Genomic DNA, 922,746 nt, shown 5'->3' with positions numbered 1-922,746 from the left:
AGTAGAGGGTGGCATCGGTGCCGGAGGCCAGCGGCGCGGTGAGGACGTCGCCGGCGGCGACGGCGGTGCCGCCGGCCGACCCGGTGGTCAGGACGGGGGTGCCGGCGGCCGAGGCGGGGACGGCCGCGGGGATCGAGAGGGCGGCGACGGCTCCGACGAGGGTGAGGAGGGTGCGAGTACGCATGCGGGGGTTCTTCCTTCCGGAATGGGGAGGCCGGCCGCTCTGGACGCGGAGCCGGTTCCTCCGGGATGTGGGGGCTGGAAGTGGCGCGGGGGGACGCGGGACCGCGTCCGCCATTGCCGGTCCGTGACGCCTTCTCCGTACGTGACGGACCGGCAACGACGACCGGCCGGCGATCGGCCGAGGACCCGTGGGAAGGGCCGCCTGCCGCGGCCGGGCGGGAGAGGCGGCCCGCACGAACCATGGGGGAAGTGCCCGTGCGGACCGTCGGGAGGTGTGGGGGTGCGGTTTCCGGGAAGCGGGCGATGCCGCGTGACGGGGATCCGGCGCCACGGATCCTGGGGGAAGCCAGGGGCAGTTGTAGACCCGGGTCGCAGTCGACGTCAAGGCCCTGCGCTGTAGTCAACGTCGATGTCCTGCAAGGTATTTGACGATCGTTCAGGAACTGCTCCGGGCCTCCGATCAGCCATGGAGACACAGGTGGGGCACAACCCCCACCCTTTTTCCACAACTCCCTTGACCCTCAAATGTAACCACCGGTAACTTCCTCGTCGGCTACTGCGGAGTACGCGTAAGCCCTTGCACCCGCCGGGAGTTGCGAGGAGGCGTGCGCCGCAGCCCGCTGTCCGCGCCAGGACAACGTGCCGCTGATGCCCAACCCGCACTGACTATGCACACGGGAGCAGAAATGGCCTCGTCCTCGGACGTCACCCCGTCCGCCGAGAACACCTCCGGAACGCCGGAAAGCGGTTCCGCGTCCGAACCCGCCAGACACGGGCGGGTCCGGCTGCGCCGGGCCGCCGTCATGGCGGTGCCCGCCGTCGCGGTCGCCGCCGGCCTGGCGATCATGACCGCCGAGGGAGCGCTGGGCGTGTCGTTCTCGATCTCCGGCATGCCCTTCACCGTCACCGCCAAGTCGCTCGACGGCACCGGCTTCGAGCAGTTCGGCGCGCTCGACAACATGATCGAGAACAGCCCGAACCAGGGCGACACCGGCGGTCAGGTGCTGGTCGTCACCTCCGCCATCAAGAACGCGACGCTGGACAGCCTGTGCCAGAGCGTCGACCTGGGCGGCACCAACCTGCTCATCACCGCGGGCAGCGGTTCGTCCAAGGTGCGTGCGACCGACCTGACCACCGACTCGACCGAACTGTCCGGCGACGCCGCGTTCGGCAACATCGAGATCGGCAACGACGCGAGCACGCTCACCAAGGCCGGCGTCAAGGGCCCGCAGGGCGTCTTCAGCCAGCAGGCGGACACGGTGCACATCAACCACCTGCGGCAGACCAACTACGCGACGACCGCGGGCGTGTTCAAGCTCCCCGGCCTGAAGCTGCGGTTCAGCAGCTCGGGGTGCTGATGCCGCGCCGTCCGGAACAAGGCGTGCGGCCCGCCTTCCGTCAGTGGCGAGCCCGTCGTCCGTTCTGGGGCGGGCTGCTGCTCGCCCTGGGCGGCGCGGAGATCCTGCTCACCGAGAAGGCCTCGCTGAAGGTCGTCATGCACATCGGCATGCAGGGCCTGGCCGGGTACCTCCTGCCCGTGGTCATGCTCCTGTGCGGCCTGCTCACGCTCTTCAGCCCCTCCCAGCGCGTCTTCTACTCGCTCATCGGAATCCTGACCTCCCTCGGCACCTGGATCACCTCGAACCTGGGCGGCTTCTTCATCGGCCTGCTCCTGGGAGCCGTCGGCAGCTGCCTCACCTTCGGCTGGCTCCCGGACCAGGAGCCACGCCGCAGCCGCCGGCAGCGCGGAAAGGACGCCAGGTCGGCGGAGGACGCGGCGAAGGGAGACGCGGAGAAGGGGAACGTGGAGAGGGGGCTCGCAGAGAAGCGGGACCCGGAGAAGGACGTGCAGAAGGACCCGCATGCGGCGGAGGCCGCGCGGGAGGAGGACCCGCAGGGCGCTGAGGAAGCCGTCCAGTTGTAGACCCCTGCCGGTCGCCGCTCCGCCGCAGCCGCTCCCGCGCCCCTCCCCGGCACGCCGCTCACCCGCGCCCCTCCCCGGCGGGGCGCGGGTGAGCGGCGTGCCGGCGTCCGGGGCCGCGCACGGGGCGCGGTCCGGGGACCGTGGACGCGTATGCGCGTAGACACCGTCCCGCCGGCCGGACGGCATCATCACGATGCGGCAGCGACAACTCACTCCATGTCGCTGATCACTTGACTACCGGCGGTCACACACGATTGGCTCCGGCCAGCGAGAGTCACCCCTGCGGCGCACGACGTCGGACGCCGGACGGGCACCTGCTCCCGCCGTTCCACTTGCTCGGCCGCACAGCGAGGTGCCGCACCCTCATGAACACTCCTCCCCCGCCTCCCGTCCCGCACAGATCCGTCCGCGTGATCGCCGCGGCGGCGGCCGTCTGCCTGCTCGCGGCCGGCTGTTCCGGATCCGGCGGCACGCCGGACTCCGCGCCGGGCGCCGCCGGCGGGGCGGGCGCCGCCCGCTTCAAGGTCGCCCTGGTCACGCACGCCTCGGAGGGCGACACGTTCTGGGACCTGGTCAGGAAGGGGGCCGAGGCCGCCGCGGCGAAGGACGGCGTCGACCTCACGTACGCCAACGACCCGGACGCGGCGGGCCAGGCCGCGCTGGTGCGGGACGCGGTCCGCCAGAAGGTCGACGGCATCGCGCTGACGCTCGCCAAGCCGCAGGCGATGAAGGGCCCGGTGGCCGCGGCCAGGTCGGCGGACATCCCCGTGGTCGGCCTCAACTCCGGCATCGACTCCTGGCAGTCCGAGGGGATCCTGGAGTTCTTCGGGCAGGACGAGAGCCTGGCCGGCCGGGCCGTCGGGGACAAGCTGGACGAACTCAGGGCCAAGCACGCGCTGTGTGTGATCCACGAGCGCGGCAACGTCGCCCTGGAGGCCCGCTGCGCCGGTGTGAAGAAGACCTTCGGCGGCCGGACCGACATCGTCTACGTCGAGGGCACCGACACCACCGCGACCGACGCCGCGATCACCGCCCGGCTGCGGCAGGACCCGACGATCGACGAAGTGGTCACCCTGGGCGCCCAGTTCGCCCTCAACGCGGTGAAGTCGGTGAAACAGTCCGGCAGCAAGGCGCACGTCGCCACGTTCGACCTCAACCAGGACCTGGTGAAGGCCGTCAGGAGCGGGGACGTGCAGTTCGCGGTGGACCAGCAGCCGTATCTGCAGGGCTATCTCGCGGTGGACTCGCTGTGGCTGTACAAGACCAACGGAAACGTCAGCGGCGGCGGGGTCTCACCCGTCCTCACCGGTCCGGCGTTCGTCACCAAGGCCAACGTGGCCTCGGTCGCCGCCTTCGCGGACCACGGGACGCGCTGAACGGCACGCCGGACCGCGCCGGACGACACTTCGGACGTCAATGTCTCGAAAGATTGGCAGACCCGGGGCACGTGCGGTCACTTGTACGGATAGCATCCTGTGCACCCCTTCTCTCCCCGCTCACGGTCACCCCCGTGTTTCCCCCTCCGCTCCGCTGAACGCCTAGGACGACGATGTCTCCACGGACAGGTGCAGGTACCGGGCGCCGTCTCGGCTCCATACGTCTCTCCCTGATCCTGCTGGCCCTGGTGCCCACCGTCACCCTGGCCGCCATGTGGGGTCTGACGACGACGCAGATGTTCAGCGAGGGCCTGCGGCTGCGGGGGCAGACGGAGCTGAGCCGCTCCACCGGCGCCATGGGGACGGAGGCCACGCTCGCGCTGCAGCGGGAGCGCAGCCTGTCGGCGGCCTGGCTGGCCGATCCGCACGGCTCCCGGGCCGCGCTGGAGGCGCAGCGCAGGGCGACGGACAGGGCGGTCGCCAAGCTGGTCGGCCAGACCGACGCGATCAACAACGCGCCGGCGCGCGTCTCGGACCGGCTGTACTCGGTCCTCGGCTCGGTGAGCAGCCTGGAGTACTACCGCGGCCAGCTCGACGACCCCACCGACATCACCGCGGCGCAGGCGCTGGACCAGTACGGCTCGATCATCGACGACCAGATCCACGCCTTCCAGGAGCTCTCCCAGGTCGACGACGGCGACCTCACCTCGCAGGCCGGCCCGCTGGTCGCCCTGGAGCACGCGGCCGAGCTGGTCTCCGAGGAGGACGCCCGGCTCACCGTGGCCTGGCCCTCGGGGCAGCTGAGCCGGAAGGAGTGGGCGGACTTCGCGGAGCTGGTCGACACCCGCCGCTGGCTGGTCCAGGACCAGATCGTGCCCTCGCTGCGCGGCAGCGCGAAGACACAGACCGAGCGGATCCTGCAGAGCCGCGAGTGGCAGACCATGAAGGACGTCGAGGACCGGGTGCTCGCCTCCCGGCCGTCCGCCGGCACCGGGAAGGCCGCGCTGCCCGCCGCGCGGAAGGAGTGGGCGGCGGCGTTCAAGAAGGTCGGCGACCAGTACGCGCAACTGATCGGCGGCCAGACGTCCGGGCTGCTCGACCGCAGTGCCGACAAGGCGGACAGCCTGCTGTTCAAGGCGGCCATGCTCAGCGCGGGAGGGCTGATCGCCCTGCTGCTGTGCGTGGGCATGTCCTGGCGGATCACCCGCTCCCTGTCCCGGCGGCTGCGCGGCCTGCGGGAGGCCACGCTCAGCCTGGCCGAGGAGCGGCTGCCGGACGTGGTGGCCCGGCTGGACCGCGGCGAGAAGGTCGACGCCGACGGGGCGACCCCGCCGCTGGACTACGGCAGCGACGAACTCGGTCAGGTGGCACGGGCGTTCAACAAGGCGCAGCGCACGGCGGTGCACACCGCGGTGGAACTGGCCGACACCCGGCGCGGCTTCCAGAAGGTCATCCTCGGCATCGCCCGGCAGAGCCAGAACCTGGTCAACCTCCAGCTCACCAGGCTCGACGCGCTGGAACGCAGCCACACCGACCCCGACGTCCTCAAGGGCCTGTACGAACTGGACTCCACGGCGAGCCAGTTGCGCCGCTACGAGGAGAACCTGGTCATCATCAGCGGCGAGCAGCCGCGGCGCAGCTGGCTGGAGCCGGTCGCGCTGATCGACATCCTGCGCGGCGCCGTCGGCGAGGTCGCCGAGTACCAGCGGGTCGAGGTGCACACCGACGAGGAGGTGTGCCTGTCGCCGCCCGCGGTGGCCGACGTGATCCACCTGCTGGCCGAGCTCATCGACAACGCGACCGTCTACTCCCCGGCCCCGGCCCCGGTCGCGGTGCGGGCCGCGACGGTGGCCAAGGGCCTGGCCGTCGAGGTGGAGGACCGGGGCCTGGGCATGTCGGAGGAGGACTACGACTCCTTCAACGCGCAGCTCGCCGTGGAACCGCAGTTCGACGTGGTGGCGCTGGCCGACGACCTCCGCCTCGGCATGTTCGTGATCGCCCGGCTCGCCACCCGCCACGGCATCACGGTCACGCTGCGCCCGTCGCCGTACGGCGGGACGACGGCGATCGTGCTGCTGCCGCACGAGATCGTCGTACGGGAGGAGGCGCCGGACGCGCCCGGCGACGTCCGGGTCCCGCGGGAGCCGGCCGCGCAGGACGGGCCGGCCTCGCAGGAGCCGGCCGCTCAGGACGGGCCGGTGGCGCCCGCCCCGGCCTCGGCCGGCCCCGTCCCCTCCGCACGGCGCGACGGCGTCGCCCCGCTGCCCCGCCGTGTCCCCCAGACCAGTCTGGCCGCCGAGCTGCGCGAGGAGTCCGCGGGCGGCGAGCAGGACGGCCACGCGGACGACTTCGGCGCGGAGCAGGCCGCCGCCTCCCTCGCCGGTTTCCAGCGCGGCACGCTGCGCGCCCGTGACGACTCCGCCGGGACGCGCGACGACCAGCAGGACGCGCCCGGTGCCGGGGACCCGGACGCGCCGCTGCCCGCCGCAGGCCCGGCATCCCCCGCTCCCGGCCGCGCCCGGGCGGGGGCACCCGCATCCTCGACTCCGCCCGCCGACCGCTGACGAAGGAACACCGCCATGACACGCCCCGTACCAGCCACCCATACCCAGCTCGACCAGTTGCTGACCGGACTCGTGGAGCGGGTCGCCGAGGTGAACCACGCCGTCGTCCTCTCCGAGGACGGGCTGGTCGTCAGCAAGTCCACCGGGTTCCTGCGCGACGACGCCGAGCGGCTGGCGGCCACCGCGTCCGGGCTGATGAGCCTGAGCAAGGGCGTGAGCATGGACTTCCGCGGCGGCCCGGTGCGCCAGGCGCTCATCGAGATGGCGCACAGCTACCTGATACTCACCTCGGCCGGTCCGGGCGCCCACCTGGTCGTCCTCACCAGCCAGGGCGCGGACGTGGGCGTGGTGGCGTACCAGATGAACATGCTGGTGAAGAAGATCGGCGAGCACCTCAGCGCGGCACCACGGGCGGGCCTCGGGCCGGCCGCCGAATCCGGCGTGTGAGGTGGGCGGTGGCGACACGGCGGGCCGTCTGGTCCGGCCGTTCGCACTGACCGGCGGACGCACCAGGCCCAGCCGCGCCGACTTCACGCTCATCACCACGGTGACCGCGGTGGACCCGCCGCCGGCCTGGGCCACCCGGCCGCAGCCGGAGCACCAGCGCATCCTGCGCCGCTGCGCCGAACCGGTCGCCGTCGCGGAGCTCGCCGCGCTGCTCGACCTGCCGGTGAGCGTCGTCGTGATCATGCTCTGCGACCTGCTGGAGGCGGGCCGCATCACCGCCCGCCCGCCGCGCCCCGTCACCCGCAATCCGGACCTGGACCTGCTGCAGAAAGTGAGGGACGGCCTTGGCCGGCTCTGACACCGCCGCCCCGGCGGCGCCCGACACGGTGAAGATCCTGATCGCCGGCGGCTTCGGCGTCGGCAAGACCACCATGGTCGGCTCGGTCAGCGAGATCACCCCGCTGCGCACGGAGGAACGGCTGACCGGCGCGGGCGCGGACGTCGACGACCTCACCGGCATCGAGGAGAAGAACGCCACCACCGTGGCCCTGGACTTCGGCCGCATCACCATCGGCCAGGACCTCGTGCTCTACCTCTTCGGCACCCCCGGCCAGCAGCGCTTCTGGTTCATGTGGAACGACCTCGCCGTGGGCGCCCTCGGCGCCGTCGTCCTGGTCGACGTGCGCCGCCCGGAGACCAGCTTCGCCGCGATCGACTTCTTCGAACGCCGCAAGATCCCCTTCGTCGTCGGCGTCAACGGCTTCTACGGCGACCACCCCTACCCGCCCGACGAGATCCGTGACGCGCTCGCCCTGCCGGAGCATGTGCGGGTGCTGCTGTGCGACGCCCGCGAGCGGGACTCCTCCCGGGACGTACTGATCGCGCTGATGGACCAGTTGATCGCGTCGGCGGCCGGGGGGAGCGGCTCCGGGCGGCTCACCGGTCCGGGCCGCTGAGGGGTTCGGCGCAGGGTGGCACGATGCGGGCGGTGAGGTCGGGGTCGGCCATCTCGGCGTCGAAGGGGAACATGGGCCGGCGGATGCGGTGGTGGCCGAGGCGGACGAGGTCCTGGTCGACGCCGCCGGGCGTCAGGGCCATCTTCCAGCCGGCGGCCATGGCGAAGAGCTCGGGTTCGAGGTAGCCGATCTTGACGATCACGATGTCGGCCGTGCGCGGGTCAAGGCCGAGGCCGGTGAAGTCGTGTTCGTGGTGGTACGGCTTGCGCCGGCGGGTCAGGATCACGTGCACGCCGCCGACGCGCAGGACCACCTCCGTCCCGGCGTCCCGGTCGCCGTGCCGGATCGCGTGGACCGCCCCGGTCAGGGTGAGCGGGCCGGCGTGCCGGTCGTCGACCTCGGCGCCCGCGGTGACGGTGACCGTCGCTCCGACGCCGGCCCGCTCGGCGGTGGCGACCGCGGACGGGCCGGGCAGCGAGGCGTACAGCACGCTCGGGCCGGTGGGGTCCTTGAACTCCGGCCGGTCGAGCACCTGGCGCAGGCCCCAGGTGACGTCGCCCGCGCCGCCGGCGGTCGGGTTGTCGCCGGTGTCGCTGATGAAGTACGGCCGGGCTCGCGACGCCAGCGCCTCGTCGAGGCACTCGTCCAGCGTGCCGGTCGGGGCGACGAAGCCGAAGTCGTGGCGGGCCTCCCAGAAGCCGCGGGCCAGCCGCTCGGCGCCCGCCGACACCGCGTCGCTGTCCGGGCCGGTGACCACGACCGCGGCCCGGTTGCGCGGTTCGTCGGCCCACGCGTAGCCCACCCAGACCGCCGCGTCCGTGACGCCCTCGGCCGCCTCCACGTCCGCGACCGCGGCGTACACGCTCTTCGCGGGCTCGATCCGGGTCGAGGTCTGCTCACCGGCGAGCAGTACCGGTACCGGGATCCAGGCCTTGACCGGGCGGGGCGCGCCGCTCGCCAGCAGGTCCACGAGGTTCCGGGCCGCACGCTCCTTGGTCTCCATGGCGTCCTCGTGCGGGGCCATGCGGTAGCAGGTGATCAGGTCACTGCGGTGGACGAGTTCGCGCGAGACGTTGCCGTGCAGGTCCATGGAGGCCGACACCAGGACGTCCGGGCCGATCACGGCGCGGACGCGGGTCAGCAGGTCCGTCTCGGCGTCGTCCAGGCCCTCGACGGTCATCGCGCCGTGGATGTCGAACCAGAGGCCGTCGAGACGGCCCAGCCCGGCCAGGCGCTCGATGAGTTCGGCGGAGAGCGCGGCGTACGCCCCGGCCGTGACCGTGCCGCCGGGCAGCGCCTTGCCGACCAGGGCGCCGCGCCAGTCGGCGGCGGCGCGCAGGGGGCTGCCGGTGGCCAGGAAGGGGTAGCCGTCCAGGACCTCCGCCCCGCGCCGCGGGTGGAAGGCGGGGGCCTCGGTGCGGGCCGGGGAGAACGTCGAGGACTCGATGCCGAGACCGGCGACGGCGATCACGGGACGCGTGTGCGGCATGGCTCCTCCGGGAGGGTCAGGGGTGGTGGTTGCCGGTCACGGTGTGCAGGGCGTGCGCCAGCGCCCGCTGGAGCGCGAACTGCCCGGCGCCGACCAGGCCGGCGTCCGCGCCGAGGCTGGCCCGCTCGATCACCAGGTGCTCGGTGACCAGCGGGTGGCAGCCCTCGTACAGCTGGCTGCGCACGGCGGCGACGAAGGGCTCCAGCGTGGAGAGGATGCCGCCGAGGTACACGGCGTCGGGGTTGAAGAAGTTGACGTTCGCGGCGAGTACCTGGCCGAGGTAGCGGCCGGCCTGCCGGACCGCGCGGGTCGCCTCGGGGTCGGCGTCGGAGGCGAGGCGCACGACGTCCTCGGTGGACGCCACCCGCAGGCCGCGCTCGCGCAGGATGCGCACGAGGGCCGCTCCCGAGGCGACCGTCTCCAGGCAGCCCGTGTTCCCGCAGGAGCAGGGCGTGTCGTGGGCGGCCTCGACCCGGACGTGGGTGATCTCGCCGGCGGCTCCGGTGCCGCCCCGGTAGAGACGGCCGTCGGCGATGACGCCGGCCCCGATCGCCGTCCCGGTCTTCACCATGATCGACTGGCGGCGCCCGGCGGGCTGCACGGTGTGCTCGCCGACGGCCATGCAGTTGGCGTCGTTCTCGATGGCCGCGGGCACGCCGAAGCGGTCCTCCAGCCAGGCGCGGACGGGAAAGCGGTTCCAGCCCGGCATCCGGGAGGGGAGCGTGACCACGCCGGAGGCGACGTCGACCGGGCCGGGCAGGGAGAGGCCGACGCCGCGCAGCATGTCCCGCCCGTGCCGGCCGGCCAGGCCCGCGAGGGTCTCGGCCAGTCCGGGCAGGGCGGCTTCGGGTCCGTCCGCCGTCGGGAACGGCACGGTCGAGACGTCGGTGAGCCCGCCGCCCGGCAGCACCACGCCCACGTGCGCGTGCCGTCCGCCGAGTTCCGCCGCCACCGCGAACCCGTCGCTGCCGCCCAGCCGCAGCACCTTGCGCGGCCGGCCGCCGGCCGAGGAGACCGTGCCCTCCTCCGCGACCAGGCCGAGCTGAAGCAGCTGGCTCACGGTGAAGGAGATGGTCGAGGGTGCGGCGCCGAGCAGTCCGGCGATCTCCGTGCGCGTGGTGGCCTGCCCGGAGGCGAGCAGTTCGAGGACACGCTCGGCCAGCGAGGAGACACCGGCGTGCAGCTTCCGCCTCGGCGGACTTTTTTCAGTCATGGACGAAACAACTTCCGTCTTCGGCGGTCGGAGCGACGAGCGTAGGCCAACTCGCCCCTCCCCGCGCTTTTTTCAGAACAGCAGAAACAGACTTTTTACAGCGGCGCGTCTGTTTCTTCGGAGGTACGGGCCGTTGACTGTCCTCACTCCGCTCGACCCCCTTCCCCGAGGAGAGCCATGTCCCCTGCCCGCACGAGACTCCTGGCCGGTGTCACCCTCTCCGCGGGCGCGCTGCTGCTCGCGGGCTGCTCCGGGTCGGCCGGTTCCCCGTCCGCGTCGAAGGACTCGATCAACTACGCGCTGCCCGCGAACTTCACGCCGAACTGGATCCTGCCGATCGGCACGGCGGCGCACCTGAACACCAACAACAGCTCCATCGCGCACGCGCTGTGGGAGCCGCTGATCGCCTACGACGGCTCGACCGGCACGATCGGCTGGAACAAGGCCGGCTCGATCGCGACGGCCGCCGACTTCGCCCCCGACAACAAGAGCGTGAGGATCACCCTCGGCGACCGCCACTGGAGCGACGGCAAGCCGATCACCTCGAAGGACGTGCAGTTCTGGTTCGGCCTCATCAAGGCGGACAAGAAGCAGTGGGCGGGCTACACGCCCGGCCAGGCGCCCGACAACTGGACCTCCTTCAGGGCCGACGACGACCGCCACTTCACGATCACCTTCGACAAGGCGTACAACCCGCAGTGGATGCTGGCGAACGAGCTGCAGCTCATCACGCCGCTGCCCGAGCACGCCTGGGACAAGGGCGGCAGTCCGGCGGCGACGTGGAAATACCTCAACGACGCGGCCAGGAACATCGGGGGGTACGCCTCCGACCCCCTGTGGAAGACCGTCAGCGGCCCGTACACCGTGAAGTCCTTCTCGACGGCCGGCAAGGTCGTCCTCGCGGCCAGCAAGACGTACGACGGCGGGGAGAAGCCGGGGATCTCCACCGTGAACCTGCTGCCGTTCACCACGGCGGACGCCGAGAAGAACGCCCTGCGCTCCGGGAGCGTCGACTACGGCTACATCGAGGCGACCGACCTCGACCAGAAGGAGAGCTTCACCTCACGCGGCTACACCGTGAAGCCGTGGTCGGGCTGGGCGATCACCTACATGCCGTACAACTTCCACAACCCGTCCATGGGGCCGGTGTTCCGGCAGCTCTACGCCCGCCAGGCGATCCAGCGGTCGATCGACCAGACGACCCTCGCGAAGGTCGTCTTCAGCGGCACGGCGGTACCCGGATACGGCCCCGTCCCCACGGCCCAGGCCTCCGCGTTCGTCTCGCGGACACAGCGGGACAACCCGTACCCGTTCTCCACGAGCGCGGCCAGAGCCCTTCTCACCGGCCACGGTTGGACCGAGCAGGGCGGGGTGATGACGTGCACGAGCCCGGGCAGCGGGGCGGGCAGGTGCGGTGACGGGGTCGCCGAGGGGACGAAGTTCCGGATGCAGGTGCTGTCGCAGTCCGGGTCGGCCGTGACCGACAACATGATGAGCGCGATCCAGTCCTCGCTCGCGAAGACCGGCATCAAGCTCTCCATCAGGACCGCACCGGTCAACTCGGTGCTCTCACAGACCCCGCAGTGCACGGCGGGCCAGTCGGTCTGCAGGTGGCAGCTGTCCTTCTTCGGTACGGCCGGCAGCTGGTACTTCCCCGCCTTCCCGACCGGCGACTCCCTCTTCCAGTCCGCGGGCGGCTCGAACTTCGGCGGCTACTCGAACGCGCAGGCCGACCGGCTCATCAGCGCCTCCACGACGTCGGGCTCGAACCGGGCGATCCAGGACTACAGCGCGGCCCTCGCCAAGGACCTGCCGGTGATCTGGCTGCCGGAACCCGACTACCAGATCTCCGTGATGCGCGACGGCCTGGGCGGCTTCGCCCAGGACTCCCTCGCCAACTTCCACCCCGCGCAGTGGAAGTGGACCGGCTGAGGCATGCAGACGCTCCTCTACCTGGCCCGGCGGCTGCTCCAGGCCCTCGTGGTGATCCTCATCGTCACGGTCGTGGTCTTCTGCCTGCTGCACGCGCTGCCCGGGGGCCCCGCACGCGGAATCCTCGGACCGCAGGCGACGGCGCAGCAGATCGCCGCCTTCAACCACGAGCAGGGCCTGGACCGGCCGCTGCCGGTCCAGTACGTCTACTACCTGCGCACGCTGCTCCACGGCGACCTGGGCACGTCGTACACCCTCAACGAGGGCGTCGCCCAGCTCATCGGGCAGCGGCTGCCCAAGACGCTGGTGCTGACGGTGCTCTCCGCGCTGGCCGGTCTGCTGCTGGCGATCCCGCTCGGCATGTGGCAGGCCGTGCGGCGCAACAGGCCCGCCGACTACGTGATCACCACGCTGAGCTTCGTGGCGTACTCGACGCCCGTGTACTTCCTGGGCCTGATCCTGGTGCTGGTCTTCACCCAGACGCTGCACTGGTTCCCCTCGCAGGCGCCCCAGGGCGACACCCTGGCACAGGTGTTCGCGGACCCGGCGGCGCTCGTGCTGCCGGTGGTCACGGGGGCCGCCTCCATGGTGGCGGTCTTCAGCCGGTACATGCGCGCCTCGACCCTGGAGAACCTCTCCGAGGACTACGTCCGCACCGCGCGGGCGGGCGGCTCGCGGCAGGGGGCGATCCTCTTCCGGCACGTGCTGCGCAACTCGCTGACCCCCGTGATCGCGATGCTCGGCTACTACGTGCCCGTCCTGTTCGGCGGCGCGCTCGTCGTCGAGCAGCTCTTCAACTACCCCGGCATGGGGCTGCTGTTCTGGAGCGCCGCGCAGTCTGCCGACTATCCGGTGCTGCTCGGCTGCGTCCTCGTCATCTCCGTCGCGACGGTCACCGGAACGCTGCTCGCCGACGTCGTGCAGCGGATCGTCGATCCCCGTGTGAAGGACGGCCGCGCATGAGCCGGCCGGCCCGCGACCGGGCGGCGGCCGACCCGGATCCGAAGGAGGACCGCGTATGAGTGCCGTGCTGCAGACCGGCGCACCGACGGCGGAGCCCGTCGCCGGCCACCGCCTGTCCCTGCGCAGGTTCGCGCGCGACAGGCTCGCCGTCGCCGGCCTCGTGGTGGTCGTGCTCTTCCTGCTCCTCTGCTTCGTGGGGCCGCTGCTGTACTCCACCGACCAGACCCACACGGACCTGCACCAGGTCAACCTGGCGCCGGGCGGCGCGCACTGGCTGGGTACGGACGCCGTGGGGCACGACGAGCTCGGGCGGCTCATGTACGGCGGGCGCGTCTCGCTCGTCGTCGGGCTCGCCGCCGGGCTCCTCGCCACCGTCATCGGGACGCTCTGGGGCGCGGCGGCGGGCTACGCGGGCGGCTGGGTGGACGCGGTGATGATGCGCGTGGTGGACGCCGGGATCGCGATTCCCGCGCTGTTCATCCTGCTGGTGGTCTCCGCGATCACGACGCCGGACACCCTCGGGCTGATCGTGGTCCTCGGCCTGGTGTCGTGGCTGGTGCCGTCCCGGCTGGTACGGGCGGAGACGCTCACGCTCAAGAGCCGTGACTACGTGCTGACGCTGCGCGCGACCGGCGGCACCCACGTCCGGGCCGTCACCCGGCACATCCTGCCGAACTCGGTGTCGACGATCGTCGTGGCGGCGACGTTCCAGGTCGCGGACGCGATCCTGCTCGTCGCCTACGTCTCCTATCTGGGGCTCGGCGTGCAACCGCCGAAGACCGACTGGGGCGGGATGCTGTCGGCCGGCCTGACGGCGGCGTACTCGGGACGCTGGTGGCTGATCGTCCCACCCGGGCTGGCGATCATCCTCGTCGTGTGCGCGTTCAACGCGATCGGCGACGGGCTGCGGGACGCGTTCGACGTGAGGGGGCGGGGATGAGCGCCGCGGAGACGGAGCGGGTACTGGACGTCGAGGGGCTCGGGGTCACGTTCACCACGGACACCGGTGACGTGCCCGCGGTGCGCGGCGTCGCACTGCACGTGCGGCCCGGCGAGACGCTCGCCCTCGTCGGCGAGTCCGGCTCCGGGAAGTCGACGGTCGCGCTGGCCGCGCTGGGCCTGCTGCCCGGCAGCGCGCGGGTGTCGGGCCGGGTGCGGGTCGGCGGTACGCAGGTCGTCGGCGCCGGCGAGGCCGAACTCGCCCGGCTGCGCGGCCGTACCGCCTCGATGGTGTTCCAGGAACCGGCCACGGCTCTGGACCCGCTCACCCGGGTGGGCGCGCAGATCGCCGAGGTCATCCGCAACCACCGGCCGCTCTCGCGGGCCGAAGCCGCCCGGGAGGCGGTCGGGTTGCTGCGCCGGGTCGGCATTCCCGAGCCGGAGCGGCGGGCGTCCGCGTTCCCGTTCCAGCTCTCGGGCGGGCAGCGCCAGCGGGTCGTCATCGCGATGGCGATCGCCAACTCGCCGGGCCTGCTGATCGCGGACGAGCCGACGACGGCCCTGGACGTGACGGTGCAGGCGGAGATCCTCGACCTGCTGCGGGGGCTGGCGTCGGACTCCGGCACCGGTGTCCTGCTGGTCACCCACAACATGGGCGTGGTCGCCGACTTCGCCGACCGGGTCGCCGTGATGCTGCGCGGCGAGATCGTGGAGACCGGCCCGGTGGAGGAGGTGCTGCTGCGGCCGCGGCACGAGTACACCCGGCGGCTGCTGGCGGCGGTCCCGCGGCTGGCGCTCAGCGGGGAGGACGCCCCCGCGCGGGAGGGCACGGAGGTGGTCGCGCTCCGGGACGTCCGCGTGCGGTTCGGGCGGGGCCCGCGAGCCGTGCGGGCCCTCGACGGCGTGACGCTGGACGTCCGGCCCGGTGAGACCGTCGGGCTCGTGGGCGAGTCGGGCTCCGGCAAGTCGACGGCGGCCCGGGTCGCCCTGGGCCTGATCCCGCCGGACTCCGGAACGGTGTCGCTCTTCGGCACCGACCTCGGCCGTTCGCGGGGCCGGAAGCGGCGTGCGCTGCTGTCCGGGGTGGGCGTGGTGTTCCAGGACCCGGTGGCCTCGCTGGACGCGCGGATGAGCGTGGCCGAGTGCGTCGCCGAGCCGCTGCGGACACACCGCCGGGACATGTCGGCCGCCGACCGCCGGGCGCGGGTCGCGGAGGTGCTCGAACTGGTCCGTCTGCCGCGGGAGTCGGCCGCGCGGGGACCGCGCGAGCTGTCCGGGGGCCAGCGCCAGCGGGTCAGCCTGGCCCGCTCCCTGGTCCTCGGGCCCCGGCTCCTGGTCGCGGACGAGCCGACGAGCGCGCTCGACGTCAGCGTGCAGCGGACGGTGCTCGAAGTGATCGCCGAGTTGCAGCGCGAGCTCGGCTTCGCCTGCCTGTTCGTCTCCCACGACCTGGCGGTCGTCCAGGAGTTCGCCCAGCGGGTCGTCGTGATGCGGTCCGGGCGGGTGGAGGAGCAGGGGCCCACCATGGCCACGCTGCTGCGGCCCGGCACCGAGTACACCCGCCGGCTCATCGCGGCGGTCCCCGTACCGGATCCGGTGGTGCAGCGGCGCCGGCGGGCGCGGCAGCGGACGGAGGCCACCGCGTGACGTGGGGACCCGCCCGCCCGGGCGGAGCGGCCGGCGGGAAAGCTCCCGAGGTGATCGCCGGCGTCGACATCGGCGGCACGACCACCCGGGTGATCCTGTGCGCGACGGACCTCGCCCTCCTCGGCCGTCTGGAGGTGCCGACCCCGGCGGCCGAGGGCGGGGCGGCCATGCTGGGCGCCGCCCTGGACTGCGTACGGCGGCTGCTCGGCCGGATGCCCGCCCGGCTGCTCGCCGTCGGGATCGGCGCGGCCGGGGTGGTGGACGCGCGGGCCGGACGGATTCTGGTGGCGAGCGACTCCTTCCGCGACTGGGCCGGCTTCGAGGTGACGGCGGAGGCCGAACGGGCGCTGGGCGTACCGGCGTTCCTCGACAACGACGTCAACGCGTTCCTGCGCGGCGAGGCGGCCGCCGGTGCCGCCGCGGGCGTGCCGCACGTGCTCGGCATGACGCTGGGCACGGGGGTGGGCGGCGCGCTGTGGCTGGAAGGCGGCCTGTACGACGGCCCGCACGGCGCGGCCGGCGAGATCGGGCACGTGCCCGGCTTCGGCGAGCTGCCGTGCACCTGCGGCGGTCGCGGCCATCTGGAGACCCTCGCCTCCGGCCGCTCCATCGCCGCCCGGTACGGCGAGCGCACCGGCCGGTCCCTGGACGCCCGCCGGGTGGCCGAGGCCGCGGCACGCGGCGACGCGGACGCGCTCGCCGTGTACCGGGCCGCGGGCGCGGGCGTGGCCCGGGCCATCCTGGTCACGGCGGGGCTGCTGGACGTCACCACCTTCGTGATCGGCGGGGGTGTCAGCCGCTCCTGGTCGCTGCTGGAGCCGTCGGTGCGCCGGGCGCTGGCCGCCGAGCCGCCGGTCAGCGGGCGCCCGCTGAGGGTGCTGGCGGCGGGTCTGGGCGGCGACGCGGTGGCGATCGGGGCGGCGGCGCGGGCGCGGGCCGAGCCGGGAGTGGGCGAGATCCGGCCAACCACGGCCGTGTGATTGACGCGCACGTGTCACATCCCTACGTTCTGATCGGCTTACCGAACCATGTTCGAAATACCGGCACGATCGCCAGGCTCCCCCGCATGCCCCTGGAGACCAGATGGACGCGCTCCCCCACGCACTCCCCCACCCCTCCCGCCGCCGTTTCCTCGGCATGGCGGCGGGCGTTCCGCTCGCCGCCACCGGCGCCCCCGCCCTCGGCGCGGGAACCGCGCGGGCGGCCACCGACACGGCCTACGCCATGTGCTACTTCACGGAGTCGCCGGACATGCTGGCCGCCGACTACGGCCTGCACCTGGCCGTCAGCCCCGACGGCCTGGAGTGGACCCCGCTGAACCAGAACAACCCGGTCGCCACGCCCACCGCGGGCTCCGGCGGGCTGCGCGACCCCTTCGTCCTGCGCAAGCGGGACGGCACGTTCGTGGTGCTCGCCACCGACCTCAAGGGCACCGACTGGAGCTACGTCAGCCAGTACGTCCACGTCTGGGACTCCACCGACCTGCGCTCCTTCACCGGCTACCGGCGGATGAAGCTGCACGACATGAACACCCACAGCTGGGCGCCGGAGGCCTACTGGGACCCGGGCCGCGGGCAGTACGGCGTGATCTACTCGGCCGTCGACGGCAGCGGCCACAACGTGATCATGGTGAACTACACGAGCGACTTCGTGACCGCGAGCAGCCCCCAGGTCTTCTTCGACCCCGGCTACGACGTCATCGACGGCGACCTGGCGGTCGACGTGAACGGCGTCAACTACCTCTACTTCAAGAAGAACTCGACGCTCGCCGGCGCGCGCTCCGGCTCCCTGGAGCCGGGCAGCTTCACCGAGTTCGGCACCGCGGTCTCGCACGGCGGAACGGAGGCCCCGACGCTGGTGGAGTCGCTGACGTCGAGCGGCACCTGGTACCTCTGGGGCGACACCTGGAGCCCGAACGGCGTCTTCTACGCCTGGCGGAGCACCGGACTGGCCTCCGGCACCTGGACGGCGCTGGACCAGCGGACCTACACCCAGCCGCTCAACTCCAAGCACTGCGGCATCCAGCCGATCACCGCGGCCGAGTACGCCGGCCTGCTCACCCGGTGGGGCACCCCCGCCTGGAACCGGCTGAAGTCGTACAACTACCCGGCCCGCTACGTGCGGCACTCCGACTTCGCCGGCCGGATCGACGCGTACGCCTTCGACCCGTACACCGACGGCATGTGGCACCTGGTGCCGGGGCTCGCCGACGGCTCGGGGGTGTCGCTGCGGTCGGTCAACTACCCGACCCGGTACCTGCGGCACTACGACTACAAGCTCCGGCTGGACGTGAACGACGGCACCCCGGCGTTCGCCGCGGACGCCACGTTCCACCGGACCGCCGGGCTGGCGGACGCCTCCTGGGCGTCGTTCCGCTCGTACAACCACCCGGACCGGTACATCCGCCACTCGGACTTCGTCCTGCGCATCGACCCGGTCTCGACCACGACGGACGAGCAGGACGCGACCTTCCGCGTCGGGTACTGACGCACGAGGGTGCCCCCCTCACGGCGGAGGGGGGCACCCCTGCGGGTCCGTCCGCAAGCACCGGACGGCCGGACGGTCAGCCGATGCCGGCCGACTTCAGCCAGGTCTTGGCGACGTCCAGCGGGTCCTTGCCCTCCTGCACCTGGGTGTCCAGGTCCAGCAGGGCCTTGGTGTCGAGCTTGGCGGAGACGGCGTTGAGGGCGGACACACCGTCCGAGGACAGTCCGCTCTTGTAGACCAGCGGCTGCACGTTCTCGAACCCGAAGAGGTTCTTCGGGTCCTGCAGGACGACGTGCTTCTCCTTGGTGATGGTCGGGTCGGTGGTGAAGATGTCGGCGGCCTGCACGGTGTTCTTCTTCAGCGCCGCCTGGGTCAGCGGGCCGCCCGCGTCGAGCGCCTTGAAGCCCTTGAACTCCAGGCCGTAGACCGACTTCAGGCCCACCAGGCCCTGCTGCCGGGTCTGGAACTCCGGCGAGCCGCCGATGACCAGGTCCTTCGCGATGTCCTTCAGGTCCGCGATGCTGGACTGGGACGTCAGCTTGTACTTGTCGGCGGTGACCTTGTTGAGCGTGACCGAGTCCTTGTCCTGCGCGGACGCGGGGTCGAGCAGCACCAGCTTGGAGTCCAGCTTGGCCTCGATCGCGGCCGTCGTGGCCGCGACCGTCTTCGGCGTGGCCTTGGGGTCGAGGTAGGCCAGCAGCGCGCCGTTGTACTCGGGCAGCACGGTGATGGAGCCGTTCTTCAGCAGACCGTAGGTCGTCTCGCGGCTGCCGATGTTCGGCTTGTAGGTGACCTTGATGCCCTTGGCCTTCAGAGCCTCGCCGTAGATGTCGGCGAGGAGGATGCTCTCGGCGAAGTTGTTCGATCCGACGACGACCGTCTTGCCGTCGGACTTGCCGTTCTGGAGCGGATCGGAGGACTTGTTGTCGTTGGAGGAGCCACATCCCGCCAGCAGGGCCGTGGTCGCGGCGAGCGCGACGGCCGCCGCGGGGTAGCTCCTGAGGTACCTGCTGCGTGGGGCGTTGGAAGTCACGATTCCCGTTCCGGACTCGGGGGATTGATGAGAAGGAAACTCTGCGACTGATCCAATCCAGCCCGTTCTCACTCAGTCAAGCCCAGTCGGGTCACCAATTGGCCTCAATGCGTGATCGGTTGTGAATGCAGAGTGAACGGACCGGCAGGGAAGCGGGGGCTCTTTGTAACGGATTCTTGACGTAGCGCGACGCACTTGATCGATTGAAGAGACGGTAGTCTCACGGCAGTTGGCATCCGTCACAGCAGTCACGGGGGTCGCTGCGGTGCCGTCCTGTCCCTTTTCTCAACGATCAGAATAAGTCATCATCGGCGTGCTCGCGCGATGGGACTTATGAAGGAGGCCCGGTGTCCACGACAGAGGTGGACGCGCCGGCCCGGCCGGCCCCGAAGCCGCTCAGGGGTGGCATACGAGGCTTCGCCGACCGCTGGCCCTTCCGGCGCAAGCTCAACCTCCTGGTCGGCGTCCCCCTGGCCGTGGTGGCCGCCCTGCTCGCCTATCTGATCGCCGGCCAGGTGGGCCAGGCGCGGAACGCGGCGTCCGCGGCGGACCTGGTGCGCAACAGCGAGCAGGTGTCCTCACTGGTCAACAAGATCGAGGCCGAGCACCAGCTGGCGATCCTGCTCTCCGTGCGCTACGAGGCCGGCGGCCGCGGCGCGAAGTCCACGCTCTCCGACTACCGCACGGCCCAGCACGCGGTCGACGCGCAGGTCACGAAGGTGCGCGACACCTTCGGCGACGCGCTGACCGACGGCGAGGCGCAGGCGCTGAAGGAGGTCGAGGGCCTGACCAGCCTGCGCGACACCGTCGAGCAGAGCTATCTGCCCGCGAGCAACATCGACCCGGCCTACGACAACGCCGCCAGGACCGTGATCGCCGGTCTGGGACTGGACCGCAACGCCGAGCTCGCGGCCACCTTCACCGGCAACCTGCTGGACTCCCTGCTGCGCGCCGACGCCGCGCACGGCACCTTCGAGACCGGCGTGTTCTCGGCGACCACCGGTGACACGAACGCCCAGATCGAGTTCACGACCGCCGTGGGCGCCTACCAGCTCTACACCAACCAGGTCGAGCGCTTCGCCCGGTTCGCCACCGAGCGGCAGGCCGACCAGCTCAGCGGCATCGAGCACACCGCCGCCCACCAGGACATCGCCGAGGCCTACGCCGAGCTCCAGGTCGCCCCGAGCACCCTGCAGGCCAGCACGCCGGCCGACATCCGGGACGCGTTCCAGGAGGCCCTGAAGGAGTACCCCGCCTACCCGCGGCAGGCGGAGAGCCGGCTGAAGATCACCTCCTCGCTCATCGGCCAGATCGCCGACGGCGCCGACAGCGCCTCCCGGGACTCCTGGTGGCGCGCGGGCCTGCTGCTGGCCGGCGCCCTGCTCGGCTTCGTCCTCTGGCTCGCCTTCTCGGTCCTGGTCCGCCGCTCGGTGGTCCGGCCGGTGCAGGCACTCACCGGCGCCGCGCAGGAGGTCGCCGACGTGGCCGGGCGTGAGCTGGCCCGGGTGGCCGACGACGACACCGGGGACGACAGCCCGCCGCGGCTGCGCGAGATGCCGGTGACCGCGCGCGACGAGATCGGCGAGCTGGCCGAGGTGTTCAACCGCGTGCAGACCACCGCGATCGCGCTGCTGGAGCGGCAGGTGCTCAGCCGCCGCAACGTCGCCGAGATGTTCGGCAACGTCGGCCGCCGTGTCAGCAACCTGACGACCCGTCAACTTGCCCTGATCGACGCGGTGGAGCGCGGCGAGACCGATCCCGCGCTGCTCGAACGCCTCTACTCCATCGACCACATCGCGGTCCGTCTGCGCCGCAACGCCGACAGCCTGATGCTGCTCGCCGGCATCCGCGAGACGGTCCTCGACTCCGGTCCCACCGCGCTCACCAACGTCGTGCGCGCCGCGCTCGGCCAGATCGAGGGCTTCCAGCGGGTGCGGCTGCACGCGCACACCGAGGTCATGGTGGAGCCCGACATCATCGGCGACCTGACCCTGATGGTGGCCGAGCTGCTGGAGAACGCCGTGTCGTTCTCGCCCGCGGGCAGCCCGGTCGAGGTGTACGTGCGCGACGCCTACGGCGTGGACGCCGCGCGCTCCGGGGGCGCCACCATCGTGATCTCCGACCACGGCCTGGGCATGAGCGCCGAGCGGCTCGCCGAGGAGAACGGCCGCCTGATCCGCCGCGAGCGGCTGGACCTGGTGCCGACGAAGGTGCTCGGCCTGTTCGTGGTCGGCACCCTGGCCCGCCGCTGGGACGTCTCGGTCGAGCTGTCCCGCACACCGGGCGGCGGCCTGACGGCGGAGGTGGCGGTGCCGTCGTCGCTGCTGCTGGCGATGAGCCCGGTGGGCGCCGGGACCGCCGGCCCGCCGGCCGGCGACCAGCGCCTGGTGAGCGCGCACGGTGCGCCGGAACGGCCGGCCGCGGCGCTCTCCGCCCGGCCGGGGACGGCGGACCGGAGCGCCGGTACGGGGCTCACGGAACCGGCCGGTGCCGGGACCCCCGGCTCACCGGCCGACGCGGCCGGTACCGGCGCCGGGCGGGCCGGTTCCCCGCCGCCGGACGGGGCTCCGTCCGGGCCGCGGCCGGCGGCCGCCGTCGGTGCGGATGCCGGTGCGGACGGCCCCCGGCCGCTGCCCCGCCGGGTGCCTCGCCGCGAGACGGAGGCCGGCTCGGACGCCGGGTCCGCGAGCCGTGCCGAGGCGGGCGGCGGCGTGACCCACAGCCGGTCCGATGATCCAACGCCCGCACGGCCGGGCGGGCTCGCCCAACCGGTATCCTCCTCCGAGGTACGGCCGGGTGGGACAGCGTGGTCCGCCCGGGCCGACGACGGCTCGCCCCGCCCGCTGCGCCGCCGGGTCCGCGGTGCCACCCTCCGCACCACCACCGACACCGCCGCCCAGCAGGCGGCACGGCAGGCCCCGAGGCCCGCGGACGCGGACGCGGTGCGGGCCTCGCTCGAGGAGTTCGAGGCGGCCGTGGAGCGGGCGCACCGCGACAGCGACGCCGGCGACCGGCCCGCGACCACCGACCCCCGCGACCAGAACCACCTCCAGGAAGGAGCCGAGCAGTGAGCACGTCGACAGGTGACACCCCCGACGCGGGAGCCACCACGCCGGCCGAACTGCAGGCCGCCGCAGCCGACTTCACGTGGCTGCTCAACCGTTTCGCCACGGAGACCGCGGGTGTCGTGGACGCCATCGCGGTGTCCTCGGACGGACTGCTGATCGCCGTGTCCGAACTGCGCGAGCACGCCGACTCCGAGCGGCTGGCCGCGATCGTCTCCGGCATCACCAGCCTGGCCGCCGGCGCGTCCGGCAACTACGGCCTCGGCGGTCTCAACAAGGTCATCATCGACCTGGAGGGCGGCCATGTCCTGGTCTCCGCGATCGGCAGCGGCGCCGTGCTCGGCGTCGTCACCGACAAGGAGGCGAAGCTGGGCAACATCGCCTACGAGATGACCCTGTTCGCCAACCGGGCCGGCAGCGCGCTGAGCCCGCAACTGGTGCTCGCGCTGAAGAACAGCGTCGGCTCCCCGACAGCCCTCTGACCGAGGGACGGACGACGACCTCATGGCGGACGGCTCCCCACCTCCGGGTCCGGACCCGGTCGGCCCCGCCCCGGCCGTACGACCGTTCCTGGTCACCGCGGGCCGCGTCGCGCCGACGGCGGCCGGCCGGCCGGTACCGGTCGAGACCCAGGTGGTGGCCACCACCGAGGGTCTCGCCGTGCTCGACGAACTCTCCTTCGAGCAGTACGACATCATCGCCGCCTGCCGGCTGCCGCAGTCCATCGCGGAGCTCGCGGCCCGGCTGCGGCTGCACCTGAACGTGGTCCGGGTGCTCGCCGAGGACCTGCGCGCCGCCGGGCTGCTGACGGTGCACGTCCCCGACTCCGGCGTCACGCACGACGCCACCGTCCTGCGCAGGGTGATCGACGCCCTGCGTGCCATCCCCGACTCCCGAGGGGTAATCCGTGACTCGGACTGAACCGGCCGCCCCCGTGGCGGCCGCCGAGGTGACCGCCGCCAGACCGCCACTGCCGGTCAAGCTGGTGATCGCGGGCGGTTTCGGCGTGGGCAAGACCACCGCCGTCGGCGCCATCTCCGAGATCGAGCCGCTGACGACCGAGGCCGCCATCACCGAGGTCGCGGCGGGCGTGGACGACCTCAGCCACACCCCGCGCAAGACCACGACCACCGTGGCGATGGACTTCGGCTGCATCACCATCGACCCGACGCTGAAGCTGTACCTGTTCGGCACGCCCGGCCAGGAGCGGTTCGGCTTCATGTGGGACGACATCGTCGAGGGCGCGGTCGGCGGCCTGGTCATCGTGGACACCCGCCGCCTCGACGACTGCTACGCCGCCGTCGACTACTTCGAGCACCGCCAGATCCCCTTCGCCGTCGCCGTCAACGCCTTCGACGGGAAGGTGGAGCACACCCTGGACGAGGTGCGCTGGGCGCTCGACGTCGCCGAGCGCGTCCCGGTGCTCGTGTTCGACGCCCGCGAGCGGGGCTCGGTGCGCGACGCCCTGCTGGTGGTACTGGAACTCGCCCTGGCGCGCACCGGGAACTGACGCCCGGCCCGCACCGGCCTGTGCACGGCCGGTGGGGCCGGTGCAGGCCGGTGCAGGCCGGTGCGGGCCGGTGAGGGCCGGTGCAGGCCGAGCGCGTGGTTTCCCGCGCGTCCCTTACGCGGCGCCCCTGCGTACGCCCGGCGACACCGTGAACCGCGCCACCAGCCAGAAGAAGCCCAGCGTCACCAGTGCCAGCACGGCCACCAGGGTCGCACCGCCCACCACCTTCTCGTAGTTGCGCTGGTAGAGGCCGTCGACGATGTACCGCCCCAGGCCGCCGAGCGAGACGTACGCGGCGATGGTGGCCGTCGAGACGATCTGGATGGCCGCCGAACGCAGTCCGCTGAGGATCAGCGGGAGCGCCACCGGGAGTTCGACGTGGAACAGGATGCGTGGCTCGGCCATGCCCATGCCCCGTGCCGCGTCCACCGGGGAGGGGTCGACGGAGCGCACCGCCTCGTAGGTGGTGACCAGGATCGGCGGGACGGCGAGCACCACCAGCGGGATCATCACCGGGGTCTGGCCGAGGCCGAGCAGCACGAACATCAGCACCAGCAGGCCGAAGCTGGGCAGGGCGCGGCCGGCGGTGGCGACGAGGGCGACGCTGTTGCCGCCGCGTCCGGTGTGCCCGGTGATCAGGCCGGCCGGCAGGCCGATGGCCGCGGCGATGGCGAGGGCGATGACCGAGTACTGGATGTGCTCGCGCATCCGGGTCGGGATGCCGTCGTAGCCGTGCCAGTGGGCGCTGTCGCTGAAGAAGGCGTTGATGAAGTGGAGGACGTTCATCGGACGGCGTCCTCCAGTGCGGCGGCGGCCGGCGCGGGCCGGGTCTCGGGCTCGGGTTCGTCGACGGGGCGGGGTTTGCGGTTGCCGCGCGGCATCCAGGGCGTCACCAGGATCCGTACGAGGACCAGGACGGCGTCCGCCAGGATGGCGAGGACGGCCGTGCCGATCACGGACAGCCAGACCAGGCGCGGCTGGTGGTAGATCATGCCGTCGTTGAGCAGGTTGCCCAGGCCGCCCTGGTTGCCGATCAGCATGCCGACGCTGACCAGGGAGATGCTGGAGACCGTCGCCACCCGCAGCCCGGCGATGATCGCGGGCGCGGCGATGGGCAGCTGCACCTGGAGGTAGCGGCGTACCGGCCCCAGGCCCATCGCGGTGGCGGCGTCGAGCGTCTCCTGCGGCACGGACCGCACGCCGTCCACGATAGCCGGGACGAACACCACCAGGCTGTAGACACCCAGCGGGATCATCACGGTCAGCTCGCTCTGCCCGGTGTAGTCGATGAGGACGACGAAGAAGGCCAGCGACGGGATGGCGTACAGGATGGTCGTCACCCACAGCACGGGCGGGTAGAGCCAGCGCATCAGCACGCACACCTGGGAGATCGGCAGCGCCACCAGCAGCCCGGCCACGACCGGGACCAGGGCCAGGCGCAGGTGCATGGCGACCAGACCCCAGTACGTGTTCTGCAGGTCGCTCGGTATGTCGAACAGGCCGGCGCTCATCCCGCGACCTTCTCGTCACCGCGGACCTCGGCGTGGGCGGTGCGGATCGCCTCGCCGATGGCCTGCTGCGAGACGACGCCGGTGACCCGGCCGTCGGCGCCGACCGCGACGGCCCACCCGGTGGGCGAGAGCACGGCGCCGTCCAGCGCGGCGCGCAGCGACTCCTCGCCGTGCACGAAGGGCCGCCCGTACGGCAGCAGCCGCGCGGGGTCGACGGCGCCCGCGGTCAGCGTCCCCGGCTCGCTCCAGCCGAGCGGTCTGCCCTCGACGTCGGTGACGAGCAGGTAGGGCACGTCGTGCGTGCCGCGCTCGGCGATCTGCTCGGCGGTGGAGTCGACCGCGACGATCGGGCGGGTGAGCAGGTCCAGGCCGGCGGTGGAGAAGAAGGAGAGCCGGCGGATGCCGCGGTCCGCGCCGAGGAAGTCCTCGACGAAGCCGTCCGCGGGATTCGACAGCAGTTCGGAGGGCGGCGCGAACTGGGCCAGGTGACCGCCGGTGCGCATCACCGCGACCATGGTGCCGATCTTGACGGCCTCGTCGATGTCATGGGTGACGAAGACGATGGTCTTGCCCAACTCGTCCTGGATCCGCAGCAGTTCGTCCTGGAGCCCCTTGCGCACCACCGGGTCGACGGCCGAGAACGGCTCGTCCATCAGCAGGACCGGGGGGTCCGCGGCGAGCGCCCGCGCGACCCCGACGCGCTGCTGCTGCCCGCCGGAGAGCTGGTACGGGTACCGCTTGGCGAGGGCGCCGTCGAGCCCGACGCGCTCCATCAGCTCCCGCGCCCGGCCGCGCGCCTTGTCCTTGCTCCAGCCGAGGAGCCGGGGCACCGTGGCGATGTTGTCCACGATCGTGCGGTGCTGGAACAGCCCCGCGTTCTGGATGACGTATCCCATGGACCGGCGCAGCGTGTTGACGGGCTGCTGCGTGACGTCCTTGCCGTCGAGCAGGATCCTGCCCTCGCTCGGCTCGATCATGCGGTTGATCATCCGCAGGGTCGTCGTCTTGCCGCAGCCGGACGGACCGACGAGGACGGTGATGGACCGGTCGGGGATCTCCAGCGAGAGGTTGTCGACCGCGACCGTCCCGTCGGGGTACCGCTTGGTGACTGAATCTATTCGTATCAAAGCGCCGAATGCCCTTCGGGTCTGGCAGAGGCCGTCCGCACGGTGGCCTCGGTCGCGCGGGCCGTTGAGGGGAGAGTCTAGACCGATCGCGTCACAGGGCCCCGTCGGGAGTCTGGCGGGATCGCGCCCGGCGGACGGCGCCGCGACGCCGCCCGGCGGGGGCCGGGAGGCGCCGGTGGACCACGCGGAGTCCGTGCGGCACGCCCGGTGCGCGTGGCATTCGGAGTACATGTGGCATGCGGAGTACGGACGGCATCGCCCCGAGGGTCTTACGGACCGGTGACATGACGGGCGCGGCCCGCCTCCCCGGCCGCTCACGGCCCTAGCGTGGCCGTATGCGCGTACTGGTCACCGGCGGTGCCGGGTTCATCGGGTCCCAGGTCGTGGCGGCACTCAGGGACCACGGGCACGAGCCCGTCGTCCTCGACGTGCGCACCGACCCGGCGTCGGACGTCCGCAGCCCCGCCGTCGTCCGGCAGGCGCTGACCGGCGTGGACGCCGTGTGCCACCAGGCGGCGATGGTCGGGCTGGGCACGGGTTTCGCGGACGCGGCCGAATACGTCTCGCGCAACGACCTCGGCACCGCCGTCCTGCTGACCGCCATGGCGGAGGCGGGCGTACGGCGGCTGGTGCTCGCCGGTTCGATGGTGGTCTACGGCGAGGGCCGCTACACCTGTGCCCGGCACGGGGCGGTACGGCCGGGCCCGCGCGCCGTCGCCGACCTGGACGCGGGGCGCTTCGAGCCGCCCTGCCCGCTGTGCGGGGCGGCCCTTCGGCCCGGCCTGGTCGCGGAGGACGCCCCCGTCGACCCGCGCAACGTGTACGCGACGACCAAACTCGCCCAGGAGCACCTGGCGGCGGCGTGGGCGCGGGCCACGGGCGGCTCCGCGGTGTCGCTGCGCTACCACAACGTGTACGGGCCGGGCATGCCCCGCGACACCCCGTACGCCGGGGTCGCGTCCTTCTTCCGTTCGGCGCTGGCGCGGGGCGAGGCGCCGCGTGTCTACGAGGACGGCCGCCAGCGGCGGGACTTCGTGCACGTACGGGACGTGGCCGCGGCCAACGTGGCGGCGCTGGCGGCGAGCCCGCACGAGGGCGCGCTGAGCGCCTACAACACCGGCAGCGGCGAGCCGCACACCGTCGGGGAGATGGCCCGCGCGCTGGCCGCGGCGTACGGCGGCCCGGAGCCGGTCGTCACCGGCGAGTACCGCCTGGGCGACGTACGGCACATCACGGCGGACTCGGCGCGGTTGCGGCAGGAGCTGGGGTGGAAGCCCGAGGTCGGCTTCGCGGAGGGGATGCGGGAGTTCGCGCGGGCCGGGCTGCGCGGGGCGTAGGCCCCTCGGACCGGTGGTGCTGCCCGCACTTCACGAAGCGGCGGCGGGCAGCACCACCTCGGAATCACCGACCCGCGCGGCGTCACGCCTCGGCCGTCGGGAGCGTCACCTCGAAGCGGCAGCCGCCGGGGATGTTGCGGACGGTGGTCCGGCCCTGGTGGGCCTCCACGATGCCGCGCACGATGGCCAGGCCGAGACCCGCCCCTGCGGGCGGTGTCCTGGCGTGGGTGCCCCGCCAGCCGGTGTCGAAGACGCGGGGCAGGTCCTCCTCGGGAATGCCCCCGCAGCCGTCCGTGACGGACAGCACGACGCCGTCGGGCGAGCGCTCGGCGGCCACGGCGACCGTGCCGTCGGCCGGGGTCCGCCGGATCGCGTTGACGAGCAGGTTGCCGAGCACGCGGCTCATCTCCTTGCCGTCCACCTCGACCGGCACGGGCTCGACGCTGCCGCCGACCAGCCGTACGCCGTGCTCGCGGGCGAGCGGGTCGGCGCCCGCGAGCGCGTCGCCGACGAGGTCGTACAGGGACATCCTGCTCGGGCTCAGCGCCAGCGCTCCCGCGTGGATGCGGGACAGTTCGAAGAGGTCGCCGACCATGCCGTTGAGGCGCTCGACCTCGGTGCGGATCTGCTTGAGGTAGCGGTCGGGGTCGGTGGCGAGGCCGTCCTCCAGCGCCTCGGACATGGCGCGCAGCCCGGCGAGGGGGGTGCGCAGGTCGTGGGAGATCCAGGCGACGAGTTCGCGGCGGGAGGCCTCCAGGGCGCGCTCACGCTCCCTGGACTCGGCGAGCTTGACGCTGGTGGCCTCCAACTCGCGGCTCAGGGCGGCGAGTTCGGCGGTGGCGGGACCGTCCGGCGAGGTGAAGTCGCCGCCTTCGCCGAAGGAGCGGGCGGCGAGCGCGAGGTCGCGGCCGCGTGCGGCGACCCAGCGGCCGAGGAGCAGGGCGGTGACGAAGGAGACCACGGCGGCCATCGCGACGACGGTCGTGACCACCTTCAGGTCGTGCGCGGACAGGAACATGGCCTGTGCGACCGCGAGGGTGCCCGCGAGCATGGCGGTGACGGCGACGGCGGCGACCACGCCGAGGTGCAGGGCGAGCGAGCGGCGCCGGATCAGCAGCAGCACACAGGCGCCGAGCAGCCCGGCCGCGGCGGCGCCGAGGAAGGCGAAGAGGGCGATGAGGAGGTTGTCGCGCATGCTCACGCCTCCGCGTGCGAGCCGTCGAAGCGGTAGCCGACGCCCCAGACGGTCTGGATCAGGCGGGGCCGGCCCGGGTCGTCCTCCACCTTGCCCCGCAGGCGGCGGACATGGACGGTGACCGTGGACAGGTCACCGAAGTCCCACCCCCACACCTCGCGCATCAGGTCCTCCCGGCTGAAGACCCGGCCGGGGTGCCCGAGGAAGAAGGCGAGGAGGTCGAACTCCCTTATGGTGAGGGCCAGTTCGGCCTCCCCCTTCAGTGCGCGGCGGGCCGCCGGGTCCAGCGAGAGGCCGGCGGCGCTCAGCAGGCGCGCCGGCCGGGCCGGGCGGGTGCGGCGCAGGACGGACTCGACGCGCAGGACGAGTTCCCGGGGGCTGAAGGGCTTGGTGACGTAGTCGTCGGCGCCGACCTCGAGCCCGAGGATGCGGTCGTCCTCGTCGCCGCGGGCGGTGAGCATGATGACCGGGACGGGCCCGCGCCCCCGCATCCGCCGGCACACCTCCAGACCGTCCATGCCGGGCAGCATCAGGTCCAGGACGACGAGGTCCGGCCAGTGCGCGGCGGCCCGGGCGAGCGCGTCGGGGCCGTCGCCGGCCCGGTCGACGACGTATCCGGCCCGGTCCAGGTACCCCGTGACCACTTCGGCGACCGTGGGATCGTCGTCGACGACGAGCACCCGGGCCCCGGTGTGTGCGTCCTGCTGCTGCTCCATGGAGCCAGCCTCGCACCGCGCACGCGCGTGCGCCGCCGCCCGCGTCCGACGTCCGCGTTTCGTAAGGAGCGCTCGCCCGGAATGTCCGCTTCCCATCCGTAGGGTGAGAGGCGTGACGACCCCATCCGACGAAGACGAGAGAGTCCCGGTGGCCGCGGCGTCCGTGGACGTCGTGCTGCCCTGCCTCGACGAGGCCGCGGCCCTGCCCCGGGTACTGGAACGGATCCCGCCCGGCTGGCGCGCGCTCGTCGTGGACAACGGCTCCACCGACGGCTCGGCGGACATCGCCCGCGACCTCGGCGCGCGGGTGGTGCACGAGGCGCGGCGCGGCTTCGGCGCCGCCTGCCACGCCGGCCTGACCGCCGCCACCGCGGACATCGTCTGCTTCTGCGACTGCGACGCCTCGCTCGACCCGGCCGACCTGGTGCCCTTCGTGCGCCGGATCGTGGACGGCGAGAGCGATCTGGTGCTCGGCCGCCGCCGCCCGCAGTCGTTCGGCGCCTGGCCCGCGCACGCCCGGGCCGGCAACCTCGCCCTGGCCCGCCTGCTGCGCCGCCGCACCGGACTGCGCCTGCACGACCTCGGCCCCCTGCGGGCGGCCCGCCGCGAGCCGCTGCTCGCCCTCGGTCTCACGGACCGCCGCAGCGGCTACCCCCTGCAGATGGTCGTGCGCGCCGCAGACGAGGGCTGGCGCGTCGCCGAGTACGACGTCCCCTACCGCCCGCGCACGGGTGCCTCCAAGGTGACCGGCACCTGGCGCGGCACCTGGCAGGCGGTGCGGGACATGAGCCGGGTGCTGGCCGAGCCGCCGATACCGCGCACCGGGCTGCCGGCACTCGAGGGAGCCGGCCGGTGACCACACTCCTGGTCATCGCGAAGGAACCCCGGCCCGGGCGGGTGAAGACCCGGCTCACCCCGCCCTTCACCCCGCGGGAGGCGGCCGAGCTCGCGGAGGCGGCCCTCGCGGACACGCTCGACGTCGTGGCGCGCACGCCGGCCCGCCGCCGGGTCCTGGTCCTCCAGGGCACGCCGGGCCCGTGGCTTCCGTCCGGCTTCGAGGTCGTACCGCAGTGCGGGGGCGGCCTGGACGAGCGGCTGGCCGCCGCCTTCGCGCACTGCACGGGCCCTTCCCTGCTCATCGGCATGGACACGCCCCAGGTGACGCCGGAACTGCTGGCGGTGGACTTCGCCGGCTGCGACGCGTACTTCGGCCCCGCCGAGGACGGCGGCTTCTGGGCCCTGGGCCTGGCCGACCCGGACCCCGCCCTGCTGCGGGGCGTGCCGATGTCGACGCCCGGCACGGGTGCCGCCCAGCGGGCCCGGCTGGCGGGACTGCGCGTGCGGGACCTGCCGCGGCTGCGGGACGTGGACACGGCGGACGACGCGCACCTGGTCGCCGGTGAGGCGCCCGGCAGCCGGTTCGCGGCGCGGCTGACGCGTCTCGCGGCGGCGGGCCGATGAGCGGCGCGCGGCGGGCCACGACGACCCGCCTCGCCCCGCAGCCGGCCGCGCCACCGGACGGCGGCACCTGGTCGGCGGACCCCTACGCCCACGCCCTGCGCACCGGCCGGGGACCGCTGTTCCTGCGCCGTGCCGACGGCTGGCTGCTGCTGCTCGAGGTGGAGCGCTGGTGCGCCGACGCGGACGCGGTGGACCTGGAGGTCGTACGGCGCTGCGAGGGAGCGGTCCTGGACGTCGGCTGCGGACCGGGCCGCCTGGTCGCGGCGCTGGCCGCACGCGGCTGGCCGGTGCTCGGCGTCGACGTGAGCGAGGCGGCGGTGACGCGGACGCTCGGCCTCGGCGGCCAGGCCCTGCACCGCTCGGTCTTCGACCAGCTGCCCGCGGAGGGCCGCTGGGGCACCGCGCTGCTCATGGACGGCAACGTGGGCATCGGCGGCGACCCCCGGGCGCTGCTCGCCCGGATGTCCCAACTGCTGCGTCCCGGCGGCCTGTTGATCGTCGAGACGGACGCCGACCCGGCCGTCGACGAACGGGTCCGGGTGCACGTCACCGACACCCGCGGAGCCACCGGCAGCCCTTTCCCGTGGGCCCGCCTCGGCACCCCGGCCCTGCTCCGGCACGCACGCCGCGCGGGCTGGCGCGCCACGGACCAGTGGACGACGGGAAGCCGCTCCTTCGCGGCCCTGCGCAACCGCACCCCCCGCACCCACACCCGCCCCGAGCAGCCACACCACCACTGACCACCCCCGACCCCCACCCCACCCCGCCACACCAGGCCACCGCACCGCAGGCCACCGCACCGGCAGGCCGCCGCACCGCCGAGACCGCGAACGACCGGAAACGGCCTCCACCGCGGCCCGCGCGGCCACGGCGCGAGCGGTGAGGCCGAGCCGCACCACCGCCCACCGCCCACCGGTCCCGGCTCCCGGCTCCCGGCTCCCGGCTTGCGGCTTCCGGCTCCCGGCTCCCGGCTCCCGGCTCCCGGCTTGCGGCTCCCGGCTTCCGGCTTCCGGCTCCCGGCTCCCGGCTCCCGGCTCAGTACGCCCACCGGCCCGGCGCGGGCGCCGCGCGCCGGGTCGGTGAGGGCCTCGGTCAACGTACCTGCGCCGCCCGCTCCTTCGTGTCCCTCCGGCCCGTCTCCCTCCGGTTGGTGTCCCTCCGAAGCCGCAGGACGAACAGCAGCGCCGAACCCCCGAAGAGCACCGCCGTGACCAGCAGCCACCGCGTCAGGAACCGGTCCGCGGGCAGGCCGGTGACGGCGCCGTAGCGGTCCGCCACCTGCCCGGTGATCAGCGGGAACCAGACCAGCAGGAGCAGCAGGGAGAGGGCGGCCGGTACCCGGACGTACCCCACCCACCGGCGCCGTGGGCCGGCCGCGCGGACGAGGGCCCGGTCCGCCGCCGCGTACAGCGGCAGCAGGACCAGGTCGTGCAGGAGTGCCGCCCCGGTGAACCACAGGGCGACGCCGAACCAGTCCCCCGCCAGCAGCCGTATCCCGGCGTACCCGGACAGCGCGAACGAACAGACCAGCAGCAGGAGTTGGAGGGGGCTGCCGAGCGGCAGCGCGAGGCGGGGGCGGGTCATGGCAGGTCTCCGAAGGTCAGCCGGGCCACCCACTTGGTGTTGAGGACACCGGGTGCCGCGGGCACGATGACGCGTGCCGGGTGGCCGTGGTCGGGGGTCAGGTCCTCGCCGTTGACGAACAGGGCGAGCAGGGAGCGCGGGTCGGCGACCTGGTTGGCGCGCAGGGCGGCCCGGCGGAAGGCGCCGTGCCGTTGCAGCGACTCCACGAACACGTCCGGTGGATCGCCGTCGTACCCGACGAGCGCCGCGAGATCCCGCAGCCGCACGCCGCGCCACCACTGGTCGGAGGTCGACCAGCCCTCCACGCAGGCGATGGGCAACGACGAACTGTGCAGGGGCAGTCGCAGGAGCCGGGCACGGCTGAGCCGGACCGTTCCGGTGCGCCCCGTCACCACCAGGCGCCACCCCTCCTCGCTCCGGTCGGCCGCGCTGACGCCCGCGTACGCCGCGGTCTTGTTGATCTGGAAGCCGCCGGGCCCGCCGCCCGGGTCGGCGCCGTGCGGCGCGAGCACCGCGCTCCAGCGCAGCCCGTCGACGTCCTGCCCCACCGTCGTGCCGAACAGCAGCAGCGAGCCGCCCCCGACCAGCCCGAGGGCGCCGCGCCGGGAGACCGTGGGCGGGGTGGGGTCCGCGGACACCAGCTCGCTCGGCTCCTCCCGCCGCATCCGGCGCAGATTGCGCCACGCGAGCGGCGTCTTCAGCACGGCGTGCGCGACGAACGCGCCGAAGAAGACCCAGGCGCCGTAGAAGTGCAGGGGGTAGAAGGAGCCGGGGAAGAGATAGTCGAGCTGGACGTTGAGCACGCCGGTGACGAACTCGAACAGGCCGCCGCCGACCAGCAGCAGCAGCGAGACGCGCTCCAGCGCGTGCGCGAGGGAACGCGCCGGCGGCAGGGTGAACAGCTTGGGCACCACCGACCACAGCTTGGCCAGCAGCACGGGGATCAGCGTGATCCCCAGGGTGACGTGGACGCCCTGGGTGAGCCGGTACAGCCAGTGCGGATCGGTCGGCCAGGCGAAGAGGTAGAAGCCGAGGATCCCCTTGTCCGGCGTCTTGTCGTTCACCGGCGACAGGCCCGGGTTGTAGGCGGCGTACGAGAGCAGTCCCGTCACGAACAGCACGGTGATCCCGCCGAGCAGGACGACGCCGAGCACCGAGGTGAACCAGGGGCCGCGCAGAGGGCTGCGCCAGAAGGAGGGTGAGAAGGGAGTGCGTCTCATGTCCCGACCGTAGGCCCGCACCGCCCCGCGAACGCCTCCGCGAACCATGACGAAACGCTGACGTCCACGCACGTCAGCCGTCCGGGCCCGGCCCCGGGGCCTAGCGTTCGGACCGTGAACCGGACCGTGAACCGCGACCTCCGCCGAGACCTGTACGCCGCCGCGGCCGCCGCGCTGCTCGTCGTGACGGCCGCCGTCGTCGGCACCGGCATCCAGCACCGCGACGGCTCACTGCGCGTCGCCTGGCCCCCGCTGCTGGCGACCTGGGATCCGCACGTCGGCCCCGGCACCCCGGCGGCGATCGCCGTCGCGGTGGCCGTCGTGGCCTACGGCCCCTCCCTCGCCGTCCGGCTGCCCTGGCGCCCGCTGCTGCTCGCGGCCTGGGCAGCGGCCATGGCCTGGACCTGGTCCCTCGCCCTCGTCGACGGCTGGCACCTCGGCGTCGCCGGACGGCTGACGACCCGCAACGAGTACCTCCAGGTCATCGGCCGCTTCCACGACATCCCCGGCACCCTGCGGGACTTCACCCACCACATCCTCCTGCACTCCCCCGGCAACTGGCCCGCCCATGTCGCGGGACATCCGGCGGGAGCCACCGTCACCTTCGTCCTCCTCGACCGGATCGGGCTGGGCGGGGGCGCCTGGGCGGGCGCCTTCGTCATCACGGTCGGCACGACCGCGGCGGCCGCGGTCCTGGTCGCCGTACGCGCCCTGGCCGACGAACGGCTCGCCCGCCGCGCCGCGCCCTTCCTCGCCCTGGCCCCCGGCGCGGTGTGGATGGGCGCGTCGGCCGACGCCTACTTCACCGCGGTCGCCGCCTGGGCGCTGGCCCTGCTCGCCCTCGCGGTGACGGGACACCACCCACGCGCCATCGGCCTCGCCTCAGGGCTCCTCTTCGGCCTCACCCTCTACCTCTCCTACGGCCTCACGCTCATCGCCGTGCCCGCGGCCGCCGTCCTCCTGCTGGGCTCGCACCGCACGCGTCCCCTCCCCTACCTGCTGGCCGGACTCGCCGTCGTACCGGCCGTGTTCACCGCACTGGGCTTCAACTGGTGGGAGGCGTACCGCCTGCTGGTCACCCGCTACTACCAGGGGGCGGGCGGCGTGCGGCCGTACGGCTACTGGGTGTGGGCGAACCTGGCCTGCACGGTGTTCATCGTGGGCCCGGCGACGGCGGCGGGGCTGCGCCGCACCCGTGCGCCCCGCACCGACCCGGCCCCGTTCCGCCTGGCCGTCGTGGTGGCCGCCGCCCTGCTCGCGCTCCTGGTCGCCGACCTGTCCGGCATGAGCAAGGCGGAGACGGAACGCATCTGGCTGCCGTTCGCGATGTGGCTGCTGCCCAGCTGCGCCTTCCTGCCGGGACCGCGCGCCTGGCTGGCCGCCCAGGCCGTGCTCGCACTGCTGGTCAACCACCTGCTGCTGACGTACTGGTGAGCCCTGCCGCCTGCGTGCCGGTGAGCGCTGCCGTGGGTGAGCCTGTGAGCCCTGCCGTGGGTGAGCCGGTGATCTCGCGGCGGCCCGGCCGGGAGCGGCGTCAGCCGGCCGTGCGCCGGATCCGCCCCGCGTACCGCTTCTCCAGTTCGAGGTTGCCCTCGAAGCCGCCGGGGACGTTGGCGGAGACGTAGACGGGTGGGCGTTCGCCGGCCTCGAGGAGAAGGCGCGCGGCTTCGGCGACGGTCATCTGGACCAGCATCACGCCGGTGAGCGTGGACAGGGCGCAGACGGCACCGCCGCCCGGGAGGCCCAGGAGGGCGTCGCCGCGCGGGGCCCTGTTGTCGAGGACGACGTCGGCGATGTCGGCGAGCTTCCGGCCGCTCGGGTGACCGGCCGGGACGGCGCGGGTGTGCGCGAGGGAGGTGATGGCGAGGAGACGGTGGCCCCGCTCCCTGGCGTGCAGCGCCATCTCCACCACGACGTTGTTGACGCCGGAGTTGGAGATGATCACGAAGAGGTCCTGGGGCCGCGGCCCCGCGAGGTCGTAGAGCCGCTCGGCCACGCCCTGGCCGCGCTCCAGGAGCGGGTCGTCGAGGACGCTCGGGTCGTCGCCGCCGTGCAGGACGAGGTCGGCGATGGCGAGCCGGTTGGTGGGGACCAGGCCGCCCGCCCGGCCCGCGAGTTCGAGGACGAGTGCCTGGGAGTGGCCGGTGCCGAAGGCCTGGATCACGCCGTCCGCGCGGACGCAGTCGGCGACGAGTCCGGCGGCGGCCGCCACCTCCTCGCGCGCCGACCCGGCGATGTCCCGCAGGGCGGCCAGGCCCTCCTGTGCGAAGCCCTCGGCGCTGACGGACCCGACGCTCACGCGATCCTCCCCACTGATGGATTGAACCATCCCGAACAAGCACCAACGACTGAATCAATGAACCACAATCAATAAACCACACGCTCCGCACGCCGGGCAACGCGGGAGCCTGCCGGTCCTGGTGGCCGATCCGCGCCCCGAACGGTGGCTGCTACCTTCGTCGCATGCCCTCGACGGACGTCACCGCACTGATCCGCGCCGAGCTCCCCCGGCTGGCCGGGTCGCTGCGGAAGGTCGGTGAGCTGATCCTGGACGACCCCGCCGCCGTCACCCACTGCTCGGCCGCCGAACTGGGCCGCCGCACGGGCACCTCGCAGGCGACGGTGACCCGTTTCTGCCGCGCCGTCGGCCTCGACTCCTACCAGCACCTGCTGATCGAACTGGCGCAGGAACGCGGCCGCGGCGAGGTCTCCGACTGGGGTTCCGCCGAGATCGACACCGACATCTCACCCGACGACAGCCTGGAGCACGTCGTCCGGGTCGTGGGCGCGGCGGACCTGCGGGCGATCCAGCGGACCATCGACCGCGTCGACCTCGACGCCCTCGAACGCGCCGCCCAGGCCCTCGCCAAGGCCCGGCGCATCGACGTCTACGGCGTCGGCGGCAGCGGCGCCGTGGCACAGGAGACCGAGACGCGGCTGTTCCGCATCGGCTGCCAGGTGCGCGGCTGGACCGAGGTGCACGCGGCGGCCACCTCCGCGGCCCTGCTCACCCCGGCCGACGTGGCCGTCGGCATCTCGCACTCCGGCACGACGCGCGAGACCCTCGAGCCGATCGAGACGGCCAACGAGCGGGGCGCCACCACGATCGCCCTGACCACGGACCCGCGCTCACCGCTCGCCAGGGCCGCCGGCATCCGCCTCATCTCGTCCGCCTCGGAGACCAGCTTCCGCACGGGCAGCATCGGCGGCCGCCACTCGGTCCTGATGCTCGTCGACTGCCTCTACGTCCGGGTCGCCCAGCTCTCCTACCAGCGTGCGAGCGCCTCACTGGCACTCACCGACCACATCAGGCCCAGGCACGCGGTGAGGTCGCGCCGGAAGGGGTGACGGGGACGGGGACGGGTGACCAGTACGGGCCACCAGGACGGGTGACCGGGACGAGTGACCGGGACGAGTGAGGCGGCCCGGGTGACCGGGACCAGTGAGGCGGCCCGGGTGACCGGGACCAGTGAGGCGGCCCGGGTGACCGGGACCAGTGAGACGGCCCGGGCCGGCGGTCAGCCGAGGCGCCGGCGCGCGGAGCGCTCGTACTCGATCCGGGCCAGCGCCACGGCGCCGCGGCAGCCGTCCGCCACCCACTCCAGGGTCAGGCCGAGGCCGCGCAGGCGGGTGGTCAGGCCCGCGGTCAGGGGTCCGTCGGGGCCGAGCAGGCCGCCGGTGGCGACCACCCGCTCACCCGCCCGCGGTTCCAGCGCCTCGACGGTGGCGGCCAGCCGGCCGACGGCTTCGTCGAGGATCGCCCGCGCGACGGGATCCCCGTCCCGGGCCGCCGCGGCCGCCACCGGCGCGAGGCGGGCCAGCCGGACCGGGGGCTCGGCCATCACCACGGGGAGCAGGCGCGTGCGGTAGCTCTCCCGGCCGTCGCGCGACCAGCCGGAAGCCCCCTGGGGCAGGACCTGCGCGGGCAGGCCGAGGACCCGTCCGACCGCTGCCGCGAGGGCGGTCGCCGGCCCCCTGCCGTCCGCCATCCGCAGGGCGGCCCGTACCGCCCGGCGGCCGATCCAGAAGCCGCTGCCGTCGTCCCCGAGGAGCCAGCCGTCGCCGTCGACGGTGGCCGCGCAGCGGCGCCCGGCGATGCGGGCGGCGACGGCGCCCGTGCCGGCGACGAGGGCGAGGCCGTCGGCCGGGGCGCCTGGGGCGGAGGCGAAGGCGGCCTCGATGTCGCTGCCGACGGCGATCGGGCAGGCGGGGACGCCGGTCTGCCGCAGCGCGCCCCGGAGCGCGGCCAGGGCGTTGAGACGTCCCGGTTCGTCCGCCGCGACGCCGGTGGCGCCCGCGAAACCGCCCGCCACGGCGGCGACCCGGCCGCGCGCCGCCTCGGGCACCGCGCGCGCGACGGCCTCGGCGAGGTGCGCGGTGAGCCGCGGCAGCGGGGCGGTGAGGGCGTTGCCGGGACCGGCGGCGCCCGCACCGAGGACGCGGCCGTCCGCCGCGGCGGCCAGGACCGCGCGGGTACGGGTGCCGCCGGCGTCGAGGCCGACGACCAGGGCCGCGCCCGCATCGGCGCGCTCGGAGCTCACTGGGCGATGGTGCTGGCTCGGTCATCCGAAAGTCAACACATCACTGGATGAGTGATTCATCGGGTGTCCGATGGTCCAGCGCAAGGTGCTGTGAGCACGCCCGCGGGGCCCGACGGTGCCGGGGGCGCGCCCGCACGGCCCCGGCGGGACGCGCCGACCGCCCTCAGCCCTCGTCCTCCGTCAGTCTCGTCCTCCGTCAGTCTCTTTCTCCGTCAGTCTCTTCCTCTGTCAGCCCTCGTTCTCCGTCAGCCCTCGTTCTCCGTCAGCCGCAGCGAGATGCTGTTGATGCAGTACCGCTGGTCGGTGGGCGTGGCGTACCCCTCGCCCTCGAAGACGTGCCCGAGGTGCGAGCCGCAGCGGGCGCACCGCACCTCGGTCCGCACCATCCCGTGCGAGCGGTCCTCGATGAGTTCCACCGCGTCGGTGTCCTTGGGGTCGAAGAAGGACGGCCAGCCGCAGTGGGAGTCGAACTTCGTCTCCGAGGTGAACAGTTCGGCGCCGCAGGCGCGGCAGGAGTAGACGCCCTCGGTCTTGGTGTTGGTGTACTCACCGGTGAAGGCGGGCTCCGTGGCGGCCTGGCGCAGCACGGCGTACTCGGAGGGGGTCAGCTCCGCGCGCCACTGCTCGTCCGGCTTTTCGACGTCGTACGACATGAGCTTCAGCCCCTTACTGCGAGAGACGGTCCAGGATGCGCGGTCCGAGGTCGGTGACGTCGCCCGCGCCCATGGTGAGAACGAGATCACGGGGCCTGGCCATTCCCGCGATCACCGACGGCACCTGCGCCCTGTCGTGGACCGGCGTCACGTCCGCGCCCGCGGCCCGCGCCGCCTCGATGATCAGGTCGCTCGTCACACCGGGGATCGGGTCCTCGCGGGCCGGGTAGACGTCGAGGACGACCGAGGCGTCCGCGAGCGCGAGCGCCCGGCCCATCTCTCCGCCGAGCTCCTGGGTGCGGGAGAACAGGTGCGGCTGGAAGACGACCAGGATCCGGCCCCCGCCCGCCGCCGCGCGCATCGCCTCCAGGTCGGCCGTCATCTCGGTCGGGTGGTGGGCGTAGGAGTCGATCACCTGGACGCCGGCCGCCTCGCCCTTCAGCTGCAGCCGGCGCTTCACCCCGGTGTACGCCGCGAGGGCCGGGGCCAGCTCCGCCGCGGGCACGCCCAGCGCGACGCCCGCGGCCAGCGCGGCCACCGCGTTGTGCGCGTAGTGGCGGCCGGGGACCGAGACCGTGAAGGTGAGCTCCCGGCCCTGGAGCAGGACGGTCACCTCGCTCCTCAGGCCCTGGGGCACGACGGACAGGACCCGCACGTCGGCGTCCTCCGCGTCCCCGTACGTCACCGTCCGCACCGACCCCGCCAGCCGCCGGGTCAGCTCGCGGGCCCCCTCGTGGTCGGCGTTGACCACCAGTGTGCCGCCGGGCACGATCCGGCCCGCGAACGTCTCGAAGGACTCGTAGATCTCCTCCATCGAGGCGTAGTTGGCGTGGTGGTCGAGCTCGACGTTGAGGACGATCGCGACCTCGGGGGCGTACTTGTGGAAGCTGCGGTCCGATTCATCAGCCTCGGCGACGAAGATCTCGCCCCCGCCGTGCAGGGCGTTGGAACCGGGCGCGTCCAGGTCGCCGCCGATCGCGTACGACGGGTCCAGGCCGAGCTCGCCCAGCGACACCGCCAGCATCGAGGTCGTCGTGGTCTTGCCGTGGGTGCCTGCCACCGCGATCGGGCGCAGGCCCGCCATGAGCGCGGCCAGCGCGTCGGAGCGGTGCACCACCGGGATGCCCAGCTCGGCCGCGCGGGCCAGCTCGGGGTTGTCCTGGCGGATCGCCGACGACACGACCACGCAGCTCGCGTCGTCGGCGAGGTGCTCCGCCGCGTGCCCGATGTGCACCGTCACGCCCAGGGCCCGCAGCGCCTCGGCGGTCGCCGACTCCTTCGCGTCGCTGCCCGCCACCTTGGCCCCGCGCTGCGCGAGGATCTTCGCGATGCCCGACATCCCGGCGCCGCCGATGCCGATGAAGTGCGGTCGGTCCATGGCGGGTGGGAGGCCGGGTGCCATGCGTTTCTCCTGTGCGTGGTGCGTACGGCGGACGTTCGGCCGCCCAGCCTATGCGGTCCGGGAGCCCGCGATGCCCTTCCGGGGTCCGCGACCCCCCTGTGCGCTGGCCCGGGACGCCCGCGCGGCGGGGCCGCCTCGAGACGCGGCCATGCCGCGCGGGCGCGCCCCGGCGACGACGGGCGCCCCGCCACGACGCGCCCGCGGCCGGGCGCCGCACCGCGGGCCCCACGGGCGCGCGGCCGGGCCCCGGACGGCAGCGGCTACGCCTTGCTGTGCGAGAAGAGCTTCAGCACCGGCACCCCCACCTTGTGCCGGGCCCGCGAGGCCCAGTCCCGGTGGAAGAACTCCTCCACGTAGTGGGGATCGGTCAGCACGATCACCTCGTCCGCGCCGACCTCGTCGACCAGCGCCTTGAGGGCGTCCAGCGGATGGTCCTCGATCAGCCTGCCCTCGGCCTCGCCGCCGGCGGCCTTCAGCGCCTGCAGGGACACCGCCAGGGCCCGCGCCCCGAAGTCCTTCGCGGCCTCCCCCTCGGGTACCTCGTTCTCCTTCGCCGCCTCGTCCAGCTCGCCGAGCGCCACGTCGTCGATGGCCCGCAGCAGGCGGTCCGCCTGATCCCCGCGGGGCTGGAGCAGCACGTGGAAGAAGACACTCTCGTCCCCGTGCAGACCGCTGACGAACTCCACGTCTGCGGAGGTCAGGGCCTTCTCGATCATCAGTACGCTTGTGAACACCGGGCGCCCCTTCTGCGGAAACCATCCTGCCCCGTGGTGCCACGGGGACTGCGAAATCCAGTGTGCCCGCCGGAAGCCAAGCGGAACGGGTCATTCCGCCGTTTTCGGGACCGCGGGTACCGCTGACCGAATATCAGGCCCGCTGGTAGCGGGTGAACAGAAACCCCTCCTCCTCGAGGACCGACGCGAGTACGAAGCGCTGCGGAACCGCGACCGAGGGTCCGCCCGCGATCCGCTGCGCGTCACCGGCGGTGAGCGTCGGGGAGACGGCGAGGCACAGCTCGTCCAGCACCCCTGCGGCCACCAGCTGGCCCAGCAGCCGGGGACCGCCCTCGGTCAGCAGCCGGGTGTGCCCCAGCTCGCCCAGCGCCTGCACGAGACGGGCGGGTTCGACGCCCACGCCGTCACCGGCGACCACCACCCCGGCGCCGGCCTTCTCGGCGGCGGCGACGCGGTCGGGGGGCGCGGCGGCGCCGGTGAGCACCAGGGTGGGCACCAGGGGCGAGGCGAACAGGGGGAGGGAGAAGTCCAGGTCGAGACTGGCGCTGACCACCGCGATCGCCGGCGCGGGCCCCTGTCCCGCGGCCCGGCGGGCCGCCGCGAACTCCGCACGGGCGCGTGCGGGCCGGTAACCCTCCTGCCGTACCGTTTCGGCACCCACGATCACGACATCCGCGAGCTGACGCAGGGTGCCGAAGATCCGCATGTCGGTCGCGCTGGAGATCGGCTGTGAGTGCCCGTCGTGCTGCGCGGCGCCGTCGAGGGTGGACACCATGTTCGCCCGCAGCCAGGGCACGCGGCGGCCGCCCGCGGTCGGCTCGGGATAGGCGTAGGCGGCGGCGACCTCGGCGAGGCTCCACTCGCGGCCGGAAGGGCCCGCGGGGACACCGGCGGCGCCTGCGCCGGGCCCCGCTCCGGTTCCGCCCTCCTCACCGTGGGTGTCCGGCGCTGTCTCTTCGGTCACAGGGAACAGGCGTCGCATGTCGTGCAGTGTGGCACGACGCTTAGCATGGTGAACCGTGTCGTCCTCCCCTTCCGCCACCGACCGCGGCGCGATAGCAGACGCGGCGCCGCTGTCGCTGTGCGCCCGTGTGCCGCATGTGCCCGCCGACCGGCTGGTCGCCGAGATGGTGCCGCCGCCGCGCTTCGACGCGGTGCGCTTCAGCACCTACATACCCGACCCGGACCGGCCCAGCCAGACCGAGGCCGTCCAGGCCCTGGAGGGCTTCGCGGCCGGGCTCGGCGGGGCGCACGCCGTCGGCGGCGGAAAGCGCGGCTTCCTCGGGTTCGGCAGGGCCAGGGCGGCCAAGGCCCCGGCCGGCCCCCGCGGCGTCTACCTCGACGGCGGCTACGGCGTCGGCAAGACCCACCTGCTCGCCTCGCTCTGGCACGCCACGCCGGCGGAGCCCGCGCTGAAGGCGTTCGGCACGTTCGTCGAACTCACCAACCTGGTCGGCGCCCTGGGTTTCCAGCAGACCGTCCAGACGCTCTCCGGCCACCGTCTGCTGTGCATCGACGAGTTCGAGCTCGACGACCCCGGCGACACGGTCCTCGTGTCGACCCTGCTCGGCAAGCTCGTCGACGCCGGTGTGGCACTGGCCGCCACCTCCAACACCCTGCCCGGCAAACTCGGCGAGGGCCGTTTCGCGGCGGCCGACTTCCTGCGCGAGATCCAGGGCCTGGCCGCCCGCTTCCGCACCCTGCGCATCGACGGCGAGGACTACCGCCACCGCGGCCTGCCCGCGGCACCGGCACCCTTCTCCGAGGAGCGGGTGACCAGGGCCGCGCACGCCACCGCGGGCGCCTCGCTCGACGGCTTCCCGGAACTCCTCGACCACCTCTCCACGGTCCACCCCAGCCGGTACGGCGCCCTGACCGACGGCCTGAGGGCGGTCTGCCTCACCGGCGTGCGGCCCGTCCCGGACCAGGCGACGGCCCTGCGGCTCGTCGTGCTCGCCGACCGGCTCTACGACCGTGAGGTACCGGTCCTGGCCTCCGGGGTGCCCTTCGACCGGCTCTTCGGCGAGGAGATGCTGAACGGCGGCTACCGCAAGAAGTACTTCCGGGCCATCTCCCGGCTCACCGCGCTGGCGCGCGACGCCGAACGGCTCACCGGGAGCGACTGAGTCCCGCCACCCCAGCAGCGCATTCCAGGCTCTCTTCGCCCGGGCACGTAGAGTTGATCCCGCAAACGGCCTCGCAGGGCCGGCCTGCCCTCTGCCGTGTCACACCTCTGCCCTGCCCACACCGACGCGCCGCGGCGCGCCAGGAGGAGTCATCCGTCATGCAGCCCCTCATCGACAACGCCCGTCTGTTCGGACAGCGCCCTGAGGAGTTCGCCGAACTCGCCGAAGGCCAGTCCCCGCAGGTGCTGTTCATCACCTGCTCCGATTCCCGGGTCGTCCCGGCCCTGATCACCGGTGCCCGCCCGGGCGAGCTCTTCGAGCTGCGCACCGCGGGCAACATCGTGCCGCCGTACGCCTCCGCGCACCCGACCGGCGAGGCGTGCACCATCGAGTACGCGGTGGAGGTGCTGGGCGTGCGCGACATCGTGGTCTGCGGGCACTCGCACTGCGGCGCCGTCGGCGCCCTGGTGCGCGGCGACGACCTGACCGCCGTACCGGCCGTGCGCGACTGGCTGACGCGCGCCACCCCGCGCCCGTCCGGCACGGTGGAGGACCCGGCGGTCACCGAGGGCGTGCAGAGCCACATCCTGACGCAGCTGCTGCGGCTGCGCTCGTACCCGTACATCGAGAAGCGGCTCGGGGAGCGCCGGCTGTCCCTGCACGCCTGGTTCTACGAGGTCCACACCGGCGCCGTGCTGGCGCACGATGCGCGCACCGACACCTTCGAGGCCCTGTGAGCACCACCAGCCGGACCGCGCCTGCCGTACGGCCCGGCCTCCCGTAGCACCCTGCGGCCGGGAGCCGGCCCGGGCCCCCCGGTCCCCCTCCAGGTCGCGCGGCCCCTGGTGGCCCCTCGTGGCCCGGGACCGGCAACCGGGCATATCGTTACAGACGCAGACATCCAAGACCTCTGGGCAGAGGGGGTCGCCATGGTCCCTGAACTGGTGACTGCGGTCGTGGCCGCCGGTTCCGCCGGGCTCGTCTACTTCGTGGCGGCGGCACGGGTCGTCAAGCAGTACGAGCGCGGGGTGGTGTTCCGGCTCGGGCGGCTGGCCGGTGAGGTGCGGCCACCCGGCTTCACCATGATCGTCCCGTTCGCGGACCGCATGAGCAAGGTCAACATGCAGATCGTGACGCTGCCGGTCCCGGCCCAGGAGGGCATCACCCGCGACAACGTGACCGTGCGCGTGGACGCCGTCGTCTACTTCAAGGTCATCGACGCGGCGGCCGCCCTGGTCAACGTCGAGGACTACAAGTTCGCGGTCTCCCAGATGGCGCAGACCTCCCTGCGCTCGATCATCGGCAAGAGCGACCTCGACGATCTGCTCTCCAACCGCGAGAAGCTCAACCAGGGCCTGGAGCTGATGATCGACAGCCCGGCCGTGGACTGGGGCGTCACCATCGACCGCGTCGAGATCAAGGACGTCTCGCTGCCGGAGACGATGAAGCGCTCCATGGCCCGGCAGGCCGAGGCCGACCGCGATCGCCGGGCCCGCATCATCAACGCGGACGCCGAGCTGCAGGCCTCGAAGAAGCTGGCGGAGGCCGCCGAGCAGATGGCGGACACCCCCGCCGCACTCCAGCTGCGGCTGCTGCAGACGGTGACGGCGGTCGCCGCCGAGAAGAACTCCACCCTGGTCCTGCCCTTCCCCGTGGAGCTGCTCCGCTTCCTGGAGAAGGCGCAGGAGCACCCGCAGGACCGCCCGCCGCCCCGCGAACTCGGGACGTGACCCGCACCCGCTCCGTGCGTACCGCCGCTGCCCGCCGTCGGCCCCTCGCGCCCCGAGGCACGAGGGGGGCGACGGGCAAGGCGCGAGGGGCGGGTAGCGGCCCCGCGGGGGCGCGGCTAGCGTTCCGTCCATGCGGTGCAGGCTCGTGATCGCCGCCGCGGCGGCGGCGGCAGTGGGACTCGTATCGGGCTGCGGGGACGGCGGCGACAGCGCCGCGCCCGCCCCGTCCGCCGCGCGGCGGATCACCGTCTCCAGTACGGCGTTCGCCGACGGCGGCACCATCCCGCGCCGCTACACCTGCGACGGCGAGGACGTCTCGCCCCCGCTGGCCTTCTCCGGCCTGCCGTCGGGCACGGCGGGACTCGCCGTCCTGGCCGAGGACCCCGACGCCCCGCACGGCACCTTCACCCACTGGGTGGTGTGGAACGCGCCCGCCTCGCATCCCCGCTGGGCGGCCGGTCAGGTCCCGCCGGGTGCGGCACAGGGCCGCAACGGCTTCAGGAAGGACGGCTACGCGGGCCCCTGCCCGCCCAAGGGCCGGCGGCACCACTACGTCTTCTCCGCCTACGCCGCCGACCGCGCCCTGCACCTGCCGGCCGGCGCCTCGGCCGACGACCTCGAGCGCGCGCTCGACGGCCACACCCTCGCCACCGGACGCCTGACCGGGTTCTACGGCCGCTGAGGCGGCCGACGGCGGCGGCACCGGCGGGCGACCGCCCGGTGAGTGAGTGAGCGCGCCGGTCCGCCGTCCGCCCACTCTGTCCCGTTATGTTCGTACGGTGATCATTCACGTACGACAAGTGGCCGCCACCTGTGCGCTCGTCTGTGCGGCCGGTGCCCTGCTCACCGCCTGCGGCGCCCCCCGGACGCCCCGTGCCGCCCGCCCGGCTCCCTCCGCCACCTCCGCCGCGCCGTCCCGGCCGCCGACCCTCGCCCCCGGGCCCGCCGGGCTCGCCCGCGTCTTCACCAACGGCCCGCGCACGCGGGGCAGGACCGTCGCGCTCACCTTCGACGCCGACATGACCGCCGACGAGGGGGCGCGGGCCGCGGCCGGTGAACGCTTCGACAACCCGCGGCTGATCGCGACACTGCGGAGGCTGAAGGTGCCGGCGACCCTGTTCATGACCGGGCGCTGGGCCGACGAGTACCCGCGGCAGGCCCGCTCCATCGGCCGCGACCCGCTGTTCGAGGTGGCCAACCACTCCTACAGCCACTACGCCTTCACCCGGGACTGCTACGGCCTGCCGACCATGTCCGTGGACCGCATGCGCTCGGACGTGGAGCGGGCCTACGGTGCCTTCCGCAGGGCGGGGGTGCCGGACCCGATGCCGTACTTCCGCTTCCCGGGCGGGTGTTACGACCGGCGGGCGCTGAAGGCACTGGCCGCGACCGGTGTCACCGCCGTGCAGTGGGACGTGGTGAGCGGGGACGCCTTCGCGACGGACGCCGACGCGGTCGCGCGGCAGGTGCTGGACGGGGTGCGGCCGGGTTCGGTCGTCGTCATGCACTGCACCCGCAGCGCCGCGCCCGTCACCGAACGAGCCGTCCGCACGATCGTGCCCGAGCTGCGCGCGAAGGGCTACCGGTTCGTGAAGGTGTCCCGGCTGATCGGGGCCGCCGGCGGCCACCGGTGACCGTGGGCGCCTTCCCGCGCCCCCCTTAGAGTTGGCCGGTGTGAGCCATGAAGTGACGTCCTCCGCGGACAGCCCGTTCCGGTCCGAGCCCGGCGAGCGCGACCGGGCACCGCAGTTCGTGCTGCCTCTCGTCGTGCGCATCGAGAAGGCGTCGCCGCCCGCCCGTACCGACGCGCTGGAGACCGCCGCCCGCGCCGTGCTGGTGCTGCTCAGCGACGAGCGGTCCCTGGGTGACGGCGAGTGGGCCGGGGCCGTGCGGGACTGGCAGGACGCCCGGATCCGCAAGGTGGTGCGGCGTGCCCGCGGCGCCGAGTGGCGGCGGGCCGTGGCCCTGCCCGGTGTCACGGTGACCGGGAAGACGGCCGAGGTGCGCGTGTTCCCGCCCGTGCCGCTCGACGGCTGGCCCAAGGACCTGGCCAGGCTCCAGGTGTCCGGCACCGATCTCGACGACCCGGAGCCGCCGGTCCGGGCGGACCCCGCGCTGCCCGTCCTGTGGCTCAACCCCGGCCTCGGCATGTCCGCGGGCAAGGCGATGGCCCAGGCGGGCCACGCCGCCCAACTGGCCTGGTGGGAGCTGTCCGCCGGGCAGCGGGCGGCCTGGCGGGACGGGGGGTTCGCCCTCGCCGTACGCACCGCCGACCCGGCCCGCTGGGAGGAACTGACCTCCGGCGGCCTGCCGTTGGTGCGCGACGCGGGCTTCACGGAGATCGCGCCCGGCTCCTGCACGGTGGTGGCCGACCACCCGGCGCTCCGCTGACCCGGCCCACCCGTTTCCCGCGGCGGGCCGGGAAGCTCAAATCTTGCTCTGAAGGTGTGCGGGGAGGGATTCGGGTCCCGGCGGTGGGGCCATACCTCCGTCACGTCGAGGGGGACGTGACGGAGGAGACGTGGCACCGCCGGCGTACGGACCGGGATGCGGCCGAGGAGGGGGACGGACATGGAGCGTCTGGGAACGGGCATCGGGTGGCGGCCGGAGATCGCCGACGCCGTGGAGCGGATGCCGGGCATCGACTGGGTCGAGGCCGTGTCCGAGAACGTGTGCCCCGGTCACCTTCCGGAGTCGCTGCGGCGGCTGCGCGCCCGCGGCGTCACCGTGGTCCCGCACGGCGTCTCGCTCGGTCTCGGCGGCGCCGACCGGCCGGACGCCGGACGGCTGAGCGCGCTCGCCGAGCGGGCCGAGGCACTGGGATCGCCGCTGGTCACCGAGCACATCGCGTTCGTACGGGCGGGCGGCCCGCTGACCGCCTCGCCGCCGCTGGAGGCCGGGCACCTGCTGCCCGTGCCGCGCACCCGGGACGCCCTCGACGTGCTGTGCGAGAACGTCCGCATCGCGCAGGACGCGCTGCCGGTGCCGCTCGCCGTGGAGAACATCGCCGCGCTGATCTCCTGGCCGGGCGAGGAGATGACCGAGGGGCAGTTCCTGTACGAACTCGCCGACCGGACGGGCGTACGGCTGCTGATCGACGTGGCCAACCTGCACACCAACCACGTCAACCGCGGCGAGGACCCGGCCAGGGCGCTCGCCGAACTCCCGCTGGAGGCCATCGCCTACGTCCACGTCGCGGGCGGCTTCGCACGCGACGGCGTCTGGCACGACAGCCACGCCCACCCGGTCCCGCGGCCGGTCCTCGACGTCCTGACCGACCTGGCCTCCCGGGTCTCACCCCCCGGGGTACTGCTGGAGAGGGACGAGAACTTCCCCGGGGCGGCGCAGCTGGAGGGGGAGCTGGCGGCGATCAGGGCCGCCGTGGGGAAGGGGCGGGCCCTGCGGGCGGAGGCCGCGGAGGGCGGGCGCGCGGGGCGCGCCGAGGCCGCCGGCGGCGGCTGCGCGGCGGTCCCGCCCCCGTGCGGCGACGCCGTCCGTCAGCGGCTCGCGCTCGCCCAGACCGCGCTGCTGTCCGCGCTGGTCGCCGGGACGCCCGTGCCGGAGGGGTTCGACCGGGTGCGGCTGGGGGTGCAGGCGCGGGCGCTCGCCGGGAAGCGGGCGGACGTCGTGGCCAAGGTCGCGCCCGAACTGCCGGAGATCCTCGGCGGGAGCTACCGGTCCGCGTTCCTCGCGTACGCCCACGGCCACCCGATGGCGGGCGGCTACCGCAGGGACGCCCTGGACTTCGCCGGGTACCTGCTGCTCGGCGGGCACGTCGGGGACGACCGCGTGCGCCGGGAGGTCAGGGCCTGGTGGCTGGAGCGGTCGGGACCCGCGCCGCGCTCACGGCGGCCGGCGACCAGGGCCGTCCCGCTCCGGCGGGGCCGGGAGTGGGGCAGGGCGGCGCGGGGGGCGGCCCGGCGGGTGCTGCCGCACCGGTGAGGGGCCGGCCGGACCCCGCAGTAATATGCGGTGCCGTACAGGAGGCACCATGCGACCGCGACCACCCGTCAAGGGCCGAGGCATATTCAGCGGCACGGGAATCATCGTCATCGGCCTGATGGCCACGCTGCTGGCACTGATCTTCCCGATCTGGTCGTACGCCGACCGGTCGGGCACCGCCGCCAGCACCGCCGGCACGCTCAGCGCCCATACCGTGCCGACGCGGTACGGGCCGCTGTCCGCTCTCGACCGCGACTTCATCACCAAGGTCCGGCTGGCCGGGCTGTGGGAGCTGCCCGCCGGGGAGGAGGCCGAGCAGAAGGGCACCACCCGGTCCGTACGCACGGCGGGGCAGCACCTCGTCCAGGGGCACACCTTCCTGGACGAGCGGGTACGCGACGTCGCCACCCGGCTCGGGCTGCAGCTGCCCAATGAACCCGACGCCCGGCAGCGGCAGTGGCTCGCGACCCTGAACGCGGCCCAGGGCACGGACTACGACCGCCGGTTCGTGAACATCACGCGGCTGGCGCACGGCAAGGTGTTCTCGCTCGTCGCCGAGGTGCGCGCGAGCACCCGCAACGCACTGGTGCGGTCGCTCGCCGACGACGCCAACACGACCGTGCTGGACCACATCAAGGTCCTGGAGGCGACGGGGTACGTGAACTGGGACGCACTCGCCCAGGACATGGCCTCCGCGAGCGCTTCCGCGCCGGACGGCTCCGCGGTCCCGCCCGGCCCGACCGCCGACCCGAGCCCGGTCACGCCGGTCGCCGCACCGCCCTCCCCGACCTACCCGCTGCCGCCGCCCGCCTCCAGCCCGCCGCCGCAATAGCGGTCATCCACCGCCATTTCAAGTGGAACGTCACATACCGGCAACGCTCCGTCCCGGATCGTGAACAGGGCATGGCGTTCCACCGAGCATCTGGCATAGAAACGCGGCATGTTCTGGGTCCTTCTCCTGCTGCTGGCCTGGGCCGCGGCCGGTGCCGCGTGCACCCGCCTGTGCCTGGCCGCCGTCCGGGCGGCCACCGGCGACGCGGACGCCCCCGGGAACACCGGGTGTCATGAGCTGACCCTCTACGAGGCCGCCTTCCTGTCCGGCGGGCCCCGCCGGGTCGCCGACCTCACCATGGTCTCCATGGCCAGGCAGCGGCGGCTGCTGCTCGCCCACACCGGCTGGGCGACGGTGGTCGACCCGCGCGGCCGGGACGACATGGAGCGGTCCGTCATAGGGGCCATCGGGCCCGAGGGACAGAACCGCATCGCACCGGTGCGGGCCGCCGCGGCCTCCGCGGCGGCCGTCGCCGGTCTCGCCGACCGGCTCGTCGACGCGGGTCTGGCCGTGCCCGCCGGCGCCCGGACCACCGTCGCGGCGGGAGTGCGCCAGGTCCGGCACGCCGCGCTCGCGGTGCTCGCGCTGGGGGCGACCGCGTTGCTGGCGCCCGCCCAGCCGGGCGGCATGCCCCGAACGCTGGTCGCCCTGTGGTTCGCGCTGCCGCTCGCGCTGACGCTGAGCTGCCTGGCCATCGCCCGGGTCGAGGTCCACCCGTACTCGCGCTGGGCCTCCCCGGCCGGGCAGCGGCTGCTCGGGGCCCTCACCCGGCGCGCCACGAGCGGCGACGACCGCACGTACCTCACCGCCGTCGCCGTACGGGGCGTCCGCGCGCTCGGCGAGCCGGACCTGCGGGCGGCCTTCGCGCACCGCGACCAGCCCTGGCGCGAACCGCACGCCGGGGGCGCATAGGGGGCATTGGAGCCGACACCGCCGGGTCGGTGCTTGCCTTCTCCATACACCGAACGAAACATCCCTTTTGTCGCTGCCATGCACCGAAGGGATACGTCATGAGAGCTGCCGCCCTCCACTCGGCCGCCGGGGCCTTGCTCCTGACCGCCCTGGCCCTCGTCCCGGCGGGCAGCGCACCGGCCGCGCCGGGCGCGCCGGCCGTCCACGGCACGGCCGAGCAGCGGGGCACGGCGGTGGCGGCGGCGCGAGCCCGGGAGGCCGGCATCGACTTCGGCAAGTGCTCGGACGTCAAGGAGGCGCCGGGCGCCATGCAGTGCGGCACGGTGTCCGTGCCGCTGGACTACGCCCGCCCCGGCGGCAAGCAGATCGAGCTGACCGTCACCCGGGTGCGGGCCACCCACAAGGACCCGCACAACAGCAAGCGGCGGGTGCGGCGGCAGGGCGCGCTGGTCTACAACCCCGGTGGGCCGGGCGGCGACGGCCGGTACTTCCCGCTCGTCGGCCTGCTCCCGGAGTGGAAGCGCATCGCGTCGGCCTACGACCTGGTCGGCTACTCCCCGCGCGGTGTCGGCCGGTCCGCGCCGCTGTCCTGCGAGGACCCGGGGCACTTCTTCAAGGCGCCCTCGCAGGCGCCGACGCACCCCTCGGAGTCGTACAAGCAGGAGCGCATCGCGCAGGCCAAGGCGTACGCGCAGGGCTGCGCCAAGCGGTCGGGCAGCGGGCTGAAGCAGTTCAACTCCCTCAACAACGCCCGTGACCTGGACGTGCTGAGGGCGGCGCTGGGCGAGCCGAAGCTGACGTTCATGGGAGCGTCGTACGGCACCTACTTCGGGGCCCTGTACGCGACGATGTTCCCCTCGCACGTGCGGCGGATGGTGTTCGACTCGGCGGTGAACCCGGCGCCGGAGCAGATCTGGTACCGCAACAACCTCGACCAGTCGGCGGCGTTCGAGAGCCGCTGGACGGACTTCCGGCAGTGGATCGCCCGGCACGACGACGTGTACGGGCTGGGCAAGACGGTGGCCACGGTCCAGCACAGCTACGCCAGGGCCAGCGCCCAGCTCGCGGCCGAGCCGGCGGGCGGGAAGGTGGGCCCCGCGGAGCTCCAGGCGGCGTTCCTGTCGGCCGGGTACTACGACGACTACTGGCCCAAGCGGGCGCAGGCGCTGTCGGCGTACCTGAAGGGCGACCCCAAGCCGCTCATCGAGCAGGCGGGGCCGGCCACCGAGGCGGCGGCCGAGGCGGAGAACTCCAACGCGGTGTACACGGCCGTCGAGTGCAACGACGCGGCCTGGCCGACCGACTTCAAGGTCTGGGACCGCGACAACACGCGGCTCGCGCGGGTGGCGCCGTTCGAGACCTGGGACAACGCCTGGATGAACCTGCCGTGCGCCTACTGGCCGGCGTCCCGGCAGCGGCCGCTCGACGTGCGGACCGGTCCGGGTGAGCTGCCGCCGACGCTGATCCTGGCGGCCGAGCGGGACGCGGCGACGCCGTACGACGGCGCCCTGGAGATGCAGCGGCGGCTGTCCGGCTCGGTGCTGGTGACCGAGCGGGACGCGGGCACGCACGGCATCGCCGGCGGCCCGAACAAGTGCGTCAACGGCTACCTCGACGCCTACCTGCTGGAGGGCCGCACACCGGACCGGCGCGCGTCGTGCGCCCCGCACGCGGAGCCGAAGCCGTCGTCCGGTGACCGTGCCCACCGCACGCCCCTGAAGGAGCCGCTGAAGGGCAAGGCCGCCAGGGGCTGACGCCCCGGCCGGGCCCGGACGCGACCGTGCGTCCGGGCCTCCCCGCTCAGGCCGGACCGCCACCGGCTCCGCGACGTCCTCACGCCGCCCGGTACCGCATCCCCCGGGGCACACCCCCGGACCCCCGGCCGGGCACCGGGCACCGCCCGCGGCCACACGAAACCGCCGGCCCCGATCAGGCCGACCCCGATCGGGCCGGCCCCGATCAGGCCAGACCCGCCACCAGCTCCGCGACGTCCTTGCGGCGGCCGGTGAAGAAGGGGATCTCCTCGCGGACGTGGCGGCGGGCCTCGGAGCCGCGCAGGTGGCGCATGAGGTCGACGATGCGGTGCAGTTCGTCGGCCTCGAAGGCCAGGATCCACTCGTAGTCGCCGAGGGAGAACGAGGCGACCGTGTTGGCGCGCACGTCCGGGAAGCCGCGGGCCATCTTGCCGTGGTCGGCGAGCATCCGGCGGCGGTCCTCGTCGGGCAGCAGGTACCAGTCGTAGGAGCGCACGAACGGGTAGACGCTGACGTAGTTGCGCGGCGTCTCGTCGGCGAGGAACGCGGGGATGTGCGAGCGGTTGAACTCGGCGGGGCGGTGCAGCGCCATGTTCGACCACACCGGCTCGAGCGCGCGGCCCAGCCTGGTGCGGCGGAAGAGGTTGTACGCCTCCTGCAGCTGGTCCGCGGTCTCCGCGTGCCACCAGATCATGAGGTCGGCGTCGGCGCGCAGGCCGGAGAGGTCGTAGGTGCCGCGGATCGTCACGTCCTTGGCGGCGAGCTGGTCGAACAGCTCCTGGACCTCCTCGGCGTAGCCCGCGCGGTCCTCGGGCAGCGCGTCCTTCAGCCTGAAGACGGACCACAGCGTGTAGCGGATGACCTCGTTGAGGTCCTTGGCCAGCTTGCCCTTGTTCGGGATGCGGCCGGCCTCGGTGGTAGGGGCGTCGTCACTCATGCGGCTATTCTCCCGCTCCGCCGTGCAGGCTCTGCACCGGGTGGGCGGTGAGTTCCTGCACAGCGCCCGGGTCGCCGCCGAGCTGGTCCACCGCCGCGTACGCACTCGCGATGCAGGCCGGGATGCCGACGCCGTCGAACTGCGCGCCGCACAGGGCGAGGCCCGGCAGCTTGGCGACATGCTCGCGGACGCGGGCCACCCGCGCGTGGTGGCCGACGGGGTACTGCGGCAGGCCGTCGGTCCAGCGCGTGACGCGCGCTTCGACGGGGGCGGCGTCGAGGCCGGTGGCCTCGCGCAGGTCCTGGCGGGAGAGGTCCACCAGCTCCGCGTCGTCGCGCCGCAGGATCTCCGTCTCGCCGTACCGCCCGACCGAGGTGCGCAGGACCAGCAGGCCGGGGTTGTCGCCGGCGATCCAGTCCCACTTCTGGGAGGCGAAGGTCGACGCCTTGATGGTGTGGCCGTCGACGGGCGGCACGAGGAAGCCGCTGCCCTCGGGCAGGGCGGTCTCCGTGCGCCGGTAGGCGAGCGTGACCAGGGCCATGGAGGCGTACTCCACGGCGGCGAGTTCGGCCGCGGCGGCCGGGGCCTCGGCGCGCAGCAGCACGGCGGCCGCCGGGGCCGGCACGGCGACGATCACGGCGTCCGCACGCAGTACGCGGTCACCGGCGACGACGCGCCAGGTGCCGCCGCCCTCGCGGCGCAGCTCCGTCACCGGCGCACCGGTGACGATCTCACCGCCCCGCGCCCGCACCGACTCGGCGACCGCGAGCGGCAGGGTGCCCACGCCGCCCTCGATGCCCATGAACACCGGACCGGTCTGCCGGGCCGCGGCGGCCCGGGCCTGGATGTCGCGGACCGCACCGGTGAGCGAGGCGTGCGTCTTCGCGGCCTGGTAGAGCTGCGGGACCGCCGAGCGCATCGAGATGCGGTACGCGTCGCCCGCGTAGACGCCGCCGAGCAGGGGCTCCACCAGGCGGTCGACGACCTCGCGTCCCAGCCGCGCCGCCACGTACTCCCCGACCGCCACGTCCTCGCCGAGCTCCGTGCGGGGCAGGCCGGCCTCGCGCCCGATGCGGGCCAGGCCCTCTTCGGACAGGACGCCGGCCAGGGCGGCGGCGGTGCCGGGCACGCCCATGACGTGGCCCTTGGGCATGGGGCGCAGGGCGCCGCGGGTCCAGATCGAGGCGGTGGCGGTGGCCGGAGGCCGGAGGCGGTCGCCGAGGCCCGCCTCGCGCGCCAGGTCCACCGCCTCCGGCCTGCGGGCCAGCAGGGACTCGGCACCGAGGTCCACGCGCGTGCCCGCGATCTCGCCCGGCAGCAGCTTGCCGCCGACCCGGTCCGACGCCTCCAGCACGGTCACCCGCGCACCCCGCCCGAGCAGCCGGTGGGCCGCGGCCAGCCCGGCGATCCCGGCTCCGACGACCACGGCCCGCCCGGCGCCCGTACGGCCTGCTTCTTCGCGCATGTCCCCAGCTTCTCAGACCCCGCTGACAGGCCGTCCGCGGCCCCGGTTTCCCGCGCGAGTCCCGACCGTGACCGCATCGGAACCGTCCGCGTCCAACGTCCGGGCCCCTCCGGGCGTCGAAGAAGCATCAGTCGTCACAACCCCCGGGGGTCAAGCTCATGCGCTCACGCCATCCCGTACGCCCCGTCCCGGCCCTGGCCGCGGTCCTGCTCGCCGCCGCGCTCGCGCTGACCGGGTGCAGCGCGGGTTCCGGCTCCTCGAGCAGCTCCGGCGACAAGGCCGCCGCGCGGAGCGACGCCAAGGGGTCCGCCCCGGGCGGTGAGAAGAGCGGTGCGAAGGGGGCGAGCGGTGCCGAGCCGGCCCGGGCGCCCAGGCTCACCAGCAGCATCATCCGCACCGCCTCGCTGACCGTGCAGGTCAAGGCCGTGCCGAAGGCGCTCGACGAGGCCCGCACCACCACCGAGAACGCGGGCGGCTACGTCGGCGACGAGAGCACCACCCGCGACGACAGGGGCCGGGAGCGCACGCGTGTCGTCCTGCGCGTGCCGGTCGCGAAGTACGACGAGGTCCTCGCCGACCTCCAGGGCGCGGGCAGGCTGCTCGACCGCACGGCGAAGGCCGAGGACGTCACGGACCAGGTCGTCGACGTCGACAGCCGCGTCAAGTCGCAGCGGGCGAGCGTGGCCCGGGTCCGTGCGCTGATGGACCGGGCCACCAAGCTGAGCGACGTGGTGGAGCTTGAGGGCGAGTTGAGCAGCCGGGAGGCCGACCTGGAGGCGCTGCTCGCCCAGCAGGCGTCGCTGCAGGACCGCACGAGCCTGGCCACGATCACCCTCTCCCTGTCGGAGGCCCCGGTGAAGGCGGCCGCCGCCAAGGACGACAGCCCCGGGTTCCTGGACGCGCTGGCGGGCGGCTGGGACGCGTTCGTGACGATGCTGCGCTGGCTCGCGGTGGTGATCGGCGCGGTGCTGCCGTTCGCCGCGGTGGCCGCCCTGCTCGGGTGGGCGTGGCTGCGGCTGGTCCGGCCCCGGCTGCCGCGCCGCCCGGCCGCTGCCCCCGCGACGAGCGCGCTCGGCCCGCTGCCGTCGGCCCGTCCGGTACCGGGGACCCGGCAGCGGCCGGACGGCGACGAGGACTGAAATGACCCGCGCCCGTAGCGTGTTCGCATGGACATGAGCGCTGCGCGGGAACGACTGGTCGTGATCGGCGGTGACGCCGCGGGGATGTCCGCGGCGTCGCAGGCACGCCGGCTGAAGGGCCCCGGGGAACTGGAGATCGTCGCCTTCGAGCGCGGCCACTTCACCTCCTACTCGGCGTGCGGCATCCCGTACTGGGTGGGCGGGGACGTCGGCGAGCGGGACGAGCTGATCGCCCGTTCGCCCGAGGAGCACCGCGCGCGGGAGATCGATCTGCGCATGCGGACGGAGGTCACGGAGATCGACCTGGCGGGCGGCCGGGTACGCGCGCGTGACATGGAGTCGGGGGCCGAGTCCTGGACGTCGTACGACAAGCTCGTGATAGCGACCGGTGCCCGCCCGATCCGCCCGGACATGCCGGGTGCCGACGCCCCGGGCGTGCACGGGGTGCAGACGCTGGACGACGGCCAGGCCCTGCTCGACTCGCTGGCACGCACGCGCGGCCGCCGTGCGGTGGTCGTCGGGGCGGGCTACATCGGCGTGGAGATGGCCGAGGCGCTGATCAACCGCGGCTACGAGGTGACGGTCGTCAACCGCGGCAGCGAGCCGATGTCCACACTCGACCCGGACATGGGCCGCCTGGTGCACGCGGCCATGGAGGGGCTGGGCATCACCATGGTCAACGACGCCGAGGTGACCAAGGTGCGCACCGGCGCGGACGGCCGGGTGCGGGCGGTGGCGACGGAGCACGCCGAGTACCCCGCGGACGTGGTGGTCCTGGGCATCGGCGTACGTCCGGAGACGGCGCTGGCCGAGGCGGCCGGACTCCCTCTCGGCGCCCACGGCGGCCTGCTCACCGACCTGGCCATGCGGGTGCGCGGGCACGAGAACGTCTGGGCCGGCGGCGACTGCGTCGAGGTCCTCGACCTGGTCTCCGGCCAGGAGCGCCACGTCCCCCTGGGCACCCACGCCAACAAGCACGGCCAGATCATCGGCACCAACGTCGGCGGCGGCTACGCCACCTTCCCCGGCGTCGTCGGCACCGCGGTCTCCAAGGTCTGCGACCTGGAGATCGCCCGCACCGGCCTGCGCGAGAGGGACGCGCGCAGGGCGGGCCTGCGGTTCGAGACGGTCACCATCGAGTCGACGAACCGGGCGGGCTACTACCCCGACGCCTCCCCCATGACGGTCAAGATGCTCGCCGAACGCCGGACGGGTCGCCTGCTCGGCGTGCAGATCGTCGGCCGCGAGGGAGCGGGCAAGCGGGTCGACATCGCGGCGGTGGCCCTCACGGCCGGCCTGACGGTGGAACAGATGACCGCCCTCGACCTGGGCTACGCGCCGCCCTTCAGCCCCGTCTGGGACCCGGTACTGGTGGCCGCCCGCAAGGCGTCGAAGGCGGTGGCGCAAGGCTTCTAGAGGCGCGGGGCTCTCAGGGGCGCGGGGAACCGCGCGACGAGCCACGACGCGTCCGCGGCCGCCGTCGCGCCCGCACCCCCGCGGGGGACCGCTACGCGCTGCCGTTGATCCGCTCGATCGCCTGCCGCGCCTGCTCCGCCGGCGGCCGCGGCGGCAGCGAGGACACCGAAGCGGTGGAGGTCACCGGCGCCGGCTGCTCCCCGGCGGGCTTCGCGTGCGCGGCGCTCCGTACGGACCGCAGCCGGTGACTCACCGCCTCGTCGAGGGTCACCGGCCGCTGCATCTGCGAGGCGAGCCGCCCCGCCTCCTGGCCGAGCCGGGCGACGTCCTCCCACGGCAGCTTCACCACCAGGGAGAGCTCCGCCTCGCCGTCGGGCGTGGCGTGCATCGGAGGAGTAACTCGGTCGTTCATCGCCTGTTCCTCACGTCGTCCCCGCGGCCCGCCTTCCCCGTGCCACGGGCGGTTGACGAGTCATACGCACGCGCGCGTGCGTATGTTCACCGGCCCGCCCGGCGCGGGGGGAGACGGCGGGAGCAGCGGGAGGCACTATTCCGGTCCGGCGGGGGCACTAATCCCTTGTGGTCATCCCCGTCCATGACGTGAACCCGGTGCGGCGCACCCCCTGGGTGACGTACGCGCTGATCGCCGTGAACTTCTTCGTCTTCCTGTCCACGCCGGGCCTGGCCGGTTCCGTGGCGGGAGACAGCAGCCTGGCGCAGCTGTGCCATCTCCAGGCCTTCCTGGACCACTACGCCGCCGTGCCGCGGGAGTTGATCCACCATCAGACGCCGCGGCTGGTGCCGACCGGCGACGTCGGCGTGGGGGCGCACGGGGCGGGCTGCGTGGTGGCCCCGCCGTCCTACGACAAGTCCCCCGCGCTGTCCGTCCTCACCGCGATGTTCCTGCACGGCGGCTGGCTTCACCTGCTCGGCAACATGCTCTTCCTGCTGATCTTCGGCAACAACGTCGAGGACCGCATGGGCCACGTCAGGTACGCGCTCTTCTACCTCGTCTGCGGCTACGCGGCGGGGTACGGCTTCGCCCTGTTCAACGCCGATTCCAGTGACCCGCTGATCGGCGCCTCCGGGGCGATCGCCGGTGTCCTGGGCGCCTATCTGGTGCTGTATCCGAAGGCCAGGGTCTGGGTCCTCGTGCCGTTCCTGATCTTCCTGCCGCTGAGACTGCCGGCCTGGCTGGTGCTGGGCTTCTGGTTCGTGCTCCAGGCCGTCTACTCCTCCGGCGAGGGCGTCTCCTCCGCGGGCACGGTGGCGTACGCCGCGCACGTCGTCGGCTTCCTGGCCGGCATGGCGCTGGCCTGGCCGCTCAAACCGGGCACGCCCCCGCCGCCGGAGCCGCGCGGCCTGCTGTTCGGGAGGCAGGCGCGGCCGCGGCACACCTGGTGAGTCAGCGGGCGGAGTGCGTGTGCACGTACTCCACCAGCCGCGTCAGCGCGTCCGGTTCGGTGGACGGCATGACGCCGTGGCCGAGGTTGAAGACGTGGCCCTCCAGGCCGGCGGCCGTGTCGAGGACCTCGCGGGTCTTGGCCTCGACGGCTTCCCGCGGGGCGAACAGGACCGTCGGGTCGAGGTTGCCCTGGAGCGCCTTGCCGGGGCCGACCCGGCGGGCGGCCTCGTCCAGCGGGACGCGCCAGTCGACGCCGACGACGTCCGCGCCGGCCTCGCCCATCGGGCCGAGCAGTTCGCCGGTGCCGACACCGAAGTGGATGCGCGGGACGCCGTACCCGGCGACGGCCTCGAAGACCTTGGCCGAGGCGGGCAGCACCGAGCGGCGGTAGTCGGCCGGGGCGAGCGCGCCGGCCCACGAGTCGAAGAGCTGGACGGCCGAGGCGCCCGCCTCGATCTGCGTCCTCAGGAACGCGGCCGTGATGCCCGCGAGGCGGTCGAGCAGGTCGGCCCAGAGCCCCGGGTCGCCGTACATCATCGCCTTGGCGTTCTCGTACGTGCGCGACGGACCGCCCTCGACCAGGTAACTCGCGAGGGTGAAAGGCGCGCCGGCGAAACCGATCAGCGGGGTGGCGCCGAGTTCGCGGGTGAGCAGGCCGATCGCCTCGGTGACGTACGGGACGTCCTCGGGCGTGAGGTCCCTGAGCCGGGCCAGGTCGGCGCGGGCACGGATCGGCTGCGCGACGACCGGGCCGACGCCCGGCTTGATGTCGAGGTCGACGCCGATGGCCTTGAGCGGGACGACGATGTCGCTGTAGTAGATCGCCGCGTCCACGCCGTGCCGGCGCACCGGCTGCAGGGTGATCTCGGTGACCAGCTCGGGCCGGGTGCAGGACTCGAGCATCGGGATGCCCTCGCGGACCTTGCGGTACTCGGGCAGCGAGCGCCCGGCCTGGCGCATGAACCACACCGGCGTGTGCGGCACGGGCTCGCGCCTGCAGGCCTTCAGGAAGGCGGATTCCCGGACAGCGTCGGGCGTGGCTGTCGGCGGCGTCTGGGCCTGGCCCGCGGGGCTCTCGTTCGCACTCACGACGGCAAGTCTCGCACGGCGGCGACGCGCCGACGGCCGGGGCCGGTGGGACACGATCCGGACAGGCGGCGCTCGCACGGGTGTCCCTCCCTGCGCGAAGGCTCCGTTCCCCTTAATCTTCCCCGCATGGCTGCGGCTCAGGGACGACTGTCGGACGGCGCTGACGGAATGGACGACACCACGGAGGGGGACCGGAATGCGGGCGGTACGGCTCCACTGCCCTTCAGGGCCGCGGTCGACGCGCTGAGATCCGCGCGGCTGCGGCCGCAGATCGAGGTGGAGGCGACCCGTGCGCCGCGGCGGCTCGCCGCGTTCGCGTACGCGCTGGAGGCGACGGTCGTCGACGGCGAGCAGGACCTGGCCGACGGCCGGCTGGTGCTGCTGCACGAGCCGGAGGGGCACGACGCCTGGCGGGGCACCTTCCGCCTGGTGACGCTGGTGCGCGCGGAACTGGAGCCGGAGATGGCCGCCGACCCGCTGTTGCCCGACGTGTGCTGGGCGTGGCTGACCGGCGCGCTGCAGGGCCGCGGCCTGTCGTGCGGCGAGCCCAGCGGCACCGTCACGCGCGCGAGTTCGCACTACTTCGGCGGGCTGGCGGAGCGTCCGGCCGCCTCGCAGATCGAGATCCGCGCCTCCTGGACGCCCCGCGAGGGCCTGGGCGGCATCCCGGACACGGCGGCCCACCTCGCCGCCTGGTGCGATCTGCTGGCCCAGGTGGCGGGTCTGCCGCCGGCCGGTCCGGGCGACGCGTCGATCGTGACGCTGCCGCAGCGGCGGGACCCGCAGGCGCGTTGACCCCCGGCTCATGGAGCGCCACCTCCTTGACCGTCACTTTGTCGATTCGGCCACTTTCAATCAGGACCGGCTTCTCGGACGAGCTGATTCGCTCAACAAGTGATCGATCGCTTGTCCGAATTGCACAGATTGTTACTCACTAAATCGTGATCTTTCCCTAAAGGACTCCGGGTCCGGTGCCGAAGACGACTGTGACCTTGAAAGCCGTCCCGCACCCCAGGAGGCCTGGTGTCCGTTCTCCTCGAGCAGCCCGCAAGCCTGGTCGCCTACCGTCCGAACAAGCCGACCGCCATGGTGGTCGTGGCCGACCCGCGCGTCCGCTCCACCGTCACCCGCCACCTGTGGGCCCTCGGTGTGCGCGACGTCATCGAAGCCTCGTCCATCGCGGAGGCCCGTCCCCGCATCGGCAACCCCCGCGACATCTGCGTCGCCGACGTCCACCTGCCCGACGGCTCCGGCCTGACGATCCTGTCGGAGACCCGCGCGGCGGGCTGGCCCAACGGCCTCGCCCTGTCCGCCGCCGACGACATCGGCGCCGTGCGCAACGCCCTCGCGGGCGGCGTCAAGGGCTACGTCGTCACCGGCACCCGCACCAACGTCGGGCTCCCCACCCGGCCCGGTGCCGCCCCCATCGGCGCGGCCGCCGCCCGCATGCACCGCCGCCCCCCGGGTGCCCCGAGCCACCCGGGCGGCTACCGCGAGCTGTCCGGCCGCGAGGTGGAGGTGCTGCGGCTGGTCGCGGAGGGCCAGTCGAACAAGGCGATCGGCGTCTCGATGGGCCTGTCCGCCCTGACCGTCAAGAGCCACCTCGCCCGCATCGCCCGCAAGCTCGGCACGGGCGACCGCGCCGGCATGGTCGCGGTGGCCCTGCGCACCGGCATCATCCACTGACCCGCACGCTCCACCCCACCCCCCGCCCCGGCAGCACTCCCTCCGCCCCTTCCCCCGGTGCCTCTCCCCACCCTTCGTCCCTCACCCTCCATCCCCGTACGTCTCCCCCATTCACGGACGTGAACCGGATCGGCCGCTGATTCCCCCCGCCCGTGTCCCACCCGTCGTGAACCGGACCTTTCACCGACCTGACTGGTTTACGACCCCCAGGCGCCCGTCGACGGAACGTTACGTCGGCGGGCGCTGTCCATACACAGATACTCTTGACAGGTGACCGACGCCCAAGAGACCGCAGCAGACAGCTCACTGCGAACCACCGGAGGCGCCCCTCCGGAAGACGGCGGAACATCTGTTACGGGGGCGCCGAAACCAGAGCCGGTCCCTTTGCTGGAGCCGCGCGAGGGGATTCCGCCCGTGATCGCCGACGCGGACGCGCTGGCCGACGTGGTCGCCGCCTTCGCGGCCGGCTCCGGCCCGGTCGCCGTCGACGCCGAGCGCGCGTCCGGCTACCGCTACGGCCAGCGCGCCTACCTCGTGCAGCTGCGCCGCGGCGGCGCGGGGACCGCGTTGATCGATCCGGTGGCCTGTCCTGATCTGTCCGCGCTCGGCGAGGCGCTCGCCGACGTCGAGTGGGACCTGCACGCCGCCACGCAGGATCTGCCGTGTCTGCGCGAGATAGGCATGGTGCCCACCCGGCTGTTCGACACCGAGCTGGCCGGCCGCCTCGCCGGGTTCCCCCGGGTGGGCCTCGGCGCCATGGTCGAGAACGTCCTCGGTTACGTACTGGAGAAGGGCCACTCCGCCGTCGACTGGTCGACCCGCCCGCTGCCCGAACCGTGGCTGCGGTACGCGGCGCTGGACGTCGAGCTCCTCGTCGACCTGCGTGACGCGCTGGAGAAGGAACTGGACCGGCAGGGCAAGCTCGACTGGGCCCACCAGGAGTTCGACGCGATCGCCTCGGCCCCGCCGCCGGAGCCCCGCAAGGACCCCTGGCGGCGTACGTCCGGTATGCACAAGGTGCGGCGGCGCCGGCAGCTCGCCGTGGTGCGGGAGCTGTGGCAGACGCGGGACCGGATCGCCCAGCGGCGGGACGTGTCGCCGGGGAAGGTGCTCGGTGACGCCGCCATCGTGGAGGCGGCGCTCGCGCTGCCGGCCGGCGTCCCCGCCCTGGCCGCGCTGAACGGCTTCGGCAATCGGATGGGGCGGCGGCAGCTGGAGCAGTGGCAGGCCGCCGTGGACCGCGCGAAGGCACTGCCGGAGGCGCAGCTGCCGGCGCCGGGGCAGCCGGTGACCGGGCCCCCGCCGCCGCGGGCCTGGGCGGACAAGGATCCGGCGGCGGCGGCTCGCCTTTCGGCGGCTCGGGCCGCGGTGTCGGCGATGGCCGAGCGGCTGAACATGCCCCAGGAGAACCTGATCACCCCGGACACCGTGCGGCGGGTCTGCTGGGAGCCGCCGAAGGTCGTCGACACGGAGGCCGTCGCGGCGGCGCTGGCGGGACACGGGGCCCGGCCCTGGCAGGTCGAGCAGGTGACGCCGGCCCTGGTCGCCGCGTTGTCCGCCTGAGCGCCGTAGGAACTCGTCCCGCGCGCGGGGCTCGTCCAGTTCGCCACCGCGTCGGGTGCCGAAGGGGCCCTCGAAGCGGAACCGTGACGTCGAGATCACGCCAAGGTCGCTCGACGGCTCCTCCACCGGTGTGACCTTCGCCGCTTGGACCGCCGGGACTGTGCAGCTACGTTACTCATAAGTAGCATGGTCCTGAGCGCGCGCTCAGCTTGCGCCACGCAGCAGTGCCGATCCCGCACCTCTGGAGGAGAGCCATCGTGCCTCGTACCGTCAGGGACGTCGTCTTCGTCGACGGCGTCCGCACCCCGTTCGGCAAGGCGGGCCCGAAGGGCATCTACCACGAGACCCGTGCCGACGACCTCGTCGTGAAGGCGATCCGGGAGCTGCTGCGCCGCAACCCCGGCCTCGACCCCGCGCAGATCGACGAGGTCGCCGTCGCCGCGACCACGCAGATCGGCGACCAGGGCCTCACCATCGGCCGCACGGCCGGCATCCTCGCGGGTCTCCCGAAGTCGGTGCCCGGCTACTCGATCGACCGCATGTGCGCCGGCGCGCTCACGGCCGTCACCACCACCGCGGGCTCCATCGCCTTCGGCGCCTACGACGCCGTGATCGCGGGCGGTGTCGAGCACATGGGCCGCCACCCGATGGGCGAGGGCGTGGACCCCAACCCGCGCTTCGTGAGCGAGAAGCTGGTCGACGAGTCCGCCCTCTTCATGGGCATGACGGCGGAGAACCTGCACGACCGCTACCCGCACATCACCAAGCAGCGCGCCGACGAGTACGCCGTGCGCTCGCAGGAGAAGGCCGCCAAGGCGTACGCCAACGGCAGGATCCAGGCCGACCTGGTGCCGATCTCGGTGCGCCGCACCAACCCCGAGGCCGGTGAGACCGGCTGGGGCCTGGTCACCGCCGACGAGCCGATGCGCCCGGGCACCACGATGGAGAGCCTGGCCGGCCTGAAGACGCCGTTCCGGGTGCACGGCCGGGTCACCGCGGGCAACGCGGCCGGTCTGAACGACGGTGCGACCGCCTCGATCATCGCCTCCGAGGACTTCGCCCGCGAGCACGACCTGCCGGTCAAGATGCGCCTGGTCTCCTACGCCTTCGCGGGCGTCGAGCCGGAGGTCATGGGCTACGGCCCGATCCCGGCCACGGAGAAGGCCCTCGCCAAGGCGGGCCTGTCCATCTCGGACATCGGCCTGTTCGAGATCAACGAGGCCTTCGCCGTCCAGGTCCTGGCCTTCCTCGACCACTACGGCATCGCCGACGACGACGAGCGCGTCAACCAGTACGGCGGCGCCATCGCCTTCGGCCACCCGCTGGCCTCCTCCGGCGTCCGGCTGATGACGCAGCTGGCCCGCCAGTTCGAGGAGCAGCGACACGTCCGCTACGGCGTGACCACCATGTGCGTCGGCTTCGGCATGGGCGCGACGGTCATCTGGGAGAACCCGCACTTCGAGGGGGACAAGTGAGCACCACCGCTGAGCTTCTGAAGGGTGCGGCCGAGCTGTTCCCCGACGAGGTCGTGACGTCGGCGCACGTACGCCACCTCGACCTGCCCTCCGGCGCCGGGCGCTTCGCGCTCATCACGCTGGACAACGGCCTCGACCACACCAAGCCGACCACCTTCGGCCCGGCCTCGCTGGCGAACCTCAACGCCGCGATCGACCAGGTCGAGAAGGAGGCCGCGGCCGGCGAGATCGTCGGCGTCGGCATCACCGGCAAGCCGTTCATCTTCGCCGTCGGCGCCGACCTCAAGGGCGTCGAGCTGCTGAAGGAGCACAAGGACGCGCTGGCCATCGGCAAGGGCGGCCACGAGGTCTTCAAGCGCCTCGCGGGCCTCGCGGTGCCGACCTTCGCGTACTACAACGGCGCGGCGATGGGCGGTGGCGTCGAGGTCGGTCTGCACTGCGCGTACCGGACCGTCTCCGCGTCCCTGCCGGCCTTCTCGCTGCCCGAGGTCTTCCTCGGCCTGGTCCCCGGCTGGGGCGGCTGCACGCTGCTGCCGAACCTGATCGGCGCCGAACGGGCCGTCCAGGTCGTCATCGAGAACAGCCTCAACCAGAACAAGCAGCTCAAGGGCGAGCAGGTCTACGAACTCGGCATCGCCGACGCGATCTTCGAGGGCGCCGACTTCCTGGAGCAGTCGCTGGTCTGGACGGCGTCCGTGCTGAAGGGCGAGATCGAGGTGGAGCGCCCGGTCATCGACCGCGGTGAGGCCTGGGACCAGGCCGTCGCCAAGGGCCGCTTCATCGCGGACTCCAAGGTGCACGGCGCCGCCCCGGCGGCCTACCGCGCCCTCGACATCATCGCCGCCGCCAGGAACGGCGACCTGCAGCAGGGCTTCGACGCCGAGGACAAGGCGCTCGCCGACCTGATCATGGGCGGCGAGCTGCGGGCCGGCATCTACGCCTTCAACCTGGTGCAGAAGCGCGGCAAGCGCCCGGCCGGCGCCCCGGACAAGAACCTGGCGCGCCCGGTCACCAAGGTCGGCGTGGTCGGCGCGGGCCTGATGGCCTCGCAGCTGGCCCTGCTCTTCCTGCGCCGCCTCGAGGTCCCGGTCGTCCTCACCGACATCGACCAGGAGCGCGTCGACAAGGGCGTGGGCTACGTGCACGCCGAGATCGACAAGCTGCTCGGCAAGGGCCGTATCAACCAGGACAAGGCCAACCGCCTCAAGGCGCTGGTCACCGGCGTGCTGGACAAGGCCGAGGGCTTCGCGGACGCGGACTTCGTCATCGAGGCCGTCTTCGAGGAGATCGGTGTCAAGCAGCAGGTGTTCGCGGAGGTCGAGGCCGTCGCCCCGGCGCACGCGATCCTGGCCACCAACACCTCCTCGCTCTCGGTGTCGGAGATGGCGTCGAAGCTGAAGCACCCCGAGCGGGTCGTCGGCTTCCACTTCTTCAACCCGGTCGCGGTCCTGCCGCTGCTGGAGATCGTCCGCGGGGAGCGGACCGACGACGCCTCGCTGGCCACGGCCTTCGCCGTCGCCAAGAAGCTGAAGAAGACCGCGGTCCTCACCAAGGACGCCCCGGCGTTCGTCGTGAACCGCATCCTCACCCGCTTCATGGGCGAGATCCAGAACGTCATCGACGAGGGCACCCCGGTCGACGTCGCCGAGAAGGCGATCGAGCCGCTGGGCCTGCCGATGTCCCCGCTGGTCCTGCTGGAGCTGGTCGGTCCCGCGATCGGCCTGCACGTCTCGGAGACCCTCAACCGGGCCTTCCCGGACCGCTTCAAGGTCTCCCCCAACCTCAAGGCGGTCGTCGAGGCGGGCAAGCGCGGCTTCTACGTCTACGACAGCGGCAAGCCCGAGCTGGACCCGGAGGTCGCCGCGCTGCTGAAGCAGGGCGACTCGGTCCTCACCGAGGAGCAGGTCCGCGACCGCGTCCTCGACGCCGTCGCCCAGGAGATCGGGCTCATGCTCGACGAGGGCGTCGTCGCCGAGGCCCAGGACATCGACCTGTGCCTGATCACGGGCGCCGGCTGGCCCTTCCATCTGGGCGGCATCACGCCGTACCTGGACCGCGAGGGCGTCTCGGAGCGGGTGAACGGCAGGAAGTTCCTGGCTCCGGGCGTGGCGTCGGTTCCGGCGTAGCACTCCTGCGTGCGTGAAGAGGGCCTCCGCCTTTCCGGCGGAGGCCCTCTCCGCGTGCCGTGGTGGCCGCCTGCCCGCTACGGACGCCAGGGCCCGAGCGGGCTGCCGGTGGTCGGGGACAGCTGGCGGCGGGTGTGCAGGCGGCCGCCGGTGCCGATGACCGCGACGGTGAGCGCGCCCGCCGCGTCGTACGCCAGCGCCGGGGCGTGCGCGACCATCTCGCCGGACTCCTGCCAGTGGGTGCCCGAGACCTTCTTGTCCCGGTCGGGCACGGACGTGACGAGGCGGCCGCGGCTGCCCCGGTGGGCCAGGAAGGCCTCGCGGGCGCCGCGTTCGGGGGCCCACAGCGCGGCCACGGGGCCGGTGCCGCCGTGGCCGCCGAGGCCCGCGCCGGAGCCGGGCCAGCGGCCGTCGGCGTGCCGGCGGTAGGCCATGACCTGCTGGGTGCCGGCCTCGCGGAAGTAGAGGCAGGTGCGGCCGCCGCCGGAGTCGACGGCGGTGACGCCGCCGGTGGCCGGGCGGCCCGTGCGCAAGGTGTCGTCGAGGAGGAAGGGGCCGCCGGGCTCGGCCTGGTGCCAGCGCCGGACGGTGTTCTTGCCCGGTACGTACAGCTCGACGGTGCCGCGCTCGGTGGCGAGGGCGCAGCCCGCGTCCTGCACGAAGCTGCCGCCGAGGTCCTCCCACGGCAGCCAGGTGCCGTCGGCCTCCCGGCGGCGGCAGGCGACGCCCTGGTCGAAGGTGCGGACGAACACGTAGAGCCGGCCGGCCGCGTCCACCGCGGCCGAGGGGACGCCCGCCTCGCGCTGCCTGCGGCCGTCGGCCCGCGCCCAGTCGGGGTTCTCCAGGGTCTGCCAGCCGCTGAAGCCGTTGCCGCCCGGGTCCTGCACGGTGTGCACGACGTCGACGGTGACCCCGCCGCCGACGACGTTCTGGCGGCGCAGGCCGACCAGTTCGGCCGGGCCGCCGGGCAGGCCGGCGACGGCGAGCGTGGGCGCGATCCAGCCGTCGCCGAGCGCGAAGGGCCCTTTCCACTCGCCGCTCGCCGGTCCGGTCTCCGTCCAGAAGGCCAGCCGCCCGGCCAGCACGCCGAAGGCGTTGAGCCGCCCGCCCGGACCGAGCCGCAGCCAGTCCGTGGCCGGCGAGTAGCGGTACGCGGCGCTGTTCATGTGCGTGCTGCGGAACGGGTTGCGCCCCAGCTGGCGGTCGCCGCAGGTCAGGCAGGTGCCGTGCGGGCAGCGCGCGGGGGCGTCGAGTCCGCTGTAGGTCGCCAGGTACTCGGCCTTCTCCGTGATCGCGGCGGAGTCGAGGTTGTAGCCCCAGAAGCGGTTGGCGTAGCCGCGGAAGTGCTCGACGACCGGGTTGTGGCCGGCCTCCCGGTGGCGCGCCAGGGCGTCGAGCGCGAACTGGGCGACGCTCGTGTGGTCGACGTGGTCGGAGCAGACGAACTCCTCGCGTCCGCCGTCGTGTTCGGGGTCCGGGTCCAGGGTGCGCACCGTGCTGGGGCGGATCCGGCCGAGGAGGGCGGTCAGGGCGGCGATCAGCTGCTCGCGGGTGACGTGCTGGACCCCGCCGACGGTGCAGCCGTGCACGGGCAGCGTCGCCTGGGTGCGCAGGGCGCCCTCCCACAGGTCGTGCAGCCGGGTGCGGGTGCCGCGGTCGGTGGGGGCGTCCTCGTGCAGCTGGAGGAAGTAGAGGGACACCTGGTCGTGGCCGGCGAGGGTGAACCGCTCCGCGGCGAACCCGGGGGCCAGTTCGACAGGTTCGCGCCGCCAGGGGCGGTCGCGGTCGCCGGTGGCCATACGGGCGTACGCGGAGCGCAGTCCGCAGCCGCGCTCGGTGCTGTAGCGGGCGAAGTCCGGTGGTACGGCGACGCGTTGGGGATCGTCGGTGTCGACGTTGATGCCGTCGCCCTCGCCCGCGGTGACGATCACCGTGGTGATCCGGTCGCCGTCCTGCAGGGAGCGCACCAGGTCGGGGTTCATGAAGTACAGGTCGTCGTCCTGGTGGGCGACGATGTGCAGGATGGAGCGGGTGGGTTCGGTCATCGGCCCTCCTCGACCGTCGGCTTCGGCGGGCTCACCGGTCCACCACGTTCATGGCCATGGCGCCCGAGGCGGAGCAGTAGGGCCGCACCCACACCGGGCGGGCCGGGTGCACCACGGCGTACCCGGACGTCTCGTCGCCGACCAGCGGGACGGACGGGTAGACGTAGGCGCCCTTGACGTCGGGGAAGTCCTCCAGCAGATGGCAGACGCGCACCTTGCGCCGGTGGTACGGGTCGGGCTGCAGCCACCAGTCCCAGTCCTCCCAGCGCTCCAGCCGGTGGTCGACGACCTCGCGCAGCGGTGCCCGGGCGCGGAACGCCTGGCGGCCGAGGATCTCGACGGGCACGGTGAAGGTGCGGCCGTGGCGGCCGCGGCGGCTGACGACGAACAGCGCGCCGGGTTCGATCCGGCGCCCGCCGGTCAGCACGCCCCGCACGGTGACGGCGCCGTCGGCCGACTCGACGTGGGTGCACTCGGCGTGTTCCTCGCGTACGACGGTGCGCAGCATCAGCCTGCCGTTGGGCTGGGCGTAGGGCAGGTTCCAGCCGATCGGGCCGGCCGGGGGCCGGGCGATCAGCCGGGCGCGGGCGTCGATCAGGGCCCGGGTGTCGCGGACGCCCGCCTTCATGTGGACGGGCGAGGACTTGGGGGCGCTCATCGTCACCTGCCAGCGTCCGTCACCGAGGTCGTCGAGGGCGGAGGGGGTGAGGACGGCGGTGTAGCGGGTGCCGCCGTTGTCCAGTTCCCTGCGGGAGGTGCGCAGCGGCAGGTCCGGGCGGGGTTCGCCGTCCGAGGGCTTGTGCCGCAGCACGAACCGCCAGCGGCGGCGCCCCTCGTCGGGCCCGTCGGCCGAGAACCGCAGCCAGCCCGCGTCGTCCGCGGTGACGTCCACGGTGGCCGCGCCGAGGGAGACGGGCGGCACGGTGAGCTGGTCGGCGCCGGCCGTGCGGGGTCCTGCCGGGGCGCGGTAACCGCGGTTCGCGGCGGCGCGGCGGCGGGCGGCGTCCTCGAAGAGCTCGACGTAGCGGTCGGCCACGGCAGCGGGGTCGAAACGGGCGGCGTTGCGCAGGGCGGCGGCGCCCATGGCGCGGCGCGTCGGCTCGTCGGCCATCAGGCGGCGCAGGCCCCAGACGATGCCCTCGACCTCGCCGTTGGGTACGAGGAATCCGTCCTCGCCGTCGCGCAGGATCTCGCGGGGGCCGACGGGGCAGTCGGTGGAGACGACGGGCAGGCCGCAGCGCATCGCCTCGACCAGGGTCATGCCGAAGGACTCGGCGCTGGAGGTGACCGCGGCGACGGAGCCCTTGGCCCACTCGGACTCGATGGGTGAGAAGCCGCCCATGAGCAGCACCCGTCCGGTCAGGCCGAGTTCGGTGACGAGCGCGCGCAGCTTGCCGGCCTCGCCGCCGTCGCCGTAGATGCGCAGCTGCCAGTCGGGGAAGTCGTGGGCCAGCCGGCCGAAGGCGCGGATGAGCAGGTCGTAGCGTTTGATCTGGTGCATGCGGCCGGCGCTGACGACGACCTTGCGTGAGCAGTCGGAGGGGGCGACGGCCGGTTCGGGCACGCTGTTGGGGATGCCGACGACGGGGATGCCGGGGATCGGCGTGTTCTCCATGAAGGAGCGGGCGTCGGCGTCGGTGACCGTCGTGATGGCGTCCAGCCGGGGGTAGACCCGGGCCATCTCCGCGCGCACCGCGGGCGGGATCGCCAGGTGCGTCATGTGCTCCTGGGCCACCCGCAGGGCGCCGTCGCGGGTGTGGGCGGCGACGAAGAGGTTGAGGCTGGGGCGGGTGCCGACGACGACGTCGGCGGAGGTCTTCTGCAGGTCCCGGATGATGCGCGCGTCGGTGAACCGGCTGTACTGCGCGTAGAACTCCTCCTGGCGCGGCACGACCTCGCTCGGCTCGCCGCTGCCGGCGGCGCCCTTGTCGGCGGAGCCGGGGCGCAGGTCGACCAGGGCGCGGACGGTGACGCGCGGGGAGATCTCGAACTTGGTCGCGGTGGTGCGCCGGAACACGGAGACGATCTCCACGTCGTGGTGGACGGAGAGCGCCTCGGCGAGGTTGATGACCGTGCGGTTGGTGCCGCCGATGCCGTAGATGTTGTTGATCAGGAAGGAGATCTTCACCGGACCTGGGGTTCTTTCTTCTCGTGACTCTCCTTCTTCTCGAAGGGCGACGGCACCGGGTAGTAGGTCCGCAGGAAGCGGCTGAGCATCGCCGTCTGGCGCTCGACGTCGTGGCCGTCGGAGAGGGTGTCGTTGATGCAGAACGCCTGCCGGTCGCGGCGGGCGAGCAGGATGCCGAGCCGGCGCTGGATCTCCGGCTTGGCGAGGTCGAGGTAGGCGAAGGTGATGTTCGAGGGCACGGCGCGGCCGGTGAAGTAGGCGTAGTAGTGGTACAGCGAGGACGGGATGGAGATGTCGCCGGCACTGCGGAAGCGGCTGTGCGAGGTGCGCCGGTGGTCCTCGGCGAACTCCCGCTCGATCTCGGCCAGCACACTGCACCGCAGCGCGTAGGGCGCGTGCCGGAGCTTCTGCACGATGGCGCTGCCGAAGTGGCCCTGCAGCAGGCGGCGGTTGTTCTTGCCGGCCGCGTCGACCGGCCGGTCCACCGGGGAGGGGTCCCAACGGGGCACCTGGGACGGGGAGAAGAAGGTGCGCGTCATGCCGTTGGACAGGAAGAAGTCCTGCGGGGTGACGGGGCTGCCCAGGAACATGTCGTCGTTGAAGTAGAGGAAGTGCTCGGACAGGCCCTTGATGTGGTGCAGACGGCTCTCGATGGCGTGCGAGTTGAAGGTGGGCAGCGCGGCCGGGTCGTCGAAGATCTCCGAGTGGTCGACGACCGTGAGGCGGTGGTGGCCGTCGTTGAGCCAGGCCGGGCGCTGACGGTCCGTCACGAGGTAGACGTGGCGTACCCAGGGGGCGTTCTGCTCCAGCGCCCGCAGGGAGTAGCGCAGTTCGTCGCGGCTGATGTAGCGGGCCGCGTTGGCCGACTCGCTGTGGTAGCCGTGGTCGCCGTACGCGCCGCGCCGCCGCTGCCACTCGGGGTCGCTGCCGTCGACCCAGGTGTAGACGACGTCGATCGGGAAGCGCACGTCCTCGGGCAGCGGGTCGGCACAGGGGCGGATGGTGCGCACCGAGCGGGTGCGGCGGGTGTGCAGGGCGGCGAAGCCGGTGAGCCGGCTGACCGGGACGGTGACACGTGGCTCGTCGAGGGCCACGTCCTCGGTGACCCGGTTGGGGCGCGGCGCGTGCAGCCGCCCGTCCTCGGGCCGCCAGAACTCGATGTCGCAGCCGTGCTCCAGGCCGAGGATCAGGGCGCCGGCCGGGTCGCTCCACACCATGCCGACGCGCAGCACGGACGCCTGGCGGGTCAGTTGGCGACCGGCCCGGGAGCCGGCCAGCACGATGCGGCCCTGCGCGGCCTCGCCCCGGCAGGCCCGCAGGTAGACGGGGCCGCGCTCGGCGCACCGCCGGAGCACCCGGCCGACCCGCTCGCGGTCCGCCTCGGCGACCGCGAGGCAGGAGCGGAAGTCGGAACTGCCGCGTACCGCGAAGTAGTCGACGCCGATCTCCTCCAGGGCGGTGACGACGAGTTCGAGGTTGGCCTCGCGCAGGCCGAGCGGCGACACGGTCGGGCGGACCAGCGCGATCCGCGCCCCGTGCCCGGCGAGGGCGGCCAGCCGCTCCCCCGCGCCGAACAGGTGCGGCCAGCGGCGCCGGGCCCGGGCGCCGCGGACGACCCGGGAGAACAGGTTCACGGTGTGCAGCCGGCGCAGCAGATGCTTGAGCACCGCGCGCAGGCGCAGCGGCACCCGGCGCGCGATACGTCGTCTGAGACCTGCCGGGACCAGGGTGCGGTACGCGCCGACCGCCGCGGAGGCCTCGGGGTTGCCCATGCTCACGGCTGGTCGACCGCCTCGTCGTGTGTGTCGGTGCTCCGGCCGCCCTCGAAGACGCTCGGGACGGGGAAGTAGCGCTGCAGGAAGCTCTGGACGGCCTGGGTGCCGCCGCGGTCACGCGCCTCGTCGGTGCCCAGGCCGACGAGCTGGATCTGCTGGCTGTCCCGGCGGACCAGCAGCCGCTGGAGGTGGTTGCCGATGCCGGGCAGCGCGGCGTGCAGCGCCACGGTGGCCTCGCCGGAGGGGTCGGCCAGGCCGGTGGTGTGGCCGAAGTGGTGGACCACTCCGTCCAGCGGATGCGTGCCGGGGACGGCGGGCAGCCACTGCGCGTCGTCGAGCGGCAGCGGCGCGGTCCCGGTCTCCGCGAGCCGGGCGAGCGTCTCGACGCGGTGCGGCTGGGGTCCGTGCGCATAGCCGTGGGCGGCGACCCGGCCGGTGGCCGAGTACGCGGTGCGGGTCCACGGGGCGAACGACTCCTGGGCGTTCCAGGGGCCGCGCCGGGGACGGGTCGCGCCGTTCGGGGTGAAGTAGTCGAAGGGGCGGACCGGCCGGCCGAGCAGGGCCCCGGGACGCAGCAGCAGGAAGTGGTCGGCGAGGTCGGGCAGCAGGTGCAGGTGCCACTCGGAGCCGGGCCGTGCGCGCACCACGACGAGCCGGTCGTCGGCCTGCAGCCAGGCCGGCGGCTCCGCCTCGGCGACCACGTGCACGACGTCGGTCCAGGGCGCGTACTGGTGCAGGGAGCGCAGCGCGGCCCGCAGCAGCTCCTCGCCCCACGGCGTGGGGTGCTGCCACAGCAGGACGGCGTCGACGGGGAAGGTGATCTCCTCCAGCCGCAGGACGTCGAAGTTCTCCAGCGTGATCGTCGGCTCCAGGTCGCCGTCGATGTCGCAGTAGCCGGAGAGCCGGTCCAGGCCGATCTCGACGCCGGGCGCGTCACTGGGGACGGCGCGCTGCACGCGGTTGGGGCGCGGGCCGATCAGCCGCTCGGCGGCCAGGTCGGTGTTGGCGGTCCAGAACTCGATCTCGACGCCCTGGTCCTCGCCCACCCAGAGGTTCTCGGTGGGCTCGGTGCGCAGCCAGGTCAGCCGGATCACCTTGGCCTTGCCGTAGTGCTTCCACGCCTTCACATGGCTGCCCGGGACCTCGCGGGTGTCGTTCTGGGCGGGCGAGACCGAGACGACGTAGCCGGTGTGCTCCTCCAGCAACGCGCGTAGTACGCGGCGGACGGCCCTCCTGTCCTTGTGGTCGACGGCCAGGCTGATCCGCCGGTCGTCGAGTGCGGGCACCGCGAACCAGGGGATCTCGGCGGCGTCCAGGGCCTGGGTGACCAGGTCGTGGTCGAGCCGCCGGGCCAGGTCGGTGGTGAGGCCGGCGTGCACGTGGGCGACTCTGCCGTCGGGTGCCTGGGTGCGGCGCTCGGACTGGCCGAGCCCCGCCTTGCGCACCCGGCGCAGGGCGCGCCGGTGCAGCCGGGCCTCGCGCCGGCTCAGGGTGCGCGCGAGGCGCCGCTTGACCTTGCGCCGTACGCCCACCGGGACGGTGGTGGCGGCGGCGGAGCGCACGGGCTGGGGGACGAGGCGTTTGTAGACGTGGGCCGCGGAGCTCATGGACGTCGGGTCCGACACGCTCATGAACTCCGTTTCATCTCTCGTGGGGGCTCGGTGTGGGGAAGTAGGCGTTGAGGAAGCCGTCCAGCAGCTCCTGCTGTGCCTCGGTGTCCTCGGGTGTGGAGAACGCGTCGTTGAGGCAGAAGGAGTCCTGGTCGCGGCCGTCGAGCAGGCGTTGCAGCCGGTCCGCGAGGTCCGGCACCGCCAGCTGGAGGTAGGTGAAGGGCATCGACGACGGTTGCGCGCGGCCGGTCAGGGCCGCGTAGTACAGCGCGAAGGACGACGTGGGCGACAGGTCGGTCATCGCCCGGAAGCGGCTGGCGGCGGTGCGCGCCCAGGCCTCGGGGAAGTCCCGTTCCGCCTCCTCCATCGCGGAGCGGCGCAGGGCGTAGGGGATGTGCTCCATCGGCTGGGTGATCACCCGGCCGAAACGTTCCATCAGCAAAGCCCGGTTGTTCTTGCAGGCCGCGTCGACCGGGGTGTCGGTCTCCACGACCGGGCCCTGCGGGATGCGGTTGCGCGAGGGGAAGTAGCGGGCCGTGCCGCTGGGTGTGAAGAAGGCGTGCGGGGCCACCGGGCGGCCCATGAACATGTCGTCGTTGAAGTACAGGAAGTGCTCGGCCAGGCCCTCGATGTGGTGCAGCTGCGACTCGATGGCGTGCGAGTTGAACACCGGCAGCACGGACCGGTCGCGGAAGATCTCGCGGTGGGTGGCGACGCGCACCCCGGGCACGTCCTCGCGCAGCCAGACCGGGACCTGGTCGTCGGTGACGATGTAGACGTTGCGGATCCAGGGCACGAACAGGTGCAGCGAGCGCACCGAGTAGCGCAGTTCGTCGCGGCTGATGAAGCGGGCGTCGCTCGCCGACTCGGCGTGGTAGACCTCGCCCTTCGCCTGCGCCTTGCGCTGCTTCCAGGCCGGGTCGTTGCCGTCGACCCAGGTGTAGACCGCGTCCACCGGGAAGGCGATGTCGTCCGCGCAGTTCACCAGGAACTCGGAGCGGGTGGCCAGCGGCGGCGCCAGGTGCCGCGGGGTCCAGTCCGAGACGAAGCGGCTGAACAGCCGGGCGGCGCCGAGGACGTTCGGGCCGTCGGCCGCCACGGCCCAGGTGACCCGGTTGGCACGCGGTGCGACGAGGTGGGTGCCGTTGCGCTGCCAGAACTCGATCGCGCAGCCGTACTCGTGCCCCAGCAGCAGATGCCGGCCCGGGTCGGTGCGGTACCAGCTGATCTGCAGGACGCGGGCGGCGGTGACCTCGCGCCAGGCCTTGGGGTCCCGGGAGGAGACGGGCCTGGGCGGGCGGGGCGCGTCGGGGTCGATCACGCTCAGGTGCCCCGGGTACTGGCCCAGTCCGCGGAAGACCACGCCCAGCACCCGCTCCCGGTCCTCCTCCGCCACGGCCACGACCGTGCCGTGGTCGGCGGTGCCGCGGACGGCGAAGTGGTGGACGCCGGCCGAGTCGAGCAGGGCGGTGAGGGCGCGCCGGTTGGCCTCACGGGCCGACAACGGTGTCAGCCCGGGCTCCACGTAGACGTCGCCGTGCTCCGCGGTGACCGTGGTGGGAACGGCCCGGTCCGCGGGCCCCGGTGCGGCGCCGCCTCGGGCCGCATGGCCCCCGCCCGGCACCCGACCGACGGCATGATCGGAAACGGTCGTCACGCCGCTCGCCCCCCACGGGCCGACGCACGCACCAGCACAGCCACCCCTCCCTCTCCTCACCCGGCGGGGCCGGACGAGTACTGGTGGCCGCTCGCCTTCGTGCCCCCCGGCTCGATCTGACGACCACGTAAGGCGACGACTAGAAGCCGTCGCTGGTTCACACCGAAAACTAACGTTCACAGGACCGGCACATCATGAGCAAGCGCATACTCGCCTGTCAACACCAGTCAGAAATGACGCGAAACACATACAACCCTTAACCAACTCTGAACGTCTGATGACTGGTGGACGACCGTCCGCCACCGCAGACGGGCCCGGCCTCTCCCCCCACTCGTGCCCCGAGCCACCTGGTCGAGTGAGGAAGGACCGACGCACATGACGCACGCCCAGACGGAGGAGACGGGCACCCGGGAATCGCCGAGCGCGCCGTCGCGCCGTCGCGCCAAGCCACCGCGGAGACGCCGGGTCTGGCGCTGGATCGCCCTCAGCCTGGCCCTGCTGGTGCTGGCCGCGGGAGGCGTCGGGTACTGGCTGTACAGCGACCTGAACGGCAACATCAAAGGCGTCGACCTGAACAAGGCGATCGGCGACAACCGTCCCGAGAAGCTGCCCACCTCGGGACAGAACCTCCTGGTCCTGGGCTCGGACTCACGCTCCGGGGCCAACGCGTCGCTGGGCACGGGCGACGTCGCCGGGGCACGGTCCGACACCGCGCTGGTGATCCACGTGCCGGAGGGCCGGCGCAAGGCGGTCGCCGTGAGCATTCCGCGCGACACGCTGGTGACGCGCCCCGAGTGCACGGCGAAGGACGGCTCGGCCCTGCCGTCCGCGAAGCGCGTGATGTTCAACTCGGTCTACTCGGTGGCCGGTCCGGCCTGCGTCGTGAAGACGGTCGAGCAGATGTCGGGGGTCCGGATGGACCACTTCGTGGAGATCGACTTCGCGGGCTTCAAGGGGCTGGTCGACGCGATAGGCGGGGTCGACATCACCGTCGACCAGGAGATCCACGACAAGTCCAGTGGCCTGAACCTGACGGCCGGCGCGCACCGGCTCGACGGCACGCAGGCACTGCAGTTCGTGCGCACGCGGCACGGCATCGGAGACGGCAGCGACCTCGGGCGCATCGGCCTCCAGCAGCAGTTCCTGATCGCCCTGCTGAGCGAGATCAAGAAGCAGGACCTGCTCGGCAGCCCCACCAAGACCTTCAAGATCGCCGACAGCCTCACCCAGTCCCTCACCACCGACTCGGGGCTCGCCTCCCTCACCAAGCTCGCCAGGTTCGCCCGCAGCATGAACGGCATCGACCCCTCCACGATGGAGACGATCATGCTCCCGGTGAAGTACGACACCCAGGACCCCAACCGCGTGGTCGCCGCCCAGCCGCAGGCGGGCCGGCTGTGGCAGGCCCTGCGCAAGGACACGGAGATCCCCGAGTCGGCCAAGAAGTCACCGGCACGGGGCGGGGGCACGGGCTCCAGCTCCTGAGGCCCGGGCCGCGCTGCCGATACGGGTGCCCGTCCGGCCACGCACGGCACGGGCACCGGGCGCGGCGGGGCGGTGTGGCCCGGCGCCCACGGCTCGCCGGCCGGCACACCGGCCGACGGAGAGCCACGCACGACCCGGCACACCGGCCGGCACGGCGGAACACCGCCCCGTCCGCCGGCCGGGTCGGGCACCGGCCGCCCCGACCCGGCCGGCGCCACGACCGGACCGCAGGGGCGGGCGGCCGGATGGGCGAGCGGGCAGGCGTCCGGGCAGGCAGGCGAGCGTCCGGGCGAGCGGGCACACAGGCGGCGAGCGTCCAAGCGGAGGGCACACAGGCAGGCGAGCGTCCAAGCGAACGGGCACACAGGCAGACAGGCGGCCTTCCGGGCAGGCAGGCGCACGGCCGGAGAGCCACGCATCGCCCGGCGCCACGGATCGCCGCGGCACGCTCGACGCGGCCGCCGACGCGACCGCCGAGCGGCTCGGGCGCCCACGGGCGCCACGGACCGCCCCGGCGCACCCGGCCCGTCCACCGACGAACCGGGCTCGGAGAGGCCGGAAACCGACCGGCACCACGGGACGACACGACGCGCTCGATCCGCCCGCCGACAGGCTGAAACCGCCGACACGCTCAGGCCGCCGACCGGCTCAGGCCGCCGACCGGCACCACGGGACGACACGACGCGCTCGATCCGCCCGCCGACAGGCTGAAACCGCCGACACGCTCAGGCCGCCGACCGGCTCAGGTCGCCGACCGGTACCGCGGGACGACACGGCGCGCTCGCGCCCGTCGTCGGGGGCAGGGCGTCAGCCGGCGCTGGGGGCCGGCGGTCGTCGGCCGGTGCTCAGATCCGCGCCGACGGCGACAGGGCCAGTCCGGGGCCGTCGGACTGGCGGGCGATGTGCAAGGCGCCGTCCTGGCCGATCGTGGCCAGGACCACGCGGCCGTGGGCGTCCAGGGACAGCGCGGGGGGCGTGGCGGAGTGTTCTCCCGTGGGGGACCACCACAGGCCCGCCTGCTCGTTCTCGGTGCCGCAGGCGGCCAGCACGACCTGGCCGTCGGGTCCGCGGTGGGCCAGCACGGTGCAGTCGTAGCCGTCGAGTGCCGCCCGCAGCGGTGCGAGGGGCTCGGCGGCCGGGGCGGCTCCGAGCGGGATCAGCCAGCCGCCCGGGCGGTGGGCGATCAGCTGGCCCGTGTCCTGGTCGGTCCAGTAGTACGTCGCCCGGTCCGGCGCCGTCTCCAGCGCGGCCGCCGTGCCCGGCGTGACCCGTATCGCGATGTTCGGCTCCTGCCGGAAGTCCCCGTCGGCCTCGGCCTGCCGCCACCACATGGCGTCCCGCGCGCCGCCCGCCAGCAGTTCGACGCGCCCCGACGCGTGCGCGGTCACGGCCAGTCCGTCCTGCACCCCGCTGCCCTTGAGGTCCTGCCAGGGCTGCCACTTCCCGGTCGGCCCCTCGCGGCGCAGCATCAGCCCGCGCCCCGCGTTGCGCACGAAGACGTGCACCCGCCCCGACCCGCTCACCGCGCCCACGGGTATGCCGAACCGCGCGGCCTTCTCCGGGTTCTTGTGCGGATTGCCCAGCGAACGCCACTCGGTGACCGGACGGCCCGTCTGGTACTGGATGGCGTGCACGATGTCCACGGCCGGCGGCCCGCCGTCCCGGCGCACCTCGCGCCGGCCCAGGAAGTGGACGTAGGTGTCGGCGCCCTGGACCACCGACAGCTGGCTCAGGCCCGCCACCGGGAAGAACTCCGGGCCCGTCCACCGCGGACCGCCCGGCCGGGTCTCGGTCCACCGCAGCAGCCCGTCGCGGGTACGGCCGTAGGCGGTCAGCCGCCCGTCCTTGCCGAGCACCAGCCAGCGGCCGTCCACGGTCGCCTCCGCCGCGTACCGCCCGGCCTCCTCGTGCGCTACGACGCCGTCGGCAGCTCTTCGTCGGGCGGCGCCGCGCCCGGATCCGGTCCGCATGACGTGGCCCGCCCCTTCCTTTCCGCCCGGCGCGGCCCGCGTGCCGATCCTCTTCCCCGAACACCTGTCGCAGGGGAAGCCGAGCGCGCCCCATCATAGGTCGAACATCCGACGAACACGGTGTGACCGGGACGTGCACGACCGTCACACGTCGCGGGGACCCGTCACACCTCCCGCCACGCCTCCAGGGCCAGACCCGGCTCGTCCTTGCGGCGGGTGAGCAGCAGCTGGCCGGTCGACGCGGACAACGTTGCCGCCACCACCCGCTCCTCCTCGTCCGCCGCCAGCGACACGTCCGCGTCCGAGGGCAGTTGGGGCCCCGACTCCGTCCACCACGCCCCCGCCGACTCCTGCTCGGTGGGATACGCCGCGAAGGCGACGCGGCCGCTCGCCGAACGCTGGGCCAGCAACGTGCAGTCGTGGCCGTCGAGTTCGCAGCGGATCGCGGCGACCGGGCCCGGTCCGGCGGACGGCAGCAGGACGACCGGCTTGCCGCCGGGGCGCCAGGCGCACAGGTCGCCCGCGTCGTCGGTGTAGTAGAGGGTGGTGCTCTCCGGTGAGGTGGCGAGGGCACGCAGGGTGCCCGGGCGGACCGGGGCCTCCATCGCCTCCTCCAGCGCCGGTTGCGCCCCCGGCTCCGTCTGCCGCCAGTGCAGGATGCCGCCGGGGACGGCCGCGTACAGCTCGACGCGCCCGGACTCCCCCGTCACGGCCGCCAGATCCTCCCGCACCTCACGGCCCTTGAGGTCGCGCCAGGGCTCCCAGCCGCCCTTCTCCTTCTGCGCGATCATGCTCACCCCGCCGCCCTTGTTGCGGACGAAGACATGGGCGCGGCCCTCGGCGTCCACCGCGACGGCCGGGGTGCCGGTCCTCTCGCCCTTCTTGTTGGGGTGCCCGACCGGGCTCCAGTCCAGGGCGGCGAGCCGGGGCCGGAAGTGGGTGCAGTGGACGAGGCCGGACTCGCCGGGGACGGTGGGACGCCAGGAGACCAGGTGGGCGTACGCGTTGGGGCCGTGGCCGACGGCCTGTGAGGGGAGCAGTTCCTGGTCGCCGCCGATCCTGCGCGCGGGCGCCCACGGGCCGCCGGGTCCGCGTTCCGCGCGGCACAGGACGGCGTCGTCCGTCGGCAGGTAGACACTGAGCCGGCCGTCGCGGCCGCGTATGAGCCAGTCGCCGTTCACCGGTTCACCTTAAGCGGGCGGGTGCGCGGACCGCGTCCCGGCCCCCCGGGTGACGCGCCGCCGCGGACGGGTCACGCGCGCACGGCGGGGCACCCGGCGGGCAGGCTGTACCCAGCAACCACCGTACGAGCGCACCCCGCACGAGTAAGGAAACCGACCTCATGACCGACCAGCTCACCGTGAGCGTCCTGGGCACGGGCATCATGGGCGCCGCGATGGCCCGCAACATCGCCCGCGCCGGGCACACCGTCCGCGTATGGAACCGCACCGTCGCCAAGGCCGAACCGCTCGCCGCCGACGGCGCGCAGGTCTGCGGCTCCCCCGCCGAGGCGGTGCGGGACGCCGACGTGATCCTGACCATGCTCTACGACGGCCCGGCCGCCCTCGCCGTCCTGCGCGAGGCCGCTCCCGCCCTGCGCCCCGGCACCGTATGGATGCAGTCGACCACCGCGGGGATCGAGGCGACCGGCGACCTCGCCGCCTTCGCCCGGGAGCACGGGCTCGTCTTCTACGACGCCCCCGTGCTCGGCACCCGCCAGCCCGCGGAGGCCGGCCGGCTGACCGTGCTGGCCGCCGGGCCCGCCGAGGGCCGTGAGCGGGTGGAGCCGGTGTTCGACGCGGTCGGCGCCCGCACCGTGTGGACCGGCGAGGACGGCGCGGCGGCCGGTGCCACCCGGCTGAAGCTGGTGGCCAACAGCTGGGTGCTCGCCGCCACCGCGGCGGCCGGCGAGGTGCTGGCGCTGGCGAAGGCCCTCGACGTCGACCCGGACGCGTTCTTCGACCTCATCGCCGACGGCCCGCTCGACATGGGCTATCTGAGGGCCAAGGCGGCGCTGGTGCTGGAGGACAAGCTCTCCCCGGCCAGCTTCGCGGTGGAGACCGCGGCCAAGGACGCCCGCCTGATCGTCGAGGCGGGCCGGCACGGTGGCGTCCGCCTGGACGTGGCCGCCGCGAGCGCCGAGCGCATGGAGCGGGCCGCCGCGCAGGGCCACGCCGGCGAGGACATGGCCGCCGCGTACTTCGCGAGCTTCGACGAGGACGGCGAGCGGGACGGCTGAACGATGGGACCCGATGACGGGGACGGCTGCCCGCTGCTGGTGATCGTCGACGCCGCGAACGTCGTCGGGTCGGTCCCCGACGGCTGGTGGCGGGACCGGCGCGGGGCCGCGGAGCGCCTGCGCGACCGGCTGGCCGCCGGCGGTCTCCCGGGCCGCGCCGGTGCCGTGGAGATCGTCCTGGTGGTGGAGGGAGCGGCGCGCGGTGTGGCGTCCGTGCCCGGCGTACGCGTGGAGTCGGCGCCGGGCAGCGGGGACGACCACGTGGCCGGCCTGGTGGCGGCCGCCGGCCGACGGCCCGTCCTGGTGGTGACGGCGGACCGGGAGCTGCGCCGGCGCGTGCGGGACCTGGGCGCGGAGGTGGCGGGTCCGCGGACCGTCAGGCCCGCCTGACGGCCGGCGTGGCCGCGGACCGGTCCCGCCGCCCCCTGCCGGGGAGGGCGGCGCACGGCCGGGCACGCCTGACCGGGGCCTGGCCGCGGGCCCGCGTGAGGCCGTCGGTCGCGTGCGGCGCCATGGTGGCCGGCCGCGCGACCGCCCGCGGCCGGCTGTGCGCCGCCGGCTGACGGGGAGGGCGGCGGGACCGCTGGGACGCGGCCCCCGGCTACCGGTCGGCCGTCGCGGCCTGCGTCCGGGCCTGGGCGAGCCGGCTGTGGTTGCGGCTGTAGAAGAAGTACACGACGAGGCCGATCGCCATCCAGATGGCGAACCGCAGCCAGGTCTCGGCGGGCAGGTTCAGCATCAGCCACAGAGAGGCCAGCACCGACAGGATCGGCAGGAACGGCACCCACGGAGTGCGGAAGGAGCGCTCGAGGTCGGGGCGGCTGCGGCGCAGGATGATCACGCTGATCGCGACGACGACGAAGGCGAAGAGCGTGCCGATGTTCACCAGTTCGGCGAGCGCGCTGAGGCTGGTGAAGCCGGCGACGATCGCGATGACCACGCCGAGCAGGATCGTCGGCCGGTACGGGGTGCGGAACGTCGGGTGGGTGTGGGAGAAGAACCGCGGCAGCAGGCCGTCCCGGCTCATCGCGAAGAACACCCGGGACTGGCCCAGCAGCAGGATCATGCAGACCGTGGTCAGGCCGACGGCGGCGCCGAAGCTGATCAGGCCCGCGAACCAGGGGTGCCCGGTGGCCTTGAACGCGTCGGCGAGCGGCGCGTCCACCGAGAGCCTGCTGTACTTCTGCATGCCGGTCACCACGATCGACACGGCGACGTAGAGCGCGGTGCAGATGATCAGGGAGCCGATGATGCCGCGCGGCACGTCCCGCTGCGGGTTGCGGGTCTCCTCGGCCGCGGTGGCCACGACGTCGAAGCCGATGAAGGCGAAGAAGACGACGGACGCGGCGGTGAAGATGCCCATGACGCCGAAGTTGGACGGCGCCCAGCCGACCATCAGCTGGATCAGTGGCGCCTTGAGGTTGCCGCCCGCCTCCACGGCCTGCTGCGGGGGGACGAACGGGTCGTAGTTGCCGCTCTTGATGAAGAAGGCGCCCGCGATGATGACGACCAGGACGACGGCCACCTTGATGGCGACGACGACCGAGGTGACCCGCGCGGAGAGCTTCATGCCGAGCACGAGGATGGCGGTCAGCACGAGCACCAGCGCGGCGGCGAGGATGTCGAAGCCGAACCCGGAGGCGCCGTCCCGGCCGCTCAGCGCCTCGGGGAGGTGCCACCCGGCGTTGTCCAGCAGCGAGTGGATGTAGCCGGACCAGCCGACGGCCACCACCGCCGTGCCGAGCGCCAGTTCCAGCACCAGGTCCCAGCCGATGATCCACGCGGGGAACTCACCGAGGGAGGCGTACGAGAAGGTGTACGCGGAGCCCGCCACCGGAACCGTGGAGGCGAACTCGGCGTAGCACAGGGCGGCGAGTGCGCAGACGACGCCGGCGACGACGAAGGACAGGGACACGGCGGGGCCCGCGGTGTTCTTCGCGGCCGTGCCGGTCAGGACGAAGATGCCGGTGCCGATGATGACACCGACGCCGAACACCGTCAGGTCGAGGGCCGACAGTGACTTCCTGAGCGCGTGTTCCGGTTCTTCGGTGTCCTGGATGGACTGTTCGATGTTCTTCGTCCTGAAGAGGGTGCTGCCCACGTGCCTACCTCCCACGCTTGTCGTCCTCGACATGATCGAGAGGGCCGGGAGTGCGTATGCCCCGGCAAGGGCAGGTTCACGCAGACGGGCCGGTTCCGCCACCTGTGCGAGTGGCGGAACCGGCCCACGGGGCACGCTTCTCTAGTCGCGGGCCGGCTCCACCGAGTCCACCCCGGTCGCCGTACGGCTGAAGCGGCCGTCCAGCCGGGAGACGAGGCCGGTGACCTGGCGGGCGATGTCCGGGGCGGTGAGGCCGATCTCCGCCATGACCTCGGCGCGGGCGGCGTGGTCGAGGAAGCGCGGCGGGATGCCGAAGTCGCGCAGCGGGATGTCGACGCCCGCGTCGCGCAGGGCCTGCGCGATCGCCGAACCGACACCGCCGACGCGCGAGTTGTCCTCGACGGTCACGACGACGCGGTGCCGCTCCGCCAGGGGCGCCATGGCCTCGTCGACGGGCTTGACCCAGCGCGGGTCGACGACGGTGGTGGAGATGCCGTGCCGGTCCAGCAGGGAGGCGATCTCCAGGCACATCGGGGCCAGCGCGCCCACGGAGACGAGCAGCACGTCGGGCGCCTGGGTCCCCGGCTCGCGCAGGACGTCCATGCCGCCCACCCGTCCCACGGCGGGTACGGCGGGGCCGACGGCGCCCTTGGAGAAGCGCACGACGGTCGGCGCGTCCTCGACCTGGACGGCCTCGCGCAGCTGGGCGCGGACCTGGTCGGCGTCGCGCGGCGCGGCGAGCCGCAGACCGGGGACGACCTGGAGGACGGACATGTCCCACATGCCGTTGTGGGAGGCGCCGTCGGTACCGGTGATGCCGGCCCGGTCCAGGACGAAGGTGACCCCGCACCTGTGCAGCGCGACGTCCATCAGCACCTGGTCGAAGGCGCGGTTGAGGAAGGTGGCGTACACGGCGAAGACCGGGTGCAGCCCGCCGTGCGCCAGGCCCGCGGCCGACACGGCGCCGTGCTGTTCGGCGATGCCGACGTCGTAGGTCCGCTCCGGGAAGGTGTCGGCGAACTTCTTCAGGCCCACCGGCTGGAGCATCGCGGCGGTGATGGCCACGATGTCCTCGCGCTCCTTGCCGAGCTTGACCATCTCGTCGCCGAAGACGGAGGTCCAGTCGGCGCCGGAGGCCTTGACGGGCAGGCCGGTGTCGGGGTGGATGGGGCCGATGCCGTGGAAGCGGTCGGCCTCGTCCTGCAGGGCGGGCTGGTAGCCGCGGCCCTTCTCGGTGAGGCAGTGCACGATGACGGGCCCGCCGAACCGCTTGGCGCGGGTGAGGGCCGACTCCAGGGCCTCGATGTCGTGGCCGTCGATGGGGCCGACGTACTTCAGGCCGAGGTCCTCGAACATGCCCTGCGGCGCGATGAAGTCCTTCAGGCCCTTCTTGGCCCCGTGCAGGGTCTCGTAGAGGGGCCTGCCGACGACGGGGGTTCGCTCCAGGAGGTCCTTGCCCCGGGCCAGGAAGCGCTCGTAGCCGTCCGTGGTGCGCAGCGTCGCGAGGTGGTTGGCGAGGCCGCCGATCGTCGGCGCGTAGGACCGCTCGTTGTCGTTGACGACGATGACGAGGGGCCGGTCCTTGGCGTCGGCGATGTTGTTGAGCGCCTCCCAGGCCATGCCTCCGGTCAGGGCCCCGTCACCGATCACGGCGACCACGTGGTCGTCGCGCCCGAGGACCTGGTTGGCCTTGGCGAGCCCGTCGGCCCAGCCCAGCACCGTCGAGGCGTGGCTGTTCTCGATGACGTCGTGCTCGGACTCGGCCTGCGAGGGGTAGCCGGACAGACCGCCCTTCATCTTCAGGCGGGAGAAGTCCTGGCGGCCGGTGAGCAGCTTGTGCACGTAGGACTGGTGGCCCGTGTCCCACAGCACTCTGTCCTTCGGGGACTCGAAGACCCGGTGCAGGGCGATGGTCAGCTCCACGACGCCGAGGTTCGGGCCGAGGTGGCCGCCGGTCTTGGAGACCGCGTCGACGAGGAAGCTCCGGATCTCCTCCGCCAGCCGGTCCAGCTCCTCCAGGCTGAGCCGGTCCAGATCGCGCGGTCCCCTGATGCGGGTCAGCAGCGGCACCCGTGCCTCCTTGCAGTAGAGCTGATCGAGCTGTTGCCGGGACTTGACGAGTCTAATGTTCCGCCTTTGCGCGGGGCGCCCGGGCGGTGCGTGATGCGTCACGCGACGGCAGTACCCCGGATCGGCGGTGGCTATGACATGGCTGTGCCCGGTACCGCCGTTGGTACCGGGCACAGGGTCGGTGGGTGGGGGCTAGGCGCGGCCCGCCGTCCGCTGCGTCTTGCGGGTGACGGCGTCGATGACGACGGTCGCCAGCAGAACGCCACCGGTGATCATGTACTGGACCGGGGAGGCGATGCCCTCCAGCGCCAGGCCGTACTGGATCGAGACGATGACCAGCACACCGAGGAGCGCGTTCCAGGTGCGGCCGCGGCCGCCGAACAGGGAGGTACCGCCGATGACGGCCGCCGCGATGGCGTTCATCAGCAGGTCACCGGCGCCGGCGCCCTGGTTGGCGGAGGCGATCTTCGAGGCGATGAACAGACCGCCGATCGCGGCGAAGGTGCCGGAGATCGCGAAGACCGAGATCCGGATCAGCTCCACGTTGATACCGGCACGCCGGGAGGCCTCGACGCTGCCGCCGAGGGCGAAGATCTTGCGGCCGTAGGACGTGCGGCGCAGCACGAAGTCCGTGAACAGCAGGACGCCGATGAAGATCACGACGGCCAGCGGCAGGCCCTTGTACTGGTTGAAGACGATGGCCACGGCGAACGAGAGGACCGCCAGCAGCACGGTGCGCAGGATGGTTTCGCTCAGCGGCCGCGACGGCACCCCCGCGGCCTCGCGGCGGCGGTTGCCGAGGTAGGAGCTGACGAAGTACAGCGCGGTCACCGCGATGGCGAGTCCGTAGGCGGCGGCCACGTCGCTGAAGTAGTACGTGGTCAGCTTGGCGACCATGCCGTTGCTGTGGAGGTTGATCGTGCCGTTGGCGCCCAGGATCTGGAGCATGAAGCCGTTCCAGAACAGCAGGCCGGCCAGGGTGACCGCGAACGCGGGCACACCGATCTTCGCGAAGAAGAAGCCGTGGATCGCGCCGGCGGCGGTGCCGGTCAGGATGGCCAGCACGAAGGCCAGCCACTCGTTCATGCCGTGGTTGATGTTCAGCACGGCGAACGAGGCGCCCGCGACACCGGAGACCGAGCCGACCGACAGGTCGATCTCGCCGAGCAGCAGCACGAAGACGATGCCGACGGCGATCATGCCCGTGCCGACCATCGCGATGGAGATGTCGGAGAGGTTGTTCGCGGTGAGGAAGTTGGAGTTCAGGCTCTGGAAGATGATCCAGATGATCGCCAGGCCGATGACGACCGGGATGGAACCCAGGTCGCCGGCCTTCATCTTGCGCTTGAACTCGGTGATGTAGCCCGCGAAGCCCTGTTCGCGCACCAGCAGCCGCGGGTCGACGGCGACGTCGGAGCCGCGCGCCGCGTCGGGGTTCTCCACGACGTGGTCGTCGGGAGCCCCCGGAGCCGCGGAGGTCTTGTCGATGCTCACTTCTTGATCTCCCCAGTGGTGCGCGCCGCACGACGGGTCACGGCGTTGTCCGTGGCGCCGGTGATGGCGGAGATGATTTCTTCCTGCGAGGTCGACTTGACCTCGAAGACGCCGTTGTTGCGACCCAGGCGCAGCACCGCCACCTTGTCGGCGACGGCCTTCACGTCAGCCATGTTGTGGCTGATCAGGATCACGGCGTGGTTGCGCTCGCGCAGCCGCTCGACCAGGTCGAGGACCTGGGCGGTCTGCTCGACGCCCAGAGCGGCGGTGGGCTCGTCGAGGATGACCAGCTTGGGCTCGCCGAGCATCGAGCGGGCGATGGCCACGGTCTGGCGCTGACCGCCGGAGAGGGAGGCGATCGGGATACGGACGCTGGGGATGCGGATGGACAGCTGGTCCAGCAGCTCGCGGGAGCGGCGCTCCATCTCGACCTCGTCCAGCACCCCGAACTTGCGGACCTCACGGCCCAGGTACAGGTTGCCGACGACGTCGATGTTGTCGCACAGTGCGAGGTCCTGGTACACCGTGGCGATGCCCAGGTGCTGGGCGTCGTGCGGCCGGTTGATGTTGACCGACTTCCCCTCCCACTCGATGACGCCCTCATCGATGGGGTGAACGCCGGCGATCGTCTTGACCAGCGTGGACTTTCCGGCGCCGTTGTCGCCGACCAGGGCGACCACCTCACCGGCGTGGACCTCAAGCTCTACGTCGGTGAGCGCCTGAACGGCACCGAACCGCTTGGAGACCCCGCGCAACGCCAGCACGGGCGTAGCGGACACGTGAACCATCTCCTTCGCCGCCTGACCCGGCGGGAGGTTGTGCAGGAATGCTGGGCGGGTGGGCTGGGAGCAACCCGTGGGGGTTGATCCGTCCGGCGCCCCGCGACGAGCTTGCGGGGCTGTTTGATGCGCGGGGCGCCGGAGGAGCCTTCGGGGCGGGCGTCCCGTAGGGGAATTCAAGAGCGAATTCCCCTACGTGGAAAGGGACGTGCCGCTGCTTACTTCAGACCGATCTTGTCGCAGGCGGCCTTGTACTGCGGGGTGCAGATGTCGGCGACCGTGTAGATGCCGTCCTTGATGACGGTGTCCTTGATGTTGTCCTTGGTCAGCGACTGGACCGGGACCAGCTTCGAGGGGATCTGCTTGGTCGTCGGGCTGTCGACCTTGTCGGGGGCGACGGAGCTGAGCGACTTGCCCTGGGCGAGGTCGACGGCCATCTCGGCCGCGACGTTCGCCTCCTGCGGGTAGGGCTTGTAGACGCTCATGTACTGCGTGCCGGCGACGATGCGCTGGACACCCGCGAGCTCCGCGTCCTGGCCGGTGACCGGGATGTTGGAGATGCCGGCGGCCTTGAGGGCGGTGATGATACCGCCGGCCATGCCGTCGTTGGCGGAGTAGACGCCGATCAGGTTCTTCTTACCGATCGCCGAGATCGCGCCCTCCATGTTGGCGTTGGCGTTCTCCGGCTTCCAGTCCTTGGTGTCGTAGGACTTGCCGATGTTCACCTTGCCCTGGAGGACCGAGAGGGCGCCCTTCTTGAACTGGGCGGCGTTCGGGTCGGTGGAGGACCCGTTCATCATGACGATCTTGCCGGACTTGGCCTTGGAGCCGAGGGCCTTGAGGAGGGCCTCGCCCTGGGTCTTGCCGACGGTCACGTTGTCGAACGAGGTGTACGCGTCGATGGGGCCCTGCGCGAGACGGTCGTAGGCGACGACGGGGATGCCGGCGTCCTTGGCCTTCTGCACCGAGTTCTTGATCGCGGCGGAGTCGACCGCGTCCACGATGAGGACGTCCACCTTGTTGGTGATCATCGTGTCGACCTGCTGGTTCTGCGTGCTGGCGTCCTGCTTGGCGTTGGCGTAGACCAGCGTCGCCTTGTTGTTCGTGAGCTCCTTGATCTTCTTCTCGATCAGGGGCTTGTCGAACTTCTCGTAGCGGGCGGTCTGGTTCTCCGGGAGGAGCAGACCGACCTTGATGTTGTCGCCCTTCTTCTTGGCGGACGACGACGAGGAAGAGCCACCGCCGGACTCCTTCGCGCTTCCACAAGCGGCGAGGGAAACGGCCATCGCACCCGCGGCAACGGCAAACGCGGCACGACGCATACGCGTGTTCACTTCAGAAACCTCCCTGACGAGGCCGCGACACTGCGGCCGAGGTGGCTGGAAGTCAACTCGGCCACGCGTGCGACGTCAAGAAGTAAATCCTTAACGAGATGGCAACGGTGCCATCCGTTCTCTAAGTGAAGGCAGGGGTCGCTGCGGGCAGCGTGCCGTCCAAAAGGGTCGAATCACCCATCTCGCTGAGCGCGAGAGCGAGCGCTCCGAGCACCTCCGCACGGCCCCCAAGTGCCCCGGGGAGAACGGACAGTTGGCGCGCCGCACTGGGGATGGCATAGCGGCCGACGGACTCCCTGATCGGCCCGAGCACCAGCTCACCGGCCTCGGCGAGATCACCGCCGAGGACCACCCGGCTCGGGTTCAGCAGATTGCAGAGATTGGCGACTCCACTGCCGATGTGGCGGCCGACGTCGGCGATCACCCGACGGCAGCCCGGGTCTCCGTCCCTGGCCAGCCGGACGACGCCTTCCATGGTCAGGTCGGTGCCGTGGCTCGGCTGGAGCAACGGGAGCACGTAGCGCGCCGCGGCGAAGGTCTCCAGGCATCCACGGTTCCCGCAGCGACAGACCGGGCCGGATTCGTCGAGTGTAATATGTCCTATTTCACCTGCGGTGCCACCGGGACCGCGGTAAATCTTCCCGTTGATCACCAGACCCGCGCCGACACCGCTGGCGACCTTGATGTACGCCAGGTCCCTGACCCCCCGGCCGCTGCCCCAGACCAGCTCTCCGAGGGCGCCGAGGTTGGCGTCGTTGTCCACGTGCACCGGCACGCCGAGCCGCCCCCGCAGCTCCTCGGCGGGCCGGGTGCCGGTCCATCCGGGCAGGATGGCGGTGGAGCCCAGGGTGCCGGACTCCACGTCGATCGGGCCGGGTACGCCGAGGCCCACTCCGGCGATCTTGGACGGGTCGACGCCCGTCGCCGCGAGCAGCCGGTTGACCAGCTCCTCCGCCCGGTCGAAGCCCTGCGCGGAGGAGGCGTCCACATCCAGCGGCTCGGACTCCTCGGCCAGCACCTGGTGGGCGAGGTTGCCGACCGCGACGCGCAGATGCGTATGCCCGAAGTCGACCCCGATGACGATGCCGGCGTCCCCGCTCAGCGAGACGCTGCGGGCCCTGCGGCCGCCCGCCGAGGTGGGTGTGACCTCGACCGTTCCGCCGTCCTTGAGCTCGCGGACGATGTTGGAGACCGTCGCCGCCGACAGTCCCGTGGTCCTCGCGATCTCCGCCTGCGTGAGCGACCCGGCCAGCCGGACGGCACGTACGACCCGCTCCAGGTTGGCTCGGTGCAGCGACGACTGCGACCCCGGAGTCTCCACGACGACCTCCTGCGCGCGGGACCGCTTCGATGAGGCCCCGACTATGTCCAACTAGTGAACTCTAAGCTGAGCCGTTCGGGTCCCCTCCCGTCAAGAGGTTGAACCGCATCCGGGTTCTTGCACACACGAAGGCGCGCCGCCCCCGAGGTCGTGGACGGCGCGCACGCGAACCGTGGAGCCCCTACTTCAGCGCCCCCGCGGTCAGTCCCTGGACCACCTGCCGCTGGAAGATGATGTAGGCCGCCAGCACCGGCAGCATGGCCATCACCAGACCGGCGAACAGGCCGGACCAGTCGCCCTTGTACCCCTGGCTGGCCGCGAGCTGCACCAGGCCCTGGGTGAGCACCCGTTTGTCCGGGTCGGTGTTGAGCACCGTCGGCAGCATGTACTGGTTCCACTGCCCGAGGAAGTTGAAGATCCCCACGCTGATCAGGCCGGGTTTCGCCATCGGCAGCATGATCTGGAAGAACGTCCGGCTGTGCGAGGCCCCGTCGACGAAGGCCGCCTCCGCGACCGAGGTCGGCAGGGTCCGGAAGAACGCGTGCAGGAAGAACACCGTGAACGGCAGCGAGTAGGCGATGTAGACCAGGATCAGCCCGTGGATGGTGTTCAGCAGGCCCATGTTGTTCACCACGTAGAACAACGGGACCAGCGCCAGCATGATCGGGAAGCTCATGCCGCCGATGAAGAGGAAGTAGATGAAGCGGTTGCCCGGGAAGTCGAACCGGGCCAGCACGTACGCCGCCATCGAGCCGAGCACCAGGGTGCCGATGAGCGAACCGCCCACCACCAGGATGGTGTTGAGGAAGTAGTCGCTCATGTTGGCGTCGGTCCAGGCCCGCGCCCAGTTGTCGAAGTGCAGCTTGTCCGGCAGCGCCCAGGGCGAGGAGAAGATGGAGCTGTCGTCCTTGAAGGACGTCATCACGGCCCACAGCAGCGGCATGACGACCATGAACGCCCAGAGGATCAGGAAGCCGTGGGAGAAGACGTTGAGGACGCCACCCTCCTTCTTCGGCTTGTACCGCCGGGCGGTCGGGACGTCGGTCTTGCTGACGGTGGTGCCGGACTCGGCCGGCACGGGGGCGGGGGTCTCGGTCGTCTTCATCTGATCAGTACTCCAGCCGCTCGCGCCGGCCAAAACGCATCACGATCGCCGCGAAGGCCAGCGTGACGACGAGCAGGGCGACGCCGATGGTGGTCGCGTAGGCGGCCTGTCCGTCACGGAACGCCTTCTGGTACACGTACAGAACCATGACGGTGGTCGAGTAGTCGGGACCGCCGGGTCCGGTCGTCATGATCTGTACGACCGCGAACGACTCGGCACCGAGGGCGAGAATGCCCATGTACACCCAGCCGGACTGCACGGTGTCCCACAGCAGCGGCAGGGTGATCCGGAAGAACGTGGAGATGCGGTTCGCGCCGTCCAGCAGCGCCGCCTCGTACAGGTCCGCCGGGATGGAGGCCATCCCGGCGGAGAAGAGGACCACGAAGAATCCGACCGTGGACCAGACGAGCACCGCCATCACACACCACAGGGCCAGGTTCGGGTCCCCCAGCCACAGCGGCTGGATGCTGTCGAGCCCGATCCCCCGCAGCAGCGCGTTGATCGCGCCGCTGTCCGGGTTGTACGCGAAAGCGAACAGCAGGGCGACGATCGCGATCGAGAGCACCTGCGGGAAGAAATAGACGATCTTGTAGAACGAGGAACCCCGGACGCCGGAGATCACCGGCCCGCCCCGCCTTCTGCGTCCGCCCACATTGATCATGAAGGCGAAGAACAGCGCCAGACTGATCGTCACCAGCGGCAGCACCAGAGCGAACAGCAGGCTGTGCCACAGCGACTTCCAGAAGATGTCGTCGTGGAACATTCTTCGGTAGTTGTCGAAGCCCACCATCTTGAATTCGGGGCTCAGGCCCGTCCAGTCCGTGAACGAGTAGTAGATGGACTGGATGAAAGGCCAGACGACGAAAAGCGCGTACAGCCCGAGGGGAACCGCCAGGAACCCCACGATGAACCGGTACTTGCCGTGCTGCATTACTACCTACCCCGTTCTCTGGGCGGGTGCTGCCGCCAAGGGTCTGTCCGGCGGATCATGCCGGACAGACCCTGGTGACGGGCTGTCACTGGTGCTTGTAGTGCTTGATCGAGCTGTCCTTGGCGGCCGCGTCGGCGAAGCCCTGGATCTTCTTGATGGTCTCGGCGGGAGTGGCCCGGCCGGCCATCATCTCGCCGAGGCCCGCCACACCGATCTGCTCCTTCTCCAGCTGTACGTACCAGTCCTGGATCCGCGGGTTCAGGACGTTGTCCTTGGCCAGGTCGAGCGCCGCGACGCCGGACTTCAGGCCGGGTGTCAGGGTGATGCCGGTGGTGCCGCCGTTGTACGCGGTCAGCGACTTCACCTTGCTGGTGAAGTTCTTCGAGGACGCCTCGCTGAGCATGATGCGCAGCTGCTCCATGCCGCCCAGAGGGTTCTTCGCCTTGGCCGGGACGATGAAGGGCTCACCGCCGGAGGCCCAGATGGTGCCGAACGGCAGCTTGTCGGAGCTGTCGATGCCGGACGGCGCGGAGACGGCGAGGTTGAAGTCGGACGGGATGACGTTCGCCGACTCGTTCTCGACCCAGGAGCCGTTCGGGATGAACAGCGCCTTGCCCTTGGCCCACGCGGTCTGCGACTGGATGTGGTCCAGGCCGGGCGTGCCCTTGAGGATGTAGCCCTTCTTGTACAGCTCGTAGTAGGCCTCGAAGCAGGCCTTGACGGCCGGGTGCTTCCAGGCGTTCGGCTCGAGGTTGTCGATGGCGTCCAGAACCTCGCGGCCGCCGACCTTGCCGATCATCGGGTAGAGCGAGAAGGGGATGTAGTACGGGTACTTGCCCGCGTACGTCCAGCCGGCCATGCCCTTCTTCTTGGCCTTCTCGCACACCGCGAGCATCTCGTCCCAGGTCTTCGGGTACTCCGCGTCGAGCGAGTCCAGAGCCTTCTGCGAGTACCAGACGCCGTAGACCGTGTAGGCGTAGTACATGATCCACACGGGCTTGCCGTCGAACTGGCCCATCTCGACGATGCCGGGGCGCAGCGTGTCGCGGACCTTCTTGTTCGGATCGTCGTACGACGCCGCGTCCAGCAGCGGGGTGAGGTCGGCGAGCTGGTTCTTGCCGACCAGGACACCCATGTCCATCTGCTCGGCGCCGGAGTTGTCGATCAGGTCCGGCGGGTTGCCCTGGTTGAAGCGGGGCTGGAGCGTGGACTGGATCTTCTGGGTGGCGGAGAACTTCACCTTCACCTTGGGGAAGTTCTTCTCGTAGATCTTGACGGCGTCCTGGGCGTACTCCTTGCCGAAGCCGCCGTCGAAGAGGACGAACTCCATCCCCGCCGTCTCGTTCACGCCGAGCGGGTTCTTGGCGGTCTTCTTGCCCGCCTTCGCCTTGTCGCCGCTGTCGCTGCCGCCACCGCTCGCACAGGCCGACAGGAAGCTCATCGTGGGTACGGAGATCAGGCCGAGCGCGGCGGACCGCTTGATCAGATCGCGGCGGCCCACGCCGGTCGTGCCGGTGGTCGCAGCGCCGTTGTTCTCGGCGGAAGTGGATCCCATGCTCAAGTCCTCGCCTTCTCCAGGACTCAGGCGGTGAACCGGATCCTTCCCGGCACCGCGGTCAGGTCAAGCAGGGTCGTGCAGGAAGTGCGGGTCGTGCAGTACGGATCGGGTGAATCGCCGACAGGTATAGTCCACTTCCCGCCAGCGGAGCAAGATCGAATGCAAAGTTGGCCGATGGTCTTATCCGAGTTGAGACCTCGCGGAAATATGAGCCCCCTGTGGCCGCCTTGCCGGAAAAATCCACGACATAAACCTCGAATGCCACAGGCAACACCCTTGACATCACTGACCACTTGACCCACTACTGGTCTCTGCGTGGCTCAGTTGACAACGTTGTCCACAGCCCAGGGAGGGTGCTGGCGAATGGGGCACAGAACTCGGCACAGATGGGGACCGGCGGTCGTGCTGACGGCCGCCTTTGCTTTGGCGGTGGGCACGCAGGGCGCGGCGACCGCGCTGCCCGCGAAGGCGCCGGCCGCCGACCGGGAATTCGCCTCCTCGTTCGAGGCGGGCGATCCGGCGCCGGACTGGCTGAACACGGTCGACACCGGCGCGGACGGGAGCAAGCGGGCCTCCGGGGTGGACGGCGGGTACAGCAGCGGCATTCCCGGAAACGTCAACGACCATGTCACCGACGTCCGGGCGAGCGGTGAGAACACCGGCGGCGGGGAGGTGAAGGAGAACCTCGTCGACGGCGAGTCCGGCACCAAGTGGCTGACCTTCGACCCGACCGGCTGGGTCGAGTTCGACCTCGACAAGCCGTTCAGGATCACCAATTACGCGCTCACCTCGGCCAACGACTTCGCCGAGCGCGACCCGAAGGACTGGACCCTGCAGGGCTCCACCGACGGCAAGGACTGGAAGACCCTCGACTCCCGCTCCGGACAGACCTTCTCCGAGCGGTTCCAGACGAAGTCCTACGACCTGGCCGAGCCGGCCGAGTACCAGCACTTCCGGCTCGACGTCACGAAGAACAACGGCGCCTCCGACATCCTGCAGCTCGCCGACCTGCAGCTGTCCACCGGCGACAGCGGCGGCCCGGTCCCGCAGGACATGCTCTCGCTCGTCGACCACGGCCCGAGCGGCTCCCCGACCGCGAAGGCGGCCGCCGGTTTCACCGGAAAGAGGGCCCTGCGTTACGCCGGACGGCACACCGCCGACGGCCGGGCGTACTCGTACAACAAGGTCTTCGACGTGAACGTGGCCGTCGGCCGCGACACCGAGCTGTCGTACCGGATCTTCCCGCAGATGGCGGACAAGATCCGCGACTACGACGCCACGAACGTCTCCGTCGACCTCGCCTTCACCGACGGCACCTACCTCAGCGACCTGGGCGCGATGGACCAGCACGGCTTCGGGCTGTCGCCGCGGGCGCAGGGCGCGGCCAAGATCCTCTACGTCAACCAGTGGAACAACGTGGTCTCCCGGATCGGCTCGGTCGCGGCCGGCAAGACCGTCGACCGGATCCTGGTGGCGTACGACTCGCCCAAGGGGCCGGCGAAGTTCCGCGGCTGGCTGGACGACATCGTCCTCAAGCGCGCGAGGCCCGAGAGGCCGAAGGCGCATCTGGCCGACTACGCGCTGACCACCCGCGGCACCAACTCCAGCGGCAGCTTCTCGCGCGGCAACAACTTCCCCGCGACTGCCATGCCGCACGGCTTCAACTTCTGGACGCCCGTCACCAACGCGTCCTCGCTGAGCTGGCTGTACGACTACGCGCGGGCGAACAACGACGACAACCTGCCGACGATCCAGGCCTTCAGCGCCAGCCACGAGCCGAGCCCGTGGATGGGTGACCGGCAGACTTTCCAGCTGATGCCGTCCGCCGCGCCGGGGACCCCGGACACCGGCCGGGAGGCCCGTGAGCTGGCCTTCCGGCACGAGAACGAGACCGCGCGGCCGTACTACTACGGGGTGCGGTTCGAGAACGGGCTGAAGGCGGAGATGGCGCCGACCGACCACGCCGCGTCGCTGCGCTTCACCTACCCGGGCGACGACGCGAGCGTGGTCTTCGACAACGTCACCGAGCAGGCCGGGCTCACGCTCGACCAGGAGCACGGCATCGTCACCGGCTACTCGGACGTGAAGTCCGGACTGTCGACGGGCGCCACCCGCCTCTTCGTCTACGGTGTCTTCGACAAGCCCGTCACGGACAGCTCCGCGAGCGGGGTCAAGGGCTTCATGCGCTTCGACGCGGGACGCGACCACACGGTCACGCTGCGCCTGGCCACCTCGCTCATCAGCGTCGACCAGGCCAAGGACAACCTGCGCCAGGAGATCCCGGCGGGCATGTCGTTCGGCGCGGTCAAGGCGCACGCCCGGCACGTCTGGGACAAGCTGCTCGGCAAGGTCGAGGTCGAGGGCGCGACCCCGGACCAGCTGACCACGCTGTACTCCAGCATGTACCGGCTGTACCTCTACCCCAACTCGGGCTTCGAGAAGGTGGGTTCGACGTACCAGTACGCCTCGCCGTTCTCGCCGATGCAGTCCCAGGACACCCCGACGCACACCGGCGCGAAGATCGTCGACGGCAAGGTGTACGTCAACAACGGATTCTGGGACACCTACCGGACCACCTGGCCGGCGTACTCCCTCCTCACCCCCTCCAAGGCGGGTGAGATGGTCGACGGATTCGTGCAGCAGTACAAGGACGGCGGCTGGACCTCGCGCTGGTCCTCCCCCGGCTACGCCGACCTGATGACCGGCACCTCCTCGGACGTGGCCTTCGCCGACGCCTACGTCAAGGGCGTGAAGTTCGACGCGAAGGCGGCGTACGACGCGGCCGTGAAGAACGCGACGGTCGTCCCGCCGTCCTCCGGCGTGGGCCGCAAGGGCATGGACACCTCGCCCTTCCTCGGCTACACGACCACCGCCACCCACGAGGGCTTCTCGTGGGCGATGGAGGGCTACGTCAACGACTACGGCATCGCCAGGATGGGCGCGGCCCTCTACAAGAAGACGCACGAGAGGCGCTACAAGGAGGAGTCGCAGTACTTCCTCAACCGCGCCCAGGACTACGTGAAGCTGTTCGACTCCAAGGCCGGCTTCTTCCAGGGCAAGGACGCCCGGGGCAACTGGCGGGTGGACTCGGCCACGTACGACCCGCGCGTGTGGGGCTACGACTACACGGAGACCAACGGCTGGGGCTACGCCTTCACCGCCCCGCAGGACAGCCGCGGTCTCGCCAACCTCTACGGTGGCCGGGGGGCCCTCGGCGACAAGCTCGACGAGTACTTCGCGACGCCCGAGACGGCGTCCCCGGAGTTCGTCGGCTCCTACGGCGGCGTCATCCACGAGATGACCGAGGCCCGGGACGTCCGGATGGGCATGTACGGGCACTCCAACCAGGTCGCCCACCACGTCATCTACATGTACGACGCGGCCGGCGAGCCCTGGAAGGCGCAGGCGAACGTCCGCGAGGTGCTCTCCCGCCTCTACACCGGCAGCGAGATCGGGCAGGGTTACCACGGCGACGAGGACAACGGCGAGCAGTCGGCCTGGTACCTCTTCTCCGCGCTCGGCTTCTACCCGCTGGTGATGGGCAGCGGCGAGTACGCCATCGGCTCCCCGCTGTTCAAGAAGGCGACCGTCCACCTGGAGAACGGCCACGACCTGGTCGTGCGGGCGCCGAGGAACAGCGCGAAGAACGTCTACGTGCAGGGGCTGCGGGTCGACGGCCGCACCTGGTCGAAGACCTCGCTGCCCGACAGCCTGCTCCGCCGGGGCGGGGTGCTCGACTTCCGCATGGGGCCGAAGCCCTCCTCCTGGGGCACCGGCAAGGACGCGGCGCCCGTGTCGATCACCCAGGACGACAAGGTGCCGACGCCGCGCGCGGACGTACTGAAGGGCGACGGGGCGCTGTTCGACAACACCTCGTCGACCGACGCGACCGTGACCTCCGTGGATCTGCCGGTCTCCGGTCCGGTCAAGGGCCTGCAGTACACGGTGACCTCCTCCGGCGACCACACCAAGGCGCCGACCGGCTGGACGCTGCAGGGTTCCGACGACGGGAGCACCTGGAAGACGCTGGACAAACGGTCCGGGGAATCCTTCCGGTGGGACCGGCAGACCCGCGCGTTCACGGTGAGCTCCCCGGGCACGTACGGCAAGTACCGTCTGGTGTTCGACGGCGAGGCGGTGATCGCGGAGGTCGAACTGCTCGCGTGAGCGGGCGGGCCGGCCAGGATCTCCGGACGGCTCGGGGGCCGCGTCGCACGACGCGGCCCCCTTGCCGTTCCTCCGCGGCTTCGGCGACGTCAGCCGGTCGCGAGCGTGCACACGTGCAGGTCCGTGTTCTGCGGCAAGGTCACCTTCGCGATGGTCCTCCCCTCGGGCGCCACGAACGGCTTGGTGGCGAAGACGTACGTGGCCACCGGGTCCTTGTCCGCGCCCGCGACGTTGCGGTACGCGGTCTTCGCGACGACCTCGTTGCCGTACTGCACACTCCCGCCGCCTCCGCCGACGGTCCAGTCGGTGAAGGAGAGGTCGATCGTGTCGGTGCCGCCGTCGGAGTAGGTGACGGTGGCCCTGGTCTGCTGGTTGCCGTTGACCGCGCTGCCGATGAACGACAACTTCGCCGCCGGGTCGGCGAGTTCGATGCTCTGCCCGGACGCCGAGACGTTGTCCGGGCGGGCGGACGGCGAGTCCGGCCAGCGGAAGGCCAGTCCGTCGACGGTGCCCTGCCCGCCCGGGGTGAGACCGGCGGCGGCGAGGGCCTGACGGGAGTAGCTCCAGCCGCCGCCGTCGTAGTCGGCCTCGGCGTGGTCGCCCTCGTCGTCCGAGACACCGGTGTTGTCGTAGGCGGCGAGGAGCGTGCCGGGGGCGGCCACCGTCAGGGCCACGGGCTGCTGGTAGGAGGTGTCACCCGAGGTCACCGTGACCTTGGCGTCGTAGAAGCCCTGCGCGGCGTCCCCGGCGGCCGAGAGGGTGATCTCCTGTGAGCCGCCGGAGACGGTTCCCTCGGCCGGGGTCGCGGTGACCCCGTCGGGCACCTCGACCTTGAACCGGACCTCGGGCCCGCTGCCGCCGCTCATCGACAGGGCGCGGATGCCGACCTTCGTGCTCTCGCCCGGCGCGATCGTCGCCGTGGTCGGACCGACGCCGATCTGGTACGGCTGCTCCCCCGCGCGGAAGGAGGGCGGCGCGTCGGACGGGTCGCTGCCCCACTGCTGGTCGGGCGTCGAGGAGAGCGTGTAGTCGAGCCGGCCGCCGTGGCGCACGAGCGAGGACGGCAGCCAGGGGCGCTCGCTGGTGCGGCCGCCGACCTTCAGGGAGTGGATGTACGGGGCGTCCGCGGCGGCGCCCTCCGCCCGGATGGAGATGTCGCCTCCGCGCGGCCGGTCGATCTCGATGCGCGGGAACAGCGGTGAGGCGAGGACGAGTTCGGCGCGCGAGGGCACCTGGGGGTACATGCCGAGCGCGGAGAAGACGTACCAGGACGACATCGCGCCGAGGTCGTCGTTGCCGGGGATGCCCTCCGGCCGGGCCGACCACAGCTGCCGCATCGCCGCCCGGACGGTCTCCTGCGTCTTGTACGGGGCGCCCGCGTAGTCGTACAGATAGGGCACGTTGATCGACGGTTCGTTGTCCAGCTCGGACTTGTCGCCGCCGCTGCCGGTGAGGGCCCAGTTGCCGTCACTGTCGTGGAAGAAGGCGTCGAGCCTGGCCAGCGCCTTGTCCCTGCCGCCCATCGCGGCGAACAGACCGGCCGGGTTGTGCTGCACCATCCAGGTGTACTGGGCGGCGGTGCCCTCGACGAAGCCGTTGCCCGTGGCCGGGGTGAAGCCGGTGACCCAGCTGCCGTCGGCCTTGCGGTTGGCGATGTAGCCGCCGGTGGGGTCGGCGGCGAGGTTGAAGTTGTTCTGCCACCACTGGGAGCGCTTGGCGAAGGCCGTGGCCGTGTCCTTCTCCCCGGCGGCGGTGGCGAGTTGGGACAGGGAGAAGTCCGCACCGGACATCTCCAGGGTCTCGGCCGCGCCGCCCCAGGCGTTCGACACGGACGGCATGTAGTGGAGTTTCAGGTACTTGTCGAGGGAGGGCCGCTGGCCGACCGAGAGCACCGGCTTCCCGGCGGACGACAGGTCGCCCTCGGTGGGGACCGTGGCCGCCCTGACCAGGGAGTCCAGCGCTCCGCGCAGGTCGAAGCGGGTGCCGCCGAACGCGCGGATGCCGGCCAGGGCGGTGGGCGAGGGGTCTCCGTTCATGACGTGCGTGCCGCTCGCGCCGTGCAGCCAGCGGTCCCAGACGCCGCCGTTCTGCCGGGCAAGCTCGTACAGCGACTGCGCCACGTCGGAGCCCGTGCGCGGGCTGAGGAGCGTCAGCAGCTGCACCTGGTCGCGGTAGACGTCCCAGCCGGAGAAGGTGCCGTACTGGGCCCCGTGTCCGCGCGCGACCCGGTGCACCTCGCCGTCGCTGCCGCGGTACCTGCGGTCGACGTCGCTGATGACGTTCGGGTGCATCATCGCGTGGTACAGCGCGGTGTAGAAGGTGGTGCGCTCGGCGTCGGTACCGCCGCCGACCCGGATCGCGCCGAGGCGTGCGCGCCAGGCGCGGCGGGCGGCGTCCCGCACCGCGTCGAAGGAGCGGTGCGGCGGGTTCTCGGCCGCGAGGTTGGCGGCGGCGCCGGCCTGGCTGACGTAGGAGATGCCGACCTTGACGTTCACGGGACCGGAGCCGGGCGCGAACTCGACGTAGCCGCCGGCGCCCTTGCCCGCGACGGGCCGCCCGCCGTGCGAGAAGCCTCCCGTGCCGCCGCTCGCCGAGGTCGAGCCCGGGCTGAGCCTGTCGTCCTGCCAGGTGCCGGTCGCCTTGAAGGCGCGGTCGAAGCGGGCGGTGAAGTAGAGCGTGTAGTAGGGGCGCCGGCCCTCGGGGTCCAGGTAGCCGCAGAAGTTCCCGGAGGTCACGGAGCCGGACACCGTGCGGGTCGCCGGGTCGATGCGGACCGAGGAATCGGTGGAGCCCACCTCGGAGTTGGCGGTGCGGATGAGCAGGGAGGCGGGCTTGCCGGAGGGGAAGGTGAAGCGGCCGGAGCCCGTACGGGCCGTCGCCGTGAGGTCGGCGGTGACTCCGGACGCGAGCCCCACCTTGTAGTGGCCCGGCTCCGCGGTCTCGTCGGAATGGCTGAAGTCGGACGCGTACACGGCGTCCTCGGTGTCGCTCGCGGGCGAGGAGGTCACCTCCCCGGCGTACGGGAAGAACGGGATGTCACCGCTGCCGCCCGCGCAGCCGGTGCCCGACATGTGGGTGAGGCTGAAGCCGCGGACGCGGGTGGCGTCGTACTGGTAACCACCGGGCGCGGCGGTTCTGGTCGCGTCGCCTCTGGTGTTCTCCGGGCTCCAGGAGAGCATGCCGAACGGCGTCACGGCGCCCGGGAAGACGTTGCCGCCGTTCCGGGTGCCGATGAGCGGATCGACGTACGCGGCCGGGTCCTTGACCAGGTCCGGCGGTGCGGTCGCCGCCGCGAGGGCGGGAGTGGCTCCGCCGACCGCGAGCACCGCGGCCAGCAGCATTGACGTGGGACGGAAACGCATGGAGCGGCCCCTCCTCCTTGGGACGGGTCGCGCACCACAGGTCGCACAAGCCGCAGGGACAGTAACCCGCGCCGCGCTCACCACGGAAGAGTGCGTGCGGACGCGCGGGGGCGCGCGGGACGCCGCCCGCATCGACCGGGTGATCCAACTGGCTTGACATCGTTGTCCGTTGACGGGGTAAAGTTGTCCGCGGACCATCAGACAACGTTGTCGCACCGCAGCGTCGCCACAAGCCAGCTCCATCCGGAACAGGTGAATCCCCCGGCCTGCCCGGCTCGCGGACCCGGTGGCCCGACACACCCCACCGGGTCCGCCCTGAGCAGTCCGCGCGCCGGGTGCGGCACGCGTGTCTAGCCGACCCGGCAGTCCGGGCCGGTCGCCGTGTCACCGCCGTCGCCCTTGACCACGTATCCGAAGGTCGTGCTCTCCCCCGGAGCCAGCGAACCGTTCCAGTCGGCGTTGTGGACCATCACGTCCTGGCCGGTGTAGGTCGCGTCGCCGTTCCAGAGGCTGTCGACCCGCTGGCCGTCCGGCAGCGACCAGCCGACCATCCAGCCCAGCATCGGGACGTCACCGGTGTTGGTGACGGTCACCCGGGACTGGTAGCCGCCACTCCAGCTGCCGGTGGTCTCGCGGGTGGCGGTGCACCGGCCCGGCACCGGACCGGTCGGGTCGCCCGGGTCGTGGACACCCGTCACCTCGCCGTTGCCGCCGTCGAAGACCACGTCGGAACAGGAGTAGAAGGTCTCGGCGCTGTCCGAGCGCTGCCAGACCATGTAGATGATGTGACGCCCCGTCTTGTTCTCCGGCAGCTTGCCGCTCCAGGAGTAGTTGGCCTCGACCGTGCCCGGGGTGCCGTTGAGCGGCGGGTGGTCGACCGTGAGGAAGGGGGTGTCCTCCATGTCGTCCCAGGTGAGCGTCTTGGTCGGGTCGAAGCCGTCCTTGGTGATGTAGACGTAGAACGAACCCGGGTGCGCCGCCCAGGCGTTGTAGGAGAAGTCGACGGTGGCACCCGAGGTCAGGTGGGTGAGCGGCCAGTCGTCGCGGGGGAGGTCGAAGCCCGCGAAGCTGGGGTTGCCGCCGCTGCACAGCTCCCCGTCCGGCACGAAGCCGCGGGTGCGGCCGGCGCCGTCGGAGCGCAGCACGGAGAACCAGTTGTAGAAGGGCGTGGTACCGCCGACCTGCTGCGCCGCCTTGCAGGCCGGGTTGACGGGCTTGATCTCCCCGGTGTCGGTGAGTGCGTCCTGCCAGCACAGGAAGGTACGGCTGCCGGGTTTCATGGGTGTGCCGTGCGCTTCCGCCCTGCCGCCCACGCTGACGACGAGCGCGAAGGCCGGGAGGGTGGCGAGGAGGCAGACGAGGGCGAGGAAGAGGGCGCGGGTGCCTGGCCGGCGCGGGGAGCGCCGCACAGGCGTTGTTGTCAGGATCATGACATCTCGCTCCTTGGAGTACGGCTGCGGGGCGGTGTGCCAGGAGAGCGGGGCGGGCGCGATCTCGGGGGCGGCGGGTTCCGGTCCGCCGCCCCGGATATATGGGAGCGCTCCCACCCCGCTCGTGGGTGGAAGGTAGCGCCGCGCGGGCCGGTTGTAAACGGCGGGCGCACCGGCCGCGCGGTTCGGGACAGGAATCCGGCCGCGCGGTTCAGGAGGGGGAACCGGCCGCGTGGTTCAGGACGGGAAACCGGCCGCCCGGGAGTGCCGCCTGAACGCGGAGAGACCGCCGTACCGCGGCGCGGCTCAGCGCGGACACTCATTCCGCCGTACCGGTCGGCGGATCAGCGCGGACACCCGTTCCGCCTCACCCGGGCGGCGGCCCAGCTCGGACACCCGTTCCCCCGTACCCCCAGGGCAGCTCAGCCCGGACACCCGTTCCGCCTCACCCGGGCGGCGGCCCAGCCCGGACACCCGTTCCGCCTCACCCGGGCGGCGGCCCAGCCCGGACACCCGTTCCGCCTCACCCGGGCGGCGGCCCAGCCCGGACACTCATACCGCCGTACCCTCAGGGCCGCTCAGCCCGGACACCCGTTCCTGCGGCCCGGCCGCCTGCACCCGGTCCGTCACGGCGGACTCGTCACCGAGGTGCCGTGTCCGATCGCGCTCGGCCTCGACGGGCCCGTCGCGGGCCGGCCTCCCGTCGCGTCCTGGGCGTGCGCCGTCGTGTTCCGTGCCCGCGGCAGCAGGATCGTGAACTCCGTGCGTCCCGGCGCGCTGTCCACGTCGATGTGTCCTCCGTGCGCCTCCACGATCGCCTTCGCGAGGGCGAGTCCCAGGCCCGGGCCGCCCGCGCCGCCGGGTGTGCGTGAGCGGGAGGCGTCGGCGCGGGTGAAGCGTTCGAACACCCGCGCCAGGAGTTCCGGTGGGATGCCCGGGCCGTCGTCGCGGACGCGGACCGCGCAGTGCTCCGCCGTCGTCCCCGCCTCGGCCACCACCGTCGTGCCCGCGGGCGTGTGCGTGCAGGCATTGGTCAGCAGGTTCGTCACTGCCCGGCGGAGGTGCGTCTCCTCACCGAGGGTGACGGCGGGCCCGTGGAGGGGGAGTCCCAGCCGCCAGTGGTGGCCGGGGGCCGCCGGTCTCGCCTGCCGCACCGCCTCCGCCACCACCGCCGCGAGGTCGACCCGCGTGGCCTGGAGCGGACGCCCCTCCTCCAGGCGGGCCAGCGACAGCAGGTCCTCCACCAGAGCCGTCAGGCGGGCCGACTCGATCGATACGCGGCGCCAGGCCAGTACCGGCTCGACGGGTGCCGTGCCCCGGTTCATCAGCTCCGCGTACCCGGCGATCGAGGCGAGCGGGGTGCGCAGTTCGTGGCTCGCGTCGGACAGGAAGCGGCGCATCCGTGTCTCGCTGCGCCGCGCCCGCTCCTCGCTGCTGCGCCGTTCGGCGAGGGAGGTCTCGAGCCGGTCGATCATCCGGTTGAGGGCGGCGCCCACCTGTCCGGCCTCGGTGCCGGGATCGGTGTCGCGGACGGGGACGCGGGTGAGGGCGGTGGCCCCGTCGCGGTCCAGCGGGGCCAGGGAGACCTCGGCGGCGGTGGCGGCGACCCGGCGCAGGGGGCGCAGCTGACGTCGTATCACCACCGCGCAGACCAGGCCCGCGGCCGTCAGACCGGCCGTGGCCACCACCGCCTCCGCCTCGGCGAGTTCGCCGGTCATGTGCCGTACGCCGTCCATCGGGAGCCCGGCGACGACACGGACCCCGTCCGAGTCGAGCGCGGTGATCCGGTAGGTGCCGAGGTCCGGGACGCTGACGGTGTGTGCGGAGCCGTCGGCCGCCGTGCCCCGCAGGGCCGTGCGCTGGGCCGTGGTCAGGCTCCGCGGCGGGGTGTCCTGGCCGACGACCGCCGCGGAGAGGACCGTGCCGTCGTCGCCGAGCCGGCCGGCGAGCAGGCCGGGCGGGTGGCCGTTCCCGGCCAGGAAGGACAGATCCGTCCGGCTGTCGGGCCGGCGGCCGGCACCTTCCAGGCCGTGCTCCGCGGCGGCGGAGACCCGGGCGTCCAGGTCGCGCATCAGGTAGGTGCGTTGGACGAACGCGCTGCTGAGTGCCATCGCGGCGCACACGACGACGAGCACGGCGCCGGTGAACAGGAGCAGGCGGGCGCGCAGGGAGCGCCCGGGCAGGGGCCTTCCGCGCAGGGGGCCGGTCCGCTGCCGCCTCCCTGCCGGTCCGGTCGAGCGCCCCGGTGACGCGGAGATGCCTGGCATGTCTCGATCCTGTCCCGGCCGGCTGGGGGAAGGCTGTGTTCCACCTGAGGCTGGGTGATGACCCGGGGCGTTCCGGCGCGGACGCGGCGAGGGCCGCGTTCCCGGCCGACCGGGAACGCGGCCCTCAACGGCCCTGCGGCGCCGCTTACTTGCGGATCAGCGAGCGCAGCACGTACTGCATGATGCCGCCGTTGCGGTAGTAGTCGGCCTCTCCGGGGGTGTCGATGCGGACGACCGCGTCGAACTCGACACCGGTGTCGGTGGTGACCTTCACCGTGCGCGGCGTGGTGCCGTTGTTGAGTTCCTCCACGCCCGCGAAGGAGAAGGTCTCCTCGCCGGTCAGGCCGAGGGACTCGGCGGTCCGCCCCTCCGGGAACTGCAGCGGCAGGACGCCCATGCCGATGAGGTTCGAGCGGTGGATGCGCTCGTAGGACTCGGCGATGACGGCCTTGACGCCCAGGAGCGCGGTGCCCTTGGCCGCCCAGTCGCGGGAGGAACCGGAGCCGTACTCCTTGCCGGCCAGGACGACCAGCGGGATGCCCTGCTCGATGTAGTTGCGCGAGGCGTCGTAGATGAAGGAGACGGGGGCGTCCGCCTTCGTGAAGTCGCGGGTGTAGCCGCCCTCGGTGCCCGGCGCGATCTGGTTGCGCAGGCGGATGTTGGCGAACGTGCCGCGGATCATGACCTCGTGGTTGCCGCGGCGGGAGCCGTAGCTGTTGAAGTCGCGGCGCTGGACGCCGTGCTCGGTGAGGTACTGGCCGGCCGGGGTGTCGGCCTTGATGGCGCCGGCGGGCGAGATGTGGTCCGTCGTCACCGAGTCGCCCAGCTTGGCCAGGACGCGGGCGCCGGAGATGTCGGAGACCGGCTCCGGGTCCGGGCCCATGCCCTCGAAGTACGGGGGCTTGCGGACGTAGGTCGACTCGGCGTCCCACTCGAAGGTGTTGCCGGTCGGGATCGGCAGCGCCTGCCACTGGGCGTCGCCCGCGAAGACGTCGGAGTAGGACTTGTTGAACATGTCCTCGCCGATGGCGTTCGCCACGACGTCGTTGACCTCGGCCTCGGAGGGCCAGATGTCCTTCAGGTACACCGGGTTGCCGTCGGTGTCGGTGCCGAGGGCGTCCCGGGTGATGTCCACCTTCATGGAGCCCGCGATGGCGTAGGCGACGACCAGCGGCGGGGAGGCCAGGTAGTTCATCTTGACGTCGGGGTTGATACGGCCCTCGAAGTTCCGGTTGCCGGAGAGGACCGAGGTGACGGCGAGGTCGTGGTCGTTGACGGCCTTGGAGACCTCCTCCGGCAACGGGCCGGAGTTGCCGATGCAGGTGGTGCAGCCGTAGCCGACGAGGTTGAAGCCGACCTTGTCGAGGTAGGGGGTCAGGCCCGCCTTGTCGAAGTAGTCGGTGACGACCTTGGAGCCCGGGGCGAGGGTGGTCTTGACCCACGGCTTGCGGGTCAGGCCCTTCTCGACCGCCTTCTTCGCCACGAGCGCGGCGGCGACCATGACGTAGGGGTTGGAGGTGTTGGTGCAGGAGGTGATGGCCGCGACCGTCACCGCGCCGTGGTCGATCTCGTAGGTGGAGCCGTCGGGGGCGGTCACGGTGACCGGGTTCGAGGGGGCGCCGTTCGGGATCGTGGACGGGGCGTCGGAGCCGGGGAAGGACTCCTTGCTGGCCTCGTACTCGTCGTTGACGTAGTTGCGGACGTCCTGCTTGAACTGCTCGGCGGCGTTCGCGAGGACGATGCGGTCCTGCGGGCGCTTCGGGCCGGCGATGGACGGGACGACCGTGGAGAGGTCCAGCTCGAGCTTCTCGGAGAAGTCGGGCTCGGCCTTCGGGTCCAGCCAGAGGCCCTGCTCCTTGGCGTACGCCTCGACGAGCGCGACCTGCTGGTCGCTGCGGCCGGTCAGGCGCATGTAGTTCAGGGTCTCGTCGTCGATCGGGAAGATCGCGGCGGTGGAGCCGAACTCCGGGGACATGTTGCCGATGGTGGCGCGGTTGGCGAGGCTCGTGGCCGCGACGCCCTCGCCGTAGAACTCGACGAACTTGCCGACGACGCCGTGCTTGCGGAGCATCTCGGTGATGGTGAGCACCAGGTCGGTGGCGGTGGTGCCCGGCTTGAGCTCACCCGTCAGCTTGAAGCCGACGACGCGCGGGATGAGCATCGACACGGGCTGGCCGAGCATCGCGGCCTCGGCCTCGATGCCGCCGACGCCCCAGCCGAGGACGCCCAGGCCGTTGACCATCGTGGTGTGCGAGTCGGTGCCGACCAGGGTGTCGGGGTAGGCCTTGCCGTCACGGACCATGACGACGCGGGCCAGCTTCTCGATGTTGACCTGGTGGACGATGCCGGTGCCGGGCGGGACGACCTTGAACTCGTCGAAGGCGGTCTGGCCCCAGCGCAGGAACTGGTAGCGCTCCTTGTTGCGGCCGTACTCCAGCTCGACGTTCTGCTTGAAGGCGTCGCTGGTGCCGAACTTGTCGGCGATGACGGAGTGGTCGATGACCAGCTCGGCCGGGGCGAGCGGGTTGATCTTCGCCGGGTCGCCGCCGAGCTCCTTGACGGCCTCGCGCATGGTGGCGAGGTCCACGACGCAGGGCACGCCGGTGAAGTCCTGCATGATCACGCGGGCCGGCGTGAACTGGATCTCCTGGGACGGCTGGGCCTGGGAGTCCCAGCCGCCGAGGGCGCGGATGTGGTCGGCGGTGATGTTCGCGCCGTCCTCGGTGCGGAGCAGGTTCTCCAGCAGGACCTTGAGGCTGTACGGAAGGCGGGCCGAGCCTTCCACCTTGTCCAGCCGGAAGATCTCGTACGACTCGTCGCCCACCTGCAGCGTGCTGCGGGCGTCGAAGCTGTTCGCCGACACGACAGTCTCCTTCATTGATGTGCGCGTACTCACCACGATCCTGCCGCCACGGCAACGGGGCCGATCCGCTAAGGTAAGGCTAACTTAGGTCACCCTTACCGGGTTGGCGGCTGCGGTGCTCCTGGGCAGATATCTCGATGTCGAGATAACTCTAGTACATGGGGCCGGGATGGTCATGCCCGCCCTCCGTCCGGACGCGCCCCGGCGGCCCCGCCTGCCATGCGCGCACAGCCGGGCCCGATAGGTGATTATCCGGCCGAACGGGGCATTCGGCACGGGCGGGCGGGCGCACCCTCGGCGCGGTCACCGGCACCCGGGTCCGGGGTGCGCGAGGGGTGAGCGGCCATCAGGTCCGGCGGCGAAGGAGGCAGCCGTGAGGCCACGGGGCGGCGTTGACGGCCTGTCATCCGAACGGACCCCCCGGCGGGCATCATCTCATATCTGAGATAACCTCAGCCTCATGGCAGACGACTACCTCGTACGCATCGGCAGGCTCATCCGTGACGCCCGGCAACACCGCGGCTGGACTCAGGCGCAGCTCGCGGAGGCGCTCGGTACCAGCCAGAGCGCGGTGAACCGCATCGAGCGCGGCAACCAGAACATCAGCCTTGAGATGATCGCCCGCATCGGTGAGGCCCTGGACAGCGAGATCGTCTCGCTGGGCTACGCGGGCCCGATGCATCTGCGGGTGGTCGGCGGCCGCCGGCTCTCCGGTGCCATCGACGTCAAGACGAGCAAGAACGCGTGTGTCGCGCTGCTGTGCGCGTCCCTGCTCAACAAGGGACGCACGGTGCTGCGCCGGGTCGCGCGGATCGAGGAGGTGTACCGCCTGCTCGAGGTCCTGGGCTCCATCGGTGTGCGCACGCGCTGGATCAACGACGGCGTGGACCTGGAGATCGTGCCGCCCGCGGAGCTGAACATGGCGGCGATCGACGCCGACGCGGCCGTGCGGACGCGGTCCATCATCATGTTCTTCGGGCCGCTGCTGCACCGTATGGACCGCTTCAAGCTGCCGTACGCGGGCGGCTGCGACCTGGGCACGCGGACCATCGAGCCGCACATGATCGCGCTGCGCCGGTTCGGGCTGGACATCACCGCCACCGAGGGGCAGTACCACGCCCTGGTGGACCAGTCGGTGCGGCCCGACCGGCCGATCGTGCTGACCGAGCGCGGGGACACCGTCACGGAGAACGCGCTGCTCGCCGCGGCCCGTTCCGACGGAGTCACCGTCATCCGCAACGCCTCCTCCAACTACATGGTCCAGGACCTGTGCTTCTTCCTGGAGACGCTCGGCGTCCGGGTCGAGGGCATCGGCACCACGACGCTCACCGTGCACGGAGTGCCCGACATCGACGTCGACGTCGACTACTCCCCCTCCGAGGACCCGGTGGAGGCGATGAGCCTGCTGGCCGCCGCCGTGGTGACGGAGTCGGAGCTGACGGTGCGCCGGGTGCCCATCGAGTTCCTGGAGATCGAGCTGGCGGTCCTGGAGGAGATGGGGCTCGACCACGACCGCTCCGCGGAGTACTACGCGGACAACGGCCGCACCCGGCTGGTGGACCTGACCGTCCGGCCGTCCAAGCTCGAGGCCCCGATCGACAAGATCCACCCGATGCCCTTCCCGGGCCTGAACATCGACAACGTGCCGTTCTTCGCGGCCATCGCCGCCGTCGCGCAGGGCCAGACGCTGATCCACGACTGGGTCTACGACAACCGGGCCATCTACCTGACGGACCTCAACCGCCTCGGCGGCCGCCTCCAGCTCCTCGACCCGCACCGCGTCCTGGTGGAGGGCCCGACCCGCTGGCGCGCCGCCGAGATGATGTGCCCGCCGGCCCTGCGGCCCGCCGTGGTCGTCCTGCTGGCGATGATGGCGGCCGACGGCACGTCCGTACTGCGCAACGTGTACGTCATCAACCGCGGCTACGAGGACCTCGCCGAGCGCCTGAACTCCGTGGGGGCGCAGATCGAGATCTTCCGGGACATCTGAGCCCCGCGCACCGCCTCTGCGGCACCGGGCGCCGCCGGCCTCTCGGTCCGGCGGCGCGACGGGTGACGGGTGACGGGCGACGGGTGACGGGCGACGGGCGGAGACCGGTCCTCGGTACGTCAGTCGTCGGTACGTCAGTCTCGGCGTCAGTCCTCGGTACGTCAGTCGTCGGTACGTCAGTCTCGGCGTCAGTCCTCGGTACGTCAGTCCCCGGCGTCAGTCCTTGGTCAGGGTGACGTCGTGCCGCGCCATGGCGTGGAAGGTGGGCAGGGGCAGGATGCCGTGGAAGCTGAGCTCCGTGACCGTGGCCTCGACGCTGACCTTGCCCGGCGCGACCTCCATGGACGGCACGCTGCTGTTCTCCCAGCGGTGCTTCGCGCCGTCGCAGACGGCCATCGTGCCGCCGATGCCCTGGATCACGGTCGTGGTGCCCCCGGCGGAGGTCGTGGAGCTTTTCCGTACGTTGGAACTGACGAAGGCCGGTCCGTTGCTCCCGACGCAGCGGTAGGTGCCGGAGAGCGTGACGGTACCGTCCTCGGCGATGTGGCCCGTCGGGTCGACGGTCACCGTCTCCTGCTGATCCGCGGCCCGGTGCGGGGCCGCGCTCGCCGGGGCGGCCGGAGCGGCGAGCAGGAACAGCGCGGCACCGGCGGCGAGGGCCAGGGCGGGACGCTTGGTCATCGGAAACCTCCTGTAGGTGGGGCTTCCACTGGTACCCGGCCGGAACGCCCACGGCCGTGACCGTCACCCCTTCGGTGGCGAGTCCGCACCGAGCGTCGTGGAACGGTCCGGGGGTTGTCCGCGTGTTGTCACGCTTCCCGGTGGGCCGTTCCGGTGACGCCACGACGGGAGCATGGTCTACCCATGGGGACCGGACGGACGGCCCCGAGCGACATGGAGGTGCGCCATGTGTTCCCACCAGCCCTCGTGCCCTTCCTCCGGCGGCAGCGCGGCGCACGTCGTCGCCGCCCGCCCCGAGCAGGGCTGGAGCCTGCTGTGCGACGGGGCGATCGTCTTCGACGACACCGGTGAACTGACGCCCGACGGCCGGGCCGTCGCGCCGCACCGGGTGCCCGTCGGGCGGCTGGCCGTCGCGGCCTGAGCACACGGCCGCCGTGGGCCGCCGCCTACGGCAGCACGGCGAACCCGTCGAGCTCCACCATCGCCTGCTCGTCCCAGAGGCGCACCACCTCGACGACGGCCATCGCCGGATAGTCGCGGCCTGCCAACTCCCGCCACATCCGCCCCAGTTCGGGAGCGTGGCGGCGATAGGAGGCGACGTCGGTGGCGTAGACGGTGACCCGGGCGAGGTCGGCCGGGGTGCCACCCGCCGCACGCAGGGCCGCGAGCAGATTGGCCAGCGCCCGCCCGAACTGCTCGGGCAGAGCGTCGCCGACGATCTTTCCGTCGGTGTCGAGAGCGGTCTGGCCGGCCAGGAACACCACGCGGGTGCCGGTGGCGACGACGGCGTGGGAGAAGCCGGTCGCCGGGGAGAGTTCGGGCGGGTTGACGCGCTCGGTGCTCACCGGGATGCCTCCATGTCGGCGTACAACTCCTTGGCGATGATGCCGCGTTGCACCTCGCTCGCCCCCTCGTAGATGCGCGGGGCGCGCACCTCCCGGTAGAGGTGCTCGAGGAGGTGGCCGCGGCGCAGGGCGCGGGCGCCGTGCAACTGGACGGCCCTGTCGACGACGTACTGCGCGGTCTCGGTGGCGAGCAGCTTCGCCATCGCCGCGCGCTTGGGGACACCGGGAGCGCCCTCGTCGTACGCCGTCGCCGCCGCGTGGACCATGAGGCGGGCGGCGTCGGTGCGCAGCGCCATCTCGGCGACCTGGTGGGCGACGGCCTGCAGGTCCTTCAACTTGGCGCCGAAGGCGTCCCGTCGGGCGGTGTGCGCGAGGGTCGCGTCGAGTGCCGCCTGCGCCATGCCGACCGCGAACGCGCCCACGCTGGGGCGGAACTGGTTGAGGGTTCCCATCGCGACCCGGAAACCGCGGTCCACCTCGCCGAGCACGTCGTCCGCCGTGACGGGTACGCCGTCGAAGCCGAGGGCGCCGATGGGGTGCGGCGAGAGCATGTCGAGGGGCGTGCCGGTGAGCCCGGGCCGGTCGGCCGGCACCAGGAAGGCGGTCACGCCCCGCGCGCCCGCGCCTGGGGTGGTCCGGGCGAAGACGGTGTAGAAGTCGGCGCCGGGCGCGTTGGAGATCCAGCACTTCTCGCCGGTGAGCCGCCAGCCGGCACGGCCGTCGGACTCGGCGGCGAGGGACCCGGCGGAGACGGCGGAGACGGCGGCGGAGGACTCGGCAGCGGAGGGAACACCACCCGGACCACCCAGACCACCCAGACCACCCGGACCACCCGACCCGGCACCGGAGAAGCCGGCAGACCCGGACCCGCCGGACCCGGCACCGCGAAGGCCGGCCCGCTGCGGTTCTCCGGACCCGGCACCGCGAAGGCCGGCGGGCTGTCGGCCTGCGGTCTCGCCGGTGGTGGGTGTTCCGGGTTCGCCGGGCTCCGCGCGCCGGATGTCCGCTCCGCGCGCGTCCGCGTCCGGGCGCGCGGGCTCCGGCTCCGCGCGCAGTTCCAGCGCCGCCGCGTCCGAGCCGGCCCCCGGCTCCGTCAGCGCGAACGCCGCCACCGCCGTGCCGTCGGCGACCCTCGGCAGCCAGCGGTCGCGCTGGGCCGGGGTGCCGCAGGCGTGCACCGGGTGCGCGCCGAGGCCCTGCAGGGCGAGGGCGGTCTCCGCCTCCGTGCAGGCGTACGCCAGGGACTCCCGCATCAGGCAGAGGTCCAGGGCGCCCGCGGTGAACAGCCGCCTCAGGAGCCCGAGCCGGCCCAGTTCCGCGACCAGGGCGCGGTTGACGTGGCCGGGCTCGCCCTTCTCGGCGAGCGGGCGCAGCCGCTCCGCGGCGAGGGTGCGCAGCTCGCCGCACCAGGCGATCTGTTCCGGTTCGAGCGAGAATGCGGGCATTGCCGGTCCCCTCTCCTGCGCGCTTCCCTCCGACCGTATCGCGTACCGTTGACTGTCGTCACCAACACGATACGCTCGAAGCGCGAGCCCACCACGACGGCCAGAACGGCAAGGGGGCGCACCGCCATGAACGTCTCGGCCCATGTCGACACCTTCGCGCGCGACCACCTCCCGCCGCGCGAGGACTGGCCCGAACTCCGCTTCGACCTGCCGGAGCTGCGTTACCCCGATCGGCTGAACTGTGCGGCCGAGCTCCTGGACCACGCCGACCCCGCCCGCCCGGCGTTCCACACCCCCGCCGGCCCGTCGTGGACGTACGGCGACCTCCGCGCCCGCGTCGACCGCGTCGCGCACGTCCTCACCCGCGACCTCGGTGTCGTCCCCGGCAACCGCGTGCTGCTGCGCGGCCCGACCACGCCCTGGCTCGCGGCCTGCTGGCTGGCGGTGCTGAAGGCGGGCGCGGTCGCGGTCACGGTGCTGGCCCAGCAGCGCCCGCACGAGCTGAGCACGATGTGCGAGATCGCCGAGGTGCGGCACGCGCTGTGCGACGTACGGGCCGTCGACGACCTGGCGAAGGCCGAGATACCCGGGCTGCGCATCACGACGTACGGCGGTGACGCCCCCGACGACCTGCTGCGCCGGCCGGCGCCCGACACCCCCTACCCGGCCGTCGACACCGCGGCCGACGACGTCGCGCTGATCGCGTTCACCTCCGGCACGACCGGCCGGCCGAAAGGCTGCATGCACTTCCACCGGGACGTGCTCGCGATCGCCGACACCTTCTCCCGGCACGTGCTCAAGCCCCGCGCGGACGACGTCTTCGCGGGCAGCCCGCCGCTCGGCTTCACCTTCGGGCTCGGCGGTCTCGTCGTCTTCCCCCTGCGGGCCGGCGCGAGCGCGCTGCTGCTCGAAGAGGCCCACCCCGGGCAGTTGTTGGCGGCGATCTCCGAGCACCGGGTCTCCGTGGTGTTCACCGCGCCGACGGCCTACCGCGCGATGCTCGACGGACTCGACGCCCGTGCCGTCTCCTCACTGCGGCGCTGCGTCTCGGCCGGCGAGAACCTGCCCGCCGCCACCTGGCGGGCCTGGTACGACCGGACCGGGCTGCGCATCATCAACGGCATAGGCGCCACCGAGCTGTTGCACATCTTCATCTCCGCCGCCGACGAGCACATCAGACCCGGGACGACGGGCAGGGCCGTACCGGGCTGGCAGGCGCGGGTGCAGGACGGGGAGGGCAATCCCGTGCCCGACGGCGAGCCGGGACTGCTCGCCGTGCGCGGCCCCGTCGGCTGCCGCTACCTCGCCGACCCGCGCCAGCGGGCCTATGTGCGCGACGGCTGGAACCTCACCGGTGACACGTATGTCCGCGACACCGACGGCTACTTCCGCTACGTCGCCCGCGCCGACGACATGATCATCTCCGCCGGGTACAACATCGCGGGACCCGAGGTCGAGGACGCCCTGCTGCGCCACCCGGACGTGGTCGAGGCGGCCGTCGTGGGACGGCCCGACGAGGCGCGCGGGCAGGTGGTGGTGGCGTACGCCGTGCTCAAGGAGGGCGCCGAGCGGGACGTCGAATCGCTGCGCGCCTTCGTCAAGTCCGAGCTGGCGCCGTACAAGTGCCCCCGCGAGATCGTCTTCCTGGACGCCCTGCCGCGCACCGCGACCGGCAAGCTCCAGCGCTTCCGGCTGCGCGCCGAGCCGGACGTCGACGGTGACACCGATGGTGACCAGCACTGATGCCGACGACCTAAGATGATCAACGTGTCCGACCAGCATGCACCACGGTCTCTCATCGTCACGCTCTACGGCGCCTACGGCCGCTTCGCCGACGGCCCCGTGCCCGTCGCCGAACTGATCCGGCTGCTGGCCGCGGTCGGCGTGGACGCCCCCTCGGTCCGTTCGTCGGTCTCGCGGCTCAAACGCCGCGGGCTGCTGCTGCCTGCCCGCACGGCACAGAACGCGGCCGGGTACGAACTCTCGCCGGACGCACGCCAGTTGCTCGACGACGGCGACCGGCGCATCTACGCCGCCACGCCACCCGGGGACGAGGGCTGGGTGCTCGCCGTGTTCTCCGTCCCGGAGTCGGAGCGGCAGAAGCGCCATGTGCTGCGGTCCCGGCTGGCCGGTCTCGGCTTCGGCACGGCGACACCGGGGGTGTGGATCGCTCCCGCGCGGCTGTACGAGGAGACCCGGCACACGCTGCGGCGGCTGCGCCTCGACCCCTACGTCGACCTCTTCCGCGGCGAGCACCTCGGGTTCGCGGCGACCGCGGAGGCGGTGGCCCGCTGGTGGGACCTGGCCGCCATCGCCAAGGAGCACGAGGCGTTCCTCGACCGCCACGCGCCCGTGCTCACGGCGTGGGAGCACCGGCCGGACACCCCGCCGGAGGACGCCTACCGCGACTACCTCCTCGCCCTGGACTCCTGGCGCCATCTCCCCTACGTCGACCCGGGCCTGCCCGCCCGGCTGCTGCCCGAGGACTGGCCCGGGGTCCGCTCGGCCGCCGTCTTCCGGAGCCTGCACACCCGACTCCGGGACGCGGGGGCCGAGTTCGCGGGCGTGTGATCCCAGCCACACCTCGGGTCACTCACGCAACCCTCAGCCGTTTCTATCGCTCTTCTCAAGTTTCTTACCTAGGGTGCCTCGGAGCCCCCAAGGTAAGAAAAGAGGAAGCACCACATGATCACCACGGCACGGGCTCAGGGAGCCACCGTCTGGCTCACCGGACTGCCGAGCGCGGGCAAGACGACCATCGCCCGGCTGCTCGGCGAACGCCTCGAGGCCGAGGGGCACCGTGTGGAAGTCCTGGACGGCGACGAGATACGCCGTTTCCTCTCGGCGGGGCTGGGCTTCTCGCGGGAGGACCGCAACACCAACGTGCAGCGCATCGGGCTCGTCTCCGAGGTCCTCGCGCGCAACGGGGTGCTGTCCGTCGTGCCGGTCATCGCACCGTACGCAGACAGCCGGGAGGCCGTGCGCAAACGGCACGAGGCGACCTCGACGCCGTACCTCGAGGTGCATGTGGCCACGCCGGTGGAGGTGTGCAGCGAGCGGGACGTGAAGGGGCTCTACGCCCGCCAGGCGGCCGGTCAGCTGGTAGGGCTGACCGGCGTCGACGATCCCTACGAGCCGCCGGTCGACCCGGATCTCGTGCTGCCGACGCAGAACCAGACGCCGCGGGAGTCGGCGGACGCCGTGCACGCGGTGCTGGCGGAGCGGGGGCTGGTGTGAGCGCGGCGACGCGGGGCTTCACGCTCTGCCATCTGGACGCCCTGGAGTCGGAGGCGGTGCACATCTTCCGCGAGGTGGCCGGTGAGTTCGAGCGGCCGGTGATCCTCTTCTCCGGCGGCAAGGACTCCATCCTCATGCTGCACCTGGCACTGAAGGCCTTCGCCCCCGCCCCCGTGCCCTTCGCCCTGCTGCACGTGGACACCGGACACAACTTCCCCGAAGTCCTCGCCTACCGCGACCGCGTCGTCCAACGCCACGGCCTGCGCCTGCACATCGCCTCCGTCCAGGACTACATCGACCGGGGAATACTGCGCGAACGCCCCGACGGCACCCGCAACCCCCTGCAGACCCTGCCCCTGACCGAGAAGATCCAGAACGAGAAGTTCGACGCCGTCTTCGGCGGCGGACGACGCGACGAGGAAAAAGCCCGCGCCAAGGAACGCGTCTTCTCCCTGCGCGACGAGTTCTCCCAGTGGGACCCCCGCCGCCAGCGCCCCGAACTGTGGAACCTCTACAACGGCCGGCACGCCCCCGGCGAACACGTCCGGGTCTTCCCCCTCTCCAACTGGACCGAACTCGACGTCTGGCAGTACATCGCCCGCGAGGACATCGAACTCCCCCCGATCTACTACGCCCATCACCGCGAGGTCTTCCAGCGGGGCGGGATGTGGCTGACGGCCGGCGAGTGGGGCGGCCCCAAGGACGGCGAGAGCGTCGAGAAGCGGCAGGTGCGCTACCGCACCGTCGGCGACATGTCCTGCACTGGCGCCGTCGACTCCGACGCCGACACCATCGACAAGGTGATCGCCGAGATCGCCGCCTCCCGGCTGACCGAGCGCGGCGCGACACGCGCCGACGACAAGCTCTCCGAGGCCGCCATGGAAGACCGCAAGCGCGAGGGGTACTTCTGAGCATGACTGTGGACACGCTGCGCTTCGCCACCGCGGGCTCCGTCGACGACGGCAAGTCGACCCTGGTGGGCCGGCTGCTGCACGACTCCAAGTCGGTCCTCGCCGACCAGCTGGAAGCCGTCGAACACGCCTCCCGCAACCGCGGCCAGGAGACCCCCGACCTGGCACTGCTGACCGACGGCCTGCGCGCCGAGCGCGAGCAGGGCATCACCATCGACGTCGCCTACCGCTACTTCGCCACCCCCAGACGGCGCTTCATCCTCGCCGACACCCCCGGCCACGTGCAGTACACCCGCAACATGGTCACCGGCGCCTCCACCGCCGAACTGACCGTGATCCTCGTCGACGCCCGCAACGGCGTGGTCGAACAGACCCGCCGCCACGCCGCGATCGCGGCCCTGCTGCGCGTGCCGCACGTCGTCCTGGCCGTCAACAAGATGGACCTGGTCGGCTACCGGGAGCCCGTCTTCGCCGCGATCGCCGAGGAGTTCGCGGGACACGCGGCGGAGCTGGACCTGCCCGGTTTCACCCCGGTCCCGGTCTCCGCGCTGGTCGGCGACAACGTCGTGGAACGCTCGGCGCACATGGACTGGTACCGGGGCCCGGCGCTCCTGGAGCACCTGGAGACCGTCCCCGTCGGCGCCGAGGCCGCGGACGCGCCCGCGCGCTTCCCCGTGCAGTACGTCATCAGGGACGGCGAGGACCGCCACTACGCGGGCCGGTTGGTGTCCGGCTCGCTGCGGGTCGGCGACCGGATCACGGTGCACCCCTCCGGCGAGACCTCCGAGATCACCGGCATCGACGTGCTCGGGGCCGCCCAGGAGGCGGCCCGCGCCCCGCAGTCGATCAGCGTACGGCTCGCGGACCAGCGGGACGTCTCACGCGGCGACATGATCACAGCGGGGGCCGACGCACCGACCCTCACCCGAGAGGTGACCGCGCACGTCTGCCACCTGGCCGACCGTCCCCTGCGCGTCGGCGACCGCGTCCTGCTCCGGCACACCACGCGCACGGTCAAGGCGGTCGTCAAGGACCTGGCGGGGGCGGCGGAGCTGGCCGTGAACGACCTCGGCCGCCTCACCCTGCGCACCGCCGACCCGCTCCCCCTCGACGACTACGCCGTCTCCCGCGGCACCGGCGCGTTCATCCTGATCGACCCGGCGGACGGCGCGACCCTGACCGCGGGGATGGCGAGCGTGCGCTCACGAGGGTGAGCGCGGGCCGCGCCCGCCCCCTACCGGGCCGTCAGCTCCCCAGGGTGAGCCGTGGCTTCGGGGTGTCCGCGCGGCCCGTCCGGGGGCGGCGGCTGCCCGCCCGGTAGGGGGCGGGCCAGACGGCGCCCGGGCCGTCGTAGCCCTGTTCGGCGGCCGCGTGCAGGGTCCAGTGCGGGTCGTAGAGGTGGGGGCGGGCCAGGGCGCAGAGGTCGGTGCGGCCCGCCAGGATCAGGGAGTTGACGTCGTCCCAGGAGGAGATCGCGCCGACCGCGATCACGGGGACGCCGACGCGGTGGCGGATGCGGTCGGCGTACGGGGTCTGGTAGGAGCGGCCGAAGTCGGGGCGCTCGTCCGAGACGACCTGTCCGGTCGACACGTCGATCGCGTCGGCGCCGTGGGCGGCGAAGGCGCGGGCGATCTCGACGGCGTCCTCGGCGGTCGTGCCGCCCGCCGCCCAGTCGGTGGCGGAGATGCGGACGGTCATGGGTTTCTCGGCGGGCCAGACCTCCCGTACGGCGTCGAAGACCTCCAGCGGGAAGCGGAGACGGTTCGCCGGCGAGCCGCCGTAGGCGTCGGTGCGGCGGTTGGTCAGCGGGGAGAGGAAGCCGGAGAGCAGGTAGCCGTGGGCGCAGTGCAGTTCCAGGAGGTCGAAGCCGGCGTGGGCGGCGCGCCGGGCCGCGGCCGTGAACTGCTCGCGCACGTCGGTGAGTTGGGAGCGGGTCAGCTCGCGCGGGATCTGCCCGCCGGGCCGGTACGGCAGCGCGGAGGCGGCCGTCAGCGGCCAGTTGCCGTCGTCGAGCGGCTCGTCCATGCCCTCCCACATCAGCTTGGTGGAGCCCTTGCGGCCGGAGTGGCCGAGCTGCACGCCGATCGCGGTACCCGGGGAGCGTTCGTGCACGAAGTCGGTGATCCGCTTCCAGGAGTCGGCCTGCTGTCCGGTGTAGAGGCCGGTGCAGCCGGGTGTGATCCGGCCCTCCTCGCTGACGCACACCATCTCGGTCATCACCAGGCCGGCGCCGCCCAGGGCCCGCGCGCCCAGGTGGACGAGGTGGAAGTCGCCGGGAACGCCGTCGACGGCGGAGTACATGTCCATGGGCGAGACCACGACCCGGTTGCGCAGGGTCAGCCCGCGCAGCCGGAACGGCGTGAACATCGGCGGCGTACCGGGCGGGCAGCCGAACTCGCGCTCCACCGCACCGGTGAAGCGGGCGTCGCGCAGGCGGAGGTTGTCGTGGGTGACCCGGCGGCTGCGGGTGAGCAGGTTGAAGGCGAACTGGCGGGGCGGCTGGCCGAGATAGAGGTCCAGGTTCTCGAACCACTCCAGGCTCGCGCGGGCGGCACGCTGCGTGGAGGCGACGACGGGCTTGCGTTCCTCCTCGTAGGCGGCGAGCGCCTTGTCCAGGGAGGGCTGCTCCCGGAGACAGGCGGCGAGGGCGAGTGCGTCCTCGACGGCGAGCTTGGTGCCGGAGCCGATGGAGAAGTGGGCGGTATGGGCGGCGTCGCCGAGGAGCACGACGGCGCCGTGCGACCAGTGCTCGTTGGTGACCGTGCGGAAGGTGGTCCACGCCGACTTGTTGGAGCGCAGCGGCCGTCCGCGCAGCGCCTCCGCGAAGATCTTGGCGCAGCGCTCGACGGACCCGGCCTCGTCCAGTTCGGCGAACCCGGCGGCCCGCCACACCTCCTCGCGCATCTCGACGATGACGGTGGAGGCGCCGGATCGGTTCTGCGGCCCCGAGGGCCTCGTTGCGGGGTGGTGGCCGGGCGACGACGGGCGGGCGTAGGGGTAGCCGTGCAGCTGCATCACGCCGTGTTCGGTCTCGGCGATGTCGAAGCGGAAGGCGTCGAAGGCGAAGTCGGCGGCGAGCCAGATGTAGCGGCAGCTGTGGGTGGTCACGCGGGGGCGGAAGACGTCGGCGTAGGTCTCGCGGGTGGCGCTGTTGACGCCGTCGGCGGCGATGACGAGGTCGTGCGTCCGCGCCAGCTCGTCGGGGTGCGGGGCCTCGGAGCGGAAGCGGAGCTCGACGCCCAGGTCGCGGCAGCGGGTGTGCAGGATCTCCAGCAGGCGTTTCCTGCCGAGGGCGGCGAAGCCGTGGCCCGAGGAGGTGTGCCGTACCCCCCGGCGCACGATGTCGATGTCGTCCCAGCGGACGAACTCCTCGCACATCGCCGCGTAGACCACGGGATCGGCGTGCTCGATGCCGCCGAGCGTCTCGTCGGACAGCACGACGCCGAACCCGAAGGTGTCGTCGGGGGCGTTGCGTTCCCACACGGTGATCTCGCGGGTGGGGTCCAGGCGTTTGAGCAGGGCCGCGGCGTAGAGGCCGCCGGGACCGCCACCGATGATCGCGACACGCATCGCGGCCTCACCTCCCCTGCCACTTGGGGGGCCGCTTCTCCGTGAACGCCGCGTGGAACTCGGCGTAGTCGTCGCCGTTCATCAGCAACGCCTGGGTGGCGGCGTCCAGTTCGACCGATGCCGCCAGCGGCATGTCCAGCTCGGCCGTCAGCAGGGCCTTGGTCTGGGCGTACGCCAGGGCCGGGCCCTCGGCCAGGCGGTGGGCCAGTGCCCGGGCGGCCTCGTCGGCCCGGCCCTCCTCGGTCAGTTCGCTGATCAGGCCGATGCGCTCGGCCTCGGGTGCGCGGACGGGTTCGCCCAGCATGAGCAGGCGGGTGGCGTGGCCGAGTCCGACCACCCGGGGCAGCAGATAGGCGGCTCCCATGTCGCCGCCGGACAGGCCGACGCGGGTGAACAGGAACGCGAAGCGGGCCGTCGGGTCGGCCACCCGGAAGTCCGCCGCCAGGGCGAGGACGGCTCCGGCGCCCGCCGCCGCCCCGTGCACGGCCGCGATCACCGGGAACGGGCACTCCCGGATCGCCCGCACCGTCTGCCCGGTCATCCGGTTGAAGTCGAGGAGCTGGGCGGTGTCCATGGACAGGGTGGCACCGATGATCTCGTCCACGTCGCCGCCGGAGCAGAAGCCGCGGCCCTCGCCGGCCAGCACCAGGGCCCGTACCGCGCGCTCCCGGGACAGCTCGGCGAGCAGGTCGCGCAGGTCGGCGTAGGCACCGAAGGTGAGCGCGTTGAGCTTGTCGGGACGGGCGAGCGTGACCGTGGCGACCCCGTCCGCGACCTCGACGCGCAGGTGCTCCCAGCGCGGGGTGCGGGCGGCGGAGCCGGTGAAGGGACTCATGACGCGCGGCCTCCTCGGGGGCGGGCACTGCCGTACTGAGTTCTGCCCCTCGAAGTTATCACCCTTCCGTGACCGTCGTCAGGAGCGCGCGATAAGGTCGGCCGGATCCGACCCGGCCGGGTCACATCCGTCACGGCTCGTCGACAGACCGGCAACGGCCGGAGAAACCGTGCGAGGCGCGCCGTTGACCTGGGTAAGCCGCTCGTCGACGGGGCCGAAGGTCCCGTACGGGCCCTACCGGACGCCTCTGCCGGGCGGCGCCGTACCATTCATACGGTTGAAAGCAGGACAGCCTGCTATGAACGGACCCGCCTTGTACGAACGCCCCTCAGCCTCCGCCTCCTGGCGCATCGCGCTGCCGCACTCCACCGCGGCCGTGCCGGTGGCCCGTGCGCTCGTGCGCAGCGCGCTGGCCGAGCTGGACCACGGGGCCGACCGCGACACCGCGGAACTGCTCACGGCCGAGCTGGTGGCGAACGCCGTGGAGCACACCGTCGGCGACACCCCGATAGAACTCGTGGTGGAGGTGCTGCCGGGCGGCTGCCAGGTCGAGGTGCACGACCCGGACCCGATGCCGCCGTACGAACTGACCTGGCCCGGCGACAAGGAGCCCGACGTCTGGGACGAGAGCGGGCGCGGGCTGCTGCTGATCCGCACGCTCAGCTCGTCCTGCGGGCACCGGCCGACCGCCGCGGGCAAGGCCGTGTGGTTCCGGCTGCCGGCGGTGCCGCGGCGGCACCCCGTCTGAGCGCCGCCGCCCGCCGGATCAGGCCAGGGTCGCGACCAGGACCGCCTTGATCGTGTGCAGACGGTTCTCCGCCTCGTCGAAGACGACCGAGTACGGAGACTCGAAGACCTCGTCCGTCACTTCCAGCGAGTCGAGACCGTGGGTGTCGTGTATCTCCCGGCCGACCTTCGTGCCCAGGTCGTGGAAGGCCGGCAGGCAGTGCAGGAACCTGACGTCCGGGTTGCCGGTGGCCTTCAGGACGTCCATGGTCACCGCGTACGGGACGAGCGCGGCGATCCGCTCGGCCCAGACCTCCTTGGGCTCGCCCATGGAGACCCAGACGTCGGTGGCGACGAAGTCGGCGCCCCGGACGCCCTCGTCGACCTGCTCGGTGAGGCTGACGCGGGCCCCGCTCACCCGGGCCAGCTCGCGCGCCCGGTCGACGATCTCCTGGGCCGGCCAGTAGGCCCGGGGAGCGACGATCCGTACGTCCATGCCGAGCAGGGCGCCGGTGACCAGGTAGGAGTTGCCCATGTTGAAGCGGGCGTCGCCGAGGTAGGCGAAGGCGACCTGCTTGAGGGGCTTGCTCGTGTGCTCGGTCATGGTGAGCACGTCGGCCAGCATCTGGGTCGGGTGCCAGTCGTCGGTGAGGCCGTTGAAGACGGGCACGCCCGCGTGGGCGGCGAGTTCCTCCACCTTCCGCTGGCTGTCGCCGCGGTACTCGATCCCGTCGTACATCCGCCCCAGCACGCGCGCGGTGTCCTTCACGGACTCCTTGTGCCCGATCTGCGAGCCCGACGGGTCGAGGTAGGTCGTCGAGGCCCCCTGGTCGGCGGCGGCGACCTCGAACGCGCAGCGCGTGCGCGTCGAGGTCTTCTCGAAGATCAGCGCGATGTTCCGGCCGCGCAGGTACCGCGTCTCGGTCCCGGCCTTCTTGGCGGCCTTCAGCTCGGCGGCCAGCTCGACCAGGCCGAGGAACTCCTGCTCGGAGAAGTCGAGCTCCTTGAGGAAGTGGCGGCCTGCGAGGGCGGTCGGGACTGTCGCCATGGGGCACTCCAGAATGCGGGAACGTCTACGCTTGGAAGTCTATACGAAGAATCGCATGCCTATACAGTCTCCTCCCGCACCCGTCTCGCCCGCCCGTACGGCCTCGCGTACCTATACGGCCTCTCGCTCCACCGGGCAGCTCATGCACCGCGGACCGCCCCTGCCCCGGCCCAGCTCGCTGCCGGGGATCTCGACGACCTCGATGCCCTGCTTGCGCAGGTGGGTGTTGGTGGTGGAGTTGCGCTCGTAGGCGACGACGACGCCCGGCTCGACGGCCAGGACGTTGCAGCCGTCGTCCCACTGCTCGCGCTCGGCCGCGTGCACGTCCTGCGTCGCGGTCAGCACGCGGATCTCGCTCAGCCCGAGAGCGGCGGCGATCGCGCGGTGCATGTGCTCCGGCGGATGGTCGGTGACCTTGAGCTCCTTGTCCGCCGCACCCGGCTCGATGGTGTACGAGCGGAGCATGCCGAGGCCCGCGTACTGGGTGAAGGTGTCGCCGTCGACCATCGTCATCACGGTGTCCAGATGCATGAAGGCCCGCCGCTTCGGCATGTCCAGGGCCACGATCGTCTCGGCCGAACCCGCCTCGAAGAGCTTGTGCGCGAGCATCTCGACCGCCTGGGGGGTGGTGCGCTCGCTCATGCCGATCAGGACGGCGCCGTTGCCGATGACCAGGACGTCCCCGCCCTCGATGGTGGAGGGGTAGTCGGCCTGGCCCTCGGACCAGACCCGGAACGTCTCCTCGCGGAAGACGGGGTGGTGGCGGTAGATCGCCTCGAAGTGGACCGTCTCGCGCTGCCGGGCCGGCCAGCGCATGGCGTTGACGCAGACGCCGTCGTAGATCCAGGCGGAGGTGTCGCGGGTGAAGAGGTGGTTGGGCAGCGGCGCGAGGAGGAAGTCGTCCAGGTCCATGACGTGGAAGCGCACGGAGGTCGGCTCGGTGTGCGCCTCGAGGAACTCGCGCTTGGTCATCCCGCCGACCAGGGCCTCGGCCAGCTCCGGCGCGGGCAGGTTCTCGAAGGCGGCCCTGAGGTGGTCGGTGGCGAGGACGCCGTACTCCTTCTCGTCGAAGACCCGGTCCAGGACGAGGGTGCGGGCCGCCGGGATCTCCAGGGCCTCGGTGAGCAGGTCGCCGAAGAGGTGGACGGCGACCCCGCGGTCGCGCAGGACGTCGGCGAATCCGTCGTGCTCGGCGCGCGCCCGGCGCACCCAGAGCACGTCGTCGAAGAGGAGCGCGTCCTTGTTGCTGGGCGTGAGCCTTTTGAGCTCGAGGTCCGGCCGGTGCAGTATGACGCGGCGCAGCCGCCCGGCCTCGGAGTCGACGTGGAGTGCCATGCCTCCATCCTGACCATCGCCGGGCGTCTTGACCCGTCGCCGCGGGCTTTCCGCGATTTCCTGTTTTCGTCCCCTTGACGACAAACGCCCTTCCGACGCGCCGTCAAGGGGACCGGAAGCAGGACTCCGACGGCCGACATCGCCGGCGCCCAAACCGGCGCGGCGGGCACGGCGGCTGGTGCGGCGCCCCCGTCACGCTCATGTCGCGCTTACCGTCGCGGCGCCTCTCGTACGGCTCAGAGCCGCGGGTCCACCGGCTCCGACTCCAGCGCCAGCACCCCGAACACGGCCTCGTGCACCCGCCACAGCGGCTCGCCCTCCGCCAGCCGGTCCAGGGCCTCAAGACCCAGGGCGTACTCGCGGGCCGCCAGCGACCGCTTGTGGCCCAGGAAGCGGGCCCGCAGCCGGGTCAGGTTGTCGGGGCGCGTGTACTCCGGGCCGTAGATGATCCGCAGGTACTCGCGGCCCCGGCACTTGACGCCCGGCTGCACCAGCCGTCCCTGCGGACCGCGCACCAGCGCGCCCAGCGGCTTGACGACCATGCCCTCGCCGCCCCGGCCGGTCATCTCCAGCCACCAGTCGACGCCCGCCCGCACCGACTCCGGGTCCCCGGTGTCGACGTAGAGCCGCCGGGTGGTGCGCAGCAGACCGCTGCCGTCGTGCTCCACCAGCCGGTCGAGCAGGACGAGCTGCTCGTCGTGCGGCAGCCCGGCGAGGCTGCGGCCCTGGACGGCGAGGATCTGGAACGGCGCCAGGCGTACGCCGTCCAGGCCCTCGGTCGTCCAGCAGTAGCGGCGGTAGGCGGCCGTGAACGCCGCCGCGTCCGAGGCGCGTTCGCGCTGCCGGTCCAGCAGGTCGCGCACCTCGACACCCCGTGCGGCGGCACCCTCCAGCGCGGCGAGCGCGCCCGGGAACACCGCGCCGGACGCGGCACCGACGGCCGCGTACTGCGACCGCAGCAGACCGGCGGCCTTCAGCGACCAGGGCATCAGCTCGGCGTCCAGCAGGAGCCAGTCCGTGTCGAGCCCGTCCCACAGGCCGGCCTCGCCGATCGCCGTGCGGACGCGTCCGAGGACCTCCTCCGTCACCGCCCCGTCGTCGAAGAACGGCCGTCCGGTACGGGTGTACAGCGAGCCGGTCACGCCGTCGACGCCGAACCGCCTGCGCGCCGCCTCCTCGTCCCGGCACACCAGCGCCACCGCCCGCGAGCCCATGTGCTTCTCCTCGCACACCACCCGCGGCACGCCGTCCGCCGCGTACTGCGCGAACGCCTCCACCGGGTGCTCCAGGTAGCCCTCCACTGCGGACGTGGCCGTCGGAGCCATGGTCGGCGGCAGATACGGCAGCAGCCGCGGATCGACCGCGAAACGGCTCATGACCTCCAGGGCCGCGGCCGCGTTCTCCTCGCGGACGGCCACCCGGCCCTGGTGCCGGGTCTCCACGATCCGGCGGCCCCGCACGTCCCCCAGGTCGAGCGGCCGGCCGTCGTGCCCGCCGGGCGCCTCGGTGCGCAGCGGGCGGGCCGGCTCGTACCAGACCCGCTCGGCCGGTACGTCGACCAGTTCCCGCTCCGGCCAGCGCAGCGCGGTGAGCCTGCCGCCGAAGACGGCGCCCGTGTCCAGGCAGATGGTGTTGTTCAGCCAGGTGGCCTCGGGCACGGGCGTGTGGCCGTAGACGACCGCCGCGCGGCCGCGGTAGTCCTCCGCCCACGGGTAGCGCACCGGCAGCCCGAACTCGTCGGTCTCCCCGGTGGTGTCGCCGTACAGCGCGTGCGAGCGGACCCGGCCGGAGGTGCGGCCGTGGTACTTCTCGGGCAGACCGGCGTGGCAGACCACGAGCCGGCCGCCGTCGAGGACGTAGTGGCTGACGAGCCCGTCGATGAACTCCCGTACCCGCCGTGTGAACTCCTCGCTCTCGCCCTCCATCTGCGCGATCGTCTCGGCGAGTCCGTGCGTGCGCTGGACGTTGCGGCCCTTGAGGTGACGGCCGTACTTGTTCTCGTGGTTGCCGGGCACGCACAGCGCGTCACCCGACTCCACCATCGACATCACCCGGCGCAGGACACCCGGGCTGTCGGGTCCGCGGTCGACGAGGTCGCCGACGAAGACGGCGGTGCGGCCCTGCGGGTGCACGCCGTCGACGTAGCCCAGCTTGCCCAGCAGCGCCTCCAGTTCGGACGCGCAGCCGTGGACGTCGCCGACGATGTCGAAGGGGCCGGTGAGGTGGGTCAGGTCGTTGAAGCGCTTCTCGGTCACGACCGTGGCGTTCTCCACGTCGTCCACACCGCGCAGGACATGCACCTTGCGGAAACCCTCGCGCTCCAGGTGCCGCAGCGAGCGCCGCAGTTCGCGGACGTGCCGCTGGATGACCCGGCGCGGCATCCCGGCCCGGTCGGCGCGGGCCGCGTTGCGCGCCGCGCACACCTCCTCCGGGACGTCCAGCACGATGGCGATGGGCAGCACGTCGTACTGCCTGGCCAGCCCGACCAACTGGCGGCGCGCGTCGGACTGCACGCTGGTCGCGTCCACCACGGTACGGCGGCCTGCGGCCAGGCGCTTGCCCGCTATGTAGTGCAGGACGTCGAAGGCGTCCCTGGTCGCGCTCTGGTCGTTCTCGTCGTCGGAGACCAGGCCGCGGCAGAAGTCGCTGGAGATCACCTCGGTCGGCTTGAAGTGCCGGCGGGCGAAGGTCGACTTGCCGCAGCCGGAGGCGCCGACGAGCACGACGAGGGAGAGGTCGGTGACGGGCAGGGTCCGTGTGGCGCGCTCCGCTGTCTCGGTCATGCCGCCTTCGCCTCCTTCTCGGTCTTCTCGGTCTTGCCGGTCTTGCCGGTCTTGCCGGTCGTCTCGGCCTTCTCTGTCTTTTCGGTCTTGCCGGTCGTCTCGGCCTTGCCGGTCGTCTCGGTCGCCATCCGGAACACGGCCATCTGGGTGGGCGGTCCGACCTCCGGGTCGTCCGGCCCGACCGGCACGAACTCCACGCCGTAGCCGTGCCGTTCGGCCACGGCCTCCGCCCAGGCGCGGAACTCCTCGCGGGTCCACTCGAAACGGTGGTCGCCGTGCCGGGTGTGACCGGCCGGGAGGGACTCCCAGCGGACGTTGTACTCGACGTTCGGAGTGGTCACGAGGACCGTGCGCGGGCGGGCCGCGCCGAACACCGCGTACTCCAGGGCGGGCAGCCGCGGCAGGTCGAGGTGCTCGATCACCTCGCTGAGCACGGCGGCGTCGTAGCCCTTGAGACGCTTGTCGGTGTAGGCGAGCGAGCCCTGGAAGAGCCTGACGCGCGAGGCCTGGCGCTCGCCCATGCGGTCCAGCTTCAGCCGCCGGGACGCGATGGCCAGGGCGCGCACCGACACGTCGACCCCGACGATCTCGGTGAACCGCGGGTCCTTGAGCAGCGCCTGCACCAACTGGCCCTGTCCGCAGCCGAGATCGAGGACGCGGGCCGCGCCGGACGCGTGCAGGGACTCGATGATCGCCTCCCGCCGCAGCACCGCGAGCGGGGGCGGCTTCTCCTCGTCCTCGGTCTCCGCGCCGACCGCGTTGTCGAGTTCCTCCACCTCGCTGTCGTCGGTCTCCGCCAGCCGCACCAGCTCCAGCCGCTCCCTCGCCTGCCGGGTCAGCGACCAGCGGCGCGAGAGATAGCGGCTGGTGATCAGCTTCTGCTCCGGATGCGCCGGCAGCCAGCCCGCGCCGGCGCGCAGCAGCTTGTCGACCTCGTCGGGGGCGACCCAGTAGTGCTTGGCGTCGTCGAGGACGGGGAGCAGGACGTAGAGGTGGCGCAGCGCCTCGGCGAGGGTCAGTGCCCGCGACTCGAGGACCAGGCGCACGTACCGCGACTCGCCCCACTCCGGGAACTCACTGTCCAGGGCGACCGGTTCGACGGCAGCCGACCAGCCCAGCGGCTCGAACAGCCGCCGCACCAGTTCCGGGCCGCCGCGGGCGGGCAGCGCGGGCACCTCGATACGCAGCGGGCGCGGCTGCGCCGGCAGCTCCGGCCTGGCCCGGCACGTGCCCTTGATCGCGCTGGAGAACACGCTGCTCAGCGCCACGGCGAGCAGCGAGGAGGCCGCGTACGGGCGGTCGTTGACGTACTGCGCGAGTGCCGCGTCGGGCGCGCCGCCGCGCCCCTTGCCCTTCCCCCGCCGCACCAGCGCCACCGCGTCGACCTCCAGCAGCAGCGCCGCCGTGCAGCGCCGATCCTCCGCCTCGGGGTAGAAGACGTGCGCCGTCCCGTAGGAAGTGGAGAACGTCCCCGCGTTGTCGGGATGCTTGTGCAGCAGGTGACCGAGGTCGGTGGCGGGGCGTTCCGGCGTGCCGGTGGTGGTGATGGTCAGAAACATGGGCGGGGCCTCTCCGGCCGGTGGACGTTTCTCCGTGCCGTGCGCGCGAAAGCCCCCAGGGACGGTGATCCTGGGGGCCCGGCAGGACGACCGCCCCACCTTCGCATACGGCTGCCGACCGGCGCCTTCGTTTATTCCCGCCCCGCGGCGTCCGGGGCCGCCCGCTGCTACGCCAGCTGCGACTGGACGTGGGAGGAGATCTGCTCCAGGTGATCGAGGTCGGAGAGGTCGAGGACCTGGAGGTAGACGCGGCCGGCGCCGATCTCCGCGTAGCGGCCGATCTTGTCGACGACCTCGGACGGAGTGCCCGCGAGGCCGTTGGCCTTCAGCTCGTCGACCTCGCGGCCGATGGCGGCGGCGCGGCGGGCGACCTCCTGGTCGTCCTTGCCGACGCAGACGACGAGGGCGTTGGAGAGGACGAGGTCGTCCGGTCCCCGGCCGACCGCCTCGGCGGCCTCGCGGACGCGCGCGAACTGGCGTCGGCTGTCCTCGACGCCGGCGAACGGCATGTTGAACTCGTCCGCGAAACGTGCCGCGAGGCGCGGGGTGCGGCTCGCGCCGTGGCCGCCGATCAGCACCGGGATCCGGTCCTGGGCGGGCTTGGGCAGCGCGGGCGAGTCGGTGAGGTCGTAGTAGGTGCCGTGGAAGTCGAAGGTCTCGCCGAGCTTCGTCCGCCACAGGCCCGTGACGATCTCCAGCTGCTCCTCCAGGCGGCCGAACTTCTCCTGCGGGAAGGGGATGCCGTAGGCCTTGTGCTCCTCCTCGAACCAGCCCGCGCCCAGGCCGAGTTCGACGCGGCCGCCGGACATCCGGTCGACCTGCGCGACCTGGATGGCGAGCACGCCGGGCAGCCGGAAGGTGGCGGCCGTCATCAGCGTGCCGAGGCGGATGCGCTTGGTCTCGCGGGCCAGGCCGGCGAGCGTGATCCAGGCGTCGGTGGGGCCTGGCAGGCCGTCCGCGGAGCCCATGCTCAGATAGTGGTCGGAACGGAAGAATGCCCCAAAACCGAGTTCCTCGGTCGCCTTCGCCACGGTGAGCAGCGTGTCGTAGGAGGCCCCCTGCTGGGGCTCAGTCAAGCCCTGCTCATGCACTAATAACTTCGCTGGTCAGGGGGTTGAATGATGCCGTTCCGTACATCCCGGCCTCGTCCGTGCCATGCATCGAACTGTCAGGGTCGTGTTCGGTTGCGGCTCGCTTGTAGTAAGCGGGACGATGCTCCGAAGGAGGCAGAATGGTGACTGATCTTGAGTTCACTGCGTCTCATCGAACGCCCGACGCACAACGTCGCGAACGGGTTCGACAGCATCTGCGCCAACTTGGCCCAGGTCCTCTCGCGTTGTTCGAGGACATCTGCACGTTAGTAGACAGCGATGTGCAGCTGGCTGCCAAGTCGATGCTGATCTCCCACCTGCTGCGAGAACTGGAGAGCGCAATCCGAGCCGTGCTTGTGCCGGCCGAGGCACGACGCCCGCGAGAGCCCTCACAGGGGAGCAGCCACGGGGACGAGGTGAAGGCAATCCTCGATGCCCTGGGCATTAAATGGGACAGCGTAGTGGGACGCGCCTGGCTAGCTGAGGTGGGCAGGCAGCATGGGTATGCGCACCGTCATGGACTAGAGCACCCCAGCCCGGTCGATGAAAAACTGCTCACACGAGTTGAGCGACTGGAGGTAGCGTTCGACGCTGTCCTGGACCGATTCGATGCGCGCTACTGTGCGATGGCCGATCGGCTTGAGGCGCTTGCGGCAACCCGTGAGCCGACCAAAGAGCACGCGAGGCAGCTCCGGCAGGAGTTCCCGCAGGACTATCTAACTCTTGAACTTTTCTTCGACCGACTTGAGGGGGCAGCATGGTTGCGCCCGCTCCAGCAGAAGAAGTTCTTCACCGCACCTCCTGGTCCAGTCGTCGACAGCGATGCTGGCACAATCACCTTTCCGCCATGGCCAGCTTCAGCCTATCTGGTAAGAGTTGCAGCAGTAGATCCCATAGCAGTTCTAGATATCGCATCTAATATTCCAGGCAGCGATAATCCGCGGGTCAACCTCGACTTGGTGGAGGTTGCCCTACTTGTGCCAGCATCCAAGTTCCAACGGCTGGTCCCCCGTGCTGTGGAAGCGCTACGCAGACCTTACGTAATCGGGGAAGAACGCTACGCTCAGCTCGCAAGGCGTTGTGCTGATCATGGACAGGCCGACGATGCTATTGAGTTGATGACCGCATTGTTGGACGTGGATCCTCAGACGCACGAGGCAAGCATCGATGACTACGCTTATGCCGAGATCCTGCAAGAGCACAATGTTGCTTTCACTAGAAGCTTAGGTGTGGGCTGGCTGGAGATGCTCGCGAGTCTGCTAGATCGGTCGCTTGGTCGTGATGGTCTGCAAGCCGGCAGACCCGGAGGCGAAGATCTTTCGCGGACCTGGTTTGCGGCTCTTGAAAATCGTCCCGGGTCGCCACACGCAGATCTACCCGCACTGTTGACCGCAGCCGTGCGTGATAGCGCTGAGCAGCTTGCCGAGGATGGTGAGGTCGGTCTTGATGCCGTACTGGTTCTGCTTGGCGCGTACCCGTGGCTCGTCTTTCGCAGGCTGCGCTTGTACCTACTTGAGCGACACGGCTCCCAGCTACCTGACGTGGTCCAAAACCTACTGACCGACCCATCCTGCATTCAGGATCGCTACCTTGCACGCGAATGGATGCGACTGGCTCGGGCGCATGCTGGCAACTTGCCCCCCGTTGCACGCGGTGCGCTGCTTTCTGCTATCTCAGCAGGGCCAGATGATGCATGGAAAATGCGATACCTAACACCAGGTGAGAATGAGGATCTATCAGCCGATCGCCTCGAGATCTGGACTGGACTGTGGCGTCGTGACCGTTATGCCGCCGCAGAGTCCATCCTCACGGACGAAATGCGTCAACAGTACGAGGAGTTGTGTGAGCGATTCGGATCCGCAACATCGTTGGATGATGTGCCCGAGAACTTCCGTTTCTATGGTCCTCCTAGTAGTTCAGTCACAGCAGGGGAGCTGAGTGCCCTAAATCCCGTCGATCTAGTGGCCCGCGTCTCCGCATGGACCCCTTCGGAAACATGGTCTGGAACCGATGCTGAGTCATTTGCCGCAGAATTTCGCAGTGCCGTGGCGTCGCAAGCACTAACGTTCTCTGCCCAAGCTGACCTCTTCGGTATCCTCAGCGATGAACACTTGGCAACCGTCTTGGGAGGCTTCTTTGATGCTGCTCAAAACGGTGTCCCGGTCGATTGGCCGCCGCTATGCCGCCTAGCCAATGCAGCCGTCGTTCGGACAGGGCGTGAACATAGTAACGAGGTTCACCGCCAAGCCGCACTCATGCTGCTATCAGGTCTGTCGCATCTCGGGAACCCGATCCCGGCGGAGTTGAGTGACTCGGTGTGGCAATCTATCTCCAGTCTCGTCGAGACGCCCTCACCCGCTGTTCCACGCAGCCTCGTTGATGACGATCAGCAGCGCCTCTGGAGCGAGGCCCGGGAAGCTGCCCTGCGAGCCGCTGTGGCCTGGGCATGCTGGCGGTATCGCCAAGGTATGGACTACTCACGTTTCTTCAACTCTCTTGACATCATTCTGTCGGAGGTCCTGCCTGCACCACAACGGGGTGGGATGACGGTCGCCACAGTAATCGGCTCACTGATTAACCAGCTTCACACTCTCGATCCTATCTGGGTCAGGAGCCATCTCACCCTGCTGTCAAATACCGACCCGTTTGGAAAAATCGCTTGGAAAGCCTACCTCTCTTCTGCTCAGCCGACTCAGTCGGTGGCGCCGCTACTCTTGGACACTTATCGCGCTGCTGCACGAACTCCCATTAGCGCCGATAGCGACTATCACCGAGCAGCGCTGCAACGCCGTCTCGGTGAGCACTTGCTCAGCCTCTATCTAAGAAGCCAGGTGGAACTTCACGACGAACAGAGCCCACTGGCTGAGTATTACAGCGTCTCATCTGCTGAAATTGCACAAGAACTTGCTGGCAGCCTAGGCGCAGCTATTCAAAACAATGATCTTTCCGAAGATACAATCCTCCGACTCCAACAGTGGTGGGATTGGCGTGTCGCTAACGCAGCTGACATGCTGAAACGTGATCAAAAATCTCCGTTCCGCGAAGAGCTGCTCACATTCATCGGTCCATTGGTAAGCAGTGGTTCGTTTTCCCGGCAATGGCGACTAGGGCAGCTCGAGAAAGTGTTCTGCACAGTCGGCACATTTGGCCGCGACCCCCGCATCTTCAAATTCCTTGCCGCTGCTTGCGAGACGATCGCCGGCCCTGTTATGGAATTCCTGAAGGACTGGGTGCTCACCTTGGATTCCTCCGACTGGACACCGCGGCTACAAGAAGCCTATCTACGCACCGTCCTTCTAACGGGCCTAGGAACGCCGGACCTTCGCGATCTGGCGGAAGACATTATCAATCGCGCAGCCGCGCGTGGCCATCGTCAGTTCCGACCCCTCTTGGTCACGTAGCCGCTGCACTCCAGGACTGCCTCATTCCCGGGCTCAGTTATACACGTAACGCGATCGGACCACCGGCTGGACGGCAAGAGCCATGGCCGTATTACCCGCGGCGTATTCGACCATGAGGACAACACAATTACTCCCATTGAATGTAAAATCGCTCCACGAGATCCATTATGAGGTCTGCCGGATCTTCACCACGCTCTTTCATGTACAACATCTCATTGAGGTGCTCTACATTTAGAAATAGGATGACCTTTTCATCTTCGGCGTACACGGTGTTTCGTTTTACGTGGGCAGCTTCGTTGGGCTCTTTTGTCGATACGATCAGTGCCAGACGCCCCATCGGCCTGGTTAGATAGTTGCGCGTCTGATTCACCTCGTCCTTGCCAACCTCCTCACTGTCATAGTTCTTGAACTCAACCAGAATCATACGGGCGCTTAGCTCGCGTAAGAGCCTTCCCCAGTGATTAGAATCGCCGTGGTTACGGTTCGGAAATATCGCATCGCGGCGATCGATTCCAGAGTGTGACCTAGGCTGGATAAAAGGGTTCGAAAGTTGTGGTACGAATAGATGAATCAGTATGGCGATTGCGACATCCTCAAACTGTTTCCAGCCGGAGGCTCCGCGCGGAACAGCCCTGAGCTGGGTTCTGAGTATCTCCTCAGGAGTGGCCATCGCGCCCCACCTCTGTCGAAGTGCCGAAGTGTCGGGATACGATCTGTGGGCGCTGCCGGAGAAGATTCTTGAGTTCAATTCCGTCGAGAACTCGCATGATAATATTAGATCTTTGCGCTAACTCCCTGACATAGTCTCGGGCTACGGAAGTCACCTGGGCATTCGTGACAAGCAATCCATGCGTTCCGCCAGGAGCCGTAGCGAGAGCGCCTGCGAAGTTCCTAATTGCTTGAATTGATACGCGTTGATGTGAGTACAGTTTTGTCTCTACGAGCCACACATCTGTTTCAGGTAACCCGAACGGATCTGTGCGGTTGTACGAGGCGCGTATGTCAGCGCCCACATCTCCATGGCTATGCACTCTCTCCAGATGAAACCCAACGGATTCCAGTAGATCGGCGATCAAACCCTCAAACTTCATGGAGTCTAGCTCGTCAAAGTCTATGAGGGACGTGATATCGATCTGTTCTACAAGATGTTGCAGCCCTAATGTGATATCGCTCGCAAGATCGATCACCGGACGGTTGAGTAGCGCGGTGGGCAGTTCCGTTGGCGCAATGAGCGCTGGGATGAGTTGGGCGCCGCGGCGGTCGATGTCGGGCGATAGAGCGTATTCGATTTCCTTGTTAACCCACTTACTTGTCACGGATGCAGGCGACAAGAGGGCGACCACGATATCGCTTGCTCGAATGTCGTCGCGAAATGATTTAGTCCAGTTTTCTCCAGGACGCACCACTCGTTTCGGATAGACAACATCGAACCGTCGACCCAGCCCATCCGTGACAATTCGCGCTAGTGCACTGTCCTCGTGAGCGTAACTAATAAAAACTCGTGTGCGACGGATTTCTAACTCCCGAGCTGCTCGTTATTGAACACTTAGCGACATTCAAATCTTCTTCGTGATGGCCATTCGATGGTCAACGCGGTTCAAAATGGCAGCTCGGGCGTGGTTGAGCCCCGCTTGATGGTCATGATCTGTTCGTGAAATTCACGGGTGGCGCTCTCGCGCGGGTAGCGGGCGCGGAGTTCCTTGTCCAACTCGGCAGCGACCAAAAGTAGGGATGGGAGGGACTTGCGGTCGGTTTCCAGGGCCGTGGTGCCCATGCCGATGGCTTCTTCTATCTCGCCGGTGCGGGCGGCGGCGACTCCGAGTGTGAGGCGGGCTTCGGCGGCGCGCATGGGGGAGATCTCGGTTCCGTCGGGGCCGGTGCTGATGTTGATCACTGAGCGGGCGTGGGTGGCGGCGCGCTCGTCGTGTCCGAGGAGGCGGTAGGCGTCCATCTCGTAGAAGTCCCACTTGTCCGGGTCGATGATGAAGTGATGTTCGGGGTGGTCGGGCCGGGGAAGCCGGTCCAACCTTGCGCGGCCGGCGTCGAGGGAGTCACGGACCAGGCGGGCGTCTCCCATGCGTGCGGCGGCGCGGGCCTTGTGGGCGTAGAGCTGCACGCCGACGGAGTGTGTTTGGTCGGCCACGTGTCCGGCTTCGACGGCGGTGAGCATGTCTTGCCAGCGGCTCTGGGTGAGGGCGAACCATGCCTCGATCTCCCACGCCCACGCCTTGATCTCGCCGTGCCCGGCCTCTTCACCGATGCGGAGTGCGGCGGCCTTGCTGAGGTTGGCGGCCTCGCGCTGGCCCCGGTCGTATTGGACGCACGCGTTGAGCAGGAACAGCCATCCGGCGTCGACGAGTAGTTCGCGGTGCTGGCGGAGGGTCATCCGGCTTTCGAGCTGTTTGGTGACGTAGTGCAGGCCGTTCTTGGTGCGCTCGTGCAAGTAGTCAGCGTTGGCGTACGGGTAGGCGCGGGCCAGTTGATCGATGCCCTGCTCGATCGATTCCAGAGCCGCGCCGTTGATGCTGGACATCTCCGTGCGACGCAGCATCTCTGCGATGTCCCATATCCCTGCACCACCTTTGGCAATCAGGGTGCTGGGGTCTTCCGGCTTGGTGGCTCTGGCCGGTCGTTCCAGCTCCCACGGGCGCGGGGCGAGTCCTGCGAGGTAACCAGGAATGCGTAGGCCGTCCACCACTTCGAGGATCTTGTGGAACTGGATGATCCGTGGGCGGACGCCGTTGCCGTTGGTCTCGGGGCGGGCCATCTTGCCGATGTGCTCCGGCTTGTACCCGGTTGCCTCGGCGATCTTGGCGTAGCTGATGTTTCCGTGGATCTTGGCGAGTCTGAAGACCTCTCCGAAGTCGTGGTTGGAGATCGCCGACCGCACGTCCGCGCGTTCCAGAACGTGAGGCGGGAGAGCTGCCGGTGTCGGTGCCGCTGCGGTCATCTCACTTCCCCATCGTGATTGACCAAACGTCTCTTCTGGGTCGATCTTCTCTTTCGATCTTCGCGTCCTGTCCGTCTGGCGAGTCTACCCAGGGGGTTTCCCAAGCGGAGGGGGCCGAGTGGGGTCAGGGGTAGCCCAAGGGGCCTTGGGGGTCCCCAAGTGGGGGATCCCCCAGTGGGGGGAGCGACGGCCGGGCATGGGGTGGACTCTGGGGCACCCTGCCGGGAGGGTCTCGGCAGGCGTGGCCAGAGACGGAACTGTGTGATGGACGCGAGGAAAGATCGGCACGAGCGAGTGGTGCAGGAATTAGATGCGTTCGCTCACTGGTTCGCGGCGCCCGACCCCTCTTCTTCCGGGAACTTCCTGACGCTGACCCTCTTCGCCGAGTGCCGCGATTCGGCGCGAGTGGCGCGTGACATGACGGCCGTGTTCCTTGAGCGCGGAGGTACGAACGAAATCGTGGATGATGCCCGACTGATCGTGTCGGAACTCGTGGGCAACGTCGTGAACCACGCGGTCCCGGAACTCTGCCTGGCGCAACCCGGCGGCGCTCGGCGCATCGATGTGACCTTCAAGCTGTGGCCGAAGTGGCTCTTCATCGGCGTCACGGACGAAGACTCGACTCCTCCCCTGCTGCCGATGGAGGACACGTTCTCGCCGGGTCTGATGGGAGAGCTGTCGGAGGCGATCTTGCCCGACAGCGGGCGGGGACTGCTCATCGTTCAACGGCTGGCAGCGGCGACCTGGTGGACGCCTGAGGACAAGGGCGGCAAGACCGTGTGGTGTCGCCTCGACCTCGGCGGCGGAGTCTCTGACGACCCGTCTTGATGATCTCCGAGCTGTCGCCTCCGCGTAGCTCCCTTGGGAGTGGGCGGCAGTCCGGGGCCGGAGGGTGCGCTCTCCGGTGATCGGGGCGTGGCTCCTCGGGACTGTCCGCCGAGTTCCCCACTCGGACCCGGGAGTCACGCTCCACAACCTCATACCGAGACCGGACCACCCCCGCGCCTGGCAGCAACCGGGGTGGTCCGGGAGGGGACACAGCGATCCCCGGTGCCTGATGGTACCGGGGTCGTTGTGCTGCACATCTGCCCTAGTCCAAAGAGAGTTGACGATCTGTTACCAGAGTGGGAGTGGCGGGATGACTGGCACGGGTGATGAGTGGCTCGGTGATGGGCTCGACGTGGCGGGCGGGGAGTTCGGTCTGTGGGTGTCCGGCGTGGACTACATCGCGGGGTGGCGTGAGGCGCGCACCGCTGCCGACCGGCTGAACCGTGCGTTTCTGGGTGAGGGTTTCGAGTTGTCGGAGTTACGGGCTGTGGCCTCGACGTACGACGACGGGCGCGGGGTCGTACGCCTCGTGGGCTGGCCCGATGCCGTGGTGCGACTCGCCTGGCTCCTGGAGGCGCGCGCGGATGGCAGCGGTGGTGCAGCGTGAGGAGTCTTTTCGCTGGTGAGCGGTGCGCGTGGGCACGTCGCCGGCTGGAGAGACTTTGGGCGGTAGCTGCCATGGGGCGAGTGAACAGGGGGCCTTACGCTCGCCAGCGGATCGGGCAGTCCTTGGACCTGCCCGCAATAGCCCGATCGGCCCCCTGTTCTTCGAGGCTCGCCCCATGGGAGCTGCCTAAAGTCTCGGAGGCCGTCGACCCCCAGCCCACCACGCCCCAGCCCGCTACGGCCGGTGGTCGCCTCGCCTCCTTGGGCGTGCTGCGGGCGGGGGCGCCCGGCGACCGGACGGGACCGGCGGCCACGCCGCACGCCCGGCCGGGGCGGCCGGGCGCCCCGGCGCGCCGCAGGCGCGCCCTTGAGGAAGTGAAGGCTGTTTCGACCGATTGCCGTGGCCGGTCAGGTGCGGGCGCGTCGCGCGGGCTGCTTGTCGGCGGTGATCCGGTAGGCGAGTTCGGCACGGTCTGCGCCGAAGCGGAGTTCTTCGAGGAACAGCGGCCGGTCGTCGGCGTCGTGCGTGACGCGGGCAAGGTGCAGGAGCGGGGTCGCGTCCGGGAGCTGGAGCGCGGTCCGCTCGTCGGGCAGCGGCATGCGGGCACGGACCGTCTCGGTCCACGTCAGCTTGTGTCCGGCCTGGGTGAGTACCCAGTAGATCGCTGCCGCAGGCTTGCACGGTTCCTTGCCGAGCAGCGGCACGGCTTCGGCGACTTCGAACGGGATCAGTGTGCGGTGCATGGCGCGCGTCCCCGTGCTGGGGTCGACGAGAAGGCGGTCGCAGCCGAACAGGGCCTCTTCCTCGTCGAGTTGGAGGAGGCGGCCGGTGTCCTTCGTGGTGTGGGTGCGGTAGGTGCTCGGTTCCTCGGCCTCCTGCCAGGTGTCGCCGTTAGGCATCACGAACTTGCCTTCGGTGGTGCGGCTGATACGGCGCTCGATGGTGAGGTGGGGCTGTCCGCTGGCGCGGACGAAGCTGCCTTTGCCGTGGCGGACGTCGATGAGTCCTTCCGCGCGCAGGGCCGCGACCGCGTTGCGGACGGTCGGCCGCGAGACGCCGTAGCGCGTCATGAGCTGGGCCTCGGAGGGCAGCAGGGAGCCGGGCGCGAACTCGCCGGACAGGATCGCTTCCCGGATCGCGGCGGCCACCTGCTGGTAGAGGGCTCCGGGGCGCTGGATCTCCGACATCTGGGCATCTCCGACGGGTCGGGGTCGTAGGCACGTCGCACGCGCGACGTCACTCGTCAGCATAAGTAGTTGCACTCGTCCCGTACAGACCTCCATAGTCGTAACTCGTAAGGACAAGTGACGTCAGCATCAGAGTTGGCGTCGTGACTGGCCAAGGAGGCCAACGAAATGCAGTCCATACCCGTGGACACGGCACGACTGGGCGTACTGCGGTGCGCAGGCGCGCCTGAGGTGAAGTTCAGCAACTCCGAGACGCAGGAGGTGAAGAAGGACCGGGACGGCAACCCGGTCTACAGCGTGGCCGTCACCGTGCGGCCGGACGGACGGCGCATCTCCGTCATCGAGATCGCGGTCAGTGGTGAGCCCAAGGGCCTCGACGCGGGCCAGATCGTCAAGGTCACCGGTCTGACGGCGTTCGTGTGGGCGATGGGCGACCGGCACGGCGTCAGCTTCCGCGCCGACGCCATCACCCCCGCCCACGGCGGCCCGGCGCACGGCAAGGGCGGTGACGCGTGATGGGACCGCTCCTGCTCGCCCTCGCCCTGGCCGTGCTGGCCTGGGTGCTCGTGGTCGGGGACCTGGTGCGCCGGCATCGTCCGGTCTGGCACTGGTACCTGACCGGCTACCCGGTCACCGCCTGCCGGGTGCTGGCCACCTGGCGCAAGGTCACCATGCTCAATGACCTCGCCGTCTCCAAGCGTCCGCCCCGCGGGCTGCTCGGGGATCTGATGGTCAAGGGTGATCCGCTGAGGCCGATCGCTCCGCGGCTGTCGTTCCCGCGGGCCACCCGGCTGGGGCTCACCGTGATGGTGCGGCTGCACGCGGGCCAGACCCCGGCCACGTACATGAAGGCGGCGGACGCCCTGGTGCACGCGTGGAAGGTCCATGCGGTGCGGGTCACCTCGCCGGAACGCGGGCTCGTCCTGCTGACGGCGACGGCCACCGATCCGCTCCAGCGGCCCGGCTTAGCCACCGCTCCGGCCGCACTCCTGTCCGCCCTCGTCGGCGTCCTGGAGAGCGGTGGGGCGTGGGTGATGGACCTGCGGCTCGTGCCGCACTGGCTCATCGCCGGGGCCACCCGCTCGGGCAAGTCCACCCTGCTGGCCCGGTTGATCACCCAGCTTGCCCCGCAGCCGGTCGCCCTGGTCGGTATCGACTGCAAGGGCGGCATGGAACTCGGCCTGTTCGCCGGACGGCTCAGCGCACTGGCCACGTGCAGGCGGGAAGCGGTCACCGTGCTGTCCGCCCTGGCGGTCGACATGCGCGACCGCATGCAGGCGTGCCGGTCGGCCGGTGTCCGCTCGATCTGGGAGCTCCCCGATCGACTGCGGCCGGTGCCGGTCGTCGTGATCGTCGACGAGATCGCGGAACTGTACCTCTCCGACGGCACCCGCGAGGGCAAGGCGGAGGCGGAGCAGTGCTCCACGCTGCTGCTCCGCCTCGCCCAACTCGGGGCCGCGCTCGGCCTGCACCTGGTCGTCGCCGGACAGCGGGTCGGCTCCGACCTCGGCCCCGGCGTCACCGCCCTGCGGGCACAGCTCGGCGGCCGCATCTGCCACCGGGTCAACGACCCCGGCACGGCGGAGATGACCCTGGGCGACCTCAACAAGGACGCGGTGGCCGTCGCGCAGTCGATCACGGCGGAGGAACGCGGCGTGGCCGTGTGCACGGGCCAGGAGGGCGGCTGGAGCCGTGCCCGCTCCCACCTCACGCCCACCGAACAGGCCGTAACGATCACGCAGAAGTACGCGGCCACCACGCCCACGCTGCCTGCCCTGCACGGCGTCGTTGAGGTGCTGGAAGGAGACGACCGGTGATCAGCGAAGGAACGGCGTTCACGTTCGCGGTGATCTTCGGGATCATCACCGTCCTCCTCGTCCGCTCCCGCGACGTCCGGGCCTGGGAAGCGGTCTGCGTCGGCCTGTTCGGCGTCTACCTCGGCCAGACCCCCGTGGTCTTCACCATCCACGGCCTCGTCACCTGGCTCATCAGCGGCTTCTCCCACACCTGACCCCAGAAGGGAACGCACGCCATGCCCATGCCCCGCGTGAGGTGCCCGAACTGCAAGGGCGACGGAGCCCGTAAGACCTGGACCGGACGGCTGCGGCGCTGCCGCATCTGCCGGGGCACCGGAACCATCCGCTGACCAACAACCCCACCCACCGGACCACCGAGAGGACAACCCCATGGACGACGGCGCACCACCCATCCACCGAGCCGCTACGGCGGCCCACCCCGGAAGGTCACCACCATCACCCCGGAGTTCACCCCGGCTGACAGGCGCGCCGTGCTCGACCGCGCGGCGCGCCTGCGTCAGCTGTCCGAAGCAGACCGCGACGCCATCCGCCTCGCCCAAGATCCGAAGTTCCCGCGCTGGCTGGAGCAGATCACCGCAACCGGCGGCTGTGCTCACCCCGTCCACCTCTCCGGCTCCACCACCACCCTGGAGGGGGCAACCGGCGAGATCCTGAGCCACTACGACACCCGCCATGAGCCCGGCGAACGCCTCCTCGTCCGCTGCCGCAACCGACGCGCCACCGTCTGCCCCGCCTGCTCCCGCCTCCACGCAGGCGACACCTACCACCTCGTCCGCGCGGGCCTGCTCGGCGGCAAGAACGTCCCCGCGGCCGTCCGCCACCGCCCCCGGCTCTTCGTCACCCTCACCGCCCCGTCCTTCGGCGCCGTGCACCGGACCGGGGAGACGTGCCGTCCCCGCCGCGACGGCGGAACCTGCGAACACGGCCGTTCCCTCGGCTGCGGCGCCGTCCACGCCCCGGACGTACCCCTCGTGGGCCAACCGTTGTGCGCCGACTGCTACGACTACACGGCCCACGTGCTGTGGCACGCGCACGCCTCAAAGCTGTGGGATCGGTTCGTGATCAACGTCAGGCGGCGCCTGGCCTCCTCGGTCGGCCTCGTACAATCCCGCTTTGCTCGGCACGCGCGGCTGTCCTTCGCGAGGGTTGCTGAGTACCAGAAGCGGGCGGCCGTCCACGTGCATGCCGTGGTTCGCCTCGACGGCCCCAACGGACCCGGCGACGAACCCCCGGCCTGGGGCACTGCCGAACTGCTCGCCGATGCCGTGTGCGCGTCCGCCCAGCGGGTTCTGGTCCACACTCCCTACAGCCCGGCCGTAGGTGAACTGGCCTTGCGCTGGGGCACCCAGGTCGATGCCCGGCCGTTGCGCGCCGACGACGACGGACCCGATGACGATGCCGTGGCTGCGTACGTCGCGAAGTACGTCACCAAAGGCGCGAGCGAGACGGGCGCCGGCACCGACCACCCGCTCACCACCTGGGCCGACATCGACGCCGCACGGGTCAGCAAGCACGTGCGGACTCTCATGCGGGCCTGCTGGCGTCTCGGCGGACTGCCGGAGTTCGAGCACCTGCGCCTGCGCTCCTGGACACACACGCTCGGCTACCGGGGCCACATCCTCACCAAATCCCGCGCCTACTCGACCACCTACGCAGCACTCCGCGCCGAACGCGCCCACCACATGGGCCACGACGACATGCCCGACGCGGTCACCGAACGGCACTGGCGCTACGTCGGCTCCGGCCACACCCCCGGTGCCGCGCTCATCGCAGCCGGAGTCGCTGATGACATAGCCGTCCTCCGAGAGATCGTTCGAGAAGAAATGGACCGGTCCGGGGGTAGCGGCCTTTGAACCCTCGTGAGGAAGAGCGGGCCCGATGGGTGAAGAAGCAGACTGCCAAATTCCCGACCCGCTTGGGACCGAAGAGCGCAGAGCGCCTTGCTCGGCTCCTCAGTCCCAAACCGGAACGCTAGTCCCACAAGGGGGCAGGCTCGATCTCGATGCGGCCCAGGTCGAGCCCCCTCCCCATTTTCTTGGCCGGATGGATGATTACCGCCGAGAATAGAAAGCGGTAAATGGCATTCATGCGCGCATAGTTTCTTTCATTCTCAAGCTCTGCCCATGCTTTGCGGGCGTCGGGTCCTGCGATTCCTTGTAGCACAGCCACCGGTCGTTGCACGGTACGGCGCTGGCGCTCTTTTATCCGGTCTTCGATTGCCCGGCGCATCGTCCGGTATTCAGGAGTGGGAACTTCCTTCGCAAGCCACATCTGGTTGAGTTCCTGAAGCTGCCGGGCGTCGTCCTCGTCGGCCTTGACATCGGTTTCCGGCCGGGAAGTGGTTGCGGGCTTGTGCCCGGTGACGTCTAGCTTTTCCAGGACTTCAAGTGCCACGTCCTTAACTGCCGCCTCAAGCGGGTCGGCGGCGATCACTCGCTGGCACTTTCCCTCACCGTTGAAAGCCATTCGCGTACAACGATAGTTCGCCTTGGCCTTGGTCTTGCTCCCGGCCATGCGTTGCCCACACGTACAGGTGGCAACCCCACGGAGCAGGTAGTAACGCTGAGGACGCTTTCCCTCCGTGTGCTGCGCGGCGCGGTAGGAACGTACTTCCTGCACTTCCTGCCACTGCCCAAGGTCAATGATCGCGGGCCAGTTCCCGGTCCCGATTTGTTCACCTCGGTAGACCTGTATGCCCGCAAGGAAAGGCTGCGAAAGAAGATTGCGAATGTTGGTGCCTTGCCAGGTCTTACCTTGGGCCGTTGTGATCCCTCGCTCATGCAGATCCCTTGCCAGAGCTTCCGGTGATTCGCCGTCCAGGTAGCGGCGGAAAATATCCCGGATGACCTCCGCTTCCTCCTCCACGATTGCACGCCGGTCCGGCGTGTAACCGTAAGGGCGCTTGCTCATGTGAGGATCGCCCGCACGCGCCTTTTCCTCCAACGCAGAGACTATCCGCCGGGACGTGTCGTCCGAAGAGCGGCAAGCGTGCGCAACCTCGATGCGCAGAATGAAGCGATCATCGGGGTCGGAAAGATCCCTGCGGTTGGCCTGACCGTGCAGCGTGATGTGCTGGTCATCGGCAACCGCGAGCAGTTGTTCCAGGTCCTTGGGCTGCCGCATTAAGCGGTCGGGGTGGTACACGAGAACGTGCCGGTATTTCCCCGTCGCCATGTTCTCCAGTAACTCGTCCCACCCCGGACGCTCGCGATTCCGACGCCACGCGGATCGGTTGTTGTCCACGAACACGTCAGCAACGTGCACGCCGAGACGATCCGCCGTCTCCCGGCAGATGCGCTCCTGCCGGTCCACCCCTGTCTGGTCCTCGTCGCCGGCCTGGGAGATCCGGCAGTAGATCGCCGCGTCTCCGCCGTCGGGCTTCGCCTGCTTGCCGTTCCTCGATTGCCTCATGAGAAAGAGTGTATGAAAGGGCCATGACATCGGTGAAGATGCGAAGATCCATGCGTCCATCCTGCACGCTCCCGGGCGGGCCGGCCCCACCGGTGTCCTATGGCGCCCGCTTCCCCCCGGCCGGTGCAACGCCCGCCTCCACGGTCGGGTGAAATCCGTCAACGCCGCGCCCGGGGCAGGCACCCGCCAGTGACCGGGCCTTATGGCGATCGTTGGGCGAGCGGAGCCGGACCGCCCGGCGCCCGCGCCGGCCGGTCTTCGCCGGTGTGTCACCCGCGTGGGCCTGTCTCGGGGCCCGGGGTCGAGGAGGCCGTCATGTCCGAAGAGTCCGTTCCGCAGCAGGGCGGAGGCACCGGCCGGCCCAAGGGGCTGCTGGAGCAGATGGAGGAACTGATGGCGGCGCTGAACGCGGATCTGTCGGCACTGGACGCCGACCTGCAGTCCGCGGGGCGGGGGGCGGAGGAGGAGTCCGGCTGACACCGGCCGCACCCGGCGGAGGCCCGCGGACATCCGGTGCCGGTGCCTGCGCCGACCGCCACCGATGCCTGCGCCCGCCACTGCACCGGCGCCGGTCCGGGTGCCGGCGCCGTGGCGGGTGCCTGCGCCGGTGCGGACGCGGGTGCCGGTGTCATGGCGGGTGCCTGCGCCGGTGCGGACGCGGGTGCCGGTGTCATGGCGGGTGCCTGCGCCGGTGCGGGTGCCGTGGTAATTGCTTGCGGCGCGGGTGCCGGCGCCATGACGGTCACTTGCGCCGGTGCGGACGCGGGCGCGGGTGCCAGTGCGAGCGCGGGCGCGGGCGCACGTGTTCGTCGCCGGTCTCGGTGGGCGCGCCAGTGCCGTTGCCCGTGCCGGTGCGGGCGCGGGCACCCCGGTGGCGGACCCTAGCCCGCCTCCCTCTGCGGCAACGCCTCTTCCCGATCCGCCAGCCTGCGCAGCATCTCCCGCACCCGGTCCCTGGACTCGTCCGCCGCGTCGATGGCCTCCATGCACTGCCAGTAGGTGCCCTCGTCGTCCGCGGCGCACGCGACGCCCACCAGGGCGATGCTCACCTCGCCGAGCAGGCCGTCGAGGAAGAGGAGCGCCTGACGGGCGTCACCCAACTCGGTGAGCTGGGCCGCACGCAGGTCTTCGGTGGCGAGGCGCGGTGCGTCCAGGACACCGCAGCCACGGCCCGCCAGCTCCGTCAACCCCAGCGCCTCACCGCGTAGTTCAGGTGGACCGGCCACCGCGAGGCGGGTTCCTATCGCCTGCGCCAGGGCCTGCGCCTGCCACACCTCCTCCATGGTCTCCGGCGCAGCCCCGCTCCCTGTCAGGGCGCGTCTGCTCGTCACGATGAGCCGCACAGCGTCCATGCGCTGCCCCCGTCCGTCCCGACGCGCTGCCCACGCGTCTGCCCGAACTCCGTTGTCCACTACCCAGAGTGAGGGCGTGTGGGACGAAAAGCCAGAGGAAGACCGAAATCTGTGGACAACAAACCGAATTCAGGCCGGATTACGACTGCGGAGAGTGAAAGCGGACTCAACCACTCCTCACTGTCGGCTCAGGGCGCGGGGAACCTTCGCTCGTTGCGGTCGATCTTCGCGCTCAGCGCCGCGAGCGGATCGATGCCCAGCACCTCGCACAGCTGCAGCAAGTAGGCGAGGACGTCGGCGACTTCGTCCGTCACACGGTGGGCGGTGTCCGGGTCCTCCATGACCCGGGCCGACTCCTCCGGCGTCAGCCACTGGAAGATCTCGACCAGTTCGGACGCCTCCACGCTGAGGGCGGCGACGAGGTTCTTGGGGGTGTGGTACGGCTGCCAGCGGCGGGCGGCCGCGAAGTCGGCCAGCCTGCGCTGCAACCCCGCCACGTCGAGGGGTTGGTGCGGGGTTCCGGCCCGGGGGCCCTGGGGATCGCTCACGGGTCCAGGTGTACCACCGTGACTCCGTCCGTCCCCGCGCCCGCCGTGCCGTCCGCCCCCGTGATCCACGACGTGTCGCTCACCGCCGCCACCATGCGGATGTGGCCGCGCAGGCCCGTCCGCGCGGCGAGCCGCAGCAGCTCCCGCCGCTGCCGCGGGTCGAGCGAGCGGTCGAAGCCGTCGGCGAGGACGGTGAGCGTCTGCATCGCCGCGGGCACCTCGCCGGCGGGGTCCACCTCCAGCACCCCCGGGCCGGTCAGCAGGACCAGGGCGAGCGCCAGGTACCTCAACTCGCCGTCACCGAGGCGGCGCAGAGCCGTACGGAAGCCGTCGCCGCGGTCGAGCACCGCCCGCACGGTGCCGTCGCCCAGCGGTTCGGCGAGTACATCGACCACCGGACCCGGGCATCCGGCGCGCACCGCGTCGACGAGCAGGGCGTGCCGGCGTCCGCACTCGGCGCGGGTGCGCCACAGCACGTCCGCGAGGTTGTCACAGCCGCCGAGGAGCCGGCCGGAGCCCATCGGCACGGGGGACCGCATCCGCCGGGGGCGCGGATCGCAGGCGAAGGCCGACCGCAGGGCGACCACCATCTGCTCGGCGGCGGCCAGCACCCGGCGCTGCCCATCGGTCTTGCCGGCCACACGCAGGGGCAGCAGCGCGGTGCCGAGCCGGTCGTCGGGCAGCGGGGCGCGGGTCACCGGGGCCGAGCCGGCGGTGTGCCAGGCGGCCTGCACGGTGCGGCGGGAGGGGTCGCGCAGGGCGGTCTCCAGCAGCACCACCCCGTCGGCGGTCAACCGCTCGCCCACGACGCGCAGTTCCGGCTCGGCCTGCACGGCGACGTCGAGCCGGACCGGCCCCTCGGGCCCGTCGGCGGTGCACCCGATGCGGAATCCCCGCCGCCGCTGCGCGTCGGGCCGTGCCCGGTCCGGCACACACGCCCCCGGGTCCGGGAACACCTCCCCGACCTCGGCGCCACCGCCGAGCCGCGCGAGCGCCTCGTAGGCCCGCAGGGCGGTCGTCTTGCCCCGCCCGCTGCCGCCGGCGAGCACGGTGACCGGCCCGAGCCCGAACCCGGCCCCCCGGTGCCCCGCGAAGGCGGACAGCCGCAGCTCGGTGAGACAGGGGCGGACGAGGTGTGGGCGGTCCGCAACGCCGCGCTCCGCCTCGGCGCGGTCCACCTCGGCACGCTCCGCCGGGGCTCGGTCCACCTCGGCACGCTCCGCCGAGGCGCGCTCCACTCCGGCTCGATCCACCCCGGCGCAGTCCGCGGACCGCGCTCCCGCCGCGGACGCGCGGGCGCCCTCGCCGGGCCCCTCATACGGCTTGGCCTCGTACGGCTTCGCCTCGTACAGCTTCGCCCCGGACGGCTTCGCCCCCGACGGCACAGGTGACACGGTCATGTCCGGACCGTAGATCCAGGTGTGCCAGGTGAACCGTTCCGTCGTCGGGAGCTTCCTACGATCGGGGGACCGGGGTCAGACTCCGGGCATCCCGGCGCCCTCCATCACGCCGGTGACCTCGGTGTCCGCCGGGGTGAGCAGGAAGACGTTGCGGTCGACGCGGTGCATGCCGCTCGCCAGGCCGAAGACCACGCCGGTGCTGAAGTCCAGCACACGCTTGGCGACTTCGGACTCCGCGCCGGTGAGGTCCAGGAGGACGGGGACGCCTGCCATCAGGGTCTCGGCGACGTCCCGGGCGTCGGCGAAGACGTTCACCCGGAGCACCACGAAGCGGCGGCGCGTCTCCGTCTCCGCCTCGGGCAGCGAGCGGTGGTCGACCGCTGACGGCCAGGCGTCGCGTCCCCGCAGCGGCACGACCTGCGCAAGTCCCGCCCACTGCTCATCGGTGACGTCGTGGCTGTTCACCGGTTCCCCCAACTGATCCGCGCTCCATGCCTGCACCAGCCAATTCTTACGGCATGTCACCCGTTCAGCCGAACAGCGACACGGTCCGCGACCGCCGTGACCGTTGCGGGGCAGCCGGACGGAACCGTCCGGAACGACCGGATTCCTGCCCGGTCGGGGCTTCTTACCGGGCTCACACCCGGCTCTTCACCCCCGGCCATGTCCCGGTCACCGGGCGTGGCTAGCGTCCCCTGACGTGCACGTGGCAGAAGCGCAGCTGGTGGCACCCGGTCGGCGGTCGCCCTCGGTGGTGTCCTCCCCCCTCCCGGAACCGCCCGCCCAATGGCACCGCGTCCTGACCCTGCTGGCGGACGTCAGCCTCTTCATCGGCACCCGCTCGGTGTGGACCCAGGCGGCCGGCCACCGGCTGCCGGTGGCCGCGGCGATCTCGGTCTGCTACGCCTCGATCCTGGTCTGCGGGGTGCTGACGCCGGTGGTGCGCCGGGCCCGTTCGCTGGCGCGGCTCGACGGCTGCGTCCTGGTCACCGCGGTCACGCTCGCCCTGTGCGCCTGGGTGATGAACCACGGCGGCTCCGACGAGGCGATCCTGACCACCCAGGCCGCCCACGAACTCGTCGCGGGCCACCCCGTCTACGGGCAGCCCTGGCCCTGGCTCTTCCAGCACGGCGTCGCGCTCACCACCACCGTGAGCGGCGGCTACGACTACACCTACGGCTATCCGCCCCTGGCCCCATTGCTCACCGTGCCGCTGCTGTGGCTGGGCCACGGCGGCGCCCCGGCGACGGCGGTGAGCACCGGCGCCCTCGTCGTGGGCACCGTGGTGCTGTGGCGGATGCTCCCCACGCCGTGGCGGTCGGCGGCCACCATGGCCTGCCTCGGCTTCGGCTTCCTTCCCTCCTACGCCCGGCTCGGCTACCCGGCGATCACGGCCCTGGCCCTGCTGATGCCGGTGGTCGTGCACTGGCCGCGGATCGGGCGCGGCGGCCGCCTGGGGCCGGCCGGCGTGGCCCGGGCCATGTGCCTGGGTGCCGCGTGCGCGGCGCAGCAACTGCCCTGGTTCCTGGCGCCGTTCCTGCTGGCCGGGATCTACGCGGTGCGCCGGGGAGAGCTGGGCCGGCGTGCCGCGGCCCTGGTGATCGCGCGGATCCTCGGCATCGCCGCCGCGGTATGGCTGCTGATCAACACGTACTTCGCCGTCAGCGAGCCGGGGACCTGGATCACCGGCATCGCGCTGCCGCTGACCCAGGGGGCGACCCTGCACGGGCAGGGCCTCGGGGACATCTCCCTGTACTTCACCGACGGCAGCGACCGGCTCGACTGGTACGCGCACGCGAGCGTGCTGCTGGCCGCGGCCCTGCTGGCGCTGCTGGTGCTCTTCATGCGCCGTCTGGGGCCCGCGGCGACCGTCCTGCCCTGGTGCGCCTTCTACCTGGCGACCCGCTCGCAGGACGGCTACTACCTGATGATGACGCCGCTGTGGCTGGCGGCGGCGGTCACCGCTCCCCTGCCGGAGTTCGCCCGCGCCTGGCAGCCGCGCCCGCGTCCGCTGCGCGGCCCGCACCGCCGTACGGCGCTGATCGCCGCGTCCGTGCTCCTGATCGCCCCGGCGCTGGTGAGCGCGGCCGTGGCGGCCACCGGGGCGCCGCCGCTGCGGATGCGCGTCGTCGCGGTGCGGCGCCCGTCGGCGAACGTGGTCTCCCGGCTGACACTCCAGGTCACGAATGTGGACGACACCGCTCTGACGCCGCATTTCATGCTCACGAGGAACCAGGGCTCCGGCGCGTACTGGTCGCTGGTGCGGGGCCCGGCCACGGTGCCGGCCCACAGCACCGTCCAGGTGGAGATCCGCCCGGCCTCCGGGACGTACGTCCTGCCCGCCAAGCCGAGCACCCACGTGCGCCTGCGGGCCTTCACGGCGACGCCGCAGACGCTGTCGAGCAGCTACGTCCGGCTCACCTCCGGCTGACGGAACGCGCCGGCTCCCCCACATCCGCCGCCTCCACAGCCTTCGCCACCTCCGCCGCCTCCGCAACCTTCGCCGCCTCCGCAACCTTCGCCGCCTCCGCCGCCCCGCCACCTCCGCCGCCTCCGCAACCTTCGCCGCCTCCGCCGCCCCGCAACCTCCGCCACCTCCGCCGCCCCGCGAAGCTTCGCCACCTTCGCCTCCGCCGTCACAGGGCCTCTTCCGCTCCACCGTCACACGGCCCTCTCCCGCGGCGTGGGCCCGGACCGGCCGGAGACGGTGCCCGGTCGCTGCCGTGACGCGCCGGGAGGCCGGGGACGCGATGGCCGGCGGAACGGATGGCCCGGCCGCGCCTGGGTACCCGGCCGTCCCGTTCATCTCTTGCCGTACGGCGACCGAAGGAGGGCCTACATGGGCGCATCGGACCTGCCCGCACCCGTCGTCCGCAGGGCGGCCGAGCCCCCTGTCGACACCGCGCGGCTCGAGGCCGCGCTGCGTGAACGGGTCGACGGCGAGATCCGTTTCGACGCCGGCAGCCGGGCCGCCTACTCCACCGACGCCTCCAACTTCCGGCAGACCCCGATCGGCGTGGTCGTGCCCCGCACCCCCGAGGCGGCCGCCGAGGCGGTGGCCGTCGCGCGCGAGCACGACGCCCCCGTGCTCTCGCGCGGCGGCGGGACCAGTCTGGCCGGGCAGTGCACCAACGCGGCGGTGGTGATCGACTTCTCCAAGTACTGCCACCGGCTGGAGTCCGTGGACGAGGAGGCCCGCACCTGCGTCGTCCAGCCCGGCATCGTCCTCGACGAGCTCAACCGGCAACTCGCCCCCCTCGGGCTGCGCTACGGCCCCGAGCCCGCCACGCACGCCAACTGCTGCATCGGCGGCATGATCGGCAACAACTCGTGCGGCGCCACCGCCCAGGCGTACGGCAAGGTCGTCGACAACATCGCCCGCCTGGAGGTACTGCTCTACGACGGCACCCGCTTCTGGTGCGGCGAGACCAGTGACGAGGAGTACGCCGAGATCGAGCGGCAGGGCGACCTGCGGGCCTCGGTCTACCGCAGGTTGCGCGCCCTGCGGGACCGCTACGGCGACGAGGTGCGCCGCCGCTACCCGGACATCCCGCGCCGGGTCTCCGGCTACAACCTGGACTCGCTGCTGCCTGAGCACGGCTTCGACGTCGCCGGGCTGCTCGTGGGCAGCGAGTCGACCCTGGTCACCGTGTTGCGGGCGGAGCTGGAACTGGTGCCCGTGGTGCGGGAACGGACGCTGGTCGTCCTGGGCTTCCCGGAGATCGCCGCCGCCGCCGACGCCGTACCGGCGATCCTGCCGTACGAGCCGATCGCGCTGGAGGGCATCGACGCGCGGCTGCTCAGGGACGAGCGGATCAAGGGGCTCAACCCCAAGGCGCGGGAGCAGATGCCCGACGGGAACGCCTTCTTGATGGTGCAGTTCGGCGCGGACACCGTCGAGGAGTCCGACGAGCGGGCCCACCGGATGCTCCGGGGGCTGCACGAGTCCGAGCACGAAGCCGAGGTCGCCTTCCTCGACGACCCGTCCGACGAGGACGCGTTGTGGCAGGTGCGGGAGGCGGGACTCGGGGCCACCGCGCACGTCCCGGGGCACGCCGACACCTTCGAGGGCTGGGAGGACTCGGCGGTGGCCCCGGAGAAGCTGGGCGACTACCTGCGCCGTCTGACGAGCCTCTACGAGGAGTTCGGCTACCTCAGCGACACCGGGCCCAGCCTCTACGGCCACTTCGGGCACGGCTGTGTGCACACCCGTATCCCCTTCGACCTGTACACGGCCGACGGGGTGGCGGCCTACCGGCGGTTCATGGAGCGGGCGGCGGACCTGGTCGCCGAGTTCGGCGGGTCCTTCTCCGGGGAGCACGGGGACGGGCAGAGCCGGGGCGAGCTGCTGCCGCGGATGTTCGGGGACGAACTGATCGGCGCCTTCGGCCGGTTGAAGGCCGTGTTCGACCCGCACGACCGGATGAACCCCGGGAAGGTCGTGGCCCCCTACCGGCTGGACGAGAACCTCCGCCTCGGCGGCGACTGGGCCCCGTACGCGCCCCGCGACCTGCACTTCCGGTTCCCGGACGACGGCGGGTCGTTCGCGCAGGCCGCCAACCGGTGCGTGGGCGTGGGCAAGTGCCGGCAGCAGACCACCGACGGCGGCTCGGTGATGTGCCCCTCGTACCAGGTGACGCGGGAGGAGGAGCACTCCACCCGAGGGCGGGCCCGGCTGCTGTTCGAGATGCTCGACGGGCACGGCGACAGCGCCGTCAAGGACGGCTGGCGCTCGCAGGAGGTGCGCGACGCGCTCGATCTGTGCCTGGCCTGCAAGGGGTGCAAGAAGGACTGCCCGGCCGATGTCGACATGGCCACCTACAAGGCGGAGTTCCTCTCCCACCACTACGAGGGGCGGCCCTGGCGCAGGCCCCGTTCCGACCTGTCCATGGGCTGGCTGCCGCTCGCGGCCCAGGCCGTCGACCGCCTCCGGCTCGGCCCGCTCGTCAACGCCCTCACCCACACCCCGCCGCTGGCCAGGGCGGCCCGCGCGATCGCGGGGGTGGAGGACCGGGAGGTGCCGCTGTTCGCGCGGCAGTCGCTTCAGCAGTGGTTCGCCGCACGCCGTGAGACCCGCGGCGACGGATCCCGCGGCAGCGTCCTGCTGTGGCCGGACACCTTCACCAACTTCTTCCACCCGCACATCGGGCGCGCGGCGGTGGAGGTGCTGGAGCACGCGGGGTGGCGGGTCGAACTGCCGCAGGAGCCGCTGTGCTGCGGGCTGACCTGGATCTCCACCGGCCAACTCGACGTCGCGGAACGGGTGCTGACCCGCACCGTGCGGCAACTCGCCGGACACGTCCGGGCCGGTGGGCTCGTGGTGGGGCTCGAGCCGAGCTGCACCACCGTGTTCCGTTCGGACCTGAGCGAGCTCTTCCCCGGCGACCACGACGCCCGCAGGCTGTGCGAGCAGACGGTGACGCTCGCCGAACTGCTCACCGAGCACTCTCCCGGCTACGAGCCGCCGCGGGTGCCGGACCGTTCGGCGCGCGCGCTGGCCCAGGTGCACTGCCACCAGCACGCGGTGCTCGGCTGGAACGCCGACCGGGAACTGCTGGCACGGGCAGGCGTCGACGCCGAGCGGCTGGACTCCGGCTGCTGCGGGCTGGCCGGGAACTTCGGCTTCGAACGCGGCCACCTCGAGGTCAGCGAGGCATGTGCGGAACGGGTCCTGCTGCCCCGGCTGCGCGAGGAGGACGAGGGGACCGTCCTCCTCGCGGACGGCTTCAGCTGCCGTACCCAGGTCCACGAGTTCGACAGCGGCGGCCACGAGGGGGTGCACCTCGCGGAGCTGCTGGCCTCGGGCCTGCCCAGGGGCGCGCACGGCAGCGCCTACGCCACGGGTCCGGGCGTGCGGCCCGCCCCGCCGGGACGACGCGCCAAGGCCCTGACGCTGGCCGGGGCAGGGCTGGGCGCGGCGCTCACCGCCGCGGGGATCACCCGCGGGCTGCGGCGGTAGCGCCCCTCAGGGGGCCTTGCCGGAGCGGCCACGCACCGGGACGAACGCGCCCGCCGCCGGCCCGGCACGCCTGCGGCCGGCCCCGGCGCACCCGCCACCGGTCCGGCGACCGCGAACCCGGCCGGCGGAGTCGCCGCTGCCGGAGGAGGCGGACGCGGCCCCACAGCCGCCCGGCGGCTTCGGCAACGGAGCCGCCGGGCGCCTTCGGTACCGCCGCCCCGAGGCACCCAACCGCTGTCCGCTCCCCCGCCGCCCCCGCCGCCGCTGTCGGCGGGCAGCGCGCACGGCGCGGCGGACACCGCCACGCCCGGGAACGGCCGTGCCGCCCGTCTGCCGACGCGCACCGGTGCACACTGAGACCCCACCGAGCGACCCCACCGACCGAGCGGCCAGGACGGTGACGGAATGCGTGTCCGGATCGACGGCGTGGGCTGACCGGACGCGCCTGCGCGGGCCCGACGACGGCATCCGGCCGTACAGGGTCCCGCACGCCCCGTACACGGTCCCGCACGTGTCACACGGTCCCGTACGTGTCGTAAACGAACCCGCACGTGTCGTAAACAGACCCCGCACGTGTCGTAAACAGACCCCGCACGTGTCGTAAACGGACTCCGCACGGACGGACCCGCACCTGGCCGTGCCGCGCCGGGCCGGCCGGACCGCTCGGCCCGCGGCCCGGCGCCCCCGTGCGGGAAGGGCTGCTGGTGGGGCGCCCGGGCGGGCCGACGAGCGCGGTCGCCCCCGGTGCGCGCGGGCAGGATCGGCGGAGTGGCAAAACTTGGCGGGTTCATTTTCTTGAACTATTCGTGTTTGTGCGGCTAGGTTGATGCCATGACCGCGTCCCAGACCCCGAACACCGCCGCTGAGCTGCGCGGTGCCGGCCTGCGGGTCACGGCTGCCCGCGTAGCGCTGCTCGAGACCGTCCGCGAGGGCGACCACCTCGGTGTGGAAGCGATCGCGTCGGGAGTGCGCGACCGCGTGGGCCACATATCCCTCCAGGCCGTGTACGAGGCTCTCCACGCGCTCACCACGGCAGGACTCGTCCGCCGCCTCGAGCCGCCCGGCAGCCCGGTCCGGTTCGAGGGGCGGGTCGGTGACAACCATCACCACCTCGTGTGCCGATCGTGCGGAACCGTCGTCGACGTCGACTGCGCGGTGGGCCACGCCCCCTGTCTGACCGCCTCCGACGACCGCGGCTTCGCGGTCGACGAGGCCGAGGTCATCTACTGGGGCCTGTGCCCCGACTGTTCCACCGAAGCCCCCACTTCAGCACCGTGATCCACCCAGTTCGGAAGGACTGTCATGTCTGAGAACCCCGATGCAATCGTGACCGATCCCAAGGCGGAGGGCACCGGCGGCTGCCCGGTCGCGCACCAGCGTGCCGCGCACCCGACTCAGGGCGGTGGCAACCGTCAGTGGTGGCCGGAGCGGCTGAACCTGAAGGTGCTCGCCAAGAACCCCGACGTGGCGAACCCGCTCGGCAAGGACTTCGACTACGCCGCGGCGTTCCAGGCCCTCGACCTCGCGGCCGTGAAACGGGACATCGCCGAGCTGCTCACCACCTCGCAGGACTGGTGGCCCGCCGACTTCGGCAACTACGGCCCGCTGATGATCCGTATGGCCTGGCACAGCGCGGGCACCTACCGCATCAGCGACGGCCGCGGCGGCGCCGGCGCCGGTCAGCAGCGCTTCGCCCCGCTCAACAGCTGGCCGGACAACGTCAGCCTCGACAAGGCGCGCCGTCTGCTGTGGCCGGTCAAGAAGAAGTACGGCCAGTCCATCTCCTGGGCCGACCTGCTGGTCCTCACCGGCAACGTCGCGCTGGAGCAGATGGGCTTCGAGACCTTCGGCTTCGGCGGTGGCCGCGAGGACGTGTGGGAGGCCGACGAGGACGTCTACTGGGGTCCCGAGACCACCTGGCTGGACGACCAGCGCTACACCGGTGACCGCGAGCTGGAGAACCCGCTCGCCGCCGTGCAGATGGGCCTGATCTACGTCAACCCGGAGGGCCCCAACGGCAACCCGGACCCGATCGCCGCGGCCCGCGACATCCGCGAGACCTTCCGCCGGATGGCGATGAACGACGAGGAGACCGTCGCCCTCATCGCCGGTGGCCACACCTTCGGCAAGACCCACGGCGCGGGCCCCGCGGACAACGTCGGCGACGACCCCGAGGCCGCCCCGATGGAGCAGATGGGCCTCGGCTGGAAGAGCACCTACGGCACGGGCGTGGGCAAGGACGCCATCACGTCCGGCCTCGAGGTCACCTGGACCAACACCCCGACCCAGTGGAGCAACGGGTTCTTCAAGAACCTCTTCGAGTACGAGTACGAGCTGGTCCAGAGCCCGGCCGGTGCCAACCAGTGGGAGGCGAAGGACGCCCCGGAGACCGTTCCGGACGCCTTCGACCCGGAGAAGAAGCACCGCCCGACGATGCTCACCACCGACCTGGCGCTGCGCTTCGACCCGATCTACGAGCCCATCTCCCGCCGGTTCTACGAGAACCCCGAGGAGTTCCGGGACGCGTTCGCCCGTGCCTGGTACAAGCTCACCCACCGTGACATGGGCCCGAAGTCCCTGTACCTCGGCCCGGAGGTCCCGGCGGAGACGCTGCTGTGGCAGGACCCGCTGCCCGGGGCCGAGGGCGAGGCCATCGACGCCGCGGACGTCGCGGCGCTCAAGGCCAGGATCCTCGACTCCGGCCTGACCGTCCCGCAGCTGGTCGGCGCCGCCTGGGCGTCGGCGTCGACGTTCCGCGGCAGCGACAAGCGCGGTGGCGCCAACGGCGGCCGCATCCGCCTCGAGCCGCAGCGCGGCTGGGAGGTCAACAACCCGGACGAGCTCGCGCAGGTCCTGCGCACCCTGGAGAACATCCAGGCCGAGTTCAACACCGGCGCCAAGAAGGTCTCCATGGCCGACCTGATCGTCCTCGGCGGCACCGCGGCCGTGGAGAAGGCCGCCAAGGACGCCGGTGTCGAGGTCGAGGTGCCGTTCGCGGCCGGCCGAGTCGACGCGACCGACGAGCACACCGACGTCGACTCCTTCGCCGCGCTGGAGCCGCAGTACGACGGCTTCCGCAACTACGTCGGCAAGGGCAACCGCCTGCCGGCCGAGTACCTGCTGCTCGACCGCGCGAACCTGCTCGACCTGAGCGCCCCCGAGATGACCGTCCTGGTCGGTGGCCTGCGTGTGCTGGGCACGAACTACGACGGGTCGAAGCACGGCGTCCTCACCGAGACGCCCGGCAGGCTGACCAACGACTTCTTCGTCAACCTGCTCGATCTGGACACGACCTGGAAGTCCACCTCCGAGGACCAGACCATGTTCGAGGCGCGTGACGCCTCCGGCGCGGTTCGGTGGACCGGCACCCGTGCCGACCTCGTCTTCGGCTCCAACTCCGAGCTGCGCGCCCTCTCGGAGGTCTACGCGAGCGACGACGCGAAGGAGAAGTTCGTGACGGACTTCGTCAAGGCGTGGGTCAAGGTCATGAACCTGGACCGGTTCGACCTGGTCTGATCCCACCGCACCACCCACCAGGGCCGGCCCGCCTCGGGCCGGCCCTGGCTGTCCGCACGGGGCATCAGCGGGGGCGCGGCCTCAGCGGGGGACAGCGGGCACACCTCCCCACAGGTCACGGTCTCTCTCGCCACCGCCGCCGTCGCCGCTGTCGTCGCCGTCGCGGATGACGGCGGTGGAACCCGGCCGCCGGCAGGGCTGCCGTCAACTCAGCGGATCGTGACCCCAGTTCATCAGCGAGTACCGCCACCGCGTGTCCCGCACGTCCCCCGACGGCCGCTGGGCGAGATGGCGGCGGACGTAGCCGACGACCTTGCGCATGTGCCGGTAGTCGTCGTCCGTCAGATCCGCCTTCTTCGTCCGCAGGATCCGCGTGATACGGCGTCCTGAGGCGTGCCCGGTGGATTCGCCGCCGCCCTTGTGCCGGCCGGCGTCGCGCGACTCCTCGGACTCCAGCCACCTGTCGAGTTCGGCCGGCGTCATGTTCACCAGCTCACCGAACTCCGCACGGGTCTCGTCCCGCTCCTTGTCGTCCACGGCCCCTCACTTCTTCTTCAGCGCGGACGGCTTGTGCACCGCGGTCCCGCCGGACTTGTCGCTGCGGACCTTGTACTGCGGGTCGTCCGGCGACGCGTCCACCGTCCGGCCGGCCTCCTCGGTGCGCTCGGTGATCTTCTTCTCCACCTCGCCCTCGGCCTCGGCTCCATGGCTCTTCCAGGCGACCTTGTCGCCCTTCCTCAGCTGCTTTCCCTCACCGTGGCTCCTGCTCATACGGCCACTCCTTCTGGGACTCGGGGTTGATGCCGCCCTCCCCGGGACGCCTGCCGCCCGTCCGGGACCAGCCCGTGGCCTGGCCGGGTAGCCCTTCCCCGCCCGCGCGAAACGACCGAGGCGGCTACCGGGACCGCTCGCCCCGCCCTCCCGCGCCCGTGCCGGCCGCGGCGGTGTCCGGTCCGGAGCCGTCCCGGCCGTCGACCGCACCCAGCGGCAGCCGTACGGCGACCACGGCGCCGGCCGCGCTCAGCACGCCGACGAGGCCGAAGCTCAGCAACCACCCGCCGGAGCCGCCGCCGACCAGGACCAGCACGGCGGCGCCGACCTGGCTGCCGATGCCGCCGCCCACGCGGCGCACGGTGCTGTTGAAGGACGTCGCCACGGCCGCGTGCTCCTGGTCCGCGCCCAGCGAGGCGAGGGCGCCGCTGGCTCCGACGGCCAGGCCCACCCCGCACCCCAGGACGAACCCCGACGCGAGGAGGACGGTCACCGAACCGCTCACGGAGGCGGCGAATCCGGCGGCGCCCGCCGCCATCGCGGCCAGGCCGATCGCGAGCGGCCGTCTGGGGGTGCCGTTCGCCTGCACCCGTTTCAGGGCGGGCGCCGTGAGCAGCTGACCGATCGCGGTGGGCAGCAGGCACAGCCCGATCACGGTGGTCCGCGAGCTCAGCCCGTCATGGCCCTCCTGCACGAACCGCGGCAGCAGGTAGTAGGCGCCGAACAGCGCGAAGCCGGTGCACAGGGTGGCCGCGTTGGTCCACAGCTCGGTGGGCGAGCGCAGCGTGCGCGCGTCCACCAGCGGCGAGGGGGCCGCGTCCTCGTGCCGTACCCACCAGGCGCCCGCGCCGCCGGCGGCGGCGAGCAGCCCCGCCGGGATCAGCCACCCGGCCCCGTGCTGCCGCGGCGCCAGGGTCAGCGCCACCAGCAGGAGGGCCAGCGCCGTCCCGAGCCCGGCCGCACCGCCCGCGTCGAGCGGACCGGGAGACGGTCCGGGCCGCCCCGGCACCCCGCGCAGCACCGGGGGGACCGCCAGGGCGACGACCACCGCTCCGAGGACGAACACCGCACGCCAGGAGAAGGCCTCCGTCAGCAGCCCGGACAGGGCGAAGCCCAGGGCCGTGCCCAGCCCGAACCCCGCGGTGAGCACACTCGTCGCCGCCGCCACCCGCTCGGACGGCAGCTCCTCCCGCGCTATCGACAGCGACAGCGGATAGACCGCGCCGCCCAGGCCCTGCAGCGCGCGGAACCCGATGAGCACCGCCCCGGTCGGGGCACACGCGGCGCCGACGCTCCCGAGCAGGAAGACACCCAGCGCCGCGAGCAGCACCGCCCGCCGCCCCCACCGGTCCCCGAGCCGCCCGAGGACCGGTCCCGCGACCGTGGCCACCAGCAGGTAGCCGCTCAGCAGCCAGGCACCCCACGGGACCGCGATCCCGAGGTCCTTCTCGACGACCGGGATGACGGGCACGACGGCCGTCTGCTGGTAGGCGAAGGCCACCACCGCGACGACCAGGGGAACGAGCACCGAGTACCCGCCGTCACGTCCCCTCCACGGGAGCTGCAGGCGTGTCACCCGCCGCCGGGTACCCGGATGCAGACACCACGCACCTACCGGCCGGCACCCCTTGTCCGCCCGCTCGGGGAGACGGAGGCCCGGTTCAGCGCTGCAGGGTGAGGACGCCCGGCCGCCAGGGCAGCTGGTCGTAGGGGCCGCTCGCGGAGGGTGACTTGCCCTGGTAGAGGAACTGCAGGTGGCAGGGGTCGATGGTCATGGTCTGATCGGGGTTGTCGCGGACCAGGTCGCCGTGGCTGATGTCGTCGGTCCAGCCGGCACCGCTGTTGGCCTTGCCCGCGAAGGGGTTGCTCTCGGTGGCGGCCTGCGGGGTCCACGAGCCGCTCAGGCCGGAGGCCGTGAAGGAGCGGAAGTAGCGCTGCTCGCTCGCGCCCCGGGCCTCCACGATCATCAGGTACTGGTTCCGGTCCTTGACCTTGTAGACCTGCGGCGCCTCGAACAGGTTCTTCGTCGAGTCGCTCATGACCGTGGTGTACGACGAGCCGAAGTTGCCCGGGAAGTTCCCGATCGGCATGCTCGCCCGGTAGATCTTGCCGTTGTCACCGGCGAAGAACAGGTACATGTTCTGGCCGTCACCGATCAGCGTCTGGTCGATCGGTCCGGTGCCGGAGCCGGGGATGCTGCCGGTGAACAGCGGCTGCGGCGAGGACCAGCCGTTGGGGTTGGTGGGGTCGCTCGAGGTGCGGTAGACGAAGGGCCACGCGCCCCATTGGTACGCCAGCACCCAGATGTTCTTGGGCGCGAAGTAGAACAGCGTGGGAGCCACCGCGGCCTGGCTCATCCCGGTCTGGCCGGCCGACGCCATGTCCGACCAGTTCGTGAAGGGGCCGAACATCATCGAGCCGTACGACGAGCCCGAGACGTTCGACGCGTAGACCAGGTGCTTGCCGTTGTACACCACGTCGGTGAAGTCCTTCAGCGAGACCCACCCGTTCGCCGGCTGCGCCAACGCGCCCGTGGACGTCCACCGGTAGGCCGACGGGAGAGAACACGTGCCGCCCGGCGGGGCCGGGGTCCCGGACAGGCCGGTCCACTTCTGGTTGCTGCCGCCGTTGCAGGTCCAGATCTGCACCGCCGTGCCGTTGGCCGTACCGGCGCCCGCCGCCTCCAGGCACAGCCCGGACTCGACGCCGACGACCGTGCCGTCGGAGTTCACCCGCCACTGCTGGTTCGCCCCGCCGGAACAGGTCCAGATCTGCACCCGGGTACCGGCCGTGGTGGCGTGACCCGGAACGTCCAGGCACTTGTTGCCGTACACGGTGAGCTGGTTGCTGTCCGTCAGCGTCCACTGCTGGTTGGTCCCGCCCCAGCAGTCGTAGATCTGCAGATACGTGCCGTCGGTCCGGTCGGCGCCCGGCACGTCGAGACACCGGCCGGACCCCACACCGCGCAGGGCGCCGCTGGAAGCCGCCTGAGCCGGGGCGGCCACGAGCATCGCCGCCAACGCGGCCAGGGCCGCAACCGCGGCGGCGAGTACCGCAGACGGATGCCTGCGGCTGAGAATTCCTCTGCGCATGGAGACGTCCTCACCTTTGAGTGGGCGGTTCCGGTGGGCCTCGCCGGAGGCCGGCCGGACTGTCGGTGTGGTGCGGTGTGGTGCGGTGGTGCGATGTGGCGCGGTGTGCAGCAGTCCGTGAGCGCCGTCCCGGACGAGCAGGATTGACGAGGGCATGACATTCACGGAGACGCATGACCCCTGCGACTCCGACTCCGGGCGGCGCCACCCGGAATAGCCTCGCCGCGCGATGGAGCGGCTCGAAATGTTCGACATATCGAATAAAGGTCGAAACATCGAGCAACCTGCATGATAGGGAACCGACGAATGACGTCAACACCCCCCGCATCTATCGCCGCGGGTTCCGAAATATTTCGCTCTTTCACCGCCGAACTCCGCGCGCCACCCCGCCAAACAGCTGGCTTGTACGCCACTTGACGCCAGAGCGGAGCGTTGGGCGGACGACGCAGACACCCGGTCGACCTGCCTTCTCCATCCACCGGCAGCGACACCGGGAGGATCACCATCCACCCAACGCAGCTTCGAAACTTTCGTACAGCAATCGGAAATTTCTTGCGCGGGGAGTATTGACGGTCCACGGTCACCACCTCAATCATCCCTGTCTGAGCAACCGGGCCTGAGAAACCGGCCGTGGTTCGAGATTCCGGTGAGGTCCGTACCAGCAGTCCCCTGCGCTTCAGTCCATCCGTGATGTCTACCTCGGAGGCACAGTCATGGGCTCGTACGCCCTTCCCAGATCCGTTGTCCGCCGGAAGATCCGCGGCCTGCTGCTCGCGCTGACCGTCGGTGTCCTCGGTGCGGTCACCGCGCTGGTCGCGCCGCCGACCGCACACGCCGCCGAGAACACGCTCGGCGCCGCGGCGGCACAGAGCGGCCGCTACTTCGGCACCGCCATCGCCTCGGGCAGGCTGGGCGACTCGGCGTACACCTCGATCGCGAGCCGTGAGTTCAACATGGTGACGGCCGAGAACGAGATGAAGATCGACGCCACCGAACCGCAGCGCGGCCGGTTCGACTTCACCGCCGGCGACCGCGTCTACAACTGGGCGGTGCAGAACGGCAAGCAGGTGCGGGGCCACACCCTGGCCTGGCACTCCCAGCAGCCCGGCTGGATGCAGAGCCTCAGCGGCAGCTCTCTGCGCCAGGCGATGATCGACCACATCAACGGCGTGATGGGCCACTACAAGGGCAAGATCGCCCAGTGGGACGTCGTGAACGAGGCCTTCGCCGACGACGGTTCCGGCGGACGGCGCGACTCCAACCTGCAGCGCACGGGCAACGACTGGATCGAGGTCGCCTTCCGCACCGCGCGCGCCGCCGACCCGGCGGCCAAGCTCTGCTACAACGACTACAACATCGAGAACTGGACCTGGGCGAAGACCCAGGGCGTGTACAACATGGTCCGGGACTTCAAGCAGCGCGGGGTGCCGATCGACTGCGTCGGGTTCCAGTCGCACTTCAACAGCGGCAGCCCGTACAACAGCAACTTCCGCACCACCCTGCAGAATTTCGCCGCCCTCGGCGTCGACGTGGCCATCACCGAACTCGACATCCAGGGCGCCTCGCCCACGACCTACGCCAACGTGACCAACGACTGCCTGGCCGTCTCGCGCTGCCTCGGCATCACGGTCTGGGGTGTGCGCGACTCCGACTCCTGGCGCTCGGGGGACACACCGCTGCTGTTCAACGGCGACGGCAGCAAGAAGCCCGCCTACACCGCCGTCCTCGACGCGCTCAACGGCGGCGGCTCCACGACGCCGCCCCCCGCGGACGGCGGACAGATCAAGGGCGTCGGTTCGGGCCGCTGCCTCGACGTGCCCAACGCCGTCACCACCGACGGCACACAGCTCCAGCTCTGGGACTGCCACAGCGGCACCAACCAGCAGTGGACGTACACCGACGCCGGCGAGCTCAGGGTCTACGGCAACAAGTGCCTCGACGCCGCCGGTACGGGCAACGGCTCCAAAGTCCAGATCTACAGCTGCTGGGGCGGCGACAACCAGAAATGGCGCCTCAACTCCGACGGATCCATCGTCGGCGTCCAGTCCGGACTCTGCCTCGACGCCGTCGGAGGCGGCACCGCCAACGGCACCCTGATCCAGCTCTACTCCTGCTCGAACGGCAGCAACCAACGCTGGACCCGCACCTGAGGAGGGCCTGCCACCGACGGAAGGGGGAAGCCGCGACGGCCCGCCGTGCGGCTTCCCCCGCCCAAGGCTGCGAAAGCTCCTCCCGGCGCACTCGCCCGACTGCCCCGCTACGGTCGCCCCCATGCACACCCAGGGTGACACTCGTCACACCGAGAGTCACCCACGCCCGAGTCGGGACACCCCGCGGCCGCCGCTGACGGCCGGTGCGGCGCTTCCTCCTCGCGGCATCCAACGGGTCAGGAGGAGTCACCATGGGCCACGTCGCCCCGAGAGTCCGGGCTGCGCTGACGTGCGCGATACTGCTCGCCGCCGCCGGGTGCGGCCAGCAGCGGTCCGGCACAGGGTCGGGCACGTCCGGCGACCCGATCAAGGCGGGACTGGTCGCGAACCTGCGCAAGAGCGGGTTCGACGTCAGTCCCGGATACGCGCGGCTGTACACCCAGCAGGACTGCAAGGACCACACGTACCCGAAGCTGAAGAACTGCCAGGCGAACAACCCCGCGGCCCCCTACGTGGTGCCCGTCGTGAAGACCTGGCCGGGCGAGTACGTCGACCCGGCGATGACGAACGCCTTCGGGGCGACGCGTCCCGGCTACACGTCGAGCTACCGGCTCGAGGCCGGGGACGCGCTCGTGATGTACGGCAGGATGCCCCCGCCGGGCCGCTACATGGGCCTGCAGACCTTCGAACTCGGCCAGCAGGGGCGCTGGAAGGCCGGCGACTACCTCAAGTGGCAGCGCAAGACCGACGTCGTCCCGATGCAGTACCTGTTCGACACCATCCCGCCCGACGGCCGGAAGTCGGACCGGACCCAGAGCTTCTCCTCGCTCGGGGACATCGTCAACAACGTCGGCATGAAGCGGCAGTCCGGTTACTCCTTCGACAAGGACCGGTACTTCATCGTCACCCCCAGCGCCACCACCGACCGCGCCGTACGCCGCGCCCTGCAGGCCCAGGGCGTCCCCGCCGATGACATCTTCACCGAGCAGATCCCCGACCGCGACAGCCACGGAGAGATCGGGCCGCTCGGCATGGGCAGGAACGCCATCGACTTCTTCACCGCGTTCCGGTACGCCCTTCCCGACCCCGGCCAGGAGCAGGCCGCGGAGAAGTGGCGGAGCAACCCCCCGATGACGGTGATGCGCGTACGCGCCCCCTCCTCGGCCGGGCCCGTCCACCGTTACGGACCGCTCACCTACGCCAAGCGGACGGCCGACAGCGAGACCCGTCTGGCGGGCGACATGGCGAACCTGATCAGCGCGGTGTGCGACCGCGTCCGCGGCACGGCGCACCTGCGGGCCGAGGACTGCACGCGCCCGCTGCCGGAGTCCACCAAGCTGGCCGACCCGGTGCGCGACTACGGCTGGACCGGGCCGTACTGCCGCGGGATCAACATGAACTGCCTGGGCGACCAGCAGGACGCCGCCTACTTCCTGGCCCCACCGCTGCCGCTCGACTCCGGACAGGTCTACGCGGTCGTCGACACCCTCGCCACCGAGACCGGCAACGCGACCTACAGCGCGCTGTCCGTCAACGACGCCTCGTTGCTGGCGGGCGTGGCGAACGTGCTGGACACCACGCTCAAGGGCTCCGCCGACGGATACGCGAAGTCGGTCCGCAACAGCGGCAAGTTCTTCGTGCACTACTTCACCCGGGACTGCGCGGTGCTCCGGGGCCTGCCCGGCTGGCCGAAGAACTGCACCTCGATCAGCACCCAGTTGCTGCCGTCGCACCTGGACACCACCGCCCAGGGCGATCCCGCTCTGCACGGCAAGTTCATGGCCGCCCTGCGTGACTACGTCAAGCCGGGCACCGAGCACGGCCCGGACTCCTCGAAGCTGCTGTACCCGAGGATCCTGACGTTCACCCAGCCCGGAAAGTAGCGCCCGCCCACCGGCCTCCGCCGTACCGGTGGACCCGATCCGGCTCACCCGCGGGGGGAGCCGGATCGCGGCCGGACGGGGCCGGCGGTCCACCAGGACCCGAAGCGGGCCGACGAACCCGGCCTCACGCGACGCCGTGGGGGGCGAGCATCAACGATGTCGCCGTCGTCGAGGGCAATCGACGTATCCACGGGCCCCGGTCTGTGGACGGCCACGGGGTCGGCCTCCCGATCCGGTGGCGCTCGCCATCACGCCCCTCGAGCCGGTGGTCCCGGGCGGCGCAGCCCTCGTCGAGGCCGCCGCGCTCATGCAGGACACCGCGCCCGCTGCCTCCTGCCGGCTCCCGCTGCCGCACGCCGCCGACGGAGCGCGGCCCGGGTGCGGCCGCCCCCTACCGAGGCGCCCTGCGGCGTGGCAGCGGCACGAGAGCCAGTCCCGCCACAATGAGCGGCAGGAAGCTGACCAGCAGCATGGTGAGTTGCAGCGCCTGGGTGAAGTCCAGCCCGAGGTGGAGTCCGGAAGCCTGACGGAGCAGGTTCGGATCGTAGACGCTGCCGCCGACGTTCTGTGCCATCGCACTGCGTACGGCGTCCACGGCCTGCTGAGCTTCGTTCACGGACAGATCGCGTGACTGCGCGTCCGCCAGCCAGCGCCGCTGGAAGAAGAAGTTGAAGAGCAGGAGGTAGACGGTGGGCCCGAGTGCCGAGCCGGTCATCCCGAAGGCCATCTGCACGGAGGCCACAGTGCCGGACCGCCCCGGCGGTGCCTGGGCGAGGACCGTCTCGGACACCGCTGTGGAGGTGACCAGCGCCCCCAGGTTGGTCAGCCATGTGGCCAGTACCAGCAGCCACAGCGCTATCGTGGGGCTGACGGTGCCGACCAGCAGCAGACCGCCCGCCGCCATCGCGAGCAGACCGGTGACCATCACCGGCCGGGGACTGTACTTCCCGACCAGGTGCCCGGCCAGGATCACGGCGCCGGCGACGAGAAGCGTGCCGGGCAGGTACAACAGGCCGATCTTCTCGGGAGACAGCCTCAGCACCACGCTGCCGAACTGCCCCAGAACCAGGCTGAGCCCGCCCCCCAGGAAGTTCAGTGTGAGAGCCGCCGCCAGGGCCACACTGAACGGTGCGCTGCGGAACAGCGTCAGATCCAGCGCGGGCTGGACGGTGCGGCGGGCATGCAGCACGTAGAGCACGACGGCGACCGCACTGATCACCAGCGGTACCCAGGTCTGGGGCCGGGAGACGCCGTTCTGCGCCGCGGCGAGACCGACGACCAAGGTCAGCAGGGCCGTTCCGATCAGGCTGACACCGGTCACGTCCACGGGGCGCCCCTGCTGAGCGGGGGTCGGCGGCACATACCGGGCCGTCAGCCACAGCGAGACCAGGGCGAGCGCAGGAGCGATCAGGAACAGGAACCGCCAGCCGACGGCCACCACCGCCCAGCCCGTGAACGCGGGGATCACCCCGCACAGGACCATCTCGACGCCCATCAGGACACCGATGGCCGCCGGCCGTTGCTCCGCGGTCACCGACACTTTCAGCAGGGCCAGCGACACCCCCAGCAGCATGGTCATCCCCAGCCCGTCCAGGAACCGCATCGCCAGCAGGAATCCGTAGCCGGGGGAGAACACGGAGAGCACGTTGACGACCGTCACGACCACCAGTCCCCGTATCAGCAGCCGCTTGAGTCCCACGGTGTCCGCGAGGCTGCCCACGGCGAGGACGGAAGCGGCCATCACCAGCGTCGCGGCGCCGCTCAGCAGCCCGACGGCCTGGGGCGGCACCCGCAGGGCCCGGTCCACCTGGGCCAGGTTCAGGCTGAGGACCAACGGGTCGACCACCGTGACGGTGAAGGCGAGGGAGAGCCCGAGGACGATCGCCAGAGGCAATCCCCCGGCAGGGGACCCGACCGCCGACACGGCACCTCCGCTGCTTCCACGTCCCATGCCGGTCGACGCTAGCCCGGTGGCGGCGGACCGTCCGACGTGCCCGGTCCAACACGCACGGAAGCCAGACGATCGGGTCAGCGGGGAAACCGGCCCGGCCGCCCGGCCCCGGGCTCCGGGACTGCACCGTGAGCGTCCGCGCGCAGGGCGTCAGAGATCGACTTGGCGCCGCCGTGCGCGGTGAGTCCGCCGTCGACCGGTATCTCGGCCCCCGTGATGAAGGACGCCTCGTCGGAGAGAAGGAAGACGACGAGCGGGGTGATCTCGTCGACGGTTCCGGTCCGGCCGAGCGGTGTCTCGCGGACGTTCGCCTCTCGGAAGCCGGGCGCCGCGGAGGCGGTCATGTCCGTTTCGATGAAGCCGGGGTGGACGATGTTCACGCGGATGCCGACGGGCCCCAGTTCCATGGCGGCGGTCCGCGACAGGCCGCGCAGCGCCCACTTGCTGGCCGTGTAGGCGACCGGGTAATGGCCGGTGAGCGCCGCGGACGAGCCGATGTTCACGATCGAGGAGCCGGGTGGCATCAGCGGGGCAAGGTGCTGGATGCCCAGCAGCGGGCCGCTGACGTTGACCGCGTGGACCCGGGCCATGTCCTCGGGGCCCACGTCGTCGATCCGGGCCCGCCACGTGATGCCCGCGTTGTTGACCAGGCCGTGCACCTGCCCGTACGCCTCACGCAGGTCGGCGGCGAGTTCCGCCCAGTCCTTCTCGCTGGTGACGTCGAGACGGCGGCAACCGGGTGTCTCCGTCACGTCGGTGGCGATCACCCGGGCACCTTCTCGGGTCAGTGCCTCGGCCTCGGCGGCGCCCTGGCCGCGGGCGGCGCCGGTGACCACGACGACCTTGCCGAGCAGCCTCCCCCAGCCTTCGGCCGGGAGGTGCCCCCGGGGGCAGAGGTCGGTCACGGCCGCTCCCGGGAGCGGCGTCGGGCGACGGGAACGGTCATGGGGTCCGGGCCGGCCACCACGGTGTTGGAGACGGAGCCGATGCCCTCGACGGTGAGGGTGACCGTGTCGCCGGGCTTCAGGGCAGGCGGGGACTGCTCGCCCCGTACACCCCACAGCTCGGCGAGGCAGCCGCCGTTTCCGCAGGTCCCGGAACCGAGGACGTCGCCGGGGCGGACGACGGTGCCGCGTGAGGCGTAGGCGGCCATCTCCTCGAAGGTCCAGCTCATGTTGGACAGCAGATCCCTGCCCACGACCTCGCCATTGATCTCGGCGGTCAGCGCCAGGCGCAGGAAGCCGTCCGCGTCGCGGTACTTCCCCAGCTCGTCGGCGGTGACCAGGTAAGGACCCAGCGTGGTGGCGGTGTCCTTGCCCTTGCAGGGGCCGAGGCCGACCTTCATCTCGGCGGACTGCAGGTCCCGTGCCGACCAGTCGTTGAAGACGGTGTAGCCGAGGATGTGGTCGCGGGCCTGCTCGGGCGTGAGGTCGCGGCCCTCCTTTCCGATCACGGCGGCGACCTCCAGCTCGAAGTCGAGCACGCTCGACCCCGGCGGCACGGGGATGTCGTCGTGCGGCCCGTACATCGCGTAGGGGTTGCCGAAGTAGAACGTCGGGGCCGCGTACCACCGCTCCGGTACCCCGGCAGTCCCGTCCACGGACCGCCGTACGCCCTCGACGTGTTCCTCGAAGGTGACGAAGTCCCGCACGGTGGGCGGCTGGAGCGGCGCCAGCAGTCGTACGTCGCAGATGTGGGGGCCGGCCGGGACGTCCAGGATCGCGGAGCCCGCGTCGAGCAGTTCGGGCAGGCCACCGCCCTCGGCGAGCAGGCCGGTCAGTGAGCTGACGCCGGGCAGGGGGTGGAGCGTGCCGTCCTCTGAGACGACGGCCACGTGGCGTCGGTTGCGGTACTCGTACGCGGCGAAACGCATGGCGGTTTCCTGTCGGCTGTCGACGTGAGGGGTGGCGCGAAGGCCGGGGATGCGGCATGGGAGTCAGGGCAGTCGACAGGGCAGCCGCGCCCCGGGGACTGAAGGCTCCGCCGATCAGACCGGCGGGGCGACGAAGCAGCCGTGGTCGACGTCGTTGAAGGACTCCTTGGTGACCAGTTCGTTCATGGGGTTGGCGGTGCCCCACTGGTCGGTGACCTCGGGCTTCGAGAAGTCGTAGACGTGCGGGTGCCAGGTGTCCTCGTCCAGCAGCTCCAACTCCGTGGTGTACTCCACCGTGTTGCCGTGCGGGTCGAGGAAGTAGGTGAAGGTGTTGTCGCCCGCCATGTGCCGGCCCGGCCCCCAGATCTTGCGGGCGCCGGAACGCATGACACGGCCGGAGCCGCGCATGTACTCGTCGATTCCGCGCATCTCGAAGGAAATGTGGTGCAGCGAGGTGTGCGGGCCCTTGGCGATGGCCATGGAGTGGTGCTGGTTGCTGATCCGCATGAAGTGCATGACGTCGCCGATGTGCGGATGGCCGAGCGTGTCGGACAGCCGGAAGCCGAGGTGCTCCTCGTACCACGCCCTGGTCTTGTCCAGATCCGGCGAGTTGAGGACGACGTGCGACAGCTTGACCGGGATCGACTCCTTCTCCTCGATCTTGCGGTGCTGCCGCACCTCGACGTCGGCCGAGACCTCGACGGTACGCCCGTCGACGTCGAAGAAGCGGAAGCCATAACCGCCGCCGGGTGTTTCCACTGTGCCCGGCTGGGAGATCAGCGGCACGCCCCTGGTGAGGAGCTGCTCGGCGAGCGTGTCCACGTCAGCCGGGCTCGCGGCACCGTAGGACACGAGGTCGAGACGCTTCTCCTCGGCCTTGCGCAGCCGGACGACGTACTGCTCCGGGCTGCCCTCGGCGGCCAGGAAGGAGATGCCGGAGTCCTCGGCGACCTTGGTCAGGCCCCACACTCCGGCGTAGAAGTCGAGTTGCTTGTCGTAGTCCGGCACGGCGACGTCGACGTGGCGGAGGTGGGTGAGCAGGCGGTTGTCCATGGAGGGCTCCTCAGACGAGGTCGAGCAGAGCGGCGGCGTTTCCGCCGCGGACGGAGTGGAAGTCGGTGTCGGGCAGGTCCGCGGCGCGCAGCGCGCCGAGCGGGTCGTCGGTGCCCATGTCGAAGGGGAAGTCGGAGCCGAGCAGGACCCGCTCCGGGCCGACCGCCCGCACCAACTCCCGCAGCACCTGGGGGTCGTGGACCAGGGAGTCGAAGTACAGCTGCTTCAGATAGCTGCTCGGTTCCCGCTCACAGCCCCGGGCGTCGGGACGGGCCCGCCAGGCGTGGTCGGAGCGGCCGATGTGGGTGGGCAGGTAGCCGCCGCCGTGCGCCGCGATCAGCTTCAGGCCCGGATGACGGTCCAGGACACCGGAGAAGATCAGGTGGGAGAGGGCGACCGCGTTCTCGGTGGGCTGGCCGACGGTGTTGGACAGGTACCACTGGTCCAGGCGCTCCTCGAGGGAGCAGCCGAACGGGTGCAGGAGGACCAGGGCGCCTGTCTCCTCCGCACGGGACCAGAAGGCTTCGTACGCCGGGTCCGACAGTTCGCGGCCGGGCGCGTGCGAGGAGATCTCCACGCCCCTCAGCCCCTGGTCCAGGGCGTGGTCGAGCAGGCCTACCACGAGGTCGGAATGCTGGAGCGGGACCAGGCCCAGGCCGTGCAGACGGTCGGGAGCCTTCGCACAGTGCGCGGCGGTGCCCTCGTTGGCCAGTCGGCAGACCTTCTCGGCCAGTCGGGGCTCGGCCCAGTAGTGGTAGTGGGAGGGCGAGGGGCTGACCAGCTGGATGTCCACGCCCTGCGCGTCCATGGCCGTCAGGCGCACCGCGGCGTCCGTCAGCTTCGGCACGCGCGCGCCGACCATCGGACCGTTCACTGCCAGGGCCGCCGGGCCGTTGCGGCGTGCGTCGAGGGCGCGGGCTCCGGCGAGTCCGGGATGACCGGCGACGGCCTCCTCGACCTCCGGGAGCAGGAGGTGGGCGTGGACGTCGATGGTCGGCGCGGAGGATGCGGTGGTGGTCACGGGCGCTCCTTGAGGAGGTTCATGGTGCGGCCGACCAGCCCGGCCATGTCGGCGTCGCGCACACCGTCCAGCTGCCACTGGCCGATCTGCATGGACGCCTCGACGACGGTGCGCACCCGGGGCATGCGGCGGTCGTGGTAGGTCCGGAGCAGCTCGTCGTCCCAGTCCCGGCCGTCGGCCACGGCTGCGCTGAGCAGCTCGGCGAGGACGAGGGCGTCCTCCAGGGACATGGCCGCGCCCTGGGCCATGGTGGGCGGGCAGCAGTGGGCGGCGTCGCCGATGAGCACGACCCGGCCCCGGTGCCAGGAGTCCTCGACCAGCAGGCGGTCGAACCAGGTGTAGTTGACCTTCTTCGGGTCGGTGATGTGCTCGGTGATCTCCGGCCAGACCCCGCCGTAGCTCTGCGCCAGGCGGCGCATCTCGTCGGCGTAGGTGGCCGGGTCGATGGAGGCGCGGTCGCGGCACCCTTCGACGACGTACGCGTAGATGGTGTTCTCGCTGGTGGGGCAGTAGCCGGCGATGTAGGCGGGGCCGCCGTAGGCGAGGTCGGTGCGCGTCACGCTCTCGGGCCGCGGGGCGACGACGCGCCAGATGGCCATGCCGGTCGGCTCGGGTTTGTCCGTGATGCCGATCGCGGCGCGGGTGGCGGAGTTGACTCCGTCGGCGCCGATCACCAGGTCGTAGCGGCGCTCGCTGCCGTCGCTGAAGCGCACCGACACGCCGTCGGCGTCCTGCTCCAGCGCTTCGGCGGTGATGCCGAGGCGAACACCGGCGCCGGAGGCGCGGACCGTGTCGATGAGGATCCGCTGCAGCTGGGGGCGCTGCATGCCGAGGGTGGCGGGCAGGTCCTCGCCGCCGGTCTGGATGTCCTCGGCGACGAACAGGACGGTGCCGTCGGGGGTGGTCACTCCCAGCGAGCCGAAGGCGTATCCGGAGGCTTTCACCCGTTCCCACACGCCCAGTTCGCGCAGGACCCGCAGGGCGTTGCCCTGGAGGGTGATGCCGGAGCCGGTGGTGGCGTTCCAGTCCGGCTTGGCCTCGATCAGGTCGACGGCGATGCCGGCGCGGCGCAGCAGGATGGTGACGGCGTTGCCTGAGGCGCCCCCGCCGATGACCAGGACGCTGGGTGTGCCCCCGGCCGGAGGCTGGGAGAGAGTGCGGCTGTCAGCCATGTCGGGGATTCCTCCCGGGGTTGGGCCGCGCGACTTCGGGCGGCGGGGCTGCGGCTCGCCCGCTGCGAGTGCGGGCCGGAGGTGGGGACGGGTCACCCGCCGAAGCGGGCGTGGGCGGTGGGGGCCGGATGCGCCGCTGCTGTCCGGGGAACGGCGCATCCGGCAGTGGTGCGGGCTACTTGACGGCGATCGGGTTGACCGGGGAGCCGACGGCTCCGGTGATGGCGAGGGGAGCGGCGGTGAGCCAGAACTCGTACACGCCGTCGTCGGCGCAGTCGGCGGCGAGTGTGTCGAGGTCCCACATCTCGCCGATCAGCAGGCCCATGTTGGGGATGACGACCTGGTGCAGCGGCTGGAAGGCGCCCTCGAACTCGTTGGGGCGGACCTCGAAACCCCAGGTGTCGGTGGCGATGGCGGCGATCTCGGTGCCGTGCAGCCAGCCGGCGGTGGTGAACGACAGGCCGGGCGCGGGGCCGCCCGCGTAGTCGCCCCAGCCGTCGCGGCGGGCGCGGGCGAGACGTCCGGTACGGACGAGGACGATGTCGCCGGGGCCGACGGTCACCCCGTGGGCCTCGGCGGTCTGCTCGAGGTGCTCCTCGGTGATGGCGAACCCGTCGGGCAGCTCTCCCCCGCTCCCGGCTCCGCTCGAGCGGGAGGTGCCCCCACCCGCGCCGACGACCAGGCCCACGTCCAGCAGCACGCCGCGTCCCGCGACGTACGGCGCCATGTGCTCGATGCCGGTGACGAGGTCTCCCTCGGAGGTGACCACCTGCTCGGCGGCCCGTCCGTTCCACGCCTTGCCGTGGTCGAAGATGTGCCCGAGGCCGTCCCACTGGGTGGAACACTGCAACGGCATCGCGATCACGTCGTCCGCGCCGCCGATGCCGTGCGGGAAACCCTGGTTGCCCAGCGCCGCGTCGGTCCCCGTGTCGAGCATGGTGTGCACCGGGTTGGTCCGCCGGCGCCAGCCCTTCTGCGGCCCGTTCATGTCGAACCGCTGCGACAGCGAGAAGCTCACGCCGCGGCGCACGAGTGCCGCACCCTCGCGCCGCTTGGCCTCGTCGAGGAAGTTCAGCGTGCCGAGCACGTCGTCCTCACCCCAACGCCCCCAGTTGGAGTACGCCTTGGCGGCCTCGGCTATCGCGCCCTCCGGGTCGCGGCGGTCCAGGCTCATGCCGTTCCCTCCGCGACACAGCGGGTGCGCTGCACGCCCAGACCGGTGATGGACCCCTCCATGACGTCGCCGTCGCGCAGCAGGCGTCCCCAGTGGATGCCGTTGCCGGCCGGGCTGCCGGTCAGCACCAGGTCACCGGGCAGGAGTTGAGCCGTCTGCGAGGCGTACGACACCAACCGGGCGACGCCGAAGAGCATGTCCTTGGTGGACTCGTCCTGCATGGTCTCGCCGTTCAGCTTGAGCGTGACCCGCAGGTCACCGGGGTCCGCGATCGACTCCGCGGGTACGAGCCACGGGCCGAGTGGCGTGAAACCGGGAGCGTTCTTGCAGCGCAGCCAGTCGGTGCCGATGGCCTTCATGTCCCGGCGGAACACGGTGGCGCGGTCGGTGAGGTCGTTGGCGATGGTGTACCCGGCGACGTACTCCAGGGCCTCCTCGACCGTCACCCGGTAGGCGGGCTTGGCGACGACGGCCGCCAACTCCAGCTCCCAGTCCGGCTTTTCGGCCCAGGCGGGCAGGACCACGTCGTCGTAGGGGCCCGTGATCGCGCTGGGCAGGCCGATGAACACGTAGGGCAGGTCCTCGGCGGCACGGCGGTCCATGACCGCGGCGATCTCCGCTCGTGCCTCCTCGACGGTGCGGGGGTCGTCGGGGGAACGGTGGGCGACCTCCAGATCGATCACGTGCCGGCGGTAGTTGGCGCCGGACTGAAAGATCTGCCGCGGCTCGATGGGGGCGTGCACCCGCAGGCCCTCGAGTGGCAGCCGGCCGAGGGAGTCGTCCTCCGCCAGGGTGCGCAGGACGGGGAGGGTCTCCTCCCACCGCTCCAGGACTGCGCGCAGATCCGGCGGCGCCCAGTCCAGGGCGCTGCGCAGATCGAGTACCCGGTCCTCGGCCAGGAGGCCGGGAAACGACTCCCCGTCCCGAGCGGAGAACGTGCCGAGCGCGAACGGGCCGGCTGATTGCGCGAGCGTTGCCATCAGATTTCCTCCTGCGGGGTCGGCGTCTACTCTGGCCCCGATCGGGCAATCACGGAAATTGATCCTGTGGATATGCCGAATCCATGTCATGGATGACTCTCGTTGCTAGGCGGTTGCCGGTGAACCTCTCCCGACTCGACCTCAATCTGGTCCTCGCCCTTCGCGCGCTGCTGGAGGAGCGCAATGTCACCCGGGCCGGAGAGCGCATCGGCCTCAGCCAGCCGGCCATGAGCGCCGCGCTGTCCCGGCTGCGCCGCCATTTCGACGACGAATTGCTCGCCCGCACCGGCAACACCTACGAGCTGACTCCGTTCGGCGCCGCCCTGCGCGACCGCAGCGCCACCGCGTGCGACCTGCTGGAGCGGGTCTTCTCCAGCCAGGCGGACTTCGACCCGGTGGCGGAGTCACGTGAGTTCACCCTGCTCGCCTCCGACTACGGGGCGGCCGTGTTCGGTGCCGCACTCGCCCGCACCCTGCACGAGGAGGCGCCCGGCATCCGGCTCACCTTCCAGCACCCGGCACCGTCCGTCGTGGAGAACACCGCCGCGGTGCTGAGCACCGTCGACGGACTGCTGATGCCGCACGGCGTCATCGACGGCTTGCCCGCCGTCGACCTCCACCAGGACCGCTGGCTGTTCCTGGTCCCCGACGATCACCCCGAGATCGGTGACGAACTCTCCCTGGACCAGCTGGGCCGTCTGCCCTGGGCCGTCTACCAGCGTCCCTACGACGCCCCGGCCGCCCGCCAGCTCAGCATGATAGGGATCAGTCCCCAGGTGGAAGTGTCCGTGCAGACCTTCCAGCTGCTGCCCCTCATGGTCGAGGGCACCCGCCGGATCGCGATGATCCAGGAGCGCCTGGCGCGCAGGGCGGTCCGATCGGCCGCGGTGCGCGTCCTGCCCTGCCCCTTCGAGGCGGTACCGGTGCGGGAGGCGATGTGGTGGCACCCGGTGCACGCTCGGGACGCGGGCCACATCTGGCTGCGGCAGAAGGCCGCGGAAGTGGGCGCGACGCTGGCGGGCGACGGCTACGGCCATGGCAAGGGCCCCGGGAAGGCCGTGCCCGTCGACCAGGGCGCCGGGCTGCCGCCGGGCCCGGCTCCGACCGGGCCCGGCGGCAGCCCGTGATCGACGCGCTCTCAGTGGTCCTCCCGCACGCCCTCAGGCCAACTGCTCCGGCAACGGCCGGGGATCGACGGCGCCCACCCGGCGGCGGGCCGCCCACAGCCCCGCCGCGACGAAGGCGGCGGCCAGCCCCAGCACGCCCACCGCACCGGCGAGACTGCCGGCCGCGGACTCCCCGGCGAGCAGCACCAGCGGGCAGACGAACTCACCGCCGAAGAAGGCCGCCGTCCACAGCCCCGTCCCGCGGCCGCGGTCCTCGAACGCCAGGCGGGACATGGCACTGGTGAGAAGGGCGGGCAGCAGCATGCCGGTACCCACACAGTTGACGACCGCCCCGATGACCAGCAGCGGGGCGTTGCCCGCGAGGAACATCACCCCGAAACCGACCGCGCAGACCGCGAAGACGGCGGGCAGCATCGGGGCGGGAGAACGCCGGAGCCGGGCGAAGGTGACCGCTCCGCCCACGGTCGCGGCACTGGCGACCGCGGTGGCCAGTCCGATCACGCCGGTGTTCTCCACCCCGAGGTCGTCGAGCAGGTACGACATCTCCACCGGGACGGTGTAGAACACCATCGCCCCGAAGAAGGTGAGGGCACAGACGCCGCCCAACTGCCGCCAGGGGAACGAGCGGCGGGCCTCCGCCGCGGCCAACGGCGCGTCGCCGTCCGCACGGGCCGCCGGGCGGGGCAGGACGGTTGCCATCAGCGGGGCGAGCGCCAGGCTCACGGCGTAGACCCAGAAGGGCACACGCCAGCCCGCCGATCCGGCGGCGCCGCCGAGCACGAAGAAGACGGTGGCCGACGCGGAGGCGCACATGGTCTGCAGGGCGAGGTACTTCACCCGCCGGTGACCGCTGTAGTAGTCGCCGATCAGAGTCGTGCAGCAGGTCATGATCGCGGCCTCGGCGACGCCGACCAGGGCGCGGCTGGCGATGATTCCGCCCAGCGAGTCCAGCCACAGCGGTGCCGTGCCGAACAGCGCGTACAGGACGGTCGCCACGACCAGCAGGCGCTTGCGGCCCACCCGATCCACGATCACCCCGGCGAACGGGGCCAGCAGCGCCAGCGCCGGGACGGTCAGCGCGAGGGGCACCAGCGCCTCGGCCCCCGGGACCGACGCGAAGTGGTCCTGCATCTTCGGCAGTACCGGGGCGATCAGCACCGCCCCCAGGATCGGCAGACAGCTGCCCGCCATCAGAAGGGTCACCCGCAGCAGATGGGCCGGGCCCGAGACGGCGACGGCTGACGGAGCGGTGGCATCGACCGCCGCGTGAGGCGGCGGGGGCACGGAACCGGGCATGGCGACTCCACGGGGCGGTGTGAGGGAGTGGGCATGCCTCACGGGCGCCGACGGCGCACGGCATGCTGGGGGAGCTCGCACGCCGGCGCCATCCGGACAGCGGCGTGCGGTAGCGACGACTATGGGGGCGCCGAAGCGCCGGTGCCATCCCCTGGGCGATCCGAATCCCGTATCCGGGTCATCCACGCTGTGGATGGGATGGCCACCCGAGGGCCGCGTACTGCTGGTCGCCGCGTACGGGCGGACTGACCTGACCCTGCACCAGCTGGCACCGCTGTTCGCGGTGTCCAGGTCCGCAGCCGACCGCGCATCGCTGTCCATGAGCTCGGCCAGGACGTCATCGACCTTCAGCTCGGCCCGGTCCTGGGCGTCAGACCTTCAGCTCGGCCCGGTCCTGGGCGTCACGGATGGCCTCCATGGCAGGGTCGAGCAACCCGCCGGGGCGACGAAACCGCAGTCAGGCACCCTTGTCCGCCGGCTCCAGAATCGCCACGCACTCCAGGTGGTGCGTCATCGGAAAGATGTCGACCGGAGCCTCATCAGGGAAACTGCAGGTCAGGCAAGGTTTCCCGCCCAACCAGGGAGTCCGTGAGGGCCGCGAGCGTCACGACCGACGGAATCCGATGCCCCCTCCCAGCAGAGCGGCGCTCCGCCAGACCGCCAAGGGCATCAGCGTGTCGAGGGCGCGCAGCGCCTCCTTGCCTGCGTCGGGCCGGCCATCGAGGACCGCGCCCATGTCGAGCAGCAGATCCACGGGCACCTCCGGACCAGTCCGGGCCAGCAGGCTCCGGACGTCATCCCCGAGGTGGTCGTCCCACTCGCCCGTGACCCGTACCCGGACCCCCAGTCCGCGCAGACAGCGCCGGGCCGTCTCCACAGCCGCTGTCTCCTGCGCCTCGGTCCGCTCCGGTCCGGTGACCGGTCGCAGTCGCCCCAACTCGCAGTAGGCGGACAGCGCTTCGGCAAGGGCAGCGGTTTGGGCATCCTCGCCGAAGGGAGCGTCGATCCATCCTCCGTGACGGCTCACCGCACTCACCGGATCAACGTACCTGCCGACCGGCGTGGCCAGCGTCTCCGGGGGCGCTCCGGGCAATGGTGGCAGGTTCCACAGCGGCCTGATCGCTGCACGGACGTCAGGCCACAATCGTCGGCACGCCCCGGCCGCGTGCGGCCGTGTCGGTAGAACGGGAACATAGAGCGGTCCGGACATCGCGGCTCCCCCTCGGCACCGTCCCTGCGCATCCCTTCCCACCAGGGTCCGTTCGCCTCGAAACACTTGAAAAGAGAGCAATTTCGGCCTGCATGGCCGATGTGTTCAAGTACCTGGTGACGGTGTGGCGCACAGAGTGCGCTTCGTGATGGACCTCATCGATGCGCTCTCCCTGGGAGACGTCGTACAGCCACCGCCCGCAGGGTCAGCCCGGGGCACGGGGACCTGCGGCCGCGCTTGCGGAGGTGGTCACCGCGATCCTCGCTCTCACCGTCGATTGCGTCCCGTCCCACGCCGCAGGCGCCGAAAGCGCGGAGCAGACGGAGAGCGGGCACCGCAGGAGGTGGTCCGGGCTCAGGGACGGCCGGGCTGGAGAACCACCGGCAGCGCGGTCAGGCGCCACTGTCCGGGCAGTTGCATGCGCTCGCGCCGTTCCAGTTCAGCCGGTTCCAGGGCGAGGCCGACGTCCGGGTAGCGGTCGAACAGTGAGCCGAAGGCGATCTCGGCTTCGAGTCTGGCGAGGGAGGCGCCCAGGCAGTAGTGGATCCCGTGGCCGAAGCCGAGGTGGTTCTCGGCTTGGCCGGAGGGGTGTCGGCGCAGGTCGAGGCGGTCCGGATCGGTGTAGCGGCGCGGATCGAAGTTGGCCGAGACGAAGACGAGGAGCACGGCGTCGCCCCGCGGGATCCGGGTGCCGGCGATCTCCAGGTCTTCAGCGGCGTAACGCAGCCTGCTCGTCTGGACCGGACCGCACCATCGCATCAGCTCGTGCACCGCGCCCGGCATCCCTTCGGGGTCGGAGCGCAGGTGGGCGAGCTGGTCGAGGTGGGAGAGCAGCGCTGCGGTGCCGTTGCTGATGAGGTGTGCCGTCGTCTCGTGGCCGGCGAGGACCAGGGTCACCACGAAGGTGACCAGCTCCATGTCGCTGATGCCGCCCTCCGCCGCGTCCTGGCCCCGTATGAGTCCGCTGAGCAGGTCGTCGCTCAGGTCGGCACGGCGTTTCCCGATCAGCCGGTGGGTGTGCTCGATCATCGCTGGGAATGAGGTGGCGAGACGTTCCGGCCGCATGGCGATCAGATCCTCGCCCCACTGCTGCCACTTGTCGCTGTCCGCCTCCGGGACGCCCACCAGCTTGCAGATGACCTGGATCGACAGTGGATAGGCGTAGTGCGCGAGCAGGTCCGTGACCCCATCGACGGTTTGCTGCGGCAGGGCGTCCAGCAGCCGGCCGGCGATCTCTTCGATCCGGGGCCGCATGTCCATCACCCGGCGGGCCGTGAACTCCCGCAGCACCCGCTTGCGCAGCCGGGTGTGCTCCGGCGGGTCGGTGTCGAGCATTGAACCGAGCAGGTAGGGACGCAGCTCCTCCGGGATGGCGAGCATGTCCATCATCTTCAGCCGCGGGTCGTCGCCCGACGCACCGGGTACCGAGGCCGGGGTGTTGACCAGGCGGCGGTCGTGCAGCAGCGCGCGGACGTCGTCGTGGCGCGTGACGAACCAGGCCGGCGTGCCGTCGAGGTACCGTCCGTGCACGACCGGGGCCCGCTCCCGCAGGCGTCCGTAGCCGCCGAACGGATCGGCCATCAGGTCCGGGTGCCGCGCGTGCGGTTCGGCGTCGAGGCCGCTGTCCGGAACGGGGGGAGACGTGGACATGCGCTTCGGCTTCTCCTCGTGACGTCAGTCCTCGGCGATGGTGATGGCCCGCACGGGGCAGGCCAGTTCGGCCTCACGGACCGATGGGTCGTCCGTGCCGTCCGTGCCGTCGGGCAGCACGTAGACGATTCCCATGTCGTCCTGGGCGAACAGGGCGGGAGCGGTCAGCGTGCATTGGCCGCTCCCGATACAGCCGTCTCGATCGATGCTGATGCGCACGGGTGCGGCTCCTCTGATTCTCTGGAGGGCAGGGACACAAAATTCTGCCGTGTCATCGATATCGGCACCGTGAGGTCGACGCTAGTGCAGTGAGTTTCGATCGGGCAAGCTGGTCCGCGACTCCCCCGGGCCAATCCGGCTTGTCCCGCCAGCGGGACAAGCCGCCGAAAATTCATGCCCGCCGGCGCTGATTGAGAGGCTGCAATTCATGAGTTCCGGTGAAAGTGCCGTCAGCATCGACTCCACGCTAGCCGCCGTCGACTCGTGGCTGACCGAATACATTTCGGCCCGCCATCCGGATATCGGTCGCATCGGACCCATCTGCCCGTTCGTTGCGCCCTCGCGCAAGAACCGGACGATGGAGATACGGGTGCGGTTCGTCGGTCACTCGCCCACGGCCGAACTCATCGAGGAGATCGCCCGCAGCAGTCTGCGCGAGTACGGGCTGATCTCCTGGCAGGGCCGCAACCCCATGCTGCGGGCGATGGTCGTAGCCCTGCCCGACCTGCGCTCCGAGGACACGAAGCTGCTCGACGAGGCGCAGCTGCGCGTGAAGGACGAGTTCGTCGCGCAGGGCCTCATGGTGGGACAGTTCCACGAGAACTGTGAGGTTCCGGCGGCCCGGAACCCGGACTTCGCGGTGAGCAAGGCGCCGGTCCCGGTCCTGGCGATCCGCGCGATCGCCCTGCACGACATCTTTTTCCTCGCCGAGCACCGGCACTGGTTCGAGAAGTACCGGGAGAAGTTCGGGCAGTTCTACACCCCGCAGGCGATGGAGACCGAGGACCGGTTCCGGGTGGAGCACTACCGGCGGGCGGCCCAGACGTACGGCTACCCGGCATAGCGTGCGGCCGGCAAACGCGGCCAACGCCGAGGCGGCGGGCCCGGTTGGGGGCCCGCCGCCTCGTGTGCCCGCGACCGCGGGCGCCGGTCACCGCCGGTGGGAGCTGTGCGCCCCGGTCAGGAGGGGGCAGTGCCGGCCGCTACGCGCTCCAGGGCGGTGCGGGCCAGCCGGTGGATCCCGGCCGGGTCGGGAAGGCGCACGTTGACGAACGAGAGGATGTCGCCACTGGCGGCGACCGCCCAGGAGCCCTCGATCCTGTAACCGTCGGAGGTCGTCACCCACCGGGTGACGACGCCCTCGCCGACGCTGTCCTCAAGCGGTTCGACGGCGGCCTTGGTCACGTCGAACTGCATGCCGTCGTTCAGCTGCATGCGGTAGCTGTCGCACTTGTTCAGGGCCTCCACGAACTCCTGGAGGATCCGCTGGGCGGCGTCACCGCGGAACCGCGCGACGTGGTGGAAGACCACCGAGCCGACGACGTTGGTGTAGAGCCCGGCCGCGTGGTCCACCGCCTCCGGATGGGAGCCGTGCGTGAGCGTGTTGATCAGTTCGATGAGGACACGGCCGGACTCGTCACCGGAGACGAAGACGGGGTCGTACGCGACGCTGGGCTCCTCGCCGAAGAACGACTCCTCGAGATCGTCCTCGGTCAACAGGAACGGCTCCACGGTGTCGCCCATCAGGCTTCTCCCATCTGGCGTACGAGGCTGAGCGGACGCATATCGGTCCAGTTCTCCTCGACATAATCCAGGCACGATTGCCGGTCGGTCTCCTTGAGGGCCACGGTCCAGCCCGCCGGCACCTCGGCGAAGGCCGGCCACAGCGAATGCTGGCCTTCCTCATTGACGAGCACGAGGAACGTGCCATCGGGGTCGTCGAAAGGATTGGACATTCTCTGCTCCCTCAGTAGGGCAACGGACACACGCATTTCTCTCGCGGAATACCGCGGCGACGGAAATGACGCTCGCAGGGCGCCAGTCATTCCCTGATCGGCGCCTTCTGGGAATTCACATTATCCGGCTCCGGGCCGGTGAGGAAGGTCTCTTGTCCGCCACCCGTCCGTCCCGCCGGCGGGACAGCCGGGCCGGTGCCCGGGGGCACCGACCGTAGGGGGTAGATCAGCTGGAGCAGGGGGCCTGCCATCGCCGTGGTGACGAGAGCCATCACGACCATGACGGAGTACAGCTTGCCGTCGAGTGCCCCGAGTTGAAGACCGACGGTGAGGATGATGAGTTCCGTCAGGCCCCGTGTGTTGATCAGCACGGCGAGCGCGGACGCCGGACGGTTCTGCATACCGGCGGCGCGTGCCACGACGAAGGCGCCGACGAACTTGCCGCCCACCGCGACGGTCAGGATGAGGCCGAGCTGCAGCAGGTCCGTGCCGTTCATGCCGGACAGGTCCACCTTCAGGCCCGCGACGATGAAGAACATCGGCAGCAGCAGGAAGTCGTTGAGGGAGGAGATGCGGTCGCGCACCTGGACGGTGACCTCCGACGGTTCGCGTGGTGCGCCGCGGCATGACCGCGCCGAGGACGAAGGCGCCGAAGATGAAGTGCAGGCCGATCCACTCGGTGAAGGCGGCCGACAGCAGCAGAGTGCTGAGGGTGAGGACCATCGCGGCCGGGTTGCCGGGTCCGCTGAACCGCCGGTGCTCCAGGAGACGGCGCAGCACGGGCCGCACGACGGTGAACATCAGCACGACGTACGGCACGAACAGCAGCAGGAGCCACTGCGAGCCGGTGCCCGCCCCGATCATCGCCACCACCACCGCCAGCAGGGTCCAGGCCAGGACGTCGTCGATCGCCGCACAGGCAAGCGCGACCGTTCCGAGCCAGGTGCGCTGCATGCGCGGTCGGCGAGGATCCGGGCCAGCACCGGGAACGCGGTCACGGACATCGCCGCTCCCATGAACAGGACGAAGCCCGTCCGGTCGCCGGTCGGGTGGCTGTCGAACAGGTACAGGGCGAGCAGCGCACCGAGCAGGAACGGCAGGATGATGGAGCCGACCGCGACGGTGCCCGCCACGAACCGGCGTCCGCGCATCAGACCCGCGTCCAGCTCCGCGCCGACGGAGAACATGAACAGGGCCACGCCGATGTTGGCGAGGGCGGTGAGGAAGGGCCGGATGTCCTCGGGGAACAACGCGTCGGAGACGGCGCCGTTCAGCACTGTCGGCCCCAGCAGCACGCCGAGGAACACCTCGCCGATGACGGGAGGCTGCCGTAACCGCCGGGTCACGGCGCCGGCGGCGTAGGCCATGAGTGAGATCGCGGCCAGGGCGAGGAAGAGCGTGGTCACCTGATGGGTACTCATGCCGTACGCTCCCGATGACGCGGTTCGGTGATCTGCGGTCGTCAGTCGTCGTGCCTGTGGTCGGGCTTCGGACGCGGCGTCAGGTGATGCGTGCCTTCTCACGTGGCAGCCGGGTGTGCCGGCCGCTCTCCACCAGACGCCTGGTGCGGTCCAGGGCGTCCCACACGTCGGTGAAACGGGTGTATGCGGGGGACGGTCCGATGCGCAACCGGTCCGGTTCCCGGTAGTCGCAGACGACGCCCTCGTCGTCCGCGAGGGCGCGGCAAATCCGCCAGGCGTCCGGGTGCCACAGGGTGACGTGAGAGCCACGCCGGTCCGGGTCCTCGGGTGATGCCAGGCGGAAGCCGAGCGGTGAGAGCCAGCGGGCCGCGAGGTCCACGGCCAGTTCGCCGAGCAGCCGCCCCTTGGCCCGCAGCCGGTCGACCCCCGCCTCCTCGACCAGGGCGAGCGCGGGCACGAGCGCGGCGGTGGAGAGCATCGGCGGCGTGCCCGTCAGGAACCGGTCGACCGTCTCGACGGGGTCGTAGTCGGCCGCCATGGCGAACTGGTCGCGCTGTCCGAACCAGCCCTGGATCGGCTGCCGCAGCCGCCGCTGGAGCGAGCGGCGGACATAGAGGAAGGCGGGCGAGCCGGGGCCGCCGTTGAGGTACTTGTAGGTGCAGCCGACGGCGAGGTCCGCGCCGTCCTCGGTGAGCCGGACCGGGACCGCCCCGGCGGCGTGCGACAGGTCCCACAGCACCAGCGCCCCGGCCTCGCGGGCCAGGGCATTGACCGCGGCCATGTCGGCCAGCGCACCGCTGCGGTAGGCCACGTGCGACAGGACGACCAGCGCCACCTGGTCGTCGAGTGCGGCCCGCAGTCGCTCCGGGTCCAGGCCCCGGTCCGGGTCGGAGTGCACGAGGCGCAGGTCGAGGCCGCGCTGGCGGGCCAGCCCCTGGGCGACGTACCGGTTGGTGGGGAAGTCGTCGGCGTCCACGACGAGGGAGCGCCGGCCGGGGGCGTGATCGAGCGCCGCCCAGGCCAGCTTGTACAGGTTGACGGTGGTCGAGTCGGAGAGCACCACCTCGCCGGGGCCGACGCCGAGGACGTGCTCCGCGAGCCGGTCGCCGATCCGCCGATTCCAGTCGATCCAGTCGTTCCAGGAGCGGATCAGGCCGCGGCCCCAGCCGCCCCGGATCACGTCGGCGACGAAGTCCGGGGTGTCGGCGGGCAGCTTCCCGAGCGAGTTGCCGTCCAGGTAGAGCAGGCCGGGCTCGGCGTGTACGAATCGGTCGCGCAGATGGCCGAGCGGGTCCTCCCGGTCGTACCGTTCGGCTTCCTCGCGGGTGCCGTCGAAGCGACTCACCGGCGAGGGGAGGATGTCGGTCGTCATGCGGTCACCTCTGCAGATGGGTCGTCGCGGTCGTCCCGGTCGTCGGGGAGCCGCAGCTGGGCCAGGACCGCGCGGCCGAGCGGCGTCGCCGGGTCGGCGAGGTCGTACGGCAGGTCGAAGTGGTTGCGATGCGCTTCCACGACGTCTGCCGCGAGCGCGCCGCGGCCTCGCAGGGCCTGGGCCATCAGGTCGTGCTGGCGCACGTACTCCTCGGTCTCGACGCCGCCACGGGCCAGGACGACCGGAGGGAGCTCGTCCGGCAGCAGTTCGGGCGGGCTGCTGCGGCGGACGGCGTCGGCGTCCAGCCGCAGCGCCTCGTTGACGTAGGAGCGGCTGACCGGTTCGAGGTCGTAGATCCCGCTGAGCAGGGTGACGCCGGCGAGCAGCTCGGCCGCCACGGGTTCGCCCGGTCCGGCCGGGACGAGGGCCATCGCGGCGAGGTGGGCGCCGGCCGAGGTGCCGCTGAGGTGTATCCGGCGCGGGTCGACGCCGAGGTCGTCGGCGTTCTCGTGGATCCAGCGGACGCACCGGCGCACGCCGGCCACGATCTCGTCCAGCGGGGTGACCGGGGCGAGCCCGTAGCCGACGGCGGCGAACGCGGCGCCGGCGCGGCGGAAGGCGAGCGCCGCGAACGCCGAGCTGCGCTCGGTGAGTTCCTGCCAGTTGCCGCCGTGCACGAAGACATGGACCGGAGCGGGTGCCGGTCCCGCGGGCCAGAAGTCGAGCTTCTCGGCGGATCCCGGGCCGTAGCGCAGTCCGGTGCGGACGCCGGGGGCGCGGCGGGCCCGCGCGCTGAGGGCGGCGTACTCGTCGAGGTAGTGCCGCAGGCTCGGCACCAGGTGGCTCGGCGAGTACGCGCGGTCCAGCCGGGCCCCGGTCAGGTGGGAGGGCGCGGTCATGTGAGGTCCGTTTCGCGCAGGACCGCGGACAGGAGGGCTCCGACCTGGGTGAGCGAGCCCAGGCGGGACAGCAGGGTGCCGTGCTCGCCGGGGACGACGTGGGTGCGGACCTCTCCGGTGAGGTACGGCCGCCAGGCGGCGGCGGTGGCCTCGGGCTTCTGCTGGTCGGTGGCGGCGAGGAGCAGGATGTCCCCGTCGAACACCGCGGGCCGGTAGTCGATCATCAGGTGGTTGTTGTTGGCGGAGATCGCCGTGATCGCGCGCAGCCGTTCCTCGTCCAGGGCTCCCAGGGCGCTGCCGCGCTCGCGCAGCAGTTTCATGACCTCGTCGAAGACGAACACCTCCGCGTCGAACAGGTCGGGGTCGAGACCGACGAGCCGCATCAGGTACTCCAGGTGGGGGCGCATGTTTCGGTCGTCCAGCGGTGGCACGTCGTCGTGGGTCAGGCCCAGCCAGCCGGGGTGGACGTCGACGACGATCAGTGACTGCACGGTCCGCCCGCGCCGTTGCAGCTCGGTGGCGAGGGCGTGCGCCGCCAGTCCGCCGAACGACCAGCCCAGGAGGCGGTACGGCCCCTCGGGGAAGGCGGCCTCCAGGTGGTCGGCGTAGTCGGCGGCCATCTCCGCCATGTCGGCCGGGAGTTCGTCCTCCGGCCGGGCCAGGCCCCGGGCCTGCACCGCGTAGACGGGGACGTCCGGATCGACATGGCGGATCAGGCCCATGTACGACCAGCCGATGCCGCCGCCGGGATGCACGCAGAACAGCGGCGGTTCGTTGCCGGTGGCGCGCAGCGGCAGGATGACGTCGTAGCCGCTGTCGGCGTCGTCCAGATCCATCCGGGCGGCGATCCCGGCCGGGGTCGGCGACTCGAACAGGGTGCGCAGGCCGACGTCCACGCCGAAGGCCGACTTGATCCGGGCGATGAGCCGGGTGGCGAGCAGGGAGTGCCCGCCGAGGTCGAAGAAGTTGTCGTCGAGCCCGACGGAGGGCACGCCGAGGAGTTCGGCGAAGAGTTCGCACACCACCTGCTCGTGCGGGGTGCGCGGGGCGCGGGCGGCGGCGCCGATGCGCGGGTCGTGCCGGGGCAGGGCGGCCCGGTCGAGCTTCCCGTTCGGCGTCAGCGGCAGAGCCTCCAGGGGGACGAACACCGAGGGCACCATGAAGGCGGGCAGCCGCTCCTGCGCGAACTCGCGCAGCGACGTCACCAGGGCGGCGTCGCCGCGTGCCGCGGTCGGGTCGTTGGTGAAGCGCGCCACCGGCTCCGCTGCGCCGGACGCGGGCGGTGCGGAGCCGAGCACGGTCGGCAGGGGGTCCGGTGCGCAGGGCAGGGCGGCAGCGTCGGCGAAGACCACGTCGACCCGGTCGCGAGCGCTGTCCGACCAGGTGACGGCGACCCGGTAGGACAGCCGCTCCCCCAGCTCGTACCAGTCGTCGACCCCGGCGTCGGCGTCCGGGGCGGGTGACAGCTCGCCGGTGCGCAGGGCAGCCGCGAGGGCCACGTCGGCGGTGACCCGGGGGTTGGGCACGTCCTTGACGACCAGGGCCGCGGGCCGCTTCGACGCGAGCCGCTCGGCCACCGCGGACCGCCCGGCGACAGACGTCCACTCCACGGTCTCGGGGGCGAGGTCCGGGCCGGGGCGGCCGTCCCGCTTGCGCAGGACCACGTCGTAGCGGAAGCGAGTGAGTTCGGTGTCGTGCCGGCCGCGCTTGAGGCGTACGGACACCGCGCCCAGGTCCGGCAGCCGGTCCCGCAGGGCCGTGAAGTAGCCGGGGTCGATGAGGAGTTCGTTTTCCAGCCGGGTGGTCTGGGTGACGGCGTCGCGCAGCGCGGAGAGGTCGTGGGTGCCTGTCCGGGCGGCCTGGACCCCGGCGGCGAAGGCGTCCAGCAGCCGCAGGTTGCGCACGTCGCCGACGAAGACGGAGCCGCCGGGGGCGAGCAGTCGCAGGGCTGTGGCGAGGACGTCGGTCAGGTAGTCGGCGTTCGGGAAGTACTGCACGACCGAGTTGACGACGACCGTGTCGAAGTGCCCTTCGGGCAGGCCGGCGAGTTCGTGCGCGGCCTGGGCCCGCAGGTGGACGCGGCCGGCCAGGGCGGGGTCGGCCGCCACCCGGCGCCGCAACGCCTCCACGACGGTGGGCGAGAAGTCGGTGGCCACGTACTCCTGGGTGCCGGGCGCCAGGCGGGCGAGCAGCAGACCGGTGCCGACACCGATCTCCAGAACCCGGCCGGGGTTCAGCTCGCGGATGCGCTCGACGGTGCGCTCGCGCCACTCCCGCATGGCGTGGCCGGCGATGGGCTGTCCGTCGTAGCTGCTGACCCAGCCGGTGAAGTCCTCGCCGAGGGCCGCGTCCGACTCGTCCCGCTCGGCTCCGTACAGGGAGTCGTGGACCTGAAGCCACTCGCCGACCTGTTCGGCCTCCGCCTGCCGGTCTCGTTCGGCGACGCCGGGTACGACGTATGCGACCAGCTGCGCCTCCTCGGCGAGGTCGCGGCGCAGCACCGCCGCGGCCTGGGTGACGCCGGGGTGGTCGAGCAGGACGGCCTCGACCTCACCGGGCTCGATGCGGAAGCCGCGGAGCTTGACCTGCTGGTCGACGCGGCCGGCGTACTCCAGGACGTGGTCGGGGGTCCAGCGGGCGAGGTCGCCGGTGCGGTACATGCGCAGGCCGGGCGGCCCGAAGGGACAGGCGACGAACCGTTCGGCGGTCAGCGCGGGACGCTCCAGGTAGCCGCGGGCGACGCCGGTCCCGGCCAGGTACAGCTCGCCGACCACGCCCGGCGGGACGGGCCGCAGCGCGGCGTCGAGCACATAGGTGTCCATGTTCGCCATCGGCCGTCCGATCGGCACCGACGTGCCGAGCGCGGGGGCGTCGGCGGCGGGCACGGGGTGGTAGCTGGCGAAGGTGGTCGCTTCGGTGGGGCCGTAGCCGTCGACCACCAGCAGCCGCGGATGGGCCGCCAGCAGGCGCCGCACAGAGGCCACGGGCACCGGCTCGCCGCCGGCCCACACCTGCTCGACGCCGGCGAAGCAGCCCGGCTCGAGGTCGGCCATCAGGTTGAACAGGGAGCTGGTCAGCCACAGCGAGGTGATCCGCCGCCGCGTGATGACATCGGCGAGCGTGTGGGCGTCGAGTTCGCCGGGCGGCGCCAGCTCGATGCGGCCGCCGCTCAGCAGCGGCACCCACAGTTCGTACGTCGACAGGTCGAAGGCGAGCGGTGAGTGCAGCAGCACCCGGCGCTGGGCGCCGCCGTGCCAGCAGGGGTCGGCGGCGAAGTCGGCGATGTTGCGGTGGGTGACGACCACGCCCTTCGGACGGCCCGTCGATCCGGAGGTGTACATGATGTACGCCGCGTCGTCGCCCTCGGTTTCCACGAGGGGCGGTGCGGGCGGCGTGCGGTGGTCCGGCCGGGGGTCGAGCACCAGCAGCGGCGTCCCGAAGTCGTCCAGGCCCGCCCGGGAGGCGGGGTCCGTCAGGAGCAGCACGCTGCCGGTCTCCGCCAGGACGAGGCGCTGGTGGGAGGCGGGGTAGCGTGAGTCGAGCGGGACGTAGGCCGCCCCCGCGCGCAGCACCGCGAGGATGGCGGCGACCAGGGCGGGCGAGCGCTGCATGAGCAGGGCGACCGCGCTGCCCCGGGTGACGCCCCGTTCGGCCAGGACGGCGGCCAGTCGCGCGGACCAGGCGTCGAGCTCGGCGTAGGTGAGGGTGGTGTCGTCGTCGACCACCGCGACGGCGTCCGGGGTGGCCGCGGCCCGGGCGGCGAAGAGGCCGGGCAGTCCGGCCGAGCGCAGGGGCAGGGCGGGCCCGGAAGCGGCGGCGAGCATCTCGTGCCGTTCGTGCGCGGCCAGCAGGTCCAGTCCGCTGACCGGCCGGCTCGGCCCGGCCACCGCCGACTCCAGCAGCCGCACCCAGCGGGCGAAGAGGTCGCGTACGGTCGCGGCGTCGTAGAGGTCGCTGGCGAATTCGACGACACCGGCGATCCCGTCGGCCGCGCCCTGCGCGCCACGCTGCTCTGCGAGGCTGAAGAACAGGTCGAACTTGGCTGTGCCGGTGCGTCCGTGGGCGATCTCCACGTCCAGGCCGGGGAGCTGGAAGGTGCCCTCGGAAGCGTTCTGGAGGGCGAACATCACGCCGAAGAACGGATGCCGGCCCAGTGAGCGCGGCGGGTTCAGCTTCTCCACCAGGTACTCGAACGGCACGTCCTGGTGCGCGTAGGCGGCCAGCGCGGTCTCCCGGACCCGGGCCACCAGCTCCTCGAAGGTGGGGTCGTCGGACAGATCGGTGCGCAGCACCAGCGTGTTGACGAAGAAGCCGATCAGCTGGTCCAGGGTCTGGTCGGTGCGTCCGGCGATCGGGCTGCCGGTGACGATGTCGGTGCCCGCGCCGAGCCGGTGCAGCAGGGCGGACAGGCCTGCCTGGAGCACCATGAACAGGGTCGCGCCGGTCTGCCGGGCCAGGTCGGCCAGCCGCTCGTGGAGCGCGGCCGGGATCCGTAGGGTGACGTAGTCGCCCCGGTAGGAGGCCACCGGCGGGCGGGGGCGGTCCGTGGGCAGCTCCAGTGCCGCCGGGGCACCGGCCAGCTGGCGTGTCCAGTAGGCGAGCTGGCGGGCCAGCAGGCTGTCGGCGTCGTCGTGGTCGCCGAGCAGCTCGTTCTGCCACAGCGTGTAGTCGGCGTACTGGACCCGAAGTTCGTCCCAGTCGGGCGCCGCCCCGGCGGTGCGGGCGGCGTAGGCGCGGGCCAGGTCGCCGGCGAGCGGGCCGAGGGACCAGCCGTCTCCGGCGATGTGGTGCACCACCAGCAGCAGGACGTGCTCGTCGGGGGCGAGCCGGAACAGGTCGGCGCGCACCGGGGGCTCCGTCGCGAGGTCGAACGGGTAGCGCGCGGCCGGCTCCAGCGCGGTCGGCAGCTCCTGCTCGGTGACCGCCCGCTCGTGCAGGACCAGCTTCGCCGACTCGGGGGCGAGGATCATCTGACGGGGCACTCCCCCGTCGTCCGGGAATACCGTGCGCAGGCTCTCGTGACGGGCGACGACGTCGGTCAGCGCGGCTTGGAGGGCCTGGCGGTCGAGCGAGCCGGTCAGCCTGAGGCCGAGGGGGATGTTGTACATCCCGCCCAGGCCTTCCATCTGGTGGAGGAACCACAGGCGGCGCTGGGCGTACGACAGCGGCAGCACCTCCGGGCGCGGCCGGCGTTCGAGGGCCGGGCGGGCCGCGCCGCCCTCCTCGAGCCGGGCGGCCACCCCGGCCGGGGTGGAGGCCTCGAACAGCGTCCGCAGCGGCAGTTCGACGCCGAACATGGCGCGCAGCCGGGCGATGAGCTGGGTGGCGAGCAGCGAGTGGCCGCCGAGGTCGAAGAAGCCGTCGTTCACCCCGACCCGCGCGAGACCGAGCACCTGGGCGAAAAGGTCGCACACGATGTCCTCCTGCGGGGTGCGCGCCTCGCGGGAGGAGCCGCTGACGACGATGTCCGGTGCGGGCAGCGCCGTGCGGTCCAGCTTGCGGTTCGGGGTCAGCGGCAGGGCGTTCAGGGGGACGAACGCTGACGGCACCATGTAGTCAGGGAGCCGTTCGCGCAGGTGCTCGCGCAGCCGGGCGATGAGGGCGCCGGTGTCGCGTGCCGTCAGCGGGCTGTTGGTGAACGACGACAGGCCGGCCCGGGAGGACGGGGAGACGGCCGGCCGGTAGAGACCGGCCGGCGGCCCGGACGCCGGGTGCGAAGCCGGGATGGCCGCGGAGTGGGCGAAGACGGCCTCCAGGGCGTTCGGGTCGGACGCCGACCAGGTGACCCACACCCGGTAGCCATGGGCGGCCGCGAGCTCGTACAGATCCTCCGGTTCGACGCCGTCGCCGGCCGGTGCGGCGGGCGGCCGGGTGCCGTCCCGCACCGCCTGTGCGAGGGCCGCCTCCGCGGCGATACGTCCGTTCGGGATGCCGGTGACGCGCACGGCCGCGGGGCGTTCGCCGGTGAGCAGCGCGGCCAGCCCGGCCGCGCCGTCGGCGGGCCAGGGCCGCTGTGCGGTCTCGGTGATCCGGTGGACCGGGGCGCCCTGCTTGCGCAGGACGACGTCGTACCGGTAGCGGGTCATCTCGTTGTGCGCCCGGCCCCGCTTGACCTGGACGGTGTGCGCGGTCAGTGCGGGCGTCCGCTGCTGGAGCGCGGGGAAGAAGTCGGGGTCGACCAGCAGTTCCTTCTCCAGGATCACAGCGTGCTCGACGGCCCGGCGCAGTTCGCCGGGGTCGTCGCCGGTGCGCCCCCGGGCGGCCTGCACACCGGTGGCGAAGGTCCGTTGCAGGCGCAGGTCGCGTACGTCGCCGAGGAAGACGGCGCCGCCCGGGGCGAGTAGCCGCAGGGCACCGCTGATCACCCGTTCGAGATAGTCGGCGTGCGGGAAGTACTGGATCACCGAGTTGAGGACGACGACGTCGAAGTGCTCCTCGGGGAGGTTCTCGGTGTCGTGCGCCGGGCGCACCAGCAGGCGGACCCGCTCGGCGAGTTCCGGGTCGGCGGCCACATGGCCGCGCAGGGTCTCGATCACCGACGGGGAGATGTCCGTGCCCCAGTAGGCCTCGCAGTCGGCGGCGAGCCGGGACAGCAGCAGTCCGGTGCCGACGCCGATCTCCAGCATGCGCCGGGGCCGCAGTTCGCGGATGCGGTCCACCGTGTGGTCGCGCCACTCGCGCATCTCGTCGAGCGGCAGGGGCCGGCCGTCGTAGCTGCTGTTCCAGCTGGCGAAGTCCTCGCCGAAGGGCACCGGGCCGGAGGCTGCGTAGACCGTGTCGTAGAGGTCCCGCCAGGCGTCGAGCTGGTCGTGCTCCCGGTCGCGGCCGCTGTCCGGCGAGGCGCCGGCGGCGTCCGGCACGACGTAGGCCACCAGGCGCCGGTCGCCCGGCCGGTCCTCGCGGACGACGGCCGCCGCCTGGGCGACCTCCGGGTGGGCGGCGAGCACCGACTCGATTTCGCCCAGTTCGATGCGGAAGCCACGGAGCTTGACCTGGTGGTCGATCCGGCCCGCGAACTCCAGGTGGCCGTCGGCGGTCCAGCGGACCAGGTCGCCGGTGCGGTACATGCGGGTCCCGGCGGGGCCGTGGGGATCCGCGGTGAAGCGTCCGGCGGTCAGGGACGGCCTGCCGAGGTAGCCGCGGGCCAGTCCGTCGCCGGCGAGGTACAGCTCGCCGAGCGTGCCGGGCGGCACCGGGCGCAGTGACGCGTCCAGCACGTAGACCCGGGTGTTGCGGATCGGGCGGCCGATGACGGTGTCGGTGCGGCCGGACAGGGCGGCGGCGGTGGACCAGATCGTCGTCTCGGTCGGGCCGTAGACGTTGAGCACCTCACGGCCGGTCTCGCGCAGGCGGGCGGCCAGCGGCGCCGGCAGCGCCTCGCCGCCGACCAGCATGCACAGTCCGCGCAGCGCGTCGAGGTCGTGGGCGGCGACCATCTGCCACCAGGACGGGGTCGCCTGGACGACGGTCACACCGGTCCGCCGGATCAGCTCGACGAGGGCGGCGGGCCGGGCGACCGTCTCCTCGGCCGCGAGCACCACCCGTGCCCCGCAGGCAAGCGGCAGGAAGATCTCCAGCGCGGCGATGTCGAAGGCGATCGTCGTCACCGCGAGCAGCGCGTCCTCGGGGCCCGTCGGCACCAGCTCGCGCATGCCGAGCAGGAGGTTGGTCAGCGCGCCGTGCTCCACGACGACGCCCTTGGGGCGGCCGGTGGATCCGGAGGTGAAGATCACGTACGCCGCGTCCCGGGGTCCGGGGCGTACGTCCGGGGCCTCGGGTCCCTCGGCGACGGCGGCCCGCACCCGCGGGTCGTCGAGAGCCAGCGAAGTCCCGCAACCGTCTGGCAGCTCCGCCAGCGTCGCCTTGGTACCCACGACCAGCGCGGGATGCGCCTCCCGCAGGATCAGCCCGGTCCGCGCGACCGGATGGGCCGGGTCGAGCGGGACGTGGGCGGCGCCGGTCTTGGCGATCGCCAGCAGCGCGACGACCAGGTCGGCCGAGCGCGGCAGCGCGACGGCGACCAGCCGGCCCGGTCCGGCGCCGTGCCGGGCGAGCACCCGGGCCAGCCGGTTCGACCGCTCGTGCAGCGCGCCGTAGGTCAGTTCCGCGTCGTCGGCGACGACCGCCATGGCGTGCGGCGTCCGTTCGGCCTGCCGGGCGAACAGCTCGGTGTACGGCACCTGTTCGCCCTCGGCGCGGGTCGCGTTGCGGTCGTGAAGCAGCGTGCGCCGCTCGGCCGCGTCCAGCACGTCGATCTCGCCGAGCCGCTGCGAGGGGTCGGCGGTGACCTGGGTGAGGAGCCGGGTCCACCGGCGGAACAGGCCGCGCACGGTATCCGGGTCGTACAGGTCGGTGGCGTACTCGACGGCGCCCTCGATGCCCGACGGCGCGCCGGTGGCGTCCCGGTGCTCGGCCATGCTGAAGAACAGGTCGAACTTGGCGGTGCCGGTCCGGCCGGACGACACCTCGACCTCCAGACCGGGCAGCCGGAAGCGGGCCTCGGGCGCGTTCTGGAGGGCGAACATCACCTGGAACAGCGGGTGGCGGCCCAGAGAGCGGGGCGGGTTCAGCACTTCCACCAGGTATTCGAACGGCACGTCCTGGTGGGCGTAGGCGTCCAGGGCGGTGTCGCGGACCCGGCGGACCAGTTCCTCGAAGGTCGGCTCGCCGGAGGTGTCGGTGCGCAGCACCAGGGTGTTGACGAAGAAGCCCGCCAGGTCGTCGAGCGCCTGGTCGGCGCGGCCGGCGATCGGGCTGCCGATCGGGATGTCGTGGCCCGCGCCGAGCCGGGACAGCAGGGCCGCCAGGCCCGCCTGGAGCACCATGAAGAGGGTGGCGCCGCAGCGCCGGGCCAGGGCGTCGAGCGCGCGGTGCAGGTCGGCCTCCCACTCCACGGTCAGGTAGTCGCCCCGGTATGAGGCGACCTCGGGGCGCGGCCGGTCGGTGGGCAGTGCCAGCTCGTCGGGCAGCCCGGCCAGCCTGCCGGTCCAGTGGGAGACCTGCTGGGCGAGGAGGCTGCCGGGGTCGTGCTGCTCGCCGAGGATCTCGTTCTGCCACAGCGTGTAGTCGGCGTACTGGACCGGCAGTTCGTCCCAGTCGGGCGCCGCCCCGGCGGTGCGGGCGGCGTAGGCGCGGGCCAGGTCGGTGGCGACCGGGGCGAGTGACCAGCCGTCCCCGGCGATGTGGTGGACCACCAGCTGCAGCACGTGGTCACGCGGCCCGGTCCGGAACAGGTGGGCCCGCAGTGGCGGATCGGTCATCAGGTCGATGGCGCAGCGGGCGCCGCGACGCAGCGCCTCCGGCAGTTCGTCCTCGCCGACGGCCGTCGTGACCAGCCGGGGTGCCGCCTCGTGCGGCGGGAGGACCCGCTGGCAGGGGACGCCGCCCGCTTCCGGGAAGACGGTCCGCAGGCTCTCGTGCCGCGCCACCAGGTCGCCGAGGGCCTGCTCCAGCGCCGCCCGGTCGAGCTCCCCGGTCAGGCGCAGTTGCATCGGGATGTTGTAGGTGGGGCTGGGGCCCTCCATCTTGTGCAGGAACCACAGCCGGCGCTGGGCGTAGGACAGTGGCAGCACCTCGGGGCGCGGGCGGCGCGCCAGAGCGGGCCGGGCCGGGCCCGCCGTGCCGAGCAGGGCTGCGACCGCCTCTGGGGTGAACGCCTCGAACAGGTCGCGCAGGCTCAGTTCGACACCGAAGGTGTGGCGCAGGCGGGCGGCCAGCCGGGTGGCGGTCAGCGAGTGCCCGCCGAGGTCGAAGAAGCTCTCGGTCACGCCGACCCTGGGCAGTCCGAGGACCTGGGCGAACAGCTCGCAGACGATCTGCTCCTGCGGTGTGCGCCCGGATCGCGCCAGGGCGGCGGTCCGCTCGGGTGCGGGCAGGGCGGCGCGGTCGAGCTTGCCGTTCGGGGTCAGCGGCAGCGCGTCCAGCAGCACGAACGCCGACGGCACCATGAACTTCGCGAGCTGGTCCTGCGCGAGGCGGCGCAGCTCCTCCACCAGCACGGTGGTGCCGGGAGCCGGTACGACATAGCCGACGAGGCGCTGGTGGCCGCCGTCCGTGCGGGGTACGACGGCCACGCCGCCGACGCCGGGATGGCGGGCGAGCACCGCCTCGATCTCACCCGGCTCGACCCGGAAGCCGCGGATCTTGACCTGGTGGTCCGCGCGGCCCAGGTACTCCAGCTCGCCCTGCCCGGTCCACCGGGCGAGGTCACCCGTGCGGTACATGCGCGCGCCGGGTTCTGCGAACGGGTCGGCGACGAACCGCCCGGCCGTCATGCCCGGTCGGCGCAGATACCCGCGGGCCGGGGCCACGCCGCCGAGGTACAGCTCGCCCGCTACGCCGGGCGGGGCCGGGCGCAGGTCGGCGGTGAGGACGTAGCACCGTGTGTGCGTGACCGGGCGGCCGAGCGAGGGTGTCGTCGGCCAGTCGGCGGGCTCAGCGGGCAGCGTCGTGCCGGTGACGACGTGGGTCTCGGTGGGCCCGTAGTGGTTGTGCAGGCGGCGGCCGGGGACGCGGGCGAAGAAGGTCCGCAGGGCGCTCGACGGGGTCAGCGCCTCACCGGCCTGGGCCACGTGGCGCAGCGACGGCAGGTCGAGGCCCTGCTCCAGTGCGGCTTGGGCGACCGCGTCGAGAACGAGGTTCGGCGCGTAGAGCTCGCTGATCTCCATGGCGTCGAGCCAAGTGGCCAGGCGCGCGGCGTCCTGCCGTGTCGCGTCGTCCGGCAGCACCAGCGTCTTCCCGGAGAGCAGCGCCGACAGGATCTCCTGGGCGGACACGTCGAAGCCGATCGCCGTGAACTGCGCGACTCGGGTGCCCACTCCTCCCCCGATACGGCGGTGGTGCCAGCGCATCAGGTTCATCAGGGGCGTCCCGGGCATGACGACGGCCTTCGGCGTCCCTGTGGAGCCCGAGGTGTACATGACGTAGACCGGGTGGTCTGCGGTCAGCGGAGCGGTGCGGTCGCCGGCGGACAGGTCGCCGGGCGCGCGGCCGGCGACGCGTGCGCGGGTGTCAGGGGCGTCGAGGACGAGCTGGGGCAGGCCCGCGGGAAGGCCGGCGGCGAGGCCGCTGTGGGTGAGCACCAGGTGCGGAGCGGCGTCGCTCAGGAGGAACTCCCGGCGGGCGTCGGGCAGTTCGGGGTCGACCGGCAGGTAGGCGGCGCCCGCCTTGAGCACGGCCAGCACCGCGGTCAGCAGTTCTGGCGAGCGGGGCAGGACGAGCGCGACGACGGTCTCCGGACCGACGCCGTGCGTGACGAGTTCGCGGGCCAGACGGTTGGCCGAAGCGTTCAGCCCGGCGTAGCTGAGCTGTTGCCCGTCGCCCCTCACCGCGACGGCGTCCGGGTGCATGGCGGCTTGCCGCTCGAACAGTTCGGGGAGGGTGCGCGCGGAGCCCTCCGGCTCACCGGTGCCGTCCGGTGCGCCCGCCTCCGCCTCGTCCGGCGCGTTCCACCGGTCGAGGACGAGCCGCCGTTCGGAACCGAGCAGCCCGTCGACCGCGCGGACCTGGCGGTCGGGGTGGTCGGCGAAGGTGCCCAGCACCTGGTGCAGCCGGTCCATCAGGGTCTGCGCGGCCGCCCGGTCGACCGCGTCGGCGCGGTGGTCGAGACGCAGGTACAGCCGTTCGCCCGGCGCGGCGAGCAGGGTGAGCGGGTAGTGGGTGGCGTCACGGCTCGCGCCGAGGACCAGCCGGAACCGGACGTCGCCCGCGTCGACGGCCCGGTCGGCGAAGGGGTAGTTCTCGAACACCAAGGCGGTGTCGAAGAGGTCGGCGACCGGTGCCTCCTGCTGGATGCCGGTCAGCCCGAGGTGGTGGTGGTCGGCGAGCGCGGACTGTTCGGCCTGCAACCGGGTCAGCAGGTCGCGCAGCGACTCGGCCGGGGCCCACCGCACCCGTACGGGGAGCATCGTGATGAACAGGCCGACCATCGACTCGACCCCGGGCAGATGCGCGGGCCGACCAGAGGCGATCGCGCCGAAGACGACGTCCTGACGGCCGGTCGCCCGGGCCAGCACCAGGCCCCAGGCAGCCTGAACGACGGTGTTGAGGGTGACGCCGAGGCCACGGGCTGTGTCCTCCAGGGCCGTGGTGAGCCGGGCGTCGGCGGGCTGGACGATGCGGTCGGGGAGCAGCAGGGAGCGGGGGGCGGCCGCGGAGAGCCGGGTCGCCGTGTCGATCCCGGCGAGCGCCGCCCGCCACGCCCGCCCGGCGGCACGCCGGTCCTGGCATCCCAGCCAGTCGAGGTACTCCTTGTACGGCGTGACGGGCGGCAGAGTGCGTGGGTCGCCGCCGGCGCCGTACAGCGTGAACAGCTCGCGCAGCAGAACTGGGGTGGACCAGCCGTCGAGGACGGTGTGATGGCTGGTCACGACGAGGCGGTGGCGCGCGGGGCCGTGTCGCAGCAGGCGGAAGCGGATCAGCGGCGGCTTCGACAGGTCGAACCGCTCGGCGAAGTCCGCCGCCGCCAGGCGCTCGCCCTCCGCCTCCGCCCGCGCGGCCGGCAGGCCGCCGAGGTCGGACTCGGTCCACGGCAGAGGCACGGTACGCGCCACGACCTGGAGCGAGCGGCCCGAGCGGGCCCGACGGAAACCGGTGCGCAGGACGGCGTGCCGGTCGATCAGGGCCCCGGCACAACCGCGCAGCAGGAAGGCGTCGAGGGGGCCCTCGACCTCGATCGTGTGCTGCACGGCGTACACGTCCGGGCCGGACCGGTCGTACTCGGTCTGGAACAGCAGCCCTTCCTGCATCGGGCTGAGCGGCAGGATGTCTTCCAGGCGGGACGGCTTCACCATGGTCACCACGCGGCTTCGACGTCGTCGATATCGTTCTGGGTCAAGTCGGCCAGCGAGAAGTCGGACGGGCTGTGGCCGCCCGCATCCGGGGAGAGGGCGTGCCGGACGATGCCTTGGAGGGCCGCCGTCCACCGCCGGCCGAGGTCGATGAGGTCGGCGTCGGACCACAGCCGCCGTGCCCCGCTCCAGGTGACCGTCAGCCGGGGGCCGGTGGCGGCGTCGTGCACGACGGCGTGCACCTCGAGGCCGTGTGCGACGGGCAGGCCGGGGTCGGTGGTCGTCACCATGACCGCCTCGGGGGCTATGCCCCAGCCCGGTTCGCCGCCCAGCGGGGCGCCGGGGGCGGCGAACCGCCCCAGGTAGTTGAAGCCGATCTGCGGAGTGCCGAGGCGGGCGAGCACCTCGCGGCAGCCGGGGGCGAGGTGGCGCAGCAGCCCGAAGCCGATGCCCCCGTCCGGCGCCGCGCACGCCTGCTCCTTGACCCGCTTGACGGCGTCGCCCAGGCGCGGCGCGCCCGAGGTCACGTCGGCCCAGGCGATCCGGCCGGGGTCGATCCTGACCGGGTGCAGAGTGGTGAACCAGCCGAGCGTCCGCGACACGTCGGCGCCCGGGACCACGTCCTCGCGGCCGTGGCCCTCGACGTCGACGAGCACGCCGTCGGCCGTGTCGTCCCCGCGGTCGCGGCGCCACGCGGCCACGGCCAGTGCGAGCGCCGTCAGCAGCACGTCCTCGGCGCCGCAGTGGAAGGCGGCCGGCACGGTCGTCAGCAGGGGGCCGACAACGTCCTCCGGGAGAGTGGTGACGGTGTCGACGGTGTCGGCGGCGAGGTCGAGCCGGGGGTCGGCGAGCTTCGGCGTCAGCAGCGGGTCGGGGACGCCGAGGACGTCCATCCAGCGGGGCAGTTCGGCGAGCCGGTCGGGCTGAGTGGCCTGCGCGGTGAGGCGGCGCGCCCAGTGGCGCAGCGAGGTGCCGACCGGCGGCAGGTCCGGTGTGCGGCCGGCCGCCGCCTGGGTGTACGCCTGGATCAGGTCGTCGGTCAGGATGCGCCAGGAGACTCCGTCGACGGCCAGGTGGTGGACGACGAGGAGGAGCCGGCCGGACGCGTGCGGCCCTCGGTCGAACCAGACGAGCCGCGCGATCCGCCCGGTGTACGGGTCGAGCCGGTCGGCCGCGGCCGTGACATCGGCACGGGCCCGGTCGGCGAGAACGCCGTCGCTCAGGCCGGTCGCGTCGACGCGGCGCACCAGGTCGGTGTCGGGAGTCGGTCCGGGCGGCTGGATCTCCAGGGCCCAAGAGTCGTCCTGGTCGACCAGTTTCAGGCGGAGCGCGTCGTGGGTGTCGGTCACTGCGCGGACGGCGGCCCGGAGTGCTTCCGGGGACAGGCCGGGTGGGCAGGACAGCAGGAGGGACTGGGCGAAGCGGTGCACCGGGGCGCCGCGTTCACGCATCCACTCGACGATGGGGGTGGCCGGGACCGGGCCGGTGCCGGTGTCACCGGGTGCGCCGTCTTCGGGGTCGTCCGTTGTGGCGGCGCTACGGCTCAGCTCCTGCGCGGTCCGGTGCGCGAAGACGTCCCGCACGGCGAACGTGAGCCCTTCGGCGCGGGCGGCGCTCACCAGCCGGATGGCGCAGATGCTGTCACCGCCGAGACCGAAGAAGTCGTCGTCGGCACCGACCGTGTCCCGCCCGAGCACCCGGGCCATGAGCGTGCACAGCAGGTGCTCGGCCTGGCCGGCGGGGGCGCGTCCGCTCGGCCGGGCGGCGGTCGCGGGCAGGGCCGCGCGGTCCAGCTTGCCGTGCGCGGTCACCGGCAGGGCGTCGAGGACGACGATCTCGTGTGGCACCAGGTACTGCGGCACGCGGCGCCCGGCGAAGGCGCGCAGCACGTCACGGGTGGGCCGGCCGCCCTCCGCCGGGACGACGTAGGCGACCAGCCGCGCCTCCCCGCTGTCCTCGCAGCGGACCTCGGCCACGGCCTGGGCGACCGCCGGGTGCTCCCGCAGGACCGCCTCGACCTGGCCGGGTTCGACGCGGAAGCCGCGGAGCTTGACCTGCCGGTCGGTGCGCCCCCGGTACTCCAGGACGCCGTCCGGGGTCCAGCGGGCGAGGTCACCGGTGCGGTACATGCGCTCCCCCACCGGACCGAACGGGTCGGCGACGAACCGCTCCGCGGTGTGCGCGGGCCGACCCAGGTAGCCGCGGGCGACCCCGGCGCCGGCCAGGTACAGCTCGCCCGTGGCGCCCGGGGGCAGCGGTTGCAGACCGGCGTCCAGGACGTAGGCGCGCATACCGGTGAGCGGGCGGCCGATGGGCACGACGCGGGCCTCGGGTGCGAGGTCGCGTACGGCGTGGCTGGTGGCGAAGGTGGTGGTCTCCGTCGGGCCGTAGCCGTTGACCACGACGGTGTCCGGGCAGGCGGCCAGCACCCGCCGGACCATCGACGGCGCGATCTCCTCGCCGCCCGCCCACACCTGGCGGACGCCCGCGAAGCAGTCGGGCCGGTACTCGGCGACGACGGCGAACAGCGCGGCGGTGAGCCACAGCGCGCTGGGCCGGTGACGGACGATCAGGTCCGCGTACTCCTCGGCGTCCAGTTCGTGCGCGGGGGCGAGGATGAGCCGGCCCCCCTGGAGCAGCGGCGCCCAGATCTCGAACGTCGACGCGTCGAAGGCGGCGGGCGAGTGCACGAGGACGTCGGCGCAGACACCGTCGCCGAAGCGCGGGTCGGTGGCCAGGGCGGCGATGTCGCGGTGGGTCACCACGATGCCCTTGGGCTGCCCCGTCGAGCCGGACGTGTACATGACGTAGGCGGCAGAGAGCGGGTGCGGCGGGACCGCGTCCCGTGCCGCCGGTGCCGGCGCCGCGTCCAGGTCGTCCAGCACCAGGCGTGGCGCCACCGTGTCCGGCAGCCGGCCGACGTCGGTGTCGCGGGAGATGAGCACGACTTTCGGCCGGGTCTCGCCGAGCATCGCCGCGACCTGGGCGGCCGGATAGCGGGGGTCGATCGGTACGTAGGCGGCGCCGGCCTTGAGTACGGCGAGCAGCGCGACCACGAACTCCGGTGAGCGCGGCAGCGCCACGGCGACCGTGTCCCCGGCGCGGACGCCGTGCCTGGCCAGGGCGCGGGACCACCGGTCGGCGCGTGCGTCCAGGTCGGCATAGGTGAGGTCGCGGCCGTCCGCCGAGACCGCGATCGCGGCCGGGGTGGCGGCGGCCTGCCGGGCGAAGAGGCCGGTGACGGTCGCCTCGGGCAGGTCCGCCGCGCCGGGGGTTCCCGCGGTCAGCAGGCGGGCGCGCTCCTCGGCCGTGAGCAGGTCGATCCGGTCGACGGAGCGGCCGGGGTCGGAGGCGGCCCCGGTGAGCAGCCGCGCGAACCGGTCGAACAGGGCCCGCACGGTCTCCCGTTCGAACAGGTCGGAGGCGTACTCGAGGTAGCCGTCGAGGCCGGCCGGCGCGCCGTCGGGCGTGTGCCGTTCGACCAGGCTGAGGAAGAGGTCGAACTTGACGGACCCGGTGCGGCCGAGCTCGGTGGAGACGGTGAGGCCAGGCAGGGTGAACTCCCCGGCGGGAGCCGTGTCCTGGAGACCCAGCATCACCTGGAACAGGGGGTGGCGGGCCAGCGACCGTTCGGGCGCGAGGGCGTCCGTGAGGTACTCGAAGGGCACGTCCTGGTGGGCGTAGGCAGCCAGCGCCGTCTCGCGGACCCGCTGGAGCAGCTCGGTGAAGGCCGGGCGGCCGGACACGTCGGTGCGCAGCACGAGGGTGTTCACGAAGGCGCCGACCACGTCGTCCAGCGCCTGGTCGAGCCGGCCCGCGACGGGGCTGCCGACGGCGATGTCGTCACCGGCACCGAGGCGGGAGAGCAGAGCCGCGAGGCCGGCGTGCAGGACCATGAACAGGCTGGCGCCCGAGGCCCGGCCCAGGTCAACGAGGCGGCGGTGCAGTTCGGCGTCGAGAGAGACGCTGATGTGGTCGCCGATGTAGGAGGCGGCGGCGGGCCGCGGCCGGTCCGTGGGCAGCTCGATCTGCTCGGGCAGTCCGGCCAGCTGCTCGCGCCAGTACGCCACCTGCGTCTCCAGCAGGCCGCCGCCGGGGCCGTCCGCCGCGAGCAGTTCTTTCTGCCAGAGCGTGTAGTCGCTGTAGCGCACCGGTGGCGGATCGAGCCGGGGGGCGCGGCCGGCGGTGCGGGCGGCGTAGGCACGGTCGAGGTCGCGGGCGATCAGCCGCATGGACAGCGCGTCGCAGGCGCAGTGGTGCAGGACGAGCAGCAGGACGTGCGCGTCTGCGCCGGTACGGAACAGTTCGGCGCGCAGCGGTGGTTCGACGGCGAGGTCGAAGGGGCGGCGGGCGGCCGCGGCGAGGCGTTCGTCGAGTTCGGCCTCGGTGACGGGGGTCGCGGCCAGGGCGGGCGCGGCGGGCGGCAGCACCTGCTGGAGGAGGCGGCCGTCGACATACGGAAGGACGGTGCGCAGGCTCTCGTGGCGCGCGAGGACGTCCCCGACGGCGGCGCTGAGAGCGGGCACATCCAGGGGGCCGTCGATGCGCAGCACCGAGGGGATGTGGTAGGCGCCGCCGGGGCCGTCCATCTGCTGGAGGAACCACATCCGGCGCTGCGCGTAGGAGGCTTCCAGCTCGGTGGGCCGCTCCCGCCGCACCAGGGGCGGGCGGGCCAGTCCGGCGTCGTCCAGGGCGGCGGTCACCGCGCGCGGGGTGGGGTCGTCGAACAGGACGCGCAGGTCCACCTCGACGGAGAACGTCGACCGGATGCGGGTGATCAGCGCGGTGGCGAGCACGGAGTGGCCGCCGAGGTCGAAGAAGTCGTCGTCGGGGCCCACCTCGGGTTCGTCGAGCACGAGCCCGAAGAGCGTGCGCATGATGTCGAGCCGGGAGGAGAGCCCGCCACCGGCGGGAGTGTGCCCGGGTTCAGTGGCCGTGGTCAGGGCGGCGCGGTCGAGCTTGCCGTTGGCGGTGAGCGGCAGCGCGTCGGTGCGGACGATCCGGCCGGGCACCATGTACTCGGGCAGCCGAGCGCGGACCGCCTCCTTGACCTGCTCGGGCGCGGGGTCGGCGCCGTCCTCGGCGACGACGAAGGCGACCAGGCGCCGGGCGTCCTCCCGCTCCTCGGTCAGCGCGACCGCGGCGAGCGCCACGCCGGAGCACTCGGCGAGCGCGGCCTCGATCTCGCCGGGCTCGATCCGGAAGCCGCGGACCTTCAGCTGGTCGTCCGAGCGCCCGACGAAGGTGAGCCGGCCGGCCGGGTCGCGGCGGGCCAGGTCGCCGGTGCGGTACATGCGCTCGCCGGGTCGCCCGTGCGGGTCGGTGACGAACCGCTGCGCGGTGAGGCCCGGGCGGCCCAGGTAGCCGCGGGCCAGGCCGGGTCCGCAGACGTACATCTCACCGATCGCGCCGACCGGCACGGGCCGCAGGCCTTCGTCGAGCAGATGGACCGTCAGGTCGGCGAGAGGGAAGCCGATCACGCTGTCCGGGCCCTGCTCGGGACCCAGCTCGACGTGGGTGACGTGGACCGTGGTCTCGGTGATGCCGTACATGTTCACCAGCGCCGGCCCGGTGCCGCCGTGGCGGCGGCGCCAGTCGGCGAGACGGGCGGGTTGGAGCGCCTCGCCGCCGAAGACCACGGTGCGCAGCCTCAGTCGGCGGCTCACCTCGGGCAGTTCCTGGTCGGCGGTCATGAGCTGGTAGAACGCCGAGGGCGTCTGGCTGAGCACGGTCACCCGCTCGTCGGCGAGCAGCCGCAGGAACCGCTGCGGCGCGCGGCTCACCTCGAAGGGCACGACGACCAGCCGGCCGCCGTGCAGCAGGGCGCCCCAGATCTCCCAGACGGAGAAGTCGAAGGCCGCCGAGTGGAACAGCGTCCACACGTCGCCCGGACCGTAGCCGAGTGGGTCGCGGGTGGTGGTGAAGAGGCGGACGACGTTCTCGTGGGTGGTGACGACGCCCTTCGGGCGGCCCGTGGATCCGGAGGTGTAGGTCAGGTAGGCGAGGCAGCCGGCCCGCAGCGGCCGGACCCGTTCCTCCGCGGCCACCGGCCGGGAGTCGCGGTCGTCGGCGTCGGCGCGGAACTCTGGGGCGTCGACGAGCAGGTGGTCCCGGTCGGTGGCGATCCGGGCCGCCGAGGAGGTGATCAACAGCTCGGGCGCCGAATCCTGGAGCATGTACGCGATACGGGCGGGTGGGTAGTCGGGGTCGACGGCGACATAGGCCGCGCCGGACTTGCACACGCCGAGCAGGGCGAGGATGAGGTCCGCGGAGCGGGGCAGCGCGACGGCGACGACGTCCTCCGGGCCGATGCCGCGGGCGATGAGGGCGCGGGCCAGCCGGTTCGACCGCTCGTCGAGTTCCCGGTACGACCAGGTGGTGCCGTCCGCCGTGAGGGCAGGGGCCTCCGGGGTGGCGGCGGCCTGCGCGGAGAACAGTTCGGGAAGGGTGGCCGCACCGGGGAGGGCGCCGGCCGCCGCGGTCGGGGGAGCCGGGTTCGCGGGCGCCGGAGCCTGGCCGCCGACGCTGCTCACCGGCTGGAAGGGATCCGTGGCGGTGAGCGCCTCCAGCGTCGCGGTGAACGCGTCGCGGTGGTCGGCCAGTTCCAGGTCCTCACGGCCGTTGACGTCGACCTGGAGGCCCTGCCCGTCCTGGCGGTCCCAGATCATGAACAGCAGGCTGCCCACCAGCCCGGAGGACAGGTTGCGCATCGTGCCGCGCGCCGCGCCGAACCGCAGGTCGTACGGGTGCGAGATGACGTTGACGACCGGCAGCAGGGACGTGGCATGTGCCATGCCGAGGTCCCGCTGGAGGTCCACGCCCCGGTAGCGCTGGTGTGCCACGGCCGCGGCCATCCGCTCGGCCACGTGCTCCAGCAGGGCCGCGACGGTCATGTCCGGGCGGACGGTGAGCGGCAACGGCAGGACGTTGGCGAGGTTCGCCGGGGTCTGCCGGGCGAGCTGACTGGCACGGGCGGAGAGCGGGAAGGCGAGGATGACGTTCTCGTCCCCGGTCCGCCGCTGGACGTGCAGCGCCACGGCGGCCGTGGCGACCACCGGCCAGGGTACCCGGATGCTGCGGGCGGTCGCCCGCACGGCGTCGAACCGCTCCTCGGACAGCCAGCGCGTCACGCCCCGGAACCCGACGGCCGCCCCACGGGACCGGCTGACGAGCGGGGAGGGCGACGGCCGTCCGCCCAGCTGCCCGAGCCAGAAGTCCCGGTCCTGCCGGAAGTCCGGCGCCGAGCGGTACGCGGCGTCCTCGTCGGCGAGTTCACGCAGCGAGCCGAACGGGTTCGGGCCGGGGTCACGCTCCTCGGTGAGCGCCGTGTAGACCTCGGCGACCCGGCGGGACACCAGGGAGGAGCCGTAGGCGTCCATGGCGATGTGGTGGTAGTTCTGGTACCACAGATGCCGCTCAGGGCCGAGGCGGAGCACCGCGTAACGGAACAGCGGACCGTCGGCGAGGTCGGTCGGCCGGGACAGCGCCCGGCGCATCCACGCGTCGGCCTCGGCCTCCGGGTCGTCGGCACCGGACAGGTCGACGGCGCTGAGCTCCCACGGCCGGTCCGGTTCGATGGACTGCGTGACCCGGCCGCGGTCCTGACGGAAGCGGCTGTGCACGGTGTCCAGGCCGGCGACGACCGCCCGCAATGCGCGCTCGAAGATCTCCGTGTCGAACTCGCCCTGCACATCGACGTACTCGCCGACCTGGTACACCGAATTGCCGTCGCTCAGCCGCTGTTCGGCAAACCAGATCTCACGCTGCGCTGCCAGCAGGGGCAGCATTGTGTCGGCGTTCAACAAGATCGACGACCTCCGAGATTTCCTACTGGAAGCGCGGAACACCCGGGAACCGAATCAGCCGGCATGTAAAGCCGGAACGGGCGGGCCGGGGAATGAACAATCGATACAGCGAATTCGCTCCGGCCGAACGTAACGGCGCCCCGGGCCCGGTACAAGGGCGGCGATCGCGCGGAGAAATGCGCGGCAGCCGGCCGCACCAGACCGCGACGGGCAGGTCATACGCGGTGCACGAGACTGCTGCGGTGTCCCGCCGGCGGGACATCACGATCGCTTTGCCGGGTCGGCGGGCGCGTCGACAACGACTCGGTTACTCGGCTAGGTTCCCATCACGCCGAAACACCGAGCGCACCCGGGACGTCGAAACTCCTGCACCCCTCCGCCACGGCTTTTACCGACGCGTCCCGTAAATCGTCCGCCAGAAATTTGAGGACGCACCCGGAGAGAATCCAGCATGACACTTGACACCCAGCAGTGGCAGCTATCGGAAACCGAGCTCGAGTTCTTCCGGGAGAACGGATACATCGGGCCGCTGACGATTTACACCCCGGAGGAGATGGACGCGCTGTGGCGCCGGGCCCGTCGTGAGGTCCTGGACCGTTCACACGCCGCCTACCCGGTCGACGAGGCGATGTCGGGCGCGACCAACATCGCGAACTACGACCGCCACCTCGACGTCGACCTGCTCATGAAACACGTGTGCAACCGGAAGATCACCGAGCGGGTCGCGTCCATCCTCGGACCCAACGTCCTGTGCTGGCGCACGGAGTTCTTCCCGAAGTACCCGGGCGACGAGGGCACCGACTGGCATCAGGCGGACACCTTCGCCAACGCCAGCGGCAAACCGCAGATCCTGTGGCCCGGCGAGACCGAAACCGAGTTCGGCAAGGGCACCATCACGGTGTGGACGGCGTTCACCGACGCCACCCGTGACAACGGCTGTCTGCAGGTCATCCCCGGCTCCCACCACCGGATGAACTACGACGAGACCAAGCGGATGACCTATGACACCGCCCAGATCAACTCCAAGGCCAAGGACGGCGTTCCGCGCGGCTTCTTCGGCTACGACTACCGCGAGCTCCAGATCGACCCGGACTGGAGGCCGTCCGAGGAGGACTCCTTCGACCTGGTGATGCGGCGTGGCCAGTGTGTGATCTTCTGGTCCACCCTGATGCACGCCTCGCTGCCCAACATCACGACGAAGAGCCACCGGATGGGCTTCGCCACCCGCTATGTCCCGACCAGCGTGCGGGTCTACCCGGACACCGACCGGGTCGACGAGTACGGCGGGAGCATCCCGCTCGACAAGTGGGGCGCGGTCCTCGTCAGCGGTGAGGACGACACCGCCCACAACAAGATCCTGCGCGAGTCACTGCGCGGCACCCCGATCTCCGAGTTCCTGAGCTGAGTCGGACCCCGCACCCCCGGCCGACTGGAGGAGTGCCCCCGCGTCGGGGCCCCTCCAGCCGGCCTGTGCCGCGCACCCCTGCCTGGAGGAGGGCACCCGCATGACCGTCACCCCAAGCTCCGTCACCCTGCCGATCGTCATGGGGGGTGCGGAGTTCGCCGCCGATCCGGCCGCCCACTACAGCTGGCTGCGGGAGAACGCCCCGCTGGGGCAGGTCCGGCTGGACTTCGGCGCGTTCTCCCAGGACGTCTGGGTGGTCTCGCGCTACGCGGACAGCAAGGCGATGCTCACCGATCCCCGCCTGCTGCGGTCCCCCTACGGAGCTCCGCCGGGCGTCGAGATCCCCGAGCACATCCGCCTGGTGAGCTCCACCCTGGACATGAAGGACGGGGACGAGCACCGCAGGCTGCGCTCCCTGGTGGCCGCTCCCTTCACGCCGAAACGCATCGAGCGTCTCGGCGAGCAGGTCCGGGTACTCGCCGAACGCCGACTGGACGCGCTCGGTGGCGGCGACGACCCGATCGACCTGCGCCAGGACTTCGCGCTCCCCGTGACCTACACCGTCATCGCCGACCTCGTCGGAGTCGGGGAACAGGACCGCGTCCGCTTCCAGCAGGGCGTCACGGCGCTGATGAGCGGGTTCAGCGGCTCCCGGGAGGACTGGGAGGCGCACGTGCGCGACCTCGTCGACGTCACCCGCGACCTGGTCGCCCGCAAGCGGGCCGAGCCCGCGGACGACCTCGTCAGCAGCCTGATCGAGGCCGAGGAGGCGGGCGACCGGCTGGACGACACCGAGCTGGTGGCCATGGTGTTCAGCCTGGTGACGGCGGGCTACGAGACGACGTACAACCTGATCACGAACGCGGTGGCCGCCCTACTGGACCACCCGGACCAGCTCGGCCTGCTCCTCGCGGCGTCGGACGACGAGGCGCTGTGGCGGTCGGCGGTCGACGAGGTGGCGCGGTATCTGCCGCCGATCACCGGCACCCGGCCGGCCACCGCGATCGAGGACATCGAATGGCACGGGCAGACGGTGGCCGCGGGGGCGTCGGTGCTGCCGCTGCTCGCGGCCGCCAACCGGGACCCGGAGGTGTTCGAGGAGCCGGAGCGCTTCGACATCACCCGCTCCCCCAACCCGCACCTCGGTTTCGGCCACGGTGTGCACTTCTGTCTCGGGGCCAACCTGGCCCGGATGGAGGCCCGGGTGGCGCTCCAGGTGCTGTTCGAGCGGCACCCCGGCGTGTCGCTGGCCGTCGGCCGTGACGAACTGGCCCTGGAGCCGATGCCGCTGTGGACACGCTTCCGCGAACTGCCGGTCGTCCTCGGATGACCGGGGCGCATCCGTACGCCCGACTGTCCGCCGATGCGCCGAGGAGACGGTGAGAGGACCATGCCGAACCGCACCGCTGTCGTCACCGGAGGAACCAAGGGAATCGGGGTCGCGCTGAGCCGGCGGCTGGCCCGGCTCGGCTACCACGTCGTCGCTGTCTACCGCGCCGACAAAGCCGCCGCGGACCTGCTGACCGAGGAACTCGGCCACCGGGTCGAGACGGTCCGGCTGGACGTCGCCGACCCGGAGGCGGTGACCGCCTTCGCCGAACGGGTGCTCTCCGCGCACGGCGCGCCCCAGGTGCTGGTCAACAACGCCGGCCGCAACATCGACGGGCCGTTCCTGGAGATGGCCGACGACGACTGGCGGCAGGTGCTGGACGCCAACCTGTCCGGGCCGTTCTATCTGACCAAGGCGTTCGCCCCGGCCATGCTCGGCCTGGGGGGCGGCGCCAGTGTCGTCAACGTCGGGGCGACGACCGCGATCCGGCCCCGGCTGAACGGCGTCAACTACTGCGCGAGCAAGGCGGGACTGCTGCATCTGACGAAGTGCCTCGCGCTGGAGCTGGCCCCCGCCGTCCGGGTCAACTGCCTGATTCCCGGAATGATCGACACCGAGGAGATGCGCACCCGGTACCGGGTCGCTGATCCGACGGCCCGCGCCGAGCTGCTCGCCGAGATCCCGCAGGGGCGGATCGGCTCCCCCGAGGAGATGGCGGACGCCCTGGAGTTCCTGGTCGGCGACGGGGCCCGCTACATCACCGGCCAGAAACTCATCGTCGACGGTGGCCAGTTCATGTGGTAGCGGTCACCGCCCTGTTCGAGAGAGAAGAGCCTTTCATGTTCGCACGCCTCGACCGGTATGCCGATTTCCTCAAGATCAGGTACCGCTCCGACTTTCTCAAGTCCGGCGAGTACTCCCTCGCCGAGGTCACTCCCGAACTGCGCCGGCGCATCGAGAGCGGGCAGTTCCACCGCATCGTCTTCTCCGGGATGGGCTGCTCCGCCATTGTTTCCGATGTGATCGGCACGTTCCTCAACGCCTCGGGCGCGGGAGTGGACGTCCTGGTCTTCAACGACTACGACTTCCCCTACCTCGTCCCGCGGTCGGTGGTCGACGACGAGGGGACGCTGTTCGTCATCAGCTCCTACAGCGGCCACTCCGAGGAGCCGGTCCGGGTCTTCCACCAGCTCGCGGGCCGCTACCACCGAACGCTGCTGCTGACCTCGGGCGGCCGACTGGCCGAGCTGGGCAGGCAGGCCGGGGTGTCGGTGGCCCGGTGGGAACTGAGTGAGCCGGACCGGGAGTACCCGCTCTTCCACGTCGGCCAGTACTTCGCGATCCTGCTCGACATGTTCCCGAGGCTGGGGCTGATCAAGGACGACCACCGGGCGGAGGTCGCCGCGCTGGCGGGCCAACTGGCCACCGACTTCACCCCCGCGCTGGAGGAGCTGGCCCGCGCCACCGCGCTGCGCTCGAGGGACGCGAACATCGTCATGCTGGCGTCGCCGAAGTGGTACACGAGCCTGCTGAAGCTGGCCAAGATGCACTTCAACGAGATGGCGATGGCACCGGCGACCCGGAACTTCTTCCACGAGTTCTGCCACAGCGAGGTCGCCACGCTCTCCGACCCGGCCCGCCGGCACAGCGTCCTGCTGTTCCGGGACAGCGATGACGACGCCTACACGCAGCAGAAGATGGACAACCTCGTCCGCCTGCTCACCCGCGACATCCCGCAGAACCGGAACATCGTAGTGACCGAGTTCGCGCTCGACCAGCCGACGTTCATGCGCAAGTACTTCACCGCGCTGGAGTTCGTCCAGCACACGGCGCTGCATCTGGGCCGCCTCTACGACACCAAGTCCCGCGACCTGATCTCCGAGTCCGCCGGCAACCCGTGGTACCACACGACCTCCATCCTGGCCGAGGCCGGAATGGCGAAGACGTCGGGCTGACCCCCCGAAGAACGCGGAGCCCCGGGCCCGGTGCGCCGGCGGATGCCGGACGGCGGACCCTACGCGCCCTCCGGCATCCGCGCGCCCCGCGCGTCCGGCACGTCCTGCCCGCTGCGGCGGACGATGGCCTCGATCCCGTCCAGCAGGACCGCCAGTCCGGCGTCGAAGGTCTCGGTCGCCTCCCGTTCCAGATACGGCTGTTCCGGGTCGGGCGGGGCCATGGCGGCCTCCGCGGCGAGCCGGACGACCGTGGGGAAGCGCTCGGCGAAGTCGGGCACGACCTCCTCGAAGGCCGCAGAGCGGGCGGCCCACCAGTCCTCGTCGGAGACACCTGTCGCGGCGGCGGCCTGCCGGGAGTCGACCACCGTCTGCGCCGCGCCCCGGACGTGGTTGATCAGCGTGCCGACGACCCGCCGCAGCACCTGCGCGCTCAGCCCGGTCGCGAAGAGGATGCGCAGGACGGTCTCCAGCATGGCGTTCTCGTTCGGCCCGAGCACGGGGCGCGCCTGGGAGACCTGGAGGGTCCAGGGATGGCGCAGGCAGAACGCCCAGTAGTCGTGCGTCCAGGCCGAGAGCGCGGCGCGCCAGCCGTCCGTGAGGTCGTAGTCGGTGGGCAGTTCGGCGAGGGCGCGGTCGTACATGAGGTCGACCAGCTCGTCCTTGCTGGGCACATACGTGTACAGCGCCATTCCGGTCCGCCCGACGCGCTTGCCCACCTCGCGCATGGAGACCGCGGAGATCCCCGAGGCGTCGGCGACGGCGATCCCGGCGTCCACGATCGCGTCCACGGTCAGTCCGGGCCGGGGTCCCGGACCGCTCCGGGTAACCGGCTCGCCAGGGGTGCGCCACAGCAAGGCCAAGGAACGACGGAAATCCCCCTGGCCGGCGAAAACGACCACCGCATCCCCTTGACTGGTGCCGGACTCGACGGTCATTACCTTACCCGGCCGTTCTTCGTGCGGGCCGCCGAAGCGTGTGACGGCCCTGCGACGGCTTTCATTGCATGGCTGCCTTCCGGCGCTCTTCGACGGCCGAGCCGGATTCCTTGCGCGCCATTCGGCGCAGTACCACGGGCGCCAGCAATAGACCGAGAGCGGCCCATGCGCCGAGTGTGCAGAATGTTTCGACATACCGCCAGGAATGGCCGATCTCCACGGCCGCGAACCGGCCCGGCAGCAAGGCGGCACGCATTCCCAGACCGAGCCAGTAGACGGGGAAGACCTGGGCGATCCACTGGAGCCATTCCGGCTCCTCGGTGACCGGGAAGAAAATGCCCGAAATACCGAAGAGCGCCAGCAGCGGGAACATGACGACACCGATGTTGCGCGGGTTGGTGAGCACCGACCCCAGGACGGCGCCGATCGGCATCGTCGCGAGCATCCCGAGCACCAGCACCCACGCCAGCGTGAACCAGGCGCCGACGCTGTCCAGGCGCACCCCGTCGAAGAGGAGGACACCTGGCACCAGCAGCAGGAGGGTGGTGATCAGGGTCGTCGCCGCAGAGTGGATGATCTTGCCGATCAGATGGGCGAGCATGCCGTTGGGGGCCGCCTTCGCGCGCAGCAGCGTGCCGTCCTCGCGTTCCATCAGCAGATTGAAGGCCACGGCCTGGAAGCCGTTGAAGGCGAGGGTCAGGCCCAGCAGGCCGGCCAGTGTGGTGGAGCCGAGAGAGAAACCGGTACCGCCGATGTGGGAGCCGCGCCGCAGCAGGGCGACGACGAGCAGGACGACCGGGATGAACAGCATGCCGAGGACGTCCTGGACGCTGGCGAGCGACTGGCGGGTCTCGATCCGGCCCGCCGCCAGTCCGCTGCGGACGGCGGTTGCGGTCGCGGTCACACTCACGACGACACCTCCACCGCCCGCTCGGCGGCCACCCGGGGTGCGCCCAGCGCCGGGAGTACGGCGTCGTCCCGGCCGGACTCGGCGGCGTGCACCATGGCCAGGTAGGTGTCCTCCAGGGTGGCCCGGCGGACCTCCAGCTTGTCGACGGCCTCCCCGTGCTCTGCGAACAGCTCACGGACGAACCGGGTCGGGGTCTTGGTCGAGGAAGTGAACCGTTCGCCGTCGCGGACCCAGCGCACCTCGGCGCCGGACTCCACCTGCCGGGCCAGTTCCTCCGGGGTGGCGTCGGCCACGATTCGCCCCCGGGCCAGGATCACGATGCGGTCGGCCAGCCTCTCGGCCTCGTCCAGATCGTGGGTGGTCAACAGGATCGTGGTGTCCTCGACCTCGGCGAGCCGGCGCACCAGCGCGTGGAACTCCTGACGGGCCTCCGGGTCGAAGCCCACGGTCGGCTCGTCGAGGAAGAGCACCTCGGGGCGGCCGACGATGCCGATCGCCACGTCGAGCCGGCGCCGCTGGCCGCCGGAGAGTTGTCCGACGCGTCGGCCGGCCTGCTCGGTGAGCCCGACGGCCTCCAGGAGTTCGTCCACGTCACGCGGGCGGGTGATCCGCTCGGTGGAGTAGGGCGCGTACAGGGAGCCGTAGTTTGCAAGGAACTCGCGGACGGGCCACTTCGCGTGGTCCCGCCAGGACTGGAGGACCACGCCGAGACGGGCCCGCCAGCGTTCGTCGCCGTGCGCCGGATCGGTGCCGAGCACCCGCACCTCACCGGCGGAGCGCAGCCGGAAGCCCTCGAGGATCTCGATCGTCGTCGTCTTCCCGGCGCCGTTGGGGCCGAGCAGCGCGACGACCTCGCCCCGGGCGACCCGGAAGGTCACACCGTGCAGGACCGCCGTGGATCCGTAGTCCATGCGCAGGTCGGCGACCTCGATGGCGGGCGCCGCCGTGTCCGCACTCACGTCACTCCCCCTCCTTCCGCTATCTCATTACAGCGTAAAACGTTAGCACGGGTCCCTCCCCGGCATCGGCGGCACGCCGGGAGACGGGAGGGAGAGGAGGGGAGCGGCCGGCAGCCTCAGCCGGCCGCCTGTCCGGGGAAGCGGTCGAGCAGGTACGCGTGGATGTCGTTGACCGAGTTCAGCGTCTGGAGCTCTTCGAACCGGGGGTCGACACGGATGCCGTACCGGTCCTCCAGGGAGGCCTGGAGGGTGACCATGGTGAAGGAGTCCATGACGAACTCCGCGTCGTCGCCGACGTCGGCGGACAGCGCCAACGAGCGGCTTTGGGAGAGGATCTCCCTGATCTCTTCCTTGCTGATCACTAGCGTTTCCCTCCGGGTGGGTCACAGGCCGGCTCGGATCGCGTTCCGGTCGCGGACGAGCTTTCCGGTCTTGTTGCGGGGCAGCGCGCGGGCGACGAAGAACCGCTTGGGGATCTTGACGGCGCTCAGCCGCTGCTGGCACCAGGCGATCAGTGCGCCCGCCTCCGGTGCCGCCTCACCCCCGACGTACGCCTCGATCACCTCATGGTGGAGGACCACCGCCTCCGCGACCGCGGGGTGCGCCTGCAGCACCGCCTCGACCTCGGCGAGGTCCACCTTGAGGCCGCCGATGGTGACGAGCGAGTCCAGCCGGCCGAGGATGCTCAGCTCGCCGGTGGCGTCGTCCGCGGCGAAGCGGTCGAAGGTGCGCAGCCACCCGTCGACGTAGCGGTCCGGCTGGTCGTCGAGCGGATACGGCGACCGGTCCAGGCGTACGTACAACTCCTGGCCGACGATCTTCGTCTCGACCCCGGGCACCGTGCTGCCCAGCACCGGCGGCCGCGGCCCGTGCAGCCCGGCCGCGAGCAGGCCGGTCTCGGTCACGCCGTACACCTGGCTCACCCGGACTCCGTACCTGCGGTGGAACTCCTCGTACACCTCTACGGGCAGCCGTTCGCCGCCGGTGACGGCCAGCCGCAGCGCGGGCAGCGGAGGCACCTCCCCGGTCTTCGTCAGCAGTTCGAAGTGGGCCGGTACCCCGTAGATCGCCATCGCCCCGGTCTCCCGGGCCGCCCGCAGCACCTCGGCCGGCGTCGGCAGGGGCGGCAGCACCACGGTCGCGCCCTGCCGCAGGGCGTGCAGCACACCGGTGACCAGGCCCATGGTGTGCACGAGGGAGTTGAGCAGCACCAGGCGGTCACCGGCGCCGGGCAGTTCCGGCAGGGCGGCGTGACGGTCGAGTTCGGCGAGGAGCGACGAGGGGGTGCGGCCGATCACCTTGGGCCGGCCGGTCGAGCCGGAGCTGAACTGGACCAGGCAGGCGTCGGACGCGGCGGGTCGCCCGGAAGGTCGGGTGCCGACGCGGAAGGCGACCTCCTCCTCGAAGCCGGTCGCCGGTCCCGAGTGCCCGTCGGAGTCGATCACGTACTGGGGCCGGAGCAGTTCGGCCAGTGGCTCGTACTCGGCGGGTGTCGCCCGAAAGTCGACCAGGAGGACCTGCGCGCCCCGGCTCCACAGGGCGAGCAGCACCCGCACGTAGGTGAGGCTCGGCCTCATACGGAGCAGAACGGTACTGTTCTCTCCTATTCCCTGTTCGCGGAAGGCGCGACCGAGTTCCGCCACGGCGGACCGCAGTTCGGTTCTGGATTCCGTGGTGCGTGAAATTACCCAGGGCTGCCGGCCCGCACCGGCGTCCATCAATGACTCACCCCACCAGGACGCGATTGCCATGCCTCTCCCTCACCGGCTGGAATAATCGGGAAGTTAGCAGGGTGATCATGGGCGCACCAGACGGAAATTCGCTGTCCCGCCGGCGGGACACCCGACGCTGTCCGCGGGCCTGCTCACGACATTGACTCCCCGAACCACCGTGTTAGGTTCGGGCGGTGCCCGGACAACGGGAAACCGGCTCGCAGAACAACCGTTTGCATTCTTCCCGCCGATGTATCGAAATCAGGCGGCGCTACGCAACCGGAGGCTGAAGATTGTCTGGTCGTGAGCCCGAGGGTGCGATTCTGCCCCTGTCGGCCGCACAGCGTGAGATCTGGTTCGCCGAACAGCGCCTGGAATCGGCGAACAGCGTCTACCGGGTCGGGGAGTACGCGCGGATCGACGGCCCGATCGACCCCGCGCTGTTCGAACGGGCGCTGCGGCAGACGGTCGCTGAGGCCGACGCGCTGCACGTCAGGTTCACCGAGTCCGGCGACGACGCCCGGCAGTCCGTACGGCAGGTGACCGACTGGCCGCTGCCGTACGTGGACGTCGGCGGCCGTCCGGACCCGTCGGCGGCGGCAGCGGCGTGGATGGAGCAGGACATCCGCAGGCCGATGGACCTCACCCGCGGGCCGTTGTTCCGGCACGCGCTGATCGACCTCGGGAACCACTGCCACATCTGGTACCACAGTTACCACCACATCGTCATGGACGCGTTCGGCGCCCAGCTCATCGCCCGGCGGGTGGCTGCGGTCTACACCGCGCTCGCCGAGGGACGGCCGTGCGAGGCGTCGCCGTTCGGCTCCCTGCGCCGGCTGGTGCAGAGCGACACCGTCTACCGCTCCTCCGAACAGTTCGCCGGGGACCGGGCGTTCTGGACCGGCCTGTTCGCCGACCGGCCGCCGACGCCCCGGCTCGTGGTGCCGTCGCGGAGCACGCCGGCGGAGCTGCTGCGCAGTACCACCCGGCTCGGCCAGGACCGTCTGGAGCGCATGCGCGAGATCACCCGTCGCGCCCGGGTGCCCTGGTCACAGCTGGCGATCGCGGCAGCGACGGCGTACGTGCACCGGATGACGGGCGCCGATGACGTGGTGGTCGGCCTGCCCGTCGCGGCGCGCACGGACGTCGTGGTGCGCCAGACCCCGGGCATGACCTCCAACGTGCTGCCGCTGCGGGTGCCGGTGCGGCCGGGCCTGAGCGTCGCCGGGCTGCTGCGCGAGGTGAGCGACCGGGTCCGTGACGTGGTGGCCCACCAGCGGTACCGGGGTGAGGACCTGCACCGGGACATCGCGCTGCCGGACACGGCCGCCGCCCGGTACGCGCCGCTGGTCAACGTCATGTCGTTCGACTACGACCTGCGGTTCGGCGAGCAGCCCGCGACCGTACACAACCTCTCCTCCGGCCTGGTCGGCGACCTGGCGATCGCCGTGTGGGACCGGCGGGACGGCTCCGGCCTCCAGATCGACCTCACCGCCCACCCCGAGGTCTGCGACCGGCAGACCCTGACGGAACATCAGGACCGGTTCCTGAGCCTGCTGAACGCCGTCACCGAAGTCGACCCGGACTCCCCGATCGGCCGGATCGACCTGCTGACCGCGGCGGAACGCCGCCGGCTCTTGCCGCCCCCGGCCGCCCCGGCCCCCGTGCGCCGAGCCACCCTGCCGGAGCTGTTCCAGGCGCGGGCGCAGGCCGCCCCGGCCGCGCCCGCCGTCTCCCTCGACGGCACCCGGTTGACCTACGCGGAGCTGAACACCCGGGCCAACCGGCTCGCTCGCCTGCTGATAGCCCGCGGCGCCGGGCCGGAGAAGATCGTCGCGGTGGCCCTGCCCCGGTGCGTCGAACTGATCGTCGCCCTGCTCGCCGTCACCAAGACGGGGGCGGCCTATCTGCCGCTGGACCCGGCCTATCCGCCCTCCCGGCTGGCCTTCATGCTGGCGGACGCCGCCCCGGTGCTGGTGGTCACCGATCGGGGCACCGCGCCGTCGCTGCCGTCCGGCGCGCCCGCGCTCGTCCTGGACGAGAGCGCCACCACCGGCCTGCTCGACGCGCAGCCGGCGACCGACCCCGTCGACGGCGACCGGGCCCGTGCGCTCTCACCGGAGCATCCCGCATACGTCATCTACACTTCCGGCTCCACCGGCCGGCCCAAGGGCGTCCTCGTCACCCACCGCAACGTGGTCCGCCTGTTCGACGCCACCCAGGAGCGGTTCGGCTTCGACGAGCGGGACGTGTGGACCCTGTTCCACTCCGCCGCGTTCGACTTCTCCACATGGGAGATCTGGGGTGCACTGCTGCACGGGGGCCGCCTGGTCGTCGTGCCGTACGACGTGAGCCGTACGCCATCGCAGTTGCTGCGGCTGCTGGCCGACGAGGGCGTGACCGTGCTCAACCAGACGCCGTCCGCCTTCTACCAGCTGATGCAGGCCGACCGCGAGGAGCCCGCGCACGGCGACCGCCTCGCGCTGCGCACGGTCGTCTTCGGCGGTGAGGCGCTGCGCCCGGACCGGCTGCGCCCCTGGTACGAGCGGCACCCGGACACCGCGCCTGCCCTGGTCAACATGTACGGCATCACCGAGACGACCGTGCACGTCACCCGGCTCGACCTGGACCGCAACCAGGTGGCCGCCGCCGAGACCAGCGTGATCGGCACCGGCCTGAGCGACCTGCGCACCTATGTCCTGGACCCGGGCCTGCGACCCGTGCCGCCCGGCGTCCCCGGCGAACTCCACGTCGCCGGCGCCGGACTGGCCCGCGGTTATCTGGGACGTCCGGAGCTGACCGCGCAGCGGTTCGTCGCCGACCCCTACGGACCGCCGGGCACGCGGATGTACCGCACCGGGGACGTGGCCCGCTGGACCGCTGACGGGCTGCTCGAGTATCTGGGCCGGTCCGACGACCAGGTGAAGATCCGCGGGTTCCGCATCGAACCCGGTGAGATCGAGGCCGCCCTTGCCGAGCACACGGGCGTCGCCCAGGTCGCCGTCCTGATCCGGCAGGACCGGCTCGACGACGACCGGCTGGTCGCCTACGTGGTGCCGGCCGCCGAAGCCGGGGTGCGTCCGCAGGAGCTGCGCGCGTTCGCCCGTGACCGGTTGCCGGAGCACATGGTGCCGGCCGCGGTGGTCCTCCTCGACCGGCTCCCCCTGACCCCCAACGGCAAGCTGGACCGGGCCGCGCTGCCCGCCCCGGACCAGACGTCGGCACACGGCCCGCACCGGCCTGCCCGGACGCCGCGTGAGCAGGTCGTGTGCGATCTGTTCGCCGAGGTCCTCGGCGTCGACCGGGTCGGCGCCGACGACAACTTCTTCGACCTCGGCGGTCACTCGGTAGTGGCGACCCGGCTGACCGCGCGGCTGCGCGCGGCGTACGGCGTCGAACTGAGCCTGCGCGCCCTGTTCGAGGCGGCGACCCCGGCCGCGCTGGCCCGGCTGCTGGACGACGCGGCGCCGGCCCGCCCGGCGCTGACCCGGCAGGAGCGTCCGCAGGTGCTGCCGCTGTCGTTCGCGCAGCAGCGGCTGTGGTTCCTGCACCGGCTGGACGGGCCGGACGCCACCTACAACACCCCGTTCGTGCTGCGGCTGTCCGGCCCGGTGGACCGGGCCGCCCTGCGCGCCGCCCTCGGTGACGTCGTGGCCCGGCACGAGAGCCTGCGCACCGTGATCCGCGAGCAGGACGGCGTCCCGTACCAGGTCGTGCTGCCGGATGTGGAGACGCCGTTCACCGCGCGGGACGGCGATCCGGCGGAGCTGTCGGACCACATGGCCGAGGCGGCTCGGCGCCGGTTCGACCTCGCCGCCGAGCCGCCGCTGCGGGCCGAGCTGATCAGCCTCTCGGCCGACGAGCACGTCCTGCTGCTCGTCCTGCACCACATCGCCGCGGACGGCTGGTCGATCGGGCCGCTCTCCCGCGACCTGGCGACCGCCTACGGCGCCCGCAGCCGGGGTGAGCGGCCCGAACTGCCCGACCTGCCGGTGCAGTACGCCGACTACACCCTGTGGCAGCGCGACCTGCTCGGCGACCCGGAGGACGCCGACAGCCTGTTCGCCACTCAGGTCGCCTACTGGCGCGGGCAGTTGGCGGGACTGCCGGAGTGCCTGGACCTGCCCACCGACCGCCCCCGGCCCGCCGTCGCCTCGCACCGCGGCGACCATCTCACCGCCGGGATCGACGCGGACCTGCACCGCCGGCTGCTGGAGACGGCACGGGCCGCGAACGCCAGCCTGTTCATGGTGCTCATGGCGGGCCTCGCGGCCCTGCTGACCCGGCTCGGCGCCGGCACCGACATCCCCGTCGGCACGCCGATCGCCGGGCGCACCGACCAGGCGCTCGACGACCTGGTGGGCCTCTTCGTCAACACCCAGGTGATCCGCACCGACACCTCCGGCGCGCCGTCGTTCACCGAACTGGTGGCCAAGGTGCGGGAGACGGCGCTGGCCGCCCACGGCCACCAGGACGTGCCGTTCGAGCATCTGGTCGACGTTCTCAGCCCGTCGCGCTCCCTGGCACACCATCCGCTCTTCCAGGTCGTGCTGGCCCTCCAGAACGCCACGGACGCCTCCTTCGACCTGCCCGGCCTCCAGGTGCGCTCGGAGCTGGGCCGCACCGGCACCGCCAAGTTCGACCTGTTCCTCAGCCTCACCGAGGAGTACGACGGCGACGGGCGGCCCGCCGGAATCCACGGGCTCGTCGAGTACGCCGACGACCTGTTCGACCCGGAGTCGGTGCTGACGCTGTGGGACCGCTGGGTGCGGCTGCTCGACGCCGCGGTCACCGACCCCGGCGCCCCCATCACCGGTATCGACCTGCTCATCCCGGCGCAGCGGGAGCGCATCCTCCGCCACGGCACCGGCCCCGACCAGCCACTCCCGGCCCTCCCCCTGTCCGCGCTGTTCGAGGCACGGGCCGCGGCCGATCCGGACGCGGTGGCCCTGGTCGCAGGGGACACCCGGCAGACCCGCTCCGATGTGAACGGCCGGGCCAACCGGCTCGCCCACGTGCTGCGGGCCCACGGTGTCCGGCGGGGCGACGCGGTCCTCCTGCGCCTGGAGCGGTCCGTCGACGCGGTCCTGGCGATCCTTGCGGTTCTGAAGGCGGGCGGCACCTATGTGCCCCTCGACCCCAGGCAGCCCGCGGCGCGGACCGAGCTGATGATGCGCGACACCCGGCCCGCCCTGCTGCTCACCACGCGCGGCACGCCCCGGCTCGACGGCGTCCCCCGCATCGACATCGACGACCCGGCCACCGCCGCCGAGCTGGCGGCCGCACCGGCGGCGGACCTCCGCCTCCCGGCGTCGCCCGCCGATGCCGCCTACGTCATGTACACCTCGGGTTCGACGGGCCGGCCCAAGGGGATCGCCGTCACCCACGCGAACATCGCCGCGCTCGCCTCGGATCCCTGCTGGTCGGACGCCGCGCACGACCGGGTGCTGCTCCACTCGCCGCTCGCGTTCGACGCGTCCACCTACGAACTGTGGGTGCCGCTGCTGCGCGGCGGCCAGGTGGTGGTGGCGCCGCCCGGCGACCTGGACGTGCCCACCCTGGCCGGGCTGATCACGGAGTCGGGGATCACCGGTCTGTGGCTGACCGCCGCGCTCTTCGACGTGATGGCCGAGCACGACCCCGGCTGCTTCGCCGCCGTACGGCAGGTGTGGGCGGGCGGCGAGGCGCTCTCCCCGGCCGCGGTCGGCCGGGTGCTGGCCGCCTGCCCCGGGACGGTGGTGGTCAACGGCTACGGCCCCACGGAGACCACCACCTTCGCCACCAGTCACGCCATGCGCGAGCTCGCGCCCGACGCCCCGGCCGTGCCGATCGGCCGGCCGTTGGCCGGAACCCGTACCTACGTGCTGGACGCAGGACTGCGCCTGGTGCCCGAGGGAGTCGTCGGCGAGCTGTACATCGCCGGTTCGGGGCCGGCACGTGGCTATGTCGGGCAGCCCGCGCTGACCGCCCAGCGGTTCGTCGCGGACCCGTTCGGCCCGCCCGGCGCCCGTATGTACCGCACCGGTGACCTGGTGCGCTGGAGCGGCGCGGGGGTGCTGGAGTTCGCGGGGCGCTCGGACGACCAGGTCAAGATCCGCGGGTTCCGGATCGAGCCCGGCGAGATCGAGGCGGTGCTCAGCGGGCATCCGGACGTGGCCAGCGCCACCGTGCTCGCCCGCCCGGACCACACGGGCGGTGCGCGGCTGGTCGCCTACCTGGTGACGGCAGCCGACCCCGCCGCGCTGCGGGCGTACGCCGCCGAGCGGCTGCCCGACTACATGGTCCCCGCCGCCTTGGTCCCGCTGCCCGCGCTGCCCCTGACCTCCAACGGCAAGGTCGACCGGGCCGCCCTTTCGGAACCCGCCCTGCCCGTGACGGACCATCGGGAGCCCCGCACACCCCGGGAGAAGCTGCTGTGCGAGCTGTTCTCCCAGGTGCTCGGCCAGGACCCGGTCGGTGCCGAAGACGACTTCTTCGCGCTCGGCGGCGACAGCATCCTCTCGATCCGGCTGGTCTCCCAGGCCCGCGCCGCCGGCCTGGACGCCGGCGTGCGGGACGTCTTCGAGCACCGTACGGCCGCGCGTCTGGCGGAGGCCGTCGGCGACCTGACGGCGCCGGCCCCGGCCGAGGACTCCGGATCCGGCGAGGGACTCGTCCCGCCCAGTCCGATCATGTGCTGGCTCCAGGACCGCGGCGGCCCGATCGACCGGTTCTCCCAGTCCCTGCTGCTCCGGGCACCCCACCGGCTGGACCGGGACCGGCTCACCGCCGCCGTGGCCTTTCTGACAGACCGTCACGCCGCCCTGCGCGCCCGTCTGACCCGGGAACGGGACGGGGGCCGCTGGGCCCTGGAGATCGGGCCCCCGGGCGGCGTCGACCCGGCAGATCTCGTCCAGGTGGCCCAGCTGCCGTCCACCGGACCGGGCCACGCGGGCGACGAGCCGGAGCGGTCCGCGGACGTCGTGCGGGCGGCCGTGGAGCGGGAGGCCGAGGCCGCGATGGACAGGCTCTCCCCCCGGGACGGGCGGATGGCCCAGTTCGTCTGGCTGGATGCGGGGCCCGGCCGGGAGGGCCGGCTGCTGATGGTGATCCACCACCTCGCGGTCGACGGGGTCTCCTGGCGCGTCCTGGTGCCCGATCTGCTGGCCGCGCTGGACGGGGCCCCGCCGCCCCCCGCCGGCACCTCCGTGCGCACCTGGTCGCGCGCCCTGCACGAGCGGGCCCGGCAGCCGGAGACGGTCGGCGAACTGACCTGGTGGACGCGGATGGTGCGGGAGCCGGAACCGCTGCTGACCACACGTGCCCTGGACCGGGCACGTGACCTCACCGGCACCGCAGCCCAGTTCACCGCCACCCTCTCGCCCGACGTCACCGAACCCCTGCTCACCAGCGTGCCGACCGCGTTCCACGCCGGGGTCCAGGACGTCCTGCTGGCCGCGCTGTCCCTGGCGCTCGGCCATTTCCGCCGGGAGCAGCGACGCGGCGAGGGCAGCGCCGTCCTGATCGACGTGGAGGGGCACGGCCGCGACGACGACGGCAGCGGGATCGATCTCTCCCGCACCGTGGGCTGGTTCACCAGCCTGTACCCGGTCCGGCTGGATCCCGGCGCGCACGCGTGGGAGGACGTGACCGCCGGTGTGCCCGGCACGGCGGCCGCGGTCAAACGGGTCAAGGAGCAGATGCGCGCCGTCCCCGCGCACGGCCGAGGTTTCGGCCTGCTGCGCTACCTCAATCCCGGCACGGCGGCCGAGCTGGCCACGGCGGCCGTCCCGCAGGTCGGCTTCAACTACGTGGGCCGGTTCCCGGCACCCGGCACCGCGATCGTCCCGGAGCACCCCGACTGGCGGGTGGCGGACGAGATCGGGCTGGTCGGCGGCAGCGACGCCGCCCTTCCCCTGGCGCACGGCCTGGAGGTCGACGCGGCGGTGCGCGACCACCCGGACGGGCCGCGTCTGACGGCCACATGGCGGTGGGCGTCCGGGATGTGGCCCGAGCCGGACGCACGGACCGTCGCGGAGTACTGGTTCCAGGCCCTGCGGGGACTGGCCCGCCACGGCTGCGCACCGGGGGGCGGCGGTTTCACCCCGTCCGACTTCCCGCTCGTCGGACTCGCTCAGCACGATGTCGAACAGCTCGAGGACATGTGGAGGACTCGGTAATGACCCGCGGCAATCTGGTCGACATCCTCCCGCTGACACCGATGCAGGAGGGCATGCTCTTCCACGCGTTGTACGACGTGGACGGCCCCGATGTGTACATGGTGCAGCAGGTCTTCGACCTCACGGGTCCGCTGGACCCGGGGCGGCTGCGCGCCGCGGCGCAGGCGCTGGTGGCCCGGCATCCCAATCTGCGCGCGGCCTTCCCGCAGGTGACGGACGGTCAGCCGGTGCAGGTGATCCAGGCCGAGGTGACCGTGCCGTGGACCGAGGTGGACCTGAGCGGGCTGCCGGAGGCGGAGGCGGGCGAGGAGCTGGACCGGCTGGGCCGGGAGGACCACCGGCGCCGCTTCGACCTGGCGCAGCCCCCGCTGCTGCGGTTCACGCTTGTCCGGCTCGCGGCGGAGCGGCACTGCCTGCTGCTGACCAGCCACCACATCCTGCTGGACGGCTGGTCGACGCCGATCGTGATGCGGGAGCTGTTCACCCTGTACGCCCGTGACGGGGACGCCGGCGCCCTGCCGAGGGTGACGCCGTTCCGGGACTATCTGGCCTGGCTGGGCCGGCAGGACCGGGCGGCGGCCGAGGAGGCGTGGCGGCGGGAGCTGGCCGGGGTGGACCAGGCGACCCGGCTGGCCCCAGCCGATCCGGCGCGCGTTCCCCGGCTGCCCGAGCGGGTGGTGACCGAGGCGCCGGAGGAGCTGACCGCGGCGCTGCGGGGCCGGGCGCAGGGGCTCGGGGTGACGGTGAACACCCTGCTCCAGGCCGCGTGGGGGCTGGTGCTGAGCCGCACGACCGGGCATCGGGACGTGGTGTTCGGCGCCATCGTCTCCGGCCGTACCCCGCAGTTGCCCGGCGTCGAGTCGATGGTGGGCCTGTTCATCAACATCGTCCCGGTGCGGGTGCGGATCGCGCCGGAGCGGTCACTGTCGGAGCTGATCGGCGAGGTGCAGCGTGGCCAGTCCGCGCTGACCGCGCACCACCATCTGGGGCTGTCGGACATCCAGCGGGCGGCGGGTGTGCCGGAGCTGTTCGACACGATGATGGTGTTCGAGAACTACCCGTGGGACGAGCCCGCCCAGGACGTCGCCGCAGGTCTGGGCACCGAGCTGCAGGTGGCTTCGGCCCTGGAGCGGGGCCGGGACGCCACCCACTATCCGCTGACTCTCGTCGCCGCCCCGGGCCGACGGCTGTACCTGCGACTGGACTACCGCGACGACCTCTTCGACCGGGCGACCGCGCAGGCTCTGCTGGATCGGCTGCTCCTGGTCCTCACCGCCGTGGCCGAGGACCCCGGCACGCTCACCGGGCGGGTCGACGTGGCCGGCGCCGAGGAGCGCCGTCTGCTGCTGCAGACCTGGAACGACACCCGGCGCGAAGGGGAACTGCCGCTGCTGCCGGACTGGTTCCAGGCGCAGGTCGCCGCCACTCCGGACGCGCCCGCCGTCCTCTTCGGCGACGAGACCCTGTCGTACGCGGAGCTGAACCGGCGCGCCAACCGGCTCGCGCACGCCCTGATCCGGCGCGGGGTCGGACCGGAGAGCATCGTCGCGCTCGCCCTGCCCCGCTCGTCCGCGCACATCGTCGCCCTGCTGGCCGTCGTCAAGGCCGGCGCGGCGCATCTGCCGCTCGACCCTCACCATCCGGCCGCGCGGATCCGGTACATGCTCGCGGACGCCCGCCCGGCCGTCCTGCTCACCGGCGTCGGGACCCGGGCCGCGATACCGGGCGACGACCCGACTCCCCTGCTGGTCCTGGACGATCCTCGCACCGCCGCCCGGATCGGAGGCTGCCCGGACACCGACCCCTCCCCCGCCGAGCGGCCGCGGACGCTGACGCTCGCGAGCCCGGCGTACGTCATCTACACCTCCGGGTCGACGGGCCGGCCGAAGGCGGTGCAGATGACCGGGCTGGGCGTGGCGAACATGCTGCGCTGGCACCACGACCAGCTCGGCGGCGGCCCCGGCACCCGCACCGCGCAGTTCACCGCGATCAGTTTCGACGTGTCCGTGCAGGAGGTGCTCTCGGCGCTGCTGTTCGGCAAGACGCTGGTGGTGCCCGACGAGGACACCCGCCGCGATCCGCGGCGCTTCGCCGCCTGGCTCACCGAGCACCGGGTGGACGAGATCTTCGCCCCCAGCACCGTCCTGGAGTCCCTCGCCGAGGCGGCCACCGAGGCGGGCCTGCGCGTCCCGTCACTGGGGCAGATCGCCCAGGCCGGTGAGGCGCTCACGCTCAGCCGGCAGCTGCGTGCCTTCCACGAGCACACTCCACGCCGCCTGCACAACCACTACGGGCCCACCGAGGCCCAGGTCCTCACCGCCCACACCCTGCCCGCCGACCCGGCCGGATGGCCCGCCGTCGCGCCCCTGGGCCGGCCCATCGACAACGTACGCGTCTACCTCCTGGACGACGCCCTGCGCCCGGTGCCGCCCGGCGCGACCGGCGAGCTGTACACCAACACAGTCGGCCTGGCCCGCGGTTACCTCCACCGGCCGGCGCTGACGGCCGAGCGGTTCGTCGCCGACCCCCACGGCCGGCCCGGCGACCGGATGTACCGCACCGGCGACCTCGCCCGCTGGACGCCGGACGGACAACTGGAGTTCCTGGGCCGCGCCGACGACCAGCTCAAGGTCCGCGGCTTCCGCATCGAGCCCGGCGAGATCGAGGCGGCGCTGACCGAGCATGCCGACGTGGCTCAGGCCACCGTTCTCGTACGCCAGGACCAGCCCGGCGACCAGCGGCTGGTCGCCTACGTGGTGCCCGTCGCCGACCGTGCCCCGGACCCGCACGTCCTGCGCGGCTTCCTGCGGGACCGGCTGCCCGACTACATGGTCCCCGCGGCCGTCGTGCCCCTACCCGCCCTTCCCCTCACCCCCAACGGCAAGCTCGACCGCGCCGCCCTGCCCACGCCCGACCTCACCCGGGGCGCCGGCGGCCGGGACCCGCACACCCCGCAGGAGCAGATCCTGTGCGATCTGTTCGCGCAGGTCCTGGGCCTGCCCCAGGTCGGTGCCGACGACGACTTCTTCGACCTGGGCGGCCACTCCCTGCTCGCCACCCGGCTCGCCGCCCGGATCCGCGCCACCTTCGGCGCCGAGACCGGGGTGCGCGCCGTCTTCGAGGCCCGCACCCCGGCCGCGCTGGCGCAGCGGCTGGACGACGGCGGCCCGGCCCGCCCGGCGCTGATCCGGCGGGCCCGCCCGGAGGTGCTGCCGCTGTCGTTCGCCCAGCGGAGGCTGTGGTTCCTGCACCAGTTGGAGGGGCCGAGCGCGACGTACAACATCCCGCTCGCGCTGCGCTTCACCGGCGCTCTCGACCACGCGGCTCTCCGGGCCGCCCTCGGCGACGTCGTCGTCCGCCACGAGAGCCTGCGCACCGTCTTCCCGCAGACCGGCGGCGCCCCCACCCAGCGCGTCCTGGACCCCGAGCGGGCCGTCCCGCCACTGCCCGTCACCCAGGCCACCGCGCAGACCCTGCCGGACCTCCTCACCGCGGCAGCCCGGCACGCGTTCCTGCTGGACTCCGAATGCCCGGTGCGCGCCGAGCTGTTCGCGCTCGCGCCCGACGAGCACGTCCTGCTGCTGGTCCTGCACCACGTCGCCGGCGACGGCTGGTCGCTGAGCCCGCTGGCGGCCGACCTCACCCGCGCCTACGCCGCGCGTGCCCAGGGAACCGAACCGGCCTGGCCGCCCCTGCCCGTCCAGTACGCCGACTACACGCTGTGGCAGAACGAGCTGCTCGGCGAGCACGACAACGACGACAGCCTGCTCGCCCGGCAGGTTGCCTACTGGCGGGCCACGCTGGAGGGCCTGCCCGAGCAGGTGACGCTGCCGGGCGACCGGCCGCGCCCGGCGGCAGCCTCGTACGCCGGCGACTATGTCGAGGTGGGGCTGGACGCGGACCTGCACCGCGCCCTCGCGGGGTTGGCCCGGCGCAACGGCACCACGGTGTTCATGGTGCTCCAGGCCGGTCTGGCCGCGCTGATGACGCGGATGGGCTGCGGCACGGACATCCCGATCGGCAGTCCGATCGCCGGGCGCACCGACCAGGCCATGGAAGAACTGATCGGGTTCTTCGTCAACACCCTGGTGCTGCGCACCGACACCTCCGGCAACCCGACGTTCACCCAGTTGCTGCGGCGGGTGCGGGACACGGCGCTGAACGCGTACGCCCATCAGGACGTGCCGTTCGAGTATCTGGTGGAGGTGCTCAATCCGGCCCGTTCGCTGGCCCATCACCCGCTGTTCCAGGTGATGCTGGCGTTGCAGAACGCGCCGGAGGGCCGGTTCGAGCTGCCCGGTCTGGAGGTCGCCGTCTCCCAGGCGCGCACCGGCACCGCCAAGTTCGACCTGTTCTTCAGCCTGGTGGAGCGCAAGACGGACGACGGGGCGCCGGACGGCATCGAGGGCGCGGTGGAGTACTCCGGCGACCTGTACGAACCGGCCACGGTCCGCGCCCTGTTCGCCCGCTGGCAGCGGCTGCTCGCCGCCGTCGCGGACGCCCCGGACCGGCCGATCGCGGACGTCGACGTGCTGACGGCCGCCGAGCGCGAGCAGGTCCTGCGCACATGGAACGACACCTCGGCGCCGGTCGCGCCGCAGCCGCTGCCGACGCTGCTGGCGGAGCGGACGGCGGCGACGCCCGACGCCGTCGCCGTGGTGGCCGACGGCGCCACGCTGACGTACCGCGAGCTGGATGAGCGGGCGAACCGGCTGGCCGCGGAGATCCTGGCGCGTGGCGGCGGGCCGGGCACGGTGGTCGCCCTGGCGCTGCCGCGCACGGAGGTGCTGCCCGTCGCACTGCTGGCGGTGCTGCGCACCGGCGCGGCCTATCTGCCGCTCGACACCGAGTACCCTGCCTCCCGGCTGGACTTCATGCTGCGTGACGCCCGGCCCACGGTGCTGCTGACCACCCAGGCCGCCGGCAAGCTGGTGCCCGACGCCGAGGAACTGGCCCGGATCACGCTGGACGACCCGGGGACGGCAAAGGCCCTGCAGGCCCACCCGGACACCCCGCCACAGGTCCTGATCGCGCCGCGGCAGCCGGCGTACGTCCTCTACACCTCGGGGTCGACCGGCACCCCCAAGGGTGTGGTCGTACCGCACGAGGCGCTGGCGAACTTCCTGCACGCGATGGGGCGGCTGGTGCCGCTCACCCCGCAGGACCGGCTGCTGGCCGTCACCACCGTCTCGTTCGACATCGCCGCCCTGGAGATCTGGCTGCCGCTGCTGCGGGGCGCCCGGGTCGTCCTCGCACCCCGGAACGTGGTGCGGCAGCCGTCGGCGCTGCTGGAGTGGGTGTCCGCACAGGGGGTCACCGTCATGCAGGCGACCCCGTCGCTGTGGCAAACGCTGGTGGCGCACGACCCGGCGCCGCTGCGCGGGTTGCGGGTGCTGACCGGCGGCGAGGCGCTGCCCGAGCGGCTGGCGGCGGGCCTGGCCGGACTGGGCGAGGTACTGAACCTGTACGGGCCGACCGAGACGACGATCTGGTCGACCGCGAGCCGGGAGACGGGGACGCGGCCCCCGCTGATCGGCACGCCGATCGACAACACCCGGGCGTATGTGCTCGACGCGCGCCTGCGGCCGGTGCCGCCCGGTGTCGTCGGGGACCTGTATCTCGCCGGGACAGGAGTGGCCCTGGGCTATCTGCGTCGGGCGGGCCTGACGGCCTCCCGTTTCGTCGCCTGCCGGCACGGGGGGCCCGGTGAGCGGATGTACCGCACCGGCGACCTGGCCCGCTGGACCGGCGACGGGCAGCTGGAGTTCGCCGGCCGCGCCGACGACCAGGTCAAACTGCGCGGCTTCCGGATCGAGCCCGGCGAGATCGAACGGGTCCTCGACGGGCAGCCCGGGGTGCGGCAGGCCGCCGTCACGGTGCGCGAGGACCGGCCCGGTGACCAGCGGCTGGTGGCGTACGTCGTGCCCGGCGCCACGCCGGACGCGCGGGAGGAGGGCGCGGAGCGGCACCATCTGGAGGACTGGCGGCTGCTGTACGACTCGGTGTACGCGGGAGCCGCCGAGGCACCGTTCGGCGAGGACTTCGCCAGCTGGAACAGCAGCTACACCGGCGAGCCCATCCCGCTCCCCGAGATGCGGGAGTGGCGGGCGCACACGGTGCGGCGGATCCTGGACCTGCGGCCTCGCCGCGTCCTGGAACTCGGGGTGGGCACGGGCCTGTTGCTGTCCCGGGTCGCGCCGCACTGCGCGGAGTACTGGGGCACCGACTTCTCCGAGCACGTCATCGGGGAACTGGGCCGGCATGTGGCGGCCGACGCGGCGCTGCGGGAGCGGGTCACGCTGCGGGTGCAGGCGGCGCACGACCCGAGCGGGCTGCCCGCCGGGCACTTCGACACGATCGTGCTGAACTCCGTCGTCCAGTACTTCCCCGGCGCCGACTACCTGACCGAGGTCCTCGCCGCCGCGACCCGCCTGCTGGCACCCGGCGGCACGCTGTTCGTCGGCGACGTGCGCAACGTGCGGCTGCTGCGGGCGCTGAAGGCGGGTGTCCACGCGCACCGGCTGTCCGGGCCGCCGGACCTCGCCGTGCTGCGCCGGGAGGTCGAGCACGAGCTGATGACGGAGAAGGAACTCCTCGTCGACCCGGACTTCTTCACCGCGCTCGCCGAGCGCCTGCCGGACATCGGCGCGGTGGGCGTGTCACTGAAGGAGGGTTCCTACGACAACGAGCTGAGCCGCTACCGCTACGACGTGACGCTCCACCACCGGGGCGCGCGCACGACGGACGTGCGGGACGCTCCCGCGGTGCCCTGGGACGACCTCGGGGACCTGGCGGCCGTGCGCACCCATCTGGCCGAGCGACGCCCGGAGCGGCTGCGGCTGACCGGCGTCCCGAACGACCGGGTCGCGGCCGAACTGGCGCTCGCCGAGGTGATCCGCACCGGGGACGGCCCGGTGGTGCCCGCGCCCACCGTGGACCTGGCGGACCTGCACCGGCTGGGTGCGGAGCTGGGCTACCGCACGGCGGCGGCCTGGTCGCCGCATCCCCGCCTGGTCGACTTCGTGCTGGCCCGCGGGGACGCCCCGCTCACCGGCACCTGCCCGCCGGTGTCCGCCCCCGGTGCGCGCACCGCGCTGTCGGCCCTCACCAGCGACCCGATGGTGCCGCGCACCAGCGGCACGCTGATGGCACGGTTGCGCCGGCACGTGGAGCGGACCCTGCCAGCCCCCATGGTGCCCAGCGCCTTCGTGCCGATCAGCGCACTGCCGCTGACCGCCAACGGCAAGCTGAACCGGGCCGCGCTGCCCGCACCGACACTGACCGCGGGCGGTACCGGACGCGATCCGCGCACCCCCCAGGAGCAGATCGTGTGCGATCTGTTCGCGCAGGTCCTGGGGCTGCCCCGGGTGGGTGCCGACGACGGCTTCTTCGAGCTGGGCGGGCACTCGCTGCTGGCCACCCGGCTGATCGCCGCGATCCGCGCCACGTTCGGCGTCGAGCTGGCGCTGCGGGCGCTGTTCGAAAACGCCACCCCGGCGGCGGTGGCGGCGAGACTCGACACGGCCGCGCCGAGCCGGCTGCGGCTCGCCCGCCGGGACCGGCCCGAACGGCTTCCGTTGTCGTACGCCCAGCGCAGGCTGTGGTTCATCCACAAACTGGAGGGACCCAGCCCGACGTACAACATCCCGCTCGCTCTGCGCCTGACCGGGTCCTTGGACCAGGAGGCGCTGCGGGCGGCCCTCGCCGACGTGGTGACGCGCCACGAGAGCCTGCGCACGGTCTTCCCGGAGAGCGGCGGGGTGCCGTGGCAGCGGGTGCTGGATCCTGCGCAGGCGACCCCGGCGGTGGAGGTGGTGGCCACGGACCAGGAGGGCCTGTCCGCGAAGCTGGACGTCGCCGCCCGCCAGGGCTTCGACCTGGCCACCGAACCGCCGCTGCGGATAAGGCTGTTCGCGCTGTCCGCCGAGGAGCACGTGCTGTTGCTGGTGGTGCACCACATCGCCGGTGACGGCTGGTCGCTGAGCCCGCTGGCCCGCGACCTGGCCGGGGCGTACGAGGCACGGTGCCGGGGTGAGGCCCCGTCCTGGTCGGCACTGCCGGTGCAGTACGCCGACTACACGCTGTGGCAGAACGACCTGCTGGGCGACCAGGGCGACGCGGACAGCCTCTTCGCCACGCAACTCGACTACTGGGTGCGGCGGCTGCGCGCCCTGCCGGAGGAACTGCGGCTGCCCACCGACCGTCCGAGGCCAGCCGTGGCCTCCTACCGGGGCGACTACGTCAGGGTCGGCATTGACGCGGAGCTGCACCGGCGTATCGCGGAGCTGGCCCGGGAGTCGGGCGCCACGGTGTTCATGGTGCTCCAGGCCGGACTGGCGGCGCTGCTGTCCCGGCTGAGCGGGAGCTCGGACATCCCCGTCGGCAGCCCGATCGCCGGGCGCACCGACCAGGAACTCGACGACCTGGTGGGCTTCTTCGTCAACACGCTGGTGCTGCGCACCGACACCTCGGGGCGGCCCAGCTTCCGGGAGCTGATCGCCCGGGTGCGTGACACCGCGCTGGGGGCGTACGCCCATCAGGACGTGCCGTTCGAGTACCTGGTGGAAAGGCTCAACCCGCCGCGTTCGCTCGGCCGGCACCCGCTGTTCCAGACAATGCTGGCCCTCCAGAACGCGCCGGCCGGCTCCTTCCAACTGCCTGGGCTGCGCGTCGACATCGAGCCGGGGCGCACCGGCTCGGCCAAGTTCGACCTGTTCTTCAGCCTGTCGGAGCACCTCGACGACACAGGCGGCGCGCAGGGCATCACCGGTGTGGTCGAGTACGCGAGCGACCTGTACGACGCGGGCACGGTCACCGAGCTGTTCGACCGCTGGGTGCGGCTGCTGACGTCCCTGGTGGCGGCGCCGCACCGGGCGATCGGTTCGGCCGATCTGCTCACCGCACGGGAGAGCCTGCTGCTGGAGCGGCAGAACGAAACCGACCGGCCCGCGGTCGAGGCCGGGCTGCCGGAGCTGTTCGACGCCCAGGTGGCCGAGCGTCCCGACGCACCGGCCCTGGTGCACGGCGACCGCGAGATCGGCTACCGGGAGCTGCGCGACGCCGCCGAGGAGGTGGCGGCCGTGCTGGCACTCCGCGGTGTGCGGCGGGGGGGCGCGGTGGCGCTGCTCATGCCGCGCTCCCCCGGCATGGTCGCCGCGGTCCTCGGCATCCTCCAGGCGGGCGCCGCCTATGTGCCGCTCGACGCACGCCACCCGGCGGCCCGGACGCGGACGGTGCTGGCCGAGACGGGGGCCCACGTCCTGATCACCGACCGGGCACCGGCGCCGGAGTCGCTCCCGGCGGGCACCACGGTCGTCCTCCTCGGCACCGACCTCGGTGACGGTTTCCTCTCGGAGGACGGCGTACCCGTCCCCGCCCCGGCCGAGCGGCCGGGTCCGGACGACCTGGCGTACATCATGTACACCTCCGGCTCCACCGGCAGCCCCAAGGGCATCGGGGTCACCCACCGCAACGTGGCCGAGCTGGCGGCGGACCCGCGCTGGCACACCGACGCCCAGCGGCGGGTACTGCTGCACTCGTCACCGGCGTTCGACGCGTCCACTTACGAGCTGTGGGTGCCGCTGCTCACCGGTGGCACCCTGGTGATCGGCCCGGACGGAGATCTCGACCTGCACGCGCTCGCCGACACCATCGTGCGGCAGCGGGTCACCGGCCTGTGGCTGACCAGTTCGCTGTTCACCCTGGTCGCCGAGAGCGTGCCGGCGTGCCTGGCCGGGGTCCGGCAGGTGTGGACGGGCGGTGAGGCGGTGTCACCGCACGCCGTACGCACGGTGCTGGCGGCCTGCCCCGGCCTGGTCGTCGTCAACGGGTACGGGCCGACCGAGACGACCACCTTCGCCGCGAGCTGGCCGGTCGACGCGCTGCCCGCCGACGCCACGTCGGTGCCGATCGGACGCCCGATGGCCAACACCTGGCTGTACGTGCTGGATCCGGACCTGCGCCCGGTCCCGCCCGGGGTGGTCGGCGAGCTGTACATCGCCGGCACCGGTCTCGCCCACGGCTATCTGGGCCGGGCGGCCCTGACCGCGCAGCGGTTCGTCGCCGACCCGTTCGGCAAGCCGGGCGCACGCATGTACCGGACCGGCGACCTGGTGCGGTGGACGGCGGACGGCGCGCTGGACTACGTCGGGCGCGGCGACGACCAGGTCAAGCTGCGCGGCTTCCGGATCGAGCCGGGAGAGGTGGAGAGCGTGCTGCTGCGTCACCCGGCCGTGGGGCAGGCGGCGGTGTTGGTCCGCGAGGACCGGCCGGGCGATCCGCGCCTGGTGGCGTACGTGGTCACCGACCCGGAGGCCGCGGACGAGGACGAGACGGCCGAGCAGGAGCAGGTGCAGGCTTGGCAGGGGATCTACGAGTCGTTGTACGCCGCGCCGACGGCCGCGTTCGGCGAGGACTTCTCCGGCTGGAACAGCAGCTACGACTCCGCGCCCATCCCCTTGGAGGAGATGCGCGAGTGGCGCCGCGAGACGGTGGCGCGCGTCCGGCGACTGCGGCCGCGCCGGGTGCTGGAGATCGGCGCTGGTACGGGTCTGCTGCTGTCGCGGCTCGCCCGGGATGCGCAGGAGTACTGGGCCACTGACTTCTCCCCGGCGGTTGTCGAGACGCTGCGCGGTCACGTGGCCGGCGATCCGCAGCTGCGCGAGCGGGTGCGGCTGCGGGTCCTGGCCGCTCACGAGACCGGGGATCTGCCGGAGGGCCACTTCGACACCGTGGTGCTCAACTCGATCGTGCAGTACTTCCCGAGCGCCGAGTATCTGCTGCGGGTGATCAGGGCGGCCCTGCGGCTGCTGGCTCCGGGCGGTGCCTTGTTCCTCGGCGACGTACGCGATCTGCGTCTGCACCGCATGCTCACCTCCGCGGCGTTGGCCCGCAAGGTGCACGACCGGCACGACCGCGCGAGCCTGCGGCGGGCCGTCGAACGCGCCCTGGTGATGGAGAAGGAACTGCTGGTCGCGCCAGAGCTGTTCACCGTGCTGGGCGAGCACGTCGACGGTCTCGCGGGCGCCCGGGTCGAGGTGAAGCGGGGCACCTTCGCCAACGAGCTGACGCGGTACCGCTACGACGTCACGCTCTTCAAGGACGGCGGTGGGCCGCTCACCTCGGCGCGCGAGATGCCCGTCGTCGCGTGGGACGACGCAACCGGGCTGGCAGGGCTGGAGGCGGCGCTCTGCCGAGTGCGGTCGCCACTGCGGGTGACTGGGGTGCCGAACCAGCGCCTGGCCGAGGACGCGGCCGTCGAGGCAGCGATCCACGAACACGACCCGGAGGTTCCGGGGGGCGCTCCGCCGCTCGCGGCGGTGGACGAGCTGGCCGCTCGGCTCGGCCTCACCGCGCACGTGACCTGGTCGGCCGACCCCTGCCGCCTGGACGTGGTGTTCACTGAGCCGGATGCTGCGTTCGCGGTGGTCGACCTGTACCGCCCGCGGTCCCCGCTGGGCACCGGCACGTCGCTGACCCGCTGGGTGCGGGCGCCGCTGACCGCGCGGGCGGCGAGCGCGTTGTTGGGCAGCGTGCTCGAGCACGCCCGGCGGCAGTTGCCGGGGTACATGGTGCCCAGCGCAGTGGTGCCGGTCAGCCGGCTGCCGCTGACCCGCAACGGCAAGCTGGACCGGTCGGCGCTGCCCGCCCCCGATCTCGACTCCGGTCTGGACGGCCGTGCTCCGCGGCTGCCGCAGGAAGAGCTGATGTGCGAGCTGTTCGCCGAGGTGCTCGGCCTGCCCAGGGTCCAGGTCGACGACGACTTCTTCCAGTTGGGCGGCCACTCCCTGCTGGCGGCCCGGCTCAAGGCCCGGATCCGCGCGGCCTTCGGAGTGGACGTGGGACTGCGCGCGCTGTTCGAGACGCCGACCCCGTCCGGCATGGCCGGACGCCTCCGGACCGCCGATACGGGCGACGGCTACGAGGTGATGCTGCCGCTGCGCCCGCGGGGTGAGCGCGAGGCGCTGTTCTGTGTGCATCCCGGCGGCGGCATCAGCTGGTCGTACGCGGGTCTGCTGAAGCATCTCGACCCCGAACGGCCGGTGTACGGGCTCCAGGCACGCGGTCTGGGCGCGCCGGAACCCCGCCCGGACACGCTGGAGGCGATGGCGGCCGACTACGCCGACGAGATCGAGCGGGTCCAGCCCATGGGCCCCTATCACCTGCTCGGCTGGTCGTTCGGCGGGGTCGCGGCCTACGCGGTGGCCGTGGAGCTGCGGCGCCGCGGGAAGCGGGTGGGAGTGCTCGCAGTCCTGGACGCCTGCCCGGGCTGGAAGGGACTGACCCATGACGACGTCCCGGAACTGGACGAGGAGGATCTGCACGAACATCTCACCTACCTCGTGGGGCTGGTCGACGAGTCGTTCGCACTGGGCGAGGGGGAGCGGCTGACGTTCGAGCGCACCAGGGAGATCCTGCGACAGCGGGGCAGCGCGCTGGCGAGCCTCGGGGAGGAGCAACTGCGGGCGATCATGGAGATCTCCGCCAACAACACCCGGCTGCTCATCGACTACCGCCCTGAGCGCCTGGCCGCCGACCTGCTGCTGCTGACGGCGGACGACCAGCAGGAGCCGTCGCGGACGCACCGCGCGTGGACTCCGTACGTGGAGGGGCGCATCGAGCGGCACGCCCTGCCGGGCGAGCACGGCACTCTGCTGAACCGGGAGGCCTCGCTCGAGGCCATCGGCCGGCTGGTCGGGGAGAAACTCGCGGCGTACACCGACGGCCAGGGATAGCCGGTGCCGCCTCGCAGACCTGCACCCCAGCTCCTTATGCCGTAAAGTATTCCGGGCAAAAGAGTCACGGGAGACGTCACGGCCGGCGCGGCAGCATCGGCCCGGCGGCGCCCCTCGCCATCCGCCCCGATCGCGCGAAGGAATCCATGAACAGCTTGCCGATCTGGCTCCTGCACGTCAGCCGGACAGAGCAGATCACCCCACACATGGCACGCATCACTCTCACCGGCGACGACGTCCGGGGCTTTGCCCTCACCGAACCCGACCAACAGGTCAAGCTCTACTTTCCGCGCCCCGGGCAGCCCCGGCCGCTCCTGCCGGAGGTCACCGAGACCACCGACCTCACGACCTGGTATCAGGCGTTCAGCGCCATCCCGGAGGACGAGCGGCCGTGGATGCGCAGTTACACGATCCGCGCGCACGACCCGGCCACCAACTCCCTCACCTTCGACTTCGTCCTGCACCGGCATGCCGGGCCGGCCACTCGATGGGCGATGGACGCCAAGGAGGGCGACTGCCTGGGCGTGTTCGGGCCCAGCGACTATTTCGCGCGCCCCAAGCCGCTGTCCGCGTCGCTCGCGGAGGCCGACTGGGTACTGCTGGCCGGTGACGACGCCGCCGTCCCCGGGATGGCGACGATCGCCGAGAGCCTGCCGTCCGGCACGCGTGCACTGGCGTTCATCGAGGTCCAGGACGCGGCCGACGAACAGCCGCTGCACACCGAGGCCGACCTGACCACGACCTGGCTGCACCGTGGCGCGACCCAGCCGGGCTACAGCGAGGCGCTCGCCGACGCACTGCGGGAGGCCGCGCTGCCCGACGGCGAGGGGTTCGCCTGGCTCGCCGGCGAGGCAGGCCTGGTGCGCCGGATGCGGCGGCACCTGGTGGACGACCGCGGCATGCCGAAGAGCCGGATCGAGTTCTCCGGCTACTGGCGCCTGAAGCTCACCCAGGACGACGCCCCCACCGCGGAGGATCTCGCGGAGGCGCAGGAGCGCCTCGCCGAGGCACAGGCCCAGGCCTCCTGACTCGCCGTTCACCGGCCGGGACGCGCCGCCCGCCGCCGCGTCCCGGCCATTCGATCTCCGCGCCGCCAAGACCGAAATCAACCCGACCGGTCGTTTCAAGCCGACCGATCATCGACCCTGCGGAAGATCGGAATTTCTTGCTACGCTCACACCCATGATCGGAACTGATCCGATAATATGTGCGTGGCATAGCCAGTCGACCATCGCCGGACGGCGAGGAGGTTTCTCGGCTTTTTGCCTGGCCACTATATGAACGGGGGTTTTGATATGACGTTGATCATTTCGGGCAATCAGACCCGTCCCAGATATCGCGCCCTTTAGCGCGTATTTTCACAGCGGGCGGGCCTTCGAATCTCCCAGCGCTCGGCCGCTCCAGCGCACGGCCGCGGTCGGCATACCGTGCCCACCGGCGCTTCGCCGCGTCCGTCGCCCGAATCACCTCAACCACGCGGCCTCTGCACGCCCAGAGGCATGACCAGCGCCGGGAAGAGAGGTTCGTATGCAGCACCCCGTGGACCGCACTCAACGGAGCCGCCCGCGTACCAGCGCACCCCTTCGGAGGAACCGCACCGATGGAGGGCGGCAAGGCAATGACATCCTCACGACACGCGTGGGACTGAGAATCCCCGCCGCCCTCACATTCGAACGATGGCAAAACGTAGGTTCGCAGATCTCACGCATCGTCGACTCCTCGGCCTGGTGCCTCGGCGACTGGCTGGTGTACGGGCAGGAGGAGTTCTCGGACCGCTATCTGCGGGCGATCGAGGCCTGCGGCCTCGACTACCAGACGCTGCGCAACTACGCGTGGGTCGCCCGCAAGTTCGCACTGAACCGGCGGCGTGAGACGCTGAGCTTCCAGCACCACGCCGAGGTGAGTTCGCTGCCGCCGTGCGAGCAGGACAAGTGGCTGGACCTGGCCGACGAGTTCAACTGGTCACGCAACGAACTGCGCCGCAACATCCGCTCCCATCGGCAGAGCGACGGCAAGGGCGAACCGCCGAAAGACTATCTGCCCAAGCTCAGCGCCCCGGCTGACCGGGTGCAGCGGTGGCGCAAGGCCGCCGAACTCTCCGGTGACAAGTTCGAGCAGTGGGTGCTCCGGGCCCTCGACGAGGCGGCGTTGGCCAGCCTTCCGGGGTGACACCCGCCAGGGCGGGGGAGGCGGGTGCCCGCCTCCCCCGCCCTGCGTCTGCCCTACTTCCAGGCGCGCAGCACCCCGTGCGGTGTCCACGTCTCGCCCGGCAGCCGTTCGACCCGCTGGAACCCGGCGCTGCGCAGCCACTCCTCGTACTGCCCCCAGTGGTAGAGGGTGCTGTCGGGCGCCGGCAGCGTGGCGAAGTAGACGTTGTCGAGCGCGGCATACAGCGGCCCGTCCCCGGTGTCGTCGGAGAACGCGTTGAAGATGAGTACCTGCCCTCCCGGTGGCAGGCAATCGAACGCCTTGCGCAGCAGGGCCGCGTTCTGTTCGGGAGACCAGATGACGAGCTGGTTGGCGAACAGCACACAGTCGTGGCCAGACGGGAACTCGTCGGCGAAGATGTCCCCCGCCCGTACAAAGATACGGCCGTCCAGTCCGCGCTCGGCGATCCTGCGGGTCGCGATGTCGAGCGCGCCGGGCATGTCGACCACCGTGAAGGACGTCCCCGGGTTCGCCTCCGCCAGCGCGATCGCGTTCACCCCGTCACCGCCGCCTACGTCCAGCACCCGGGACACCCCGCTCAGATCGGCCCGGTCCACCAGGACCGGGTTCGACAGCCGCGACCATGAGCGCATGCACCGGTAGAACAACGCCTCCAGTTCCGGATGAGACGCCAGCCGGTGGTACAGGTCGCCGCCCTCGCCCGGGATGCGGCGCAGGCCGACGTTGGTGTTCTGCCGCAGCGCCTCCACCAGGTCGGCGGCGGCCGGCATCGCGATCCGCTCCTCGAACCGCACGATGTCCTCGATGATGCTCCAGGTGCCGTCGGAGAGCATCGAGTCGATCAGCTCGGCGTTGAGGTAACGGCGGCTGTGGCGAACGGTCAGACCAAGCGAGGTCGTGCCCAGCAGCAGGATCTGCGCCGCCCGCGGTTCCAGCTTCAAACCGGCGCACACCTGCTCCGCAGTCAGCGGCCCATCCTGATGCAACCGAGTGAACAGGCCGAGTTCGCAGCCGGCGTGCAGCAGGTGGAAGGCGGAGGCGCCGAAGAGGATCCGGGTCAGGTCTTCTTGGTCGACGGGACGGGCCTTGGCCATATGCGCTCCCTCGTGGGGTCGGTGATCGATGGGGTGACAGCAGGGCCGGGGGGCAGCAGGGGCGGCCCGCTCTACAGGAGCGACCTCACGGACCACAGCTCCGGGAAGAACCGGTGCCCGCTGATCCTCTCCAGCCACGACACGCCGTCGGTGCCGCCCGTGCCGGGTTTGCCCCCGAGTACGCGCTGCACCACCGTCAGATGGGTGTAGCGCCATCGGGCGAAGGAGTCGGCGGCATCGGTCAGCGCCTCTCCGAGGAGGAACAGCGGGTGGTGCGCGGCGCTGTTCTCGTACACCTCGCGCCAGGCCCGCTCGACACTGTCGTCGGGTTCGTACGGCGCATCGCGCGGGCGCGCGAGTACGGCATCCGCGACCGGAAGACCGCGGCGGTGCAGCAGGACCAGCACGGCGTCGTAGAGGCTTGGCTCGTGCAGCTGCCGGGACACCGCCTCATGGCTCGACGCTTCCCGGTGCGGCAGCACCATCCGCGGATTCTTGTTCCCGAGCAGGAATTCCAGCCGTCGGTACGAGGCGGACTGGAAACCCGAGGCGGTGCCCAGCACCTCGCGGAACTCGGCGAATTCCGTGGGCGTCATCGCACTGAAGAAGTCCCACGACGACAACGCCACCTGCTGCACCCGAGCAGCCCGGCGCAACGCCCACAACGCGGCGTCCACGTCGTCGTCGGCCAGCCGGTCGCGGGCCGTCGTAAATTCGATGTGCAGCAGTTTGAAGAGGAGTTCCATGACCTGGCTCATGATGATGAAGCCGGGCTCGGTGGCCGCTGCGGTGCGCGGATGCTGCAACGCGAGGAGGGCGTCCATCTCCGCGTACTCGGCGTACGCCGTCGGGGACGCGTCCGCCGCCCCGCCGTAGGGGCAGCGCCTCACCACCGCGTCGTCCCGCCCGTCAGCCGGTCGCGCGGCGGTCATCCGGTGTCCCTCCGGGTCCGTGCAGGGTCAGGGCCTTGTGGTACATCGTCGTCAGCAGGGGGCCGATGCCGTCCGGCCTGGAGCGGTACCGCTCGCCGAAGCGGCGGTGGTACTCGGTGAACCAGTCCGCCCGTTCACCGAGGAAGAGGATGTCGTGCACCGCCATCGCCCGCACCGCGACCAGCGGAACCGGTGACAGGCTGACCTTGAAGGCGGGGTTGCGGGCCGCCGGCTCGTCACACTCCGGATGGAACTGGCCGATCATCAGGCCGCGTTCCACGCTCTCGGTCTTGACCTGCGCGTGAGCCTCGTCGAGCAGCGCGAACGCCTCGGGCGACAGATCCGGCAGCACGATGATCAGCGACCGCAAAGCCGGGTTCGACGTCGGCCGGCCCAACTGCTCGAACTCGTCCAGACCACAGCGGATGACCTCTTTGATCAACGACAGACTGGCGGCGGGACCCACCAGGCGCACCGCCGTCTCGACCGCGTGGACCCGCCGGGCCGGCGCCACGAAGGGACAGACCGCACCGGACCGGCCGAGCTGCTCATGGGGCTGGGTGACATAGGAATTCAGCCATTCGTCGACGCTGTCGAGGGCTTTCACCACGTCGACTGCCAACACATCGATTGACATTACTGTCGATTTCCCCTCCGACGGCACCATCAAGAAATGAGCGCACGCGTTCGCCGACATGTCCCGCACCGATTGGCTCGCGAAACCATATCGGCGGCCGGAAAGACGTACCAAGGAAAGCTCTACCGGGACGCCCCCGCACTGGCGAGCGGGAATGCGTTGGGTGTCCCGCCGGCGGGACACGGTATGCCCCGCCCGCAATCATGGAAATGCGGTGTCCACCATCACCCGAAACACCTCGGAGAAAACGTGCTCTTCCCGGTCGATCCCTGGATCCGCGGCTTCGGTCTCGCGCCTGCCGCGCCCTCGCGGCTCCTGTGCTTCCCCCACGCCGGCGGCACCGCGGCCTATTACCGTCCGCTGGCGGCGGCGCTCGCTCCGGACGTCGACGTGCTCGCCGTGCAGTACCCGGGCCGGCAAGAACGCTTCCAGGAGCGGCTTGTCGACACTGTCGGCGAGCTGGCCGACCACGTGGCCGACGCGGTGCGTCCGCTCCTGCACCACCAGCCCCTGTCCTTCTTCGGGCACAGCATGGGAGCCGCTGTGGCCTACGAGGTGGCGCTCCGGCTCCAGGCTCGCGGCCACCCGCTGCGGACCTTCTTCGGCTCCGGCCAGAGCACTCCCTCGGCCCGCCGCGACCGCGGAGTCCACTCCCTGCCCGACGACCTGCTGGCCGCGGAACTGGAGCGCCTGGGCGCGACGGACCCGGCCATCCTCGCCAACCGTGAACTGCTCGGCGTCCTGCTGCCCGCCATCCGGTCCGACTACCGGGCCATCGAGACATACCGCCGGAGCGACGAGCCGACCCTCGACTGCCCGATCGTGATCCTCACCGGTACCGCCGACCCGTACGTGCGGCCCTCGGAGGCGGCCGCCTGGTCCGGCCTCACCCGCCACGACTTCGCATTCCACGAACTGCCCGGCGACCACTTCTTCCTGGACGCCCAGCGCGACCGCGTGTGCGAGATCCTGCGCAGGCACCTCATCCTCTCCCCCACGGCGGACCGCCGCTGACGCCGACGGCGGCACGCACAGGGGGCGAATCAAGCGCCGACGTAGGCGGCCAGATGCTCGCCGGTCAGGGTGGAGCGGGCGGCGACGAGGTCGGCAGGGGTGCCCTCGAAGACGATGCGGCCGCCGTCGTGGCCGGCGCCCGGGCCGAGGTCGATGATCCAGTCCGCGTGCGCCATCACCGCCTGGTGGTGCTCGATGACGACGACCGACTTACCGGAGTCGACCAGCCGGTCCAGCAGCCCGAGCAACTGCTCGACGTCGGCGAGGTGCAGACCCGTCGTCGGCTCGTCCAGGACGTAGATCCCTCCCTTGCCGGCCATGTGCGTAGCCAGCTTCAGCCGCTGCCGCTCACCGCCGGAGAGCGTGGTCAGCGGCTGCCCGAGGGTCAGATAGCCGAGCCCGACGTCCGCGAGCCGGCCGAGGATGGCATGAGCGGCGGGAACACGCGCCTCACCGGCACGGAAGAACTCCTCCGCTTCTGTCACCGGCATCGCCAGCACCTCACTGATGTCCCGCTCGCCGAGCCGGTACTCCAGCACCGCGGCCTGGAACCGCTTGCCCCGGCACTCCTCGCACGTGGTGGCGACTCCGGCCATCATCGCCAGGTCGGTGTAGATCACCCCGGCGCCGTTGCAGGTGGGGCAGGCACCCTCGGAGTTGGCACTGAACAGGGCAGGCTTGACGTCGTTGGCCTTGGCGAAGGCCTTGCGGATCGGCTCCAGCAGACCGGTGTAGGTGGCGGGGTTGCTGCGCCGCGAACCGCGGATGGGCGCCTGGTCGACCGACACCACACCCGCGCCCGCCGGGATCGACCCGTGCAGCAGCGAACTCTTGCCGGACCCGGCGACCCCGGTCACCACGGTCAGGACCCCGAGCGGGACGTCGACGTCGACTCCCTGGAGGTTGTTCGCTGTCGCCCCGCGGATCTGCAGCGCGCCGTCCGGCTTGCGCACCGACTTCTTCAGCGACGCCCGGTCGTCGAAGTGACGGCCGGTCAGCGTGCCGCTGGTCCGTAGCCCTTCAACGCTGCCCTGGAAGCAGACGGTGCCACCGGCCGTCCCGGAACCGGGTCCCAGATCGATCACATGGTCGGCGATGGCGACGACTTCCGGCTTGTGCTCCACCACGAGCACGGTGTTGCCCTTGTCCCTCAGCCGCTGCAGCAGGCCGTTCATCCGCTGGATGTCATGGGGGTGCAGACCCGTGCTCGGCTCGTCGAAGACATAGGTGACGTCGGTGAGCGAGGAACCGAGATGGCGCACCATCTTCACGCGCTGCGCCTCACCGCCCGACAGCGTGCCCGCGGGCCGCTCCAGCGACAGATAGCCGAGTCCGATCTCGACGAACGAGTCGAGCGTCTGCTGCAGTGTCGCCAGCAGGGGTGCGACCGACGGCTCGTCCAGTCCGCGCACCCACGCGGCCAGGTCCCGGACCTCCATCGCGCACGCGTCGGCGATGTTGATCCCCTTGATCCTGGACGCCCGGGTCGCCTCGCCCAGCCGGGTCCCGTCGCAGTCGGGACAGGTGACGAAGGTGACCGCCCGCTCCACGAACGCCCGGACGTGCGGCTGCAGCCCGTCCTTGTCCTTGGCCAGCATCGACCTGCGCACCTTTGGGATCAGTCCCTCGTACGTGACGTTGATGCCGTCGACCTTCACCTTGGTCGGCTCGCGGTGCAGGAAGTCGTGCCGTTCCGTCTCGGTGTAGTCGCGGACCGGCTTGTCGGGGTCGACGAAACCCGACGCGGCGAAGATCCGCACGAACCAGCTGCCCGCCTTGTAGCCGGGGACGGTGATCGCGCCCTCGTTGAGCGACTTGCTCTCGTCATAGAACTGGGTCAGATCGAGGTCGGTCACATGGCCCATGCCCTCGCACCGGGGGCACGCACCGGCAGGCTGGTTGAAGCTGTAGTGGAACGGAGGCCCGGCGCTCGGTTCGCCGAGCCGGCTGAAGACGATCCGCAGCATGGCGTTGGCATCGGTCGCGGTGCCGACGGTGGAGCGTATGTTGGCGCCCATCCGCTCCTGGTCGACGATGATCGCCATGGTCAGCCCCTCCAACACGTCGGCCTCAGGACGCGCCAGCGTCGGCATGAAGGTCTGCACGAAGGCGCTGTACGTCTCGTTGATCAGACGCTGCGACTCCGCGGCGATCGTGTCGAACACCAGCGAACTCTTGCCGGACCCGGAGACGCCGGTCAGCACCGTCAGCCGCCGCTTTGGGATTTCGATGCTTACGTCCTTGAGGTTGTTCACCCGCGCGCCTTGCACGCGGATCATGCCGTGGCTGTCGGCGATGCAACGCGGCGCGCTCGACGTCGTGTCCGTCCTCGCGGCCATGCTCATTCTTGTCTCCCTCTGTCCCGCCCGGGCCAACGTCACGTCCTCATCCCCCGCCGTCCGAACCGATCTAACCAGTCACAGAAGCGCGCGCCGAGAGGAGAGTTGACGATGCACCGGGGCCGCCTGCGGGAGGTGAACCCACAACGGCCAGGTGGGCCGGAATCAGCCATGACAGTCTTCATGAACCTGTCATCTCGCGACGGCCACCGTCGGTTGCGGCCAAGATCTCGAGACCTTCAGGAACCCATCGGCCACAGCCCGCCCCTTCCCTTGCGACACCGCCCCCGCGCCAACGAACTCCTCTACCGGCGGCCCGCCCGCTGCCGAGCCACTCTCGACGTCGGAGCCGACCCGGTCATCGTCACCCAGTGGATCAACGAGGCGCAGAGAGCCAAGGAAGGGGCACGCAAGAAAGTGAGCGGCCACGGTGCTCCCGGGCGACCTCGATGCCTTTGACGGTCAGCCGACGGCTACATCCGGAGTACGAGACGGTGACGAACCCGGCCAGGTCACCGGCGGCCCCAAGGGCGACGAAGGCGCGGGAATCCCCGTCATCGCCCTCATCACCGTCATCCGTCCGATTCGTCGTCGGGGTCCCCGGGGCACGGGTCACGTCTCGGGCTCTTGGTGGGCCGGTCGTGGATCGCTAAAGGATGTTGCAAAGGCCGTGTTCGGGCAGGCCAGGGACTGTGGTTGGGGGACGACCGTCAGTTGCGCCGCCCACGTGAGGCGCGGGCCAGTTGGGCTCGTACTTCGGCTTCGCGGCGCCGATCGCCAGTCTCTCGAAAGAGGGCAGCAGCGGTGGAAAGAGCCTCGACGGCTTCGTCGAACCTGTGTACCTGGCACAGGCTGAGCCCGACATTCTACCAAGCGATGCCTTCGCCGTAGCGGTCACCCAGCTCCCGGGAAAGCGACGCATCCTGGGTGCCGACGTCAGCAGCCTCGTCGAATCTGCCTTGTTCGGCGAGGGTTTGGCCGAGCAAATCCAGCGTGGAGGCGGCACTGTGGCGGTCGCCGGTTTCCCTGAAGAGGCGGGCAGCGGTGGTGAGCGGAGTGACGGCCTTGTCGAAGCTCCTCTTCTGAAGCAGCAGTTGCCTTCCCAGTACCCTGGCCCGGCCCAGACTGTCTCCTACCTCTTCGAAAAGAGCTGCAGCGTCGGTGAGGACGTTGACGGCATCCACGATTTTCTCCATGAATGCCAGAGCCTGTCCGAGATTAGTCAACGTTATGGCTTCAATGTGGCGGTCTCCGGTCTCGCGGCACAGATCGAGAACCGCTGTGCGGGTCGATGGCGACGTTCGGCAGGTCGCCGCCCGCCGCAGAGCCTTGGTCGAGTCGGTAGGGGCGTTGGGGTCGACCTCGGCGGCGGCCGTGTCCTTGGCAATGGTGACCGGCTTGCTCCAAGTGCGGCCCTGGTCGGTCGACTTGACGACGGCGAAGTGCAGGTCGGTGGGCGTGAAGGTGCCGGAGGTGTAGTCGATGCCGTACGTCTGCCAGTCGAAGACGTCGCAGAGGGGGTCGGTGCGCGGGTCGACGACGATGACGTTCCCGCGAAGTGGTGTAGGAATCCGGACCGTTGCGCTCCGACGACCGGCTCCGTGGCGGACGCCGTCAGGAGTTCGCCGGCCACTTCCGCGCCGCCCGCAGCGGCGGAAGCGGTGCTCCGCCGGCCCGGCGATCCCAGCGCAGGCGTGACCTGTGAAGTCGCCCCCCGCGTCGCTACACCACTTCGCGGGACGCGACCCAAATCACGGCGCTCGCTGATCTCTTCCGGAACATCTGATCAGCACGACTCAGTAGGCTGCGTTCGGCGTCGCCTGCCCTCGGCGCCCCAGCGATGCTCGCCACGTCGGCAGGGTCCGGCCTGCCCGACAAGGCGCCTGACATCCCATCAGAACGAGCGTCAAATGAGCGTCACGAGCGTCATTTCGGCGTCAAGATATCGCCCGTAACGCCCACACCGCACATAATGCGCACGAGCAAAACCGCAGGTCAGGATCCCTTGGCCACCGGCTCAAGGATGGCAACGCACTCCAGATGATGCGTCATCGGGAACAGATCGAACGCCCGCAGCGTCCGCACCCGGTAGCCGCCGTCGCGGAAGTACGCCAGGTCCCGGGCCAGCGCGGCCGGGTCGCAGGCGACGTAGGCGATGCGGCGCGCGCCGAGCGACGCCAGGTGCGCCACGGTGTTGCGGCCCGCTCCGGCCCGCGGCGGGTCCAGGACGATCAGGTCGACCTCGGTGATTCCGGTGCGCGGCAGGACGGACTCGACCTTGCCGTGCTCGACGCGCACGCGGTCGAAGTTCTCGAGGTTGTGCCGGGCGTCCTCCACCGCGCGCTTGCCGGACTCGATGCCGAGCACCGCGCCCCGTTCGCCGAGCCGGTCGGCCAGCGCGCCCGCGAACAGCCCCACGCCGCAGTACAGGTCGAGCGCCGTCTCGCCCTTGCGCGGGAGCAGTCCCTGCATGACGGCCGTCACCAGGGTGTCCGCCGCCCTGGGGTGGACCTGCCAGAAGCCGCCGTTGCCGACCCGGTAGGTGCGGCCGTCCGCGCGCTCACGGACGAAGGGGCGGCCGTGCACCCGGTGCACCCCGCCGTCCTTCTCGCCGACCCGAAGCACCGACACCGGCCGGTCCAGCTCCACGATCGGCAGGCGGGCGCCCGGCCGCGGTGTGAGGACGACCTGACGGTCCTGCGAACCCGTCGCGGCGATCGCGTCGATGGCGGCCATGCCGCTCCAGTCGCGCTTCTCGATGCCCAGCTCGCTCACTCCGGCAGCGGCGATCATGCAGTGGTCGATCGGTTCCACCTCGTGCGAACGGTGGCGGCGCAGTCCGGCGTGGCCGTCCGCGTCCACCGCGTACTGCACGCGCGTGCGCCAGGCGGGCACCTCGCCCGCGGGCAGCTTGTCACCCTCGGCCGGCATCACGGTGCCGTCCCAGCCGGCCTCCTCGGGCGTGAGGCCGGCGAGCCGCCGCAGCTGCTCGGCCAGCACCTCGCCCTTGAGCCGGCGCTGGGCGCCCGGCTTCGCGTGCTGCCAGTCGCAGCCGCCGCAGCGGCCGGGACCGGCGTAGGGGCAGGGCGCCTCGATGCGGTCCTTGGCGGCGGTGAGGATCTCGACCGCGTCCGCGCGCAGGTACCGGGCGCCTTCCTCGCCCTCGGTGACCCGTGCCACGACCAGTTCGCCGGGCAGCGCGTGCCGGACGAACAGCACCTGCCCCTCGGACGTACGGGCGATGCAGTGCCCGCCGTGGGCGACGGGGCCGACCTCGACCTCGTACTCCTCCCCCACCAGCGACTTCTTCGGTTCTGCCTGCATGGCGGGGTGACTCCACTACGTCGGATGCGAATACGCCGGGTGCGAAACGGCCGGACAACAGCCCACCAGTCTACGTGTGGGGGTCGTCCGGCCGCCCACCGGCGAGCGTCAGCCCTGGCCGCCGGTGGGCTCCTTCGGGCGGCCCGACTGGGCCGGACCGCGCCGCACCGAACCCGGCGCGCTCCAGTCCTGCCGCCTGCGGGCCCGCAGCTTCGCGGCCTCCGAGGACTCCAGCTGGTAGGGCACGGAGGTGACCATGACGCCCGGCGTGAACAGCAGCCGGCCCTTCAGCCGGAGCGCGCTCTGGTTGTGCAGCAGGTGCTCGTACCAGTGGCCGACCACGTACTCGGGGATGATCACGGACACCGCGTCCCGCGGCGACTCGGTGCGCAGGCCCTTGACGTATTCGATGATCGGCCGCGTGATCTCGCGGTACGGCGAGTCCAGCACCTTCAGCGGTACGTCGATGCCGCGCCGCTCCCACTCCTGCTTCAGCGCCTTCGTCTCCGCGGGGTCGACGTTGACGGTCAGTGCCTCCAGGGAGTCGGAGCGCATGAGCTTGGCGTAGGCGAGGGCGCGCAGCGTGGGGCGGTGGATCTTGGAGATCAGCACCACCGAGTGCACGCGGGAGGGCCGCACGCTGTCGTCGCTCGGGCCCTCGGGGGCCGCGATCTCGGACGAGACCCGGTCGTAGTGCTTGCGGATGGCCGTCATCGTCGCGTAGAAGACGCACATGCCCATCAGCGCCACCCAGGCGCCGTGCGTGAACTTGGTGACCAGCACCACCACCAGCACCAGACCGGTGAAGAAGGCGCCGAAGGTGTTGATGGCCCGCGAGCGGATCATGTGGCTGCGCCTTGCGGGGTCCTTCTCGGTCGCCAGGTGGCGGTTCCAGTGCCGGACCATGCCGGTCTGGCTGAGCGTGAAGGACACGAACACGCCGACGATGTAGAGCTGGATCAGCCGGGTCGAGTCGGCGCCGTAGATGACGACGAGCAGGGTCGCCGCGCCGGCCAGCAGCACGATGCCGTTGGAGAAGGCGAGCCGGTCGCCGCGGGTGTGCAGCTGGCGGGGCAGGTAGCGGTCCTGGGCGAGGATCGAGCCGAGCACCGGGAAGCCGTTGTAGGCGGTGTTGGCGGCCAGGAACAGCACCAGCGCGGTGGCCGCGGCCAGCACCACGAAGAAGAAGCTGCCCTTGCCGAACACGGCCTCGGCGACCTGGGTGATCACCGGGTTCTGGACGTAGCCCGAGCCGACGCCGACACCGTGCTTGAGCAGGTCGGTGGCCGGGTTCTCGACCATCCGGACCTTGGTCGTCAGGGCCAGGGCGATGATGCCGCAGAACATGGTGACGGCGAGCAGGCCCATCATCGCGAGCGTGGTCGCGGCGTTCTTCGACTTGGGCTTCCGGAAGGCGGGCACGCCGTTGGAGATCGCCTCGACACCGGTGAGCGCGGCACAGCCGGAGGAGAAGGCCCGCAGCATCAGGAAGATCAGCGCGAACCCGGCCAGCCCCTGGTGCTCGGCCTTGATGGTGTACGCCGCCGTCGGCGCCCGCATGGTGTCGCCGAGCACCAGACCGCGGAACGCGCCCCACGCGATCATGATGAACACGCCGCCGACGAACACGTACGTCGGGATCGCGAAGAGCTTGCCGGACTCCTTGACGCCGCGCAGGTTCATCAGCGTCAGCAGCACGATCACCGCGACCGCGCAGAAGACCTTGTGCTGGACCACGAAGGGGATGGCCGAGCCGAGGTTCTCGATGCCGGAGGCGATCGAGACGGCGACGGTGAGGACGTAGTCGACCAGCAGGGCGCTGGCCACGGTCAGGCCCGCCTTGGCGCCCAGGTTGGTGGTCGCGACCTCGTAGTCGCCGCCGCCGCTGGGGTAGGCGTGCACGTTCTGCCGGTAGGAGGCGACGACCGTGAACATCAGCACCACGACCGCGAGCGCGATCCAGGGGCTGAAGTGGTACGCCGACACGCCCGCGACCGAGAGGACCAGCAGGACCTCACCGGGGGCGTACGCCACCGAGGACAGCGGGTCGGAAGCGAAGACGGGGAGGGCGATGCGCTTCGGCAGGAGCGTTTCGCCGAGCCGGTCGCTGCGCAGTGCGCGCCCGATCAGAATCCGTTTGGGCACGTCGGTCAGTTTGGACACAACAGGTAATCGTAGGCGTTCGAACGCGCGCCGAACCACCTGCCCCGCCCTCGGCCGTCCCCGAGCGGGGGGCGGCCGCCGCGGATCTGCCCTCCGGGTGAAAACACGGAGGCCACGGCTGCGGATTCGGCGGCCCGCCGCCGCGTCATGTCTATATGACAAGCACCGCGCTACTCCCCGCTGTCTTCGCCCCGTTGCCGTTACCCGGAGGTTCCATGCATGCCACCGCAGAGTTGATCGGCGCCGCGGCGGCCCTCGTCGGCCTCGGAATCCTGACGCTCGCCAGTGTCCGCAGCATCAGCCGGCGCTGACGTCCGTGCCGCGCGGCAACCGTGCACAGGGGTGCCTGCGCCCTGCCGCCGGTGTGTAGCTTTGGGCGTCGGTCTGAGACCCTGATCGGGCCGAGCAGTGATTCTTGACACCGGAAGGACGGTCGTGCACATCGTCATCATGGGCTGCGGGAGAGTGGGTTCCGCTCTCGCCCAGACCCTGGAGCAGCAGGGGCACACGGTCGCCGTGATCGACCGGGACCCCACGGCCTTCCGCCGTCTCGGACCCGGCTTCGGCGGCCGCCGGGTCACCGGCATCGGCTTCGACCAGGACACCCTGCGCGAGGCCGGCATCGAGGAGGCCGGTGCCTTCGCCGCCGTCTCCAGCGGCGACAACTCCAACATCATCTCCGCGCGCGTGGCGCGCGAGATGTTCGGTGTGGAGAACGTCGCCGCCCGCATCTACGACCCGCGCCGCGCCGAGGTCTACCAGCGCCTGGGCATCCCCACCGTCGCGACGGTCCGCTGGACGGCGGACCAGATGCTGCGCCGGCTGCTCCCCTCGGGCGCCGAGCCGCTGTGGCGCGACCCCACCGGCGGTGTCCAGCTCGCCGAGGTGCACGCCTCCGCCGCCTGGGTCGGTCACAAGATCAGCAGACTCCAGGAGGAGACGGGTGTCCGGGTGGCGTTCGTGACCCGGCTCGGCGAGGCCATCCTGCCCACCTCCCAGACGGTGCTGCAGGACGGCGACCTGGTGCATGTGATGATGCGCACCGACGAGGTCGACAAGGTCGAGGCGTCCTTCGCCAAGGGTCCGGACGAGGAGGGCGGTCACTGATGCGAGTCGCCATTGCCGGTGCCGGCGCGGTCGGCCGCTCGATCGCGGGCGAACTGCTGGAGAACGGCCACGAGGTCCTGCTCGTCGACAAGACGCCGACCGCCATCTCGGTCGAGCGCGTCCCGCAGGCGGAGTGGCTGCTCGCCGACGCCTGCGAGATCACGTCCCTGGACGAGGCGGCGCTGCAGCGCTGCAACGTCGTGATCGCCGCGACGGGCGACGACAAGGTGAACCTGGTCGTCTCGCTCCTCGCCAAGACGGAGTACGGCGTTCCGCGCGTCGTGGCCCGCGTCAACAACCCCAAGAACGAGTGGCTCTTCAACGAGTCCTGGGGCGTCGACGTCGCCGTCTCCACACCCCGTCTGATGTCCGCGCTGGTCGAGGAGGCGGTGAGCGTCGGCGATCTGGTCCGCCTGCTCCGCTTCAGCCACGGCGACGCGAACCTGGTGGAGCTGACGCTCCCGGAGGAGTCGGCGCTGGCCGGCACCCAGGTCGGCGACGTGCAGTGGCCCGAGGACACGTCCCTGGTCACGATCATCCGCGGCACCCGCGTCCTCACGCCCTCGCGCGACGACTCCCTCGAACCGGGCGACGAACTCCTCTTCGTGGCCGCCCAGGCCAGGGAGGAGCAGCTGGAGGACCTGCTGTCGGTGCGCCGGGAGGACACGGCGGGCTGATCACCGCGTCCCACTGGTCTCCGCCGGGGCCCGGCGGGAGACGGCCGCGTTCACGACGACGAGGGGCGCCCCGCGAGTCGCGGGGCGCCCCTCGTCGTCGTGGGCGAGCAGATGTTCGCAGGGGGAGCCGCGGCTACCGGCGGTGCCGCCCGCCGCTCGGCTCGGCGTCCGCGGCGGCGGCCCGCTCCTTCTCGGCCCGCTCCTGCGCCTCCATCTCGGCGAACACGTCGATCGGCGCGGGCGCCTTCGCCAGGAAGACCCACGTCAGCCACACGGCCAGCAGGAACGGCGGGATCTTCAGGGCGACCAGGACCCAGCCCAGCTGAGCGGTGTTCGCCCACCAGTACAGCGGGAAGAGGATGGCGCACTTGCCGAGCAGGATCAGCCCCCAGGCCCAGCTGGCCTTGGCATACGCCTTCTTGCGGCCCGGGTTGCGGGTGCGCCAGGAGAGGTTCTCCTTGAAGACGGGCCCGAGGATCAGCCCGAGGAGCGGGACCCCGCACAGCGTCGTGACGATGTACGCCAGCGCCAGGCCCAGCGTGTAGAGCATGCCGGGCAGGTAGAAGTCCTTGGCGTTGCCCGTCATCATCGCGAAGACGACGCCGAAGGCGACGCCGAAGACCCCGCTGAAGGCGTGCTTGACGGTGTCCCGCATGGCCAGGCGGACCACCACGAGCGCCAGGGACACCACGAGGGCGGCGATGGCCGACCAGTGCAGGTCCTTGTTGATCGTGTAGATGGTGACGAAGAGGAGGCCGGGCAGCACCGTCTCGACCATGCCCCGCACTCCGCCGAACGCCTCGAACAGGGCGGCCTCCGTCACCGTCCGCGTGTCGTCGGCTTGAGTGTCTTCGGTCGGCTTGTCGAGCGACGTCACCGGCTACTCCCGTCCGAGGGGTCTCAGTTCGTATTTCGGATTGAACAGCACCCGGCGGCCCCGGCTCATCGAGATCCGGCCCGATGCGATCAGTCTGCGCCCCGGCTCTATCCCGACGATGGAGCGCCGCCCGAGCCACACCACGTCGAGCGCGGCGGAGCCGTCGAACAGCTCGGCCTCCAGGGCCGGGACGCCCGCGCGCGGCCGCAGGGTGACCGTGCGCAAGGTACCAGTAACCGTGACGACCTGTCGGTCGTGGCAGTCACCGATCCGGGTGCATCCGGCGGTCTCGGTGTCCTCCCGCAGCTCCTCCGACTCCAGGTCCTCCTGCGAAGAGGAGAGCCGGTCGAGCATGCGCCGGAACCGGCCCACCGGCTTTTCGGAACGAGGAACAGCACTCATGTCTTGAAGCGTACCGGGGTGCACTGACGGCTACGTACCCGCGACCCTAGCGCTCGAACCGGTAGCCCATGCCCGGCTCGGTGATGAAGTGCTCCGGGTGCGAGGGGTCAGCCTCGAGTTTCCTGCGCAGCTGCGCCATGTACACCCTGAGGTAGTTCGTCTCGGTTCCGTAGGACGGACCCCACACCTCCTGCAGGAGCTGTCTCTGGCTCACCAGCCGCCCCGTGTTGCGCACCAGCACCTCCAGCAGGTGCCACTCGGTCGGTGTCAGCCGTACGTCCCTGCCGCCCCGGTTGACCTTCTTCGCGGCCAGGTCGACGGTGAACTCCCCGGTCTCCACGGTCGTCACGTCGCTGTCGCCGGTGCCGACCGGCTCGGCCCGGCGGACCGCGGCGCGCAGCCGGGCCAGCAGCTCGTCCATGCCGAAGGGCTTGGTGACGTAGTCGTCGGCGCCGGCGTCCAGCGCCTCGACCTTCTCGTCGGAGGTGTGCCGCGCGGACAGCACCAGGATCGGCACGCGGGTCCAGCCGCGCAGTCCCTTGATCACCTCGACGCCGTCCATGTCGGGCAGGCCCAGGTCGAGGACGACCACGTCGGGGTGGCGGGCGGCGGCGAGCCGGAGGGCGGTGGTGCCGTCGTGGGCGGCGTCGACCTCGTACTTGCGTGCCCTGAGGTTGATCACCAGGGCACGGACGATCTGCGGCTCGTCGTCGATCACGAGCACCCTGGTGGGGGCCTGGGAGGCACCCCCGGCCGGGCTCACCATGTGGTCTGCCTTTCGGGTTCCGCCGGGTGGACGGGCTGCCGCGCGTGCGACGCCGCCGCGCGCAGGGTCAGCACCATGGTGAGGCCGCCGCCGGGTGTGTCCTCGGCGTCGAGGGTGCCGCCCATGGCCTCGGCGAAGCCGCGCGCCACGGCGAGGCCGAGGCCCACTCCGGCCCCGCGCGGCGCGTCGCCGTAGCGCTGGAAGGGCTCGAAGATGCGCTCCTTGGCCTCGTCGGGGACGCCGGGGCCGCGGTCGACGATCCGCACCTCCACCCGGTCGGCGATGGCGCTCGCGGCGACCAGGACCGTCTCGTCCGGGGGGCTGTACTTGACCGCGTTCTCGACCAGGTTGGCCACCGCCCGCTCCAGCAGCCCCGGGTCGACGGCGACCATGGGCAGGGTCTCCGGCACGTCGAGCACGACGCCGCCCTCGACCACCCCGACCAGCGCCATCGGTACCACCTCGTCCAGGTCGGCCTCGCGGATCAGCGGGGTGACCGTGCCGGTCCGCAGCCGGGACATGTCCAGGAGGTTGCCCACGAGGTGGTCGAGCCGGTCGGCGCCCTCCTCGATGCCCTCCAGCAGCTCCGCCCGGTCCTCCTCGGACCACGCCACGTCGTCCGAGCGCAGGGAGGACACCGCCGCCTTGATCCCGGCGAGCGGGGTGCGCAGGTCGTGGCTGACGGCGGCCAGCAGTGCCGTACGGATGCGGTTGCCCTCGGCCAGCGCACGGGCCCGGTGGGCCTCCTGCTGCAGGCGCCTGCGGTCCAGTACGACGGCGGCCTGGGCGGCGAACGCGGCCAGCACCCGGCGGTCCTCGGCGGGCAGCACCCGGCCGGTGAGCGCGAGCGCGAGGTGGTCCCCGACCGGAACGTCCACGTCCGCGTCCTCCGGCCGCGCCACCGCCGTCCCGGTTCCCGCGCGGCCCGCGCAGGTCCACGGGTCGCGGTCGCCGGCCCGTTCCAGGAGGGCCGCCGACGACATGCCGAAGGTCTCGCGGACCCGTTCGAGCAGGTCCTCCAGACCGGTCTCGCCGCGCAGCACGTTGCCCGCGAGGAAGGAGAGGATCTCCGACTCGGCGCGCAGCCGGGCCGCCTGATGGGTGCGGCGGGCCGCGAGGTCGACGACCGAGGCGACCGAGACGCCGACACCGACGAAGATGGCGATCGCGACGATGTTCCTGGGGTCGGCGATGGTGAAGCGGTGCAGGGGCGTCGTGTAGAAGTAGTTCAGCAGCAGGGAGCCCACCGCGGCCGAGGCCAGCGCGGGCAGCAGCCCGCCGAGCAGCGCCGCCGCGACCGTCACCGACAGGAACAGCAGCATGTCGTTGGCGAGCCCCAGGTGGACGGTGTTGAGCAGCACCGCCAGGACGGCCGGCAGGACGACGCCGACCACCCACCCGGCGATGATCCGGGACCGGCCGAGGCGTGCGCCGCGGGCCACCGGCAGCCCGCGTCCCTTGCCCGCCTGGCCGTGGCTGATCAGGTGGACGTCGAGGTCGGGGCCGGAGTCCCGGGCGACCGTCGCGCCGACGCCGGGCCCGAAGACGTACTGCCAGCTCTTGCGCCGGGAGACCCCGAGCACGATCTGCGTCGCGTTGGTCCCGCGCGCGAAGGCGAGCAGCGCCGCCGGTATGTCGTCGCCGACGACGTGGTGGAAGGTACCGCCCAGGTCCTCCACGAGGGTGCGCTGCACGGCCAGTTCCTTCGGCGAGGCGGCCGTGAGCCCGTCGCTGCTGGCTATGTAGACCGCCAGCACCTCACCGCCGGCCCCCTTCTCGGCCAGGCGCGCGGCCCGCCGGATGAGGGTGCGGCCCTCCGGTCCGCCGGTCAGGCCGACCACGATCCGCTCGCGCGAGCCCCAGATCCGCGACACCCGGTGTTCGCTGCGGTACTGCTTCAGGTACTCGTCGACCCGGTCGGCCACCCACAGCAGTGCCAGCTCCCGCAGGGCGGTCAGGTTGCCCGGCCGGAAGTAGTTCGACAGGGCCGCGTCGACCTTGTCCGGCCGGTAGATGTTGCCGTGCGCCATGCGCCGGCGCAGCGCCTCGGGCGACATGTCGACCAGCTCGATCTGGTCCGCCCGCCGCACCGTCTCGTCCGGCAGCGTCTCCCGCTGCCGCACCCCGGTGATCGACTCGACGACGTCGCCGAGCGACTCCAGGTGCTGGATGTTCACGGTGGAGACGACGTCGATGCCGGCGGCGAGCAGCTCCTCGACGTCCTGCCAGCGCTTGACGTTGCGGGAGCCGGGGACGTTGGTGTGGGCCAGCTCGTCGACCAGGGCCACCTGCGGGCGGCGGGCCAGCACGGCGTCGACGTCCATCTCGGTGAAGACGGCGCCGCGGTACTCCAGGTCCTTGCGGGCCACCTGCTCCAGGCCGCGCAGCATCACCTCGGTGCGCGGCCGGCCGTGGTCCTCCACGAAGGCGACGACGCAGTCGGTGCCCCGCTCCACGCGCCGGTGCGCCTCGGAGAGCATGGCGTAGGTCTTGCCGACGCCCGGTGCCGCACCGAGGTAGATCCGTAGCTTGCCGCGTCCCATGGCCCCTATTGTCTTTCGTTCCCTGCCGCGCACGCAGCGTCGACCTTACGGCCACTGTTCTGGACAAACAGGACGGAAACGGGGGCGAGTGACGTCTTTGACACATCCCTGACGCAGAGCCGACTCCGACGCGCCTTCGAAGGCCCGGCGGTTCAGTGCTCGACGATCTCCCCGTCGCCCAGCTCCAGGACCCGGTCGGCCAGGTCCAGCAGGGTCGCGTCGTGGGTGGCGACGAGAGCGGTGACACGTTCGCTGTCGACGACGGCCCGCAGCAGCTCCATGACGGCGTGACCGGTCTCCGCGTCCAGCTGGCCGGTCGGCTCGTCGGCTATCAGGAGCGAGGGGCTGTTCGCCAGGGCACGGGCGACGGCGACGCGCTGCTGCTGGCCGCCGGACAGCTCACCGGGCCGCTGCGCCGCGTGGTCGGCGAGGCCCACCAGGGCGAGCAGCAGCTCCACGCGCTCCTCGCGCTCGCGGACCTCCGTGCGGCGCAGCCGCATCGGCACGCCCACGTTCTCGGCCGCCGTGAGGATCGGGATGAGCCCGAAGGACTGGAAGACGAAGCCGACGCGGTCGCGGCGCAGGGCGAGAAGCCCGTCCTCGCCGAGCGCCGACAGATCGAGGCCGTCGACGGTGACCCGTCCCTCGTCGGGTGCGTCGAGCCCGCCGACGATGTTCAGCAGCGTGGTCTTGCCCGACCCCGAGCGTCCCTTGAGGGCCACGAGTTCGCCGCGCGGCACCTCGAAGGAGACGCCGCGCAGGGCGTGCACGGCGGCCGCTCCTCGGCCGTGCGACTTGTGGACGTTCTCGACCCGCACCATGGTCTCGGTGACCACCTGGCTCATGCGCCCTCCCCCGTGCACCCGTCGGCCGGGCGCCAGTATCGCCACCCGGCGCCCGGTCCTTCAACGGCCGGTCGGCCCGGATCGTGCCGGCCGGCGCCCGCACGGCGAAGCGCCGCGCCCTCGGGTGTGCGGCTCACGGGGCGGAGGGGTCGTGCGGGCGGGGGCCTGTCCACCGGGGTCCGGCGGCCTCCCGCCGGGGCGCGGCCGACCGGGACGGCGCCGCGGCCGGTCGCGCGGCCCGCCGCGGCACTTCCCGCGGAGCGCTCAGCGGACCTCGGTGATCTCCGGTCCGCGCTGGAGCTGTCCCATGCCGCCGGCGAAGCGGGAGGACTCCTCCTGCTGGACGCCCTCGGGGACCATCTGCGCGTCGTTCGGCAGCTTGAGGACGATCGGGTCGCGGGGCGCCATCGGGCCGTCGCCGCGGACCACGACCGTGTCCCGGAAGATCTGCTCGAGCAGACCGGCCGCCTGCGGCTGCACCGCGCCCTGGCCCGAGATCACGCCGCGCAGGAACCAGCGCGGGCCGTCCACGCCGACGAACCGCACGACCTGGAAACCACCCGTGCCGTCGGGCAGTTGCACCGGCACTTGGGCCCGCAGCTCCCAGCCCAGCGGGCCCTCGACCTCGTCGATGATCCCACCCTGCTGGGTGATGCCCGAACCGATCTCCTCACGCACCTCGGCCCAGATGCCCTCGCGCTTGGGAGCGGCGAAGGCCTGCAACTGGATGGCGCTGTCGCGCAGCACGACGGTCGCCGCGACGATCGCGTCGCCCGCGACCTCGACCCGCAGCTCCATGCCGTCGACCCCGGGCACGAAGATGCCGCCCAGGTCCACCCGGCCCTCGGCCGGGTCGCGCACCTCGGACTCGTCCCAGGGCCCGTCGGGCCGCGGCCCGGGTTCGAGCCGCACGCGCACGCGCTCTTCGTCGTCCGCCTCAGTGTCGACGCTGTCGACGACCTGCTCGGCCTCGCCGGCCGCGTCCTCGGCGGCACCCTTCTTATTGCGACGTCCGAACACGTCACTGTCCTTCCCGGTCGGATACGACCGAAGCGTATCGATTCCCACCCGCCCGGCCGCCCTCGGCGGCCCGGCCGTTCGTGCTGTTGGTCCCGGCCACCGAGGCATGGCCCCCGGTGGACCCGAAGCCCCCTTCGGCCCGCGCCGAATCGGGAAGCTCCGCGACCTCCTGGAAGCGGACCCTCTCGACCTGCTGGACGACCAGTTGGGCAATCCGGTCGAAGCGCTCGAACCGCACGGCCTCGCGCGGATCGAGATTCACCACGATCACCTTGATCTCCCCACGGTACCCGGCATCAACCGTCCCCGGGGCATTCACGAGGGCGACACCGCAGCGGGCGGCCAGACCGGATCGGGGGTGCACGAAGGCCGCGTACCCCTCGGGGAGGGCGATCGACACCCCGGTGGGCAGCACCGTCCGCTCACCGGGCCTCAGTTCGCACGCCTCGGTGGTGCGCAGATCGGCTCCCGCGTCGCCCGGGTGTGCGTACGTCGGAAGCGGTACGTCCGGATCGACGCGGCGGACCTGCACGTCGAGTTCCTGACGCGGGGCACGGCTCACGGGTTCACCTCGAAGGCGCGGGCGCGCCGTCGCTGATCGGGGTCGCTCATCGCGGCGCGGATCTCCTCCGGGCGGCCGTGGTCGGTGAAGTGGTCGACCTTCACCTCGATGAACAGGGCGTCCGCGCGGACGGCGACGGGCCCCTCGGGGCCGCCGACGCGCCCCGTGGCGGTCGAGTAGATCTTGCGGCCCGCGACCGCCGTGACCTCGGCCGCCAGGTGCAGCGTGGTGCCCACCGGCACCGGCCGGACGAAGTCGGTCTCCAGCCGCCCGGTCACGGCGATCGTGCGCAGCAGCCAGTTCAGCGAGCCGAGGGTCTCGTCGAGCGCGGTCGCGAGCACGCCGCCGTGCGCGAGGCCGGGAGCGCCCTGGTGGGCGGGCTGCACGGTGAACTCGGCGGTGATCGTGACGCCTTCGCCGGCCCGCGCCTCCAGGTGCAGTCCGTGGGGCTGGCCGCCACCACACCCGAAACACTGTTCGTAGTGGGCACCGAGAGGCTCACCCGGCGCGGGAGCGTCGGGATGCCGTACGGGCCGCACCGCGTCGGCGGGGGGCTGAAGAGCTGGGGAAGTACCACTCACAGCCGCAGACCTTACCCGCGCGTCGGCACGTTCCGGACACCGTGCCAAGCTTGGATCCATGCAGCTCTCCACGGCCCCGTACGAAGAACGCCTCACGGCCCCCCGCTCCTGGTGGCTGATCTCCTTCCTGGTGGGCGTCTCCTTCGCCCTGATCCTGCTGCCCTTCGGCCCGCTGCCGCTGCTCGGCGGCCTGGTCGGGGGCACCGCGGTGGCGGCCGTCGTGGCGAGTTCGTACGGCTCGGTCCGCATCCGTGTGGTGGGCGGCTCGCTGATCGCGGGCGAGGCCCGGATCCCGGTCACGGCGCTGGGCGAGGCGGAGGTCCTGGACCCGGAGCAGGCGCGCGCCTGGCGCACGCACAAGGCCGACACCCGCGCGTTCCTGCTGCTGCGCGCCTACATTCCCAGGGCCCTGCGCGTGGAGGTCACCGACCCCGAGGACCCGACGCCGTACCTGTACCTGTCGACGCGGGAGCCCGAGCGGCTCGCGCAGGCCCTGAAGGCGGCGCGGGAGGCCGCGGCGTAGGGGCTCAGCCCGTGGCCTCGCCGTCCAGGTCCAGCGGATCGGCGGGGGCCTCCAGGGGAGGCAGCGCGGGCAGCGCGTCCCAGGGCACCTGAACCTTGCGCAGGTCCTTGCGGACGCGCCCGGCGAGCCTCCTGGTGTCCCGCCGGTTCATGACCGCGCCCACCGCGGCGCCCACCATGAAGGGCATCAGGTTCGGCAGGTCGCGCACCGTGCGCTTCATGATCTGCTGGCGCAGCCGCTGCTTGGCATGGCTGTTGAGCGCCGTGGTCACGGTCGACGGCCTGGTCATGTCGACCCGGCGCTCTCCCGACCAGGAGTTCAGATAGGCGGTGCTGCGCTCCCTGAGGTTGCCGGGCGGGCGTACGCCGTAGACCTCGTGGAGTTCGGCGATCAGCTTGAGCTCGATCGCGGCGACGCCGGTGATCTCGGCGGCGATCTCCGTCGGCATCGCGGGCGGTACGGGCAGCATCGCCGCCGCTCCGATGCCCGCTCCCACGGTGGAGGTGCCGGCCGCGGCGCCGGCCACGAGCTTGTCCGCGAGCTGCTCGGGGCCGAGGCCCGGGAACTGTCTGCGGAGCGTGGCCAGGTCCCGTACCGGGACCCGCGGGGCGATGTCGATGATCCGGTCGGCGACGTACGCCAGACCGGCTCTCGCGGCGGTGCCGCTCCTGCGGACACCCTGTGCGGCCCTGTCGCGGAGGACCGCGGCCCTCCCCCGCTGCCGGCTTCGCCCGGGCGGGGACTGTCCCGCCCCCGCGGCGGGCGCGGGGGTCTGTGACGGAGCCGGGAGGTCACCCCGGCCGGCCGCCGGTTCGAGCGAGGCCGATCCCGTACGCCCGTCCGTGCCGGGTGTCGCACCGGATGGGCCCCGCTCGTCGTCACGTGCGCCGAGAGAGGCGCCGTAGCGCCCTTCGTCCGCTCCCGTCTTCGGGAAGCGGCGCTTCCGAGGTGGGGTCGAGCCGGTCACGGCCGACCCGGCCTCAGTCGCAGTCGCGGCAGATCGGCTGGCCGTTCTTCTCCCGGGCCAGCTGGCTGCGGTGGTGCACCAGGAAGCAGCTCATGCAGGTGAACTCGTCCTGCTGCTTCGGCAGCACCCGGACGGCCAGCTCCTCGTTGGAGAGGTCCGCTCCGGGCAGCTCCAGGCCCTCGGCGGCCTCGAACTCGTCGACGTCGACGGCGGACGTCGACTTGTCGTTCCGCCGGGCCTTCAGTTCTTCAAGGCTGTCCGAGTCGACGTCGTCGTCGGTCTTGCGTGGAGTGTCGTAATCCGTTGCCATGTCGCTCTCCCCCTCTGGGTGTCTGCGGTGTCTCCAGCGCACGTAACGCGTGAGAGGCCGGACTTGTGCCCGACCCGAGGCGGAGATTTTGCCTCACATCAAGGTCTGTTACTCAATCGACACCCAACCGCACCCCTCAAGAGTGATCGGCTTGGATGGCGAACGGGACCGTACACGGTCCCCATGCCGCTGTTCAAAGGCATCTCACCCTGTACTTCCCGTGATCAGGTGACCCGAAAACCCGCATTTTCCCGGCTTTCCGGAAGTCGCCATGATCACGGAGAGTAGATGGCCGGAAAATCGCCCATGTGATCGATCACACACGGCGTAGGCCATCCGGCGGCCAGGAAATTCCGCCCAAAGCGAACATCCCCGTGTGTCGGCGACATGGTCTCAGATCGGCAGGGTGACCCGCATCACGAGTCCACCCCCCTCGCGCGGCTGGGCCGAGATGTGGCCGCCGTGCGCCCGGGCCACGGACCGGACGATGGACAGCCCCAGCCCCACACCCTTGTCGCTGCCCGTGCGCTCGGTGCGCAGCCGCCGGAAGGGCTCGAAGAGGTTGTCGAGCTCGTACGCCGGTACGACGGGTCCGGTGTTCGTCACGACCAGGACCGCCTGGCCGTGCTGGACGTCCGTGGTGACCTCGACCCAGCCGCCCTCCCGTCTCCCGCCACCGCCCTTGTTCGGAGGCGCTTCGCGCTGCGCCTCCTCACTCGGCACGTTGTAGCGCACGGCGTTCTGCACGAGGTTCAGGGCGATCCGCTCCAGCAGCACGCCGTTGCCCTGGACGACGGCGGGCTTCTGCTCGCCGCGGATCTCCACGCCCTTGGCGTCCGCCTCCGCGCGCACCTGGTCGACGGCCTGCTCGGCGACCTCGGCGAGGTCCACCGGCTTGCGCTCGACGATCTGGTTCTCGCTGCGCGCGAGCAGCAGCAGGCCCTCGACCAGCTGCTCGCTGCGCTCGTTGGTCGCCAGCAGCGTCCTGCCGAGCTGCTGGAGCTCCACGGGCGCGTTCGGATCGGAGAGGTGGACCTCCAGCAGGGTGCGGTTGATCGCGAGCGGCGTGCGCAGCTCGTGCGAGGCGTTGCCGACGAAACGCTGCTGGGCGGTGAAGGCCCGCTGCAGGCGCTCCAGCATGTCGTCGAAGGTGTCGGCGAGTTCCTTGATCTCGTCGTCCGGACCGTCCAGCTCGATCCGCCGGGACAGGTCCGAGCCCGCCACCGCGCGCGCAGTGCGCAGGATCCTGCCGAGCGGCGACAGGACCCGGCCCGCCATCGCGTAGCCGAAGGCGAAGGCGATCACGGCGAGGCCCAGCAGGGCCAGCAGCGAACGGCTGAGGAGGTCGTCGAGCGCGTGCTGGCGCTGGACGGCGTCGCACTGCTTCAGGATCGAGTTGAGCTCGCTCGGCGGCGCGGAGTTCAGGGCGGGGCAGGTGGTGCTGGTGATGTCGAGGTTGGAGCCGCTCACCTGGAAGGACTGGCCGCTGCCCTCGTGCAGGGCCTGGGCCGCCAGCAGATAGATGATCGACAGCAGCAGGATGCCGGCGATGAGGAACATGCCGCCGTACAGCAGGGTGAGCCGTATGCGGATGGTCGGGCGCAGCCACGGGAACGGCGGTTCGGGTTTTCTGGGGTCCCAGGTGGGCTTGGGCGGCGCGGTGGGGACAGCGGGTGTTGCGGCCATTGCGTATCAGATCCGGTAGCCGGAGCCGGGCACGGTGACGATCACGGGGGGCTCGCCCAGCTTGCGGCGCAGTGTCATGACGGTCACGCGCACGACGTTCGTGAACGGGTCGGTGTTCTCGTCCCAGGCCTTCTCCAGGAGCTGCTCCGCGGAGACGACGGCGCCCTCGGAGCGCATCAGCACCTCCAGGACGGCGAACTCCTTGGGCGCGAGCTGGACCTCCTTGCCGTCGCGGAAGACCTCGCGGCGGTTGGGATCGAGCTTGATGCCCGAACGCTCCAGGACCGGCGGCAGCGGCACACTGGTGCGCCGGCCGAGGGCACGCACGCGTGCGATCAGCTCGCTGAAGGCGAACGGCTTGGGCAGATAGTCGTCGGCGCCGATCTCCAGGCCCTCGACCCGGTCGCTGACGTCACCCGAGGCCGTCAGCATCAGCACGCGCGTGGGCATGCCCAGCTCGACGATCTTGCGGCACACGTCGTCGCCGTGCACGAGGGGGAGGTCGCGGTCGAGGACGACCACGTCGTAGTCGTTGACGCCGATACGCTCCAGGGCGGCCGCGCCGTCGTACACGACGTCGACGGCCATGGCCTCCCGGCGCAGTCCGGTGGCCACCGCATCGGCGAGCAGTTGCTCGTCCTCGACGACGAGTACGCGCACGTCGCAAGTCCTTCCTGTGTCCGCCCGCACGGCCCCGAGGGCGCGCTCGGGCGAGGGTTCGTCCCGGGTGTGTGTCTCCATCCTGCCCTTTTCGGTCATAAGTCGGCAGTAAGACGGGTGGGCGGCGGATGAGCGCCGGATGAAGGGCGGGTGTGAGACCCGGGAATCAAAGATTTTGTCGCCGGGTTGAGGTTTCCACGGAAGGGAGCGGGGGGAGGACGGTTCATACCCCGCGATCACGCTCTGCTAGTGCCGCAGCACCATGCGGCACGGCGCAATCCGCTTACCCCGGAGTGGCGTGGGTGTCCGGCACCGTCGCCTCCCGGCGCGGTGCGCCGGGCACTCGCAGGAGACGTGATCGGCCCTTCCGAACGGCACACCCCCGTGCCACCGACCCACGACCCAGGACGAGGGGGCGCAGCATGGACGCATTCACCGCAGGACTTCTGCAGCGCATAAAGGCGACCGAGTCCGACCTGACGCGGGCTCGCGACGAAGGCGACGACTTCCTCGTCGAGGTGGAGCAGGGCGAGCTCGACGACCTGCGCCGTCTCGCCGCCGAACACGGTGTGGAGGTCGGCGCCTAGCGTCCGATCAGCTCGTCAGCGCCGCAGCGGGCCCCCGGCGAATCCAGCGCCGGGGGCCCGCTGTGTCGTCCTGCGTTCGCGTTCACCTGCTGTTCGCCGCCGGGCGGCCCGGCGGACACGTTCAGTCGTGCCAGGCGCCGAAGTCCTCCAGGAGGCGCTGGAGGGGCTCGAAGACGCCCGGGGTGGCGGCGATCGCCAGATCGCGTCCGGGGCGCTCTCCGGGCCGTCCACCGGTCACGGCGCCCGCCTCCCGGGCGATGAGGTCGCCCGCGGCGAAGTCCCAGGCGTTCAGTCCCCGCTCGAAGTAGCCGTCGAGGCGGCCGGACGCCAGGTCGCACAGGTCGACGGCGGCCGAGCCGCCGCGCCGGATGTCGCGCAGCAGCGGGATCAGCCTCCGGGCGACCTCGGCCTGGTGGGTGCGGACCTCGGTGACGTAGTTGAAGCCCGTCGAGACCAGTGCCTGCTCCAGGGGCGGCGCGGGGCGGCAGGCCAGCTCGCGCTCGCCTTCCCAGGCGCCCGTGGCACGGGCCCCGCCGCCGCGGACGGCGTGGTACGTCTCGCCCCGCATGGGGGCCGCGACCACGCCGACGACGGCGTCGCCGTCCTGCTCGGCGGCGATGGAGACGGCCCACGTGGGCAGTCCGTACAGGTAGTTGACGGTGCCGTCGAGCGGGTCGATCACCCAGCGGATGCCGCTCGTGCCCTCGGTGGAGGCGCCCTCCTCGCCGAGGAAGCCGTCGTCGGGGCGGCGCTCGGAGATCAGGTCCGTGATCAGCTTCTCCGCGGCGATGTCCATCTCGGTGACCACGTCGATCGGGCTGGACTTGGTCGCGGCGACCGCGAGGTCGGCCGGTCGGCCGTCCCGCAGCAGCTCCCCGGCGCGGCGGGCGGCCTCCCGGGCGAGGCCGAGCAGTTCCTGGTGCAGGGGGTCGGTCACGGCGCTCCTCACGCGTACGGGCTGTCGGCGCCGGCGGCGGCCGGACGGGGGGTGCGGGCCGGGCAGCAGCCGGCCGGGCAGAGGTGGTGGCTCGGGCCGAGTGCGCCCAGGGCGCAGGGCGTGACCTCCTCGCCGCGCGCCACGGAGGCGCGCTCCAGGACGAGGTCGCGGACGGCGGCGGCGAAGCGCGGGTCGTCGCCGACCGTGGCCGAGCGGCGCATCGGCAGTCCCAGTTCCCCGGCCGTGGCCCTGGCCTCGGTGTCGAGGTCGTAGAGGACCTCCATGTGGTCGGAGACGAAGCCGATGGGGGCGATCACGACCGCCGGGACGCCGGCCCCGTGCCGCTCCCGGAGGTGGTCGCAGATGTCGGGCTCGAGCCATGGGACGTGCGGGGCGCCGGAGCGCGACTGGTAGACGAGCCGCCAGGGGTGGTCCACACCGGTGCGCTCGCGCACGGCGCCGGCGATCAGCCGCGCCACCTCCAGGTGCTGCTCGACGTAGGCCCCGCCCTCGCCGTGGGCCTCCACCGGGCCGGAGGTGTCCGCCGACGCGGTCGGGATCGAGTGCGTGGAGAACGCGATGTGCGCGCCGTCGCGGACCTCCTCGGGGAGGTCGGCCAGGGCCTCGAGCACACCGTCGGTCATGGGCCGCACGAAGCCCTCGTGGTTGAAGTAGTGCCGGATCTTGTCGATCTCCGGCAGGTCGAGCCCCTCGGACTCCAGGGCGGCCAGCGAGTCGGCGAGGTTCTCGCGGTACTGGCGGCAGCCGGAGTACGACGCGTAGGCGCTGGTGGCCAGGACCAGGACGCGGCGGCGGCCGTCGGCGACCATCTCGCGCAGGGTGTCGGTCAGATAGGGCGCCCAGTTGCGGTTGCCCCAGTAGACCGGCAGGTCCAGGCCGTGCTCCGCGAAGTCCTTGCGCAGGGCGTCCAGCAGGGCGCGGTTCTGGGCGTTGATCGGGCTGACCCCGCCGAAGAGGAAGTAGTGCTGCCCGACTTCCTTCAGGCGTTCCTTGGGGATGCCCCGCCCCCGCGTCACGTTCTCCAGGAACGGCACCACGTCGTCCGGGCCCTCCGGGCCGCCGAACGAGAGCAGGAGAAGGGCGTCGTAGGGGCTGGCATCGAGCGCATCTGGCATGGCTCGATCCTCCCACCCGGCACCGGCGGCCGGGAATCGGCGGGTGACGGGCGGGGCCCGGACCCGGTCGGGCGCGTTCAGCGGCGCATGACGGGTGCGTCGGGGCCGCCCGGCTCGTAAGCTGTATCAGCCGCAGTGGCACCTTACTGAACCCTGCCACCCCGCTGTCCGGCTACCGGTCCGCACCCATCGGAGACCCCGTGCCCAGCCCCTACCGCGCCCTGTTCGCCGTCCCCGGCACCAAGGGCTTCTCCGCCGCGGGCCTCCTCGGCCGGATGCCGCTGTCGATGATGGGCATCGGCGTGGTGACGATGGTCTCCGAGCTGACCGGGCGCTACGGGCTGGCCGGTGCCCTGTCGGCCACCATCGCGCTCGCGGCCGCGGCGATCGGACCGCAGATCTCCCGGCTGGTGGACCGGCACGGACAGCGCAGGGTGCTGCGGCCCGCGACGCTCGTCGCGCTCTCGGCGGCGGCCGGGCTGCTGCTCGCCGCGCACCTCGGGTGGCCGGACCGGGTGCTGTTCGCCTGCGCCGCGGGCATCGGCTCGGTGCCGAGCCTCGGCGCGATGGTCCGCGCCCGCTGGGCGGCCCTGTACGCGGGCACCCCGCGGCTGCACACCGCCTACTCCTTCGAGTCCGTGGTCGACGAGGTGTGCTTCATCCTCGGGCCGATCATCTCCATCGGGCTGTCCACGGCCTGGTTCCCGGAGGCGGGCCCCCTGCTGGCCGCCTGTTTCCTGGCGGCCGGCGTCTTCTGGCTGACCGCCCAGCGCGCCACGGAACCGCGGCCGCACCCGCGCGCGAAGCACGGCGGCGGCACGGCCCTGAGCTCCCCCGGGCTGCAGGTCCTGGTGGCCACCTTCGCGGCGACCGGGGCGGTCTTCGGGGCGGTCGACGTGGTCACCGTGGCCTTCGCCGACGAGCGGGGGCACAAGGCCGCCGCGAGTCTGGTGCTCGCGCTGTACGCGGGGGGCTCGTGCGTGGCGGGGGTCGTGTTCGGGCTGCTGCACCTCGCCGGGGCGCCCGCCCGCCGCTGGCTGCTGGGCGTGTGTGCGATGGGCGTGAGTATGATCCCCCTCCTACTGGTCGGAAACCTGCCGCTTCTGGCCGTGGCGCTGTTCGTTGCGGGTCTGACCATCGCTCCCACGATGATCACGACGATGTCCCTCATCGAAGAGCACGTACCGCGCACGCAGTTGACCGAGGGAATGACCTGGGTGAGTACCGGGCTCGCGGTCGGTGTCGCGCTCGGCTCCTCGGTGGCCGGCTGGGTCATCGACGCGGCCGGCGCGCGTGCCGGGTACGGGGTCCCGGCGGTGTCCGGGGCCGTCGCGGTCGCGGTCGGTTTTCTGGGGTACCGCCGGCTCAGCAGGCCGGCTACGCAACGGGGAGGCACCGTTGAGCAGCACAGCGAGCGTGAAGAACGGCACGTGGCGTAACTGGGGCGGCAACGTCGCGTCCCGTCCGGCGCGCGAGGTCTCGCCGGCCTCCGTGGAGGAGCTGTCCGCGGCGGTACGCGCGGCCGCGGAGGACGGCCTGACCGTGAAGGCCGTCGGCAGCGGGCACTCCTTCACGTCCATCGCCGCCACCGACGGTGTATTGATCCACCCTCAACTGTTGACCGGTATCCGGGCGATCGACCGTGACGCCATGACGGTCACGGTCGAGGCGGGCACCCCGCTCAAGAGACTCAACATGGCCCTGGCCCGCGAGGGCCTGTCGCTGACCAACATGGGCGACATCATGGAGCAGACGGTCTCCGGCGCCACCAGCACCGGCACGCACGGCACGGGCCGCGAGTCCGCGTCGATCGCCGCCCAGATCAGGGGGCTGGAGCTGGTCACCGCGGACGGATCGGTGCTCACCTGTTCCGAGAAGGAGAATCCCGAGGTCTTCGCGGCCGCCCGGATCGGCCTCGGCGCGCTCGGCGTCGTCACCGCGATCACCTTCGCCGTGGAGCCGATCTTCCTGCTCACCGCGCGCGAGGAGCCGATGCCGCTGGAGAAGGTCCTCGCGGAGTTCGACGAGCTGCGGACCGAGAACGAGCACTTCGAGTTCTACTGGTTCCCGCACACCGGCAACACCAACACCAAGCGCAACAACCGCAGCGCCGGGCCGGAGAAGCCGGTGTCCCCGGTCGCGGGCTGGATCGAGGACGAGTTCCTCTCCAACGGCGTCTTCCAGGTGGCCCAGTGGCTCGGCCGCGCGGTGCCCGCCACCGTCCCGGCGATCGCCCGGATCGCCAGCACCGCCCTGTCCGCGCGCGGTTACACCGACATTCCGTACAAGGTCTTCACGTCCCCGCGCCGGGTGCGGTTCGTGGAGATGGAGTACGCCGTCCCGCGCGAGGCCCTGACCGAGACGCTGCGCGAGATCAAGGCGATGGTCGACCGCTCCGGCCTGCGGATCAGTTTCCCGGTCGAGGTGCGCACCGCCCCGGCCGACGACATCACGCTGTCCACGGCGTCGGGCCGGGAGAGCGCGTACATCGCCGTCCACATGTTCAGGGGCACCCCCTACCAGGCGTACTTCACCGCCGCGGAACGCATCTTCACCGCCCACGAGGGCCGGCCGCACTGGGGCAAGGTGCACACCGGGGACGCCGACTACTTCTCCCGGGTCTACCCCCGCTTCGGCGAGTTCACCGCGCTGCGCGACCGGCTCGACCCCGACCGGCGCTTCCAGAACGACTACCTGCGGCGGGTGCTGGGGCCGTAGCCACGGACGCCGGGTTCGCAACCACTGGTTCCGTTTCTGGCGATTCCGTGAAGTACGCCACTTCCAAGATCCTGGAAACCCCTCAACGGGCGGCCGGGGACCGCCCCTTGCCGGAAGTTGAGCGGCGCGCCGATCCACGTACGTGGCCCGAATGGAGTACTGTTGCGAGCCCTGGGTCCGATCTCCCGCCAGGGCGTCCGTGACCGTCAAGGACCGCCGTGAGGGGGCTAGTTGCACAGGGTGACGGAGTTGGTCACTTAGCGTTGCGAATAGGTAACCGTGCCATAACGGCGGCTCAGGGCCCGTGCCCGACACGCCGGGCAACTCGGCAAGGTTGTGGCAGGCTGCACCCGGGCAGGCCACACTCGACTAGCGGAAGCAGCGACGCACGTGACGTCGGCAGGCACCACCCGGGAGGTCCCCATGCCCGAACTGCGTGTCGTGGCCGTCTCGAATGACGGCACACGGCTGGTGCTGAAGGCTGCCGACTCAACGGAGTACACGCTTCCGATCGACGAGCGCCTGCGCGCGGCGGTGCGCGGCGACCGGCCCCGCCTCGGCCAGATCGAGATCGAGGTGGAGAGCCATCTCCGCCCCCGCGACATCCAGGCACGTATACGCGCCGGCGCGTCCGCCGAAGAGGTGGCCCAGCTCGCCGGCATCCCCGTCGACCGCGTACGCCGCTTCGAGGGCCCGGTGCTCGCGGAGCGCGCGTTCATGGCCGAGCGGGCCCGCAAGACGCCCGTCCGCCGCCCCGGCGAGAACACCGGCCCGCAGCTCGGCGAGGCCGTCCAGGAGCGGCTGCTGCTGCGCGGCGCCGAGAAGGACACCGTGCAGTGGGACTCGTGGCGCCGCGACGACGGCACCTGGGAGGTCCTGCTGGTCTACCGGGTCGCCGGCGAACCGCACTCGGCGAGCTGGACGTACGACCCGCCCCGGCGGCTCGTCCAGGCCGTCGACGAGGAGGCGCGCTCGCTCATCGGCGAGTCCGAGGACCTCGCGGCCGCGGAGCCCAGTTTCCCGTTCGTACCGCGCATCGCCCGGCTGCCGCGCGACCGCCCGCTGGACCGCACCCTCGACCGGGAGCGGCCGAGCCTGCCCGCGTCGTCGTCCGAGCCCGCCGAGGAGGGCGGGGGCGAGCGGGACTCGCTGACCAGCCTGCTGGAGGCCGTACCCAGCTTCCGCGGCGATCTGGTGGTACCGGAGCGCCCGGTTCCGGACACCCCTCCGCCGGCGCCGCCGGCGGAGGAGCCGCCCACCGAGGCCGAGGCGGAGGAGCCTCCGGCTCCCGCGGCCTCGGCCGGTTCCGCCTACGCGGATGTCCTCATGCCGCGCTCGGTCGGCAGCCACCGCGACCGCCTCGTCGGCGCCACCGACCGGCAGGCCGAGGCCGACGGTGTCCGTCCCGGCCGCCGCGCGGCGGTGCCCAGCTGGGACGAGATCGTGTTCGGGACCCGGCGCAAGAAGCAGGAGTAACCGCCCGGCGCAGGGGGAGGGGCCGCACCCGACGGGTGCGGCCCCTCCCCCTGCGCGGCGGCCGCGGGTGTCACCGGGGGTCGGGCCCGACGGCCACCGGACGCGACGGATCGGAGGACCACTCCGACCACGAGCCCACGTACAGCGCGGCGTCGATGCCCGCGACCGCCAGCGCGAGCACCTCGTGCGCCGCGGAGACGCCCGAGCCGCAGTAGACACCGACCGGCGAACCGTCGGCCGCCCCAAGGGCCTTGAAGCGCCCGGCCAGCTCCTCCGCGGGCAGGAACCGCCCGTCGGCGGCCACGTTCTCGTTCGTGGGCGCCGACACCGCGCCCGGGATGTGCCCGCCGACCCGGTCGATCGGCTCCACCTCCCCGCGGTAGCGCTCCCCCGCCCGCGCGTCGAACAGCACGCCGGTGCGCGCCAGTGCCGCCGCGCCGTCGGCGTCCAGCAACCCCGCGGCACCCGGCACCGGTTCGAAGTCACCCTCGCCGGGCGCCGGCACGGACGTCTCCAACGGGCCCCGCCAGGACGGCAACCCGCCGTCGAGGACCCGCACGTCCGGGTGACCCGTCCAGCGCAGCAGCCACCACGCGCGGGCCGCCGCCCAGCCGAGGCCGCCGTCGTGGACGACCACCGGCCGCGCGGCCGACACCCCGGCCCGCCGCATCGCGGCGCCGAAGACCTCCAGGTCCGGCAGCGGATGGCGGCCGTGCCCGCCGGGTTCGGAGGCGAGCTCGGTGTCCAGGTCGACGTAGACGGCACCGGGGATGTGCCCGGCCGCGTACTCCGCGCGGCCGTCGAAGGGCGGTGCACCGGCCGCCCTGGCCAGGCTGAGCTGCCAGCGGACGTCGAGCAGGACCGGCGGGTGCGGTCCCGCCAGCCGGGCGGCGAGTTCGGAAGCGGAGATGATGGCGTTCATGGTCGCCATCCTCGCGCACGGGGTGGCCGCGCCGTCCAGGTCCGGCTACTCTGCTCGGCCGGACAGGGTGGTCACGAGGCGTGCGGGTTCGAGCACATGCCGTACAGCTGATCGACATTCGTCGGTAATCGTACAGAAACGGATGAGAATCCGTACACCGGGCATCCTCCGGGCAAGGCGGCGCGCCCGGAGCGCGCGGAGGCACCGGTGGTGCGAGCATCGGCACAGAGATCCGGAGTGCGGAGCGACAAGGCCACCGTGAGGGGTCTGGGAGAGAGCGACGATGACCGAGGCACGGGGATCGGCCGGCCCGAACGGCGGGACGCACACTCGGCACGCACCCGGCACGCCCTGCTGGGTGAGCCTGATGGTGCACGGTTTGGCCACCACCCAGGAGTTCTACGGCTCCCTGTTCGGGTGGGAGTTCCAGCCGGGCCCGCAGCAGCTCGGCCCGTACGTGCGGGCCCTGCTCGACGGCCACGAGGTGGCCGGCATCGGCCGGCTGCCGCCGGACCGCCGGCTGCCCGTCGCCTGGACGCCCTACCTCGCCTCGGACGACGTGGACGTGACCGCCGAGACGGTACGGCTGTGCGGCGGCACCATCGGCGTGGGGCCGCTCGACGCCGCCGAGGCGGGCCGGCTCGCGATCGGCTCCGACCCCTCCGGCGCCGTCTTCGGCATCTGGCAGGCGGCCGGACACCAGGGCACGGCCCTGACGGGCGTCCCCGGCACCCCCGCCTGGAACGAGCTGCTCACCTACGAGTCGGTCAGCGTGGCCAAGTTCTACGAGGCGGTCTTCGGCTACGAGGAGGAGGCGGTCGTCTCCGCCGACTTCGACTACCTGACCCTCCACATCGACGGGCGCCCCGTCGCCGGCATCCACGGCGTGGGCCACGCCCTCCCCCGCGACCGGGGCCCGCACTGGATCACGTACTTCGAGGTCGCCGACGCGGACGACACGGTGGAACGCCTGGTGGATCTCGGCGGCCACGTCCTGACGCCGCCCAGGGACAGCGCCCACGGGCGCGTGGCCACGGTGGCCGACCCGGAGGGCGCCCGCTTCTGCCTGATCGAGAGCCCGCGCTGAGCCGCGGCCCCCGTTGGTCCCGGGCAGCCGGACGGGCCTCGGACCGGCCTACTGGCTCCGCACACGATCCAAGGAACAGAACCTAGACCTGCGAGGTCGGCAGCACGTCCGGGGACAGCGCCGCCGCGCCGGACGTCGCCGCCGTCATACGGCGGCGGTGGTGACGCCGGCACAGGACCTCGTAGCCGATGTCCTCCGGCTGGTTGACGTCGCCCACGACCACCTGTGCGCCCTCGACGACCATGGCACCGCCTATGGTGCGGGCGTTGTGCGTGGCGCGGGCGCCGCACCAGCACAGGGCCTCGACCTGGAGGACCTCGACACGGTCGGCCAGCTCGATCAGGCGCTGCGAGCCGGGGAAGAGCTTGGTGCGGAAGTCGGTCGTGATGCCGAAGGCGTAGACGTCCAGGCCCAGGTCGTCGACCACGCGCGCGAGCTGGTCGATCTGCTCGGGCGCCAGGAACTGCGCCTCGTCCGCGATGACGTAGTCCGCGCGGCCGCGCTGCGAGAGGTGGTCGACGATGTGGGCGTACAGGTCCTGCCCGTCCTCGACCTCCACCGCGTCCGTGACCAGGCCGAGGCGGGAGGAGAGCTTGCCCTCGCCCGCGCGGTCGTCGCGGGTGAAGATCATGCCCGACAGGCCGCGCGCCGAGCGGTTGTGCTCGATCTGCAGAGCCAGCGTCGACTTCCCGCAGTCCATGGTTCCGGAGAAGAAGACCAGCTCGGGCATGGCGAGTCGAGCACCTTTCGGCGGCGGGATCGGGGGTCGGGCTTCAGGAGCGTACTTCGAGCAGCGGGATCAGCTGTTCGGCAGGGGTCATGGAACCGTGGTTGCCGACCATCGCCGACTCCTTCGGCTCCCGCTCGGAGGCGACGATCAGGACGTCGTCGCGCGCGGCCGCGACGACGTCGCCGATGCGCGCGCGCACCCGCTCGTCCACGCGCGGGCCGAACCAGCCGGCCGCGATCGCCTCGTCCCGCGAGGCCACCCAGAACTGCTCGCCGAGCACCTCGCGCCAGACCGCCAGCACGTCGTCGCCGGCGCCGGGGACCGCGTACACGTGCCGGGCCCGGCCCTCGCCGCCCAGCAGGGCGACACCGGCCCTCAGCTCCCAGTCCGCGTCGAAGTCGATGCGGTGCTCCTCGTCGAAGGGGACGTCGACCATGCCGTGATCGGCGGTGACGTACAGCGCGGTGCGCTCCGGCAGCTGCTCGGCGAGGCGCTGGACGAGCCGGTCGACGTGCATGAGCTGGCCGCGCCAGGTGTCCGACTCGACGCCGTAGCGGTGGCCTGCGCCGTCGAGCTCGGCGTAGTACGTGTAGACCAGAGAGCGGTCACCGGCGGCCAGTTGCCCGGCGGCGAGGTCCATGCGGTCCTCGCCGGAGAGCCGTCCGTGGAACGTTCCGCCGCTGAGCGCGACCTTGGTCAGCGGGGTGGTCTCGAAGGTGGGCGAGGACACCTGGGCCGCGTGCACGCCCGCGTCGTGGGCGAGCCGGAAGACGGTGGGGTACGGCTGCCACGCGCGCGGTTCGGTCCACGGCTGCCAGCGCAGCTGGTTCATCAGCTCACCGGTGGCGGGGTTGCGCACGGTGTAGCCGGGCAGGCCGTGCGCGCCCGGCGGCAGGCCGGTGCCGACGGAGGCCAGGGAGGTCGCGGTGGTCGCCGGGTAGCCGGTGGTCAGGGGGCGCCCGGTGCCGCCGCGCGAGGTGCCGAGGAGCGAGGTCATGAAGGGGGCCTCGTCCGGGTGGGCCTCCAGCTGCTGCCAGCCGAGGCCGTCGATCAGGAAGACGCAGGCGCGGTCGGCGGGGGTCAGCTCGGTGATCGCGGCCGTCATGCCCGGTACGCCCATGCCGGCGGCCAGCGTGGGCAGCAGGTCGGCGAGCGAGCCGCTGCCGTACTCCGGGAGCGGCGCGGAGTCGACGGCCAGGGGTTCGGGGTGGGCGTCCCAGGGAGAGCCGGCGGGGGTGGGCGCGAAGGGCCCTCGGTCGTGGGCGGCGGGGGGCGGCGGGTGGGCCATCAGCGGCTGGTGTCCGCGGTCGCCTCGGAGAGGGACTGGGCGAAGGCGAGGGCCTGGCGCACCGTCTCCGGGCCGTCCCCGGCCTCGCTGACGCGCAGACTGAGGTCGTCCGCGGTCGAGTTGCCCGTGTAGCCGTGGTCCGCCTCGCAGTTGGGGTCGCCGCAGGCGGCCGGCTCGAGGTCGATGCGGGAGACGGCGCCCCAGCCGATGGTCAGGACGACCTCGCGGGGCAGCGTGCCCGGCTGGTACTGCTCCGGGTTGGCGACCACGCGGCTGACCACGACCGACGAGATCCGTCCGAGCTTCACCGACTCCGTCGAGGTGGTGGCGTACGGCGTCGGGGACGTGTCGTCCGCCGCCTGCTCGTCGGTGTGGCTGACGATGAAGCGGTTGCCGGTGAGGACGAGCACGGTCACGTGCCGCCGCACCTCGTTCTGGTCGAACGTCGTCTCCTGGTGGACCAGGTACGACCGCATGGGCTCGCCGCCCACGGCGGCCTCCACCGCCTCGGCCACGAGGGCCGGGTAGTAGCCGCTGCGCTCGATCGCCGCACGCAGCCCCTGGGTCGTCGTACTGGTCTTGGCCATGACGTCCATCCTAAGGGGGCGCACCGACTGCGAGGCACCGGTCATGCGGTGTCCGTGCGCACGTCCCGGTGGACTCTTCCCCCGGTGGAGGGGAAGCGTACGCGGGTCTCGGCGGAGGGAACCACCGGCGCGGGTCTCAGTAGAGGGGAAGCGTGCGCGGGCCGAGGTCGTCGCGGGCCGGTGGCGGTGCGATGCGGACCGAGGCGCCGAGCACGGTCAGGCCACGCGGTGCGACCACGACCGGCTCCAGGGTCACCGCCACGACCTCCGGGTGGTCGTCGACCAGCCGGGAGACCCGCAGCAGCAGCTCCTCCAGCGCGGGCGTGTCCACCGGTGTGGAGCCGCGCCAGCCGAACAGCAGCGGCGCCGTGCGGATCGAGCGGACCAGCGAGGCCGCCTCCCGGTCGGTGACCGGAACCAGCCGGTGTGCCATGTCGCCGAGCAGCTGGGAGGCGGCGCCGGCCAGCCCGAAGGACAGGACCGCCCCGGCCGCGGGATCGATGACGGCCCGTACGACGGTGTCCACGCCGCGTGGCGCCATCTGCTGCACCACGGGCCGCAGCTCCTCCGGCTTCCCGAACAGCTCGGTCAGCTCGGCGTACGCCCGCCGGAGCTGCCCCTCGTCGGCGAGGTCCAGCCGTACGCCGCCCAGGTCGGCGCGGTGGCGCAGGTGCGGGGCGGTGGCCTTGAGGGCGACCGGGTAGCCGACCGCGGCGGCGGCCCGGGCGGCGTCGTCCGGGGTGAACGCGGGGACCGCCCTGCGCACGGTGATGCCGTAGCGCGCGAGCAGCTCGTGCGTCTCCTCAGTGCCGAGCGTGAGCCCCTGGCCGCGGGCGAGCATGCCGTCGATGAGCCGGGCCGCGCCCTTCTCGTCGATGTCCTCGTACTCGGGCACCCTGCCGGGCTCGGCCGCGTCGCGCCGCCACTGGGCGTAGTGCACGGCCTCCGCGAGGGCGCGGACGGCACGCTCGGCCGCGGGGTAGGCGGGGATGAGGCGGGGACCGGCGTCGGGGGCGGCGGGCTCCCGGGTGCGCACCGGCGGCGGCAGCTGCTGCGACGGGCGGAGCCGGCGGGTGCCGGTGGCCCTGGCGTCCGGCCGGGGCGCGGTGCTGGTCGCCGCCGACAGGGCCTCGGCGAGGCCGCCGAGTTCCACGTGCACCACGAGCACCGGCTTGCCCGGGACCCGTTCGGCCGCCGAGCGCAGCGCGTCGGCGAGCTGTGCGTCCCCCGGCGAGCCCTCGCCGATCGCCGGGATCGCGGTGACCACGACCGCGTCGCACGCCTCGTCCGCGAGCGCCCGCGACAGCGCCGCGTGGAAGTCGACCGCCGAGGCCTGCGTCGTCAGGTCGAGCGGCCTCAGCGGCCGGAGTCCCTCGGACAGGCACGCGTCGTAGGTGAGCAGCCCCAGTGACTCCGAGTTGCCCAGGATCGCCACGCGGGGCCCCGCCGGCAGCGGCTGGCGCGCGAGCAGCAGGCCCGCGTCGACCAGCTCGGTGATGGTGTCCACGCGGATCACCCCGGCCTGCCGGAGCAGCGCCGAGACCGTCGCGTGCGGCAGCCGCGTGGCGCGTACGGCGTGGCCCTGCGGCGCGGAGCCGGAGCCCTGGACCACGACCAGCGGCTTCGCGGCCGCGGTCCGCCGGGCGAGGCGGGTGAACTTGCGCGGGTTGCCGATGGACTCCAGGTACATGAGGACGACGTCGGTGTCCGGGTCGTCGTACCAGAACTGGATCACGTCGTTGCCCGACACGTCCGCGCGGTTGCCGGACGACACGAAGGTCGAGACGCCCGTGACACCGGTGACTCCGCCGCCGCGGCGCTCGAGACGGGACAGCAGCGCGATGCCGATGGCGCCGGACTGGGCGAAGAGGCCGATCCGGCCGGGGCGGGGCATCTCGGGGGCGAGGGAGGCGTTCAGCCGTATCCCGGGGGAGGTGTTGATGACGCCGAAGGCGTTCGGCCCGATGATCCGCATGCCGTACGTGCGCGCGTGCCGCACGAGTTCGCGCTGGCGCTCGCGCCCCTCGGGCCCGCTCTCGGCGTAGCCGGCGGAGACGACGACGAGTCCCTGCACGCCGTGCTCGCCGCACTCGGTGACGACCTCGGGCACGTGGTCGGCCGGGACGGCGACCACGGCGAGGTCGACGGGTCCGTCGATGTCCCGCACCGAGCGGTACGCCGGAACCCCATCGAACTCCTTGAGCCCTTCGGGGAGCGCTTTGTTCACGGCGTGCAGCGACCCGGTGAAGCCGGCGTCCCGGATGTTGTCGAGGATGCTGCGGCCCACACCCCCGGGCGCGCGGCCGGTGCCGACGACGGCGACGGAGCCGGGCCGCAGCAGCCGTCGCACCGAGCGCCCCTCGGCGCGCTGCTCCCGCGCGCGCTGCACGGCGAGCGACCGGTCGGTGGGTTCGATGTCGAACTGCAGGCGTACGACGCCGTCCTCGAAGCTGCGCTTCTGGGTGTACCCGGCGTCCGTGAACACCTTGATCATTTTCACGTTGGCGGGCAGCACCTCGGCGGTGAAGCGGCGGATGCCCCGCTCGCGGGCCACCGCGGCGATGTGCTCGAGGAGGGCGGAGGCGACACCGCGCCCCTGGTGGGCGTCCTGGACCAGGAAGGCGACCTCGGCCTCGTCGGCCGGCGCCCGGGCGGGCATTCCGTCGGCACCGACGCGGTCATAGCGTACGGTGGCGATGAACTCGCCGCCGATCGTGGCCGCGAGTCCCACCCGGTCCACAAAGTCGTGGTGCGTGAAGCGGTGGACGTCCTTGGCGGACAGGCGGGGGTACGGCGCGAAGAAGCGGTAGTACTTCGACTCGTCCGACACCTGCTCGTAGAAGCTGACCAGGCGCTCGGCGTCATCAACGGTGATGGGGCGGATGCGCGCGGTGCCGCCGTCGCGCAGCACCACGTCGGCTTCCCAGTGGGCGGGGTACTCGTGCCGGTCCGACGAGGTCTGCATGGGCCCCAGAGTACGGCTCGCGTCCGACAACGGCGCGAGGCAGTCTGTGGGGAGCACGGCAGTCGCCGTGGACGGAACAAGGACGCACGTCGGGCCGAGGCCGCGGTCCGACGGCCCACCTCCGGACGGGACGAAGGACCGTTCCGGGCAGGTTTCACGTGTGGGAAACTGGTCTAGACAACCCTGAACACCGAAGGGCAGCATCACATGGCTGAGCGCCGCGTCAACGTCGGCTGGGCCGAGGGCCTCCACGCCCGCCCCGCTTCCATCTTCGTCCGGGCCGCCACGGCCGCAGGTGTCCCCGTGACGATCGCCAAGGCCGACGGCAACCCCGTCAACGCGGCCTCCATGCTGGCCGTCCTGGGCCTCGGCGCCCAGGGTGGCGAGGAGATCGTCCTCGCCTCCGACGCCGAGGGCGCCGACGCCGCCCTCGACCGGCTGGCGAAGCTGGTCTCCGAGGGTCTCGAAGAACTCCCCGAGACCGTCTGACCGCAGCACCGCAGAAGGGCTCGTCCGGATTGCCGGGCGGGCCCTTCGCATTTCCCGTGCCGGGGCGGCAGGAATCCCGGTCGGCGTCGGCGGAATTCCCGGACGCGGGCAGCAGAAACAACCCCCGGCCAATTCCACTCCCTTTGTATACGGCGTGCGTGTTAATGCCGCGGGCCCGTCACGTTTACGGCGTGTTGCGAGGTCCTCACACGGTCGGCGCGACCGCCGCCGGGGCCGAACCGCAGCCGGTGCCCCGCACCAGAGCGCTCGGCGTGCAGGGCCGTGACCGCACGCGCGCGCTCGCTGTCGCCCCGGGCCACGGCGTCGACGATCGCCCCGTGCTCCGCCCAGGACTCCACGGGGCCGGCGGGCGCCTCCACGGCGTACATCCAGGCGATCTTGTGCCGCAGCTGGGTCAGCATCGAGGTCAGCGCGGGGCTGCCGGAGGCCTGGGCGAGCGTCTCGTGGAACCAGGACTCCAGAGAGCGCAGATCCTCGCCGTTGCCGCGCCTGGCCCGCTCCTGACCCAGCCTGACCAGGCCGCGCAGCACCTTGAGATGGGCCTCGGTGCGGCGCTGGGCGGCCCGGGAGGCGGCGAGCGGTTCGAGGAGCACCCGCATCTCCAGCAGGTCGGCCGCCTCCTGCTCGTCCGGCTCCGCCACGCACGCGCCCGCGTGCCGCCGGGTCACCACGAAGCCCTCCGCCTCCAGGGTGCGCAGCGCCTCGCGCACGGGGACGCGCGAGACGCCGTAGCGGCGGGCGAGGAGTTCCTCGGTGAGCCGGCCGCCGCGCTCGTAGACACCCGCGACGATGTCGTCCCGGATCGCCGTGCACACCGAGTGCGCCGGAATACGCATGACCGACCTCCGACTTAATCCCCGCGAAACGTCGATGATTGACGCGTGTTCCGGTGACTCTATTGCACCGGGCCAGAATTTCCGACGGCGGGCCGGAATCCATGGATATTTTTTGGACAGCGGGGCCGGTGAAACGCCGAAAGGCCCCGGCTCGGGAGCCGGGGCCTCGGGGGGATCGCCGGGGCGGGTCGTCAGACGTCGACGCCGTGCGAGCGCAGGTAGGCGACGGGATCGATGTCCGAGCCGTACTCGGCAGTCGTGCGGGCCTCGAAGTGCAGGTGCGGGCCGGTGGTGTTGCCGGTCGAACCGGAGAGGCCTATGTGCTGGCCCGGGGTGACCGTCTGGCCCACCGAGACACCGATGGACGACAGATGGCCGTACTGGGTGTACGTGCCGTCGTGCATCCTGATGACGATCTGGTTGCCGTAGGCGCCGCCCCAGCCGGTCTGGACGACGGTGCCGGCGCCGACGGCGTGGACGACCGTGCCGCTCGCGGCGTGGAAGTCGATGCCCGTGTGGCTGCCGGAGGACCACAGGGAGCCGCCGGTCTTGTAGCCCGTCGAGACGTACGAGTTCGCTATCGGGGCGACGAAGCTGTTCAAGCGCCTGCGCTCGGCCGCGCGCGCGGCGCGCTCCTTGGCCGCGCGCGCGGCCTTGGCCTTCGCGGCGGCCTTCAGGCGCGCGGCCTCCTCGGCGGCCTGCTTGCGGGCGGCCTCCTCGGCGGCGTTCTTCTGCGCCTCGGCCTGGGCGTCGATCTTGTCGGCGATGGTGTCGCCGATGGTGATGACGGGGTTGAGCCCGGTCTGCTCGACGGAGTTCTCCGCGGCGAACGCCGGGGCGGCGAGGCCACCGGCGACGCCGGTGGCGGCGAGGGCCGCCACGCCGGCCGCCTGGGCGGTACCGCGCTTGATCCTGCTGGGACGACGGTGCTTCCCGGTGGCGCAGATGAACGCCATGAACTGGCTGGTCCTTTCCTTCCCTCTCGCCTACCGGGTTAGCGGTGGGGGTCCCCCCAGGCCGTTCAGGCACTGGGGGAGGGTTCGGAGCAGGAAGGTCTCCTACGGGCCCCCTCGCCTGCGCGCGGGCGTCCGATTCACCCCGGGGGACTGCGCCTCCGCGGCCGCGGAGGCGGCGACAGGAGGTGCGGACGGGTCCCCGGCTCCCCTGGCTCGCGCCGTACGGGGACTCGGCGATGACTGTCCGGTGCCGCGGGCGCGGCGCACTGCCTGACGGACAGCCCGGACGACGCTAGGCAGAACGGCCTTCGATTCCCAAACGGATCGCGGCTTTTGTAGCGCATCCCACAGGCCAGACAGGCAACTCTCCCTCAATTCAGGCATAAAGGGGCCCTGGTGGCGTATCCGTCACCAGGGCCCCACGCGCGCGTGCCCCTACTCCGCGGTCACCACGGTGACTTCACCGATGCCCAGTGCCTCGACGGGCTCCTTGATCTGGGCCGCGTCACCGACGAGCACCGTCACCAGGCGGTCCACCGGGAAGGCGTTCACGGCGGCCGCGGTGGCCTCCACGGTGCCGGTGGCGGCGAGCTGCCGGTACAGCGTCGCCTGGTAGTCGTCCGGCAGGTGCTGCTCGACCTGGTCGGCCAGCGTGCTCGCCACGGCCGCGGCGGTCTCGTACTTGAGCGGCGCCACGCCGACCAGGTTCTGCACGGCGACGTCCCGCTCGGCGTCGGTCAGGCCGCCTTCGGCGAGGGTGCGCAGCACCGTCCACAGGTCCTGCAGCGCCGGGCCCGTGTTGGGCGTGTCGACGGAGCCGCTGATCGCGAGCATCGCGGCACCGGTACCGTCCGGCGCGGACCTGAGGACCTGGCCGAACGCCCGCACACCGTAGGTGTAGCCCTTCTCCTCGCGCAGGACGCGGTCCAGGCGGGAGGTGAGCGTTCCGCCCAGGCAGTACGTGCCGAGGACCTGCGCGGGCCAGACGCGGTCGTGCCGGTCGGCGCCGACCCGGCCGATGAGCAGCTGCGTCTGGACGGCCCCGGGACGGTCCACGATGACCACGCGCCCGGTGTCGTCGGCGGTCACCGGCGGCACCGGACGCGGCTCGGCCGGGGAGCCCGTCCAGGCGCCCAGGGTCTCGCCGAGCAGCGCGTCGAGGTCGACACCGGTGAGGTCGCCGACGACGACCGCGGTGGCCGTGGCGGGCCGGACGTGGCGGGCGTAGAAGGCGCGTACGGCCGCGGCGTCGATCTTCTCGACCGTCTCCTCGGTGCCCTGGCGCGGGCGCGACATGCGCGAGGTCGCCGGGAACAGCTCCTTGGAGAGCTCCTTGGCGGCGCGGCGGGAAGGGTTGGCCAGCTCGTGCGGGATCTCGTCCAGGCGGTTGCGGACCAGCCGCTCGACCTCGCCGTCGGCGAACGCCGGCGCCCTGAGGGCGTCGGACAGCAGACCGAGCGCCTTGGCCAGGCGGGAGGCCGGGACCTCCAGGCTCAGCCGCACGCCCGGGTGGTCGGCGTGCGAGTCGAGGGTGGCTCCGCAGCGCTCCAGCTCGGCGGCGAACTCCTCGGCGGAGTGCTTGTCGGTGCCCTCGGAGAAGGCCCGTGCCATGATCGTGGCGACGCCCTCGACGGTGGCCGGCTCGGCCTCCAGGGGCGCGTCCAGAAGCACCTCCACGGCGACCACCTGCTGGCCGGGGCGGTGACAGCGCAGGACGGTCATCCCGTTGCCGAGCACTCCGCGCTCCGGGGCGGGGAACGCCCAGGGCCTGGCCTCGCCGGCCTGGGGCTGCGGGTGGAACTCCATCGTGGCGAGCTCGGTCACTTGGCCGCCTCCTCGTTGTCGTCGCCGGCTTCGACCGTGGCCTCGGCCTCGGGGTCTTCGGGGGGATTGCCGTCCTCGGTGGCCTCGGGCGAGAGGGGCTCGTAGACGAGCACCGCGCGGTTGTCGGGACGCAGGCGGGCCTTGGCGACCTCCTGGACCTCCTCGGGCGTCACCTCCAGCACGCGCCGCACGGCGGTGAGGGCGAGCTGCGGGTCGCCGAACAGGACGGCGAAGCGGCACAGTTCGTCGGCGCGGCCCGCGACCGTGCCGAGCCGGTCCAGCCACTCGCGCTCCAACTGCGCCTGGGCCCGCTCCATTTCCTCCGCCGTGGGGCCCTCCTCGGCGAACCGGGCGAGCTCCTCGTCGATGGCGGTCTCGATGACCGGCACCTCGACGTCGCCGGAGGTCTTCACGTCCAGCCAGCCGAGGGAGGGCGCTCCGGCGAGGCGCAGCAGGCCGAACCCGGCCGCCACGGCCGTACGGTCGCGCCGTACGAGCCGGTTGTAGAGCCGGGAGGACTCGCCACCGCCGAGGACGGTGAGCGCCAGGTCGGCCGCGTCGCACGCGCGCGTGCCGTCGTGCGGCAGCCGGTAGGCCGCCATCAGGGCGCGCGCCGGGACCTCCTCCTCGACGACCTCGCGCAGCTGCTCGCCGATGACGTCGGGCAGCGAGCCGTCGCGCGGCGCGGGCTTGCCGTCGTGCGAGGCGATGGAGCCGAAGTACTTCTCGACCCAGGCGAGCGTCTGCTCGGGGTCGATGTCGCCGACGACGGACAGCACGGCGTTGCCCGGCGCGTAGTACGTGCGGAAGAACGCGCGCGCGTCCTCCAGGGTCGCCGCGTCCAGGTCGGCCATCGAACCGATCGGCGTGTGGTGGTAGGGGTGGCCCTCCGGGTAGGCGAGGGCGGTCAGCTTCTCGAACGCCGTGCCGTACGGCACGTTGTCGTAGCGCTGCCGGCGCTCGTTCTTGACGACGTCCCGCTGGTTCTCCATGGACTCGTCGTCCAGGGCCGCCAGCAGGGAGCCCATGCGGTCGGCCTCCAGCCAGAGGGCGAGCTCCAGCTGGTGGGCGGGCATGGTCTCGAAGTAGTTGGTGCGCTCGAAGCTGGTGGTGCCGTTGAGCGAACCGCCGGCGCCCTGGACCAGCTCGAAGTGCCCGTTGCCCTCGACCTGCCCGGAGCCCTGGAACATCAGGTGCTCGAAAAGGTGAGCCAGGCCGGTACGCCCCTTGACTTCGTGCCTCGAGCCCACGTCGTACCAGAGGCACACCGCCGCGACCGGGGTCAGGTGGTCCTCGGAGAGCACCACGCGCAGGCCGTTGGCCAGGCGGTGCTCCGTCGCTGTCAGGCCCCCGGTGCCTGCCTGGTCTGTGGCCGTGTGACCCATGGTCATGTACGTCCCTTCGATCGCCGAGGCGGTGGTTCGAACCGCGGTTTCACCGCCGGTCCTGCCACTGTATGCAAGCGCGCGGAGCGCGGGCGAAGTTCCCGGACGACGTACGCCCACAGCGGATCGCGTACCCTGCGGGCAGCCGCGGCGAGGGTGATCCCCGAGCGCCGGGCCGGGCCGCCCGCACCGGGTCCTGGTCCGCGTTGTCAGTGCCGCGGTCCACAATGGTCCGCGTCAGATCTCGTTCACGCTTCAGGCAAGAGTGAGCCGAAAGGGCGCGACCCGAAGGCGAGCGACCAGAAAAGAGGAGCCGGCAGCGATGGCCCGCCGCAGCACGAAGACCCCGCCGCCCGACGACTCGTACGAGGAGAAGATCCTCGACATCGACGTCGTCGACGAGATGCAGGGCTCCTTCCTCGAGTACGCGTACTCGGTCATCTACTCGCGAGCCCTGCCCGACGCCCGCGACGGCCTCAAGCCGGTGCACCGCCGCATCGTCTACCAGATGAACGAGATGGGGCTGCGCCCCGACCGCGGCTACGTGAAGTGCGCGCGCGTGGTCGGCGAGGTCATGGGCAAGCTGCACCCGCACGGCGACGCGTCGATCTACGACGCCCTGGTGCGCATGGCCCAGCCCTTCTCCATGCGCGTGCCGCTCGTCGACGGCCACGGCAACTTCGGCTCGCTGGGCAACGACGACCCGCCGGCCGCCATGCGGTACACCGAGTGCCGCCAGGCCGCGGCGACCAGCCTGATGACGGAGTCGATCGACGAGGACACGGTCGACTTCGCGCCCAACTACGACGGCCAGGAGCAGGAGCCGGCCGCCCTGCCGGCGGCCTTCCCGAACCTGCTGGTCAACGGCGCGTCGGGCATCGCGGTCGGTATGGCGACCAACATGCCGCCGCACAACCTCGGCGAGGTCGTCGCGGCCGCCCGGCACCTGATCCGGTACCCGAACGCGGACCTGGACACGCTGATGAAGCACGTCCCGGGCCCCGACCTGCCCACCGGCGGCCGCATCGTCGGCCTCTCCGGCATCCGGGACGCCTACGAGAGCGGCCGCGGCACCTTCAAGATCCGCGCCACGGTCGAGGTCGAGACCGTCACCGCCCGCCGCAAGGGCCTGGTCGTCACGGAGCTGCCCTTCACGGTCGGCCCGGAGAAGGTGATCGCCAAGATCAAGGACCTGGTCGGCGCGAAGAAGATCCAGGGCATCGCCGACGTCAAGGACCTCACCGACCGCGAGCACGGCCTGCGCCTGGTCATCGAGATCAAGAACGGCTTCGTCCCGGAGGCCGTCCTGGAGCAGCTCTACAAGCTGACGCCGATGGAGGAGTCCTTCGGCATCAACAACGTCGCCCTGGTGGACGGCCAGCCGCTCACGCTGGGCCTCAAGGAGCTCCTGGAGGTCTACCTCGACCACCGCTTCGAGGTCGTGCGCCGCCGCAGCGAGTTCCGCCGCACCAAGAGGCGCGACCGCCTGCACCTGGTGGAGGGCCTGCTGACGGCCCTCGTCGACATCGACGAGGTCATCCGCCTGATCCGCTCCAGCGAGAACAGCGCGCAGGCCAAGGAACGCCTGATGGAGCGCTTCTCGCTGTCGGACGTGCAGACCCAGTACATCCTCGACACGCCGCTGCGCCGTCTCACCAAGTTCGACCGCATCGAGCTGGAGTCCGAGAAGGACCGGCTCAACTCCGAGATCGCGGAGCTGACCCGCATCCTCGAGTCGGACACGGAACTGCGCAAGCTGGTCTCCTCCGAACTGGCCCAGGTGGCCAAGAAGTTCGGCACCGAGCGGCGCACGATCCTGCTGGAGGCGTCCGGCGCCCCGGCCGCCGCCGTGCCGCTGCAGGTCGCGGACGACCCCTGCCGGGTGCTGCTCTCCTCCACGGGCCTGCTGGCCCGTACGGCGAACGGCGAGCCCTTCCCGGAGGACAAGGCCGCCAAGCGCGTCAAGCACGACGTGATCGTCTCCGCCGTACCGGCGACGGCGCGCGGCGAGATCGGCGCCGTGACCTCGCTCGGCCGCCTGCTGCGCATCAACGTCGTCGACCTCCCGCAGCTCCCGGAGACGGCGTCGGCACCGAACCTCTCGGGCGGGGCCCCCCTCACGGAGTTCGTCCCGCTGGACGGCGACGAGACGGTGGTCTGCCTGACCACCCTCGACGAGTCCTCCCCCGGCCTCGCCCTCGGCACGGAGCAGGGCGTCGTCAAGCGCGTGGTCCCCGACTACCCGACCAACAAGGAGGAGTTGGAGGTCGTCACGCTGAAGGAGGGCGACCGCATCGTCGGCGCCGTCGAACTGCGCACCGGCGACGAGGACCTGGTCTTCATCACCGACGACGCACAGCTCCTGCGTTACCAGGCCTCACAGGTCCGCCCGCAGGGCCGTCCCGCGGGCGGCATGACGGGCATCAAGCTGACGGACGGCGCGAAGGTCATCTCCTTCACGGCGGTGGACCCGGCGGCCGACGCGGTGGTCTTCACGGTCGCGGGCTCCCGCGGCACCCTGGACGACTCGGTCCAGACCACGGCCAAGCTGACCCCGTTCGACCAGTACCCGCGCAAGGGCCGCGCCACCGGCGGCGTCCGCTGCCAGCGCTTCCTCAAGGGTGAGGACTGCCTCTCCCTGGCCTGGGCGGGCGCCGCCCCGGCCAAGGCCGCCCAGAAGAACGGCACCCCGGCCGACCTCCCGGACATCGACCCGCGGCGCGACGGCTCGGGGGTGTCACTGGCGAAGACGGTGGCGGTGGTGGCGGGGCCGGTCTAGAGCGGCGGCTCCGCCGAAGCCGCCTCGTCCGGATCCTGTACATAGCGGAGAACGCCCCACATACCGGCCTCGTCGGCGGTGTGCGGGGCGTCGCTCCTGCACGCGTCGAGTTCCTTTCCGAGGGCGGGCGCATCGATCCCGGAGCCGATGAGGACGAGCTGTGTGGCGCGGACGGCGCCGGGGGCGCAGGAGTCACCTGCGCCGCCGGAGCCGCCGGGCCAGGGCTCGGGGTAGAACCGCAGGAAGCGCCCCACGGCGTGCACGGCGTACCGGTTCCGGACGTCGTACGGCCCGAAGTCGACGTATCCCTTGATCCGGTAGAGCCCCTCCGGCCGGCTGTCCAGGAATTCCATCAACCGCCGCGGATCCATGGGCACTTCGGAGGCGAAGGAGAGGGTGTCGTAGGCGGCGTGCAGATGGCCGGCGTACTGGCGACCGCCGGTCCCGTCGTCGTTCGGCAGATGCACGTCGTCGAAGGACAGCTGCCCGATGCGCTCCTCGCCGGGCCGGCAGTCGAAGAGGAACTCGGGGTCGACGCGGCCGTGGGAGGCGGGAACGACGGCGGCACGGTCGACCAGCGACCGTACGAGAGCGAGCACGCGTCCGGCGTCGGGCGTGCGGTCGAGTTTGTTGACGACGACGAGATCGGCGAGGCCGAGATGCCGGTCGATCTCGGGGTGCCTGGCGCGGGTGTCGTCGAACTCCGCGGCGTCGACGACCTCGACGAGGCCGCCGTAGACGACCCCCGGATGCTCGCTCGCAAGCACCATGCGCACGAGCTCCTGCGGCTCGGCGAGCCCGCTGGCCTCGATGACGATGACGTCGATGCCGGCGGAGGGCCGGGCGAGCCGCCCGAGATAGTCGTCGAGCTCGCCGGTGTCGACGGCACAGCACAGGCATCCGTTGCCGAGGGAGACGGTGGAGTCCCCGAGTGCGCCCGCCACGGCCATGGCGTCGATCTCGATGGCACCGAAGTCGTTGACGATGGCGCCGATGCGGCTGCCACCGCTGCGGTGCAGGAGGTGGTTGAGGAGAGTGGTTTTGCCGGAACCCAGGAATCCGGCCAGCACGACGACCGGGATCTGCCGGCTGCTGCGGCTCGGCTGACTCAACGTGCGACCTCTTCCACGCTTCCTTGTGCGCCGGATCGCGGCCGGGGCGCACGTGCGAGATGTGAATGCCGCACCAGGATACGAGCCGGGACAATCACTGCTGAGTGAACGATTGTTAGCAGCTCCTACGGGGCAGACGTTGGGCAAGGCGCCGGAGTGTGCGACCCTCGCTTCCCTCCGTGCGCCGCCTCTCCGCCTCCCTGCCGATCAGAGCCGCTCGGCATCCTGGGAGACGGCAAGCGCCGCCCACCGCTCGCCGGTCCCCCTCAGTCGACCCGCACCCCGACGACCGGCGGACGGCCGCCTGATTCGGGGGTTGACATGGCCACACAGAGTTTTGGATTTCGGAGGCTGGGCGCCATCGCCTCGGCAGGCCTTGGACTCGCTGCAGGAGTGGCCGCCGCCCTGGCCGCACAGCGACCGGCCTACCAGGCCCTGCGCACACGAATCGAACATCTGGAACAGGCCGCACAGACGCAACGCCAGGCCAATTTCGCCCACCAGCAGCGTTTGCATTGGGAGCTGCTGAGCAAGGCCATGGACGACCCGGACCTGGCCGAGGTATTGGACGCCTACGACGGCACCGTCCCACCGCGCAAGCAGCGCCAATTCCTCTTCGCCAACGCGCTGTACACCAACGCGCTCTGCTATTACCGCATGGGCAACATCACTCGTGAGGAGTTCTTTGGGTTCGCCCGGAGCATCCTCCAGATTCCGATCTTCCGTGAATATTGGTACGCGACCCGTCCACATCGGGCAACGCTGGTCGACACCTCTGACGAGGCCACGCTCGGACGCATGGTCGACGACCTACTGGCACAACTGGAGGAAACGGACATCGACGAGTGGTGGGTGGTGGGTGAGCCGCCGTCCGAGTGACCACCGGGCTCCGGCCTCTGCGCGGAGCGGACCTCGTGAGCCACCCTTCCGAGCACACCACACGATTGGGCCATAACAAACCCGTAAACCGCGACGTTTCCCCAAGTGCCAACAAGGTTGACTACTGCACATCCTGCGGAACGGGTCAGACCCCCCTCCGTACTCACATGCATGCCGCCGGCTGTCGAGGCCGCGACCCCACCGGGCCGCATCGCACCGCGCTGCACCAATGCACAGCCTCGGAAACAAAGGAACATCAGAACAGTGAGCCAGATCATCCGTCGGATTGGTACGCCACCGAGCGCAAGAGGAAGCGTGTCGGGTACTAATTGCCCCGATATCTTCGAGTTGTCTGACGGAAGGTTCGCTGTCATCGGTACAGACCTCACCGACGAGCTCGACACCCAGTTGCCTGCAGATGCCTCCAGAGCCGACTACGAACGTATTGTCGTAGTCACCCGTGAGACCCTCATCCACGCGAAGGCTGACATCCCTGACGCATAGGGCCCGGGGAATCATTCGCTCGGCCCAGCCCAACGTCCTGTCAGCCTGTCTTCGTTCTCATTCCGACTGCCCCGGTGCCCTGCGGTCTCCTACGCAGGGCACTCGCGGGCGGCAGCGCCATGGCCAGTAGGTCACAGTCGAAAGGTCGAGACATTGGCAATCGCACGGCGGATCGGCTCCTCCCCCACAGCGCGAGGGTGCCAAACCGGCCAAACCTGCCCTGCCATCTTCGAACTGACCGACGGGAATTTCGCGATCATCGGTACAGACGCCACCGCGGAGCTCGACCCTGAGCTGCCAGCAGGCGCCGGGCGAGCCAACTGCGAACGCATCGTCATCATCAACAGGGAGGTCCTGATCCAGGCGAAGGAGGACATCCCTGACGCCTGATCCAGGCCGCTGAGACGGCCTGCACCCACCAAGGGGGCAGGCCGCCGTCGATTCAGGCCGCCGCCGGCACCGCCACCGGCGCCCCCGGCCCCACATACCGCGCAACCGGCCGGATGATCTTCCGGTCCTCCGCCTGCTCCAGGATGTTCGCGCTCCAGCCCACCACCCGGGCCGCCGCGAAGGTCGGCGTGAACATCTCGCGGGGCAGCCGGCACAGCTCCATGACCACGCCCGCGTAGAACTCGACGTTCGTGTGCAGTTCCCGCCCCGGCTTCAGCTCGGCCAGGATCGCCTCGACCTGGCGCTCGACCCCCACGGCGAACTCCACACGCGGCCCCCCGAAGCTCTGCGCCACCTCGCGGAGCATGCGGGAGCGGGGGTCCTCGGTGCGGTAGACGGCGTGGCCGAAGCCCATGATGCGGTCGCCGGCGAGGACCCGTTCGCGGATCCAGGGGTCGATGCGGTCAGGGGTGCCGATCGCGTCCAGGGTGTCCAGCGCTCGGCTTGGCGCACCGCCGTGCAGCGGGCCCGACAGCGCCCCCACGGCCCCGACGAGACACGCAGCCACGTCCGCCCCGGTCGACGCGATCACCCGCGCCGTGAAGGTTGACGCATTGAAGCCGTGATCAATGGTTGAGATCAGGTACCGCTCGATCGCCCGCGCCCGCGCGGCATCCGGCTCCGAACCGGTCAGCATATAGAGGTAGTTGGCCGCGAAGGGCAGATCCCCGCGCGGCTCCACCGGCTCGAGTCCGCGCTCCAGCCGGTACAGGGCCGTAAGCAGCGTCGGTACGGCGGCAGTCGCCACGAGCGCGTCCCGGCGGCGCGCGCCCGCGTCGATGTCGTACAGCGGACGGAACCCCTTCGCCGATCCGAGCAGCGACAGAGCCGTCCGCATCCCGGCCAGTGGCCCGGACCCGCCGCTCGCCGCCGCGACGGCGGGCAGTGCCGCCCGCACCTCGTCCGGAAGACTCCGCAAGGCCGTCGTCTCGTCGGTGAACGCCGCCCGCTGCGCCGCGTCCGGCAGTTCGCCGTGGACGAGGAGATACCAGACGTCCTCGAAGCCGCGGGTCTGCGCGAGTTCGACGGCCGAGTACTGGCGGTAGTGGTAGAAGCCCTCGAGCCCCCGGACGTCCCCGACCTCCGTGTCGGTGACCACGACGCCGGCGAGCCCGCGCGGCACATCGATGGTGACGGCGGCTGAGCTGTTGACGGACATGATTCCTCCCTGGACTTGATTCGACTGTTCATGCTTGACTATCTTCCTGTCAACATTGATTGAATCAACTCTCGTCAACGCATCGAGTCCATGCATCGTCATGCCTATACGGTGACCCCCATGCGCGATCAAGAGCCCTCCCCCGGCCTCCCCGAACAGCGGCTGACCACCAAAGAAGCCGCCGAACTGCTGGGCGTGAAACCCGAGACCGTGTACGCGTACGTCAGCCGCGGCCAGCTCAGCAGCCGACGCGTGCCCGGCGGCCGGGGCAGCACCTTCGACGCTCAGGAGGTGGAGTCGCTCGCGAGACGCAACAGGCGGGAGAGCGGAGGTGGTTCGGCGTCGGGAGGCGAGTTGTCCGTCCGGACCCGGATCACTCTTATCAAGCCGAACGCGTACTACTTCCGTGGCGTGGACGCGACCGAACTGGCCACGCACCACACCTACGAAGAGGTGGCCGAGTGGCTGTGGACCGGCCACCTGCGCCCCGGCATCACGTTCACCGCGCCCGAGGACTCCGTCACCGCGACCCGGCGGGCCGTCGACGCGCTGCCCGAGCACACCGGCCCGACCGACCGCCTGCGGGTCGCGGCGATCGCCGCCGCCGTGGCCGACCCGCTGCGCTTCGACCTCTCCGAGGACGCCGTGCTCGGCACGGCGCGCACGCTCATCCCCACTCTGGTCGCCGCCCTGCCGCCGACGTCCAGGCGCCGCCGTCATGACGACGAGGGTCCACTGGCCCGCCGCCTGTGGACATGTCTGAGCGGAAAGGACGCCGACGACGCCTCACTGCGCGTGATGGACACCGCGCTCGCCCTCCTCGTCGACCACGACCTCGCCGCTTCGACCCTCGCGGTGCGCGTCGCCGCCTCGGCCCGCGCCCACGCCTACGCGGCCGTCTCCGCCGGGCTCGGCGTGCTCGAAGGACCCCTCCACGGAGCGGCCAGCGGGCTCGCCCACCGCCTGCTGCTGGACGTGCTCGACGAGGGCGACGCGGGCCCCGTGATCGCCGAGGAGCTGCGCGCGGGCCGCCGCATCCCGGGGCTCGGTCACCGGCTGTACCCCGGCGAGGACCCGCGCGCGCGTGTGCTGTTCGGCCTCCTGGAGCGGATCCCGCACGCCGCCCCCGCCCTCGCCGCGGCCCGCGACATCGTCGCCACGACCGCCCGCCACACTCCGCTGCACGCCAACGTCGACCTGGCCCTGGCCGTGTTCACCGCGTCCAGCGGCATGCCCTCCACCGCTGGCGAGACGATCTTCGCCGTGGCGCGTACGGCGGGCTGGATCGCCCACGCGCTGGAGGAGTACGGGGAGCGCCCCCTGCGCATGCGGCTCAGCGGGCACTACGTCGGCCCGAGGCCGCCCCAGCCACTGCCCCGGCCAATGCCCCGGCCGCTGCCCGCACAGGACACGACGGCCGCCGAGACGCCACGGAGGGCCAAGTCAGGTTAGGCTCACCTCTGTGAGTACGTGCTCGACCGCCTCCCAGGAGCTCGACGAACCGATCGCGGGCACCGCGGCGACCGCGAGGACCTGGCTGCTGCTGGAGCAGCCGGGTCCCTGGGGCGCCAAGGCGCTCACGTCGAGCCACCTCGATCCGGCAGTCGGCCGGGCGCTGGAGGCGGCCGCCCAGGGCACGGGCGTACGCATCGCACTGATCCGGCGCCCGGGGCGCCACGCGGACTGCGGCACGCCGACCATCCGGCAGGTGTACGCGGCTCACACCGTGCCCGGCAACGCCTGGTTGCGCTCCGCCGCGCTCGACGATCCCCGCGCGCTGCTCGGCCTCGACTTCGCCGCGCTCGGCAGGGGCGAGCACCGCACCTTCGACGGGGCGCTCGGGGCCCGGGCCCACACCGGTGATCCGCTGGCCCTCGTCTGCACCAACGGCAAGCGCGACCGCTGCTGCGCCCTGCTGGGCCGCCCGCTCGCGGCAGAGCTCGCCGCCTCAGGGGTGGAGGGCGTCTGGGAGGTCACTCATCTGGGTGGCCATCGCTTCTCACCCACACTGCTCGTGCTGCCCTACGGATACGCCTACGGCCGCACGCGGGCCCACGCGGTCGAGGAGATCCTGAGCGGAGTGCGGGAGGGGCGCATCGCCGTCGAGGGGTGCCGCGGCAGCAGCGCCTGGGAACGGCCCGGTCAGGCGGCCGAGCTGGCCGTGCGCACGGCCGTGCACGAGGACGCGGCGGACGCCCTGCGGGTCGTGGCGACGCGCGGGGCCGCGCCGCGCTGGCGCGTCACCGTCGCGCACGCCGACGGGCGCCGGTGGTGCGTCGAGGTGGCCAAGGGCGCGTCGCTGCCGCCCCGTCCGGAGAGCTGCGGGACGTCGGTCCTGGGCTCGCCCGCACGCATGGAGGTCGTGGCGGTACGTGAACTGACGGTCGCCGCACTCGCCAGTTGATGCGGCCGATCAAGGCTTCGGCCCGCTCTGTTCAGCGTTGATCAAGAGATCCATGCCACACCCGTACGGCTGTTCCGGCCGGCCCACGTACCGTCGTGGCCATGAGTCCGCATCCGCCCGCCCGCCGTCTGCGTCTCGGTCTGCCGAAACGGGTGTTCTCGCAGGTACTGCTGATGCAGTTGGTGATCGCCGCGGGGGTCGCGGTGCTCGCGACGGGCCTGTTCCTCGCCCCTTTGAGCAAGCAGCTGGATCAGGAGGCGATGCACCGCGCCCTGGCCATCGCGGAGACCACGGCCCAGGACCCGCAGATCGCCCAGGGCGTGCTGACCACGCCGCCGACCCGGAACGGTCCGGTGCAGAAAGAGGCCGAGCGGATCCGACGGGCCACGCACGCCGAGTACATCGTGGTGCTGGACCAGCACTGGATCCGCTGGTCGCATCCCACCCTGAAGGAGATCGGCCGGCAGGTCTCCACCGACCCCAGCGTCGCCCTGGGGGGCGAGGAGGTCATGGAGATCGACCGGGGCACCCTGGGCCGCTCGGCCCGCGGCAAGGTGCCCCTCAGGGACGCCCAGGGCAGGATCATCGGGGCGGTCTCGGTCGGCATCAAGTACGACAGCGTGCGGGCCGAACTCATCGGCGCGATCCCCGAGCTGCTCGCCTACGCCGGCGGTGCCCTGGCCGCCGGCGCGCTGGCCGCCTGGCTGATCTCGCGACGTGTCCAGCGCCAGACCCGCGACCTGGCCTTCTCGGACATCTCGGCGCTGCTCGCGGAGCGCGAGGCGATGCTGCACGGCATCCGCGAGGGCGTCGTCGCACTCGACCGCTCCGGCCGCATCCGCCTCCTCAACGACGAGGCGCACCGCCTGCTGGGCATCGACGACGAGGCCGTCGGGCGGCTCCCGGAAGAGGCGCTCGGCGAAGGACGTACGGCCGACATCCTGGGCGGCCGGGTGACGGGCACCGACCTGCTCACCGTCCGCGGCCAGCGCGTGCTGGTCGCCAACCGCATGCCCACCGACGACGACGGCGCGGTGGCCACCCTGCGCGACCGCACCGAGCTGGAGCAGCTCGGCCGGGAACTCGACTCCACACGCGGTCTGATCGACGCCCTGCGCGCCCAGGACCACGAACATGCCAACCGCATGCACACGCTCCTCGGGCTGCTCGAACTGGAGATGTACGACGACGCCGTGGACTTCGTCGGAGAGGTCGTCGGGGACCACCGCGCCACGGCGGAGCAGGTCACGGAGAAGATCCACGACCCGCTGCTCGCCGCTCTGCTGGTGGGCAAGGCGACGGTCGCCGCCGAGCGCGGCGTCGCCCTGTGGATCTCGGACCGGACCTGGCTCCCGAACCGGCTGATCGATCCCCGCGGGCTCGTCACGGTCGTCGGGAACCTGGTGGACAACGCGCTCGACGCGGTCGCGGGCACCCTCCACGCGCGCGTGGAGATCGAGTTGCGCGCCGAAGGGCGTACGGCCGTCCTCCGGGTGCGCGACACGGGGCCCGGGATCCCGGAGGAACAGCGCGAGTTGGTCTTCACCGACGGGTGGTCCACGAAGGAGCAGCCGGTCCATCGCAAGCGCGGCATCGGGCTCTCGCTGGTGCGCAGGCTCGCCGAACGGCAAGGGGGCAGCGCCTCGGTCGGCGAGGCGCACGGCGGTGGCGCGGAGTTCACGGTGATCCTGCCGGAGGCGTTCACCGCCCCGGCGCCGAAGCCGGCCCTGACCGCGCCCGTGGAGACGTCCGTCGAGGAGGAGTCGCGATGATCGGGGTCCTGGTCGTGGACGACGACACCAGGGTGGCGGCGGTCAACGCCGCCTACGTCGAGAAGGTGGCGGGCTTCCACGTCGTCGGCGAGGCGCACAGCGCGGCGGAGGCGCTGCGTCGGCTGGAGTCGCCGCCCCGTCCCGATCTGGTCCTCCTGGACCACCATCTACCGGACGAGACCGGTCTGGCGGTGGTCCGGGAGATGCGGCGGCGCGGCCACCAGACCGACGTGATCATGGTGACGGCGGCCCGGGACGTGGCGACCGTGCAGGCCGCGATGCGGCACGGCGCTCTGCAGTACCTGGTCAAGCCGTTCGCCTTCGCGGGGCTGCGCACCAAGCTGGAGGCATACGCGAGGCTGCGGCGCACGCTCGACGGCGGGGGCGAGGCGGAGCAGGCCGAGGTGGACCGTATCTTCGCCGCGCTGTCCGTCCCCCCGGAGCCGGGGCTGCCCAAGGGGCACTCCCCCGGCACCGCGGAGCTGGTGCGCCGGTCCCTGATGAACGCCGAGGGGCCGCTGTCGGCACAGGAGGTCGCCGCGCGGACGGGAGTGAGCCGGCAGACGGCCCAGCGCTATCTGAAGCTCCTGGAGCGCACCGGACGGGCCCGGCTGACCCTGAAGTACGGCGACGCGGGCCGCCCTGAGCACCGTTACGTGTGGGCGGCCCGCGCCTGAGGGCACGGCCTGTGGGGGCGGGGGAAGGGGCCGTACCCCTTCATGGATACGGATTCAGCCCTTGGTCTTCTCCACGAACTCGGTGGTGAACGTCTTGCTCAAGTCGACCTTGGCGTTCTTGATGTTGGGGTTGAACGCCTTGAGGACCTTCTCAACGGTCTCCGGACCGTTGTCGGGCATGACGCCGTCCTTGGTGAACATCGGCAGCGTGCTCTCGATGGCCGCCGCGTAGAGGAGCTTGTTGCCCTGCGAGTAGTCCGCGGGCATCTTGGCGGCGATCTGCGAAGAGCTGTGGGTGGACATCCACTTGAGCGTCTTGACGAATGCATTGGCCAACTTCTGGACGGTGTCCTTGTGGCTGTTGACCCAGTCGGTCTGCATGTACAGGCTCGACGACGGGTAGGGACCGCCGAGCGCCTCCTGCGACCCCTGCGGGGTCCGCATGTCGAGCAGGACCTTGCCCGCCTTCTTGTCCAGGATCGTGGCGACGGTCGGGTCGGTGGTCATACCGCCGTCGATGGAGCCCTTCTGCAGCGCCGAGATGAAGGTCGGTCCCGCTCCGACGGCGACCGGGGTGAACTCGTCGACGTTCACGCCGTTCTTGACGGCGAGGTACTTGGTCAGGAAGTCGGTCGACGACCCCAGACCGGTGATGCCGAGCTTCTTGCCCTTGAAGTCCTTGGGCGACTTGATGTCGCCGGCCGCCTTGTCGGAGACGATCTCCACCTCACCGGGCGCATGCGAGAACTGCACGACGGACTCGACGGACTTGCCCTTGGTCTGCAGGTCGAGGGTGTGGTCGTAGAAGCCGACGGCTCCCTGGACCTGCCCGGAGACGAGCGCGGTCTCGGCCTGGACACCGGCCGGCTCGCTCAGCAGCTCCACATCCAGGCCCTCGTCGTCGAAGTAACCGAGCCGCTGGGTGAGCATCGCCGGCATGTAGATGACCTTGTCCAGGCCGCCGACCATGATCTTGACCTTCGTGCCCTTGCCGTCCCCCTTGCTGCCGGAGCCGCTGGAGGCGGTGCCGGCCGCGTCGTTTGCGCAGGCGGTGAGGGAGGAGACGGCGAGCAGGGCGGCGGCGGCCAGGGTGGAGTATCTGACGGACTTGCGCATGGCGGTTCACGTCCTTGTGAGAGGGCGGTACGGGGAGAAGTGGGGGGCGGTGGGGCGGATCAGCTGTCGGAACCCGCCGGCTTCCAGCGGAAGATGCGGCGCTCGGCGAAGGTCAGCAGCCCCTCGGCGGCGAGCGCCACGACGGCGAGGATGACCATCGCCGCGTACACACCGGCCGTGTTGAAGGTGCCCTGCGACTGCGCGATGAGCAGGCCGACACCCTTGGTGGCGCCGATGTACTCGCCGACGATGGCGCCGATGAGGGCGAAGCCGAAGCTGACGTGAAGGCTGGTGAAGATCCACGAGGTGGCGGAGGGAACGACCACCTGGAGCGTCACACGGCGGTTGCCGGCGCCGAGGATCCTGGCGTTGGCGACAAGGTTGCGGTCGACCTCCCGGGCGCCCTGGAAGGCGTTGAAGAAGACCGGGAAGAAGACCAGGACGACGGCCGACGCGACCTTGGAGGCCGGGCCGAGTCCGAACCAGATCACGAAGATCGGCGCAAGGACGATCCTCGGTATCGAGTTGAGCACCTTGATGTATGGACCAAGGACATCGGCGAGGAAGGTGATCCGCCCGAGGACGATGCCGAACACGACACCGGCGATCACACCGAGCACCCAGCCGAGCAGCGCCTCGTAGAGCGTGTACCAGATCTGCTCGCCCAGGGAGCCGATGGCGGTTCCGTGCGCCACCCACGTGTAGACCTGGTCCCAGATCTTGGAGGGCATCGAGAAGTTGAAGGGGTCGATCACCTCGGCCCGGGAGAGCATCTCCCACAGTCCGAGGACGGCGACCAGGAGCAGGACACGGGCTGCCGTGACGACGATCTTGCGCTTACGGGCGGCACGCGCGCGGGTCTGCGACCGATCCGGCGCCTTGGCCGTGTCGACGACCGGCGTGCTGAGGACCTCAGGCGACATGCGCGGCACCCCTCTCACGGGTGATCCGGACCTCTTCGCCCAGGGACTCCCAGATCTCGCGGTAGATCTCGATGAAGCGCGGCTCCAGGCGCACGGACTCGACCTTGCGCGGCCGCGGCAGGTCGATGTCGAAGACCTGCTTGACGGTGGCGGGACCGGCGGTCATCACCACGACCTTGTCGGCCAGCGCGATCGACTCCTCGAGGTCGTGCGTGACGAACACGACGGAGGCGCCGGTGCCCGACCACAGCTCCAGCAGCTCGTCCGACATCAGGGCCCTGGTCTGCACGTCGAGCGCCGAGAAGGGCTCGTCCATCAGCAGGATCTCGGGATCGTTGACGAAGGTCGCGGCGAGCGCGACGCGCTTGCGCTGACCGCCGGAGAGCTGGTGCGGGTAGCGGTCCTCGAACGCGGCGAGCCCGACCCGGGCCAGCCACTCGCGCGCCTTCTCCTTCGCCTCGGCCTTCGGCACACCGCGGAAACGCGGGCCCGCCATGACGTTGGACAGGACCGTGCGCCAAGGGAAGGTGGCGTCCTGCTGGAAGACGAAACCGACCTTGTCGCCGACTCCGTCGACCGGTTCCCCGGCGACCAGAACCTCGCCCTCGGTGGGCTCCTCCAAGCCGCTGACCAGGGTCAGCGTGGTCGACTTGCCGCATCCCGTGGGGCCGACGACCGCTACGAACTCGCCGCGCCCGACCGTGAGGTCCAGCTCCCTGACGGCCGTGTGCAGACCCCCCGACGGGGTCTTGAAGATCTTGCTCGCGCCCCGTAGCTGGATGGCGGGGCTGATGTCTGCGCTCATGGCCGGGGACGGTAGATGTGGTCCGGGCCACAGCAGCAGCCTTGTGGGCGCATGCAGTTCTTTTGCTTGCAACAGCCTGTTGTGCTCTTTTTGCTCGCGCTAGAACTGCGGAGCCGAAACACGGGCGAAACGTTCGCCAGGCCTTGACGGAAAGAGGCCCGATGATTGACGTCCTGGTCGTGGACGACGACTTCCGCGTCGCTGAGATCAACGCCAAGTACGTGGGAAAGGTTCCCGGTTTCCGGGTGGCCGACCGCGCGCACAGTGCTGCTCAGGCGCTGGACAGCGTGCAGCGCGGAGGTATCGACCTCGTTCTGCTCGACCACTACCTGCCCGACCGGACAGGCCTCGAACTCGTCCACCGCATGCGGGACCAGGGGCACGGCACGGACGTCATCATGATCACGGCGGCCGGCGACGTGGGCACCGTGCAGGCCGCGATGCGTCTCGGCGCACTGCACTATCTGGTCAAGCCCTTCACCTTCGCCGCCCTGCGCACCCGTCTCGACTCCTACGCCGCCCTGCGCCGCACCGTCGACCGGGTCGGGGGCCGCGGAATCTCCGGCCAGGACCAGGTGGACCGGATCTTCGGCGCGCTGCGCACCGCTCCGGCCGCCTCGTCACCGGGCCTGCCCAGCGGCCACTCGGAGCCGACGAGCGACCTCATATGCCGCGTCCTGCACCACGCCGACCATCCGCTCTCGGCGCACGAGGTGGCCGCGGAGACGGGTCTGAGCCGTTCCACGGCCCAGCGCTACCTGCGCCACCTCGAACAGGCCGGCCGTCTCCGCCTCTCCCTGAAGTACGGCGACACGGGCAGACCGGAGCACCTGTACGCATGGGTGGCGCCGTAGCCGGGCGCACCCGCAGCCGTGCGCACCGCGCCGCCGCGCCGTGTGCCGTACGAAAGCGGGAGGCCGCGTGCCGTACGAGGGCGGACACGCGGCGCCCCACCCACGATCGACGTGTCGTGGCGCGGCGGAAGGCGGCCCTTCCTACACGGCCCCCGCCCCCGTCAGCGACCGCACCTCCGTCTCCGCGTGCTTGGCCTCGTCCGGGGTCTCGGAGGAGGTGACCGTGCCGAGCCAGCCCGCGAGGAAGCCCATCGGGATCGACACGAGGCCGGGGTTGCGCAGCGGGAAGTACTGGAAGTCGAGGCCGGGGAACAGCGATTCGGGGCTGCCCGAGACCACCGGCGACAGCGCGACGAGGACCAGCGCGGGAACCAGCCCGCCGTAGACGGCCCATACCGCGCCGCGGGTGGTGAAGCCGCGCCAGAACAGCGAGTACAGCAGCGCGGGGAGGTTCGCCGACGCGGCGACCGCGAAGGCGAGGCCGACCAGGAAGGCGACGTTGAGGTCACGGGCCAGCAGGCCGAGGGCGATGGCGGCCGCACCGATGCCGACCGAGGCCACGCGCGCCACGGCCACCTCGCTGTGCCGCCTCGCGCGGCCGCGCCGCAGGGACGCGTACAGGTCGTGGGCCACGGCCGCCGAGGAGGCGAGTGTGATGCCGGCGACCACCGCGAGGATCGTGGCGAAGGCGACGGCGGCGAGGACCGCGAAGAAAACCGTTCCTCCGGTGGAGTCCGCACCGCCTCCCAGGTCGAGGGCGAGAAGCGGGATCGCCGTGTTGCCTGCCGCGTTCGACCCACGGATCGCCTGCGGACCGACGATCGCCGCCGCGCCGAAACCGAGGACGATTGTCATCAGGTAGAAGCCGCCGATGAGCCCGATCGACCAGAGCGCCGAGCGCCGTGCCGCACGGGCGGTGGGCACGGTGTAGAAGCGGGACAGGATGTGCGGCAGCCCGGCCGTGCCCAGCACCAGGGCGAGGCCGAGACTGAAGAAGTCGAAGCGGGCGGTCCAGTCCCGGCCGTACTTCAGCCCCGGCGCCAGGAACGCGTCGCCGTGGCCGCTGCGTTCGGCGGCCGTCAGCAGCAGCCGGTCGAAGTCGCCGTGGAACCGCACCAGGACGAGCACGGTCAGGGCGACCGTACCGGCGAGCAGCAGGACCGCCTTGACGATCTGGATCCAGGTGGTGGCCCGCATCCCGCCCATCGACACATAGATCACCATGAGCGCGCCGACGCCGATGACCGTCCAGACCCGCGCCGCCGCGCTCGTCCCCCCGAGCAGCAGCGCGACCAGGCTCCCCGCCCCCACCATCTGTGCCACCAGGTAGAGAACGCAGACGGTGACCGACGAAGTTCCCGCCGCGATCCGGACGGGCCGCTCACGCATCCGCGCCGCGACCACGTCGGCCAGCGTGAACCGCCCGCAGTTGCGCACCAGTTCGGCGACCAGGAAGAGCACCACCAGCCAGGCGACGAGGAAGCCGACCACGTACAGCAGCCCGTCGTATCCGAAGAGCGCGATGAGTCCGGGCACCCCCAGGAAGGAGGCTGCCGACACGTAGTCGCCCGCGATGGCAAAACCATTCTCCATGGGCGAGAAGAGACGCCCGCCCGCGTAGAACTCCTCCGCGGAACCCTGCCGGTTGCGCCCCACCCACGTGGTGATCGCCAGGGTGACGGCGACGAACGTGCTGAACAGGCACAGTGCCAGCGCTTGGTGATGGCCCGTCACGACACCCCGCCCCGAACGCCTCGTGTCAGCTCCTGCGTGTCCCAGCGCAGTTCCAGGGCGGCCCGGTCCCTGCGCAGCCGTGCGTGCCGGGCGTAGGCCCAGGCGAACAGGAACGTCGTGAGGAACTGCCCGAGCCCCGCGAACATCGCCACATTCACGGAGCCGGCCACGGGACGCGCCATCAGTCCGGGGGCGGTCGTGGCCGTCACGACGTAACCCACGTACCAGACGAGGAACACGGCCGCTCCGGGCACCACGAACCTCCGGTAGGTGCCGCGCACCTCCTGGAACGCCGCGCTGCGCTGCACCTCGAGGTAGATGTCGGCCGCGGTCTCGTCCTCGCTCACGCGGCGCGCGGGGACGGCTTCCGGCGCGAGGACCCGTCCGCCCGGGCTGTCCGATTCGCCCCACCCGGAAGCGAGGGCGTCGTACCAGGGGTCGTCGTACCTCACGCCCTCCGACGCCTCGGCGGGCGACGGGCCGTGCCCCTCGGGGCGCGCGGCCCAACCATCGATGCCACCCCCGCCTGCGCGGGGTCGGCCGTTGCCTGACTGCATGCCCAAGGATGGACAGAACGGGAAGATCCCCGACTCTTCTTCTCCGTGCTCTTCACCCCATCAGGTGACTCACCCCGCGGGCGGCCGCGCCAGCCCCTTCGCATAGGCATAACGCACCGCCTGCGCACGGTCCTTGAGGCCCGTCTTGGCGAAGAGGTTGTTGATGTGGGTCTTCACCGTCGCGGTCGAGACATGCAGCCTGCGGGCGATCTCCTGGTTGCTGAGCCCCTCGGCGATCAGCAGCAGCACCTCGGTCTCGCGTGTGGTGAGGCCGTCCGGCGCCTCGGGCACGGCCGCCGGCGCGGGCTGCGGTCCCGGATCCGACAGCCGCTCCAGCAGCCGCCGCTGGATGCTCGGCGACAGCCCCGCGTCGCCGCACAGCACGCTCTGCACGGCCCGTACGATCTCGTCCCCGCCCGCGTCCTTGGTCAGATAGCCCCGTGCCCCCGCCCGCAGCGCCGGGAACAGGGAGTCGTCGTCCGCGTACGTGGTGAGCACCACGACCTGCGTTCCGGGGTGCTCGGCGCGAATGCGACGGGTCGCCTCCACCCCGTCGCAGCGAGGCATGCGCAGGTCCATCAGCACCACGTCCGGGGCGAGTTCGGCCACGAGCCGCACCGCTTCGTCCCCGTCCCCCGCCGCGCCGACCACCTCGATACCGGGCAGCAGACCCAGCAGCATCACGATGCCCTCACGCACCACCGTCTGGTCGTCCGCGACCACCACCCGCGCAGGCCGTTCCCCGGCCCCTTCCGTCATACGGGCACCTTCAACGTCACCACGAACCCCTCCTCGTCCGGCCCTGCCCGCAGCGAGCCGCCCAGCAGCTCGGCCCGCTCCCGCATGCCGAGCAGACCGTACCCGGCGCCGGCCCCGGTGAGCTCGCCGGGCGAGCCGCCGGAGTCCCGCACGTCCAGCGTGACGTGCTGGTCGCCGTAGTCCAGCCGCACCTGCACCTTGGCCCCCGGTGCGTGCTTGCGGACGTTCGTCAGGGCTTCCTGCGCGACCCTCCGCACGGCCTGCGAGGCCTCGGCCGGCAGTTGCAGGCGCTCACCCGTAATGGTGACCTCGGCACCCGCCGTCGTACCGGCGAGCTGGGCGAGGAACTCCTCCAGCGGAGTCATCTCGCCGCGCAGCGCGGACAGTGCCTGCCGTGTCTCGTCCAGGCCGTCACGCGCCATGCCCCGTGCCGCCACCACCCGCTCCAGGATCCGCTCGCGGTCGGCGCCCCGCTCGATCAGCAGCCGGGCCGCCTCCAGGTGCACGAGCTGCGCGGAGAGGCTGTGCGCCAGCACGTCGTGGATCTCGCGTGCGATCCGGGCCCGCTCCGCCAGCGCCGCCGACTCCGCCTCGGCGGTCCGCGCGGCCCGCTCCTGGGCGAGCAGTCTCTGGGCGTTGCCGCGTGCTTCGGCGTCGAGCCGGAGCGTGTAGCCGGCGAGGGCGAGGCCTCCCGTGGTGGCCGCCGTGGTCAGCCATACGTCGTTGTTCACCGCGGCGTACGACGACAGGGCGACGGAAGCCACCGGCAGGGCGGCCGCCAGTGGCAGCCGCTCGAGAGCGGTGACGGCACAGCCGCACCACAGGACGAGAGCGGGTCCCTGGAATCCTCCGGTGTGCGCCGCCACGGCGAGTGCCAGCAACAGGAGCATGCAGGCCAGCGACGGCACCAGCCTGTGCCGCAGGGTGGTGCGGTAGAAGGCCCAGGCGAGGAGGGCGGCCACGACCACACCGGCTCCGCCGGCGATCGCCACCCAGCCGTGGACCCGGCTGCTGTGGAAGGCGGCCCACAGCAGGAAGCCGACAGCGGCCCCCCTCACTGCCCAGGCGATCATTCGCCGGGCCTGTGACGTCCCCGCGCGGCCCAGCGCCTCCCTCGAGGGCCAGCGCGTCCAGGCGTTCTCCGTCACACACGCTCCTTCCGCGCGGGGCGGACCATGCTGTCACCGTACGCCGTGGTGGAACCCGCGGACGGAGCGACGGTCCGGGCCCGCCATATGAGGATTCCCGAGCGGACCAGGAGGGTGGCGGCGAGGGCGAGGAGCAGGGCCGCACTGTCCTGGTGCACACCGACGGCGGCACCGAGGGCGTAGAGGCCGGCCCGCAGGGCGATGCCGACGCCCCAGACGGTCACGCTCGCCTTGGTGCTCTTGCTCCACACCGAGCCGTCGGGCCCTGTCCATACGCGGGTGGTCCAGGCCCAGCCCGCGCCGGTCGCGAGGCCGATCAGCAGCTCGGCGCCGAGCAGGACGACCGATTCGATGCGGTGATGGACGTCCAGGATGCCGGGCTCGCGCACCGCGACGACGGCGAGGATCAGGGGGGCGAGCCACCAGCGCCTCCCGGCGCCTATCCGCTGCGCGCGGAACTGTCGGACGACCACCAGGACGACCACGGCCGCGATCATCAGCGCGTTGACGAGCCCGGGCATCAATGCCTCCGTGAGCGAAGAAGGGAGCGCCGCAGCGAGTGCTGCCGACGCCTTCGACGTTACGGAGATCCGCAGGTCAGCAGATCGGAGCCGGGGTGGATCGTGGGTGGAACCGCAGACCCTCGCCGGCTCCACCCACGGGTGGAGCCGGCGTGCGACACCGCTGGTGCCGGCCGGGCGGCCCGGCAGCGGACGCGCGGCGGCTACGCGTCGATGCGCGACCGGTCCAGCGTCGCCGCCGAACTGGAGATGAACTCCTTGCGCGGTGCCACGTCGTTGCCCATCAGCAGATCGAAGACCTGCTCGGCGGAGTCCAGGTCCGAGAGGTTGATCCGGCGCAGGGTGCGGTGGCGCGGGTCCATCGTCGTCTCGGCGAGTTGGTCGGCGTCCATCTCACCGAGGCCCTTGTAGCGCTGGATGGAGTCCTTGTACCGGATGCCCTTGCTCTGGAACTCCAGCAGCTTGTCGCGCAGCTCCCGGTCCGAGTACGTGTAGACGTACTTGTCCTGGCCCTTCTTCGGCTGGACGATCTCGACGCGGTGCAGCGGCGGTACCGCGGCGAACACCCGGCCCGCCTCGACCATGGGCCGCATGTAGCGGTGGAACAGCGTCAGCAGCAGGGTGCGGATGTGGGAACCGTCCACGTCGGCGTCGGTCATCATGATGATCTTGCCGTAGCGGGCCGCGTCGATGTCGAACGTCCGGCCCGAGCCGGCTCCTATGACCTGGATGATCGCGCCGCACTCGGCGTTCTTGAGCATGTCGGTCACGGACGACTTCTGGACGTTGAGGATCTTGCCGCGGATCGGCAGCAGCGCCTGGAACTCGGAGTTCCGGGCGAGCTTGGCCGTGCCCAGCGCGGAGTCTCCCTCCACGATGAACAGCTCGCTGCGGTCCACGTCGTCGCTGCGGCAGTCCGCGAGCTTGGCCGGCAGCGACGAGGACTCCAGGGCCGTCTTCCGGCGCTGCGCGTCCTTGTGCTGGCGCGCCGCGATCCGCGTACGGGCGGCGGCGACGGCCTTCTCCATGACCACCCGGGCCTGCGCGGCGGCGTCCCGCTTGGTGGAGGTCAGGAACGCCTTGAGCTCCTTGGAGATCACGGTGTTCACGATGCGGCGGGCCGCCGAGGTGCCGAGGACCTCCTTGGTCTGGCCCTCGAACTGGGGCTCGGCCAGACGGACGGTGACGACCGCGGTGAGGCCCTCCAGGGCGTCGTCCTTGACGATGTCGTCCTCGGCGACGCGCAGCAGCTTCTTGGCGCGCAGCACCTCGTTGAGCGTGCTGGTGACGGCCGTCTCGAAGCCCGCGACGTGCGTGCCGCCCTTGGGGGTGGCGATGATGTTCACGAACGACCGCAGGGTCGTGTCGTACCCCGTGCCCCAGCGCAGCGCGACGTCGACGTCGAGTTCCCGGGTGACCTGGGTGGGCGTCATCTGCCCGTGCTCGTCCAGGACCGGGACCGTCTCCCTGAAGGTGCCCTGTCCGGAGAGGCGCAGGACGTCGCAGACCGGCTTGTCGGTCGCCAGGTACTCGCAGAACTCGCTGATGCCCCCGTCGAAGCGGAAGGACTCCTCACCCTTGCTGCCGCCCTCGCCGAGGCCGAGCTCGTCACGGACGACGATGGTGAGGCCGGGCACGAGGAACGCCGTCTGGCGGGCGCGCTGGTGCAGCGTCTGCAGGGAGAGCCTGGCGTCCTTGAGGAAGATCTGGCGGTCGGCCCAGTACCGCGTACGCGTGCCGGAGCGGGACTTGGGGATCTTCTTGACCTTGCGCAGGCCGCTCTTCGCCTCGAACCGGGCGTTCGCGCCGTTCCCCGCGAAGGCGCCGGGGACGCCACGCCGGAAGCTGACCGCGTGGGTGTGCCCGTCCCGGTCGACCTCCATGTCCAGGCGGGCCGACAGGGCGTTGACCACGGAGGCGCCGACGCCGTGCAGACCGCCGGAGGCGGCGTACGAGCCGCCGCCGAACTTGCCGCCTGCGTGCAGTTTGGTCATGACGACCTCGACGCCGGACAGACCGGTCTTGGGCTCGACGTCGACCGGGATCCCCCGGCCGTTGTCCCGCACCTCCACCGAGCCGTCGTCGTGCAGGATCACGTCGATGTGGTCGCAGTGGCCCCCGAGGGCTTCGTCCACGGAGTTGTCGATGATCTCCCACAGGCAGTGCATCAGGCCACGGCTGTCGGTGGATCCGATGTACATGCCCGGACGCTTGCGCACGGCCTCGAGCCCCTCGAGGACGAGCAGGTGCCGCGCGGTGTAGTTGGAACCGTCCCGGTCTGCTCCTGCCAGCAGCGCTGTGGACGGCACGGACGTCTCGGCGGTCACGCGGTTCGCTCCTCGCTGAATTTCAGGTGGGGCCCTCATGGGTAAGGGCGCGGCTTCGGTAGCCGTCAAGAGGGTACCGAGGCCTGGTAGAGCCGTTGTAACGCCACCCTCGGGCTGAAGTTAAGAGTAGTCCAGTGTCGCATACGTGTTCGATCCCTCGATGGGGTGAAGTGCATATCACGTTCCCTTCCAGGCATGAACCATTTAGGCTCCGGGCACGTCCTCATGAACAACCGGCAAGCCAGCCGGGAGGACGAGACCATGGCAGACCGCGCGAACCCGTAAGACACGACAGACACGCAATACGGCACATTCGCCGCCAACCGCCAGCAGACAACCGTCCTCGAAGATTTTTTTCGAGGAGAGGCCCGGGGCGGGAACGTTTTGGGGCTGGTTGGATGTTGACCCTGGTACGACAGCTCGTCGAGCTAGAGAAGAGGCGACGTGACTACTGTTCTGACCCCCGCGAGCCCGCTGACGGCCGCTGATCGGTGCGACCGCTGCGGCGCGCAGGCCTACGTGCGCGTCGTCCTGCTCAGCGGCGGAGAGCTGCTCTTCTGCGCCCACCACGGTCGCAAGTTCGAGCCGGAACTCAAGAAGATCGCCGCTGAGATACAGGACGAGACGGAGCGGCTCACGACCGTTCCGGCAACCGCTTCCGAAGAAGAGCGCTGACACCTCGCGTCCACGACGAGCCAGATCCGGCACAGGCCGGCACACGGGCGGCGCAGCCCCTGCCACCAGGGACCGCGCCGCCCGCGCTCGTGTCCGGGACGCCGCCCGGACCCTCTCAGCGGGCGTCTCGGGGCACAGCAGCCCCGGCACTCCGCTCCCGCGCCCGCACGACCTCGGAGACGCGCGTGTAGACACCGGGGTTCTGCGCACGGCCGCAGCCGCTCCCCCAGGACACGAGCCCGATCAGCTTGCCCTGGGCGACCAGGGGCCCACCGCTGTCCCCCTGGCAGGCGTCGTGACCACCCGCCGGCTCTCCGGCGCACAGCATGCTCCTGGCCAGGTAGGCGCCTTCGGCGCCGTTCGGATACGCCTTCTCGCAGCGGGCGTCGGACAGCACATGCAGGCGTGTCGCCCGCAGACTGCGCGCGTAGTCGCCACCGCCCGTGAGGTCCCCCCACCCGGAGACCATGGCGCCGGTGCCCGGTCTGTAGGCGGGATCGCCCGCGGCCGCCATCTCGATGACCGAGCTCTGCGGCAGCGGTTCGGCCAGGGTGAGCAGGGCGTAGTCCTCCGCGTTGGTGCGGCTGTCGTAGTCCGGGCTCACCCGGACCGCGCGTACCGGGATCTCCTGGCCGCCGCGCGAGAGCAGGTCCGTACGGTTCGCGATGACCTTGAGGTCGCCGACGCGTTGCGGCGACACCCCCAGGACGTCCTCACCCATGCAGTGGGCGGCCGTGAGCACGGTCGTACGGCCGATGACCACGCCCCCGCAGAACTGCCCGGCCCGCGTTCCTCCGAACCGGTCACGGCTGGACAGCGCGACCGTCCACGGGCTCGCGGACACATCGATGGGAAAGCTCCCTATGACGACACTGTCGGCGGCCACGGGAGTGGCGTACAGCAAAGGTATGCCGGTCGCCGCGGCCGCAAGGGCCAGCGGCCGGACGAGCGCCCGGACGAAGAATCGACGCATGCAGGCTCCTCACTCTGGGTCGGTCCTGGGACACCCAGAGTCATCCAGCCCGCCGCACCCCGCACCCGCGCGACAGCACGAAAGGCCCGGTCCTCCAGGGGAGGAGCGGGCCTTCGGCGTCGTACGAGCGGGACTCAGTCGAGGTAGTCGCGCAGCACCTGCGAGCGCGACGGGTGGCGCAGCTTCGACATGGTCTTGGACTCGATCTGGCGGATGCGCTCGCGCGTCACGCCGTACACCTTGCCGATCTCGTCGAGGGTCTTCGGCTGACCGTCGGTGAGACCGAACCGCATGGAGACGACGCCGGCCTCGCGCTCGGACAGGGTGTCCAGGACGGAGTGCAGCTGCTCCTGCAGAAGCGTGAAGCTGACCGCGTCAGCCGGGACGACGGCCTCGGAGTCCTCGATGAGGTCACCGAACTCGCTGTCGCCGTCCTCGCCGAGCGGCGTGTGCAGGGAGATGGGCTCACGGCCGTACTTCTGGACCTCGATGACCTTCTCCGGGGTCATGTCGAGTTCCTTGGCCAGCTCCTCCGGGGTGGGCTCGCGGCCCAGGTCCTGGAGCATCTGGCGCTGCACGCGCGCGAGCTTGTTGATGACCTCGACCATGTGCACCGGGATACGGATGGTGCGGGCCTGGTCGGCCATGGCGCGGGTGATCGCCTGACGGATCCACCAGGTGGCGTACGTGGAGAACTTGTAGCCCTTGGTGTAGTCGAACTTCTCGACCGCGCGGATCAGACCGAGGTTGCCCTCCTGGATGAGGTCCAGGAAGAGCATGCCGCGGCCGGTGTAGCGCTTGGCCAGGGAGACCACCAGCCGGAGGTTGGCCTCCAGGAGGTGGTTCTTGGCGCGGCGGCCGTCCTCGGCGATGATCTCCAGCTCGCGCTTGAGCTTCGGCGCCAGCTTGTCGGCGTTGGCCAGCTTGTCCTCGGCGAACAGGCCCGCCTCGATGCGCTTGGCGAGCTCGACCTCCTGCTCGGCGTTGAGCAGGGGGACCTTGCCGATCTGCTTGAGGTAGTCCTTGACCGGGTCGGCCGTGGCGCCCGCCGCGGCGACCTGCTGGGCCGGGGCGTCGTCCTCGTCCTCGTCGGAGAGCACGAAGCCGGCGCTCTCGGCGCCCTCGGGCTCGTCCGCGCCCTTGGGGGTCTCCTCGAGCACCTCTTCCTCGACGCCCTCGGCGTCGTCCTTCTTCGCGCTGGTCTTCTTGGCCGCCGCCTTCTTGGCTACGGTCTTCTTCGCGGCCGCCGGCTTCTTGGCGGCGACCGCCTTCTTCGCAACGGCCTTCTTGGCGTCGTCCTCGACCGGCGCGTCGGCGACGGGCGGCGTCTCCGGGGCGGCGGTGGCAGTGGCCTTCTTGGCCGTCGCCGTCTTCGCCGCCACCGTCTTCGTCGCGGTGCGCTTGGCCGGACTCTTCGCTGCGACGCTCTTTCGGGTGCGCTTGGGCTCCGCGGCACTGACCATCAGCGTCACACCCTCTTCCTCGAGGATCTGGTTGAGGCTGCGCAGTACGTTCTTCCACTGAGTGGCCGGAATCTGGTCAGCTTCGAAGGCCCGACGCACATCGTCGCCGGCGATCTGCCCCTCAGCCTTTCCCCGCTCAATGAGAGCCATGACAGAGACGGACTCGGCGATCTCCGGCGGGAGCGTACGGGATGTGCTGGCCGACACGAACAACCTCTCGGAACGTTGGAAAACGGCTTCCGGCCCCGTCCACGGCGGACAGGAGCCGACCGCCGGCTTGGGGATCGGGCCGACGGCGCGGGCGGGGGCCGGGAAGATGCACAGCGCCGCGAACGGCGTCCGTATTCCCTCCTCGGCTGTCACCTCTTAGGTCATCGCGCTGTTTCCGCGAGTGTTACGCCCAATCTACGTGGCCCGAGTCACAACCCGTAAGCGCCCAAAAACGAGCAAAAACGGATGAAAGACGTCATCTCGGGGCCGGATCGTTGCGCAATCAGAGGCTCGCTGCCCGTCACGCCGTCGGACCCCGCAGGATCTCCCGGATCCTGCGGGGTCCGACGGAGGCGGTTCGGCGGCCGCGCGACGCCGCGGGAGGAGGAAGGCGCTCGCCGGCCGCACCGCCCGCGGTGCGGTCAGTGTTCGCGCGGCGCGGGGACCACGCGCTCCACCTCGGGGTGGACGGTGAGCAATTGCCGCATGGCCGACTCGGCCCCCGCGCCGTCCCCGGTGGCGAGGGCGTCGACGATCCGGCCGTGGTGCCCGAGCGACGCCTCGTTCGGCCGGTCACAGCCGGTGACCGGTCCGCCGGACACCTGAAGGGCGGCCGAGACGATTCCCGAGAGGTGTTCCAGCATCCGGTTGCCCGCGACCTGGATCAGCAGGGAGTGGAACTCGCTGTCGGCGCGGGAGAAGGTGATCGCGTCCCCCTGCCCCATGGCGTGCCCCATGATCTCCACCATGTCGGCGAGCCGCTGCTGGACGTCCTCGCGCCCGTGCCCCGCGGCGAGACGCGCGGCGAGCGGCTCGATCGTCCAGCGCAGCTCGCTCAGCTCGCGGCGCTGGTCGTCACGCTGCGGCCCGAAGGCGCGCCATTCGATGATGTCCGGGTCGAGGAGGTTCCAGTCGCTGACGGGGCGCACGCGCGTGCCGACGTTCGGGCGGGCACTGACCAGACCCTTGGCCTCGAGAACGCGCAGCGATTCGCGGACGACGGTGCGGGAGACCTCGAAACGCTGACCGATCTCCTCGGGTACCAGCGGACGGTCGGCGCCCAGGTCACCGGAGACGATCATCTGGCCGAGCTGCTGTACGAGTTGGCCGTGGAGCCCGCGTCCGCGGCTGCCTGCGGCACGTCGGCCCACGCGGCCCAGCTCGGGGTCCGCGCCCTCCCAGGCAGGAGCTCCGACACGGTCGACCAAGGGGGTCTCCGCGTAGGGATAGCGGTCGAGTTCGCCCGGGCCGGCGAGACCGGAGTCTGCGGAGCGGGCGGCGGTCATCATGGTGTGCGCAAGGGTACTCACGGAACCTTTGTCGGCGCCCTCCTCAACTCCCTTGAGGGCTTTGGTGAAAAGCACACGAAAGGGTGATCGCTCACTTCGCCTCAATTGACGCCTTATCGGAAAGAAACGGGCTTCCCTCCGGGAGTTGCGCACAGGGTGGGCGCGAAAGTGTGCGGACGGTCGTCATTGGACCCGGCCGCGCAGCGTGGTGAGCAGATACGCGCAGAGCAGAGCGGTGAGCGACAACGTCAGGGCACCTCCCACGGGTTGGGCGATCACTCGCGCCACGGCGGACAGATAGCGCTCACCTCCGAACGGCCACTGCACCATGAGCACCTCGCGAAGCCGCAGCGGGAATCCGGCCGCCGTACGAACGGACGATCCCACCAAGGCCTTTTGTACGAGCGGAACGACGACGACCGGTACGGCCAGCACGGCCGCGAGTCCCGCCGTGGTGGACCGGAAGACGCCCGCGGCCAGGACGCCGGCCCACGCACATCCGACGACCAGCCCGAGCCAACTCGCGCTCAGCGACAACCACTCCGCGGGAACTTGCGTGAGCTCCCGTCCGTAGACGACGTAGAGGATCTCGGCGTCGCAACCGAGCGTGGTGAACGCCAGCATCAGCGCGGTGGCCGTGGCGACGAGGAGTTTCGCCGCGAGCAGCCCCAGCCTGCGGGGCACGGTGCCGCGGTCCGCCGCCAGCGCGGGATGGCGGAACTCGTCGCCGAAGGCCAGCGCACCGAGCAGCCCCGCACCGAGCGCGGCGGGCGGCAGCGGCAGCTCTCGCGGCCATGCGGCGAGCAGTCGCTCCTGCGGGGCGTGCCCGGTCCGCGCCAGGAGGACGGCCGTGAGGACGGATACGGCGAGCACGGCCGCCGCGGTGAGAAATCCGGTGCTGATGCCGGTGGCGCGACGGAGTTCGTAGCGCAGGGGGCGGAGGGGGGAGGGAGCGGGGCGGGGGGAGATCGGCGGAGGCAGGACGCACGCGTCGTCGTTCCGGGCCGGCGGGATCCGGCCGGGACGCCGATGACGCCAGGCACCGGCCGACGTCGTGGAAGACGGTTCCGCGCCTGCCGGAGGGAGCTCGTCGACCGGGTCCGAGCTGAGCGGCGCCGCCTTCGCGTCGGGCTCAGGTGCCGCGTCGATGTCGTGCACCCCGTCAGCGCCATGAAGCCCGTCAGCGTCATGAAGCCCGTCAGCGTCGTGAACCCCGTCAGCATCGTGAACGGCGTGGGCGTGGGGAACCGCCCGGGCTTGCTGGACAGGGTCGGCTTCGTGCGCCGTGTACGCCGCGTATGCCGCATGCGCTGCATGGGGCGCATGGGTTGTGTGGGGCCTGTGAGTTGTGTGGGGCGAAGGGATTGTGTGGGGCGCAGAGACTGTGTGGGGCGCATGGGTCGTCTGGGTCTCGTGGGCTGCGTAGGCCCTTTGGGTCGCATGGGCTGCGTGGGCCGTGTGGGTTGCCTCGGCCGCGTGCGGGGTGTCGGCCGCGTGCGGGGTGCCGCCGCCTGACTGCGGCTGGCGGTCCGTTGCCGGGCGCCGGGTGAGGGTGTCCGTCGCTCCGGGCCCCATGTCTGCGACCTCGTCGGCGAGTTGATGCACGAGGACCCCGTGGCGGAACGCGGTCTCGCCGACGTCCGCGCAGCTACTGCCGTACACGGAGAGGCGGTTGCCGCCCTCACGCACGACCTCCACCGAGCGCTGCGCGCCGCGGGCCTCCTTGGTGAGCAGGTCGGCGAGGCGCGGGGCGTGCGGGGTGCGGACGGCGACGCGAGGGCGCAGCCGGGTGCGGGCGAAGTCGCCGGCTTCCTGGTCGGCGACGAGTCTGCCCTGCTCCAGGGTGACGACCCGGTCGGCGTTGCGGGCGGCCTCCTTGGGGTCGGCCGTGGTGAGCAGGACGGTGCCGCCCTGGGCCGCGTGCGCGTGCAGCATGCCGTACATCCAGCGGGCCTCGCGGGCGGAGAGTCCGTCGGCGGGCTCGTCGAGTACGAGGGTGTGCGGACCGGGCAGCAGCGCGCAGGCCAGCCCGAGGCGGCGGTCCATGCCGCGCGAGAGGGCGCCGAGGCGCTCGTCGCGCAGTGCGGCGAGGCCCACCGCCTCGAGCACCTCGTCGGCGCGGCGGACGGTGACTCCGGCGGCGGCGCAGAGCATGCGGAGATGACCGCGGACGCTGCGGGACGGGTGACCCGGGACGTCACCGAGGACCACACCGACTTCGCGCGACGGATGCGGGATGCGGCGCAGGGGGCGGCCCCTGAAGTAGGTGATGCCACGGCCTTGTTGAAGTTCGAGCATGAGTCTGAGGGCCGTCGTCTTGCCTGCCCCCGGCGCACCGAGCAGCGCGGTCACGCGGCCCGAGTGCGCGTCGAAGGAGACGTCGTCGACGGCGCACGGAAACCCCTTGCGGGGAATGCTGGTCAACCCGAAGACCTGGATCACGGCAGCAAGATAGCGCGCTATGTCCGGTTTTGCGGGGATCGCGCGCCCGAGCCTCTGTCCGTGACCGACTCGCTCCGACGCCGCTACGCGCTCTCTGCCGGGTCCACGGCGCCGAGTTCGGGCTCCGCCGTCACACTTCGGGGCGCAGCATCGGGGGGTTGAGCAGCGTGGCGCCGCCCGCCCGGAACAACTGTGCCGGGCGTCCACCCTGACGCGTGGTGGTCCCGCCGGTCGGGACGAGGAAGCCCGGGGTGCCCGTCACCTTGCGGTGGAAGTTGCGAGGGTCGAGGGCCACGCCCCACACCGCCTCGTAGACCCGGCGCAACTCTCCGACGGTGAACTCGGTGGGGCAGAACGCCGTGGCGAGGGAGGAGTACTCGATCTTGGACCGGGCGCGCTCCACGCCGTCGGAGAGGATCTGGGCGTGGTCGAAGGCGAGCGGCACCACCGGTTCGCCGTCCCGGCCGTAACCACCCTGCTGCAGCAACTCCTCGACCGGCGCCCAGCGTGCGTTGCTGGCGTCCCCGCCCGCCCGGGGCGCGGGCAGGTCGGGCGCGAGCGCCAGGTGGGCGACGCTGACGACGCGCATACGCGGGTCCCGCTTCGGATCGCCGTAGGTGGCGAGCTGCTCCAGATGCGCGCCGTTGTCCTGGGTGGGGACGGACGGCTCATGGGCGCGCAGCCCGGTCTCCTCGGCGAGCTCGCGGGCGGCGGCCTGCGACAGATCTTCGTCGGCCCGTACGAAGCCGCCTGGTAGCGCCCAGCGCCCCTGGAACGGTGGCTCGCCCCTGCGCACCGCCAACGCACACAGGGCATGACGGCGCACGGTCAGCACGACCAGGTCCACGGTGACGGCGAAGGGGGGAAACGCTGACGGGTCGTAGGGCATGCGGCGATCATAGTCGTCTGCCTGACGATAAACACTCCCTTCGCCGGTTGCTTCGCCGGCTGATCCACATCGGTCCGTTTCACACCTCACCACGGTGTTCCGGCGGCTGCGCCGTGGTGCGCCGGCTGTGGTCACGCCCCCAGCTGCAGCCCGTCGGCGGCCTCCTCGACCATGGCGAGGCCGAGACGGCTGACCCGCACGGAGAAAGGGGCGCCGGCTACCCGGAGGCCGGTCAGGACGATCTCCCCGAGGGGAGCGCTGCGCACCGGGCGCAGCGTTACCGTCCGGGCGGGGGCGTCGGGGCGGATTCCCGCGAGCGTGAGGGGCAGCAGAACGCCGGCGGCCGCGGCGGTGGCTGCGGGGCGGCAGGCCGCCGGATGCGGGAGGGGAGCGCTGCCGTCGGTGCGCTGTTCCCCCGCGTGCATCTCGGGCAGCCGGTACCCGAAGGTCCCGGCCGCGGCCAGGGCTCCTCTCAGCAGCGAGCTCGCCTCCTTCTCGTAGCCTGCGGTGGCGAGACCTGAGACGGCGACGGCGGTCTCGTGGACCCGCACGGCTCCGGTGCGGTGGCCGAACGGGTTGTAGCCGGCTTCCTTCGCCGCCAGCCCGCGCAGTCCCCAGCCCGAGTCCATGGACGGGCCGCCGAGCAGCCGTGCCAGTTGTTCGGTCTGCACCCTGTCGAGCAGTCCGGGTGCCGGTTCGCCCCCGCCGAGCAGGCCGGTGTCAAGAAGATGGACGGCGGCCGCGCCCAGGTGCGGTACGGCGGTGCCGTCGGGGGTGAGGGCGGCCGCCGGCCGGCCGCCACCCGGGTCGTCGACCCAGAATCCCTCCCGGAACGCCGTCCGCAGCTCCTGGGCCCATTCCCGCAGCTCGGCGGCGCCGGGTCTGCCGCAGGCGTCGAGCAGATCGGCACCCAGCAGAGCGGCACGGTGAGCATGGGCCTGGGTTTCGCAGCGAACGGGCCCGCCGGGCTGCGGGTCGCACAGATAGGTGCCGTCGCCGACGGTCGTCCTCAGCCAGGTCAGGCAGCGCTCGGCCGCCGGCAGCAGCGCCTCCGTCTCGGGATCGGCCAGTCCCCAGCGGCGGGCCTCCGCCAGAAGCGCCGGGAAGAGCAGGGTGGCTTCCGTACCGGTGCAGGCCGGTGGCAGGTGGGTGCCCGCGTCCCGCCGCGACCCCGGGATCATGCCCGACTGCGGCCCCGCGCCCCGGAGTTGGATCCGGGCCAGGGCGCGCAACGTGCCCGCGGCCAGCCGGGTACCGAGGGCCAGCGTCATCCTCGCCGCGGCCAGCGCGTCGGCCGGGGCCGGGCCACAGCGCCAAGGGGCTCCTGCCGCGAGGTGCATGTCGGCCGGGTGAGCCGGATCGCGCAACAACAGGGCGTTCAGGTCTTCGACGCTTGTCCGCAGCAGCGGCTGGACCCGGGGATCGTCGCCGGACGCCTCAGCGGCGGCGAGAGGGCTCATGACCGAGCGGCCCACCGCCCGGCCCGGGCCGGCGCCGTCCGGCCGTACCCTCAGCTCCACACTTCTGCTGCCGCCGGGAGGGAGCTCGAACTCCCAGCGCAGCAGTCCCGCGGAGGCCAGCGCGTCCATGGGCGGTGGATCCGCCGTGACCGAGGAGCTTCCCGTGGGGCAGGACCAGCGCAGGCCCGAGTCGCGGACGCTGGCGGGCAGTTCGGGCCCCGCGGTGCCGGAGGCGATGGCTCCCAGCTCGGCCAAATCGGTGCCGAGTGCGACCTCGACCGGCACCCGCAGGGGGCGAAGTGCCGCGCTGAGCAGCGTGATGCGCTCCGTCCCGTCCGCGTGGCGGATGCGTTCGACGACGACGTCCGGGTCCGGACCCGAGTGGGGGGAGGCGCGCAGAGCGCCCACGAAGCGGGCGCGGTCGGCCGCAGTCATGCGGGCTTGCACCGCCAGCGGTTCGCGCCCGGACACCCGGAGCCGGCAACGGGAGAGCAGCCGCCGGCCCGCGCGGTAGAACCCCTCCAGCCCCTGGCCCGTCATCTGCCCCTGGTCCGTCGAGACGGCGAGGGCCGGCAGAGCGACACAGATCATGGTGGTGTGCGTGGGCGGCAGATCGACGGGGCGGCGAGCTGGTGGGGGCAGGAGCCCGCTCCGGCCCGTCGAGGACGACAGGGGCGACGGGGACGACAGGGGCGACGGGGACGACGGGGACGACGGAAGCGGAGGGTCCGTGCGTGTCTCCGGGTGGCGCGCCGGGCTCACCGATCCGGCCGTGTGCCGGTCGGGGCACGCCGACGTGGACGCAGGTGCGTTCCGGGGCCGGTCTGTCACTGCGGGCATGGGCCCCTCCTGGCCGATGGGTGAGAGGGCGCGCGGGGCGTCGGTCGTGAACCGGGGCTCGGGCCGGCCGACGCCCTCCGTACGGGTCGGCAGGTCGGCTCTCACTCCGGTAGGCGTGCCGGACCGGTCGAGCGAACTCTCGCCGGCGGCGGAAGGCGGAGTCAGCTGATGCATGGCGTGGCTTCCTCTGCGCTGGGTGCGCCTCGGTCGTGTGCCGCGCCGGATGGGGGCTCCGGACGGACGTGGCTGGGTGGCGGCACGGGCATCGCGGTGCTCGGCCACACAGGTGAACGGAAGGACAGTGCTCCGGGTCACGCTCACGCGGGACGCGGCTGAACTCGGTCCGGTGGCGCCGACCAGCGCTTCCCCGGAACGCATTCAGGCCTCGTCCTCGATGCCGTGGCTTCCGGCGCGGGGGCTGCCAGGACCGGAGTGCGAGTCTTCAGAGCGGCTGCCGCGGCGGCGTGCAGCGTTCTTCCCGGACGGACGCGGCCGCGTGTGTTCAGCCCGTGCGGGGCCGGGACGGGTGCCGCCCGCCGCGGATGTGCGCGGGCGAGGAACCTTCGTTCCGCTCCCCCGCGCCTCCGCCTTCGCCGGGCGGGCACGGCCGCCCGCCGCGCCGCGCTGGCGGCCGCCGCGTCGTGAGCGGGGAGTCGGCCCGTCCGTTCCGGTCACTCGTCCCGGCTCGACGGCTGAGGCGGACACCGGCTCGCTGAGGCCGCCGCTGTTGCTGCTGAGATCCTTGTCCCGGCTGAGATCCTCGGCCCGGCTGAGATCCTTGTCCCGGCTGAGATCCTCGGCCCGGCTGAAGCCCTCCTCCCGGCTGAGACCCTCGTTATCGCCGAGCCTCTCTCCCGCACCGAGCCGTCCCTGGGCTGCCATCTGTCCGCGGTTGCGGTCCTCCCGCTCCGTCCGCAGGCAGCGCCGGATCGACTCAGGATCCAGTCCCTCGTTGCACGCCTGGTGCAGCAAGCGTGCGAAGAGGTAGCCCGGATCGGCACCCAGCGCCATGGCCAGTGCCTCGCGGGCCTCCAGGTCGTCACCGGTGGACCAGGCGACCCAACCGGCCAGAGTCAGCGGTGCCGCCGCATGTTCGCCGTAGGTACCGACGCACCTGCGGGCCAGGGCTCGCCAGAGCCGGAGCGCGGGAGCGGCCTCCTCCCCTTCCATCCATTCGGCCGCTCGGTCCCGGGTCACTCGGTCCTGGAGGCCGAGAATCAGTGTCGCTGCCTCGTCGTGCGCCAGCAGTTCGTCATCGCGCAGATCCGACATGAGCACGCTGGACACGGGTGAGGCGTTCGTGAGGCGACGCATGATCCGTTCGGCCAGGTCCAGTGTCTCCTCGGCCACGCCCGCGCGGCCGACGTCGTCGAGGATCCTTGGCACCAGCGCCATGCTCACGGCATCGAGGGCGCTCTCCTGCTCGAGGGCGGCGGCGGTCTCCCAGGGTTGCAGTCTGGCCCGCAGCTCGCGCAGAGTGCCGCGCACCTGCAGGCCGGCGTAGGTGGCGGCCGCGGCCAGGACAGAGGTGCCGGGCAGCCCCATCGGCATGCCTTCGGGAGGGCAGCATGCCTCGTTCACGCAGCAGTACGACCAGAAGCGGCCGTCGGCGATGCACAACGCCTCGATCACCGGCACGTCGAGGAGACCGCATTCCACGCGCAGCTTCTGGGCGAGCGGGCGCAACCGCTCCATGACGTCCCGCCCCGTCTCGCCCTTCTCCGGTTCCTGGCAGAGGTAGGCGACCATCTGCTCGGGCCGCGCTCCCCTGCGCTCGCTTCCCCTCACCAGCCCCTGAGCCAACTGACGTGCCACGGACCCCCAGTCGTCCGGGCCGGCGGGAATGCCGAGCCGGGCGCGCCCGCCGAACCGGCCACGTACGTCCTGGTTGTGCAGGGCGACCAGGACGATGCTGTCCTCGGGTCGGTAACCGAGCAGATACGGCAGCGCGTCAGCCAGTTCTGCCGGGGTGCGGAGCGTCACCTGGTCCGCGGGACCGTGGCTGTCGTAGGCGGTGCAGTCGACTTGCGCCGGGCGGGGGTCCGGGCGGTGGGCGGTGCGGTCGACCTCCTCCGGGCGGGGGTTCGGGCGATCCGCGTACGCGTCGTCGAGGCGCCCCGGCCGTACATCACCGAAGGCTGCCGGACGCTCGCCGCCGGAGGGCCCCGGGTTCCCGTCGTCGAAGCGCCCCAGCCCCTCCCCGTCGAGGTCGAAGTCGTAGCCGCCCCGCTCCGCGTCCTTGCCGTTTTCGGAGGATCCAGTGCTTTCGCCGTGATTCGTCATGCCCTGACGATCTCGCGAAATCCCGAACTCCGCTTTGCCCTGTGGATAAGTCGGGCCAGGGACACGCCAATACGCAGCTCCACGTACTCCCGACACAGCCGACCGGCTCCTCACCGCCCGGGGCGCGCGTTCACACGCGTGCTCAGCCCGTCGCGGCAAGAACCAGCGGAAGCACCCGCCCGCTGCCCGCCCGGCGGAGCAGCCGTGCGGCAACCGCGAGGGTCCATCCGGAGTCTGTGTAGTCGTCCACCAGCAGAACGGGCCCAGGAGCCCCGGCCAGCGCACCGGCCAGCTCCTCCGAGACGGTGAACGCGTCCGACAGCGCCCGCAGCCGCTGAGCCGAGTTGCTGCGCCGTACCGCGTGCCCGCCCCCCGATCCGCTGTACGTCAAGGCACCGAGCAGCGGGAGGCGGCCGACGGCCGCGATTCCCTCGGCGAGCGAACGCACCAACTGCGGACGGGCCAGGGACGGTACGGCGACGACACCCACCGGCCGGTCGGTGGCGTCCGCGACGTCCGGCGCCCAACCGCCCGCGGAGCGCGCCCAGTCAGCGAGAACCGCCACGGCGGCCTGCAGGACGTCCGCGGGGACCGGACCGTCTGGCGCGTGCTCCGCCAGCAAGGGCCGCAGCCGGTTGCCCCAGCCGATGTCCGACAGCCGTCCCAGAGCCCGCCCGGTGGAGCACTGCTCCCCTGCCGGGATACGGCCCTTGAGTTCGACTCCGAGGGCGGGCATCCCCGTAGGCCACATCCGGCGTGGTTCGATCTCCACCCCGGGGCGGTCCAGTTCCTTCGTCGCCGCGGTGAGCGTCTCCGCCGAAACCGAGGGATCCGCCCAGGGGCCCGCGCAGTTGTCGCAGCGGCCGCAGGGACGCGCCCCCTCGTCGTCCAGTTGCCGGCGCAGGAACTCCATGCGGCATCCGGTCGTGCTCACGTAGTCGCGCATGGCCTGCTGTTCGGCGCTCCGCTGCCGGGCCACCCAGGTGTAGCGCTCGGTGTCGTAGACCCAGTCGGCGCCTGTGGTCGTCCAGCCGCCCTTCACCCGCCTGACCGCGCCGTCCACGTCGAGCACCTTCAGCATGGTCTCCAGCCGGCTGCGCCGCAGATCGACCGCCGCCTCCAGGGCGGGCACGGAGAGCGGGCGGCCCGCGTCGGCGAGGGTCGCGAGGGTCTGCCGCACCTGGGCCTCGGGCGGGAACGCCGTATCGGCGAAGTAGCGCCAGATGGCCTCGTCCTCCTTGCCCGGCAGGAGCAGTACGTCGGCGTGCTCGACGCCGCGGCCGGCACGGCCCACCTGCTGGTAGTAGGCGATCGGGGAGGACGGTGAGCCGAGGTGGAGCACGAAGCCCAGGTCCGGCTTGTCGAAACCCATGCCCAGCGCCGAGGTCGCGACGAGTGCCTTGACCCGGTTGCCGAGGAGGTCGTCCTCGGCCTGCAGCCGGTCGGCGTTCTCCGTGCGGCCCGTGTAGGAGGCCACCGGGAAGCCACGCTGGCGCAGATACGCGCTGGTCTCCTCGGCCGCGGCGACCGTCAGCGTGTAGATGATGCCGGACCCCGGCAGCTCGTCCAGGTGCTCGGCGAGCCACGCCAGGCGGTGCGCGGCGTCCGGCAGGTGCACCACGCCCAGCCGCAGGCTCTCCCGGTCGAGCGGGCCGCGCAGCACCAGGGCTTCGCCGGAGCCGGTGCCCAGTTGCTCGGCCACGTCCGCCGTGACGCGCGCGTTGGCGGTCGCGGTGGTGGCCAGCACCGGCACGCCGGGGGCGAGGTCGGCCAGCATCGCCCGCAGCCGGCGGTAGTCCGGGCGGAAGTCGTGGCCCCAGTCGGAGATGCAGTGTGCCTCGTCCACCACCAGCAGGCCGGTCGTGGCGGCGAGCTTGGGAAGCAGCTGGTCGCGGAAATCCACGGAATTCAGGCGCTCCGGACTGACGAGGAGGACATCGGTCCCGCCACGCTCCACCTCCTCGTGGATGGTGTCCCACTCCTCCGGGTTGGCCGAGTTGATGGTGCGCGCGCGGATGCCGGCCCGCTCCGCCGCCTCGACCTGGTTGCGCATGAGCGCCAGCAGCGGCGAGACGATCACCGTGGGGCCGGAGCCGCGTCGGCGCAGCAGAGCGGTGGCGACGAAGTACACGGCCGACTTGCCCCAGCCGGTGCGCTGGACGACAAGGGCACGCCGGTGGTCCCGCACCAGGGCCTCGACCGCCTGCCACTGGTCCTCCCGCAGCCGTGCCGGCCCTCCGGCATCGCCCACCAGCTGAGCGAGGATGGCGTCTGCTTCGGTGCGGAGCTGAGGTTCGTCCATGCCTCCATGCAACCCGACGGCACTGACAATCAGCCACTTCACGCTGTGTGACGACCGCGCGGCGAACGGTTCGGGAAACGAACGCACCGGCCGGGAGACCGTCCCGCCCTCTGGCCCACCGCCGCCCCAACGGTGTACGAACGTGAGGTGAACGGCCGCCCCACGCGTCGCGGCAGGACACCTTGGGTAGGGATATAAACCACACACCGCCAGATTCTGGTCAGCGCGCTCAATTGCTCGTTGCCGCAGCCAAGTTAGACCGCAAGAATTGAAGTCCGCTCCCCGCACGGCTCGTCCGTGGGCCCGGCAGGGCTCTGTTTGCGGTGCGCGCTCCCCCGTACAAGACCTCCGCCCGTAGTGCGGGCGTGTAGCCGAAGGGAGGACCGTGACCTTCGGATTCGCTCCGTCCTCGGCGGCCGCGTCGGCGTCGGCCGACCTGTCCGCCGCGTCCGCCAACCCCCTCGCCCGCATGCTCGAACCCGCGGAGTGGGCCGCAGCCGGGATTCCCCTGCTGCGCAACCCCCGGGAAGTCGTCAGCGGTCTGCACGCCCGGCACCATCCCCGGCCGGCGACCGCCGTCGTGGCCGTGCTGGATCCGGAGGAACGGCTGTGCGCGAGCGCCTCGTTCGTCCGCCGCCCGGCCCCGGCCGACGGCTGGATGTTCCGCAACACCCTGCTCGCCCAGCTGCGCCGGGTCATCCCGCACGACCTGCGACGCCGCACACCGGTACGCACCGCCGTGCTGCTCTACTGCCGGGAGGGGGACGCGCGCTGGACCGAGGAGGACGGCGCGTGGATGTGGGGCCTGCGTGACGCGTGCACCCTGCACGGGCTGCGCTGCGGCGCGTACATCACCCTGACGCGGGACGGCTGGCAGGTCCTCGGCGAGGGCCGCGGCGGCCGCCGTCCCCACGCGGGGTCGACGCCGGAACCCCTCGGCTCGTCCGAGGCACCGCCCCCGCTGCCGCGGACCGGCGGTGCCGCCTCGGAGGTCCTGCGCCGGGCGGCGGCCCGCTGAGAGCCCCGGCGGGCGCCACCGGAACCTCGCCCGTCGGGCGGCACCGAGCCCGCCGTGCCACCACGTGCCACCACCGGCGGACGCACACGTTCGCCGGGCCGTGCCGAGGTCGTCCGCGCATGCCGGAATGCCCGCTGTGCCCATACGGCCGCCGCGGCGTCCGAGCCGTTCCGGCGCCCTCGCGGAGGGACCGGAGAAGACTCAGACGCCCGCGCCCAGAACCGAGTTGATCTGCTGCGGATCGCCGCAGACGATCAGCAGGGCGCCGGCCCTGGAGAGGGCCAGCGGCAGCGCGGTGGCCGCGGCCGCGTCGGAACCGCCGTTGACGGCGACCACGACCACGGGTCGGGACGCGGCGCGACCGGCGGCAGCGGCGTCCGTGTAGAAGACGTCGTCGCCTGCGTCGTGCTGCGCCCAGTAGGAGGTCTCACCGAAGGACAGCTCGTGGGCGGCCCACGGGTGCTGTTCGCCGGTGGTGATCACCAGTACTTCTCCGGGGGCACGCCCGGAGTCCAGAAGCAGGTCCACGGCCTCTTCGGCGGCGTCGAGCGCGCCGCCCGCCGGGGCCGGGACCAGCTGGATCTGCGGAGTGGCCGCCGAAGCGGCCGGGGCCGAAGGCACGGGCTTCGCCGTGGCAGCGTCACGGCGCTGCGCCGGCGGCGCGGGCCGAAGCGGACCGGGACGGCCGGGGCGCGGCGGAGCCGCGGGACGCGGACCGGGTACGGGACGGGGGGTCGGCGCGGTGCGGCCGCTGGCCGGCGTGGCGCGGGGACCCTGGGCACTCTCGTGAATCTGAGGCTCCTCGGGAATGAGAGGCATGAGCTGATATTTATCAAACGTTGGTGCGGCTCGCGTCGGCGGGTGGCACAACGAGTGCGAGCGGATGCGTCAGAAGTCGAAGCCGAGCTGGCCCTCGATCTCCCGAACGCCTCCTTCCGCCCAACTGCGGACCTTCTTGAGATGCTGCCACTGGGGCAGCGCATCAAGATACGCCCATGACAACCGGTGGTACGGGGTGGGGCCCCGCTCCGCCAGTGCGGCCTTGTGCACGGGTGACGGATACCCGGCGTTGTCCGCAAAACCGAAGTCTGCATGGTCGACACCCAGTTCGGCCATCATTTTGTCGCGCTGAACCTTGGCGATCACGGAGGCCGCGGCAACCGCCACGCACGACTGGTCGCCCTTGATCACCGTACGGACCCGCCAGGGAGAGCCGAGGTAGTCGTGCTTCCCGTCGAGGATCACCGCGTCGGGACGGACCGGCAGGGCTTCCAGGGCACGCCCGGCCGCCAGACGCAGAGCGGCGGTCATGCCCAGATCGTCGATCTCCTCCGGAGAGGCGTGCCCCAGCGCGTACGACGTCACCCACTTCTCCAGCTCCACGGCAAGGGCGGTACGCCGCTTGACGGTGAGCAGCTTGGAGTCGGTGAGGCCTTCGGGGGGCCGACGCAGACCCGTGACCGCGGCACAGACGGTGACGGGGCCGGCCCAGGCGCCGCGCCCCACCTCGTCGACACCGGCAATGATCTTCGCTCCGGTCGTGGCGCGGAGTGAGCGCTCGACGGTGTGAGTAGGGGGTTCGTACGGCATGGCGCCCTCAGCCTACGCCTCGTGGATCACCCGGCGACACCCCGGTTTCCGCCGACCGGCTCCCGGCCGCCGCGAGGCGCCGTCAGCCGGCCCCGGGCCGCAGCAGCGGAAGCATCAACTGGTCGACCATTTCCTCGAGATCGCGATCACCCCATTCGCTCCCGCGCATCTTGTTGCGGTACATCATGATGGCCGGGATGGCGTCGAAGACGTAGTCGTTCGCCGCGTCGGAGCGGACCTCGTTGCGCTCTATCCCACGGACGACGATCTCGCGGAGCAGCTTGAGCAAGGGCTCCACGATGCCGTCGAAGATCACCGCGTGGAAGCGCTCCGCCTGAACCGGATCGCATTCGTGAATCACTGCGCGAACCGCGAAACCCGGACGGGAGAACATCGCGTCCCTGGCCCCACGGCACAGAGCGAGCAGGTCCTCCCGGACGCTGCCCGTGTCGGGAGCCTGCTCGAGGCGCGGCAGTCCGGCCTGGAGCGCGTCCGCGACGAGGTCCTCCTTGGACGGCCAGCGGCGGTAGACCGCGGCCTTGCCGGTCTGGGCGCCGGCCGCGACACCCTCCATGGTCAGGCCGTTCCAGCCGACCGTACTGAGCTGCTCCAGGGCGGCTTCGAGGATCGCCCGTTCGAGCACGGGGCCGCGCCGACGGAGGGAGGCCGCCTGAGCGGGGGCGGCCGTCCAGCGCGAGGTAACCATCTGAGTCTCCAGCTGGCATGAGGAGCGGATATTCGGGGATGGAGCGGCGTCACGCGGCGACGTCGGGGGATTCGCCACGCCACACCGATTTAAGTGAACGCTTGCGTTCTCTATCGGGGACTCACTACCGTTGGCGGAACAGTGAACGCGAGCGTTCACTAACGTATCCGTGGGGGACCCATAGTGACAACCTCTCAATTGATCAAGGCCCAGAGGCCGGGCGCGGCTCGCCGGGAGGGGCATCCCGGCATCGCCCTCGCAGTCATCGCCGCCTGTCAACTCATGGTCGTACTCGACGCGACGATTGTGAACATCGCGCTTCCGCACATCCAGAAAGCGCTGGAATTCAGCACCACCGACCTCACCTGGGTCGTCAGCGCCTACACACTCACGTTCGGCGGCCTGCTGCTGCTGGGCGGCCGGGCCGGTGACATCCTCGGCCGCCGCCGGGTCTTCATGACCGGCATCCTGCTGTTCACTCTCGCCTCCCTGCTCGGCGGACTCGCCCAGGAACCCTGGCAGTTGCTGGCCGCGCGCGTCCTGCAGGGCATGGGTGGCGCGATCGCGTCGCCCACCTCTCTGGCGCTCATCACCACGACGTTCCCCGAGGGGCCGGAACGCAATCGGGCCTTCGCCGTCTTCGCCGCCGTCTCCGCGGGCGGCGGCGCGATCGGCCTGCTCGCGGGCGGCATGCTCACCGAGTGGCTCGACTGGCGCTGGGTCCTCTTCGTCAACGTGCCCATCGGGGTACTGATCGCCGTGCTCGCGCCGATGTACATCAGCGAGTCGGAACGGCACACGGGCCGATTCGACATCACGGGCGCCGTGACGTCGACGGCCGGCATGGCCTCCCTCGTCTACGGCTTCATCCGCGCGGCGGACGAGGGCTGGCGGGACGGTCTGACCCTCGGCTCCTTCGGTGCCGCCCTGGTCCTGCTGGTGTCCTTCGCGCTCATCGAGTCCCGCGCCAAGGAACCGATCACACCACTGCGGATGTTCGCCGACCGCAACCGCTCGGGCACGTACGTGATCATGCTGACCCTGGCCGCGGCGATGTTCGGCATGTTCTTCTACATCGTGCTCTTCGTGCAGAACGTGCTGGGGTACAGCCCGATCCAGGCCGGCCTGGCCTTCCTGCCGGTGACGGTCGTGATCGCGATCGGCGCGGGTCTGTCGCAGCGGTTCCTGCCGGTGCTCGGACCCAAGCCGTTCATGCTCACCGGCTCGGCTCTCGCGGTGATCGGTCTGGCCTGGCAGACCCTCATCAGCTCCGACAGCTCCTATGTCGGCGGGGTGCTCGGTCCGATGCTGGTGTTCGGCTTCGGCATGGGCCTGAACTTCGTCACGCTGACCGTCACGGCGGTTTCCGGGGTCGCCCAGCACGAGGCCGGCGCGGCCTCCGGACTGCTCAACGCCATGCAGCAGGTGGGCGGCTCGCTCGGCCTGTCCATCCTGACCACGGTATTCGGCTCGGCCAGCAGGAACGAGGCGGAGAAGCAGCTGCCGAAGTTCCTCACCGACGGTTCGCCGGAGCAGAAGGCGGAGTTCGCCAAGACGCACCAGCTGCCCGGCACCTGGGGACACCAGGTGCTCGCCCAGGGCATCTCCATGGGCTTCGTGGCCGCCGCGGCCATGGCCGTGCTCGCCTTCGGTACGGCGTGGTTCGTCATCCGGGTGCGCAAAAGCGATCTGGAGGCGCTCTCCGGCGCGGCCGCGGCGCCGGCCGGCTGACCCGGGCGCCACGCCCGCAGCGAGCCGCGGATGGCCGGACCGGGTCCAGGGGACCGGCGGCGAGGACGCCGGTCCGGCCATCCGCACACGCACCGGCAGACAGCCTCCGGTCAGGACCGCCATCACTGCCCACACCACCACGTACCGCATGACCACCCCCGCGCCCCTCGGCTGTCTCCCGCCCGCACCGACGCGTGGATCACACGGTCGATGCCGGGACAACGGACGGGCGGTCACACAGAGTTCCCGTTCGTCACAGAAAGTTTTGATCCGGCTCCGGGCCGCCGCTCGACCAGCCGCCGATGCGCTGCCTCAGGTCACCGACGTCGGACGACGGCCCCGGCGCTCCAGCCCACCGCCGTCTCAGCGCCGTCAGGCGGCCGCCCGGGCCCACTGCGGCAGGTCCTCGGTCCGCTCCATCCACTCGGCGGGCGGTGTCCCCGCCTTTCCCGCGCCGAGCACGCCGCCCACGATGGCGCAGGTCGTGTCCACGTCGCCGCCCGCCCCTGCGGTCGTCCAGAACGCCTGCTCGTAGTCGCCGAGGGATCGCGCGGCCGACCAGAGCGCGAAGGGCACCGTGTCATGGGCCGACGTACGTCGCCCGCAACCCAGTACGGCGGCGACGGTGCCGGCGTCGTCGTAGTCGAGCATGTCCCGCGCGCGCCGCAGGCCCGCGCCGACGGCGCTCTTGGGGATGAGCGCGACGACGCCGTCGAGGAGCGCCTCGGGGGCCGGCGGTCCGCCGGGAGCCGCTGCCAGCGCGGCGGCCGCCGCGACCGCCATGGAACCGGCGACGGCTTCGCGGTGCTGGTGGGTCGGATAGGCGGAGATCTCCGCCTGGTGCGTCGCCTGTTCGGGGTCGTCCGCGTACCAGGCGCCGAGGGGGGCGATCCGCATCGCCGCGCCGTTGCCCCACGACCCCTGCCCCTGGAAGAGCGCCGCGGCCAGTTCGCGCCAGTCGCCGCCCTCCCGCACCAGCCGCAGCAGGCGGTTGACCGCGGGTCCGTAACCCCGGTCGAAGTCGTGGTGGGCGGCGAAGGAGTGCGCCAGGGCGTCCTGGTCGATGCGGTGGTGGGCGGTCAGGACGGCGACCACGGAACAGGCCATCTCGGTGTCGTCCGTCCACTGCCAGGGACCGGGCGGCAGCTCGCGCCGCCTCAGCAGCGGGAGGTTCGCCGGAACGAAGAACTGCGAGCCCAGCGCATCCCCCACCGCGAGTCCACGCAGGCTGGCCAGGGCGCGGTCCATGCGCCCCCCGGGAGAGGAATCAGGGGTCATCGCTGTGCCACTCTATCCGGTGATCCCGTACGGTTCCGGCTCCCGCCAGCGTTCGAAGGGCCGGTCCAGCGTGTACTTGCCGTCCTCCCCGAGAACGAGCATCCGCATCTCCGCGTTCCCGGGATTCGACAGCGACTCGAATTCCGCGACCGTCCAGTGGAACCAGCGCATGCAGAACAGCCGCATGGCCAGGCCATGGGTCACCAGAAGTACGTTCGAGGGGTGGTCGGCGGCCTCGAAGCTGCGGAACAGGCTCTCCAGGAAGCCGCCCACCCGGTCGTACACGTCGGCCCCGGACTCCCCCTGGGCGAAGCGGTAGAAGAAGTGGCCGTAGGCGTCCCGGTAGGCCTTCTGGAGCCGTACGTCGTCGCGGTCCTGCCAGTTGCCCCAGTCCTGCTCGCGCAGCCGCGGCTCCTCGCGCACCCGTATCAGCTCGGGGTCGAGATGGAAGGCGCGCAGGGTCTCGTGCGTACGGCGGTAGGGGGACACGTACACGCTGACGCGCTCGCGGCCGAAGGCGTCGCGCAGCCGCTTGCCGGTCTCCTCGGCCTGTCGGCGGCCGCGCTCGGTCAGTGCCAGTGCGTGATCGGGCTCGCGTTCGTAGACGGTGTCATCAACATTGCCCGTTGACTCTCCGTGCCGGACAAGGACGATGCGCCGTGGTCTTGCCATGCCGAAACCCTAGATCGGGTGGGGGCTGATCGAGCACTCGTGCGGGCTCCATACGGCGTAGGTCACACATTTCCCGCAGCACAGGTCACACCGGGGCTTCCGCGATCGACGCGTTCGTGCGTCCAGTCGTCAGACTGTCCAGGTCGGTTCGAGTTCGACGATGTCGCCGGCGAGCGCCGCGACGTCCGCCTCCGTCTGGGCCCGCAGGGCCAGCCGTTCCACGCGCTCCGCGCGGTACTTGCCGTGTTCGGCGGCGGAGCGCCACATGGACAGGACGAGGAACTCGTGTCCGGGCGCCTCGCCGAACAGCCCGCGGATCATGCCGGGCGAGCCCGCCATGGCGGGATTCCAGACCTTCTCCTGCATCAGCGTGAAGTGCTCCGCGCGGTCCTCATGGACCCGGCAGTGGGCGACCCGCACCAGGTCGGCGTCCGTGAAGCGCGGTTCGAAACCGGTCTTCACGTCGAAGCGGTAGTCGAAGAGCTTGACCTGGGCGTCCTTGAACGTGCCCGCCTGGGCCGCCGCCAGCCGGTCGTGGGAACGGGCCATGAAGGAGTCGTAGAAGGCACGGCTCTCCCAGAAGGCGAAAACGTGCGCCACACCTGTCCGTCCCCGGCTCCAGCCACCGCCCTGTCCCCGAAACCCCGGCTCCCCCAGAAGCCCCGCCCACTTTCGCTGCCCCCGCTCGAAGCCGCGGCGGTCCACCACGGTGCAGCGAATCCACTTGACCAGCACCGCGCCATGGTAAGGCCACGGAGCGTGGCGCAGGTCACGCTACGGCGCACACTCCCCCGGCGCAGGCCCGCGCACGCGTGGCAGGATGGACAACCGGCTTTGTCCGCCCCGGAGTTCAGAGCGGACGCAGTGCATCGGGAACGGGGAAGGGGAAGTCTGGTGAACGGCCTCAACAAGGCGATCCGCAAGGCGGAAGTCGCACTGAGATGGGACCCGAGTCCGACGGGAGAACCGCCCACCGATCTCGACATCGTCGCCGCCACCTACCTGGCGAGCGATCCCTACGGTGAGCCCGTCTACGCGGTGCACTTCGACAGCCGCTCCCCCGACGGCACCATCTACCTCAACCGGGACAGCAAGGACGGCAAGGGCTTCGGCTGGGACGAGGTCATGACCCTCGAGCTCGACCGGCTGGACGTCCGGTACGCGCGCGTGGTGGTCGGTGTCATCATCCAGCAGCGTGCGGCGCAGCGGACCTTCGCCGGGGTGCGCAACCCGGGCGTGCGGATCCGTGAGGGCTATACGGTCCTGGCCGAGGACGACTTCGGGGGCGTCCTCGGGGCGACCGCGGCCACGGTCGGTGAGTTCGTGCGCGACGGGTCCGGCGGATGGCGGTTCAGCCCCGGCCTCCACGGCTTCGAGGACGATCCAGCGACGTTCACCAGGGTCATGGGCCGGGCGCACCAGCCCTGAGGGCCGCAGTACGGGCAGGAGGGGCGCCGGCACACGGCCGGCGCCCCTCCTGTCTCAGGGACTGCCTGTCGGGCGGGGCGTCACCCGCCCGCCGTCAGCTGCAGCCGCTCGTCGAGCCGCAGCCCTCGCAGATGTAGCAGGAACCGGCCCGCTGCATCTTCGTGCCGCAGGAGAAGCAGAGCGGGGCGTCGGCCTGGATGCCCAGCTGCATCTCCACCAGCTCGGCGCTGGTGTGCGCCTGCTGCGGGGCGGGCTTGCCCGCCTCGACCTCGGCACGCGGCGTGGCGACGGCCTTCAGCTCCTGGGCGCGGGGCGCCGACTGCGCCAGGCCCTCGACGTCCACCTCGTCGTCGGCCGGCTCGTACGAACCGGTCTCCAGGTGGCGCTGGCGCTCCTCGGCGGAGTGGATGCCGAGCGCGGAGCGCGTCTCGAAGGGCAGGAAGTCCAGCGCCAGGCGGCGGAAGATGTAGTCCACGATCGACTGTGCCATCCGCACGTCCGGGTCGTCGGTCATGCCGGCCGGCTCGAAGCGCATGTTGGTGAACTTCGAGACGTACGTCTCCAGGGGCACGCCGTACTGCAGGCCGACGGAGACCGCGATGGAGAAGGCGTCCATCATGCCCGCGAGAGTCGAGCCCTGCTTGGACATCTTCAGGAAGACCTCGCCGAGACCGTCGTCCGGGTAGGAGTTGGCGGTCATGTAGCCCTCGGCGCCGCCGACCGTGAAGGACGTCGTGATGCCGGGGCGGCCCTTGGGGAGGCGCTTGCGGACCGGGCGGTACTCGATGACCTTCTCGACCGTCTCGCGGATGGCCGCCTCGGTCTTCTCCGTGATCTCGGCCTTCTCCTTCTCCTTGGTCTTGGCGGAGAGGGGCTGGCCGACCTTGCAGTTGTCGCGGTAGATGGCAAGGGCCTTCACGCCCAGCTTCCAGGCCTCGAAGTAGATCTCCTCGACCTCCTCGACGGTCGCCGACTCCGGCATGTTGACCGTCTTGGAAATGGCGCCGGAGATCCACGGCTGGATCGCGGCCATCATGCGGACGTGGCCCATCGGGGAGATGGCGCGCTCGCCCATGGCGCAGTCGAAGACCTCGTAGTGCTCGTGCCGGAGGCCGGGGGCGTCGATCACATTGCCGTGCTCGGCGATGTGGGCGACGATCGCCTCGATCTGCTCCTCCTGGTAGCCCAGGCGGCGCAGGGCCTGCGGGACGGTGCCGTTGACGATCTGCATCGAGCCGCCGCCGACCAGCTTCTTGAACTTGACCAGGGCGAGGTCGGGCTCGACACCGGTGGTGTCGCAGGACATCGCGAGACCGATGGTGCCGGTCGGGGCGAGTACGGACGCCTGGGAGTTGCGGAAGCCGTTCTTCTCGCCCAGGCGCAGCACGTCCTGCCAGGCCTCCGTGGCGGCGGCCCAGACCGGCGTGTCCAGGTCGTCCATGCGCACGGCCACGCCGTTGGCGTCGGAGTGCTGCTTCATGACCCGGTTGTGGGCGCCGGCGTTGCGCGCGTAGCCGTCGTACGGGCCGACGACCGCGGCGAGTTCGGCGGAGCGCTTGTACGCGGTGCCGGTCATCAGGGAGGTGATGGCACCGGCCAGGGCACGGCCGCCGTCGGAGTCGTAGGCGTGGCCGGTCGCCATCAGCAGGGCGCCGAGGTTGGCGTAGCCGATGCCGAGCTGGCGGAACGCGCGCGTGTTCTCGCCGATCTTCCGGGTCGGGAAGTCCGCGAAGCAGATGGAGATGTCCATCGCGGTGATGACGAGCTCGACGACCTTCGCGAACCGCTCGACGTCGAAGGACTGACGGCCCAGGCCGTCGTCCTTCAGGAACTTCATCAGGTTCAGCGAGGCGAGGTTGCAGGACGTGTTGTCCAGGTGCATGTACTCGCTGCAGGGGTTCGAGCCGTTGATGCGGCCGGACTCCGGGCAGGTGTGCCAGTGGTTGATGACGTTGTCGTACTGGATGCCGGGGTCGGCGCAGGCCCAGGCGGCCTCGGCCATCTTGCGGAACAGTGCCTTGGCGTCGACCTCTTCGATGACCTCGCCGGTCATCCGCGCGCGGAGGGCGAACCTGCCGCCCTGCTCGACCGCGTTCATGAACTCGTCGTTGACACGGACCGAGTTGTTGGCGTTCTGGTACTGGACGGAGGTGATGTCATCGCCGCCCAGGTCCATGTCGAAGCCCGCGTCGCGCAGGGCGCGGATCTTCTCCTCCTCCTTCACCTTGGTCTCGATGAAGCCCTCGATGTCGGGGTGGTCGACGTCGAGGATGACCATCTTGGCGGCGCGGCGGGTGGCGCCACCGGACTTGATGGTGCCGGCGGAGGCGTCGGCGCCGCGCATGAAGGAGACGGGGCCGGAGGCGTTGCCACCGGAGGACAGCAGCTCCCGGGAGGAGCGGATGCGGGAGAGGTTCAGACCGGCGCCGGAGCCGCCCTTGAAGATCATCCCCTCTTCCTTGTACCAGTCGAGGATCGACTCCATGGAGTCGTCGACGGACAGGATGAAGCAGGCGGAGACCTGCTGGGGCTGCTGGGTGCCGACGTTGAACCAGACGGGGCTGTTGAAGCTGAAGATCTGGTGCAGGAGGGCGTAGGCCAGCTCGTGCTCGAAGATCTCGGCGTCGGCGGGCGAGGCGAAGTACTTGTTGTCCTCGCCGGCCTTCCGGTACGTCTTCACGATGCGGTCGATCAGCTGCTTGAGGCTGGTCTCGCGCTGCGGGGTGCCGACGGCGCCCCGGAAGTACTTGCTGGTGACGATGTTGACCGCGTTCACCGACCAGAAGTCGGGGAACTCGACGCCGCGCTGCTCGAAGTTGACCGAGCCGTCGCGCCAGTTGGTCATGACGACGTCACGGCTCTCCCAGGCCACCTCGTCGTACGGGTGCACGCCGGGGGTGGTGTGGACGCGCTCGATACGCAGTCCCTTGGCCGCCTTGCTGCCCCTGGCGCGGGAACTCCGTGCCGGACCGCTCGCCGTCTCTGTCATGCCGCCTCCCTGTAAGGGCTGAAACGCCCTGAAGTGCCACGATGTTCCCGGGGCACGGTGTTGTGTCTGGTGTTGCGGGCAGCTCGCGCCGCCCTCCGCAACAGGTCTTCGGTCGCCGCCTGACGGCCGGTACCGGGGCTCCGCCCCGTTCCGGCCCGTCCGTCAGTCGGCGGCGTGGGCGGGCTCGGGGACCGCGACAGTCCCTCCGCGCCCGCCATCGTCTTTCTGGCTCCCCGCGACGGCGTTGTCGCGGTCGCCGTCGTCCGCGGCGGCGGGTCGCGTCCCCTCCCTGAGCTCCGCGATGGCCGCCTCGAAGTCCTCGAGCGAGTCGAACGCCCGGTAGACGGAGGCGAATCGCAGGTACGCGACGAGGTCGAGCTCCTGCAACGGGCCGAGTATGGCCAGCCCCACGTCGTGGGTGGTCAGCTCGGCGCTTCCGGTGGCGCGCACCGCCTCCTCGACCCGCTGGCCGAGCTGGGCGAGTGCGTCCTCGGTGACAGGCCGTCCCTGGCATGCCTTGCGCACGCCGTTGATGACCTTCGTACGGCTGAACGGCTCGGTGACCCCGGACCGCTTGACCACCATGAGCGAGCAGGTCTCCACGGTCGTGAAACGACGGGAGCAGTCCGGACACTGGCGGCGCCTGCGGATCGATGTGCCGTCGTCGGTCGTACGGCTGTCGACGACGCGGCTGTCGGGGTGCCTGCAGAAGGGGCAGTGCATGACGTCCAACCCTCCTCACAGCAGACTCAATAGCCTCGCCGGGCCTCACGAGCCCCTCGAAGCAGCCCCAAGCATAGGCGATCCCTCAGAGCCCGAAGACCCGGGGGAACACAACTTCTGGGCTACAGGTGGAATCCAACCACTAGATGTGGGGTTGGGCCAGACATGCACGCCACGCGCGCGTGTCGCACGCGACTGGGCATGTGCCCCGTGTCCGCGGCGGCACACCGGATCCGCGGGTGCACAGGCGTACCGTTCCGGCACATGCGGAGATACCGTGGGCGCCGCAGGGAGAGGGCGTGGGGCTCCCGCAGAGATGAGAGTCCACCTCCTGCCGGCGGAAAGCCGAATGGCAGACTGGGCAGGAACCCGCGAGGTCAGCACCTCGACGGTGAAGAGTACGACAATGGGCTCTTTTGCCCGCCAGGTGCGGCGTTAGCCATACACCCAGACACATGATCAAGTCAGGCTATCCACGGTTTTTCACTCGAACGTGTGTTTGGCGCAACCTTTCGAAACCAACTACCGTTGTCCAGCAGGGAGACCATCGAGAGGGGCCGACGTGACCACCACCGCAGACAGTGCCACCATCACTGCCCAGGACCGCTCCCAGGGCCGACTCGAGCCGGTGCATGCGATGAACGAAGCCGTGAACCCCGAGGGGCACAAGCGCTCCCTGCCGGGCCGACCGCCAGGCATCCGGGCGGACAGCTCCGGGCTCACCGACCGCCAGCGCCGGGTGATCGAGGTCATCAGGGACTCCGTGCAGCGGCGCGGCTACCCGCCGTCCATGCGGGAGATCGGCCAGGCGGTGGGGCTCTCCAGCACCTCCTCGGTCGCGCACCAGCTCATGGCACTGGAGCGGAAGGGTTTCCTGCGGCGCGACCCGCACCGGCCACGCGCCTACGAGGTCCGCGGCTCCGACCAGGGCACCTCGGTGCAGCCCACCGACACCGCCGGCAAGCCCGCCGCGTCGTACGTCCCGCTGGTCGGCCGTATCGCCGCCGGTGGCCCCATCCTCGCCGAGGAATCGGTCGAGGACGTCTTCCCTCTGCCCCGGCAGCTGGTCGGTGACGGCGAGCTGTTCGTGCTGAAGGTCGTCGGCGACTCCATGATCGAGGCCGCGATCTGCGACGGCGACTGGGTCACGGTCCGCCGCCAGCCCGTCGCCGAGAACGGCGACATCGTCGCGGCCATGCTGGACGGCGAAGCCACCGTCAAGCGCTTCAAGCGCGAGGACGGCCATGTCTGGCTCCTCCCGCACAACGCCGCGTACGAGCCGATCCCCGGCGACGACGCGACCATCCTGGGCAAGGTGGTGGCAGTGCTGCGCCGTGTATGACGGCTGCGGCGGGCAGTGCCTGCGGGCCGCCCCTCTGACCGGGCCCCGGAACCCCTGCGCCGGTTCCGGGGCCCTGCGCTGTCCGGAGCCCGCTGGCAGGTGAACGGCCCGGCTCCGTGACAGCTGGCTCGTGGCCCGGGGGTGGCGCGGCCCCGTGACGTCCGGCTCATGACCGGGCGGGGTGGCCCGACGCGGCGGAGCGTCGGGCCACGCCCCGTTCACTCCACCTCTGTCTGTGCCTCCGTCTCTGCCTCCGTCTTCTTCGCCGCCGCGTCGATCGCGGCCAGCGATCTGCGGGCCTGGTTACGGTCCGTCGTGTACCAGAAGTCCGGCAGTGACGCCTTCAGATAGCTGCCGTACCTGGCGGTGGCCAGACGCTGATCCAGTACGGCGACCACGCCGCGGTCCCCCGACGCCCGCACGAGGCGGCCGGCGCCCTGGGCCATGAGCAGCGCGGCGTGCGTGGCGGCGACCGCCATGAAGCCGTTGCCTCCCGCGTCCTCCACCGCCTTCTGGCGGGCACTCATCAGAGGGTCGTCCGGACGAGGGAACGGGATCTTGTCCATGACGACCAACTGGCAGCTGGCCCCGGGAACGTCGACGCCCTGCCAGAGGGAGAGCGTGCCGAAGAGACAGGTCTTCGGATCGGCGGCGAAGTTCTTGATCAGTTCGCCGAGGGTCTCCTCCCCCTGGAGGAGGATGGGGAACTCCGGAATGCGGGAGCGCAGTTCCTCGGCGGCGAGCTGCGCGCCCCGCATGGAGGAGAAGAGCCCGAGCGTGCGGCCACCGGCCGCCTGGATCAGTTCCGACAGCTCCTCCAGCATGTCCGTCCGATCGCCGTCACGCGCGGGGCGCGACAGATGCTTGGCGACGTAGAGGATGCCCTGCCTGGGGTAGTCGAAGGGCGAGCCCACGTCGATGCCCTTCCACTGCGGGAGGTCCTCACCCTCCGTGCCTTCCGGTGCGAGTCCGAGCGAGGCACCGACGCCGTTGAAATCCCCGCCGAGCTTCAGCGTCGCGGAGGTCAGCACGACGGAGCGGTCCGCGAAGAGCTTCTCCCTCAGCAGTCCCGACACGGACATGGGGGCGACGCGCAGGGAGGCGCCGAAGCGGTCATGGCGCTCGTACCAGACCACGTCCCACTCGGAGCCGTTGGTGATCCGCTCCGCCACGTCGTGCACCGTCTCCACGGAGGCGAGCGCCTGCTTGCGCACCGCGTCCTCGTCCTGGACGGACTTGTCGCGGGTCGCGCCGATCCCGGAGATCACCGTGCGGCAGGCGTCGCGCAGGGCCATGAGCGCGTACCCGAGGTCTTCCGGGATCTCCTCCAGCCGGCCCGGCAGGGCCAGCTCCATCAGCCGCTCGAAGCCCTCGGCGGCGGTCTGGAGCTGGTCGGCCGCCTTCTCGTTGACCAGCTTCGCCGCGCGCCGCACCGCGCGGTTGACCTGGCCGGGCGTGAGCTCGCCCGTGGCCACGCCTGTGACGCGCGAGACCAGTTCGTGCGCCTCGTCGACGATCAGTACCTCGTGCTGCGGAAGGACGGGCGCGCCTTCGATGGCGTCGATCGCGAGAAGGGCGTGGTTGGTGACGACGACGTCGGCGAGCTTGGCGCGCTCGCGGGCCATCTCGGCGAAGCACTCGGCACCGTACGCGCACTTCGTGGCGCCCAGGCACTCTCGGGAGGAGACCGACACCTGGGCCCAGGCCCGGTCGGACACTCCTGGCGTCAGATTGTCGCGGTCCCCGGTCTCGGTCTCGTCCGACCAGTCACGCAGCCGCAGCAGGTCCTGACCCAGCTTGCTGGTGGGCGCGGCCGCCTCGAACTGGTCGAAGAGCCCCTCCTCCTCGTCCTGGGGCACTCCCTCGTGCAGCCGGTGCAGGCAGAGGTAGTTCGACCTGCCCTTCAGCATCGCGAACTCCGGGCGGCGGCGCAGCAGGGGGTGCAGCGCATCGACAGTGCGCGGGAGGTCCCGCTCGACCAGTTGGCGCTGCAGGGCGAGGGTGGCTGTCGCCACGACGACACGCTCGCCGTGTGCGAGCGCGGGCACGAGATAGCCCAGCGACTTTCCGGTGCCGGTGCCGGCCTGGACCAGCAGATGCGAGCCGTCGTCGATCGCCTCCGCGACGGCTTCGGCCATGGTCACCTGGCCGGGGCGCTCCGTCCCGCCGACGGCAGTGACGGCAGCATGCAGGAGTTCGGGGAGTGAGGGCTTCGTCATAGCTCGACCACCCTACGGCCCGGCACTGACAGAGGGGCGATCAAGGCGGGGACGAGGGACGGGATCAAGACCGATTGCTCCTGGGTGGGAAGGCGGGGCGGACCGCTCGGGACGGTCGCCTGCCAGGACGTGAATGCGGTGGGACGGGCCCGTTGCCGAGAGGCGCGAAGGTGATGGGAACCGGATCGGCGTGGTCGGTGTACCAAGAGTGACGACGCCGCGGCACGGTGTCACAGCAGATTGCGCAGGGGCCGGTCCCGGATCATGAGTGCGGCCCGCTTGGCGGGCAGGTCGACCTCGGCGGCGAACCGGAAGCCGGCGCTCAGGAAGGCAGCGACGGAGGGAGTGTTACGGAGGTCGGGTTCCGCGATGACGCGTGCGCAGGCGGGACGTTTGTCGAGCACGAGGTCGGCCACTGACCTGAGGAGAGTGCTGCCGAGCTTGCGACCACGGTCGGCGACTTCACCGATGAGGAGGTGAATTCCGGTGTCATGAGGCTGGAGGGGGACGTACCGCGCCAAGGGGTCGAGGTCCGCCCGGTAGATCTCCCAGTAGCTCATCGGCGTGCCCTCCAGCACCCCGAGGCACGGAACGCTGCGTCCGTCCCCGGACAGCTGGGCCCGCAGGTGGTTCTCGGTCACCGCCCGAGGGCCACTCAGCTCCCAGAACTCCGCGACGACCGGGTCGTTCATCCAGCGGGTGACGAGCGGCAGGTCCCGCTCGACCTGCACGGGGACGAGCTGGAACACGCCCACGGGGGTGACGGTCGGCCTCCATTCGGCCACATGGCCGAGGAGGTCGTCGTCGACGGCGGTGATGAAGGCGGGCGCCGTCACGGGCGTGCGGCCGCGCGCCCCACCGGTGCCGGCTTCCGCCGCGAAGAGCGCGATCAGCTCGTCCGGCAGACGCAGATCCAGTGTGTCCTCGCTGTCCGTGTCCTCGCTGTCCGTGTCCTCGCTGTCCGAACTCGCGGTGGCACTGCTGTCGGCCGTACCGGGGCTCGTATCAGCGCCGGTGTCGGTGGCGTCGGCTGCATGGGCGGTGGCGTCGGTGGGAGGCACGGCGACGCTCCTCTCAGAAGTCGGGGTGGGGCATGTTCCTCAGAGCGGAAGGGAGTCGGTGGTGGTCGGCTGGAGTCGGCGACGGCGGCGGAGGGCCGCCGTCAGCAGTGGAGGGGATTGGCGATGGTGACGTAGACGGACTGTGTGTCGACCGGGCCGACGAGTTCGTCCATGCCGTGGAGTCTGGTCAGCAGATTGGCCTTGCACCGCAGCACGGGTGAGTCGAGCAGGTGGACCGGGAGCGAGGTGCGCAGCCGGGCAGGGCCAGAGGCGACGTCACCGAGGAAACGGCGGAAGGCGGCGAGCAGCAGCCGTTCGTCGGCGAGGTGTTGAGAGCCGAAGGCACCGATGAGGCCGAGAACGTTGTTGATGGCGAGGTAGTAGACGAAGCGCTCGTCGGTGACCTCGCCGGAGACGAAGGTGTCGCTGTGCTCTCCGATACCCGGCAGCCGGGCGTCGAGTTCCGCACGCCGCGACTCTCGGAAGTAGTAGCCCTGGTTGTCCCGGTAGCGGCCGCCCGTCGGCCATCCGTCGGGGTCCAGCAGGAGCAGGGTGTTCTGCTGGTGGGCCTCCAGGGCGATCCCCGCTTCCGCGTCCAGCCACAGCAGGGGGCGGACGACCTGCTCGAGGTAGCGCAGAAACCACTCCGCGGCGACGGCTCCACAAGGCCGGCCCGTGCGGCTGGCGAGACGGGTGATGACCGTGGCCAGGCGGGATCGCAGGACCGGCGGTTCCGCCTCCGGGCACGGCGCCGGCCCGGGGCGGGTCGGCGAGCCTGCTCGGCTGCCCGGTTCGGTCTGCGGGCGGGGCGTGACGAGCCCGGCGACGCAGGAGACGTCGTCGAAGGAGCTGAAGGGGTTGTGCCGGATCACCACGTCGAGGCCGGGCACGGGAGTTCCGTCGGGTGCGTCGACCGCGAGCCAGGCCGGGTCCCGGACGATGTCGAACCCCGGATGCGCGGCCTGCCACTGCCCGAAGAGACCGCTGCGCAGCAGGCGGTGGACCTCGACGCCGCGGTGCAGCTCCTTGCGGAGGTTCTCGCGGCGGGAGTTGGTGATCCGCAGGCCCAGCGACAGTTTGAGCATGGCGGGAGCGCCGGTCCGGTGGACGGTGCGCACGGAGGAGGTGGGATGCCACGGGGAGCCGAACGATCCGAGGTCACACAGCAGGCCGGCGTCGAACAACGCCGCGATCTCCGCCCGTTGCCGCGCCTCACGGAGCTGCCAGGGGTGCATGGGGAGCGCCGCGTAGCCGTCCGGCAGAGGAAGTTCCGTCCCAGCTAGCCGGCCGGTGAGCCCGGGTGCCGGTACGACACGGCCGCGCTCGGTCCAGGCGGAATCGGTGGCGAGAAGGGAGGGCGCGACGGCCAACCAGTGGAGGGGGAAGGAGCCGCGCAACTCCGGCGAGTAAAGGGCTGCTTCGACCTCGGAGAGGCCCTCACGGCTCTTCGCCGTCGGGTGCAGCGGGTGTCCGAGCAGTAGTGCCTGCTCGGCGGAGAGGAAGAGGTCGGGCCCGTCGGCCGGGTGTGCGCGGCGCTCGCGGATGAAGACGGCGGTACGACGAAGGGAGTCGGCGACACGGGCGACCAGGTCGGGAGCGGTCGCGGCGTCGATGCCGGCCGACTCGCGGGCGAGCAGTGCGGCGATGGTGACCGCGTCGGCCGGCGGGGACGGTTCGGCGGTGCCGGCGAAGGACGGGCGGCCGAAGCGGTGCCATCCCGTGGGGGACCAGTGGAGAACCGGGACCAGCAGTGTTGCGCCGCTGGCGGGGAGGGGGATGCGGAGCGTGTCGTCGGCGGGGGCCGGGAGGTCGTTTTCTCGCGCCCAGCAGCGCAGCAGGTTCTCGGCGGTCGCGGCGTCGGCCGCAGTCGTTGGGTCGGGGTGCTCCAGAGGGTCGGAAGCGGTGGGTCGGGAACGGTCGGTGACCGAAGGCTTTCGCTGTTCGTGGATCCGGTCCTGTTCGTGGACCCGGTCCTGTCCGAGGATCCGGTCCTGTCCGGGCACCCGGTCCCGGTGCGGGATGCGGTCCTGTCCGGGCACCCGGTCCCGCTGCGGGATCCGCTCCTGTCCGGGCACCCGGTCCCGCTGCGGGATCCGCTCCTGTCCGGGCACCCGGTCCCGCTGCGGGATGCGCTCCTGTCCGGGAGCCCCGGCATGCTCCGGTGGACCGGGGAGCAGTTCGTGCGGCCTCCCGTTCGGAGAGCGTTCCGTGGAGGAGTCGGCTTCCCGACGGTGGGCGCCGGGGGCAGGTGTGGGGGTGGTGTTCACAGCGGTCCTCATGGGTGGTTCCGGGTCATGGGCGGTGGCGAGCCTGGGGCAGCGCACGGACGACGACGCGAGCTGGGGGTGCGACCGGGCGCATACCTCAACCGCCGCGCAGCGCCGCCGTCTCGGTGCGCTCGCCCGGCCGCCGGTGCCGGCAGCGGGCTTCCTGTGGTCGGTGGGATCCAGCGGGGCTGCCGCTGTGGGCGCGGGCCACCGTCCGGATGGCGTCCGCCAGGCGGTCGAGTACCGCGGTCGCCTGTTCGTCGCTGATCGTCAGCGGTGGGAGCAGCCGTACGACACTCATGTGCGGCCCGCCGAGATCCACGAGCAGGCCACGGCGCAGGCACTCCCGCCGGACGGCGGCCGCGATACCGGGAGCGGGCGGCGGAGGTGAACCGGCAGCGGTCCGGCGACGGAGGCCGTCAGCGGTCGTATGCGCGGCCGGACGCGGTCCGCCGTAGGCTGCGGCGTCCGTTCCGGCCTCAGAACTCTCCATGGGCTGCATGGGTTGCATGGGCTGCATGGACATCCCGGGCTCCACGAACTCCACACCGATCATCAGTCCCCGCCCGCGTACGTCTCCCACGAGGACGAACTCCTCTTGCAGCGCGCGGAGTTGGTCGAGCATGCGGGTGCCCAGGGTGGCGGCTCGGGCGGCGAGACCATTCTCGCGGACGTAGGTCAGCGTGGCCGTACCCGCTGCCATGGCGAGTTGGTTGCCGCGGAAGGTGTGCGCGGGGGCGTCGGACGGCCGGACGTCGAGGTCGTCGCGGTGGACCAGCACGGCAAGGGGGAGGCTGCCGCCGATGGCTCTGGAGAGCACCATGAGGTCGGGGACGACGCCGCTGTGCTCCACCGCCCAGAAGGCGCCGGTGCGTCCGACACCCGTCTGCACCTCGTCGGCGATCAGCGGAACGGCACGGGCGGTGGTGGCCTCCCGCATCCGCCGCATCCAGGCATCCGGTGCGGGGATGGCGCCGTTCTCGCCCTGGACCGCCTCGAGAATCATCCCGGCCGGCGGTGGCCCGCCCAACCCGTGCGCGTCGAGGGCGGACTCGGCCCGGCGGGCGGCGAGTTCGGCGCCGCGGGGGCCGCCGACGCCGAAGGGGCAGCGGTAGTCCTGCGGATAGGGCAGCCCGGCCACGTGCGTGTCGCCGGCCTCACCGGACAGCGCCGCGGCTTCGTCGCTCATGCCGTGGCGGGCGCCGGAGAAGGCCAGTACGGCGGCGCGGCCGGTCGCGGCCCGTACGAGCCTGAACGCGGCCTCCACCGCGTCGTTCTCCCCCGGCCCGCAGAATCGCACGCGCGCGTGATCGGCCAGTCCGGGCGGCAGGGTGCGGAGCAACTCGGCGACGAAGGCATCCTGGATGGGCGTCGCGAGGTCGAGGGCGTGCAGCGGTGCTCCCGAGTCCAGGACCCCGCGGATCGCCTCCAGTACGACGGGGTGGTTGTGGCCGAGGGCGAGCGCTCCGGCGCCGGAGAGGCAGTCGAGGTAACGGCGGCCGTCGGCGCCTTCGATGGTCATACCCCGAGCGCGTACAGGCACGATCGGCAGGGCGCGGGCATAGGTGCGCGCCGCGGTTTCGCGCGCCGGCTGACGCCGCAGTACGGCCTCGTGCGCGGCCCGGACCGGCACGGACATCCCGCCGCCGGGCCCGCCCCTGGCGACCACTCCGACCACTCCTGCCACACGGGCCCCGCGGGACCCCTCCGACGAACTCCCCTCACACGCAGGCTCGGCCACGGTTCCCAGTCCTCCCGCCCACACAGGCACAGGGGACCGCCCACGGACAGCAGACCCCCCACCGCTACCAACCCCCCGTGGCCGACCGGGTTACGGGCCATTTCGAGGTCATTGGCGCACACCGCGCGCTCGCGACCCTCACCTCACTCCTCAACGCCTGCCGCGCGCCCCTGTTTCCCACCCCGCTGTCTCCCACCGAAATACCTGATCAGGCAGTCCGTAGCGAAACCGTTGCCGTTCCGTCGGCGCCCACCCACAGCGAACGCATAGTGTGTGGTGCCGTTGTCAGACAGCCGCGCCGGCCGGACACGCCGGATGGCCGGACACGCCCAGTTCGTTCATTCCAGGGGGAGTTCAGAAATGCGATCCATACGGCCGTCGTCCCACGTCCGGCGAGACAGGAGTACGCGCCGCAGGAGCTTCCCCGTTCTCGCCGCCGTGGCCCTCACGTCGGCGGTGGCGCTCACCGCCACCGCCTGCAACTCGGGCGGTGACAAGGCCGGCGGTCAGGCGGCCGCGTCCGCGTCCGCCGCCGACACGTCGGGCGCCGGCGACGGCAAGATCAAGATTCCGGACGACATCAGGAACAAGCTGAAAGAGCACGGGATCGACATCGACAAGTGGAAGAACGGGGCCTGGAAGAACTGGGACAAGGAAGACTGGCTGCGCGAGGCCGACGACTTCATCAACCCGATCATCAAGGGTCTGTGGAACCCGGACCGGATGCGGCGGGCCAACGACCCGGACAAGAGCGTCGACAACAACGACCTCTCCGGTGACCAGGGAGTGACCGACCCCACGCCGGCGCCGGTGGCCGCGAAGGCGGTCGCGCCCACGTACCACGCCAACGCGGCGACGGCCGGCAAGGTGTTCTTCGACTCCCCCGAGGGCACGATGGTCTGCTCGGCGACGGTCGTGGAGGACCCGGCCCATCCCGGCAAGTCGAACCTTGTCTGGACGGCGGGCCACTGCGTGCACGCGGGCAAGAAGGGCGGCTGGTACCGCAACATCGCGTTCGTGCCGTCGTACAACGACTCGGGCAAGGGCGCGGCCCAGCTGCAGAACGCCAGCAGGAAGGAGGTCGCTCCCTACGGCGTCTACTGGGCCGACTGGGCGCAGACCTCGCAGCAGTGGATCGAGCAGGGCGGCGAGACGGGCGGTGACGGCGCGCCGTACGACTACGCCGTCATCCATGTGACGCCGGAGAAGGGCGGCAACGGCAAGTCGCTGGAGGAGACGGTGGGTTCGGCGCTTCCTGTGGACTTCAACGCGCCGGCGGTGCCGAAGGTTCCCGGCATCACCGCGACCGGTTACCCGGCCGCCGCGCCGTACGACGGCCAGAAGCTCTACCGGTGCACGGACAAGCCGGGCCGGCTGTCGATCAGCGCCTCGGCCCCGACGATGTACCGCATCGGCTGCACCATGACCGGCGGTTCGTCCGGCGGCGGCTGGGTCGCGACCGGCTCGGACGGCAGGCCGGCGCTGGTGTCCAACACCTCGATCGGCCCGGTGACCTCGGGCTGGTTGGCCGGGCCGCGACTGGGCGACGTGGCCAAGGGTGTGTACGACTCCGTGAGCAAGAAGTTCGCCGGGCAGTGACCGGCCGGCAGGCGCGGGCGGGGTCGGGACCCTCACGGAAACCTTCACCGTCCCGTCCCCGTTCGCCCGCGACTCCACGGGCATAGTGGGGTGTCGCTTTCCAGGGACAGGCTCCGCGCAGGGCTGGCGAGCACGCGACAGGACTGGCGAGCACGTGACAGGTCTGGCGCGCACACGACAGGACTGACGGGCACGCGACATACATACATACATTCCGACGGGGGTTTTCCGCACCATGCGTTCCATTCGTACGCCCGCGACGCCACCGCGCGGCCCGCGGAGCCATCGCACCGCTCTCGCCGCCGCCGGTCTTGTCGCCGCGCTCGCGCTGACCGCGACCGCGTGCAACGGCTCGGGCGGCAGCGCGAGCGACAGGCCCGACGCCACCGCCACCGTCACCGCCTCGGCGAACAGCGGCAATGGCAAGCTCAGGGTTCCGTCCGGCATCGCCAGCAAGCTGAAGGACCACGGCATCGACATCGACCAGTGGGCCAAGGGCGGCTGGAAGAACTGGGACAAGGACAAGTGGCTCAGCGCGGCCAAGGACTTCGCCAACCCGGTGATCGAGGGTCTGTGGAAGCCGGAGCGGATGCGGTCCGCGAAGGAGGCCGACAAGACGCTCTCGACCAAGGACGCCTCCGCCGACCAGGGCATCAGCGACCCTGAGCCCGCGCCCGTCCAGGCCGTCGCCGAGCGGACGCCGTACCACCGGCACGCGGCCCCGGTCGGCAAGGTCTTCTTCGACAGCCCCGAGGGCTCGATGGTCTGCTCGGGCACGGTGATCAAGGACGTCAACCACCCGGGCAGGTCGAACCTGGTGTGGACGGCCGGCCACTGCGTGCACGCCGGCGCCCACGGCGGCTGGTACCGCAACATCGCCTTCGTGCCCGCGTACAACGACCTCGGCAAGTCGGAGTCGCAGCTGCGCAGCGCCGACGCCTCCCAGGTCGCCCCGTACGGCCAGTGGTGGGCGGACTGGGCCTCGACCTCCCACCAGTGGATCCAGGGCGGCTCGGAGACGGGCGGCGCGGGTGCTCCGTACGACTACGCCGTGCTGCACGTGAAGCCGGAGCGGGGCTCCAAGTCGCTGGAGGAGACGGTCGGCGCGGCCCTCGACGTCGACTTCTCCGGACCGGCGCCGCAGACGGTGTCGCGCGTGGGAGCCTGGGGCTACCCGGCGGCTCCACCGTTCAACGGCCTGAAGATGTTCCGGTGCGTCGACCGGCCCGGCCGGCTCTCGCTGAGCCCCTCGCTGCCGACGATGTACCGCATCGGCTGCACCATGACCGGCGGTTCGTCCGGCGGCGGCTGGTTCCGCGTGGTGAACGGCAGGACCGAGCTGGTGTCCAACACCTCGATCGGTCCCACCGGCAACACCTGGCTCGCGGGCCCGCGGCTCGGCAAGGACGCCCAGGCGCTCTACGAGAACATGAGCGAGACCTACGGCGGTCGGTGACGCCGAACGCGGAAGGCCCGCCTCCTGTCGCAGGGGGCGGGCCTTCGCGCTGTGGCTCAGACGGCCGGAACGGGCAGTACTGTCAGACGGCCGGAACGGGCACGTACTGCTGGAGCTCCGCGGCCAGTTCCTCGTGCACGCGCACCTTGAGCAGGGTGCCCTCCGCGGTGTGCTCCTCGGAGATCACCTCGCCCTCGTCGTGGGCGCGGGCCACCAGCTTGCCGTGGGTGTACGGCACCAGGGCCTCGATCTCGACCGACGGCCTGGGCAGCTCGTTGTCGATCATCGCGCGCAGCTCGGCGATGCCCCGGCCGGTGCGGGCCGAGACGGCGATGGAGCGCTTCTCGATCCGCAGCAGCCGCTGAAGGGTCAGCGGGTCGGCCGCGTCCGCCTTGTTGATCACGACGATCTCGGGTACGCCGGTGGCGCCGACATCCCTGACCACCTCGCGCACGGCGGCCAGCTGCTCCTCCGGGTCCGGGTGCGAACCGTCCACCACGTGCAGGATCAGGTCGGACTCGCCGACCTCCTCCATGGTGGAGCGGAACGCCTCGACCAGGTGGTGCGGCAGGTGCCGGACGAAGCCGACCGTGTCCGCCAGCGTGTACAGGCGGCCGCCGGGCGTCTCCGCGCGGCGGACGGTCGGGTCCAGGGTCGCGAACAGCGCGTTCTCGACCAGGACGCCCGCGCCGGTGAGGCGGTTGAGCAGCGAGGACTTGCCGGCGTTGGTGTAGCCCGCGATGGCGACCGACGGCACCTTGTGGCGCTTGCGCTCCTGGCGCTTGATCTCGCGACCGGTCTTCATCTCCGCGATCTCCCGGCGCATCTTCGCCATCTTCTCGCGGATCCGCCGCCGGTCCGTCTCGATCTTGGTCTCACCGGGACCACGGGTGGCGAGGCCGCCGCCCTTGCCGCCGCCCATCTGACGGGACAGCGACTGACCCCAGCCCCGCAGCCTCGGCAGCATGTACTGCATCTGCGCGAGCGCGACCTGTGCCTTGCCCTCACGGGACTTGGCGTGCTGGGCGAAGATGTCGAGGATCAGCGCCGTACGGTCGATGACCTTGACCTTGACGACGTCCTCGAGGTGGATGAGCTGGCCCGGACTGAGTTCACCATCGCAGATGACGGTGTCCGCGCCCGACTCCAGGACGATGTCGCGCAGCTCCTCGGCCTTGCCGGAACCGATGTACGTGGCGGCGTCCGGCTTGTCACGGCGCTGGATGACGCCGTCGAGCACGAGCGCGCCCGCGGTCTCCGCGAGGGCGGCGAGCTCCGCGAGCGAGTTCTCCGCGTCCCGCACCGTCCCCGAGGTCCACACGCCGACGAGCACGACGCGCTCAAGGCGGAGCTGCCGGTACTCGACCTCGGTGACGTCCTCGAGCTCGGTGGACAGACCCACCACGCGGCGCAGGGCCGCCCGCTCGGAGCGGTCGAACTGTTCGCCGTCCCGCTCTCCGTCGATCTCGTGGCTCCAGGCGACGTCCTCTTCCATCAGGGCATCGGCCCGAAGACCTTCGGCGTAGGTGTGCGCGAGGCGCTCAGTGTCCTGGGAAGGGGATGAAGAGGAGGTCATTGGATCCTTACGTCGATTGGCTCTGCGTCACTACTCACAACGCGGGAGTACCCCGGGAGATTCCCGGGACCCCTCGTCGCGGACTCGAAGATGGTCGCACGGTACGGCCCGTCTCGTCATCGCCTTATTGCGCGGCCTTGCCGGGCCGCCCCGCGCCGGACTTCGCGTCGGGCGCGTCCGACTTCCAGTCCGGGTGGCCGGGCATCGGCGGGGTCTTCTCGCCGTAGAGCCACGCCTTGAAGAAGCCGCTCAGGTCGCGTCCGGAGATCCGGGAGGCGAGGTGCTCGTAGTCGGCGGTCGTGGCGGTGCCGTCGCGGTGCAGGCTCACCCAGTTCCGTTCCAGCCGTTCGAAGGCGGGGCGGCCGATCTTCTGGCGCAGGGCGTAGAGGGCCAGCGCGGCGCCGTCGTAGACGTTCGGCCGGAAGATGCTGATCTTCTGGCCGGGCTCGGGGCCCTTGGGCGCGGCCGGCGGGCCTCCGGCAGCGCGCCAGCCGTCGGAGGCGGCGTAGGCGGCCTTCATGCGCTTCTCCATGGGCTTGCCGGCCTTCTCCTCCGCGTACAGGGCCTCGTACCACGTGGCGTGCCCCTCGTTGAGCCACAGGTCGGACCAGGAAGCGGGGCTGACGCTGTCGCCGAACCACTGGTGGGACAGCTCGTGCACCATGATCGACTCGACGTACCAGTCGGGGTAGGTGTTCCCGGCGAAGAGGTCCTTCTCGAAGAGGGAGAGCGTCTGGGTCTCGAGCTCGAAGCCGGTGGAGGCGTCCGCCATGAGGATGCCGTACGTCTCGAAGGGGTAGCGGCCGACCTTGCTCTCCATCCAGGCGATCTGGCCGGGCGTCTTGGCGAGCCACGGTTCGAGTTCCTTGCGGTCCTCGGTGCGCACCACGTCGCGTACGGGCAGGCCGTGCGGTCCGGTGCGGTGCAGCACGCTGGAGCGGCCGATGGACACCTGGGCGAGCTCGGTGGCCATGGGGTGCCGGGTGCGATACGTCCAGGTGGTGGCCTTGCCGGCCCGCTCACGGTCGGCCGGCAGGCCGTTGGCCACGGCCGTGTAGCCGTTGGGGGCGGTGATCCGGAAGGTGAACAGTGCCTTGTCGGAGGGGTGGTCGTTGCACGGGAACACCAGGTGCGCCGCGTCGGCCTGGTTGGCCATGGCGAGCCCGTCCGAGGTCTGCACCCAGCCGCCGTCCTGGCCCTTGGCGGGCACCGGGTCGCTGGTGTGCCGCACGGTGATCCGCGTCCAGCTGCCCGCGGGCAGCGGCTTGTCCGGCGTGACGACGAGGTCCTCGCCCGCGCCGGTGAAGGCGGCCGGCTCGCCGTCGACCCGGACCGACTCGACCGTGCCGTGGGCGAAGTCGAGGTTGAAGTGGTCCAGGGCGGAGGTCGTCCTGGCGTTGATCGTGGTGACCGCCTGGAGCGGCTTGCTGTTGCTGCCGGAATAGGTGAACGAGAGGTCGTACGACTGCACGTCGTAACCGGGGTTGCCGAGGTACGGGAAGAGGCGGTCGCCGATGCCGGCGGGGGTGGCGGGCGTGCCGGCGGCGAGGAGGCAGACGGAGACGGCGGAGGCGAGCAGCGCGGTCGCCCTCAGACGGCGACGGCCGCGGAGCCGGCGGCGCACGCGGGAGGTGGCGTCGGGCCGGCGGCCCTGAGGGGTGGTGTGCGGAGCCTGGGAGTGAGGGGTGAGCAGCATGGATCACCGCTATCAGCGTGCGCGCCCCGAACGGCGACGACGCGCGTCCGGCCCACCCGAACGGGTAGGTCCGGCAACGGCGTGCGGCTCTGCTGACGGCGAGCGACTCGGGCGCCGTTGAGCGGCGCGGGCGCCGTCGAACGGCGCGGCTGCGGCGACGCGGGCGTCAGGCCGGCGGCTCGGGCACCAGGCCGGCGGCTCGGGCACCAGGCCGACGGCTCGGGCACCAGGCCGACGGCTCGGGCACCAGGCCGACGGCTCGGGCACCAGGCCGACGGCTCGGGCGCCGTCGAACGCCGCGACTCCGGCGACGCAAGGCGCGCCGCTCAGGGGACACGGGACTCCGGAGACGCGGGACTGTCGAGACTCCGGAGACGCCGGACTCTGAGGACTCCGGGGACGCGGGACTCTGAGGACTCCGGTCAGCGCGGAATGCGGAAGTCCGGCAGCGGGGAACGCGGAACTCCGGCGGCGCGGCACACGGAACTCCGGCAGCGCGGCACACGGAACTCCGGCAGCGGGGACTCCGGCGGCGCGGACACGGGACTCCGGTGACGCGGGGCGCGTCGTAGCACTCCCGGCCGCCGCGCGCGCTACGGCCGCCCGCTCACGCCCTGGGCGTCCGCGCCCGGTTCACGTCGTACACACCCGCCACGTCCCGCATGGCCCGCATCAGCGCGGGCAGGTGCGCGGCGTCCGGGAGCTGGACGGTGTAGGTGTGCCGGACGCGCTGCTGGGTCGGGGGCTCGACCGTCGCGGAGACGATCTCGGCGCCCTCGAGGGCCATGGCCTCGGTCAGGTCGGCCAGCAGGTGGGGGCGGACGAACGATTCGGCGAGCAGCGTGACCCGGCACTCGGTGGTGTCTCCCCAGCGCACGCCGACCTCCGCGCGCCCCGCGCTCTTCATCCGCTCCACTGCGGCACACCCGACGCGGTGGACGGTGACCACCCCGCCGCGCACGGCGAAGCCGGTCACCTCGTCGGGCGGCACCGGCGTACAGCACCCGGCCAGGCGGACCGTCGCACCCTGCTGGTCGACGACGATGTCGGCCGTGGTGGGGCGGGGGGCCGAGCCCTCGGCGGTGGGCCGGAGCGCGGCCACGGGCGGCACCTGCCGTTCCTGCTGGGCGTCGTCCTCGGCCGGATGGGCCGTGAGCCACCGCTGGATGGCGATGCGGGCGGTGGGTGTCCGAGCGTGCTCCAGCCACTCCCTGGACGGCTCGGAGGCCGGGTCCTGGCCCATGAGGAGCTGGACCGTGTCGCCGTCGCGCAGCACCGTGCTCAGGGTCGCCAGGCGGCCGTTGACGCGGGCGCCGATGCACGCGTGCGCGTCCTCGCCGTACTGGGCGTACGCGGCGTCGACGCAGCTGGCGCCCTCGGGCAGCCCGAGCGTGCCGCCGTCGGGCCGGAAGACGGTGATCTCGCGGTCCTGGGCCAGGTCCTCGCGCAGCGTGGACCAGAACGTGTCGGGGTCGGGCGCGCCCTCCTGCCAGTCGAGGAGGCGGGAGAGCCAGCCGGGGCGGGTGGGGTCGACGCGTTCGCCGTCGGCGGGGTCGTCGGGTTCGGGCGCGTACGGGTTGCCGAGCGCGATGACACCGGCCTCCGCCACCTTGTGCATCTGGTGGGTGCGGATGAGGACCTCGGCGACCTGCCCGTCGGGGTGGGCGACCGCCGTGTGCAGCGACTGGTACAGGTTGAACTTGGGGACGGCGATGAAGTCCTTGAACTCCGAGACCACGGGCGTCATGCATGTGTGCAGTTCGCCGAGGACTCCGTAGCAGTCCGCGTCCTCGTTCACCAGCACCAGCAGACGGCCGAAGTCGGAGCCGCGCAGCCGGCCGCGTTTGCGGGCGACCCGGTGGACGGAGACGAAGTGCCGGGGCCGGATGAGGACCTCGGCCGCGATGTCGGCCTCGCGCAGGTGGCCGCGCACCTCGTCGGCGATCTCGGCGAGCGGATCGTCGGCGCGGGAGGCGTTGTCGACGATCAGCTCCCGCGTGTGCTCGTACTCTTCCGGATGCAGGATCGCGAAGACGAGGTCTTCCAGTTCGGTCTTGAGCGCCTGGACGCCGAGCCGTTCGGCGAGCGGGATGAGGACGTCCCGGGTGACCTTGGCGATGCGCGCCTGCTTCTCGGGGCGCATGACGCCGAGGGTGCGCATGTTGTGCAGCCGGTCGGCGAGTTTGATCGACATCACGCGGACGTCGTTGCCGGTGGCGACGAGCATCTTGCGGAAGGTCTCGGGCTCGGCGGCGGCGCCGTAGTCGACCTTCTCCAGCTTCGTCACGCCGTCGACGAGATAGCGGACGTCCGCGCCGAACTCCTCGCCCACCTGATCGAGGGTCACGTCCGTGTCCTCGACCGTGTCGTGGAGCAGAGAGGCCGTCAGAGTCGTGGTCTCCGCGCCGAGTTCGGCGAGGATCAGGGTCACCGCGAGGGGGTGGGTGATGTACGGCTCACCGCTCTTGCGCATCTGGCCGCGGTGCGAGGACTCGGCCAGCACGTAGGCGCGGCGCAGGGGTTCGAGATCGGCCCCGGGGTGGTGGGCGCGGTGGGCGTCGACGACATGGCTGATGGCGCTGGGCAGCCGGTCACGTGCGGTGGGGCCGAGCAGCGCGGCACGGCCGAGGCGGCGCAGGTCGATGCGCGCCCGCCAGCGCGCCGAGGAGCCTGCTGCCGGACCTGGGGTCGCGGGGTTCGTCGCCTCCGCACTCATGGGCACCTCCGGCTGCGTGGACCGGCGGACGGGGTGCCCCAGGACGGACACGGCTCAGGGGATGGCAACGGTCCCCCGCCCGGGCCGGTGCTTGATGCTACCGAGCCCATCACGTGCGACCGACCGCCTCTCGCCGAGCGTGAAACGGATCACCCCTTCGAGCGAAGGGGTGGAGGTTTACGGTTTCGCGCCATGTGACAGGCATCCGGCCATGGTTTCGAACACCCAGTAGCCGCAACGGTAGTTGACACATGCACCACCTGGCACACACACCTGCGATCTCAAGCCGCGTCGACGTTCAGCGGACGAACGTTTCCAGCCAGTCGGCATCGATCTCGCCTTCGGCGACGATCACCGCTGGACCGGTCATCTCGATCTCGCCGTCGGGCCGCTCGGTGATCACCAGGGTGCCGCCGGGCACGTCGACGGTGTACGTGACCGGGCTCCCGGTGACGGCCGGGTCGGCGCCGTCCCGCCGTGCGGCGGCCACTGCGACGGCGCACGCGCCCGTGCCGCAGGAGCGGGTCTCGCCGGAGCCGCGCTCGTGCACGCGCAGGGCGACGTGCCGGGGGCCGCGGTCGGCCACGAACTCCACGTTCACCCCGTCCGGGTAGGCGGAGGCCGGGCTGAACGGTGGCGGCGCGTACAGGTTGCCGGCGTGCGCGAGGTCCTCGACGAACGCGACCGCGTGCGGGTTGCCCATGTTCACGTTCCGCGCCGGCCAGCTGCGCTCGCCGACACTGACCGTGACGTCCCCCTCGGGCAGCCGCGCCCTGCCCATGCCGACGGTGATGTCACCGTCCTTGGCGATGTGCACGCTCTTCACGCCCGCGCGCGTGGCGACCAGGACGTCCCCCTCGTCCGCGTACCCGGCGCGCTGGAGGTGGCGGGCGAACACGCGCACGCCGTTGCCGCACATCTCCGCGACCGAGCCGTCGCCGTTGCGGTAGTCCATGAACCACTCGGCCTCGGCCGCCATGCCCCGTGCCTCGGGGTGCGCGGCCGACCGCACCACGTGCAGCAGGCCGTCACCGCCGATGCCCGCGCGGCGGTCGCACAGGGCCGCGACGGCGGCCGGGGGCAGGTCGACGGCGTTCTCGGGGTCCGGGACGATCACGAAGTCGTTCTCCGTGCCGTGACCCTTGAGGAAGGCGATCCGCGTGCGCGTGCTCATGCCTCGATCGTACGGGGTGGCTGCGACAGCCCGGCGCGCGTGGCCGTCAGCAGCCCGGCGCGCGGGCCGTCAGCGCAGCCGGGCCACGCGCCATACGGCGAGCACCGCGACCGCGGCGACGAGCACGGCGTAGGCCAGTACGACCCGCCAGTCCGGTCTGCGCCCGGAACCGCGCTGCGGGAGCCCGGGCCACGTGTAACCCACGCGGCGGGCGGCCATCATGCCCCAGCCGGCCGCGCAGGAGCAGATCAGCAGCCCCAGCATGGCGATCACGGCACCGCTGTCGCCGAAGTCGAAGGCGAGCGGGAAGGCGAACATCAGGGAACCGACCGCGGCCAGGGCGACGATGGGGGCGAGCTGCCAGATGCGCAGCCGGCGCTGCGGGCGCAGCTCGACCTCGACCTCGGGCCCCCCGGCGAACATCTCGTCGGGCTCGGGGCCGTCCGCCGTCACTCCGCCCTGCGTGTCCTCGGGGCCGTCGGAACTCAGACGGTCCTCGTCCCGCTCCTGCTCACCGTCGTCGACGGTGAGGGGCTCGGTGCCTTGTGCTGTGTCGCGAGGGCCGGCCTCCATCGCCACGCGCCCTCCCAACTAGGACTCCACTTGGTCGATCGAAGCTCGATGATGGCACGGTCCCGCAGGCCCGGACGGCGGCCGGAGCGTCCCGATGCCATCACGTGATCAGGCTGTAACCGGTCGTTCGACCAACGCCAGTGCGAGCCGGGGAAGTTCCTCGACGTCCGCCGCGGCCCCACTGAGCCAGTGCACCCGCGGGTCGCGCCTGAACCAGGAATCCTGACGGCGGGCGAAGCGCTTGGTGGCGCGTACGGTCTCGGCCCGCGCCTCCTGGAGCGTGCACTCCCCCGCGAGCGCCGCGAGCACCTGCTGGTAGCCCAGCGCCCGGGCGGCCGTACGCCCCTGCCGCAGGCCGTGCGCCTCCAGCGCGCGCACCTCCTCCACGAGCCCCGCGTCCCACATCCGGTCGACCCGGCGGGCGATGCGTTCGTCGAGCTCGGGACGGGCCACGTCGACGCCGATCTGGACGGTGTCGTAGACCGAGTCGTGTCCGGGGAGATTGGCGGTGAAGGGCTGGCCGGTGATCTCGATCACTTCGAGCGCCCGGACGATACGGCGGCCGTTGCTGGGCAGGATCGCCTGCGCCGCCTCGGGGTCGGCGGCGGCCAGCCGGGCGTGCAGCGCGCCCGAGCCACGCAGCGTGAGCTCCTCCTCCAGGCGCGCCCTCACCGCGGGGTCGGTACCGGGGAACTCCAGGTTGTCGACGGCCCCGCGGACGTACAGGCCGGAGCCGCCGACCAGGATCGGCCAGCGGCCGCGGGCGAGCAGGGTGTCGATCCTGTTGCGGGCCAGCCTCTGGTACTCGGCGACGGACGCCGTGACCGTGACGTCCCAGATGTCCAGCAGGTGGTGCGGGATGCCGCCGCGCTCCTCGGGCGTCAGCTTGGCGGTTCCGATGTCCATCCCCCGGTAGAGCTGCATGGAGTCGGCGTTGACGACCTCCCCGCCCAGGCGCTGGGCGAGGAACACGCCCAGATCGGACTTTCCGGCCGCCGTGGGGCCGACGACGGCGATGACTCGGGGGCTGGGGGGTGCGCTGCTCACCGCACCAGTCTCGCAAACACCGAAGGCGCTCCTCGAACGAGTTACGTGACGGAGCAGGAGTGGGGTCGTTGCCCGTTGCGAGGTCCTCGCCGCCGGTTCCGGGAGGCGGCGACCCGGGCGACGCAAACGGGCGCACCGGACGACGCGGGATTTCGCCCGCACGAGTAACGTATGGAGCGGATATGGGTGTTTTTGCACGACTTCTCCGGAGGTCGAAGGCTACGGAGGAGACGTCGACCGGCGGGGCGCAGGCCGGCACACCGACGGCCGAGCCCGAAGCCGCGGAAGCCGTGGCGGAGGCGGCGGATGGGGCAAGGCCGGCCCGGGCGGCTGAACGGGCCGGGAGCGAGCCGGTGGAATCCGGCACCGTCGCGGACTCCTCGGGCGAGGAGGGCGCCTCCGGTGCGGACGACGACGCGTCCGCCGAGAGTGTCGAGATCCCCAAGCAGCAGTCCGGCGGGCAGGCGGCCGACATCGAGGCCGGAGAGGACGCCCGCACCTGATCGCTCCCCACGCGAGTGAGCCGGCAACGGCGCGGCGGAGGGCCCCGCGGCGAACGCGACCGGAAGACCGGGCGAGCGGGAGAAACGGCGGACGCCGGGAGCCCCCGGAACCCTCTTCCGGTCATCCGGCCTTCCGGCCTTCCGGCCTTCCGGCCTTCCGGTGCGGCTACGACCAGGCCGCGACCAGGTACCCCACGCCGTAAGGCGCGTCCTCGTACAGCAGGGCACCGCTCAGGCCCGCGTCCTCGGCCGCGCCCGCGAGGATCTGCCAGGGAGCCCGGCCCGATGCCTTCAGCTCATGCGCCAGCTCGGGGTCCAGCTCCTTGAGAGCCGCCACGTCCGCCGCCCCCAGCGCACGCGCGACCTGCGCGTCGAAGGGGGCCGCCCGCTCGTCGAGGTAGCCGGGGGCCTTGAGCGTGCGGCAGGCACTGGCGTCGCCCATCACGAGCAGGGCCACCCGTTCGGCCCGAACGGCGATGTCCCTTCCGGCATGGATACACCGCTCGGGCGCGAGAGGTTCCCCCACCCCGAGCCCCTCGATCGGGGCGTCGCACCATCCGGTTCGCTCCAGCAGCCACGCGGCGACGGCGAGGGAGGGCGGCAGAACGCGCTCGCTCGCCCCGTCCTGACGTGCGCCCAGCCGTACGTCCACGTCCACACCGAAGCCGCGGAAGGACCCCCGCGTGCCCTCCGGGTACGTGCCGCGGCCGCTCTGCTCGGCGGGTCCGAGGACCACCAGCAGGTCGGGCCGGGACGCGGCGAGCACGCCGAGCGCGTCCGCGCACGCGGTCCGGGCGGCGTCCAGTTCGGAAGCCGCGCCCGCGGCGACCTCGGGCACGAGAAGGGGCGGACACGGGCAGACCGCGGCGGCGACAAGCATGATCGTCAGCCTACGCCGTCAGTACGTGATCGGTGGCGCCGCGCATCCGCTGCGGGCATGGCGGACGCCAGGCCGGTCAGTCGCAGCCGCAGCCGCTTCCCGTGGCGACCGGCAGCGGTGCCGGCGCCCCGACCTTCGGCAGGCCCAGCATCACGCCCGCCGGCTTCGCCGCCCCGGCCGCGTCGCGCTTCTCCCAGGCGTCACCCGCGCGCGTGCGGCGCACGCCGAGGACGGCGCCCTCGGCGAGGAGGTGGTGCGGGGCGGCGTAGGTGATCTCGACGGTGACCACGTCGCCGGGGCGTACCTCCTGCTCGGGCTTGGTGAAGTGGACCAGGCGGTTGTCGGGGGCGCGGCCGGAGAGGCGGTGGGTGGCGCCGTCCTTGCGGCCCTCGCCCTCGGCGACCATCAGCTCCAGGGTGCGGCCGATCTGCTTCTTGTTCTCCTGCCAGGAGATCTCCTCCTGGAGGGCGACGAGACGCTCGTAGCGCGCCTGGACGACCTGCTTGGGGATCTGGTCCGCCATGGTCGCGGCCGGGGTGCCGGGGCGCTTGGAGTACTGGAAGGTGAAGGCCTGGGCGAAGCGCGCCTCGCGGACGACGTGCAGCGTCTGCTCGAAGTCCTCCTCCGTCTCTCCCGGGAAGCCGACGATGATGTCCGTCGTGATCGCCGCGTGCGGGATGGCGGCCCGCACCTTCTCGATGATCCCGAGGTAGCGCTCCTGCCGGTAGGAGCGGCGCATCGCCTTCAGCACCGTGTCCGAACCGGACTGCAGCGGCATGTGCAGCTGCGGCATCACGTTCGGGGTCTCCGCCATGGCCGCGATCACGTCGTCGGTGAAGTCGCGCGGATGCGGTGAGGTGAAGCGGACGCGCTCCAGGCCGTCGATCCGACCGCAGGCGCGCAGCAGCTTGCTGAAGGCCTCGCGGTCGCCGATGTCGGAGCCGTAGGCGTTGACGTTCTGCCCGAGCAGTGTGATCTCCGAGACGCCCTCGGCGACCAGGGCCTCCACCTCGGCGAGGATGTCGCCGGGACGGCGGTCCTTCTCCTTGCCGCGCAGGGCCGGGACGATGCAGAAGGTGCAGGTGTTGTTGCAGCCGACGGAGATCGACACCCACGCCGCGTAGGCGCTCTCGCGCCGGGTCGGCAGCGTGGACGGGAACGCCTCCAGGGACTCGGCGATCTCGACCTGCGCCTCCTCCTGCACCCGCGCGCGCTCCAGCAGGACGGGCAGCTTGCCGATGTTGTGCGTGCCGAAGACGACGTCCACCCAGGGCGCCCTCTTCACGATGGTGTCGCGGTCCTTCTGCGCGAGGCAGCCGCCGACCGCGATCTGCATGCCGGGGCGGGATGCCTTCTTCGGGGCGAGGTGGCCGAGGTTGCCGTACAGCTTGTTGTCGGCGTTCTCCCGCACCGCGCAGGTGTTGAAGACGACGACGTCCGCGTCACCGTCCGAGCCCTCCGGCGCGCGTACGTAACCGGCGTCTTCGAGCAGGCCCGACAATCGCTCGGAATCGTGGACGTTCATCTGGCACCCGTAGGTGCGCACTTCGTAGGTCTTCACGCCCACGGCCGGGCTCCGGTCGATGCTGCTCATGCGACAAGGGTAGGCGGTGCCGGGGTCGCCCCCCGCCGCCCTGTGGACAACCGGGGACTCAGGGGCCGGCCGGGCCCGCGCGGCCCGCGTACCGGCACGGCGCACCACCCGCACGGACGCCCGGTGGCGGGCGCGGACACCGGCCCGCTCACTCGCCGCCCGGTACCCACCCCTGGCGTCGCAGCACCGCCGCCACGTCCGGGGCCTCGTAGTGATCGCCCTTGAGGATCTTCCCGTCGGCTCGGCGGCGGATCCGGCCGTCGGGGCCCAGCTTGGTCATGTTGGAACGGTGGATCTCGGCGATCACGGCGTCGAGGTCGATGCCGTGGACCAGGGCCGTGCCGTAGGCGACGTAGACGACATCGGCCAGTTCGTGCGCCAGCTTGTCGAGCGGGCCCGTGACCGAGACCTCGGCGACCTCCGCCGCCTCCTCCGCGAGCAGCCTCCCGCGCTGGGCGGCCAGCGGGGCCGGGACCTCGGTGGGCGTGGTGCGGGCGTCCAGCCCGACGGCGTGGTGGAACCGGCGGACCAGGTCGGCGGGCGATGCACTCATACGGCGACTGTAGCGACCGGCACCGACGACGCCCTCCGTGGTCGGGGTGCCGCCCCGTTGTGACTCCCGCCCTGGTCGGCACCGCGCACCGGCTGGCAGGATCCCACCCATGTCCAAGACGTCCCGCAGGATCGGCCGGCGCCGCGCCCTGGAGGGCACGGCCGCCGGCGTCGTCGCCCTCGGGCTGCTGCTGTGGTGGCTGCTGCCCCTGGGCGAGGCGGCTCCGAGCGGGGCGATCACCATCAGCACCGGCACGCAGTCCGGCGTCTACCAGCAGTACGCCAAGCTCCTGCGCACCGCGCTCGACAGGGACATGCCCGACCTGAAGGTGACGCTGCAGCCCAGCGACGGCTCGCAGGAGAACGTCACGCGCGTGGCCACCGGCGAAGCGGACTTCACCATCGCCGCGGCCGACGCCGTGGAGACGTACAAGCTCCAGCACCGGCCGAACGCCGGCCGTCTGCGCGGCGTCGCCCGTCTCTACGACGACTACGTGCAGCTGATCGTGAAGCGCGGCTCGGACATCGGCTCCGTCGCGGACCTGAGGGGCAAGCGGGTGGCCGTGGGCCCGCCCGGCTCGGGCGTGCGGCTGATCGCCGACCGCGTGCTCAAGGCGGCCGGCATCGACCCGGTGAAGGACATCACGCCGTTCGCCGACGGCATCAACACCGGTCCGGACCGGCTGCGGCAGGGCAAAATCGACGCGTTCTTCTGGTCGGGCGGGGCACCGACGCTGGGTCTGCAGCAGCTCGCCGACCGCTTCACCTTCCGGTTCGTACCGATCCGGGCCGGCCTCGTCGCCCGGTTGCACGCACAGGGCGGCGCCACCCGCTACTACCGCGCCACCACCATGCCGGAGTCGGCCTACCCCAGCGTCCAGAACGGGGTCGCCGTGCCGACGATCGCGGTCGCCAACCTGCTGGTGACGCGCACGGACGTGAACCCCCGGCTCACCGAGTGGGTCACCCGTACCGTGATCAAGAGCCGCGACCGGATCGGCACCCGCGTCCACTCCGCCCAGCTCGTCGACCTGCGCACCGCCATCTACACCGACCCGCTGGCGCTGCACGAGGGCGCCCGGCGCTACTACCGCTCGGTCAAGCCGTAGGGCGGTCCGCCCAGGCTTCGGGGCAGCCGGTCGACCCATAGGGCGGACCGGCCGGACCGCGAGGCGGGCCGGTGCAGGGGCGGAGCGGCCCGGTGCGGTCGTGGAGCGGCCCGGCCGGACCGGCAGGGCCGTCCGTCACGGGGACACGCGTCAGGCCGCGGGGCCGTGCCTGGGCACGGACACCGTCACCGTCAGGCCGTGCGGCTCGTGGTGGCCGTAGGAGACGGAGCCGCCGCCCGCCGCGAGCAGGGTGCGTGAGATGGACAGCCCGAGCCCGGAGCCCTTGACGTTCTGGTGGCGGCCGCTGCGCCAGAAGCGGTCGCCGATGCGGCTGAGCTCCTCGTCGGTCAGGCCCGGGCCGTGGTCGCTGACCACGATGGTCGAGGTCGCGCCATCGGCCGCGACGGTCACCTCGACACGCTCGCCCCCGGGCGTGAACTTCACCGCGTTGTCGATCACCGCGTCCAGGGCGCTGGAGAGCGTGACCGGGTCGGCCCAGGCGGTGGTCGCCGGGCAGCTGGCCACCAGGCGTACGCCCTTGGCCTCGGCGCTCGGCGTCCAGGCCGCGACGCGCTCGGCGGTCAGCGCGCCGATGTCGGTGACCCGCAGATCGGCCTCGGTGTGCTCTGCCAGGGCCAGATCGAGCAGGTCGTCGAGGACCTCCGCGAGGCGCTTGCCCTCGGTGCGCACCGACGCCACCTCCTCGTTGCCCTCCGGCAGTTCGAGCGCGAGCAGCTCGATGCGCAGCAGCAGCGCGGCGAGCGGGTTGCGCAGCTGGTGCGAGGCGTCGGCGACGAAGGCGCGCTGCTGCTCCAGTACGTCCTCGACGTTGTCCGCCATCTCGTTGAACGACCGTGCCAGACGTTGCAGTTCCGGCGGCCCGCCCGCGGCCGCCACCCGGGACTTCAGCCGGCCGCTCGCGATCGCGTGCGTGGTCGCGTCCAGCACGCGTACGGGCCTGAGCACCCAGCCGGTCAGCCGGAGCGCGGCACCGACGGCGAGCAGCATCGCGGCGATCTCGCCCACCCCGATGACCAGCCAGCCGTGCAGGATCCGCGAGCGCAGCTGTCCGGTGGGCGAATCGGTGACGACGACCGCGACCACGTCGCCGTCCCGGATCACCGGTGAGGCGACGACCAGCCGGCCGCGCTGCCAGGGCCACACCTGCTTGGGGTCGTGGCTGCGGCGGCTGAGCAGTGCCTCGGCGAACGCCGCGCGCACCTCTCCCGTCCTGGGCAGGAAGAACGTCCGCGGTGCCTGCGCCATGGGGACGTCGGTGCGGCAGAAGACGCCGGCCCTGATGCCGTAGACGCCGTAGTAGCTGGTCAGCTCGGTGGTCAGGGTGGCGAGGCGCTCGTCCGTCGAGGTGCGCGTGGAGCTGCAGGCGTCGGTGACGAACTGCGCGAGGGACGCGAAGCGTGCCGTGTCGTCGATCCGGTCGACGACGACCTTCTGCTGCTGGGCCGCTGCCACGCTCACGGCGAGCGGGACACCGAGAGCGAGCAGTACGGCCGCCATCAGGACGATGAGCAGCGGAAGCAGACGTGTACGCACGCGTGCAGGCTACGGAGCCGGGACGACGAGCCGGTAGCCGACGCCGCGCACGGTCTCGATCAGGGCCGGCAGGCGCAGTTTGGCGCGCAGGGAGGCGACGTGCACCTCCAGGGTGCGTCCGGTCCCCTCCCAGCTGGTGCGCCACACTTCGCTGATGATCTGCTCCCGGCGGAAGACGACCCCGGGTCGCTGCGCGAGCAGGGCCAGCAGATCGAACTCCTTGCGGGTCAGTTGGACGACCGAACCGTCCACGCTGACCTGCCGGGTGGGCAGCTCGATGAGCACCGGGCCGAGCCGCAGTTCGTTCTCCCCGCCGCCCGCCGGGTCCTCGTGGGCGGTGCGCCGGCTGACGGCGTGGATCCGCGCGAGCAGCTCACCGGTGTCGTAGGGCTTCACCACGTAGTCGTCGGCACCGAGGTTGAGGCCATGGATGCGGGAGCGCACGTCGGAGCGGGCGGTGACCATGATCACCGGGGTGCCGGTGCGCTTGCGGATCTTGCCGCAGACCTCGTATCCGTCCTGGTCGGGCAGGCCCAGGTCGAGCAGGACGACGCCGAAGCAGTCACTGTCCGGGACCAGCGCCTGAAGGGCCTCCTCGCCGCTGCGCGCGTGGGTGACGTCGAAACCGTGCCGTGCCAGAACCGCGGAAAGAGCGGCGGCCACATGGTTGTCGTCCTCGACGAGGAGCAGCCTCATCCGGTCCTCCTTCGGTTCGTCGATTCGTCGGCCCTGCGACCGGCATGGATGCACACCGCCGCGCGCGCGTGCGTCAACGCAGTCACGCTGATGGACGACGACAGCGTCAAGCGGGTTCCGGTCGCGCGCCGCTTCCGTTATCCGCCCGATACGCACCCGCCGGGTACTGCTACGTCACGTGTCCGATTGCTATCGGATCGTGATGCTCAGATTCCCCTCAGATGTAATGACGCTGGTCGTCGCGCATTACTACTGTCCTCCGAAACCGAGGAGGACGGAGCCTGAGAGCGATGACCGAAGTATCGGTGGCCAAGAAGGACCTGGCCAATGCAGGCGAGCTTGTCGTCCTGAAGACCGTCAACAAGCACTTCGGCGCGTTGCACGTGCTGCAGGACATCGATCTGACGATCGCCCGGGGCGAGGTCGTCGTGGTCATCGGGCCCTCCGGGTCCGGCAAGTCCACGCTGTGCCGCACCATCAACCGGCTCGAGACCGTCGACTCGGGCTCGATCGCGATCGACGGCAAGCCGCTGCCCCGGGAGGGCAAGGAGCTCGCCCGGCTGCGCGCCGACGTCGGCATGGTCTTCCAGTCCTTCAACCTCTTCGCGCACAAGACGGTGCTCGAGAACGTGATGCTGGGCCAGATCAAGGTCCGCAAGGCCGACAGGAAGACGGCCGAGGAGAAGGCCCGGGCCCTGCTGGACCGGGTCGGCGTGGCCACACAGGCGGACAAGTACCCCGCGCAGCTCTCCGGCGGCCAGCAGCAGCGTGTCGCCATCGCGCGCGCCCTGGCCATGGACCCGAAGGTCATGCTCTTCGACGAGCCGACGTCGGCGCTCGACCCGGAGATGATCAACGAGGTGCTCGAGGTCATGCAGCAGCTCGCCCGGGACGGCATGACCATGATCGTCGTCACCCATGAGATGGGCTTCGCACGATCGGCCGCGAACCGCGTGGTCTTCATGGCGGACGGCCGGATCGTCGAGGAGGCCGCGCCCGACCAGTTCTTCAGCAATCCGCGCAGCGACCGCGCCAAGGACTTCCTGTCGAAGATCCTTCACCACTGACAGCCGGTCGCGCTCCGCTCGGCCGCCGCCGGCCCTCGTCTCCGCTCCGGCTCTCGCCTCTTCACCACATAAAGGATGTTCACCATGAAGCTCCGCAAGGTCACCGCCGCCTCGGCCGCCGTCCTCGCCCTCGCCGTGGCCGCCACGGCGTGCGGCTCCAGCGACAACAAGGACAGCGGGTCCTCCTCCGGTGGCGGCAAGAAGATCAAGATCGGCATCAAGTACGACCAGCCCGGCCTCGGCCTGAAGGAGCCGGACGGCACCTTCTCCGGATTCGACGTGGACGTGGCCACGTACGTCGCCGGCAAGCTCGGCTACAAGCCCTCCCAGATCGAGTGGGTCGAGACCAAGAGCGCCGACCGTGAGAACGCCCTGGCGCGCGGCGACGTGAAGTTCATCGCGGCCACGTACTCGATCACCGACGAGCGCAAGCAGAAGGTCGACTTCGCGGGCCCCTACCTGCTGGCCCACCAGGACCTGCTGGTGAAGAAGGACTCCGACATCACCAAGGGCACGGACCTCAACGGCAAGAACCTGTGCTCCGTGACCGGCTCGACCTCGGCGCAGAACGTCCAGAAGTCCATCGCCCCCAAGGCCAACCTCAAGGAGAACAGCGGCTACTCGGAGTGCATCGCCAGCCTCCAGAGCGGTGCCGTGGACGCGCTGACGACCGACGACTCGATCCTCGCGGGCTACGCCGCGCAGGACAAGTACAAGGGCCAGTTCAAGCTCGCCGGGCTCAAGCTCAGCAACGAGAACTACGGCATCGGCGTGAAGAAGGGTGACACCGCGACCCTCAACAAGATCAACGACGCCCTGACGAGCATGGTCCAGGACGGCACCTGGAAGAAGGACGTCGAGAAGAACTTCGCCCCGGCCAACTACAAGTACGAGCCCGCGCCGAAGATCGGCCAGATCGTCAAGTAGCCGACTGGGACAAGGGCTCCGTCCCAGGCCACCGCAGGGTTCACAGGGGCGCGCCGCCGCCCGCCGCGATCAGGGCGGCGGCGCGCCACGCCCTCCTCGTACGCCACCCACCCGGAAGCGCGGGAGATCGTGTTCGACTTTCTTCAAGGTTATGACGTCCTGGGGGCGTTCTGGATGACGGTGAAACTCACCGTCCTCTCCGCCCTCGGCTCCCTGGTCTGGGGCACCCTGCTGGCCGCGATGCGGGTCAGCCCGGTCCCGCTGATGCGCGGGTTCGGCACCGCCTACGTCAACATCGTCCGGAACATCCCCCTGACGGTGATCATCGTCTTCACCTCGCTCGGCCTCGCCGACATCTTCGGCGTGACGCTGGGAGCCTCCGACTTCAAGATCCAGGGCTTCCGGCTGGCGGTGCTCGGCCTCATCGCCTACCACGCGGCCTTCGTCTGCGAGGCGCTGCGCTCGGGCATCAACACCGTGCCCCTGGGCCAGGCGGAAGCGGCCCGGGCCATCGGGCTGAACTTCAGTCAGACACTGCGGCTCATCGTGCTGCCGCAGGCGTTCCGCGCGGTGATCGGCCCGCTGGCCAACGTGCTGATCGCACTGACCAAGAACACCACCGTGGCCTCCGCGATCGGCGTGGCCGAGGCCGCGTACCTGATGAAGAAGATGATCGAGAACGAGGCACAGACGCTGCTCATCGGCGCGGTCTTCGCCTTCGGCTTCGTGGTGCTGACCCTACCGACCGGCCTGTTCCTCGGCTGGCTCGGCAAGCGACTGGCGGTGAAGCGATGAGCTCCGTCCTCTACGACACCCCCGGCCCCCGGGCCAGGCGGCGCAACGCCCTCCTCTCGGTGGTCTTCGTGCTCCTGCTCGCCCTCCTGGTGTGGTGGGTGTGGCGGACCATGGACGACAAGGGCCAGCTGCAGTGGTCCCTGTGGAAGCCGTTCACGACGTCCGACGCGTGGACGACCTATCTGCTGCCCGGCCTCGGCGACACCCTGAAGGCCGCCGCGCTCTCCATGGCCATCGCGCTCCCGCTGGGTGCCTTCTTCGGCATCGCGCGCATGTCCGACCACCGGTGGGTCCGCGTCCCGGCCGGTGTCGTGGTCGAGTTCTTCCGCTCGATCCCGGTCCTGCTGCTGATGCTGTTCGCCAACGAGTTCTACGCCCGCTCCACCGGCGTCGGCACCGAGGACCGGCCGCTGTACGCGGTCGTCACCGGCCTGGTCCTCTACAACGCCTCGGTGCTCGCCGAGATCGTCCGGGCCGGCATCCTCGCCCTCCCCAAGGGACAGACGGAAGCGGCGTACGCGATCGGTCTGCGCAAGGGCCAGACGATGAAGAGCATCCTGCTCCCGCAGGCCGTCACCGCCATGCTGCCGGCCATCGTCAGCCAGCTCGTGGTGATCGTGAAGGACACGGCACTCGGCGGTGTGATGATCGGCTACACGGAGCTGCTCAACACCCGCAGCACGCTGGCGGCCAACTACGCCAACGTGGTCCAGAGCTTCGTCGTGGTGGCGATCATCTACATCGTCGTCAACTTCCTCCTCACCAGCTTCGCTAGCTGGCTGGAAGGCCGCCTGCGGCGCAACAAGCGCAGCACCGGCGCGGTCCTCTCGGCCGAGGACACGGTCGAGCTCAATCCTGCCGAGGTGGGAGGCTCCTACGGGACCGGGGCCGCTACCTGATCATCAGTCAAGTCGCATGAAAGGCGCACGGAGGCAGTGGCATGATCGCCACCGCCTCCGTCGCTTGACGCAAACCCCGCCAATGGGTTGCATACGTTCTGTGATCGTGCACCCTGCCCCACCCTCCTGTTCACCTACGTCCGTCAGGACACCGCCGCGGGCAGGGGGCGCCACGCCGTGGACCCGGTGATCATCGTCGGAGCGGGGCCGGTCGGGCTCGCGCTCGCCCTGGCACTGGCCCGCCAGGACGTACCCGCCGTCGTACTGGACGAGGGCCCGGGCAAGGAGGAACAGCGCCCCGCGCGCACCGTGGTCCTGCGCGAGGACACCACCGCGCTGGTGGAGCGTCTGACGGGCGTGCCGCTCGCGCGGGAGGGGGCTCACTGGGCCGCATGGCGGTCCGTGCGGCGCAAGCAGGTGATGCGCGAGATCACGTTCGGCGACATCGAGACCTCCCCCCTGCACATCGCCCAGCACGTCCTCACCGGCGCCCTGCGCGAGGCCGTCGCCGCCGAGCGCCTCGTCCAGCTCGTCGTGGACAGCCGCCTCGACGGCGTCGAGCAGGAGGCCTCGGGGGTCACCGCCCACACCCGCGGCCCCTCGGGGACGTACTGGCGCGGCAGCTTCCTGGTCGGCTGCGACGGCCCGCGCTCCACCGTGCGCAAGCTCCAGGACATCCGCTTCCCGGGCCGTACGGCGGTGGAACGACACGCCGTGGCCACGCTGCGCACGGAACTTCCCTGGCCCGGCCAGGCGCTGCTTCATCGGATGCCGCCGTGGCGGACGTCCAGTCCCTCGGCCGGGGAGATCACCGCCCGCCCCCTCCCGGACGACGTGTGGCGCCTGGACTGGCTGCTGCCGCCGGGCAAGGACCTGGTCACGCCCGAGCTGCTGCTGGGCCGTGTCCGCGAGACGCTCGCCGGCTGGTCGGGCGGCTCGGCACCGGCGTACGAACTCCTCGACACCGGCGTGCACACCGTCCACCACCGGCTGGCCCGCCGGTGGCGCGTCGGCCGGGTCTTCCTCGCCGGGGACGCCGCGCACCTGCTCGGCGCGCTGGGCACCCAGGGGCTCGACGAAGGGCTCAGGGACGCCGACAACCTGGCCTGGAAGCTGGCGCTGGCCTGGCATCACGGGCCGCACGAGGCGCTGCTCGACAGCTATCAGGCCGAGCGGCGCGGCATCGTCGCCGCCCGGCTGCGCGCCGCCGACCAGGTGCTGCCGCTTTTGCGCGGCGGCGGAGGGCTGCGCGCGTACGTGCCGGGCTCGGGGCGCGGCCACGACGCGCTGCTCACGGACGGTCACCTGGGGCGCGGTGCGCTCGGTGCGCCGGGGGCGTACGACCATTCGCCGCTGGCTCCCCGGCACCTCGAGGCGGAGGTCCCGGTGGGCACGGCGCCCGGTGCCGCGGTGGCCGATGTGCGCGTCACCGCGGAGGACGGTTCCTTCGTGCGGCTGCGGGAACGGCTCGGGCGCGGTGCCCTGCTCGTGGTCCTGATCGCGCCCGGCACCGGGGTGTGGGAACGCAAGCACTGGGTGACCGCCGGGATCATGCCGCGGCTGGCGGCCGCGGTGGCCGCGCTTCCGCACCGCGCCGAGCTGCTGGTCGCCGAGAGCTATCCGGGGGCAGCCCCGCACACGGTGCTGCTGGTGCGCCCCGACGGTCACCTGGTCACGGCGCTGGGCGGCGTACGCCCGGCCGACCTGTACGCCGCGGCGGAGGCCACGCTCGGTGGGCCGGCGAAGGAGGAGGCCACGGCCGGGTCGGCCGCGACATGACGGTGGCGGAGGGGCGTGGGGGTTTCGTCCGCCGTGCCGGCCGCGGTGCCGCCGGGACTGCCGAAGGCGCGTCTTTTTCGAGGCGCATCCTTCCCGGCCGACCGGGGTACCCGCCGCTGCCACAGATCCACCACTACCGTCACGGAGGCCATGTGCCGCGGTCGGAGCAGGTCGAACGCCCGGAGGGCCCGCAGTGAGCGAGACGACGAACGGGGCGGGCGAGGGGCCCGTCGGCATCGACGAACTGCTGGAGCGGGTGCGCCGGGGCTACGAGCGGATCGGACCCGGCGAGGCGTACGCCGCCGCCGAGGCCGGCGAGGCGCTCCTGGTCGACATCCGTTATGCCGCGCTGCGCGAGCGGGACGGCGAAATCCCGGGCGCCCTCGTCGTGGAGCGCAACGAACTGGAGTGGCGCCTCGACCCCCGGGGCAGCCACCGCGTGCCCGAGGCCACCGGTCATGAGGTGCGGGTCGTGGTGATCTGCAACGAGGGGTACGCGTCGAGCCTCGCGGCAGCGTCCCTGCACCAGCTGGGGCTCGCCCGGGCGACCGATCTGGTCGGCGGGTTCCAGGCGTGGCGGGCGGCGGGGCTGCCGGTGGCGTCGTAGGCGGGCCTTGACCGGTCGCGCCCGCCGTGCCCCGGCGCGCGCAGGCCCACGGCCGGGCAGGAACCCCTGTCAGAACCCCTCGTCCGTGAGGAACTCCGTGTCCTCGCCCTCTTCCTCCAGTGCCTGCCGTACCACGCGCAGGGCCATGCCCTGGGGGTAGCCCTTGCGGGCGAGCATCCCCGCGAGACGGCGCAGCCGCTTCTCGCGGTCGAGGCCGCGCGTGGCCCGCAGCTTGCGCGCCACGAGGTCGCGCGCGGTCGCCTCTTCCTGCTCGGAGTCGAGCTGCGAGACGGCCTCCTCGATGAGCGTGGACTCGACGCCCTTGGTCCGCAGCTCCTGGGCGAGCGCACGCCGGGCCAGGCCTCGGCCGTGGTGCCGGGACTCCACCCAGGCGTCCGCGAACGCGCCGTCGTCGATCAGCCCGACCTCCTCGAACCGCGACAGGACCTCCTGCGCGGCGTCGTCGGGGATCTCCCGCTTGCGCAGGGCGTCCGCGAGTTGCTTGCGCGTGCGCGGGGTCCCGGTGAGCAGGCGCAGACAGATCGCCCGTGCCCGCTCCACCGGGTCCCCTGAGGACTCCTCCTGCTCGGCCCTCGACGAGAAGGAGGATCCCCCGTCCTGGTCGGACGGCTCGTCGCGGTGTCGCCGCCGGCGTCCCCGGGAGCCACCCGCGCCACGTGCCCCGTCACGGGCCGCGCCGCCCCGGCGTGAGCGGCCACGGGACGAGCCGAAACCCTCCCGCGCTCCGTCACCCTTCGACCACCCTTCGCCCTCCGGCCCGTCGCCGTCCGCGCGGTCGCCGAACGAGCCGTCGTCGCCGGACGGCCCACCGGCGCCGTGAGACCCGTGGGCGCCGTAGTACCCATGGGCGCGGTTCGGCCCACCGGCGCCGTACGAGCCGCCCGCGCCGCCGCCCGGGGCCACGCGGCCGTGTCCCCCGTCCGCGCCGCGCCCCGCGTCATCCCCGTACGCATCGCGGCCCGGCCCGGCGGACCCCCCGTCGTCCCCGCCGGTCCACTCACGCCCGGCGTCCTGGTAGGCGTACTCGGCCCAGTCGGTTCGCCGTGTCATGCGTCAGCTCTTGGCGGCCGGAGCCTTGGCCGCCTTGGCCGCCTTGGTCACCGGGGCGGGCACCGGCTTCACGGCGTCGTCCGCGGTGGCGGAGACCACGGCGTCCGTGCCCGGCTCCGCGGCCGGTTCCTCCGGACGTACGCCGACGCCCAGCTTCTCCTTGATCTTCTTCTCGATCTCGTTGGCCAGGTCGGGGTTGTCCTTGAGGAAGTTGCGCGCGTTCTCCTTGCCCTGGCCGAGCTGGTCGCCCTCGTACGTGTACCAGGCGCCGGCCTTGCGCACGAAGCCGTGCTCCACGCCCATGTCGATCAGGCCACCCTCACGGCTGATGCCCTGGCCGTAGAGGATGTCGAACTCGGCCTGCTTGAAGGGCGGCGCGACCTTGTTCTTGACGACCTTGCAGCGGGTGCGGTTGCCGACCGCCTCCGTGCCGTCCTTCAGGGTCTCGATGCGGCGGATGTCGATGCGCACCGAGGCGTAGAACTTCAGCGCCCGGCCACCGGTCGTGGTCTCCGGGGAGCCGAACATCACGCCGATCTTCTCGCGGAGCTGGTTGATGAAGATCGCGGTGGTCTTGGACTGGTTGAGCGCGCTGGTGATCTTCCGCAGGGCCTGGCTCATCAGACGCGCCTGCAGACCGACGTGGCTGTCGCCCATCTCGCCCTCGATCTCCGCGCGCGGAACGAGCGCGGCGACGGAGTCGATGACGATGAGGTCGAGGGCACCGGAGCGGACCAGCATGTCCACGATCTCCAGGGCCTGCTCGCCGTTGTCCGGCTGGGACAGGATCAGGTTGTCGATGTCGACGCCGAGCTTCTTCGCGTACTCGGGGTCGAGGGCGTGCTCGGCGTCCACGAAGGCGACCTGGCCGCCGGCCTTCTGCGCGTTCGCCACCGCGTGCAGGGTCAGGGTCGTCTTGCCGGAGGACTCCGGGCCGTAGATCTCGACGACGCGGCCGCGCGGCAGACCGCCGACGCCGAGGGCCACGTCGAGCGCGGTCGACCCGGTCGGGATGACCTCGATGGGCTCCTTCGACCGCTCGCCCATGCGCATGACCGCGCCCTTGCCGAATTGCCGTTCAATCTGTGCGAGAGCGGCATCAAGGGCCTTCTCGCGGTCGGTTCCTGCCATGGGTTCCACCCGATTTGCTTGAGTCGATCGCTTCACGTCAAAGACGCTAACGCCTGCCACTGACAATGCGCCCCGACGCCCGTCCGGCCTGTGGACAACTCGGGCACTTCTCCGCTCCAACCGGGATGAAACACCCGCCGAGAGCCTCACCGGAGCCTCCATAAGAATAGATGTTCGATTTTTGTGTCAAGCGCACCACGCGGCACACGCGGACTGTGACGGCGCGGAGTTGCTACTTCCCTCGGCGTAGGGCGGGTGTCTTCGGCCGGACGACGACGGGGCGGAGTGCTCTCGCGAGGCTGAGGGCATGCAGACCACGACGCAGACCCGGCCGCCGGCCACGCCGGCGGGGCGGTCCGAAGCACGTCCGGTGGAGCGCCTCGCCTACGCCGTGAGCCTCTTGCTGATCCTCTCCGGCCTCGTCCACCTGGCGGTGTTCGCCGTCGACGGCGGCCCCTGGTACGGGCCCGTCTCCTGGCGCAAGCCCGTCACGTTCGGGCTGTCCTTCGGGGCGACACTGATCGCGGTCACCTGGGTGACGTCCTATCTGCGCGTCGGCTCACGGCTCCGTGCCCTGCTGCTCGGCGTGTTCACCGCCGACTGCGTCGTGGAGGTCGGCGGCATCACCCTCCAGGCCTGGCGCCGGGTGCCCTCGCACCTCGACATGGAGACGCCCTTCGACACCGCGGTGTCCATGTCGCTCGCCGTGGGCGGCGGCGTCCTCGTGGTGCTGCTCACCCTGTTCGCCGTCGCCGCGTTCCGCCGGCGCCCGACGGGCCCCGCGGGGATGGCGCTCGCGGTCCGTTCCGGCTTCGCGATCCTGCTGGTGGGGCTCGCCTCGGGCGCCGCGATGATCGCACGAGGTGCCGTACTCGCCCGCACCGGCCACCAGGAGGCGGCCTACCACTCGACGGCTCCCCTCAAGCCGCTGCACGGGGTCAGCCTGCACGCGGTCCTGGTGCTGCCGGTACTCGCCCGGTCGCTGTCCCGCACCTCCTGGAGCGAGCCGGTCCGTCGCCGGATCGTCATGACGGCCACCGGCTGCTACGTGGTGGCCGTCCTCGGCGCCGGGGTGTGGGCCGTCCTCACGTACTGAACGGCCTCCGTCCTCACGTCCCGAGCGGCCCGGCGGGGGTGCGCGTCCGGCGGCGGCGTGCGTCCGTCGAGGGCGCGCCTCCGCCGAGGGCGCGCGTCCCGCCGCCTCAGCGCCTCGATGCGGGGTCGACGCCTCGATGCCTCGACACGGTCAGGAGGAACCCTCCCCCGTCTCCTCCCGCGCCGCCACCGGCCGCCGCCCCCACAGCAGCCTCACCCGCGTGAGCGCACCGTTCCCGGGCCTTCCCCGCCGGTGGCCGTGGACCCGGGGATCGTCCGTGACCGCGTACCGCTTCACGTAAGCCCCCAGGAACGCCTGCAGCGTGGCGATCGCCGGAATGGCGATCAGCGCGCCGACGGCACCGAGGAGGGCGGTGCCGGCGATGACCGAGCCGAAGGCGACGGCGGGGTGGATGTCGACGGTCTTCGAGGTCAGCTTGGGCTGCAGCATGTAGTTCTCGAACTGCTGATAGACCACGACGAAGATCAGCACCCACAGCGCGTACCAGGGACCGACCGTGAAGGCGATCAGCATGGGCAGGGCGCCCGCCAGATAGGTGCCGATGGTCGGGATGAACTGCGAGACCAGGCCCACCCAGACGCCGAGCACGGGCGCGTAGGGCACGCCCAGGATCTGCAGCAGTATGTAGTGCGCCATGCCGGAGATCAGGGCCATCAGGCCGCGGGAGTAGATGTAGCCGCCGGTCTTGTTGACGGCGATCTCCCACGCACGCAGCACCTCGGCCTGCCGCGCGGGCGGCAGCACGGAGCAGATCGCACGCCGCAGCCGGGGGCCGTCGGCGGCGAAGTAGAACGAGAACAGGGCGATCGTCAGCAGCTGGAAGAGACCGCCGAGGACCTGGGCGGACACGTCCAGCACACCGGTGGCGCTGTGCTGCACGTAGTTGCGCAGCCAGTCGGAGCGGAGCAGGCCCTCCTGGACGTCCACCCGCTTCAGATCGGTGTGAAAGTGCGTGTTGATCCAGTTGATGACGGAGTCGAGGTAGTTCGGGAAATCCTCGACGATCTTGATGATCTGGCCCGCCAGCATGGAGCCGAGCAGGGTGACGAACCCGGCGGACACGATCAGCACGACGACGAAGACGATGCCCGCGGCCAGCCCTCTGCGCAGCCCGCGGGAAGCCATCCAGCTCACCGCGGGCTCGATGGCGAGGGCCAGGAAGAACGCGATGACGATGTTGATCAGCAGGCCGGTGAGCTGGTGGAAGGCCCAGGTGCCGAGCTGGAGGACGGCGTACAGGCCGAGCACGAGCACCACGGCGCGCGGCAGCCAGCGCGGCATGCCGACGCCCGGCCCGGCGGCGGGGTCCTCCGGGGGCCGGCCGGGCGGCGTCGTGCCGAGCGGGGGTGCCTGCCGGGAGGTCTGCCCGGTCTCGTCGGTGGGGGCCACGGATCCAGTCTCGCCCACCGGTCCGACAATCAACTGCCGCCCTGCGATCTTCGTGACCGATCAGTGCCTCTCCCGCGGCACGTCCATGACCGCGCAGACCACTCGCCACACGTCCTTGGCGTCCCAGCCGGCGTCCAGCGCCTCGTGCACGGTGCGACCGCCGAGCTCCGCCATCACGTGGTCGCGCGCGAAGGTGTCGGCGTACCCCGAACCGAAGTGATCCGCCATCCGCTGCCAGAAGACCGTCAACCGCATGACTCCAGTATCCCGCTCCAGGGGGTGGGCCTGAGCCGGTACCCGTTGCCGAGACCGCTTTCCGCCCTACGGTCTGTCGCATGCCCGAAACAGGAGCCTCCCCACTCCCCGTCACACCCTCGGCGCGCTCTCCGCTCCTCCGCGCCGAGCACTTCGTCTGGCTCACCGCGCGCGTGCTGGAACAGCGCCTTTTCGCGCACCACTTCCTGAACGGGAGCGCGGACCACGTGGAGAGCGCGCTGGACGCGTACCGCAACGAGGACGGCGGCTACGGCCACGCGCTGGAGCCGGATCTGCGCGGCCCGGTCAGCCAGCCGCTGCACGCCGGGCACGCGTTGCGCGTCCTGGACGCCATCGGGCGCTGCGGCGGGCAGCGGGTGGAACGCCTGTGCCGGTACCTGACCGCCGTCTCCACGGCGGACGGCGCGCTGCCCGCGGTGCGTCCCGGCCGGCGCGGTCATCCCGCGGCCCCCTGCCTCCCGGTCGCGGACGATCCGCCGAGCGCACTCCTGACCACGGGACCGGTGGTGGGCCTGTTGCACCGCAACGCGGTGTGGCACGCCTGGCTGTTCAGGGCGACGGACTTCTGCTGGCAGGCGGTCGAGTCGCTGGACACGTCCCACCCCTACGAGATCCAGGCCGCCGTGGCCTTCCTGGACTGCGTTCCCGACCGCCCGCGCGCGGAGACGGCCGCCGCCCGCCTCGGCCGCCTGGTGCGCGAACAGCGGCTCGCCGCGCTGGAGCCCGGCCGCCTCGACACGTATCCCGTCGCCCCCGGTTACGAACCCGGCGAGCGGCACTTCCCGCACGACTACGCGAAGACGCCGGGCTCCCTCGCGCGCGCATGGTTCACCGACGCGGAGATGGAGCGCTCCCTCGACCACCTGGCGGACGCGCAGCAGGAGGACGGCGGCTGGCCGATCCTGCCGCACTCCTGCGCCCACGGATGGTCTCCCCGGCGCGCGTGGGCACCGGGCATCGCCCTGGAGGCGCGCCCCATGGTGACCATCGAGGCACTGCGCACGCTCAGGGCGCACGGGCGCTCCGTCGGCTGACCCGGGCGTCAGCCGCCCATGGCCCGCACCCCGGCGGTCACCAGCACGGCCGCCGCCACGACGAGCAGGAACGGCGCCCGCAGGATCAGCGTCACAGCGGCCGCGCCGAGGCCCGCGGCCCGTGCGTCGAGCACCAGGGTGCGGCCGTCGGCGAAGGCCTGCTGGGCCGTGAGCGCGGCCAGGAGCGCCACCGGGAGCAGCGCGGCCAGCCGCCTCACGAGCGGCTTCTCGAGCGCGCCCGCGGGCACGAGCAGCCCGGCGAGCTTGACGGCGTAGCAGGCGAGGGCGGTCGCGCCGATCGCGATCCAGGTGTTCACCCGTTCTCCTCCGGTGCGTCGTTCCGGCGTGCGCGGCCGGGCGAGGCGGCCTTGCGGCGGCCCTCCAGGAAAAGAACGGCGGGAGCCGCGAGGGCGGCCGTCAGGACGGGCACCCCCGCGGGCAGTACGGGCAGCAGACCGAGCCCCAGGAGGACGGCCAGGCCGGCGACGGCGCGTTCGGTGCCGGTCCTGAGCATCGGAGCGAGCAGGGCCAGGAAGACGGCGGGCCCGGCCGCGTCCAGGCCCCAGGCGTCGGTGTCCCCGATGGCCCGGGCGCCCAGGGCGCCGAGCAGCGTGGTGAGGTTCCACAGCACGTACAGGCTGAGCCCGGTGACGGTGAACCCGATCCGCGTGGCCCGCCGTGTGGGCTGCGCCAGCGCGACCGCGGTGGTCTCGTCGATCACCCACTGGGCGGCGAACGGACGCACCGCGCGCGGGAGGGCCAGCAGCTGCGACAGCCGGAGTCCGTAGAAGGCGTTGCGGACGCCCAGGAAGAAGGCGCCCGCCGCTGCCGTGAGCGGGTTGCCCCCGGCCGCCAGTGCGCCCACCAGGGCGAACTGGGACGCTCCGGTGAATACCAGGAGGCTCAGCGCGCAGGTCTGCGGCAGTGTGAGCCCGCTGCCGGCCGAGGTCACCCCGAAGGCGAAGCCGGACAGGCCCACGGCGACGCCTACGCCGAGGGCGTCCCGGACGACGGCGGCGTCGGCTTTCTCTCCGTCCCCGGGGCGTATGTCTGCGAGAGCTGTCTGTTCTGCCACGCGTCGGACGGTAGAAGCAGGCGCCCCCGCGCGTCTTGTACGTTCTTGCGCTCCCGCCGGTAGGCGCCCGGGGGTACGCCGACGATGCGGGTGAAGTGCCGGTTCAGGTGCGGCTGATCGGTGAACCCCACGGCCACGGCCGCCTCCGCGGGCGTCGAACCGGCGTCCAGCAGCCGACGTGCCCGCCGTACCCGGGCGTCGGTGAGCCAGGTGTGGGGCGGCATCCCGTAGGCGTCCCGGAAGGCCCTCAGCAGCGCGAACGGGCTGGTGGCGAGATCGGCCGCGAGCTCGTGCAGGGTCGGCGGCCCGGCCATCCGCTCCTCGAGCACGGCACGCGCGCGTGCGGCGACGCGGGCCCCCGCGGTCCGCACCTCCCGCTGCGGCAGCGGCCCGCCGTTCAGCCGGAGCAACCTGGTCACGGCGACGCGCAGCAGCGTGTCCGCGGCCAGCGGGTTGCCGTCCTCCGTGGCCCGCAGCACCTGGTGCACGAGCCGCACGGTGTACGGATCGTCGAGCACCGGGCTGACGAAGCCCGGCGTCCCGCGGATGAGAGTGGTCTCCGCCGCGATCCCCGCCACCACCTCCGGCGACGGGTACACGGCGCCGTACCGCCATCCCTCGGGCACTCCGGCCCGTCCGGTGTGCGGGGTGTCGGGGTTGACCAGCGCGAGCGCCCCGGCACCGGCGTACTGATCGGCGCCGCGGTGATGGAAGACCTCGACCCCGTCCGCGATGGCGGCGATGACGAAGTTCTCGTGCGTGTGCCGCACGAACGTCTTGCGGATGTACCGGGCGCGCAGCAGATCGACCCCCGGCAGCTCGGCGTACTGCCAGTGCCGCGCCGCCTCCCTTCCCGAACCTGCCATGTTCCCATTCTCCGCGAGGCCTCTCCGCCCCCGAACAGCGCCGCGTCACCGCAGGTCAGGGCCGTTGTCAGTGGACGGGTGCAGGATGGACGCATGGTCAGCTCCGCACACCGGGCCCTCGACGGCTTCTCCCCCGCGACCCGCGGCTGGTTCACGGGGGCCTTCTCCGCGCCCACCGCGGCCCAGGCGGGCGCGTGGCGGGCCATCGGTGCGGGATCGGACGTGCTGGTGGTCGCCCCGACCGGCTCCGGCAAGACCCTGGCGGCGTTCCTCGCCGCACTGGACCAGCTGGCCTCGGCACCCCCGCCGGCCGACCCGAGGAAGCGCTGCCGCGTCCTGTACGTGTCACCGCTGAAGGCTCTCGCGGTCGACGTGGAACGCAACCTCCGCAGCCCGCTCACCGGCATCCGCCAGGAATCCGTGCGCCTGGGCCTTCCCGAGCCCGAGGTGAAGGTGGGCATCCGCTCCGGCGACACCCCGGCCGCCGAGCGCCGCGCCCTGTCCACCCGCCCCCCGGACATCCTGATCACCACCCCGGAATCCCTGTTCCTGATGCTGACGTCGGCCACGCGCGAGGCGCTGACCGGGGTCGATACCGTGATCCTCGACGAGGTGCACGCCGTGGCGGGCACCAAGCGCGGCGCCCACCTCGCGCTCTCCCTGGAGCGCCTGGACGAGCTGCTGCCGAGGCCGGCCCGCCGCATCGGCCTCTCCGCGACGGTCCGCCCGGTGGACGAGATCGCGCGCTACCTCTCGCCGCGCCGCAAGGTGGAGATCGTCCAGCCGACGTCGGGCAAGGAGTTCGACCTCTCGGTGGTCGTCCCGGTCGAGGACCTCGGCGAGCTGGGCGGCTCCCCGGTCGCCGACGGCTCCGAGGGCACGGAGCGCCCGTCGATCTGGCCGCACGTCGAGGAGCGGATCACCGACCTGGTCCAGGCCCACCGTTCCACGATCGTCTTCGCCAACTCCCGCCGCCTCGCGGAGCGCCTGTGCAACAGGCTCAACGAGATCGCGTACGAACGTGCCACCGGCGAACCCCTGGACGAACAGCACGCTCCCGCCGAGCTCATGGGGGGCTCCGGAGCCGCCCAGGGCGCACCGCCCGTCATCGCGCGCGCCCACCACGGCTCGGTCTCCAAGGAGCAGCGCGCGCTCGTGGAGGAGGACCTCAAGGCCGGCCGGCTGCCCGCGGTGGTCGCCACCTCCAGTCTCGAGCTGGGCATCGACATGGGCGCGGTCGACCTCGTCGTCCAGGTGGAGTCGCCGCCGTCCGTCGCCTCCGGCCTGCAGCGTGTCGGGCGCGCGGGGCACCAGGTGGGCGCGGTCTCCACGGGAGTGGTCTTCCCGAAGTACCGTGGCGACCTCGTCCAGGCAGCGGTGGTCACCGAGCGCATGCGCACCGGCTCCATCGAGTCCCTGAGGGTTCCCGCCAACCCCTTGGACGTCCTGGCCCAGCAGCTCGTGGCCATGACGGCGCTGGACACCTGGCAGGTCGACGACCTGCTCGCCACGGTCCGCCGTGCCGCCCCCTTCGCCTCCCTCCCCGAGTCGGCGTTCACGGCGGTGCTCGACATGCTCGCGGGCCGCTACCCCTCCGACGCGTTCGCCGAGCTGCGCCCGCGCGTGGTGTGGGACCGCGTCGCCGGCACGGTCACCGGCCGGCCCGGGGCCCAGCGGCTGGCCGTCACCTCCGGCGGCACCATCCCGGACCGCGGGCTCTTCGGGGTCTTCCTCGCCGGCTCCGACCCCAAGAAGGGCGGCGGCCGGGTCGGTGAGCTCGACGAGGAGATGGTCTACGAGTCGCGCGTGGGCGACGTCTTCACGCTCGGCACCAGCTCCTGGCGCATCGAGGACATCACGCGCGACCGGGTCCTGGTCTCCCCCGCGCCGGGCGTACCGGGGCGGCTCCCCTTCTGGAAGGGCGACCAGCTGGGCCGCCCGCTCGAACTGGGCCGCGCGGTGGGGCGGTTCCTGCGCGAGGTCGGCTCGCTGCCGAGGGAGGACGCCCGGACGCGCCTGCTCGCGGCGGGCCTGGACGCCTGGGCCGCGGACAACGTGCTGTCCTACCTGGACGAGCAGCGCGAGGCCTGCGGGCACATCCCCGACGACCGCACCATCGTCGTCGAGCGCTTCCGCGACGAACTCGGCGACTGGCGGGTCGTCGTCCACTCGCCCTTCGGCGCGCAGGTGCACGCCCCGTGGGCGCTCGCCCTCGGGGCCCGGCTCTCCGAGCGGTACGGCATGGACGCCCAGGTCATGCACGCCGACGACGGCATCGTGCTGCGCCTGCCGGACACCGACCTCATGGGCCTGGACCTGCTCGACCAGGAGCCGGCGAAGGCGGGCGCCGACTTCCACCCGGCGGTCGGCGCGGAGCAGGCGCCCGTCGGCGCGGCGGACGTCGTCTTCGACAAGGGCGAGGTCGACCAGGTCGTCACCGACCAGGTCGGCGGCTCGGCGCTGTTCGCCTCCCGCTTCCGCGAGTGCGCCGCCCGCGCGCTGCTGCTGCCCCGGCGCAGCCCCGGCAAGCGCACGCCGCTGTGGCAGCAGCGCCAGCGCGCCGCCCAGCTCCTGCAGGTGGCCAGCGAGTTCGGTTCGTTCCCGATCGTCCTGGAGGCGGTCCGCGAGTGCCTCCAGGACGTCTTCGACGTCCCCGGGCTCGCCGAGCTGATGGGTGACCTGGAGTCCCGCAAGGTGCGCCTGGTGGAGGTCACCACTCCGGAGCCGTCCCCCTTCGCCCGCTCCCTCCTCTTCGGGTACGTCGCCCAGTTCCTGTACGAGGGGGACTCCCCGCTCGCCGAGCGCCGGGCGGCCGCGCTCTCCCTGGACTCGCGGCTGCTGGCCGAGCTGCTGGGGCAGGCGGAGCTGCGCGAGCTGCTCGACGCGGAGGTGCTGACCGAGCTGGAGCGGGAGCTGCAGTGGCTCACCGAGGACCGGCGCGTGAAGGACGCCGAGGGCGTGGCGGACGTCCTGCGCCTGCTCGGCCCCCTCACGGACGCCGACCTGGCCGAGCGGGGTGCCGAACCCCAGTGGGCGCCGGAGCTGGCCGGCGCCCGCCGGGCGATCAGGGTCCGCATCGGCGGCGCCGACCACTGGGCGGCGATCGAGGACGCGGGCCGCCTGCGCGACGCGCTCGGCACCGCCCTGCCGGTCGGCGTCCCGGAAGCCTTCATGGAGCCGGTCAAGGACCCCCTCGGCGACCTCCTCGCCCGCTACGCGCGCACCCACGGCCCGTTCACCTCGACGACGGCGGCCGCGCGCTTCGGTCTCGGCGTGGCGGTCACGGAGGGCGCGCTGCAGCGTCTCGCCGCGAACGGCCGTGTCGTGCAGGGGGAGTTCCACCCCGCGGGCATCGGCCAGGAGTGGTGTGACGCCGCCGTGCTGCGGCGGCTGCGCCGCCGCTCCCTGGCCGCCCTGCGACAGGAGCTGGAACCGGTGGCGCCGGCCGCCCTCGCCCAGTTCCTCCCCCAGTGGCAGCACATCGGCAAGGGGCACGGCCTGCGCGGTCTGGACGGACTGGTGCGTGCCGTCGAGCAGCTGCAGGGCGCGTCCGTGCCCGCCTCCGCCCTGGAGAAGCTGGTCCTGCCGTCCCGCGTCGCCAACTACACGCCCGCGATGCTCGACGAGCTCACCTCCGCCGGAGAGCTCCTCTGGGCCGGCGCGGGCGCACTCCCCGGCAAGGACGGCTGGGTCTCGCTGTATCACGCGGACGCGGCACCTCTGCTGCTGCCCCCGCCGCACCCCCTGGAGCTGACGGCGCTGCACCAGTCCGTCCTCGACGCCCTCTCCGGGGGCTACGGCCTGTTCTTCCGCCAGATCGCCGACCAGGTCCGCGCGACCGCCCACCCGGACGTCACCGATCCGCAACTGGCCGACGCCGTCTGGGACCTGGCCTGGTCCGGCCTGCTCACCAACGACACACTGACCCCCATGCGCTCCCTGCTGGGCTCGGGCCGCACCGCGGGCTCCACGGCCCACCGCGCCAAACGCAACGTCCCACGCGGGCGCTACGGCTCCCTGACCGCGGCCGCCCGCACCGCCTCGCGCAACGGACCGCCGACCGTCGCCGGCCGCTGGTCCCTGCTCCCGGCGCGCGAGGCCGACCCCACGGTGCGCGCCCACGCCCTCGCCCGTACGCTCCTGGACCGGCACGGCGTGGTCACCCGGGGAGCCGTCGCCGCGGAGGGCGTCGAGGGCGGCTTCTCCGCGACGTACCGCATCCTGTCCGCCTTCGAGGAGAGCGGTCAGGCGCGGCGCGGCTACGTGGTGGAGGGGCTCGGCGCGGCGCAGTTCGCCATGGACGGCGCGGTGGACCGCCTGCGCGCGGTCTCGAACGCCCGCGACCGCGGTGAAGCCCTGCCGCCGCGGCCCTCGCCCGACGGCGCGCCCGCGCCCGGCGTCCTCGCACCGGGCGGCTTCGGCTCCGCCGGCGGCCGGTGGCCGGACCCCGGCCGAGGAGTCACCGACGGCCGAGTCACCGGCGGGGGCCCGTTCTCCGACGGAACCGACGCGCCGTTCACCACGGAGTCCGGCACCGAGGCGGGCAACGGGTTCGTCTCCGGGTCCGGCGGCGACCTCGACAGCCCGTTCGGCACCGGATTCGAGGGATCCGCCACCGACGACTTCGGTTTCGCCCCTCCCCGCACCGCCGCCCACGAGTACGTCTCGCCCCGCGACTTCCCCGCGGCCGGCTCCCGCGGCGCGCAGACCGGACCCGGCCCGGCGCACGGCTCCTCCTTCCCCGGCCGCCGTGCCCCTTCCCCCGGCTCCCGGGCCGTGGTCCTGGCCGCCGCCGACCCCGCGAACGCCTACGGCGCCGCCCTGCCCTGGCCGGAGCCCCCGACCGGAGCGGGGCACAAGCCCGGCCGGAAGGCCGGCTCCCTGGTGGTCCTCGTCGACGGGGAGCTGACGCTCTACATGGAGCGCGGCGGCAAGACCCTGCTGGCCTGGCCCGCCGACCCGGACGGCAGGGCGAGCGACGACCCCCGCCTGCAGGCAGCGGCGCAGGCCCTGGCGGCGGCAGCCCGGGCGGGTTCCCTCGGCACGGTCACCGTGGAACGGGTGAACGGCGCCTCGGCCCTGACGTCCCCGATCGGCGCCCTCCTGGAAGGAGCGGGCTTCGTCGCCACCCCGCGCGGCCTGCGGCTTCGCGCGTGAGCCAGTGGCGTCCGCACCGCCCGCCGCGCGGGCGCGGACCGTGCGACCCTTGACCCGTGCCCGAAGGAGACACGGTCTGGCAGGCCGCGAGGCGGTTGCACGCCGCCCTCGCGGGCAAGGTGCTGACCCGCAGCGACCTCCGGGTGCCGAGGTTCGCCACGGCCGACCTCACGGGCCGTGCCGTCCTGGACGTCACCCCGCGCGGCAAGCACCTCCTGGCCCGTATCGAGGGCGGCCTGACGCTCCACTCACACCTGAGGATGGACGGCTCCTGGAAGGTGTTCGCGAACGGCCGGCGCTGGACCGGCGGCCCCTCCCACCAGATCCGGGCCATCCTGGGCAACACCGAGCACACGGCGGTCGGCTACCGCCTCCCGGTCCTCGAGCTCCTGCGCACCACCGACGAACAGCGCGTCGTCGGCCACCTCGGCCCCGATCTCCTCGGCCCGGACTGGGATCCGCAGCAGGCGCTCGCCAACCTCCGCGCCGACCCCGCACGCGCGCTCGGCGAAGCCCTGCTCGACCAGCGCAATCTCGCCGGGATCGGCAACGTCTACAAGAGCGAGCTCTGCTTCCTCCTCGGCGTCACCCCGTGGCTCCCCGTCGGCGCGCTGCCCGCCGACCGCGCCGCGAAGCTGCCCGAGCTGGCCAGGAGGCTCCTGGAGGCCAACCGCGAACGCCCGGTCCGCACCACGACGGGCCGCCGCGGTCAGGACCTGTTCGTCTACGGCCGCGCGCCCCGCCCCTGCCTGCGCTGCCACACGTCGATCCAGGTGGCCGAGCAGGGCGACGGCTCCCGCGAACGCCCCACCTACTGGTGCCCGAACTGCCAGACAGGACCGGTCCCGAGCGCTTCCCGGGGCTTCGGAACTCCACGCCGTACCACTAATTGACGACCCGTCAGAATTTCTCGTACCGTCCCTGCATGCCCGTCAAGGCGTACGACCTCACCGGACGCACCGCATTCGTCACCGGGGCCGCCGGCGGCATCGGCCGCGCCTCGGCCGTCCTGCTCGCCGAAGCCGGCGCCACCGTCCACTGCGCCGACCGCGATGCGGAGGGCCTGCACGAGACGGCGGGGCTCATCGAGGACCGCGGCGGCACCGCCCGTATCCACCGGCTCGACGTCACCGACCGGGCTCGGCTCAGGCAGGCCGTCGAGTCCTGCGGACGCCTGGACGTGATGGCCGCGATCGCCGGGATCATGCACACCAGCCCGGTCCTGGAGACCCGGGACGAGGACCTCGACAAGGTGCTGAGCGTCAACTTCAAGGGAGTGCTGTACGCCTGCCAGGAGGCCGCGCGCCGCATGCTCGCGGGGAAGGACGGCGGCAGCATCGTCACCATGGCCTCGGGCGCCGTGGACACCGGCCGGCCCGGCCTGCTCTGCTACGGCGTGGCCAAGGCGGCGGTCGTCCAGCTGACGAAGACGCTGGCGAACGAGGTCGGCCGGCACGGGATCCGGGTCAACGCCGTCGCACCGGGCTGGATCCGCACCCCCATGACCGATCGCCACGAGGCCGGGGCTCAGGCGCAGACCGAGGCGATGATGGCGCGCATGGCGCCGCTGGGCCGGGTCGGTGAGCCGGAGGACGTGGCCCACACCGTGCTGTATCTGGCCTCCGACGCGTCGTCCTTCACCACGGGCCAGATCCTGCGCCCGAACGGCGGGGTGGCGATGCCGTGGTAGCCCGGGCCGCCCGCCAGGCTCCCCGCCAGCGCTCCGGGCCCACGGCCCCGGCCGCGCGTGCCTTCGGAACGCAGTGCACCGGCAGCAGGCTCAGCCCCCATCCCCCGGCGGCGACCGCGCCTTCCACCACCCCGGCACCGGGCGCGAACGCGAGCCGCAGCACGGCCCACCACCACAGCATCCCGAGCCCCAGAGCCGCCCCCCGGCGCACTATCGGCCGTGCCATGAACGCCACCTCCAGCCCCGCAGCCAGACCGCGGCGGCCTTCACCCTCAGAGGGGACGCACCGACGGCATATGGGCGCAACGCACCGCAGGCATCCACCATGACCGCCCGCGGCCGCCCCGGCAAACGGGCCGGAACAGCCGCGGGAGATCTCCCGGGACGCGAAAACCCCGACCGCCTCTCTCCAGTTCCCCCTGGAGAGACCCCGGCCGGGGCCTTGCACGTGCACGTCGGTTCACGCAGTCACGCGCGTGATCGTCACGCGGCGACCACGTCCACCGCCTCGGCGGGCGCCTTGATGGTCACCCGTTCCGGTGGCACACCGGTCACCGACACGGAACCCAGCATCGGGCGAACCGGCGCGGGCACAGACTCGGTGGCCGCAGCAGACTGGGCCAGCTCGGCGAGGGCGAGCTCGTCGCTCACTTCCCGCATGAGCTCGGACATCCGTACGTCCAGCGCGTCGCAGATGGCGGAGAGCAGTTCGGAGGAAGCCTCCTTCTGCCCCCGCTCCACCTCGGAGAGATAGCCGAGTGAGACTCGGGCGGACGAGGAGACTTCGCGCAGAGTACGGCCCTGGCGCTGGCGCTGCCGACGCAGCACGTCACCCAGCAGGCGACGGAGCAGAATCATCGGTGGCTCCCTCCTCGGACCGCGTAACCGCATCCTTCACGCCCCACCGTACCGCCTCGCGCTGCGGCCGTGCGGGGAGCGATGTCGTGTTCACTCAGGGCTGCAAACATCAAAACCCCCCGTTCTGTTCCGTATCCTGTGCCAGCTCATTTCCGGTCTGTTCGCCCGCAAGCTCTCTCAGAAGCAGTGCGAGTACGCTCCGTACACTCTCCATACGAATTTCCGCACGGTCGCCGTTCAACCGCAGGGCCACTACTTTTCCGCCACCGGCGGAATCGGAATCGCTCCCGGTGGGGCCGGCCACGGCCACGAACACCGTCCCGACGGGCTTGCCGTCCTGCGGTTCCGGGCCTGCCACACCCGTGGTCGCCAGGCCCCAGTCGGCGCCGAGCGCCTTGCGCACGCCGGCCGCCATCTGGTCCGCGACCTGCGCGTCCACCGCCCCGCGCTGTGCGAGCAGAGCGGCGTCGACACCCAGCAGCCGGTGCTTCAGCTCGGTGGCGTAGGCGGTCACCGAACCGCGGAAGGCCTTGGAGGCCCCGGGCACCGTCGTGATCTCCGCCGCGACCAGCCCGCCGGTGAGCGACTCCGCGACCGCGAGGGTCTCGCCCCTCACCGTCAGTAGTCGCACCACGTCGGCAGCCGGAGAACTCACCCTTCCTTCTCCTCCAACGCCGCCTCGCGCTCCGCGATTCCCCGCCTGCGCAGCACGATGGCCTGTCTCACATAGTCGAGTCCGGTCACCACGGTCAGGACGACCGCGGCCGCCATCACCCACCATCTCAGGGTGGCCAGCCAGCCGGTCAGCGCCAGGACGTACATCCCGACGGCCACGCCCTGGGTGAGCGTCTTCAGCTTGCCGCCGCGGCTGGCCGGGATGACGCCGTACCGGATGACGAGGAAACGCAGCAGCGTGATGCCGAGTTCCCGGCCGAGAATGACGATCGTCACCCACCACGGCAGGTCGCCCAGCGCGGAGAGGCAGATCAGCGCCGCCCCCATGATCGCCTTGTCGGCGATGGGGTCGGCGATCTTGCCGAAGTCGGTGACGAGGTCGTAGGCGCGCGCCAGATGACCGTCGAACAGGTCGGTGATCATGGCGACGGCGAAGGCGGCCCAGGCGAACGAGCGCCATGCCGGGTCGTACCCGCCGTCGGCCAGCATCAGCGCGACGAAGCCGGGCACGAGAAGCAGCCGGAGCATGGTGAGCAGGTTGGCGACGTTCCAGACGCTGGCCTGGTTCACGGCGGCGGCCGCCAGCTTCCCGCTCCTCGGGGACTTGTCCGTCTGCCGGTCCGGGGCAGGGGGGCCGGGCGACGACGACTCCGCCTTGGAGGAGCCGTTCGCCGCCGATGCCGGTACTCCGGTCATCTGCCCGCCTCCTCACCACGCTCGAGCGGGCCCGTCAGCGGCTCGGCCACCAGGTCGACACCCTCCGTGCCGACCACCTTCGCCTCGACCATACGGCCGACCCCGAGACCTTCGCCGCTCGTGAGCAGCACCTGGCCGTCCGTCTCCGGCGCCTGGTGCGCCCCGCGTCCGTACACACCGTCCTCGTCCACGGCCTCCACGAGCACGTGCACGCTCTCGCCCACGCGCTCCTCGGAACGCTGGGAGACGAGTTCCTCGGCCAGCCGGGAGACATGTGCCAGCCGCTCGGCCACGACGTCCTCGTCCAGCTTGTTCCCGTACGTCGCCGCCTCCGTGCCCTCCTCGTCGGAGTAGCCGAAGACGCCGATGGCGTCCAGCCGCGCGCCGGTCAGGAACCGCTCCAGCTCCGCCAGGTCGGCCTCGCTCTCGCCGGGGAAGCCGACGATGAAGTTGGAGCGGACGCCCGCCTGGGGCGCCTTGCCGCGGATGGTGTCGAGCAGTTCCAGGAAGCGGTCGGTGTCGCCGAAGCGGCGCATGGCGCGCAGGACGCCGGGCGCGGAGTGCTGGAAGGAGAGGTCGAAGTAGGGGGCGACCTTCGGCGTGGAGGTCAGCACGTCGATCAGCCCCGGGCGCATCTCGGCCGGCTGCAGGTAGCTCACGCGCACCCGCTGGATGCCGTCGACGTCCGCCAGCTCCGGCAGGAGCGACTCCAGCAGGCGGATGTCGCCGAGGTCCTTGCCGTAGGAGGTGTTGTTCTCGGAGACCAGCATGATCTCCTTCACGCCCTGCTCGGCCAGCCACCGCGTCTCGTTCAGCACGTCGCTCGGGCGGCGGGAGATGAAGGAGCCGCGGAAGGAGGGGATCGCGCAGAAGGAGCAGCGGCGGTCGCAGCCGGAGGCGAGCTTCACCGAGGCGACCGGCGAGCCGTCCAGCCGGCGGCGCAGGGGCGCGCGGGGTCCGGAGGCGGGCGCCAGCCCCTCCGGCAGGTCCGCCGGGCCGTGCCCGGGCAGCGCGACCTCGGCCGCGGACTCCTGGCGCTCGGCGGGGCTGATCGGCAGCAGCTTGCGCCGGTCGCGGGGGGTGTGGGAGGCGTGGACGCCGCCGCCGAGGATGGTCCGCAGGCGGTCGGAGATGTCGGCGTAGTCGTCGAAGCCGAGCACGCCGTCGGCTTCGGGGAGGGCCTCGGCGAGTTCCTTGCCGTACCGCTCGGCCATGCAGCCCACCGCCACGACGGCCTGGGTTCTGCCCTGTCCCTTGAGGTCGCCCGCCTCCAGGAGGGCGTCGACGGAGTCCTTCTTGGCGGCTTCCACGAAGCCGCAGGTGTTGACGACCGCGACGTCCGCTTGCGCGGCGTCCTCCACGAGGTCCCAGCCGTCCGCCTCCAAGCGGCCTGCGAGCTCCTCCGAGTCCACCTCGTTACGGGCGCAGCCAAGGGTGACGAGTGCGACGGTACGGCGTTCAGGCATGCGCTCAAGACTACTTTGTCTCTCCGACAGCCCACGTCGACGGGGCTGGCGATGTTCGCCAGCCCCGCGGTACCGCCTCAGGCCCTAGCCGACCTGCGGGTCGCCCTTCGTGTACGTCAGCCGCTCCACCGCACCGGGCTGGAAGCTGTCCTCGATCTTCTTGCCGTTGACGTAGAGCTGGATCGCGCCGGCGTCGCCGAGGACCAGGTTGATCTTCTGGCTGTCCTGGAAGGTCTTGGAGTCGCCCTGCTTGAGGAGCCCGTCGAACAGCAGCCGGCCGTTGTGGTCCTTGGCCGAGATCCAGCTGCGGCCGTCAGGAGCACTGACCTGGACGGTCACCTTGTCCTGGGGCGCGGCCGCGATGGCGCTGTCCGAGGGTGCCGCCTTCGGGGTGTCGGACGTGCTCGTCCGGGGCGTGGGCGAGGCGGACTTGCTGGTCGCCGGCGTCGATCCCTCGGCGACCTGGGTCTTGCCGCCTCCGCCGTCGTCGCCGCCCTTGAACGCGGTGAACCCGACGAAGCCGACCACGGCCACGATCGCGGCGACCATGGCCGCGGTCCAGTTGGGCCCGCGCCGCTCGGGGCGGATGCGTTCCGCCTCGAACAGGGGGGCCGCCGGGGTCGGCGCCGGACGGCCGCCGTGCTCGGCGTCGTACTGCGCGATCAGCGGGGCCGGATCGAGGTGGACGGCCTTGGCCAGGGTCCGGATGTGGCCGCGGGCGTACACGTCCCCGCCGCAGGGGGCGAAGTCGTCCGCCTCGATGGCGTGCACGATCGAGATCCGGACCCGGGTGGCGTTGGTGACGTCGTCGACGGTCAGCCCGGCTGCGATACGGGCCTGCCGGAGGGCATGGCCGATGGAGAGGCGGGCTTCCTCGCGATCGTCTTCGAACGGACGCTCGTCTTCAGGAGAGTTGCCGATGGACACGGGGGCGCCTTTCGAGCGTTAAGCCACCTGTGCTGGAGGTTCAGTCTATGGGGGGTACAAATGGGTGGGGCAACCGGACGGTGGAGCTTGTTAGCCCATCGGTATGGCCGGACACGCCGATGGTGGTGTACACGCTTGTCGCTTCCCTCAACTTGACGTACGCCGAAGGGAAACGGTTGCTCAATGATCCCTTACGGGTGAGTCACGATCCGACATCGCCCACCCCTCCGTTCGGGCCTCTCTCTCAAGCCTCCCCGCGGATGACCGCGAGCACGCCGTCCAGTTCATCAGGCTTCACAAGAACATCACGCGCCTTCGAGCCCTCGCTGGGTCCGACGATGTTCCGCGACTCCATGAGGTCCATGAGCCGCCCGGCCTTGGCGAAGCCGACGCGCAACTTGCGCTGGAGCATGGACGTCGAGCCGAACTGCGTGGAGACCACCAGCTCGGCCGCCTGGCACAGCAGGTCGAGGTCGTCGCCGATCTCCTCGTCGATCTCCTTCTTCTGCTTGGTGCCCACGGTGACGTCGTCGCGGAAGACCGGCGCCATCTGCTCCTTGCAGTGCCGGACGACGGCCGAGACCTCCTCCTCGGTCACGAAGGCGCCCTGCATACGGGTCGGCTTGTTCGCACCCATCGGCAGGAAGAGCCCGTCGCCCTTGCCGATCAGCTTCTCGGCACCGGGCTGGTCGAGGATGACCCGGCTGTCGGCGAGCGAGGAGGTGGCGAAGGCGAGCCGCGAGGGCACGTTCGCCTTGATCAGACCGGTGACGACGTCGACCGAAGGCCGCTGCGTGGCCAGCACCAGGTGGATGCCGGCCGCGCGCGCGAGCTGCGTGATGCGCACGATCGCGTCCTCGACGTCGCGCGGGGCGACCATCATCAGGTCGGCGAGCTCGTCGACGATCACCAGCAGATACGGGTACGGCTGAAGCTCGCGCTCACTGCCCTCCGGCGGCTTCACCTTGCCGCCCCGCACGGCCTCGTTGAAGTCGTCGATGTGCCGGAAGCCGTACGCCGCCAGGTCGTCGTACCGGAGGTCCATCTCCCGGACGACCCACTGCAGCGCCTCGGCGGCCCGCTTCGGGTTGGTGATGATCGGCGTGATCAGGTGCGGAATGCCCTCGTAGGCGGTGAGTTCGACGCGCTTGGGGTCGACGAGGACCATGCGGACGTCCTCCGGGGTCGCCCGCATCATGACCGAGGTGATCAGGCAGTTGATGCAGGACGACTTGCCGGAACCGGTCGCGCCGGCGACCAGCACGTGCGGCATCTTCGCGATGTTGGCCATCACGTAGCCGCCCTCGACGTCCTTGCCGAGCGCGACCAGCATCGGGTGCTCGTCCTCGGCGGCCGCCGCGAGGCGCAGCACGTCGCCGAGGTTGACCATCTCCCGGTCGGTGTTGGGGATTTCGATGCCGACCGCGGACTTGCCCGGGATCGGGCTGATGATCCGCACGTCCGGACTGGCGACCGCGTAGGCGATGTTCTTCGTCAGCGCGGTGATCCGTTCGACCTTCACGGCGGGGCCGAGTTCGACCTCGTAGCGCGTGACCGTCGGCCCGCGGGTGAAGCCGGTGACCGAGGCGTCGACCTTGAACTCGGAGAAGACGTTGGTCAGCGAGGCGACCACCGCGTCGTTGGCGGCGCTGCGCGCCTTGCCGGGGCCGCCGCGCTCGAGCAGGTCGAGCGAGGGCAGGGAGTAGGTGATGTCCCCGGACAGCTGGAGCTGCTCGGCGCGCGGCGGCAGGCGGCCCGGCTCCTCGGGCGCGGGCTTGGTGAGGTCGGCGACCTCGGCCTTCAGCTTCTCCTGCTTGGGTCGCGCCGCCGGGACGGCCTTCGGCGCCGGCGTCGGGGTGCTCTCCTCGCGGTCCCCGGCGCTCACGCCCTGGGTGAGATCGGCGACGATCGGCGAGGGCGGCATGCCGTGCATGACCGCGCCGTCGAGCGCGGCGGCCGCGGCGGCGGCGACGTCCACGGCGTCCATGGGGCGCGCCATGTCGGGCTGCGGCACCGCGGAGCGCCTGGGCCGGCCGCGGCGCTTGGAGAGCGCCTCCTGCTCCGCCTGGTCGGGGTCGTAGGACTCCGGCGCCCGGCCGCGCCTGCGCGGGCGCGCGGCCAGTCCCTCGCGCCACTGGTCGTCGTAGCGGTGGTCGTCCTCGGTGAACTCGTCGTCCTCGGGATCGTGCAGGACACCGAGCTTCACACCGAGCAGGCGCAGCCGCTGCGGAATGGCGTTGACCGGGGTGGCCGTGACGACGAGCAGACCGAAGATCGTCAGCAGCGCCAGCAGCGGTACGGCGAGGACCTCGCCCATCGTGTACGTCAGCGGGGTGGCCGCGCCCCAGCCGATGAGCCCGCCGGCGTCCCTTATGGCCTGCATGCCCTCGCTGCGGGCGGGCGCCCCGCAGGCGATGTGGACCTGGCCGAGCACGCCGATGACGAGCGCGGACAGGCCGATCACGATGCGGCCATTGGCCTCGGGCTGCTCGGGATGCCGGACGAAGCGCACGGCGATGGCCGCGAGCAGTATCGGCACCAGCAGATCCAGGCGGCCGAAGGCGCCCGTCACCAGGATCTCGACGAGATCGCCGACGGGGCCGCGCAGATCGGCCCAGGTGCCCGCGGCGACGATCAGCGCGATGGCGAACAGCAGCAGCGCCACACCGTCCTTGCGGTGCGCCGGGTCGAGGTTCTTCGCGCCGTTCCCTATGCCGCGGAACACGGCGCCGACGGCGTGCGCGAGGCCCAGCCAGAGGGCGCGCACGAGCCGGTAGATGCCGCCGGTCGGACTCGGTGCCGGCTTCGGGGGCGCCGCCTTCTTCGCGGCGGCCTTCCTGGCGGGCGCCTTCTTCGCCGGAGCCTTCTTCGCAGCGGCCTTCTTCGCCGGTGCCGCCGCCTTCTTCGCGGGCTGCTTCTTGGCAGCGGAGGGACGTGAGGCCATAGGTGTGAGGTTACCGGTGGAGACGGCGACGGACACGTGTGCCCACTGCTTCACCCGTTCGTGTCGCCCTGGAACGGGCGCGGAACTGACGCGCGCTCATCCGCAACGGCTCCGCGTCGGTACGCCAGTTCCGCGAGGACGCTGACATCGGTGCCGTGAGGACACCGATGTCAGTTCTGCGAGGACACCGAGGAGGCGCTGCCCGCACCCGGTTCCAGGGCGTCCAGCGCCCGCCGCAAACCGGTGAGTTTGCGTTCGAGATGGGCCGCCGTCGCCACCGCCGCCGCATCCGCCGACTCGTCGTCGAGCTGCTTGGACAGCGCCTCGGCCTGCTCCTCGACCGCCGCGAGACGGGCCGACAGCTCGGCGAGCAGACCGGCCGGCTCCTTGGCCTCCCCGACCGCGGCCTTGCCACCGCCGCCCTCCAACTGGAGCCGCAGCAGCGCCGCCTGCTCCCGCAGCTGGCAGTTCTTCATGTACAGCTCGACGAAGACGGAGACCTTGGCGCGCAGCACCCAGGGGTCGAACGGCTTCGAGATGTAGTCCACCGCGCCGGCCGCGTACCCCCGGAAGGTGTGGTGGGGGCCGTGGTTGATCGCGGTCAGGAAGATGATCGGGATGTCCCGGGTCCGTTCTCGCCGCTTGATGTGCGCGGCCGTTTCGAAGCCGTCCATGCCCGGCATCTGGACGTCCAGCAGAATGACCGCGAAGTCGTCCGTGAGCAGTGCTTTGAGCGCTTCCTCCCCGGACGATGCCCGCACCAGCGTCTGATCGAGCGCCGAGAGGATGGCCTCCAGCGCCAGCAGATTCTCCGGCCGGTCATCGACCAGGAGGATCTTGGCCTTCTGCACCATGGCCCGCCCTCCTCGCCCCGGCTGTGCACCGGGCGCCGCCCCTGGGGACGACTCCCTTTCGCCGCCCGTCCTTGTGCCGGTCATCGTAGCCGTACCCCGCTCGTCGCCACACCCTGTCACCGCGATGTCACTGTGCACGTAGCACAAACGTAGCGGGAGACCAGAACGTTCCCCGAATCCCGTACTTCTACACGGCCCCGGGCACACTCAGTCAGCAACTCCGAGTGAACATCGATGGTTCCCGTCACTCCTCTCGCATCCACTGTTCCATCACCGACAGCAGGTGATCGGGATCGACCGGTTTGGTCACGTAGTCGGAGGCGCCCGACTCGATCGCCTTCTCCCGGTCGCCCTTCATCGCCTTCGCCGTCAGCGCGATGATCGGCAGGCCCGCGAACTGCGGCATCCTGCGGATCGCCGTGGTCGTCGCATATCCGTCCATCTCGGGCATCATGATGTCCATCAGGACGACCGCGACATCGTCGTGCTGCTCCAGGACCTCGATGCCCTCACGGCCGTTCTCGGCGTAGAGCACCGAGAGGCCGTGCTGCTCCAGGACGCTGGTCAACGCGAACACATTACGGATGTCGTCGTCGACGATCAGCACCTTCTGGCCGCCGAAGCGGACCCCGTGGTGCGGCTGCGGCGCGGCGGCCTGCTGGTCGCCGGACCACTGTTCCGGGGCGCCGGTGGCCCGGTCGGTGTCGAGTCCGTTCCTGCGGCGGCGCCTGAAGAGCGCGGCGGCGCCGTTCTGCGTCTCGCGGTACGACTTCACCTCGGCCGGCGTCTCGATCTCCGCCTGGGCGAGCTGGGCCAGGTCCGAGGCGGCCACCAGGTCGCCCGCCTCCAGGGCCGGCAGCGCCTGCTGATAGCCCTGCGGCGGCAGTTCGCTGGGATGCAGAGGCAAATACAGCGTGAACGTCGAGCCGCGTCCCGGTTCGCTCTGCGCGTGGATCTCACCGCCGAGCAGCTGGGCGATCTCCCGGGAGATCGACAGGCCCAGCCCGGTGCCGCCGTACTTGCGGCTCGTCGTGCCGTCCGCCTGCTTGAACGCCTCGAAGATCACCCGCATCTTGCTGGCGGCGATGCCGATCCCGGTGTCGGTCACCGAGAACGCGATCAGGCCCGCGTCCGGATCGCTCAGCGACCCCGCCTCGAGCAGCTGCTCCTTGATCCGCACCGGGACGTCCCGCCCGGCCGGCCGGATCACCAGCTCGACGGAGCCGGAGTCGGTGAACTTCACCGCGTTCGACAACAGGTTCCGCAGCACCTGCAGCAGCCGCTGCTCGTCGGTGTGCAGCGTGGCGGGCAGCTCCGGGGAGACCCGTACGGACAGGTCCAGGCCCTTCTCCGCGGTCAGCGGCCGGAACGTGGCCTCCACGTAGTCGACGAGCTGGACGAGCGCGATACGCGTCGGGGAGACGTCCATCTTGCCCGCCTCGACCTTCGACAGGTCGAGGATGTCGTTGATCAGCTGCAGCAGATCGGATCCCGCGCCGTGGATGGTCTCGGCGAACTCGACCTGCTTCGGCGTCAGGTTGGCGTCCGCGTTGTCGGCGAGCAACTTGGCCAGAATCAGCAGGGAGTTGAGCGGCGTACGCAGCTCGTGCGACATGTTGGCGAGGAACTCGCTCTTGTAGCGCATGGAGACCGCGAGCTGCTCGGCGCGCTCCTCCAGGACCTGCCGCGCCTCCTCGATCTCGGTGTTCTTCACCTCGATGTCGCGGTTCTGCTGGGCCAGCAGCTCCGCCTTCTCCTCCAGCTCGGCGTTGGACGCCTGGAGGGCCTTCTGCCGGTTCTCCAGTTCGGCGGAGCGCTCACGCAGCTGCTCGGTCAGCTCCTGCGACTGCTTCAGCAGCTGCTCCGTCTTGGTGTTGACCGAGATGGTGTTGACGCTGGTCGCGATCATCTCGGCGATCTGGTTGAGGAAGTCCTTCTGGATCTGCGTGAAGGGCGTGAACGAGGCCAGCTCGATGATGCCGAGCACCTTGCCCTCGAACAGCACCGGAAGGACGATCACCTGCGCGGGAGGCGCCTCGCCGAGACCGGAGGAGATCTTCAGATAGCCGCTGGGAGCGTTTTCCACCAGGATCGTGCGCTTCTCCTCGGCGGCCGTCCCGATCAGCGCCTCGCCCGGCCGGAACGATGTCGGCATGGAGCCCATCGAGTAGCCGTACGACCCCAGCATGCGCAGTTCGTAGGCGTCCTCGCTCTCGGCGCTGAGGTCCTTGCCGTCGACCAGCGGCATCGCCACGAAGAACGCGCCGTGCTGCGCGGAGACCACCGGCGTCAGCTCGCTCATGATCAGCGAGGCCACGTCCTGCAGGTCGCGCCGGCCCTGCATCAGCGCGGAGATACGGGCCAGGTTGCCCTTGAGCCAGTCCTGCTCCTTGTTGGCGATGGTGGTGTCGCGCAGGTTGGCGATCATCTTGTTGATGTAGTCCTGCAGCTCCTGGATCTCGCCGGACGCGTCGACGTCGATCTTCAGGTTCAGGTCACCGCGGGTCACCGCGGTCGCCACGCGCGCGATGGCGCGCACCTGCCGGGTGAGGTTCCCCGCCATCTCGTTCACGGACTCGGTGAGGTCGCGCCAGGTGCCGTCGACGTCGCGCACGCGTGCCTGACCGCCGAGCTGCCCTTCCGTGCCCACCTCGCGGGCGACCCGGGTGACCTCCTCGGCGAAGCTGGAGAGCTGGTCGACCATCGTGTTGATCGTCGTCTTGAGCTCGAGGATCTCCCCGCGGGCGTCGATGTCGATCTTCTTGGTCAGGTCACCCTTGGCGATGGCCGTGGTGACCATGGCGATGTTGCGCACCTGGCCGGTCAGGTTGGACGCCATCTGGTTCACGGACTCGGTGAGGTCCTTCCACGTACCGGCCACCCCGGGTACGTGCGCCTGACCGCCCAGGATGCCGTCCGTGCCCACCTCGCGCGCCACCTTGGTGACCTGGTCGGCGAACGAGCTCAGCGTCTTCACCATCGTGTTGAAGGTGTCGGCGAGCTGCGCGACCTCGCCGCGCGCCTCGATCGTCACCGTCCGCGTCAGATCGCCGTTGGCGACCGCCGCGGCCACCTGGGAGATGTTGCGCACCTGCACGGTCAGGTTCTTGGCCATGAGGTTGACGTTGTCGCTGAGGTCCTTCCAGATGCCGACGACGCCGGGTACGTGCGCCTGGCCGCCGAGAATGCCCTCGGTGCCCACCTCACGGGCCACCCGGGTCACCTGCTCGGCGAAGCTGGACAGCTGATCAACCATCGTGTTGACCGTCGTGACGAGCTCAAGAATCTCGCCCTTCGCGTCAACAGTGATCTTCTTCGACAGGTCGCCCTTGGCGACCGCGGTCGTGACCTCGGCGATGTTGCGCACCTGGATGGTCAGGTTGTTCGCCATGAAGTTCACGGACTGCGTGAGGTCCTTCCAGGTGCCGGAGACGCCCTGGACCTCGGCCTGACCGCCGAGGATGCCCTCGGTGCCCACCTCGCGGGCGACCCTGGTGACCTCCTCCGCGAACGACGACAGCTGGTCCACCATCGTGTTCAGGGTGTTCTTCAGCTCCAGGATCTCCCCGCGCGCGTCCACGGTGATCTTCTGCGACAGGTCACCGCGGGCCACCGCGGTGGCGACCTGGGCGATGTTGCGCACCTGCGCGGTCAGGTTCCCCGCCATGCCGTTGACGGAATCCGTCAGGTCCCGCCACACACCGGCGACGCCGGGCACCTGCGCCTGGCCGCCGAGGCGGCCCTCCGTGCCCACCTCGCGGGCCACCCGGGTCACCTGGTCGGCGAACCCGGAGAGCTGGTCGACCATCGTGTTGATGGTGTTCTTCAGCTCCAGGATCTCCCCGCGCGCGTCCACGTCGATCTTCTGCGACAGGTCACCGCGGGCCACCGCGGTCGTGACCTGGGCGATGTTGCGCACCTGCGCGGTCAGGTTCCCCGCCATGCCGTTGACGGAGTCGGTGAGCTCCTTCCACGTGCCGGCGACGCCCGGCACGACCGCCTGACCGCCGAGACGGCCCTCCGTGCCCACGTCCCGCGCCATCCGCGTCACCTGGTCGGCGAAGGACGACAGCTGGTCCACCATCGTGTTCACGGTGTTCTTCAGCTGGAGCATCTCGCCGGAGACGTCCACGGTGACCTTCTGCGACAGATCGCCGTTGGCCACGGCCGTCGTCACCTGGGCGATGTTGCGGACCTGTCCGGTGAGGTTGCGGAATGCAGTGTTGACGGAGTCGGTCAAGTCTTTCCATGTACCGGCCGCGCCCGGCACCTGCGCCTGCCCGCCCAGCTCGCCCTCGACGCCGACCTCGCGCGCCACGCGCGTCACCTCGGAACCGAAGGAGGACAGCTGGTCCACCATCCCGTTGACGGTGTTCTTCAGCTCCAGCATCTCGCCGGCCACGTCCACGGTGACCTTCTGGGAGAGATCACCGTTGGCCACGGCGGTCGTCACCGCGGCGATGTCCCGTACCTGGATCGTGAGGTTGCGGAAGACGGTGTTGACGGAGTCCGTCAGGTCCTTCCAGGTGCCGGCGGCGCCGGGCACGTTCGCCTGACCGCCCAGCTGGCCCGCGGCACCGACCTCGTTCGCGACGCGCGTGACCTCGTCCGCGAAGATCCGCAGCGTCTCGGTCATCTGGTTGATCGTGTCCGCGAGCTGCGCGACCTCACCACGTGCCGACACGGTCACCTTCTGCGACAGGTCGCCGTTGGCGACCGCCGTCGTGACCTGTGAGATCCCTCGCACCTGGGCCGTGAGGTTGCCGGCCATGAGGTTCACCGAGTCGGTGAGGTCCTTCCACACACCGGCCACGCCCGGCACCTGCGCCTGGCCGCCGAGCTCACCCTCGGTGCCCACCTCGCGCGCGACCCGCGTCACCTCGGAGGAGAACGACGACAGCTGGTCGACCATCGTGTTGACGGTGTTCTTCAGCTCCAGCATCTCGCCGGCGACATGGACGGTGACCTTGCGCGACAGGTCGCCCTTGGCCACCGCGGTCGTCACCAGGGCGATGTCCCGCACCTGGGCCGTCAGCCGGTACGCCATGGTGTTGACGGAGTCCGTGAGGTCCTTCCACGAACCCGACATGCCGCGCACCCGCGCCTGCCCGCCCAGCTTGCCCTCGGTGCCCACCTCGCTGGCCACGCGGGTGACCTCGTCGGTGAACGTCGACAGCTGGTCGACGAGGTTGTTGACCGTGCGCCCCACCTTGAGGAACTCCCCGCGCAGGGGGTGCCCGGTCCCGTCCGGCGCCTGCGTCCGCAGCTCCATCCGCGGCGACAGGTCACCCTCGGCCACCGCGGTCAGCACCCGTCCCACCTCGGAGACGGGCCGTACGAGGTCGTCCACGAGGGCGTTGGACGCCTCGATGGCGGCGGCCCAGGAACCCTCGTAGGCGCCCGTCTCCAGCCGCTCCGTGAGCTTGCCCTCGCGGCCCACCATGCGGCGCACCCGCGACAGCTCACCGGTCAGGTGCAGATTGCGGTCGGCCACCTCGTTGAAGACCGCGGCGATCTCCGACATCACGCCGTCCCCGGACACCGTGAGCCGCTTGCGGAAGTTCCCGTCGCGCATCGCCACGAGAGCCGCCAGGAGCCGGTTCAGGGACGCCGTGTCCACCGAAGTGGTACCCCCTCGCGGGGTGCGTTGTTTGCTCAGGGACTGTCCGCCTTTCGCGCGCGTCTTAGTGCCCCGCGCCGCTGCGCCAGACTCCACTGTGTCCCTCCCGCAGGGGTCGACCGTTACTGCTGTGCTCCGGTACTTCCGTTCGACGTACCAGTTACTTCTGCGTATTCCTGCCGGATACACCGGGCCACACCACGGGCTGCTGCCCGCTGCATGCGGAAGTCACTCGGCCTGCCCGGACCTTCTCAAGAAGCTTGCCCAGTGTTTCACCCTGCTTGAACCCGGCCATAACAGTTCGGCAGCTTCGCACATCGTCCGCACACCCTCTGGGCGGAAACACTGCAGACCGGCATCCGCTCGGACGGCGAAGGTAAGTAACCTTGCATGCGGCTGTCCAGCCGCGCCGGTCCGTCCGGCCTGGGCGGTGGCAGGAGCACGAGCGGGCATCGGAGGGGCGGCCGCAACAACATGACCACCGGACTGATCCCGGGGGGACAGCCCCCGGACCCCCGGCCGACGGGCGGTCTGCCGCATCAGCGGCACGAGCCGGTCGGCCGGCCAGCCCTGCCCGTCGACAACCGGACGAGGAGTTCTGTGATCACCGCGCGCGCGGCCGCCAGCTTCGAGCCCGTCGGGCGATCGGTCGCGACCGCCCGCTCGTTCGTCCGCGACACCCTCCAGGGCTGGGGCTTCGCCGACATCGTCGACGACGCCGTCGTCCTGACCAGCGAACTCGTCACCAACGCCGTCGTCCACGCGGGCACCTCCGCCGACGTTCTGTGCCTGCGCAGTGACGACGGGGTACGGATCGAGGTCGCCGACCGCTACCCGGAGCGAGAGATCCCCCTCCAGGGCTCGCCCGTCAACATGGGCAGCCCCGACCGCGAGGGCGGCCGCGGCCTGCAGCTCTGCGCGGCGCTGGCCGGCCGCTGGGGTGTCGAGTACACGCCCACCCACAAGCAGGTCTGGTTCCAGCTCAGCCTCCCCGAGCGCCCGGTCGGCACCCGTGCAGCGGGCCCCTCCCTGCCCTCCGAGCTCCTGCCGATCGCCGACGGCCGCGTTCGCGTCGCCGTCGTCCAGATCGACCGCACGGGCTCCATCACGGCCTGGAACGAGGACGCGGAGGAGCTCTTCGGCTACCCCGCCGAACAGGTCACCGGCAAGCCCCTCACCGACCTCGCCGCCTGGCCGCACACCCCGGGAACGAGCACGGGCATCGCGGAGGCGCTCCAGCTCTCCCGCTGGGAGGGCAGCTACGGCATAAGGGGCGCCAGCGGCCGCGTCACACCGGTCTACGCCTCACACCTGCGCGTCCGCGACACCGGCGGCGAGCCGTCCACGGTCTGCCTCCTCGTCCGCGACCACGAACGGGCCGTCCTGCAGACCCCGGTGCGCCTGCCGCCCTCGGACGCCGCCACCGGCGGCGAGGGGCAGAGCAACGACCCCTTCGAGGTGTTCATCGGCTCGCCCGCTCCCGACGACCTCGACGGCCTCCTGCAGCGCACGGTGGAGCGCGCCCGCGACATGCTCGACGGCGACTCCGCCTTCCTGCTCCTCGCCACCGACGACGAGACGGAGCTGGAGGTCCGCGCCTCCACCGGCCTGCCCTCCGCCCGCCAGCGCTTCGCACGCGTGCCCGTCGAGGCGGGCCCCGGCCGCTACGGCTCGGCCCGCATGCCGGCCGTCCACGACGACCTCGCGGCCGTTCCCGGCGCCGTGCCGCTCCTCAGCGGCACCGGCATGCGCTCGGTCGTCACGGTCCCGCTGAAGGTCGAGGGACGGCTCACGGGCTCCCTGGGCGTGGCCGCCGAGGGAGCGGGCAGATTCTCCAACGAGGAGGCCCTGCGGCTGCAATTTGCCGCCGACCGCATCGCGCTGGCCGTCGAGTCGGCCCGCCTCGGGGAACTGGAACGCCTGCGCCGAGGCTCCCTGAGCTTCCTCGTGGAGGCCTCCGACCTCCTCGCCGGCACCCTGGACCGCGACCAGACACTCGCCCTGATGGCCCAGATGACGGTCCCCACCCTCGCCACCTGGTGCGCCGTCTACACGATCGCCGACCAGGCCTCCGAGCCCTACCTGTCGTACGTCCTGCACGAGGACGAGGAACTCATCGACGGCATCAAGTCGTTGCTCTCCAAGGTCCCGCCGCCGGACCCGGTGCCGACCCCCGGCGCCCGCGTCTGGACGGCCCCCGGCGAGGTCGCCCACCAGGCGGCTCTGCGCAGCTCCATGCGCAGCCTGGGCCTCAGCGGCGGCCCGACCCACCAGATCGCCTCCGGCATCGGCCCCACGCTCGCCACAGCGTCCGCCGTGGGCGGTGAGACGGTCGTCCTGCCCCTGGTGGCCCGCAACCGCGTCATCGGCATGCTGACGCTCGGCAAGCCCACCGACGAGCACTTCCGCCAGGAAATCCTGGAACTGGCCGAGGACTTGAGCCGCCGAGCGGCTCTGGCGCTGGACAACGCCCGCCTGTACTCGGAACGCACGGCGATCAGCCAGTCCCTCCAGCGCAGCCTCCTGCCGCCCGAGCTCCCCGAGATCGGCGGCGTCGAGGTGGAGGTCATCTACCGAGCGGCCGGCGAGGGCAACGAGGTCGGCGGCGACTTCTACGACCTCTTCCCGATCAGCGACGGCGCCTACGGCTTCGCCATCGGCGACGTCTGCGGCACGGGCCCCAACGCGGCCGCCGTCACCGGCCTCGCCCGGCACGCCCTGCGCCTGCTGGCCCGCGAGGGCCTCAGCGGCCCCGCGGTCCTGGAACGGCTGAACTCGGCCATTCTCGACGAGGGCGCCCGCAGCCGCTTCCTGACGCTCCTCTACGGCGAGTTGAGGCCGCAGGAGGACGGCAGCGCACAACTCAAGGTGGTCTGCGCCGGCCATCCGCTCCCCCTGCGCCTGCGCCAGGACGGCACGGTCGAACCGGCCGCCGAACCCCAGCCGCTCCTCGGCGTCATGGACGACCTCGAGCTCTACGAGCAGACGGTCACCCTCGACGCGGGCGACGTCCTCCTCTGCGTCACGGACGGCGTCACCGAGCGCCGCGAGGGCACCCGCATGCTGGGCGACGACGGCCTCGCCGACGTCCTCACCGCCTGCACGGGCCTGACGGCGGGCGCGGTCGCGGCCCGCATCATGCGCGCCGTGGAGCGCTTCGCCTCCGACGCCCCGTCCGACGACATGGCGATCCTCGCGATGCGAGTCCCGGGCCCGCACAAGGACTGAGCGGCCCCGAACGACACGACCCGAACAACACGAAAGGCACCACCCGACCGGGTGGTGCCTTTCGAATGGAGCCCCCAAACGGAATCGAACCGTTGACCTTCTCCTTACCATGGAGACGCTCTACCGACTGAGCTATAGGGGCCTGTCGCCTTTTCAGAACATTCCCGCGCGGCGACGGAATAGATCATACCCCGTGCGGCCGAGTGCTCCCAACCACGCCGTCCCGTGACGAACGGCCACTCAGAAAGCGGGCTGGAGCAGTCCGCCCAGCGCATTGCACGCGCCGACGACCCGCTGCAAGTCCCGCTTCGTCAACGCGGCGTCCACCGGCAGCGCAAGGGTCTCGTCGGCGGCCCGCTCGGTCTCCGGCAGCGACACACACCGACGGAATTCCGGCATCCGGTGCACAGGCGTCTTCACCGGCACCCACGCCTCAACTCCCCTGGCCCGCACGGCCCGGGCGAAGGCGTCCCGGTCCGGCCGTCCGTTGCCCGGCACCCGCACGACGTACTGCTGATAGGTGTGCCCGTCACCACCGTCGGGCGTGCGCACACCCCTCAACCTGCCGTCGAGATAAGCGGCCCGCTCCCGGCGCTGAGCCACTTCGCCGTACGGCACCTCAGGCTCCGCCTCTTCCAGCACCAGGAGGCCGTGGCGCCGCCCGACCCCGTGCAACCGCGCGACATCGGCCGGCCGGCCGAAGCGGTGGACGACAACGACAGCCGCCGTCCTCGGAGTTACGGCCGCCTCGACGGCGACCGGATCGAGGCAGTACGTCACGGGATCTATGTCGGCGAACACCGGCAGCGCTCCGGCCATGGCGACGGCCTGAGCGACCTCGACGTTTCCGAAGGCCGACACGACGACCTCGTCACCGAGCCCTACACCGGCGGCCCTGAGCATCGCAGCAGTACCCATACCGCGGATGGTTGTTGCGCAACGTGAACTTCAAGTGACGCACAACAAAAAAGGGTTGGGCCCCGAACCGAAGTTCAGGATCCAACCCTTTGAATAATTGTTCGGCGGCGTCCTACTCTCCCACAGGGTCCCCCCTGCAGTACCATCGGCGCTGTAAGGCTTAGCTTCCGGGTTCGGAATGTAACCGGGCGTTTCCCTCACGCTATAACCACCGAAACACTATGAAGTTACAACCGGACACCACACGGTCGTTGCCTCAGAACAAACACAGTGGACGCGAGCAACTGAGGACAAGCCCTCGGCCTATTAGTACCGGTCACCTCCACCAGTCACCTGGCTTCCAGATCCGGCCTATCAACCCAGTCGTCTACTGGGAGCCTTACCCTCTTATAGAGGTGGGAGTCCTCATCTCGAAGCAGGCTTCCCGCTTAGATGCTTTCAGCGGTTATCCCTCCCGAACGTAGCCAACCAGCCATGCCCTTGGCAGAACAACTGGCACACCAGAGGTTCGTCCGTCCCGGTCCTCTCGTACTAGGGACAGCCCTTCTCAAGACTCCTACGCGCACAGCGGATAGGGACCGAACTGTCTCACGACGTTCTAAACCCAGCTCGCGTACCGCTTTAATGGGCGAACAGCCCAACCCTTGGGACCGACTCCAGCCCCAGGATGCGACGAGCCGACATCGAGGTGCCAAACCATCCCGTCGATATGGACTCTTGGGGAAGATCAGCCTGTTATCCCCGGGGTACCTTTTATCCGTTGAGCGACGGCGCTTCCACAAGCCACCGCCGGATCACTAGTCCCGACTTTCGTCCCTGCTCGACCCGTCGGTCTCACAGTCAAGCTCCCTTGTGCACTTACACTCAACACCTGATTGCCAACCAGGCTGAGGGAACCTTTGGGCGCCTCCGTTACCCTTTAGGAGGCAACCGCCCCAGTTAAACTACCCATCAGACACTGTCCCTGATCCGGATCACGGACCCAGGTTAGACATCCAGCACGACCAGACTGGTATTTCAACGACGACTCCACACGAACTGGCGTCCGCGTCTCAAAGTCTCCCAGCTATCCTACACAAGCCGAACCGAACACCAATATCAAACTGTAGTAAAGGTCCCGGGGTCTTTCCGTCCTGCTGCGCGAAACGAGCATCTTTACTCGTAGTGCAATTTCACCGGGCCTATGGTTGAGACAGTCGAGAAGTCGTTACGCCATTCGTGCAGGTCGGAACTTACCCGACAAGGAATTTCGCTACCTTAGGATGGTTATAGTTACCACCGCCGTTTACTGGCGCTTAAGTTCTCAGCTTCGCCCGACCGAAATCGGACTAACCGGTCCCCTTAACGTTCCAGCACCGGGCAGGCGTCAGTCCGTATACATCGCCTTACGGCTTCGCACGGACCTGTGTTTTTAGTAAACAGTCGCTTCTCGCTGGTCTCTGCGGCCACCCCCAGCTCGGAGTGCAAGACTCGTCACCAGGTGTGGCCCCCCTTCTCCCGAAGTTACGGGGGCATTTTGCCGAGTTCCTTAACCATAGTTCACCCGAACGCCTCGGTATTCTCTACCAGACCACCTGAGTCGGTTTAGGGTACGGGCCGCCATGAAACTCGCTAGAGGCTTTTCTCGACAGCATAGGATCATCCACTTCACCACAATCGGCTCGGCATCAGGTCTCAGCCGTATGCAAGGCGGATTTACCTACCTTGCGGCCTACACCCTTACCCCGGGACAACCACCGCCCGGGCTGGACTACCTTCCTGCGTCACCCCATCACTCACCTACTAACCGCTTGGTCCGGCGGCTCCACCACTCCCCTTCGCCCGAAGGCTCCGGGGCGGCTTCACGGCCTTAGCATCACGATGCTCGATGTTTGACGCTTCACAGCGGGTACCGGAATATCAACCGGTTATCCATCGACTACGCCTGTCGGCCTCGCCTTAGGTCCCGACTTACCCTGGGCAGATCAGCTTGACCCAGGAACCCTTAGTCAATCGGCGCACACGTTTCTCACGTGTGAATCGCTACTCATGCCTGCATTCTCACTCGTGAACCGTCCACAACTACCTTCCGGTGCTGCTTCACCCGGCACACGACGCTCCCCTACCCATCACAGCGGGCGTTGACCCTCATGCTGCAATGACACGACTTCGGCGGTACGCTTGAGCCCCGCTACATTGTCGGCGCGGAATCACTAGACCAGTGAGCTATTACGCACTCTTTCAAGGGTGGCTGCTTCTAAGCCAACCTCCTGGTTGTCTCTGCGACTCCACATCCTTTCCCACTTAGCGTACGCTTAGGGGCCTTAGTCGATGCTCTGGGCTGTTTCCCTCTCGACCATGGAGCTTATCCCCCACAGTCTCACTGCCGCGCTCTCACTTACCGGCATTCGGAGTTTGGCTAAGGTCAGTAACCCGGTAGGGCCCATCGCCTATCCAGTGCTCTACCTCCGGCAAGAAACACACGACGCTGCACCTAAATGCATTTCGGGGAGAACCAGCTATCACGGAGTTTGATTGGCCTTTCACCCCTAACCACAGGTCATCCCCCAGGTTTTCAACCCTGGTGGGTTCGGTCCTCCACGACCTCTTACAGCCGCTTCAACCTGCCCATGGCTAGATCACTCCGCTTCGGGTCTTGAGCATGCTACTAAAACGCCCTCTTCGGACTCGCTTTCGCTACGGCTACCCCACCCGGGTTAACCTCGCAACACACCGCAAACTCGCAGGCTCATTCTTCAAAAGGCACGCAGTCACGAGATGGAAGCAAGCTCCCATCCGACGCTCCCACGGCTTGTAGGCACACGGTTTCAGGTACTATTTCACTCCCCTCCCGGGGTACTTTTCACCATTCCCTCACGGTACTATCCGCTATCGGTCACCAGGGAATATTTAGGCTTAGCGGGTGGTCCCGCCAGATTCACACGGGATTTCTCGGGCCCCGTGCTACTTGGGTGTCTCTCAAACGAGCCGCTGACGTTTCGACTACGGGGGTCTTACCCTCTACGCCGGACCTTTCGCATGTCCTTCGCCTACATCAACGGTTTCTGACTCGTCCTGTCGCCGGCAGACAACAGAAGAGAGATCCCACAACCCCGCACACGCAACCCCTGCCGGGTCTCACACGTATACGGTTTGGCCTCATCCGGTTTCGCTCGCCACTACTCCCGGAATCACGGTTGTTTTCTCTTCCTGCGGGTACTGAGATGTTTCACTTCCCCGCGTTCCCTCCACACTGCCTATGTGTTCAGCAGCGGGTGACAGCCCATGACGACTGCCGGGTTTCCCCATTCGGACACCCCCGGATCAAAGCCTGGTTGACGACTCCCCGGGGCCTATCGCGGCCTCCCACGTCCTTCATCGGTTCCTGGTGCCAAGGCATCCACCGTGCGCCCTTAAAAACTTGGCCACAGATGCTCGCGTCCACTGTGCAGTTCTCAAACAACGACCAGCCACCCACCACCCCGAACCACCCGGTTCGAGTTCACTGGGGCCGGCACCTGAAGGCGACCTCACGGCCGTACCCTCAGACACCCAACAGCGTGCCCGGCCAGGTCCCGTCCGGAGATCATGCGTTCCACGCTCTTGCGAGCAGTACTAGCAGCCTCCGACCCGAGGTCCCGGCCGAGTAGTCAACGTTCCACCCATGAGCTGACCACCGCCGGACGTTTGCCGGCGTAGTGGCTCTGGCTGCTCTGCGGCAGCAAGATGCTCCTTAGAAAGGAGGTGATCCAGCCGCACCTTCCGGTACGGCTACCTTGTTACGACTTCGTCCCAATCGCCAGTCCCACCTTCGACAGCTCCCTCCCACAAGGGGTTGGGCCACCGGCTTCGGGTGTTACCGACTTTCGTGACGTGACGGGCGGTGTGTACAAGGCCCGGGAACGTATTCACCGCAGCACTGCTGATCTGCGATTACTAGCGACTCCGACTTCATGGGGTCGAGTTGCAGACCCCAATCCGAACTGAGACCGGCTTTTTGAGATTCGCTCCACCTCACGGTATCGCAGCTCATTGTACCGGCCATTGTAGCACGTGTGCAGCCCAAGACATAAGGGGCATGATGACTTGACGTCGTCCCCACCTTCCTCCGAGTTGACCCCGGCGGTCTCCCGTGAGTCCCCAGCACCACAAGGGCCTGCTGGCAACACGGGACAAGGGTTGCGCTCGTTGCGGGACTTAACCCAACATCTCACGACACGAGCTGACGACAGCCATGCACCACCTGTACACCGACCACAAGGGGGCGACCGTCTCCGGCCGTTTCCGGTGTATGTCAAGCCTTGGTAAGGTTCTTCGCGTTGCGTCGAATTAAGCCACATGCTCCGCCGCTTGTGCGGGCCCCCGTCAATTCCTTTGAGTTTTAGCCTTGCGGCCGTACTCCCCAGGCGGGGCACTTAATGCGTTAGCTGCGGCACGGACGACGTGGAATGCCGCCCACACCTAGTGCCCACCGTTTACGGCGTGGACTACCAGGGTATCTAATCCTGTTCGCTCCCCACGCTTTCGCTCCTCAGCGTCAGTATCGGCCCAGAGATCCGCCTTCGCCACCGGTGTTCCTCCTGATATCTGCGCATTTCACCGCTACACCAGGAATTCCGATCTCCCCTACCGAACTCTAGCCTGCCCGTATCGACTGCAGACCCGGGGTTAAGCCCCGGGCTTTCACAACCGACGCGACAAGCCGCCTACGAGCTCTTTACGCCCAATAATTCCGGACAACGCTTGCGCCCTACGTATTACCGCGGCTGCTGGCACGTAGTTAGCCGGCGCTTCTTCTGCAGGTACCGTCACTTGCGCTTCTTCCCTGCTGAAAGAGGTTTACAACCCGAAGGCCGTCATCCCTCACGCGGCGTCGCTGCATCAGGCTTGCGCCCATTGTGCAATATTCCCCACTGCTGCCTCCCGTAGGAGTCTGGGCCGTGTCTCAGTCCCAGTGTGGCCGGTCGCCCTCTCAGGCCGGCTACCCGTCGTCGCCTTGGTGAGCCATTACCTCACCAACAAGCTGATAGGCCGCGGGCTCATCCTGCACCGCCGGAGCTTTCCACCACCCGACCATGCGGTCAGCGGTTGTATCCGGTATTAGACCCCGTTTCCAGGGCTTGTCCCAGAGTGCAGGGCAGATTGCCCACGTGTTACTCACCCGTTCGCCACTCTTCCCCACCGAAGTGGTTCATCGTTCGACTTGCATGTGTTAAGCACGCCGCCAGCGTTCGTCCTGAGCCAGGATCAAACTCTCCGTGAATGCTTCCCCGTCATCGGGGCGACACACACGAGAGCGGTGCGAGAGGAGGAATAATCCCCCCGCACACAGCGTCCTCGCTGTGTATTTTTTCAAAGGAACCTCGCCCCGACCGTATGGCCGGAGACGGGGTATCAACATATCTGGCGTTGACTTTTGGCACGCTGTTGAGTTCTCAAGGAACGGACGCTTCCTTCGTACTCACCCTCTCGGGCTTTCCTCCGGGCGCTTCCCTTCGGTCTTGCGTTCCCGACTCTATCAGATCTTTTTCCGATCCGATTTCCTCGGTGCTTTCCAGGTTCCCGCTTCCGCGTTTCCCTTTCCGGCGGACCCGACTTTATCAGAGTTTCTGAGTCGGATTTACCGCCCCTTCTCGGGGACTCGTTCCGGTGCACGAAGCGTCCGGGTTCCCGATCGGGCGGAGCCGTAAACGTACTGGAGCGGGGCGCCTCGATGCAAATCGAGGCGCCCCGCCGCCAGTTGACGCGTCCGTGGCGTCGTTGTCCGTCAGACCTCCACGACGACCGGCAGGATCATCGGCCTGCGGCGATACGTGTCGGAGACCCACTTGCCGAGTGTGCGGCGGACGAGTTGCTGGAGCTGGTGCGGCTCCACCACGCCGTCCTGGGCTGAGCGTTCGAGGGACTCGGTGATCTTCGGGATCACGTCGGCGAAGGCGGAGTCGTCGATGCCCGAGCCGCGGGCCTGGACGTGCGGACCGCCCGTGATCTTGCCGGTGGACGAGTCCATGACGACGAAGACCGAGATGATGCCCTCGTCACCGAGGATCTTGCGGTCCTTCAGGGCCGGCTCGCCGACGTCGCCCACGGACAGGCCGTCGACGTAGACGTAGCCCGCCTGGACCTTGCCCGAGATCTTCGCCTTGCCCTCGACGAGGTCGACGACCACGCCGTCCTCGGCGATGACGATGCGGTCGTGCGGGACGCCGGTGAGAGCGCCCAGTTCGGCGTTGGAGCGCAGATGGCGCCATTCGCCGTGAACCGGCATCAGGTTCTTCGGCCGGCAGATGTTGTAGAAGTACAGCAGCTCGCCGGCCGACGCGTGGCCCGAGACGTGGACCTTGGCGTTGCCCTTGTGGACGACGTTGGCGCCCCAGCGGGTCAGGCCGTTGATCACGCGGTAGACGGCGTTCTCGTTGCCCGGGATGAGCGACGACGCCAGGATGACCGTGTCGCCGTCGACGATGCGGATCTGGTGGTCGCGGTTGGCCATGCGGGACAGGGCCGCCATCGGCTCGCCCTGGGAGCCCGTGCAGACCAGGACCACCTCGTGGTCGGGGAGGTCGTCGAGGGTCTTGACGTCGACCACCAGGCCCGGCGGGACCTTCAGATAGCCCAGGTCCCGGGCGATGCCCATGTTGCGGACCATCGAGCGGCCGACGAAGGCGACCCGGCGGCCGTACTCGTGGGCCGCGTCCATGATCTGCTGGATGCGGTGGACGTGGCTGGCGAAGCTCGCCACGATGATCCGCTTGCGGGCGCCCGCGAAGACCTGGCGCAGGACGTTGGAGATGTCGCGCTCGGGCGGGACGAAGCCCGGGACCTCGGCGTTCGTCGAGTCGGCGAGGAGCAGGTCGATGCCCTCCTCACTCAGGCGCGCGAACGCGTGCAGGTCCGTGAGGCGGTTGTCCAGCGGGAGCTGGTCCATCTTGAAGTCGCCGGTGTGCACCGCCATGCCGGCCGGGGTGCGGATGGCCACGGCGAGGGCGTCCGGGATCGAGTGGTTGACCGCGACGAACTCGCAGTCGAAGGGACCCACGCGCTCGCGGTGTCCCTCGGCCACCTCGAGGGTGTACGGGCGGATGCGGTGCTCCTGGAGCTTCGCCTCGATGAGCGCGAGGGTCAGCTTGGAACCGATCAGCGGGATGTCCGGCTTCTCCCGCAGGAGGAAGGGGACGCCGCCGATGTGGTCCTCGTGGCCGTGCGTGAGGACGATGCCGTCGATGTCGTCGAGACGGTCCCGGATCGATGAGAAGTCCGGCAGGATCAGGTCGATTCCGGGCTGCTCCTCCTCGGGGAAGAGCACTCCGCAGTCGACGATCAGTAGACGGCCGCCGTACTCGAAGACCGTCATGTTCCGGCCGATCTCGCCGAGGCCGCCGAGTGGGGTGACCCGCAGGCCGCCTTCGGGGAGCGGCGGCGGCGGGCCGAGTTCGGGATGCGGATGACTCAAAAGACTCTCCTCACCACACGCGCCACGTACCGGTGGGCACGTGGCGCGCATGACGTTCGTGCATGAGCAGTTGTCGTTGTGGGGTGCGGGCACCGGTGGCCCGCCTATTCAGTTGTGAAGCCTGTGGTGCCAAGTCCGTTGTCAGAGCTGTACCCCGCCGGCGGCAAGATCGATCTTGAGCTGGGCGATCTCCTCGGGCGTGCACTCGACCATGGGCGCGCGCAGAGGTCCCGCGGGCAGGCCCTGGAGGGCGAGGGCGGCCTTGGTCGTCATGACGCCCTGGGTGCGGAACATGCCCGTGTAGACCGGCAGCAGTTTCTGGTGGATCTCGGTGGCCTTCTGTACGTCGCCCGAGACGAACGCGTCGACCAGGGCGCGCAGATCGGGTGTGACGAGGTGGCCGACGACCGAGACGAAGCCGACGGCGCCCACGGACAGCAGCGGCAGGTTCAGCATGTCGTCGCCGGAGTACCAGGCGAGGCCGGAGCGGGCGATGGCCCAGCTGGAGCGGCCGAGGTCGCCCTTGGCGTCCTTGTTGGCCACGATGCGCGGGTGCTCGGCGAGCCGGACCAGCGTCTCGGTGTTGATCGGGACGCCGCTGCGGCCGGGGATGTCGTAGAGCATGACCGGCAGCTCGGCGGCGTCGGCGACGGCCTTGAAGTGCCGGTACAGGCCCTCCTGCGGGGGCTTGTTGTAGTACGGCGTGACGACGAGGAGGCCGTGCGCGCCGGTCTTCTCGGCGGCCCGGGCCAGCTCGACGCTGTGGTGGGTGTCATTGGTCCCGACGCCGGCGACCACGTGGGCCCGGTCGCCGACGGCCTCGAGCACCGCCCGTACGAGATCCGCTTTCTCCGCGTCGCTGGTGGTGGGCGACTCACCGGTGGTGCCGTTGATGATCAGGCCGTCGTTGCCTGCGTCCACCAGGTGGGTGGCGAGCCGCTGTGCGCCGTCGAGGTCGAGAGCGCCGTCCGCCGTGAAGGGCGTGACCATGGCGGTGAGGACCCTCCCGAAGGGGGTCTGCGGAGTCGAGGTCGGAGCCATGGGTAACACGCTACTCGCTGCTCCGTGCGCGGTCTGCCCTAGGGGTGCGGGATAAGTCAGGACAAATGCGGAGCCCGGTACTGCCTGCTCGGGGGTTCAAGCAGTACCGGGTCCGTTTGATCAGGCTAGATGAACTTCTCCAAATGCCGCAATACGGACACTTCGCGAGACTGACCCGTACGTCTGTGCCCCGGGTGCGGGAGAAGATTCACTACGGCGCCACTCGGCCGTTCGCGTTGAAGGCGGCGTACGTGAGCGGCATCAGCCTGGCCCACTCGGCCTCCATCTTCTCGCCGACCATCTCGATCTCCCGCTGCGGGAAGGAGGGGACCTTCGCCAGTTCGTGCTGGGTGCGCAGGCCGAGGAAGTGCATCAGCGAACGGGCGTTGCAGGTGGCGTACATCGAGGAGAACAGGCCGACCGGCAGGACCGCGCGGGCCACCTCGCGGGCGACGCCGGCGGCGAGCATCTCCTGGTAGCGCTCGTACGCCTGGATGTACGACTCCTGCATCGAGTGTTCCACGAGCTGCTGCTGGGCGTCGGTGCCGGGCACGAACTCGTACTTGCCGGGACGCCCCTGCTGGACCAGCTTGCGCTCCTCGCCGGGGACGTAGAAGACCGGCTGCAGTTCCCGGTAGCGGCCCGACTCCTCGTTGTACGAGTTGTGCACCACGAAACCGTTGGCGAGGAAGTTGTGCCAGGGGCCTTCCACGGAGAGGTCGTACGTCATCTCCTCGCCGTCGGCCTCGATGGCGGTGATCCGGTCCGGCACCGCCTTTGCGGTCCCGCCACCGCGCCGGGCGACGGCCTGCTCTCCGGCGCTCTTGGTGGCGTGGCACGGCTCGCAGGCAGGCGCGAGGTTCTTCTCGTCGAGGGCCCGCAGCAGATCGCCTGCGACCGGGACGACGTGGTCCAGGGCGAGTTGGTCCCGCGGGAAGTCCCGGCCGCACAGGTGGCAGGTGTCGACCTCCTTGATCAGCCTCTCGCGCTGCATCGAGGTCCACACGCCGATGCCGCGCCGCAGACCCGGCGGAACCAGCGCCTGTGACGGGTCCGGTGCCGTGTCGCCCACCAGCACGTCTTCCCCGACGGTGAGCTCACCCGCCTTGCGCCAGCCCTCCGGGGTGAACACGGCGTGGTCGACCGTGCAGCGGAGGGTCCTGCCCGAAGCGGTGGTGATCCTGACGAGCGGCTTCACCCCGGACTCGATCACATCGACGATCCTCGCCCGCTGGGCGAGCAGCGTCTCCTCGTCGTAGCAGCGTACGTGGCTGCGGCGCACCGGTTCGAGTGCGCGGATGCGTGTGCCGGGGTGCTGCTCCCGGAACTCGGCGACGGCGGACTCGGCCGCCTCACGGTTGTCGTAGAGGCCGAGGTAGTGGTCGGTGTCACCGCCCCGCACCCGAGCCGTCCACTTGCCCGCCCGGGTGTGCCAGGTGACACCGCCGGCCGAGTGCGGGAGGCGGTCCTCGTCGCCGAGATGCCAGTGGCGGTACAGCTCGGCGATGCTGCGCCGCCGCAGCTGACCGGCCTCGCTCTCCAGCGTGATCTCCGTGTCCCCCGCGATGCACCAGCCCACCCGGTGTCGCATGAACTCGCGGAAGACGAAGATCGGGGCGCTGACGAAGAACGTCATCGAGTTGTGCTCGAACGGGCTGCCGTGCCGATCGCGCATCAGGTAGTTGATCAGGCCCTTGGAGCGCTCGGGGTCCTTGCCCAGCTCGTCCAGGGACTGCTCGCCGATGGTCGAGACGCGGGCGGCGAAGAGCACGTCGGCGTCTGACGCGTTGTGCTTGACCAGCTCGACGGTGACGTCGCTGCGGAAGCTGGGCTTGGGGTCGTCGGCGGTGTCGGTCACGAGTCGGGGAGTCCCTTCCATCACTTCTCTCGGGCGGCGCCCACTCTACGGCCCGGCACTGACAACAGGGCGTTCAGTACCGGGTCGCGACATACGTCAGCGAATTTCTGTGAATTCGGCGAAACCGGGCACCTTTTGGGGCACTCGACCGTCTGTGTAGATGGCAGCCACTCGTTCGATCCCCGAAGGGAGACGTACCGGCCATGTTCAGTCGGCGTGAGCCCGTCCCGTTCGCCTTCGTCGCCGAGGCCGACCGGTTCCGCGGCAATGTCACCCCGCCGCCCCGTGAGCGGGCGTCCTTCGGGCAGATAGCCGGGCGCTGGCTGCTGGGGCTGACCATCCTCGCCGGGCTCGTGGGCTCGCTGGTCCTCGGCATGCCGGCGCTGTCCACCGACACCCATGCGCCGGCCCAGCAGTCACAGGCCTCCCAGGGGCGCTGACTCCATCGGACCCCCGAGGCTGGTGAGCCGGGACACCGCCGGATAGCCTCACCGGGCACAGCCCACGTATGGAACGAGTGAGGACCAGCCGTGCCCCTGCCCTTCCTGACGGCCGACCGAGCTTTCGACACCGCCGACGACCTCGCGCTGCCCCACCACGACCGCGACCGCTGGCGGCGTCCCTACCGCCCCGGCCCGTGGCGCGTGGGCGCGGCGGCCCTGTTGCTGCTGTTCGCCTCGTTCGTGCTGTTCGCCGCCGTCATCCTCGCGTTCACCGCCACGGCCGGCGAGGCGGGCGTGGTCTTCGGCGTCGCGCTGGCCGTCATCGTGGGCGCCCTGCGGCTGCTGCGCGTGGGCGCGTGGGTGAGTACGCGCGGAGTGCGCCAGGTCGGGTTCTTCAGCACGCGCACGACGCCCTGGGACCGGGTCGTCGCCGTGCGGACGGTGCAGCGGCCGGTGCGCTGGCTCGGGCTGCCGCGCACGGTGCAGGGGCAGGCGCTGATCCTGGTCCGCCAGGGCCGCGCGGAGCAGGAACCGCCGGTGCTGATGACCACGCACAACGCCGACTTCCTGGCGCGGCACGGCTCGTTCGACCGGGCGGCGGACATGATCGAGGCGTGGGCGGCGGAGAACGGGCGGCGCTGATCCCGCGCCCACCGCCGTCACGCCGGAGGGGCCGGCCCGCGACAGCACGGGCCGGCCCCTCCGGCGTACCCGGTCGGGTGTGCACGCGGCGCAGGGGAAGCTACGTCCCGGCCGTCCTGCCGTCGTGCAGTGCGATGGCCCGCTGCATCGCCTTGCGGGCGCGCGGGGTGTCGCGGGCGTCGTGGTAGGCGACCGCGAGCCGGAACCAGCTGCGCCAGTCGTCCGGCGCCGACTCCGTCTCGGCCTTGCGCCTGGCGAAGACCTCGTCGGCCGAGTCGCGGTCGATCCGGCCCGAGGGCGTGCGCCTCAGCTCGTCGACGGGCAGGCCGCCCTCGGCGTCGAGTTCGGCGGCGAGGGCGTTGGCCCTGCGGACGAACTGGGTGTTCTTCCACAGGAACCACAGGCCGATCAACGGCAGGATCAGCACCGCCGCGCCGAAGGTGACCGTGAGGGGGGTGCCGGACTGGATGAGCATGACGCCGCGGCTGCCGACCAGGACGAAGTAGAAGACCAGGACGGCGGCCGTGATGACGTAGGAGATCTTCGCGCGCATGACGGTCGGTCGCTCAGCCCAGGTCCAGGAAGTGTTCCAGGCCGAAGGTCAGGCCCGGGGCCGTCACCACGCGGCGGGCGCCGAGCAGGATGCCCGGCATGAAGCTGCTGTGGTGCAGGGAGTCGTGACGGATCGTCAGCGTCTCGCCCTCGCCGCCGAGCAGGACCTCCTGGTGGGCGAGCAGGCCGCGCAGGCGGACGGCGTGCACCGGAACGCCGTCGACGTCCGCGCCGCGCGCGCCCGCCAGAGCCGTCTCCGTGGCGTCCGGCGCGGGCGCCGAGCCGGCCTTCCTGCGGGCCTCGGCGATCAGCTGGGCGGTGCGCGTGGCGGTGCCGGAGGGGGCGTCCACCTTCTTCGGGTGGTGCAGCTCGACGACCTCGACGGACTCGAAGTACGGCGCGGCGATCTGCGCGAACCTCATGGTCAGGACGGCGCCGATGGAGAAGTTGGGCGCGATGAGCACACCGGTCCCTGGAGCGGCCGCCAGCCAGTCCCCGAGCTGCGCGAGGCGCTCGTCGGTCCAGCCGGTCGTACCGACGACCGCGTGGATGCCGTGGCCCACGCAGTACTCGAGGTTGGCCATCACCGAGTCCGGGGTGGTCAGTTCGACGGCGACCTGGGCGCCGCTCTCCGCGAGCGTCTCCAGCCTGTCGCCCCGGCCGAGGGCGGCCACCAGCTCCATGTCCCCGGCCGCCTCGACGGCCCGTACGGCCTCGGAGCCGATGCGCCCCTTCGCGCCGAGGACCGCCACGCGCAGCTTGCTCATGTCTGTTGCTTCCTTCGGGAGTTGCCGACGGCGGGTGTCAGGCGACCGCGTCGTGCAGACGGGCCGCCTGCTTGTCCTTGAGCGGGCCGATGACCGACAGGGAGGGCCGCTGTCCCAGGATGTCGCCGGCGACCGCGCGGACGTCGTCCGGGGTGACCGACGCGATCCGGGTCAGCATGTCGTCGACGGACATCTGCTCACCCCAGCACAGTTCGCTCTTGCCGATACGGTTCATCAGCGCGCCGGTGTCCTCCAGGCCCAGGACCGTGGAGCCCCTCAGCTGGCCGATGGCGCGGCCGATCTCCTCGTCGGTCAGGCCGTGCTCGGCGACGTGGTCGAGCTCGTCGCGGCAGATCTTCAGCACGTCGTGGACCTGCGAGGGCCGGCAGCCGGCGTAGACGCCGAAGAGGCCGCAGTCGGCGAAGCCGGAGGTGTAGGAGTACACGCTGTAGGCCAGGCCGCGCTTCTCGCGGACCTCCTGGAACAGGCGGGAGGACATGCCGCCGCCGAGGGCGGTGTTGAGCACGCCGAGGGCCCAGCGGCGGTCGTCGGTGCGGGCCAGGCCGGGCATGCCGAGGACGACGTGCGCCTGTTCCGTCCTGCGGCCGAGCAGTTCGACGCGGCCCGCGGCGCGCACCGAGCGGCGGCCGTCGCGCGGGGCGACGGGGGCGGCCCCGGTGTCGCCCAGGGCGCCCGCCTTCTCGAAGGCGGCGCGGACCTGCCGTACGACCTTGTTGTGGTCGACGTTGCCCGCGGCGGCCACGATCAGGTGGGTCGGGTCGTAGTGCTTCTTGTAGAAGCGGCGGATGCGGTCGGCGGTGAGGGCGTTGACCGTGTCGACCGTGCCGAGGACCGGGCGGCCGAGGGGGTTGTCGCCGAACATGGTGTGCGCGAAGAGGTCGTGCACGCAGTCGCCCGGGTCGTCCTCGGTCATGGCGATCTCCTCGAGGATCGCGCCCCGCTCGACGTCGACGTCCTCCTCGCGGATGAGCGAGCCCGTCAGCATGTCGCAGACGACGTCTATGGCCAGCGGCAGGTCGGTGTCGAGCACGCGCGCGTAGTAGCACGTGTACTCCTTCGCCGTGAACGCGTTCATCTCGCCGCCCACCGCGTCGACGGCGGCGGAGATGTCGAGTGCGGACCTGCGCCCGGTGCCCTTGAAGAGCAGGTGCTCCAGGTAGTGCGTGGCGCCGTTCAGGGCGGGCGTCTCGTCGCGGGAGCCGACGTGCGCCCAGATGCCGAAGGTCGCGGAACGGACCGAGGGCAGGGTCTCGGTGACGATGCGCAGGCCGCCCGGGAGGGTGGTCTTGCGGACCGTGCCGATGCCGTTGTGGCCCTTGATGAGGGTTTGGGTACGGGCGACGGCCCGCGCCTCCGAGGAGGTGCGGGCCGTCGCCTCGAAGCCACGGGACGTCACTTGTCGCCGTCGTCCTTCTTCTCGTCGCCTTCTTCGCCCTCGATGACCGGGATCAGGGAGAGCTTGCCGCGGGAGTCGATCTCGGCGATCTCGACCTGGACCTTCTGGCCCACCCCGAGGACGTCCTCGACGTTCTCCACGCGCTTGCCGCCGGCGAGCTTGCGGATCTGCGAGATGTGCAGCAGACCGTCCTTGCCCGGGAGCAGCGACACGAACGCGCCGAAGGTGGTCGTCTTCACGACCGTGCCCAGGTAGCGCTCGCCGACCTCCGGCATGGTCGGGTTGGCGATGCCGTTGATCGTCGTACGGGCGGCCTCGGCGGCCGGGCCGTCGGCGGCACCGATGTAGATGGTGCCGTCGTCCTCGATCGTGATCTCGGCGCCGGTGTCCTCCTGGATCTGGTTGATCATCTTGCCCTTGGGGCCGATGACCTCGCCGATCTTGTCGACCGGGATCTTGACCGTGATGATCCGCGGCGCGTTCGGGGACATCTCGTCCGGCGTGTCGATCGCTTCCATCATCACGTCGAGGATGTGGAGGCGGGCGTCACGGGCCTGCTTCAGGGCGGCGGCCAGGACGGAGGCCGGGATGCCGTCCAGCTTGGTGTCGAGCTGGAGGGCGGTGACGAACTCCTTGGTGCCGGCGACCTTGAAGTCCATGTCGCCGAAGGCGTCCTCCGCACCGAGGATGTCGGTGAGGGTGACGTAGTGCGTCTCGCCCTCGATCTCCTGGGAGATCAGGCCCATGGCGATGCCGGCGACGGGGGCCTTCAGCGGCACACCGGCGTTCAGCAGCGACATGGTGGAGGCGCAGACCGAGCCCATGGACGTCGAGCCGTTGGAGCCGAGGGCCTCGGACACCTGGCGGATCGCGTACGGGAACTCCTCGCGCGAGGGCAGCACCGGCACCAGCGCGCGCTCGGCGAGGGCGCCGTGGCCGATCTCGCGGCGCTTGGGGGAGCCGACGCGGCCGGTCTCACCGGTGGAGTACGGCGGGAAGTTGTAGTTGTGCATGTAGCGCTTGCGGGTCACCGGGGAGAGGGTGTCCAGCTGCTGCTCCATGCGGAGCATGTTGAGGGTGGTGACGCCCAGGATCTGGGTCTCGCCACGCTCGAACAGCGCGGAGCCGTGCACCCGCGGGATGGCCTCGACCTCGGCGGCCAGGGTGCGGATGTCGGTGACACCGCGGCCGTCGATGCGCTTCTTCTCCTTGATGACGCGCTCCCGGACCAGGGTCTTGGTCAGCGAGCGGTACGCGGCGGAGATCTCCTTCTCGCGGCCCTCGAACTCCGGCAGGAGCTTCTCGGCGGCGAGCGCCTTGACGCGGTCCAGCTCGGCCTCGCGCTCCTGCTTGCCGGCGATGGTCAGCGCCTGGGCGAGCTCGGGCTTGACGGCGGCGGTGAGCGCCTCCAGGACGTCGTCCTGGTAGTCGAGGAAGATCGGGAACTCGCCGGTGGGCTTGGCGGCCTTGGCGGCGAGGTCCGACTGGGCCTTGCAGAGCACCTTGATGAAGGGCTTCGCGGCCTCCAGACCGGCGGCGACGACCTCCTCGGTGGGGGCCTCGGCGCCGCCCTGGACGAGCTGGATGGTCTTGTCGGTGGCCTCGGCCTCGACCATCATGATCGCGACGTCGCCGTCCTCCAGGACGCGACCGGCGACCACCATGTCGAAGACGGCGTCCTCGAGCTCGGTGTGCGTCGGGAACGCGACCCACTGGCCGTTGATCAGCGCGACACGGGTGCCGCCGATCGGGCCGGAGAAGGGCAGGCCGGCCAGCTGCGTGGACGCGGACGCGGCGTTGATCGCCACGACGTCGTACAGGTGGTCGGGGTTGAGGGCCATGATCGTCTCGACGACCTGGATCTCGTTGCGCAGGCCCTTCTTGAAGGACGGGCGCAGCGGGCGGTCGATCAGGCGGCAGGTGAGGATCGCGTCCTCGGAGGGGCGGCCCTCCCGGCGGAAGAAGCTGCCGGGGATCTTGCCGGCGGCGTACATCCGCTCCTCGACGTCCACCGTCAGCGGGAAGAAGTCGAGCTGGTCCTTGGGGTTCTTGGAGGCGGTGGTGGCCGACAGCACCATGGTGTCGTCGTCCAGGTACGCCACGGCGGAGCCGGCGGCCTGCTTGGCCAGGCGGCCCGTCTCGAAGCGGATGGTGCGGGTGCCGAAGGAGCCGTTGTCGATGACGGCCTCGGCATAGTGGGTCTCGTTCTCCACCAGCGTTTTCTCCGATACTTGTCGTCTTTCGCCCCTCCCCGCCCGTGTGGCGAGGGGGACGGTTGCGGAGAAGCGCTCCGTCTGGTGCGGGCCGGTCTTCGATCGAAGCACCCGGGGTTCGCATTCCCCGGGGGCCACTACCGAGGACCGGCGGCGGCGAGGCAGCGCTTCTCCTCGTTCCTGGCGTGGTGCCTGCCCCTGCGGGCACGGCGCATCACGCTGTGTCGTGCGTATTGCGTTGTGCTACCACACTACAAAGCGCGGGTGACACTCCGCACGTTTCCGCACGTACGGCAAAGGGAGCGGTCCCCACGTTCGCGGGAACCGCTCCCTTCACGGCGTCTTACTTGGCGCCCGCCGCACCGCGGCGGATGCCCAGGCGGTCGACCAGCGCACGGAAGCGCTGGATGTCCTTCTTGGCCAGGTACTGCAGCAGGCGGCGGCGCTGACCGACCAGGATCAGCAGACCACGGCGGGAGTGGTGGTCGTGCTTGTGGGTCTTGAGGTGCTCGGTCAGGTCGGAGATCCGACGGGACAGCAGAGCGACCTGGACCTCGGGGGAGCCGGTGTCACCGTCCTTGGTACCGAACTCGGACATGATCTGCTTCTTCACTGCGGCGTCGAGCGACACTCGTACTCCTCGTAGTCTGTGAGTGGCCACCGAGTGCCCCCGGTCTTTGTCTCGGGGGAGCTTTCGTGACTCGGAAGGCGGGGATCCGCTGGGCGCGGCCTCCAGAACCCGCAGGTGTCCTGCGACGGCTCCGGAGGTGCGTACACGAACGGCCGTCAGCCAGGGTACCAGGCGGCCGGGGGCACCTTTGCCCAGGTCCGGAAAGCCGCAGGGCGGCACGGGGCGGCCACTAATGTGAGCGCACAGATCGTTTGCGTACGCCGGGAAGGCGTACGCGGGGAAGGGGTCGCTGGGGCATGGCGGAGACGGAAGAGCAGATCAAGGCCCGCAAGGAGCGGGAGCGGGACGAGCTGTACGCCCTGGACATCTCCGGCGTGGAGTGGCAGAGCGCGCCCGGAACGGAGCAGGACGAGGAGCGGGTCGAGATCGCCTACCTCCCCGCCGGGGCCGTGGCCATGCGGTCCTCGCTCGACCCGGACACCGTCCTGCGCTACACGGAGGCCGAGTGGCGGGCCTTCGTCCTCGGCGCGCGGGACGGCGAGTTCGACCTGGAGCCGGCGCCGGGCGACGGGAGCCGGCCGGCCGACGCGTGACGCCCGTCGTACGGCGGGCCGAGGGCACGCGAGCCCCGCACCGTCCCGCCGTACGCCGCGGTCGCCGGCCACTCGGGGCCGCGGCTGCTTCGCCGCGTTGCTCTCGATACCGGCTACCGAGGACGAGGTGCACCCACCGCGGCCGGCCTTTGGCGGGGCCGGAGGCGAACTTCCCGGTGGTCCTCGCGGACGGGATGTTCAGGCCCCGGATGCCCTGCGCCGCGGAGTGGGCCGACAGGATCCGGCCCGTCCGGGAGTCCACCTTGCGCGCCTTTGTAGGTGACGGCGCCGGAGTCACGCCCGGGGTGTCCTGGTCGTCGCCGCCCGTCAGGAACGGTGTGCGGCACGGCAGTTCGGGGGATCGCGGGCGACCGCTTCCGTTCGAGTCTGTGCGGGGAGTTCACAGGAAACGCCCGGTTTGTTCACCAATACGTAGGCTGTGCGGGCGACTTCTGCGCCGCTTGTGACACGACGGCCGGTCGCTCGTCGGTGGGCGGGCCTGCCGGGATGAGGCTTGTGGTGATTAGGCTGGGACAGTGCGCGTCGCCGGACCCGTGGACCAGGTGGCGGCGGCTCAGGGGGAAAGCCGGTGGAATTCGGACGACCTCAGAACGACACAGGACGACAGGCAAGGGTCGCCCCGGCACGGCATGAGGGTGCTCGAGCACACCAGGAGGAATTGTGAGCAGCGATCGGGACGGGATCCGCGGGGGCTGGGCCACACCCGGCGATGACCAGCCCGACGCGGAGTCCGCCGTCGAGACGACGGGCGAGTTCACCATCGACTACGCGCCGCCCGCTTGGTACACGCAGAACGCGTCCGAGGGCGCGGGTGGTGCGGGCGGCAGCGGTAACGGCGCGGGGGCCGGTGCGGGTGCGGGTGGCGAGGCCGGTGGCGCCGGTGCCGTCGGGGCCGGTACGGCTGGATCCGGTACGGCTGGGTCCCGAAGTGCGGGGTCCGGGGCCGGGGCGGTGCCGGGGGGTCCGGCCGCTTCGGGTGCCCCCTCCGACTTCTCGCTCTCCTCGCTGCCGGGTCTGACACCGCCGGCCCACTCGATGCCGAAGTCGGCCGCCACGCCCGACGGTGCGGCCGCGGCTCCCGCGCCGGCTCCCGGGGTGCCCTTCACACCACCTCCGCCTCCGCCCGCGACCGCGCCTGCGCCTGCGCCTGGGGCTCCGTTCGCACCTCCTGCGGCACCCGCACCGGGGGCACCTTTCACGCCGCCTGCGCCGCCCGCTCCGCCCGCTCCGCCTGCACCCCCCGCGCCGTCGAGCGATGGGCCGGGTGCGGTGCCCAGGCTTCCGGTGGGCAGCGGGTTCGAGCCCCAGCCGCCGGGGGACGCCTCGTCGCCTTCGGCCGTGCCGGACCTTCCCGCGGGTGGGTTCCGGTCGCAGTGGGGGGCTCCGGCCTCCGCGGAAGCCGCGCAGTCCGCAGGCCCCGCCGCCGCCGAGGAGGAGGCCGGCAACGGTGACCTGGAGAGCGGCGCCACCATGCGGTTCTCCTCCGTCGCACTGAAGCGGGAGATCGCGGAACGCGCCGCCGCCGCGGAGGCCGAGGCAGAGCAGGTGCCGGCGGGCGACAGCGACGCGGCGAGCACGGTTTCCGAAGCGGCCGAGGCTGACGGCGTCGACATCGACGCCGACGTCACGGAGCCGGCCGCGCAGACCGACGCCGAGGACGAGGCGGTCAAGACCGACGAAGGTGATGAAGCCGACGCGTCGGACTCGGCCGCCGTGGTCCGACTTCCGGAGCCCTCCGATGCGCCGGCGGGGGGTGAGGACGGTCCCTCCGAAGAGGTGACCGCCGAGGAGGCAGCCACCGAGGGTGCGGCAGGCCCACCTGAGGACGAGGACGCCGGTCGGCAGGAGCAGGAACAAGAGCAGGAAGCGCCGGAGACAGATACAGAGGCAGAGGCAGAGGCAGAGGCAGCTCCGTCGAAGGTCGAGGCGGAGGCCGGGACCGGCGCCGAGACCGCCGGCCCGGAGGCCGGCACGGAGGCCGAGCCGGCCGATGCGGTGGGCGAGGACGCGGTGCCCGGGGGCACCGGGCTCTCCGATCCCGTACCCGCTGAGGCGGCTTCCGGGAACGCCGAGCCGCAGGACGCGCATCCTCAGGACGACGAGCCCCGGGACGCCGTCCCGGGCGCCGACGCCCCGCAGGACGCTCCGCCCGCCTGGACGCCCCCGCCCGCGCCGCAGGGCGGGCTCCCGCCGTTGCCGCCGTCGTACCAGCCGGCCGCGCCCGCTCCGGCGGCCCAGTGGCCCGCGCAGCCGCAGCAGCCGCCGCAGCAGCCACCGGCCGCCGCACAGGACCTGCCGCCCGCGCCGCCGCAGCAGCCGCACTTCCAGCCGCACGCTCCGCAGCCGGCCCCCACGGCGTGGAACCAGCCGCCCGCCCCGGCCGCACCGCAGCCGCCCGCCCCCGCGCCCAACCCGCAGAGCGGCTACGGCTTCCCGCAGCCCGGTGACGCCCCGGCCCCCGCGCCGAACGCACCCGGCGGTTACGGCCCGCCGACCCCGGGCGCCCCCGCGCCCGGACCCGCACCCGCACCCGCACCCGCGGCCCAGCCGGCCCCCAACTCCCCGGCCCAGCAAGGTGGCTACGGCTTCCCGCAGCCACCGGCGCCGCAGGGACAGCCGCAGCCCGGTGTTCCCCCGCAGCAGCAGCCCCAGCCCCACGCGCAGGCGCCCCAGCCGAACCCGCAGGCGCCCCAAGCCGCCCCGCCCGCCGCCAACACCCCTGGCGGATACGGCTTCCCGCAGCCTCCGGCCCATCCCGGCACGCCCCCGCAGGCCCAGCCGCAGTCGCACCCGCATCCGCAACCCCAGGCGCAGCAAACGCCGCAGGCCCCTCAGGCCCCGCAGCCGCCCGTGGATCCGCGTGCCGGGGCCGCCTGGCCGCAGCCCGTGCAGCACGACCAGCGGCAGATGACCAACCCCGGTGCCGCGCCGCTGGGTTACACCGCTGCCGTGGAGCTGTCCTCGGACCGGCTGCTCAACAACAAGAGGCAGAAGGCGAAGAGCGGACGGCCCGCCGCCTCACCGAGCCGTTTCAAGATCGGCGGGAAGAAGGAGGAGGCCGAGCGGAACCGCAAGCTGGAACTGATCCGGACGCCCGTGCTGTCCTGCTACCGGATCGCGGTCATCAGCCTCAAGGGCGGCGTGGGCAAGACCACGACCACCACGGCACTCGGCTCGACGCTCGCCACCGAGCGGCAGGACAAGATCCTCGCGATCGACGCCAACCCGGACGCCGGTACGCTCGGCCGCCGGGTGCGCCGTGAGACCGGGGCCACCATCCGCGACCTCGTCCAGGCGATCCCGTACCTCAACTCGTACATGGACATCCGGCGGTTCACCTCGCAGGCGTCGTCCGGGCTCGAGATCATCGCCAACGACGTCGACCCGGCCGTCTCCACGACGTTCAACGACGAGGACTACCGGCGCGCCATCGACGTGCTCGGCAAGCAGTACCCGATCATCCTCACCGACTCCGGCACCGGCCTGCTGTACAGCGCCATGCGCGGTGTGCTCGACCTCGCCGACCAGCTCATCATCATCTCGACGCCGTCGGTGGACGGCGCGAGCAGTGCCAGTACGACGCTGGACTGGCTGTCCGCGCACGGGTACGCCGACCTGGTGTCGAGGTCCCTCACCGTGATCTCGGGTGTGCGGGAGACCGGCAAGATGATCAAGGTCGAGGACATCGTGTCGCACTTCGAGACGCGGTGCCGCGGTGTCGTGGTCGTGCCCTTCGACGAGCATCTCGCCGCCGGTGCCGAGGTCGACCTCGACATGATGCGGCCCAAGGTGCGGGAGGCGTACTTCAACCTCGCGGCGATGGTCGCCGAGGACTTCGTACGGCACCAGCAGATGCACGGCCTGTGGACCAGCGACGGCAACCCGCCGCCGGTCGCCGCGCCGCCGATGCCGGGCCAGCCCTACGCCCCCGGTCAGCCGGTTCCCGGGCCGCAGGCCCCGGGCGGGCCGCCGGTTCCGGGCCCGTACCCGCAGGCACCCCAGCCGGGGCAGCCCGGCGGGCAGCCGTATCCGCAGCAGGGTCAGCAGCCCTACCCGCAGCCGGGGCAGCCCTACGCCCAGCCGGGACAGCCGCCGGTCCAGCCCCCGCCCGCCCAGCCGGGGCAGCCGTACCCGCAGCCCGGAGCGCCTGAGCAGCCGCCCGGTTACGGCTACCCGCAGGCCCCTCCCCCGCCGCCGCAGCAGTAGCCCGTACGGCACGAAGGGCGGCCGGTGCCCACAGGCACCGGCCGCCCTTCGTCGACGTAGGGGGAACTACCCGGCGGCCGCCACCAGCTCCCGGCACCGCTTGACGTCCTCGCCCATCTGCTCCAGCAGGGCCTCCAGCGACTCGAACCTGGCCTGGCCGCGGACGAAGGAGAGGAAGTCGACGGCCACGTGCAGGCCGTAGAGGTCGAGGCCCACGCGGTCGATGGCGTACGCCTCCACCGTGCGCTCGGTGCCGTCGAACTGCGGGTTGGTGCCGACGGAGATGGCGGCCGGCATCGACTCGCCCTGGGCCTGCAGCCAGCCGGCGTACACGCCGTCGGCGGGGATCGCGGTGTGGGGCAGCGTCTCGACGTTGGCCGTCGGGAAGCCCAGTTCGCGGCCGCGCTGGGCCCCTCGGACCACCACGCCCTCCACACGGTGCGGGCGGCCCAGGATCTCCGCCGCGCCCCGGACGTCGCCCTCGGCGACCAGGCGCCGGGTCAGGGTGGAGGAGAAGGGTTCGCCGCCGCCCGCCTCGCCGCTCACGTACAGGTCGACGACCTCGACCTCGAAGTCGTAGACCTTGCCCTGCTCGGCGAGGAACTCGACGTTGCCCGCGGCCTTGTGGCCGAAGCGGAAGTTGGGGCCCTCGACGACCGCCCTGGCGTGCAGCTTGTCGACCAGGACCTTGACGACGAAGTCCGCGGGAGAGAGCTTCGAGAACTCCGTGGTGAAGGGAAGGATCAGGACCGCGTCCACGCCCAGGTCCGCCATGAGTTCGGCGCGGCGGTGGTGCGGGGCGAGCAGCGGCGGGTGGCTGCCGGGCCGGACGACCTCGCTGGGGTGCGGGTCGAAGGTGACGACCACGCAGGGAACGCCCAGCTCACGCGCGCGGTCCACGGCGTGCCGGATGATCAGCTGGTGGCCGCGGTGGACCCCGTCGTAGGAACCGATGGTGACGACGCTGCGCCCCCAGTCCTCGGGGATGTCCTCCAAGCCACGCCAGCGCTGCACTGTGACCGCTCCTCGAACCCGATGTGTGTCTTTCGACCTCTTACGCAGGTCCAAGGGTGCCATGCCGGGCGCGGACCGCCCGCATCGGCATGGTGGCTGTGACCCGGCGCACGCGGGAGGGCAGCTCAGGCGGGCACACGGACGCCGGCGAGGTTCTCGATCGTCCGGCGGGCGCTGGGGCCGACCACCGCGGCCCAGTCCTGCGGGGCGTCGGCCAGCCAGCCCGTCACGCGGGCGGCGAAGCCGGGGACGTGCCGGGCCAGGTCGACCAGGCCGCGGTCGAAACGGGCGGCGCCGTCCGGGGTGCGGACGAGGAGCAGACCGGTGCGGTGCACCAGTTCGCGCGTGTCGTCCCCGGCGCGCCGTCCCGTGGCGTGCAGCAGGGCGTCCAGGACGGCGGGGGCCTGTTCGTGCGTCAGGAGGACGTCGAGGAGTTCGCGGCGCATCGGGCGGGAGGCGGGCGCGCCGGGGGCGGCGAGGACGGCGGCGAGCGCGGCCCGCACCTCCTCCGGGCCGCCGTCGAGCAGACCGGTGACCAGGGGCAGGAGCACGGCCCGGGCCGTCGGTCCCTGGTCGAGCCGCCGGTCGACGTATGCGGCCACGTCCGCGGCGGTCTCCGGTCGTCCCCGTACCGCCTCGCGCACCAGCGCGGCGGCCCTTCGCGCGAGGGTGGGCGTGGTGATGTCGGCGAGCGTGCGCAGTACCCGCCCGGCGTCCGGCCCGCGCAGCCGCTCGCGGAAGGCGTCCAGGACCGGCTCCGGGTGGGTGGCCAGCGCGGGGACCAGCGCGCTCGGCGGGAAGCGCGGGTCGTCGGCCACGAAGTGCCGCAGCGCCCGCGGGAGATGGCGGGCACGGGTGCGGGGGTCCCGCACGAGCAGGGCCAGTGCGCCGCCGTGCAGGGGGGCGTCGGCGGGGCGGGCGAGCAGGGCGAGGGCGGCGTAGCGCAGCAGTTCGCGGTCGGCCCCGGAACGGACGTGCGGCGCGGCACACAGGCCGTACGTCACGGCCGCCACCCGCCGTGCGGGCCGCTCGTCGTGCGCCCACCGGTCGACGGCCCGGCACATGGCCGAGGGCTCGTCCTCCGCCAGTACGGCGAGCAGTTCGTCGGCCCGCCGGTGCGCGCTGTCGAGGAGCACCTCGGTCAGTCCGTCCAGGGCGAGGTGCCGGTGGGTGTGCAGCAGCGCCTGCGCCGCCTCGGCGACGGTCGCGTGCGGGGTGGCGGGGAGCGGCCGGTCGTCGTCGAACCAGTGCGTGAGCAGCGGCTGTACGCCGGCGGGGTCCGCGGCGAGGAGATGGGAAACGGCGTCCAGGAAACGGAGGCCGGGCTCCTGCGGCGGCCCGTCCGCGAGGAGGAGACGGCGCAGGAGGTCGATTCGGTCGGCCTGCGGGAGGGCCAGGGCAATCCAGAACCCGGGGCCGAAGGCAGTCAGGAGTTCGGCAGCGGGGCGCCGATCGCCTTCCTCCCGGAAAACCGACCCGGGCCCGCCGCCCTCCTCCGGGAACACGGCCCTCTGCCCGCCGACCTCCTCCGGGTAAGCCTCCGCGGGCCCATCGCTTTCCTCCCGAAGCACCGCCCCGTGCCCATCGCCCTCCTGCCGGAACACGGCCCCCGGCCCGTCGCCCTCCTCCCGGTGAGCCTCCGCGGGCCCGTCGCCGTCCTCCAGGGAGACCACTGCGGACCCGTACCGCCCGGAAGCCACCGCGAATCGGTCGTCGTCCTCCTGGGAAGCCGCTCCGAACCGGCCGCCGTTCCCCCGAAAGGCCACCCCGAACCGGCCGCCGTCCTCCTGGGAAGCCGCTCCGAACCGGCCGCCGTCCCCCCGGTAAGACGCCCCGAACCGGCCGCCGTCCCCCCAGGAAGCCACCCCATCGCGGCCACCGTCCTGCCCCCGCGCCGCCACCAGCCGGTCCACGAGCAGGCTCAGGACCGGCTCGTACGGCCTGGCGTCCGGTACGCGCAGCAAGGTCTCCGTGAGGAGGCGGGCGGGCCACCAGGACCGCGGGCCGGTGTCCAGGGCGTGCGCCAGCTCCCGCAGGCGGTCGGCGAGTCGGTGGGGGCCGTGCTGGCGGGCGAGCAGGAGCAGGGCCTGTACGACGGGGCCGATGCGGTGGTGCGGCACGGCCGGGACGGGGCCGCCGTCCGGGGCAGGGCGGTGGACCAGGGCCTCGAGGGCCTCGTCGAGGTCGAGGTGCATGCCCTGGATCCAGTCGGCGAGTTCCTCGTGGGCGAAGCGGTAGCCGCTGCCCGCGGGGACCAGGAGGCCCTCGGTGAGGACGGCGGACGCCCAGCCGGCGCCGCCGCCAAGCCGTGCGGGCGCGGGGCCCCACGGGAACAACGCCTCGAACGTCCCGCGGTCCAGCTCGCCCTGCCCGGAGCCGAGGCTGCGGCGGGCGGCCTCGTGGACCTGTCCGGCGACCTTCGCGGCGAGGCGCCGTACCGCGGTGCCGCGCAGCCCGTTCCCGGCGGCCAGCCGGACGGCGACGCGCAGGCACATCAGGTCGAGGTGGGCGGAGAAGACGTCGTCGCGGTCCACGCGCGCGTGAGGGGCGCCGGGGAGAGCGGCACCGACCTCCGAGAGCAGGCGGAGGGTGAGCGGATGGCGGGCGTCGGCGTCCTCCAGCACGCCCTCGGGGATGCCGTAGCGCGCGCGGGCCGTGCGGGCCTCGTCCGGTAGCAGGTCGCCCAGGCGCAGGCACGGCGGCAGCCCTCCGGGGGCGGGTCCCGCGTACAGCGACCCTTCCGGGAACTGCGCTCCCGCCCGCTCCCAGTACTCCGCCCGGCACGCCACCGCCAGCCGCGCCCCCGTCTCCCCCAGCCAGCTCGCCGTCCCCCGCGCCCACTGCCGCAGGTGGTGGGCAGGCGCGGGCGGCATCTCCTCGGGGCCGTCCAGCAGGAGCAGCAGCGGGCGTCCCGCGGCGCGTGCCGCGCCGGCCAGGCGCTCCGGGGTGATGTCGCCGAGGCCGCCGCCCGGCCCGGACGCCGCGACGATACGGGCGGCACGGGTCAGCGCCCGGCGGGCCGCGTCCGCGACCGAGGTGTCGTCGTCCTTCAGGTCGGCGCCGCGCAGCCACAGCGTGGGGGCCGGCGCGGCACCGCGAGCGCGGCGCGCGGCGAGCGAGGCGAGCTCCGTCGTACGGCCGCTGCCCGGAGCGCCGACGAGGCCGAGGACGGTGGCCGGGCCACCCATGAACGCGGCGAACTCCCGTGCCACGGCGTCCCGTTCGACCGGCTCGACCGCATCGCCCGCCCGGCCGGCCGGAGCGGGCCCGTCCTGCCCCACGGACGTCGCCGTCAGTGCCAGCACGCCCGCGAGGTTGAGGTCCGGCCCGTAGGCGGGGACGGTCGCGGCGTTGCGGGCGAGCAGGTCGGCCAGCGGGCCGTCCGGTGCGGGCAGGAGCGGGACGGCGAACCCGACGTCGCGGTGTCCGGAGTGCAGCGCGGTGCCGAGGACACCCACCACGGCGCCGGTCCCGGCGTCCAGCACCGGTCCCCCGGCCGCGCCTCCGCCGAGCCGCAGCGCGTCGCGGCCGTCGGTGCCGATCGCCAGTTCCAGCGCCTCCTCGAGGAGATGGAAGCGGTCCGTCGCCGCGTAGGTCACGGAGGTCGCGTGGAGCACCCGTGCCTCGCGCCAGCATCCGGCGGCCACCCGCACGTACGTGCCCGACTCGACCCGCTCCCGCGCCGTGACCGGCAGCGGGTCCACGTCCAGGCCCTCGGTGCGTACGAGGGCCAGGTCCAGGGCGGGCAGCGGGGTCACCGCGTCGGCGGTCACGAGGCAGGTGCGGTCGCCGGCGGCGTGCAGGACCAGCCGGGCGAGACCGTCGACGGCCTCGTGGCTGGTGATCACGGTGCCGTGGTGGTCCGCCACGAAGCCGGTGCCGCGGGGGCGGCCGGCCAGGTCGCGGATGCGGACCACGGCGGCGTCGGGAGCCGCGGGGTCCGCGGCACGCGCGCGTCCGCCGCGCGCGCCGTCCGCCTGCCGGTGTCCGCCCCCGGTCCGCGGGCCCCGTGCCGCCATGACCGAACCTCCCCGCCGTACACCTGTGCCCACCCTTCGACGGTAGGCGCGCGATGATCAGCGGGACAGATCGCGGGACGAACGCGCCCCCTTCCGCTCCCTCGGTTCACTCCGAGCGCCTGCCCGCACGGGTGAACAGGCGGGGGCCGTTGGATACACCCTATGGGTGGGGGAACCGAGGGGGGACCGTGGAGCGGCGGCGCGACCCCGTGATCGCCGCTCCACGGGCACACGGCCCCGGTGTCCCCCGCTGCGGGCCTCAGCCGAAGACGGCCAGGCTCTTCGCCCGGCCCTGGTGCTCCTCGACGAGCGCGAGCAGGCGCCCGTCGGGGTCGAAGACGGCGACGGGGCCGCCGCCCGCGTACATCTCCGGCATGTCGAGCCGCACGCCGTTGGTCAGCAGCCGGGCCCTGCGGGCGTCCACGTCCCAGCGCGGGAACGCGGCCGCGGCCGCCTCGGCGACCGGCAGCACGGTCAGCTCCTGCTGGAGCTGGTCCAGGGTCCGGGCGGCGTCCAGCCGGTACGGGCCGACGCGGGTGCGGCGCAGCGCGGTGAGGTGGCCCCCGACGCCCAGGGCGGCGCCCAGGTCCCGGGCCAGGGCCCGGATATAGGTACCTGAGGAGCAGACGACGGAGACCACGAGGTCCAGCACCGGGGTGCCGTCCTCGGCGACGGCCTCCCGCGTGTCGTACACCGCGAAGGAGGAGACGGTGACCGGCCGGGCCGGGATCTCGAAGTCCTCGCCCTCCCGGGCCCGCTTGTAGGAGCGCACGCCGTCGATCTTGATGGCGCTCACCTTCGACGGCACCTGCATGATGTCGCCGGTCAGTGCGGCGATCCCGGCGTCGACGGCCTCGCGGGTGACCTTCGAGGCGTCGTGCGACCCCGTGATCTCGCCCTCCGCGTCGTCCGTGACCGTCGTCTGCCCCAGCCGGATCGTGCCCAGGTACTCCTTCTCCGTCAGCGCGAGGTGACCGAGCAGCTTGGTGGCCCGCTCGACGCCGAGGACGAGCACGCCCGTCGCCATGGGGTCGAGGGTGCCGGCGTGGCCGACGCGCCGGGTGCGGGCGATGCCGCGCATCTTGGCGACCACGTCGTGCGAGGTGAAGCCCGACGGCTTGTCGACGACGACAAGCCCGTCGGGCGTCCGGTTGTGCTGGGTCATTCGGCGGCGTCGTCCTCGTCCTCGCCCGGCTTCTTGTACGGGTCGGCCTCACCGGCGTAGGCGGCGCCGGCGGAGACCTCGCGCACCTTCGCGTCGGACTGCCGCGCCTTGTCGAGGAGGTCCTCGATGGTCCGGGCGTTGTCCGGCAGGGCGTCCGCCACGAAGGTCAGCGTCGGCGTGAACTTCACGCCCGCCGCCGCGCCGACCGCGGAGCGCAGCACGCCCTTGGCGCTCTCCAGACCGGCGGCCGCGGCCTTGCGCTCCTCGTCGTCCCCGTACACCGTGTAGAAGACGGTCGCCTCCCGCAGGTCCCCGGTGACCCGGGTGTCCGTGATGGTGACGTGCGAGCCGAGCCGCGGGTCCTTGATCCCGCGCTGCAGCTTCTGGGCCACCACCTCTCGGATGAGGTCCGCCAGCCTCTTGGCACGCGCGTTGTCGGCCACTGGTCCGTCTCCTTAAGTGCTTACTTCTTGCTTCAGTCTTCGTCGCTGTGGAGCCTGCGTCGAACCGAGAGCAGTTCCACCTCGGGCCGCCCGGCGACCAGCCGCTCGCAGCGGTCCAGTACGTCGGTGAGGTGTCCCCATTCCCCCGAGACCACCGCGAGCCCGATCTCGGCCCTGCGGTGGAGGTGCTGGTGGTCCGTCTCCGCCGCGCTCACCGCGTACTTCCGCTGGAGCTCGGCCACGATCGGACGGACGACAGAGCGTTTCTCCTTGAGCGAGTGGACGTCGCCGAGGAGCAGGTCGAAGGACAGAGTCCCCACATACATGTGTGTATCCGGATGTCCCGCCGGTTCGGGGTACGGGCGCCGCTGCGGCGCCGATACCGGAACCGTACACGCAACGGCCGGGGCCGATCGACGGAAATTCGCTCCCGCCGATCGGCCCCGATCGCGTGCCGTGCCGGTCAGACGCGCGGCTTCTCCCGCATCTCGTACGTCGCGATGACGTCGTCGACCTTGATGTCGTTGAAGTTGCCGAGGTTGATACCGCCCTCGAACCCTTCGCGGATCTCGGTGACGTCGTCCTTGAAGCGACGCAGGCCCTCGATGTTGAGGTTCTCCGCGATGACCTTGCCGTCGCGGATGAGGCGCGCCTTGGTGTTGCGGCGGACCTCGCCGGAGCGGATGAGCACACCCGCGATGTTGCCCAGCTTGGACGAACGGAAGACCTCGCGGATCTCCGCCGTGCCGAGCTCGACCTCCTCGAACTCCGGCTTGAGCATGCCCTTGAGGGCCGCCTCGATCTCCTCGATCGCCTGGTAGATGACCGAGTAGTACCGGACGTCCACGCCCTCGCGCTCGGCCATCTGCGCCGCGCGGCCCGCCGCGCGGACGTTGAAGCCGATCACGATGGCGTCGGAGCCCATCGCCAGGTCGATGTCCGACTCCGTGACCGCACCGACGCCGCGGTGCAGGACGCGGATGTCGACCTCTTCGCCGACGTCCAGCTGGAGCAGCGACGACTCGAGCGCCTCGACGGAACCGGAAGCGTCACCCTTGATGATGAGGTTGAGCTGCTGGACCTCGCCGGCCTTGAGCACCTTGTCCAGGTCCTCGAGGGAGACGCGGCGCGTGCGCTTGGCGAACGCGGCGTTGCGCTCGCGGGCGGCGCGCTTCTCCGCGATCTGACGGGCCGTACGGTCCTCGTCCACCACGATGAAGTTGTCGCCCGCACCCGGGACGTTGGTCAGGCCCAGGACCTGGACCGGCGTCGACGGGCCGGCCTCGGCGACGTTGTTGCCGTTGTCGTCGAGCATGGCGCGCACCCGGCCGTAGGCGTCGCCCACGACCATCGTCTCGCCGACCCGCAGGGTGCCTCGCTGGACGAGGACCGTCGCCACGGCACCGCGGCCGCGGTCGAGACGGGACTCGATCGAGATGCCCTGCGCGTCCTGGTCCGGGTTGGCCCGCAGGTCGAGCGAGGCGTCGGCCGTGAGGATCACGGCCTCGAGCAGCGAGTCGATGTGCAGACCCTGCTTGGCGGAGATGTCGACGAACATCGTGTCGCCGCCGTACTCCTCGGCGACCAGGCCGTACTCGGTCAGCTGACCGCGCACCTTGGTCGGGTCCGCGCCCTCGACGTCGATCTTGTTGACCGCGACGACGATCGGGACCTCGGCCGCCTTGGCGTGGTTGAGCGCCTCGACCGTCTGCGGCATGACGCCGTCGTTGGCCGCGACGACCAGGATCGCGATGTCGGTCGACTTCGCACCGCGGGCACGCATGGCGGTGAACGCCTCGTGACCCGGGGTGTCGATGAAGGTGATCTTGCGCTCTTCGTTGTTGACCTCGGTCGCGACCTGGTAGGCACCGATGTGCTGGGTGATGCCGCCGGCCTCGCCCGCGATGACGTTCGTCTTGCGGATGGCGTCGAGCAGCCGGGTCTTACCGTGGTCGACGTGACCCATGACGGTCACCACCGGCGGACGGACGACCAGGTCCTCCTCGGTGCCCTCGTCCTCGCCGAACTCCAGGTCGAAGGACTCGAGAAGCTCGCGGTCCTCCTCCTCGGGGCTGACGATCTGGACCGTGTAGTTCATCTCGTCGGCGAGCAGCTGCAGCGTCTCGTCGGAGACGGACTGCGTGGCCGTGACCATCTCGCCCAGGTTCATCATGACCGCGACGAGCGACGCCGGGTTGGCGTTGATCTTCTCCGCGAAGTCGGTGAGGGAGGCACCGCGCGACAGGCGAATGGACTCGCCGTTGCCGCGGGGCAGCATCACGCCGCCGACCGACGGGGCCTGCATGGCCTCGTACTCCTGGCGCCTCTGCCGCTTCGACTTGCGGCCGCGGCGCGCGGGACCGCCGGGACGGCCGAAGGCGCCCTGCGTGCCGCCACGACCGCCCGGACCACCGGGACGACCGCCGAAGCCGGGACGGCCACCGCCGCCACCGGGACCGCCGGGACGGCCGGCGAAGCCGCCACCGCCGCCACCGGGACGGCCGGCGAAGCCGCCGCCACCGCCACCGGGACGGCCGGCGAAGCCGCCGCCGCCCGGACGACCGCCGCCACCGGGACGACCGCCGCCACCGGGACCGCGGCCACCGGGGCCACCGCCGCCGGGACGCGGGCCGGCAGCGGGCCGCTGCGGCATCATGCCGGGGTTGGGACGCGGGCCGCCGCCGGGACGGGGACCGCCGCCCTGCGGGCGGGGCATGCCACCGGGGGTCGGACGCGAGCCGCCCGGAGCCTGCGGACGGGGACCGCCCGAGGCACCCTGCGGGCGCGGGCCCTGGCCGGAGCCCTGCGGACGCGGAGCGCCGCCGGGGGCACCCGGGCCGCCGGGACGCGGGGCGCCGCCCGGACGGGGCGCCTGCGGGCGCGCCATGCCGGTGGAGCCGCCGGAGGTGAAGGGGTTGTTGCCCGGACGCGGACCGGCCGGACGGGCACCGGGACGCGGGCCCTGGCCACCCGGACGCGCGCCGCCGGAGCGCTCGCCGCCACGGCCCTGGCCGCCCTGGCCGCCGCCCGGACGGGCGCCCGGACGAGGAGCCTGGCCGCCCGGACGCGGGGCGCCGGGACGGGGGCCGGAGGCGGGTGCGGCGGGAGCCGCCGGAGGCGCCGTGAACTCGGGCGCGGTCGGAGCCGGGGACGCCGGGGCGGGCCGCGGCGCGGGCTTCGGGCCCGGGGTGGGACGGGGGCCGGGAGCAGCTGGCGCGGCGGGAGCCGCGGGCTTCTCGGCGGCGGCCGGCTTGGGGGCCGGCGGGCGCGGGGCGGCCGGGCGGGCGGCCTGCGCCGGAGAGGGGGCTGCCGGCTTCGCCGGGGCAGCCTTGCGGGCGGGGGCGGGCTTGCCGCCTCCGTTGCCCTGCTGGAGGGCGTCCGTCAGTTTGCGGACCACTGGCGCTTCGATGGTCGAAGACGCCGAACGGACGAATTCACCGAGTTCTTGGAGCTTGGCCATGACGACCTTGCTCTCCACGCCGAACTCCTTGGCGAGTTCGTATACCCGGACCTTAGCCACTTCGCTCCTTTTAGGTCCGGGTTGCGGCCGGACCGTCGCTACTTCATGGGCGTACTCATCGCGTACTCATCGAGTGCTCATCGCAATCTCGACCTACTTCCGACTCGCGAGGTACCTGGGCCGCACGGCGGTTCCGCACGACGCTTCTTACGGTGTTGCCTGCTCGACATAGAGGCGCAACGCCTGTGTGTCGAGCGTTCCCCGGACGCGCAGCGCCCGTGTGAACGCCCGGCGGCGTACCGCCAGGTCCAGACAGACCGGGGCGGGGTGCACATAGGCTCCCCGGCCGGGCAGCGTACCGCGATCATCGGGGACGCACGCGCCCTCGATCGCCACGGTCCGCAGCAGATCCTTCTTGGCCGCTCGCTGCCTGCACCCCACACAGGTGCGCTCAGGGCATGCGCGGGCACGCGTCCGGCCAGACACTGCTAAGTCTACCTCCCCCGAGCGACCTCACCCCTTTGGGGCAAGAATCGAACAGTTCCGCGCATACAACTGTCGTGATCCCAACCATCGGCGGCTCGGATCTATTCCCCGTGCCGCTCCGCGGGCTGCTCGGTGTCCGGGCGGATGTCGATCCGCCAGCCGGTGAGCCGGGCCGCGAGCCGGGCGTTCTGCCCTTCCTTGCCGATCGCGAGCGACAGCTGGTAGTCCGGGACCGTCACGCGCGCGGAGCGGGCGGCGAGATCGACGACCTCGACCTTCGAGACCCGCGCCGGGGACAGGGCGTTCGCCACCATCTCGGCCGGGTCGTCGGACCAGTCGACGATGTCGATCTTCTCGCCGTTCAGCTCGCCCATCACGTTGCGCACCCGGCCGCCCATGGGCCCGATGCAGGCGCCCTTGGCGTTCAGGCCCGAACGGGTGGAGCGGACGGCGATCTTGGTGCGGTGGCCGGCCTCGCGGGCGATCGCGGCGATCTCCACGGAGCCGTCGGCGATCTCCGGCACCTCCAGGGCGAAGAGCTTCTTCACCAGATTGGGGTGGGTGCGCGAGAGGGTGACGGACGGGCCGCGGACGCCCTTCGCCACCCGTACGACGTACGAGCGCAGCCGCATCCCGTGCGGATACGTCTCGCCCGGCACCTGCTCCTGGACCGGCAGGATGGCCTCGAGCCTGCCGATGTCCACGAGCACGTTCTTCGGGTCGCGGCCCTGCTGGACCACGCCGGTGACGATGTCGCCCTCGCGGCCGGCGTACTCACCGAGCGTCGCGTCGTCCTCGGCGTCGCGCAGCCGCTGCAGGATGACCTGTTTGGCGGTGGTGGCGGCGATACGGCCGAAGCCGGACGGGGTGTCGTCGAACTCGCGGGCCTCCTGGCCCTCTTCGAGGTCCTCGGGGTCCTCCTTCGCCCACACGGTCACATGCCCGGTCTCCCGGTTGAGCTCCACGCGCGCGTGCCGGCGGCTTCCCTCGGTGCGGTGGTAGGCGATGAGGAGGGCCGACTCGATCGCCTCGACCAGCAGGTCGAAGGAGATCTCCTTCTCCCGTACCAAGCCCCGCAGGGCACTCATGTCGATGTCCACGGCTACGCCTCCTCTTCCTTCTGGTTGGGCTTCTCGTCGTCCTTGCGACCGAACTCGACCTGCACGCGGGCCCTGTCGATGTCCGAGAAGGCGAGTCTGCGCCCGGTGGGCCTGCGGCCCTTGACCCCGGGGACCTCGAGATCGAGGCCGTCGTCGTCGGCCTTCAGGATCCTGGCCACCAGCTCTCCGCCCCCGGCCAGCTGGAACTTCACCAGGCGGCCCACGGCACGCACGTAGTGCCGGTGCTCCGTGAGGGGACGCTCCGCGCCCGGGGTGCCGACCTCGAGCGTGTACTCGCCCGCGCCCATCGCGTCCGTCTCGTCGAGCCTCGCCGAGAGCGCGCGGCTCACATCGGCGATCTGGTCCAGGTCCGCCCCGGTGCCGGAGTCGACGACGACGCGCAGCACACGCTTGCGTCCGACGGAGTCCACTGCGATCTCTTCGAGATCCAGGCCCTGGGCGGTGACGAGCGGTTCCAGGAGCTCTCGCAGCCTCTCGCTCTGGGTGGTGCTCATCCGGGTGACTCCTCGGCCGCGTGTGCTGTTGTGGGAAGGTCGCGTGTCTGGTCAAAGCGTATCCGGTCGCGAGGTGTGTTGTGTCCTGCCACCGCCTCCGGCGGCGGGATCGGGCGTCCATGGGCACGGAACCGGTCGCCCGCCTCCGGCTGCGGGCCGCCCACGGCCGGTCGCGCGGTTCGCCGCGCTCCTGGGGGCGGGCGGTGGAGCCGGTGATATGAGGTGGGCCACTTCGCGGGTAACGTGATCACGGCGGGCGGGTTCCCGCCCATGTGTTCGTACGCACCCCCCGAGGACGTCAGCCGTGTCGTACCCCCCACCCCCGCGGACCCCCTCGGGGCCGCGCAGGAGATCTCTGTTCGCTTCGGCCGCCGGTGCCGCCCTGCTGACGGGCTGTACCGACGGGGCCCGGAAGGCCGAGGAGAGCGCCTCGGGGAGTCAGTCGGTGACGCGCAGGGCGCGGGCGCGGGCGGCGCGGGACAGCGCGGGGATGGTCGGGCGCTACGACGCCGTGATCGCCGCGCATCCGCAGGTGGCCGCGCGGCTGGGGCCGCTGCGGGCGGAGGTCGTGCGGCACGCGGAGGCGTTCGGGGGGACGGGCGCGCAGGGGGGCTCGGCGTCACCGTCGGCGTCGGCCTCACCATCCGCGTCCGGGGCGGTCTCCACCACGCCGGCGAGCGAGAAGGACGCGCTGGCCGAGCTGGCCGCCGCCGAGCGGGCCCTGTCCGACCGGCGCGTGGCCGCGCTCCCGGACGTGCCGGGCGAGCTGGCCCGGCTGCTGGCCTCGGTGGCGGCGGCCGGCGCGGCGCACGCGTATCTGCTGACGGAGGGTGCCCGATGAGCGGCGGGACGGACCAGAAGGAGCTGAAGGCACTGCAGGCGGCGCTGGCCGCCGAGCACGCGGCCGTCTACGGCTACGGCGTCGTCGGCGGGCGGATCCGCGAGGCTCGGCGGGCCGAGGCGCGGTCGGCCTACGACGCGCACCGGGCCCGGCGGGACGCGCTGACCCGCAGGATCCGGGACCTGGGCGGCACCCCGGTGGCCGCGGCGCCCGGGTACGCGCTGCCGTTCCCGGTGCCGGACTCGGCCGCGGCCGTACGGTTCGCCGCGCAGCTGGAGGAACGGATCGCCGGGGTGTACTCCGACCTCGTGCGGGCGGCCCGGGGCGGACAGCGGCGTTCGGCCGCCGAGGCGCTGCGGGAGGCGGCGGTGCGGGCGGTGCGCTGGAGCGGCGAGAGCGTAGCCTTCCCTGGGCTCGCCGAGCGGGCGGCCACGGCCCCGCCCCCGTCGGCACCCACGGCGTAACGCGTACTGGAAGGGAACGACTCGCGTATGGCTTTCGAACCGCCGCAGCGTCTGGTCAGGGCGCTCGGCGAGACGGCACCCGACGGCGACGACTGGCTGGAGAAGCTGCCCGAAGCGGCGCAGCAGGCCGTCGCGCTACGCGAGTTGACCGTGGAGCGGGTGCAGGTGCCCGGCGGGCGCAGCAGCCTGGTGGTGCTGGTGCACGGGCCGGACGGCGCTCCCGCGGTGCTCAAGCTGGCGCCGCCCCGGGCGCGGCCGGAGAGCGAGCGGGCCGCTCTCGCGCACTGGGGCGGTGTGGGCGCCGTACAGCTCCTTGAGCCCTTCACCGTGGCGGGTGTGCTGTTGCTGGAGCGGCTGCACCCGGAGGTGTCGGTGCGGTCGCTGCCGGAGGCGAAGGCCCTGCTGGAGGCCGCGGGCACGCTGCGGCGGCTGTGGGTGGAGCCCCCCGCCGGGCACCCCTTCGAGACGGTCACCGAACGGACCGGGCGGCAGGCCGACGCGATGCGGAGCGCCGCGGCAGATGTCGGCGACGTGGCGGCGCTGGTCGACGCGGCGGTGGCCGCGCGCGAGTCGTTGCTGGCGGCTCCGCCCGAGTACCGGCTGCTGCACGGGACGTTCCGGCAGAGCAAGGTGCTGGCCGGTGAGCGGATGCCCTGGCTGGCGGTCGGGCCCGATCCGGTCGTCGGTGAGTGCGCCTTCGACCTGGCGCGGCTGGTGCGCGACCGGGTGGAGGACCTGATCGCCTCGCCGTCGGGGGCGTCGACCACCCGGCGCAGGGTGAAGCGGCTCGCGGAATCGCTGGACGTGGACCAGGAGCGGCTGCGGGGGTGGACGCTGTTCCGGGCCGTGGAGTCCGGTGTGCGGGCGCTCCGGGTGGGGCGCTCGAAGGACGCGGAGCTGTTGCTGGAGTTCGCCGGCTGGCTCTAGGACGACGCGACGCGCCCGGGCCGCGGCGCCGTCATGAGCGTTCCCCTCCCGCCGGGGCGCGCCGAAGCGTCCCCGGCGGGAGGGGAGCGGTCCCCCGGTCTTCCCGGGGGGCCGCTCAGGCGGTCAGGCGGGCGATCGCCTCGTCCACCGTCAGCTCCTCGCGCTCACCGCTCCTGCGGTCCTTCAGCTCCAGCACCCCGTCGGCGGCGCGGCGGCCGGCGACCAGGATCTTCGGTACGCCGATCAGCTCGGAGTCGGTGAACTTCACGCCCGGGGAGACCCCGGCGCGGTCGTCGACCAGCACGCGCAGGCCGGCCGCCCGCAGCTTCTCGGAGACCTCCAGGGCCAACTCGGTCTGCAGGGCCTTGCCCGCGGCCACCACGTGCACGTCGGCCGGGGCGACCTCGGCCGGCCAGCACAGGCCCTGCTCGTCGGCGCTCTGCTCGGCGAGGGCCGCGACCGCGCGGGAGACGCCGATGCCGTAGGAGCCCATCGTGACGCGGACGGGCTTGCCGTTCTGGCCGAGGACGTCGAGCTTGAGGGCGTCGGCGTACTTGCGGCCGAGCTGGAAGATGTGGCCGATCTCGATGGCGCGGTCCAGCTTGAGGCCGGTGCCGCACTTCGGGCAGGGGTCGCCGTCCTGGACGACCACGACGTCGACGTACTCCCCGACCTCGAAGTCACGGCCGGCGAGGACGTTCCTGGCGTGGACGCCCGGCTTGTTGGCACCGGTGGTCCAGGCGGTGCCCGGCGCCACGCGCGGGTCGGCGATGTACTTCACCTTCTCGCCCAATCCCTGCGGGCCGACGTAGCCGCGGACCAGGTCCGGGCGGCCCGCGAAGTCCGCCTCGGTGACCATCTCGACGAGCGCCGGGGCGAAGTGCGCCTCGACCTTGCCCAGGTCGACCTCGCGGTCGCCCGGCACGCCGATGGCGACGATCTCGCCGTCGACCTTCACCAGGAGGTTCTTCAGCGTGGCGGAGGCCGGGACGCCGAGGAAGGCGGCGAGCGTCTCGATGGTCGGGGTGTCCGGGGTGTCGAGCTCCTCGACGGCCGGCACGCCGGAGCCGTCCACCGGCCTCAGCTCGTACGTGATCGCCTCGGTGTTGGCCGCGAAGTCGCAGTTCGGGCAGTCCGCGAAGGTGTCCTCGCCGGCCTCGGCCGGGGCGAGGAACTCCTCCGACTTGGAGCCGCCCATGGCGCCCGCGGTCGCGGCGCAGATGCGGTAGTCGAGGCCGAGGCGCTCGAAGATCCGCTGGTACGCCTCGCGGTGCAGGGCGTAGGACCGGGCCAGGCCCTCGTCCTCGGTGTCGAAGGAGTAGGAGTCCTTCATCAGGAACTCGCGGCCGCGCAGGATGCCGGCCCGCGGACGGGCCTCGTCGCGGTACTTGTGCTGGATCTGGTAGAGGATGACCGGCAGGTCCTTGTAGGAGGACGCCTGGTCCTTCACCAGCAGGGTGAAGATCTCCTCGTGGGTCGGGCCGAGGAGGTAGTCGCCGCCCTTGCGGTCCTTCAGGCGGAACAGCTCGGCGCCGTACTCCTCCCAGCGGCCGGTCGCCTCGTACGGCTCCCTGGGCAGCAGGGCGGGCAGCAGCACCTCCTGGGCGCCGATCGCGTCCATCTCCTCGCGGACGATCCGCTCGATGTTGCCGAGGACCTTCCTGCCGAGCGGCAGCCAGCTCCAGATGCCGGCCGCGGTGCGGCGCACGTAACCGGCCCGGACGAGCAGCTTGTGGCTGAGGACCTCGGCGTCCGCCGGGTCGTCACGCAGCGTCTTGGCCATCAACTGGGACATCCGCTGGACCGGTGCGTTCGCCATGGTTCTCGTACTCCTGCTGCTGGGGGTTCCCCCGCTCGAGCGAGGCCGGGAGCGGGGGAAGGTGATGGCAGGAGGTTAGCCGGGGGGCCGGTTGCGGTGGAAATCGGTTATGGGCGCCGCAGCGGCAGCGGAGCGCCCATCACCGCGTACGGCTTCGGGGCGCTGGGGAAGAGGACCTGGCGGGCCAGGTCCTGGTAGCCGAGGGAGTGGTAGAGCCCGCGGGCCGGGCTGTCCACGTCGATCGCCGAGAGGATCGAGCGGGGCTCGGCCGCGCCGTCGGTGATGGCCGTGATCAGACGGCGGCCGATGCCGCGGTTCTGGTGGCCGGGGTGGACGTGCAGCTCGGTGATCACGAAGGAGTCGTCGAGCCAGTCGTCGTGACCCTGCGCGCGCAGGTACGGCTCCACGACCGTGGACCACCAGTGCGTGCGGTCGTTCGGCATCCCGTAGACGAACCCGACGAGGCGCCCGCCGGCGGTGGCGCCGAGGGCGCGCGCGCCGGGGTAGGTCATGTGGCGCAGGACGATCTGACGGCGTACGGCGACCTCGTCCGCGCCCAGGCCGAAGGCCACGGCCTGGACCGCGAGGGCCTCGTCGACGTGCGACGACAGGTCGAGAGGACCGATCACGACGTCGTCGGTCCTGCGGCGGTGTCCGTGACCGGGAAGACGCATGGGGGGAGAGTACAGGGGAGCGCCGGCCGTCGTCGGACCGTGGGTACGGTGCTCGGCACGCGGTTCCGCGCGCTGCCGGAGGGCGCCCGTCCTTGTCGTCCCTCAGAACAGAACGCTCATGAAGGCGCCGACCTCCTGGAACCCCACCCGCAGGTAGGCCTTCCGCGCCGGGGTGTTGAAGTCGTTGACGTAGAGGCTGGCGATCGGGGCCACGTCGGCGAGCGCGTAGCGGAGCACGGCCGCCATGCCGGGCGCGGCGATCCCCTGCCCCCGGTACTCGGGTGCCACCCACACGCCCTGGATCTGGCAGGCCTGGGCGGTCGCCGCGCCGATCTCGGCCTTGAAGACGACCCTGCCCCGCTCGTCGAGGCGGGCGAAGGAGCGTCCGGCGCCGACGAGTTCGGCGACGCGCGCCTGGTACAGCAGCCCGCCGTCCCCGGCGAGCGGCGAGACGCCGACCTCCTCGGTGAACATCGCCACGCACGCCGGCATGATCGTGTCCATCTCGTCCTTGCGGATACGGCGGACGTAGGGGTCCGGGGCGATGTCGTCGGGCATGCGGTCGGTGACCATCAGGGGCTGGTGGGCGCGGACCTCGCGGGCCGGTCCCCAGCCGGGTTCCAGCAGGCGCCACAGCTCGGCGGTGGGCCCGGCGGGGCCGACGATCGAGGAACAGCGGCGGCCGGCCCTGCGGGCGCGGTCGGCGAAGGCGCGCACGGCGCGCGGGGTGGCGCAGATCGGGACCAGGTTGGCGCCGGCGTAGCAGAGGGAGGTCAGCATGCCCTCCTCGTAGTAGCCCCACATCTCGCCGCCCAGGCGCCACGGGTCGAGGCCCGCGACCCGGACCCGCGACGTCACGAAGGCGTTCGCGACCGGCTCGCGGTCGAGGACGGCGAGCGCGGCGTCCAGGTCGCTCGGTTCGAGCACCCGGGAGGTGGTCTGGGTCAACACGCGGGGGCCTCACGCTGCGGGTTCTGCTGATCTCCGCACTGTACCTGCGGAAGCTTCGGCGTGCCGCCCCCGTCCGTTGTCAAGTGCGCCTTGGCTGCCGTGCTGTCCGGGGGCGGCTGCCCCCGGGCCCCGCTTCGGCCCTGAACGGGCCTCGTCCTCGAGCGCCGGACGGGCTGGGATCGCCGGAACCGGCTTGAAAGCGCGGCCCGGCAGGCGCCCTCGGTCAGACGTCCCTCAGCCCGTCACCGAGACCGACGGCTCTCCGGACTCCGTGCCGTCCTCCTGCATCTGCTCGGCGATCTTCATCGCCTCCTCGATGAGTGTCTCGACGATCTTGGACTCGGGGACGGTCTTGATGACCTCGCCCTTGACGAAGATCTGGCCCTTGCCGTTGCCGGAGGCGACGCCGAGGTCGGCCTCGCGGGCCTCGCCCGGGCCGTTCACCACGCAGCCCATGACGGCGACGCGCAGCGGGACCTCCATGCCGGTCAGGCCCGCGGTGACCTCCTCGGCCAGCTTGTAGACGTCGACCTGGGCGCGGCCGCAGGACGGGCAGGAGACGATCTCCAGGCCGCGCTGCCTGAGGTTGAGGGACTCCAGGATCTGGTTGCCGACCTTGACCTCCTCGACCGGCGGAGCGCTCAGAGAGACGCGGATGGTGTCGCCGATGCCCTGGGAGAGCAGGGCGCCGAAGGCGACGGCCGACTTGATCGTGCCCTGGAAGGCGGGCCCGGCCTCCGTCACGCCCAGGTGCAGCGGATAGTCGCACTGCGCGGCGAGCTGCCGGTAGGCCTCGATCATCACGACCGGGTCGTTGTGCTTGACCGAGATCTTGATGTCGCGGAAGTCGTGCTCCTCGAACAACGACGCCTCCCACAGCGCCGATTCGACGAGCGCCTCCGGCGTCGCGCGGCCGTACTTCTGCAGCAGCCGCTTGTCGAGGGAGCCCGCGTTCACGCCGATGCGGATGGGGGTGCCGTGGTCCTTGGCCGCCCGCGCGATCTCCTTGACCTTGTCGTCGAACTGCTTGATGTTGCCGGGGTTCACGCGGACCGCCGCGCAGCCCGCCTCGATCGCGGCGAACACGTACTTCGGCTGGAAGTGGATGTCGGCGATGACCGGGATCTGCGACTTCCTGGCGATGGTCGCGAGCGCGTCAGCGTCGTCCTGCGTGGGACAGGCCACCCGCACGATCTGGCAGCCGGAGGCGGTGAGTTCCGCGATCTGCTGCAGGGTGGCGCCGACGTCCGACGTACGGGTCGTGGTCATCGACTGCACGGACACGGGGGCGTCCCCGCCCACGGCCACGGATCCGACCTGGATCCGCCGGCTCTTGCGCCGTTCGGCGAGCTTGGTCGGAACGGACGGCATGCCGAGAGAAATCGCAGTCATCTGCTGTGCAACCCCAAGTCGTGGATCAAGGTCCGGCCCCGTCAGCAGCGGGCTCCAGACTTCGAGATTACGGCACGGGCGCGGGCCCGAACACGCCCCCACCTCGAATACGCCCGGCGGGGGGACCCCGTCGCCCGGTAAACCCCCTCAACGGAAGACGGCCTGGAACAGAGGGTTCCAGGCCGTCGTGAACTCCGGGTGTCTAGGTGATTTTCACGGGGTTGACGACGTCCGCCACCAGGACCAGGAGGGTGAAGCAGACGAACACCCCGGCCACCACGTACGCCACCGGCATGAGCTTCGCCACGTCGAACGGGCCCGGGTCGGGGCGGCGCAGGACGCGGGCGAGGTTGCGGCGCAGGGACTCCCACAGGGCGCCGGCGATGTGGCCGCCGTCCAGGGGCAGCAGCGGGAGCATGTTGAACAGGAACAAGGACAGGTTGAAGCCGGCGATCAGCATCAGGGCCGTGGCCAGCTGCTGCGTGGGCGGGATGTCGAGCGTGAAGATCTCGCCGCCGACGCGGGCCGCGCCGACCACGCCCATCGGGGAGTCGGGCTGACGCGGGGCGCCGTCGAAGGCCGCGTTCCACAGGGCCGGGATCTTGCCGGGCAGGGCTGTGAGGGAGTCGACGGTCTCGCTGATCCGGTCGCCCATCCAGGTCACGGACTCGCCGAAGTCCTGGCGGACCACGCCGTTGGCCGCGCTGAAGCCGAGGAAGCCGGCGGTGACGTACTTGCCGGGGACCACCTGGCCGCTGGAGTCCTTCTTGGCGACCTGGTTGGTGGCGATCTTCGCGTGCAGGGTGACGTCGTGGCCCTTGCGGTCGACGACGATCGCCACGTTCTTGCCCGGGGCGGCGCGGATGAGGTCGGAGAGCTTGCCCCAGTCGTGCGTCCGCACCCCGTCGAAGGAGACGATCTTGTCGCCGGCCTTGAGGCCCGCCGCCGCGGCCGGGGAGGCCGGGTCGCCCTTCCTGCAGGTGTCGCGGTTCTGGCTCTGGGCGATGACGCACTTCGAGACCGAGCTGACCGTGGTGGTCTGCTGGGCGATGCCGAAGCCCATCAGGACCGTGAGGAACAGCGCCACGGCCAGGACCAGGTTCATGAAGGGGCCCGCGAACATCACGATGACCCGCTTCCAGGGGGAGCGGGTGTAGAACAGGCGGCCCTCGTCCCCGGGCTTGAGCTCCTCGAAGGCGGCCGAGCGGGCGTCCTCGATCATGCCGCGCCAGGGGGACGAGGAGCGCGCGGCGATCCGGCCGTCGTCGCCGGGCGGGAACATGCCGATCATGCGGATGTAGCCGCCGAACGGGACGGCCTTGATGCCGTACTCCGTGTCGCCCTTCTTGCGGGACCACATGGTCGGGCCGAAGCCCACCATGTACTGCGGCACCCGGATGCCGAAGAGCTTGGCGGTGGACAGGTGCCCGAGCTCGTGCCACGCGATCGAGACCAGCAGGCCGACCACGAAGATCACTATGCCGAGGACCATCATCAGGGATGTCATGCACGCGCCTCCGCGGTGGCCGAAGCCGTCTGCGCCGTCAGTTCCCGGGCCCGGGTCCGTGCCCAGGTCTCCGCTTCGAGGACGTCCGACACGGTGAGGGAAGTTCCCGTGGGCGGGGTGCCGTGCTCCTCCACCACCCGGGTCACGGTCTCCATGATCCCGTTGAAGGGCAGCGCTCCGCCGCGGAACGCCTCCACGCATTCCTCGTTGGCCGCATTGAACACCGCCGGGGCGGTGCCCGCGAGCTCACCCACGTGCCGGGCGAGGTTCACCGACGGGAAGGCGTCGTTGTCGAGCGGGAAGAACTCCCACGTCGACGCCTTGCTCCAGTCGAAGGCCGGGGCCGCGTCGGGGATCCGCTCGGGCCAGCCGAGGCCGACGGCGATCGGCCCGCGCATGTCGGGGGGCGTCGCCTGGGCGATCGTCGATCCGTCCGTGAACTCAATCATCGAGTGGACATACGACTGGGGATGCACGACCACCTCAATCCGGCTGAAGGGAATGTCGTAGAGGAGGTGCGCCTCGATCACCTCCAGGCCCTTGTTCACCAGGGTCGCGGAGTTGATCGTGATCACCGGGCCCATGGCCCAGGTGGGGTGGGCCAGGGCGTCCTCGACGGTGACGTCCGCCAGCTGCTCCTTGGTACGGCCGCGGAAGGGGCCGCCGGAGGCCGTCACGACGATCTTCCGTACGTCCGCGCGCGTGCCGGCCGCCAGCGCCTGGAACAGCGCCGCGTGCTCGGAGTCGACCGGGATGATCTGCCCGGGCTTGGCGAGGGCCTTGACCAGCGGGCCGCCGACGATGAGCGATTCCTTGTTGGCGAGCGCGAGGGTGCGGCCCGCCTCCAGGGCGGCGAGGGTCGGGGCGAGGCCGATGGAGCCGGTGATGCCGTTGAGCACGGTGTGGCAGTCGGAGGCGGCGAGGTGCGTGGCCGCCTCCGGCCCGGCGAGGACCTCCGGCAGCGGCTCCCCCGCGCCGTACCGCTCGGCGAGCGCCTCGCGCAGCCCGGGCACGGCGTCCTCGCGGGCGACCGCGACGGTCCGCACCCGGAGCCGGTGCGCCTGCTCGGCGAGGAGGGCGACCCGGCCGCCGTTGGCCGAGAGCCCGGTGACCCGGAAGCGGTCGGGGTTGCGCAGTACGAGGTCGATGGCCTGGGTGCCGATCGACCCGGTGGAGCCGAGGATCACCACGTCCTTGGGGCCGCTGCCCGCCACGGGGTCGTAGACGAGATGCGGGTCGGCGAGTGGGGCTGGACTGTCGCTCATCCCTCCATTGTTGCCGAGGCGCGCCGCCGGGAGCACAGTGCGTCGCTCGGGTGGGTGGCTTGTCTGGCTCCGCCGGGTTGCGGCGGGATCCCCCCTTGTGAGGACGGCATGAAGATCATGCCTCGGGGGGACCCCTCGGGACGTGCGGCGGGTCAGCCGATGCGGCGGTGGACGTTGTCCTTCTGTGAGGGTCCGGGGTCGGACACGGCGATCCAGGGTCCCTCGCCCGAGGGATCGACGATGCCGTCCTCCAGCCACTCGTAGGTGCCCGAGAGCACGCCCTTGACCACCTTGCGGTCGAGGTCGTCGGTGTTGTTCCACAGCCGGCCGAAGAGTTCCTCGACGCGGATGCGGGACTGGCGGCAGAAGGCGTCGGCGAGCTGGTAGGCCTCGCGGCCGTGGTCGCCCTGGCCGCGCAGCAGCTCGGCCCGTACGCAGGCCGCGCTCATCGCGAACAGTTCGGCACCGATGTCCACGACACGGCCCAGGAAGCCCTGCTTGGTCTCCATCCTGCCCTGCCAGCGGGACATGGCGTAGAAGGTGGCGCGGGCCAGCTTGCGGGCGTGCCGTTCGACGTAGCGCAGGTGCGCGGAGAGGTCGACCTCGCGCTTGAACTCGCCGTAGGAGACCGGGAGCTGCCCGGGTCCGGCGACCAGTTTCGGAAGCCACCTGGCGTAGAAGACGCCCGCGTTGGCGCCCGCCTTCGCCTTGTCCTGGAGGGACTTCTCGGGGTCGATGAGGTCGCCGGCGACGCTGAGGTGGGCGTCGACCGCCTCGCGGGCGATGAGGAGGTGCATGATCTCCGTCGAGCCCTCGAAGATGCGGTTGATCCGCAGGTCGCGCAGGACCTGCTCGGCGGGGACGGCGCGTTCGCCGCGGGCCTTGAGGGACTCCGCCGTCTCGAAGCCGCGGCCGCCGCGGATCTGGACGAGTTCGTCGGCGATGCGCCAGCCCATCTCGGAGGCGTAGAGCTTGGCGAGCGCGCCCTCGATCCGGATGTCGTTGCGGTCCTCGTCGGCCATCTGGCTGGAGAGGTCGAGCACGGCCTCCAGGGCGAAGGTCGTCGCCGCGATGAAGGAGATCTTGGCGCCCACGGCCTCGTGGTGGGCGATGGGCTTGCCCCACTGCTCGCGGGCCGCCGACCACTCGCGGGCGATCTTCAGGCACCACTTGCCGGCCGCCACGCAGGAGGCGGGCAGCGACAGGCGGCCGGTGTTCAGCGTGGTCAGCGCGATCTTCAGGCCGGCGCCCTCGGGGCCGACGCGGTTGGCGGCGGGGACGCGGACCTGGTGGAAGCGGGTGACGCCGTTCTCGATGCCGCGCAGGCCCATGAAGGCGTTGCGGTTCTCCACGGTGATGCCGGGCGAGTTGGTCTCCACGACGAAGGCGGTGATGCCGCCCTTGCGGCCCTCGCCCTTCGGCACCCGCGCCATCACCACGAGCAGGTCGGCGACGACGCCGTTGGTGGTCCACAGCTTCACGCCGTCGAGGACGTAGTCGTCGCCGTCGGGCACCGCGGTGGTCGCCAGGCGCGCCGGGTCGGAGCCGACGTCCGGCTCGGTGAGCAGGAAGGCGCTGATGTCGGTGCGCGCGCACCGGGGCAGGAACCGCTCCTTCTGCTCCTGCGTGCCGAACAGCTTCAGCGGCTGCGGTACGCCGATCGACTGGTGCGCCGACAGCAGCACGCCGACGGCGGGGCTGGCGGAGCCCGCCAGGGTCAGTGCCTTGTTGTAGTACACCTGGGTGAGGCCGAGGCCGCCGTACCGGGTGTCGATCTTCATGCCGAGGGCGCCGATCTCCTTGAGGCCGCTGATGACCTCGTCGGGGATCCGGCCCTCGCGCTCGATCAGGGCGCCGTCGACCTTCGTCTCGCAGAAGTCGCGCAGTTTGGCGAGGAACTCCTCGCCGCGCTGGGCGGCCTCGTCGGTCGGCATGGGGTGGGGGTGGATGAGGTCGAGCCGGAAGCGGCCGAGGAACAGTTCCTTGGCGAAGCTGGGCTTGCGCCACTCCTGTTCCCGGGCCGCCTCCGCCACCTGGCGGGCCTCACGTTCGGAGACGGTGGGTTTGCTGGATGGTGCGGACATGAGGCTCACCTCGCCGCGAATCGGGATCTCGGGCCTATCGGTTACCGATGGGTTCTACCCGATCGTATGTACCCGATCCGGGGCGGCCCCACCACCCCTGGGACACGCTCGTTGGGCCGAATTGACGCACTGCCACCCGCCGGGGGGAATCCTCGCCCTTGCACGCGGGGGCCCTTCGGGGGACGGTTCGGGAAGGGCCACGCCCGGGAAAGAAGTCTGTCGAAGCGCTTCGACAGACTATGGACACTCACGGCTGCTGGGGCTAGGGTCGAGCCACCCCCACCCGCCCTTGTTCGCACTGCGCGCTGTCGAAGCGCTTCACACCGCTGGGAGAGCTGGATGGTCACCCTCGCCGAGGTCGCCCAGCACGCCGGAGTCTCGGCGAGCACGGTGAGCTATGTCCTCAGCGGCAAGCGGTCCATCTCCACAGACACCCGGCAGCGGGTCGAGCAGAGCATCCGCGAGCTCGGCTACCACCCGAACGCCGGCGCGCGGGCCCTGGCCAGCAGCAGGTCCAACATCATCGCCCTGATGGTCCCGCTGCGCACCGACATGTACGTGCCGGTGATGATGGAGATCGCCATCGCGGTGGCCACCACGGCCCGCACGCACGGATACGACGTCCTGCTGCTGACCGGCGAGGAGGGCCCCGACGCGGTGCGCCGGGTCACCGGCAGCGGGCTCGCCGACGCGATGATCCTCATGGACGTCGAGCTGGACGACGAGCGGCTGCCGCTGCTGCGGGGGACCGAGCAGCCGTCCGTGCTCATCGGCCTGCCCGCCGAGACCACCGGACTGACCTGCGTCGACCTGGACTTCAGGGCGACGGGCGCGCTGTGCGTCGAGCACCTGGCGATGCTCGGCCACCGTGACATCGCTGTCATCGGCGAGGCGCCCGCGGTCTACGAGCGGCACACCGGCTTCGCGGAGCGCACGCTCGACGGACTGCGCTCCCGGGCCCGGGAATTGGGCGTACGGCTGCTGCACCGGCCGTGCGAGGGCGGGTACGACGCCATGGCCGTCACCCTCGCCCGCATCCTCGACGAGCGCCCGGGCACCACGGGCATCGTCGTGCAGAACGAGTCGGCGGTCGAGCCGCTGCTCGCCCTGCTGCGCCAGCAGGGCCGCGCCGTGCCCGAGGACGTCTCGGTCGTCGCGGTCTGCCCGGAGCAGGTCGCCGTGCAGGCCTCGGTGCGGCTGACCTCCGTCGCCATCCCCGCGCAGGAGATGGGCCGGCACGCCGTGGAGCGGCTGGTCGCCAAGCTCGACGGCCGTGGTGCCGACGAAGTCGTGCTGATCTCCCCCGAGCTGACGGTACGGGCGAGCACGGGCCCGGCCCCGTCGGCGCCCTGACGGCCCACGCCACCCGCGCCGGTCCGCACGCCCCTCCGCACGCACACCACCTCTGTACGCACGCCCCGTCTGCCTTCCTGTCTGCTGTCCTCCAGGAGCACGCCTCGTGTATCAGCCTGCCGAAAACCAGCCCAAGGTCAGTCTCGCGCAGTCGTCCCCCACCGTCGGCACGTTCCGCGAACGGGACGGCGCGCTGGAGTGGAGCGGCCGTCAGGAGACCGTTCGCGTCGAACCGTGGGGACCGGACGCGGTCCGCGTGCGGGCCCGGCTCGGCGGACCGATCCTCGACGGACTGCCGGGTGCTCTGCTCGAGGGGCCCCCGGCCACCGAGAGCTCGGTCAAGATCGGTGACGGGGAGGCGCGGCTGACGGTGGGCGCCCTGACCGTCCACGTCGGTGCCGAGGGCCTGGTCCGCTTCCTGCGCACCGACGGCCTCTCCGAGATCCTGGCCGAGGAACGCGCCCACTTCTGGTGGCCCGGCTCGCGCCTCTACACCGCCGTCGGGAGCGGTCACCACCGCCTGGAGCAGCGCTTCGCCGCCTATGACGACGAGAAGCTCTACGGCCTCGGCCAGCACCAGCACGGCCGCCTCGACCAGAAGGGCCTGGTCGTCGACCTGGTCCAGCGCAACGCCGAGGTCTCCGTCCCGGTGCTGTGCTCCAGCCGCGGCTACACCCTGCTGTGGAACAACCCGGCGATCGGCCGCGTGGAGCTGGCGTACAACGGCACCCGCTGGGTCGCCGACTCGGCGCGCCAGATCGACTACTGGATCACCGCGGGCGGCCCGGCCGACGGCCAGCGCCGCTACAGCGCGGTCACCGGCCGCACGCCGATGCTGCCGGAGTGGGCGGCGGGCTTCTGGCAGTGCAAGCTGCGCTACCGCACCCAGGACGAACTCCTCGCGGTGGCACGGGAGTACAAGCGGCGCGGCCTGCCGATCTCCGCGATCGTCTGCGACTTCTTCCACTGGACGCACCTCGGCGAGTGGAAGTTCGACCCGGCCGAGTGGCCGGACCCGGCGGCGATGGTCCGCGAACTGGACGAGCTGGGCATCAAGCTGGTGGTGAGCGTCTGGCCGTCGGTGTCGCCGCTGAGCGAGAACCACCCGGTGATGGAGCAGCGGGGCTACTTCATCGGCACCCAGTACGGCCCGACGGCACACGCCGACTGGCCGGACAAGGAGGTCGCCTCCACCGTCCAGGTCGCCTTCTACGACGCCACGAACCCCGACGCCCGCGCGTTCGTGTGGTCGCGGGTGAGGGAGAACTACCTGGAGCCGTACGGCATCACGGCCTTCTGGCTGGACGCCTGCGAGCCCGAGCTCAAGCCCGGCTTCCAGGAGAACCTGCGCTACTGGACCGGCCCCGGCCTGGAGGTCGGCAACAGCTACCCGGCCGAGAACTCCCGGACCTTCTACGAGGGCCTGCACGCGTCCGGAGAGAGCGAGGTGCTCACGCTGAACCGCTCGGCCTGGGCGGGCAGCCAGCGCTACGGCGCCGCCCTGTGGTCCGGCGACATCGGCACCGACTTCCCGACCCTGCGCCGCCAGATCGCGGCCGGCCTCAACACCGCGCTGTCCGGCATCCCCTGGTGGAACACGGACATCGGCGGCTTCCACGGCGGAGACCCGGACGACCCGGCGTACCGCGAGGTCATGGTCCGCTGGTTCCAGTTCGGCGCGCTGTCCCCGCTGATGCGCCTGCACGGTTTCCGCGACCCGGGCATGCCGCTCGGCCCGGAGATGACCGGCGGCCCGAACGAGGTCTGGTCCTACGGCGAGGAGGCCGGCGCCATCATGGAGCGGTACCTGCGGCTGCGTGAGCGCCTGAAGCCGTACGTCCTGCGGGTCATGCGGGAGGCGCACGAGGAGGGGCTGCCGGTGATGCGGCCGCTGTTCCTGGAGTTCCCGGGGGACCCGGCGGCGTGGTCCGTGGACGACGCCTATCTCCTCGGCCGGGACCTGCTGGTCGCCCCGGTGCTGACACCGGGCGCGACGGCCCGCACCGTGCGCCTGCCGGCGGGTGCGACGTGGACGGACGCGTGGACCGGCGAGGCGTACCAGGGCGGTGCCACCGTGACGGTCGACGCACCGCTGGAGAGGATCCCCTTGTTCCTGCGGGACGGGGCGCGGCTGCCGGTCGCGCCGCGGGAGGCGCCGTGACAGGCCGCGCGGGCGGTTCCCCGCGCCCTGCCGGGGCGCGGGGAACCGCGGTGCTCAACTGCTGGTGACGCTCTCGCCGTTGACCGTGAAGTTCAGGCCGCCGGACGAGGACGTGATCTCGAAGCCCAGCTGGAGGTCTCCGACGGTGACGTCGCCGAACCAGCCCTTGGTGTCCTTGATCCACTTCAGGATCGACAGGACGTCGACGGTACCGGAGGAGGAGTTGGACGTGCGGACGAACGAGAACACCTCGTTGGAGCCGTTGTTGCCCTTGTAGACGGTCCAGCTGTGGCCGCCGAGGGTGACGTTGCCCTGCGGGGTGCCGAGCGGGCCGACGGCTCCCGTCCTGTTCATCCAGAGCATGATCTCGTACTTGTGGCCGGTGTCCCAGATGTCGTACGCCGTCTCATAGGCGCCGGACGACGGGACGGAGACGTTGTAGCTGCCGGTGAGCGAGCGGAGCGAGGTGATCGACTTGTTGATCACCTTCTTGGCGTTGGGGTAGGACTTGATGCCGCCGGTGTTCGGATGGTCGGCCCAGACGCCCCAGTTGGTGCCGGAGTTGGCCCAGATGCACTGGCTGCCGGCGCCGGAGCCCCAGATGTCGTTGTAGAGCGTGTAGCCGTTCAGCGTGGTGCTGCCCCACTGGTCGCAGGAGTTCCAGACGGCGGCGGAGGCGGGGGCGGAGGCGAGGCCCGCGGTGGCGCCGAGGGCGAGGGCGGGGGCGATCAGCGCCATGGTGATCCGGCGGCCGCGTGTGCGTATTGCCATGGTGTCCCTTCCATGGGTGGGGGGAATGGGGCGGATCACCACGACCTCAGGGTGAGGACGTGGTCTTCTCCGGCGACCAGGTCGAGCGTTCGGGCACCGGAGGAAGTCCGGAGTTCGACGCGGCGGGTACGGCCGGGGCGGATCACCGCGGTCGCTTCGTGCGGGCTCCAGGTGAGGTCGAGCGCGGCCCCGAACCGGGTGCGCACGCCCAGGAGCCGGCCCCGCGGGTACGCGGCCGGGAGCGCGGGCAGCAGCACCAGGCGGTCGGGGGTGGACTGCACGAGCATCTCGATGAGCACGGCGGGCAGGGTGTGTGCGGCGTCCGCGTTGTAGACCTCGCGGTGCGGGTAGTGCGCGCTCATCAGGGAGGCATGGAAGAAGTCGCCCCGAAGCACCCGGCCGAGCGCGTGCGCGACCCGTTCGCCGTCGCGCAGGCGGGCGGCGACGAGGGCGTGGTGCAGATGGCCGTGCGCGGAGTCGTTCTCGGCGCCGCGCAGTTCGAGGGCGCGGTGCGCGGCGGCGGCGAGGTCCGGGGTGTCGTAGGGGTTGATCTCCTCCAGCGGCCAGACGCCGTAGAGGTGGCTGAGGTGGCGGTGGTCGTAGGTGTCCTGGAGGCCGGGCCTGGCCCATTCGGCGAGGGCGCCGTCGGCGTTGACCCGGTGCGGGGGCAGCCGCCCGGCGAGGGTGCGCCAGCGGTCGGCCTCCGGGGTGCCCGGGTGGTGGTTCGCGGCGGTCAGCAAGGCATGCCGGGCCGCCGAGAGGTCCATGGCGGCGTTGACCGCTCCCCAGCCGGCGTTGGCGGGCCGGTTCTCGGGCGAGTAGGAGGGCACGACGACCGGTCGGCCGTCCTCGTCGGCCCGGCTGAGGAAGTCCTCGTAGAACAGCGCCACCTGGGCGAGCGCGTGGGCGGTGCGCGGGTCCCTGGTGCCGCTGGTCTCCTCGTGGTCGACGAGCGGCTTGAGCAGCCAGTCGGCGCCCGCGGTCCACAGGTGCAGCGGGTATTCGCGGCTGAAGTGGTACGACAGCCCGGACTCGCCGTCGGTGTGGGCGGGGGCGACCACGCCCCGGGCGCCGAAGACCGTACGGGCGTTCTCGGCCCAGTCGCCGAGCTGCCGGCCGATCAGCGTGGCGTGTGCCTCGGTGACCTCGGGCAGGGCGGCGGCCGCCGCGGACGCCGTCTGGAGGTTGAGGTTGGCGTCGTTGGTGAACGCGCCGGACCAGGCCGTGTCCCAGTCACCGGTCCACAGGCCGGTCAGCCGGGGCGGGAAGAGGCCGCTCGCGCTGAGCAGGTGGTAGCGGCCCGCCGCGAAGAGGCGCTCCAGGAGGGCGGGGCTCTCCGGCCGGGCCAGCAGCCGCGAGCCGGGCAGGGCGCGTTCGGCGGGGTCGGCGTCCAGGTCGAGGGTGACCCGCTCGTAGGCGGTGCGGTGCACGGCGGTGTGCCGGTCGAGCAGCGCGGTGTACGGGTCCTCGCCCTCCGGCACCAGGCCGTGCAGGTCGCGGGCGTGCGGTGCGGTGTCGAGTTCGCCCGTGTGACGCAGCACCCGGGTCAGCAGCAGGACCGACTCAGCGCCGGTGACCCGCAGTCCGGGAGGGGTGAGCGTGGTACGGCCGCCGGTGACCACGACCCGGGTGAGCCCGGTGTAGCCGGTGTCGCTGCCCGGATACCCGACCCGCAGCGTGAGCAGGGCACCCTCCGCGGTGAGCAGAGCGCCGTCGCCCACCGCGAGGCGCGCGGGGGCGCCCGGGAGGCGGTGGTCCAGCGCGATGTCCAGGTCCGGTGCCGCGACCTGCTGGACGATCACGTCGTCCGCCCGCGAGACGAAGACCCGGGCGCGCCGGCCCGCGCAGACCGTCTCGGTGACGCCGGTGGTGTAGTCGACGGTCCGGCGGTAGTGGCGCGGTTCCTCGGCGGGTGTCCCGCGCAGCCGTATCGAGAAGGCGGGGTGGAAGGGCTGCACCCATTGCAGGTCGCGTCCGTCGGTGAAGTCCTCGGCGGCGTGGAGCTCACCGGCGAGCAGCTTGTCCTGGACGGCGGCGAGCCGGGGGGCGAGCTCCGGCGGGCGGGCGCTCTCACCGCCGTTGGGGCGGACCAGGGTGTGATGCGTGACGACGACCCGTTCGTCGTGCGGGTCACCGAACACGAGGGCGCCGTGACGGCCGTTGCCGCTCAGGAAACCGTCCTCCCAGCGGGCGGCGGGGAGGGGCTCCCAGGTGCCGTGGGCGAGGGTCATGACCGCTGCACCGCCACCCCGTTCCTCCCGCGCCCCGTCATCCCTTGACCGCCCCGGTGAGCATGCCCTTCTTGAAGTGCCGCTGTACGAAGGGCGACAGCACGGCCACCGGCAGCAGCGCCATCACCATGACGGCCATCTGCACGGCGAGCCCGGACAGCTGGCCGGTCCTGATCGCCTGTCCCAGCCCCACCGGCGCCTGCTGCTTCTGCACCAGCTGGATCATGACGTTCTGCAGCGGCATCATGTCCTGGTCGTTGAGGTACAAGGACGCGTTGAACCAGGCGCTCCAGTACCCGACGGCGTAGAACAGCGTGATCACCGCGAGCACGGCACGGGACAGCGGCATCACGATCCGCCACAGGATCCGGAAGTCGCCGGCACCGTCGATCCGCGCGCTGTCGATCAGTTCCTGGGAGATGCCCATGAAGAACCCGCGCAGCACCAGGATGTTGAAGACGCTGATCGCGCTGGGCAGGATCAGCGCGAGATACGAGTCCGTCAGGCCCAGCGACTGCACCAGCAGGTACGTCGGGATGAGACCGGCGCTGAAGAACATCGTCGCCAGCAGCGCCATCAGGATCCAGCGGTGCCCCAGCGAGCCGAGCCGGGAGAGACCGTAGGCGCACAGCACCGACACCGTCATCGAGAACGCCGTGCCGACGAGGGTGACGAGGACGCTGATGACCGCCGCGCGGGTCACCTGGCCGCCGCCGAGCAGTTCCCGGTAGGCGATGAAGGTGATGCCGTGGGGCACCATCACCAGACCGCCGGCCCCGGTGATCGTCTTCCTGGACGACAGGCTGGTGACGATCACGATCCACAGCGGGAAGAGGACACCCAGGCAGGCGAGGCCCAGCACGAGCCCCTTGCCCGCCAGGCCCGTCCTGGAGGGCTCCTCCTCCCAGGTCGGCCGGGGAGGGGCGGCCCACCGGTACGTCCTGTTCGCCGGTCGTTCGATGACGGCGGTCATTTCCTGTACACCCCCTGCTCGCCCATGAGATGGGCCACCTTGTTCGCGGCGAGGACCAGGCCGATGCTGACCACGCCCTTGACGAGTCCGGCGGCGGCGGCATAGCCGAAGTCCTGGTTGCGGACGCCGTTCCACCACACGAAGGTGTCGAGGACCTCCGCGGCGCCCGGTCCCACGGCATCGCGCTGCAGCAGGATCTGCTCGAAGCCGACCGTCAGCGCGTCTCCGACCCGCAGGACGAGCAGGAGCGCGACGACCGGGCGCAGCGCGGGCAGGGTGACGTGCCACATGCGGCGCCAGCGGCCGGCGCCGTCCATCGCGGCGGCCTCGTACAGGTCCGGGGAGACCGAGGCCAGCGCCGCGAGGAAGACGATGATCCCCCAGCCGGCGTCCTTCCAGACACTCTGCGCGGTGACCAGGAACTTGAAGGTGGCCGCGTTGGTCATGAGGTCGATGCCGCCGTGTCCGTGCTCCCGCAGCAGCTGGGAGAGCATCCCGGCGCCGCCGAACATCTGCTGGAAGACGGCGACGACCAGCACCCAGGAGAAGAAGTGCGGCAGATACAGCACCGCCTGTGCGACCGCCCGCACCCGGGGCCTGACCACGCTGTTGATGAGCAGCGCGAGCAGGATCGGGATCGGGAAGAACAGCACCAGCTGGAGGAAGAACAGCAGCAGGGTGTTCTGGACGGCGCTCCAGAAGGCGGAGTCCTGGAAGATCTGCTGGAAGTTGGCCAGGCCGACCCAGGGGCTGTGCAGCATCGAGACGATGCCGTTGTCGCTGACGTAGGGGTCGTAGTCCTGGAAGGCGACGATGTTGCCGAGGATCGGCACGTAGTTGAAGACCAGGATCAGCAGCAGCGCGGGCAGCGTCATCAGCAGCAGCACGCGGTCGCGTCTGAACCTGAGCCGGAAGCCGGGCTCTGCGGCCCGTGTGCCGGGGCCGGTGGCGCCGCCGGAGGCCACCGGGGTCTTCGTCGGTTGCGTCTGCGCCTCGGCCCTGGTGCGAGGCACCGTGCTGTGGGACACGGCCGTTCTCCTTGCCTCGGTACCGGGTCAGTTCGCCGAGCCGTTCTCGTCGAGCAGCTTCTTGTACCAGTCGCGCAGCCTGTCTCCGCCCTGCTTCTTCCAGTCGGAGACGGCCTGCTGCATGTCGCTGATCTTCTTGTGACCGCGGACGACGTCGTCCTCGAGCTGCTCGAAGTCGTCGGAGAGGTTGGTGTAGCGGGCGGGCTCGGTGATCTGCAGGCCCCAGAAGGACGACTTCCTGGTGAAGGCACCCATCCGCTGCTGCCACCCGACGCTGGCCCTGGTGATGTCCGGGTAGTCGGGGTGGGCGATGGTCGGGGCGGGGCTCGCGACCATGACGTAGGCGTTGAGCACCTCGTTGTTGCCCCTGTCGTTCTTGACCGGCACGCCGTTCTTCAGCGTGTAGTGGGTGCCCTCGACCCCGTAGTTGGTCATCATCCACTCCTTGGTGCCGTACGGCGCCGCGGTGACGTTGGCGACGGCCAGCACGTCCCGGATGACGGACTCGGGGGCCTTCTTGTTGACGAAGGCGAAGATACCGGCCGGCTGCTCGGCCCACAGCGTGGGGTGGCCGCCGTCGTGGCCGAAGAGATCCATGCCCCAGACCTTGAAGTCCGGGTTCTGGATCGCCTGGGCCGACTGCTGTCCCCACCAGTTGCTGATGTTGTTGTTCCAGATCAGGAACTCGCCGGAGCCGAACTTGCTGCCCGGGTCGGTGGCCGCCTGGCTCTTGCCCAGCCTGAAGTCGGGGTGGACGTACCCGGCGGCGAACAGCTTGCGGGTCCACTCCAGCGCTTCGAGGTACTCCGGGGTCTCGACGCGGTAGATCATCTTGCCGTCGGCGAGGTTCCAGCCGAGCGGCTTCTCCGAGCCCGAGAGCACGCCGAAGATCTCGAACGCGGTCCACTTCATGTCGCCGCAGGCCCAGCGCTTGGCCCTGGCGTTGGTGATCTCCTTGCACAGCGCCGTGAACTCGGCGGCGGACGTGGGGAGTCCGTAGCCCTCCTTGTCGAAGATGTCCTTGCGGTAGAGCGGGATGATGCCCGTGACGTACGGGCTCGGCTGGGGCAGGCCGCGCAGCTTGCCGCCGAAGATCGACCGCTGCCAGGCGTCCGTCGGGATCGCCGCCAGGTTCGGGTACTCCTCGGCCCTGTCCCCGGACAGGTAGGGGGACAGGTCGGCGAACTTGCCGGTGATGGCGCTGGGAATCTTGCCGCCCATGTTCCAGCCCGGGATGACCACCACGTCGGGGACGCTGCTGGAGGCGAGGACCGCGCCGAGTTTCTGGTCGTAGGTGTTGCCGTCCTGGTTCTGCCACTGGACGTCGACGCCGATCAGGCTGTTCATCGCCGTGTAGTACGGGTTGTTCTGCTTCGGCGGCGAGCCCCAGAACGGCGACATGATGGTCACCTTGCCGCCCTTGCCGAGCTTCTTCGGGACGGAGGTCTTGAGGTCGGCCGCCGCCAGCTCACGGGTGAAGCCCATCGCCGAGCCGTTCCTGGCCGGGATGTCGGGCTTCACCACGTTGCTCGCGACGTAGGTCGGCAGCAGCTTCTTCGCGTCCTTGCCCGAGGTGGTTCCTCCCCGCGACCCGCTGTCCGACGCCCCGCAGGCGGCAAGCAGCGGCATCCCGCCCGCGACCGCCGCGGTGGCGACCGCGGTGGAGGCGAGGAAACTTCTCCGGCTCGGACCGGAGGAAACAGAAGCGGCGTTCGGCGTCATTGCGTCAACCCTTCGTGGCGCACCAGGACACCCGGCGGTGGCCGTCGGCTGCGGTGTCTCGAGTGGAACTGGCCGAACCGAAGCGGTTCTCCGACCCGCACGGGTCCTCTGCACACGACCCGTGCACGCGAATTCGATAGTCGAAGCGCTTCGATGTCGGTGGTGAGGTTAAGTGAACACCAGGGGGTGCACAAGGGTCGCTCCCAAGATTCCTCGGAGCCTTCGGGAGCGACCAATTCACTTGTGCGGCTTGAAGAGGCAGTGAGCGTCCCTTGACACTCGATGGTTCCTCGAACCAGCATCGAAGCGCTTCGAAAGCGCCATGCCGCTCCAGCACAAGGGGATCCCCACGTGACCGCACAGACGCCGCCCACGCCGCCGTTCCGCGATCCGCGCCTGCCGTTCACCCAGCGCGTCGACGACCTGCTCCAGCGGCTCACCCGCGAGGAGAAGATCTCCTTCCTGCACCAGTTCGCACCGGCGGTGGAACGCCTGGGCGTGGGCGCCTTCCGCACCGGGCAGGAGGCACTGCACGGGGTCGCCTGGATGGGCCCGGCCACCGTCTTCCCGCAGGCCGTCGGCCTCGGCGCCACCTGGAACACCGATCTCGTACGCCGGATCGGCGAGGCGGTCTCCAAAGAGGCCCGTGCGATGCGCGCCCGCGACGACCGGGTGGGCCTCAACGTCTGGTCGCCCACGGTCAATCTCCTGCGCCACCCCCTGTGGGGCCGCAACGAGGAGGGCTACTCCGAGGACCCGAAGCTGACGTCGGCCATCGCCACCGCGTACACCCGGGGCCTGCGCGGCGAGCACCCGGTGTACTGGCGCACGGCGCCCGTCCTCAAGCACTGGCTGGCCCACAACAACGAGACGGACCGGGCCACCTCGTCCAGCTCGGTGCGCCCGCGCGTGCTGCACGAGTACGACCTGCGCGCCTTCCGCGAGACGGTCGAGGCGGGCGCGGTGGCCGGGGTGATGCCGGCGTACAACCTGGTCAACGGCCGCCCCAACCACCTCTCCCCGTATCTGCGCGAGCAGCTGCGCACCTGGACCGAGGAGGACCTGCTGGTCTGCTCGGACGCGGGCGCGCCCTCCAACCTGGTCGACTCCGAGCACTACTTCGCCACGCACGAGGAGGCGACGGCGGCGGCGCTGCGCGCGGGCGTCGACAGCTTCACCGACCACGGCACGGACGGCACCCCGATCGTCGGACGGATCACCCGGGCCCACGAGCGGGGGCTGCTGAGCGAGGCCGACATCGACACGGCCGTCCGCCGGCAGCTCTCCGTCCGTTTCCGGCTCGGCGAGTTCGACCCGCGCGAGGACCCGCACGCCGGCAGCGGGGAGTTCGACACCCCGGCGCACCGCGCGCTCGCCCTGGAGGCGGCCGAGCAGGCGATCGTGCTGCTGAAGAACGACGGGCTGCTGCCGCTGGCCGCCGGCGCCCGCGTCGCCGTGGTGGGGCTCCTCGCCGACGAGTGCAAGCTCGACTGGTACAGCGGCACGCTCATCCACCGCTGCACCCCGCTGGAGGGCCTGTACGAGCGGTTCGGCGCCGAGCGCGTGCGGTTCGCGGAGGGCGTGGACCGGGTGCGGCTGAAGACCTCCTCGGGTGCGTTCCTGCACGTGGTGCCGGCCGACGCGGCCGACGCGGCGCGTGGCGCCGAGGGCGCCCTGGACCCGGCCCTGCTCGCCGGCCGCACCGACCTGCCCCCGCTGACCACGGACCCCGTGGGCACCGAGTTCGCGCTGGCCGACTGGGGCGAGGGCGTGCTGACCCTGCGCGCCCCCGACGGCCGCTACCTTTCGGTCGCCGGCGACGGCCGGGTGCGCGCCTCCGCGGACCAGCCGGGCGGCTGGGTGGTACAGGAGACGTTCCGCCTGGAACCCCACGGGAACGGGCACCTCCTCAGGCACGTCGGTACGGGTGGCCACGTCTGTGTCGCCGCCGACGGGGTGAAGGTTGCCGACGCCGGCGCCGAGACGTTCGAGCTCGTCGTGACCGAGCGCGGCGAGGACGCGGTGGCGCGGGCCGCCGCGCAGGCCGACGTGGTGCTGGTGGTCGCGGGCAACGACCCGCACATCAACGGCCGCGAGACCGAGGACCGTACGACACTGCGGCTGCCCGCCCACCAGGAACGCGTCCTGCGCGCCGCCCGCGCCGCGAACCCGCGGACGGTGCTGGCGCTGACCTGCGCGTATCCGTACGCCGTCGAGACCGCCGCCCTCCCGGCGGTGCTGTGGACCGCGCACGGCGGCCAGGCCGCGGGCACCGCCCTGGCCCGTGTGCTGGCCGGCGACGTCTCCCCCGCGGGCCGCCTCCCGCAGACCTGGTACGCGTCGGACGCCGACCTGCCCGGCCTGCTGGACTACGACGTGATCGGCGGCCGGCAGACGTATCTGTACTTCGAGGGGACGCCGCTGTTCCCGTTCGGGCACGGCCTGTCCTACGCGTCGTTCTCCTACGGCGGCCTGTCGGCCCGGGTCCACGACGCGGCGGTGCACGTCGCCTTCACCGTCACCAACACCGGCGACGTCACCGCCGACGAGGTCGCGCAGCTCTACACGCGCGCCGTCGAACCGTCGGTGCCGCGCCCGCGCCGCGAGCTGGTCGCGCACCGCCGGATCACCCTGGCACCCGGCGCGCGGGCGGAACTGTCCTTCCGGGTCCCCCTGACCGCGTTCGAGTTCTGGGACGTGGCGCGCGGCGGACGGCGCCTGGAGCCGGGACCGTACGAACTCCTCGCGGGCGCCTCCAGCGAGGACGTCCGCCTGCGCACGACGGTGCGCCTGGAGGGCGAGCCCGGCGCCCCGCGCCCGGTCCTGCGCCGCGGCCTGGCCGCGGCCGACTTCGACGAGCAGCGCGGGGCCGCGATCGTCGACCGGACGAAGACGGCGGGGGACGCGGTGGCGGCGGCCGACGGCCGCGGCGCCGAACTGCTCTACCGCGCCTGCGACTTCGGGGGCGGCGTCAGCGAGGTGCGGGTGTCGGTGGCGGGCGAGGGAGTCGTCGAGCTCGGCCTGGACGGGGGCGCGCCGCTCGCCTCGCTGTCGTCCGAGGGCGTCGCCTCCGACGACCCGTACGCCTACACGACCCTCACCGCCGGCCTCGTCGCCGAGGGCGTGCGCGACCTGCGTCTCGGGCTGCGCGGCCCGCTGCGGCTCGCGCATGTCGGCTTCTGCGGTTGAGGGCCCGGAACAGGCCGGCACGGCAGGGGCCCGGCACCGCGGGACGCCGGTGCCGGGCCCCTGCCGGGATCCGTCAGAGGTCCAGCCCGGTGAGGACCAGCACGCGCTCGTACGTGTAGTCGTCCATCGCGAACTTCACGCCCTCGCGGCCCACGCCTGACTGCTTGGCGCCGCCGTAGGGCATCTGGTCGGCGCGGTAGGAGGGGACGTCGCCGATGACGACGCCGCCGACCTCCAGCGCGCGGTGGGCACGGAAGGCGGCCTGCAGGTCGTGCGTGAACACGCCTGCCTGGAGGCCGTACCTGGAGTCGTTGACCGCGGCGAAGGCCTCGGCCTCGCCGTCCACCTTCTGCACGGTGAGGACGGGTCCGAAGACCTCCTCGCAGGAGATGGTGGCCTCGGCCGGTACGTCGGTGAGGACGGTCGGCGCGTAGGCGGCGCCGTCGCGGTCGCCGCCGGTCAGGAGCGTGGCGCCGGCCTCGACGGCCTCCTTCACCCAGGACTCGACGCGCCGCGCCGCCTCCTCGCTGACCAGCGGGCCGACGTCGGTGCTGTCGTCGCTCGGGTCACCGGTGGCCTGGGCCTCGACGGCAGCGACGATGCGCGGCAGCAGCCGGTCGTGGACCGAGGCGTCGGCGATGACGCGCTGCACCGAGATGCAGGACTGGCCGCCCTGGTAGTTGGAGAAGGTGGCGATGCGGGTGGCGGCCCGGTCGAGGTCGGCGTCGGAGGCGTAGTCGCCGAGGACGACGGCCGCGCCGTTGCCGCCGAGTTCCAGGGTGCAGTGCTTGCGCGGCACCGAGTCCATGATCGCGTAGCCGACCTTCTCGGAGCCGGTGAAGGAGATGACCGGCAGGCGCTCGTCCTGGACCAGCGCGGGCATCCTGTCGTTGGTGACCGGGAGGATGCTCCAGGAGCCGGCCGGGAGGTCGGTCTCGGCGAGCAGGTCACCGATGATCAGGCCGGAGAGCGGGGTGGCCGGTGCGGGCTTCAGGATGATCGGCGCGCCGGCCGCGATCGCCGGAGCGATCTTGTGGGCGCAGAGGTTGAGCGGGAAGTTGAAGGGCGCGATGCCGAGGACGACGCCCTTCGGGAAGCGGCGGGTGAGGGCGAGGCGGCCCTGGCCGCCGGCGTCGGTGTCGAGGCGCTGGGCCTCGCCGCCGTTGAAGCGGCGGGCCTCCTCCGCGGCGAACCGGAAGACGGAGACGGCGCGGCCGACCTCGCCGCGGGCCCACTTGATCGGCTTTCCGTTCTCGGCGGAGATCAGCCGGGCGATCTCCTCGGTGCGCTCGGCGAGCCTGCGGCTCACCTGGTCGAGGGCGGCGGCGCGGACATGGGCGGGGGTCGCGGCGAAGTCCCCGAGGACGGCGTGGGCGGCGGCGACGGCCTCCTCGACCTGGGCGTCCGTCGGCACGCTGACCCTGCCGACGAGCCGGCCGTCCCAGGGGGAGGTGACGTCGAAGGTGTCGTCGCCCGTGGCCTGGCGGCCGGCGAGCCAGAAGGCGGTGGTGGAAGTCATGAGGTTCCCGGCCCTTCCGCGGTAGGGGGTGTGCAGGGTGGTCCGGGTCCACGGTAGGGGGGCCGGGACGGCGGTGTGTTTGGCCGGGGTGTACTGGTCGGGGGCGGTGGCGCGCCGGTTCGGCGAAGTCGCCTCCCGTGCTTGGCGGCCACCCGCCGACGTCGGCTCATGGGCCGGGCCGCCCGTCGACGTCAGTTCATGCGACGGGCCACCCGTCGCCGTCGCCTCCCCCGCCCGGCCACCCGCCGACACCGGCTCATGGGCCCGGCCACCCGCCGACATCGCCTCATGGCCCCGGCGGCTGCTCCGTCGACGTCGCCTTCAGCGCCAGCCACAGCTCCATCCGGGCGTCCGGGTCGTCCAGGGACCGCCCCAGGATCTCCTCCACCCGCCGCATCCGGTAGCGCAGCGTGTGCCGGTGCACGCCCAGGTCCGCCGCCGCGGCGTCCCACTGGCCGTGCCGGGAGAGCCAGGCGCGCAGCGAGGCCACCAGGTCGCCGCGGCCGGTGGCGTCGTGTTCGTACAGCGGGCGCAGCAGGCCGTCCGCGAACGCCTTCACCGCGTCGTCCGCCAGCAACGGCAGCACCGACCCGGCCGCCAGCTGCTCGTGCGCCACGCACACCCGCCCGCGCCGCCGGGCCACCGACAGCGCCTGCTCGGCCTGCTTGTACGCCGCCGCGGCCGCTATCGGCCCCACGGGCGCCGACAGCCCCACCACGAGCTCGTCCTCGCCGGCGGGCTCCCGCGCCACCGCCGCGTCGGAACGCGCGGCCTCCACCGCCGCCGCGTACTCCCCGCACGCGGCGACCGCCGCGCCCCCGTCCGCGGCCAGCACGATCAGCTGCTCGCCCTCGGGCACGACCAGCACGGCCTCCCCCGCCCGGGCGGCCGCCGACTCCACGATCTCGGCGAGCGCGGCCGGCGGACCGGCGGCGTCGGCCCCGGCGCGTGCGCTCGACGCCGACTCGGCGACGACCATCCGGAAGGGCGCGTCCAGCAGGCCGCCGTACAGGTGGCCCGCCACGGCGCGCGCGTGGTCCGGCTCCCCCGAGAGCAGCATGCGCAGCACCGCCGCGCCGAGGCGCTGCTGCGCCGCGTGCAGCGACCTCGACCGTTCCGTGGTGAGGGTGAGCAGCGCGATCGCCGAGTGCAGCGCGTACCGCTCGGCCGTGCCGAGGGCCGCCGCCGTGCCCACGGCGAGCGCGGCCCGCGCCCGCCGCTCCGTGCCCAGCGAGTGCAGTTCGACGCGGTCCTCGTGGTCGGGCGGGCCGACCACCGAGGACGCCGGCGCCGGCCGCTCCCGCAGCCGCTCCACCTCCGCCGTCAGCCGCGCGGCCCGCCGCCCCGCCCATTCGGGGGCGGTGGCGACGACGGTGCCCGAGACGTCGTAGAGCGCCGCCCAGCCGTCGACCTGCGAGGCGAGCACGGAGAGCACCCCCTCCGGACCGGCCGTCAGCGCCTGCCTGGTCAGTTCCCGCTGGGCGGCGAAGCCCGCCGTCACCGCCCGGTACTGGTCGGCCGCGATCGCCGCCGAGACGGCCTTGCTGATCGCGAGGAAGGGCGTGCGGCGCGGCACTTCGAGCAGCGGCAGCCCCTCTTCCCGCGCCGCGTCGACGAGCGCCTTGGGGATCTCCTCGTAGGTGACCCCGACGGCGAAGCCCAGCCCCACCACTCCGGCGCCGACCAGCCGCTTCACGTACCGCAGCATCGCCTCCGGGTCCTCCGCGTCCAGCTTCAGCGCGGTGACCAGCAGCAGCTCGCCGCCCTCCATGTACGGCACCGGATCGGCGAGTTCGCTGACGTGCGCCCAGCGCACGGGCACGTCCAGGCGGTCCTCACCCGCGCGCACGGTGAGCTTCAGCGCGGAGTGGTGGACGAGCGAGGCAAGGGTCGGAGGCATGAGACCTTCAGGTCAGGTGTGCGGGGACCGGGCGAACCCTGTGATCTTTTGGCCGCCGGGTATGAACGGCGTGTGCCGATTCTGCCTCACTGTACGGTCACCCGGCGCCCGGAAGCCCGTGCCTACTGCCTCAGATCCACCAGCAGCGGAGGCGCGTGCTCCCCGCGCACCGTCGTCAGGGACAGCACCGCGTGGCCCGGCGGCACCCCGTGCGCCAGCTCGGAGGCCGACCACCGCTCACGCTCGACCTGCCGCACGGTCACCGCCCGCGCGGTCGGCGCCTTGCCGGTGATCACCCGGCGCAGCATGTGCACGGCCTTGCCGGCCGGGGTCTCGGCGATGATCTGCCGGTCGGTGACGTCCCGTGTCTCCGTCCACTCCTTGCCCCAGACCTCGGCGAAGTCCTGCCCGTCCCACGGCGTGAGCCCGGACAGCGCCATCCGGCAGCCGGCGGCGCCGAGCAGCGGGCCGCGCAGCGGCCTCGGCACGTCGTCCAGGGTGCGCAGGGTGAGCACGGCACCGGCGTTCGCCGAGCGCAGCCGCTGGATCCCGCGCACCGCCTCCGGCGTCACGACACCGCTCGCGTCGTCCAGCACCAGGCAGGCGAACAGCGACCGGTCCTCGCGCACCGCGACGCTGGCGGTGAACTGCGCGAGCACCAGCCGCGCCAGCATCCGCGAGGCGTCCGCGTGCCCGCGCTCGGGCAGGTCGACACGGACCCGCACCGGATGGTCGAGGGCCTTGAGCGAGAACGGCTTGGACTGCCCCGAGGTGTCGAAGAACCCCGCGAAGGCGGGCCGGTCGAGCAGCGCCACCCGGTCCGCGAGCACCGCCGCCACGTCGCCCGGCTGCCCCGACTGCCGCTGCCGTGCGTCCAGTTCCCGCAGCAGCGAGTCCTGTCCCGACCCGTGCAGGGCCGTGCGCAGCTCCTCCAGGGGGCCGGGAGCACCGTCCAGCAGCTGCCGCAGCTCCGGCACCGAGGGGAAGCGGCCGTGGACCGCCCGGAACGGTCCCAGCAGCTGGGCGAGAACGGTCGTGGAGCGGCGGCTGTCACTGCCCGGATGCGGGTCGGCGAGATCCCCGGCCAGCGCCTCGGCGAGCACGGCCGCGGCCTCGTCGGGGTCACCGCTGCCGCCGTAGAGATCGAGGTCGTACACCGACTCCGGGTGCCCGATCCGTACGACGACGTCGTAGGCGTCGTGCGCGCCGAGCGCGGCGCCCGCCGTGCCGACGACCACGACGGCGGCCCGGCCCACCAGCGCCTGCAGGCAGAGGGACTCCGCCAGCGGACGCACCACCGAGCCCGTCTTGCCGGAGCCGGCGGGCCCGACGGCGATGAGCGACGTGCCCAGCAGCTCGGGGCCGAGGGCGAGTCCCGTGCCGCGGTAGCCGTAGGGGTTGCGCGGGTCGTCCGTCGTGCTGCCCAGCCGCACCTGGCCGGTGATCAGGTCGTGCCGGGCCTGCCGGACGGGCAGGTCCCGCTCGCCGGAGGGATGCAGGCAGGCGGCGGCGCCGTCCTTGAGGACGGCACCCCGGAACGCCCCGAGGTCGTGCCGGCCGCTGCGGACGCCCTGCCAGGCGCGGACGATGCGGGCGTGGTCGACGTCGCTCATCTCCCCGGTCAGCGCCGCCGCGGCGAGCCGGTCGGCGGCGTCGTGGGCGCCGGCGGCCCGCAGCTCGTTCCAGTGGGCGGGGTCCTCCTCGGGGGCGGGGGGAGGCGTCTGCCCGGGCCCCGAACGCCTCAGCAGGGGCGCCCCGAAGCGCCTCCAGACCTCGTCCCAGCGGCCGAGCCTGCCCACGGCCACCATGATGATCAGGGCGATCAGCAGCTGGTACCCGCCGTACAGGAGGTAGTTGCCGACCTCGCTCCCGCCGCCGCGCCAGGAATCGGGGACGAGGAGCTTGAACGGCAGCAGCCACCAGGCGCCCAGATAGCCGTTCTGCAGCAGCGACCACACCAGCCAGCCGACCAGGAACGCGATCAGCGCCCCGCTCACCAGCTGCCTGGTCGGGATCTGCTCGGGCTCCTCGGCCTGCCGGGGGCGGTGGCCGAAGCGCCAGATCCCGGGGGCCGCCTCCGGCCGGGGGGCGCGCAGCCAGCCCAGGAACGCGGACCCGGCCGGCGGCGGAGGCATCGGCGGGGCCCCGGCCGGCTTCGGCGGAAATGCGGAGCGCGCCCGTGGCACGGGGTTCGCATGCGTGCCCCGCGCGTCCTGCGTCCCGTCGCTGTCCATCGCCCTCGCCCCTCGAGCAGCCGCTCCGTCCACCGTCAGCGGTCAATCTAACGCCCCGTCCGGACAGTTCACCGCCTCACACGGCCGGGCCCGCGACCGGCACCCTGTCCACGGTGGACAATCGCGCCGTCCGACAACGCCCACATGGAGCATGCCCACCTTCCGTCCCCGGTCCTAGCCTGCGAGAAAAGAAGGCGAGAGTCCGAAAAACGCCGTCCTGTTCCACCCCGCACAACCCCAGGAGCCCGTCATGAGCGCACTTCCGCAGGAGCGCCGGATCGTCACCGCCATCCCCGGCCCGAAGTCGCAGGAACTGCAGGCGCGCCGCAGTGCCGCGGTCGCGCAGGGCGTGGGCTCCGTGCTGCCGGTGTTCACCGCCCGCGCGGGCGGCGGGATCATCGAGGACGTCGACGGCAACCGGCTCATCGACTTCGGTTCCGGCATCGCCGTGACGTCCGTCGGCGCGTCCGCCGAGGCCGTCGTGCGCCGGGCCTCCGCACAGCTCGCCGACTTCACCCACACCTGTTTCATGGTGACCCCCTACGAGGGCTACGTGGCGGTCGCCGAGGCCCTCGCCGAGCTCACCCCGGGCGAGCACGCCAAGAAGTCCGCGCTGTTCAACTCCGGCGCCGAGGCCGTCGAGAACGCCGTCAAGATCGCCCGCGCGTACACCAGGCGGCAGGCCGTCGTCGTCTTCGACCACGGCTACCACGGCCGCACCAACCTCACGATGGCGCTGACCGCGAAGAACATGCCGTACAAGCACGGCTTCGGCCCGTTCGCGCCCGAGGTCTACCGCGTCCCCGTGGCGTACGGCTACCGCTGGCCCACCGGCCCGGAGAACGCCGGTCCGGAGGCCGCCGCGCAGGCCGTCGACCAGATCACCAAGCAGGTCGGCCCGGAGAACGTGGCCGCGATCATCATCGAGCCGGTGCTCGGCGAGGGCGGCTTCATCGAGCCCGCCAAGGGCTTCCTGCCGGCGATCCGCGAGTTCGCCTCGGACAACGGCATCGTCTTCGTCGCCGACGAGATCCAGTCCGGCTTCTGCCGCACCGGCCAGTGGTTCGCGTGCGAGGACGAGGGCATCGTCCCGGACCTGATCACGACCGCGAAGGGCATCGCCGGCGGCCTGCCGCTGGCCGCCGTGACCGGGCGCGCCGAGATCATGGACGCCGCCCACGCCGGCGGCCTCGGCGGCACGTACGGCGGCAACCCCGTCGCCTGCGCGGGCGCGCTCGGCGCCATCGAGACCATGAAGGAGCTCGACCTCAACGCCAGGGCGCGGAACATCGAGGCGGTCATGAAGGGCCGCCTGACGGCCATGGCCGAGAAGTTCGAGGTCATCGGCGACGTGCGCGGGCGCGGCGCCATGATCGCCGTCGAGCTGGTCAAGGACCGTGCGACCAAGGAACCGAACCCGGAGGCGACCGCCGCGCTCGCCAGGGCCTGCCACCAGGAGGGCCTGCTGGTCCTGACCTGTGGCACCTACGGCAACGTGCTCCGCTTCCTGCCCCCGCTGGTGATCGGCGAGGACCTGCTGACCGAGGGCCTCGACATCATCGAGCAGGCCTTCGGCCGCGTCTGAGGCACCGAGGACCCCCAGCTCACCCACAGGGTGACCGCCCCTTCCGCACCAGCCGCCCCGGCCCTTGGGAGCCCCGGGGTTCCGGGGCCGGGGCGGACGGCGTCAGGCCGTGTGAAGAACGTGTGCGAGGTGGATGGCGGGACGCGATTCCGCCTGTCTTCAGCCCATCTGCTGCCGTAGGTTCTACCCAGATGAGAGATACACCCCGCCCACAGGGGACTGTGGGCGATTTCAGGCCGTGGCCTCCCCAGCTGCGACCTGGTCGTGCCCTCGCGCACACACCCGGAGCCTCCGGCTTCGGTTCTCCTCACCGATCGGACAGTCGCCCGCCCCAAACCCCCCGGGGTGGGCGTCGATCCGGTCAGCTCGGCCGCCCCGGAACCACCCCCCCTGTTCCGGGGCGGCCGACCTCCTTCCTTCCGCTTCTCGGGCTTCTGGGGCTTCCCGCCCTGCTCTTCGCACTGATCACCTGGCAGGTCGTCGCCGACGGCCCGCTCGCCGGTGTGGACAGGCGCGTCAGCCACGCCCTCGTGGACCCGCTGCGCGTCTACGGGGCCCTCGCCGACCTGGGCGACGTCTTCGTCGCGGTGCCGGTGCTCGCCGTCGTCATCGGCCACGTCGCCCGGCGCGGCCGCGCCGCGGGCACGTACCGCTGGTGGCTGCCGCCCCTGGCGGCGGCCGTGGCGATGGCGCTGGTGCCGGTCCTGGTGGTCCCGCTCAAGGCCCTGATCGACCGGCCGGGCCCGCCGATCATGGGCCCGGGCACCGGCTACTACCCCTCCGGCCACACCGCCACGGCCACCGTCGCGTACGGCGCCGCGACCCTGCTCCTGCTGCCCCGGCTCAGCCGCGCCCGCGTGCGGCGCGCGCTGGTCGCCGCCTGCGTCGCCGTCGACCTCGGCGTCGGCTACGGCCTGGTCCGGCGCGGCTACCACTGGCCACTGGACGTCGTGGCCAGCTGGTGCCTGTGCGCGGTGCTGCTCACGGGGCTGTGGATGTTCCTCGGCCGAAGCAGCCGTCGAACGTCCGCTGCACCCCCCGGTTCGAGCAGCGGTCCCGGTTGACCGACCACGTCACCGGTCGGCGCGGGGCGGGCCGGGCGCCGCGGGCGGCCCACGAGCCGCGGCCGGTCTTCTGGTCCTCCCGCCTCATCGGCCCGGACCTCCGCCCGCCTCACCGGCCGGCCCCGCCGCCGCCTCGTGCATGGCCAGTTCCAGCAGGGCGGGATCGGTGAGGGTGCCCGAGCCGTCCGGTGGGACCAGCCAGCGCAGCCCCCCGGTGGTGCGGCCCGGGTACGGCACCACGATCCAGGTGCCGCGCCCCACCGTGCGGATGCCGGTGCCGAGCCAGCGGGCCGCGGTGCCCGCGGGCACGAAGAAGCCCATGCGGGCGTCCCCGAAGTCGGCCAGGACCGGGCCGGGCCGGTCGAGGATACGGGTGAGGACGTCGAGCGTGGGATGGCCGAGCCCGCTCGGCAGGACGAGCACGTCCCAGGCCTTGCCGGCCGGCAGCAGCGCGACCCCCTGGGGGTCGCGTTCCCACCGCCGGCGGCAGGCCTCGGGATCCGGAGCAACGGATGCCAGCCACTCGGCCGCCGTCTTCGCCCCAGTCATGGGGGACCTCCTTCTCTCACGGACGCCGGTCGCGTCACGGAAGGGAGAGGGAGGTCTCCTGGCCGGCATTACGCGGGTTCCCGCCCCTCTTCCGGGTGAGCTGCGTCACAGCCGGAGGAGAGCCCGCGCGCCTCAGCTGTCGAAGCCGAGGCCCAGCCGGTCCATCGTCCGCAGCCAGAGGTTGCGGCGGCCGGCGTGCGCGTCGGCCCGCGCGAGGGACCACCTGGTGAGGGAGATACCGGCCCAGGCGAAGGGCTCCGGCGGGAAGGGCAGGGGCTTGCCGCGGACCATCTCCAGCGACGTCCGCTCCGTCGCCTCCCCCGCCAGCAGGTCCAGCATCACCTCGGCGCCGAAGCGGGTGGCGCCCACGCCGAGGCCCGTGTAGCCCGCCGCGTAGGCGACGGCGCCGCGGTGCGCGGTGCCGAAGAACGCCGAGAAGCGCGAGCAGGTGTCGATCGCGCCGCCCCACGCATGCGTGAAGCGCACGCCCTCCAGCTGCGGGAAGCAGGTGAAGAAGTGGCCGGCGAGCTTGGCGTAGGTCTCCGGGCGGTCGTCGTACTCGGCGCGCACCCGGCCGCCGTAGGGGTAGATCGCGTCGTAGCCGCCCCACAGGACGCGGTTGTCGGCGGACAGACGGAAGTAGTGGAACCGGTTGGCGCTGTCCCCGAGTCCCTGGCGGCCCCGCCAGCCGACGGAGGCCAGCTGGGCGTCGCTCAGCGGTTCGGTCATCAGCGCGTAGTCGTAGACCGGGATCGTGTACGGGCGCACGCGCCTGACCAGGTTCGGGAAGACGTTGGTGCCGAGCGCGACCTGGCGGGCGCGGACCGAGCCGTAGGGCGTGCGCACCGCCATTCCGGCGCCGTGCCGCCGCAGGGTGAGGGCGGGGGTGTGCTCGTGGACGCGGACGCCCAGGCGCAGGCAGGCGCGCTTGAGGCCCCAGGCGAGCTTCGCCGGGTGGAGCATGGCCACCCCCCGGCGGTCCCACAGACCCGCCAGGAAGGTCGGTGAGTCGACCTGTTCCCGCACCGCCGCGGCGTCCAGGAACTCGACGCCGTCGGCGAGGCCCTCGCGCTCCGTCCGCTCGTACCAGTCGCGCAGTTCCGGCACCTGGTACGGCTCCGTCGCCACGTCGATCTCGCCCGTGCGCTCGAAGTCGCAGTCGAGGCCGTGCCGGGCGACCGCCTTCTCGATCTCGTCGAGGTTGCGGGCGCCCAGCTCCTGGAGCCGGTGGATCTCGTCCGGCCAGCGGGCCAGGCCGTTGGGCAGGCCGTGGGTGAGCGAGGCGGCGCAGAAGCCGCCGTTGCGGCCGGAGGCGGCCCAGCCCACCTCGCGGCCTTCCAGCAGGACGACATCCCGTCCCGGATCCCGCTCCTTGGCGATCAGCGCGGTCCACAGTCCGCTGTAGCCGCCGCCGACGACCAGCAGGTCGCAGGTCTCGGCGCCGGTGAGGGCGGGCTCCGGGCGGGGTCTGCCCGGGTCCTGGAGCCAGTACGGGACGGGCTGTGCGTCGGAGAGAGATCTCGTCCAGCGATTCATGGCGCCTGGGGCCATGATGTCAACTCCCTACAGGGACTTTGCCGTTACGCCTTCTGCCGGTTGCGGCGATTGCCGATCAGCATGGACGCCAGCACGAACAGGACGGCGACCAGGAACATCGCCGTGCCGATGACGTTGATCTGAACGGGCGTGCCGCGCTGTGCCGAGCCCCAGACGAACATGGGGAAGGTGACGGTCGAGCCCGCGTTGAAATTGGTGATGATGAAGTCGTCGAAGGAGAGCGCGAAGGACAGCAGCGCGCCGGCCGCGATCCCTGGCGCCGCGATGGGCAGCGTCACGCGCAGGAAGGTCTGCGCCGGACCGGCGTACAGGTCCTGTGCCGCCTGCTCCAGGCGCGGGTCCATCGACATCACGCGCGCCTTGACGGCGACGACGACGAAGCTGAGGCAGAACATGATGTGGGCGATCAGGATCGTCCAGAAGCCCAGCCGGGCGCCGAGATTGAGGAACAGGGTGAGCAGCGAGGCCGCCATGACGACCTCGGGCATCGCCATCGGCAGGAAGATCAGCGAGTTCACCGTGCCCCGGGCGCGGAACCGGTAGCGGACCAGCGCGAAGGCGATCATCGTGCCCAGCAGGGTGGCGCCGATCGTCGCCCACAGGGCGATCTGCAGGCTGATCGACAGCGATCCGCACAGGCCGGCGACGCCGCACGGGTCCTTCCAGGCGTCCGTGGAGAACTGCTGCCACTGGTAGTTGAAGCGGCCCTTCGGTTTGTTGAAGGAGAACACCGTGACGACGACGTTCGGCAGCAGCAGATATCCGAGGGTCAGCAGCCCCGCGATGACCACGAGACGGCGCTTGAGCCAGTTGACGAGAGACATTTAGACCAGATCCTCCGTCCCGGCCCTGCGGATGTAGATCGTGACCATGAACAGGATCGCGGCCATGAGGATGAAGGAGAGGGCCGCGGCCGTCGGGTAGTCCAGGATCCGCAGGAACTGGGTCTGGATGACGTTCCCGATCATGCGGGTGTCGGTCGAGCCGAGGAGCTCGGAGTTGACGTAGTCGCCGGCCGCCGGGATGAAGGTCAGCAGCGTGCCGGAGACCACGCCCGGCATCGACAGCGGGAAGGTGACCTTGCGGAAGGTGGTCCAGGGCTGGGCGTACAGGTCGCCGGCCGCCTCGTGCAGCCGTCCGTCGATGCGCTCCAGCGAGGTGTAGAGCGGCAGGATCATGAACGGCAGGAAGTTGTACGTCAGACCGCAGACCACGGCGAGCGGTGTGGCCAGCACGCGGTCGCCCGCGGTCCAGCCGAGGAAGTTGGTGAGGTCCAGGATGTGCAGCGAGTTCAGGACGTGCACGACCGGGCCGTTGTCGGCGAGGATCGTCTTCCAGGCGAGGGTGCGGATCAGGAAGCTGGTGAAGAACGGCGCGATCACCAGGACCATGATCAGGTTCCGCCAGCGGCCCGCCCGGAAGGCGATCAGGTACGCCAGCGGGTAGCCCAGCAGCAGGCACAGGACGGTGGCGGCGGCCGCGTAGAGCACCGAGCGCAGGAACTGCGGCCAGTACTCGGACAGCGCGTCCCAGTAGGTGGCGAAGTGCCAGGTGACCTTGTAGCCCTGCTCCAGTGAGCCCGTCTGCACGGACGTGGAGGCCTGGTAGATCATCGGCAGCGCGAAGAAGACGATCAGCCAGAGGAGGCCGGGGAGCAGCAGCAGGTACGGCGTCCAGCGGCCCCGCCTGCGCGGGGGCTTCTTCTCGGGGGCGGGCGCCAGGGGTGGCGGCGCCTCGGTGACCGTGGCCATCAGGCGGCCTCCTCCTCGACGCTCTCCACGCCCGCGTCGATGTCCTGGGCCGCGTCGAGGCCGAAGGTGTGGGCCGGGTTCCAGTGCAGGACGACCTCGGCGCCGGGCACCAGCCGGGCGTCGCGGTCGACGTTCTGTGCGTAGACCTCGAACTCCGGGCAGACGGGGCTGTCGATGACGTACTGGGTGGAGACGCCGATGAAGCTGGAGTCGGCGATCTTCCCGGTAATGCGGTTGCGGCCCTCGGCGATCTCGCCCGCGTCGTCGGCGTGCGTGAGGGTGATCTTCTCCGGGCGGACACCGACCAGCACCCTGCCGCCGGTCGTCGCCGGGGCGCCGCAGCGCGACCCGGGCAGCACCAGCTTGCCGCCGCCCGCCCTGAGCACGATGTCGTCGCCGCTCTTGGTGTCGACCTCGGCCTCGATCAGGTTCGACGTGCCGAGGAAGTTGGCGACGAACGTCGTCTGCGGGTTCTCGTAGAGGTCGGTGGGCGAGCCGAGCTGCTCCACCCGGCCCGCGTTCATCACGGCGACCGTGTCGGCCATGGTCATGGCCTCCTCCTGGTCGTGCGTGACGTGGATGAAGGTGATGCCGACCTCGGTCTGGATGCGCTTGAGCTCCAGCTGCATCTGGCGGCGCAGCTTGAGGTCGAGGGCGCCGAGGGGCTCGTCGAGGAGGAGCACCTTCGGATGGTTGATCAGCGCGCGGGCCACCGCGACGCGCTGCTGCTGGCCGCCGGAGAGCTGGTGCGGCTTCTTGCGCGCCTGCTCGCCGAGCTGGACCAGCTCCAGCATGTCCTCGACCTGCTTCCTGACGCTCTTGATGCCGCGCCGGCGCAGGCCGAAGGCGACGTTCTCGAAGATGTCCAGGTGCGGGAAGAGGGCGTAGGACTGGAAGACCGTGTTCACCGGCCGCTTGTAGGGCGGCAGGTGGGTGACCTCCTGGTCGCCGAGGTGGACGGTGCCGCCGGTGGGCTCCTCCAGCCCCGCGATCATGCGCAGGGTGGTGGTCTTGCCGCAGCCGGACGCGCCGAGCAGGGCGAAGAAGGAGCCCTGGGGCACGGTCAGCTCCAGCGGGTGCACGGCGGTGAAGGAGCCGTAGGTCTTGCTGATGCCGGAGAGGCGGACGTCGCCGCTGCTGTCTTTCGTCATCTTCGTCACGCCCCTGTGAGCTTCGCGAACTTCTGCTGGTAGGCCGTCTCTTCCTTCGAGCTCAGCGCACGGAAGGCGACGGACTTCGCCTGCATGGCCTTGTCGGGAAGGATCAGCGGGTTGTCCGCCGCCGACTTGTCGATCTTGGCGAGGTACGGCTTCACGTCCGCGACCGGACTGACGTAGTTGATGTAGGCGGCGAGTTCGGCGGCCGGTTCGGGCTCGTAGTAGTAGTCGATGAGCCGCTCGGCGTTCGTCTTGTGGCGTGCCTTGTTGGGGATCATCAGGTTGTCGGTGGACGTCATGTAGCCGCTGGCGGGGATGATGTAGCCGACGTCGGGGTTGTCCGCCTGCAGCTGGACGATGTCGCCGCCCCAGGCGATGCACGCGGCCAGGTCGCCCTTGCTGAGGTCCGAGGTGTAGTCGTTGCCGGTGAAGCGGCGGATCTGGCCCTTGTCGACGGACCTCTGGAGCCGGGCGATCACCGCGTCGTAGTCGTCGTCGGTGAACTTCGCCGGGTTCTTGCCCATGTCGAGCATGGTCATGCCGACGGTGTCCCGCATCTCGGTCAGCAGGCCGACCCGGCCCTTGAGCTTGGGGTTGTCCAGCAGGTCGGAGACCGTCCTGACCTCGACGCCGTCGAGTGCCTTCTTGTTGAAGGCGACGACGGTCGAGATGCCCTGCCACACGTACGAGTAGGCGCGGCCCGGGTCCCAGTCGGGCTCGCGGAACTGCTCGGAGAGGTTGGCGAAGGCGTGCGGCAGGTGGGAGGCGTCCAGCTTCTGCACGTAGCCGAGGCGGATCATGCGGGCGGCCAGCCAGTCGGTGAGCACGATGAGGTCGCGGCCGGTGTCCTGGCCCGCGGCGAGCTGCGGCTGGATCTTGCCGAAGAACTCGTCGTTGTCGTTGATGTCCTCGGTGTACTTCACCGTGATGCCGGTCCGCTTGCGGAACGCCGCCAGCGTCGGATGGTGCTTGCCGCTGTCGTCCACGTCGATGTACTCGGGCCAGTTGGAGAAGTTGATCTCCTTCTCCTCGGCCGAGTGGTCGTCGGCGGACTGGCCGCCTTCCGTCTTGCCCGCCGCGGGGATACCGCAGCCGCTCAGCGCCGCCATGCCGCCGGCGGCGAGTGCGCCGCCCGCGGAGGCGCGCAGCAGCGAACGGCGGGTCATGGCGGCCCGTCCGTTGCGGTAACTGCGCCGCACGGCGGCCGCTACGGCCGGTGACAGGCGGTCGGGCTCGTACTGCTCCATGCGCGTGCTGCCCTTTCGAGGGGTGCGGCCGCGGGTCGGGCGGCCTGTTCTTCACCCGGCCGCAGCCGGATACTGACTACGGTCGGTCCCCGAAGACGGTGCGGTGCCAGTCCTTCCTGGCCACCGCGGTGTTGTCGAACATGACGTGCTTGATCTGGGTGTACTCCTCGAAGGAGTAGGCGGACATGTCCTTGCCGAAGCCGGACGCCTTGTAGCCTCCGTGCGGCATCTCGCTGATGATCGGGATGTGATCGTTGATCCACACGCAGCCCGCCCTGATGTCGCGGGTGGCGCGGTTGGCCCGGTAGACGTCGCGGCTCCAGGCGGAGGCGGCGAGGCCGTACGGGGTGTCGTTGGCGAGCCCGATCCCATCGTCGTCGCTGTCGAACGGCAGGACCACCAGGACCGGGCCGAAGATCTCGGACTGGACGATCTCGCTGTCCTGGGCGGCGTCCGCGATCAGGGTGGGGCGGTAGTACGCGCCCTTGCCGAGGTCTCCCCCGGGGGCCTCGCCGCCGGTCACCACGCGCGCGTGGGAGCGCGCCCGCTCGACGAAGCCGGCGACGCGGTCCCGCTGGGCGTGCGAGATCAGCGGGCCGAGGTCGGTGCCGGCGGCGAAGGGGTCGCCGAGCCGGACGGTCTCCATGAGGGCTGCCGTCCGCTCGACGAAGGCCTCGTAGAGGGGACGCTGCACGTACGCGCGCGTGGCGGCCGTGCAGTCCTGGCCGGTGTTGATGAGCGCGCCCGCGACGGCGCCCTCGACCGCGGCGTCCAGGTCCGCGTCGTCGAAGACCACGAAGGGCGCCTTGCCGCCGAGTTCCAGGTGGATGCGCTTGACGGTCGCGGTGGCGACCTCGGCGACGCGCCTGCCGACGGCGGTGGAGCCGGTGAAGGAGGTCATGACCACGTCGGGGTGGCCCACCAGGTGCTCGCCGGCTTCCTTCCCGGTGCCGCTGACGATGTTGACGACACCGTCCGGGATACCGGCGTCGGTCGCGGCCCGCGCGAACATCAGTGAGGTGAGCGGGGTGAGCTCGGCGGGCTTGAGCACGATGGTGTTGCCCGCGGCGATCGCCGGGAGGATCTTCCAGGCGGCCATCTGGAGGGGGTAGTTCCAGGGCGCGACGGAGCCGACGACGCCGATCGGCTCGCGGCGGACGTAGGAGGTGTGGTCGCCGGAGTACTCGCCGGCCGACTGCCCCTGCAGATGCCGGGCGGCGCCCGCGAAGAAGGCGGTGTTGTCGATGGTGCCCGGCACGTCGAACTCGCGGGTCAGCTTCAGCGGCTTGCCGCACTGCAGGGACTCGGCGCGGGCGAGGTCCTCGGCGCGGTCGGCGAGCACGGCGGCGAAGCGGTGCAGCGCGTCCGAGCGCTCGCCGGGGGTGGCGCCGGACCAGCCGGGGAAGGCGGCGCGGGCGGCGGCCACGGCCGCTTCCACGTCGTCGGGGCCTGCCGTCTCGTAGCGGTACACCTCCTCGCCGGTCGCCGGGTCGACGACCGCGTGCGTACGGCCGGACGTGCCCTTGGCCGGACGGCCCGCGATGAACTGCGCACCGTCCGCGAAGCGGTCCTGCGCCGGGAGTCGCTCCGGGGTGTCACTGCCCGGGATCTGCATGTCGCTCTCCTCCGCCTTCGCCCCGCGGATCGGGGGGCGGGTGGCGTAGCTCCAGCTCGATTTGAGTGCCGATCCTGACAGAGCAGCAGCGGTCCTACAAGGGATTCCGTTGTTGCCTTTCGGTTACGCGACGGAATCTGTCGACCAGGTGTCGAGTGAGCTCGGAAAAGGAGGGACGGAGTGTCAGTGGTGCCTGCCAGACTCGCGTGCATGGAGAGGACCACGGGGAAGACGGGGAAGATCGACTCCAGGGACGCCCTGATCAGGGAGGTCCGCGCCGGGACTCGGATCAGGTATCTGCACTTCTGGGGAGACCGGGCGCGGGCCGGCGGGCGGGTGGGCCCGGGCTGCCTGAGTCAGTGGTGGCCGTCGCCGTTCACCGTGGACGGGGTGACGTACGGGACGGCCGAGCACTGGATGATGGCGGCCAAGGCCCGCCTCTTCGGCGACGCGGAGGCGGAGCGCCGGGCCCTCGCCGCGGAGCACCCCTCCCTCGCCAAGAAGGCGGGGCGCCTGGTGCGCGGCTTCGACGAGCGGACATGGGAGCGCGAGCGCTTCGGGGTCGTCGTCGAGGGCAGCGTCCACAAGTTCACCGCCCACGCGGACCTGCGGGAATTCCTGCTGAACACGGGCGAACGCGTCCTGGTCGAGGCGAGCCCGGTGGACCGGGTCTGGGGCATCGGCCGCGCGGCGGACGACGAGGCGGCCACGGATCCGGAGCGGTGGCGGGGGCCGAACCTGCTGGGATTCGCGTTGATGGAGGCACGCAGGCGGCTGCGCGAGGGGGTCTGAGGGGTCCGGTGCGGTTGCGCGAGGGGGCCCGGCCGGGTGGCGGCCCTGGGGCGGTGGGCGATCGGGCGGGCCGGTCGCGGAGGTGAACCGGAAAGAGGGCCCGGCGGAGGCACGGGTGAGGTGCGGAAGGGGCCGGCCCGGCTGTCGTCAGGGGTTGGCTATCAGCAGGGCGATCATGACCAGGCCGAGGACGATGCCCGCGGCGCCGCAGATGATGCCCGCCAGGGCCTGACCCGGGTTGGTGGCCTCGCCCCGGCGGGCCCTGGCGCGGCCGATCGAACCGAAGATCACCGCGAGCGCGCCCAGCAGGACGGCGATCGGCCACAGGCAGAAGACGACGGCCGCGATGATGCCGATCACCAGGGCGGCGGTTCCCATGCCGTTTCTGGGGACCGGCGTCATGCCGGGCCAGCCGTAGTAGCCCGGTACGCCGGTGGCCTGCTGCGGGTAGCCGTAGCCGTAGGGGACCTGGCCGGGGCCGTCGGGGGCTATGGGGGGCGGGGGGACGGGCTCGCCGTGCCGGTGGACGGCAGGGGCGTAGGGGCTCGCCGGGGGCGGGGACACCGGCGGGGTGAAGGGGTTGGCCCAGGGCTGGGACGGGTGCGGCGCCGTGTCACCGGCGCCGGGCAGGGAGGTGACCGTCTGCTGGTCGTGGACGGCGGGGCGCGCCGGACCGGCCGGACCGCTCCCCGGGTCCGCCGCCGGCACGTCGTTCCCGGCGATCGTGTATCCGGACCCCGCCCGGCCGTCGTCCGCCGGCGGGACCCAGGGGGCCGGTTCCGCAGCGGAGCGGTCGGGCTTGGCCAGGGGCACCCCGGGGGCCGCGTCAGGCGCGTCGGTCTCCGACGGCGCGGCCCACGGGTCGCGGGCGGCCGGCGTCTGCGCGTCGTCGGACATGCGCGGGGTCCCCTCTGTCGAACGTCCCGTCATGCTACGGCCCGAGCTCCGTGCCGGGGAGCGGGGTCCGCGGGGCGGGGCCCCGGCCTACGATGATCCGCGAGTCACCGATCAGCCGATCACCCGCGTCCCGCCCGGCCGAACCCGCCGCGGGACGCCGCCTCCGGGGAGGAACCCTTGACCGAGCACCTCGACGCGCCCGCCGCACCACTGCGCGACCTGCACGCCTTCATCGCCGGACTGCCCAAGGCGGAACTGCACGTCCACCACGTCGGCTCCGCCTCCCCGCGGATCGTCTCCGAACTCGCCGCCCGGCACCCCGACTCCAAGGTGCCCTCCGACCCCGAGGCGCTGGTCGACTACTTCACGTTCACGGACTTCGCCCACTTCATCGAGGTGTACCTGTCCGTCGTCGACCTGATCCGCACGCCGGAGGACGTGCGCCTGCTGACGTACGAGATCGCCCGCGACCTGGCCCGGCAGCAGGTGCGCTACGCCGAGTTGACCATCACGCCGTGGTCCTCGACCCGCCGCAACATCGACGAGCGCGCCTTCATGGACGCCGTCGAGGACGCCCGCAAGGCCGCCGAGGCCGAGTTCGGGACCGTGCTGCGCTGGTGCTTCGACATCCCCGGGGAGGCCGGCCTGGAGGCCGCCGAGGAGACGACGCGGCTCGCGACCGACGACCGGCTGCGGCCGGAGGGGCTGGTGTCGTTCGGGCTCGGCGGACCCGAGGTCGGCGTGCCGCGGCCGCAGTTCAAGCCGTACTTCGACCGTGCCGTCGCAGCCGGTCTGCGCTCGGTGCCGCACGCGGGCGAGACCACGGGACCGGAGACGGTGTGGGACGCGCTCACCCACCTCCACGCCGAGCGCATCGGGCACGGCACCAACTCCGTCAAGGACCCGAAGCTCCTCGCGCACCTCGCCGAGCACCGTATCCCGCTGGAGGTCTGCCCGACCTCCAACATCGCCACGCGCGCGGTCCGCACCCTCCAGGAGCACCCGATCAAGGAGTTCGCGCGGGCCGGGATCGTGATCACCGTCAACTCCGACGACCCGCCGATGTTCGGCACCGACCTCAACAACGAGTACGCGGTCGCCGCCCGTCTGCTGAACCTGCACGAGCGGGGCCTGGCCGAGCTGGCGAAGACCGCGGTCGACGTCTCCTTCCTGGACGAACCGGGCAAGGCCCGCATCCGGGACGAGATCGACGCCTACACCTCGGCCTGGCTCGCGCCCTGACGCCGGTCCGCCCGCCGCCGCGCGGCGCGGAACCGTCAGAATGGGGGCCATGCAGAACGTGACCGCCGTGGCCCACCGCGGCGACCCCTACCGTGTCCGCGAGAACACGCTCGACTCGCTGCGTTCCGCGCTCGCCCAGGGCGCGGACGCGGTCGAGATCGACGTACGGCTCACCAAGGACGGCGTCCCCGTGCTGCTGCACGACGACACGCTCAAACGGCTGTGGGAGCACGAGCGGCCCCTGCGCTCGCTGTCGGCGGACGAGCTGCGCGGCCTGACGGGGGGCGGGGTGCCGACCCTGGTGGAGGCGCTCGCCGCGGTCGGGGACAGCCGGGTCATGCTCGACCTGCCCGGGACGCGCGAGGCGCGGACGGCCCGCCGGATCGTGGACGCCGTGCGCGAGGCCGGTGCGCAGGACCGCGTGTACTACTGCGCGGACGCCCGGGCCATGCTCGCCGTCCGGGCGGCCGATCCGTCCGCCGAGATCGCGCTGACCTGGCAGACGCTGGCCCCGCCGCGGCCCGCGCTGCTGGACGCCGTGCGCCCGCGCTGGCTCAACTACCGCTTCGCGCTGGCCGGCAAGGACCTCGCCGCCCGGGTCCACCGGGACGGCTACCTGCTGTCCGTGTGGACCCCCGACACCCGGCGCTCCATGCGCCGGCTGATCGACGTCGGCGTCGACTCGATCACGACGAACCGCGTCGACGTGCTGTGCGCGCTGCGGGACCACGCCGCGGAGAGCTGAGGCGGCTCGGGGGTGAGCCGCTCCGGCCGCTCGATCCTCCCGCGCGTCGGCCGCGGCGACCGTGGTGACCGCGGTGACGAGGCGGGCGACGGCGCGCCGGTCCGTGCCGTGGCGGAGGCAGGGCCGGCCGGCGTCGGCGGTGTCCGGCCCGCGCCGGGTCACCGGGAAGCGGCGGTCGGCGTCGGGCCGGTGCGGGCGCGGGTCGCCGACGGCGCCACCGCCGGCGCTCGGGTGGGGGTACGCCCGGCGGAGGCGGACGGGCTGACGCGGTCGTTCGCGGACGGGCGGGACGCGGGCGAACGGGGCGAACGGGTGGTGGGTACGGCGGTCGGCGCGGTGCTCGGTACGTCCTGGGCCGGGCGCGGGCGTCCCGGGACGGGCGACGCGGACGGGTGCGGCGCCGTCGAGGGGCTGCTCGCGGGCGGCGGGGCGAGCGGCACCGCCGGCGAACCGGCGCCGCCGGACGCGGCCAGCCGCAGGGGCAGGATCGCCAGGGCGGCGACACCGCAGGTCACGGCCGCGCCGACGGCCGCGCGCAGCAGGCGGCGGCGGGCGGCGCCGCGGCGGATCGCCTCGTAGCGGCCGGGGGGTGCGCCGAGGTACTCGCCGGGAGGCCGCAGGATGACGGCGAGCGGGTCGCCGGGGTCGTGGTCCGGGCCCTCGTCAGGATGTGTGGTCAAGGCTTCTCCTCAGGTGGGCACGGAGCAGTTCGCGGGCCGTGTGGAGGTCGGCCTTGACGGTTCCTTCCTTGCGTCCGGTGAGCACGGACACCTCCCGGATGGGCATGTCAGCGTAGTAGTGCAGGAGGATCGGGACACGCAGCCGTTCCGGGAGGGACTGCACGAGCAACCGCACCGAGGGGTCGGCCTGTTCGGGGGGCGGGGTCACCGCGGCCTCCGTGGTCGCCCGGCGGACGGCTCTGCGCTCGCGCTCCAGCTTGCGCCAGTGGTCCCGGACCAGGTTGGCCGCGGTGACGTAGAGGAACCCGCGCGGCTCGGCCACCGCCGTCCAGCGGGCCCAGAGCCGGGTGAAGGCCTCCGAGGCGATCTCGTGAGCCGTCTCGTCGTCGTCGACCAGCCGGCGGACCCAGCCGGCGAGACGCGGGTAGAGGGCGGCGAACAGTTCGGACGCGGCCTTCTCGCGGGATCGTTTCAACGTTCTCCCGGGGTGGTGGGCGCTTGTGGGGGGCTCGTGGGTCTCGTGGAGGCTCACGGGGGAAGAGCCCGGGCCGACGGCGTACGTTCCATCGACCCGGGTCCGGGCTTCGCGGCGGGCCGGGCTGCCGCTCAGTGGCTCGCGGAGCTCAGCCTCGCGAAGACGATGACGTTGTCGCGGTAGCCGTCACCGGTCCGTTCGCCGCCGCAGGTGATGAGCCGCAGCTCCGGCCGGTCCACGTCGCCGTAGACCTGGTCCGTCGGGAAGTGGTCCTTCGCCACCGTCCGTACCTCCGTCACGGTGAACCGCGCAGCCGTGCCGTTCTCCAGGCGCGCCACGATCCTCTCGCCGCGGCGCAGGTCCTTCAGGTGCCGGAAGACGCCGTCCCCGTAGGCGCCGACCGTGACATGGCCGAGGATCACCGACGGTCCGGTCTGGCCCGGTGTCGGGGAGTGCTCGTACCAGCCCGCCCTGTCGTGCGCCGTGATCGGCGGCACCTGCACGGTGCCGTCCGCGGCCAGGCCCAGCTTCATGACCGGGGTGTCCACCCCGATGGCCGGTATCCGGAGCCTGACCGGGACCGATCGCCCCACCGCGGACACCGACCTGGCGGCGGGCGGCGCCGAGGACGCCGGTGAACTCGCCCGGCTCCCGTGCGCCGGGCCGCCGGAGGTGTCGCCGGGGCCGCCGCAGCCGGCGAGCAGGGCGGCCAGCGCCGCGACGGCGAGGGCGGGCCTGGAGAACGGCCTCATGCCCCGTTCGCCCGCCGGCGGCGGACGAGGAGGACCGCGCCGCCGCCCAGGACGACGGCCGCGGCGGCGCCCCCGCCGACCAGCGCGCCCGCCCCGGTGGAGTCCGAACCCGTGGGCGCCACACCGGTGTTGGGCGCTCCGCTCGGCACGACGGAGATCTGGCCCGTCCGCGGCACCCGGGTCGGCACGGCGCTCGGGACGGCGGTCGGGGCGGTGCTCGCACGCGCCGAGGAGGGGACGGGGCTGGGGGCGCGGGTGTCGCTGGGTGCGGCACTCCGGGCCGGACGCGGGGTCGCGGTCGACCCGTCGGCGAAGGCGGGCACCGCGCCCGCCAGGACGGCGGTGCAGGCAAGTGCCATGGCACTGAGGCCCGTTCGGCGCATGAATCGCTCTCTTTCGTCGGCCCGCCCGGCGCTCGGCCGGCGGGCTGTGTGACTGATCGAGCGGAGAGACGAGGCAGCCCCGGGGCGGGTTGTAAAGAGCGGGCAAAGTCGTCGGGGCTCCTGCAACGCCAGTGACTCGGGGGCTATTTGGTGACGACCGTGTGCGCGGGTGTTGAAGGTGCCTTGCGGCCGTTCCCGCCATGACGTAGGTACGTGAATCATGAACCTGTTCACCCGAGCTGCGTCCCTGCGCCGCCCGGCTCCCCCCACCGCCCCCGCCCCCCGACTCGCCCCGGAGCCACCGGCGTTCGCCCCCCAAGCCGCTGCGCCTGATCCCGCCCTCGCGGGGTTGACCGGCGAGTGGATGATCGACCCGGCGCACAGCCGCATCGGCTTCTCCGTGCGCCACGCCATGGTGACGACCGTCCGCGGGGCGTTCACGGAGTACGAGAGCCGGCTCCATTTCGACGGCCGGGATCCGTCCCGTTCACGGGCCGAGATCGTCATGTCCACCGCGTCGGTCGACACCGGTGTCGAGCAGCGCGACGCCCATCTGGTCGGCCGCGACTTCCTGGACGCCAGGAACTACCCGCAGATGCGCTTCGTCAGCACCACGGTGCGGCTGCTGGGCAGCGACGTCTACCGCATGACCGGCGACCTCACCATCAAGCGCACCACCCGGCCCGTGGAACTGGACCTCACCTACATCGGGCACGTCACCGACCCGTTCGGCATGCAGCGGGTGGGGTTCGACGGCACGACCACCATCAACCGCACCGAATGGGGCCTGACCTACAGCCAGAAGCTGGCGGAGGGCGGCGCCATGGTGAGCGAGAAGGTCCGCCTCCAGTTCGACATCGCCGCGATCCGCGCTGACCCGGCCTGACCGGCCCGCCCCCTCCGTGACCAGGTCGCCGGTCGGCATCAGGCAACGTTCGTGACGTGCGCTGCCGTTCGCCCGCGGGCACGTTCGCCCGGTGCGTCCTGGTGGCCCCGCGTCTTCTGCGCGTCGCTCCGGTCTATGCGGCCCAGGCACGCTCGAGCAGGGCTCCGAAGGTGGCGGGCTCTCGCCCGATCAGTTCGGCGAGCGTCGGGTCGACGGTGGTGAACTCGCCATGCCGTGCCGCCGCGAAGATGCTCAGCATCAGGTCGGCGATCGCGGCCGGGGCGCCGTGCGCCAGTGCCTGCTCACGGAAGGCGTCGTCGGGGACGACGGTGCGGGTGAAGGGCCGCCCGGTGGCCTGGGACGCGATCTCGGCGACGGTGCCGAAGTCGAGCGCCGCCGCGCCGGTGAGCGGCGGGGTCGGCCCCTCGAAGCGGCTCTCCCCGGCGAGGATGGCGGCGGTGGCCTCGGCGAGGTCGTCGTGGCCGGTCCAGGCGACGGGGCCGTCGGCGGGCAGGGCGATGTCGCCGGTGTGCCGGGCGGACTCCAGGAACTGCAAGGCACTGGACGCGTAGAAGCCGTTGCGCAGCGCGGTCCAGGGCAGGCCGGTGGCGCGCAGCAGGTCCTCGGTCCGGGCGTGGTCGCGGCACGCCTGGAAGCGGGAGTCGTGGGCGGCACCCATCTGGCTGGTGTAGAGGATGCGGCCGACGCCGGCCTTCACGGCGGCGTCGATGGCGGTGCGATGGCCGGTGACGCACGCCTCGCCTGTGCGGTCGAGGGAGACGAGGAGCAACTGCTCGGCCCCCTCGAAGGCATGCACGAGCGAGGCGGGGTCGTCGAAGCTGCCCTGCCGGACACGAACACCGCGGTCGGCGAGGTCCTCGGCCTTGCGGAGGTCGCGGACGCTGACGCCGACGCGGTCGGCGGGAACGCGCTCCAGGAGGCGTTCGACGGTGCGACGGCCGAGCTTTCCGGTGGCTCCGGTCACGATGATCATGGATTCTCCCGACGCTGTTTCCAGTGGAATCATTCTGACGTTAACACTGGAATACCACTGGAAACAAATCGTCGATATCATCGATTCATGACCATGCGCGACACCACCGGCAGCCCTCGTCACCGCATCGTCGAGGCAGCGGTCGAGCTGTTGGAGAAGGGCGGCCCGGACGCGGTGAGCACCCGGGCGGTCGCCGCCGCGGCCGGGATGCAGCCGCCGGCGATCTACCGCCTCTTCGGCGACAAGGAGGGTCTCCTCGAGGCCGTCGCCGAGCACGGCTACGCGCAGTTCCTGGAGAGCAAGCGCGCGCAGCTCGATCCCGAACCACAGGACGCGGTGGAGGATCTGCGCCGCGGCTGGGACATGGTGGTGGAGTTCGGGATCTCCCGCCCCGAGCTGTTCGCGGTGATGAGCAGGGCCACCAGCCGGGGGGCGGACATGGCACACCGCGCGGGCCTGGAGATCCTCCACGGCCGGGTGCGCCGGCTGGCGGCCGGGGGGTGGCTGCGGGTCGACGAGGAGCTGGCTGCCCAGATCATCCAGGCCACCGGCCGAGGCGCGGTCACCACCTGGCATTCCACCCCGGCGGACCGCCGCGATCCGGCGCTGCTGCCCGTCCTCCGCGAGGCCATGGTCGCCGCCGTCACCTGCGCCCGACCGACGTTCCCCGCCGCCGAGACCGGCCCCGCCGCGGCGGCCCGCGCGCTGCGCGCCGCTCTCCCCGACGATGCAGATGTCCTGAGCGACGCCGAACAGCACCTGCTGCGCGAGTGGCTCACCCGCCTCGCAGCGGACCGTGGCACTCCGCATGCCTGAAGGAGTCCGGCTTCGTGCCGTGCGTCGGCGTCAGGCCGGGCACATCGTCCGCGCTGACGCCGTCTCCGCGCATCGGGATGATGTCGGCTTCGGTCCGGCTCGGGGGCATTGCCGCAGCATGCCGCCCGCGCCGGCGCCCGGCGCGAACAGCGCGGCCCCGGACGGGAGTTCCCGTCCGGGGCCGCGCCTCACACCGTACGGACCCTGTGGTCCGGCGGCGTACCGACTACACGTCCAGCGACGTCATCACGTGCTTGATCCGCGTGTAGTCGTCGAACCCGTACGCCGACAAGTCCTTGCCGTAGCCGGACTTCTTGAAGCCGCCGTGCGGCATCTCCGCGACCAGCGGGATGTGGGTGTTGATCCACACGCAGCCGAAGTCGAGCTTCTTCGACATCCGCATCGCGCGGCCGTGGTCCCGGGTCCACACCGAGGAGGCCAGGGCGTACTCGACGCCGTTGGCCCACTCCACCGCCTGGTCCTCGTCCGTGAAGGACTGGACGGTGATGACCGGCCCGAAGACCTCCTTCTGGATGATCTCGTCGTCCTGCTTCAGCCCGGAGACGACGGTCGGGGCGTAGAAGTAGCCCTTCTCGCCCACCTGGTGGCCGCCGGTCTCGACCTTGGCGTGGGCGGGCAGACGCTCGATGAAGCCGGAGACCTGCTTGAGCTGGTTGGGGTTGTTGAGGGGACCGAACAGCACGTCCTCGTCGTCCGGCTGACCCGTCTTGGTCTCGGCGGCCGCCTTCGCGAGCGCCGCGACGAACTCGTCGTGGATGCCCTCCTGGACGAGGACGCGGGTGGCCGCCGTGCAGTCCTGGCCGGCGTTGAAGAAGCCCGCCACCGAGATGTCCTCGACGGCCTTGGCGATGTCGGTGTCGTCGAAGACGACGACCGGCGCCTTTCCGCCGAGCTCCAGGTGGACGCGCTTGAGGTCCCTGGAGGCGGACTCGGCGACCGACATGCCGGCCCGTACGGAGCCGGTGATGGAGGCCATCGCCGGGGTCGGGTGCTCGACCATCAGACGGCCGGTGTCGCGGTCGCCGCAGATGACGTTGAAGACGCCCTTGGGCACGATCGAGCCGATGATCTCGGCGATCAGGACGGTGGAGGCCGGGGTGGTGTCCGACGGCTTCAGCACGACCGTGTTGCCGGCCGCGAGGGCCGGGGCGAACTTCCACACGGCCATCATCATCGGGTAGTTCCACGGCGCGACCTGCGCGCAGACGCCGACCGGCTCGCGGCGGACGATGGAGGTCAGGCCCTCCATGTACTCGCCGGCCGAGCGCCCCTCCAGCATCCGGGCCGCGCCCGCGAAGAAGCGGATCTGGTCGACCATGGGCGGGATCTCCTCGGACCGGGTGAGCCCGATCGGCTTGCCCGTGTTCTCCACCTCGGCCGCGACGAGCTCCTCGGCCCGCTCCTCGAACGCGTCCGCGATCTTCAGCAGGGCCTTCTGGCGCTCGGCGGGCGTGGTGTCGCGCCAGGCCGGGAAGGCCGCCGCGGCGGCCGCCATGGCGGCGTCCACGTCCGCCCGGCCGGACAGCGGCGCGGTCGCGTACGCCTCGCCCGTCGCGGGGTTGACCACCTCGGTGGTCCGTCCGTCGGCGGCGTCCCGGAACTCGCCGTTGATGTAGTTGCGCAGACGACGCAGCTCGGTGCTCACTGCCGGCCTCCTGTCAGGTCGAGCTGTCCAATCACTGAGACACCCACCCTAATCCGCACGCCGACGTTTTCAACACCCCCACTTGGCCCGTTTCTGCGAAATCCGCAGGTCTCAGTCTCGTAAACAACGAATTTCATCGCTTCGCCCTTGCGGAACTGTCAAGACGTCGTGCACAGTGAGCTCGTGGCCAGTCGAAGCGCAGAGCAGCGGGACTCCCGCGAGTCCAGGAACGGCACTCCTCATCCGGATGCCGTCTCCCTCGCCATCATCGAACAGCTCCAGGAGGACGGCCGCAGGCCGTACGCCGCCATCGGCAAGGCCGTCGGCCTCTCCGAGGCCGCCGTGCGCCAGCGCGTGCAGAAGCTGCTCGACCAGGGCGTGATGCAGATCGTGGCCGTCACGGACCCGCTCACCGTGGGTTTCCGCCGCCAGGCGATGGTGGGCGTCAACGTCGAGGGCGACCTGGACCCGGTGGCCGACGCGCTGACCACGATGGCGGAGGTGGAGTACGTGGTGATGACCGCGGGCTCGTTCGACATCCTCGCCGAGATCGTGTGCGAGGACGACGACCATCTGCTGGACGTCATCAACAAGCGCATCCGCGCGCTGCCCGGCGTGCGCTCCACCGAGAGCTTCGTCTACCTGAAGCTCAAGAAGCAGACCTACATGTGGGGAACCCGATAACCGTGAGGACCCGATAACCGTGAGCACCAAGGACCTCAGCCGCACCGCGTACGACCACCTGTGGATGCACTTCACCCGCATGTCCTCGTACGAGAACGCCCCGGTCCCGACCATCGTCCGGGGCGAGGGCACCTACATCTACGACGACAGGGGCAAGCGCTACCTCGACGGTCTCGCGGGCCTGTTCGTGGTCCAGGCCGGCCACGGCCGCACGGAACTGGCCGAGACCGCCTTCAAGCAGGCGCAGGAGCTGGCGTTCTTCCCGGTGTGGTCCTACGCCCACCCGAAGGCCGTCGAGCTGGCCGAGCGGCTGGCCGACCACGCGCCGGGCGACCTCAACAAGGTCTTCTTCACCACCGGTGGCGGCGAGGCGGTCGAGACCGCCTGGAAGCTCGCCAAGCAGTACTTCAAGCTGACCGGCAAGCCCACCAAGCACAAGGTGATCTCCCGCGCGGTCGCCTACCACGGCACCCCGCAGGGCGCCCTGTCCATCACCGGCCTGCCGGCCCTGAAGGCCCCCTTCGAGCCGCTGGTCCCGGGCGCGCACAAGGTCCCGAACACCAACATCTACCGCGCCCCGGTCTTCGGCGACGACCCCGAGGCCTTCGGCCGCTGGGCCGCCGACCAGATCGAGCAGCAGATCCTCTTCGAGGGCCCGGACACCGTCGCCGCGGTCTTCCTGGAGCCCGTGCAGAACGCCGGCGGCTGCTTCCCGCCCCCGCCCGGCTACTTCCAGCGCGTGCGCGAGATCTGCGACCAGTACGACGTGCTGCTCGTCTCGGACGAGGTCATCTGCGCCTTCGGCCGCCTCGGCACGATGTTCGCCTGCGACAAGTTCGACTACGTCCCGGACATGATCACCTGTGCCAAGGGCATGACCTCGGGCTACTCCCCGATCGGCGCCTGCATCATCTCCGACCGCCTGGCCGAGCCGTTCTACAAGGGCGACAACACCTTCCTGCACGGCTACACCTTCGGCGGCCACCCGGTCTCCGCGGCCGTCGGCCTGGCCAACCTCGACCTCTTCGAGCGCGAGAACCTCACCCAGCACGTGCTCGACAACGAGGGCGCCTTCCTCAGCACCCTGCAGAAGCTGCACGACCTGCCGATCGTCGGCGACGTCCGCGGCAACGGCTTCTTCTACGGCATCGAGCTGGTGAAGGACAAGCACACCAAGGAGTCCTTCGACGAGGAGGAGACCGAGCGCGTCCTGTACGGCTTCCTGTCCAAGGCGCTCTACGACAACGGCCTGTACTGCCGCGCCGACGACCGCGGCGACCCGGTCGTCCAGCTCGCCCCGCCGCTCATCTCCGACCAGTCGACCTTCGACGAGATCGAGCAGATCCTGCGCGCGACGCTGACGGAGGCGTGGACGAAGCTCTAGGCTCCGCCGCCTCCGCCCGGTCATACGGCCCGGGGTGCACCCGTACGAGTGAGAAGGGTGCCCCCGGGCCGCGTGCTGTCCGGCGCAGCGGCGTCGGCTCCTTAGCGTGCCTGGTAACCGATCGGCCCAGCCTTCGTTCCCCCGCCTGGGGGAAAGGCACGGGAACTACGGATCTGAACGAGGTGTACGCCCATGGAGGCCCCGCCGGACAACGACGTGCTCTGGGCACGCGCCCTGCACTTCCAGCACAGCGACGGCTCGCCCGGGCTCAGCGGTGTCTCGCTCGGCGTCCGGGAGGGCGAGATCGTCGCCGTCAGCGGCCCGCGGGGCTGCGGCAAGACGACGCTGCTGCGCTGTCTGTCCGGCCTGGTGCCGGTCCGGCGCGGCGAGGTCTGGTTCAACAGCGTGCCGGTGCACACCATGGGCCCGATGACCCGTGAGCGGCTGCGCCGGGACCGCTTCGGCTGGATCGACCCGGCCCCGGTGCTCGTGCCCGAGCTCAACGCCTGGGAGAACGCCGCCCTGCCGCTGATGCTCCGCGGCACCAGCCGGCGGCGGGCGAAGACGGCCGCCCTGGAGTGGCTGGAGCGCCTCGACATCGGCGACAAGTCCCGGCTGCGCCCGCACGCGCTGCAGCAGGCCGAGCGGCAGCGCGTCTCCATCGCCAGGGCCCTCGCCCCGGCCCCCACCGTCCTGTTCGCCGACGAGCCCACCGCCCCGCTGCACCGCGCCGACCGCGCCCATGTGCTGCGCACGCTCACCACGGCGGCCCGCTCGCACGGCATCACGGTCGTCCTGGCCACCCACGACGCGGAGACCGCGGCCCTCGCCGACCGCACGGTGTCGCTGCTGGACGGCCGCCGCGTGCACACGGTCCACCTGCCCCCGGTCACCGAGACGGAAGGCCGGGCCGCGTGCTCGCTCTCCGTCTGACCCGCGGCGCCCACCCGGCCGTACACCTGCGCCGTGCCCTGGTGGCGCTGGCGGCGGCCGGGACCGGCTTCCTCCTGCTGTGCGTCCTCGGCTACGCGATGAGCCATGCCGAGAGCCCCGCCTCCTCGGTGCTGCGGCTCGCCTGGTGCCTGACCCCGCTGGCCGCCACCGTCCACCTCTCGGTGGCGGTGGCCCGCACCGACCCGGCCACGCGGCCCCGTCCCGGCCTGTCGGCCATCGGCCTGGGCCCGGCCCGCCTGATGACCATCTCGGCGACCACCACGGCCCTGTCCTGCACGCTGGGCTCCCTGCTGGCGCTGCTGGTCTTCCTCCAGCTGCGCGGCGACTTCTCGGCCGGCCCCGTCGGCGGGACGGCCGCCGAGTTCCTCGCCGCCGACCAGCCGCTGCCCTTCCCGGCGGCCCTGACCCTGCTGGCGCTGGTGCCGGCGACCGCCTCGACGACCGTGGCCCTGGTGCTGCGTCCGCGCGACGCACGGCCGGCCGCGGCACCGCGCGGATACGGCCGCTTCGGCGCCTACGGCAGGTCGGTGGCGCGGGAGACCTTCGGAGCCTACGGCCGCTTCGGCGCGCGCTCCGGCAGCACCGGGCACCGCTCCGCCGACGCCGTACTGCCCGCGGCGGTCGTCTCCGTGCCCGCCGAGACCCCGCTCTGCCCCGCGACCGGCCCCGACCCCGATCCCACCCGGCCGCCCGTTCCGCGCGAGGCGCCCGCGGGACTGCCCTGGGGGGTGGCCGTCCTGGCCGCGGGTCTCGCCGTGGAGGCCTACGCCGGGGGCACGACGGACGGCTCCCGCCTCGCCCTGCCCGGCGGCCTCGCCGCCGGCGCGCCCGGCATCCTCATCGGCTGGGCCCTCACCGCCCTCGGCCTGGCGCTCGCCGGCCCCGGTCTGACCCATCTGTGCGGCCGCCTCCTGCAGTCGGCCGCGCCCGGCGCGCTCAGGCTGCTCGCCGGCCGTGTCCTGATGGAGGAGGCCACCCGCATCGGCCGCCCGCTCGGGATCGTCTGCGCGGTCGCCTCCGGGGTGGTCGCCATGGCGGCGCTGTTCGACGCCGACCGGCCCGGCTTCGGCCCCCTCACCACCCTCGGCACGCTCCTCGTCGCCGGCTGCGCCCTCGCCACGCTGCTGACCGCCGCCGTGGAGGCCCGGCAGGCGCGGGCCGACACCACGGCCGCGCTGCTGCGGCTCGGCGCGCCCGCGACCATGCTGCGCGGCGCCGCCGCCCTCCGGGCCGGCGCGCTGCTCGCCCTGTTCGGCCCGCTGACGCTGGTCGTGGCCGAGCTGGCGGCGCTCCCCCTGTCCGGCTGAGCGGGGACGGAAAGAGTTCCCCCGGGAACCGATGAGTTCCACGCCGCCCGGCGGTCCACCCCCGCGAACGGCCCTTGCCCGCCGGGAGGGACCCGATGGGCGAGACGATGGGAGAGACCCGCATGTACCAGCAGATGATCTTCGTGAACCTGGCCACCGCCGACGTCGACGCGTCGAAGAAGTTCTTCACGGAGCTCGGCTACACGATCAACCCGCAGTTCAGCACCGACGACTGTGCCTGTGTCGTGATCAGCGACACCATCGTCGCGATGCTGCTCGGCAAGGAGCGGTACGCGGACTTCACCGAGAAGGAGATCGCGGACTCCACGAAGACCAGCGAGGTGCTGATCTGCCTGAGCGCGGAGAGCCGCGAGAAGGTCGACGAGCTGGTGGACCGGGCGGTCGCGGCCGGCGGCACCGCCAACGCCGACGTCCAGGACCACGGCCACATGTACGGCCGCTCCTTCGACGACCTCGACGGCCACTCCTGGGAGGTCGTGTGGATGGACCCGGCGGCGGTCCAGGGCTGAGGACCGCCGGCGCACAGTGCCTAGCATGGGCCGGGTGCACACCAGCCCGGCCCATGCGGCCCACCACGACGAACGCGAGATCGAGACGCTCGAGGACTTCGACGCGACCGTCTCGGCACGCGGCACTCTCGCCGGACACCGCGTCCAGTCCGTCGATCTGACGGACCGTACGCGGGAGTTGCTCACCACCGACACCGCCCGGGCCGTCTTCCTCGGCTGCGCGATGCGCGAGGAGGCGGCGGTGAAGGTCCGCGCCGACGGCGCCCTGGTCTTCCCGCCCGTCCCCGAGCTGCCCTTCGACCCCTACCGCGGCCACCTCTACACGCCGGCCGAGCTGTTCGCCTCGCTGGAGGAGGGCTACGAGCGGACGCCGGACGCGCTCGCCTACGCCTGGTTCCAGCGCACCAAGGCGGACGGCGACATATACGCCTCGATGCTGCGCGCCGTGCACGACGACTCCGTCACCGACGCCCTGGACGAACTCCTGCGCGACGCACGGGTGGTGGGCGTCATGGGCGGTCACGCGATGAAGCGCGGCACGGAGGCCTACGCCGGCGCCGCGCGGCTCGGCCGGGACCTGAGCCGCGCCGGGCTCACCGTCGCGACCGGCGGCGGTCCGGGCGCGATGGAGGCCGCGAACCTGGGCGCGTTCGCGGCGCCGTACGACGACGCGATGCTGGAGGATGCCTGCCGGCTCCTCGCCAAGGCCCCCTCCTTCACGCCCTCGATCACCGAGTGGGCGCAGGCCGCCTTCGAGGTACGCACCCGCTGGCCGAAAGGCAACCACTCGGTGGGCATCCCCACCTGGTTCTACGGCCACGAGCCGCCGAACCCCTTCGCCTCGCACATCGCCAAGTACTTCGCCAACGCCACCCGGGAGGACGGCCTGCTGGCCCGCTCGAACGCGGGCGTGGTCTTCCTGCCGGGCGCCGCCGGGACGGTACAGGAGATCTTCGACAACGCGACGCCCAACTACTACGAGTCACGCGGCGAGCCGACGCCCATGGTGCTCGTCGACCGCGAGCACTGGACGCAGCGGCTGCCCACTTGGCCCCTCTTGCAGGCGCTCGCCCGGGAACGGTCGATGGAGTCCCGAATCGCCCTCGTTGACCGTATCGAGGAGGCTCCGGAGGCGTTGAAACGTCTCTGCGGTTAATAAGAACGCAAAGCCAACGGCCGGGCGGCGTCTGCGCATTGACACTTCTTATGGAACGCTTATAGACCTGTGAGTCTCTTGGGGAGAGTGAGGCTGCGCCTCCACAGATGATTCGCTTCCCATGTCAGCCCCCCGCAGTTGTACATCCCGTGAAGGGCAACCGTGTCCATAACCCGTCGTTCCGTGCAGATTCTGGGCGTTGCCGCCGCTTCGTCGGCCCTCGCCCTGAGCGCCGCGGGCAGCGCGCTCGCCTGCAACATCAGCGAGTTCTCCGCCGAAGCCAAGTGCGATGCCGGCAAGGGCAGCATCGTCGTCACCGACAAGGACGGCTCCGGCACCCCGGCCACGATCACCGTGTTCCTGAAGAGCTCGGCCGGTGTCGAGACTCCGGTCGGCCAGCCGCAGGAGGTCACCGGTACCCGTGAGGGTGTCACCGTCACCTTCAACGAGGACTGGAAGCCGAACGCCGTATACCGCGTCCACGTCACGGCCGGGAGGAACAAGGACCACCCGATCGTCGACAAGGACATCAGCCCCGACGTGACCACCCCGGCCGAAGGCTGCTCGAAGCCCAAGCCGACCCCGTCGGCGTCGGAGAGCAGCACGCCTCCGGCCAAGGAGTCCGCGAGCCCGACTCCGTCCGCCTCGGAGAGCAGCTCCGCCCCGGCCGGCACCCCGAGCAACGCGCCGTCTCCTGCGGCCGGTGACTCGAACCTGGCCGAGACCGGTGCGAACTCCAACACCGGCCTGATCGCCGGTATCGCGGGCGCCCTGGTCGTCGTCGGCGGCGGCGCCGTCTTCTTCGGCATGCGCCGTCGTGGTGCGAACAGCAAGAGCTGACGCCTCACCCGCAGTATCGCTGTGGCCCGTCCCCGTATCCCCGGGGGACGGGCCACGGTCGTTCTCCCCGGACCGGGCGTCAGCCGGACGGAGTGGTCAACGGCCGGTCCAGTACGACGACTTCGGCCGCGTCGAACTCCACGCCGACCGTCTCCCCGGTCTCCGGCGCCGCCCGGAGCGGGCACGCCGCCTCCAGGCGGGGCGCCTCCTCCGGCTGGAGCTGCACGGCGACGTGGGTGCCCTTGAAGGTGCGTGCGGCGACCGTGCAGGGCAGGCCCTGGTCGGCGGCGACGAGCCGGACGCCGGCGGGCCGCACGAGGAGCGTGCGCGGCCCCTGGGGGGCGTTCTCGGGCACCGGCAGCTTGCCCCAGGGGGTGTCCGCAGCCTGACCGGCCACCGTGGCCTCCACGACGTTGTCGAAGCCGAGGAACCGGGCGACGAACGCGTCCGCGGGCCGCTGCCAGACCTCCAGCGGCGTACCGGACTGGGCGATCCGCCCGTCGCGCATCACCACGACCCGGTCGGCGAGCGCGAAGGCCTCGCCCTGGTCGTGCGTGACGGCGAGGACCGTGGTGCCCAGCCGGCCGAAGAGTTCCCTGAGTTCGACGACCAGCCGCTCGCGCAGCGAGCGGTCGAGCTGTCCGAGCGGCTCGTCCAGCATCAGCAGCCGGGGCCGGGGGGCGAGGGCGCGGGCGAGGGCGACGCGCTGCTGCTCGCCGCCGGAGAGCGACGCGACGGCCCGGCGGGCGGCGCCCGGAAGACCGACGAGATCCAGCAACTCCCCGACCTGCTCCTGCCGGCGCGGGCGCGAAACCCCGCGCATCCGCAGCCCGAAGGCGACGTTGCCGCCCACGTCCCGCTGCGGGAAGAGCTGATGGTCCTGGAACATCAGGCCCACCCCCCGGCGGTGCGCGGGCACGCCCGTCTGGTCCCGCCCGCCCAGCAGCACCCGGCCCCGGTCCAGCGGCTGCAGCCCCGCCACCGTGCGCAGCAGCGTCGACTTGCCGCTGCCGCTGGGCCCGAGCACGCACACGATCTCGTGCTCGGCGACGTCGAGGCCGACGGCGTCGAGCACGGCCCGACCGCCGAAGCGGACGGTGGCGTCCTGAAGGCTCAGCAGCATCTAGAACTCCCCTGTCCGGTCGGTACGCAGCCGCTCCAGCACCAGCAGCGCCACCGCGCACACCACCATCAGAATCGTCGAGAGAGCCATCGCCTGGCCGTAGTTGAGGTCGCCGGGCCGGGCGAGCAGCCGCGCCACCGCGACCGGCAGCGTGGGGTTGTCGGGGCGCGCGATGAACACGGTCGCGCCGAACTCCCCCAGCGACACCGCGAACGCGAAGCCGGCGGCGACCAGCAACGCCCGCCGCACCAGGGGCAGATCGACCTCCCGCCACACCCGCCACGGCGACGCCCCGAGCACGGCCGCCGCCTCCCGCAGGCGCGCGTCCACGGCCCGCAGCACCGGCAGCATGGTCCGTACGACGAAGGGGACGCCCACCAGCGCCTGCGCGAGCGGCACAAGGATCCAGGAGGAGCGCAGATCCAGCGGCGGCCGGTCGAGGGCGATCAGGAAGCCGAAGCCGACCGTCACCGCGGAGACGCCCAAGGGCAGCATCAGCAGCGCGTCGAAGCCGCGCACCAGCCGGCCCGCGTCGCGGCGGGCGAGGGCCGCGGCGGCGAGAGCGCCGATCAGCACCGCGATGGCGGTGGCGGCGACGGCGTAGCGCAGGGAGTTGCCGATCGACTCGATCGGCGGGACGAGGAAGGTGCCGCCGTCCTCGTGGGTCAGGGACCGGTAGTAGCGGAAGCCCGGGGCGTCCAGCGACCGCCGCACCAGCACGGCGAGCGGGAGCACGAGCAGCACGGCGACGGTGGCGAGGACGCCGGCGAGCAGGCCCCGCTCCCGGGCCCCGCGCGGCCGCCGCGCCGTCACGGAGGCGTCGACCAGCCTGAGAGCCGTCTCCCGCCGCCGTACGGTCCAGGCGTGCACCGCGAGGACCGCGCCCACCGCCGCGAACTGGACGAGGGTGAGCACCGCGGCGGTGGAGAGGTCGAAGATCTCGGACGTCTGCCGGTAGATCTCCACCTCGAGCGTGGCGAAGGTGGGCCCGCCGAGGATCTGCACCACGCCGAAGGAGGTGAAGGTGAACAGGAAGACCATGAGTGCCGCCGCGGCGACGGCGGGCGCGAGCGCGGGCAGCGTCACCTTCCGCCAGGCCCTCAGCGGGGACGCGCCGAGCATCCGCGCCGCCTCCTCCTGCCGCGGGTCGAGCTGGCCCCACAGTCCGCCGACGGTCCGTACGACGACGGCGTAGTTGAAGAAGACGTGCGCGAGCAGGATGGCCCAGACCGTGGTGTCCAGCCGCAGCCCCCACCACTCGTCCAGGAGCCCGCCGCGCCCGACGAGCGCCAGGAACGCCGTGCCGACGACGACCGTCGGCAGCACGAACGGCACCGTGACGACGGCCCGCAGCGCCTGCTTGCCGGGGAAGTCGAAGCGTGCGAAGACATAGGCGCCGGGGAGCGCGATCAGCAGCGTGAGCGCGGTGGAGGCGAGCGCCTGCCAGGTGGTGAACCACAGGACGTGCCGGATGCCGGGCTGGGTGACGACGTCCGCGATCCGGCCGAGCCGCCAGGCCCCGTCGGCCTTGAGCCCGCGCGCCACGATCGCGGCCACGGGCCAGGCGAAGAACAGCGCGAAGAACGCGACGGGCAGGGCCATGAGCCCGAGCCGCGCCGCGCTCCCCGCGCGACGGCCGCGGACGGCTACTTCAGTACGAGGGACGTCCACGACTTGACCCACTGGTCACGGTTCTCGGCGATCCTGGCCGGCGCCATCCTCTCCGGGTTCCTGGCCGGCTGCCCGTACTTCTGGAACTCCGCCGGGGTCCGGGCGCCCTTCCGCACCGGGTAGACGAACATGTTCAGCGGCATGTCCTCCTGGAACTCCTTGGTGAGCAGGAAGTCGATGAGCGCCTTGCCGCCCTTGGTGTTCCTGGCGTTGCTGAGCAGTCCCGCGTACTCGATCTGCCGGAAGCAGGTGCCGTACGACGTCCCGGTCGGCGCCGTCTTCGGCTTCGGGTCGGCGTAGATGACCTCGGCGGGCGGCGAGGAGGCGTAGGAGACGACGAGCGGCCGGTCGCCCTTGGCCTTCTTGCCGCCCGCGGAGCCGGAGAACTCCTCGTTGTAGGCCTGCTCCCAGCCGTCGACGACCTTCACGCCGTTGGCCTTGAGCTTCTTCCAGTAGCCCTGCCAGCCGGCGTCCCCGTACCGGGCGGCCGTGCCGAGCAGGAAGCCGAGGCCGGGCGAGGAGGTCGCGGCGTTCTCGGTGACGAGGAGGTTCTTGTACGCGGGCTTGACGAGATCGTCGAAGGAGGTGGGCGGGGCCAGCTTGTGCTTGCTGAAATAGGCCTTGTCGTAGTTGACGCAGATGTCGCCGGAGTCGATGGGCGTGACCCGGTGCCTGGCCTGGTCGACCCGGTACTCCGGCAGGATCTGGTCGCTGCCCTTCGCCTCGTAGGGCTGGAAGAGGCCGTTGTCCAGCGCCCGCGAGAGCAGGGTGTTGTCGACGCCGAAGAAGACGTCGCCCTGCGGGTTGTCCTTGGTGAGGATGGCCTTGTTGACGGCCTGCCCGGCGTCGCCGTCCTTGAGGACGTGGACCTTGTAGCCGGAACGCTTCTCGAAGTCGGCGAGGACGCTCTTCGAGACGGCCCACGAGTCGTGGCTGACGAGGGTGACGCTCCTGGAGTCACCTGATCCACCGGATCCGCCGCTGCCGGACGAGGACCCGCACGCGGACAGCGTGACGAGTCCCAGCCCGACGACCACGGCCACGAGCTTCCTGTCGTTGTTCACCGAATTCCTCCTGGCTGACCAGGAAGAGACGCGGCCCTGCCCGGGGGCGCCGGACATGACCGGCGCCCCCGGGCAGGGCGCAACAGCTTGAGTGATGACCGAACTTCCTACCCAGAATGACCTGGGCAAGGTTCAGAGGGTCTGCGGCCCGGTTGCCGCACTCTCAGCGCTGTGGCGCTCCCCTGTCGGAATATGCAGATGTGTGTACGGGTGTTCGTACCGGGTCAGGTTACCGCTCGGTGGCCGCGAGCTGACCGCAGGCCCCGTCGATCTCCTGCCCACGGGTGTCCCGGACAGTCACGGGTACACCATGCGCGGCGATGGCCTCGACGAAGGCCTTCTCGTCCTCGGGCCGGGAGGCCGTCCACTTCGACCCCGGCGTCGGGTTGAGCGGGATGAGGTTGACGTGCACGGGCTTGCCCCTGAGCAGCCGCCCGAGCCGGTCGCCGCGCCATGCCTGGTCGTTGATGTCGCGGATGAGCGCGTACTCGATCGACAGCCGCCGCCCGGACCTCTCGGCGTACTCGAATCCGGCGTCGAGGACCTCACGCACCTTCCACCGCGTGTTCACGGGGACGAGGGTGTCGCGCAGCTCGTCGTCGGGGGCGTGCAGCGAGATCGCGAGCCGGCACTTCAGGCCCTCGTCGGCGAACCGGTGGATGGCCGGCACGAGCCCCACGGTCGAGACGGTGATCCCGCGCTGCGACAGCCCGAGCCCGTCCGGCGCGGGGTCGGTCAGCGCCCGGATGGCCGTGACGACCCGCTTGTAGTTGGCGAGCGGCTCCCCCATCCCCATGAAGACGATGTTGGACAGCCGCGCGGGCCCGCCGGGCACCTCCCCGTCCCTGAGCGCCCGCATCCCGTCCACGATCTGGTGCACGATCTCCGCGGCGGACAGGTTCCGGTCCAGCCCGGCCTGCCCGGTGGCGCAGAAGGGACAGTTCATCCCGCATCCCGCCTGCGAGCTGATGCACATGGTGACCCGGTCCGGGTAACGCATCAGCACGGACTCGACGAGCGTCCCGTCGAACAGCCGCCACAGCGTCTTGCGGGTGGTGCCCTGGTCGGTCGACAGATGCCGTACGACCGTCATCAGATCCGGCAGCAGCGCCTCCCGCAGCCGGCCGCGCGAGCCCGCGGGGATGTCGGTCCACTCCGCCGGATCGTGCGCGAACCGCGCGAAGTAGTGCTGCGAGAGCTGCTTGGCACGAAACGGCTTCTCCCCGACCTCGGCCACCGCCTCCTTGCGCTCGGCAGGCGTGAGATCGGCAAGATGCCGCGGCGGCTTCTTGGCTCCGCGGGGGGCGACGAAAGTGAGTTCTCCGGGCTTAGGCATGGCGGTACCAGTGTCGCAGATCCTCGCCCGGGGCCCAGGCCGGAGCGGGGTGGGGGCGGTCACCCGTGGGTGCCGACTGTCGGCGTTGGTCGGCTTCGGACGGCCCAGGGACGGCCCAGAGGGCGATGGCAGGAGTTCCTCCGAGCAACCACCGAACCCATGCCTCTTAGGGCAAAATGACGTGAGGCCAGCCCTGACAACACCACTTCACTTGAAGATCCGAGCACATCGAATACATGAACGCCACTCTTGAGAAGAGCTTCGAACTTTTCACTCAACGCATCAGTCTGACCGGACAGGAGATTGAGGAGGCATTGGAACGCGCCGACGAAATCTGCAATTTTCTTTCGATGGCAACTCCGGTTAAAGAATGCAAGGTTACTGGCTCCATGGCCCGGTCAACGGCGATTCGGAAATTCTCCGATGTAGACGTTGTGGCTGTACTACGTCCCCACTCCCTCACGACGACCACCCCTCAATCCATCACAGAGAAACTCCTAAAAATCCTTAAGCCTGAATACCGCAACGCTCAAATTTCCGAAAATACAGTTCACATCAACTTCACCAAAGGTCCCGATGTTGATGTAATTCCAGCTGTTCCTGTCACTGTCAACCCTAAAAATGGAACGACATACAGAATTCCTTCGCCCGACCGAGGTAAATGGAATGCATACGACCCAGAGGGGCGAAATAAGGAGATCACCCAAAAGGGCATACTGCTGGGAGATAGATTCGTTGCGCTAATCAAGGTAATCAAGTGGTGGAGCAAGCAGAACGGCCAGCCTATCGCGTCTTACGAGATTGAGAACATCGCAAGCGCGTCATTCACATCTCGAATGCCATCAGTCACGTGCGCAATAGTTAAATTCTTCGACAGCCTGGAATCGCAAATTGAAGGACGCAGAGAAGATAACGTCGCTGCAATTTCAGCCGCACGAGCCATTGCGAAAAACGCCCTTCGGAGTGAACAGCAAGGGGACGCGCGAGAGGCTCTCAACTACTGGGGGAGTCTGCTAGGTGACCAGTTCTCAAGCGTCGCCCCATGAAATTATCGCACTGGCCAATGCGCAGCTTGAGAAGGCTGCAAAGGGTTACAGGAGAAGCAGGTGGCTCCAGGTAGTGACCTTTGCCCTTAGTATCGGTTCAATCTTCGTCACAAGTCCACTGGCCTACATCCCTGCTCTTATCGCGCTCGGCGTCCAGATTTCATCTTGGGTAGCCCGCAACAAGGCGGCGAAATGCCACTCGGCTGGCGAGGAGGGAAGGATTCGCGGACTCTTGCTTGATGCTCTCGGAGCAGTTGACGAGAGGGTAGACCTTAGTAACTGGTTTGATCGTGTAACTCCACCCGCGGGAGAAACGCTGCCCGCTCCTGTCGCGCCAGACTATTTCGCCAGCGACGCTGCTCTTGGGATGAAGCGGCTTTGCGAACACCTCCAAGAGAACGCCTTTTGGGGGAAACATCTATACAAATCAGCCGCCGCGTATTACGGGCGCATGCTATGGACATTCGCAATTGTCTCTATCGGCGTCATCCTCATCGCCATCCCAATGACCTCTGACGAGAACAACATTATCCTAGCCCGCGTGATCGTAGTCGCCTTGACTTCGGGAGCGGCCTTCACGCAACTCGCAGAAGTGATGGCTTGGCGATCGGCTGAGATGAAGAGCGAGATTCTTGACCGACGTCTTGATTCGCTGGCAGCTCTAGCAGAGGAAGAACTTGCCTCCTCTCGTATCGGCACAGTTTTTTCCGCCTACGGCGACTACTGCATAGCCACCTCGGGAGCTCCTCCGGTACCGACCTGGATCTATACGCGTCAGAGGGACCGCATTAATTCTCTCTGGTCTAGGAGGGCGAACAGCTAGCGGTCGGCATCACGACTACGGGACCGGTTTACCTAGAGACGATCGGGCAGCGACGGACAAGCGCAGGTCAGTCAACGACCGCATGCCATCAGGGAAGCCGAAAGTACTGGGCAGGCAGCCTCAACAGGTGTCTCGTTGCAACTCTTGGACGCTGAGGCAATGTCGTTGCCACAAAGGTGGAAGTCTACTTAAGTCCGGAGTCGAAGTTAATCCCTCCGTGCTTCTGGAGCATTTGGATGAATTTCCACATCGACGTGGAAGGGTTCCTATTCTGTACTTGCTCTTCGGGGTCAAAATTTTTCTCTAGCTCTAGAGCTCGTTTCACGGCGACTCCGATATACGGTTCAAAGTCCTCGAATTTGAAGCTTTTTCTTGCGTAGGAAGACAGCTCCCTTTCGGCGAGTTTGACTATTCCGCTCGTCGTCATGTGTCGGTTGTGAGAGATGACATGAAGAAGTAGCCATAGCTCGAAGCAGGGGTTTGATACCGCACAGTTGATGTCATTCTTCGCGGCGAGCGCAAGGGCTGAGTCCAAGCTTCCATGTGGAGGCGTTTCGACGTCAAACAAACACCAGACTTCATCATAGGAATCCCTCGAACGAACGTCTTTTGCGCGCCTAATAGCGCTTCGCACCAACCCCAATGGCTCCCCGTGTGAGTTCCCTGGGTCAAGGTGAATGGGGTGCCCTCGCAGCAGCCGTCTAAGGCCGTTGACGTAGAGGCGCTCGGTCACCTCTCCTTCAAAGAAAACGAGGACCTTTTTGTTTGCTGGCTTCGATTGAGTTCTTCGCCTTAGTGGCCTCCCTTGCCGGCTCATGATCCTACCGCCTCCACTTCGGAGACTACGACTTCTAGGATTTCTTCGTCGAAGAACGGAAGTCCACCATACCTGCCACCGAGGTAGCGTTTTTCTACGTTCTCAATTGATCGAACTTTGTAATCCGTCAATGGATACAAAGATGTAGCACCGTCCACTTTCTCGGTGAGCCATACCTGGTCGCGCCGCAGCGTTGCCACGGCATCAGGCCCCAGCAATGCGGCATCATGCGTGTTGAACAACAGTTGAGCGCCATGTGGATTTGTTCGCGGATCCTGAAACAGTCTGATGAACTGCGCTGAAAGATGGTGATGCAGCCGGGCGTCCAGTTCATCGATCACCAGTACGCAACCGTGCATGAGCGTGGAAATGATGGGGCCGACGATCCCGAGCCATGTTCGCGTTCCGCTCGATTCGAGTTCCAGCGGCAGTTTGAACTCGCGGCCTTCGATCACATGAGACAGTTCCACATCCATGCCAGCAGAAATCTCGTCCGGAGAGACGTCAACAGCATCTGAATCCAATTGCTGGATTAGTTCAGCAATCCTAGCTGCTTGCTCTGGAGGAAGCTTTACGTCCGAGAATGAGACGTCGGAAACACCCAAGTCTGCATACTTGAGCAGGGCGAGGATTGCCTTGGACTCGTGCCGTTCCAGATAGTGACGCGTTTCCCTGAGGCGGGCCTCAAAGTTGCTTTCCCAGGCGATACGCAGATCGTCAGAGAACCAATCAAAGACAGGGAGTAGTTGCTTGTGATTGTTGGCCGCTGCAGCCGACAGGAATAGACTGTTAGGTCGGACCATTCGCTCAACCTGGGCCTTCTGGCCGAGCAGAGTCGGGCCGAAGTCGATGGGAGACCCTGATTTCCGATCGTAGATTTTACGCGGACGCCCCTCCGGGTATGCGTAAAGCCACTCGCTGAGAAACTCCTTGGAATTACATGTAAAGCCGAATTCGTAACGAACTCCTTCCGCCACGAACTCTACGGTGAACTCGCTCGGCTCCTTCGCCTTCCCGGGGTCTAGGAGGAACGGTCGCCGAGGGATGTCCGCCCTTGGCCGCCAGCGCTGGTGAGAGTTGAGGACCGCTCCTCGCACGAATGCAAGGGCGTGGATGAAGTTGCTCTTTCCTGCGGCGTTCGGCCCGAAGATCCCCGCCACGGGCAGGGCCCATTGCGGTGAGCGCGGGACTCGTTGAACTGCAAGGCCCTCGTGACGCTTTTCGGCAATGATTGTCAGTTCTGTCTCATCGCGGAATGACGCGAAGTTGGCGACGGCGAAGCGCAACAGCATGGTGACTCCTAACGTGGGGCGACTCATCATCTTGGCGCTCCTCAGGTCAAGAGTTGCCCTGAGAGCCCTTCCGATGCAACACCTAGAGTCGATTGACACCCGATTGAGAGGCCTGAAGCTTGATGACGCGCCGAGCATGCACCTAGCTGATGAGACGTGAAGACACAGCATGTGGTCTGGGCGGTACTCGCACGCATGCCGTTGCGGCCCTGCGGGTGCATGAGGGCGGCGGAGCGGCTTTGGGCTGGAGCTGCTTTGGGGCGAGTGATGACTCTGGTGCGCAATTTCTGATGCGTCATCGGTTCGGTGGGGGATGATCGGCTCGGCGGTCGTTTCCTCTCCGTGCGTCCGTCGGGGAGGATGCAGATGTCGATGCAGTCCAAGGGGTTGCCGCCGGTTCCTGAGCAGACCGCGGCGGTGGCCCGCGCCGCGTTCCCGCACGGCAGCCTGGCGATACGGGTGCGGGACCAGCTCGCTGAGGTCTTCGCGGATGCGCCGTTCGCGGAGGCGTTCGGGGTGCGCGGGGCACCCGGGACCTCGCCGGGGGCCTTGGCGCTGGTGACGGTGCTGCAGTTCGCCGAGAACCTGACCGACCGGCAGGCCGCGGCGATGGCGGTCCGCGCCATCGACTGGAAATACGGCCTCGGGATGGAGCTCGGCGACACCGGATTCGACCACACCGTGCTGTCCCGCTTCCGCGCGCGCCTGAGCGAGCACGGCCTGGAACGCACCGTCTTCGACCGGCTGCTGGAGCACTGCCGCCAGGCCGGACTGGTCGCGGCCGGCGGCAAGCAGCGGACCGACGCAACCCATGTCATCAGCGCGGTGCGCGACCTGAACCGCACCGAGCTGGCCGGGGAGAGCGTCCGCGCGGCCCTGGAAGCCCTGGCCGTCGCCGCACCCACCTGGCTGGCCCGGAGTGTGAACGTGGCCGAGTTCGCCCACCGCTACGGCGAACGCGTCAACGGATGGACGATGCCTTCGTCCAAGACCAAACGCGACCGGCTCGCGCTGGTCTTCGGCCAGGACGCGCTCGCCCTGTGCCGGGCCGCCTGGGCGGATGACGCCCCGCCGTGGATCCGCGAGATCGAGGCGGTGGCGCTGCTGCGGCAGGTCCTGGTGCAAACGTTCTACGTGCACACCACCAGTCGCGGGAAGGAGGTGGTCAGCAAGCGGGAGGCCGAGACGGACGGCGTCCCGCCCGGCAGTATCCGCCTGGCCTCCCCCTACGACGCGGACGCCCGCTGGGCAGCCAAGGGCGAGGACCTGTTCTGGCTGGGGTACAAGGTCCACCTGACGGAGACCTGCCATGCTCCAGCCGAAGCCGAAGCCGTGGACACGGCGGCGGACGCAGTGATGCCGAACCTGATCACGGATGTGATGACCACGCACGCCGCGGTGCCGGACGTGAAGGCCACCGCCCCCATCCAGAAACGGCTGGCAGACCGCCGGGTCAAGCCCGGCGAGCACTACCTGGACTCCGGCTACCCCTCCGCCGACCTGATCCACGAGGCCGCCGGGCAGGGCATCACCATGGTCACTCCCGCCCTGCTCGATCACTCGCCGCAGGCCAAGGCGAAGGCCGGCTTCGCCAAGAGCGCCTTCACCGTCGACTGGAACATGCGGCAGGTCCGCTGCCCGACCGGGCAGACGAGCGACGGCTGGTTCCCGGTCACCCAGCATGGCAAGGACGCCATCGTCGTCCAGTTCTCCCGCGCCTGCTGCCACGCCTGCCCGGTCCAGCAGCAGTGCACCGCCTCCCGGCGCGGCGTCCGCATGCTCACCCTGCGCCCCCGCGAACTGCACGAGACCCTCGAGACAGCCCGCACCGCACAGAAGAGCGACGACTTCAAGGAGCGGTACAAGCTACGGGCCGGGGTGGAAGCCACGATCAATCAGGCCCTTGATGTCACCGGGATCCGCCGCGCCCGCTACCGCGGCCTGCCCAAGGTCCGCCTCCAGCACGCCTTCTCCGCCACCGCGATCAACATCGTCCGGCTCGACGCCTACTGGAGCGGGCACCCGCTCGACCGCACCCGCAGCAGCCGCCTCACCCAGCTCAACTACCAACTCGCAGGCTGACAACCGAATTACGCACCAGAGTCGAGCTGCTTTGGCGCGAGTGATCATGGCCCCGTAAGCTTCCGGCGCGTCGGGCAGTCTGTGGACCTGCCCGTTAAAGCACGACGTTGGGGCCATGATCTTCGAGGCTCGCCCCAAAGTGGCTGCCTAAAGCCGTGGAGCCGACCGCCCAGCCACAGAGGGTGTCTCCCACTTCATGCCCGCAGCCGCCGAGCGCGCCGCCGGGCGCGGCCAGCCGGGGCGCAGACAGGAGGCAGGCCGCGCCGCAGAGGCGGCGCGCGCCCGCGCCGTGCGCGGGCCTTGATGATGTAGAGAAATTCCCACCGCAGGGGCGCTCTTGTCCGGGGGTGTGACGGCTGCTCCCATGGCTATAGGGGCGGCGGACACCGAGGGCGGAGCCAATGAGTGATCTCACGGTCAACCCATGGAGGCGGCATGGACGGGATCGGCTCTACGTCAACCTGCCCGACGGGACGGCCGTCGCATGGGCAGACAGGGCCACAAAGGTCATCACGATCAAAGTCCAGAAGTACCGCGCTGAGGCCGTAGCTCTCCTCAAGCAACACCTCGGGGAGGGGGCCACGATTGACCAGGGCGCGCCGCGACCAACCGCGCCCGGTGAGCCCGAAGCGCCATCGCGACAGCGGCCCGTGTCCTCTCCCACGCCTCCGAATCGCCGGGTGGAGAAGCTGCCTCCGTTGACCGTGGCCGATGATCTTGCCCAGAATCGCCCCGGCGCCGGGCTGCTTGAGGCCATGGCTGCCCGTGGGCCTTCGGCGATACGACGGCTCTGGGGCAAGGCGCGGGGGCGCTCCTCAGACTGGGATTCCTACTACAGCGGTCTTGCCGGTGAGCGGCGCGTAGGTCGTGAGTTAGAGCGGCTCGCGGCGCATGGCTGGCGGGTGCTTCACGGTGTCCCGAACGGCAGGGGTGGCGACATCGATCATCTCCTGATCGGCTCGGGCGGAGTCTTCAGCGTCAACACCAAGCGACACCCGGGGGCGTCGGTCTGGATCGGCGACACGATGGCCAAGATCAACGGTGGCTCACCGCATCCGTACGCGGCGGCCAGCAAGGCAGAAGCCTCCTACGTCCAAAAGATCTTGGAACGGCATTGCGGGTTCGCGGTTCCGGTGGAACCCGTGCTCGTCTTTGTTGACATCGACTCCTTGGACCGAGCCGCCACGCAGTACGCCGTACACATCTACGAGGAACGGCAGGTGTCCGCCCTCGGGCCCCTCTCCGGGAAGCTCGATGCGACCCAAGTTGATCAGGTTTACGCGGTTGCCCGACATCGCCGGGCATGGATGCGTACCTGACCAGCTCCGGTGTGATCGTCCCTGTTGGCTGCGCGGGCCGACGGCTACGCTGGTGCGTGCCAGTCGATGACCTCAGGGAGTGTGCTCGGGGAATGGGACCGAAGTCGGAGCGGGTGTACCGCACGATTCGTGAGTGGATCGCGGCAGGCAGGTACGCGCCAGGTTCCAAGCTCCCCTCTGAGCGGACCCTGTCCGAAGAGCTGAGCATTGGCCGTACGGCGCTCCGTCAAGTGCTGGCCAAGCTCGTCAACGAGCGTGTCATCGAGGTGCACGGCCGAAGTTCTTATCGAGTGCCGGACCGGTCGGCCATCATCCAAGCTCCGACGGACCTGGAGCCGTGGCAGATTCACGGTGAGCGGACGGTGTACGACAACCGGTGGGTGAAGCTGAGCCTCGTCGACGTTGAGCCGCCGGGTGTCGAGCGGTTCGAGCATCACCTCGTTCGGCTCCATCACGTCGCAATCGCCGCGGTCCTCGATGACAAAGACCGCGTGCTCATGCTCTGGCGCTACCGCTTCGTCCCGGGGTCCTTCGGCTGGGAGCTCCCGGGCGGCATCGTGGATGACGGCGAAGACCCCGCTGACACGGCACTGCGCGAGGTTGAGGAAGAGACAGGCTGGCGGCCGGATGCACTTAAGCACGTCATCACCTACCAGCCGATGGTGGGCATGGTCGATTCACCGCACGAGATCTTCGTAGGCCGCGGCGCTGAGCACGTCGGCGACCCGACCGACATTGAAGAGTCTGGCTACGTGGCCTGGGTGCCGCTCGCTGACATCCCCGCACTCATGGAACGTGACCAGCTGATGGGGTCCGGAACGCTCGTTGCACTCCTGCACGTACTGGCATCGCGGACCGCTGGGCCCTCGCCTACAACCGCTGCGTGAGCTGCTCAACGCGCCGCCGGTGACGCACTGAGCCGGTCTGGTTGGCCAGCAACCGGGCCTGTCGTAGATGTTCGTGCGCCTGGTCGTATTCGCCGCGCGCGAGATGGGCTTGCGCGAGGTCGCATCGCAGTCCGGCCGTAGCTCGAACGAAGGTCGGATCTGCGGAATCCAGTGCGACGTACAGGTTGTCGACAGCGTCGTCGTCCCCGAGCAGGGCGAGCGCGTTGCCACGCCACCGGGCTAGGTGCCCCTGGTTGAGGAAGATACTCAACATGTCTGGGTCCCGGGCTTCCTCACCGTGCGGAAGCAGACGCACGGCCTTGTCGAGCGCCCGCCGGCACTCTTCAGGCATCCGGGCCTTGGCGCAGATCTCCGCCTCGGCTGCGTACAACCAAGCCTGGAGCCGTGGGGACATCATCGTTCCGCCGACGCGCTGCGCATCGCGAACGAGCTCGACCGCGGTTGCAGGACGGCCAGCGTCGCAGAGCACGTACGCCTGCTCGGCCATGGCGTGCGCGAGGTACATCGGCTCCTCGGCTTCCTTCGCTGCCCGCTTGCCCAACTCGTAGTTGCGCCAGGCACGTTCGACGGCACCGACATCGAGGGCCTGCCAGGCTGCGAGTGTCGCTGCTCCAGCAAGAGCGCGAGCGACAGGGCGCCGGGTCTCGGGGAGTACTGCAAAGGTCAGCGCGTCTTCCAGGGTGGAGAGGTGGCCAGTCATCTGGTCGATAAGGCTTGCTGCCCCCATCTGGCGGTCGACTGTTCGCAGCAGCTCGGTCTGATCCATGAATGTCTTGACCATGGTGAGACTGACGTTTCGTGCGGCATCGATCCGGGTCACCAGCTCGTCGTATCCATCGGCTTCGATCGCTGGGGCTGGAGCCATGTGCCTGCCGTACAACTCGTCGTCCGTAACGCCGAGTAGAGCCCGAAGGATCTTCGCGTAGTGATTGCTGATCCGCCTCTTGCCGTTCTCCCACTCCGAGACGTACACGCGCAGGCTCGCCGTCGACGCGATGGAGAGCCTGTGCTGACGCGCGTACTTCTCGATCTCGCGGACTAAGCGCTCTTGCGACCACTCGCGCGCGTTCCGCACCGTTCGGAGTCCGCTACTCACCTGCACCGCCCTGCATGTGATTCCTGATCCGTAACTCCAGCATGCCTCACATCGACGCAGGTCGGGAGGGGTTAACAGAGGTCTTAACTGTGCTGTCGTGAACCTCTGTTGGCTACCGGAGAGTTGAGCTGCGCGGTTCCCTGGAAGTGTCGCAAGAAGGCGAGTTGAGAACGCCGGAACGCGACACAGCTTGACATCTGGTGCGCACCAGATGCAGCCTGTTGGTGCGCACCAGTTAGGAACGCAACGCCCGCGCGTTCGTCGCCGGGCCCAACGTCAGCACAGGAGCGGCGACCCACCGCCAAGCAAGTACGCCGCTCCCGTCCCTCTGAAGGGAAGTTCCATCATGCGTCAGATCCCCGTCGACACTTCCACCGCGACTGTGATGGTCGCCAAGAACCCGCAGCCCAAGGTCAAGGACCGCCGTACCGGCGAGATCGCCACCGACGCCGAGACCGGCGCGACGCTGATGACGGTCGATGTGATGTTCGCGGCGAACGACGAGGTCGAGATCCTGTCCATCACCGTCCCCGAGCCGGGCATCTCCGGCGAGCTGGCCATGGGCACCCCGGTCGCCCTCACGGGCCTGATTGCCCGGCCGTGGGAGAACGAGTTCAACGGCCAGAAGCGGCACGGGATCGCCTTCCGCGCGGTCGCGGTCACCTCGCTGGTCGAGACGGCCGCGCAGTCGAAGGCGGCCTGAGCCATGACCTGGTTCATGGTCGCGCTGGTGCTGGTCGCCGCTGCTGCGGGTCTTCTGCGGTGGCGGCGCCCGGCCTGGTACTGGCTCGCCTTCGGCGCGCTGCTGGCGATGCTGCGGGTGGTGGTCCGCTACGGCTCGGTCATGGACGCCTGCGGGCTCACCGTTCCGCCCTCGCGCTGGCGTCTGGCCCTGGCCCGTGCCGCCAACCGGCCCGTCCCCGGCCCGCGTGCCCCGCGCGTCCTGCGGATACGGCCGACCCGGACCGGCCTGGTGCTGCGGCTGGGGCTGCGGCCCGGTCAGGACGCCTTCGACGTGGCCGCCTCGTGTGACCGGCTGCGGCACTCGTTCGCGATGTACGGCGTCACCTCCCGTGAGCTGCGCTCCGGCGTGGTCGAGGTGCGGATGACCGGCTACGACGTGCTCAAGCGGGTGCAGATGCCCGTCCGCACCACCACCGGGCCGATGCGGGTGCCGGTCGCGCTGCGGGAGGACGGTGCCGTGCACTACCGCGACTACCGGGCCGTGCCGCACGCCCTCACCCTCGGCGCGACGGAGTCGGGTAAGTCGGTGTATCAGCGCAACCTGGTCGCCGGGCTGGCCCCGCTGGAGGTCGCCCTGGTCGGCATCGACTGCAAACAGGGGGTGGAGCTGTTCCCGCTGGCGCGCCGGTTCTCCGCGCTGGCCGACAGCCCGGACACGGCCGCCGACCTCCTGGACGCGCTCGTGGCGCACATGGAGGGCGTGTATCAGCTGATCCGCGCTGAGCAGCGGATCACCGCGGACGTGCCGGATGCGGAGATCGCCGCCGACATCTGGAGCCTGCCCGCCCATCTGCGGCCGGTGCCGGTCGTGGTCCTGGTGGACGAGGTCGCCGAACTCGCCCTGTATGCCAACCGGGAGGAGGAGAAGCGCCGGGACCGGATCATCACCGCGCTCGCCCGGCTCGCCCAGCTCGGTCGCGCCGCCGGGATCTATCTGGAGATCTGCGGGCAGCGCTTCGGCTCCGAACTCGGCAAGGGCATCACCATGCTCCGCGCCCAGCTCACCGGCCGTACCGCGCACCGCGTCAATGACGAATCGTCGGCGAACATGGCCTTCGGCGACATCGCCCCGGATGCCGTGCTGGCCGCCATCCAGATCCCCACCGACATGCCCGGCGTCGCCGTGACCGGCGACTCGACCGGCGGCTGGGCCCGCATCCGCGCCCCGCACACCTCGCTGCGCCAAGCCGTCAACACCTGCAACCGGCACGCCGACCGCACCCCCGACCTGCCCGCCCTGGCCCCCTTCCGCCCCGTGCTCGGCATCCCCGCACCTGCCGAGGTGGCCCCGGCCGTGGAGTCCCTCCCGGCCACCACCTGACCCACCCCGTTTCCCGGTCGGCGCGACCGCCTCGTGCCAGGTCCCTACCACAGCCATGCCCGAAAGGAGATCACCCGTCATGTGCCCTGACTGCGAGGACTTCGCCTGCACCGTGGTGATGCTCGGCCAACTCGCCCTCTACGCCTACACCTTCGGCGCTGATCAGAAATTCGCCGACGTGGTGGGCGGCGCCCTGGCCGCGTCCCTGCCGGAGCTGCCCGGCTCCAACCCCATCGAAGGGCCGGAGTACCCGGGTGAGGGGTGGACGCCGTGACCGCTGCGAAGAAGCCCGCCACCCGCCGTACGCCCCGGCCCAGGAAGTGCCCGGACTGCAAGGGCGCTGGTGAGATCACCGAAACCGTCCGCGTCGGTGCCCGCAAGGGCCGCGCCACCGAGGACCAGCAGGCCGCGCTGTGCCTGGCCTGCTGGGGCACCGGCAGCGCCCCGGCTGTGTGAGGGAGGCTCCCGGATGCGGTTCTACCTGACCACCCACAAAAGGCACTGGATCAAGCTCACCGACCATCCGCTGTTTTTGAAGGCGGAGCACTTCGCCGCGGCCCGCACGCTGTATGAAGCTCGCGGCCCATACGGGGTGGACTCCGGCGGCTTCACCGAACTCCAGCGCCACGGCCGGTGGACGCGCAGCCCGCGCCGGTACGTGGAGGACCTGCGCCGCATCTGGGAGCACGTCGGCCCCTACGACTGGGCCGCCCCACAAGACTGGATGTGCGAGGACCTCATCATCCACGGCGGCACGGCCGGGCCGCTGCACTTCGTCGGCACCCACCTGAGCGTGCTGGAGCATCAGCGCCGCACCGTCGCCAACTTCCTCGACCTGCGCGCCCTCGCCCCGGACCTGCGCATCATCCCCGTCCTTCAGGGCCGCACCATCCCCGAGTACGAACGCTGCCTGGAGCTGTACGAGCGGGCCGGGGTCGACCTGCGCCGTGAGCCCACGGTGGGGCTGGGCTCGGTGTGCCGGTTGCAGTCCACCCACCAGGGCGCCGCCATCGTCACCGCCATGGCCGCACATGGGCTGCGCCTGCACGGCTTCGGCTTCAAGACCCTCGGCCTGGCCAAGGTCGGTCACCTGCTGGCCTCCGCGGACTCCGCCGCCTGGAGCTCCCACGCCCGCCACCGCCCTGCCCTGCCCGGCCACCCGCACAAGAACTGCGCCAACTGCCTCGACTACGCGATGCGCTGGCGCTCCCGGGTCCTCGACGCCACCCGGACCGCCCCGGCTACAAGCCCCGCCGCCTCACACGCGCAACTGCCCCTGTTCTGAACCGAAGGAGGTGACGTCATGTCCCGCACGATCCGCCCGGACGCCGTCCTCGTACAGGCCGTGATCGCCGGAGCCCTGTCCTTTGCCCACCTGCACGACCTCGCCGCCGCGGCCGGACAGGACGGGTGGAAAGCCTGGGCCTATCCGATCAGCGTGGACCTGCTGATGGTCGCCGCCTGGCGACGGCTGCGCGCGGACGGCCCCTCCCTGCTGGCCTGGTGCTGGTTCCTGGTCGCGCTGGTGGCCTCGCTCGGCGCCAACATCGCCACCGCCGGATTCCTCGACCTCGCGGCACCGCCCGCCCTGCTCCGCCTCGGCGTCGCCGGATGGCCCGCGCTGGCCTTCCTCGGCGGCACCCTACTTGCCCACTCACCCTCACCAGCCGGGGACCGGGTGCCGGTTCCGCCGGCGCCCGCAGCCCCCACCCCCGCACCCGCCCCCGAGCCGAACCCCGCTCCCGTCCCGGAGCCGGTCCCGGCCGCCGATGACACCCCGGCCCTGCCCGCCGCCGACGCTCCGCCCGCGGTGCCGGTCCCGGCCGCACTGGTCGCCCACGCCCGCAAGGTCGCCGCCGACCACCACACCCGCACCGGCACCCCAATCGACACCGACACCCTGCGCGCCCGCCTCGGCGTCCCGCCCCACCTCGCCGACGCCATCGCCGCCCAACTCACCTGAACGGAGGAGACAGAGATGACCCGCGATCCCGCCGACCTGACGGCCGCCGACTACCTCGACGGAGCACGGGAGATGGCCGCCGCCGGGCGCCCCCACCTCGCCTACCTGCTCGCCGAAGAAGCCGCGCGCCGTACCGACGACCCGGCCGCCGCCCTGAGCATCCGCGCCCGGTTCCCCGACCCCACCCGGAAGGACTGATCAGCCATGCCCGCCCGCGACTTCTTCCACTCCGTGATGAGCATCGGCCCCGTCCAGATCGGCACCCACCGCGACCGCCGCGGCCAGACCCGGCACGCGGCCGTGTGCACCGCCGACAACTGCGGCTGGTCCGCCGACTACACCACCCAGTCCGCCGCCCAGCTCGCCGCCCGCACCCACCGCTGCCGCGTCCGCTGAAAGGAGAGCACACCGCCATGCAGGTTCCGCTCTGGCTCGCCCTGCTCGTCGTCGGCTACCTCGGCGTCAAGCTCATCCGCCCGCCCGCCTGGCTCATCGCCGTGCTCCTGCTCGGCGGGTTCCTCCTCGCTGACAGCGTCCTCGCCCCCGCCATCAACAGCTTCGTCAAGTAGCCCACCCCAGAAGGGAGTTCACCCATGCTTCGCCCGAAGATCCCGACCATGCCCGCGCCGACCGGCGTCACCACGCCGCCCACCGTCATCGAACCGACCACCGTCGTCCCCGGCACACCGGCCCCGCCTCCGCCGCCCGCCCCGGTGCCTGTGGCGCCGTCCCGGCCGGTCGTCCAGCTCACCCCCGGCACCGTGCTCGCCCTCGTCGGCGGCGGCACCGCCGTCGTCCTCATCGTCGGCGCCGTCCTGGTCTCGCTGCTCCTGGCGGTCGCCATCACCGGCATGTCCGTCGCCGTGGTCGCCGTCGTCCTGCGCTCCCTGCTCGCCTCCGAGACCAAGCACCGCTGACCGGCCCCCGGGCGGCCCTGAAACCGCCAAGTCTCCGCCGCCCGGGCGCCGACTCCACTCCGAACCAACGATCCGGAAGGAACCACCATCATGACCGGCCCGACCCCGGCCACCACCCCGACCCCGCGGATCTGCCCGAACTGCGACGGCTTCGCCTCCGCCGCGATAGCCTCCGGCGGCCGTGACACGCAAGGTCACCTGCACACGCTCACTGTCGACTGCCCGGTCTGCGACGGTCACGGCACCATCCTCACCCCCGCCGTTCAGCTCGCCGGGGGCCGCGCATGACCGACACCGCGACCTTCGCGGGCCTGGACCCGATCACCCTCGGCGACGCGCTGCGGGTGGCCGGGTCCGACGGCTTCGACCGCTGGCAAGACCAGATCCGCCGCACCGGCGGCTGCGCCGACCCCATCCACCTCACCGGCTGGGTCACCCACAAGGACAAGACCACCGGCGCACTCCTGCACCACTACTCCACCGAACGCGAGCCGGGCGGACGGATCCGGGTCGCCTGCGGCAACCGGCGCGCCTCCCGCTGCCCGTCCTGCGCCTGGACATACGCCGGAGACACCTACCACCTGATGCGCGCGGGCCTGGCCGGAGATGAGAACAAGGACGTCCCGGCCACGGTCCGGGATCACCCCCGGGTGTTCGCCACCCTCACCGCCCCCTCGTTCGGCCCGGTCCACAACCGGCCCGACCAAGGCGCCTGCCGCTGCGGCATCCGGCATGCCGCCGACGATCCCGCCCTCGGCAGCGCCCTCGACCCGGCTACCTACGACTACGCGGGCGCCGTGCTCTTCAACAACCATGCGGGCGAGCTGTGGGTGCGCCTGGCCAACCGGCTGCGCCGCGAGATCGCCGCCCGCGCCGGACTGACCCAACGCGAACTCAAGGAGGTCTGTCGGGTCTCCTACGGCAAGGTGGCCGAGTTCCAAAAGCGCGGCGCCGTCCACTTCCATGCCGTGATCCGCCTCGACGGACCGGACGGACCCGACTCCGCGCCGCCCGCCTGGGCCAGCACCGACCTGCTCACCGACGCCATCCGCGCCGCCGCCGCACACTCCTACACCAGCGTCAGCGTCCCCGCGGCCGGGGAGCAGCCCGCCCGCACCTTCCGCTGGGGACGGCAACTCGACATCCGCCCGGTGAAAGCGTTCGGGGACAGCTCCGACCTCACCGAGCAGGCCGTCGCCTCCTACGTCGCCAAGTACGCCACCAAAGCCGCCGAGAACACCGGCACCCTGGACCGCCGCATCGGCGAACTCGCCGAACTCGACCGGCACGGCGTCCCCGACCACGCCCGCCGCCTGATCACCGCCTGCCGCGACCTCGACCCGCTGTATCCCGACCGGCGGTTGTGGGCCTGGGCGCACATGCTCGGCTTCCGCGGCCACTTCTCCTCCAAGTCGCGCCGCTACTCCACCACGCTCGGCGCTCTCCGCCAGGTACGGGCCGACTTCCGCGCCGCGCAGGAACGCGCCGCCCTCAGCCTGGACGACATCGAGCCTGACACCGTCCTCATCCTGGCCGACTGGCAGTACGCCGGACACGGCCATACCCCCGGCGAATCCGCCCTCGCCGCCACCATCGCCCGCAACCTCCAGCTCAACCGCGAAACCGCCCGCGAGGAACTCCGCACGCTGGCCGACGAAAGGGAGTGGTGACCATGGCATCGGCGCTCCCGAACCGCTTCCTGACCCCTGACGACCTGGTGGAGATGTTCGAGCTGCCCAGCGTCGAGACGGTCTACCAGTGGCGCCGCAAGCGCACCGGTCCCCGCGGCTTCCGCGTCGGCCGGCATCTCCGCTTCGACCCGGACGACGTGCGCGCCTGGGTCGACTCCCAGCTGAGGGGAGCCGCCGCCTGATGGCCGGACACATCCAAGACCGCTGGTACAGGACCGAGGCGAGCACGAACGGCAAGCCGGTCAAGGTCAAAACCGAGCGTCACGGCACAGGCCTGCGCTACCGCGCCCGTTACATCGGCCCGGACGGCACCGAGAAGTCCAAGAGCTTCCCAGACCGACAGAAGCGTCTCGCGGAACAGTGGCTCATCGACATCGCGTCGGACATGTCGCGCGGTCAGTACATCGACCCTCGCGCTGCTCGAATCACCTTCAAGAGCTACGCCGAGAAATGGCTCAAGACTCACGGCATCGACCCCGCCAGTCAGGTCGTGATCGAACAGAGGCTGCGCCTGCACGCGTTTCGGTTGATCGGCTCGCGGCCCCTGGACTCATTCCGTCCCGAGCACATCCGCGGCCTCGTGGGCGCGCTGGAGCAGGATCCTGCCGTGAGCAGCGGGTACGCGCGAAACATCTATGGCGACGTACGAGCCGTGCTCAGTGCTGCCGTTGACGACGGGCTGTTGCCTCGGAACCCATGCTCCGCGAAGTCGGTCCGTCCGCCAGCGTCTCAGCCGCGCCGAGTTGTGCCCTGGCTGCCCGGTCAGGTTCAGGCGGTCCGCGCCGCGCTCCCCGAACGGTACCGGTCCATGGTCGACATGGGTGCAGGGTGTGGGCTTCGACAAGGTGAGATCGTCGGTCTCGCTGAGGACGCGATCGACTTCGAGGGCGGCGTGGTGCGCGTCGTCCGCCAAGTGAAGCTCATCCGAGGGAAGGCCGTGTTCGCCCCGCCCAAGTGCAACAAGGAACGGGACGTGCCGCTGCCCCCATCGGTGGCCGAAGCCCTTCGCGCCCACATGGACGCGTGCAAGCCGGTCGAGATCACGTTGCCGTGGCGCAAGCCGGACGGCCCGAAGGTATCGGCTCGCCTCCTCTTCACGAACACCGCGAGCGGGCTCGTGTGGCGCAGCAACTTCAACATCCAGGAGTGGAAGCCCGCCCTTGCGACGGCCGGACTGATCGCGCAAGCAGGGGAAGACGGCAAGTACGAGTCAGCCCGTGAGCACGGCATGCACGCGCTGAGGCACTTCTACGCGTCGGTGTTGCTGGACGCCGGGGAGAGCATCAAGGCCGTGAGTGAGTACCTGGGGCACTCCGACCCCGGGCTGACGCTCCGGGTGTACGCGCACCTGATGCCGTCGAGTCAGGAGCGTACGAGGAAGGCCGTGGATCGGGTGCTTCTCCCGGCCCCGCGCGAGCCTGACGGCCCAGAGACGGCCCAGTGACCCGAACCAGGCCCCCTATCCGCGTCGAACGCGCTGGTAGGGGGCTTTTCGCTGCCCGCTCGCTGCCAGTTCTCCGGGCTTTGGCATGGCTGTACCAGTGTCGCAGATCGAATGGGGTGGCCTGGGGCTGTGTGTCGGGGCAGCGTGATTGCTCCGGAGCAGGACGTGATTGCTCCGGAGCAGGAGGGGAATACCCGTGTCTCTCGGGGCCTTGTCGGTGATCATGCGTATCTTCCGTACCTACGCCCGCGCCTACGCCGACGACCTGGACGCGGTGCTGGCACCGCTCGCCACGGTGACGGGTGAGCCGGTCGGCAGCCGCTTCGCGATGCCGAACGGCTTGGAGTTGGCCACCGTCGGCCGCGTTCTGGTGGTGGCGGGCGACGAGCGGGTGCTGGAGCCCTACAGGGCGACGGTCGCCACGCTCGTCATCGATGACCTCGACGCGTGCCGGGCGCTGCTCGAGCGGACCGGAGCGCGGATCGTGCGCGGTCCGCAGGCCGTTCCCACGGGCAGGAACCTGACTGCCGAGCTGCCGGGTGGCGTCCGGATCGAGTACGTGGAATGGGACGAGGCCCAGTGGGAACGTGCGGGAGGCCGACCGGTCTAGGGACTTTCTCCTCCCGCTCGGAACGACTGCGCGGCGGCTTCCTTCCTCCGCGGCGGCTTCCTTCCTCCGGCCCGGCTCAGTCGCTCCCTCTCCGCGGAGGCGCCGGGTCAGGGCGGTGTGCGAGATACCGGTCGAAGATCTCTCGGCTGTCGGGAGTGAACGTCCACCGCTGCAGATTCCGCCGCAGTTCGGACCGGGTCAGCCAGCCGTGCCAGGCCACCTCTTCCGGGTCGGGGACGACGGTCTCCGGGAGCACGGCGTCGCACACCCCGAGCCAGTGAGGGCTGAGCCCCACCCGGTTGAGGAACGTGAACCGAGGACGCACTGCCGCCCGCACCCCCAGCTCCTCACCGAGCTCGCGGGCAGCGGCCTGCTCATAGGACTCGCCGACCCCCGCAGCGCCCCCGACGCCGAGTTCGTGGTGGCCTGGGAAACGGGACAGCCGCTCGGCACGCCGATGGACGAGAAAGCGACCCTGCCGGTCGCGGCACACCACCACGCCGACCCGGTGCAGCCAGCCCGCTCGGACGGCCTCCTTCCGGCTGACCACTCCCAGCACCCGGTCCTGAGCATCGACACGTTCGACGAGTTCATCCACGACGTACACGGTCCCAGACGCCACTGACATCCGGCCGGAACGCGCAGCGGTCCTGCGAGATCGTCCGCCCGGCGGGCGGCGGCGCCGTCGAGCGGGCGGGACCTCCCGTGCCGTCAGCCGGATCCCACGAAGAGCACCATCAGCAGCCACACCACGGGCGCCGTCGGCAGCAGCGAGTCCAGCCGGTCCATGATGCCGCCGTGCCCGGGCAGCAGCGTGCCCATGTCCTTGATGCCCAGGTCGCGTTTGATCATCGACTCGCCGAGGTCGCCCAGCGTGGCACTGGCGGCGACCGCGAGGCCCAGGAGCAGGCCCTGCCACCAGGCGCCGTCGTCGATCAGGAACTGCATGCACAGCGCGCCCGCCGCCATCGCGAAACTGACCGCACCGAGCAGTCCCTCCCGGGTCTTGCCGGGGCTGATGCGCGGGGCGAGCTTGTGCTTGCCGAAACGCCAGCCGACGGCGTACGCGCCGGTGTCGCTGACCACCGTCAGCAGCAGGAAGGTCAGCACCCGCCAGGGGCCGTCCCCGGCCGTCAGCATCAGGGCCACGAACGTGGCCAGGAACGGTACGTAGAACGCGGCGAAGACGCCGGCCGTCACGTCCCTGAGGTAGCCCTCCGGCGGTTCCGTCATTCGCCAGACGAGTACCGCCAGCGCCGTGAGCGCCATCGCCACCCAGGCGCCCTCGGCGCCCCGGACGTATCCGGCGACCACCATCGCCGCGCCACCGAGCGCCAGCGGGACCAGGGGCGCCTTGATGCCCTTGCGCTCCTGGAGCCGGCTGGTCAGCTCCCACAGGCCCACCACGACGGCGACGGCGATGACCCCGACGAAGAGGGCCTTGACCACGAACAGGGACGCGATGATCACCACGCCGAGCCCGACGCCGACCCCTATGGCCGCGCTCAGGTCGCGACCCGCGCTCTTCTTCTGCGGCGGGGGCGACGGCTGCGGGGCGTCGGGCATGGGCTCCGGATTCTGCCGCACCGCCCCGTAGGGCGGGGACTGCGGCGTCTCGTCGCGGAACAAGGGGCCGCTCAGCCGAGCGGCCCCCCGGTCGTCATCCTGGTCACCGCCGTACGCGGGTCCCTCGGGCACGATGGGCATGGGGCGAGTCTGCTGCGCCTCAGGCGCATCGTACGCGGGACCCGCCGGGGCAGCCCCCTGGACAGGCCCCTGGTCCGACGGCCCCCAGTACCCGGCCTGTGAACCGGTGTGCGGCGGCGTTCCCCAGGAAGAGTCGTTCATCAGACCTCGAGCAGCTCCGCTTCCTTGTGCTTCAGGAGTTCGTCGACCTGGGCCACGTACTTGTGCGTGGTGTCGTCGAGTTCCTTCTCCGCACGGCGGCCCTCGTCCTCGCCGGTCTCGCCGTCCTTGATCAGCTTGTCGATCGCGTCCTTGGCCTTGCGGCGGACCGAACGGATGGACACGCGCGCGTCCTCCGCCTTGCCCTTGGCGACCTTGATGTACTCGCGGCGGCGCTCCTCGGTGAGCTCCGGGAACACCACTCGGATGATGTTGCCGTCGTTGCTCGGGTTGACGCCGAGGTCGGAGTCGCGGATCGCCTGTTCGATGTTGCGCAGGGCCGACTTGTCGAACGGGGTGACGACCGCCATGCGCGGCTCCGGCACGGAGAACGAAGCCAGCTGGTTGATCGGCGTCGGCGCGCCGTAGTAGTCGGCCACGATCTTGTTGAACATCGCCGGGTGCGCACGACCGGTGCGGATCGCGGCGAAGTCCTCCTTGGCGACCACGACGGCCTTCTCCATCTTCTCCTCGGCCTCGAGGAGGGTCTCTTCGATCACCACTTGCTCCTGCGTGTCTTGAGTAAGGCCCGGCTGCGGTTCCTTGGTGGGGCGGCGGCCGGCTGCGTCGCGTCTTCTTCCTGAACGGTTCCCGACCTGCGGGACATTGTCCATCCCCCGGTCAGGGTCCGTCCGTGTTGCCTGTCAGTCCCGGCCGCCGCGGTCACCCACAAGCGTGCCGATCTTCTCACCCTTGACGGCACGCGCGATATTGCCCTCCGCCAGGAGCTCGAAGACGAGGATCGGGAGCTTGTTGTCGCGGCACAGCGTGATGGCCGTGGCGTCGGCGACCTTGAGGTCGCGGGTGATGACCTCGCCGTAGCCGAGGGAGTCGAACTTGACCGCGTCCGGGTTGCGCTTGGGGTCGGAGTCGTAGACCCCGTCCACGCCGTTCTTGCCCATCAGCAGCGCCTCGGCGTCGATCTCCAGGGCGCGCTGGGCGGCGGTGGTGTCGGTGGAGAAGTACGGCATGCCCATCCCGGCGCCGAAGATGACCACACGGCCCTTCTCCAGGTGCCGCACGGCACGCAGCGGGATGTAGGGCTCGGCGACCTGGCCCATGGTGATGGCGGTCTGCACCCGGGACTGGATGCCTTCCTTCTCCAGGAAGTCCTGCAGGGCGAGGCAGTTCATGACGGTGCCGAGCATGCCCATGTAGTCGGAGCGGGCCCGGTCCATGCCGCGTTGCTGGAGCTCGGCGCCGCGGAAGAAGTTGCCGCCGCCGATGACGACCGCGATCTGCGCGCCGTCGCGTACCACGGACGCGATCTCACGGGCGATCTTGTGCACCACGTCGGGGTCGACGCCCAGGCCCCCGCCGCCGGAGAAGGCCTCACCGGACAGCTTCAGCAGAAACCGACCGGGTACTTTGCCGTCGTCGCTCTTCTGGGCCTTGGTGGTCATCGAGATCCCGCCTCTTTCATGTGGTGCACATACGAAGAAGGCCATTGCCGCCGGGGTGTCGTGCGCAACCCATGCTCGGCAATGGCCTCCTCGTCAGATCTGCTGTCGCCCGTCACGCGCGCGTGCCGGCGTACCGGACGATGCTCCCGACCCTATCGGGCCGGGGCGCCGCTCGCGGCACGGACTCAGATGCCGACCTTGATGCGCGTGAAACGCTTCAGGGTGACACCGGCCTCGTCCAGAACCTTCTGGACCGACTTCTTGTTGTCGAGCGCGTACGGCTGGCCGAGCAGCGTGGCGTCCTTGAAGAAGCCGTTCAGACGACCCTCGACGATCTTCGGCAGGGCGGCCTCGGGCTTGCCCTCGGCGCGGGTGGTCTCCTCGGCGATACGGCGCTCGGACTCGACGACCTCGGCCGGCACGTCCTCCTTGGAGAGGTACTTCGGCGCGAAGGCGGCGATGTGCTGGGCGACGCCCTTGGCGATCTCGGCGTTGGGCTTGTCGAGCTCGACCAGGACACCGATCTGCGGGGGCAGGTCGGGCATCGTGCGGTGCATGTACGCGAGGACGAAGCCGTCGGCGTACTGCGCGAAGCGGTCCAGGACGATCTTCTCGCCGAGGTTGGCGTTGGCCTCGTCCACGAACGCCTGGACGGTCTTGCCGGCCTCGATCTCGGAGGCGAGCAGGGCCTCGAGGTCGGCCGGGGAGGTCTTGGCGACGTGCTCGGCGATCGCGGTGGCGACGGCCTGGAACTTCTCGCCCTTGGCGACGAAGTCCGTCTCGCACTTCAGCTCGACGAGGACGCCGGCGGAGTTGTCCTCGGCGATGACGGAGACGACGGCGCCGTTCTCGGCGGAGCGGCCCTCGCGCTTGGCGACGCCCTTCTGGCCCTTGATCCGGAGCGCCTCGACGGCCTTGTCGACGTTGCCCTCGGCCTCGTCCAGCGCCTTCTTGCAGTCCATCATGCCGGCGCCGGTGAGCTCACGAAGCTTCTTGACGTCGGCGGCGGTGTAGTTCGCCATGAGTCTTTGAGTCTTTCTCGAAGTCTGGAAGATCGAAGATCTACGGGGTCCACGGACCCATGCAGTCGGGGCCGCTGGCTCTCCGCCGACCTACGGGTGAACGGCGGGAGCGGCTTTCACACCGCGCCGAAGGCGCCGGATGCGGTACCGCTCCCGCCGTCAACTTCAGGACGCTGACGGTCAGGCCTGCTCGGCGTCCGCGGCCGGAGCCTCGGTGGCGGGGGCCTCGGTGGCCGGAGCCTCGGCAGCCGGGGCCTCGGCGGCGGGGGCCTCGGCGGCGGGAGTCTCGGCAGGAGCCGGAGCCTCGGCGGGCTTCTCCGCCTCGTCGGCCTTCTTCTCACCCTCGAGCAGGTCGCGCTCCCACTCGGCGAGCGGCTCGCCCGCGGCCTTCTCGCCCTTGCCCTCGGTGGCGACACCGGAGCGGGCGATGAGGCCCTCGGCGACCGCGTCGGCGATCACACGGGTGAGCAGGGTGACGGAGCGGATCGCGTCGTCGTTGCCCGGGATCTTGTAGTCGACCTCGTCGGGGTCGCAGTTGGTGTCGAGGATGGCGACGACCGGGATGTTGAGCTTCCGGGCCTCGCCGACCGCGATGTGCTCCTTCTTGGTGTCCACGATCCAGACGGCGCTGGGCACCTTCTGCATCTCGCGGATACCGCCGAGGGTCTTCTCCAGCTTGGCCTTCTCACGCGAGAGGACCAGGAGCTCCTTCTTGGTCAGACCCGACGCCGCGACGTCCTCGAAGTCGATCTGCTCGAGCTCCTTGAGGCGCTGCAGACGCTTGTAGACGGTGGAGAAGTTGGTGAGCATGCCGCCCAGCCAGCGCTGGTTGACGTAGGGCATGCCGACGCGGGTGGCCTGCTCGGCGATGGCCTCCTGCGCCTGCTTCTTCGTGCCGACGAACATGACCGTGCCGCCGTGGGCGACGGTCTCCTTGACGAACTCGTAGGCGCGGTCGATGTACGACAGCGACTGGAGCAGGTCGATGATGTAGATGCCGTTGCGCTCGGTGAAGATGAAGCGCTTCATCTTCGGGTTCCAGCGGCGGGTCTGGTGACCGAAGTGGACGCCGCTCTCCAGCAGCTCCCGCATCGTGACGACGGCCATGGCCGTTCTCCTTGGGTTTCTCGGTTGTGCCGCGGGGGCCGGACGGCTCCCGCGCCTGACGCCCGCGTGCGCCGTGCCACGAAGGACCGAGGGGCGCTGACACCGGTGTGTGACCACCTGATGTCGGGGCGTGCGAAGTCGACCCGGTGACCCGGATCGCCAGAAGAAGTGTACGGGACCGGCGGGGTGGCGGGTGACGCCGCTGTCCACAACCGCGCGGCGGTCCACAGGTCCCGGCCGTGATCACGGTGGATACGGGACGGTTGCGGCATGCGAGCGAAACGAAGTGCGCGGCTGTCGTGGGCGGTGCCGCTGCGGTGGGCGGTGCCGCTGTCCCTGGCTCTGGCCGTCGTGGCCCCGTGGGCCCGGGCGGACACCCCGCCTCCCGTCCCGCCGCCGGCCCGGCCCGTCCCGGCCATCGGCCGCGCCTGGCCGGTGGGCACCCGTCCCGAGGTCCTGCGGGGCTGGGAGCCTCCGGTGACTCTCTACGGCCGCGGCCACCGGGGCATCGACCTGGCGGCCCCGCCCGGCGCTCCGGTACGGGCGGTGGCACCCGGCCGGATCTCCTTCGCCGGCCGGGTGGCCGGCCGGGGCGTGGTCTCGGTGGAACTGACGGGCACGGACGTGCGTACGACGTACGAACCCGTGAAGGCGTCGGTGAGGAAGGGGGACGAGGTGCGGGCGGGACAGGTGGTGGGGACGGTGGAGCCGATGGCTCCGCACTGCGCGGTCACGTGTGTGCACTGGGGCCTGCTGAGAGCGAGGACCTACCTCGACCCGCTTGCGCTCCTGCCACCAGGGCTGCTGCACCGGCCCCCGCCGAGACTGCTGCCGGTACTGGGCGTCCCCCTGCCCCCGGCCGGCGGACACGGGGCTGCGGCTGCCCCTCTCGCCGAGGGAAACGCCCCGCTCAGGTGAGCGAGGCACCCTCGCTCACCAGGGGGAGGCTCCCCGCGTTCATCAGGGGGTCCATCCGTTCATCACGGGGGAGGCCGCTCCGTTCATCAGAGGGGAGGCCGCTCCGTTCATCAGAGGGGAGGCACCTCGTCGGCGCGGGCGGGCGGCTGGGCGGGGGGCGTCCCCCGTCGGCACGGGCGGGCGGGTGACGGTCCCGCGTCGGCACGGGCAGGCCAGGGGCCCCGGCGCGGCCCACAGCGCTCAGGTCCCGGCGCGGCTCTACTGCGCTCAGGTCCCGGCCCGGCTCTACTGCGCTCAGGTCCCGCCGCGGCCCACGGCGTTCAGCCCTTGAGACCCCGCAACGCCATGCCGACAGCCGCATCGGTGATCGCCGACGGCGACTCGGCCGCCCCCAGCTCGATCCGCCGCACGGCCGCGTCCACCATCCCCTGGAGCAGCATCGCGGCCAGCCGCGGCTCCGGGTGCCCCATCCGCGACAGCGCCTCGACGATCATCGCCACGAGCCCGCCGTGCGCGGCCCGGATCTTCTCCCGGGCGCCCGCGTCGAGCTCGCTCGCGGAGATCGCCACGACGGCCCGGTGCCGCCGGTCCCCCACCAGCTCCAGCTGCCGGCGCACATACGCCTCGACCTTGGCCTCGGCCGTCTCTGCCCCTTCCATCGCCGCCGAGACCTCCGCGGCCCACACGGGGAAGTCGACCTCGCACAGTTCCTCGACGACCGCCGCGCGGGACCGGAAGTACTCGTACACGGACGACCGCGCGAGCCCCGTCCGCTCGGCGAGGGCCGGGAAGGTCAGCGCCTCGGTCCCGCCCTCGGACAGCAACGACCGGGCCGCGTCCAGCAGGGCGGCCCGCTGCATCGACCGGTGCTCGGCCACGGAGGCCGCTCGAATCCTTGGCACGTCAACCACTTTACGGACGGACCACCCCCGAGGGGGGCGAGTCACGTGCCTCAGCGACCGAAGCTCGCCAGCTTGGCCCGCAGCTGCAGCACCGACTTGGTGTGGATCTGGCTGACCCGGCTCTCGGTCACGCCCAGCACGTTCCCGATCTCGGCGAGCGTGAGGCCCTCGTAGTAGTAGAGGGTGACGACGGTCTTCTCCCGGTCGGGCAGCGTGTTGATCGCCCGCGCCAGGAACCGTCTCAGTTCCCGGTCCTCGGCCACCTCCACGGGGTTGTCGGCCGCGGTGTCCTCGAGCGTGTCCATCAGGCTGAGCCGGTCGCCGCCCTCACCGCCCACATGCAGCAGCTCTTCCAGGGCGACCACGTTGGCCAGCGACAACTGGCTGAAGACCGCGTGGAGCTCGTCGACCGCGATGCCCATCTCGGCGGCCACCTCACCCTCCGAGGGCGTCCGTCGCAGCCGCGCCTCCAGGGTCGCGTACGCCCGCTCCACGTTCCGGGCCTTCTGCCGCACGGACCGCGGGATCCAGTCCAGCGCCCGCAGCTCGTCGATCATGGCGCCGCGGATCCGCGTGATCGCGTACGTCTCGAACTTGATCTCGCGCTCGACGTCGAACTTCTCGATCGCGTCGATGAGCCCGAACACCCCGGACGAGACGAAGTCGGCCTGCTCGACGTTGGGGGGCAGACCGACGCTCACCCGTCCCGCCACGTACTTGACCAGCGGCGAGTAGTGCAGGATCAGCTGCTCCCGCAGCCGCTCGTCCCCCGTGTCCTTGTACGAGCGCCACAGCTCGTCGAGCGTCGAGGGAGCGGGCGGCCGCACGCTGCCACCGTCACGGGCGGCTGGGGGGATCGCCGCCCGGTCGGACCCGGAGGTGTGCTGGGGCATTCGTCGCCTTGTGCCGTTCTGCTGTGAAGTGGGGGTGCCTGGGTGAGCTGTCGGTCTGATATCGAGATGCCTGTCTGCGTCGGGATCCTCGTGAGCGTAGCGTGACTGTGGTGTCGCGGTGAGCGAAGAAGGGCCCGTGCCTCGTGCGCAGATACGTTCCTCAGTGCGTCCCACCGAGTCACGGGGGTTGCCGTGCGTGACCGGCGCAGAACCTCAACTCCGGGCGTTTGCACAGGTCTCGGGCCTACCCCGGACGGCCGAACACGCTCGGCCGACATCGGCTCCCGCCTCCGCGGGCGGCGGTCACCGCCTGGCGTGTCAACTTCCAGCCGTCGCCATGTCGTTCGACGTAACCGAGTGATCGGAGTTCGTACAGCCTCGCGATCGCGTCGTCCGGGGTGGTCTGGGCGCCCCGGGCGATCGCACCGGGCGGTGCCGTGCCGCGCCCGGGCAGCGCGGCCAGCACGCGCCGGGCGCCCGGGTCCAGCAGATCGCGGGGCAGCACGGGCCCGCGCCGGTCGGGGGCCAGCTCCCCCATGTCGCCGACCAGCTCGATGACGTCCGCGGCGTCGGTGACGAGCACGGCGTCGCCCCGCAGGAGTTCGTGCACCCCCGCGGACAGGCCGCTCGTGGCCGGTCCGGGTACGCCCATCGTGTGCCTGCCCAGCCGCTGCGCGGCCCGCGCGGTGACCAGCGAGCCGCTGCGATGGGCGGCCTCGACGACCACGGTGCCCCTGGTCAGGGCGGCGATGACACGGTTGCGGACGATGAATCTGCTCGGCGTCGGGTGATCGCCGGGCGGCAACTCCCCGACGACCAGTCCCTGTTCCGCGATCCTGCCGATCAACTCGGTGTGTCCGCGCGGGTAGGGCCGGTCGACGCCGCAGGCGAGGACCGCCACGGTGGCTCCGCCGGCTCCGAGCGCGCCCCGGTGCGCGGCGCCGTCGACCCCGTAGGCACCGCCGGAGACGACCACCCAGCCGTGCTCGGCGAGCGACGCGCCGAGCACGGCCGCCATGTGGGCGCCGTACTCGGTGCAGGCGCGGGCTCCCACGACGGCGACCGAGCGCAGGGCCCACATCCGCAGACTGGGCCGCCCGCGCACCCACAGTCCGCAGGGCCGGGCGTCCCCCAGATCGTCGAGCTGCCCCGGCCACTCGCCGTCCCCCGGCGTCACGAACCGCACCCCGGCCTCCTGGGCGACCGCGAGGTCCCGCTCCGGCTCGGCCTGCCGGGCCCGGGCCCGGAGCCCGGCCCACCGCTTGTCGGTCACCCCGGCGGGCTGCGGCCCGCCCTCCCGCAGCCGCCCGGCCGCCTCCACCGCCCCGAGCTCCCGCACCCACCGCCCGCCGGCCTCGTCCCCCGGCTCGAGCACCCGGGCCAGGAAGACCCGGGCGAGCCGTTCGGCGTCCGGGGCGTCCGCGGCCCTCATGCCGGCGCCCCGATGGCCATCGGAACGCCTCGCGGGACGCCGGTGCGCAGTTGCAGGGCCAGGGCGACGTGCGTCGCGTCCGGACGGCCCCGGCCGACGAGGTCCGCCACGGTCCAGGCGACCCGCAGAACGCGGTCGAGCCCGCGCGCGGTGAGCACCCCGCGCTCCAGATTGCGCTCGGCCTCGTCCATGGCTCCCGGCGCCGCGTGCCAGCGGCTGCGCAGTTCACGCCCGGGGACCTCGCTGTTGGAGCGCCAGGGGGTGCCCGCGAGGCGGGCGGACGCGCGCTCCCGCGCCGCCCTGACCCGGTCGGCGACCGTGGCGGTGGACTCGCCGCGGGCGCCGGGCGCGGTCAGCTGGGCGCGGGTGACGGGGTCGACCTCGACGCGCAGGTCCACCCGGTCGAGCAGCGGCCCCGAAAGCCGGGCCTGGTAGCGGCGGATCGCGGACGGCGGGCAGTCGCACAGCGAGTCCCGCTGCGAGAACCGTCCGCACGGGCAGGGATTGGCGGCGAGCACCATCAGGAACCTGGCGGGAAAGCGCACCACACCGGCGCTGCGCGCGATCACCACGTGCCCGGCCTCCAGGGGCTGCCGGAGGGCGTCGAGGGTCTGACCGTGGAACTCGGGCGCCTCGTCGAGGAAGAGCACGCCCCGGTGGGCCAGCGACACCGCGCCGGGCCGGGCGACGCCCGGTCCGCCGCCGACGAGCGACTGCATCGTGGCCGAGTGGTGCGGGGCGCAGTAGGGCGCGACGTCGATGAGCGGCTTGCCCGGCGGCAGCAGCCCGGCGACCGAGTGCACCGCGGTGACCTCGAGCGAGTCCTGTCGGGTGAGCCGGGGCAGCACGGCCGGCAGCCGCTCCGCGAGCATGGTCTTGCCGGCGCCGGGCGGTCCCTCGAGGAACAGGTGGTGGCCGCCGGCGGCCGAGACCTCCACCGCCGTGCGGGCCGAGGTCTGGCCCACCACGTCGGCCAGGTCGTGGTCGTGGCCGTGCTGTGCGGCGCCCGGGCTGTGCATGCCGGTGGCCGCTCCGGTGCCGGGCACGCGCAGCCCGGCCAGCAGCGGATCCGGGCGCCCCAGCTGGTCCGGCTCCTCGTCGGGCACCGGTTCGTCCGTGAGCACGGCGACCAGCTGCCGCAGGCTGCGGATCCCCAGCACCGACACACCGGGCACCAGGGAGGCCTCGGCGGCCGCGCACTCCGGCACCACCACCTGTTCGTAGCCGGCGTCGGCCGCCGCCAGCACCGCGGGCAGGATGCCCCGGACCGGGCGCACCCTGCCGTCCAGTCCGAGTTCGCCGATCATCACGATGTCGGCGAGCACCCGGGGGTCGATCCGCTCGGAGGCGCCGAGCACCGCGCAGGCCACGGCGAGATCGAAGCCCGAGCCGGCCTTGGGCACGGACGCCGGGCTGAGGCCCACGGTGAGCTTCTTCTGCGGCCACTCGCCACCCGAGTTGACGACCGCCGCCCGTACCCGGTCCCGGCTCTCGGTCAGGCTCTTGTCCGGCAGCCCCACCAGTGTGAAGGCCGCCATTCCCGGCTCCAGGTCGGCCTGGACCTCGACGACCACTCCTTCGACGCCCACCAGCGCCACCGAGCACGTACGCGCGAATCCCATGTCAGGCCACCCCTCGCGCGTGCTCGACGACGGGGGCGCCCCGGTCGGGCAGGAGGACGCCGACGAGGTCGACGCGGGCGCCTCCCGGCGGCGCTCCCCCGTGGGTCTGGATCCAGCGCTCGGCGAGATTCCTCAGCCGTCGCGCCTTCTCCGGGGTGACCGCGGCCATCGGATGCTCGAAGCGGCCGTCCCGGCGGGTCTTCACCTCGCAGACGACCAGCACGTCGCCGTCCAGGGCGACGATGTCGATCTCACCGGTCCTGCCATCACGCCAGTTGCGGTCCAGGACCGTCATCCCGGCCTCTGCCAGCCGCCGCGCGGCCAGATCCTCGCCGTACCTGCCGAGTGCGCTGCGTGCGTTCATGTCGGCACCACCTCCGGCGCCAACCGTCACGCATCCGGCCCGACCGATTGGATCTTGGTGGGCTACTCACCGGTTGTGGACAAACCCGTCACTCACACGAGTGGGGTTCAGCCGCCCGGCAGCTCGAGATCGCTCTTGTTGAGCTCCTCGATGTTCACGTCCTTGAATGTCAGGACCCGCACCTGCTTGACGAACCGGGCCGGCCGGTACATGTCCCAGACCCAGGCGTCCGCCATGGAAACCTCGAAGAACACCTCGCCCTGGACCGAGTGCACCTGCATCTCGTAGTCGTTGGTGAGGTAGAAACGCCGCTCGGTTTCGATCACGTATTTGAACAGACCGACGACATCGCGGTACTCCCGGTAGAGCTTCAGCTCCATCTCGGTCTCGTACTTCTCGAGGTCCTCGGCGCTCATGGCAGCTTCCCCTTCAGCCGTGCGATCCCACCATTGTGCGCCAGTCCCGTGAGCCCCTAGACGATTTCCGCGTCAAGGGTCACGGGTCCGGCCGGGGGACCTTCGTCGAGCAGCCGGCGCAGCAGCTCGGCGAGTCTGGTCGGATACACCGTCTCACGGGCCAGGGCAAGTTCCTGACACGTCCACCAGCGCGCTCCGGCGACGCTGCGCCGCTCCAGCTCCGTCAGGCCGGTGGCCTCGGTCGCCGTCTGTGCCGTGCGGGCCAGGAAGTACCACTCGTCCTGGTCCCAGCGACGGCCGGCGAACGGGAAGGAGCACATCCGCCGCCACAGCACCGGTCCGAGTTCCACGTCGGTGATGCCGGTCTCCTCGGCGAGTTCCCTCAGTGCGGCCTGTTCACGACTCTCGGCACCCTCCAGGCCGCCACCCGGCGTGAACCACCAGGCGTCGGAGGGGTCGTCCGGCTCGTGACCGTGGAGCAGCAGGACGCGGTCGTCGGGGTCGAGCAGGACCACCCGGGCCACCTTGCGCAGTCCGCCGGTGTACGCGTCCTCGGAGCCGCCCCGGGTCTCAGCGGGCACCCACGGGCTCCGTCCGCGCACGGGAGCGCCGAGCGCCCGTCCGCTTGGCGATCGGGCCGTAGGCGCCGCCGGCGAAGACGAGCACGGCACCCGCGACGATCATGGTGATGATGATGCGCAGCGGACCGGGCTGGGACAGCGGGCCGAGGACCTCGAAGCCGGTGGGGCGCTCCAGCATGCCCTTCATGGGCCAGACGACGGCGTCCACGCGGGCCGTCACGGCCGACTCGGCGACCGTGCCCTGGGCCGCGTCGCTGAGGTGGGCGGAGGAGTCCAGGGAGCCCTCGCGCTCGTCGCCGAGCAGGAACAGGCGGCCCTTGGGCACCTTCACGCTCGGGATCTTCTTGTCCTCGACGACGTTGCCCTTGAGGTACGACTCGTCGATCTGCTTGCCGTTGACGGTCAGCTTGCCGTTCGTGCAGCAGGAGACCGTGTCGCCGCCGACCGCGACCACCCGCTTGACCACGGCCGAGCCGGTCACCCAGCTCGTGTCGTTGAAGACGACGACGTCGCCCCTGTGGATCTCGCTGCCGTCCACGCGCTGCGCCAGCACCCGGTCGCCGACGCCGATCGTGGGCGTCATCGAACTGGTCGGCACGGTGTACGGCCGGTAGACCACCGCTCCCCAGGCGAACCCTCCGAGGAACAGCACGACACCCAGTGCGACGGCCAGTCCGGACAGTCGCTGTCCGGTCCTGCTGCCGACCGGGCCCGTGCTGGTGCCGCCGCTGCGCGGGGCCGTACGCGTAGTGCTCTCGCCACCCATGGGTCCGCACCCTACCCGGCGGTACCGGAACCGGTCAGCCCCTCACCGGCCACCATGGTCACAGCTGCACGAGGGTTTCACCTCGGCGGGGCCGGACATCCTCACGGCGGGGTCAGACATCCTCGGAGGAGTCGGCCCCGCGGGTGTCCACGGGCGCGATCCGCCTGCGCCGCCACAGCACCACCGGCACCGCGCCCGCGAGGGCGAGCGCGTTCGGCGCGGCCGTCAGGGCGGCGGACGCCGAGGACTTCTTGCTCAGGCCGGGCTGGTCGAACGTGTCCGGGATCGGCAGGGTGTTCCAGCGGGTGATCGGCCAGGCGATCACGATGGCGCGGCCGACGACCTTGTTCACCGGGACCATGCCGTTGTGCTTGTCGCTCTGGTTGTAGCGCGAGTCGCGGGAGTTCTGGCGGTGGTCGCCCATGACCCAGATGTAGCCCTTGGGGACCTTCACCGAGAACTGGCCGCCCTGCTCGTCGACGCTGCACGGGGTGTTGCCGGCGTACACGACCGACGAGTCGTTCATCGCCTTGCCGTTGACCATCAGCGGGCCGGTGCCCTTGCAGGACACGGTGTCGCCGCCCACGCCGACGACGCGCTTGATCAGGTCCTTCTCCTCCGCGGACGGCATCAGGCCGATCCAGCTGAGGACCTTCTGCAGCGCGTTCGGCTTGGCCGTGGGCTCGCCCGCCAGCCAGTTGTCCGGGTCGTGGAAGACGACGACCTCGCCGCGCTCCGGCTTGGAGCCGAACCAGGGGGTCAGCTTGTCGACGAGCACCCGGTCGCCCACCTGGAGGGTGTTCTGCATCGAGTCCGACGGGATCGAGAACGCCTGCACCAGGAAGGTCTTGATCAGCAGCGCCAGTACGAGCGCGATGCCGATCAGAATGGGCAGCTCCTTCCAGAAGGAGCGCTGTTTCCCCGCTGTGGGGGGTGTACCACCCGAGCCCTCTTCGTCGGTCCGGTCCCGGCCGTCCGGCTGCCCGCCGTCGGTCGTACCGGAGTCATTCCCGGAGGTCACGGCGCTGTCCGCGGCCGGGACGGCAGCGTCCACGGAATTCCCGCGGTGCTCCTCGCCGTCGTGTCCGGACCGTGCGCCAACCGCCACATCCCCCACGCCAACTCCTTACTCTCTGCCACCGCCTGCCCCGTACACGGCGCAGGCCCACCACTCCCATAACGAGCGGGAGTTCCGCAGGGCTCGGGAGCTGGATCGTTCCGTTGAATTCGTCGGAAGCAACCCTATGCGACAGCCGCGGGGCCGCGGTCGCCCCCGACACGGAGTTGGAAACGGAAGCGAAAGTTTTAGGTTCTTTCAAGGTGGTCCAGTGGCCGAACGGCCAGGCGATCACCATGGCCCGTCCCACCACCGATTTCTCGGAGACCGTGCCGCCGTAGTCGGTGTTCTGGTGGGCCCGGGAGTCCGCGGAGTTGGCCCGGTGGTCGCCCATCACCCACAGCCGACCCTTGGGGACGGTGATGTCGAACTTCTGTGTGGAGGGGGCGTTTCCGGGATACAGGTAGCCGCCCTCGGTCAGGGGCACGCCGTTGACGGTCATCCGCCCCTGTGCGTCGCAGCACTTGACGTGGTCGCCGCCGACCCCGATGACCCGCTTGATGAGGTCCTTCTCGTTGTCGGACGGCAGCAGGCCGATGAAGGTCAGCCCTTCCTTGACCTGCTTGACGACGATGGGGTCGTTCTTCTTGGTCCCGGTCTGCTCGTCGGCGAGCCAGCCACCGGGGTCGTGGAAGACGACGACGTCCCCGCGCTTGGGCTTGGAGCCGAACCACGGGGTGAACTTGTCGACCAGGACGCGGTCGCCGATCCGGATCGTCTGCTCCATCGAACCGGACGGGATCACGAACGCCTGGACCAGGAACGTCTTCAGGACCAGGGCTATGAGGACCGCGACACCGACGAGGAGGGGTATCTCCTTGACCGCGCTGCGCCTGCGCTTTCGTTTGACCTTGCGCTGGAGCTTGCGCCGCTCGGCGCGGGTGCGGCCGCCGGCCGCCGGGCCCCCGGTGCGCCGGGAGCCGGTGGGCAGCAGGTTCTCCGTGCTGAAGGGGTCGCCGGGCCCCGAGCCGCGCGGCTTGCCGCGGTTACCCATGGGCACCGCCGGCGGCGGGCACGCGCGCGTAGGCGCCGGGACGGTGCAGACGGCTCCAGTGGGCGTGCGGCCAGACGATCCAGTCGGCGCGTCCGACGACGTCGGAGACCGGGATCATGCCGCCGCCGGGTGAGCCCAGGTGGTCGCGGGAGTCGCTGGAGTCGCTGCGGTGGTCGCCGAGGACGAAGAGGGTGCCGTCGGGCACGACGACCTTGAAGGGCACCGTGGACGGGCTGTCACCGGGGTACAGGAACGTCGACTCGTCGACCGACCGGCCGTTCACCTCGATCCTCCCCTGCTTGTTGCAGCAGACCACATGGTCTCCGCCCACACCCACGACACGTTTGATGTAGTCACCGTCACCGAAGTACCCGGCGCCGTCGAACACGACGACATCGCCGCGTCGCGGTTCGGCACCGAAACGGTACGCCAACTTATTTACGAGAACCCGGTCCCCGATCCTCAATCCGTTCTCCATGGATCCGCTGGGAATCTGGAACGGTTGCACCACGAAAGCGTTGAGGATCAGCAAAAAGGCCAGGCAGATGAGCAGGGTCAACGAGATCCGGCCGCCCGGCAGCCAGTCGGTGGCCCGCGACACCAACGCGAAAAGCGACCGTCCCTCCCGTCCTCCCGTGACCGGGGTCTCCTCGGTCGTGGAAGGGCGGGAGGAGCGGTCGCGCTCCGTCTGCTGTGCTTCGGCGTCCATCGGGGCCGAATGTTATCCGGCCGTCCTGTGGACCCCGGCGCGAGCTCAGCTCTCGCGCTTCTCCTTGATCTTCGCGGCCTTGCCGCGCAGCTCGCGCAGGTAGTACAGCTTGGCGCGACGCACGTCACCGCGGGTGACGAGCTCGATCTTCTCGACGATCGGGGTGTGCACCGGGAAGGTGCGCTCGACGCCGACGGAGAAGGAGACCTTGCGGACCGTGAAGGTCTCGCGCACGCCGGCGCCCTGGCGGCGGATCACCACGCCCTTGAACTGCTGCACACGGGAGCGGTTGCCCTCGATGACGCGGACGTGGACGTTGACGGTGTCGCCCGGGCGGAAGGCCGGGACGTCGCTGCGCAGCGACGCGGCGTCGACGGAGTCGAGCAGGTGAGACATTTCGTCTGCTTTCTTCGCTGATGCCACAGGTCATCAACGGGAACTAGGTTTTCCTGAAGGAGGCTGCCGTCGTCGGGGCGGGCGTCGTGTCCCCCTGTGGCAGGGGCGCACGCCGGACGGCGCACAGCAGCGGCCTATTCTTCCACGCCCTGCGGCCTGCGCCAAAATCGGCCGTACGGCTCCCCCTCCGGGTCCGGGGCCCAGCCCAGGATGGACAGCATCTCGCGGTCCTTCCTGTCGAAGGCCTTGGGGTCGCAGCGCTCGATGAGATCGGGCCGGTTGGCCGCCGTACGCTTCAGGGCCTCGTCGCGGCGCCAGCGGGCGATCCTGCCGTGATGCCCGCTGAGCAGCACGTCCGGGATGCCGCGCCCGCGCCACTCGGGCGGCTTGGTGTAGACGGGGCCTTCCAGCAGGCCGGCCATGGCGCCGGGGGCGAAGGAGTCGTCGCGGTGCGACTCGGCGTTGCCGAGGACGCCGGGCAGCAGGCGGGCGACGGCCTCGGTGACGACCAGGACGGCCGCCTCGCCGCCCGCGAGCACGTAGTCGCCGATGGACACCTCGTACACCGGCACGCGGGCCGCGTACTCGTCGATCACGCGCCGGTCGATGCCCTCGTAGCGCGCGGGCGTGAAGATCAGCCAGGGGCGCTCGGAGAGCTCGACGGCGAGCTCCTGGGTGAAGGGACGGCCGCTGGGCGTGGGGACGATCAGGGCCGGCGCGCGGCAGCCGCTCTCGTAGCCGTCGGCGAGGACGGAGTCGAGCGCCTCGCCCCAGGGGCCGGTCTTCATGACCATGCCGGGGCCGCCGCCGTACGGGGTGTCGTCGACGGTGTTGTGCCGGTCGTGGGTCCACGCGCGCAGGTCGTGCACCCGGACGTCCAGCTGTCCACGCGCGCGTGCCTTGCCGACGAGGGAGACGTTCAGCGGTTCCAGGTACTCGGGGAAGATCGTGACGACGTCGAGGCGCATCTCTTACGACTCTTCCCGCGACGAGGCGATGTCCGCCCGGTCGTCGATCAGGCCGGGCGGCGGGTCGATGACGGCCTTCTGCCCGGCCAGGTCGATCTCGGTGACGATCTCCTGCACGAACGGGATCATCACCTCGCTGCCGTCCGGCCGCTCCACGATGAACAGGTCCTGGGAGGGCAGGTGCGAGATCTCGGTGATCCGGCCGACCCCGGCTCCGTCCTCGGTGACCACGTCGAGGTCGACGAGCTGGTGGTCGTAGTACTCGTCCTCCTCCTCGGGACGCTCCTCCGGGTCGATGTCGGCGATGAGGAGGATGTTGCGCAGGGCCTCGGCGCCGGTGCGGTCGGCGACGCCCTCGAAGCGCAGCAGCAGCCGGCCGCTGTGGACGCGGCCGGTCTCGATGGTGAGGGGTCCCGCCGCGGCGGGATCGGTGGCGAGTACGGCGCCGGGGGCGAGCCGCAGTTCGGGCTCGTCGGTGCGGACCTCGACGGTGACCTCGCCCTTGATGCCGTGGGCGCGGCCGATCCGTGCGACTACGAGCTGCACTGTGTGACGTTCTCCTGTGATCGGGACCCGTAACGACCACGGGCCGGGGACGGACCAGTGGCCCTCCCCGGCCCGAGCCGGTGTTGCGTTTGGCGTCAGCGGACGTGATCCACGTCGACGAGGTCGACGCGGACACCGCGGCCGCCGATGGCGCCCACGACGGTGCGCAGAGCGCGTGCGGTGCGGCCGTTGCGGCCGATCACCTTGCCGAGGTCGTCGGGGTGGACCCGGACCTCCAGCACGCGTCCGCGGCGCAGGTTGCGCGAGGCGACCCGCACATCGTCAGGGTTGTCGACGATGCCCTTCACGAGGTGCTCGAGAGCCTCCTCGAGCATGCTCAGGCCTCGGTCGACGCAGACGCAGAGGACTCGGCGGCAGCCTCGTCCTTCTTCTCGGCCTTCTTCTTCTGGGTGATGGCCTCACCCTTGCCCTCGTCGTCGCCGCCAAGGGCCTCGAACGAAGGACGCGCGGACTTCTCGGCCGGCTGCAGCAGCGGCGCCGGGGCGGGCTCGCCCTTGTACTTCTGCCAGTCGCCGGTCTTCTTCAGGATGGCGAGCACGGGCTCGGTCGGCTGGGCGCCGACGGAGAGCCAGTACGCCACGCGCTCGGCGTTGACCTCGATGCGCGAGGGGTTCTGCACCGGGTGGTACAGGCCGATCTCCTCGATCGCACGGCCGTCACGACGGGTACGGGAGTCGGCGACGACGATGCGGTAGTGAGGCGAACGGATCTTGCCCAGACGCTTCAGCTTGATCTTGACTGCCACGGGAGTGGGTTCTCCTGGTTTTGACGTGGTTGGGCACGGCGAGACGGCCGCGTGGGGTTGCGGTACCCGAGTGCCCGATGGACGCGTCAGCCGGAGGAGAGAGGGGTCCTGTGCGGCTGTCGAGTACAGCTAGCCATTGTGCCACACATGCGGGCCGCTTCCGGCCGAGGGGGCCGCACAGGCGTCCGGGCACGCCTCCGGGGCACCCGGCGCCCCGGGTGCCCTGGAGGTCGGTCCCACGGCCCGCGGCGGCGTCGCCACCGCGGGCCGCGCGGCCGGGTCGGCACCGGCAGCCACGAGATGCCGGCACCCGACGTCCGCCGTTACGCCGCTCCCACCACCTCCGGGATCCGGAACGGCTTGCCGCAGCCCCCGCACACGATCGGGGCCTGGGCCAGGACGGACGGGACCACACGGACGTTGCGACCGCAGTCGCAGACCGCCTTCACCCGGACGCCGCCGCCGGACGAGCCGTGCCGGGCGGCCGGGCCCCGGAAGCTCTTCGGGGTGTCGGCGGAGGTGGCCGCCGTGTGGGCCTTCAGGGCGCGCTGGAGCCGCTCGATCGTCGGGCGGTAGCGGCGCCTGGCCTCGGGGTTGAGCGTGACCAGCGAGAAGCCGCTGCTGGGGTGCGGTTCCTCGGGGTGGTCCAGGCCCAGCTCCTCGGCGATGGCGAGGAATCTGCGGTTGTGGTAGCGGCCGGCACGGGACGTGTCGCGCACGCCGCGCGCGGCGGCGATGCCATGGACTGCCTCATGGAGCAGTCGCTCGAAGGAGAGCTCGTGACCGCAGGCGGACGAGGACTCTCCGATCAGGGACTCGGGCGCGGCCAGATCGGGCAGCTCGGGGTGGTACCGCTGAATGTCGGCCCACGCCTGTGCCAGCTCTGCGGCCAGAACAGGTGGTGTCTGTGTCGTGCTCACGTAATGACAACGAGCGGGGGTGCCGCTGTGTTCCTATTCCGGGGCATCCCAAATAATTTGCACGTACCCGTCAGTTGCCGCTGATGCGTCCCGACGAGGGCGGGTGCGCTGATCTGCGGAGAAACCTCACAGCTCCTACCAAGCCGGTACGTAGTCCCGACTACGACCCGGCGCGTAGACGATGTCCACGCGCCGGTGCGGCGGTGATCCGCGGATGCGCAAGGGGCGTTTCGGCCGCTCTTGCGGCGGAGGGCGCTATCTCACTAAGCGCCACCGGCGTCCGCGACGTTACCGGGCTCCTTCCCGCGCCCCGGCACCGGCCCGCCCCCGGCGGGCAGACGCCGTACGGCCGGGCGCGGGCCCGGAAGGCACGGATCCGGCGATCGCGGTGGCCCAGGTTGCCGGAATGTGAAATCTCGCCACTCGAGCAGCGAACCCTCAAGCCGGGCCCGGATACCACTGGACGCGCGGTCGAGTGCGGAGTTACCTGGCATACGGGGGGAGTGCGAGCGCACGTCACGGGGGCTACGGAAAAGGGCACAGCGGCAACTCTCGGCGGATTGGGGCGCTTTACATGACACCTACGCTCGTGCGGCGGCACTCCTCCCAGGCGGATGCGACATCCCGCGTGGACCGGTGTGCACGCGCGCGTGACTGGTCCGAGATCCAGGAGCGGATGCTGGTCCCGCTCTACGAGGCCGTCTACGAGCGACTGGAAGTAGGCTCCGGCACCCGGCTGCTGGGGCTCGGCTGCGGCAGTGGACTGGCCCTGCTGATGGCGGCGTCCAGAGGGGCCGCGGTCACCGGCGTCGACCACTCCTCCCCCGAACGGCTCGCGCTCGCGCGGGAGCGGCTGCTCCCGGACACGCGGCGCACGCGCGCGCGTGAGGGCACCCGGCTCGTCGAAGGGTCACCCGAGGACGTAGGGGCCGCGAGCGGCGCGGAGACGCCCGCGTACACCCTGGTGACCGCTTTCGAGCCGATCGGGTGCCTGGCGGGCGACTCGGAGGGGCTCGGCGGACTGTTGCGGGCGGCGACGCCGCTCGCCGAGCGCGGGGCACCCGTGGTGCTCGCCGGCTGGGGTCCGCCGGAACGCTGCTCCACGTCGTCGGTGCTGCGGGTGGCCGGCAGGCTGGCGGAGCCGCTGCGCGGCACGGGCGGCTGGCGCCCCGCCCCGCGCGACGAGCTGGAGGAGGTGGCCCAGCGGGCGGGGCTGAAACCGGACGGCTCGGGACGGGTCGCGTGTCCCTTCGGGTACGCGGACACGGAGAGCGCGGTACGGGGCCTGCTGTCGACGGGCCTCTTCGACGCGGCGGTCTCCGCGACGGACCGGGCCCAGGTGGACAAGGAGCTGACGGAGGCGCTGCATCCGTATCTGCGGCCGGACGGGACCGTGTGGATGCCCAATGTCTTCCGGTACCTGATCGCACGGATCCCCTGAGCCGTGTCCGGCCCGTCCCGCCTGCCCGGCGGCGTCCGGCCCCGGCGCGCGCGGGAGCCGGGGCCGGGGGCGGGCCGGGGGCCGGCCGGATCGCCGGACGTCGCGGCGGCCGGCCCCTGGCGCGCGGAAGGCGGTCCCGGGTCCGTCCTGGGTCCCGGGCTTCCCGGGGGGCTCAGCCCATGAACTTCTTGAACTCGTCCGGCAGCTCGAAGTTCTCCGGCGTCTGCTGGCCCGGCACACCGAAGGCGTTGCCGCCCTGAGCGGCGGCGGCCCGGCGCGCGGCCTCCTCCTGCTCCTGCTGCTTGCGCTTCATCGGGTTGCCGGAACGCTGCTTGCCCTTGGCCTTCTTCGGCTGCTTCCTGGAACGGCCGGCACCGCCCCCGGTGCCCGGCATCCCGGGCATCCCCGGCATGCCGCCGCCCTGGGCCATGCGGGACATCATCTTGCGTGCCTCGAAGAACCGCTCGACCAGGCTCTTCACGGCGCTGACCTCCACGCCGGAGCCCTTGGCGATACGGGCGCGGCGCGAGCCGTTGATGATCGTCGGCTCCTGGCGCTCGGCCGGGGTCATCGACTTGATGATCGCGGCCGTACGGTCGACGTCGCGCTCGTCGAGGTTGTTGATCTGGTCCTTGATCTGCCCCATGCCCGGGAGCATGCCGAGCAGCTTGCTGATGCTGCCCATCTTCCTGACCTGCTCCATCTGGGCCAGGAAGTCGTCCAGGGTGAAGTCCTGGCCCTTCTTCGACGCCAGCTTGGAGGCCATCTTCTGGGCCTCTTCCTGGCTGAACGTCTTCTCCGCCTGCTCGATCAGGGTGAGCAGGTCACCCATGTCGAGGATGCGGGAGGCCATCCGGTCCGGGTGGAAGGCGTCGAAGTCCTCGAGCTTCTCGCCGTTCGACGCGAACATGATGGGCTTGCCGGTGACCTGGCGGATGGACAGGGCGGCGCCGCCGCGGGCGTCACCGTCGAGCTTGGAGAGCACGACTCCGTCGAAGCCGACGCCGTCGCGGAAGGCCTCGGCGGTGGTGACCGCGTCCTGGCCGATCATCGCGTCGACGACGAACAGGATCTCGTCCGGGGAGACGACGTCGCGGATGTCCGCGGCCTGCTGCATCATCTCCTGGTCGATGCCGAGACGGCCGGCGGTGTCCACGATCACGATGTCGTGGACCTTGGACTTCGCGAAGTCGACGGAGTCCTTGGCGACCTTGATCGGGTCGCCCACGCCGTTGCCAGGCTCGGGCGCGTAGACCGCGACGCCGGCGCGCTCGGCGACGACGCTCAGCTGGTTCACGGCGTTCGGGCGCTGGAGGTCGGCGGCGACCAGCAGCGGCGAATGGCCCTGCTCCTTCAGCCAGCGGCCGAGCTTGCCCGCCAGGGTGGTCTTACCGGCGCCCTGCAGACCCGCCAGCATGATCACGGTCGGCGGCTGCTTGGCGAAGCGCAGGCGCCTGGTCTCACCACCGAGGATCGTGACGAGCTCGTCGTTGACGATCTTCAGGACCTGCTGGGCGGGGTTCAGCGCCCGGGAGACCTCGGCACCGAGCGCACGCTCCTTGACGTTCTTGATGAACGACCGGACGACGGGCAGCGCCACGTCGGCCTCGAGGAGCGCGATACGGATCTCGCGCGCGGTGGCGTCGATGTCCGCCTCGGAGAGCCGTCCCTTGCCGCGCAGGTTCTTGAAAGTCGCTGAGAGGCGATCGGAGAGAGTATCGAACACGGCGCTCGCGGTCCTCGGGGTCGGTGGCAGCTGACGAATCGCCCTCCAGGGTATCCCGGGTCGGCGGGAGGCCGGGATGCCGTGTCACGGGAGGGGCGGCCCGGCCCCCTCCAGGCCTGTCACGGCACCGCTTCCGGACCGGCTTCGAGCCGCCCCCGCGGCCTCCGGTCCCGCCCGGCCCGGCACCGTGGCAGGGCCCGCTCACCCGCGCAGCATCTCCTCCAGCTTCCGGGCCACCGACGCCGCTTCCTCGACCGGCAGGGGCGCGCCCTCGGGCCCGGTGACGTAGAAGGCGTCCACCGCGTTCGCGCCCAGGGTGGAGGCGTGGGCGCTGCGGACCCGTACGTTCGCGTCCTCCAGGGCACGGCCGATGCGGAACAGCAGGCCGGGGGCGTCCTGGGCGCGCACCTCTATCACCGTGGCCAGGTGGGAGGCGGCCGGCGCGACGGTCACGCGGGGCGGTGGGGCCACGACGCCCCGGCGGCGCGGGTAGGCGGCGTCGCGTTCGGCGAGGCGGCCGGCGATGTCCAGGGAGCCGTCGAGGGCGCGGACCAGGTCGGCGCGCAGCCGGGCGGCCTGCGGCAGGGAGCCGTACTCCGCGGCGACCCGCCAGTTCAGCAGCAGGGCCGAGCCGTCGACGCCGGCCGGCAGCTCCAGGGCGCGCAGTTCCGCGGTGCGGACCGTCAGCCGGTGCAGGGCGAGGACTCCGGACGCGGCGGGCAGCACGCCCGGCTGGTCCGGTACGGCGATCAGCAGTTCGACGCCGAGCGGCTCCGGGTCGCCGGCCGGCCGGTCCTCCGCCGCCGGCTCGGTCTGCGCGCGCAGCGACAGCACCGGGCTGCCGGTGGCGACCGCCTCGATGGCGAGGCGCTCCTGCTCGGCGGTGGGCGCGGCCGCCTCGGGCTCGTCGAGCGGGTCCCCGGCGAGCACCGCGGACACCCGTCCGGCCAGGTCGGCGACGAGCGAACCGCGCCAGGAGGACCAGGCTGCCGGGCCGGTGGCCAGCGCGTCCGCCTCGGTCAGCGCGTGCAGCAGCTCCAGCGTGGACTGCGTACCGACGGCCTCGGCGACGGAGCGGACGGTGGCGGGGTCCTCCAGGTCGCGGCGCGTGGCCGTGTCGATCAGCAGCAGGTGGTGCCGTACCAGGGCCGCGATCACGGCCACGTCCTCGCGGTCGAAGCCGATGCGCGCCGCCACGTCCTTGGCGATGATCTCGCCGGCCACCGAGTGGTCGCCGGGCCAGCCCTTGCCGATGTCGTGCAGCAGGGCGGCCACCAGGAGCAGGTCGGGGCGGTGGACCCGGCGGGTGAACTCGGAGGCGCGTACGGCCGTCTCGATCAGATGCCGGTCGACGGTCCACAGGTGCACGGCGTTGCGCTGCGGACGGCAGCGCACCCGCTCCCAGTCCGGGAGCAGCTGTGTGATCAGGCCCTCCGCCTCCAGCGCCTCCCACACCTCGACGGTCGGGCGGCCCGAGCCGAGGAGGGTGACGAGCTGTTCGCGGGCCTCGGCGGGCCAGGGCGTGGGCAGCGGGCGCACGGTCGCCGCCAGGCGCCGCACGGCGTGCAGGGAGAGCGGCAGGCCCGACTGCGCGGCGGCGGCCGCGGCGCGCAGCGGCAGCACGGGGTCGCGCTCGGGGCGGGCGGCGCGGGCGAGCACGGCCTCGCCCTCCTGCTCGACCACGCCCTCGGCCAGCGGCGTGCGCTCGGCGACCTGCTTCCCGCCGCTCAGCGCCCTCCCGCCGCCGAGCATGGCGCGCAGCCGCGGCCGCACGGCCCGCGACCTGAGCACCCGGCCCACCTCGCGCCAGGTGACGTCACTGGCGTAGGAGATGACGCGGGCCGCCTCGTACACCTCGCGCAGCAGTGTGTCGGCGTCGAGCAGGCCGAGCCCGGCGGCGACCTGGTCCTGCTCCTGGAGCGCGAGCCGGTCGGTCGCCCGGCCCGTCGCCAGGTGCAGCGCGTCGCGTACGTCGAGCAGCCGGCGCCGGGCCTCGGCCAGGCCCTCGCGCGGGGCGTCCGCCACCCAGGAGGCGGCGACGGCGCGCAGGACGGTGGCGTCCCGGAGCCCGCCGCGGGCCTCCTTCAGGTCCGGCTCCAGCAGGTACTGCAGCTCGCCCTGGCGCTCGGCGCGCTCGGCGCCCAGCTCCTGGAGTTCGGGCAGGCGCTTGGGGGCCTGGTTGCGCCAGTCGGCGAGGACGGCCGTGCGCAGGCCGGCGGTCAGCCCCATGTCACCGGCGATGTGGCGGGCGTCCAGCAGACCGAGCTGGGCCTTCAGGTCCTCCCCGGCCGTCCTGCGGGCCTCCGCCGTGGTGCGCACCGAGTGGTCCAGGGAGAGCCCGAGGTCCCACACGGGGTACCAGAGGCGGTCGGCGAGGGCGGCGACCGCCCCGGAGTCGCCGCCGTCGTGCAGGAGCAGCAGGTCCAGGTCGCTGCGGGGCGAGAGCTCGCCGCGGCCGTAGCCGCCGACGGCGACCAGGGAGACGCCGCGCAGCCCCTGGGCGCCCGCGCCGAAGAGCCCCGTCAGCCACTCGTCCGTCAGCGCGGACAGGGCCGTACGGCGCGGCGGCCCGGACTGCGCCCCCTCGGTGAGGAGGCGCAGCCGGGCCGCCGCGTAGCCGCTGGGTCCCGAGTCCTCTGCTTCCTTGCGCACGTCCGTACTCGACACCCGGCGACTCCTGTTCCTGTTCGTCAGAGCGCGTCGGGGCCGCGCTCGCCGGTCCGGACCCGGACGGCCGTCTCCACCGGGAGCGACCAGACCTTGCCGTCACCGATCTTGCCGGTCCGGGCCGCCTTGACGATGACGTCGATCAGCTGATCGGCGTCGTCGTCCTCGGCCAGGACCTCGATACGGATCTTGGGGACGAGGTCGACGGTGTACTCGGCACCGCGGTAGACCTCGGTGTGGCCCCGCTGACGACCGTAACCGCTCGCCTCGGTGACCGTCAGGCCGTGGACCCCGAAGGCCTGCAGGGCTTCCTTGATCTCGTCGAGCCGGTGGGGCTTGACGACGGCGGTGATGAGCTTCATGCGTCCACCTTCTTGCTCTGGGCCGCTCCGGCACCGGCGGGCACGGCGTTACGGGCGGCACCGCCGCCGGCGCCGCTGAAGTCGTATGCGGTCTCGGCGTGCTCGGCCTGGTCGATGCCGGAGATCTCCTCGTCCTCGGTGACCCGCATGCCGATGGTCTTGTCGAGGAGGAAGGCGAGGATCGCGGAGCAGATCAGGGAGTAGAAGAGGACTCCGAAGACACCGGCGCACTGGATCCAGAACTGGTGCATGCCGCCGCCGTAGAAGAGGCCCTTCACGTCGGACTGGCCCTTGCCGCTGGCGAAGAGGCCGATCAGCAGGGAGCCGAGGATACCGCCGACCATGTGGACGCCGACGACGTCGAGCGAGTCGTCGTAGTTGAAGCGGTACTTCAGGCCGACGGCCGCGGCGCAGCCGACACCGGCGATGGCGCCGACCGCGATCGCGCCCAGCGGGGAGACCGCGCCGCCGGACGGCGTGATGGCGACCAGACCCGCGACGGCACCGGAGGCGGCGCCCAGCGTGGTGAACGCGCCGTGGCGGATCTTCTCGTAGACGAGCCAGGCGCACATGGCGGCGGCGGTGGCGATCTGGGTGTTGACGAACATCAGCGGGCCGACGCCGTCGTCGTTGCCGAGCCAGGAGCCGGCGTTGAAGCCGAACCAGCCGAACCACAGCAGACCGGCGCCGAGCATCACCAGCGGGAGGCTGTGCGGGCGCATCGGGTCCTTCTTGAAGCCGACGCGCTTGCCGATGACCAGGATGACGCCGAGCGCGGCGGCGCCCGCGTTGATGTGGACCGCCGTGCCGCCGGCGAAGTCGATCACGCCGAGTTCGAAGGCCCAGCCGCCGGTGCCCCAGACCCAGTGGGCGACCGGGAAGTACACGACCGTGGCCCACAGGACGAGGAAGAGGGTCCAGGCCGAGAACTTGACGCGGTCCGCGAGGGCACCGCTTATCAGCGCCGGTGTGATGATCGCGAACATCATCTGGAAGACGGCGAACACGAAGACGGGGATCGTGTAGCCGGACCAGATGTCCATCTTGTCGATGCCGGCCCAGCCGATGTAGTCGCCGGTCCAGCCGACGATCGAGCCGTGGTCCGTGCCGAACGCCATGGAGAAGCCGTACAGCACCCACAGAAGGGTGACGACGCCCATGCTGATGAAGCTCATCATCAGCATGTTGAGGGTGCTCTTGACGCGGACCATGCCTCCGTAGAAGAAGGCGAGGCCCGGGGTCATGATCAGCACCAGGGCGGAAGCAATGAGCATGAAGCCGGTGTTGGCGGCGGACAGTTTGTCCGCGGCAAGCGTGATGGCTGGTGCCATCGGCGTCTCCTCGTCGTTGATACGGCCCCGTGCGGGCGAAGCCTGAAGCGGGCATGAGGGGTGGGCCGGTTATGCGCCATGAGATTGGCGCAGCGCGGTTTCGGTGGGAGCCCCTCGTTGTTTCGCCGCCGTGACGAAGGCGCCGTGCGTGTTACGCCTCGATGAACTGCCGGAGGCCGGCCGGAATGATCGTTATCTTGGCGCAACCTTCCCCGATGGGAAGGATCCGGCCGCGGACGGCCTTCCGATGACCTGGCACGGGGGAGCCGAGTCGGGCAGTTCGGGAAGGCCGGCCGCGGCCGGGGTCAGGGGATTCAGACCGCCTCGGCGGTCTCGGGGAGCTCCAGTGCGAGCTTCTCGGTGAGGTCGACGACCTCGGCCAGCTCCCCGAAGTCGCGTACGGCGGTGTCGACCGTCTTTCGGATACGAGTGTTCACCCGCTCGGAGCGCACCTTCTTGGCGATGTGCATGGCCTTCTCGGCCAGCACGGTGCTGCGCTCGGGCCGGCGCTGGAGCAGGTGCACCGTGGCCATGCCGATGAGGTTCAGCGCGTACGAGCGCTGGTGCTCGGTGTCCTGGGCGAACAGGTCGACGGCCTGCTGCATGACGGGTTCGGCCAGGGAGGCGTAGGTGGGGCTGCGGCCCGCGACGTAGGCGAGGTCGCGGTAGGAGTGGCTGTTCTCGCCGTGCAGTTCGGCCTCGGAGAAGAAGCGGATCCAGTCGGGGTCCGGCTCGTCCCACTCGTCGACGTCGGCGAAGGTGTCCTCGGCCATCCGCACCGCCCGCTTGCACTTGCCCGGCTGCCCCATGTTGGCGTAGGCGCGGGCCTCCATCGCATACAGCATCGACTGGGTGCGGGGGCTCGCGCAGTCCCGGCTGCCGTACTGCGCGAGGTGGATCAGTTCCAGGGCGTCGTCGGGCCGGCCGAGGTGGATCATCTGGCGGCTCATGCTGGACAGGACGTAGGAGCCGAGCGGTTTGTCGCCCGCCTCCTTGGCGGCGTGCAGGGCGAGGACGAAGTACTTCTGGGCGGTGGGCTGGAGGCCCACGTCGTACGACATCCAGCCCGCCAGCTCGGCCAGTTCGGCGGCGACCTTGAACAACTTCCTGGTGGTCGCCTCGGGCTGGGGCTCCTGCAGGAGGTCCGTCACCTCGTGCAGCTGGCCGACGACCGCCTTGCGGCGCAGTCCGCCGCCGCACTGGGCGTCCCACTGACGGAACATCACGGTCGTGGTCTCGAGGAGGTCAAGCTCCGGCCGGGAGAGCCGGCCGGCACGGCGGGAGACGGCGGGCGGCTCGGGCTCCGCCTGCGGGGCCTGGGGCGAGGGCACCAGCCAGCGCTGCATGGGCTCGATGAGGGACGGGCCCGCCGACAGGGCCAGCGAGGTCCCGAGGAAGCCGCGCCGCGCCAGCATCAGGTCGCTGCGCGAGAACTCGCTGAGCAGCGCCACCGTCTGCGGGCCCGTCCAGGGCAGGTCGACGCCGGTCGCGGAGGGTGACTGGCGCGCGGCGCGCAGGCCGAGGTCGTCGACGGAGACCACACAGCCGAAGCGCTCGGAGAACAGCTCGGACAGGATCCTGGGGATGGGCTCGCGGGGGTTCTCGCCGTCCAGCCAGCGGCGCACCCGGGAGGTGTCCGTGGAGATGTGGTTGGCGCCCAGCTGGCGGGCCCTGCGGTTGACCTGGCGGGCGAGCTCGCCCTTCGACCAGCCGCTGCGCACGAACCAGGAAGTGAGCAGCTCATTGGGGCGCTTGTCGATGCTGGTCGCGGTCGTCCCGCTCCCGCCGTTGCCGCTCACTGGAACGCCCCCATCCCTGAGACCACTTGTCGCCGAGTGCGCCAAGCCCTATCAGAATGCCGGTGAATACGGCCTCCCGTCCGCCGGTTCTCACCCTTCGAACGGGATACCGGCTTGCCCCCGGCATACCCACGAGTGCATGTGCCCCCGGGACCCGTGCACTCAAAGTAATCCTACGATCACCCGTCCAGCCATGGCGAACCCGGAAACGCCACCATTCGCCACCCCTTCGAATGAACTCACGTCGGCCCGCACGCGATTCACTTGACATAGACCGATCGGAAGTAGGCGGAGCGATGCACTCAGGGGCGCGCGCCGTCGAGTTCACCACCAGAGGCACCTCCAGCGCCGCCCGGACCCAGCGGGGCGGGTGGCTCGGGCGTCACACAGGGTCACGATTCGCATCCGCGTCGTAACCACCGGCGCGTCGGACCCGTTGGAGGGGGTATGGGCTTCACGATCGGCGGCATCCGGGAGATCCGCTCCGGCTCGCGTCGGCGCGGCCGCTCCTCGGAGTGCACCGCCGTCGCCGAGTTCACCGGGCTCTGGGGCTGGGACGTCGTGGCCGGCGCGCGGGCCGCGGGGTCCGCCTGCTCCTGCGGCCGGGCGGACTGCGGTGCGCCGGGGGCGCATCCGCTGGAGTTCGCGCCGCTGGTTCCGGCCGGCGCCACGCTCGACGACGTGAGCAGGACCTGGGCGGACTTCCCCGGAGCGTCCGTGATGCTCGCCGTCGGCCGGGCGTTCGACGTCATCGACGTGGCCGAGGCCGCCGGCCGCCGCGCCCTGGTCCGCCTGGAACGCATGGGCCTGCCCGTCGGCCCGGTCACCGCCACCCCGGAGGGCCGCGCCCAGTTCTTCGTCGCCCCCGGCGCCGCCGCCGAACTCCCCGGACTGCTCTACCGCATGGGCTGGGACGACCCGACCTCCCTGGACCTGCGCGGCCTCGGCCCCGGCAGCCACATCACGGCCCCGCCCTCGGACCGCGGCGGCAGGGGCCCCGCGCGGTGGCTGCGGCAGCCCGCGCTGGACTCGGCCACGAAGCCGCCGGCGGCGCGGTTGCTGCTGGGCACCCTGGCGTACACGGCGCACCGGTCCCGGACATAGACCGTACGGCGGACACGTACGTCGCACACAGCGAAGCGCCCGCTTCCCGACTGCACCTTGGGAGGCGGGCGCTTCTTCGTGCTCGTAGCGGTGCCGGCCGGCGGTGTCACTCTCCGACGAGGGCGTCGACGAACGCCTCCGGCTCGAACGGCGCCAGGTCGTCGGCGCCCTCGCCCAGCCCGACCAGCTTGACCGGGACGCCCAGTTCGCGCTGGACCGCGATCACGATGCCGCCCTTGGCCGTGCCGTCCAGCTTGGTGAGCACGATGCCGGTGATGTCGACGACCTCGGCGAACACACGGGCCTGCACCAGTCCGTTCTGCCCGGTCGTGGCGTCGAGGACGAGCAGGACCTCGTCCAGCGGGGCGTGCTTCTCGACGACGCGCTTGACCTTGCCGAGCTCGTCCATGAGCCCGGTCTTGGTGTGCAGGCGCCCGGCGGTGTCGATGAGGACGACGTCGGAGCCCATCTCCTTGCCCTCCTTCACCGCGTCGAAGGCGACGGAGGCGGGGTCGCCGCCCTCGGGCCCGCGCACGGTGTAGGCGCCGACGCGCTCGCCCCAGGTCTGCAGCTGGTCGGCGGCGGCGGCACGGAAGGTGTCCGCGGCGCCCAGGACCACACTGCGGCCGTCGGCGACGAGGACGCGGGCGAGCTTGCCGGTGGTGGTGGTCTTGCCGGTGCCGTTGACGCCGACGACCATCACGATGCCGGGCTTGCTGGTCTCCGGCTCGGTCCTGACCGTGCGGTCCATGTCGGTGCCGACCAGCTTCAGGAGCTCCTCCCGCAGCAGGCCGCGCAGCTCGGCGGGGGTGCGGGTGCCCAGGACCCGCACCCGCTCGCGCAGGCCGTCGACCAGTTCCTGGGTGGGGGCCACGCCGACGTCGGCGGTGAGCAGGATGTCCTCGATCTCCTCCCAGGTGTCGTCGTCGAGGTGCTCGCGCGACAGGAGCGTGAGCAGGCCCTTGCCGAGCGCGTTCTGGGAGCGGGACAGGCGGGTGCGGAGGCGGACGAGCCGGCCGGCGGCGGGCTCGGGGATCTCGATCTCGGGGACCTCGAGGACGGGCGGCTCCACGACGGCGACCGGCGCCGAGCCGTCCGGAAGATCCACCTCCTCTATGGTCCGGCGTGGTTCGTCGCGGGGCGTCTCGGCCTCGTCGCCGACGTGCGGCTCGGCCGGAGGGGCGGTGATGTCGGGCGCGGCGGGCGGCGGCGGGGGCAGCGGCTTCTTGCGCCGGGTGCCGATGACGAGCCCGCCGAGCGCGCCGATCACGACCACGGCGATGACTACAGCAAGGATGACGGTTTCCATAACCCGACCAGTATCGGTCATGGAGTCCCGCGCCACCCCTCTGGATGTCTGACACACCGTCAGCTAAGGTCCGCTTCCACACCCGCCCGGTGGAGGGGAGCCCCCATGCCCGTCACGGTCGTCCGCTTCAACCTCGTAGAGCCCGACGCCACCCCCGCCTCCCTCGCCGCCCGCTACCGGGCGGCCCTGGACATGGCGGCGTACGCCGACGAGCACGGGGTCACCACCGTGCAGACCGAGGAGCACCACGGCGTCGCGGACAACTGGCTGCCGTCGCCCTTCGCCTTCGCGGGCGCGGTCTTCGGCGCGACCAGCCGGGTCGCGGTGACCGTCTCGGCGGTGATCGGCCCGCTGCACGACCCGCTCCGGCTGGCCGAGGAGATCGCCGTGCTGGACCTGATCAGCGGCGGGCGGCTGGTGACGGTCGCCGGGATCGGGTACCGGCCCGAGGAGTACGCGCTGTTCGACGTGGACTGGAAGCGGCGCGGCAGGCTCCAGGACGAGGTGCTGGAGACGCTGCTGAAGGCCTGGACCGGCGAGCCGTTCGAGTACCGCGGCCGTACGGTGCGGATCACCCCGCGCCCGTTCACCGAGCCGCACCCCCTGCTGCTGGTCGGCGGCTCCTCGAAGGCCGCCGCCCGCCGGGCGGCCCGCCTCGGCCTCCCCTTCTTCCCCAGCGCGCACCTGCCGGAACTGGAGGCGTACTACAAGGAGCGGCTCGTCGAGTACGGCACCGAGGGGTGGACCATGATGCCCGCCGCCGAGACCCCGCTGCTGCACATCGCCGAGGACCCGGACCGGGTGTGGGCCGCGTACGGCCGGCACTTCCTGCACGAGGCACGGACCTACGCCTCCTGGCAGTCCGGGGACATCCGCTCCGCCGTGAAGTCCTCCGCCACGACCGTGGACGACCTGCGCGCCGAGGGCGTCTACCGCGTCCTGACCCCGGACCAGTGCGTGGCGCTGGGCCTCGACAGCCTCGTGCTGCACCCGCTGGCGGGCGGGATGCCCCCGGAGGAGGGCTGGCGCAGCCTGCGCCTGTTCACCGAGCGGGTGCTGCCGCGGCTGACGGACTGAGCGCGGCCCGCCCGCGGCCGCGACCGCGGGGCCGCCGCCCCGGCCCGGTCACTCACCGGCCGGGGCGGGGCGGCGGTGGGGTACGAGGAGAAGGGCGGCGGGGACTGGGCCCCTCTCCTCGGCTTCGGGGGCCTCAGCCCATCTCCTCCAGCGCCTTGCCCTTCGTCTCCTTGACGAACTTCAGGACGAAGGGGACGGAGAGCGCGGCGAAGACCGTGTAGATCACGTAGGTCGCGGAGAGGTTCCAGTCGGACAGCGACGGGAAGCTCGCGGTGATCGCCCAGTTGGCGATCCACTGCGCGGAGGCGGCCACGCCCAGCGCGGCGGCGCGGAGCTTGTTCGGGAACATCTCGCCGAGCATGACCCAGACGACCACGCCCCAGGACAGGGCGAAGAAGAGGACGAAGACGTGCGCGGCGATGAGGGCGGTCCAGCCCTGCGCGGCCGGGAGCTTGCCGTCGACCAGGTGGTGGGAGAAGGCCCACGCCTCCAGCCCGAGGCCGACGACCATGCCGACCGAGCCGATCAGCGCCAGCGGCCTGCGGCCGATCCGGTCCACGAAGACCATGGCGATCACGGTGCCGACGATGTTGATGATCGACGTGGTGAACGAGTAGAAGAACGAGTCCGTCGGGTCGACGCCGACCGACTGCCACAGCGTCGCGGAGTAGTAGAACGCGACGTTGATGCCGACGAACTGCTGGAAGACCGACAGGCCGATGCCGACCCAGACGATCGGCTTGAAGAAGAAGCCGCCGCCGAGCAGGTCCTTGAAGGAGGACCTGTGCTCGCTCTTCATGGCGAGTTCGATCTCGCCGACGCGGGCGTCCAGGTGGGCGGCCCGGCCACCCTCGACCTCGGCGAGGATCTCCCGGGCACGGGCCCGCTTGCCGACGGAGATGAGGAAACGGGGGGACTCCGGGATGACGAAGGAGAGCAGGCCGTAGAGGGCTGCCGGGATCACCATCACGCCGAGCATGACCTGCCAGGCCTCCAGGCCCAGCAGGGTGCCGCGCTGGTCGCCGCCCGCGGCCTTCAGCAGGCCCCAGTTGACCAGCTGCGAGACGGCGATGCCGACGACGATCGCGGCCTGCTGGAAGGAGCCGAGCCGGCCGCGGTACGCCGGCGGGGCGACCTCGGCGATGTAGGCCGGGCCGATGACCGAGGCCATGCCGATGGCGAAGCCGCCGACGATGCGCCAGAAGGCGAGGTCCCACAGGGCGAAGGGCAGTGCCGAACCGACGGCGCTGACGGTGAACAGCACGGCGGAGATCTGCATGCACCGGATGCGCCCGATGCGGTCGGCTATCCGGCCCGCGGTCGCGGCGCCGACGGCACAGCCGATCAGGGCGATGGCGATGACCTGGGCGAGAGCCGCGGAGCCGATGTCGTAGCGGTCGCGGATGGCCTCGACCGCTCCGTTGATCACGGAGCTGTCGTACCCGAAGAGGAACCCGCCCATGGCGGCCGCCGCCGCGATGAAGACGACGCGCCCGAGATGCTCGGGATGAGCCGTTCTGGCTCCTGACTGGGGTGCCTGCGCGGTGCTGGTCACTATGTGGACTCCTCGGGCCACCGGCGTCGCTGCCGGAGTGGGGGGCGCCTGTCAGGTTCAAGTGGCACACAGGGGCGCACCGCTCACACCTGAAGGTAAACACAACGTTCCCGAGACTATGCCTTCAAGTTTCGAAGTCAATAGGCAGTTGTCTATGAGCTTTCAGACGACGCACCACTCATTGTGTTCATTTCTTGAAGTAACTGTCAGTGAAGCCGCTGCGAAATGACCTTGGACACACCGTCGCCCTGCATGGAGACGCCGTACAGCGCGTCGGCGACCTCCATGGTCCGCTTCTGGTGCGTGATCACGATCAGCTGCGAGGCTTCCTGCAGCTCCTGCATGATGCGGATCAGCCGCTGCAGGTTGGTGTCGTCGAGGGCGGCCTCGACCTCGTCCATGACGTAGAAGGGGCTCGGCCGGGCCTTGAAGATCGACACCAGCAGCGCGACGGCCGTGAGCGAGCGCTCGCCGCCCGAGAGCAGCGACAGGCGCTTGACCTTCTTGCCCGGCGGACGGGCCTCGACGTCGACACCGGTGGTGAGCATGTTGTCGGGATCCGTCAGGATCAGCCGGCCCTCGCCGCCGGGGAACAGCCGGCCGAAGACCCCCTCGAACTCCCGGGCCGTGTCCCGGTAGGCCTCGGTGAAGACCTGCTCGACCCGCTCGTCGACCTCCTTGACGACCTGGAGCAGATCGGCGCGGGTCTTCTTCAGGTCCTCCAGCTGCTCACTGAGGAACTTGTGGCGCTCCTCCAGCGCGGCGAACTCCTCCAGGGCCAGCGGGTTGACCTTGCCCAGCTGCTGGTACGCCCGCTCGGCGGCCCTGAGCCGCTTCTCCTGCTCGCCCCGTACGAAGGGCTTCGGCCGGTTGCGCGGGTGCTCCGGGTCCTCCGGCAGCTCCTCGCCCTCGGCCGGCGGTGAGGGCGGCACGAGCTGGTGCGGCCCGTACTCGGTCACCAGCCCCGCCGGTTCCACCCCGAGCTCCTCCAGCGCCTTGGTCTCCAGCTGCTCGATCCGCATCCGCTTCTCGGCGCCGAGCACCTCACCGCGGTGGACGGAGTCGGTCAGCTTGTCGAGCTCGGCCTTGAGGTCGCGGCCCGCGCCGCGGGCCGCGGTCAGCTCCTGCTCGCGGCGGGCCTTGGCGGCGTCGGCCGCGGTGCGCTCCGCGTCGGCCCGGGCGACGGAGACCTCGACGTGCGCGAGCAGCTGGCGCGCGCCGGAGGCGACCGCCTCCGCCACGGCCGCCTCGTGCCTGAGGCGCGCCCGCCGCTGCTCGGCACGCGCGCGTGCCTCGCGTTCCGCGCGGGCGGCCCGGTCCAGCGAATCGGCCCGCCCGGCCAGTCCCTTGACCCGTTCCTCGTGCGTACGGACCTGGAGGCGGGCCTCCATCTCGGTCTGGCGGGCGTTGGCGCCGTCGGCCGCGAGCCGGTCCCGGACCGAGGTGTCGGGCTCCTCCTCGACCGGCGTCTCCTCGGCGACGGCGAGCCGTTCGGCCAGCTCCTCCACGTCCTGGAGCGCCTTGTCCAGCGCCTCCTGCGCCCGCGCGGCGGCCGCGGCGGAACGCTCCGCCTCGCCGGCCGCGCCCCGTGCCTGGCCCGCCAGCCGTCCGAGTTGCTGGGCGACGGCCGACTTCTCCCGGTCGGCGGCCCTGCGCCGCTCGCCGACGTCTTCCACCAGCGCGGCGCACTCGCCCCGCCGCTCCCCCGCCGCGCGCTGCGCCTCGGCCAGCTCCTCGCACCGCACCGCCAGCTCCTCCAGCTCGGCGGCGGCCTCGTCCACGGAGGCCTGCACCTCCAGCAGAGTGGGCGCGCCCGCGGAGCCGCCGTGGGCGAAGTGGGCGCCGAGGAGGTCGCCCTCGGCGGTGACTGCGGTCAGGTGGGGGTGGCTGTGGACGAGGTCCTCGGCGTCCTCAAGGGTGCCGACCACGACGATGTCGTGCAGCAGCCGGCGGATGGCGGGCATGAGGTCGGAGGGGGCGCGGACGAAATCCGCCGCGTGAGGGTGTCGGCGGGCGGTGGGTTTGTCGTGGCCAGAGGATTGGGAGTGGCTGGAGGGGGTGGCGTGGCTGAGGGGTTCGGGGTGGCTGGATGGGGTGGCGTGGCTGAGGGGTTCGGGGTGGCTGGATGGGGCGGCGTGACTGAGGGGTTCAGGGTGACTGGAGGGGGCCTCGTGACCGAGGGTTTCGAGGTGACTTGAGGGAGCGGTGTGACCGAGGGGTGCGTCGTGATTGAGGGATGCGCCGTGGCCGCTCGCGCCGTTCCCCTCCCCCCTGAGGCCGGCTCCCCCGAGGCGGGCTGCCGTGCCGGGGTCCTCCGGCGCTCCCGCCAGCAGCAGGGACGCGCGGCCGGCGTCCTGCTTGCGCAGGAGGCGGATCGCTTCTGCAGCGGCCGACGGTGAGCTGACCGCCAGCGCGTCCGCCGCCGCGCCGAAGGCCGCGGCCAGCGGGACCTCATGGCCGGGCGTGACCGTGAGCAGCTCGGCCACCGGGCCCAGCAGTCCGCTGAGGCGCTCCTTCGCGCCGAGCAGTGCCCCGGTGCCGTCCTTGCGGCGCAGGCCGAGGGCCAGCGCCTCGTGCCGGGCCTGGGTCGCGGCGCGCCTGCGCTCCGCCGCGGTGGCCGCCTCACGGGCCGCCGTCAGCGTGGCCTCCGCGTCGGCCAGTTGCCGTTTCGCCGCCTCGTGCCGCTCGCCGAGTTCCGCGTCGTCGGCGTCGAGGCCGTCGACCTCGGCCTTGAGTGCCTCGTACTCCTCCTGGGCGGCGACGGCCCGCTCCTGCGCCTCGTCGCGCGCTGCGGCCAGCCGGTCGATCTCGGCCTGTGCGGAGGCGGCGCGCGAACGGGCCGCGTTGACCTGACCGTTCAGCCGGGCCAGGCCCTCACGGCGATCGGCGATGGCGCGGGCGACGTCCTTCAGGCGCCGTTCCTCGTGCGCGAGTTCGCGCTCCAGCTCGGCCCGGTGCGCGACCGTGTCCTCCAGGGCGTGCTCGGCCGCCTCCAGGGCCGCCTCGAGTTCGGCCTCCTGCTCCCGGATGCGGGCGGCCTCGCGCTCCATGTCCTCGGGGTCGCGGCCGCGCCGCTCCTCGGGCGGCACCGACGTCGCGCTCTTCACGCGCGCGTCGGCCAGCGAGATCGTGCCGCGCACCCGCTCGGCCAGCTGCGAGAGTTCGTACCAGGTCTGCTGGGCGCGCTGCAGGCGCGGCGTGAGCTGCCGCACCTCGTCCTCCAGCTGCGCCTCGCGCTGCTGGGCCCGGCGCAGCTCCTGCTCGGCGGCTTCCTTGCGCTCCTTGAGAGCCGCCTCGTCCGCGACCTCGGTCCTGAGCGCCTCCCGCAGCCGTACGAGATCGTCGGCGAGGAGGCGGAGGCGGGCGTCGCGGAGGTCGGCCTGGATGACGGCGGCCCGGCGGGCGACCGCGGCCTGGCGGCCGAGGGGCTTGAGCTGTCTGCGCAGTTCGTCGGTCAGGTCCTGGACACGCGCGAGATTGGCCTGCATCGCGTCGAGCTTGCGGAGCGCCTTCTCCTTGCGCTTGCGGTGCTTGAGGACACCCGCGGCCTCCTCGATGAAGGCGCGGCGGCCCATGGGGTCGGCGTGCAGCACGGAGTCGAGCTGGCCCTGGCCGACGATGACGTGCATCTCGCGGCCGATACCGGAGTCGGACAGCAGTTCCTGGATGTCGAGCAGCCTGCAGGTGTCACCGTTGATCTGGTACTCGCTGCCGCCGTTGCGGAACATGATCCGCGTGATGGTGACCTCGGCGTACTCGATGGGCAGGGCGCCGTCGGAGTTGTCGATGGTCAGGGACACCTCGGCGCGGCCCAGCGGAGGGCGGCCGGTGGTGCCAGCGAAGATGACGTCCTCCATCTTGCCGCCGCGCAGCGACTTGGCGCCCTGCTCGCCCATGACCCAGCTCAGCGCGTCCACCACATTGGACTTGCCCGAGCCGTTCGGCCCCACGACACACGTGATCCCCGGCTCGAACCGGAGCGTGGTCGCCGAGGCGAACGACTTGAACCCCCGGAGGGTCAGGGCCTTGAGGTGCACGCCGCCGGACTCTACCTTCCGCCGCCATCCCGCACGACGACCGCGGGGCACCCGGCGGTTTCACGCATGAACATGCAGGGCACACCAGACGTTGTAGAGGGTGAAAGGATGCGCGGGGAAAGAAAGAAGGGACGCCGAAGCGTCCCTTGCAAACTCTGACAACTCAGCGGTTGACACGGGCGGCCCAACCACTGCTGTCGTGGTTCGATGCAGTGATCAGGTGAGCGCAGGCTCCGCCTGGTGTGCGTCGATGCTCTCCATGATCCTGTCGTGAGAAGCGGCAGCCGTGAGCGCGTCGTTCTCGGCCTGGATCCGTACGAGCTCGGATTCCAGGTCCTGGACTCGCTGCTGGAGCCGTCGCATCTCGGCGAGGAGTCGAGGGTCGGAGCCGCCGACGTAACCGAGAAGCGCCTTTGCCATGATGGATGGTCCTCCACAATGAGTGACCGACCGAAGCGGTGTGGGTCGTGAGGGATTCGCACCCGCGGTGCTTGACACTCTTGAGTTCTTGCTGCCGTTCATCCATGCCAAACAGCTAGGTGCGCGGGGTGCTTTCAGCGTCTCACCAAAAAGTTTGACGGTCAACACGATCACGCCCCGTATTGGCGGGCAACCCGGGGTGCGCGGCCTGGAAGCGGCTGCACTGCGACTCCTGCGGGGCCCTCAGGGCGTGGCGATCACTCTTGAGGGCGGAGCCTGCCACGGCGAGCGCTCCTTGGCAACCACCAGGCAATATCTGCCTCCGGCACGCGTAGTTGGCAGGTTCGCCCGCCGTGGCCTGGGCCGCTTTACAGAAGCGGCTCAGCGGATGGCGAAGCCGTCGTAGCCGCCGCGGGGTGTGTCCCAGATCTCGGTGACACCGTCGACCTGGCCGGGCGTGTCGTCGCCCTGGAGCCAGTCGAGAAGACCTTCGCAGCACTCCCGGGAGCCCTCGGCGACCACCTGGACCCGTCCGTCGCCCAAATTGAGAGCAAAACCACTCAGGCCGCCGAGCTCGAGGGCCTTGGCCCGCGTGAACCAGCGAAAACCCACACCTTGGACACGTCCCCGCACCCAGGCGACCAGTCGCACATCCTCGCTCATGGGTGCAACCTAACCGGCCAATGTCTCTCTGGACACTTCCTCCCCTGGCGCCATGCGGTACCGTCCCCACCCAATGAATCTCATATGAAACTCACCCGTTGGAGTGAGTTCGGTCACTCGCAAGATCTTATGCCGCGGGTCGGCCGCAGGACGAGGAAGGCCAGAACATGGGACGCCACCGACGCTCAGCCGCCGGCCGCGCCGCCACGGGACGCGCCACGGGGGTCACTGAAAGGGACGGCTCGTACACGAGCGGCTACGACCCCCGGAAGTACTCGTACAGCTACGAACCGGCGGGGGACCTCGCCGGTTCGGATGTCTACGCGGGTCGAGACCTCCACGGGGGTCCGGACGACGGCTATGCGCGTCCGGGTGTCTACGCGAAGCCGGATGTCTACGCGGGTCCGGGTGTCTATGCGGGGCCGGACGCCTCCGCCGGCGTGGATCCCTCCGCCGGTCCGGACGCCTCCCCTGGCCCTGACGTCTACACCGGCCTGGAGACGTACGCCGGCCCGGACACGTACGCCGATACGGAGACGTACGCCGGCCCGCGGAGCAACGTCGGCGACGGGCAGCCCACCATGGGCATCGCCCCGTATCTGCGCTCCGAGGACTACGCCGCGGCCGAGGCGCGGAGTGCCGCGTACCTCTTCGCCTCGGAGGAGGACTTCGCGACGGTCTTCCCCGAGCACGGGATCTCGCGCGGCAAGGGTTCCGGGCGGGGCGGGTCGCGCCGCAAGAAGAAGGCCGTGACGCCGGTGCGCTCCGGTCTGCTCGGGGTCTCCGCCGCCGTCGCCATCGGCACGGTCGCGGTCGCCACGGGGGCGGTGCCCGGCCTCGACAACTACAAGCTCGGTGGCGGCGGCAGCGGCGGCGACAAGGTGCAGGCCGCGAGCACGCCGACCAACTCCGCGGCCGAGCAGGGCGGCACCTCCGGCAGCGTCGAGGGCCGCGAGCAGGGCGGGACTCAGGACGGAACGCAGGGCCGCGACCAGGGCTCCGCCACGAGCCGCGACGCCGACCGCTCGGCCTCGCCCTCCTCGCCGAGTCCGTCCGCCTCGGCGGCGGCGCCGACCGAGGCGCCGACGAAGAAGCCGAAGACCACGCCCGGCAAGAAGCCGAAGACCACGCCTTCGCAGAAGGAGCGGAAGCCGCACCAGCAGACCGCCGCCCCGGTGGCGGTCTCCGCGGAGGCCGCCGCGGAGGCGGAGGTGCTCAAGCTGGTCAACGACGAGCGGGCCAAGGTCGGCTGCAGCGCGGTGTCCGCCAACAGCACGCTGACGAAGCTGGCCGAGACCTTCAGCGAGGCCATGGCCACGCAGAACTTCTTCGACCACACCGACCCCAGCGGCGCCACCCCGTGGGACCGGGCCGCCCAGCTCGGCATCACCGACCTCGGCGGCGAGAACATAGCCCGGGGCCAGGCCGACGCGGCCGCGGTGATGGAGGCGTGGATGAACAGCCCCGGCCACCGGGCGAACATACTGAACTGCGACTTCAAGACCCTCGGCGTCGGTGTCCACTTCGGGTCGGGCGGCCCTTGGTGGACGCAGGACTTCGGCTACTGAGACAGCCGCAGCTCACTCACGGACCCGGCCGGGCCCGGCGGGCCGCGCTGCCCGGCGAGGACGCTGCCGCGCGGGCGGTCGCCGGCCCCGCCCGCGCAAGTCCTCACTCCGGCCACCGGCCACCGGCCACTCAAGTCCTCACCCCGGCCCAGCCACGCGGCTCCGCACTCCGGACACCCGCCGAGGCGCCTCCGCAGGCAGACCCCGTACGCTTTCCGCGCGCGCCCGTCCGCAGGACGAGATCGTCGAGTCCCCGCCGGGCGGGGGCGCCCGCGGGAAGGGGTGCGCTCACCGGCGCTGTCGCATCGTGCCGTCTCTCAGGCGCCCCAGGTCTCGGCATGCTCGCAGAGGTAGCCGGCGAGTTCGGGTGGGTGGAGTTCGAGCGCCGCCACGGCGGACGCGTCCCGCGCGACCCAGACCGCACAGAAGTCGCCTGTGTCGGGGTCGTCCAGCTCGGGACCGCTACGACGGCTGGGATCCATGTCGAGCACCTCGGCACGGAAGTAGTGCTGCACCACGGTGACCTTCTCGCCCGGCTCGGTCAAGGTCAGGAACTCGGTGGCAGCGCCGATCGTGGCACCGATCTCCTCCATGACCTCGCGTCGCAGGGCCGCTTCGAGGTCGGCGTCGCAGGCTTCGACGCCTCCACCGACCGTCGTGCAGTAGGGCGAGCCGCCCGGCCACCCCCGGCGCAGGAACACCAGTCGACCGTCGTCCAGCAGCACCGCGCGAACCTTGTGACGGACCCTCATACCCGCGACCCTAGTGTGCCCGGCGCGGTAGGGAGGCCGAACCGGGCAGGCCGCGGGCGTCGCTTCGCCGACCTCACCGGGCGATGCGCGGGAGAGTGGCCAGGCCCGCGGCAGCCGCGCGAGAGGTTCGCCTCAGCGCCTGCGGGCCTTCATCCAGGAGATGTCCGCTCCGCTGCTGCCGAGGGAACCGCGCTTCCAGGCACGCAGGTCGCGCCGGATCTCCCGCGCGTCGACCTCCATGCTGCGGCTGTCCCGGCTCCTGCCCCCACGACGTCGCGTGCGTCGGTCGCTGAGCAGGCCGAAGGCGAGGAACCCCAGCAGCACCAGGGCCGCGGGCACGACGAGAATCATGAGCACGATGGTCCGGCCACCCAGCTCCGCTGTCCAGCCGTATGCGCGTACGGCCGAGCGCAGAGGACCGCCATGGCCCGCCGAGTGGCAGGTCCCACCGTCGGACGACGCGCGCCATGGCGGTGCCGCGGCGCGTACGCGCCGCCGGCGTCCGTGGTCTCGGGGCTCAGGCCGCGCGGCCCAGGAGGAGCTGCCGGGCCGTCCGCGTCACCCGGCGGCCCAGGTGCTCGGCGGTCTGGATGTCCGCCTTGTGGACGGCGTCCGGGCCCTCGTCGACGTTGGTGGAGGCGGCTGCGCCGGCGAAGACGCCGAGGCGGTTGAGGTCGTGCTCCGAGCCCTCGCTGTTGTTCCAGCCGGGGTGCAGGCCGAGGTTGACCCAGTGCATGCCGTGCTGTCCGGCGAGGATCTGGAAGAACTGCAGGGTGTGCAGCTTGTCGCCGCTCTTGGAACCGGAGTTGGTGAAGCCGGCCGCGAGCTTGTCCTTCCAGTCCTGCCCGAACCAGCGCTTCGAGGACGCCTCGGCGAAGACGTGGAAGGCGCCGGACGCCGTGCCCATGTACGTCGGCGAGCCGAAGACGATGGCGTCCGAGCCGTCCAGCAGCGTCCACTGCTCGTCGGTGATCTCGTCCACCCTGATCAGGTGCACCTCGGCACCCGCCTCGGCGGCACCGGCACGGACGGCCTCGGCCAGGACGGCGGTGTGGCCGAAACCGGAGTGGTAGGCGATGGAGACAACAGGGGTGGTCACGATGCGTACTCCTGGGGTGAGGCTGGGACGAGGAAGGGGAAAGCGGGCGCGTGAAAGGCAGGTGCGCCGTACGGCGAGCCGATATGAGCAGCTCGCCGGAGGTGAGAAAAGGAAAGCACTAACTTCTAGTTAGTGCAACCTGCCGGTTAGCGCTGCGTTCGAGTACGCTTCAGGAATGGACACCACGCAGGAGCTCAGGGAGACCGACGACCTCCCGTACAACGTGTTCGCCAAGGCATGTCCCTCGCGCGGCACGCTGGAGCACGTGACGGGCCGCTGGGGCACGCTCACCCTCTGCGCCCTGCAGGAGGGCTCGCTGCGCTTCAACGAGCTGCGCCGGCGCGTCGACGGCGTGAGCGAGAAGATGCTGTCGCAGACCCTGCACGCCCTGGAGCGCGACGGCCTGGTGCTCCGCGAGGCCCAGCCGACGAACCCGCCCCGCGTGGACTACGAGCTGACCCCGCTCGGCCGCGAGGTCGCCGAGCGGCTCCTCGGCCTCGTCCACCTGGTCGAGGGCCGCATGGACGACGTCCTCGCCGCGCGGGAGCGCTACGACACGGCCCGCGGCGCCCTCTGACACTTCGGGCAGAAGTAGCTGGAGCGGTTCATCCACGGGCGGCGGCGCATCGGCGTGGCGCACCTCCTGCACGGCAGGCCCTCGCGGCCGTACGCGTCCAGGGACCGGTCGAAGTAGCCCGACTCCCCGTTGACGTTGACGTAGAGGCTGTCGAAGCTGGTGCCGCCGACGGCGAGCGCCGCGTTCATCACGTCCCGTACGTGGCCGAGGAGTTCGGCCGTACGCGGACGGGTGAAGCCGGCCGTCGGGCGCTCGTAGTGGACGCGGGCGCGCCACAGCGCCTCGTCCGCGTAGATGTTGCCGACCCCGCTGATCAACGACTGGTCCAGCAGGGCCCGTTTGATGGTGGTGCGCTTGCGGCGCAGCGCCTGGTGGAAGGCCTCGTCGTCGAACAGCGGGTCGAGCGGGTCGCGGGCGATGTGCGCGATGACGTCGGGCAGGCCCTCGGGGGTGTTGTCGTGCAACGACAGGCCGCCGAAGGTGCGTTGGTCGACGAAGCGGAGCTCCGTGGCGCCCGCCGCGGTAGCGGCTGATGTGAGCGTGTCGGCGAAGCGGATGCGGATGCGCAGGTGTTTCTCCGCGGGGGCCGTGACGGGCTGGACCAGGAGCTGGCCGCTCATGCCGAGGTGTGCCAGGACCGACTGGCGGGTGTCCTCCAGGGGCAGCCACAGGTACTTGCCGCGGCGGCTCGGGACGCCGACGCGGTGGCCCTTGAGGCGGTGCGCGAAGTCGTCGGCGCCGGCGATGTGACGGCGCACGGCGCGCGGGTGCAGCACCTCGGTGTCCGCGACGACACGGTGGGCGACCCACCGCTCCAGGCCGCGCCGGACGACCTCGACCTCGGGCAACTCGGGCATGACGACCCCGTTCCGGGTTGTGGACGATCCGAGCGCCCGCCCCACGGCGGGGACGGGCGCTCAGGGTGCGCTGCACGTCGGACAGGGACCCCGCCGGGGCGGCGGACGCTGTGTCAGACGTGTCAGACGGAGACGGACGCCGGGCCTTCGCCGTTCTCGGCGGCGGCCTTCTCGGCCGCCTCCTTCTCGGCGCGTTCGTCCGCCGCGGCCCGGATGGACCGCCAGGCGGACTCGGCGGCCTGCTGCTCCGCCTCCTTCTTGCTGCGGCCGGTGCCGGTGCCGTACGAGACGCCTCCGACGCGGGCGGCAGCAGTGAAGGTCTTCTCGTGATCGGGGCCGGTCTCGGTGACCAGGTACTCGGGCACGCCGAGCCCCTCGGTCGCGGTGAGCTCCTGGAGACTGGTCTTCCAGTCCAGGCCGGCTCCGAGGTTCGAGGACTTCTCGATCAGCGGGTCGAACAGGCGGTGCACCAGTTCGGAGGCCGCGTCGAGGCCCTGATCGAGATAGACCGCGCCGATCACCGCTTCCAGGGTGTCGGCGAGGATGGACGCCTTGTCCCGGCCGCCTGTGCCCTCTTCACCACGGCCGAGCCGGATGAAGGCGCCCAGGTCGAGCCCGCGGCCGACCTCCGCCAGCGCACGCGAGTTCACCACCGCGGCCCGCAGCTTGGCCAGCTGGCCCTCGGGCAGATCGGGGTGGGTGGTGTACAGCGTGTCCGTCACCACGAGACCCAGCACGGAGTCCCCGAGGAACTCCAGCCGCTCGTTGGTCGGCAGACCGCCGTTCTCGTACGCGTACGAACGGTGGGTCAGCGCACGCACCAGAAGGGCGGACTCGAGCTTGTACCCGAGCCGCCCTTCCAGAAGCGTGTGGGACGAGGCCGTGTTGTCCGCTTTCTTCTTGGCGGGTGGGTCCGCCTTGGCGTCATCCGCCTTCTTGGCAGTGGACACGGTGCCTCTCACCAGCCGCTCAGACCTCGAGGACCTGGCGCTTGTTGTAGGTGCCGCAAGACGGGCACGCGATGTGCTGCTGCTTGGGCTCGTGGCAGCGCTCACACGCAACCAGGGTGGGGACCGCAGCCTTCCACTGCGACCGGCGGTGGCGCGTGTTGCTGCGCGACATCTTCCGCTTCGGAACAGCCACGGCTACTTCTCCTGCTTCTCGTCGACGCCCGCTTCCGCGTCAGCGCCGCTCATCTCGTCCTTCTCGCCGTCTTCGAGTGAACCGGCGAGTCCCTGCAGTGCCGCCCAACGGATGTCGACGGCGTCGTGGTGGTGGTCCGGGTCGTCCGCGAGCCGGGCTCCGCACTCGGAGCACAGGCCCTGGCAGTCGTCCTGGCACACCGGCTGCATCGGCAGTGCGAGCACCACCGCATCGCGCAGCACGGGCTCGAGGTCGAACAGGCCGTCCTCGAGGAAAAGCCTGTCCTCGTCTTCCTCGGCGTCGTCGGTCGGCTCCGCCCTGGGGCGGCCCCGATCGTCGGCGTCAGGGTACGAGAACATCTCCTGGAATTCCGCTTCGACGTCCAGCTGAAGCGGCTCCAGACACCTTACGCACTCCCCCTCGGCCTGTGCACGGGCGGTGCCTGTGACAAGCACCCCTTCCATGACCGACTCGAGCCGGAGTTCGAGCTCCACCGGGGCGCCTTCCGGCACTCCGACGACTCCCTGCAGACCGAGGTCCTTGGGAGCGTCCACGGTGCGGGACAGCCTCTGCAGCGCACCGGGACGCCGGCCCAGCTCGTGGGTGTCGAACACGAGGGGGTTGCGGTGGTCGAGGCGAGCGTTGGGAGCCATTCCTGCTTTCGATCCGAGCTCAGAGGGACGCCGCCCTCGGTGTTCCCGGGCAGCGTTGATCGCGGGCGTATGCGCAGTCAGCGAAGCGCACGCGCGACCGAAGAGCCAGGATACCGGTCCTTCCGCTCACGGCCCAATCCGCGGGTCCCTTACTGGCCGCGCCCCTGTTCGTAGGCCCGCAGCTGCTCGGGCGTGATCATGCCGGTGTCGAAGAGACTGGTCTCGTCGAGGGCGTACGACTGCTGCTGGTGCCCCTGGTGCTGCTGCGCCTGGTGCTGCTGCGCCTGGTGCGGGTCGTAGGCGGCCTGCTGGGCGTCGTAGCCCTGGAAGGGGGCGCCTTCCGCCGGAGCGTAGCCGGAGGCGTAGGGGTCGGCCTGCTGGTAGCCGTAGGCGTCCTGCTGCCCGTAGCCCTGCTGCTGGTAGGCGCCGGCGTAGGGGTCGGGCTGCTGCTGGTAGCCGTAGGCCGGCTGCGGCTGGGCGTAGTCCTGCTGCTGGGCGGGCTGCTGCTGCTCGGCCGCGGCCGACGCGGCGTCCTGCTCGGCGAGGGCCGTGAGGTCGGCCAGGTAGTCGGCGTCGCTGGAGTGCTGGAAGGACGTGGCGTCGTCGGCGAGGGCGCCGAGGTCGTCGGTGGCGATCCGGCCGTGCAGCTTCTGGCGGCCGCGGCCGACGGCCTCCAGGGTCTTGGCGAGCACCGCCTCGAAGGCGCCGAGCTTGACGTCCACGTAGGCGTCGGCGTCCTTGCGCAGGGTCTCCGGGTCGTGGCTGCGCTCGGGGGCGTCCTCGTCCTCGTAGCCCTGCTCGTCGAGGCCCGGACCGGTGCCGAGGAGCTTCTCGCGGCCGCGGCCGACGGAGCCGAGGGTCTTGGTGAGGACCACCTCGAAGTTGGCGAGCTTGGAGTCGACGTAGTCGTCGGCCTCGGCGCGGATCTCCTCGGCCTCCTTGCGGGCCTCGGCGAGGATCCGGTCGGCCTCGTTCTGCGAGCGGCGGGCGATCTCGGTGTCGGAGATCAGCGAGCCGCGCTCGGCGTGCGCGGTCTGGATGATCCGCTCGGCCTCCTGGCGGGCCTGCTCGACCATCTGCTCACGGTCGCCGATCAGCTCCTGGGCCTGCGCGAGCGAGCCGGGCAGCGCCGCACGGACCTCTTCGAGCTGGGCGAGCAGCTCCGCGCGGTTGACCACGCACGACGCCGACATGGGCATCGACCGGGCGCTGGAGACCGCCGCGACGATCTCGTCGAGCTTCTTCTGCACGTCCACCGTGTGCTCGCCACTCTCTACCGATGTGTTGGAGACGGACGGGACGACTGTAGCCCCATCAGTCCGCGCGCAGGCGCTTGTTGAGTGCCTCCAGCACCACCGGCGGCACCAGGTGGGAGACGTCTCCGCCCCAGGTGGCGACCTCCTTGACGAGCGAGGAGGACAGGAAGCTGTAGGTGGGGTTCGTCGGCACGAACAGCGTCTCCACGCCGGACAGGCCGTTGTTCATCTGGGCCATCTGGAGTTCGTAGTCGAAGTCGCTGACCGCGCGCAGGCCCTTGACGATGGCGGGGATGTCGCGCTGCTTGCAGTAGTCGACGAGGAGGCCGTGGAAGGCCTCGATCCGCACGTTGCCGTACTCGGTGGTGACCTGGCGGATCAGGTCGATCCGCTCGTCGATCTCGAACAGGCCCTTCTTGGCCTTGTTGATCATGACCGCGACATAGACCTCGTCGTACAGACGGGAGGCGCGGGAAATGATGTCGAGGTGTCCGTTGGTGATCGGGTCGAACGACCCGGGACATACGGCGCGGCGCACTTGTGATCCCTCGCTCTCCGGTCCGGTCATCGTGCGTCTTCGCACGTAGAGGCGGCGCGACCGTACCAAAACGTTCCCTCGCCGTAGCGACGGGCCCGGATCGCCTCGAAGCCGTCCGGCCACCCGAACTCGCCGCCTCGGGTGCTGCGCTCCACGGTGACGATCGCCTCCGGCGCGAGCCAGCCCTCCGAGCGGAGTGTGAGCAGGATCTCGCGAAGATCGTGGTCCGTGACACGGTACGGGGGGTCCAGGAAGACGATGTCGTACGGGTCGGCCGGCGCCGGGGACTGGATGATCTGTTCGGCTCTGCCCGATCTCACCTCGGCGCCGGGCAGGCCGAGCGATCTGACGTTCTCCCGGATGACGCGGGCCGCTCTCGCGTCCGCCTCGACGAGCAGGGCGTGGCTCGCGCCCCGGGAGAGCGCTTCCAGGCCCACGGCGCCGGAGCCCGCGTAGAGGTCGAGGACCCGTTCGCCGTCCAGGGGGCCGCCCAGGAGGGCCTGCCAGGTGGAGAGGAGACCTTCGCGGGCGCGGTCGGAGGTGGGGCGGGTGCCATTGCCCGGCGGCACCGAAAGGCGTCGTCCGCCGGCTGCACCGGCGATCACGCGGGTCATCTGCGGTCCTTGGTCGTGGGCGGCTTCACGTTCATTGTGGCTGGTCGCGGCCGCGCGGCGGTAGCCGCATACGGATGACGGTCCCGCGCCCCGGTGGTCCGCTCCTCCTCACCCCTTCTCCAGGTACTGCTCCCTCTCCTCGTCCACCAGGGCGTCCAGGGCCGTGCGCAGGCCGGGCAGGTTCGTCAGCTCGGGGTCCGCGGCCACCACCTGCGCCGCCTCCTGTCTGGCCTCGGCGATGACCTCCTCGTCCTCGATGACCGCGAGGACCCGCAGGCTGGAACGGGCACCGGACTGGGCCTGGCCCAGCACGTCGCCCTCCCGGCGCTGTTCGAGGTCGATGCGGGAGAGCTCGAATCCGTCGAGGGTGGCGGCGACCGCGTCCAGGCGCCCGCGGGCCGCGCTCGCCCGGGGCATCTCGGTGACCAGCAGGCAGAGGCCGGGCGCCGAGCCGCGGCCGACCCGGCCGCGCAGCTGGTGGAGCTGGGAGACGCCGAAGCGGTCGGCGTCCATGATGACCATCGCCGTGGCGTTCGGGACGTTCACCCCGACCTCGATGACCGTCGTCGCGACCAGGACGTCGGTCTCGCCGGCGGCGAAGCGGCGCATCACCGCGTCCTTGTCGTCGGGGTGCATACGGCCGTGCAGCACCTCCACCCGCAGCCCCTGGAGGGGGCCCGCGGCGAGCTGCGCGGCCACGTCGACGACCGCGAGCGGCGGCCGCTTCTCGGCCTCGTCCTCCGGGGATGCCTTCTTGCCGGACTTGCCGGGGCCGGCCGGTTCGTCGGCGTCGTCCCCGATGCGCGGGCAGACCACGTACGCCTGGTGGCCGTTGCCGACCTCCTCGCGCACGCGCTCCCAGGCGCGGGCCAGGAAGTGCGGCTTGTCGGCGGCCGGGACGACGTGCGAGGCGATGGGCGAGCGGCCTGCCGGGAGCTGGTCCAGGACGGAGGTCTCCAGGTCGCCGAAGACGGTCATGGCGACCGTGCGCGGGATCGGGGTGGCCGTCATGACGAGCAGGTGCGGGGGCTGCCTGCCCTTGCCGCGCAGGGCGTCGCGCTGCTCGACGCCGAAGCGGTGCTGCTCGTCGACGACGACCAGCCCCAGGTCGTGGAACTGCACCTTGTCCTCGATCAAGGCGTGCGTGCCGATCACGATGCCGGCCTCGCCGGTGGCCAGATCCAGCATCGCCTGCCGGCGCGCGGCCGTCCCCATCGAACCGGTGAGCACCACCACCTTGGTCGCGTGCTCGGCCCCGCCGAGCATCCCTCCCTCGGCCAGCTCCCCCATCATCTCCACCACGGACCGGTGGTGCTGCTGGGCGAGCACCTCCGTGGGCGCGAGCATGGCCGCCTGCCCGCCGGCGTCCACGACGGCGAGCATGGCGCGCAGCGCCACCATCGTCTTCCCGGATCCGACCTCCCCCTGCAGCAGGCGGTGCATCGGGTGCTCCCTAGCCAGGTCGCCGAAGATCTCCCCGGAGACCTTCCGCTGGCCCTCGGTGAGGGTGAAGGGGAGGCGGGCGTCGAAGGCGGTGAGGAGGCCGTCGGGCCTGGGCCGGCGGGCCACCGCCGGGAGCTGTGCGTCGGCGTGGCGGCGGCGGGCGAGGGCGACCTGGAGGACGAAGGCCTCGTCCCACTTGAGACGGCGGCGGGCGTCCTCGATGTCCTGCTTGGTGTGCGGTCGGTGGATCTTGAGCAGCGCTTCGGGGAGGGTGCTCAGGCCGCGGCCCTCACGCAGGGCGGGCGGGAGGGGGTCCACCGCCTCCCCGGCGCTGGGCAGGACCGTCTGGAGCGCCTTGCCGATCTTCCAGGACTCCATCTTGGCGGTGGCGGGATAGATGGGGATCAGGGCGCCGGCCCACGTCTCGACCGTCTCCTCGCTGTCGCCGCGCAGCAACTCGTAGGCCGGGTGAGCCAGTTGCAGGCGGCGGTTGAACACGGAGACCTTGCCCGCGAACATCGCGCGCGTGCCCGGCAGGAGCTCCTTGTGGGGCTTGTGCACGCCGTTGCCGAAGAAGACCAGCTGAAGGCGGCCGCTGCCGTCGGTGATGGTGACCTCCAGCCGCTGTCCCTTGCCGCGCGGGGCCCTGGCCGAGGCGAAGGTGTGCAGGCGGGCGTCGGCGACCATCGCGACCACCGTGACGTGCTCGTCCATCGGGAGGTCGGCGAGGTGGGTGAGCTGGCCGCGCTCCTCGTATCTGCGGGGATAGTGGTGGAGGAGATCGCCGACGGTGTGCAGGCCGAGGTGCTCGGCCATCACCTTCGCGGTGGCGGGGCCGAGCACCGACTTCAGCGGCTGTCGCAGGAGTTCTTGCAGTGCGGGCACGAGATCCATTGCACACCACGTCACCGACAATCCCGTATACGTCCTGGGAAACCCCTGGTCAGACGGCTGGTTCCGGCCTTAGGATGGCGCGCTCCGGCCATGCCGCGGTCACCGCCCCACCAGGACCGCCCGACCCCGCGCCGTGCCCCCTCCCCCCACCGGCGCCTCGACGATGGACTCCCAGACCTCACAGTCATCCCAGCCGTCCCAGCCGTCCCAGCCACCTCACACCTTCCAGGTCGACCTGCGTGGCCTGGTGGACCTGCTCTCCCATCACCTCTACTCCAGTCCCCGGGTCTACCTGCGCGAGCTGCTGCAGAACGCCGTGGACGCCATCACCGCCCGGCGCGCGGAGCAGCCCGACGCCCCGGCCCGGGTGCGGCTGTACGCCGACTCCCGGGAGGGCGCCGCCACCCTGCGCGTCGAGGACACCGGCGTGGGGCTCACCGAGGCGGACGTGCACGACCTGCTGGCCACCATCGGGCGCAGCTCCAAGCGGGCCGACCCGATCGCCGACGGGCTGCAGGAGGCCCGCTCCGGCTTCCTCGGGCAGTTCGGCATCGGCCTGCTCGCCTGCTTCGTGGTCGCCGAGCGGATCCGGGTGGTCAGCCGCAGCGCCCGTACGCCCAACGCGCCTCCGGTGGAGTGGACGGCGAGCGACGACGGTTCCTACACCGTGCGGACGCTGCCGCGCGAGGCCCGGCCCGAACCGGGCACCACCGTGCACCTGGTGGCGCGGGCGGGGGCCGGCGAGTGGCTGACGCCCGGGCGCGTCCTGGCGCTGGCGCGGGACTTCGGGTCGCTGCTGCCCTACGACGTCCGGGTCGGCGAGGAGGCGGTCACCGACCTGCCCGCGCCCTGGGACCGCTCGTACCACTCCCCCGCCGCCCGCCGGGTGGCCCTGGCACGGCACTGCCACGACCTGTTCGGCTTCACGCCGCTGGACACGATCGGGCTGGACGTACCGCTGGCCGGGATCCGCGGGGTGGCGTACGTACTGCCGTCGGCGGTCAGCCCCGCCCAGCGGGCCACGCACCGCGTGCACCTCAAGGGCATGCTGCTGACCGAGCGGGCCGAACAGCTGCTGCCCGACTGGGCGTTCTTCGTGCGGTGCGTGCTGGACACGGACAGCCTGCGGCCCACGGCCTCGCGCGAGGCGCTGTACGAGGACGAGACGCTGGCCGCCGTACGGGAGGCGCTGGGCGAGCGCATCCGGTCCTGGCTGACGGGGCTCGCGGCCGGCGACCCGGAGCGCCTCGCGGCCTTCCTGTCGGTGCACCACCTGGGCGTGAAGTCGCTGGCGCGGCACGACGGGGAGATGCTGCGCACGATGCTGCCGTGGCTGCCCTTCGAGACGACCGACGGGCGGCTGTCCCTGGAGGAGTTCGCCCAGCGGCACCCGGTGGTGCACTTCACCCGGACCGTGGAGGAGTACCGGCAGGTCGCGCCGATCGCGTCGGCGCAGGGCGTCGGGGTGGTCAACGGCGGTTACACGTACGACAGCGAGCTGGTCGAGGCGCTGCCGTCGGTGCGGCCGGGGACGGTGGTCGCCGAGCTGGACGCGGAGACCGTGACGGCGCACCTGGACTCGGTGGACGCGGCCGAGGAGCTGGCGCTGTCGGAGTTCCTGGCGGTGGCGCGGACCACGCTGGACGCCGTGGGATGCGACATGGCGCTGCGTGCCTTCCACCCGCTCTCGGTCCCCGCCCTCCACCTCGACGACCGGGCCGCCCGCCATGAGCAGGCCCGCGCGGACGCCGAGGAGCAGGCCGACGACCTGTGGGCCGGGATCCTGGGCTCGCTGCGGGGCAGCGCTCCCCGCGCGCGTCTGGTGCTCAACCACCTCAACCCGCTGGTGCGCAGGATCAGCTCGCTGCGCGACCCGGAACTGATCGCCACCGCCACCGAGTCCCTGTACGGGCAGGCGCTGCTGATGGCGCAGCGCCCGCTCAGGCCGGCGGACACGGCACTGCTGAACCGGTCCTTCATCGGCCTGCTGGAATGGGCGACGCACGGCGAATCCGGCACGACGGGCGACTCCGCGGGGGGCGGTTTCTGATGCGTGAGATCACCGACTTCGACTCCCTGCGCCGGGAGATCGCGGAGAACGGCGAGCGTCCGGAGGGCCCGGCGCGCAACGCGCGCGCGGAGCAACTGCTCGCGGAGGCGGAGAAGCTGGGCATCCCGCTCGCCGTGATCGAGGCGCTCGGGCACCAGCTGAAGGTCTACAACTACAGCTCCGAGAAGGACAGGATGTTCGTCCCCTTCGCGCGCCTGCTGCGCATGTGGGACGAGCGGCCCGAGGACTTCGACGAGTACGAGGTGCACACGCTGCACTGGGTCTTCAAGTGGATGTCGTCCGGCATGCTCGACCAGCCGCACGTGCCGCTCGCCTCGATCGAGAGGTGGCTCGGCGAGATGGAGCGCCGCTACCGGCTCGCGGGGCACTCCGAGCGGGCGGTGCGCGGTGCCGAGTTCAGCGTGGCCGCGCACCTCGGTGACATCCCGCGCGCGGAGCGTGCCTACGCCGCGTGGCTGGCCGCCGACCGGGACAGCATGGCGGACTGCCACGCGTGCGAGCTGCACGAGCAGGGCTGGTGGCGGATGCAGCGGGGGCACGACGCCGAGGCGCTCGAGCTGTGGGCGCCGGTCCTGGAGGGCCGCTACACCTGCGCCCACGAACCGCACGCGGTGCTCGCGTCCTCGCTGGTGCCCCTGCTGCGGCTGGGCCGCACGGACGAGGCGCGCGCGCACCATCTGCGGGGTCTCCGGCTGGTGCGGCCCATGGAGAGCATGCGGGGCGCGTACGCCGACCACGTGGAGTTCTGCGCGCTGACCGGCAACGAGGCGCGCGGCCTGGAGCTGCTGGCGGAGCGGCCGGCGTACTTCACCGACACCGGGCAGCCGCGCAGCCGGCTGGAGTTCCTCAGCGTGGTGGCACTGCTCATGGAGCGTCTGGAGGCGGTGGGGCTGGGCGAGCGGCAGGTGCCCGGACCGGCCGGCGGCACCTGGACGGCGCACGAACTCGCCACGCACGCGCGTGCCGAGGCCCTCGCCCTGGCCGCGCGTTTCGACGAGCGCAACCTCACCTCCCACGTCAGTGAGCGGGTACGCGCGCGCATGGCGCAGCGCCCGCTGGTGGAGCGGCTGCCGCTCGGGGTGCGTACGGCGCGCCAGGTCTCCGCGCCCGCGCCGGCGGCACCGGCCCCGGTGCCCCCGCGGGAGCCGGACCTGCCCGCCCTGCTGGCCGAGGCGCGCCGGATGTCGGACACCCTGCGGCCGGACGCCATGGACGCCTGGGCGGCGGTCTCGCGCGCCGCGGCGGGTGCCGAGCTGGACGTCCGCGACCGCGCGGAGATCGCCGATCACGAGGCGATGGGAGGCGGGCCCGGGGGCGCCGAGCTCTTCGAGCGGGCCGCCGAGCTGTACGCGCGGGCGGGTGACCCCGGGGAGGCGCTGGCGGCACGCGCGCGTGCCGCGTACGTACGTGCGCTGTCGGGCCGGGTGGAGGAGGCGCTCGCCGCGGTCGAGGAGCCCTACGACCAGGTGCTGGCGCTGTACGCCGAGGACGCGACGGGCGTGCGGCAGACGGCGTCCGTGCTGATGGGACGGGCGCGGATCATGATGCGGCGGGTGCTGGACGCCGGCGAGGCGGCCGGCGAAGGGACTGGCGAGGGGGTTGACGAGGGGGTTCTCGCCGAGGCCGAGGCAGCCGTGCGCGAACTGCTCGCCCTGGTCGGCGGATACGCCGGGGACGACGTGCGGATCGCCGCGCGCGGCGCCGAGGCACGGGCCATGCTCGCGGAACTGGCGGTGCGCCGCGGGGAGCAGGAGCGGGCCGTGGAGCTGTTCGGGCGGGCCACGGCCGCCTTCGTCGAGGCCGGGCTGCCGTGGTTCGCGGTGGAGTACGAGGCGCGGCTCGCCGGGCTGGCCCACCGCCTCGGTGACGTCTCCGGGGCGGAGCGGGCACTGCGGGCGGCCCTGGAGCACGGCGGGGCGCATCTGGAGGCCGTGGGGCGGGCCCAGCTGCACCTCCAGCTCGGCGAGGTGCTCGGCGGGCGCGGGCTGTTCGTGGAGGCCGCCGAGCACGCGCTGGAGGCGGCGCACTGGGCCGACGAGGCGGGCGAGAGCCGCACGCTGGGTGCCTGGGCCCGGCAGCAGCTGGGCGGGTTCCTGCTGCGGCAGGGCCGGTTCGCCGAGGCGGCGGAGGTACTGGAGTCGGCGCTGCCGGACCTGACCGAGGAGACGCACGGCGACGGCGCGGTCGTCCAGACGCAGTGGTGGCTCGGGGACTGCCTGAGCGAGCTCGGGGAGCACCGCGCCGCGGCCGAACGGCGGCTGCGGGCCGCCGAGATCGCCCGCCACTGGCCCGAGCAGCACGACCACGCGACGCTCGCCCACCTCGCCGCCGAGTCCCTGGGGGCGGCGGGCCAGTCCGCCGACGCCGACCGGGCCTACGCGCGCGCGGGCGAGCTGTGGCGCTCGCTCGGCAATGTGCACGGCCTGGTCCGCTCCCTGCGCGCACGCGCGTGGCTGGCGCTGCGCGCCGAGGACGGGGCGGGCGCGGCACAGGAGCTGATGGCGGACGCGGTCCGCGCGTGCGAGACGGCGCTGGGCGCCCCCGGGACGGACGGGGAGGCGCGGCAGCGGCTCGTGGCCGAACTCGGGCACACCCACCGGCAGTTCGGCGACCTGCTCGCCCGTTCCGCCGCCGAGGACGCCGACGACGACTCGATCCGGGCCGCGCTCGAGGACGCCCTGTCCCGGCTCGTCGAGGCGGTCGCGGTGTTCGCCTCCCTCGGGGACGACGCGCTGGACAGCCGCACCGGCGCGGAACTCGCCGCGGGCTGGCTGGAGGCCGACCTCGCCCGCCCCGCCCGCGCGGCGGCCCACGCCCGCGCGGTCCTGGCGGCCTACGACGGCGCGGGCGCCGAGGACGGGACGGCACAGGAACGGCGGTCGGAGGCCACGCAGCTGCTCCAGGTGGTGACGGAGCAGGAGGCGGCGGGCTGAGGCGGGGACCCGGGGGGCCTGGGCGGTGGTGCTACTCCACGCCGATCAGCAGCAGCGCGCCCTGGCGGCCGCCCCGGTAGACCACCGTGTCCACGGCGAGGTACGACTCACGTACGCGGGCCTGCAGGCGGTCGGCGACGGAGTCGGGCGCGTCGTCGCCGAGGACGAGGGTGACGAGTTCGCCGCCGGCCTGGAGCATGCGGTCGAGGACCGTCTCGGCGATGACGGTGACGTCGGACCCGATCACGGCCACGTCGTCCTCGACGAGGCCGAGGACGTCGCCGGCCTGGCAGATGCCCGCCATGGTCCAGGACTCGCGCTCGGCGACGGCCACCTCGGCGTACCGGGTCGCGCCCGCGGCCGAGGTCATCGACACGACGTCCTCGTCGAAGCGGCGCTCCGGCTCGTGCACGGCGAGCGCCGCGATCCCCTGGACCGCGGACCGGGTCGGGATGAGCGCCACGCGGATGCCCTCGGCGCGGGCCTGCTCGGCCGCCGCGGCCGCGGTGTGCCGCAGGCCGGCGTCGTTGGGCAGCAGGACGACCTCGCGCGCGTGGGCCCGCCGTACCGCGTCGACGAGTTCCCCGCTGGCGGGCGCCTCCCCCGGGCGTGCGAGCACGGTCGTCGCGCCGGCGTCGGAGTACAGCCCGGCCAGGCCCTCGCCCGGCACGACGGCGACCACGGCGCGCTGGACCCGCTCGCGCGGCGGCCGTCCACCGCCGCGCGTGTGGACGTCGCCGAGCCCGAAGTGGGTGATCCGGATCCGGTACGGCCGCCCGGCCTCGACGCCCGCCTCCACGGCGGCGCCCGCGTCGTCCACATGCACGTGCACGTTCCACAGCCCGTCGCCGCCGACCACGACCAGTGAGTCCCCGAGGGCGTCGAGACGGGTCCGCAGCCGTGCCACGGACGCGTCCTCGGCCTCCAGCAGATAGATCACCTCGAACGCGGGGCCCTCGTTGTCCGGCGCGGCGCCGCAGTCCTCGTCGGCGAGGACCGGCCCGGCCCCGGCGCCCGCCGGGCCGGTCGCCGGGCACGTCACGGCCGCCGTGTCCGAGACCTGCCTCGGCGCCTCGCCCGTGAACGTCTCCACCAGCGCGGCGAGCACCGCCACCAGCCCCCGCCCGCCCGCGTCGACCACTCCGGCGCGGCCCAGCACGGCCAGCTGCCCGGGCGTCGCGGCCAGCGCGGCGCGTGCTCCCTCGTACGCGGCCCACGCCACCGTTCCGCAGTCGCCCCCGGCCCCGCCCGCGGCGTCGGCGGCCGCGTCGGCGACCGACAGAACGGTGCCCTCGACGGGGTGCGCGACGGCCCGGCGGGCCGAGTCGGCCGCCTGCCGCAGGGCGAGCCGCAGTCCGGAGCCGTCGGTGTGAGGCGTCTCACCGTCGGCGGCGAGCACCTGGGCCATGCCGCGCAGCAGCTGCGCGAGGATCGTCCCGGAGTTCCCCTGGGCGCCGATCAGCGCCCCGTGCGCCATCGCGCCCGCCGCGTCGGCCAGCGTCGGTTTCCCGCCGACGCCCCCGGAGACCCCGGAGATCCCGCGCCCCACCTCGTGCGCGGCGAAGACGGCCTCCACCGCGGCGACGGCGGACTCCACGGTCAGGTAGAGATTGGTGCCCGTGTCCCCGTCGGCCACGGGGTAGACGTTGATCGCGTCGATCTGCTCACGCGCGCGCCCCAGCGTCTCCAGTGCGAGGCCGCACCAGGTGCGCACCGCGAGAGCATCGAAGAATGTCTGCGGCACCTGCGCCACCTGCGCCTCCCTGAGCCGTGAACTGGACGCAGCGTAGACCCCGGGACGGTGTTCGCCGGGAGCGGGGCCCTGAGCAGCCATGGTAGTTTCGTTGTACCGGCGCGGACGTTGTATGCTGCTCCGGTTGCCCGACACCGATCGGGCTCGCCCCTGGCACCGCCACCCAGATCTCTGATCCTGCGATCTCGATCCCGGCATGCCGGGACCCAACCGTAAGTGCATCTGAAGTCTTTGGAGTGACCCGTGGCTGCCAACTGCGACGTCTGCGGCAAGGGGCCGGGCTTCGGCAACAACATCTCGCACTCGCACCGCCGTACGTCCCGTCGCTGGAACCCGAACATCCAGCGCGTACGTACCGTGGTCGGCGGGACGCCGAAGCGCGTGAACGCTTGCACCTCGTGCATCAAGGCCGGCAAGGTCTCGCGCTGACGCCCTCAGCTGAGCGCGCGGCCACTGCTGGTTCACCGCACTGAGCCGGTCCACCCCTGGTGGGCCGGCTTCTTGCTGTGCCCGGCGAGCCGCCCGCCGGGGCCGCCCTCAGCGACGGACCAGGGCCCAGCCGTGGTCCACGGGCCCGATCCCGCCGCCGAGCGCGAAGCCGGCCGCGATCGCCCCGGTGACGTACTCCTTGGCCGCCGCCACCGCCTCCGGCACGGTCCGCCCCTTCGCGAGCTGCGACGCGATCGCGGAGGCGAGGGTGCAGCCCGTGCCGTGCGTGTGCCGGTTGCCGTGGCGTGGCGCCCGCAGCCAGTGCTCCGCGAAGCCGTCGGTGAGCAGGTCGACCGCCTCGCCGGCGTCCGCCCGCCCGGCGTCACCGGTGAGGTGACCGCCCTTGACGAGCACCCACCGCGGCCCGAACGCCAGCACGGCCGCCGCGGCCTCACGCAGGTCCGCCTCCGACTCCACCCGCACACCGGTCAGTTGGGCGACCTCGTCGAGGTTGGGGGTCGCGACGGTCGCGACCGGCAGCAGCCTCGTCCGTACGGAGTCCAGCGCGGAGGCCGCCAGCAGCGGGTCCCCGTGCTTGGAGACGCTCACCGGGTCGACGACCGCCGGCGCGTCCGTCCCGCCGAGCAACTCGGCCACGGCATCGACGAGTCCGGCCGAGGAGAGCATCCCGGTCTTCACCGCCTGGACGCCGATGTCGTCGACGACGCTGCGGTACTGCGCCCGCACCGCCTCCACCGGGAGCTCCCAGGCCCCCCGCACACCCAGCGAGTTCTGCGCGGTGACCGCCGTGACGACGCTCATGCCGTGCACGCCGAGCGCCAGCATCGTCTTCAGGTCGGCCTGGATCCCGGCTCCCCCGCCGGAATCGGAGCCCGCGACGGTCAGCACCCGGGGCGGCGAGCTCGTCATGACTCGATGTCCCCGCCGAAGTGGTCCCAGCCGCCCTTGCTGGTCCACGGCGCCCCGTCCACCGTCACCTGGGGCAGCGCCGAGGGGTTCAGCACCTCGCCGATCACCTTCCAGCGCGCGGGCAGCTTCACGTCCGGCGGGAAGGTCGCCACGATCGCGTGGTCCTCTCCCCCGGTCAGCACCCACTGCATGGGGTCGACACCGACGGCCTGCCCGATGTCGTTCATCTGCGACGGGATGTCGATCGCGCCGGAGCGGACGTCGATCCGCACCTTGCTGGCCTCGGCGATGTGCCCGAGGTCGGCGATCAGACCGTCGCTGACGTCGCACATCGCGGTCGCGCCCAGCCCCGCGGCGGCCGGACCCGCGTGGTACGGCGGCTCGGGGCGCCGGTGCGCCTCGACGAAGGCACGCGGCGAGCGGAAGCCGCGCGAGAGCACCGCGTACCCGGCGGCGGACCAGCCGAGCCAGCCGGTGACCGCGACGCGGTCGCCGGGCTGGGCGCCGGCCCGGGTGATCGGCTCCTGGTTGCGCAGATCGCCGAGCGCGGTGATCGACACCATGATCGTGTCGCCTCGTACGACGTCACCGCCGACCACCGAGGCGCCCGCGACCTGGCACTCGTCGCGCAGCCCGTCCATCAGCTCGCTCGGCCAGGTGACCGGGAGTTCGGCCGGGACGACCAGGCCGAGCAGCAGCGCGGTCGGCACGGCACCCATCGCGGCGATGTCCGCGAGGTTCTGCGCGGCCGCCTTGCGCCCGACGTCGTAGGCGGTGGACCAGTCGCGGCGGAAGTGCCGCCCCTCCAGGAGGATGTCGGTGCTGGCGACGACCCGCCGGTCGGGCGCGGCGACCACCGCGGCGTCGTCGCCGGGGCCGACCCGGACCGCGGGGGTGGTGGTGAGACGGGAGGTGAGCTCCCTGATGAGCCCGAACTCCCCGAGCTCACCAACAGTGCCCTTCATTGCCCTTGCTCCCCTTCTGTCCCGTGCCGTTCCCGGTCGCGCGTCATCAGTGTCCTCGATACGGTCGAGGGGTCCGTCAACTTCTGCCGTACCGGCGCCCCGCCGCGTGGACCCCGGCCCGCGCAGGTCTCCCCGCGGCGTGCGGCGACGCGATACCGTGGCGTTCCTTTTCCCCACATGATCCTCGTGGCCGCCCTGGAGGTTCCGTGGTACAGGCGTACATCCTGATCCAGACGGAGGTCGGCAAGGCGTCGACCGTCGCCGAGACGATCAGCAAGATCCCTGGAGTCATCCAGGCCGAGGACGTGACAGGACCTTATGACGTGATCGTGCGGGCCCAGGCGGACACCGTGGACGGCCTCGGCCGCATGGTGGTCGCCAAAGTCCAGCAAGTGGACGGGATCACCCGCACCCTGACCTGCCCGGTCGTCCATCTGTAGCCCCCGTCTACCCTTGGCCGGTGAACTCCATCCGTCACCGGCGCCGAACTGTCCCCGCTGTTCTCGGGGTGCCCGCCCTCGTCGCCGTGCTGATCACGGCGACGGGCTGCTCCTCAGCAGACGACAGCGCCCGGGCCGCGGTTCCCGACCCGGGCGCGAAGGTCACCGAGCTGTGCCGGAACCTGGACAGGACGCTGCCGTCCAAGGTCGACGGGCTGGATCGCCGGGATCCCGAACCCGCCTCCGCGCTGACCGCGGGCTGGGGCGACCCGGCGATCATACTGCGCTGCGGTGTCGGGCGGCCCGCCGAGATGTCCGACCCGGAGGCCGACGGCGTCGAGATCGACGGGGTCGGCTGGCTGCTGCAGAAGCGGCCGGACGGCTCGTTCCGCTTCACCACCACGCTGCGCAGGGCGTACGTCGAGGTGACCCTCCCCAAGGACCGCACGGGAGACGGCATGTCGCCCCTGGTCGACCTGGCCCCGGCAGTGAAGAAGGCGATCCCCGAGGGGATCGCCTCCTGACGCACGCCTGATGACGCCCGCCCGCTGACCCACGTCCCCGGCCGGCCGGGGGGCCTCCGGTCAGCGCAGGCCGGTGGACCTGCGCAGCGCCGCCTGGATCAGCCTGTCCACCAGCTCCGGATAGCCGATCCCGCTCGCCTGCCACATCTGCGGGTACATCGAGATCGGGGTCATGCCGGGCATGGTGTTGATCTCGTTGATCACGAACTCGCCGTCCTCGGTGAGGAAGAAGTCCGCGCGCACCAGGCCCTCGCAGGACACGGCCTCGAAGGCCGCCACCGCGAGGCGCTGCACCCGCGCGGTCTGCTCCGGCGTCAGCGGCGCCGGGACGATGCCGGGCGTCGAGTCGATGTACTTGGCCTCGAAGTCGTAGTACGCGTGCGCGTCCGGCGGCGGGATCTCCGAGGGCACGCTCGCACGCGGGCCGTCCTCGAACTCCAGCACCCCGCACTCGATCTCGCGGCCGCGCAGCGCCGCCTCCACGAGGATCTTCGGGTCGTGCCGCCGTGCCTGCGCGATCGCGTCGCCGAGACCGGAGATGTCGTCGACCTTGGTGATGCCGATCGACGAACCCGCGCGCGCGGGCTTCACGAACAGCGGCCAGCCGTGCTCGCCGGCGAAGTCGACGATCTTCTTGCGGACGGCCGCACCCCCGTCCCCCGAGGCGGACCGCTCCCACTCGCGCGGCCGGATCACCGTGTACGGGCCGACCGCCAGCCCGAAGGAGGCGAACACCCGCTTCATGTACTCCTTGTCCTGGCCGACGGCCGAGGCGAGCACGCCCGCACCCACGTACGGGACGCCGGAGAGCTCCAGCAGCCCCTGCAGCGTGCCGTCCTCGCCGTAGGGCCCGTGCAGGACGGGGAAGACGACGTCGACCTCGCCGAGCGCCTTGGGCACCGATCCGGGCTCGCTGTAGACGACTTCGCGGTTCGTGGGGTCGACGGGCAGCACCACACCGCCCTCGTCCGACTCGGCGAGTTCCTCGACGTCGGGCGTACGACGGTCGGTGATCGCCATGCGTTCCGGTGCGTCGGCGGTGAGGGCCCAGCGGCCGTCCTTGGTGATGCCGATCGGCAGGACGTCGTACTTGCTCCGGTCGACGGCGCGCAGGACGGCGCCGGCGGTGACCACGGAGATCCCGTGTTCGGAGCTGCGCCCGCCGAACACGACGGCCACGCGCGGCTTGCGAGGCGGCTGCTCAGGGCTCTGGGGGAGGTTCTCGGTGCTCATATCGCGTTGAGAGTACCCGTTGGTAGTGCCCCGGGTCAGCGTCGCGGCCGGGGGCGTCGCTCAGCGTCGTTCGGGCTTCGCGCTGCGCGACATCAGCTCCTTGAGCGCGACCACCGGGGGCTTGCCCTCGTGCACGATGCCGACGACGGTCTCCGTGATCGGCATGTCGACGCCGTGCCTGCGGGCCAGATCCAGCACCGACTCACAGGACTTGACGCCCTCGGCGGTCTGCCGGGTGACGGCGATGGTCTCCTGCAGGGTCATGCCCTTGCCGAGGTTGGTGCCGAAGGTGTGGTTGCGCGACAGCGGCGAGGAGCAGGTCGCCACCAGGTCGCCCAGGCCCGCCAGTCCGGAGAAGGTCAGCGGGTCGGCGCCGAGCGCCATGCCGAGCCGGGTGGTCTCGGCGAGCCCGCGCGTGATGAGCGAGCCCTTCGCGTTGTCGCCCAGACCCATGCCGTCCGCGATGCCCACGGCGAGCCCGATGACGTTCTTCACGGCGCCGCCCAGCTCGCAGCCGACGACGTCGGTGTTGGTGTAGGGGCGGAAGTACGGCGTGTGGCAGGCGGCCTGGAGCCGCCGGGCGACCGGCTCGTCGGTGCAGGCGACCACGGCGGCGGCCGGCATTCGCGCGGCGATCTCCCGTGCGAGGTTGGGCCCGGTGACGACGGCGATCCGGTCGGCGCGCACCTTGGCGACGTCCTCGATCACCTCGCTCATCCGCATGGCGGAGCCGAGTTCCACGCCCTTCATGAGCGAGACCAGGACCGTGTCGGCGGCGAGCAGCGGCGCCCACTCGGCGAGGTTGCCGCGCAGCGTCTGCGAGGGGACCGCGAGGACGGTGAAGTCGGCGCCGCGCGCGGCCTCGGCGGCGTCCGTCGTCGCCCGTACGCCCTCCGGGAGCTCGACACCGGGAAGGTAGTCGGGATTGGTACGGGTGGAGTTGACCGCTTCCGCGAGTTCCGCGCGCCGCCCCCACAGGGTGACCTCGCACCCCGCGTCGGCGAGCACCATGGCGAACGCCGTGCCCCACGAACCGGTGCCGAAGACGGCCGCCTTGACGGGCCTGCTCACGTGCCCTGCCCCTCTTCCTGCCCGGACCTGTCCCGGCCGTGCTGCGCCTGCGTCCTGCGCCGCTGCTCGATCCGCTCCTGACGCGGGTCGTACGGCATCGCGGGCGCCTTCTCGCCGCGGATCTCCTCCAGCTGGCGGGTGATGGCGGCCATGATGACCTCGGTCGCCTCCTTCAGCAGCTCCGGGGTCATCTCCCGGTCGTAGAAGCGCGTGAGGTCGACGGGCGGGCCGGCCAGCACGTGATGGGTCTTGCGCGGGCGCAGGTGCGGCTTCTTGGCGTACGGCGGCAGCAGTTCGTTGACGCCCCACTGGGCGACCGGGATCACCGGGCACCGGGTGGTCAGGGCGACGCGCGCGGCGCCCGTCTTGCCGACCATGGGCCACAGTCCGGGGTCCCGGGTGAGGGTGCCCTCGGGATAGAACGCGACGCATTCACCGCGCTCGACGGCGTCGATCGCCGCCCGAAAGGCGCTGAGCGCGTCCGTGGTCTCACGGTAGACGGGGATCTGTCCGGTGCCGCGCATCGCGGCACCGATGAATCCCTTCCGGAAAAGGCCGCTCTTCGCCAGGAATCGCGGAACCCGTCCGGTGTTGTACTGGTAGTGCGCGTATGCGAAGGGGTCCGCGTGGGAATTGTGGTTCACCGCGGTGATAAAACCGCCCTCGGCCGGAATGTGCTCCATTCCACGCCAGTCCCGCTTGATCAGAACCACCAGCGGCGGTTTGCAGATCACCGCGGCAAAGCGGTACCAGAAGCCGATTCTGCGGCGGGGCACGCGCGCACCTTCCTCTAGGGGTCAGGAACCTCGTACCGAGGCCGCACAAGTGTCACCCCGGGCCGACGGTCTGTCGAGAACACCGTACGCCCAGACGCCGCGACCGCCAGATGGCCGGGGCGACGGCTGAGTGACAATGGCCGCGACGAGAGAGGGGCGGAACACCGGTGCAGTGGACCTTGGTCATACCCCTGAAACCCCTGACGCGAGCGAAGAGCAGGCTCGCGGACACCGCCGCCGGCGCCCTGCGTCCGAGTCTCGCCCTCGCGTTCGCCCAGGACACCGTGGCGGCCGCGCTGGCCTGCCCGGCGGTGCGGGATGTGGCGGTCGTCACGGACGATTCCCTGGCCGGCCGGGAGTTGTCCGCGCTGGGTGCCCGGATCGTCCCCGACGAACCGCGGGGCGGCCTCAACGCGGCGCTGGCGCACGGCGTGGCCGCGGTGCGCACCGGGCACCCCTCCGGTCCCGTCGCGGCCCTGAACGCCGATCTTCCGGCACTGCGCCCCCGGGAATTGCTCCGCGTGCTGGACGCGGCCGCTGAATTCCCCCGCGCTTTTCTCGCCGACGCGGCGGCAATCGGCACGACTTTGCTGGCCGCCGCCCCCGCCCAGGAATTGCGTCCGTCATTCGGCTCCGATTCCCGCGCCCGCCACCGGGCCTCCGGGGCCGTGGAACTGCTCCTGGACGCGGTCGATTCCGTACGCCAGGACGTCGACACCGGCACGGACCTGCGGGCGGCCCTCGCGCTGGGCGTCGGGCCGCATACGGCGGCCGTGGCCGCGGGAGTGCTGACCCCGGGCTCCTGACCAGCACGGTTCACCGCATCCCCGCCGGGGCGCGGGCAACCGCGCCGCACGTCACGGCGAGTCCGCCGCCCGGCACCGAACCGTGAGCCCACGACGCGCCCCGGACTCCGCCGCACATTAGGCTGGCCGGCATGCAGGCCACCGCGTACACCTACGACCCCGAAACCCGCGGCGGCAGCGTGCTGCTGGACGACGGCACCCCCGTCCCCTTCGACGCCGCCGCCTTCGACGCCGGGGGGCTGCGGCTGCTGCGCCCGGGACAGCGGGTGCGGATCGAGACCGAGGGCGCCGAGGACGGCCCCCGCATCACGCTGGTGACGCTCCAGACGTTCTGAGCGCGCTCTCGACCGGCTCTCTGTCCGCTCGGGATCCGGCTCCCTGTCCGCTCGGGATCCCGCGATGGGTCCGCTCGGGATCCCGCTATGGGTTCGCTCCGGGTCCGTTCTGAACCACCGCTCCGGACGCCCCCGGACACGCCGCGGGCCGGGCTCCGACGGGGAGTCCGGCCCGGCGCGTGAGTGCCCCTGTGCCCTTACCGCTTGCGGGCGGTGGCCTTCTTGGCGGTGGTCTTGCGAGCGGTCGACTTCTTGGCGGGAGCCTTCGTGGCCGTCGCCTTCTTCGCCGGGGCCTTCTTCGCGGTGGCCTTCTTCGCGGTGGTCTTCTTGGCCGCGGAGGTCTTGGCGGCGCCCGTGGTCTTCTTCGCCGTCGTCTTCTTCGCGGTCGTCTTCTTGGCGGCGCCCGTGGTCTTCTTCGCCGTCGTCTTCTTCGCCGCGGTCTTCTTCGCCGTGGACGGCGTCGCCTTCTTGGCGGTCGTCTTCTTCGCGGCGGCCTTCTTGACGGTCGCCGAAGCCCCTCCGGTCAGGCTGCCCTTGGGCGCCTTCTTGACGGCGACCTCGCCGCCGCGCGGGAGCTTCTTCGAGCCGCTCACCAGGTCCTTGAAGCCCTGGCCCGCGCGGAAGCGCGGAACGGAGGTCTTCTTGACCCGAACCCGCTCGCCCGTCTGGGGGTTGCGGGCGTAGCGGGCCGGACGGTCGACCTTCTCGAACGAGCCGAAGCCGGTGACCGAGACCCGGTCCCCGGCGACGGTCGCGCGGACGATGGCGTCCAGGACCGCGTCGACAGCGTCGGCGGCCTGCTGGCGGCCGCCAAGCTTGTCGGCAATCGCTTCTACGAGCTGCGCCTTGTTCACGTCTTCCCCTTCGGAGACATCGCCAGAACGAAAGTGTTCAAGCTTTTTCGCACGTTAGGCAGATATATACCGCAAATCAAACACGAAACGGGCTAATCACCCATGCGCCGCAACGAACTCGACTGCCCCGGCTGCGTTCAGCGGTCCTCTTCGGGGATGCGCCCCTTCTCGAGATCCGCGGTGAACGCCTCCAGGCGCCTTGCCGCGTCGGCGAGATCGTGCTTGGCCGCGGCCGTAATGACCAGCAGCTTCCGGGTCAGCGCCATCCGTACGCCCTCCGGGACTTGCAGTGCGCGCACCCGAGAGTGCGCTTCCTTCAGTCGGTCCGCGACTGCCGTGTAGAGCTCGAGTTGGCCGTCGTGTTCCATGCACAGATTGTGCCATCTGGGGCGAGTTGTCGCCTGCGGGGGTGGCAACTGAAGCCTCGATCGGCCTTCCCCGCAAGGCCCGACGCCGCGTCCACAGCACACGGCTACCCAGGCAACCGCCGCCGTAACGTGGGAAGTTGAGAGGAAGCGCAAGAGGGTTCCCAGCCGTTCGGCCCCGGACACGGATGTACCCCCGATCGGGCCGATCGGGGGTACATGGGGGTGTTCCGGTGGCCGAAACCCGTCAGGTCCGGCGCCGCGGTCCGGTCCGGACCGGACCTTGATCAGGCATTGAGCGTCCGCGGTTTGTGCGACAGGCGCCTGGCCTCGTACGCGGCGATCTCCGCCTCGTTCCGGAGGGTGATGGAGATGTCGTCCAGGCCGTTCAGCAGCCGCCAGCGGGAGTTCTCGTCCAGCTCGAAGGCGGCGGTGATCCCCTCGGCGCGCACCTCGCGGGCCTGCAGGTCGACGGTGACCTCGGCCTGCGGATCCTGCTCCGTGAGCTCCCACAGCGCGTCCACGGTCTTCTGCTCCAGGACGACCGTGAGCAGGCCGTTCTTCAGGGAGTTGCCGCGGAAGATGTCGGCGAAGCGGGAGGAGATCACGGCCTTGAAGCCGTAGTTCTGCAGCGCCCACACGGCGTGCTCACGGGAGGAGCCGGTGCCGAAGTCGGGGCCGGCGACCAGCACCGTGGCACCCTGCCGCTCGGGGCGGTTGAGGATGAACTCCGCGTCCTTGCGCCAGGCCTCGAACAGCCCGTCCTCGAAACCGTCCCGGGTCACCTTCTTGAGCCAGTGAGCAGGGATGATCTGGTCGGTGTCGACGTTGGAGCGGCGCAGCGGGACGGCCCGGCCGGTGTGCGTGGTGAATGCTTCCATGGCTGATCAGACTCCAGCGGACGCGGGGACGTCGGACAGGTCGGCGGGCGAGGCCAGGTGACCCAGCACGGCGGTCGCGGCGGCGACCTGCGGCGACACCAGGTGCGTACGGCCGCCCTTGCCCTGCCTGCCCTCGAAGTTGCGGTTGGAGGTGGAGGCGGAGCGCTCGCCCGGGGCCAGCTGGTCGGGGTTCATGCCCAGGCACATCGAGCAGCCCGCGTGCCGCCACTCGGCGCCGGCCTCCTTGAAGACCACGTCCAGGCCCTCGGAGACGGCCTGCAGGCCCACCCGCGCGGAGCCCGGGACGACCAGCATCCGTACGCCGTCGGCGACTTTGCGGCCCCCCAGGACCTCGGCGGCGGCACGCAGGTCCTCGATCCGGCCGTTGGTGCACGAGCCTACGAAGACGGTGTCCACGTTGATGGAGCGCAGCGGCTGACCGGCCTCCAACCCCATGTATTCCAGGGCCTTTTCGGCGGCGTGGCGCTCCGAAGCGTCTTCGTACGAAGCCGGGTCGGGGACGGACGCCGAAAGCGGCGCGCCCTGCCCGGGGTTGGTGCCCCAGGTGACGAACGGCGACAGCTCGGCGGCGTCGATCACGACCTCGGCGTCGAACTCGGCGTCCGCGTCGCTCCTCAGCGTCTTCCAGTACGCGACCGCGGCGTCCCAGTCGGCGCCCTCGGGCGCGTGCGGGCGGCCCTTGAGGTAGGCGAAGGTGGTCTCGTCGGGGGCGATCATGCCCGCGCGGGCACCGGCCTCGATCGACATGTTGCAGATCGTCATGCGGGCCTCCATCGAGAGCTTCTCGATGGCGGAGCCGCGGTACTCCAGGATGTAGCCCTGGCCGCCGCCCGTGCCGATCCGGGCGATGATCGCCAGGATCAGGTCCTTGGCGGTGACGCCCTCGGGCAGCTCGCCGTCGACCGTGATCGCCATGGTCTTCGGGCGGGCCAGCGGCAGCGTCTGGGTGGCCAGCACGTGCTCGACCTGCGAGGTGCCGATGCCGAACGCCAGCGCTCCGAAGGCGCCGTGCGTGGAGGTGTGCGAGTCGCCGCAGACCACCGTCGTGCCGGGCTGGGTCAGCCCCAGCTGCGGGCCGACGACGTGCACCACGCCCTGCTCGACGTCGCCCAGCGGGTGCAGCCGTACGCCGAAGTCGGCGCAGTTCTTGCGCAGCGTCTCCAGCTGGGCCCGGGAGACCGGGTCGGCGATGGGCTTGTCGATGTCCAGGGTCGGGGTGTTGTGGTCCTCGGTCGCGATGGTGAGGTCGAGGCGGCGCACCGTGCGGCCGCTGAGCCGCAGACCGTCGAAGGCCTGCGGGCTGGTCACCTCGTGCAGCAGGTGCAGATCGATGAAGAGGAGGTCGGGCTCGCCCTCGGCGCGCCGGACGACGTGGTCGTCCCAGACCTTCTCCGCGAGTGTCCTACCCATCGCTTTCCCTTCGGCCGGCCCGACGTCCGCCGGCCTTGCTAGAGATCTTGAGGAGACGGCGCCCGGCCCCGGTTCACGGGCGTCCGCCACCCGGCCCGTTCGGTCCGCGGGCCGTTGTGCGTACCAGGGTTGCGCGTCTCACGGAAAAATGAACTTGCGTTTCACAGAGTGAGACGCGAGTATCGTTTCATGGACAACAGTAGCGGCGTCGGCGTTCTGGACAAGGCGGCCCTTGTCCTGAGCGCCCTGGAGTCCGGACCCGCCACCCTCGCAGGACTGGTTGCGGCGACCGGACTGGCACGACCCACGGCCCACCGGCTGGCCGTGGCCCTGGAACACCACCGCATGGTGGCGCGCGACATGCAGGGCCGTTTCATTCTCGGCCCGCGCCTGGCCGAGTTGGCCGCGGCAGCCGGCGAGGACCGCCTCCTCGCGACGGCGGGCCCGGTGCTCACGCATCTGCGGGACGTCACCGGGGAGAGCGCCCAGCTCTACCGCCGCCAGGGCGACATGCGCATCTGCGTCGCCGCGGCCGAGCGACTCTCCGGCCTGCGGGACACCGTCCCGGTCGGCTCGACACTCACGATGAAGGCCGGTTCCTCCGCGCAGATCCTGATGGCCTGGGAGGAGCCGGAGCGGCTGCACCGGGGCCTGCAGGGCGCCCGGTTCACGGCCACCGCGCTCTCCGGCGTACGGCGCCGCGGCTGGGCCCAGTCCATCGGCGAGCGCGAGCCCGGCGTCGCGTCCGTCTCCGCCCCCGTGCGGGGCCCGTCCAACCGCGTGGTGGCCGCCGTCTCGGTCTCCGGCCCGATCGAGCGCCTGACGCGGCACCCGGGCCGGATGCACGCCCAGGCGGTCATCGACGCCGCCGCCCGGCTCTCCGAGGCACTGCGCCGCACCGGCTGAGCGGGGACGATCCCCTTGGGGAACACCGACGGGACGGGCCCGCCTCAACGCCGCGGCGGGCCCTCACCGTTCCTGGCGGGCCCTCACCGTTCCAGCGGGCACAGCAGACACAGCGGACACAGGCGATCCCCGGGCACGACGAAGGCCCCCCGCCGAAGCGGAAGGCCTTCTTCTGGTACCCCCGACCGGATTCGAACCGGCGCTACCGCCTTGAGAGGGCGGCGTGCTAGGCCGCTACACAACGGGGGCGAGGATCTTGCGTTTCCGCAGATCCGAGCTGGTCTACCTGGACTCGAACCAAGACTAACTGAACCAGAATCAGTCGTGCTGCCAATTACACCATAGACCAATGTGGTTTAGACCAGTTTGTACCCCCGACCGGATTCGAACCGGCGCTACCGCCTTGAGAGGGCGGCGTGCTAGGCCGCTACACAACGGGGGCCCTAGCGATCCCGAGATGATCGGAATCAGTACCCCCGACCGGATTCGAACCGGCGCTACCGCCTTGAGAGGGCGGCGTGCTAGGCCGCTACACAACGGGGGCTTTGCGGATGCCGTGCTCAATTCAAAGCATCCGCGAGCTGGCCTACCTGGACTCGAACCAAGACTAACTGAACCAGAATCAGTCGTGCTGCCAATTACACCATAGGCCACTGGAACGCAAGCCCCTGCGGGGATCTCGTTCTAGTTCGCTCCTCCGGTCCCGGGCCTCTCGGCCCGCTCCCCGGCGGCGCAGGAAGAACATTACCCGAAGGTGGACGGGGCTCCAAAACGGGTATCGGCGCCGAGCAGCGCGGGCAGTTCGGCGAGGGAGGCGATCCGGTGGGGACCCACGCCGGCGCCGCCACCGGTGTGCACTCCCGAGCGGTCGATCCAGACGGACAGCAGCCCGGCCTCGGCGGCCCCGCGCCCGTCGATCTCCGGATGATCACCGACGTACGCGACCTGGTGCGGGGCGAGTTCCAGCGCGTCGCAGGCGGCGAGGAAGGCACCGGCCTCGGGCTTGGAGACGCCCAGTTCGGCGGCGCACAGGACCGCCTCGAAGCGGTCGTGCACGCCGAGCACGCGCAGTTTGCGGTCCTGGACGGTGAGGCTGGAGTTGGACAGCACCGCGTGCCGGTGGCTGGCGGCGAGCGCGTCGAGGACGGGCAGCACGTCCGGGAAGAGGGCCCAGGCCGTCTCGTAGTGCGCGATGTAGCGCTGGAACCACGCGTCGCTCTCGGCGTCGGTCAGCTCCTGCCCCAGAAAGACCCGGACCCGGTCCCGGCGCTGCTCCTCGAAGGACACCTCACCGGCGGCGAAGCGCGCCCACTGGGCGTCGGTGACCTCCCGCCAGTGCGCGAGGGCCCGCTCCACGGTGTCGTACCGGCGCAGCAGGCCCTCGGCCGCCAGGTGCGCGCACATTCCGGCCCGGTCCGCCGACGTGTAGTCGAAGAGGGTGTCGTCCACGTCCCAGACGATGGCGTGGACCCGGGTGTCGCCGACGCGGAAGGTCATGAGCCGACGGTAACCCGGCGGGAGACCGCGCGTCCGTCGGTTCACGGCGGTCGCGGCGGTCGCGGTCACGGCGGTCAGGGCGGGGGCGGTCAGGGCGGGGGCGGCACCACTGCCTGGTGGGTCCGGACCGGACGGCGTCGTGCCGCCCCCCGCGTCCGCGTTACGCGGCCAGCTTGGCCAGGGCCGCGTCGATGCGGGCCAGCGTCCTGTCCTTGCCCAGGACCTCGAGGGACTCGAAGAGGGGTAGGCCGACCGTGCGGCCGGTGACCGCGACGCGGACCGGGGCCTGGGCCTTGCCGAGCTTGAGGCCGTGGGCCTCGCCGGCGGCCAGCACGGCCTCCTTCAGGGCCTCCGGGGAGGTCCAGTCCGCCGACTCGAGCTTCTCGCGGGCCGTGACCAGCAGCGCGTCCGACCCCTCCTTCATCGCCTTCGCCCAGCTCGCCTCGTCGAAGACCGGCTCGGCGAGGAAGAGGAAGTCGACGTTGTCGGTGATCTCGGAGAGGACCTTCAGACGGGTCTGGGCGTGCGGGGCGATCGCCTGCCATCGGGACTCGTCGAAGTCCTCCGGCGCCCAGGGGGCGAAGGGGGCCTGGAGCCACGGGCGGCAGCGCTCGGTGAAGTCCTTCACGTCCAGCAGCCGGATGTGGTCGCCGTTGATCGCCTCGCACTTCTTGAGGTCGAAGCGGGCCGGGTTGGGGTTGACGTCCCCGATGTCGAACGCGGCCACCATCTCCGCGACGGTGAAGATGTCCTGGTCGGCCGAGAGCGACCAGCCCAGCAGCGAGAGGTAGTTGAGCAGGCCCTCGGGCAGGAAGCCGCGCTCGCGGTAGAGGTTGAGCGAGGACTGCGGGTCGCGCTTGGAGAGCTTCTTGTTGCCCTCGCCCATCACGTACGGCAGGTGGCCGAAGGCCGGGATCCGCTGGGCCACGCCCAGCTCGATCAGTGCCTTGTAGAGGGCGATCTGGCGCGGGGTGGAGGAGAGCAGGTCCTCGCCGCGCAGGATGTGGGTGATCTCCATCAGGGCGTCGTCGACGGGGTTCACCAGCGTGTACAGGGGCGCGCCGTTCGCCCGTACGATCCCGTAGTCCGGCACGTTCTCCGGCGTGAACGTCAGCTCGCCGCGGACCAGGTCGGTGAAGGTGATCGTCTCGTCGGGCATGCGGAAGCGGACGATCGGCGTACGGCCCATGGCCTTGTACTCCTCGACCTGCGCCGCGCCCAGGTCGCGGCAGTGGCCGTCGTAGCCGGAGGGCCGGCCGGCGGCGCGGGCGGCCTCGCGGCGGGTGTCCAGCTCCTCCTGCGAGCAGTAGCAGTGGTACGCGTGGCCGGCGTCCAGGAGCCTGCGCGCGACATCGGCGTAGATCTCCATGCGCTGCGACTGGCGGTAGGGCGCGTGCGGGCCGCCGACCTCCGGGCCCTCGTCCCAGTCGAAGCCCAGCCAGCGCATCGAGTCGAGCAGCTGGCCGTAGGACTCCTCGGAGTCGCGGGCCGCGTCGGTGTCCTCGATGCGGAAGACCAGCGTGCCCTGGTGGTGCCGGGCGAACGCCCAGTTGAACAGGGCGGTGCGCACCAGGCCCACGTGCGGGTTACCGGTGGGCGACGGACAGAATCGGACGCGGACGGGGGAGCCGGGTGCGCTAGCCACGCTTGACAACCTTGTTGGTGAGAGTGCCGATGCCTTCGATGGTGACGGCGACCTCGTCGCCGACGGTGAGCGGCCCGACGCCTGCCGGGGTGCCCGTGAGGATCACGTCGCCGGGAAGCAGCGTCATGGCCTCGGAGATGTTGACGATCAGATCCTCGATCGGGTGGATCATCTCGCTGGTGCGGCCGAGCTGGCGTTGCTCGCCGTTGACCGTGAGCTGGATGGTGAGATCGCCCGCGGCGGCGAGGTCCAGGCCGGTCTCCACCCACGGGCCGAGCGGGCAGGAGCTGTCGAAGCCCTTGGCCCGCGCCCACTGCTTCTCGCGCTTCTGCACGTCGCGCGCGGTGACGTCGTTGGCGCAGGTGTAGCCGAAGATCACGTCCTTGACGCGGTCGCGCGGGACCTCGCGGCACATGCGGCCGATGACCACGGCCAGTTCGGCCTCGTGGTGCAGGTCCTCGGTGAAGGACGGGTACCGGATCTCGTCGCCGGGGCCGATCACCGAGGTGGACGGCTTGAAGAAGGCGAACGGGGTGTCGGGCACCTCGTTGCCGAGTTCGCGCGCGTGCTCCGCGTAGTTGCGGCCGAAGGCGACGACCTTGTTGGGGAGCACCGGCGGCAGCAGCCGGACCTTGCTCAGCGGGACCTTCGTGCCGGAGAGCTCGAAGTCCGCGAACGGGATGCCCTTGATGATGTCGAGGACGAGCTCGTCCGGCTTGTCGCCCTCGACCGTGCCGAAGGCGACGTTCCCGTCGATGGAGAACCTGGCGATGCGCACGGGATCCTGGCGCCCCTCACTGAGCCGGTGGATTCTGACGCTCCAGGCTAACGCGGCAGGGGGCCGCCCACGTGCGCATCACCGCGTGGGGGGCGCCTTGAGTGATCGGCGCCCCGGGTGCGTACTACTGCGCGGTGGAGCTTGCGACCGGGACCTCTTCGAGGACCGTGCGCCTGGGGTTGGCGGTGTGCGTGGGAAGATCGACGGAGTGCTGCGGCTGCTGCGGGATGCGCAGCTCCTCGGTGCCCTCGAGGTGGGCGAGGGTGGTGCGCCGCGGGTTGGCTATGTTGTGGAACATCATCGTCGTCTTCACGGTTGTCCTGAGCCCTGTTCTCGGTCGTGGGTCGGCGTGAGGGGTCGTGGGTCGGCACTTTTGCCCATACTGTAAAGCGCCAGGCTAATCGCGCGATTCCCCGCGGACGTCCGGTGAATCCCCCGGCGAGCATGTGAGTTTGCTCACTGAGTCACGGACATACCGGTCAATCGAGACCCGTGCACCGCCCCAGCGAAACGGACATTGGCCCCCTGAAGCCATCATTCCGCTCCTGATCATGGCGACTGGGACACCGCCCCCACCCGCACAACTCGCGGCCATACGTCCGTTTTGCGGGAGATCTCTCTCTACGTCCGGTGACACCGCACTCACGTGCTGTCACCTAGGTCACGGCATCACACGCGAGCCTTGTTGGAGATCCTGCACTGTGCTGGAATGCCACGGACCGCCGCGGGATCGAGCCGGCGCACAGGGGGCGCAACGAGCGCCGGGTGACGGCGAGAAGGGGGAACCAGCGCCGGTCACTCACGACCACCGGGGACGCGTTCAGGGCGTCCCCCAAAACGCCGACACCGTGTCTTTCCGCTCGCGCGGAGGGGCGCCTGGTCCAGAGGTTGCGACGCTAGTGCAGGGACGTTTCAAGAGGGATGGCAGTGCTTCGGCGGAGCCGGAGCCGCACGGCGGGACTGGCCCCGATGTCGGCAGTTCCTCGCCCCAGCACGCCCAGAACCCGGGACCGGCGGCGTCCGGCGACGGCCAAGACCGCTCTGGGCGCCCCGGCCCGTCGGCAGCGTCCGGGACGCCCGGTACCGCTGCCCCGGTGATCAAACCGGCCACGGGCGCGACCGGCCCCGGGTCGCGTGTGGCGCTGCGCAATTGGCGCATCTCCACGCGTCTGGTGTCGCTGCTCGCGCTCCCCGTGGTGGCGGCCACCTCGCTGGGCGCCCTGCGCATCAGCGACAACATGAACGACATCCAGCAGCTCGACAACATGAAGCTGCTGACGGACATGACCAAGCAGGCCACCGAGCTGGCCGCCGCGCTCCAGGAGGAGCGCGACCAGTCCGCCGGCCCGCTGGCGCACGGCTCCAAGGCGAGCGACTACACGGTCAAGGGCTACCGCGACAAGACGGACCGGGCCGAGCAGAACTTCAAGGACGCCGCCGAGGAGATCGACGTCTCCGGCAAGGACGAGAAGCTGCAGGGCGTCCGCGAGAGCCTGGTCAGTGTCGTCAGCGACCTGGGCACGCTGGAGAAGATCCGCGCCGGCGCCTACGAGACCAAGCTCAACTCCTCGCAGACGGTCGAGTCCTACCACCGCCTCATCACGCACCTGCTGGACCTCTCGCAGGACATGGCGGAGGCCACCAGCAACCCCCAGATGATCCAGCGCACGCGTTCCCTGGCGGCCTTCTCCTCCGCCAAGGAGTACGCCTCCGTCCAGCGCGCGGTCCTCGCGGCGGCCCTGCCCGCCAACAACACCACCGTGGGCAAGCTGTCGGAGAACGACCGGCTCTACGCCCAGTCGGCGCTGCAGAGCGAGGGCTCGGAGCTGCGCAGCTTCAAGAGCATCTACGGCACCGACAGCGCCGCCGCCCTCCTCAAGCCCATCGAGGAGAACAACGCCACCATCAAGGCCACCGACACCTACGCCGGCCGCGCGCTGGCCGGTCAGGACGGCCTGCAGGACCTGCAGAAGCGCTCGTACCAGGACTGGGTGGACGACAGCTCGACCAAGATCGAGCAGATGCAGAAGATCGAGCACACCCTGCTCGAGGACATGGAGCAGAAGGCCCGCGAGCTGCGCGCCGCCTCCGAGCGTGAGGCGATCATCTCCGGTGCGCTGATCCTGCTCGTGCTCGGCGTCTCGCTCGTCGGCGCCTTCGTCATCGCCCGGTCCATGATCCGCTCGCTGCGCCGGCTCCAGGAGACCGCCAACAAGGTCGCCCAGGACCGTCTGCCCGAGCTGGTCAAGCAGCTGTCGGAGTCGGACCCGCAGGACGTCGACACCTCCGTCGAGTCGGTCGGTGTGCACTCCCGGGACGAGATCGGCCAGGTGGCCGCGGCCTTCGACGACGTCCACCGCGAGGCGGTCCGCCTCGCCGCCGAGCAGGCCCTGCTGCGGGGCAACGTCAACGCGATGTTCACCAACCTCTCGCGCCGCTCCCAGGGCCTCATCCAGCGTCAGCTGTCGCTCATCTCCGAACTGGAGTCCCGCGAGGCCGACCCGGACCAGCTGTCCTCGCTGTTCAAGCTCGACCACCTCGCGACGCGTATGCGCCGTAACGGTGAGAACCTCCTCGTCCTCGCCGGTGAGGAGCCCGGCCGCCGCTGGACCCGCCCGGTCCCGCTGGTCGACGTGCTGCGCGCCGCCGCCTCCGAGGTGGAGCAGTACGAGCGCATCGAGCTGGCCGCCGTGCCGACGACCGAGGTCGCCGGCCGCGTGGTCAACGACCTCGTGCACCTGCTCGCCGAGCTGCTGGAGAACGCGACCTCCTTCTCCTCGCCGCAGACCAAGGTCAAGGTCACCGGTCACGCGCTGCCCGACGGCCGGGTGCTGATCGAGATCCACGACACCGGTATCGGCCTCTCCCCCGAGGACCTCGCGGCGATCAACGAGCGGCTCGCCTCGCCGCCCACCGTGGACGTCTCCGTCTCCCGCCGCATGGGCCTCTTCGTGGTCGGTCGTCTGTCCCAGCGGCACGGCATCCGCATCCAGCTGCGCCCGTCCGACTCCGGTGGCACGACCGCGCTGGTCATGCTGCCGGTGGACGTCGCCCAGGGCGGCAAGAAGCCGCAGGGCAAGCCCGGCCAGGGGGCCGGCAACTCCGGTGGCCCCGCCGCCGCGCAGGCCGCCGCCGGTGTGGCCGCGGCCCGGCGCCAGGCGAACGGCGCCGGCGCTCCGGGCGGTGGCGCCCTCGGTGCCGGCGCGCCGGCCGGTGGCCGGCTCGGGGCCGGTCAGGGGCCGCGGGCCGCGCTGCCGGGCGCGGGCGGCCCGGGCGGCGGCCGTCCGGGCGCTCCGGGCGGAGCGCGTGGACCGCAGTTCCCCGCCCCGCAGCAGGGCCGGCCGGCTCCCGCGGGCGCGGGCGCCGCGTTCGGTCAGGCGCCGGGCGCCCCGCAGGGCCTGCAGGCCGCGGGCACCGACCAGGACAGCTTCGGCGGCGCGCGTGGCGCCGCCCCGTCGCCGCAGGCCCCGGCGGCCGGTGGTGAGCGCGGCGAGCGCGGCGGCCGTCGTGGACGCCGCCCGCAGCTGCCGGGCCGTGGCGGCCCCCGGGCCGAACTGCCGGGCGGCGACCAGCAGCCGCGCCCGAGCTGGAGCGACGAGAACGCGCAGCCGCCGGTGCCGCGCGCCTCGCTGGACACCCCGCGCGGCCACGACGAGACCTCCCGGATGCCGCGCTTCGACGACCGTCAGGGCCCCGGCTCGACGTCGGAGATGCCGGCCGTCCCGCGGGGCGACGACCGCCAGAGCTCGACCTCGGAGTTCCCGCGTCCCGACTTCGGCGCCCCGGCGCCGGCCGCCCCGCCGCAGCAGGACCCGTACGGCCGGCCGGACTTCGGCGCGCCGCAGCCGTCCGCGAACGGCGGGCAGGACCAGGGCCAGTTCGTCCGCTCGGACGTCTTCGGCTCCCCGCCGGGCCAGAACGGCCGCGGCAACGCGAGCGATCCGAACAACCCCGCCAACACCGGCCAGTTCGCGATGCCGCAGGGCTACGACGCGGGATCCACGGGCCAGTTCGCCACGCCGGGCTACGACGACGGCTCCACCGGCCGGCACAACCTGCCGGGCCGTCAGAACTCCTTCGGCAACGGGCAGTTCGAGCGTCCGCAGCCCAACGGCAACCACGGCGACTTCGGTGCCCCGCGGCAGCCGGCCCCGCCGCGGCCGCAGCAGCGGCCCACCCGCCAGGAGCCGGAGGCCCTGCCGCCGGCGTCGGGCCCGGGCGACGGCCGTACGCCGCTGTACGACACGCTGGAGACGAACTGGTTCCGCGGCGGCCAGGCGGGCGGTCAGCACAGCAACGGCTCCGCGCCGCACCAGCCGCAGGCGCCCACGTCTCCCATGGCGCAGCAGCAGCACTCCGCGGGCGCGCAGCAGCAGCCCGCCACCTCCTCCTGGCGCGCCTCGCCGAACGACGACCTCGTCCGGCAGGCGGAGCGCGTCCGGCAGCCGGCCGCGGGCGGTGTCACCACCTCCGGCCTGCCGCGCCGGGTACCCCGGGCGAACCTCGTCCCGGGCACGGCTCAGCAGCAACAGCACCAGTCCGGTCCGCAGGTCTCGCGTTCGCCTGACGACGTACGCGGCCGGCTGACCAATCTCCGTCGGGGTATCGCGCAGGGCCGCCAGGCCGGAACAGGCCAGACGGGCAGCTTCCCGAGCCCCACTCACCAGCAGGAGCGTTAGTTGAGCCAGATGAGCCAGGCGGCACAGAACCTCAACTGGTTGATCACCAACTTCGTGGACAACACCCCGGGTGTGTCCCACACCGTCGTCGTGTCCGCCGACGGTCTTCTTCTGGCGATGTCGGAAGGCTTCCCCCGCGACCGCGCCGATCAACTGGCGGCCGTCGCGTCCGGTCTCACCTCGCTGACGGCCGGGGCCTCCCGGATCTTCGAGGGCGGCGACGTGGCGCAGACGGTCGTCGAGATGGAGCGGGGCTTTCTCTTCCTCATGTCCGTCTCGGACGGCTCGTCCCTGGCCGTGCTCGCTCACCCCGAGTGCGACATCGGTCTGGTCGGCTACGAGATGGCGCTGCTGGTCGACCGCGCGGGCGCTGTGCTCACGCCCGATCTACGCGCCGAACTGCAAGGCAGTCTGCTCCACTGAACCCCACCGGCACCACCCGTCTCACCAAATCACCGTCCGGCCGCCACAATCCCCCCACCGGCCCAAGCGACGGCACGACTGACCGACATGCTGTCCCGCCCGGAGGATTCATGACCCCGCCCACCGCCTCTCATGATCCGTACGCGGAGCCGTACGAGGATGAGGGCGACCAGCCACTGGTACGTCCCTACGCGATGACCGGTGGCCGGACGCGGCCGCGCTACCAGCTCGCCATCGAGGCGCTGATCAGCACGACTGCCGACCCGGCAGCACTCATGGGGCTGCTCCCGGAGCACCAGCGCATCTGCCATCTGTGCCGTGAGGTGAAGTCGGTAGCCGAGGTGTCGGCGCTTCTGGCCATGCCGCTGGGTGTGGCCCGCATTCTCGTCGCGGACCTGGCCGAGGCCGGGCTCGTCGCCATCCACCAGCCGGGTGGCGACGAGACCACCGGTGCACCGGACGTGACCCTGCTCGAAAGGGTGCTCAGTGGACTTCGCAAGCTCTGACGGAGGGCGGGCGACCACCTCCGCGAAGATCGTGGTGGCGGGTGGCTTCGGCGTGGGCAAGACCACGTTCGTGGGCGCCGTCTCCGAGATCAACCCGCTGCGCACGGAGGCCGTCATGACGTCCGCCAGCGCGGGCATCGACGACCTCACCCACACCGGGGACAAGACCACCACCACGGTGGCCATGGACTTCGGCCGCATCACCCTGGACCAGGACCTGATCCTGTACCTCTTCGGTACGCCCGGTCAGGACCGGTTCTGGTTCATGTGGGACGACCTGGTACGCGGCGCGATCGGCGCGGTGGTGCTGGTGGACACCCGGCGCCTGGCCGACTGCTTCCCGGCCGTCGACTACTTCGAGAACAGCGGTCTGCCCTTCGTCGTCGCCCTCAACGGCTTCGACGGACACCAGCCCTACGCTCCCGAGGAGGTCCGCGAGGCCCTGCAGATCGGGCCCGACACCCCCATCATCACGACCGACGCACGCCACCGGGCCGACGCCAAGAGCGCGCTCATCACGCTGGTGGAGCACGCGCTGATGGCACGGCTGCGGTAGATCTTCAAATCCGTGATGACATACGGCAGTTGTCGTAGACAAACCGGAGCCGGCTGTGGCCTTTGACACGGTCGGCCCCGGTGTTCATAACGTTTCGGCAGAGGAATCGAATGGCACGGCCACGCGTCGTCGCCACCCGGTCTCACTGTGCACACACGCGCCCCGCCTTTTGGCGGGGCTCGCTCTTTATGACCGTTTTATCTGGGGCTTACATCACACGGAATCCATGCCTTCCGCTGTTTGGAAGAGCGCTGGCCGTCGTGCTGGAATGCCTGAACTGCCCAATAGTCAAAGACGTACTCAGTAGTACTGCGTACTCAGTGGCGTACTGGGCTCTGAGACACTGCGGCACAACGTTGGTGCCCGCCGCCGAGAGGTTGTTGGTCGAGTGAGGCGAAGCAAGAACGGTCCCGAGCCGTCGGCCCGGGGCAACTTCACCCCGCCGCCGCGCGGAGCGGCGCCCGCCCCTGTGCCCGGTTCCGAACCGACGGCCGCCCCCGCTGCGAGCGGCGGCCGTTTCTCCCCCCGCAACTGGCGGGTGCCGACCCGGCTGAACGCGATCCTGCTCATACCCGTGGCCGTCGGCCTGGTGATGGGTGGCTTCCAGGTCAAGGGCTCGATCGACACCTGGCAGGAGGCCCAGGACGCGGAGCAGACCGCGCGCCTGGTGCGGGCCTCCCTGACCTACGCGAACGCGGTCAACAACGAGCGGGACATCACCGCGGCACCCCTGCTCAAGGGCAAGGCCGAGACCGCCAAGGACAAGCAGACGGTCGCGGCGGCCCGCAAGGCCACCGACCAGGCCGCCGACGGCTTCGACGAGGCGGCGCAGAACATGCCGCACAAGGCCGGCCTGCTGCGCCGCCTGAAGCTGTTCCGCCAGGCCGAACCCCAGCTCGCCAAGTTGCGCGCGACGGCCTACCAGGGCTCCGGCGTGCAGACCGAAGAGGGCTACATAGCCATCGCCCACCCCCTGATGGAGTTCGCCAACGAACTCGGTCTGGGCACCGGCAACATCACCAGCTACGGCCGTACCGTCTACGCGATCTCGCTGACCCAGGCCGCGCTGTCGCTGGAGCGGTCGATCGGCATGCATATGCTGATCAGCCCCGGCCCCAAGGCCGACGACCTGGCCAAACAGCGCGTGGCCCTCTCCTCCTACGCCTACCTCGAGGGCATCGCCATCGAGGAGTACAAGGCCGGTGGCACCGAGGCCGACGCCCAGAAGCTGGTCGACCTCGAGGCGAAGGCCACCGAGAAGGGCAAGGCACAGGCCAAGGAGGCCGCCGCGCAGGCCGCCGCCGCCAACCAGACCTATGTGCCGCCGCCGTCCGATCCGACCGCCATGGTCACGGCCCTGGCCACCCTGAAGACCACCGACGCCGCGGAGCGCGCGCAGCTCGCCGAGAAGGGCATCACCCCCCAGAACTGGTGGGCGGTCAACACCCTCCGCTACGACGTCTACCGCAAGATCCAGGCGGACATGGCCGACACGGCCGTGAACGAGGCCTCGGACATCGCCGACAACGCCAAGCGTGACGCCCTCATCACGGGTGCCGCGGTCGTGGTCGCCCTGCTGCTGGCGTTCATCCTGGCCGGCGCCGTCGCCCGCCAGATGTCCCGCTCGATGCGCCAGCTGCGCAACGCCGCCTTCGGCATCGCCGAGCAGCGTCTGCCGATGCTGGTCGACCAGCTCTCGCGCACCGATCCCGGACGCGTCGACACCCGGGTCGCGCCCATCCCGATCACCAGCCGCGACGAGATCGGCGAGGTCGCCCGCGCCTTCGACCAGGTCCACCGCGAGGCGGTCCGGCTCGCCGCCGAGCAGGCCCTGCTGCGGGGCAACATCAACGCGATCTTCACCAACCTCTCGCGCCGCAACCAGTCGCTGATCGAGGGCCAGCTGACCCTGATCACCGACCTGGAGAACAACGAGGCCGACCCGGACCAGCTGGAGAACCTCTTCCGCCTGGACCACCTCGCCACCCGTATGCGCCGCAACGGCGAGAACCTCCTGGTCCTCGCGGGCGAGGAGCCCGGCCGCCGCTGGGACCAGCCGGTCCCGCTCATCGACGTGGTCCGCGCCGCCTCCTCCGAGGTGGAGCAGTACGAGCGCATCGAGCTGTCCGGCGTCCCCGAGGCCGAGATCCACGGCCGCGCGGTCACCGACCTCGTGCACCTGCTCGCGGAGCTGCTGGAGAACGCGACGACGTTCTCCTCCCCGCAGACCAAGGTGCGCGTCACCGCGACCCGGCTGCCCGACGGCCGCATCATGATCGAGATCCACGACAAGGGCATCGGCCTGACGGCCGAGGACTTCGCGGACATCAACCACAAGCTGGCCAACCCGCCGACCGTGGACGCCGCGATCTCGCAGCGCATGGGCCTGTTCGTGGTCGGCCGGCTGTCCGACCGGCACGGCATCCGGGTCCAGCTGCGCCCCTCCGGCGAGCAGGCCGGCACCACCTCGCTGGTGATGCTCCCCGACGCGATCACCCACGGCGGTGGCGGCGAGCAGCAGCTCAGCCGCGACGAGTTCACGGTCTCGCAGATCATCCCGGAGCAGAACTTCCAGGGTGAGGACTTCAGCGAGCCGATGCGCACCGCCGCGGAACTCGGCTTCGACGACAGCCGCTACGCCGACATCCCGGACGACATCCGGGAGCTGGACCCGGTCGGCCGCTCGCTGATGCGCGAGGAGCGCCGCGCGGCCCTGGAGGCCCAGCGGCCGCCGGGGCAGGACGAGCCGGACTCGCCCGCCGAGGGCACGTACGGCGACCCCTTCGAGGCGCAGCAGCAGCCGTCCTACGACAACGGCACGGGTGCCTACCCGGAGCAGCAGCAGCCCGTGGGCTACGACCAGCAGCCCGCCTACGACGAGCTGCAGCAGACCCCGTACGAGGAGCCGCAGTCCCCCGCGTACGACGAGCCGGCCCCCCGGCCGTCGTACGAGGAGCCGTACTACGCGCCCGGCGACCCCCTGTCGCAGAACGACACGTTCTCGCCGAACGGCGGCTACTCCGAGCCCGCGTATGCGGAGCCGGTCCGTGAGGAGCCCGCCGCCGCCCAGAACGCGGCCCCGGAGTCCTTCGCGGCCTTCGAAGAGCGCCGCTACCAGGACGACTGGCCGCAGCAGGACGGTTTCCAGAACGGTTACGCGCCCGATTACGCTCCGGAAACGGAACCTGCTCAGGCCCCTGACGCGAGCGAGCACGACCGCGTAGGCTTCGACCGTCCGGGACCGGCTCCTTCCGCAGGTCACGCGCTCACCGACGCCGGGCTGCCCCGCCGCGGATCCTTCGGCGGAGCGAACGGCTCGAACGGCGCGCGGCCCGCGACCCAGGAAGCGCCGACCCCGGCACCGGCTTCCAACGGCAACGGCGACTGGCGCTCGGCCAACGACGAGCGCTGGCAGCAGGCCTCCGCGCTGCGGAAGCCCAAGGCGGGCGGGGTCACCTCCTCCGGCCTGCCGCGGCGGGTACCCAGGGCCAACCTGGTCGAGGGAACCGCCGCGTCGACCCCCCAGGGAGGCCCACAGGTCTCCCGTGCCCCGGAGGACGTCCGGGGCAGGCTGAGCAACCTGCGCCGGGGCGTCCAGCGTGGACGCAACGCCGGCGCGGGCAGTGAAACGAACGGCCAGGGCTTCGGTCCTGACAGCACCTACAACCAGGAGCGTTAGTGTGAGCCCGATGAGCCAGGCGGCACAGAACCTGAACTGGTTGATCACCAACTTCGTGGACAACACCCCGGGGGTGTCCCACACGGTGGTGGTCTCCGCCGACGGACTCCTTCTGGCGATGTCCGAAGGGTTTCCGCGCGACCGCGCCGACCAGCTCGCGGCGGTCGCCTCCGGCCTGACCTCGCTGACCGCCGGTGCCTCGCGCATCTTCGAGGGCGGTAGCGTGAATCAGACGGTTGTGGAGATGGAGCGGGGATTCCTGTTCATCATGTCCATCTCCGACGGTTCCTCACTCGCGGTTCTCGCACATCCCGAGGCGGACATCGGTCTCATCGGGTACGAGATGGCACTTCTGGTGGACCGTGCCGGTACTGTCCTGACCCCGGATCTGCGTGCGGAGCTCCAGGGCAGCCTGCTCAACTGACAGTCAGACGGTGCGGTTTGGCGTCCCGGGGCCTTAAAGTTTCGGGACGCGGCTCCACAGGGCTCGGGTGCCCGGCACAGTCGGAGGAGGAGAAAGTGGCAACACCCCCAGGCGGTTCGCCTTCGGGCAACTGGTCGTACGGCCCTGCCCAGGGCCAGGGCGACGGTTCCCAGAACCCGAACCGTTACGACTTCCCCTCCGCTCCCAGCCACCGGCGTCGGCAGCCGTACGCGCCGCAGGGCCCCGGCCCTTCGCCGTACGACCAGCCGCCGGCACCGCGCATCCAGCCCGTGCAGCCGCAGCGACGCACCCCTGAGCCGGCGCCCGCGGGGGCGTCGAACAACCCCCTGGTGCGCCCGTACGCCATGACGGGCGGCCGTACCAGGCCCCGCTACCAGCTCGCCATCGAGGCGCTGGTGCACACCACCGCGCAGCCGCACCAGATGCAGGGCCAGCTGCCCGAGCATCAGCGGATCTGCAACCTCTGCCGGGAGATCAAGTCGGTAGCCGAAATCTCCGCGCTCCTGACGATCCCTCTCGGCGTGGCCAGGATCCTCGTCGCCGACTTGGCGGAGGCGGGACTGGTCGCGATCCATCAGCCCGGCGGCGACGAGAACGCCGGCGGCCAGCCAGACGTGACACTGCTCGAAAGGGTGCTCAGTGGACTTCGCAAGCTCTAGCGGCGGTCCTTCCCGCTCCACCACCTCGGCGAAGATCGTGGTGGCGGGTGGCTTCGGCGTGGGCAAGACCACGTTCGTCGGGGCCGTCTCGGAGATCAACCCGCTGCGTACCGAGGCCGTCATGACGTCCGCCAGCGCGGGCATCGACGACCTCACCCACACCGGGGACAAGACCACCACCACGGTGGCCATGGACTTCGGCCGCATCACCCTGGACCAGGACCTGATCCTGTACCTCTTCGGTACGCCCGGTCAGGACCGGTTCTGGTTCATGTGGGACGACCTGGTCCGCGGCGCGATCGGCGCGATCGTGCTGGTGGACACCCGGCGCCTGGCCGACTGCTTCCCGGCCGTCGACTACTTCGAGAACAGCGGTCTGCCCTTCGTGATCGCCCTGAACGGCTTCGACGGCAACCAGCCGTACAGCCCGGACGAGGTGCGGGAGGCGCTGCAGATCGGCCCGGACACCCCGATCATCACGACCGACGCGCGGCATCGGGCCGACGCGAAGTCGGCGCTGATCACGCTGGTCGAGCACGCGCTGATGGCACGGCTGCGGTAGCGGACGCGCGGCCACCGGGCTGCCTCCGGCGGTGGTGAGCCGTCCGCGGGTGCCTGGTGGCCGGCCGCGCGGCTCCCCGCGCCCTTGAAGGCATGCAGAAGAAGGGCCCCTCTCTGATGGAGGGGCCCTTCTTCTGCGCGCTTACCGTCTAATGCCAGCTGTGCGGGGCCCGGAAGCCGCCCTCGCGCTCCAGCCGGCGCCAGCCGGCCTTCGGGCGGGAGCGGTGGGGCTGGGCGTCCGACGGGGCGGCCGCGGCGCGGGCCAGCAGGACGGCCGTGATGGCGGCCACTTCCTCGGGCTCGGCGTGGCCCTTCTCGACGCGGATGTCAGGAGTGCTCATAGGTCTCAGTCTCCGTGGATGAGGTTTCCGCGGGGGTGCCGCGGAGGGTCCGCCGGGTTACTGCGGGGGGTTGCCGTGCTTGCGCGAGGGCAGGTCGGCGTGCTTGGTCTGCAGCATCGCCAGGGAGCGGATGAGGATCTCGCGGGTCTCGCTCGGGTCGACGACGTCGTCGACCAGGCCGCGCTCGGCCGCGTAGTAGGGGTGCATGAGCTCGGACTTGTACTCCTTGACCATGCGGGCCCGCATGGCGTCGGGATCCTCGGCGGCGGCGATCTGGCGGCGGAAGATGACGTTGGCGGCGCCCTCGGCGCCCATCACGGCGATCTCGTTCGTCGGCCAGGCGTAGGTGAGGTCGGCGCCGATGGACTGGCTGTCCATGACGATGTAGGCACCTCCGTACGCCTTGCGCAGGATCAGCGAGATCCGCGGCACGGTCGCGTTGCAGTAGGCGTAGAGGAGCTTCGCGCCGTGGCGGATGATGCCGCCGTGCTCCTGGTCGACGCCGGGCAGGAACCCGGGGACGTCCAGGAAGGTGACGATCGGGATATTGAAAGCGTCACACATCTGGACGAAACGCGCAGCTTTTTCACTCGCCTCGATGTCCAGGACGCCCGCGAGGGTCTGCGGCTGGTTGGCGACGATGCCGACGACCTGGCCGTCCAGCCGGCCCAGCGCGCAGATGATGTTGCGGGCCCAGCGCTCGTGGACCTCGAGGTACTCGCCGTCGTCGACGATCTCCTCGATCACCTTGGCCATGTCGTAGGGCCGGTTGCCGTCCGCCGGGACCAGGTCGAGCAGCGTCTCGCTGCGCCGGTCCACGGCGTCCGTGCACTCCACCCGCGGCGGGGTCTCCCGGTTGTTCTGCGGCAGCAGCGAGAGGAGGTAGCGGACCTCCGCGATGCAGGTCTCCTCGTCGTCGTAGGCGAAGTGACAGACGCCGGAGGTCTCGGCGTGGACGTCCGCGCCGCCGAGGCCGTTCTGCGTGATCTCCTCGCCGGTCACCGCCTTGACCACGTCCGGTCCGGTGATGAACATCTGCGAGGTGTCGCGGACCATGAAGACGAAGTCGGTCAGGGCGGGGCTGTAGGCCGCGCCGCCGGCGCACGGGCCGAGCATCACGCTGATCTGCGGGATGACGCCGGACGCCTTGGTGTTGCGCTGGAAGATCCCGCCGTATCCGGCCAGGGCGGACACGCCCTCCTGGATGCGGGCGCCGGCGCCGTCGTTGAGGGAGACCAGCGGGGCACCGGCCGCGATGGCCATGTCCATGATCTTGTGGATCTTGGTGGCGTGGGCCTCGCCGAGGGCGCCGCCGAAGATGCGGAAGTCATGGGCGTAGACGAAGACCGTACGGCCCTCCACCGTGCCCCAGCCGGTGATCACCCCGTCCGTGTACGGCTTCTTGGCGTCCAGGCCGAAGCCGGTGGCGCGGTGCCGGCGCAGCTGCTCGACCTCCTGGAAGGAGTCCGCGTCCAGCAGCAGCTCGATGCGCTCCCGCGCGGTCAGCTTGCCCTTGGCGTGCTGCGCCTCGGTCGCCTTCTCGCTCGGCCCGGCCAGCGCCCGGGCACGGATCTCGTGCAGCTCGGCCACCCGCCCGCGCGCGTCCGCCGGCTCACCCGTCGACTCACCCGGCGCCTCATCCAAAACGGTCATGTAGTGACCTTACGAAGCCCACCGAGGAATGCGAGCCGTCGACTCCGTACAGTGTCCGGCCCGTTTTCCTGGTACCCCTGAACAGAACCACGACGGCGTGCAGGCGTTCCGACTGCTCAGAGGGCGTCCGGCTTGTAGAGGTCGCACAAAGCCGTCAGCCGAGAGTCACCTCACATCGGTGGGTCGCGCATGACACTTCTGGGGTAATCCGCAGTCTCAGCCGGCGGCCGGTGCACAGGACCTCCACCGTCTCATCCGCCCGCACCACCGCGCGGACCGGGTGGTCCCAGGCGATCTCCAGCGGTTCGCCCGTCCGGGGTGGCTCGCTCACGCACAGGGTGGCGGTGCGGCCCCGGTGGCGGAGCAGCACGCTCGCGGCGGCGGAGGCGGTCAGCGCGCCCGCGGTGCCGGGCTGCCAGAAGTTGGCGGCCGTGAGGCCGAGGGAGGGGACGCGGACGGCCTGGCGGGCGCTGTCGTTGGCGAGCACTGTCAGCCAGTGCCGGTCGGCGGCGCGGGAGGCGACGGCCCGCCGGGAGGCGCCGGGCATCAGGACGTAGAGGTAGGCGGCGTCCACCGGGTCCGTGCCGTGGTCGAGCCAGAGGGTCTGCCAGCGGCGGGTGGCCCGCTCCGCCGTGCTGGTGGTGTTGATGTCGGACCAGGCGCCGGTGCGGTCCTCGCGCAGGGTGCGCAGCTCGCCGCCGGGGACCAGCCAGCCGCCGTGGCCCTGAAGGTGGGCCCAGCCGTGCCCGTGGACGAACTCCTGGGTGCCGCCCTCCCCCAGGTTGCGGTTGTCGACGACGGTCTCGACCGGGACGCCGTCGGTGGCGGTGATGCCCGCGCCGAGGCAGATCACCGCGTCCTCGGCGCAGAACCACGACTTGCGGGCCTCGAGCGTGGAACCGAGGCCCTTCAGATGCTGGCCGACGGCGGCGTACGTGCCGTCCGTCGTGCCGCCGACCCAGCGCACGTCCGGCTTGGGCGCGCCCCACTCCCCGCCCGCCCGGTCGGGCAGCCGCCTGGTGGAGACGGTGGTGCCGGGCAGCCGGTACCAGTCGACGGTGGGCCAGAACCAGTCCGTGTACTGGTCCGACCGCCCCGCCGGCCACCAGGAGAGCATCCCCGCGCCGGTGTGCCAGCCGCGCGGGTTCTCGCCGTTGCCGCACTCGTAGTACGTGATGCGGTCGCTGCACATCGCGATGTTCGCCGTGAAGCCCCGGCCGCGGTGCACGGCGCGGTCCATCGCCGGGAAGAGCCGGTGCCCGGAGGGTTCCGGGGCGGCCGGGACCGGTGCGGCGGCGACCGCGTGGAGGCGGGCCAGATCGGCGACGCCGAACCGGGGCGCCGTCAGGACCGGCGTGACCGTGTCCCGTTCGATCCAGCCCTTCAGGTACGACTGCCACCGCTCGCGTTCGGCGTCGCTCGCCGCGCCGGCCAGCAGCGCGATCGCGGCGATGACGCCCTGGCCGTGGAAGTGGTCGCTGCGCATCACGTGCAGGTCGTCGCTCTTGAGGTGACCCCGGCTGATGGCACGGCCGTTGACGCTGTCCATCACGAGCCCGTCGTGGATCAGCGGCGCGTAGGCGTGCTCGACGCTGTCGAACACGGTCTGCCGGGCGGGGTCGGTCACCTCCCAGGCGGAGCCCGCCAGGAGCGCGAAGAGGCGGCCGAGGCCGTCGAGCAGGACCTGCCCGTACGTCCCCGAGTACGCGACCCAGGTGTGCTGCACGAAGGAGCCGTCCGCGTAGAGCCCGTCCCCCTCGGTGACGTAGGGGAAGACCGGCGACAGCGCGTCCCGGGCGAGGGCGATCTTGGCGTCCGAGCGCCCCAGGACGCCCCGCAGGGCCACCGAGCGGCACAGGTCGACGCGGTTGGCGCCGGTGGAGGTGCCGGAGTAGTCGGTGAGCATCGAGTCGGGGACGAAGTGGTCCACGGCGGCGCAGACCGCGTCGATGCGCGCGCCGGTGAGCCGGTCGTGGAGGGCGGCGGCGATGTCCGTCAGCAGGCGGGGGCTGCCGATCTGCCACTCCCACCAGTTGCCGTAGCGGGTGGTGGAGGGGTTGTAGACGGTGGCGGAGAGGTGGTCGAGGCCGCGCAGGATGTCCGCGAGGAGCGCCGGGTCGCCGGTCGAGCCGGTGCCCTGCTGGACGTAGGCCTGGGTCATCGTCCACAGGCGGCCGTAGCTGAAGGTGATGCCGGCGGGCGGGTCGAAGGGGTGGCCGGGCCACAGGGAGGCGGGGGTGGGCGCCATGGTCGCCCGGGCGGCGCGGGCGAGTTCGCCGGTCCGGGCGAGGCGGGAGGCGTAGGGCTCCGCCGTGGGGTCGTAACCGGCGCCGAGGGAGAGGTCGAGCCAGCGGCGGCGCAGGGTGTCGTAGGGGTCCGGGGCGGCGGCGCGGGCGGTGGGAGCGGCCGCGGCGAGGAGCGCGGCCGTGAGTAACACGGCCCTGCGGGTGGGTCTCGTGGAGCCTCTGCGATGGGGGTTCATGTCCTGGGCGTCTACCACCACGGGGGCCTCTCGCCAACACTCCGCGAACTCCCGCCGACACTCCGCCGATGATGTTGAAACTTGAAGGGAATAGGTCTACGGTCGTTCCCGTTGATTAGTTCAAAGTTCAACATCAACCCGAAGGAGCATGTCATGGCGACCCCCGAGCTGACCGCGCTGACCGGCGACTACACGATCGACGCCGCCCACTCGACGATCGGCTTCACCGTCCGCCACGCGATGGTCACCAACGTCAAGGGCAAGTTCCTCGACTTCAGCGGCTCGCTGCACCTGGACGGCGGCGACCCGTCGGCGTCCACGGCGTCCATCGACGTCAAGATGGAGAGCATCGACACCGGGTCCGCCGACCGCGACGGTCATCTGAAGAGCGCCGACTTCTTCAAGATCGACGAGTTCCCGACCATGACCTTCCGCTCCACCCGGGCGGAATCCCTCGGCGGCGACGACTACCGGATCACCGGCGACCTGGAGATCCTCGGCACCACCCGGCCGCTCACCATCGACCTGGAGTTCAACGGCGCCGCCAAGGACCCCTTCGGCAACGAGCGCGTCGGCTTCGAGGGCAAGGCGGAGATCCTGCGCTCCGAGTGGGGCCTGACCTGGAACGCCGCTCTGGAGACGGGTGGCGTGCTGGTCTCCGACAAGATCAAGCTGAACTTCGACATCTCCGCGATCAAGAACGCCTGACAGGGCGGGACCGGGCCGTCACGGCACCGCGTGCCCGCGAGCGCCCGCTCCCCCGTGCCGGGGGGCGGGCGCCCGTCGTTCCGTGCGCCTTCCGGCGGCCGGCCCCGAGCCGGCCGCCGAAGTCACCGCCGCCCCCGACGCCCCCTCCCCTCCGCCGCCGAGGCCACCGGGGGCGAAGTCCGCGCCGGACAGGCCGCCGCCTCCGTGCTCAGGAGGCTCTCCAGGCCGCCTGAAGACTCCGCACGGCCGCCCCGTACCTCCCGGTGAGCGAGAGGTGGTCGGCGTCCGCGAAGGGTTTCGCGACCGCCGGCGTGATGTCCTCGCCCACCTTCCGCTGGACCATCAGCCGCGCCTCGGTGACGAGCGCGCGGCCGGCCCGGTCGGCTCCGGCCCGCTCGGCGGCCGCGGCGGCCACCGCGAGCGCCCGCAGCGTGAGCGCGCCGCCGCCGGGCACCCTGGTCAGCGTCGTCAGGCCCCAGCCGTAGGGGAACTGCGGGTCGTACGACGCGTCGCCGACGTTGATCGGTAGCTGGGCCTCGGACCGGGGCCAGGTGACCGGGAGCCGGCCGGTGAAGGGCCGCCTGCCGTAGAGCACGTCGGCCACGCCCTCGCCCTCCGTGCCCGGCAGCCAGGAGGCCACCAGCGCGTCGATCTCGCCGAGCCGGTCGCCGATCAGCTGCGGCCGCCCGGAGACGATCAGCACCGCGCACTTCATGGCCGCGCACACCGTGTCGACGGCCCGCTTGTCGGCCGCGGACAGCTGCAGGTCGTGGCCGTTGCCGACGTCGCCGACGCCCTCGGCGTACGGGGTCTCGCCGACGACGACCACCCCCGCGTCGTAGCCGCTCGTCGGCGCCGACGCGTCCTTGGAGTAGGTGACGTCGCCGCCCGCCTCCCTCATCCCCTGCAGGATGGTCGTGCCGGGGACGATGTCGCCGGACGAGCCCTGCCAGGTGACGGTCCAGCCGCCGCTCTGGTTGCCGATGTCGTCGGCGTTGGACCCGGCGACGTAGACCTTCTCGTGCTTGTGCAGCGGCAGCACGCCGCCCGCGTTCTTCAGCAGCACCTGCGACTCGGCGGCCGCCTGCCGGGCGACGGCGCGGTGCGCGGCCGAGCCGATCCGGGAGGCGTCGGACGTGTCGGCGTAGGGGTGCTCGAACAGGCCCAGCCGGAACTTCTGGGTGAGGATGCGGGAGACGGCGTCGTCGATCCGCTGCTCGCTGACGCGGCCCGCGTGGACCTCGTCGGCGAGGGCGGCGGCGAAGTCCTTGTAGCCGTACGGCACCATCATCATGTCGACGCCCGCGTTCACGGCCGTGCGCACCCGGGACGCGTAGTCGCCGGGCAGCTGGTCGATGGCGTTCCAGTCGCTGATGACGAATCCGCCGAAGCCCATGCGGCCCTTCAGCACGCCGTTGATCATGTCGGCGCGGGCGTGCATCTTCACCGCCCCCCGGCCGTCGCCGAGGATGTCGAGCGAGGAGTACGACGGCATGACCGTGCCGACGCCCCGCTCCACGGCGGTCCGGTACGGCGCCAGGTGGATCGCCTCCAGCTGCCGCCGGGTGACCTTGGTGACTCCCTGGTCGATGGTGTACGTGCCGGTCGTGGAGGAGCCGTACGCGGTGCCGCCGTCGCCGACGAAGTGCTTGGCGGTGGCGAGCACCTTGTCGTTCCGCTTCAGGTCCCGGCCGTTCGGGGCCCCCTGGAGGCCCTGGATGACGGTCTCCATGGACTCCACCAGGGCCGGGTCCTCGCCGAAGGACTCGTAGGAGCGGCCCCAGCGTTCGTCGCGGGAGACGCAGAGGCAGGGGGCGAAGTCCCAGGGGATGCCGGTGGCGCGGACCTCGGAGGCGGTCACCGCGGCCGTCCGCTCGGCGAGCCGGGGGTCACGCGTGGCGCCGAGGCCGATGTTGTGCGGCATGATCGTCGCGCCGACCAGGTTGTTGTGCCCGTGCACCGCGTCGACGCCGTAGACCAGCGGGATCTGGAACCGGGTCGCGCGCGTCCGCAGCTGGAAGCCGTCGATCATCTTCGCCCAGGCTGCCGGGGTGTTGGGCGTGGGCGTGGAGCCGCCGCCGGAGAGCAGGGAGCCGAGGTCGTAGGCCGCGATGTCGCCGCCCGCGCCGACGGCCCCGCGCTCGGCCTGCGTCATCTGGCCGGCCTTCTCCCGCAGCGACATCCGGGACAGCAGATCGGCCACGCGCCTGCGCACCGGCAGCTTCGGGTCCAGGTAGGGCAGTCCGTGTGCGTCGACGACGACCTGCGGGGTCTCGGCGGGCGGCCTGGCGCCGGTGACCGTGAGCTTCAGCGGGACCGTCTCGGCGGGCTCGGCCGACCTGTCCCGGAGGGTGCGGACCTCGACGGTCCGCGTCGCGCCGGAGGCGGTGCCGGCCGGGAAGGTGAGGGTGCCGGAGACGGGGGTGTAGTCCTTGCCCGGCTCGGCCGTGCCGCCCGCGGTCTCGTACGCGACGGTCACGGGCTCCTCGAGCGGGGCGGAGCCGGTGGTGGCGAGGGTGACCCTGACGGCGGCGGTGCCGCCCTCCTTCACCGGGTAGACGGCGGCGTCCGTGGTGACGGAGGCGCGCAGCGACTGGTCCGCCTTGCCGTACAGCTCGACGTCGTCCATGGCGAAGCTGCCCTTGACGCCGACGGGGAGGGTGACGGCGTAGCCCCACATCGAGGTCAGCCCGAGGACGTGGTCGATGCCGCCGACGGGCTGGTAGTCGGTGCGGTAGACGAAGTCGGTGAAGGGGATCTCGATCTGCTTCCAGCCGGTGAAGTCGTCGGTGAACGAGGTCGTCCACAGCTCGGAGGCCTCGCCGTTCGCGCCGCCGTCCTTGATCTCGAAGGCGATCTTCCCGCCGTCGTCCCGGCCGTCCCACCAGAAGCGGATGCCCTTGTGGGCCGACCAGTCGTGGCCGGGCCGGTCGGCGGCGAAGTCGTGGGTGAAGCCCCCGTAGCCGCTGATGTCGTAGCTGCCGGTGAGGACCCTCTCGCCCTCGGGGGCGTCGGGGCGCGCGGTCAGCCGAAGGGCGGGCGGATCGTCGGAGTCGCCGCCCCAGGTGAAGATGCCCTCGGCGGGCTGGGACGCGAAGGGGACCTCGCCCTCGAAGCGGTCGACGGGGACCGGGGCGGGGTCGTCGGCCGCCTGTGACACGGTCGGCGAGAGCAGGGCGGCGAGCAGGGCCGCGGAGACGAGCAGGGCGGTTCTTGGCATGGACCTTCCCTCGACTCTCTGGTTCACTCTGGCTCGAGCGGTTCACTCATGACTTAGATCACGTCGTGAGTTAACTAAGGCCCCGCAGACCCGTCAAGACGTCTCGTCAGGAAGGGACGCGCTCCCCATGAGAAGAACCCCCCACACGAGCAGGACCCCGCGCACGAGAAGAACCCCCCGCACACTCCGGCTGCTGCTGGCCGGCGTGCTCTCGGCGGCCGGCTTCACCGCGGCCGTTCCCCCCGCGCACGCGGCCGGTGAGCAGGTCACCGCCTATCTCACCACCACCGACGACTCCGGCGGACGCCATGTCACCCGCGGGCTCCAGGCGCAGACGCCGTTCGCCTTCCAGTCCGGGACCGGTGGCGGCGGCGAGAACATCACCGTCGACGAGAACACCCGGTACCAGACCTTCACCGGCGGCGGCGCGTCCTTCACGGACACCGCGGCCTGGCTGATGAACTCCAGCGGCGCGCTCTCCCAGGCCACGCGCGACGCCACCATGAAGAAGCTGTTCTCGCCGATGGACGGCATCGGGCTGTCGTTCCTGCGCAACCCGATGGGGGCCTCGGACCTCGCGCGCTACGGCTACACGTACGACGACGTGCCGGCCGGCCAGACGGACCCGAACCTGAACGGCTTCTCCATCGCGCACGACCTCGCGGACGTCGTCCCGCTGACCAGGCAGGCCCTCCAGCTGAACCCCTCTCTGACTGTCATGGCCTCGCCATGGACGGCACCGGCCTGGATGAAGGACAGCGGCTCGCTCAACGGCGGCTGGCTGAAGGCCGAGGACTACGGGGCCTACGCGGACTACTTCGTGAAGTACCTCCAGGCGTACCGGAACCAGGGCGTGAACGTCTCCTACGTCACCCCGCAGAACGAGCCGACCTGCTGCTCGGGCTATCCGTCGATGAGCTGGAACGCCTCCGGCATCCAGTACTTCCTGAAGAACGAGCTGCTGCCGAAGCTGCAGTCGGCGGGCCTGTCCACCAAGGTCCTGGCGCACGACTGGAACTGGGACGTCTACGACTCCTACGCGGCCCAGAGCGTGGACGACCCGGCCATCCGCGACCACCCCAACTTCGGCGGGATCGCCTGGCACGGCTACGGCGGTGACGTGTCCGAGCAGACCGCGGTGCACAACCAGTACCCGAACCTGGACGCGTTCGGCACCGAGCACTCCGGCGGCACCTGGATCGCCGACCAGCAGCGCGAGGACATGAACAACATCATCGACTACACCCGCAACTGGGCGAAGTCGGTGACCAAGTGGTCCCTCGCGGTGGACCAGGACATGGGCCCGCACAACGGCGGCTGCGGCACCTGCACCGGCCTGATCACGGTCCACAACGGCGACGGGCGGAGCGGAACCGTCGACTACACGGTCGAGTACTACGACATGGGCCAGCTGACCAAGTTCGTCCGGCCCGGCGCGCAGCGGATCGCCTCGACGGCGTCCTCGGCGGTGCCGAACGTGGCCTGGCGCAACCCGGACGGCTCCAAGGCGCTGATCGCCTACAACGGCGCCTCCTCCGCGAAGACGGTGACCATCGACTGGGGCTCGCAGCACGCCACCTACTCGTTGCCGGGCAGGACCTCGGCGACCTTCACCTGGTCCGGCACGCAGTCCGGCAGCGGCGCCCGCTCCGGCTCCTTCGTCGGCCTCGCGGGCAAGTGCCTGGACGTTGCGGGCGGTTCGAGCGCCAACGGCACGGCGGTGCAGCTCTACGACTGCAACGGCTCCGCCGCCCAGCAGTGGACCGTGCAGGGCGACGGGTCGGTCCGGGCGCTCGGCAAGTGCCTCGACGTGACCTCGGGTTCGACGGCCGACGGGGCGAAGGTGCAGCTCTACGACTGCAACGGCACCGGCGCGCAGCAGTGGTCGTACAACGCGTCGACCGGTGACGTCGTGAACACGGCGGCGAACAAGTGCCTGGACGTGACCGACAATTCCTCGGCGAACGGCGCCCGCGCGCAGATCTGGAGCTGCACGGGCGCCGCGAACCAGAAGTGGCGGCTTCAGTAGGGCGGCGGTGATCCACCGGGCCGGAACTCGCACCACACCACCTTGCCGGGCTCCCGCTCCCGCACCCCCCACCCATCGGCGAGGGCGCTCACCAGCAGGAGCCCGCGTCCGCCCTCCGCGTCCCACACCGGCCCCGGCACCCGTACCTCGCCGGGGCCGCTGTCGTGGACCTCGACGCGCAGGACGCCGTCGGTGGTGAGCGTCAGACCGAGGCGGAAGCAGCGGCCCGGCGGGACGCCGTGCAGCAGCGCGTTGGTGGCGAGCTCGCTCACGCAGAGCAGTACCTCGTCGCCGCGCCGGGTCAGGCCCCAGTCGGCGAGGGTGACGCGGGTGAGGTCTCGCGCCACGGCCACCGACCTGCGGTCGCGGGGGTAGAGGGCGGTGCGGGCGTGCAGGAGCTGGACTTGGGGATTCACGGGCCGACTGTCACAGGGAGTGACTAGCATGGGGCAGTGAGTGAAGTCGTAGTTCTGATTGCTACGAGTTCACTACGAGGACTCGGGGTGCCCACGGGGGAAGAGGTTGGCCATGTCGAAGAAGGTCGGTGCCTGGCAGGCGGTCGGTGCGCTCGTGGCGCACTACCGGAAACAAGCCCGTCTGACCCAGGAGCAGTTCGCCGAGAGGGCGAGCGTCCACGTCGACACGGTGGGCTCGATCGAGCAGGGCAGACTGGCGCTCCAGCCGGACCGGGCCGAGCAGTTCGACGAACTCCTGGACACGAAGGGGGCGCTGGCGCTGCTCGTGGCGCGGATGCCGGTGCGGGAGAAGGTGGTGCAGTTCGCGCAGTCGCTGGTGGATCACGAGCAGGAAGCGGTGAGCTTCCTGTCGTACGAGACGCAGGTGGTGCCAGGGCTGCTTCAGACCCGGGACTACTGCCGCGCCACCTTCGACTCCCGCTATCCGGCGCTCGGCAGCGAGACGGCCGAACAGTGGGTGGCCGCGCGTATGGAACGGCAGTTGATCTGGCAACGAGAACTGCCGCCCGTCGGACACTTCGTGCTGGAGGAGAGCATTCTGCGACGGCAGGTCGGCGGCCCGGAGGTGATGCGGGAGCAGTTCCACCAGATCCTGGAGTACACGAAGCCCGCGCATATGGGCTTCCAGATCATGCCGATGGACCGGATGCCGCACGCCGGTCTCGCGGGCCCGATGACACTGCTGGAGACCCCCGACAGCGACCGACTTGTCTATCTGGAAGTGCAGCGCGCCAGTTTCCTCGTGGACGATCCCGACGAGGTCAGGGACTATCACCACAAGTATGGAATGCTGCGGTCACAAGCCCTCTCTCCAGACGAGAGCGTGCGCTACGTGCACGGACTGCTAGGAGACCGATGAGCACCGTACTTCAGTGGATCAAGTCCAGCCACAGCAGCAACGAGGGTGGCAACTGCGTCGAAGTCGCCACCCAGCCCTCGTCCGTCCACATCCGTGACTCCAAGAACGCCCCCGCCGGAGGCGGCATAGTGACCGTCTCCCCCGCAGCCTGGACCGCGTTCCTGGGCACCGGAGGGCAGACCCCCGGCGAGGGGAACCGCACGCGCCGGTAGCGCGGTTCCCCGTGCGGCGCCGGGGGCCGGCGACCGTCCGCCGGTGTCACTCGGCCGGTTCCACCCCGGCGCGCAGCAGACCGTAGGTGTACGCGTCCTCCAGGGCCTGCCAAGAGGCGGCGATGACGTTCTCCGCGACGCCCACCGTGGACCACTCGCCCGCGCCGTCCGAGGTGGAGATCAGGACACGGGTGGTGGACTGGGTGCCGTGGACGCCCTCCAGGATGCGGACCTTGTAGTCGACGAGGTCGAGCTTGGCGAGCTGCGGGTAGATCTTCTCCAGGGCGACGCGCAGGGCGCGGTCCAGGGCGTTGACCGGGCCGTTGCCCTCCGCGGTGGCGACGATGCGCTCGCCCTTGGCGTAGAGCTTGACCGTGGCCTCGTTTGCGTGGGTGCCGTCGGGGCGGTCCTCGACGATGGCCCGCCAGGACTCGACCTCGAAGTAGCGCAGGGGGCCGCCCTGCACCTCGGCACGCAGGAGGAGCTCGAAGCTCGCGTCCGCCGCCTCGTAGGTGTAGCCCTTGAGCTCGCGCTCCTTGACCCGCTCGACCACCCGGCCGACCAGTTCGCGGTCGCCGCCGAGATCGACGCCGAGTTCCTTGCCCTTGAGCTCGACGGAGGCGCGGCCCGCCATGTCGGACACGAGCATCCGCATGGTGTTGCCGACCAGCTCCGGGTCGATGTGCTGGTAGAGGTCCGGGTCGACCTTGATGGCCGAGGCGTGCAGCCCCGCCTTGTGCGCGAAGGCCGAGACGCCCACGTACGGCTGGTGGGTGGAGGGCGTGAGGTTCACGACCTCGGCGATGGCGTGCGAGATGCGGGTCATCTCGCGCAGCGCGCCCCCGGGCAGGACCCGCTTGCCGTACTTGAGCTCCAGGGCCGCGACGACGGGGAAGAGGTTGGCGTTGCCGACGCGCTCGCCGTAGCCGTTCGCCGTGCACTGCACGTGGGTGGCGCCCGCGTCCACGGCGGCGAGGGTGTTGGCGACCGCGCAGCCGGTGTCGTCCTGGGCGTGGATGCCGAGCCGGGCCCCGGTGTCGGCCAGGACCGTGGAGACGACCGCCTGGATCTGCGCCGGCAGCATGCCGCCGTTGGTGTCGCAGAGGATCACCACGGAGGCGCCGGCCTCCGAGGCGGCCCGTACGACGGCCTTCGCGTACTCGGGGTTGGCGCGGTAGCCGTCGAAGAAGTGCTCGCAGTCGACGAACACGCGGCGGCCCTGCCCGACCAGGAAGGAGACGGTGTCGCGGACCATCTCCAGGTTTTCGTCCAGGGTGGTGCGCAGCGCGAGCTCGACATGCCGGTCGTGCGACTTGGCGACCAGCGTGATCACGTCGGCGCCCGAATCCAGGAGCGCCTTGACCTGCGGGTCCTCGGACGCCTTGGCGCCGGCCCGGCGGGTCGCGCCGAAGGCGACGAGCCGGGCGTGCCGGAAGTCGATCTCCTGCCGGGCGCGGGCGAAGAACTCGGTGTCCCGCGGGTTGGCCCCGGGCCAGCCGCCCTCGATGAAGCCGACGCCGAAGTCGTCCAGGTGCCGTGCGATGGCCAGCTTGTCCGCGACGGTGAGGTTGATGCCCTCGCGCTGCGCGCCGTCGCGCAGCGTCGTGTCGAAGACGTGGAAGGAATCGTCGAGCTCGCTGGTTGCGGTCATGGTGTCAAGGCTCCTGCTGTTGGATCCCGCAAGGATCTCGGTCGGTACCGGAATGACCGGCTCCACCGTCCTCAGTGATCCCTCGCGCTTTACTCCCGGCTGAAGGTTGGCCAGAAAAGCGAAAAACCCCTCGCGGGTGCGAGAGGTCTGCGCGCGGGTCGAGGACGACGGTGTCCGCCCGTACCTGGTCGTACGTGGCGGTCACTGCGGACCGGCGCGCCTGCTGCCGATAATCATGGCGAACGAGAGCACGGGGGCAGTCTGGCACACCTCGCCCGCGCGCTCACCGTCCGTCTCAGAATGCGAACACTGCGCTGATCACCGACGCGGGTCTGCCGGGCCGGGAGGTCGGTCGTCCGCCAGGAGCGTCTCGTCCAGGAACTCCCGTACGTGGCCGAGGACCTGGGGCCGGTCCGTGCCGCGCAGCCCGATCGCCACGTGGATGGAGAGGCCGTCGAGCAGCGCCCGCAGCCGGGCGGCGTAACGGTCGGGGTCGACCCGCCGGAACTCCCCGCGCGAGATACGCCGTCGTCTACGCGCTGCTCGCCGCGGCCACCGTCGCCGGCGCCGTCTACGGCTACCGGGTCCTGCTCACCATGTCCCGCGTCCTGGCGATCGGCATGACGGCCCTGCTCGCCCTGGGCCTCGTCGCGTACGGCCCGCACTTCACGGCCTCGGCGCTGCCCGCGGCCGGCGGCTACCTGCTGGGCGGGTTCTGGCCGACGTGGTTGCTGGCCACGGTGGCGGCGGGCCTGTCCGGACCGATCGCCTTCATCACCCTGCTCGGCGACTACACCCGCTACATCTCCCCGGCCCGCCACGCCTCGCGCCGGGTGCTGCACGCCACCTGGCTCGGCCTGATCCTCGGCCTGCTGGTCCCCCAGCTCTTCGGCACCTTCACGGCGTTCGCGGCGCGGGCGGCGACGGACTACGCCGGCCCGCTGGTCTCGGCCTCCCCGACCTGGTACCTGATCCCCCTGCTGCTGTCGGCCTCCGCAGGCTCGGTCGGCAACGCGGGCCTGATGCTCTACTCCATGGGCCTCGACCTGGACGCCATCCTGCCGCGGGCCTCCCGCGCCCGCGCCACCTACACGGTCGCCGTCGTCGCCACGGCCTGCGTCTTCGTCGGCCACTACTACTCCAGCGCGCAGGACGCGATGACGTCCTTCGTCCTGCTGCTGACGGCGATCGGCACCCCCTGGGCGGTCGTCACCCTCATCGGCTTCGTCCGCTGCCGCGGCGTGTACGACGCGGACGCCCTGCAGGTGTTCAACCGGCGCTCGCGCGGCGGCGTCTACTGGTACCGGGCGGGCTGGAACATCCGTGCCACCGTCTCCTGGGCCCTGGGCGCGGTCGTCGGCCTGCTCGCCGTGTCCCTGCCGTCCTACGAGGGTCCGCTGCTGGCCCTGACGGGCGGGGTGGACTGCAGCTTCCTGCTGTCGGGGCTGGTCGGCGGTGCGGTGTACCTGCTGCTGACGGCGAACGCGCCGCTGACGGGCGGGGCCGCCCCGGACGGTGTGTCCGAGGCGGCCCCGAGGGTCACGAGCCGGTTCTGAGCGGGCCGGGCGAGGTCCCCCGCGGTCCGGCAGCGCCCCGGGAGGGCGCGCCGGGTGCTAGACCAGCCGGTGCATCCAGCCGTGCGTGTCGGCGGCCGTGCCGCGCTGGATGTCCAGCAGCGTCTCGCGGAGCCTGCGGGTGACCTCACCGGGCTCGCCGGAGGACTGCTGCCATTCGCCGCTCGCGCGCTTGACCGTGCCGACCGGGGTGATGACGGCGGCGGTGCCGCAGGCGAAGACCTCGGTGAGGCTGCCGTTCTCGGCGTCGCGCTGCCACTGGTCGATGGAGACGCGGCCCTCCTCGGACGCGTAGCCGAGGTCGCGGGCGACGGTGAGGAGGCTGTCGCGGGTGACGCCCTCGAGGATGGAACCGGTGAGGGCAGGCGTGACGATCCGGTCGCCGTAGACGAAGTACAGGTTCATCCCGCCGAGTTCCTCGACCCACTTGTGCTCGACGGCGTCGAGGTAGCAGACCTGGTCGCAGCCCTTGGCGGCCGCCTCGGCCTGGGCGAGCAGGGAGGCGGCGTAGTTGCCGCCGGTCTTGGCGTCGCCCATGCCGCCGGGGACGGCGCGGACGCGGTCCTCGGAGAGCCAGATGGAGACCGGCTTGACGCCGCCCGGGAAGTAGGCCCCGGCCGGGGAGGCGATGACCAGGAAGAGGTACTCGCCCGCGGGCTTCACGCCCAGGCCGACCTCCGTCGCGATCATGAACGGGCGGAGGTAGAGGGACTCCTCGCCGCCGTGCGCGGGCACCCACGCCTGGTCCTGGCGGACCAGGGCGTCACAGGCCTCGAGGAACGTCTCGACCGGCAGCTCGGGCATGCCGAGGCGGTGCGCGGAGCGCTGGAAGCGCTCGGCGTTCTTCTCCGGGCGGAAGGTGGCGACGGAACCGTCGGGCTGGCGGTAGGCCTTCAGGCCCTCGAAGATCTCCTGCGCGTAGTGCAGGACCATGGTGGCGGGGTCGAGGGAGAGCGGGGCGTAGGGGACGAGCTGGCCGTCGTGCCAGCCGCGGCCCTCGGTCCACTTGATCGTCACCATGTGGTCGGTGAAGTGGCGGCCGAACCCGGGGCTGGCCAGGATCGCCGCGCGCTCGGCGTCGGAGAGCGGGCTGGCGGAGGGCTTGAGCTCGATCGTGGGCGTCGTCATGAGTGGTTGTCCTTCACCGGTTGTGTGTGACGGGCCGCGCTCACGCCCGTACGGGCCGTGGCCAGTACTAGGACGTCCGAGCATTGCCTCAATCCGCGGCTCCGCGTCCGATTATCGCAAGCGGGCGACCGTGGGAGGTACCGCCCATGTCCTCGCGGCCATGGGGAGGAAACGGCGTGAATGCGGCCCAGGGGATGATGGTGGCACCCGGCGGGGGACATGCGGAAGCCGCCGGGTGCGAGTGACCCGGCGGCTTCGAATGCTTTTTCGAGTGAACCGCCCGGTCAGCCGGCTACTCGTACGGCCAGCGCGTCGCCGATCTCCGAGGTGCTGCGCGCGGGCTTGCCGGTCCGCTCGGCGAGGTCGGCGCAGACCGCCTCGTCGATGCGGGCGGCCTCGGCCTCGCGGCCGAGGTGGCGCAGGAGCAGGGCGACGGACAGCACCGTGGCGGTGGGGTCGGCCTTGCCCTGACCCGCGATGTCCGGCGCGGAACCGTGGACCGGCTCGAACATCGAGGGGAACTCGCCGCTCGGGTTGATGTTCCCGCTCGCGGCGACGCCGATGCCGCCGGAGACGGCCGCGGCGAGGTCGGTGATGATGTCGCCGAAGAGGTTGTCGGTGACGATCACGTCGAACCGCTCGGGCTGCGTGACCAGGTAGATGGTCGCCGCGTCCACGTGCATGTACTCGGTGGTGACCTCGGGGAACTCCGCGGCCACTCGGTTGAAGACGTCGGTCCACAGGTGGCCCGCGAACGTCAGCACGTTGTTCTTGTGGATCAGCGCGAGCTTCTTGCGCGGACGGGCCTGGGCCCGCGCGAAGGCGTCCCGGACGACCCGCTCGACACCGTAGGCCGTGTTCACGGAGACCTCGGTGGCGACCTCGTGCGCGGTGCCCTTGCGGATCGTGCCGCCGTTGCCGGTGTAGGGACCCTCGGTGCCCTCCCGGACCACGACGAAGTCGATGCTCGGCTCACCGGCGAGCGGGGTGGCCACACCCGGCAGGAGCTTCGACGGGCGCAGGTTGACGTGGTGGTCGAAGGCGAACCGGAGCTTGAGCAGGAAGCCGCGCTCCAATACGCCGGACGGCACCGACGGGTCGCCGATCGCGCCGAGCAGGATGGCGTCGTGCCGCCTCAGCGCGTCGAGGTCGGCGTCGGTGAGGGTCTCACCGGTGGCGTGGTAGCGCCGGGCGCCGAAGTCGTACTCCCTCGTCTCCAGCTTCACATCCTGCGGAAGGACGGCGGAGAGGACCTTCAGGCCTTCGGCCACGACCTCCTGGCCGATGCCGTCACCCGGGATCACTGCGAGATTGATGCTGCGAGAACTTGCCGACATGCGCAGGACCCTACTCCTCGTCCCATGGGATGACACGGGGTGTCCGCGATACGGACGGGAACGGCGGTGGACACGAGGCCGCCCACCGTCCCGTTCCGCGGCCGGTGATCCCGGTCAGTGGCCCGTGGAACCGCCGTTGTCCCTGCGGTCCAGGGCGCGCTGGAGGGCGGCGGCGGCGTTCTTGCGGTCGGACTCGCTCGTACGGGAGAGGTGACGGCGGCGTCGGGCGGTCGTCTCGGCCATGGGGAATCGACTCCTTCGGCATCCGGGAGTGCGGAAAAAGGGGGTACGAGACGCCGGAGGGCGGGGAGCGGTGCCGCAGGGGTCACCTGCACGGGGCCCGGCTCACGACCGCCATTCGCTTGGTCGAGCGAGACGTTCGGCTCCTACAAAAGTAAGGGACCGCTCCCGGTCTGTCTCCACAGTTAGTCGGACTTCCTACTATCTGAGACGGCGGATGGGGTCACACCGCCCTGAGCTGGGGACTTGAGGGGTACTCCGATCGGGCCGAACGGGGGGTGCCGAACCCTGCCCTCCGGAGCAACGATGGACACAGGCGGCCGCACCCCGCCGTCCCGTCCGGCTCCGGGAGGGAGACCCGATGACGACGGAACGTCCCCGCGTCCAGGCGATGACCCAGCACCGGTTCGGCGGCCCCGAGGTCCTGGAGCCGGCGGAGCGCCCGTGCCCGGCACCCGCCCCGGCCGAGATCCTGCTCCGTGTGTACGCGGTCGCCGTCGACCCCGTGGACCTCCTGATCCGTTCGGGCGCCGCGCCGCAGTACGGAGAGCCGCCCTTCGTCCTCGGCCGCGACGTCTCCGGCACCGTGGCGGCCGTGGGAGCCGAGGTCACCGGCCTCCGCCCCGGCGACGAGGTCTTCGGCATGATCGACTCGGGCGGATACGCCACCCATGTCACCGCCCCGGCCGGGTACTTCGCCCCCAAGCCCGCCACCCTCAACCACATCCGCGCGGCCGCCGCGCCGACGGCCCTGCTGACCGCCTGGCAGGCCCTGATCGACACCGCCCGGATCGGTCCCGGCACCCGCGTCCTGATCCACGCGGCGGCCGGCGGTGTCGGCCACGTGGCGGTGCAACTGGCCAAGGCCGAGGGTGCGTACGTCGCCGCGACCGCCCGCGCCGACCGGCACGGCTTCCTGCGCGACCTGGGCGCCGACGAGCCGATCGACCACACGGTCACCGACTTCACCGAGGCCGTGCACGACATCGACGCCGCCCTGGACCTGGCCGGCGGCGACTACGGCCCGCGCACGCTGAACACCCTGCGCCCGGGCGGTCTGCTGATCTCGGCCGTCCCCGGCGACCCGGGGCTCGCGCCGGAGGAGGCGGAGGCGCGCGGCATGCGCTTCGCCGCCGTCCGGCCGGAACCCTCCGGGGAGCGGCTCGCCAGGGCCGCCGCCCTTCTGGCGAGCCACCACGTCCGGGTGCACGTCGAGGCGGCGCTCCCCTTCACCGAGGCCGCCAAGGCGCACGAGCTGGCCGAGGCGGGCCATGCGAAGGGCGGGCTCGTGCTGGTGGTCCCGCCGGACTGACAACAGGCATTGGAGGAGAGGTCATGAACGACAAGACGAAGGCACTGCTCGAGGGCGGCCCCCTGGACCTGCCCGAACGGATCGTCGTGGTCGAGACGCCCGCGGTGGACCTGAAGATCGAACTGCGCAACGGCTACGAGCACTTCAGGCAGACCGCCCGCCGCGCGGACACGCCGGAGGGGCCGCTCCCGGTGTACGAGTGGTGGGAGCGGACGGAGATGCCGGGCTAGTGCCGCAACCGGCACGGGCCGGGTCCCCGAAGGAACCGGCCCGTCAGCGCGTCACGGCACCGCTCAGCCCATGTGCGGGTAGGTGTAGTCGGTCGGCGGGACCAGCGTCTCCTTGATGGCGCGGGTCAGCGTCCAGCGCAGCAGGTTCTGCGGGGCGCCCGCCTTGTCGTTGGTGCCGGAGGCCCGGCCGCCGCCGAAGGGCTGCTGGCCGACGACCGCCCCGGTGGACTTGTCGTTGATGTAGAAGTTGCCGGCCGCGTAGCGCAGCTTCTCCATCGTGTGGGCCGCGGCGGCGCGGTCGTTGGCGATCACCGAGCCGGTCAGGGCGTAGTCGGCCACCGACTCCATCTGCGTCAGCATCTCCTCGTACCGGTCGTCCTCGTAGACGTACACGGCGAGGAACGGGCCGAAGTACTCGGTGCGGAAGACCTCGTTCTCTGGGTCGGTGCACTCCACGACGGTCGGGCGGACGAAGTAGCCGACCGAGTCGTCGTAGGAGCCGCCCGCGACGATCGTGCAGGCCGGGTCGGACCCGGCGCGGTCGATCGCGGCCTTGTTCCGGGCGAAGGAGCGCTCGTCGATCACGGCGCCGATGAAGTTCGACAGGTCCGTGACGTCGCCCATGGTCAGGTGGTCGACCTCGGCCGCGAACTCCTCCTTGAAGCCGGAGTTCCAGATGGAGGCCGGGATGTACGCCCGGGAGGTCGCCGAGCACTTCTGGCCCTGGTACTCGAAGGCACCGCGGGTCAGGGCGGTCTTGAGCACGGCGCGGTCGGCGCTCGGGTGGGCGACGAGGAAGTCCTTGCCGCCGGTCTCGCCGACCAGGCGCGGGTAGGTGCGGTACTTCTCGATGTTGCTGCCGACCGTCTTCCACAGGTACTGGAAGGTCCTGGTCGAACCGGTGAAGTGGATGCCCGCGAGGTCCCGGTGGACCAGGGCCACCTTGGAGACCTCGATGCCGTCCCCGGTGACGAGGTTGATGACGCCCTTGGGCAGGCCCGCCTCCTCCAGCAGCCGCATCAGCAGCACGGCGGCGTGGGTCTGGGTCGGGGACGGCTTCCAGACCACGACGTTGCCCATGAGGGCGGGGGCCGTGGGCAGGTTGCCCGCGATCGCGCTGAAGTTGAACGGCGTGATCGCGTAGACGAAGCCCTCCAGCGGGCGGTGGTCCATGCGGTTCCAGACGCCCGGGGAGTTGGCCGGCGGCTGCTCGGCCAGGATCTGGCGGGCGTAGTGGACGTTGAAGCGCCAGAAGTCGATCAGCTCGCAGGGCGCGTCGATCTCCGCCTGCTGGGCCGTCTTCGACTGGCCGAGCATGGTGGAGGCGGCGATGGTCTCGCGCCACGGGCCGGACAGCAGCTCGGCGGCGCGCAGGATGATCGCGGCGCGGTCGTCGAAGGACGTCGCGCGCCAGGCGGGCGCGGCGGCGAGGGCCGCGTCGATGGCGTCCTTCGCGTCCTGCCGGGTGGCGTGGCGCAGGGTGCCGATGACGGCCTTGTGGTTGTGCGGCTGGACCACCTGGAAGGGTTCGCCGCCGCCCATCCGCTGCTCGCCGCCGATGGTCATCGGGAGGTCGACCGGGTTCTCGGCCAGCTCCTTCAGCTTGGCCTCGAGCCGGGCGCGCTCGGGCGAGCCGGGGGCGTAGCCGTGCACCGGCTCGTTGACGGGGGTGGGGACCTGGGTCACAGCGTCCATGAGATCCGTAACTCCTTGTACGTGAGCGGGTGTTCGGGCTCAGCCCTGGCTGGTCGCGGGGCCGGCGGGGTGGCGCGGGTGCGCCGGCTCAGCCACGTGTGATCATGCTCCTCAGGAAGAAGCGCAGGTTGGCCGGCTTCTCCGCCAGGCGGCGCATGAAGTAGCCGTACCAGTCGGTGCCGTAGGCGGTGTAGACGCGCATGCGGTGCCCCTCGGCGGCGAGCCGCAGGTGCTCGTCGCCGCGGATGCCGTACAGCATCTGGAACTCGTACTCGTCCGGCTTGCGGCCGGCGCGGTGGGCGAGCTCCTGGGCGATGGCGATCAGGCGCGGGTCGTGGGAACCGACCATCGGGTACCCCTCGCCCTCCATGAGGATCTTCAGGATCCGGACGTACGCCTTGTCGATCTCGTGCCCGTTCTGGTGGGCGACCTCGGCGGGCTCCTTGTAGGCGCCCTTCACCAGCCGCACCCGGCTGCCGGCCGCGGCGAGCCGGCGGGCGTCGGCCTCGGTGCGGAAGAGGTAGGCCTGGATGACGCAGCCGGTCTGCGGGAAGTCCTTGCGCAGCTCCTCGTGGACGGTGAACATCGAGTCGAGGGTGGTGTGGTCCTCGGCGTCGAGCGTGACCGTGGTGCCGATGGCCGCGGCGGCCTCGACGACCGGCCGGACGTTGCCGAGCGCGAGTCCGTGACCGCCGGGCAGCGCCTGGCCGAACATCGACAGCTTCACCGACATCTCGACCCGCTCGCCCAGCTCCAGCTCCCCCAGCCGGCCGATGAGCGCCAGGTAGGCGTCACGGGCGGCGCGGGCCTGCCCGGGGTTGGTGATGTCCTCGCCGACGACGTCCATCGTCAGCTCCAGGCCCCTGCCGGTGAGGTCCTCGATGATCGGCACCACGTCGTCGACGGACTCGCCGGGGATGAAGCGGTCCACGACCTGCTTGGTCACCGGGGCCGCCGAGATCAGGCGTCGCATCCGGTCGCTGCGCGACGCGGCAAGAATCACGGGACCCAGCACGGGGCACCTCCACAGACCAGCAGACAGAACCACCGTGAAACCTAAGGATCGCTCCGATCGCCGGCCATCGACAGCTGTCACGCATCCGTGCCGCAGATCTCAGACAGATGTATGAAGCGCCTGGAGAAATGCGGGAGAATGCCCGGGTGACGGTGGACCACAAGGGTGACTACCAGGAGCTGGTCGACGAGATCTCGGAGCTCCTCGGCGCGCCCGCGACCCTGGAGAGCCGGGACTTCGAGCTGATCGCCTTCGGCGCCTACGACAGTGAGGGCGACCTCGACGCCTCGGCCCTGGACCCGGTGCGCGCCCGCTCGATCCTGACGCGGCGCTCCACCTCCGCCGTCCGCTCGTGGTTCGAGGGCTTCGGCATCACCCGGGCGACCGGCCCGGTCCGCATCCCGCCGACACCCGAGGCGGGCGTCTACCGGGGACGTGTCTGCCTCCCGGTACGCCATCGGGGTGTCGTCCTCGGCTACGTCTGGCTGCTGGACTCCGACCCGGGCCCGACCGAGCGGCAGCTGAGCGCGGCCATGGACGTGACGGTCCGCATCGGCGCCCTGCTCGCGGACGAGGCCCAGCACGGCGCCGACCTCACCCGGGAGCTGCGGGCGGCGCTCACCGCCGAGCGCGGCTGGCAGCAGGACATGGCGGTGGCGGAGCTGCGCACCGCGCTCGGGCCGCGCGCGGACGCCCTTCACACGGTGGTGTGTGTGACCCCCTGGCCGTCCGCCGACCCCGACGACGCCCCGTCGGTCCGTACGGTGCCGGGAGCGACGGCCCTGTGCACGGTGCCCTCGGGCGTCACGTCGCAGTCCCTCGCCCTGCTGCTGCGGCTGCGCTCGGCGGACGTCCTGACCCCGGCGACCTCCGCGGCCGGGCGGCTGCTGGAGCGGACGCGGCAGCCGGAGCGGACGCGGCAGCCGGAGCGCGGCGCCGGCGCGGCCGCCGGCATCGCCCCCGCGCGCACGGGCCTGGGGGAACTGGCGGCCGCCTGGCGGGAGGCCCTGGCGGCGGCGCGGGCCGCACGCGCGGAGCCCCGGTTCGGACCGGTCGCGCACTGGTCGCGCATCGGCCCCTTCCGCCTGCTGACCTCGCTGCCGCCGGAGGTGGTCCACGACCCGGCGGTCCGCGCGCTGCTCTCCCCCGCCCACCGCGAACTCGCCCGCACCGCCGAGGTCTACCTCGACTGCGCGGGCCAGGCCGGCCGCAGCGCCGCCGAACTGGGCATCCACCGCCAGACCCTCTACTACCGGCTCTCCCGCGTCGAACAGCTCACGGGTCTCGACCTGGACGACGGCGAGGACCGGCTGCTGCTGCACATGGTGCTGAAAGGGGCACGGCTGTGACCACGGGCCGCGGCGGCGACCGGACGCGCGGCGGTCACCGGGCGCGGCCGTCGAGGAGGTCCGCCACCGCCTCGATCCCCTCGGCTACGGCGCGCTCGCTCACGTCGCCGAAGCCCAGGATCAGCCGGGGCGGGGTGGTGGACGCCGAGGCGCGGCAGTCACTCATGCCGTACAGGCCCACTCCCCGGGCGCGGGCCCGCGTCACGACCGCCGTCTCGTCGGCGCCGTCCGGCAGATGGGCCACCGCGTGGAAGCCCGCCGCGAGCCCCGACAGCCGTACCGCGGGGGCGTGCCGGGCGAGCGCCGTGACGAGCGCGGTGCGGCGGGCGGCGTAGATCGTGCGCATCCGGCGCAGATGGCGGTCGTAGCGGCCGGACTCGACGAGGCGGGCGAGGGCGAGCTGGTCGAGGGCGGGCGAGCCGCGGTCGGCGAGGCGTTTGAGGTCGGTGACGTGGCCGGCGAGGGCGGGCGGGCACAGCAGCCAGCCCAGCCGGAGGGCGGGGGCGAGGGACTTGCTGACCGTGCCGATGGAGATCACCCGGTCGGCGGCCAGCCCCTGCAGGGCGCCGACGGGTTCGCGGTCGTAGCGGAACTCGGCGTCGTAGTCGTCCTCGATGACGTACGCGTCCCGCCGCGCCGCCCACTCGATCAGCGCGTGCCGGCGGCCGGGTGCCAGCACGACGCCCGTCGGCCACTGGTGGGCGGGGGTGACGATCACCGCGCGGGCCCCGGTGGCGTCCAGCGCCGCCACGTCGACGCCGGCGTCGTCGACCGGTACCGGCAGGGCCGTCAGCCCCGACGCCTCCGCGGCCGCGCGCGCGGTACCCGGTCCGCCCGGGTCCTCGTACGCCACGATCCGCGTCCCCGTGCGCGCGAGGGCGCGCAGGGCGAGGCTCAGGCCCTGCGCGTAGCCGGAGCAGACGACGGTGCGGGCGGGGTCGGCGGCGGCGCCGCGCACCCGGCGCAGATACCCGGCCACCACCTCGCGCAGGGCGGGACTGCCGCGCGGGTCCCCGTAGTCGAGCTCGGCGGTCGGCATGGCGCGGGCCGCCTCCCTGGTCGCCCACAGCCAGTCGGCCACCGGGAAGGAGGCCAGGTCGGGGACGCCGTGCCGGAAGTCGGCGACCGTCCGGGGCCGGGCCGGCGGCGGGGGCGCCGCGGGGACCGGCGCCACCTGTGCGCAAGCCGCCACCCGGGTGGCGGAGCCGACGCGGGTGACGAGGTAGCCCTCGGCCTGGAGCTGGGCGTAGCAGTCCTGGACGAGACCGCGGGACAGGCCCAGGAGGCGGGCGAGCTCACGGGAGGACGGCAGGCGTTCGCCGGCCTGGAGCCGCCCCGAGCGGATCGCCTCGCGCAGCTGCCCCTCCAGCTGCGCGGACAGCCGCTGCCCGCTGTCCCGGTCGACGGTCAGGAGCAGCTCGGGTGACAGACCGGCCCACTGCACTGGCATGGAATTGGAGCTTAGCGGGGAGCCGGTCGGACTCTAACGTCACCGGTATGACGACTTCGGCCACGCGCCCTCCCCAGGCGATCGCTCCGCCGCCCCGGCTGCTGACCCGGCCCCTGCTGCTGCGCTTCGTGAGCCTGATCGGCGCGAGCGTGAGCTTCTTCCTGCTGCTGTCGGTGGTGCCCGCCTACGCGGCCGAGTCCGGCGGCGGGGGCGGCGCGGGTCTCGCCACCGGCTCGCTGATGCTGACCACGGTGCTCGGCGAGCTGGTCACTCCGCGCGTGGTCGCCCGCTTCGGCTACCGGGCGACGCTGGGGGCCGGGCTGTTCCTGCTGGGCGCCCCGGCCGTGGTGCTGACGGTGCCCGGGGGCCTGGCGTGGACGGTGACGGTGTGCCTGCTGCGCGGGCTGGGCTTCGCGCTGACGATCGTCGCGGGCGGTGCCCTCACGGCGTCCCTGATCCCGGCGGAGCGCAGGGGCGAGGGGCTTGCGGTCGTGGGCGTGGTGTCCGGGGTGCCGTCGCTGGCCGCCCTGCCGCTGGGACTGTGGCTGGCCGGGCGGGTGGGGTACGGGCCGGTGGCCGTCGCCGGGGGCGTGGCCGCGCTGGCCGCGATCGTCTCGGTGCCCGGGCTGCCGGACGGCGCGGCGGCGTCGAAGAAGGAGTCGGTGGGCGTCGTCCGCGGCCTGCGCACGGGTGCCCTGCTGCGCCCGGTGATCGTGTTCGCGGCCACCGCGACGGCCGCCGGGATCCTGGTCACGTTCCTGCCGCTGGCCGTACCGCACACCCGCACCGGCGTCGTCACCGTGGCCCTGTTCGTGCAGCCCGCCGCCGCCACCGTCACCCGCTGGCTCGCGGGCCGCCACGGCGACCGGCACGGCAGCGCCCGCCTCGTCCTGCCCGGCCTGCTGCTGTCGGCGGCGGGCGTGCTGGTCGTCGCCGCGACGGGCAGCCCGGTCGCGGTCGTCACGGGCACCGCCCTCTTCGGCGCGGGCTTCGGCATCGCCCAGAACGCCACCCTGACCCTGATGTACGCCCGGGTCTCCGCCTCCTCCTACGGCACCGTCAGCGCCCTGTGGAACCTCGCCTACGACGGCGGCATGGGCGCCGGCGCCGCGGGCTTCGGCGTCCTCGCGGGCCTGACCGGCTACCCGTGGGCCTTCGCGGCGACGGCGGTGCTGATGCTGGGCGCGCTGGCACCGGTGCTGCGGGACCGCCGGGGGCCGGGCGCCGGTCGGGTCAGCTCTGCCTGACGCCCTCGACGAGCTGCCGCAGACCTTCGGTGAGCGTGTCCGCGTCCGGCGCGTTCCTCGGGTCGAAGGTCCACTGCGCGATGAGCCCCGACATCAGGGTCATGTAGAACCCCCCGAGGGTGTCGGCGGTCCCGTCCGGCACCTCCTCCTCCGGCACGCCCGTCATCAGTGACACCAGCCCCCGGCCGCCCTCGCGCTGCGCGCGGGACAACTGGTCGCGCACCTCGGGCAGTTGGTCGCCCATCCCCATGATCTCCACGCTGAGCCGCCACATCGAACCGGGCGCCCGCATCGAGGCGACGATGTTCGACCACACCTCCCGGAAACGCTCCAGCGAACCGGGCGCGGCACTGATCCCGGCATCGCCCTCGAAGGACATCCCCTCCACCAGCGCGAGGTACGCCTGCGCCAGCAGCGAGTCCTTGGACCCGTAGTGGTATCCGATCGAGGCGAGGTTCGTCCCCGACTCCCTGACGATGTCCCGCGCCGTGGTGCGCGCGAACCCCTTCTGAAGCAGGCAGCGCTTGGCGCCTTCGAGCAGATCCTCACGGTGTCCCATGCCGGGCACCCTACCGCCGATCCATACAACCGTCCTATACGGACGACTTATACAGTCGTACTAGACAAGCGTTTAAGACGCTCGTACAGTCACGGGCATGACGAACTCGACGAGCACCGCCACCACCCCGGCCGCCCTCGCCGGCCGCCGCGAATGGACCTCCCTGGGCGTGCTGATGCTCCCGCTGCTGCTGGTCTCGATGGACGTCTCGGTCCTGTACTTCGCCATCCCGGCGATCAGCGCGGACCTCCGGCCCAGCGGCACCCAGCAGCTGTGGATCTTCGACATCTACGCCTTCGTCCTGGCCGGTCTGCTGATGACGATGGGCTCGCTCGGCGACCGCATCGGCCGCCGCAGGCTCCTGCTGATCGGCGCGGCCGCCTTCGGCACCGCCTCCCTCGTCGCGGCCTACGCCGGCAGCGCCGAGACGCTGATCGCGGCCCGCGCGGTGCTCGGCGTCGGCGGCGCGACCCTGATGCCGTCGACGATGGCGCTGGTCCGCACGATGTTCACCGACCCGGGCCAGCGCGCGAAGGCGATCGGCCTGTGGTCCGGTGTGATGACGGCCGGCATCGCGCTCGGCTCGGTGCTGAGCGGCGTCCTGGTGCAGTACTTCTGGTGGGGGTCGGTCTTCCTGGTCAACCTGCCCGCGATGGCCCTGCTGCTGGTCCTCGGCCCGTTCCTGCTCCCCGAGTCGAAGGACCCGCGCCCGGGGCGCTTCGACCGGCCGAGCGTCCCGCTGTCGATGGCCGCCGTACTGCCCGTCGTCTACGGCCTGAAGGAGATCCCGTCCGAGGGCTGGCACGCCCGGTACGTCGTCTCGATCACCGTCGGGCTGCTCTTCGCCGCCCTCTTCGTCCACCGCCAGCGCACCACGGCCGCACCGATGATCGACCCGGCGCTGTTCCGCGGCCGCGGCTTCGCCGCCTCGGTGGTCCTCAACCTCCTCGCCTCCTTCGCCATCATGGGCTCCGCCTTCTTCACCACGCAGTACCTGCAGTCGGTGCTCGGCAAGAGCGCGATGGAGGCGGCCCTGTGGTCACTGCTGCCCTCGGTGCCGATCGGCATGGCGGCCCCGATGGCGACCGCGCTCGTCCAGAAGGGCGTCGACCGCGCCCACGTCGTCACGGCGGGCTTCGCGATCGCCGCCGCCGGCTACGCCCTGCTCGCCTTCGCGGACACCGACGCGCTCTGGCTGGTCCTGGCCGCGTGCGGCGTCCTCGCCTCCGGCATCGTCATGGTGATCTCGCAGATCACCGATCTCGCCCTGGGCAGCGCCCCGGTGGAGCGGGCGGGCTCCGCCTCCTCCCTGATGGAGACCGGCGCGGAGTTCGGCGGCGCCCTGGGCATGGCGGTCCTCGGCTCGATCGGTACGGCGATCTACCGGCACGGCGTTCCGGCCACGGCGCCGGAGGCGGCACACGAGACGCTGGGCGGCGCACTGGCGATCGCCGGCCGCCTGCCGGGGCGCGCGGGAGACGCCCTGGCGACGGCGGCCCGCGAGGCGTTCACCGACGGGATGCGGGGCGCGGCGATCGCCGGGGCGGTCCTCCTGGCGGGGGCGGCGATACTGGCGGCGCGGGCGCTGCGGGGAGTCCACGCGGCCGGCGAGTAAGGGAACGGACGAAACGCCGGACGGGCAGTTCCAGCCCGTCCGGCGTTCGAGGACGAGGCCCGTTCGGGGCCGAAGCGGGGGCCTGGGGGCAGCAGCCCCCAGGCGGGACCCTCAGACCAGGTTCACCGAACGGGCGAACGTGGCCCCGATCTCCTCGGCGACCTCGGCCAGCACGCCGGAGGCCACCGTGTCGTCGACGGTCAGCACCGCCAGCGCCTCCCCGCCCGCCGCCGCGCGGGCGACCTGCATACCGGCGATGTTGATGCCCGCCTCGCCGAAGACGCGGCCCACGGTGCCGACGACACCGGGGCGGTCCTCGTAGCGCAGCACCACCATGTGATCGGCGAGCGCGAGGTCGACGTCGTACTCACCGACGGCGACGATCTTCTGCAGGTGCTTGGGACCGGCCAGCGTGCCGGAGACCGACACCTCCTCGCCGTCCGTGAGCGTGCCGCGCACGGTGACGACGTTGCGGTGGTCGGCCGACTCGGAGCTGGTGGTCAGCCGCACCTCGACGCCGCGCTCCTGCGCGAACAGCGGGGCGTTGACGTACGACACCGTCTCGTCGACGACGTCCTCGAAGACGCCCTTGAGGGCGGACAGCTCCAGCACCTTGACGTCGTGCTGGGTGATCTCGCCGTACACCTCGACGTCGAGACGGACCGCCACCTCGCCCGCGAGCGCGGTGAAGATGCGGCCGAGGCGCTCGGCGAGCGGCAGGCCCGGCTTGACGTCCTCGGCGATGACGCCGCCCTGGACGTTCACCGCGTCGGGCACGAGCTCACCGGCGAGGGCCAGACGCACCGAGCGGGCCACGGCGATGCCGGCCTTCTCCTGCGCCTCGTCCGTCGAGGCGCCGAGGTGCGGGGTGCAGACGACCTGGTCGAACTCGAACAGCGGCGAGTCCGTGCACGGCTCCTTGGCGTACACGTCCAGGCCGGCGCCCGCCACGCGGCCCTCCTTCAGCGCCGAGTACAGCGCCTCCTCGTCGACGATCCCGCCGCGCGCGGCGTTGACGATGCGCACGCTCGGCTTGACCTTGCGCAGCGCCTCCTCGCCGATCAGGCCCAGGGTCTCGGGGGTCTTGGGCAGGTGGACGGTGATGAAGTCGGAGACCTCCAGCAGCTCGTCCAGCGACAGCACCTTCACGCCCATCTGCGCGGCGCGCGCGGGCTGGATGTAGGGGTCGTAGGCGACGACCTTCATGCCGAAGGCGGACATGCGCTGGGCGACGAGCGCGCCGATGCGGCCCAGACCCACGACACCGAGGGTCTTCTCGGCGAGCTCCACGCCCGTGTACTTGCTGCGCTTCCACTCGCCGTTCTTCAGCGCGGCGTTGGCCTGCGGGATGTGCCGGGCGGTGGCGATGAGCAGACCGCAGGCGAGTTCGGCGGCGGTGACGATGTTGGAGGTCGGGGCGTTGACGACCATCACGCCGGCCTTGGTGGCGGCGGAGACGTCCACGTTGTCCAGGCCGACGCCGGCTCGCGCGACGACCTTGAGCTTGCGGGCCGCGGCGATCGCCTCGGCGTCGACCTTGGTGGCCGAGCGGATCAGGATGGCGTCGACGTCGGCGATGGCCGGGAGCAGTTCCGCCCGGTCGGCTCCGTTGCAGCGCCGGATCTCGAAGTCGGGGCCGAGCGCGTCCACGGTGGCGGGCGACAGCTCTTCGGCGATGAGTACCGTGGCTTTTTGACTGGGGTACGAGCTCACGTGAGTCCTCACAAGTCCATTGCGGACGGCCGTCCCGACGGCCGCAGGCGGTGGAGGGTTTGGTGGCCGCGTGGAAGACGCACGACGCTGTGGGCCTGACGCGTATGTAGTACGGCAGTGTAGTGGCGCGGCGGTGATCGTCCTGCGCCTCCGCGGAAGGATCACCCGTCCGTGATGCGACGGGCTGGGCAAAGGGGCCGGAGCGGTGTGCTCCGGCCCCGTCCGTCGGAGACCTACGCCTCCTCGTTCACCCAGCTCATCAGCTTGCGCAGCTGCTTGCCCGTGGTCTCCAGCAGGTGCTCGGAGTCCTGCTTCTTGTACTCGTTGTACTTCTTCAGACCGCCGTGGTACTCGTCCATCCAGTTGCGGGCGAAGGAGCCGTCCTGGATCTCGGCGAGGACCTTCTTCATCTCGGCCTTGGTGGCGTCGGTGATGATGCGCGGGCCGGTGACGTAGTCGCCCCACTCCGCGGTCTCGGAGATCGACCAGCGCATCTTCTCCAGGCCGCCCTCGTACATGAGGTCCACGATCAGCTTCAGCTCGTGCAGGCACTCGAAGTACGCGATCTCCGGCTGGTAACCGGCCTCGGTCAGCGTCTCGAAGCCCGCCTTGACCAGCGCGGCCGTACCACCGCAGAGAACGGCCTGCTCGCCGAAGAGGTCGGTCTCGGTCTCCTCGGTGAAGGTCGTCTTGATGACGCCGGCGCGGGTGCCGCCGATGCCCTTGGCGTACGACAGGGCCAGCGCGAAGCCGTTGCCCGAGGCGTCCTGCTCGACGGCCACGATGCACGGGACGCCGCGGCCCTCCTCGTACTGACGGCGCACCAGGTGGCCCGGGCCCTTGGGGGCGACCATGCAGACGTCCACGCCGGCCGGGGGCTTGATGAAGCCGAAGCGGATGTTGAAGCCGTGGCCGAAGAAGAGCGCGTCGCCGTCGTTCAGGTTCGGCGCGATGTGCTCCTCGTAGACCTGGGACTGGATCGGGTCCGGGACGAGGATCATGATGACGTCGGCCTCGGCGGCGGCCTCGGACGGCGTCACCACGCGCAGCCCCTGCTCCTCGGCCTTCGCCTTGGACTTGGAGCCCTCGTGCAGACCGACACGCACGTCGACACCCGAGTCACGCAGCGACAGCGCGTGGGCGTGGCCCTGGCTGCCGTAACCGATGACCGCGACCTTGCGGCCCTGGATGATGGACAGGTCGGCGTCGGCGTCGTAGAACAGCTCGGCCACTTTGGGTTCTCTCCTTGTGTGCAGGTGTTGCGTCCCACCGTATGACGGCGGGCGGAAGGGGGGTTTCGGGATCTCGGTATACGGGCGGCCGGAGTCACCCGGCCGCCCGCGGGACCGTCACGCCGAACGGTCGAGGGCCCGCAGCGAGCGGTCCGTGATCGACCGGGCGCCGCGTCCGATCGCGATGGTGCCGGACTGCACCAGCTCCTTGATGCCGTACGGCTCGAGCATCTTGAGCATGGCGGTCAGCTTCTCGCCGCTGCCGGTGGCCTCGATCGTCACGGCCTCCGGGGAGACGTCGACGGTCTTGGCGCGGAACAGCTGGACGATCTCGACGATCTGGGAGCGCGTCTCGTTGTCGGCACGCACCTTCACCAGGACGAGTTCGCGCTGGACGGCCTGCGACGGCTCCAGCTCGACGATCTTCAGCACGTTGACCAGCTTGTTGAGCTGCTTGGTCACCTGCTCGAGCGGCAGGTCCTCGACGCCCACGACGATGGTGATGCGGGAGATGTCGGGGTGCTCGGTGACGCCGACCGCGAGGGAGTCGATGTTGAAGCCGCGGCGGGAGAACAGGGCGGCGATCCGGGCCAGGATGCCGGGGGTGTTCTCCACCAGGACCGAGAGCGTGTGCTTGGACATGGTCTTTTCGCGTCTCTCTCGCTCAGTCGTCTTCGTTGTCGCCGAAGTCGGGGCGGACGTCCCGGGCGGCCATGATGGTGTCGTTCGAGGTGCCGGCGGCGACCATCGGCCAGACCATCGCGTCCTCGTGGACGACGAAGTCGACGACGACCGGGCGGTCGTTGATGGAGTTCGCCTCCTCGATGACCTTGTCCAGGTCCTCGGGGGACTCGCAGCGCAGGCCCACGCAGCCCATCGCCTCGGACAGCTTCACGAAGTCCGGCACCCGGGTGCCCCTGGCCTCCGGGTTGACGTCGTCCGGGCCCGAGTGCAGCACGGTGTTGGAGTAGCGCTGGTTGTAGAAGAGGGTCTGCCACTGGCGGACCATCCCCAGGGCGCCGTTGTTGATGATGGCGACCTTGATCGGGATGTTGTTCAGGGCGCAGGTGGTGAGCTCCTGGTTGGTCATCTGGAAGCAGCCGTCGCCGTCGATCGCCCAGACCGCCTGGTCCGGCGCGCCGGCCTTGGCGCCCATCGCGGCCGGGACCGCGTAGCCCATCGTCCCGGCGCCACCGGAGTTCAGCCAGGTCGCGGGCTTGTCGTACTGGATGAAGTGCGCGGCCCACATCTGGTGCTGGCCGACGCCCGCCGCGAAGATCGTGCCGTCCGGGGCGAGCTGCCCGATGCGCTCGATGACCTGCTGCGGGGACAGCGAGCCGTCCTCGGGCTGGTCGTAGCCGAGCGGGTAGGTGTCACGCCACCGGGACAGGTCCTTCCACCAGGCGCTGTAGTCGCCCTTGTTGCCCTCGCTGTGCTCCTTCTGGACGGCCTGGATCAGGTCGGCCAGCACCTCGCGGGCGTCCCCGACGATCGGCACGTCCGCGGCGCGGTTCTTGCCGATCTCGGCCGGGTCGATGTCGGCGTGCACGATCTTCGCGTACGGGGCGAAGCTGTCCAGCTTGCCGGTGACGCGGTCGTCGAAACGGGCTCCGAGGGCGACGATCAGGTCGGCCTTCTGCAGCGCGGTGACGGCGGTGACCGCACCGTGCATGCCCGGCATTCCCACGTGCAGCGGGTGGCTGTCGGGGAACGCGCCGAGCGCCATCAGTGTGGTGGTGACGGGCGCTCCGGTGAGCTCGGCGAGAACCTTGAGCTCGGCGGTGGCGTGTGCCTTGATGACACCGCCGCCGACGTACAGGACGGGCCGCTTGGCGGCGGTGATCAGCTTCGCGGCCTCGCGGATCTGCTTGGCGTGCGGCTTGGTCACCGGGCGGTAGCCGGGCAGGTCCATCACCGGCGGCCAGGAGAAGGTCGTCTGCGCCTGCAGCGCGTCCTTGGCGATGTCGACCAGGACCGGGCCCGGGCGGCCGGTGGAGGCGATGTGGAAGGCCTGCGCGATCACGCGCGGGATGTCCTCCGCCTTGGTGACCAGGAAGTTGTGCTTGGTGATCGGCATCGTGATACCGACGATGTCCGCCTCCTGGAAGGCGTCCGTGCCGATCGCCTTGGAGGCGACCTGGCCGGTGATCGCCACGAGCGGCACCGAGTCCATGTGCGCGTCCGCGATCGGCGTCACGAGGTTGGTGGCACCGGGGCCGGAGGTCGCCATGCAGACGCCGACCTTGCCGGTGGCCTGCGCGTAACCCGTGGCCGCGTGACCGGCGCCCTGCTCGTGCCGGACCAGGACGTGCCGCACCCGGGTGGAGTCCATCATCGGGTCGTACGCGGGAAGGATCGCACCGCCGGGAATGCCGAATACGGTGTCGGCCCCGACCTCCTCGAGAGAGCGGATGAGGGACTTCGCACCCGTGACGTGCTCGGGGGCGGACTGCTGTCCTCCGGATCGGGGCCGCGGCTGCGGATGGGCCCCGGTGGCCTGCTCGGTCATCGGCATTCTCTTCTCGATGCTGAGGGTTTTTGCGAGGTTTGTGCGGTGTTGGGGCGCTGCACGGGGGTCACCTGTGCAACAAAAAACCCCTCGTGCCGCAAGGCAAGCGAGGGGAGCGCGCCGGGTGTGGTCGCCGGGAGTTCCGGAATCGATCCGGACATCACCAGCTCAGCCGACGCGCTGTCCAAGTACGAGAATTCGGGTGCGCATGGCACTGACCCTCCCCCCGGCGCACACCACGTGTCAAGTGGGTGGGACGGGAGTCTCATTATGTGAGCGTAGGGCACTCCGGCTTCCCAGGACGGCGGTGACGCCACCTGTGTACACCCCTGAACCACCTCCCGCGAACGCCGGCTCGATCGGACCGTGCGGTACCGGACAGTGGCCGGACGCGAGCGCCCGGCGCAGCCGGTACTCGTCCAGCGGTCCGGAGAACGCCATGCCCTGCCCGTGCGTGCAGCCCATCGCGCGCAGGGCCACGACCTGCTCGGGCAGGTCCACGCCGTCGGCCACGGACTGCAGCCCGAGATCGGTCGCGATCCGCAGCAGACCACTGGTGATCTTGTGCAGCCGCGCGGACTCGACGACGCCCTCGACCAGGCTCCGGTCGAGTTTCAGCACGTCGACGGGGAGTCTGCGCAGTGCCGTGATCGCCGCGTGGCCGCTGCCGAAGCCGTCCAGGGCGACCCGGACACCCAGCCTGCGCAGCGTGCCCAGTCTCCGCTCCAGCTCGTCCAGGGAGATCCGCGGGTCGGCGTCGGTCAGCTCGATCACCAGCGATCCGGACGGCAGCCCGTGCCGGGTCAGCAGGGCCTCGATCGAGCCGAGCGGCATCGACCGGTCCAGCAGCCGCCGGGCACTGACCCGGACCGCCACGGGCACGGCCACCCCCGTCGCGGTGCGCTCGGCGGCCTGCTCCACGGCCTCCTCCAGCATCCAGCGGCCCAGCTCGGCGGTTCTGTCGCTGTCCTCGGCGACGCGCAGGAACTCGGCGGGGGTGAACAGCACCCCCTTCGAGGAGCGCCAGCGCGCCTGGGCCTCGACGGAGGCGATCCGGCCGTCCTCCAGGCGGACGACGGGCTGGTGCAGCAACGCGAACTCGCCGTCGTGCAGCGCGGCCCGCAGACGGGTGGCCAGCTCCGCCTTGCGTACGACGTCCTGCTGCATCTGCGGGGCGTACAGCTCGACACGGCCCTTGCCCGCCGCCTTGGCGCGGTACATCGCGAGGTCGGCGTTGCGCAGCAACTCGCCCGCGCCGAGACCCGTTTCGGCGAAGGCCACACCGATGGACGCGGCCACCCGGACATCGTTGCCGTCGATCACGTAGGGCTGCGACAGCGTGTGCCTGAGCCGGTCGGCGAGCTCCAGGATGTGCCGTTCGCGCGCGGAGCGGTCACGGCTGCCGTCCCCGACGATCAGGGCCGCGAACTCGTCGCCGCCGAGCCGGGATGCGGTGTCCCCCTTGCGTACGGCTTCCTGCAGCCTGCGGGCGGCCTGGACGAGCAGTTCGTCCCCGGCCTGGTGCCCGATCGTGTCGTTGACGGCCTTGAAGCCGTCGAGGTCGATGAAGAGCACGGCCGTGCCCCGGTCGGTGGAGCGGCGGCCGGACAGGGCCTGCTGGACGCGCCGGGTGAACAGGGCGCGGTTGGGCAGGTCGGTGAGCGGGTCGTGCTCGGCGTTGTGCTGCAACTGCGCCTGCAGCCGCACCCGTTCGGTGACGTCCCGGCTGTTGAAGATGAGGCCGCCCTGGTGGCGGTTGACGGTCGACTCGACGTTGAGCCAGCCGCCCCCGCCGCCGGTTCCGCCCGGGCGGGAGGCGCCCCCGCCGCCGGACCGGAAGCGGCACTCGATGCGTGTGGTGGGTTCCTCGAGCGGGCTGGCGGCGAGGAAGCGGCGCACCTCGTGCACCACGCGGCCCAGGTCCTCCGGGTGGATGAGATCGGCCAGTTCCGTGCCCACCAGCTCCTCCGCCGGGCGTCCGTAGACCCCGGCGGCGGCCGGGGAGACGTACCGGAGGATGCCGTTGGGCGCGGCGATCATGATGACGTCGCTCGAGCCCTGCACCAGGGAGCGGAAGTGGTTCTCCTTCTGGGCCAGCTCCTGGGTGAGGGTGATGTTGTCGAGCAGCATGATGCCCTGGCGCACCACGAGGGCGAGCACGACCGTGCCGCCGGTCAGCAGCACCACGCGGTCGACGCTGCGGCCGTTGAGGACGTTGTAGAGGATTCCCAGCGTGCAGACGGCGGCGGCGAGGTAGGGCGTGAGGGCCGCCAGGGAGCCGGCGATGGGCCGGGCCGCCGGATACCGGCTGTGCTCGCCCTGCAGCGGCGCCGCGTGGTGCTGGTGGGTGCCGCCGTGCGGGCCCGGGAGGTGCTCGTGCACCACGCGCGTGTGCCCGTCGTCCTCCGCCGGCTGCTGTCCCTGCCGGGGCGCGGCCCACGGGGCGTACGCGAGGAGCAGCGAGCCGGCGAACCAGCCCGCGTCGAGCAACTGGCCCGAGTGGTAGCTGTTGTGCAGCAGCGGCGAGGTGAACAGGGCGTCCGACATCACTGTCAGCGCCAGCGCGCCGATGGCGGTGTTGACCGCCGTGCGGTTGACCGCCGAGCGCCGGAAGTGCAGGGCGAGCACCATGCTGACCAGCGCGATGTCCAGCAGCGGGTACGCCAGCGACAGCGCGGTGTGCGCCACGCTCGGCCCGTCGAACTTGGCCGCCTGGGCGAGCGCGAGGCTCCACGACAGCGTGAGCAGCGAGCCGCCGATCAGCCAGGCGTCGAGCACCAGGCAGACCCAGCCCGCCTTCGTCACCGGGCGCTTGGCGAGCACCAGGAGCCCCACGATGGCGGGCGGCGCGAAGCACAGGAAGAACAGGTCGGCGTAGCTGGGGGTGGGTACCGGCTCCCCCAGGACGACCTCGTACCATCCCCAGACCGCGTTGCCCAGAGCCGCCATCGCCGAGGAGAGGGCGAACAGCAGCCAGGCGGGTCGAAAGCGGATACGGCGGCTGCGGGCGTACAGGAAGAGCGACACGGCGGCGGTGGCCGCGGCGGCGCTCAGCCCGAAATCACCCATGATCAGCGCGACTTCTTCGGAACCCCAGTCGAACGCGGAACCGACGGCGTATCCCCCGCAGATCAGGGCCAGGACGAGTTGGTGGACCAGGCCGGGCCGGCCGCCGAGGGACGGCGGACGGGACAGCAGCGGCCCCGGCGAAGGCTGCGCCCGCAGCGCTCCGTCGAGGGCGGGCGCGGCGGGCAGGGGCGGGCTCACCGGGCACTCCCGGTCCGCTCCGCTCCCGGGTCCCACGGGCCCCGGGGCGCTGGATGCCCCTGCCTGCGGAGGTCGTCCTGCTCGCGGTGGTGGCTGTGACGGCAGCCGTGACTGCCGTGGTGACCGCGTCTGCACGCGGCCGCACGCCAGGATCGCCGTCGGCGGCCCCGTCGCGTCGGATCGCTCGTCCATCGGCCGTGCATCGCCCGTCGCCCCCCTCACAGTCTGCAATGTCCATCCCCGGCGCCGAACGGTGCACGGCGCAGCCCCTGCTCCGGACGATACACCAGTCTCGTCACTCAGGGACATAGTTCCTCTACGCTCCGTGACGACCAGCGGAGATGCCGGCACGGACCGCGTCCGGAAGATTGCGGAGGGTGCCGGAAGCGGAGCACGCGCCTGCCGCGCCCGGCGCGTGGGTCACGCGCGGGACGCCCGGATCCCCGGCGTCACGCGCCGGTCGTGCCTGTCGTAAGGATCACGTTGCGCAGCGGCTCCTGGTTCACGAACCGGGTCAACTGCTCCGCGAGCAGCCGCTTGGCGCGGGGCAGGAACGCGGACGTGGGGCCGCCGACGTGGGGGCTGATGAGGACGCCGGGCGCCCGCCACAGCGGGTGTTCGCGGGGCAGCGGCTCGGGGTCGGTGACGTCGAGGGCGGCGGTGATGCGGCCGGTCTCCACCTCGGCGAGCAGGGCCTTGGTGTCGACGACGGGGCCGCGGGCGACGTTCACGAGGAGCGCGCCGTCCTTCATGCGGGCGAGGAAGTCGGCGCCGGCCAGGTGCCGGGTGGCGTCGTTCAGGGGCGTGATCAGGACGACGACGTCCGCCTCGGGCAGCAGGGCGGGCAGGTCGGTGATCGGATGCACCGGGCCGCGCGCCGTGGTGCGCGCAGAGCGCGCGACGCGCGCCACCCGCGCCACCTCGAACGGGACGAGCCGGTCCTCGATGGCGGATCCGATCGAGCCGTAGCCCACGATGAGCACGTTCTTGTCCGCGAGGGCCGGCCGGAACCCGCCCAGCCACTCCCCGCGGCCCTGGGCGCGCACGAAGTCCGGGACACCGCGCAGCGAGGCGAGGATCAGCGTGAGCGCGAGTTCGGCGGTGCTCGCCTCGTGCACCCCGCGCGCGTTGCACACCTGCACACCGGGACGCAGGTGCTTCAGGCCCGGCTCCAGGCTGTCGATGCCGGCCGACAGGGTCTGCACGACCCGGACGGTGCTCAACCCGGGCAGCGGGCGCACGCCCACGTCCGCCGGCTTCATGTAGGGGACGACGTAGTAGGCGCAGTCGGCCGGGTCTGCGGGGAACTCCTCGGCGCCGTCCCAGAAGCGGTAGTCCGGGCCCTCCGGCAGCCCCTCGATGGTGTCCGGCGGGATGGGGAGCCACACGTCAGCAGTCATGTCAGGAGGCTATGTCAGGCCCTCGGGAGCGCAGAGGTTAGGTTGGGGGACCTGGAGAGGGAGGGTCACGAGCAGGTGGAGCGCAGGACGATCGGCGCGGGGGCGCTCGCGGTGGGGGCCGTCGGCCTCGGGTGCATGCCGATGAGCTGGGCGTACAGCGGATCGCGGCAGCGCGGCGAGGAGTCGCTCAGGGCGGTGCACCGGGCGCTCGACGCGGGTTCGACGCTTCTGGACACGGCCGACATGTACGGCCCGTTCACCAACGAGCTGTTGCTGGGGCGGGTGTTGAGGCAGCGGCGCGAGGACGCCTTCGTGTCGACGAAGGTGGGCCTGCTGGTGGGCGAGCAGCACATCGTGGCCAACGGCCGCCCCGGCTATGTGAAGCGCGCCTGCGACGCGTCGCTGCGGCGCCTGCAGACGGACGTCATCGACCTCTACCAGCTGCACCGCGAGGACCCGGAGGTGCCCGTCGAGGAGACCTGGGGCGCGATGGCGGATCTCGTGCGGGCCGGGAAGGTACGGGCGTTGGGGCTGTGCGCGGTCGGTGCGCGCGGCGGCCGCCGCTCCGGTACGCGGTTGCACGACGCCACGATCAGCCGGCTGGAGCGGGTGCAGCAGGTGTTCCCGGTGAGCGCGGTGGAGGCCGAGCTGTCGGTGTGGTCGCCGGAGGCGCTGGAGTCGCTGCTGCCGTGGTGCGAGGCGCGCGGCGTCGGCTTCCTGGCCGCCATGCCCCTCGGCAACGGCTTCCTGACCGGCACCCTCACCCCGGGCCAGGGCTTCGAGCCGGACGACGTCCGCGCCCGCCACCCCCGGTTCACCGCGGAGATGATGGCCGCGAACCAGCCCATCGTGGCGGGGCTGCGCCGCGTCGCCGCCCGCCACGGCACCGGGGTCACCCCCGCCCAGGTCGCCCTGGCCTGGGTCCTGTCCCGGGGCCGCCACGTCGTCCCGGTCCCGGGCACCAAGCGGGAGCAGTGGGCGTCGGAGAACGCGGCCTCCGCCGCGCTGCGGCTGACGCCGGGGGACCTGGCCGAGGTGGCGGGGCTGCCGGGCGCCCGGGGTTCCTGGGACTGACGGGCGCCGGGATGACCTCGCCACGGTGGCGGGACCGCCGGACGGGCGCGGATGCCTGAGGCGGGGACTGCGCCCGCCGGACCGGAACGGACGTGGTGCCGCCGCGCCGGAGAGCCGGAGAGTCAGAGAGACGGACTGCCGGGCTGCCGGGCTGCCGGAGAACCGGAGAGCAGGAGAGCCGGAGGGTCAGGATCGGCCGATCGGGAACCCGCGGGGCGCGAGCGGTGTAAGACAAGTAGAACCTGCCGCTGGACCACCGCCCGAAGGGACCAAGACCGTGCTACGACGAGCTGTGCCGGCCGTGCTGGCCGCGACCGCGCTCCTGCTGACGGCGGGCTGCTCCTCCGGCGGCGGGGGCGACGGGAGCGCGGGCGGCGGTGGGAACAGGTCGGCGGGGACCACGGACGCGCACTCCTCCGCATCGGGCCGGTCCGCCGAGCCGACCCCGCCCGCCAAGGGTTCCGTGAAGGTGCTGCGCACGGTGACCACGGGCCTGAACACGCCGTGGGGCGTCGCCCCGCTGCCCGACGACAGCAGCCTGCTCGTCGCCTCCCGGGACCAGGGGACGATCACCAGGGTCGACGCGAAGACGGGCAAAAAGACGGAGCTGGGCAAGGTGTCCGGGGTCTCCCCGGCCGGCGAGGGCGGCCTGCTCGGCCTCGCCCTCTCCCCGGACTACGCCTCGGACCACATGATCTACGCGTACTTCACCTCGGCCTCGGACAACCGCATCGTCCGCATGCTCTACGACCCGGAGAAGCCGGCCGGCGAACAGCTGGGCGCACCGGACACGGTCTTCAAGGGCATACCCAAGGGCTACATCCACAACGGCGGCCGCATCGCCTTCGGCCCCGACAGGATGCTCTACGCGGGCACGGGCGAGAGCGGCGACCGGGGCCTGGCCCAGGACAAGAAGTCCCTCGGCGGCAAGATCCTGCGCCTGACCCCGGAGGGCGACCCGGCCCCCGGCAACCCCTTCCCGGACTCCCCCGTCTACACCTATGGCCACCGCAATGTGCAGGGCCTCGCCTGGGACCCCGAACAGCGCCTGTTCGCCTCGGAGTTCGGCCAGGACACCTGGGACGAGCTGAACGCGATCAAGCCGGGTGACAACTACGGCTGGCCGAAGGCCGAGGGCAAGTCGTCCGACCCCGCGTTCCACAACCCGATAGCCCAGTGGCACACGGACGACGCCTCCCCCAGCGGCATCGCCTACGCCGAGGGCTCCATATGGATGGCGAGTCTGAAGGGCCGGCGCCTGTGGCGCGTCCCGCTGAAGGGCACGGAGACCTCGGCCGCCCCGCAGGCCTTCCTCACCGGCACCTACGGCCGGCTGCGCACGGTGGTCTCGGCGGGCGGGAACAAGCTCTGGCTGACGACCAGCAACACCGACGGCCGCGGCAACCCGAAGAGCGGTGACGACCGGATCCTGGAACTCCAGGTCAGGTAGCCTGCGCTCACTCCTCGCCGGACTCCGGATCCGGCGAGGGCGCTGGCGACGGCGACGGCGACGGCGACTCCACGGCCTCCTCGGTCGCTTCAGTCGCCTCGGCCTCCTCCGCCTCGTCCGTCTCCTCCGCATCCTCCGTCTTCGGCCGCCGTACGACGACCTTCCCGGACGCCAGGTCTATCGGGCCCCGTCCGGGATCGGCGTCGCCCACGTCCTCCCGGGTCAGCTCCAGGCGGTTCTGCTCGTCGCGGGTGTGCTTGCGGCCCGGGGCGAAGAGTTCCTCGAAGGCGTCGAACACGGTGTCCCCTCTCTCATCCGGCGACCGCCCGGTCCCCGTCCGCCGTCGTCGCGAACAGTTCCAGACGGTGGGCCACTGCGGCGGCCTCCCCTCTTCCTGAGACGCCGAGCTTGCCCAGAATGTTCGAGACGTGGACGCTGGCCGTCTTCGGGGAGATGAAGAGCTCCTCGGCTATCTGCCGGTTGGTGCGGCCGGCCGCGACCAGGCGCAGGACGTCGCGTTCCCGGCTGGTGAGGCCGAGGGTCTCGGCCGGGTCGGCGGGCCGCCGGTGCGGGACCCGGCTCAGGGTGAGGCGGGCACGCTGGGCGAGCAGCGCCACGGACTCGGCGAGCGGGCGGGCACCGAGGTGGTCGGCGACGGCGTGGGCCAGCCGGAGGAGCTCCGCGGCGCGCACGCGCTCGTCTTCGCCGCCGGCCGCGAGCAGGGCCTCGGCCAGGCGGTGGCGGACGCGGGCGAGGTCGTAAGGGCGCTCGAGGCGCTCGAAGGAGGTGACCACGTCCGACCAGGTGCCGACGGTGTCCCGGCCTTCGGCGCGGGCCAGTTCGGCGCGCACCCACTGCTCGTGGGCGAGCCAGATGGGGGCGTCGGTGGTGGTCTTCCTGGCGGCCTCGCGGAGCCGTTCGAGGACGTCGGCGCGGCCCCCGGACGCGGTCGGCAGGGCGCGGGCGTCGGCCTCGGCGGTGGCGGCGGCGAGCAGCAGCGGCCAGCCGTAGCGCTGGGTGCCGGGCGGGATGTCGGAGGCCAGTACGCGGACGGTCTCGGCTCGCGCGTCGAGGAAGCGGCCCTCGCCCGCGGCCACGCCGACCTCGATGCGGGACAGCAGGAGAGAGTGCTGGGGCATGGGGTCGTGGGTGCCCAGGTAGGCGCGGGCGGCGGCCAGTTGTCGGGCGGCCTCGGGCAGGTCGCCGCGGCCGAGGGCGACGTGCGCCAGGCACATCGCGCCACCGCCCTGCGGCTTGGCGCTGAGGCCCACGCGCAGGGCACCCGCCGCGGCGTCGGCGGCCTCGTCCCAGCGGCCGAGGGAGTACAGCGCCTCGGAGAGGTTGGCCCACGCCCAGGCCTCGGAGTCCCGCAGGCCGAACTTCCTGGTGTAGGCGAGGCCCTCCTCGAGGATGGGCACGGCTTCGCGGGTGCGGCCGACCGCGTCGAGCTCGCTCGGCAGGTTGACGTAGGCACGGCCGGCGACGATCGGGACGCCTTCGGCGAGGGCCTGCTCCTTGACCTCGCGGATCTCCGCCAGGCCCGGCCCGGCGGAGCCCGAGTCGACCATGAGGGCGCCGAGGGTGATGCGGGCGTTGAGTTCGATCTCGCGGGCGCCGACCATGCGCGCGTACTCGACGGCGCGTTCGGCGGCGGAGAGTGCGTCGGGGCCGGGCTCGTGGAGCATCGACCAGTTGGCGGCGCTGGCGAGCACCTCGGCGTGCACCTCGGAGGGCGGCAGGCCGCGCACGAGCTGCTGGGCGGTGCCGAGTTCCCGCCAGCCGTCGCCGCGGGCCAGCGCCTGCACCAGGCGGGAGCGCTGGACCCAGAACCAGGCGGCGCGCAGGGGATCCCCCGTGGCCGCACGCCGCTGAGAGCCCGGGGCGGAGCCGTCCTCGTCCTCCAGCAGGTGCAGGGCACGCTTGGTGATCTTCAGGGCGCGTTCCCGTTCCCCGGACAGCCGGCCGGCGACGGCGGCCTCCGCGAGGATGTCGAGATAGCGCAGCGGGGCGTTGGCGGGGTCGCAGCCGCAGGGGGGATAGACCTCGGTGTAGTCGATGGGGCGCAGCTGCTCCCGCACGTCTTCGGGGGCGGTGTCCCACAGCTCCATCGCCCGTTCCAGGAGCCGCAGCTGCTCGCTGTAGGCGTGGCGGCAGCGGGCCACGACGGAGGCGTCCAGGACGGCCGGCAGGGCCTTGGCGGGGTGGTGGGCGTGGTACCAGTAGCTGGCCAGGCGCATGACGCGCTGGTCGGCGGGGACGAGCGTGGGATCGGCCTCCAGAGCCTCGGCGTAACGGCGGTTGAGGCGGGAGCGCTCCCCCGGCAGCAGGTCGTCGCTGACGGCCTCGCGGACCAGGGAGTGGCGGAAGCGGTAGCCGTCGCCGGCGGGCGTGGCCAGCAGGATGTTGGCGTTCACGGCGGCCCGCAGTGCCTCGATGAGGTCGTCCTCGGCGAGCCCGGCGACGGCGGCGAGCAGCCGGTACTCCACGGTGGAGCCGCCCTCGGCGACGGCCCGGGCGACCCGCTGGGCGCTCTCCGGCAGGCCCTCGACGCGGACCAGGAGCAGATCGCGCAGCGAGTCGGTGAGGCCGGTGCCGCAGCCCTCGGTGGCGCAGACGGCGAGTTCCTCCACGAAGAAGGCGTTGCCGTCGGAGCGTTCGAAGATGTCGTCGACCTGGGTGGGGTCCGGTTCGGCGGCGAGGATGCCGGCGAGCTGGCGGCCGACCTCCTCGCGGTTGAAGCGGGCCACCTCCAGCCGGCGGACGGTGCGCAGCCGGTCGAGCTCGGCGAGCAGGGGGCGCAGCGGGTGGCGGCGGTGGATGTCGTCGGCGCGGTAGGTGGCGAGGACGAGGAGGCGGCCGGCGCGCAGGGTGCGGAAGAGGTAGGCCAGCAGATGGCGGGTGGAGGCGTCGGCCCAGTGCAGGTCCTCCAGGGCGACGACGACGGTGCGGTCGGCGGCGAGGCGCTCCAGAAGACGGGCGGTGAGCTCGAAGAGGCGGGCCAGGCCCTCCTCGTCGTGCCGCCCCCCGCTGGACTCGCCGAGCTCGGGCAGGAGGCGGGTGAGCTCCTCCTCCTGCCCGGCGGCCGCGGCGGCGAGCGCGTCCGGCAGCTCGCGGCGCAGCGCGCGCAGGGCGGTGGAGAAGGGGGCGAAGGGCAGGCCGTCGGCGCCGATCTCCACGCAGCCGCCGAGTGCGACGACGGCGCCCTCCCGGCAGGCCGCGGTGGCGAACTCCTCGACGAGCCGGGTCTTGCCGACCCCGGCCTCCCCGCCGATCAGCAGCGCCTGCGGCTCGCCCGCGGCAGCGCGGGCGAGCGCGTCGTTCAGGGTCTTCAGCTCTTCGGCACGGCCGACGAACACCGGACTGACGGACCTGGTCTCCACGAGAGGGAGCATCGCACGGGGGTCCGACAGCGCGGCACCGGTTTTCCCCGGGACGGCGTCCGCCGGACGCACCGCGGCCCCCACCGCGGGGAGGTGCGGTGAGGGCGTGGGCGGGCTCGGTGCGGTGCGCTCGCGGTCCTTTCGAGGGCGGCCGTCCCCCGCGCGGCCGCCCTCGCCGGGCCCCGTGTTCACGCGGCTCGTGCGGACGACCGCAGCCGGCGCAGACGTGGCCTGTCGGGCTCGTGCTCCGCGGCGGCTTCGCGGCGGGCGGCACGGCGGCCGCGTACGACCGCGCGGGCCCGGCGCTCCTGCTCGGCCTGGCGGATCAGTTCGGCGGAGCGCATCTGGGAGATCTCGTACTCGTACATGGCGGGTCCCTCGGGAGAGTCGGTTTCGGCTTCGCTCGCTGCGATGCCTCAACTGTCGTCTTTGAGGGAGGTCCGCCACATCGGGAGACTTCCGCATCTTCGGCGGTGGCCGGTGCCTTAGACGCGCGTGAGGGGCCCCAGGAACATCCGTAAGGTGCTCACGGATGCCCTAAGACCCCTCAGGACCTGCGGTGACTCAGCCCGTGGAGGGCAGTCCGAGCAGGATGTCGGTGTACTTGAGGACGGCCAGGAGCAGCCCGATGACGCCGAGGACGACGCCGCCCCAGGCGACCGACTTGATCCACGCGGCCTGCGGCCTGCCCGGGACCCCGAAGGCGGGCCGGGCCAGCACGACGACGCCGGTGAGCAGCGCGAGCAGGGCGAAGACGCCGCCCCACAGGGCGGTCGCGTGCCACGCGTTGCCGTAGCCCTCGTCGAGCAGCTTGGAGACGCTGGAGCCCTGCGTGCTCTGGGCGTGCAGCTGGCCGATGAGCGACTGGCGCGCGGACGCCACGGTGCCGACCCAGCTGCCGGTCAGCGAGACGACGCCGAGCGCGGCGGAGACGACGGCTCCCGCGCCCTGGCCGACGCCGGTCGGTTCCTCGTCGCCGCCGGTCCCGCCGGACCCGGCGGGACCGGCCTGCGCGGCCGCCTCCTCGGGGGCGGCCTCGGCGGACGTCTCGTCGGCGCCGGCCGCGTCCGCGTCAGTCGTGTCCGCGTCAGTCGCGTCCGCGCCGGTCGCACCCGCCGCGCCGGTCGCCCCGGTCCCGGTGGTCGCGGCGGCGTCCGCCGTCTCCTCGTCGGGCTTCACTTCGGTGGCCTCGGTTCCGGCCTCGTCAACAGTCTTGCTGGTTCCCATACCTCGCACCGTACGGACGCTGTCTGAGAGGTCTCTGAGTGATCGCGGGGCGATCTCGTGAGCGCCTCTTCCTACTGATCTGTGTGCTGGGCACGCGCGCGTGCTGTGCGCCACTCCGGGGCAAGGATCGACCACACCTCGAGGTCGTGCCGCACCCCACCATAAGGGTGCGCCTCGCGCCGTACGCCATCGCGGGTCATCCCGAGGCGGCGGGCGACGTTCAGACTGGGCACGTTGCCCGAGGCGGCCACCCACTCCACCCGGTGGATGCCGCGTTCCTCGACCGCCCAGTCGATCAGTACCCGCATCGCCCGGGTGATCAGTCCGCGGCCCGTCGCGGCGGGTTCCAGCCAGCAGCCGACCTCGCAGTTGCCGGTTTGCGCGTCGAAGTTCAGCGTGAGCACGCCGCCCACGAGCTTCCCGTCCAGCCAGATGCCGTGGTACGAGGCGGTGTCGGCGGCGCGCAGGTCGGCGTAGCGCTGCAGGGTCCGGCGTGCGGAGGGCACGTCGACGGCGTCCGAGCCGAACGGGATGAACTGCCCGATGAACTCCCGCCCGCGCTCCAGGTGCGCGAGGAACTCCTCGGCGTGCCACGGCTCCAGCGGCCGCAGCTGCGCCGCGTCGTCACCCAGGGATATCGCGTACATCCTCGTCCCGCCCCTTCGTCAGTACGTCCGCCACCTCTGCGTCCGCCGCCGCGGCCAGCCTTTCATGGGCGGCACGGCACTCGGGCGGTTCGATGCTGATGCGCGGCAGGTGGGCGTCGAGCCAGCGGGGCAGCCACCAGTTGGCGCCGCCGAGCAGGTGCATCAGGGCCGGTACCAGCAGCGTGCGGAGCACGAAGGCGTCCAGGGCGACGGCGGAGGCGAGCGCGATGCCGAACATGGCGATCACACGGTCGCCGCTGAGGACGAAGGCGAGGAAGACGGAGATCATGATGACCGCCGCGGAGTTGATCACCCGGCTGGTCTCGGCGAGGCCGACGCGGACGGCGCGCCGGTTGTCGCCGGTCTCCAGCCACTCCTCGTACATCCGGCTGACCAGGAAGACCTGGTAGTCCATGGAGAGCCCGAAGAGGACGGAGACCATGATCACCGGGAGGAAGGGCTCGATGGGGCCCGCGCGGCCGAGGCCCAGCAGCTCGCTCCCCCAGCCCCACTGGAAGATCATGACGACGACGCCGAAGGCGGCGGCGACCGCGGCGACGTTCATCGCGGCGGCCTTGACCGGGATGCCGAGGGACCGGAACGCGAGCAGCAGCAGGAGGCCGCCGAGGCCGATGACGACGCCGACGAACAGGGGCAGCTTGCCGACGATGACGCCCGCGAAGTCGTCGTAGCCGGCCGTCACACCGCCGACGTGCACGTCCAGCGTGGTGCCGGTCTCGGCGCGCGGCAGCACCTCGGTGCGCAGCCGGTCGACGAGGTCGCTGGTCCTGCTCGACTGGGGCTCGGAGGTCGGGACGACGGTGAAGTACGCGGTGTCGCCACCGGTGTTGTACGTCACGGGGGTCACCGACGCGACGCCCTCGGTGGCGCGGATGGTGGCGTCGAGGTTGTCCAGGGTGAGCCGGTCCTCGGCGCCGTTCACCTTGGTGACGAGGGTGAGCGGGCCGTTGACACCGGGGCCGAAGCCTTCGGCGAGGAGGTCGTAGGCCTGGCGCGTGGTGGACGTCCGGGGGTCGTTGCCCGCGTCGGAGGTGCCCAGGTGGAGGGAGAGGGTGGGCAGCGCCAGGACGGCCATCACGGCGAGCGCCACCGCGCCGAGCACCTTGGGGTGGCGCTCCACGAACGCCGACCACCGGTGGGCGAACCCGGTCGGCAGTTCGGGCTGCGGCCCCTGCTCGGCCAGGCGTCGGCGCTCGCGCCGGCTCAGGGCGCGCGGGCCGATGAACGACAGCAGGGCGGGGAGCAGGGTGACGGAGGCCGCGACCGTGAGGACCACGGTCAGACAGGCGGCGACCGCGACCCCGTTGAGGAAGCTGAGCCGGAGGATCAGCATGCCGAGCAGGGCTATGCAGACGGTGGCGCCCGCGAAGACGACGGCGCGTCCCGTGGTCGTCACGGCGTTGGTGGCCGCCTCGGTGACCGACAGCCCGCGTTTGAGGCCGCGGCGGTGTCTGGTGACGATGAAGAGCGCGTAGTCGATGCCCACGCCGAGGCCGATCAGCATGCCCAGCATGGGCGCGAAGTCGGCGACGGTCATGGCGTGCCCGAGCAGCACGATCGCGGCGTACGCGGTGCCCACGCCGACCAGGGCGGTGGCGATGGGCAGCACCGAGGCGGCGAGCGAGCCGAAGGCGACGAAGAGGACGACCGCCGCCACGACCACGCCGACGATCTCGGCGACGTGCCCGCCGGAGGACTCGGTCAGGGCGACGGCGCTGCCGCCCAGTTCGACCCGCAGCCCGCCGGTCTCGGCGGCCTTGGCGGTGGTGACGACGGCCTGGGCCTCGGACTTCGTGATGTCCTGGGAGGGCTGGTGGAAGGTGACCGTGGCGTACGCGGTGTGCCCGTCGGAGCTGATACGGCCGCCGCCCTGGCCGTCGTAGGGGCTGCTCACGGAGGCGACGCCCGGCAGATGGCCGATCCTGTCCAGGGTCTGGGTCATCGTCTGCTCGACGTCGGCGGCCCGGACCGTGCCGGACGTGGTGTGCCAGACGACGGTGTCGCTGTCGCCGCCGACGCCGGGGAAGCCCTCCTGCAGCAGCTTGTAGGCCGTGCCCGATTCGGTGCCGGGGGCCCCGTAGTCGTTCGAGTACGCCGAGCCCGTCACGGCGGCGGCCGCGCTGACCCCGCCGAAGGCGAGGAGCCACAGCAGAACCGCGACGAGGCGGTTGCGGACACACCAGCGCGCAAGGGCTGCCACGAAAGAGCTCCCGGTGATATGTGGATCTTTGACCGGGAACAGTCGTTCACAGGATGAACAGCCCGCAAAGAACGTGTGAGTAGTGCGAGAACCACTCTTGCAGGCAGAAATGATCGTTTATGCGGTTCGTGGGCTTATTCACAGGACTGGGAGACAGATCACAGGGTACGGACGACATTTCCGCCACCTCAGTCGAACTGGTCTCCCACCGCCATCACGAGCACCCCCAGGATCAGCAGCCACAGAGCCCGCCGGGTGCGCCCCCGCAGACCCAGCCCGGCGGCCACGGCACAGACCGCCGCGCCGAAGGCGTAGGCGGCCGGCACGAGCGCCGGAGCGGAGCCGGCGGCCCGCAGCACGGAGGCGGCGAGCCCGGCGAGCGCCAGCAGCGCACCGGTCCCGGCCGCGGTCCAGCGGGCCTGCCGCGCGGTCTCGGCCGGCTCCTCGACATCGCCGGCGTCTTCGAGGTCACCGGGGCCCCCGGCGCCACCCACGTCGTCCGGTACCTCGGAATCAGCGCGTCCGTTCATGGCGGGCGAGGGTAGCGCGTCCCCCCGGGAAACCGGCTGCGGGGCCTCCCGCCCGGGTGCTAGCTTCCGCGGGTCAGCCGTCACCGGCTCCTCGCCGACGACCGAAGCGGGTGCGTTGTTTGAAGGTCCGACCGAGCTCCTGTGCATCACCTTTCCCTACGAAGATCCCAAGGAGCCCGTTCACCGATGTCCGGCATCGACCCCAGGACCTCGAACGACCCTCTCGCTGACCGTGTGAACCACCCGTCCTATCCGCGCAGCAGCCGGTACGACGCCCGCTGGACGGTCGACAACCAGATGGGCCCGAACGCCCTCTGGCTGCTGGAGTGGCTGGCCCCCGCCCTCGGACTGGACGCGCTGCGCCCCTGCGCCCGTGTGCTCGACCTCGGCTGCGGCCGCGCGATGACGTCGGTCTTCCTGGCCCGGGAGTTCCACGCCCAGGTCACCGCGGCCGACCTCTGGGTCGCGCCCGACGACAACGCCCGGCGCGTCACCGAGGCGGGATTCGCCGACCGCGTGCTGCCCGTGCACGCCGAAGCGCACCGGCTGCCCTTCGCCGAGGGCGGCTTCGACGCGATCGTGAGCATCGACGCCTACCAGTACTTCGGCACCGACGACCTCTATCTGCCCACGCTCACCCGGCTGCTGAAGCCCGGTGGCCGCATCGGCGTCGTCGTACCGGCGCTGCGGGAGGAGCCGGCGGGCGACGAGCCGCCCGAGCACCTCAGGCCGTGGTGGGAGCCCGACTTCTGGTGCTTCCACTCCGCCGGCTGGTGGCGGCGCCACTGGACCCGCAGCGGGGCCGTCGAGGTCGAGGCGGCGGACTGGCAGCCGGACGGCTGGCGGGACTGGCTGCTGTGGTGCGAGGTGGTCGCCGAGGAGAGCACCGACGAGTTCCACCGCACGATGGCCCGCCGGGTCGGCGAGATGGTGCGGGCGGACCAGGGCCGCGCCCTGGGGTTCGTACGGATCGTGGGACGCCGCAGGCACGGGACGCCGCAGGCGCCGGACGCCGTGCACAGCGGCACGGCCCCGGTGGCATGACCGGCCGTGCCTGGTCACGCCTGCGGGGCCGTGCCGCGTACGACCGCTCAGCCTTCGCCGACGCCCAGCTTCTGCAGGATCAGCTCCTTGACGCGGGCCGCGTCGGCCTGGCCACGGGTCGCCTTCATGACCGCGCCGACCAGGGCGCCGGCCGCGGCCACCTTGCCGCCTCGGATCTTGTCGGCGACGCCCGGGTTGCCGGCGATGGCCTCGTCGACGGCGGCGGCCAGCGCGCCCTCGTCGGAGACGACCTTCAGACCGCGCTTGTCGACGACCTCGTCCGGGGTGCCCTCGCCCGCGAGGACGCCCTCGATGACCTGGCGGGCCAGCTTGTCGTTCAGGTCGCCCTTCGAGACCAGCTCGGTGACCCGCGCGACCTGCGCCGGGGTGATCGCCAGCTCGTCCAGCGACGTGCCCGACTCGTTGGCGCTGCGCGCCAGTTCGCCCATCCACCACTTGCGGGCGGAGGCGGCGTCGGCACCGGCGTCGATGGTGGCGACGATCGGCTCCAGCGCGCCGGCGTTGAGGATCGCCTGCATGTCGGTGCCGGAGACGCCCCACTCCTCGCGCAGCCGGTTGCGGCGCACCAGCGGCAGCTCGGGCAGCGCGCCCCGGATCTCCTCGACCCACGCGCGCGAGGGGGCCACCGGAACCAGGTCCGGCTCGGGGAAGTACCGGTAGTCCTCGGCCTCCTCCTTCACGCGGCCCGAGGTCGTGGACCCCGTGTCCTCGTGGAAGTGGCGGGTCTCCTGGACGATCGTGCCGCCGGAGGACAGCACGGCCGCGTGCCGCTGGATCTCGAAGCGGGCCGCGCGCTCCACGGACCGCAGCGAGTTGACGTTCTTCGTCTCGGAGCGGGTGCCGAACTTCTCGGTGCCGTTCGGGCGCAGCGACAGGTTCACGTCGCAGCGCATCTGGCCCATCTCCATCCGGGCCTCGGAGACACCGAGGGCCCGGATGACCTCGCGCAGCTCACGGACGTAGGCCCGCGCGACCTCGGGAGCGCGCTCGCCCGCGCCCACGATCGGCTTGGTGACGATCTCGATGAGCGGGATGCCGGCGCGGTTGTAGTCCAGCAGCGAGTGCGAGGCGCCGTGGATACGGCCGGTCGCGCCGCCCACGTGGGTCGACTTGCCGGTGTCCTCCTCCATGTGGGCGCGCTCGATCTCCACGCGGAAGGTCTCGCCGTCCTCCAGCTGTACGTCGAGGTAGCCGTCGAAGGCGATCGGCTCGTCGTACTGGGAGGTCTGGAAGTTCTTCGGCATGTCCGGATAGAAGTAGTTCTTCCGGGCGAAGCGGCACCACTCGGCGATCTCGCAGTTCAGCGCGAGACCGATCCTGATCGCGGACTCGACGCCGGTCGCGTTGACGACCGGGAGCGCGCCGGGCAGGCCGAGGCAGGTCGGGCAGGTCTGCGAGTTGGGCTCGGCACCCAGCTCGGTCGAACACCCGCAGAACATCTTGGTCTTGGTGCCGAGTTCGACATGGACCTCGAGGCCCATGACGGGGTCGTACGACGCCAGCGCGTCCTCGTACGACACCAGGTCGGTCGTGGTGGTCACGGTGAAACTTCCCTCTCAGCCCAGCAGGACGTCGTCGTCGCCCAGCCGCTTCAGCTCGCGGTACAGGACGGCGAGGCCGGTGACGATGCCGACGGCGGCCACGGTGGCGTCGATCAGCCGCAGCGCGTCCTGCTCGGCACGTGCCTTCCTGATCCGCTTGGCGACACCGAACGCGCCGAAGGCGGTGGTGGCGATGGACACGTACATGCCGGACTTGGACTTCTTGAAGTCCTGGGCCCTGGTCAGTGTCTTGCCGGTCTTGCCGGTCTTGCCGGTCGTGCCGGTCGTGCCTGACTTGGTCACAGCGACGGAGCCTCCTCCAGGAGCGGGTGCCCCCACCTTTCCACGTAGGCGGCCTCGACCGCGGCGCCGACCTTGTACAGACGGTCGTCCTTGAGCGCCGGGGCGATGATCTGCAGCCCGACCGGGAGGTTGTCCTCCGGGGCCAGACCGCAGGGCAGCGACATGGCCGCGTTGCCCGCCAGGTTGGTCGGGATGGTGCACAGGTCGGCCAGGTACATCGCCATCGGGTCGTCGGCACGCTCGCCGATCGCGAAGGCGGTGGTCGGAGTGGTGGGCGAGACGATCACGTCCACCTGCTCGAACGCCTTCTCGAAGTCGCGCGTGATGAGCGTGCGGACCTTCTGCGCGGAGCCGTAGTAGGCGTCGTAGTAGCCGCTGGAGAGGGCGTACGTGCCGAGCATGATGCGGCGCTTGACCTCGGGGCCGAAGCCCGCCTCGCGGGTGAGGGAGGTGACCTCCTCGGCCGAGTGGCTGCCGTCGTCGCCGGTCCGCAGGCCGTAGCGCAGGCCGTCGAAGCGGGCGAGGTTGGAGGAGCACTCGGACGGAGCGATCAGGTAGTACGCCGACAGCGCGAGGTCGAAGGACGGGCAGTCCAGCTCGACGACCTCGGCGCCCAGCTCCTTCAGCAGCGCGACGGCCTCGTCGAACCGCTGGATGACGCCGGCCTGGTAGCCCTCGCCGCGGAACTGCTTGACGACGCCGACCCGCATTCCGGCGACGCTGCCGTTGCGGGCGGCCTCGACGACCGGCGGGACGGGCGCGTCGATCGACGTCGAGTCCAGCGGGTCGTGCCCGGCGATGACCTCGTGCAGCAGCGCCGCGTCCAGGACCGTACGGGCGCAGGGCCCGCCCTGGTCGAGGCTGCTGCTGAACGCCACCATGCCGTAACGGGAGACGGCGCCGTACGTGGGCTTCACGCCCACCGTGCCGGTGACGGCGGCCGGCTGGCGGATGGAGCCGCCGGTGTCGGTGCCGATGGCGAGGGGGGCCTGATAGGAGGCGATCGCCGCGGAGGAGCCACCGCCCGAGCCGCCGGGGATCTTGGTGAGGTCCCACGGGTTGCCGGTCGGTCCGTAGGCGCTGTTCTCCGTCGAGGACCCCATGGCGAACTCGTCCATGTTGGTCTTGCCCAGGATGACGACATCCGCGGCCTTCAGCCGCTTGGTGAGCGTGGCGTCGTACGGCGGGATCCAGCCCTCGAGGATCTTCGAACCGACGGTCGTCGGAACGCCCTCGGTGGTGAAGATGTCCTTGAGCGCCAGCGGGACGCCGGCGAGGGGGCCGAGCTCCTCGCCCCGCTCCCGCTTCTCGTCGACGGCCCGGGCCTGGGCCAGGGCGCCCTCGCGGTCGACGTGCAGGAAGGCGTGGACCTTCTCGTCGACGGCCTCGATCCGGGCGAGGTGGGCCTCGGTGACCTGCACGGCCGTGAGCTCGCCCGCGGCGATCCTCGCGGCCGTCTCGGCGGCGGTGAGCTTGATGATGTTGCTGTCCGTCATGGGATCAGTCCTCCCCCAGGATCTGCGGCACCTTGAAACGCCGCTGCTCCTGGGCCGGGGCGCCGGAGAGCGCCTGCTCGGGGGTGAGCGACGGACGGACCTCGTCCTCGCGCATGACGTTCGTCAGCGGGAGCGGGTGCGAGGTCGGCGGTACGTCTTGGTCGGCGACCTCGCTGACGCGGGCGACCGCGCCGATGATGTCGTCCAGCTGTCCCGCGAAGTGGTCGAGTTCTTCGGGCTTCAGCTCCAGACGCGCCAGCCGGGCGAGGTGGGCGACCTCCTCGCGCGTGATGCCAGGCATGCAGCGATCCTCTGGGGTGAGTGTGTGGTTCGGGGCCGGGTCCGGTGGTCACCTTCCCGTCGTCCGCCCGAAGGGTCGCACGACGGGAAGGTGACCACCGGCCCCAATCCTATGGGGCGGCGGCCGCGCGCCGGTAAACGGTTTACCGGTTACCGCCGGCTGTCCCACGCCCGGCTGCGCAGGAAGTGGTTGTCGTACCGCTCCTGCACCTCCAGCAGGCTCTCCGGGGTGGCCTCGCCCAGGCGGATCCGCTGGAGGTGGCGGAAGTACTCGAAGCGCTCGACGCCCGGAGTGATGACGATGAGCAGGTCGGCCACGCTTCCGGGGGCGGCGGCGAAGGCGTGCGGCCTGTCCGGCGGGACGATGATCAGATCGCCGCGTTCGGCCGTGACGACGTCGTCACCGGACAGGACCTCGGCGGCGCCGTCGAGGAGGTAGAACATCTCGGCGGAATGACGGTGCAGGTGCGGGCGGGCGCCGTCGGCGCCCTCGGCGAGGGTGACGCGCACTGTGGACAGCGCGCCGCCGGTGGCGCTGCTGTCGGCCAGCAGCCGGACGGCGACGGGGTCGCCGCCGACCACCTCGGCCTCGGCGTCACGGACCAGCACGGTCTCGTCGAACTCCGGTACGAACAGCGACATTCTCCGGTTCCCCCTGCGTGATGTCGTGGTGTCGTGACGTCGTGGTGTCGTGACGTCGCGGTGTCGTCAGACCGCGAAGAGCAGTCCGGCACTGATCAGTACAACGACCGCGGTGGCGAAGTGGATCCCGAAGGCCACGGCCTTCGCGCCCCCGTTCCTCAGGACTATCAGGGTGTCGAAGAGCGGCACGACCGCCACGGCGAGCATGAACCAGGCCTCGGCCCGGGCACCCACGAAGGCCGGCAGGGCCAGGCCCAGCAGGCCGTGGGCGCCGTCCCGCAGCCCCTTGACCGAGAAGAGGTCAGTCGTCGGCCGCGGCGGCCGGGAGGGCCGCCCGCGGGCGCTGCCAGCCGCGCGTGCCGCGGGCCAGGAGCCAGGCCGTCGTCTCCTCGGCAGGCATGGCCGCCGCGACGAGCCAGCCCTGCACCGCGTCGCAGCCCAGGTCGCGCAGGCGTTCCCAGGTCTCGTCGTCCTCGACGCCCTCCGCGACGACCAGCAGGCCCAGCGAGTGGGCCAGGTCCACCGTGCAGCGGACGATCTCCGCGTCCTCCGTGTCGACGGCCAGCCGGGCCACGAAGGAACGGTCGATCTTCAGCTCGCTCACCGGCAGCCGCCGCAGATGCACCAGGGACGAGTAGCCGGTGCCGAAGTCGTCCAGCGACATCTTCACGCCGTGCCCGGTCAGCGCGGCGAGCGTGTCCGCGGCGCGCTGCGGGTCCTCGAGCAGGACGTGTTCCGTTATCTCCAGTTGGAGCGCTCCCGCCGGAACGCCGTGCCGGGCCAGCCGCGCGGCCACGGAGCCCGCGAACCCGGGCGTGTGGACGTCACGCGGGGAGACGTTGACGGCGACCGGAACCCGCAGTCCCTGCGCCCGCCACCGGGCCACCTGGCCGAGCGCCGTCTCCAGGACGTACTCGGTGAGATGGGGCATCAGCCCCGATGACTCGGCTATCGCTATGAACTCGTCCGGCGGGACCCTCCCCCGCTCGGGGTGCACCCAGCGCACCAGCGCCTCGAGCCCGGCCACCTGCCCGTCGAAGCGGACCTTGGGCTGGTAGTGCAGCTCCACCTCGTGCGCGTCGAGGGCCCGGCGCAGATCCCCGAGCAGTCCGAGCCGGTCGGGGGTGTTGGAGTCGCGCTTGGACTCGTAGACCTCGACGCCCGTACGGTCCCGCTTCGCCTGGTACATCGCCACGTCGGCCCGGCGCAGCATCCCCTCGGCGTCCAGGGCGTGGTCCGGGAAGACGGCGACGCCCGCGCTGGCCTCCAGCACGAGGGTGAGCCCGTCGAGGTCGAGCGGGGAACTGAGCGCGGTGACGAGCCCGCGGGCCACCCGCGTGGCGGACGTCGTGGAGTCGGCGACCGGCAGCAGTACGGCGAACTCGTCGCCACCCAGCCGCGCGGCCTCCGCTCCGCGCGGCAGTGCGAGACGCAGCCGGTCGGCTATCTGCAGCAGCAGCCGGTCGCCCGCGAGGTGCCCGAGCGTGTCGTTGACCGAGCGGAAGCGGTCCAGGTCGATCAGCATCAGGGCGGCGCGGGCGCCGATGCGTTCGGCGTCGTCCAGCGCGGTCCAGATGCGTTCCTGCAGCCACTGCCGGTTGGGCAGCCCGGTCAGCGGGTCGCGCAGCTGCTCCTCCGCCCGGGCGCGCGCTATCCACAGGGTGGAGTCGAGCGCGATCAGCGGGATGGCGAACAGCGGCAGGAGCACCGGCTGGGCCGCGGCGACCACGCAGACCAGCGGGGCGATGCCGAGCAGCGCGACCGCGACGAGTCCGTGTCTGACCAGGGCGGTCCGGGCGACGGTGGGCAGACCCTCGCGGCGCGGGGCGTGGAGGTACCACAGCAGGGTGCGGGTGACCAGGAGATAGGCGGCGGCGACCAGCACCACGGCGGGGGCGGTGTAGAGGGTCCAGTGGTCGGGGTTCCAGGGCCGCTCGACGGACGGCACCCGTCCGAAGGCGCCCAGCACCAGGGCCCCGGCGCCGATGCCGAGGATGTCCACCGAGCCGTGCAGCACGCCCTGGCGCCAGCGGTTGCGGCGGGCTATGCCGACCAGCACGACGACGGTGAGGCTGACCATCCCGGCCGGCACCCAGCCGTAGAGCAGCAGGACGGCGAGGGTGAGGGCGGCGCCGGAGCCGGTGCCGCCCCACCAGCGGGAACGGCCGAGCATCACCAGGTGGCCGACGATGATGCCGGTCAGCACGGCCAGGGACCAGCCGACGGTGCCGCAGGGGAAGAGCGCGTGGCTCCCGCTGAACGCCCGGTAGAAGCCGGCGCCCAGGACGAAGGCCGCCGCGCCCACGACCGCCGCGGGCAGCGCGGGCCAGGACAGGTGCCGTTCGCCGTCGGCGTCCTGGAACCCCGCGGGGTCGTCCTGGGTGAGGTGCGGGGCGCGCCCGTCCGTCGCGGTGTACCGTCCGGTGGCGCGCCCCTCGGCGCCCGGACGGTCCGAAGGGCGCCCGGCCCGCCGGCTCGCCCGCCATGCGCCGGCGACCCGGCGCAGGCGCAGCCCTGAGTCAGGGGCGGCGCTCTCGGTCGGTTCCATTCCCGTCCCTCTCACAGCCGGCGGTGCCCACGCCACGCGGCCCGATGCCCGACGTCCCTCAACGGCACCGCGTTGGAAAACCCTTCCCCTTGCTCATCAGGAGCAAGGGGATGCCCCAACCGCAGCTGGGCACGGCAGGTGCACATCTCAACAGTAGGCCGCAGAAGGCTTCCACGGGCAGCGGTCGTCGACGGTTGCCCGAATGCACCCCAGCCACCCGTATGCATCTGGTATGCGCCGATCGGGTGGCCTTCAATCGCTATTCCTCCACGGGAAGCGCGACTTCGGCCGCCGCCTCCGGACCCTGCTCCAGCAGGACGTTGAAGCCCTCCTCGTTCAGCACGGGCACCTTGAGCTGCATCGCCTTGTCATATTTCGAACCCGGGTTGTCCCCCACGACGACGAACGAGGTCTTCTTCGAAACGGAGCCCGTCACTTTCGCTCCGCGGCTCTGCAGCGCCTCTTTTGCGCCGTCCCGCGTGAAGTGCTCGAGGGTGCCGGTGACCACGAGGGTCAGACCTTCGAGCGGGCGCGGCCCTTCCTCCTCGCCCGAGCCCTCCTCCTCCATGCGTACGCCGGCCGCCCGCCACTTGCGCAGGATCTCCTGGTGCCATTCCTCGGCGAACCATTCCTTGAGGGAGGCGGCGATGATCCCGCCGACGCCGTCGGTGTTCGCCAGCTCCTCCTCGGTGGCCTGCTCGATGCGCTCGATCGACCGGAACTCCCGGGCCAGCGCCTCGGCGGCGACCGGGCCGACGTGACGGATCGACAGACCGGTCAGTACGCGCGCGAGCGGGCGCTCCTTGGCCGCGGCGATGTTCTCCAGCATGGCGACCGCGTTCTTCTTCGGCTCGCCCTGCTGGTTGGCGAAGACCGTGGCGACCTTCTCCTCGCCGGTCTTCGGGTCGCGCTTGGGCAGACCGCTGTCCTGATCCAGGACGTACGCCTTGATGGGCAGCAGCTGCTCGACGGTGAGGTCGAAGAGGTCGCCCTCGTCCCCCAGCGGTGGGTCGGCGGGCTCCAGGGGCTTGGTCAGGGCGGCCGCGGCGACATAGCCGAAGTGCTCGATGTCCAGCGCCTTGCGGCCCGCGAGGTAGAACAGGCGCTCGCGCAACTGGGCCGGGCAGGCGCGCGCGTTGGGGCAGCGCAGGTCGACGTCGCCCTCCTTCATCGGCCGCAGCGGCGTACCGCACTCGGGGCACTCGGTGGGCATCACGAACGCGCGCTCGCTGCCGTCGCGCAGGTCGACGACCGGGCCGAGGATCTCCGGGATGACGTCCCCGGCCTTGCGCAGCACCACCGTGTCCCCGATGAGGACGCCCTTGGCCTTGACCACGTCCTGGTTGTGCAGGGTGGCGAACTCCACCTCCGAACCGGCCACCGTGACCGGCTCGACCTGGGCGTACGGAGTGACCCGGCCCGTACGGCCCACCCCCACGCGGATGTTGACGAGCCGGGTGTTGACCTCCTCGGGCGCGTACTTGTACGCGATGGCCCAGCGCGGGGCGCGGGAGGTGGAACCGAGGCGTCCCTGGAGGGGGATCTCGTCCAGTTTGACGACGACTCCGTCGATCTCGTGCGCCACGGAGTGACGGTTCTCGCCGTAGTGGGCGATGAACTCCCGCACGCCGTCGAGGCCGTCGACCACCCTGTTGTGCGGGGAGGTGGGCAGGCCCCAGGTCTTCAGCAGGTCGTAGCCCTGGGACAGGCGGGTGAGGCCCTCGAAGCCCTCGAGCACCCCGATGCCGTGGACGACCATGTGCAGGGGGCGGGTGGCGGTGACACGGGGGTCCTTCTGGCGCAGGGAACCCGCCGCCGCGTTGCGCGGGTTGGCGAAGGGCTTGTCCCCGGCCTCGACCAGGCGGGCGTTGAGTTCCTCGAACTTCTCCATCGGGAAGTAGACCTCGCCGCGGATCTCCACCAGATCCGGGACGCGGTCTCCCTCCAGATGGTCCGGAATCTCCGTGATCGTCCGGACATTGGGGGTGATGTCCTCGCCCGTACGGCCGTCGCCGCGGGTCGCCGCGCGCGTGAGGCGGCCCCGCTCGTACGTGAGGTTGACCGCGAGGCCGTCGACCTTGAGCTCGCACAGGAAGTGGTACTCCTGCTCGCCCAGCTCGCGGTGGATGCGGTCGGCCCAGGCGGCGAGTTCCTCGTCGTTGAAGGTGTTGTCGAGGGAGAGCATCCGGGAGGCGTGCCGGACCGCCGTGAACTCCGTCTCGTACGCCCCCGCCACCTTCTGCGTCGGCGAGTCGGGCGTGCGCAGCTCCGGATGCTCCGCCTCCAGCGCCTCCAGGGAGCGCAGCAGCTTGTCGAACTCCGCGTCGCTGACGACCGGGGCGTCCTTCACGTAGTACCGGAAGCGGTGCTCCTCGATCTGCTCAGCGAGCCTCGCGTGCTTCTCCCGTGCCTCGGCGGGCACCGCCGTCTGCGCTTGCTTGTCGCCGGCCACCGTGTTGTCCTCCCGTTACTCTGGGTTGTCCGCGAGGGATCTCGCCGCCCTGACACAGTGGGCGAGAGCCCGGCGCGCGTAATCCGGGGAGGCCCCCGCGAGTCCGCACGACGGCGTGAGCGTGACCGCCTCCGCGAGAAGCCCCGGTTGCAGCCCCAGCCTGCGCCACAGCGTCCTGACACCCATGACGCTACCGGCCGGGTCTGACAATGGGCCGTCCGTGCCCGGCACGACACCGGCGAAGAGCCGGGTGCCCCCTTCCACGGCCTCACCGATCGACTCCTCGTCACGCTCGGTGAGGAGAGAGAAGTCGAAGGAGACCGCCGCCGCGCCCGCCCGGCGCAGCAGGGCGAAGGGGACGTCCGGCGCGCAGGAGTGGACCACGGCGGGGCCGCCGGTGTGCGCTCCGATGACCTCGCGGAGGGTCGCCTCGACGAGCTGGCGGTCCACCGCGCGGTGGGTGCGGTAGCCGCTGGCCGTCCTGACCCGGCCGCCGAGCACCGCGGTGAGGGAGGGCTCGTCCAGTTGCAGGACCAGGCGGGCGGCCGGGACGCGGCGCTGTACGTCCTCCAGATGCAGGCGCAGGCCCTCGGCGAGTGAGGCGGCCAGGTCGCGGCAGGCGCCTGGGTCGGCCAGGGCGGCCTCGCCGTTCCTCAGCTCGAGGCCGGCGGCGAGTGTCCAGGGGCCCACGGCCTGGACCTTCAGCGGGCCGCCGTAGTCCTGGGTGAACTCCTCCAGCGCGTCGAGGTCCTCGCCGAGCCAGGACCGCGCGCGCCGGGTGTCCCGGCCCGGGCGGTCGCCGATCCGCCAGCCGCTGGGCTCCACGCGCGCGTAGAGGTCCACGAGCATGCCCGCGGTCCGGCCGATCATGTCCGCGCCCGGGCCGCGGGCGGGCAGTTCGGGCAGGAACGGGAAGTCCTCGAAGGTCCCGGTGACGGTCTTGGCGGCCTCGCGGGCGTCGCCGCCCGGCATGGAGCCGATGCCGGTGGCGGGGCCGAAGGGAATCTCTGCGTTCACACGAGAAGCCTATGTTCCGTCCCCGCCGTCTCCGCCGCCCCCGCCCGTCCCGCCGTCACCTGCCGGGTCGCACCGTGAGGTCGTTGACCTCCGCGTCCGCCGGCAGGTCGATGGCCATGAGGATCGTCGTCGCCACGGACTCGGGGTCGATCCACTTCGAGGGGTCGTACTCCTTGCCCTCCTGCCGGTGGACCTTGGCCTGCATGGGGCCGGCGGTGCGGCCCGGGTAGACCGACGTGACGCGGACGCCGTGCGGGTGCTCCTCCTGGCGGAGGGAGTCGGCGAGTGCCTTGAGTCCGTGCTTGGAGGCGGCGTACGCCGACCAGTCGGCGTTCGCGGTCAGGCCGGAGCCGGAGTTGACGAAGAGGACGTGGCCGCGGGCGGCGCGCAGCTGGGGCAGGAAGTGCCGGGTCAGCTCGGCCGGGGCGATCAGGTTGACGTTGAGCTGGTGGTGCCAGGACCTGGGGGTGAGGTCACCGACCGGCCCGAGGTCGACGACCCCGGCGACGTGGAGCAGGGAGTCGACGCGGTCGGGGAGCGTCTGATGGGAGAAGGCCCAGGACAGCCTGTCCGGGTCGGCCAGGTCGCCCACCAGGGTCCTCGCACCGGGGTACGCCGCCGCCAGCTCCTTCGCGCGGCCCGCGTCGCGCGCGTGGAGCACGAGTTCGTCCCCGCGCGCGTGGAGGCGGCGGGCGACGGCCGCGCCGATGCCGGAGCCGGCTCCGGTGATCACATGTGTAGCCATGCCGCCATGCTCGCACCACGCGGGCGCCCCCGGGCCGCCGCCCGCCGCACGCCCGGCGGGAGTCCCGCCGAGCCGCGCGGGTGCCGTCCGGCCGCCGCCCGCCTCACCCCGTCCTCACTCGACCCCCCGGCTCTCCTCCAGGTAGGCCAGCGCACCCACCGGCTCCTCCGCGAAGAGCACCAGGTCGGTGAGCGGACGCGGCAGGAACCCCTCGTCCTCCATGCGCCGGAACTGCTTCTTGAGGCCGTCGTAGAAGCCCGCGGTGTTGAGCAGCACGACCGGCTTGTCGGTGTGCCCGTGCTTCTTCAGCTCCAGGATCTCGGTGGCCTCGTCGAGCGTGCCGGTGCCGCCCACCATGATCACCACCGCGTCGGCCTTCTCCAGCAGCAGCCGTTTGCGCTCGGCGAGGTCGGCCGCGATCACCATCTCGTCCGCGCCCTCCCGCGCGCTGGCGGCCAGGAAGCCCACGGAGACGCCGCAGAGCCGCCCTCCCGCCTCGTGCACGCCGTCGGCGACCACCTTCATCAGCCCGACGTCCGAACCGCCCCAGACGAGCGTGTGCCCGCCCTTGCCCAGCAGTTTCGCGAACTCGCGCGCGGGGCGCGTGTAGCGGTCGTCGAGGTCGGCGGCGGAGAGGAAGACGCAGATACGCATGGGGCAACCGTACGCGGGAAGAACCGGGCGCCCGTGAGCGCTGTCCCGGTATGGCCCAAGGACACACGATCACCATCGAGCAAGGCGACCGGCACGTGCGCGTGGTGCACGGCGACCAGGTTCTCGCGGAGAGCGACCGGCCCCTGCTGCTGCGCGAGACCGGCAGTCCGGTGCGGTACTACATCCCGGCCGAGGACGTGCGCCTCGACCTGCTGACGCCGTCCGACACGCACACGTACTGCCCGTTCAAGGGCACCGCCTCGTACTGGTCGGCCCCCGGCGCGCCGGACATCGTCTGGTCCTACCCCGACCCCAAGCCCGACGTCGCCGCGATCAAGGACCACCTCTGCTTCTACGAAGTGGACGTGTCGTGAGCGATTGAGCGCGCATATCTCCGCCTGGTGGGGCAGTCTCCACAGGCATGGAGAAGAAGACCCTTTCACGCGACGGCACCCCCATCGCCTATGAACGGTTCGGACAGGGTCCGGCGGTCGTCCTCGTGAGCGGTGCGATGTCGACGAGCGCCACGGTGGTCCCGCTCGCCGCGGCCCTCTCCGACCGCTTCGGCGTCATCGTCCACGACCGCCGCGGCCGGGGCGAGAGCGGCGACACGGCGCCCTACGCGGTGGCCCGCGAGGTCGAGGACCTCGCGGCGCTCATCGAGGTGGCGGGCGGCGAGGCCTCGCTGTACGGCATCTCCTCGGGCGGCGCGCTCGTCCTGGAGGCGGTGGCGAGCGGGCTGCCGGTCCCCCGGGCCGCCGTCTACGAGGTGCCGTACATCATGTCCGAGGACGCGCTGGAGGAGCGCGCCCGGTACACCGCGCACCTCACCGGGGCGCTCCGCGAGAACCGGCGCGGGGACGCGGTGGAGCTGTTCCTGCGGCTGACGGGTCTGGCCGAGGAGATGATCCAGGGCGCCCGTCAGTCGCCCATGTGGGCCGGCATGGAGGCACTCGCCCCGAGCCTCGCCTACGACGACGCCGTGCTGGGTGCCGGACCGGTGCCCCGCGCGCGGCTGGCCTCGATCGAGGTGCCCGTGCTCTCCGTCTCCGGCGCGGCGAGCCCCGCCTGGCTGGGCGAGGCCGCCCGGGCGGTGGCCGACGCGGTGCCGCGGGGGACCTACCGCAGCCTCGCGGACCAGACCCACCGGGTGGACCCGCAGGTGCTCGCGCCGGTGCTGGCGGAGTTCTTCTCCCCGGCCGGCTAGCTCCTGTCGGGCGCCGCCGGGCGGACGGGAGTCGTCACACGGGCCTTCGGCCGCCTCAGGCCACCGTCGCCGTCGCGCGCGTGGTCGACGCGATCGTCGCCGAGCCCACCACGCGCGTGCCGTCGTACAGCACGATGGCCTGGCCGGGGGCGACGCCGCGGACCGGCTCGGTGAAGGAGACCTCCAGGCGTCCGTCGGCCGGTTCGGCCCGCACCTCGCTCTCGCCGCCGTGGGCGCGCAGCTGGGCGGTGTAGGTGCCGGGGCCCGCGGGTGCCGCTCCGCACCAGCGCGGCCTGACGGCGGTGAGCGCGGTGACGTCCAGGGCCGCGGCCGGGCCGACCGTCACCGTGTTGTCGACCGGTGAGATGTCGAGCACGTAGCGCGGCTTGCCGTCCGGCGCGGGGGTGCCGATGCGCAGGCCCTTGCGCTGGCCGACGGTGAAGCCGTAGGCGCCGTCGTGGGTGCCCAGCTTGGCGCCGGACTCGTCGACGATGTCGCCCTCCGCCCTGCCCAGCCGGGAGGCGAGGAAGCCCTGGGTGTCGCCGTCGGCGATGAAGCAGATGTCGTGCGAGTCCGGCTTCCTGGCGACCGCGAGCCCGCGGCGCTCGGCCTCGGCCCGGATCTCGTCCTTGGTGGTCACCGTGTCGCCCAGCGGGAACAGGGCGTGCGCCAGCTGCCGGTCGTCGAGCACCCCGAGCACGTACGACTGGTCCTTGGCCGGGTCGGAGGCGCGGTGCAGCTCGCGCGTGCCGTCCTCGTTCACGATCACCTTGGCGTAGTGGCCGGTGCAGACAGCGTCGAACCCGAGGGCCAGCGCCTTGTCGAGGAGTGCGGCGAACTTGATCTTCTCGTTGCAGCGCAGGCAGGGGTTCGGGGTGCGGCCGGCCTCGTACTCGGCGACGAAGTCCTCGACCACGTCCTCGCGGAAGCGGTCGGCGAGGTCCCAGACGTAGAACGGGATGCCGATGACGTCCGCGGCCCGGCGGGCGTCGCGCGAGTCCTCGATGGTGCAGCAGCCGCGCGCGCCCGTGCGGAACGACTGGGGGTCCGCGGACAACGCCAGATGGACACCGGTCACGTCGTGGCCGGCCTCGGCGGCGCGGGCGGCGGCGACGGCGGAGTCCACTCCGCCGGACATGGCGGCGAGTACGCGAAGGGGGCGGGAGCGCTGCGGGGTGTCAGTCATAACCCCTCAAGAGTACGGGGGCGCGGGAACCGGAGCCCACGCATATCCGTTGGTGATCACATGGGGGAGACGAGGAGTGACGTGGACCGGCGGATCGGGCGCCGCGCGCTGCTGGTGGGCGGCGCGGCGGCCACCGCCGGCACGGCCGTTCTGGCGCGTGCGGAGCTGTCGCGCCTGTGGTGGCGGATGCCGGGGGTGGAGAAGCCGCGCACGCCCGGTGCGGTCGACTTCCGGGGCGCGCGGTGGGTGGCGGCCTCCCCGGCGAACTACCGGCGGGCGGACCGGCCCGCCGACTACCCGATAGACCGGGTGGTCGTCCATGTCACCCAGGGCAGCTTCGCCGGCGCCGTCAAGGTCTTCCAGGACCCGGCCCACCAGGCCGCGGCCCACTACATCGTCCGCGGCGACGGCGGGATCACGCAGATGATCCGGGAGCTGGACGTGGCCTTCCACGCGGGCAACCGGAAGTACAACGAACGCAGCGTCGGCATCGAGCACGAGGGCTTCGTGGAGCGCGCGTCGTCCTTCACGGACGCGATGTACGCCTCCTCCGCGCGCCTGACGGCGGCGATCTGCCGGCGCTACGGCATACCCGTCGACCGCACGCACGTCATCGGCCACGTCGAGGTGCCGGGCGCGGACCACACCGACCCGGGGCCGTACTGGGACTGGGGCCGGTACATCCGGCTCGTGCACCGGGCCTCGACGGCGCCGACGGCCTCGTCGGCGGGGTCGGCCTCGTCGGCGGGGTCGTAGGGCGTCCCCCCGGAGTCGCCTCCCGGCCGGGCCGGCCGGGTCAGGTCAGCCCCGCCGCGCGCGCACGCTCGACCGCCGGGCCGATCGCCTTCGCCACGGCCTCCACGTCCGCCTCCGTGGAGGTGTGGCCGAGGGAGAAGCGCAGGGTGCCGCGGGCCAGTTCCGGGGCGGTGCCGATGGCCAGCAGGACGTGGCTGGGCTGCGCGACGCCCGCGGTGCAGGCGGAGCCGGTGGAGCACTCGATGCCCTGGGCGTCCAGGAGCAGCAGCAGGGAGTCGCCCTCGCAGCCGGGGAAGGTGAAGTGGGCGTTGGCCGGGAGGCGGTCCACCGGGTCGCCGCCCAGGATCGCGTCCGGCACGGCCGCGCGGACCGCCTCGACCAGGCCGTCGCGCAGGGCGCCGATCTCGTTCGCGAACCACTCGCGCTGCTCGGTTGCCAGCCGGGCGGCCACCGCGAAGGAGGCGACGGCGGGGACGTCGAGGGTGCCGGAGCGGACGTGGCGCTCCTGGCCGCCGCCGTGCAGGACGGGCACGGGGGTGTGCTCGCGGCCGAGGACCAGCGCGCCGATGCCGTACGGGCCGCCGATCTTGTGGCCCGAGACCGTCATCGCGGCCAGGCCGGAGGCGGCGAAGCCGACCGGGACCTGACCGAGGGCCTGGACCGCGTCGGAGTGCAGCGGAACACCGAACTCCTGTGCCACATCGGCGAGTTCACGGACCGGCATGATCGTGCCGATCTCGTTGTTGGCCCACATCACGGTGGCCAGGGCCACGTCGTCGGGGTTGCGGGCGATCGCCTCGCGCAGCGCCTCGGGGTGGACGCGTCCATGGGAGTCGACCGGGAGGTACTCGACCGTGGCGCCCTCGTGCTCGCCCAGCCAGTGGACCGCGTCGAGGACGGCATGGTGCTCGACCGGGCTGGACAGGACACGGGTGCGGGCGGGGTCGGCGTCCCGCCGGGACCAGTACAGGCCCTTCACGGCGAGGTTGTCGGCCTCGGTCCCGCCGGAGGTGAGCACGACCTCGCTGGGGCGGGCGCCGAGCGCTTCCGCCAGGGTTTCACGGGCCTCCTCGACGGTACGGCGGGCCTGCCGGCCGGAGGCGTGGAGAGAGGAGGCGTTGCCCGTGACGCTCAGCTGGGCGGTCATCGCCTCGACTGCCTCGGGGAGCATCGGGGTGGTCGCGGCGTGGTCGAGGTATGCCATGGTGCCCCGATTCTACGGGGCCGGGGTAAGGGGCCCGGCGGCAAGGTCACCCGGCACCGCGGCGAGGTCACCCGGCACCGCGGCGAGGTCGCCGGCACCGCGGCGCGGTCGTCCCCGGCCTGCGCCGCCGCCGGCACCGTCGGCTCGGCACCCGGCGCGCGGGCCGTGCGTCCCCTCCCCCGCTCCCGGTTTCCCGAGCGGGAGGGACACCCGTCGCCCCGCGGGACGGCTGCCCACGGCGGTCGCGGCTCGCGCCGTAAGGCCGTAAGGCCGTAAGGCCGTCACAGGCTCCACGAGACGGTGTTGGACAGCTCCATCGCGACCGCCAGGACCACCAGGTCCGCCACGCCCAGGGTCAGGCCCAGCAGAGCGCGGCCGCGGCGGGCCGTGCCGCGCCAGAGGGCCGCGGCCGCCAGGGCGATGGCGATCGGGCCGAGGAAGATGTTGAGGACCAGCAGGCCGAGCAGGCCGAGGATGAAGGACGCGACGGCCATGCCGTCGGCGTCCCGGCGCGGGGTCGTGGTGGTGCGGCGCGTGGCCGGTGCGGTGAGTTGCATGACGGGTCAGCTCCAGGAAGCCGTGGGGACGGTCGGTCAGTGCGTGGACGTGTGACGGCGGCGGCCGTTGCGCTCGCGGAGCGCGAAGATGCCGAGCCAGGCGGCGATGACGGCGGCCGCGACGAGCGTGAACGCGAACGGCGCGTGGGCCACCGTGCCCAGCACCGCGCCGAACAGCATCAGTGCGGCTACGAGGAACAGCATGGGATGGATCCCCCTCCGGGTTACGGTTCGGTGAACAGTTGTAGTAACACCTGTTCACTGACTACCCAGTTTAGCGCGCCGCACCGCTTTCCAAATCCGGAGAACAGTTGTTAACTGGATGACATGAGTCACACCCTCGGCATCCGGCAGGCCCAGAAGCAGAAGACCCGGCAGGCGCTCCTCGACGCGGCGCTCGGTCTGCTGGAGGAGCAGAGCCTGAGCAGCCTGGGCCTGCGCGAGGTGACCCGCGCCGTGGGTGTCGCTCCCACCGCCTTCTACCGGCACTTCCGCTCCATCCCGGATCTCGGCGTGGCCCTGGTCGAGGAGGCGCTGGGCAGCCTGCACCCGATGATCCGGACGACGGTGACCTCGGCGGACAACAGCGAGGAACGCATCGCGCGCGCCATCGAGTTGATCGCCGGTCACGTGGACGCGTACCCCTCACACGTCCGGTTCATCGCCCGGGAGCGGCACGGCGGGGTCCAGCCGGTGCGCGAGGCCATCCGGGACCAACTGGCCCGCTTCGCCGAGGAGGTGCGGGACGAGCTCGCCAAGGACCCGCAGTCCGCGGGATGGGGCGACGACGACCTGCTCATGCTGGCCCATCTGTACGTGGACCAGATGCTCATCACCGCCTCGTTGTTCCTGGAGGCCGGGGAGGGCACGCGGGGCGCGGCCGGGGACCGGGAGCGGGTCGAGCACGTGGCCTCCCGGCAGATGCGGCTGATCAGCATCGGGCGCCGCCACTGGCTGGACTGAGCGGAACGGGCCGGCGCGCGACCCGCGGGGGCGCCACCCCGTTCACCGGGGGCGGCGCCCCTGTCGCGTACGACGGCGGCCGTCAGCCCCCGCGACCAGCGGCTGACGGCGGCCGTCCGCTGGTCGCACCGCTCGGCGCGGCACCGTCCCGCCCCGCGTCCGGGCCGCCGCAGCCACCACCGAACCCGCCCCGTCCCCCCTGACCGCCACCGGCACCCCGGACGGCGCACCGCTCGGCATCCTGGACGGCGCACCGCTCGGCACGACCCTCGCCGTCCCTGCCGACACCCCCGTCACCGTCCCCGCCGGAATCCCCGTAGGCATCCCTGCCGGCGTCCCCGTCGGCAGCCCCCAGGGCGTGCCGGACGGCTTGCGGGTGGCCCTGCCGGCCCGGGCTCCCGAAGGCGCGCCGCTCTGCATCCCGGTCGGTCGCCCGGTCGGCGCGCCGAACAGGTCCCCCCGCTGGCCGTCCCCCGCCGGCCGGAGCCGCCGCTGCCCGAGGACGACGACGCATCGCCGGAGCGGGCCTCATCCGCCCACCGCGCGTGTCGGCCGGTACGAACGGCCTGAGTTCCGGAGCGGGTTCTCCGGGGCGGAACGCGAGTTCTCCGGGACGGAAGGGGTCGCTGCGGCCGGTTCCCCCGTCAGCCGAGTCAGCCGAGCCTGACGCGGGCCAGCTGCCGCGACTGGGCCACCAGCCGGTCGCGGCTGTCCCAGACCTCGGCGTCCTCCTCCAGGAATCCGCCCGCGAGGTTGCGGGTGGTGACGGAGACGCGCAGGAGGCCGGGGGCGGGGCGGGCGCGGACGTGGACCGTGAGTTCGACCGTGGGGACCCAGCCGGAGAGGCCGATCTCGAAGGCGGTCGGCGGCAGCGCGTCCACCGCCAGCAGCAGGGAGAGCGGGTCGGCGTCGCGGCCGTCGGCGAGGCCGAACCAGGCGCGCATCTCACCCGTGCCGGACGGGGAGCCGAGCGCCCAGCCGAGGGTCGCGGGGTCGAGCTTGATCATCAGGCGGTCGGTGATCGCCGAACTCCCGCCCGCCGGCGCACCGCCCGACGGGAGCCGGACGCCGGGCGCGGCGTCCTGGGGGCCGAAGCACCGGTCCATGGGCGGGAACGCGGGCGGCACCGCGGTCGTGCGCACGTCGTCGGGCAGCGCGTCCAGGTCGCCGTAGGAGGCCAGGACGCGGATGCGCTCCACCTCGCGGCCCTGCTCGTCGTACTGGAAGAGGGAGGCCTGGCCGGTGGAGAGGGTGCGGCCGGCACGCACCAGTTCCGTGCGGACCACCGCCGGGCCCGGCTGGGACGCGGTCAGGTAGTGCGCGGAAACGGTGAACGGGTCGCGGTGCGGAAGGGCGTCCCCGAGGGCGCGGCCCAGCACGGCCAGCAGATAGCCGCCGTTGACGGCGTTGATGATGGTCCAGCCGGCGGACAGGTCGATGTCGTAGACACCGGGCTCGCGCCGGGTGAGCGTGGTGTCGCGGTCGAACTCGCTGTCGCCGACGGCGGCTCTCGTGGCCGCTGCGGAAGCTGCTTCTGGCATGGCTGAACGGTACAACGAGAAACTACTAAGCGGTAGCTTTCTTCAACGGGACGCATGGCGTGCCCACCACTTCCGCCCCCCTTGCGGGTGAGGTTCCGGCAATTTCTTGGTAAGTGTCCCCACTCGTCCGAAACCCGGGACTCCCCTTCCCCCTCTATGGGGACATGAGCCTCACCGGGACTCCGTTCCTCTACACGCTGATCGTGCTCTTCGCGGTCGCACTGATACTGCCGCTCGCCCTGTGGTCGCGCCTGCGCGGGCCGGAGGCCCTGCGCACGGCCGGCCGGGTGCTGATGCTGCTGTTCGCGCAGGGGACGGCGGTCGCGCTGGTCTTCGTCCTCGTCAACAACGCCAACGGTCTGTACGACAACTGGGGCGACCTGCTCGGCACGGGCAACCATGTGCAGCAGGCCGCGAACCTGGGCGCCGACGGCACCGGCGGAATAGCGCTGAAACGTCTCCCCAAGGTCAGGCAGAACTTCACACAGGCCTCCGGACCCGGGATGCGCGGCGTGCGCGAGACCCAGCTCAAGGGCCGCGTCTCCGGCGTGAACGCCGAGGTCTACGTCTGGCTGCCGCCGCAGTACGGCCAGCCGCGCTACCGGCACCACAAGTTCCCGGTCGTGGAGCTGCTGCCGGGCTACCCGGGTTCGGCGAAGGCGTGGTTCGGGGCGATGCGGGTGACCCGGCAGCTGGCGCCGCTGATGCGCGGCGGCGAGGTCGCGCCGTTCATCCTGGTCGCCCCGCGCACCAATCTGCTGGCCGGCGTGGACACGGGCTGCGCCAACATCCCGGGCACGGTCAACGCCGACACCTGGCTGAGCATCGACGTGCCGAAGATGGTCACGGACAACTTCCGCGCCGCACCGGCGCCCGGGGGCTGGGCGGTCGCCGGGTACTCGGCGGGCGGGCACTGCGCCGTCAAGCTGGCCGTCGCCCACCCGGGCCGCTACATGGCCGCGATCAGCATGTCCGGCTACAACGACCCGATCGGCGAACGCAACTCGCTCGCCGCGCAGAACCTCCGGGTCAGGGCTCAGAACAATCCCTACCTGCTGCTGAGGAAGGCACGCACCGCGCCCCGGATCGCGCTGTACCTCTCCGGCCAGCCGCACGACGGCTACGAGGCCGGCATCGCCCTGGAACAGACCGCGAAGGCGCCGACGACCGTGCACGTCGTCTTCATCCCGAAGAGCGCGGGCGGGCACACCATGGCGCTGTGGCGGCCGCAGGTGGTCCCCTCCTTCCGCTGGCTCTCGGTGCAGATGGGCCGGCACCACGCCCGGGGCCGGAGCGCTACTCCTCCCGTACCGTCGAGCGGCGGTTCCACGCACGCGGCGCTCGCCAGTGGTACCGCATCGCGAGCAGGCGCAGTACGAAGGCGGTGACGACCGCGAGTCCGCTGGTGAACGGGGTCAGCGCGTCGTAGCGGATGCACAGCGCGACCATGGTGGCGCCGACCATGGCCGGGACCGCGTACAGGTCGCGGTCCCAACGCAGCAGGGAGGGCACCTCGTTGGCGAGGACGTCCCGGAGCACGCCGCCGCCGACGGCGGTGGCGAGTCCGAGGGTGGCCGAGGAGGTGAGGCTCAGCCCGTACTCGTAGGCCTTGGTCGTCCCGGCGACGCAGAACAGGCCGAGGCCGGCCGCGTCGAAGACGTTCACGCCGACCTGGATGCGCTCGACGTGCGGGTGGAGGAAGACCACCATGAGAGCGGCGAGCAACGGCGTGACGAAGTAGCCGAAGTCCGTGAACGCGGCGGGCGGTACCGCGCCGATGATCAGGTCCCTCAGCAGTCCTCCGCCCAGCGCGGTGACCTCGGCGAGGACGGCGATGCCGAAGACGTCGAAGTTCTTGCGGACGGCCAGCAGCGCGCCGGAGATGGCGAACACGAAGATCCCGACGAGGTCGAGCGTGTGCTGGACGGAGGGGCTGAACAGTTGCTGGAGCACCCCACATTCTTACGCGGGACCGCTACAGGGCCGGCTTGCCCTTCGTGTAGAGCCACTTGTGGAACAGGCCGTCGAGCCGCTGCCCGGAGATCCGCTCGGCGAGCCGGATGAACTGCCGCGTGTTCGCGTTGCCGTAGCGGTGCAGGCGCGTCCAGGCCGGCAGCAGCCTGAAGAACGCCCGGTCCCCGATCCGCTCGCGCAGCGCCTGCAGGGTCATCGCCCCGCGCTGGTAGACCGCGGAGGCGAACATGGTGTCGCGCTGCGGGTCGGCCACGACGGTCTGCCAGAAGGGGCTGTCGGCGGGGCGCGCGCCGTAGCCGGCCAGGAACGAGTCGTGGGCGCTGCGGGTCCCCTGGTGCTCGGCCCACAGCCACTGCGCGTAGGTGGCGAAGCCCTCGTTGAGCCAGATGTCCTTCCAGCGCTCCACCGACACCGAGTCGCCGAACCACTGGTGGGCCAGCTCGTGCACGATCGTGGTCTCGCTGCGCACCGCCGAGTAGGCGGGCTTGCTCTGCACCTCCAGGGAGAACCCGGCCTGCGGCATGTCGTCGACGATCGCGCCGGTCTCCTCGAAGGGGTACGGCCCGAAGACCCGCTGCCAGTAGTCGGTGGCCGCGGCGGTGACGGCGTACACGTCGACGCTGTTGCTGTTCTTGAGGACGGGGTCGATCGCGACGTAGATCGGGATGCCGGCCGGGGTCCTGCCGGTCCGCACGTCGAACTTCCCGATGGTGGCGGTCGCGAGATAGGTGGCCATGGGCCTGCTCTCGCGCCAGTGGGTGTACGTCGAGGCGCCCCGGTCGTACGTCGAGACCAGCCGGCCGTTGGAGACACCGGTCAGGCCCCTGGGAGCCTTGATGCGGATGTCGTACGTGGCCTTGTCGTCCGGGTGGTCGCTGGAGGGGAACCAGGTGGAGGCGGCGTTGGGCTCGCAGGCGACGAAGACGCCGTCGTCCGTCTTCATCCACCCGTAGCTGGAGCCGAAGACGATGGGTCCGCCGAGGGGTTCGGGGACGCCGCCGTAGGTGACCGTGACACTGAAGGTGCGGTGCTTGCGGAGCGCCTCGCGCGGGACGACGCGCAGTTCGTCGCCCTGGCGCGTGAACCGGGCGCGTCTGCCGTTCACCTCGACCTTGGTGACCGTCAGCTTCTGCAGGTCGAGGTCGAAGGAGGAGAGGGCCTGGGTGGCCCGGGCGGTCAGCGTCGTACGGCCGTCGAGGCGGTCGGTGTCCGGGTTGTACGCCACGTCGAGGTCGTAGTGGCGGGCGTCGAAGCCGCCGTTGCCGAGCCGGGGGAAGTAGGTGTCACCGATGCCGGGGGCGCCCGGGGTGGGGGCGGAGGAGGCGGCGATGACCAGGAAAGAAGCCGCCGCGGTCGCGACGGCTCCTAAGCGTGCCGAACGGGAGAGTGCCATGGGTCGTCCCTTCGGTGCGTGGTCCGATCAGACGGATACGCCCGACTCTGCACTCTCCCGTCCAGGCATGTACATGACTTTGCCAACTTGTCATGCGTTATTTGTCGGTTGACTCCTGACCGTCGGAAGCCGCTTCCGGAGTCCCGTCGGCGGAGGTCTCCTCTGCGGAGCTCTCGTCGGTGGAGGTCTCCTCACCGCGCTCCGCGGCCTCGGCCGCCACCGCCGTCGACGTCTGCGCCGACTCCGCGAGCGCCTCGTCCGGGACCGGTTCGGCCGCATCCTCGGCCGCGCTCAGCAGGACGGTGTCCTGCGGGGCCTGGTCCTCGAAGTTCTCCGGGTGGTGGCAGGCGACCTGCTGGCCCGGCTTGAGCTCCAGCAACGGCGGCTCGGTCGTCCGGCAGATCTCGGTCGCCTTCCAGCACCGGGTGTGGAAACGGCAGCCGCTCGGCGGGGAGATCGGCGAGGGGACGTCGCCCTTGAGCAGGATGCGCTCGCTCTTGGTCGCCCTGCGCTTCGGGTCCGGGATCGGCACCGCCGACAGCAGCGCCTTGGTGTACGGGTGCAGCGGCGCGGCGTAGAGCGACTCGCGGTCGGAGAGCTCGACGATCTTGCCGAGGTACATCACCGCGATCCGGTCGGAGACGTGCCGGACGACCGAGAGGTCGTGCGCGATGATCACGTAGGTCAGGCCGAGCTCTTCCTGGAGGTCGTCCAGGAGGTTCACCACCTGGGCCTGGATCGACACGTCCAGCGCCGAGACCGGCTCGTCCGCCACGACCAGCTTCGGGTTCAGTGCGAGCGCCCGGGCGATGCCGATGCGCTGGCGCTGACCGCCGGAGAACTCGTGCGGATAGCGGTTGTAGTGCTCGGGGTTGAGGCCCACCACCGACAGCAGCCGCTGGACCTCCTTCTTCACCCCGCCCTCCGGCTCCACGCCCTGGAGCCGGAACGGAGCACCGACGATCGTGCCGATCGTGTGCCGCGGGTTCAGCGAGGAGTAGGGGTCCTGGAAGATCATCTGCACATCGCGGCGCATCGGGCGCATGCCGCCAACGCCGAGATGTGTGATGTCCCTGCCTTCGAACTCGACCTTTCCCGCGGTCGGTTCGAGCAGCCGCGTGATGAGCCGGCCCATCGTCGACTTGCCGCAGCCCGACTCGCCCACGACACCGAGCGTCTCACCCTTGCGGACCTCGAAGTCGATGCCGTCGACGGCGCGCACCGCACCCACCTGCCGCTGGAGCAGGCCCTTGCGGATCGGGAAGTGCTTCTGCAGACCGGTCACCTTCAGCAGCGCCTCGCCGGAGGCCGCGCTCTCGGTGACATCCTTGCCTTCGCTCTGTGCAGGAATCGTCACTGCCTTGTCCTCGCTCACAGCTTCGGCGCAATCTCTTCGGTCCAGATACGCTCCCGCTGCTCCTTGCTCAAGTGGCAGGCGGCCCAGTGCTGGCCGCCGACTTCGGTCAGCTCCGGGCGGACCGTGCGGGTGACGTTGTCCTTCGGGATGTCCGCGTACGGGCAGCGCGGGTGGAAGGGGCAGCCCGACGGGACGTTGATCAGGGAGGGCGGAGCGCCCTTGATCGGGACGAGGCGGTCGGTCTGCTCGCGGTCGAGCCGCGGCATCGAGCCGAGCAGGCCCCAGGTGTAGGGATGGCGGGGCTCGGAGAAGACCGACTCGGCCAGACCGCGCTCCACCGGCCGGCCCGCGTACATCACCAGCAGGTCGTCGGCCATCTCGGCGACGACACCGAGGTCGTGCGTGATCATGATGACCGCGGAGCCGAACTCCTTCTGCAGGTCCCGGATCAGGTCCAGGATCTGGGCCTGGACGGTGACGTCCAGCGCCGTGGTGGGCTCGTCGGCGATGAGCAGCTCCGGGTTGTTCACCAGCGCCATCGCGATCATCGCCCGCTGGCGCATGCCGCCGGAGAACTCGTGCGGGTAGCTGTCGACCCGCTTGTCCGGCTCGGGGATGCCCACGCGGTCCAGCATCTCGATCGCGCGGTGCTTGGCGGCCTTCTTGGAGACGTCGTGGTGGACGCGGTAGGCCTCCACGATCTGGTGTCCGACCGTGTAGTAGGGGTGCATGGCCGACAGCGGGTCCTGGAAGATCATCGCCATCTTGCGGCCACGCAGCCGGCGCACCTCGTCGGGGTCGGCCGCGATCAGCTCCTGGCCGTCCAGCCAGACCTCGCCGGAGACCCTGGCGTTGGGCGCGGAACGGTGCAGACCCATCAGGCCCAGCGAGGTGACCGACTTGCCGGAGCCGGACTCGCCGACGATGCCGAGGGTCTTGCCGCGCCGTACGTCGAAGCTCACCCCGTCGACGGACTTGACCAGGCCGTCGTCGGTCTGGAAGTGGATGCGCAGATCGCGGACGGAGAGGAACGCGTCGGCGTCGGGCTGGGCGGTGACGGTGGCCGGTTCGCCGAGCGCCGCCTTGTCGAGCTTGCTCACGAGTACCTCACGCGGGGGTCGATGGCGGCGTACACCAGGTCGACGATCAGATTGCAGAAGACGATGAAGAACGCCGCGACCAGCGTCACGGCCATGACGATGGGCAGGTCGTTGTCACGGATCGCCTGGATCGAGTACGCCCCGATCCCCTGCAGGGAGAAGACGGTCTCGGTGAGGACCGCGCTGCCGATGAGGATGCCGAAGTCCATGCCGAAGATGGTGACGATCGGCGTGAGCGCTGATCTGAGGCCGTGCTTGGAGACCACGACGGACTCCTTGAGACCCTTGGCCCGGGCCGTGCGGATGTAGTCCTCGCCCATGGTCTCCAGCATGCCCGCCCGGGTGAGCCGGGCGTAGAGGGCGGAGAAGAGGAACGCGAGACTGATCCAGGGCAGCAGCAGATGCCAGGCCCAGTCGGCCGGGTTCTGGGTGAACGGGACGTAGTCGGTGCTGTCCCAGATCGGCCACTGGTAGACGAACAGCCCGCTGAGGATCTGTCCGGTGAAGAAGATCGGGAGCGAGACGCCCGCCAGGGCGATGAACATCGAGATGCGGTCGACCGGCTTGCCCTTGCGCAGCGCCGAGATCACACCGGTCGTCACACCGAAGATCACCCAGATCACGGCCGCACCGACGGCCAGCGAGAAGGAGACCGGGATGCGCTGGGTGAGCTGGGGCCATACCTCGATGTGACTCTTGAAGGAGTACCCGAAGCACGGAGCACTGCAGTGCGTGGCGTCGGGCCCGAACTTGTAGTCGGTGCCGACGACGAGGCCCTTGATGTAGTCCCAGTACTGGATGTAGATGGGCTGGTCGAAACCCAGGTTCTTCTTGATCGCGGCGATGGACTGGGGGTTGGCGTCCTTGCCGACGTACTGGGTGGCCAGCTGGGTGGCCGTCTGGCCGCCCAGGCGGGGGACCAGGAAGAAGATTGCGAAGGTGACTGCGCTGACCACCAGCAGCAGTACCAAGGCGCCGAAGACGCGTCGGATCATGTACGCAGCCACAGCTGTGCGGCTCCGGGTGGCCGGGACGTGGGTGCGTCCCGGCCACCCGGTGCCTTCACCTGCCTTTCAGGAATATCAGGCCTGCTGTTACTTCGAGGAGCTGAGCAGCAGGTAGTCGTACATGCCGAGGTACGCCTGCGTCACAGTGACGTTCGTCGCGGACGTCGGCCTGTACAGCAGGTTCTTGCGGTAGACGAGCGGGACGACCGAGGCGTTGTCCATGACCATCTTGTCGATGTCACCCCACGCCTTGGTGCGGGCCGTGTTGTCCGTGTTGGCGATCGCGTCGGACAGCGCCTTGTTGATCTTCGGGTCGTTCAGCTCCATCAGGTTGGTGCCGCCCGAGGGCTTGATGGCCGCGCCGTCGACGATCTGCTCCAGGAAGCCGTAGCCGGTCGGCCAGTCGGCGCCCCACGCCATGGACAGCATGCCGAGCTTGTGCTGGTGCACGTAGCTCGGGACGCCGGCGAAGTTGGAGAAGTACTTGCCCGAGGGGAACTGCTTGATGTCGACGTTGATGCCGACCTTCTTCAGCGAGTTCTGGATGGCCGTGGCCTGGGCGATCTCGGTGGGACGGTCGGAACGGGCCGTCAGCGTGGTGGAGAAGCCGTTCGGCTTGCCGCACGCCTTGAGCTCGGCCTTGGCCTTGGCGACGTCGCCCTTGTTGCCCGGGGTCGGGTACTTGTCGAACTTGGTGTAGCCGTTGACCGACGGCGGCAGCAGCGTGGAGGCCACGTCACCCTTGGGCGAACCACCCTGGGCGTCGATGATCGACTGCTTGTCGATCGCCCACTGGACGGCCTTGCGGCAGTGGATGTTGTCGAACGGCTTCACGTTGACGTCCAGCGCGATGTACGACAGCGCACCGGCGTAGGGGTTGTCCGTCTGCTTGGCGTTCTTGCCGGTCAGCACCTTCGGCTGGGTCTGCGGCTGCACACCCGTGCCGGCGAGGTCGGCCGTGATCTTGTCGGCGAGCAGGTCGTTGTCGACCGTCACCGCGTTGACCTTGAACTTGACCGTGATCTTGTCCGGCAGCGCCTTGCGGATCGGGTCCGTCTTCGGGTCCCAGTTCTTGTTGCGCACGAGGACGGCGCTGGCGCCCTCCTGGTACGACTGGAACTGGTAGGGGCCCGAGGACACCATGTGCTGGACGTACTTCGCGCCGTCGTCCTTCGCCTGCGGCACCGGGGCCGTCTGCGAGAAGGTCGCCAGGTAGTCGAAGTCGGCGAACGGCTGGTTCAGCTTGAAGACGATCGTACGGTCGTCCGGCGTCTGGATGGACTTCAGACCCTCGGGCGACTTGTCCTTGTAGGGACCCTTGTACTTGTCACCGCCGACCAGGTACTGCTTGAAGTACGTGGGGCCGTTGGACAGGGCCTCGGGCGCGAAGTTGGAGCGCTCGATGGCGTACTTGATGTCCTTCGACGTGATCGGCGTGCCGTCCTGGAACTTCAGGCCCGCGCGCAGGTGGTACGTCCACGTCTTGGCGTCGGCGCTGGGCTTGCCCAGCGACTCCGCCAGGTCCGGGACGACCGTGAGGCCGTCCTTGCCCGCGGCGGGCTTGAACGTCACGAGCGTACGCGCATAGAGGCGGGAGAAGTTCTGCACGAACCCGTAGTAGGTGTTGCCCGGGTCCAGGGAGTCCGGCACGTCGGACTCCTCCAGCGAGACCGTCCCCCCCTTCTTGCTCGACGCGTTGACGATGGAGTCCAGCGCCGCGTCCTTCTTGGCGTTGCCGCCACTGCTGTTGTTGTTGCCGCCACCGCCGCCACATGCGGCGGCACCCAGCGAGAGCGCCAGGGCCGTCGCGACGGCGGCGGTCACCCTTCTCGTCTTCACGTGAGGAAAGCCCCTCTATCGATGGATCACTTGCTGCGAGGGTCGAGCGCGTCACGCAGCCCGTCACCCAGCAGGTTGAATGCCAGGACGGTGATGAAGATCGCCAGTCCGGGCACGAACATGTACTGCGGATCCGCTGTGTAGAGATCCACGGCGTTGCTGAGCATGCCGCCCCAGGATGCCTGCGGCGGAGCGATGCCGACTCCGAGGAAGCTCAGCGACGCCTCGAAGAGGATGTTCGTCGGGATGATCAGCGTCGAGTAGACGAGGATCGGCGCGACGAGGTTGGGCAGCAACTCCCGGAACAGTACGTGCGGCCCGCGCGCCCCCAGGCTCTGGGCGGCCTCGACGAACTCGCGCCGGCGCAGGGTCATCGTCTGGGCGCGCACGATACGGCCGATGTACGGCCAGCTGAAGAAGCCGATCACGAAGATCAGCACGCTGATGCGCAGGGACAGGCCGTTGAGGCCGAAGAAGCCGTCCTGCACCGAGGCCGAGATGGCGATCGCGAACAGCAGCAGGGGGAAGGCCAGGAAGGTGTCCATCAGCCTGCTGACGACGCTGTCGACCCAGCCGCCGTAGTACCCGGCGCAGACGCCGAGGACGGTGCCGATCATCACGGACAGCAGGGTGGCGCCGACCGCGACGACGAGCGACACCCAGGAGCCGTCGATGATGCGGGCCAGCATGTCACGGCCGTACTGCGGGTCGACGCCGAGCGGGTGGGCCCAGCTCATACCGCCCCAGCCGCCCTTGGGCGCCAGCAGCGCCGGGTCGATCAGGTTCTGGTTGAACTTGTCGGGGTTGAGCCCGAAGACCCACTCGATCGGCTTGGCGAGCACGGCCATGAGCACGAGGCAGATGACGACGATGCCGCCCGCCACGGCCACCTTGTCGCGCTTGAACCGCGCCCAGGCGATCTGGGTGAGTGAACGCCCTTCGATCTGGCTCTTCTTGGCCCCGGCGAGCACGGCCTCGGGCTGCGCTCCGGCTTCCGCCCCCGTGGTCTCGATCGGTGCGGTCACAATGACCTGACCCCTCTCGCCGGTGGTGACCGGCCTTTGTCCGCCGCTGTGGGCGGCTTGGTTCCCTTGCCTGCTGCGCGGTGGCCGCGTTGGTCGCGGCCCAACTGTCCAGGTGATCCGTCGGTCGGTGCCGGTTGGCATCCGCTCACAGGATCGATGACCTCGCGTCTGAGAGGCGAGTCTTCAATGCGGTTGCGATCACGCGCCAGGTCTGATGGAGAAAGTATGCGCAACCGTGATGACGATCGAGGGATTCCGTTATCCGAACAGCAGGTCGCGGCCGCCGGACATGGGTTAATTCAGACATCGGTGGAAAATTCAGGTTCTTCCGGCGCTATCTACGCGCGCAGATCACCTCGGGGTCCGGCACGGACCGGCCGTGTCGTCTCAGTATCCGCCCCGCACCGGTGGGTAGCCGTAGCCCCCCGCCGGGGCCTGTGCCGGGGCCGCCGCGTGGGCCTCGCGGTCGTAGAAGGGGCGGGCGCTCGCGCGCATCCAGAGGGCGACGGGGTCGTACTCGTCGGACATCGCCACGGTCGACACCGGCAGCCCGTCCGGGACGGCGCCGATCGACTGCTGCATCATCGCCCGCACCGAGTCCACGGCGGGCGGGCTCGTGTCGTAGACGTCCAGGCCGATGGCGAGGTACGGCGCGCCGAGCGCCGGCTGCACCCAGGCACGGCGCAGCGAGCGGACGGCCGGGGTGCGGTGGGCGTTCTGCGTGAGCAGGGCGTAGAACTGCGGAATCTCCAGCGCGGGTTCCGACAGGCGCAGGGGGCCCGCGGCCTGGCGCTCCAGGCCGGTGGCGATGCGGCGCAGGTCGAGCCAGGGGATGCCCACGCCGCCGCCCGGGGCGTGCGGGTTGAGCCAGAGGCCGTAGTGGTCGGGGTAGAGGGTGCGGGCGACGTCCAGGCCGTCGACCACCTCGTAGGACCTGTTCCAGCCGCTGGCCGAGAGCTCCTGGGCGGAGGTGACGCACGGCGCGTAGCCGTAGCCGTCGACCTCCATGTTCCCGTACTGGGCGTCCGGGGAGCCCGCCTGGCCGTGCCACAGCAGCATCCAGACCTGGCCGGAGCCCGGGGTCGCGAGTGCGCGGAGGAGTGCCTCGTAGGCGTCGTAGCGCCCTGGCGTCACCTGGCGCAGCATCTGCTCGACGCCGCCGCTGAGGCTCGCGCTCACGTGTCGTACCGCCCCTTCGAGTCGTTGCCCCGCGTTCTTGTGACAGCTTAAGCGCCCCGTGGCCCGGTGCTCGTTGCGCGTGCGCGAGTGCGGGTGCGTCGTGGCTCGTCGCGCGGTTGCCCGGGCCCCCGGGGGCCCGGATGCCGCTCGGGGGGTCTCAGAGGTGGTCCCTCGTATAGAAAGGGCGTACCCGTTCGCGCATCCAGTTCGCCACCGGGTCGTCCGTGACGTCCAGGAGGACGAGGTTGACCGGCCACGGGGCCGGGACCTGGGTCACGGCCCGCTCCAGGGCCTGCAGGGGAAGCGCCCTCAGGTCGCCCTCCAGCTGGGAGAGTTCGACACCCACGAACATCACCGGGTCCGCGGTCTCCACGGCGGCCAGGCAGCGGCGGGCCGAGACGACCACGCCGGTCGCGGCGAACCCGGCGGACGCGGCGGCCAGGAAGTCGACCGGGTCGTCCTGCCAGTCCGGCTCGTAGAGGCGGACGCGGGCGCCGGTGGCGGGGCCGTCCAGCGGGGTGCGGCCCGCCCGGCACAGTTCGGCGACGGCGGCCGGCGGGAGCGGGACGCCGACCACGCCGTCCGGGTTGACCGCCAGACCGACCTGCGGGGGCAGGCCGCGGGCGAACTCGACGGCCGGGGCGATCGTGTACGACATGTGGGCGCCGACGACGTGCCGGAACTGCTCCTCGGAGCTGAAGACCGGGACGTAGGCCTGGCCCTCGAGCTCCAGCGTCGGCAGGTCCAGCGGACCGCTGTGCGGGCCGCCGCCGCTGGGCAGCGGCACCCAGAGGAAGCTGCGGGCGAGCACCTCGATGATGCGGCCGCCCGCGGCGGGCATGCCGAGGGAGGCCGACAGCACCTCCTCCAGCTCGTTGCCGGGCCATCCGCCGTGCGGATGGGGGTGCGCCTGCGTGGGAAAGTCCGCGGGGAGATCCGCTGGGAAGTCCATCTGTGTCCGACCGCCTGCTGAGAACCTGCTGTGGCTGGAAAGGCTAGCGGGTGCGCGGGGCGAGGAGGTCAGCCCGTGAAGCCGATGCTGCGCAGCACGTCCGCCGCGTCCCGGTCCAGCAGCACCGCCGAGCCGACGCCCTCGGGCAGGTCGCCGCGTTCGACGGAGCGGATCAGCCGGGCGGCCGCCGTGCGGTGGCGCAGGAAGGCGTAGCGGGAGACGCCGCGGCCGCGCTCGCGCTGGCCCCTGAGGGCCGTGCCCGGCGCGACGTCCAGGAGCACCAGGTGCAGGGTGCCGCCGCGGCGGCGGGCCGCCCGGGCCAGCCAGCCCCGCACCCAGGCCTGTGTGCCGCAGTCGTGCACGACGACGCCCCCGCCGCCGCGCAGGGTGCGGCGCAGGCCGGCGTAGTGCGCGAGCCGGACCAGGGGACGGTAGACCGCGTACGGCAGCAGGCGGGGCACGCGGGCGGCCCAGCGGTCCCGGGTGTCCTGGGAGTCGACGCGCTCTCCCCGCACCGCGCGCTCCATCAGCGTGGACTTGCCGCTGCCGGGCAGACCGGTGACCACCACGAGGTCGCGGGGGCCGAAGAGCAGGGCGTGCGGGCTGTGCCCCGAGCGGTCGCGCAGGTCGCGGACCACGGGGGCCCGGCCGCCGCGTGCCTTTCCGGCCGGGGCCACGGACTGCTCGGGCAGTGCGACGGCCGGGGTCGTGGCGTACGCCGTGGGCCTGTTCACCGTCATCGTCCTCCCCCTGGGCGGGTACCGGGTTCCCTGCCCGTCAAGTGTAAAGAGAAGGTAATGCGCGGGTCTCGCGTTTTCGTGATCGCTCTGCCACAGGCCGGTTACAGATGCGGGCCTGCCACCCGTGCGGAAGGCGTGCGATGATGTGCGCGCCAACTGCATACCGGCCGCTTGAATCCGCGCGGGAGAGTCCCCAGACCGCTGGGGCGCCGAAGGAGCAAGTTCCTCCCTTGAATCTCTCAGGCCCCGTTACCGCGCGGGCGAGGCACATCTGAAAAGCGGGCCGCTGCGTCAGTGGCTCCACCCAAGGTGCAAACCCCGGTCGCTCCCGCGATCAGGGCGAACCTCTCAGGTTCCGATGACAGATGGGGAGGAACGACTCGCCTGTCATGACTTGGGAGACCGACCGATGAGCAGTACCGAACCGCGTCGTACCGCGCTCGATGCCCTGCATCGCTCGCTCGGCGCGACGATGACCGACTTCGCCGGCTGGGACATGCCCCTGCGCTACGGCTCCGAGCGCGACGAGCACCTCGCGGTGCGCACCCGGGCCGGCCTGTTCGACCTCTCGCACATGGGCGAGATCACCGTCACCGGACCGCAGGCCGCCGCGCTGCTGAACTTCGCCCTGGTCGGCAACATCGCCTCCGTGGGCGTCGGCCGCGCCCGCTACACCATGATCTGCCGCTCCGACGGCGGCATCCTGGACGACCTGATCGTCTACCGGCTGGGCGAGAGCGCGTACCTGGTCGTCGCCAACGCCTCCAACGCCCAGGTGGTGCTGGACGCGCTGACGGAGCGGGCCGCCGGCTTCGACGCCGAGGTGCGCGACGACCGGGACGCCTACGCGCTGCTCGCCGTGCAGGGCCCGGAGTCGCCCGGCATCCTCGCGTCGCTGACCGACGCCGACCTGGACGGCCTGAAGTACTACGCGGGCCTGCCTGGCACCGTCGCCGGCGTCCCCGCGCTGATCGCGCGCACCGGCTACACCGGCGAGGACGGCTTCGAGCTGTTCGTGAAGCCGGAGCACGCCGTCGAGCTGTGGCAGGCGCTGACCAAGGCGGGCGAGGCCGCCGGCCTGGTCCCCTGCGGGCTGTCCTGCCGGGACACGCTGCGTCTGGAGGCGGGCATGCCGCTGTACGGGCACGAGCTGTCGACCTCCCTCACGCCCTTCGACGCCGGGCTCGGCCGGGTGGTGAAGTTCGAGAAGGAGGGCGACTTCGTGGGCCGTGCCGCCCTGGAGCAGGCCGCCGCCCGCGCGCAGGAGAACCCGCCCCGTGTCCTGGTCGGCCTGGTCGCCGAGGGCCGCCGGGTCCCGCGCGCCGGGTACCCGGTCGTCGCCGGCGGCACGGTGATCGGCGAGGTCACCTCCGGCGCCCCCTCCCCCACCCTGGGCAGGCCGATCGCGATGGCGTACGTCGACGCGGCGCACGCGGCGCCCGGCACCCCCGGGGTCGCCGTGGACATCCGGGGCAGCCACGAACCGTACGAGGTCGTGGCACTGCCGTTCTACAAGCGCCCGAAGTAGACACTGGACGGGTGCGACCGGGCCCACGCACGTGAGCCCGCGCACATCCCCCCCGTTCACACCGGGTTCCCACCGGCATTCAGCAGTCCCCCATTCACCAGCACCTCCGCGCGTACAGGAGAATCCAGGCCATGAGCAACCCCCAGCAGCTGCGCTACAGCAAGGAGCACGAGTGGCTGTCGGCCGCCGAGGACGGCGTCTCGACGGTCGGCATCACCGAGTTCGCGGCGAACGCGCTCGGCGATGTCGTCTACGCCCAGCTCCCCGAGGTCGGCTCCGCGGTGACCGCGGGCGAGACCTGCGGCGAGCTCGAGTCGACCAAGTCGGTCAGCGACCTGTACTCCCCCGTCACCGGTGAGGTCACCGAGATCAACGAGGACGTCGTCAACGACCCGTCCCTGGTGAACTCGGCCCCCTTCGAGGGCGGCTGGCTGTTCAAGGTCCGGCTCACCGAGGAGCCCTCCGACCTGCTCTCCGCCGACGAGTACACCGCCCAGAACGCCGGCTGAGGAGCCGTAGACGCATGTCTGTCCTGAACACGTCCCTGCACGAGCTGGACCCGGAGATCGCCGCGGCGGTCGACGCCGAGCTGGAGCGCCAGCAGTCGACGCTGGAGATGATCGCCTCGGAGAACTTCGCGCCGCTCGCGGTGATGGAGGCCCAGGGCTCGGTGCTGACCAACAAGTACGCCGAGGGCTACCCGGGCCGGCGCTACTACGGCGGCTGCGAGCACGTCGACGTCGCCGAGCAGATCGCCATCGACCGGGTCAAGGAGCTGTTCGGCGCCGAGTACGCCAACGTGCAGCCGCACTCCGGCGCCTCCGCCAACCAGGCCGCGCTGTTCGCGCTGGCCCAGCCCGGGGACACCGTCCTCGGGCTGGACCTCGCGCACGGCGGCCACCTCACCCACGGGATGCGGCTGAACTTCTCCGGCAGGCAGTTCCACGTGGTCGCCTACCACGTGGACGCGGACACCGGCCTGGTCGACATGGCCGAGCTGGAGCGGCTGGCCAAGGAGCACCGCCCGAAGGTGATCATCGCGGGCTGGTCGGCCTACCCCCGGCAGCTGGACTTCGCCGCCTTCCGCCGCGTCGCCGACGAGGTCGGCGCGTATCTGTGGGTGGACATGGCGCACTTCGCCGGCCTGGTGGCCGCCGGGCTGCACCCCAACCCCGTCGAGCACGCCGATGTGGTCACCTCCACCACGCACAAGACCCTCGGCGGTCCGCGCGGCGGCATCATCCTGGCGAAGAAGGACTTCGCGAAGAAGCTCAACTCCTCGGTCTTCCCCGGCTTCCAGGGCGGCCCGCTGGAGCATGTGATCGCCGCGAAGGCGGTCTCCTTCAAGGTCGCCGCGAGCGAGGAGTTCAAGGAGCGCCAGCGGCGTACGGTGGAGGGTGCGCGCATCCTCGCCGAGCGGCTGACCGCCGAGGACGCCCGGGCGGCCGGGGTGAACGTGCTGTCCGGGGGCACCGACGTGCACCTGATCCTGGTCGACCTGCGCGCGTCCGAGCTGGACGGGCAGCAGGCCGAGGACCGCCTGCACGAGGTCGGGATCACCGTCAACCGCAACGCCGTGCCGAACGACCCGCGCCCGCCGATGGTGACCTCGGGTCTGCGCATCGGCACCCCGGCACTGGCCACCCGCGGCTTCACCGCGGCGGACTTCGCCGAGGTCGCGGACGTGATCGCCGAGACGCTGAAGGCGCCGTCCCCCTTCCCGCAGGCCGACGCCGCGGCGCTGAGGGCCAGGGTCGAGGCGCTCGCCGGCAAGCACCCGCTCTACCCGGGTCTGAACAAGTAGTTCCGTGGCGGGGGCACCCGACGACGTGTGCCCCCGCCCTCTTTGGAGGTTCCCGTGGCCATCTCGGTGTTCGATCTGTTCTCGATCGGCATAGGCCCGTCCAGTTCCCACACGGTGGGCCCGATGCGCGCGGCCCGCATGTTCGCCCGCAGGCTGCGCAACGAGGAGCTGCTGGGCTCGGTCGCGTCGGTACGCGCCGAGCTCTACGGCTCCCTGGGGGCGACCGGCCACGGCCACGGCACCCCGAAGGCGGTGCTGCTCGGTCTCGAGGGCGCCTCGCCGCGCACGGTGGACGTGGAGGGTGCCGACGACCGGATCGGGCAGATCAAGGCGGAGCGGCGCATCCGGCTGCTCGGTGAGCACGAGATCCCGTTCTCGTTCGACGACGACCTCAAGCTGCACCGCCGCAAGGCGCTTCCCTACCACGCCAACGGCATGACGCTGTGGGCGTACGACGCGGACGGCGCGGAGCTGCTGTCCAAGACGTACTACTCCGTCGGCGGCGGTTTCGTCGTGGACGAGGACGCGGTCGGCGCGGACCGGATCAAGCTCGACGACACGGTGCTGAAGTACCCCTTCCGCACCGGCGACGAACTGCTGCGTCTGACCCGGGACACGGGTCTGTCGATCTCCGCTCTGATGCTGGAGAACGAGCGCGCCTGGCGCACCGAGGAGGAGATCCGCGCCGGGCTGCTGGAGATCTGGCGGGTGATGCGGGCGTGCGTGACCCGCGGGATGGCGCGCGAGGGCATCCTGCCGGGCGGCCTGAAGGTACGGCGCCGGGCCGCCGTCTCCGCGCGCCAGCTGCGCGCCGAGGGCGACCCGGTGGCGCGCGCCATGGAGTGGATCACGCTCTACGCGATGGCGGTGAACGAGGAGAACGCGGCGGGCGGCCGGGTGGTCACCGCGCCCACCAACGGCGCGGCGGGCATCATCCCGGCGGTGCTGCACTACTACATCGACTTCGTGCCGGGCGCCGACGAGGAGGGAGTGGTCCGCTTCCTGCTCGCCGCGGGCGCGATCGGCATGCTGTTCAAGGAGAACGCCTCCATCTCCGGCGCCGAGGTCGGCTGCCAGGGCGAGGTCGGCTCGGCCTGCTCGATGGCCGCCGGCGCGCTCGCCGAGGTGCTGGGCGGCAGCCCCGAACAGGTGGAGAACGCCGCCGAGATCGGCATGGAGCACAACCTCGGCCTGACCTGCGACCCGGTCGGCGGCCTGGTGCAGATCCCGTGCATCGAACGCAACGGCATGGCCGCGGTCAAGGCGGTCACCGCCGCGCGGATGGCGATGCGCGGCGACGGCTCGCACAAGGTGTCCCTGGACAAGGTCATCAAGACGATGAAGGACACCGGCGCCGACATGTCGGTGAAGTACAAGGAGACGGCGCGGGGCGGGCTCGCGGTGAACATCATCGAGTGCTGACGTCCGGCTGCCGTTTCGGCGTCCGGACGGGATCACCCGTGCCGGGATGAGGGGAATGCCAAGGTGAGGGGTATATCAACCCCTGTCCCCCCACCGGCATTTCAGGGAGTCCCCACATGCTCCGTGGCATCGACGTCAGCGCGTACCAGTCCTCCTCGTACGGCACCGACGGCCTCTCCTTCGCCTTCGTCAAGGCGACGGAGGGCCGTTCGTACGTCAACCCCAGACTCGCCGCCCAGACCAAGCACGGCCGTGACGCCGGACTCGTCGTGGGCTTCTACCACTTCCTCTGGCCGGGTCATCTCCAGGCCCAGGCCGAGTACTTCGTGAAGCACGCTCCGGAGAGGGCGGGCGACATCCTCGCCGTCGACTGGGAACGGACCAGCGAGGGCACGCACGCGAGCAACGCGGAGAAGGACCAGTTCATCCGCAAGCTCAAGGAACTGCGCCCGCACAACCGGGTGATCCTCTACACGAACCGGGACTACTGGCTCCACGTCGACACGACCTCGTACGCGGGTGACGGGCTGTGGATCGCCGACTACGTCACGGCGGGCAAGCCCCGCATCAAGGCCGCGTGGCGCTTCCACCAGTACACGAGCGAGCCGCACGACAAGGACGTCGCGCACTTCGCCGACAAGGCGGCGCTGAGGAAGTGGGCGTCCGGCGCCTGACGATCACACCGCCGTACAGGGTCCGTATAGGGTCATGGAGAAAGGGATCCTACGGCGGTGGGGGCGTCATGGGCGGGGCGGTCAGTGCGGTCAGCAGCAACGGGGTGTACGCGTTCACCAAGCCGAACCGGGAGAGCATCACCCTGCTCGCGGGACTCGGAGTGGAGGGGGACGTCCACGCCGGTACGACGGTGAAGCACCGCAGCCGGATGCGCAGGGACCCCTCGCAGCCGAATCTGCGCCAGGTGCACCTCATCCACGAGGAGTTGTTCGACGAGGTGCGGGCGGCCGGGTTCGAGGTGGCCCCCGGACAGCTCGGGGAGAACGTCACCACGCGCGGGATCGACCTGCTGGGCCTGCCCGCCGGGACGCTGCTGCGCCTCGGGGAGGACGCCGTGGTCGAGGTCACGGGCCTGCGCAACCCCTGTCCGCAGATCGACGGCTTCCGGCAGGGGCTGCTGAAGAGGGTCGTGGGGCGCGACGCCGACGGCACCGTCCGGCGCAGGGCCGGGATCATGAGCGTGGTCGTGACCGGTGGAGTGGTGCGGCCCGGCGATCCGGTGGAGGCCGAACTGCCGGACGGGCCGCACCGTCCCCTCGAGGTCGTCTGAACCTCGCCGTCCGGAGCGCGAGCGCGCGAGCGCGCGGCTCTTATCCCCGGAAGTCCGCGGGCCGTTCCGGGGACGCCTCGCCCAGCGCCTTGGTGACCGCCTCGGCGTCCGCCCGCATGCCGTACACGGGTGTGCCGGGCTGCTGGCGCCAGGAGTCGTCGAGGCCGCCCGCGTCGACGGTGTCGAAGCCGAGCTCGTCGATCAGGTCCCGCACCTTCCGCTTGGCGTCCGCGTCGTCGCCCGCGACCGGCAGCGCCATGCGGTCGGGGGCACCGGCCGGGCGGGAGCGGTCGAGCAGGTCCTGGGCGTAGGTCTCGTTGAACGCCTTGATCACGGGGTGGCCGAGTTCGCGTTCCGCGTAGCGGCTCTCGGTGAGGCCCTCGTCCTCGATCGCCGCGATCCTGCCGTCGCGCTGGGGGTAGTAGTTGCCGGTGTCGATGACCGCGACGCCGTCCGCCGCCCCGTCCAGCAGGCCGGACGGGAGGTCGGGGAGCGCCTTCACGGGAACCGTGACGACGACGACCTGCGCACCGCGGGCCGCCTCCTCGACGGGTACGGGCCGCGCGCCGGTCTCCTCGGCCAGCGCCGTGAGGGTGTGGGGGCCGCGGGAGTTGGCGACGGAGACGTCGTGGCCGAGGGCGGTGAGCCGCCGGGTGAGGTTGCCGCCGATGTTGCCCGCGCCGATGATGCCGATCTTCATGACAGGCCTTTCGTGAGGGGTGCCCCGCGATGGATGCACGCGCATACGTCTTGGGCGGTGTCAACCTCGCGGGCCTTCGCGCTATTCCGGCGGCCGCGCCGACCCGATGACCGCCGTGCCCGCCGGAGTGCCCCCCCGCGCGGACTCCTCAACCCCCCGGAGGGGGGATCCTCGGCGCGAGCGGGCCGCCGGAGCTGCGGATCCGGCGCCGGGCACGACGAAGGGGGCGCCCGTCCGGCCGGCGGACGGGCACCCCCTTCTCACGTCCTACTTGTTCAGGTACACCCAGAACTCGTCGAACGACAGGACCTTGTCGCCGTTGAGGTCACGGGTCCTGATGATCGCCTCGGCGACGGACTCGGTGACGTTCCAGTCGCCCCCCTGGGCGAGGGCGGTCTTGAACTCGGCGGCCGTGATGAACCCGTCGCCGTCGGTGTCGATCCGCTGGAACTCCTTGCGTGCTGCTTCGATGTCGGCCACCGATCCGCCCCTCTTGTTCGTGTTTCTCTGCCGTTACGGCGTACTGACGCTGGTCAGACTAACGGCCCGGGTGCGCCTCCAGTGCGGCGACCACCCACGCGAACTCCTCCTCGTAGGCCCGCACCGGCGTCCCCTTCAGCACGCCCAGCAGGGCGCGCCAGCGCGCGATGCGGACATTGTGGGAGGCCGTGACGCGCTCCAGGACGGCGGCCCGGTCGGCCTCGCCGAGCAGCTGCCGCAGCACCTCCTCGGCCTGCGGCGACCCGGGCGCGATCCCCCCCTCCCGCGCCTGCCCCACCAGTTCCACCACGCGTTTGGCGAACCACATGGACGCCCCGGCGGGTGTGTCCTGCCCCCGGTCGGCGTGGTTGAACTCGGCCGCCCTGCGCATCTGCGCCCGGAACTCCGGGTCCTGCACCATCTCCGCCAGCTCCACCCAGGCGTCGACCTGTTCGGGCGTCGGGTCGTCCGGCAGGTTCACCGCGGTGTTCCGCATCCGTTCGCGGATGTCCGGGTCGACCAGGTCCAGCCCGTGGAACATCTCCTCCACGAACTCCTCCATGATCCGCCTGCGCTCGGCGGCCGACAGCCGCGCCAGTTTGTTCATCAGGGTCATCTCCTCCGCGGTCGAACCGCGTCGCGCCACGGACGACAGCACCGCACGGGTCACCCTCAGCGTGCTGATCTGCGCGTCCAGCGCCGCCACGTGCGCCGCCGCGACCTCCGCCACCGTCCGCTCCCCGGCCAGCACCCGGCGCAGGTCGTCCAGGCCGAGACCCAGTTCGCGCAGTGTGCGGACGAGCTCCAGACGGGCGGCGGACGCGGCGTCGTAGAGCCGGTAGCCGCCCGTGGAGCGGGTCACCGGGGTGAGCACGCCCTCGTCGGACCAGTAGCGGATGGTGCGGACCGTCAGACCGGTGGACCTGGCCAGCTCCCCGATGGTGAACAGTCCGGTGCCGTCGTCGATCATGTCTGCGAGTCTGGGCCTTCCAGTGGGTGGAGACTCAAGGAGCGCGGGCGGAGATCTCGCGCGACATTCTCGACGCGACGGCCCCACCCGGCCACCGGCGGCCCGGGCGGGGAGGCGGTGCTCAGCGGAAGACGCCGGTGTGGCCGAGGGAGTAGCGGCCGGGCTGGGGGTACACCGCGAGGCCGTGCGGACCGCTGCCGACCTTGATGCGGGCCAGCTGCCGGCCGGTGCGGGTGTCGATGGCGTAGACCTCGGAGTTGTAGCGCCCCGACAGCCACAGCACCTTGCCGTCCGCCGAGACGCCGCCCATGTCGGGGCTGCCGCCGTCGGGCAGCCGCCACTTCTTGGTGAGCTTGTTCTCGGTGAAGTCGAAGACGGAGACGCTGCCCTCGCCGCGGTTGGAGATGTACATCTCGCGCGAGTCGCGGCTGACGTAGAGACCGTGGGCCCCCTTGCCGGTGGGCAGCAGGGTGGGCCGGGTGAACTTGTCGCCGTCCAGGACCCACACGCCGTTGGCCACCATGTCGGCGATGTAGAACCTGCTGCCGTCGGGCGAGAGCTTCACGTCCTGCGGCTTGGCGCCGTCGTAGGGCAGCTTCATCTGGCCGATCACCTTCATCTTCTCGGTGTCGACCTTGAGCAGTTCGCCGCTGAACTCGCAGGAGACGATGAAGTAGCGGCCGTCGGCGGAGAAGTCCGCGTGGTTGACACCGTAGCAGCTGACCGGGACGGTCTTCTCCCGCTTCATGGTGTGCGCGTCGCGGAAGACGAGCTGGCGGTCGAGGGAGGCCATGACGATCGCGTACTTGCCGTCGGGCGTGAAGTAGAGGTTGTAGGGGTCGTGCACGTCGACCGTCTTGCCGGCCTTGCCCGTCCGCGCGTCGATGGGGGTGAGGGTGTTGCCCTTGTCGTTGTTGACCCACAGCGTCTTCAGGTCCCAGGACGGCACGACGTGCTGCGGCTGGGTGCCGACCGGGATCGTCTCGATGACCTTGTACGTCGCCGGGTCGATGACCGAGACGGTGTTGGAGTTGGTGTTGGGGACGTACACGCGGGACGGGAAGTCCCTGACCACCGGGGACAGCTTGCTCGCGCGGTCGGCCGCGTACACGTCGTGCGGATCGAGGAGGGGCGGCATGCCGGGCAGGGCCCGCCCGGCCGCCTTCTGCTTCATCGGGGCCACGGCGGGCCCGCTGCCCAGGGCCTCGTCCTTGTGCCGGCCGGGGGCACCGGCGCACGAGGCGAGGGCGGAGAGGGCGGCGAGGGCGGTGGTGGCGGTCAGGGTGCGGGTGAGCCTGGTGAGGTGCATCAGCTGAACAGCTCCGTGGTGGACACCGCGGACAGGCCGCGATGGGCGAGTTCTTGGAGTACGACGGGGAGCGCGGCGACCGTGTCCGGGTAGCCGAAGTGCAGGCTCACCACCGAACCGCCCCGGACCTCGCCGAGGACCTTGCGCGCCACGGCGTCCGCGCCGGGCCTGGTGTAGTCGAGGGAGTCGACGTCGTAGGACAGCACGTGCGGATAGCCGGCCTCGCGCGCCAGTCGTACGACGAGGGGGGAGGCGAGCGGGGCCCGGGAGGGGCGGAACCAGGTGCCGATGGAACCGGTGAGCCTCTTCAGCCGGCCGGCGCAGGCGGTGATCTCGGTGCGGGCGTCGGCCTCGGACATGGTGTTCACCGCGAGGTGGCGCTGGGTGTGGTTGCCGAGGTCGTGCCCGCCGTCGAGGACGCGGCGGGCCAGCTCCGGTTGCGCGTCGAGCCAGCTGCCGACGGCCAGCACGGTGAGGCGCGCGCCGTGCTTCTCGGCCGTGGTGAGCAGCGAGCGGGCCAGGCCGGGATCGCCCTGCCCGTGGAAGGTGAGGGCCACTCGGGGCCGGGTGCGCGGGCCGTGGGTGAGCTGGGCCGGCCGGCCCGGGTAGCCGCGGGGGGACGGCGCGGATGACGCGGTGGGAGGATCGGCGGCGCCGCGCGCCGGGGGTGAGGGGCGCGCGACGGCGCCGTTCGGCGCGCAGCCTGCGGTGAGGGCGCCCGCGGCGAGAAGCCCGGCACCCGTGCGGAGCGCCGTCCGGCGGTCGGTCGAGGTCACCCGCCCATTAAAAGGGTGATCAGTGGGAAATCGGGCGATTCATACGATCGGGGGACAGATGCCGAGTCGCGCCGCGCGGCCCCCGTCCCGGCGCCCTAGCGGTCCGCCACCCTCATCTCGAACCAGGTCGTCTTGCCGCGCGGCAGCAGGTCGACCCCCCAGCGGTCGGAGAGCTTGTCGACCAGGAACAGGCCCCGTCCGCTGACGTCCATCTCCTGGACCGGCATGAGGCAGGGCAGGCCCCGGGAGGGGTCGCGGACCTCGACGCGGATCCAGCCCCGGCGGCGGCGCATGCGCAGTCCGAAGGTGCGGGCGCCGGTGTGGCGGACGGCGTTGCCGACGAGTTCGGAGACGAGCAGGACGGCGTCCTCGGTCATCTTGGGCGTCAGGCGCCAGTGCCTGAGGACGATCACCTGGGTGAGCCGGCGGGCGGTGGCGGCGGACTCCGGGCGGGACGGCAGCGGAACCTCCGCCTCGGTCGGGTCCCCGTACAACTCCAGCGCCCTGAGCGCCTGTTCGTCCTCGACCGCGGGCGACCAACGCGCCGCCGTCACACGGCTGTGTCCCCGCGGCTGTTCGATGCCCTCCAGCCCCGCCATGCCCCCATCATGGCCGTACGGAGCGCCCTCCGGGGCCGTTCCGGGGGAATACGCCCCCCGGAACACATCATTCCGAATGGTCGGTCCGTCATATGCCAAAGGCAGTTCGGAGGTGTCCGCAGCCTGCCTGGCCTGCGGTGAAGGCTCCGCGGATGGCAATCGACGGCCTCCCTCGATGAGACAGACTTAAGGCTGCGTTAAGGCTGCCATAAACCGCCCCATCGAGGGACCCGGATCAGACATCGTGTCAATTGCAAGGGGTTCAGGCGAACTTCGCCTTGCCCGGCCCCTCCTCCACGAAGCTGCGCATCCCGCGCTCGCGGTCCTCCGTCGCGAACAGGCCTGCGAACCAGTTCCGTTCGACGGCCAGTCCGGTCTCGAGGTCCGTCTCCAGACCGGTGTCGACCGACTCCTTGGCGGCCCGGAGGGCGATCGCCGGACCCTGCGCCAGCTTCGCGGCCCACTCGTGCGCGGCCGCGTAGACCTCTCCGGCCGGCACCACGCGGTCCACCAGGCCCAGCGCCAGGGCCTCGTCCGCCCTGACCGTACGGCCGGTGAAGATCAGGTCCTTCGCCTTCGACGGGCCGACCAGACGGGACAGCCGCTGGGTGCCGCCCGCGCCCGGGATCAGGCCCAGCAGGATCTCCGGCTGGCCCAGCTTGGCGTTGTCGGCCGCGATCCGGTAGTCCGCGCACAGCGCCAACTCGCAGCCGCCGCCGAGCGCGTAGCCCGTGACGGCGGCCACCACCGGCTTGGGGATACGGGCCACGGCCGTGAACGAGTCCTGCAGGGCGCGGGCGCGCAGAACCATCGCCGCGTGGTCCATGTTCTGCATCTCCTTGATGTCCGCGCCCGCCGCGAACACCTTCTCCCCGCCGTACACGATCACGGCCCGCACGTCCTCGCGCCGGGCCGCCTCCTCGGCGAGTTCCTTCAGCCGGTCCTGTGTGGCGACGTCCAGCGCGTTCATCGGCGGACGGTCGAGGCGGACGGTGCCGACGCCTTCGGCGACTTCGAGATTCACGGTCATGAGGGCAGGTTAACGGGGACTAACGGCGGCGGCCCCGGTGGGCCGGGGATCCGGGGGGGGGAATCCCCCGGACACCACGGCCTCGCACCGGGGCCGTCAGCGGCCGGAGGCTACGAGGTCCACTTCGCCCAGGACATGTTCCAGCCGTTGAGGCCGTTGTCCGGGGCGACGGTGGCGTCGTGCGAGCGCTTGACGACCACCACGTCACCGACGATCGAGTGGTCGTAGAACCAGCCGGCCGGCAGCCCCCGGTCGTAGCCGCCGCGCATGTCCCGCAGGCCGATGCAGCCGTGGCTGGAGTTGTAGTTGCCGAAGGCGCCGCCGCCCCAGTAGTTGCCGTGGATGAACGTCCCGGTGTCGGTCAGCCGCATCGCGTCCGGGACGTCCTTGATGTCGTACTCGTTGCCGAGGTTGACCGTCTCGCTGTTCATGCGCGTCACCCGGAGCTTCTGGCTGATGACCATCTGGCCGTTCCAGGTGTCGTAGCCCGGCTTGCCGGTGGTGACGGGCAGCGTCTTGACGACCTTGCCGTCGCGCATGACCTTCATCTCGTGGGCCTTGGCGTCGACGACCGAGACCTGGCTGCGGCCGATGGTGAAGGCGATCGTCTTGGCCTGCTTGCCGTAGACGCCGGGACGGCCCTCGACGCCGTCGAGGTTCAGCTTCACCGTGACCTTGGTGCCGGACTTCCAGTACTTCTCGGGACGGAAGTCGAGGCGGTCGTTGCCGAACCAGTGGCCCTCGACGTCGACGGCCGGCTCGGTCGTGATGCTGATGGCCTTCTCGACGTCCTCGGGGTGGGTGATGCCCCGGGTGAAGCGGACGGAGAACGGCATCCCGACGCCCACCGTGGAGCCGTCCTCGGGGGTGAAGTTGCCGATGAAGGTGTTGCGCGGAGTGAGGGTGGTGAAGGTCGAGTCCTCCGCCGACTCGCGTCCCGCGGAGTCCTTGGCGACCGCGTGCACCGAGTACCTGGTGGACGCCGCCAGGTGCGTGGTGGGCGTCCAGCCGGTGCCGCCGTCCGATATCTTCCCGGCTATCTTCGCGCCCTTGTCGTCCTTGACCTCGACGGCGGTCAGCGTGCCCTTGCGCGCACTCACCTTGAGCGCGCCGGTGGTGTCGACGGACTTCGCGCCGTCCTTGGGGCTGATGGTGACCACGGCTTGCGACTGCTTGGTCTGCGCCGCGTCCGCCGCCTTGCCCTTGCCGGCGCCGGCCGACCCGGCGCCCGAGCCGCCTCCGCCGCACGCGGTGAGGGCCAGCAGCAGCACTCCGGATACGAGTGCGGGCACCCCCCGGCGCCACCGTCCACCCGCGTCAACCGACGCCCCCGATATCGGCCGCACGTCCAATGTTCCGTCTCCCCTCACCGGGCCTGGTCGGGCCCGCGCCCCTGGCGCGTCTCACGCACGCATTGGCGCATATTAACCGCAAGGTTTTGGGGATCGTGTCAGCTGAAGGTCACCGTTCTGTCGCAACATCGTCGCACGCGCACGGCGCCATCCCCCGCCCTCTCGCCGGTCACTTGACCGCGCCGCCCGCCTTCCACTCCCGCCACCCCATGTTCCACCCTCCGAGGCCGTTGTCGGGGGCGACCTTCTTGTCCTTGCTGTGGACGACCTGGACCACGTCCCCCACGAGGCTGCGGTCGAAGAACCAGCCGGCCGGGGTCTGCGAACTGCCGCCCTTGACGTCCCTCAGGCCCACGCATCCGTGGCTGACGTTGACGTGCCCGGGGGCGTCGGGCGCCCAGTAGTTGCCGTGCAGGAAGGTGCCGGAGTCGGTCAGGCGCAGCGCGTGCGGGACGTCCGGGATGTCGTACTCGCCGCCGAAGCCGACCGTGCGGCTGTTCATGCGGGTGACCTCGAGCATCTCCATCACCACCATCTTCCCGTTGTAGGTGGTGTGCCGGGGCGCCCCGGCCGTGATCGGCACGGTGGCCAGCAGCGCGCCGTCCCGCCGGACCCGCATGGTGTGTGCCGCCGCGTCCACCACGGAGACCTGGCTGCGGCCGACGGTGAAGGAGAAGGTCTTGTGCTGCAGCCCGTAGACGCCGCGCGCCCCCTCGACGTCGCGGAGGGCGAGGGAGACGGTGACCCGGGTGCCGGGCTTCCAGTACCGCTCGGGGCGGAAGTCGAGGCGGGTCCTGCCGAACCAGTGCGGGCGGATCTCGACCGCGGGCCTGGCGCTGACCCGGACGGCGCGCTCGACGGCCGCGCGGTGCTCGATCTCCCGGTTGAACTCCAGGGAGACGATCATCCCGGTGCCGACCGTGGAGCGGTTCTCCGGGGTGACGTAGCCGATGAAGCGCTCGTCGGGGACGTACGTGGTGAACGTCGTGTGCCGCGCGGAACGGTGTCCGTGGCCGTCCAGGGCGACCGCGTCGACCGTGTACCGGGCGGCCAGTGACAGCCGGGGCTCCCGGGGTTCCCAGCGCAGGCCGTCCGTGGAGATCCGGCCGGGCACCGCGGACTCCTGGGCGTCCTGGGACTTGACGACCTTCACCGACTCCAGGCGGCCGCTGGGCACCCGCACCAGGAGCCCGCGGCCCGGCCGGACGTCCTTGCTGCCGTCGTCCGGAAAGACGCGGATGACGTCCTCGGGCGCGGGGAGCTTCCCGAACGCCTCGCCGATGCCGCCGTGCCCCGCCCGCTCCGCGGTGCAGCCGGCCGCCGCGGCCAGCAGTCCCGCCCATGTCAGTACGGCGGCCAGCGCGGTCCCCGCGCGCCGTGCGCGCCCTTGTCCATGCCTCACGGGCTGCCCAACGACCGGGTGACCCCGGGGAAACGTGACGCTCGCCCGGCCGTGCCGCGACGGACCGCCGCGCGCCCGCGGAACGTCCCGGCCGCGTCGCCCCACGTCCGCGGCGCCGTCCCGGGCGGGTCGGTCCCGCGCGGACACGGCCGCGACCGTCGCGGCCCCGCTCCCCCGTGAGAGCGCCGCCGGAGGCCGGCCCGGATCGTTTGGCCACGCTCTGGGCAGAACAGTGGGGAGGACGACGCGACGGGGAGCCGCGGCCGGGACGCCGTGCGCTCTTCTTCCAGTTCGTGCCACGAGCCGTGGGAGGCGGAGAGGTGTCCAGCGCAGCCGAGCGGGAGGCGGTGGCCGAGGGGTGGGCCGAAGGCGGCGAGCACCCGGCCGCCGTGGTCGACGGCGCGCCCCGGAAGGTGCCGGGCGTGCGGGTGCGGCCGGGTGCGCCGACGCCTCTCGGGGCGAGGTTCCGGGTCGGCCAGGACGGGGTGGCGGGCACCAACTTCGCGCTGTGGGCGGGCGGGGCGGAGTCGGTGGAGCTGTGCCTGTTCGACGAGCACGGCAGGGAGAGCCGGGCGCGGCTGACCGAGCTCACGCACGAGATCTGGCACGGCTTCGTGCCGGGCGTGCTGCCCGGGCAGCGGTACGGATACCGGGTGCACGGCCGCTGGGACCCGTGGACCGGCGGCCGCTGGAACCCGGCGAAGCTGCTGCTCGACCCGTACGCGCGCGCGGTGGACGGCGACTTCGTGCTGCCGCCGGAGGTCTACGGGCATGTGCGGGACTGGCCGCAGCAGCACGTCGCCGACACCGTCCGCGACGACCGCGACTCGGCGCCGTACGTCCCCAAGGGCGTCGTGGTCCACGATGACGACGACTGGGCCGACGACCGCCGCCCGAAGACACCCTGGGCGGACTCGGTCATCTACGAGCTGCACGTCAGGGGCTTCACCCGGCTGCACCCCGGGATCCCCGAGGAGCTGCGGGGCACCTACGCGGGGCTCGCGCACCCGGCCGCCGTCGAGCACCTGGTCCGGCTGGGCGTCACGGCCGTGGAGCTGCTGCCCGTCCACCAGTTCGCGCACGAGGACCACCTGCTGCGCCGCGGCCTGCGCAACTACTGGGGCTACAACTCCGTCGGCTACTTCGCGCCGCACGCCGCCTACGCCGCGTCCGGGACGACGGGCCAGCAGGTCGGCGAGTTCAAGCGCATGGTCCGCGCGCTGCACGCGGCCGGCATCGAGGTCATCCTCGACGTGGTCTACAACCACACGGCGGAGGCGAACGAGCTGGGCCCGACGCTGTCCCTGAAGGGCATCGACAACCGCGGCTACTACCGCCTCCAGTCGGACGCGCGCCGCTACGCCGACTACACGGGCTGCGGCAACACCCTGCACGTCGTGCAGCCGCACGTGCTCCGCCTGATCACCGACTCCCTGCGCTACTGGGTGACGGAGATGGGTGTGGACGGCTTCCGCTTCGACCTGGCCGCCGCGCTGGCCCGCTCGATGCACGACGTCGACATGCTGTCGCCGTTCCTCGCGGTCATCGCCCAGGACCCGGTGCTCCGGCGCGTGAAGCTGATCGCCGAGCCGTGGGACGTCGGCTCCGGCGGCTACCAGGTGGGCGCGTTCCCGCCCCTGTGGACGGAGTGGAACGACCGCTACCGGGGCGCCGTGCGGGACTTCTGGCGGGGCGCGCTGCCGGACGTACGGGATCTCGGCTACCGGCTGTCGGGCTCCAGCGACCTCTACGCCTGGGGCGGCCGGCGGCCGTACGCCTCGGTCAACTTCGTCACCGCGCACGACGGGTTCACCCTGCGCGACCTCGTCTCCTACGAGCGCAAGCACAACGAGGCCAACGGTGAGGGCAACCGGGACGGCTCGGACGACAACCGGTCGTGGAACTGCGGCGCCGAGGGCGAGACGCCGGACGAGCGGGTACGGGGCCTGCGGCGGCGGCAGCTCAGGAACCTGCTGACCACGCTGCTGCTGTCGACGGGCGTGCCGATGCTGGTCGCGGGCGACGAACTCGGGCGCACCCAGCGCGGCAACAACAACGCCTACTGCCAGGACAACGAGATCAGCTGGGTGGACTGGGGGCTGCTGGAGGAGCCGGGCTGGAAGGCCCTGTGCGACCTCACGGCCCGGCTGATCGCCCTGCGCCACCGGCACCCGGTGCTGCGCCGCCGCGCCTTCTTCTCCGGCCGCGCGCACTCCGCGGACGGCCTGCGCGACCTCGCCTGGTTCACCGCGCGCGGCACGGAGATGACCGAACAGGACTGGTACGCGCCCGCCGCCACGCTCGGCATGTACCTCTCCGGACGGGACATCCCGGGCCGCGACGAGCTCGGCGACCCGGTCCTCGACGACAGCTTCCTCGCCGTCCTGCACGCCGGCGACCGTCCGGTGGGCTTCGTGCTGCCGGGGCCGCCGTGGGCGGAGCGCTACGAGGTCGTCGTCGACACCTCGCGCGAGGCCCAGGCCGAGGAGCCCGGCGTGACGCACCGCTCGGGCACGTCGATCACGGTGCCGGCCCGCTCGGTGCTGCTGCTGAAGGTGGGCGCGTGAGCCGGGGCCGCCCCGGTGCCGCAGCGGGCACCGGCTAGCCGAGGATCCCGCGCTGGTACGCCGTCGCCACCGCCGCCGCGCGGTCGCTCACGCCGAGCTTGGTGTAGAGGTGCGTCAGGTGCGTCTTCACGGTCGCCTCGCTGATGAACAGCTCGCGGGCGATCTCCCGGTTGGAGGTGCCCCGGGCGACGAGGGCGAGGACCTCGCGTTCGCGGGCCGAGAGGGGCTCGCCGCCGGAGGTGCCGGGCGAGCGGACCGCGGAGACCAGGCGGGAGGCGACGGCCGGGGACAGCACCGTGCGGCCGTCGGCCGCCGCGCGGACGGCGGTGAACAGCTCCTCGCGCGGGGCGTCCTTGAGCAGATAGCCCGTCGCGCCCGCCTCGATCGCGGGCAGGGTGTCGGAGTCGGTGTCGTACGTGGTCAGGACGAGGACCTTGGCGCGGGCGCCGCGGCGGGCGAGCTCCTTGATCGCGTCGACTCCGCCGCCGCCCGGCATGCGCAGGTCCATGAGGATCACGTCGGGATCGAGGGCCGCGGCCCGCTCCAGCGCCTCCACGCCGTTCGCGGCCTCGCCGAGGACGGCGAACCCGGGGGCCGAGTCGAACATGCCGCGCAGGCCGTCCCGTACGACGGGATGGTCGTCGACGATCAGCAGGGAGATCAGGGCGTCACTGGTCATGGCGGACCAACGGTACGCGAGCCGACAGCGCCGTGCCCTGGCCCGGTTCGGACTCCACGGTCAGCGAGCCGGCGATGCGTTCGGCGCGGGCCCGCATGCCGTCGAGCCCGAAGCCGCCGGCGCTGGTGCGGGCCGGCACCGCCCGGGGGTCGAAGCCGGTGCCGTCGTCCCGGATGTCGAGGATGACCTCCTCGCCCAGGAAGGACAGGGTGACGCCGACGCGGGTGGCGCGGGCGTGCCGGGCCGCGTTGGACAGGGCCTCCTGGACGATGCGCAGGAGGGTGGCCGAGACCTCGTCGTGGAGCTCTTCGGCGGTGCCGGTGATCGTGAGCCCGGCCCGTACGCCGGTCCGTTCGCCCCATTCGGCGACCGTCTTCTTCAGTGCCTCGGGCAGCCCGTCGTGCTCCAGCGCCACCGGCGCCAGGTTGTGCACGGAGCGGCGGGCCTCGCCCAGGCTGTGCCGGGCCAGCTCCATGGCGCGGCCGGTGTGCTCGCGGGCCTGGTCCCGGTCTGGCGTGTTCACCACGACCTGGAGCTGGGCGATGATCCCGGTCAGGCCCTGGGCGAGGGTGTCGTGGATCTCGGCCGCCAGCCGCCGCCGCTCGTCGGCGACCCCGGCCTCCCGGGCCTGGACCAGGAGCTGGGCGTGCAGGGCGGCGTTCTCGTCGAGGGCCTGCTGCAGGGCGGCGTTGGTGCGGTTCAGTTCGGTGATGGTCTCGGCCTGGACGCGGGCGCGGTCCTGTTCCTGCTGGTTGAACCGGGTGAACACGGTCACCATGCCCATGTTGACGCCGAGGACGAGAAGGAATCCGGTCCACAGGACCAGCCCGTGCGGCGGCATGCCGCCCACCTCGCTGCCGGCCATGGTGATCGCGGTCAGGAACAGGCCGGTCGTCACCAGCCGGCGGGGCAGCTCCCGGACGGCGGTGTAGTAGCCGGTCACCGCGTAGAAGGCGAAGAACGGATTGAGCCAGGTCAGCGTGAACCCGAGGACCCAGCGCACGAGGTACAGGCACACCCCGGTCCGGCTCGGGCCCGGCCGGCTGCGCTTCACCCTCCCCCACGTCACCTGCACGACGACGCCCGCGGTCACGAGGGCCGCGGAGACGACGACCGCGGAGCGGTTCATGCCGACCGCACGGGCGGAAAGGACCGCCGCGACGACGCCGGCGAGCAGCAGCGCGTAGGGCCCCCAGCTGTCGAAGGAGGCCCGGGGCTCCGGTGGCGCGGCGGTCTTCGTCATGGCCCCAGTGTCCGGCACGGTCCGCTCACTCCCAGCGGAACCAGCGACCGGCAGCGCCGGTCAGCAGCAGGATCCACGTCACCAGCACGCCCAGGTGCCCCCAGCCCGGCCAGTGCCCCGCCGCCGCCTGGTTCAGCGCCTGCGCGGCCGCCCCGAACGGGGTCCAGCCGACGATCCGGGCCATCACGTCCGGCATCGACTGCACCGGCAGCCACACGCCCGCGCAGAACATCGCCGGGAAGAACACCGCGGACCCGATCGCACCCGCGATCTTCGTCGTACGGGACAGCGCCGACACCACCGATCCGAGGGCGAGCGCGGCCAGGACGGCCAGCAGCAGGGCGAGGAGGTAGCCGGGACCCTGCTTCGGCAGCCGTACGCCGTAGGCGAGCCGTCCGACGGCGAGCACCAGCAGCGCCGACAGCAGGGAGGCGGCGCCGAACACCACCATCTGCGCGGACAGCAGCGCGCCAGGGCGGACGGGCGTGGTGGCCATCCGGCGCAGGATGCCGCGCTCCCGGTAGCCGGTCAGGGACTGCGGCATGGACTGCAGGCCGCCGACGATCAGGCCGAGCAGCACGGCCACCGGGACGTAGGCGTCGATGGTGCGCAGGCCGCCGAGGTCGTGCTGGTGCTGCCGGAAGGACGGGATCGAGCCGAGGATCACCAGCAGCAGGGTCGGGAAGAGCAGGATCCAGAAGACGGCGCCGGGTTCCCGGCGGAAGAGGCGGACCTCGGTCTTCAGTACGGCGGTGCTCATGCCGTCGCCTCCTTCGTGCCGGCCTTCGTCAGGTCGAGGAACGCGTCGTCGAGCGTGGCGTCGACGACACGGAGCTGGTGGGCGGTGACGCGGTGGCGGGCGAGCAGGGTGATGACGGCGTTGACCGTCTCGTCCGTGCCGGCCAGCGTGACGCGGCCGTCCCGGTGCTCGACGGAGGCGAGGGCGGGCAGCGCGTCGAGGTCGCGGTCGTCCAGCGGCGCGGACGGGGTGAAGCTGATGACGGTGGAGCCGGCCGAGCGCCGGATCAGTCCGGACGGGGTGTCCAGGGCGGCCACCCTGCCCCGGTCGATCACGGCGATCCGGTCGCACAGCCGCTGCGCCTCCTCCATGAAGTGGGTGACGAGCAGGACGGTCACGCCGCCGGCCCGGACGTCCTCGATCAGCGCCCAGGTGTCCCGGCGCGAGCGCGGGTCCAGACCGGTGGTGAGTTCGTCCAGGACGACGAGCCGGGGGTTGCCGATCAGCGCGAGCGCGATGAACAGGCGCTGCCGCTGGCCGCCGGAGAGCTTGGCGAACCGGGTGTTCAGCCGGGTGGTCAGGCCCAGGCGTTCGGCGAGCGGCGCCCAGTCGAGTGGATGCGGGTAGAAGGAGGCGTACAGCTCCAGCGCCTCGCGGACGGTGAGCTTGGGCTGCAGCTCGCTCTGCTGGAGCTGGACGCCGAGGACCCGGGAGACGCGGTCGTGGTCGGCCACGGGGTCGAGGCCGGTGACGCGGACCCGGCCCGCGTCGGGGACGCGCAGTCCCTCGACGCACTCGACGGTCGTGGTCTTGCCGGCGCCGTTCGGGCCGAGGACGCCGAAGATCTCCCCCTCCTCGACGGCGAAGGAGACGCCGTCGACGGCGGGCCGGCCGCCGTAGGACTTGCGCAGATCGGTGACTTCGATGACGGGCATGGCTTCAGGGTCGCGGGCGGCGGCGGGCGGCCGCATCGGCCGTCGCGCTCGAAGCGGCATCGTCCGATCGGCCGATGGCGGGCTACGACCGCACCGGCCAAAACTGGGTGGGCGTTGTCAGTGCCGGTCCGTAGGCTCACACCCGATGCCCACTACACGTGCCACCGCAGAGGAATCCGGGGAGAGCGCCGAACGATCGGCCGTACGCACGCTGCTGCGGCTGTGGCCGTATGTGCGGCCCGTGCGGGTGCGCCTGGGCACGGCCGCGTTCGTCGCCGTGCTCGCGTCCTGTACGGGGCTGGTCTTCCCGCTCGTGCTGAAGTGGATGGTCGACGGGCCCGTCGCCGACGGGGACCCGGCGGGCGTCTGGCTCGGGGCGCTGTACCTGCTGCTGCTCGGACTCGCGGAGGCACTGCTGTTCGGGCTGCGGCGCTGGCTCGTGGCGCGGCCGCTGTCCGGCGTCGAGGCGGGGATGCGCGCGGACCTGTACCGGCATCTGCAGCGCCTGCCGGTCGCCTTCCACGACCGCTGGGCCTCGGGCCAGTTGCTGTCGCGCGGCACGACGGACCTGATGCTGCTGCGTCAGTTCCTCGCCTTTCCCCTGACGTTCCTGCTGGTCAACGGTGTGACGATCCTCGTCGGCGTGGTCATCATGCTGCTGCAGGACTGGGTCCTGGGGCTGGTGATCCTCGGCCCCGCCGTCCCCGTGATCGTCACCTGCGCCGTCTTCGAGAAGCGCTACGCCCGCGCGGCGCGGCGGGCGCAGGACCAGGTCGGCGACCTGACCACGGTCGTCGAGGAGAGCGTCCTCGGCATCCGCGTCATCAAGGGCTTCGGGCGTCACCGCAGCCAGGCCCGCGCCTTCCGCGATCTCTCGCGGACCCTCCGCGGGACGGAACTGCGCAAGGCGGGCCTCCTCGCCACGATCTTCGGCGTCATCGTGACCCTCCCCGAGGCGGCGATCGGGGCGGCCCTGGTCCTGGGCACGATCCGGGTGGCCGACGGCTCCCTGTCCGCGGGCACGCTGGTGGCCTTCCTCTCGACGGCCCTCGCCCTGCGCTGGCCGGTGGACTCGATCGGCTTCCTGCTGGCCATGAGCCAGGAGGCGGCGACGGCGACGGAGCGGTACTTCGAGGTGATGGACGCCGAGCCGGAAGCCACCGCCACCGCCGTGCCCGCGGCGCCGGGCGCCGGCCGGGCGGGCGCCGGGGGCCGCGGGCTCCGCTTCGACAGCGTCCGCTTCCACTACCCCGACGCCCCGGCCGGCGCCCCGCCCGTCCTCGACCGCGTCGACCTGCACATCCGTCCGGGCGAGTCGATGGCGCTGGTGGGCGCGACGGGCAGCGGGAAGACGACCCTCACCGCGCTCGTCCCCCGCCTGCACGAGATCACCTCGGGGCGGATCACGCTGGACGGCGAGGACATCACCGCCATGTCGCGCCAAGAGCTGCGCGCGAGGGTGGCCGTGGCGTTCGAGGAGCCCACCCTCTTCTCGGCCACCGTCGCGGACAACGTTCTCATGGGCGCCGAGGACGGCGCCGGCGCGGCCGAGCTGGAGCGCGCCCTCGCGGTGGCCCAGGCGGACTTCGCCCACGCCCTCCCGTACGGCACGGACACCCGGGTGGGCGAGCAGGGGCTGAGCCTCTCCGGGGGCCAGCGCCAGCGCCTGGCGCTGGCCCGAGCCGTCGTGGGCCGACCGGAGTTCCTGGTCCTGGACGACCCGCTGTCCGCGCTGGACGTGCATACCGAGGCCGCCGTGGAGGCGGCCCTGCGCGAGGTGCTCGCGGACACCACCGCCCTCATCGTGGCGCACCGCCCCTCCACGGTCCTGCTCGCCGACCGGGTCGCCCTGCTCTCCGGCGGCCGGATCACCGCCGTCGGCACCCACCACGAACTGCTGCGCACGAACGCCGAGTACGCCCACCTGATGTCCGGGTCCGGAGAAGCGGAGGACGACCGATGACGGCTCCGACCAAGTCCGCGCCCGCGGCCGGCGACGAGCCGGACCTGCCCCGCCCCGAGGACGCGGGCGACCCCTTCGACCGGGACGTCCTGCCCTCTGCCCCCGGTGCCACCGCCGTCCTGCTGCGCTCGCTGCTCGCCCCGATGCGGGCCCGCGTCGCCTTCGCCACGGTCCTGCTGCTGCTCCAGCAGGCGGCGGTGCAGGCGGGCCCGCTGCTGGTGGCGTACGCGATCGACAAGGCCGTACCGGCGTTCCGGGACCACGACCACGGGCCGCTGATCGCGGTGGCCGTCGCCTATCTCCTCTGCGCGCTGGTCTCGGGCGGGCTGCAGTCCGCCTTCATCATCGCCTCCGCCCGGATCAGCCAGGACGTGCTGCTCGACCTGCGCGGCCGTATCTTCCGCCACGCCCAGGCGCTCAGCATCGACTTCCACGAGCGGTACACGAGCGGCCGCCTGATCTCCCGTTCGACCACGGACGTGGAGTCGCTCAGGGAGCTGCTCAACGAGGGCCTGCAGGAACTCATCATGGTCGTCCTGTCCTTCGTCTACATCTCGGCGATGCTGCTCTGGCTGGACCTCGGGCTCGGCGCCCTCGCGGTGGCGTCCTTCGTGCCGCTGTACCTGCTGGTCCGCGTCTACCAGCGGCGCGCGGGACGGGTGTACCGGATGCGCTCCACCGCCATCGCGGCCGTCATCGTCAAGTTCGTCGAGACCATGAACGGCATCCGCCCGGTGCGCGCCTTCCGCCGCGAGGCCGCCAACGACGCGGACTTCAGGGTGCTGAACCGGCGGCACGAGCGGGTCAACGGCGACGCGCTGCTCGAGATGGCGCGCTATGTGGTCGGCTCCCGCCTGGTGGCCAACACGGCCGTCGCGGGCATCGTGCTGTGGGGGGCCTACCGGGTGGCGGCCGGCTCGCTGGAGCTCGGGGTGCTGGCGGGCGCGGTGCTGTACCTGCGGCGGCTGTACGACCCCATCGACCGGCTCGGCATGTTCCTGAACGCCTACCAGTCGGCGGCCGCCTCCCTGGAGAAGATCGCCGGGCTGCTCGCGCAGACCCCGTCCGTGCCCCGGCCGCCGGTTCCCGTGGAGCTGCCGCCGCCGGCGAGCGAGCACCCGGGCCGCGAGGTCGTCTTCGACGGGGTCGGCTTCGGCTACCGCACCGGCGGCGAGGTGCTGCCCCGCTTCGACCTGACCGTGCCCGCCGGGCAGACCGTCGCGGTGGTCGGCTCCACCGGCGCCGGAAAGTCGACCCTGGCCAAGCTGCTCGCCCGTTTCTACGACCCCTCCGCGGGCCGGATCCTGCTGGACGGCGTCGACCTGCGGGAGCTGTCGGTGGCCGAACTGCGGCGCGGGGTGGTGATGGTGACGCAGGAGGCGTTCCTGTTCTCCGGCACGGTCGCCGAGAACATCGCCATCGGCCGCCCGGAAGCGACCCGGGAGGAGATCGAGCGGGCGGCGAAGGCGATCGGCGCGCACGAGTTCATCAGCACCCTGCCGGACGGGTACGACACGGACGTGCGCAAGCGGGGCGGCCGCATCTCCGCCGGCCAGCGCCAACTCGTGGCGTTCGCCAGGGCGTTGCTCGCCGACCCGGCCGTGCTGATCCTCGACGAGGCGACCAGCTCGCTCGACGTCCCGGGCGAACGGGCCGTGCAGCGGGCGATGTCGACGGTCCTGCGGGGCCGTACGGCGGTGGTCATCGCGCACCGCCTGTCGACCGTGGAGATCGCGGACCGGGTCCTGGTCATGGAGCACGGCAGGATCGTGGAGGACGGCAGCCCGGCCGAACTCGTCGCGGGCAGAGGGCGGTTCGCGGATCTGCACCGGGCGTGGCGGGACAGTCTGGCGTGAGGGCCACGGCCACGGGAGCCGGATCCGCATACCGGACATGAGCCACCGGACAACGGACCGAATCCGGCCAACTTCCTGACGCGTGCCTGACAGAAAGCGCCATCAGATGTCACGCTTCCCACGGCTGCTTCACAGCAACCCCACAGCACCACCGCTGTGTCGTCACGGCCGCGCACCTGGTTCCGCATCGGTTCTGCCCGGATGGTCGACCACCGTCCGGATCTCCCCTGGCCGCGCAACCCCGCGGCCGCGCAGAAGGAGTCAGTGTTGAGAAGCAATATCTCTCGCAGACGCACCTCCCACATCGTCGCCGTCACCGGCGTCACCGCCCTGCTCGCCGTGGCCGTCCAGTCGGGCGCCGCGTCCGCCGCCCCCGCCGGGGCCCCGGCCGGGAAGGCCGTCGCGGCCCACTCGGCCGTACGGCTCAGCGCCTCCCAGCGCGCGGAGCTGATACGCGACGCCGACAGCGCCCGGGCGCGGACCGCCCGGGACATCGGCCTCGGCGCCAAGGAGAAGCTCGTCGTCCGTGACGTCGTCAAGGACGCCGACGGCACCGTGCACACCCGCTACGAGCGCACCTACGACGGCCTGCCCGTGCTCGGCGGCGACCTGATCGTCGACACCTCCAAGGCCGGGGCCGTCAAGCGCGTCATCAAGGCGACGAACGCCGCCGTCAAGGTCTCCGACGTCACCCCGGACATCACCAGGGCGGCGGCCGAGCGGCAGGCCGTCAAGCGCGCGCGGGCCCTCGGCTCCACCAGGGCGAGCGCCGACAGCGCGCGCAAGGTCGTCTGGGCGGCGAGCGGCAGGCCCGTCCTGGCGTACGAGACGGTCATCGGCGGCCTCCAGGACGACGGCACCCCCAACCAGCTGCACGTCATCACCGACGCGGCCACCGGCAAGAAGCTCTTCGAGTACCAGGGCATCGAGACCGCGACCGGCACCGGCAACACGCAGTACAGCGGCACGGTCTCGCTGACGACGACCCAGTCGGGCTCCACCTACACGCTGACCGACGGCGCGCGCGGCGGCCACAAGACCTACAACCTGAACCACGGCACGTCCGGCACCGGCACGCTGTTCTCGCAGACCAGCAACACCTGGGGCAACGGCACCACGTCGAACGCGGCGACGGCGGGCGCGGACGCCCATTACGGCGCGCAGGAGACCTGGGACTTCTACAAGTCCACCTTCGGCCGCAGCGGCATCAGGAACGACGGCGTCGGCGCCTACTCCCGCGTGCACTACGGCAACTCGTACGTGAACGCCTTCTGGGACGACAGCTGCTTCTGCATGACCTACGGCGACGGCTCCGGGAACCAGGACCCGCTGACCGCGCTGGACGTGGCCGGGCACGAGATGAGCCACGGCGTCACCTCCAACACCGCCGGCCTGAACTACAGCGGCGAGTCCGGCGGGCTGAACGAGGCCACCTCCGACATCTTCGGCACCGGCGTGGAGTTCTTCGCCAACAACTCCGCCGACAAGGGCGACTACCTCATCGGCGAGAAGATCGACATCAACGGCGACGGCACCCCGCTGCGCTACATGGACAAGCCCAGCAAGGACGGCGGCTCCGCCGACTACTGGTCCTCCGGCGTCGGCAACAAGGACGTCCACTACTCCTCCGGCGTCGCCAACCACTTCTTCTACCTCCTCTCCGAGGGCAGCGGAGCCAAGGTCATCAACGGCGTCAGCTACAACTCCCCCACCGTGGACGGGCTTCCGGTCACCGGCATCGGGCGGGACAAGGCGCTGCAGATCTGGTACCGGGCGCTGACCACGAAGTTCACCTCCACCACCAACTACGCGGGCGCCCGCACCGGCACGCTCGCGGCGGCGGGAGAGCTGTACGGCACCTCGTCCGCCGAGTACAAGGCGGTGCAGGACGCGTGGGCGGCCGTCGCGGTCGGCTCGCGCTCCGGTGGCGGTGGCGGCGGCGGCACGTCGTTCGAGAACACCACCGACGTGGCGATTCCGGACAACGGGCCGGCCGTGACGTCGGCCATCACGGTCTCCGGCCGCTCCGGCAACGCTCCGTCCAACCTCCAGGTTTCGGTCGACATCGTGCACACCTGGCGCGGCGACCTGGTGGTCGACCTGGTCGCGCCGGACGGGTCGACGTACCGCCTGAAGGACTACAGCCCCTACGACTCGGCGGACAACGTCCAGCAGACCTACACGGTCGACGCCTCCTCCGAAACCGCCAACGGCACCTGGAAGTTGCGGGTCCAGGACCAGGCGGCGCAGGACACCGGCTACATCAACAGCTGGAAGCTCACCTTCCCGTAGGCCGGTGGGAACGCGCAGGCCAGGGCGCCGCTCCGGTGGTTCGACTCACCGGGGCGGCGCCCTCGCGCGCCGTGCCGCCGGCAGCCGCCCGCACTGTTCACCCGGCAGTCGGTTTTCAGCCAACATCACTTCGGGGTCCTGACATGTACGCGCCCCCGGTGTCACCCTTCCTGACAACCGCCGCACAAACGCACTCCGATTCCGGCCCGGACGCCCCACACCGTGCCGGACCCCCCACCACAAGGAGCTTGTGTGACCACCCCCCGCTACGCGCGTCACGAGCGCGCACGCCTGGCCATCGCCACCGCAGTCGCCGCCGGAGCCCTGCTCACCAGCGGACTCGCCGCCGGCACGGCATCGGCCCAGGTCCCGTCCGACCCGACGGGCAACGCCCCCCTCGCCGCCGCGCCGACCGCGCTCTCGGCGGCAGCCCGTACCTCACTCGTCCAGAAGGCCCGGGCCCACACAGCGCGGACGGCCGAGCAGATAGGCCTCGGCGCCAAGGAGAAGCTGGTCGTCAAGGACGTCGTCAGAGACGCCGACGGCACCGTGCACACCCGCTACGAGCGCACCTACGCGGGCCTGCCGGTCCTCGGCGGCGACCTCGTCGTCCACACCTCGAGGGCGGGGAGGACCGAGGGCGTGACCAAGGCGACCACCGCCGCCATCAAGGTGCCCTCGCTCAAGGCCCGGGTCACCCCGGCCGGAGCGGAGAAGCAGGCGGTGAGCGCCGCCAGGTCGCTCGGCTCCGCCAAGTCCGCGGCCGACGGCGCCCGCAAGGTCATCTGGGCCGGTTCCGGCAAGCCCGTCCTCGCCTACGAGACGGTCGTCGGCGGCCTCCAGGACGACGGCACCCCCAACCAGCTGCACGTCATCACCGACGCGGCCACCGGCAAGAAGCTCTTCGAGTACCAGGGCATCGAGAACGCCACGGGCACCGGCAAGACGCTGTACTCGGGAACCGTCAGCCTCACCACGAGCGGGTCGGGCTCGTCGTACACGCTGACCGACGCCTCACGCGGCGGTCACAAGACCTACAACCTGAAGCACCGCACCTCCGGCACCGGCTCGCTGTTCACCGACTCGGACAACGTCTGGGGCACCGGCACGGCCTCCAGCTCCAGCACCGACCAGACCGCCGCGGCCGACGCCGCCTACGGCGCGCAGGAGACCTGGGACTTCTACAAGTCCACCTTCGGCCGCAGCGGCATCAGGAACGACGGCGTCGGCGCCTACTCCCGCGTGCACTACGGCAACTCGTACGTGAACGCCTTCTGGGACGACAGCTGCTTCTGCATGACCTACGGCGACGGCTCCGGGAACCAGGACCCGCTGACCGCGCTGGACGTGGCCGGGCACGAGATGAGCCACGGCGTCACCTCCAACACCGCCGGCCTGAACTACAGCGGCGAGTCCGGCGGGCTGAACGAGGCCACCTCCGACATCTTCGGCACCGGCGTGGAGTTCTTCGCCAACAACTCCGCCGACAAGGGCGACTACCTCATCGGCGAGAAGATCGACATCAACGGCGACGGCACCCCGCTGCGCTACATGGACAAGCCCAGCAAGGACGGCGGCTCCGCCGACTACTGGTCCTCCGGCGTCGGCAACAAGGACGTCCACTACTCCTCCGGCGTCGCCAACCACTTCTTCTACCTCCTCTCCGAGGGCAGCGGAGCCAAGGTCATCAACGGCGTCAGCTACAACTCGCCGACGTCCAACGGCTCCACGGTCACCGGCATCGGCCGCGACAAGGCGCTGCAGATCTGGTACAAGGCGCTGACCACGTACTTCACGTCGACGACCAACTACGCGAAGGCACGCGCGGGCACCCTGTCCGCCGCCTCGGCCCTGTACGGCGCGAACAGCGCCGAGTACAAGGCGGTGGCCGCGGCCTGGTCCGCCGTCAACGTGAACTGACCCGAAGGAAGTTGGCGGGCGGTACCCGGAGCGCGGCAGCTCCCGGGTACCGCCCTACTCTTGGTTGCCATGCGCCTGGAGGACTTCACCTACGACGACGTCGGCGGGACCCGCCGCGGCGGTTTCTGCCCGCCGGGTTTCCATCCGATGCATGTCCGCGCGCGCGTCGGGGAGGGCGAGAAGGCCTTCCGCAGAGCCGCCGAGGCGGTGCTGACCTGGGAGATGCACCGCGAACTGGGCGTGGGCGTCGAGACGAGCGCGGACCGGGCGGCGCCCGGGGTCGATGTCACGGTGAGCTTCGCCGGGCTGATCAAGGCGCCCTGCCGCGTCGTCTACACGGTCGAGGAGCCCCGCCGGGCCGGCTGGGCCTACGGCACGCTGGCCGGCCATCCGGAGTGCGGCGAGGAGGCGTTCGTCGTGGACCGCACCGGCGACGGCACGGTGTGGCTGACCCTGGACGCCTTCAGCCGCGCGGCGAAGTGGTACGCCCGTGCGGGCGGCCCTGCGACGCGCGGCGTCCAGCATGTCTACGCACGGCGGTGCGGGAACGTGCTGAGGCGGATGTGCGCCCCCTACTCGGAGGTGTGATTCCGCCCCGGTCCGCACTCGGAGGTGTGATTCCGCCCCGGTCCGCACTCGGAGGTGTGCGTCCGCCCCGGTCCGCACTCGGAGGTGTGCGTCCGCCCCGGTCCGCGGATGTGCACCGCGCTCACCGCATCAGCACCCCGCCTCCCTCGCCCGTCTCCTCCGAGGGCACCGCCACCAGCCCCAGCTCCGCGCCGGAGGCCAGCAGCCGGTGCGCGGGCAGGATGCGGACCGTGTAGCCGTAGGGTCCCGTGCGGTCCAGGGAGAGCGGGCCCTCGTAGACCCAGCCGCCGTCCGTGTCGGGGCCGCCCGTCGGCTTGAGCGGGACGGTCGCCGCGTCGGTGATGCGGTCCTCCTGGTCGACGCGGCCCGAGACGGCCTGGACCTCCACGTCGTCCGGGCCGAGCTCGCCGAGGGCGACGCGCACCCGCAGCGCGAGTGTGGTGCCGAGTTCCGCGGTGGCCGGGTGGGCGGACGTCTCCAGGTGGTCGACGGTGACCCCCTGCCAGGCGGCCCGCACCCGGGCCTTCCAGCCGGCCAGTTCGCGCGCGGAGCCGGGGTCCATCGCGCGGTGCGCGTGGGCGGCCGGCGTGTACAGGCGCTCGACGTACTCGCGGACCATCCGGCCGGCCAGCACCTTGGGGCCCAGCAGGGTGAGGGTCTGGCGCACCATCTCGATCCACCGGTCGGGCAGGCCGTGCCGGCCCCGCTCGTAGAAGCGGGGGGCCACCCGCTGCTCCAGCAGGTCGTAGAGCGCGCCCGCCTCTATGGCGTCGCGGTGGTCGGGATCGGTCCCGGCGCCGTCCGCGGTGGGGATCGCCCAGCCGAAGTCGGGCTGGAACCACTCGTCCCACCAGCCGTCCAGGACGGAGAGGTTGAGGCAGCCGTTGAGGGCGGCCTTCATGCCGGAGGTGCCGCAGGCCTCCAGCGGGCGCAGCGGGTTGTTGAGCCAGATGTCGCAGCCCGGGTAGAGCTTGCGCGCCATCCCCATGCCGTAGTCGGGCAGGAAGACGATGCGGTGGCGCACGCGCGGGTCGTCGGCGAACCGCACCAGCTCCTGCACCAGCCGCTTGCCGCCGTCGTCCGCCGGGTGCGCCTTGCCCGCGACCACGATCTGGACCGGGCGCTCGGGGTGCAGCAGGAGGTCCATCAGCCGGTCGCGGTCGCGCAGCATCAGGGTCAGGCGCTTGTACGAGGGAACGCGCCGCGCGAAGCCGATGGTGAGCACGTCCGGGTCCAGGACGCCGTCGATCCACCCCAGCTCGGCCGTCCCGGCACCGCGCTGGCGCCAGGAGGCGTGCAGCCGCCGGCGCACCTCGTCCACCAGCTGCTCGCGCAGGCTGCGGCGCAGTTCCCAGATGTCCAGGTCGGGAATGTCGGCCACGGCGTCCCAGCGGTCCGAGCCGCCGACGGTCAGCGCGTCCTCGGCGCGCTGGGCGCCGATCTCCCGGGCGCCGAGCCGGAAGACCTCGGGGGCGACCCAGGTGGGCGCGTGCACGCCGTTGGTGACGGAGGTGATCGGCACCTCGCCGGGGTCGAATCCGGGCCACAGGCCGGCGAACATCTCGCGGCTGACCTGGCCGTGCAGCAGGGAGACGCCGTTGGCCCGCTGGCCCAGGCGCAGGCCCATCACGGCCATGTTGAAGAGGTTCGGCTCCCCGCCGGGATAGGTCTCCATGCCGAGCCGCAGGATGTGCTCGACGTCGATGCGCGGGAGCTCGGCGTCGGGTCCGAAGTGGTGGGCGACCAGCTCGCGGTCGAAGCGGTCGATGCCGGCCGGGACGGGGGTGTGGGTGGTGAACACGGTCCCGGCCCGCACCGCCTCCAGCGCCGAGTCGAAGTCCAGTCCGCGGTCGCAGAGTTCGGCGATGCGCTCCAGGCCGAGGAAGCCGGCGTGGCCCTCGTTGGTGTGGAAGACCTCGGGCTCGGCGTGGCCGGTGAGCCGGCAGTACGTCCGCACCGCCCGTACCCCTCCTATGCCCAGCAGCATCTCCTGCAGCAGCCGGTGCTCGCTGCCGCCGCCGTAGAGCCGGTCGGTCACCCCGCGCTCGCCGAGGTCGTTCTCCTCGACGTCCGAGTCGAGCATCAGCAGCGGGACGCGGCCGACCTGGGCGTGCCAGATGCGGGCGTGCAGCTGCCGGCCCCCGGGCAGGGCGAGGGAGACCTGGGCGGGTGTGCCGTCCGCCTCCTCCAGGAGGGAGACCGGCAGCTCGTTGGGGTCGAGGACCGGGTAGTGCTCCTGCTGCCAGCCGTCCCGGGACAGGGACTGGCGGAAGTAGCCGTGCCGGTAGAGCAGGCCCACCCCGATCAGGGGCACGCCGAGATCGCTGGCCGCCTTCAGATGGTCGCCGGCGAGGATGCCGAGGCCGCCGGAGTACTGGGGCAGGGCGGCCGCGATGCCGAACTCGGGCGAGAAGTACGCGATGGCCGCGGGCAGTTCCCCGGCCTGCTCCTGGTACCAGCGGTCGCCGCTCACATAGTCGTTCAGGTCGTCCGAGACCGCGGTCAGGCGGCGCAGGAAACGACGGTCCTCGGCCAGTTCCGCGAGCCGTGCGGGGGACACGCTCCCCAGCAGCCGTACCGGATCGCCCTCGGAGGCGGCCCAGTGCTCGGGATCGACGGACTGGAACAGGTCTCGGGTCTCCGCATGCCAGGACCAGCGCAGATTGCGGGCCAGATCACTCAGCGGGCTGAGGGCCTCGGGGAGAACGGGTCGGACGGTGAATCGACGGATCGCCTTCACTTTCCACCTCGACGCGTGTCGCTGTGCGGACGCACAACACTGTGCGCCTCGTCGTCAACCTCGACGGTATCGGTGCGGAGGGCTCCGCAACCACGGCACGTCCAAGAACACCACCAACTCCTGCGAAGTCCGGAAAAAGCCGCAACCTTCATGCATGCAGCATGGCGGACATGGCCGATTCCCTCGCCATAGGCCCTCTTGTGGCCTTCTGCACCACACGAGAGGCTGCCGAGAGGCGTGGCGGACGGACCGCGGCCGGGGGCATCCCGGTGACCGGCGGTCGCCGCACGCCGAGTCGAGGAGGGGAACTCGGACCATGGCACGGACGCGATCACGGCGTCTGCGCCGGGCGGGGGGACTGACCGCGGTGGCCTGCGCCGTCGCGTTCTCGGTCGGCACCCTGCCCGCGCACGCCGCGCCCGGGGGGCGGATACTCGGCGCCGGAGGGCCCGGCGCCGTCGGCGGGAGCTACCTGGTGACGCTCAAGGGGGGAACGAACGCGTCATCGGCGACCGGAAAGGGCCTGGCCGCGAAGTACGGGGCGAGAATAAGCCACAGTTACGGCACGGTCCTCAACGGTTACGCGATCAGGGCGGGCGAGAGACAGGCCGAGCGGCTCGCGGCCGACTCCCGCGTCGCCTCGGTCGTCCAGGACACCCGGGTCACGCTCGACCGTGTCCAGAGGACCCCGCCGTCCTGGGGGCTGGACCGGATCGACCAGTCGAGCCTGCCGCTGAACAGGCGCTACACCTCGCCCGAACCGGCGGGCCGCGGGGTGACGGCGTACGTGATCGACACCGGCGTCCGGATCACCCACCGGGACTTCGGCGGCCGGGCGAGCTACGGCTGGGACTTCGTCGGCGGCGACAGGACCGCGAGCGACGGCAACGGTCACGGCACCCATGTGGCCGGCACCATCGCCGGCACCACCTTCGGCGTCGCCAAGCAGGCCAGGATCGTCTCCGTGCGCGTCCTGGACAACCACGGCTCGGGTACGACGTCGCAGGTCATCGCGGGGATCGACTGGGTGACCAGGCACGCGAGGAAGCCGGCCGTCGCCAATCTCAGCCTGGGCGGCTCCCACAACGCCCAGCTGGACGCCGCCGTACGCAACTCGATCGCCTCGGGCGTCACCTACGCCGTCGCCGCGGGGAACGACGGCCTGCCGGCGGGGCTCTCCTCCCCGGCCGACGTGCGGGAGGCGATCACGGTCGGCGCGACCGACCGGACGGACGCCCGGGCGGCCTTCTCGAACTTCGGACCGGCCGTGGACCTGTTCGCCCCGGGCGTGTCGATCACCTCGGCCTCCTACGCGAGCGACACCGGGAAGGCGACCTTCTCCGGCACGTCGATGGCGACCCCGCACGCGACCGGCGCGGCCGCCCTCTATCTGTCCGGCCACCCGCGGGCGACGCCCGCCCAGGTCGCGAAGGCGCTGGTCAGGGCGGCGGTGCCCGGCAGGGTGTCCGGCCGCGGGCTCGGCTCGCCGGACGAACTGCTGCAGGTGCCGGCCTCACCATGACAGTGATCGGGTTCGTCATCCAGGAGTACTGAGACCGGTCCCGTTCGTTCACGAACGGGACCGGTCTTGTGTGTAGACATACGAGTGAGTAGTTAACAAAGTGCCGGATTGCTCACCCGAATAGGGTGGGAAGGCTCCCCGGGTACACGACAGGCAGAACACGAAAAAACCCACGCAGGACCCACCTCCCCACAGCCATCCGCCCACCACCCACGTTGACGCGGACAGGAGCGGTCATGCCCGCCACGCACCACTCGTCGGCACCCCCGACATCCAGCGCCGAGGAAACACTCGGACGCATCCCCGTCCTCGACGTGCGGCCCGTCGTCCAGCACGGACGCAGGCCCGCCAAGGCCGTGACCGGAGAGACGTTCGAGATCTCGGCCACCGTCTTCCGCGAGGGCCACGACGCCGTCGCCGCCAATGTCGTCCTGCGGGATCCCGGCGGCCGTCCGGGCCCCTGGACCCCGATGCGGGAGCTGGCCCCGGGCACGGACCGCTGGGGCGCCACCGTGAGCGCGGGCGAGCCCGGCCGCTGGACCTACACCGTGGAGGCCTGGGGGGACCCGGTCACCACCTGGCGGCACCACGCCCAGATCAAGATCCCGGCGGGGATGGACACGGAGCTGGTGCTGGAGGAGGGCGCGCGCCTGTACGAGCGCGCCGCCGAGGGCGTCCCCGGCGGTGAGCGCGACGTGATCGCCGCCGCCGTGGCGGCGCTGCGCGACGAGCGCCGTCCGGCCGCCGCGCGTCTGGCGGCGGCGTTGACGCCGGAGGTGGACGCGGTGCTGGCGCGGCATCCGCTGCGGGAGTTCGTCACCGCCTCGCCGACGCTGGAGCTGCTGGTGGAGCGCGAGCGGGCGCTGTACGGCTCCTGGTACGAGTTCTTCCCCCGCTCCGAGGGCACCGCCGAGCAGCCGCACGGCACCTTCCGCACCGCCGCGCGCCGGCTGCCCGCGATCGCCGCGATGGGCTTCGACGTCGTCTACCTGCCCCCCATCCACCCCATCGGCACCACCTACCGCAAGGGCCGCAACAACACCCTCTCCGCCGGCCCCGACGACGTCGGCGTGCCCTGGGCGATCGGCTCCCCCGAGGGCGGCCACGACGCCGTCCACCCCCGGCTGGGCACCCCGGAGGACTTCGCCTGGTTCGTGCGCCGGGCCCGCGCCCTGGGCCTGGAGATCGCCCTCGACTTCGCCCTGCAGTGCTCCCCCGACCACCCCTGGGTGCACAAACACCCCGACTGGTTCCACCACCGCCCCGACGGCACCATCGCCTACGCCGAGAACCCGCCCAAGAAGTACCAGGACATCTACCCCCTCGCCTTCGACGCCGACGGCGAGGGCCTGCTCACCGAGACCCTGCGGGTGCTGCGGCTGTGGATGGACCACGGGGTGCGGATCTTCCGCGTGGACAACCCGCACACCAAACCGGTCGCGTTCTGGCAGCGGGTGATCGCCGACATCAACGCCACCGACCCCGACGTCATCTTCCTCGCCGAGGCCTTCACCCGCCCGGCCATGATGCACACCCTGGCCCAGATCGGCTTCCAGCAGTCCTACACCTACTTCACCTGGCGCACCACCAAGCAGGAGCTGACCGAGTACTGCACCGAACTGGCCGGCGAGGCGGCCGCCTACATGCGGCCCAACTTCTTCGTCAACACCCCCGACATCCTCCACGCCTACCTCCAGCACGGCGGCCGCCCCGCCTTCGCCGTCCGCGCCGTCCTGGCCGCCACCCTCTCCCCCACCTGGGGCGTGTACTCCGGCTACGAACTGTGCGAGAACACCCCCCTGCGCGAGGGCAGCGAGGAATACCTCGACTCCGAGAAGTACCAGCTGCGCCGGCGCGACTGGGACACCGCCGAACGCGAGGGCCGCACCCTCACCCCCCTGATCACACAGCTCAACACCATCCGGCGGGCGAACCCCGCCCTCCAGCGGCTGCGCAACCTCCACTTCCACCACGCGGACAAGGAAGAGGTGATCGTGTACTCCAAGCGGAGCGGCTCGAACACGGTTCTGGTGGTCGCCAACCTCGACCCGCACCACACCCAGGAGGCGACGGTCTCGTTGGACATGCCGCAACTCGGCCTGGCATGGCACGAGTCGGTGCCGGTGCGTGACGAACTCACCGGCGAGACCTATCACTGGGGCAGGGCCAACTACGTGCGCCTCGAACCGGGCACCCGCCCCGCGCACGTGTTCACCGTCCTGCGACCGTCCACCCCGCAGATCGGAGGGTCACCCACCTCATGATCGTCAACGAACCCGTCCCGGACACCTTCGAGGACACTCCCGCGAAGGACCGGGACCCGGACTGGTTCAAGCGCGCGGTCTTCTACGAGGTCCTCGTCCGCTCCTTCCAGGACAGCAACGGCGACGGCGTCGGCGACCTCAAGGGGATCACCGCCAAGCTCGACTACCTGCAGTGGCTGGGCGTCGACTGCCTCTGGCTGCCGCCGTTCTTCAAGTCCCCGCTGAGAGACGGCGGTTACGACGTCTCCGACTACACGGCCGTGCTGCCCGAGTTCGGCGACCTCGCCGACTTCGTCGAGTTCGTGGACGCCGCCCACCAGCGCGGCATGCGCGTCATCATCGACTTCGTCATGAACCACACCAGCGACCAGCACCCGTGGTTCCAGGAGTCCCGCAAGGACCCCGACGGGCCCTACGGCGACTACTACGTATGGGCCGACGACGACAAGCAGTTCGCGGACGCGCGGATCATCTTCGTCGACACCGAGGCCTCCAACTGGACCTTCGACCCGGTCCGCAAGCAGTACTTCTGGCACCGCTTCTTCTCCCACCAGCCGGACCTCAACTACGAGAACCCGGCCGTGCAGGAGGAGATGATCTCCGCGCTCCGCTTCTGGCTGGACCTGGGCATCGACGGTTTCCGGCTGGACGCGGTGCCCTACCTCTACCAGGAGGAGGGCACCAACTGCGAGAACCTCCCGGCCACCCACGAGTTCCTCAAGCGGGTGCGGAAAGAGATCGACGCCCACTACCCGGACACGGTGGTGCTGGCGGAGGCCAACCAGTGGCCGGAGGACGTCGTCGACTACTTCGGCGACTACCGGAGCGGCGGCGACGAGTGCCACATGGCCTTCCACTTCCCCGTCATGCCGCGCATCTTCATGGCCGTGCGCCGGGAGTCCCGCTACCCCGTCTCCGAGATCCTCGCCAAGACCCCCGCCATCCCCTCCGGCTGCCAGTGGGGCATCTTCCTGCGCAACCACGACGAGCTGACCCTGGAGATGGTCACCGACGAGGAACGCGACTACATGTGGGCCGAGTACGCCAAGGACCCCCGCATGCGCGCCAACATCGGCATCCGGCGCCGGCTCGCCCCCCTCCTCGACAACGACCGCAACCAGATCGAGCTGTTCACCGCCCTGCTGCTGTCCCTGCCGGGCTCGCCGATCCTGTACTACGGCGACGAGATCGGCATGGGCGACAACATCTGGCTCGGCGACCGCGACGCGGTCCGCACCCCGATGCAGTGGACCCCGGACCGCAACGCCGGCTTCTCCTCCTGCGACCCGGGCCGGCTCTTCCTGCCGACCATCATGGACCCCGTCTACGGCTACCAGGTCACCAACGTCGAGGCGTCGATGTCCTCCCCCTCCTCGCTGCTGCACTGGACCCGCCGGATGATCGAGATCCGCAAGCAGAACCCCGCCTTCGGCCTCGGCTCCTACACGGAACTGCCCTCCTCCAACCCGGCGGTGATCGCGTTCCTGCGGGAGTACGAGGACGACCTGGTGCTCTGTGTGAACAACTTCTCCCGTTTCGCCCAGCCCACCGAGCTGGACCTGAGCGCGTTCAACGGGCGGCACCCGGTCGAGCTCTTCGGCGGGGTCCGCTTTCCGGCCATCGGCGAGCTGCCGTACTTGCTGACCCTCGGCGGGCACGGCTTCTACTGGTTCCGGCTCCGGAGGGACCCGGTGTAGCGCCTCGAAGATCCCGGGACGGGGCGTTTCTCCTGCCCCACCCGGGGCACGCATCAGTAGCACCCCGCCCACCCGGGGAAAGGAATGTGACACCATGGCGGAGACTGTCACACTTTCCGGTACGACGAGCCCTGGCCTGCTCGCGTCCCTGGATCCACTGCTCAGGGAGTGGCTGCCACGGCAGCGCTGGTTCGCGGGCAAAGGACGTCCGGTGACCGGGTTCTCGCTGGTCGCGGCCACGGAACTGCTGCCGGTCGACAGCAGGCTGGGCCTGTACCACCTCCTGGTGCGCGCCCATCAGCCGCTCACGCTCGGCGCCGAACCCCACCCGGGTGACTGCTACCAGCTGCTGATAGGTGTGCGCGAGGCGCTGCCGCCCCGGCTGGCGCCCGCGCTGATCGGACACGTGGAGAAGGGGCCGCTCGCCGGACGCACGGTGTACGAGGCCCTGTACGACACGCGGCCCGCCGAACTGCTCCTGGAGGCACTGCGCTCACAGGCCCGGATCGGCGGGCTCCGTTTCGAGCGGGAGCCCGGCCGCGAGATCCGCACCGGGCTGGTCCCACGGGTGGTGACCGCCGAGCAGTCCAACTCGTCGGTGATCTACGGAGATACGTTCATTCTCAAGCTGCTGCGCCGGGTCGTGCCCGGTGTCAACCCCGACCTGGAGCTGCCGCTGGCGCTCGCCCGCGAGGGCTGCTCCCGGGTGCCCGCGCCGGCGGCGTGGCTGCGGGCGGAGCTGCCGGAGGAGAAGGAGCCGTATGTGCTCGGCGTCCTCCAGCCGTTCCTGCAGGGCGCGTCGGACGGCTGGGAGCTGGCGCTGCGCGAGCTTGCCAAGGGCGAGGACTTCGCCACCGAGGCGCGGGCGCTCGGCCGTGCCACCGCCGAGGTGCACACCGCGCTCGCCCGGGCGCTGCCGACGGTGACCCTGGGCCACGCCCAGACGCGGCTGCTGGCCGACGGCATGATCGAGCGCCTGGAAGCGGCGGCGCAGGCGGTGCCCGTGCTGCGACCGTACGCGCCCGCCCTGCGCTCGGAGTTCGCGGCGCTGGCCGATCTGGCCGCGGAGGGCCAGACCTGGACCGCCCAGCGCATCCACGGTGATCTGCACCTCGGACAGTGCCTGCGCTCGCCGGCCGGGCAGTGGTGGCTGATCGACTTCGAGGGCGAGCCGTCCAAACCGCTGGCCGAGCGGCGGATGCCGCAGCCCGTGGTGCGGGACATCGCGGGGATGCTGCGCTCCTTCGACTACGCCGCCCACTCCGCGCCCGCTCCGGCGCCGGACTGGGCCGACACGTGCCGGGCCGCGTACTGCTCCGGCTACGCGGAGGTCAGCGGCCGCGACCCGCGCACCGACCCGGTGCTGCTGCGCGCCTTCGAGACGGACAAGGCGATCTACGAGGTCGTCTACGAGGCCCGTCACCGTCCCGACTGGCTTTCCGTACCGATGGCGGCGATCGAGCGTTACGCCATGACAGACCTGACCTGAACTTGCCGAGGAGGCGCCGCCCGTGACCCCCCGCCCCACGTCCAGCGGTTCTGATCCGAAGAAGGCCGCGAAGGCCGCGGAGAAGGCGACCGAGCCCGATCAGCCGGTCAAGAAGGCGGCCGCGAGGAAGGTCGCCAAGAAGGCGGCCGTCAAGCAGGCGACGGCCGAGAAGGAGACGACCAAGAAGGCGAGCGCGCGCAGGACGAGCGCGACGGCACCGGCAGCGGCGAAGAAGACGGCCGCGAAGAAGACCGCGGCGCAGACCGTGGGGGACAAGACCGCGGCGAAGAGGACCGCTGCCGAGAAGCCGGTCGCGAAGAAGGCCGCCGCCAAGAAAGCCACCGCCAAGAAAGCCTCCGCGAAGAAGACCGCCGCCACCACGACCACCGCCGAGAAGGCCGCGGCGAAGAAGGCCGCGGGCAAGAAAGCCACCGCGAAGAGGACGGCCGAGACGGCAACCGCCGAGAAGGCCGCGGCGAAGAAGGCCACCGCGAAGAAGACCGCCACGACAACGGCCGCCGCGGAGCGGACCGCTGCGAAGAAGACCCCCGCCCGGCGGACCCGGGCCGAGGCGCCGGCCGGGACGGCCGCGGCCGCCGCCGGGACGGACACCGCCCCGAACCCGGCCGAACCGCCGGAGGCCCCCGCGCCGGTCTCCCCCGCCCTGGACGCCGGTGACCGCGAGCGGCTGCTGGCAGGCACCCATCACGATCCGCACACCGTGCTGGGCGCCCACAAGGTGCCCGGTGGGGTCGCCTTCCGGGCGTTCCGGCCGTACGCGCTGTCCGTGACCGTCGTCGCCGGGGAGCTGCGGGCGGAGCTGCACGACGACGGGGACGGGTTCTTCTCCGGCCTGCTGCGTCTGTCCGAGGTCCCGCCGGGCTACCGGCTGCTCGTGGCCTACGAGAGCACGGGCCAGGAGACCGAGGACGCCTACCGCTTCCTGCCCACGCTGGGCGAGCTCGACCTGCACCTGATCGGCGAGGGCCGGCACGAGGAGCTGTGGACGGTGCTCGGCGCGCACCCGATGACCCACCAGGGCGTGGCCGGCACCCGCTTCTCGGTGTGGGCGCCGAACGCACGCGGCGTGCGGGTGGCCGGCACCTTCAACTTCTGGGACGGCAGCGGGTATCCGATGCGCTCGCTCGGCTCCTCGGGAGTGTGGGAGCTGTTCGTGCCGGGGATCGGCGAGGGCGAGCTGTACAAGTTCGAGATCACCCGTCCCGACGGCTCGAAGACCCTGCGCGCCGACCCGCTGGCCCGCCGTACGGAGGCCCCGCCGAACACGTCGTCCGTCGTCACCGCCTCGCACCACGCGTGGCAGGACGCGCACTGGATCGAGCAGCGCGCGCAACGGCCCGCGCACGAGGCACCGTTCTCGGTCTACGAGGTCCATCTGCCCTCCTGGCGGCCCGGGCTGGACTACCGCCGGCTCGCCGAACAGCTGCCGCCGTACGTGAAGGACCTCGGCTTCACCCACGTCGAGCTGATGCCCATCGCCGAGCACCCCTTCGGCGGCTCCTGGGGCTACCAGGTCACCGGCTTCTACGCGCCCACGGCCCGCCTCGGCACCCCCGACGACTTCAGGTACCTGGTCGACGCGCTGCACCAGGCGGGCATCGGTGTCCTGATGGACTGGGTGCCGGCGCACTTCCCGCGCGACGACTGGGCGCTGGCCGAGTTCGACGGCCGCCCCCTGTACGAGCACGAGGACCCGCTGCGCTCGGCGCACCCCGACTGGGGCACGCTGGAGTTCGACTACGGCCGCCGCGAGGTGCGCAACTTCCTGGTGGCGAACGCCCTCTACTGGTGCCGCGAGTTCCACATCGACGGACTGCGCGTCGACGCGGTCGCCTCCATGCTCTACCTCGACTACTCGCGCGAGCCGGGCCAGTGGGTGCCGAACGAGCACGGCGGCCGGGAGAACCTGGACGCGGTGGCGTTCCTGCAGGAGATGAACGCGACCGTGTACCGGCAGGTGCCGGGCGTGGTCACGATCGCCGAGGAGTCCACGGCCTGGGACGGCGTCACCCGCGCCACCCACCACCGGGGCCCGGGCGGCTTCGGGGGCCTCGGTTTCGGACTGAAGTGGAACATGGGCTGGATGCACGACTCGCTCGACTACATGAGCCACGAGCCGGTGCACCGCAAGTACCACCACAACGAGATGACCTTCTCGATGGTGTACGCCTACAGCGAGAACTACGTGCTGCCGATCTCGCACGACGAAGTGGTGCACGGCAAGCGGTCACTGGTGTCGAAGATGCCCGGCGACTGGTGGCAGCAGCGGGCCAACCTGCGCGCCTACCTCGCCTTCATGTGGGCCCACCCCGGCAAGCAGCTCCTCTTCATGGGCCAGGAGTTCGCCCAGGGAGCGGAGTGGTCGGAGGCCCACGGCCCGGACTGGTGGCTGCTCGACCCGGCCTACGGCGCCGAGGCCGACCACCGCGGGGTGCGCGACCTGGTGCGCGACCTGAACACCGTCTACCGGCACACCCCCGCGCTGTGGCAGCGGGACATCGACCCGGCCGGCTTCCAGTGGATCGTCGGTGACGCCGCCGAGGACAACGTCTTCGCCTTCCTCCGGCTCGACGCCGACGGCGCCCCGCTCCTGTGCGTCTCCAACCTCTCCCCCGTCGTCCGCGACGGCTACCGCCTCGGCGTCCCCGACGACGTCCAGTCCTGGCACGAGACCCTCAACACCGACCTCGCCCGGTACGGCGGCAGCGACGTCACGCACCCCGACGACATCAAGCCCGAACCCCAGGGCTGGCACGGCCGCCCGGCCAGCATCACTCTGACCCTGCCGCCGCTGGCGACGGTGTGGCTGCGTCCGGCCTAGCCTCCTGGCCTCCTCGGAGTCTCTTCCAAGCGCCGGCTCCGGGCCTCTTCCGGACGCCGGACGTACCGCCCAGGGGGCAGAGCCTCCTGGGCGGTACCCGCCCTCGGGTCACGCCAACGCCGCCGCCAGAGCTCGCGGCAGCGCCCTGCTGTGCACCACGCCGAGCCGCTGCGTAGCCCGGGTGAGCGCCACGTACAGGTCGCTCGTGCCGTACAGCCCCGGCTCCACGACCAGGACCGAGTCGAACTCCAGTCCCTTCGACTGGCGCGGGTCGAGGAGGACGACGGTGTGCGTCAGGTCGGGCTCGGCCCCCGCCGTCACCCCCTCCAGCCGCGCCGCGAGCCGGCGGTGCAGGTGGCGCGGCGCGATGACCGCGAGCCGCCCGTCGGCGGGCGTCAGCTCCTCCACCGCCTTGGCCACCGCGCCGGGCAGGTCGTCGGCCGCCCGCGCCCACGGCCGCACGCCGGTGGACCGCACCGAGCCCGGCGGGGTGAAGTCCGGCCGCTCGGCCCGCACCACAGCCGCCGCGACCTCCATGATCTCGGCCGGCGTACGGTAGTTGACGCCGAGCCGGGTGTGCTCCCAGCGGTCCTCGACGTACGGGGCGAGGATGTCCGACCAGGAGCCGACGCCCGCCGCCTCCGCGGTCTGCGCCGGGTCCCCGACCAGCGTCATCGAGCGGGTCGGGCTGCGCCGCATCAGCAGCCGCCAGGCCATCGGCGACAGCTCCTGCGCCTCGTCGACGATGATGTGCCCGAAGGCCCAGGTCCGGTCGGCCGCCGCGCGCTCGGCGGCGCTGCGGTGGTCGTCCTCCTCCTGCCGTTCGGCGAACCGCTCGGCGTCGATGATGTCGTGCGCGGACAGGATCTCGGAGTCCTCCTCGTCCTTGTCCTCGAACTCGTAGGTGCGCGAGGCGTACGAGACGTCCAGCACGCCCTGCGCATAGGCGATCTGCGTCTCCCGTTCCCGCTCCGCCAGCGCCCGGCGCACCCGGTCGTCCTCGCCGAGCAGTTCGGCCGCCTCGTCCAGCAGCGGGACGTCCGCCACCGTCCACTCCCGGGTCACCGGGCGGCGGACGGCGGCCGCGTCCTCGTCGGGCAGGTAGCCGACGGGGTCGGCGAGGAAGTCGGCGACCAGCCGCTGCGGGGTCAGCCGGGGCCACAACTGGTCGATGGCGGACCACACTTCGGGATTCTCGGCGATCTCGTCGCGGATCTGGGTGATGTCGCTCGGGTCGAGCAGACTGCTGCCGTCGTAGGGGTCGGTGCCGACGCGCTCGGCGTAGAGCTCGGTGAGCGTGTTGAGGATGTGCCCCTCGAAGGTCTCGCGGGCCGCGTTGTGCGGCAGTTTCGCGGCCCGGGTGCGTTCGCGGGCGACCTTCACCAGGCCGTCGTCGAGCATCAGGACCTCACGGTCGTGCTCGATCGCGATGACCGGGTCGGGCAGCGCCTGCCAGTCGGAGACGACCTCGGCGAGCACCTGCGCCATCTCGGCGCGGCCCTTCACCGCGGCCGCCGCCCGCGTGTCGCTCGCGGTCGCCCGCACGCCGGGGAACAGCTCCCCGACCGTGGCGAGCAGGACGCCCGTCTCCCCGAGCGAGGGCAGCACCTCGCCGATGTAGCCGAGGAAGGCGGGGTTGGGCCCGACGATGAGGACGGCGCGCCGGGCGAGCAGCTCCCGGTGCTCGTAGAGCAGATACGCCGCCCGGTGCAGCGCGACGGCGGTCTTGCCCGTGCCCGGACCACCCTCCACCACCAGCACCCCGCGGTGCGGCGCCCGGATGATCTCGTCCTGCTCGGCCTGGATGGTCCGCACGATGTCGTGCATACGGCCGGTGCGCGCGGCGTCGAGCGCGGCGAGCAGCACGGCGTCCCCGGTCGGGTCCTCGTGGCCGGTCCGCTCCCGGTCCCCGAGGTCGAGGATCTCGTCGTGCAGGGCGGTGACCGTACGGCCGTCGGTGGTGATGTGCCGGCGCCTGCGCAGGCCCATCGGGGTGTGGCCGGTGGCCAGGTAGAAGGGGCGGGCGACGTCCGCGCGCCAGTCGATCAGGATCGGTGTGCGCTCGGCGTCGTCCGTGCGCAGCCCGATGCGGCCGATGTGGTGGGTCCCGCCCGGGGTGAGGTCGATCCGGCCGAAGCAGAGGGAGCCGTCCACCGCGTTCAGCGCGGCGAGCAGGCCCGAGCGCTCGGCGACCAGGATGTCCCGCTCCAGGCGGGCCTGCATGGGCGTGTTGCCCTGCGCGAGCGCGTCCGTGACGCCCGCCTCCGTGTCACCGCGCAGGGCGTCCACGCGTGCGTACAGTCCGTCGATGAATTCCTGCTCGCGCTGCATTTCACCGTCCGGATAATCGGTGTTTGACAATTCCGCTCCCGCCCGGATATACTGCGTTCAGTGAACTTCTTACGCGGCCGAGTCAATCCGTGATTGAATTGCCTTGAAGTCGCGAATCATTGAGTGTACGCAGAGAAATCCCCCGGGCGCAATTGCCCGGGGGATTTCTCTGTATTGACCGGTCTCAGGTCCCAGGGTCTCAGAGGGCGTCCTCGATCTCCTCCAGGAGCCGCCGCTTGGGCCGCGCCCCCACCATCGACCGGACCGGCTCACCGTCCCGGAACACCATGAAGGTCGGCATCGACAGCACCTTGTAGGCATTCGTGGTCATCGGATTGTGGTCCACGTTCAGCTGCACCACCTTGAGGCGATCGGCCTCCTCGGTGGCCAGGGCGCGCAGGACCGGTCCCATCTGCCGGCACGGCGGGCACCAGTCCGCCGTGAACTCCACCAGTACCGGCAACTCGGACCGGATCACCTCCGCCGTGAAATCCTCGTCCGTCACGTCGATCACAGTTCCCGCCCTCCCATTTCGCACAACGGTGGCTCGTCGGCCGCGGCCAGCCGCACGGCGATGGTCGCCCGCACGGCCGCGAGCTCGCCGATCAGCGCGTCGAGTTCGTCCAGCTTGCGCCGGTAGACCGCGAGCGAGGCCGGGCAGGAGTCGCCCTCCGGGTGCCCGGCCCGCAGGCACTCCACGAAGGGCCGCGTCTCCTCCAGGTCGAACCCGAAGTCCTGGAGCGTCCTGATCTGCCGCAGCAGCCTCAGGTCGCTCTCGTCGTAGGTGCGGTACCCGTTCGTGCCGCGCCGCGCGGGCAGCAGCCCGCGCGACTCGTAGTACCTGAGCGTCCGCGTCGTGGTCCCGGCCCGTGCGGCCAGCTCGCCGATTCGCATGGCCCCGACGGTAATCCTTGACGCCGACGTCAGGGCAACGGCGGACGCGCCGGGGCGGGGCGTCCCGCCGGGTTCGCGGCGGAGGGGAGCGCCTCAGGCCGCTCCGGCCGGTACCCCCGCCGACTCCTCGACCTCCAGCAGGGACGCGCTCTCGCGTTCCTCCTCGAAGGCCCGGCGGCCGCCGCGCAGGCCGAACAGGCGCTTGGCCAGGGCGATGTAGAGCACGGCGAGGATGTTGAGGACCAGGGTGGTGATCTTCAGATAGCTGACGTGCTCGGTGAGTTCGTAGATCTCCAGCGGGAGGAACGCGGCGGTCGCGACCACCGTGAGGTACTCCGCCCAGCGTTTGGCGTACCAGAGGCCGACCGCCTCGACGAGCTCGATCAGCGCGTAGGCGAGCAGCAGCGCGGCGACCAGCAGGAGGGTGGAGTGCTTGTAGCCGAAGGTCTTCTGGATGGTGCCGACGACCGGCGAGTGATCGAGGTCGTAGTGGAAGTGCCGGAAGACCGGCCGGAAGACGTCGAGGTACTCGTCGAAGAGCCGGCGTACCGCGTCCTGGCTGTTGCTGAACCTCCACACCGCCAGCGCGACCAGCACGATGAACACACCGCGTACGGCCCGTTCGACCGCCAGGAAGCGCAGGATGAACAGGTCGCGCAGGACCTTGCCGCGCGGCACGAGGGGCGCGTGGTCCGCGGGCCCCGCACCGTGGGGCTCGCCGAGCACGAAGTCGCCGCAGCGCAGACAGCGCCAGACCTCTCCGAGCGCGGTCTGGGCGTGCAGGCGCACCCGCAGGCGGGGATCGTCCGGCGCATAGGTGACGTGGCCCTTGCGGGCACACGTACGCCGGTCCCAGTCGATCTTCATTCCCCCGTGCCTCCCACGCAAGCGCCGTATAGCCGGCCGGATCAGTACCAGGCCGGCGGGGCAGGGTAGCGGATACCGGTAAGAGATCGGTGAGAATCCGGTCCTGCTGCGAGTCCGGTCCCGAAGGAAATCCGGTCCCGAAGAGGGTCCGGACCCGAGAGAAGTGCCGCGCCGATGAAAAGGCCGAGCGGGCGGGTCCTCGGGGGGAGAACCCGCCCGCTCGGCTTTTCCGGGCCAGGCGACCGAATCAGGGGGTCAGGGGGTCAGAGGGCCGGGGGTCAGAGGGGCAGGGGGTCAGAGGGGCAGGGGGTCAGAGGGGCAGGGGAGATCGGTGGAGGCCGACCGGGGGGGTACTCGGCCGCCCGGTGCCGGCTCAGGCCTTCGCGAGTTCCTTCTCGCCGCCCTGCTCGGGCACCACGGTCTGCGGCCGGACGCTCTCGTCCAGGAGGGTCGTCTCGTCGAAGGGCAGGTCACCGGCGAGGACCTGCCGGACCCGGACGGTGTCGATCTCCTTGGTCCAGGTGCCGATCAGTACGGTGGCGACGGCGTTGCCGGCGAAGTTGGTCAGCGCGCGCGCCTCGCTCATGAAGCGGTCGATACCGACGATCAGGCCGACGCCGTCCACCAGCGCGGGCTTGTGCGACTGCAGACCGCCGGCCAGCGTGGCGAGGCCCGCGCCGCTGACGCCGGCCGCGCCCTTGGAGGCCAGGAGCAGGAAGAGCAGCAGCGGGATCTGCTCCCCGATGGACATCGGCGTGCCCAGCGCGTCCGCGATGTAGAGCGACGCCATGGTCATGTAGATCATCGTGCCGTCGAGGTTGAACGAGTAGCCGGTCGGGACGGTGATGCCGACCACCGGCTTGCTGATGCCCAGGTGCTCCATCTTCGCGATCAGCCGCGGCAGCGCGGACTCGGAGGAGGAGGTGGACAGGATCAGCAGGAACTCCCGGGCCAGGTACTTCAGCAGCGTGAAGATGTTCAGGCCCGCGACCGCCCGCAGCAGCACGCCGAGCACGACGAAGACGAACAGGAAGCAGGTCACGTAGAACCCGAGCATCAGCACGGCCAGGCTCTTCAGCGCGTCCACACCGGCGGAGCCGACCACGGCGGCGATGGCGCCGAAGGCGCCGATCGGGGCCGCCCACATGACCATGGCCAGGATGCGGAAGACCAGCCGCTGGAGGTGCTCGACACCGCGCAGGACCGGCTGGCCGGCCGAACCCATGGCCTGCAGCGCGAAGCCGGTGAGCAGCGCGATCAGCAGGGTCTGCAGCACCTGGCCCTCGGTGAAGGCGGAGACGAAGGTGACCGGGATGATCGACAGGACGAAGTCGACCGGCGGCAGCGCGTCGGCGGAGACCTGGTCGTGCCCGGTGGCCTTGAGCGCCTGGGTGATGTGCAGGCCGTCGCCCGGGTGCAGGACGTTGCCGACGACGAGGCCGATGGCCAGGGCGACCAGCGACATCACGAGGAAGTAGCCGAGCGCGATACCGCCGACCGCGCCGACCTTGGCGGCCTTGCGCACGGAGCCGATGCCGAGCACGATCGTGCAGAAGATGATCGGCGAGATCATCATCTTGATCAGGCTGACGAAGCCCGTACCGAGCGGCTTGAGCTCGACGCCCGCGTCCGGCCAGATCAGGCCGACAGCGATACCGAGCGCCACCGCGACGATCACGGCGATGTACAGATAGTGGGTGCGGTCCCGCTTGGCGGCGGCGGGTGCGGCAGGTGCCGTCTCGGGGGTACTGGCGGCCACGGATGCCCTCCTTGACGTCTTCGTCGGCATCACCGGCGTGCGGCTCACGACCGGGGGATGGGGATGGGGGTGCGGTGCTTCGCGGGAGACGGTGGCCGGAACCGTATGGCCCGCTCCACCGCTTCACCGATGCGGTGACTATCTCCCGCCCTGTGAGGGCGGTCACCCTTCCGTTCATTTAGTTCACGATTGACGTGCGAGGCACACTGACGACATGCGCATCCCCGTCCCGAGACCCCGGAGCCTGGCCGGCCAGCTGTTCGCCATGCAGGCCGTGCTGATAGCGGTGCTCGTGGCCGGATACGCACTGTTCAGCTACCTCAGCGACCGGGGGCAGGCCGAGGACGCGGCGGCCCGCCAGGCGATGTCGGTCGCCCGCTCGATCGCGGACGCCCCGTTCGTGCCGGCCGCGATCCGCACGCCGGATCCCACCGCCGAGCTGCAGCCGTACGCGCTGAAGGTGATGCGGGACGCGGACGTCGACTTCGTCACGATCATGAACCCGAAGGGCATCCGCTGGACCCACCCGACGCCGAGCCAGATCGGCAAGCACTTCCGCGGCAACATCGGGCCCGCGCAGCACGGCACCGCTTTCACCGAGACCTACACGGGCACGCTCGGCCCCTCGGTGCGGGCCGTCGTGCCCGTCTACGACGAGCACCGGCACATCGTCGGCCTGGTCAGCGCGGGCATCAAGGTGCAGGCGATCAGCAGGCAGGTGCAGGGGCAGGTGTCGGCGCTGGTCGGCGTGGCGGGCTGCGCGCTCGCGCTGGGCGCGATCGGCACGTACGTCGTCAACGCGCGCCTGCGCCGCCACACCCATGGCATGAACGCGGGCGAGCTCAGCCGTATGCACGACTACCACCAGGCCGCGCTGCACGCGGTGCGCGAGGGTCTGCTGATGCTGGACGGGCAGTACCGTGTGGCGCTGATCAACGACGGGGCGCGGGAACTGCTCGGGGTGCCCTCCGGGGAGGGCGTGGTGGGCAGGTCGGTCGCGGAACTGGGGCTGCCGGCACCGCTGACGGGTGCGCTGCTGTCCTCGGAGCAGCGCGTGGATGAGGTGTACATGTCGGCCGAGCGGGTGCTGGTGGTGAACACCTCGCCGGTGTCGGGCGGGGAGCGCCGGGGCTCCGTGGTGACCCTGCGGGACGTGACCGAACTGCAGTCGCTGATGGGCGAGTTGGACTCGGAACGGGGTTTCACGCAGGCCCTGCGCTCACAGGCGCACGAGGCGGCGAACCGCCTCCACACCGTGGTCTCCCTGATCGAACTGGGCCGGGCGGAGGAGGCGGTGGACTTCGCGACGGCCGAACTGGAGCTGGCCCAGGCGCTGACCGACCAGGTGGTGGCGGCGGTGAGCGAACCGGTGCTGGCGGCGCTGCTGCTCGGCAAGACGGCCCAGGCCAACGAGCGGGGCGTGGAGCTGGTGGTGTCGCAGGACAGCCGCCTCGACGACGGCCTGCTGCCGGCGAGCCTGCCGCCGCGCGACCTGGTGACGATCCTGGGCAACCTGATCGACAACGCGGTGGACGCGGCGCAGGGCAGCATCGGCGCGCGGGTGACGGTGACGGCGTACGCCGCGGCCGGCGAACTGGTGATCCGGGTCGCGGACACCGGCACGGGGGTGGACCCCGCCCATGCCGAGCTGGTGTTCCAGCGCGGGTTCTCGACGAAGCCGGCCGGCCCCGGCGGCCGCGGCCTCGGCCTGGCCCTGGTCCGCCAGGCGGTCACCCGCCACGAGGGCACCCTGACGGTGACGGAGGCCCGGGAGGGCGGCGCGGTCTTCGAGGTCCGCCTCCCGCTGCCCGCGGACCCCGCCCCTGTTGCGGCGACCGCCTCCGCCCCGGCCCCGCCGGGGACCGCTCCCGACCCCGCGAGAGGTGACGCATGACGCCCGAGCAGCCCGCCCGCCGCCTCCCCGCGCGGGACCGGCCGGCGCCCACCGGCGCGCACCCGCCGCACCCGGCCCCACTCCCCACCGCGGCCCCCGCCCCCCTTCCCGCCCCCACGCCGGCGAGAGGTGACACATGAGCGCCGAGCAGCCCATCCGCGTGCTGGTCGTGGAGGACGACCCGGTGGCCGCCGACGCGCATGTGATGTACGTCGGGCGGGTGCCGGGGTTCGTGGTCGCCGGCACGGCGCACACCGGGGCGGAGGCGCGGCGGCTGATGGAGCGTACGGCGGTGGATCTGCTGTTGCTGGATCTGCATCTGCCGGACGTGCACGGGCTGCAGTTCGCGCGGTCGCTGCGCGCGGCGGGGCATCAGGTGGACGTGATAGCGGTGACCTCGGCCCGCGATCTGGCCGTGGTGCGGGAGGGCGTGTCGCTGGGGGTCGTGCAGTACGTGCTGAAGCCGTTCACCTTCGCGACCCTGCGCGACCGGCTCGTGCGGTACGCGCAGTTCCACGGCGCGGTCGGCGAGGCGAGCGGCCAGGAGGAGGTCGACCGGGCCCTGGCCACCCTGCGCGCACCGTCCCCCGCGGCGCTGCCCAAGGGCCTCAGCGCGCCCACCCTGGAGCGGGTGTCGGTGGCGCTGCGGGACTGCGCGGAGGGGCTGACCGCGACCGGTCTGGCGGAGGCGGTGGGGATATCCCGGATCACCGCCCGGCGGTATCTGGAGCACCTGGTGGACGCGGGCCGGGCGGCCCGCAGCCCGCAGTACGGGACCGTGGGGCGGCCGGAGTTGCAGTACCGGTGGGTGAAGGAGGAGCGAGGAGAGCCTGATCGGGCGCGATAGATCGCCGCACACTCATTGACCTGACTAGACCACTCCTCCTACCTTCACGGCACATCCATCCCGGCCGACAGTGTCGTCAGGTCAGTAGGAGGTCGTGCTCGTGCGCCCCACCGCCGCTCGCCCCCGCTCAACCGCCCCGCTCACAGCCCTGGTTGCCCTCACCCTGTCCGCAAGCGCCCTCACGGCGTGCGGCAGCGGCTCCGGCAGCGACCCGGACACCGTGCGGGTCTCCTTCAAGCAGTCCACGGACAACTCGATCCGCGTGATGGACGGCTATCTCGCGGACATCAAGAAGCAGTTCGAGAAGAAGTACCCCGGCAAGAAGGTCGAACTGGTCCCGATCAAGGCCCCGGACTCGGAGTACTACACCAAGCTGCAGCAGATGCTCCGCTCCCCCAGGACCGCCCCGGACCTGGTCTACGAGGACACCTTCCTCATCAACTCGGACATCACCAGCGGGTACTTGAAGCCGCTCGACCCGTATCTCGCCAAGTGGCCGGAGTGGAGCCAGTTCATCGGCACGGCGAAGACCGCGGCCAGGGCCGAGGACGGCAAGACCTACGGCGTCCCGGACGGCACCGACACCCGCGGCCTCTGGTTCGACAAGGGCATCTTCAAGAAGGCCGGCCTGCCCGCCGACTGGCAGCCGAAGAACTGGAACGAGGTCCTCGACGCCGCCCGCACGATCAAGAAGAAGGTTCCGGGCGTCACCCCCATCAACGTCTACACCGGCAAGCCCGCCGGTGAGGCCGCGACCATGCAGGGCTTCGAGATGCTCCTGTACGGCACCGGCGACGGCACCACGGACCCGCTCTACGACAGGTCCACCAAGAAGTGGATCGCCGGCAGCCAGGGCTTCAAGGACTCCCTCGGCTTCGTACGGACGGTCTACCAGGAGAAGCTCGGCCCCGACGTCGCCACCGCCCTCGACCCCAACATCCAGACCATGGTGGCCGGCGAGATGCTCCCCGGGCACAAGCTGGGCATCGCCCTCGACGGGTCCTGGCTGCCCCAGGCCTGGCAGAAGGGCAGCGGCCACGAATGGCCCACGTGGTCCAGCGAGCTGGGCCTCGCCTACATGCCCACCCAGCACGGCCAGGCCCCGGGCAAGGTGAGCATGTCCGGCGGCTGGACCTGGGCGATCCCCGCCAAGGCGGGCAACCCCGACCTCGCCTTCGACTTCATCAGGACGATGCAGACCAAGGCCAACGCGGAGAAGTGGTACATCGCCAACTCGGGCATCGCGGTGCGCAAGGACGTGGCGGACGACCCCGCGTACGCCAGGGCGCAGCCCGGTATCAGGTTCTTCACCGACCTGGTCGCCAGCACCCACTACCGGCCCGCCTACCCGGCGTACCCGAAGGTCTCCACCGCGATCCAGGAGGCGATGGAGGGGGTGACGACGGGCGACGCGTCCGTCGACAAGGCGGCGAGCGGCTACGACGACGCGCTCAAGGACGCCACGGGCAACCAGGTCGTCAAGAAGTGAACGGGAACCACCGATGACAGCGGCAACTCCGCGCGCCGGGGCGGGCCCCGAGACGGCCGAGGTCCCCCCGGGCCCACCGGTCCCCCGCCGGACCCGGCACCCGCGCCCTCCCCTGGCGCGCGGGCTGGCCCGGGCCCTGCCGGTCGCCCCCGCCCTGGTCCTGCTGCTCCTGTTCCTCGCGGGCCCGATCGCCTACTGCGCCTACATCGCCTTCACCGACCTCCAGCTCACCGGCCAGGCCCACTCGTCCTTCGTCGGCCTGGCCAACTTCCGCAGGGCCTTCGGGGACGCCGATTTCATCAACGCGGTGTGGCTGACGCTCGTCTTCACGGTCGTCTCCTCCCTGCTCGGCCAGAACACCCTGGGCCTGGCCCTGGCGACGCTGATGCACCGCGCCTCCAAGCCCGTCCGCACGCTCACCGGCGGCATCGTCATCACCGCCTGGGTCCTGCCGGAGGTCGTCGCCGGCTTCCTGCTCTACGCCTTCTTCCGCCGCGAGGGCACCCTCAACGCCATCCTGGACCGGCTCCATCTCCCGTCCCAGAACTGGCTGTTCACCCTTCCGATCCTGGCGGTGTCGTTCGCCAACGTGTGGCGCGGCACGGCCTTCTCGATGCTGGTCTACTCGGCCGCCCTGAACGAGATCCCGCAGGAGATCACCGAGGCGGCGGAGGTCGACGGCGCCGGCGGCTGGCGCCGCATGTGGCACATCACGCTGCCGATGATCCGCCGCTCCATCGGCACCAACCTGATGCTCAACACCCTGCAGACCCTGTCGGTCTTCGGACTGATCTGGGTGATGACGAGGGGCGGCCCGGGCAACAAGAGCCAGACCCTGCCCCTGTTCATGTACGAGCAGGCCTTCCAGAACAGCATGATCGGCTACGGCACCGCGGTCGCCCTGCTGCTGCTCCTGGTCGGCTCGCTGTTCTCCCTCGTCTATCTGCGCCTGCTGCGGACGGAGGTCTGACGACACCATGACCCCGACTCTCGCCTCCCGCCGCAGGAACCGCCGGCTGGCCGCGGACATCGGCCTGCTGGTGGTGGCCGCCGCCTTCGCACTGCCGCTCGCCTGGGTGCTGCTGTCGTCGGTGGACCCGCACGCGAACCTGCGCGTGAAGGCCCCGGACGGCTTCACCTGGGCCAACTTCGACGCGGTCCTGACGCCGGACATCACCTTCACACCGCTGCTGAACAGCCTGATCCTGTGCGGCGGCGGGACGCTGCTGACGGTGGTGTGCGCGGCCCTGGCGGCCTACCCGCTCTCGCGTTTCCGCTCCCGCCTGAACCGTCCGTTCCTGCTCACCGTCCTCTTCGCCACGAGCCTGCCCATCACGGCGATCATGGTCCCGGTGTACGCGCTGTTCGTGCGGGTGAACCTGATCGACACCATGCAGGGCACGATCCTGTTCTTCGCCGCCTCCCAACTCCCCTTCGCCATCTGGCTGATGAAGAACTTCATGGACGGTGTGCCGAAGGAGCTGGAGGAGGCGGCGTGGACCGACGGGGCGTCGTCGGCGCAGTCCCTGGTCCGCATCGTGCTGCCCCTGATGGGCCCGGGCGTCGGGGTCGTGACCGTCTTCTCCTTCGTCCTGATGTGGGGGAACTTCTTCGTCCCTTTCATGCTCCTGCTCACCCCGGACCAGATGCCGGCGAGCGTGAGCATCAACGAGTTCTTCGGCAACCGCGGCATGGTGGCGTACGGGCAGCTGGCCGCGTTCTCGATCGTCTACTCGACGCCGGTGATCCTGCTGTACGTGCTGATCGCCCGGCGGCTGGGCGGCGGCTTCGCGCTGGGCGGGGCGGTCAAGGGATGACGCCCGGTGGCACGGCGTCGGTATTGAGCCGCGGGGCGCCGCCCGCCGCGCGGCCGGGGGGTGCCCGCGCGCCGGCGCACTCGTCTTCGGCATCCGCCCGCACGGTCGAATCCCGCGCCGGCCCGCCCGCGCCGCGCCCGTCCCGGGAGCCGGCGCCCGGACGCCCGTGAACGCCTGCGCATATGCCCTTCGAGCTTGACTTTCACACATGCGCCTCCCGGCGGGTCACCCGCCGGGAGGGCCCGGCCGGCACGGCCCCCGCGCCGGAAAACGGTCCCCGGCCGGCCCCGCACGGACCGCACACATGGCCGAATCCGTACGTTCCTACAATCCGTGATCCTGGCCGAACAGACCGTAGTCACGGGGTGCCGGTCCGCCTACGTTGTCCCGGGTGTTCCCACGTCCGACCCGCCCGAGCCAGCCCGCCCCTCCCTTCGACCCCCTCGCCGCCCGCCGGCTGCGCGCCGCGCTCGCCCTGCGCCCCGAGCACGTCGCCCACGGCCTGTGCACCTCCTACGGGCTGCCGTACGTCACCCCCGATCTGGTCATCGCCTGGGAGCGCGGGCAGCTCGCCCCCACCAGCGCCGAACTCAGCGCGCTCGCGGGCATGTTGTGGTGCTCACCCGGTGAACTCATCGGGAGGCCGCGCACCTTGCGCGAGCACCGCATCGCCCGCGGCCTCGCACCGGAGGACGTCGCCCGCGCCGCCGGTCTCGAACTGCCCGCCTACCTCCACATGGAGGACAGCGGCTGGCAGGGCAACGAGCGCCAGTCCGCCGCCCTCGCCGAGCTGCTGGAGCTGTCGGTCCCGGACTTCGTCACCGTCACCGGACGCGAGGCGAAGCTCGCCGAGACGCTCCGCGGCGCCGTGACCACGCGCTGGCAGGCCTACGTCCGCCCCGTCGCCAAGGCGGTGCCCCTGGAGCGGCGGCTGCTGGAGGACTCCCTGCAGCAGCTGCACCAGGACTACCAGGGGCAGATGGTCGCCTCGCTCAACTGGGGCACCGGGAACTCGGCGAGCGAGTCGGGCGACGCCGGGCGCGAGTTCCTGGCCCGGATCGTCGACCACTTCTGGGCCGCCGTCCAGGACAACACCGGGTAGCCGTGGCGTCCCCGCGGGCGAGGCGGGCGGCGGGTCCGCAAGGCCGCCGGTCCGGCGCCGCGACGGTCCTGGTGCCGCGGCACTAGAAGACCGACTCCGTCTCCTCCATCCGGTCCTTCGGCACCGTCTTCAGCTCGGTCACCGCCTCCGCGAGCGGCACCATCACGATGTCGGTGCCCCGCAGCGCGGTCATCCTGCCGAAGTCGCCGCGGTGCGCCGCCTCCACCGCGTGCCAGCCGAAGCGGGTGGCGAGGACGCGGTCGTAGGCCGTCGGGACGCCACCGCGCTGGACGTGGCCCAGGATGACCGGCTTGGCCTCCTTGCCGAGCCGCCGCTCCAGTTCGTACGCCAGCGCCGTACCGATGCCCTGGAAGCGCTCGTGGCCGTACTGGTCGATCTCGCCGTGGCCGTAGTCCATGGTGCCCTCGACGGGATGGGCGCCCTCCGCCACGCACACGACCGCGAACTTCTTGCCGCGGGCGAAGCGCTCCTCGACCATCTTCACCAGGTGGGCGGGGTCGAAGGGCCGCTCGGGCAGGCAGATGCCGTGCGCGCCGGCCGCCATGCCGGACTCCAGCGCGATCCAGCCCGCGTGCCGGCCCATGACCTCGACCACCATGACGCGCTGGTGCGACTCGGCCGTGGTCTTCAGGCGGTCCATCGCCTCGGTGGCGACCCCGACCGCGGTGTCGAAGCCGAAGGTGCGGTCGGTGGAGGAGATGTCGTTGTCGATCGTCTTCGGGACGCCGACCACGGGCAGCCCGGCGTCGGACAGCATCCGCGCGGCCGTCAGCGTGCCCTCGCCGCCGATCGGGACGAGCGCGTCGATGCCGAAGGCCTCGACCTTGTCCTCGGCCCGCTCGCACGCCTCGCGCAGCCGGTCCCGCTCGAGGCGGGAGGAGCCGAGGATGGTGCCGCCGCGGGCCAGGATGCCGGCGACGTCGTTCAGGTCGAGGCCGCGGTAGCGGCCGTCCAGCAGGCCGGCGTAGCCGTCCTCGAAACCGATCACCTCGTCGCCGTAGTGGTCCACGGCGCGGTGCACGACCGACCGGATCACGGCGTTCAGGCCGGGGCAGTCGCCGCCTGCGGTGAGAACTCCGATGCGCATCGTGCTGTGTCTCCTGCTCGCTTTCGGTACCGGTGAGCCGGTCCGATTGTTTCATGTCCGCCACCCGGGCGGCGGACCCGCGGGGGCCCGCCGCACCAGGCCGCCGGTCCCGGCCGGAGTACCCGGGCTGACGGGCGCCTTATCCAGCCGCGGAGGTATTGTCAAGAAGGTTCCGCTCACCCCGGTGGGCGATCTTCGCGAGCCCTCGCCCCGACGCCAGACGCCAGACGAAACGGAGAGCACGCGTGACGCGCAGCGTGTACGTGACCGGAATCGACCGCGGCGACGGCCGCCAGGTAGTCGAACTGGGGGTCATGGAGCTGCTGACCCGGCAGGTCGACCGGGTCGGGGTGTTCCGGCCGCTGCTCCACCACAGCCCCGACCGCCTCTACGAGCTGCTGCGCGCCCGCTACCGGCTCTCCCAGGACCCGGCCACGGTCTACGGCATGGACTACCACGAGGCGTCCGCCCTCCAGGCGGAACAGGGCACGGACGAACTGGTGTCGGCCCTCGTCGACCGCTTCCACGCGGTCGCGCGCGACTACGAGATGGTCCTGGTCCTCGGCACCGACTACGCCCACACCCAGCTCCCCGACGAGCTGTCCCTCAACGCCCGGCTCGCCAACGAGTTCGGGGCGTCGGTGATCCCGGTGGTCGGCGGCCGCGGGCAGGACACCGAGTCCGTGCTCGCCGAGACGCGCAACGCCTACCGGGCGTACGAGGGGCTGGGCTGCGACGTCCTCGCCATGGTGGCCAACCGGGTCGCCGGCGAGGACCGGGAGGAGATCGCGCAGAGCCTCGGCGCCCGGCTGCCCGTGCCGTGCTACGTCGTCCCCGACGACCCCGCCCTCGCCGCGCCCACCGTCTCCCAGATCACCCAGGCCCTCGGCGCCAAGGTGGTGCTCGGTGACGACGCCGGACTGGCGCGCGACGCCCTCGACTTCGTCTTCGGCGGCGCGATGCTGCCCAACCTGCTCGCCGCCCTGACCCCGGGCTGCCTGGTCGTCACCCCCGGCGACCGCGCCGACCTGGTCGTCGGCGCGCTCGCCGCGCACAGCGCCGGCACCCCGCCGATCGCCGGGGTGCTGCTCACCCTGAACGAGGTGCCGGGCGAGGAGATCCTCACCCTCGCCGCCCGCCTCGCGCCCGGCACCCCGGTGCTCTCGGTGGCCGGCAACAGCTTCCCCACCGCCGCCGAACTCTTCTCCCTGGAGGGGAAGTTGAACGCGGCCACGCCCCGCAAGGCGGAGACCGCGCTCGGCCTCTTCGAGCGGTACGTGGACACCGGCGGCCTGCTGGGGCGCGTCTCCGCGCCCAGCACCGACCGCATCACGCCGATGATGTTCGAGCACAAGCTGCTCGAACAGGCCCGCTCCGACAAACGCCGGGTCGTCCTGCCGGAGGGCACGGAGGAGCGCATCCTGCACGCCGCCGAGGTACTGCTGCGCCGCGGCATCTGCGACCTCACCCTGCTCGGCCCGGCCGAGCAGATCCGCAAGAAGGCCGCCGACCTGGGCATCGACCTGGGCGGCTGCGAGGTGATCGACCCCGCCGCCAGCGAGCTGCGCGACTCCTTCGCCCAGAAGTACGCCCTGCTGCGCGCCCACAAGGGCGTCACCGTCGAGCTGGCCTACGACGTCGTCTCCGACGTGAACTACTTCGGCACGCTGATGGTGGAGGCCGGACTGGCCGACGGCATGGTGTCGGGTTCGGTGCACTCCACGGCCGCGACCATACGGCCCGCCTTCGAGATCATCAGGACCAGGCCGGAGACCGACATCGTCTCCTCCGTCTTCTTCATGTGCCTCGCCGACAAGGTCCTCGTCTACGGGGACTGCGCCGTGAACCCCGACCCGAACGCCGAGCAGCTCGCCGACATCGCCGTGCAGTCGGCCGTCACGGCCGCGCGGTTCGGCGTGGAGCCGAGGATCGCGATGCTGTCGTACTCGACGGGCACGTCCGGCACCGGCGCCGACGTCGACAAGGTGCGGGAGGCGACGCGGCTGGTGCGGCAGCGGCGCCCCGACCTCCGGGTCGAGGGGCCGATCCAGTACGACGCCGCCGTGGAGCCGAGCGTCGCGGCCACCAAGCTCCCGGGCTCCGAGGTGGCGGGCCAGGCCAGCGTGCTGATCTTCCCGGACCTGAACACCGGCAACAACACCTACAAGGCCGTGCAGCGTTCGGCCGGCGCGATCGCGGTCGGCCCGGTGCTCCAGGGCCTGCGCAAGCCGGTCAACGACCTCTCCCGGGGCGCCCTCGTCTCGGACATCGTCAACACCGTCGCCATCACGGCCGTCCAGGCCCAGAACTCCAGTGAAAGGGCAGCCGCCCAGTGAGCGCGTCCCGAGTCCTCGTCCTCAACTCCGGCTCCTCGTCGTTGAAGTACCAGCTGCTCGACATGCGGGAGCGGAGCCGGCTGGCCGTGGGCCTCGTCGAGCGGATCGGCGAGCGGACCTCGCGGCTGAGGCACACCTGCCTCACCTCGGGCGACACCCGGGAGCGGTCCGGCCCGATCGCCGACCACGACGCGGCCCTCAAGGCGGTCGCCGAGGAGCTGGACCAGGACGGCGTGGGCCTGGACTCGCCGGAGCTGGCGGCCATCGGGCACCGGGTGGTGCACGGCGGGATGTTCTTCACCGAGCCCACGGTCGTCGACGACGAGGTGCTCGCCGAGATCGAGCGGCTGATCCCGGTCGCCCCGCTGCACAACCCGGCGAACCTCACCGGCATCCGTACCGCGCGGGCGCTGCGCCCCGATCTGCCGCAGGTCGCGGTCTTCGACACGGCGTTCCACACGACCATGCCGGAGTCGGCGGCCCGCTACGCCATCGACCCGAAGATCGCCGACCGGCACCGCATCCGCCGCTACGGCTTCCACGGCACCTCGCACGCCTACGTCTCCCGGGAGACCGCCCGGCTGCTCGGCAAGGACCCGTCCGAGGTGAACGTCATCGTGCTGCACCTGGGCAACGGCGCCTCGGCGTCCGCGGTCGAGAAGGGCCGGTGCGTGGAGACCTCCATGGGGATGACGCCTTTGGAGGGGCTGGTGATGGGTACGCGGTCCGGTGATCTGGATCCGGCCGTCATCTTCCATTTGGCCCGGGTTGGCGGAATGTCCATGGAGGAGATCGACACTCTTCTCAACAAGAGAAGCGGTCTGTTCGGTCTGTGCGGTGACAACGACATGCGCGAGATCCGGCGCCGGATCGACGACGGCGACAAAGAGGCGCAACTCGCCTTCGACATATACGTCCACCGCCTGAAGAAGTACATCGGCGCCTATTGCGCCGTACTCGGCCGGGTGGACGCGGTCGCCTTCACCGCGGGAGTCGGGGAGAACGCGAGCACGGTGCGGGAGGCCGCCGTCGCGGGCCTGGAGCAGCTGGGCCTCGTGGTGGACGGGGAACTGAACGCCGCACACGGTGACGGACCGCGGCTGATCTCGCCGGCGCACGCGCGCGTGGCCGTCGCGGTGGTGCCGACCGACGAGGAACTGGAGATCGCCACACAGACCTATGAACTGGTCGCGAAGAACGACTAGGCGGCAACGCGCCGACGGTGTCGTCGACGACAGCGGCGTCATCGACGACAGCCGGCGGCTGAGGAATACACCGCAGTAACACGCCTGAGCGCGAACCCGCCCATTTGTACCTTCCGCCAGACGGAATATTCCGCGGCGAAACAAACCGATAGGATCGCTCCATGCGCCGTTCGAAAATCGTCTGCACTCTCGGCCCCGCGGTCGACTCACACGAAATGCTGGTCTCGATGATCGAGGCCGGCATGAACGTGGCCAGGTTCAACTTCAGCCACGGTTCCCACGCCGAGCACCAGGCGCGGTACGACCGCGTCCGGGCCGCGTCCAAGGAAACCGGCCGGGCCATCGGTGTCCTGGCCGACCTGCAGGGCCCGAAGATCCGTCTGGAGACCTTCGCCGAGGGCCCGGTCGAGCTCGAGCGCGGCGACGAGTTCGTCATCACCGCCGAGGACGTCTCCGGCGACAAGTCCGTCTGCGGTACGACGTACAAGGGCCTGCCCGGCGACGTCGACCGCGGTGACCAGATCCTGATCAACGACGGCAACGTCGAGCTGAAGGTCCTGGACGTCGAGGGTCCGCGGGTGAGGACGATCGTCATCGAGGGCGGCGTCGTCTCCGACCACAAGGGCATCAACCTGCCCGGCGCGGCCGTCAACGTGCCCGCGCTGAGCGAGAAGGACGTCGAGGACCTCCGCTTCGCGCTGCGCATGGGCTGCGACATGGTCGCGCTGTCGTTCGTCCGGGACGCCAGGGACGTGGCCGACGTCCACAAGGTGATGGACGAGGAGGGCCGCCGGGTCCCGGTCATCGCCAAGGTGGAGAAGCCGCAGGCGGTGGACAACATGGAGGACGTCGTGATGGCGTTCGACGCCGTCATGGTGGCCCGTGGCGACCTGGCCGTCGAGTACCCGCTCGAGAAGGTCCCCATGGTGCAGAAGCGCCTCATCGAGCTGTGCCGCCGCAACGCCAAGCCGGTGATCGTGGCGACCCAGATGATGGAGTCGATGATCACCAACTCCCGTCCCACGCGCGCCGAGGCGTCCGACGTCGCCAACGCGATCCTGGACGGCGCGGACGCGGTCATGCTGTCCGCCGAGTCCAGCGTGGGCGCCTACCCGGTCGAGACCGTGAAGACGATGTCGAAGATCGTCGCCGCGGCCGAGGAGGAGCTGCTGAGCAAGGGCCTGCAGCCGCTCGTGCCGGGCAAGAAGCCGCGCACGCAGGGCGGTTCGGTCGCGCGTGCCGCGTGCGAGATCGCGGACTTCCTCGGCGGCAAGGGCCTGGTGGCCTTCACCAAGTCCGGCGACACCGCCCGCCGGCTGTCCCGCTACCGCGCGCAGCAGCCGATCATCGCCTTCACCACCGACGAGGAGACCCGCAACCAGCTGACGCTCAGCTGGGGCGTGGAGTCGCACGTGGTGCCGTTCGTGAACACCACGGACGAGATGGTCGACATGGTCGACCAGGAGATCGCCAAGATCAACCGCTTCGACCCGGGCGAGACCGTCATCATCACGGCCGGCTCGCCCCCCGGCGTCCCCGGCACCACCAACATGCTCCGCGTCCACCACATCGGCGGCGGCAGCTGACGACCCGCGAAGGGCCGTGACGGCTCCTGTACGGCGCTGAGGGCGCCCCCCGCGACGGGGGCGCCCTCGGCGTCTGTGCGGCTCCCGGACGGGCCTGTGGCGGCGCTCAGCCGGTTCCGTCGGTCGTGTACACGTGCATACCGGGCACGTGCAGGGTCCCGCCGAACTGGGCGGCCTGGACGACCTTGACGTTGGTGAAGTAGATCAGGGGGATGTTCAGCGGCGGGGGGCTGTCCGGGCTGAACGTGATCGGGATCAGGCCGAAGAGGTTGCCGGAGATGGACTCCGTGTACATCGTCGTGTCGCCGTCCCGGATCGTGGACGTCGTGCCCGAACCGGCCTGCACGTGGTAGGTCTTGCCCTGCTGCTTGTCCTTGACCGTCTGGTGCAGGTCACCGATGTCGGTGCCGCCGGAGATGACGTACTTCAGCACCTTCTTGGTGGTGCCGTTGGCCGCCCTGACCTTGACGACGCCCTGGTAGTCGGCGCCCTTCAGCAGCAGCGAGCTGGCGCTCAGGTACCAGGGGTCGTCGGCCACCGGCACCTTGTTGTCGACGCCGCCCTGGTCCTCCGTGGCCGTGGGACAGTTCCCCGCGTCCGCGCTGGAGCTCGGCGAGGGGCTCGCCGTGGCGGTGGCCGCGTCGGCCGCCTTCCGGGCCGCCTCGGTGGCGTCGGCCGTCGCCTTGGACACCTTGTCGGTCGTGTCCTTCACGGTGCCGTTCACCGTGTCGGTGACCGCCTTGGTGGTGTCCTTGACGGTGCCCGTGAGGCTCTTGTCCGACGTGGCGGAGGCCGACGCGTCCTTGCTCGCGCTCGCGCTGGGCGAGGCGGTCGGGGCCGGCGTCGTGCTCGTGGCCGACGACGAGCCGCCGCCCAGCAGGCTGCCGAGGGCGTCGCCGACGCCGCTCAGCAGACCGCCGCCGCTGCTCGCGGACGCGGAGGGGCTGGGCGAGGCGGTGTCACCGCTCGACGTGCCCTTGCCGGAACCGCCGGAGGCCGACGGAGTGGGCGTGGACGCCGCCTTGTCGCCGGAACCTGAATCCGGCGAAGAGGACGTGCCCGTGCCCGAGGAGTTCTTCGAGGACGTCTTCGCGGAGTCCTTCGACGCGTCCGCGGTGGACGAGGGCGACGGCGTCGCCTTGCCGGCCGCCGTGCTCTGCGACGCGGACGGCGACGGCGAGGCCGACGCTCCGCCCAGTGCGGCCACGCAGTTCTTGTACTCGTCCGCGGTCAGGCTCTTCGCCGTGGGGGACGGCGAGCCGTTGCCGGCCGCGAGCGCGAGCGAGGACGTGAAGCCCATGCCCACGAGAACCGCCGTCGGCATGGCCGCCATGGCTATCGCCTTGCCGGCCGGCATGTGGAACCTGGTGAACAGCGGCTTCCTGGGGGCCGCGTGGCGCGGCCCGGTTCTCACACGGGACTCGTCCACATCAGTCCCGTGGGTCACCTCGTCAGCCGGCACTGTGCCTCCCGTTCGCCCCGTTGGCCGGGCTCGTTCCTGACAGATCGTTCGGCTCGCCCACCACGGGCTTGAGGACGGTGGTGTCCGGGTCCGTGGCCGCGGGGGCGCCGCCCGTCGCCGGGGTGTCCTCCCGCGACTCCTCGGCGGGCGGCTCGCCCGGGGCCCAGGCCACGGCCATGGCTCCGCCGACCAGCGCGAGCAGGAAGCCCATCAGGAAGCCGCCGAGGTTGGACACCGGGATGGAGACCAGCCCCAGCAGGATCGCCGCGATGCCCGCGAAGGTGCGTACGTGCTTCTGGAACCACAGGCTGAAGCCCAGAACGACCAGCAGCACGCCGATGATCAGGGATCCGGCACCCGCGGTGGTGGCCATCGCCAGCGTCAGGTGGCCCACCTGGAGATGGGCGTACGGGAAGTAGGCGATGGGGAGTCCGGCGAGCATGACGAACAGGCCGGCCCAGAACGGCCGCTCGCCCCGCCAGGCGCGGAACTGCGCCCTCCGGCGGCTGAACTGGCCGGCGGGCTCGGCAGGAGTCTCGGCGCTCATGGAATACAGCTCCCTGGTGCGGCTTTGCTGTGGTGATGGTGCTGTGGTGGTGGGTTGTACAGCGTGTGAAGAAAGTGCTGGAAGGTTGACGGGCGGGGGCGCCATCGGCTCCCCCGCCCGTCGTCACCTGCTCAGTAGCACTCGTGAGTGCCCGTCTTCACGGACATCTTCAGTCCGCTGAGCTTGAAGGTTCCGGCGGTGGTGGCCCACGCCGTCTGCTTCACTCCGGTCAGCGTGGCCGAGTCGGCCTGCTGCGCGAATCCGTACGGGTTCGCGGTGTCACCGCTGTGGATGCCGGGACCCTTGCTGGCGTCCTTGGCGGCCACACCGATGTCGATGTTCTTGAACGTCGCGTCGGCGCTCAGGTCATCGAGGTCGATGTAGAGGTTGTCGGCCTCCACCGGCGTGCTGCCGCCACCGGCCTTCAGAACGAGGCTGACGTTGCCGATCAGCGGGATGCCCGGGGTGACCACGGACTGGCACAGGCCCTTGATGCTCGCGGACTTGAACGCCGAGACCGCGACCGGGTGGGCCGTCTTCTTGCCGTCGAGGGTGTACCCCGAGTCAATGGCACCGTACTGAGAGAAGCCGGTGCCGGTCAGCTGGTCGGCCGTCACCTTGAACTGCTGGCCGGACACGCTGAACGACGCGGCGAGAGCGCCCTGCGCGAGGGCGACACCTATCGCGGCCGTAGCGGCGACGCTGGGCACCATGACCACAGCGAACCGCTTCCATCTGGTCCCGCCACGCACCTGGGACTCCATATTTCCTCCTTCTCGGACGTACATCTCCTGCTCCCGACCGCCCCTAGTCGGCGGTTCGGCCGGGCAGGGATGGGAGAAGTGCTACGTCCTCGGGAAGGAGAGCGCCCGTACTCGGAGGCGCGAACCGCGCACCGATCACCGGCGATCACCCCCGAGCGACAACCACTGGTCGCGCCTGACACGCATCACGCACAACCTTGCTGGACAGGCTTCGCCGGGTGGGCGAAGACCCCCCTGCCCAAGAGCCGGCGTCAGCGACGTCGGCTCTGCTCGGTGGGGACCCTGGAACTCGCGTGACCCGACCGGCTGTCGGGGTACGCGAATGGACCGAGCGTCGCCGATCGTGGTGCATTCTCGCCGCCCGCACAAGGGGCTTCGTTACTCGGTAGTAACGGCCGGATAACCGAAGGACGACCCACAGGTCTCGAGCGGCGACGGAGGGTGCAGCCCAGGCCAGAGACAAAACCGTTGATCACTGGACAGAAACCGACAGATCAACGCCCTGAACTTACTGCCAGTAACAGCGGCCGCGATTGCCAAGTTTTGGTAAAGCGCGGCCGCACTGACGTTCCATCGGCAAATCTTTCACTCGGGCATCACATGCCCGGGCGTTTAGCGACTGGTCAGAACCGGGTCGCCACCCCGCTAGAACAGTGCACGCGCGAGTGCTCTGCGTGACGTCGCCACTCGAGGATCATCGGCCCCGACGACCTCGAAAAGCTCCAGCAGTCGCACGCGTACCGCCTCCCGGTCGTCACCGACCGTGCGCCGGACCGTCTCGATGAGCCGGCCGAAGGCGTCCTCCACGTGACCGCCGACCAGATCGAGGTCCGCGGCGGCGATCTGCGCCTGGACGTCGGCCGGCTTGTCCGCCGCCTCCTGGCGCACCCGCTGCGGGTCGAGACCCTGCACCCGCTGGAGCAACTCGGCCTGGGCGAGGCCCAGTTTGGCCTCCGGGTTGCCCGGGTCGTCGCTCAGCACGTTCTTGTACGCCTGCACCGCGCCGCCGAGGTCCCCGGAGTCCAGGGCCCGTACGGCCGCCTCGAGAAGGGCGTCGTACGGCCCCGTGGGCACGGTCTCGGGCGCGGCCGGGGCGCCGCCCGGCTCCGCCTCGGGATCGACCGTCAGGCCGGTCAGCCCGAAGCGCTCCTCGGCGACCTGCACCAGCTGGTCGAGGGTCTGGCGGATCTGGGCCTCGCCCGCGGCCCCCTGGAAGAGCGGCAGCGCCTGACCGGCGACGACCGCGAACACCGCCGGGATGCCCTGGATCCCGAACTGCTGCATCAGCATCTGATTGGCGTCGACGTCGATCTTTGCGAGAAGAAAGCGCCCGTCGTACTCGACGGCGAGCCGCTCCAGGACAGGGCTCAACTGCTTGCAGGGCTCGCACCACTCGGCCCAGAAGTCGATGACGACGGGCACCTCGGTGGACCGCTGCAGGACGTCGCGCTCGAAGCCGGCCTCGTCGACGTCGATCACCAGGTCGGCCGGGGAGACGGCACCCGGGCCGCCGCCCGTCCGCGCCGCTTCCGCTCGGGCCTGCTCCGCCTTCGCCTTGGCCTCCTGGGCCGCCTTCACCGCGGCGAGGTCGACGACTCCGCTCATGGACATGTTCCGTGGCTGCATGCGTCTATCCTCCCCCGTCCGCGCGCGGTGTGTGAAAAGCCGTGTGAAAGCCGGTCGTACGGCGCTGTGTCCGGCGCCGGGTCCCCACCCCGCGCCACGCCAGTGGTTTCGCTACGAGTCGTAGCGTAATGGCACCGGGTGCCTCCTCGCGACCACCTCCCGGTGATCTCCCTCACGGCGTCACGGCAACCGCCGGTTATGGTCAGTGGATGCAGAGCCGCACTCCCGCCACACGCGCCTCGGGACGCCCGCGCAGCGCCGAGGCCGATGCCGCCATCCTCGCGGCCACGCGGGAGGCGCTGGTGGAGCTGGGGTGGTCCAAGCTCACCCTCTCGGACGTGGCGACGCGCGCGGGGGTCGCGAAGACGACCCTCTACCGCCGCTGGGCGGGCAAGAACGAACTGGTGGTCGACGCGGTGGCGGAGCTCTTCGACGAGCTCGTGCTGCCCGACCGCGGCACCCTGGCCGCCGACATCGAGGGCGTGGTCCTGCAGTTCGCGGCCATCCTGGCCCGGCCGGAGGCCAAGAGCGGGCTGATGGCCGTGGTCGCCGAGGCCACCCGCGACGAGGCCCTGCGCGAGCGCATCCGCGACTCGATCGTCACCCGCCAGAAACGGCTGGTTCTGGAGGGTCGCGCCCGCGCCCAGAGCCGCGGCGAGCTCCCCCCGGAGACGGATCCCGCGGAGACGGCCCGCACGGTCGACCTCATCTTCGACGTGGTGGCGGGTGCGGTGGTCCACCGCACCCTGGTCAGCGCGGAACCGGCGGACGAGGAATGGGTGCGCGACTTCACCCGGGTCCTGCTGCTGGGGCTGACGGGAGCGTCGTAGCTCCCGCCGACCCGGCGCGGCCCGCGTCCCGTGCGGCACGGGCTTTGGCCCGCGCGTCCCCTACGGCACAGGCCTTACGGGCGCTCCGGGCGCCGGGGCCCCTCGGGCCCGCTCAGGGCCCGCCGGAGCCGCCGCAGCCCGCTCGGCAGCGGGGCTCAGAACCCGGCAGGCTCCGTGTACACGCCCCACTCGTCGCGCAGCACCCCGCAGATCTCTCCCAGAGTGGCCTCCGCGCGCACCGCGTCCAGCATCGGGCCGATCATGTTCGATCCGTCCCGCGCGGCGGCGAGCATGCCGTCGAGGGCCGTACGCACCGCGGCCTCGTCCCGGGTGGACCTGCGCGCGGCCAGCGTCCGCACCTGCTCCCGCTCGACCTCGTGGCTGACCCGCAGGATCTCCAGGTCCCCGGTGACCGAGCCGGTGTGGACGTTCACGCCGACCACCCTCTTGTCGCCCTTCTCCAGCGCCTGCTGGTAGCGGAAGGCCGACTCGGCGATCTCCCCGGTGAACCACCCGTCCTCGATCCCGCGCAGTATCCCGGAGGTGATCGGCCCGATCGGGTGCCTGCCGTCCGGATGCGCCCGCAGACCGCGCTCCTTTATCTGCTCGAAGATCTTCTCCGCGTCCGCCTCGATCCGGTCCGTCAGCTGCTCGACGAACCACGAACCGCCCAGCGGATCGGCCACGTTGGCGACCCCGGTCTCCTCCATGAGGACCTGCTGCGTGCGCAGCGCGATCTCCGCCGCCTGCTCGCTCGGCAGCGCGAGCGTCTCGTCCAGGGCGTTGGTGTGCAGCGAGTTGGTCCCGCCGAGCACCGCCGCGAGCGCCTCCACCGCCGTGCGCACGACGTTGTTGTACGGCTGCTGGGCGGTCAGCGAGACACCGGCGGTCTGCGTGTGGAAACGCAGCCACTGCGCCTTCTCGCTCCGCGCGCCGTACACGTCCCGCATCCACCGTGCCCAGATGCGCCGCGCCGCGCGGAACTTGGCGATCTCCTCGAAGAAGTCGACGTGCGCGTCGAAGAAGAAGGACAGCCCGGGGGCGAACACGTCGACGTCGAGCCCGCGGCTGAGCCCCAGCTCCACGTAGCCGAACCCGTCGGCCAGGGTGTAGGCCAGCTCCTGCGCGGCCGTCGCACCGGCCTCGCGGATGTGGTAGCCGGAGACGGACAGCGGCTTGTACGCGGGGATGCCGGCGGCGCAGTGCTCCATCAGGTCGCCGATCAGGCGCAGATGGGGCTCCGGCTGGAAGAGCCACTCCTTCTGCGCGATGTACTCCTTGAAGATGTCCGTCTGCAGCGTGCCGTTGAGCACGGCGGGGTCCACGCCCTGCCGCTCGGCCGCGACCAGGTACATGCAGAAGACGGGGACGGCCGGACCGCTGATGGTCATGGACGTGGTCACGTCGCCCAGCGGGATGTCCTTGAACAGCACCTCCATGTCGGCCGCGGAGTCGATGGCCACCCCGCAGTGCCCGACCTCGCCGAGCGAGCGGGGGTCGTCGGAGTCGCGGCCCATGAGCGTCGGCATGTCGAAGGCGACGGACAGGCCCCCGCCGCCGTTGCCGAGGATCATCTTGTAGCGCTCGTTGGTCTGCTCGGCGTTCCCGAACCCGGCGAACTGCCGGATGGTCCACGTCCGCCCCCGGTATCCGGTCGGATACAGCCCGCGCGTGAAGGGGTACTCCCCCGGCCAGCCGATCCGCTCGAACCCGTCGTAGGAGTCCCCCGGCCGGGGGCCGTACACGGGCTCCACCGGGTCCCCGGAGAGCGTGGTGAAGTCGGCCTCTCGCTTGCGCGAAGCGTCGTACCGGGCCTGCCAGCGGCGGCGGCCCTCCTCGATGGCGTCAGCGTCCATGCCATCCAATTTACTTGGACGTCCAAGTAAATGTCGAGGTAGTAGGACGTCCGACCAAATCACCGAGGGCATCCGCCGTACGCGCGGAGGCGTACGGCGGGGGCGGCTCAGACCTCGGCGACCGCGGGGGACGCGTCGGCGACCTTGCCTTCCAGCTCGTGGCTGACCTTCCGCTCGACGAAGAAGGCGGCCGTCGGGATCGTCCCCGCGAGCAGCACCCACAGCTGCTTGCCGACCGGCCACTTCGCCTTGGAGCCCAGGTCGAAGGCGAAGATCAGGTAGATCACGTAGAGCCAGCCGTGCGCGATGGCGACGACGCGGGTGAAGTCCGCGGCGCCGTCGATGTCCAGGCCGTACTTGGCGATCATGCTCAGGCACAGCAGGACCAGCAGGACGCCGGTGACGTAGGCCATGACGCGGTAGCGGGTCAGCACGCTCTTCTTCATGCCGTCGAGCGTAACCGCACGTTCCGGGAGATCTTGGACCGGGTCGCCCCGGGTCCCGGGACGGGTCACTCCTCGTCGAAGTCGTGGGCGGCCACCCGCAGCGGCCGCAGCATCGCGAAGATCTCCCCGCACTCCTCGGCGTCGTAGGCACCGAGGCCGAAGTCCATCGCCATCAGGTCGCGGGTGGCCGCCTCGACGACCTCGCGGCCCCGGTCGGTGATCGAGGCGAGGGTGCCCCGCCCGTCGTTGGGGTTGGGGCGCTTGGCCACGAGACCCGACCGCACCAGCCGGTCGACGGTGTTCGTCACGGAGGTGGGGTGCACCATGAGGCGCTCGCCGATCTTCGACATCGCGAGCTCGCCCTCCTTGGAGAAGGTGAGCAGCACCAGCGCCTCGTACCGCGCGAACGTGAGTCCGTACGGCTTCACCACCGCGTCGACCTCGGCGAGCAGGATCTGGTGCGCGCGCATGATCGAGGTGATGGCCGCCATGGACGGCACGTTTCCCCAGCGCTGCTTCCAGAGTTCGTCGGCGCGGGCGATCGGATCGAAGGGAAGGCTGAGCGGCTTCGGCACGGCACAGACCTTACCGGCCGGTCACATGCTGGTCAGCCCCGTCTCGCCTTTCGGTCGCCGGACCCGGGGGACGAGCGGCGCACCGCGGGCCGGGGCCGGGGCGGGCACTGCTCGTGCCGCCGTACCGACCGGGTGAGCCCGGTCCCTACCGGGCGAGGTGGCGCTCCACCGTCTCCACCTTGGAGGTGAGCCCGTCGGTCACGCCGGGGCGGATGTCGGCCTTGAGGACCAGGGAGACACGCGGTGCGCGCGCCTCGACGACGGCGACGGCCCGCTTCACGACGTCCATCACCTCGTCCCACTCGCCCTCGACCGAGGTGAACATCGCGTCGGTGCGGTGCGGCAGGCCGGACTCGCGCACGACGCGGACGGCCTCGGCGACGTACTCCCCCACGTCCTCGCCGACGCCCAGCGGCGTCACGGAGAAGGCGACGATCATGCGTTCACGACCCCTTCCTGGCGGGCGCGCGAGGCGATGACCTCGTCCTCGGCCGCCCGCTTGAGCTTGCGCTCGGCGAAGAAGCCGCCGGTCGGCAGGACGGAGAGGACGAAGTAGAAGGCCGCGGTCCGCGCCGGCCACTTGGTGCGGTTCCAGGCGTCGGCCCAGAAGACCACGTACAGGATGAAGAGCACGCCGTGGACCATGCCCATGACCGGCACCGCGTTGAAGTCCGTGGTCCGCTTCAGCACGGAGCAGACCAGCAGGAGCAGGAAGGAGACGGCCTCGGGGGCCGAGACGAGTCGCAGGCGGCGGAGGGCGGTGGCGGTCTTGAGGTCCACGGGTCACCTTCGGTGGGAGACGGGTCGCTGTTTGTGAACGGAGGCACAAGCGTTCACCCATTCTGGCAAACGCCGGGACGGACACCGGCCGAGGGGTCGCCCGGCCGGACGTGACATTCGTCCCCCGGTCGTCCCCTAGGGGTCCGGACAGGGCTTTCTCCACCCGACGGGCCCTGTTCGCTCCACCCGCGCGGCGGCTACCTTCACAGCGTGGCGATGTTCCGACTTCAGGGCAGCAAGGTGCTCGCCGTCGACATGACCGGAGATGCCGTCAAGGCGAAGAACGGCTCGATGGTCGCGTACGACGGACAGATGACCTTCAAGAAGATGAGCGGCGGCGGTGAGGGGCTGCGCGGGATGGTGACGCGGCGGCTCACCGGCGAGCAGATGACGGTGATGGAGGTGAAGGGGCACGGCACGTGCTGGTTCGCGGACCGCGCCTCCGAGATCAACCTCGTCGGTCTCCAGGGGGACAAGCTGTACGTGGAGTCCAGCAACCTGCTCGCGACCGACGCCGGTCTGCGGACCGGCACGACCTTCACCGGTCTGCGCGGCGCCTCGCAGGGCAACGGCCTGTTCACCACGACCGTCGAGGGCCACGGCCAGGCGGCGATCATGTCGGACGGCCCGGCCGTGGCGCTCCGGGTGAGCGCGCAGTACCCGCTGACCGTCGACCCCGGCGCCTACATCGCGCACCAGGGGAACCTGCGGCAGTCCTTCCAGTCCGGTGTGACCTTCCGCACCTTCCTCGGCGAGGGCGGCGGCGAGGCCTTCCAGATCAGGTTCGAGGGGGACGGGCTGGTGTACGTACAGCCGAGCGAGCGGAACACGATCGCGGGGGACGTCTGACATGCCCTTCCGCGAGATCAACTCCAAGATGGTCGAGGCGACCGTACTGCCCGGCCAGCGGCTGTTCAGTCAGCGCGGCGCGATGCTCGCCTACCAGGGCGAGGTGTCGTTCACCCCCAACATCCAGGGCGGCCAGGGCGGCATCATGTCGATGATCGGCCGCCGGGTGGCGAACGAGGCGACCCCGCTGATGAGCGTCGAGGGCAGCGGCACGGTGCTGTTCGGGCACGGCGGCCACCACGTCCAGGTCATCAACCTCACCGGGGACACGCTCTACGTGGAGGCGGACCGTCTGCTCGCCTTCGAGGGCACCCTCCAGCAGGGCACGATGTTCATGGGCTCGCAGGGCGGCGTCATGGGCATGGTGCGCGGCCAGGTCACCGGCCAGGGCCTGTTCACCACCACCCTGAGGGGACACGGCTCGGTGGCCGTGATGGCCCACGGCGGCGTCTTCGAGATCCCGATCACCCCCCAGCACCCGGTCCACGTCGACCCGCAGGCGTACGTCGCCCACCACGGCGAGGTACGCAACAAGCTGTCGACCGCCCTGGGCTGGCGGGACATGGTGGGGCGCGGCTCCGGCGAGGCCTTCCAGCTGGAGCTCAGCGGCAACGGCACGGTGTACGTCCAGGCCTCGGAGGAGAAGCTGTGAGCATGTACGGGGCTCCGGGCGGCGGCCCGACGGTCTACGACCCCATGACCCTGCCGGTCGACGACAACGTCAACAAGTACACCTTCTGCGTGGAGCTCAAGGGGAGCCAGTGGTTCCTGCAGAAGGGGAAGATGATCGCCTACTACGGCTCGATGGAGTTCAACGGCATCGGGCACGGCCGGCTCGACCGAATCGTCCGTACGTCCTTTCATTCGCCACTGCACGCCGCCGAGTGGGTCGTGGCGGAGGGCTCGGGCAAGATGCTCCTCGCCGACCGGGCCTTCGATGTGAATTCGTACGACCTCGAAGACGGCAACCTGACCATTCGCTCGGGCAACTTGCTCGCTTTTCAGCCAAGTCTTGCTCTCAAGCAATCGATCGTGCCGGGTTTTCTGACCCTCATCGGAACCGGAAAGTTCGTGGCCGCGTCAAACGGTCCGGTGGTGTTCATGGAACCCCCGATCCGGGTGGATCCGCAGGCGCTCGTCGGCTGGGCCGACTGCCCCTCGCCGTGCCACCACTACGACCACAGCTACATGACAGGCGTAATGGGCGGTCTACGTGCGATGACGGGCCTCGGCGGCGCCTCCGGGGAGGAGCACCAGTTCGAGTTCGTGGGAGCCGGTACGGTCCTGCTCCAGTCCTCGGAGACCCTCATGGCCGAGCAGGCCACGGGGGTGGTTCCGTCCGAGCCGGGGGTACCCGGCGCCGGCGGGGCACACACAGGCCCTTCACAACAGGCCGGCGCACCGCGCCTTCCCGGACAGCTGGGGGACCTCCAGCGTCGCTTCGGGCTGTGAGCGGTAGTCTGCGGAGTGTGACGTCGAACGTATGCGCGCCGTCACGCCACCCCTCACTAGTTCGCCTTTCAACATTTTAGGTAGACTTCATTCATGGAGACCGAGACGGCCACGCCCTGGCTGACCGATGCGGAGCAGTGTGCCTGGCGCACCCACCTGGAGGTCAACAGGCTGTTGACCTACCAGCTCGAGCGGGACCTGCAGCCGTTCGGCCTGACAATGAACGACTACGAGATCCTGGTGAACCTCTCCGAGTCGGAGGACGTCCGGATGCGGATGAGCGACCTCGCGTCCGCCACCCTCCAGTCCAAGAGCCGCCTCTCCCACCAGATCACGCGGATGGAGAACGCGAACCTGGTCCGGCGCGAGAACTGCGAGTCCGACCGGCGCGGCCTCTACGCGGTGCTGACCGAACACGGCATGGAGACGATGCAGAAGGTCGCGCCGCACCACGTGGCGTCCGTGCGGAGGCACTTCATCGACCTGCTGTCCCCCGAGGCCCTGGCGGAACTCGACAAGGCCCTGAAGCCCATCGCGGAACACCTGCGCGGGCAGCGGGGACGCCCCTGACCCCGTCGACCGGCCACACCCTCGCTGGGACCGACAGCAGGCGGAGTCCGCACAGGACGCCGCCTGCCGGCGTTTCGGGGCGGCAAGGGCCCGAGGGCGCCCGCCCCCTCCGTCACGCCGCCGGCACCGCCTCCTGGCCCACCCGGTCCGTGCGAGCGGCGCCCCATGCCGTCACCAGGGCGGTCAGCAGGGCCGCCGCGGCCGCCGCCGTGAAGCAGAGGGCTGTGGGCAGACCGCCCAGGAGGAGGCCCGCTCCGGCGGCACCCGCCGTACCGCCCGCGTTCACACCGGTGTTGACCCAGGCGCCCGCCCGCACCCGTGCCTCGGGGACCACCGCTTCGTCGGCGGCCAGATAGGCGGTGGCCAGGGCCGGGGCGACGAAGAAACCGGCGCCCGCGAGGGCCGGGGCGAGGGTGGCGAGGCCGGGGGCGAGGGCCGCGCCGGCCAGCGCCGGGGCCAGGCCGGCCACCAGGAGCGGCAGACGCGCGCGTGCCGGGCCGCGCCAGGCCACGGCTCCGTTGAACAGCCCGCCGACGGCGCTGCCGGCCGACAGGGCGGCCAGCGTCCAGGCCACGGCGTCGTCGCCGTAGTGCCGTTGCTCGGCGAAGGCCACGACCACCAGGTCGACCACCCCGAGCGCGAGCCCGACTCCGGCCGCGGCGAGGGCGGGCCTGACGACGCCGCGCAGCGCGCCCCGCGGGGCGGCGGCCCGGCGCGCCCGCCCCCGCCCGTCGCCGTGCCCCATCGCCCGCACGGCCGGCGACCGCACGAAGCCGGCGGTCCCGGCCGCCATCAGGCACCCACCGAGGACGATCCCGGCCGCCGGCGGGGCGAGGCCCACCAGCCCGCCGACGAGCAACGGCCCCGAGACGAACAGCAGTTCCTCGGCGACCCCGTCCAGGCCGTACGCGCGCAGCAGCAGCTCCCGGTCCCGGGTGAGCCGCGCCCACACGGCCCGCATGGTCGGGCCCAGCGGCGGGGTGCAGGCGCCGGCCGCGGCGGTCACCGCGGCCAGGACGGGCGGCGCGGCGGCCCCCGGCCCGGACACGAGCGCCGTCAGCAGGCCCAGCAGGGCCGTGTACGCCGCTGTCATCGGGACGAGTGCGCGGCGCGGCCCGTGACGGTCGATCAGGGCCGCCCGCGCGGGCGAGAGGAAGACGCTCGTGCCGCCGAACAGCGCCATGGCGGTACCGGCCGCGGCGTAGGAGCCGGTGGCACGGGTGACGGCGAGCATCACGGACAGGGGGACGATTCCGTACGACATCCTGCCGAGCAGGGCGGCCGCGAAAGTACGGCGGGCGTACGGGAGTTGGAGGACGACGGCATACGTCGGCCGGGTGACTGGCTTGCTGGACACGGGAGTTCCTCGGCTCGAGGCGGAAAAGGGGACGCCTGATCGCCGCGCCGGCCGTGTCGGCGGCCGCGCGGGCCCGGGCGTGCCCTATGCCAGGAGGAGGTACATGCCGGTCAACGTATCAGCGGAGGCTGGGAGCCTTCCACGCCGGGGACCGGCGCCCCGCCGAACAGCGGCGTCAGCTGCTTTCCGTGAGGCCCGCCACCAGTTCGTCGGCGGCCCGGTAGGGGTCCAGCCGCCCGTCCACGATCCGCTCCGCCAGCGCGCTCAGCCGGCGGTCGCCGTGCAGGTCGCCGATGCGTTCGCGCAGGGCCGTGACCGCGATCGTCTCGACCTCGCGGGCCGCGCGGGCCAGCCGGCGCTCGGCGAGGACGCCCCGCTCCTCCATCCAGGCGCGGTGCTTCTCCAGCGCCTCGACGACCTCGTCGACGCCCTCGGCGCGTGCCGCGACCGTCTTGACGATCGGCGGGCGCCAGTCGCCGGGGCCGCGGGCCTCGCCCAGCCCCAGCATGTGGTTCAGTTCGCGCGCGGTGGCGTCGGCGCCGTCGCGGTCGGCCTTGTTGACGACGTAGACGTCGCCGATCTCCAGGATTCCGGCCTTCGCCGCCTGGATGCCGTCGCCCATGCCCGGGGCCAGGAGGACGACGCTCGTGTCGGCCTGGGAGGCGATCTCCACCTCCGACTGGCCCACGCCGACCGTCTCGACCAGGACCACGTCGCAGCCCGCCGCGTCCAGCACGCGGATCGCCTGCGGGGCGGCCCAGGCGAGGCCGCCCAGGTGGCCCCGGGTCGCCATCGAGCGGATGTAGACACCGGGGTCGGAGGCGTGCTCCGACATCCGGACGCGGTCGCCGAGCAGGGCGCCCCCGGAGAAGGGCGAGGACGGGTCGACGGCCAGGACGCCGACCCGCCTGCCCTGCTTGCGGTACGCCGTCACCAGTGCCGAGGTCGACGTCGACTTGCCGACGCCCGGGGAACCGGTCAGGCCCACCACGTACGCGTTCCCGGTCAGCGGCGCCAGTGCCTCCATGACCTCCCTGAGCTGCGGGGACGCCCCCTCGACCAGCGAGATCAGCCGGGCCACGGCCCGTGGCCGGCCTTCCCTGGCCTGGGTCACCAGGGTGGAGACGTCCTGCATCACAGCTCCGTTCACAGGTTCACGTACAGCAGGTACAGCAGGTACAGCAGGTACAGCAGGTACAGCAGGTACTGAGGGCTCAGGCCTTGGGTACCCGCACGATCAGCGCGTCACCCTGACCGCCGCCGCCGCACAGCGCGGCCGCGCCGACGCCGCCGCCCCGCCGCTTGAGCTCCAGCGCCAAGTGCAGCACGAGGCGGGCGCCGGACATGCCGATGGGGTGGCCCAGGGCGATCGCGCCGCCGTTGACATTCACCATTTCCGTGGACACCCCGAGGTCCTTCATTGACTGCACCGCGACGGCGGCGAAGGCCTCGTTGATCTCGATGAGGTCGAGGTCGGAGACCTCCAGGCCCTCCTTCTTCAGGGCGTGCCGGATCGCGTTGGACGGCTGCGACTGCAGCGAGTTGTCCGGGCCCGCCACATTGCCGTGGGCGCCGATCTCGGCGATCCACTCCAGGCCCAGCTCCTGGGCCTTGGCCTTGCTCATCACGACCACGGCCGCCGCACCGTCCGAGATCTGCGAGGCGGAGCCGGCGGTGATGGTGCCGTCCCTGGTGAACGCCGGGCGCAGCTTGCCCAGGGACTCCGCGGTGGTGTCGCCGCGGATGCCCTCGTCCTTGCTGAAGACGACCGGCTCGCCCTTGCGCTGCGGGATCTCGACGGGGGTGATCTCGGCCTCGAAGACGCCGTTCTTCTGGGCGGCGGCCGCGCGCTGGTGGGACAGGGCGGCGATCTCGTCCTGCTCGGGGCGCCGGATGCCCAGGCGCGTGTTGTGCTTCTCCGTCGACTCGCCCATGGGGATGTTCTCCCACGGGTCGGTCAGGCCGTCGTAGGCCATGGCGTCGAGCATCTCGATCGCCCCGTACTTGAAGCCCTCGCGGGACTTCGGCAGCAGGTGGGGGGCGTTGGTCATGGACTCCTGGCCGCCGGCGACGATCACGTCGAACTCGCCGGCGCGGATCAGCTGGTCGGCCAGCGCGATCGCGTCGAGGCCGGAGAGGCAGACCTTGTTGACGGTCAGCGCCGGGACGTTCATCGGGATGCCGGCCTTGACGGCGGCCTGGCGCGCCGGGATCTGGCCCGCGCCGGCCTGCAGCACCTGGCCCATGATCACGTACTGGACCTGGTCGCCGCCGATCCCCGCACGGTCGAGGGCGGCCTTGATCGCGAAGCCGCCGAGATCGGCTCCGGAGAAGGACTTGAGCGAGCCGAGCAACCGTCCCATGGGCGTACGCGCGCCCGCGACGATCACGGAGGTGTTCGTTCCAGATGACATGAGCTGCGATCCCCTTACCGGCTGCACAGCCGAGGAGTGAACGAGGGTTTACTTCGAATGTACTGAGTGGCACTCCGTGCCGTCACCCGGCCGTCGATGTGATCGCTGGCACGTTGCGCAACTCTCCTGGGAGCGCTGCACTGACAGACATGCTGACGCGAATCGACCACATCGGGATCGCCTGCTTCGACCTGGACCGGACCGTCGAGTTCTACCGGGCCACCTACGGCTTCGAGGTGTTCCACTCCGAGGTCAACGAGGAACAGGGCGTGCGCGAGGCCATGCTCAAGATCAACGAGACGTCCGACGGCGGCGCCTCCTACCTGCAGCTCCTCGAGCCGACGCGGCCGGACTCCACGGTCGCGAAGTGGCTCGACAGGAACGGCGAGGGTGTCCACCACATCGCCTTCGGCACGGCGGACGTGGACGGCGAGGCCGCCGGCATCAAGGAGAAGGGCGTCCGGGTGCTCTACGAAGAGCCGCGACGCGGCTCCATGGGGTCACGGATCACCTTCCTGCACCCGAAGGATTGCCATGGCGTACTGACAGAACTGGTCACTTCGGCGCCTGTTGAGTCACCTGAGCACTGACCGTCGTACATATGGGCCGGTAGGGTTGGGGGCGGTCGCCTCTCCAACCGGGGCGGCCGGGTCCTGCCGTCCGAGGGAGGACCACGCCGGGGTCCGGGTTTCGGGGGGCGAGCGTCGGGGCAGCAGCCCATGCTCCGCCGTTGATCTGACACCATTCCCCCGGGGGCCCCGTTCGGCGGATGGACGGAGCTCGTTTGGCCAGACTTGCGACCAGGGGACGGATGGGACCGCGCAGTGCGGGGCTACGAACGCCAGGAGCGAGAGCCGGCGGCTGACGTCGACCACCTCTCTCGGTTCGAGGCCGAGATGGAGCGGCTGAAGACCGAGCGGGAAAAGGCGATCCAGCACGCCGACGACCTCGGCTACCAGGTCGAGGTGCTGCGCGCCAAGCTGCACGAGGCGCGCCGCACCCTCATGTCCCGGCCCTCCTTCGACGGCGGTGACATCGGCTACCAGGCCGAGCAGCTGCTGCGCAACGCGCAGGTGCAGGCCGACCAGCTGCGCCAGGACGCCGAGCGCGAGCTGAGCCAGGTGCGGGCGCAGACCCAGCGCATCCTCCAGGAGCACGCGGAGCAGGCCGCCCGGCTCCAGGCCGAGCTGCACCAGGAGGCGGTCACCCGCCGCCAGCAGCTCGACCAGGAGCTCGCCGAGCGCCGCCGGACCGTCGAGTCGCACGTCAACGAGAACGTGGCGTGGGCCGAGCAGCTGCGCGCCCGCAGCGAGTCGCAGGCCCGCCGGCTCCTGGAGGAGTCCCGGGCCGAGGCCGAGCAGGCCATGGCCGCCGCGCGGGCGGAGGCCGAGCGGCTGACCACCGAGGCCCGCGAGCGGCTGCAGAGCGACGCCGAGGCGGCCCGCACGGAGGCCGAGCAGATCCTGCGCCGGGCCCGCACGGACGCCGAGCGGCTGCTGAACGCCGCCTCCACCCAGGCGCAGGAGGCCACCGACCACGCCGAGCAGCTGCGCACCTCCACCGTCTCGGAGTCGGACAGCGCGCGCCGCCAGGCGCAGGAGCTCAGCCGGGCCGCCGAGCAGCGGATGGCCGAGGCCGAGGAGGCGCTGCGCAAGGCCCAGGCCGAGGCCGACAAGCTGATCACCGAGGCGACCGCGTCGGCCGAGAAGACCCTCTCCAGCGCCGAGTCGGCGAACGAGCAGCGCACACGCACGGCGCGGGAGCAGGTCGCCCGGTTGGTCGAGGAGGCCACGAAGGACGCCGAGGCCACCAGGTCGGAGGCCGAGCAGGTCGTCGCCGACGCGCGCGCCGAGGCCGAGCGGATCGTCGCCGAGGCCGCCGAGAAGGCCCGCACGATCACCGCCGAGGAGAGCGCGACCCAGCTGTCGAAGGCGGCCAAGACCGCCGAGGACGTCCTCAACCGGGCGCAGGAGGACGCGCGCAGGACCACCAAGGCCGCCGCCGAGGAGGCCGAGCGGATCCGCTCCGAGGCGGAGGCCGAGGCGGACCGGCTGCGCGCCGAGGCGCACGACATCTCCGAGCAGCTCAAGGGCGCGGCGAAGGACGACACCAAGGAGTACCGCGCCAAGACGGTCGAGCTGCAGGAGGAGGCCCGCCGGCTGCGCGGCGAGGCCGAGCAGCTGCGCGCCGACGCGGTCGCCGAGGGCGAGAAGATCCGCGCGGAGGCCCGCAAGGAGGCCGTCCAGCAGATCGAGGAGGCGGCCAAGACCGCCGAGGAGCTGCTGTCGAAGTCCCGGCAGGACGCCGACGAGCTGCGCCAGAAGGCCACCGCGGACAGCGAGAAGGTCCGCACCGAGGCCATCGAGCGGGCGACCACGCTGCGCCGGCAGGCCGAGGAGACCCTGCAGCGCACCCGCCAGGAGGCCGAGCGGCACCGCGAGGAGGTCGTCGAGCAGGCCGAGGGCATCAAGGCGGACGCCGAGCGCGCCGCGAGCGAACTGCACGAGGAGACCGAGCGGGCCATAGAGGCCCGCCGGGCGGAGGCCGCGGAGGAACTGACGCGGCTGCACACGGAGGCAGAGGAGCGGCTCGCCGCGGCCGAGCAGGCGCTGGCCGAGGCCCGCGAGGAGGCGGCACGCATCCGCCGCGAGGCCGTCGAGGAGACCGAGCGGCTGCGCGCCGAGGCGGCCGAGCGGATCCGCACGCTCCAGCAGCAGGCCGAGACGGAGGCCGAGCGGCTGCGCGACGAGGCCGCGTCGGACGCCTCGGCGTCCCGCGCCGAGGGCGAGGCCGTCGCCGTACGGCTGCGCTCGGAGGCCGCCGCCGAGGCCGAGCGGCTCAAGGCGGAGGCGCAGGACAGCGCCGACCGGGTCCGGGCCGAGGCCCAGGCCGCCGCCGAGCGGCTGGGGACGGAGGCGTCGGAGACGCTGGCCGCCGCGCAGGAGGAGGCCGTACGGCGCCGCCGGGAGGCCGAGGAGCTGCTGGGCGCCGCGCGCACCGAGGCCGACCAGGAGCGCGAGCGGGCCCGTGAGCAGAGCGAGGAGCTGCTGGCCTCGGCGCGCAACCGCGTGGAGGAGGCGCAGACCGAGGCGGTGCGCCTGGTCGAGGAGGCCGACCGGCGCGCGAACGAGATGGTCTCGGCGGCCGAGCTGCACGCCCAGCAGGTACGGGACTCCGTGTCCGGGCTGCACGAACAGGCCCAGGAGGAGATCACCGGGCTGCGCAGCGCGGCCGAGCACGCGGCGGAGCGCACCCGGCGCGAGGCCCAGGAGGAGGCCGACCGGGTCCGTGCCGACGCCTACGCCGAGCGGGACCGGGCCGGCGAGGACGCGAACCGGGTCCGGCGGGAGGCGGCCGAGGAGTCGGAGGCCGCCAAGTCACTCGCCGAGCGCACCGTCTCGGAGGCGATCGCGGAGGCGGAGCGCCTGCGGTCGGAGGCGACCGAATACGCCCAGCAGGCGCGTACGGAGGCCTCGGACGCCATCGCCGAGGCCGACCAGGCCGCCGCGCGCACCCGGGCGGACGCCCGCGACGACGCCAACCGCATCCGGTCGGACGCCGCCACCCAGGCGGACACGCTCATCACCGAGGCGCGCGGCGAGGCCGAGCGGCTCACCACGGAGACGATCACCGAGGCGGACCGGCTGCGCGCCGAGGCGGTCGCCAAGGCCGAGAAGCTCATCGCGGACGCCACCGGGGACGCGGAGCGGCTGCGCGCCGAGGCCGCCGAGACGGTCGGCTCGGCCCAGCAGCACGCCGAGCGGATCCGCGGCGAGTCCCAGCGCGTGAAGGCCGAGGCGGAGGCGGAGGCCGAACGGCTCGTCAGCACCGCCCGCGAGGAGGCCGACCGCACCCTCGACGAGGCCCGCAAGGACGCGGGCAAGCGGCGCCAGGACGTGGCCGCGCAGGTCGACAAGCTCATCACGGAGACCACGGCCGAGGCCGACAAGCTGCTCACCGAGGCGCAGCAGCAGGCCCACCAGACCACCGCCGACGCCGAGGCGCAGGCCGACAGCATGGTGGGCGCGGCCCGCGCGGAGGCCGACCGTGTGGTCTCGGAGGCGACGGTCGAGGGCAACGCGCGCGTGGAGAAGGCCCGTACGGACGCGGACGAGCTGCTCGTCGGCGCCCGGCGGGACGCCACGTCCATCCGCGAGCGGGCCGAGGAGCTGCGCGACCGCATCACGGGCGAGATCGAGGCGCTGCACGAGCGGGCCCGCCGGGAGTCGGCCGAGACGATGAAGTCGGCGGGCGACCGCTGCGACGCGCTCATCAAGGCGGCCGAGGAGCAGCTGGCCAAGGCTCAGGCGAAGGCCAAGGAGCTGGTCTCGGAGGCCAATTCGGAGGCCGGCAAGGTCCGTATCGCCGCCGTGAAGAAGGCCGAGGGGCTCCTGAAGGAGGCCGAGCAGAAGAAGTCGGCCCTGATCAAGGAGGCCGAGGAGCTCAAGGCCGAGGCGATCCGCGAGGCCAAGCGCACGGTCGAGGAAGGAAAGCGCGAGCTGGAGATCCTGGTGCGCCGGCGCGAGGACATCAACGCCGAGATCTCCCGGGTCCAGGACGTGCTGGAGGCGCTGGAGTCCTTCGAGGCCCCGGTGGCGGGCAAGGACGGCGGCGTCAAGGCCGGGGCCACGGTCGGCGCCCCCCGTTCGGGTAAGCCGTCGGACGGCTGATCGACGGGCCCATATCCGGTCCACTCTGGGGCCTTTGACCACTTTTTTGGCAAGAGGTCGGCCCGACAGCCACTCAAAAGGGGTGTCATTCTCCAGATCAAACACGTATCCGCTCGATGACACACCGCTTCGGCCCCTAGGATTCCCCCTATCACCTCACCGGTCTCAGTTGACAGGAACCCCATGAGCGACACTTCCCCCTACGGCTTCGAGCTTGTGCGGCGTGGGTACGACCGCGCTCAGGTGGACGAACGAATCTCCAAGCTCGTCTCCGACCGTGACAGCGCTCTCGCCCGCATCACCGCTCTGGAAAAGCGCATCGAGGAGCTCCACCTCGAGACGCAGAACGCCCAGGCACAGGTGACCGACGCCGAGCCGTCGTACGCCGGTCTCGGTGCGCGTGTCGAGAAGATCCTCCGCCTCGCCGAGGAGGAGGCCAAGGATCTGCGCGAGGAGGCCAGGCGCGCCGCCGAACAGCACCGCGAACTCGCCGAGTCGGCGGCCCAGCAGGTCCGCAACGACGCGGAGTCGTTCGCGGCGGAGCGCAAGGCCAAGGCCGAGGACGAGGGCGTCCGGATCGTCGAGAAGGCCAAGAGCGACGCCTCGCAGCTGCGTTCCGAGGCCCAGAAGGACGCCCAGTCCAAGCGGGAGGAGGCGGACGCCCTCTTCGAGGAGACCCGCGCCAAGGCGGCCCAGGCCGCCGCCGACTTCGAGACGAACCTCGCCAAGCGCCGCGAGCAGTCCGAGCGCGACCTGGCGTCCCGTCAGGCCAAGGCCGAGAAGCGCCTCGCCGAGATCGAGCACCGCGCCGAGCAGCTCCGTCTGGAGGCGGAGAAGCTGCGCACGGACGCCGAGCGCCGCGCCCGCCAGACGGTGGAGACGGCCCAGCGCCAGGCCGAGGACATCGTGGCCGACGCCAACGCCAAGGCCGACCGGATCCGCTCGGAATCCGAGCGCGAGCTGGCCGCCCTCACCAACCGCCGCGACAGCATCAACGCCCAGCTGACGAACGTCCGCGAAATGCTCGCGACGCTCACCGGCGCCGCGGTGGCCGCCGCCGGCTCTCCCGCCGAGGACGAGCCCATCTCCCGTGGGGTCCCCGCTCAGCAGTCCCGCTAGCCGGTCGCTCAACCGGAGCCGGCCGCAAGCACGTTCGAAGGCCCGTACCGTCTCCCCCGGAGGTGCGGGCCTTCGGTCTGCCCGGGGCGGGCACGTTCCCGCGGCGGCACCCGCACGTCGCCGGCGCCGCGGGCACTCCGTCCGCCGATCCGGTTGGCAACAGCCCGGACGGCGCCTTAGCGTGGCCGCATGATCGAGCTCGAGGGCCTGACCAAGCGCTACGGCGAGAAGCTGGCGGTCAACAACCTCACCTTCACCGTCAGACCCGGCATGGTGACCGGGTTCCTCGGGCCGAACGGCGCCGGCAAGTCCACGACGATGCGCATGATGCTCGGCCTGGACCGGCCCACCGCCGGGGACGTGCGGATCGACGGCGAGCACTACGACCGTCTCAAGGACCCGCTGAAGTACATCGGAGCCCTGCTGGACGCCCAGGCCGTGCACGGCGGCCGCAGCGCCTACAACCACCTGCTGTGCCTCGCGCAGAGCAACGGCATCCCCAGGCGCCGGGTGGCCGAGGTGCTGGAGACGGTGGGCCTCACGGCGGTCGCGCGCAAGAAGGCCAAGGGGTTCTCGCTCGGCATGGGCCAGCGGCTCGGCATCGCCGGCGCCCTGCTCGGCGACCCGCGGATCCTGATGTTCGACGAACCGGTCAACGGCCTCGACCCCGAGGGCATCCACTGGATCCGCAACCTGATGAAGGCGCTCGCGGCCGAGGGCCGCACGGTCTTCGTCTCCTCCCACCTGATGAGCGAGATGGCGCTGACCGCCGAGCACCTCGTCGTCATCGGGCAGGGCCGGCTGCTCGCCGACACCTCCATGGCCGACTTCATCGCGCGCAACTCGCGGTCGTACGTCCGCGTCCGCTCCCCGCAGCGCGAACGGCTGCTCGACGTGCTGCACGAGGCCGGGATCGTCGTCGTCGAGTCCGGCGCCGGGGCGCTGGAGGCGGACGGCGCCAAGGCGGAGCAGATCGGCGAGCTGGCCGCGCGGCACCAGATCGTGCTGCACGAGCTGAGCCCGCAGACCGCCTCCCTGGAGGAGGCGTTCATGCAGCTGACCGCGGAGTCCGTGGAGTACCACGCGCACGCCGGGCCGGGGCCGCAGGCGCCGCCCGAAAGCCAGTGGGGCGAGAGCTGGGAGAGGAGCCGGTCGTGACGACGGTCCAGGTCGTACGGTCCGAGTGGACCAAGATCCGGTCGGTGGCGTCCACCGTGTGGACGCTCTCGCTCGCCGTGGTCGTCACCGTGGCGCTCGGCATGCTGATCTCGGCGCTGACGAACCACCAGTTCGCGAACATGAGCCGGAAGGACCGGCTCTCCTTCGACCCGACCTTCATCAGCTTCGCCGGGATGAGCCTCGGCCAGCTCGCGATGATCGTGTTCGGGGTGCTGGTGGTCTCCAACGAGTACAGCACCGGCATGATCCGCACCTCGCTGGCCGCGGTGCCGCAGCGCGGCGCCTTCCTGTTCAGCAAGATCGCCGTGGCGACCGGCCTCGCCCTGGTCGTGGCCCTGGTCACCAGCTTCGTCGCCTTCTTCCTCGGCCAGGCGATGCTCGGCTCCCACCGCGCCTCGATCGGTGACCCGCACGTGCTGCGCGCCGTGATCGGCGGCGGTGTCTACATGACGCTCATCGCGGTGTTCTCGATGGGTGTCGCCGCGATGCTGCGCTCGCCGATGCTGTCCCTGGGCATCCTGATGCCGTTCTTCTTCCTGATCTCCAACATCCTGGGCAACGTCTCCGCGACGAAGAAGGTCGGCCGGTACCTGCCCGACCAGGCCGGCAGCAAGATCATGCAGGTGGTCACGCCGATCGGCGACGACACTCCGTACGGGCCCTGGGGCGGCCTCGGCATCATGGCCCTGTGGGTGATCGCGGCCCTGGCCGGCGGGTACCTGGTGCTGAAGCGACGGGACGCGTGAGCGGGGCCGGTCTTTTACCTCGTCTTGAGCGGAACCGTCAGCGCCTCGATATCCTCCTAACCCTTACGGGGGCGTGTGCCCTGCTGTCCTGATCCTTTCGATGGGTGCGGAGCATGATCGAGGCTGTCGGCCTGACCAAGCGCTACGGCGACAAGACCGCCGTCTACAACCTTTCCTTCCAGGTGCGGCCGGGGGCCGTCACCGGCTTCCTGGGGCCCAACGGCTCCGGCAAGTCGACGACGATGCGCATGATCCTCGGCCTGGACAACCCCACCGCGGGGCAGGTGACGATCGGCGGCCACCCCTATCCCAGGCTGCCGAACGCCCCCCGCCATGTGGGTGCCCTGCTCGACGCCAAGGCCGTGCACGGCGGCCGCTCGGCCCGCAACCACCTCCTCAGCCTCGCCCAGCTCTCCGGCATCCCGGCCCGCCGGGTCGACGAGGTGCTGGGCGTGGTCGGGCTCCAGGAGGTGGCCAGGAAGCGCTCCAAGGGGTTCTCGCTCGGCATGGGCCAGCGCCTCGGCATCGCCGCCGCGCTCCTCGGCGACCCGCAGGTGCTCCTCTTCGACGAGCCGGTCAACGGCCTCGACCCCGAGGGCATCCTCTGGGTGCGCAACCTGATGAAGGCGCTCGCGGCCGAGGGCCGCACGGTCTTCGTCTCCTCCCACCTGATGAGCGAGATGGCGCTGACCGCCGACCACCTCATCGTCATCGGGCGCGGGCAGCTGCTCGCCGACATGAGCGTCAAGGACTTCATTTCGGCCAACTCCGCCGACTTCGCGCGCGTGCGCACGCCCGACACCGAGCCGCAGCTGCGCGAGAAGCTGACGTCCGCGCTGACCGAGGCGGGCGGGCACGTGCTGCCCGAGCAGGACGGCGCCCTGCGGATCACGGGACTGCCGCTGCCCCGCATCAGCGACATCGCGCACGACGCCGACGTACGCCTGTGGGAGCTGTCGCCGCACCAGGCCTCGCTGGAGGAGGCGTACATGCGGATGACCCAGGGGGCTGTCGACTACCGCTCGACGATCGACCAGAAGGAGGGGCTGATGCAGCCCCTGCCGCCCGGCGCGCAGCCGCCGATGCCGGTGCCCGGGCAGGGCCAGCCCGACTGGTACGCCCCGCCGCCGCCCCAGCAGGGCGGGCAGCCGTTCGCGATGCCGCAGGGCGGGCCGGGGCCGTACGGCGGCGCCGGGCAGCCCCAGGCGGGCCCCTACGGCGCTCCGGCCGCGCCCGGCGCGGACGGGTCCAACCCGTACGCCGGGCCGCCCGCCGCGGCGCCGCAGCCGCCCGCACAGCCCGCGCCCGCGCAGCCCGCGCCTGCCGCACCCGCCGCACCCGCCGCACCCGCCGCACCCGCCGACCTGACCAAGCCCGAGGACGCCCGATGAGCACGCCCCAGCCCCCGATGCCGCAGGCCGCCGCTCCCGACCGGCCGACGGCGGTGCCCGGCTCGCCGTACCCGACCTACACCTCGCCGATCCCCGTCACGCGCACGCACCTCGGGCACGCGATCGCCTCGGAGTGGACGAAGATCAGGTCGGTGCGTTCCACGATGTGGACGCTCGGCGTCTTCGTGCTGCTCGTGGTCGGCATCGGCCTGCTGACCGCCTGGCTGGTCGCCGCCAACGAGTCCGACAGCGGTCTGTCGGGCGAGAATCCGCTGTCCTTCGGCGTCTTCGGGCTGCTGCTCGGCAGCATGTGCGTCATCACGCTCGGGGTGCTGACCACCGCCTCCGAGTACGGCACCGGCATGATCCGGACCACGATGACCGCCTGCCCCTCCCGTCCGCGGGTCCTGGCGGCGAAGGCGATCGTGTTCTTCTCGGTGGCCTTCACCGTCACCCTCGCCGCGGTGCTGGTGGTCGCGCTCGCCGACGTGGCCGTGCTGGACGGCGCCAGGCGGCCGAGCGGTTCGGAATGGCTGAAGGGCACCCTCGGCATCTCGCTCTACATCGCGCTGCTCGGGCTGCTCTCGCTCGTCGTCGGATCGATCATCCGGCACTCGGCGGGCGCCATCACCATCATGATCGGCCTCGTGCTGGCTCCGCTGGTGATCGCCCTGTTCATGGTCTCGTCGGCCCTGGAGGACGTGCGCCAGGCCCTGTTCGACTACTCGATCCCGAACCAGCTCGGCGTCTTCTACACCAACTCCCTGAGCAACTCCGGCCCGAGCGGCTGGGACCCGCTGTGGATCGCCCTGGGCGTGACGGCCGCCGCGTTCGCCGGCGCTCTCGCCCTGCTGCAGAAGCGGGACGTGTAGCCGGGGTTCAGAACCTCGGCGCCCCGCGGGACCGCTGCACCCTCGTGGTGCGGCGGTCCTTCGCGTTCCAGCAGGCCTTGTGCCAGTGCCGGCGGTCGTCGACGCCCGCGTGCTCCGGCCAGGCCACGACGTGCGGGACGCCGGAGGAGATCAACTGGTCGCAGCCCGGGCAGCGGTAGGTCTTGCCCTCGGCGCTCGCGCCCGCGACGTGCCGCACGCTCCACTCCTCGCCCCGCCAGCTCTCGGTGGACTGCCAGCCGCCGTAGCGGCCGGACCGGTCGTCCTCGGGGCTCCGGCCGGACGAATCCGAGGAGCCGGCCCCCTTGGGCCGGTTGCGACGCGGGGACACAGGACACCTCACGGGGCTATACAGGAAGCGGGTCGTGTCCAGCCTACGGGGCACGGACAGGGGTACGCGTGAAGGACCGTCCGACCCCGGGCCGCCCGCCCCGGGCACCCATTCTGCAGAAAATCCGGAAATCTCTCCGCCAGGCCGTGTCCTCGGCACGTGTCAGACGGTTATGCGGTGTGGGGGAGCTCCGCGTCGGAGCCAAGGAAGCAGGAAAAGCAATGCGCGTTGGAACGTTCGTGTTGGCGGCCCAGTTCCCGGGGCAGGGCCAGGGGGAGGCACTGCACCGCGCGGTCCGCTCGGCCGAGGTCGCCGAGGAGGCGGGCCTGGACTCGGTCTGGCTGGCGGAGCACCACTTCGTACCGTACGGCACCTGTCCGGCGGCGATCACACTGGCCGCGCTGCTCCTCGGCCGCACGCGGCGGGTCCAGGTGGGCACGGCGGTCACCGTGCTGCCCACCGCCCACCCGGTGTCGGTCGGCGAGCAGGCCGCGCTGCTGCACATCACCTCCGGCGGCCGGTTCTCGCTGGGCGTGGGGCGCGGCGGACCCTGGGTCGACCTGGAGGTCTTCGGCACGGGTCTCGACGCGTACGAGCAGGGCTTCCCGGAATCACTCGACCTGCTGCTGCGCTGGCTGCGCGAGCCCTCGGTCGCGGGCTCCGGCGGCCGCTTCGCCTTCCGCGAAGTCCCCGTCGTACCACGGCCGTCGGAGTCCCTGTCGGACGCCGAGGGGCCCGAGGTGGTCGTCGCGTGCACCTCGCCGTCGAGCGTGCGGCTGGCCGCCGAGCGCGGACTGCCGATGCTGCTGGGGATGCATGTGGGGGACGAGGAGAAGGCCGAGATGGTGGCCCTGTGGGGGCGGCTCGCACGCGCCGCCGGGCATCCGGCGCACCTCGTGCGCCGGGCGGCCCATGTCTCCGCCGGCGTCTGCCAGATCGCGGACCGGCGCACGGACGCCGTGGAGGCGCTGACGAAGGCGATGCCGGGCTGGCTCAAACACGGACTGGAAGCCCATGTCACGGTGGACGGCAGGGCGCGGCAGATGCGCGATCCGCTGGCGTACACCGAACTGCTCTGCGGGCTGCATCCGGTGGGAACCCCGCGGCTGTGCGCGGACCGGCTCGCGGCGACCAGCGAGCGGACCGGCATCTCCCGTTTCGCCCTGCTGGTGGAGGGCTCGGGAGATCTGGCGGCCACCGAGGAGAACGTACGGCGGCTGGGCGCCGAGGTGCTCCCGCACCTCGGTTGAACGGACCTGCCGAGAGCCCGGTGGAGAGCTTGCCGCCCCAGTACTTTAAGCACCTCCCGCGTACGGAGCGGCAAGCAGCGGCGTGCTCTCAGCAGTCCCTGAACTCCGGTGACTGGTTGAGCAGCTGACTGCGCACCGAGGTGAAGCGGGCCAGCGTCTCGTCGACCGAGACGTCCAGCGGGAACACCGCCACCCGATGGCAGTTCTGGAAGGCCAGCCGGACACCGAAGTGCCGCTGCAGCGCGCCGCGTATCGCGTCACTCGCGAGCGCACGCAGCAGCTGACCGCGTGCCTGCTCGTCCGGCGGGGGCGTCTGGTTGTCGGCGAAGGTACCGCCGTCGACCTTCAGCTGGGCCACCAGGGAGCTGATCATCTCCCATGCGTAAGGCAGGGAGGTCCGGACGCAGTCGACGAATTCCGCTTCGTCGACCTCGCCTCGCTCGGCCTTTTCGAGTAGGGCCGGTGAGACGTCGAGCGACATGGGTTCTCCTCTCGCACCCCCGTGGTCGACAGGGGTTGCCGGACAGATGAGGGAGTCCGCGAATACCGAACACGCTCAGTACCCGTCTCGCGACCTCCCGTTTACTACGGTAAGCAGCGGACGGGGGCCGCACCAGGAAAACGCGTACATGAGGCGCCCTCATTGGGCCCACAATCAGCCACGAACGAACAGGGGTTGTCTCGGGTGTTCCCGGACAACAGGGGCGGCCCGCAGGACCCGCCCGCGGGGCGGCCGCCGGTGCCCGGAGGGCGAATCGCGCCGGGGTGCGTCCGTCGAGTAGCGTTGCCGACCATGCGTCTCGTCATTGCCCGATGCTCCGTCGACTACGCGGGCCGGCTCACCGCCCATCTCCCCTCGGCACCCCGCCTGATCCTGGTGAAGGCGGACGGCAGCGTCTCGATCCACGCGGACGACCGCGCCTACAAGCCCCTGAACTGGATGTCGCCGCCCTGCACCCTGAAGGAGGGCGCGGACGGGCAGGACGGCGTCTGGACCGTCATCAACAAGGCGGGCGAGAAGCTCATCATCACGATGGAGGAGATCCTCCACGACTCCTCGCACGAACTCGGCGTCGATCCCGGCCTGATCAAGGACGGCGTGGAAGCGCACCTCCAGGAACTGCTCGCCGACCGCATCGAGACCCTGGGCGACGGATACACGCTCATCCGCCGCGAGTACATGACGGCCATCGGGCCGGTCGACATCCTGTGCCGGGACGCCGACGGGCAGACGGTCGCGGTCGAGATCAAGCGGCGCGGCGAGATCGACGGCGTGGAGCAGCTCACCCGGTACCTCGAACTGCTGAACCGCGACCCCCATCTCGCCCCGGTCCGCGGCATCTTCGCGGCCCAGGAGATCAAGCCGCAGGCACGCGTCCTCGCCACGGACCGCGGCATCGGCTGCGCGGTACTGGACTACGACGCCCTGCGCGGCATCGAGGACGACAAGCTGCGGCTGTTCTGACCGGAGCGCACGACGAGGAGGGCCGGGTCCGTCGGACGGACCCGGCCCTGCCGTGCGCACGGGCGTGCGCGGGACCTCACATCACCGGACCGGAACTGCCGCTCTGCGGCGTGCTCGCCGGACTGCTCGCCGGCGCCGGTGCGCCGGACGAGGCGGGGGCGCTGGACGCCGGGCCGCTGGCCGACGTGGAGGTGGCCGGCGACGACGAGTCCGACGGCGAACTCGAGGGCGTGCCGGTCGGCGACGGCGAGGCGGACTTCGAGGGCGACGCGGACGGTGTCGAGGGCGGAGTCGAGCTCTTGGTCGGCGGCTTCGGCGACGAGGGGCGCGGGGACGGGCCGGAGCCGCCGCCCGAGCCCCTGGTGCCGCTCGGGGAGGCCGACGGCCGGTGGGTGCCGGACGACGGCGGGGTCGGGTCGTCGGAGGTGCCGTAGGTGCCGTCGGGGCCCGGGTTCGTGGGACGGCTCGTCGCCGCGCCGGTGTCGCCGCCGCCGGTGTCGCTCTTGGGCTGGTCGGCGCCGAGGCTGCCGTCGTCGAGGCCCTGGCTGGCGGACGGGTTGACGCCGACCTGGTCGGAGGGGGTGTTGGCGTCGTTGCTGGACGTCGCGCCGAGCGTCACGACCGTGCCGAGCACCGCCGCGAGCAGCGCGCCCGCGCCGGCCGCGACCAGGTTGCGCCGGGCCAGGCCGCGGATGCCGGCCCGGTGCGCCTTGGACACCGGGCCGGACAGGGCCCGGTGCACGACCACCGTCGAGGTGTCGCCGGACGGCGGCGGTGCGGCGCCCGGCAGCGCGGCCGGCACGCCCCCGGGCGGCGACTGGGACTCCTCGTAGCGCGCGTCGGGGACCTCCTCCCCCGCCGTCGCGCCGAGCCCCGGTGCCGTGCCGGTGCGGTCGGCGACCAGGGCGAGGGCGCGGCGGCCGGAGACGGTGCCGTGCTTCTCGGCGAGGGCGGAGCGCAGGCCGATGGCGGTCTCCAGCTCCGCACGGGAGCGGTCGAACTGTCCGCCGCACAGTGCGAGGACGCCCAACTCGTGGTGGAAGTAGGCTTGTTCGGACACCTCACCGGCGAGCCGGGCGGCCTCCGCGCCGAACCGCAGGGCCCGCTCCCAGGCGCTCCAGTGCAGACCCGCGGCGAACGCCGGCGCCGCCGTGCGGGCCAGCCGCACGCTGACGCACTCCTCGCCCTCGGCCGGCGCCGTCGTCTCCGGCACCAGGACGCCGAGGGCCGCGAGCACTGCGTCGGCCTCGGCGCACACGCGCTCCGGGGTGACCGACGGGTGCCCGGCCCACCAGGCGTAGTGCTGGGCGGCGGTGAGCGCACGGGCTCCGCCGTCGTCATCGCCGTATCCGGCGGCCTCCAGCTGCTGGAGCACTCCGGCCGCGAGCCGGTAACGGGCGCCGACCGGCGAGACCAGCCCGCAGGAGGCCAGTTCGCCGAGGGCCGCGTCCGCGTGGGTGTCGCCGACGAGTGCGGGCAGATGGGCCTGGTGCGGCACCTCGCCGCCGAGCGCGACGGCGAGGCGCAGGGTGGCGCGGGCCGAGGAGCTGAGCCGGGAGGCCAGCAGCGGCGCGGGCGCGGCGGCCTCGCCCAGCGACGGCAGCGGGACGTCGTCGCCGGCCTCGATGTCGAGGGGGGCGTCGGCGGGGAGCGCGTCCTCGAAGACCCCGAACTCGTCCACGGCGCTCGCGCCGGCCCGCAGCTGGTCGCGCCGCCGCAGCAGGGCGCCGGCCTGCACGAAGCGCAGCGGCAGGCCCTCGGACTCGAACCAGAGGTCGCCGGCCCAGTTGGCCTCCTCCTCGGTGAGGGCCCGGCCGACGGTGCGCTCGATGATGTCGACGCCGCCGGCGCGCTCGAGGCCGCTGAGGAAGACCTCCTCGACGGCGGAGTCGGCGGAGGGCGCGGGCACGTCGGGGGCGGCGCCGACGACGAAGGCGCACTCGGGCGTGGCGTCCAGCAGTTCGTCCAGCCCGGCGCCGCCGAACTCGATGTCGTCGAGGACGACGACCGCGCCGATCTCCCGCACGTACTCCAGCAGTGCGTCCCGTTCCGGGCGCTGCTCGGGTGCGTCGTACACGGCGTGGAAGAGCTCGTGGAGCAGTTCGTCCGGCGTGCGGTGGAAGCCGCTGAGGCGGACGACGCCGTCGGGGGCCAGGTCACCGCAGTCCTCGGCGACGAGGTCGAGGAGCCTGGTGCGGCCGGAACCGGCGGGGCCGGTGAGCCGGACCGAGCGGCCGCGGGCGAGGAGACGGACCAGCCGCTCCCGCTCGTCCTGGCGCTCCAGGAGCGGCAGCGGCGGCAGGGTGGGGCCGGGCGGCACGGGCGGCCTGGCCGCGCGCTCCACCTCGGCGCGCCCGGCCGCCGTGCGCTTCTGAGGGCGGCCCGGGCGCTCGGCGGGCGGGCAGGTCTCTATCTCGCTGCCGTCGACGGGGTTGACGGTGAGCAGGTAGTCGCCGGTGACGAGCCGCGCCGTGCGGGCGAGCGCGGGCGTGTGGTGTGCGAAATCGGGTGTGAGCGGGTCCCTGGGCGGGCGCTGGCGCGACGGACCGCCTCCCTCGTGCTCGAATGCGTTCGAGCGGGAGGTGCCCGCGTCGTCGTGGCCGTACTCCTCGGGTCCCCGGTTGTTCGGGTCCATAGGTTTCAAGCCCCCCAAAAGCGTCGTGTGTGCCTCGAGCCCCTCCCGGCCTTGCTGCACACCGCGCTGTCGCTTCTGGTCCGGACCCGCTCGCAGGGACATAGGGCAGCGGGCGACCGAACCCTAAACCTTCGCTCAGTATCTACGACAGCCCGGGGTACCGCTCCGTGCGAGAGGTCACAGTCTCGTGAGGATCGCACCCACCGTGTCCTGCGGCGGAGTGCGGCCGGGGCTCCCCCGCATCCCGGGCCACTCGCGGACGGAGCGTCACACGCGGGGCAGCGACTCCAGCCCGATGCCACCCTCGATCGCCAGGATCCGGTGCAGCCGGGTGGCCACCAGCAGGCGCTGCATCTGGGGCGGTACGTCACGCAGCACCAGGCGCCGGCCGCAGCGGCCGGCCCGCCGGTGGACCCCCATGATCACCCCGAGCCCGGTGGCGTCCCAGGAGGCCAGTTCGGACAGGTCGAGCACCAGGTCGCCGACTCCGTCGTCGACGGCCGAGTGCAGGACCGTACGGGCGTCCGCCGCGCTGCGGACGTCGAGGCGGCCCCCGACGACCAGCTCGGCGTGGTCGCCCCTGATGTACATAATGTCGCTCCCCGTGAGTGCGGTGGCGTACTCCGTGACGGTGGCTGTGCAACGTCTGACTGCTTCAGCGGCAACGAAGTTGCCGTCTGTAAGCGAACCGATACCGAATTCACCCTGGCGAGTGACATTCCAGGGGTCTGTGCGGTCTACGTGGCTGTACGTACTGGTGTTTCAGTACGTGTAGAAGCCCTGCCCGCTCTTGCGCCCGATGTCACCGGCGTCAACCATCCGGCGCATCAGCTCCGGGGGTGCGAACTTCTCGTCCTGCGACTCGGTGTAGATGTTGCCGGTGGCGTGCAGCAGGATGTCGACGCCGGTCAGGTCCGCCGTGGCCAGCGGGCCCATCGCGTGGCCGAAGCCCAGCTTGCAGGCGAGGTCGATGTCCTCGGCGCTCGCGACGCCCGACTCGTAGAGCTTGGCCGCCTCGACGACGAGGGCCGAGATGAGACGGGTCGTCACGAAACCGGCGACGTCGCGGTTGACGACGATGCAGGTCTTGCCGACGGACTCGGCGAACTCCCGCGCGGTGGCGAGGGTTTCGTCGCTGGTCTTGTAGCCGCGGACGAGTTCGACGAGCTGCATCATCGGCACCGGCGAGAAGAAGTGCACGCCGACGACCCGCTCGGGGCGCCGCGTGGCCGCCGCGATCTTGGTGATGGGGATCGCGGAGGTGTTGGAGGCGAGCACGGCGTCCTCGCGCACGATCTTGTCGAGCGTCCGGAAGATCTCGTGCTTGACCTCGAGCTTCTCGAAGACGGCCTCGACCACGACGTCCGCGTCGGCGGCGGCGTCCAGGTCGGTGGTCGTGGTGATGCGCGCGAGGGAGGCGTCGGCGTCGTGCGCCTCCAGCTTGCCCTTGCCGACGAACTTCGCGTACGAGGCCCGGATACCGCCCACGGCACGCTCCAGTGCCTCGTCGGTGACGTCGCGCAGAACGACGTCCCAGCCCGCCTGGGCGGAGACCTGAGCGATGCCGGAACCCATCAGGCCGGCTCCGATGACGGCAAGCTTCCGTGCCACGTCTGCGACTCCCCTTTGAAACGCCTCACACGCTGTTTACGTATGCTCCTCCGGCGGACCTTAGCGCTCCGTCGGTGCCGTGTGACCGGTAAGTAACGCGCGTCACGTCTCATCTGACGGACATCACACCGGCACGGGTCATTCCGTGCCCCGGACGGCGTAGTTGAGCACCTTCTCACCCAACAGGTCCTCGATGTCGTCGAGGAGAACCAGTACCTCCCGTGACACCTCGCGCGGATCACGCCGGTCGGCCATCGCCCGGCCGATGGCCGCCGTGACCGTCTGGTGGACCCAGCCGACCTGACCGGCGATCAGGGCCGGCAGCGGGTCGGCGGCCGGAGCGCCGGTCTCCTCGCGCAGCGTCTGCTCCAGGTTCTCCTGGATCTGCTGCTGCATGCCCCACATGCGCGAGCGCAGGGCGGGCGCGCCGTGCAGCACGCGCATGAAGCGGTCGTAGCCCTCCACCAGCCCGACCGCGGGGGAGACCACCTCGACCTCGCGGCGCAGTTCGCGCAGCACGGCACGGGCCGCCGACTCCCCCGCGTCCCGGCCCCGCACCCAGCGCGAGAGGCGGTCCACGACTCCGGCCGCGCGGTCGAGGAAGAGGTCCTCCTTGGCCGGGAAGTAGTTGTAGACGGTGTTGACGGAGACGTTCGCGGCCTCGGCGATCTCCGCGACGGTCACCGCGTCGAAGCCGCGCTCGACGAACAGGCCCGTGGCGACGTCCGAGATGTACTGCCGGGTCTGCCGCTTCTTCCGTTCCCTGAGCCCCTCAGCCATGTCCGAATCCTAGCCCTCGTTGACGTCCCTTGAATTTTGGGTGCATTGCAAATTTTAAGAGACTCTGTTTTTCTGGGCGCATGCCAGCAGTCATCAGCGCGGCCGGACTGGCCCGCACCTTCCGGACCGCACGCGGCCCCGTGGCGGCCGTCCGCGGCATCGACCTCACCGTCCACGAGGGCGAGATCCTCGGTCTTCTCGGCCCGAACGGTGCCGGCAAGACCACCACCCTGCGCATGCTCACGACGCTGCTCGCCCCGACCGGCGGCACGGCCACCGTCGCCGGACACGACCTCGCCACCGATCCGGCGGGCGTGCGCGGGGCCTGCGGCTACGTCGCGCAGTCGGGCGGAGTCGACGGGCAGGTCAGCGTGCGGGAGGAACTCGTCACCCAGGCCCGCCTGTACCGCCTGACGCGCGCTCAGGCCGTGGACAGGTGCGCCGGGTTGGCAGGCGATCTGGGGCTCGCCGACCTGCTCGACCGCAGGACGTCCGCGCTGTCCGGCGGTCAGCGGCGGCGGCTGGACATCGCGATGGCCCTCACCCACCGCCCGAAGGTGCTCTTCCTCGACGAGCCCACAACCGGTCTCGACCCCGCCGGCCGGGCCGGCCTGTGGGAGCTGATCCGCCGTCTGCGCGACGAGCACGGCACGACCGTCTTCCTGACCACGCACTACCTGGACGAGGCGGACGCCCTCTCCGACCGTCTGGTGATCGTCGACCGGGGAGTGGTGGCGGCGCAGGGCACACCCGCCGCGCTCAAGCTCCAGCACGGCGGCTCGATCGACGCGAGCCTGCAGGACACGTTCCTCGCGATCACCGGCCGCGGGCCCTCCCCGTCGGCCGACACCGCCCCCGTAGCCGTATAGGAGTTCCACGATGCTGCTCCAGGACACAGCCCTCGTCTACGGACGCTACCTCCGCCAGTCCCTGCGCTCCCGCTTCGCGCTGCTGTTCGGCCTGCTGATGCCGCTGCTCTATCTCGTCTTCTTCGGACCCCTGCTGACCGGACTGCCACTGGGTGGCGGGGGCAGTTCCTGGCAGCTGCTGGTGCCCGGCCTGCTGCTCCAGCTCGCACTGTTCGGGGCGGCGTTCGCGGGGTTCGGCATCATCGTGGAGAAGGGCCAGGGCGTCGTCGAGCGGATGCGCGTCACCCCGGTCAGCCGGCTCGCGCTGCTGCTGGGCCGGGTGCTGCGCGACGCCACGGTCACCGTCCTCCAGGCGGTGCTGCTGGTGCTGGCCGCGGTGGTGATGGGTCTGCGCGCGCCCCTCGCCGGGATCCTGATCGGCTTCGCCTTCGTCGCCCTGCTGACGGTCTCGCTCGGCTCGCTGTCGTACGCCGTGGCGATGAAGGTGAACACTCCGCAGGAGTTCGGCCCGCTGGTCAACGCCGTGACCATGCCGTCGATGCTGCTGTCCGGCCTGATGCTGCCCATGAGCCTCGCGCCGGCCTGGCTGGACGTGCTCTCGCACGTGATGCCCTTGCGCTATCTGGTGGACGCGGTGCGGGACGCCTACGTCGGCTCCTACACCACCGGTCATCTGCTCCGGGGCGTCCTGGTGGCCTGCGGGCTCGCGGTGTCGGCCGTGACGGCGGGCACACGTGTGTTCCGTACGGCCGGGGCGTAACTACGCTGGCCGCATGGTCAATCTGACACGCATCTACACCCGGACCGGCGACCAGGGCACCACCAGCCTCGGTGACATGAGCCGGGTCGCCAAGACCGACCTCAGGATCTCGGCGTACGCCGACGCCAACGAGGCCAACGCGGTCATCGGCACCGCGCTCGCGCTGGGCGGCCTGGACGAGGAGATCACCGGGGTGCTCACCCGCGTCCAGAACGACCTGTTCGACGTGGGCGCCGACCTGTCCACCCCCGTGGTCGACAACCCCGAGTTCCCGCCGCTGAGGGTCGAGCAGTTCTACGTCGACAAGCTGGAGGCGGACTGCGACCGCTTCAACGAGCGGCTGCAGAAGCTCCGGTCCTTCATCCTGCCGGGCGGCACGCCGGGAGCCGCCCTGCTGCACCAGGCCTGCACGGTCGTCCGGCGGGCCGAGCGCTCGACGTGGGCGGCGCTCGAGGCGCACGGCGAGACGATGAACCCGCTGACCGCGACCTACCTCAACCGGCTGTCGGACCTGCTGTTCATCCTGGCCCGGGTGGCGAACGAGGAGGTGGGCGACGTCCTGTGGGTCCCCGGCGGCGAGCGCTGACCACCGCGGCGGGCGGGGAGCGCCGGCTCGGCGTGCCCCCCGCCCGCCTCCCCTCTCAGCGCCCCGGGCCGGCCGTGTCGTCCTGAGCCGCGTCCTGGTCGGCCCGCGCGAGCGCGGACTCGGCCGCGGCCACCTTCCGCTGCATCTCCGGGTAGCCGGAGGGCATCGCGGACGAGGACGGCGGGGCCGGCGTGGGAGCCGCCGCGCCGTGCTCCCGGGCGCAGCCCGCGAGGAGGCCGGCGGCTAGCAGCACCGCGGCCGCCGTCACCCGGGCACGCATCACTTGCCCTCCGCGCCGTCGGCGTTGTTCTCGCACCACGTCTTCACCCCGGCCAGGTCGGTCCGGCGCTGCTTGAGCGTGCCGACCAGGGACTTGCGGAAGGTCAGCCGGTCCTGCAGGAACGTGGCGATCTCGTCGTGGCCCGCGCTCCTGGCGTTGTCCACCCGCCGCTGCAGCCGGGCGATCGAACCGCGCCTGTCCGCCCCGGCGCCCAGCCGCTTCAGGGCCCGGTCGATGCGGTGGTCGATCTTCGGCACCCGCGCGCACAGCGCCTTCGCCCCGTCGCCGGTGGGCGCGGCCGCCGGAGAGGGGGTGCTCTCGGCCGTCGCCGCACCCGTGCCGGCCGCCAGGACCGCCGCCGTGGCCAGCCCCACGAGGAGGGTGCGCCTGCGTCGTCGTACGTCCATTTCTGCCTCCGTCTTCGCCGGACGGCCCCCTGCCGTCCGTCCGTACGCCGTGGAGGCTAGGAAGCGTCTTTGGGGAAACTCTGTGACCGGTTCGTCCCGGCCGCGGCGATCAGCCAGTCGCGGTGGACGGGCAGCGTGCCGCCCGTGGACGGCAGCCGTACCTCGAAGCGGGAGCCGGTCCGGCCGGGCCCGTCGGTGACCGTGACGGTGCCCCGGTGCAGCGCCGCCTGCTGGGCCACGAGCGTCAGGCCGAGCCCGGTGCCCGAGCTGCCGGCTCCGCGCTGGAAGCGCTCGAAGATCCGGGCGCGGTCCGCGGGCGGCACCCCGGGACCGCGGTCGTCGACGGTCACCACGACCTGCTCGCCCGCGCGCCGCACCCCCACCGCCACGCTCGCCCCGCCCGCCTCGTCCCGCCCGTGCGCCAGCGCGTTGGCCACCAGGTTGTCCAGGAGCAGCCGCAGCCCGGGCTCCCAGCCGTGCACGGTGAGGCCGGGTGCCGCGTCCAGCGTGATCCGGGCGCCGGGGACGCGCCGGCGGGCCTGAGCCACCGCGGCGTCGGCGGTCTCCGAGACGTCCACGCTCCGGAACGCCTCCGCCTCGACCAGGTCCCCGCGGCCCAGTTCCCGCAGCATCACCAGCAGGTTCAGCAGGCGGGCGTGCTCGCCGCGCAGATCGGCCAGGACCTCGGCGCGCTCCGGCTCCGGCAGACCGGGGTGGCCGGCGAGGATGTCGAGGTTGGTGCCCATGCTCATCAGCGGGGTGCGCAGTTCGTGGGAGGCGGCCGCGGAGAAGGAGCGGGCGGTGTCCAGGGCCTCGGCGGTGCGGGCGGCCTGTTCGTCGTAGCGGGCGAGGGCCTTTTCGAGGGTGGCCGCCAGCTCGTCGACCTCCGTCACCCCGGTCGGCTCGTGGTGCGGCCGGGCACTGCTGGTGCGCGGGTCGAGTCCGGCGGTACGGCGCCCGAGGCGGCGCAGCGGGCCGGTGGCGCCGGTGGCGACGCCCCAGGCGAGCAGGCCGGACAGCGGGGCGGCGAGCAGGGTGGTCCACGCCACCCGGCGTCGTACCAGCCGGAGCTGGGTCTGATCGGCGGCGTTCGGCGCGAAGACCCACAGGGTCCCCGGGCCGCGTGCCGTTCCGACCGGCACGGACAGCGCGCGCCAGCTCCTGCCGCCGTCCCGGACGGTGACGGGCGCGTCCGCCCGCGCCGGGAGCGGCACCGAGGCGTCGGGCTGCGGGCCTCCGCTGAAGCTGCCGTCCGGGCCGACGACACGTACGCCGACGTCGAGCGCGGCGGTGTAGAGCCGCCGCTCGCGGTTGTCGGCCGCCTTGGGCCGGCCATTGGCGCTGGCCCGCAGCAGGGCGCGGGCGTCGGGCGCCACGGCGGCGGCGCGGGCCCGCAGATGGTCGTCCTCGGCGCCGTGCAGATCGTGGTTGACCAGCCGGAGCAGCAGCCAGCCGGAGGCCAGCACCAGCAGGGGCACGGTGACGCCGACGGTGAGCCCGATGCGGGTGGACAGTCTCACGGCCGGTCCCGGAGCACGAAGCCCACACCGCGCACGGTGTGCACCAGCCGGGGCCGTCCACCGGCCTCCAGCTTGCGCCGCAGATAGCTGACGAACGTGTCGACGGCGTCGGTGCGCACCTCGAAGTCGTAGCCCCACACCCGTTCCAGGAGCTGGTCGCGGGTCAGGACGAGCCCGGCGTTGCGGGCGAGCACCTCGAGGAGTTCGAACTCGCGCCGGGTCAGCTCCAGCGGCCGGCCGTCCCGCTCGGCGGTGCGGGCGGCGGGGTCGACGACGAGACCCGCGACCCTCAGCACCTCGCCCGCGGGCGGGCGCCGGCGCAGCAGCGCGCGCAGCCGCAGCACGAGTTCCTGCAGGGCGAACGGCTTGACCAGGTAGTCGTCGCCGCCCGCCTGGAGCCCGGCGATGCGGTCGGCGGTCTCGTCGAGCGCGGAGAGCATCAGGACGGGCAGGTCCTGGCCCTCGCCGCGGAGCCGTTCGCACACCTCGATGCCGCTCATGCCGGGCATCGACACGTCCAGGACGAGGACGTCCGGGGGTGTCCGCCCGATCACCGCGAGCGCCTCACGGCCGCCGTCCGCCGTCCGCACCCGGAAGCCGCTGAGCCGCAGGCCGCGTTCCAGCGAACGCCGGATGGCCGGGTCGTCGTCCACGACCAGCACCGTTCCGGGACTGCCGGTCTCGCCCATGCGCCCTCCCCTCACCGTCCGGTCAGGGTACGGCCCTCCCCCGCGCCGCGTACGGCGGTGCCGGCCGGAGCCTTCTCCGGCCGGACCCGGCGGCTCGGCCCGATCGGCCGGGAACGGCGCGCGCCGGCCCGGGCGGCGGTGAAGACGCACGTCAGCCGGTTCCCCGGCAGGCCGCGGGCCGGGCTGCCGGGGCAAGCGGCGCCCTCGGCGCGGCAGTTGGGGATCCGGTCGGCCGCGGACTCAGTGGTCCAGACCTATTGACCCGTGGTCCAGACCTTTCTATTCTCTCGGCACCGTGGGCGCGAAGGCTCAGTCGCGCCCTCATCCCCTGACACGAGGGAGGCGCACCATGCGCTTCAGACACAGAGCCGCGGCAGGGTTCGCGACCCTGTTGCTCCCCCTGGCCGGTCTGGTCGGCCTCGCGAGCCCCGCCCAGGCAGCGACGGACGCGAAAGCCACCTACACCAAGACCCAGGACTGGGGAACCGGCTTCGAAGGCAAGTGGACGGTCACCAACACCGGCAGCGCGTCCATCAGTTCCTGGACGATCAACTGGGACTTCCCCTCCGGCACCTCCGTCACCTCCGCGTGGGACGCGGACGTCACGAACTCCGGCACCCACTGGACCGCCAAGAACAAGTCCTACAACGGCACCCTCGCCCCCGGCGCCTCCGTCTCCTTCGGCTTCAACGGCAAGGGCTCCGGCTCCCCGTCCAACTGCACGCTGAACGGCGACAGCTGTGACGGCACCACGACTCCCGGCGACGCGGCGCCCTCCGCGCCCGGCACCCCCACCGCCTCCTCCGTCACCGACACCTCGGTGAAGCTCTCCTGGAGCGCGGCCACCGACGACAAGGGCGTCAAGAACTACGACGTCCTGCGCGACGGCAAGAAGGTCTCGACGGTCACCACGACCTCGTACACGGACACCGGCCTGAGCGCCGGCACCGACTACTCCTACACCGTCCAGGCCCGTGACACCGCCGACCAGACCGGCCCGGTCAGCGGCGCCGTCGCCGTGCACACCACCGGCGGCACCACGGACCCGCCCCCGGCCACCGGCGACAAGGTCAAGCTCGGGTACTTCACCGAGTGGGGCATCTACGGCCGCAACTACAACGTCAAGAACCTGGTGACGTCCGGCTCCGCCGCCAAGATCACGCACATCAACTACGCCTTCGGCAACGTGACGAACGGCCAGTGCGCGATCGGCGACTCCTACGCCGACTACGACAAGGCCTTCACCGCCGACCAGTCCGTCAGCGGTGTCGCGGACACCTGGGACCAGCCGCTGCGCGGCAACTTCAACCAGCTGCGCGAGCTGAAGGCCAAGTACCCGAACATCAAGGTGCTGTGGTCCTTCGGCGGCTGGACCTGGTCCGGCGGCTTCGCCCAGGCCGCGGCCAACCCGGCCGCGTTCGCGCAGTCCTGCTACAACCTGGTCGAGGACCCGCGCTGGGCCGACGTGTTCGACGGCATCGACATCGACTGGGAGTACCCGAACGCCTGCGGTCTGTCCTGCGACACCAGCGGGGCCGCGGCCTACAAGAACGTGATGGCCGCGCTGCGCGCCAAGTTCGGCTCCTCCGCGCTGGTCACCGGCGCGGTCACCGCCGACGCTTCGGCCGGCGGCAAGATCGAGGCCGCGGACTACGCGGGCGCCGCCCAGTACGTCGACTGGTACAACGTGATGACGTACGACTTCTTCGGCGCCTGGGACGCGAAGGGCCCCACCGCCCCGCACTCCCCGCTCACCTCGTACTCCGGCATCCCGAAGGCCGGCTTCACCACGGCCGACGCGATGGCCAAGTTCAAGGCGATCGGGGTGCCCGCGAAGAAGCTGCTCATCGGCATCGGCTTCTACGGCCGCGGCTGGACCGGCGTGACGCAGGACGCCCCCGGCGGCACCGCCACGGGCCCGGCGGCCGGCACGTACGAGCAGGGCATCGAGGACTACAAGGTCCTCAAGACGTCCTGCCCGGTGACCGGCACCGTCGCCGGTACGGCGTACGCGCACTGCGGCAGCAACTGGTGGTCCTACGACACCCCGTCGACCATCGCCGGAAAGATGAGCTGGGCCAAGAACCAGGGCCTCGGCGGCGCCTTCTTCTGGGAGTTCAGCGGTGACACCGCGAACGGCGAACTGGTGAGCGCCATCAGCAGCGGGCTGAGCTGATCCCCCGCTCCGCCCCAGCTCCGCCGCGGGTGGCCCACGGGCCGTCCGCGGCGGAGCTTTCTCATGCTCCGCGCGCCCCCGGCGTGCACTGCGGGGGGCCGTTCGGCCCTTGGCGGCGGGTCCGAACGGCAGGTGGGGGGCGCCCGCCGACCGGGGAAAATTCACATCTCAACCAGAAACGGAACGGCTTGTCCAGGGGGATGAGATGTCGCGGGGGAACCAGAGGAAGCGCAGGAACAGCAGGTCCGGCAGGCCCAACCGGGCGGCGACCGCGAGAGTGTTCACGGGAACCGCACTCGCGGCCGCCCTGGCCGCCCTGCCGGTGCACGTCACGGTGAGTCTGAGCCCCGAACCCCACACCGTCGTGGTCGGCCAGCCGGACACGCCCAATCCGGTGTGTCAGGAGAGGAATTAGGCGACGTTCACCCGCTGCCCGGGCGGGGCCGCCTCCAGCCAGGCCAGGAATCCCGTCAACGCGTCGTCGCTCATGGCGAGTTCCAGGCGCGTGCCCCGGTGCAGACAGGTCAGGACGACGGCGTCGGACAGCAGCGCCAGCTCCTCCTCGCCCTCGGGCAGACGGCGGCCGGCGACCTCGATCGCGGCGCGCTCCAGGGTGCGCCGCGGACGGTAGGCGTAGGAGAAGACGCGGTACCACTCGACGCGGTCGCCGCTGTAGCGGGCGACGCCGTAGCTCCAGCCTTTGCCGCTGGTGTCGGGTTTCTCGGCCACGCCCCAGCGCAGCGAGCAGTCGAAGGTACCGCCGGAGCGCTGGATGAGTCTGCGCCGCAGCCCGAAGACGAAAAGCCCCAGCACCACCAGGGCCACGACGATTCCGCACACAGTCAGAGCGAGGACCATCGACACCGACCTCCTCGTCTCCTAGGTACCGAAAACAGGTAACGGAACGGAAAAAACATCCAGATCTGCCTCAGCCGCGGTCGGCCCCGGATTGCTCCGGTTCCGACCGCGGCTGAGTGACGTCATCACACGGCGAGCTGGCTCAGCGCGCCGCCGCCGCGTGCAGTCGGACGTCCGCGCGCCGCGCGGCGGCGGCGTCGCCCTCCGCCTTCGCGCGCTCGAGCTTCCGCTCCGCGCGCTGGACGTCGATCTCGTCCGACAGCTCGGCGATCTCGGCCAGCAGCGACAGCTTGTTGTCCGCGAACGAGATGAAACCGCCGTGCACCGCGGCGATGACGGTTCCACCATCACTCGTACGGATGGTCACCGGGCCCGACTCCAGCACGCTGAGCAGCGGCTGGTGACCGGGCATGACGCCGATGTCGCCGGACGCGGTGCGAGCGACGACCAGTCGGGCCTCACCGGACCAGACCTGGCGGTCGGCAGCGACCAGCTCGACGTGCAGCTCAGCAGCCAAGGGTGGCTCCTCGGGTCGTCACCCGGCGGTTTCGCCGGGTGTTGGTTACAAGTCTAGTAGGCGTGGCGGAGGGGGCGGGACGCGCCCGCCCCCTCGGCGCCACGGGGGTCAGGAGACGCCCAGCTCCTTGGCCTTGGCCTTGAGGTCCTCCAGGCCACCGCACATGAAGAACGCCTGCTCCGGGAAGTGGTCGTAGTCACCGTCGCAGATCGCGTTGAACGCGGCGATCGACTCGTCCAGCGGTACGTCCGAACCGTCCACACCGGTGAACTGCTTGGCGGCGTGGGTGTTCTGGGACAGGAAGCGCTCCACGCGACGGGCACGGTGGACGACGAGCTTGTCCTCCTCGCCGAGCTCGTCGATACCGAGGATCGCGATGATGTCCTGGAGGTCCTTGTACTTCTGCAGGATCGTCTTGACGCGCATGGCGGCGTCGTAGTGGTCCTGCGCGATGTAGCGCGGGTCCAGGATGCGGGACGTGGAGTCCAGCGGGTCCACGGCCGGGTAGATGCCCTTCTCCGAGATCGGACGGGAGAGCACCGTCGTCGCGTCGAGGTGCGCGAACGTGGTGGCCGGGGCGGGGTCGGTCAGGTCGTCCGCGGGAACGTAGATCGCCTGCATCGAGGTGATCGAGTGACCGCGGGTGGAGGTGATGCGCTCCTGCAGCTGGCCCATCTCGTCGGCCAGGTTCGGCTGGTAACCCACCGCGGACGGCATACGGCCGAGCAGCGTGGAGACCTCGGAACCGGCCTGGGTGAAGCGGAAGATGTTGTCGATGAAGAACAGCACGTCCTGCTTCTGGACGTCGCGGAAGTACTCCGCCATCGTCAGGCCGGCCAGGGCGACGCGCAGACGCGTGCCCGGGGGCTCGTCCATCTGGCCGAAGACCAGGGCGGTCTTGTCCAGAACGCCGGACTCCTCCATCTCGGCGATGAGGTCGTTGCCCTCACGGGTGCGCTCACCGACACCCGCGAAGACGGAGACGCCCTCGTGGAGGTTGGCGACACGCATGATCATTTCCTGGATCAGCACGGTCTTGCCGACACCGGCACCACCGAACAGACCGATCTTGCCGCCCTTGACGTACGGGGTCAGGAGGTCGACGACCTTCAGGCCGGTCTCGAACATCTCGGTCTTGGACTCGAGCTGGTCGAAGGCCGGGGCCTTGCGGTGGATGGACCAGCGCTCGCCGTCGTAGGACTCGTCGACGTTCAGCACCTCGCCGAGGGTGTTGAACACCTTGCCCTTGGTGAAGTCGCCGACCGGGACGCTGATGCCCGCACCGGTGTCGGTCACCGTGGCCTGGCGGACCAGGCCGTCGGTGGGCTGCATCGAGATCGTCCGGACCAGGCCCTCGCCGAGGTGCTGGGCGACCTCCAGGGTCAGCGTCTTCTTCTCGCCCGCCTTGGCCGGGTCGGCCACCTCGACGTGCAGGGCGTTGTAGATCTCCGGCATCGCGTCGACGGGGAACTCCACGTCGACGACCGGGCCGATGACCCGGGCGACGCGGCCCGTGGCAACGGCCGTCTCAACAGTGGTCGTCATTACTTGTCACTCCCCGCGGTCGCGTCGGCCAGGGCGCTGGCGCCACCGACGATCTCGCTGATTTCCTGGGTGATTTCGGCCTGGCGGGCCGCGTTGGCAAGGCGGGAGAGCGTGTTGATCAGCTCGCCCGCGTTGTCGGTCGCCGACTTCATCGCACGGCGCGTGGCGGCGTGCTTGGAGGCGGCCGACTGGAGCAGCGCGTTGTAGATGCGGCTCTCGACGTAGCGCGGCAGCAGGGCGTCGAGGACGTCCTCCGCCGACGGTTCGAACTCGTACAGCGGACGGATCCCGCCCGGCGTGCCCGCGGCGGCGCCCGCCGACGACTCGGTCGCCACCTCTTCGAGGCGCAGCGGCAGCAGCCGGCCGTCGATCGCCGTCTGGGTCATCATCGAGACGAACTCGGTGTAAACGATGTGGAGTTCGTCCACGCCGCCGTCCGCGGTGTCCTTCTCTATGGCCTCGATGAGCGGCCCCGCGATCTGCTTCGCGTCCGCGTACGAGGGCTCGTCCGTGAAGCCGGTCCACGACTGCGCGATGACGCGCTCGCGGAAGTTGTAGTGGGCGATGCCGCGGCGGCCGACGATGTAGCTGTCGACCTCCTTGCCCTCGGCCTCCAGACGCTCGGTCAGCCGCTCCGCCACCTTGATCGCGTTGGAGTTGAAGGCGCCGGCCAGGCCGCGGTCGCTCGTGACGAGCAGCACCGCGGCGCGGGTCGCCGACTCCACCTCCGTGGTCAGCGGGTGCTTGGTGTTCGAACCGGTGCCGACCGCCGTGACCGCGCGGGTGAGCTCGGTCGCGTACGGCGTGGAGGCCGCCACCCTGCGCTGCGCCTTGACGACACGCGAGGCGGCGATCATCTCCATCGCCTTGGTGATCTTCTTGGTCGCGGTGACGGATCGGATGCGACGCTTGTAGACCCGGAGCTGGGCTCCCATGAGTCAGGTCCCTTCCTTACGTCACTTGTCGGCGGCGGCCGGGGCGTCCTCGCCGAGCAGCTTGCCGTCGGAGGTCTCGAACTGCCTCTTGAACTCCGCTACGGCGTCGGCCAGGGCCTGCAGGGTGTCGTCGGACATCTTGCCGCCCTCCTTGATGGAGGTCATCAGGCCCTGCTCCTTGCGGTGCAGGAACTCCTGGAGCTCCTTCTCGAAGCGACGGATGTCGGCGACCGGCACGTCGTCCATCTTGCCGGTGGTGCCGGCCCAGATGGAGACGACCTGGTCCTCGGTGGCCATCGGCTGGTACTGCGGCTGCTTGAGCAGCTCGACCATGCGCTGGCCACGCTCCAGCTGAGCCTTCGAGGCGCTGTCCAGGTCGGAACCGAAGGCGGCGAACGCCTCCAGCTCACGGAACTGGGCGAGGTCCACGCGCAGCCGTCCGGAGACCTGGCGGATCGCCTTGTGCTGGGCGGAGCCACCGACTCGGGAGACCGAGATGCCGACGTTCAGCGCCGGGCGCTGGCCGGCGTTGAACAGGTCGGACTCCAGGAAGCACTGGCCGTCGGTGATGGAGATGACGTTGGTCGGGATGAACGCCGAGACGTCGTTGGCCTTGGTCTCCACGATCGGCAGGCCGGTCATCGAGCCGGCACCCATGTCGTCGGAGAGCTTGGCGCAGCGCTCCAGCAGACGGGAGTGCAGGTAGAAGACGTCACCCGGGTAGGCCTCGCGGCCCGGCGGGCGGCGCAGCAGCAGGGACACGGCGCGGTAGGCGTCGGCCTGCTTCGAGAGGTCGTCGAAGATGATGAGGACGTGCTTGCCCTCGTACATCCACTGCTGGCCGATGGCCGAACCCGTGTACGGCGCGAGGTACTTGAAGCCGGCCGGGTCGGACGCCGGGGCGGCGACGATGGTCGTGTACTCCAGGGCGCCGGCCTCTTCGAGGGAACCGCGCACGGAGGCGATGGTGGAACCCTTCTGGCCGATGGCGACGTAGATGCAGCGGACCTGCTTCGACGGGTCGCCGGTGCGCCAGTTGTCGCGCTGGTTGATGATCGTGTCGACGGCCAGGGCGGTCTTGCCGGTCTGACGGTCACCGATGATCAGCTGGCGCTGGCCGCGGCCGATCGGGGTCATCGCGTCGACGGCCTTGTAGCCCGTCTCCATCGGCTCGTGCACCGACTTGCGCTGCATGACCGTGGGGGCCTGCAGCTCGAGGGCGCGTCGGCCGCTGGTCTCGATCTCGCCGAGGCCGTCGATCGGGTTGCCGAGCGGGTCGACGACGCGGCCGAGGTAGCCCTCGCCCACGGCGACGGAGAGCACCTCACCGGTGCGCTGCACCGGCTGGCCCTCCTCGATGCCGCTGAACTCGCCGAGGATGACCGCACCGATCTCGCGCTCTTCCAGGTTCAGCGCGAGGCCGAGGGTGCCGTCCTCGAACTTCAGCAGTTCGTTGGCCATGGCCGAGGGCAGCCCCTCGACCTTCGCGATGCCGTCGCCGGCAAGGGTGACCGTACCGACCTCCTCGCGCGAGGCCGCGTCCGGCTTGTACGACTGGACGAAGTTCTCCAGCGCGTCCCGGATCTCCTCCGGCCGGATCGTGAGCTCCGCCATCTGGGTTCCCTGCTCTCCTTGTTGGGCCCGAAGTCTTTGGGGGTCTGGGGCTGTTTCCCTTAGCGGCTGGGCCGCGGGCCCCCAGGAATCTTCTGCATTTTCTGCACGGCCCAACCGGGCCGCTGTTCTTTGTGGTGTCCGGTGGCCGTCAGCCGACCGACCGCCGGGAGGTCTCTGCGAGGCGCTCGGCGATCGTGCCGTCGATGACCTCGTCGCCGACCCGGACGGAGATCCCGCCGAGGACTGCGGGGTCCACGTCCAGGTTCATGTGCATCTGGCGTCCGTACAGCTTCGCCAGCGCGGCGCCGAGGCGCTGCTTCTGCCCGTCCGTGAGCGGCACCGCCGAGGTGACGACGGCGACCGCCCTGCCCCGGAGAGCCGCGGCGAGCCGGGACATGGCTTCGAGGCCTCCCTCAAGGCTACGTCCCCGCGGCCGCGCGACAAGACGCACGACCAGCCGCTCCGTGACGGGGTGGGCCCTGCCGCCGAGCAGCCTGTGCAGCAGCTCGCTCTTGGCGTCGACGGAGGCCGCCCGGTCGGTCAGCGCGGCGCGCAGCCCGGCGCTGGACTGAACGATCCGGCCGAACCGGAACAGCTCGTCCTCGACGCCGTCGAGCGCACCGGTCTGCTCGGCCGCGGTCAGGTCGGCGACGGCGGCAAGCTCTTCCACCGCGTCCACCAGGTCGCGCGAGCGCGACCAGCGGGAGCGGACCATGCCGCGGATCAGGTCGACGGCCGGGCCGTCCACCTGCCCGGCGAGCAGCCGTCCCGCCAGCTCGGCCCTGGCCTCGCCCGGCTGTACCGGGTCGGTCAGGACCCGGCGCAGGGCCACCTCGCGGTCGAGGAACGCGGTGACGGCGGCCAGCTGCTCGGCGAGCCGCGCGGCGTCGACCGACGGGGTGTCGGTCAGCGCGTCGAGACGCTCACGTGCGGCGGCGAGCGCTTCACGGCTCGCTCCGTGCAGCGCAGTCACTGGGTCGCCTCGACCTTCGCCGCGCTCTCCTCGAGCCCGTCGAGGAAGCGGTCGATCGTACGGCTCTGGCGGGCGTGGTCCTCCAGCGACTCACCCACCAGCTTGCCGGCCAGTTCGGTGGCGAGCTTGCCCACGTCCTGGCGGAGCGCGGTGACCACTGCCTTGCGGTCCGCCTCGATCTGGGCGTGCCCGGCGGCGATGATCTCCTCGCGCTGGCGCTGGCCCTCCGCCCTCATCTCCTGGATGATCACGGCACCCTGCTCGGTCGCTTCCTGGCGCAGGCGTGCCGCCTCGTGCCTGGCCTCGGCGAGCTGGGCCCGGTACTGCTCGAGAATCTGCATGGCCTCGGCCTGTGCCTCAGCCGCTCGCTCCATGCCGCCCTCGATCGCGTCGCGCCGTTCATCCAGGGTCTTCTGGATGTTGGGCAGGAGCTTCTTACCGAGGAAGCCGAAGACGATGAAGAAGCAGAGCAGGCCGATGATCAATTCCGCGGTGCTGGGAAGGAGAGGGTTCTCCGATCCCGCCTCCGCCAGGAAGGTCATCATGTCTGAACCTTTCGTCGAGTCTGGCTACTGGCCGGCCCGCGTCACTTCTGGAAGATGAAGGGCACGACCAGGCCGAGGAGCGCGAGCACCTCACAGAGGGCGAAGCCGAGGAACATGTTGGTGCGGATGATCGGCATGGCCTCGGGCTGGCGGGCCATGGCCTCGATGGAGTGGCCGAAGACGAGACCGATACCGACGCCCGGGCCGATGGCGGCCAGACCGTAGGCGACGGCGCCCAGACGACCCGCGGTGGTGGCGGCGGCGAGGTTGATGAGCTCGGCAGACATTTCCCTGTCTTCCTTCGTGATGCGGTCCGCCGGGGGGCTTCCCGACGGAGGTCTGATGGGGGTGAAACGGGGGGGTCAGTGACTCGCTTCGAGGGAACCGCTGATGTAGATCGAGGCGAGCAGGGTGAAGATGTACGCCTGAAGGAACGTGATCAGCACCTCGAGAGCGGTCATGAGGACGTCCACCACGAACGAACCCGCGGCGATGCCCGACATGATCGAGGGCGTCAGCAGATACCAGGTGGCGACGCTGAACATGACGATCAGCATGTGACCGGCGAACATGTTGGCCCACAGTCGCACCGCGAGGGTGAAGGGGCGCAGGATCACGTTCTGCAGGAACTCCAGTACCACGATCAGCGGCACGAGGGCCTTGGGGATCCCCTCGAGCCAGACCAGGTTCTTGATGCCGCCCCGGAAGCCGTGCGTCTTGAACGCCAGGAAGATGTAGGTGATCCACACCAGCGCCGCGAGCGCGACCGGGAAGGCGAACCGGGAGGTCGCCGGGAACATCGCGAACGGGATGAGCTCCATGATGTTCATGATCCACACGAAGAAGAAGATCGACGTGAGGAAGGGGATGAACTTGGTCCCCTTCTTGCCGATCACTTCGAGGGCGATGCTGCGCGCGACGAAGTTGTAACCGATCTCGCCGATGAGCTGCAGCTTCCCGGGGACCAGCTGCGGTTTGCGGAAGGCGGCCCAGAAGAAACCGACCACGATCACCGTGCAGATGACCGCCAGGAGCATCGGCTTGGTGAAGTCGAAGCTGCCGACGCTGAAGATCGGCTTGAAGTCGAACGAGTGGAGGCCCGGCGCGGGAAAGGCACAGTCGGCATTGATGTGGCAGCCGCTTTCAGCGAGCAGCATGTGGGCACTCACCCGTGACTCCTTCGTCGTGACGCATAAGAAACGGCAACCTTGTGTGTCAGAGCGGCTGGTGAGGCCGCTGATCGGCACCGGGGACATGGGGGTGTGACGCTGTCGCCGCAGTCCGTGGAACGCATCCGCCGCGGGTCCGGCCGCTCGGACGCCACGCTGTGACCACAGCTGTCGATCCGAATGCACCGTCGACCGTGAGGGCGGTGTCCTCCTCCGCCCGAGAGGCGGGAGGGACCCTCACCGGAAGCGCTTCCGGACGATAGCAGACCGGGATGTATCGCCTTTACCTGCCCCCTACGCCGCATCAAGGGACTCCGCCTTGGCCGGGTCCGCCTCCTTGGCAGGCACGGACGGCTCGGGATCCACGTACAGCATCCGGCTGGTCAGGCTCTGCTTCACCTGCCCACCCACCCAGGCCAGCGCCGTGACCAACAGGCTGAGGGCGAAGGCCCGGCCGTTGAACAGCGTGGTCTCCTTGAAGACGACGATGAAGACCCCGATGAGCAGGATCTGCACCGTGTAGACCAGCAGTCCCGCCGTCATCGCGAGCTGCGGCTTGTCCTGTGTGAGACGCATCAGCGCCGCGGAGCCGAGGCCGAAGAAGCCGGCGACCACGGCGAGCGCCACCAGCGCGCCGATCAGACCCTTCTCGCCGGCGACGAGGGCGCTGACGACGGTGGCGACGATGCCGACAGGGGCGGCGACGATCGCCGCGCCCCGGAGGATCCGGACATCGTTTGACTGCATGCGGAAACTCCAACAGGGAGTGGGGGTCGTATGGGGGGCGTGCTGACCGGCGCTGGTTCGGCAGCGATCCGGCGTGGTGTTGAGGTTAACGCGAGGAGAGGTGAGGGCACCGCGGGCCAAAGGACCGTTGCACCGAGACCCTTCGGCGCCTCCCCCGGCGGTAGTGAACGCTATCACAAACCTCTTGATGAGGTCTTTACCTGTTTGGTGTGCCTACCGTCACACATGAGAGTGAACCTGCGCGCCTGTGCACAATCAAGGCTGTCTTGTCCGGTATTGGGGCCTTATACTCCCCCACCGAATGGTCACGTGTTAGTCAGATTCTTACCTTGCCGTCAGCGCGACGTGCCCGCTTCGCGCCGGTCCAGAACGCGCGAACGAGTACCGAGGGACGTCGCTCCGTTGACTCCCGGCACACCGGCCGCCGCCCGGGCCCGCCCCTCCTCCTCGGCCGGAGCCGCCGGCACGGCCTCGGCCTCCGCCTGAGCGGCCGCCCTACGGCGGCGGTAGCGCGGCGGCACCAGGTGCTCGGCCCAGCGCGGGGCCCGCGGGGTGAAGCGCGGCAGCAGAAGCAGCGCCAGGCCGACCGCGCTGAGGAACACGATGCCCAGGACGATCCACATGGACGCCGAGTTGACCGAGTAGGCGAGCGCGCCGAAGGCGATGAGGGCCGACCAGAAGTACATGATCAGCACCGCCCGGCTGTGCGAGTGCCCGATCTCCAGCAGCCGGTGGTGCAGGTGCCCGCGGTCCGCGGCGAACGGCGACTGTCCGCGCCAGGTGCGCCGCACGATGGCGAGCACCAGGTCCGCGGTCGGCACCGCGATGATCGTCAGCGGCAGCAGCAGCGGGATGTACACCGGCACCGTCTGGTGCACGGCCGCCTTCTCGGAACCCACGAACAGCTTCAGCGCGTCCGGGTCCACCTGCCCCGTGATGGAGATCGCGCCCGCGGCCAGCACCAGCCCGATCAGCATGGAACCGGAGTCGCCCATGAAGATCCGCGCCGGGTGCATGTTGTGCGGCAGGAAGCCGATGCACATGCCCATGAGGATGGCCGAGAACAGCGTGGCCGGGGCGGCGGCCTCGATGCCGTACGAGTACCAGATCCGGTAGGCGTACAGGAAGAACGCCGCGGCCGCGATGCAGACCATGCCGGAGGCCAGGCCGTCGAGGCCGTCGACGAAGTTGACGGCGTTGATGGTGATGACGACGAGCGCCACCGTCAGCAGCGTGCCCTGCCACTGGGTGAGCGCCACGCTGCCGACGCCCGGGACGGGCAGCCACAGGATCGTCAGCCCCTGCATGACCATGACGCCGGCGGCGATCATCTGGCCGCCGAGCTTGATCAGGGCGTCGATCTCGAACTTGTCGTCCAGCACGCCGATCAGCCAGATGAGCGCCGCTCCGGAGAGCAGCGCCCGCGGCTCGTTCGACTTCTCGAAGACCTCACTGAGGTTGGTCAGGTGGTCGGCGACCAGCAGGCCCGCGCACAGGCCGAAGAACATGGCGATACCGCCGAGGCGCGGAGTGGGCTCCCGGTGCACGTCACGGGCCCGGATCTCCGGCATGGCTCCGGCCACGATCGCGAACTTCCGTACCGGGCCTGTCAGCAGGTACGTCACCGCGGCCGTGATGCAGAGCGTCAGCAGGTATTCACGCACAGGCTTCCCCACAGGTCTCGCTGGCCATCTCAGCCCCACACCCTAGCGACGGACGCATATGGGTGAGGACTTCCGGGTAGCGACGATGGTTGCACGCGTGCCTGTGCACGCGGCGCGTGCCCAGGTGTACGGCGGTGCGGGTACCCCCGCTCAACCCGGGTACGGCGGAAATCTACCGGTCAGCTCACGCACCTCGTCGCGCGCCTTCTGGTTCTCGGTCCCGCCGCGCAGCACACCCGCGAGCAGGGCGGCGATCCGCTCCATCTCCTCCTCTCCCATGCCCTGGGTGGTCACCGCCGCCGTGCCCAGCCGCAGGCCGCGGGCGTCGCCGTGCGGCAGCGCGCAGCAGTCCAGCACCATTCCGGCCGCGGCGAGCCGCCCGCGCGCGGTGCGCCCGTCGACGCCGAGGGGTGCCGGGTCGGCGGTGATCAGATGGGTGTCCGTGCCGCCGGTGGTGACGACCATGCCCTCCCGCGCCAGCCGGGCCGCCAGCACCCGCGCGTTGGCGACCACCTGATGGGTGTACGCGGCGAAGGCCGGTGTCGCCGCCTCGCCGAAGGCGACGGCCTTCGCGGCGATGGTGTGCATCTGCGCGCCGCCCTGGGTGAAGGGGAACACGGCGCGGTCGACCCGCTCCGCGAGTTCGGCGCCGCACAGCAGCATTCCGCCGCGCGGCCCGCGCAGCACCTTGTGCGTGGTCGCGCAGACGATGTCGGCGTACGGCACCGGACTGGGCGCCGCTCCCCCGGCGACGAGCCCGATGGGATGGGCCGCGTCCGCGATCAGATAGGCGCCCACCTCGTCGGCGACCTCGCGGAAGAAGGCGTGGTCGATGTGGCGCGGGTAGGCGATGGAGCCGCACACGATCGCCTTCGGCCGGTGCGTACGGGCCAGCGTGCGCACCTGGTCGTGGTCGATGAGCCCGGTCTCCGCGTCCACCCCGTAGCCGACGAAGTCGAACCAGCGGCCGGAGAAGTTGGCGGGCGAGCCGTGCGTGAGGTGGCCGCCGTAGGGCAGGCCGAGGGCGAGGACGGTGTCCCCGGGGCGCAGGAGGGCGGCGTAGGCGGCGAGGACGGCCGATGATCCCGAGTGGGACTGCACATTGGCGTGCTCGGCGCCGAAGAGGGCCTTCGCCCGCTCCACGGCCACGCGTTCGGCCACGTCGACGATCTCGCAGCCGCCGTGGTGCCGGGCGCCCGGGTAGCCCTCGGCGTACTTGTTGGCCAGGCAGGAGCCGAGCGCCGCCAGGACGGCCGGCGAGGTGAAGTTCTCCGCGGCCACGAGCTGGAGCGTCGTCGACTGCCGGTCGAGCTCCCCGAGCAGGATCTCGGCCAGCTCGGGATCCTGCCGCAGCAGGACGTCGGCGGTCTGGTGGGCGCGGATGACCGGCATGGTGGGCTCCGGACGACGTGTTCTCGGGCGGCTCGCCGTGATGACGTACGACCAATGTAGGCCCGGTGTCCCCGGAGTGCGCGGGCGATTACATCCTCGCGGGCACTCCCGTCAGCGCGGTCACCACCGGATCCAGCGCCTGGTGTATCTCCTCGCCGATCGAGCGGAAGAAGGTCAGCGGTGCTCCGTACGGGTCGTAGACCTCGTCCGCCTCGGCCGTCGGGGCCAGCAGCCATCCGCGCAGCGCGGCGGCCGCCCGGACCAGGGCGCGGGCGCGGGCGACGACGCCGTCCTGGAGCGGGGGCAGGGTCGCGGGGTCGATCGCGCGGACCAGGCGGGTGAACTCCTTCAGGGTGAAGGTGCGCAGGCCCGCCGAGTGGCCCATGGAGATGACCTGGGCGCGGTGGTCCCGGGTCGCCGTCAGCACGAGGTCGGCCATGATGACGTGCTCGTCGAGCAGCTCCCGGCCGGTGAAGCCGGAGGCGTCCGCGCCGAAGTCGGCCAGCACCCGCTCCGCGTTGGCCTCCATGGGCGCGCCCTCGTGGCCCCAGGTGCCCGCGCTCTCCACGATCAGCGCACCGCCCAGGACGCCGAGGCGCTGCGTGACGTAATGCCGGGTCAGCCGCTCGGTGATGGGCGAGCGGCAGACGTTGCCGGTGCTGACGTGGAGGATGCGGAAGCAGTCGCGTGGAAGCCCGACAAACGTTGTCGTGATCTCCGTCGCCCGTTCCCCGTTGCCTATGCCACGCCCCGCGTCAGGGGCTGTCAATTGGCCACCTCGAGGTCGGGTACGACCTTGCGCAGCTCCTCCGGGGACAGCGCGCCCTCGCGCAGCAGCACCGGCACGCGGCCGGTGACGTCGACGATGGACGACGGGACGTTGCCCGGCGTCGGGCCGCCGTCGAGGTACACGGAGACGGCGTCGCCGAGCATCTCCTGCGCGGCGTCACAGGTCTCCGGGGACGGGTGCCCGGTGAGGTTGGCGGAGGAGACCGCCATGGGGCCGACCTCGGTCAGCAGCTCGATGGCGACCGGGTGCAGCGGCATGCGCACGGCGACCGTGCCCCGGGTCTCGCCCAGGTCCCACTGCAGCGACGGCTGGTGCTTGGCGACGAGCGTGAGCGCGCCGGGCCAGAAGGCGTCGACGAGCTCCCAGGCCATCTCGGAGAAGTCCGTGACCAGGCCGTGCAGCGTGTTCGGGGAGCCGATCAGCACGGGAGAGGGCATGTTGCGGCCCCGGCCCTTGGCCTCCAGCAGGTCGCCGACGGCCTCCGAGGAGAACGCGTCCGCGCCGATGCCGTACACCGTGTCGGTCGGAAGCACCACGAGCTCGCCACGGCGGACGGCGGACGCGGCTTCGCGCAGACCGGTCGTGCGGTCGGTCGCGTCATTGGTGTCGTATCGCCGAGCCATGTCTAGCGGGCCTCCTCGTACACGTACGTCCGGGAAAGAGTGCGGGGGGCGGTCACGGCAGCGCCTTGCGGGCGGTCGCGAACCGCGGGCGGTTGTTGAGGTCCGGGTGGTCGGCCGCGTCGGCCCAGCCCCGCTCCTCGGTGAAGATCCACGGCACCTGGCCGCCCTGGGTGTCGGCGTGCTCGATGACGACGACACCGCCCGGGCGCAGGAGCCGGTGCGCGGTCCGCTCCAGACCGCGGATGAGTTCGAGACCGTCCTCGCCGGAGAACAGGGCGAGTTCGGGATCGTAGTCCCGCGCCTCGGGAGCGACGTACTCCCACTCGGTCAGCGGGATGTAGGGCGGGTTGGAGACGACCAGGTCGACCTGGCCGTCGAGGTCGTGGAAGGCCTCGAGGGCGTCGCCCCGGCGCAGGTCGACCCGGGAGCCCGCCACGTTCTTGCGGGTCCACCGCAGCGCGTCCTCGGACAGCTCCACGGCGTGCACGCGCGAGCGCGGGACCTCCTGGGCGAGGGCGAGCGCGATGGCGCCGGAGCCGGTGCACAGGTCGACGATGCAGGGCTCGACGACGTCCATGGCGCGTACGGCGTCTATGGCCCAGCCGACCACGGACTCGGTCTCCGGGCGCGGCACGAACACGCCCGGGCCCACCTGGAGTTCGAGGTACCGGAAGTAGGCCCGCCCGGTGATGTGCTGCAGCGGCTCACGCTGCTCGCGCCGGGCGATGACCTCCCAGTACCGGGCGTCGAAGTCCGAGTCCTTCACGGAGTGCAGCTCGCCCCGCTTCACACCGTGCACGAACGCGGCGAGCTCCTCCGCGTCGTTGCGCGGCGAGGGCACGCCGGCGTCGGCCAGCCGCTGGGTGGCCTGTGCCACCTCTGCGAGCAGCAGGTTCACGCAAGTCCTCCGTGTCGTACTGGGTCGTGCGTACGGCCTTTACGCGGCGGCCAGCTTGGCCGCCGAGTCCGCGTCGACGCATGCCTGGATCACCGCGTCGAGGTCGCCGTCCAGGACCTGGTCAAGGTTGTACGCCTTGAAGCCCACGCGGTGGTCCGAAATGCGATTCTCCGGGAAGTTGTACGTACGGATCTTCTCGGAGCGGTCGACGGTGCGGACCTGGCTGCGGCGGGCGTCGGCGGCTTCCTTCTCGGCCTCCTCCTGCGCCGCCGCGAGCAGCCTGGAGCGCAGGATACGCAGTGCCTGCTCCTTGTTCTGCAGCTGGCTCTTCTCGTTCTGGCAGGAGGCGACCACTCCGGTCGGGATGTGCGTGATGCGCACGGCGGAGTCGGTGGTGTTGACGGACTGGCCGCCGGGCCCGGAGGAGCGGTAGACGTCGATGCGCAGGTCGTTGGGGTTGATCTCGACGTCGACCTCCTCCGCCTCGGGCGTGACGAGCACGCCGGCGGCGGAGGTGTGGATACGGCCCTGGGACTCGGTCGCCGGCACGCGCTGCACGCGGTGCACGCCGCCCTCGTACTTCAGGCGGGCCCAGACGCCCTGGCCGGGCTCGGTGGCGCCCTGGCCGCCCTTGGTCTTCACGGCGACCTGGACGTCCTTGTAGCCGCCCAGCTCGGACTCGGTGGCGTCGATGATCTCGGTCTTCCAGCCGACGCGCTCGGCGTAGCGCAGGTACATGCGCAGCAGGTCGCCGGCGAACAGCGCCGACTCGTCGCCGCCCGCGCCCGCCTTGATCTCCAGGATGACGTCCTTGTCGTCGCTGGGGTCGCGCGGGACCAGCAGAAGGCGCAGCTTCTCGGTGAGCTCCTCGCGCTGCTGCTCCAGCTCCTTGACCTCGGCGGCGAAGTCCGGGTCGTCGGCGGCGAACTCGCGCGCGGTGCCGATGTCGTCGCCGGTCCGCTTCCAGGTGCGGTACGTGGCGACGATCGGGGTGAGCTCGGCGTAGCGCTTGTTCAGCCGGCGCGCGTTGGCCTGGTCGGCGTGGACCGACGGGTCGGCGAGCCTGGTCTCCAGGTCGGCGTGCTCACCGACGAGTTCCTCGACGGCCTCGAACATCTTGGGCTCCTGCAATACGGAAGGGAGGGAAGGCGGACGACCAAAAACGCCGGTCCCGGCGCGCCTGTTTCAGGGCGCGGCCGTGGACCGGCGAATGGGAGCCCGCTACTTCTTGGAGCCGGCTGCAGCCTTGCCGAAGCGGGCCTCGAAGCGGGCCACACGGCCACCGGTGTCGAGGATCTTCTGCTTGCCCGTGTAGAACGGGTGGCACTCGGAGCAGACCTCGGCGCGGATGGCGCCGCTGGAGATCGTGCTGCGGGTGGTGAACGACGCTCCGCAGGTGCAGCTGACCTGCGTCTCGACGTACTCGGGGTGGATGTCGCGCTTCAAGGTGTCTCCTAGTTCCGGGAGGGCGCCGGGTCGCATCCGCGGGATACGGAGGCGTGAACCGGGGCCGACGTACCAGTCTGCCAGGACTGGGGCCATCCCCCAAAACCGGGGGCTCGCCTGTTCTATTCCGGATCGGCCGCCCGGTCCCTCAGGCGGCGCTGACGACGCCCTTCGCGTCGCCCGTGGCCGTGCCGGCGGTCGCCGATCCCGGGATCGGGCGGTCGTTCTTCAGGGCCGTCCAGACCTGCTGGGCCTTGTTCTTCTCCACGACGACCCGGTTGCGGTCGGCCGGGTCGTACCGCACCGGCATCGTGATCATGGTCATCTTCGAGGAGCTGATGTCCTTCAGGCCGCCCGCGAACGACATCAGGGAGTTGACCGACCCCAGGTCGGAGTCCGCGGTCACGGCCTTGGTGGCGGTGTCGGCGAGGTCGTAGAGCTTCTTCGGGCTGGTGAAGACGCCGAGGTGTTTGACCTGGTCGACCAGCGCCTTGACGAAGGCCTGCTGGAGCTGGATGCGGCCGAGGTCGGAGCCGTCGCCGACCCCGTGCCGAGTGCGGACCAGGCCGAGGGCCTGCGCACCGTCGAGGGTGTGCGTGCCGGCCTTGAGGCTCAGGTGGCTCTGGCGGTCCTCGATGTTCTTCGTCGTGGTGACCGGGACGCCGCCGAGTTCGTCGATGAGCTTCTCGAAGCCCTTGAAGTCGACCTCGAGGTAGTGGTCCATGCGGATGTCGGTCAGGGACTCGACGGTCTTGACCGCACAGGCGGCACCGCCGGTGGAGTAGGCGGAGTTGAACATCACGCCCCGCGCCGCGGGATGGGTCCGGCCGGCGGTGTCGGTGCACTCGGGGCGGTCGATGATGGTGTCCCTCGGGATGGAGACCACGTCGGCCCGTTTGTGCCCCTTGTGGACGTGCACGATCATCGCGGTGTCGGAGCGGGCGCTGCCGTCGTCGGCGCCGCCGCCGAGCTTCCTGTTGCCGCCGGCGCGGGAGTCCGACCCGAGGACGAGGATGTTCTCGGAGCCGTTGTCGGCCTTCGCCGGCCGGGACGTGCCGAGGGCCGAGTCGATGTCGACGCTCTTGATGTTGCCGTTGAGCTTGAAGTACAGGTATCCGGCTCCGGTACCGCCCAGCACGACGATCCCCGCCGCGGTCCACGCCGTGATCAGAAGGCCCTTGTGGCGCCTGCTGCGGGGCTTTCGGCGGCGGCCCCCGGCGCTGTCGCGCGGGCCGCCGGTGCCGGGGCCTCCCGGTATGCCGGGGCCCGGTGTGCTCTCGGCGGTCATGTGCTCCTCGAATCTCGTCCGGTCGGATACCCCCAGATTTCAGGGTCAGGCCTGTCGATACGGGTCGTACCGCACCATCGTCACTCCATCCGGTCAGACGGAGAAACCGGGGAAAAGGTTGCACGGCGTACCGCTTTCCGGTGGTGGGCGGCCGGGCACGGAGCGTCACCTTCGCCGAGTACGGAGTACCCGAGTACCAAGTACCGAGCACGGAGTACCCGACTACGGAGCACGGAGCATGACCACCGCCGATCGTGCCCGAGCACGCCGACAGGCCTCCCCCCGTTCACCGAGGTGAACGGGGGGAGGCCTGTCGGCGTGGTGCCGGGATTCCCCGGAGACGGTGCCTCAGTCGCCGTTGCCGGGCGTCGGCGTCGTCTTCTGGATCTGCATCAGGAACTCGGCGTTCGACTTCGTCTGCTTCATCTTGTCGAGCAGCAGCTCCACCGCCTGCTGCTGGTCGAGGGCGTGCAGCACCCGGCGCAGCTTCCAGACGATGGCGAGCTCGTCGCTGGCGAGCAGGATCTCTTCCTTGCGGGTGCCGGACGCGTCCACGTCCACCGCCGGGAAGATCCGCTTGTCGGCGAGCTTCCGGTCGAGCTTGAGCTCGGCGTTGCCGGTGCCCTTGAACTCCTCGAAGATCACTTCGTCCATGCGGGACCCGGTGTCCACCAGGGCGGTGGCGAGGATGGTCAGCGAACCGCCGTCCTCGATGTTGCGGGCCGCGCCGAAGAAGCGCTTCGGCGGGTACAGGGCCGTCGAGTCGACACCACCGGACAGGATGCGGCCGGAGGCCGGGGCGGCGAGGTTGTACGCGCGGCCCAGCCGGGTGATCGAGTCGAGCAGCACGACGACGTCGTGGCCCAGCTCCACCAGGCGCTTGGCACGCTCGATGGCGAGCTCGGCGACCGTGGTGTGGTCCTCGGCCGGGCGGTCGAAGGTCGAGGAGATGACCTCGCCCTTGACCGACCGCTGCATGTCGGTGACCTCTTCCGGACGCTCGTCGACGAGGACGACCATCAGGTGGCACTCGGGGTTGTTGTGCGTGATCGCGTTGGCGATCGCCTGCATGATCATGGTCTTGCCGGTCTTCGGCGGGGCCACGATCAGACCGCGCTGGCCCTTGCCGATCGGCGACACGAGGTCGATGATCCGGGTCGTCAGCACGCCCGGGTCGGTCTCCAGACGGAGCCGGTCCTGCGGGTACAGCGGCGTCAGCTTGTTGAACTCCGGGCGGCCACGGCCGTGTTCGGGGGCCATGCCGTTGACGGAGTCGAGGCGGACCAGCGCGTTGAACTTCTCGCGCCGCTCGCCCTCCTTGGGCTGACGCACCGCGCCGGTGATGTGGTCGCCCTTGCGCAGGCCGTTCTTGCGGACCTGGGCGAGGGAGACGTACACGTCGTTCGGGCCCGGCAGGTAGCCGGAGGTGCGGATGAACGCGTAGTTGTCGAGGATGTCCAGGATGCCCGCGACGGGGATCAGGACGTCGTCCTCGGCGATCTGCGGCTCGCCGGCGATGTCGTCACGGCCACGACGGCCCCGGCGGTCGCGGTAACGGCCCCGGCGGCCGCGGCGGCCGCCCTCGAAGTCGTCCCCGTCGTCGTCCCGCTGACGGTTGTCCCGGCCTCCGCCGCCGCCCTGCTGCTGGTTCTGCTGGCCGCGCTGCTGGCCGCCCTGGCCCTGCTGGTCGTCGCCCTTGTTGCCGCGGCGGTCACCGCGGTCCCGGCCGCGGTCCCGGCGGTCGCGGCGGCCACGGCCCTCGCCGTCACCGGCGTCGCCCTTGGCGTCGTTCTGCGCCTGGCCCCTGGACTCGTTCTGCGCCTGGCCCTTGGACTCGTTCTGCGCCTGCGGGGCGGGCGTCTCGGCCTTCGGCTCGTTCTTCGCCTCGGCGGCGACCGTCTCGGGGCTGCCCGCCTCGGCGGTGGCGCGACGGCGGCGGCGCTCCGCGGGAGCGTCCTCCGCCCCGCGCTCGGCCGCGTTCGCGCGGGAGGCGTCCCCGTCGCGGGCGGGGCCGCCGGCGGGCTGGCCGGGAATCTCGATCTGCTGCTGGGACTCGGCCTTCTCGGCCGGCGCGGCAGCCTTCTTCTCGGCGGCGGCCTCGTCACCCGTGCGGGTCCTGGAGGTGGCGCGGCGCTTGGGCTTGGTGTCGGCGGCCGCGTCGGCGGCCTTGCCCGGAGCGGCGGCACCTCCCCCGGCCTGCGCCTCCTTGATGACCTCGATCAGCTGGCTCTTGCGCATGCGCGCCGTGCCCCTGATGCCGAGGCCGGATGCGACCTGCTGCAGCTCGGCCAGCACCATGCCCTCTAGGCCGGTACCGCGGCGCCGCCGGGAGCCTGCACCGGTGGCAGGCGCGGAGGCGTCCGTGGCGGGCGCGGCAGCAGTCTCCTCGACACGTGCGCCCATCAGATCGGTGGTGTCGCTCACGAAGGGTCCTTCCCTGGAGCGGACGTCGGCCTGTCTGGCTCGGCGACCGGTTGTGCTTCCGGCTCCGGTCCTTGCTTGTGGACCGCGCCGGGGCGGTGGTCCGCCAAAGATGGCGGAGGCAATATCTGGGATGGCGCTTCCCGGAGCCGTGGCCGTGGCACCGAGTGTCGGTGTCACGTGGCTCGGTCGCACCGGTTCCGGAGCGTGCCCGGCAAGTCGCTCAGTGCTCGCGTACGAGGTACTGCCCGCGTACGTCGTACGGAACACAGTGCGGCTTGGGAGGCTCCCGGAAGGATGTCTGTCCCGAACTGGGACACGAAGCACCTCGCCATGGTGGGGTCGGGTGCAGACTTGAGGTTAACACTACCGGATCCAACAAACATTCCCCCTCTCCAAATCCGGCAACCGTGTGTCAGGGCGCAAGCGGCAGCACGCTCGCTCCCTCGGCGTCGAGCTCGAGCCGGTTCGCGGCCCAGCCCTCACCTGCCACATCGGCCACCTTGTCGGCGCTGTCGGCGTCGGCCAGCGCGAGCACGGTGGGTCCCGCTCCGGAGATGACCGCCGGCACCCCGTCGGCCCGCAGCCGCTCCACCAGCGCGGCGCTCTCCGGCATGGCGGGCGCGCGGTACTCCTGGTGGAGGCGGTCCTCTGTGGCGGGCAGCAGCAGCTCGGGGCGCCGGGTGAGGGCCTCGACGAGCAGGGCGGCACGGCCCGCGTTGGCGGCGGCGTCGACGTGCGGCACGGTGCGCGGGAGCAGGCCGCGCGCGGTCTCGGTGAGGACCGGCTTCCCGGGCACGAAAACCACCGGAACGATGGAATCGGCGGCGTCCATCCTGATCGCGCGCGCGGCACCCGCCTCCATCCAGGAGAGGGTGAACCCGCCGAGCAGACAGGCCGCCACGTTGTCGGGGTGCCCCTCGATCTCGGTGGCGAGCTCGAGCAGGGCCGTGTCGTCGAGCCTCGGCTCCCCGCCTATGGTCACGGCGCGCGCGGCGACGATGCCGGCGCAGATGGCGGCGGAGGAGGAGCCCAGGCCGCGGCCGTGCGGAATGCGGTTGGCGCACACGATCTCCAGGCCGCGCGGCTGCCCGCCGAGCAGGTCGAAGGCGGTGCGCAGGGACCGTACGAGCAGATGGTTCTCATCACGCGGCAGCGTCTCGCTGCCCTCGCCCGCGATGTCGATGTGCAGCCCGGAGTCGGCCACCCGGACGACCACGTCGTCGTAGAGCCCCAGCGAGAGCCCGAAAGCGTCGAAGCCCGGACCGAGGTTGGCGCTGGTGGCGGGGACGCGCACCCTGACGGCTGCGGCGCGGAATGCAGGACCGGCCATCTTCCGATGACTCTCCTTAGAGCTGCGTGATGGTCGAAGACGTTCGATACAGCATCGGGTACGTACACGGGGACCCTCGGGCCGCTCGGGGCGGCGCGGCACCGCCACACGCGTCCTGGGCGAAGGCATATGCGGCGGGCGGGTTCGGTACAGCCTATCGAAGGAAGGTTCTGTGGCGACATAGGGCGCACAGGAGGCGCACGATGCGTGCCGCAAGCCCCCTGTGCACCCCTCGGCGGGGGGCCGCTCAGGCCGGACCGCTCAGGCCGGACTGCTCTGTCCGGGCCCTCAGGGGTGGCTGGTCTGTCCGGGCCCTCATGGGTGACTGGTCAGCCCGGGCTCTCAGGCCGTACTGCCCAGCCCGGACCGCTCTGTCCGGGCCCTCAGGCGTGACTGCTCAGCACGGACCGCTCAGCCCGGACCGGCAGGCCGGACCGGCCAGCCCGAGCCCTCAGGCCGGACCGCTCGGCCCGGACCCGCAGGCCGGACCGCCCAGCCCGGAACCGCAGGCCGGACCGCCCAGCCCGGACCCTGAGACCGGACCGCCCAGCTCGGAACCCTCAGCCCGGAACCGTCGGCCCGTATCCCCGGGCCGGACCGCTCAGGCCAGGCCGAGGCGCTCGGCGGCGGTCACGGCGTCGACCGGGACGGTGACCGGCTGCGGGGCGCCGGCGACGGCCCAGTCGGGGTCCTTCAGGCCGTTCCCGGTCACCGTGCACACGATCCGCTGCCCCGGGTCGACCTTGCCCTGTTCGGCGGCCTTCAGCAGACCGGCGACGGACGCGGCGGACGCGGGCTCGACGAAGACGCCCTCCTGCGCGGCCAACAGCCGGTAGGCGCGCAGGATCTCACGGTCCGTCACCTCGTCGATGAGGCCGCCGGACTCGTCCCGCGCGGCCAGCGCGTACTGCCAGGAGGCGGGGTTGCCGATCCGGATCGCGGTGGCGATGGTCGACGGGTCCTTGACGATCTCACCGCGCACGATCGGAGCGCTGCCGGACGCCTGGAAGCCCCACATCCGGGGCGTGCGGGTGGCCACCCCGTCGACGGCGTACTCCCGGTAGCCCTTCCAGTAGGCCGTGATGTTGCCCGCGTTGCCGACCGGGAGGACGTGGATGTCGGGCGCGTCGCCGAGCATGTCGACGACCTCGAAGGCGGCGGTCTTCTGGCCCTCGATGCGTACGGGGTTGACCGAGTTCACCAGTGCCACCGGGTAGTTCTCGCTCAGCGCGCGGGCGAGAGTGAGGCAGTCGTCGAAGTTGCCGTCCACCTGGAGGATCCTGGCGCCGTGCACCAGCGCCTGGCCCATCTTGCCGAGCGCGATCTTGCCCCGCGGGACGAGAACGGCCGAGACCATGCCCGCGCGCACGGCGTATGCGGCCGCGCTGGCCGAGGTGTTGCCGGTGGAGGCGCAGATCACGGCCTTCGCGCCCTCCTCCTTGGCCCGCGAGATGGCCATGGTCATACCGCGGTCCTTGAAGGACCCGGTGGGGTTCGCGCCCTCCACCTTGAGGTGGACCTCGCAGCCCGTGCGCTCGGAGAGCACCTGCGCGGGCACGAGGGGCGTGCCGCCCTCGCGGAGCGTCACGACCGGCGTGGTGTCGGAGACCGGCAGTCTGTCCCGGTACTCCTCGATGATTCCGCGCCACTGGTGGGTCATTGCTGGTTACTCTCCTTCAACCCGCATGATGCTGGCGACACCCCGCACGGTGTCGAGCTTGCGCAGCGCCTCGACGACCCCGCTCAGCGAGGCGTCGGACGCGCGGTGGGTGACGACGACGAGGGAGGCCTCGCCGTTGCCGTCCTGTCGCCCCTGCTGCCGAACGGTATCGATCGACACCCGGTGCTCGGCGAACACGGTGGCGACCTGGGCGAGAACACCCGGTTTGTCGGCGACGTCGAGGCTGATGTGATACCGCGTCACGACCTCGCCCATGCCCGACACGGGCAGCGCGGCGTACGACGACTCGCCGGGCCCGGTCGCCCCGCTCAGCCGGTTGCGGCAGACGGCGACGAGGTCGCCGAGCACGGCGGAGGCGGTGGGCGCGCCGCCGGCGCCGGGACCGTAGAACATGAGCTGCCCCGAGGCGTCGGACTCGACGAACACGGCGTTGTAGGCGCCGCGCACGGAGGCCAGGGGGTGGCTCAGCGGAATCATGGCGGGGTGCACGCGGGCGGTGACGGACCGGCCGTCCCCGGCCCGCTCGCAGATGGCGAGCAGCTTGATGGTGCAGCCCATCTCCTTCGCCGAGCGGAAGTCGGCGGAGGTGACCTCGGTCATGCCCTCGCGGTAGACGTCGTCGAGGCGTACCCGCGAGTGGAAGGCGATGCCGGCGAGGATGGCCGCCTTCGCGGCGGCGTCGAAGCCCTCGACGTCGGCGGTCGGGTCGGCCTCGGCGTACCCCAGGGCGGTGGCCTCGTCGAGGGCCTCCTGGTAGCCGGCCCCCGTCGAGTCCATCTTGTCGAGGATGAAATTGGTGGTGCCGTTGACGATCCCGAGCACCCGGTTGACCTTGTCGCCCGCGAGGGACTCGCGCAGCGGGCGGATCAGCGGGATGGCCCCGGCCACGGCGGCCTCGTAGTAAAGATCCCCGCCGTGCTCCTCGGCGACGGCGTGCAGGGCGGCGCCGTCCTGCGCGAGCAGCGCCTTGTTGGCGGAGACGACGGAGGCGCCGTGCTCGAAGGCGGCGGTGATCAGCGAGCGGGCGGGCTCGATGCCCCCGATCACCTCGACCACGACGTCGATGTCGCCGCGTTTGACGAGGGCGGTGGCGTCGGTGGTGACGAGGGAGGCGTCGATGCCCTCGCGCACCTTGGAGGGCCGCCGCACGGCCACGCCCGCGAGCTCCACGGGCGCGCCGATCCGGGCGGCGAGGTCGGCGGCGTGCGTCGTCATGATGCGCGCCACCTCTGAGCCGACGACCCCACAGCCCAGCAGCGCCACCTTCAGCGGACGCGTACGCATCATCCGACCTCGTTTCCTCATACCGTCTTCGGTTGCACCAGTCTCACTCACCGGACGGGACTTTCTATCCCATGTCCGGATCGTGAGACATCGATTTCATTTGTACGGGGCGGCGGCCAGGAGATCTTCCGCCCCGGCCCATCCCACCCAACCCCCGCCGGGCCCTGCCCCGGGTAAGCCGACGTCCAAGCGTCCAAGCGCAGGCCCCCGGATCAGCCGACATCGAGGCGCGGGCCCCGGATCAGCCGATATCGAGGCGCAGGCCCCGAGTCAGCCGACATCGAGGCGCGGGCCCCGGATCAGCCGACATCGAGGCGCAGGCCCCGAGTCAGCCGACATCGAGGCGCAGGCCCCGAGTCAGCCGACATCGAGGCGCAGCAGGTCCTCCTCGGTCTCGCGGCGGACGATGACGCGGGCCTCGCCGTCGTTGACGGCGACGACGGGCGGCCGGAGCACGTGGTTGTAGTTGCTCGCCATGGAACGGCAGTAGGCGCCCGTCGCGGGCACCGCGATGAGGTCACCCGGTGCCAGGTCGGCCGGCAGGAACGCGTCCTTCACCACGATGTCCCCGCTCTCGCAGTGCTTGCCCACGACCCGGGCGAGCATCGGCTCGGCGTCGGAGGTGCGGGAGAGCAGGGCGACGCTGTACTCGGCGTCGTAGAGCGCGGTGCGGATGTTGTCGGACATGCCGCCGTCGACGGAGACGTAGGTCCGCAGCCCGTCGAGGGGCTTGATGGTGCCGACCTCGTAGAGCGTGAAGGCGGTCGGACCGACGATGGCGCGCCCGGGCTCGACGGAGATGCGCGGGGTCCGCAGCCTGGCGGCCTCGCACTCACGGGTGACGATCTCGGTCAGCGCCTTGGCGATCTCGTGCGGCTCGCGCGGGTCGTCGTCACTCGTGTAGGCGATGCCCAGCCCGCCGCCGAGGTCGATCTCGGGCAGCTCGATCCCGTGCTCGTCGCGGATGTCCCTCAGCAGCCCGACGACGCGGTGCGCGGCGACCTCGAAGCCGGACATGTCGAAGATCTGCGACCCGATGTGACTGTGGATCCCGATCAGCTCCAGGCCGTCGAGCGCCAGGGCCCGCCGCACGGCCTCGGCGGCCTGTCCCCCGGCCAGCGGAATGCCGAACTTCTGGTCCTCGTGGGCGGTGGCGATGAACTCGTGCGTGTGCGCCTCGACGCCGACCGTGATGCGGATCTGCACCCGCTGCCGCTTGCCGAGCTCCTGCGCGATGTGCGCGACGCGGACGATCTCCTGGAAGGAGTCGAGGACGATACGCCCGACGCCCTCGGTGACCGCCCGGCGGATCTCCTCGGCGGACTTGTTGTTGCCGTGGAAGGCGATGCGGCCGGCCGGCATGCCCGCGGAGAGGGCGGTGGCCAGCTCGCCGCCGGAGCAGACGTCGAGGTTGAGCCCCTCCTCGTGCAGCCACCGCACGACGGCACGGGAGAGGAAGGCCTTGCCGGCGTAGAAGACGTCGGCGTCGGCCCCGAAGGCACCACGCCAGGCACGCGCCCGGGCCCGGAAGTCGGCCTCGTCGAGGATGTAGGCCGGGGTGCCGTGGCGCTCGGCGAGGGTCTTGACGTCGACGCCGCCGACGGTGGCCACACCGTCCGCGCCCCGGGTGACCGTATGGGCCCAGACCTTCGGGTCGAGCTCGTTGAGGTCGGTGGGCGGGGCGGAGTAGTGGCCCTCGGGGAGGACGTCGGCGTGGCGGGGCCCGGCGGGGTGTGCGGAACGGCTCATGTTCTCGGGTGGCTTTCTGTGTGCGTCACAGGTGGTCGGGTGCGTCGATGCCGAGCAGGGACAGGCCGCCGGCCAGCACCGCCCCGGCGGCTTCGGCGAGCGCGAGCCGGGCACGGTGGGCGGCCGAGGGTTTCTCGCCGCCGCGCGGGAGCACGGCGGGCAGGACGGCGAGAACGGCGTCGGCGACACCGACGAGGTGCCGGGCCAGGCTGTCGGGCGTACGGTGCGCCGCCGCCCGGGCCAGGACTCGGGGGTGGTCGGCGAGGACGGCGAGGAGACCGGCCGCCGCGGCGTGCTGCGCGTCTTCCCGTACGACTGCTGCGTCTGGCGCGTGTGGTGCGTTTGCCACGTGTGGCGCATTTGGCGCATGTGGCGCGCTGGGTGCGGGTGATGTGCTCTGTGGCGCGGGTGATGTGTTCTGTGCCGCGGGTGATTTGTTCTGTGCCGCAGGTGGTGCGTCTCTTACGTCCCCGGGCGTGGGGGCGAAGCCCAGGTCGGCGGCGTTGCGGCGGAGGGCCCGGGTGCGGGCGTGGGCGTAACGGACGCGGAAGAGAGGGTTGCTCTCGCGCTGGACGAGGTGATCGGCGGTGATACGGGGCCGGTCGTGGGCGGCGGGGTACAGCAGCGCCCAGCGGGCGGCGTCGGGGCCGAGCAGGGCGGGGTCGTCGGGGGCCGGAACGGGTCGGAGGTTCACGGGCTCGCAGTGGTCGACCTCCACGCGCCCTCCCTGCGAACCGACGATCCGCACGAGCGCGTCCGCGACGACCTCGGCGCGGACCTCGTAGGGGATGCGCACCTCGACGACCTGCCCGGCGAGGGAGTCGCCGTGGCCGTAGAGCGGGCCGGCCTCGAGGATCTCGCGAATGAGGGCGGCCGCCACGCTTCGGAGACTGATGTTGACGAACCCCGGCCCGGTGACGACGACGTCGTCGACACCGTCCTCCGCGGCGAGGTACCGCCGCAGGATCTCGGCCACCCGGAGCGGCGGCTGCCCGGCCGGCCGAGCGAGCTGGAGGGCGATGCTGGTGGCGTAGTCACCACAGCCCCCCGGCCCCGGCGGCGCGACAACGGCCCGTCGCGGAACGGTCACGCTCAGCTCCCCCTCATCAACAGCCCGACGCACCGCGCGCAGCACGGTACGGGACAGCTCGACGGGGGTCACGGGTCAAGCGTATGGGAGGAGGGGGGTGGGTGGGCGAGCTGGTTCCGGGGTGGGGCGGGGGCGGGAGCTGATTCGGAGGTGGGGGTGGATGGGCGAGATTGGTTCGGAGGTGGGAGCGCGAGCTGGTGCTGGGGTGGAGTGGGGTGGGGTGAATGGGCGAGCTGGTTCTGACGCGGGGCGGGCGTCAGCCGGTGGCGCCACGTCCGGCTCGCTCGGCCTCACCGACACCGAGCACACTCCCGACCTCGGACTGGCCGCCGTCCCCCCTGCTCAGCCCACTACGCCGCCGCTCGATCAGCTGCCGGACGAGACGCACGAGTTCGGCGGGCTCGAAGGGCTTGGCGAGGAAGGCGTCGACGCCGACGTCCAGCCCGGCGTCGACCTCGTACGAGGTACAGGCGCTGACGATCGCCAGAGGAAGGTCACGGGTCCGAGGATCGCCGCGCAGCCGGGCGGCGGTACGAAGCCCATCGAGTCGGGGCATCACGACATCGAGGGTCACCACGTCGGGACGCACCTGATGCACGACATCCAGACACTCGGCACCATCAGCCGCGGTCACCACCTCGAAACCCTCCAGCTCGAGATTGACCCTGATCAGCTGCCGGATGACCTTGTTGTCGTCCACAACAAGCACCCGACCCGACGCGCCTGGCACAACTCGAGAGTAGGTCGGGACCGGCCACCGCGTCCGGCTTTTCCCCGTTTCCGGCCCGGGTGGGGGACGCGGGGGCGGACGGTACGGCGGGCCGGGGCACAGGCGAAGGAGGGCGTTGCGGGTCTGGAGTGGTTGCAGGTCCGGAGTGGCGTTGCAGCTCTGGAGAGAGGGGGGCGGGCGCAACGTCGGCTCTACACCCTCTCCCCCTACTGGCTCGTCGCGTGCCAACGGCGGCCAACGGAGTGCGGCGATGCTGACGACCGGGTCCCGGAAGGAGCACTGCGCCAGGCGGCGCCCGAAGGACGACGCCGCACCGCACAAGCCGCACGCCCCGGGCACGGCAGCACGGAAGTGGGCGCTGCCCGCGACGCCGGAAAACCGTTCATGAACACCCCGGATCAGCTGGTAGGGTTCTACCCGTCGCCGCGCACACAGCGCAGCAGACACGCCCCCGTAGCTCAGGGGATAGAGCAACGGCCTCCGGAGCCGTGTGCGCAGGTTCGAATCCTGCCGGGGGCACTTCGCAGGAAGTGCCTAAAGACCCCGCCACCAGCGCGTTCGCTGAGTGCGGGGTCTTTGCGCATGTGCAGGCGGATGCCGCCAAAAGCAGCCGTTTGCCAGTGATCACGTTGTAATAGCGTGTTGATCTTGAGGGGCTTCGTGCAAGGTCAGACGGTGTTCCGTGGCCCTTGAGCGTAGCCCGTGACCCGCACAAGGGACGACGCTGGTTGCTAGAGGTAGGCGTTGCGCGCACGCGCGGTAAATCGATGGCGCAAGCTCAGCGGTGTGTCCACCCTGGTCCACATGGCGGAACCCAAGCACCAGATTCGAGCCCTGCACACAGACTCCACAGTCACCGTCTACCAGGCGTACGCACCGGAGATCGGTCTGCCAGCGACCCTGGAGGGCCGTTTCCCGGCGGTGTGGCAGCGGGACCGGATGACATGGATCAAGCCGTCGTTTCTCTGGATGATGTATCGCTGCGGGTGGGGCACCAAGGAGGGTCAGGAAACCGTCCTCGCCGTCGAGATCACGCGGGAAGGCTTTGCGTGGGCTCTGGAACGCGCCTGTCTGTCCGACTACGAACCTGGACTCCACGCCGACCGTGCCACGTGGAAGCGCCAGTTGAAGCGATCTCCCGCCCGGGTGCAGTGGGACCCCGAACGTGATCTGCATCTTCAGCCGCTTCCTCACCGGTCGCTCCAGCTCGGCCTCACCGGCGAGGCCGCACGTCTCTATGCCGACGAGTGGATCGTTGCCATCACCGACGTCACACCACTCGCCCACACGATCCATGCCCGCGTACGGGACGGAGACCTGGTCATGGCCGGGAAACTCCTGCCCCACGAACGCTCATACCCCGTGAACGACGGAATCGTGGCTCATCTGCACCAATGAGCCAGGTCCATACACCAGTTGAGTTGATCTCTGAGCACACCGAAGCCCCGGACCCTTCCGAGTCCAGGGCTTCTGTCAGTCGATCACGTTCAGGTGTCAGTCCGCTGGGTCGTCCCCCTCCCCCAGCCCTTGCATGATCCGGTCGTTCATCTCCTTCTCCTGGCCGTCGATGCACTTGGCGTAGATCTTCAGCAGGACGTCGACCGAGTGGCCCGCGCGAGCGGCGACCTCCGGAGCCGGGACGCCGGAGTTGAGCCACTGGGACACACCCGCGTGGCGTAGGTCGTACGGTCGGAAGGCCAGGACCGAGGAGACCTGGTCGGGGACGAGCGCCAGTTCCCGAGCCTGCTTCCACGCGCGCGAGTACGACGAAGCGGCGATCACGTTGCCCCGCTCACTGGAGAACAGCCGGCCGTCCTTCGCCGTACCGAACTCCTTCAGGTGCTCACGGAGCAGGCGCACGAGCGGAGGCGGTATCGGCACGATGCGCACCTCACCGTGGGCCCGCTGTTTCAGACCGCGCCGGTCGTGAGCCTCACCGGAGTCCGTCCACGCTTTGCCCGCCGTGGGACGGGTCTCCGCCAACTCGATGCGGCCCCAGCCGGACGCCGGAAGCGTGCAGTCAGAACGCCGAAGCCCCAGGGCCTCCCCCGGTCGCATGGCCGCGTAATACAGGCACCCGAAGAACGCCCGCAGACGCCGACCACTCGCCCGGTCGTAGCCGCCCACGTACGTGAGCGCGGTCAGCAGCTCCCGGGCCTGACGAGGGTTGACCACCACCCGGCGGTCAACCTCCTGCACCGCCCGCTTCCCGCGCTTGCGCCGGACCCGGGTCAGCGGATTCGACGGCAGGTGCTCCAACTCCACCGCGTACTCCAGGGCGTTGAAGACGACCGCGCGCCGGCGCCGGTAGGTCTGGGTCGCAGCCGGTTTGCCGTCCAGCTTGCGGCCGAGCGCATCGATCAGCTCATGTACCCGGGCGATCTCCTGAAGCTCCCCCACTGGCAACGACGCCTTCTCGATCCACCGCACCGCCGCGGCGATCTCCTCGGGCCGCTCCCGCTCCCGTCGCGGAACCGGCAGGATGTACGAGCGCAGCGCCTTCCGAAGCACCTCCGGAGCAGGCCGCCCGCGCGCGGGTTTGACCACAACGGGAACGACCGTCGCCAGTGCATCGGTCATGCTGTCCCGTTGCTTGGCCGACGCCTCCGACCAACGCGCGTCCAGGTACTTCACCGCCAAGTCGAGGAACGACAAGGCAGCCTTGCCCCCGCGCAGCGAGTCGGGCAGACCGGTGACCGTGTCGAACGGATCGCCCTTGTCGAGCGCCCGCACCAGCTTGGCCCGGAAGCGGTCGGCAAGCGCCATAGTCTTGTGCGACTCACTGAACGGTTGTCCATCGACCATCCAGCGCACGAGATACGTCGGTTTCTTGGTCGTCTTGTTGACCGAGATCTTCCAGACGGAGACCTTGTACGACTTCACGACGCCGCCCCCTCCGCCCGGTCCTCCAACCAGTCGTTGAGCACGTCCCGCCGAACTCGGAGCTCTCCGTTGGGAAGCCGTATGCAGGGCGGAGCGAGCCGCAGTTCCCGCCAGCGGTAGAAGGTGCGCCGGGAGATGCCGCCGAGTTCGTCGAGCACCTGGCGGACCGTGAGCAGTTCGGCCGTCTTCACGCGGCTGTCACGCGCCATGGAGACCACCGCCCTCCTGCACCGAAGCGGCCAGGAGCGCCGCCGCCGGCGAGTAGCCACGTCCCGCGTAGCGCCACTGGCCGACCGTGACAGTCGGGCCATCGACCAGGCCGAGGGAGGCCCGTTGTTGCTCCGCGCGGTGATCGGCACGGGCCTGCCGGAGCGCGGTCAGTGTGGTCGAGTAGCGGCGTGACTTGGTGGAGAAGTGCCCGCCGTACCCGAGCATGTGGGCCCAACGGCGCAGCCCGAGCGGCTCGAACTCGGGCAGGCCACCGAGCCACCAGCACGTACCGATCATGCGCAGCACGTGTGCGCGTACCGGCAGCATGACCATGTCCCGTGCGTGGTAGATCCGGCCGTCCACCGCACCGGCGGACTCGGCTCCCTTCGTGGCGTACTTGGCGATGTAGCCCGCCACGGCCGCCGCAGAGGCAGGCCGCTCCCCCGCGTCCCGGCCGTACGAGGTGAGCGGTCGTACGTCGACCTGCGGGCCGAAGCGGAGCTCCCGCGGCCCGACGACATCCGCCCCCGGAGCGGCCAGCCGTACCCGACCGGCCACCTCCCGCACAGAGTCGATCAGCAGTGGCACGGTCGCCCAGGCAGGCGGAGACGAGTCGGGTCCGTCCGGTCCGTCGAGGCGGATCACGCCATGGAAGTGGACCAGGCCACGCCGCTGGTACTCGGCGACCTTCGCGTACGAGAGTCGGGCGACTTCCCCGAACTCCGTCCGCGACAGTCCAGCACGCCGTGCAACCTCGCGCCGCAACTCCAGCCCAAAGCGATGCCAGAGCCGACCGGCGAACGCGTACAGACCCTGACTACGAGCGGCGTCCCGACACCAGTGAAGCCGTCATCCTGTGGTCGATGAGCATGCTCATGAGCCGCCGTCTGGCCGCCCAGCACCAGCTGACTGTTCCGGTGCGGACGGCATGAACCTGCCCGGTTTCTCCTCGACCAGCCAGCCCCGTTCCACCAGCCGCTTCAGCCGTGCCCTCGCTCCCTCGACCCGGGAGGCGGAAGCGCTGTCCCAGCCCAGTACCACTGCTGCCCGCCGGGCACCCAGGCCGTCGCCTGCCGCATCCACCGCGGCGGCCATCAACGCCTGGTAGTCCGGCGACAACTCCTCGGTCCCGGTCGCGTTCTGCCGGTGAGGCACCGCCCGCCGCGGTCCCACTGGCTTCCTCTGCGGCACTGCACCGATCACTTCGGCGGGCGCACCCTCCTCAGCCAGCGCCTCCAGATACTGCTCCAGGCCGATCACCCGACGCCGAAGCACCTCTTCCGCGTCTGTCAGAGCCGCCCGCACCCGTTCCAACTCGGCTTCGAGTTCCTTCACCTGCACCGCCGCGGCCTTCTGCCGCCCTTCCAAAACCGCGCGCATCGACGGCATCGGCCACCTCCACGACATCTCGGCCAGCAACGGGCTGAGACTCCCGCGACAACGGCCATCTCATGCCTGACCAGCGAGAACCGCACATGAGGTTCGGAAAGAGAACGACCTCTCAGCTTGACTCTGTCGGGGATCTTGATGCCGGCGGAGTCAACTGCCCAGGGTTCGCCAGGACTTCGGGCGAGGGATCTCGCGCTGGTCGAGGTAGCTCTGGAAGGCAGTCGGCTGCCGGGGCGTGGGTGCTTCCATGGCTGGTGGCAGTCCGCTGAGGCGCTCGATGTTGACCGCGATGGCTGTCAGGACGTGCTGGACGTGAGCCTTTCCCTGTCCTCGGTAGCGGCAGCGCCGCATGCCGTGTCCGTGGGCGAACTCGTTGACCGTGCCCTCCACTCCGGAGCGGACCGCGTAGCGGGCCTTCCACTCGGGCGTCTGTTGCTCGGTGCGGACGCGGAGTTGCAGGTCGCGGAGCTCTCGTGGAGGAAAGCCCACGGTGCGGTGGCTTTCGCGGGAGGTGGTGCACTGCGTGCGGGCCGGGCAGGGCTGGCACTGGCTCTTGGTGAACCGTGCCACGATCAGCGGGGCCGCGGTGGGTGAGGAGGTCGGGTAGGGGCCGTGCCAGCCCGCGCTGACCTGTCCCTGGGGACAGGTGACCTGCCGACGATCGAAGTCGATGTGGAAGTCGTCCCGGTCGAAGCCCTCGCCTCGGCGGTGCTGGCGGGTGGGGTTGCTCTTCAGCGGACCGGAGACGGTGACCTGGTGTTCACGGGCAGCTTGTTCCAGGTGGGGCAGGGAGGTGTAGCCGGCGTCGACCAGGTGCTCGGCGGGCAACAGGCCGCGTCGGGCGAGGCGGGTGTGGATGCCGGGCAGGACCTGGCTGTCGTGGGTGGTGGCCGCGGTGGTGGCGACATCCGTGATCACGTTGGGGCCGTCGGCAGCACAGGTCTCGGTCAGATGAGCGGCGAACCCCTTCCAGCTGATGATGTGCCCGTGCCGTGCGTAGCGGGCCGAGGTGTCGTAGGGCGAGACGATCGCTCTCGACGACGGTGGCAGACCCACCCCGCCTTCCTTCTCAGCGGTGCGCCAGCGCAGGTGTCCCGCGGCATCACGGTGATAGTTCTGCACCATGATCTGCCGCAGAGCCTGGACACGAGGACCGGACATGCGGTCCGCTCCGTAGCGGTAGAGGTGTTCCAGCAGCCGGACGGCGTCGTTTCCGGTGGCGAGGATCCTGGTCATGGGCTTGGTGGGGTTCTTCCCCAGGCGGACCGGCCGACCGTAGCGCAGCCCCCAGCTCTCATCGACCAGCTCGTCCAGCAGATGAGGAGAGATGCCGGCGACCTCTTCGAGTGCGGCGCGAACCGCCTCGGTGACCAGCTCCAGGCGGGTCAGGTCACGCACCGCGGCCAGGACATGGGTGGAGTCGGTGCGCTGCGTGGTGCGCTCGCGCACCAGTCCGGCCTCCTTGAGGCGGGCCAGTGCGAGGTCGAGGAGGCGGTCGGCAAGGCCGTCCTCGGCGAGACGATCGCGGAAGTCGCCCAGCACGCTGTGGTGGAATCCGGGATCGTCCAGCTCCATGGCCATCGCGTATTTGAAGTCGATGCGGCAGCGGACCGCCTCGGCGGCCTGCCGGTCCGACAGTCCGAGGAGGAACTGCAGTACGCAGACGGTGGCCAGCTGAGCGGGTGAGAGCCCCGGACGTCCGTCCCTGGGGTACCAGTCGGCGAAGTCCTCGTCGCGCCACAGCCCATCGAGGCGGTCCCGTACCCATATCGCCTTCGTGCCAGCCGGGTTGCTCGCCCGCGCGACCTGCGCGGTCAGAGGCGGAACGTGCTCACCGGAACGGAGACGAAGGGACAACGAGCACCTCGACAGATGTATCGGTCGGCGGAACTACACGAGCATGCCCGTCGACCATGCTGCCGCAGCGGGAAACTCCAAGATCCCCGACAGAGTCAAGCTCAGTTGCTGTGGTGCGACTTCGCTGTGTCGTCTGCCGCATCCGGACCGCTGACGGACCGCTGACATGGCTAGGACTGACGGCGTGCGAAGAGGACTGCACCTGGAACGCTCTCATCGGGGTCGATCAGCATGTGGGCCTCGACGGTAAAGCCGGCATTGCGTAGCCAGGCCGCCACTTGCTCAGGTTGGCGGCGGTGAACGTGGACCTTCATCGGGTGGCCGCCGTAGCCCCGCGTCTTCAGCCTCGCCCCGTCGCCGACGTGAAAGCCGAGCAGCAGTGGCCCGCCGGGACGCAACACGCGCCGGAAGTGGCCGAAGACCGTGGGCACTGCTTCGTCAGGGACGTGAATCAACGACCAAAATGCAAGCAGGCCGACCACTGAGGCATCGGCGAGGTCGAGGTCCGTCATGGAGCCCACCTCGAACCGCAGGCGGGGGTGGTCACGTCGAGCCACGTCGATCATTCCGGACGACAGGTCGATACCGGAAGCGTCCAAACCCAGCTTGTGCAGGTGAGCAGTGACGTGCCCAGGTCCGCAGCCCACGTCCACCACCGGCCCACCGCCAGCGGCGTGCACCAAGTCGGCGAACAGCGCCAGAGCCGCCCGAAGATACGGCGCCCCGGCCAAAGCCTCGCGTAGTTGGTCGGCATAGCTGACCGCGACCGTGTCGTAGGAGGTCCGGGTGTCTGCCAACCAGGGGTCCGCAATCATGGCTCGACAGAGTAGTGCAGTGATCAGGATCGCGAACCAGATCAAGAGGTCGAGGAACGCAGCCAGTCGGCGAGTGTGGCGAAATCGGCGTTCACGAGGCCCTTGGCCGGATCGACCCGGTGGAGCAATGACGGCCCACGATGACTGGCGTCGGCCCACAGGCGGTCCACGGCGCTGATCTCGTCGTCGACCCAGATGAACGGTCGGCCATTGGCCCATTCGATGAGGTGCCGCGTCTTCCAGTGCACGCCGCGCGGGGCTCCGTCGGCGCAGTCGGCCGGCCACTCCACCACGGGCAGCCTCGGCAGTCCGATCCGTGGGGAGACGACTTCGTTCGCCTCCTCCATCCAGGTTGTAGCCCACACGAGATGACATCCCAGGGCAGTGAGGCGCGCTCCGACCTCAGGGTCGAGTCGCGCCAGTAGTGGGTTTCCCTGACCGCCGGACACCGAGTCGTCGTCGGCAGTGGTCTGTGCCTGACCGGACGAAGCTCCGAACGGGATCAGTGGACCGTCGATGTCAAGGAACAGGAGGGGACGCTCCGCCGAGCTTGTCACGGCGACACGATAGCCCGGTGTAGCAGAGAGCGGGCCCTCATTGCTGGCCGTCTCAGGGTCGCCCGAGGCCGCTCCACAGTGGCCAGGACGGCCAGGACGGCCAGAGGGTGCTGAAGGCCGCGCCCGGGAGTCCGGAAGTGTTGTGGGGGGACTCAGCCGTGTGTGGTGCCGTCGATGAGCTCGCGGATGACGTCCGCGTGGCCGTTGTGTTGGGAGTATTCCCTGATCATGTGCAGCAGGATGCAACGCACGTCGAGATCGCCGAATCGGTGGTGCGTGCAGACATGGTCCAGTGAAACCCCGGCGAAGATCTCACGGCTGCGCTCGCAGGCGGCCAGGTAGCGCGCGACGTCCTCAGACAGTGTCGCACCGTCGTCCAACAGGAAGTCACCGTCCTTGTGCTCCGGCCAGCCGAAGGGCGCGGGTTCCTCGCTCTGCTTGATGACGTTGACGAACCAGATGAACTCGACCTTGGTGAGGTGTCGCACCAATCCGTGCAAGGTGGTGAGGGACGGAACGACACACCGGGCGGCCTGTTCCTCTGTCAGCCCCTCGAGTTTCCTCAGCAATTCGGCGCGATGGTAGTCGAGCCACCCGGCCAGAGCCTCACGTTCGGGCGCGATGGTGCGCAGGTCGACCGGTGCGAGCGGCGAAGAGAAGACCTTCGGTCCAGAGGCGTCATTCATGGGTGCATTGTCGCAGGCGAGGTCAACGTCCGACGCTGACAGGGGCATCCTGCTGTACGGGAGAGAGGTACCGCTGTGCTGTGCTCCTGACGCGAGTAGTGGATGTTGACGTGTGCAGTGGGTCCTGACGTCGGTCGCGCTCCGCTTGATCCGCTTGATCCGCTTGATTGGCTTGATCATCGGGCGGCTTGGTCTTCAACGATCTGTAACAGCGTGTCGATCTTGAGACACGGATACCCGAAGAGCGCCCGGCAGGCCGAACGGCGACTGCATGAGGGCCGTTCGGCCTCTGCCTCTGTCCGGCAGGGCCGCTCGAAGGTCGATGAGTGGCACGATCGCGTCCACGCTGTACCACTGCCGGTTGGTGATGGCGATGCGCAGAACACTTCTTCCCGCCCTGGCCCTGGTCCTGGGAGCCGCGACCGCCTGCGCCTCGACGAGCACCGGCGGGACGGCCACCCCGTCGACCTCCACCTCCACGTCCGTGTCCGCGACAGCGACAGCGACAGCGACAGCACCCTCTCCCACGCCGACCGTCACCGCCGCACCCCACTCGCCGCCGGCACGCGGGCCCGGCGCAGTGGTCAAGGCCTACTACGACGCCATCAACGCGCACCACTACCGCACAGCCTGGAACCTCGGCGGCAAGCGCTTCAGCCCCACGTACAGCGCTTTCGTGGCCGCCTTCGCCGAAACGGCTCACGACCGTCTCCGGATACTCCGGGTGTCCGGGCCGACCGTGACGGTCAGCCTGGCGGCCACGCAGACCTCCGGAGCGGTCAAGCTCTACAGCGGTACGTATCACGTGTCGGACGGAGTGATCACCGGCGCCAGGATGCGTCAGGTCGGCGTGTCCCCGCCGGGCGGGACGCCCTCGCGCTCCCCGAGCGTCTTCGTACACCCGGGTGCCTTCTGCTCTCCCGTGGGCGCGATCGGCGTGACCGACCGTGGGACGCCGATGGTGTGCTCGCGCAAGGCCGGCGACGACCACGCACGGTGGCGGCACCGGTAACCGCGCGCTCGTCCGAGCGTTGCCCCGGCCCAGCCCCAGGCCTAGCGTGGTGCGTACGCGCCACCACCGCACCGGATCCGGCACGGGGGCTCAAGCCGCTCCCCCAGCCGCCACCCCTGGGCTCCCTGCGCCGAAGAACACCCGTGGAACACCCTGCCGAACACCCGTGGAAGACCGAAGAGCACCGGAAAGGAACCCGCAAAGCACCCGCAGAACACCCCGCGGAACTCCGCGAAGAACACCCCGGAGAACACCCCCGGAGACCCAGGTCACAGCTGCCGAGAGAACAAGCTCACAGCCCTCCCCCCTCCTGCTCCTTTGGGCCTCTGGCCTAGCATCCGAGCATGACGGTCCTGCCTGACGACGGGCTCTCGCTGGCCGCCGAGTTCCCTGACGCAACCCATGAGCAGTGGCAACACCTGGTGGAGGGTGTGCTGCGCAAGTCGGGCAAGGACGTCTCGGGTACGGCCGCTGAGGATGCTCTGTCCACTGCCCTGGAGGACGGGTTGCGTACCCGGCCTCTGTACACCGCGCGCGACGCCGTGCCCGAACCCGGTCTGCCCGGGTTCGCCCCCTACGTCCGCGGCGGTCGCCCGGAGGGCAGCACCGCCGGCGGCTGGGACCTGCGGCAGCGGCACACGGCGGCGGCCGACGGTGCCGTGCTCGCGGACCTGGAGAACGGTGTCTCCTCGCTCTGGCTGGTCCTCGGCGCGGGCGGCATCCCGGTGCCGGAGCTCGAGCGGGTCCTCGACGGCGTCCATCTCGATCTCGCCCCCGTCGTTCTCGACGCGGGCCGCGAAGTGGAGCCCGCCGCATGGGAGTTGCTGCGGATCTGCGAGGAGCGCGGGGTCTCCGGGGACGCCGTCCGCGGCAACCTCGGTGCCGATCCGCTCGGTCTTGAGGCCCGTACCGGACAGGCTGACGCGTTCGCCGCCCTGGTCCCGCTCGCGCGGCTGTGCGCCGAGCGTCATCCGGGACTCCGCGCCCTGACCGTGGACGCGCTGCCGTACCACGAGGCGGGCGGTTCCGCCGCTCAGGAGCTCGGCTGTTCCCTCGCCACCGGTGTCGCGTATCTGCGCGGGCTCACCGAGACCGGGGAGCTGACCATGGAACAGGCCTGCGGGCAGCTGGAGTTCCGTTACGCCGCCACCGCCGACCAGTTCCTGACCATCGCCAAGCTGCGGGCCGCGCGCCGGCTGTGGGCGCGGGTGACCGAGGTGTGCGGGGCGCCGAGCGCGCAGGTGCAGCATGCCGTCACCTCGCCGGTGATGATGACTCGCCGGGACCCGTGGGTGAACATGCTGCGGACGACGGTCGCCACGCTGGCCGCCGGGGTCGGTGGCGCCGACGCGGTGACCGTGCTTCCGTTCGACGACGCGCTCGGGCTGCCCGACGCCTTCGCGCGGCGCATCGCCCGCAACACCTCGACCATTCTCATCGAGGAGTCCCACCTCGCCCGGGTGATCGACCCGGCGGGCGGTTCCTGGTACGTGGAGCGGCTGACGGACGAACTCGCCCACGCCGGCTGGGAGTTCTTCCAGCGGATCGAGCAACGCGGCGGTCAGGCGGCCGCGCTGCGGTCCGGGCGGATCGAACGGGACCTGGCGGAGACCTGGGAGGCGCGTGCCGGCAGGCTCGCGAAGCGGCGCGAACCCGTCACCGGGGTCAGCGAGTTCCCGTTCCTGGCCGAGCAGCCGGTCGTGCGGGAGCCCGCTCCGGAGCCCCGGTCCGGCGGCCTGCCGCGCGTCCGGCGCGACGAGGCGTACGAGGCGCTGCGGGCCCGGTCCGACGCCCATCTGGCCGCCACCGGGTCCCGGCCGCGGATCTTCCTGGCCGCGCTCGGCCCGGCCGCCGCCCACACCGCGCGCCTCACCTTCGCCTCCAACCTCTTCCAGGCGGGCGGCATCGAGCCCGTGACGGAGGGCGTCTTCGAGGAGAGCGGCGCCACGGAGGTGTGCCTGTGCTCCAGTGACGCGCTGTACGAGGAGCAGGCCGCCACCGTGGCCGCCGGGCTCAGGTCGGCGGGCGCCACGCATGTGTCCCTCGCGGGCCGCCCCGGACAGTACGCCGATGTGGACTCGTACGTCTTCGCGGGCTGTGACGCCGTCGCCGTGCTGTCCGCCACCCTCGACCGCATGGGAGTGTGCTGATGACCACCCCTTCCACCCCTTCAGCCTCCTCCGCCTCTCCTAGCTCCTCTTCCGCCTCTCCTAGCTCCTCTTCCGCCTCCTCCATGTCCTCCGCCTCCTCCGTCCCTTCCATCCCCGACTTCTCCGGGATCGAGCTGGGGGCCCCGGCCGCCGGTGGCGGCGCCGACATCGGCGCCGACGAGTGGCGTACGGCCCTCAAGCGGGCCACGGGCGGGGACGCGACGCCGTGGGAGACGCCGGAGGGCATCGCGGTCAAGCCGCTGTACACCGGCCGCGACCTGGAGGGCCTGGACTTCCTCGGTACGTATCCGGGTATCGCGCCGTATCTGCGCGGCCCGTATCCGACGATGTACGTCAACCAGCCGTGGACGATCCGGCAGTACGCGGGCTTCTCCACGGCCGAGGAGTCCAACGCCTTCTACCGGCGCAATCTGGCGGCCGGTCAGAAGGGGCTGTCGGTCGCCTTCGACCTGCCGACCCACCGGGGGTACGACAGTGACCACCCGCGGGTCACGGGCGATGTCGGCATGGCGGGTGTCGCCATCGACTCGATCTACGACATGCGGCAGCTCTTCGACGGCATCCCGCTGGACCGGATGACCGTGTCGATGACGATGAACGGTGCCGTGCTGCCGGTGCTCGCGCTCTACATCGTCGCCGCGGAGGAACAGGGCGTACCGCCCGAGAAGCTGGCCGGGACCATCCAGAACGACATCCTCAAGGAGTTCATGGTCCGCAACACCTACATCTATCCGCCGAAACCGTCGATGCGGATCATCTCCGACATCTTCGCCTTCACCTCGCAGCGGATGCCGCGCTACAACTCCATCTCCATCTCCGGCTATCACATCCAGGAGGCGGGCGCGACGGCCGACCTGGAGCTGGCGTACACGCTCGCGGACGGGGTGGAGTACATCCGGGCGGGGCGTGAAGCGGGCCTGGACGTGGACGCGTTCGCGCCGCGGCTGTCGTTCTTCTGGGCGATCGGCATGAACTTCTTCATGGAGGTCGCCAAGCTCCGGGCGGCGCGGCTGCTGTGGGCGAAGCTGGTGCGGCAGTTCGACCCGAAGAACGCCAAGTCCCTCTCTCTGCGTACCCATTCGCAGACCTCCGGGTGGTCGCTGACCGCGCAGGACGTGTTCAACAACGTCACGCGTACGTGCGTGGAGGCGATGGCGGCCACCCAGGGCCACACGCAGTCGCTGCACACCAACGCCCTCGACGAGGCGCTCGCGCTGCCCACCGACTTCTCGGCCCGCATCGCACGCAACACGCAGCTGCTGATCCAGCAGGAGTCCGGTACGACGCGGGTGATCGACCCGTGGGGCGGCAGCGCCTACGTGGAGCGGCTGACGTACGACCTCGCGCGCAGGGCCTGGCAGCACATCCAGGAGGTGGAGCAGGCGGGCGGCATGGCGAAGGCGATCGACGCCGGCATCCCCAAACTGCGCATCGAGGAGGCCGCGGCCCGTACCCAGGCGCGGATCGACTCCGGGCGGCAGCCGGTCGTCGGCGTCAACAAGTACCGGGTCGAGAGCGACGAGGCGATCGAGGTGCTCAAGGTCGACAACTCCTCGGTACGGGCGCAGCAGATCGCCAAGCTGCGGCGGCTGCGCGAGGAGCGGGACGAGTCGGCGTGCCGGGACGCGCTGGAGGCGCTGACGCGGGCCGCCGGCGGCGAGGGCAATCTGCTGGAGCTGGCGGTGAACGCGGCGCGGGCCAAGGCCACCGTCGGGGAGATCTCGGACGCGCTGGAGAAGGTGTACGGCCGGCACGCGAGCCAGATCCGTACCATCACCGGCGTGTACCGCAACGAAGCCGGCCAGTCGCCGTCCGTGGACCGTACCCGCGCCCTCGTGTCCGCCTTCGAGGAGGCCGAGGGGCGCCGTCCGCGCATCCTGGTCGCCAAGATGGGGCAGGACGGCCACGACCGGGGGCAGAAGGTGATCGCGACCGCGTTCGCCGACCTCGGCTTCGACGTGGACGTCGGCCCGCTGTTCCAGACCCCGGCCGAGGTGGCCCGTCAGGCCGTCGAGGCGGATGTGCACATCGTCGGGGTGTCGTCGCTGGCCGCCGGGCACCTCACGCTCGTGCCGGCGCTCAAGGAGCAGCTCGCGGAGGAGGGGCGCGAGGACATCATGATCGTGGTGGGCGGGGTGATCCCGCCGCAGGACGTGCCGACGCTGCTGGAGATGGGCGCGGCGGCCGTCTTCCCGCCCGGGACGGTGATCCCGGACGCGGCCCACGATCTCGTACGGCGGCTGGCGGACGGTCTCGGGCACGAACTGTGATCGAACTCGACGCGTATGTGAAGGGCGTGCTCGACGGGAAGCGTGCGGTCGTCGCGCGCGCGATCACTCTCGTCGAGTCCACGCGGCCCGCGCACCGGGTGCTGGCGCAGCAGTTGCTGACCGAGTTGCTGCCGTACAGCGGGAAGGCCCGGCGGATCGGGGTCAGCGGGGTGCCGGGGGTCGGGAAGTCGACGTTCATCGACGCGTTCGGGACGATGCTGACCAGGCTCGGGCACCGGGTCGCGGTGCTGGCGGTGGACCCGTCCTCCACCCGCACCGGCGGCTCGATCCTGGGCGACAAGACCCGGATGGAACGGCTGGCTGTGGACCCCGCGGCCTTCGTCCGGCCCTCCCCCACGGCCGGGACACTGGGCGGGGTCGCCAAGGCGACCCGGGAGTCGATCCTGGTCATGGAGGCGGCCGGCTACGACGTGGTCCTGGTGGAGACGGTCGGTGTCGGCCAGTCGGAGACCGCGGTCGCCAACATGGTCGATTCCTTCCTGCTGTTGACGCTGGCGCGCACGGGTGACCAGTTGCAGGGCATCAAGAAGGGCGTCCTGGAACTGGCCGACGTGATCGCCGTCAACAAGGCGGACGGCCCGCACGAGCGCGACGCCCGCGCCGCCGCGCGGGAGCTGGCGGGCGCGCTGCGCCTGATGCACGGCAGGGACGCCGTCTGGACGCCGCCGGTCCTGCACTGCAGCGCCCGCGAGTCGACCGGCCTCGACACCGTCTGGGACCGCCTGGAACAGCACCGCACCCTCCTCGACTCCACCGGCCGCCTCACCGCCAAGCGCCGCGACCAGCAGGTCGACTGGACCTGGACCATGGTCCACGACGAACTCCTCGACCGCCTGCGCAACGACCCCTCCGTACGGGCTCTCGCGCCCGCCCTCGAACAGCAGGTGAGAGACGGCGAGTTGACGGCGACACTGGCGGCGGAACGGATCCTCGGGGCGTTCCGGGGAGCCTGAACGTTTTAGCCGGTCAGCACACCCGTGCATTGATCACTTAACGCAGTGAACCTTGCCGCAGAGCAGCTACTCATCGCCGGAGTACCGGTTGTCCTGGTGATCACCACGCGATCCAGAAGGAGAGCCACCTTGCTCCAGTACGCTGCCCGTCTCGCCACCGCTCTCACCACGGCGGGCGCCCTCCTCTTGACCGCTTCCGCGGATGCCTCGGCCGGCGCCATCGGTACGACCCCGGTGAAGACCTTCGACTACAGCGTGGGCGGCATGACGGTGAAAGTGCCGACCGGATGCCTGTTCACCCATGTCATCCGCGGGAGCGGCAGGAGGATCACCTATCAGAACGCCGGCGTCGACTGCGCGTTCGTCGGAGCGCTCAGCAGCGGGTTCTGCAACTGGCGTATCGACTTCACCTACGGCGACACGCGCAACAGGACATACCGCACCTCACGGGGCCGGACGCACAACGAGTGCAAGATCGATCCCATGCGGAACAACTCTCCGCAGACGCTGCCTCGTTATGGAGAGGCGTGCGCCCACCTCTACGTCAACGGGTTGCGGCGTGTGAGCCAGTGTCACAGCATCACGAAGTGAGCGTCCTCATGACCGATCAGCGACATGCACCTGGGCCGGAACGGTCGTCTCGAAGCCGCGAGACACGAAAGAGGTGGGTCGGGAACGGGGCGTTCCTGACGGGCTTCGTCGCGTGCATCGCTCTCTTCGGCTTCTTTCCCGGACTGCCCCATGTCATCGACTGGGGCGCCATCGTCGTGTCCCTCGCCTTCGGCGGGCTGGCCCGGTGGGCCTGCCAGGCAGGGATGGCTTGGATGGAGAAGGGCGATGAAGAAAAGTGATGGCGGAGGCCGAGGAGGAGCGGTTCGGACGGGTCGGACGTCTGTGGCGGGGTGATGGGCACGGTGGGGTCGAAGTGCAGCCTCGCTCACCCGTCACGCCGTGCGCTTGCGTGGGGTCGTCTTCTTCGGCTGGGTCTGCTGCGGCGGGGTTTTCCGTGGCTGGGTCTTCTTCGCCGCCGCGGTCTTCTTCGTCGCCGTCTTCTTCGTGTTCCGGGCGGACTTCGACGCCGTCTTCTTCGCTGCCGCCGGGGCCTTCTTCGCCGCGGCCTTCTTGGGCGTCGGCTTCTTTGCCGCCGACCGTGGGAGGCGTCTGATTTCGGCTTCTTCCGCGGGGGGCTCGCCCCGGGACTCCTTGGCCGCCCTGACGCTCTTCTCGAGGGCCGCCATGAGGTCGAGCACCTTGCCGCCCCTGGCCGGTTCGGGGGACTCCGGGGGCGCCTCGCCGGCGGCCTTCGCCGCCACCACCTCCTCCAAGGCCTCGCGGTATTCGTCGTGGAGTTCCTCCAGGTCGATCTCGCCCAGGGTGTCCATCAGGGCGTCCGCGAGGTCGAGTTCCCGGTCGTTGACCGTGACGTTCGCCTCCGGGGCGACGCCCTCGGGGGTGCGCACCTCGTCCGGCCAGAGGAGCCCGTGCATGGCGATCGCCTCCCCCACCACGCGCAGCATGCCCAGGCGTTCCTTGCCCCGCAGCGCGAACTTCGCGATGGCCACCTTGTTGCTGCGCTTGAGGGCCTCCCTGAGGAGGATGTACGGCTTGGCCGCCGGGGCGCCGCCCGCCGCGAGGTAGTACGCCGCGTCCATCTGCAGCGGGTCGATGCGGTCCGCGGGCACGAAGGCCACGATCTCGATCGTCCTGGCGGTGGGCAGCGGCAGGTGGGCGAGGTCATCGTCCGTGATCGGGATGATCGTGCCGTCCGCGTCCTCGTACCCCTTGCCGATCTCCGCCCCGCTCACCTCCTTCTCCTCCAGCTCGCAGACTTTGCGGTAGCGAATGCGGCCGCCGTCCTCGACATGGATCTGGCGGAAGGAGATGGAGTGGTTCTCGGTGGCGTTCACGAGCTTGATCGGGATACTGACCAGGCCGAATGAGATGGCGCCGTTCCATATGGATCGCACGTGCAGCACCCTTTCGGTCGCTTTGCACCATTCCTTCGCTGATTGCGTGAGATTGTCATCGTATGACGCCGATCACGGAGGTGGAGGGGAGACGGCTCGCGCTCAGCAACCTGGAGAAGGTGCTGTATCCCGCCACCGGATTCACCAAGGGCGAAGTGCTGCACTACTACGCCACCACCGCCGCGGTCCTGCTGCCCCACCTGCGGGACCGCCCCGTTTCGTTCCTGCGGTATCCCGACGGGCCGGACGGGCAGCTCTTCTTCACCAAGAACGTCCCCCCGGGTACGCCCGACTGGGTCACCACCGCCGAGGTGCCGCGGTCGGAGGGGCCGGCGCGGATGGTGCTCGTACAGGATCTGCCGAGCCTGATGTGGGCGGCCAACCTGGTCACCGAGTTCCACACCCACCAGTGGACCGCCGGGGAGCCGGAGGTCGCCGACCGGATCGTCTTCGACCTCGACCCCGGCGCGCCCGCCGACATCGTGGACTGCTGCCGGGTCGCCCTCTGGCTGCGCGAGCGGCTCGCGGACGACGGGATCGAGGCCTGCGCGAAGACCTCCGGGTCCAAGGGGCTGCATCTGCTCGCCGCCGTACGGCCGACCCCGTCGCAGCGGGTCAGCGACTACGCCAAGAGCCTCGCCGTGGCGGCTGAGCGCGCCATGCCCAGGCTGGTCCTGCACCGGATGACGCGCAGCCTGCGGCCCGGGAAGGTGTTCGTCGACTGGAGCCAGAACGCGGCCCGCAAGACCACCGCCGCGCCCTACACCCTGCGTGCCCGCAGCGAGCCCACCGTCTCCGCGCCGGTGACCTGGAGCGAGGTCGAGGCGTGCGGGGCCCCGGCCCAGCTCACCTTCCGGGCCGCCGACATCGCGCCCCGCGTGCAGGACTACGGCGACCTGCTGGCCTCCCTGCTCGCCCCGGACAGGGCAGGGCCGATTCCGTGAGACGGGAGGGGGTCCCGCGTCATGTTCTCCGGGTTCTCCGGGTTCTCCGGGTTCTCGGGGGTCTCCCGGCTCTCCCGGCTCTCCCGGCTCTCCGGGTTCTCCGGGTTCTCCGGGTTCTCCGGGTTCTCCGGGTTCTGCATCCGCCTGCATCCGCCTGCATCCGGCGTCCGGCGACCCGCCGGCGGCCTGCGAGCCGAACCGTCCGCCGCGGCGCCGAGAGGTGCCGGGGTGTGGTTCAGACCCGCTTCCACGTCTGCCGGTCGCGCGCCATCGCGTGCAGCGCCTCCACGTCCGCCGGCTTCAGGACGCCGCCGAGGCGGGTCAGGCCGGTGAGGTCGGTGTCCCGCAGGACGCGGACCTCGCGGATCGGGGCCGGGATCGACACGTCCGAGGCCTCCGTGAGGGCCAGGACCGGGTGCACCTCCGCCGTGAGCGCGTACGACGCCCGGTCGGCGTCGGCGCGGACGCGGCGCAGCAGCGGCTCGGGCTCGCGGCGGCCCAGCGTGACCATGGGGTCCGTGACCGTCACCCGCTGCTTGCGGGCGTACAGCGTGTGGACGGCGTACAGGCCGCCCGGTCCGATCGCCAGATGGTGGATGCGGTCGCCGCCGGGCAGCGGGATGGAGTGAAGGGCGTGCCAGCCCGCGCCGTCGAGGGCGTCCAGGGCCTCGCCGACCGACTGCTCCGCCGCCAGCGCCTTGCGGCGCGGGTCCGGGCGCAGCCGGTAGGACGGGCCCGGTTCCCGGTCCAGGGCGATCAGCAGGGCCTCGCCGGGGCGGTTGGGCGCCAGGTCGTCGTCCGGATGGAGGGAGAGCCGGGCCAGCTCGGCCGGGGTCGGGACCGGCGGCGGGCCGACCGTCACCGGGCCGGTGAGGAAGGGGCCCAGCGCTTCGAGCACGGGCTCCTCCTCGTCCTCGCTGAGCAGGTTGACCCGTGCGGCCTCGCGGTCGTACCAGGCGATGTGCCGCCCGTCCGTGTGGCAAACGTAGAGCCGCTCCTGGCCGTGTCGCCAGGACGGTATGACTCGCAGTCCGGTCATTGCGCCATCACCCCTGACCATGGGAACAGGCGGGGTGCTCCCCAGGCAAGAAGACGGCTACCTTTGGGAGGAGCTGGGAGGGGGACTTGGGGAGGCGTTGTTGCGTACCCGCAGGAAGCAGCCCGACGTACCGGCTCCGGACAGTCCGTGGAGCGAGATCGTGCCCGGTCTGTGGATGGGCGGGCACCAGTTCAGGAGCCGCACGGGCGATCTGGAGTCCGCCGTGGTGCGGGACGAGTTCGACCTGGTGCAGACCCTGCTCAGACTGCCCGGACACGGGCCGGATCCCGGAGTGGAGCACCACGTCTGGGCGATACCGGACGGGCCGCTGGACGGCACGCAGCTCGCGGGCGTGATGCGGCTGGCACGGGCCGCGGGCGAGGCACTGGACGAGGGCCGCAAGGTCCTCGTCCGCTGTTACCACGGCTACAACCGCTCGGGGCTGGTGATCGCGCACGCCCTGGTGCGCCGCGGGCACTCCGCCGAGCAGGCGATCCGGCTGATCCGGTCCCGCCGCTCGCCGTGGGCGCTGCACAACGAGCTGTTCGTGGAGTACCTGCGGGCGGGGCTGTCGACCGCCCGGCTGCTGGAGGAGCTGGCAGAGTAGCGAGGTAATCGTTTCGCCTGGCGAATAGGGTGTACCGGGTCACCGATCATTCCCAGCCACAGGAGTACAGTGCTCCGCTTCCGCGCCGCACGCACAGCGCTCGCCGCCGCCGTTCTCGGCGCCCTGGTGACGGGCTGCGGCGACGCGGGCGGGCTGAAGGGCGCGGGGCCGACCCCGACCGCGACCAGCCCGGCCAAGCTGTGGCCGAGTCTGACGCCCGCGTCCAGCCCGGCCTGGAACTACGACAACGGCGACGCCGAGACCATGAAGGGCGTGACGGCTCCCGGCGGCGACATCCGCAAGGTGGACCCGGCGGCGCTGGTGAGGGCGGAGATCGCCCAGCATCCGGGCGACTACACGGGCTCGAAGGCGCCGTACCGCGTGACCGCGCACCGGATGGCCTCCTGCGGCAAGAAGCCGGCGGATCCGAAGTGTCCCCTGCTCAAGCCGTACTACCGCGACATCACCGGCGACGGGCGCCCCGACCTGACGCTGGGCTTCCGGCTGCTCCCCGGCAACCAGACGGCCGTGCGCGTCTACACCGTGGAGGGCGCCCGGGTGGTCCAGGTGATGTCCAACAACGACGCGGTGAGCGGGGTCGAGCTGGCCGGGCGCTCCGTGATCATCCACGCCCCGTCCGACCTCTCGGACTACGAGTACCGCTTCCAGTGGACCTGGGACCCGGATCAGCGGGTCATGCTGCTCACGCACGACGAGATGCTGCACATCGGCAAGCGCGAGCGCCCCTCGAAGCCGTCGTCGGCACCCTCCACTGCGTCCGCGCCCGCGTCCGCGTCCGAGTCCGTCCCCGCCTCCGCCTCCCCCTCGGCGACCCCATGACGAGGCTCGGGCTCCCCCAGTGGGCCGGCACGCTCGCCGTGAAGGCCGCCGTCTTCATCACCGTGATGTGCTGCGCGCTCGCCGCGCTGCTCGGAGTGCTGGTGCACGTCTCGGTGACCAACCAGACCGTCGGTCAGGCCCGCAGCCTGGCCCTGTCGCGGCTGTCGGACGCGACGAGGGCGTACGAGGCCGGGGACACGCTGCTGCCGGGCGCGGGCGTCGATCCGCCGGGGCTGCCGGGGGCGCTGCGGGCGCTGGCGGTGGACGGGGGCCGCGGCACGATGGTCTCCGACCACCACGGGCGTCCCACCATGTGGGCGGCGGGTCCCGCCGACCGGAACCGGGCGCTGGCCGTCGAGGTCGACTACTCCCAGCAGGCCCGGACGATCGCCGGGCTCGACGGGGCCATCCTGTGGTCGTCGGGGCTGGCGATCGGGGTGACGCTGCTGGTCGGGGCCGTCGCGGTGACCCGGGTGACACGACGGCTGCACGCCACGGCGCAGGTCGCCCGCCGGATCAGCGCCGGCGACCTGGACGCGCGCGTCGACGATCCCCGTACGGAGGACCCGACGCACCCCCAGGACGAGGTGGCCGCGGTCGCCGCCGCGCTGGACTCCATGGCGGCCTCGCTCCAGGGCAAGCTGCTGAGCGAGCAGCGGTTCACCGCGGACGTGGCGCACGAGCTGCGCACCCCGCTGACCGGGCTGCACGCGGCGGCCGAGCTGCTGCCGCCGGGGCGGCCGACAGAGCTGGTGCGGGACCGGGTGGCCGCGTTGCGCACGCTCACCGAGGACCTGCTGGAGATCTCCCGGCTGGACACCGGCCGGGAGCGGCTGGAACTCGACACGGAGGAGCTCGGCGCGCTGGCGGACCGGGTGGTGCGCGCCTCCGGCACGGACACGTCGCTCGTCGTCCTCGAGGACGCCCGGGTGGAGACGGACCGGCGGCGCCTGGAGCGGGTCCTGGGCAACCTCGTCGCGAACGCGCACAAGCACGGACGCGCGCCGGTGTCCTTGACGGTCGACGGGCCGGTGGTGACCGTGCGGGACCACGGGGACGGGTATCCGGACTACCTCCTCGAGCACGGTCCGCAGCGGTTCCGTACCGAGGGCGGCGCGAAGGGGCACGGGCTCGGTCTGACCATCGCCGTCGGTCAGGCGGAGGTGCTGGGCGCTCGGCTGACGTTCACGAACGCTGCGGACGGGGGGGCCGTCGCCACGCTGGCGCTCCGCTAGGGGCGGGGGGACGGGGGCGGGGCGGGTACGGGGGCGGGGCGGGTACGGGGGCGGGGCGGGTACGGGGAGCGCGGGACGGCGAGCTCGGGGCTGCGGGTCGTTCGCCGGGTGCCGGGAGTGGGGGCCGGGCGTGGGGGCCGGTCGCGCAGTTCCCCGCGCCCCTCGAAGCAATTCCCCACGCCCCTCGAAGCAATTCCCCACGCCCCTCGAAGCAGTTCCCCACGCCCCTCGACGGGCTTCGCCCGGACCCGCCGGGACGGCTCGGGACCGCGGGTCGTTCACCGGCCGCCGGACGGTGGGGGCCGGTCGCGCAGTTCCCCGCGCCCCTCCGGGGCGCTCCACGGCCAATCGCTCCACGGCCAGGCGCTCCACGGCCTGACGCTGTGCGGTCGGTGTCGGCCGGCAGGTGCTTGGGGGGCGGACGCTCCACTGGCCCAGCAGGACGGGCGGGGGCCCAGGGCTGCTCCTAACGTGGCGGATAGTCCGCTTCGCTCCTGTTCGTGGAGGTATCCGCAATGTCCCTGCGTACCGCTCTCACCCGCCTCGCGATAACCACCGCCGCAGGCGCTCTCATCACCTCCGTGGCCGTCGCACCCGCGCTCGCGGACGACGACTGGGACGGCGGCGGCGACCCCGGCTCGGGTGCGGCCGATCCGGCCCACGACGGCTGGGACCAGGGCGGGCAGCGCCACTACCAGGGCGTGGTCACCGCGGGCGCGCTGCTGCTGCGCAGCGCGCCGAACCGCGGCAGCCAGGTGATCCGGGTGGCCCACCGGGGCGAGCGGGTCTCCATCTTCTGCAAGACCTCGGGCCAGAGCGTGCAGGGCAACCGCATCTGGTACCTCCTCACGGACGGGACATGGGCATGGGGTTCGGCTCGCTACATCGACACGATCGGGACGCCGCCGCGCTGGTGCTGACCGCCCGGGACCGGCAGACATCCCCCGCGGGCGGGTTCCGGACATGACCGGCGCCGGAACCACCGTGGCGCGGACGGAGACGGCCGCACGCGCGGGCCGTCCGCCGCGGCGCCGTGGCATCGAACTCGCCCTCATCGTCCTCGCCGTCCTGCTCTGTGTGTACGGCTACTGCGCCGTCGGTCTCGCCAGGACCGGCACCGTCCCGCCCGGCGCCGCCGGCTACGGTGCCGGGCTGGGCGCGCTCGCGCTCCTCGCCCACGGCGCGGTGCGGCTGCGGGCCCCGTACGCCGACCCGCTGCTGCTGCCCATCGGCGTCCTGCTCAACGGCCTCGGTCTGGTCCTGATCTACCGGCTCGACCTGGAGACCCCGCACGACCACGCGGCCCCCACCCAACTCGTGTGGTCCACGCTGGGCATGACCCTGTTCACCGTGATCGTGCTGGTACTGCGCGACCACCGCCTGCTGCAGCGCTACGCCTACGTCTGCGTCGTCGCCGCGCTCGCCCTGCTGCTGCTCCCCATCCTCTTCCCGGCCGTCAACGGCGCCCGCATCTGGATCCGGATCGCCGGGTTCTCCATCCAGCCCGGCGAGTTCGCGAAGGTGCTGCTCGCGGTCTTCTTCGCCGCCTATCTCGCGGCCAACCGCGCCGCGCTCGCCTACACCGGCCGCCAGGTCTGGCGCTTCCGGCGCGTGCAGCTCCCCACCGGGCGGGTGCTGGGCCCGATCCTCGCCATCTGGCTGCTGAGCGTCGGCGTCCTGGTGCTGGAGCGCGACCTCGGCACCTCGCTGCTGTTCTTCGGCCTGTTCGTCGTCCTGCTCTACGTCGCCACCGGCCGCATCGGCTGGATCGCCGTCGGCCTGCTGCTGGCGGCCCTCGGCGCGGTGGCCGTCGGCTGGCTCGAGCCGCATGTGCACGGCCGGGTCCAGGACTGGCTGCACCCCTTCGCGTCGATCGAGGCGGGCCAGGGCCCCAACCAGATCGCGCAGTCCCTGTTCGCCTTCGCGGCGGGCGGCGTCCTCGGCACGGGCCTGGGCCTCGGCCACGGGATCCTCATCGGCTTCGCGGCGAAGTCCGACTTCATCCTCGCGACGGCCGGCGAGGAGCTGGGCCTGGCGGGCCTGTCCGCGCTCTTCCTGCTCTACGGCCTCCTCGTGGAGCGCGGCTTCCGGGCGGGCCTCTCCCTGCGCGACCCCTTCGGGCGGCTGCTGGCGGTCGGGCTGGCCTCGATCGTGGCCCTGCAGGTGTTCGTGATCGCGGGCGGGGTGACCGGGCTGATCCCGCTGACGGGCATGGCGATGCCGTTCCTCGCGCAGGGCGGCTCCTCGGTGGTCACCAACTGGGCGATCGTGGCGCTGCTGATCCGGGTGAGCGACTCGGCCCGCGGCCGGTACGACGGGGAGGCGGCGCCCTGATGACGAAGCACATCCGGCACGCCGGCTTCTTCTGCGTCCTCCTCCTCGTGGCGCTCCTGGTCAACGCCGCCCGCATCCAGATCGTCAAGGCCCGCTCCTACGACGACAACCAGGCCAACCGCCGTTCCCAGATCGCCCGTTACCACCAGCCGCGCGGCGACATCCTGGTCGGCGGCGAGCCGATCACCGGCTCCCGGGACTCAGGCGAGCAGCTGCGCTACGAACGGACCTACCGGGACGGCCCGTTGTACGCGCCCGTGACCGGCTTCGCCTCACAGGTCTACGGCACGACCCTGCTGGAGCACGTCAAGGACCCCGTCCTGTCCGGCACCGATCCGGCGCTCGCGCCCTTCCCCGTGGTCAACGGCCTCACGCGGGCCCGCGGCAGGGGCGGCGACGTGGTGACGACCCTCGACCCGGCGGCGCAGCGGGCGGCGTTCGAGGGACTCGAGGGGCGCAAGGGCGCGGTCGCGGCGATCGAGCCGGCCACCGGCCGGGTGCTGGCGCTGGTGTCGAGTCCCTCCTACGACCCGGGCGCGCTGTCGGGGAACGCGGCGGCGACGGCCCGCTCCTGGGCCCGGCTGAACGCCGATCCGGACAAGCCGATGCTCAACCGGGCGGTGCGCAAGACGTATCCGCCGGGTTCGACGTTCAAGGTGGTCACGGCGGCGGCGGCGCTGGACGCGGGCGTCGTCACCGACCTGGACGAGCCGACCGACTCACCGGACCCCTACCGGCTGCCGGGCACGCGCACCACTCTGGTGAACGAGGGCGACGGATGCGAGGACGCCCCGCTGCGGATCGCCTTCGAGTGGTCCTGCAACACCGTCTTCGCCAAACTGGGCGTGGACGTGGGCGTGCGGGACATGGCGGCCACGGCGCGGGCCTTCGGCTTCAACAACAGGCGGCAGCGGATCCCCTTCGCCGTGGCGCCGAGCACCTTCGACACCTCGATGGACCGGGCGCAGCTCGCGCTGTCGTCGATCGGGCAGTACAACACGCGGGCCACGCCGCTGCAGATGGCGATGGTCGCCGCGGCCGTGGCGAACCACGGGCAGGTGCGCTCGCCCTACCTGGTGGAGCGGACGACCACGAACGAGGGTGCCACGCTGGCCACGGCGGGTTCGCGTCCCGCGCGCGCGGCGATGCGCCCGGAGACGGCCGACCGGATGAAGGAGCTGATGGAGGACGTCGTGACGGAGGGCACCGGCACGAACGCCGCCATCCCCGGCGCGATCGTGGGCGGCAAGACCGGCACCGCCCAGCACGGCATCGGCAACGCCGGGACGCCGTACGCCTGGTTCGTGTCGTGGGCGCAGGGCGACCACGATCCGGAGCCCAGGGTCGCGGTCGCCGTGGTGGTGGAGGACGGCTCGGCCAGGCGCGGGGACATCACCGGGGGCGGGGTGGCGGCGCCGATCGCCCGGAGCGTGATGGAGGCGGTGCTGAACTCCAAGGAGTGAGACGGGGGTTACGGCGGAACGGTCACCGACCTAACGTTCGGTCCATGACGCCGGCCATCGGATACGAACTCGCCCAGGTGAACATCGCCCGTCTCAGGGCTCCGCTGGACTCCCCGCGGCTGAAGGACTTCGCCGACGGCCTCGACCCGGTGAACGCCGACGCCGACGCCGCGGACGGCTTCGTGTGGCGGCTGGAGGGCGACGACGGCAACGCCACCGACGTGGCCGTCTTCGGCGACGAGTGGCTGATCGTCAACATGTCGGTGTGGCGCGACATCGACGCGCTGACGGCGTTCATGTACCAGGGCCGCCACCGCGAGATGCTGGCCCGCCGCAGGGAGTGGTTCGAGCGGGTGCGGGAGGCGATGGTGGCGTTGTGGTGGGTGCCGGCGGGCCACCGCCCGACGGTCGCGGAGGCCGAGGCGCGGCTGCTGCACCTGCGGGCCAACGGCCCCACACCGTACGCCTTCACCCTGCGCGCGCCCTTCCGGGCACCGGCACCGGGCGCCGGCGCGGAGCTGCCTGAGCCGCCGGAGCGGCCGGAGCTGCCTGACGGGCTGGGCTGCCCGGTCTGACCTCCCGCCGCGGCTCAACCCGCCTGGCCGCGGCCGCCCGCCTCGATCGCCTCCGTCACCTCCGCCACGCGCTCCTGCTCCTCCGCCGCGAAGCGTTCCGCGTCCAGCTGTTCCGCGATCTCCTCGTCCTGGGCCATCAGCAGGTCGAGGTTGGAGTCGCCGAGTTCGAACACGCCCATGTCGACGTACGCCTCCTGCAGGCGCCGGCCCCACAGGCCGATGTCCTTGACGCAGGGGACGATGCGGGAGAACAGCAGCTTGCGGAAGAGCGCGAGGAACTCGGACTGTTCGCTGTACTCCTCCGCCTCGGACCTGGGTATGCCGAAGTTCTCCAGGACCTCGGACCCGCGCAGCCGGTCGCGCATCAGGTAGCAGCCCTCGATGACGAACTCCTCGCGCTCGCGCAGTTCGGCGTCGGTGAGCTGCTTGTAGTAGTCGCGCAGCGCCATCCGCCCGAAGGCCACGTGCCGGGCCTCGTCCTGCATGACGTAGGCGAGGATCTGCTGGGGCAGGGGCTTGTCGGTGGTGTCCCTGATCATGCCGAAGGCGGCGAGGGCCAGGCCCTCGATCAGGACCTGCATGCCGAGGTAGGGCATGTCCCAGCGGCTGTCCCGCAGCGTGTCGCCCAGCAGGGACCGGAGGTTGTCGTTGATCGGGTAGAGCATCCCGATCTTCTCGTTCAGGAAGCGGGCGTAGATCTCCGCGTGCCGCGCCTCGTCCATCGTCTGGGTCGCCGAGTAGAACTTCGCGTCCAGGTCGGGGACGGACTCCACGATCCGCGCCGCGCAGACCATCGCGCCCTGTTCGCCGTGCAGGAACTGGCTGAACTGCCAGGAGGCGTAGTGCTTGCGCAGCTCGCCCTTGTCCTTGTCCGTGAGCTTGGCCCAGTGCTTGGTGCCGTACAGGGACATCGACTCGTCCGGGGTGCCGAGCGGGTCGCAGGGGTCCACCTCGAGGTCCCAGTCGATCCGCTTCTGTCCGTCCCACTGCTTGTCCTTGCCCTTCTGGTACAGGGCGAGCAGGCGGTCGCGGCCGTCGTCGTACTCCCAGCTGAAGCGGGCCGCGCCGTTCGCGGGGACCTGCCAGTGGGTGTCACCGGGATCCATGGCGTAGAGGTCGAAAGTCGGCATGCCCGCAGGCTCACACGGGGTAGACGCCGGGTCAACAAGTCACGCACGGGGGATTGACGAGCTTGCTGACAGGCAGTCTTATAACCGGTGGAGGATGTGACCCCCGGTAACGAGGTGGAAGAACCATGACGATCCTGACGGAAGCGGACGCACTGGAGGGTCTGCGCGACGCGCTCGGAGCGCTCAAGGACCGCGAACAGGTGGCCGAGCGGCTCCTCGCCTCCTCCGCCAAGCACTCCTTCGACCCGGACCGGGAGCTGGACTGGGACGCCCCCTTCGAGGAGGGCAAGTGGTTCTGGCCGCCGGAGCTGGTGTCGCTGTACGGCACGCCGATGTGGCGGCGGATGAGCGAGGAGCAGCGGATCCTGCTCTCCCAGCACGAGGCCGCCGCGCTCGCCTCGCTCGGCATCTGGTTCGAGATCATCCTGATGCAGCTGCTGTGCCGGCACATCTACGACAAGGCGGCCACGAGCGCGCACGTGCGGTACGCGCTCACCGAGATCGAGGACGAGTGCCGGCACTCGAAGATGTTCGCCCGGCTGATAGCGCGCGGGGACGCGCCCTGGTACCCGGTGGCCCGCGTGCACCAGAACCTGGGCCGGCTCTTCAAGACGGTCTCGACCACGCCGGGCTCCTTCACGGCGACGCTGCTGGGCGAGGAGGTCCTGGACTGGATGCAGCGGCTGACCTTCCCGGACGAGCGGGTGCAGCCCCTGATCCGCGGCGTCACCCGCATCCACGTCGTCGAGGAGGCCCGGCACGTGCGCTACGCCCGTGAGGAGCTGCGGCGGCAGATGATGACCGCCCCGAAGTGGTCGCAGGAGTTCACGCGGGTCACCTCCGGCGAGTTCGCGCGGGTCTTCTCCGTCGCCTTCGTGAACCCCGAGGTCTACACGAACGTGGGACTGGACAGGCGCGCGGCGGTGGCCCAGGTGAAGGCGAGCGGGCACCGGCGGGAGGTCATGCAGACCGGGGCCAGGCGGCTCACCGACTTCCTGGACGAGATCGGGGTGCTGCGGGGCGTGGGGCGCCGGTTGTGGAGGTCCTCCGGACTGCTGGCATAGGAGACCCGCGGGCGGCCGGTTACGCTGCGAGGCATGACCCCGCCCGCCGCCACCCCCGCCTACCGCCGCCTGAGCGTCGAGGAGCGGCGCAGGCAGCTCCTCGACTCCGCGCTCGGACTCTTCGCCCACCGCGCCCCCGAGGACGTCTCCCTCGACGACGTGGCGGAGGCGGCCGGGGTGTCGCGGCCGCTGGTCTACCGGTACTTCCCGGGCGGCAAGCAGCAGCTGTACGAGGCGGCTCTGCGGTCGGCCGCCGAGGAACTCCAGAAGTGCTTCGACGAGCCGCGGCAGGGCCCGCTCCTGTCCCGGCTGGCGCGCGCCCTCGACCGCTATCTCGCCTTCGTCGACGAGCACGACGCCGGGTTCAGCGCGCTGCTGCAGGGCGGCAGCGTGGTCGAGACCTCCCGTACGACCGCCATCGTGGACGGCGTGCGCCGGGCCGCCGCGGAGCACATCCTCGACCACCTCGGGGTCACAGGACCGGACCTGCGGCTGCGCATGACCGTGCGGATGTGGATCACCGCGGTCGAGGCGGCCTCCCTGATCTGGCTCGACGAGGACAAGCAGCCGCCCCTGGACGAACTGCGGGACTGGCTGGTCGACCAGTTCGTGGCCGTGCTCTCGGTCACCGCGGGCCGGGACGCCCAGACCGCCGCGCTGGTGCGGGCGCTGGCCGAGGATGTCTGACACTGGTGGCGTGAAGAGCGAAGACACCCCCTTCGAGGGCGGACCGATGGACGGCCGCGTGCTGCCCGTTCTCGTGGGCCCCACCGGGCACCCGCCCAAGACGTACCGCATCCCGGTCCCGGACGCCGCCGGCGGCCCGCCCACCGTGGTCGTCTACCGGCGCGTCCCGAGCGGCCGGAGCAGCCGGCTCGGGCTGCCCCAGGGCTGGAAGTACGCCTACGACCCCACGGGCAGGGCGGACCGGCCGAAGTGGCCGTGGTCCAAGCCGGACACCGCGCCGGACACCCCGCAGGGCGGCGGACCGGGCACCCCGCCGGGCTCCGGGCCGGACGCCACGCCGGGCGGCGGGCCGGACGCCACCGACGGGTGACGGCATTGCGCCGAACCGCGCACACCCGGCGCGCGTGCGCGGCGCCGCCGTCAACACCTCACTGTGCGGAGCGGAAGGGCCGCCCCGCACCGGAGGTGATGGCGTGTCAGGAAAGGTTCTGCGTCTGGTGTGCACGGCGGCAGTGGCCGCCGGCAGCATCCTCGCGCCGCTGCCCGCCACGGCCGCGCCCGCGCCCGAGCCCGGCGGCCGCACCGTCGCCGCGCAGCTGACGGACCTTCAGCGGCTGTACCGCCAGGCCGAGCAGGCCACCGAGACCTACGACGCCACCGCGGATAAGCTGAGGAAGCAGCGCGCCGAGGTGGCCCGGCTGGACCGCGCGCTGGCCAGGGCCCGGCTGACGCTGCAGGACAGCCGGAGCGCGGCGGGCCGCCTGGCCCGGGAGCAGTACCAGGGCAGCACCGACATCTCCCCCTACGTACGACTGCTGCTCGCCCGCGACCCGCAGCAGGCCCTCGACCAGGGCCATGTGGTCGGCCGGCTGGCGCGGGAGCGGGCCGAGACGGTGGGGCGGCTGACCGGCACCGAGAAGAAGGCCGACGCGCTCGCCCGCAGCGCCCGCAAGGCCCTCGACCGGCAGCTCTCCCTCGCCGCCCGGCAGAAGAAGGACCGGGACGAGGTCCGGGGACGGCTGAAGAAGGTCGAGGAGCTGCTCGTCTCCCTCACCCCCGAACAGCTGAGCGCACTCGCCGAGCTGGAGAAGAACGGAGTGGACGACGCGCAGCGGCGCCTCCTCGCCTCCGGCGCGCTGGGCGGCGAGCGCGCGCCGTCGCCGGAGGGCGACCGGGCGGTGCGGTACGCCGTGCGGCAGCTCGGCAAGCCGTACCGATGGGGCGCCGAGGGCCCGGCGTCCTACGACTGCTCGGGCCTGACGTCACAGGCCTGGGACCGGGCGGGCACGCCGATCCCGCGCACCAGCCAGGAGCAGTGGGCGCAACTGCCGAGGGTGCCCCTCCGGCAGCTGCGCCCGGGCGATCTGGTGGTCTACTTCCCCGAGGCCACCCACGTCGCGATGTACCTGGGCCACGGCCTGGTGATCCAGGCCCCGCGCACCGGCGAGAAGATCAAGGTCTCGCCCATCGCGACGTACCCGGTGCTGGGGGCCGTCCGTCCGGACGGTGAGCAGCGGACCGGGGACCAGGGCACCGACGCCCGGCCGACCGGGGACCAGGGCACCGACGCCCGGCCGACCGGTGATCAGGCACCGGTCACCGAGGCCAGGTAGGCCTCCGTCTTCTCGGGCTCATAGAAGAAGTTCTCGAAGTCGGCCGGGTTGTTGAAGCCGTTGGCGAACCGGTCGGCGACGGGCTGGAGCTGGCCGGCGGCGCCGATCAGGTTGAGGATGTGCTCCGGCGGAGGCGCCAGCATGGCGTTCGTCCACTTGGTGACGTGCTGCGCGGTGTCCCAGTACCGGTCGAAGGTGCTGCGCATCCAGGCCTCGTCGAACTCCTTCTCGCCGTGCTCGAGGATCGAGGCGAGGTACGCGGCCGCGCACTTGGAGGCCGAGTTGGAGCCCTGGCCGGTGATCGGGTCGTTGGCGACGACGACGTCCGCGACGCCCAGCACCAGGCCCCCACCGGGGAGCCGGCCGACGGGGTTGCGGACGGTGGGCGCGTAGCGGCCGGCCAACGTGCCGCCGGCGTCGGTCAGTTCGGCCTTGGTCGCCCGAGCGTGCTCCCAGGGCGTGAACCTCTCCATGAGCTTCAGGGTCAGGGAGAGGTGCTCCGCCGGGTCCTTGACGCCGTTGAAGACGTCGAGCGGGCCGCCGGGTACGCCCTCCCAGAACAGGATGTCCGCCGGACCGGAGGTGGTGAGCGTCGGCATCACGAACAGCTCGCCGACCCCGGGAACCAGGTTGCAGCGCACGGCGTAGTAGTCCGGGTGCTCCGGACGGGGGCCGAGGCCGTGGACGTAGGCGACCGCCAGGGCCCGCTGCGGCTCGCTGTAGGGCGAACGGGAGGCGTCCCGGCCGAACATGGACACCAGCTCGCCCTTGCCCGCCGACACCAGCACCAGGTCGTACGTACGGGAGAAGTAGTCCAGGTCGGAGACCGCCGCGCCGTGGATGACCAGCTGGCCGCCGCGCTGCGCGAACGTCTCCATCCAGCCGGCCATCTTCACCCGCTGGTCGACCGACTGGGCGAACCCGTCGAGCTTGCCCACCCAGTCGATGGCACGGGCCGCGGGGCCCTCGCTCCAGGAGCCAGGGGCCGCGACCGAGACGCCGAGTCCCTCGATCTTCGGGGCCTGGGACTCCCAGAAGTTCAGCTGGAGGTCACGCTCGTGCTGGAGGGCCGTGTGGAACATGCACTGCGTGGACATGACCCGGCCGGAGCGGATCTCGTCCGCCGTCCGGTTCGACATCAGGGTGACCTCGTACCCGTGCGACTGTAGGCCGAGGGCGAGCTGGAGGCCGGACTGGCCGGCTCCGACGACGAGTATCTTCCGCATGCGGGTGAGGGCTCCTAACGGGGGTTCACTCGGGTGTTTCGTCGAGCGCGTGGCCCACGAGGGACAGGAGGGTCTCGATCACCGAGATCCGGCGGCGCGCATCCATGATCATTACAGGTATGTGCGCGGGGATCGTCAATGCCTCCCGCACGTCCTCCGGTTCGAACAGCTCGCTGCCGTCGAAGTGGTTGACCGCGACGACGTACGGCAGTCCGCAGCTCTCGAAGTAGTCGAGCGCCGGGAAGCAGTCCTTCAGGCGGCGGGTGTCGGCCATGACGACGGCGCCGATCGCACCGCGCACCAGGTCGTCCCACATGAACCAGAACCGCTGCTGCCCCGGCGTGCCGAACAGGTAGAGCACCAGGTCGTCGTCGAGGGTGAGACGGCCGAAGTCCATCGCCACGGTGGTGGTCAGCTTGCCGGGCGTCGAGGTGAGGTCGTCGGTCTCCTCGCTCGCCTCCGTCATCAGCGCCTCGGTCTGCAGGGGCGTGATCTCCGAGACGGCGGTGACCAGCGTGGTCTTGCCGACGCCGAAGCCCCCCGCCACGACTATCTTCGTCGCGATCGGGGCGCGGGTGCGGTCCGTCTGCCAGGACTGCAGGTCCTCGTCCACGTCGACGAGCGGGGTGACGCCGGTGGAGACGGCGGCGTCAGAGGCGACGGAGTCCATTCAGCACCCTTTCCAGCAGCGCGCGGTCCGGGCGGCCCGTGCCGTGACCGGTCCCGGTGCCGTACACACGGATCTTTCCCTGGTCCGCGAGGTCGCTGAGCAGCACGCGGACCACGCCCAGCGGCATCTTCAGCAGCGCGGCGATCTCGGCCACCGTGCGCATACGGCGGCACAGTTCGACGATGGCGAGCATCTCGGGCATCACCCGGCCGCCGTTGCCGCCTCCCCCGGTCAGCTCCTTGCGCTCCTCGGGGGCCTCCAGCGCGGCCACGAACGTCTCCACGAGGAGGACGTGACCGAACCGCGTCCGGCCCCCGGTGAGCGAATAGGGGCGCACCCGGGCCGGTTTGCGCTCGGCGCCGCGGACGGGGAGTTTCTTCGCTGAACTGCTCATCGGGCGCTCCCGGCGGACTCCTGCTCGAGGGATTTTCGCAGCTCGGTGCGGAGTTCGGGGGTCAGCACATGGCCGGCCCGGCCGACGAAGAGCGCCATGTGGTACGCCACCACGCTCATGTCGCAGTCGGCGGAGCCGTGCACCCCGAGCAGCGAGCCGTCGCTGATCGACATGACGAACAGGCTGCCCTCGTCCATCGCGACCATCGTGTGCTTCACCCTGCCGGAGTCCATCAGCTTGGCCGCACCGATGGTGAGGCTGCCGATGCCGGAGACGATGGTGGCGAGGTCGGCGGCCGAACCCCGCGGGCCGCCCGGTGCGCGCGGGGCCGCGGCCTCGGCGTTGCGGCCGGGGTCGGAGGAGAGCAGCAGCAGGCCGTCGGAGGAGACCACGGCCACCGACTGGATGCCCGGCACCTCCTCGACCAGGTTCGTCAGCAGCCAGTGGAGATTGCGTGCTTCACTGCTCAGTCCGAAGGTACTGGGCGCGGTCAACTGCTTGCCTCCTCGACAGTGCCCCCCGTGGCTTCTTCGGTCACAGCTGTTTCGGTGGTCGGCACCTCGTGCTGGGCCGTCCTCTCGGCGATCTCCGTCTCCACGTCGCGGTAGCCGGCCTGGGCGCCCTGGCGGAAGCCGCCGAGACGCCTGCGGAGGGCCTCCGCGTCGACGGTGCGGGGGCGTTGCGGCCGGGTCTCGGCCGGTGCGGTGATCCTGGGCGTGCGCTTGGGGAGGCCCTTGGCGGTGACGGGCTGCTCCTCGTCCGGGGCGCGCTCGTGTTCCGCCTCGGTCTCGCCCCCGGCCGGCGCGAACCCGCCCGCACCGCCCGCGAGTCTTTCGCCACCGGGCGCGGGTGGCGCTTGCGGGAGCCCCTCGCCGGCGGTGGCCGCGGCGTCCGGGCGGGCGTGCCGCGGGGCCGCCGGCTCGTGCCGCAGGGGGTCCGCTTCCGTCGGCTGGACCGGGATCAGGAGTTCCATCGTGGTCTCGGCCGGGGACGGCGCGTGCTCGTCGGCCTCCTCGGCCCCGGCCTCGGCGCCGGCCGCCCCGGCCGCGGCCTCGGTGGAGCGCCGGGCCGCCTGCTCCGCCTGCTCCGCGAGGGCGACCAGCGGGTCGGCCGTCTTGTGGCGGGCGTACAGCTCGTTGGAGTTGGCCTCGGCGTCGGCGCCCGGCAGGGAGAAGGAGTGGGCGGAGCCGGACACGGGTGCGGACGCGGCCGGCACCGCGGCCGAGGGGGCCGCCGCCAGCAGGGCCTGCGGCAGGACCACGACCGCCGCCACGCCGCCCTGCTTCTGCTCGCGCAGCTGCACGCGCACGCCGTGGCGGTGGGCGAGGCGGGCGACGACGTAGAGACCGAGGCCGAGGCCCTCCTCGCTCTCGTGGTCGTAGGGCGAGTCCGGGTCGAACTCGGTGAGGCGGGCGTTGAGGCGGGTCATGCGCTCGCCGGTCATGCCGATGCCCTCGTCCTGGACGGAGAGCATGACCTCGCCGTTCTCCAGGAGCCAGCCCGAGATCTCGACCGGCAGGTCGGGCGGGGAGAACGTGGTGGCGTTCTCCATCAGTTCCGCCAGCAGGTGGGACAGGTCGTCGGCGGCGAAGCCCGCGACGTGCGCGTGCGGCGGCAGCACGGCGATGCGGACGCGCTCGTAGCGCTCGATCTCGCTGACCGCGGCGCGTACCACGTCGACCAGGGGAACGGGGTGCGCGCTCTGCTGGACGTGCTCGGTGCCGGCCAGGACCAGGAGGTTCTCGCTGTGCCGGCGCATCACCGTGGCGAAGTGGTCGAGCTTGAAGAGGGTGGCGAGCCGGTCCGGGTCGTGCTCGCGCTCCTCCAGGCTCTCGATGACGCCCAGCTGGCGCTCGACCAGGCCCAGGGTGCGCAGGGCCAGGTTCACGAACGTGCCGCCGATGCTCTCCCGCATCCGCTCCAGCTGGGTGGCGGAGCCGGCGAGTTCGGAGCGCAGCTCCTCGCGGGCGTCGGCCATCTTCTGGCGCTGGCCGACCAGGTGCTTGCGGTCGGCCTCCAGGGTGGCGACGCGCTCGTGCAGGGCGGCGGCGTGCGCGTGCAGGGCGTTGACGGAGCGGACGACCTGCGCGAACTCGTCGTTGCGGCCGGTGAAGGTGACCGGTTCCTCGGCGGCGGGGTTCTCCGCCTGGGCCAGCCGGGCCGAGCCGCGGCGCAGCACGGAGAGCGGGCGGGTGAGGCTGCGCGCCATGGCCGTGGCGATGCCGACGGCGACCAGCATCAGGGCGCCGAGGACGGCGATGCGCAGCTCCAGCGCGCTGACGTCGTCGTCGCGCAGTCGGGCGAGGTCCTTGGTACGGCGGTCGTAGAGGGCGGACTCCGCGCCGCGCATGGCGTCGACGCGGGCGGAGAGCGCGGTGTCGACCTTCGAGGCGCTGGTGTCGAGTTCGGAGGTGGAGAGCGTCGGCTGGTCGGTCAGCGAGGCGAGGTACTTCTCCGCGGAGTTCACCTCGGGTCCGGTGACCGTGGAGTCGTAGGAGTCCCGGGCGGACTTGGGCGCGGTGTCGCGGAAGTCGGCGAGGGCCGCGTCGGAGCGCAGGCGGGCCTGCTGGGCGGCGGCGGTCAGCGCGTCGCGCTGCTTGGTGTCGGCCGCCGAGGAGGTGGTGGTCCGCACCGGCAGGCCGGTGACCGGGCTGATGACCGTCTGGGTGGACGAGGGGACGTCGAGGGCCGCGACGAGGAGCCCGCGGGCGGCGGCGGACTGCTGCACGGCGGAGTCCAGCTCGGCCAGCGCGTGCGCGCCCGATCCGGCGCGCGGCGGCGTACGGTCCGCCAGCCGCCCGGCGAGCCGGTGCAGTTCGGTGATGACGGCCGAGTACGCGTCGTGGGCCTGGAGGGCGCTGCTCTTGCCGGTGAGCGCGGAGCGGCGCACCGCGGCGACGTCGTCGAGGTCGCCGCGGAGGGTGGAGGAGATGTCGGGGTCCTGCCGCAGCTCCTCGACCTGCCGGTCGACGCGGGCGCTCGTCTGCTCGCCCGGCGCCTTGGACTTGGGCCGGCCGGCGGCGATGTACGCGGTCACCTCGTCCCGCTCGTCGGCGAGCGAGTGCGCCAGCGCGAGGGCGTCCTGGGTCTGCCCGGCGAGCGTCACCAGGTCCTGGGAGTCCGACAGTTGCGTGGAGGCGGCGAGGACGGAGGGAAGCCCCGCCCCGGCGATGGCGGCGGCCACGACGGCCACGGCGACGACGAGACGGTTGCGGACATGCGTGGGGCGGCCCTTGCCGGCGGTGGCGCTGCCCGCGGGCGTGCGCTCCGCTCCCGCCCCGGGGTCCGTCTGCTTGCCTGTGCGACGAGGCCGCGTCTTCTGCACCGGTGCTCGCATTCCTGACTCGTGATACTCATGGGCCCGGGTGACGCTCCGTCAACTCATGCCGACCGCGCGCTCCCTCGGTACGGTCCCCGACCCTCCCAGTGCCGGTGGGCAGTGGCCGAGCATCACCTGACCCGCCACCCGAAGGAGTGAACATCGGAGGGGAGTTGGCGGGCAAGTTCCGCGGGCGCGTGCAGCGGCCCCGCGCGGCGGGCCGGTTGGACGTCCGCGCGAGACGGTGGCAATATTCGCCGCCACGCCTTCCTGGAACAACGGATTCCACCTCAAATCAGGCGCCTGACCTGCGCGGGTGCACCGATTCGGCCATCGGTGTCAGCCTTTTGCGCACCTTGTGAAGACGTCGTGCAGACTGGCCGGATGCGTACGGAAGTTGTTTCGGAGCCAGGTGATCCCGCCCGCCCCAACGAGGACTTCGCCGCCGTCGCGCTGCCCGCCTCCGGACAGGGCGGCGCCGTGGTCGTACTGGACGGGGTGACGCCCCCGCGGGGCGCGACCGGCTGTCTGCATTCCGTTCCCTGGTACGTCGCGCGCCTCGGCGGCGCCCTGACCGAACTGACCGTTTCCCTCCCGGATGTTCCGCTGCCCGAGGTCCTCTCCCGCGCCATCGCCCGCACAGCCGCAGCACATGTCGCCACTTGTGACCTTTCTCACCCACGCACACCTCAGGCAACAGTGGTCGTGGCGCGCTGGGGAACACAGGCCGTCGAGTACCTGGTCCTCTCGGACTCCACCCTGCTCGTGGAGTCACCGGAGGGTTCGGTGACGGCCGTACTGGACGACCGGCTGTCCCGCCTCCCGCGCTCGTCCCTGGCGACGGACGCGATCGCGGACGCGACGGTGCGCAACAAGGAGGGCGGCTTCTTCACGGCGGCGGCGGATCCGGCGGTCGCCGGCCGCGCGGTCACGGGCACGCTCCCCCGGGAGGAGGTACGCGCCCTCGCGGCCCTCACCGACGGCGCCGCCCGCTGGGTGGAGAGGTTCCGCGAGGGCACCTGGGAGGACTGCTTCCGCCTGCTGGCCAAGGAGGGCGCCCGCGCCCTGGTCCAGCGGGTGCGCGCCCTGGAGACCGCGGACACCGAACGGGTGTTCCTGCGCCGGAGCAAGACGCACGACGACGCGACTGTGGTGGTCGTGGGGCTGTGAGGCGGCACGGTGACGCCCGGGGGGCGGCACGCCGGCACGGTGACGCCCGGGGGGCGGCACGCCGGCACGATGGCGCCCGGAGGGCGGCACGCCGGCACGATGGCGCCCGGAGGGCGGCACGCCGGCACGATGGCGCCCGGAGGGCGGCACGCCGGCACGATGGCGCCCGGAGGGCGGCACGCCGGCACGGTGACGCCCGGAGGGCAGTGCGCCGCCACCGGTGCGCCCGGGGCGGCACGCCGGCACCGTGGCGCCCGGGGGCGTTGCGTCCTACTTCTCCATGCCTCGGTTCAGTCGGCCCAGCAGGCGGGCCAGCTCCGCGACCTCGCGGCGGTCCCAGTGGTTGAGCTGGCTGACGTAGCGGGCCCGGCGGGCCTCGCGGACCTTGCGGACGCGGTCGTGACCCCCGTCCGTGAGGTGAACCAGCCAGGCGCGGCCGTCGGCGGGGTCGGGCTCGCGGGCGACCAGCCCCAGGTCCTCCAGGGCGCGCAACTGGCGGGACATGGTGGCCTTGCCGACACCGATGTACGCGGCGAGTTCGGTCGCGCGCTGGCGGCCGCACTCGTCGAGACGGATCAGCAGGCCGTACGCCGCCGACTCCAGGTCGGGGTGGACCTCGCGGGCCATCTCGCCCTGATTGGCGCGGGCGCGCCGGAAGAGGATCGTCAACTCGCGTTCCAGGGACAGGTATTCCTGGTCTGCACCACTCGGTGACGGTTTCGCCGGGAGCCGGCGCCCTTCCGCGTTCTCGCCTTCGTGCACGTCAGTCCCTGCCTCGGTTTTCCTGAACCTGAAAGTTTCCGCCAGTCCCCGTCGTTGCCGCAGCTCTCCAAGTATTTCGCAGGGCTAGACCAACGGCAGCCCCCGGCCCCCCTTCCACGCGCTCTTCTACGTGCGTAGCTTCGGTACCGGAACACCGACTGACATGCCCACGCCATTCCTCCCGATGGCCGGGCAACGGCCTCGCACCGCCCTGCGACCCGGGCGGTGCAGGTCCTCCCCCACAGAGCATCACCGAGCTTTCGGAGGCACGCCATGCCCGTGCACAGACCCGGACCGGTACGCCCCCGGCGCGTGTTACTCGCCGGACTCCTGCTGGCCGCCCTCTCCCTCGTCCTCGCCGTCCCCGCCTCCGCGGCGGACATCCCGGCCCGCGGCTCCGCCCGCATGGGCATGGGCGTCGCCGCCCACGACGGCAGCGGCGGCACCCCCTCCTCCGCCGACGCCACCCAGACCGAGGGCGTCGACGTCTCGGGCCACCAGGGCAACGTCGCCTGGTCGACCCTGTGGAGCAGCGGGGTGAGGTGGGCGTACACCAAGGCGACCGAGGGGACGTACTACACGAACCCGTACTTCACCCAGCAGTACAACGGCTCGTACAACGTCGGCATGATCCGCGGCGCTTACCACTTCGCCACCCCCGACACCACCAGCGGCGCGACCCAGGCGAACTACTTCGTCGACCACGGCGGCGGCTGGTCCAGGGACGGCAAGACCCTCCCCGGTGTCCTCGACATCGAGTGGAACCCCTACGGCGCCGCGTGCTACGGCAAGTCGGCGAGCGGCATGGTCAGCTGGATCGCCGACTTCCTGAACACCTACCGGGCCCGCACGGGGCGGGACGCCGTGATCTACACGGCCACCAGCTGGTGGAGCGACTGCACCGGCAACTACGGCGGCTTCGCCTCCAGCAACCCGCTGTGGATCGCCCGGTACGCGTCGACCGCCGGGACCCTGCCGGCCGGCTGGGGCTACTACACGATGTGGCAGTACACCTCGTCCGGGCCGACCGTCGGCGATCACGACAAGTTCAACGGCGCGCTGGACCGCGTCCAGGCGCTCGCGAACGGCTGAGACGCCCGCGTACGGCGAGGGCCCGGGCCTCCCTCACGGGACCCGGGCCCTGCCTGTCCGGCGGCGTCCGTCACGCCGCCACCGGAACCTCCGGCTCGGCGCCGCTCGTCGCGGGCGCGAGCGCCAGTTGAAGAACCTGGCGGACGTCGGTCACGGTGTGGACGTCGAGCTTGTCCAGCACCTCGGCCGGGACGTCGTCCAGGTCGGGTTCGTTGCGCTTGGGGATGATCACCGTGGTGACCCCCGCCCGCTGCGCGGCCAGCAGCTTCTGCTTCACCCCGCCGATCGGCAGCACCCGGCCGGTCAGCGAGACCTCACCGGTCATCGCCACGTCCGTGCGGACCAGGCGGCCCGACAGCAGGGACGCCAGGGCCGTCGTCATCGTGACGCCGGCGCTCGGGCCGTCCTTCGGCACCGCGCCCGCCGGGAAGTGGATGTGCACACCCCGTTCCTTGAGGTCGGCGACCGGCAGCTCCAGTTCCGCGCCGTGCGAGCGCAGGAAGGACAAGGCGATCTGCGCGCTCTCCTTCATGACGTCGCCGAGCTGGCCGGTGAGCGTCAGGCCCGCCGCGCCCGTCTCGGGGTCCGCGAGGGACGCCTCGACGAACAGGACGTCGCCGCCCGCGCCGGTGACCGCCAGGCCCGTCGCCACACCGGGCACGGACGTCCGGCGCTCCGCCGGATCCTGGGCCGACTCCGGGACGTGGTGCGGACGGCCGATCAGGCCGCGCAGGTCACCGTCCGTGATGGTGAACGGCAGCTCCCGGTCGCCCAGTTCGTGCTGGGCCGCGACCTTGCGCAGCAGCCGGGCGATCGACCGCTCCAGGGTGCGCACGCCCGCCTCACGCGTGTACTCGCCGGCGAGCTTGCGCAGGGCGCTCTCGTCCAGGGTCACCTCGTCCTTGTCCAGGCCCGCCCGCTCCAGCTGGCGCGGGAGCAGGTGGTCGCGGGCGATGACGACCTTCTCGTCCTCGGTGTAGCCGTCCAGGCGCACCAGTTCCATACGGTCCAGCAGGGCCTCGGGGATCGCCTCCAGGACGTTCGCCGTGGCGAGGAAGACCACGTCCGACAGGTCGAGCTCGACCTCCAGGTAGTGGTCGCGGAAGGTGTGGTTCTGCGCCGGGTCCAGGACCTCCAGGAGGGCGGCCGCGGGGTCACCCCGGAAGTCGGAGCCCACCTTGTCGATCTCGTCGAGCAGGACGACCGGGTTCATCGAGCCGGCCTCCTTGATCGCGCGGACGATCCGGCCGGGCAGCGCCCCCACGTACGTACGGCGGTGGCCGCGGATCTCGGCCTCGTCGCGGACGCCGCCGAGCGCGACGCGCACGAACTTGCGGCCCATGGCGTGCGCGACCGACTCGCCGAGCGAGGTCTTGCCGACGCCGGGCGGGCCGACGAGGGCGAGGACGGCGCCGCCGCGGCGGCCGCCGATCACGCCGAGACCGCGGTCGGTGCGGCGCTTGCGGACCGCCAGGTACTCGGTGATGCGTTCCTTCACGTCCTCCAGGCCCGCGTGCTCGGCGTCGAGGACGGCCTTGGCGCCCTGGATGTCGTAGGCGTCCTCGGTCCGGTCGTTCCACGGCAGTTCGAGGATCGTGTCCAGCCAGGTGCGGATCCAGGAGCCCTCGGGCGACTGGTCGCTGGACCGCTCCAGCTTGTCGACCTCCTTGAGGGCGGCCTCCCGGACCTTCTCCGGCAGGTCGGCGGCCTCGACGCGGGCGCGGTAGTCGTCGGACTCCTCGGCCGGGTCCTTGCCGTCGCCGTTCAGCTCGCGCAGTTCCTTGCGCACGGCCTCCAGCTGACGGCGCAGCAGGAACTCCCGCTGCTGCTTGTCGACGCCCTCCTGGACGTCCTTGGCGATGGTCTCCGCCACGTCCTGCTCGGCCAGGTGGTCGCGCAGCTGCTGGGTGGCGAGCTTGAGGCGGGCGAGCGGGTCGGCGGTCTCCAGCAGTTCGATCTTCTGCTCGGTGGTCAGGAAGGGCGAGTAGCCGGAGTTGTCGGCCAGCTGGGACACGTCGTCGATGGCCTGCACACGGTCCACGACCTGCCAGGCGCCGCGCTTGCGCAGCCAGGCGGTGGCGAGGGCCTTGTACTCCTTGACCAGTTCGGCGACGTGACCGGGCAGCGGCTCGGGAACGGTCTCGTCGATCCGCGTGCCCTCGACCCACAGCGCCGCACCCGGCCCGGTGGTGCCGGCGCCGATCTTCACGCGGCCGCGGCCGCGGATCAGCGCGCCCGGGTCACCGTCGGCCAGCCGGCCGACCTGCTCGACGGTGCCGAGGACACCGGTGCTCGCGTACGTCCCGTCGATGCGTGGAACCAGGAGGACCTTGGGCTTCCCGGGCTCGGACCGGGCGGCGGCCTGGGCGGCCTCCACCGCGGCGCGTACGTCGGCGTCGTTGAGGTCCAGCGGGACCACCATGCCGGGCAGCACGACCTCGTCGTCGAGCGGCAGCACGGGCAGGGTGAGCGGTGTGGACGTCGAAGCCATGATCTCCCCTTCGGCAGTCAAGTTGAGCTATGCCGACTCAATGCACGGGGCTCCGCCGTTGTTCCCTCCGCTCCGTGCCGTTCGCTGTCAGCGATCACGGCGAAGCCCGGTACGGGGCTCGACGGCGCGGCGGCCACACTGGGCCGGTGGGCCCCCGACCACGGCGTCCTCCGCACCCGGCACCCCCACCGTCTCGCCCAGCACACCACCCCGCGGCGGCAGTTGCGGGCGCGGGCTGGTGTGCTGGGCACCGCGCCGGGCCGACCGGCGGCCCGCTCCGCCCACCCTCGCCACCCGCGGCGCGCACGAACGGAACGCCCCGGAGCGGCGGTACACCCAGACGCGCGCCCCCGACCGGGGCGTCCGCCCGTCGGGCGAGGGGACGGTGCGGGTCCGGGAGACGCGCGGCGGTCCGGAAGGAGAGCGGAGGCGCGGAGGCGCGGAGGCCCGAAGGAGCGTGGAGGTGCGGAGGCCGGAAGGAGCGCGGAGGCCGGAAGGAACGCGGAGGCGCGGAGGCCGGAAGGAGCGTGGAGGTGCGGAGGCCGGAAGGAGCGCGGAGGCCGGAAGGAACGCGGAGGCCGGAAGGAACGCGGAGGCGCGGAGGCCGGAAGGAACGCGGAGGCCGGAAGGAACGCGGAGGCGCGGAGGCCGGAAGGAACGCGCGGTTCCGGAGGCGCCGGCTTCCGCAGCAGGCCCTGGGTCCAGGACGCGCGCGCACGGGTCGGTCTGACAGTGCTCGTCGAGCGCGGGGATGAGCCTAGGTCCAGGACGCGCGTGCCCGGGTCTCCCGGTGCCAGCGCCTGACCAGCGGCCAGGTCGCGATGCCCGTCGCCAGCGCTGTCAGATGGCCCCAGTTCGTCATCGGGTCGGTGAATGCGAGCAGGCTCTGGACCTGCATGCCGCCGAACAGGAGCAGCACCGGCAGGCGCAGCCACGGCCTCAGCAGTCCGGCCAGGGCGCCCACGCCCGCGGCGACGCCGAAGCTGATGCCGTAGTCGAGGCGGTGCAGGGAACTGCCGGGGAGATGACCCGCCAGAACGGCGAGGCCGACGACGCCCTCGGTCACCACGGTGGCCAGGACGTGCCCGGCCAGGAAGACGACGGCCGTGCGCGCCCCGCCTATCCGGCGCTCCAGCGCGGTCAGCACGAGCAGGAAGCAGCCCACGAACGGCGAGACGAGCCCGCCCGCGATCCACAGCGCGCTGGCCAGCAGCACCACCGCGGGCGACCGCAGCAGGTGCGCCACATCGGTGCTGGACGCCTGTCGCAGGGCGAGGACGAGGGGGGCGGCGGCGTAGGCGCTGAACAGCGAGGTGAGGGCCAGGACGGCCGCGTAGCCGAAGGTGAACGGCGTGCCGGCGGGCGTCGGCAGGAGGCGCCTGAGGCGGCCGAGGGACCGCAGGCCCGCCGGGGCGGGCCCAGAGGCCCGGGCGAGGCGCGGCCCGCCGCGCTGACGCGGCATCCCGTCCAGGAGCCCGGCCACAGCGGGGAGTTCACCTGCGCCGGGGAGTCCGGACACCTCGGAAGGGGGCGCGGCCGAGGGGTCGGTTCCGGCCGTCGCGGTGGGTTCCACGGTGGGGCGCTCCTTCCGTCGCGCCCCACCCTTCGCAGCCACGCGGACCCCTGTCTGTGACCGACACCACGCGAAAGCCGATTCTCAGCAACCTCTCACGCTTCTCGGTGCGGGCGGCACGGGCGGCGCCGCGAGCGCGCTCGACGGGCACGTTCGACGGGCGCGCTCGACGCGCGAAACGGTGCGGTGCGCGCGGTACTTGACGCCGTGCGCGGTCCTTCGACGCCGTACGCGACCCGTAGCGCCGTACGCGACCCGTAGCGCCGCGCGCCGCCCGAGCTTCCCGTGCCTCCCGAGCCGTCCGGCGCGCCGGTTCCGCTCCCCTTCCGCCCCACCGCGATCCGCTCCGGACACCCGGGGCCTCATACCCGGGGCCTCCCGTGAATTCCCGTGGCCGTCACCACCGGTTCGGGCAGGATGGGGCCCATGACCACCACCTATGACACCCCTGTGGTCCTGGACCGCCGCGAGGGCCCGTACGGCGAGGTCGTGCTGCGCCGGCACGGCGAGTTGCTGCAGATCATCGCCAACGGCTGCTTCCTCATGGACACCTCGGACGGCCGCTCGGAGCGGCTGCTGGTCGACGCCGCGCGCGACGCCCTGGGCGCCCGCCCGCGGCCGCGCGTGCTGATCGGCGGACTGGGAGTGGGATTCTCGCTCGCACACGCCGCCGCCGACCCCTGCTGGGGCGCGATCACGGTCGTGGAGCGCGAGCGCGCCATCGTCGACTGGCACCGCGACGGACCCCTCGCCGCCCTTTCGGCGCGGGCCGTCGCCGATCCGCGCACAGAGATCGTCGAGGCGGATCTCGTCACCTACCTGGATGAGACATCCGCCACGTACGACGCGCTGTGCCTGGACATCGACAACGGCCCCGGCTGGACCGTCACCGAGGGCAACGAGGGCCTCTACTCGCCGACCGGACTCACAAGCTGCGCAAGGGTGTTGAAGCCGGGCGGCATACTGGCCGTCTGGTCGGCACAGCCCTCTCCGGAATTTGAAGGAACCTTGTGGAATGCCGGGTTCCAACAGGTGCGTACCGAAGAGATCCCCGTTGCCCGGGGCGTTCCGGACGCCGTGCACATCGCCGTCCGACCTGGATAGCCGCAGGACGGTGACTCCCCGTACTCTGCTTCTCTGACGCGGATCATTCAAGCGTCAATCGCAAGCATGCGCAGGCACGGCCAGTCAGAAGGAATGACCCCACGCATTCCGGAAAGCAACTCAGGGGCGGGCGATGGAGCAGACCCACACATCCCACAGCGGCACGACGGCGACTCCGGGCGCACAGCGCCGGGTGCTGGTGGTCGAGGACGACCCGACCATCGTCGAAGCCATCGCCACCCGCCTGCGCGCCGAGGGCTTCCTCGTGCAGACCGCGGGCGACGGCCCGGCCGCCGTCGACACCGCCGAGGCCTGGCAGCCCGATCTGCTGATCCTCGACATCATGCTGCCGGGCTTCGACGGCCTGGAGGTCTGCCGGCGGGTGCAGGCCGCCCGTCCGGTGCCGGTGCTGATGCTCACCGCGCGCGACGACGAGACCGACATGCTGGTCGGACTCGGCGTCGGTGCCGACGACTACATGACCAAGCCGTTCTCCATGCGGGAGCTGGCCGCCCGCGTGCACGTGCTGCTGCGCCGGGTGGAGCGGGCCGCGCTGGCGGCCGCGACGCCGAGGAGCGGCATCCTGCGCCTGGGCGAGCTGGAGATCGACCACGCGCAGCGCCGGGTGCGCGTGCACTCGGAGGACGTGCACCTCACGCCGACCGAGTTCGACCTGCTGGTGTGCCTGGCGAACACCCCGCGCGCGGTGCTCTCCCGCGAGCAGCTGCTGGCCGAGGTGTGGGACTGGGCGGACGCCTCCGGCACCCGTACGGTCGACAGCCACATCAAGGCGCTGCGCCGGAAGATCGGCGCCGAGCGGATCCGCACGGTGCACGGCGTGGGTTACGCGCTGGAGACCCCGACGCCATGAGTGGCGGTCCAGCCGTACGGAGAAGCCCCGGGGAGCCCTGGGGCAGCCTGCGCCCGTTCTCGATCAAGACGAAGCTGGGCGCACTGGTCGTCATCGCGGTACTCATCACCACCGGGCTGATGATGATCGCGATGCGCACGGCGACGGAGCTGCGCTTCATCACCGTCTTCTCGATGATCGCCACCCTGCTCATCACCCAGTTCGTGGCCCATTCGCTCACCGCGCCGCTGGACGACATGAACGCCGTGGCCCGCGCCATCTCGCACGGCGACTACACCCGCCGGGTGCGCGAGAACCGCCGCGACGAACTGGGCGACCTGGCGCAGACGATCAACCGCATGGCCGACGACCTGGAGGCCCAGGAGCGGCAGCGCAAGGAACTGGTGGCGAACGTCTCGCACGAGCTGCGCACCCCCATCGCGGGCCTCAGGGCCGTCCTGGAGAACATCGTGGACGGCGTCTCGCCCGCCGACCCGGAGACCATGCGCACGGCGCTGAAGCAGACCGAGCGGCTCGGCCGGCTGGTGGAGACGCTGCTGGACCTCTCGCGCCTGGACAACGGCGTCGTACCGCTGCGCCGCCGGCGCTTCGAGGTGTGGCCGTACCTGTCCGGCGTGCTGAAGGAGGCCAACATGGCCGTGCCCGCGCGCGCGGGCATCGCCTCCGGCTCCGGCACCCACACGCGCACGGACGTCCATCTGCACCTCGACGTCTCCCCGCCGGAGCTGACCGCGCACGCCGACCCCGAGCGCATCCACCAGGTGGTGGCGAATCTCATCGACAACGCGGTCAAGCACAGTCCGCCGCACGGCCGGGTCACCGTGAAGGCGCGGCGCGGCGCGCAGCCGGAGTCGCTGGAGCTGGAGGTGTTCGACGAGGGCCCCGGCATTCCCCGCTCGGAGTGGCACCGCGTCTTCGAGCGCTTCAACCGCGGCAGCGCGGGCGGGTCCAACGGACACGGCGGCGACGGCGGTACGGGGCTGGGGCTGGCGATCGCCCGCTGGGCCGTCGACCTGCACGGTGGCGGGATCGGCGTGGCCGAATCCGAGCGCGGCTGCCGGATCCGTGTCACTCTTCCGGGAGAGACAACCGTTCAAAGTTGACGTAAAGTCCGCACCGGAGCCCCAAGATCCACTGGCGTCCGCGCTGACGGACACGTGTGATCAGGCAGGCGCCCGCGGGCCGGGCGCGGTGGGCCTGTCCAGGCGTTTCGCGCCCCAGGTTTTTTCGAACCGGAACCCCGCTTGTTTCCCGCCATTTCCGGGCCCGAAACACGGTTTCCGGTGTGACTTACACGACGATGAACCTGCCCGGCCTGACCTTACGGGTCTTGGGGGCGTAGCCTTTATTCCCGCTGTCCATCACCTTGTGAAGCGGAAGAGGGCGGTTGCCGCCGTGTCGCCACAGTCCCCCAGTAACTCGAGCTCCCCCACCCTTCGGGAGGGTGGTGCCCCCACGACCGACGCCGACCAAGCGGGCAAGAACCCCGCGGCCGCGTTCGGTCCCAACGAGTGGCTCGTCGACGAGATCTATCAGCAGTACCTCCAGGACCCGAATTCGGTAGACCGAGCCTGGTGGGACTTCTTCGCCGACTACAAGCCCGGGGCTGCCGCCCCGGCTCCGGCGGGTACTGCGGCCGCGGGGGCCGCAGAGACCCCCTCCCCGGCGCCCGCGTCCACCGCTCAGGCCCCGGCCGCCCCCGCGGCTGCCCCGGCCCCGAAGCCCGCGCCCGCGCAGCCGGCCGCCGCGAAGGCCCCGGCCGAGCCGGCCGCCAGGCCCGCCGCCGCCAAGCCCGCGCCGAAGGCCGAGCCCGCGACGGCGTCCGCAGCCGGCCCCGAGCTGGTGCCCCTGCGCGGCCCCGCCGCCGCCGTGGCGAAGAACATGAACGCCTCGCTGGAGCTGCCCACGGCCACGTCCGTGCGCGCGGTCCCGGTGAAGCTGCTGTTCGACAACCGCATCGTCATCAACAACCACCTCAAGCGCGCCCGGGGCGGGAAGATCTCCTTCACGCACCTGATCGGCTACGCGATGGTGCAGGCCATCAAGGCCATGCCGTCGATGAACCACTCCTTCGCGGAGAAGGACGGCAAGCCCACCCTGGTCAAGCCGGAGCACGTCAACCTCGGTCTGGCCATCGACCTGGTGAAGCCCAACGGCGACCGCCAGCTGGTCGTCGCGGCCATCAAGAAGGCCGAGACGCTGAACTTCTTCGAGTTCTGGCAGGCCTACGAGGACATCGTCCGCCGCGCCCGCGAGGGCAAGCTGACGATGGACGACTTCACCGGTGTGACGGTGTCCCTGACCAACCCCGGCGGCCTCGGCACCGTCCACTCGGTGCCGCGCCTGATGCCCGGCCAGTCGGTGATCCTGGGCGTCGGCGCCATGGACTACCCCGCGGAGTTCCAGGGCACCTCCCAGGACACCCTGAACAAGCTCGGCATCTCGAAGGTCATGACGCTCACGTCGACCTACGACCACCGGGTCATCCAGGGCGCCGCCTCCGGCGAGTTCCTGCGCCAGGTCGCGAACCTGCTGCTGGGCGAGAACGGCTTCTTCGACGAGATCTTCGAGGCCCTGCGCATCCCCTACGAGCCGGTCCGCTGGCTCAGGGACATCGACGCCAGCCACGACGACGACGTCACCAAGGCCGCCCGGGTCTTCGAGCTGATCCACTCCTACCGGGTCCGCGGCCACGTCATGGCCGACACCGACCCGCTGGAGTACAGCCAGCGCAAGCACCCCGACCTGGACATCACCGAGCACGGCCTCACGCTGTGGGACCTGGAGCGCGAGTTCGCCGTCGGCGGCTTCTCCGGCAAGTCCCTGATGAAGCTGCGCGACATCCTCGGTGTGCTGCGCGACTCGTACTGCCGCACCATCGGCATCGAGTTCATGCACATCCAGGACCCCAAGCAGCGCAAGTGGATCCAGGACCGCGTGGAGCGCCCGCACTCCAAGCCCGAGCGCGAGGAGCAGCTGCGCATCCTGCGCAGGCTGAACGCGGCGGAGGCCTTCGAGACCTTCCTGCAGACGAAGTACGTCGGCCAGAAGCGGTTCTCCCTGGAGGGCGGCGAGTCCGTCATCCCGCTGCTGGACGCGGTCCTCGACAGCGCGGCGGAGTCCCGCCTGGACGAGGTCGTCATCGGCATGGCCCACCGCGGCCGGCTGAACGTGCTGGCCAACATCGTCGGCAAGTCGTACGCGCAGATCTTCCGCGAGTTCGAGGGCAACCTCGACCCGAAGTCGATGCACGGCTCCGGCGACGTGAAGTACCACCTGGGCGCCCAGGGCACCTTCACCGGCCTGGACGGCGAGCAGATCAAGGTCTCGCTGGCCGCCAACCCCTCCCACCTGGAGACGGTCGACCCGGTCATCGAGGGCATCGTCCGCGCCAAGCAGGACATCATCAACAAGGGCGGCACGGACTTCACGGTCCTGCCGGTCGCCCTGCACGGTGACGCGGCCTTCGCGGGCCAGGGCGTGGTGGCCGAGACCCTGAACATGTCGCAGCTGCGCGGCTACCGCACGGGCGGCACGGTCCACATCGTCATCAACAACCAGGTCGGCTTCACCGCGGCCCCCGAGTCCTCGCGTTCGTCGATGTACGCGACCGACGTGGCGCGCATGATCGAGGCCCCGATCTTCCACGTGAACGGCGACGACCCGGAGGCCGTGGTCCGCGTCGCGCGGCTGGCCTTCGAGTTCCGCCAGGCGTTCAACAAGGACGTGGTGATCGACCTCATCTGCTACCGCCGCCGCGGCCACAACGAGTCGGACAACCCGGCCTTCACCCAGCCGCTGATGTACGACCTGATCGACAAGAAGCGCTCGGTGCGCAAGCTCTACACCGAGTCCCTGATCGGTCGCGGCGACATCACCCTGGAGGAGGCCGAGCAGGCCCTGCAGGACTACCAGGGCCAGCTGGAGAAGGTCTTCACCGAGGTCCGCGAGGCCACGTCGCAGCCGGGCACCGCCCCGGTGTCGGACCCGCAGGCCGAGTTCCCGGTCGCGGTGACCACCGCGATCACCTCGGAGGTCGTGAAGCGGATCGCCGAGTCCCAGGTCAGCATCCCCGAGCACTTCCACGTCCACCCGCGTCTGCTGCCGCAGCTGCAGCGCCGGGCGTCGATGGTCGAGGACGGCACCATCGACTGGGGCATGGGCGAGACCCTCGCCATCGGCTCGCTGCTGCTGGAGGGCACCCCGGTCCGGCTGTCCGGCCAGGACTCCCGCCGCGGCACCTTCGGCCAGCGCCACGCGGTGCTCATCGACCGCGAGACGGGCGAGGACTTCACGCCGCTGCAGTACCTCGCCGAGGAGCAGGCCCGCTACAACGTCTACGACTCCCTGCTCTCCGAGTACGCGGTCATGGGCTTCGAGTACGGCTACTCGCTCGCCCGCCCCGACGCGCTCGTGATGTGGGAGGCGCAGTTCGGCGACTTCGTCAACGGCGCGCAGTCGGTGGTCGACGAGTACATCTCGGCGGCCGAGCAGAAGTGGGGCCAGACCTCCGGCGTCACCCTCCTGCTCCCCCACGGCTACGAGGGCCAGGGCCCGGACCACTCCTCGGCCCGCGTCGAGCGCTTCCTGCAGCTGTGCGCGCAGAACAACATGACGGTCGCGATGCCGACCCTGCCGTCGAACTACTTCCACCTCCTGCGGTGGCAGGTGCACAACCCGCACCACAAGCCGCTGGTGGTCTTCACCCCGAAGTCGATGCTGCGCCTGAAGGCCGCCGCGTCGAAGACGGAGGAGTTCACCTCGGGTCAGTTCCGCCCGGTCATCGGCGACTCGACGGTCGACCCGGCCGCGGTCCGCAAGGTCGTCTTCGTGGCGGGCAAGCTGTACTACGACCTGGCGGCCGAGCGCACCAAGCGCGGCGTCACGGACATCGCCCTCGTCCGCGTCGAGCGGCTCTACCCGCTGCCCGGCGCCGAGATCCAGGCGGAGATCGCCAAGTACCCGAACGTCGAGAAGTACCTGTGGGCTCAGGAGGAGCCGGCGAACCAGGGCGCCTGGCCGTTCATCGCCCTCAACCTGATCGACCACCTGGACCTGGCGGTCGGCGCGGACGTCCCGCACGGCGAGCGCCTGCGCCGCATCTCGCGGCCGCACAGCTCCTCCCCGGCGGTCGGTTCCGCGAAGCGGCACCAGGCCGAGCAGGAGCAGCTGGTGCGTGAGGTGTTCGAGGCGTAGGCCCCGGCCGCACGGCGACCACGAGGGCCCGGTGCCGAGTTCGACGACTCGGCACCGGGCCCTCGGCGTGCGGCTGCCGCCGCCGCGCGCCGCTCGCTACTCGTCGTCCTCGTCGTCCAGCCGGGCCAGCCACGTCGCCAGCCGCTCGACCGGCACCTCGAAGTCCGGGTTCAGGTCGACGAACGTCCGCAGCTGCTCGGCGAGCCACTCGAAGGTGACCTCCTCCTCGCCGCGCCGCTTCTCCAGCTCCTCGATACCGCGGTCGGTGAAGTACATGGGTTTCTCCTGCGTGCGTCCGTACGTCGGGGTCCGGCCACCAGCCTAGGCAAGCGGCGGGAGCACCGCGTACGTCCCGCACCGCCCGGCGTCAGTCGCGCGGCCTCATCAGCTCGTACGCCGTTCCCGCCGCCCCGTGCGCCAGCAACAGCAGCCCCGCCGCGACCCAGCCCCCGCTGCGCCGCCGCAGGCCCCACAGGGTGAGCGGAAGGCCCGTCGCCAGGTGGGCGAGGGCCAGGGCGCGGGACCCGGGGACGCCGGGCCGGAGCGCCCGGGGAGCGAGGCGGCTGCCGGCGGCGTGCCCTTCCGCGCGGACCGCCTCGCGCCATCCTGCCGGTTCGACCGCGCGGGTGCCCGGACGGGCGCGGACGGCCTCGCGGAGGCGGTCGGCGGATTCGCCGGGCTCGAGGTCGGCGGGCAGCCGGACACCGGCGCGCGTGAGGACGACGAGCAGGGCGCGCAGGCGGTCGCGGGATCCGGCCCCGGGGTCGGGTTCCGTGAGGTGGTCCAGGGTCTGTACGTCCAGCACCGGGTCCAGGCCCAGTCGGGCCGCGAACGTGCGCATCGCCTCGTCCTCGCCGGCCGGGGTGCCGTTCGCGAGCCAGACGTAGCCGACGGGACGGCGGAAGCCGGCCGCGAGCGTGTAGCCGGCGCGGTCGGCGTCCCACCACAGGGCGAGCACGGGCCAGCGGGCGCCGACGGCGAGGGCGGTGGCCCAGCCGGTCAGGACACGGTCGACGGGTTCACCGCCGTCCCGCCACGGCCGGCCCTCGGGGACGAGGACGCTCCAGCCGTCGCCTGCGTCGCTGAGCAGCAGTGGCTCGTTCAGCAGACGGGCGGCGAGGGCGACGGTCCCGGGTAGCGCCCGGCAGAGCAGCAGGGCGCCGGGCGCGGGCCCGGTGGGACCGCCCGGACCGGTACGAGGGACTTCCGTCGACATGCCCCCAAAATAGGGCGATTCACCCCCTTGGTCATTTTCGGGGAGGCGCGGGTCACTGGAACGAGTGCCTTGACTTTCCCTGTCCGCGATATATCGTGAATTGCAGGAGACGCGATATGGCGCGTTGCGACGGGGAGGTCTGCACCATGTCCGAGTGGTCCGTCACGGAGCCCAGGAAACTGACGTTCGACGAGCCCGTACGGGAACTCCACGTACGCATCGTCAACGGAACGGTGAACGTGGTGGGGACGGACGAAGGTTCCGCCCGCCTCGAAGTCACCCGGATCGAGGGCCCATCCCTCGCCGTGACCCAGCTGGACGGCATCCTCACGGTGGCCTACGACGACCTGCCCTGGAAGGGCTTCCTCAAGTGGCTCGACCGCAAGGGCTGGCGGCGCAGCGCCGTCGTCTCCCTCGCCGTCCCGGCGGACACCCGCGTCGAGGTGGGCGTCGTCGGTGCCACGGCCGTGGTCTCCGGGCTCGAGGGACGCACGGAGGTCAAGGGCGTCACCGGCGACACCACGCTGGTGGGGCTGACCGGCCCGGTCCGCGCGGACACCGTCTCGGGGAACATGGAGGCGCAGGCCCTCAGTGGTGACCTGCGGTTCAACTCCGTCTCCGGCGATCTGACCGTCGTCGAGGCCGGCTCGTCCGTGAAGGCGGACTCCGTGAGCGGCTCGATGATCGTCGACCTCGATCCGGCGGGCCGCCCGACCGACATCAGCCTGACCAGCGTCTCGGGCGAGATCGCCATCCGGCTGCCCCACCCGGTGGACGCGCAGGTGGAGGCGAACACCGCGAGCGGCACGGTCTCCAACGCCTTCGAGGACCTGCGGGTGAGCGGCCAGTGGGGCGCCAAGCGGATCACCGGCCGGCTCGGCTCGGGCAGCGGCACCCTGAAGGCGACGACGGTATCGGGCTCGATCGCCCTGCTGCGCAGGCCCCCGGCCGAGGACGAGGTCTGGGACGTGGAGCCCGAGGACACCGGTCCGCAGGACGCCCCCGCCGGGGACATACGCGCCGAGGACATCCCCGCGGCGGCCCCGGAGACGGGCGCCGAGACAGGTCCGGGGGGCAGCCCGGCGGACGATCCGCACGCCGACTCGGGGGACAATTCCGGTTCCGGTGCGGGCGACGGCGCGACCGACGCCCCGGCCGACAGCACGACCGACAAGAAGGTGCTCTGACATGCCTCCCGTCTTCGCCCACGGCCGCCTCCGCCTCTACCTGCTGAAGCTGCTGGACGAGGCCCCGCGCCACGGCTACGAGGTGATCCGCCTCCTGGAGGAGCGGTTCCAGGGGCTGTACGCACCGTCGGCGGGCACCGTCTACCCCCGGCTCGCCAAGCTGGAGGCCGAGGGCCTGGTCACCCACACCACCGAGGGCGGCCGCAAGGTGTACGCCATCACGGACGTCGGCCGCGCCGAACTGGCCGACCGCAGCGGCGAGCTGGCCGACCTGGAGCTGGAGATCCGCGAGTCGGTCGCGGAGCTGGCCGCCGAGATCCAGGCCGACGTGCGGGGCGCCGCGGGTGACCTGCGGCGCGAGATGCGGGCCGCGGCCACCGAGGCGCGCCGCGGCGGTGCCAAGGGGCGCGGCGAGAAGGACAGCCCGCTGGGCGACTTCGCCGACTACGCCGACAAGGAGGCGTGGCGCGCCGCCAAGGAGGAGATGCGGCGGGTCAAGCAGGAGTGGAAGGAACAGGCCCGGCGGGCCAAGGACGAGAGCCGCCGCGCCCGTGAGGAGGCCCAGCGGGCCCGGCGCCAGGCCAAGGAGGCGCAGGAGCGGGCCCGGGTCCAGGCGCAGGAGGAGCTGCAGCGCATCGGCCGGCGGGTGCAGGAGCAGGTGCAGGACCACTTCGCGCGCGGCGACTGGCCGACGGGGGTGCGCGAGGGCCTCACCGAACTCGCCAAGGAGTTCGGTGAGTTCGGGAAGGACTTCGGCAAGGAGTTCGGCAAGGACTTCGGTTTCGGACGGGGCGGCACCGGATCCTCGGCGCCGCGCCCGGAGTACTCCTACCCTCCGCAGGACTTCCCCGCCGAGTACGAACCGGCCTGGGCGCACGAGGAGTCCAGCGGAGACGCGGCCCGCGACCTCGACCGGCTGCTCGACCGCTTCCGTGACGACATCCGCGACGCGGCCCGCGACCACGGCGTCACCGACGAGCAGCTGCGCGACGCCCGCCGCCATCTGTCGACGGCGGCGGCACACATCGGCGCGATACTGCGTCGGCCGAGGGTCTGAGCGGGTGGGCCGGCGGCACCGGGCCACCGGCCCCGCCGCTCGTCCCGCTCGGCCCGCTTCAGCCCGCCTTCGCTTGTCCGCCGCCGTACAGGACGCGGATCAGTGACTCATGGGTCACTCCGTGGCGGGCGAGGACCTCGGCGGGGACGCCGGGGCGGCCGGTCAGGGCCAGGAGGATGTGCTCGTCGCCGATGTGCCGGTCGCCGCGGGCGACGGCCGTGCGCAGGGACGTCTCGAGAATCTGCTTGGCAGCGCGGTCGAAGGTGCGGCGGCCCGGCCACCAGCCCTTGTCCTTGCGGTCGCCGGACATCGCGCCCACGCCGTGCACCTCCTCGACCCGGGTGACGATCTCCGACACGTCGATCCCCAGTCCGGCGAGGGCGTCGGCCTCGGCCTGGGACAGCCCGGCCCGCCGCCGCGCCGCGGCCACGGCCTGCCGTACGGACTCCCTGTGCTCACCGGACAGTCCCAGCGAGGCCAGTGCGAACGACGCACGGCTGCCCTCCCGTTCGAGCAGCGCGAGCAGCATGTGCTCGGCGGCGACGCCCGGCGCCCCCGCCCGCTCGGCCTGCCCGACCGCCCCCTGCACCACCTCACGGGCGCCCTTCGTGAACCGCTCGAACATCAATGCCTCCCGTACTTCTTGTGCACGGCCTGCCTGCTGACCCCGAGTTCCGCGGCGATCTCCTGCCACGACCAGCCCTGGTTGCGCGCGCTGCGCACCTGCACCGCCTCCAGCTGCTCCAGCAGCCGGCGCAGTGCGGCGACGGCGCGCAGCCCGATCCGTGGATCACGGTCGCCGGCGCGCTCGGCGAGGTCTGTTGCTTCGGTCATGTTGTCAACCTACATTGACACTTGGCCGCATGTCAACCGAAGTTGACGTCGGAAAGGGGCCTCGGAGAGGGGCCCCCATTCCAGACATGCTGACAGTCGCGTCGGCAAAATGGCCTATGATCCTGACATGAGTGTCGGCAAATCACGTCGGCCCTCCGTCCGATCCGTGGGAGATGTGAGAGATGTTTAAGGTGATGAACCGGATCCAGGTGCCGGCGGCTGCCGAAGGGTTCGAGGAACAGTTCGCGGAGAGCATGCGCCGGCACCTGGACGGCACGGACGGCCTGGTCGGCGCCCGCCTGCTGCGCCCGCAGCAGGCGGACGGCGCGTACGTGGCGGTGATGGACTTCGTCTCCCGCGACGCGTTCACCGCCTGGATGCGCTCACCGTCCTTCCGCGCGGCGCACCAGACGTCGGCGCCGGGCATGACGGGCGACGTGGAGTCGTACGAGACCGTCGTCGCCGTCGGCGCCTGAGCGGACGGGTACGCACATGTTCCTCGCCCTGCGTGACCTGCGGTTCGCCCGCGGTCGTTTCGCTCTCATCGGTGCCGTGGTCGCCATGATCGCGGTCCTCGGTGTCATCCTGTCCGGCCTCGCGACCGGCCTGGCGGACTCCGGCATCTCCTCGCTGCGCGCGTTGCCGGCGACGCACCTGGCCTTCGACAGGTCCGCCTCGGGAGAGTTGTTCTCCCGGTCCACCGTCACCCGGACCACATGGCAGCGGTGGGCCGCACAGCCGGGCGTGCGCAGGGCCGAGCCGCTCGGCCAGCAACTCGTCCACGCGCAGCTGACCGGCCCCCGGGCCAAGCAGCTGGACCTGGCGGTCTTCGGGGTGGAGCCCGGGAGCTTCGTCGCGCCGTCTCCCCGGTCCGGCAAGCCGCTGTCCGACGCACCCGCCGACGGCGTCCTCATCAGTCAGGAGATCGCCAAGGAAGGGGTCCGGATCGGCGACCGCCTCATCGCGGGCCAGGCCGGCACACCGCTGACCGTGGTCGGCACCATCGGCCACGCCTCCTTCGGGCACGTCGGCGCCGTCTACGCACCGCTGCCCCTGTGGCAGAAGCTCCACTACGGCCTGGCCGGCCAGGTCCCGGCCGCGGCGGCCGGACAGGCCACCGCCGTGGCCCTGCAGCTCGACCCCTCGGCCGACACCTCCGCGATCGACAAGCGCCTGGGCACGCGGACCGTCGACAAGGCGGGCGCCTACGCCGCCTCCCCCGGCTACGTCGCCGAGTCCAGCACCATGACCCTGATCCGCGGCTTCCTCTACGCCATCTCCGCCCTGGTGGTCGGCGCCTTCTTCACCGTGTGGACCATCCAGCGCCGCCAGGAGATCGCCCTGCTGAAGGCGATCGGCGCGAGCACCGGCTACATCCTGCGGGACGCTCTCACCCAGGTCACCGCCGTCCTGCTCACCGCCACCGCCGCCGGCACCGCCGTCGGCCTGGCCCTCGGCGGGGCGATGAACGGCTCCGCGCCGTTCTCCCTGCAGGCGGGCCAGGTCACCGTGGCCGGAACCCTGCTGATCGTCCTCGGCCTGGCCGGCGCCGCCGTCGCGGTGCGCCGCATCACCAAGGTCCAGGCCCTCACCGCTCTGGGAGCCAACCGATGACCGGTCCCGCCCTCACACCCGCGCCCTCCTCGGGTACGGGCGCCTCGCCCGCGCTGCGTCTGACGGACGTCACGCTCCAGCTGGGCTCCGGAGAGCAGCGGGTCACCGCCCTGGACCAGGTCACCCTGACCGTCTCTCCGGGGGAGTTCCTGGCGGTCACCGGCCCCTCCGGGTCCGGCAAGTCGAGCCTCCTCGCCGTCGCGGGGGGCCTGCAGACCCCCACCCAGGGCACCGTCCACGTCGCCGGCGCCGACCTGTCCGGGCTCTCCGAACGCCGGCGCACCGCCCACCGGCGCCGGCACATCGGCTACGTCTTCCAGCACGCCAACCTGCTCGCGTCCCTCACCGCCCTCGAACAGCTCCTGCTGCCCGCCCACCTCTCCGGGCGACTAAGCGCCGCCGCCCGGAGCCGCGCCACCGAGCTCCTGGAGGCGGTCGGCATGACCCACCGCGCCGACCGGCGTCCCGACCAGCTCTCGGGCGGGGAACGCCAGCGGGTCGGCCTGGCCCGCGCGCTCGTCATGGCCCCCGAGGTCCTCCTGGTCGACGAGCCCACCTCCGCCCTCGACCGGGCCCGCGCCCGCGACGTCGTGAACCTCCTGGCCGAGCAGACCCGCGCGCGCACCACGGCGACGGTCATGGTCACCCACGACACCGAGATACTGGACGCAGCCGACCGCGTCCTGAGCCTGCGGGACGGCCGGCTCACCTGACACCACGTCGAAAGGCCAGTCCGCACCATGCCCAAGATCAGCGCCGCCACCGTTCCTGAGCACCGCGCCCAGCAGCGAGCGGCGCTGGTCCGGGCGGCCGTCGACATCCTCGCCGAGCAGAGCGCCGCCGCGGTCACCCCGGCGGCCGTCGCCGCCCGCGCGGGACTGGCCCGCTCCAGCTTCTACCAGTACTTCACCTCCAGCGCGTCCCTGCTCGCGGCCATCGTGGAGGAGACCTTCACCACCGCCGACGCCGCCATGTCACAGGCACTGGACGCCGAGACCGATCCGCGTGCCCGTATCGAGGCGTTCATCCGCACCGAACTCGACCTCGCCGCCCAGGGCGTGCACCGCCCCGCCGCCGCCCTCATGCGCGCCGACCTCCCCGGAGAATGCCGTGACCGCGTCCACGAACTCCACCAGGTGCACTACGCCCCCCTCCTCACGGCCGTCGCCGATCTCAGCCCCGTCGACCCGGAGCTGACCGCGCAGCTCTTCGGCGGTCTTTTGCAGGCCGCCATGACCGCCGTCGAACGCGGCGCCGACCCGGAGCAGGTCGCCACCCGCGCCCTGAACCTGATCCACCGCGGTCTCGAGGGGGAACCCCGGGCGTAGCGAGAGCGAGCGGGAGAACGTCAGCCGTTGGTGAGCACGATCTTGCCGAACTGCTCGCCCGACTGCATCCGTTCGAAGCCCTCCCGCGCCCGCTCCATCGGCAGCACCTCGTCGATGACGGGACGGACGCCCGTGGCGGCGCAGAAGGCGAGCAGGTCCTCCAGCTCGTCCTTGGTGCCCATGGTGGAACCGACGATCCTCAGCTCGAGGAAGAAGACGCGGGTGAGTTCGGCGTGCGAGGGCCGGTCACCGCTCGTCGCTCCCGAGATGACGAGCGTGCCCCCGGGCTTCAGCGACTTCACCGAATGCGACCAGGTGGCGGCGCCGACGGTCTCGATGACGGCGTCGACGCGCTGCGGCAGCCGGGCCCCCGGCTCCAGCGCCTCCACGGCACCCAGTTCGACGGCCCGCTTCCGCTTGGCCTCGTCGCGGCTGGTGGCGAAGACCCGCAGCCCCGCCGCCTTGCCGAGCACGATGGCGGCCGTGGCGACACCGCCGCCCGCGCCCTGCACGAGGACCGAGTCGCCCGGCCGTACGCCCGCGTTGGTGAAGAGCATGCGGTAGGCCGTCAGCCACGCCGTGGGCAGACAGGCGGCCTCCTCGAAGGAGAGCTCCCTGGGCTTGGGCAGGATGTTCCAGGTCGGCACGGCGACCTGTTCGGCGAAGGTGCCCTGGTAGCGCTCGGTGAGGATGGAGCGGGGTTCCCTGGGGCCCACTCCGTGACCGCTCTGCCCGATCACGGAGTGCAGGACGACCTCGTTGCCGTCCTCGTCGACGCCGGCGGCGTCGCAGCCGAGGATCATCGGCAGCCGGTCCTCCGGGAGGCCGACGCCCCGGAGCGACCAGAGGTCATGGTGGTTGAGGGAAGCGGCCCTGACGTCGACGGTGCTCCAGCCGGGACGGGCCTCGGGAGCGGGGCGCTCCCCCAACTCGAGGCCGCTCAGCGGCTGGTCGCGGTCGATCCGGGCGGCGTAGACGGCGAACATGACGTTGACGATAGGTGGCGTTTGCAGCCGACGGAACGGAAGCGCGCTGTGACACACGCCCTCTTGCCAAGGAGCCGTCCACCTTCGCTCACCTGAACGGACGGACGGAACGGCAGACCGGCGGACCGGCGGCCCGGCGGCCCGGCGGACCGGTCGGCGGACCAGCGGACGGACGGGCGGAGTAGCGGACGGACGGGCGGAGTAGCGGACGGGCCGGTGGGCCAGCGGACCGGTCGGCGGACCAGCGGACGGACCGGCGGGCAGACCGACCGGCGGGTAGACCGGCCGGCGGGTAGACCGGCCGGCGGGTAGACCGGCCGACGGACCAGCGGACGAACGGGCGGAGTAGCGGACGAACCGGCGGGCAGACCGGCCGGCGGGCAGACCGGCCGGCGGGTAGACCGGCCGGCGGGCAGACCGACCGGCGGGTAGACCGGCCGGCGGGCAGACCGACCGGCGGGTAGACCGGCCGGCGGACCAGCGGACGAACGGGCGGAGTAGCGGGCAGACCGGCCGGCGGACCGACCGGCGGGTAGACCGGCCGGCCTGGACGGGCGGCGGGCAGACCCGCCGGCCCGGACGGCCGACGGACGGACCGGCCGGCGCACGAACCGGCCGGCGCACGAACCGCCGAAGAAGAAATGGCCCCGCCCAAGAGGGCGGGGCCATGAGGCAGACGGCACGTCAGCGCCGTGCGACCCCTTCGGCGCGCGCCGCGGCGGCGACGGCCGCCGTGACGGCCGGAGCGACCCGCTCGTCGAAGGGCGACGGGATGACGTAGTCGGCGGCGAGGTCGTCCCCGACGACCCCGGCCAGCGCCTCCGCGGCCGCGATCTTCATGCCCTCGGTGATCCGGGAGGCCCGCACCTGCAGCGCGCCCGCGAAGATGCCCGGGAACGCCAGCACGTTGTTGATCTGGTTCGGGAAGTCCGAACGGCCGGTCGCCACGACCGCCGCGTACTTGTGCGCGACGTCGGGGTGCACCTCGGGGTTCGGGTTGGCCATGGCGAAGACGAACGCGCCCTCGGCCATCGAGGCGACGGCCTCCTCGGCGACCGTACCGCCGGAGACGCCGATGAAGACGTCCGCGCCCTCCAGCGCCGCCTCCAGCGAGCCGGTGAGGCCGGCCTTGTTGGTGAAGGAGGCGACCTCGCGCTTGACCGGCGTCAGGTCCTCGCGGTCCGCCGAGACGACGCCCTTGCGGTCGGCGAGGGCCACGTCGCCGATGCCGGCCTCGATCAGCATCCTGGCGATCGCGACTCCGGCCGCGCCGGCGCCCGAGATCACGGCCCGCAGGTCCCCGATCGACCGCCCGCTCAGCCGCGCGGCGTTGCGCAGCGCGGCCAGCGTGACGACCGCCGTGCCGTGCTGGTCGTCATGGAAGACCGGGATGTCGAGCCGCTCCTGGAGCTTGCGCTCGACCTCGAAGCACCGGGGTGCCGAGATGTCCTCCAGGTTGACGCCGCCGAAGGACGGGGCGAGGCGCACGACCGTCTCGACGATCTCGTCGACGTCCGTGCAGTCGAGCGCGATCGGCACCGCGTCGACGCCGCCGAACTGCTTGAACAGAATCGCCTTGCCCTCCATCACCGGGAGGGAGGCCTCGGGGCCGATGTCCCCGAGCCCGAGCACCGCCGTGCCGTCGGTGACGACGGCCACGACGGACGATTTCCACGTGTAGTCGTGGACGAGCGCGGGCTGCTCGGCGATCGCGGTGCACACCCGCGCGACGCCGGGCGTGTATGCGAGGGACAGGTCGTCCTTGTCACGGACGGGCACGGTGGCCTGCACGGCCATCTTGCCGCCGCGGTGCAGCGCGAACGCCGGATCGAAGGAATCGAGGGGCTCTGCCCCGTCCTGGTCCGTACTGTTGTCGCTGCGAGGATTGACGATCTCCGCTGCCACTTTGTTTTACCCCTTAAATCTTCATTGGTTGAGGGTGGCCACTCCTGGTGAGGGGTGGGCGGGACCGCGCATGGCCCGATCTGTTGATGCGTACGGGTCATACGCGACGGGCGCGCCGCACACGCGCCACGAGCCCCGGATGAGGGGTGTAAAGAACCTTCTTACCGGACGGACCGCACCGAGGACGAGTCCATTAAGCGCAAGGTCACATCCGGGGACCGAAAGGTCACGTCTCGGTGACAAGATTCGTCACCAAAAGTCTGGACACGTCCATCAAGGGCCCGTGACCAGCGGTCGAACAGTGATCAACACCTCGGGAGATGATCCCACATCCTGAGATACGGCGAAGATCTTGCGGCCGGAACGCCGGATTCCCGCAGATGGTCCGGTCACGTTGTGCCGACCTGAGACGGTTCGGGGGTCACCCGTTATCCGATTTTGACATAGCTGCCCCCCTGAACGGACGAGTCCGAATGGCAGGATGCCGTCAACACACGAGGTCGCGACACCTGAGGGTGTGTGTTCTCGTCGACCCATCGGCAACGCCGCCCATCCGCCGGAGGAACCCACCATGACCGCAAGCACCACCCGCCGCACGACCGCCGCACGTACCCGTTTGGCAGCGGTCGGTGCGATCGCGGTCGCCGGCGCCCTGATTCTCACCGGCTGCGGTGACCAGACGGACAAGAGCAGCAGCAACAGCTCGGGCACGGCCTCGTCCTCGGCTCCCCTCGCCTCCAAGCTTCCCGCCGACATCCGCAAGGCGGGCGTCATCAAGGTGGGCTCCGACATCTCCTACGCGCCCGTCGAGTACATGAAGGACGGCAAGGCCGTCGGCATCGACCCGGACATCGCGGACGCCCTCGGCAAGCAGCTCGGCGTGAAGTTCGACTTCCAGAACGGCAAGTTCGACAACCTGATCGTGGGCCTCCAGGCCAAGCGCTTCCAGGTGATCATGTCGGCGATGAGCGACACGAAGGACCGCGAGAACGGCGTCGACTCCGGCACCGGGAAGACGGTCGGCAAGGGCGTCGACTTCGTCGACTACTTCACCGCCGGCACCTCGATCCTGGTCCAGAAGGGCAACCCCAAGGGCATCAAGTCGCTCGACGACCTGTGCGGCAAGGTCGTGGCCCTGCAGAAGGGCACCACCTCCGAGGGCGTCGCCCGGGACCAGAGCAAGAAGTGCACGAAGAGCGGCAAGAAGCCCATCAACCTGCAGACCTTCGACACCGACCCCGAGGCGCTGCTCCGACTGAAGCAGGGCGCGTCCGTCGCCGACCTGAACGACTTCCCGGTGGCGGCCTACAACGCGAAGACCTCCGGCGGCGGCAAGGACTTCGAGGTGGTCGGCGACCAGATCGAGGCGGGTCCGTACGGCATCGCCGTCAGCAAGGACAACACCCAGCTGCGCGACGCCCTGCAGGCCGCGGTGAGCGCGATCATCAAGAACGGCGAGTACACCAAGATCATGCAGAAGTGGAACGTCACGGACGGCGCGGTGACCGAGGCGAAGATCAACGGCGGTTCCTGAGCCTCTCGCAACGCTGAAAGGCAGTCACCGTGACTGACACTGTCGACAAGGCTCCGGCGTCGTCCGTGCCACCGGAGCAGATCAAGGCCATCCCCGTGCGCCACTACGGCCGCTGGGTGGCCGGCGCGCTGGTCATCGCCATCGTGGTGCTGATCGGCATCGCCTTCTCCAACGCGAACATCAACTACGGCGTCATCCCGGACTATCTCTTCGACCCGGGCATCGTGTCCGGCGCCTGGACGACCTTGTACATCTCGGTGCTCGCCATGCTTCTCGGCGTCGCACTCGGCATCGTCCTGGCCGTGATGCGGCTGTCGTCGAACCCGGTGACCAGCACCGTGTCCTGGTTCTACATCTGGTTCTTCCGCGGCACCCCGGTCCTGGTCCAGCTCCTGCTCTGGTACAACATCTCCCTCGTCTTCCCGATCCTGAACCTGGGCTTCTACAAGAACGAGATGAACCAGGTGATGACGCCGGTCCTCACGGCCCTGCTGGGGCTCGGCCTGAACGAGGCCGCGTACATGTCGGAAATCGTCCGGGCCGGCATCCAGTCGGTGGACGAGGGCCAGACCGAGGCGTCGCACGCGCTGGGCATGACCCAGGGCCAGACGCTGCGGCGCGTGATCCTCCCGCAGGCCATGCGGGTCATCGTCCCGCCGACCGGCAACGAGTTCATCAACATGCTCAAGACCTCGTCGCTGGCCTACGCGGTTCAGCTGCCCGAGCTGATCAAGAAGGCCACGGACATCTCCAGCACCTCGCTGGCAGTCGTCGAGATGTACTTCGTGGCCTGCATCTGGTACCTGTTCCTGACCACGATCTTCAGCATCGTGCAGTACTACGTCGAACGCCGCTACGCCCGCGGTTCGACGCGCAGCCTGCCGGCGACACCGCTGCAGAAGATCAGAGCCAACGTGGCCAAGATGAACCTGTTCTCCCTCTCCAACTGGCGGCGATGATCCATGAACGCAATGGTGAAGGCCGAGGGCGTGCACAAGTCCTTCGGGCCCGCGCACATTCTCAAGGGCATCGACCTCGAGGTGAACCCGCGAGAGGTGTTCTGCCTGATCGGCCCCTCGGGCTCCGGCAAGTCCACCTTCCTGCGGTGCATCAACCACTTGGAGAAGATCAGCGCGGGCCGGCTCTACGTCGACGGCACCCTGGTCGGCTACCGGCAGGGCGGCGACAAGCTCTACGAGCTGAAGGAGAAGGAAGTCGCCGCGCAGCGGCGGGACATCGGCATGGTGTTCCAGCGCTTCAACCTCTTTCCGCACATGACGGCGCTGGAGAACGTCGTCGAGGCGCCGGTCCAGGTCAAGCGCGAGTCCAAGTCGGTCGCCCGCGAGCGGGCGAAGCGGCTACTGGACCGCGTCGGCCTCGGCGACAAGACGGATCACTACCCGTCCCAGCTCTCCGGAGGCCAGCAGCAGCGTGTCGCCATCGCCCGCGCTCTTGCGATGGAACCGAAGCTGATGCTCTTCGACGAGCCGACCTCGGCCCTCGACCCGGAGCTGGTCGGCGAGGTCCTCGACGTCATGCGGGACCTGGCGGAGGACGGCATGACGATGATCGTCGTCACCCACGAGATGGGCTTCGCCCGCGAGGTCGGCGACTCGTTGGTCTTCATGGACAACGGTGTGGTGGTCGAGTCCGGCCATCCCCGCGAGGTCTTGACGAACCCGCAGCACGAGCGCACGAAGTCGTTCCTGTCGAAGGTCCTCTGACCCCTGGGGACCGCCGCTGATCTCTGGGGACCACCGCGAGAGCCGGTGCGGAAGGGCACGTCCCTTCCGCACCGGCTCTCGCCGTCAAAGGCCCCGGGCAGGGGAGGGCCGGCACACGGTCGGCGCCTCGGAGCATCCGCCCCGGCGTCGTCCGCCCCTGCAGCGTCCACCCCGGTGTCGTCCAGCCCTGCAGCGTCCACCCCGGCGTCGTCCACCTCGGCATCGTCCGCGCAGCGCTACTTCAGCGCCAGCAGCACGGTGTCCGACGGCGAGCACCACACCGCCCGCGCCTCCTCGAACCCCTTCTCCCGCAGCACACGCGCGTGCCACCGCGCCGACGGCATGTCGCCGTCCGCGTGGTCGCCGTAGATCTCGAAACGGCGGGCGGTCGGGCCGGCGAGGACGGGGTCCTCGGCGGCGAGCTGCCACCACTCCGCCCAGTCGAGGGCGCCGTCGCGCATCGCCCGGTCCATGCGTGCGTGGCGCCGGATGCGCTCGGCCACGTTGATCCGGGGCGTGGTCTCGTCGATCATGTGGTCGGCGTTCATGAAGACGCCGCCGTGCCGGACGAGGGCCGCGACCCGCCCGTAGAGGGCGGCCAGGGGATCGCTGCGCAGCCAGTGCAGGGCCGTGGCGGTGAGAACCGCGTCGTACGTCCCGTACGGCAGCCGCGCCGGCCAGTCCGGGTCCGTGAGGTCGGCCTCGACGAAGGAGACCCGGTCGTCGCCCTCGAAGGTGCCGCGGGCGATGGCGAGCAGCGCGGGGTCGAGGTCGACGCCGGTGCTGGTGGCCTTCGGGAAGCGGCGCAGCAGCCGGGCCGTGATGCTGCCGGTGCCGCAGGCGAGGTCGAGGACGCGCGGTTCCGAACCGACGCAGGCCTCGACCATGTCGAGCATGACGCGGAACCGCTCCTCCCGGTCCGGCATGTACCACTCCTGTTGCCGGTCCCAGCTCTCCTGCCACGCCTGCCAGTCCGTGCCCGTCCTACCGGTTCCGGTCGTGGTCGTCATGGAATCCCCTCTCCCCACACCCGCGTAATACCCTGGGAGCGTAAGCAGCCGTTACCTCTTCCCGCACACGACCATAGAGCGCCTCCGTAAGGACTACAAGTGGAACTGGCCTATTACTCGGACTACGCCGTACGCCTCGTCAACAGCGAGGAACCGGCCCGGGGCAAGGACTCCCTGACCTCGGTCGAGGCCGTCCGCGAGCTCTTCGGCGTCAACCAGTCGGCGGCCCGGCGCGCCACCGACGCCGACGTGACACGGTTCCGCTCGGTCCGCGCGCGGCTGAGGTCCGTGTTCGAAGCGGCGGACAAGGGGGACGAGACGCTGGCCGTGGACCTGCTCAACTCCCTGCTGCTGGAGTTCCCGGTGAGCCCGCAGATCTCGGGCCACGACCACCGCGACGACGACGGCCGCCCGCTGTGGCACATGCACCTGGCCGACCACCCGTCGAACGCGACCGCGGGCTTCGCGGCCATCGCCGCCATGGGCCTGGCATTCCACCTGACGGAGTACGGCGTCGACCGGCTGGGACTGTGCGAGGCCACGCCGTGCCGCAACGCCTACCTGGACACCTCGACCAACCGCTCCCGCCGCTACTGCTCCGACCGCTGCGCGACCCGCGCGAACGTGGCCGCCTACCGCGCCCGCAAGCGCCTGGCCGCCGACCGGTCCGGCAGTACGGGCCTGGCGGCCGACAGCACCCAGCGGGCGAGCGCGAACGGCGAGCGCTGAACGCCCTTGAGCGGCCGGTAGCGGAACCGGACCTTGCCCAGCACCAGCTCCTCGGGCACGGTCCCGTAGTCCGTGCTGTCGCCGCCCGCGTAGGAGTTGTCGCCGAGCACCCACCAGCCGCCGTCCCGGCGCTCCGCCGCGCGCTTGACGACGAGCAGGTCCTGCTGGAAGGGATGGCGCAGAATGATCACGTCCCCGGGCCTGATCCGGGCCCCGTAGTGCACCACGAGGCGGTCCCCGTGGTGGAGCGTGGGCACCATGGACGGGCCGGTCACCTCGGCCGTCCCGAAGGGCAGCAGCGCCCGCCCACGCTCGATCTCCTGCGACAGCTCCGGCATACCCGGCACCTCCCCGGTACGTTCCTCCACCAGTCTCAGTCTGACCCCGGACTTTTGTACTAAGCCCGTGGGGGCACTCGCGAATTCGGCTCCTCCAGGGAGTAATGTCGCACCTGAGAAGACGATCACGAGGAAGGAATGCTTCATGCTTTCCCGCCTGTTTGCCCCCAAGGTCAAGGTCAGCGCACACTGCGACCTTCCCTGCGGTGTGTACGACCCGGCCCAGGCCCGCATCGAGGCGGAGTCCGTGAAGGCCATCCAGGAGAAGATGGCCGGCAACGACGACCCGCACTTCCAGGCGCGTGCCACCGTCATCAAGGAGCAGCGCGCCGAGCTCGCGAAGCACCACGTCTCCGTGCTCTGGAGCGACTACTTCAAGCCCCCGCACTTCGAGAAGTACCCGGAGCTGCACCAGCTGGTCAACGACGCCCTGAAGGCCATCTCGGCCGCCAAGGGCTCGACCGACCCGGCCACCGGCCAGAAGGCCCTGGACTACATCGCCCAGATCGACAAGATCTTCTGGGAGACCAAGAAGGCCTGAGCGAAGGCCTGTTCCCCAGGACCGGCGATCGGTGCACCATCGCGGGCCCACGGGCACCTGAAGGGGCCCGGCCGACACCTCGGCCGGGCCCCTTCGTCACGGTGAGGCCGTCCGGCGGCCGGGGGACGCGGAGGCGGGCGCAGGCCGCGGCGGACACGGCTCCGGGGCCAGGCGTGTGCCGCGGCCGGTGCCGGGCCGGTGGGGGCCGTGCGATGCTGACGTGGTGAACCGTGAGGATCTGGTACGGCTGCGCAGGGCGCGCGACCGCATGGACCGCGAGTACGCCGAGCCCCTCGACATATCCGCCCTCGCCCGCACCGCTCTGATGTCACCGGGGCACTTCCAGCGCAGCTTCCGCGCCGCCTACGGCGAGACCCCGTACGGCTATCTCATGACCCGCCGCATCGAGCGCGCGAAGGCGCTGCTGCGGCGCGGCGACCTCACGGTGACGGAGGTCTGCCTCGCGGTCGGCTGCACGTCCCTGGGCTCCTTCAGCGCCCGCTTCACGGAGCTGGTGGGCGAGACACCGAGCTCCTACCGGGCCCGCTCGCACGAGGAGAGCGCGGAGATCCCGCCCTGCGTGGCCAGGGCCTACACGCGCCCGAGACGGGCACAGCACCCGTGACGACCTTAGGTTGGACTCATGGACCTGAAACTGAACAACTGTTTCATCGCCGTCGACGACCATGACAAGGCCGTCGCCTTCTACTGCGACGTCCTGGGTCTGGAGATCCGCAACGACGTCAAGTACGAGGGGATGCGGTGGGTGACCGTCGGTTCGCCGCTCCAGCCGGACGTGTCCATCGTCCTGGAGCCGCCCGCGGCCAACCCCGACCTCTCCCCCGCCGACCGGGACGCGATGGAGCAGTTGCTGGCCAAGGGCATGCTGCGCGGGGTCAACTTCACCACCGAGGACTGCGACGCCCTCTTCGCCCGCGTCCGGGAATCGGGCGCCGAGGTGATCCAGGAGCCGACGGACATGCCCTACGGCGTCCGGGACTGCGCCTTCCGCGATCCGGCGGGGAACATGCTGCGGTTCATGCAGCGCGCCGGCTGAGCGCGCGGGACGCCTCGCGTCAGCCGTCCGACCGGGCCGTCCGCCCCAGCAGACAGCGCTGTCCGACCGGGCTCAGGGTCAAGGTCAGGGCCAGTGCCAGTGCCAGGCTCTGCGTGGCGGCCGACTCGTACGCGGCCGCCGACTCGTACGCGGCCGCCGACTGGAAGGCGCGACGGGCCCCGGCCCGGAAGCCCGCGCGCCTGAGCGCTCCGGGAGGCGCCGCGGACCGGGTTCTCGACCTGCGGGACGGGGTCAGGGCCGCGGCGGGGCCGTCCGACCGGGGTCCTCACCGGTCTCGTCGGCCTCACCGGTCTCGCCGGCCTGCTCGCCGTCGCTGACGCGGGCCCCGCAGCCGGGATCGCGGCACGGGCCCGCCACCCAGCGCGGCACCCACGCGCCCAGTGTCTTGTAGCGCCTGATCACGGTCTCCACGGGCTGTCCGCACACCGGACAGACCGGTTGCGAGCTGTCCATCCCCTCAGCGTAGGCCGGTCGGCGCGGGCCCGCGCGGGTGCGGACGGGCCGCGCCGTCGCCGGCGACGGCGTCAGCCGGGGAGGTGCGGGTCAGGCGCGCGGCTCGCGCCACATCGGCCACATCTGCGGACCGTCGGGGAGGTCGAGGGGGCGCCCCGCGAGAGTGAAGCCGAGGCGCTCGTACAGCGCCCGGCTGCGGGGGCTGCTGGCCTCGAGGTAGGCGGCCAGGCCCTCGCGGTCGCAGCGGTGGAGGACGTGCCGGACGAGTGCCGTGCCCAGCCCCTCGCCCTGGCGCTCGGGCGTCACGCCGATCATCCAGAGGTACTCGTGGGCGCGCCCGGCGGGGTGGGCCTGCGCCGTCAGCCGGCCGATCAGCTCGACGCGTTCGTTCCCGGGGTCGACGGCCTCCCGGAGCCGGGCGAACTCCTCGTCGCCGCCGCCGTGCTCCTCGGCGGGCACCGACAGCCACAACGCGCACGCGCTGCCGTCCTCGGTGACGTCGATCCGGCCCTCTTCCAGCACGATCGCGGTGAACGCGGCCATCAGCCTGTGGTGCGTCGTACGGCGGTACTCGTCCCCGGGAAAGACCCAGCCGCTGACGGGATCGTCCTGGAACGCCTCGTCCAGCAGCCGCACGACCAGCTCCCGGTCCCGCTCGCCCGCCGTGCGGATCGCAACGCCCATGCCCCGTCCTCCACCTCAACCGACGTCAGCCGTACGGTAGTTGAGCCTATACGGGCCGGTTCGGCGAGTCCGCTCGAGGGACGCCCGAGGGGCCCGCCGGAGGGCACCGGAGGCGGGCCGGACCTCAGGTGACCTGGGACAAGCCGACGAAAGCCCCGGAAGGCTCAGGAAAGCCCGGGAGGCCCAAGAGCCCAGGAAGCCCGGGAAAGGGATGGCGGGCCCCGCACACCGTGGGGAGGTGCGGGACCCGCCGGGCCGGAGCCACGGTGGCCGTGCGGGGTCAGGAGCCGCACGGCCCCGGCGGGCTCCGGGGTCTTCTTCACTGCGGTCAGGTGCAGCGGTCAGGTGCTGCGCCGGGTCACGAACTCCAGCAGCGCGAGCAGTCCGCCCGCCTCCGCCGGGTCGGCCACCGCCCGAGACAGTTCGGCCATCGCGCGGGCCATCCGGTCGGCGGCCTGGGCCTGCGCCCAGTCCCGCCCGCCGGCCCGCTCGACGGCGAGCGCCGTCCGCGCGATCTCCTCCTCGTCCTCCTTCTCGTACGGCACCGCATACAGCGCGGCCAGTTCGGAGGCCGCCGGGGTGCCCGAGGTGAGCGCGGCGACCACCGGCAGGGACTTCTTGCGGGCTGCCAGGTCCGCGCCCGCGGGTTTGCCGGTGCGGCGCGGATCGCCCCATATGCCGATGACGTCGTCGATGAGCTGGAAGGCGAGCCCGGCCTCGCGGCCGAACGCGTCCAGCGCCTCGACGTGCTCGCGTGACGCCCCCGCGTACAGCGCGCCCAGCGCGCACGCGCAACCGATCAGCGCGCCCGTCTTGGCCTCGGCCATGGTCAGCACCTCGTCGAGGGTGACCTCGCCGGGGCCGCGCCGCTCCAGCGCCGTGTCCGAGTGCTGGCCCGCGCACAGCTCGACCACGCAGGCCGCGATCCGGGCGGCAGCCGGGGCGGACGCCGGGTGCGGGTCCCCGGCGAGCAGCCCGAGGGCCAGGGCCTGCAGGGCGTCCCCGGCGAGGATCGCGTCGGCGTCGCCGAACACCGTCCACGCCGTGGGCCGGTGCCTGCGGGTGGTGTCCCGGTCCATCACGTCGTCGTGCAGCAGCGTGAAGTTGTGCACCAGCTCCACCGCCGCGGCCGCCCGGACGGCGGCCTCGCGCGCCGCCCGACCGCCGAGCGCGCTCGCCGCGGTGAGGACGAGCGCGGGGCGGATCGCCTTGCCCGCGTTGCCCGCAGCCGGGGTGCCGTCCGCGTGCTCCCAGCCGAAGTGGTAGAGCGCGATCCGGCGCATGGAGCCGGGCAACGAGTCGATGGCGGCGCGCAGTTCCGGGTCGACGGACGCCCGCGTGCGCTCGAGGATCGCCGCCGCCTCGTGTCCGTCGGACGGCGGGGTGGCCCGGGTGCGCTGTCTCGCCTCCGTGAGGAACTCGGCCATGGGATCTCCCTCGGTCAGTCCGCGGACGGTGGCGCTTCCGCTCCGGCTGGGCGCGTACGACCGGGATCTACCCACGCCGATGGGCCCGGACACGGCCTGAAGGTGCCGAAACGTCACCTCCAGCGGCCGATCTCGACGTTCTCCAGGACCCCGAGCGCGTCCGGCACCAGGACCGCCGCCGAGTAGTACGCCGTCACCAGGTACTTGATGATCGCCTGCTCGTTGATGCCCATGAAGCGCACGGACAGGCTCGGCTCGATCTCGTCCGGGAGGCCGGCCTGCTGCAGCCCGATCACGCCCTGTTCGGCCTCGCCGGTACGCATGGCGATGATCGAGGTCGTGCGGGCCTCGGAGACCGGGATCTTGTTGCACGGGTAGATCGGCACACCGCGCCAGGTCGGGATGCGGTTGCCCGCCACCTCCAGGGTCTCGGGGACGAGTCCGCGCTTGTTCAGCTCGCGGCCGATCGCGGAGATCGCGCGCGGGTGGGCGAGCAGCATCTTGGTGCCGCGGCGCCGGCTGAGCAGCTCGTCCAGGTCGTCGGGGCCGGGCACGCCGTCGTGCGGCTGGAGCCGCTGGTCGTACTCGCAGTTGTGCAGCATTCCGAACTCGCGGTTGTTGATGAGCTCGTGCTCCTGGCGCTCCTTCAACGCCTCGACGGTGAGCCGGAGTTGCTGCTCGGTCTGGTTCATCGGCTGGTTGTACAGGTCGGCCACGCGCGAGTGAATGCGCAGCACGGTCTGGGCGATGCTCAGTTCGTACTCGCGGGGCCTCGCCTCGTAGTCGACGAAGGTGTGCGGGATGTCCGGCTCGCCGCTGTGGCCCGCGGCGAGTTCCACGGCCTTCTCGCCGTACTTGTTGGTGCGCTGCTCGGGGATCGAGCGCAGCTGCTGGAGGTGCTCACGCAGCGAGTCGGAGCGCTCCGCGACCTGCTCGACGTCCTGCCGGGACAGGCTCAGCACCGTGCAGGCGGTGTCCGCGCGTGCCGTGTACTCCCAGATGGCGTCCGGGTCGAGCAGCGCCGCTTCGCCGAAGTAGGCGCCGTCGGCGAGCACTCCGAGCACCGCGTCGTCGCCGTAGGGACCTGTGCCGATCTTCTCGACCCTGCCGTGCGCGAGCAGGTGGACCTCGTCGGACCGGCTGCCGAACGAGGCGATCACGGAGCCCGGCGCGAACTCCTGCTGCCGGCAGCGCTGGGCGAGTTCCGCGAGCACCTCCTCGTCCTCGTACGACCGCAGTGCGGGCAGTTCGCCGAGTTCCGCGGGGATGACCTCGACGCGGTCACCGGTCTTCACGAACGTGATGCGGCCGTCCCCCACGGCGTAGGTCAGTCGCCGGTTGACCCGGTACGTTCCGCCCTGGACGTTGACCCACGGCAGCATCCGCAGCAGCCAGCGCGAGCTGATCTCCTGCATCTGGGGCGCGGACTTGGTGGTGGTGGCCAGGTTCCGTGCGGCGGCCGTGCCGAGACTCTGCTGCGGCTTGCCCTGCTCCGTACGGACCTCTTCGCCTACCGACATATGAGAATTGCCCTCCCGGTCTTGCGGCGACGCGGACGGCGCCGTGCATCGCGACTTGCACGGACCAGCCTTCCATCACGGAGCGTGCTGGTGCTATTACACGAACGAGCGGGGTTGGATCTTCGCACCGCTGGGCAAAAATGGGACTTCCGCCCAGCCGTGCCACGCCCGGGCGTCGCACGCCGAATGGCCGGATCCAGCCCCTCCCGCCGGCAACCATGTGTGACCGACTACTTACTTTCGGTACAACCCCGAACACGGAGGGTCGCGTCGGGCGGCCGTCGGCACAGCACGAAGGAGGCGGTCATGGCCACACCCATGTCCGCGGGAAGTCTCCTGGCCGGCCTGCGGGCAGAAGGCCTCACGGTCGTCGAGGTCGGCAACTGGAGTCATCACAATCGCAACCACAAGGGGCCGTGGGGCCCGGTGCACGGCGTCATGATCCATCACACGGCGACGAGCGGCGGCCCCCGCAGCGTCGAGCTGTGCCGGGACGGCCGCACCGGCCTGCCGGGCCCGCTGTGCCACGGAGTGATCACCAAGGACGGCAGAGTCCACCTGGTCGGCTACGGCCGCGCCAATCACGCCGGCCTCGGTGACGACGACGTGCTGCGCGCCGTGATCGCCGAGCAGGCGCTGCCGCCGGCCAACGAGGCGAACACCGACGGCAACCGCTACTTCTACGGCTTCGAGTGCGAGAACCTCGGCAACGGCAAGGACCCCTGGCCCGAGGCCCAGCTGGCGGCCGTCGAGCGGACGGCCGCGGCGGTGTGCCGGCACCACGGGTGGACGGAGCGGTCGGTGATCGGTCATCGGGAGTGGCAGCCGGGGAAGGTGGACCCGCGGGGGTTCACCATGGCCTGGCTGCGCGGGCGGGTGGGGGAAAGACTCAGGCAGCCGGTGTGCGGCGGCGCCGGTGCGGGCGCGACAATGCTGCCGTGAGCAGCCCCGACGTCCCCGACCTCGCCGCCCTGGGGCCCCGGCTGCCCTCACCCGTGCAGGAGGTCCGGGACGAGCGCTTCTCCCGGCGGGGTCTCCGCCTCCTGCTCAAGCGCGACGATCTCATCCACCCGGAGCTGATCGGCAACAAGTGGCGCAAGCTCGCGCCCGTTCTCGCCACCGCGCACGGCCGTACCGTCCTCACCTTCGGCGGCGCGTACTCCAACCACCTGCGCGCCACGGCCGCCGCGGGCCGCCTGCTCGGGCTGCCCACGGTGGGCGTGGTGCGCGGGCAGGAGCTGGCCGACCGACCCCTCAACCCCTCCCTCGCCCGGTGCGCGGCCGACGGCATGCGGCTGCACTTCGTCGAGCGGTCCGCCTACCGCCGCACGACCGAACCGGCCGTCCTCGCGCGCGTGCTGCGCGCGGCCGGCGCCGAGGACGCGTACGTCGTCCCGGAGGGCGGCAGCAGCACCGAAGCCGTACGGGGCTGCCGGGCCCTGGGCGAGGAACTGCGCGAGCGCGCCGACGTCGTCGCCCTCGCCTGCGGCACCGGCGGCACGCTCGCCGGGCTGGCCGCGGGGCTGGCCCCCGGTCAGCGCGCGCTCGGCGTGCCCGTCCTCAGGGGCGGTTTCCTGACCGCCGACATAGTGGACCTGCAGGAGCGGGCGTTCGGCGGCCGGCGCGGCGTCTGGACCCTCGACGACCGCTTCCACTTCGGCGGTTACGCCCGCGCCCCGGCCTGCCTCGACGCCTTCGCGGAGGACTTCGAGAACCGCCACGGCCTCCCGGTCGAACGTCTCTATGTCGCCAAGTTGCTGTACGGACTTGTCGCCCTCGCGGAAGAGGGCGCCTTCCCGCACGGGACGACGGTGGCGGCCGTGATCACGGGGCGGCCCTTCCCATAGGCCCGCGCCGCTCAGCCCTGTGCCGTCTCCCGGTAGGCCGCCGCCTCCTCCAGGTCCAGCCGGCGCAGCAGCGTCCGCAGCATCTCGTCGTCGATGTGGCGGCCGTCCCGCAGTCTCACGAACATCGCGCGCTCGGCGCCGATCATCTCCCGGGAAAGGCGGCGGTAGGTGTCGTCGACCGATTCGCCGGTGACCGGGTTGACCTGGCCGAGGCGTTCCCAGACGGCGTTGCGGCGGCGCTCCAGGACCTGGCGCAGGCGGTCGGCCAGCGGCGGCGGAAGGGCGTTGCGCTCGTCGGTGAGGAGTTCGTCCAGGCGCCGCTCGGCGACGCGGGAGGCCTGCGCCTGGGCGTTGGCCTCCGCGAGGGTCTCGGCCTGCGCGTCCCGGCCGGGGAACTTCAGCAGGCGGATCACCGGGGCGAGGGTGAGGCCCTGCACCACCAGGGTGCCGATGACGGTGGTGAAGGTGAGGAAGAGGATGAGGTTGCGCTGCGGGAAGGGGCCGCCGCCGTGCACGGTGAGCGGGATCGAGAAGGCGATGGCCAGCGAGACGACGCCCCGCATGGCGGCCCAGGACGTCACGATCGGTCCTCTCCACGTCGGGTTGTCCTCGCGCTCCCTGATCCGCGCGGAGAGCAGGCGGGGCACGAAGGTGCCCGGATACACCCAGACGAACCGGGCGACGACGACCACGAGGAAGACGGCCACCGCGTACCAGGCGGCGTCGACGCCCTGGTACTCGCCGAGGCCCTTGAGGACGACCGGCAGCTGGAGGCCGATGAGCGCGAAGACCGCGGACTCCAGGACGAAGGCGACCACCTTCCACACCGCCTCCTCCTGAAGGCGGGTGGCGAAGTCGACCTCCCACGCGCGGTGCCCGATGTAGAGCGCGACGACCACGACGGCGAGGACGCCGGAGGCGTGCACCTGCTCGGCGACGGCGTAGGCGACGAACGGGATCAGCAGGGACATGGTGTTCTGCAGCAGCGCCTCCTTCACATGGGTGCGCAGCCAGTGGATCGGCGCCATGAGGACCAGCCCGACCGCGACGCCGCCGACCGCCGCCAGCAGGAACTCGCCGATGCCGCCGATCCAGGAGGCGCCCTCGCCGACGGCTGCCGCCACCGCCACCCGGTACGCGGTGATCGCGGTGGCGTCGTTGAGCAGCGACTCGCCCTGGAGGATCGTGGTGATCCGGGACGGCAGCCCCACCCGGCGGGCGACGGCCGCCGCCGCGACCGCGTCCGTGGGCGCCACCACGGCGCCGAGCACCAGCGCCGCGGGCAGCGGGAGCCCCGGTACGACGAGATAGGCGATCCAGCCCACGACGAAGGTCGCGAACAGCACGTACCCCACCGACAGCAGCGCCACCGGCCGCATCGTCGCCCGCAGGTCGAGGTAGGAGCTCTCGACGGCCTCCTTGTGCAGCAGCGGGGGCAGCACCAGGGGCAGCACGATCTCCGGGTCCAGCGTGTAGTCCGGCACGCCCGGCAGGTAGGACACGGCGAGCCCCACCGCGACGAGCAGCAGCGGGGCCGGCACCGGGGTGCGCCGGGCGGCCGCGGCGATCGCGGTACTGCCCGCCACCAGCAACAGCAGTGGCATCACGTCCATCGTCCTCGCCCGCCCTCGTTTTTCCGCGCGGCCATCCGCACACCCGTCGTAATCTGGCAATCATGAAACAGTGCACGCACGCCGACGCGCTGCCAGACCCGCAACCCGGTCCGCTCAGCGAGACGTGCGAGGAGTGTCTGCGCGACGGCACCCACCCGGTCCAGCTGCGGCTCTGCCTCACCTGCGGCCATGTCGCGTGCTGCGACTCCTCGCCGAACCGGCATGCGACGGGGCACCACAAGGACACCGGCCACCCGATCATGCAGACCTTCGAGCCCGGCGAGAACTGGCGTTGGTGCTTCGTGGACCATGTTCTCGTGTGACCCTGGACAGCCGGGGAGCGTTCCGTGGGCCGGACGGTTCGACCGTCTGACGTCTGGGTACGTCAACCCGGCGCGCGTTCTTCCCAATTGGAGCCGCAGACCTCTAGACACGGAGCGTATTCGCAGTTTTACTGTGAGTGACGGCAAGGGTTGGGGTCCCGGGGACAGGTAACTTCAGAGCGCGATAGCGTCACCGCTGAAGACCCATCGCGTTATCCCGGGGGGCGACCCTCGGCCCCGATTAGCTTGTACCCACCTTGGAGGTGAGGGTGTCCCAGATCGCAGGCGAGCCCGCGACCCAGGACTTCGTGGAAGTCCGGCTGCCGGCTGCGGGTGCCTACCTGTCGGTGCTGCGTACGGCGACTGCCGGCCTCGCGGCCCGCTTGGACTTCACCCTCGACGAGATCGAGGACCTTCGCATCGCGGTGGACGAGGCCTGCGCGATCCTGCTCCAGCAGGCCGTGCCCGGCTCGGTGCTCAGTTGCGTCTTCCGGCTCGTCGACGACTCGCTCGAGGTCACCGTCTCGGCCCCGACCACGGACGGCCACGCCCCCTCGCGGGACACCTTCGCCTGGACCGTCCTGTCCGCTCTCGCGGGCAAGGTCTCCTCGGCCGTGGACGAGGACAAGACCGTTTCGATCAGCCTCTACAAACAGCGCGGCGCGGGACCCGGGCCGGCGTGAGGACAGGGGACGGGCCGGTGCGTGACGAAGAGCGCGGCACACGAGAGCTGCCGCCCGAGGGCACAGGCGGGTCCCGACGCGTGCGGGACGTCGCCGGCGGCACCGAGGGGATCGACGGCATTCCCGAGCAGGCCCGGCCGCATCCGGAGGACGACTCCGCGCGACCCGCCGCCCCCCAGGACGGGCGGCGAGGACGGGACGGTGCCGCGCAGAGCACGCCTCCGGCCGGGCAGTACGGGCTCGCCCCGGTCCGTGGGGGTGCCCCCGCTCGAGCGAAGCCGAGTGCGGGGGAGGAGGCAACGGCTCGGGGAAGGGCGACGGGCGGGACGATGAGCGAGCACGAGCGAAACGCCGAGGGCGACGGTCAGGACCAGCCGAGCGTGCGGCAGGCCGCACAGCACGACGCACAGGACCGCAGCGGAGCCCGCGCGATGTTCGTCGAGCTGCGCGAGCTGAAGGACGGCAGCCCGGAGTACGCGGAGCTGCGCAACAAGCTGGTCCGCATGCACCTGCCGCTCGTCGAGCACCTCGCGCGCCGCTTCCGCAACCGCGGCGAGCCGCTGGACGACCTCACCCAGGTCGCCACCATCGGCCTGATCAAGTCGGTCGACCGCTTCGACCCGGAGCGCGGCGTGGAGTTCTCGACGTACGCCACCCCGACGGTCGTCGGCGAGATCAAGCGGCACTTCCGCGACAAAGGCTGGGCGGTGCGGGTGCCGCGGCGGCTGCAGGAGCTGCGCCTGGCGCTCACCACGGCGACCGCCGAGCTCTCGCAGCAGCACGGCCGCTCCCCCACGGTCCACGAACTCGCCGAGAAGCTGTCGATCTCGGAGGAGGAGGTCCTGGAGGGCCTGGAGTCGGCCAACGCCTACTCCACGCTGTCGCTGGACGTCCCCGACACCGACGACGAGTCGCCGGCGGTCGCGGACACTCTCGGCGCGGAGGACGAGGCCCTGGAGGGCGTCGAGTACCGCGAGTCGCTCAAGCCGCTCCTGGAGGACCTTCCGCCCCGGGAGAAGCGCATCCTGCTGCTGCGCTTCTTCGGCAACATGACCCAGTCGCAGATCGCCCAGGAGGTCGGCATCTCCCAGATGCACGTCTCCCGGCTGCTGGCGCGCACACTGGCCCAGCTGCGCGAGAAGCTCCTGGTGGAGGAGTAGAGCGCCGGCGGAAGCGGGACTACCGCTCGCCGTCCCGCGCACGGCCCGGGCCCCGGATCCCGAGGGCCTGGGTCGTGGCGGGATTGATCAGCAGGACGAGCGCGACGACGGCGACGACCGCGATCGCGATGCCCGCCGGGATGGCCACGCTGTCCGCCCGCAGCAGGTTGTAGGCCACCGGCAGCGCCATGATCTGCGTGATGACGGCGGGACCGCGGCTCCAGCTGCGCCGGGCGAGCAGCCCGCGCGCGGCCAGCAGCGGGAGCAGGGCGAGGACGACGAGCGTGATTCCACCGGTGACGGCGGACTGCCGGTCGTCCGGGTTCCCGGTCAGCCCCTCGACCAGCATCCAGACGCCCCCGGCGAGCAGCGCCGCCCCCTCCAGACCGGCGAGGGCCGCGGCATACGTCAGGCGGCGCGGGCGGGGAGCGGCCGCTTCCTCTTCCTCGGTGGCGGGGGTCTTCTCACTGGTCACCCCTGAAGGGTAGCGCCGGGGACACCGGCCCCCCGGGGGCAGGTCGAGCGAGGGACCCGTGGCGAGACTCACGCCCCCATCTCTTACCTGATCCCTACCTCGCGCTGTGCCGGGTACTTCCCAGTAGGTACCCTGCCCTTCATGCGTGCACTTCTCGTGGTCAACCCAGCTGCCACCACCACAAGCGCACGTAGGCGCGACGTCCTGATCCACGCCCTGGCGAGCGAGATGAAGCTCGACGCGGTCACCACCGAGTACCGCGGCCACGCGCGCGACCTCGGTCGGCAGGCGGCGGACAGCGACGACATCGACCTGGTCGTGGCCCTCGGCGGCGACGGCACGGTCAACGAGGTGGTCAACGGCCTGCTGCACGCCGGCCCCGACCCGGAGCGCCTGCCCCGGCTCGCCGTGGTCCCCGGCGGTTCCACCAATGTCTTCGCCCGCGCCCTGGGGCTGCCCAACGACTCCGTCGAGGCGACCGGCGCGCTGCTGGACGCCCTGCGCGAGGGCAGCGAACGCACCGTCGGCATGGGCATCGCCGCCGGCACGCCGGGCACCGAGGACGAGGCGGTGCCGGCCCGCTGGTTCACCTTCTGCGCGGGGCTCGGCTTCGACGCGGGCGTGGTCGGCCGGGTGGAGCAGCAGCGCGAGCAGGGCAGGAGATCCACGCACGCCCTTTACCTCCGACAGGTCCTGCGGCAGTTCCTGCGGGAGCCGCACCGCCGGCACGGCACCATCACCCTGGAGCGGCCGGGCGAGGACCCCGTGACCGATCTGGTGCTGTCCATAATCTGCAACACCTCGCCCTGGACGTATCTGGGCAACCGTCCGGTGTACGCGACGCCTGAGGCCTCGTTCGACACCGGCCTCGACATGCTCGGTCTCAGCCGTATGTCGACGGTCTCGGCTGCCCGGTATGCGACCCAGTTGCTCACTTCGTCCCCCGAGCGCGGCGCCCGGGGAAAGCACGCCGTGACGCTGCACGACCTGGACCGGTTCACCTTGCATTCGAAGGTGCCTCTGCCCCTTCAGATGGACGGCGACCACCTGGGAGTGCGCACCAGCGTGACGTTCACAGGCGTACGCCGTGCACTGCGTGTGATTGTGTGAGCAGAAAGGGCTGAAGTCCTTTCACTCGAACGTTTAGGCCAGGATCCACCCCATGGAAGTACGGCTGTGACCTAGTCGACACCGAGGAATCAAAAAAAACTTTTCGGAAGGGGTTGTATCCGCCGCTGAGGTTTGCGAGTCTCTACGTGGCGGTCGGGACAGCTCGCAACACCAGCGTCTCCAGACCACCGGAACCCCTCTTCATTCCACAGGACCACGCCGGGGAAGACCCGGCGGTAGGCCCTTCACTTGTTGAGGGATTCGTGAAAGCGTTCACATTCACAAGCAACCCGCATGTAATACCAAGGAGAGGTAGCAGCCATGGACTGGCGTCACAACGCCGTTTGCCGCGAGGAAGACCCCGAGCTCTTCTTCCCCATCGGCAACACCGGTCCTGCGCTGCTGCAGATCGAGGAAGCCAAGGCCGTCTGCCGTCGCTGCCCCGTCATGGATCAGTGTCTGCAGTGGGCGCTCGAGTCCGGTCAGGACTCCGGCGTCTGGGGTGGTCTCAGCGAGGACGAGCGTCGCGCGATGAAGCGCCGTGCCGCCCGCAACCGGGCCCGTCAGGCCTCCGCCTGACACACCCGCCCCGCAACAGCCTGAGCTTGGCGGCGCGTACAGCGAGTGCGCATCTCCCGCCCCCGAGCCGCAGCGCGCAGTACCCCCGATGCGCAGCACAAGCTGGCAACGAGCATGTCAGCCCCGGACCCCATGGTCCGGGGCTTCTTGCTGTACGCGCCCGGGCCGGGCACCGCCGGGGCCGAGGAAGACCCGTACCCGGCGGCCTACTTGTCCGTCTGCACCGGCACGTCCAGGATCACGCGAGTGCCGCGCTCCGGTGCCCGGACCATGTCGAACGTACCGCCCAACTCCCCCTCCACCAGGGTCCGTACGATCTGCAGGCCGAGGTTGCCGGAGGTGTGCGGATCGAAGCCCTCGGGGAGGCCGACGCCGTCGTCCTGGACGGTGACCAGGAGACGGGCCTCCTTGGAGGTGCCCCCGCGGATCGCGGAGACCTCGACCGTGCCGGTGTCGCCCTCACGGAAGCCGTGTTCGAGGGCGTTCTGCAGGATCTCCGTCAGGACCATCGACAGCGGGGTGGCCACCTCGGCGTCGAGGATGCCGAAGCGTCCGCTGCGCCGGCCGGTGACCTTGCCCGGGGAGATCTCGGCGACCATCGCCAGCACCCGGTCGGCGATGTCGTCGAACTCCACGCGCTCGTCCAGGTTCTGCGAGAGCGTCTCGTGCACGATCGCGATCGAGCCGACGCGGCGGACCGCCTCTTCGAGCGCCTCACGGCCGCGGTCGGACTCGATGCGCCGGGCCTGCAGGCGCAGCAGCGCGGCGACCGTCTGGAGGTTGTTCTTCACCCGGTGGTGGATCTCCCGGATGGTCGCGTCCTTGGTGATCAACTCGCGCTCGCGGCGACGCAGTTCGGTGACGTCGCGGAGCAGGACCAGCGAGCCGATGCGGGTGCCCTTGGGCTTGAGCGGGATCGCGCGGAACTGGATGACCCCGTCGTGCGCCTCGATCTCGAACTCGCGGGGCGCCCAGCCGCTGGCCACCTTGGCGAGCGCCTCGTCCACGGGGCCGCGGGTGGGGGCGAGTTCGGCGGTGGTCCTGCCCAGGTGCTGGCCGACGAGGTCGGAGGCGAGGCCCATGCGGTGGTAGGCGGAGAGCGCGTTCGGAGAGGCGTACTGCACGATGCCGTCGGCGTCGAGGCGGATCAGGCCGTCGCCGACGCGCGGCGCGGCGTCCATGTCCATCTGCTGGTCGGGAAACGGGAAGGAGCCGGCCGCGATCATCTGGGCCAGGTCCGAGGCGCTCTGCAGATAGGTCAGTTCGAGGCGGCTCGGGGTGCGTACGGTCAGCAGGTTGGTGTTGCGCGCGATGACGCCGAGGACGCGCCCGTCCCGTCGTACCGGGATCGACTCGACCCGGACCGGAACCTCCTCGCGCCACTCCGGATCGCCCTCGCGCACGATCCGTCCCTCGTCGAGCGCCGCGTCCAGCATGGGTCGGCGACCGCGGGGCACGAGGTGGCCGACCATGTCGTCCTGGTACGAGGTGGGGCCGGTGTTGGGGCGCATCTGGGCGACCGAGACGTACCGGGTGCCGTCGCGGGTGGGGACCCACAGGACGAGGTCGGCGAAGGAGAGGTCGGACAGCAGCTGCCACTCCGAGACCAGCAGGTGGAGCCACTCGAGGTCGGAGTCGTCGAGGGCGGTGTGCTGGCGGACCAGTTCGTTCATGGAGGGCACGAGTGTGAGCGTACCTGGCGGTTTGTACCGCTCCGAAATGTGCGCGGCCCCCGGGAACACCCGCGGGCCGCGGCGCCTGGGAGGGACCCTCAACCCTCCCGGCACCGCAGCCCGGAGCAACAACGGCCGCGGGGTGTGCGGTCCCGGTCGGCCGAAGGATGAGGACCCGGGGCAGTCAGGGCAGAGAGCTCCGGTTCCTCCGTCCGTCCTCCTGTGCGGGGAGGACGGAAGCTCGCTTGCTTCGCACGCTGGACTCGAGTGCTTCTACGCAATTGTGGACTAGACCACTCCGTGTGTCCATGCGTTGAAGGCTGTTTGTTGTTGTCGTTCCGCGGTCGCGGCGACTACTCGGACGTCCTGGCATCCAGCAGGCAGCCTAACCCGTGTGGGTTCGTGTGCGCGGCCAGATCGCCATGGCAATTTCGGCGAGTGCCTCGAGTTCCTCGCGGCTCGCGCCGTCGCGCGCCTGCTGGGACATGCCCTGGAGGACCGCTCCGGTGTGCCGGGCGAACGCGGTGGCGTTCGTGCCGGCCGGCAGCACGCCTGCCTCGATGTCCGCCTTCGTACGACTCTCGAAGGCGGCGAGGTCGGCCCTGCGCCGCTCGCGCAGGGACGCCTCCACCTCGGGGCTGGAGCAGTTCGTGGCCGCGTGCAGGACGAGGCAGCCGTGCGGACGGCCCGGGGCGGTGTACGCGGCGGCGGCCTCGCGCAGCAGCCGTTCGACGGCCGTGCGGGCCGTGGGCTCCTCGGCCAGGGCGCGGTCGGCGAAGGAGCCGTACCGCGTGCCGTAGGAGATCACGACCTCCTGGAACAGCGCGCGCTTGTCGCCGAAGGCGGCGTACAGGCTCGGTGCGCCGATGCCCATGACGCGGGTGAGATCGGAGACCGAGGTCGCCTCGTACCCGTGCTCCCAGAAGGCCATCAGCGCCTTCTCCAGCGCGGTCTCGCGGTCGAAGGAACGGGGTCGGCCGCGCGGCCTGGCCGCCGCGCCGGCCTTCGCCCTGGTCTCCTCGCCGTCCACCATGGAGTGAATTGTATAGCGGCTGCTAGAGAAATGTCCGGGGGCTCCTGTACGGTCTTTTCTGTAACGACCGATAGGTAAATGAGCGGTCACCGCCGCCGCTCAGTGCGTCTCCGTCACCTTCGCCAGGGCGCGTGGCGCGTCCGGGTCCTGGCCCCGGGCGATGGTGATCTCGTAGGAAAGGAGTTGCAGCGGAAGGATCTCCAGAATGGGCTGGACCTCCTCGGCCACGCCCTCGGTGGGCAGGACGAAGCCGGCCGAGGCCTGCTCGACCTGGCTCCTGGGCCCGACGACGAACAGGTCGGCACCGCGCCCGCGCAGCCGGTCGAGGACGGGCTGAAGCGCCTCGCCGCCCTTGCCGTCGGTGACCACCGCGATGACCGGCGAGACGTTGTCGACCATCGCGAGCGGGCCGTGCAGCAGGTCCGCGCCGGAGTAGGACAGGGCCGGGATGTAACTGGTCTCCATCAGCTTGAGGGCGGCTTCCTTGGCGGTCGGGTAGCCGTAGCCGCGGGAGGTGATGACCATGCGTTCGGCGAAGCGGTAGCGGGCGGCGAGGGCGCGGACCTCGTCCTGCCGGGCGAGCAGCTGCCCGGCGAGCTCCGGCAGGACCTTCGCGGCACCGCCGTCGCCGCCGCGCAGGCCCTCGACGAAGAGGTAGAGGGCGAGGAGGGAGGCCGTGTAGGTCTTGGTCGCGGGGAGCGCCCTCTCCGGACCGGCCATGATGTCGAGGTGGTACTCGGAGACACCGGCCAGCGGTGAGTCGGGGTTGTTGGTCACGGCGAGGGTGATGGCGCCGGCCTCACGGGCGGCGCGGGTGGAGGCCACCAGGTCCGGGGAGCCGCCGGACTGGCTGACGGTGATCACCAGGACGTCGGTGAGGTCGGGGCGGGCGCCGTACGCCGTGGTGGTCGACATCGAGGTCAGGCCGCAGGGCAGGCCGAGGCGGATCTCCAGGAGGTACTTGGCGTAGAGGGCGGCGTTGTCGGAGGTGCCGCGGGCGGTCAGCAGGACGAAACGGGGGGCGCGGGCGGCGATGTCCTGGGCCGTGCGCCGGATCGCGGGGGCGCCCTCCTCCAGGATCCGGTGCAGTACGGCGGGCTGCTCGGCCATCTCGCGGGCCATGATCCGGCCCGGGACGTCGTTGCGGGGGTCCGGTGTCGCGGCGGTCATGCTGGGCTCCTCGGGGTCGGGCTGTTGTGCAGCACCATGCCACTCCCCCGCGCCGAACGGCGCCTGTCCTGGGTGTGTACCGCCGGTACCGGCGGTGCCGCCGGGAAGGAGGGTGCCGTCCGTTCCATCTGTGCCGCGCGGGGCCCCTCCTGTTAGATTGGTCTAAACCACACAGCCCTTCAGATCGGCAGGCCCAGCGTGGAAGTTGTCATCGTTCCGGATGCCAAGTCGGGCGGCGAGCTCATCGCCGAGGCCATGGCGCGGCTTTTGAGGCGCAAGCCCGAGGCGCTGCTCGGGGTGGCCACCGGCTCGACCCCGCTGCCCGTCTACGAGGCGCTCGCGGCCAGGGTGAGCTCCGGGGCCGTGGACGCCTCGCGGGCGCGGATCGCGCAGCTCGACGAGTACGTGGGGCTGCCGGCCGAGCATCCGGAGTCCTACCGTTCGGTGCTCGGGCGCGAGGTGCTGGAGCCGCTCGGCATCGGCATGGACGCCTTCATGGGACCCGACGGGACCGCCGCGGACGTGCAGAAGGCGTGCGAGGCGTACGACAGGGCGCTGGCCGAGGCGGGCGGGGTGGATCTCCAGTTGCTCGGGATCGGCACCGACGGGCACATAGGGTTCAACGAACCGTGCTCGTCGCTGGCCTCGCGGACCCGGATCAAGACGCTCACCGAGCAGACCCGGATCGACAACGCGCGCTTCTTCGGCGGCGACATCGCGCAGGTGCCGCACCACGTCATCACCCAGGGCATCGGGACGATCCTCCAGGCCCGGCACCTGGTGCTGCTCGCGACGGGAGAGGGCAAGGCGGACGCGGTCGCCGCGACCGTGGAGGGGCCGGTGGCCGCGGTGTGCCCCGCCTCCGCGCTGCAGTTGCACCCGCATGCGACGGTCGTGGTCGACGAGGACGCCGCGTCCGAGCTGAAGCTCGCGGACTACTTCCGGCACACGTACGCCGGCAAGCCCGAGTGGCAGGGGATCTGAGCCGCCGACCGGGAACGGGAAGGCGCCGGGCCCCCCGCGGGTTCCGGCGCCTTCCGTCCTGCGCCCGCCGCGTCCCGGCGGGCGGGGCCGGCCGGGCTCAGCCGGCCCCCGCGATGACCTCCGCCGCCGCCCGGCCGCAGACGCGGGCGGCACCGTGGGTGGCGATGTGCAGGGCGCCGCGGGGAGCCGCCTGCGGCAGGCCCATCTCGACCACGACGGTGTCGGGGCGGGCCGCGAGCAGGGTGTCGAGGGCCGTCGCCATCCAGGGGTGGCGGTGTTCGTCGCGCAGGACGGCCACGATGCGGCGGGAGCCGGCGGCGTCGAGGACGGCGCGTCCCGCGTCCTCGGCGGAGAAGCTGCCGGTCTCGGTGCCGGGCAGGAGGCGGAAGAGTTCCGCCGCGACGCCCCAGGGGGTCTGGTCGCCCACCGCGAAGTTGGCGACGGGGGTGAGGGCGGCGACGTAGGGCGGCTCGGTGAGCGGGGTGAAGTGCCCAGCCGGGGTCACCCGCACGGCGCGGCGGGCCGCGCGCAGGCCCACCTCCTCGTCGGGAGCGCGGACCGGGCCTGCCTTCGCCGCCTCGGCGGTCCAGCGGGCCAGGGAGCGTACGCGTGCGGCCGCGTCCGCGAGCCGCTCCTCGGGGAGTTCGCCGGTGCGCACCGCCGAGACCAGGGCGTCGCGCAGGCGCCGTACGGTCTCCTCGTCGGAGAGGCCGCCGCCCACGCAGATCGCGTCGGCGCCGGCGGCCACGGCCAGGACGCTGCCGCGCTCGATGCCGTACGTGCTCGCGATCGCCTTCATCTCCATGCCGTCGGTGACGATGAGGCCGCCGTAGCCGAGTTCGCCGCGGAGCAGTTCGGTGAGCGCGCGGGGCGACAGCGTCGCGGGGCGGTTCGGGTCCAGGGCGGGGACGAGGATGTGCGCGCTCATGACGGCGCGGCTGCCCGCGGCGATGGCCGCGCGGAACGGGGTCAGGTCGCGGGCGTCGAGCACCGAGGCGTCCACGTCGATGCGCGGCATCGCGTCGTGGGAGTCGACGGCCGTGTCGCCGTGGCCCGGGAAGTGCTTGGTGCAGGCGGCGACCCCGGCGGACTGCAGGCCCGTGACGTAGGCCGCGGTGTGCCGGGCGACCAGGTCGGTGCCGGCGCCGAAGGACCGTACGCCGATCACGGGGTTCTCCGGGTTGGAGTTCACGTCGGCCGAGGGCGCCCAGTTCAGGTTCACCCCGCAGGCGGCCAGCCGGCGGCCGAGTTCGGCGGCCACGTCCCGGGTGAGCTCGACGTCGTCCACCGCGCCCAGCGCGTTGTTGCCGGGGAAGGAGGAGCCGGTGCGCACCTCCAGGCGGGTCACGTCCCCGCCCTCCTCGTCGATGGCGACCAGGACGTCGTCGCGTTCGGCGCGCAACCGCGCGGTCAGGGCGGCCACCTGCTCCGGCGAGGCGATGTTGCGGCCGAACAGGCCGACCGAGGCGAGCCCCTCGCCGAGGCGGCGCAGCACCCAGTCGGGGGCGGTGGTCCCGGTGAACCCGGGCTGGAGGACGGTCAGCGCGTCCCGTGTGAGGGTGTCGGTGCCGCTGGCGAATGTCGGCCGTGTCATCAGGTCGCGTTATCCCTTCACTGCGCCCGCGGTGAGCCCCGCGGCCATCTTGCGCTGGACGAGGAGGAAGAGCACGACGATCGGTACGGCCATCATCGTGGCCCCCGCCATCATCGGGGCGTATTCGGTGCCGTGCTTGGTGGTGAAGTTGCCGAGCCAGACGGTCGCGGTCTGGTGCTTCTGGCTGAGCAGCATGAGGGCGTAGATGTACTCGTTCCAGGCCTGGATGAAGGCGTAGACCGAGGTGGCGACCATGCCGGGGGCGAGCAGCGGGAAGACCACGCGGATGAAGGCGCTGGTGCGGCTGCACCCGTCGACCATCGCCGCCTCCTCCAGCTCCCGGGGGATGTTGACGATGAAGCCGCGCAGCGTCCACACCGTGAAGGGGAGGATGAAGGTCAGGTACGTGATGATCAGGCCCGTGAGCTTGTCGTACTGCTCGAGGTCGTTCAGCAGCAGGAAGACCGGGATGATCATGGCGACCAGCGGCACCATCTGGACCGCCAGGATGCCGACGATGACCACCTTGCGGCCGCGGAAGGCGAACCGGGAGATGGCCAGTGCGGCCAGCACGCCGACGACCATGCCGATCACGACGACCGCGAGGGACACGACGAGGCTGCGCCCGACCGGGCCCCAGAAGTCCGCGATGTCCAGCGCCCGGCGGAAGTTGTCGAGCGTGAACCCGGTCGGGAACAGGCTCGGGTCCGGGTCGATGGCGTCCTTCGCCGGCTTGAAGGCCGTGTCGAGCATCCAGTAGAGCGGGAAGCCGGCGACCAGGAAGACGACGAGACCCAGCAGGTTCCAGCCCAGGCGCGGCCTTGCGCGCCGCCTGCCGCCCGGGGTCACGGCGTTCACGCTGGTCATTCGACCTCTCCGATCTTCAGCATCTGGCGCATGTAGACGGCGACGACACCGAGCAGCAGCAGCACGGTCAGCAGGGCGATCGCCGAGCCCTGGGCGTAGTCGTTGACCACGAACGCGCGGTCGTAGGAATAGGTGTTGAGGATCTGGAACTCGGCCTCGGGATGGCCGCCGCGCATCACGAAGACCTGCGGGAAGACACCCATGTCCCAGATCACCGACAGGGTCGTGAGCATCACGATGATCGGTTTGAGGATGGGGAGGGTGACGTAGCGGAAGACTCCCAGCGGGCCCGCGCCGTCGAGCCGGGCCGCCTCCTCCAGTTCCTTGGGCACCTGGGTCAGGCCCGCGCTCAGCGTGATGACGACGAAGGGGACGGCCCCCCACACCACGAGCAGCATGATCACGGCCAGCCCCTGGGGCCCGCTGGCGAACCAGTTGTGGCCGACCATGTCGACACCGGGCAGCTTGCTCAGCAGCGCGTTGAAGACGCCGTAGTCCGAGTCGAAGAGCCACTTGAAGACGGTCGTGGCCACGATGACCGGCATGCCCCAGCTGGCGATCAGCACGATGTTGATCATCGTCTTCACCCAGCCGGAGACCTTCTGCAGCAGCAGCGCCACGAGCATGCCGAGGACCATCGTGAGGATCACGCAGCCGGCCGCGAAGATGATGGTCCGCAGGACCACGGCCCAGAACTCGCTGTCGCCGAGGACCTTGGCGAAGTTGTCGAAGCCGACCCACTCGGCGGGCTTGAAGCCCCACAGCTGGGACTGGCCGAAGCTCTGGAAGGAGAGCGTGACCAGGCGGAACAGCGGATACGCCATCACCAGGGCGAGGACCAGCAGGCAGGGCGCGAGCAGCAGCCACGGCGTGGCCGCGCCGCCGGAGGTCCGGCTTCTGCGCGGGTTCTTCCCGACCGGCGGTGGTGGCGCCTGCCGCGCCGGCGGCACCTTGGCGGGGGTGGTCGTGTCTGCGGCACTCATGGCGCGCTCCTCAGCGGTCCCTCAGGTCGTACGAAAGCGAAGCCCGTACGGTCTGTACGGGAAGCAGGGCCCCCGGCCACCGGAGGCCGCGGGCCCTGCCGCGTAGGTCACTTGGTGTTGATGACCTTGTCGATCGCGGCGTCCGCCTCCTTCGCGGCGGCCTCGACCGACTTCTTGCCGGTGCCGATGTTCTGCAGCATCGTCTGCAGGACCTGGGCCTTCTCGACCTGGCCCCAGCCGGGGGCCATCGGGACGAACCAGTTGGACTCGGCGGCGGTGGCCGGGACCGCGGTGGCCGGGTCGTTCTTCAGCGTCGCGAGGTCCGTCTTGTTGTTGGGCAGGTTGCCCTTGGCCATCAGGCCCTTCTGGCCGGCGGGACCGGTGAAGGCGTTGATCCACTCGGCGGCGACGGCCTGCGCCTTGGACTTCACCGGGATGGCCAGGTCGCTGCCGCCCAGGAAGACGGGCATGTTCTTGCCGGACGGACCCGGCATCACGAAGTTCTCGAGGTTGTCCTTGAGCTTGCCGGTCTTGTCGTTCTTCGGGTCGGCGGCGGTCGCGCCCTCCCAGGCCGCTCCGAAGATCATGCCGGACTTGCCCTGGCCGTAGACGATGTAACGGTCCGACTCGTCCTTGGTCTTGTCGCCGTGCATGTACTTGTCGATGACGTTCTTGAACTCGGTGAGGCCCTTGACGGACTCCGGCGAGGACAGGTTGGCCTTCCACTGGCCGCCGTCCTGCTTGGCGATGGAGCCGCCGGCGTCGTAGACGAAGGACATGGCCGCGTACCAGTCACGGGTGGGCTGGTACCAGGCGGAGAACTTGTCGCCCTCCTTCTTCTGCACCTTGTCCAGGGCGGCGGTGAGTTCGGCGTACGTCTTCGGCGGGGTCTTCACGCCGACCGAGGCGAAGACGTCCTTGCGCCAGTTGGCGACGCGGCCGCCGGCGTAGTAGGGGACGCCGTAGGTCTTGCCGTCGTACGTCACCGAGGCCTTGAGGCCGTCCAGCCAGGCGGAGGAGTTGCTGAACTTCGCCGGGTCGACGGGCGCGAAGGCGCCCTTGACCATGTAGCCCAGCATCTCGGTGTTGCCCATCTCGACCACGTCGGGGGCCTTGTCGGTGGCGAGGACGGCGTCGAGCTTGGTGTTCTTGTCCGGCCAGCCGTAGTACTCGTGGTTGATCTTGATGCCGGGGTGCTTCTTCTTCACCGCGGCGTCGGCGGCCTTCACCAGGTCCGGCCAGTTGTTCTGGGCGTCGACGGTGAGCCAGACGGTCAGCTCCTTGGCGTCCGCGCCGCTGCTGGAAGAGCCGTTGCCGTCGTTGCCACCACACGCCGCGATGGAGACCATCATGCCCGCGATACCGATCGCGGCTATGAGCTTGCGCTTCACGCCACCCTCCTCAGGGATGCCCACACCTCCCGCCCCCAGGCCGGGACCTGAACCAATGGTGTAGACCAGTAGGGGGAGCTTGGACCAGACCAGAGGGCCTGTCAAGAGCGCTCGAAACCCCTCTGACCAGCCGTTATGCGACCTACATATGCAAGAACCTTTAAGTAAGAAGCCAGCGAAAACACCGGCGGCGGAGTACTCTCTTCCGCTAGACCACTTGAGCTGTGGACTAGACCAGAACAGACAGCGCCGGTATACAGAAGGGATCACGAAGTGACCCGCATCCGGAGCCGGGAAGGCAGAGCATGAGCACCGAGGTCAGCAGTGCGGAGAACGAGGGCGGGGCAAGTGTCCGTACCGCGCGCGTGCCCAAGTACTACCGCCTGAAGAAGCACCTGCTCGACATGACGGAGACGCAGTCGCCCGGCACCCCGGTACCGCCCGAGCGCACCCTGGCCGCCGAGTTCGACACCTCCCGCACCACGGTGCGCCAGGCCCTCCAGGAGCTGGTGGTGGAGGGCCGGCTGGAGCGGATCCAGGGCAAGGGCACCTTCGTCGCCAAGCCCAAGGTCTCGCAGGCGCTGCAACTCACCTCCTACACCGAGGACATGCGCGCCCAGGGCCTGGAGCCGACCTCCCAGCTGCTGGACATCGGCTACATCACGGCCGACGACCGCCTCGCCGAGCTGCTCGACATCACCGCGGGCGGCCGGGTGCTGCGCATCGAGCGCCTGCGCATGGCCAACGCCGAGCCGATGGCCATCGAGACGACCCACCTCAGCGCCAAGCGCTTCCCCGCCCTGCGCCGGTCCCTGGCCAAGTACACCTCTCTCTACACCGCCCTCGCGGAGGTCTACGACGTCCATCTCGCCGAGGCCGAGGAGACCATCGAGACCTCGCTGGCCACCCCGCGCGAGGCCGGCCTGCTCGGCACCGACGTGGGCCTGCCGATGCTGATGCTCTCCCGGCACTCCCTGGACCGGGACGGGCAGCCGGTGGAGTGGGTGCGCTCGGTGTACCGGGGCGACCGCTACAAGTTCGTCGCACGCCTCAAGCGCCCCCAGGACTGAGGCCCTCCACGCCGGCGCACGCGGCGTGACGCCGCCGCGGGCGCCCGACGGGCCGCCCCGCGGCCCCCGCGCGGCGCACCCGTGACACCGTTGTGCACTCGAGACTGGGCCTTCACTGAATCGACATGCCGATATGCGGACGAGGTCTTCCGTTGCCGTGACACGGTGACCTAGATTGCCTGCGCATTACACAGGTGATCACAGGTGATCGTGAGGGGACGGAGCCGCACCATGTCCGAAGTGCCCGAAGTGAGACCCCCGGTGGTGACCCCGATGCGTGTGGTCATCGCCCTCTGCCTGATCGCACCGTTCGTGGCGATGCTCTGGGTCGGCTCGTACTCCAGGACCGGCCCGGCCTTCATCGGCATCCCGTTCTTCTACTGGTACCAGATGCTCTGGGTGCTGATCGCCACCGCGCTGACGATGGTCGCGTACCAGCTGTGGAACCGTGACCAGCGCGCCCGCGCCGCACACAAGGACGGTGGGTCGGAGTGAAGGACGGCGTGAACGGCGTCGCACTCGGCGTCTTCATCTTCTTCTTCGTGGCCGTGACGGCCATGGGCTTCCTCGCGGCGCGCTGGCGCAAGGCCGAGAACGAGCACTCGCTCGACGAATGGGGCCTGGGCGGCCGGTCGTTCGGCACCTGGGTCACCTGGTTCCTGCTCGGCGGCGACCTGTACACGGCGTACACGTTCGTCGCCGTGCCCGCGGCGATCTACGCGGCGGGCGCGGCCGGCTTCTTCGCGGTGCCGTACACCATCCTGGTCTACCCGCTGATCTTCACCTTCCTGCCCCGCCTGTGGTCGGTCTCCCACCGGCACGGATACGTCACGACCTCGGACTTCGTGCGCGGCCGCTTCGGCTCGAAGAGCCTGTCGCTGGCCGTCGCGATCACCGGCATCCTCGCCACCATGCCGTACATCGCCCTCCAACTCGTCGGCATCCAGGCCGTGCTGGACGTGATGGGCGTCGGCGGCGGCGACAGCACCAACGGGTTCGTGAAGGACCTGCCGCTGCTGATCGCCTTCGGTGTGCTCGCGGCGTACACCTACTCCTCGGGCCTGCGGGCCCCCGCGCTGATCGCGTTCGTGAAGGACGCGCTGATCTACATCGTCATCGCCGTGGCGATCATCTACATCCCGATCAAGCTCGGCGGCTTCGACGACATCTTCGCGAAGGCGAGCGCGGCGTTCACGCAGACCAACCCGGCGACCGGCAAGCCGCGCGGCGCTCTCGTACCCCCGGGGACGGGCCAGTGGGCGTACGCCACCCTGGCGCTGGGCTCCGCGCTCGCGCTGTTCATGTACCCGCACTCGATCACCGCGACGCTCTCCTCGCGCAGCCGTGAGGTGATCCGCCGCAACACCACGATCCTGCCGCTGTACTCCCTGATGCTGGGTCTGCTGGCGCTGCTGGGCTTCATGGCGATCGCGGCCGGGGTCAAGGTCACCAACGGGCAGCTGGCGATCCCGCAGCTGTTCGAGAACATGTTCCCGGACTGGTTCACGGGGGTGGCCTTCGCGGCCATCGGCATCGGTGCGCTGGTGCCGGCGGCGATCATGTCGATCGCGGCCGCGAACCTCTTCACCCGCAACATCTACCGGGACTTCATCAAACCGGACGCCACGCCGAAGCAGGAGGCCCAGGTCTCCAAGATCGTGTCGCTGCTGGTGAAGGTCGGCGCGCTGGCCTTCGTCCTCACCATGGACAAGACGGTCGCCATCAACTTCCAGCTGCTGGGCGGCATCTGGATCCTGCAGACCTTCCCGGCCCTGGTCGGCGGTCTGTTCACCCGCTGGTTCCACCGCTGGGCGCTGCTCGGCGGCTGGGCGGTCGGCATGGTCTACGGCACCGTCGCCGCGTACGGCGTCGCCTCGCCGACGCACGCGCACTTCGGCGGCTCGGCGAAGGAGATCCCCGGGCTCGGCCAGATCGGCTACATCGGCCTGACCGCGTTCGTCATGAACGCGGTGGTCACGGTGGTCCTGACCTTCGTCCTGAAGGCCGTGAAGGCCCCGGAGGGTGTCGACGAGACCGCGGCGGACGACTACACCGTGGACGCCGGCGACCCGGGCGTGCAGGTGGAACTGCCGCCCGCGACGGCGGCGGAGTCGCGCTAGGTGTATTGACCCGTGAGGTCGGGAACGCGGGAGCCGTCACGCCGGAGCCGTCGTGACCGAACGGGCCGCCGGAGCATTCCGGCGGCCCGTTGTCGTACTCGTCCGCCACACTCGGTGCATGGACGTGGTGATCCGGCGGGCAGGACCCGCCGACTACGAGATCCTGGGCGGGATCACCGCCGAGGCCTACCTCCGGGACGGGCTGCTCGCCTTCGACAGCGGCGGCCGGTACCTGGCCGAGCTGAAGGACGTGGCCGGGCGGGCGGCCGCCGCGCGGGTGCTGGTGGCGGAGGCGGACGGGCAGCTGCTCGGCGGGGTCACCCTCGTGCCCTCGGGCGGCCCCATGGCCGACATCGCCCGGCCCGGGGAGGCCGAGATACGCATGCTCGCGGTCGCCCCGGCGGCTCGCGGCCGGGGCGCCGGGGAGGCCCTCGTGCGCGCCTGTGTCGACCGGTCCCGGGCCGTGGACGGCTGCACCGGTGTCGTCCTGTCGACCCAGCGCGCCATGCTCGCCGCCCACCGCATCTACGAGCGCGCGGGCTTCGCCCGTGTTCCCGAGCGCGACTGGAACCCGCTGCCGGGCGTGGCGGACCTCCGGCTGCTCACCTATCAGTTGACGTTCTGACACGCTCCGAAATCACGGCGACACACCCACACGACACAACATATGGGGGTGCTTCTCAGACCGGGCACAAGATGTATGCTCATGCTCGCTGTCGCCGCAGGGGAATCCGGTGCGAATCCGGAACTGTCCCGCAACGGTGTACCCATGCGTGTCCGCACCCATGGGCGTCAGTCCGAGGACCTGCCGACAGCGCGCCCGGCCGCCGTGGTCCGGGTGCTTCGACGTCCGGGCCTCGTGGAGTGGGCCGGTGGACGCGGCGCCGTCGTGCGCTCGTGGCTGCCCCCTGCCCTCCGCAAGGCCCCCGTGCCGAGCGAGGGAGAGCCCCACGTGAGCATCGCGCCAGCCGAACCGGCCTCAGCGACACCGTCCACGCCGTCGTCCGCCGAGGACGGTCCCGGGGCCGCACTGCTGCGGACCCTGACCGAACTGACCGGCGACCTCCCCGGCGCCGACGCCGGCCGGGTCGCCGCCGCGGCGCTGCGCGGACGTTCGGCGGGGGCGGACGGGACACAACTGCGCGAGCTGGCCACGGAGGCGGCCGCCGGCCTCATCTCGGAGGACCCCGCCTACTCGCGGCTGGCCGCGCGCCTGCTGACGGCCGGCATCACCGCGGAGGCCGCCTCGCAGGGCGTGACGTGCTTCACCGAATCGGTCGCGGTCGGCCACCGCGAGGGGCTCATCGCCGACCGCACGGCCGAGTTCGTCCGGCTCCACGCGGGGCGGCTCGACGCCCTCGTCGACACCGGCGCCGACGACCGCTTCGGCTACTTCGGCCTGCGCACCCTCCACAGCCGCTACCTGCTGCGGCACCCGATCACCCGCAAGGTCATCGAGACGCCCCAGCACTTCATGCTGCGCGTCGCCGCCGGTCTCGCCGAGGACGACACCGCGCGCTCGGTCGGCGAGGTCGCCGCCCTCTACCGCCTGATGAGCCGCCTCGACTACCTTCCCTCCTCCCCCACGCTGTTCAACTCCGGTACGCGCCACCCCCAGATGTCGTCCTGCTACCTCCTGGACTCCCCCCGCGACGAGCTGGACTCCATCTATGACCGCTACCACCAGGTCGCCCGCCTCTCGAAGCACGCCGGCGGCATCGGCCTGTCGTACTCCCGCATCCGCGCCCGGGGTTCGCTGATCCGCGGCACCAACGGGCACTCCAACGGCATCGTCCCGTTCCTGAAGACCCTGGACGCCTCGGTCGCGGCCGTGAACCAGGGCGGCCGGCGCAAGGGCGCGGCCGCGGTCTACCTGGAGACCTGGCACTCGGACATCGAGGAGTTCCTGGAGCTGCGCGACAACACCGGTGAGGAGGCCCGCCGTACGCACAACCTCAACCTCGCCCACTGGATCCCGGACGAGTTCATGCGCCGGGTGGACGCCGACGCGCGGTGGTCGCTGTTCTCCCCGGCGGACGCGCCCGAACTGGTCGACCTGTGGGGCGAGGAGTTCGACGCCGCGTACCGCGCGGCGGAGGCCGCGGGCCTGGCGCGCAGAACCGTCCCGGCCCGCGAGCTCTACGGCCGCATGATGCGTACGCTCGCCCAGACCGGCAACGGCTGGATGACCTTCAAGGACGCCGCGAACCGCACCGCCAACCAGACCGCCGAGCCGGGCCGCGTCGTGCACTCCTCCAACCTCTGCACGGAGATCCTGGAGGTCACCGACGACGGCGAGACGGCGGTCTGCAACCTCGGCTCGGTGAACCTGGGCGCCTTCGTGCAGGGCGGTGACCTGGACTGGGAGCGCCTGGACGAGACCGTCCGCACGGCCGTCACCTTCCTGGACCGCGTGGTCGACATCAACTACTACCCCACCGAGCAGGCGGGCCGGTCCAACGCGCGCTGGCGTCCCGTCGGACTCGGCGTGATGGGCCTGCAGGACGTCTTCTTCAAGCTGCGGCTGCCCTTCGACTCCCCCGAGGCGCAGGCCCTCTCCACCCGCATCGCCGAACGCGTCATGCTCGCCGCCTACGAGACCTCCGCCGACCTCGCCGAGCGCAACGGCCCGCTGCCGGCCTGGCAGCGGACCCGTACCGCCCGCGGCGTCCTGCACCCCGACCACTACGGCGTCGAGCACACCTGGCCGGAGCGCTGGGCCGCGCTGCGCGACCGTATCGCCGCCGTCGGCCTGCGCAACTCCCTGCTGCTCGCCATCGCGCCGACCGCCACCATCGCGTCGATCGCCGGCGCCTACGAGTGCATCGAGCCGCAGGTCTCCAACCTCTTCAAGCGCGAGACCCTGTCCGGTGAGTTCCTGCAGGTCAACTCGTACCTGGTGAACGACCTGAAGGAGCTCGGCGTCTGGGACGCCCGCACCCGGGAGGCGCTGCGCGAGGCCGGCGGCTCGGTGCAGGACTTCGCCTGGATCCCCGAGGACGTACGGCGCCTGTACCGCACGGCGTGGGAGATCCCGCAGCGCGGCCTGATCGACATGGCCGCGGCCCGCACCCCGTACCTGGACCAGTCCCAGTCCCTGAACCTCTTCATGGAGACGCCGACCATCGGCAAGCTCTCCTCGATGTACGCCTACGCCTGGAAGCAGGGGCTGAAGACGACGTACTACCTGCGCTCGCGCCCGGCGACCCGGATCGCGCGCGCCGCACGGGCCACCGTCCCCGTCCAGCAGGCGGCCGACCCCGAGGCCGTCGCCTGCTCCCTGGAAAACCCCGAGTCCTGCGAGGCCTGCCAGTGACCACCCGTCCCAAGAACCTGCTCGACCCCGGCTTCGAGCTGACGCTGCGTCCCATGCGCTACCCCGACTTCTACGAGCGCTACCGGGACGCCATCAAGAACACCTGGACCGTGGAGGAGGTCGACCTGCACTCGGACGTCGCCGACCTCGCCAGGCTCAGCCCCGCCGAGCAGCATCTGATCGGCCGCCTGGTCGCCTTCTTCGCGACGGGCGACTCGATCGTGGCGAACAACCTGGTGCTGACCCTCTACAAGCACATCAACTCCCCCGAGGCGAGGCTCTATCTGAGCCGCCAGCTCTTCGAGGAGGCCGTGCACGTCCAGTTCTACCTGACACTCCTGGACACCTACCTCCCCGATCCCCAGGACCGCGCGGCGGCCTTCGCGGCGGTCGAGAACATCCCCTCCATCCGCGAGAAGGCCGGGTTCTGCTTCCGGTGGATGGACTCGGTGGAGAATCTGGACCGCCTGGAGTCGAAGGCCGACCGCCGCCGCTTCCTGCTCAACCTGATCTGCTTCGCCGCCTGCATCGAGGGGCTGTTCTTCTACGGCGCCTTCGCCTACGTCTACTGGTTCCGCGGCCGCGGCCTGCTGCACGGCCTCGCCACCGGCACCAACTGGGTCTTCCGCGACGAGACGATGCACATGTCCTTCGCCTTCGACGTGGTCGACACCGTCCGCAAGGAGGAGCCGGACCTCTTCGACGACGGGCTCCGGCAGCAGGTGACGGACATGCTGCGCGAGGCCGTCGAGGCGGAGCTGCAGTTCGCCCGCGACCTGTGCGGTGACGGCCTGCCCGGCATGAACACCGACTCCATGCGCGAGTACCTGCAGTGCGTCGCCGACCAGCGCCTGAGTCGCCTCGGCTTCGCCCCGGTGTACGGCTCGGAGAACCCGTTCTCCTTCATGGAGTTGCAGGGCGTGCAGGAGCTGACCAACTTCTTCGAGCGGCGCCCGTCGGCGTACCAGGTGGCCGTGGAGGGCACGGTCGACCTCGACGAGGACTTCTGACGCCATTCCCCAGGACGGCCCATGGAGGGTCCATGGGCCGTTCACGGGTCGTCCATGGATCTTCTATGGACCTTCTATGGACCGGCAAATTCCTGACGCCGCTCCTTCTCCCGCCTCCCCCGCCCCGGTTAGGTTCTGGCCGTCCTGTTCATGTCATGTTCAACGGCATTGCAGGGTGTTCGAAATGTCATGCTCATGACCGCGCACTCTGCCGCCGCTACGCGCGTCACTGGGCCTGCCTGAGACCCCACCGATGGAGGCAGTACCCCCATGCGTGAGAAGCCCAGACGGAGCCTGCGAAGACTCCTGACCACCGCCATACCCGCCCTCGCCCTCGGCCTCGCCGGACTCGTCGCGGCACCGGCGCACGCGGCGCCCGCGGTCTCGCACACCTCCCCCGTCACACAGAACGCGCACGCCCTCACCTCCCCCGCCCGGCAGACCTTCCACCCGACCGGCAAGGCCGGCCAGAAGGTGCCGACCACCCATCTGTGCGCCACGGCGCGGCCCGGTCACGCGTCCTGCTTCGCCCAGCGCCGCACCGACATCAAGCAGCGGCTGGCCTCCGCGCTCGCCGCGGCCGCCCCCTCCGGGCTCAGCCCGGCCAACCTGCACAGCGCCTACAACCTGCCCTCGACGGGCGGGTCGGGCCTGACGGTCGCCGTCGTCGACGCCTACAACGACCCCAACGCCGAGTCGGACCTGGCGACCTACCGCTCGCAGTACGGACTGTCCTCCTGCACCAAGGCCAACGGCTGCTTCAAGCAGGTCAGCCAGACCGGCTCCACCACCTCGCTGCCGACGAACGACACGGGCTGGGCGGGCGAGGAGGCACTGGACCTCGACATGGTCAGCGCCGTCTGCCCGAACTGCCACATCGTTCTGGTCGAGGCGAACTCCGCCACCGACTCCGACCTCGGCACCGCCGAGAACGAGGCCGTCGCGCTCGGCGCCAAGGTCGTGTCCAACAGCTGGGGCGGCAGCGAGTCGTCGTCCCAGACCAGCGAGGACACGTCGTACTTCAAGCACCCGGGTGTCGCGATCACGGTGAGCTCCGGTGACTCCGCCTACGGCGCCGAGTACCCGGCGACCTCGCAGTACGTGACCGCGGTCGGCGGCACGGCGCTGTCCACCGCCGCCAACTCCCGCGGCTGGACCGAGTCCGTGTGGAAGACCAGCTCCACCGAGGGCACCGGCTCCGGCTGCTCCGCCTACGACCCCAAGCCGAGCTGGCAGACCGACACCGGCTGCGGCAAGCGCATGGAGGCCGACGTCTCCGCCGTCGCCGACCCGGCCACCGGTGTGGCGGTGTACGACACCTACGGCGGCTCCGGCTGGGCCGTCTACGGCGGCACGAGCGCGTCGGCGCCGATCATCGCCGGCGTGTACGCGCTGGCCGGCACGCCGGGCTCAGGTGACTACCCGGCGAAGTACCCCTACAGCCACACGGGCAACCTGTACGACGTCACCAGCGGCAACAACGGCTCCTGCTCCACGTCGTACTTCTGCACCGCGAGGGCCGGCTACGACGGCCCGACCGGCTGGGGCACCCCCGACGGCACCACCGCCTTCACCACCGGCGGCAGCACCGGCAACACGGTGACCGTCACCGACCCGGGCAGCCAGTCCACCGCGACCGGCAGCCCGGTCAGCCTGCAGATCAGCGCGAGCGACAGCGCCGGCGCCGCGCTCACCTACAGCGCCTCCGGCCTGCCCACGGGCCTGTCGATCAACAGCTCGACCGGCGTGATCTCCGGCACGGCGTCCACCGCGGGCACCTACCAGGTCACCGTCACCGCGAAGGACAGCACCGGCGCCTCGGGCTCGGCCTCTTTCAGCTGGACGGTCAGCACCTCGGGCGGCGGCACCTGCACCGCGGCGCAGCTGCTGGCCAACCCCGGCTTCGAGTCGGGCTCCACCGGCTGGAGCGCGACCAGCGGCGTCATCACCAACGACACCGGGGAGGCCGCCCACGGCGGTTCGTACTACGCCTGGCTCGACGGCTACGGCACCACCCACACCGACACCCTCTCGCAGTCGGTGACCGTCCCGGCCGGCTGCACGGCCACCCTCACCTTCTACCTGCACATCGACTCCTCGGAGACCACCAGCAGCACCGCCTACGACAAGCTGACGGTCACCGCCGGATCCAAGACCCTGGCGACGTACTCCAACCTCGACGCCGCCTCCGGCTACACCCACAAGTCCTTCGACCTGTCCTCGTACGCGGGCTCGACCGTCACCCTGAAGTTCAGCGGTGCCGAGGACTCCTCCCTGCAGACCAGCTTCGTCGTCGACGACACCGCCGTCACGACGAGCTGACCGACCCAGCACCCCGGGCCCCGGCCGCCGCCTTCGCGGCCGGGGCCCGGGCGTGGATCCGGGCGGGCCGGTGACACGTCAGAGGGGAGAGGAGGTCCCCATGCGTCGAACGATCCCCCACACGGCCCTCGCCCTCGTCGGGCTCACTCTCGTCCTCGCCGGCTGCGGCGGCCAGTCCGGCAGCGGCAAGGGCGGCAGCAGCAGCGTGTCGTCCTCCCCCACCCCCACGACGAGTCCGGCGAGCGGCCCGACGAGCAGCCCCACGGGATGTGCGCCGGCGTCCGCGCTCTCCGTGCGCGACAGCGGCCGCACCGTGTGCCTGGCGGTGGGCGGGACGGTCCGCATCAGCCTGGACGGCACGGCCAAGCGGCCCTGGAAGCCGGTCACCGTCAAGGGCTCGGGCCTCCAGGCCACCAACAGCGGCTTCGTCCTGCAGCCCGGCGACGCGAGCGCCGCCTACAAGGCCGTGTCGCCGGGCAAGGCCCGGCTGCAGTCCACCCGGCCGCTGTGCGCCGCGCAGACCGGCCGGGTGTCCTGCCTGGGCCTTCAGGAGTGGTGGGTCACCGTGGTGGTGAGGTAGCGCTGCCGGCGGACGGGGCGCCCGGCCGGCCCGGGCGCCTCCGCCTCGCGGCGGGCCCGCTCGGCCTCGCGGATCTGCCGGTCGGTGCGACGGTCGCGCGCGATGCCGATCACCGACGGGAGAACCATCAGGACGAGGATTCCGAGAACGGTCAGCATTCCGATCAGTCCCTCGATGTGTGCCGTATCCATGGACACCACTGTCGCGCCGTTCACTCCTTACAAACAGTGGCAGGACTGCCGTGGACCCTCGATTTACTGCCAACCGCGAGGCACACTGGGCAGATGCTGCAGAACGTCGCCGCCGCCGTCCTCGACGGCGTGAACCCCTTCGAACTGGCCGTCGTCTGCGAGGTGTTCGGCATCGACCGCAGCGACGACGGACTGCCCGTGTACGACTTCGCCGTCGCCTCGGCCGAGGGGCCGGTGCTGAGCACCCGTGCGGGCTTCTCCATGAACGTCGCGCACGGCCCGGAGCGGCTGGAGGAGGCCGATCTGATCGCCGTGCCGGCCGGCGCCCACTACGAGAGCCGGCCGTTCCCGCCCGAGCTGCTCGACGCCCTGCGCCGCGGGGTCGAGCGCGGTGCCCGGGTGCTCAGCGTCTGCTCGGGCGTCTTCGTGCTCGCCGCGGCCGGGCTGCTCGACGACCGCCGCTGCGCCGTCCACTGGCACCACGCGGACGAGCTGGCCCGGGCGTACCCGCGGCTGACCGTCGAGCCCGACGTCCTCTACGTCGACGAGGACCCGGTGATCACCTCCGCGGGCACCGCCGCCGGCATCGACGCCTGTCTGCACATCGTGCGCAAGGAGCAGGGCCCGGAGGTCGCCAACAAGATCGCCCGGCGCATGGTGGTGCCGCCGCACCGGGACGGCGGGCAGGCGCAGTACATCGAGCGCCCGCTGCCCCGGTCGCACGGCGACACCGTCGCCGAGGTGCTGGTGTGGATGGAGCGGCACCTCGACCGGGAGGTCACGGTCGAGCAGCTCGCCGAGCGCGCCCACATGTCCCCGCGCACCTTCGCCCGCCGCTTCCAGCAGGAGACGGGCACCACCCCCTACCGCTGGATCCTGCGGCAGCGCGTGCTGCTGGCCCAGCGGCTGCTGGAGGGGACGGACGAGACGGTGGACGCGATCGCCGGGCGGGCCGGGTTCGGCAACGCGGCGGCGCTGCGCCACCAGTTCGTACAGGCGATCGGCACCACACCGAACGCCTACCGGCGCACGTTCAGGGGCCCCGAGGCGGTCGCCTGACCGCGTGGCCGCCGTCAGTCGTTGGCGACCACGGGGTAGCGCGGCTCGTTCTCGGCCATCTGCCGCAGCGCGTCCTTGCGTTCGCGCTTGGAGAGGCGGTCGATGTAGAGGTAGCCGTACAGGTGGTCGGTCTCGTGCTGCAGGCAGCGGGCGAAGTAGCCGGTGCCGCGGACCCTGACCGGGTTGCCCTTCTCGTCCTGCCCGGTCACCTCGGCGTAGTCCGGGCGGGCCAGCGGCGCGTACGCCGTCGGCACCGACAGGCAGCCCTCGTTGCTGTCGTCCAGCCGGCGCTTCTCCGCGGGCAGGTCCACCAGCCTGGGGTTGCAGACGACACCGACGTGCCGCACGCCCTCGTCGTCGCCGCAGTCGTAGACGAAGACCTTCAGGTCGACGCCGATCTGGTTGGCGGCCAGGCCCACGCCCTCGGCGGTGCGCTGCGAGGCGAACATGTCCGCCACCAGCTGCTGGAGCTCGGGGCCGAAGTCGGTGACGTCCTTGCATTCCTTGTGCAGCACCGGATTGCCGACGACCGTGATCGGCCGCGAGGTGCCCCGCTCGCGCCAGGCGGCCTCGCGCTCCTCCGCCTCCTGCGTGTCGATGACGAAACCCTCGTCGTCCACGGGGAGCACGCCCGCGTGCTGCTGATCGGTGTCCTGCTGCGCCATGACCGACGTAAGCCTTCCTCGGAAAAACAGGGGTGTGATGCTGATACAGGGTAAGGGGAAGCGCCCCCTCGAGGGGCCCGGGGAACCGCGCGACCAGCCACGACGAAACCGGCACCCGGCAACGGCGCTAGCAGACCTCCTCGAGATCCCGCCAGTCCCGCGAGTCAGGACTGTCGGCAACCCACCCGTCCAGCAACCCCCGCACCAGTGAGGCCGGCGCGGCGACGCCGCATTCCCGCTCCGGCACCCACAACTGCCCGTCCGTCCGGTGCCCCAGCGGTCCCGGATGCCCCGGCTCACTGTGGTCGTGCGGGTCGAGATGCTCACCGTCGCCCTCGTCCGAGGGCATACGCGACTCCGAACACATCCGGCACAGCAGGCGCACCGACGACGACCAGTCCTCCGCGGCGAAGCCCGCGTCGGCCGCCAGCTGCTCCAGGGCGTCCCGGTCCGCCTCCGTCGCGGCCTCCAGCAGCACCACCCAGGTCGGCACCGGCGAGGGCGCCCACAGCTCGATCTCGTCGAAGACCGGGAAGGAGTGCCCGGCCGCGGTGGTCCGCTCGCCGTGCGGCACCCCGTCGTGCAGGACGACCTCGCCCCAGCGCCGCCCGGAGGACGGCAGCGGGATCGACAGCACCTCGCTGCGGGCGGGGTCCAGCCGCCGGCCCCACACCACCTCGGCCTCCCCCTCGGGAGACAGCCGTACGGCCGCGCTGCCCAGGTCCATGCCGACGGGCTCACCGGTCGAGGTGCCGCCGCCCGGCACGTGCAGCCCGTAGGCCTGCCAGGCCCGCCGGGCCAGCGGCCAGTCCTGCAGGGCGGTGGCCGCGATGCCGACGTTCCACCAGTCGGGCGCCCCGGTCTCCCGGTCCAGCAGCGCCACGGCGCGCAGCCCCGCCGCGCGGGCCTGCTCCCAGTCGTGCCGGAACTTGTGCAGCAGGGCGAGGTTGAACCAGGACTCCGACAGCCAGGGCTCCAGGTCGGCGGCGCGTGTCAGCAGCGCGCCCGCGTCCTCGTACCGGCCGTCGCCGATCAGGGTGAACGCGCGGTCCGTGGCCTGCCGCCAGGAGGCGGAGGGCCGGTGCCGTCCCTTGCCGAAGATCCTCACGATTCCCGCCTGCCAGTTCCTTGGAGTGGGCCGGCTGGTGCTGCCCCCGGACACCCTCTCATTCGCATCCAACCACGTACGGCTGGAAGGCCGCTCATTACCCATGGGTTACCCAGCCGAAGGCAAGGTCAGACTGTCTCTTGCGAGGACCCGGGCGAGCGACTCCACCACGTCGGGCGCGTACTCCTCGGCCGTGGCGAGCCGCAGTTCCTCCAGGGCCGTGAGGGGCCCGCCGGGCCCGGCGTCGCGCGTCATCTCCTCGTAGGCGTTCACCGCCCGCACGATCCGCGCGGCGACCGGCTGCTCCCGGTAGGGGTCGGCCTGCCGCTCGACGACCACGGCGACCGCGGAGTCGACCCCGGTCTGGCGCACCACCGCCCCGCCGAGCAGGGCGATCCGGCGCTGCTCGGCCGCGGGCAGCACCGCGGTGGCGCCCGCCGGCACCGGGTCGACCAGGCTGAGCTGGCCGATGTCGTGCATCAGCGCCGCGTACTCCAGCACGCTCAGCTCGGGCCGGGTCAGCCCCAGGTCCCGCCCCACGGCGCGGCTGAGGCCCGCCACCCGCCGCGCGTGCCCCGCGGGCGTGTACCCGGCGATCTCGGTGGCGCGGGCCAGCGAGGCGATGGTCTGCCGGTAGGTGCTCCGCACGGCGGCGTACCGGCGGAAGGACAGCTGGGTGAGCAGCAGCGGCAGACAGAACACGGGCAGCGCCCAGAGCCCGGCGACGGCGACCGCGAGCGCCATCACCGCGCCCGTGGCGCACACGGCCGAGCCGATGCCGAGGAGGGCGTGCAGTTCGTCCCGCAGCAGCGGTCCGAAGGGCCATCGGGTCCGGGCGTGCGCGAGCGCGGCGGCGAGCACGGCGTCGCACAGCGCGGTCAGGGCGAGCAGGGCCAGGATCAGCAGCGCGTACGCCGGGCCCCGCCAGGCGTCGAACACGCCCCGGCTGTAGAGGGGTTGGAAGCAGACGGCGGCGAACGCGACGGTGAGGACACGCCGTGCGAGGTGGTCGAGCACGGGTCCCCGCCCGCGTGCGACGTGCGGCACGCCGCCGAGCAGGGCGGCGGCGAGGACGACGGCGACGACCTGGGTGACGCCCTGGTGGGTGGGCCGACCGGCGTCCTCTCCGAGCAGCGCGTACGACAGGGCTCCGGCGGCCCCGAGCGGCGCGGCCTCCCTGACCCGGGCGCCGGTCCACCGGCTGAGCTCGCCGACGGTGACGAGCACGCCGAACGCCAGGGCGGTCGGGCGCTCCTGGAGGCCGGTGAGGCAGGTGGCGGCGAGGGAGCCCGCGGCGAGGAGGGCGGCGGCGGTGTGGATGAGGACCGTCAGCGGTGGACGGGGGCTCATCGGTGGGCTCTCGGGCGGTCGGCGGGCGGGGCCGGCGCCGGGACGTGCGGCTGTTCCTGCGCGGTGACCGCCGGATGCCAGCCGTGGCGGCCGAGCGAGCGCACCAGTGCCGTGACCATCCGCGGGTCGAACTGGGAACCGGCGCACCGCTGGAGCTCCTCCAGCGCGGCCGGCACGGGCCGGGCCCGCCGGTAGGAGCGCGTGGACGTCATCGCGTCGAAGGCGTCGGCCACGGCCACCACCCGCGCGGACTCCGGGATCTGCGCGCCGACCAGTCCGTAGGGGTAGCCGCTGCCGTCCAGCCGCTCGTGGTGGTGCAGGACGGCGGCGCGGGCCTCGCCCAGGAAGCCGATTCCGCGCACCATCTCGTGGCCGTACTCGGGATGCAGCTCGATCACCCGCCGCTCCTCGGGGGTCAGCGGTCCGTCCTTGCGCAACAGCCGTGTGGGGACGCCGAGTTTGCCCACGTCGTGCAGGATCCCGGCGAACCGCAGCACCTCGGTGCGCTCCTCGTCCAGGCCGAGTTCACGCGCGATCATCATGGATGCCTGGCCGACGCGTTCGCTGTGGCCGCGCGTGTACTCGTCCTTGATGTCGACGGCCTGCACCAGCGCGCGGATGGTGGCCTGGTGGGCGGCGCGCTCACGGTGGTACTGCGCGAACGCCCACCAGGACACGCACATCGGCAGCAGCACCAGCAGCGCCGCGACGCAGCCGTACGGGCTGCGCCACAGCACGGCCATCATCAGCCCGGCGAGCCCGTGCACGGCCACCGGCGCGAGGGACCGCACGAACAGGCCGCGCCAGGCCCGCCGCGGCGGCATCCCCTCCGCCAGCACGCGGATCCCGCCGTCCAGGGCGGTCAGCACCAGGCAGAACGCCAGCACGGCGGCGCCCGCGGGCACCAGCGCGTACGGGAAGTCGCAGGCCACGACCGCGTCCCGCCCGCCCAGCGACCAGTGCACCCGGCTCGCGGCCCACACCCCGAGGACCAGCTGTGCGGCCCGCCAGATCCGGCGCGTCCGCCGCGGCCGCCGGTGGACCCGGGAGAGCAGCGTGCCCGGCAGCGCGGCCAGGGCGGCGGCCGGCGGGGGCAGCAGGAAGGCCCCGGCGAGGAGCACGGGGTAGAACGTTCCGGCAAAGTGCCGGCGGGCGGCGGCCCGCTCGCCGCAGGCGTACAGCAGGGCCAGCAGGGCGACGGCCCACCAGGGGGTGTGCGTGCCGGGCAGCGGGAGCAGGCACAGCAGGGCGCCGAGGACCGTGCAGGCCACGTACGCACGGGCCCGAGCCGGAACCGCCTCCATCACGCCCCTCCGCCGGCCGATGCTGCTCAGGCTGAGGAGCGTAGGGCGGCCGGAGGGGGCCGCGGGGCCGGGAACGGTGGATTAGCACGTTCGGGTGACGGCGGCCCGTTCCAGGTGTGTCCGGCGCGAGGGGGCGTGCGCCCGGCGGGAGTTCAGGACTCCTGCGGGGTCGCGGTGATGTCGTGCTCGGGGACGGACTGGCCGGAGCGGATCAGCTCGATCCGCCCCATGACCTTGGACCGCAGGTCCGTCGGCACGTCGTCATGCCCGCAGCACCGCTTCACGAGCTTCTTCACGGCCTGCTCCAGGCCGTACTTCTCCAGGCACGGCGAGCACTCCTTGAAGTGCTGCTTGAACTTGGCGCGATCGACTTCCGGCATCTCACTGTCGAGGAACTCGTAGAGGTGATCGAGGACCTCACTGCAGTCCGTCTCGTGCGGCTCTCCGCAGCTCATGAGCCCGAGCCTTTCGCTTCGTTCGACTCTCCGGCACCGGCCGGGACCAGCCCGCGCTCACGGGCGTAGTCCTCGAGCATGCCGCGCAGTTGACGGCGGCCCCGGTGCAGCCGGGACATCACCGTACCGATGGGTGTCCCCATGATGTCCGCGATCTCCTTGTAGGCAAAGCCCTCTACGTCGGCGAGGTAGACGGCGATGCGGAATTCCTCGGGGATCGCCTGGAGGGCTTCCTTCACGTCGGAGTCCGGCAGATGGTCGAGCGCCTGCGACTCCGCGGAGCGCAGACCGGTCGACATGTGCGACTCGGCGCGGGCGAGCTGCCAGTCCTCGATCTCCTCGGCCGCGGAGCGCTGGGGTTCACGCTGCTTCTTGCGGTACGAGTTGATGAAGGTGTTCGTCAGGATCCGGTACAGCCACGCCTTCAGGTTGGTGCCCTCGCGGAACTGGTGGAAGGACGCGTACGCCTTGGCGTACGTCTCCTGCACCAGGTCCTCGGCATCCGCCGGGTTGCGCGTCATGCGCAGCGCGGCCGAGTACATCTGGTCGAGGAATTCGAGCGCGTCACGCTCGAAGCGCGCGCTGCGCTCCGAGGTCGACTCGGCGCTGACGCCCTGGCCCTCGGGCTGCTCCGCCTGGCCGTTGTCGGTCCCTGCGTCGATCCCAGTGACCGGACCCACCTCCTCAAGATTCCGGGCGGAGCCGAAACCGGTCCCACCAGAATCGGAGGATAGACGACGACCCGTCCCGCCCGCCCCTCGAATCGGGGTGGTCTTGGCCGCAGTCAGCACCGTCCAGTCCAGGTCAGTGCGGCTGTCGCGGCTCGGGCATACCGTCGAACCCATGCGGCTGACTTCCTCTCCCACGGCGTCGGTGCTGGTGACTCAGCACGTACGTCCGGCACAACAGAGGCCCGGGCCGCATCATTCCCGGCCTGTCATCCCAGTGACCCGGTCCACTTCACGACCGCGTCCGTGACGAGCGCCACGGCCTCTTCCTGAGTGATCTCCGCCCTCTTCGGCACCGCGAAGCCGTGATCGCCGTGCGGCACCTCGGCCAGCTCGTACGTCCCGTCGGGGAACTCCTCGGGCTTGCCGAAGGGGTCGTTCCCGCCCTGTACGACCAGGGTGGGCACCCCGGACCCGAGCAGTTCCCCGGCGCGGGACCGCTCCGGGCGGCCCGGCGGGTGCAGCGGGAAGCCGAGGGCGAGCACGGCGTGCGCGCCGAGCTCGGTGGCCGTACGGCAGGCGACCCGCGCGCCGGCGCTGCGGCCGCCGGAGACCACCGGCAGGCCGGGGCGGGCCAGCGCGGGCCAGACGCCGCGCCAGCCGGCGTCCAGGGTCTTCGGCGGGGGCGCCACCTTCTTGCCTGCCACCCGCCAGGGCTGCTCCACCAGGGCGACGCTCACGCCGTGCAGCGGCAGCACCCGGGCCAGCGCCCGCAGGTCCCGCGCCTCGATGCCGCCGCCGGCGCCGTGGCCCACGGCCAGCACGAGCCGTGCCTGCCGGGCCGGGTGCCAGGTGATGCGGGCGTCGCCCGCCTCCGTGCCGATGCTCTCGGTCTCCATGCCCATGCTCTGTGTCGTCACGTCAGAAAAGTGTGCCCTCTTCCGGCCCGTCCAGCTCCTTGAGCAGCTCCGGGCCGTTGTTGCGGACGTTGCTGACGGCCGTGGAGACCGGGTAGGCGCGCATCAGGCCGGGCGGCGGCGGGGCCAGCAGCGCGCGCAGCTCCTCCGGGTCCGTGCGGGAGGGGTCGAGCCAGGCGTCCCAGCGGTCCGGGGTGAGCATCAGCGGCATCCGGGGGTGGATCTCGGCCAGCGTGCGCGGTCCCTCGGCCGGGGCCGCGGCGAGCGGGGTGGTCTCCGCCTCCGTGGTGATGACGCAACAGGTCACCCACCAGGCCCGCGGGTGGTCGTCCGGCAGCGTCCTGTCCCGCCAGAACTCGTACAGCCCGGCCATCGCGAAGACCGAGCCGTCGGCGGGCAGCACGAAGTAGGGCTGCTTGCGCGGCCGTTTCCGCTTCCCCTCGACCTCCAGGTCCCGCTCCTGCGTGCCGGTGACCCATTCGTAGTAGCCGTCGGCGGGGACGAGGCAGCGGCGGGAGGAGAAGGCCCGCCGGTAGGAGGGCTTGTCGTGGACGGTCTCCGCACGGGCGTTGATCATCCGCGCGGCGCCCTCGGGCGTCTTCGACCAGCTCGGCACCAGCCCCCACCGGAGCCTGCGCAGCTGGCGAACCGGCCGCGGGTCCGCGACGTCCTTCAGAGGGCGGTCGAGAACGGCGTAGAGCTCCTTGGTGGGGGCCACGTTGTAGTCGGGTGCCAGGGGCTCCTCGGGCTCCATCCGGATCTCAAAGATTCCTGCGAGATCCTCTGGTCCACGACTCGCCGCATACCGTCCGCACATACGTGCCACACTGCCAGGCCCGCCCGTCACCCGGCCACCACCCCCCGGCGAAGGGCCCGCACCCCCGACGAAGGGCCCGCGCGCCGGCCCCTCTCCATCCGACCCACGGGAGCCAAAGCCACCGATGGACAGCACCGCCTCCTCCCTCGCCTCCCTCTGGGACCGGGTCTTCGGCACCCAGCCGGACCCCGATCTGTGGGTGGTGATCGCGACGCTGGTCGCCGCACTCGCCGTGACCGTCCCGCACAACGTCTGGCGCCTCTCGCGCAACGCCATCACCATCGCGCACGAGGGCGGCCACGGCCTGACGGCTCTGCTCACCGGTCGCCAGCTCACGGGCATACGCCTGCACTCCGACACCAGCGGCCTCACCCTCAGCCGCGGCAAGCCGCACGGGCTGGGCATGATCCTCACCGCGGCGGCCGGCTACACCGCTCCCCCGCTCCTCGGTCTCGGCGGCGCGGCCCTGCTCGCGGCCGGCCACATCACGCTGCTCCTGTGGCTCGCGACCGTCCTGCTCGTGGCGATGCTCGTGATGATCCGCAACGCCTACGGCGCCCTGACGGTGATCATCACCGGCGGCACCTTCCTGCTGGTGTCCTGGCTGGCGGGCCCCCAGGTGCAGGCGGCGTTCGCCTACGCGGTGGTGTGGTTCCTGCTGGTGGGCGGGGTGAGGCCGGCTTTCGAGCTGCAGGCGAAGCGGACGCGGGGCGGCGCGGGGGACTCGGACGCGGACCAGCTCTCACGCCTGACGCACGTACCGGCCGGCCTGTGGCTCTTCCTCTTCCACGCGGTGTCGCTGTGCTCGCTGATAGGCGGGGGACGCTGGCTGCTCGAGGTGTGACCGCGGTCCCGGGGCCGCAGGTCACAGGGGCGCCGGGCGGGGTGTCAACGGCTTCGCCGCGGGGACCGGCCGGCGCCCGCGGCGCCGCACCGGACCCCCCGCCTCCTTATAAAGTGGGCCCATGGCCCCACACGACGCACGTACCGCCCTCTGGCCCGCCCCCCACGCGAGCGGGGCCGTCGACGCGACGGTCCACGTACCGGGGTCCAAGTCCGTCACCAACCGCGCCCTCGTGCTCGCCGCCCTGGCGAGCGAGCCGGGCTGGCTGCGCCGCCCCCTGCGCTCCCGGGACACCCTGCTGATGGCCGGGGCCCTGCGTGCCATGGGTGTCGACATCGTGGAGGGCGTCGGCCCGGACGGCACCGGTGAGACCTGGCGGGTGCTGCCCACCGGCCTGCACGGCCCGGCCACGGTCGACGTCGGCAACGCGGGCACCGTGATGCGCTTCCTGCCCCCGGTCTCCGCCCTCGCCGACGGCCCGGTCCGTTTCGACGGCGACCCGAGGGCGTACGAACGTCCCCTGCACGGCGTGATCGACGCCCTGCGCGTGCTGGGCGCCCGGATCGACGACGACGGCCGTGGCGCACTGCCGCTGACGGTGCACGGCGGCGGCGCGCTGGACGGCGGCCCGGTCGACATCGACGCGTCCTCCTCGTCCCAGTTCGTCTCGGCCCTGCTGCTCTCGGGCCCGCGCTTCAACCAGGGCGTGGAGGTCCGCCACACCGGCTCCTCGCTGCCCTCGCTCCCGCACATCCGGATGACCGTCGACATGCTGCGCGCGGTCGGCGCCCAGGTGGACACCCCGGAGTCGGGCGGGGAACCGAACGTGTGGCGGGTGACGCCGGGCGCGCTGCTCGGCCGCGACCTGACCATCGAGCCCGACCTGTCCAACGCCCAGCCCTTCCTGGCCGCCGCGCTGGTGACCGGCGGCAGGGTGGTGATCCCCGACTGGCCGGCCCGCACCACCCAGCCGGGCGACAAGCTGCGGGAGATCTTCACCGAAATGGGCGGTTCCTGCGAACTCACCGAGTACGGGCTGGAGTTCACCGGTTCGGGTGCGGTCCGCGGTATCGACGTGGACCTGGGCGAGGTCGGCGAGCTGACCCCGGGCGTCGCGGCGGTCGCGGCGCTCGCGGACTCCCCCTCCACCCTCCGCGGCGTGGCCCATCTGCGGCTGCACGAGACGGACCGCCTGGCCGCGCTCACCAAGGAGATCAACGAGCTCGGCGGCGACGTCACCGAGACCGCCGACGGCCTGCTGATCCGCCCGCGCCGCCTGCACGGCGGCATCTTCCACACCTACGAGGACCACCGCATGGCGACCGCCGGCGCGATCATCGGCCTGGCGGTCGAGGGCGTGCAGATCGAGAACGTCGCGACGACGGCGAAGACCCTGCCGGAGTTCCCCGAGCTGTGGACCGGGATGCTCGGGGCGTAGGGGCGTAGGGACATGCGCCGCTACGGCAAGCACACCGACGAGGACGACATCCGCAGCCGCCCGAACCGCAAGGGCAACCGGCCGCGCACCAACATCCGCCCCAAGCACGAGGACGCGGCCGAGGGCATGGTCCTCACCGTCGACCGGGGCCGGCTGACCTGCCTGGTCGAGGACCGGGTCGTGCTGGCGATGAAGGCCCGCGAACTCGGCCGCAAGGCGGCGGTGGTCGGCGACCGGGTGGCCCTGGTCGGCGACCTGTCCGGCAGGAAGGACACCCTCGCGCGCATCGTCCGCATCGAGGAGCGCGGCTCGGTGCTGCGCCGCACGGCGGACGACGACGACCCCTACGAGCGCGTGGTCGTGGCCAACGCCGACCAGCTCGCCGTCGTCACCGCCCTCGCCGACCCCGAGCCCCGCCCGCGCCTCATCGACCGCTGCCTGGTCGCGGCGTACGACGGCGGCCTGGACCCGCTGCTGGTCATGACCAAGTCGGACCTCGCCCCGCCCGACAAGCTCCTCGAGCTCTACGGCGACCTCGACATCCCCTACGTCGTCACCAGCCGCGAGGAGCTGGAGAACGGCGACGCGGCGGACCGCGTGCGCGAGCAGCTCGGCGGTCTGGTCACGGCGTTCGTCGGTCACTCCGGCGTCGGCAAGACGACGCTCGTGAACGCGCTGGTCCCCCGGGACCGGCGCCGGCTGACCGGCCACGTGAACGCGGTGACGGGCCGCGGCCGCCACACCACGACGTCGGCGCTGGCGCTGCCCCTGGGCGGAGACGAGGAGGGCTGGGTGATCGACACCCCCGGCGTACGGTCCTTCGGCCTCGCCCACGTCGATCCCTCCCGCGTCATCCACGCCTTCCCGGACCTCGAGCCGGGCACGGCCGGCTGCCCGCGAGCATGCAGCCACGACGAACCGGACTGCGCGCTGGACGCGTGGGTGGCCGAGGGCCACGCGGACCCGGCCCGGCTGTACTCGCTGCGCCGGCTGCTGGCCACCCGGGAGCGCCGGGAGGGCGACTGATCCGCGGCGGCCGGGATCGCGCGCACTGTCCGCCCGTGCGTGAACACCACGTTGTTTGCGTCCACGCGGGTCCGGTAAGTGCATAATCGCACCCAGCCGGACCTACGGGAGGACAGCGCATGGCGTGGCTGCTGGTGGTGGTGGCCGGGTTGCTCGAGACCGGGTTCGCCGTGTGCCTCAAGCTCTCGCACGGGTTCACACGGCTGTGGCCGACGATCGCGTTCTGCACCTTCGCGCTCGGCAGCTTCGGCCTGCTGACCCTCTCCCTGAGAAAACTCGACGTCGGCCCCGCCTACGCCGTGTGGACCGGCATCGGCGCGGCGGGCACCGCCGTCTACGGCATGATCTTCCTCGGCGACCTGGTCTCCACCCTCAAGATCGTCTCGATCAGCCTGGTCATCGTCGGCGTGATCGGCCTGCAGCTCTCGGGTTC

General features: G+C 71.5%; 757 protein-coding genes, 7 tRNA genes, 3 rRNA genes, 9 pseudogenes and 3 riboswitches (2 of these 779 only partly in view). Of the genes and pseudogenes, 306 read left to right on the top strand and 470 right to left on the bottom strand.

From position 1 onward, the window contains the following. On the bottom strand, positions 1-184 hold the beginning of the coding sequence (locus tag ACJ9NR_RS30040; RefSeq protein ID WP_412491603.1) for a Tat pathway signal sequence domain protein. It extends 470 nt beyond the left edge of the window; the window shows 184 of its 654 coding nt (coding positions 1-184); the start codon lies at positions 182-184; its stop codon lies beyond the left edge, outside the window. 685 nt (positions 185-869) lie between these two features. Here ACJ9NR_RS30040 and ACJ9NR_RS30035 point away from each other — a divergent pair. From ACJ9NR_RS30035 to ACJ9NR_RS30005, 7 genes and pseudogenes are all read left to right on the top strand, one after another. Beyond that, positions 870-1,541, top strand: a complete 672-nt coding sequence (locus ACJ9NR_RS30035; RefSeq protein ID WP_412491604.1) for a DUF6230 family protein — start codon at positions 870-872, stop codon at positions 1,539-1,541. Further along, positions 1,541-1,960, top strand: a pseudogene (locus ACJ9NR_RS30030) (DUF6114 domain-containing protein); the annotation flags it as partial. The gene ACJ9NR_RS30035 and the pseudogene ACJ9NR_RS30030, both read left to right, overlap by 1 nt. A 512-nt stretch (positions 1,961-2,472) precedes the next feature. Next, positions 2,473-3,483 carry a substrate-binding domain-containing protein gene (locus ACJ9NR_RS30025; RefSeq protein WP_412491605.1) on the top strand — a complete coding sequence of 337 codons (1,011 nt, stop codon included), beginning with the start codon at positions 2,473-2,475 and terminating at the stop codon, positions 3,481-3,483. Between the two features lie 173 nt (positions 3,484-3,656). Then, a complete protein-coding gene (locus ACJ9NR_RS30020; protein WP_412491606.1) occupies positions 3,657-6,047 on the top strand; it encodes a sensor histidine kinase in 2,391 nt (796 codons plus the stop codon). A gap of 15 nt (positions 6,048-6,062) precedes the next feature. Next, on the top strand, positions 6,063-6,494 hold the full coding sequence (locus ACJ9NR_RS30015) for a roadblock/LC7 domain-containing protein (RefSeq protein ID WP_412491607.1): 432 nt from the start codon (positions 6,063-6,065) through the stop codon (positions 6,492-6,494). Position 6,495: 1 nt separating this feature from the next. Continuing rightward, the gene (locus ACJ9NR_RS30010; RefSeq protein WP_412491608.1) at positions 6,496-6,852 is read left to right on the top strand and encodes a DUF742 domain-containing protein; all 357 of its coding nucleotides are present in this window, start codon (positions 6,496-6,498) and stop codon (positions 6,850-6,852) included. After that, positions 6,839-7,450, top strand: coding sequence for a GTP-binding protein (locus tag ACJ9NR_RS30005; RefSeq protein ID WP_412491609.1), 612 nt, complete (start codon positions 6,839-6,841; stop codon positions 7,448-7,450). The genes ACJ9NR_RS30010 and ACJ9NR_RS30005 overlap by 14 nt, the downstream gene beginning before the upstream one ends. Here the strand turns inward: ACJ9NR_RS30005 and ACJ9NR_RS30000 are convergent. Both ACJ9NR_RS30000 and ACJ9NR_RS29995 read right to left on the bottom strand, forming a co-directional pair. Continuing rightward, positions 7,431-8,939, bottom strand: a complete 1,509-nt coding sequence (locus ACJ9NR_RS30000; RefSeq protein ID WP_412491610.1) for a M81 family metallopeptidase — start codon at positions 8,937-8,939, stop codon at positions 7,431-7,433. The two genes, ACJ9NR_RS30005 and ACJ9NR_RS30000, sit on opposite strands and share 20 nt — an antisense overlap. 16 nt (positions 8,940-8,955) lie before the next feature. Then, a complete protein-coding gene (locus tag ACJ9NR_RS29995) occupies positions 8,956-10,152 on the bottom strand; it encodes an ROK family transcriptional regulator (protein ID WP_412491611.1) in 1,197 nt (398 codons plus the stop codon). Positions 10,153-10,329: 177 nt separating this feature from the next. Between ACJ9NR_RS29995 and ACJ9NR_RS29990 the strand changes: the two genes are divergently transcribed. The 6 genes from ACJ9NR_RS29990 (at position 10,330) to ACJ9NR_RS29965 (ending at position 18,120) form a co-directional block, all read left to right on the top strand. Continuing rightward, on the top strand, positions 10,330-12,084 hold the full coding sequence (locus tag ACJ9NR_RS29990; protein ID WP_412491612.1) for a peptide ABC transporter substrate-binding protein: 1,755 nt from the start codon (positions 10,330-10,332) through the stop codon (positions 12,082-12,084). A gap of 3 nt (positions 12,085-12,087) precedes the next feature. Next, entirely contained in the window at positions 12,088-13,047 is a 960-nt protein-coding gene (locus ACJ9NR_RS29985) for an ABC transporter permease (protein WP_412491613.1), read from the top strand. A 55-nt stretch (positions 13,048-13,102) separates the two neighbouring features. Continuing rightward, the gene (locus tag ACJ9NR_RS29980; RefSeq protein ID WP_412491614.1) at positions 13,103-13,987 is read left to right on the top strand and encodes an ABC transporter permease; all 885 of its coding nucleotides are present in this window, start codon (positions 13,103-13,105) and stop codon (positions 13,985-13,987) included. Further along, positions 13,984-15,633 (top strand): dipeptide ABC transporter ATP-binding protein, encoded by a 1,650-nt coding sequence (locus tag ACJ9NR_RS29975; protein WP_412491615.1) that lies wholly within the window; start codon positions 13,984-13,986, stop codon positions 15,631-15,633. The genes ACJ9NR_RS29980 and ACJ9NR_RS29975 overlap by 4 nt, the downstream gene beginning before the upstream one ends. Positions 15,634-15,683: 50 nt before the next feature. Beyond that, positions 15,684-16,613, top strand: coding sequence for an ROK family protein (locus ACJ9NR_RS29970; protein WP_412491880.1), 930 nt, complete (start codon positions 15,684-15,686; stop codon positions 16,611-16,613). 103 nt (positions 16,614-16,716) lie between these two features. After that, positions 16,717-18,120, top strand: coding sequence for a glycoside hydrolase family 43 protein (locus ACJ9NR_RS29965; protein WP_412491616.1), 1,404 nt, complete (start codon positions 16,717-16,719; stop codon positions 18,118-18,120). A gap of 76 nt (positions 18,121-18,196) precedes the next feature. On the opposite strand, the gene ACJ9NR_RS29960 is transcribed toward ACJ9NR_RS29965, so the two are convergent. Further along, complete coding sequence (locus tag ACJ9NR_RS29960) at positions 18,197-19,153, bottom strand: ABC transporter substrate-binding protein (RefSeq protein WP_412491617.1); 957 nt, start codon at positions 19,151-19,153, stop codon at positions 18,197-18,199. A gap of 347 nt (positions 19,154-19,500) precedes the next feature. Here ACJ9NR_RS29960 and ACJ9NR_RS29955 point away from each other — a divergent pair, with 347 nt between their 5' ends. The 4 genes from ACJ9NR_RS29955 to ACJ9NR_RS29940 are packed head-to-tail and all read left to right on the top strand — an operon-like array spanning position 19,501 to position 23,728. Continuing rightward, positions 19,501-22,224, top strand: a complete 2,724-nt coding sequence (locus ACJ9NR_RS29955; protein ID WP_412512743.1) for an ATP-binding protein — start codon at positions 19,501-19,503, stop codon at positions 22,222-22,224. Beyond that, positions 22,221-22,700: a roadblock/LC7 domain-containing protein gene (locus tag ACJ9NR_RS29950; RefSeq protein ID WP_404197119.1), complete on the top strand. Its 480-nt coding sequence runs from the start codon at positions 22,221-22,223 to the stop codon at positions 22,698-22,700. Before ACJ9NR_RS29955 ends, ACJ9NR_RS29950 begins: the two co-directional genes overlap by 4 nt. Before the next feature lie 22 nt (positions 22,701-22,722). Beyond that, positions 22,723-23,139, top strand: coding sequence for a DUF742 domain-containing protein (locus ACJ9NR_RS29945; RefSeq protein ID WP_412491619.1), 417 nt, complete (start codon positions 22,723-22,725; stop codon positions 23,137-23,139). Continuing rightward, the gene (locus ACJ9NR_RS29940; protein WP_412491620.1) at positions 23,126-23,728 is read left to right on the top strand and encodes a GTP-binding protein; all 603 of its coding nucleotides are present in this window, start codon (positions 23,126-23,128) and stop codon (positions 23,726-23,728) included. The genes ACJ9NR_RS29945 and ACJ9NR_RS29940 overlap by 14 nt, the downstream gene beginning before the upstream one ends. A gap of 114 nt (positions 23,729-23,842) precedes the next feature. Here the strand turns inward: ACJ9NR_RS29940 and ACJ9NR_RS29935 are convergent, their stop codons facing one another. From ACJ9NR_RS29935 to ACJ9NR_RS29925, 3 genes are read right to left on the bottom strand one after another with little or no spacing between them, the layout of a single operon-like run. After that, positions 23,843-24,514 (bottom strand): ABC transporter permease, encoded by a 672-nt coding sequence (locus ACJ9NR_RS29935; RefSeq protein ID WP_412491621.1) that lies wholly within the window; start codon positions 24,512-24,514, stop codon positions 23,843-23,845. After that, complete coding sequence (locus ACJ9NR_RS29930; RefSeq protein WP_412491622.1) at positions 24,511-25,239, bottom strand: ABC transporter permease; 729 nt, start codon at positions 25,237-25,239, stop codon at positions 24,511-24,513. The genes ACJ9NR_RS29935 and ACJ9NR_RS29930 overlap by 4 nt, the downstream gene beginning before the upstream one ends. Further along, on the bottom strand, positions 25,236-26,366 hold the full coding sequence (locus ACJ9NR_RS29925; RefSeq protein WP_412491623.1) for an ABC transporter ATP-binding protein: 1,131 nt from the start codon (positions 26,364-26,366) through the stop codon (positions 25,236-25,238). Before ACJ9NR_RS29925 ends, ACJ9NR_RS29930 begins: the two co-directional genes overlap by 4 nt. A 335-nt stretch (positions 26,367-26,701) precedes the next feature. On the opposite strand from ACJ9NR_RS29925, the gene ACJ9NR_RS29920 reads away from it, so the two are divergent. Next, positions 26,702-27,703, top strand: a complete 1,002-nt coding sequence (locus ACJ9NR_RS29920) for an NAD-dependent epimerase/dehydratase family protein (protein ID WP_412491624.1) — start codon at positions 26,702-26,704, stop codon at positions 27,701-27,703. Between the two features lie 82 nt (positions 27,704-27,785). Here ACJ9NR_RS29920 and ACJ9NR_RS29915 read toward each other — a convergent pair whose 3' ends face one another. Beyond that, the gene (locus tag ACJ9NR_RS29915) at positions 27,786-28,898 is read right to left on the bottom strand and encodes a sensor histidine kinase (protein ID WP_412491625.1); all 1,113 of its coding nucleotides are present in this window, start codon (positions 28,896-28,898) and stop codon (positions 27,786-27,788) included. A 2-nt stretch (positions 28,899-28,900) separates the two neighbouring features. Further along, positions 28,901-29,614 carry a response regulator transcription factor gene (locus ACJ9NR_RS29910; protein WP_412491626.1) on the bottom strand — a complete coding sequence of 238 codons (714 nt, stop codon included), beginning with the start codon at positions 29,612-29,614 and terminating at the stop codon, positions 28,901-28,903. A gap of 103 nt (positions 29,615-29,717) precedes the next feature. Between ACJ9NR_RS29910 and ACJ9NR_RS29905 the strand changes: the two genes are divergently transcribed. Genes ACJ9NR_RS29905 through ACJ9NR_RS29895 form a run of 3 tightly spaced genes read left to right on the top strand, consistent with a single transcriptional unit; the run spans position 29,718 to position 31,815 of the window. Further along, complete coding sequence (locus tag ACJ9NR_RS29905; RefSeq protein WP_412491627.1) at positions 29,718-30,470, top strand: glycosyltransferase family 2 protein; 753 nt, start codon at positions 29,718-29,720, stop codon at positions 30,468-30,470. Then, positions 30,467-31,075: a TIGR04282 family arsenosugar biosynthesis glycosyltransferase gene (locus tag ACJ9NR_RS29900; RefSeq protein WP_412491628.1), complete on the top strand. Its 609-nt coding sequence runs from the start codon at positions 30,467-30,469 to the stop codon at positions 31,073-31,075. Before ACJ9NR_RS29905 ends, ACJ9NR_RS29900 begins: the two co-directional genes overlap by 4 nt. Next, positions 31,072-31,815: a class I SAM-dependent methyltransferase gene (locus tag ACJ9NR_RS29895; RefSeq protein WP_412491629.1), complete on the top strand. Its 744-nt coding sequence runs from the start codon at positions 31,072-31,074 to the stop codon at positions 31,813-31,815. Before ACJ9NR_RS29900 ends, ACJ9NR_RS29895 begins: the two co-directional genes overlap by 4 nt. Positions 31,816-32,167: 352 nt before the next feature. On the opposite strand, the gene ACJ9NR_RS29890 is transcribed toward ACJ9NR_RS29895, so the two are convergent. Continuing rightward, a complete protein-coding gene (locus ACJ9NR_RS29890) occupies positions 32,168-32,659 on the bottom strand; it encodes a hypothetical protein (protein ID WP_412491630.1) in 492 nt (163 codons plus the stop codon). Then, positions 32,656-33,879, bottom strand: a complete 1,224-nt coding sequence (locus ACJ9NR_RS29885) for a molybdopterin-dependent oxidoreductase (RefSeq protein WP_412491631.1) — start codon at positions 33,877-33,879, stop codon at positions 32,656-32,658. Before ACJ9NR_RS29885 ends, ACJ9NR_RS29890 begins: the two co-directional genes overlap by 4 nt. 114 nt (positions 33,880-33,993) lie before the next feature. Here ACJ9NR_RS29885 and ACJ9NR_RS29880 point away from each other — a divergent pair, with 114 nt between their 5' ends. Next, on the top strand, positions 33,994-35,313 hold the full coding sequence (locus ACJ9NR_RS29880; RefSeq protein WP_412491632.1) for a hypothetical protein: 1,320 nt from the start codon (positions 33,994-33,996) through the stop codon (positions 35,311-35,313). Between the two features lie 100 nt (positions 35,314-35,413). On the opposite strand, the gene ACJ9NR_RS29875 is transcribed toward ACJ9NR_RS29880, so the two are convergent. Further along, positions 35,414-36,178 (bottom strand): sugar isomerase domain-containing protein, encoded by a 765-nt coding sequence (locus tag ACJ9NR_RS29875; RefSeq protein ID WP_412491633.1) that lies wholly within the window; start codon positions 36,176-36,178, stop codon positions 35,414-35,416. 164 nt (positions 36,179-36,342) lie between these two features. Here ACJ9NR_RS29875 and ACJ9NR_RS29870 point away from each other — a divergent pair, with 164 nt between their 5' ends. Continuing rightward, complete coding sequence (locus tag ACJ9NR_RS29870) at positions 36,343-37,227, top strand: MurR/RpiR family transcriptional regulator (RefSeq protein WP_412491634.1); 885 nt, start codon at positions 36,343-36,345, stop codon at positions 37,225-37,227. A gap of 170 nt (positions 37,228-37,397) precedes the next feature. Here ACJ9NR_RS29870 and ACJ9NR_RS29865 read toward each other — a convergent pair whose 3' ends face one another. The 5 genes from ACJ9NR_RS29865 to ACJ9NR_RS29845 all read right to left on the bottom strand — a co-directional run bounded on the left by ACJ9NR_RS29865 (position 37,398) and on the right by ACJ9NR_RS29845 (position 42,191). Next, positions 37,398-38,420, bottom strand: coding sequence for an N-acetylglucosamine kinase (locus ACJ9NR_RS29865; protein ID WP_412491635.1), 1,023 nt, complete (start codon positions 38,418-38,420; stop codon positions 37,398-37,400). 245 nt (positions 38,421-38,665) lie between these two features. Then, complete coding sequence (gene msrB / locus ACJ9NR_RS29860) at positions 38,666-39,073, bottom strand: peptide-methionine (R)-S-oxide reductase MsrB (RefSeq protein ID WP_412491636.1); 408 nt, start codon at positions 39,071-39,073, stop codon at positions 38,666-38,668. 13 nt (positions 39,074-39,086) lie between these two features. Then, the gene (murC, locus tag ACJ9NR_RS29855) at positions 39,087-40,475 is read right to left on the bottom strand and encodes a UDP-N-acetylmuramate--L-alanine ligase (protein WP_412491637.1); all 1,389 of its coding nucleotides are present in this window, start codon (positions 40,473-40,475) and stop codon (positions 39,087-39,089) included. A 260-nt stretch (positions 40,476-40,735) separates the two neighbouring features. Further along, on the bottom strand, positions 40,736-41,209 hold the full coding sequence (locus ACJ9NR_RS29850) for an indole-3-glycerol phosphate synthase (protein WP_412491638.1): 474 nt from the start codon (positions 41,207-41,209) through the stop codon (positions 40,736-40,738). A 133-nt stretch (positions 41,210-41,342) separates the two neighbouring features. Then, on the bottom strand, positions 41,343-42,191 hold the full coding sequence (locus ACJ9NR_RS29845) for a pyrimidine reductase family protein (protein WP_412491639.1): 849 nt from the start codon (positions 42,189-42,191) through the stop codon (positions 41,343-41,345). 37 nt (positions 42,192-42,228) lie between these two features. Here ACJ9NR_RS29845 and zapE point away from each other — a divergent pair, with 37 nt between their 5' ends. The 10 genes from zapE to ACJ9NR_RS29795 all read left to right on the top strand — a co-directional run bounded on the left by zapE (position 42,229) and on the right by ACJ9NR_RS29795 (position 52,505). After that, on the top strand, positions 42,229-43,335 hold the full coding sequence (gene zapE, locus ACJ9NR_RS29840; protein ID WP_412491640.1) for a cell division protein ZapE: 1,107 nt from the start codon (positions 42,229-42,231) through the stop codon (positions 43,333-43,335). A gap of 158 nt (positions 43,336-43,493) precedes the next feature. Beyond that, entirely contained in the window at positions 43,494-44,072 is a 579-nt protein-coding gene (locus ACJ9NR_RS29835) for a carbonic anhydrase (protein WP_412491641.1), read from the top strand. A gap of 192 nt (positions 44,073-44,264) precedes the next feature. After that, positions 44,265-45,065: a slipin family protein gene (locus tag ACJ9NR_RS29830; RefSeq protein ID WP_412491642.1), complete on the top strand. Its 801-nt coding sequence runs from the start codon at positions 44,265-44,267 to the stop codon at positions 45,063-45,065. Positions 45,066-45,195: 130 nt separating this feature from the next. After that, positions 45,196-45,747: a YbhB/YbcL family Raf kinase inhibitor-like protein gene (locus ACJ9NR_RS29825; protein ID WP_412491643.1), complete on the top strand. Its 552-nt coding sequence runs from the start codon at positions 45,196-45,198 to the stop codon at positions 45,745-45,747. Between the two features lie 97 nt (positions 45,748-45,844). Continuing rightward, positions 45,845-46,699 (top strand): polysaccharide deacetylase family protein, encoded by an 855-nt coding sequence (locus ACJ9NR_RS29820; protein WP_412491644.1) that lies wholly within the window; start codon positions 45,845-45,847, stop codon positions 46,697-46,699. 40 nt (positions 46,700-46,739) lie between these two features. Further along, positions 46,740-47,456, top strand: coding sequence for an aminoacyl-tRNA hydrolase (locus ACJ9NR_RS29815; RefSeq protein ID WP_412491645.1), 717 nt, complete (start codon positions 46,740-46,742; stop codon positions 47,454-47,456). 180 nt (positions 47,457-47,636) lie between these two features. Continuing rightward, positions 47,637-49,007, top strand: a complete 1,371-nt coding sequence (locus ACJ9NR_RS29810; RefSeq protein ID WP_412491646.1) for an MbnB/TglH/ChrH family RiPP precursor modification enzyme — start codon at positions 47,637-47,639, stop codon at positions 49,005-49,007. Positions 49,008-49,056: 49 nt separating this feature from the next. Continuing rightward, entirely contained in the window at positions 49,057-49,839 is a 783-nt protein-coding gene (locus ACJ9NR_RS29805; RefSeq protein WP_412491647.1) for a DUF4142 domain-containing protein, read from the top strand. A gap of 108 nt (positions 49,840-49,947) precedes the next feature. After that, positions 49,948-50,751 carry a TIGR04222 domain-containing membrane protein gene (locus ACJ9NR_RS29800; protein WP_412491648.1) on the top strand — a complete coding sequence of 268 codons (804 nt, stop codon included), beginning with the start codon at positions 49,948-49,950 and terminating at the stop codon, positions 50,749-50,751. 98 nt (positions 50,752-50,849) lie between these two features. Next, the gene (locus tag ACJ9NR_RS29795; RefSeq protein ID WP_412491649.1) at positions 50,850-52,505 is read left to right on the top strand and encodes an alpha/beta hydrolase; all 1,656 of its coding nucleotides are present in this window, start codon (positions 50,850-50,852) and stop codon (positions 52,503-52,505) included. A gap of 205 nt (positions 52,506-52,710) precedes the next feature. On the opposite strand, the gene hemQ is transcribed toward ACJ9NR_RS29795, so the two are convergent. Together hemQ and hemG are read right to left on the bottom strand one after the other, a co-directional pair. Then, positions 52,711-53,442, bottom strand: coding sequence for a hydrogen peroxide-dependent heme synthase (gene hemQ, locus ACJ9NR_RS29790; RefSeq protein WP_412491650.1), 732 nt, complete (start codon positions 53,440-53,442; stop codon positions 52,711-52,713). 4 nt (positions 53,443-53,446) lie between these two features. Further along, complete coding sequence (gene hemG / locus ACJ9NR_RS29785; protein WP_412491651.1) at positions 53,447-54,907, bottom strand: protoporphyrinogen oxidase; 1,461 nt, start codon at positions 54,905-54,907, stop codon at positions 53,447-53,449. A gap of 158 nt (positions 54,908-55,065) precedes the next feature. On the opposite strand from hemG, the gene ACJ9NR_RS29780 reads away from it, so the two are divergent. Continuing rightward, the gene (locus ACJ9NR_RS29780) at positions 55,066-56,046 is read left to right on the top strand and encodes a DUF4349 domain-containing protein (RefSeq protein ID WP_412491652.1); all 981 of its coding nucleotides are present in this window, start codon (positions 55,066-55,068) and stop codon (positions 56,044-56,046) included. A 27-nt stretch (positions 56,047-56,073) separates the two neighbouring features. Continuing rightward, complete coding sequence (locus tag ACJ9NR_RS29775) at positions 56,074-57,462, top strand: FAD-dependent oxidoreductase (RefSeq protein ID WP_412491653.1); 1,389 nt, start codon at positions 56,074-56,076, stop codon at positions 57,460-57,462. A 91-nt stretch (positions 57,463-57,553) separates the two neighbouring features. Here ACJ9NR_RS29775 and ACJ9NR_RS29770 read toward each other — a convergent pair whose 3' ends face one another. Beyond that, positions 57,554-57,874, bottom strand: coding sequence for a hypothetical protein (locus tag ACJ9NR_RS29770; protein WP_412491654.1), 321 nt, complete (start codon positions 57,872-57,874; stop codon positions 57,554-57,556). Positions 57,875-58,041: 167 nt separating this feature from the next. Here ACJ9NR_RS29770 and ACJ9NR_RS29765 point away from each other — a divergent pair, with 167 nt between their 5' ends. Beyond that, positions 58,042-58,866 carry a rhomboid family intramembrane serine protease gene (locus ACJ9NR_RS29765; RefSeq protein ID WP_412491655.1) on the top strand — a complete coding sequence of 275 codons (825 nt, stop codon included), beginning with the start codon at positions 58,042-58,044 and terminating at the stop codon, positions 58,864-58,866. 1 nt (position 58,867) lies between these two features. On the opposite strand, the gene hemE is transcribed toward ACJ9NR_RS29765, so the two are convergent. Further along, positions 58,868-59,956 (bottom strand): uroporphyrinogen decarboxylase, encoded by a 1,089-nt coding sequence (hemE, locus tag ACJ9NR_RS29760; RefSeq protein ID WP_412491656.1) that lies wholly within the window; start codon positions 59,954-59,956, stop codon positions 58,868-58,870. 126 nt (positions 59,957-60,082) lie between these two features. Here hemE and ACJ9NR_RS29755 point away from each other — a divergent pair, with 126 nt between their 5' ends. The 5 genes from ACJ9NR_RS29755 to ACJ9NR_RS29735 all read left to right on the top strand — a co-directional run bounded on the left by ACJ9NR_RS29755 (position 60,083) and on the right by ACJ9NR_RS29735 (position 66,806). After that, on the top strand, positions 60,083-60,751 hold the full coding sequence (locus tag ACJ9NR_RS29755) for a DUF3000 domain-containing protein (RefSeq protein WP_412491657.1): 669 nt from the start codon (positions 60,083-60,085) through the stop codon (positions 60,749-60,751). A 228-nt stretch (positions 60,752-60,979) separates the two neighbouring features. Then, positions 60,980-61,642: a helix-turn-helix transcriptional regulator gene (locus tag ACJ9NR_RS29750; protein WP_200704978.1), complete on the top strand. Its 663-nt coding sequence runs from the start codon at positions 60,980-60,982 to the stop codon at positions 61,640-61,642. Positions 61,643-61,912: 270 nt separating this feature from the next. Next, a complete protein-coding gene (locus ACJ9NR_RS29745) occupies positions 61,913-63,205 on the top strand; it encodes an HRDC domain-containing protein (RefSeq protein WP_412491887.1) in 1,293 nt (430 codons plus the stop codon). A gap of 257 nt (positions 63,206-63,462) precedes the next feature. Further along, a complete protein-coding gene (locus ACJ9NR_RS29740; protein WP_412491888.1) occupies positions 63,463-64,680 on the top strand; it encodes a thiolase family protein in 1,218 nt (405 codons plus the stop codon). Further along, positions 64,677-66,806, top strand: coding sequence for a 3-hydroxyacyl-CoA dehydrogenase NAD-binding domain-containing protein (locus ACJ9NR_RS29735; protein WP_412491889.1), 2,130 nt, complete (start codon positions 64,677-64,679; stop codon positions 66,804-66,806). Before ACJ9NR_RS29740 ends, ACJ9NR_RS29735 begins: the two co-directional genes overlap by 4 nt. 77 nt (positions 66,807-66,883) lie before the next feature. Here the strand turns inward: ACJ9NR_RS29735 and ACJ9NR_RS29730 are convergent, their stop codons facing one another. Genes ACJ9NR_RS29730 through ACJ9NR_RS29710 form a run of 5 tightly spaced genes read right to left on the bottom strand, consistent with a single transcriptional unit; the run spans position 66,884 to position 76,021 of the window. Then, entirely contained in the window at positions 66,884-68,851 is a 1,968-nt protein-coding gene (locus tag ACJ9NR_RS29730; RefSeq protein WP_412491890.1) for a PIG-L family deacetylase, read from the bottom strand. A gap of 31 nt (positions 68,852-68,882) precedes the next feature. Then, positions 68,883-70,979, bottom strand: coding sequence for a glycosyltransferase family 4 protein (locus tag ACJ9NR_RS29725; protein ID WP_412491891.1), 2,097 nt, complete (start codon positions 70,977-70,979; stop codon positions 68,883-68,885). Then, positions 70,976-72,751, bottom strand: coding sequence for a stealth conserved region 3 domain-containing protein (locus ACJ9NR_RS29720; protein WP_412492384.1), 1,776 nt, complete (start codon positions 72,749-72,751; stop codon positions 70,976-70,978). The genes ACJ9NR_RS29725 and ACJ9NR_RS29720 overlap by 4 nt, the downstream gene beginning before the upstream one ends. A 2-nt stretch (positions 72,752-72,753) precedes the next feature. Then, positions 72,754-74,379, bottom strand: coding sequence for a sugar phosphotransferase (locus ACJ9NR_RS29715; RefSeq protein WP_412492385.1), 1,626 nt, complete (start codon positions 74,377-74,379; stop codon positions 72,754-72,756). A 16-nt stretch (positions 74,380-74,395) separates the two neighbouring features. Beyond that, on the bottom strand, positions 74,396-76,021 hold the full coding sequence (locus tag ACJ9NR_RS29710; RefSeq protein WP_412491892.1) for a stealth family protein: 1,626 nt from the start codon (positions 76,019-76,021) through the stop codon (positions 74,396-74,398). 375 nt (positions 76,022-76,396) lie between these two features. Between ACJ9NR_RS29710 and ACJ9NR_RS29705 the strand changes: the two genes are divergently transcribed. Beyond that, positions 76,397-77,506: an LCP family protein gene (locus ACJ9NR_RS29705; protein ID WP_412491893.1), complete on the top strand. Its 1,110-nt coding sequence runs from the start codon at positions 76,397-76,399 to the stop codon at positions 77,504-77,506. A gap of 845 nt (positions 77,507-78,351) precedes the next feature. Here ACJ9NR_RS29705 and ACJ9NR_RS29700 read toward each other — a convergent pair. Further along, the gene (locus ACJ9NR_RS29700) at positions 78,352-79,476 is read right to left on the bottom strand and encodes a DUF8189 domain-containing protein (protein ID WP_412491894.1); all 1,125 of its coding nucleotides are present in this window, start codon (positions 79,474-79,476) and stop codon (positions 78,352-78,354) included. 164 nt (positions 79,477-79,640) lie between these two features. After that, positions 79,641-80,657: a PLL family lectin gene (locus ACJ9NR_RS29695; RefSeq protein WP_412491895.1), complete on the bottom strand. Its 1,017-nt coding sequence runs from the start codon at positions 80,655-80,657 to the stop codon at positions 79,641-79,643. Positions 80,658-80,818: 161 nt separating this feature from the next. Here ACJ9NR_RS29695 and ACJ9NR_RS29690 point away from each other — a divergent pair, with 161 nt between their 5' ends. Together ACJ9NR_RS29690 and ACJ9NR_RS29685 are read left to right on the top strand one after the other, a co-directional pair. Then, a complete protein-coding gene (locus ACJ9NR_RS29690) occupies positions 80,819-81,715 on the top strand; it encodes an NAD(P)-dependent oxidoreductase (protein ID WP_412491896.1) in 897 nt (298 codons plus the stop codon). Between the two features lie 3 nt (positions 81,716-81,718). Further along, positions 81,719-82,105 carry a PIN domain-containing protein gene (locus tag ACJ9NR_RS29685; RefSeq protein WP_412491897.1) on the top strand — a complete coding sequence of 129 codons (387 nt, stop codon included), beginning with the start codon at positions 81,719-81,721 and terminating at the stop codon, positions 82,103-82,105. Positions 82,106-82,316: 211 nt separating this feature from the next. On the opposite strand, the gene ACJ9NR_RS29680 is transcribed toward ACJ9NR_RS29685, so the two are convergent. The 9 genes from ACJ9NR_RS29680 to ngcE all read right to left on the bottom strand — a co-directional run bounded on the left by ACJ9NR_RS29680 (position 82,317) and on the right by ngcE (position 94,405). After that, positions 82,317-83,816 (bottom strand): amino acid permease, encoded by a 1,500-nt coding sequence (locus tag ACJ9NR_RS29680; RefSeq protein WP_412491898.1) that lies wholly within the window; start codon positions 83,814-83,816, stop codon positions 82,317-82,319. A 141-nt stretch (positions 83,817-83,957) separates the two neighbouring features. Continuing rightward, on the bottom strand, positions 83,958-85,886 hold the full coding sequence (gene dxs, locus ACJ9NR_RS29675; RefSeq protein WP_412491899.1) for a 1-deoxy-D-xylulose-5-phosphate synthase: 1,929 nt from the start codon (positions 85,884-85,886) through the stop codon (positions 83,958-83,960). A gap of 192 nt (positions 85,887-86,078) precedes the next feature. Next, positions 86,079-87,380: a sugar ABC transporter permease gene (locus tag ACJ9NR_RS29670; protein WP_412491900.1), complete on the bottom strand. Its 1,302-nt coding sequence runs from the start codon at positions 87,378-87,380 to the stop codon at positions 86,079-86,081. Next, positions 87,377-88,168 carry an ATP-binding cassette domain-containing protein gene (locus ACJ9NR_RS29665; RefSeq protein ID WP_412491901.1) on the bottom strand — a complete coding sequence of 264 codons (792 nt, stop codon included), beginning with the start codon at positions 88,166-88,168 and terminating at the stop codon, positions 87,377-87,379. The genes ACJ9NR_RS29670 and ACJ9NR_RS29665 overlap by 4 nt, the downstream gene beginning before the upstream one ends. A 209-nt stretch (positions 88,169-88,377) precedes the next feature. Continuing rightward, entirely contained in the window at positions 88,378-89,481 is a 1,104-nt protein-coding gene (locus tag ACJ9NR_RS29660; RefSeq protein ID WP_412492386.1) for a sugar ABC transporter substrate-binding protein, read from the bottom strand. Between the two features lie 133 nt (positions 89,482-89,614). Then, positions 89,615-90,814: an ROK family transcriptional regulator gene (locus ACJ9NR_RS29655; protein WP_412491902.1), complete on the bottom strand. Its 1,200-nt coding sequence runs from the start codon at positions 90,812-90,814 to the stop codon at positions 89,615-89,617. Positions 90,815-90,995: 181 nt separating this feature from the next. Continuing rightward, on the bottom strand, positions 90,996-91,919 hold the full coding sequence (locus ACJ9NR_RS29650) for a carbohydrate ABC transporter permease (RefSeq protein ID WP_412491903.1): 924 nt from the start codon (positions 91,917-91,919) through the stop codon (positions 90,996-90,998). Between the two features lie 4 nt (positions 91,920-91,923). Continuing rightward, positions 91,924-92,850 (bottom strand): carbohydrate ABC transporter permease, encoded by a 927-nt coding sequence (locus ACJ9NR_RS29645; RefSeq protein ID WP_412491904.1) that lies wholly within the window; start codon positions 92,848-92,850, stop codon positions 91,924-91,926. Positions 92,851-92,935: 85 nt separating this feature from the next. Further along, positions 92,936-94,405, bottom strand: coding sequence for an N-acetylglucosamine/diacetylchitobiose ABC transporter substrate-binding protein (ngcE, locus tag ACJ9NR_RS29640; RefSeq protein ID WP_412491905.1), 1,470 nt, complete (start codon positions 94,403-94,405; stop codon positions 92,936-92,938). 366 nt (positions 94,406-94,771) lie between these two features. On the opposite strand from ngcE, the gene ACJ9NR_RS29635 reads away from it, so the two are divergent. Beyond that, the gene (locus tag ACJ9NR_RS29635) at positions 94,772-98,575 is read left to right on the top strand and encodes a GH92 family glycosyl hydrolase (RefSeq protein WP_412491906.1); all 3,804 of its coding nucleotides are present in this window, start codon (positions 94,772-94,774) and stop codon (positions 98,573-98,575) included. Between the two features lie 89 nt (positions 98,576-98,664). Here ACJ9NR_RS29635 and ACJ9NR_RS29630 read toward each other — a convergent pair whose 3' ends face one another. The 4 genes from ACJ9NR_RS29630 to acnA all read right to left on the bottom strand — a co-directional run bounded on the left by ACJ9NR_RS29630 (position 98,665) and on the right by acnA (position 108,497). After that, positions 98,665-101,937, bottom strand: a complete 3,273-nt coding sequence (locus ACJ9NR_RS29630) for a GH92 family glycosyl hydrolase (RefSeq protein WP_412491907.1) — start codon at positions 101,935-101,937, stop codon at positions 98,665-98,667. 350 nt (positions 101,938-102,287) lie between these two features. After that, positions 102,288-103,367, bottom strand: a complete 1,080-nt coding sequence (locus ACJ9NR_RS29625; RefSeq protein ID WP_412491908.1) for a lytic polysaccharide monooxygenase auxiliary activity family 9 protein — start codon at positions 103,365-103,367, stop codon at positions 102,288-102,290. A 626-nt stretch (positions 103,368-103,993) separates the two neighbouring features. Continuing rightward, a complete protein-coding gene (locus ACJ9NR_RS29620; RefSeq protein ID WP_412491909.1) occupies positions 103,994-105,634 on the bottom strand; it encodes a sensor histidine kinase in 1,641 nt (546 codons plus the stop codon). Positions 105,635-105,779: 145 nt separating this feature from the next. Then, positions 105,780-108,497 carry an aconitate hydratase AcnA gene (gene acnA / locus ACJ9NR_RS29615; protein ID WP_412491910.1) on the bottom strand — a complete coding sequence of 906 codons (2,718 nt, stop codon included), beginning with the start codon at positions 108,495-108,497 and terminating at the stop codon, positions 105,780-105,782. Positions 108,498-108,957: 460 nt separating this feature from the next. Here acnA and ACJ9NR_RS29610 point away from each other — a divergent pair, with 460 nt between their 5' ends. Continuing rightward, on the top strand, positions 108,958-110,487 hold the full coding sequence (locus ACJ9NR_RS29610; protein ID WP_412491911.1) for a helix-turn-helix domain-containing protein: 1,530 nt from the start codon (positions 108,958-108,960) through the stop codon (positions 110,485-110,487). A gap of 216 nt (positions 110,488-110,703) precedes the next feature. On the opposite strand, the gene ACJ9NR_RS29605 is transcribed toward ACJ9NR_RS29610, so the two are convergent. Continuing rightward, complete coding sequence (locus ACJ9NR_RS29605) at positions 110,704-111,168, bottom strand: DUF6299 family protein (protein ID WP_412491912.1); 465 nt, start codon at positions 111,166-111,168, stop codon at positions 110,704-110,706. Positions 111,169-111,394: 226 nt separating this feature from the next. Between ACJ9NR_RS29605 and ACJ9NR_RS29600 the strand changes: the two genes are divergently transcribed. After that, complete coding sequence (locus ACJ9NR_RS29600; protein ID WP_412491913.1) at positions 111,395-111,589, top strand: DUF5999 family protein; 195 nt, start codon at positions 111,395-111,397, stop codon at positions 111,587-111,589. A 25-nt stretch (positions 111,590-111,614) separates the two neighbouring features. Here ACJ9NR_RS29600 and ACJ9NR_RS29595 read toward each other — a convergent pair whose 3' ends face one another. Next, the gene (locus ACJ9NR_RS29595; RefSeq protein WP_412491914.1) at positions 111,615-112,013 is read right to left on the bottom strand and encodes a RidA family protein; all 399 of its coding nucleotides are present in this window, start codon (positions 112,011-112,013) and stop codon (positions 111,615-111,617) included. Then, on the bottom strand, positions 112,010-113,458 hold the full coding sequence (locus ACJ9NR_RS29590) for an acyl-CoA dehydrogenase family protein (RefSeq protein WP_412491915.1): 1,449 nt from the start codon (positions 113,456-113,458) through the stop codon (positions 112,010-112,012). Before ACJ9NR_RS29590 ends, ACJ9NR_RS29595 begins: the two co-directional genes overlap by 4 nt. A gap of 126 nt (positions 113,459-113,584) precedes the next feature. Here ACJ9NR_RS29590 and ACJ9NR_RS29585 point away from each other — a divergent pair, with 126 nt between their 5' ends. The 5 genes from ACJ9NR_RS29585 to ACJ9NR_RS29565 all read left to right on the top strand — a co-directional run bounded on the left by ACJ9NR_RS29585 (position 113,585) and on the right by ACJ9NR_RS29565 (position 118,820). Continuing rightward, positions 113,585-115,201, top strand: a complete 1,617-nt coding sequence (locus ACJ9NR_RS29585; RefSeq protein ID WP_412491916.1) for an AMP-binding protein — start codon at positions 113,585-113,587, stop codon at positions 115,199-115,201. Positions 115,202-115,216: 15 nt separating this feature from the next. Further along, a complete protein-coding gene (locus ACJ9NR_RS29580; protein WP_412491917.1) occupies positions 115,217-116,029 on the top strand; it encodes a PaaX family transcriptional regulator in 813 nt (270 codons plus the stop codon). Positions 116,030-116,143: 114 nt separating this feature from the next. Then, positions 116,144-116,695 (top strand): adenylyl-sulfate kinase, encoded by a 552-nt coding sequence (cysC, locus tag ACJ9NR_RS29575; protein ID WP_412491918.1) that lies wholly within the window; start codon positions 116,144-116,146, stop codon positions 116,693-116,695. Continuing rightward, positions 116,692-117,606 carry a sulfate adenylyltransferase subunit CysD gene (gene cysD / locus ACJ9NR_RS29570; RefSeq protein ID WP_412512742.1) on the top strand — a complete coding sequence of 305 codons (915 nt, stop codon included), beginning with the start codon at positions 116,692-116,694 and terminating at the stop codon, positions 117,604-117,606. The genes cysC and cysD overlap by 4 nt, the downstream gene beginning before the upstream one ends. A 2-nt stretch (positions 117,607-117,608) precedes the next feature. Further along, positions 117,609-118,820 carry a sulfate adenylyltransferase subunit 1 gene (locus ACJ9NR_RS29565; protein ID WP_412491920.1) on the top strand — a complete coding sequence of 404 codons (1,212 nt, stop codon included), beginning with the start codon at positions 117,609-117,611 and terminating at the stop codon, positions 118,818-118,820. Positions 118,821-118,851: 31 nt separating this feature from the next. Here ACJ9NR_RS29565 and ACJ9NR_RS29560 read toward each other — a convergent pair whose 3' ends face one another. Together ACJ9NR_RS29560 and ACJ9NR_RS29555 are read right to left on the bottom strand one after the other, a co-directional pair. Next, a complete protein-coding gene (locus ACJ9NR_RS29560; RefSeq protein WP_412491921.1) occupies positions 118,852-121,176 on the bottom strand; it encodes a bifunctional salicylyl-CoA 5-hydroxylase/oxidoreductase in 2,325 nt (774 codons plus the stop codon). Positions 121,177-121,183: 7 nt separating this feature from the next. Continuing rightward, on the bottom strand, positions 121,184-122,011 hold the full coding sequence (locus tag ACJ9NR_RS29555; protein ID WP_412491922.1) for an enoyl-CoA hydratase family protein: 828 nt from the start codon (positions 122,009-122,011) through the stop codon (positions 121,184-121,186). Positions 122,012-122,309: 298 nt separating this feature from the next. On the opposite strand from ACJ9NR_RS29555, the gene ACJ9NR_RS29550 reads away from it, so the two are divergent. Beyond that, positions 122,310-122,759, top strand: coding sequence for an ATP-binding protein (locus tag ACJ9NR_RS29550; protein ID WP_412491923.1), 450 nt, complete (start codon positions 122,310-122,312; stop codon positions 122,757-122,759). 18 nt (positions 122,760-122,777) lie between these two features. Here ACJ9NR_RS29550 and argF read toward each other — a convergent pair whose 3' ends face one another. The 5 genes from argF to ACJ9NR_RS29525 form a co-directional block, all read right to left on the bottom strand. Then, on the bottom strand, positions 122,778-123,785 hold the full coding sequence (gene argF / locus ACJ9NR_RS29545; protein WP_412491924.1) for an ornithine carbamoyltransferase: 1,008 nt from the start codon (positions 123,783-123,785) through the stop codon (positions 122,778-122,780). 111 nt (positions 123,786-123,896) lie between these two features. Next, the gene (locus ACJ9NR_RS29540) at positions 123,897-125,120 is read right to left on the bottom strand and encodes an arginine deiminase (protein ID WP_412491925.1); all 1,224 of its coding nucleotides are present in this window, start codon (positions 125,118-125,120) and stop codon (positions 123,897-123,899) included. 236 nt (positions 125,121-125,356) lie between these two features. Then, positions 125,357-127,903, bottom strand: coding sequence for a polynucleotide kinase-phosphatase (locus ACJ9NR_RS29535; RefSeq protein WP_412491926.1), 2,547 nt, complete (start codon positions 127,901-127,903; stop codon positions 125,357-125,359). After that, positions 127,900-129,462 (bottom strand): 3' terminal RNA ribose 2'-O-methyltransferase Hen1, encoded by a 1,563-nt coding sequence (locus ACJ9NR_RS29530; protein WP_412491927.1) that lies wholly within the window; start codon positions 129,460-129,462, stop codon positions 127,900-127,902. The genes ACJ9NR_RS29535 and ACJ9NR_RS29530 overlap by 4 nt, the downstream gene beginning before the upstream one ends. A 167-nt stretch (positions 129,463-129,629) precedes the next feature. After that, positions 129,630-130,538 (bottom strand): LLM class F420-dependent oxidoreductase, encoded by a 909-nt coding sequence (locus ACJ9NR_RS29525; protein ID WP_412491928.1) that lies wholly within the window; start codon positions 130,536-130,538, stop codon positions 129,630-129,632. Between the two features lie 431 nt (positions 130,539-130,969). Here ACJ9NR_RS29525 and ACJ9NR_RS29520 point away from each other — a divergent pair, with 431 nt between their 5' ends. Next, entirely contained in the window at positions 130,970-133,954 is a 2,985-nt protein-coding gene (locus ACJ9NR_RS29520; protein ID WP_412491929.1) for a hypothetical protein, read from the top strand. Positions 133,955-134,081: 127 nt separating this feature from the next. On the opposite strand, the gene ACJ9NR_RS29515 is transcribed toward ACJ9NR_RS29520, so the two are convergent. From ACJ9NR_RS29515 to ACJ9NR_RS29505, 3 genes are all read right to left on the bottom strand, one after another. Further along, positions 134,082-134,624, bottom strand: a complete 543-nt coding sequence (locus ACJ9NR_RS29515) for a hypothetical protein (RefSeq protein ID WP_412491930.1) — start codon at positions 134,622-134,624, stop codon at positions 134,082-134,084. Beyond that, positions 134,611-135,447, bottom strand: a complete 837-nt coding sequence (locus ACJ9NR_RS29510; RefSeq protein WP_412512773.1) for a TIR domain-containing protein — start codon at positions 135,445-135,447, stop codon at positions 134,611-134,613. Before ACJ9NR_RS29510 ends, ACJ9NR_RS29515 begins: the two co-directional genes overlap by 14 nt. A 104-nt stretch (positions 135,448-135,551) precedes the next feature. Continuing rightward, a complete protein-coding gene (locus tag ACJ9NR_RS29505; protein WP_412491931.1) occupies positions 135,552-136,904 on the bottom strand; it encodes an NsdA family TPR-like regulatory protein in 1,353 nt (450 codons plus the stop codon). A gap of 264 nt (positions 136,905-137,168) precedes the next feature. Between ACJ9NR_RS29505 and ACJ9NR_RS29500 the strand changes: the two genes are divergently transcribed. Both ACJ9NR_RS29500 and ACJ9NR_RS29495 read left to right on the top strand, forming a co-directional pair. After that, positions 137,169-137,732 (top strand): ATP-binding protein, encoded by a 564-nt coding sequence (locus tag ACJ9NR_RS29500; RefSeq protein WP_412491932.1) that lies wholly within the window; start codon positions 137,169-137,171, stop codon positions 137,730-137,732. A 310-nt stretch (positions 137,733-138,042) separates the two neighbouring features. After that, positions 138,043-138,339: a hypothetical protein gene (locus ACJ9NR_RS29495; protein WP_412491933.1), complete on the top strand. Its 297-nt coding sequence runs from the start codon at positions 138,043-138,045 to the stop codon at positions 138,337-138,339. 407 nt (positions 138,340-138,746) lie between these two features. Here ACJ9NR_RS29495 and ACJ9NR_RS29490 read toward each other — a convergent pair whose 3' ends face one another. Next, the gene (locus ACJ9NR_RS29490) at positions 138,747-139,526 is read right to left on the bottom strand and encodes a GntR family transcriptional regulator (RefSeq protein WP_412491934.1); all 780 of its coding nucleotides are present in this window, start codon (positions 139,524-139,526) and stop codon (positions 138,747-138,749) included. A gap of 168 nt (positions 139,527-139,694) precedes the next feature. Between ACJ9NR_RS29490 and ACJ9NR_RS29485 the strand changes: the two genes are divergently transcribed. The 4 genes from ACJ9NR_RS29485 (at position 139,695) to ACJ9NR_RS29470 (ending at position 143,196) form a co-directional block, all read left to right on the top strand. After that, positions 139,695-140,042, top strand: coding sequence for an SCO3933 family regulatory protein (locus ACJ9NR_RS29485; RefSeq protein ID WP_412491935.1), 348 nt, complete (start codon positions 139,695-139,697; stop codon positions 140,040-140,042). After that, positions 140,042-141,343: an FtsK/SpoIIIE domain-containing protein gene (locus ACJ9NR_RS29480; RefSeq protein WP_412492388.1), complete on the top strand. Its 1,302-nt coding sequence runs from the start codon at positions 140,042-140,044 to the stop codon at positions 141,341-141,343. The genes ACJ9NR_RS29485 and ACJ9NR_RS29480 overlap by 1 nt, the downstream gene beginning before the upstream one ends. Next, positions 141,340-141,537 carry a hypothetical protein gene (locus ACJ9NR_RS29475; protein ID WP_356768167.1) on the top strand — a complete coding sequence of 66 codons (198 nt, stop codon included), beginning with the start codon at positions 141,340-141,342 and terminating at the stop codon, positions 141,535-141,537. The genes ACJ9NR_RS29480 and ACJ9NR_RS29475 overlap by 4 nt, the downstream gene beginning before the upstream one ends. Positions 141,538-141,813: 276 nt before the next feature. Next, entirely contained in the window at positions 141,814-143,196 is a 1,383-nt protein-coding gene (locus ACJ9NR_RS29470) for a replication initiator (RefSeq protein ID WP_412491936.1), read from the top strand. A 118-nt stretch (positions 143,197-143,314) separates the two neighbouring features. Here ACJ9NR_RS29470 and ACJ9NR_RS29465 read toward each other — a convergent pair whose 3' ends face one another. Then, positions 143,315-144,754: a recombinase family protein gene (locus tag ACJ9NR_RS29465; protein WP_412491937.1), complete on the bottom strand. Its 1,440-nt coding sequence runs from the start codon at positions 144,752-144,754 to the stop codon at positions 143,315-143,317. Between the two features lie 315 nt (positions 144,755-145,069). Here ACJ9NR_RS29465 and ACJ9NR_RS29460 point away from each other — a divergent pair, with 315 nt between their 5' ends. After that, positions 145,070-145,231 (top strand): hypothetical protein, encoded by a 162-nt coding sequence (locus ACJ9NR_RS29460; RefSeq protein WP_412491938.1) that lies wholly within the window; start codon positions 145,070-145,072, stop codon positions 145,229-145,231. A gap of 404 nt (positions 145,232-145,635) precedes the next feature. On the opposite strand, the gene ACJ9NR_RS29455 is transcribed toward ACJ9NR_RS29460, so the two are convergent. The 4 genes from ACJ9NR_RS29455 to ACJ9NR_RS29440 all read right to left on the bottom strand — a co-directional run bounded on the left by ACJ9NR_RS29455 (position 145,636) and on the right by ACJ9NR_RS29440 (position 148,519). After that, positions 145,636-146,106 (bottom strand): DUF6099 family protein, encoded by a 471-nt coding sequence (locus ACJ9NR_RS29455; protein ID WP_412491939.1) that lies wholly within the window; start codon positions 146,104-146,106, stop codon positions 145,636-145,638. 188 nt (positions 146,107-146,294) lie between these two features. After that, positions 146,295-146,654 (bottom strand): nucleotide pyrophosphohydrolase, encoded by a 360-nt coding sequence (locus ACJ9NR_RS29450; RefSeq protein WP_412491940.1) that lies wholly within the window; start codon positions 146,652-146,654, stop codon positions 146,295-146,297. After that, positions 146,651-148,054: an AAA family ATPase gene (locus ACJ9NR_RS29445; RefSeq protein WP_412491941.1), complete on the bottom strand. Its 1,404-nt coding sequence runs from the start codon at positions 148,052-148,054 to the stop codon at positions 146,651-146,653. Before ACJ9NR_RS29445 ends, ACJ9NR_RS29450 begins: the two co-directional genes overlap by 4 nt. 75 nt (positions 148,055-148,129) lie before the next feature. After that, positions 148,130-148,519 (bottom strand): cell division protein SepF, encoded by a 390-nt coding sequence (locus tag ACJ9NR_RS29440; protein ID WP_412492389.1) that lies wholly within the window; start codon positions 148,517-148,519, stop codon positions 148,130-148,132. Between the two features lie 259 nt (positions 148,520-148,778). On the opposite strand from ACJ9NR_RS29440, the gene ACJ9NR_RS29435 reads away from it, so the two are divergent. The 4 genes from ACJ9NR_RS29435 (at position 148,779) to katG (ending at position 157,529) form a co-directional block, all read left to right on the top strand. Continuing rightward, positions 148,779-150,485 carry a hypothetical protein gene (locus tag ACJ9NR_RS29435; protein ID WP_412492390.1) on the top strand — a complete coding sequence of 569 codons (1,707 nt, stop codon included), beginning with the start codon at positions 148,779-148,781 and terminating at the stop codon, positions 150,483-150,485. A gap of 408 nt (positions 150,486-150,893) precedes the next feature. Then, a complete protein-coding gene (locus ACJ9NR_RS29430; protein WP_412491942.1) occupies positions 150,894-154,013 on the top strand; it encodes an FAD-binding and (Fe-S)-binding domain-containing protein in 3,120 nt (1,039 codons plus the stop codon). An 831-nt stretch (positions 154,014-154,844) separates the two neighbouring features. Continuing rightward, positions 154,845-155,291 carry a Fur family transcriptional regulator gene (locus ACJ9NR_RS29425; RefSeq protein WP_412491943.1) on the top strand — a complete coding sequence of 149 codons (447 nt, stop codon included), beginning with the start codon at positions 154,845-154,847 and terminating at the stop codon, positions 155,289-155,291. 24 nt (positions 155,292-155,315) lie between these two features. After that, positions 155,316-157,529 (top strand): catalase/peroxidase HPI, encoded by a 2,214-nt coding sequence (gene katG / locus ACJ9NR_RS29420; RefSeq protein ID WP_412491944.1) that lies wholly within the window; start codon positions 155,316-155,318, stop codon positions 157,527-157,529. 204 nt (positions 157,530-157,733) lie between these two features. Here the strand turns inward: katG and ACJ9NR_RS29415 are convergent, their stop codons facing one another. The 4 genes from ACJ9NR_RS29415 to ACJ9NR_RS29400 form a co-directional block, all read right to left on the bottom strand. Next, complete coding sequence (locus tag ACJ9NR_RS29415) at positions 157,734-158,066, bottom strand: DUF3140 domain-containing protein (RefSeq protein ID WP_412491945.1); 333 nt, start codon at positions 158,064-158,066, stop codon at positions 157,734-157,736. A gap of 6 nt (positions 158,067-158,072) precedes the next feature. Continuing rightward, entirely contained in the window at positions 158,073-158,300 is a 228-nt protein-coding gene (locus ACJ9NR_RS29410) for a hypervirulence associated TUDOR domain-containing protein (RefSeq protein ID WP_412491946.1), read from the bottom strand. A 124-nt stretch (positions 158,301-158,424) separates the two neighbouring features. After that, on the bottom strand, positions 158,425-159,876 hold the full coding sequence (locus ACJ9NR_RS29405; RefSeq protein ID WP_412491947.1) for an MFS transporter: 1,452 nt from the start codon (positions 159,874-159,876) through the stop codon (positions 158,425-158,427). An 85-nt stretch (positions 159,877-159,961) separates the two neighbouring features. After that, complete coding sequence (locus ACJ9NR_RS29400) at positions 159,962-161,392, bottom strand: non-reducing end alpha-L-arabinofuranosidase family hydrolase (protein WP_412491948.1); 1,431 nt, start codon at positions 161,390-161,392, stop codon at positions 159,962-159,964. Between the two features lie 713 nt (positions 161,393-162,105). Between ACJ9NR_RS29400 and ACJ9NR_RS29395 the strand changes: the two genes are divergently transcribed. Then, positions 162,106-163,542 (top strand): endo-1,4-beta-xylanase, encoded by a 1,437-nt coding sequence (locus ACJ9NR_RS29395; RefSeq protein WP_412491949.1) that lies wholly within the window; start codon positions 162,106-162,108, stop codon positions 163,540-163,542. Positions 163,543-163,793: 251 nt separating this feature from the next. Next, positions 163,794-165,425 (top strand): hypothetical protein, encoded by a 1,632-nt coding sequence (locus tag ACJ9NR_RS29390; protein ID WP_412491950.1) that lies wholly within the window; start codon positions 163,794-163,796, stop codon positions 165,423-165,425. Positions 165,426-165,816: 391 nt separating this feature from the next. Here the strand turns inward: ACJ9NR_RS29390 and ACJ9NR_RS29385 are convergent, their stop codons facing one another. The 8 genes from ACJ9NR_RS29385 to ACJ9NR_RS29350 all read right to left on the bottom strand — a co-directional run bounded on the left by ACJ9NR_RS29385 (position 165,817) and on the right by ACJ9NR_RS29350 (position 174,649). Continuing rightward, entirely contained in the window at positions 165,817-167,376 is a 1,560-nt protein-coding gene (locus tag ACJ9NR_RS29385; RefSeq protein ID WP_412491951.1) for an MFS transporter, read from the bottom strand. Positions 167,377-167,453: 77 nt separating this feature from the next. Continuing rightward, entirely contained in the window at positions 167,454-168,281 is an 828-nt protein-coding gene (locus ACJ9NR_RS29380; protein WP_412491952.1) for an SDR family NAD(P)-dependent oxidoreductase, read from the bottom strand. Beyond that, the gene (locus tag ACJ9NR_RS29375) at positions 168,278-169,249 is read right to left on the bottom strand and encodes a fumarylacetoacetate hydrolase family protein (RefSeq protein WP_412491953.1); all 972 of its coding nucleotides are present in this window, start codon (positions 169,247-169,249) and stop codon (positions 168,278-168,280) included. Before ACJ9NR_RS29375 ends, ACJ9NR_RS29380 begins: the two co-directional genes overlap by 4 nt. Positions 169,250-169,363: 114 nt before the next feature. After that, a complete protein-coding gene (locus ACJ9NR_RS29370; protein ID WP_412491954.1) occupies positions 169,364-170,302 on the bottom strand; it encodes a VOC family protein in 939 nt (312 codons plus the stop codon). A 10-nt stretch (positions 170,303-170,312) separates the two neighbouring features. After that, complete coding sequence (locus ACJ9NR_RS29365; protein WP_412491955.1) at positions 170,313-171,323, bottom strand: amidohydrolase family protein; 1,011 nt, start codon at positions 171,321-171,323, stop codon at positions 170,313-170,315. Continuing rightward, the gene (locus ACJ9NR_RS29360; RefSeq protein ID WP_412491956.1) at positions 171,320-172,495 is read right to left on the bottom strand and encodes an FAD-dependent oxidoreductase; all 1,176 of its coding nucleotides are present in this window, start codon (positions 172,493-172,495) and stop codon (positions 171,320-171,322) included. Before ACJ9NR_RS29360 ends, ACJ9NR_RS29365 begins: the two co-directional genes overlap by 4 nt. Positions 172,496-172,670: 175 nt before the next feature. Further along, positions 172,671-173,669 (bottom strand): cyclase family protein, encoded by a 999-nt coding sequence (locus ACJ9NR_RS29355; RefSeq protein ID WP_412491957.1) that lies wholly within the window; start codon positions 173,667-173,669, stop codon positions 172,671-172,673. After that, complete coding sequence (locus tag ACJ9NR_RS29350; protein ID WP_412491958.1) at positions 173,666-174,649, bottom strand: fumarylacetoacetate hydrolase family protein; 984 nt, start codon at positions 174,647-174,649, stop codon at positions 173,666-173,668. Before ACJ9NR_RS29350 ends, ACJ9NR_RS29355 begins: the two co-directional genes overlap by 4 nt. Before the next feature lie 119 nt (positions 174,650-174,768). Here ACJ9NR_RS29350 and ACJ9NR_RS29345 point away from each other — a divergent pair, with 119 nt between their 5' ends. Then, positions 174,769-175,776, top strand: coding sequence for a LysR family transcriptional regulator (locus tag ACJ9NR_RS29345; protein WP_412491959.1), 1,008 nt, complete (start codon positions 174,769-174,771; stop codon positions 175,774-175,776). 33 nt (positions 175,777-175,809) lie between these two features. Here the strand turns inward: ACJ9NR_RS29345 and ACJ9NR_RS29340 are convergent, their stop codons facing one another. Further along, the gene (locus ACJ9NR_RS29340) at positions 175,810-177,072 is read right to left on the bottom strand and encodes an MFS transporter (RefSeq protein WP_412491960.1); all 1,263 of its coding nucleotides are present in this window, start codon (positions 177,070-177,072) and stop codon (positions 175,810-175,812) included. A 202-nt stretch (positions 177,073-177,274) separates the two neighbouring features. Here ACJ9NR_RS29340 and ACJ9NR_RS29335 point away from each other — a divergent pair. Continuing rightward, a pseudogene (locus tag ACJ9NR_RS29335) lies at positions 177,275-177,379 on the top strand (transposase family protein); the annotation flags it as partial. 297 nt (positions 177,380-177,676) lie between these two features. Here the strand turns inward: ACJ9NR_RS29335 and ACJ9NR_RS29330 are convergent. The 3 genes from ACJ9NR_RS29330 to ACJ9NR_RS29320 form a co-directional block, all read right to left on the bottom strand. Then, positions 177,677-178,282: a beta family protein gene (locus ACJ9NR_RS29330; protein WP_412491961.1), complete on the bottom strand. Its 606-nt coding sequence runs from the start codon at positions 178,280-178,282 to the stop codon at positions 177,677-177,679. 354 nt (positions 178,283-178,636) lie between these two features. After that, positions 178,637-179,932 carry a cytochrome P450 family protein gene (locus ACJ9NR_RS29325; protein ID WP_412491962.1) on the bottom strand — a complete coding sequence of 432 codons (1,296 nt, stop codon included), beginning with the start codon at positions 179,930-179,932 and terminating at the stop codon, positions 178,637-178,639. A 24-nt stretch (positions 179,933-179,956) separates the two neighbouring features. Next, the gene (locus tag ACJ9NR_RS29320; RefSeq protein ID WP_412491963.1) at positions 179,957-180,151 is read right to left on the bottom strand and encodes a ferredoxin; all 195 of its coding nucleotides are present in this window, start codon (positions 180,149-180,151) and stop codon (positions 179,957-179,959) included. A 208-nt stretch (positions 180,152-180,359) separates the two neighbouring features. Between ACJ9NR_RS29320 and ACJ9NR_RS29315 the strand changes: the two genes are divergently transcribed. Beyond that, a complete protein-coding gene (locus ACJ9NR_RS29315; RefSeq protein WP_412491964.1) occupies positions 180,360-180,995 on the top strand; it encodes a DUF6875 domain-containing protein in 636 nt (211 codons plus the stop codon). A 116-nt stretch (positions 180,996-181,111) separates the two neighbouring features. Here ACJ9NR_RS29315 and ACJ9NR_RS29310 read toward each other — a convergent pair whose 3' ends face one another. The 9 genes and pseudogenes from ACJ9NR_RS29310 to ACJ9NR_RS29270 form a co-directional block, all read right to left on the bottom strand. Then, positions 181,112-181,675, bottom strand: coding sequence for a hypothetical protein (locus ACJ9NR_RS29310; protein ID WP_412491965.1), 564 nt, complete (start codon positions 181,673-181,675; stop codon positions 181,112-181,114). Then, entirely contained in the window at positions 181,675-181,887 is a 213-nt protein-coding gene (locus ACJ9NR_RS29305; protein WP_412491966.1) for an MbtH family protein, read from the bottom strand. Before ACJ9NR_RS29305 ends, ACJ9NR_RS29310 begins: the two co-directional genes overlap by 1 nt. Before the next feature lie 86 nt (positions 181,888-181,973). Further along, positions 181,974-182,471: a cation:proton antiporter gene (locus ACJ9NR_RS29300; RefSeq protein WP_412491967.1), complete on the bottom strand. Its 498-nt coding sequence runs from the start codon at positions 182,469-182,471 to the stop codon at positions 181,974-181,976. Between the two features lie 85 nt (positions 182,472-182,556). Next, positions 182,557-182,841: pseudogene (locus tag ACJ9NR_RS29295) on the bottom strand (cation:proton antiporter domain-containing protein); the annotation flags it as partial. Next, positions 182,748-183,308 carry a cation:proton antiporter domain-containing protein gene (locus tag ACJ9NR_RS29290; RefSeq protein WP_412491968.1) on the bottom strand — a complete coding sequence of 187 codons (561 nt, stop codon included), beginning with the start codon at positions 183,306-183,308 and terminating at the stop codon, positions 182,748-182,750. The gene ACJ9NR_RS29290 and the pseudogene ACJ9NR_RS29295, both read right to left, overlap by 94 nt. A gap of 79 nt (positions 183,309-183,387) precedes the next feature. Further along, complete coding sequence (locus ACJ9NR_RS29285; RefSeq protein WP_412491969.1) at positions 183,388-184,680, bottom strand: kynureninase; 1,293 nt, start codon at positions 184,678-184,680, stop codon at positions 183,388-183,390. After that, positions 184,677-185,579: an alpha/beta hydrolase gene (locus ACJ9NR_RS29280; RefSeq protein WP_412491970.1), complete on the bottom strand. Its 903-nt coding sequence runs from the start codon at positions 185,577-185,579 to the stop codon at positions 184,677-184,679. The genes ACJ9NR_RS29285 and ACJ9NR_RS29280 overlap by 4 nt, the downstream gene beginning before the upstream one ends. Further along, positions 185,576-198,370: an amino acid adenylation domain-containing protein gene (locus tag ACJ9NR_RS29275; RefSeq protein ID WP_412491971.1), complete on the bottom strand. Its 12,795-nt coding sequence runs from the start codon at positions 198,368-198,370 to the stop codon at positions 185,576-185,578. Before ACJ9NR_RS29275 ends, ACJ9NR_RS29280 begins: the two co-directional genes overlap by 4 nt. Before the next feature lie 2 nt (positions 198,371-198,372). After that, positions 198,373-206,169, bottom strand: coding sequence for an amino acid adenylation domain-containing protein (locus tag ACJ9NR_RS29270; RefSeq protein ID WP_412491972.1), 7,797 nt, complete (start codon positions 206,167-206,169; stop codon positions 198,373-198,375). Between the two features lie 454 nt (positions 206,170-206,623). On the opposite strand from ACJ9NR_RS29270, the gene ACJ9NR_RS29265 reads away from it, so the two are divergent. From ACJ9NR_RS29265 to ACJ9NR_RS29250, 4 genes are all read left to right on the top strand, one after another. Beyond that, the gene (locus tag ACJ9NR_RS29265; protein WP_412491973.1) at positions 206,624-207,577 is read left to right on the top strand and encodes a chlorinating enzyme; all 954 of its coding nucleotides are present in this window, start codon (positions 206,624-206,626) and stop codon (positions 207,575-207,577) included. A gap of 100 nt (positions 207,578-207,677) precedes the next feature. Next, positions 207,678-208,907 (top strand): cytochrome P450 family protein, encoded by a 1,230-nt coding sequence (locus ACJ9NR_RS29260; protein WP_412491974.1) that lies wholly within the window; start codon positions 207,678-207,680, stop codon positions 208,905-208,907. Positions 208,908-208,967: 60 nt separating this feature from the next. Further along, positions 208,968-209,711, top strand: coding sequence for an SDR family NAD(P)-dependent oxidoreductase (locus ACJ9NR_RS29255; protein ID WP_412491975.1), 744 nt, complete (start codon positions 208,968-208,970; stop codon positions 209,709-209,711). Positions 209,712-209,746: 35 nt separating this feature from the next. Then, complete coding sequence (locus ACJ9NR_RS29250; RefSeq protein ID WP_412491976.1) at positions 209,747-210,862, top strand: SIS domain-containing protein; 1,116 nt, start codon at positions 209,747-209,749, stop codon at positions 210,860-210,862. A gap of 59 nt (positions 210,863-210,921) precedes the next feature. Here the strand turns inward: ACJ9NR_RS29250 and ACJ9NR_RS29245 are convergent, their stop codons facing one another. The 5 genes from ACJ9NR_RS29245 to ACJ9NR_RS29225 all read right to left on the bottom strand — a co-directional run bounded on the left by ACJ9NR_RS29245 (position 210,922) and on the right by ACJ9NR_RS29225 (position 215,384). Beyond that, a complete protein-coding gene (locus ACJ9NR_RS29245) occupies positions 210,922-211,761 on the bottom strand; it encodes a TetR/AcrR family transcriptional regulator (RefSeq protein WP_412491977.1) in 840 nt (279 codons plus the stop codon). 97 nt (positions 211,762-211,858) lie between these two features. Continuing rightward, positions 211,859-212,701, bottom strand: coding sequence for an ABC transporter permease (locus ACJ9NR_RS29240; RefSeq protein WP_412491978.1), 843 nt, complete (start codon positions 212,699-212,701; stop codon positions 211,859-211,861). 2 nt (positions 212,702-212,703) lie between these two features. Next, complete coding sequence (locus tag ACJ9NR_RS29235) at positions 212,704-213,618, bottom strand: ABC transporter ATP-binding protein (protein ID WP_412492391.1); 915 nt, start codon at positions 213,616-213,618, stop codon at positions 212,704-212,706. Positions 213,619-213,782: 164 nt separating this feature from the next. After that, positions 213,783-214,028 carry an acyl carrier protein gene (locus ACJ9NR_RS29230; RefSeq protein ID WP_412491979.1) on the bottom strand — a complete coding sequence of 82 codons (246 nt, stop codon included), beginning with the start codon at positions 214,026-214,028 and terminating at the stop codon, positions 213,783-213,785. A gap of 21 nt (positions 214,029-214,049) precedes the next feature. Further along, entirely contained in the window at positions 214,050-215,384 is a 1,335-nt protein-coding gene (locus ACJ9NR_RS29225) for a class I adenylate-forming enzyme family protein (protein ID WP_412512772.1), read from the bottom strand. 287 nt (positions 215,385-215,671) lie between these two features. Between ACJ9NR_RS29225 and ACJ9NR_RS29220 the strand changes: the two genes are divergently transcribed. The 4 genes from ACJ9NR_RS29220 (at position 215,672) to ACJ9NR_RS29205 (ending at position 238,440) form a co-directional block, all read left to right on the top strand. Next, positions 215,672-223,537, top strand: coding sequence for an amino acid adenylation domain-containing protein (locus ACJ9NR_RS29220; protein WP_412491981.1), 7,866 nt, complete (start codon positions 215,672-215,674; stop codon positions 223,535-223,537). After that, the gene (locus ACJ9NR_RS29215; protein ID WP_412491982.1) at positions 223,537-236,271 is read left to right on the top strand and encodes an amino acid adenylation domain-containing protein; all 12,735 of its coding nucleotides are present in this window, start codon (positions 223,537-223,539) and stop codon (positions 236,269-236,271) included. Before ACJ9NR_RS29220 ends, ACJ9NR_RS29215 begins: the two co-directional genes overlap by 1 nt. Before the next feature lie 146 nt (positions 236,272-236,417). Next, positions 236,418-237,299: a siderophore-interacting protein gene (locus ACJ9NR_RS29210; RefSeq protein WP_412491983.1), complete on the top strand. Its 882-nt coding sequence runs from the start codon at positions 236,418-236,420 to the stop codon at positions 237,297-237,299. A gap of 610 nt (positions 237,300-237,909) precedes the next feature. Then, complete coding sequence (locus ACJ9NR_RS29205; protein WP_412491984.1) at positions 237,910-238,440, top strand: LmbU family transcriptional regulator; 531 nt, start codon at positions 237,910-237,912, stop codon at positions 238,438-238,440. 53 nt (positions 238,441-238,493) lie between these two features. Here the strand turns inward: ACJ9NR_RS29205 and ACJ9NR_RS29200 are convergent, their stop codons facing one another. The 3 genes from ACJ9NR_RS29200 to ACJ9NR_RS29190 form a co-directional block, all read right to left on the bottom strand. After that, positions 238,494-239,534, bottom strand: a complete 1,041-nt coding sequence (locus ACJ9NR_RS29200; protein ID WP_412491985.1) for a methyltransferase — start codon at positions 239,532-239,534, stop codon at positions 238,494-238,496. Between the two features lie 71 nt (positions 239,535-239,605). After that, on the bottom strand, positions 239,606-240,466 hold the full coding sequence (locus ACJ9NR_RS29195) for a tryptophan 2,3-dioxygenase (protein ID WP_412491986.1): 861 nt from the start codon (positions 240,464-240,466) through the stop codon (positions 239,606-239,608). Next, the gene (locus ACJ9NR_RS29190) at positions 240,444-241,163 is read right to left on the bottom strand and encodes a DUF6875 domain-containing protein (protein ID WP_412491987.1); all 720 of its coding nucleotides are present in this window, start codon (positions 241,161-241,163) and stop codon (positions 240,444-240,446) included. The genes ACJ9NR_RS29195 and ACJ9NR_RS29190 overlap by 23 nt, the downstream gene beginning before the upstream one ends. Before the next feature lie 189 nt (positions 241,164-241,352). Here ACJ9NR_RS29190 and ACJ9NR_RS29185 point away from each other — a divergent pair, with 189 nt between their 5' ends. Next, positions 241,353-242,117, top strand: a complete 765-nt coding sequence (locus tag ACJ9NR_RS29185) for a thioesterase II family protein (protein ID WP_412491988.1) — start codon at positions 241,353-241,355, stop codon at positions 242,115-242,117. Positions 242,118-242,146: 29 nt separating this feature from the next. Here the strand turns inward: ACJ9NR_RS29185 and ACJ9NR_RS29180 are convergent, their stop codons facing one another. The 4 genes from ACJ9NR_RS29180 to ACJ9NR_RS29165 all read right to left on the bottom strand — a co-directional run bounded on the left by ACJ9NR_RS29180 (position 242,147) and on the right by ACJ9NR_RS29165 (position 249,943). After that, positions 242,147-244,462, bottom strand: coding sequence for an ATP-binding cassette domain-containing protein (locus ACJ9NR_RS29180; protein WP_412491989.1), 2,316 nt, complete (start codon positions 244,460-244,462; stop codon positions 242,147-242,149). Positions 244,463-245,322: 860 nt separating this feature from the next. Continuing rightward, positions 245,323-245,652: a tetratricopeptide repeat protein gene (locus ACJ9NR_RS29175; RefSeq protein ID WP_412491990.1), complete on the bottom strand. Its 330-nt coding sequence runs from the start codon at positions 245,650-245,652 to the stop codon at positions 245,323-245,325. A 799-nt stretch (positions 245,653-246,451) separates the two neighbouring features. Next, complete coding sequence (locus ACJ9NR_RS29170) at positions 246,452-247,780, bottom strand: class I SAM-dependent RNA methyltransferase (RefSeq protein ID WP_412491991.1); 1,329 nt, start codon at positions 247,778-247,780, stop codon at positions 246,452-246,454. A gap of 108 nt (positions 247,781-247,888) precedes the next feature. Continuing rightward, the gene (locus ACJ9NR_RS29165; protein WP_412491992.1) at positions 247,889-249,943 is read right to left on the bottom strand and encodes an APC family permease; all 2,055 of its coding nucleotides are present in this window, start codon (positions 249,941-249,943) and stop codon (positions 247,889-247,891) included. 435 nt (positions 249,944-250,378) lie between these two features. Between ACJ9NR_RS29165 and ACJ9NR_RS29160 the strand changes: the two genes are divergently transcribed. Next, positions 250,379-251,050: a potassium channel family protein gene (locus tag ACJ9NR_RS29160; protein WP_412491993.1), complete on the top strand. Its 672-nt coding sequence runs from the start codon at positions 250,379-250,381 to the stop codon at positions 251,048-251,050. Further along, complete coding sequence (locus tag ACJ9NR_RS29155) at positions 251,050-251,727, top strand: potassium channel family protein (protein WP_412491994.1); 678 nt, start codon at positions 251,050-251,052, stop codon at positions 251,725-251,727. Before ACJ9NR_RS29160 ends, ACJ9NR_RS29155 begins: the two co-directional genes overlap by 1 nt. Positions 251,728-251,860: 133 nt before the next feature. Here the strand turns inward: ACJ9NR_RS29155 and ACJ9NR_RS29150 are convergent, their stop codons facing one another. From ACJ9NR_RS29150 to ACJ9NR_RS29115, 8 genes are all read right to left on the bottom strand, one after another. After that, the gene (locus tag ACJ9NR_RS29150) at positions 251,861-252,604 is read right to left on the bottom strand and encodes a DUF3159 domain-containing protein (protein WP_412491995.1); all 744 of its coding nucleotides are present in this window, start codon (positions 252,602-252,604) and stop codon (positions 251,861-251,863) included. Positions 252,605-252,607: 3 nt separating this feature from the next. Next, positions 252,608-253,006 carry an OB-fold nucleic acid binding domain-containing protein gene (locus ACJ9NR_RS29145; protein WP_412491996.1) on the bottom strand — a complete coding sequence of 133 codons (399 nt, stop codon included), beginning with the start codon at positions 253,004-253,006 and terminating at the stop codon, positions 252,608-252,610. 46 nt (positions 253,007-253,052) lie between these two features. Continuing rightward, positions 253,053-253,772 carry a response regulator gene (locus ACJ9NR_RS29140; RefSeq protein ID WP_412491997.1) on the bottom strand — a complete coding sequence of 240 codons (720 nt, stop codon included), beginning with the start codon at positions 253,770-253,772 and terminating at the stop codon, positions 253,053-253,055. Then, a complete protein-coding gene (locus ACJ9NR_RS29135; RefSeq protein WP_412491998.1) occupies positions 253,766-256,315 on the bottom strand; it encodes an ATP-binding protein in 2,550 nt (849 codons plus the stop codon). Before ACJ9NR_RS29135 ends, ACJ9NR_RS29140 begins: the two co-directional genes overlap by 7 nt. Before the next feature lie 152 nt (positions 256,316-256,467). After that, the gene (locus ACJ9NR_RS29130; RefSeq protein WP_412491999.1) at positions 256,468-257,160 is read right to left on the bottom strand and encodes an ABC transporter ATP-binding protein; all 693 of its coding nucleotides are present in this window, start codon (positions 257,158-257,160) and stop codon (positions 256,468-256,470) included. A 264-nt stretch (positions 257,161-257,424) separates the two neighbouring features. Continuing rightward, positions 257,425-258,180 carry a DUF3710 domain-containing protein gene (locus tag ACJ9NR_RS29125; RefSeq protein ID WP_412492000.1) on the bottom strand — a complete coding sequence of 252 codons (756 nt, stop codon included), beginning with the start codon at positions 258,178-258,180 and terminating at the stop codon, positions 257,425-257,427. A gap of 1 nt (position 258,181) precedes the next feature. Further along, on the bottom strand, positions 258,182-258,742 hold the full coding sequence (dut, locus tag ACJ9NR_RS29120; RefSeq protein ID WP_412492001.1) for a dUTP diphosphatase: 561 nt from the start codon (positions 258,740-258,742) through the stop codon (positions 258,182-258,184). Next, positions 258,739-259,323 (bottom strand): PaaI family thioesterase, encoded by a 585-nt coding sequence (locus ACJ9NR_RS29115; RefSeq protein ID WP_412492002.1) that lies wholly within the window; start codon positions 259,321-259,323, stop codon positions 258,739-258,741. The genes dut and ACJ9NR_RS29115 overlap by 4 nt, the downstream gene beginning before the upstream one ends. A gap of 58 nt (positions 259,324-259,381) precedes the next feature. Between ACJ9NR_RS29115 and ACJ9NR_RS29110 the strand changes: the two genes are divergently transcribed. Then, positions 259,382-259,846 carry a DUF3093 domain-containing protein gene (locus ACJ9NR_RS29110; protein ID WP_412492003.1) on the top strand — a complete coding sequence of 155 codons (465 nt, stop codon included), beginning with the start codon at positions 259,382-259,384 and terminating at the stop codon, positions 259,844-259,846. Positions 259,847-259,850: 4 nt separating this feature from the next. On the opposite strand, the gene ACJ9NR_RS29105 is transcribed toward ACJ9NR_RS29110, so the two are convergent. From ACJ9NR_RS29105 to ACJ9NR_RS29090, 4 genes are all read right to left on the bottom strand, one after another. Then, a complete protein-coding gene (locus tag ACJ9NR_RS29105; RefSeq protein WP_412492004.1) occupies positions 259,851-260,813 on the bottom strand; it encodes a hypothetical protein in 963 nt (320 codons plus the stop codon). A gap of 13 nt (positions 260,814-260,826) precedes the next feature. Further along, the gene (locus ACJ9NR_RS29100; RefSeq protein ID WP_005481602.1) at positions 260,827-261,123 is read right to left on the bottom strand and encodes a DUF4193 domain-containing protein; all 297 of its coding nucleotides are present in this window, start codon (positions 261,121-261,123) and stop codon (positions 260,827-260,829) included. A 393-nt stretch (positions 261,124-261,516) separates the two neighbouring features. After that, on the bottom strand, positions 261,517-262,809 hold the full coding sequence (locus ACJ9NR_RS29095) for a sensor histidine kinase (protein ID WP_412492005.1): 1,293 nt from the start codon (positions 262,807-262,809) through the stop codon (positions 261,517-261,519). A gap of 6 nt (positions 262,810-262,815) precedes the next feature. Then, positions 262,816-263,469: a response regulator transcription factor gene (locus tag ACJ9NR_RS29090; protein ID WP_016432179.1), complete on the bottom strand. Its 654-nt coding sequence runs from the start codon at positions 263,467-263,469 to the stop codon at positions 262,816-262,818. Positions 263,470-263,891: 422 nt separating this feature from the next. On the opposite strand from ACJ9NR_RS29090, the gene ACJ9NR_RS29085 reads away from it, so the two are divergent. Continuing rightward, entirely contained in the window at positions 263,892-264,056 is a 165-nt protein-coding gene (locus ACJ9NR_RS29085; protein ID WP_165954967.1) for a hypothetical protein, read from the top strand. Positions 264,057-264,177: 121 nt separating this feature from the next. On the opposite strand, the gene ACJ9NR_RS29080 is transcribed toward ACJ9NR_RS29085, so the two are convergent. Both ACJ9NR_RS29080 and ACJ9NR_RS29075 read right to left on the bottom strand, forming a co-directional pair. Continuing rightward, complete coding sequence (locus ACJ9NR_RS29080) at positions 264,178-264,993, bottom strand: inositol monophosphatase family protein (RefSeq protein WP_412492006.1); 816 nt, start codon at positions 264,991-264,993, stop codon at positions 264,178-264,180. Between the two features lie 8 nt (positions 264,994-265,001). Beyond that, entirely contained in the window at positions 265,002-266,129 is a 1,128-nt protein-coding gene (locus tag ACJ9NR_RS29075) for a ferrochelatase (RefSeq protein WP_412492007.1), read from the bottom strand. A gap of 200 nt (positions 266,130-266,329) precedes the next feature. Between ACJ9NR_RS29075 and ACJ9NR_RS29070 the strand changes: the two genes are divergently transcribed. The 3 genes from ACJ9NR_RS29070 to sepH all read left to right on the top strand — a co-directional run bounded on the left by ACJ9NR_RS29070 (position 266,330) and on the right by sepH (position 270,323). Further along, the gene (locus tag ACJ9NR_RS29070) at positions 266,330-267,568 is read left to right on the top strand and encodes an MFS transporter (protein WP_412492008.1); all 1,239 of its coding nucleotides are present in this window, start codon (positions 266,330-266,332) and stop codon (positions 267,566-267,568) included. Then, a complete protein-coding gene (locus tag ACJ9NR_RS29065; protein ID WP_412492009.1) occupies positions 267,528-268,847 on the top strand; it encodes a D-arabinono-1,4-lactone oxidase in 1,320 nt (439 codons plus the stop codon). Before ACJ9NR_RS29070 ends, ACJ9NR_RS29065 begins: the two co-directional genes overlap by 41 nt. 423 nt (positions 268,848-269,270) lie before the next feature. Next, positions 269,271-270,323 (top strand): septation protein SepH, encoded by a 1,053-nt coding sequence (gene sepH, locus ACJ9NR_RS29060; RefSeq protein WP_412492010.1) that lies wholly within the window; start codon positions 269,271-269,273, stop codon positions 270,321-270,323. Positions 270,324-270,393: 70 nt separating this feature from the next. Here the strand turns inward: sepH and ACJ9NR_RS29055 are convergent, their stop codons facing one another. After that, entirely contained in the window at positions 270,394-271,245 is an 852-nt protein-coding gene (locus tag ACJ9NR_RS29055) for a sulfurtransferase (RefSeq protein WP_412492011.1), read from the bottom strand. Positions 271,246-271,528: 283 nt separating this feature from the next. Between ACJ9NR_RS29055 and ACJ9NR_RS29050 the strand changes: the two genes are divergently transcribed. Beyond that, entirely contained in the window at positions 271,529-272,332 is an 804-nt protein-coding gene (locus ACJ9NR_RS29050; protein WP_412492012.1) for a VOC family protein, read from the top strand. An 82-nt stretch (positions 272,333-272,414) separates the two neighbouring features. On the opposite strand, the gene ACJ9NR_RS29045 is transcribed toward ACJ9NR_RS29050, so the two are convergent. The 4 genes from ACJ9NR_RS29045 to ACJ9NR_RS29030 all read right to left on the bottom strand — a co-directional run bounded on the left by ACJ9NR_RS29045 (position 272,415) and on the right by ACJ9NR_RS29030 (position 277,902). Beyond that, entirely contained in the window at positions 272,415-273,062 is a 648-nt protein-coding gene (locus ACJ9NR_RS29045; protein WP_412492013.1) for a thymidine kinase, read from the bottom strand. A gap of 43 nt (positions 273,063-273,105) precedes the next feature. Beyond that, complete coding sequence (locus ACJ9NR_RS29040; RefSeq protein WP_412492014.1) at positions 273,106-274,350, bottom strand: alkaline phosphatase family protein; 1,245 nt, start codon at positions 274,348-274,350, stop codon at positions 273,106-273,108. Further along, positions 274,350-274,946, bottom strand: coding sequence for a DUF5998 family protein (locus tag ACJ9NR_RS29035; protein ID WP_412492015.1), 597 nt, complete (start codon positions 274,944-274,946; stop codon positions 274,350-274,352). Before ACJ9NR_RS29035 ends, ACJ9NR_RS29040 begins: the two co-directional genes overlap by 1 nt. Before the next feature lie 127 nt (positions 274,947-275,073). Next, positions 275,074-277,902, bottom strand: a complete 2,829-nt coding sequence (locus ACJ9NR_RS29030; RefSeq protein WP_412492016.1) for a bifunctional acetate--CoA ligase family protein/GNAT family N-acetyltransferase — start codon at positions 277,900-277,902, stop codon at positions 275,074-275,076. 207 nt (positions 277,903-278,109) lie between these two features. On the opposite strand from ACJ9NR_RS29030, the gene ACJ9NR_RS29025 reads away from it, so the two are divergent. Continuing rightward, the gene (locus ACJ9NR_RS29025; RefSeq protein WP_003993478.1) at positions 278,110-278,391 is read left to right on the top strand and encodes an HPr family phosphocarrier protein; all 282 of its coding nucleotides are present in this window, start codon (positions 278,110-278,112) and stop codon (positions 278,389-278,391) included. A gap of 161 nt (positions 278,392-278,552) precedes the next feature. Here ACJ9NR_RS29025 and ACJ9NR_RS29020 read toward each other — a convergent pair whose 3' ends face one another. From ACJ9NR_RS29020 to ACJ9NR_RS29005, 4 genes are all read right to left on the bottom strand, one after another. After that, complete coding sequence (locus tag ACJ9NR_RS29020; protein ID WP_412492017.1) at positions 278,553-279,248, bottom strand: GntR family transcriptional regulator; 696 nt, start codon at positions 279,246-279,248, stop codon at positions 278,553-278,555. Positions 279,249-279,439: 191 nt separating this feature from the next. Beyond that, the gene (locus ACJ9NR_RS29015; protein ID WP_412492018.1) at positions 279,440-280,204 is read right to left on the bottom strand and encodes a M23 family metallopeptidase; all 765 of its coding nucleotides are present in this window, start codon (positions 280,202-280,204) and stop codon (positions 279,440-279,442) included. A 435-nt stretch (positions 280,205-280,639) separates the two neighbouring features. Next, positions 280,640-282,028, bottom strand: coding sequence for a M16 family metallopeptidase (locus ACJ9NR_RS29010; RefSeq protein WP_412492019.1), 1,389 nt, complete (start codon positions 282,026-282,028; stop codon positions 280,640-280,642). Beyond that, positions 282,025-283,419: a M16 family metallopeptidase gene (locus tag ACJ9NR_RS29005; RefSeq protein ID WP_412492020.1), complete on the bottom strand. Its 1,395-nt coding sequence runs from the start codon at positions 283,417-283,419 to the stop codon at positions 282,025-282,027. Before ACJ9NR_RS29005 ends, ACJ9NR_RS29010 begins: the two co-directional genes overlap by 4 nt. Before the next feature lie 316 nt (positions 283,420-283,735). Between ACJ9NR_RS29005 and ACJ9NR_RS29000 the strand changes: the two genes are divergently transcribed. Then, complete coding sequence (locus ACJ9NR_RS29000; RefSeq protein ID WP_412492021.1) at positions 283,736-286,192, top strand: DNA gyrase/topoisomerase IV subunit A; 2,457 nt, start codon at positions 283,736-283,738, stop codon at positions 286,190-286,192. Here ACJ9NR_RS29000 and ACJ9NR_RS28995 read toward each other — a convergent pair. Then, positions 286,189-287,304: a CobW family GTP-binding protein gene (locus tag ACJ9NR_RS28995; protein WP_412492022.1), complete on the bottom strand. Its 1,116-nt coding sequence runs from the start codon at positions 287,302-287,304 to the stop codon at positions 286,189-286,191. The genes ACJ9NR_RS29000 and ACJ9NR_RS28995 overlap by 4 nt on opposite strands. 321 nt (positions 287,305-287,625) lie before the next feature. Here ACJ9NR_RS28995 and ACJ9NR_RS28990 point away from each other — a divergent pair, with 321 nt between their 5' ends. The 3 genes from ACJ9NR_RS28990 to ACJ9NR_RS28980 all read left to right on the top strand — a co-directional run bounded on the left by ACJ9NR_RS28990 (position 287,626) and on the right by ACJ9NR_RS28980 (position 289,077). After that, on the top strand, positions 287,626-288,183 hold the full coding sequence (locus tag ACJ9NR_RS28990; RefSeq protein ID WP_412492023.1) for a DUF6082 family protein: 558 nt from the start codon (positions 287,626-287,628) through the stop codon (positions 288,181-288,183). A 264-nt stretch (positions 288,184-288,447) separates the two neighbouring features. Continuing rightward, the gene (locus ACJ9NR_RS28985) at positions 288,448-288,687 is read left to right on the top strand and encodes a hypothetical protein (protein WP_412492024.1); all 240 of its coding nucleotides are present in this window, start codon (positions 288,448-288,450) and stop codon (positions 288,685-288,687) included. Positions 288,688-288,840: 153 nt separating this feature from the next. Next, a complete protein-coding gene (locus ACJ9NR_RS28980; protein ID WP_412492025.1) occupies positions 288,841-289,077 on the top strand; it encodes a hypothetical protein in 237 nt (78 codons plus the stop codon). 52 nt (positions 289,078-289,129) lie between these two features. On the opposite strand, the gene ACJ9NR_RS28975 is transcribed toward ACJ9NR_RS28980, so the two are convergent. Then, positions 289,130-290,296, bottom strand: a complete 1,167-nt coding sequence (locus ACJ9NR_RS28975) for a citrate synthase/methylcitrate synthase (protein ID WP_412492026.1) — start codon at positions 290,294-290,296, stop codon at positions 289,130-289,132. Positions 290,297-290,416: 120 nt separating this feature from the next. On the opposite strand from ACJ9NR_RS28975, the gene ACJ9NR_RS28970 reads away from it, so the two are divergent. The 4 genes from ACJ9NR_RS28970 (at position 290,417) to ACJ9NR_RS28955 (ending at position 295,149) form a co-directional block, all read left to right on the top strand. Further along, positions 290,417-291,748, top strand: a complete 1,332-nt coding sequence (locus tag ACJ9NR_RS28970) for a citrate synthase (protein WP_412492027.1) — start codon at positions 290,417-290,419, stop codon at positions 291,746-291,748. A 10-nt stretch (positions 291,749-291,758) separates the two neighbouring features. After that, the gene (locus ACJ9NR_RS28965) at positions 291,759-292,700 is read left to right on the top strand and encodes a ferredoxin family protein (protein ID WP_412492028.1); all 942 of its coding nucleotides are present in this window, start codon (positions 291,759-291,761) and stop codon (positions 292,698-292,700) included. A gap of 101 nt (positions 292,701-292,801) precedes the next feature. Beyond that, positions 292,802-294,472, top strand: a complete 1,671-nt coding sequence (locus ACJ9NR_RS28960; RefSeq protein WP_412492029.1) for an ATP-binding protein — start codon at positions 292,802-292,804, stop codon at positions 294,470-294,472. Next, positions 294,469-295,149 (top strand): response regulator, encoded by a 681-nt coding sequence (locus tag ACJ9NR_RS28955; protein WP_412492030.1) that lies wholly within the window; start codon positions 294,469-294,471, stop codon positions 295,147-295,149. The genes ACJ9NR_RS28960 and ACJ9NR_RS28955 overlap by 4 nt, the downstream gene beginning before the upstream one ends. 54 nt (positions 295,150-295,203) lie before the next feature. On the opposite strand, the gene ACJ9NR_RS28950 is transcribed toward ACJ9NR_RS28955, so the two are convergent. From ACJ9NR_RS28950 to ACJ9NR_RS28940, 3 genes are read right to left on the bottom strand one after another with little or no spacing between them, the layout of a single operon-like run. Continuing rightward, entirely contained in the window at positions 295,204-296,265 is a 1,062-nt protein-coding gene (locus ACJ9NR_RS28950; RefSeq protein ID WP_412492031.1) for an ABC transporter substrate-binding protein, read from the bottom strand. Between the two features lie 59 nt (positions 296,266-296,324). Beyond that, positions 296,325-297,188 (bottom strand): ABC transporter permease, encoded by an 864-nt coding sequence (locus ACJ9NR_RS28945; protein WP_412492032.1) that lies wholly within the window; start codon positions 297,186-297,188, stop codon positions 296,325-296,327. Continuing rightward, positions 297,178-297,993 carry an ABC transporter ATP-binding protein gene (locus tag ACJ9NR_RS28940; protein ID WP_412492033.1) on the bottom strand — a complete coding sequence of 272 codons (816 nt, stop codon included), beginning with the start codon at positions 297,991-297,993 and terminating at the stop codon, positions 297,178-297,180. Before ACJ9NR_RS28940 ends, ACJ9NR_RS28945 begins: the two co-directional genes overlap by 11 nt. 161 nt (positions 297,994-298,154) lie before the next feature. Here ACJ9NR_RS28940 and ACJ9NR_RS28935 point away from each other — a divergent pair, with 161 nt between their 5' ends. Beyond that, on the top strand, positions 298,155-298,847 hold the full coding sequence (locus ACJ9NR_RS28935; RefSeq protein ID WP_412492034.1) for a response regulator: 693 nt from the start codon (positions 298,155-298,157) through the stop codon (positions 298,845-298,847). Positions 298,848-298,988: 141 nt separating this feature from the next. On the opposite strand, the gene ACJ9NR_RS28930 is transcribed toward ACJ9NR_RS28935, so the two are convergent. From ACJ9NR_RS28930 to ACJ9NR_RS28905, 6 genes are all read right to left on the bottom strand, one after another. Beyond that, the gene (locus ACJ9NR_RS28930) at positions 298,989-300,581 is read right to left on the bottom strand and encodes a monocarboxylic acid transporter (protein WP_412492035.1); all 1,593 of its coding nucleotides are present in this window, start codon (positions 300,579-300,581) and stop codon (positions 298,989-298,991) included. After that, complete coding sequence (locus ACJ9NR_RS28925) at positions 300,578-301,138, bottom strand: DUF485 domain-containing protein (protein WP_412492392.1); 561 nt, start codon at positions 301,136-301,138, stop codon at positions 300,578-300,580. Before ACJ9NR_RS28925 ends, ACJ9NR_RS28930 begins: the two co-directional genes overlap by 4 nt. Before the next feature lie 69 nt (positions 301,139-301,207). Further along, positions 301,208-301,897, bottom strand: coding sequence for a response regulator transcription factor (locus tag ACJ9NR_RS28920; protein WP_412492036.1), 690 nt, complete (start codon positions 301,895-301,897; stop codon positions 301,208-301,210). Beyond that, the gene (locus ACJ9NR_RS28915) at positions 301,894-303,045 is read right to left on the bottom strand and encodes a sensor histidine kinase (RefSeq protein WP_412492037.1); all 1,152 of its coding nucleotides are present in this window, start codon (positions 303,043-303,045) and stop codon (positions 301,894-301,896) included. Before ACJ9NR_RS28915 ends, ACJ9NR_RS28920 begins: the two co-directional genes overlap by 4 nt. Next, on the bottom strand, positions 303,042-303,566 hold the full coding sequence (locus ACJ9NR_RS28910) for a DUF1453 domain-containing protein (protein WP_412492038.1): 525 nt from the start codon (positions 303,564-303,566) through the stop codon (positions 303,042-303,044). The genes ACJ9NR_RS28915 and ACJ9NR_RS28910 overlap by 4 nt, the downstream gene beginning before the upstream one ends. A 203-nt stretch (positions 303,567-303,769) precedes the next feature. Continuing rightward, positions 303,770-305,893: a DNA gyrase/topoisomerase IV subunit B gene (locus ACJ9NR_RS28905; protein ID WP_412492039.1), complete on the bottom strand. Its 2,124-nt coding sequence runs from the start codon at positions 305,891-305,893 to the stop codon at positions 303,770-303,772. A 444-nt stretch (positions 305,894-306,337) separates the two neighbouring features. Here ACJ9NR_RS28905 and ACJ9NR_RS28900 point away from each other — a divergent pair, with 444 nt between their 5' ends. Beyond that, on the top strand, positions 306,338-306,568 hold the full coding sequence (locus tag ACJ9NR_RS28900) for a DUF7455 domain-containing protein (RefSeq protein ID WP_242764899.1): 231 nt from the start codon (positions 306,338-306,340) through the stop codon (positions 306,566-306,568). Between the two features lie 115 nt (positions 306,569-306,683). Here ACJ9NR_RS28900 and ACJ9NR_RS28895 read toward each other — a convergent pair whose 3' ends face one another. The 8 genes from ACJ9NR_RS28895 to ACJ9NR_RS28860 all read right to left on the bottom strand — a co-directional run bounded on the left by ACJ9NR_RS28895 (position 306,684) and on the right by ACJ9NR_RS28860 (position 320,719). Then, positions 306,684-307,541 carry a serine protease gene (locus ACJ9NR_RS28895; protein ID WP_412492040.1) on the bottom strand — a complete coding sequence of 286 codons (858 nt, stop codon included), beginning with the start codon at positions 307,539-307,541 and terminating at the stop codon, positions 306,684-306,686. 134 nt (positions 307,542-307,675) lie between these two features. Beyond that, positions 307,676-309,211 (bottom strand): RNA polymerase sigma factor, encoded by a 1,536-nt coding sequence (locus ACJ9NR_RS28890; RefSeq protein ID WP_412492041.1) that lies wholly within the window; start codon positions 309,209-309,211, stop codon positions 307,676-307,678. A 425-nt stretch (positions 309,212-309,636) separates the two neighbouring features. Next, positions 309,637-310,524, bottom strand: a complete 888-nt coding sequence (locus ACJ9NR_RS28885; protein ID WP_412492042.1) for a FadR/GntR family transcriptional regulator — start codon at positions 310,522-310,524, stop codon at positions 309,637-309,639. Between the two features lie 162 nt (positions 310,525-310,686). Further along, complete coding sequence (locus ACJ9NR_RS28880) at positions 310,687-312,945, bottom strand: ABC transporter ATP-binding protein (protein ID WP_412492043.1); 2,259 nt, start codon at positions 312,943-312,945, stop codon at positions 310,687-310,689. Positions 312,946-313,075: 130 nt separating this feature from the next. Further along, entirely contained in the window at positions 313,076-313,834 is a 759-nt protein-coding gene (locus ACJ9NR_RS28875) for an NUDIX hydrolase (RefSeq protein WP_412492044.1), read from the bottom strand. 131 nt (positions 313,835-313,965) lie between these two features. Further along, positions 313,966-315,885 (bottom strand): glycogen debranching N-terminal domain-containing protein, encoded by a 1,920-nt coding sequence (locus tag ACJ9NR_RS28870; RefSeq protein WP_412492045.1) that lies wholly within the window; start codon positions 315,883-315,885, stop codon positions 313,966-313,968. Positions 315,886-316,512: 627 nt separating this feature from the next. Beyond that, positions 316,513-318,417, bottom strand: coding sequence for a DUF4192 domain-containing protein (locus ACJ9NR_RS28865; RefSeq protein WP_412492046.1), 1,905 nt, complete (start codon positions 318,415-318,417; stop codon positions 316,513-316,515). Positions 318,418-318,559: 142 nt separating this feature from the next. Continuing rightward, positions 318,560-320,719 carry a RecQ family ATP-dependent DNA helicase gene (locus tag ACJ9NR_RS28860; RefSeq protein WP_412492047.1) on the bottom strand — a complete coding sequence of 720 codons (2,160 nt, stop codon included), beginning with the start codon at positions 320,717-320,719 and terminating at the stop codon, positions 318,560-318,562. 385 nt (positions 320,720-321,104) lie between these two features. Between ACJ9NR_RS28860 and ACJ9NR_RS28855 the strand changes: the two genes are divergently transcribed. Next, positions 321,105-321,737: a hypothetical protein gene (locus tag ACJ9NR_RS28855; RefSeq protein WP_412492048.1), complete on the top strand. Its 633-nt coding sequence runs from the start codon at positions 321,105-321,107 to the stop codon at positions 321,735-321,737. A gap of 201 nt (positions 321,738-321,938) precedes the next feature. Here the strand turns inward: ACJ9NR_RS28855 and ACJ9NR_RS28850 are convergent, their stop codons facing one another. The 3 genes from ACJ9NR_RS28850 to ACJ9NR_RS28840 form a co-directional block, all read right to left on the bottom strand. Further along, positions 321,939-322,556, bottom strand: a complete 618-nt coding sequence (locus ACJ9NR_RS28850) for a hypothetical protein (protein ID WP_412492049.1) — start codon at positions 322,554-322,556, stop codon at positions 321,939-321,941. Between the two features lie 69 nt (positions 322,557-322,625). Then, positions 322,626-323,327: a ribonuclease HII gene (gene rnhB / locus ACJ9NR_RS28845; RefSeq protein WP_412492050.1), complete on the bottom strand. Its 702-nt coding sequence runs from the start codon at positions 323,325-323,327 to the stop codon at positions 322,626-322,628. Between the two features lie 82 nt (positions 323,328-323,409). Then, positions 323,410-324,033 (bottom strand): TetR/AcrR family transcriptional regulator, encoded by a 624-nt coding sequence (locus ACJ9NR_RS28840; protein WP_412492051.1) that lies wholly within the window; start codon positions 324,031-324,033, stop codon positions 323,410-323,412. A gap of 183 nt (positions 324,034-324,216) precedes the next feature. Here ACJ9NR_RS28840 and ACJ9NR_RS28835 point away from each other — a divergent pair, with 183 nt between their 5' ends. Then, positions 324,217-325,764 carry an MFS transporter gene (locus ACJ9NR_RS28835; protein WP_412492052.1) on the top strand — a complete coding sequence of 516 codons (1,548 nt, stop codon included), beginning with the start codon at positions 324,217-324,219 and terminating at the stop codon, positions 325,762-325,764. Between the two features lie 372 nt (positions 325,765-326,136). Here the strand turns inward: ACJ9NR_RS28835 and ACJ9NR_RS28830 are convergent, their stop codons facing one another. The 3 genes from ACJ9NR_RS28830 to ACJ9NR_RS28820 form a co-directional block, all read right to left on the bottom strand. Beyond that, the gene (locus ACJ9NR_RS28830) at positions 326,137-327,042 is read right to left on the bottom strand and encodes an ADP-ribosylglycohydrolase family protein (RefSeq protein WP_412492053.1); all 906 of its coding nucleotides are present in this window, start codon (positions 327,040-327,042) and stop codon (positions 326,137-326,139) included. 12 nt (positions 327,043-327,054) lie between these two features. Then, complete coding sequence (locus tag ACJ9NR_RS28825; RefSeq protein ID WP_412492054.1) at positions 327,055-327,714, bottom strand: histidine phosphatase family protein; 660 nt, start codon at positions 327,712-327,714, stop codon at positions 327,055-327,057. 129 nt (positions 327,715-327,843) lie between these two features. Then, on the bottom strand, positions 327,844-328,449 hold the full coding sequence (locus ACJ9NR_RS28820; protein WP_412492055.1) for a YdbC family protein: 606 nt from the start codon (positions 328,447-328,449) through the stop codon (positions 327,844-327,846). 159 nt (positions 328,450-328,608) lie between these two features. Here ACJ9NR_RS28820 and ACJ9NR_RS28815 point away from each other — a divergent pair, with 159 nt between their 5' ends. Beyond that, positions 328,609-329,142 carry a TerD family protein gene (locus ACJ9NR_RS28815; protein WP_412492056.1) on the top strand — a complete coding sequence of 178 codons (534 nt, stop codon included), beginning with the start codon at positions 328,609-328,611 and terminating at the stop codon, positions 329,140-329,142. 94 nt (positions 329,143-329,236) lie between these two features. Here ACJ9NR_RS28815 and ACJ9NR_RS28810 read toward each other — a convergent pair whose 3' ends face one another. Together ACJ9NR_RS28810 and nrdR are read right to left on the bottom strand one after the other, a co-directional pair. After that, positions 329,237-332,131 carry a vitamin B12-dependent ribonucleotide reductase gene (locus tag ACJ9NR_RS28810; RefSeq protein ID WP_412492057.1) on the bottom strand — a complete coding sequence of 965 codons (2,895 nt, stop codon included), beginning with the start codon at positions 332,129-332,131 and terminating at the stop codon, positions 329,237-329,239. Positions 332,132-332,293: 162 nt separating this feature from the next. Next, positions 332,294-332,854 (bottom strand): transcriptional regulator NrdR, encoded by a 561-nt coding sequence (gene nrdR / locus ACJ9NR_RS28805; RefSeq protein ID WP_412492058.1) that lies wholly within the window; start codon positions 332,852-332,854, stop codon positions 332,294-332,296. Positions 332,855-333,416: 562 nt separating this feature from the next. Between nrdR and lexA the strand changes: the two genes are divergently transcribed. After that, positions 333,417-334,196 carry a transcriptional repressor LexA gene (lexA, locus tag ACJ9NR_RS28800; protein ID WP_384265518.1) on the top strand — a complete coding sequence of 260 codons (780 nt, stop codon included), beginning with the start codon at positions 333,417-333,419 and terminating at the stop codon, positions 334,194-334,196. A gap of 218 nt (positions 334,197-334,414) precedes the next feature. On the opposite strand, the gene ACJ9NR_RS28795 is transcribed toward lexA, so the two are convergent. The 4 genes from ACJ9NR_RS28795 to ACJ9NR_RS28780 all read right to left on the bottom strand — a co-directional run bounded on the left by ACJ9NR_RS28795 (position 334,415) and on the right by ACJ9NR_RS28780 (position 341,382). Then, positions 334,415-336,415 (bottom strand): ATP-dependent DNA helicase, encoded by a 2,001-nt coding sequence (locus ACJ9NR_RS28795; RefSeq protein ID WP_412492059.1) that lies wholly within the window; start codon positions 336,413-336,415, stop codon positions 334,415-334,417. A 230-nt stretch (positions 336,416-336,645) separates the two neighbouring features. Further along, positions 336,646-337,476, bottom strand: a complete 831-nt coding sequence (locus tag ACJ9NR_RS28790) for a GNAT family N-acetyltransferase (protein ID WP_412492060.1) — start codon at positions 337,474-337,476, stop codon at positions 336,646-336,648. A 101-nt stretch (positions 337,477-337,577) separates the two neighbouring features. Continuing rightward, positions 337,578-339,755, bottom strand: coding sequence for an IucA/IucC family protein (locus ACJ9NR_RS28785; RefSeq protein ID WP_412512741.1), 2,178 nt, complete (start codon positions 339,753-339,755; stop codon positions 337,578-337,580). A gap of 85 nt (positions 339,756-339,840) precedes the next feature. Continuing rightward, entirely contained in the window at positions 339,841-341,382 is a 1,542-nt protein-coding gene (locus tag ACJ9NR_RS28780; protein ID WP_412492394.1) for an aminotransferase class III-fold pyridoxal phosphate-dependent enzyme, read from the bottom strand. Positions 341,383-341,844: 462 nt separating this feature from the next. On the opposite strand from ACJ9NR_RS28780, the gene ACJ9NR_RS28775 reads away from it, so the two are divergent. Beyond that, positions 341,845-343,083, top strand: a complete 1,239-nt coding sequence (locus tag ACJ9NR_RS28775) for a trypsin-like serine peptidase (RefSeq protein WP_412492061.1) — start codon at positions 341,845-341,847, stop codon at positions 343,081-343,083. A 235-nt stretch (positions 343,084-343,318) separates the two neighbouring features. Beyond that, positions 343,319-344,539, top strand: coding sequence for a trypsin-like serine peptidase (locus tag ACJ9NR_RS28770; protein ID WP_412492062.1), 1,221 nt, complete (start codon positions 343,319-343,321; stop codon positions 344,537-344,539). An 82-nt stretch (positions 344,540-344,621) separates the two neighbouring features. On the opposite strand, the gene hflX is transcribed toward ACJ9NR_RS28770, so the two are convergent. From hflX to miaA, 6 genes are all read right to left on the bottom strand, one after another. Then, positions 344,622-346,115: a GTPase HflX gene (gene hflX / locus ACJ9NR_RS28765; protein WP_412492063.1), complete on the bottom strand. Its 1,494-nt coding sequence runs from the start codon at positions 346,113-346,115 to the stop codon at positions 344,622-344,624. A gap of 124 nt (positions 346,116-346,239) precedes the next feature. Further along, positions 346,240-347,811 carry a M1 family metallopeptidase gene (locus ACJ9NR_RS28760; protein ID WP_412492064.1) on the bottom strand — a complete coding sequence of 524 codons (1,572 nt, stop codon included), beginning with the start codon at positions 347,809-347,811 and terminating at the stop codon, positions 346,240-346,242. Positions 347,812-348,418: 607 nt separating this feature from the next. After that, positions 348,419-350,527 (bottom strand): RelA/SpoT family protein, encoded by a 2,109-nt coding sequence (locus tag ACJ9NR_RS28755; protein WP_412492065.1) that lies wholly within the window; start codon positions 350,525-350,527, stop codon positions 348,419-348,421. A 298-nt stretch (positions 350,528-350,825) separates the two neighbouring features. Continuing rightward, a complete protein-coding gene (dapF, locus tag ACJ9NR_RS28750) occupies positions 350,826-351,701 on the bottom strand; it encodes a diaminopimelate epimerase (RefSeq protein WP_412492066.1) in 876 nt (291 codons plus the stop codon). 69 nt (positions 351,702-351,770) lie between these two features. Next, on the bottom strand, positions 351,771-352,274 hold the full coding sequence (locus ACJ9NR_RS28745) for a hypothetical protein (protein WP_412492067.1): 504 nt from the start codon (positions 352,272-352,274) through the stop codon (positions 351,771-351,773). Positions 352,275-352,382: 108 nt separating this feature from the next. Next, positions 352,383-353,321, bottom strand: coding sequence for a tRNA (adenosine(37)-N6)-dimethylallyltransferase MiaA (gene miaA / locus ACJ9NR_RS28740; RefSeq protein WP_412492068.1), 939 nt, complete (start codon positions 353,319-353,321; stop codon positions 352,383-352,385). Between the two features lie 353 nt (positions 353,322-353,674). On the opposite strand from miaA, the gene ACJ9NR_RS28735 reads away from it, so the two are divergent. After that, the gene (locus ACJ9NR_RS28735) at positions 353,675-353,824 is read left to right on the top strand and encodes a hypothetical protein (RefSeq protein WP_412492069.1); all 150 of its coding nucleotides are present in this window, start codon (positions 353,675-353,677) and stop codon (positions 353,822-353,824) included. Positions 353,825-353,990: 166 nt separating this feature from the next. On the opposite strand, the gene ACJ9NR_RS28730 is transcribed toward ACJ9NR_RS28735, so the two are convergent. The 3 genes from ACJ9NR_RS28730 to ACJ9NR_RS28720 all read right to left on the bottom strand — a co-directional run bounded on the left by ACJ9NR_RS28730 (position 353,991) and on the right by ACJ9NR_RS28720 (position 356,851). Next, positions 353,991-354,704, bottom strand: coding sequence for a class III extradiol dioxygenase subunit B-like domain-containing protein (locus ACJ9NR_RS28730; protein ID WP_412492070.1), 714 nt, complete (start codon positions 354,702-354,704; stop codon positions 353,991-353,993). A gap of 76 nt (positions 354,705-354,780) precedes the next feature. After that, complete coding sequence (gene miaB, locus ACJ9NR_RS28725) at positions 354,781-356,298, bottom strand: tRNA (N6-isopentenyl adenosine(37)-C2)-methylthiotransferase MiaB (RefSeq protein ID WP_412492071.1); 1,518 nt, start codon at positions 356,296-356,298, stop codon at positions 354,781-354,783. A 148-nt stretch (positions 356,299-356,446) separates the two neighbouring features. Beyond that, complete coding sequence (locus tag ACJ9NR_RS28720) at positions 356,447-356,851, bottom strand: pyrophosphohydrolase domain-containing protein (protein ID WP_412492072.1); 405 nt, start codon at positions 356,849-356,851, stop codon at positions 356,447-356,449. A 109-nt stretch (positions 356,852-356,960) separates the two neighbouring features. Here ACJ9NR_RS28720 and ACJ9NR_RS28715 point away from each other — a divergent pair, with 109 nt between their 5' ends. Further along, the gene (locus ACJ9NR_RS28715) at positions 356,961-357,959 is read left to right on the top strand and encodes a TAXI family TRAP transporter solute-binding subunit (protein WP_412492073.1); all 999 of its coding nucleotides are present in this window, start codon (positions 356,961-356,963) and stop codon (positions 357,957-357,959) included. 150 nt (positions 357,960-358,109) lie between these two features. On the opposite strand, the gene ACJ9NR_RS28710 is transcribed toward ACJ9NR_RS28715, so the two are convergent. Both ACJ9NR_RS28710 and ACJ9NR_RS28705 read right to left on the bottom strand, forming a co-directional pair. Further along, complete coding sequence (locus ACJ9NR_RS28710) at positions 358,110-359,513, bottom strand: HAMP domain-containing sensor histidine kinase (RefSeq protein ID WP_412492074.1); 1,404 nt, start codon at positions 359,511-359,513, stop codon at positions 358,110-358,112. Positions 359,514-359,522: 9 nt separating this feature from the next. After that, positions 359,523-360,209, bottom strand: a complete 687-nt coding sequence (locus ACJ9NR_RS28705) for a response regulator transcription factor (protein WP_412492075.1) — start codon at positions 360,207-360,209, stop codon at positions 359,523-359,525. A 290-nt stretch (positions 360,210-360,499) separates the two neighbouring features. Between ACJ9NR_RS28705 and ACJ9NR_RS28700 the strand changes: the two genes are divergently transcribed. The 6 genes from ACJ9NR_RS28700 to ACJ9NR_RS28675 all read left to right on the top strand — a co-directional run bounded on the left by ACJ9NR_RS28700 (position 360,500) and on the right by ACJ9NR_RS28675 (position 366,283). Then, a complete protein-coding gene (locus ACJ9NR_RS28700) occupies positions 360,500-361,276 on the top strand; it encodes an amino acid ABC transporter ATP-binding protein (RefSeq protein ID WP_412492076.1) in 777 nt (258 codons plus the stop codon). Between the two features lie 84 nt (positions 361,277-361,360). Next, positions 361,361-362,203 carry a glutamate ABC transporter substrate-binding protein gene (locus tag ACJ9NR_RS28695; RefSeq protein WP_412492077.1) on the top strand — a complete coding sequence of 281 codons (843 nt, stop codon included), beginning with the start codon at positions 361,361-361,363 and terminating at the stop codon, positions 362,201-362,203. Positions 362,204-362,332: 129 nt separating this feature from the next. Then, the gene (locus ACJ9NR_RS28690; protein ID WP_412492078.1) at positions 362,333-362,998 is read left to right on the top strand and encodes an amino acid ABC transporter permease; all 666 of its coding nucleotides are present in this window, start codon (positions 362,333-362,335) and stop codon (positions 362,996-362,998) included. Next, positions 362,995-363,897, top strand: a complete 903-nt coding sequence (locus tag ACJ9NR_RS28685) for an amino acid ABC transporter permease (protein WP_412492079.1) — start codon at positions 362,995-362,997, stop codon at positions 363,895-363,897. The genes ACJ9NR_RS28690 and ACJ9NR_RS28685 overlap by 4 nt, the downstream gene beginning before the upstream one ends. A gap of 177 nt (positions 363,898-364,074) precedes the next feature. Next, entirely contained in the window at positions 364,075-365,676 is a 1,602-nt protein-coding gene (locus ACJ9NR_RS28680) for an FAD-dependent monooxygenase (protein WP_412492080.1), read from the top strand. Between the two features lie 193 nt (positions 365,677-365,869). Further along, positions 365,870-366,283, top strand: a complete 414-nt coding sequence (locus ACJ9NR_RS28675) for a rhodanese-like domain-containing protein (protein ID WP_412492081.1) — start codon at positions 365,870-365,872, stop codon at positions 366,281-366,283. 69 nt (positions 366,284-366,352) lie between these two features. Here the strand turns inward: ACJ9NR_RS28675 and recX are convergent, their stop codons facing one another. Next, positions 366,353-367,354: a recombination regulator RecX gene (gene recX / locus ACJ9NR_RS28670; RefSeq protein ID WP_412492082.1), complete on the bottom strand. Its 1,002-nt coding sequence runs from the start codon at positions 367,352-367,354 to the stop codon at positions 366,353-366,355. Between the two features lie 3 nt (positions 367,355-367,357). Beyond that, complete coding sequence (recA, locus tag ACJ9NR_RS28665; protein ID WP_412492083.1) at positions 367,358-368,485, bottom strand: recombinase RecA; 1,128 nt, start codon at positions 368,483-368,485, stop codon at positions 367,358-367,360. 307 nt (positions 368,486-368,792) lie between these two features. Here recA and ACJ9NR_RS28660 point away from each other — a divergent pair, with 307 nt between their 5' ends. Further along, positions 368,793-369,581, top strand: a complete 789-nt coding sequence (locus ACJ9NR_RS28660) for a hypothetical protein (protein ID WP_412492084.1) — start codon at positions 368,793-368,795, stop codon at positions 369,579-369,581. A gap of 150 nt (positions 369,582-369,731) precedes the next feature. Here the strand turns inward: ACJ9NR_RS28660 and ACJ9NR_RS28655 are convergent, their stop codons facing one another. Both ACJ9NR_RS28655 and ACJ9NR_RS28650 read right to left on the bottom strand, forming a co-directional pair. After that, a complete protein-coding gene (locus ACJ9NR_RS28655) occupies positions 369,732-370,991 on the bottom strand; it encodes an AI-2E family transporter (RefSeq protein ID WP_412492085.1) in 1,260 nt (419 codons plus the stop codon). A gap of 60 nt (positions 370,992-371,051) precedes the next feature. Then, entirely contained in the window at positions 371,052-371,246 is a 195-nt protein-coding gene (locus ACJ9NR_RS28650) for a DUF3046 domain-containing protein (protein ID WP_412492086.1), read from the bottom strand. Between the two features lie 80 nt (positions 371,247-371,326). Here ACJ9NR_RS28650 and ACJ9NR_RS28645 point away from each other — a divergent pair, with 80 nt between their 5' ends. Further along, positions 371,327-372,301 carry a hypothetical protein gene (locus ACJ9NR_RS28645; RefSeq protein ID WP_412492087.1) on the top strand — a complete coding sequence of 325 codons (975 nt, stop codon included), beginning with the start codon at positions 371,327-371,329 and terminating at the stop codon, positions 372,299-372,301. 8 nt (positions 372,302-372,309) lie between these two features. On the opposite strand, the gene ACJ9NR_RS28640 is transcribed toward ACJ9NR_RS28645, so the two are convergent. From ACJ9NR_RS28640 to ACJ9NR_RS28630, 3 genes are read right to left on the bottom strand one after another with little or no spacing between them, the layout of a single operon-like run. After that, positions 372,310-372,618, bottom strand: a complete 309-nt coding sequence (locus ACJ9NR_RS28640) for an AzlD domain-containing protein (protein WP_412492088.1) — start codon at positions 372,616-372,618, stop codon at positions 372,310-372,312. Beyond that, positions 372,615-373,376, bottom strand: coding sequence for an AzlC family ABC transporter permease (locus ACJ9NR_RS28635; RefSeq protein ID WP_412492089.1), 762 nt, complete (start codon positions 373,374-373,376; stop codon positions 372,615-372,617). Before ACJ9NR_RS28635 ends, ACJ9NR_RS28640 begins: the two co-directional genes overlap by 4 nt. Beyond that, entirely contained in the window at positions 373,289-374,242 is a 954-nt protein-coding gene (locus ACJ9NR_RS28630; RefSeq protein ID WP_412492090.1) for an AraC family transcriptional regulator, read from the bottom strand. Before ACJ9NR_RS28630 ends, ACJ9NR_RS28635 begins: the two co-directional genes overlap by 88 nt. Positions 374,243-374,335: 93 nt before the next feature. Between ACJ9NR_RS28630 and ACJ9NR_RS28625 the strand changes: the two genes are divergently transcribed. From ACJ9NR_RS28625 to ACJ9NR_RS28615, 3 genes are read left to right on the top strand one after another with little or no spacing between them, the layout of a single operon-like run. After that, on the top strand, positions 374,336-379,399 hold the full coding sequence (locus ACJ9NR_RS28625) for an ATP-dependent helicase (RefSeq protein ID WP_412492091.1): 5,064 nt from the start codon (positions 374,336-374,338) through the stop codon (positions 379,397-379,399). Positions 379,400-379,455: 56 nt separating this feature from the next. Next, the gene (locus ACJ9NR_RS28620; protein WP_412492092.1) at positions 379,456-380,292 is read left to right on the top strand and encodes a DNA-formamidopyrimidine glycosylase family protein; all 837 of its coding nucleotides are present in this window, start codon (positions 379,456-379,458) and stop codon (positions 380,290-380,292) included. A gap of 32 nt (positions 380,293-380,324) precedes the next feature. Next, positions 380,325-381,089, top strand: a complete 765-nt coding sequence (locus ACJ9NR_RS28615) for an SDR family NAD(P)-dependent oxidoreductase (RefSeq protein WP_412492093.1) — start codon at positions 380,325-380,327, stop codon at positions 381,087-381,089. Here ACJ9NR_RS28615 and ACJ9NR_RS28610 read toward each other — a convergent pair. The 9 genes from ACJ9NR_RS28610 to ACJ9NR_RS28570 all read right to left on the bottom strand — a co-directional run bounded on the left by ACJ9NR_RS28610 (position 381,037) and on the right by ACJ9NR_RS28570 (position 395,225). Continuing rightward, positions 381,037-381,315 (bottom strand): hypothetical protein, encoded by a 279-nt coding sequence (locus ACJ9NR_RS28610; protein ID WP_412492094.1) that lies wholly within the window; start codon positions 381,313-381,315, stop codon positions 381,037-381,039. The two genes, ACJ9NR_RS28615 and ACJ9NR_RS28610, sit on opposite strands and share 53 nt — an antisense overlap. Before the next feature lie 257 nt (positions 381,316-381,572). Then, positions 381,573-381,947 (bottom strand): helix-turn-helix domain-containing protein, encoded by a 375-nt coding sequence (locus tag ACJ9NR_RS28605; protein WP_016432287.1) that lies wholly within the window; start codon positions 381,945-381,947, stop codon positions 381,573-381,575. Positions 381,948-382,056: 109 nt separating this feature from the next. Then, positions 382,057-382,602 (bottom strand): CinA family protein, encoded by a 546-nt coding sequence (locus ACJ9NR_RS28600; protein WP_412492095.1) that lies wholly within the window; start codon positions 382,600-382,602, stop codon positions 382,057-382,059. After that, positions 382,599-383,318: a CDP-diacylglycerol--glycerol-3-phosphate 3-phosphatidyltransferase gene (pgsA, locus tag ACJ9NR_RS28595; protein WP_412492096.1), complete on the bottom strand. Its 720-nt coding sequence runs from the start codon at positions 383,316-383,318 to the stop codon at positions 382,599-382,601. Before pgsA ends, ACJ9NR_RS28600 begins: the two co-directional genes overlap by 4 nt. Beyond that, positions 383,315-384,784, bottom strand: coding sequence for a 30S ribosomal protein S12 methylthiotransferase RimO (gene rimO / locus ACJ9NR_RS28590; protein WP_412492097.1), 1,470 nt, complete (start codon positions 384,782-384,784; stop codon positions 383,315-383,317). The genes pgsA and rimO overlap by 4 nt, the downstream gene beginning before the upstream one ends. 84 nt (positions 384,785-384,868) lie before the next feature. Continuing rightward, positions 384,869-385,711, bottom strand: a complete 843-nt coding sequence (locus ACJ9NR_RS28585) for a helix-turn-helix domain-containing protein (RefSeq protein ID WP_412492098.1) — start codon at positions 385,709-385,711, stop codon at positions 384,869-384,871. Between the two features lie 244 nt (positions 385,712-385,955). Further along, on the bottom strand, positions 385,956-388,655 hold the full coding sequence (locus ACJ9NR_RS28580) for a DNA translocase FtsK (RefSeq protein ID WP_412492099.1): 2,700 nt from the start codon (positions 388,653-388,655) through the stop codon (positions 385,956-385,958). 170 nt (positions 388,656-388,825) lie between these two features. After that, a complete protein-coding gene (locus ACJ9NR_RS28575; protein ID WP_412492100.1) occupies positions 388,826-389,509 on the bottom strand; it encodes a response regulator in 684 nt (227 codons plus the stop codon). A gap of 244 nt (positions 389,510-389,753) precedes the next feature. Then, positions 389,754-395,225 carry a HAMP domain-containing protein gene (locus ACJ9NR_RS28570; RefSeq protein WP_412492101.1) on the bottom strand — a complete coding sequence of 1,824 codons (5,472 nt, stop codon included), beginning with the start codon at positions 395,223-395,225 and terminating at the stop codon, positions 389,754-389,756. A 378-nt stretch (positions 395,226-395,603) separates the two neighbouring features. Between ACJ9NR_RS28570 and ACJ9NR_RS28565 the strand changes: the two genes are divergently transcribed. Beyond that, positions 395,604-398,357, top strand: a complete 2,754-nt coding sequence (locus ACJ9NR_RS28565) for a SpoIIE family protein phosphatase (RefSeq protein ID WP_412492102.1) — start codon at positions 395,604-395,606, stop codon at positions 398,355-398,357. 66 nt (positions 398,358-398,423) lie between these two features. Here the strand turns inward: ACJ9NR_RS28565 and ACJ9NR_RS28560 are convergent. The 10 genes and pseudogenes from ACJ9NR_RS28560 to ACJ9NR_RS28515 all read right to left on the bottom strand — a co-directional run. Further along, a tRNA-Thr gene (locus tag ACJ9NR_RS28560) sits at positions 398,424-398,499 on the bottom strand. A 98-nt stretch (positions 398,500-398,597) separates the two neighbouring features. Next, a complete protein-coding gene (locus ACJ9NR_RS28555; protein WP_412492395.1) occupies positions 398,598-399,260 on the bottom strand; it encodes a DegT/DnrJ/EryC1/StrS family aminotransferase in 663 nt (220 codons plus the stop codon). A gap of 114 nt (positions 399,261-399,374) precedes the next feature. Next, positions 399,375-399,491, bottom strand: a 5S ribosomal RNA gene (gene rrf, locus ACJ9NR_RS28550). Positions 399,492-399,561: 70 nt separating this feature from the next. Next, positions 399,562-402,681: ribosomal RNA gene (locus tag ACJ9NR_RS28545) — 23S ribosomal RNA — on the bottom strand. Positions 402,682-402,991: 310 nt separating this feature from the next. Next, a 16S ribosomal RNA gene (locus ACJ9NR_RS28540) occupies positions 402,992-404,517 on the bottom strand. The 16S, 23S and 5S rRNA genes sit together here, the layout of an rRNA operon. A 504-nt stretch (positions 404,518-405,021) precedes the next feature. After that, on the bottom strand, positions 405,022-406,707 hold the full coding sequence (locus ACJ9NR_RS28535) for a ribonuclease J (protein ID WP_412492103.1): 1,686 nt from the start codon (positions 406,705-406,707) through the stop codon (positions 405,022-405,024). Positions 406,708-406,848: 141 nt separating this feature from the next. Further along, positions 406,849-407,748: a 4-hydroxy-tetrahydrodipicolinate synthase gene (dapA, locus tag ACJ9NR_RS28530; protein ID WP_412492104.1), complete on the bottom strand. Its 900-nt coding sequence runs from the start codon at positions 407,746-407,748 to the stop codon at positions 406,849-406,851. Between the two features lie 211 nt (positions 407,749-407,959). Continuing rightward, positions 407,960-408,412 (bottom strand): annotated as a pseudogene (gene thyX, locus ACJ9NR_RS28525) (FAD-dependent thymidylate synthase); the annotation flags it as partial. Next, a pseudogene (locus ACJ9NR_RS28520) lies at positions 408,413-409,339 on the bottom strand (HNH endonuclease); the annotation flags it as partial. It abuts the pseudogene before it with no gap. Beyond that, a pseudogene (locus ACJ9NR_RS28515) lies at positions 409,319-409,606 on the bottom strand (FAD-dependent thymidylate synthase); the annotation flags it as partial. The pseudogenes ACJ9NR_RS28520 and ACJ9NR_RS28515, both read right to left, overlap by 21 nt. Before the next feature lie 203 nt (positions 409,607-409,809). On the opposite strand from ACJ9NR_RS28515, the gene ACJ9NR_RS28510 reads away from it, so the two are divergent. Both ACJ9NR_RS28510 and ACJ9NR_RS28505 read left to right on the top strand, forming a co-directional pair. After that, on the top strand, positions 409,810-410,046 hold the full coding sequence (locus ACJ9NR_RS28510) for a hypothetical protein (protein WP_412492105.1): 237 nt from the start codon (positions 409,810-409,812) through the stop codon (positions 410,044-410,046). A 90-nt stretch (positions 410,047-410,136) separates the two neighbouring features. Continuing rightward, positions 410,137-410,691, top strand: a complete 555-nt coding sequence (locus ACJ9NR_RS28505) for an SCO5741 family PH domain-containing membrane protein (protein ID WP_412492106.1) — start codon at positions 410,137-410,139, stop codon at positions 410,689-410,691. A 100-nt stretch (positions 410,692-410,791) separates the two neighbouring features. Here the strand turns inward: ACJ9NR_RS28505 and ACJ9NR_RS28500 are convergent, their stop codons facing one another. The 5 genes from ACJ9NR_RS28500 to rpsO all read right to left on the bottom strand — a co-directional run bounded on the left by ACJ9NR_RS28500 (position 410,792) and on the right by rpsO (position 416,271). Beyond that, the gene (locus tag ACJ9NR_RS28500; RefSeq protein WP_412492107.1) at positions 410,792-411,244 is read right to left on the bottom strand and encodes a tetratricopeptide repeat protein; all 453 of its coding nucleotides are present in this window, start codon (positions 411,242-411,244) and stop codon (positions 410,792-410,794) included. A 13-nt stretch (positions 411,245-411,257) separates the two neighbouring features. Beyond that, entirely contained in the window at positions 411,258-412,010 is a 753-nt protein-coding gene (gene dapB, locus ACJ9NR_RS28495) for a 4-hydroxy-tetrahydrodipicolinate reductase (protein ID WP_412492108.1), read from the bottom strand. A 37-nt stretch (positions 412,011-412,047) separates the two neighbouring features. After that, positions 412,048-413,427 (bottom strand): M16 family metallopeptidase, encoded by a 1,380-nt coding sequence (locus tag ACJ9NR_RS28490; RefSeq protein WP_412492109.1) that lies wholly within the window; start codon positions 413,425-413,427, stop codon positions 412,048-412,050. Then, a complete protein-coding gene (locus tag ACJ9NR_RS28485; protein ID WP_412492110.1) occupies positions 413,424-415,640 on the bottom strand; it encodes a polyribonucleotide nucleotidyltransferase in 2,217 nt (738 codons plus the stop codon). Before ACJ9NR_RS28485 ends, ACJ9NR_RS28490 begins: the two co-directional genes overlap by 4 nt. 343 nt (positions 415,641-415,983) lie before the next feature. Continuing rightward, a complete protein-coding gene (gene rpsO, locus ACJ9NR_RS28480; RefSeq protein WP_412492111.1) occupies positions 415,984-416,271 on the bottom strand; it encodes a 30S ribosomal protein S15 in 288 nt (95 codons plus the stop codon). Positions 416,272-416,567: 296 nt separating this feature from the next. Between rpsO and ACJ9NR_RS28475 the strand changes: the two genes are divergently transcribed. Beyond that, entirely contained in the window at positions 416,568-416,864 is a 297-nt protein-coding gene (locus tag ACJ9NR_RS28475) for a DUF397 domain-containing protein (protein ID WP_412492112.1), read from the top strand. A 681-nt stretch (positions 416,865-417,545) separates the two neighbouring features. Then, positions 417,546-421,091 (top strand): SCO5717 family growth-regulating ATPase, encoded by a 3,546-nt coding sequence (locus ACJ9NR_RS28470; protein ID WP_412492113.1) that lies wholly within the window; start codon positions 417,546-417,548, stop codon positions 421,089-421,091. Positions 421,092-421,157: 66 nt separating this feature from the next. Here ACJ9NR_RS28470 and ACJ9NR_RS28465 read toward each other — a convergent pair whose 3' ends face one another. The 9 genes from ACJ9NR_RS28465 to rimP all read right to left on the bottom strand — a co-directional run bounded on the left by ACJ9NR_RS28465 (position 421,158) and on the right by rimP (position 433,293). Continuing rightward, the gene (locus ACJ9NR_RS28465) at positions 421,158-422,105 is read right to left on the bottom strand and encodes a bifunctional riboflavin kinase/FAD synthetase (protein ID WP_412492114.1); all 948 of its coding nucleotides are present in this window, start codon (positions 422,103-422,105) and stop codon (positions 421,158-421,160) included. 125 nt (positions 422,106-422,230) lie between these two features. After that, a complete protein-coding gene (locus ACJ9NR_RS28460; protein ID WP_412492115.1) occupies positions 422,231-426,124 on the bottom strand; it encodes a trypsin-like peptidase domain-containing protein in 3,894 nt (1,297 codons plus the stop codon). 259 nt (positions 426,125-426,383) lie between these two features. Further along, positions 426,384-427,289, bottom strand: coding sequence for a tRNA pseudouridine(55) synthase TruB (gene truB, locus ACJ9NR_RS28455; RefSeq protein ID WP_412492116.1), 906 nt, complete (start codon positions 427,287-427,289; stop codon positions 426,384-426,386). Continuing rightward, positions 427,286-427,732 (bottom strand): 30S ribosome-binding factor RbfA, encoded by a 447-nt coding sequence (gene rbfA / locus ACJ9NR_RS28450; RefSeq protein WP_412492117.1) that lies wholly within the window; start codon positions 427,730-427,732, stop codon positions 427,286-427,288. The genes truB and rbfA overlap by 4 nt, the downstream gene beginning before the upstream one ends. A gap of 32 nt (positions 427,733-427,764) precedes the next feature. Next, positions 427,765-428,058: a DUF503 domain-containing protein gene (locus tag ACJ9NR_RS28445; RefSeq protein ID WP_412492118.1), complete on the bottom strand. Its 294-nt coding sequence runs from the start codon at positions 428,056-428,058 to the stop codon at positions 427,765-427,767. Between the two features lie 137 nt (positions 428,059-428,195). Next, complete coding sequence (infB, locus tag ACJ9NR_RS28440) at positions 428,196-431,252, bottom strand: translation initiation factor IF-2 (protein WP_412492119.1); 3,057 nt, start codon at positions 431,250-431,252, stop codon at positions 428,196-428,198. A gap of 147 nt (positions 431,253-431,399) precedes the next feature. After that, positions 431,400-431,678: a YlxR family protein gene (locus ACJ9NR_RS28435; protein ID WP_412492120.1), complete on the bottom strand. Its 279-nt coding sequence runs from the start codon at positions 431,676-431,678 to the stop codon at positions 431,400-431,402. 101 nt (positions 431,679-431,779) lie between these two features. Further along, on the bottom strand, positions 431,780-432,778 hold the full coding sequence (nusA, locus tag ACJ9NR_RS28430) for a transcription termination factor NusA (protein WP_412492121.1): 999 nt from the start codon (positions 432,776-432,778) through the stop codon (positions 431,780-431,782). Positions 432,779-432,780: 2 nt separating this feature from the next. Then, on the bottom strand, positions 432,781-433,293 hold the full coding sequence (rimP, locus tag ACJ9NR_RS28425) for a ribosome maturation factor RimP (protein ID WP_412492122.1): 513 nt from the start codon (positions 433,291-433,293) through the stop codon (positions 432,781-432,783). A 304-nt stretch (positions 433,294-433,597) separates the two neighbouring features. On the opposite strand from rimP, the gene ACJ9NR_RS28420 reads away from it, so the two are divergent. Genes ACJ9NR_RS28420 through ACJ9NR_RS28410 form a run of 3 tightly spaced genes read left to right on the top strand, consistent with a single transcriptional unit; the run spans position 433,598 to position 435,525 of the window. Further along, positions 433,598-434,134 carry a hypothetical protein gene (locus ACJ9NR_RS28420; protein WP_412492123.1) on the top strand — a complete coding sequence of 179 codons (537 nt, stop codon included), beginning with the start codon at positions 433,598-433,600 and terminating at the stop codon, positions 434,132-434,134. Beyond that, positions 434,131-434,598, top strand: a complete 468-nt coding sequence (locus ACJ9NR_RS28415) for a ferritin-like domain-containing protein (RefSeq protein WP_412492124.1) — start codon at positions 434,131-434,133, stop codon at positions 434,596-434,598. Before ACJ9NR_RS28420 ends, ACJ9NR_RS28415 begins: the two co-directional genes overlap by 4 nt. Positions 434,599-434,625: 27 nt before the next feature. Next, positions 434,626-435,525, top strand: coding sequence for an aminoglycoside phosphotransferase family protein (locus ACJ9NR_RS28410; protein WP_412492125.1), 900 nt, complete (start codon positions 434,626-434,628; stop codon positions 435,523-435,525). Positions 435,526-435,640: 115 nt separating this feature from the next. On the opposite strand, the gene ACJ9NR_RS28405 is transcribed toward ACJ9NR_RS28410, so the two are convergent. The 7 genes from ACJ9NR_RS28405 to ACJ9NR_RS28375 form a co-directional block, all read right to left on the bottom strand. After that, positions 435,641-437,344, bottom strand: coding sequence for a proline--tRNA ligase (locus ACJ9NR_RS28405; RefSeq protein WP_412492126.1), 1,704 nt, complete (start codon positions 437,342-437,344; stop codon positions 435,641-435,643). A 107-nt stretch (positions 437,345-437,451) separates the two neighbouring features. Beyond that, positions 437,452-438,018, bottom strand: coding sequence for a GNAT family N-acetyltransferase (locus ACJ9NR_RS28400; protein WP_412492127.1), 567 nt, complete (start codon positions 438,016-438,018; stop codon positions 437,452-437,454). A gap of 102 nt (positions 438,019-438,120) precedes the next feature. Next, positions 438,121-438,969 carry a GNAT family N-acetyltransferase gene (locus ACJ9NR_RS28395; RefSeq protein WP_412492128.1) on the bottom strand — a complete coding sequence of 283 codons (849 nt, stop codon included), beginning with the start codon at positions 438,967-438,969 and terminating at the stop codon, positions 438,121-438,123. Positions 438,970-439,203: 234 nt separating this feature from the next. Further along, positions 439,204-440,361 (bottom strand): flavodoxin-dependent (E)-4-hydroxy-3-methylbut-2-enyl-diphosphate synthase, encoded by a 1,158-nt coding sequence (gene ispG / locus ACJ9NR_RS28390; protein ID WP_412492129.1) that lies wholly within the window; start codon positions 440,359-440,361, stop codon positions 439,204-439,206. Between the two features lie 202 nt (positions 440,362-440,563). Then, the gene (locus ACJ9NR_RS28385; RefSeq protein WP_412492396.1) at positions 440,564-441,856 is read right to left on the bottom strand and encodes a M50 family metallopeptidase; all 1,293 of its coding nucleotides are present in this window, start codon (positions 441,854-441,856) and stop codon (positions 440,564-440,566) included. A gap of 8 nt (positions 441,857-441,864) precedes the next feature. Continuing rightward, on the bottom strand, positions 441,865-443,133 hold the full coding sequence (gene dxr, locus ACJ9NR_RS28380; protein ID WP_412492130.1) for a 1-deoxy-D-xylulose-5-phosphate reductoisomerase: 1,269 nt from the start codon (positions 443,131-443,133) through the stop codon (positions 441,865-441,867). Positions 443,134-443,285: 152 nt separating this feature from the next. Continuing rightward, positions 443,286-445,217: an acyl-CoA dehydrogenase family protein gene (locus ACJ9NR_RS28375; RefSeq protein ID WP_412492131.1), complete on the bottom strand. Its 1,932-nt coding sequence runs from the start codon at positions 445,215-445,217 to the stop codon at positions 443,286-443,288. A 339-nt stretch (positions 445,218-445,556) separates the two neighbouring features. On the opposite strand from ACJ9NR_RS28375, the gene ACJ9NR_RS28370 reads away from it, so the two are divergent. Further along, positions 445,557-446,570, top strand: a complete 1,014-nt coding sequence (locus ACJ9NR_RS28370) for a LacI family DNA-binding transcriptional regulator (RefSeq protein ID WP_412492132.1) — start codon at positions 445,557-445,559, stop codon at positions 446,568-446,570. A gap of 106 nt (positions 446,571-446,676) precedes the next feature. After that, entirely contained in the window at positions 446,677-448,731 is a 2,055-nt protein-coding gene (locus tag ACJ9NR_RS28365) for a glycoside hydrolase family 31 protein (RefSeq protein ID WP_412492133.1), read from the top strand. Between the two features lie 54 nt (positions 448,732-448,785). On the opposite strand, the gene ACJ9NR_RS28360 is transcribed toward ACJ9NR_RS28365, so the two are convergent. From ACJ9NR_RS28360 to ACJ9NR_RS28340, 5 genes are read right to left on the bottom strand one after another with little or no spacing between them, the layout of a single operon-like run. Then, positions 448,786-449,502, bottom strand: coding sequence for a glycoside hydrolase family 12 protein (locus ACJ9NR_RS28360; protein ID WP_412492134.1), 717 nt, complete (start codon positions 449,500-449,502; stop codon positions 448,786-448,788). Positions 449,503-449,537: 35 nt separating this feature from the next. Continuing rightward, positions 449,538-451,733: a glycosyl hydrolase family 95 catalytic domain-containing protein gene (locus tag ACJ9NR_RS28355; protein ID WP_412492135.1), complete on the bottom strand. Its 2,196-nt coding sequence runs from the start codon at positions 451,731-451,733 to the stop codon at positions 449,538-449,540. A gap of 37 nt (positions 451,734-451,770) precedes the next feature. Next, positions 451,771-452,706, bottom strand: coding sequence for a carbohydrate ABC transporter permease (locus ACJ9NR_RS28350; protein WP_412492136.1), 936 nt, complete (start codon positions 452,704-452,706; stop codon positions 451,771-451,773). Beyond that, positions 452,703-453,734 (bottom strand): ABC transporter permease, encoded by a 1,032-nt coding sequence (locus ACJ9NR_RS28345; RefSeq protein ID WP_412492137.1) that lies wholly within the window; start codon positions 453,732-453,734, stop codon positions 452,703-452,705. Before ACJ9NR_RS28345 ends, ACJ9NR_RS28350 begins: the two co-directional genes overlap by 4 nt. 27 nt (positions 453,735-453,761) lie before the next feature. Next, on the bottom strand, positions 453,762-455,456 hold the full coding sequence (locus ACJ9NR_RS28340; RefSeq protein WP_412492138.1) for an extracellular solute-binding protein: 1,695 nt from the start codon (positions 455,454-455,456) through the stop codon (positions 453,762-453,764). A gap of 351 nt (positions 455,457-455,807) precedes the next feature. Between ACJ9NR_RS28340 and ACJ9NR_RS28335 the strand changes: the two genes are divergently transcribed. After that, on the top strand, positions 455,808-458,645 hold the full coding sequence (locus ACJ9NR_RS28335; RefSeq protein WP_412492139.1) for a glycoside hydrolase family 3 C-terminal domain-containing protein: 2,838 nt from the start codon (positions 455,808-455,810) through the stop codon (positions 458,643-458,645). A 73-nt stretch (positions 458,646-458,718) separates the two neighbouring features. Here the strand turns inward: ACJ9NR_RS28335 and ACJ9NR_RS28330 are convergent, their stop codons facing one another. The 3 genes from ACJ9NR_RS28330 to ACJ9NR_RS28320 form a co-directional block, all read right to left on the bottom strand. Continuing rightward, positions 458,719-460,164, bottom strand: coding sequence for an aldehyde dehydrogenase family protein (locus tag ACJ9NR_RS28330; protein ID WP_412492140.1), 1,446 nt, complete (start codon positions 460,162-460,164; stop codon positions 458,719-458,721). Positions 460,165-460,450: 286 nt separating this feature from the next. Next, on the bottom strand, positions 460,451-462,064 hold the full coding sequence (locus ACJ9NR_RS28325) for a PucR family transcriptional regulator (RefSeq protein WP_412492141.1): 1,614 nt from the start codon (positions 462,062-462,064) through the stop codon (positions 460,451-460,453). Between the two features lie 122 nt (positions 462,065-462,186). Beyond that, on the bottom strand, positions 462,187-464,298 hold the full coding sequence (locus ACJ9NR_RS28320) for a type IV secretory system conjugative DNA transfer family protein (RefSeq protein ID WP_412492142.1): 2,112 nt from the start codon (positions 464,296-464,298) through the stop codon (positions 462,187-462,189). A gap of 250 nt (positions 464,299-464,548) precedes the next feature. Between ACJ9NR_RS28320 and gabT the strand changes: the two genes are divergently transcribed. Both gabT and ACJ9NR_RS28310 read left to right on the top strand, forming a co-directional pair. Then, on the top strand, positions 464,549-465,883 hold the full coding sequence (gabT, locus tag ACJ9NR_RS28315; protein ID WP_412492143.1) for a 4-aminobutyrate--2-oxoglutarate transaminase: 1,335 nt from the start codon (positions 464,549-464,551) through the stop codon (positions 465,881-465,883). 221 nt (positions 465,884-466,104) lie between these two features. Beyond that, positions 466,105-466,947 carry a phosphatase PAP2 family protein gene (locus ACJ9NR_RS28310; RefSeq protein ID WP_412492144.1) on the top strand — a complete coding sequence of 281 codons (843 nt, stop codon included), beginning with the start codon at positions 466,105-466,107 and terminating at the stop codon, positions 466,945-466,947. Positions 466,948-467,031: 84 nt separating this feature from the next. Here the strand turns inward: ACJ9NR_RS28310 and ACJ9NR_RS28305 are convergent, their stop codons facing one another. The 7 genes from ACJ9NR_RS28305 to ACJ9NR_RS28275 all read right to left on the bottom strand — a co-directional run bounded on the left by ACJ9NR_RS28305 (position 467,032) and on the right by ACJ9NR_RS28275 (position 474,823). Then, positions 467,032-467,496 carry a bifunctional DNA primase/polymerase gene (locus ACJ9NR_RS28305; RefSeq protein ID WP_412492145.1) on the bottom strand — a complete coding sequence of 155 codons (465 nt, stop codon included), beginning with the start codon at positions 467,494-467,496 and terminating at the stop codon, positions 467,032-467,034. A gap of 132 nt (positions 467,497-467,628) precedes the next feature. After that, the gene (locus ACJ9NR_RS28300; protein ID WP_412492146.1) at positions 467,629-469,047 is read right to left on the bottom strand and encodes an NAD(P)/FAD-dependent oxidoreductase; all 1,419 of its coding nucleotides are present in this window, start codon (positions 469,045-469,047) and stop codon (positions 467,629-467,631) included. A gap of 29 nt (positions 469,048-469,076) precedes the next feature. Continuing rightward, a complete protein-coding gene (locus ACJ9NR_RS28295; protein WP_412492147.1) occupies positions 469,077-469,877 on the bottom strand; it encodes an ABC transporter permease in 801 nt (266 codons plus the stop codon). Next, positions 469,878-470,804, bottom strand: coding sequence for an ABC transporter permease (locus tag ACJ9NR_RS28290; RefSeq protein ID WP_412492148.1), 927 nt, complete (start codon positions 470,802-470,804; stop codon positions 469,878-469,880). It abuts the gene before it with no gap. After that, positions 470,804-471,955 carry an ABC transporter ATP-binding protein gene (locus ACJ9NR_RS28285; RefSeq protein ID WP_412492149.1) on the bottom strand — a complete coding sequence of 384 codons (1,152 nt, stop codon included), beginning with the start codon at positions 471,953-471,955 and terminating at the stop codon, positions 470,804-470,806. The genes ACJ9NR_RS28290 and ACJ9NR_RS28285 overlap by 1 nt, the downstream gene beginning before the upstream one ends. Before the next feature lie 5 nt (positions 471,956-471,960). After that, positions 471,961-473,208: a polyamine ABC transporter substrate-binding protein gene (locus ACJ9NR_RS28280; RefSeq protein WP_412492150.1), complete on the bottom strand. Its 1,248-nt coding sequence runs from the start codon at positions 473,206-473,208 to the stop codon at positions 471,961-471,963. 76 nt (positions 473,209-473,284) lie between these two features. Next, positions 473,285-474,823 carry a gamma-aminobutyraldehyde dehydrogenase gene (locus ACJ9NR_RS28275; RefSeq protein WP_412492151.1) on the bottom strand — a complete coding sequence of 513 codons (1,539 nt, stop codon included), beginning with the start codon at positions 474,821-474,823 and terminating at the stop codon, positions 473,285-473,287. Between the two features lie 210 nt (positions 474,824-475,033). Between ACJ9NR_RS28275 and ybiA the strand changes: the two genes are divergently transcribed. After that, positions 475,034-475,615: a riboflavin biosynthesis intermediates N-glycosidase gene (ybiA, locus tag ACJ9NR_RS28270; RefSeq protein ID WP_412492152.1), complete on the top strand. Its 582-nt coding sequence runs from the start codon at positions 475,034-475,036 to the stop codon at positions 475,613-475,615. Positions 475,616-475,762: 147 nt separating this feature from the next. Here ybiA and ACJ9NR_RS28265 read toward each other — a convergent pair whose 3' ends face one another. Further along, positions 475,763-476,512 (bottom strand): DUF4190 domain-containing protein, encoded by a 750-nt coding sequence (locus ACJ9NR_RS28265; RefSeq protein ID WP_412492153.1) that lies wholly within the window; start codon positions 476,510-476,512, stop codon positions 475,763-475,765. Positions 476,513-476,689: 177 nt separating this feature from the next. Here ACJ9NR_RS28265 and ACJ9NR_RS28260 point away from each other — a divergent pair, with 177 nt between their 5' ends. Further along, a complete protein-coding gene (locus tag ACJ9NR_RS28260) occupies positions 476,690-477,754 on the top strand; it encodes an adenosine deaminase (protein WP_412492154.1) in 1,065 nt (354 codons plus the stop codon). 49 nt (positions 477,755-477,803) lie between these two features. After that, positions 477,804-478,499 carry a glycerophosphodiester phosphodiesterase gene (locus ACJ9NR_RS28255; RefSeq protein ID WP_412492155.1) on the top strand — a complete coding sequence of 232 codons (696 nt, stop codon included), beginning with the start codon at positions 477,804-477,806 and terminating at the stop codon, positions 478,497-478,499. Positions 478,500-478,657: 158 nt separating this feature from the next. Here ACJ9NR_RS28255 and ACJ9NR_RS28250 read toward each other — a convergent pair whose 3' ends face one another. From ACJ9NR_RS28250 to ACJ9NR_RS28235, 4 genes are all read right to left on the bottom strand, one after another. Next, a complete protein-coding gene (locus ACJ9NR_RS28250) occupies positions 478,658-479,179 on the bottom strand; it encodes a hypothetical protein (protein ID WP_412492156.1) in 522 nt (173 codons plus the stop codon). Further along, positions 479,163-479,654: an RNA polymerase sigma factor gene (locus ACJ9NR_RS28245; protein WP_412492157.1), complete on the bottom strand. Its 492-nt coding sequence runs from the start codon at positions 479,652-479,654 to the stop codon at positions 479,163-479,165. Before ACJ9NR_RS28245 ends, ACJ9NR_RS28250 begins: the two co-directional genes overlap by 17 nt. Before the next feature lie 131 nt (positions 479,655-479,785). Beyond that, a complete protein-coding gene (locus ACJ9NR_RS28240) occupies positions 479,786-480,406 on the bottom strand; it encodes a class F sortase (protein ID WP_412492158.1) in 621 nt (206 codons plus the stop codon). Further along, positions 480,403-480,789 (bottom strand): LPXTG cell wall anchor domain-containing protein, encoded by a 387-nt coding sequence (locus ACJ9NR_RS28235; RefSeq protein WP_412492159.1) that lies wholly within the window; start codon positions 480,787-480,789, stop codon positions 480,403-480,405. The genes ACJ9NR_RS28240 and ACJ9NR_RS28235 overlap by 4 nt, the downstream gene beginning before the upstream one ends. Positions 480,790-481,009: 220 nt before the next feature. Between ACJ9NR_RS28235 and ACJ9NR_RS28230 the strand changes: the two genes are divergently transcribed. After that, positions 481,010-481,675: a YceI family protein gene (locus ACJ9NR_RS28230; RefSeq protein WP_412492160.1), complete on the top strand. Its 666-nt coding sequence runs from the start codon at positions 481,010-481,012 to the stop codon at positions 481,673-481,675. 133 nt (positions 481,676-481,808) lie between these two features. On the opposite strand, the gene ACJ9NR_RS28225 is transcribed toward ACJ9NR_RS28230, so the two are convergent. Continuing rightward, positions 481,809-482,669 (bottom strand): SDR family oxidoreductase, encoded by an 861-nt coding sequence (locus tag ACJ9NR_RS28225; protein ID WP_412492161.1) that lies wholly within the window; start codon positions 482,667-482,669, stop codon positions 481,809-481,811. 87 nt (positions 482,670-482,756) lie between these two features. Between ACJ9NR_RS28225 and ACJ9NR_RS28220 the strand changes: the two genes are divergently transcribed. Continuing rightward, entirely contained in the window at positions 482,757-483,485 is a 729-nt protein-coding gene (locus ACJ9NR_RS28220) for a TetR/AcrR family transcriptional regulator (RefSeq protein ID WP_412492162.1), read from the top strand. Positions 483,486-483,711: 226 nt separating this feature from the next. Here ACJ9NR_RS28220 and ACJ9NR_RS28215 read toward each other — a convergent pair whose 3' ends face one another. After that, positions 483,712-485,151 carry a gamma-aminobutyraldehyde dehydrogenase gene (locus ACJ9NR_RS28215; protein ID WP_412492163.1) on the bottom strand — a complete coding sequence of 480 codons (1,440 nt, stop codon included), beginning with the start codon at positions 485,149-485,151 and terminating at the stop codon, positions 483,712-483,714. Between the two features lie 168 nt (positions 485,152-485,319). Here ACJ9NR_RS28215 and ACJ9NR_RS28210 point away from each other — a divergent pair, with 168 nt between their 5' ends. The 7 genes from ACJ9NR_RS28210 (at position 485,320) to ACJ9NR_RS28180 (ending at position 492,006) form a co-directional block, all read left to right on the top strand. Further along, a complete protein-coding gene (locus ACJ9NR_RS28210) occupies positions 485,320-485,835 on the top strand; it encodes an Lrp/AsnC family transcriptional regulator (protein WP_412492164.1) in 516 nt (171 codons plus the stop codon). Between the two features lie 19 nt (positions 485,836-485,854). Next, the gene (locus ACJ9NR_RS28205) at positions 485,855-487,219 is read left to right on the top strand and encodes an aspartate aminotransferase family protein (protein WP_412492165.1); all 1,365 of its coding nucleotides are present in this window, start codon (positions 485,855-485,857) and stop codon (positions 487,217-487,219) included. A gap of 192 nt (positions 487,220-487,411) precedes the next feature. Next, the gene (locus ACJ9NR_RS28200) at positions 487,412-488,152 is read left to right on the top strand and encodes an ABC transporter ATP-binding protein (RefSeq protein ID WP_412492166.1); all 741 of its coding nucleotides are present in this window, start codon (positions 487,412-487,414) and stop codon (positions 488,150-488,152) included. Further along, a complete protein-coding gene (locus ACJ9NR_RS28195) occupies positions 488,134-489,480 on the top strand; it encodes a hypothetical protein (RefSeq protein WP_412492167.1) in 1,347 nt (448 codons plus the stop codon). The genes ACJ9NR_RS28200 and ACJ9NR_RS28195 overlap by 19 nt, the downstream gene beginning before the upstream one ends. A gap of 122 nt (positions 489,481-489,602) precedes the next feature. Continuing rightward, positions 489,603-490,010, top strand: a complete 408-nt coding sequence (locus ACJ9NR_RS28190) for a VOC family protein (protein WP_412492397.1) — start codon at positions 489,603-489,605, stop codon at positions 490,008-490,010. Between the two features lie 34 nt (positions 490,011-490,044). Continuing rightward, complete coding sequence (locus tag ACJ9NR_RS28185) at positions 490,045-491,166, top strand: LOG family protein (RefSeq protein ID WP_412492168.1); 1,122 nt, start codon at positions 490,045-490,047, stop codon at positions 491,164-491,166. 162 nt (positions 491,167-491,328) lie between these two features. Further along, positions 491,329-492,006, top strand: a complete 678-nt coding sequence (locus ACJ9NR_RS28180) for an LAETG motif-containing sortase-dependent surface protein (protein WP_412492169.1) — start codon at positions 491,329-491,331, stop codon at positions 492,004-492,006. Between the two features lie 79 nt (positions 492,007-492,085). Here ACJ9NR_RS28180 and ACJ9NR_RS28175 read toward each other — a convergent pair whose 3' ends face one another. From ACJ9NR_RS28175 to rlmN, 4 genes are all read right to left on the bottom strand, one after another. Next, the gene (locus tag ACJ9NR_RS28175) at positions 492,086-493,129 is read right to left on the bottom strand and encodes an ABC transporter ATP-binding protein (RefSeq protein ID WP_412492170.1); all 1,044 of its coding nucleotides are present in this window, start codon (positions 493,127-493,129) and stop codon (positions 492,086-492,088) included. Beyond that, a complete protein-coding gene (locus tag ACJ9NR_RS28170; protein WP_412492171.1) occupies positions 493,130-494,731 on the bottom strand; it encodes an ABC transporter permease in 1,602 nt (533 codons plus the stop codon). A 44-nt stretch (positions 494,732-494,775) separates the two neighbouring features. Next, positions 494,776-495,864 (bottom strand): thiamine ABC transporter substrate-binding protein, encoded by a 1,089-nt coding sequence (locus ACJ9NR_RS28165; RefSeq protein WP_412492172.1) that lies wholly within the window; start codon positions 495,862-495,864, stop codon positions 494,776-494,778. A gap of 229 nt (positions 495,865-496,093) precedes the next feature. Next, positions 496,094-497,200 (bottom strand): dual-specificity RNA methyltransferase RlmN, encoded by a 1,107-nt coding sequence (rlmN, locus tag ACJ9NR_RS28160; RefSeq protein ID WP_412492173.1) that lies wholly within the window; start codon positions 497,198-497,200, stop codon positions 496,094-496,096. Between the two features lie 236 nt (positions 497,201-497,436). On the opposite strand from rlmN, the gene ACJ9NR_RS28155 reads away from it, so the two are divergent. Both ACJ9NR_RS28155 and ACJ9NR_RS28150 read left to right on the top strand, forming a co-directional pair. Continuing rightward, entirely contained in the window at positions 497,437-498,246 is an 810-nt protein-coding gene (locus ACJ9NR_RS28155; protein ID WP_412492174.1) for an SMODS domain-containing nucleotidyltransferase, read from the top strand. Next, the gene (locus ACJ9NR_RS28150; RefSeq protein ID WP_412492175.1) at positions 498,218-499,069 is read left to right on the top strand and encodes a hypothetical protein; all 852 of its coding nucleotides are present in this window, start codon (positions 498,218-498,220) and stop codon (positions 499,067-499,069) included. Before ACJ9NR_RS28155 ends, ACJ9NR_RS28150 begins: the two co-directional genes overlap by 29 nt. Before the next feature lie 184 nt (positions 499,070-499,253). On the opposite strand, the gene ACJ9NR_RS28145 is transcribed toward ACJ9NR_RS28150, so the two are convergent. Both ACJ9NR_RS28145 and ACJ9NR_RS28140 read right to left on the bottom strand, forming a co-directional pair. Beyond that, the gene (locus ACJ9NR_RS28145) at positions 499,254-499,886 is read right to left on the bottom strand and encodes an RloB family protein (RefSeq protein ID WP_412492176.1); all 633 of its coding nucleotides are present in this window, start codon (positions 499,884-499,886) and stop codon (positions 499,254-499,256) included. Then, the gene (locus tag ACJ9NR_RS28140; RefSeq protein ID WP_412492177.1) at positions 499,883-501,178 is read right to left on the bottom strand and encodes an AAA family ATPase; all 1,296 of its coding nucleotides are present in this window, start codon (positions 501,176-501,178) and stop codon (positions 499,883-499,885) included. Before ACJ9NR_RS28140 ends, ACJ9NR_RS28145 begins: the two co-directional genes overlap by 4 nt. Positions 501,179-501,544: 366 nt before the next feature. On the opposite strand from ACJ9NR_RS28140, the gene ACJ9NR_RS28135 reads away from it, so the two are divergent. The 3 genes from ACJ9NR_RS28135 to ACJ9NR_RS28125 all read left to right on the top strand — a co-directional run bounded on the left by ACJ9NR_RS28135 (position 501,545) and on the right by ACJ9NR_RS28125 (position 505,466). Continuing rightward, positions 501,545-503,260, top strand: a complete 1,716-nt coding sequence (locus ACJ9NR_RS28135) for an IS1182 family transposase (protein ID WP_412492178.1) — start codon at positions 501,545-501,547, stop codon at positions 503,258-503,260. A gap of 680 nt (positions 503,261-503,940) precedes the next feature. Beyond that, a complete protein-coding gene (locus tag ACJ9NR_RS28130; RefSeq protein WP_412492179.1) occupies positions 503,941-504,579 on the top strand; it encodes a nuclease-related domain-containing protein in 639 nt (212 codons plus the stop codon). Between the two features lie 92 nt (positions 504,580-504,671). Continuing rightward, entirely contained in the window at positions 504,672-505,466 is a 795-nt protein-coding gene (locus ACJ9NR_RS28125) for an NUDIX domain-containing protein (RefSeq protein ID WP_412492180.1), read from the top strand. Here the strand turns inward: ACJ9NR_RS28125 and ACJ9NR_RS28120 are convergent. Then, a complete protein-coding gene (locus ACJ9NR_RS28120; RefSeq protein WP_491074826.1) occupies positions 505,450-506,583 on the bottom strand; it encodes an NsdA family TPR-like regulatory protein in 1,134 nt (377 codons plus the stop codon). The two genes, ACJ9NR_RS28125 and ACJ9NR_RS28120, sit on opposite strands and share 17 nt — an antisense overlap. A 346-nt stretch (positions 506,584-506,929) precedes the next feature. On the opposite strand from ACJ9NR_RS28120, the gene ACJ9NR_RS28115 reads away from it, so the two are divergent. The 15 genes from ACJ9NR_RS28115 (at position 506,930) to ACJ9NR_RS28045 (ending at position 515,273) form a co-directional block, all read left to right on the top strand. Beyond that, a complete protein-coding gene (locus ACJ9NR_RS28115) occupies positions 506,930-507,286 on the top strand; it encodes an SCO3933 family regulatory protein (RefSeq protein WP_412492181.1) in 357 nt (118 codons plus the stop codon). Positions 507,287-507,289: 3 nt separating this feature from the next. Next, positions 507,290-508,648 carry an FtsK/SpoIIIE domain-containing protein gene (locus tag ACJ9NR_RS28110; protein ID WP_412492182.1) on the top strand — a complete coding sequence of 453 codons (1,359 nt, stop codon included), beginning with the start codon at positions 507,290-507,292 and terminating at the stop codon, positions 508,646-508,648. 79 nt (positions 508,649-508,727) lie between these two features. Beyond that, positions 508,728-508,922 (top strand): hypothetical protein, encoded by a 195-nt coding sequence (locus ACJ9NR_RS28105; protein WP_412492183.1) that lies wholly within the window; start codon positions 508,728-508,730, stop codon positions 508,920-508,922. Continuing rightward, positions 508,919-509,104, top strand: coding sequence for a hypothetical protein (locus ACJ9NR_RS28100; RefSeq protein WP_412492184.1), 186 nt, complete (start codon positions 508,919-508,921; stop codon positions 509,102-509,104). Before ACJ9NR_RS28105 ends, ACJ9NR_RS28100 begins: the two co-directional genes overlap by 4 nt. A 13-nt stretch (positions 509,105-509,117) precedes the next feature. After that, on the top strand, positions 509,118-509,933 hold the full coding sequence (locus ACJ9NR_RS28095; RefSeq protein WP_412492185.1) for a deazapurine DNA modification protein DpdA family protein: 816 nt from the start codon (positions 509,118-509,120) through the stop codon (positions 509,931-509,933). Positions 509,934-509,951: 18 nt separating this feature from the next. Next, positions 509,952-510,611 carry a DUF2637 domain-containing protein gene (locus ACJ9NR_RS28090; protein ID WP_412492186.1) on the top strand — a complete coding sequence of 220 codons (660 nt, stop codon included), beginning with the start codon at positions 509,952-509,954 and terminating at the stop codon, positions 510,609-510,611. 15 nt (positions 510,612-510,626) lie between these two features. After that, positions 510,627-510,809: a hypothetical protein gene (locus ACJ9NR_RS28085; RefSeq protein WP_412492187.1), complete on the top strand. Its 183-nt coding sequence runs from the start codon at positions 510,627-510,629 to the stop codon at positions 510,807-510,809. 6 nt (positions 510,810-510,815) lie between these two features. Then, positions 510,816-511,007 carry a mobile element transfer protein gene (locus ACJ9NR_RS28080; protein ID WP_412492188.1) on the top strand — a complete coding sequence of 64 codons (192 nt, stop codon included), beginning with the start codon at positions 510,816-510,818 and terminating at the stop codon, positions 511,005-511,007. 17 nt (positions 511,008-511,024) lie between these two features. Next, positions 511,025-511,180 carry a hypothetical protein gene (locus ACJ9NR_RS28075; RefSeq protein ID WP_386418491.1) on the top strand — a complete coding sequence of 52 codons (156 nt, stop codon included), beginning with the start codon at positions 511,025-511,027 and terminating at the stop codon, positions 511,178-511,180. A gap of 24 nt (positions 511,181-511,204) precedes the next feature. Next, positions 511,205-511,528 carry a SpdD-like protein gene (locus ACJ9NR_RS28070; protein WP_412492189.1) on the top strand — a complete coding sequence of 108 codons (324 nt, stop codon included), beginning with the start codon at positions 511,205-511,207 and terminating at the stop codon, positions 511,526-511,528. Between the two features lie 90 nt (positions 511,529-511,618). Beyond that, positions 511,619-511,816, top strand: a complete 198-nt coding sequence (locus ACJ9NR_RS28065; protein WP_412492190.1) for a hypothetical protein — start codon at positions 511,619-511,621, stop codon at positions 511,814-511,816. Further along, positions 511,813-513,198 carry a replication initiator protein RepSA gene (repSA, locus tag ACJ9NR_RS28060; RefSeq protein ID WP_412492191.1) on the top strand — a complete coding sequence of 462 codons (1,386 nt, stop codon included), beginning with the start codon at positions 511,813-511,815 and terminating at the stop codon, positions 513,196-513,198. The genes ACJ9NR_RS28065 and repSA overlap by 4 nt, the downstream gene beginning before the upstream one ends. 2 nt (positions 513,199-513,200) lie before the next feature. Then, positions 513,201-513,401: a helix-turn-helix transcriptional regulator gene (locus ACJ9NR_RS28055; protein WP_412492192.1), complete on the top strand. Its 201-nt coding sequence runs from the start codon at positions 513,201-513,203 to the stop codon at positions 513,399-513,401. Continuing rightward, a complete protein-coding gene (locus tag ACJ9NR_RS28050) occupies positions 513,401-514,663 on the top strand; it encodes a tyrosine-type recombinase/integrase (RefSeq protein WP_412492193.1) in 1,263 nt (420 codons plus the stop codon). The genes ACJ9NR_RS28055 and ACJ9NR_RS28050 overlap by 1 nt, the downstream gene beginning before the upstream one ends. A 196-nt stretch (positions 514,664-514,859) precedes the next feature. Then, positions 514,860-515,273 carry a VOC family protein gene (locus ACJ9NR_RS28045; RefSeq protein ID WP_412492194.1) on the top strand — a complete coding sequence of 138 codons (414 nt, stop codon included), beginning with the start codon at positions 514,860-514,862 and terminating at the stop codon, positions 515,271-515,273. Between the two features lie 76 nt (positions 515,274-515,349). Here ACJ9NR_RS28045 and ACJ9NR_RS28040 read toward each other — a convergent pair whose 3' ends face one another. From ACJ9NR_RS28040 to rpsB, 6 genes are all read right to left on the bottom strand, one after another. Then, positions 515,350-515,901, bottom strand: a complete 552-nt coding sequence (locus tag ACJ9NR_RS28040) for an NUDIX domain-containing protein (protein ID WP_412492195.1) — start codon at positions 515,899-515,901, stop codon at positions 515,350-515,352. An 83-nt stretch (positions 515,902-515,984) separates the two neighbouring features. Beyond that, on the bottom strand, positions 515,985-517,121 hold the full coding sequence (locus ACJ9NR_RS28035; protein ID WP_412492196.1) for a phosphatidate cytidylyltransferase: 1,137 nt from the start codon (positions 517,119-517,121) through the stop codon (positions 515,985-515,987). After that, a complete protein-coding gene (gene frr / locus ACJ9NR_RS28030) occupies positions 517,121-517,678 on the bottom strand; it encodes a ribosome recycling factor (protein ID WP_313743722.1) in 558 nt (185 codons plus the stop codon). The genes ACJ9NR_RS28035 and frr overlap by 1 nt, the downstream gene beginning before the upstream one ends. 144 nt (positions 517,679-517,822) lie before the next feature. Continuing rightward, entirely contained in the window at positions 517,823-518,581 is a 759-nt protein-coding gene (gene pyrH, locus ACJ9NR_RS28025; protein WP_412492197.1) for a UMP kinase, read from the bottom strand. 185 nt (positions 518,582-518,766) lie between these two features. Continuing rightward, positions 518,767-519,603 (bottom strand): translation elongation factor Ts, encoded by an 837-nt coding sequence (gene tsf, locus ACJ9NR_RS28020; RefSeq protein WP_412492198.1) that lies wholly within the window; start codon positions 519,601-519,603, stop codon positions 518,767-518,769. A 180-nt stretch (positions 519,604-519,783) separates the two neighbouring features. After that, positions 519,784-520,710 carry a 30S ribosomal protein S2 gene (gene rpsB, locus ACJ9NR_RS28015; RefSeq protein WP_412492199.1) on the bottom strand — a complete coding sequence of 309 codons (927 nt, stop codon included), beginning with the start codon at positions 520,708-520,710 and terminating at the stop codon, positions 519,784-519,786. 270 nt (positions 520,711-520,980) lie between these two features. Between rpsB and ACJ9NR_RS28010 the strand changes: the two genes are divergently transcribed. Beyond that, on the top strand, positions 520,981-521,628 hold the full coding sequence (locus ACJ9NR_RS28010; RefSeq protein ID WP_412492200.1) for a murein hydrolase activator EnvC family protein: 648 nt from the start codon (positions 520,981-520,983) through the stop codon (positions 521,626-521,628). A 320-nt stretch (positions 521,629-521,948) separates the two neighbouring features. Here the strand turns inward: ACJ9NR_RS28010 and ACJ9NR_RS28005 are convergent, their stop codons facing one another. The 17 genes from ACJ9NR_RS28005 to ACJ9NR_RS27925 all read right to left on the bottom strand — a co-directional run bounded on the left by ACJ9NR_RS28005 (position 521,949) and on the right by ACJ9NR_RS27925 (position 535,020). Next, on the bottom strand, positions 521,949-522,506 hold the full coding sequence (locus tag ACJ9NR_RS28005; protein WP_412492399.1) for a TetR/AcrR family transcriptional regulator: 558 nt from the start codon (positions 522,504-522,506) through the stop codon (positions 521,949-521,951). Between the two features lie 74 nt (positions 522,507-522,580). After that, entirely contained in the window at positions 522,581-523,423 is an 843-nt protein-coding gene (gene whiG / locus ACJ9NR_RS28000; protein WP_412492201.1) for an RNA polymerase sigma factor WhiG, read from the bottom strand. Positions 523,424-523,667: 244 nt separating this feature from the next. Next, positions 523,668-524,855: a DNA-processing protein DprA gene (gene dprA, locus ACJ9NR_RS27995; RefSeq protein WP_412492202.1), complete on the bottom strand. Its 1,188-nt coding sequence runs from the start codon at positions 524,853-524,855 to the stop codon at positions 523,668-523,670. Next, positions 524,852-526,477, bottom strand: coding sequence for a YifB family Mg chelatase-like AAA ATPase (locus ACJ9NR_RS27990; protein WP_412492203.1), 1,626 nt, complete (start codon positions 526,475-526,477; stop codon positions 524,852-524,854). The genes dprA and ACJ9NR_RS27990 overlap by 4 nt, the downstream gene beginning before the upstream one ends. 1 nt (position 526,478) lies before the next feature. Further along, positions 526,479-526,871, bottom strand: coding sequence for a YraN family protein (locus ACJ9NR_RS27985; protein ID WP_412492204.1), 393 nt, complete (start codon positions 526,869-526,871; stop codon positions 526,479-526,481). A gap of 77 nt (positions 526,872-526,948) precedes the next feature. Further along, on the bottom strand, positions 526,949-527,257 hold the full coding sequence (locus tag ACJ9NR_RS27980) for a DUF2469 domain-containing protein (RefSeq protein WP_003965949.1): 309 nt from the start codon (positions 527,255-527,257) through the stop codon (positions 526,949-526,951). Positions 527,258-527,313: 56 nt separating this feature from the next. Then, positions 527,314-527,838, bottom strand: a complete 525-nt coding sequence (locus ACJ9NR_RS27975; protein ID WP_412492205.1) for an NUDIX hydrolase — start codon at positions 527,836-527,838, stop codon at positions 527,314-527,316. After that, positions 527,828-528,604, bottom strand: a complete 777-nt coding sequence (lepB, locus tag ACJ9NR_RS27970; RefSeq protein ID WP_412492206.1) for a signal peptidase I — start codon at positions 528,602-528,604, stop codon at positions 527,828-527,830. Before lepB (ACJ9NR_RS27970) ends, ACJ9NR_RS27975 begins: the two co-directional genes overlap by 11 nt. Positions 528,605-528,716: 112 nt before the next feature. Next, positions 528,717-529,721, bottom strand: coding sequence for a signal peptidase I (gene lepB / locus ACJ9NR_RS27965; RefSeq protein WP_412492207.1), 1,005 nt, complete (start codon positions 529,719-529,721; stop codon positions 528,717-528,719). After that, entirely contained in the window at positions 529,609-530,715 is a 1,107-nt protein-coding gene (gene lepB, locus ACJ9NR_RS27960) for a signal peptidase I (RefSeq protein ID WP_412492208.1), read from the bottom strand. The genes lepB (ACJ9NR_RS27965) and lepB (ACJ9NR_RS27960) overlap by 113 nt, the downstream gene beginning before the upstream one ends. After that, a complete protein-coding gene (gene lepB, locus ACJ9NR_RS27955; RefSeq protein WP_412492209.1) occupies positions 530,708-531,424 on the bottom strand; it encodes a signal peptidase I in 717 nt (238 codons plus the stop codon). The genes lepB (ACJ9NR_RS27960) and lepB (ACJ9NR_RS27955) overlap by 8 nt, the downstream gene beginning before the upstream one ends. Positions 531,425-531,469: 45 nt before the next feature. Then, a complete protein-coding gene (gene rplS / locus ACJ9NR_RS27950; RefSeq protein WP_016432403.1) occupies positions 531,470-531,820 on the bottom strand; it encodes a 50S ribosomal protein L19 in 351 nt (116 codons plus the stop codon). Between the two features lie 134 nt (positions 531,821-531,954). Beyond that, the gene (trmD, locus tag ACJ9NR_RS27945) at positions 531,955-532,788 is read right to left on the bottom strand and encodes a tRNA (guanosine(37)-N1)-methyltransferase TrmD (protein WP_412492210.1); all 834 of its coding nucleotides are present in this window, start codon (positions 532,786-532,788) and stop codon (positions 531,955-531,957) included. Between the two features lie 3 nt (positions 532,789-532,791). After that, complete coding sequence (gene rimM / locus ACJ9NR_RS27940; RefSeq protein WP_412492211.1) at positions 532,792-533,334, bottom strand: ribosome maturation factor RimM; 543 nt, start codon at positions 533,332-533,334, stop codon at positions 532,792-532,794. 95 nt (positions 533,335-533,429) lie between these two features. After that, entirely contained in the window at positions 533,430-533,669 is a 240-nt protein-coding gene (locus ACJ9NR_RS27935) for an RNA-binding protein (protein ID WP_404193982.1), read from the bottom strand. A gap of 2 nt (positions 533,670-533,671) precedes the next feature. Beyond that, positions 533,672-534,100, bottom strand: coding sequence for a 30S ribosomal protein S16 (rpsP, locus tag ACJ9NR_RS27930; RefSeq protein WP_412492212.1), 429 nt, complete (start codon positions 534,098-534,100; stop codon positions 533,672-533,674). A 323-nt stretch (positions 534,101-534,423) separates the two neighbouring features. Next, positions 534,424-535,020 carry a hypothetical protein gene (locus tag ACJ9NR_RS27925; protein ID WP_412492213.1) on the bottom strand — a complete coding sequence of 199 codons (597 nt, stop codon included), beginning with the start codon at positions 535,018-535,020 and terminating at the stop codon, positions 534,424-534,426. Positions 535,021-535,594: 574 nt separating this feature from the next. On the opposite strand from ACJ9NR_RS27925, the gene ACJ9NR_RS27920 reads away from it, so the two are divergent. After that, positions 535,595-536,461, top strand: coding sequence for an SAM-dependent methyltransferase (locus tag ACJ9NR_RS27920; RefSeq protein WP_412492214.1), 867 nt, complete (start codon positions 535,595-535,597; stop codon positions 536,459-536,461). Positions 536,462-536,633: 172 nt separating this feature from the next. Here ACJ9NR_RS27920 and ffh read toward each other — a convergent pair whose 3' ends face one another. The 5 genes from ffh to nsdA form a co-directional block, all read right to left on the bottom strand. Then, positions 536,634-538,187 carry a signal recognition particle protein gene (gene ffh / locus ACJ9NR_RS27915; RefSeq protein ID WP_412492215.1) on the bottom strand — a complete coding sequence of 518 codons (1,554 nt, stop codon included), beginning with the start codon at positions 538,185-538,187 and terminating at the stop codon, positions 536,634-536,636. A 201-nt stretch (positions 538,188-538,388) separates the two neighbouring features. Then, positions 538,389-540,854 carry a [protein-PII] uridylyltransferase gene (locus ACJ9NR_RS27910; RefSeq protein ID WP_412492216.1) on the bottom strand — a complete coding sequence of 822 codons (2,466 nt, stop codon included), beginning with the start codon at positions 540,852-540,854 and terminating at the stop codon, positions 538,389-538,391. Positions 540,855-540,877: 23 nt separating this feature from the next. Further along, a complete protein-coding gene (locus ACJ9NR_RS27905) occupies positions 540,878-541,216 on the bottom strand; it encodes a P-II family nitrogen regulator (RefSeq protein WP_383551999.1) in 339 nt (112 codons plus the stop codon). Further along, positions 541,213-542,547 (bottom strand): ammonium transporter, encoded by a 1,335-nt coding sequence (locus tag ACJ9NR_RS27900; RefSeq protein ID WP_412492217.1) that lies wholly within the window; start codon positions 542,545-542,547, stop codon positions 541,213-541,215. Before ACJ9NR_RS27900 ends, ACJ9NR_RS27905 begins: the two co-directional genes overlap by 4 nt. A 314-nt stretch (positions 542,548-542,861) precedes the next feature. Beyond that, positions 542,862-544,346, bottom strand: coding sequence for a transcriptional repressor NsdA (gene nsdA / locus ACJ9NR_RS27895; RefSeq protein ID WP_412492218.1), 1,485 nt, complete (start codon positions 544,344-544,346; stop codon positions 542,862-542,864). Between the two features lie 447 nt (positions 544,347-544,793). On the opposite strand from nsdA, the gene ACJ9NR_RS27890 reads away from it, so the two are divergent. Beyond that, positions 544,794-545,450: a bifunctional DNA primase/polymerase gene (locus ACJ9NR_RS27890; RefSeq protein ID WP_412492219.1), complete on the top strand. Its 657-nt coding sequence runs from the start codon at positions 544,794-544,796 to the stop codon at positions 545,448-545,450. A gap of 106 nt (positions 545,451-545,556) precedes the next feature. On the opposite strand, the gene ftsY is transcribed toward ACJ9NR_RS27890, so the two are convergent. Then, positions 545,557-546,759, bottom strand: coding sequence for a signal recognition particle-docking protein FtsY (gene ftsY / locus ACJ9NR_RS27885; protein ID WP_412492220.1), 1,203 nt, complete (start codon positions 546,757-546,759; stop codon positions 545,557-545,559). A gap of 105 nt (positions 546,760-546,864) precedes the next feature. On the opposite strand from ftsY, the gene ACJ9NR_RS27880 reads away from it, so the two are divergent. Beyond that, positions 546,865-547,836 carry an LLM class flavin-dependent oxidoreductase gene (locus ACJ9NR_RS27880; protein WP_412492221.1) on the top strand — a complete coding sequence of 324 codons (972 nt, stop codon included), beginning with the start codon at positions 546,865-546,867 and terminating at the stop codon, positions 547,834-547,836. A 133-nt stretch (positions 547,837-547,969) separates the two neighbouring features. Here ACJ9NR_RS27880 and ACJ9NR_RS27875 read toward each other — a convergent pair whose 3' ends face one another. From ACJ9NR_RS27875 to ACJ9NR_RS27860, 4 genes are all read right to left on the bottom strand, one after another. Continuing rightward, entirely contained in the window at positions 547,970-549,391 is a 1,422-nt protein-coding gene (locus tag ACJ9NR_RS27875; protein WP_412492222.1) for a sugar porter family MFS transporter, read from the bottom strand. Positions 549,392-549,597: 206 nt separating this feature from the next. Next, positions 549,598-553,428, bottom strand: coding sequence for an AAA family ATPase (locus tag ACJ9NR_RS27870; protein WP_412492223.1), 3,831 nt, complete (start codon positions 553,426-553,428; stop codon positions 549,598-549,600). 216 nt (positions 553,429-553,644) lie between these two features. Further along, entirely contained in the window at positions 553,645-553,848 is a 204-nt protein-coding gene (locus tag ACJ9NR_RS27865) for a hypothetical protein (protein WP_058922942.1), read from the bottom strand. Positions 553,849-554,229: 381 nt separating this feature from the next. Further along, positions 554,230-554,511, bottom strand: coding sequence for an acylphosphatase (locus ACJ9NR_RS27860; protein ID WP_412492224.1), 282 nt, complete (start codon positions 554,509-554,511; stop codon positions 554,230-554,232). A 167-nt stretch (positions 554,512-554,678) separates the two neighbouring features. Here ACJ9NR_RS27860 and ACJ9NR_RS27855 point away from each other — a divergent pair, with 167 nt between their 5' ends. Then, entirely contained in the window at positions 554,679-556,079 is a 1,401-nt protein-coding gene (locus ACJ9NR_RS27855) for a CAP domain-containing protein (RefSeq protein ID WP_412492225.1), read from the top strand. Between the two features lie 317 nt (positions 556,080-556,396). Here the strand turns inward: ACJ9NR_RS27855 and ACJ9NR_RS27850 are convergent, their stop codons facing one another. The 3 genes from ACJ9NR_RS27850 to ACJ9NR_RS27840 all read right to left on the bottom strand — a co-directional run bounded on the left by ACJ9NR_RS27850 (position 556,397) and on the right by ACJ9NR_RS27840 (position 557,930). Continuing rightward, positions 556,397-556,831, bottom strand: coding sequence for an NUDIX domain-containing protein (locus ACJ9NR_RS27850; protein WP_412492226.1), 435 nt, complete (start codon positions 556,829-556,831; stop codon positions 556,397-556,399). Positions 556,832-556,963: 132 nt separating this feature from the next. Continuing rightward, the gene (locus tag ACJ9NR_RS27845) at positions 556,964-557,182 is read right to left on the bottom strand and encodes a hypothetical protein (RefSeq protein ID WP_412492227.1); all 219 of its coding nucleotides are present in this window, start codon (positions 557,180-557,182) and stop codon (positions 556,964-556,966) included. 166 nt (positions 557,183-557,348) lie between these two features. Beyond that, positions 557,349-557,930 carry a flavodoxin family protein gene (locus tag ACJ9NR_RS27840; protein WP_412492228.1) on the bottom strand — a complete coding sequence of 194 codons (582 nt, stop codon included), beginning with the start codon at positions 557,928-557,930 and terminating at the stop codon, positions 557,349-557,351. A gap of 175 nt (positions 557,931-558,105) precedes the next feature. On the opposite strand from ACJ9NR_RS27840, the gene ACJ9NR_RS27835 reads away from it, so the two are divergent. After that, complete coding sequence (locus ACJ9NR_RS27835) at positions 558,106-558,507, top strand: winged helix-turn-helix transcriptional regulator (RefSeq protein ID WP_412492229.1); 402 nt, start codon at positions 558,106-558,108, stop codon at positions 558,505-558,507. Here the strand turns inward: ACJ9NR_RS27835 and mutM are convergent. The 8 genes from mutM to recG all read right to left on the bottom strand — a co-directional run bounded on the left by mutM (position 558,480) and on the right by recG (position 565,905). Beyond that, positions 558,480-559,364: a bifunctional DNA-formamidopyrimidine glycosylase/DNA-(apurinic or apyrimidinic site) lyase gene (gene mutM, locus ACJ9NR_RS27830; protein ID WP_412492230.1), complete on the bottom strand. Its 885-nt coding sequence runs from the start codon at positions 559,362-559,364 to the stop codon at positions 558,480-558,482. The two genes, ACJ9NR_RS27835 and mutM, sit on opposite strands and share 28 nt — an antisense overlap. A gap of 122 nt (positions 559,365-559,486) precedes the next feature. Then, a complete protein-coding gene (rnc, locus tag ACJ9NR_RS27825) occupies positions 559,487-560,326 on the bottom strand; it encodes a ribonuclease III (protein ID WP_412492231.1) in 840 nt (279 codons plus the stop codon). A 7-nt stretch (positions 560,327-560,333) separates the two neighbouring features. Beyond that, positions 560,334-560,507 carry a 50S ribosomal protein L32 gene (gene rpmF, locus ACJ9NR_RS27820; protein ID WP_003951102.1) on the bottom strand — a complete coding sequence of 58 codons (174 nt, stop codon included), beginning with the start codon at positions 560,505-560,507 and terminating at the stop codon, positions 560,334-560,336. Between the two features lie 2 nt (positions 560,508-560,509). Beyond that, on the bottom strand, positions 560,510-561,160 hold the full coding sequence (locus tag ACJ9NR_RS27815; protein WP_412492232.1) for a YceD family protein: 651 nt from the start codon (positions 561,158-561,160) through the stop codon (positions 560,510-560,512). Positions 561,161-561,309: 149 nt separating this feature from the next. Continuing rightward, positions 561,310-562,416 carry a F0F1 ATP synthase subunit B gene (locus ACJ9NR_RS27810; protein WP_412492233.1) on the bottom strand — a complete coding sequence of 369 codons (1,107 nt, stop codon included), beginning with the start codon at positions 562,414-562,416 and terminating at the stop codon, positions 561,310-561,312. A gap of 58 nt (positions 562,417-562,474) precedes the next feature. Then, positions 562,475-562,954, bottom strand: coding sequence for a pantetheine-phosphate adenylyltransferase (coaD, locus tag ACJ9NR_RS27805; RefSeq protein WP_412492400.1), 480 nt, complete (start codon positions 562,952-562,954; stop codon positions 562,475-562,477). Between the two features lie 26 nt (positions 562,955-562,980). Beyond that, the gene (gene rsmD / locus ACJ9NR_RS27800; RefSeq protein ID WP_412492234.1) at positions 562,981-563,568 is read right to left on the bottom strand and encodes a 16S rRNA (guanine(966)-N(2))-methyltransferase RsmD; all 588 of its coding nucleotides are present in this window, start codon (positions 563,566-563,568) and stop codon (positions 562,981-562,983) included. A 108-nt stretch (positions 563,569-563,676) separates the two neighbouring features. Continuing rightward, positions 563,677-565,905 carry an ATP-dependent DNA helicase RecG gene (recG, locus tag ACJ9NR_RS27795; RefSeq protein ID WP_412492235.1) on the bottom strand — a complete coding sequence of 743 codons (2,229 nt, stop codon included), beginning with the start codon at positions 565,903-565,905 and terminating at the stop codon, positions 563,677-563,679. Between the two features lie 163 nt (positions 565,906-566,068). On the opposite strand from recG, the gene ACJ9NR_RS27790 reads away from it, so the two are divergent. After that, positions 566,069-567,955, top strand: coding sequence for an HSP90 family protein (locus tag ACJ9NR_RS27790; RefSeq protein WP_412492401.1), 1,887 nt, complete (start codon positions 566,069-566,071; stop codon positions 567,953-567,955). Beyond that, positions 567,955-570,909 carry a tetratricopeptide repeat protein gene (locus tag ACJ9NR_RS27785; protein WP_412492236.1) on the top strand — a complete coding sequence of 985 codons (2,955 nt, stop codon included), beginning with the start codon at positions 567,955-567,957 and terminating at the stop codon, positions 570,907-570,909. The genes ACJ9NR_RS27790 and ACJ9NR_RS27785 overlap by 1 nt, the downstream gene beginning before the upstream one ends. 31 nt (positions 570,910-570,940) lie before the next feature. On the opposite strand, the gene ACJ9NR_RS27780 is transcribed toward ACJ9NR_RS27785, so the two are convergent. Then, on the bottom strand, positions 570,941-572,662 hold the full coding sequence (locus ACJ9NR_RS27780; RefSeq protein WP_412492237.1) for a DAK2 domain-containing protein: 1,722 nt from the start codon (positions 572,660-572,662) through the stop codon (positions 570,941-570,943). A 243-nt stretch (positions 572,663-572,905) separates the two neighbouring features. Here ACJ9NR_RS27780 and rpmB point away from each other — a divergent pair, with 243 nt between their 5' ends. Continuing rightward, positions 572,906-573,091, top strand: coding sequence for a 50S ribosomal protein L28 (gene rpmB, locus ACJ9NR_RS27775; RefSeq protein WP_003993230.1), 186 nt, complete (start codon positions 572,906-572,908; stop codon positions 573,089-573,091). A gap of 108 nt (positions 573,092-573,199) precedes the next feature. On the opposite strand, the gene thiD is transcribed toward rpmB, so the two are convergent. Together thiD and ACJ9NR_RS27765 are read right to left on the bottom strand one after the other, a co-directional pair. Further along, positions 573,200-574,021, bottom strand: coding sequence for a bifunctional hydroxymethylpyrimidine kinase/phosphomethylpyrimidine kinase (gene thiD, locus ACJ9NR_RS27770; RefSeq protein WP_412492238.1), 822 nt, complete (start codon positions 574,019-574,021; stop codon positions 573,200-573,202). Continuing rightward, on the bottom strand, positions 574,018-574,986 hold the full coding sequence (locus ACJ9NR_RS27765) for a thiamine-phosphate kinase (protein ID WP_412492239.1): 969 nt from the start codon (positions 574,984-574,986) through the stop codon (positions 574,018-574,020). The genes thiD and ACJ9NR_RS27765 overlap by 4 nt, the downstream gene beginning before the upstream one ends. Before the next feature lie 206 nt (positions 574,987-575,192). On the opposite strand from ACJ9NR_RS27765, the gene ACJ9NR_RS27760 reads away from it, so the two are divergent. Both ACJ9NR_RS27760 and ACJ9NR_RS27755 read left to right on the top strand, forming a co-directional pair. Further along, complete coding sequence (locus tag ACJ9NR_RS27760; protein WP_111002102.1) at positions 575,193-575,426, top strand: Lrp/AsnC family transcriptional regulator; 234 nt, start codon at positions 575,193-575,195, stop codon at positions 575,424-575,426. 20 nt (positions 575,427-575,446) lie between these two features. Further along, entirely contained in the window at positions 575,447-575,950 is a 504-nt protein-coding gene (locus ACJ9NR_RS27755; RefSeq protein WP_412492240.1) for a DUF3515 domain-containing protein, read from the top strand. Positions 575,951-576,010: 60 nt separating this feature from the next. On the opposite strand, the gene ACJ9NR_RS27750 is transcribed toward ACJ9NR_RS27755, so the two are convergent. From ACJ9NR_RS27750 to ACJ9NR_RS27740, 3 genes are read right to left on the bottom strand one after another with little or no spacing between them, the layout of a single operon-like run. Then, positions 576,011-577,183, bottom strand: coding sequence for a D-alanine--D-alanine ligase family protein (locus ACJ9NR_RS27750; protein WP_412492241.1), 1,173 nt, complete (start codon positions 577,181-577,183; stop codon positions 576,011-576,013). Positions 577,184-577,243: 60 nt separating this feature from the next. Continuing rightward, on the bottom strand, positions 577,244-578,254 hold the full coding sequence (locus tag ACJ9NR_RS27745; RefSeq protein ID WP_412492242.1) for an NAD(P)H-dependent glycerol-3-phosphate dehydrogenase: 1,011 nt from the start codon (positions 578,252-578,254) through the stop codon (positions 577,244-577,246). After that, on the bottom strand, positions 578,251-579,030 hold the full coding sequence (locus ACJ9NR_RS27740; protein WP_412492243.1) for a lysophospholipid acyltransferase family protein: 780 nt from the start codon (positions 579,028-579,030) through the stop codon (positions 578,251-578,253). The genes ACJ9NR_RS27745 and ACJ9NR_RS27740 overlap by 4 nt, the downstream gene beginning before the upstream one ends. 167 nt (positions 579,031-579,197) lie before the next feature. On the opposite strand from ACJ9NR_RS27740, the gene cofC reads away from it, so the two are divergent. Beyond that, positions 579,198-579,836, top strand: coding sequence for a 2-phospho-L-lactate guanylyltransferase (gene cofC / locus ACJ9NR_RS27735; RefSeq protein WP_412492244.1), 639 nt, complete (start codon positions 579,198-579,200; stop codon positions 579,834-579,836). 131 nt (positions 579,837-579,967) lie between these two features. Beyond that, on the top strand, positions 579,968-580,171 hold the full coding sequence (locus tag ACJ9NR_RS27730; protein WP_412492245.1) for a hypothetical protein: 204 nt from the start codon (positions 579,968-579,970) through the stop codon (positions 580,169-580,171). A gap of 197 nt (positions 580,172-580,368) precedes the next feature. Here ACJ9NR_RS27730 and ACJ9NR_RS27725 read toward each other — a convergent pair whose 3' ends face one another. The 4 genes from ACJ9NR_RS27725 to leuC all read right to left on the bottom strand — a co-directional run bounded on the left by ACJ9NR_RS27725 (position 580,369) and on the right by leuC (position 583,702). Beyond that, positions 580,369-581,025: an HU family DNA-binding protein gene (locus tag ACJ9NR_RS27725; RefSeq protein ID WP_412492246.1), complete on the bottom strand. Its 657-nt coding sequence runs from the start codon at positions 581,023-581,025 to the stop codon at positions 580,369-580,371. A 137-nt stretch (positions 581,026-581,162) separates the two neighbouring features. Beyond that, positions 581,163-581,393: an SCO5555 family protein gene (locus ACJ9NR_RS27720; RefSeq protein WP_412492247.1), complete on the bottom strand. Its 231-nt coding sequence runs from the start codon at positions 581,391-581,393 to the stop codon at positions 581,163-581,165. A 284-nt stretch (positions 581,394-581,677) separates the two neighbouring features. Continuing rightward, entirely contained in the window at positions 581,678-582,271 is a 594-nt protein-coding gene (leuD, locus tag ACJ9NR_RS27715; RefSeq protein WP_412492248.1) for a 3-isopropylmalate dehydratase small subunit, read from the bottom strand. Positions 582,272-582,277: 6 nt separating this feature from the next. Next, positions 582,278-583,702 (bottom strand): 3-isopropylmalate dehydratase large subunit, encoded by a 1,425-nt coding sequence (gene leuC / locus ACJ9NR_RS27710; protein ID WP_412492249.1) that lies wholly within the window; start codon positions 583,700-583,702, stop codon positions 582,278-582,280. Positions 583,703-583,891: 189 nt separating this feature from the next. Between leuC and ndgR the strand changes: the two genes are divergently transcribed. Next, positions 583,892-584,608 (top strand): IclR family transcriptional regulator NdgR, encoded by a 717-nt coding sequence (gene ndgR, locus ACJ9NR_RS27705; protein ID WP_015036427.1) that lies wholly within the window; start codon positions 583,892-583,894, stop codon positions 584,606-584,608. A 173-nt stretch (positions 584,609-584,781) separates the two neighbouring features. On the opposite strand, the gene ACJ9NR_RS27700 is transcribed toward ndgR, so the two are convergent. From ACJ9NR_RS27700 to ACJ9NR_RS27660, 9 genes are all read right to left on the bottom strand, one after another. Next, a tRNA-Glu gene (locus tag ACJ9NR_RS27700) sits at positions 584,782-584,857 on the bottom strand. Positions 584,858-584,885: 28 nt separating this feature from the next. Next, positions 584,886-584,957: transfer RNA gene (locus ACJ9NR_RS27695), tRNA-Gln, on the bottom strand. 20 nt (positions 584,958-584,977) lie between these two features. Continuing rightward, a tRNA-Glu gene (locus ACJ9NR_RS27690) sits at positions 584,978-585,050 on the bottom strand. 29 nt (positions 585,051-585,079) lie between these two features. Beyond that, positions 585,080-585,152, bottom strand: a tRNA-Glu gene (locus tag ACJ9NR_RS27685). Positions 585,153-585,189: 37 nt separating this feature from the next. Beyond that, positions 585,190-585,261, bottom strand: a tRNA-Gln gene (locus tag ACJ9NR_RS27680). A gap of 91 nt (positions 585,262-585,352) precedes the next feature. Continuing rightward, positions 585,353-586,105 carry an HAD family hydrolase gene (locus ACJ9NR_RS27675; protein WP_412492250.1) on the bottom strand — a complete coding sequence of 251 codons (753 nt, stop codon included), beginning with the start codon at positions 586,103-586,105 and terminating at the stop codon, positions 585,353-585,355. A gap of 160 nt (positions 586,106-586,265) precedes the next feature. Further along, a complete protein-coding gene (gene gltX, locus ACJ9NR_RS27670) occupies positions 586,266-587,750 on the bottom strand; it encodes a glutamate--tRNA ligase (protein WP_412492251.1) in 1,485 nt (494 codons plus the stop codon). Further along, positions 587,743-588,528, bottom strand: a complete 786-nt coding sequence (locus ACJ9NR_RS27665) for a fumarylacetoacetate hydrolase family protein (RefSeq protein ID WP_412492252.1) — start codon at positions 588,526-588,528, stop codon at positions 587,743-587,745. Before ACJ9NR_RS27665 ends, gltX begins: the two co-directional genes overlap by 8 nt. A gap of 124 nt (positions 588,529-588,652) precedes the next feature. After that, a complete protein-coding gene (locus ACJ9NR_RS27660) occupies positions 588,653-588,841 on the bottom strand; it encodes a hypothetical protein (RefSeq protein WP_412492253.1) in 189 nt (62 codons plus the stop codon). A gap of 586 nt (positions 588,842-589,427) precedes the next feature. On the opposite strand from ACJ9NR_RS27660, the gene ACJ9NR_RS27655 reads away from it, so the two are divergent. The 8 genes from ACJ9NR_RS27655 (at position 589,428) to ACJ9NR_RS27620 (ending at position 600,037) form a co-directional block, all read left to right on the top strand. After that, the gene (locus ACJ9NR_RS27655; RefSeq protein ID WP_412512740.1) at positions 589,428-593,207 is read left to right on the top strand and encodes a nitrate- and nitrite sensing domain-containing protein; all 3,780 of its coding nucleotides are present in this window, start codon (positions 589,428-589,430) and stop codon (positions 593,205-593,207) included. A 9-nt stretch (positions 593,208-593,216) separates the two neighbouring features. After that, positions 593,217-593,630: a roadblock/LC7 domain-containing protein gene (locus ACJ9NR_RS27650; protein WP_005479910.1), complete on the top strand. Its 414-nt coding sequence runs from the start codon at positions 593,217-593,219 to the stop codon at positions 593,628-593,630. A 110-nt stretch (positions 593,631-593,740) separates the two neighbouring features. Further along, positions 593,741-594,136, top strand: coding sequence for a DUF742 domain-containing protein (locus ACJ9NR_RS27645; RefSeq protein ID WP_016432454.1), 396 nt, complete (start codon positions 593,741-593,743; stop codon positions 594,134-594,136). Continuing rightward, a complete protein-coding gene (locus tag ACJ9NR_RS27640) occupies positions 594,117-594,692 on the top strand; it encodes a GTP-binding protein (RefSeq protein ID WP_058922977.1) in 576 nt (191 codons plus the stop codon). The genes ACJ9NR_RS27645 and ACJ9NR_RS27640 overlap by 20 nt, the downstream gene beginning before the upstream one ends. Positions 594,693-595,080: 388 nt before the next feature. After that, complete coding sequence (locus ACJ9NR_RS27635; RefSeq protein ID WP_412492255.1) at positions 595,081-598,371, top strand: sensor histidine kinase; 3,291 nt, start codon at positions 595,081-595,083, stop codon at positions 598,369-598,371. Between the two features lie 10 nt (positions 598,372-598,381). After that, entirely contained in the window at positions 598,382-598,795 is a 414-nt protein-coding gene (locus ACJ9NR_RS27630; RefSeq protein ID WP_004983065.1) for a roadblock/LC7 domain-containing protein, read from the top strand. Positions 598,796-598,890: 95 nt separating this feature from the next. Then, entirely contained in the window at positions 598,891-599,475 is a 585-nt protein-coding gene (locus ACJ9NR_RS27625) for a DUF742 domain-containing protein (protein ID WP_412492256.1), read from the top strand. After that, complete coding sequence (locus ACJ9NR_RS27620; protein ID WP_029183992.1) at positions 599,456-600,037, top strand: GTP-binding protein; 582 nt, start codon at positions 599,456-599,458, stop codon at positions 600,035-600,037. The genes ACJ9NR_RS27625 and ACJ9NR_RS27620 overlap by 20 nt, the downstream gene beginning before the upstream one ends. Before the next feature lie 148 nt (positions 600,038-600,185). Here ACJ9NR_RS27620 and ACJ9NR_RS27615 read toward each other — a convergent pair whose 3' ends face one another. The 3 genes from ACJ9NR_RS27615 to ACJ9NR_RS27605 all read right to left on the bottom strand — a co-directional run bounded on the left by ACJ9NR_RS27615 (position 600,186) and on the right by ACJ9NR_RS27605 (position 604,512). Next, complete coding sequence (locus tag ACJ9NR_RS27615) at positions 600,186-600,377, bottom strand: acyl-CoA carboxylase subunit epsilon (protein WP_412492257.1); 192 nt, start codon at positions 600,375-600,377, stop codon at positions 600,186-600,188. Positions 600,378-600,434: 57 nt separating this feature from the next. Beyond that, positions 600,435-602,030 (bottom strand): acyl-CoA carboxylase subunit beta, encoded by a 1,596-nt coding sequence (locus tag ACJ9NR_RS27610; protein WP_412492258.1) that lies wholly within the window; start codon positions 602,028-602,030, stop codon positions 600,435-600,437. 154 nt (positions 602,031-602,184) lie between these two features. Continuing rightward, the gene (locus ACJ9NR_RS27605; RefSeq protein WP_412492259.1) at positions 602,185-604,512 is read right to left on the bottom strand and encodes a polysaccharide lyase 8 family protein; all 2,328 of its coding nucleotides are present in this window, start codon (positions 604,510-604,512) and stop codon (positions 602,185-602,187) included. 153 nt (positions 604,513-604,665) lie between these two features. On the opposite strand from ACJ9NR_RS27605, the gene ACJ9NR_RS27600 reads away from it, so the two are divergent. Beyond that, the gene (locus tag ACJ9NR_RS27600) at positions 604,666-605,220 is read left to right on the top strand and encodes a YceI family protein (protein ID WP_412492260.1); all 555 of its coding nucleotides are present in this window, start codon (positions 604,666-604,668) and stop codon (positions 605,218-605,220) included. A gap of 208 nt (positions 605,221-605,428) precedes the next feature. On the opposite strand, the gene ACJ9NR_RS27595 is transcribed toward ACJ9NR_RS27600, so the two are convergent. Next, positions 605,429-608,440 (bottom strand): glycoside hydrolase family 3 N-terminal domain-containing protein, encoded by a 3,012-nt coding sequence (locus ACJ9NR_RS27595; protein ID WP_412492261.1) that lies wholly within the window; start codon positions 608,438-608,440, stop codon positions 605,429-605,431. 127 nt (positions 608,441-608,567) lie between these two features. Between ACJ9NR_RS27595 and ACJ9NR_RS27590 the strand changes: the two genes are divergently transcribed. After that, positions 608,568-610,469, top strand: coding sequence for a lectin (locus ACJ9NR_RS27590; protein WP_412492262.1), 1,902 nt, complete (start codon positions 608,568-608,570; stop codon positions 610,467-610,469). Here ACJ9NR_RS27590 and ACJ9NR_RS27585 read toward each other — a convergent pair. Continuing rightward, positions 610,463-610,885: an ATP-binding protein gene (locus ACJ9NR_RS27585; RefSeq protein ID WP_412492263.1), complete on the bottom strand. Its 423-nt coding sequence runs from the start codon at positions 610,883-610,885 to the stop codon at positions 610,463-610,465. The two genes, ACJ9NR_RS27590 and ACJ9NR_RS27585, sit on opposite strands and share 7 nt — an antisense overlap. A 112-nt stretch (positions 610,886-610,997) precedes the next feature. Here ACJ9NR_RS27585 and ACJ9NR_RS27580 point away from each other — a divergent pair, with 112 nt between their 5' ends. Then, complete coding sequence (locus ACJ9NR_RS27580) at positions 610,998-611,804, top strand: helix-turn-helix domain-containing protein (protein WP_412492264.1); 807 nt, start codon at positions 610,998-611,000, stop codon at positions 611,802-611,804. Next, positions 611,801-612,016 carry a DUF397 domain-containing protein gene (locus tag ACJ9NR_RS27575; RefSeq protein WP_412492265.1) on the top strand — a complete coding sequence of 72 codons (216 nt, stop codon included), beginning with the start codon at positions 611,801-611,803 and terminating at the stop codon, positions 612,014-612,016. The genes ACJ9NR_RS27580 and ACJ9NR_RS27575 overlap by 4 nt, the downstream gene beginning before the upstream one ends. A gap of 46 nt (positions 612,017-612,062) precedes the next feature. Here ACJ9NR_RS27575 and cimA read toward each other — a convergent pair whose 3' ends face one another. Together cimA and ACJ9NR_RS27565 are read right to left on the bottom strand one after the other, a co-directional pair. Continuing rightward, the gene (gene cimA / locus ACJ9NR_RS27570; protein ID WP_412492266.1) at positions 612,063-613,667 is read right to left on the bottom strand and encodes a citramalate synthase; all 1,605 of its coding nucleotides are present in this window, start codon (positions 613,665-613,667) and stop codon (positions 612,063-612,065) included. Between the two features lie 318 nt (positions 613,668-613,985). Next, positions 613,986-614,189: pseudogene (locus ACJ9NR_RS27565) on the bottom strand (TetR family transcriptional regulator C-terminal domain-containing protein); the annotation flags it as partial. Between ACJ9NR_RS27565 and ACJ9NR_RS27560 the strand changes: the two are divergent. After that, a pseudogene (locus ACJ9NR_RS27560) lies at positions 614,159-615,223 on the top strand (cytosine permease); the annotation flags it as partial. The pseudogenes ACJ9NR_RS27565 and ACJ9NR_RS27560 sit on opposite strands and share 31 nt — an antisense overlap. Positions 615,224-615,280: 57 nt before the next feature. Here ACJ9NR_RS27560 and ACJ9NR_RS27555 read toward each other — a convergent pair. The 3 genes from ACJ9NR_RS27555 to ACJ9NR_RS27545 all read right to left on the bottom strand — a co-directional run bounded on the left by ACJ9NR_RS27555 (position 615,281) and on the right by ACJ9NR_RS27545 (position 617,949). Beyond that, complete coding sequence (locus ACJ9NR_RS27555; protein WP_412492267.1) at positions 615,281-616,369, bottom strand: branched-chain amino acid aminotransferase; 1,089 nt, start codon at positions 616,367-616,369, stop codon at positions 615,281-615,283. A gap of 284 nt (positions 616,370-616,653) precedes the next feature. Further along, positions 616,654-617,706, bottom strand: a complete 1,053-nt coding sequence (locus tag ACJ9NR_RS27550) for a 3-isopropylmalate dehydrogenase (protein WP_412492268.1) — start codon at positions 617,704-617,706, stop codon at positions 616,654-616,656. Between the two features lie 114 nt (positions 617,707-617,820). Further along, positions 617,821-617,949, bottom strand: coding sequence for a hypothetical protein (locus ACJ9NR_RS27545; protein WP_016432484.1), 129 nt, complete (start codon positions 617,947-617,949; stop codon positions 617,821-617,823). 358 nt (positions 617,950-618,307) lie between these two features. On the opposite strand from ACJ9NR_RS27545, the gene ACJ9NR_RS27540 reads away from it, so the two are divergent. Both ACJ9NR_RS27540 and ACJ9NR_RS27535 read left to right on the top strand, forming a co-directional pair. After that, entirely contained in the window at positions 618,308-619,258 is a 951-nt protein-coding gene (locus ACJ9NR_RS27540) for an NADP-dependent oxidoreductase (protein WP_412492269.1), read from the top strand. A 23-nt stretch (positions 619,259-619,281) separates the two neighbouring features. Continuing rightward, positions 619,282-619,488: a DUF5988 family protein gene (locus ACJ9NR_RS27535; RefSeq protein WP_412492270.1), complete on the top strand. Its 207-nt coding sequence runs from the start codon at positions 619,282-619,284 to the stop codon at positions 619,486-619,488. Between the two features lie 63 nt (positions 619,489-619,551). Here the strand turns inward: ACJ9NR_RS27535 and pruA are convergent, their stop codons facing one another. Further along, positions 619,552-621,183 (bottom strand): L-glutamate gamma-semialdehyde dehydrogenase, encoded by a 1,632-nt coding sequence (pruA, locus tag ACJ9NR_RS27530; protein WP_412492271.1) that lies wholly within the window; start codon positions 621,181-621,183, stop codon positions 619,552-619,554. An 88-nt stretch (positions 621,184-621,271) separates the two neighbouring features. Then, positions 621,272-622,198: a proline dehydrogenase family protein gene (locus ACJ9NR_RS27525; RefSeq protein WP_412492272.1), complete on the bottom strand. Its 927-nt coding sequence runs from the start codon at positions 622,196-622,198 to the stop codon at positions 621,272-621,274. Positions 622,199-622,326: 128 nt separating this feature from the next. On the opposite strand from ACJ9NR_RS27525, the gene ACJ9NR_RS27520 reads away from it, so the two are divergent. After that, on the top strand, positions 622,327-623,547 hold the full coding sequence (locus tag ACJ9NR_RS27520) for a helix-turn-helix domain-containing protein (protein ID WP_412492273.1): 1,221 nt from the start codon (positions 622,327-622,329) through the stop codon (positions 623,545-623,547). A 34-nt stretch (positions 623,548-623,581) separates the two neighbouring features. On the opposite strand, the gene pdxR is transcribed toward ACJ9NR_RS27520, so the two are convergent. Continuing rightward, positions 623,582-624,997 carry a MocR-like pyridoxine biosynthesis transcription factor PdxR gene (pdxR, locus tag ACJ9NR_RS27515; RefSeq protein ID WP_412492274.1) on the bottom strand — a complete coding sequence of 472 codons (1,416 nt, stop codon included), beginning with the start codon at positions 624,995-624,997 and terminating at the stop codon, positions 623,582-623,584. A gap of 47 nt (positions 624,998-625,044) precedes the next feature. Here pdxR and ACJ9NR_RS27510 point away from each other — a divergent pair, with 47 nt between their 5' ends. Next, positions 625,045-626,244, top strand: coding sequence for an MFS transporter (locus ACJ9NR_RS27510; RefSeq protein WP_412492275.1), 1,200 nt, complete (start codon positions 625,045-625,047; stop codon positions 626,242-626,244). On the opposite strand, the gene ACJ9NR_RS27505 is transcribed toward ACJ9NR_RS27510, so the two are convergent. After that, complete coding sequence (locus ACJ9NR_RS27505) at positions 626,231-626,803, bottom strand: TetR/AcrR family transcriptional regulator (protein ID WP_412492276.1); 573 nt, start codon at positions 626,801-626,803, stop codon at positions 626,231-626,233. The genes ACJ9NR_RS27510 and ACJ9NR_RS27505 overlap by 14 nt on opposite strands. Before the next feature lie 97 nt (positions 626,804-626,900). Between ACJ9NR_RS27505 and ACJ9NR_RS27500 the strand changes: the two genes are divergently transcribed. After that, complete coding sequence (locus ACJ9NR_RS27500; protein ID WP_412492277.1) at positions 626,901-628,418, top strand: MFS transporter; 1,518 nt, start codon at positions 626,901-626,903, stop codon at positions 628,416-628,418. A 111-nt stretch (positions 628,419-628,529) separates the two neighbouring features. Here the strand turns inward: ACJ9NR_RS27500 and serA are convergent, their stop codons facing one another. The 6 genes from serA to ACJ9NR_RS27470 all read right to left on the bottom strand — a co-directional run bounded on the left by serA (position 628,530) and on the right by ACJ9NR_RS27470 (position 638,539). Further along, complete coding sequence (gene serA / locus ACJ9NR_RS27495) at positions 628,530-630,131, bottom strand: phosphoglycerate dehydrogenase (RefSeq protein ID WP_412492278.1); 1,602 nt, start codon at positions 630,129-630,131, stop codon at positions 628,530-628,532. Between the two features lie 233 nt (positions 630,132-630,364). Beyond that, entirely contained in the window at positions 630,365-631,363 is a 999-nt protein-coding gene (gene ilvC / locus ACJ9NR_RS27490; protein WP_412492279.1) for a ketol-acid reductoisomerase, read from the bottom strand. Between the two features lie 117 nt (positions 631,364-631,480). After that, positions 631,481-632,005, bottom strand: coding sequence for an acetolactate synthase small subunit (ilvN, locus tag ACJ9NR_RS27485; protein ID WP_003993148.1), 525 nt, complete (start codon positions 632,003-632,005; stop codon positions 631,481-631,483). A gap of 22 nt (positions 632,006-632,027) precedes the next feature. After that, the gene (locus ACJ9NR_RS27480; RefSeq protein WP_412492280.1) at positions 632,028-633,872 is read right to left on the bottom strand and encodes an acetolactate synthase large subunit; all 1,845 of its coding nucleotides are present in this window, start codon (positions 633,870-633,872) and stop codon (positions 632,028-632,030) included. 243 nt (positions 633,873-634,115) lie between these two features. Then, positions 634,116-637,331 carry a putative bifunctional diguanylate cyclase/phosphodiesterase gene (locus ACJ9NR_RS27475; RefSeq protein ID WP_412492281.1) on the bottom strand — a complete coding sequence of 1,072 codons (3,216 nt, stop codon included), beginning with the start codon at positions 637,329-637,331 and terminating at the stop codon, positions 634,116-634,118. Positions 637,332-637,588: 257 nt separating this feature from the next. Further along, a complete protein-coding gene (locus tag ACJ9NR_RS27470; protein WP_412492282.1) occupies positions 637,589-638,539 on the bottom strand; it encodes a 2-hydroxyacid dehydrogenase in 951 nt (316 codons plus the stop codon). Between the two features lie 75 nt (positions 638,540-638,614). Here ACJ9NR_RS27470 and ACJ9NR_RS27465 point away from each other — a divergent pair, with 75 nt between their 5' ends. Continuing rightward, a complete protein-coding gene (locus tag ACJ9NR_RS27465; RefSeq protein WP_412492283.1) occupies positions 638,615-639,613 on the top strand; it encodes an aldo/keto reductase in 999 nt (332 codons plus the stop codon). 292 nt (positions 639,614-639,905) lie between these two features. Further along, entirely contained in the window at positions 639,906-641,063 is a 1,158-nt protein-coding gene (locus tag ACJ9NR_RS27460) for a PQQ-dependent sugar dehydrogenase (protein WP_412492402.1), read from the top strand. A gap of 7 nt (positions 641,064-641,070) precedes the next feature. On the opposite strand, the gene ACJ9NR_RS27455 is transcribed toward ACJ9NR_RS27460, so the two are convergent. From ACJ9NR_RS27455 to ACJ9NR_RS27425, 7 genes are all read right to left on the bottom strand, one after another. Beyond that, a complete protein-coding gene (locus ACJ9NR_RS27455) occupies positions 641,071-641,361 on the bottom strand; it encodes a DUF6191 domain-containing protein (protein ID WP_412492284.1) in 291 nt (96 codons plus the stop codon). A 13-nt stretch (positions 641,362-641,374) separates the two neighbouring features. Further along, complete coding sequence (locus ACJ9NR_RS27450; RefSeq protein WP_412492285.1) at positions 641,375-644,455, bottom strand: helix-turn-helix transcriptional regulator; 3,081 nt, start codon at positions 644,453-644,455, stop codon at positions 641,375-641,377. A gap of 176 nt (positions 644,456-644,631) precedes the next feature. Then, the gene (locus ACJ9NR_RS27445) at positions 644,632-644,811 is read right to left on the bottom strand and encodes a hypothetical protein (RefSeq protein WP_412492286.1); all 180 of its coding nucleotides are present in this window, start codon (positions 644,809-644,811) and stop codon (positions 644,632-644,634) included. A 196-nt stretch (positions 644,812-645,007) separates the two neighbouring features. After that, positions 645,008-645,670, bottom strand: a complete 663-nt coding sequence (locus ACJ9NR_RS27440) for a hypothetical protein (protein ID WP_412492287.1) — start codon at positions 645,668-645,670, stop codon at positions 645,008-645,010. 71 nt (positions 645,671-645,741) lie between these two features. Then, entirely contained in the window at positions 645,742-646,317 is a 576-nt protein-coding gene (locus tag ACJ9NR_RS27435) for a GNAT family N-acetyltransferase (protein WP_412492288.1), read from the bottom strand. After that, positions 646,295-648,538 carry an MMPL family transporter gene (locus ACJ9NR_RS27430; RefSeq protein ID WP_412492289.1) on the bottom strand — a complete coding sequence of 748 codons (2,244 nt, stop codon included), beginning with the start codon at positions 648,536-648,538 and terminating at the stop codon, positions 646,295-646,297. The genes ACJ9NR_RS27435 and ACJ9NR_RS27430 overlap by 23 nt, the downstream gene beginning before the upstream one ends. 188 nt (positions 648,539-648,726) lie before the next feature. Then, positions 648,727-649,068: a hypothetical protein gene (locus ACJ9NR_RS27425; protein ID WP_412492290.1), complete on the bottom strand. Its 342-nt coding sequence runs from the start codon at positions 649,066-649,068 to the stop codon at positions 648,727-648,729. A 186-nt stretch (positions 649,069-649,254) separates the two neighbouring features. Here ACJ9NR_RS27425 and ACJ9NR_RS27420 point away from each other — a divergent pair, with 186 nt between their 5' ends. Beyond that, positions 649,255-650,112, top strand: a complete 858-nt coding sequence (locus ACJ9NR_RS27420) for an SAM-dependent methyltransferase (protein ID WP_412492291.1) — start codon at positions 649,255-649,257, stop codon at positions 650,110-650,112. A 47-nt stretch (positions 650,113-650,159) separates the two neighbouring features. Here the strand turns inward: ACJ9NR_RS27420 and gatB are convergent, their stop codons facing one another. The 11 genes from gatB to ACJ9NR_RS27365 form a co-directional block, all read right to left on the bottom strand. Next, positions 650,160-651,674 (bottom strand): Asp-tRNA(Asn)/Glu-tRNA(Gln) amidotransferase subunit GatB, encoded by a 1,515-nt coding sequence (gatB, locus tag ACJ9NR_RS27415; protein ID WP_412492292.1) that lies wholly within the window; start codon positions 651,672-651,674, stop codon positions 650,160-650,162. A 15-nt stretch (positions 651,675-651,689) separates the two neighbouring features. Next, positions 651,690-651,920 carry a hypothetical protein gene (locus ACJ9NR_RS27410; protein ID WP_412492403.1) on the bottom strand — a complete coding sequence of 77 codons (231 nt, stop codon included), beginning with the start codon at positions 651,918-651,920 and terminating at the stop codon, positions 651,690-651,692. A 53-nt stretch (positions 651,921-651,973) separates the two neighbouring features. Next, the gene (gatA, locus tag ACJ9NR_RS27405; RefSeq protein WP_412492293.1) at positions 651,974-653,473 is read right to left on the bottom strand and encodes an Asp-tRNA(Asn)/Glu-tRNA(Gln) amidotransferase subunit GatA; all 1,500 of its coding nucleotides are present in this window, start codon (positions 653,471-653,473) and stop codon (positions 651,974-651,976) included. A 4-nt stretch (positions 653,474-653,477) separates the two neighbouring features. Next, the gene (gene gatC / locus ACJ9NR_RS27400) at positions 653,478-653,774 is read right to left on the bottom strand and encodes an Asp-tRNA(Asn)/Glu-tRNA(Gln) amidotransferase subunit GatC (RefSeq protein ID WP_412492294.1); all 297 of its coding nucleotides are present in this window, start codon (positions 653,772-653,774) and stop codon (positions 653,478-653,480) included. A gap of 149 nt (positions 653,775-653,923) precedes the next feature. After that, entirely contained in the window at positions 653,924-654,415 is a 492-nt protein-coding gene (locus ACJ9NR_RS27395) for a cupin domain-containing protein (protein WP_412492295.1), read from the bottom strand. A gap of 66 nt (positions 654,416-654,481) precedes the next feature. Continuing rightward, positions 654,482-654,811: a DUF4267 domain-containing protein gene (locus ACJ9NR_RS27390; RefSeq protein WP_412492404.1), complete on the bottom strand. Its 330-nt coding sequence runs from the start codon at positions 654,809-654,811 to the stop codon at positions 654,482-654,484. Then, positions 654,717-656,963, bottom strand: coding sequence for a putative bifunctional diguanylate cyclase/phosphodiesterase (locus ACJ9NR_RS27385; protein WP_412492296.1), 2,247 nt, complete (start codon positions 656,961-656,963; stop codon positions 654,717-654,719). The genes ACJ9NR_RS27390 and ACJ9NR_RS27385 overlap by 95 nt, the downstream gene beginning before the upstream one ends. Positions 656,964-657,222: 259 nt before the next feature. Next, complete coding sequence (ligA, locus tag ACJ9NR_RS27380) at positions 657,223-659,415, bottom strand: NAD-dependent DNA ligase LigA (RefSeq protein ID WP_412492297.1); 2,193 nt, start codon at positions 659,413-659,415, stop codon at positions 657,223-657,225. A gap of 15 nt (positions 659,416-659,430) precedes the next feature. Then, entirely contained in the window at positions 659,431-660,432 is a 1,002-nt protein-coding gene (locus ACJ9NR_RS27375; RefSeq protein ID WP_412492298.1) for a methionine synthase, read from the bottom strand. Between the two features lie 55 nt (positions 660,433-660,487). Continuing rightward, positions 660,488-661,177 carry an SDR family oxidoreductase gene (locus ACJ9NR_RS27370; RefSeq protein ID WP_412492299.1) on the bottom strand — a complete coding sequence of 230 codons (690 nt, stop codon included), beginning with the start codon at positions 661,175-661,177 and terminating at the stop codon, positions 660,488-660,490. 114 nt (positions 661,178-661,291) lie between these two features. Beyond that, positions 661,292-661,831 (bottom strand): LOG family protein, encoded by a 540-nt coding sequence (locus tag ACJ9NR_RS27365; protein ID WP_412492300.1) that lies wholly within the window; start codon positions 661,829-661,831, stop codon positions 661,292-661,294. Between the two features lie 50 nt (positions 661,832-661,881). Between ACJ9NR_RS27365 and ACJ9NR_RS27360 the strand changes: the two genes are divergently transcribed. Continuing rightward, positions 661,882-662,205: a DUF427 domain-containing protein gene (locus ACJ9NR_RS27360; RefSeq protein ID WP_412492301.1), complete on the top strand. Its 324-nt coding sequence runs from the start codon at positions 661,882-661,884 to the stop codon at positions 662,203-662,205. Positions 662,206-662,252: 47 nt separating this feature from the next. Then, positions 662,253-663,038, top strand: coding sequence for an alpha/beta fold hydrolase (locus ACJ9NR_RS27355; protein WP_412492302.1), 786 nt, complete (start codon positions 662,253-662,255; stop codon positions 663,036-663,038). A 55-nt stretch (positions 663,039-663,093) separates the two neighbouring features. On the opposite strand, the gene mnmA is transcribed toward ACJ9NR_RS27355, so the two are convergent. Further along, the gene (gene mnmA / locus ACJ9NR_RS27350; RefSeq protein ID WP_412492303.1) at positions 663,094-664,224 is read right to left on the bottom strand and encodes a tRNA 2-thiouridine(34) synthase MnmA; all 1,131 of its coding nucleotides are present in this window, start codon (positions 664,222-664,224) and stop codon (positions 663,094-663,096) included. A 60-nt stretch (positions 664,225-664,284) separates the two neighbouring features. Here mnmA and ACJ9NR_RS27345 point away from each other — a divergent pair, with 60 nt between their 5' ends. Further along, complete coding sequence (locus ACJ9NR_RS27345; protein WP_412492304.1) at positions 664,285-664,980, top strand: N-acetylmuramoyl-L-alanine amidase; 696 nt, start codon at positions 664,285-664,287, stop codon at positions 664,978-664,980. A gap of 40 nt (positions 664,981-665,020) precedes the next feature. Here the strand turns inward: ACJ9NR_RS27345 and ACJ9NR_RS27340 are convergent, their stop codons facing one another. From ACJ9NR_RS27340 to ACJ9NR_RS27330, 3 genes are all read right to left on the bottom strand, one after another. Next, positions 665,021-666,184, bottom strand: coding sequence for a cysteine desulfurase family protein (locus ACJ9NR_RS27340; protein ID WP_412492305.1), 1,164 nt, complete (start codon positions 666,182-666,184; stop codon positions 665,021-665,023). Positions 666,185-666,465: 281 nt separating this feature from the next. After that, positions 666,466-666,741 (bottom strand): DUF4190 domain-containing protein, encoded by a 276-nt coding sequence (locus ACJ9NR_RS27335; protein ID WP_412492306.1) that lies wholly within the window; start codon positions 666,739-666,741, stop codon positions 666,466-666,468. 36 nt (positions 666,742-666,777) lie between these two features. Continuing rightward, a complete protein-coding gene (locus tag ACJ9NR_RS27330) occupies positions 666,778-666,945 on the bottom strand; it encodes a hypothetical protein (protein ID WP_399142683.1) in 168 nt (55 codons plus the stop codon). Between the two features lie 123 nt (positions 666,946-667,068). On the opposite strand from ACJ9NR_RS27330, the gene ACJ9NR_RS27325 reads away from it, so the two are divergent. Continuing rightward, positions 667,069-667,704 (top strand): TetR family transcriptional regulator, encoded by a 636-nt coding sequence (locus ACJ9NR_RS27325; RefSeq protein ID WP_412492307.1) that lies wholly within the window; start codon positions 667,069-667,071, stop codon positions 667,702-667,704. 653 nt (positions 667,705-668,357) lie between these two features. Here ACJ9NR_RS27325 and ACJ9NR_RS27320 read toward each other — a convergent pair. Continuing rightward, positions 668,358-669,245: a thioesterase family protein gene (locus ACJ9NR_RS27320; protein WP_412492308.1), complete on the bottom strand. Its 888-nt coding sequence runs from the start codon at positions 669,243-669,245 to the stop codon at positions 668,358-668,360. A 164-nt stretch (positions 669,246-669,409) separates the two neighbouring features. Between ACJ9NR_RS27320 and ACJ9NR_RS27315 the strand changes: the two genes are divergently transcribed. Then, on the top strand, positions 669,410-670,633 hold the full coding sequence (locus ACJ9NR_RS27315; protein ID WP_412492309.1) for an alpha/beta hydrolase: 1,224 nt from the start codon (positions 669,410-669,412) through the stop codon (positions 670,631-670,633). Here the strand turns inward: ACJ9NR_RS27315 and ACJ9NR_RS27310 are convergent. The 10 genes from ACJ9NR_RS27310 to ACJ9NR_RS27265 all read right to left on the bottom strand — a co-directional run bounded on the left by ACJ9NR_RS27310 (position 670,542) and on the right by ACJ9NR_RS27265 (position 681,811). Next, complete coding sequence (locus ACJ9NR_RS27310; RefSeq protein ID WP_412492310.1) at positions 670,542-671,198, bottom strand: trimeric intracellular cation channel family protein; 657 nt, start codon at positions 671,196-671,198, stop codon at positions 670,542-670,544. The two genes, ACJ9NR_RS27315 and ACJ9NR_RS27310, sit on opposite strands and share 92 nt — an antisense overlap. A 22-nt stretch (positions 671,199-671,220) precedes the next feature. Continuing rightward, positions 671,221-672,612, bottom strand: a complete 1,392-nt coding sequence (locus ACJ9NR_RS27305) for a M1 family metallopeptidase (RefSeq protein WP_412492311.1) — start codon at positions 672,610-672,612, stop codon at positions 671,221-671,223. A gap of 97 nt (positions 672,613-672,709) precedes the next feature. Further along, complete coding sequence (locus ACJ9NR_RS27300; protein WP_412492312.1) at positions 672,710-673,969, bottom strand: ABC transporter ATP-binding protein; 1,260 nt, start codon at positions 673,967-673,969, stop codon at positions 672,710-672,712. 14 nt (positions 673,970-673,983) lie between these two features. Beyond that, positions 673,984-675,069 carry an ABC transporter ATP-binding protein gene (locus ACJ9NR_RS27295; protein ID WP_412492313.1) on the bottom strand — a complete coding sequence of 362 codons (1,086 nt, stop codon included), beginning with the start codon at positions 675,067-675,069 and terminating at the stop codon, positions 673,984-673,986. Beyond that, positions 675,066-676,076, bottom strand: a complete 1,011-nt coding sequence (locus ACJ9NR_RS27290; protein WP_412492314.1) for an ABC transporter permease — start codon at positions 676,074-676,076, stop codon at positions 675,066-675,068. Before ACJ9NR_RS27290 ends, ACJ9NR_RS27295 begins: the two co-directional genes overlap by 4 nt. 87 nt (positions 676,077-676,163) lie before the next feature. Then, the gene (locus ACJ9NR_RS27285) at positions 676,164-677,915 is read right to left on the bottom strand and encodes an ABC transporter substrate-binding protein (RefSeq protein ID WP_412492315.1); all 1,752 of its coding nucleotides are present in this window, start codon (positions 677,913-677,915) and stop codon (positions 676,164-676,166) included. 26 nt (positions 677,916-677,941) lie between these two features. Then, positions 677,942-678,940 (bottom strand): ABC transporter permease, encoded by a 999-nt coding sequence (locus tag ACJ9NR_RS27280; protein ID WP_412492316.1) that lies wholly within the window; start codon positions 678,938-678,940, stop codon positions 677,942-677,944. 387 nt (positions 678,941-679,327) lie between these two features. Beyond that, positions 679,328-680,086 (bottom strand): enhanced serine sensitivity protein SseB C-terminal domain-containing protein, encoded by a 759-nt coding sequence (locus tag ACJ9NR_RS27275; protein WP_412492405.1) that lies wholly within the window; start codon positions 680,084-680,086, stop codon positions 679,328-679,330. Between the two features lie 190 nt (positions 680,087-680,276). Then, a complete protein-coding gene (locus ACJ9NR_RS27270; RefSeq protein ID WP_412492317.1) occupies positions 680,277-681,071 on the bottom strand; it encodes an enhanced serine sensitivity protein SseB in 795 nt (264 codons plus the stop codon). Positions 681,072-681,139: 68 nt separating this feature from the next. Further along, positions 681,140-681,811, bottom strand: coding sequence for an AAA family ATPase (locus tag ACJ9NR_RS27265; protein WP_412492318.1), 672 nt, complete (start codon positions 681,809-681,811; stop codon positions 681,140-681,142). A 172-nt stretch (positions 681,812-681,983) separates the two neighbouring features. After that, a riboswitch (glycine riboswitch) is annotated at positions 681,984-682,076 on the top strand. After that, positions 682,077-682,186: riboswitch (glycine riboswitch) on the top strand. Positions 682,187-682,220: 34 nt separating this feature from the next. Here ACJ9NR_RS27265 and gcvT point away from each other — a divergent pair. From gcvT to ACJ9NR_RS27235, 6 genes are all read left to right on the top strand, one after another. After that, the gene (gcvT, locus tag ACJ9NR_RS27260; RefSeq protein ID WP_412492319.1) at positions 682,221-683,339 is read left to right on the top strand and encodes a glycine cleavage system aminomethyltransferase GcvT; all 1,119 of its coding nucleotides are present in this window, start codon (positions 682,221-682,223) and stop codon (positions 683,337-683,339) included. Positions 683,340-683,470: 131 nt separating this feature from the next. Then, a complete protein-coding gene (gcvH, locus tag ACJ9NR_RS27255; RefSeq protein ID WP_399142712.1) occupies positions 683,471-683,848 on the top strand; it encodes a glycine cleavage system protein GcvH in 378 nt (125 codons plus the stop codon). Between the two features lie 14 nt (positions 683,849-683,862). After that, entirely contained in the window at positions 683,863-685,143 is a 1,281-nt protein-coding gene (gene glyA / locus ACJ9NR_RS27250; protein WP_412492320.1) for a serine hydroxymethyltransferase, read from the top strand. Between the two features lie 54 nt (positions 685,144-685,197). Continuing rightward, the gene (locus ACJ9NR_RS27245; protein ID WP_412492321.1) at positions 685,198-686,565 is read left to right on the top strand and encodes an L-serine ammonia-lyase; all 1,368 of its coding nucleotides are present in this window, start codon (positions 685,198-685,200) and stop codon (positions 686,563-686,565) included. A gap of 116 nt (positions 686,566-686,681) precedes the next feature. Further along, complete coding sequence (locus ACJ9NR_RS27240) at positions 686,682-687,239, top strand: GH25 family lysozyme (RefSeq protein WP_412492322.1); 558 nt, start codon at positions 686,682-686,684, stop codon at positions 687,237-687,239. 68 nt (positions 687,240-687,307) lie between these two features. Next, positions 687,308-687,850, top strand: a complete 543-nt coding sequence (locus tag ACJ9NR_RS27235) for an MOSC domain-containing protein (protein ID WP_412492323.1) — start codon at positions 687,308-687,310, stop codon at positions 687,848-687,850. Between the two features lie 40 nt (positions 687,851-687,890). Here the strand turns inward: ACJ9NR_RS27235 and ACJ9NR_RS27230 are convergent, their stop codons facing one another. The 9 genes from ACJ9NR_RS27230 to ACJ9NR_RS27190 form a co-directional block, all read right to left on the bottom strand. Then, positions 687,891-688,550 carry an NADPH-dependent F420 reductase gene (locus ACJ9NR_RS27230; protein ID WP_412492324.1) on the bottom strand — a complete coding sequence of 220 codons (660 nt, stop codon included), beginning with the start codon at positions 688,548-688,550 and terminating at the stop codon, positions 687,891-687,893. A 267-nt stretch (positions 688,551-688,817) separates the two neighbouring features. After that, a complete protein-coding gene (locus tag ACJ9NR_RS27225) occupies positions 688,818-689,030 on the bottom strand; it encodes an EF-hand domain-containing protein (RefSeq protein WP_412492325.1) in 213 nt (70 codons plus the stop codon). A gap of 58 nt (positions 689,031-689,088) precedes the next feature. After that, positions 689,089-690,000 (bottom strand): MerR family transcriptional regulator, encoded by a 912-nt coding sequence (locus ACJ9NR_RS27220; RefSeq protein WP_412492326.1) that lies wholly within the window; start codon positions 689,998-690,000, stop codon positions 689,089-689,091. A 121-nt stretch (positions 690,001-690,121) separates the two neighbouring features. Further along, positions 690,122-691,309: a YncE family protein gene (locus tag ACJ9NR_RS27215; protein WP_412492327.1), complete on the bottom strand. Its 1,188-nt coding sequence runs from the start codon at positions 691,307-691,309 to the stop codon at positions 690,122-690,124. Then, entirely contained in the window at positions 691,309-692,085 is a 777-nt protein-coding gene (locus tag ACJ9NR_RS27210) for a polysaccharide deacetylase family protein (protein ID WP_412492328.1), read from the bottom strand. The genes ACJ9NR_RS27215 and ACJ9NR_RS27210 overlap by 1 nt, the downstream gene beginning before the upstream one ends. A 95-nt stretch (positions 692,086-692,180) precedes the next feature. After that, positions 692,181-692,684, bottom strand: a complete 504-nt coding sequence (locus tag ACJ9NR_RS27205) for an ATP-binding protein (protein ID WP_412492329.1) — start codon at positions 692,682-692,684, stop codon at positions 692,181-692,183. A 262-nt stretch (positions 692,685-692,946) separates the two neighbouring features. Beyond that, on the bottom strand, positions 692,947-693,714 hold the full coding sequence (locus ACJ9NR_RS27200; RefSeq protein WP_412492330.1) for an enoyl-CoA hydratase/isomerase family protein: 768 nt from the start codon (positions 693,712-693,714) through the stop codon (positions 692,947-692,949). 110 nt (positions 693,715-693,824) lie between these two features. Next, positions 693,825-695,066: a L,D-transpeptidase gene (locus ACJ9NR_RS27195; protein ID WP_412492331.1), complete on the bottom strand. Its 1,242-nt coding sequence runs from the start codon at positions 695,064-695,066 to the stop codon at positions 693,825-693,827. Between the two features lie 169 nt (positions 695,067-695,235). Next, positions 695,236-696,468 (bottom strand): L,D-transpeptidase, encoded by a 1,233-nt coding sequence (locus ACJ9NR_RS27190; protein ID WP_412492332.1) that lies wholly within the window; start codon positions 696,466-696,468, stop codon positions 695,236-695,238. 320 nt (positions 696,469-696,788) lie between these two features. Between ACJ9NR_RS27190 and glgX the strand changes: the two genes are divergently transcribed. Further along, complete coding sequence (gene glgX, locus ACJ9NR_RS27185; protein WP_412492333.1) at positions 696,789-699,035, top strand: glycogen debranching protein GlgX; 2,247 nt, start codon at positions 696,789-696,791, stop codon at positions 699,033-699,035. Between the two features lie 34 nt (positions 699,036-699,069). On the opposite strand, the gene ACJ9NR_RS27180 is transcribed toward glgX, so the two are convergent. From ACJ9NR_RS27180 to ACJ9NR_RS27165, 4 genes are read right to left on the bottom strand one after another with little or no spacing between them, the layout of a single operon-like run. Next, entirely contained in the window at positions 699,070-699,714 is a 645-nt protein-coding gene (locus tag ACJ9NR_RS27180) for a response regulator (protein ID WP_412492334.1), read from the bottom strand. Further along, the gene (locus tag ACJ9NR_RS27175) at positions 699,704-700,957 is read right to left on the bottom strand and encodes a sensor histidine kinase (RefSeq protein WP_412492335.1); all 1,254 of its coding nucleotides are present in this window, start codon (positions 700,955-700,957) and stop codon (positions 699,704-699,706) included. Before ACJ9NR_RS27175 ends, ACJ9NR_RS27180 begins: the two co-directional genes overlap by 11 nt. 25 nt (positions 700,958-700,982) lie before the next feature. Then, positions 700,983-701,717: an ABC transporter permease gene (locus ACJ9NR_RS27170; RefSeq protein WP_412492336.1), complete on the bottom strand. Its 735-nt coding sequence runs from the start codon at positions 701,715-701,717 to the stop codon at positions 700,983-700,985. Beyond that, positions 701,714-702,631 (bottom strand): ABC transporter ATP-binding protein, encoded by a 918-nt coding sequence (locus ACJ9NR_RS27165; RefSeq protein WP_412492337.1) that lies wholly within the window; start codon positions 702,629-702,631, stop codon positions 701,714-701,716. Before ACJ9NR_RS27165 ends, ACJ9NR_RS27170 begins: the two co-directional genes overlap by 4 nt. Before the next feature lie 145 nt (positions 702,632-702,776). Here ACJ9NR_RS27165 and ACJ9NR_RS27160 point away from each other — a divergent pair, with 145 nt between their 5' ends. The 5 genes from ACJ9NR_RS27160 (at position 702,777) to ACJ9NR_RS27140 (ending at position 711,250) form a co-directional block, all read left to right on the top strand. Then, positions 702,777-704,594 (top strand): ABC transporter ATP-binding protein, encoded by a 1,818-nt coding sequence (locus tag ACJ9NR_RS27160; protein WP_412492338.1) that lies wholly within the window; start codon positions 702,777-702,779, stop codon positions 704,592-704,594. After that, positions 704,591-706,450 carry an ABC transporter ATP-binding protein gene (locus tag ACJ9NR_RS27155; protein WP_412492339.1) on the top strand — a complete coding sequence of 620 codons (1,860 nt, stop codon included), beginning with the start codon at positions 704,591-704,593 and terminating at the stop codon, positions 706,448-706,450. Before ACJ9NR_RS27160 ends, ACJ9NR_RS27155 begins: the two co-directional genes overlap by 4 nt. A 267-nt stretch (positions 706,451-706,717) precedes the next feature. After that, positions 706,718-708,742 (top strand): M4 family metallopeptidase, encoded by a 2,025-nt coding sequence (locus tag ACJ9NR_RS27150; protein ID WP_412492340.1) that lies wholly within the window; start codon positions 706,718-706,720, stop codon positions 708,740-708,742. A 252-nt stretch (positions 708,743-708,994) separates the two neighbouring features. Then, positions 708,995-710,662 (top strand): M4 family metallopeptidase, encoded by a 1,668-nt coding sequence (locus ACJ9NR_RS27145; RefSeq protein WP_412492341.1) that lies wholly within the window; start codon positions 708,995-708,997, stop codon positions 710,660-710,662. Between the two features lie 69 nt (positions 710,663-710,731). Next, positions 710,732-711,250: a DUF1990 domain-containing protein gene (locus ACJ9NR_RS27140; RefSeq protein ID WP_412492342.1), complete on the top strand. Its 519-nt coding sequence runs from the start codon at positions 710,732-710,734 to the stop codon at positions 711,248-711,250. 121 nt (positions 711,251-711,371) lie between these two features. On the opposite strand, the gene ACJ9NR_RS27135 is transcribed toward ACJ9NR_RS27140, so the two are convergent. Further along, positions 711,372-713,990 carry a glycosyltransferase family 1 protein gene (locus ACJ9NR_RS27135; RefSeq protein WP_412492343.1) on the bottom strand — a complete coding sequence of 873 codons (2,619 nt, stop codon included), beginning with the start codon at positions 713,988-713,990 and terminating at the stop codon, positions 711,372-711,374. A gap of 316 nt (positions 713,991-714,306) precedes the next feature. Here ACJ9NR_RS27135 and ACJ9NR_RS27130 point away from each other — a divergent pair, with 316 nt between their 5' ends. From ACJ9NR_RS27130 to glgB, 5 genes are all read left to right on the top strand, one after another. Next, complete coding sequence (locus ACJ9NR_RS27130) at positions 714,307-715,512, top strand: S8 family peptidase (RefSeq protein ID WP_412492344.1); 1,206 nt, start codon at positions 714,307-714,309, stop codon at positions 715,510-715,512. Positions 715,513-715,748: 236 nt separating this feature from the next. Continuing rightward, positions 715,749-717,776 carry an alpha-1,4-glucan--maltose-1-phosphate maltosyltransferase gene (locus ACJ9NR_RS27125; protein WP_412492345.1) on the top strand — a complete coding sequence of 676 codons (2,028 nt, stop codon included), beginning with the start codon at positions 715,749-715,751 and terminating at the stop codon, positions 717,774-717,776. Continuing rightward, positions 717,773-719,473, top strand: coding sequence for a maltose alpha-D-glucosyltransferase (gene treS, locus ACJ9NR_RS27120; RefSeq protein ID WP_412492346.1), 1,701 nt, complete (start codon positions 717,773-717,775; stop codon positions 719,471-719,473). The genes ACJ9NR_RS27125 and treS overlap by 4 nt, the downstream gene beginning before the upstream one ends. A 94-nt stretch (positions 719,474-719,567) precedes the next feature. Next, complete coding sequence (locus ACJ9NR_RS27115; RefSeq protein ID WP_412492347.1) at positions 719,568-720,962, top strand: maltokinase N-terminal cap-like domain-containing protein; 1,395 nt, start codon at positions 719,568-719,570, stop codon at positions 720,960-720,962. A 22-nt stretch (positions 720,963-720,984) separates the two neighbouring features. Continuing rightward, positions 720,985-723,804, top strand: a complete 2,820-nt coding sequence (gene glgB / locus ACJ9NR_RS27110) for a 1,4-alpha-glucan branching enzyme (protein WP_412492348.1) — start codon at positions 720,985-720,987, stop codon at positions 723,802-723,804. 108 nt (positions 723,805-723,912) lie between these two features. Here the strand turns inward: glgB and ACJ9NR_RS27105 are convergent, their stop codons facing one another. From ACJ9NR_RS27105 to ACJ9NR_RS27085, 5 genes are all read right to left on the bottom strand, one after another. Then, positions 723,913-726,135, bottom strand: a complete 2,223-nt coding sequence (locus ACJ9NR_RS27105; RefSeq protein ID WP_412492349.1) for a HelD family protein — start codon at positions 726,133-726,135, stop codon at positions 723,913-723,915. Between the two features lie 199 nt (positions 726,136-726,334). Continuing rightward, the gene (trxA, locus tag ACJ9NR_RS27100) at positions 726,335-726,649 is read right to left on the bottom strand and encodes a thioredoxin (RefSeq protein ID WP_412492350.1); all 315 of its coding nucleotides are present in this window, start codon (positions 726,647-726,649) and stop codon (positions 726,335-726,337) included. Further along, positions 726,646-727,029 carry a MerR family transcriptional regulator gene (locus ACJ9NR_RS27095; RefSeq protein WP_412492351.1) on the bottom strand — a complete coding sequence of 128 codons (384 nt, stop codon included), beginning with the start codon at positions 727,027-727,029 and terminating at the stop codon, positions 726,646-726,648. Before ACJ9NR_RS27095 ends, trxA begins: the two co-directional genes overlap by 4 nt. A 93-nt stretch (positions 727,030-727,122) precedes the next feature. Then, complete coding sequence (locus ACJ9NR_RS27090) at positions 727,123-727,896, bottom strand: DUF2127 domain-containing protein (protein ID WP_412492352.1); 774 nt, start codon at positions 727,894-727,896, stop codon at positions 727,123-727,125. A gap of 373 nt (positions 727,897-728,269) precedes the next feature. Beyond that, positions 728,270-729,655 carry a cation:dicarboxylate symporter family transporter gene (locus ACJ9NR_RS27085; RefSeq protein ID WP_412492353.1) on the bottom strand — a complete coding sequence of 462 codons (1,386 nt, stop codon included), beginning with the start codon at positions 729,653-729,655 and terminating at the stop codon, positions 728,270-728,272. Between the two features lie 214 nt (positions 729,656-729,869). Here ACJ9NR_RS27085 and ACJ9NR_RS27080 point away from each other — a divergent pair, with 214 nt between their 5' ends. The 6 genes from ACJ9NR_RS27080 to ACJ9NR_RS27055 all read left to right on the top strand — a co-directional run bounded on the left by ACJ9NR_RS27080 (position 729,870) and on the right by ACJ9NR_RS27055 (position 736,804). Further along, a complete protein-coding gene (locus ACJ9NR_RS27080; protein WP_412492354.1) occupies positions 729,870-731,549 on the top strand; it encodes an ATP-binding protein in 1,680 nt (559 codons plus the stop codon). Between the two features lie 136 nt (positions 731,550-731,685). Continuing rightward, positions 731,686-732,396, top strand: a complete 711-nt coding sequence (locus tag ACJ9NR_RS27075) for a response regulator (protein WP_412492355.1) — start codon at positions 731,686-731,688, stop codon at positions 732,394-732,396. A 94-nt stretch (positions 732,397-732,490) separates the two neighbouring features. Beyond that, a complete protein-coding gene (locus tag ACJ9NR_RS27070; protein ID WP_412492356.1) occupies positions 732,491-733,885 on the top strand; it encodes an extracellular solute-binding protein in 1,395 nt (464 codons plus the stop codon). 13 nt (positions 733,886-733,898) lie between these two features. Further along, positions 733,899-734,855 (top strand): carbohydrate ABC transporter permease, encoded by a 957-nt coding sequence (locus ACJ9NR_RS27065; RefSeq protein ID WP_412492357.1) that lies wholly within the window; start codon positions 733,899-733,901, stop codon positions 734,853-734,855. A gap of 7 nt (positions 734,856-734,862) precedes the next feature. Continuing rightward, complete coding sequence (locus tag ACJ9NR_RS27060) at positions 734,863-735,702, top strand: carbohydrate ABC transporter permease (protein WP_412492358.1); 840 nt, start codon at positions 734,863-734,865, stop codon at positions 735,700-735,702. Positions 735,703-736,093: 391 nt separating this feature from the next. Continuing rightward, a complete protein-coding gene (locus tag ACJ9NR_RS27055) occupies positions 736,094-736,804 on the top strand; it encodes an XRE family transcriptional regulator (protein WP_412492359.1) in 711 nt (236 codons plus the stop codon). 82 nt (positions 736,805-736,886) lie between these two features. Here the strand turns inward: ACJ9NR_RS27055 and ACJ9NR_RS27050 are convergent, their stop codons facing one another. Further along, on the bottom strand, positions 736,887-737,912 hold the full coding sequence (locus ACJ9NR_RS27050) for an ATP-dependent 6-phosphofructokinase (RefSeq protein ID WP_412492360.1): 1,026 nt from the start codon (positions 737,910-737,912) through the stop codon (positions 736,887-736,889). 245 nt (positions 737,913-738,157) lie between these two features. Between ACJ9NR_RS27050 and pta the strand changes: the two genes are divergently transcribed. From pta to pyk, 3 genes are all read left to right on the top strand, one after another. Continuing rightward, positions 738,158-740,248, top strand: coding sequence for a phosphate acetyltransferase (gene pta, locus ACJ9NR_RS27045; protein ID WP_412492361.1), 2,091 nt, complete (start codon positions 738,158-738,160; stop codon positions 740,246-740,248). Further along, a complete protein-coding gene (locus ACJ9NR_RS27040) occupies positions 740,245-741,453 on the top strand; it encodes an acetate kinase (protein WP_412492362.1) in 1,209 nt (402 codons plus the stop codon). Before pta ends, ACJ9NR_RS27040 begins: the two co-directional genes overlap by 4 nt. A 161-nt stretch (positions 741,454-741,614) precedes the next feature. Further along, entirely contained in the window at positions 741,615-743,039 is a 1,425-nt protein-coding gene (gene pyk / locus ACJ9NR_RS27035; RefSeq protein WP_412492363.1) for a pyruvate kinase, read from the top strand. Between the two features lie 106 nt (positions 743,040-743,145). On the opposite strand, the gene ACJ9NR_RS27030 is transcribed toward pyk, so the two are convergent. From ACJ9NR_RS27030 to ACJ9NR_RS27015, 4 genes are all read right to left on the bottom strand, one after another. Then, positions 743,146-744,501 (bottom strand): hypothetical protein, encoded by a 1,356-nt coding sequence (locus ACJ9NR_RS27030; RefSeq protein WP_412492364.1) that lies wholly within the window; start codon positions 744,499-744,501, stop codon positions 743,146-743,148. Continuing rightward, on the bottom strand, positions 744,491-745,048 hold the full coding sequence (locus ACJ9NR_RS27025) for a DUF6114 domain-containing protein (protein ID WP_412492365.1): 558 nt from the start codon (positions 745,046-745,048) through the stop codon (positions 744,491-744,493). The genes ACJ9NR_RS27030 and ACJ9NR_RS27025 overlap by 11 nt, the downstream gene beginning before the upstream one ends. 131 nt (positions 745,049-745,179) lie before the next feature. Next, positions 745,180-745,812, bottom strand: coding sequence for a DUF6230 family protein (locus ACJ9NR_RS27020; protein ID WP_412492366.1), 633 nt, complete (start codon positions 745,810-745,812; stop codon positions 745,180-745,182). Between the two features lie 645 nt (positions 745,813-746,457). Beyond that, positions 746,458-747,438: a tetratricopeptide repeat protein gene (locus ACJ9NR_RS27015; RefSeq protein WP_412492367.1), complete on the bottom strand. Its 981-nt coding sequence runs from the start codon at positions 747,436-747,438 to the stop codon at positions 746,458-746,460. Between the two features lie 209 nt (positions 747,439-747,647). Here ACJ9NR_RS27015 and ACJ9NR_RS27010 point away from each other — a divergent pair, with 209 nt between their 5' ends. Then, on the top strand, positions 747,648-748,268 hold the full coding sequence (locus ACJ9NR_RS27010; RefSeq protein ID WP_412492368.1) for a TetR/AcrR family transcriptional regulator: 621 nt from the start codon (positions 747,648-747,650) through the stop codon (positions 748,266-748,268). Positions 748,269-748,423: 155 nt separating this feature from the next. On the opposite strand, the gene icmA is transcribed toward ACJ9NR_RS27010, so the two are convergent. The 5 genes from icmA to ACJ9NR_RS26985 all read right to left on the bottom strand — a co-directional run bounded on the left by icmA (position 748,424) and on the right by ACJ9NR_RS26985 (position 751,925). Beyond that, a complete protein-coding gene (icmA, locus tag ACJ9NR_RS27005) occupies positions 748,424-750,124 on the bottom strand; it encodes a coenzyme B12-dependent isobutyryl-CoA mutase large subunit (protein ID WP_412492369.1) in 1,701 nt (566 codons plus the stop codon). Between the two features lie 107 nt (positions 750,125-750,231). After that, on the bottom strand, positions 750,232-750,570 hold the full coding sequence (locus ACJ9NR_RS27000; protein ID WP_412492370.1) for a DUF3817 domain-containing protein: 339 nt from the start codon (positions 750,568-750,570) through the stop codon (positions 750,232-750,234). Positions 750,571-750,635: 65 nt separating this feature from the next. After that, positions 750,636-751,145 carry a MarR family winged helix-turn-helix transcriptional regulator gene (locus tag ACJ9NR_RS26995; protein WP_412492371.1) on the bottom strand — a complete coding sequence of 170 codons (510 nt, stop codon included), beginning with the start codon at positions 751,143-751,145 and terminating at the stop codon, positions 750,636-750,638. Positions 751,146-751,290: 145 nt separating this feature from the next. Then, positions 751,291-751,584 (bottom strand): MTH1187 family thiamine-binding protein, encoded by a 294-nt coding sequence (locus tag ACJ9NR_RS26990; protein ID WP_412492372.1) that lies wholly within the window; start codon positions 751,582-751,584, stop codon positions 751,291-751,293. After that, positions 751,581-751,925, bottom strand: a complete 345-nt coding sequence (locus tag ACJ9NR_RS26985; RefSeq protein ID WP_412492373.1) for a DUF3817 domain-containing protein — start codon at positions 751,923-751,925, stop codon at positions 751,581-751,583. Before ACJ9NR_RS26985 ends, ACJ9NR_RS26990 begins: the two co-directional genes overlap by 4 nt. A 216-nt stretch (positions 751,926-752,141) precedes the next feature. On the opposite strand from ACJ9NR_RS26985, the gene ACJ9NR_RS26980 reads away from it, so the two are divergent. From ACJ9NR_RS26980 to ACJ9NR_RS26965, 4 genes are all read left to right on the top strand, one after another. Beyond that, positions 752,142-752,774 carry an AIM24 family protein gene (locus ACJ9NR_RS26980; protein WP_412492406.1) on the top strand — a complete coding sequence of 211 codons (633 nt, stop codon included), beginning with the start codon at positions 752,142-752,144 and terminating at the stop codon, positions 752,772-752,774. A 1-nt stretch (position 752,775) separates the two neighbouring features. After that, the gene (locus ACJ9NR_RS26975) at positions 752,776-753,426 is read left to right on the top strand and encodes an AIM24 family protein (RefSeq protein ID WP_412492374.1); all 651 of its coding nucleotides are present in this window, start codon (positions 752,776-752,778) and stop codon (positions 753,424-753,426) included. 2 nt (positions 753,427-753,428) lie between these two features. Next, positions 753,429-754,226 carry an AIM24 family protein gene (locus tag ACJ9NR_RS26970; protein ID WP_412492407.1) on the top strand — a complete coding sequence of 266 codons (798 nt, stop codon included), beginning with the start codon at positions 753,429-753,431 and terminating at the stop codon, positions 754,224-754,226. A 93-nt stretch (positions 754,227-754,319) separates the two neighbouring features. Next, the gene (locus tag ACJ9NR_RS26965; protein ID WP_399135190.1) at positions 754,320-754,796 is read left to right on the top strand and encodes a MarR family winged helix-turn-helix transcriptional regulator; all 477 of its coding nucleotides are present in this window, start codon (positions 754,320-754,322) and stop codon (positions 754,794-754,796) included. A gap of 112 nt (positions 754,797-754,908) precedes the next feature. Here the strand turns inward: ACJ9NR_RS26965 and ACJ9NR_RS26960 are convergent, their stop codons facing one another. The 3 genes from ACJ9NR_RS26960 to ACJ9NR_RS26950 all read right to left on the bottom strand — a co-directional run bounded on the left by ACJ9NR_RS26960 (position 754,909) and on the right by ACJ9NR_RS26950 (position 758,567). After that, entirely contained in the window at positions 754,909-756,153 is a 1,245-nt protein-coding gene (locus tag ACJ9NR_RS26960; protein ID WP_412492375.1) for an MFS transporter, read from the bottom strand. 175 nt (positions 756,154-756,328) lie between these two features. Next, positions 756,329-757,288 (bottom strand): methylmalonyl Co-A mutase-associated GTPase MeaB, encoded by a 960-nt coding sequence (meaB, locus tag ACJ9NR_RS26955; RefSeq protein ID WP_412492376.1) that lies wholly within the window; start codon positions 757,286-757,288, stop codon positions 756,329-756,331. A gap of 79 nt (positions 757,289-757,367) precedes the next feature. Next, on the bottom strand, positions 757,368-758,567 hold the full coding sequence (locus ACJ9NR_RS26950; RefSeq protein WP_412492377.1) for an acetyl-CoA C-acetyltransferase: 1,200 nt from the start codon (positions 758,565-758,567) through the stop codon (positions 757,368-757,370). A 149-nt stretch (positions 758,568-758,716) separates the two neighbouring features. Between ACJ9NR_RS26950 and mce the strand changes: the two genes are divergently transcribed. From mce to ACJ9NR_RS26915, 7 genes are all read left to right on the top strand, one after another. Further along, a complete protein-coding gene (gene mce / locus ACJ9NR_RS26945; RefSeq protein ID WP_412492378.1) occupies positions 758,717-759,157 on the top strand; it encodes a methylmalonyl-CoA epimerase in 441 nt (146 codons plus the stop codon). Between the two features lie 234 nt (positions 759,158-759,391). Beyond that, on the top strand, positions 759,392-763,237 hold the full coding sequence (scy, locus tag ACJ9NR_RS26940; RefSeq protein ID WP_412492379.1) for a polarized growth protein Scy: 3,846 nt from the start codon (positions 759,392-759,394) through the stop codon (positions 763,235-763,237). A 183-nt stretch (positions 763,238-763,420) separates the two neighbouring features. Continuing rightward, a complete protein-coding gene (locus ACJ9NR_RS26935; protein ID WP_412492380.1) occupies positions 763,421-764,356 on the top strand; it encodes a coiled-coil domain-containing protein in 936 nt (311 codons plus the stop codon). Positions 764,357-764,545: 189 nt separating this feature from the next. Beyond that, complete coding sequence (locus ACJ9NR_RS26930) at positions 764,546-765,514, top strand: ABC transporter ATP-binding protein (RefSeq protein ID WP_412492381.1); 969 nt, start codon at positions 764,546-764,548, stop codon at positions 765,512-765,514. Next, entirely contained in the window at positions 765,511-766,281 is a 771-nt protein-coding gene (locus tag ACJ9NR_RS26925) for an ABC transporter permease (RefSeq protein ID WP_412492382.1), read from the top strand. The genes ACJ9NR_RS26930 and ACJ9NR_RS26925 overlap by 4 nt, the downstream gene beginning before the upstream one ends. Positions 766,282-766,394: 113 nt before the next feature. Next, on the top strand, positions 766,395-767,672 hold the full coding sequence (locus tag ACJ9NR_RS26920; protein ID WP_412512739.1) for an ABC transporter ATP-binding protein: 1,278 nt from the start codon (positions 766,395-766,397) through the stop codon (positions 767,670-767,672). Continuing rightward, positions 767,669-768,544: an ABC transporter permease gene (locus ACJ9NR_RS26915; protein WP_412493502.1), complete on the top strand. Its 876-nt coding sequence runs from the start codon at positions 767,669-767,671 to the stop codon at positions 768,542-768,544. The genes ACJ9NR_RS26920 and ACJ9NR_RS26915 overlap by 4 nt, the downstream gene beginning before the upstream one ends. 7 nt (positions 768,545-768,551) lie before the next feature. Here ACJ9NR_RS26915 and ACJ9NR_RS26910 read toward each other — a convergent pair whose 3' ends face one another. Continuing rightward, the gene (locus ACJ9NR_RS26910; RefSeq protein ID WP_412493501.1) at positions 768,552-768,893 is read right to left on the bottom strand and encodes an Rv1322 family protein; all 342 of its coding nucleotides are present in this window, start codon (positions 768,891-768,893) and stop codon (positions 768,552-768,554) included. A 221-nt stretch (positions 768,894-769,114) separates the two neighbouring features. Here ACJ9NR_RS26910 and ACJ9NR_RS26905 point away from each other — a divergent pair, with 221 nt between their 5' ends. Then, positions 769,115-770,143, top strand: coding sequence for an LLM class flavin-dependent oxidoreductase (locus tag ACJ9NR_RS26905; RefSeq protein WP_412493500.1), 1,029 nt, complete (start codon positions 769,115-769,117; stop codon positions 770,141-770,143). 88 nt (positions 770,144-770,231) lie between these two features. Here ACJ9NR_RS26905 and ACJ9NR_RS26900 read toward each other — a convergent pair whose 3' ends face one another. Next, entirely contained in the window at positions 770,232-770,624 is a 393-nt protein-coding gene (locus ACJ9NR_RS26900) for an SCO5389 family protein (RefSeq protein WP_412493499.1), read from the bottom strand. Positions 770,625-770,936: 312 nt separating this feature from the next. Here ACJ9NR_RS26900 and nucS point away from each other — a divergent pair, with 312 nt between their 5' ends. After that, positions 770,937-771,608, top strand: a complete 672-nt coding sequence (nucS, locus tag ACJ9NR_RS26895; RefSeq protein ID WP_412493498.1) for an endonuclease NucS — start codon at positions 770,937-770,939, stop codon at positions 771,606-771,608. Between the two features lie 76 nt (positions 771,609-771,684). On the opposite strand, the gene ACJ9NR_RS26890 is transcribed toward nucS, so the two are convergent. The 4 genes from ACJ9NR_RS26890 to ACJ9NR_RS26875 all read right to left on the bottom strand — a co-directional run bounded on the left by ACJ9NR_RS26890 (position 771,685) and on the right by ACJ9NR_RS26875 (position 776,634). After that, entirely contained in the window at positions 771,685-774,243 is a 2,559-nt protein-coding gene (locus tag ACJ9NR_RS26890; RefSeq protein ID WP_412493497.1) for an ATP-binding protein, read from the bottom strand. Positions 774,244-774,510: 267 nt separating this feature from the next. Then, the gene (locus ACJ9NR_RS26885) at positions 774,511-774,834 is read right to left on the bottom strand and encodes an STAS domain-containing protein (RefSeq protein WP_412493496.1); all 324 of its coding nucleotides are present in this window, start codon (positions 774,832-774,834) and stop codon (positions 774,511-774,513) included. A 171-nt stretch (positions 774,835-775,005) separates the two neighbouring features. Further along, the gene (locus ACJ9NR_RS26880) at positions 775,006-775,854 is read right to left on the bottom strand and encodes a 3-hydroxyacyl-CoA dehydrogenase family protein (RefSeq protein WP_412493495.1); all 849 of its coding nucleotides are present in this window, start codon (positions 775,852-775,854) and stop codon (positions 775,006-775,008) included. A 138-nt stretch (positions 775,855-775,992) separates the two neighbouring features. Next, positions 775,993-776,634 (bottom strand): TetR/AcrR family transcriptional regulator, encoded by a 642-nt coding sequence (locus ACJ9NR_RS26875; protein WP_412493494.1) that lies wholly within the window; start codon positions 776,632-776,634, stop codon positions 775,993-775,995. 80 nt (positions 776,635-776,714) lie between these two features. Between ACJ9NR_RS26875 and ACJ9NR_RS26870 the strand changes: the two genes are divergently transcribed. From ACJ9NR_RS26870 to ACJ9NR_RS26860, 3 genes are read left to right on the top strand one after another with little or no spacing between them, the layout of a single operon-like run. Further along, complete coding sequence (locus ACJ9NR_RS26870) at positions 776,715-777,503, top strand: ABC transporter ATP-binding protein (protein WP_412493493.1); 789 nt, start codon at positions 776,715-776,717, stop codon at positions 777,501-777,503. A 10-nt stretch (positions 777,504-777,513) separates the two neighbouring features. After that, on the top strand, positions 777,514-778,263 hold the full coding sequence (locus tag ACJ9NR_RS26865; RefSeq protein ID WP_412493492.1) for an ABC transporter permease: 750 nt from the start codon (positions 777,514-777,516) through the stop codon (positions 778,261-778,263). A 13-nt stretch (positions 778,264-778,276) separates the two neighbouring features. Then, on the top strand, positions 778,277-778,849 hold the full coding sequence (locus ACJ9NR_RS26860) for a cob(I)yrinic acid a,c-diamide adenosyltransferase (RefSeq protein WP_412493491.1): 573 nt from the start codon (positions 778,277-778,279) through the stop codon (positions 778,847-778,849). Between the two features lie 55 nt (positions 778,850-778,904). Here ACJ9NR_RS26860 and ACJ9NR_RS26855 read toward each other — a convergent pair whose 3' ends face one another. The 4 genes from ACJ9NR_RS26855 to ACJ9NR_RS26840 are packed head-to-tail and all read right to left on the bottom strand — an operon-like array spanning position 778,905 to position 781,745. Further along, complete coding sequence (locus ACJ9NR_RS26855; protein ID WP_412493490.1) at positions 778,905-779,129, bottom strand: hypothetical protein; 225 nt, start codon at positions 779,127-779,129, stop codon at positions 778,905-778,907. Further along, a complete protein-coding gene (locus ACJ9NR_RS26850; RefSeq protein ID WP_412493489.1) occupies positions 779,129-779,536 on the bottom strand; it encodes a hypothetical protein in 408 nt (135 codons plus the stop codon). The genes ACJ9NR_RS26855 and ACJ9NR_RS26850 overlap by 1 nt, the downstream gene beginning before the upstream one ends. 56 nt (positions 779,537-779,592) lie before the next feature. Continuing rightward, positions 779,593-781,056, bottom strand: coding sequence for a sensor histidine kinase (locus tag ACJ9NR_RS26845; RefSeq protein ID WP_412493488.1), 1,464 nt, complete (start codon positions 781,054-781,056; stop codon positions 779,593-779,595). Beyond that, positions 781,053-781,745, bottom strand: coding sequence for a response regulator transcription factor (locus ACJ9NR_RS26840; protein WP_412493487.1), 693 nt, complete (start codon positions 781,743-781,745; stop codon positions 781,053-781,055). The genes ACJ9NR_RS26845 and ACJ9NR_RS26840 overlap by 4 nt, the downstream gene beginning before the upstream one ends. A 349-nt stretch (positions 781,746-782,094) precedes the next feature. On the opposite strand from ACJ9NR_RS26840, the gene ACJ9NR_RS26835 reads away from it, so the two are divergent. Next, positions 782,095-783,921 carry a glycosyl hydrolase family 18 protein gene (locus tag ACJ9NR_RS26835; RefSeq protein WP_412493486.1) on the top strand — a complete coding sequence of 609 codons (1,827 nt, stop codon included), beginning with the start codon at positions 782,095-782,097 and terminating at the stop codon, positions 783,919-783,921. 411 nt (positions 783,922-784,332) lie between these two features. On the opposite strand, the gene ACJ9NR_RS26830 is transcribed toward ACJ9NR_RS26835, so the two are convergent. The 25 genes from ACJ9NR_RS26830 to ACJ9NR_RS26710 form a co-directional block, all read right to left on the bottom strand. Then, complete coding sequence (locus ACJ9NR_RS26830) at positions 784,333-784,779, bottom strand: DUF2550 domain-containing protein (RefSeq protein ID WP_412493485.1); 447 nt, start codon at positions 784,777-784,779, stop codon at positions 784,333-784,335. A 142-nt stretch (positions 784,780-784,921) separates the two neighbouring features. After that, on the bottom strand, positions 784,922-785,296 hold the full coding sequence (locus tag ACJ9NR_RS26825) for a F0F1 ATP synthase subunit epsilon (RefSeq protein ID WP_412493484.1): 375 nt from the start codon (positions 785,294-785,296) through the stop codon (positions 784,922-784,924). A gap of 108 nt (positions 785,297-785,404) precedes the next feature. After that, complete coding sequence (gene atpD / locus ACJ9NR_RS26820; RefSeq protein WP_412493483.1) at positions 785,405-786,841, bottom strand: F0F1 ATP synthase subunit beta; 1,437 nt, start codon at positions 786,839-786,841, stop codon at positions 785,405-785,407. Then, on the bottom strand, positions 786,841-787,776 hold the full coding sequence (locus tag ACJ9NR_RS26815) for a F0F1 ATP synthase subunit gamma (RefSeq protein ID WP_412493482.1): 936 nt from the start codon (positions 787,774-787,776) through the stop codon (positions 786,841-786,843). The genes atpD and ACJ9NR_RS26815 overlap by 1 nt, the downstream gene beginning before the upstream one ends. A gap of 21 nt (positions 787,777-787,797) precedes the next feature. Further along, the gene (gene atpA, locus ACJ9NR_RS26810) at positions 787,798-789,390 is read right to left on the bottom strand and encodes a F0F1 ATP synthase subunit alpha (RefSeq protein ID WP_412493481.1); all 1,593 of its coding nucleotides are present in this window, start codon (positions 789,388-789,390) and stop codon (positions 787,798-787,800) included. A gap of 148 nt (positions 789,391-789,538) precedes the next feature. Further along, positions 789,539-790,354, bottom strand: coding sequence for a F0F1 ATP synthase subunit delta (locus tag ACJ9NR_RS26805; protein ID WP_412493537.1), 816 nt, complete (start codon positions 790,352-790,354; stop codon positions 789,539-789,541). Between the two features lie 5 nt (positions 790,355-790,359). After that, on the bottom strand, positions 790,360-790,908 hold the full coding sequence (locus ACJ9NR_RS26800; RefSeq protein ID WP_412493480.1) for a F0F1 ATP synthase subunit B: 549 nt from the start codon (positions 790,906-790,908) through the stop codon (positions 790,360-790,362). 41 nt (positions 790,909-790,949) lie between these two features. Then, a complete protein-coding gene (gene atpE / locus ACJ9NR_RS26795; RefSeq protein ID WP_266605575.1) occupies positions 790,950-791,195 on the bottom strand; it encodes an ATP synthase F0 subunit C in 246 nt (81 codons plus the stop codon). A 75-nt stretch (positions 791,196-791,270) separates the two neighbouring features. Next, positions 791,271-792,077: a F0F1 ATP synthase subunit A gene (gene atpB / locus ACJ9NR_RS26790; protein ID WP_412493479.1), complete on the bottom strand. Its 807-nt coding sequence runs from the start codon at positions 792,075-792,077 to the stop codon at positions 791,271-791,273. Positions 792,078-792,371: 294 nt separating this feature from the next. Further along, positions 792,372-792,824 carry a Cg1360 family ATP-synthase-associated protein gene (locus ACJ9NR_RS26785; protein WP_412493478.1) on the bottom strand — a complete coding sequence of 151 codons (453 nt, stop codon included), beginning with the start codon at positions 792,822-792,824 and terminating at the stop codon, positions 792,372-792,374. Positions 792,825-793,159: 335 nt separating this feature from the next. Beyond that, a complete protein-coding gene (locus ACJ9NR_RS26780) occupies positions 793,160-794,488 on the bottom strand; it encodes an MraY family glycosyltransferase (RefSeq protein WP_412493477.1) in 1,329 nt (442 codons plus the stop codon). Between the two features lie 150 nt (positions 794,489-794,638). Then, a complete protein-coding gene (gene glyA, locus ACJ9NR_RS26775) occupies positions 794,639-795,880 on the bottom strand; it encodes a serine hydroxymethyltransferase (protein ID WP_412493475.1) in 1,242 nt (413 codons plus the stop codon). A gap of 88 nt (positions 795,881-795,968) precedes the next feature. After that, positions 795,969-796,649, bottom strand: a complete 681-nt coding sequence (locus ACJ9NR_RS26770) for an arsenate reductase/protein-tyrosine-phosphatase family protein (RefSeq protein ID WP_412493474.1) — start codon at positions 796,647-796,649, stop codon at positions 795,969-795,971. Next, entirely contained in the window at positions 796,646-797,293 is a 648-nt protein-coding gene (locus tag ACJ9NR_RS26765) for an L-threonylcarbamoyladenylate synthase (protein ID WP_412493473.1), read from the bottom strand. Before ACJ9NR_RS26765 ends, ACJ9NR_RS26770 begins: the two co-directional genes overlap by 4 nt. A gap of 52 nt (positions 797,294-797,345) precedes the next feature. Beyond that, positions 797,346-798,191 carry a peptide chain release factor N(5)-glutamine methyltransferase gene (gene prmC, locus ACJ9NR_RS26760; RefSeq protein WP_412493472.1) on the bottom strand — a complete coding sequence of 282 codons (846 nt, stop codon included), beginning with the start codon at positions 798,189-798,191 and terminating at the stop codon, positions 797,346-797,348. A gap of 39 nt (positions 798,192-798,230) precedes the next feature. After that, the gene (gene prfA, locus ACJ9NR_RS26755) at positions 798,231-799,307 is read right to left on the bottom strand and encodes a peptide chain release factor 1 (RefSeq protein ID WP_412493471.1); all 1,077 of its coding nucleotides are present in this window, start codon (positions 799,305-799,307) and stop codon (positions 798,231-798,233) included. A gap of 105 nt (positions 799,308-799,412) precedes the next feature. Continuing rightward, positions 799,413-799,637, bottom strand: coding sequence for a 50S ribosomal protein L31 (gene rpmE / locus ACJ9NR_RS26750; RefSeq protein WP_166021190.1), 225 nt, complete (start codon positions 799,635-799,637; stop codon positions 799,413-799,415). Between the two features lie 148 nt (positions 799,638-799,785). Beyond that, positions 799,786-800,925 (bottom strand): LCP family protein, encoded by a 1,140-nt coding sequence (locus ACJ9NR_RS26745; protein ID WP_412493470.1) that lies wholly within the window; start codon positions 800,923-800,925, stop codon positions 799,786-799,788. Positions 800,926-801,273: 348 nt separating this feature from the next. Next, complete coding sequence (rho, locus tag ACJ9NR_RS26740) at positions 801,274-803,349, bottom strand: transcription termination factor Rho (RefSeq protein WP_412493469.1); 2,076 nt, start codon at positions 803,347-803,349, stop codon at positions 801,274-801,276. A 412-nt stretch (positions 803,350-803,761) separates the two neighbouring features. After that, complete coding sequence (gene thrB / locus ACJ9NR_RS26735) at positions 803,762-804,679, bottom strand: homoserine kinase (RefSeq protein ID WP_412493468.1); 918 nt, start codon at positions 804,677-804,679, stop codon at positions 803,762-803,764. Positions 804,680-805,280: 601 nt separating this feature from the next. Further along, on the bottom strand, positions 805,281-806,339 hold the full coding sequence (gene thrC, locus ACJ9NR_RS26730) for a threonine synthase (RefSeq protein WP_412493467.1): 1,059 nt from the start codon (positions 806,337-806,339) through the stop codon (positions 805,281-805,283). Positions 806,340-806,345: 6 nt separating this feature from the next. Next, a complete protein-coding gene (locus tag ACJ9NR_RS26725; protein WP_412493536.1) occupies positions 806,346-807,644 on the bottom strand; it encodes a homoserine dehydrogenase in 1,299 nt (432 codons plus the stop codon). A 357-nt stretch (positions 807,645-808,001) separates the two neighbouring features. Beyond that, positions 808,002-809,393: a diaminopimelate decarboxylase gene (gene lysA, locus ACJ9NR_RS26720; protein WP_412493466.1), complete on the bottom strand. Its 1,392-nt coding sequence runs from the start codon at positions 809,391-809,393 to the stop codon at positions 808,002-808,004. Between the two features lie 25 nt (positions 809,394-809,418). Beyond that, positions 809,419-810,555 (bottom strand): ArgS-related anticodon-binding protein NrtL, encoded by a 1,137-nt coding sequence (nrtL, locus tag ACJ9NR_RS26715; RefSeq protein ID WP_412493465.1) that lies wholly within the window; start codon positions 810,553-810,555, stop codon positions 809,419-809,421. 184 nt (positions 810,556-810,739) lie between these two features. Continuing rightward, on the bottom strand, positions 810,740-811,315 hold the full coding sequence (locus tag ACJ9NR_RS26710) for a response regulator (RefSeq protein WP_412493535.1): 576 nt from the start codon (positions 811,313-811,315) through the stop codon (positions 810,740-810,742). Between the two features lie 345 nt (positions 811,316-811,660). Between ACJ9NR_RS26710 and ACJ9NR_RS26705 the strand changes: the two genes are divergently transcribed. Then, a tRNA-Arg gene (locus ACJ9NR_RS26705) sits at positions 811,661-811,732 on the top strand. 285 nt (positions 811,733-812,017) lie between these two features. Next, a complete protein-coding gene (locus tag ACJ9NR_RS26700; protein WP_412493464.1) occupies positions 812,018-812,611 on the top strand; it encodes a DUF4291 domain-containing protein in 594 nt (197 codons plus the stop codon). A 96-nt stretch (positions 812,612-812,707) separates the two neighbouring features. On the opposite strand, the gene ACJ9NR_RS26695 is transcribed toward ACJ9NR_RS26700, so the two are convergent. From ACJ9NR_RS26695 to ACJ9NR_RS26660, 8 genes and pseudogenes are all read right to left on the bottom strand, one after another. Then, positions 812,708-814,096: a tyrosine-type recombinase/integrase gene (locus tag ACJ9NR_RS26695; protein ID WP_412493463.1), complete on the bottom strand. Its 1,389-nt coding sequence runs from the start codon at positions 814,094-814,096 to the stop codon at positions 812,708-812,710. Continuing rightward, positions 814,093-814,305 carry a helix-turn-helix transcriptional regulator gene (locus ACJ9NR_RS26690; protein ID WP_330282262.1) on the bottom strand — a complete coding sequence of 71 codons (213 nt, stop codon included), beginning with the start codon at positions 814,303-814,305 and terminating at the stop codon, positions 814,093-814,095. Before ACJ9NR_RS26690 ends, ACJ9NR_RS26695 begins: the two co-directional genes overlap by 4 nt. Next, positions 814,295-815,113 (bottom strand): annotated as a pseudogene (locus ACJ9NR_RS26685) (replication initiator); the annotation flags it as partial. The gene ACJ9NR_RS26690 and the pseudogene ACJ9NR_RS26685, both read right to left, overlap by 11 nt. Before the next feature lie 66 nt (positions 815,114-815,179). Next, a complete protein-coding gene (locus ACJ9NR_RS26680) occupies positions 815,180-815,686 on the bottom strand; it encodes a hypothetical protein (RefSeq protein WP_412493534.1) in 507 nt (168 codons plus the stop codon). A gap of 159 nt (positions 815,687-815,845) precedes the next feature. Beyond that, positions 815,846-817,552 (bottom strand): IS1182 family transposase, encoded by a 1,707-nt coding sequence (locus tag ACJ9NR_RS26675; RefSeq protein ID WP_412493462.1) that lies wholly within the window; start codon positions 817,550-817,552, stop codon positions 815,846-815,848. 170 nt (positions 817,553-817,722) lie between these two features. Continuing rightward, entirely contained in the window at positions 817,723-818,367 is a 645-nt protein-coding gene (locus tag ACJ9NR_RS26670; protein WP_412493461.1) for a class I SAM-dependent DNA methyltransferase, read from the bottom strand. Between the two features lie 41 nt (positions 818,368-818,408). Continuing rightward, complete coding sequence (locus tag ACJ9NR_RS26665) at positions 818,409-818,924, bottom strand: HAD domain-containing protein (RefSeq protein WP_412493460.1); 516 nt, start codon at positions 818,922-818,924, stop codon at positions 818,409-818,411. 152 nt (positions 818,925-819,076) lie between these two features. Beyond that, positions 819,077-819,610 carry a DinB family protein gene (locus ACJ9NR_RS26660; RefSeq protein ID WP_412493459.1) on the bottom strand — a complete coding sequence of 178 codons (534 nt, stop codon included), beginning with the start codon at positions 819,608-819,610 and terminating at the stop codon, positions 819,077-819,079. Positions 819,611-819,932: 322 nt separating this feature from the next. Between ACJ9NR_RS26660 and ACJ9NR_RS26655 the strand changes: the two genes are divergently transcribed. From ACJ9NR_RS26655 to ACJ9NR_RS26630, 6 genes are all read left to right on the top strand, one after another. Beyond that, on the top strand, positions 819,933-820,622 hold the full coding sequence (locus ACJ9NR_RS26655; protein ID WP_412493458.1) for a hypothetical protein: 690 nt from the start codon (positions 819,933-819,935) through the stop codon (positions 820,620-820,622). Positions 820,623-820,966: 344 nt separating this feature from the next. Then, a complete protein-coding gene (locus ACJ9NR_RS26650; protein WP_412493457.1) occupies positions 820,967-822,772 on the top strand; it encodes a methylmalonyl-CoA mutase family protein in 1,806 nt (601 codons plus the stop codon). Positions 822,773-822,855: 83 nt separating this feature from the next. Beyond that, positions 822,856-825,063 carry a methylmalonyl-CoA mutase gene (gene scpA, locus ACJ9NR_RS26645; protein WP_412493456.1) on the top strand — a complete coding sequence of 736 codons (2,208 nt, stop codon included), beginning with the start codon at positions 822,856-822,858 and terminating at the stop codon, positions 825,061-825,063. Then, positions 825,060-826,037 (top strand): methylmalonyl Co-A mutase-associated GTPase MeaB, encoded by a 978-nt coding sequence (meaB, locus tag ACJ9NR_RS26640; RefSeq protein ID WP_412493455.1) that lies wholly within the window; start codon positions 825,060-825,062, stop codon positions 826,035-826,037. Before scpA ends, meaB (ACJ9NR_RS26640) begins: the two co-directional genes overlap by 4 nt. Positions 826,038-826,166: 129 nt before the next feature. Then, positions 826,167-826,628: a hypothetical protein gene (locus ACJ9NR_RS26635; protein ID WP_412493454.1), complete on the top strand. Its 462-nt coding sequence runs from the start codon at positions 826,167-826,169 to the stop codon at positions 826,626-826,628. Positions 826,629-826,636: 8 nt separating this feature from the next. Beyond that, positions 826,637-826,888: a hypothetical protein gene (locus ACJ9NR_RS26630; protein WP_412493453.1), complete on the top strand. Its 252-nt coding sequence runs from the start codon at positions 826,637-826,639 to the stop codon at positions 826,886-826,888. A gap of 93 nt (positions 826,889-826,981) precedes the next feature. On the opposite strand, the gene ku is transcribed toward ACJ9NR_RS26630, so the two are convergent. Next, positions 826,982-828,004: a non-homologous end joining protein Ku gene (ku, locus tag ACJ9NR_RS26625; RefSeq protein ID WP_491074825.1), complete on the bottom strand. Its 1,023-nt coding sequence runs from the start codon at positions 828,002-828,004 to the stop codon at positions 826,982-826,984. 62 nt (positions 828,005-828,066) lie between these two features. Between ku and ligD the strand changes: the two genes are divergently transcribed. After that, the gene (ligD, locus tag ACJ9NR_RS26620) at positions 828,067-828,948 is read left to right on the top strand and encodes a non-homologous end-joining DNA ligase (RefSeq protein WP_412493451.1); all 882 of its coding nucleotides are present in this window, start codon (positions 828,067-828,069) and stop codon (positions 828,946-828,948) included. A 235-nt stretch (positions 828,949-829,183) separates the two neighbouring features. Here the strand turns inward: ligD and ACJ9NR_RS26615 are convergent, their stop codons facing one another. Further along, entirely contained in the window at positions 829,184-829,987 is an 804-nt protein-coding gene (locus tag ACJ9NR_RS26615; RefSeq protein ID WP_412493450.1) for a nuclease-related domain-containing protein, read from the bottom strand. Between the two features lie 100 nt (positions 829,988-830,087). On the opposite strand from ACJ9NR_RS26615, the gene ACJ9NR_RS26610 reads away from it, so the two are divergent. The 7 genes from ACJ9NR_RS26610 (at position 830,088) to ACJ9NR_RS26580 (ending at position 837,041) form a co-directional block, all read left to right on the top strand. Next, the gene (locus ACJ9NR_RS26610) at positions 830,088-830,594 is read left to right on the top strand and encodes a protein-tyrosine phosphatase family protein (RefSeq protein ID WP_412493449.1); all 507 of its coding nucleotides are present in this window, start codon (positions 830,088-830,090) and stop codon (positions 830,592-830,594) included. Positions 830,595-830,663: 69 nt separating this feature from the next. Beyond that, positions 830,664-831,434 (top strand): hypothetical protein, encoded by a 771-nt coding sequence (locus tag ACJ9NR_RS26605; protein ID WP_412493448.1) that lies wholly within the window; start codon positions 830,664-830,666, stop codon positions 831,432-831,434. Then, on the top strand, positions 831,431-832,669 hold the full coding sequence (locus ACJ9NR_RS26600; protein WP_412493447.1) for an ATP-binding protein: 1,239 nt from the start codon (positions 831,431-831,433) through the stop codon (positions 832,667-832,669). The genes ACJ9NR_RS26605 and ACJ9NR_RS26600 overlap by 4 nt, the downstream gene beginning before the upstream one ends. Positions 832,670-833,184: 515 nt before the next feature. After that, positions 833,185-833,589, top strand: a complete 405-nt coding sequence (locus ACJ9NR_RS26595) for an SH3 domain-containing protein (protein ID WP_412493446.1) — start codon at positions 833,185-833,187, stop codon at positions 833,587-833,589. Between the two features lie 43 nt (positions 833,590-833,632). Continuing rightward, a complete protein-coding gene (locus ACJ9NR_RS26590; RefSeq protein ID WP_412493445.1) occupies positions 833,633-835,003 on the top strand; it encodes an FtsW/RodA/SpoVE family cell cycle protein in 1,371 nt (456 codons plus the stop codon). Next, positions 835,003-836,466, top strand: a complete 1,464-nt coding sequence (locus ACJ9NR_RS26585; protein ID WP_412493444.1) for a penicillin-binding transpeptidase domain-containing protein — start codon at positions 835,003-835,005, stop codon at positions 836,464-836,466. The genes ACJ9NR_RS26590 and ACJ9NR_RS26585 overlap by 1 nt, the downstream gene beginning before the upstream one ends. Positions 836,467-836,510: 44 nt before the next feature. Then, the gene (locus ACJ9NR_RS26580) at positions 836,511-837,041 is read left to right on the top strand and encodes a DUF3291 domain-containing protein (RefSeq protein ID WP_412493443.1); all 531 of its coding nucleotides are present in this window, start codon (positions 836,511-836,513) and stop codon (positions 837,039-837,041) included. A gap of 14 nt (positions 837,042-837,055) precedes the next feature. Here ACJ9NR_RS26580 and ACJ9NR_RS26575 read toward each other — a convergent pair whose 3' ends face one another. After that, positions 837,056-838,171: a ferritin-like domain-containing protein gene (locus tag ACJ9NR_RS26575; protein ID WP_412493442.1), complete on the bottom strand. Its 1,116-nt coding sequence runs from the start codon at positions 838,169-838,171 to the stop codon at positions 837,056-837,058. A 125-nt stretch (positions 838,172-838,296) separates the two neighbouring features. Between ACJ9NR_RS26575 and ACJ9NR_RS26570 the strand changes: the two genes are divergently transcribed. From ACJ9NR_RS26570 to ACJ9NR_RS26555, 4 genes are all read left to right on the top strand, one after another. Next, on the top strand, positions 838,297-839,235 hold the full coding sequence (locus ACJ9NR_RS26570) for an AurF N-oxygenase family protein (protein WP_412493441.1): 939 nt from the start codon (positions 838,297-838,299) through the stop codon (positions 839,233-839,235). 33 nt (positions 839,236-839,268) lie between these two features. After that, on the top strand, positions 839,269-839,922 hold the full coding sequence (locus ACJ9NR_RS26565; RefSeq protein WP_412493440.1) for a TetR/AcrR family transcriptional regulator: 654 nt from the start codon (positions 839,269-839,271) through the stop codon (positions 839,920-839,922). Between the two features lie 10 nt (positions 839,923-839,932). Then, complete coding sequence (locus tag ACJ9NR_RS26560; protein WP_412493439.1) at positions 839,933-840,292, top strand: DUF8847 domain-containing protein; 360 nt, start codon at positions 839,933-839,935, stop codon at positions 840,290-840,292. A gap of 103 nt (positions 840,293-840,395) precedes the next feature. Further along, positions 840,396-841,535 carry a C40 family peptidase gene (locus ACJ9NR_RS26555; RefSeq protein ID WP_412493438.1) on the top strand — a complete coding sequence of 380 codons (1,140 nt, stop codon included), beginning with the start codon at positions 840,396-840,398 and terminating at the stop codon, positions 841,533-841,535. Here ACJ9NR_RS26555 and ACJ9NR_RS26550 read toward each other — a convergent pair. The 5 genes from ACJ9NR_RS26550 to ACJ9NR_RS26530 are packed head-to-tail and all read right to left on the bottom strand — an operon-like array spanning position 841,508 to position 847,150. Further along, the gene (locus tag ACJ9NR_RS26550; protein WP_412493437.1) at positions 841,508-842,761 is read right to left on the bottom strand and encodes a styrene monooxygenase/indole monooxygenase family protein; all 1,254 of its coding nucleotides are present in this window, start codon (positions 842,759-842,761) and stop codon (positions 841,508-841,510) included. The genes ACJ9NR_RS26555 and ACJ9NR_RS26550 overlap by 28 nt on opposite strands. Positions 842,762-842,786: 25 nt before the next feature. After that, entirely contained in the window at positions 842,787-843,431 is a 645-nt protein-coding gene (locus ACJ9NR_RS26545) for a GTP-binding protein (protein ID WP_412493436.1), read from the bottom strand. Next, positions 843,412-843,825 carry a DUF742 domain-containing protein gene (locus tag ACJ9NR_RS26540; RefSeq protein WP_412493435.1) on the bottom strand — a complete coding sequence of 138 codons (414 nt, stop codon included), beginning with the start codon at positions 843,823-843,825 and terminating at the stop codon, positions 843,412-843,414. The genes ACJ9NR_RS26545 and ACJ9NR_RS26540 overlap by 20 nt, the downstream gene beginning before the upstream one ends. Next, positions 843,822-844,319: a roadblock/LC7 domain-containing protein gene (locus ACJ9NR_RS26535; RefSeq protein WP_412493434.1), complete on the bottom strand. Its 498-nt coding sequence runs from the start codon at positions 844,317-844,319 to the stop codon at positions 843,822-843,824. Before ACJ9NR_RS26535 ends, ACJ9NR_RS26540 begins: the two co-directional genes overlap by 4 nt. Further along, positions 844,316-847,150, bottom strand: a complete 2,835-nt coding sequence (locus ACJ9NR_RS26530; RefSeq protein ID WP_412493433.1) for a sensor histidine kinase — start codon at positions 847,148-847,150, stop codon at positions 844,316-844,318. Before ACJ9NR_RS26530 ends, ACJ9NR_RS26535 begins: the two co-directional genes overlap by 4 nt. Before the next feature lie 378 nt (positions 847,151-847,528). On the opposite strand from ACJ9NR_RS26530, the gene ACJ9NR_RS26525 reads away from it, so the two are divergent. Next, a complete protein-coding gene (locus ACJ9NR_RS26525; RefSeq protein ID WP_412493432.1) occupies positions 847,529-848,314 on the top strand; it encodes a protein phosphatase 2C domain-containing protein in 786 nt (261 codons plus the stop codon). Positions 848,315-848,584: 270 nt separating this feature from the next. Here the strand turns inward: ACJ9NR_RS26525 and ACJ9NR_RS26520 are convergent, their stop codons facing one another. Next, on the bottom strand, positions 848,585-849,076 hold the full coding sequence (locus ACJ9NR_RS26520; protein WP_412493431.1) for a MarR family winged helix-turn-helix transcriptional regulator: 492 nt from the start codon (positions 849,074-849,076) through the stop codon (positions 848,585-848,587). Positions 849,077-849,349: 273 nt separating this feature from the next. Between ACJ9NR_RS26520 and ACJ9NR_RS26515 the strand changes: the two genes are divergently transcribed. After that, complete coding sequence (locus ACJ9NR_RS26515; protein WP_412493430.1) at positions 849,350-850,168, top strand: lysozyme; 819 nt, start codon at positions 849,350-849,352, stop codon at positions 850,166-850,168. 70 nt (positions 850,169-850,238) lie between these two features. Here the strand turns inward: ACJ9NR_RS26515 and lon are convergent, their stop codons facing one another. Beyond that, the gene (lon, locus tag ACJ9NR_RS26510; protein ID WP_412493429.1) at positions 850,239-852,659 is read right to left on the bottom strand and encodes an endopeptidase La; all 2,421 of its coding nucleotides are present in this window, start codon (positions 852,657-852,659) and stop codon (positions 850,239-850,241) included. A 757-nt stretch (positions 852,660-853,416) separates the two neighbouring features. Continuing rightward, entirely contained in the window at positions 853,417-854,232 is an 816-nt protein-coding gene (locus tag ACJ9NR_RS26505; RefSeq protein WP_412493428.1) for a rhomboid-like protein, read from the bottom strand. A gap of 426 nt (positions 854,233-854,658) precedes the next feature. Between ACJ9NR_RS26505 and ACJ9NR_RS26500 the strand changes: the two genes are divergently transcribed. The 4 genes from ACJ9NR_RS26500 (at position 854,659) to ACJ9NR_RS26485 (ending at position 861,403) form a co-directional block, all read left to right on the top strand. Next, the gene (locus ACJ9NR_RS26500) at positions 854,659-855,336 is read left to right on the top strand and encodes a spermine/spermidine synthase domain-containing protein (protein WP_412493427.1); all 678 of its coding nucleotides are present in this window, start codon (positions 854,659-854,661) and stop codon (positions 855,334-855,336) included. 133 nt (positions 855,337-855,469) lie between these two features. Continuing rightward, positions 855,470-856,207 (top strand): response regulator transcription factor, encoded by a 738-nt coding sequence (locus tag ACJ9NR_RS26495; RefSeq protein ID WP_412493426.1) that lies wholly within the window; start codon positions 855,470-855,472, stop codon positions 856,205-856,207. After that, complete coding sequence (locus ACJ9NR_RS26490; RefSeq protein WP_412493425.1) at positions 856,204-857,310, top strand: HAMP domain-containing sensor histidine kinase; 1,107 nt, start codon at positions 856,204-856,206, stop codon at positions 857,308-857,310. Before ACJ9NR_RS26495 ends, ACJ9NR_RS26490 begins: the two co-directional genes overlap by 4 nt. A gap of 292 nt (positions 857,311-857,602) precedes the next feature. Continuing rightward, the gene (locus tag ACJ9NR_RS26485) at positions 857,603-861,403 is read left to right on the top strand and encodes a multifunctional oxoglutarate decarboxylase/oxoglutarate dehydrogenase thiamine pyrophosphate-binding subunit/dihydrolipoyllysine-residue succinyltransferase subunit (RefSeq protein ID WP_412512738.1); all 3,801 of its coding nucleotides are present in this window, start codon (positions 857,603-857,605) and stop codon (positions 861,401-861,403) included. Between the two features lie 96 nt (positions 861,404-861,499). Here the strand turns inward: ACJ9NR_RS26485 and ACJ9NR_RS26480 are convergent, their stop codons facing one another. Further along, the gene (locus ACJ9NR_RS26480) at positions 861,500-861,679 is read right to left on the bottom strand and encodes a DUF6104 family protein (protein ID WP_003992906.1); all 180 of its coding nucleotides are present in this window, start codon (positions 861,677-861,679) and stop codon (positions 861,500-861,502) included. A 91-nt stretch (positions 861,680-861,770) separates the two neighbouring features. After that, positions 861,771-862,619 carry a hypothetical protein gene (locus tag ACJ9NR_RS26475; protein WP_412493423.1) on the bottom strand — a complete coding sequence of 283 codons (849 nt, stop codon included), beginning with the start codon at positions 862,617-862,619 and terminating at the stop codon, positions 861,771-861,773. A gap of 146 nt (positions 862,620-862,765) precedes the next feature. Here ACJ9NR_RS26475 and ACJ9NR_RS26470 point away from each other — a divergent pair, with 146 nt between their 5' ends. Further along, on the top strand, positions 862,766-863,806 hold the full coding sequence (locus ACJ9NR_RS26470) for a DUF4097 family beta strand repeat-containing protein (RefSeq protein ID WP_412493422.1): 1,041 nt from the start codon (positions 862,766-862,768) through the stop codon (positions 863,804-863,806). 1 nt (position 863,807) lies between these two features. Next, positions 863,808-864,863, top strand: a complete 1,056-nt coding sequence (locus ACJ9NR_RS26465; protein ID WP_412493421.1) for a PadR family transcriptional regulator — start codon at positions 863,808-863,810, stop codon at positions 864,861-864,863. Positions 864,864-864,921: 58 nt separating this feature from the next. On the opposite strand, the gene ACJ9NR_RS26460 is transcribed toward ACJ9NR_RS26465, so the two are convergent. Together ACJ9NR_RS26460 and ACJ9NR_RS26455 are read right to left on the bottom strand one after the other, a co-directional pair. Then, positions 864,922-865,488, bottom strand: a complete 567-nt coding sequence (locus ACJ9NR_RS26460; RefSeq protein WP_412493420.1) for a Clp protease N-terminal domain-containing protein — start codon at positions 865,486-865,488, stop codon at positions 864,922-864,924. Then, positions 865,488-865,697, bottom strand: a complete 210-nt coding sequence (locus ACJ9NR_RS26455; RefSeq protein WP_067439455.1) for a helix-turn-helix domain-containing protein — start codon at positions 865,695-865,697, stop codon at positions 865,488-865,490. The genes ACJ9NR_RS26460 and ACJ9NR_RS26455 overlap by 1 nt, the downstream gene beginning before the upstream one ends. A gap of 194 nt (positions 865,698-865,891) precedes the next feature. On the opposite strand from ACJ9NR_RS26455, the gene ACJ9NR_RS26450 reads away from it, so the two are divergent. From ACJ9NR_RS26450 to ACJ9NR_RS26435, 4 genes are read left to right on the top strand one after another with little or no spacing between them, the layout of a single operon-like run. After that, positions 865,892-866,173 (top strand): antibiotic biosynthesis monooxygenase family protein, encoded by a 282-nt coding sequence (locus ACJ9NR_RS26450; RefSeq protein WP_412493419.1) that lies wholly within the window; start codon positions 865,892-865,894, stop codon positions 866,171-866,173. A gap of 16 nt (positions 866,174-866,189) precedes the next feature. Beyond that, positions 866,190-867,311 (top strand): ABC transporter permease, encoded by a 1,122-nt coding sequence (locus tag ACJ9NR_RS26445; RefSeq protein WP_412493418.1) that lies wholly within the window; start codon positions 866,190-866,192, stop codon positions 867,309-867,311. Beyond that, positions 867,308-868,024, top strand: a complete 717-nt coding sequence (locus tag ACJ9NR_RS26440) for an ABC transporter ATP-binding protein (protein ID WP_412493417.1) — start codon at positions 867,308-867,310, stop codon at positions 868,022-868,024. Before ACJ9NR_RS26445 ends, ACJ9NR_RS26440 begins: the two co-directional genes overlap by 4 nt. Positions 868,025-868,051: 27 nt before the next feature. After that, positions 868,052-868,639: a TetR/AcrR family transcriptional regulator gene (locus ACJ9NR_RS26435; RefSeq protein ID WP_412493416.1), complete on the top strand. Its 588-nt coding sequence runs from the start codon at positions 868,052-868,054 to the stop codon at positions 868,637-868,639. A 20-nt stretch (positions 868,640-868,659) separates the two neighbouring features. Here the strand turns inward: ACJ9NR_RS26435 and ACJ9NR_RS26430 are convergent, their stop codons facing one another. Then, positions 868,660-869,625: a zinc-binding dehydrogenase gene (locus tag ACJ9NR_RS26430; protein WP_412493415.1), complete on the bottom strand. Its 966-nt coding sequence runs from the start codon at positions 869,623-869,625 to the stop codon at positions 868,660-868,662. 684 nt (positions 869,626-870,309) lie between these two features. Then, positions 870,310-871,530 carry an NAD(P)-dependent malic enzyme gene (locus ACJ9NR_RS26425; protein WP_412493414.1) on the bottom strand — a complete coding sequence of 407 codons (1,221 nt, stop codon included), beginning with the start codon at positions 871,528-871,530 and terminating at the stop codon, positions 870,310-870,312. Between the two features lie 571 nt (positions 871,531-872,101). Here ACJ9NR_RS26425 and ACJ9NR_RS26420 point away from each other — a divergent pair. Genes ACJ9NR_RS26420 through ACJ9NR_RS26410 form a run of 3 tightly spaced genes read left to right on the top strand, consistent with a single transcriptional unit; the run spans position 872,102 to position 874,788 of the window. Beyond that, positions 872,102-873,064: an ABC transporter substrate-binding protein gene (locus ACJ9NR_RS26420; protein ID WP_412493413.1), complete on the top strand. Its 963-nt coding sequence runs from the start codon at positions 872,102-872,104 to the stop codon at positions 873,062-873,064. A 29-nt stretch (positions 873,065-873,093) separates the two neighbouring features. After that, positions 873,094-874,023, top strand: coding sequence for an amino acid ABC transporter permease (locus ACJ9NR_RS26415; protein ID WP_412493412.1), 930 nt, complete (start codon positions 873,094-873,096; stop codon positions 874,021-874,023). Positions 874,024-874,026: 3 nt separating this feature from the next. Next, entirely contained in the window at positions 874,027-874,788 is a 762-nt protein-coding gene (locus ACJ9NR_RS26410; RefSeq protein WP_412493411.1) for an amino acid ABC transporter ATP-binding protein, read from the top strand. A 236-nt stretch (positions 874,789-875,024) separates the two neighbouring features. Here ACJ9NR_RS26410 and ACJ9NR_RS26405 read toward each other — a convergent pair whose 3' ends face one another. Beyond that, a complete protein-coding gene (locus tag ACJ9NR_RS26405) occupies positions 875,025-875,798 on the bottom strand; it encodes a class I SAM-dependent methyltransferase (protein ID WP_412493410.1) in 774 nt (257 codons plus the stop codon). Positions 875,799-875,897: 99 nt separating this feature from the next. Here ACJ9NR_RS26405 and ACJ9NR_RS26400 point away from each other — a divergent pair, with 99 nt between their 5' ends. After that, entirely contained in the window at positions 875,898-876,527 is a 630-nt protein-coding gene (locus tag ACJ9NR_RS26400; RefSeq protein WP_412493409.1) for a CGNR zinc finger domain-containing protein, read from the top strand. Here ACJ9NR_RS26400 and sodX read toward each other — a convergent pair. Beyond that, positions 876,431-876,865 carry a nickel-type superoxide dismutase maturation protease gene (gene sodX / locus ACJ9NR_RS26395; RefSeq protein ID WP_412493533.1) on the bottom strand — a complete coding sequence of 145 codons (435 nt, stop codon included), beginning with the start codon at positions 876,863-876,865 and terminating at the stop codon, positions 876,431-876,433. The two genes, ACJ9NR_RS26400 and sodX, sit on opposite strands and share 97 nt — an antisense overlap. Before the next feature lie 145 nt (positions 876,866-877,010). Here sodX and sodN point away from each other — a divergent pair, with 145 nt between their 5' ends. The 3 genes from sodN to ACJ9NR_RS26380 all read left to right on the top strand — a co-directional run bounded on the left by sodN (position 877,011) and on the right by ACJ9NR_RS26380 (position 878,463). Further along, positions 877,011-877,406 carry a superoxide dismutase, Ni gene (gene sodN, locus ACJ9NR_RS26390; protein WP_412493408.1) on the top strand — a complete coding sequence of 132 codons (396 nt, stop codon included), beginning with the start codon at positions 877,011-877,013 and terminating at the stop codon, positions 877,404-877,406. Positions 877,407-877,629: 223 nt separating this feature from the next. Beyond that, positions 877,630-878,031, top strand: coding sequence for a helix-turn-helix transcriptional regulator (locus ACJ9NR_RS26385; protein ID WP_412493407.1), 402 nt, complete (start codon positions 877,630-877,632; stop codon positions 878,029-878,031). 18 nt (positions 878,032-878,049) lie between these two features. Continuing rightward, the gene (locus ACJ9NR_RS26380; RefSeq protein ID WP_412493406.1) at positions 878,050-878,463 is read left to right on the top strand and encodes a VOC family protein; all 414 of its coding nucleotides are present in this window, start codon (positions 878,050-878,052) and stop codon (positions 878,461-878,463) included. A 252-nt stretch (positions 878,464-878,715) separates the two neighbouring features. Here ACJ9NR_RS26380 and ACJ9NR_RS26375 read toward each other — a convergent pair whose 3' ends face one another. The 4 genes from ACJ9NR_RS26375 to ACJ9NR_RS26360 all read right to left on the bottom strand — a co-directional run bounded on the left by ACJ9NR_RS26375 (position 878,716) and on the right by ACJ9NR_RS26360 (position 882,568). Then, positions 878,716-878,937, bottom strand: a complete 222-nt coding sequence (locus ACJ9NR_RS26375; RefSeq protein ID WP_412493405.1) for a hypothetical protein — start codon at positions 878,935-878,937, stop codon at positions 878,716-878,718. A gap of 90 nt (positions 878,938-879,027) precedes the next feature. Then, positions 879,028-879,621, bottom strand: coding sequence for a GNAT family N-acetyltransferase (locus ACJ9NR_RS26370; protein ID WP_412493404.1), 594 nt, complete (start codon positions 879,619-879,621; stop codon positions 879,028-879,030). A 341-nt stretch (positions 879,622-879,962) separates the two neighbouring features. Then, a complete protein-coding gene (locus ACJ9NR_RS26365) occupies positions 879,963-881,048 on the bottom strand; it encodes a family 2 encapsulin nanocompartment cargo protein polyprenyl transferase (RefSeq protein WP_412493403.1) in 1,086 nt (361 codons plus the stop codon). A gap of 113 nt (positions 881,049-881,161) precedes the next feature. Then, positions 881,162-882,568 carry a family 2B encapsulin nanocompartment shell protein gene (locus tag ACJ9NR_RS26360; RefSeq protein WP_412493402.1) on the bottom strand — a complete coding sequence of 469 codons (1,407 nt, stop codon included), beginning with the start codon at positions 882,566-882,568 and terminating at the stop codon, positions 881,162-881,164. Positions 882,569-882,874: 306 nt separating this feature from the next. Here ACJ9NR_RS26360 and ACJ9NR_RS26355 point away from each other — a divergent pair, with 306 nt between their 5' ends. Continuing rightward, positions 882,875-883,510: an N-acetylmuramoyl-L-alanine amidase gene (locus tag ACJ9NR_RS26355; protein ID WP_412493401.1), complete on the top strand. Its 636-nt coding sequence runs from the start codon at positions 882,875-882,877 to the stop codon at positions 883,508-883,510. After that, positions 883,507-884,415 carry a 1-aminocyclopropane-1-carboxylate deaminase/D-cysteine desulfhydrase gene (locus ACJ9NR_RS26350; protein ID WP_412493400.1) on the top strand — a complete coding sequence of 303 codons (909 nt, stop codon included), beginning with the start codon at positions 883,507-883,509 and terminating at the stop codon, positions 884,413-884,415. Before ACJ9NR_RS26355 ends, ACJ9NR_RS26350 begins: the two co-directional genes overlap by 4 nt. An 11-nt stretch (positions 884,416-884,426) precedes the next feature. On the opposite strand, the gene ACJ9NR_RS26345 is transcribed toward ACJ9NR_RS26350, so the two are convergent. Beyond that, positions 884,427-886,028: a Na+/H+ antiporter gene (locus tag ACJ9NR_RS26345; RefSeq protein WP_412493399.1), complete on the bottom strand. Its 1,602-nt coding sequence runs from the start codon at positions 886,026-886,028 to the stop codon at positions 884,427-884,429. A gap of 62 nt (positions 886,029-886,090) precedes the next feature. Between ACJ9NR_RS26345 and ACJ9NR_RS26340 the strand changes: the two genes are divergently transcribed. The 3 genes from ACJ9NR_RS26340 (at position 886,091) to ACJ9NR_RS26330 (ending at position 888,194) form a co-directional block, all read left to right on the top strand. Beyond that, a complete protein-coding gene (locus ACJ9NR_RS26340; protein WP_412493398.1) occupies positions 886,091-886,351 on the top strand; it encodes a UBP-type zinc finger domain-containing protein in 261 nt (86 codons plus the stop codon). 269 nt (positions 886,352-886,620) lie between these two features. Further along, entirely contained in the window at positions 886,621-887,034 is a 414-nt protein-coding gene (locus tag ACJ9NR_RS26335) for an ATP-binding protein (protein WP_004925829.1), read from the top strand. Positions 887,035-887,081: 47 nt separating this feature from the next. Continuing rightward, positions 887,082-888,194, top strand: a complete 1,113-nt coding sequence (locus tag ACJ9NR_RS26330; RefSeq protein ID WP_412493532.1) for an RNA polymerase sigma factor SigF — start codon at positions 887,082-887,084, stop codon at positions 888,192-888,194. A gap of 19 nt (positions 888,195-888,213) precedes the next feature. On the opposite strand, the gene ACJ9NR_RS26325 is transcribed toward ACJ9NR_RS26330, so the two are convergent. Beyond that, positions 888,214-888,669 carry a hypothetical protein gene (locus ACJ9NR_RS26325; protein WP_412493397.1) on the bottom strand — a complete coding sequence of 152 codons (456 nt, stop codon included), beginning with the start codon at positions 888,667-888,669 and terminating at the stop codon, positions 888,214-888,216. A gap of 141 nt (positions 888,670-888,810) precedes the next feature. On the opposite strand from ACJ9NR_RS26325, the gene ACJ9NR_RS26320 reads away from it, so the two are divergent. After that, entirely contained in the window at positions 888,811-889,779 is a 969-nt protein-coding gene (locus tag ACJ9NR_RS26320) for a diacylglycerol/lipid kinase family protein (RefSeq protein ID WP_412493396.1), read from the top strand. Between the two features lie 321 nt (positions 889,780-890,100). After that, positions 890,101-890,358 carry a WhiB family transcriptional regulator gene (locus tag ACJ9NR_RS26315; RefSeq protein WP_006142322.1) on the top strand — a complete coding sequence of 86 codons (258 nt, stop codon included), beginning with the start codon at positions 890,101-890,103 and terminating at the stop codon, positions 890,356-890,358. A gap of 206 nt (positions 890,359-890,564) precedes the next feature. Here the strand turns inward: ACJ9NR_RS26315 and ACJ9NR_RS26310 are convergent, their stop codons facing one another. The 3 genes from ACJ9NR_RS26310 to ACJ9NR_RS26300 form a co-directional block, all read right to left on the bottom strand. After that, complete coding sequence (locus ACJ9NR_RS26310; RefSeq protein WP_412493395.1) at positions 890,565-892,040, bottom strand: sensor histidine kinase; 1,476 nt, start codon at positions 892,038-892,040, stop codon at positions 890,565-890,567. Positions 892,041-892,416: 376 nt separating this feature from the next. Next, positions 892,417-893,064: a TetR/AcrR family transcriptional regulator gene (locus ACJ9NR_RS26305; RefSeq protein WP_412493394.1), complete on the bottom strand. Its 648-nt coding sequence runs from the start codon at positions 893,062-893,064 to the stop codon at positions 892,417-892,419. A 99-nt stretch (positions 893,065-893,163) separates the two neighbouring features. After that, positions 893,164-894,234 carry an SIS domain-containing protein gene (locus tag ACJ9NR_RS26300; protein ID WP_412493393.1) on the bottom strand — a complete coding sequence of 357 codons (1,071 nt, stop codon included), beginning with the start codon at positions 894,232-894,234 and terminating at the stop codon, positions 893,164-893,166. Between the two features lie 198 nt (positions 894,235-894,432). Between ACJ9NR_RS26300 and nagB the strand changes: the two genes are divergently transcribed. Next, entirely contained in the window at positions 894,433-895,218 is a 786-nt protein-coding gene (nagB, locus tag ACJ9NR_RS26295; protein WP_412493392.1) for a glucosamine-6-phosphate deaminase, read from the top strand. 97 nt (positions 895,219-895,315) lie between these two features. Here the strand turns inward: nagB and ACJ9NR_RS26290 are convergent, their stop codons facing one another. From ACJ9NR_RS26290 to ACJ9NR_RS26275, 4 genes are all read right to left on the bottom strand, one after another. After that, positions 895,316-896,812: a glycoside hydrolase family 3 protein gene (locus ACJ9NR_RS26290; RefSeq protein WP_412493391.1), complete on the bottom strand. Its 1,497-nt coding sequence runs from the start codon at positions 896,810-896,812 to the stop codon at positions 895,316-895,318. Between the two features lie 9 nt (positions 896,813-896,821). Beyond that, a complete protein-coding gene (locus ACJ9NR_RS26285) occupies positions 896,822-897,679 on the bottom strand; it encodes a carbohydrate ABC transporter permease (RefSeq protein ID WP_412493390.1) in 858 nt (285 codons plus the stop codon). Beyond that, the gene (locus tag ACJ9NR_RS26280; RefSeq protein WP_412493389.1) at positions 897,676-898,662 is read right to left on the bottom strand and encodes a carbohydrate ABC transporter permease; all 987 of its coding nucleotides are present in this window, start codon (positions 898,660-898,662) and stop codon (positions 897,676-897,678) included. The genes ACJ9NR_RS26285 and ACJ9NR_RS26280 overlap by 4 nt, the downstream gene beginning before the upstream one ends. 107 nt (positions 898,663-898,769) lie before the next feature. Then, positions 898,770-900,053 (bottom strand): extracellular solute-binding protein, encoded by a 1,284-nt coding sequence (locus ACJ9NR_RS26275; protein ID WP_412493388.1) that lies wholly within the window; start codon positions 900,051-900,053, stop codon positions 898,770-898,772. A 305-nt stretch (positions 900,054-900,358) separates the two neighbouring features. On the opposite strand from ACJ9NR_RS26275, the gene ACJ9NR_RS26270 reads away from it, so the two are divergent. The 8 genes from ACJ9NR_RS26270 (at position 900,359) to ACJ9NR_RS26235 (ending at position 910,471) form a co-directional block, all read left to right on the top strand. Beyond that, positions 900,359-901,123: a GntR family transcriptional regulator gene (locus tag ACJ9NR_RS26270; RefSeq protein ID WP_412493387.1), complete on the top strand. Its 765-nt coding sequence runs from the start codon at positions 900,359-900,361 to the stop codon at positions 901,121-901,123. A gap of 231 nt (positions 901,124-901,354) precedes the next feature. After that, complete coding sequence (locus tag ACJ9NR_RS26265) at positions 901,355-901,618, top strand: DUF3311 domain-containing protein (protein ID WP_412493386.1); 264 nt, start codon at positions 901,355-901,357, stop codon at positions 901,616-901,618. Then, positions 901,615-903,243, top strand: coding sequence for a monocarboxylate uptake permease MctP (mctP, locus tag ACJ9NR_RS26260; RefSeq protein ID WP_412493385.1), 1,629 nt, complete (start codon positions 901,615-901,617; stop codon positions 903,241-903,243). The genes ACJ9NR_RS26265 and mctP overlap by 4 nt, the downstream gene beginning before the upstream one ends. A gap of 118 nt (positions 903,244-903,361) precedes the next feature. Then, entirely contained in the window at positions 903,362-903,868 is a 507-nt protein-coding gene (locus ACJ9NR_RS26255) for a GNAT family N-acetyltransferase (protein ID WP_412493384.1), read from the top strand. A gap of 75 nt (positions 903,869-903,943) precedes the next feature. Beyond that, a riboswitch (cobalamin riboswitch) is annotated at positions 903,944-904,070 on the top strand. Between the two features lie 125 nt (positions 904,071-904,195). Further along, the gene (locus ACJ9NR_RS26250) at positions 904,196-906,559 is read left to right on the top strand and encodes a ribonucleoside-diphosphate reductase subunit alpha (RefSeq protein WP_412493382.1); all 2,364 of its coding nucleotides are present in this window, start codon (positions 904,196-904,198) and stop codon (positions 906,557-906,559) included. Positions 906,560-906,612: 53 nt separating this feature from the next. Next, complete coding sequence (locus ACJ9NR_RS26245; RefSeq protein WP_412493531.1) at positions 906,613-907,569, top strand: ribonucleotide-diphosphate reductase subunit beta; 957 nt, start codon at positions 906,613-906,615, stop codon at positions 907,567-907,569. 270 nt (positions 907,570-907,839) lie between these two features. Next, positions 907,840-909,891: a putative Ig domain-containing protein gene (locus tag ACJ9NR_RS26240; protein WP_412493381.1), complete on the top strand. Its 2,052-nt coding sequence runs from the start codon at positions 907,840-907,842 to the stop codon at positions 909,889-909,891. A 100-nt stretch (positions 909,892-909,991) separates the two neighbouring features. Next, complete coding sequence (locus tag ACJ9NR_RS26235; RefSeq protein WP_412493380.1) at positions 909,992-910,471, top strand: hypothetical protein; 480 nt, start codon at positions 909,992-909,994, stop codon at positions 910,469-910,471. On the opposite strand, the gene ACJ9NR_RS26230 is transcribed toward ACJ9NR_RS26235, so the two are convergent. Continuing rightward, positions 910,438-910,662, bottom strand: coding sequence for a hypothetical protein (locus tag ACJ9NR_RS26230; protein ID WP_412493379.1), 225 nt, complete (start codon positions 910,660-910,662; stop codon positions 910,438-910,440). The genes ACJ9NR_RS26235 and ACJ9NR_RS26230 overlap by 34 nt on opposite strands. A gap of 93 nt (positions 910,663-910,755) precedes the next feature. On the opposite strand from ACJ9NR_RS26230, the gene ACJ9NR_RS26225 reads away from it, so the two are divergent. After that, the gene (locus ACJ9NR_RS26225) at positions 910,756-911,721 is read left to right on the top strand and encodes a GlxA family transcriptional regulator (RefSeq protein ID WP_412493378.1); all 966 of its coding nucleotides are present in this window, start codon (positions 910,756-910,758) and stop codon (positions 911,719-911,721) included. Between the two features lie 14 nt (positions 911,722-911,735). Here the strand turns inward: ACJ9NR_RS26225 and def are convergent, their stop codons facing one another. From def to ACJ9NR_RS26185, 8 genes are all read right to left on the bottom strand, one after another. Further along, positions 911,736-912,386 (bottom strand): peptide deformylase, encoded by a 651-nt coding sequence (def, locus tag ACJ9NR_RS26220; RefSeq protein ID WP_412493377.1) that lies wholly within the window; start codon positions 912,384-912,386, stop codon positions 911,736-911,738. A gap of 127 nt (positions 912,387-912,513) precedes the next feature. Next, positions 912,514-913,494: a tetratricopeptide repeat protein gene (locus ACJ9NR_RS26215; RefSeq protein WP_412493376.1), complete on the bottom strand. Its 981-nt coding sequence runs from the start codon at positions 913,492-913,494 to the stop codon at positions 912,514-912,516. A 108-nt stretch (positions 913,495-913,602) separates the two neighbouring features. Next, positions 913,603-914,844 (bottom strand): HD-GYP domain-containing protein, encoded by a 1,242-nt coding sequence (locus ACJ9NR_RS26210; RefSeq protein ID WP_412493375.1) that lies wholly within the window; start codon positions 914,842-914,844, stop codon positions 913,603-913,605. Then, positions 914,841-916,148, bottom strand: a complete 1,308-nt coding sequence (locus ACJ9NR_RS26205; RefSeq protein WP_412493374.1) for an HD-GYP domain-containing protein — start codon at positions 916,146-916,148, stop codon at positions 914,841-914,843. The genes ACJ9NR_RS26210 and ACJ9NR_RS26205 overlap by 4 nt, the downstream gene beginning before the upstream one ends. Before the next feature lie 152 nt (positions 916,149-916,300). Further along, positions 916,301-916,603, bottom strand: a complete 303-nt coding sequence (rsrA, locus tag ACJ9NR_RS26200; RefSeq protein WP_412493373.1) for a mycothiol system anti-sigma-R factor — start codon at positions 916,601-916,603, stop codon at positions 916,301-916,303. Next, entirely contained in the window at positions 916,600-917,283 is a 684-nt protein-coding gene (sigR, locus tag ACJ9NR_RS26195) for an RNA polymerase sigma factor SigR (protein WP_058923321.1), read from the bottom strand. Before sigR ends, rsrA begins: the two co-directional genes overlap by 4 nt. A 257-nt stretch (positions 917,284-917,540) precedes the next feature. Then, entirely contained in the window at positions 917,541-918,170 is a 630-nt protein-coding gene (locus ACJ9NR_RS26190) for an alpha/beta hydrolase family protein (protein ID WP_412493530.1), read from the bottom strand. A gap of 22 nt (positions 918,171-918,192) precedes the next feature. Beyond that, a complete protein-coding gene (locus ACJ9NR_RS26185) occupies positions 918,193-919,005 on the bottom strand; it encodes an SOS response-associated peptidase (RefSeq protein ID WP_412493372.1) in 813 nt (270 codons plus the stop codon). 124 nt (positions 919,006-919,129) lie between these two features. Between ACJ9NR_RS26185 and ACJ9NR_RS26180 the strand changes: the two genes are divergently transcribed. From ACJ9NR_RS26180 to ACJ9NR_RS26165, 4 genes are all read left to right on the top strand, one after another. Continuing rightward, complete coding sequence (locus ACJ9NR_RS26180) at positions 919,130-919,849, top strand: M50 family metallopeptidase (protein WP_412493371.1); 720 nt, start codon at positions 919,130-919,132, stop codon at positions 919,847-919,849. 121 nt (positions 919,850-919,970) lie between these two features. Beyond that, a complete protein-coding gene (gene aroA / locus ACJ9NR_RS26175) occupies positions 919,971-921,287 on the top strand; it encodes a 3-phosphoshikimate 1-carboxyvinyltransferase (RefSeq protein WP_412493370.1) in 1,317 nt (438 codons plus the stop codon). 12 nt (positions 921,288-921,299) lie between these two features. After that, a complete protein-coding gene (gene rsgA / locus ACJ9NR_RS26170; protein WP_412493369.1) occupies positions 921,300-922,313 on the top strand; it encodes a ribosome small subunit-dependent GTPase A in 1,014 nt (337 codons plus the stop codon). Positions 922,314-922,432: 119 nt separating this feature from the next. Next, positions 922,433-922,746 carry the 5' portion of a DMT family transporter gene (locus tag ACJ9NR_RS26165; RefSeq protein WP_412493368.1) on the top strand. 10 nt of this gene lie beyond the right edge of the window, so only the first 314 of its 324 coding nucleotides appear in the window; the start codon lies at positions 922,433-922,435; its stop codon lies beyond the right edge, outside the window.

It is taken from the genome of Streptomyces sediminimaris, from assembly GCF_047049295.1.
Classification (GTDB): domain Bacteria; phylum Actinomycetota; class Actinomycetes; order Streptomycetales; family Streptomycetaceae; genus Streptomyces; species Streptomyces sediminimaris.
The sequence above is the reverse complement of the archived record's forward strand: the minus strand, read 5'-3'. Positions and strand labels throughout refer to the sequence as shown.

What these genes read in the sequence shown, in the direction of transcription:
- ACJ9NR_RS29190 (WP_412491987.1), bottom strand. Translation starts at nt 241,163, where the DNA reads ATGTCGGCGAACGCGTGCGCTCATTTCTTGATGGTGCCGTCGGAGGGG.
- ACJ9NR_RS27850 (WP_412492226.1), bottom strand. Translation starts at nt 556,831, where the DNA reads ATGAGGGTCCGTCACAAGGTTCGCGCGGTGCTGCTGGACGACGGTCGA.
- ACJ9NR_RS29795 (WP_412491649.1), top strand. Translation starts at nt 50,850, where the DNA reads ATGAGAGCTGCCGCCCTCCACTCGGCCGCCGGGGCCTTGCTCCTGACC.
- ACJ9NR_RS28075 (WP_386418491.1), top strand. Translation starts at nt 511,025, where the DNA reads ATGCAGGTTCCGCTCTGGCTCGCCCTGCTCGTCGTCGGCTACCTCGGC.
- ACJ9NR_RS27675 (WP_412492250.1), bottom strand. Translation starts at nt 586,105, where the DNA reads ATGACCTTCCGCGTCGGCGACACCCGGGTCCACGCCATCGTCTGGGAC.
- ACJ9NR_RS26990 (WP_412492372.1), bottom strand. Translation starts at nt 751,584, where the DNA reads ATGATCGTCGCCTTCTCCGTGACGCCGCTGGGCGTCGGCGAGGACGTG.
- ACJ9NR_RS26410 (WP_412493411.1), top strand. Translation starts at nt 874,027, where the DNA reads ATGAACGCAATGGTGAAGGCCGAGGGCGTGCACAAGTCCTTCGGGCCC.
- ACJ9NR_RS27860 (WP_412492224.1), bottom strand. Translation starts at nt 554,511, where the DNA reads ATGAGCGAGGATGTGCGACTGGTCGCCTGGGTGCGGGGACGTGTCCAA.
- dapA (WP_412492104.1), bottom strand. Translation starts at nt 407,748, where the DNA reads ATGGCTCCGACCTCGACTCCGCAGACCCCCTTCGGGAGGGTCCTCACC.
- ACJ9NR_RS27305 (WP_412492311.1), bottom strand. Translation starts at nt 672,612, where the DNA reads ATGGCACTCTCCCGTTCGGCACGCTTAGGAGCCGTCGCGACCGCGGCG.
- mutM (WP_412492230.1), bottom strand. Translation starts at nt 559,364, where the DNA reads ATGCCCGAGTTGCCCGAGGTCGAGGTCGTCCGGCGCGGCCTGGAGCGG.
- gcvH (WP_399142712.1), top strand. Translation starts at nt 683,471, where the DNA reads ATGAGCAACCCCCAGCAGCTGCGCTACAGCAAGGAGCACGAGTGGCTG.
- ACJ9NR_RS28400 (WP_412492127.1), bottom strand. Translation starts at nt 438,018, where the DNA reads ATGCGTCTTCCCGGTCACGGACACCGCCGCAGGACCGACGACGTCGTG.
- ACJ9NR_RS27650 (WP_005479910.1), top strand. Translation starts at nt 593,217, where the DNA reads ATGAGCCAGGCGGCACAGAACCTCAACTGGTTGATCACCAACTTCGTG.
- ACJ9NR_RS26450 (WP_412493419.1), top strand. Translation starts at nt 865,892, where the DNA reads ATGAACCGGATCCAGGTGCCGGCGGCTGCCGAAGGGTTCGAGGAACAG.
- ACJ9NR_RS28200 (WP_412492166.1), top strand. Translation starts at nt 487,412, where the DNA reads ATGGAGGCCCCGCCGGACAACGACGTGCTCTGGGCACGCGCCCTGCAC.
- ACJ9NR_RS29455 (WP_412491939.1), bottom strand. Translation starts at nt 146,106, where the DNA reads ATGGACGCTGTGCGGCTCATCGTGACGAGCAGACGCGCCCTGACAGGG.
- ACJ9NR_RS27785 (WP_412492236.1), top strand. Translation starts at nt 567,955, where the DNA reads ATGCGTGAGATCACCGACTTCGACTCCCTGCGCCGGGAGATCGCGGAG.
- ACJ9NR_RS27790 (WP_412492401.1), top strand. Translation starts at nt 566,069, where the DNA reads ATGGACTCCCAGACCTCACAGTCATCCCAGCCGTCCCAGCCGTCCCAG.
- ACJ9NR_RS28825 (WP_412492054.1), bottom strand. Translation starts at nt 327,714, where the DNA reads ATGGCAAGACCACGGCGCATCGTCCTTGTCCGGCACGGAGAGTCAACG.
- ACJ9NR_RS28840 (WP_412492051.1), bottom strand. Translation starts at nt 324,033, where the DNA reads ATGGTTACCTCGCGCTGGACGGCCGCCCCCGCTCAGGCGGCCTCCCTC.
- ACJ9NR_RS28555 (WP_412492395.1), bottom strand. Translation starts at nt 399,260, where the DNA reads ATGCTCAGGGCCGCCGGTGTAGGGCTCGGTGACGAGGTCGTCGTGTCG.
- ACJ9NR_RS27080 (WP_412492354.1), top strand. Translation starts at nt 729,870, where the DNA reads ATGCGCATCCCCGTCCCGAGACCCCGGAGCCTGGCCGGCCAGCTGTTC.
- ACJ9NR_RS26500 (WP_412493427.1), top strand. Translation starts at nt 854,659, where the DNA reads ATGACCACCACCTATGACACCCCTGTGGTCCTGGACCGCCGCGAGGGC.
- ACJ9NR_RS28080 (WP_412492188.1), top strand. Translation starts at nt 510,816, where the DNA reads ATGCCCGCCCGCGACTTCTTCCACTCCGTGATGAGCATCGGCCCCGTC.
- ACJ9NR_RS28010 (WP_412492200.1), top strand. Translation starts at nt 520,981, where the DNA reads ATGCGAGCGAAACGAAGTGCGCGGCTGTCGTGGGCGGTGCCGCTGCGG.
- ACJ9NR_RS26550 (WP_412493437.1), bottom strand. Translation starts at nt 842,761, where the DNA reads ATGCGGAAGATACTCGTCGTCGGAGCCGGCCAGTCCGGCCTCCAGCTC.
- ACJ9NR_RS26460 (WP_412493420.1), bottom strand. Translation starts at nt 865,488, where the DNA reads ATGTTCGAGCGGTTCACGAAGGGCGCCCGTGAGGTGGTGCAGGGGGCG.
- ndgR (WP_015036427.1), top strand. Translation starts at nt 583,892, where the DNA reads ATGGACAACAGTAGCGGCGTCGGCGTTCTGGACAAGGCGGCCCTTGTC.
- ACJ9NR_RS26565 (WP_412493440.1), top strand. Translation starts at nt 839,269, where the DNA reads ATGACCCCGCCCGCCGCCACCCCCGCCTACCGCCGCCTGAGCGTCGAG.
- ACJ9NR_RS29685 (WP_412491897.1), top strand. Translation starts at nt 81,719, where the DNA reads ATGGGACCCGATGACGGGGACGGCTGCCCGCTGCTGGTGATCGTCGAC.
- recG (WP_412492235.1), bottom strand. Translation starts at nt 565,905, where the DNA reads ATGGATCTCGTGCCCGCACTGCAAGAACTCCTGCGACAGCCGCTGAAG.
- ACJ9NR_RS29355 (WP_412491957.1), bottom strand. Translation starts at nt 173,669, where the DNA reads ATGAGCCTGGACCGCCGCGACCCGGAGGGCGCGATAGCCGAGGCCGCC.
- ACJ9NR_RS28135 (WP_412492178.1), top strand. Translation starts at nt 501,545, where the DNA reads ATGTCGATGCAGTCCAAGGGGTTGCCGCCGGTTCCTGAGCAGACCGCG.
- ACJ9NR_RS29810 (WP_412491646.1), top strand. Translation starts at nt 47,637, where the DNA reads ATGGAGCGTCTGGGAACGGGCATCGGGTGGCGGCCGGAGATCGCCGAC.
- scpA (WP_412493456.1), top strand. Translation starts at nt 822,856, where the DNA reads ATGTCCTCCGCCTCCTCCGTCCCTTCCATCCCCGACTTCTCCGGGATC.
- lepB (WP_412492208.1), bottom strand. Translation starts at nt 530,715, where the DNA reads ATGGGTAACCGCGGCAAGCCGCGCGGCTCGGGGCCCGGCGACCCCTTC.
- pyk (WP_412492363.1), top strand. Translation starts at nt 741,615, where the DNA reads ATGCGCCGTTCGAAAATCGTCTGCACTCTCGGCCCCGCGGTCGACTCA.
- ACJ9NR_RS26360 (WP_412493402.1), bottom strand. Translation starts at nt 882,568, where the DNA reads ATGTCGGTAGGCGAAGAGGTCCGTACGGAGCAGGGCAAGCCGCAGCAG.
- truB (WP_412492116.1), bottom strand. Translation starts at nt 427,289, where the DNA reads ATGACCCAGCACAACCGGACGCCCGACGGGCTTGTCGTCGTCGACAAG.
- ACJ9NR_RS30025 (WP_412491605.1), top strand. Translation starts at nt 2,473, where the DNA reads ATGAACACTCCTCCCCCGCCTCCCGTCCCGCACAGATCCGTCCGCGTG.
- pyrH (WP_412492197.1), bottom strand. Translation starts at nt 518,581, where the DNA reads ATGACCACCAAGGCCCAGAAGAGCGACGACGGCAAAGTACCCGGTCGG.
- dapB (WP_412492108.1), bottom strand. Translation starts at nt 412,010, where the DNA reads ATGAGCAAGCTGCGCGTGGCGGTCCTCGGCGCGAAGGGGCGCATCGGC.
- ACJ9NR_RS26445 (WP_412493418.1), top strand. Translation starts at nt 866,190, where the DNA reads ATGTTCCTCGCCCTGCGTGACCTGCGGTTCGCCCGCGGTCGTTTCGCT.
- ACJ9NR_RS26725 (WP_412493536.1), bottom strand. Translation starts at nt 807,644, where the DNA reads ATGCGTACGCGTCCGCTGAAGGTGGCGCTGCTGGGCTGTGGGGTCGTC.
- ACJ9NR_RS28415 (WP_412492124.1), top strand. Translation starts at nt 434,131, where the DNA reads ATGAGCGGCGGGACGGACCAGAAGGAGCTGAAGGCACTGCAGGCGGCG.
- ACJ9NR_RS29690 (WP_412491896.1), top strand. Translation starts at nt 80,819, where the DNA reads ATGACCGACCAGCTCACCGTGAGCGTCCTGGGCACGGGCATCATGGGC.
- ACJ9NR_RS27615 (WP_412492257.1), bottom strand. Translation starts at nt 600,377, where the DNA reads ATGAGCACTCCTGACATCCGCGTCGAGAAGGGCCACGCCGAGCCCGAG.
- ACJ9NR_RS29260 (WP_412491974.1), top strand. Translation starts at nt 207,678, where the DNA reads ATGACCGTCACCCCAAGCTCCGTCACCCTGCCGATCGTCATGGGGGGT.
- ACJ9NR_RS27395 (WP_412492295.1), bottom strand. Translation starts at nt 654,415, where the DNA reads ATGTCGCTGTTCGTACCGGAGTTCGACGAGACCGTGCTGGTCCGTGAC.
- prfA (WP_412493471.1), bottom strand. Translation starts at nt 799,307, where the DNA reads ATGTTCGAGGCCGTCGAGGAACTCGTCGGTGAGCACGCCGACCTGGAG.
- ACJ9NR_RS29480 (WP_412492388.1), top strand. Translation starts at nt 140,042, where the DNA reads ATGGGACCGCTCCTGCTCGCCCTCGCCCTGGCCGTGCTGGCCTGGGTG.
- ACJ9NR_RS28370 (WP_412492132.1), top strand. Translation starts at nt 445,557, where the DNA reads ATGGTCACCCTCGCCGAGGTCGCCCAGCACGCCGGAGTCTCGGCGAGC.
- ACJ9NR_RS26205 (WP_412493374.1), bottom strand. Translation starts at nt 916,148, where the DNA reads ATGGAGGCGGTTCCGGCTCGGGCCCGTGCGTACGTGGCCTGCACGGTC.
- ACJ9NR_RS26225 (WP_412493378.1), top strand. Translation starts at nt 910,756, where the DNA reads ATGCTGCAGAACGTCGCCGCCGCCGTCCTCGACGGCGTGAACCCCTTC.
- ftsY (WP_412492220.1), bottom strand. Translation starts at nt 546,759, where the DNA reads ATGGAAACCGTCATCCTTGCTGTAGTCATCGCCGTGGTCGTGATCGGC.
- ACJ9NR_RS28280 (WP_412492150.1), bottom strand. Translation starts at nt 473,208, where the DNA reads ATGGAGCAGTACGAGCCCGACCGCCTGTCACCGGCCGTAGCGGCCGCC.
- recX (WP_412492082.1), bottom strand. Translation starts at nt 367,354, where the DNA reads ATGACACGGCGAACCGACTGGGCCGAGTACGCCTACCAGGACGCCGGG.
- ACJ9NR_RS29055 (WP_412492011.1), bottom strand. Translation starts at nt 271,245, where the DNA reads ATGAACGCCATCATCTCCGCTTCCGAACTCGCCGCCCGGCTGGCGGGA.
- ACJ9NR_RS28145 (WP_412492176.1), bottom strand. Translation starts at nt 499,886, where the DNA reads ATGAGCCGGCAAGGGAGGCCACTAAGGCGAAGAACTCAATCGAAGCCA.
- ACJ9NR_RS26355 (WP_412493401.1), top strand. Translation starts at nt 882,875, where the DNA reads ATGGCCACACCCATGTCCGCGGGAAGTCTCCTGGCCGGCCTGCGGGCA.
- ACJ9NR_RS26745 (WP_412493470.1), bottom strand. Translation starts at nt 800,925, where the DNA reads ATGACCGCCGAGAGCACACCGGGCCCCGGCATACCGGGAGGCCCCGGC.
- ACJ9NR_RS27550 (WP_412492268.1), bottom strand. Translation starts at nt 617,706, where the DNA reads ATGTCGGCAAGTTCTCGCAGCATCAATCTCGCAGTGATCCCGGGTGAC.
- ACJ9NR_RS27990 (WP_412492203.1), bottom strand. Translation starts at nt 526,477, where the DNA reads ATGGGATTCGCGCGTACGTGCTCGGTGGCGCTGGTGGGCGTCGAAGGA.
- ACJ9NR_RS27320 (WP_412492308.1), bottom strand. Translation starts at nt 669,245, where the DNA reads ATGCCAGAAGCAGCTTCCGCAGCGGCCACGAGAGCCGCCGTCGGCGAC.
- ACJ9NR_RS28095 (WP_412492185.1), top strand. Translation starts at nt 509,118, where the DNA reads ATGCGGTTCTACCTGACCACCCACAAAAGGCACTGGATCAAGCTCACC.
- ACJ9NR_RS27240 (WP_412492322.1), top strand. Translation starts at nt 686,682, where the DNA reads ATGCTCCGTGGCATCGACGTCAGCGCGTACCAGTCCTCCTCGTACGGC.
- ACJ9NR_RS28175 (WP_412492170.1), bottom strand. Translation starts at nt 493,129, where the DNA reads ATGCTGCTGAGCCTTCAGGACGCCACCGTCCGCTTCGGCGGTCGGGCC.
- ACJ9NR_RS28695 (WP_412492077.1), top strand. Translation starts at nt 361,361, where the DNA reads ATGAAGCTCCGCAAGGTCACCGCCGCCTCGGCCGCCGTCCTCGCCCTC.
- ACJ9NR_RS29495 (WP_412491933.1), top strand. Translation starts at nt 138,043, where the DNA reads ATGACTGGCACGGGTGATGAGTGGCTCGGTGATGGGCTCGACGTGGCG.
- ispG (WP_412492129.1), bottom strand. Translation starts at nt 440,361, where the DNA reads ATGACTGCGATTTCTCTCGGCATGCCGTCCGTTCCGACCAAGCTCGCC.
- ACJ9NR_RS28295 (WP_412492147.1), bottom strand. Translation starts at nt 469,877, where the DNA reads ATGTCTCTCGTCAACTGGCTCAAGCGCCGTCTCGTGGTCATCGCGGGG.
- ACJ9NR_RS26680 (WP_412493534.1), bottom strand. Translation starts at nt 815,686, where the DNA reads ATGCGCGCGGTTTTGGAAGGGCGGCAGAAGGCCGCGGCGGTGCAGGTG.
- ACJ9NR_RS29170 (WP_412491991.1), bottom strand. Translation starts at nt 247,780, where the DNA reads ATGCAGGCAGAACCGAAGAAGTCGCTGGTGGGGGAGGAGTACGAGGTC.
- ACJ9NR_RS28895 (WP_412492040.1), bottom strand. Translation starts at nt 307,541, where the DNA reads ATGCGTCGATTCTTCGTCCGGGCGCTCGTCCGGCCGCTGGCCCTTGCG.
- ACJ9NR_RS29550 (WP_412491923.1), top strand. Translation starts at nt 122,310, where the DNA reads ATGAACGGACCCGCCTTGTACGAACGCCCCTCAGCCTCCGCCTCCTGG.
- aroA (WP_412493370.1), top strand. Translation starts at nt 919,971, where the DNA reads ATGGCCCCACACGACGCACGTACCGCCCTCTGGCCCGCCCCCCACGCG.
- mnmA (WP_412492303.1), bottom strand. Translation starts at nt 664,224, where the DNA reads ATGACTGACACCCCGCAGCGCTCCCGCCCCCTTCGCGTACTCGCCGCC.
- ACJ9NR_RS27590 (WP_412492262.1), top strand. Translation starts at nt 608,568, where the DNA reads ATGAGAAGAACCCCCCACACGAGCAGGACCCCGCGCACGAGAAGAACC.
- ACJ9NR_RS29835 (WP_412491641.1), top strand. Translation starts at nt 43,494, where the DNA reads ATGCAGCCCCTCATCGACAACGCCCGTCTGTTCGGACAGCGCCCTGAG.
- ACJ9NR_RS29030 (WP_412492016.1), bottom strand. Translation starts at nt 277,902, where the DNA reads ATGCAGACCTCGTCGGACCGGCACGAGTACCCCGCCCACTGGGAAGCC.
- ACJ9NR_RS27580 (WP_412492264.1), top strand. Translation starts at nt 610,998, where the DNA reads ATGTCGAAGAAGGTCGGTGCCTGGCAGGCGGTCGGTGCGCTCGTGGCG.
- ACJ9NR_RS29020 (WP_412492017.1), bottom strand. Translation starts at nt 279,248, where the DNA reads ATGCGTATTCCGGCGCACTCGGTGTGCACGGCGATCCGGGACGACATC.
- ACJ9NR_RS29650 (WP_412491903.1), bottom strand. Translation starts at nt 91,919, where the DNA reads ATGAAGACGACCGAGACCCCCGCCCCCGTGCCGGCCGAGTCCGGCACC.
- ACJ9NR_RS28475 (WP_412492112.1), top strand. Translation starts at nt 416,568, where the DNA reads ATGGCGGAGACGGAAGAGCAGATCAAGGCCCGCAAGGAGCGGGAGCGG.
- ACJ9NR_RS26885 (WP_412493496.1), bottom strand. Translation starts at nt 774,834, where the DNA reads ATGTACATCAGGGGCGACCACGCCGAGCTGGTCGTCGGGGGCCGCCTC.
- ACJ9NR_RS27115 (WP_412492347.1), top strand. Translation starts at nt 719,568, where the DNA reads ATGGCGGAGACTGTCACACTTTCCGGTACGACGAGCCCTGGCCTGCTC.
- ACJ9NR_RS28300 (WP_412492146.1), bottom strand. Translation starts at nt 469,047, where the DNA reads ATGGCCCCAGGCGCCATGAATCGCTGGACGAGATCTCTCTCCGACGCA.
- ACJ9NR_RS27000 (WP_412492370.1), bottom strand. Translation starts at nt 750,570, where the DNA reads ATGAAGAAGAGCGTGCTGACCCGCTACCGCGTCATGGCCTACGTCACC.
- ACJ9NR_RS26970 (WP_412492407.1), top strand. Translation starts at nt 753,429, where the DNA reads ATGTACGGGGCTCCGGGCGGCGGCCCGACGGTCTACGACCCCATGACC.
- ACJ9NR_RS26595 (WP_412493446.1), top strand. Translation starts at nt 833,185, where the DNA reads ATGTCCCTGCGTACCGCTCTCACCCGCCTCGCGATAACCACCGCCGCA.
- ACJ9NR_RS28990 (WP_412492023.1), top strand. Translation starts at nt 287,626, where the DNA reads ATGGCCACACAGAGTTTTGGATTTCGGAGGCTGGGCGCCATCGCCTCG.
- ACJ9NR_RS26440 (WP_412493417.1), top strand. Translation starts at nt 867,308, where the DNA reads ATGACCGGTCCCGCCCTCACACCCGCGCCCTCCTCGGGTACGGGCGCC.
- ACJ9NR_RS26650 (WP_412493457.1), top strand. Translation starts at nt 820,967, where the DNA reads ATGACGGTCCTGCCTGACGACGGGCTCTCGCTGGCCGCCGAGTTCCCT.
- ACJ9NR_RS29015 (WP_412492018.1), bottom strand. Translation starts at nt 280,204, where the DNA reads ATGGCGTTCATCTGCGCCACCGGGAAGCACCGTCGTCCCAGCAGGATC.
- ACJ9NR_RS27180 (WP_412492334.1), bottom strand. Translation starts at nt 699,714, where the DNA reads ATGACCAGTGACGCCCTGATCTCCCTGCTGATCGTCGACGACCATCCC.
- ACJ9NR_RS28940 (WP_412492033.1), bottom strand. Translation starts at nt 297,993, where the DNA reads ATGAGCGCAGACATCAGCCCCGCCATCCAGCTACGGGGCGCGAGCAAG.
- ACJ9NR_RS30000 (WP_412491610.1), bottom strand. Translation starts at nt 8,939, where the DNA reads ATGCCGCACACGCGTCCCGTGATCGCCGTCGCCGGTCTCGGCATCGAG.
- ACJ9NR_RS26235 (WP_412493380.1), top strand. Translation starts at nt 909,992, where the DNA reads ATGCGTCGAACGATCCCCCACACGGCCCTCGCCCTCGTCGGGCTCACT.
- dprA (WP_412492202.1), bottom strand. Translation starts at nt 524,855, where the DNA reads ATGAGGGCCGCGGACGCCCCGGACGCCGAACGGCTCGCCCGGGTCTTC.
- ACJ9NR_RS28645 (WP_412492087.1), top strand. Translation starts at nt 371,327, where the DNA reads ATGCCCGAAACAGGAGCCTCCCCACTCCCCGTCACACCCTCGGCGCGC.
- ACJ9NR_RS27445 (WP_412492286.1), bottom strand. Translation starts at nt 644,811, where the DNA reads ATGTACGAGTACGAGATCTCCCAGATGCGCTCCGCCGAACTGATCCGC.
- ACJ9NR_RS26915 (WP_412493502.1), top strand. Translation starts at nt 767,669, where the DNA reads ATGAGCACGCCCCAGCCCCCGATGCCGCAGGCCGCCGCTCCCGACCGG.
- ACJ9NR_RS28220 (WP_412492162.1), top strand. Translation starts at nt 482,757, where the DNA reads ATGACCATGCGCGACACCACCGGCAGCCCTCGTCACCGCATCGTCGAG.
- ACJ9NR_RS29565 (WP_412491920.1), top strand. Translation starts at nt 117,609, where the DNA reads ATGACTGTGGACACGCTGCGCTTCGCCACCGCGGGCTCCGTCGACGAC.
- ACJ9NR_RS28500 (WP_412492107.1), bottom strand. Translation starts at nt 411,244, where the DNA reads ATGCGCGCGAAGATCTCCTACGTCATCACGGCCGCCGTCCTGGTCTTC.
- ACJ9NR_RS29730 (WP_412491890.1), bottom strand. Translation starts at nt 68,851, where the DNA reads ATGACCGAACCCACCCGCTCCATCCTGCACATCGTCGCCCACCAGGAC.
- ACJ9NR_RS27235 (WP_412492323.1), top strand. Translation starts at nt 687,308, where the DNA reads ATGGGCGGGGCGGTCAGTGCGGTCAGCAGCAACGGGGTGTACGCGTTC.
- gatC (WP_412492294.1), bottom strand. Translation starts at nt 653,774, where the DNA reads ATGCCTGGCATCACGCGCGAGGAGGTCGCCCACCTCGCCCGGCTGGCG.
- ACJ9NR_RS28795 (WP_412492059.1), bottom strand. Translation starts at nt 336,415, where the DNA reads ATGACGAAGCCCTCACTCCCCGAACTCCTGCATGCTGCCGTCACTGCC.
- ACJ9NR_RS26850 (WP_412493489.1), bottom strand. Translation starts at nt 779,536, where the DNA reads ATGGACGTACGACGACGCAGGCGCACCCTCCTCGTGGGGCTGGCCACG.
- leuC (WP_412492249.1), bottom strand. Translation starts at nt 583,702, where the DNA reads ATGGGTAGGACACTCGCGGAGAAGGTCTGGGACGACCACGTCGTCCGG.
- ACJ9NR_RS28240 (WP_412492158.1), bottom strand. Translation starts at nt 480,406, where the DNA reads ATGAGGCCGTTCTCCAGGCCCGCCCTCGCCGTCGCGGCGCTGGCCGCC.
- tsf (WP_412492198.1), bottom strand. Translation starts at nt 519,603, where the DNA reads ATGGCGAACTACACCGCCGCCGACGTCAAGAAGCTTCGTGAGCTCACC.
- ACJ9NR_RS29045 (WP_412492013.1), bottom strand. Translation starts at nt 273,062, where the DNA reads ATGCCCGAGCTGGTCTTCTTCTCCGGAACCATGGACTGCGGGAAGTCG.
- ACJ9NR_RS29995 (WP_412491611.1), bottom strand. Translation starts at nt 10,152, where the DNA reads ATGACTGAAAAAAGTCCGCCGAGGCGGAAGCTGCACGCCGGTGTCTCC.
- atpD (WP_412493483.1), bottom strand. Translation starts at nt 786,841, where the DNA reads ATGACGACCACTGTTGAGACGGCCGTTGCCACGGGCCGCGTCGCCCGG.
- ACJ9NR_RS27130 (WP_412492344.1), top strand. Translation starts at nt 714,307, where the DNA reads ATGGCACGGACGCGATCACGGCGTCTGCGCCGGGCGGGGGGACTGACC.
- ACJ9NR_RS29140 (WP_412491997.1), bottom strand. Translation starts at nt 253,772, where the DNA reads ATGGTGAGCCCGGCCGGGGGTGCCTCCCAGGCCCCCACCAGGGTGCTC.
- ACJ9NR_RS28935 (WP_412492034.1), top strand. Translation starts at nt 298,155, where the DNA reads ATGATTGACGTCCTGGTCGTGGACGACGACTTCCGCGTCGCTGAGATC.
- ACJ9NR_RS29375 (WP_412491953.1), bottom strand. Translation starts at nt 169,249, where the DNA reads ATGCGTTTCGCCGCGTACGAGTACCGCAACCGACGCCACGTGGCCGTC.
- ACJ9NR_RS28285 (WP_412492149.1), bottom strand. Translation starts at nt 471,955, where the DNA reads ATGACGAAAGACAGCAGCGGCGACGTCCGCCTCTCCGGCATCAGCAAG.
- ACJ9NR_RS26930 (WP_412492381.1), top strand. Translation starts at nt 764,546, where the DNA reads ATGATCGAGCTCGAGGGCCTGACCAAGCGCTACGGCGAGAAGCTGGCG.
- ACJ9NR_RS26540 (WP_412493435.1), bottom strand. Translation starts at nt 843,825, where the DNA reads ATGAGCAGTTCAGCGAAGAAACTCCCCGTCCGCGGCGCCGAGCGCAAA.
- ACJ9NR_RS28350 (WP_412492136.1), bottom strand. Translation starts at nt 452,706, where the DNA reads ATGACCGCCGTCATCGAACGACCGGCGAACAGGACGTACCGGTGGGCC.
- ACJ9NR_RS27025 (WP_412492365.1), bottom strand. Translation starts at nt 745,048, where the DNA reads ATGAGCGCCGAGACTCCTGCCGAGCCCGCCGGCCAGTTCAGCCGCCGG.
- ACJ9NR_RS28910 (WP_412492038.1), bottom strand. Translation starts at nt 303,566, where the DNA reads ATGCCCGGGCTCGTCAACGCGCTGATGATCGCGGCCGTGGTCGTCCTG.
- ACJ9NR_RS27980 (WP_003965949.1), bottom strand. Translation starts at nt 527,257, where the DNA reads ATGAGCGCCGAGGACCTCGAGAAGTACGAGACCGAGATGGAGCTGAAG.
- ACJ9NR_RS27060 (WP_412492358.1), top strand. Translation starts at nt 734,863, where the DNA reads ATGACCCCGACTCTCGCCTCCCGCCGCAGGAACCGCCGGCTGGCCGCG.
- ACJ9NR_RS29605 (WP_412491912.1), bottom strand. Translation starts at nt 111,168, where the DNA reads ATGACCAAGCGTCCCGCCCTGGCCCTCGCCGCCGGTGCCGCGCTGTTC.
- ACJ9NR_RS26900 (WP_412493499.1), bottom strand. Translation starts at nt 770,624, where the DNA reads ATGTCGCTCGACGTCTCACCGGCCCTACTCGAAAAGGCCGAGCGAGGC.
- ACJ9NR_RS27275 (WP_412492405.1), bottom strand. Translation starts at nt 680,086, where the DNA reads ATGCTGCGCCAGGTGACGCCAGGGCGCTACGACGCCTACGAGGCACTC.
- ACJ9NR_RS28230 (WP_412492160.1), top strand. Translation starts at nt 481,010, where the DNA reads ATGAACCTGTTCACCCGAGCTGCGTCCCTGCGCCGCCCGGCTCCCCCC.
- rnhB (WP_412492050.1), bottom strand. Translation starts at nt 323,327, where the DNA reads ATGCCGTACGAACCCCCTACTCACACCGTCGAGCGCTCACTCCGCGCC.
- ACJ9NR_RS26270 (WP_412493387.1), top strand. Translation starts at nt 900,359, where the DNA reads ATGAGCACCGAGGTCAGCAGTGCGGAGAACGAGGGCGGGGCAAGTGTC.
- rpsB (WP_412492199.1), bottom strand. Translation starts at nt 520,710, where the DNA reads ATGGCCGTCGTCACGATGCGGGAGCTGCTGGAGAGCGGCGTCCACTTC.
- repSA (WP_412492191.1), top strand. Translation starts at nt 511,813, where the DNA reads ATGACCGACACCGCGACCTTCGCGGGCCTGGACCCGATCACCCTCGGC.
- ACJ9NR_RS29360 (WP_412491956.1), bottom strand. Translation starts at nt 172,495, where the DNA reads ATGGCTGACAGCCGCACTCTCTCCCAGCCTCCGGCCGGGGGCACACCC.
- ACJ9NR_RS29885 (WP_412491631.1), bottom strand. Translation starts at nt 33,879, where the DNA reads ATGAGACGCACTCCCTTCTCACCCTCCTTCTGGCGCAGCCCTCTGCGC.
- ACJ9NR_RS28110 (WP_412492182.1), top strand. Translation starts at nt 507,290, where the DNA reads ATGACCTGGTTCATGGTCGCGCTGGTGCTGGTCGCCGCTGCTGCGGGT.
- ACJ9NR_RS26290 (WP_412493391.1), bottom strand. Translation starts at nt 896,812, where the DNA reads ATGACACGGCCGACATTCGCCAGCGGCACCGACACCCTCACACGGGAC.
- ACJ9NR_RS26495 (WP_412493426.1), top strand. Translation starts at nt 855,470, where the DNA reads ATGGAGCAGACCCACACATCCCACAGCGGCACGACGGCGACTCCGGGC.
- ACJ9NR_RS27355 (WP_412492302.1), top strand. Translation starts at nt 662,253, where the DNA reads ATGGAGAAGAAGACCCTTTCACGCGACGGCACCCCCATCGCCTATGAA.
- ACJ9NR_RS27600 (WP_412492260.1), top strand. Translation starts at nt 604,666, where the DNA reads ATGGCGACCCCCGAGCTGACCGCGCTGACCGGCGACTACACGATCGAC.
- ACJ9NR_RS28745 (WP_412492067.1), bottom strand. Translation starts at nt 352,274, where the DNA reads ATGGAGGCCGGCCCTCGCGACACAGCACAAGGCACCGAGCCCCTCACC.
- ACJ9NR_RS29000 (WP_412492021.1), top strand. Translation starts at nt 283,736, where the DNA reads ATGGCCCGCCGCAGCACGAAGACCCCGCCGCCCGACGACTCGTACGAG.
- ACJ9NR_RS26345 (WP_412493399.1), bottom strand. Translation starts at nt 886,028, where the DNA reads ATGGACGTGATGCCACTGCTGTTGCTGGTGGCGGGCAGTACCGCGATC.
- ACJ9NR_RS29035 (WP_412492015.1), bottom strand. Translation starts at nt 274,946, where the DNA reads ATGGACGTCATGGCCAAGACCAGTACGACGACCCAGGGGCTGCGTGCG.
- ACJ9NR_RS29285 (WP_412491969.1), bottom strand. Translation starts at nt 184,680, where the DNA reads ATGACGACCGACATCCTCCCCTCGCCGGTGAGTCGCTTCGACGGCACC.
- recA (WP_412492083.1), bottom strand. Translation starts at nt 368,485, where the DNA reads ATGGCAGGAACCGACCGCGAGAAGGCCCTTGATGCCGCTCTCGCACAG.
- ACJ9NR_RS29290 (WP_412491968.1), bottom strand. Translation starts at nt 183,308, where the DNA reads ATGAGTACCCATCAGGTGACCACGCTCTTCCTCGCCCTGGCCGCGATC.
- ACJ9NR_RS28375 (WP_412492131.1), bottom strand. Translation starts at nt 445,217, where the DNA reads ATGTCCGCACCATCCAGCAAACCCACCGTCTCCGAACGTGAGGCCCGC.
- ACJ9NR_RS29505 (WP_412491931.1), bottom strand. Translation starts at nt 136,904, where the DNA reads ATGACCGCAGCGGCACCGACACCGGCAGCTCTCCCGCCTCACGTTCTG.
- atpA (WP_412493481.1), bottom strand. Translation starts at nt 789,390, where the DNA reads ATGGCGGAGCTCACGATCCGGCCGGAGGAGATCCGGGACGCGCTGGAG.
- ACJ9NR_RS27020 (WP_412492366.1), bottom strand. Translation starts at nt 745,812, where the DNA reads ATGGAGTCCCAGGTGCGTGGCGGGACCAGATGGAAGCGGTTCGCTGTG.
- ACJ9NR_RS26405 (WP_412493410.1), bottom strand. Translation starts at nt 875,798, where the DNA reads ATGACGACCACGACCGGAACCGGTAGGACGGGCACGGACTGGCAGGCG.
- ACJ9NR_RS28875 (WP_412492044.1), bottom strand. Translation starts at nt 313,834, where the DNA reads ATGCCCTACGACCCGTCAGCGTTTCCCCCCTTCGCCGTCACCGTGGAC.
- ACJ9NR_RS29275 (WP_412491971.1), bottom strand. Translation starts at nt 198,370, where the DNA reads ATGGTGAAGCCGTCCCGCCTGGAAGACATCCTGCCGCTCAGCCCGATG.
- ACJ9NR_RS26840 (WP_412493487.1), bottom strand. Translation starts at nt 781,745, where the DNA reads ATGGGCGAGACCGGCAGTCCCGGAACGGTGCTGGTCGTGGACGACGAC.
- ACJ9NR_RS27900 (WP_412492217.1), bottom strand. Translation starts at nt 542,547, where the DNA reads ATGGCACCAGCCATCACGCTTGCCGCGGACAAACTGTCCGCCGCCAAC.
- ACJ9NR_RS29845 (WP_412491639.1), bottom strand. Translation starts at nt 42,191, where the DNA reads ATGCGACGCCTGTTCCCTGTGACCGAAGAGACAGCGCCGGACACCCAC.
- ACJ9NR_RS26365 (WP_412493403.1), bottom strand. Translation starts at nt 881,048, where the DNA reads ATGGCCGAGTTCCTCACGGAGGCGAGACAGCGCACCCGGGCCACCCCG.
- ACJ9NR_RS27340 (WP_412492305.1), bottom strand. Translation starts at nt 666,184, where the DNA reads ATGGCATACCTCGACCACGCCGCGACCACCCCGATGCTCCCCGAGGCA.
- ACJ9NR_RS26305 (WP_412493394.1), bottom strand. Translation starts at nt 893,064, where the DNA reads ATGGTGGACGGCGAGGAGACCAGGGCGAAGGCCGGCGCGGCGGCCAGG.
- ACJ9NR_RS29445 (WP_412491941.1), bottom strand. Translation starts at nt 148,054, where the DNA reads ATGACCGTGTCACCTGTGCCGTCGGGGGCGAAGCCGTCCGGGGCGAAG.
- ACJ9NR_RS29975 (WP_412491615.1), top strand. Translation starts at nt 13,984, where the DNA reads ATGAGCGCCGCGGAGACGGAGCGGGTACTGGACGTCGAGGGGCTCGGG.
- ACJ9NR_RS26920 (WP_412512739.1), top strand. Translation starts at nt 766,395, where the DNA reads ATGATCGAGGCTGTCGGCCTGACCAAGCGCTACGGCGACAAGACCGCC.
- ACJ9NR_RS27095 (WP_412492351.1), bottom strand. Translation starts at nt 727,029, where the DNA reads ATGCGAATCGGCGAGCTGGCCGCACGGGCCGGGACCACGACGCGGACG.
- ACJ9NR_RS26585 (WP_412493444.1), top strand. Translation starts at nt 835,003, where the DNA reads ATGACGAAGCACATCCGGCACGCCGGCTTCTTCTGCGTCCTCCTCCTC.
- pdxR (WP_412492274.1), bottom strand. Translation starts at nt 624,997, where the DNA reads ATGCCAGTGCAGTGGGCCGGTCTGTCACCCGAGCTGCTCCTGACCGTC.
- ACJ9NR_RS29620 (WP_412491909.1), bottom strand. Translation starts at nt 105,634, where the DNA reads ATGCCAGGCATCTCCGCGTCACCGGGGCGCTCGACCGGACCGGCAGGG.
- ACJ9NR_RS29350 (WP_412491958.1), bottom strand. Translation starts at nt 174,649, where the DNA reads ATGGCAACGCTCGCGCAATCAGCCGGCCCGTTCGCGCTCGGCACGTTC.
- ACJ9NR_RS29580 (WP_412491917.1), top strand. Translation starts at nt 115,217, where the DNA reads ATGATCAACGTGTCCGACCAGCATGCACCACGGTCTCTCATCGTCACG.
- ACJ9NR_RS28630 (WP_412492090.1), bottom strand. Translation starts at nt 374,242, where the DNA reads ATGGCAGGTTCGGGAAGGGAGGCGGCGCGGCACTGGCAGTACGCCGAG.
- dapF (WP_412492066.1), bottom strand. Translation starts at nt 351,701, where the DNA reads ATGAGCACGCGCACGCGGATCGCCTTCCTCAAGGGTCACGGCACGGAG.
- ACJ9NR_RS29515 (WP_412491930.1), bottom strand. Translation starts at nt 134,624, where the DNA reads ATGGCCACTCCTGAGGAGATACTCAGAACCCAGCTCAGGGCTGTTCCG.
- mce (WP_412492378.1), top strand. Translation starts at nt 758,717, where the DNA reads ATGCTGACGCGAATCGACCACATCGGGATCGCCTGCTTCGACCTGGAC.
- ACJ9NR_RS29410 (WP_412491946.1), bottom strand. Translation starts at nt 158,300, where the DNA reads ATGAGCAGGAGCCACGGTGAGGGAAAGCAGCTGAGGAAGGGCGACAAG.
- ACJ9NR_RS28445 (WP_412492118.1), bottom strand. Translation starts at nt 428,058, where the DNA reads ATGTATGTGGGGACTCTGTCCTTCGACCTGCTCCTCGGCGACGTCCAC.
- ACJ9NR_RS27575 (WP_412492265.1), top strand. Translation starts at nt 611,801, where the DNA reads ATGAGCACCGTACTTCAGTGGATCAAGTCCAGCCACAGCAGCAACGAG.
- ACJ9NR_RS29755 (WP_412491657.1), top strand. Translation starts at nt 60,083, where the DNA reads ATGGCTGCGGCTCAGGGACGACTGTCGGACGGCGCTGACGGAATGGAC.
- ACJ9NR_RS28870 (WP_412492045.1), bottom strand. Translation starts at nt 315,885, where the DNA reads ATGATCTGTGTCGCTCTGCCGGCCCTCGCCGTCTCGACGGACCAGGGG.
- ACJ9NR_RS28920 (WP_412492036.1), bottom strand. Translation starts at nt 301,897, where the DNA reads ATGACGGAAGGGGCCGGGGAACGGCCTGCGCGGGTGGTGGTCGCGGAC.
- ACJ9NR_RS27890 (WP_412492219.1), top strand. Translation starts at nt 544,794, where the DNA reads ATGGGCTTCACGATCGGCGGCATCCGGGAGATCCGCTCCGGCTCGCGT.
- ACJ9NR_RS28705 (WP_412492075.1), bottom strand. Translation starts at nt 360,209, where the DNA reads ATGAGGCTGCTCCTCGTCGAGGACGACAACCATGTGGCCGCCGCTCTT.
- treS (WP_412492346.1), top strand. Translation starts at nt 717,773, where the DNA reads ATGATCGTCAACGAACCCGTCCCGGACACCTTCGAGGACACTCCCGCG.
- ACJ9NR_RS28780 (WP_412492394.1), bottom strand. Translation starts at nt 341,382, where the DNA reads ATGTCCGTGCCGGTCCGGGCCGCGCACGAGGCCGTACTGCGGCGTCAG.
- ACJ9NR_RS29990 (WP_412491612.1), top strand. Translation starts at nt 10,330, where the DNA reads ATGTCCCCTGCCCGCACGAGACTCCTGGCCGGTGTCACCCTCTCCGCG.
- ACJ9NR_RS29265 (WP_412491973.1), top strand. Translation starts at nt 206,624, where the DNA reads ATGACACTTGACACCCAGCAGTGGCAGCTATCGGAAACCGAGCTCGAG.
- rimO (WP_412492097.1), bottom strand. Translation starts at nt 384,784, where the DNA reads ATGCCTGAACGCCGTACCGTCGCACTCGTCACCCTTGGCTGCGCCCGT.
- ACJ9NR_RS29100 (WP_005481602.1), bottom strand. Translation starts at nt 261,123, where the DNA reads ATGGCAACGGATTACGACACTCCACGCAAGACCGACGACGACGTCGAC.
- ACJ9NR_RS26380 (WP_412493406.1), top strand. Translation starts at nt 878,050, where the DNA reads ATGGACCTGAAACTGAACAACTGTTTCATCGCCGTCGACGACCATGAC.
- ACJ9NR_RS27010 (WP_412492368.1), top strand. Translation starts at nt 747,648, where the DNA reads ATGCAGAGCCGCACTCCCGCCACACGCGCCTCGGGACGCCCGCGCAGC.
- ACJ9NR_RS29180 (WP_412491989.1), bottom strand. Translation starts at nt 244,462, where the DNA reads ATGAGCATGGCCGCGAGGACGGACACGACGTCGAGCGCGCCGCGTTGC.
- ACJ9NR_RS28265 (WP_412492153.1), bottom strand. Translation starts at nt 476,512, where the DNA reads ATGTCCGACGACGCGCAGACGCCGGCCGCCCGCGACCCGTGGGCCGCG.
- ACJ9NR_RS26420 (WP_412493413.1), top strand. Translation starts at nt 872,102, where the DNA reads ATGACCGCAAGCACCACCCGCCGCACGACCGCCGCACGTACCCGTTTG.
- ACJ9NR_RS27065 (WP_412492357.1), top strand. Translation starts at nt 733,899, where the DNA reads ATGACAGCGGCAACTCCGCGCGCCGGGGCGGGCCCCGAGACGGCCGAG.
- ACJ9NR_RS27155 (WP_412492339.1), top strand. Translation starts at nt 704,591, where the DNA reads ATGACGGCTCCGACCAAGTCCGCGCCCGCGGCCGGCGACGAGCCGGAC.
- ACJ9NR_RS28625 (WP_412492091.1), top strand. Translation starts at nt 374,336, where the DNA reads ATGGTCAGCTCCGCACACCGGGCCCTCGACGGCTTCTCCCCCGCGACC.
- ACJ9NR_RS27370 (WP_412492299.1), bottom strand. Translation starts at nt 661,177, where the DNA reads ATGGCTACACATGTGATCACCGGAGCCGGCTCCGGCATCGGCGCGGCC.
- ACJ9NR_RS29600 (WP_412491913.1), top strand. Translation starts at nt 111,395, where the DNA reads ATGTGTTCCCACCAGCCCTCGTGCCCTTCCTCCGGCGGCAGCGCGGCG.
- ACJ9NR_RS26435 (WP_412493416.1), top strand. Translation starts at nt 868,052, where the DNA reads ATGCCCAAGATCAGCGCCGCCACCGTTCCTGAGCACCGCGCCCAGCAG.
- ACJ9NR_RS28615 (WP_412492093.1), top strand. Translation starts at nt 380,325, where the DNA reads ATGCCCGTCAAGGCGTACGACCTCACCGGACGCACCGCATTCGTCACC.
- ACJ9NR_RS29330 (WP_412491961.1), bottom strand. Translation starts at nt 178,282, where the DNA reads ATGTCCGGACCGCTCTATGTTCCCGTTCTACCGACACGGCCGCACGCG.
- ACJ9NR_RS27315 (WP_412492309.1), top strand. Translation starts at nt 669,410, where the DNA reads ATGAGCCTCACCGGGACTCCGTTCCTCTACACGCTGATCGTGCTCTTC.
- ACJ9NR_RS26470 (WP_412493422.1), top strand. Translation starts at nt 862,766, where the DNA reads ATGTCCGAGTGGTCCGTCACGGAGCCCAGGAAACTGACGTTCGACGAG.
- ACJ9NR_RS27050 (WP_412492360.1), bottom strand. Translation starts at nt 737,912, where the DNA reads ATGCGCATCGGAGTTCTCACCGCAGGCGGCGACTGCCCCGGCCTGAAC.
- ACJ9NR_RS27105 (WP_412492349.1), bottom strand. Translation starts at nt 726,135, where the DNA reads ATGCAGCGCGAGCAGGAATTCATCGACGGACTGTACGCACGCGTGGAC.
- ACJ9NR_RS29395 (WP_412491949.1), top strand. Translation starts at nt 162,106, where the DNA reads ATGGGCTCGTACGCCCTTCCCAGATCCGTTGTCCGCCGGAAGATCCGC.
- ACJ9NR_RS28255 (WP_412492155.1), top strand. Translation starts at nt 477,804, where the DNA reads ATGCAGAACGTGACCGCCGTGGCCCACCGCGGCGACCCCTACCGTGTC.
- ACJ9NR_RS29130 (WP_412491999.1), bottom strand. Translation starts at nt 257,160, where the DNA reads ATGAGCCAGGTGGTCACCGAGACCATGGTGCGGGTCGAGAACGTCCAC.
- ACJ9NR_RS29315 (WP_412491964.1), top strand. Translation starts at nt 180,360, where the DNA reads ATGAGTTCCGGTGAAAGTGCCGTCAGCATCGACTCCACGCTAGCCGCC.
- ilvN (WP_003993148.1), bottom strand. Translation starts at nt 632,005, where the DNA reads ATGTCCAAGCACACGCTCTCGGTCCTGGTGGAGAACACCCCCGGCATC.
- sodX (WP_412493533.1), bottom strand. Translation starts at nt 876,865, where the DNA reads ATGCCGGAGCTGTCGCAGGAGATCGAGCGTGGGCGGGCGCTGCTGCCC.
- nucS (WP_412493498.1), top strand. Translation starts at nt 770,937, where the DNA reads ATGCGTCTCGTCATTGCCCGATGCTCCGTCGACTACGCGGGCCGGCTC.
- ACJ9NR_RS27845 (WP_412492227.1), bottom strand. Translation starts at nt 557,182, where the DNA reads ATGATTCTCGTCGTGCCCGCGGCCCTGGTGCTGCTGGGGTTCCTCGCC.
- ACJ9NR_RS27075 (WP_412492355.1), top strand. Translation starts at nt 731,686, where the DNA reads ATGAGCGCCGAGCAGCCCATCCGCGTGCTGGTCGTGGAGGACGACCCG.
- ACJ9NR_RS26590 (WP_412493445.1), top strand. Translation starts at nt 833,633, where the DNA reads ATGACCGGCGCCGGAACCACCGTGGCGCGGACGGAGACGGCCGCACGC.
- ACJ9NR_RS29040 (WP_412492014.1), bottom strand. Translation starts at nt 274,350, where the DNA reads ATGGCCCACCCGCCGCCCCCCGCCGCCCACGACCGAGGGCCCTTCGCG.
- ACJ9NR_RS26430 (WP_412493415.1), bottom strand. Translation starts at nt 869,625, where the DNA reads ATGTTCGCCGTCTACGCCGCCCGGATCGACCGCGACCAGCCGCTGAGC.
- ACJ9NR_RS28320 (WP_412492142.1), bottom strand. Translation starts at nt 464,298, where the DNA reads ATGGACAGCGACGGGACGCAGGACGCGCGGGGCACGCATGCGAACCCC.
- ACJ9NR_RS26975 (WP_412492374.1), top strand. Translation starts at nt 752,776, where the DNA reads ATGCCCTTCCGCGAGATCAACTCCAAGATGGTCGAGGCGACCGTACTG.
- ACJ9NR_RS27335 (WP_412492306.1), bottom strand. Translation starts at nt 666,741, where the DNA reads ATGCAACTCACCGCACCGGCCACGCGCCGCACCACCACGACCCCGCGC.
- ACJ9NR_RS27605 (WP_412492259.1), bottom strand. Translation starts at nt 604,512, where the DNA reads ATGAACCCCCATCGCAGAGGCTCCACGAGACCCACCCGCAGGGCCGTG.
- gcvT (WP_412492319.1), top strand. Translation starts at nt 682,221, where the DNA reads ATGAGCAGTACCGAACCGCGTCGTACCGCGCTCGATGCCCTGCATCGC.
- ACJ9NR_RS28170 (WP_412492171.1), bottom strand. Translation starts at nt 494,731, where the DNA reads ATGGCCCTGCCCGTCGCGTTCTTCGCGCTGTTCTTCGCCTGGCCCGTG.
- ACJ9NR_RS29085 (WP_165954967.1), top strand. Translation starts at nt 263,892, where the DNA reads ATGGACGCATTCACCGCAGGACTTCTGCAGCGCATAAAGGCGACCGAG.
- ACJ9NR_RS29805 (WP_412491647.1), top strand. Translation starts at nt 49,057, where the DNA reads ATGCGACCGCGACCACCCGTCAAGGGCCGAGGCATATTCAGCGGCACG.
- ACJ9NR_RS28055 (WP_412492192.1), top strand. Translation starts at nt 513,201, where the DNA reads ATGGCATCGGCGCTCCCGAACCGCTTCCTGACCCCTGACGACCTGGTG.
- ACJ9NR_RS28720 (WP_412492072.1), bottom strand. Translation starts at nt 356,851, where the DNA reads ATGAGTGCATCGCCCGCCGACCTGGTCCGCCGGTTCCACCACGCCGTC.
- ACJ9NR_RS26315 (WP_006142322.1), top strand. Translation starts at nt 890,101, where the DNA reads ATGGACTGGCGTCACAACGCCGTTTGCCGCGAGGAAGACCCCGAGCTC.
- ACJ9NR_RS28105 (WP_412492183.1), top strand. Translation starts at nt 508,728, where the DNA reads ATGTGCCCTGACTGCGAGGACTTCGCCTGCACCGTGGTGATGCTCGGC.
- ACJ9NR_RS26370 (WP_412493404.1), bottom strand. Translation starts at nt 879,621, where the DNA reads ATGGGCGTTGCGATCCGCACGGCGGGCGAGCGGGACCGGGAGCTGGTC.
- cimA (WP_412492266.1), bottom strand. Translation starts at nt 613,667, where the DNA reads ATGACCGCAACCAGCGAGCTCGACGATTCCTTCCACGTCTTCGACACG.
- ACJ9NR_RS29110 (WP_412492003.1), top strand. Translation starts at nt 259,382, where the DNA reads ATGCAGCTCTCCACGGCCCCGTACGAAGAACGCCTCACGGCCCCCCGC.
- ACJ9NR_RS28155 (WP_412492174.1), top strand. Translation starts at nt 497,437, where the DNA reads ATGAACGCCACTCTTGAGAAGAGCTTCGAACTTTTCACTCAACGCATC.
- ACJ9NR_RS28235 (WP_412492159.1), bottom strand. Translation starts at nt 480,789, where the DNA reads ATGCGCCGAACGGGCCTCAGTGCCATGGCACTTGCCTGCACCGCCGTC.
- ACJ9NR_RS29430 (WP_412491942.1), top strand. Translation starts at nt 150,894, where the DNA reads ATGGGCGCATCGGACCTGCCCGCACCCGTCGTCCGCAGGGCGGCCGAG.
- ACJ9NR_RS26870 (WP_412493493.1), top strand. Translation starts at nt 776,715, where the DNA reads ATGCCAGCAGTCATCAGCGCGGCCGGACTGGCCCGCACCTTCCGGACC.
- ACJ9NR_RS26525 (WP_412493432.1), top strand. Translation starts at nt 847,529, where the DNA reads ATGCGTACGGAAGTTGTTTCGGAGCCAGGTGATCCCGCCCGCCCCAAC.
- ACJ9NR_RS28730 (WP_412492070.1), bottom strand. Translation starts at nt 354,704, where the DNA reads ATGCTTGTCGCCGCCGCGGTCTGCCCGTGTCCGCCCCTTCTCGTGCCC.
- ACJ9NR_RS27905 (WP_383551999.1), bottom strand. Translation starts at nt 541,216, where the DNA reads ATGAAGCTCATCACCGCCGTCGTCAAGCCCCACCGGCTCGACGAGATC.
- ACJ9NR_RS27535 (WP_412492270.1), top strand. Translation starts at nt 619,282, where the DNA reads ATGAACGACAAGACGAAGGCACTGCTCGAGGGCGGCCCCCTGGACCTG.
- ACJ9NR_RS27555 (WP_412492267.1), bottom strand. Translation starts at nt 616,369, where the DNA reads ATGACGACGCCCACGATCGAGCTCAAGCCCTCCGCCAGCCCGCTCTCC.
- ACJ9NR_RS26890 (WP_412493497.1), bottom strand. Translation starts at nt 774,243, where the DNA reads ATGGACCCGAACAACCGGGGACCCGAGGAGTACGGCCACGACGACGCG.
- ACJ9NR_RS27540 (WP_412492269.1), top strand. Translation starts at nt 618,308, where the DNA reads ATGACGACGGAACGTCCCCGCGTCCAGGCGATGACCCAGCACCGGTTC.
- ACJ9NR_RS26800 (WP_412493480.1), bottom strand. Translation starts at nt 790,908, where the DNA reads ATGATGACCTTCCTGGCGGAGGCGGGATCGGAGAACCCTCTCCTTCCC.
- ACJ9NR_RS29780 (WP_412491652.1), top strand. Translation starts at nt 55,066, where the DNA reads ATGCGCTCACGCCATCCCGTACGCCCCGTCCCGGCCCTGGCCGCGGTC.
- lon (WP_412493429.1), bottom strand. Translation starts at nt 852,659, where the DNA reads ATGGCTTCGACGTCCACACCGCTCACCCTGCCCGTGCTGCCGCTCGAC.
- ACJ9NR_RS27510 (WP_412492275.1), top strand. Translation starts at nt 625,045, where the DNA reads ATGACGACTTCGGCCACGCGCCCTCCCCAGGCGATCGCTCCGCCGCCC.
- ACJ9NR_RS30020 (WP_412491606.1), top strand. Translation starts at nt 3,657, where the DNA reads ATGTCTCCACGGACAGGTGCAGGTACCGGGCGCCGTCTCGGCTCCATA.
- ACJ9NR_RS28575 (WP_412492100.1), bottom strand. Translation starts at nt 389,509, where the DNA reads ATGGTGCAGAAGGCCAAGATCCTCCTGGTCGATGACCGGCCGGAGAAT.
- ACJ9NR_RS29425 (WP_412491943.1), top strand. Translation starts at nt 154,845, where the DNA reads ATGACCGCGTCCCAGACCCCGAACACCGCCGCTGAGCTGCGCGGTGCC.
- ACJ9NR_RS29200 (WP_412491985.1), bottom strand. Translation starts at nt 239,534, where the DNA reads ATGGCCAAGGCCCGTCCCGTCGACCAAGAAGACCTGACCCGGATCCTC.
- ACJ9NR_RS27205 (WP_412492329.1), bottom strand. Translation starts at nt 692,684, where the DNA reads ATGGCGGGGCTGGAGGGCATCGAACAGCCGCGGGGACACAGCCGTGTG.
- ACJ9NR_RS28770 (WP_412492062.1), top strand. Translation starts at nt 343,319, where the DNA reads ATGCGTTCCATTCGTACGCCCGCGACGCCACCGCGCGGCCCGCGGAGC.
- ACJ9NR_RS28125 (WP_412492180.1), top strand. Translation starts at nt 504,672, where the DNA reads ATGGGACCGAAGTCGGAGCGGGTGTACCGCACGATTCGTGAGTGGATC.
- ACJ9NR_RS28760 (WP_412492064.1), bottom strand. Translation starts at nt 347,811, where the DNA reads ATGCTGCTCACCCCTCACTCCCAGGCTCCGCACACCACCCCTCAGGGC.
- ACJ9NR_RS28865 (WP_412492046.1), bottom strand. Translation starts at nt 318,417, where the DNA reads ATGACGAATCACGGCGAAAGCACTGGATCCTCCGAAAACGGCAAGGAC.
- ngcE (WP_412491905.1), bottom strand. Translation starts at nt 94,405, where the DNA reads ATGGGATCCACTTCCGCCGAGAACAACGGCGCTGCGACCACCGGCACG.
- rlmN (WP_412492173.1), bottom strand. Translation starts at nt 497,200, where the DNA reads ATGCCTAAGCCCGGAGAACTCACTTTCGTCGCCCCCCGCGGAGCCAAG.
- ACJ9NR_RS28355 (WP_412492135.1), bottom strand. Translation starts at nt 451,733, where the DNA reads ATGACCCTCGCCCACGGCACCTGGGAGCCCCTCCCCGCCGCCCGCTGG.
- rplS (WP_016432403.1), bottom strand. Translation starts at nt 531,820, where the DNA reads ATGTCTCACCTGCTCGACTCCGTCGACGCCGCGTCGCTGCGCAGCGAC.
- ACJ9NR_RS29560 (WP_412491921.1), bottom strand. Translation starts at nt 121,176, where the DNA reads ATGCGTGTCGCGATCATCGGTGGCGGTCCCGGCGGCCTCTACGCCGCG.
- ACJ9NR_RS27015 (WP_412492367.1), bottom strand. Translation starts at nt 747,438, where the DNA reads ATGCAGCCACGGAACATGTCCATGAGCGGAGTCGTCGACCTCGCCGCG.
- ACJ9NR_RS26180 (WP_412493371.1), top strand. Translation starts at nt 919,130, where the DNA reads ATGGACAGCACCGCCTCCTCCCTCGCCTCCCTCTGGGACCGGGTCTTC.
- ACJ9NR_RS26690 (WP_330282262.1), bottom strand. Translation starts at nt 814,305, where the DNA reads ATGGCGCGTGACAGCCGCGTGAAGACGGCCGAACTGCTCACGGTCCGC.
- ACJ9NR_RS27630 (WP_004983065.1), top strand. Translation starts at nt 598,382, where the DNA reads ATGAGCCAGGCGGCACAGAACCTGAACTGGTTGATCACCAACTTCGTG.
- ACJ9NR_RS29930 (WP_412491622.1), bottom strand. Translation starts at nt 25,239, where the DNA reads ATGAGCGCCGGCCTGTTCGACATACCGAGCGACCTGCAGAACACGTAC.
- ACJ9NR_RS27270 (WP_412492317.1), bottom strand. Translation starts at nt 681,071, where the DNA reads ATGGACTTCCCAGCGGATCTCCCCGCGGACTTTCCCACGCAGGCGCAC.
- ACJ9NR_RS28950 (WP_412492031.1), bottom strand. Translation starts at nt 296,265, where the DNA reads ATGCGCAAGTCCGTCAGATACTCCACCCTGGCCGCCGCCGCCCTGCTC.
- ACJ9NR_RS28090 (WP_412492186.1), top strand. Translation starts at nt 509,952, where the DNA reads ATGTCCCGCACGATCCGCCCGGACGCCGTCCTCGTACAGGCCGTGATC.
- katG (WP_412491944.1), top strand. Translation starts at nt 155,316, where the DNA reads ATGTCTGAGAACCCCGATGCAATCGTGACCGATCCCAAGGCGGAGGGC.
- ACJ9NR_RS28460 (WP_412492115.1), bottom strand. Translation starts at nt 426,124, where the DNA reads ATGGCGGCACGGGGCCCGCGGACCGGGGGCGGACACCGGCAGGCGGAC.
- def (WP_412493377.1), bottom strand. Translation starts at nt 912,386, where the DNA reads ATGGCGCAGCAGGACACCGATCAGCAGCACGCGGGCGTGCTCCCCGTG.
- ligD (WP_412493451.1), top strand. Translation starts at nt 828,067, where the DNA reads ATGACGCCGATCACGGAGGTGGAGGGGAGACGGCTCGCGCTCAGCAAC.
- ACJ9NR_RS26905 (WP_412493500.1), top strand. Translation starts at nt 769,115, where the DNA reads ATGCGCGTTGGAACGTTCGTGTTGGCGGCCCAGTTCCCGGGGCAGGGC.
- rsrA (WP_412493373.1), bottom strand. Translation starts at nt 916,603, where the DNA reads ATGAGCTGCGGAGAGCCGCACGAGACGGACTGCAGTGAGGTCCTCGAT.
- ACJ9NR_RS27420 (WP_412492291.1), top strand. Translation starts at nt 649,255, where the DNA reads ATGTCCGGCATCGACCCCAGGACCTCGAACGACCCTCTCGCTGACCGT.
- ACJ9NR_RS29490 (WP_412491934.1), bottom strand. Translation starts at nt 139,526, where the DNA reads ATGTCGGAGATCCAGCGCCCCGGAGCCCTCTACCAGCAGGTGGCCGCC.
- ACJ9NR_RS26475 (WP_412493423.1), bottom strand. Translation starts at nt 862,619, where the DNA reads ATGTCGACGGAAGTCCCTCGTACCGGTCCGGGCGGTCCCACCGGGCCC.
- ACJ9NR_RS29660 (WP_412492386.1), bottom strand. Translation starts at nt 89,481, where the DNA reads ATGCGTCGTGCCGCGTTTGCCGTTGCCGCGGGTGCGATGGCCGTTTCC.
- sodN (WP_412493408.1), top strand. Translation starts at nt 877,011, where the DNA reads ATGCTTTCCCGCCTGTTTGCCCCCAAGGTCAAGGTCAGCGCACACTGC.
- ACJ9NR_RS28755 (WP_412492065.1), bottom strand. Translation starts at nt 350,527, where the DNA reads ATGAGTGCGGAGGCGACGAACCCCGCGACCCCAGGTCCGGCAGCAGGC.
- ACJ9NR_RS28050 (WP_412492193.1), top strand. Translation starts at nt 513,401, where the DNA reads ATGGCCGGACACATCCAAGACCGCTGGTACAGGACCGAGGCGAGCACG.
- ACJ9NR_RS27475 (WP_412492281.1), bottom strand. Translation starts at nt 637,331, where the DNA reads ATGGACGAGCGATCCGACGCGACGGGGCCGCCGACGGCGATCCTGGCG.
- ACJ9NR_RS28290 (WP_412492148.1), bottom strand. Translation starts at nt 470,804, where the DNA reads ATGGCCACGGTCACCGAGGCGCCGCCACCCCTGGCGCCCGCCCCCGAG.
- ACJ9NR_RS29825 (WP_412491643.1), top strand. Translation starts at nt 45,196, where the DNA reads ATGCGGTGCAGGCTCGTGATCGCCGCCGCGGCGGCGGCGGCAGTGGGA.
- ACJ9NR_RS27935 (WP_404193982.1), bottom strand. Translation starts at nt 533,669, where the DNA reads ATGCTCGAGGAGGCTCTCGAGCACCTCGTGAAGGGCATCGTCGACAAC.
- ACJ9NR_RS27325 (WP_412492307.1), top strand. Translation starts at nt 667,069, where the DNA reads ATGAGTCACACCCTCGGCATCCGGCAGGCCCAGAAGCAGAAGACCCGG.
- ACJ9NR_RS29215 (WP_412491982.1), top strand. Translation starts at nt 223,537, where the DNA reads ATGACCCGCGGCAATCTGGTCGACATCCTCCCGCTGACACCGATGCAG.
- atpE (WP_266605575.1), bottom strand. Translation starts at nt 791,195, where the DNA reads ATGTCTGCCGAGCTCATCAACCTCGCCGCCGCCACCACCGCGGGTCGT.
- ACJ9NR_RS28975 (WP_412492026.1), bottom strand. Translation starts at nt 290,296, where the DNA reads ATGTCCGTCAACAGCTCAGCCGCCGTCACCATCGATGTGCCGCGCGGG.
- whiG (WP_412492201.1), bottom strand. Translation starts at nt 523,423, where the DNA reads ATGCCCCAGCACACCTCCGGGTCCGACCGGGCGGCGATCCCCCCAGCC.
- lepB (WP_412492209.1), bottom strand. Translation starts at nt 531,424, where the DNA reads ATGGACGCCGAAGCACAGCAGACGGAGCGCGACCGCTCCTCCCGCCCT.
- ACJ9NR_RS26320 (WP_412493396.1), top strand. Translation starts at nt 888,811, where the DNA reads ATGCGTGCACTTCTCGTGGTCAACCCAGCTGCCACCACCACAAGCGCA.
- ybiA (WP_412492152.1), top strand. Translation starts at nt 475,034, where the DNA reads ATGGAGAGGACCACGGGGAAGACGGGGAAGATCGACTCCAGGGACGCC.
- ACJ9NR_RS29635 (WP_412491906.1), top strand. Translation starts at nt 94,772, where the DNA reads ATGGGGCACAGAACTCGGCACAGATGGGGACCGGCGGTCGTGCTGACG.
- ACJ9NR_RS26765 (WP_412493473.1), bottom strand. Translation starts at nt 797,293, where the DNA reads ATGGCTCGGCGATACGACACCAATGACGCGACCGACCGCACGACCGGT.
- ACJ9NR_RS27140 (WP_412492342.1), top strand. Translation starts at nt 710,732, where the DNA reads ATGCGCCTGGAGGACTTCACCTACGACGACGTCGGCGGGACCCGCCGC.
- ACJ9NR_RS28775 (WP_412492061.1), top strand. Translation starts at nt 341,845, where the DNA reads ATGCGATCCATACGGCCGTCGTCCCACGTCCGGCGAGACAGGAGTACG.
- ACJ9NR_RS29535 (WP_412491926.1), bottom strand. Translation starts at nt 127,903, where the DNA reads ATGACCGAGACAGCGGAGCGCGCCACACGGACCCTGCCCGTCACCGAC.
- ACJ9NR_RS27215 (WP_412492327.1), bottom strand. Translation starts at nt 691,309, where the DNA reads ATGCACCTCACCAGGCTCACCCGCACCCTGACCGCCACCACCGCCCTC.
- ACJ9NR_RS28410 (WP_412492125.1), top strand. Translation starts at nt 434,626, where the DNA reads ATGGCTTTCGAACCGCCGCAGCGTCTGGTCAGGGCGCTCGGCGAGACG.
- ACJ9NR_RS29800 (WP_412491648.1), top strand. Translation starts at nt 49,948, where the DNA reads ATGTTCTGGGTCCTTCTCCTGCTGCTGGCCTGGGCCGCGGCCGGTGCC.
- ACJ9NR_RS28685 (WP_412492079.1), top strand. Translation starts at nt 362,995, where the DNA reads ATGAGCTCCGTCCTCTACGACACCCCCGGCCCCCGGGCCAGGCGGCGC.
- ACJ9NR_RS26600 (WP_412493447.1), top strand. Translation starts at nt 831,431, where the DNA reads ATGACGAGGCTCGGGCTCCCCCAGTGGGCCGGCACGCTCGCCGTGAAG.
- argF (WP_412491924.1), bottom strand. Translation starts at nt 123,785, where the DNA reads ATGGCGACAGTCCCGACCGCCCTCGCAGGCCGCCACTTCCTCAAGGAG.
- ACJ9NR_RS28970 (WP_412492027.1), top strand. Translation starts at nt 290,417, where the DNA reads ATGCGCGATCAAGAGCCCTCCCCCGGCCTCCCCGAACAGCGGCTGACC.
- ACJ9NR_RS28085 (WP_412492187.1), top strand. Translation starts at nt 510,627, where the DNA reads ATGACCCGCGATCCCGCCGACCTGACGGCCGCCGACTACCTCGACGGA.
- ACJ9NR_RS27125 (WP_412492345.1), top strand. Translation starts at nt 715,749, where the DNA reads ATGCCCGCCACGCACCACTCGTCGGCACCCCCGACATCCAGCGCCGAG.
- ACJ9NR_RS27440 (WP_412492287.1), bottom strand. Translation starts at nt 645,670, where the DNA reads ATGGGAACCAGCAAGACTGTTGACGAGGCCGGAACCGAGGCCACCGAA.
- ACJ9NR_RS27880 (WP_412492221.1), top strand. Translation starts at nt 546,865, where the DNA reads ATGCCCGTCACGGTCGTCCGCTTCAACCTCGTAGAGCCCGACGCCACC.
- gatA (WP_412492293.1), bottom strand. Translation starts at nt 653,473, where the DNA reads ATGACGGACAGCAACATCATCAAGCTCACCGCCGCCGAGACGGCCGCG.
- ACJ9NR_RS27765 (WP_412492239.1), bottom strand. Translation starts at nt 574,986, where the DNA reads ATGAAGGGCACTGTTGGTGAGCTCGGGGAGTTCGGGCTCATCAGGGAG.
- ACJ9NR_RS26545 (WP_412493436.1), bottom strand. Translation starts at nt 843,431, where the DNA reads ATGGACTCCGTCGCCTCTGACGCCGCCGTCTCCACCGGCGTCACCCCG.
- ACJ9NR_RS29915 (WP_412491625.1), bottom strand. Translation starts at nt 28,898, where the DNA reads ATGCGCGACAACCTCCTCATCGCCCTCTTCGCCTTCCTCGGCGCCGCC.
- ACJ9NR_RS26490 (WP_412493425.1), top strand. Translation starts at nt 856,204, where the DNA reads ATGAGTGGCGGTCCAGCCGTACGGAGAAGCCCCGGGGAGCCCTGGGGC.
- rsmD (WP_412492234.1), bottom strand. Translation starts at nt 563,568, where the DNA reads ATGACCCGCGTGATCGCCGGTGCAGCCGGCGGACGACGCCTTTCGGTG.
- ACJ9NR_RS29720 (WP_412492384.1), bottom strand. Translation starts at nt 72,751, where the DNA reads ATGGGCAACCCCGAGGCCTCCGCGGCGGTCGGCGCGTACCGCACCCTG.
- ACJ9NR_RS27855 (WP_412492225.1), top strand. Translation starts at nt 554,679, where the DNA reads ATGGGACGCCACCGACGCTCAGCCGCCGGCCGCGCCGCCACGGGACGC.
- hflX (WP_412492063.1), bottom strand. Translation starts at nt 346,115, where the DNA reads ATGACCTCCTCTTCATCCCCTTCCCAGGACACTGAGCGCCTCGCGCAC.
- ACJ9NR_RS29590 (WP_412491915.1), bottom strand. Translation starts at nt 113,458, where the DNA reads ATGCCCGCATTCTCGCTCGAACCGGAACAGATCGCCTGGTGCGGCGAG.
- ACJ9NR_RS26240 (WP_412493381.1), top strand. Translation starts at nt 907,840, where the DNA reads ATGCGTGAGAAGCCCAGACGGAGCCTGCGAAGACTCCTGACCACCGCC.
- ACJ9NR_RS29050 (WP_412492012.1), top strand. Translation starts at nt 271,529, where the DNA reads ATGACCGAGGCACGGGGATCGGCCGGCCCGAACGGCGGGACGCACACT.
- ACJ9NR_RS29400 (WP_412491948.1), bottom strand. Translation starts at nt 161,392, where the DNA reads ATGCGCAGAGGAATTCTCAGCCGCAGGCATCCGTCTGCGGTACTCGCC.
- ACJ9NR_RS26515 (WP_412493430.1), top strand. Translation starts at nt 849,350, where the DNA reads ATGCCCGTGCACAGACCCGGACCGGTACGCCCCCGGCGCGTGTTACTC.
- murC (WP_412491637.1), bottom strand. Translation starts at nt 40,475, where the DNA reads ATGGCACCCGGCCTCCCACCCGCCATGGACCGACCGCACTTCATCGGC.
- thrC (WP_412493467.1), bottom strand. Translation starts at nt 806,339, where the DNA reads ATGACCCACCAGTGGCGCGGAATCATCGAGGAGTACCGGGACAGACTG.
- ACJ9NR_RS29385 (WP_412491951.1), bottom strand. Translation starts at nt 167,376, where the DNA reads ATGGGACGTGGAAGCAGCGGAGGTGCCGTGTCGGCGGTCGGGTCCCCT.
- ACJ9NR_RS29775 (WP_412491653.1), top strand. Translation starts at nt 56,074, where the DNA reads ATGGACATGAGCGCTGCGCGGGAACGACTGGTCGTGATCGGCGGTGAC.
- ACJ9NR_RS29210 (WP_412491983.1), top strand. Translation starts at nt 236,418, where the DNA reads ATGAACAGCTTGCCGATCTGGCTCCTGCACGTCAGCCGGACAGAGCAG.
- ACJ9NR_RS28065 (WP_412492190.1), top strand. Translation starts at nt 511,619, where the DNA reads ATGACCGGCCCGACCCCGGCCACCACCCCGACCCCGCGGATCTGCCCG.
- ACJ9NR_RS28115 (WP_412492181.1), top strand. Translation starts at nt 506,930, where the DNA reads ATGCGTCAGATCCCCGTCGACACTTCCACCGCGACTGTGATGGTCGCC.
- ACJ9NR_RS27230 (WP_412492324.1), bottom strand. Translation starts at nt 688,550, where the DNA reads ATGAAGATCGGCATCATCGGCGCGGGCAACATCGGCGGCAACCTCACC.
- nrdR (WP_412492058.1), bottom strand. Translation starts at nt 332,854, where the DNA reads ATGCACTGCCCCTTCTGCAGGCACCCCGACAGCCGCGTCGTCGACAGC.
- ACJ9NR_RS26935 (WP_412492380.1), top strand. Translation starts at nt 763,421, where the DNA reads ATGAGCGACACTTCCCCCTACGGCTTCGAGCTTGTGCGGCGTGGGTAC.
- ACJ9NR_RS28565 (WP_412492102.1), top strand. Translation starts at nt 395,604, where the DNA reads ATGACCACCGGACTGATCCCGGGGGGACAGCCCCCGGACCCCCGGCCG.
- ACJ9NR_RS29135 (WP_412491998.1), bottom strand. Translation starts at nt 256,315, where the DNA reads ATGGGACGCGGCAAGCTACGGATCTACCTCGGTGCGGCACCGGGCGTC.
- ACJ9NR_RS29255 (WP_412491975.1), top strand. Translation starts at nt 208,968, where the DNA reads ATGCCGAACCGCACCGCTGTCGTCACCGGAGGAACCAAGGGAATCGGG.
- ACJ9NR_RS29225 (WP_412512772.1), bottom strand. Translation starts at nt 215,384, where the DNA reads ATGGACGCCGGTGCGGGCCGGCAGCCCTGGGTAATTTCACGCACCACG.
- ACJ9NR_RS28700 (WP_412492076.1), top strand. Translation starts at nt 360,500, where the DNA reads ATGACCGAAGTATCGGTGGCCAAGAAGGACCTGGCCAATGCAGGCGAG.
- ACJ9NR_RS28650 (WP_412492086.1), bottom strand. Translation starts at nt 371,246, where the DNA reads ATGCGGTTGACGGTCTTCTGGCAGCGGATGGCGGATCACTTCGGTTCG.
- ACJ9NR_RS29555 (WP_412491922.1), bottom strand. Translation starts at nt 122,011, where the DNA reads ATGAGTCCCTTCACCGGCTCCGCCGCCCGCACCCCGCGCTGGGAGCAC.
- leuD (WP_412492248.1), bottom strand. Translation starts at nt 582,271, where the DNA reads ATGGAAGCATTCACCACGCACACCGGCCGGGCCGTCCCGCTGCGCCGC.
- ACJ9NR_RS29280 (WP_412491970.1), bottom strand. Translation starts at nt 185,579, where the DNA reads ATGACCGCGCCCTCCCACCTGACCGGGGCCCGGCTGGACCGCGCGTAC.
- ACJ9NR_RS26860 (WP_412493491.1), top strand. Translation starts at nt 778,277, where the DNA reads ATGGTCAATCTGACACGCATCTACACCCGGACCGGCGACCAGGGCACC.
- ACJ9NR_RS28925 (WP_412492392.1), bottom strand. Translation starts at nt 301,138, where the DNA reads ATGCAGTCAGGCAACGGCCGACCCCGCGCAGGCGGGGGTGGCATCGAT.
- ACJ9NR_RS28960 (WP_412492029.1), top strand. Translation starts at nt 292,802, where the DNA reads ATGAGTCCGCATCCGCCCGCCCGCCGTCTGCGTCTCGGTCTGCCGAAA.
- msrB (WP_412491636.1), bottom strand. Translation starts at nt 39,073, where the DNA reads ATGTCGTACGACGTCGAAAAGCCGGACGAGCAGTGGCGCGCGGAGCTG.
- ACJ9NR_RS28405 (WP_412492126.1), bottom strand. Translation starts at nt 437,344, where the DNA reads ATGGCGAACGCACCGGTCCAGCGGATGTCCCAGTTGATGGCCAAGACG.
- ACJ9NR_RS26245 (WP_412493531.1), top strand. Translation starts at nt 906,613, where the DNA reads ATGCGCTACCCCGACTTCTACGAGCGCTACCGGGACGCCATCAAGAAC.
- ACJ9NR_RS28785 (WP_412512741.1), bottom strand. Translation starts at nt 339,755, where the DNA reads ATGAGGACCGCTGTGAACACCACCCCCACACCTGCCCCCGGCGCCCAC.
- ACJ9NR_RS27425 (WP_412492290.1), bottom strand. Translation starts at nt 649,068, where the DNA reads ATGAACGGACGCGCTGATTCCGAGGTACCGGACGACGTGGGTGGCGCC.
- ACJ9NR_RS27750 (WP_412492241.1), bottom strand. Translation starts at nt 577,183, where the DNA reads ATGAGCACCGAGAACCTCCCCCAGAGCCCTGAGCAGCCGCCTCGCAAG.
- ACJ9NR_RS26965 (WP_399135190.1), top strand. Translation starts at nt 754,320, where the DNA reads ATGGAGACCGAGACGGCCACGCCCTGGCTGACCGATGCGGAGCAGTGT.
- ACJ9NR_RS26855 (WP_412493490.1), bottom strand. Translation starts at nt 779,129, where the DNA reads ATGCGTGCCCGGGTGACGGCGGCCGCGGTGCTGCTAGCCGCCGGCCTC.
- ACJ9NR_RS26630 (WP_412493453.1), top strand. Translation starts at nt 826,637, where the DNA reads ATGACCGATCAGCGACATGCACCTGGGCCGGAACGGTCGTCTCGAAGC.
- ACJ9NR_RS28340 (WP_412492138.1), bottom strand. Translation starts at nt 455,456, where the DNA reads ATGACGCCGAACGCCGCTTCTGTTTCCTCCGGTCCGAGCCGGAGAAGT.
- ACJ9NR_RS28040 (WP_412492195.1), bottom strand. Translation starts at nt 515,901, where the DNA reads ATGTCAGTGGCGTCTGGGACCGTGTACGTCGTGGATGAACTCGTCGAA.
- ACJ9NR_RS26465 (WP_412493421.1), top strand. Translation starts at nt 863,808, where the DNA reads ATGCCTCCCGTCTTCGCCCACGGCCGCCTCCGCCTCTACCTGCTGAAG.
- ACJ9NR_RS29465 (WP_412491937.1), bottom strand. Translation starts at nt 144,754, where the DNA reads ATGAGGCAATCGAGGAACGGCAAGCAGGCGAAGCCCGACGGCGGAGAC.
- ACJ9NR_RS27470 (WP_412492282.1), bottom strand. Translation starts at nt 638,539, where the DNA reads ATGACTGCTGACGTGTGGCTCCCCATCCCGCCGGACACCATCGAGGGG.
- ACJ9NR_RS29390 (WP_412491950.1), top strand. Translation starts at nt 163,794, where the DNA reads ATGGGCCACGTCGCCCCGAGAGTCCGGGCTGCGCTGACGTGCGCGATA.
- ACJ9NR_RS27360 (WP_412492301.1), top strand. Translation starts at nt 661,882, where the DNA reads ATGGCCCAAGGACACACGATCACCATCGAGCAAGGCGACCGGCACGTG.
- ACJ9NR_RS26655 (WP_412493458.1), top strand. Translation starts at nt 819,933, where the DNA reads ATGAGTGGCACGATCGCGTCCACGCTGTACCACTGCCGGTTGGTGATG.
- ACJ9NR_RS29770 (WP_412491654.1), bottom strand. Translation starts at nt 57,874, where the DNA reads ATGAACGACCGAGTTACTCCTCCGATGCACGCCACGCCCGACGGCGAG.
- ACJ9NR_RS29630 (WP_412491907.1), bottom strand. Translation starts at nt 101,937, where the DNA reads ATGCGTTTCCGTCCCACGTCAATGCTGCTGGCCGCGGTGCTCGCGGTC.
- ACJ9NR_RS29610 (WP_412491911.1), top strand. Translation starts at nt 108,958, where the DNA reads ATGGCAGACGACTACCTCGTACGCATCGGCAGGCTCATCCGTGACGCC.
- ACJ9NR_RS28385 (WP_412492396.1), bottom strand. Translation starts at nt 441,856, where the DNA reads ATGATGGTCCTCGGCATAGTGATCTTCGTGGTCGGCCTGCTGGTCTCG.
- ACJ9NR_RS27170 (WP_412492336.1), bottom strand. Translation starts at nt 701,717, where the DNA reads ATGAGCACCGCCGTACTGAAGACCGAGGTCCGCCTCTTCCGCCGGGAA.
- ACJ9NR_RS29935 (WP_412491621.1), bottom strand. Translation starts at nt 24,514, where the DNA reads ATGAACGTCCTCCACTTCATCAACGCCTTCTTCAGCGACAGCGCCCAC.
- ACJ9NR_RS29175 (WP_412491990.1), bottom strand. Translation starts at nt 245,652, where the DNA reads ATGGAGAAAATCGTGGATGCCGTCAACGTCCTCACCGACGCTGCAGCT.
- ACJ9NR_RS29095 (WP_412492005.1), bottom strand. Translation starts at nt 262,809, where the DNA reads ATGGCCGCAACACCCGCTGTCCCCACCGCGCCGCCCAAGCCCACCTGG.
- ACJ9NR_RS29005 (WP_412492020.1), bottom strand. Translation starts at nt 283,419, where the DNA reads ATGACCATGGGTCACACGGCCACAGACCAGGCAGGCACCGGGGGCCTG.
- ACJ9NR_RS27450 (WP_412492285.1), bottom strand. Translation starts at nt 644,455, where the DNA reads ATGCTCCCTCTCGTGGAGACCAGGTCCGTCAGTCCGGTGTTCGTCGGC.
- ACJ9NR_RS27345 (WP_412492304.1), top strand. Translation starts at nt 664,285, where the DNA reads ATGGGGGAGACGAGGAGTGACGTGGACCGGCGGATCGGGCGCCGCGCG.
- ACJ9NR_RS29910 (WP_412491626.1), bottom strand. Translation starts at nt 29,614, where the DNA reads ATGGAGCAGCAGCAGGACGCACACACCGGGGCCCGGGTGCTCGTCGTC.
- gabT (WP_412492143.1), top strand. Translation starts at nt 464,549, where the DNA reads ATGAGCGCACTTCCGCAGGAGCGCCGGATCGTCACCGCCATCCCCGGC.
- ACJ9NR_RS29965 (WP_412491616.1), top strand. Translation starts at nt 16,717, where the DNA reads ATGGACGCGCTCCCCCACGCACTCCCCCACCCCTCCCGCCGCCGTTTC.
- ACJ9NR_RS26265 (WP_412493386.1), top strand. Translation starts at nt 901,355, where the DNA reads ATGTCCGAAGTGCCCGAAGTGAGACCCCCGGTGGTGACCCCGATGCGT.
- ACJ9NR_RS27835 (WP_412492229.1), top strand. Translation starts at nt 558,106, where the DNA reads ATGGACACCACGCAGGAGCTCAGGGAGACCGACGACCTCCCGTACAAC.
- ACJ9NR_RS27200 (WP_412492330.1), bottom strand. Translation starts at nt 693,714, where the DNA reads ATGACCGTGAATCTCGAAGTCGCCGAAGGCGTCGGCACCGTCCGCCTC.
- ACJ9NR_RS29485 (WP_412491935.1), top strand. Translation starts at nt 139,695, where the DNA reads ATGCAGTCCATACCCGTGGACACGGCACGACTGGGCGTACTGCGGTGC.
- ACJ9NR_RS28325 (WP_412492141.1), bottom strand. Translation starts at nt 462,064, where the DNA reads ATGCCTCCGACCCTTGCCTCGCTCGTCCACCACTCCGCGCTGAAGCTC.
- ACJ9NR_RS28605 (WP_016432287.1), bottom strand. Translation starts at nt 381,947, where the DNA reads ATGATTCTGCTCCGTCGCCTGCTGGGTGACGTGCTGCGTCGGCAGCGC.
- ACJ9NR_RS29890 (WP_412491630.1), bottom strand. Translation starts at nt 32,659, where the DNA reads ATGACCCGCCCCCGCCTCGCGCTGCCGCTCGGCAGCCCCCTCCAACTC.
- ACJ9NR_RS28850 (WP_412492049.1), bottom strand. Translation starts at nt 322,556, where the DNA reads ATGCCTCTCATTCCCGAGGAGCCTCAGATTCACGAGAGTGCCCAGGGT.
- ACJ9NR_RS29500 (WP_412491932.1), top strand. Translation starts at nt 137,169, where the DNA reads ATGGACGCGAGGAAAGATCGGCACGAGCGAGTGGTGCAGGAATTAGAT.
- ACJ9NR_RS26300 (WP_412493393.1), bottom strand. Translation starts at nt 894,234, where the DNA reads ATGACCGCCGCGACACCGGACCCCCGCAACGACGTCCCGGGCCGGATC.
- ACJ9NR_RS29530 (WP_412491927.1), bottom strand. Translation starts at nt 129,462, where the DNA reads ATGTTTCTGACCATCACCACCACCGGCACGCCGGAACGCCCCGCCACC.
- rsgA (WP_412493369.1), top strand. Translation starts at nt 921,300, where the DNA reads ATGCGCCGCTACGGCAAGCACACCGACGAGGACGACATCCGCAGCCGC.
- ACJ9NR_RS26255 (WP_412493384.1), top strand. Translation starts at nt 903,362, where the DNA reads ATGGACGTGGTGATCCGGCGGGCAGGACCCGCCGACTACGAGATCCTG.
- ACJ9NR_RS26950 (WP_412492377.1), bottom strand. Translation starts at nt 758,567, where the DNA reads ATGTCATCTGGAACGAACACCTCCGTGATCGTCGCGGGCGCGCGTACG.
- ACJ9NR_RS27385 (WP_412492296.1), bottom strand. Translation starts at nt 656,963, where the DNA reads ATGGAACCGACCGAGAGCGCCGCCCCTGACTCAGGGCTGCGCCTGCGC.
- ACJ9NR_RS26480 (WP_003992906.1), bottom strand. Translation starts at nt 861,679, where the DNA reads ATGTACTTCACCGACCGCGGTATCGAGGAGCTGGAGAAGCGGCGCGGC.
- ACJ9NR_RS27365 (WP_412492300.1), bottom strand. Translation starts at nt 661,831, where the DNA reads ATGCGTATCTGCGTCTTCCTCTCCGCCGCCGACCTCGACGACCGCTAC.
- miaB (WP_412492071.1), bottom strand. Translation starts at nt 356,298, where the DNA reads ATGAGCAGCATCGACCGGAGCCCGGCCGTGGGCGTGAAGACCTACGAA.
- ACJ9NR_RS26455 (WP_067439455.1), bottom strand. Translation starts at nt 865,697, where the DNA reads ATGACCGAAGCAACAGACCTCGCCGAGCGCGCCGGCGACCGTGATCCA.
- ACJ9NR_RS27865 (WP_058922942.1), bottom strand. Translation starts at nt 553,848, where the DNA reads ATGGCAAAGGCGCTTCTCGGTTACGTCGGCGGCTCCGACCCTCGACTC.
- cysC (WP_412491918.1), top strand. Translation starts at nt 116,144, where the DNA reads ATGATCACCACGGCACGGGCTCAGGGAGCCACCGTCTGGCTCACCGGA.
- ACJ9NR_RS26670 (WP_412493461.1), bottom strand. Translation starts at nt 818,367, where the DNA reads ATGATTGCGGACCCCTGGTTGGCAGACACCCGGACCTCCTACGACACG.
- ACJ9NR_RS26190 (WP_412493530.1), bottom strand. Translation starts at nt 918,170, where the DNA reads ATGGAGACCGAGAGCATCGGCACGGAGGCGGGCGACGCCCGCATCACC.
- ACJ9NR_RS29235 (WP_412492391.1), bottom strand. Translation starts at nt 213,618, where the DNA reads ATGGACTACGGATCCACGGCGGTCCTGCACGGTGTGACCTTCCGGGTC.
- ACJ9NR_RS27160 (WP_412492338.1), top strand. Translation starts at nt 702,777, where the DNA reads ATGCCCACTACACGTGCCACCGCAGAGGAATCCGGGGAGAGCGCCGAA.
- ACJ9NR_RS28860 (WP_412492047.1), bottom strand. Translation starts at nt 320,719, where the DNA reads ATGGACGAACCTCAGCTCCGCACCGAAGCAGACGCCATCCTCGCTCAG.
- ACJ9NR_RS28140 (WP_412492177.1), bottom strand. Translation starts at nt 501,178, where the DNA reads ATGCTGTTGCGCTTCGCCGTCGCCAACTTCGCGTCATTCCGCGATGAG.
- ACJ9NR_RS26865 (WP_412493492.1), top strand. Translation starts at nt 777,514, where the DNA reads ATGCTGCTCCAGGACACAGCCCTCGTCTACGGACGCTACCTCCGCCAG.
- ACJ9NR_RS27595 (WP_412492261.1), bottom strand. Translation starts at nt 608,440, where the DNA reads ATGCCAAGAACCGCCCTGCTCGTCTCCGCGGCCCTGCTCGCCGCCCTG.
- ACJ9NR_RS29155 (WP_412491994.1), top strand. Translation starts at nt 251,050, where the DNA reads ATGCGAGTCGCCATTGCCGGTGCCGGCGCGGTCGGCCGCTCGATCGCG.
- icmA (WP_412492369.1), bottom strand. Translation starts at nt 750,124, where the DNA reads ATGGACGCTGACGCCATCGAGGAGGGCCGCCGCCGCTGGCAGGCCCGG.
- ACJ9NR_RS26980 (WP_412492406.1), top strand. Translation starts at nt 752,142, where the DNA reads ATGTTCCGACTTCAGGGCAGCAAGGTGCTCGCCGTCGACATGACCGGA.
- pruA (WP_412492271.1), bottom strand. Translation starts at nt 621,183, where the DNA reads ATGGACGCTGTGACCCAGGTCCCCACCCCCGTCAACGAGCCGGTGCAC.
- ACJ9NR_RS27165 (WP_412492337.1), bottom strand. Translation starts at nt 702,631, where the DNA reads ATGCCCGTCATCGAAGTCACCGATCTGCGCAAGTCCTACGGCGGCCGG.
- ACJ9NR_RS29370 (WP_412491954.1), bottom strand. Translation starts at nt 170,302, where the DNA reads ATGGACAACCGCCTGCTCACCCACCTCCGCCACGTCGACGTCGCCGTG.
- dxr (WP_412492130.1), bottom strand. Translation starts at nt 443,133, where the DNA reads ATGAGCGACAGTCCAGCCCCACTCGCCGACCCGCATCTCGTCTACGAC.
- ACJ9NR_RS27480 (WP_412492280.1), bottom strand. Translation starts at nt 633,872, where the DNA reads ATGACCGAGCAGGCCACCGGGGCCCATCCGCAGCCGCGGCCCCGATCC.
- ACJ9NR_RS29645 (WP_412491904.1), bottom strand. Translation starts at nt 92,850, where the DNA reads ATGCAGCACGGCAAGTACCGGTTCATCGTGGGGTTCCTGGCGGTTCCC.
- ACJ9NR_RS29665 (WP_412491901.1), bottom strand. Translation starts at nt 88,168, where the DNA reads ATGGTTCACGTGTCCGCTACGCCCGTGCTGGCGTTGCGCGGGGTCTCC.
- ACJ9NR_RS29895 (WP_412491629.1), top strand. Translation starts at nt 31,072, where the DNA reads ATGAGCGGCGCGCGGCGGGCCACGACGACCCGCCTCGCCCCGCAGCCG.
- ACJ9NR_RS29145 (WP_412491996.1), bottom strand. Translation starts at nt 253,006, where the DNA reads ATGAGTGCTGTTCCTCGTTCCGAAAAGCCGGTGGGCCGGTTCCGGCGC.
- ACJ9NR_RS29870 (WP_412491634.1), top strand. Translation starts at nt 36,343, where the DNA reads ATGCCCTCGACGGACGTCACCGCACTGATCCGCGCCGAGCTCCCCCGG.
- ACJ9NR_RS29945 (WP_412491619.1), top strand. Translation starts at nt 22,723, where the DNA reads ATGGCGGACGGCTCCCCACCTCCGGGTCCGGACCCGGTCGGCCCCGCC.
- ACJ9NR_RS27545 (WP_016432484.1), bottom strand. Translation starts at nt 617,949, where the DNA reads ATGGCCGAGACGACCGCCCGACGCCGCCGTCACCTCTCCCGTACGAGC.
- ACJ9NR_RS29075 (WP_412492007.1), bottom strand. Translation starts at nt 266,129, where the DNA reads ATGCCAGATGCGCTCGATGCCAGCCCCTACGACGCCCTTCTCCTGCTC.
- thiD (WP_412492238.1), bottom strand. Translation starts at nt 574,021, where the DNA reads ATGACGAGCTCGCCGCCCCGGGTGCTGACCGTCGCGGGCTCCGATTCC.
- ACJ9NR_RS29305 (WP_412491966.1), bottom strand. Translation starts at nt 181,887, where the DNA reads ATGTCCAATCCTTTCGACGACCCCGATGGCACGTTCCTCGTGCTCGTC.
- ACJ9NR_RS29340 (WP_412491960.1), bottom strand. Translation starts at nt 177,072, where the DNA reads ATGCCCGGTTCCGTGCCCCCGCCGCCTCACGCGGCGGTCGATGCCACC.
- ACJ9NR_RS26285 (WP_412493390.1), bottom strand. Translation starts at nt 897,679, where the DNA reads ATGACCAGCGTGAACGCCGTGACCCCGGGCGGCAGGCGGCGCGCAAGG.
- ACJ9NR_RS29325 (WP_412491962.1), bottom strand. Translation starts at nt 179,932, where the DNA reads ATGTCCACGTCTCCCCCCGTTCCGGACAGCGGCCTCGACGCCGAACCG.
- ACJ9NR_RS28830 (WP_412492053.1), bottom strand. Translation starts at nt 327,042, where the DNA reads ATGACCCCTGATTCCTCTCCCGGGGGGCGCATGGACCGCGCCCTGGCC.
- glyA (WP_412493475.1), bottom strand. Translation starts at nt 795,880, where the DNA reads ATGCCGGTCATCCGCGCCCACCAGACCGCCGACGTCCTGCTGCGGCAG.
- ACJ9NR_RS29310 (WP_412491965.1), bottom strand. Translation starts at nt 181,675, where the DNA reads ATGGGCGACACCGTGGAGCCGTTCCTGTTGACCGAGGACGATCTCGAG.
- ACJ9NR_RS29625 (WP_412491908.1), bottom strand. Translation starts at nt 103,367, where the DNA reads ATGATCCTGACAACAACGCCTGTGCGGCGCTCCCCGCGCCGGCCAGGC.
- ACJ9NR_RS30015 (WP_412491607.1), top strand. Translation starts at nt 6,063, where the DNA reads ATGACACGCCCCGTACCAGCCACCCATACCCAGCTCGACCAGTTGCTG.
- ACJ9NR_RS26185 (WP_412493372.1), bottom strand. Translation starts at nt 919,005, where the DNA reads ATGTGCGGACGGTATGCGGCGAGTCGTGGACCAGAGGATCTCGCAGGA.
- rimP (WP_412492122.1), bottom strand. Translation starts at nt 433,293, where the DNA reads ATGAGCACCACCCAGAGCGAGAGGCTGCGAGAGCTCCTGGAACCGCTC.
- ACJ9NR_RS26570 (WP_412493441.1), top strand. Translation starts at nt 838,297, where the DNA reads ATGACGATCCTGACGGAAGCGGACGCACTGGAGGGTCTGCGCGACGCG.
- lepB (WP_412492206.1), bottom strand. Translation starts at nt 528,604, where the DNA reads ATGGGTGGCGAGAGCACTACGCGTACGGCCCCGCGCAGCGGCGGCACC.
- ACJ9NR_RS28070 (WP_412492189.1), top strand. Translation starts at nt 511,205, where the DNA reads ATGCTTCGCCCGAAGATCCCGACCATGCCCGCGCCGACCGGCGTCACC.
- thrB (WP_412493468.1), bottom strand. Translation starts at nt 804,679, where the DNA reads ATGGCCGGTCCTGCATTCCGCGCCGCAGCCGTCAGGGTGCGCGTCCCC.
- ACJ9NR_RS27500 (WP_412492277.1), top strand. Translation starts at nt 626,901, where the DNA reads ATGACGAACTCGACGAGCACCGCCACCACCCCGGCCGCCCTCGCCGGC.
- ACJ9NR_RS28360 (WP_412492134.1), bottom strand. Translation starts at nt 449,502, where the DNA reads ATGGCAATACGCACACGCGGCCGCCGGATCACCATGGCGCTGATCGCC.
- ACJ9NR_RS26815 (WP_412493482.1), bottom strand. Translation starts at nt 787,776, where the DNA reads ATGGGAGCCCAGCTCCGGGTCTACAAGCGTCGCATCCGATCCGTCACC.
- ACJ9NR_RS29980 (WP_412491614.1), top strand. Translation starts at nt 13,103, where the DNA reads ATGAGTGCCGTGCTGCAGACCGGCGCACCGACGGCGGAGCCCGTCGCC.
- ACJ9NR_RS27090 (WP_412492352.1), bottom strand. Translation starts at nt 727,896, where the DNA reads ATGAAGATCGACTGGGACCGGCGTACGTGTGCCCGCAAGGGCCACGTC.
- sepH (WP_412492010.1), top strand. Translation starts at nt 269,271, where the DNA reads ATGCCCGAACTGCGTGTCGTGGCCGTCTCGAATGACGGCACACGGCTG.
- ACJ9NR_RS26210 (WP_412493375.1), bottom strand. Translation starts at nt 914,844, where the DNA reads ATGAGCCCCCGTCCACCGCTGACGGTCCTCATCCACACCGCCGCCGCC.
- ACJ9NR_RS28660 (WP_412492084.1), top strand. Translation starts at nt 368,793, where the DNA reads ATGCAGACCACGACGCAGACCCGGCCGCCGGCCACGCCGGCGGGGCGG.
- meaB (WP_412492376.1), bottom strand. Translation starts at nt 757,288, where the DNA reads ATGCAGGACGTCTCCACCCTGGTGACCCAGGCCAGGGAAGGCCGGCCA.
- ACJ9NR_RS27520 (WP_412492273.1), top strand. Translation starts at nt 622,327, where the DNA reads ATGCGGGAGAATGCCCGGGTGACGGTGGACCACAAGGGTGACTACCAG.
- ACJ9NR_RS26580 (WP_412493443.1), top strand. Translation starts at nt 836,511, where the DNA reads ATGACGCCGGCCATCGGATACGAACTCGCCCAGGTGAACATCGCCCGT.
- ACJ9NR_RS26280 (WP_412493389.1), bottom strand. Translation starts at nt 898,662, where the DNA reads ATGAGTGCCGCAGACACGACCACCCCCGCCAAGGTGCCGCCGGCGCGG.
- ACJ9NR_RS28510 (WP_412492105.1), top strand. Translation starts at nt 409,810, where the DNA reads ATGTTCAGTCGGCGTGAGCCCGTCCCGTTCGCCTTCGTCGCCGAGGCC.
- ACJ9NR_RS29705 (WP_412491893.1), top strand. Translation starts at nt 76,397, where the DNA reads ATGACGCACGCCCAGACGGAGGAGACGGGCACCCGGGAATCGCCGAGC.
- ACJ9NR_RS29195 (WP_412491986.1), bottom strand. Translation starts at nt 240,466, where the DNA reads ATGACCGCCGCGCGACCGGCTGACGGGCGGGACGACGCGGTGGTGAGG.
- ACJ9NR_RS27815 (WP_412492232.1), bottom strand. Translation starts at nt 561,160, where the DNA reads ATGGCTCCCAACGCTCGCCTCGACCACCGCAACCCCCTCGTGTTCGAC.
- ACJ9NR_RS26340 (WP_412493398.1), top strand. Translation starts at nt 886,091, where the DNA reads ATGAAACAGTGCACGCACGCCGACGCGCTGCCAGACCCGCAACCCGGT.
- ACJ9NR_RS29585 (WP_412491916.1), top strand. Translation starts at nt 113,585, where the DNA reads ATGAACGTCTCGGCCCATGTCGACACCTTCGCGCGCGACCACCTCCCG.
- ACJ9NR_RS28610 (WP_412492094.1), bottom strand. Translation starts at nt 381,315, where the DNA reads ATGGCACGGCCGATAGTGCGCCGGGGGGCGGCTCTGGGGCTCGGGATG.
- ACJ9NR_RS26835 (WP_412493486.1), top strand. Translation starts at nt 782,095, where the DNA reads ATGCGCTTCAGACACAGAGCCGCGGCAGGGTTCGCGACCCTGTTGCTC.
- ACJ9NR_RS28305 (WP_412492145.1), bottom strand. Translation starts at nt 467,496, where the DNA reads ATGACTGGGGCGAAGACGGCGGCCGAGTGGCTGGCATCCGTTGCTCCG.
- ACJ9NR_RS26660 (WP_412493459.1), bottom strand. Translation starts at nt 819,610, where the DNA reads ATGAATGACGCCTCTGGACCGAAGGTCTTCTCTTCGCCGCTCGCACCG.
- ACJ9NR_RS26375 (WP_412493405.1), bottom strand. Translation starts at nt 878,937, where the DNA reads ATGGACAGCTCGCAACCGGTCTGTCCGGTGTGCGGACAGCCCGTGGAG.
- ACJ9NR_RS26875 (WP_412493494.1), bottom strand. Translation starts at nt 776,634, where the DNA reads ATGGCTGAGGGGCTCAGGGAACGGAAGAAGCGGCAGACCCGGCAGTAC.
- ACJ9NR_RS28275 (WP_412492151.1), bottom strand. Translation starts at nt 474,823, where the DNA reads ATGCAGATCCCGGGCAGTGACACCCCGGAGCGACTCCCGGCGCAGGAC.
- ACJ9NR_RS29830 (WP_412491642.1), top strand. Translation starts at nt 44,265, where the DNA reads ATGGTCCCTGAACTGGTGACTGCGGTCGTGGCCGCCGGTTCCGCCGGG.
- ACJ9NR_RS28190 (WP_412492397.1), top strand. Translation starts at nt 489,603, where the DNA reads ATGTACCAGCAGATGATCTTCGTGAACCTGGCCACCGCCGACGTCGAC.
- ACJ9NR_RS27220 (WP_412492326.1), bottom strand. Translation starts at nt 690,000, where the DNA reads ATGATCGACGACGGCACCGGACTGTTCACCATCGGGGAGCTGGCCAGG.
- ACJ9NR_RS29540 (WP_412491925.1), bottom strand. Translation starts at nt 125,120, where the DNA reads ATGGCACTCCACGTCGACTCCGAGGCCGGGCGGCTGCGCCGCGTCATA.
- ACJ9NR_RS27505 (WP_412492276.1), bottom strand. Translation starts at nt 626,803, where the DNA reads ATGGGACACCGTGAGGATCTGCTCGAAGGCGCCAAGCGCTGCCTGCTT.
- ACJ9NR_RS26615 (WP_412493450.1), bottom strand. Translation starts at nt 829,987, where the DNA reads ATGACCGGACTGCGAGTCATACCGTCCTGGCGACACGGCCAGGAGCGG.
- trmD (WP_412492210.1), bottom strand. Translation starts at nt 532,788, where the DNA reads ATGCGCCTCGACGTCGTCACGATCTTCCCCGAGTACCTGGAACCGCTG.
- ACJ9NR_RS28715 (WP_412492073.1), top strand. Translation starts at nt 356,961, where the DNA reads ATGTCCAAGACGTCCCGCAGGATCGGCCGGCGCCGCGCCCTGGAGGGC.
- ACJ9NR_RS27730 (WP_412492245.1), top strand. Translation starts at nt 579,968, where the DNA reads ATGCAGGCCACCGCGTACACCTACGACCCCGAAACCCGCGGCGGCAGC.
- ACJ9NR_RS28225 (WP_412492161.1), bottom strand. Translation starts at nt 482,669, where the DNA reads ATGATCATCGTGACCGGAGCCACCGGAAAGCTCGGCCGTCGCACCGTC.
- glyA (WP_412492320.1), top strand. Translation starts at nt 683,863, where the DNA reads ATGTCTGTCCTGAACACGTCCCTGCACGAGCTGGACCCGGAGATCGCC.
- ACJ9NR_RS27610 (WP_412492258.1), bottom strand. Translation starts at nt 602,030, where the DNA reads ATGACCGTTTTGGATGAGGCGCCGGGTGAGTCGACGGGTGAGCCGGCG.
- ACJ9NR_RS28945 (WP_412492032.1), bottom strand. Translation starts at nt 297,188, where the DNA reads ATGTCGCCTGAGGTCCTCAGCACGCCGGTCGTCGACACGGCCAAGGCG.
- ACJ9NR_RS27175 (WP_412492335.1), bottom strand. Translation starts at nt 700,957, where the DNA reads ATGACGAAGACCGCCGCGCCACCGGAGCCCCGGGCCTCCTTCGACAGC.
- ACJ9NR_RS29460 (WP_412491938.1), top strand. Translation starts at nt 145,070, where the DNA reads ATGTCCGAAGAGTCCGTTCCGCAGCAGGGCGGAGGCACCGGCCGGCCC.
- ACJ9NR_RS27265 (WP_412492318.1), bottom strand. Translation starts at nt 681,811, where the DNA reads ATGACGGTGAACAGGCCCACGGCGTACGCCACGACCCCGGCCGTCGCA.
- pgsA (WP_412492096.1), bottom strand. Translation starts at nt 383,318, where the DNA reads ATGACCGGAGTACCGGCATCGGCGGCGAACGGCTCCTCCAAGGCGGAG.
- ACJ9NR_RS29700 (WP_412491894.1), bottom strand. Translation starts at nt 79,476, where the DNA reads ATGCGGACCGGATCCGGGCGCGGCGCCGCCCGACGAAGAGCTGCCGAC.
- ACJ9NR_RS29985 (WP_412491613.1), top strand. Translation starts at nt 12,088, where the DNA reads ATGCAGACGCTCCTCTACCTGGCCCGGCGGCTGCTCCAGGCCCTCGTG.
- ACJ9NR_RS27920 (WP_412492214.1), top strand. Translation starts at nt 535,595, where the DNA reads ATGACACCTACGCTCGTGCGGCGGCACTCCTCCCAGGCGGATGCGACA.
- ACJ9NR_RS29920 (WP_412491624.1), top strand. Translation starts at nt 26,702, where the DNA reads ATGCGCGTACTGGTCACCGGCGGTGCCGGGTTCATCGGGTCCCAGGTC.
- ACJ9NR_RS27435 (WP_412492288.1), bottom strand. Translation starts at nt 646,317, where the DNA reads ATGTACGCGATATCCCTGGGTGACGACGCGGCGCAGCTGCGGCCGCTG.
- ACJ9NR_RS29250 (WP_412491976.1), top strand. Translation starts at nt 209,747, where the DNA reads ATGTTCGCACGCCTCGACCGGTATGCCGATTTCCTCAAGATCAGGTAC.
- ACJ9NR_RS29025 (WP_003993478.1), top strand. Translation starts at nt 278,110, where the DNA reads ATGGCTGAGCGCCGCGTCAACGTCGGCTGGGCCGAGGGCCTCCACGCC.
- ACJ9NR_RS28580 (WP_412492099.1), bottom strand. Translation starts at nt 388,655, where the DNA reads ATGGCCTCACGTCCCTCCGCTGCCAAGAAGCAGCCCGCGAAGAAGGCG.
- ACJ9NR_RS28330 (WP_412492140.1), bottom strand. Translation starts at nt 460,164, where the DNA reads ATGACTTCCACCACCGCCTTCTGGCTCGCCGGCCGCCAGGCCACGGGC.
- ACJ9NR_RS26575 (WP_412493442.1), bottom strand. Translation starts at nt 838,171, where the DNA reads ATGCCGACTTTCGACCTCTACGCCATGGATCCCGGTGACACCCACTGG.
- ACJ9NR_RS27330 (WP_399142683.1), bottom strand. Translation starts at nt 666,945, where the DNA reads ATGCTGTTCCTCGTAGCCGCACTGATGCTGTTCGGCGCGGTGCTGGGC.
- ACJ9NR_RS26230 (WP_412493379.1), bottom strand. Translation starts at nt 910,662, where the DNA reads ATGGATACGGCACACATCGAGGGACTGATCGGAATGCTGACCGTTCTC.
- ACJ9NR_RS27720 (WP_412492247.1), bottom strand. Translation starts at nt 581,393, where the DNA reads ATGGAACACGACGGCCAACTCGAGCTCTACACGGCAGTCGCGGACCGA.
- lysA (WP_412493466.1), bottom strand. Translation starts at nt 809,393, where the DNA reads ATGAGCCGTTCCGCACACCCCGCCGGGCCCCGCCACGCCGACGTCCTC.
- ACJ9NR_RS26785 (WP_412493478.1), bottom strand. Translation starts at nt 792,824, where the DNA reads ATGCAGTCAAACGATGTCCGGATCCTCCGGGGCGCGGCGATCGTCGCC.
- hemQ (WP_412491650.1), bottom strand. Translation starts at nt 53,442, where the DNA reads ATGAGTGACGACGCCCCTACCACCGAGGCCGGCCGCATCCCGAACAAG.
- ACJ9NR_RS30035 (WP_412491604.1), top strand. Translation starts at nt 870, where the DNA reads ATGGCCTCGTCCTCGGACGTCACCCCGTCCGCCGAGAACACCTCCGGA.
- ACJ9NR_RS28955 (WP_412492030.1), top strand. Translation starts at nt 294,469, where the DNA reads ATGATCGGGGTCCTGGTCGTGGACGACGACACCAGGGTGGCGGCGGTC.
- hemG (WP_412491651.1), bottom strand. Translation starts at nt 54,907, where the DNA reads ATGCGCGAAGAAGCAGGCCGTACGGGCGCCGGGCGGGCCGTGGTCGTC.
- ACJ9NR_RS27645 (WP_016432454.1), top strand. Translation starts at nt 593,741, where the DNA reads ATGACCCCGCCCACCGCCTCTCATGATCCGTACGCGGAGCCGTACGAG.
- ACJ9NR_RS26830 (WP_412493485.1), bottom strand. Translation starts at nt 784,779, where the DNA reads ATGGTCCTCGCTCTGACTGTGTGCGGAATCGTCGTGGCCCTGGTGGTG.
- ACJ9NR_RS28810 (WP_412492057.1), bottom strand. Translation starts at nt 332,131, where the DNA reads ATGACAGAGACGGCGAGCGGTCCGGCACGGAGTTCCCGCGCCAGGGGC.
- ACJ9NR_RS28035 (WP_412492196.1), bottom strand. Translation starts at nt 517,121, where the DNA reads ATGAACGACTCTTCCTGGGGAACGCCGCCGCACACCGGTTCACAGGCC.
- ACJ9NR_RS26700 (WP_412493464.1), top strand. Translation starts at nt 812,018, where the DNA reads ATGGCGGAACCCAAGCACCAGATTCGAGCCCTGCACACAGACTCCACA.